At 34.0% G+C, this 922,746-nt stretch carries 811 protein-coding genes, 19 tRNA genes, 3 rRNA genes, 104 pseudogenes and 1 riboswitch (2 of these 938 cut by a window edge); of the genes and pseudogenes, 439 read left to right on the top strand and 498 right to left on the bottom strand.

The genetic code is table 11. The annotated features are described in order from the left end of the window. The 10 genes and pseudogenes from OPR44_RS03560 to OPR44_RS03605 form a co-directional block, all read left to right on the top strand. Positions 1-773: the 3' portion of a baseplate assembly protein gene (locus OPR44_RS03560; protein WP_265015352.1), read on the top strand. It extends 19 nt beyond the left edge of the window; only the last 773 of its 792 coding nucleotides appear in the window; its start codon lies beyond the left edge, outside the window; it ends in the stop codon at positions 771-773. After that, a pseudogene (locus tag OPR44_RS03565) lies at positions 773-1,605 on the top strand (phage tail protein); the annotation flags it as partial. The gene OPR44_RS03560 and the pseudogene OPR44_RS03565, both read left to right, overlap by 1 nt. 492 nt (positions 1,606-2,097) lie before the next feature. Beyond that, the gene (locus OPR44_RS03570) at positions 2,098-2,769 is read left to right on the top strand and encodes a reverse transcriptase domain-containing protein (RefSeq protein WP_265015353.1); all 672 of its coding nucleotides are present in this window, start codon (positions 2,098-2,100) and stop codon (positions 2,767-2,769) included. A gap of 262 nt (positions 2,770-3,031) precedes the next feature. Continuing rightward, the gene (locus tag OPR44_RS03575) at positions 3,032-4,729 is read left to right on the top strand and encodes a recombinase family protein (RefSeq protein WP_265015354.1); all 1,698 of its coding nucleotides are present in this window, start codon (positions 3,032-3,034) and stop codon (positions 4,727-4,729) included. Positions 4,730-4,739: 10 nt separating this feature from the next. Continuing rightward, complete coding sequence (locus tag OPR44_RS03580) at positions 4,740-5,396, top strand: group II intron maturase-specific domain-containing protein (protein ID WP_265015355.1); 657 nt, start codon at positions 4,740-4,742, stop codon at positions 5,394-5,396. A gap of 87 nt (positions 5,397-5,483) precedes the next feature. Beyond that, positions 5,484-5,870 carry a hypothetical protein gene (locus tag OPR44_RS03585; protein ID WP_320157107.1) on the top strand — a complete coding sequence of 129 codons (387 nt, stop codon included), beginning with the start codon at positions 5,484-5,486 and terminating at the stop codon, positions 5,868-5,870. A gap of 169 nt (positions 5,871-6,039) precedes the next feature. Further along, on the top strand, positions 6,040-6,750 hold the full coding sequence (locus tag OPR44_RS03590) for an ankyrin repeat domain-containing protein (RefSeq protein ID WP_264377870.1): 711 nt from the start codon (positions 6,040-6,042) through the stop codon (positions 6,748-6,750). A gap of 41 nt (positions 6,751-6,791) precedes the next feature. Beyond that, the gene (locus OPR44_RS03595; RefSeq protein ID WP_265015441.1) at positions 6,792-7,265 is read left to right on the top strand and encodes an ankyrin repeat domain-containing protein; all 474 of its coding nucleotides are present in this window, start codon (positions 6,792-6,794) and stop codon (positions 7,263-7,265) included. 4 nt (positions 7,266-7,269) lie between these two features. Further along, positions 7,270-7,700 (top strand): annotated as a pseudogene (locus tag OPR44_RS03600) (DUF2924 domain-containing protein). Between the two features lie 2 nt (positions 7,701-7,702). After that, complete coding sequence (locus OPR44_RS03605; RefSeq protein WP_265015356.1) at positions 7,703-9,184, top strand: recombinase family protein; 1,482 nt, start codon at positions 7,703-7,705, stop codon at positions 9,182-9,184. 471 nt (positions 9,185-9,655) lie between these two features. On the opposite strand, the gene OPR44_RS03610 is transcribed toward OPR44_RS03605, so the two are convergent. After that, positions 9,656-12,571, bottom strand: coding sequence for an ankyrin repeat domain-containing protein (locus OPR44_RS03610; RefSeq protein ID WP_265015357.1), 2,916 nt, complete (start codon positions 12,569-12,571; stop codon positions 9,656-9,658). A 958-nt stretch (positions 12,572-13,529) separates the two neighbouring features. Between OPR44_RS03610 and OPR44_RS03615 the strand changes: the two genes are divergently transcribed. The 3 genes and pseudogenes from OPR44_RS03615 to OPR44_RS08775 all read left to right on the top strand — a co-directional run. Next, positions 13,530-14,276 carry a hypothetical protein gene (locus tag OPR44_RS03615; RefSeq protein WP_265015358.1) on the top strand — a complete coding sequence of 249 codons (747 nt, stop codon included), beginning with the start codon at positions 13,530-13,532 and terminating at the stop codon, positions 14,274-14,276. A 15-nt stretch (positions 14,277-14,291) separates the two neighbouring features. Beyond that, positions 14,292-14,738, top strand: coding sequence for a hypothetical protein (locus OPR44_RS03620; protein ID WP_265015359.1), 447 nt, complete (start codon positions 14,292-14,294; stop codon positions 14,736-14,738). Positions 14,739-15,142: 404 nt separating this feature from the next. Continuing rightward, a pseudogene (locus OPR44_RS08775) lies at positions 15,143-15,397 on the top strand (hypothetical protein); the annotation flags it as partial. On the opposite strand, the gene OPR44_RS03625 reads toward OPR44_RS08775, so the two are convergent. Next, positions 15,302-17,116 (bottom strand): recombinase family protein, encoded by a 1,815-nt coding sequence (locus OPR44_RS03625; protein WP_265015360.1) that lies wholly within the window; start codon positions 17,114-17,116, stop codon positions 15,302-15,304. The pseudogene OPR44_RS08775 and the gene OPR44_RS03625 overlap by 96 nt on opposite strands. A gap of 293 nt (positions 17,117-17,409) precedes the next feature. On the opposite strand from OPR44_RS03625, the gene OPR44_RS03630 reads away from it, so the two are divergent. From OPR44_RS03630 to OPR44_RS03650, 5 genes are all read left to right on the top strand, one after another. Beyond that, the gene (locus tag OPR44_RS03630; protein ID WP_265015361.1) at positions 17,410-17,754 is read left to right on the top strand and encodes a hypothetical protein; all 345 of its coding nucleotides are present in this window, start codon (positions 17,410-17,412) and stop codon (positions 17,752-17,754) included. Positions 17,755-17,801: 47 nt separating this feature from the next. Beyond that, positions 17,802-18,896: a hypothetical protein gene (locus OPR44_RS03635; protein ID WP_265015362.1), complete on the top strand. Its 1,095-nt coding sequence runs from the start codon at positions 17,802-17,804 to the stop codon at positions 18,894-18,896. 65 nt (positions 18,897-18,961) lie between these two features. Next, the gene (locus OPR44_RS03640; protein ID WP_265015363.1) at positions 18,962-19,318 is read left to right on the top strand and encodes a hypothetical protein; all 357 of its coding nucleotides are present in this window, start codon (positions 18,962-18,964) and stop codon (positions 19,316-19,318) included. Between the two features lie 180 nt (positions 19,319-19,498). Next, a complete protein-coding gene (locus OPR44_RS03645) occupies positions 19,499-20,308 on the top strand; it encodes a hypothetical protein (protein ID WP_265015364.1) in 810 nt (269 codons plus the stop codon). 11 nt (positions 20,309-20,319) lie between these two features. After that, complete coding sequence (locus OPR44_RS03650) at positions 20,320-25,923, top strand: ankyrin repeat domain-containing protein (RefSeq protein WP_265015365.1); 5,604 nt, start codon at positions 20,320-20,322, stop codon at positions 25,921-25,923. A gap of 347 nt (positions 25,924-26,270) precedes the next feature. Here the strand turns inward: OPR44_RS03650 and OPR44_RS03655 are convergent, their stop codons facing one another. Continuing rightward, a complete protein-coding gene (locus tag OPR44_RS03655; protein WP_262986565.1) occupies positions 26,271-27,200 on the bottom strand; it encodes an Rpn family recombination-promoting nuclease/putative transposase in 930 nt (309 codons plus the stop codon). Positions 27,201-27,329: 129 nt separating this feature from the next. Between OPR44_RS03655 and wmk (OPR44_RS03660) the strand changes: the two are divergent. From wmk (OPR44_RS03660) to OPR44_RS03690, 7 genes and pseudogenes are all read left to right on the top strand, one after another. Then, a pseudogene (wmk, locus tag OPR44_RS03660) lies at positions 27,330-28,241 on the top strand (WO male-killing family protein Wmk). Between the two features lie 165 nt (positions 28,242-28,406). After that, entirely contained in the window at positions 28,407-29,069 is a 663-nt protein-coding gene (locus OPR44_RS03665; RefSeq protein WP_230609182.1) for a JAB domain-containing protein, read from the top strand. A 106-nt stretch (positions 29,070-29,175) separates the two neighbouring features. Beyond that, positions 29,176-30,306 carry a hypothetical protein gene (locus OPR44_RS03670; protein WP_265015366.1) on the top strand — a complete coding sequence of 377 codons (1,131 nt, stop codon included), beginning with the start codon at positions 29,176-29,178 and terminating at the stop codon, positions 30,304-30,306. 79 nt (positions 30,307-30,385) lie between these two features. After that, entirely contained in the window at positions 30,386-31,291 is a 906-nt protein-coding gene (wmk, locus tag OPR44_RS03675; RefSeq protein ID WP_019236554.1) for a WO male-killing family protein Wmk, read from the top strand. Positions 31,292-31,340: 49 nt separating this feature from the next. Further along, a complete protein-coding gene (gene wmk / locus OPR44_RS03680) occupies positions 31,341-32,234 on the top strand; it encodes a WO male-killing family protein Wmk (RefSeq protein ID WP_265015367.1) in 894 nt (297 codons plus the stop codon). 456 nt (positions 32,235-32,690) lie between these two features. Next, positions 32,691-33,590 carry a DMT family transporter gene (locus tag OPR44_RS03685; protein WP_019236555.1) on the top strand — a complete coding sequence of 300 codons (900 nt, stop codon included), beginning with the start codon at positions 32,691-32,693 and terminating at the stop codon, positions 33,588-33,590. Positions 33,591-33,637: 47 nt separating this feature from the next. Further along, on the top strand, positions 33,638-34,942 hold the full coding sequence (locus tag OPR44_RS03690) for a UDP-glucose dehydrogenase family protein (protein ID WP_265015368.1): 1,305 nt from the start codon (positions 33,638-33,640) through the stop codon (positions 34,940-34,942). A 16-nt stretch (positions 34,943-34,958) separates the two neighbouring features. Here the strand turns inward: OPR44_RS03690 and OPR44_RS03695 are convergent, their stop codons facing one another. The 18 genes and pseudogenes from OPR44_RS03695 to OPR44_RS08855 all read right to left on the bottom strand — a co-directional run bounded on the left by OPR44_RS03695 (position 34,959) and on the right by OPR44_RS08855 (position 52,762). Beyond that, positions 34,959-35,486, bottom strand: a complete 528-nt coding sequence (locus OPR44_RS03695) for an MFS transporter (protein ID WP_265015369.1) — start codon at positions 35,484-35,486, stop codon at positions 34,959-34,961. 117 nt (positions 35,487-35,603) lie between these two features. Then, the gene (locus tag OPR44_RS03700; protein ID WP_265015370.1) at positions 35,604-36,104 is read right to left on the bottom strand and encodes an MFS transporter; all 501 of its coding nucleotides are present in this window, start codon (positions 36,102-36,104) and stop codon (positions 35,604-35,606) included. Between the two features lie 140 nt (positions 36,105-36,244). Next, positions 36,245-37,288, bottom strand: coding sequence for a threonine aldolase family protein (locus OPR44_RS03705; RefSeq protein ID WP_211908064.1), 1,044 nt, complete (start codon positions 37,286-37,288; stop codon positions 36,245-36,247). Continuing rightward, positions 37,285-38,336, bottom strand: a pseudogene (locus tag OPR44_RS03710) (threonine aldolase family protein). The gene OPR44_RS03705 and the pseudogene OPR44_RS03710 overlap by 4 nt, the downstream one beginning before the upstream one ends. 1 nt (position 38,337) lies before the next feature. Then, positions 38,338-40,113, bottom strand: a pseudogene (locus OPR44_RS08665) (ABC transporter ATP-binding protein). After that, positions 40,114-41,103, bottom strand: a complete 990-nt coding sequence (locus OPR44_RS03725; protein WP_320157111.1) for a phytanoyl-CoA dioxygenase family protein — start codon at positions 41,101-41,103, stop codon at positions 40,114-40,116. A gap of 4 nt (positions 41,104-41,107) precedes the next feature. Further along, positions 41,108-42,784: a WG repeat-containing protein gene (locus OPR44_RS03730; RefSeq protein WP_265015375.1), complete on the bottom strand. Its 1,677-nt coding sequence runs from the start codon at positions 42,782-42,784 to the stop codon at positions 41,108-41,110. After that, positions 42,745-45,071: pseudogene (locus tag OPR44_RS03740) on the bottom strand (glycosyltransferase). Before OPR44_RS03740 ends, OPR44_RS03730 begins: the two are co-directional and overlap by 40 nt. Then, positions 45,028-45,402, bottom strand: a complete 375-nt coding sequence (locus OPR44_RS03745) for a Rossmann-fold NAD(P)-binding domain-containing protein (RefSeq protein ID WP_265015378.1) — start codon at positions 45,400-45,402, stop codon at positions 45,028-45,030. The pseudogene OPR44_RS03740 and the gene OPR44_RS03745 overlap by 44 nt, the downstream one beginning before the upstream one ends. An 18-nt stretch (positions 45,403-45,420) precedes the next feature. Next, positions 45,421-45,579 (bottom strand): annotated as a pseudogene (locus OPR44_RS03750) (NAD-dependent epimerase/dehydratase family protein); the annotation flags it as partial. Then, the gene (locus OPR44_RS03755) at positions 45,564-45,980 is read right to left on the bottom strand and encodes an SDR family oxidoreductase (RefSeq protein ID WP_265015379.1); all 417 of its coding nucleotides are present in this window, start codon (positions 45,978-45,980) and stop codon (positions 45,564-45,566) included. The gene OPR44_RS03755 and the pseudogene OPR44_RS03750, both read right to left, overlap by 16 nt. 125 nt (positions 45,981-46,105) lie before the next feature. After that, entirely contained in the window at positions 46,106-46,855 is a 750-nt protein-coding gene (locus tag OPR44_RS03760) for an NTP transferase domain-containing protein (RefSeq protein ID WP_262986641.1), read from the bottom strand. A 542-nt stretch (positions 46,856-47,397) separates the two neighbouring features. Beyond that, complete coding sequence (locus OPR44_RS03765) at positions 47,398-48,075, bottom strand: hypothetical protein (protein WP_265015380.1); 678 nt, start codon at positions 48,073-48,075, stop codon at positions 47,398-47,400. Beyond that, positions 48,006-49,511: an AAA family ATPase gene (locus OPR44_RS03770; protein ID WP_265015381.1), complete on the bottom strand. Its 1,506-nt coding sequence runs from the start codon at positions 49,509-49,511 to the stop codon at positions 48,006-48,008. The genes OPR44_RS03765 and OPR44_RS03770 overlap by 70 nt, the downstream gene beginning before the upstream one ends. A 2,257-nt stretch (positions 49,512-51,768) precedes the next feature. Then, positions 51,769-51,921 carry a hypothetical protein gene (locus OPR44_RS08840; RefSeq protein ID WP_264376392.1) on the bottom strand — a complete coding sequence of 51 codons (153 nt, stop codon included), beginning with the start codon at positions 51,919-51,921 and terminating at the stop codon, positions 51,769-51,771. Next, entirely contained in the window at positions 51,908-52,153 is a 246-nt protein-coding gene (locus tag OPR44_RS08845) for a virulence RhuM family protein (protein WP_264376393.1), read from the bottom strand. Before OPR44_RS08845 ends, OPR44_RS08840 begins: the two co-directional genes overlap by 14 nt. A gap of 16 nt (positions 52,154-52,169) precedes the next feature. Next, positions 52,170-52,539, bottom strand: a pseudogene (gene rhuM / locus OPR44_RS08850) (RhuM family protein). Continuing rightward, positions 52,481-52,762 (bottom strand): hypothetical protein, encoded by a 282-nt coding sequence (locus OPR44_RS08855; protein ID WP_264376396.1) that lies wholly within the window; start codon positions 52,760-52,762, stop codon positions 52,481-52,483. Before OPR44_RS08855 ends, rhuM begins: the two are co-directional and overlap by 59 nt. A gap of 241 nt (positions 52,763-53,003) precedes the next feature. Here OPR44_RS08855 and OPR44_RS03800 point away from each other — a divergent pair, with 241 nt between their 5' ends. From OPR44_RS03800 to topA, 24 genes and pseudogenes are all read left to right on the top strand, one after another. Beyond that, complete coding sequence (locus tag OPR44_RS03800; protein ID WP_264376397.1) at positions 53,004-53,441, top strand: RuvC family protein; 438 nt, start codon at positions 53,004-53,006, stop codon at positions 53,439-53,441. Between the two features lie 114 nt (positions 53,442-53,555). Further along, positions 53,556-54,787: pseudogene (locus OPR44_RS03805) on the top strand (DNA modification methylase). Then, positions 54,784-55,257, top strand: a pseudogene (locus tag OPR44_RS03810) (hypothetical protein). Before OPR44_RS03805 ends, OPR44_RS03810 begins: the two co-directional pseudogenes overlap by 4 nt. 7 nt (positions 55,258-55,264) lie before the next feature. After that, a complete protein-coding gene (locus tag OPR44_RS03815) occupies positions 55,265-56,761 on the top strand; it encodes an ankyrin repeat domain-containing protein (RefSeq protein ID WP_265015382.1) in 1,497 nt (498 codons plus the stop codon). After that, positions 56,758-58,594, top strand: a pseudogene (locus tag OPR44_RS03820) (phage terminase large subunit family protein). Before OPR44_RS03815 ends, OPR44_RS03820 begins: the two are co-directional and overlap by 4 nt. Continuing rightward, on the top strand, positions 58,584-58,808 hold the full coding sequence (locus tag OPR44_RS03825; protein ID WP_047759508.1) for a gpW family head-tail joining protein: 225 nt from the start codon (positions 58,584-58,586) through the stop codon (positions 58,806-58,808). Before OPR44_RS03820 ends, OPR44_RS03825 begins: the two are co-directional and overlap by 11 nt. Then, positions 58,809-60,212, top strand: a pseudogene (locus tag OPR44_RS03830) (phage portal protein). It abuts the gene before it with no gap. A gap of 14 nt (positions 60,213-60,226) precedes the next feature. After that, on the top strand, positions 60,227-61,288 hold the full coding sequence (locus OPR44_RS03835; protein ID WP_265014740.1) for a S49 family peptidase: 1,062 nt from the start codon (positions 60,227-60,229) through the stop codon (positions 61,286-61,288). A 76-nt stretch (positions 61,289-61,364) separates the two neighbouring features. After that, positions 61,365-61,739, top strand: coding sequence for a head decoration protein (locus OPR44_RS03840; protein WP_265015383.1), 375 nt, complete (start codon positions 61,365-61,367; stop codon positions 61,737-61,739). Positions 61,740-61,777: 38 nt separating this feature from the next. Next, complete coding sequence (locus OPR44_RS03845; RefSeq protein ID WP_265015384.1) at positions 61,778-62,782, top strand: major capsid protein; 1,005 nt, start codon at positions 61,778-61,780, stop codon at positions 62,780-62,782. Positions 62,783-62,865: 83 nt separating this feature from the next. Beyond that, entirely contained in the window at positions 62,866-63,171 is a 306-nt protein-coding gene (locus OPR44_RS03850) for a head-tail joining protein (RefSeq protein ID WP_019236397.1), read from the top strand. Next, positions 63,172-63,660 (top strand): phage tail protein, encoded by a 489-nt coding sequence (locus OPR44_RS03855; protein WP_019236396.1) that lies wholly within the window; start codon positions 63,172-63,174, stop codon positions 63,658-63,660. A 9-nt stretch (positions 63,661-63,669) separates the two neighbouring features. Further along, complete coding sequence (locus tag OPR44_RS03860) at positions 63,670-64,152, top strand: hypothetical protein (RefSeq protein WP_015588266.1); 483 nt, start codon at positions 63,670-63,672, stop codon at positions 64,150-64,152. After that, positions 64,139-64,603, top strand: a complete 465-nt coding sequence (locus OPR44_RS03865) for a phage baseplate assembly protein V (protein ID WP_019236395.1) — start codon at positions 64,139-64,141, stop codon at positions 64,601-64,603. Before OPR44_RS03860 ends, OPR44_RS03865 begins: the two co-directional genes overlap by 14 nt. Before the next feature lie 8 nt (positions 64,604-64,611). Next, on the top strand, positions 64,612-64,866 hold the full coding sequence (locus tag OPR44_RS03870) for a PAAR domain-containing protein (protein ID WP_019236394.1): 255 nt from the start codon (positions 64,612-64,614) through the stop codon (positions 64,864-64,866). A 2-nt stretch (positions 64,867-64,868) separates the two neighbouring features. Next, complete coding sequence (locus OPR44_RS03875; protein ID WP_019236393.1) at positions 64,869-65,204, top strand: GPW/gp25 family protein; 336 nt, start codon at positions 64,869-64,871, stop codon at positions 65,202-65,204. A 2-nt stretch (positions 65,205-65,206) separates the two neighbouring features. Then, entirely contained in the window at positions 65,207-65,998 is a 792-nt protein-coding gene (locus OPR44_RS03880; protein ID WP_019236392.1) for a baseplate assembly protein, read from the top strand. Further along, positions 65,998-67,152, top strand: coding sequence for a phage tail protein (locus OPR44_RS03885; protein WP_265015385.1), 1,155 nt, complete (start codon positions 65,998-66,000; stop codon positions 67,150-67,152). The genes OPR44_RS03880 and OPR44_RS03885 overlap by 1 nt, the downstream gene beginning before the upstream one ends. Positions 67,153-67,320: 168 nt before the next feature. Further along, positions 67,321-68,022 (top strand): ankyrin repeat domain-containing protein, encoded by a 702-nt coding sequence (locus OPR44_RS03890; protein ID WP_265015386.1) that lies wholly within the window; start codon positions 67,321-67,323, stop codon positions 68,020-68,022. 19 nt (positions 68,023-68,041) lie between these two features. Continuing rightward, complete coding sequence (locus tag OPR44_RS03895; RefSeq protein WP_262986671.1) at positions 68,042-68,503, top strand: ankyrin repeat domain-containing protein; 462 nt, start codon at positions 68,042-68,044, stop codon at positions 68,501-68,503. A 76-nt stretch (positions 68,504-68,579) separates the two neighbouring features. Continuing rightward, on the top strand, positions 68,580-68,885 hold the full coding sequence (locus OPR44_RS03900) for a hypothetical protein (protein ID WP_265015387.1): 306 nt from the start codon (positions 68,580-68,582) through the stop codon (positions 68,883-68,885). Then, on the top strand, positions 68,794-69,723 hold the full coding sequence (locus OPR44_RS03905; RefSeq protein WP_265015388.1) for a recombinase family protein: 930 nt from the start codon (positions 68,794-68,796) through the stop codon (positions 69,721-69,723). Before OPR44_RS03900 ends, OPR44_RS03905 begins: the two co-directional genes overlap by 92 nt. Before the next feature lie 2 nt (positions 69,724-69,725). Then, positions 69,726-70,478: a recombinase zinc ribbon domain-containing protein gene (locus OPR44_RS03910; RefSeq protein WP_265015389.1), complete on the top strand. Its 753-nt coding sequence runs from the start codon at positions 69,726-69,728 to the stop codon at positions 70,476-70,478. A gap of 72 nt (positions 70,479-70,550) precedes the next feature. Next, on the top strand, positions 70,551-73,001 hold the full coding sequence (gene topA / locus OPR44_RS03915; RefSeq protein ID WP_265015390.1) for a type I DNA topoisomerase: 2,451 nt from the start codon (positions 70,551-70,553) through the stop codon (positions 72,999-73,001). A gap of 184 nt (positions 73,002-73,185) precedes the next feature. Here the strand turns inward: topA and OPR44_RS03920 are convergent, their stop codons facing one another. From OPR44_RS03920 to OPR44_RS03955, 8 genes are all read right to left on the bottom strand, one after another. Next, the gene (locus OPR44_RS03920) at positions 73,186-73,998 is read right to left on the bottom strand and encodes a P44/Msp2 family outer membrane protein (RefSeq protein WP_265015391.1); all 813 of its coding nucleotides are present in this window, start codon (positions 73,996-73,998) and stop codon (positions 73,186-73,188) included. A 100-nt stretch (positions 73,999-74,098) separates the two neighbouring features. Continuing rightward, on the bottom strand, positions 74,099-76,117 hold the full coding sequence (locus OPR44_RS03925) for a type IV secretory system conjugative DNA transfer family protein (protein WP_265015392.1): 2,019 nt from the start codon (positions 76,115-76,117) through the stop codon (positions 74,099-74,101). A 30-nt stretch (positions 76,118-76,147) separates the two neighbouring features. Beyond that, the gene (virB11, locus tag OPR44_RS03930) at positions 76,148-77,140 is read right to left on the bottom strand and encodes a P-type DNA transfer ATPase VirB11 (protein WP_264377965.1); all 993 of its coding nucleotides are present in this window, start codon (positions 77,138-77,140) and stop codon (positions 76,148-76,150) included. Position 77,141: 1 nt separating this feature from the next. Further along, positions 77,142-78,650, bottom strand: coding sequence for a TrbI/VirB10 family protein (locus tag OPR44_RS03935; protein ID WP_265015393.1), 1,509 nt, complete (start codon positions 78,648-78,650; stop codon positions 77,142-77,144). Positions 78,651-78,666: 16 nt separating this feature from the next. Further along, the gene (virB9, locus tag OPR44_RS03940) at positions 78,667-79,458 is read right to left on the bottom strand and encodes a P-type conjugative transfer protein VirB9 (protein ID WP_265015442.1); all 792 of its coding nucleotides are present in this window, start codon (positions 79,456-79,458) and stop codon (positions 78,667-78,669) included. Further along, positions 79,445-80,125: a VirB8 family type IV secretion system protein gene (locus OPR44_RS03945; RefSeq protein WP_265015394.1), complete on the bottom strand. Its 681-nt coding sequence runs from the start codon at positions 80,123-80,125 to the stop codon at positions 79,445-79,447. The genes virB9 (OPR44_RS03940) and OPR44_RS03945 overlap by 14 nt, the downstream gene beginning before the upstream one ends. Before the next feature lie 72 nt (positions 80,126-80,197). Then, a complete protein-coding gene (locus OPR44_RS03950) occupies positions 80,198-81,283 on the bottom strand; it encodes a GTP cyclohydrolase II (RefSeq protein ID WP_264375374.1) in 1,086 nt (361 codons plus the stop codon). A gap of 20 nt (positions 81,284-81,303) precedes the next feature. Continuing rightward, positions 81,304-81,391: transfer RNA gene (locus OPR44_RS03955), tRNA-Leu, on the bottom strand. A gap of 190 nt (positions 81,392-81,581) precedes the next feature. Here OPR44_RS03955 and OPR44_RS03960 point away from each other — a divergent pair. The 3 genes and pseudogenes from OPR44_RS03960 (at position 81,582) to OPR44_RS03970 (ending at position 84,441) form a co-directional block, all read left to right on the top strand. Continuing rightward, positions 81,582-82,817: a metallophosphoesterase family protein gene (locus tag OPR44_RS03960; RefSeq protein WP_265015395.1), complete on the top strand. Its 1,236-nt coding sequence runs from the start codon at positions 81,582-81,584 to the stop codon at positions 82,815-82,817. A 15-nt stretch (positions 82,818-82,832) separates the two neighbouring features. Beyond that, a pseudogene (locus tag OPR44_RS03965) lies at positions 82,833-83,173 on the top strand (transposase); the annotation flags it as partial. Positions 83,174-83,427: 254 nt separating this feature from the next. Next, positions 83,428-84,441, top strand: a complete 1,014-nt coding sequence (locus OPR44_RS03970; protein ID WP_264375376.1) for a hypothetical protein — start codon at positions 83,428-83,430, stop codon at positions 84,439-84,441. Positions 84,442-84,446: 5 nt separating this feature from the next. Here OPR44_RS03970 and dcd read toward each other — a convergent pair whose 3' ends face one another. Both dcd and OPR44_RS03980 read right to left on the bottom strand, forming a co-directional pair. Beyond that, on the bottom strand, positions 84,447-85,004 hold the full coding sequence (dcd, locus tag OPR44_RS03975; RefSeq protein ID WP_264375377.1) for a dCTP deaminase: 558 nt from the start codon (positions 85,002-85,004) through the stop codon (positions 84,447-84,449). Positions 85,005-85,075: 71 nt separating this feature from the next. Beyond that, positions 85,076-86,533, bottom strand: a complete 1,458-nt coding sequence (locus OPR44_RS03980) for a TrkH family potassium uptake protein (protein ID WP_265015396.1) — start codon at positions 86,531-86,533, stop codon at positions 85,076-85,078. Positions 86,534-86,657: 124 nt separating this feature from the next. Between OPR44_RS03980 and OPR44_RS03985 the strand changes: the two genes are divergently transcribed. Then, entirely contained in the window at positions 86,658-87,449 is a 792-nt protein-coding gene (locus tag OPR44_RS03985) for a hypothetical protein (protein WP_265015397.1), read from the top strand. A gap of 300 nt (positions 87,450-87,749) precedes the next feature. On the opposite strand, the pseudogene OPR44_RS03990 reads toward OPR44_RS03985, so the two are convergent. From OPR44_RS03990 to OPR44_RS04005, 4 genes and pseudogenes are all read right to left on the bottom strand, one after another. Beyond that, positions 87,750-88,031 (bottom strand): annotated as a pseudogene (locus tag OPR44_RS03990) (transposase); the annotation flags it as partial. A 27-nt stretch (positions 88,032-88,058) separates the two neighbouring features. Next, positions 88,059-89,078 (bottom strand): IS110 family RNA-guided transposase, encoded by a 1,020-nt coding sequence (locus OPR44_RS03995; RefSeq protein WP_265015443.1) that lies wholly within the window; start codon positions 89,076-89,078, stop codon positions 88,059-88,061. Positions 89,079-89,345: 267 nt separating this feature from the next. Beyond that, positions 89,346-90,166: pseudogene (locus tag OPR44_RS04000) on the bottom strand (IS256 family transposase); the annotation flags it as partial. 60 nt (positions 90,167-90,226) lie between these two features. Then, positions 90,227-90,778 (bottom strand): annotated as a pseudogene (locus OPR44_RS04005) (Rpn family recombination-promoting nuclease/putative transposase); the annotation flags it as partial. 286 nt (positions 90,779-91,064) lie between these two features. Here OPR44_RS04005 and OPR44_RS04010 point away from each other — a divergent pair. Next, entirely contained in the window at positions 91,065-92,783 is a 1,719-nt protein-coding gene (locus OPR44_RS04010; protein ID WP_265015398.1) for a recombinase family protein, read from the top strand. Here the strand turns inward: OPR44_RS04010 and OPR44_RS04015 are convergent. The 7 genes and pseudogenes from OPR44_RS04015 to OPR44_RS04045 all read right to left on the bottom strand — a co-directional run bounded on the left by OPR44_RS04015 (position 92,664) and on the right by OPR44_RS04045 (position 98,920). Continuing rightward, the gene (locus OPR44_RS04015; protein ID WP_265015399.1) at positions 92,664-93,041 is read right to left on the bottom strand and encodes a reverse transcriptase domain-containing protein; all 378 of its coding nucleotides are present in this window, start codon (positions 93,039-93,041) and stop codon (positions 92,664-92,666) included. The genes OPR44_RS04010 and OPR44_RS04015 overlap by 120 nt on opposite strands. A gap of 251 nt (positions 93,042-93,292) precedes the next feature. Further along, on the bottom strand, positions 93,293-93,439 hold the full coding sequence (locus OPR44_RS04020; RefSeq protein WP_265015400.1) for a reverse transcriptase N-terminal domain-containing protein: 147 nt from the start codon (positions 93,437-93,439) through the stop codon (positions 93,293-93,295). Next, positions 93,436-93,714 (bottom strand): hypothetical protein, encoded by a 279-nt coding sequence (locus tag OPR44_RS04025; protein WP_264377970.1) that lies wholly within the window; start codon positions 93,712-93,714, stop codon positions 93,436-93,438. The genes OPR44_RS04020 and OPR44_RS04025 overlap by 4 nt, the downstream gene beginning before the upstream one ends. Before the next feature lie 194 nt (positions 93,715-93,908). After that, positions 93,909-95,576, bottom strand: a complete 1,668-nt coding sequence (locus tag OPR44_RS04030; RefSeq protein WP_265015401.1) for a recombinase family protein — start codon at positions 95,574-95,576, stop codon at positions 93,909-93,911. 454 nt (positions 95,577-96,030) lie between these two features. Then, a pseudogene (locus tag OPR44_RS08670) lies at positions 96,031-96,276 on the bottom strand (PD-(D/E)XK nuclease family transposase); the annotation flags it as partial. A 231-nt stretch (positions 96,277-96,507) separates the two neighbouring features. Continuing rightward, positions 96,508-97,677 (bottom strand): TomO hydrophobic C-terminal domain-containing protein, encoded by a 1,170-nt coding sequence (locus tag OPR44_RS04040; RefSeq protein WP_265015403.1) that lies wholly within the window; start codon positions 97,675-97,677, stop codon positions 96,508-96,510. After that, a complete protein-coding gene (locus OPR44_RS04045; protein WP_265015404.1) occupies positions 97,637-98,920 on the bottom strand; it encodes a leucine-rich repeat domain-containing protein in 1,284 nt (427 codons plus the stop codon). The genes OPR44_RS04040 and OPR44_RS04045 overlap by 41 nt, the downstream gene beginning before the upstream one ends. Positions 98,921-99,579: 659 nt before the next feature. Here OPR44_RS04045 and OPR44_RS04050 point away from each other — a divergent pair. The 4 genes from OPR44_RS04050 (at position 99,580) to OPR44_RS04065 (ending at position 102,505) form a co-directional block, all read left to right on the top strand. Beyond that, positions 99,580-100,278, top strand: coding sequence for a hypothetical protein (locus OPR44_RS04050; RefSeq protein ID WP_265015405.1), 699 nt, complete (start codon positions 99,580-99,582; stop codon positions 100,276-100,278). Next, positions 100,257-101,306: an ankyrin repeat domain-containing protein gene (locus OPR44_RS04055; protein WP_265015406.1), complete on the top strand. Its 1,050-nt coding sequence runs from the start codon at positions 100,257-100,259 to the stop codon at positions 101,304-101,306. The genes OPR44_RS04050 and OPR44_RS04055 overlap by 22 nt, the downstream gene beginning before the upstream one ends. A gap of 649 nt (positions 101,307-101,955) precedes the next feature. After that, a complete protein-coding gene (locus tag OPR44_RS04060) occupies positions 101,956-102,309 on the top strand; it encodes a reverse transcriptase N-terminal domain-containing protein (RefSeq protein WP_264374769.1) in 354 nt (117 codons plus the stop codon). A gap of 22 nt (positions 102,310-102,331) precedes the next feature. Next, positions 102,332-102,505, top strand: coding sequence for an RNA-dependent RNA polymerase family protein (locus OPR44_RS04065; protein ID WP_264374770.1), 174 nt, complete (start codon positions 102,332-102,334; stop codon positions 102,503-102,505). Positions 102,506-102,527: 22 nt separating this feature from the next. On the opposite strand, the gene OPR44_RS04070 is transcribed toward OPR44_RS04065, so the two are convergent. Then, positions 102,528-104,285: a recombinase family protein gene (locus OPR44_RS04070; RefSeq protein ID WP_265015407.1), complete on the bottom strand. Its 1,758-nt coding sequence runs from the start codon at positions 104,283-104,285 to the stop codon at positions 102,528-102,530. Positions 104,286-104,626: 341 nt separating this feature from the next. Between OPR44_RS04070 and OPR44_RS04075 the strand changes: the two genes are divergently transcribed. Next, positions 104,627-104,950, top strand: coding sequence for a reverse transcriptase domain-containing protein (locus OPR44_RS04075; RefSeq protein ID WP_265015444.1), 324 nt, complete (start codon positions 104,627-104,629; stop codon positions 104,948-104,950). A 28-nt stretch (positions 104,951-104,978) separates the two neighbouring features. Continuing rightward, on the top strand, positions 104,979-105,377 hold the full coding sequence (locus OPR44_RS04080) for a group II intron maturase-specific domain-containing protein (RefSeq protein ID WP_264377864.1): 399 nt from the start codon (positions 104,979-104,981) through the stop codon (positions 105,375-105,377). 649 nt (positions 105,378-106,026) lie between these two features. Here OPR44_RS04080 and OPR44_RS04085 read toward each other — a convergent pair. Further along, the gene (locus OPR44_RS04085) at positions 106,027-106,464 is read right to left on the bottom strand and encodes a transposase (RefSeq protein ID WP_265014909.1); all 438 of its coding nucleotides are present in this window, start codon (positions 106,462-106,464) and stop codon (positions 106,027-106,029) included. A gap of 24 nt (positions 106,465-106,488) precedes the next feature. After that, entirely contained in the window at positions 106,489-106,860 is a 372-nt protein-coding gene (locus tag OPR44_RS04090; protein WP_265015408.1) for a transposase, read from the bottom strand. 126 nt (positions 106,861-106,986) lie between these two features. Here OPR44_RS04090 and wmk (OPR44_RS04095) point away from each other — a divergent pair. The 3 pseudogenes from wmk (OPR44_RS04095) to OPR44_RS04115 all read left to right on the top strand — a co-directional run. Continuing rightward, positions 106,987-107,884 (top strand): annotated as a pseudogene (wmk, locus tag OPR44_RS04095) (WO male-killing family protein Wmk). Positions 107,885-108,047: 163 nt separating this feature from the next. Continuing rightward, positions 108,048-108,614: pseudogene (locus tag OPR44_RS08675) on the top strand (JAB domain-containing protein). Between the two features lie 102 nt (positions 108,615-108,716). After that, a pseudogene (locus OPR44_RS04115) lies at positions 108,717-109,130 on the top strand (hypothetical protein); the annotation flags it as partial. A gap of 466 nt (positions 109,131-109,596) precedes the next feature. Here the strand turns inward: OPR44_RS04115 and prfA are convergent. Then, positions 109,597-110,688 (bottom strand): peptide chain release factor 1, encoded by a 1,092-nt coding sequence (gene prfA / locus OPR44_RS04120; protein WP_265015412.1) that lies wholly within the window; start codon positions 110,686-110,688, stop codon positions 109,597-109,599. 113 nt (positions 110,689-110,801) lie between these two features. Between prfA and yihA the strand changes: the two genes are divergently transcribed. Together yihA and argB are read left to right on the top strand one after the other, a co-directional pair. Beyond that, a complete protein-coding gene (yihA, locus tag OPR44_RS04125; protein WP_264377861.1) occupies positions 110,802-111,395 on the top strand; it encodes a ribosome biogenesis GTP-binding protein YihA/YsxC in 594 nt (197 codons plus the stop codon). Then, positions 111,370-112,308: an acetylglutamate kinase gene (gene argB, locus OPR44_RS04130; protein ID WP_010401255.1), complete on the top strand. Its 939-nt coding sequence runs from the start codon at positions 111,370-111,372 to the stop codon at positions 112,306-112,308. Before yihA ends, argB begins: the two co-directional genes overlap by 26 nt. A gap of 370 nt (positions 112,309-112,678) precedes the next feature. Here argB and OPR44_RS04135 read toward each other — a convergent pair whose 3' ends face one another. After that, positions 112,679-114,211, bottom strand: coding sequence for a hypothetical protein (locus OPR44_RS04135; protein WP_265015413.1), 1,533 nt, complete (start codon positions 114,209-114,211; stop codon positions 112,679-112,681). A 180-nt stretch (positions 114,212-114,391) separates the two neighbouring features. Here OPR44_RS04135 and OPR44_RS04140 point away from each other — a divergent pair, with 180 nt between their 5' ends. The 4 genes from OPR44_RS04140 (at position 114,392) to OPR44_RS04155 (ending at position 118,707) form a co-directional block, all read left to right on the top strand. Further along, positions 114,392-115,669: an adenylosuccinate synthase gene (locus OPR44_RS04140; protein WP_265015414.1), complete on the top strand. Its 1,278-nt coding sequence runs from the start codon at positions 114,392-114,394 to the stop codon at positions 115,667-115,669. 158 nt (positions 115,670-115,827) lie between these two features. Beyond that, complete coding sequence (locus OPR44_RS04145) at positions 115,828-117,804, top strand: hypothetical protein (RefSeq protein WP_265015415.1); 1,977 nt, start codon at positions 115,828-115,830, stop codon at positions 117,802-117,804. Positions 117,805-117,875: 71 nt separating this feature from the next. Next, a complete protein-coding gene (gene infA / locus OPR44_RS04150; RefSeq protein ID WP_265015416.1) occupies positions 117,876-118,139 on the top strand; it encodes a translation initiation factor IF-1 in 264 nt (87 codons plus the stop codon). Further along, positions 118,117-118,707 (top strand): Maf family nucleotide pyrophosphatase, encoded by a 591-nt coding sequence (locus OPR44_RS04155; protein WP_052264696.1) that lies wholly within the window; start codon positions 118,117-118,119, stop codon positions 118,705-118,707. The genes infA and OPR44_RS04155 overlap by 23 nt, the downstream gene beginning before the upstream one ends. Here the strand turns inward: OPR44_RS04155 and OPR44_RS04160 are convergent. Beyond that, positions 118,694-120,922 (bottom strand): hypothetical protein, encoded by a 2,229-nt coding sequence (locus tag OPR44_RS04160; RefSeq protein ID WP_265015417.1) that lies wholly within the window; start codon positions 120,920-120,922, stop codon positions 118,694-118,696. The genes OPR44_RS04155 and OPR44_RS04160 overlap by 14 nt on opposite strands. 380 nt (positions 120,923-121,302) lie before the next feature. Next, entirely contained in the window at positions 121,303-122,640 is a 1,338-nt protein-coding gene (locus OPR44_RS04165) for an alanine:cation symporter family protein (protein ID WP_264687251.1), read from the bottom strand. 387 nt (positions 122,641-123,027) lie between these two features. Here OPR44_RS04165 and OPR44_RS04170 point away from each other — a divergent pair, with 387 nt between their 5' ends. From OPR44_RS04170 to OPR44_RS04180, 3 genes are all read left to right on the top strand, one after another. Continuing rightward, positions 123,028-123,255, top strand: a complete 228-nt coding sequence (locus OPR44_RS04170) for a hypothetical protein (RefSeq protein ID WP_265015418.1) — start codon at positions 123,028-123,030, stop codon at positions 123,253-123,255. Positions 123,256-123,330: 75 nt separating this feature from the next. Further along, positions 123,331-123,768 (top strand): hypothetical protein, encoded by a 438-nt coding sequence (locus tag OPR44_RS04175; RefSeq protein ID WP_265015419.1) that lies wholly within the window; start codon positions 123,331-123,333, stop codon positions 123,766-123,768. Between the two features lie 2 nt (positions 123,769-123,770). Then, the gene (locus OPR44_RS04180) at positions 123,771-124,220 is read left to right on the top strand and encodes a hypothetical protein (protein ID WP_265015420.1); all 450 of its coding nucleotides are present in this window, start codon (positions 123,771-123,773) and stop codon (positions 124,218-124,220) included. Between the two features lie 144 nt (positions 124,221-124,364). Here the strand turns inward: OPR44_RS04180 and OPR44_RS04185 are convergent, their stop codons facing one another. From OPR44_RS04185 to OPR44_RS04195, 3 genes are all read right to left on the bottom strand, one after another. After that, a complete protein-coding gene (locus OPR44_RS04185; RefSeq protein ID WP_265015421.1) occupies positions 124,365-124,868 on the bottom strand; it encodes a protein-disulfide reductase DsbD domain-containing protein in 504 nt (167 codons plus the stop codon). 287 nt (positions 124,869-125,155) lie between these two features. After that, entirely contained in the window at positions 125,156-126,814 is a 1,659-nt protein-coding gene (groL, locus tag OPR44_RS04190) for a chaperonin GroEL (RefSeq protein ID WP_265015422.1), read from the bottom strand. An 89-nt stretch (positions 126,815-126,903) separates the two neighbouring features. Continuing rightward, positions 126,904-127,194: a co-chaperone GroES gene (locus tag OPR44_RS04195; protein ID WP_265015423.1), complete on the bottom strand. Its 291-nt coding sequence runs from the start codon at positions 127,192-127,194 to the stop codon at positions 126,904-126,906. Between the two features lie 112 nt (positions 127,195-127,306). Between OPR44_RS04195 and ygfZ the strand changes: the two genes are divergently transcribed. Beyond that, positions 127,307-128,104, top strand: a complete 798-nt coding sequence (gene ygfZ / locus OPR44_RS04200) for a CAF17-like 4Fe-4S cluster assembly/insertion protein YgfZ (protein WP_265015424.1) — start codon at positions 127,307-127,309, stop codon at positions 128,102-128,104. A 929-nt stretch (positions 128,105-129,033) separates the two neighbouring features. Here the strand turns inward: ygfZ and OPR44_RS04205 are convergent. Further along, a complete protein-coding gene (locus tag OPR44_RS04205) occupies positions 129,034-129,246 on the bottom strand; it encodes an ankyrin repeat domain-containing protein (RefSeq protein WP_264377854.1) in 213 nt (70 codons plus the stop codon). Positions 129,247-129,377: 131 nt separating this feature from the next. After that, positions 129,378-130,367, bottom strand: coding sequence for a ribonucleotide-diphosphate reductase subunit beta (locus OPR44_RS04210; protein WP_264377853.1), 990 nt, complete (start codon positions 130,365-130,367; stop codon positions 129,378-129,380). Positions 130,368-130,496: 129 nt separating this feature from the next. On the opposite strand from OPR44_RS04210, the gene OPR44_RS04215 reads away from it, so the two are divergent. After that, complete coding sequence (locus tag OPR44_RS04215) at positions 130,497-130,835, top strand: outer membrane protein assembly factor BamE (protein WP_265015425.1); 339 nt, start codon at positions 130,497-130,499, stop codon at positions 130,833-130,835. Between the two features lie 52 nt (positions 130,836-130,887). Here the strand turns inward: OPR44_RS04215 and OPR44_RS04220 are convergent, their stop codons facing one another. Next, positions 130,888-131,415, bottom strand: a complete 528-nt coding sequence (locus OPR44_RS04220; RefSeq protein WP_264377852.1) for a hypothetical protein — start codon at positions 131,413-131,415, stop codon at positions 130,888-130,890. A gap of 196 nt (positions 131,416-131,611) precedes the next feature. Between OPR44_RS04220 and recO the strand changes: the two are divergent. Beyond that, positions 131,612-132,339, top strand: a pseudogene (recO, locus tag OPR44_RS04225) (DNA repair protein RecO). A gap of 22 nt (positions 132,340-132,361) precedes the next feature. Here the strand turns inward: recO and OPR44_RS04230 are convergent. Genes OPR44_RS04230 through clpB form a run of 4 tightly spaced genes read right to left on the bottom strand, consistent with a single transcriptional unit; the run spans position 132,362 to position 141,265 of the window. Continuing rightward, positions 132,362-133,738: a PleD family two-component system response regulator gene (locus OPR44_RS04230; RefSeq protein ID WP_265015426.1), complete on the bottom strand. Its 1,377-nt coding sequence runs from the start codon at positions 133,736-133,738 to the stop codon at positions 132,362-132,364. Further along, positions 133,710-134,000 carry a Sec-independent protein translocase subunit TatB gene (tatB, locus tag OPR44_RS04235; protein ID WP_010401887.1) on the bottom strand — a complete coding sequence of 97 codons (291 nt, stop codon included), beginning with the start codon at positions 133,998-134,000 and terminating at the stop codon, positions 133,710-133,712. Before tatB ends, OPR44_RS04230 begins: the two co-directional genes overlap by 29 nt. A 5-nt stretch (positions 134,001-134,005) precedes the next feature. Next, complete coding sequence (locus OPR44_RS04240; RefSeq protein WP_265015427.1) at positions 134,006-138,676, bottom strand: NAD-glutamate dehydrogenase; 4,671 nt, start codon at positions 138,674-138,676, stop codon at positions 134,006-134,008. Positions 138,677-138,703: 27 nt separating this feature from the next. Beyond that, positions 138,704-141,265, bottom strand: coding sequence for an ATP-dependent chaperone ClpB (clpB, locus tag OPR44_RS04245; RefSeq protein WP_265015428.1), 2,562 nt, complete (start codon positions 141,263-141,265; stop codon positions 138,704-138,706). A gap of 98 nt (positions 141,266-141,363) precedes the next feature. Between clpB and OPR44_RS04250 the strand changes: the two are divergent. Beyond that, positions 141,364-141,714, top strand: a pseudogene (locus OPR44_RS04250) (FAD-dependent monooxygenase); the annotation flags it as partial. A gap of 231 nt (positions 141,715-141,945) precedes the next feature. Here OPR44_RS04250 and OPR44_RS04255 read toward each other — a convergent pair. Together OPR44_RS04255 and OPR44_RS04260 are read right to left on the bottom strand one after the other, a co-directional pair. Further along, entirely contained in the window at positions 141,946-142,884 is a 939-nt protein-coding gene (locus OPR44_RS04255) for a type 1 glutamine amidotransferase family protein (protein ID WP_264376421.1), read from the bottom strand. Positions 142,885-142,944: 60 nt separating this feature from the next. After that, positions 142,945-143,017: transfer RNA gene (locus OPR44_RS04260), tRNA-Phe, on the bottom strand. 74 nt (positions 143,018-143,091) lie between these two features. Between OPR44_RS04260 and coaD the strand changes: the two genes are divergently transcribed. Both coaD and OPR44_RS04270 read left to right on the top strand, forming a co-directional pair. Further along, positions 143,092-143,598: a pantetheine-phosphate adenylyltransferase gene (gene coaD, locus OPR44_RS04265; protein ID WP_265014500.1), complete on the top strand. Its 507-nt coding sequence runs from the start codon at positions 143,092-143,094 to the stop codon at positions 143,596-143,598. 71 nt (positions 143,599-143,669) lie between these two features. Next, positions 143,670-143,879, top strand: coding sequence for a zinc-finger domain-containing protein (locus OPR44_RS04270; protein ID WP_007302836.1), 210 nt, complete (start codon positions 143,670-143,672; stop codon positions 143,877-143,879). Between the two features lie 15 nt (positions 143,880-143,894). Here OPR44_RS04270 and OPR44_RS04275 read toward each other — a convergent pair whose 3' ends face one another. From OPR44_RS04275 to OPR44_RS04285, 3 genes are all read right to left on the bottom strand, one after another. Continuing rightward, positions 143,895-144,521, bottom strand: a complete 627-nt coding sequence (locus OPR44_RS04275) for a phosphatidate cytidylyltransferase (protein ID WP_007302837.1) — start codon at positions 144,519-144,521, stop codon at positions 143,895-143,897. Continuing rightward, the gene (gene uppS, locus OPR44_RS04280) at positions 144,511-145,206 is read right to left on the bottom strand and encodes a polyprenyl diphosphate synthase (protein ID WP_264375309.1); all 696 of its coding nucleotides are present in this window, start codon (positions 145,204-145,206) and stop codon (positions 144,511-144,513) included. The genes OPR44_RS04275 and uppS overlap by 11 nt, the downstream gene beginning before the upstream one ends. 277 nt (positions 145,207-145,483) lie before the next feature. Then, on the bottom strand, positions 145,484-147,415 hold the full coding sequence (locus OPR44_RS04285; protein WP_265014501.1) for a hypothetical protein: 1,932 nt from the start codon (positions 147,413-147,415) through the stop codon (positions 145,484-145,486). 150 nt (positions 147,416-147,565) lie between these two features. Between OPR44_RS04285 and odhB the strand changes: the two genes are divergently transcribed. Beyond that, positions 147,566-148,738: a 2-oxoglutarate dehydrogenase complex dihydrolipoyllysine-residue succinyltransferase gene (gene odhB / locus OPR44_RS04290; protein ID WP_264375311.1), complete on the top strand. Its 1,173-nt coding sequence runs from the start codon at positions 147,566-147,568 to the stop codon at positions 148,736-148,738. A 93-nt stretch (positions 148,739-148,831) separates the two neighbouring features. Here the strand turns inward: odhB and OPR44_RS08860 are convergent. The 7 genes and pseudogenes from OPR44_RS08860 to OPR44_RS04335 form a co-directional block, all read right to left on the bottom strand. After that, positions 148,832-149,747: pseudogene (locus OPR44_RS08860) on the bottom strand (IS5 family transposase). A 74-nt stretch (positions 149,748-149,821) separates the two neighbouring features. After that, positions 149,822-150,514 (bottom strand): ankyrin repeat domain-containing protein, encoded by a 693-nt coding sequence (locus OPR44_RS04310; RefSeq protein ID WP_264377846.1) that lies wholly within the window; start codon positions 150,512-150,514, stop codon positions 149,822-149,824. 351 nt (positions 150,515-150,865) lie between these two features. After that, positions 150,866-152,110, bottom strand: coding sequence for a group II intron reverse transcriptase/maturase (ltrA, locus tag OPR44_RS04315; RefSeq protein WP_265014502.1), 1,245 nt, complete (start codon positions 152,108-152,110; stop codon positions 150,866-150,868). 546 nt (positions 152,111-152,656) lie between these two features. Continuing rightward, positions 152,657-152,980: pseudogene (locus OPR44_RS04320) on the bottom strand (phage baseplate assembly protein V); the annotation flags it as partial. Then, the gene (locus OPR44_RS04325) at positions 152,967-153,452 is read right to left on the bottom strand and encodes a hypothetical protein (RefSeq protein WP_264377845.1); all 486 of its coding nucleotides are present in this window, start codon (positions 153,450-153,452) and stop codon (positions 152,967-152,969) included. The pseudogene OPR44_RS04320 and the gene OPR44_RS04325, both read right to left, overlap by 14 nt. A gap of 188 nt (positions 153,453-153,640) precedes the next feature. Then, positions 153,641-154,486, bottom strand: a complete 846-nt coding sequence (locus OPR44_RS04330; RefSeq protein WP_265014503.1) for a lipase family protein — start codon at positions 154,484-154,486, stop codon at positions 153,641-153,643. Next, positions 154,389-154,739, bottom strand: coding sequence for a hypothetical protein (locus tag OPR44_RS04335; protein WP_265014504.1), 351 nt, complete (start codon positions 154,737-154,739; stop codon positions 154,389-154,391). The genes OPR44_RS04330 and OPR44_RS04335 overlap by 98 nt, the downstream gene beginning before the upstream one ends. Before the next feature lie 295 nt (positions 154,740-155,034). On the opposite strand from OPR44_RS04335, the gene OPR44_RS04340 reads away from it, so the two are divergent. Then, positions 155,035-155,730: an ankyrin repeat domain-containing protein gene (locus tag OPR44_RS04340; RefSeq protein ID WP_265014505.1), complete on the top strand. Its 696-nt coding sequence runs from the start codon at positions 155,035-155,037 to the stop codon at positions 155,728-155,730. 307 nt (positions 155,731-156,037) lie between these two features. Further along, a complete protein-coding gene (locus OPR44_RS04345; protein ID WP_406829278.1) occupies positions 156,038-156,649 on the top strand; it encodes an ankyrin repeat domain-containing protein in 612 nt (203 codons plus the stop codon). Between the two features lies 1 nt (position 156,650). On the opposite strand, the gene OPR44_RS04350 is transcribed toward OPR44_RS04345, so the two are convergent. Further along, positions 156,651-158,516 (bottom strand): ankyrin repeat domain-containing protein, encoded by a 1,866-nt coding sequence (locus OPR44_RS04350; protein ID WP_265014507.1) that lies wholly within the window; start codon positions 158,514-158,516, stop codon positions 156,651-156,653. Between the two features lie 821 nt (positions 158,517-159,337). On the opposite strand from OPR44_RS04350, the gene OPR44_RS04355 reads away from it, so the two are divergent. From OPR44_RS04355 to OPR44_RS04375, 5 genes are all read left to right on the top strand, one after another. Next, positions 159,338-160,702, top strand: coding sequence for a hypothetical protein (locus tag OPR44_RS04355; protein WP_265014508.1), 1,365 nt, complete (start codon positions 159,338-159,340; stop codon positions 160,700-160,702). Between the two features lie 8 nt (positions 160,703-160,710). Then, positions 160,711-161,412, top strand: a complete 702-nt coding sequence (locus tag OPR44_RS04360; RefSeq protein ID WP_265014509.1) for a hypothetical protein — start codon at positions 160,711-160,713, stop codon at positions 161,410-161,412. 11 nt (positions 161,413-161,423) lie between these two features. Next, positions 161,424-162,638 carry a hypothetical protein gene (locus OPR44_RS04365; protein ID WP_265014510.1) on the top strand — a complete coding sequence of 405 codons (1,215 nt, stop codon included), beginning with the start codon at positions 161,424-161,426 and terminating at the stop codon, positions 162,636-162,638. After that, entirely contained in the window at positions 162,580-162,921 is a 342-nt protein-coding gene (locus OPR44_RS04370; RefSeq protein ID WP_264376949.1) for a hypothetical protein, read from the top strand. The genes OPR44_RS04365 and OPR44_RS04370 overlap by 59 nt, the downstream gene beginning before the upstream one ends. 656 nt (positions 162,922-163,577) lie before the next feature. Then, positions 163,578-165,548: an ankyrin repeat domain-containing protein gene (locus OPR44_RS04375; protein WP_265014511.1), complete on the top strand. Its 1,971-nt coding sequence runs from the start codon at positions 163,578-163,580 to the stop codon at positions 165,546-165,548. Positions 165,549-165,566: 18 nt separating this feature from the next. On the opposite strand, the gene OPR44_RS04380 is transcribed toward OPR44_RS04375, so the two are convergent. The 28 genes and pseudogenes from OPR44_RS04380 to OPR44_RS04515 form a co-directional block, all read right to left on the bottom strand. Next, the gene (locus OPR44_RS04380; RefSeq protein ID WP_264686477.1) at positions 165,567-165,698 is read right to left on the bottom strand and encodes a hypothetical protein; all 132 of its coding nucleotides are present in this window, start codon (positions 165,696-165,698) and stop codon (positions 165,567-165,569) included. Between the two features lie 58 nt (positions 165,699-165,756). Next, on the bottom strand, positions 165,757-167,241 hold the full coding sequence (locus OPR44_RS04385) for a recombinase family protein (RefSeq protein WP_265014512.1): 1,485 nt from the start codon (positions 167,239-167,241) through the stop codon (positions 165,757-165,759). After that, positions 167,235-167,669 (bottom strand): DUF2924 domain-containing protein, encoded by a 435-nt coding sequence (locus OPR44_RS04390; protein ID WP_138265077.1) that lies wholly within the window; start codon positions 167,667-167,669, stop codon positions 167,235-167,237. The genes OPR44_RS04385 and OPR44_RS04390 overlap by 7 nt, the downstream gene beginning before the upstream one ends. Positions 167,670-167,673: 4 nt before the next feature. Next, a complete protein-coding gene (locus OPR44_RS04395; protein ID WP_138265078.1) occupies positions 167,674-168,147 on the bottom strand; it encodes an ankyrin repeat domain-containing protein in 474 nt (157 codons plus the stop codon). 38 nt (positions 168,148-168,185) lie between these two features. Next, entirely contained in the window at positions 168,186-168,893 is a 708-nt protein-coding gene (locus tag OPR44_RS04400) for an ankyrin repeat domain-containing protein (protein WP_265014513.1), read from the bottom strand. 168 nt (positions 168,894-169,061) lie between these two features. Beyond that, positions 169,062-170,221, bottom strand: a pseudogene (locus tag OPR44_RS04405) (phage tail protein). Continuing rightward, positions 170,221-171,011: pseudogene (locus OPR44_RS04410) on the bottom strand (baseplate assembly protein). The pseudogenes OPR44_RS04405 and OPR44_RS04410 overlap by 1 nt, the downstream one beginning before the upstream one ends. Positions 171,012-171,013: 2 nt before the next feature. Beyond that, positions 171,014-171,349 carry a GPW/gp25 family protein gene (locus OPR44_RS04415; protein ID WP_265014514.1) on the bottom strand — a complete coding sequence of 112 codons (336 nt, stop codon included), beginning with the start codon at positions 171,347-171,349 and terminating at the stop codon, positions 171,014-171,016. Next, on the bottom strand, positions 171,346-171,606 hold the full coding sequence (locus tag OPR44_RS04420) for a PAAR domain-containing protein (RefSeq protein ID WP_265014515.1): 261 nt from the start codon (positions 171,604-171,606) through the stop codon (positions 171,346-171,348). The genes OPR44_RS04415 and OPR44_RS04420 overlap by 4 nt, the downstream gene beginning before the upstream one ends. Beyond that, complete coding sequence (locus tag OPR44_RS04425; protein WP_265014516.1) at positions 171,603-172,067, bottom strand: phage baseplate assembly protein V; 465 nt, start codon at positions 172,065-172,067, stop codon at positions 171,603-171,605. Before OPR44_RS04425 ends, OPR44_RS04420 begins: the two co-directional genes overlap by 4 nt. Further along, positions 172,054-172,536, bottom strand: a complete 483-nt coding sequence (locus OPR44_RS04430) for a hypothetical protein (RefSeq protein ID WP_265014517.1) — start codon at positions 172,534-172,536, stop codon at positions 172,054-172,056. Before OPR44_RS04430 ends, OPR44_RS04425 begins: the two co-directional genes overlap by 14 nt. Beyond that, positions 172,533-173,038: pseudogene (locus OPR44_RS04435) on the bottom strand (phage tail protein). The gene OPR44_RS04430 and the pseudogene OPR44_RS04435 overlap by 4 nt, the downstream one beginning before the upstream one ends. A gap of 1 nt (position 173,039) precedes the next feature. Further along, a complete protein-coding gene (locus OPR44_RS04440; RefSeq protein WP_262986521.1) occupies positions 173,040-173,345 on the bottom strand; it encodes a head-tail joining protein in 306 nt (101 codons plus the stop codon). A 96-nt stretch (positions 173,346-173,441) separates the two neighbouring features. Further along, positions 173,442-174,446 (bottom strand): annotated as a pseudogene (locus OPR44_RS04445) (major capsid protein). Positions 174,447-174,470: 24 nt separating this feature from the next. Continuing rightward, positions 174,471-174,839, bottom strand: a complete 369-nt coding sequence (locus OPR44_RS04450; protein WP_265014518.1) for a head decoration protein — start codon at positions 174,837-174,839, stop codon at positions 174,471-174,473. Positions 174,840-174,916: 77 nt separating this feature from the next. Further along, positions 174,917-175,959, bottom strand: a pseudogene (locus tag OPR44_RS04455) (S49 family peptidase). Continuing rightward, on the bottom strand, positions 175,946-177,364 hold the full coding sequence (locus tag OPR44_RS04460; RefSeq protein WP_265014519.1) for a phage portal protein: 1,419 nt from the start codon (positions 177,362-177,364) through the stop codon (positions 175,946-175,948). The pseudogene OPR44_RS04455 and the gene OPR44_RS04460 overlap by 14 nt, the downstream one beginning before the upstream one ends. Before the next feature lie 128 nt (positions 177,365-177,492). Then, positions 177,493-177,690 carry a type II toxin-antitoxin system RelE family toxin gene (locus OPR44_RS04465; protein ID WP_265014520.1) on the bottom strand — a complete coding sequence of 66 codons (198 nt, stop codon included), beginning with the start codon at positions 177,688-177,690 and terminating at the stop codon, positions 177,493-177,495. A gap of 94 nt (positions 177,691-177,784) precedes the next feature. Further along, positions 177,785-178,060, bottom strand: coding sequence for a hypothetical protein (locus OPR44_RS04470; protein ID WP_265014521.1), 276 nt, complete (start codon positions 178,058-178,060; stop codon positions 177,785-177,787). A 39-nt stretch (positions 178,061-178,099) separates the two neighbouring features. Continuing rightward, positions 178,100-178,333, bottom strand: a complete 234-nt coding sequence (locus OPR44_RS04475; RefSeq protein WP_143688830.1) for a gpW family head-tail joining protein — start codon at positions 178,331-178,333, stop codon at positions 178,100-178,102. Further along, entirely contained in the window at positions 178,334-180,163 is a 1,830-nt protein-coding gene (locus tag OPR44_RS04480; RefSeq protein WP_265015445.1) for a phage terminase large subunit family protein, read from the bottom strand. Further along, complete coding sequence (locus OPR44_RS04485; RefSeq protein WP_264685627.1) at positions 180,160-181,638, bottom strand: ankyrin repeat domain-containing protein; 1,479 nt, start codon at positions 181,636-181,638, stop codon at positions 180,160-180,162. Before OPR44_RS04485 ends, OPR44_RS04480 begins: the two co-directional genes overlap by 4 nt. 3 nt (positions 181,639-181,641) lie before the next feature. Further along, on the bottom strand, positions 181,642-182,118 hold the full coding sequence (locus OPR44_RS04490) for a hypothetical protein (RefSeq protein WP_265014522.1): 477 nt from the start codon (positions 182,116-182,118) through the stop codon (positions 181,642-181,644). Between the two features lie 177 nt (positions 182,119-182,295). Further along, on the bottom strand, positions 182,296-184,161 hold the full coding sequence (locus OPR44_RS04495) for a hypothetical protein (protein ID WP_265014523.1): 1,866 nt from the start codon (positions 184,159-184,161) through the stop codon (positions 182,296-182,298). A gap of 124 nt (positions 184,162-184,285) precedes the next feature. Then, positions 184,286-185,505, bottom strand: a pseudogene (locus OPR44_RS04500) (DNA modification methylase). A 103-nt stretch (positions 185,506-185,608) separates the two neighbouring features. Then, on the bottom strand, positions 185,609-186,064 hold the full coding sequence (locus OPR44_RS04505; RefSeq protein WP_265014524.1) for a crossover junction endodeoxyribonuclease RuvC: 456 nt from the start codon (positions 186,062-186,064) through the stop codon (positions 185,609-185,611). Between the two features lie 689 nt (positions 186,065-186,753). After that, entirely contained in the window at positions 186,754-187,605 is an 852-nt protein-coding gene (locus OPR44_RS04510; protein ID WP_265014525.1) for a BRO-N domain-containing protein, read from the bottom strand. 69 nt (positions 187,606-187,674) lie between these two features. After that, positions 187,675-189,093, bottom strand: a complete 1,419-nt coding sequence (locus OPR44_RS04515; protein ID WP_265014526.1) for an AAA family ATPase — start codon at positions 189,091-189,093, stop codon at positions 187,675-187,677. A 1,665-nt stretch (positions 189,094-190,758) separates the two neighbouring features. Here OPR44_RS04515 and OPR44_RS04520 point away from each other — a divergent pair. The 22 genes and pseudogenes from OPR44_RS04520 to OPR44_RS04625 all read left to right on the top strand — a co-directional run bounded on the left by OPR44_RS04520 (position 190,759) and on the right by OPR44_RS04625 (position 209,643). After that, positions 190,759-192,823 (top strand): annotated as a pseudogene (locus OPR44_RS04520) (AAA family ATPase). Positions 192,824-192,865: 42 nt separating this feature from the next. Next, positions 192,866-193,366, top strand: a complete 501-nt coding sequence (locus OPR44_RS04525) for a sigma-70 RNA polymerase sigma factor region 4 domain-containing protein (protein ID WP_265014527.1) — start codon at positions 192,866-192,868, stop codon at positions 193,364-193,366. 15 nt (positions 193,367-193,381) lie between these two features. After that, positions 193,382-194,185 carry an ATP-binding protein gene (locus tag OPR44_RS04530; protein ID WP_265014528.1) on the top strand — a complete coding sequence of 268 codons (804 nt, stop codon included), beginning with the start codon at positions 193,382-193,384 and terminating at the stop codon, positions 194,183-194,185. Positions 194,186-194,202: 17 nt separating this feature from the next. After that, a pseudogene (locus tag OPR44_RS04535) lies at positions 194,203-195,010 on the top strand (AAA family ATPase). Positions 195,011-195,043: 33 nt separating this feature from the next. Beyond that, positions 195,044-195,523, top strand: a complete 480-nt coding sequence (locus OPR44_RS04540) for a hypothetical protein (RefSeq protein ID WP_265014530.1) — start codon at positions 195,044-195,046, stop codon at positions 195,521-195,523. A gap of 8 nt (positions 195,524-195,531) precedes the next feature. Continuing rightward, positions 195,532-195,672: a hypothetical protein gene (locus OPR44_RS04545; RefSeq protein ID WP_265014531.1), complete on the top strand. Its 141-nt coding sequence runs from the start codon at positions 195,532-195,534 to the stop codon at positions 195,670-195,672. 170 nt (positions 195,673-195,842) lie between these two features. Continuing rightward, positions 195,843-196,526 carry a hypothetical protein gene (locus OPR44_RS04550; RefSeq protein ID WP_265014532.1) on the top strand — a complete coding sequence of 228 codons (684 nt, stop codon included), beginning with the start codon at positions 195,843-195,845 and terminating at the stop codon, positions 196,524-196,526. Positions 196,527-196,541: 15 nt separating this feature from the next. Beyond that, positions 196,542-198,458 (top strand): annotated as a pseudogene (locus tag OPR44_RS04555) (DUF4815 domain-containing protein). A 20-nt stretch (positions 198,459-198,478) separates the two neighbouring features. Next, entirely contained in the window at positions 198,479-199,675 is a 1,197-nt protein-coding gene (locus OPR44_RS04560) for a hypothetical protein (RefSeq protein WP_265014533.1), read from the top strand. A gap of 5 nt (positions 199,676-199,680) precedes the next feature. After that, a complete protein-coding gene (locus OPR44_RS04565; protein WP_265014534.1) occupies positions 199,681-199,884 on the top strand; it encodes a hypothetical protein in 204 nt (67 codons plus the stop codon). Then, the gene (locus OPR44_RS04570) at positions 199,871-201,340 is read left to right on the top strand and encodes a hypothetical protein (RefSeq protein ID WP_265014535.1); all 1,470 of its coding nucleotides are present in this window, start codon (positions 199,871-199,873) and stop codon (positions 201,338-201,340) included. Before OPR44_RS04565 ends, OPR44_RS04570 begins: the two co-directional genes overlap by 14 nt. A 15-nt stretch (positions 201,341-201,355) precedes the next feature. Beyond that, positions 201,356-201,906 (top strand): annotated as a pseudogene (locus OPR44_RS04575) (hypothetical protein). Further along, positions 201,899-203,086: a phage tail sheath subtilisin-like domain-containing protein gene (locus OPR44_RS04580; protein WP_265015446.1), complete on the top strand. Its 1,188-nt coding sequence runs from the start codon at positions 201,899-201,901 to the stop codon at positions 203,084-203,086. Before OPR44_RS04575 ends, OPR44_RS04580 begins: the two are co-directional and overlap by 8 nt. An 11-nt stretch (positions 203,087-203,097) precedes the next feature. Beyond that, a pseudogene (locus tag OPR44_RS04585) lies at positions 203,098-203,604 on the top strand (phage major tail tube protein). An 88-nt stretch (positions 203,605-203,692) separates the two neighbouring features. Further along, entirely contained in the window at positions 203,693-203,947 is a 255-nt protein-coding gene (locus OPR44_RS04590; protein ID WP_019236447.1) for a phage tail assembly protein, read from the top strand. A 115-nt stretch (positions 203,948-204,062) separates the two neighbouring features. Beyond that, positions 204,063-206,351: a phage tail tape measure protein gene (locus OPR44_RS04595; RefSeq protein WP_265014536.1), complete on the top strand. Its 2,289-nt coding sequence runs from the start codon at positions 204,063-204,065 to the stop codon at positions 206,349-206,351. Next, complete coding sequence (locus OPR44_RS04600) at positions 206,351-206,707, top strand: phage tail protein (protein WP_265014537.1); 357 nt, start codon at positions 206,351-206,353, stop codon at positions 206,705-206,707. Before OPR44_RS04595 ends, OPR44_RS04600 begins: the two co-directional genes overlap by 1 nt. Continuing rightward, positions 206,704-206,913, top strand: a complete 210-nt coding sequence (locus OPR44_RS04605; protein ID WP_262986439.1) for a tail protein X — start codon at positions 206,704-206,706, stop codon at positions 206,911-206,913. The genes OPR44_RS04600 and OPR44_RS04605 overlap by 4 nt, the downstream gene beginning before the upstream one ends. Next, entirely contained in the window at positions 206,914-207,849 is a 936-nt protein-coding gene (locus OPR44_RS04610) for a phage late control D family protein (protein WP_265014538.1), read from the top strand. 52 nt (positions 207,850-207,901) lie between these two features. Beyond that, on the top strand, positions 207,902-208,414 hold the full coding sequence (locus OPR44_RS04615; protein ID WP_265015447.1) for an ankyrin repeat domain-containing protein: 513 nt from the start codon (positions 207,902-207,904) through the stop codon (positions 208,412-208,414). An 84-nt stretch (positions 208,415-208,498) separates the two neighbouring features. Continuing rightward, entirely contained in the window at positions 208,499-208,720 is a 222-nt protein-coding gene (locus tag OPR44_RS04620) for a hypothetical protein (protein ID WP_265014539.1), read from the top strand. 8 nt (positions 208,721-208,728) lie between these two features. After that, positions 208,729-209,643, top strand: coding sequence for a patatin-like phospholipase family protein (locus tag OPR44_RS04625; protein ID WP_264706846.1), 915 nt, complete (start codon positions 208,729-208,731; stop codon positions 209,641-209,643). 95 nt (positions 209,644-209,738) lie between these two features. Here OPR44_RS04625 and wmk (OPR44_RS08790) read toward each other — a convergent pair. The 5 genes and pseudogenes from wmk (OPR44_RS08790) to wmk (OPR44_RS04650) all read right to left on the bottom strand — a co-directional run bounded on the left by wmk (OPR44_RS08790) (position 209,739) and on the right by wmk (OPR44_RS04650) (position 214,862). Then, a pseudogene (gene wmk, locus OPR44_RS08790) lies at positions 209,739-210,718 on the bottom strand (WO male-killing family protein Wmk). 46 nt (positions 210,719-210,764) lie between these two features. Then, a pseudogene (gene wmk / locus OPR44_RS04635) lies at positions 210,765-211,674 on the bottom strand (WO male-killing family protein Wmk). Positions 211,675-211,760: 86 nt separating this feature from the next. Then, positions 211,761-212,949, bottom strand: a pseudogene (locus tag OPR44_RS04640) (hypothetical protein). 170 nt (positions 212,950-213,119) lie between these two features. After that, positions 213,120-213,785 (bottom strand): JAB domain-containing protein, encoded by a 666-nt coding sequence (locus OPR44_RS04645; protein ID WP_264376224.1) that lies wholly within the window; start codon positions 213,783-213,785, stop codon positions 213,120-213,122. Between the two features lie 172 nt (positions 213,786-213,957). Further along, positions 213,958-214,862, bottom strand: a pseudogene (gene wmk, locus OPR44_RS04650) (WO male-killing family protein Wmk). Positions 214,863-215,224: 362 nt separating this feature from the next. Between wmk (OPR44_RS04650) and OPR44_RS08680 the strand changes: the two are divergent. The 11 genes and pseudogenes from OPR44_RS08680 to OPR44_RS04705 form a co-directional block, all read left to right on the top strand. Beyond that, a pseudogene (locus OPR44_RS08680) lies at positions 215,225-215,470 on the top strand (PD-(D/E)XK nuclease family transposase); the annotation flags it as partial. A gap of 330 nt (positions 215,471-215,800) precedes the next feature. Then, on the top strand, positions 215,801-216,079 hold the full coding sequence (locus OPR44_RS04660) for a hypothetical protein (protein ID WP_265014542.1): 279 nt from the start codon (positions 215,801-215,803) through the stop codon (positions 216,077-216,079). A gap of 8 nt (positions 216,080-216,087) precedes the next feature. Beyond that, positions 216,088-216,828, top strand: a complete 741-nt coding sequence (locus tag OPR44_RS04665) for a reverse transcriptase N-terminal domain-containing protein (protein ID WP_265014543.1) — start codon at positions 216,088-216,090, stop codon at positions 216,826-216,828. Between the two features lie 262 nt (positions 216,829-217,090). Next, positions 217,091-218,233 (top strand): recombinase family protein, encoded by a 1,143-nt coding sequence (locus tag OPR44_RS04670; RefSeq protein ID WP_265014544.1) that lies wholly within the window; start codon positions 217,091-217,093, stop codon positions 218,231-218,233. Then, on the top strand, positions 218,161-218,484 hold the full coding sequence (locus tag OPR44_RS04675) for a hypothetical protein (protein ID WP_265015448.1): 324 nt from the start codon (positions 218,161-218,163) through the stop codon (positions 218,482-218,484). The genes OPR44_RS04670 and OPR44_RS04675 overlap by 73 nt, the downstream gene beginning before the upstream one ends. 52 nt (positions 218,485-218,536) lie before the next feature. Beyond that, positions 218,537-218,773, top strand: coding sequence for a hypothetical protein (locus OPR44_RS04680; RefSeq protein WP_265014545.1), 237 nt, complete (start codon positions 218,537-218,539; stop codon positions 218,771-218,773). Beyond that, positions 218,763-219,593 (top strand): group II intron maturase-specific domain-containing protein, encoded by an 831-nt coding sequence (locus OPR44_RS04685; RefSeq protein ID WP_265015449.1) that lies wholly within the window; start codon positions 218,763-218,765, stop codon positions 219,591-219,593. The genes OPR44_RS04680 and OPR44_RS04685 overlap by 11 nt, the downstream gene beginning before the upstream one ends. Then, complete coding sequence (locus OPR44_RS04690) at positions 219,590-220,384, top strand: Rpn family recombination-promoting nuclease/putative transposase (protein ID WP_265014546.1); 795 nt, start codon at positions 219,590-219,592, stop codon at positions 220,382-220,384. The genes OPR44_RS04685 and OPR44_RS04690 overlap by 4 nt, the downstream gene beginning before the upstream one ends. 165 nt (positions 220,385-220,549) lie before the next feature. Continuing rightward, positions 220,550-220,929: pseudogene (locus tag OPR44_RS04695) on the top strand (IS66 family transposase); the annotation flags it as partial. Positions 220,930-221,054: 125 nt separating this feature from the next. Then, positions 221,055-222,065: pseudogene (locus OPR44_RS04700) on the top strand (IS481 family transposase). A gap of 20 nt (positions 222,066-222,085) precedes the next feature. Further along, a pseudogene (locus OPR44_RS04705) lies at positions 222,086-223,316 on the top strand (IS256 family transposase). Positions 223,317-223,446: 130 nt separating this feature from the next. Here OPR44_RS04705 and OPR44_RS04710 read toward each other — a convergent pair. The 17 genes and pseudogenes from OPR44_RS04710 to OPR44_RS04790 all read right to left on the bottom strand — a co-directional run. Beyond that, positions 223,447-223,686: pseudogene (locus OPR44_RS04710) on the bottom strand (IS630-like element ISWpi11 family transposase); the annotation flags it as partial. 112 nt (positions 223,687-223,798) lie between these two features. Next, positions 223,799-224,914 (bottom strand): annotated as a pseudogene (locus OPR44_RS04715) (IS3 family transposase). A 71-nt stretch (positions 224,915-224,985) separates the two neighbouring features. Then, positions 224,986-225,287, bottom strand: a pseudogene (locus tag OPR44_RS04720) (hypothetical protein); the annotation flags it as partial. Positions 225,288-225,726: 439 nt separating this feature from the next. Continuing rightward, a complete protein-coding gene (locus OPR44_RS04725) occupies positions 225,727-227,691 on the bottom strand; it encodes a hypothetical protein (RefSeq protein WP_265014547.1) in 1,965 nt (654 codons plus the stop codon). A 155-nt stretch (positions 227,692-227,846) separates the two neighbouring features. Beyond that, positions 227,847-232,517: an ankyrin repeat domain-containing protein gene (locus OPR44_RS04730; protein WP_265014548.1), complete on the bottom strand. Its 4,671-nt coding sequence runs from the start codon at positions 232,515-232,517 to the stop codon at positions 227,847-227,849. A gap of 23 nt (positions 232,518-232,540) precedes the next feature. Beyond that, positions 232,541-234,883 carry a hypothetical protein gene (locus OPR44_RS04735; protein WP_265014549.1) on the bottom strand — a complete coding sequence of 781 codons (2,343 nt, stop codon included), beginning with the start codon at positions 234,881-234,883 and terminating at the stop codon, positions 232,541-232,543. An 889-nt stretch (positions 234,884-235,772) separates the two neighbouring features. Then, the gene (locus OPR44_RS04740; protein WP_265014550.1) at positions 235,773-236,132 is read right to left on the bottom strand and encodes a hypothetical protein; all 360 of its coding nucleotides are present in this window, start codon (positions 236,130-236,132) and stop codon (positions 235,773-235,775) included. Further along, positions 236,129-239,653, bottom strand: coding sequence for a hypothetical protein (locus tag OPR44_RS04745; protein ID WP_265014551.1), 3,525 nt, complete (start codon positions 239,651-239,653; stop codon positions 236,129-236,131). Before OPR44_RS04745 ends, OPR44_RS04740 begins: the two co-directional genes overlap by 4 nt. Before the next feature lie 777 nt (positions 239,654-240,430). Then, positions 240,431-240,901, bottom strand: a complete 471-nt coding sequence (locus tag OPR44_RS04750; protein ID WP_265014552.1) for a hypothetical protein — start codon at positions 240,899-240,901, stop codon at positions 240,431-240,433. Beyond that, entirely contained in the window at positions 240,898-244,824 is a 3,927-nt protein-coding gene (locus OPR44_RS04755) for a hypothetical protein (protein ID WP_265014553.1), read from the bottom strand. Before OPR44_RS04755 ends, OPR44_RS04750 begins: the two co-directional genes overlap by 4 nt. A 777-nt stretch (positions 244,825-245,601) precedes the next feature. Continuing rightward, a complete protein-coding gene (locus OPR44_RS04760; RefSeq protein WP_265014552.1) occupies positions 245,602-246,072 on the bottom strand; it encodes a hypothetical protein in 471 nt (156 codons plus the stop codon). Further along, positions 246,069-246,707, bottom strand: coding sequence for a hypothetical protein (locus OPR44_RS04765; protein ID WP_265014554.1), 639 nt, complete (start codon positions 246,705-246,707; stop codon positions 246,069-246,071). Before OPR44_RS04765 ends, OPR44_RS04760 begins: the two co-directional genes overlap by 4 nt. Before the next feature lie 59 nt (positions 246,708-246,766). Beyond that, positions 246,767-248,701 carry a hypothetical protein gene (locus tag OPR44_RS04770; RefSeq protein WP_265014555.1) on the bottom strand — a complete coding sequence of 645 codons (1,935 nt, stop codon included), beginning with the start codon at positions 248,699-248,701 and terminating at the stop codon, positions 246,767-246,769. Beyond that, a complete protein-coding gene (locus tag OPR44_RS04775; protein WP_265014556.1) occupies positions 248,698-249,426 on the bottom strand; it encodes a hypothetical protein in 729 nt (242 codons plus the stop codon). Before OPR44_RS04775 ends, OPR44_RS04770 begins: the two co-directional genes overlap by 4 nt. 79 nt (positions 249,427-249,505) lie before the next feature. Next, positions 249,506-251,239, bottom strand: coding sequence for a hypothetical protein (locus tag OPR44_RS04780; protein WP_265014557.1), 1,734 nt, complete (start codon positions 251,237-251,239; stop codon positions 249,506-249,508). Between the two features lie 4 nt (positions 251,240-251,243). Then, on the bottom strand, positions 251,244-251,669 hold the full coding sequence (locus OPR44_RS04785) for a hypothetical protein (RefSeq protein ID WP_265014558.1): 426 nt from the start codon (positions 251,667-251,669) through the stop codon (positions 251,244-251,246). Positions 251,670-251,775: 106 nt separating this feature from the next. After that, the gene (locus OPR44_RS04790; RefSeq protein WP_265014559.1) at positions 251,776-251,943 is read right to left on the bottom strand and encodes a hypothetical protein; all 168 of its coding nucleotides are present in this window, start codon (positions 251,941-251,943) and stop codon (positions 251,776-251,778) included. 254 nt (positions 251,944-252,197) lie between these two features. Here OPR44_RS04790 and OPR44_RS04795 point away from each other — a divergent pair. Next, positions 252,198-253,190 (top strand): annotated as a pseudogene (locus tag OPR44_RS04795) (IS481 family transposase); the annotation flags it as partial. A gap of 104 nt (positions 253,191-253,294) precedes the next feature. Here OPR44_RS04795 and OPR44_RS04800 read toward each other — a convergent pair. From OPR44_RS04800 to mutL (OPR44_RS04830), 7 genes and pseudogenes are all read right to left on the bottom strand, one after another. Beyond that, complete coding sequence (locus OPR44_RS04800; protein ID WP_264377777.1) at positions 253,295-253,549, bottom strand: PAAR domain-containing protein; 255 nt, start codon at positions 253,547-253,549, stop codon at positions 253,295-253,297. Further along, positions 253,550-254,014: a phage baseplate assembly protein V gene (locus OPR44_RS04805; RefSeq protein WP_264377778.1), complete on the bottom strand. Its 465-nt coding sequence runs from the start codon at positions 254,012-254,014 to the stop codon at positions 253,550-253,552. After that, positions 254,001-254,480: a hypothetical protein gene (locus OPR44_RS04810; protein WP_264377779.1), complete on the bottom strand. Its 480-nt coding sequence runs from the start codon at positions 254,478-254,480 to the stop codon at positions 254,001-254,003. The genes OPR44_RS04805 and OPR44_RS04810 overlap by 14 nt, the downstream gene beginning before the upstream one ends. A 296-nt stretch (positions 254,481-254,776) precedes the next feature. Further along, positions 254,777-255,472, bottom strand: a pseudogene (locus OPR44_RS04815) (ATP-binding protein); the annotation flags it as partial. 52 nt (positions 255,473-255,524) lie between these two features. Then, positions 255,525-255,785, bottom strand: coding sequence for a hypothetical protein (locus tag OPR44_RS04820; protein WP_265014561.1), 261 nt, complete (start codon positions 255,783-255,785; stop codon positions 255,525-255,527). Then, complete coding sequence (locus tag OPR44_RS04825) at positions 255,782-256,012, bottom strand: sigma factor (RefSeq protein ID WP_265014562.1); 231 nt, start codon at positions 256,010-256,012, stop codon at positions 255,782-255,784. Before OPR44_RS04825 ends, OPR44_RS04820 begins: the two co-directional genes overlap by 4 nt. Before the next feature lie 440 nt (positions 256,013-256,452). Further along, positions 256,453-257,489, bottom strand: a pseudogene (mutL, locus tag OPR44_RS04830) (DNA mismatch repair endonuclease MutL); the annotation flags it as partial. 170 nt (positions 257,490-257,659) lie between these two features. On the opposite strand from mutL (OPR44_RS04830), the gene OPR44_RS04835 reads away from it, so the two are divergent. Continuing rightward, positions 257,660-258,556, top strand: coding sequence for an Rpn family recombination-promoting nuclease/putative transposase (locus OPR44_RS04835; RefSeq protein WP_265014563.1), 897 nt, complete (start codon positions 257,660-257,662; stop codon positions 258,554-258,556). Between the two features lie 306 nt (positions 258,557-258,862). Here the strand turns inward: OPR44_RS04835 and OPR44_RS04840 are convergent, their stop codons facing one another. The 3 genes from OPR44_RS04840 to OPR44_RS04850 form a co-directional block, all read right to left on the bottom strand. Beyond that, a complete protein-coding gene (locus OPR44_RS04840; protein ID WP_265014564.1) occupies positions 258,863-259,891 on the bottom strand; it encodes a hypothetical protein in 1,029 nt (342 codons plus the stop codon). Positions 259,892-259,897: 6 nt separating this feature from the next. Next, positions 259,898-261,478: a hypothetical protein gene (locus OPR44_RS04845; protein WP_265014565.1), complete on the bottom strand. Its 1,581-nt coding sequence runs from the start codon at positions 261,476-261,478 to the stop codon at positions 259,898-259,900. Between the two features lie 91 nt (positions 261,479-261,569). Beyond that, positions 261,570-263,162 (bottom strand): DEAD/DEAH box helicase family protein, encoded by a 1,593-nt coding sequence (locus OPR44_RS04850; RefSeq protein ID WP_265014566.1) that lies wholly within the window; start codon positions 263,160-263,162, stop codon positions 261,570-261,572. Between the two features lie 347 nt (positions 263,163-263,509). Between OPR44_RS04850 and OPR44_RS04855 the strand changes: the two genes are divergently transcribed. The 3 genes and pseudogenes from OPR44_RS04855 (at position 263,510) to OPR44_RS04865 (ending at position 265,744) form a co-directional block, all read left to right on the top strand. Beyond that, positions 263,510-264,187 carry an adenylate kinase family protein gene (locus OPR44_RS04855; protein ID WP_264377784.1) on the top strand — a complete coding sequence of 226 codons (678 nt, stop codon included), beginning with the start codon at positions 263,510-263,512 and terminating at the stop codon, positions 264,185-264,187. After that, positions 264,172-264,612, top strand: a complete 441-nt coding sequence (locus OPR44_RS04860) for an NUDIX hydrolase (protein ID WP_265014567.1) — start codon at positions 264,172-264,174, stop codon at positions 264,610-264,612. The genes OPR44_RS04855 and OPR44_RS04860 overlap by 16 nt, the downstream gene beginning before the upstream one ends. A 58-nt stretch (positions 264,613-264,670) precedes the next feature. Beyond that, a pseudogene (locus OPR44_RS04865) lies at positions 264,671-265,744 on the top strand (DegT/DnrJ/EryC1/StrS family aminotransferase). Between the two features lie 20 nt (positions 265,745-265,764). Here the strand turns inward: OPR44_RS04865 and OPR44_RS04870 are convergent. Then, positions 265,765-266,855 (bottom strand): annotated as a pseudogene (locus OPR44_RS04870) (IS481 family transposase). Between the two features lie 153 nt (positions 266,856-267,008). Between OPR44_RS04870 and OPR44_RS04875 the strand changes: the two are divergent. Both OPR44_RS04875 and OPR44_RS04880 read left to right on the top strand, forming a co-directional pair. Then, the gene (locus tag OPR44_RS04875) at positions 267,009-267,170 is read left to right on the top strand and encodes a hypothetical protein (RefSeq protein ID WP_264374731.1); all 162 of its coding nucleotides are present in this window, start codon (positions 267,009-267,011) and stop codon (positions 267,168-267,170) included. Then, the gene (locus tag OPR44_RS04880; protein WP_264377776.1) at positions 267,163-267,339 is read left to right on the top strand and encodes a hypothetical protein; all 177 of its coding nucleotides are present in this window, start codon (positions 267,163-267,165) and stop codon (positions 267,337-267,339) included. The genes OPR44_RS04875 and OPR44_RS04880 overlap by 8 nt, the downstream gene beginning before the upstream one ends. A gap of 363 nt (positions 267,340-267,702) precedes the next feature. On the opposite strand, the gene OPR44_RS04885 is transcribed toward OPR44_RS04880, so the two are convergent. Beyond that, entirely contained in the window at positions 267,703-268,632 is a 930-nt protein-coding gene (locus OPR44_RS04885) for an AEC family transporter (protein WP_264374729.1), read from the bottom strand. A 253-nt stretch (positions 268,633-268,885) separates the two neighbouring features. Next, positions 268,886-269,443, bottom strand: a complete 558-nt coding sequence (locus OPR44_RS04890; protein ID WP_264377266.1) for an acetyltransferase — start codon at positions 269,441-269,443, stop codon at positions 268,886-268,888. A gap of 16 nt (positions 269,444-269,459) precedes the next feature. Between OPR44_RS04890 and OPR44_RS04895 the strand changes: the two genes are divergently transcribed. Beyond that, positions 269,460-270,629, top strand: a complete 1,170-nt coding sequence (locus tag OPR44_RS04895) for a multidrug effflux MFS transporter (RefSeq protein ID WP_265014568.1) — start codon at positions 269,460-269,462, stop codon at positions 270,627-270,629. A gap of 425 nt (positions 270,630-271,054) precedes the next feature. Here the strand turns inward: OPR44_RS04895 and OPR44_RS04900 are convergent. After that, positions 271,055-271,843, bottom strand: a pseudogene (locus OPR44_RS04900) (Mur ligase domain-containing protein); the annotation flags it as partial. Positions 271,844-271,895: 52 nt separating this feature from the next. Between OPR44_RS04900 and OPR44_RS04905 the strand changes: the two are divergent. After that, positions 271,896-272,517 (top strand): annotated as a pseudogene (locus tag OPR44_RS04905) (IS6 family transposase). A gap of 141 nt (positions 272,518-272,658) precedes the next feature. After that, on the top strand, positions 272,659-273,435 hold the full coding sequence (locus OPR44_RS04910; protein WP_264377774.1) for an enoyl-ACP reductase FabI: 777 nt from the start codon (positions 272,659-272,661) through the stop codon (positions 273,433-273,435). A gap of 395 nt (positions 273,436-273,830) precedes the next feature. Here OPR44_RS04910 and OPR44_RS04915 read toward each other — a convergent pair whose 3' ends face one another. Continuing rightward, positions 273,831-274,073 (bottom strand): hypothetical protein, encoded by a 243-nt coding sequence (locus OPR44_RS04915; protein WP_265014570.1) that lies wholly within the window; start codon positions 274,071-274,073, stop codon positions 273,831-273,833. A 26-nt stretch (positions 274,074-274,099) separates the two neighbouring features. Beyond that, a complete protein-coding gene (locus OPR44_RS04920; RefSeq protein ID WP_265014571.1) occupies positions 274,100-275,008 on the bottom strand; it encodes an OTU domain-containing protein in 909 nt (302 codons plus the stop codon). Between the two features lie 118 nt (positions 275,009-275,126). On the opposite strand from OPR44_RS04920, the gene ychF reads away from it, so the two are divergent. Next, positions 275,127-276,221, top strand: a complete 1,095-nt coding sequence (gene ychF / locus OPR44_RS04925) for a redox-regulated ATPase YchF (protein WP_265014572.1) — start codon at positions 275,127-275,129, stop codon at positions 276,219-276,221. 7 nt (positions 276,222-276,228) lie between these two features. On the opposite strand, the gene OPR44_RS04930 is transcribed toward ychF, so the two are convergent. Both OPR44_RS04930 and glpX read right to left on the bottom strand, forming a co-directional pair. Next, the gene (locus OPR44_RS04930; RefSeq protein ID WP_265014573.1) at positions 276,229-277,656 is read right to left on the bottom strand and encodes a hypothetical protein; all 1,428 of its coding nucleotides are present in this window, start codon (positions 277,654-277,656) and stop codon (positions 276,229-276,231) included. Between the two features lie 142 nt (positions 277,657-277,798). Beyond that, positions 277,799-278,722, bottom strand: a complete 924-nt coding sequence (gene glpX / locus OPR44_RS04935; protein WP_265015450.1) for a class II fructose-bisphosphatase — start codon at positions 278,720-278,722, stop codon at positions 277,799-277,801. A gap of 119 nt (positions 278,723-278,841) precedes the next feature. Here glpX and OPR44_RS04940 point away from each other — a divergent pair, with 119 nt between their 5' ends. Then, positions 278,842-279,006 carry a hypothetical protein gene (locus tag OPR44_RS04940; protein ID WP_265014574.1) on the top strand — a complete coding sequence of 55 codons (165 nt, stop codon included), beginning with the start codon at positions 278,842-278,844 and terminating at the stop codon, positions 279,004-279,006. Next, positions 278,970-280,661 carry an ankyrin repeat domain-containing protein gene (locus OPR44_RS04945; RefSeq protein WP_265014575.1) on the top strand — a complete coding sequence of 564 codons (1,692 nt, stop codon included), beginning with the start codon at positions 278,970-278,972 and terminating at the stop codon, positions 280,659-280,661. Before OPR44_RS04940 ends, OPR44_RS04945 begins: the two co-directional genes overlap by 37 nt. 66 nt (positions 280,662-280,727) lie before the next feature. Here OPR44_RS04945 and OPR44_RS04950 read toward each other — a convergent pair. Continuing rightward, a tRNA-Arg gene (locus tag OPR44_RS04950) sits at positions 280,728-280,801 on the bottom strand. A 151-nt stretch (positions 280,802-280,952) separates the two neighbouring features. On the opposite strand from OPR44_RS04950, the gene OPR44_RS04955 reads away from it, so the two are divergent. The 6 genes and pseudogenes from OPR44_RS04955 to OPR44_RS08690 all read left to right on the top strand — a co-directional run bounded on the left by OPR44_RS04955 (position 280,953) and on the right by OPR44_RS08690 (position 285,317). Further along, complete coding sequence (locus OPR44_RS04955) at positions 280,953-281,690, top strand: ABC transporter ATP-binding protein (RefSeq protein WP_265014576.1); 738 nt, start codon at positions 280,953-280,955, stop codon at positions 281,688-281,690. A gap of 140 nt (positions 281,691-281,830) precedes the next feature. Next, positions 281,831-281,998 (top strand): twin-arginine translocase TatA, encoded by a 168-nt coding sequence (gene tatA, locus OPR44_RS04960; protein ID WP_006013840.1) that lies wholly within the window; start codon positions 281,831-281,833, stop codon positions 281,996-281,998. A gap of 126 nt (positions 281,999-282,124) precedes the next feature. Then, positions 282,125-282,778 (top strand): exopolysaccharide biosynthesis protein, encoded by a 654-nt coding sequence (locus OPR44_RS04965; RefSeq protein WP_264374719.1) that lies wholly within the window; start codon positions 282,125-282,127, stop codon positions 282,776-282,778. Between the two features lie 114 nt (positions 282,779-282,892). After that, positions 282,893-283,549 carry an exopolysaccharide biosynthesis protein gene (locus tag OPR44_RS04970; protein WP_265014577.1) on the top strand — a complete coding sequence of 219 codons (657 nt, stop codon included), beginning with the start codon at positions 282,893-282,895 and terminating at the stop codon, positions 283,547-283,549. After that, a pseudogene (cysS, locus tag OPR44_RS04975) lies at positions 283,542-284,935 on the top strand (cysteine--tRNA ligase). Before OPR44_RS04970 ends, cysS begins: the two are co-directional and overlap by 8 nt. Next, positions 284,904-285,317 carry a YqaA family protein gene (locus OPR44_RS08690; RefSeq protein ID WP_320157098.1) on the top strand — a complete coding sequence of 138 codons (414 nt, stop codon included), beginning with the start codon at positions 284,904-284,906 and terminating at the stop codon, positions 285,315-285,317. The pseudogene cysS and the gene OPR44_RS08690 overlap by 32 nt, the downstream one beginning before the upstream one ends. Before the next feature lie 30 nt (positions 285,318-285,347). On the opposite strand, the gene OPR44_RS04980 is transcribed toward OPR44_RS08690, so the two are convergent. From OPR44_RS04980 to hemJ, 7 genes are all read right to left on the bottom strand, one after another. Continuing rightward, on the bottom strand, positions 285,348-288,284 hold the full coding sequence (locus OPR44_RS04980) for a DUF3971 domain-containing protein (RefSeq protein WP_265014578.1): 2,937 nt from the start codon (positions 288,282-288,284) through the stop codon (positions 285,348-285,350). Beyond that, on the bottom strand, positions 288,277-288,714 hold the full coding sequence (rnhA, locus tag OPR44_RS04985; RefSeq protein WP_265014579.1) for a ribonuclease HI: 438 nt from the start codon (positions 288,712-288,714) through the stop codon (positions 288,277-288,279). Before rnhA ends, OPR44_RS04980 begins: the two co-directional genes overlap by 8 nt. 175 nt (positions 288,715-288,889) lie before the next feature. After that, positions 288,890-289,777 carry a heme o synthase gene (locus OPR44_RS04990; RefSeq protein WP_010401351.1) on the bottom strand — a complete coding sequence of 296 codons (888 nt, stop codon included), beginning with the start codon at positions 289,775-289,777 and terminating at the stop codon, positions 288,890-288,892. Position 289,778: 1 nt separating this feature from the next. Further along, on the bottom strand, positions 289,779-291,329 hold the full coding sequence (gene ctaD, locus OPR44_RS04995) for a cytochrome c oxidase subunit I (RefSeq protein WP_265014580.1): 1,551 nt from the start codon (positions 291,327-291,329) through the stop codon (positions 289,779-289,781). A 15-nt stretch (positions 291,330-291,344) separates the two neighbouring features. Next, entirely contained in the window at positions 291,345-292,109 is a 765-nt protein-coding gene (gene coxB / locus OPR44_RS05000; protein WP_265014581.1) for a cytochrome c oxidase subunit II, read from the bottom strand. Between the two features lie 556 nt (positions 292,110-292,665). Continuing rightward, the gene (locus OPR44_RS05005) at positions 292,666-294,177 is read right to left on the bottom strand and encodes an HlyD family type I secretion periplasmic adaptor subunit (protein WP_265014582.1); all 1,512 of its coding nucleotides are present in this window, start codon (positions 294,175-294,177) and stop codon (positions 292,666-292,668) included. A 154-nt stretch (positions 294,178-294,331) separates the two neighbouring features. Further along, positions 294,332-294,760 carry a protoporphyrinogen oxidase HemJ gene (gene hemJ, locus OPR44_RS05010; protein ID WP_264374712.1) on the bottom strand — a complete coding sequence of 143 codons (429 nt, stop codon included), beginning with the start codon at positions 294,758-294,760 and terminating at the stop codon, positions 294,332-294,334. 65 nt (positions 294,761-294,825) lie between these two features. On the opposite strand from hemJ, the gene pdhA reads away from it, so the two are divergent. Then, positions 294,826-295,806, top strand: coding sequence for a pyruvate dehydrogenase (acetyl-transferring) E1 component subunit alpha (gene pdhA, locus OPR44_RS05015; protein WP_265014583.1), 981 nt, complete (start codon positions 294,826-294,828; stop codon positions 295,804-295,806). Between the two features lie 205 nt (positions 295,807-296,011). Then, positions 296,012-297,442, top strand: a complete 1,431-nt coding sequence (gene gatB / locus OPR44_RS05020; protein WP_265014584.1) for an Asp-tRNA(Asn)/Glu-tRNA(Gln) amidotransferase subunit GatB — start codon at positions 296,012-296,014, stop codon at positions 297,440-297,442. Positions 297,443-297,655: 213 nt separating this feature from the next. Here gatB and OPR44_RS05030 read toward each other — a convergent pair. The 4 genes and pseudogenes from OPR44_RS05030 to OPR44_RS05045 form a co-directional block, all read right to left on the bottom strand. Continuing rightward, a pseudogene (locus OPR44_RS05030) lies at positions 297,656-298,578 on the bottom strand (tyrosine-type recombinase/integrase). Positions 298,579-298,580: 2 nt separating this feature from the next. After that, positions 298,581-299,951: a dihydrolipoyl dehydrogenase gene (gene lpdA / locus OPR44_RS05035; RefSeq protein WP_264377766.1), complete on the bottom strand. Its 1,371-nt coding sequence runs from the start codon at positions 299,949-299,951 to the stop codon at positions 298,581-298,583. Beyond that, a complete protein-coding gene (locus tag OPR44_RS05040) occupies positions 299,944-301,053 on the bottom strand; it encodes an outer membrane protein assembly factor BamB family protein (protein WP_265014587.1) in 1,110 nt (369 codons plus the stop codon). The genes lpdA (OPR44_RS05035) and OPR44_RS05040 overlap by 8 nt, the downstream gene beginning before the upstream one ends. Positions 301,054-301,137: 84 nt before the next feature. Further along, entirely contained in the window at positions 301,138-301,314 is a 177-nt protein-coding gene (locus OPR44_RS05045; RefSeq protein WP_160141980.1) for a hypothetical protein, read from the bottom strand. A gap of 62 nt (positions 301,315-301,376) precedes the next feature. Between OPR44_RS05045 and OPR44_RS05055 the strand changes: the two genes are divergently transcribed. Further along, the gene (locus tag OPR44_RS05055) at positions 301,377-302,669 is read left to right on the top strand and encodes a cbb3-type cytochrome c oxidase subunit I (RefSeq protein WP_458694748.1); all 1,293 of its coding nucleotides are present in this window, start codon (positions 301,377-301,379) and stop codon (positions 302,667-302,669) included. A gap of 117 nt (positions 302,670-302,786) precedes the next feature. Here OPR44_RS05055 and OPR44_RS05060 read toward each other — a convergent pair whose 3' ends face one another. The 3 genes and pseudogenes from OPR44_RS05060 to tnpA form a co-directional block, all read right to left on the bottom strand. After that, complete coding sequence (locus OPR44_RS05060; RefSeq protein WP_252153947.1) at positions 302,787-302,948, bottom strand: hypothetical protein; 162 nt, start codon at positions 302,946-302,948, stop codon at positions 302,787-302,789. Positions 302,949-303,216: 268 nt separating this feature from the next. Then, the gene (locus OPR44_RS05065) at positions 303,217-303,444 is read right to left on the bottom strand and encodes a hypothetical protein (RefSeq protein WP_265014588.1); all 228 of its coding nucleotides are present in this window, start codon (positions 303,442-303,444) and stop codon (positions 303,217-303,219) included. Between the two features lie 109 nt (positions 303,445-303,553). Further along, positions 303,554-303,979: pseudogene (tnpA, locus tag OPR44_RS08865) on the bottom strand (IS200/IS605 family transposase). Between the two features lie 132 nt (positions 303,980-304,111). On the opposite strand from tnpA, the gene OPR44_RS05075 reads away from it, so the two are divergent. The 12 genes from OPR44_RS05075 (at position 304,112) to OPR44_RS05130 (ending at position 317,661) form a co-directional block, all read left to right on the top strand. Further along, a complete protein-coding gene (locus OPR44_RS05075; protein ID WP_265014589.1) occupies positions 304,112-306,676 on the top strand; it encodes a valine--tRNA ligase in 2,565 nt (854 codons plus the stop codon). Between the two features lie 41 nt (positions 306,677-306,717). Continuing rightward, on the top strand, positions 306,718-307,188 hold the full coding sequence (locus tag OPR44_RS05080; protein ID WP_265014590.1) for a hypothetical protein: 471 nt from the start codon (positions 306,718-306,720) through the stop codon (positions 307,186-307,188). Continuing rightward, entirely contained in the window at positions 307,158-308,807 is a 1,650-nt protein-coding gene (locus OPR44_RS05085; RefSeq protein ID WP_265014591.1) for a coiled-coil domain-containing protein, read from the top strand. The genes OPR44_RS05080 and OPR44_RS05085 overlap by 31 nt, the downstream gene beginning before the upstream one ends. Before the next feature lie 137 nt (positions 308,808-308,944). Next, positions 308,945-310,111, top strand: a complete 1,167-nt coding sequence (locus tag OPR44_RS05090) for a hypothetical protein (protein ID WP_406829264.1) — start codon at positions 308,945-308,947, stop codon at positions 310,109-310,111. A gap of 43 nt (positions 310,112-310,154) precedes the next feature. Then, positions 310,155-310,835, top strand: coding sequence for an orotidine-5'-phosphate decarboxylase (gene pyrF, locus OPR44_RS05095; RefSeq protein ID WP_265014593.1), 681 nt, complete (start codon positions 310,155-310,157; stop codon positions 310,833-310,835). Between the two features lie 819 nt (positions 310,836-311,654). Then, positions 311,655-312,818 carry a phage major capsid protein gene (locus OPR44_RS05100; protein ID WP_265014594.1) on the top strand — a complete coding sequence of 388 codons (1,164 nt, stop codon included), beginning with the start codon at positions 311,655-311,657 and terminating at the stop codon, positions 312,816-312,818. Positions 312,819-312,892: 74 nt separating this feature from the next. Then, the gene (locus OPR44_RS05105; protein ID WP_265014595.1) at positions 312,893-313,579 is read left to right on the top strand and encodes a hypothetical protein; all 687 of its coding nucleotides are present in this window, start codon (positions 312,893-312,895) and stop codon (positions 313,577-313,579) included. 132 nt (positions 313,580-313,711) lie between these two features. Further along, positions 313,712-314,539, top strand: a complete 828-nt coding sequence (locus OPR44_RS05110; RefSeq protein WP_265014596.1) for a hypothetical protein — start codon at positions 313,712-313,714, stop codon at positions 314,537-314,539. Between the two features lie 127 nt (positions 314,540-314,666). Next, positions 314,667-314,864: a hypothetical protein gene (locus OPR44_RS05115; protein WP_265014597.1), complete on the top strand. Its 198-nt coding sequence runs from the start codon at positions 314,667-314,669 to the stop codon at positions 314,862-314,864. Positions 314,865-315,269: 405 nt separating this feature from the next. Next, positions 315,270-316,064, top strand: coding sequence for a 4-hydroxy-tetrahydrodipicolinate reductase (gene dapB, locus OPR44_RS05120; protein WP_264374698.1), 795 nt, complete (start codon positions 315,270-315,272; stop codon positions 316,062-316,064). Further along, positions 316,061-316,819, top strand: coding sequence for a phosphate ABC transporter ATP-binding protein PstB (pstB, locus tag OPR44_RS05125; RefSeq protein WP_265014598.1), 759 nt, complete (start codon positions 316,061-316,063; stop codon positions 316,817-316,819). Before dapB ends, pstB begins: the two co-directional genes overlap by 4 nt. Before the next feature lie 68 nt (positions 316,820-316,887). Beyond that, positions 316,888-317,661, top strand: coding sequence for an ankyrin repeat domain-containing protein (locus OPR44_RS05130; RefSeq protein ID WP_264374697.1), 774 nt, complete (start codon positions 316,888-316,890; stop codon positions 317,659-317,661). Between the two features lie 267 nt (positions 317,662-317,928). Here OPR44_RS05130 and dxr read toward each other — a convergent pair whose 3' ends face one another. Then, a complete protein-coding gene (dxr, locus tag OPR44_RS05135; RefSeq protein ID WP_264374696.1) occupies positions 317,929-319,104 on the bottom strand; it encodes a 1-deoxy-D-xylulose-5-phosphate reductoisomerase in 1,176 nt (391 codons plus the stop codon). Between the two features lie 27 nt (positions 319,105-319,131). Next, positions 319,132-319,626 carry a hypothetical protein gene (locus OPR44_RS05140; RefSeq protein WP_010406678.1) on the bottom strand — a complete coding sequence of 165 codons (495 nt, stop codon included), beginning with the start codon at positions 319,624-319,626 and terminating at the stop codon, positions 319,132-319,134. 526 nt (positions 319,627-320,152) lie between these two features. On the opposite strand from OPR44_RS05140, the gene OPR44_RS05145 reads away from it, so the two are divergent. The 4 genes from OPR44_RS05145 (at position 320,153) to OPR44_RS05160 (ending at position 324,435) form a co-directional block, all read left to right on the top strand. Further along, positions 320,153-321,547: a WH2 domain-containing protein gene (locus OPR44_RS05145; RefSeq protein WP_265014599.1), complete on the top strand. Its 1,395-nt coding sequence runs from the start codon at positions 320,153-320,155 to the stop codon at positions 321,545-321,547. A 74-nt stretch (positions 321,548-321,621) separates the two neighbouring features. Beyond that, positions 321,622-322,881, top strand: a complete 1,260-nt coding sequence (gene proS, locus OPR44_RS05150) for a proline--tRNA ligase (RefSeq protein ID WP_265014600.1) — start codon at positions 321,622-321,624, stop codon at positions 322,879-322,881. Continuing rightward, a complete protein-coding gene (locus OPR44_RS05155) occupies positions 322,878-323,252 on the top strand; it encodes a holo-[acyl-carrier-protein] synthase (protein ID WP_007302804.1) in 375 nt (124 codons plus the stop codon). Before proS ends, OPR44_RS05155 begins: the two co-directional genes overlap by 4 nt. 91 nt (positions 323,253-323,343) lie before the next feature. Next, on the top strand, positions 323,344-324,435 hold the full coding sequence (locus OPR44_RS05160; protein ID WP_265014601.1) for a hypothetical protein: 1,092 nt from the start codon (positions 323,344-323,346) through the stop codon (positions 324,433-324,435). A 72-nt stretch (positions 324,436-324,507) separates the two neighbouring features. Here OPR44_RS05160 and OPR44_RS05165 read toward each other — a convergent pair whose 3' ends face one another. The 3 genes from OPR44_RS05165 to gp17 are packed head-to-tail and all read right to left on the bottom strand — an operon-like array spanning position 324,508 to position 326,066. Next, the gene (locus OPR44_RS05165; protein WP_265014602.1) at positions 324,508-325,242 is read right to left on the bottom strand and encodes a hypothetical protein; all 735 of its coding nucleotides are present in this window, start codon (positions 325,240-325,242) and stop codon (positions 324,508-324,510) included. A 58-nt stretch (positions 325,243-325,300) separates the two neighbouring features. Then, entirely contained in the window at positions 325,301-325,690 is a 390-nt protein-coding gene (locus OPR44_RS05170; RefSeq protein WP_007302803.1) for a phage tail tube protein, read from the bottom strand. Then, positions 325,665-326,066 carry a tail completion protein gp17 gene (gene gp17 / locus OPR44_RS05175; RefSeq protein WP_265015452.1) on the bottom strand — a complete coding sequence of 134 codons (402 nt, stop codon included), beginning with the start codon at positions 326,064-326,066 and terminating at the stop codon, positions 325,665-325,667. Before gp17 ends, OPR44_RS05170 begins: the two co-directional genes overlap by 26 nt. 171 nt (positions 326,067-326,237) lie before the next feature. Between gp17 and OPR44_RS08870 the strand changes: the two are divergent. Then, positions 326,238-326,306 (top strand): annotated as a pseudogene (locus OPR44_RS08870) (WPE palindromic element domain-containing protein); the annotation flags it as partial. Between the two features lie 74 nt (positions 326,307-326,380). Here the strand turns inward: OPR44_RS08870 and OPR44_RS05180 are convergent. Together OPR44_RS05180 and OPR44_RS05185 are read right to left on the bottom strand one after the other, a co-directional pair. Next, a complete protein-coding gene (locus OPR44_RS05180; protein ID WP_010401151.1) occupies positions 326,381-326,911 on the bottom strand; it encodes a head-tail connector protein in 531 nt (176 codons plus the stop codon). Positions 326,912-327,013: 102 nt separating this feature from the next. Beyond that, positions 327,014-327,307, bottom strand: a complete 294-nt coding sequence (locus OPR44_RS05185; RefSeq protein ID WP_063631247.1) for a hypothetical protein — start codon at positions 327,305-327,307, stop codon at positions 327,014-327,016. A gap of 694 nt (positions 327,308-328,001) precedes the next feature. On the opposite strand from OPR44_RS05185, the gene dut reads away from it, so the two are divergent. Together dut and OPR44_RS05195 are read left to right on the top strand one after the other, a co-directional pair. Beyond that, a complete protein-coding gene (dut, locus tag OPR44_RS05190; RefSeq protein ID WP_264376290.1) occupies positions 328,002-328,463 on the top strand; it encodes a dUTP diphosphatase in 462 nt (153 codons plus the stop codon). Between the two features lie 79 nt (positions 328,464-328,542). Further along, positions 328,543-329,199 (top strand): hypothetical protein, encoded by a 657-nt coding sequence (locus OPR44_RS05195; protein ID WP_265014603.1) that lies wholly within the window; start codon positions 328,543-328,545, stop codon positions 329,197-329,199. Between the two features lie 105 nt (positions 329,200-329,304). Here OPR44_RS05195 and nusB read toward each other — a convergent pair whose 3' ends face one another. The 3 genes from nusB to yidC are packed head-to-tail and all read right to left on the bottom strand — an operon-like array spanning position 329,305 to position 331,902. Beyond that, entirely contained in the window at positions 329,305-329,787 is a 483-nt protein-coding gene (gene nusB, locus OPR44_RS05200) for a transcription antitermination factor NusB (protein ID WP_264377748.1), read from the bottom strand. Then, entirely contained in the window at positions 329,787-330,215 is a 429-nt protein-coding gene (locus tag OPR44_RS05205) for a 6,7-dimethyl-8-ribityllumazine synthase (RefSeq protein WP_007302797.1), read from the bottom strand. Before OPR44_RS05205 ends, nusB begins: the two co-directional genes overlap by 1 nt. Further along, positions 330,193-331,902 carry a membrane protein insertase YidC gene (yidC, locus tag OPR44_RS05210; RefSeq protein WP_264377747.1) on the bottom strand — a complete coding sequence of 570 codons (1,710 nt, stop codon included), beginning with the start codon at positions 331,900-331,902 and terminating at the stop codon, positions 330,193-330,195. Before yidC ends, OPR44_RS05205 begins: the two co-directional genes overlap by 23 nt. 112 nt (positions 331,903-332,014) lie before the next feature. Here yidC and OPR44_RS05215 point away from each other — a divergent pair, with 112 nt between their 5' ends. After that, positions 332,015-332,539, top strand: coding sequence for a TIGR02281 family clan AA aspartic protease (locus tag OPR44_RS05215; RefSeq protein ID WP_010401102.1), 525 nt, complete (start codon positions 332,015-332,017; stop codon positions 332,537-332,539). 5 nt (positions 332,540-332,544) lie between these two features. Here the strand turns inward: OPR44_RS05215 and secF are convergent, their stop codons facing one another. Then, positions 332,545-333,420 (bottom strand): protein translocase subunit SecF, encoded by an 876-nt coding sequence (gene secF / locus OPR44_RS05220; RefSeq protein ID WP_010401100.1) that lies wholly within the window; start codon positions 333,418-333,420, stop codon positions 332,545-332,547. A gap of 157 nt (positions 333,421-333,577) precedes the next feature. After that, a complete protein-coding gene (gene dnaA / locus OPR44_RS05225) occupies positions 333,578-334,960 on the bottom strand; it encodes a chromosomal replication initiator protein DnaA (protein ID WP_012481713.1) in 1,383 nt (460 codons plus the stop codon). 326 nt (positions 334,961-335,286) lie between these two features. Between dnaA and OPR44_RS05230 the strand changes: the two genes are divergently transcribed. Next, positions 335,287-336,024 (top strand): type I glutamate--ammonia ligase, encoded by a 738-nt coding sequence (locus tag OPR44_RS05230; protein WP_264687127.1) that lies wholly within the window; start codon positions 335,287-335,289, stop codon positions 336,022-336,024. Between the two features lie 3 nt (positions 336,025-336,027). On the opposite strand, the gene OPR44_RS05235 is transcribed toward OPR44_RS05230, so the two are convergent. Beyond that, positions 336,028-336,678 carry a hypothetical protein gene (locus OPR44_RS05235; protein ID WP_063631240.1) on the bottom strand — a complete coding sequence of 217 codons (651 nt, stop codon included), beginning with the start codon at positions 336,676-336,678 and terminating at the stop codon, positions 336,028-336,030. 161 nt (positions 336,679-336,839) lie between these two features. On the opposite strand from OPR44_RS05235, the gene OPR44_RS05240 reads away from it, so the two are divergent. The 5 genes from OPR44_RS05240 to ubiA all read left to right on the top strand — a co-directional run bounded on the left by OPR44_RS05240 (position 336,840) and on the right by ubiA (position 345,135). Beyond that, positions 336,840-339,914: an efflux RND transporter permease subunit gene (locus OPR44_RS05240; RefSeq protein ID WP_320157112.1), complete on the top strand. Its 3,075-nt coding sequence runs from the start codon at positions 336,840-336,842 to the stop codon at positions 339,912-339,914. Positions 339,915-340,001: 87 nt separating this feature from the next. After that, complete coding sequence (gene nusA / locus OPR44_RS05245; protein ID WP_265014605.1) at positions 340,002-341,555, top strand: transcription termination factor NusA; 1,554 nt, start codon at positions 340,002-340,004, stop codon at positions 341,553-341,555. Between the two features lie 7 nt (positions 341,556-341,562). Beyond that, on the top strand, positions 341,563-343,884 hold the full coding sequence (infB, locus tag OPR44_RS05250; RefSeq protein WP_265014606.1) for a translation initiation factor IF-2: 2,322 nt from the start codon (positions 341,563-341,565) through the stop codon (positions 343,882-343,884). A 9-nt stretch (positions 343,885-343,893) separates the two neighbouring features. Next, the gene (locus OPR44_RS05255) at positions 343,894-344,244 is read left to right on the top strand and encodes a ribosome-binding factor A (RefSeq protein WP_264374680.1); all 351 of its coding nucleotides are present in this window, start codon (positions 343,894-343,896) and stop codon (positions 344,242-344,244) included. 3 nt (positions 344,245-344,247) lie between these two features. Then, on the top strand, positions 344,248-345,135 hold the full coding sequence (gene ubiA, locus OPR44_RS05260) for a 4-hydroxybenzoate octaprenyltransferase (RefSeq protein WP_265014607.1): 888 nt from the start codon (positions 344,248-344,250) through the stop codon (positions 345,133-345,135). Positions 345,136-345,633: 498 nt separating this feature from the next. Here the strand turns inward: ubiA and OPR44_RS05265 are convergent, their stop codons facing one another. From OPR44_RS05265 to mgtE, 7 genes are all read right to left on the bottom strand, one after another. After that, on the bottom strand, positions 345,634-346,203 hold the full coding sequence (locus tag OPR44_RS05265; protein ID WP_265014608.1) for a latrotoxin-related protein: 570 nt from the start codon (positions 346,201-346,203) through the stop codon (positions 345,634-345,636). A 33-nt stretch (positions 346,204-346,236) separates the two neighbouring features. Continuing rightward, complete coding sequence (locus OPR44_RS05270) at positions 346,237-347,127, bottom strand: ankyrin repeat domain-containing protein (RefSeq protein WP_265014609.1); 891 nt, start codon at positions 347,125-347,127, stop codon at positions 346,237-346,239. A gap of 476 nt (positions 347,128-347,603) precedes the next feature. Next, positions 347,604-348,836: an ankyrin repeat domain-containing protein gene (locus tag OPR44_RS05275; RefSeq protein ID WP_265014610.1), complete on the bottom strand. Its 1,233-nt coding sequence runs from the start codon at positions 348,834-348,836 to the stop codon at positions 347,604-347,606. A gap of 395 nt (positions 348,837-349,231) precedes the next feature. Then, complete coding sequence (locus OPR44_RS05280) at positions 349,232-351,484, bottom strand: ankyrin repeat domain-containing protein (RefSeq protein WP_265015453.1); 2,253 nt, start codon at positions 351,482-351,484, stop codon at positions 349,232-349,234. Beyond that, the gene (locus tag OPR44_RS05285; protein ID WP_265014611.1) at positions 351,481-352,401 is read right to left on the bottom strand and encodes a hypothetical protein; all 921 of its coding nucleotides are present in this window, start codon (positions 352,399-352,401) and stop codon (positions 351,481-351,483) included. Before OPR44_RS05285 ends, OPR44_RS05280 begins: the two co-directional genes overlap by 4 nt. A gap of 29 nt (positions 352,402-352,430) precedes the next feature. Further along, a complete protein-coding gene (locus OPR44_RS05290) occupies positions 352,431-352,784 on the bottom strand; it encodes a hypothetical protein (protein WP_265014612.1) in 354 nt (117 codons plus the stop codon). Between the two features lie 475 nt (positions 352,785-353,259). Beyond that, positions 353,260-354,630, bottom strand: coding sequence for a magnesium transporter (gene mgtE / locus OPR44_RS05295; RefSeq protein ID WP_265014613.1), 1,371 nt, complete (start codon positions 354,628-354,630; stop codon positions 353,260-353,262). 155 nt (positions 354,631-354,785) lie between these two features. Here mgtE and prfB point away from each other — a divergent pair. Further along, positions 354,786-355,887 (top strand): peptide chain release factor 2 gene (prfB, locus tag OPR44_RS05300; RefSeq protein WP_265014614.1). Its coding sequence is split into 2 segments (ribosomal slippage): positions 354,786-354,851 and positions 354,853-355,887, totalling 1,101 coding nucleotides; the frame shifts between segments, so codons are not numbered across the junction. A 174-nt stretch (positions 355,888-356,061) separates the two neighbouring features. Here the strand turns inward: prfB and OPR44_RS05305 are convergent. Beyond that, positions 356,062-357,348 (bottom strand): Na+/H+ antiporter NhaC family protein, encoded by a 1,287-nt coding sequence (locus tag OPR44_RS05305; protein ID WP_211908158.1) that lies wholly within the window; start codon positions 357,346-357,348, stop codon positions 356,062-356,064. Between the two features lie 173 nt (positions 357,349-357,521). Here OPR44_RS05305 and OPR44_RS05310 point away from each other — a divergent pair, with 173 nt between their 5' ends. Both OPR44_RS05310 and OPR44_RS05315 read left to right on the top strand, forming a co-directional pair. Beyond that, on the top strand, positions 357,522-359,900 hold the full coding sequence (locus tag OPR44_RS05310; RefSeq protein ID WP_265014615.1) for an ankyrin repeat domain-containing protein: 2,379 nt from the start codon (positions 357,522-357,524) through the stop codon (positions 359,898-359,900). A gap of 108 nt (positions 359,901-360,008) precedes the next feature. Next, on the top strand, positions 360,009-360,932 hold the full coding sequence (locus OPR44_RS05315; protein WP_265014616.1) for an RluA family pseudouridine synthase: 924 nt from the start codon (positions 360,009-360,011) through the stop codon (positions 360,930-360,932). 7 nt (positions 360,933-360,939) lie between these two features. Here the strand turns inward: OPR44_RS05315 and OPR44_RS05320 are convergent, their stop codons facing one another. Both OPR44_RS05320 and aspS read right to left on the bottom strand, forming a co-directional pair. After that, positions 360,940-362,202: an MFS transporter gene (locus tag OPR44_RS05320; protein WP_264377975.1), complete on the bottom strand. Its 1,263-nt coding sequence runs from the start codon at positions 362,200-362,202 to the stop codon at positions 360,940-360,942. Positions 362,203-362,237: 35 nt separating this feature from the next. Beyond that, on the bottom strand, positions 362,238-364,040 hold the full coding sequence (gene aspS, locus OPR44_RS05325; protein ID WP_265014617.1) for an aspartate--tRNA ligase: 1,803 nt from the start codon (positions 364,038-364,040) through the stop codon (positions 362,238-362,240). 133 nt (positions 364,041-364,173) lie between these two features. On the opposite strand from aspS, the gene OPR44_RS05330 reads away from it, so the two are divergent. Beyond that, entirely contained in the window at positions 364,174-365,538 is a 1,365-nt protein-coding gene (locus tag OPR44_RS05330) for an ankyrin repeat domain-containing protein (protein WP_265014618.1), read from the top strand. Between the two features lie 61 nt (positions 365,539-365,599). On the opposite strand, the gene mutS is transcribed toward OPR44_RS05330, so the two are convergent. Further along, positions 365,600-368,110, bottom strand: a complete 2,511-nt coding sequence (gene mutS, locus OPR44_RS05335) for a DNA mismatch repair protein MutS (RefSeq protein ID WP_265014619.1) — start codon at positions 368,108-368,110, stop codon at positions 365,600-365,602. Between the two features lie 113 nt (positions 368,111-368,223). On the opposite strand from mutS, the pseudogene OPR44_RS08875 reads away from it, so the two are divergent. After that, positions 368,224-370,755 (top strand): annotated as a pseudogene (locus OPR44_RS08875) (ankyrin repeat domain-containing protein). 50 nt (positions 370,756-370,805) lie between these two features. On the opposite strand, the gene OPR44_RS05355 reads toward OPR44_RS08875, so the two are convergent. Beyond that, positions 370,806-372,878, bottom strand: a complete 2,073-nt coding sequence (locus OPR44_RS05355) for a heme lyase CcmF/NrfE family subunit (protein WP_458694753.1) — start codon at positions 372,876-372,878, stop codon at positions 370,806-370,808. Positions 372,879-373,033: 155 nt separating this feature from the next. Here OPR44_RS05355 and OPR44_RS05360 point away from each other — a divergent pair, with 155 nt between their 5' ends. Beyond that, positions 373,034-374,293 carry a hypothetical protein gene (locus OPR44_RS05360; RefSeq protein ID WP_265014624.1) on the top strand — a complete coding sequence of 420 codons (1,260 nt, stop codon included), beginning with the start codon at positions 373,034-373,036 and terminating at the stop codon, positions 374,291-374,293. Between the two features lie 212 nt (positions 374,294-374,505). Here the strand turns inward: OPR44_RS05360 and radC are convergent, their stop codons facing one another. Then, on the bottom strand, positions 374,506-375,186 hold the full coding sequence (radC, locus tag OPR44_RS05365; protein ID WP_264377980.1) for a RadC family protein: 681 nt from the start codon (positions 375,184-375,186) through the stop codon (positions 374,506-374,508). A gap of 551 nt (positions 375,187-375,737) precedes the next feature. Here radC and OPR44_RS05370 point away from each other — a divergent pair. Beyond that, on the top strand, positions 375,738-376,844 hold the full coding sequence (locus OPR44_RS05370; RefSeq protein ID WP_264374668.1) for a D-alanyl-D-alanine carboxypeptidase family protein: 1,107 nt from the start codon (positions 375,738-375,740) through the stop codon (positions 376,842-376,844). A 32-nt stretch (positions 376,845-376,876) separates the two neighbouring features. Here the strand turns inward: OPR44_RS05370 and OPR44_RS05375 are convergent, their stop codons facing one another. The 5 genes from OPR44_RS05375 to OPR44_RS05395 all read right to left on the bottom strand — a co-directional run bounded on the left by OPR44_RS05375 (position 376,877) and on the right by OPR44_RS05395 (position 381,791). Next, complete coding sequence (locus OPR44_RS05375; protein WP_264374667.1) at positions 376,877-378,217, bottom strand: DNA recombination protein RmuC; 1,341 nt, start codon at positions 378,215-378,217, stop codon at positions 376,877-376,879. 273 nt (positions 378,218-378,490) lie between these two features. Beyond that, a complete protein-coding gene (locus OPR44_RS05380; RefSeq protein WP_265014625.1) occupies positions 378,491-379,651 on the bottom strand; it encodes a porin in 1,161 nt (386 codons plus the stop codon). 100 nt (positions 379,652-379,751) lie between these two features. Beyond that, on the bottom strand, positions 379,752-380,555 hold the full coding sequence (locus OPR44_RS05385) for a hypothetical protein (protein ID WP_265014626.1): 804 nt from the start codon (positions 380,553-380,555) through the stop codon (positions 379,752-379,754). A 172-nt stretch (positions 380,556-380,727) separates the two neighbouring features. Beyond that, positions 380,728-381,399 (bottom strand): hypothetical protein, encoded by a 672-nt coding sequence (locus OPR44_RS05390; RefSeq protein WP_264376493.1) that lies wholly within the window; start codon positions 381,397-381,399, stop codon positions 380,728-380,730. A 173-nt stretch (positions 381,400-381,572) separates the two neighbouring features. Then, positions 381,573-381,791 carry a hypothetical protein gene (locus OPR44_RS05395; protein ID WP_264377982.1) on the bottom strand — a complete coding sequence of 73 codons (219 nt, stop codon included), beginning with the start codon at positions 381,789-381,791 and terminating at the stop codon, positions 381,573-381,575. Positions 381,792-381,977: 186 nt separating this feature from the next. Between OPR44_RS05395 and secA the strand changes: the two genes are divergently transcribed. Further along, entirely contained in the window at positions 381,978-384,629 is a 2,652-nt protein-coding gene (gene secA / locus OPR44_RS05400; protein ID WP_265014627.1) for a preprotein translocase subunit SecA, read from the top strand. Positions 384,630-384,806: 177 nt separating this feature from the next. Here the strand turns inward: secA and OPR44_RS05405 are convergent, their stop codons facing one another. The 4 genes from OPR44_RS05405 to dprA form a co-directional block, all read right to left on the bottom strand. Further along, positions 384,807-385,052: a transposase gene (locus OPR44_RS05405; RefSeq protein WP_264376495.1), complete on the bottom strand. Its 246-nt coding sequence runs from the start codon at positions 385,050-385,052 to the stop codon at positions 384,807-384,809. 106 nt (positions 385,053-385,158) lie between these two features. Next, positions 385,159-385,317 carry a hypothetical protein gene (locus OPR44_RS05410; RefSeq protein ID WP_010405311.1) on the bottom strand — a complete coding sequence of 53 codons (159 nt, stop codon included), beginning with the start codon at positions 385,315-385,317 and terminating at the stop codon, positions 385,159-385,161. A 366-nt stretch (positions 385,318-385,683) separates the two neighbouring features. Beyond that, entirely contained in the window at positions 385,684-385,824 is a 141-nt protein-coding gene (locus tag OPR44_RS05415) for a hypothetical protein (RefSeq protein ID WP_264374660.1), read from the bottom strand. Positions 385,825-386,078: 254 nt separating this feature from the next. Further along, a complete protein-coding gene (gene dprA, locus OPR44_RS05420; RefSeq protein WP_264377984.1) occupies positions 386,079-387,155 on the bottom strand; it encodes a DNA-processing protein DprA in 1,077 nt (358 codons plus the stop codon). Positions 387,156-387,216: 61 nt separating this feature from the next. Here dprA and OPR44_RS05425 point away from each other — a divergent pair, with 61 nt between their 5' ends. Beyond that, positions 387,217-387,591 (top strand): ferredoxin family protein, encoded by a 375-nt coding sequence (locus OPR44_RS05425; RefSeq protein WP_010405211.1) that lies wholly within the window; start codon positions 387,217-387,219, stop codon positions 387,589-387,591. A gap of 32 nt (positions 387,592-387,623) precedes the next feature. Here OPR44_RS05425 and OPR44_RS05430 read toward each other — a convergent pair whose 3' ends face one another. Then, positions 387,624-387,890, bottom strand: a complete 267-nt coding sequence (locus OPR44_RS05430) for a hypothetical protein (protein ID WP_264374658.1) — start codon at positions 387,888-387,890, stop codon at positions 387,624-387,626. Positions 387,891-388,050: 160 nt separating this feature from the next. Beyond that, positions 388,051-388,374 carry a hypothetical protein gene (locus OPR44_RS05435; protein WP_265014628.1) on the bottom strand — a complete coding sequence of 108 codons (324 nt, stop codon included), beginning with the start codon at positions 388,372-388,374 and terminating at the stop codon, positions 388,051-388,053. A 449-nt stretch (positions 388,375-388,823) separates the two neighbouring features. Between OPR44_RS05435 and OPR44_RS05440 the strand changes: the two genes are divergently transcribed. The 3 genes and pseudogenes from OPR44_RS05440 (at position 388,824) to OPR44_RS05450 (ending at position 391,710) form a co-directional block, all read left to right on the top strand. Next, positions 388,824-389,777, top strand: coding sequence for a D-alanine--D-alanine ligase (locus OPR44_RS05440; protein ID WP_265014629.1), 954 nt, complete (start codon positions 388,824-388,826; stop codon positions 389,775-389,777). Beyond that, the gene (locus tag OPR44_RS05445; protein ID WP_264374656.1) at positions 389,758-390,516 is read left to right on the top strand and encodes a cell division protein FtsQ/DivIB; all 759 of its coding nucleotides are present in this window, start codon (positions 389,758-389,760) and stop codon (positions 390,514-390,516) included. Before OPR44_RS05440 ends, OPR44_RS05445 begins: the two co-directional genes overlap by 20 nt. A gap of 226 nt (positions 390,517-390,742) precedes the next feature. Beyond that, positions 390,743-391,710, top strand: a pseudogene (locus tag OPR44_RS05450) (IS256 family transposase). A gap of 77 nt (positions 391,711-391,787) precedes the next feature. On the opposite strand, the gene ligA reads toward OPR44_RS05450, so the two are convergent. Next, positions 391,788-393,743 carry an NAD-dependent DNA ligase LigA gene (gene ligA / locus OPR44_RS05455; RefSeq protein WP_265014630.1) on the bottom strand — a complete coding sequence of 652 codons (1,956 nt, stop codon included), beginning with the start codon at positions 393,741-393,743 and terminating at the stop codon, positions 391,788-391,790. Positions 393,744-393,897: 154 nt separating this feature from the next. On the opposite strand from ligA, the gene OPR44_RS05460 reads away from it, so the two are divergent. Both OPR44_RS05460 and OPR44_RS05465 read left to right on the top strand, forming a co-directional pair. Further along, the gene (locus OPR44_RS05460) at positions 393,898-394,197 is read left to right on the top strand and encodes a hypothetical protein (RefSeq protein ID WP_265014631.1); all 300 of its coding nucleotides are present in this window, start codon (positions 393,898-393,900) and stop codon (positions 394,195-394,197) included. Positions 394,198-394,250: 53 nt separating this feature from the next. Next, on the top strand, positions 394,251-394,625 hold the full coding sequence (locus tag OPR44_RS05465) for a hypothetical protein (protein WP_265014632.1): 375 nt from the start codon (positions 394,251-394,253) through the stop codon (positions 394,623-394,625). A 518-nt stretch (positions 394,626-395,143) separates the two neighbouring features. Here OPR44_RS05465 and pyrE read toward each other — a convergent pair. Together pyrE and OPR44_RS05475 are read right to left on the bottom strand one after the other, a co-directional pair. Next, positions 395,144-395,734, bottom strand: coding sequence for an orotate phosphoribosyltransferase (pyrE, locus tag OPR44_RS05470; RefSeq protein WP_265014633.1), 591 nt, complete (start codon positions 395,732-395,734; stop codon positions 395,144-395,146). Then, positions 395,731-396,915: a dicarboxylate/amino acid:cation symporter gene (locus OPR44_RS05475; protein WP_265014634.1), complete on the bottom strand. Its 1,185-nt coding sequence runs from the start codon at positions 396,913-396,915 to the stop codon at positions 395,731-395,733. The genes pyrE and OPR44_RS05475 overlap by 4 nt, the downstream gene beginning before the upstream one ends. 114 nt (positions 396,916-397,029) lie before the next feature. On the opposite strand from OPR44_RS05475, the gene OPR44_RS05480 reads away from it, so the two are divergent. Then, on the top strand, positions 397,030-397,560 hold the full coding sequence (locus OPR44_RS05480) for a hypothetical protein (protein ID WP_265014635.1): 531 nt from the start codon (positions 397,030-397,032) through the stop codon (positions 397,558-397,560). Here OPR44_RS05480 and murB read toward each other — a convergent pair. Both murB and hemC read right to left on the bottom strand, forming a co-directional pair. Further along, complete coding sequence (murB, locus tag OPR44_RS05485) at positions 397,549-398,433, bottom strand: UDP-N-acetylmuramate dehydrogenase (RefSeq protein WP_265014636.1); 885 nt, start codon at positions 398,431-398,433, stop codon at positions 397,549-397,551. The genes OPR44_RS05480 and murB overlap by 12 nt on opposite strands. After that, positions 398,424-399,302, bottom strand: coding sequence for a hydroxymethylbilane synthase (gene hemC / locus OPR44_RS05490; protein ID WP_064085264.1), 879 nt, complete (start codon positions 399,300-399,302; stop codon positions 398,424-398,426). Before hemC ends, murB begins: the two co-directional genes overlap by 10 nt. Positions 399,303-399,421: 119 nt before the next feature. On the opposite strand from hemC, the gene OPR44_RS05495 reads away from it, so the two are divergent. Then, positions 399,422-399,796 carry a hypothetical protein gene (locus OPR44_RS05495; protein WP_264374926.1) on the top strand — a complete coding sequence of 125 codons (375 nt, stop codon included), beginning with the start codon at positions 399,422-399,424 and terminating at the stop codon, positions 399,794-399,796. Between the two features lie 72 nt (positions 399,797-399,868). Then, the gene (gene secD / locus OPR44_RS05500; RefSeq protein WP_265014637.1) at positions 399,869-401,383 is read left to right on the top strand and encodes a protein translocase subunit SecD; all 1,515 of its coding nucleotides are present in this window, start codon (positions 399,869-399,871) and stop codon (positions 401,381-401,383) included. 279 nt (positions 401,384-401,662) lie between these two features. Here secD and OPR44_RS05505 read toward each other — a convergent pair whose 3' ends face one another. The 3 genes from OPR44_RS05505 to OPR44_RS05515 form a co-directional block, all read right to left on the bottom strand. Next, the gene (locus OPR44_RS05505; protein WP_264374928.1) at positions 401,663-402,577 is read right to left on the bottom strand and encodes an outer membrane protein; all 915 of its coding nucleotides are present in this window, start codon (positions 402,575-402,577) and stop codon (positions 401,663-401,665) included. Positions 402,578-402,636: 59 nt separating this feature from the next. Beyond that, complete coding sequence (gene mtaB / locus OPR44_RS05510) at positions 402,637-403,863, bottom strand: tRNA (N(6)-L-threonylcarbamoyladenosine(37)-C(2))-methylthiotransferase MtaB (protein WP_265014638.1); 1,227 nt, start codon at positions 403,861-403,863, stop codon at positions 402,637-402,639. Between the two features lie 217 nt (positions 403,864-404,080). After that, on the bottom strand, positions 404,081-404,635 hold the full coding sequence (locus OPR44_RS05515; RefSeq protein ID WP_264377991.1) for a hypothetical protein: 555 nt from the start codon (positions 404,633-404,635) through the stop codon (positions 404,081-404,083). 364 nt (positions 404,636-404,999) lie between these two features. Between OPR44_RS05515 and OPR44_RS05520 the strand changes: the two genes are divergently transcribed. Continuing rightward, a complete protein-coding gene (locus OPR44_RS05520) occupies positions 405,000-405,248 on the top strand; it encodes a hypothetical protein (protein WP_007301923.1) in 249 nt (82 codons plus the stop codon). Between the two features lie 373 nt (positions 405,249-405,621). Here OPR44_RS05520 and OPR44_RS05525 read toward each other — a convergent pair whose 3' ends face one another. Beyond that, positions 405,622-406,464 carry a hypothetical protein gene (locus OPR44_RS05525; RefSeq protein ID WP_265014639.1) on the bottom strand — a complete coding sequence of 281 codons (843 nt, stop codon included), beginning with the start codon at positions 406,462-406,464 and terminating at the stop codon, positions 405,622-405,624. A 271-nt stretch (positions 406,465-406,735) separates the two neighbouring features. Here OPR44_RS05525 and recG point away from each other — a divergent pair, with 271 nt between their 5' ends. Further along, positions 406,736-408,775, top strand: coding sequence for an ATP-dependent DNA helicase RecG (gene recG / locus OPR44_RS05530; protein ID WP_265014640.1), 2,040 nt, complete (start codon positions 406,736-406,738; stop codon positions 408,773-408,775). Between the two features lie 331 nt (positions 408,776-409,106). Continuing rightward, complete coding sequence (locus OPR44_RS05535) at positions 409,107-409,337, top strand: hypothetical protein (RefSeq protein ID WP_265014641.1); 231 nt, start codon at positions 409,107-409,109, stop codon at positions 409,335-409,337. Between the two features lie 170 nt (positions 409,338-409,507). Here OPR44_RS05535 and ykgO read toward each other — a convergent pair whose 3' ends face one another. Together ykgO and OPR44_RS05545 are read right to left on the bottom strand one after the other, a co-directional pair. Beyond that, on the bottom strand, positions 409,508-409,636 hold the full coding sequence (ykgO, locus tag OPR44_RS05540; protein WP_006015378.1) for a type B 50S ribosomal protein L36: 129 nt from the start codon (positions 409,634-409,636) through the stop codon (positions 409,508-409,510). 69 nt (positions 409,637-409,705) lie between these two features. Next, a complete protein-coding gene (locus OPR44_RS05545; protein ID WP_265015454.1) occupies positions 409,706-410,524 on the bottom strand; it encodes a pyruvate, water dikinase regulatory protein in 819 nt (272 codons plus the stop codon). A gap of 142 nt (positions 410,525-410,666) precedes the next feature. Here OPR44_RS05545 and ccmC point away from each other — a divergent pair, with 142 nt between their 5' ends. The 5 genes from ccmC to OPR44_RS05570 all read left to right on the top strand — a co-directional run bounded on the left by ccmC (position 410,667) and on the right by OPR44_RS05570 (position 417,321). Further along, positions 410,667-411,377: a heme ABC transporter permease CcmC gene (gene ccmC, locus OPR44_RS05550; RefSeq protein WP_264377995.1), complete on the top strand. Its 711-nt coding sequence runs from the start codon at positions 410,667-410,669 to the stop codon at positions 411,375-411,377. A 339-nt stretch (positions 411,378-411,716) separates the two neighbouring features. Beyond that, the gene (locus tag OPR44_RS05555) at positions 411,717-412,313 is read left to right on the top strand and encodes a hypothetical protein (RefSeq protein WP_265014642.1); all 597 of its coding nucleotides are present in this window, start codon (positions 411,717-411,719) and stop codon (positions 412,311-412,313) included. Between the two features lie 565 nt (positions 412,314-412,878). Beyond that, the gene (locus OPR44_RS05560; RefSeq protein ID WP_264377143.1) at positions 412,879-414,354 is read left to right on the top strand and encodes a type II secretion system protein GspD; all 1,476 of its coding nucleotides are present in this window, start codon (positions 412,879-412,881) and stop codon (positions 414,352-414,354) included. A 227-nt stretch (positions 414,355-414,581) separates the two neighbouring features. Further along, positions 414,582-416,144, top strand: a complete 1,563-nt coding sequence (guaA, locus tag OPR44_RS05565; protein WP_265014643.1) for a glutamine-hydrolyzing GMP synthase — start codon at positions 414,582-414,584, stop codon at positions 416,142-416,144. Between the two features lie 271 nt (positions 416,145-416,415). Next, on the top strand, positions 416,416-417,321 hold the full coding sequence (locus tag OPR44_RS05570; RefSeq protein ID WP_264377999.1) for an ankyrin repeat domain-containing protein: 906 nt from the start codon (positions 416,416-416,418) through the stop codon (positions 417,319-417,321). Positions 417,322-417,538: 217 nt separating this feature from the next. On the opposite strand, the gene OPR44_RS05575 is transcribed toward OPR44_RS05570, so the two are convergent. Further along, positions 417,539-418,231, bottom strand: coding sequence for a TerC family protein (locus tag OPR44_RS05575; protein WP_029237607.1), 693 nt, complete (start codon positions 418,229-418,231; stop codon positions 417,539-417,541). A gap of 281 nt (positions 418,232-418,512) precedes the next feature. On the opposite strand from OPR44_RS05575, the gene OPR44_RS05580 reads away from it, so the two are divergent. The 4 genes from OPR44_RS05580 (at position 418,513) to lepA (ending at position 422,907) form a co-directional block, all read left to right on the top strand. Further along, positions 418,513-419,889, top strand: coding sequence for a malonyl-CoA decarboxylase (locus tag OPR44_RS05580; RefSeq protein ID WP_265014644.1), 1,377 nt, complete (start codon positions 418,513-418,515; stop codon positions 419,887-419,889). 277 nt (positions 419,890-420,166) lie between these two features. Beyond that, a complete protein-coding gene (locus OPR44_RS05585; RefSeq protein WP_265014645.1) occupies positions 420,167-420,436 on the top strand; it encodes a hypothetical protein in 270 nt (89 codons plus the stop codon). A 125-nt stretch (positions 420,437-420,561) separates the two neighbouring features. Beyond that, positions 420,562-421,029 carry a hypothetical protein gene (locus OPR44_RS05590; protein ID WP_265014646.1) on the top strand — a complete coding sequence of 156 codons (468 nt, stop codon included), beginning with the start codon at positions 420,562-420,564 and terminating at the stop codon, positions 421,027-421,029. An 81-nt stretch (positions 421,030-421,110) separates the two neighbouring features. Continuing rightward, positions 421,111-422,907 carry a translation elongation factor 4 gene (gene lepA / locus OPR44_RS05595; protein ID WP_264374939.1) on the top strand — a complete coding sequence of 599 codons (1,797 nt, stop codon included), beginning with the start codon at positions 421,111-421,113 and terminating at the stop codon, positions 422,905-422,907. Positions 422,908-423,146: 239 nt separating this feature from the next. Here the strand turns inward: lepA and OPR44_RS05600 are convergent, their stop codons facing one another. Together OPR44_RS05600 and OPR44_RS05605 are read right to left on the bottom strand one after the other, a co-directional pair. Continuing rightward, the gene (locus OPR44_RS05600) at positions 423,147-424,019 is read right to left on the bottom strand and encodes a hypothetical protein (protein ID WP_007301937.1); all 873 of its coding nucleotides are present in this window, start codon (positions 424,017-424,019) and stop codon (positions 423,147-423,149) included. Positions 424,020-424,114: 95 nt separating this feature from the next. Next, positions 424,115-424,486: a glutaredoxin gene (locus tag OPR44_RS05605; RefSeq protein ID WP_006015443.1), complete on the bottom strand. Its 372-nt coding sequence runs from the start codon at positions 424,484-424,486 to the stop codon at positions 424,115-424,117. 68 nt (positions 424,487-424,554) lie between these two features. Here OPR44_RS05605 and ribF point away from each other — a divergent pair, with 68 nt between their 5' ends. From ribF to OPR44_RS05625, 4 genes and pseudogenes are all read left to right on the top strand, one after another. Continuing rightward, positions 424,555-425,487: a riboflavin biosynthesis protein RibF gene (gene ribF, locus OPR44_RS05610; RefSeq protein WP_265014647.1), complete on the top strand. Its 933-nt coding sequence runs from the start codon at positions 424,555-424,557 to the stop codon at positions 425,485-425,487. Continuing rightward, the gene (gene lspA, locus OPR44_RS05615) at positions 425,484-425,960 is read left to right on the top strand and encodes a signal peptidase II (RefSeq protein WP_007301940.1); all 477 of its coding nucleotides are present in this window, start codon (positions 425,484-425,486) and stop codon (positions 425,958-425,960) included. The genes ribF and lspA overlap by 4 nt, the downstream gene beginning before the upstream one ends. A gap of 4 nt (positions 425,961-425,964) precedes the next feature. Beyond that, complete coding sequence (locus tag OPR44_RS05620) at positions 425,965-427,293, top strand: M16 family metallopeptidase (RefSeq protein WP_265015455.1); 1,329 nt, start codon at positions 425,965-425,967, stop codon at positions 427,291-427,293. Next, positions 427,280-428,608, top strand: a pseudogene (locus OPR44_RS05625) (M16 family metallopeptidase). The gene OPR44_RS05620 and the pseudogene OPR44_RS05625 overlap by 14 nt, the downstream one beginning before the upstream one ends. Here OPR44_RS05625 and purN read toward each other — a convergent pair. After that, positions 428,602-429,168 carry a phosphoribosylglycinamide formyltransferase gene (gene purN, locus OPR44_RS05635; RefSeq protein WP_265014650.1) on the bottom strand — a complete coding sequence of 189 codons (567 nt, stop codon included), beginning with the start codon at positions 429,166-429,168 and terminating at the stop codon, positions 428,602-428,604. The pseudogene OPR44_RS05625 and the gene purN sit on opposite strands and share 7 nt — an antisense overlap. A 266-nt stretch (positions 429,169-429,434) precedes the next feature. Between purN and OPR44_RS05640 the strand changes: the two genes are divergently transcribed. Further along, on the top strand, positions 429,435-429,851 hold the full coding sequence (locus tag OPR44_RS05640) for a hypothetical protein (RefSeq protein ID WP_007301944.1): 417 nt from the start codon (positions 429,435-429,437) through the stop codon (positions 429,849-429,851). Here OPR44_RS05640 and OPR44_RS05645 read toward each other — a convergent pair. Next, the gene (locus OPR44_RS05645; protein ID WP_265014651.1) at positions 429,844-430,365 is read right to left on the bottom strand and encodes a Na+/H+ antiporter subunit E; all 522 of its coding nucleotides are present in this window, start codon (positions 430,363-430,365) and stop codon (positions 429,844-429,846) included. The two genes, OPR44_RS05640 and OPR44_RS05645, sit on opposite strands and share 8 nt — an antisense overlap. A gap of 103 nt (positions 430,366-430,468) precedes the next feature. Between OPR44_RS05645 and OPR44_RS05650 the strand changes: the two genes are divergently transcribed. The 3 genes from OPR44_RS05650 to lgt all read left to right on the top strand — a co-directional run bounded on the left by OPR44_RS05650 (position 430,469) and on the right by lgt (position 432,712). Continuing rightward, entirely contained in the window at positions 430,469-431,329 is an 861-nt protein-coding gene (locus OPR44_RS05650) for an ankyrin repeat domain-containing protein (protein ID WP_265014652.1), read from the top strand. Between the two features lie 135 nt (positions 431,330-431,464). Further along, a complete protein-coding gene (smpB, locus tag OPR44_RS05655; RefSeq protein WP_015587785.1) occupies positions 431,465-431,914 on the top strand; it encodes an SsrA-binding protein SmpB in 450 nt (149 codons plus the stop codon). 6 nt (positions 431,915-431,920) lie between these two features. Continuing rightward, the gene (gene lgt / locus OPR44_RS05660) at positions 431,921-432,712 is read left to right on the top strand and encodes a prolipoprotein diacylglyceryl transferase (RefSeq protein WP_265014653.1); all 792 of its coding nucleotides are present in this window, start codon (positions 431,921-431,923) and stop codon (positions 432,710-432,712) included. Positions 432,713-432,926: 214 nt separating this feature from the next. On the opposite strand, the gene OPR44_RS05665 is transcribed toward lgt, so the two are convergent. From OPR44_RS05665 to OPR44_RS05680, 4 genes are all read right to left on the bottom strand, one after another. Then, entirely contained in the window at positions 432,927-433,469 is a 543-nt protein-coding gene (locus OPR44_RS05665) for a hypothetical protein (RefSeq protein WP_264378007.1), read from the bottom strand. Positions 433,470-433,553: 84 nt separating this feature from the next. Then, positions 433,554-434,081: a phospholipase D family nuclease gene (locus tag OPR44_RS05670; protein ID WP_265014654.1), complete on the bottom strand. Its 528-nt coding sequence runs from the start codon at positions 434,079-434,081 to the stop codon at positions 433,554-433,556. A 40-nt stretch (positions 434,082-434,121) separates the two neighbouring features. Continuing rightward, on the bottom strand, positions 434,122-435,609 hold the full coding sequence (locus tag OPR44_RS05675) for a UbiD family decarboxylase (protein WP_265014655.1): 1,488 nt from the start codon (positions 435,607-435,609) through the stop codon (positions 434,122-434,124). Between the two features lie 47 nt (positions 435,610-435,656). Next, positions 435,657-437,540: a DUF3857 domain-containing protein gene (locus OPR44_RS05680; RefSeq protein ID WP_265014656.1), complete on the bottom strand. Its 1,884-nt coding sequence runs from the start codon at positions 437,538-437,540 to the stop codon at positions 435,657-435,659. Positions 437,541-437,879: 339 nt separating this feature from the next. On the opposite strand from OPR44_RS05680, the gene OPR44_RS05685 reads away from it, so the two are divergent. The 3 genes from OPR44_RS05685 to OPR44_RS05695 all read left to right on the top strand — a co-directional run bounded on the left by OPR44_RS05685 (position 437,880) and on the right by OPR44_RS05695 (position 441,039). Then, on the top strand, positions 437,880-438,620 hold the full coding sequence (locus tag OPR44_RS05685; RefSeq protein ID WP_265014657.1) for a DsbA family protein: 741 nt from the start codon (positions 437,880-437,882) through the stop codon (positions 438,618-438,620). Between the two features lie 353 nt (positions 438,621-438,973). Beyond that, a complete protein-coding gene (locus tag OPR44_RS05690) occupies positions 438,974-440,392 on the top strand; it encodes an OTU domain-containing protein (RefSeq protein ID WP_265014658.1) in 1,419 nt (472 codons plus the stop codon). 53 nt (positions 440,393-440,445) lie between these two features. Further along, positions 440,446-441,039 (top strand): TIGR02217 family protein, encoded by a 594-nt coding sequence (locus OPR44_RS05695; protein WP_213863777.1) that lies wholly within the window; start codon positions 440,446-440,448, stop codon positions 441,037-441,039. Between the two features lie 73 nt (positions 441,040-441,112). On the opposite strand, the gene OPR44_RS05700 is transcribed toward OPR44_RS05695, so the two are convergent. Then, positions 441,113-441,886, bottom strand: coding sequence for a hypothetical protein (locus OPR44_RS05700; protein WP_213863778.1), 774 nt, complete (start codon positions 441,884-441,886; stop codon positions 441,113-441,115). Positions 441,887-442,080: 194 nt separating this feature from the next. After that, positions 442,081-444,750 (bottom strand): 2-oxoglutarate dehydrogenase E1 component, encoded by a 2,670-nt coding sequence (locus tag OPR44_RS05705; RefSeq protein WP_265014659.1) that lies wholly within the window; start codon positions 444,748-444,750, stop codon positions 442,081-442,083. A gap of 393 nt (positions 444,751-445,143) precedes the next feature. Between OPR44_RS05705 and OPR44_RS05710 the strand changes: the two genes are divergently transcribed. Further along, positions 445,144-446,511, top strand: a complete 1,368-nt coding sequence (locus OPR44_RS05710; protein ID WP_264376293.1) for a hypothetical protein — start codon at positions 445,144-445,146, stop codon at positions 446,509-446,511. A 7-nt stretch (positions 446,512-446,518) separates the two neighbouring features. Here OPR44_RS05710 and trpS read toward each other — a convergent pair whose 3' ends face one another. The 5 genes from trpS to OPR44_RS05735 form a co-directional block, all read right to left on the bottom strand. Next, positions 446,519-447,517, bottom strand: a complete 999-nt coding sequence (gene trpS, locus OPR44_RS05715) for a tryptophan--tRNA ligase (RefSeq protein WP_064085384.1) — start codon at positions 447,515-447,517, stop codon at positions 446,519-446,521. A gap of 15 nt (positions 447,518-447,532) precedes the next feature. Then, a complete protein-coding gene (locus OPR44_RS05720; RefSeq protein WP_010402249.1) occupies positions 447,533-448,093 on the bottom strand; it encodes a nucleotide exchange factor GrpE in 561 nt (186 codons plus the stop codon). A gap of 62 nt (positions 448,094-448,155) precedes the next feature. Then, positions 448,156-449,142: a polyprenyl synthetase family protein gene (locus OPR44_RS05725; RefSeq protein WP_064085383.1), complete on the bottom strand. Its 987-nt coding sequence runs from the start codon at positions 449,140-449,142 to the stop codon at positions 448,156-448,158. A 10-nt stretch (positions 449,143-449,152) separates the two neighbouring features. Beyond that, the gene (gene rpsP, locus OPR44_RS05730; protein WP_265014660.1) at positions 449,153-449,467 is read right to left on the bottom strand and encodes a 30S ribosomal protein S16; all 315 of its coding nucleotides are present in this window, start codon (positions 449,465-449,467) and stop codon (positions 449,153-449,155) included. A gap of 134 nt (positions 449,468-449,601) precedes the next feature. After that, on the bottom strand, positions 449,602-451,401 hold the full coding sequence (locus OPR44_RS05735; protein ID WP_265014661.1) for a peptidylprolyl isomerase: 1,800 nt from the start codon (positions 451,399-451,401) through the stop codon (positions 449,602-449,604). A gap of 182 nt (positions 451,402-451,583) precedes the next feature. On the opposite strand from OPR44_RS05735, the pseudogene OPR44_RS05740 reads away from it, so the two are divergent. From OPR44_RS05740 to nth (OPR44_RS05750), 3 genes and pseudogenes are all read left to right on the top strand, one after another. Continuing rightward, positions 451,584-452,318, top strand: a pseudogene (locus tag OPR44_RS05740) (IS5 family transposase); the annotation flags it as partial. 42 nt (positions 452,319-452,360) lie between these two features. After that, positions 452,361-452,732 (top strand): annotated as a pseudogene (locus OPR44_RS05745) (molecular chaperone DnaJ); the annotation flags it as partial. A gap of 21 nt (positions 452,733-452,753) precedes the next feature. After that, positions 452,754-453,392, top strand: a complete 639-nt coding sequence (gene nth, locus OPR44_RS05750; RefSeq protein WP_265014662.1) for an endonuclease III — start codon at positions 452,754-452,756, stop codon at positions 453,390-453,392. 287 nt (positions 453,393-453,679) lie between these two features. On the opposite strand, the gene alaS is transcribed toward nth (OPR44_RS05750), so the two are convergent. Next, entirely contained in the window at positions 453,680-456,262 is a 2,583-nt protein-coding gene (alaS, locus tag OPR44_RS05755; RefSeq protein WP_265014663.1) for an alanine--tRNA ligase, read from the bottom strand. A 217-nt stretch (positions 456,263-456,479) separates the two neighbouring features. On the opposite strand from alaS, the gene OPR44_RS05760 reads away from it, so the two are divergent. The 6 genes from OPR44_RS05760 to fmt all read left to right on the top strand — a co-directional run bounded on the left by OPR44_RS05760 (position 456,480) and on the right by fmt (position 460,732). Then, entirely contained in the window at positions 456,480-457,319 is an 840-nt protein-coding gene (locus OPR44_RS05760; RefSeq protein ID WP_265014664.1) for a hypothetical protein, read from the top strand. A 405-nt stretch (positions 457,320-457,724) separates the two neighbouring features. Then, positions 457,725-458,486 (top strand): hypothetical protein, encoded by a 762-nt coding sequence (locus OPR44_RS05765; protein WP_264374978.1) that lies wholly within the window; start codon positions 457,725-457,727, stop codon positions 458,484-458,486. A 207-nt stretch (positions 458,487-458,693) separates the two neighbouring features. Further along, on the top strand, positions 458,694-459,137 hold the full coding sequence (locus OPR44_RS05770; protein WP_265014665.1) for a PAS domain-containing protein: 444 nt from the start codon (positions 458,694-458,696) through the stop codon (positions 459,135-459,137). Positions 459,138-459,235: 98 nt separating this feature from the next. After that, positions 459,236-459,442, top strand: a complete 207-nt coding sequence (rpmI, locus tag OPR44_RS05775; protein ID WP_010402777.1) for a 50S ribosomal protein L35 — start codon at positions 459,236-459,238, stop codon at positions 459,440-459,442. 21 nt (positions 459,443-459,463) lie between these two features. Beyond that, positions 459,464-459,820, top strand: coding sequence for a 50S ribosomal protein L20 (rplT, locus tag OPR44_RS05780; RefSeq protein WP_265014666.1), 357 nt, complete (start codon positions 459,464-459,466; stop codon positions 459,818-459,820). 12 nt (positions 459,821-459,832) lie between these two features. After that, on the top strand, positions 459,833-460,732 hold the full coding sequence (gene fmt / locus OPR44_RS05785; RefSeq protein ID WP_265014667.1) for a methionyl-tRNA formyltransferase: 900 nt from the start codon (positions 459,833-459,835) through the stop codon (positions 460,730-460,732). 87 nt (positions 460,733-460,819) lie between these two features. On the opposite strand, the pseudogene OPR44_RS08880 reads toward fmt, so the two are convergent. Beyond that, a pseudogene (locus OPR44_RS08880) lies at positions 460,820-460,960 on the bottom strand (WPE palindromic element domain-containing protein); the annotation flags it as partial. A gap of 152 nt (positions 460,961-461,112) precedes the next feature. On the opposite strand from OPR44_RS08880, the gene purH reads away from it, so the two are divergent. Both purH and OPR44_RS05800 read left to right on the top strand, forming a co-directional pair. Further along, a complete protein-coding gene (gene purH, locus OPR44_RS05795) occupies positions 461,113-462,633 on the top strand; it encodes a bifunctional phosphoribosylaminoimidazolecarboxamide formyltransferase/IMP cyclohydrolase (protein WP_265014668.1) in 1,521 nt (506 codons plus the stop codon). 476 nt (positions 462,634-463,109) lie between these two features. Continuing rightward, a tRNA-Asn gene (locus OPR44_RS05800) sits at positions 463,110-463,181 on the top strand. 87 nt (positions 463,182-463,268) lie between these two features. On the opposite strand, the gene OPR44_RS05805 is transcribed toward OPR44_RS05800, so the two are convergent. Together OPR44_RS05805 and OPR44_RS05810 are read right to left on the bottom strand one after the other, a co-directional pair. Continuing rightward, complete coding sequence (locus tag OPR44_RS05805) at positions 463,269-463,466, bottom strand: hypothetical protein (RefSeq protein ID WP_265014669.1); 198 nt, start codon at positions 463,464-463,466, stop codon at positions 463,269-463,271. Positions 463,467-463,621: 155 nt separating this feature from the next. Then, positions 463,622-464,005 (bottom strand): leucine-rich repeat domain-containing protein, encoded by a 384-nt coding sequence (locus tag OPR44_RS05810; RefSeq protein ID WP_265014670.1) that lies wholly within the window; start codon positions 464,003-464,005, stop codon positions 463,622-463,624. Between the two features lie 196 nt (positions 464,006-464,201). Here OPR44_RS05810 and gpmI point away from each other — a divergent pair, with 196 nt between their 5' ends. Next, positions 464,202-465,710: a 2,3-bisphosphoglycerate-independent phosphoglycerate mutase gene (gpmI, locus tag OPR44_RS05815; RefSeq protein WP_265014671.1), complete on the top strand. Its 1,509-nt coding sequence runs from the start codon at positions 464,202-464,204 to the stop codon at positions 465,708-465,710. A gap of 8 nt (positions 465,711-465,718) precedes the next feature. On the opposite strand, the gene OPR44_RS05820 is transcribed toward gpmI, so the two are convergent. Both OPR44_RS05820 and fabD read right to left on the bottom strand, forming a co-directional pair. Next, a complete protein-coding gene (locus OPR44_RS05820; RefSeq protein ID WP_265014672.1) occupies positions 465,719-466,450 on the bottom strand; it encodes a hypothetical protein in 732 nt (243 codons plus the stop codon). A 51-nt stretch (positions 466,451-466,501) separates the two neighbouring features. Then, positions 466,502-467,470, bottom strand: coding sequence for an ACP S-malonyltransferase (gene fabD / locus OPR44_RS05825; RefSeq protein ID WP_264375247.1), 969 nt, complete (start codon positions 467,468-467,470; stop codon positions 466,502-466,504). Between the two features lie 125 nt (positions 467,471-467,595). Between fabD and rpmE the strand changes: the two genes are divergently transcribed. From rpmE to OPR44_RS05870, 9 genes are all read left to right on the top strand, one after another. Beyond that, complete coding sequence (gene rpmE / locus OPR44_RS05830; RefSeq protein ID WP_052264949.1) at positions 467,596-467,808, top strand: 50S ribosomal protein L31; 213 nt, start codon at positions 467,596-467,598, stop codon at positions 467,806-467,808. 21 nt (positions 467,809-467,829) lie between these two features. Then, the gene (locus tag OPR44_RS05835) at positions 467,830-468,615 is read left to right on the top strand and encodes an NAD kinase (protein WP_265014673.1); all 786 of its coding nucleotides are present in this window, start codon (positions 467,830-467,832) and stop codon (positions 468,613-468,615) included. A gap of 91 nt (positions 468,616-468,706) precedes the next feature. Then, positions 468,707-469,879: a hypothetical protein gene (locus OPR44_RS05840; protein ID WP_265014674.1), complete on the top strand. Its 1,173-nt coding sequence runs from the start codon at positions 468,707-468,709 to the stop codon at positions 469,877-469,879. Between the two features lie 123 nt (positions 469,880-470,002). Continuing rightward, positions 470,003-471,019: an extracellular solute-binding protein gene (locus tag OPR44_RS05845; protein WP_265014675.1), complete on the top strand. Its 1,017-nt coding sequence runs from the start codon at positions 470,003-470,005 to the stop codon at positions 471,017-471,019. A gap of 80 nt (positions 471,020-471,099) precedes the next feature. Continuing rightward, entirely contained in the window at positions 471,100-471,987 is an 888-nt protein-coding gene (locus tag OPR44_RS05850; protein WP_265014676.1) for an aspartate carbamoyltransferase catalytic subunit, read from the top strand. Positions 471,988-472,647: 660 nt separating this feature from the next. Then, complete coding sequence (locus OPR44_RS05855) at positions 472,648-473,622, top strand: ankyrin repeat domain-containing protein (protein WP_265014677.1); 975 nt, start codon at positions 472,648-472,650, stop codon at positions 473,620-473,622. Next, positions 473,606-475,372 (top strand): pentapeptide repeat-containing protein, encoded by a 1,767-nt coding sequence (locus OPR44_RS05860; RefSeq protein ID WP_265014678.1) that lies wholly within the window; start codon positions 473,606-473,608, stop codon positions 475,370-475,372. Before OPR44_RS05855 ends, OPR44_RS05860 begins: the two co-directional genes overlap by 17 nt. 35 nt (positions 475,373-475,407) lie before the next feature. Further along, complete coding sequence (gmk, locus tag OPR44_RS05865) at positions 475,408-476,016, top strand: guanylate kinase (RefSeq protein WP_010406904.1); 609 nt, start codon at positions 475,408-475,410, stop codon at positions 476,014-476,016. A 243-nt stretch (positions 476,017-476,259) separates the two neighbouring features. Continuing rightward, positions 476,260-478,596: an ankyrin repeat domain-containing protein gene (locus OPR44_RS05870; protein WP_265014679.1), complete on the top strand. Its 2,337-nt coding sequence runs from the start codon at positions 476,260-476,262 to the stop codon at positions 478,594-478,596. On the opposite strand, the gene sdhA is transcribed toward OPR44_RS05870, so the two are convergent. Together sdhA and OPR44_RS05880 are read right to left on the bottom strand one after the other, a co-directional pair. After that, the gene (gene sdhA / locus OPR44_RS05875; protein WP_264374968.1) at positions 478,568-480,367 is read right to left on the bottom strand and encodes a succinate dehydrogenase flavoprotein subunit; all 1,800 of its coding nucleotides are present in this window, start codon (positions 480,365-480,367) and stop codon (positions 478,568-478,570) included. The two genes, OPR44_RS05870 and sdhA, sit on opposite strands and share 29 nt — an antisense overlap. Before the next feature lie 208 nt (positions 480,368-480,575). After that, entirely contained in the window at positions 480,576-480,986 is a 411-nt protein-coding gene (locus OPR44_RS05880) for a zinc-ribbon domain-containing protein (protein WP_264374967.1), read from the bottom strand. Between the two features lie 38 nt (positions 480,987-481,024). Between OPR44_RS05880 and dapD the strand changes: the two genes are divergently transcribed. Beyond that, positions 481,025-481,858 carry a 2,3,4,5-tetrahydropyridine-2,6-dicarboxylate N-succinyltransferase gene (gene dapD, locus OPR44_RS05885; RefSeq protein WP_265014680.1) on the top strand — a complete coding sequence of 278 codons (834 nt, stop codon included), beginning with the start codon at positions 481,025-481,027 and terminating at the stop codon, positions 481,856-481,858. On the opposite strand, the gene OPR44_RS05890 is transcribed toward dapD, so the two are convergent. Both OPR44_RS05890 and OPR44_RS05895 read right to left on the bottom strand, forming a co-directional pair. Continuing rightward, the gene (locus tag OPR44_RS05890) at positions 481,859-482,140 is read right to left on the bottom strand and encodes a DUF2610 domain-containing protein (RefSeq protein WP_007302102.1); all 282 of its coding nucleotides are present in this window, start codon (positions 482,138-482,140) and stop codon (positions 481,859-481,861) included. Next, positions 482,141-482,533 carry a hypothetical protein gene (locus OPR44_RS05895; protein WP_264374965.1) on the bottom strand — a complete coding sequence of 131 codons (393 nt, stop codon included), beginning with the start codon at positions 482,531-482,533 and terminating at the stop codon, positions 482,141-482,143. 82 nt (positions 482,534-482,615) lie between these two features. Between OPR44_RS05895 and OPR44_RS05900 the strand changes: the two genes are divergently transcribed. Then, the gene (locus tag OPR44_RS05900; protein ID WP_265014681.1) at positions 482,616-483,653 is read left to right on the top strand and encodes a class I SAM-dependent methyltransferase; all 1,038 of its coding nucleotides are present in this window, start codon (positions 482,616-482,618) and stop codon (positions 483,651-483,653) included. Between the two features lie 921 nt (positions 483,654-484,574). Here OPR44_RS05900 and OPR44_RS05905 read toward each other — a convergent pair. The 6 genes and pseudogenes from OPR44_RS05905 to OPR44_RS05935 form a co-directional block, all read right to left on the bottom strand. Next, positions 484,575-485,916, bottom strand: a pseudogene (locus tag OPR44_RS05905) (ankyrin repeat domain-containing protein). A gap of 109 nt (positions 485,917-486,025) precedes the next feature. Further along, entirely contained in the window at positions 486,026-486,505 is a 480-nt protein-coding gene (locus OPR44_RS05915) for a helix-turn-helix domain-containing protein (protein WP_265014684.1), read from the bottom strand. A gap of 302 nt (positions 486,506-486,807) precedes the next feature. Continuing rightward, a complete protein-coding gene (locus OPR44_RS05920) occupies positions 486,808-487,398 on the bottom strand; it encodes a COQ9 family protein (RefSeq protein WP_264374961.1) in 591 nt (196 codons plus the stop codon). A gap of 18 nt (positions 487,399-487,416) precedes the next feature. Next, complete coding sequence (gene murD, locus OPR44_RS05925; protein ID WP_265014685.1) at positions 487,417-488,772, bottom strand: UDP-N-acetylmuramoyl-L-alanine--D-glutamate ligase; 1,356 nt, start codon at positions 488,770-488,772, stop codon at positions 487,417-487,419. Between the two features lie 150 nt (positions 488,773-488,922). Then, a complete protein-coding gene (locus OPR44_RS05930) occupies positions 488,923-489,633 on the bottom strand; it encodes a triosephosphate isomerase (protein WP_010402280.1) in 711 nt (236 codons plus the stop codon). Positions 489,634-489,657: 24 nt separating this feature from the next. Next, positions 489,658-489,730, bottom strand: a tRNA-Thr gene (locus OPR44_RS05935). Positions 489,731-489,807: 77 nt separating this feature from the next. On the opposite strand from OPR44_RS05935, the gene rsmA reads away from it, so the two are divergent. Then, positions 489,808-490,602 (top strand): 16S rRNA (adenine(1518)-N(6)/adenine(1519)-N(6))-dimethyltransferase RsmA, encoded by a 795-nt coding sequence (gene rsmA, locus OPR44_RS05940; RefSeq protein WP_264374959.1) that lies wholly within the window; start codon positions 489,808-489,810, stop codon positions 490,600-490,602. 123 nt (positions 490,603-490,725) lie between these two features. Continuing rightward, on the top strand, positions 490,726-492,213 hold the full coding sequence (gene guaB, locus OPR44_RS05945; protein ID WP_265014686.1) for an IMP dehydrogenase: 1,488 nt from the start codon (positions 490,726-490,728) through the stop codon (positions 492,211-492,213). 88 nt (positions 492,214-492,301) lie between these two features. Here the strand turns inward: guaB and rho are convergent, their stop codons facing one another. The 5 genes from rho to icd all read right to left on the bottom strand — a co-directional run bounded on the left by rho (position 492,302) and on the right by icd (position 498,451). Continuing rightward, on the bottom strand, positions 492,302-493,708 hold the full coding sequence (gene rho / locus OPR44_RS05950; protein WP_264378026.1) for a transcription termination factor Rho: 1,407 nt from the start codon (positions 493,706-493,708) through the stop codon (positions 492,302-492,304). Between the two features lie 194 nt (positions 493,709-493,902). Then, positions 493,903-494,508, bottom strand: coding sequence for a cell cycle transcriptional regulator TrcR (locus OPR44_RS05955; protein WP_265014687.1), 606 nt, complete (start codon positions 494,506-494,508; stop codon positions 493,903-493,905). 507 nt (positions 494,509-495,015) lie between these two features. Further along, positions 495,016-495,663 (bottom strand): endonuclease III, encoded by a 648-nt coding sequence (nth, locus tag OPR44_RS05960; protein ID WP_264374981.1) that lies wholly within the window; start codon positions 495,661-495,663, stop codon positions 495,016-495,018. A 21-nt stretch (positions 495,664-495,684) separates the two neighbouring features. Next, entirely contained in the window at positions 495,685-496,941 is a 1,257-nt protein-coding gene (locus OPR44_RS05965; RefSeq protein ID WP_265014688.1) for a molecular chaperone DnaJ, read from the bottom strand. An 82-nt stretch (positions 496,942-497,023) separates the two neighbouring features. After that, entirely contained in the window at positions 497,024-498,451 is a 1,428-nt protein-coding gene (gene icd, locus OPR44_RS05970) for an isocitrate dehydrogenase (RefSeq protein WP_265014689.1), read from the bottom strand. 134 nt (positions 498,452-498,585) lie between these two features. Here icd and OPR44_RS05975 point away from each other — a divergent pair, with 134 nt between their 5' ends. Further along, positions 498,586-499,080, top strand: a complete 495-nt coding sequence (locus OPR44_RS05975; protein WP_264376299.1) for an RDD family protein — start codon at positions 498,586-498,588, stop codon at positions 499,078-499,080. Positions 499,081-499,154: 74 nt separating this feature from the next. Here the strand turns inward: OPR44_RS05975 and OPR44_RS08885 are convergent. The 3 genes and pseudogenes from OPR44_RS08885 to serS form a co-directional block, all read right to left on the bottom strand. Next, positions 499,155-499,220 (bottom strand): annotated as a pseudogene (locus OPR44_RS08885) (WPE palindromic element domain-containing protein); the annotation flags it as partial. Between the two features lie 183 nt (positions 499,221-499,403). Next, entirely contained in the window at positions 499,404-500,675 is a 1,272-nt protein-coding gene (gene purD, locus OPR44_RS05980) for a phosphoribosylamine--glycine ligase (RefSeq protein ID WP_265014690.1), read from the bottom strand. Positions 500,676-500,706: 31 nt separating this feature from the next. Beyond that, on the bottom strand, positions 500,707-501,987 hold the full coding sequence (serS, locus tag OPR44_RS05985) for a serine--tRNA ligase (RefSeq protein WP_264377549.1): 1,281 nt from the start codon (positions 501,985-501,987) through the stop codon (positions 500,707-500,709). A gap of 127 nt (positions 501,988-502,114) precedes the next feature. Here serS and OPR44_RS05990 point away from each other — a divergent pair, with 127 nt between their 5' ends. Both OPR44_RS05990 and OPR44_RS05995 read left to right on the top strand, forming a co-directional pair. After that, positions 502,115-503,413 carry an OTU domain-containing protein gene (locus OPR44_RS05990; RefSeq protein ID WP_265014691.1) on the top strand — a complete coding sequence of 433 codons (1,299 nt, stop codon included), beginning with the start codon at positions 502,115-502,117 and terminating at the stop codon, positions 503,411-503,413. Between the two features lie 7 nt (positions 503,414-503,420). Further along, positions 503,421-503,555: pseudogene (locus OPR44_RS05995) on the top strand (tRNA-dihydrouridine synthase); the annotation flags it as partial. Here the strand turns inward: OPR44_RS05995 and OPR44_RS06000 are convergent. From OPR44_RS06000 to OPR44_RS06015, 4 genes are all read right to left on the bottom strand, one after another. Continuing rightward, on the bottom strand, positions 503,500-504,249 hold the full coding sequence (locus tag OPR44_RS06000; RefSeq protein WP_265014692.1) for a recombinase zinc ribbon domain-containing protein: 750 nt from the start codon (positions 504,247-504,249) through the stop codon (positions 503,500-503,502). The pseudogene OPR44_RS05995 and the gene OPR44_RS06000 overlap by 56 nt on opposite strands. Before the next feature lie 89 nt (positions 504,250-504,338). After that, positions 504,339-504,827, bottom strand: coding sequence for a recombinase family protein (locus OPR44_RS06005; protein WP_265014693.1), 489 nt, complete (start codon positions 504,825-504,827; stop codon positions 504,339-504,341). A gap of 44 nt (positions 504,828-504,871) precedes the next feature. Beyond that, positions 504,872-505,192, bottom strand: a complete 321-nt coding sequence (locus tag OPR44_RS06010) for a recombinase family protein (RefSeq protein ID WP_253307188.1) — start codon at positions 505,190-505,192, stop codon at positions 504,872-504,874. Then, complete coding sequence (locus OPR44_RS06015) at positions 505,186-505,374, bottom strand: hypothetical protein (protein ID WP_038249248.1); 189 nt, start codon at positions 505,372-505,374, stop codon at positions 505,186-505,188. The genes OPR44_RS06010 and OPR44_RS06015 overlap by 7 nt, the downstream gene beginning before the upstream one ends. 137 nt (positions 505,375-505,511) lie before the next feature. Here OPR44_RS06015 and dusB point away from each other — a divergent pair. Next, a pseudogene (gene dusB / locus OPR44_RS06020) lies at positions 505,512-506,327 on the top strand (tRNA dihydrouridine synthase DusB); the annotation flags it as partial. 34 nt (positions 506,328-506,361) lie between these two features. Here the strand turns inward: dusB and OPR44_RS06025 are convergent. The 12 genes from OPR44_RS06025 to rpsL all read right to left on the bottom strand — a co-directional run bounded on the left by OPR44_RS06025 (position 506,362) and on the right by rpsL (position 522,269). Next, complete coding sequence (locus tag OPR44_RS06025; protein WP_265014694.1) at positions 506,362-514,881, bottom strand: DNA-directed RNA polymerase subunit beta/beta'; 8,520 nt, start codon at positions 514,879-514,881, stop codon at positions 506,362-506,364. A 58-nt stretch (positions 514,882-514,939) separates the two neighbouring features. After that, on the bottom strand, positions 514,940-515,341 hold the full coding sequence (rplL, locus tag OPR44_RS06030; protein WP_265014695.1) for a 50S ribosomal protein L7/L12: 402 nt from the start codon (positions 515,339-515,341) through the stop codon (positions 514,940-514,942). Positions 515,342-515,367: 26 nt separating this feature from the next. Beyond that, positions 515,368-515,886: a 50S ribosomal protein L10 gene (gene rplJ / locus OPR44_RS06035; protein ID WP_007301987.1), complete on the bottom strand. Its 519-nt coding sequence runs from the start codon at positions 515,884-515,886 to the stop codon at positions 515,368-515,370. A 12-nt stretch (positions 515,887-515,898) separates the two neighbouring features. Next, positions 515,899-516,552 (bottom strand): 50S ribosomal protein L1, encoded by a 654-nt coding sequence (rplA, locus tag OPR44_RS06040; protein WP_265014696.1) that lies wholly within the window; start codon positions 516,550-516,552, stop codon positions 515,899-515,901. A gap of 4 nt (positions 516,553-516,556) precedes the next feature. Beyond that, a complete protein-coding gene (locus tag OPR44_RS06045; protein ID WP_010406829.1) occupies positions 516,557-516,997 on the bottom strand; it encodes a 50S ribosomal protein L11 in 441 nt (146 codons plus the stop codon). A gap of 2 nt (positions 516,998-516,999) precedes the next feature. Next, positions 517,000-517,836 (bottom strand): transcription termination/antitermination protein NusG, encoded by an 837-nt coding sequence (gene nusG / locus OPR44_RS06050; RefSeq protein ID WP_265014697.1) that lies wholly within the window; start codon positions 517,834-517,836, stop codon positions 517,000-517,002. After that, positions 517,826-518,035: a preprotein translocase subunit SecE gene (gene secE / locus OPR44_RS06055; protein WP_012481857.1), complete on the bottom strand. Its 210-nt coding sequence runs from the start codon at positions 518,033-518,035 to the stop codon at positions 517,826-517,828. Before secE ends, nusG begins: the two co-directional genes overlap by 11 nt. A 10-nt stretch (positions 518,036-518,045) precedes the next feature. Further along, positions 518,046-518,118, bottom strand: a tRNA-Trp gene (locus OPR44_RS06060). A gap of 12 nt (positions 518,119-518,130) precedes the next feature. After that, a complete protein-coding gene (gene tuf / locus OPR44_RS06065) occupies positions 518,131-519,303 on the bottom strand; it encodes an elongation factor Tu (protein WP_265014698.1) in 1,173 nt (390 codons plus the stop codon). 12 nt (positions 519,304-519,315) lie between these two features. Next, the gene (gene fusA / locus OPR44_RS06070) at positions 519,316-521,391 is read right to left on the bottom strand and encodes an elongation factor G (protein ID WP_265014699.1); all 2,076 of its coding nucleotides are present in this window, start codon (positions 521,389-521,391) and stop codon (positions 519,316-519,318) included. A 21-nt stretch (positions 521,392-521,412) separates the two neighbouring features. Then, entirely contained in the window at positions 521,413-521,889 is a 477-nt protein-coding gene (rpsG, locus tag OPR44_RS06075; protein WP_265014700.1) for a 30S ribosomal protein S7, read from the bottom strand. Between the two features lie 5 nt (positions 521,890-521,894). Then, complete coding sequence (gene rpsL, locus OPR44_RS06080; RefSeq protein WP_264374994.1) at positions 521,895-522,269, bottom strand: 30S ribosomal protein S12; 375 nt, start codon at positions 522,267-522,269, stop codon at positions 521,895-521,897. 239 nt (positions 522,270-522,508) lie between these two features. Here rpsL and OPR44_RS06085 point away from each other — a divergent pair, with 239 nt between their 5' ends. The 3 genes from OPR44_RS06085 (at position 522,509) to OPR44_RS06095 (ending at position 524,207) form a co-directional block, all read left to right on the top strand. Continuing rightward, positions 522,509-522,631, top strand: a complete 123-nt coding sequence (locus tag OPR44_RS06085; protein ID WP_019078684.1) for a hypothetical protein — start codon at positions 522,509-522,511, stop codon at positions 522,629-522,631. An 80-nt stretch (positions 522,632-522,711) separates the two neighbouring features. Continuing rightward, positions 522,712-523,563 carry a peptide chain release factor N(5)-glutamine methyltransferase gene (gene prmC / locus OPR44_RS06090; RefSeq protein ID WP_265014701.1) on the top strand — a complete coding sequence of 284 codons (852 nt, stop codon included), beginning with the start codon at positions 522,712-522,714 and terminating at the stop codon, positions 523,561-523,563. A gap of 338 nt (positions 523,564-523,901) precedes the next feature. Then, a complete protein-coding gene (locus OPR44_RS06095) occupies positions 523,902-524,207 on the top strand; it encodes a hypothetical protein (RefSeq protein WP_264374996.1) in 306 nt (101 codons plus the stop codon). Positions 524,208-524,280: 73 nt separating this feature from the next. Here OPR44_RS06095 and OPR44_RS06100 read toward each other — a convergent pair whose 3' ends face one another. Further along, complete coding sequence (locus tag OPR44_RS06100) at positions 524,281-524,880, bottom strand: BON domain-containing protein (RefSeq protein WP_010406846.1); 600 nt, start codon at positions 524,878-524,880, stop codon at positions 524,281-524,283. A 256-nt stretch (positions 524,881-525,136) separates the two neighbouring features. Between OPR44_RS06100 and OPR44_RS06105 the strand changes: the two genes are divergently transcribed. The 5 genes from OPR44_RS06105 to lon all read left to right on the top strand — a co-directional run bounded on the left by OPR44_RS06105 (position 525,137) and on the right by lon (position 531,104). After that, positions 525,137-525,218: transfer RNA gene (locus OPR44_RS06105), tRNA-Leu, on the top strand. 155 nt (positions 525,219-525,373) lie between these two features. Next, on the top strand, positions 525,374-526,717 hold the full coding sequence (gene tig / locus OPR44_RS06110) for a trigger factor (RefSeq protein WP_265014702.1): 1,344 nt from the start codon (positions 525,374-525,376) through the stop codon (positions 526,715-526,717). Between the two features lie 11 nt (positions 526,718-526,728). Then, positions 526,729-527,355 (top strand): ATP-dependent Clp endopeptidase proteolytic subunit ClpP, encoded by a 627-nt coding sequence (clpP, locus tag OPR44_RS06115; RefSeq protein WP_264374998.1) that lies wholly within the window; start codon positions 526,729-526,731, stop codon positions 527,353-527,355. After that, positions 527,355-528,632 carry an ATP-dependent Clp protease ATP-binding subunit ClpX gene (clpX, locus tag OPR44_RS06120; protein WP_265014703.1) on the top strand — a complete coding sequence of 426 codons (1,278 nt, stop codon included), beginning with the start codon at positions 527,355-527,357 and terminating at the stop codon, positions 528,630-528,632. Before clpP ends, clpX begins: the two co-directional genes overlap by 1 nt. A gap of 15 nt (positions 528,633-528,647) precedes the next feature. Continuing rightward, positions 528,648-531,104, top strand: a complete 2,457-nt coding sequence (lon, locus tag OPR44_RS06125; protein ID WP_265014704.1) for an endopeptidase La — start codon at positions 528,648-528,650, stop codon at positions 531,102-531,104. A gap of 99 nt (positions 531,105-531,203) precedes the next feature. On the opposite strand, the gene OPR44_RS06130 is transcribed toward lon, so the two are convergent. Further along, the gene (locus OPR44_RS06130) at positions 531,204-532,760 is read right to left on the bottom strand and encodes a penicillin-binding transpeptidase domain-containing protein (protein ID WP_265014705.1); all 1,557 of its coding nucleotides are present in this window, start codon (positions 532,758-532,760) and stop codon (positions 531,204-531,206) included. 20 nt (positions 532,761-532,780) lie between these two features. Beyond that, positions 532,781-533,551, bottom strand: coding sequence for a polysaccharide deacetylase family protein (locus OPR44_RS06135; protein WP_264377400.1), 771 nt, complete (start codon positions 533,549-533,551; stop codon positions 532,781-532,783). A 327-nt stretch (positions 533,552-533,878) separates the two neighbouring features. Between OPR44_RS06135 and OPR44_RS06140 the strand changes: the two genes are divergently transcribed. The 4 genes from OPR44_RS06140 to OPR44_RS06155 all read left to right on the top strand — a co-directional run bounded on the left by OPR44_RS06140 (position 533,879) and on the right by OPR44_RS06155 (position 535,371). Then, complete coding sequence (locus OPR44_RS06140) at positions 533,879-534,538, top strand: JAB domain-containing protein (RefSeq protein ID WP_264719936.1); 660 nt, start codon at positions 533,879-533,881, stop codon at positions 534,536-534,538. Between the two features lie 103 nt (positions 534,539-534,641). Further along, positions 534,642-534,974, top strand: a complete 333-nt coding sequence (locus tag OPR44_RS06145) for a helix-turn-helix domain-containing protein (RefSeq protein ID WP_264719938.1) — start codon at positions 534,642-534,644, stop codon at positions 534,972-534,974. Positions 534,975-535,008: 34 nt separating this feature from the next. After that, positions 535,009-535,149 (top strand): helix-turn-helix domain-containing protein, encoded by a 141-nt coding sequence (locus tag OPR44_RS06150; RefSeq protein WP_265014706.1) that lies wholly within the window; start codon positions 535,009-535,011, stop codon positions 535,147-535,149. Between the two features lie 30 nt (positions 535,150-535,179). Further along, positions 535,180-535,371: a hypothetical protein gene (locus OPR44_RS06155; RefSeq protein ID WP_265014707.1), complete on the top strand. Its 192-nt coding sequence runs from the start codon at positions 535,180-535,182 to the stop codon at positions 535,369-535,371. A 135-nt stretch (positions 535,372-535,506) separates the two neighbouring features. Here the strand turns inward: OPR44_RS06155 and OPR44_RS06160 are convergent, their stop codons facing one another. Beyond that, the gene (locus tag OPR44_RS06160; RefSeq protein WP_265014708.1) at positions 535,507-536,232 is read right to left on the bottom strand and encodes a hypothetical protein; all 726 of its coding nucleotides are present in this window, start codon (positions 536,230-536,232) and stop codon (positions 535,507-535,509) included. Then, positions 536,190-536,588, bottom strand: a complete 399-nt coding sequence (locus OPR44_RS06165) for a hypothetical protein (protein ID WP_265014709.1) — start codon at positions 536,586-536,588, stop codon at positions 536,190-536,192. The genes OPR44_RS06160 and OPR44_RS06165 overlap by 43 nt, the downstream gene beginning before the upstream one ends. Before the next feature lie 198 nt (positions 536,589-536,786). On the opposite strand from OPR44_RS06165, the gene OPR44_RS06170 reads away from it, so the two are divergent. The 6 genes and pseudogenes from OPR44_RS06170 (at position 536,787) to OPR44_RS06195 (ending at position 542,891) form a co-directional block, all read left to right on the top strand. Continuing rightward, the gene (locus OPR44_RS06170; protein WP_265014710.1) at positions 536,787-537,710 is read left to right on the top strand and encodes a hypothetical protein; all 924 of its coding nucleotides are present in this window, start codon (positions 536,787-536,789) and stop codon (positions 537,708-537,710) included. Positions 537,711-537,754: 44 nt separating this feature from the next. Beyond that, complete coding sequence (locus OPR44_RS06175) at positions 537,755-538,093, top strand: helix-turn-helix domain-containing protein (protein ID WP_265014711.1); 339 nt, start codon at positions 537,755-537,757, stop codon at positions 538,091-538,093. 22 nt (positions 538,094-538,115) lie between these two features. Then, on the top strand, positions 538,116-538,517 hold the full coding sequence (locus OPR44_RS06180) for a helix-turn-helix domain-containing protein (RefSeq protein WP_213864023.1): 402 nt from the start codon (positions 538,116-538,118) through the stop codon (positions 538,515-538,517). A gap of 322 nt (positions 538,518-538,839) precedes the next feature. Further along, the gene (locus OPR44_RS06185; protein WP_265014712.1) at positions 538,840-541,428 is read left to right on the top strand and encodes an ankyrin repeat domain-containing protein; all 2,589 of its coding nucleotides are present in this window, start codon (positions 538,840-538,842) and stop codon (positions 541,426-541,428) included. Positions 541,429-541,589: 161 nt separating this feature from the next. Further along, positions 541,590-542,627, top strand: a pseudogene (locus OPR44_RS06190) (IS481 family transposase); the annotation flags it as partial. A gap of 102 nt (positions 542,628-542,729) precedes the next feature. Next, positions 542,730-542,891, top strand: coding sequence for an ankyrin repeat domain-containing protein (locus tag OPR44_RS06195; RefSeq protein ID WP_265014714.1), 162 nt, complete (start codon positions 542,730-542,732; stop codon positions 542,889-542,891). Here the strand turns inward: OPR44_RS06195 and OPR44_RS06200 are convergent. Continuing rightward, positions 542,886-543,065: pseudogene (locus OPR44_RS06200) on the bottom strand (transposase); the annotation flags it as partial. The gene OPR44_RS06195 and the pseudogene OPR44_RS06200 sit on opposite strands and share 6 nt — an antisense overlap. Before the next feature lie 60 nt (positions 543,066-543,125). Here OPR44_RS06200 and OPR44_RS06205 point away from each other — a divergent pair. After that, a pseudogene (locus tag OPR44_RS06205) lies at positions 543,126-543,962 on the top strand (IS630 family transposase). Between the two features lie 111 nt (positions 543,963-544,073). Here the strand turns inward: OPR44_RS06205 and OPR44_RS06210 are convergent. The 9 genes from OPR44_RS06210 to OPR44_RS06250 all read right to left on the bottom strand — a co-directional run bounded on the left by OPR44_RS06210 (position 544,074) and on the right by OPR44_RS06250 (position 551,149). Further along, complete coding sequence (locus tag OPR44_RS06210) at positions 544,074-544,574, bottom strand: IS630 family transposase (RefSeq protein ID WP_213864029.1); 501 nt, start codon at positions 544,572-544,574, stop codon at positions 544,074-544,076. A 10-nt stretch (positions 544,575-544,584) separates the two neighbouring features. Next, complete coding sequence (locus tag OPR44_RS06215) at positions 544,585-544,932, bottom strand: IS630 transposase-related protein (protein ID WP_213864026.1); 348 nt, start codon at positions 544,930-544,932, stop codon at positions 544,585-544,587. Positions 544,933-544,986: 54 nt separating this feature from the next. Continuing rightward, positions 544,987-546,162: an RHS repeat-associated core domain-containing protein gene (locus tag OPR44_RS06220; protein ID WP_265014715.1), complete on the bottom strand. Its 1,176-nt coding sequence runs from the start codon at positions 546,160-546,162 to the stop codon at positions 544,987-544,989. A gap of 598 nt (positions 546,163-546,760) precedes the next feature. Continuing rightward, positions 546,761-547,876, bottom strand: a complete 1,116-nt coding sequence (locus OPR44_RS06225; RefSeq protein WP_265014716.1) for a hypothetical protein — start codon at positions 547,874-547,876, stop codon at positions 546,761-546,763. Between the two features lie 59 nt (positions 547,877-547,935). Further along, the gene (locus OPR44_RS06230) at positions 547,936-548,235 is read right to left on the bottom strand and encodes a hypothetical protein (RefSeq protein ID WP_265014717.1); all 300 of its coding nucleotides are present in this window, start codon (positions 548,233-548,235) and stop codon (positions 547,936-547,938) included. A 374-nt stretch (positions 548,236-548,609) separates the two neighbouring features. After that, entirely contained in the window at positions 548,610-549,032 is a 423-nt protein-coding gene (locus tag OPR44_RS06235; protein ID WP_265014718.1) for a hypothetical protein, read from the bottom strand. Positions 549,033-549,224: 192 nt separating this feature from the next. Further along, on the bottom strand, positions 549,225-549,983 hold the full coding sequence (locus tag OPR44_RS06240) for a hypothetical protein (protein ID WP_265014719.1): 759 nt from the start codon (positions 549,981-549,983) through the stop codon (positions 549,225-549,227). Positions 549,984-549,992: 9 nt separating this feature from the next. Then, the gene (locus OPR44_RS06245) at positions 549,993-550,367 is read right to left on the bottom strand and encodes a hypothetical protein (RefSeq protein WP_265014720.1); all 375 of its coding nucleotides are present in this window, start codon (positions 550,365-550,367) and stop codon (positions 549,993-549,995) included. A gap of 65 nt (positions 550,368-550,432) precedes the next feature. Further along, positions 550,433-551,149, bottom strand: a complete 717-nt coding sequence (locus tag OPR44_RS06250; protein WP_265014721.1) for a hypothetical protein — start codon at positions 551,147-551,149, stop codon at positions 550,433-550,435. A gap of 833 nt (positions 551,150-551,982) precedes the next feature. Between OPR44_RS06250 and OPR44_RS06255 the strand changes: the two are divergent. Further along, positions 551,983-553,263: pseudogene (locus OPR44_RS06255) on the top strand (IS4 family transposase). Positions 553,264-553,529: 266 nt separating this feature from the next. Here OPR44_RS06255 and OPR44_RS06260 read toward each other — a convergent pair. The 4 genes and pseudogenes from OPR44_RS06260 to OPR44_RS06275 all read right to left on the bottom strand — a co-directional run bounded on the left by OPR44_RS06260 (position 553,530) and on the right by OPR44_RS06275 (position 556,555). Next, positions 553,530-554,117, bottom strand: a complete 588-nt coding sequence (locus OPR44_RS06260) for a hypothetical protein (RefSeq protein WP_265014722.1) — start codon at positions 554,115-554,117, stop codon at positions 553,530-553,532. A 140-nt stretch (positions 554,118-554,257) separates the two neighbouring features. After that, complete coding sequence (locus tag OPR44_RS06265; RefSeq protein ID WP_265014723.1) at positions 554,258-555,196, bottom strand: endonuclease/exonuclease/phosphatase family protein; 939 nt, start codon at positions 555,194-555,196, stop codon at positions 554,258-554,260. A gap of 220 nt (positions 555,197-555,416) precedes the next feature. Continuing rightward, positions 555,417-556,321, bottom strand: a pseudogene (locus OPR44_RS06270) (patatin-like phospholipase family protein). 9 nt (positions 556,322-556,330) lie between these two features. Then, positions 556,331-556,555 carry a hypothetical protein gene (locus tag OPR44_RS06275; protein ID WP_262986626.1) on the bottom strand — a complete coding sequence of 75 codons (225 nt, stop codon included), beginning with the start codon at positions 556,553-556,555 and terminating at the stop codon, positions 556,331-556,333. A 129-nt stretch (positions 556,556-556,684) separates the two neighbouring features. Between OPR44_RS06275 and OPR44_RS06280 the strand changes: the two genes are divergently transcribed. Further along, positions 556,685-557,176 (top strand): ankyrin repeat domain-containing protein, encoded by a 492-nt coding sequence (locus OPR44_RS06280; RefSeq protein WP_265014724.1) that lies wholly within the window; start codon positions 556,685-556,687, stop codon positions 557,174-557,176. Here OPR44_RS06280 and OPR44_RS06285 read toward each other — a convergent pair. The 7 genes and pseudogenes from OPR44_RS06285 to OPR44_RS06315 all read right to left on the bottom strand — a co-directional run. Continuing rightward, on the bottom strand, positions 557,171-557,905 hold the full coding sequence (locus OPR44_RS06285) for a phage late control D family protein (RefSeq protein WP_265014725.1): 735 nt from the start codon (positions 557,903-557,905) through the stop codon (positions 557,171-557,173). The genes OPR44_RS06280 and OPR44_RS06285 overlap by 6 nt on opposite strands. Continuing rightward, positions 557,899-558,165 carry a hypothetical protein gene (locus OPR44_RS06290; protein WP_265014726.1) on the bottom strand — a complete coding sequence of 89 codons (267 nt, stop codon included), beginning with the start codon at positions 558,163-558,165 and terminating at the stop codon, positions 557,899-557,901. Before OPR44_RS06290 ends, OPR44_RS06285 begins: the two co-directional genes overlap by 7 nt. Before the next feature lies 1 nt (position 558,166). Next, positions 558,167-558,373 (bottom strand): tail protein X, encoded by a 207-nt coding sequence (locus tag OPR44_RS06295; protein ID WP_405197547.1) that lies wholly within the window; start codon positions 558,371-558,373, stop codon positions 558,167-558,169. Continuing rightward, entirely contained in the window at positions 558,351-558,767 is a 417-nt protein-coding gene (locus tag OPR44_RS06300; protein ID WP_265014727.1) for a phage tail protein, read from the bottom strand. Before OPR44_RS06300 ends, OPR44_RS06295 begins: the two co-directional genes overlap by 23 nt. A gap of 3 nt (positions 558,768-558,770) precedes the next feature. Continuing rightward, positions 558,771-560,933, bottom strand: a complete 2,163-nt coding sequence (locus OPR44_RS06305; protein ID WP_265014728.1) for a phage tail tape measure protein — start codon at positions 560,931-560,933, stop codon at positions 558,771-558,773. A gap of 112 nt (positions 560,934-561,045) precedes the next feature. Then, positions 561,046-561,297: a phage tail assembly protein gene (locus tag OPR44_RS06310; RefSeq protein ID WP_265014729.1), complete on the bottom strand. Its 252-nt coding sequence runs from the start codon at positions 561,295-561,297 to the stop codon at positions 561,046-561,048. A 16-nt stretch (positions 561,298-561,313) separates the two neighbouring features. Beyond that, positions 561,314-561,733: pseudogene (locus tag OPR44_RS06315) on the bottom strand (phage major tail tube protein); the annotation flags it as partial. Positions 561,734-562,436: 703 nt separating this feature from the next. On the opposite strand from OPR44_RS06315, the pseudogene OPR44_RS06320 reads away from it, so the two are divergent. Continuing rightward, positions 562,437-562,724, top strand: a pseudogene (locus tag OPR44_RS06320) (reverse transcriptase domain-containing protein); the annotation flags it as partial. Between the two features lie 140 nt (positions 562,725-562,864). On the opposite strand, the gene OPR44_RS06325 reads toward OPR44_RS06320, so the two are convergent. From OPR44_RS06325 to OPR44_RS06340, 4 genes and pseudogenes are all read right to left on the bottom strand, one after another. After that, positions 562,865-564,532, bottom strand: a complete 1,668-nt coding sequence (locus OPR44_RS06325) for a recombinase family protein (RefSeq protein WP_265014731.1) — start codon at positions 564,530-564,532, stop codon at positions 562,865-562,867. 292 nt (positions 564,533-564,824) lie between these two features. Next, positions 564,825-565,025 (bottom strand): annotated as a pseudogene (locus OPR44_RS06330) (AAA family ATPase); the annotation flags it as partial. An 11-nt stretch (positions 565,026-565,036) separates the two neighbouring features. Continuing rightward, positions 565,037-565,858 (bottom strand): ATP-binding protein, encoded by an 822-nt coding sequence (locus tag OPR44_RS06335; protein WP_265014733.1) that lies wholly within the window; start codon positions 565,856-565,858, stop codon positions 565,037-565,039. 94 nt (positions 565,859-565,952) lie between these two features. Then, positions 565,953-566,447 carry a sigma-70 family RNA polymerase sigma factor gene (locus tag OPR44_RS06340; RefSeq protein ID WP_265014734.1) on the bottom strand — a complete coding sequence of 165 codons (495 nt, stop codon included), beginning with the start codon at positions 566,445-566,447 and terminating at the stop codon, positions 565,953-565,955. 592 nt (positions 566,448-567,039) lie between these two features. Here OPR44_RS06340 and OPR44_RS06345 point away from each other — a divergent pair. From OPR44_RS06345 to OPR44_RS06470, 26 genes and pseudogenes are all read left to right on the top strand, one after another. After that, a complete protein-coding gene (locus tag OPR44_RS06345) occupies positions 567,040-567,492 on the top strand; it encodes a crossover junction endodeoxyribonuclease RuvC (protein WP_226079873.1) in 453 nt (150 codons plus the stop codon). Positions 567,493-567,595: 103 nt separating this feature from the next. After that, the gene (locus OPR44_RS06350) at positions 567,596-568,816 is read left to right on the top strand and encodes a DNA modification methylase (protein WP_265014735.1); all 1,221 of its coding nucleotides are present in this window, start codon (positions 567,596-567,598) and stop codon (positions 568,814-568,816) included. Between the two features lie 133 nt (positions 568,817-568,949). After that, positions 568,950-570,221, top strand: coding sequence for a hypothetical protein (locus OPR44_RS06355; RefSeq protein WP_265014736.1), 1,272 nt, complete (start codon positions 568,950-568,952; stop codon positions 570,219-570,221). After that, a complete protein-coding gene (locus OPR44_RS06360; protein ID WP_265014737.1) occupies positions 570,212-570,832 on the top strand; it encodes a hypothetical protein in 621 nt (206 codons plus the stop codon). Before OPR44_RS06355 ends, OPR44_RS06360 begins: the two co-directional genes overlap by 10 nt. Before the next feature lie 177 nt (positions 570,833-571,009). Next, on the top strand, positions 571,010-571,492 hold the full coding sequence (locus tag OPR44_RS06365; protein WP_265014738.1) for a hypothetical protein: 483 nt from the start codon (positions 571,010-571,012) through the stop codon (positions 571,490-571,492). A gap of 19 nt (positions 571,493-571,511) precedes the next feature. After that, a pseudogene (locus OPR44_RS06370) lies at positions 571,512-572,995 on the top strand (ankyrin repeat domain-containing protein). Beyond that, positions 572,992-574,827 (top strand): phage terminase large subunit family protein, encoded by a 1,836-nt coding sequence (locus tag OPR44_RS06375; protein ID WP_265015458.1) that lies wholly within the window; start codon positions 572,992-572,994, stop codon positions 574,825-574,827. Before OPR44_RS06370 ends, OPR44_RS06375 begins: the two are co-directional and overlap by 4 nt. Positions 574,828-574,830: 3 nt before the next feature. Beyond that, a complete protein-coding gene (locus OPR44_RS06380; RefSeq protein WP_265015459.1) occupies positions 574,831-575,040 on the top strand; it encodes a gpW family head-tail joining protein in 210 nt (69 codons plus the stop codon). Beyond that, a complete protein-coding gene (locus tag OPR44_RS06385; RefSeq protein ID WP_265014739.1) occupies positions 575,041-576,444 on the top strand; it encodes a phage portal protein in 1,404 nt (467 codons plus the stop codon). A gap of 14 nt (positions 576,445-576,458) precedes the next feature. Beyond that, entirely contained in the window at positions 576,459-577,520 is a 1,062-nt protein-coding gene (locus OPR44_RS06390; RefSeq protein ID WP_265014740.1) for a S49 family peptidase, read from the top strand. Between the two features lie 76 nt (positions 577,521-577,596). Beyond that, a pseudogene (locus tag OPR44_RS06395) lies at positions 577,597-577,970 on the top strand (head decoration protein). Between the two features lie 37 nt (positions 577,971-578,007). Continuing rightward, positions 578,008-579,012 carry a major capsid protein gene (locus tag OPR44_RS06400; RefSeq protein ID WP_265014741.1) on the top strand — a complete coding sequence of 335 codons (1,005 nt, stop codon included), beginning with the start codon at positions 578,008-578,010 and terminating at the stop codon, positions 579,010-579,012. A 96-nt stretch (positions 579,013-579,108) separates the two neighbouring features. Next, positions 579,109-579,414, top strand: coding sequence for a head-tail joining protein (locus OPR44_RS06405; RefSeq protein ID WP_264685714.1), 306 nt, complete (start codon positions 579,109-579,111; stop codon positions 579,412-579,414). A 1-nt stretch (position 579,415) separates the two neighbouring features. Continuing rightward, positions 579,416-579,920: pseudogene (locus OPR44_RS06410) on the top strand (phage tail protein). Beyond that, positions 579,917-580,399, top strand: a complete 483-nt coding sequence (locus OPR44_RS06415; RefSeq protein WP_264376267.1) for a hypothetical protein — start codon at positions 579,917-579,919, stop codon at positions 580,397-580,399. Before OPR44_RS06410 ends, OPR44_RS06415 begins: the two are co-directional and overlap by 4 nt. Continuing rightward, a complete protein-coding gene (locus OPR44_RS06420) occupies positions 580,386-580,850 on the top strand; it encodes a phage baseplate assembly protein V (RefSeq protein ID WP_264375274.1) in 465 nt (154 codons plus the stop codon). The genes OPR44_RS06415 and OPR44_RS06420 overlap by 14 nt, the downstream gene beginning before the upstream one ends. Next, positions 580,851-581,105 (top strand): PAAR domain-containing protein, encoded by a 255-nt coding sequence (locus tag OPR44_RS06425; RefSeq protein WP_264375275.1) that lies wholly within the window; start codon positions 580,851-580,853, stop codon positions 581,103-581,105. Next, positions 581,089-582,180, top strand: coding sequence for a PDDEXK nuclease domain-containing protein (locus OPR44_RS06430; protein WP_264375276.1), 1,092 nt, complete (start codon positions 581,089-581,091; stop codon positions 582,178-582,180). Before OPR44_RS06425 ends, OPR44_RS06430 begins: the two co-directional genes overlap by 17 nt. Before the next feature lie 7 nt (positions 582,181-582,187). Beyond that, the gene (locus OPR44_RS06435) at positions 582,188-582,523 is read left to right on the top strand and encodes a GPW/gp25 family protein (protein ID WP_213864022.1); all 336 of its coding nucleotides are present in this window, start codon (positions 582,188-582,190) and stop codon (positions 582,521-582,523) included. Positions 582,524-582,525: 2 nt separating this feature from the next. After that, entirely contained in the window at positions 582,526-583,320 is a 795-nt protein-coding gene (locus OPR44_RS06440) for a baseplate assembly protein (protein ID WP_213864020.1), read from the top strand. After that, positions 583,320-584,474: a phage tail protein gene (locus OPR44_RS06445; RefSeq protein WP_264375277.1), complete on the top strand. Its 1,155-nt coding sequence runs from the start codon at positions 583,320-583,322 to the stop codon at positions 584,472-584,474. The genes OPR44_RS06440 and OPR44_RS06445 overlap by 1 nt, the downstream gene beginning before the upstream one ends. A gap of 169 nt (positions 584,475-584,643) precedes the next feature. Beyond that, positions 584,644-585,357, top strand: coding sequence for an ankyrin repeat domain-containing protein (locus tag OPR44_RS06450; RefSeq protein WP_265014742.1), 714 nt, complete (start codon positions 584,644-584,646; stop codon positions 585,355-585,357). Positions 585,358-585,395: 38 nt separating this feature from the next. Further along, the gene (locus OPR44_RS06455) at positions 585,396-585,869 is read left to right on the top strand and encodes an ankyrin repeat domain-containing protein (protein WP_265014743.1); all 474 of its coding nucleotides are present in this window, start codon (positions 585,396-585,398) and stop codon (positions 585,867-585,869) included. A 4-nt stretch (positions 585,870-585,873) separates the two neighbouring features. Further along, a pseudogene (locus tag OPR44_RS06460) lies at positions 585,874-586,308 on the top strand (DUF2924 domain-containing protein). Further along, positions 586,302-587,791 (top strand): annotated as a pseudogene (locus tag OPR44_RS06465) (recombinase family protein). Before OPR44_RS06460 ends, OPR44_RS06465 begins: the two co-directional pseudogenes overlap by 7 nt. 131 nt (positions 587,792-587,922) lie before the next feature. Then, on the top strand, positions 587,923-588,048 hold the full coding sequence (locus OPR44_RS06470) for a hypothetical protein (RefSeq protein ID WP_010405125.1): 126 nt from the start codon (positions 587,923-587,925) through the stop codon (positions 588,046-588,048). 147 nt (positions 588,049-588,195) lie between these two features. On the opposite strand, the gene OPR44_RS06475 is transcribed toward OPR44_RS06470, so the two are convergent. Together OPR44_RS06475 and OPR44_RS06480 are read right to left on the bottom strand one after the other, a co-directional pair. Further along, the gene (locus tag OPR44_RS06475; RefSeq protein ID WP_265014744.1) at positions 588,196-590,154 is read right to left on the bottom strand and encodes an ankyrin repeat domain-containing protein; all 1,959 of its coding nucleotides are present in this window, start codon (positions 590,152-590,154) and stop codon (positions 588,196-588,198) included. Positions 590,155-590,356: 202 nt separating this feature from the next. Beyond that, positions 590,357-591,742, bottom strand: coding sequence for a hypothetical protein (locus OPR44_RS06480; RefSeq protein WP_265014745.1), 1,386 nt, complete (start codon positions 591,740-591,742; stop codon positions 590,357-590,359). A 1,144-nt stretch (positions 591,743-592,886) separates the two neighbouring features. Here OPR44_RS06480 and OPR44_RS06485 point away from each other — a divergent pair. The 6 genes from OPR44_RS06485 (at position 592,887) to OPR44_RS06510 (ending at position 598,021) form a co-directional block, all read left to right on the top strand. Then, the gene (locus OPR44_RS06485; RefSeq protein WP_265014746.1) at positions 592,887-593,702 is read left to right on the top strand and encodes an OTU domain-containing protein; all 816 of its coding nucleotides are present in this window, start codon (positions 592,887-592,889) and stop codon (positions 593,700-593,702) included. Further along, positions 593,703-594,428 carry an ankyrin repeat domain-containing protein gene (locus tag OPR44_RS06490; protein ID WP_265014747.1) on the top strand — a complete coding sequence of 242 codons (726 nt, stop codon included), beginning with the start codon at positions 593,703-593,705 and terminating at the stop codon, positions 594,426-594,428. Positions 594,429-594,446: 18 nt separating this feature from the next. Next, positions 594,447-595,076 (top strand): hypothetical protein, encoded by a 630-nt coding sequence (locus OPR44_RS06495; protein WP_265014748.1) that lies wholly within the window; start codon positions 594,447-594,449, stop codon positions 595,074-595,076. A 3-nt stretch (positions 595,077-595,079) separates the two neighbouring features. After that, positions 595,080-595,619 carry a hypothetical protein gene (locus OPR44_RS06500; protein ID WP_265014749.1) on the top strand — a complete coding sequence of 180 codons (540 nt, stop codon included), beginning with the start codon at positions 595,080-595,082 and terminating at the stop codon, positions 595,617-595,619. 201 nt (positions 595,620-595,820) lie between these two features. Continuing rightward, positions 595,821-597,524, top strand: coding sequence for a P-loop NTPase family protein (locus OPR44_RS06505; protein WP_265014750.1), 1,704 nt, complete (start codon positions 595,821-595,823; stop codon positions 597,522-597,524). Positions 597,525-597,571: 47 nt separating this feature from the next. Then, positions 597,572-598,021 carry a tetratricopeptide repeat protein gene (locus tag OPR44_RS06510; RefSeq protein ID WP_265014751.1) on the top strand — a complete coding sequence of 150 codons (450 nt, stop codon included), beginning with the start codon at positions 597,572-597,574 and terminating at the stop codon, positions 598,019-598,021. 303 nt (positions 598,022-598,324) lie between these two features. Here OPR44_RS06510 and OPR44_RS06515 read toward each other — a convergent pair. The 7 genes and pseudogenes from OPR44_RS06515 to rpsB all read right to left on the bottom strand — a co-directional run. Beyond that, a pseudogene (locus tag OPR44_RS06515) lies at positions 598,325-598,661 on the bottom strand (integrase core domain-containing protein); the annotation flags it as partial. 175 nt (positions 598,662-598,836) lie between these two features. Beyond that, a pseudogene (locus OPR44_RS06520) lies at positions 598,837-599,802 on the bottom strand (IS256 family transposase). Positions 599,803-599,894: 92 nt separating this feature from the next. After that, a complete protein-coding gene (locus OPR44_RS06525) occupies positions 599,895-600,911 on the bottom strand; it encodes a substrate-binding domain-containing protein (protein WP_135352867.1) in 1,017 nt (338 codons plus the stop codon). Positions 600,912-601,104: 193 nt separating this feature from the next. Then, positions 601,105-601,662, bottom strand: a complete 558-nt coding sequence (gene frr / locus OPR44_RS06530) for a ribosome recycling factor (protein WP_265014752.1) — start codon at positions 601,660-601,662, stop codon at positions 601,105-601,107. A 7-nt stretch (positions 601,663-601,669) separates the two neighbouring features. After that, entirely contained in the window at positions 601,670-602,413 is a 744-nt protein-coding gene (pyrH, locus tag OPR44_RS06535) for a UMP kinase (RefSeq protein WP_265014753.1), read from the bottom strand. Next, positions 602,397-603,242: a translation elongation factor Ts gene (tsf, locus tag OPR44_RS06540; protein ID WP_265014754.1), complete on the bottom strand. Its 846-nt coding sequence runs from the start codon at positions 603,240-603,242 to the stop codon at positions 602,397-602,399. The genes pyrH and tsf overlap by 17 nt, the downstream gene beginning before the upstream one ends. Further along, the gene (gene rpsB / locus OPR44_RS06545; RefSeq protein WP_264375403.1) at positions 603,239-604,054 is read right to left on the bottom strand and encodes a 30S ribosomal protein S2; all 816 of its coding nucleotides are present in this window, start codon (positions 604,052-604,054) and stop codon (positions 603,239-603,241) included. Before rpsB ends, tsf begins: the two co-directional genes overlap by 4 nt. A 180-nt stretch (positions 604,055-604,234) precedes the next feature. On the opposite strand from rpsB, the gene OPR44_RS06550 reads away from it, so the two are divergent. From OPR44_RS06550 to glmS, 3 genes are all read left to right on the top strand, one after another. Next, positions 604,235-604,311, top strand: a tRNA-Asp gene (locus tag OPR44_RS06550). 130 nt (positions 604,312-604,441) lie between these two features. After that, positions 604,442-604,855, top strand: coding sequence for a preprotein translocase subunit YajC (gene yajC / locus OPR44_RS06555; RefSeq protein WP_264376442.1), 414 nt, complete (start codon positions 604,442-604,444; stop codon positions 604,853-604,855). 8 nt (positions 604,856-604,863) lie between these two features. Beyond that, positions 604,864-606,675 (top strand): glutamine--fructose-6-phosphate transaminase (isomerizing), encoded by a 1,812-nt coding sequence (gene glmS, locus OPR44_RS06560; protein WP_265014755.1) that lies wholly within the window; start codon positions 604,864-604,866, stop codon positions 606,673-606,675. 298 nt (positions 606,676-606,973) lie between these two features. Here the strand turns inward: glmS and OPR44_RS08800 are convergent. Beyond that, a pseudogene (locus tag OPR44_RS08800) lies at positions 606,974-607,087 on the bottom strand (IS481 family transposase); the annotation flags it as partial. Positions 607,088-607,300: 213 nt separating this feature from the next. Here OPR44_RS08800 and OPR44_RS06565 point away from each other — a divergent pair. The 3 genes from OPR44_RS06565 (at position 607,301) to OPR44_RS06575 (ending at position 609,302) form a co-directional block, all read left to right on the top strand. Beyond that, complete coding sequence (locus OPR44_RS06565) at positions 607,301-607,444, top strand: hypothetical protein (protein WP_265014756.1); 144 nt, start codon at positions 607,301-607,303, stop codon at positions 607,442-607,444. Between the two features lie 242 nt (positions 607,445-607,686). Continuing rightward, positions 607,687-608,049 carry a hypothetical protein gene (locus OPR44_RS06570; protein WP_265014757.1) on the top strand — a complete coding sequence of 121 codons (363 nt, stop codon included), beginning with the start codon at positions 607,687-607,689 and terminating at the stop codon, positions 608,047-608,049. A 227-nt stretch (positions 608,050-608,276) separates the two neighbouring features. Continuing rightward, complete coding sequence (locus OPR44_RS06575) at positions 608,277-609,302, top strand: hypothetical protein (RefSeq protein ID WP_265014758.1); 1,026 nt, start codon at positions 608,277-608,279, stop codon at positions 609,300-609,302. Here the strand turns inward: OPR44_RS06575 and OPR44_RS06580 are convergent. Continuing rightward, the gene (locus tag OPR44_RS06580; RefSeq protein WP_213863939.1) at positions 609,292-609,816 is read right to left on the bottom strand and encodes a gamma carbonic anhydrase family protein; all 525 of its coding nucleotides are present in this window, start codon (positions 609,814-609,816) and stop codon (positions 609,292-609,294) included. The two genes, OPR44_RS06575 and OPR44_RS06580, sit on opposite strands and share 11 nt — an antisense overlap. Before the next feature lie 116 nt (positions 609,817-609,932). On the opposite strand from OPR44_RS06580, the gene secG reads away from it, so the two are divergent. The 4 genes from secG to OPR44_RS06600 all read left to right on the top strand — a co-directional run bounded on the left by secG (position 609,933) and on the right by OPR44_RS06600 (position 612,617). Then, the gene (gene secG, locus OPR44_RS06585; RefSeq protein ID WP_007302593.1) at positions 609,933-610,253 is read left to right on the top strand and encodes a preprotein translocase subunit SecG; all 321 of its coding nucleotides are present in this window, start codon (positions 609,933-609,935) and stop codon (positions 610,251-610,253) included. Continuing rightward, positions 610,253-611,860 (top strand): CTP synthase, encoded by a 1,608-nt coding sequence (locus tag OPR44_RS06590; protein WP_264377730.1) that lies wholly within the window; start codon positions 610,253-610,255, stop codon positions 611,858-611,860. Before secG ends, OPR44_RS06590 begins: the two co-directional genes overlap by 1 nt. 95 nt (positions 611,861-611,955) lie before the next feature. Continuing rightward, positions 611,956-612,192 (top strand): hypothetical protein, encoded by a 237-nt coding sequence (locus OPR44_RS06595; RefSeq protein ID WP_245970079.1) that lies wholly within the window; start codon positions 611,956-611,958, stop codon positions 612,190-612,192. 17 nt (positions 612,193-612,209) lie between these two features. Then, on the top strand, positions 612,210-612,617 hold the full coding sequence (locus OPR44_RS06600; RefSeq protein ID WP_211907921.1) for a nucleoside deaminase: 408 nt from the start codon (positions 612,210-612,212) through the stop codon (positions 612,615-612,617). Between the two features lie 481 nt (positions 612,618-613,098). Here the strand turns inward: OPR44_RS06600 and OPR44_RS06605 are convergent, their stop codons facing one another. Together OPR44_RS06605 and OPR44_RS06610 are read right to left on the bottom strand one after the other, a co-directional pair. After that, positions 613,099-613,395, bottom strand: a complete 297-nt coding sequence (locus OPR44_RS06605; protein ID WP_265014759.1) for a hypothetical protein — start codon at positions 613,393-613,395, stop codon at positions 613,099-613,101. 5 nt (positions 613,396-613,400) lie between these two features. Then, complete coding sequence (locus tag OPR44_RS06610) at positions 613,401-615,158, bottom strand: hypothetical protein (RefSeq protein WP_265014760.1); 1,758 nt, start codon at positions 615,156-615,158, stop codon at positions 613,401-613,403. Between the two features lie 436 nt (positions 615,159-615,594). Here OPR44_RS06610 and OPR44_RS06615 point away from each other — a divergent pair, with 436 nt between their 5' ends. Beyond that, a complete protein-coding gene (locus OPR44_RS06615; RefSeq protein WP_265014761.1) occupies positions 615,595-616,026 on the top strand; it encodes a hypothetical protein in 432 nt (143 codons plus the stop codon). Between the two features lie 3 nt (positions 616,027-616,029). Beyond that, complete coding sequence (ccmA, locus tag OPR44_RS06620; protein WP_264377732.1) at positions 616,030-616,653, top strand: heme ABC exporter ATP-binding protein CcmA; 624 nt, start codon at positions 616,030-616,032, stop codon at positions 616,651-616,653. Positions 616,654-616,715: 62 nt separating this feature from the next. Here the strand turns inward: ccmA and argS are convergent, their stop codons facing one another. From argS to ubiE, 5 genes are all read right to left on the bottom strand, one after another. Then, positions 616,716-618,422, bottom strand: coding sequence for an arginine--tRNA ligase (gene argS, locus OPR44_RS06625; protein WP_254229831.1), 1,707 nt, complete (start codon positions 618,420-618,422; stop codon positions 616,716-616,718). A 181-nt stretch (positions 618,423-618,603) separates the two neighbouring features. Further along, a complete protein-coding gene (locus OPR44_RS06630) occupies positions 618,604-619,194 on the bottom strand; it encodes a hypothetical protein (protein ID WP_265014762.1) in 591 nt (196 codons plus the stop codon). Positions 619,195-619,453: 259 nt separating this feature from the next. Then, entirely contained in the window at positions 619,454-619,837 is a 384-nt protein-coding gene (locus OPR44_RS06635) for a hypothetical protein (protein WP_262986182.1), read from the bottom strand. Between the two features lie 732 nt (positions 619,838-620,569). Then, positions 620,570-622,270 (bottom strand): ABC transporter ATP-binding protein, encoded by a 1,701-nt coding sequence (locus OPR44_RS06640; protein ID WP_265014763.1) that lies wholly within the window; start codon positions 622,268-622,270, stop codon positions 620,570-620,572. A gap of 182 nt (positions 622,271-622,452) precedes the next feature. Continuing rightward, entirely contained in the window at positions 622,453-623,151 is a 699-nt protein-coding gene (gene ubiE / locus OPR44_RS06645; protein ID WP_265014764.1) for a bifunctional demethylmenaquinone methyltransferase/2-methoxy-6-polyprenyl-1,4-benzoquinol methylase UbiE, read from the bottom strand. 176 nt (positions 623,152-623,327) lie between these two features. Here ubiE and OPR44_RS06650 point away from each other — a divergent pair, with 176 nt between their 5' ends. From OPR44_RS06650 to OPR44_RS06665, 4 genes are all read left to right on the top strand, one after another. Beyond that, the gene (locus OPR44_RS06650; protein WP_458694749.1) at positions 623,328-624,449 is read left to right on the top strand and encodes a Bcr/CflA family efflux MFS transporter; all 1,122 of its coding nucleotides are present in this window, start codon (positions 623,328-623,330) and stop codon (positions 624,447-624,449) included. A 78-nt stretch (positions 624,450-624,527) separates the two neighbouring features. Continuing rightward, a complete protein-coding gene (locus OPR44_RS06655) occupies positions 624,528-625,634 on the top strand; it encodes an ankyrin repeat domain-containing protein (RefSeq protein ID WP_265014766.1) in 1,107 nt (368 codons plus the stop codon). A 134-nt stretch (positions 625,635-625,768) separates the two neighbouring features. Beyond that, complete coding sequence (locus tag OPR44_RS06660; protein WP_265014767.1) at positions 625,769-626,098, top strand: ankyrin repeat domain-containing protein; 330 nt, start codon at positions 625,769-625,771, stop codon at positions 626,096-626,098. A gap of 247 nt (positions 626,099-626,345) precedes the next feature. Then, positions 626,346-626,507: a hypothetical protein gene (locus OPR44_RS06665; RefSeq protein WP_265014768.1), complete on the top strand. Its 162-nt coding sequence runs from the start codon at positions 626,346-626,348 to the stop codon at positions 626,505-626,507. Between the two features lie 104 nt (positions 626,508-626,611). Here the strand turns inward: OPR44_RS06665 and OPR44_RS06670 are convergent, their stop codons facing one another. From OPR44_RS06670 to pgsA, 11 genes and pseudogenes are all read right to left on the bottom strand, one after another. Further along, entirely contained in the window at positions 626,612-627,193 is a 582-nt protein-coding gene (locus OPR44_RS06670; protein ID WP_406829265.1) for a hypothetical protein, read from the bottom strand. Between the two features lie 114 nt (positions 627,194-627,307). Next, entirely contained in the window at positions 627,308-628,282 is a 975-nt protein-coding gene (locus tag OPR44_RS06675; protein WP_265014769.1) for a recombinase family protein, read from the bottom strand. Next, complete coding sequence (locus OPR44_RS06680; RefSeq protein ID WP_038249248.1) at positions 628,276-628,464, bottom strand: hypothetical protein; 189 nt, start codon at positions 628,462-628,464, stop codon at positions 628,276-628,278. The genes OPR44_RS06675 and OPR44_RS06680 overlap by 7 nt, the downstream gene beginning before the upstream one ends. A gap of 546 nt (positions 628,465-629,010) precedes the next feature. After that, positions 629,011-629,691: a thiamine diphosphokinase gene (locus OPR44_RS06685; RefSeq protein ID WP_213863930.1), complete on the bottom strand. Its 681-nt coding sequence runs from the start codon at positions 629,689-629,691 to the stop codon at positions 629,011-629,013. Next, positions 629,663-629,947, bottom strand: coding sequence for a SemiSWEET family sugar transporter (locus OPR44_RS06690; RefSeq protein WP_264682396.1), 285 nt, complete (start codon positions 629,945-629,947; stop codon positions 629,663-629,665). Before OPR44_RS06690 ends, OPR44_RS06685 begins: the two co-directional genes overlap by 29 nt. Continuing rightward, positions 629,936-630,038: riboswitch (TPP riboswitch) on the bottom strand. (Overlaps the previous gene by 12 nt.) A gap of 76 nt (positions 630,039-630,114) precedes the next feature. After that, entirely contained in the window at positions 630,115-630,984 is an 870-nt protein-coding gene (locus OPR44_RS06695) for an SPFH domain-containing protein (protein WP_265014770.1), read from the bottom strand. Further along, positions 630,968-632,009: pseudogene (locus OPR44_RS06700) on the bottom strand (M23 family metallopeptidase). The gene OPR44_RS06695 and the pseudogene OPR44_RS06700 overlap by 17 nt, the downstream one beginning before the upstream one ends. Continuing rightward, entirely contained in the window at positions 632,006-632,746 is a 741-nt protein-coding gene (locus OPR44_RS06705; RefSeq protein WP_264687196.1) for a YebC/PmpR family DNA-binding transcriptional regulator, read from the bottom strand. Before OPR44_RS06705 ends, OPR44_RS06700 begins: the two are co-directional and overlap by 4 nt. Before the next feature lie 7 nt (positions 632,747-632,753). Continuing rightward, positions 632,754-633,440, bottom strand: a complete 687-nt coding sequence (gene bamD / locus OPR44_RS06710) for an outer membrane protein assembly factor BamD (protein ID WP_264375545.1) — start codon at positions 633,438-633,440, stop codon at positions 632,754-632,756. Between the two features lie 67 nt (positions 633,441-633,507). Then, positions 633,508-634,401, bottom strand: coding sequence for a hypothetical protein (locus OPR44_RS06715; RefSeq protein ID WP_264377692.1), 894 nt, complete (start codon positions 634,399-634,401; stop codon positions 633,508-633,510). Positions 634,402-634,563: 162 nt separating this feature from the next. Next, the gene (gene pgsA / locus OPR44_RS06720) at positions 634,564-635,106 is read right to left on the bottom strand and encodes a CDP-diacylglycerol--glycerol-3-phosphate 3-phosphatidyltransferase (protein ID WP_264374646.1); all 543 of its coding nucleotides are present in this window, start codon (positions 635,104-635,106) and stop codon (positions 634,564-634,566) included. Between the two features lie 126 nt (positions 635,107-635,232). Here pgsA and OPR44_RS06725 point away from each other — a divergent pair, with 126 nt between their 5' ends. The 3 genes and pseudogenes from OPR44_RS06725 (at position 635,233) to grxD (OPR44_RS06735) (ending at position 637,165) form a co-directional block, all read left to right on the top strand. After that, a complete protein-coding gene (locus OPR44_RS06725) occupies positions 635,233-636,552 on the top strand; it encodes a malic enzyme-like NAD(P)-binding protein (protein ID WP_265014771.1) in 1,320 nt (439 codons plus the stop codon). Between the two features lie 38 nt (positions 636,553-636,590). Continuing rightward, positions 636,591-636,810 (top strand): annotated as a pseudogene (locus OPR44_RS06730) (BolA/IbaG family iron-sulfur metabolism protein). Between the two features lie 16 nt (positions 636,811-636,826). Next, on the top strand, positions 636,827-637,165 hold the full coding sequence (gene grxD / locus OPR44_RS06735; RefSeq protein WP_010404780.1) for a Grx4 family monothiol glutaredoxin: 339 nt from the start codon (positions 636,827-636,829) through the stop codon (positions 637,163-637,165). Between the two features lie 57 nt (positions 637,166-637,222). On the opposite strand, the gene OPR44_RS06740 is transcribed toward grxD (OPR44_RS06735), so the two are convergent. Further along, positions 637,223-638,986 (bottom strand): ankyrin repeat domain-containing protein, encoded by a 1,764-nt coding sequence (locus OPR44_RS06740; RefSeq protein WP_265014772.1) that lies wholly within the window; start codon positions 638,984-638,986, stop codon positions 637,223-637,225. 532 nt (positions 638,987-639,518) lie between these two features. Between OPR44_RS06740 and OPR44_RS06745 the strand changes: the two are divergent. The 3 genes and pseudogenes from OPR44_RS06745 to grxD (OPR44_RS06755) form a co-directional block, all read left to right on the top strand. Continuing rightward, positions 639,519-639,965, top strand: a pseudogene (locus tag OPR44_RS06745) (malic enzyme-like NAD(P)-binding protein); the annotation flags it as partial. Positions 639,966-640,003: 38 nt separating this feature from the next. Then, a complete protein-coding gene (locus OPR44_RS06750; protein ID WP_264377690.1) occupies positions 640,004-640,222 on the top strand; it encodes a BolA/IbaG family iron-sulfur metabolism protein in 219 nt (72 codons plus the stop codon). A gap of 16 nt (positions 640,223-640,238) precedes the next feature. Then, positions 640,239-640,562, top strand: a complete 324-nt coding sequence (gene grxD, locus OPR44_RS06755) for a Grx4 family monothiol glutaredoxin (RefSeq protein ID WP_264377689.1) — start codon at positions 640,239-640,241, stop codon at positions 640,560-640,562. Positions 640,563-640,831: 269 nt separating this feature from the next. On the opposite strand, the gene OPR44_RS06760 is transcribed toward grxD (OPR44_RS06755), so the two are convergent. The 5 genes and pseudogenes from OPR44_RS06760 to OPR44_RS06785 all read right to left on the bottom strand — a co-directional run bounded on the left by OPR44_RS06760 (position 640,832) and on the right by OPR44_RS06785 (position 646,554). Beyond that, positions 640,832-641,866, bottom strand: a complete 1,035-nt coding sequence (locus OPR44_RS06760; protein WP_264377688.1) for an efflux RND transporter periplasmic adaptor subunit — start codon at positions 641,864-641,866, stop codon at positions 640,832-640,834. 257 nt (positions 641,867-642,123) lie between these two features. Continuing rightward, positions 642,124-642,537 (bottom strand): hypothetical protein, encoded by a 414-nt coding sequence (locus OPR44_RS06765; protein WP_265014773.1) that lies wholly within the window; start codon positions 642,535-642,537, stop codon positions 642,124-642,126. A 108-nt stretch (positions 642,538-642,645) separates the two neighbouring features. Continuing rightward, positions 642,646-643,519 (bottom strand): annotated as a pseudogene (locus OPR44_RS08805) (hypothetical protein); the annotation flags it as partial. A gap of 156 nt (positions 643,520-643,675) precedes the next feature. Beyond that, positions 643,676-646,345: a pyruvate, phosphate dikinase gene (gene ppdK, locus OPR44_RS06780; protein ID WP_265014776.1), complete on the bottom strand. Its 2,670-nt coding sequence runs from the start codon at positions 646,343-646,345 to the stop codon at positions 643,676-643,678. Positions 646,346-646,410: 65 nt separating this feature from the next. Then, positions 646,411-646,554, bottom strand: coding sequence for a hypothetical protein (locus OPR44_RS06785; RefSeq protein WP_265014777.1), 144 nt, complete (start codon positions 646,552-646,554; stop codon positions 646,411-646,413). Positions 646,555-647,016: 462 nt separating this feature from the next. Between OPR44_RS06785 and fabG the strand changes: the two genes are divergently transcribed. Beyond that, positions 647,017-647,751, top strand: a complete 735-nt coding sequence (fabG, locus tag OPR44_RS06790; RefSeq protein ID WP_265014778.1) for a 3-oxoacyl-[acyl-carrier-protein] reductase — start codon at positions 647,017-647,019, stop codon at positions 647,749-647,751. Between the two features lie 93 nt (positions 647,752-647,844). Next, positions 647,845-648,180, top strand: coding sequence for a TrbC/VirB2 family protein (locus tag OPR44_RS06795; protein WP_264374639.1), 336 nt, complete (start codon positions 647,845-647,847; stop codon positions 648,178-648,180). 2 nt (positions 648,181-648,182) lie between these two features. Here OPR44_RS06795 and OPR44_RS06800 read toward each other — a convergent pair whose 3' ends face one another. The 36 genes from OPR44_RS06800 to carA form a co-directional block, all read right to left on the bottom strand. Beyond that, positions 648,183-649,472: a M48 family metalloprotease gene (locus tag OPR44_RS06800; RefSeq protein ID WP_265014779.1), complete on the bottom strand. Its 1,290-nt coding sequence runs from the start codon at positions 649,470-649,472 to the stop codon at positions 648,183-648,185. A gap of 71 nt (positions 649,473-649,543) precedes the next feature. Further along, positions 649,544-650,188, bottom strand: a complete 645-nt coding sequence (gene ribB / locus OPR44_RS06805) for a 3,4-dihydroxy-2-butanone-4-phosphate synthase (protein WP_007302560.1) — start codon at positions 650,186-650,188, stop codon at positions 649,544-649,546. 3 nt (positions 650,189-650,191) lie between these two features. Beyond that, complete coding sequence (gene greA / locus OPR44_RS06810; RefSeq protein ID WP_007302559.1) at positions 650,192-650,686, bottom strand: transcription elongation factor GreA; 495 nt, start codon at positions 650,684-650,686, stop codon at positions 650,192-650,194. Between the two features lie 9 nt (positions 650,687-650,695). Then, on the bottom strand, positions 650,696-652,237 hold the full coding sequence (gene atpA, locus OPR44_RS06815; RefSeq protein WP_265014780.1) for a F0F1 ATP synthase subunit alpha: 1,542 nt from the start codon (positions 652,235-652,237) through the stop codon (positions 650,696-650,698). After that, on the bottom strand, positions 652,234-652,782 hold the full coding sequence (gene atpH, locus OPR44_RS06820) for an ATP synthase F1 subunit delta (RefSeq protein WP_265014781.1): 549 nt from the start codon (positions 652,780-652,782) through the stop codon (positions 652,234-652,236). Before atpH ends, atpA begins: the two co-directional genes overlap by 4 nt. A 38-nt stretch (positions 652,783-652,820) precedes the next feature. Beyond that, a complete protein-coding gene (locus tag OPR44_RS06825; protein WP_010404733.1) occupies positions 652,821-653,174 on the bottom strand; it encodes a YraN family protein in 354 nt (117 codons plus the stop codon). A gap of 11 nt (positions 653,175-653,185) precedes the next feature. Further along, positions 653,186-653,614: a 50S ribosomal protein L17 gene (gene rplQ / locus OPR44_RS06830; RefSeq protein ID WP_265014782.1), complete on the bottom strand. Its 429-nt coding sequence runs from the start codon at positions 653,612-653,614 to the stop codon at positions 653,186-653,188. A gap of 7 nt (positions 653,615-653,621) precedes the next feature. Beyond that, positions 653,622-654,689 carry a DNA-directed RNA polymerase subunit alpha gene (locus OPR44_RS06835; RefSeq protein WP_265014783.1) on the bottom strand — a complete coding sequence of 356 codons (1,068 nt, stop codon included), beginning with the start codon at positions 654,687-654,689 and terminating at the stop codon, positions 653,622-653,624. Between the two features lie 20 nt (positions 654,690-654,709). Continuing rightward, the gene (gene rpsK / locus OPR44_RS06840) at positions 654,710-655,096 is read right to left on the bottom strand and encodes a 30S ribosomal protein S11 (protein WP_264377683.1); all 387 of its coding nucleotides are present in this window, start codon (positions 655,094-655,096) and stop codon (positions 654,710-654,712) included. Positions 655,097-655,120: 24 nt separating this feature from the next. Then, positions 655,121-655,489, bottom strand: coding sequence for a 30S ribosomal protein S13 (gene rpsM, locus OPR44_RS06845; protein WP_265014784.1), 369 nt, complete (start codon positions 655,487-655,489; stop codon positions 655,121-655,123). A 59-nt stretch (positions 655,490-655,548) separates the two neighbouring features. After that, positions 655,549-656,190 (bottom strand): adenylate kinase family protein, encoded by a 642-nt coding sequence (locus OPR44_RS06850; protein ID WP_264377682.1) that lies wholly within the window; start codon positions 656,188-656,190, stop codon positions 655,549-655,551. Continuing rightward, complete coding sequence (gene secY, locus OPR44_RS06855; RefSeq protein WP_010404717.1) at positions 656,187-657,515, bottom strand: preprotein translocase subunit SecY; 1,329 nt, start codon at positions 657,513-657,515, stop codon at positions 656,187-656,189. The genes OPR44_RS06850 and secY overlap by 4 nt, the downstream gene beginning before the upstream one ends. Positions 657,516-657,518: 3 nt before the next feature. Next, a complete protein-coding gene (rplO, locus tag OPR44_RS06860; RefSeq protein WP_006012263.1) occupies positions 657,519-657,989 on the bottom strand; it encodes a 50S ribosomal protein L15 in 471 nt (156 codons plus the stop codon). A 3-nt stretch (positions 657,990-657,992) separates the two neighbouring features. Then, on the bottom strand, positions 657,993-658,505 hold the full coding sequence (rpsE, locus tag OPR44_RS06865; protein WP_264377681.1) for a 30S ribosomal protein S5: 513 nt from the start codon (positions 658,503-658,505) through the stop codon (positions 657,993-657,995). A 12-nt stretch (positions 658,506-658,517) separates the two neighbouring features. Further along, positions 658,518-658,889, bottom strand: coding sequence for a 50S ribosomal protein L18 (rplR, locus tag OPR44_RS06870; RefSeq protein ID WP_264377680.1), 372 nt, complete (start codon positions 658,887-658,889; stop codon positions 658,518-658,520). 5 nt (positions 658,890-658,894) lie between these two features. After that, on the bottom strand, positions 658,895-659,440 hold the full coding sequence (gene rplF / locus OPR44_RS06875) for a 50S ribosomal protein L6 (RefSeq protein ID WP_265014785.1): 546 nt from the start codon (positions 659,438-659,440) through the stop codon (positions 658,895-658,897). A 16-nt stretch (positions 659,441-659,456) separates the two neighbouring features. Then, positions 659,457-659,852, bottom strand: coding sequence for a 30S ribosomal protein S8 (gene rpsH, locus OPR44_RS06880; protein ID WP_265014786.1), 396 nt, complete (start codon positions 659,850-659,852; stop codon positions 659,457-659,459). Positions 659,853-659,874: 22 nt separating this feature from the next. Beyond that, on the bottom strand, positions 659,875-660,183 hold the full coding sequence (gene rpsN, locus OPR44_RS06885) for a 30S ribosomal protein S14 (RefSeq protein ID WP_264374630.1): 309 nt from the start codon (positions 660,181-660,183) through the stop codon (positions 659,875-659,877). Between the two features lie 12 nt (positions 660,184-660,195). After that, complete coding sequence (rplE, locus tag OPR44_RS06890) at positions 660,196-660,732, bottom strand: 50S ribosomal protein L5 (RefSeq protein WP_265014787.1); 537 nt, start codon at positions 660,730-660,732, stop codon at positions 660,196-660,198. A gap of 6 nt (positions 660,733-660,738) precedes the next feature. After that, complete coding sequence (rplX, locus tag OPR44_RS06895; protein ID WP_406829266.1) at positions 660,739-661,050, bottom strand: 50S ribosomal protein L24; 312 nt, start codon at positions 661,048-661,050, stop codon at positions 660,739-660,741. Continuing rightward, positions 661,050-661,409 (bottom strand): 50S ribosomal protein L14, encoded by a 360-nt coding sequence (rplN, locus tag OPR44_RS06900; protein ID WP_007302542.1) that lies wholly within the window; start codon positions 661,407-661,409, stop codon positions 661,050-661,052. The genes rplX and rplN overlap by 1 nt, the downstream gene beginning before the upstream one ends. A gap of 18 nt (positions 661,410-661,427) precedes the next feature. Continuing rightward, positions 661,428-661,658 carry a 30S ribosomal protein S17 gene (gene rpsQ / locus OPR44_RS06905; protein ID WP_264374628.1) on the bottom strand — a complete coding sequence of 77 codons (231 nt, stop codon included), beginning with the start codon at positions 661,656-661,658 and terminating at the stop codon, positions 661,428-661,430. After that, a complete protein-coding gene (gene rpmC / locus OPR44_RS06910) occupies positions 661,651-661,854 on the bottom strand; it encodes a 50S ribosomal protein L29 (RefSeq protein WP_265014788.1) in 204 nt (67 codons plus the stop codon). Before rpmC ends, rpsQ begins: the two co-directional genes overlap by 8 nt. Positions 661,855-661,865: 11 nt before the next feature. After that, the gene (gene rplP, locus OPR44_RS06915) at positions 661,866-662,279 is read right to left on the bottom strand and encodes a 50S ribosomal protein L16 (RefSeq protein ID WP_265014789.1); all 414 of its coding nucleotides are present in this window, start codon (positions 662,277-662,279) and stop codon (positions 661,866-661,868) included. A gap of 11 nt (positions 662,280-662,290) precedes the next feature. Next, positions 662,291-662,911, bottom strand: a complete 621-nt coding sequence (rpsC, locus tag OPR44_RS06920) for a 30S ribosomal protein S3 (RefSeq protein WP_264374626.1) — start codon at positions 662,909-662,911, stop codon at positions 662,291-662,293. A gap of 39 nt (positions 662,912-662,950) precedes the next feature. Next, positions 662,951-663,301, bottom strand: a complete 351-nt coding sequence (gene rplV, locus OPR44_RS06925; RefSeq protein ID WP_265014790.1) for a 50S ribosomal protein L22 — start codon at positions 663,299-663,301, stop codon at positions 662,951-662,953. Between the two features lie 9 nt (positions 663,302-663,310). After that, positions 663,311-663,595: a 30S ribosomal protein S19 gene (rpsS, locus tag OPR44_RS06930; protein WP_265014791.1), complete on the bottom strand. Its 285-nt coding sequence runs from the start codon at positions 663,593-663,595 to the stop codon at positions 663,311-663,313. 3 nt (positions 663,596-663,598) lie between these two features. Then, positions 663,599-664,423 (bottom strand): 50S ribosomal protein L2, encoded by an 825-nt coding sequence (gene rplB / locus OPR44_RS06935; RefSeq protein ID WP_265014792.1) that lies wholly within the window; start codon positions 664,421-664,423, stop codon positions 663,599-663,601. Position 664,424: 1 nt separating this feature from the next. Further along, entirely contained in the window at positions 664,425-664,712 is a 288-nt protein-coding gene (locus OPR44_RS06940; RefSeq protein ID WP_264377678.1) for a 50S ribosomal protein L23, read from the bottom strand. Next, positions 664,709-665,323, bottom strand: coding sequence for a 50S ribosomal protein L4 (gene rplD, locus OPR44_RS06945; RefSeq protein ID WP_264377677.1), 615 nt, complete (start codon positions 665,321-665,323; stop codon positions 664,709-664,711). The genes OPR44_RS06940 and rplD overlap by 4 nt, the downstream gene beginning before the upstream one ends. A gap of 2 nt (positions 665,324-665,325) precedes the next feature. Continuing rightward, the gene (gene rplC / locus OPR44_RS06950; RefSeq protein ID WP_264377676.1) at positions 665,326-666,048 is read right to left on the bottom strand and encodes a 50S ribosomal protein L3; all 723 of its coding nucleotides are present in this window, start codon (positions 666,046-666,048) and stop codon (positions 665,326-665,328) included. Positions 666,049-666,064: 16 nt separating this feature from the next. After that, positions 666,065-666,379 (bottom strand): 30S ribosomal protein S10, encoded by a 315-nt coding sequence (gene rpsJ / locus OPR44_RS06955; RefSeq protein ID WP_265015462.1) that lies wholly within the window; start codon positions 666,377-666,379, stop codon positions 666,065-666,067. 14 nt (positions 666,380-666,393) lie between these two features. After that, the gene (gene tuf / locus OPR44_RS06960; RefSeq protein WP_265014793.1) at positions 666,394-667,566 is read right to left on the bottom strand and encodes an elongation factor Tu; all 1,173 of its coding nucleotides are present in this window, start codon (positions 667,564-667,566) and stop codon (positions 666,394-666,396) included. Between the two features lie 77 nt (positions 667,567-667,643). Continuing rightward, positions 667,644-667,714: transfer RNA gene (locus OPR44_RS06965), tRNA-Gly, on the bottom strand. 4 nt (positions 667,715-667,718) lie between these two features. Next, positions 667,719-667,800 (bottom strand) — tRNA-Tyr (locus OPR44_RS06970). Between the two features lie 109 nt (positions 667,801-667,909). Beyond that, the gene (gene carA, locus OPR44_RS06975; protein ID WP_265014794.1) at positions 667,910-668,998 is read right to left on the bottom strand and encodes a glutamine-hydrolyzing carbamoyl-phosphate synthase small subunit; all 1,089 of its coding nucleotides are present in this window, start codon (positions 668,996-668,998) and stop codon (positions 667,910-667,912) included. Positions 668,999-669,200: 202 nt separating this feature from the next. Between carA and OPR44_RS06980 the strand changes: the two genes are divergently transcribed. Continuing rightward, complete coding sequence (locus OPR44_RS06980; protein WP_265014795.1) at positions 669,201-669,917, top strand: SDR family NAD(P)-dependent oxidoreductase; 717 nt, start codon at positions 669,201-669,203, stop codon at positions 669,915-669,917. Between the two features lie 132 nt (positions 669,918-670,049). Next, on the top strand, positions 670,050-670,517 hold the full coding sequence (locus OPR44_RS06985; protein ID WP_010407187.1) for a hypothetical protein: 468 nt from the start codon (positions 670,050-670,052) through the stop codon (positions 670,515-670,517). 553 nt (positions 670,518-671,070) lie between these two features. Here OPR44_RS06985 and fsa read toward each other — a convergent pair. Then, positions 671,071-671,715 (bottom strand): fructose-6-phosphate aldolase, encoded by a 645-nt coding sequence (gene fsa / locus OPR44_RS06990; RefSeq protein ID WP_007302527.1) that lies wholly within the window; start codon positions 671,713-671,715, stop codon positions 671,071-671,073. A 496-nt stretch (positions 671,716-672,211) separates the two neighbouring features. Between fsa and OPR44_RS06995 the strand changes: the two genes are divergently transcribed. The 5 genes from OPR44_RS06995 (at position 672,212) to OPR44_RS07015 (ending at position 675,213) form a co-directional block, all read left to right on the top strand. Beyond that, positions 672,212-672,559, top strand: coding sequence for a transposase (locus OPR44_RS06995; protein ID WP_264336399.1), 348 nt, complete (start codon positions 672,212-672,214; stop codon positions 672,557-672,559). A gap of 56 nt (positions 672,560-672,615) precedes the next feature. Further along, positions 672,616-673,053 carry a transposase gene (locus OPR44_RS07000; RefSeq protein WP_265014796.1) on the top strand — a complete coding sequence of 146 codons (438 nt, stop codon included), beginning with the start codon at positions 672,616-672,618 and terminating at the stop codon, positions 673,051-673,053. A gap of 89 nt (positions 673,054-673,142) precedes the next feature. After that, positions 673,143-674,309, top strand: coding sequence for a hypothetical protein (locus tag OPR44_RS07005; RefSeq protein ID WP_265014797.1), 1,167 nt, complete (start codon positions 673,143-673,145; stop codon positions 674,307-674,309). A gap of 29 nt (positions 674,310-674,338) precedes the next feature. Beyond that, positions 674,339-674,548: a hypothetical protein gene (locus OPR44_RS07010; protein ID WP_265014798.1), complete on the top strand. Its 210-nt coding sequence runs from the start codon at positions 674,339-674,341 to the stop codon at positions 674,546-674,548. A gap of 38 nt (positions 674,549-674,586) precedes the next feature. Next, the gene (locus OPR44_RS07015; protein ID WP_265014799.1) at positions 674,587-675,213 is read left to right on the top strand and encodes a hypothetical protein; all 627 of its coding nucleotides are present in this window, start codon (positions 674,587-674,589) and stop codon (positions 675,211-675,213) included. 41 nt (positions 675,214-675,254) lie between these two features. Here OPR44_RS07015 and OPR44_RS07020 read toward each other — a convergent pair whose 3' ends face one another. The 3 genes from OPR44_RS07020 to pstC all read right to left on the bottom strand — a co-directional run bounded on the left by OPR44_RS07020 (position 675,255) and on the right by pstC (position 678,222). Further along, positions 675,255-675,596 (bottom strand): F0F1 ATP synthase subunit epsilon, encoded by a 342-nt coding sequence (locus OPR44_RS07020; RefSeq protein ID WP_012482002.1) that lies wholly within the window; start codon positions 675,594-675,596, stop codon positions 675,255-675,257. 5 nt (positions 675,597-675,601) lie between these two features. After that, positions 675,602-677,038 carry a F0F1 ATP synthase subunit beta gene (gene atpD / locus OPR44_RS07025; protein WP_264374808.1) on the bottom strand — a complete coding sequence of 479 codons (1,437 nt, stop codon included), beginning with the start codon at positions 677,036-677,038 and terminating at the stop codon, positions 675,602-675,604. A gap of 95 nt (positions 677,039-677,133) precedes the next feature. Beyond that, complete coding sequence (gene pstC, locus OPR44_RS07030; protein ID WP_226079768.1) at positions 677,134-678,222, bottom strand: phosphate ABC transporter permease subunit PstC; 1,089 nt, start codon at positions 678,220-678,222, stop codon at positions 677,134-677,136. 107 nt (positions 678,223-678,329) lie between these two features. Between pstC and rpmH the strand changes: the two genes are divergently transcribed. From rpmH to OPR44_RS07045, 3 genes are read left to right on the top strand one after another with little or no spacing between them, the layout of a single operon-like run. Then, positions 678,330-678,464 carry a 50S ribosomal protein L34 gene (rpmH, locus tag OPR44_RS07035; RefSeq protein ID WP_080600798.1) on the top strand — a complete coding sequence of 45 codons (135 nt, stop codon included), beginning with the start codon at positions 678,330-678,332 and terminating at the stop codon, positions 678,462-678,464. After that, a complete protein-coding gene (gene rnpA / locus OPR44_RS07040; protein WP_265014800.1) occupies positions 678,455-678,826 on the top strand; it encodes a ribonuclease P protein component in 372 nt (123 codons plus the stop codon). The genes rpmH and rnpA overlap by 10 nt, the downstream gene beginning before the upstream one ends. 60 nt (positions 678,827-678,886) lie before the next feature. Next, positions 678,887-679,108, top strand: coding sequence for a hypothetical protein (locus tag OPR44_RS07045; RefSeq protein WP_265014801.1), 222 nt, complete (start codon positions 678,887-678,889; stop codon positions 679,106-679,108). 32 nt (positions 679,109-679,140) lie between these two features. Here OPR44_RS07045 and OPR44_RS07050 read toward each other — a convergent pair. The 3 genes and pseudogenes from OPR44_RS07050 to OPR44_RS07060 all read right to left on the bottom strand — a co-directional run. Then, positions 679,141-679,951 (bottom strand): annotated as a pseudogene (locus tag OPR44_RS07050) (IS66 family transposase); the annotation flags it as partial. A gap of 191 nt (positions 679,952-680,142) precedes the next feature. Further along, positions 680,143-680,249 (bottom strand): 5S ribosomal RNA (gene rrf, locus OPR44_RS07055). A gap of 67 nt (positions 680,250-680,316) precedes the next feature. Continuing rightward, positions 680,317-683,081: ribosomal RNA gene (locus tag OPR44_RS07060) — 23S ribosomal RNA — on the bottom strand. Positions 683,082-683,412: 331 nt separating this feature from the next. Here OPR44_RS07060 and OPR44_RS07065 point away from each other — a divergent pair. The 10 genes from OPR44_RS07065 (at position 683,413) to OPR44_RS07110 (ending at position 690,108) form a co-directional block, all read left to right on the top strand. After that, positions 683,413-684,483, top strand: coding sequence for a methyltransferase domain-containing protein (locus OPR44_RS07065; RefSeq protein WP_265014802.1), 1,071 nt, complete (start codon positions 683,413-683,415; stop codon positions 684,481-684,483). 48 nt (positions 684,484-684,531) lie between these two features. Next, entirely contained in the window at positions 684,532-686,316 is a 1,785-nt protein-coding gene (locus OPR44_RS07070; protein WP_264374613.1) for a ribonucleoside-diphosphate reductase subunit alpha, read from the top strand. Between the two features lie 57 nt (positions 686,317-686,373). Continuing rightward, positions 686,374-686,841, top strand: a complete 468-nt coding sequence (gene ruvX / locus OPR44_RS07075) for a Holliday junction resolvase RuvX (protein ID WP_012482000.1) — start codon at positions 686,374-686,376, stop codon at positions 686,839-686,841. Between the two features lie 178 nt (positions 686,842-687,019). Beyond that, positions 687,020-687,439, top strand: coding sequence for a hypothetical protein (locus OPR44_RS07080; RefSeq protein ID WP_265014803.1), 420 nt, complete (start codon positions 687,020-687,022; stop codon positions 687,437-687,439). 250 nt (positions 687,440-687,689) lie between these two features. Continuing rightward, positions 687,690-687,872: an ankyrin repeat domain-containing protein gene (locus OPR44_RS07085; RefSeq protein ID WP_265014804.1), complete on the top strand. Its 183-nt coding sequence runs from the start codon at positions 687,690-687,692 to the stop codon at positions 687,870-687,872. 97 nt (positions 687,873-687,969) lie between these two features. Then, positions 687,970-688,158 (top strand): hypothetical protein, encoded by a 189-nt coding sequence (locus OPR44_RS07090; protein WP_038249248.1) that lies wholly within the window; start codon positions 687,970-687,972, stop codon positions 688,156-688,158. Next, on the top strand, positions 688,152-688,682 hold the full coding sequence (locus tag OPR44_RS07095; protein ID WP_265014805.1) for a recombinase family protein: 531 nt from the start codon (positions 688,152-688,154) through the stop codon (positions 688,680-688,682). The genes OPR44_RS07090 and OPR44_RS07095 overlap by 7 nt, the downstream gene beginning before the upstream one ends. 66 nt (positions 688,683-688,748) lie before the next feature. Next, positions 688,749-689,006 (top strand): recombinase family protein, encoded by a 258-nt coding sequence (locus tag OPR44_RS07100; RefSeq protein ID WP_265015463.1) that lies wholly within the window; start codon positions 688,749-688,751, stop codon positions 689,004-689,006. 89 nt (positions 689,007-689,095) lie between these two features. Continuing rightward, positions 689,096-689,809: a recombinase zinc ribbon domain-containing protein gene (locus OPR44_RS07105; protein WP_265014806.1), complete on the top strand. Its 714-nt coding sequence runs from the start codon at positions 689,096-689,098 to the stop codon at positions 689,807-689,809. An 11-nt stretch (positions 689,810-689,820) separates the two neighbouring features. Further along, on the top strand, positions 689,821-690,108 hold the full coding sequence (locus tag OPR44_RS07110; protein WP_265014807.1) for a hypothetical protein: 288 nt from the start codon (positions 689,821-689,823) through the stop codon (positions 690,106-690,108). Positions 690,109-690,358: 250 nt separating this feature from the next. On the opposite strand, the gene ruvC is transcribed toward OPR44_RS07110, so the two are convergent. From ruvC to pheS, 12 genes and pseudogenes are all read right to left on the bottom strand, one after another. Further along, positions 690,359-690,856, bottom strand: coding sequence for a crossover junction endodeoxyribonuclease RuvC (gene ruvC, locus OPR44_RS07115; protein ID WP_012481999.1), 498 nt, complete (start codon positions 690,854-690,856; stop codon positions 690,359-690,361). Further along, a complete protein-coding gene (locus OPR44_RS07120; RefSeq protein ID WP_265014808.1) occupies positions 690,857-691,684 on the bottom strand; it encodes a cytochrome c oxidase subunit 3 in 828 nt (275 codons plus the stop codon). Between the two features lie 47 nt (positions 691,685-691,731). Further along, positions 691,732-692,391, bottom strand: coding sequence for a TenA family protein (locus OPR44_RS07125; protein ID WP_264374610.1), 660 nt, complete (start codon positions 692,389-692,391; stop codon positions 691,732-691,734). A gap of 39 nt (positions 692,392-692,430) precedes the next feature. Then, positions 692,431-693,096, bottom strand: coding sequence for a TenA family protein (locus OPR44_RS07130; RefSeq protein WP_264374609.1), 666 nt, complete (start codon positions 693,094-693,096; stop codon positions 692,431-692,433). 110 nt (positions 693,097-693,206) lie between these two features. After that, the gene (gene metK, locus OPR44_RS07135; protein ID WP_265014809.1) at positions 693,207-694,373 is read right to left on the bottom strand and encodes a methionine adenosyltransferase; all 1,167 of its coding nucleotides are present in this window, start codon (positions 694,371-694,373) and stop codon (positions 693,207-693,209) included. A 39-nt stretch (positions 694,374-694,412) separates the two neighbouring features. Beyond that, positions 694,413-694,489, bottom strand: a tRNA-Ile gene (locus tag OPR44_RS07140). Positions 694,490-694,497: 8 nt separating this feature from the next. After that, a complete protein-coding gene (gene rpmA / locus OPR44_RS07145) occupies positions 694,498-694,767 on the bottom strand; it encodes a 50S ribosomal protein L27 (RefSeq protein ID WP_265014810.1) in 270 nt (89 codons plus the stop codon). A gap of 10 nt (positions 694,768-694,777) precedes the next feature. Beyond that, positions 694,778-695,080, bottom strand: coding sequence for a 50S ribosomal protein L21 (gene rplU / locus OPR44_RS07150; protein ID WP_015588327.1), 303 nt, complete (start codon positions 695,078-695,080; stop codon positions 694,778-694,780). A 218-nt stretch (positions 695,081-695,298) separates the two neighbouring features. After that, positions 695,299-695,768: pseudogene (locus OPR44_RS07155) on the bottom strand (P44/Msp2 family outer membrane protein). Between the two features lie 235 nt (positions 695,769-696,003). Next, complete coding sequence (locus OPR44_RS07160) at positions 696,004-696,564, bottom strand: outer membrane protein (RefSeq protein ID WP_264376502.1); 561 nt, start codon at positions 696,562-696,564, stop codon at positions 696,004-696,006. 78 nt (positions 696,565-696,642) lie between these two features. Then, positions 696,643-697,878 (bottom strand): NTP transferase domain-containing protein, encoded by a 1,236-nt coding sequence (locus OPR44_RS07165; RefSeq protein WP_265014811.1) that lies wholly within the window; start codon positions 697,876-697,878, stop codon positions 696,643-696,645. Continuing rightward, the gene (gene pheS, locus OPR44_RS07170) at positions 697,879-698,922 is read right to left on the bottom strand and encodes a phenylalanine--tRNA ligase subunit alpha (RefSeq protein ID WP_265014812.1); all 1,044 of its coding nucleotides are present in this window, start codon (positions 698,920-698,922) and stop codon (positions 697,879-697,881) included. It lies immediately after the preceding gene. 670 nt (positions 698,923-699,592) lie between these two features. Here pheS and OPR44_RS07175 point away from each other — a divergent pair. From OPR44_RS07175 to OPR44_RS07185, 3 genes are read left to right on the top strand one after another with little or no spacing between them, the layout of a single operon-like run. Further along, the gene (locus OPR44_RS07175) at positions 699,593-700,960 is read left to right on the top strand and encodes a hypothetical protein (protein ID WP_265014813.1); all 1,368 of its coding nucleotides are present in this window, start codon (positions 699,593-699,595) and stop codon (positions 700,958-700,960) included. Between the two features lie 40 nt (positions 700,961-701,000). After that, positions 701,001-701,597, top strand: coding sequence for a riboflavin synthase (locus OPR44_RS07180; protein ID WP_254229936.1), 597 nt, complete (start codon positions 701,001-701,003; stop codon positions 701,595-701,597). Positions 701,598-701,654: 57 nt separating this feature from the next. Beyond that, positions 701,655-702,242 carry a CvpA family protein gene (locus OPR44_RS07185; protein WP_211907805.1) on the top strand — a complete coding sequence of 196 codons (588 nt, stop codon included), beginning with the start codon at positions 701,655-701,657 and terminating at the stop codon, positions 702,240-702,242. A gap of 130 nt (positions 702,243-702,372) precedes the next feature. On the opposite strand, the gene OPR44_RS07190 is transcribed toward OPR44_RS07185, so the two are convergent. Then, on the bottom strand, positions 702,373-703,698 hold the full coding sequence (locus OPR44_RS07190; RefSeq protein ID WP_264374601.1) for a phosphomannomutase/phosphoglucomutase: 1,326 nt from the start codon (positions 703,696-703,698) through the stop codon (positions 702,373-702,375). A 129-nt stretch (positions 703,699-703,827) separates the two neighbouring features. Here OPR44_RS07190 and OPR44_RS07195 point away from each other — a divergent pair, with 129 nt between their 5' ends. The 4 genes from OPR44_RS07195 to OPR44_RS07210 all read left to right on the top strand — a co-directional run bounded on the left by OPR44_RS07195 (position 703,828) and on the right by OPR44_RS07210 (position 709,474). After that, complete coding sequence (locus OPR44_RS07195; protein ID WP_265014814.1) at positions 703,828-706,023, top strand: coiled-coil domain-containing protein; 2,196 nt, start codon at positions 703,828-703,830, stop codon at positions 706,021-706,023. 198 nt (positions 706,024-706,221) lie between these two features. Next, the gene (locus tag OPR44_RS07200) at positions 706,222-707,757 is read left to right on the top strand and encodes an actin-bundling T4SS effector WalE1 family protein (protein WP_265014815.1); all 1,536 of its coding nucleotides are present in this window, start codon (positions 706,222-706,224) and stop codon (positions 707,755-707,757) included. A 227-nt stretch (positions 707,758-707,984) separates the two neighbouring features. Next, on the top strand, positions 707,985-708,692 hold the full coding sequence (locus tag OPR44_RS07205; RefSeq protein ID WP_064085243.1) for a uroporphyrinogen-III synthase: 708 nt from the start codon (positions 707,985-707,987) through the stop codon (positions 708,690-708,692). Further along, positions 708,692-709,474 carry an exodeoxyribonuclease III gene (locus OPR44_RS07210; protein ID WP_265014816.1) on the top strand — a complete coding sequence of 261 codons (783 nt, stop codon included), beginning with the start codon at positions 708,692-708,694 and terminating at the stop codon, positions 709,472-709,474. Before OPR44_RS07205 ends, OPR44_RS07210 begins: the two co-directional genes overlap by 1 nt. Before the next feature lie 37 nt (positions 709,475-709,511). Here the strand turns inward: OPR44_RS07210 and OPR44_RS07215 are convergent, their stop codons facing one another. The 7 genes from OPR44_RS07215 to OPR44_RS07245 all read right to left on the bottom strand — a co-directional run bounded on the left by OPR44_RS07215 (position 709,512) and on the right by OPR44_RS07245 (position 720,122). After that, the gene (locus OPR44_RS07215) at positions 709,512-710,426 is read right to left on the bottom strand and encodes a hypothetical protein (RefSeq protein WP_265014817.1); all 915 of its coding nucleotides are present in this window, start codon (positions 710,424-710,426) and stop codon (positions 709,512-709,514) included. A gap of 640 nt (positions 710,427-711,066) precedes the next feature. Continuing rightward, positions 711,067-713,595, bottom strand: a complete 2,529-nt coding sequence (polA, locus tag OPR44_RS07220; RefSeq protein ID WP_265014818.1) for a DNA polymerase I — start codon at positions 713,593-713,595, stop codon at positions 711,067-711,069. Between the two features lie 111 nt (positions 713,596-713,706). Beyond that, positions 713,707-715,173: an Asp-tRNA(Asn)/Glu-tRNA(Gln) amidotransferase subunit GatA gene (gene gatA, locus OPR44_RS07225; protein ID WP_265014819.1), complete on the bottom strand. Its 1,467-nt coding sequence runs from the start codon at positions 715,171-715,173 to the stop codon at positions 713,707-713,709. Between the two features lie 186 nt (positions 715,174-715,359). Then, positions 715,360-717,732, bottom strand: coding sequence for a DNA topoisomerase (ATP-hydrolyzing) subunit B (gyrB, locus tag OPR44_RS07230; RefSeq protein ID WP_265014820.1), 2,373 nt, complete (start codon positions 717,730-717,732; stop codon positions 715,360-715,362). A gap of 221 nt (positions 717,733-717,953) precedes the next feature. Beyond that, positions 717,954-718,466, bottom strand: coding sequence for a hypothetical protein (locus OPR44_RS07235; protein WP_265014821.1), 513 nt, complete (start codon positions 718,464-718,466; stop codon positions 717,954-717,956). Beyond that, positions 718,451-719,185 carry a hypothetical protein gene (locus tag OPR44_RS07240; RefSeq protein ID WP_265014822.1) on the bottom strand — a complete coding sequence of 245 codons (735 nt, stop codon included), beginning with the start codon at positions 719,183-719,185 and terminating at the stop codon, positions 718,451-718,453. Before OPR44_RS07240 ends, OPR44_RS07235 begins: the two co-directional genes overlap by 16 nt. 70 nt (positions 719,186-719,255) lie before the next feature. After that, on the bottom strand, positions 719,256-720,122 hold the full coding sequence (locus OPR44_RS07245; protein WP_265014823.1) for an ankyrin repeat domain-containing protein: 867 nt from the start codon (positions 720,120-720,122) through the stop codon (positions 719,256-719,258). Between the two features lie 234 nt (positions 720,123-720,356). On the opposite strand from OPR44_RS07245, the gene OPR44_RS07250 reads away from it, so the two are divergent. The 5 genes and pseudogenes from OPR44_RS07250 to plsY all read left to right on the top strand — a co-directional run bounded on the left by OPR44_RS07250 (position 720,357) and on the right by plsY (position 725,224). Continuing rightward, a complete protein-coding gene (locus OPR44_RS07250) occupies positions 720,357-721,040 on the top strand; it encodes a phosphatidylserine decarboxylase (protein WP_265014824.1) in 684 nt (227 codons plus the stop codon). Further along, positions 721,037-721,807 carry a CDP-alcohol phosphatidyltransferase family protein gene (locus OPR44_RS07255; protein WP_265014825.1) on the top strand — a complete coding sequence of 257 codons (771 nt, stop codon included), beginning with the start codon at positions 721,037-721,039 and terminating at the stop codon, positions 721,805-721,807. The genes OPR44_RS07250 and OPR44_RS07255 overlap by 4 nt, the downstream gene beginning before the upstream one ends. 22 nt (positions 721,808-721,829) lie before the next feature. Next, a pseudogene (locus tag OPR44_RS07260) lies at positions 721,830-723,167 on the top strand (alanine/glycine:cation symporter family protein). Between the two features lie 2 nt (positions 723,168-723,169). Beyond that, positions 723,170-724,636 (top strand): alanine/glycine:cation symporter family protein, encoded by a 1,467-nt coding sequence (locus OPR44_RS07265; protein WP_265014826.1) that lies wholly within the window; start codon positions 723,170-723,172, stop codon positions 724,634-724,636. 9 nt (positions 724,637-724,645) lie between these two features. Continuing rightward, positions 724,646-725,224 (top strand): glycerol-3-phosphate 1-O-acyltransferase PlsY, encoded by a 579-nt coding sequence (plsY, locus tag OPR44_RS07270; RefSeq protein WP_405197775.1) that lies wholly within the window; start codon positions 724,646-724,648, stop codon positions 725,222-725,224. Here the strand turns inward: plsY and OPR44_RS07275 are convergent. From OPR44_RS07275 to OPR44_RS07285, 3 genes are all read right to left on the bottom strand, one after another. After that, positions 725,219-727,102 carry a hypothetical protein gene (locus OPR44_RS07275; RefSeq protein WP_265014827.1) on the bottom strand — a complete coding sequence of 628 codons (1,884 nt, stop codon included), beginning with the start codon at positions 727,100-727,102 and terminating at the stop codon, positions 725,219-725,221. The genes plsY and OPR44_RS07275 overlap by 6 nt on opposite strands. A gap of 55 nt (positions 727,103-727,157) precedes the next feature. Beyond that, positions 727,158-728,054: a cation diffusion facilitator family transporter gene (locus tag OPR44_RS07280; RefSeq protein WP_250120286.1), complete on the bottom strand. Its 897-nt coding sequence runs from the start codon at positions 728,052-728,054 to the stop codon at positions 727,158-727,160. A gap of 28 nt (positions 728,055-728,082) precedes the next feature. Then, positions 728,083-728,155, bottom strand: a tRNA-Val gene (locus tag OPR44_RS07285). Positions 728,156-728,675: 520 nt separating this feature from the next. Here OPR44_RS07285 and OPR44_RS07290 point away from each other — a divergent pair. After that, positions 728,676-732,133, top strand: a pseudogene (locus tag OPR44_RS07290) (peptidase M2). Between the two features lie 299 nt (positions 732,134-732,432). Next, positions 732,433-733,488: a hypothetical protein gene (locus OPR44_RS07300; RefSeq protein ID WP_265014829.1), complete on the top strand. Its 1,056-nt coding sequence runs from the start codon at positions 732,433-732,435 to the stop codon at positions 733,486-733,488. Between the two features lie 90 nt (positions 733,489-733,578). On the opposite strand, the gene rlmB is transcribed toward OPR44_RS07300, so the two are convergent. After that, positions 733,579-734,346 (bottom strand): 23S rRNA (guanosine(2251)-2'-O)-methyltransferase RlmB, encoded by a 768-nt coding sequence (gene rlmB, locus OPR44_RS07305; protein ID WP_264377652.1) that lies wholly within the window; start codon positions 734,344-734,346, stop codon positions 733,579-733,581. Positions 734,347-734,438: 92 nt separating this feature from the next. Between rlmB and OPR44_RS07310 the strand changes: the two genes are divergently transcribed. Further along, positions 734,439-734,930, top strand: coding sequence for a Smr/MutS family protein (locus OPR44_RS07310; RefSeq protein WP_264374581.1), 492 nt, complete (start codon positions 734,439-734,441; stop codon positions 734,928-734,930). An 11-nt stretch (positions 734,931-734,941) separates the two neighbouring features. Here OPR44_RS07310 and uvrC read toward each other — a convergent pair whose 3' ends face one another. The 13 genes and pseudogenes from uvrC to secB form a co-directional block, all read right to left on the bottom strand. Next, positions 734,942-736,759 (bottom strand): excinuclease ABC subunit UvrC, encoded by a 1,818-nt coding sequence (gene uvrC / locus OPR44_RS07315; protein ID WP_264377651.1) that lies wholly within the window; start codon positions 736,757-736,759, stop codon positions 734,942-734,944. After that, positions 736,743-738,851, bottom strand: coding sequence for a glycine--tRNA ligase subunit beta (gene glyS / locus OPR44_RS07320; RefSeq protein WP_265014830.1), 2,109 nt, complete (start codon positions 738,849-738,851; stop codon positions 736,743-736,745). The genes uvrC and glyS overlap by 17 nt, the downstream gene beginning before the upstream one ends. Positions 738,852-738,854: 3 nt before the next feature. Further along, the gene (locus OPR44_RS07325; protein ID WP_264374578.1) at positions 738,855-739,694 is read right to left on the bottom strand and encodes a glycine--tRNA ligase subunit alpha; all 840 of its coding nucleotides are present in this window, start codon (positions 739,692-739,694) and stop codon (positions 738,855-738,857) included. A gap of 44 nt (positions 739,695-739,738) precedes the next feature. Beyond that, complete coding sequence (locus OPR44_RS07330; RefSeq protein ID WP_265014831.1) at positions 739,739-740,497, bottom strand: phosphatidylglycerophosphatase; 759 nt, start codon at positions 740,495-740,497, stop codon at positions 739,739-739,741. Positions 740,498-741,153: 656 nt separating this feature from the next. Continuing rightward, complete coding sequence (gene hemB, locus OPR44_RS07335) at positions 741,154-742,152, bottom strand: porphobilinogen synthase (RefSeq protein WP_265014832.1); 999 nt, start codon at positions 742,150-742,152, stop codon at positions 741,154-741,156. Beyond that, positions 742,145-743,170 carry an NADH-quinone oxidoreductase subunit NuoH gene (nuoH, locus tag OPR44_RS07340; protein ID WP_264374576.1) on the bottom strand — a complete coding sequence of 342 codons (1,026 nt, stop codon included), beginning with the start codon at positions 743,168-743,170 and terminating at the stop codon, positions 742,145-742,147. Before nuoH ends, hemB begins: the two co-directional genes overlap by 8 nt. Before the next feature lie 416 nt (positions 743,171-743,586). Beyond that, positions 743,587-745,635 carry an NADH-quinone oxidoreductase subunit NuoG gene (gene nuoG / locus OPR44_RS07345; RefSeq protein WP_265014833.1) on the bottom strand — a complete coding sequence of 683 codons (2,049 nt, stop codon included), beginning with the start codon at positions 745,633-745,635 and terminating at the stop codon, positions 743,587-743,589. 5 nt (positions 745,636-745,640) lie between these two features. Then, positions 745,641-745,853, bottom strand: a complete 213-nt coding sequence (locus tag OPR44_RS07350; RefSeq protein ID WP_264374574.1) for a hypothetical protein — start codon at positions 745,851-745,853, stop codon at positions 745,641-745,643. A gap of 256 nt (positions 745,854-746,109) precedes the next feature. Further along, a complete protein-coding gene (locus tag OPR44_RS07355) occupies positions 746,110-747,567 on the bottom strand; it encodes a leucyl aminopeptidase (protein ID WP_264685257.1) in 1,458 nt (485 codons plus the stop codon). 135 nt (positions 747,568-747,702) lie between these two features. Continuing rightward, positions 747,703-748,344 (bottom strand): protocatechuate 3,4-dioxygenase, encoded by a 642-nt coding sequence (locus OPR44_RS07360; RefSeq protein ID WP_064085711.1) that lies wholly within the window; start codon positions 748,342-748,344, stop codon positions 747,703-747,705. 166 nt (positions 748,345-748,510) lie between these two features. Next, a pseudogene (putA, locus tag OPR44_RS07365) lies at positions 748,511-751,646 on the bottom strand (bifunctional proline dehydrogenase/L-glutamate gamma-semialdehyde dehydrogenase PutA). Between the two features lie 127 nt (positions 751,647-751,773). Beyond that, the gene (acnA, locus tag OPR44_RS07370) at positions 751,774-754,398 is read right to left on the bottom strand and encodes an aconitate hydratase AcnA (RefSeq protein WP_265014834.1); all 2,625 of its coding nucleotides are present in this window, start codon (positions 754,396-754,398) and stop codon (positions 751,774-751,776) included. A 14-nt stretch (positions 754,399-754,412) separates the two neighbouring features. Continuing rightward, positions 754,413-754,916 (bottom strand): protein-export chaperone SecB, encoded by a 504-nt coding sequence (gene secB / locus OPR44_RS07375; RefSeq protein ID WP_265014835.1) that lies wholly within the window; start codon positions 754,914-754,916, stop codon positions 754,413-754,415. A gap of 164 nt (positions 754,917-755,080) precedes the next feature. On the opposite strand from secB, the gene OPR44_RS07380 reads away from it, so the two are divergent. The 3 genes from OPR44_RS07380 to OPR44_RS07390 are packed head-to-tail and all read left to right on the top strand — an operon-like array spanning position 755,081 to position 757,079. Continuing rightward, positions 755,081-755,740: a Tim44/TimA family putative adaptor protein gene (locus OPR44_RS07380; protein ID WP_264374569.1), complete on the top strand. Its 660-nt coding sequence runs from the start codon at positions 755,081-755,083 to the stop codon at positions 755,738-755,740. After that, positions 755,740-756,444 (top strand): DNA polymerase III subunit epsilon, encoded by a 705-nt coding sequence (gene dnaQ / locus OPR44_RS07385; protein WP_265014836.1) that lies wholly within the window; start codon positions 755,740-755,742, stop codon positions 756,442-756,444. The genes OPR44_RS07380 and dnaQ overlap by 1 nt, the downstream gene beginning before the upstream one ends. 35 nt (positions 756,445-756,479) lie before the next feature. After that, positions 756,480-757,079: an SCO family protein gene (locus OPR44_RS07390; RefSeq protein ID WP_265014837.1), complete on the top strand. Its 600-nt coding sequence runs from the start codon at positions 756,480-756,482 to the stop codon at positions 757,077-757,079. Positions 757,080-757,134: 55 nt separating this feature from the next. Here OPR44_RS07390 and rnc read toward each other — a convergent pair whose 3' ends face one another. The 20 genes and pseudogenes from rnc to OPR44_RS07495 form a co-directional block, all read right to left on the bottom strand. Then, complete coding sequence (rnc, locus tag OPR44_RS07395) at positions 757,135-757,833, bottom strand: ribonuclease III (RefSeq protein WP_265015464.1); 699 nt, start codon at positions 757,831-757,833, stop codon at positions 757,135-757,137. Between the two features lie 89 nt (positions 757,834-757,922). Next, complete coding sequence (locus OPR44_RS07400; protein WP_264377646.1) at positions 757,923-758,990, bottom strand: quinone-dependent dihydroorotate dehydrogenase; 1,068 nt, start codon at positions 758,988-758,990, stop codon at positions 757,923-757,925. Positions 758,991-759,062: 72 nt separating this feature from the next. Further along, positions 759,063-759,860, bottom strand: coding sequence for a hypothetical protein (locus OPR44_RS07405; protein WP_265014838.1), 798 nt, complete (start codon positions 759,858-759,860; stop codon positions 759,063-759,065). A 107-nt stretch (positions 759,861-759,967) separates the two neighbouring features. Further along, positions 759,968-760,039: transfer RNA gene (locus tag OPR44_RS07410), tRNA-Cys, on the bottom strand. A 5-nt stretch (positions 760,040-760,044) separates the two neighbouring features. Then, entirely contained in the window at positions 760,045-760,941 is an 897-nt protein-coding gene (locus OPR44_RS07415; RefSeq protein ID WP_010404347.1) for a class I fructose-bisphosphate aldolase, read from the bottom strand. A 58-nt stretch (positions 760,942-760,999) separates the two neighbouring features. Next, complete coding sequence (locus tag OPR44_RS07420; RefSeq protein WP_265014839.1) at positions 761,000-761,608, bottom strand: hypothetical protein; 609 nt, start codon at positions 761,606-761,608, stop codon at positions 761,000-761,002. 182 nt (positions 761,609-761,790) lie between these two features. Further along, positions 761,791-761,985: a hypothetical protein gene (locus tag OPR44_RS07425; protein ID WP_265014840.1), complete on the bottom strand. Its 195-nt coding sequence runs from the start codon at positions 761,983-761,985 to the stop codon at positions 761,791-761,793. A gap of 56 nt (positions 761,986-762,041) precedes the next feature. Next, positions 762,042-764,321: an AAA family ATPase gene (locus OPR44_RS07430; protein WP_265014841.1), complete on the bottom strand. Its 2,280-nt coding sequence runs from the start codon at positions 764,319-764,321 to the stop codon at positions 762,042-762,044. Between the two features lie 297 nt (positions 764,322-764,618). After that, positions 764,619-765,845: a DEAD/DEAH box helicase gene (locus OPR44_RS07435; RefSeq protein ID WP_264374562.1), complete on the bottom strand. Its 1,227-nt coding sequence runs from the start codon at positions 765,843-765,845 to the stop codon at positions 764,619-764,621. 34 nt (positions 765,846-765,879) lie between these two features. Then, entirely contained in the window at positions 765,880-766,131 is a 252-nt protein-coding gene (locus OPR44_RS07440) for a cold-shock protein (RefSeq protein ID WP_264336822.1), read from the bottom strand. A 175-nt stretch (positions 766,132-766,306) separates the two neighbouring features. Next, on the bottom strand, positions 766,307-767,641 hold the full coding sequence (locus tag OPR44_RS07445; RefSeq protein WP_265014842.1) for a TldD/PmbA family protein: 1,335 nt from the start codon (positions 767,639-767,641) through the stop codon (positions 766,307-766,309). An 18-nt stretch (positions 767,642-767,659) separates the two neighbouring features. After that, positions 767,660-768,532, bottom strand: coding sequence for an ATP synthase F1 subunit gamma (gene atpG / locus OPR44_RS07450; RefSeq protein ID WP_265014843.1), 873 nt, complete (start codon positions 768,530-768,532; stop codon positions 767,660-767,662). Between the two features lie 166 nt (positions 768,533-768,698). Further along, positions 768,699-769,919: a tetratricopeptide repeat protein gene (locus OPR44_RS07455; RefSeq protein ID WP_265014844.1), complete on the bottom strand. Its 1,221-nt coding sequence runs from the start codon at positions 769,917-769,919 to the stop codon at positions 768,699-768,701. Further along, positions 769,916-770,647: a hypothetical protein gene (locus OPR44_RS07460; protein ID WP_226079284.1), complete on the bottom strand. Its 732-nt coding sequence runs from the start codon at positions 770,645-770,647 to the stop codon at positions 769,916-769,918. The genes OPR44_RS07455 and OPR44_RS07460 overlap by 4 nt, the downstream gene beginning before the upstream one ends. Next, positions 770,640-771,869, bottom strand: coding sequence for a lipoprotein-releasing ABC transporter permease subunit (locus OPR44_RS07465; protein WP_265014845.1), 1,230 nt, complete (start codon positions 771,867-771,869; stop codon positions 770,640-770,642). The genes OPR44_RS07460 and OPR44_RS07465 overlap by 8 nt, the downstream gene beginning before the upstream one ends. Positions 771,870-771,985: 116 nt before the next feature. After that, positions 771,986-773,287: pseudogene (locus OPR44_RS08890) on the bottom strand (sugar phosphate nucleotidyltransferase). A 109-nt stretch (positions 773,288-773,396) separates the two neighbouring features. Further along, positions 773,397-774,644, bottom strand: coding sequence for a hypothetical protein (locus OPR44_RS07480; protein ID WP_265014848.1), 1,248 nt, complete (start codon positions 774,642-774,644; stop codon positions 773,397-773,399). A gap of 76 nt (positions 774,645-774,720) precedes the next feature. Continuing rightward, positions 774,721-775,086: a succinate dehydrogenase, hydrophobic membrane anchor protein gene (sdhD, locus tag OPR44_RS07485; protein ID WP_264377637.1), complete on the bottom strand. Its 366-nt coding sequence runs from the start codon at positions 775,084-775,086 to the stop codon at positions 774,721-774,723. Next, positions 775,083-775,460, bottom strand: a complete 378-nt coding sequence (sdhC, locus tag OPR44_RS07490; RefSeq protein WP_264377636.1) for a succinate dehydrogenase, cytochrome b556 subunit — start codon at positions 775,458-775,460, stop codon at positions 775,083-775,085. Before sdhC ends, sdhD begins: the two co-directional genes overlap by 4 nt. A 102-nt stretch (positions 775,461-775,562) precedes the next feature. Next, positions 775,563-777,065, bottom strand: a 16S ribosomal RNA gene (locus OPR44_RS07495). Positions 777,066-777,218: 153 nt separating this feature from the next. Here OPR44_RS07495 and OPR44_RS07500 point away from each other — a divergent pair. Then, the gene (locus tag OPR44_RS07500; RefSeq protein ID WP_264374555.1) at positions 777,219-777,836 is read left to right on the top strand and encodes a hypothetical protein; all 618 of its coding nucleotides are present in this window, start codon (positions 777,219-777,221) and stop codon (positions 777,834-777,836) included. 531 nt (positions 777,837-778,367) lie between these two features. Here OPR44_RS07500 and OPR44_RS07505 read toward each other — a convergent pair. The 10 genes from OPR44_RS07505 to OPR44_RS07550 form a co-directional block, all read right to left on the bottom strand. Continuing rightward, on the bottom strand, positions 778,368-778,520 hold the full coding sequence (locus OPR44_RS07505; RefSeq protein WP_029237694.1) for a hypothetical protein: 153 nt from the start codon (positions 778,518-778,520) through the stop codon (positions 778,368-778,370). Positions 778,521-778,528: 8 nt separating this feature from the next. Continuing rightward, a complete protein-coding gene (locus OPR44_RS07510; RefSeq protein WP_265014849.1) occupies positions 778,529-778,687 on the bottom strand; it encodes a GDSL family lipase in 159 nt (52 codons plus the stop codon). Positions 778,688-779,463: 776 nt separating this feature from the next. Continuing rightward, positions 779,464-781,362 (bottom strand): RNA polymerase sigma factor RpoD, encoded by a 1,899-nt coding sequence (gene rpoD, locus OPR44_RS07515; protein WP_264374803.1) that lies wholly within the window; start codon positions 781,360-781,362, stop codon positions 779,464-779,466. 139 nt (positions 781,363-781,501) lie between these two features. After that, positions 781,502-781,804 carry a cation:proton antiporter subunit C gene (locus OPR44_RS07520; protein ID WP_264374554.1) on the bottom strand — a complete coding sequence of 101 codons (303 nt, stop codon included), beginning with the start codon at positions 781,802-781,804 and terminating at the stop codon, positions 781,502-781,504. Then, complete coding sequence (locus OPR44_RS07525; protein ID WP_007302439.1) at positions 781,801-782,220, bottom strand: Na(+)/H(+) antiporter subunit B; 420 nt, start codon at positions 782,218-782,220, stop codon at positions 781,801-781,803. Before OPR44_RS07525 ends, OPR44_RS07520 begins: the two co-directional genes overlap by 4 nt. After that, on the bottom strand, positions 782,213-782,737 hold the full coding sequence (locus OPR44_RS07530) for a DUF4040 domain-containing protein (protein ID WP_213863894.1): 525 nt from the start codon (positions 782,735-782,737) through the stop codon (positions 782,213-782,215). The genes OPR44_RS07525 and OPR44_RS07530 overlap by 8 nt, the downstream gene beginning before the upstream one ends. Positions 782,738-782,748: 11 nt before the next feature. After that, a complete protein-coding gene (locus OPR44_RS07535; protein ID WP_264374553.1) occupies positions 782,749-783,021 on the bottom strand; it encodes a monovalent cation/H(+) antiporter subunit G in 273 nt (90 codons plus the stop codon). Between the two features lie 6 nt (positions 783,022-783,027). Further along, positions 783,028-783,273 (bottom strand): monovalent cation/H+ antiporter complex subunit F, encoded by a 246-nt coding sequence (locus OPR44_RS07540; RefSeq protein WP_319606842.1) that lies wholly within the window; start codon positions 783,271-783,273, stop codon positions 783,028-783,030. A 29-nt stretch (positions 783,274-783,302) separates the two neighbouring features. After that, on the bottom strand, positions 783,303-783,695 hold the full coding sequence (rpoZ, locus tag OPR44_RS07545) for a DNA-directed RNA polymerase subunit omega (protein WP_264374551.1): 393 nt from the start codon (positions 783,693-783,695) through the stop codon (positions 783,303-783,305). 60 nt (positions 783,696-783,755) lie between these two features. Next, positions 783,756-784,052: a helix-turn-helix domain-containing protein gene (locus OPR44_RS07550; RefSeq protein WP_064085421.1), complete on the bottom strand. Its 297-nt coding sequence runs from the start codon at positions 784,050-784,052 to the stop codon at positions 783,756-783,758. 862 nt (positions 784,053-784,914) lie between these two features. Here OPR44_RS07550 and purE point away from each other — a divergent pair. The 8 genes and pseudogenes from purE to OPR44_RS07590 all read left to right on the top strand — a co-directional run bounded on the left by purE (position 784,915) and on the right by OPR44_RS07590 (position 797,229). Next, positions 784,915-785,415 (top strand): 5-(carboxyamino)imidazole ribonucleotide mutase, encoded by a 501-nt coding sequence (gene purE / locus OPR44_RS07555; protein WP_007302433.1) that lies wholly within the window; start codon positions 784,915-784,917, stop codon positions 785,413-785,415. Next, a pseudogene (mutL, locus tag OPR44_RS07560) lies at positions 785,415-787,243 on the top strand (DNA mismatch repair endonuclease MutL). The gene purE and the pseudogene mutL (OPR44_RS07560) overlap by 1 nt, the downstream one beginning before the upstream one ends. A gap of 414 nt (positions 787,244-787,657) precedes the next feature. Next, positions 787,658-788,683 carry an FtsH protease activity modulator HflK gene (gene hflK / locus OPR44_RS07565; RefSeq protein WP_265014850.1) on the top strand — a complete coding sequence of 342 codons (1,026 nt, stop codon included), beginning with the start codon at positions 787,658-787,660 and terminating at the stop codon, positions 788,681-788,683. A gap of 2 nt (positions 788,684-788,685) precedes the next feature. Further along, complete coding sequence (hflC, locus tag OPR44_RS07570; protein WP_264374549.1) at positions 788,686-789,558, top strand: protease modulator HflC; 873 nt, start codon at positions 788,686-788,688, stop codon at positions 789,556-789,558. A 3-nt stretch (positions 789,559-789,561) separates the two neighbouring features. Further along, on the top strand, positions 789,562-791,025 hold the full coding sequence (locus OPR44_RS07575; RefSeq protein WP_265014851.1) for a DegQ family serine endoprotease: 1,464 nt from the start codon (positions 789,562-789,564) through the stop codon (positions 791,023-791,025). A 372-nt stretch (positions 791,026-791,397) separates the two neighbouring features. After that, positions 791,398-794,670 carry a collagen-like protein gene (locus OPR44_RS07580; protein WP_265014852.1) on the top strand — a complete coding sequence of 1,091 codons (3,273 nt, stop codon included), beginning with the start codon at positions 791,398-791,400 and terminating at the stop codon, positions 794,668-794,670. 4 nt (positions 794,671-794,674) lie between these two features. Beyond that, on the top strand, positions 794,675-795,997 hold the full coding sequence (locus OPR44_RS07585) for a hypothetical protein (protein ID WP_265014853.1): 1,323 nt from the start codon (positions 794,675-794,677) through the stop codon (positions 795,995-795,997). A 134-nt stretch (positions 795,998-796,131) separates the two neighbouring features. Beyond that, positions 796,132-797,229 carry an AAA family ATPase gene (locus OPR44_RS07590; RefSeq protein WP_007302426.1) on the top strand — a complete coding sequence of 366 codons (1,098 nt, stop codon included), beginning with the start codon at positions 796,132-796,134 and terminating at the stop codon, positions 797,227-797,229. 688 nt (positions 797,230-797,917) lie between these two features. On the opposite strand, the gene OPR44_RS07595 is transcribed toward OPR44_RS07590, so the two are convergent. Next, complete coding sequence (locus tag OPR44_RS07595; protein WP_265014854.1) at positions 797,918-799,015, bottom strand: alpha/beta hydrolase family protein; 1,098 nt, start codon at positions 799,013-799,015, stop codon at positions 797,918-797,920. Between the two features lie 68 nt (positions 799,016-799,083). Here OPR44_RS07595 and terL point away from each other — a divergent pair. Further along, positions 799,084-800,481, top strand: a pseudogene (gene terL / locus OPR44_RS07600) (phage terminase large subunit). 131 nt (positions 800,482-800,612) lie between these two features. Further along, positions 800,613-801,134, top strand: coding sequence for a pyrimidine dimer DNA glycosylase/endonuclease V (locus OPR44_RS07605; RefSeq protein WP_006013204.1), 522 nt, complete (start codon positions 800,613-800,615; stop codon positions 801,132-801,134). Between the two features lie 208 nt (positions 801,135-801,342). On the opposite strand, the gene trmB is transcribed toward OPR44_RS07605, so the two are convergent. Beyond that, a complete protein-coding gene (gene trmB, locus OPR44_RS07610; protein ID WP_264377628.1) occupies positions 801,343-801,987 on the bottom strand; it encodes a tRNA (guanosine(46)-N7)-methyltransferase TrmB in 645 nt (214 codons plus the stop codon). A 103-nt stretch (positions 801,988-802,090) separates the two neighbouring features. Between trmB and OPR44_RS07615 the strand changes: the two genes are divergently transcribed. The 3 genes from OPR44_RS07615 to OPR44_RS07625 are packed head-to-tail and all read left to right on the top strand — an operon-like array spanning position 802,091 to position 804,402. After that, on the top strand, positions 802,091-803,743 hold the full coding sequence (locus tag OPR44_RS07615; RefSeq protein ID WP_264377627.1) for a 30S ribosomal protein S1: 1,653 nt from the start codon (positions 802,091-802,093) through the stop codon (positions 803,741-803,743). A 19-nt stretch (positions 803,744-803,762) separates the two neighbouring features. Beyond that, positions 803,763-804,041, top strand: coding sequence for an HU family DNA-binding protein (locus OPR44_RS07620; protein ID WP_010404234.1), 279 nt, complete (start codon positions 803,763-803,765; stop codon positions 804,039-804,041). A 43-nt stretch (positions 804,042-804,084) separates the two neighbouring features. Continuing rightward, positions 804,085-804,402 (top strand): cell division protein ZapA, encoded by a 318-nt coding sequence (locus OPR44_RS07625; protein ID WP_010404232.1) that lies wholly within the window; start codon positions 804,085-804,087, stop codon positions 804,400-804,402. On the opposite strand, the gene OPR44_RS07630 is transcribed toward OPR44_RS07625, so the two are convergent. Continuing rightward, complete coding sequence (locus OPR44_RS07630) at positions 804,380-804,646, bottom strand: succinate dehydrogenase assembly factor 2 (protein ID WP_010404229.1); 267 nt, start codon at positions 804,644-804,646, stop codon at positions 804,380-804,382. The two genes, OPR44_RS07625 and OPR44_RS07630, sit on opposite strands and share 23 nt — an antisense overlap. A gap of 100 nt (positions 804,647-804,746) precedes the next feature. Between OPR44_RS07630 and rseP the strand changes: the two genes are divergently transcribed. The 8 genes from rseP to ffh all read left to right on the top strand — a co-directional run bounded on the left by rseP (position 804,747) and on the right by ffh (position 816,064). Beyond that, a complete protein-coding gene (rseP, locus tag OPR44_RS07635; protein WP_262986220.1) occupies positions 804,747-805,862 on the top strand; it encodes an RIP metalloprotease RseP in 1,116 nt (371 codons plus the stop codon). 7 nt (positions 805,863-805,869) lie between these two features. After that, positions 805,870-808,203 (top strand): outer membrane protein assembly factor BamA, encoded by a 2,334-nt coding sequence (gene bamA, locus OPR44_RS07640; RefSeq protein ID WP_265014855.1) that lies wholly within the window; start codon positions 805,870-805,872, stop codon positions 808,201-808,203. Beyond that, entirely contained in the window at positions 808,204-808,764 is a 561-nt protein-coding gene (locus OPR44_RS07645; RefSeq protein ID WP_264377625.1) for an OmpH family outer membrane protein, read from the top strand. It begins immediately after the preceding gene. A 4-nt stretch (positions 808,765-808,768) separates the two neighbouring features. Beyond that, complete coding sequence (gene fabZ / locus OPR44_RS07650; protein ID WP_264377624.1) at positions 808,769-809,200, top strand: 3-hydroxyacyl-ACP dehydratase FabZ; 432 nt, start codon at positions 808,769-808,771, stop codon at positions 809,198-809,200. Positions 809,201-809,245: 45 nt separating this feature from the next. Further along, positions 809,246-812,059, top strand: a complete 2,814-nt coding sequence (locus OPR44_RS07655; RefSeq protein WP_265014856.1) for an FAD-dependent oxidoreductase — start codon at positions 809,246-809,248, stop codon at positions 812,057-812,059. An 85-nt stretch (positions 812,060-812,144) separates the two neighbouring features. Next, positions 812,145-812,549 carry a hypothetical protein gene (locus OPR44_RS07660; RefSeq protein ID WP_265014857.1) on the top strand — a complete coding sequence of 135 codons (405 nt, stop codon included), beginning with the start codon at positions 812,145-812,147 and terminating at the stop codon, positions 812,547-812,549. Positions 812,550-813,176: 627 nt separating this feature from the next. Further along, positions 813,177-814,736 carry a proton-conducting transporter transmembrane domain-containing protein gene (locus tag OPR44_RS07665; protein ID WP_265014858.1) on the top strand — a complete coding sequence of 520 codons (1,560 nt, stop codon included), beginning with the start codon at positions 813,177-813,179 and terminating at the stop codon, positions 814,734-814,736. Beyond that, a complete protein-coding gene (gene ffh / locus OPR44_RS07670; RefSeq protein WP_264377620.1) occupies positions 814,721-816,064 on the top strand; it encodes a signal recognition particle protein in 1,344 nt (447 codons plus the stop codon). Before OPR44_RS07665 ends, ffh begins: the two co-directional genes overlap by 16 nt. Positions 816,065-816,323: 259 nt before the next feature. Here the strand turns inward: ffh and OPR44_RS07675 are convergent, their stop codons facing one another. Together OPR44_RS07675 and OPR44_RS07680 are read right to left on the bottom strand one after the other, a co-directional pair. Beyond that, positions 816,324-817,025, bottom strand: a complete 702-nt coding sequence (locus OPR44_RS07675; protein ID WP_265014859.1) for an ABC transporter ATP-binding protein — start codon at positions 817,023-817,025, stop codon at positions 816,324-816,326. Further along, complete coding sequence (locus tag OPR44_RS07680) at positions 817,018-817,800, bottom strand: MlaE family ABC transporter permease (RefSeq protein WP_029237671.1); 783 nt, start codon at positions 817,798-817,800, stop codon at positions 817,018-817,020. The genes OPR44_RS07675 and OPR44_RS07680 overlap by 8 nt, the downstream gene beginning before the upstream one ends. Positions 817,801-818,034: 234 nt before the next feature. Between OPR44_RS07680 and rpmF the strand changes: the two genes are divergently transcribed. From rpmF to OPR44_RS07700, 4 genes are all read left to right on the top strand, one after another. Next, the gene (rpmF, locus tag OPR44_RS07685; RefSeq protein ID WP_006014434.1) at positions 818,035-818,217 is read left to right on the top strand and encodes a 50S ribosomal protein L32; all 183 of its coding nucleotides are present in this window, start codon (positions 818,035-818,037) and stop codon (positions 818,215-818,217) included. Positions 818,218-818,225: 8 nt separating this feature from the next. Then, the gene (plsX, locus tag OPR44_RS07690; RefSeq protein ID WP_010405337.1) at positions 818,226-819,263 is read left to right on the top strand and encodes a phosphate acyltransferase PlsX; all 1,038 of its coding nucleotides are present in this window, start codon (positions 818,226-818,228) and stop codon (positions 819,261-819,263) included. Then, a complete protein-coding gene (locus tag OPR44_RS07695; RefSeq protein ID WP_264377619.1) occupies positions 819,256-820,212 on the top strand; it encodes a beta-ketoacyl-ACP synthase III in 957 nt (318 codons plus the stop codon). The genes plsX and OPR44_RS07695 overlap by 8 nt, the downstream gene beginning before the upstream one ends. Before the next feature lie 142 nt (positions 820,213-820,354). Next, positions 820,355-820,428: transfer RNA gene (locus OPR44_RS07700), tRNA-Arg, on the top strand. Positions 820,429-820,436: 8 nt separating this feature from the next. Here the strand turns inward: OPR44_RS07700 and OPR44_RS07705 are convergent. Both OPR44_RS07705 and OPR44_RS07710 read right to left on the bottom strand, forming a co-directional pair. Beyond that, positions 820,437-821,402 (bottom strand): complex I NDUFA9 subunit family protein, encoded by a 966-nt coding sequence (locus OPR44_RS07705; protein ID WP_064085471.1) that lies wholly within the window; start codon positions 821,400-821,402, stop codon positions 820,437-820,439. 33 nt (positions 821,403-821,435) lie between these two features. Further along, on the bottom strand, positions 821,436-822,812 hold the full coding sequence (locus tag OPR44_RS07710; protein WP_264377618.1) for a UDP-N-acetylmuramoyl-tripeptide--D-alanyl-D-alanine ligase: 1,377 nt from the start codon (positions 822,810-822,812) through the stop codon (positions 821,436-821,438). 184 nt (positions 822,813-822,996) lie between these two features. Here OPR44_RS07710 and OPR44_RS07715 point away from each other — a divergent pair, with 184 nt between their 5' ends. The 7 genes from OPR44_RS07715 to mdh are packed head-to-tail and all read left to right on the top strand — an operon-like array spanning position 822,997 to position 826,781. After that, the gene (locus tag OPR44_RS07715) at positions 822,997-823,731 is read left to right on the top strand and encodes a hypothetical protein (RefSeq protein WP_264377617.1); all 735 of its coding nucleotides are present in this window, start codon (positions 822,997-822,999) and stop codon (positions 823,729-823,731) included. Between the two features lie 3 nt (positions 823,732-823,734). Continuing rightward, entirely contained in the window at positions 823,735-824,016 is a 282-nt protein-coding gene (locus OPR44_RS07720) for a hypothetical protein (RefSeq protein WP_010403548.1), read from the top strand. A 6-nt stretch (positions 824,017-824,022) separates the two neighbouring features. Beyond that, complete coding sequence (locus OPR44_RS07725; RefSeq protein ID WP_006014413.1) at positions 824,023-824,391, top strand: HIT domain-containing protein; 369 nt, start codon at positions 824,023-824,025, stop codon at positions 824,389-824,391. Between the two features lie 17 nt (positions 824,392-824,408). Further along, positions 824,409-824,762, top strand: a complete 354-nt coding sequence (locus OPR44_RS07730) for an NADH-quinone oxidoreductase subunit A (protein ID WP_006014410.1) — start codon at positions 824,409-824,411, stop codon at positions 824,760-824,762. Beyond that, positions 824,753-825,256: a NuoB/complex I 20 kDa subunit family protein gene (locus OPR44_RS07735; protein WP_264330817.1), complete on the top strand. Its 504-nt coding sequence runs from the start codon at positions 824,753-824,755 to the stop codon at positions 825,254-825,256. The genes OPR44_RS07730 and OPR44_RS07735 overlap by 10 nt, the downstream gene beginning before the upstream one ends. Position 825,257: 1 nt before the next feature. Then, on the top strand, positions 825,258-825,833 hold the full coding sequence (locus OPR44_RS07740) for an NADH-quinone oxidoreductase subunit C (protein WP_265014860.1): 576 nt from the start codon (positions 825,258-825,260) through the stop codon (positions 825,831-825,833). Between the two features lie 3 nt (positions 825,834-825,836). Further along, positions 825,837-826,781 (top strand): malate dehydrogenase, encoded by a 945-nt coding sequence (gene mdh, locus OPR44_RS07745; RefSeq protein ID WP_265014861.1) that lies wholly within the window; start codon positions 825,837-825,839, stop codon positions 826,779-826,781. 5 nt (positions 826,782-826,786) lie between these two features. Here the strand turns inward: mdh and OPR44_RS07750 are convergent, their stop codons facing one another. From OPR44_RS07750 to OPR44_RS08695, 3 genes and pseudogenes are all read right to left on the bottom strand, one after another. Continuing rightward, entirely contained in the window at positions 826,787-827,575 is a 789-nt protein-coding gene (locus OPR44_RS07750) for a TatD family hydrolase (protein ID WP_265014862.1), read from the bottom strand. After that, a complete protein-coding gene (locus tag OPR44_RS07755) occupies positions 827,565-828,053 on the bottom strand; it encodes an RNA pyrophosphohydrolase (RefSeq protein ID WP_265014863.1) in 489 nt (162 codons plus the stop codon). The genes OPR44_RS07750 and OPR44_RS07755 overlap by 11 nt, the downstream gene beginning before the upstream one ends. Next, a pseudogene (locus OPR44_RS08695) lies at positions 828,046-828,647 on the bottom strand (AAA family ATPase). Before OPR44_RS08695 ends, OPR44_RS07755 begins: the two are co-directional and overlap by 8 nt. A gap of 128 nt (positions 828,648-828,775) precedes the next feature. Here OPR44_RS08695 and rsfS point away from each other — a divergent pair. Continuing rightward, positions 828,776-829,093 carry a ribosome silencing factor gene (rsfS, locus tag OPR44_RS07770; protein ID WP_007302263.1) on the top strand — a complete coding sequence of 106 codons (318 nt, stop codon included), beginning with the start codon at positions 828,776-828,778 and terminating at the stop codon, positions 829,091-829,093. 230 nt (positions 829,094-829,323) lie between these two features. Further along, positions 829,324-830,586, top strand: coding sequence for a tyrosine--tRNA ligase (gene tyrS / locus OPR44_RS07775; protein ID WP_265014866.1), 1,263 nt, complete (start codon positions 829,324-829,326; stop codon positions 830,584-830,586). 102 nt (positions 830,587-830,688) lie between these two features. Here the strand turns inward: tyrS and OPR44_RS07780 are convergent. Beyond that, positions 830,689-830,916, bottom strand: a pseudogene (locus OPR44_RS07780) (ankyrin repeat domain-containing protein); the annotation flags it as partial. Positions 830,917-831,304: 388 nt separating this feature from the next. Here OPR44_RS07780 and OPR44_RS07785 point away from each other — a divergent pair. After that, positions 831,305-831,686, top strand: a pseudogene (locus OPR44_RS07785) (IS4-like element ISWosp8 family transposase); the annotation flags it as partial. Positions 831,687-831,765: 79 nt separating this feature from the next. On the opposite strand, the gene OPR44_RS07790 reads toward OPR44_RS07785, so the two are convergent. Then, entirely contained in the window at positions 831,766-833,136 is a 1,371-nt protein-coding gene (locus OPR44_RS07790) for a WD_0033/WD_0034 family tandem repeat-containing protein (RefSeq protein ID WP_265014867.1), read from the bottom strand. Positions 833,137-833,215: 79 nt separating this feature from the next. Here OPR44_RS07790 and OPR44_RS07795 point away from each other — a divergent pair, with 79 nt between their 5' ends. Together OPR44_RS07795 and OPR44_RS08895 are read left to right on the top strand one after the other, a co-directional pair. Further along, a complete protein-coding gene (locus tag OPR44_RS07795) occupies positions 833,216-834,235 on the top strand; it encodes an Mrp/NBP35 family ATP-binding protein (RefSeq protein ID WP_264374522.1) in 1,020 nt (339 codons plus the stop codon). Between the two features lie 148 nt (positions 834,236-834,383). Beyond that, positions 834,384-834,611, top strand: a pseudogene (locus OPR44_RS08895) (helix-turn-helix domain-containing protein); the annotation flags it as partial. A gap of 119 nt (positions 834,612-834,730) precedes the next feature. On the opposite strand, the gene OPR44_RS07805 reads toward OPR44_RS08895, so the two are convergent. The 3 genes from OPR44_RS07805 to OPR44_RS07815 form a co-directional block, all read right to left on the bottom strand. Beyond that, positions 834,731-835,750 carry an IS110 family RNA-guided transposase gene (locus OPR44_RS07805; RefSeq protein ID WP_265015465.1) on the bottom strand — a complete coding sequence of 340 codons (1,020 nt, stop codon included), beginning with the start codon at positions 835,748-835,750 and terminating at the stop codon, positions 834,731-834,733. A 350-nt stretch (positions 835,751-836,100) separates the two neighbouring features. Continuing rightward, positions 836,101-836,664: a DNA-3-methyladenine glycosylase gene (locus tag OPR44_RS07810; protein WP_214303133.1), complete on the bottom strand. Its 564-nt coding sequence runs from the start codon at positions 836,662-836,664 to the stop codon at positions 836,101-836,103. Positions 836,665-836,732: 68 nt separating this feature from the next. Continuing rightward, the gene (locus tag OPR44_RS07815; protein ID WP_264377527.1) at positions 836,733-837,710 is read right to left on the bottom strand and encodes a hypothetical protein; all 978 of its coding nucleotides are present in this window, start codon (positions 837,708-837,710) and stop codon (positions 836,733-836,735) included. A gap of 157 nt (positions 837,711-837,867) precedes the next feature. On the opposite strand from OPR44_RS07815, the gene mraY reads away from it, so the two are divergent. Both mraY and OPR44_RS07825 read left to right on the top strand, forming a co-directional pair. Continuing rightward, positions 837,868-838,848, top strand: a complete 981-nt coding sequence (gene mraY / locus OPR44_RS07820) for a phospho-N-acetylmuramoyl-pentapeptide-transferase (RefSeq protein WP_265014868.1) — start codon at positions 837,868-837,870, stop codon at positions 838,846-838,848. 5 nt (positions 838,849-838,853) lie between these two features. Beyond that, positions 838,854-839,447 (top strand): ribonuclease HII, encoded by a 594-nt coding sequence (locus OPR44_RS07825; RefSeq protein WP_007302272.1) that lies wholly within the window; start codon positions 838,854-838,856, stop codon positions 839,445-839,447. Between the two features lie 7 nt (positions 839,448-839,454). Here OPR44_RS07825 and virB9 (OPR44_RS07830) read toward each other — a convergent pair whose 3' ends face one another. The 3 genes from virB9 (OPR44_RS07830) to OPR44_RS07840 form a co-directional block, all read right to left on the bottom strand. Then, positions 839,455-840,240 (bottom strand): P-type conjugative transfer protein VirB9, encoded by a 786-nt coding sequence (virB9, locus tag OPR44_RS07830; protein ID WP_265014869.1) that lies wholly within the window; start codon positions 840,238-840,240, stop codon positions 839,455-839,457. Positions 840,241-840,568: 328 nt separating this feature from the next. Then, positions 840,569-840,955, bottom strand: coding sequence for a histidine phosphotransferase family protein (locus OPR44_RS07835; RefSeq protein WP_320157113.1), 387 nt, complete (start codon positions 840,953-840,955; stop codon positions 840,569-840,571). Then, positions 840,919-841,194, bottom strand: coding sequence for a hypothetical protein (locus OPR44_RS07840; RefSeq protein ID WP_012481935.1), 276 nt, complete (start codon positions 841,192-841,194; stop codon positions 840,919-840,921). Before OPR44_RS07840 ends, OPR44_RS07835 begins: the two co-directional genes overlap by 37 nt. Before the next feature lie 137 nt (positions 841,195-841,331). Between OPR44_RS07840 and purM the strand changes: the two genes are divergently transcribed. Continuing rightward, positions 841,332-842,369, top strand: coding sequence for a phosphoribosylformylglycinamidine cyclo-ligase (gene purM / locus OPR44_RS07845; RefSeq protein ID WP_006014063.1), 1,038 nt, complete (start codon positions 841,332-841,334; stop codon positions 842,367-842,369). On the opposite strand, the gene purC is transcribed toward purM, so the two are convergent. Then, complete coding sequence (purC, locus tag OPR44_RS07850; RefSeq protein WP_265014870.1) at positions 842,366-843,088, bottom strand: phosphoribosylaminoimidazolesuccinocarboxamide synthase; 723 nt, start codon at positions 843,086-843,088, stop codon at positions 842,366-842,368. The two genes, purM and purC, sit on opposite strands and share 4 nt — an antisense overlap. A 74-nt stretch (positions 843,089-843,162) precedes the next feature. On the opposite strand from purC, the gene trmD reads away from it, so the two are divergent. From trmD to OPR44_RS07870, 4 genes are all read left to right on the top strand, one after another. Continuing rightward, positions 843,163-843,861, top strand: coding sequence for a tRNA (guanosine(37)-N1)-methyltransferase TrmD (trmD, locus tag OPR44_RS07855; protein WP_265014871.1), 699 nt, complete (start codon positions 843,163-843,165; stop codon positions 843,859-843,861). Continuing rightward, positions 843,858-844,235: a 50S ribosomal protein L19 gene (gene rplS / locus OPR44_RS07860; RefSeq protein ID WP_264375216.1), complete on the top strand. Its 378-nt coding sequence runs from the start codon at positions 843,858-843,860 to the stop codon at positions 844,233-844,235. The genes trmD and rplS overlap by 4 nt, the downstream gene beginning before the upstream one ends. Positions 844,236-844,398: 163 nt before the next feature. Continuing rightward, positions 844,399-845,652 carry a PstA family ABC transporter permease gene (locus OPR44_RS07865; RefSeq protein WP_264375215.1) on the top strand — a complete coding sequence of 418 codons (1,254 nt, stop codon included), beginning with the start codon at positions 844,399-844,401 and terminating at the stop codon, positions 845,650-845,652. Beyond that, positions 845,649-846,446, top strand: coding sequence for a phosphoribosylformylglycinamidine synthase subunit PurQ (locus OPR44_RS07870; protein ID WP_265014872.1), 798 nt, complete (start codon positions 845,649-845,651; stop codon positions 846,444-846,446). Before OPR44_RS07865 ends, OPR44_RS07870 begins: the two co-directional genes overlap by 4 nt. 106 nt (positions 846,447-846,552) lie before the next feature. On the opposite strand, the gene pdxH is transcribed toward OPR44_RS07870, so the two are convergent. From pdxH to OPR44_RS07885, 3 genes are read right to left on the bottom strand one after another with little or no spacing between them, the layout of a single operon-like run. Next, positions 846,553-847,146, bottom strand: a complete 594-nt coding sequence (gene pdxH / locus OPR44_RS07875; RefSeq protein ID WP_265014873.1) for a pyridoxamine 5'-phosphate oxidase — start codon at positions 847,144-847,146, stop codon at positions 846,553-846,555. 15 nt (positions 847,147-847,161) lie between these two features. Next, on the bottom strand, positions 847,162-847,977 hold the full coding sequence (gene mutM, locus OPR44_RS07880) for a bifunctional DNA-formamidopyrimidine glycosylase/DNA-(apurinic or apyrimidinic site) lyase (protein WP_265014874.1): 816 nt from the start codon (positions 847,975-847,977) through the stop codon (positions 847,162-847,164). 17 nt (positions 847,978-847,994) lie between these two features. After that, complete coding sequence (locus OPR44_RS07885) at positions 847,995-848,207, bottom strand: hypothetical protein (protein WP_265014875.1); 213 nt, start codon at positions 848,205-848,207, stop codon at positions 847,995-847,997. Positions 848,208-848,235: 28 nt separating this feature from the next. On the opposite strand from OPR44_RS07885, the gene OPR44_RS07890 reads away from it, so the two are divergent. Continuing rightward, positions 848,236-848,308, top strand: a tRNA-Thr gene (locus OPR44_RS07890). Between the two features lie 141 nt (positions 848,309-848,449). Here the strand turns inward: OPR44_RS07890 and OPR44_RS07895 are convergent. The 7 genes from OPR44_RS07895 to OPR44_RS07925 form a co-directional block, all read right to left on the bottom strand. Continuing rightward, entirely contained in the window at positions 848,450-848,800 is a 351-nt protein-coding gene (locus OPR44_RS07895) for a hypothetical protein (RefSeq protein ID WP_265014876.1), read from the bottom strand. A 47-nt stretch (positions 848,801-848,847) separates the two neighbouring features. Continuing rightward, positions 848,848-849,102, bottom strand: a complete 255-nt coding sequence (locus tag OPR44_RS07900) for a hypothetical protein (protein WP_265014877.1) — start codon at positions 849,100-849,102, stop codon at positions 848,848-848,850. Between the two features lie 65 nt (positions 849,103-849,167). After that, a complete protein-coding gene (locus tag OPR44_RS07905) occupies positions 849,168-849,959 on the bottom strand; it encodes a M61 family metallopeptidase (RefSeq protein ID WP_265014878.1) in 792 nt (263 codons plus the stop codon). Next, a complete protein-coding gene (locus OPR44_RS07910) occupies positions 849,956-850,315 on the bottom strand; it encodes a hypothetical protein (protein ID WP_265014879.1) in 360 nt (119 codons plus the stop codon). The genes OPR44_RS07905 and OPR44_RS07910 overlap by 4 nt, the downstream gene beginning before the upstream one ends. A 749-nt stretch (positions 850,316-851,064) precedes the next feature. Further along, positions 851,065-852,591, bottom strand: a complete 1,527-nt coding sequence (locus OPR44_RS07915) for an acyl-CoA carboxylase subunit beta (RefSeq protein WP_265014880.1) — start codon at positions 852,589-852,591, stop codon at positions 851,065-851,067. Between the two features lie 124 nt (positions 852,592-852,715). Continuing rightward, positions 852,716-853,018: a hypothetical protein gene (locus tag OPR44_RS07920; RefSeq protein WP_265014881.1), complete on the bottom strand. Its 303-nt coding sequence runs from the start codon at positions 853,016-853,018 to the stop codon at positions 852,716-852,718. Further along, complete coding sequence (locus OPR44_RS07925; RefSeq protein ID WP_265014882.1) at positions 852,988-853,533, bottom strand: hypothetical protein; 546 nt, start codon at positions 853,531-853,533, stop codon at positions 852,988-852,990. The genes OPR44_RS07920 and OPR44_RS07925 overlap by 31 nt, the downstream gene beginning before the upstream one ends. Positions 853,534-853,667: 134 nt before the next feature. Between OPR44_RS07925 and der the strand changes: the two genes are divergently transcribed. From der to lpdA (OPR44_RS07950), 5 genes are all read left to right on the top strand, one after another. After that, positions 853,668-854,993: a ribosome biogenesis GTPase Der gene (der, locus tag OPR44_RS07930; protein WP_265014883.1), complete on the top strand. Its 1,326-nt coding sequence runs from the start codon at positions 853,668-853,670 to the stop codon at positions 854,991-854,993. Between the two features lie 132 nt (positions 854,994-855,125). Continuing rightward, on the top strand, positions 855,126-856,181 hold the full coding sequence (locus tag OPR44_RS07935) for a hypothetical protein (RefSeq protein WP_265014884.1): 1,056 nt from the start codon (positions 855,126-855,128) through the stop codon (positions 856,179-856,181). A gap of 79 nt (positions 856,182-856,260) precedes the next feature. Further along, positions 856,261-856,752, top strand: coding sequence for a disulfide bond formation protein B (locus tag OPR44_RS07940; protein ID WP_265014885.1), 492 nt, complete (start codon positions 856,261-856,263; stop codon positions 856,750-856,752). Continuing rightward, positions 856,740-857,618: an aminoglycoside phosphotransferase family protein gene (locus OPR44_RS07945; protein WP_264376007.1), complete on the top strand. Its 879-nt coding sequence runs from the start codon at positions 856,740-856,742 to the stop codon at positions 857,616-857,618. Before OPR44_RS07940 ends, OPR44_RS07945 begins: the two co-directional genes overlap by 13 nt. Before the next feature lie 612 nt (positions 857,619-858,230). Further along, positions 858,231-859,616 (top strand): dihydrolipoyl dehydrogenase, encoded by a 1,386-nt coding sequence (gene lpdA, locus OPR44_RS07950; RefSeq protein WP_265014886.1) that lies wholly within the window; start codon positions 858,231-858,233, stop codon positions 859,614-859,616. A 1-nt stretch (position 859,617) separates the two neighbouring features. Here lpdA (OPR44_RS07950) and OPR44_RS07955 read toward each other — a convergent pair whose 3' ends face one another. Continuing rightward, entirely contained in the window at positions 859,618-859,977 is a 360-nt protein-coding gene (locus tag OPR44_RS07955) for a hypothetical protein (RefSeq protein WP_214303140.1), read from the bottom strand. A 73-nt stretch (positions 859,978-860,050) separates the two neighbouring features. On the opposite strand from OPR44_RS07955, the gene OPR44_RS07960 reads away from it, so the two are divergent. After that, positions 860,051-861,073, top strand: a complete 1,023-nt coding sequence (locus OPR44_RS07960; RefSeq protein WP_265014887.1) for a UDP-N-acetylglucosamine--N-acetylmuramyl-(pentapeptide) pyrophosphoryl-undecaprenol N-acetylglucosamine transferase — start codon at positions 860,051-860,053, stop codon at positions 861,071-861,073. On the opposite strand, the gene gshB is transcribed toward OPR44_RS07960, so the two are convergent. After that, on the bottom strand, positions 861,058-861,984 hold the full coding sequence (gene gshB, locus OPR44_RS07965; protein WP_264375202.1) for a glutathione synthase: 927 nt from the start codon (positions 861,982-861,984) through the stop codon (positions 861,058-861,060). The genes OPR44_RS07960 and gshB overlap by 16 nt on opposite strands. A gap of 63 nt (positions 861,985-862,047) precedes the next feature. Here gshB and bcp point away from each other — a divergent pair, with 63 nt between their 5' ends. Continuing rightward, entirely contained in the window at positions 862,048-862,515 is a 468-nt protein-coding gene (bcp, locus tag OPR44_RS07970) for a thioredoxin-dependent thiol peroxidase (protein WP_010403789.1), read from the top strand. Positions 862,516-862,523: 8 nt separating this feature from the next. Further along, on the top strand, positions 862,524-863,603 hold the full coding sequence (gene recF, locus OPR44_RS07975) for a DNA replication/repair protein RecF (protein WP_265014888.1): 1,080 nt from the start codon (positions 862,524-862,526) through the stop codon (positions 863,601-863,603). Positions 863,604-863,618: 15 nt separating this feature from the next. Here recF and OPR44_RS07980 read toward each other — a convergent pair whose 3' ends face one another. The 3 genes from OPR44_RS07980 to OPR44_RS07990 all read right to left on the bottom strand — a co-directional run bounded on the left by OPR44_RS07980 (position 863,619) and on the right by OPR44_RS07990 (position 867,165). Continuing rightward, positions 863,619-864,779 (bottom strand): aspartate kinase, encoded by a 1,161-nt coding sequence (locus OPR44_RS07980; RefSeq protein ID WP_265014889.1) that lies wholly within the window; start codon positions 864,777-864,779, stop codon positions 863,619-863,621. 89 nt (positions 864,780-864,868) lie between these two features. Beyond that, entirely contained in the window at positions 864,869-866,587 is a 1,719-nt protein-coding gene (locus tag OPR44_RS07985) for a monovalent cation:proton antiporter-2 (CPA2) family protein (RefSeq protein WP_264375200.1), read from the bottom strand. A gap of 5 nt (positions 866,588-866,592) precedes the next feature. Beyond that, complete coding sequence (locus OPR44_RS07990) at positions 866,593-867,165, bottom strand: thioredoxin family protein (protein ID WP_265014890.1); 573 nt, start codon at positions 867,163-867,165, stop codon at positions 866,593-866,595. Positions 867,166-867,271: 106 nt separating this feature from the next. Here OPR44_RS07990 and tmk point away from each other — a divergent pair, with 106 nt between their 5' ends. Further along, complete coding sequence (gene tmk / locus OPR44_RS07995) at positions 867,272-867,865, top strand: dTMP kinase (RefSeq protein WP_265014891.1); 594 nt, start codon at positions 867,272-867,274, stop codon at positions 867,863-867,865. Positions 867,866-868,291: 426 nt separating this feature from the next. Here tmk and OPR44_RS08000 read toward each other — a convergent pair whose 3' ends face one another. Both OPR44_RS08000 and OPR44_RS08005 read right to left on the bottom strand, forming a co-directional pair. Next, on the bottom strand, positions 868,292-868,555 hold the full coding sequence (locus OPR44_RS08000) for a hypothetical protein (RefSeq protein ID WP_264375198.1): 264 nt from the start codon (positions 868,553-868,555) through the stop codon (positions 868,292-868,294). Positions 868,556-868,939: 384 nt separating this feature from the next. Next, positions 868,940-869,016 (bottom strand) — tRNA-Met (locus OPR44_RS08005). 96 nt (positions 869,017-869,112) lie between these two features. Here OPR44_RS08005 and OPR44_RS08010 point away from each other — a divergent pair. The 5 genes from OPR44_RS08010 to OPR44_RS08030 all read left to right on the top strand — a co-directional run bounded on the left by OPR44_RS08010 (position 869,113) and on the right by OPR44_RS08030 (position 873,786). Next, on the top strand, positions 869,113-871,137 hold the full coding sequence (locus OPR44_RS08010) for a ComEC/Rec2 family competence protein (protein WP_265014892.1): 2,025 nt from the start codon (positions 869,113-869,115) through the stop codon (positions 871,135-871,137). A gap of 45 nt (positions 871,138-871,182) precedes the next feature. After that, entirely contained in the window at positions 871,183-871,344 is a 162-nt protein-coding gene (locus tag OPR44_RS08015) for a hypothetical protein (RefSeq protein WP_265014893.1), read from the top strand. Continuing rightward, the gene (locus OPR44_RS08020; RefSeq protein WP_265014894.1) at positions 871,332-871,670 is read left to right on the top strand and encodes a hypothetical protein; all 339 of its coding nucleotides are present in this window, start codon (positions 871,332-871,334) and stop codon (positions 871,668-871,670) included. The genes OPR44_RS08015 and OPR44_RS08020 overlap by 13 nt, the downstream gene beginning before the upstream one ends. A 134-nt stretch (positions 871,671-871,804) precedes the next feature. Beyond that, complete coding sequence (locus tag OPR44_RS08025) at positions 871,805-872,977, top strand: coiled-coil domain-containing protein (RefSeq protein WP_265014895.1); 1,173 nt, start codon at positions 871,805-871,807, stop codon at positions 872,975-872,977. Then, complete coding sequence (locus OPR44_RS08030) at positions 872,962-873,786, top strand: RluA family pseudouridine synthase (protein ID WP_265014896.1); 825 nt, start codon at positions 872,962-872,964, stop codon at positions 873,784-873,786. The genes OPR44_RS08025 and OPR44_RS08030 overlap by 16 nt, the downstream gene beginning before the upstream one ends. Positions 873,787-873,878: 92 nt before the next feature. On the opposite strand, the gene ltrA (OPR44_RS08035) is transcribed toward OPR44_RS08030, so the two are convergent. After that, entirely contained in the window at positions 873,879-875,219 is a 1,341-nt protein-coding gene (gene ltrA / locus OPR44_RS08035) for a group II intron reverse transcriptase/maturase (protein ID WP_265014897.1), read from the bottom strand. A gap of 505 nt (positions 875,220-875,724) precedes the next feature. Between ltrA (OPR44_RS08035) and OPR44_RS08040 the strand changes: the two are divergent. After that, positions 875,725-875,889, top strand: a pseudogene (locus tag OPR44_RS08040) (RluA family pseudouridine synthase); the annotation flags it as partial. 6 nt (positions 875,890-875,895) lie between these two features. Here OPR44_RS08040 and OPR44_RS08045 read toward each other — a convergent pair. From OPR44_RS08045 to OPR44_RS08060, 4 genes are all read right to left on the bottom strand, one after another. Continuing rightward, entirely contained in the window at positions 875,896-876,243 is a 348-nt protein-coding gene (locus tag OPR44_RS08045) for a diacylglycerol kinase (RefSeq protein WP_007302306.1), read from the bottom strand. Positions 876,244-876,514: 271 nt separating this feature from the next. Beyond that, on the bottom strand, positions 876,515-879,742 hold the full coding sequence (carB, locus tag OPR44_RS08050; protein ID WP_265014898.1) for a carbamoyl-phosphate synthase large subunit: 3,228 nt from the start codon (positions 879,740-879,742) through the stop codon (positions 876,515-876,517). A gap of 429 nt (positions 879,743-880,171) precedes the next feature. Further along, complete coding sequence (locus tag OPR44_RS08055) at positions 880,172-880,936, bottom strand: SDR family NAD(P)-dependent oxidoreductase (protein ID WP_265014899.1); 765 nt, start codon at positions 880,934-880,936, stop codon at positions 880,172-880,174. Further along, entirely contained in the window at positions 880,923-881,738 is an 816-nt protein-coding gene (locus OPR44_RS08060) for a YihY/virulence factor BrkB family protein (RefSeq protein ID WP_265014900.1), read from the bottom strand. Before OPR44_RS08060 ends, OPR44_RS08055 begins: the two co-directional genes overlap by 14 nt. A gap of 128 nt (positions 881,739-881,866) precedes the next feature. Between OPR44_RS08060 and OPR44_RS08065 the strand changes: the two genes are divergently transcribed. Then, on the top strand, positions 881,867-882,220 hold the full coding sequence (locus OPR44_RS08065; RefSeq protein ID WP_264374480.1) for a TrbC/VirB2 family protein: 354 nt from the start codon (positions 881,867-881,869) through the stop codon (positions 882,218-882,220). Positions 882,221-882,902: 682 nt separating this feature from the next. On the opposite strand, the gene OPR44_RS08070 is transcribed toward OPR44_RS08065, so the two are convergent. From OPR44_RS08070 to mnmE, 3 genes are all read right to left on the bottom strand, one after another. Continuing rightward, positions 882,903-883,907: an NAD(P)/FAD-dependent oxidoreductase gene (locus OPR44_RS08070; protein WP_265014901.1), complete on the bottom strand. Its 1,005-nt coding sequence runs from the start codon at positions 883,905-883,907 to the stop codon at positions 882,903-882,905. A gap of 170 nt (positions 883,908-884,077) precedes the next feature. After that, positions 884,078-884,162: transfer RNA gene (locus OPR44_RS08075), tRNA-Ser, on the bottom strand. Between the two features lie 47 nt (positions 884,163-884,209). Beyond that, complete coding sequence (mnmE, locus tag OPR44_RS08080; RefSeq protein ID WP_264374501.1) at positions 884,210-885,538, bottom strand: tRNA uridine-5-carboxymethylaminomethyl(34) synthesis GTPase MnmE; 1,329 nt, start codon at positions 885,536-885,538, stop codon at positions 884,210-884,212. A gap of 182 nt (positions 885,539-885,720) precedes the next feature. On the opposite strand from mnmE, the gene nuoI reads away from it, so the two are divergent. The 3 genes from nuoI to infC all read left to right on the top strand — a co-directional run bounded on the left by nuoI (position 885,721) and on the right by infC (position 888,904). Continuing rightward, positions 885,721-886,203 carry an NADH-quinone oxidoreductase subunit NuoI gene (gene nuoI / locus OPR44_RS08085; protein ID WP_264374802.1) on the top strand — a complete coding sequence of 161 codons (483 nt, stop codon included), beginning with the start codon at positions 885,721-885,723 and terminating at the stop codon, positions 886,201-886,203. A gap of 269 nt (positions 886,204-886,472) precedes the next feature. Further along, on the top strand, positions 886,473-888,374 hold the full coding sequence (thrS, locus tag OPR44_RS08090) for a threonine--tRNA ligase (RefSeq protein ID WP_265014902.1): 1,902 nt from the start codon (positions 886,473-886,475) through the stop codon (positions 888,372-888,374). Positions 888,375-888,385: 11 nt separating this feature from the next. After that, positions 888,386-888,904 carry a translation initiation factor IF-3 gene (infC, locus tag OPR44_RS08095; protein ID WP_010404127.1) on the top strand — a complete coding sequence of 173 codons (519 nt, stop codon included), beginning with the start codon at positions 888,386-888,388 and terminating at the stop codon, positions 888,902-888,904. Between the two features lie 22 nt (positions 888,905-888,926). Here infC and nuoF read toward each other — a convergent pair whose 3' ends face one another. Both nuoF and OPR44_RS08105 read right to left on the bottom strand, forming a co-directional pair. Continuing rightward, complete coding sequence (gene nuoF / locus OPR44_RS08100; protein WP_265014903.1) at positions 888,927-890,180, bottom strand: NADH-quinone oxidoreductase subunit NuoF; 1,254 nt, start codon at positions 890,178-890,180, stop codon at positions 888,927-888,929. Positions 890,181-890,197: 17 nt separating this feature from the next. Beyond that, a tRNA-Lys gene (locus OPR44_RS08105) sits at positions 890,198-890,270 on the bottom strand. A gap of 299 nt (positions 890,271-890,569) precedes the next feature. Between OPR44_RS08105 and OPR44_RS08110 the strand changes: the two genes are divergently transcribed. From OPR44_RS08110 to OPR44_RS08130, 5 genes are all read left to right on the top strand, one after another. Beyond that, positions 890,570-890,645: transfer RNA gene (locus OPR44_RS08110), tRNA-Ala, on the top strand. A gap of 457 nt (positions 890,646-891,102) precedes the next feature. Continuing rightward, on the top strand, positions 891,103-892,140 hold the full coding sequence (locus OPR44_RS08115; RefSeq protein ID WP_265014904.1) for an RDD family protein: 1,038 nt from the start codon (positions 891,103-891,105) through the stop codon (positions 892,138-892,140). 203 nt (positions 892,141-892,343) lie between these two features. Then, a complete protein-coding gene (locus OPR44_RS08120) occupies positions 892,344-893,075 on the top strand; it encodes an ankyrin repeat domain-containing protein (protein ID WP_265014905.1) in 732 nt (243 codons plus the stop codon). Positions 893,076-893,111: 36 nt separating this feature from the next. Continuing rightward, complete coding sequence (locus OPR44_RS08125; RefSeq protein WP_406829279.1) at positions 893,112-893,474, top strand: ankyrin repeat domain-containing protein; 363 nt, start codon at positions 893,112-893,114, stop codon at positions 893,472-893,474. Further along, the gene (locus tag OPR44_RS08130; protein WP_265014907.1) at positions 893,423-893,839 is read left to right on the top strand and encodes a hypothetical protein; all 417 of its coding nucleotides are present in this window, start codon (positions 893,423-893,425) and stop codon (positions 893,837-893,839) included. The genes OPR44_RS08125 and OPR44_RS08130 overlap by 52 nt, the downstream gene beginning before the upstream one ends. 163 nt (positions 893,840-894,002) lie before the next feature. Here OPR44_RS08130 and OPR44_RS08135 read toward each other — a convergent pair. The 4 genes and pseudogenes from OPR44_RS08135 to OPR44_RS08150 form a co-directional block, all read right to left on the bottom strand. Next, positions 894,003-895,022, bottom strand: a pseudogene (locus tag OPR44_RS08135) (recombinase family protein); the annotation flags it as partial. Positions 895,023-895,098: 76 nt separating this feature from the next. Further along, complete coding sequence (gene ltrA, locus OPR44_RS08140; protein WP_264377174.1) at positions 895,099-896,343, bottom strand: group II intron reverse transcriptase/maturase; 1,245 nt, start codon at positions 896,341-896,343, stop codon at positions 895,099-895,101. Between the two features lie 545 nt (positions 896,344-896,888). After that, positions 896,889-897,368 (bottom strand): annotated as a pseudogene (locus tag OPR44_RS08145) (recombinase family protein); the annotation flags it as partial. A 10-nt stretch (positions 897,369-897,378) separates the two neighbouring features. Beyond that, positions 897,379-897,681, bottom strand: a pseudogene (locus OPR44_RS08150) (DUF2924 domain-containing protein); the annotation flags it as partial. 50 nt (positions 897,682-897,731) lie between these two features. Here OPR44_RS08150 and OPR44_RS08155 point away from each other — a divergent pair. The 5 genes from OPR44_RS08155 (at position 897,732) to OPR44_RS08175 (ending at position 900,992) form a co-directional block, all read left to right on the top strand. After that, positions 897,732-898,103 carry a transposase gene (locus OPR44_RS08155; RefSeq protein WP_265014908.1) on the top strand — a complete coding sequence of 124 codons (372 nt, stop codon included), beginning with the start codon at positions 897,732-897,734 and terminating at the stop codon, positions 898,101-898,103. Positions 898,104-898,127: 24 nt separating this feature from the next. Next, the gene (locus OPR44_RS08160) at positions 898,128-898,565 is read left to right on the top strand and encodes a transposase (protein WP_265014909.1); all 438 of its coding nucleotides are present in this window, start codon (positions 898,128-898,130) and stop codon (positions 898,563-898,565) included. A 499-nt stretch (positions 898,566-899,064) separates the two neighbouring features. Then, the gene (locus tag OPR44_RS08165; protein ID WP_265014910.1) at positions 899,065-899,691 is read left to right on the top strand and encodes a hypothetical protein; all 627 of its coding nucleotides are present in this window, start codon (positions 899,065-899,067) and stop codon (positions 899,689-899,691) included. Beyond that, positions 899,618-900,514 (top strand): magnesium transporter, encoded by an 897-nt coding sequence (locus OPR44_RS08170; RefSeq protein WP_265014911.1) that lies wholly within the window; start codon positions 899,618-899,620, stop codon positions 900,512-900,514. The genes OPR44_RS08165 and OPR44_RS08170 overlap by 74 nt, the downstream gene beginning before the upstream one ends. A 115-nt stretch (positions 900,515-900,629) precedes the next feature. Then, on the top strand, positions 900,630-900,992 hold the full coding sequence (locus tag OPR44_RS08175; RefSeq protein ID WP_264377575.1) for a hypothetical protein: 363 nt from the start codon (positions 900,630-900,632) through the stop codon (positions 900,990-900,992). Between the two features lie 74 nt (positions 900,993-901,066). On the opposite strand, the gene ccmE is transcribed toward OPR44_RS08175, so the two are convergent. From ccmE to OPR44_RS08210, 8 genes are read right to left on the bottom strand one after another with little or no spacing between them, the layout of a single operon-like run. Further along, on the bottom strand, positions 901,067-901,459 hold the full coding sequence (gene ccmE, locus OPR44_RS08180) for a cytochrome c maturation protein CcmE (RefSeq protein WP_264374508.1): 393 nt from the start codon (positions 901,457-901,459) through the stop codon (positions 901,067-901,069). Continuing rightward, entirely contained in the window at positions 901,443-901,580 is a 138-nt protein-coding gene (locus OPR44_RS08900) for a CcmD-like small membrane protein (protein ID WP_458694750.1), read from the bottom strand. The genes ccmE and OPR44_RS08900 overlap by 17 nt, the downstream gene beginning before the upstream one ends. Beyond that, entirely contained in the window at positions 901,577-902,299 is a 723-nt protein-coding gene (locus OPR44_RS08185) for a biotin--[acetyl-CoA-carboxylase] ligase (RefSeq protein ID WP_265014912.1), read from the bottom strand. Before OPR44_RS08185 ends, OPR44_RS08900 begins: the two co-directional genes overlap by 4 nt. Positions 902,300-902,303: 4 nt before the next feature. After that, a complete protein-coding gene (locus tag OPR44_RS08190) occupies positions 902,304-903,689 on the bottom strand; it encodes an NADH-quinone oxidoreductase subunit N (RefSeq protein ID WP_265014913.1) in 1,386 nt (461 codons plus the stop codon). After that, positions 903,686-905,128 (bottom strand): complex I subunit 4 family protein, encoded by a 1,443-nt coding sequence (locus OPR44_RS08195; protein WP_264377577.1) that lies wholly within the window; start codon positions 905,126-905,128, stop codon positions 903,686-903,688. The genes OPR44_RS08190 and OPR44_RS08195 overlap by 4 nt, the downstream gene beginning before the upstream one ends. Positions 905,129-905,131: 3 nt before the next feature. After that, positions 905,132-906,979, bottom strand: a complete 1,848-nt coding sequence (gene nuoL / locus OPR44_RS08200; protein WP_264374511.1) for an NADH-quinone oxidoreductase subunit L — start codon at positions 906,977-906,979, stop codon at positions 905,132-905,134. A 4-nt stretch (positions 906,980-906,983) separates the two neighbouring features. Next, complete coding sequence (gene nuoK, locus OPR44_RS08205) at positions 906,984-907,292, bottom strand: NADH-quinone oxidoreductase subunit NuoK (protein WP_064085801.1); 309 nt, start codon at positions 907,290-907,292, stop codon at positions 906,984-906,986. Beyond that, positions 907,283-907,870 (bottom strand): NADH-quinone oxidoreductase subunit J, encoded by a 588-nt coding sequence (locus tag OPR44_RS08210; RefSeq protein ID WP_265014914.1) that lies wholly within the window; start codon positions 907,868-907,870, stop codon positions 907,283-907,285. The genes nuoK and OPR44_RS08210 overlap by 10 nt, the downstream gene beginning before the upstream one ends. 211 nt (positions 907,871-908,081) lie before the next feature. Between OPR44_RS08210 and OPR44_RS08215 the strand changes: the two genes are divergently transcribed. Both OPR44_RS08215 and OPR44_RS08220 read left to right on the top strand, forming a co-directional pair. Then, the gene (locus OPR44_RS08215; RefSeq protein ID WP_264374513.1) at positions 908,082-908,498 is read left to right on the top strand and encodes a WD_0964 family protein; all 417 of its coding nucleotides are present in this window, start codon (positions 908,082-908,084) and stop codon (positions 908,496-908,498) included. A 128-nt stretch (positions 908,499-908,626) separates the two neighbouring features. Further along, a complete protein-coding gene (locus tag OPR44_RS08220; protein WP_265014915.1) occupies positions 908,627-910,540 on the top strand; it encodes an ATP-dependent helicase in 1,914 nt (637 codons plus the stop codon). Positions 910,541-910,581: 41 nt separating this feature from the next. Here the strand turns inward: OPR44_RS08220 and OPR44_RS08225 are convergent, their stop codons facing one another. After that, complete coding sequence (locus tag OPR44_RS08225; RefSeq protein WP_264377578.1) at positions 910,582-911,337, bottom strand: alpha/beta hydrolase; 756 nt, start codon at positions 911,335-911,337, stop codon at positions 910,582-910,584. A 1-nt stretch (position 911,338) separates the two neighbouring features. Then, a complete protein-coding gene (locus tag OPR44_RS08230) occupies positions 911,339-911,863 on the bottom strand; it encodes a c-type cytochrome (RefSeq protein ID WP_264374516.1) in 525 nt (174 codons plus the stop codon). 292 nt (positions 911,864-912,155) lie between these two features. Between OPR44_RS08230 and ruvA the strand changes: the two genes are divergently transcribed. From ruvA to OPR44_RS08245, 3 genes are all read left to right on the top strand, one after another. Further along, positions 912,156-912,728 carry a Holliday junction branch migration protein RuvA gene (ruvA, locus tag OPR44_RS08235; RefSeq protein ID WP_265014916.1) on the top strand — a complete coding sequence of 191 codons (573 nt, stop codon included), beginning with the start codon at positions 912,156-912,158 and terminating at the stop codon, positions 912,726-912,728. Further along, positions 912,725-913,714 (top strand): Holliday junction branch migration DNA helicase RuvB, encoded by a 990-nt coding sequence (ruvB, locus tag OPR44_RS08240; protein WP_265014917.1) that lies wholly within the window; start codon positions 912,725-912,727, stop codon positions 913,712-913,714. Before ruvA ends, ruvB begins: the two co-directional genes overlap by 4 nt. A gap of 268 nt (positions 913,715-913,982) precedes the next feature. After that, the gene (locus tag OPR44_RS08245) at positions 913,983-915,212 is read left to right on the top strand and encodes a hypothetical protein (RefSeq protein ID WP_265014918.1); all 1,230 of its coding nucleotides are present in this window, start codon (positions 913,983-913,985) and stop codon (positions 915,210-915,212) included. Here OPR44_RS08245 and OPR44_RS08250 read toward each other — a convergent pair. Then, entirely contained in the window at positions 915,193-915,333 is a 141-nt protein-coding gene (locus OPR44_RS08250; protein WP_265014919.1) for a hypothetical protein, read from the bottom strand. The two genes, OPR44_RS08245 and OPR44_RS08250, sit on opposite strands and share 20 nt — an antisense overlap. Positions 915,334-915,681: 348 nt before the next feature. On the opposite strand from OPR44_RS08250, the gene OPR44_RS08255 reads away from it, so the two are divergent. The 4 genes from OPR44_RS08255 to OPR44_RS08270 all read left to right on the top strand — a co-directional run bounded on the left by OPR44_RS08255 (position 915,682) and on the right by OPR44_RS08270 (position 919,293). Next, a complete protein-coding gene (locus OPR44_RS08255; protein WP_264374520.1) occupies positions 915,682-915,990 on the top strand; it encodes a GIY-YIG nuclease family protein in 309 nt (102 codons plus the stop codon). 216 nt (positions 915,991-916,206) lie between these two features. Continuing rightward, positions 916,207-917,226, top strand: a complete 1,020-nt coding sequence (locus OPR44_RS08260; RefSeq protein ID WP_265015467.1) for an IS110 family RNA-guided transposase — start codon at positions 916,207-916,209, stop codon at positions 917,224-917,226. A gap of 364 nt (positions 917,227-917,590) precedes the next feature. Further along, positions 917,591-917,779, top strand: a complete 189-nt coding sequence (locus OPR44_RS08265; RefSeq protein ID WP_264375222.1) for a hypothetical protein — start codon at positions 917,591-917,593, stop codon at positions 917,777-917,779. Positions 917,780-917,808: 29 nt separating this feature from the next. Further along, positions 917,809-919,293 (top strand): hypothetical protein, encoded by a 1,485-nt coding sequence (locus OPR44_RS08270; RefSeq protein WP_265014920.1) that lies wholly within the window; start codon positions 917,809-917,811, stop codon positions 919,291-919,293. A 154-nt stretch (positions 919,294-919,447) separates the two neighbouring features. Here the strand turns inward: OPR44_RS08270 and OPR44_RS08275 are convergent, their stop codons facing one another. From OPR44_RS08275 to priA, 3 genes are all read right to left on the bottom strand, one after another. Next, positions 919,448-919,849 (bottom strand): hypothetical protein, encoded by a 402-nt coding sequence (locus OPR44_RS08275; protein WP_265014921.1) that lies wholly within the window; start codon positions 919,847-919,849, stop codon positions 919,448-919,450. A gap of 69 nt (positions 919,850-919,918) precedes the next feature. Further along, positions 919,919-920,233, bottom strand: coding sequence for a hypothetical protein (locus OPR44_RS08280; protein ID WP_265014922.1), 315 nt, complete (start codon positions 920,231-920,233; stop codon positions 919,919-919,921). Between the two features lie 114 nt (positions 920,234-920,347). Further along, the gene (gene priA / locus OPR44_RS08285; RefSeq protein WP_264377582.1) at positions 920,348-922,324 is read right to left on the bottom strand and encodes a replication restart helicase PriA; all 1,977 of its coding nucleotides are present in this window, start codon (positions 922,322-922,324) and stop codon (positions 920,348-920,350) included. A 73-nt stretch (positions 922,325-922,397) separates the two neighbouring features. Here priA and OPR44_RS08290 point away from each other — a divergent pair, with 73 nt between their 5' ends. Both OPR44_RS08290 and OPR44_RS08295 read left to right on the top strand, forming a co-directional pair. Beyond that, on the top strand, positions 922,398-922,709 hold the full coding sequence (locus OPR44_RS08290; RefSeq protein WP_265014923.1) for a hypothetical protein: 312 nt from the start codon (positions 922,398-922,400) through the stop codon (positions 922,707-922,709). After that, positions 922,706-922,746: the 5' portion of a hypothetical protein gene (locus OPR44_RS08295; protein ID WP_265014924.1), read on the top strand. 619 nt of this gene lie beyond the right edge of the window; the window shows 41 of its 660 coding nt (coding positions 1-41); its start codon is at positions 922,706-922,708; its stop codon lies beyond the right edge, outside the window. The genes OPR44_RS08290 and OPR44_RS08295 overlap by 4 nt, the downstream gene beginning before the upstream one ends.

The raw sequence follows: 922,746 nt of genomic DNA on the forward strand, positions 1-922,746 counted from the left end.
TTGAATCACTGAGCTTTGAGGAAATCTTTTCGAGAATGAAGGAAGAGTTAGTAAAGCGAGATGCAAGTTTTACAGGATTGGTGGAAAGTGATCCAGCAATGAAGGTATTAGAAGTAGCAGCATGGCGAGAACTTTTGCTTAGAGAAAGAATAAATGAAGCAGTAAAGAGTAACTTACTTAAATTTGCGACAGGAGAAGATCTTGATAATTTGGCTGAGTTTTGTGGAGTAGAGAGAGAAAAAGAAGAAGAGGATGAAAGATTTAGAAAGAGGGTAAAAGCAAAAATAGCAGGTTGGTTAACAGGAGGAAGTAAGGAATATTATAAATATCATGCACTGTCAGCAGATAGTAGAGTAAAAGATGCACTATTGGAATCAACTATACCAGGGAAAGTACAAATCTCAATCTTATCAACACAAACTGGCATAGTGTCAGAAGAGCTACTAGAAATTGTAAAAAAGCAGGTTACTAGAGATGATATAAGGGTTTTAACCGATACAGTAACAGTAATTGGCTGCAATATTATGGAAATAGATATCCACAGTAGAATGAGCATAAGTCCTTTAATATCAGAGGAAGAAATCAAGAAGCAGTTTATTAAGAAGTTTGAATTAGCAAAAAGATTGGGGTGGAGTGTAACAAGATCATGGATAATAGCGAATCTATTTGTAGATGGTGTAGAAAATGTGGAATTGATCGAGCCAAGAGAGGATGTTGTGGTTCTGGGAAATGAATCTGCAAATTTGAAAAATTTAAAGATTGAGTTGAATTAATGTTATTACCCCAAAACGCAACAAAGCAAGAGCAAGCACTGGTTGATGCAACAGATTATAAGGTTGATCCGAGCTGTATCAGAGGATTTAAGTTTAGTCTTAAAGATGAAATACTGCCGTGGATAATAGAAGAATATGGTTTAGAAGAAATACTGCGCTGGGTAAAAGATAGAAGAAAAGCCGTAATAGAAGGAGTAAAATTTCAAAGACTGAGAGGAACTCCAGCATCACTAAAAGTAGCACTAAAATGGGCAAATATAGAAGATATTACAATCATCGAAGAACCACCTGGTAAACACTTCTTTGAATTACAAATAGGAATAAAAGATGTTCCAAATGACTTTTTTGTAGATGCAGTAGTAGAACTTGCAAAACTATCGTTACCAGCAAGATCGCGGCTAATGAGGATTTTCAATGATCACTATAACGTTGATAGGTTTATTTTAGATGAAAGTTTGTTTGGAAGTTTGTTATCAGACTACTCTGGTATAAAAGTTTAAAAAAATGGGCCAGTGTTATCGTTTGGAAGAATAAATTTTTTCAGTTCTAGAGGTCCGTTAGTAGAGATTGTAGACAACTATTTAAGAGAGCATTATGAACAAACATTTAGTAATGACATATATCGATTAGATGTAGCAGTACTTGGAGAAACAGAGCCTCACACAAAGGATTACAAAGGCATTTATGAAAGAAGTCATCAGTGGTATAACGTAAAAGCACTATATCCATTACCACAAAGTTTATTACAGAAATTAAGTTTGCGAAAGCACAGATTGTACTGTCAGATAGCTGGAAATTAGGAGAAATAAATAGCTGTTTTCGTGCGTCCAGCAAAGGCTGGTATGTTCAGTAGGAGATAGACCTACCGGGATAAAAGTCGGAGTCCCGTAGCTTGGGTAGCAACATGTAGGGAAACCAAAGTGTTGAAGCCTACCGACAACGTTATCGTAGGATAATGGCGAATTACCAGGCCGTAGCGAAAGCGAACACATAGGTAGCCTCGAAGCTAAATACTGAAGGCTGAGCCCACGGAAACAGGGTGAAGGCAAAATAGATAGCTGAAATCCGAATGATACAGCATATCTACTTCAGCGGGGTGGTAGTGGCAGCATGGTAATGAGGACATACAAAGCAACTGGAGAAACCCTCCTCATCCCAAGGAGAAATACCTTGGAGCGGTAGGTTCTATAACTGAAAAACAGGAAATGAACTGAAGATGAAAGGGTGGCGGATGGGTGTGTAGTAGTGAAGAAATGAGGTAACGCTCATGGAGCAAAGGCACCCTACTAGTAGGAATCTTTAACAAAAGGGAGGTAAAGGTAAAATGATAAAAATGCCAATAAAACTACAAGACCTGAGAAGAAAGATATATACCAAAGCGAAAGCAGAACCGGAATGGCGATTCTGGGGAATCTATGTTCACGTCTGCAAGATGGAGACACTAGAAGAAGCATATAAGCTAACAAAGAAGAGTAATGGGGCACCAGGAATAGACGGGGTGACATTTGAATCGATAGAGGCAGAAGGCTTAGAAAAGTATCTTCAACAAATAAGACACGAACTAATAACCAAGACCTATAGCCCAAATAGGAACCGGAGGAAGGAAATACCAAAAGCTGGGGGAAAACACAGAGCATTGAACATACCCTGCATCCGGGACAGAATAGTGCAAACAGCACTAAAGCTAATAATTGAACCAATATTTGAATCTGACTTTCAGGACGGATCATATGGATATAGACCTAAGAGAAAGGCGCATGAAGCAATAAACAGGGTAGCGAAAGCAGCAATCAAAGGCAATACAAAAGTTATTGATGTAGATCTGAAATCCTACTTTGACAATGTGCGACATCACATTCTTATGGAAAAGATTTCTAAAAGAGTAAATGATAAAGAAATCATGCACCTGATCAAGCTAGTACTCAAAGTAGGAGGGAAACGAGGAATAGCGCAAGGATCACCACTTACCCCGCCAACAATGTTGCAAAAAACGTAAAATTAGAGAAAAGCATTTCTCGAAAACTTCTATGTCCAAAAACAAGAGTGCCATTTATTTATAGTGCCAACAATCAATTAACCATCAGTTTCAATGAATGATATGAACATATTATTTTAAGGAAAGTTCATGGGAAATAAGAGATTAGCTATACGGATTAGCTGTAGCTATGAAACTAACCGGTTGGCAGAAAAGTATTTGTTAGATGCTTATGAAAAAGCCGTGTCAAAGCAAGTAAGCCAAAAAAATTTAAAACATAAAAATGGGATTCAAGGAGGATCAAATGGTAACAGTGAGTTTATATGCAAGAGTTTCTTCGGGGAAACAAGCACAAGAAAATACAATAGCAAGTCAAGTTGCAGCTTTAGAGAAGCAAATTAGTACGGATGGATACAAATTATTAAGTGAGTATAAATTTATTGATAATGGCTACAGTGGATCTAATCTAGTCCGTCCTGATCTAGAAAAGTTACGTGATAAAGTAACAGAAGGTAAAATTGATAGAATTTACATTCATTCACCTGATCGCTTATCTAGAAAATATGCATATCAAATGGTATTACTTGAAGAATTTGAGAAAGCAGGAGCAGAAACGGTTTTCTTAAATTATGAGATTAACGATAATCCAGAATCTCAATTGCTGTTACAAATGCAAGGTATGATAGCAGAATATGAACGAGCGAAAATTATGAAACGAAGTCGTCGCGGAAAGATTTATGCAGCTAATAAAGGTTGTGTAAGCGTAATGGGAGGAGCTCCTTATGGTTATCGTTATATAGATAAATATATGGGAGGAGGACAAGCTTTATTTGAAATAAACGAAGAAGAAGCTAATGTTGTTAGGAAAGTATTTTTGTGGATAGGAAGAGAAAGGACAAGTATTGGGGAAGTGTGTCGTCGGCTAAACACTATGTCTATTATAACACGAACAGGAAAAAAGTGCTGGGATAGAAGTGTGATTTGGGGTATGTTAAAAAATCCTGCTTACAAAGGACAAGCGGCTTTTGGTAAAACAAAAGTAGGTATAAAGTTACAACATATCAGACCACAGAAACATTCTTGTGAACAACCGAAAGATAATTACTCTACCTATTCTGTTAAAAAAGCAAATTGGATTTATGTTAAAGTGCCAAATATAGTGGACGAAGATGTATTTGATATAGTTCAAGAACAATTAGCTGAGAATAGAAAAATAGCAAGGACAAGAGAAAGAGGAGCAAAACATTTACTACAAGGTTTAATCGTATGTAAGCGTTGTCGTTATGCATATTACGGAAGTCCTGTAAGAAATAAGCGAGGAGAAAAAATTGATCATTATGCTTATTATCGTTGTATTGGTAGAGATTCTTACCGTTTTAGTGGTAATAAAATTTGTGATAATAAACACATTCGTACAGATGCATTAGAAACAGCCGTGTGGGAAGAGGTTAAGCATTTATTGAAAAATCCAAATAGGGTTTTAGAAGAATACAGGCGTAGACTTTCAGAGCTTAAAAAATCATCATGGGATCAAAAAAGCGATTTACTAGAGAAACAAGAAAATAAATTAAAACGTGGTATTGCTAGACTTATTGATAGTTATGCTCAAGAATATATTAATCAAGAAGAATTTGAACCACGAATTAAAGCAATGAAACAAAGTTTAAAAACAATTGAAGAGGAGAAGAAAAGGATATTCGATCAAAAGAAATTAAAACAGGAATTAACTTTGGTTGTAACCAATTTAGAAGACTTTTCTTCCAATATTACATCAAACCTTGATAACGCAGACTGGCTAACTAAACGTGATATTATTAGAACGTTAGTCAAGAGAATTGAAATTAACCTTGAGGACGTAAATGTGGTATTTCGTGTAAAAGAGCTACCAAACTCTCCTGGAAATAATCGAGAAGAAAAGAAAAATTTGCAACATTGTTGGCGGGGTAAATTCACCACTATTAAGCAATATATACCTCAATGAGGTAGATAAAATGCTAGAGAAGGCAAAAGAGGTGAATAAAGAAGGAAAATATCGACATATAGAATACGCAAGATGGGCAGATGATCTAGTGATACTGATAGATGGACACCAGAAATGGGAATGGCTCGAGAAATCAGTATACAAAAGGTTACAAGAAGAATTAGCAAATCTAAAAGTAGAAGTAAATAAAGAAAAGACAAAAGTAATCAACCTAAAAGAAGGAGAGACTTTCAGCTTTCTAGGATTTGATTTTCGAGAGAAGATCACAAAACAAAGAAAGTGGAGGGTGCAAACAACACCGCAGATGAAAACACGAACAAACCTACTTCAGAAGTTGAAGGAAGTATTTCGGTGTTACAAATCGCAACCAATATGGAAAGTGATTCAAATCATCAATCCAATATTGAGAGGGTGGACAAACTACTTTAGGATAGGAAACTCAAGTCGAAGCTTCAACTACGTAAAACAATGGGTAGAGAAGAAAGTAAGACGCAACTTAATGAAAGCCAGAAAAGCAAAGGGATTTGGCTGGGAGAGGTGGAGTAGCGAATGGATATACGAAACACTAGGTCTATATAAAGACTATAGATTAAGATATTATGTTCCGAAAGCAGCCCCAGTACAATATGTTATAAACTTTGGTAAAGAATCTACTAGGAAAGCGTAGTGCGGGAAAACTGCATGCTGCGTTTGACGAGGCGGGAGCTGGAAACGTAAATATGGGAATTTTGGATTGAGGCCCAACATGAAAATAATGGATCAGCCACCAAACCCTAAAGAGGCGCGCCAGTTCTCGACCCTACCTCTTTGTTATCAAGAAGAGATAGGAGGCACACTTTTCCTTGGTAATGATAAACTTTCTGATCAGCTATGGAACTTGGAATACACACCAATTTTGGAAAGATTTAATATCAGCTATGAATATGAAGCAAAGAATCTTACTGATCAAAAGGTTGCGAAAGCTAATTTAACGGAATATCACGTTAGTTGCAAAAATGATAGAAGTTCAGGAAAAGAAGATTCAATACACGAATTAGAAAATTACATTTTAGTGTTTTACCCGGGAGTACTGAAGTGGCATGAACATCGACATTTGCACAGAAGTTGGAAAAATAGTCAAGTAGTATCTCTAATAAGTTAAGTACTTATATTTAGATCCTCATATATTATATTAATAATAGGTTAAAATGTATAAAATAAAAAGAAAAGGACTTGCTTTCTCATGCTAAAAAAGGACATGACTTGAATAGCAGCAGGTAAATATAAGAAATTTGTCTGGCGCTAGAAAAGCTAATTTTGTGAGGTATGAAATGAGTTTTAGAAAGAGTAAGTTTTTTAAAGAAGTATCAAGTAACGATATTAATAAAAGAAATGAAGAAGGAGAAACGATCTTGCATCAAGCAGTAGAAATCTCCGATTACAAAACAGTGAGATTATTAATAAAAAAAGGGGCAGAGGTTAATGCAAGAGATAAAAATGGTTATACGCCACTACACTGTGCAGTATTTGCGAAAAGCTTAGAAAATGTAAAAGTGCTGCTAAGGTCGGGAGCAGAAGTAAATGCCACTCAATATGTCACTGGATGTACGCCACTGCACTCTGCGTGCAAAATAGGAGGAGCAGGAGTTGAAATAATAAAAGAGCTAGTAAAAGCAGGAGCTGAGGTTAATCAACTGAATAAATATGGTGCAACACCAATGTATTACATTTGGGAAAGTGAAAAGTATCGTCTGTGTGATAGCAAAGAGAGTGAAAGGGCAAGTAAATTTCTGAGAGAAAAAGGAGGAATAACAAAAAGTAGAGAACTGACGTGCTATGGAATAGAGAGGATAGTGGGAGAAATAGCAGACATGTTGAATGGGAGCTATATGCCGGAGCTAAAAATAATAGAGATAGAAGAAATAAGGAAGAGAGACAAGTCGCTAATAAAGAAAGAATGTAAAAATTTAGCAAGCAAGATAATGGGCCAAGTGAACGAAATGATAGATGAGATAGAAAATGTAGTGAGAGGGAAGGCTTAAAAAAGGGATTTAAATTTTTTAAAGAAAAGATGGGGTGGATTATGTTAAAGCTTGGCAAGAAAGAGAAGTCAGCAAAAGAATTATTAGAGAACTCATATAAAAATATTTATGCAAGAGACGAAAAAGGAAGAACAGTTTTGCATTATGTGATAAACGCAAAAACAGTGAAGTTATTAGTCGAAAAAGGAGCGAATGTGAATGCAGCAGATGCAAGAGGATATACAGCACTGCATCTAGCGGTAACCGAGAAACGCCTAGAAATCGTGAGAGAATTAATAAAATCAGGAGGGAATGTAAATGCGGAAGAATATGGAAGTAAATGCACACCGCTGCACCTTGCATGTATGGTAGGTGAAAAAGAAATAGTGGAGGAGCTAGTAAAAGCAGGGGCTGAAATAGAGCAAGCAGATAAATTTGGAATGACAGGGATGGATTATGCGAAAAACAGCAAAGAGATAACTGAAATATTGAAGAAAGAAACAGAAAGAATTGAAAAGTTATTTATGAAAGGCTAAAAATATGGAAGAAGAAATAGAAAAGAAAGTAATGAATTTAGAGAGAAAACCTTTGGGTGAGCTGAGAAAAACGTGGAAGAAGGTATTTGGGGAAGAGGCGCCTAGATACTCAAAGAAATATCTGATACCAAGATTAGCTTATAGAATGCAGGAGGAAGCGTATGAGAAATGTCAAGAAAAGGATTAAAAAGACTAGAGTATCTGGCAGATCGGCTAGAGAAGGGAAAAAGAATAAGTAGTGACAAACTTCCAGTAGAAGGGACAGAATTAATACTAGAGAGAGGGGAAGAAACGCATGCGGTAATGGTAACAGACAAGGGTTTAATCTACAAAGAAGAGTTTTATACATCATTGTCAGCAGTGGCAGGAAAAATAATGGGAATGAGTTACAACGGCCCTTTATTATTTGGAATGCGTAAAAAAAATGGAAGTTGAAAATGCTAAAAGAAGTAAGATGTGCAATATATACGAGAAAGTCAAATGAGGATGGACTAGAACAAAAGTTTAACAGTCTTGATGCGCAACGAGTAGCATGTGAAAAGTATATAAAGAGCAAAGAAGGCTGGGTAGCATTGGCAAAAAAGTACGATGATGGAGGATATTCAGGAAAAAATTTAGAAAGACCAGCGATAAAGGAATTATTTGAAGATGTCAGAGGAGGAGAGATAGACTGTGTAGTAGTATATACACTAGATAGGTTATCAAGAGAAACAAAAGACAGCATAGAAGTAACGTCATTTTTTAGAAGGCACCGAGTAAATTTTGTAGCAGTAACACAGATATTTGACAATAATACGCCAATGGGAAAATTCGTACAGACAGTATTATCAGGAGCAGCACAACTAGAAAGAGAGATGATAGTAGAGAGAGTAAAAAATAAAATAGCAACATCAAAAGAACAAGGTTTATGGATGGGAGGAACTTTACCGCTTGGGTATGATGTAAAAGATAAGGAATTAATAATAAATGAAAAAGAAGCAAAAACAGTGCAGCATATATTTGAAAGATATTTGGAGCTGAAGTCAATGGCAGAGTTGGCAAGAGAGTTAAACAGGGAAGGATACCGAACAAAAGCAAAAACGGATATCTTTAAAAAAGCAACGGTGAGAAGAATAATAACAAATCCAATATATGTGGGAAAGATAAGACATTATGACAAACAGTATGAGGGAAAGCATGAAGCAATAATAGAAGAGGAAAAGTGGAAAAAAGCACAAGAATTGATAAGTAATCAACCGTATCGAGGAGTAAAATATGAGGAAGCGCTACTAAAGGGAATAATTAAATGTAAGAGCTGTGATGTAAATATGACGCTGACATACTCAAAAAAAGAGAATAAGAGATATCGATATTACGTATGCAACAATCATTTAAGGGGAAAGGGTTGTGAATCAGGAAGCCGAAATGTAATAGCAGGAGAAGTAGAAAAAGAAGTAATGAAGAGAGCAGAAGATTTATATGAAAAATGGGAAGAAAAAGCGGAAGAGTGGAGTTTTGGAAAGCAGAAAGAAGTAGTGAAAAAGTTAATAAAGGGAGTGATGGTAAAAGAAGATGGAATAGAAGTGCGTTTAGAGGGTAAGGTAGAATTTGTACCAATAAAGAAGAAAGGAAATAAATGCAGGATAGTAGAGCCAGAAGGTAAAACAAATAATGTGCTACTGAAAGCAGTGGTAAGAGCTCATTCGTGGAAACGTCAACTGGAGGCAGGAAAATATGGAAGTGTGAAAGAGCTGAGTGCCAAAATTAATATAGGTACAAGACGTATACAGCAAATTTTGAGGCTGAATTATTTAGCACCAAAGATTAAAGAAGACATAGTAAATGGGAGGCAGCCAAGAGATTTGAGGTTAGCTGAATTAAGGGAAATACCGATGCTTTGGGGTGAGCAATTGAAGAAATTTTACGGCTCAGCATCGTAACGTTTATAAAAACAACAATATGAAAAAACATCGAAAAAAGTATGTGCCAGAAAATTAAAAAAGGTTATTGCAAAAGGAGCTACTACAAAGGGCCACACAAAAAGATGTTGAAATTGATATAGAAGAGCAAATAAATGTTACAAAATCAATTATGTAGAAAATCAATATAAGTGATGAAGATTTTAGCATATTAGGTGCAACAATGGTAGAAGATGTATCCAATTTTAGCTGCATATTTTAATAGTAGATTTAGAGGAAAATTCTTTAAACATCAAAAAAGGCAATACTCTAAACTTCAGCACACAACTCCAGGAAATAGTACATGTCGAGCAATCTATAGCCCCTTTTGAATCTGAGAGTGTACTTGAAAATCCATAAACATTAAGTAAACTTTTTAAATAAAATAGTTTCTTTTTTAACTTACTAAATAAACTTCTCCCATCATTGCTGTGTAACAAATCATATACAAAACTATGGTCTACTTACAAGCAGTGCCTTCTGTTGATGAGATGCTTTTTCTATCTTTAACTCATCCATACTACAGCTTGGCAAGCTTGAATAGCATAAGGAATCTTTTTGTTCTTGCGTTTGTTTTGCCAAGGCCTTATTTCTATAAAGTAGGGGTTGAAAATGATCATGGCCTCCATTTACCATATGTAAGACACTATTGTGACTATAATCTATCTTACCTGCTTTTGATCCTGAGCTATCTATTAACTGATGCAAGAACGGATCTTGTTGCTTATCAATAGTGTGCAATGGGTTACTTTCTGCAACATGCAATTTCACACCATACTTATCACAAAGTATTCTGCCCTCGATATCGGAACGTCCCAAAAATTCATTCTTTCCAATGCTATTGATATATTGGTTACACGTAATTCCACGATTTACGAACTCACCTTCAACCTCATCAAAGTCATTGCCAATTTTACTTATAAACCACTCTGGAGGATTGTCTTGCGCAAATCTCTTACACTCATTCCTTAACTGCTCTACAGTAACTTTGATTCCCTTCTGTTGTTCCAGACTTTGCCTAAATGAATCAAAAAAACAGCTTCCATTATTGATTGCGTGCCCTAAATAGAAGTCATCAGGTATGTTTGATTTTTGCTCTTTATCACCTTGTTTTTCTGCCTTTTCAATAATTTCTTCCTCTAAACTAAAAATCTTACTCCAGTTGTATTTACCTTCTAACCCCAATTTTTTACTTTCCTTTTCTGCTGCTTTAGCTAAGTCTGTTTTAGAAATATCCCCTTTTTCTTCATAGAACCTAGATAAAATTTTAAAGATATCTATCAGGTAAGTTTTTACGTCAAAATTCTTCTCCTTTTTTACAATATTAGACTCAATATTGCGTGAATCTTGTAATAACTTATGCCTTCTAGCAATTTCCTCCATAGAATCCCTTCTTAACTCTTCACGTTCTGTCCATTTGTTGTTAGACTCGCTTATTACTTCAGGATGCATTAATTTTCCAGACCTTTCAAAATATCCCTGTTCAATAGCATAGTAGACATCATAATCACCAAGTGCACAATCCTCGCCTAATTCTTCTTCATGACCTTTGAATTTTTCCAATACTTCCTCTCTATTACTCACTTCTACTATAATTTTGCTTTTATCTTGTACGTCAGGATACAGTCTAACGTCTATATTTCCCAAACTGGTATAGAAAGTTAATACTATATCGCTGCCTTCTGTAAGATCTGTGTAATTCCTTATGCCATCTTGGGTTATAATTTCTACCTCACTTTTGCCAATTTTTATTACACTCCTTCCATATCCTTTTTCTCCTTGAGGTATTCCTAAATTCCTTGTTCTATCTGTGATTTTTGCAACATCTATTATACTATCCTCTGAGTATTCTAAGTAAGATACACTGTTATCGATTTTTCCATCACACAGTTGACCACTGGTAGCATCCCTTGCAACTCTAAAAAATTCTTCAGCATAATTAATGTACTCTACATGAGCCTTGATTACATTAGCTTTATGATCTTTAAACTCTCGTTCTATTGTATCAATGACTTTTAAACTATCTGAGTTTTTTAACTTTGCTCCTCTCGATATTAATGCACATACTATATCACTGGCAATTCCATAGCTTCCTTCTAACTTAGCAATTTTTTCTAGTACGTGATCTGCAAAGTAATAATCTTTGTCTTTAGCAAAATTTAATCTCATTCCAGAAGCTATAATCTCATTTACAACTTCCTGTAGTTCAATCATGCTTTTAGCTTTTACTACCTTACTCAAAAACTTATTTAGCTTAGCAAGTTGATTTGTTTGATACATCTCTGACAAGAGACTATCACATTTTTCACAATTATCTTGCTTATTACCTACAAAGTCAGTTGCTCCTGCTTTAAAGAGTAAAGCTTTTACATCAGGAAATTGACAAAACGGCCAAATTGAACTATCACCCTTAACATTTAAAACTATCTTTAAATCTTGGTTATTTTTATGTTTATCTAAAAATTTTTTCAGATCTTCAACACCTGGACCATAAGGATTATCCCAATCTTCATCAGAATCTGTAGCTTTAACCATTTTACGTAGTTGGTCTCTTAACTTTTTTTGGTTGTCAGTTAAAAAACACTCCATAATATTGGAGCTATCAATTGCAATTTGCAGTGGGGTTTTTCCATTGTTATTTTTTATGTTTAAATCAGCTCCTTTGCTTATGAGTAAATCCATAACCTTTCTGCTATAATCATTACAATTAGCAGCATAATAGTGTAAAGGTGTATTACCTTTTTTATCTTGTATATTTGGATCAGTTTTTGCATCTAAGAGATACTTTAGACCTTCATACTCACTGGAATAAATAGCAGTATCATGCAAAAGTGTTTTACCTTTATTATCCTGCATATTTAAATCAGCACCAGCTTTGAGAAGAGGATGAATGGCTTCATCGTGTGCGACAAACACATTCAATACTGTTGTTCCTAGATGTCCTCTTTTTAGATTAAGAACGTACTTCAGGTCTTTATTTTTCTCGTTACTTTCTAAAAACTGCTTAAGATTTAAAAATGAGTCATAATTCCCCATATTAAAATCTTTTATAATACTATTGAGTAATTTTTGATTTAACTTTTTTTGACTCTCTTCCAGTTTTAAGTTAGGTGCATGAATAAGCCACTCATCTATTAAATCCTCTAAGTATTTTTTATCATCTATCAAACTTCTATCAGCCCAAAATAAATCTCGCTTAATGAATTCATAATAACTATCTACTGGTAATTCAGTTGCTTCTGTTTTTGGGCTACCTATTTCTGAACACTCTTGTCCAGCACTTAGGTCACACTTCAGTTTTTGCTCATCAGTGTGTTTGCTTTGTTCACTGATAGGTTCTGCAATATATTTTACTGGCCCTGTACCCATATTACCTGCTAGCTCTAGATATAGGATATATTATATAGAATGTGTAGTATGTGTCAAGCTAATTTCAACACAATCTTTTTACTACTCATATTTTTGTTAAGTTTTTATGGTGAGTACTGCTAGGTTAAAAGTTGTTTATTACTGGAAGTTTTAGCCAATTTTACTATAGATCAACAAAATTGAGAACACCAGCTATATTGAATATATAGGAATATGATGCTTTAAAGGAGTACGGAAACTGCTGAAGTTTTTACAGTAAACCTGTATAGAGCAACTTCAGCAGAATAAACAAATACATGCCAATATTAGTAGAGAACTATTTACAGGTCAACTAACTTTTTTAAAACATATTTTAGTGAAAGTACCATGCTAGTTAGTGTTATAAAAAATTCAATTATTTACTCCTTCAAAAAAGGGCGTATCTTTGTGAGAACAAGCAGCTTAAAAATAAGGTTATAAAAATAGAAGTTTGAAATCTTTGCAATAAAGTTAGGCAAAATAGTTCGTATGTAGATGTGGGTGAAATGGGCTAATGTGGTTAGTTTTAGCGTATAATAAAATTACCGTATAAAAAAGTTCGTACGGTACACATGGTAGACCAACTGATTCCAAGAAAAATTGTTCTCACCGTCCCTGGTTTTGAGCACTGAAAATGGCTATATTATTTAAGCTATTAGTAAAATACGTTGTTAGATTAATACTAATTTTCTTAAGGAGGAATTTAAGGCAAACTCATAATGAAAACAGAATTTGAAGGTAAAGAAAAATCCCGTACCGACCTTCTTAAGAGACTTTTGCCTAAAACTACTTTGGGTTAGAAAATTTTCTACAATAATGATTGACAAGTTTTAAAGATAGAATACTACACTTAAAATGTAATTGATAATCTAATTAATTAAGGTAGTGGCTATGTTGCGTTCAGATATTCCAAAAGTTTTGTTTTCGTCTATTAAAGAGGATGATCCCCATAGAGCATCTAAGCTTTTTCAAATTGAACGCTGGTGCTATGCAAATTGGCGTCTGCACCCAAAAAAGTGGCAAGAAAGGACGTGATTTTCTTGCACAGGTATTGTCTAGCGAGGATTGTTGGAAAAAAGTAGACAATTTACACGGAGTTAAGCTTGATAGGCAAATGGTAGGTAAAAAATTGATTGTGCAAAATTCAAATAGTCCTTTTAGTACTGATAAAAGATATGAGATTGCCTGTCGTTATTGCCTGGAAGAAGATATTATTGCTCTATTTGAAGAGAGAAAAAATAAACTATCAGCTCAAGGTAAGAGCAGTCTGTTGGAGTATGGTCACTTAGTTAAGACTCTAGGAGGCAACCTTTTAATAGTTTTTTGGTCACATTTTGTTAGTGGTTACATCTCTAAACTAAATTTAGATGGCTGTCATCCATATGAGTACGGGCTTAAATGTGCTGTGAGTCTTAAGCAAGAGCAGGCAGTGGAATTCTTCTGGAATAAAATAAAATCATTACCTGAAAGTGAGATGAGCGAACAGAAAAAGGATGAAATCTTGATGAAGACAGCAGTATATGTAGCAGGGAACCGTTGTAATAGTTATCCTGAAATATTCGAGTTTTATTTTAGTCAAATAAGTCCTGATAAATATCCAGAACTTCTAAAAAGAGACTTAGCTGAAAATGGTTATTATGGTAGTCTAAACACGCTACAGGGTGCACTTCGCTTTGATCAATTTTAAGCATTGTTTGACTATTTGAAACCAAGTAATGTTTCAGAAGATAAATATCTTGTCTGGCTACACTATATAAAAACAGAAAACAGCTCATATTATGCTGGTGAAGGTGCAAAGCTTTTCATGCATATGTGGAGAAAGGAGGGATTTGATAGCCATCGTACTTATGTGCTGAAGGAAGAAGTTTGTAATAGATCTTGCTTTCTTGTTACAAGTTTATTAGTACCTTGGGTAAATCAAAATTACATGGAACCGGTATGGGCAATATTAGATAAGGCTAATTCTGATCAAATTAAAGAATTTATGGATTCTAGGCAAGCGGAGTATATACGATCTGTGTTAGAGCAAAGAGATATTGATTCATTAAATAAATTTTTATCATACGGTAAGTCTACAGCTGAAGGGTTTACTAGCTTGACTGAGGTTAAATTAAGCAAAGCATGTGAGCAATTAGGGTTGGGCAATTAAGGTATTATAAGGCAATTCTATAAAACAGGTGATGGTTTCTTGTTACTACTTTAGCTTCTGTCAAAAAGGCGTTGCATTATAATATAAATGTTATATATCTAAGTTAGTATGCAGGTAAAAATAGCTTATATTGTTGATATCTCTGATAATAAATAGTGGATTTGGTATAATGTAATGAAGGGGGCTTTATGTTTAAGACACAATATCTAACAGATCACCTAAAAAAAGAAGGCGTTAATTCAAAGATTACCGAATTATCGGATCAAATACAATATATAGAGCAAGCTAAAGAATTTTATCAACTTAAGCGTTATCGTAGATCTGATGTTGATTCCGAAAGTGGAAGTCAGGTTAAGAGAATCGATGTTCCAGGAGACGGTAGTTGCTTATTTTGGTCTGTTACTATGGCTTACTTAATACCCGTCAGAAACGACGATGCTTTATTTCGACAAAGGTATGAAGTACTATTTGGAAATGATGGAACTGTAACCCAAAATTTAGATCATATTAGAGGTTTGGTTCGGAATTTAGGTGCTGCGAATTATGATGATACATTTGCAAATTTAGTAAGAAACGTATTTCGTAATCGAGTAGTTGATCACATAAGTTCTTATAGAAATGAGTTCAGAGATTTTGTTGAAGGTGATTTTGAGCGTTACTTGGAAAACATGAGGAACCCTGATACTTGGGGAGGTGAACCTGAAATAAGAGCAATTACCCCGCCAACAATGTTGCAAATTTTTCTTTTCTTCTCGATTATTTCCAGGAGAGTTTGGTAGCTCTTTTACACGAAATACCACATTTACGTCCTCAAGGTTAATTTCAATTCTCTTGACTAACGTTCTAATAATATCACGTTTAGTTAGCCAGTCTGCGTTATCAAGGTTTGATGTAATATTGGAAGAAAAGTCTTCTAAATTGGTTACAACCAAAGTTAATTCCTGTTTTAATTTCTTTTGATCGAATATCCTTTTCTTCTCCTCTTCAATTGTTTTTAAACTTTGTTTCATTGCTTTAATTCGTGGTTCAAATTCTTCTTGATTAATATATTCTTGAGCATAACTATCAATAAGTCTAGCAATACCACGTTTTAATTTATTTTCTTGTTTCTCTAGTAAATCGCTTTTTTGATCCCATGATGATTTTTTAAGCTCTGAAAGTCTACGCCTGTATTCTTCTAAAACCCTATTTGGATTTTTCAATAAATGCTTAACCTCTTCCCACACGGCTGTTTCTAATGCATCTGTACGAATGTGTTTATTATCACAAATTTTATTACCACCAAAACGGTAAGAATCTCTACCAATACAACGATAATAAGCATAATGATCAATTTTTTCTCCTCGCTTATTTCTTACAGGACTTCCGTAATATGCATAACGACAACGCTTACATACGATTAAACCTTGTAGTAAATGTTTTGCTCCTCTTTCTCTTGTCCTTGCTATTTTTCTATTCTCAGCTAATTGTTCTTGAACTATATCAAATACATCTTCGTCCACTATATTTGGCACTTTAACATAAATCCAATTTGCTTTTTCAACAGAATAGGTAGAGTAATTATCTTTCGGTTGTTCACAAGAATGTTTCTGTGGTCTGATATGTTGTAACTTTATACCTACTTTTGTTTTACCAAAAGCCGCTTGTCCTTTGTAAGCAGGATTTTTTAACATACCCCAAATCACACTTCTATCCCAGCACTTTTTTCCTGTTCGTGTTATAATAGACATAGTGTTTAGCCGACGACACACTTCCCCAATACTTGTCCTTTCTCTTCCTATCCACAAAAATACTTTCCTAACAACATTAGCTTCTTCTTCGTTTATTTCAAATAAAGCTTGTCCTCCTCCCATATATTTATCTATATAACGATAACCATAAGGAGCTCCTCCCATTACGCTTACACAACCTTTATTAGCTGCATAAATCTTTCCGCGACGACTTCGTTCCATAATTTTCGCTCGTTCATATTCTGCTATCATACCTTGCATTTGTAACAGCAATTGAGATTCTGGATTATCGTTAATCTCATAATTTAAGAAAACCGTTTCTGCTCCTGCTTTCTCAAATTCTTCAAGTAATACTATTTGATATGCATATTTTCTAGATAAGCGATCAGGTGAATGAATGTAAATTCTATCAATTTTACCTTCTGTTACTTTATCACGTAACTTTTCTAGATCAGGACGGACTAGATTAGATCCACTGTAGCCATTATCAATAAATTTATACTCACTTAATAATTTGTATCCATCCGTACTAATTTGCTTCTCTAAAGCTGCAACTTGACTTGCTATTGTATTTTCTTGTGCTTGTTTCCCCGAAGAAACTCTTGCATATAAACTCACTGTTACCATTTGATCCTCCTTGAATCCCATTTTTATGTTTTAAATTTTTTTGGCTTACTTGCTTTGACACGGCTTTTTCATAAGCATCTAACAAATACTTTTCTGCCAACCGGTTAGTTTCATAGCTACAGCTAATCCGTATAGCTAATCTCTTATTTCCCATGAACTTTCCTTGAAATAATATGTTCATATCATTCATTGAAACTGATGGTTAATTGATTGTTGGCACTATAAATAAATGGCACTCTTGTTTTTGGACATAGAAGTTTTCGAGAAATGCTTTTCTCTAATTTTACGTTTTTTGCAACATTGTTGGCGGGGTAATGAGTGGAATGCTTAGCGCAACGATTAGTGTTTCTGGTGAGGTTGAAACTCAATATGGTAATGGAAATACTCAAATACAGTTATTTCATGTTGGTGCACCAGGTAAACGAAACCATTATAATTTTGGTCTTGAAAGGAATATTATTGATAATGATAAAGAGCTTGCAAAAGGCTTAAAAAGAGTCATGGGTAAAGTAAGACCACAAGACTTTGAGTTAATACAGTTATTGATAGAGGAAGCAAGTAAAGAAGTTGGTATAAGCCAGCAAGATGAGGATTTTAAATCTTTTAACCGAGATTTCAGTCATTTGTGGATCAGATTCCATCTTATTTACAGTCTGTAGAAAAAGCAGGATTTTTTACACACTTCTTCCTAGGGAGCTTTTCTACTTTGCCAGATATAAAAATTGCAGAAAAGTTAAATATTAAAAAGATTTATTTTAGTTTTGATACTTCAAAAACTTTAAAAGTAGCTATTGTTAAAAATGGTCAAATTGGAAATGCTGAAGATGCTATTAATAATATAGATTTATTTTCCATTTCAGAAGGTAAGCGTGGCCATCAGTTTACTGTTAATGAGTTGGAGAACATATTAAGAAAGAATATAGATAGGAGTAAGATTAGAGATCGGGATGTTGAGAATGAGATCCTAAATATTAAGAATGAAATTCAAGATAGAATAAAATCTAGATTAGTACAGATCTATAAAGGAAAGGGTGATATTTTTGTTAATATGGAAGCTAAAGAGATACTTGATTCTGCTACTAGCAAGGAATTTTATGAAATAGAAAAAGGAATATGGAATAATCCGGAAGGTGATATAGCGAAGCTATCTGATTCTGATGCGCAAACAGTTAGCAGGTCTTTAAAAAAAGTTCTTGAAAAAATTAATAACGTTCATTCTGAGTATGTAGGATCAGTAGTCTATGATAATAGTGCACGTGAAGCAGCACATCATGGATTTATGGTAGGCGTTTTCATGAATTTCCACTATAGGTATAATCTTAGAGTTTACCCAGAGCAATTTGCAGGAAGGGGTTATGCAGATATTATCTTGCTGGCTCGTGGTCCTGATCGTGCATTGGATTCTATTCCCATTATTATTGAATTAAAAGCGGGAGCAGGTTCTAATGCTACTCCAGATAAGGCTTTGCAGCAAGCAGAAAGGTATGCACAAGGTTTCCAAGCAAATGTTCAGCGAGTTTTAACTACTGCAGATAACATTTTATATGTTGGTGTCAACCTTGATAATCCGTCTCCTATCTCTGATATTAAAGTATCAAATCGTGGAGAAGAAATAATTCCTCTTTTTCAAGATATGTTAAAATCCTCTGATGATTGGGATACGCAAGAGATTGGTAAAAGAGAATTAAAAGAACAGATAAAAGATAATATGGAACGTATTTATCATACGTTTCCTGGTACATCAGAGAAGGGAGATAATCATTATTTTAGTAGGTTTTTACTGGGCAATCATTATTATTAAGTGAAGATTCAGGAACAAGTTTAAAAAAGTATATTTTTATCTATGGAGACAATATACCTACTGAAGTGCATCCTAATCTTCGTAGGCTTGGACGTCCGGCAGCTCAAAGAGCCAGAGAAAGACTGTCAGCTAACCTTGATGCAAGCCATGCAGTTGTAACAATGGTGCTCATCCCAGAAAATACAGAGAAGTTGGTTTATGTGATGAATATTGTTGAAGCTAACAGAAAAGATGTTTTGAACGGGCTGAATGAAGTTCTTCCTCTTGATAGATTAAATAGAGAAATAGGGAATAGGGAAATAATCGAATTAAGTCTTAATTTTGATACTAGATACAAGTCAGATTTTAAAAGATATCTTACTATTTGGGCTGAAAAATACAATTCTTTACAAGAGTACAACAACGGAGATAATAGATTTTAAGGTACTTTTAAAGAAGTTACTTATCCTAATGAGTTAAAAGAAACATTTGATAAAGCACTAGATATCCAATCCTTATCAATAAGAGGATATAGTAGATTATTAGAAAAAATTGGAGAAGGAATCTTTCCTTTTAAGAGTCTCGTTAATAAAGAAGCTCATTTCCAGGGAATATTGAATGGAGTGTTTAGTTATTATAGTGACTTAAAATTACAGGAATCACCAGAAACTAGAGCATTAGTTTTAACTGAGTTTCAAACTGGTAGAGGGGAACGTATTGACATGCTAGTTCATGGTATTAAGTTTGTGGCTCAAGGTGGAAATGCTGAGGAGTACACTCCAATAGGGTTAGAACTTAAGGCATCAAGGCAGGGTAAAGGGGCTCAAGCTTTATTGAGGGAAGCAAATGATCAAATAAATGAAGAGTACAAAGAAGGTGTTACCTATAAAACACTTACAGATGGTGATGAGGTAAAATTTATCGGTGTTGTTTTCGATAAAGGATCTAATAATCCGAATAAACTTATTTTAACAAGTAGGACAACCAAGGAAGGATTTATTCCTGTTGAAGTAGTTCATAGTTCAGTTCATATGCTGCCTACTGGTGAAGCAACACAATCTTTGAATAAGTTAAATCTTAATGGCTGTGCAAAGCAAAGCAATAGAAAGAAGAGAAGTATTAAATGTTTATTTTCAAAGGATGATGTGGAAAAGTTTAGTAAAGGAAGGGTAGATAAAAATAATGTAGGTAAGGTTATAATTGATAGTGAAAAGTTCCTAACTTATGTTAAAAGCAGTCAAGATGAAGGGAAAAATGCTCAGCTAATAGAGTTTATTGGAAACAAAAATATTGAGGGTGACTATAAATATTTAGTTGATAAGGTGATTGGAGACCAAGGGTATGAGCGCTATATTCAGAATGAGAGTATCAAGGATTTATATGGTGACGTTTTACAGCAAAACAGTGATTTAACAAAAAAAACCCGAAATTAAAAAGCAGATTAATGAATGCTGCAGGTGGAATACAATTAATAAGAGGAATTCATGGTGCTATTGTATCTTGCAAGGATGGAACAGCAACGGATTGTGGATTAAATCTAGGTGGAATAGGATGGTCTTTTGCGTCTCAACCAATTGAGAATGTAATGGTTAAAATTGCTCCAAAAGTTGTAACATCAGCTGAAAAAGTTGTAGGAAGGATTATACCGGGTACTTTAGGTAAGCAGACAAAATTTGTTGTTCAAGTTGCAGGAGTAAAATTTGGAAGTAAAATAGCGAAAGGCACGGCAGGAGCTATAGCTGGTATATTTGATATTATTGATATAGGCATATCAGCAAATAACCTTGTAGACTGTAAAAATAGAGAAGATAGTAATAATCCATGTGGAGAAAAGGAGATAAGAGATAATATAGCTTCTATAGCCTTTTCTGGTGTGTCATTTGTTTCTGGTGTTGCTCTTACAGCAGCTAGTCTGCCTGGAGTTGGTATTGGAGTTGGATTTGGACTCATGGTAACTCATGGAGTTTATAGTGGTATTAGCAATATTATAGAGTATGAAAAGAAGTATGATACAACTCATGGTGAGAATTTCGATATCTTTTTGCATACGCTTTTACTTTCATCTATGCCATATGATCTGGAACACCTTGCAGCCAGAAATAATATGGTTAATAGTCAAGCTAAAAGAGCCTGGAAAGCTTTAAGTGATAGCCCTAATGATGTAGTTGCCTATGGAGTTGGTTTTGGGGTGGATAGCGACACGCCATCTCTTCATGCAGGGTATGGAAAGATTCTAATGAATAGAACAGATGCTGATACAACAAACCTTTCACGTGTTATACCTGACCCAATTCAAAATGCTACGATAATTTGCTTACCACAAGTCACTAGCGAAATTTATGAAAAAGGTATTAAAAAATCAGTTCCAACAGCTGTGCATCACTGTGAAAATACAATGGTTATTGCTGATAGAAGAAGAATGCAAAATGGTACAATAATTCTTTATAATTTAGAAAGCATAGATGAAGGTACCATTGTTGGAAGTAATACATTAAATAACTACTTCTTGATTTTTAGAGGAAACACAGGAATAACTGGTGGTAATAATACTGTTAACAAATTTATTCTTGTGAAACCTGGAGGTTTTTCGGGTAAAATTATTGGTGGAAGTAATGCTACTAATATACTTGACCTAAGTCAATCAACAGAATACGACTTTGTACAAGCAAAAATTGACTATCGTTTTAGACCTAACGCTCCCGGTCTTTTAAGGTTAACAACAAATCTTCATCGATTGATCAATGATTATGTTGATAGCAATGTCGATGCTTTCAGGTATAGCTATATTGGAAGGCAAAATAAGACAGATAATGTTTTATGTACATATAATTCTAGGCGCCTTACTAGAAACGATAATCGTGACGTCTTTATAAATAGTGGTGGAGGTTTGAGCAAAAATGAGAAGGATACAGTTGATAATTGTAAAAAAGTAGCTATTGCGCCATACACTAAAGTTACAGGTGCAGAAAATGATTATACCTTTTATATAAAAACCACAGATTACGAGGCTAAAGATTTATATTCAGAAATTGATGTAAAAGGAACGGGAACTGTAATCTTTCCGGAAACTAATCTGCTAGATGATTGTGATGAAATATCTTATTTCTCGACTAATAATACTTTATCTTTAAAAATAGGGCTGGGTCAAGGTAATCAATATACCCTTGATATTAAAAATTATATTAAGCAAGGCAGTAATCAACCTAATTTTATGCTGATAGATAAAAATGGTAGTAATATTATTCCTAAAATTGAGAAACTAGAATCATCCATTACAAAAATTAACTCGTTCGAGTTACATACAGAACATTCTCTTGATAGCTTTGATGCTGCAGAAAATCATTACAAGGAAATACTCATTAATAATAAGGACTATAAAGTCTTTGGTGTTGTTAGAGCAAAACTACAAAGCAATAGCGCATTCCAACATATGGTATTTGGTTCTTCAGGAGAAGATATAATAAATTTTGACCAAAGGAGTATGTTTGCTAGAGGTGGAAATGGAAGTGATATGTATGTTATTGATAGCAACACAGAGAAAAGAGAGATTATTATTGATAATAACTCAGGTGATAAAAAATTAGATATGTTGGTTATGCCAGAAGTTCCTGAGGAGTTTTCAATTCAACAGTGTAACTTGCATTTTAACTATAGTAATACTCATGTTCAAGTAAGAAATTATCTTAAGGGTAACAGCTATAGGCACCTTATGGTTATGAACAGTAAAGGAGAAACCTTTATTCCTTATGTACAATCAATGTCATGTGCTGGCTCTTCCGTAGAAAGTGGCAAATTATCTCCCTTTTTCCATGCCACACAGACTCAGAATATGTTTTTGTTGCCTAAGGATTTTGAAGGTGATCATTTAGTGATTGATTCTAATCTTGAAGATATCGAGAAATATAAAGATGAAGATGATCTCTTATTAACAAGAGAAGGTGAGATTCCTTTTATTATTAGAGTAGAAGATTTTTATAATGACCAAAGTAAATGGAGAGATGTTAATTTTCTTCTGTGGAACAATGGTAATTTTTTTCCATATTTAGGTTTACAGCAAGAGGTTGATGGAATAATGGACTATCAAGATAAACTTAAGAATGATTATGAAAAAATTATAAAAGAATATGTTATAGATTTCACTAAGTCTATCAGTATCACACATAATCAAGATGGCACTTTAACTTCGGTGGGGCAAGATGAAGAACGCATAGGAGTAGTGATATTAAAAGATATTACTCCAGATCAGATTAGGGTTTCCAGTAGTAATACAGATTTGGTGTTTTCCGACGAAGTATCTAACCATGTAATCAATGTAAAAAATTGGAATAATTCTGAGTCTTATAGGATTTCTACATTGGAATTCGATTTAGGGTTAGAACCAATAATAATCCGGAGATTAGACAGGTTTAGTTTGTCTGATATAGCAGAAATACAAGGTCTGATTAATAAAGCTTCAGAGATTTGCCAAAAGAAGGCTGGGTGCGAAGCTAACATTGAAGCTAAAAATAACGATGGCCAAACACTTTTTCATGTTGCTGCTCAAGAAGGCAAATTGCGTTCTATTAGGTTTCTTATAGGTAAAATTGAAAGTATGAATTTTGAAGATAATTTGTATTCAGAACCTGATGAACTAGTAAAAGCAGTTCGCCAAAGAGAAAGATTAAAGTCTCTCATAAATGAAAAAGATAAGTTCGGTTATACACCGCTACAATATGCTGCTAAAAATGGCAAGTGGGATATAGTTAATCTTTTCCTTGATAAAACTGCTGAAAGAAATCAAGATGACGTTGCAGATAAAGATAAATTCTCAACAAGCTGGACTACCGTGCACTATGCCGTTTACAATGGTAATATGAGTCTATTTAATGATATATTTCAATTTCTTTCAGATAAAGAAACTATGATTAATACTAAAGACAGTAGTGATTGGACACCTCTACACTATGCTGTATATTACAATGCTTTAGATGTGGTAAAATTTCTTGTGAACAAAGGAGCTGATATCAGTGTTAAAGATAAGGATAGTAAAACACCTTTAGACTTAGCTGCTCAAGAGAATGACACAAATGTAGCAGAGTTTCTAAAGCAAACGGAATTAGATAAAAAATTGTTAGCTGCAGTGCAAGATGCAGGTCTTAATGAAGTTAAAGATCTTATTAATCAGAAGGCTAATATTAATGCTAAAGACATGTACGGTTGGACGCTTTTACACTTTGCTGCTTCTCGTGATAAACTTAGTGTAGTTGAGTTTCTCTTCAATAACAATGCTAATATTAATGCTAAAGATGTGTATGGTAATACACCATTACATGTAGCTGCCCAGTACAGTAGTAGTCTTGAAATAGTTAAGTTTCTTTTAGACAAGGATATTAGCGGTATTAATAATATAACCAATAATGGTTGGACACCATTGCATGTAGCTATACAAGGAAACAAATTAAATACAGTCGAACTCCTTCTTGGCAGAGGTGCTGATATTGAAGTTAGAGATATTTATAACCAAACATCTTTAGATTTGGCTACTCGAAAAGGTTACCTAGATATAGCAGGAATTTTGAAGCAAGTACAATTAGATAGAAAATTGTTGACTATTGTGGAAAGCGGTGGTTTTAATGAAGCTAAAGGTCTTATTGCTCAGGGTGCTAACATTGATACCAATGACAAGAACGGTAATACACTACTGTATTCAGCTGCTGAAATCGGTGATTTAAACCTAGTTAAACTCCTTCTTGATAACGGTGCTAATATTGAAGCTAAAAACGGAGAATATCAAGCAACTCCATTGCATGGAGCGGTTGAAAACTACAGGATAGATGTAGTCAAATTACTTCTTAATCGTGGTGCAAATGTTAACGCTGAAGACAAAGACAATTGGACACCTTTACATTATGGTGCTGATACCAACAGTCCTGATATAGTAAAAGTTCTTGTCGATGCTCATGCTAATCTTGGTGCTAAAGGTAATTACGGTAAAACACCGCTAGATATTGCGAAAGACAAGGGGCACAATAATATTGTGGAATACTTAGAAAAAAAGCTCAGGGGAGGAAGAGGAGAACGCAAACGCCGTCATCACCATGGAGATCACAATTCTCATAACTTATCACGCAAACCCCTTGCTATAGACCAACCTCAGATAGCAACAAGCAGTGGCGCAAAACCATCTTCATGGATAAATGATTTATTTAGTCGGGTGAAAAGCTCTGTAGGTAGATTATTGAGTTCTAAATCTGAGGGGACTGCAAGTTCATTATCACAAGTTGATGGGCAATTTGCCAAAGCGTCGATAAGTAATAGTAGTTTCACAGGTACCACACTACCATCTGATGGTACAGATAAAAGACAAGAAAATGGAGGTTTCTTTCGAGACAACGTCGATTATGTAAATGCAAATCTAAAACGAATGTGTGAAAGGCAAGCACCTGTTAAATTTAAGCCTAAGGATAGAAATACAATATTAGAAATGGGAGATCACTATCTATCACAGGTTGACTTTAATGGTACAATAACTTTATTTGACTTATTGATTAGAAGGGTTACAGGTCAAAAGTATATTTCTACAATAGATCAGTCTATATCTCCACTAGAGGCACAGGAATATACACTCAATATTACAAAGGGATTTGAGAAAGTAGTAGAGCAAGCTGGATTAAAAAGTGGTGTGTCAATGCATCGATTAAATATTGATTTTGTGGAAATACAGAAAGAAGTTACAGGAAAAATCATGAGTGGTAAATTTGATGAGATTTCGGGGATTTTCAACTCATATGTAAAGAAAGCATGTTCTGGTAAAGAAGCTGGTAAATTAAGTCCGAAGAAATTTGAAAAGTTTATAGCTCAATTTAATAAGGGTCTGCTAAATCAATCAATAGAGCAGATATTACACAACAGAGATGGTAGATTAGAAGTTGATGGTACAAAAAAACAGCAGATAAGTTTAGAGCCTCAAAGTTATTTAAGTAATGCTTCAGTTCACAGCCATTCAGAAGTATCAACTTGTCTTTCTGAGATAGGAGTAACCAAGCTTGGAGGTAATATCAATAGGTAGGTTATAATATAAGAGGTGCAGCTATAAAATGCCAAGTAGTGAAAATTTTAAAGTGAAGGTAGCAAAATTAGCCAAAATAATTAGGGAAACCAGTAGCAAGTTTGATGGTCCTAATACTAAAATGGATGAAGTAGACATTAAATACTAAGTGGTTAATGTGTTTTCCATATTGAACTTACAGCACGTAGCTTTGATATAGAAGTTTGAGTAACGTTATGATAGTAATTTATATAATTCTATGTGCAATCCTTATAGCTATTTTAGACAGTTCATTAGATTCTTAATTAGGGAATATATCTAACTTAAAGAAGATTTTCATAAATGTTGAAGTGAATAAGTTGTAGTATTTATGTTTTTTCCCTGAGTTGTAAAATTTCAGAATGAGAGAGACCGGTAATTTGAGCTATAACATCTATAGGGACATCGGCCTTGAGTGAATTTTTTGCAACTTCAATTTTACCTTCAATTTTACCTTTTTCATGGCCGATTTGGATGCCTTCTTTCCTGCCTTTCTCTTCTCCAATTTGGATTCCTTCATGTTTAGCATCATCGAGTTTTTGAGCAAGGATAGCGTTTTCTTTCTGCACGCTCAATATTCTTTCTTCATATGCGATCAAATCCTTTTCATTCCAGCGAAACCTGTCTAATTCATCATATGCTAGCTTTATTATCGGAGCTTCTGCTGCTATCTTTTTTAGATCTTCTTCAGTTGTATCTTCTGCGTATTTAAAAAAGAAACACCATCTCTCTGTAGTATTCTCTAATTGCTCTACCTTATTTTTTGTAAATTTAGGCAACTCAATAAAGACAAATTGTAAATCTTTCAAGTAATGCCCATTGGTTTTGATATCGCGTATATTATGAGTAGAAATATAGTCAACTTCTTCAGGCAGAAGGTTACAATTGGAAATAGCAATAAAGAAGACTTTCTGAAGATGAATGTAATTACCAGATTTATCTAATTGCCGAGAGTAAGCTTTAGCAGCATAAAGTTGAGCACGTTTCTCAAAGCCTTTATCACGAGCGAGTTGCATTTCGATAACAAATCTATTACCAATAGAGTCTTTGCAAAGAACATCAACAATGCTTTGTTTGTCAGAGGCAATTTCAGGATCCATAATGGTACTAAGGAATTCAATTTCCATTATTTGATCAGAAGTAGAAAAACCTAAGATATCGTTGAGGAAGTGAATTAAGATATTTTTATTCTTTTCAGAGCCAAAGATCTTTTTAAAGCTCAAGTCATTTTTGGGATCAAGAAATTTCGAAAGAGCCATGACGAATTAACCTAAAAAGCATTAGTAATTATACACAATTGTGAAGAAATATTCAACTAAAATTCAAACATAGAAAGAAGCATCCCTTTTGTATATCTTTATTTGGTAGTATTAAACTGTATAATATTTATGGCAAATATCTCTATAAGGTATCAGATAGCACAAAAAGTAAGGAGCTGGAGGTTAAAGCGAGGCTATACTCAAAAAGATTTAGCGGGAAAAATCGGCGTAACATATCAAATAGTACTACAATATGAAAAAGGAACACGAAAAATTTCGATTAAAAAGTTGTGCGCTATAGCAAAGGTGTTATCAATTAATATTACGGATCTTATTCCTGTATCAAATGAAAAAATCTGTTTTGAAGATAAGGGAGAGGAAATATTAAATCTAGTAAGAAAATATAAAACGATTAATGATCAAGAGTTGCGCAAGGTGTTTTACTTGCTAACAAAATTTACCCGAGTTGGTGAGAAAAGTAGTAAAAAAGCAGAGAAAGTAAAAATTGCAAAGGGCCTGGTTAAAGCAGGGATTTCTGTTGATATTGTTTCACAAGCAATTGGCCTCTCTGCTGATGAATGTGTTGAAGAAAAAATAGGTTCTATATACTGCAAAATAGGAAAGAAGATAAAAGAATAGAGACTAGTGCGGGAATATACTCAGAAGGATTTAGCAAAGAAAATGAGTACAACACGTGATGAAATAAGCAACTATGAACAATGAAGAACTGCTGTTCCACTGGGAAGATTATATGAGATAGCAAAGGCGTTATCGATTAATATCATGGACCTACTTGAACTAACAGAGGATGCAGATGATAAAGTGGTACCTAATTTAATTGAAGAATACAAAAAAATTGAAAGCCAAGAACTACGTCATGCACTAATGAAATCTCTGTTTGAAAGCATACAAATTTGCGAAGAGAAAGTGAAAAGAGCAGAAAAGATGAAAATTGCAAAGGATTTAGTTAAGGAAGGAATTTCTATCAATATTATTTTAAAAACAGTGAGCATCTCTTTAGACGAAATTCAACAAATTTAAAATAAAAAAATCAGTATCTATTAATATCTTTACTTTTTGATGAAAAAATAAGTAAAAAAGATTAAAAAATTAATTTGACTTCACTCGGAAGCTATGGCTCTATGCCAATGCTGATAAAGCAGTAAATATTTAAAAAAAGTTTGTTGTTAGTGAAGGGTAAATTATATGAATAATAATAAGAATAAAGAAGAAATAGAATTCAGAATATTAGAAAGCAAAGGCAAAGCACTACTTGATCGTGAAATAATGGAAACATTTTTAAGTGCAGTACATGAAAGGCCGCAAGCTCAAGAAATTGCTAAAAATCTGGTGAATACTTATGCAGGAGTAGGAAGGATTTTAGGTAGAGAAATGGATGACCTGAAAGTTATAGAAGGAGTAACTGATTCTGCAGTAGCAATGATTATGTGTGTTAAGGAAACACTAGAAAGGGTACTGAGAGAAAAGCTCAAAAGTGAGCCAATAATGGACTTACAAGGGCTAGTAGAGTACTTAAACGTAAGTATAGGCCACTCAGAAAGGGAATGTGTAAAAATACTGTACTTGAATAAAAGGCGTCAACTAATTGGAGAAGAATCCTATATTGGTGAAATGGAAAAAGCACCAGTATACATAAAGGAAATTACAAGAAAAGCATTAATAAAGAATGCAACATTAGTAATAATGTCACACAACCACCCTGGGGGAAGTTTAGAACCTTCAGAAGAAGATCAAGAAGTAACAAAGAGCTTAGCAGCAGCATGTAGTACTGTAAGCGTTAGATTATTTGATCATATTATCATTACAAGTGGGGGTTATTTTAGCTTTAGAGAAAACGGATTGTTATAGTAGAAAGTATTTACAAATCTACTCATATTAATTTATAATGAGTAATATAATGTATAATAACAAAGTTTATTGTACACTTAAAAAGTATTTTTAATATGAGGTTTATATGACTAGTAAAGATCAGAATAAAAAGACTAATGTTAATCACAAGAAAATATTTGGTGCTCTTGAAAGCGTTGATATAGAGCAGTCTAAATTTGTGAGTAAAATTAATAGCCAGAAGGAGATAAAACTGGAAGATACAATGCCTTTCCCTAGCAGAAACGTTCGCGAAAACAAAATCAACTATGGAAAAGGACTTGATTATATATATGGCACAAAACCTGTAAGTGATCAAGAAGATAAAAATCCATTTGCCTCAGCTTTGCAAAAAATAAAGCCAAATACAGAGAAGCTGAGCTGGTTTAAGAGTTCTATAGTAGAGGCAAAAAACGTAAATGAATTGCACAAAGTTATAGACAAAGTACTAGCTTCTGGAGCAAGGCTAAATGCATGTAATGATGGAGAATGGAGCTTCGCGGAATATGTGATACTGGGCACACATTTTCATAAATTTGATAAGGCTGATCGTAAAAAGCTAATACGTAAATTAATGCTAAGTGGTGCAGAGTTTCATGATACTCTACTGCAGAATAAACTGATAGGTGAAATCTATAATGAGCTACAGCCAGAAGTTCAGCCACAGATAGATAAGCAACTAGAAGAGCTAGAGGAAGCTGGCGAAAATGCTGTGCAAGAAGGAGAATTAATAGATGTTGAGATAGATAATACAACATCGTATATAGAATTTTCTGGGAATAGTAAGGTAGAGGTAGCCAAAATACTGGAAGCAAACAGAAAGTTAGGAAGTAATATCTTTAAAATTGGTAATGATGCAGTTGAAGTTAAAAGTGAGAAGGGAGGTATAAGAAACTATACCGATATTTCAGATGGCAGCTCTATCATGTTAGAATTTCCTACAAGCATTGGTAAGCTAAATATTATATTGTACCAAGAGGCAGATCAGGTGCAAGTGAGAGTAGAAAATAAGGAAATGTGGGCTGAGTTACAAAAAAGAGGCGAAGAAATAGGAAAAAACTGTCTCTTTGGAGGAGTGAAACTTAAAGAAGCGGTAGAAAGAGGTAGTTTCACTAGATGTGGCATATGGAGTGAAAAGCAGAAGGAAGTAAGTGAAAAATTGTTTTCATGGGCAGACAAAGTACGTGAAAATAGTAAAGAAACTTGTAGGGCACTTTAATTTAAAGGTTCCAGAGTCTGGCTATTATATCTGGAGCCTTTGAGCTATAATAGAAAATATTATATGCAAGGTTCTTTTTGTGGAAAAAAGTCTAGATTATAAAGTGGGAGAAAAATTAAAAAGCTGGAGGTTAGAGCGAGGGTACACTCAGAAAGATTTAGCAGAGAAAATTGGTGTAAAATACTGGGTGATATTGCAATATGAGAAAGGGAATCGTAGAGTTCCAATTGAAAGGTTGTATGCTATAACTGAGGCACTATCAATCAGTATTACGGATCTTATTCCTGTATCAAAAAGCTGTCTTGAAGATGAAGAAGAAATATTAAATCTAGTAAGAGAATATAAAAAGATTAACGATCAGGAGTTACGTAAGATGTTTTGTTTGCTAACCAAATTTGTCCAAGTTAGTGAGAAAAGTAGTAGAAAATCGGAAAAAATAAAAATTGCAAAGAGTCTGGTTAAAGCAGGAGTTTCTGTTGATATTGTTGCAAAAACAATTGGTCTGTCTGCTGATGAATGTGTTGAAGAAAAAGTTGGTTCTATCTACTACCAAATAGGCAAAAAGATAAAGGAATGGAGACTAGTGAGAGAGTATACTCAAAAGGATTTAGCGGAGAAAATGAGTACAACACGTGACGAAATAAGCAACTATGAACAAGGACGCGTAGCTACTCCACTGGGAAAATTATATGAGATAGCAGAAACATTATCGATTAGTATTACAGATCTACTAACAGAGGAAGATGAAGGTAGTAAAGTGGAAAATGAGCTACCGAATTTGATTAAAGAATACAAAGAAATTGAGAGCCAAGAACTACGTCATGCACTAATAAAATCTTTGTTTGAAGGGATACGTATTTGTGAGGAGAAAGTGAGAGAGATAGAAAGGATTAAAGTTGCAAAGGATCTAGTAAAAGGGGGAATTTCTATTGATACTATTTTGCAAGCGGTAGGTTTATCTATTGATATGGTTTTAGATGGATAGCTCGTAAAAAAATTATAGCAATAAAGTTTTTTTCTTAAATGGAGGATAAATGTTTGTTTCTGCAAGCAATGTTAGTTACGGAATAGGGCAAAGAATAGAAAATTGTAGGTTAATGCGAGGGCATACTCAAATAGGATTAGCGAGTCAAATAGGTTTAACATACCAAGAAGTAAACAGCTATGAAGATGGGTATATTCCTATTCCAATTGAAGTACTATATATAATAGCAAGAGTATTATCAGTTGACGTTGTAGATTTATTACCTGAACCAGTAATAGTAAGGGAAGACAGCTATGAAGACGAGGAAATACTCTATCTAACGAAAATATACGAGAATCAAAAGTTAGGCAAAATAGTATCTTCATTAGTCAGGTTTGTTCATATTAGCGAAAAAATTAATCAAGAAGAGGCAAGGTTGGAAATAGCAAAAAATCTAGTGAAAGAAGGGGTTTTAGTTGACATAATTTCCCAAGCAACCGGCTTATCTATTTACGAGTATGATAATACAGAGAAAGAAGTCTGCACTGATTCTATATACTACAGAATAGGGCAAAGAATAAGAGAATGGAGATTGATAAAAAGGTATACTCAGAAAGATTTAGCAAACAAAGTTGGTTTAACACTCAAGGAAATACACGAGTATGAAATAGGATACACTGCCATATCATTTGACAAATTATATCAAATAGCAGAAGGATTATCAGTGAATATTAAAGTTCTGCTGCCTAAAACAAATGAAGATAGTGAACTACTTAATTTACTAAGAAAAACTGAAGAGCAAGAATTAGTGAAGAAATTTTTATCTAGGGATATGAAGAATAGCAAAGAGAAAGTTAAAAAAACAGAAAAGATCAAGGTTGCGAAAAATCTAGTGAAGGCGGGTGTTTCTACTGATGTTATTTTGCGAGCAAGTGGCCTAACTGCCGATGAGTGTGAAAATTGAATTGTGTTTAAGATACAAGTAAAAATAGTCAATATATTAACTATTATAAATCCTTGTTTAGCTAACTCAACTGAAGCATTTTCATAAAGTTTTGCTGCTAATTCGTGTTGTTTGATAAACTTCAAATTTAATGCTTTTAAAATTGATGCTGAAAACACATATTGCTAATGCTAGCAGAGGAGCTAGTTGGTAAAATCGCCACAGCCGTCAGTACTCCCGATTACTTTTCCTGATAATGTGAGAGTATTCGCAAGTATTATCATATATTACAAAAAAATCAGTTAGCATTTCTGTTTATTAAAATTATGCAATAAAGCTGCATTTTATATAACACTTCTCAAATTATTTCTACTAAATATTTATGAATATGGTTAAACAGTAGATAGAAGAAACCTTTTCTATTATTGATCTTTTGTACAGTAAAGTTATCTCATAAAATATTAAATTTGGAGTTTTATGGATCACAGACTAAGAGCTTATTTGCTTGGAGTTACCTGGTTTATACTCAGTTTACTTAGTAGTGTAGTTAATGATACTATATCAAAGTGTCTCGGTTTACACCTTCAAAGTTTTAAGATAATCTTTTTCCGTTTTTTATTTAGCACTATTACTCTTATACCTTTTATATTTTACTATGGAATAGGAGTTTGTAAAACAAGTCGAATATCTATTCAAATAACTAGAGGTGCATTGTTGTTTTGTGGAATGACCTTATGGACCTATGGGTTGACTATTTGCCCAATAGTAACTGCAACAATTATAGGTTTCTCAATACCATTATTTGTTATGCTTCTTGCAATTCCTTTTCTGGAAGAAAATATAATTTGGCAAAGATGGGTAGTAGCTGTCATTGGTTTTATTGGTATTGCTATTACTACTAAAGCTTATAGTGAGGATTTTAATCCTAAAATTCTTATTTTTATTGTATCCGCATTAATCTTCGCTATACTAGATGTACTTAATAAGAAGCTTGTAATGAAGGAGACAATAATAAGTATATTATTTTACTCAGCTCTAACAACAACAATTTTTTCCACTCCATCTTTGTTATTTTATTGGCATATGCCTTCCTTGTTGGAGTTAGTATTACTGCTGATTTTAGGAATAAGTTCAAACCTAATTCTGTTCTTCATGTTAAAAGCTTTTGCTCTTACTGATGCTACTGCACTTGCACCTTATAGATACATAGAGCTAATAATTTCTGCAATAGTAGCATACGTTATATTTAATGAATTACCTGATAAAAGTGCTTTATATGGTACTTTGATATTAATACCATCAACCTTATTTATAGCTTATTCGGAAGGTAAGGCAATTAAGAAAAATAATGTAACAACAAAAGTTTATAATTGTTAATGGTATTTATTTTAGATGCTAAGCTATATTTTTAAGGTGATAATAAAATGCACATAACTATTATAGGAGTAGGGTATGTAGGCTTAGTATCTGGTACAATGTTATCGGAGCAGGGCCATAAAGTTGATTGCATTGACATAAATACTGAGAAGATTGAACTTTTGAAATCAGGGAAAATTCCCTTATATGAACCTGGATTAGCAGATTATTTAGAGAATAATATAAAGTCACAAAGGATAAGATTTTTTGATTCGTATTCTCAAATAAATCCCAATACAGAAGTAGTATTTGTAACTGTAGATACTCCATCAGACTCCCTAGGAAATGCAAATTTAAAGAATGTATATAATGCAGTAAGTGAAGTTTCTGAGAGAGTTAATCAAGATTGCTTAATAGTGATAAAGTCAACTGTTCCTCCTGGTACTGCAGAAAATATACATAATTATTTATCTAATAAGGGCTATAACTTTGATTTAGGAGTTAATCCAGAGTTTCTCAAGCAAGGCTCTGCAGTATCAGATTTTTTATACCCAGATAGGATAATAATAGGAGTAAAAACTAAGCTAGCTAGGGCAAAACTAGAAGTTATATATAGATCATTTATAGATAAGAATATTCCGTTAATAGTCACTGATACAGTTACTGCTGAAATGATTAAATATGCTTCTAATGCCTTTCTAGCAACAAAGGTTGCTTTTATCAATGAGATGGCAGGTTTATGTGAGCTATTAGGAGCAGACATTGACCTTTTAGCTAACAGTATGGGAATGGACCATAGAATAGGTAAGGAATTTCTCAAAGCTGGTCCAGGATTTGGAGGATCATGTTTTCCTAAGGATTTGTCAGCTTTATTAAGGCTTGCTGAAGACTACAATGTTAAGCTACAAATTTTAAATTCAGTTAAAGAATCTAACTATAATCATATAACAAACATTGCTAAAAAGGTAGAATATGTATTAAATGGAGTCAAAAATAAAAAAATAGCAATATGGGGGCTAACTTTTAAGTCTGGTACTGATGATGTAAGAAATAGCCCAGCTATAGATATTGCAAAATTGTTAGTGAATAACAAGGCTAAAATTACTGCATATGATCCAATGGGGATGGATAATGCTAGGCAAGTTCTAAAGGATATAGAGTACGCAGACAATGCTATAGGGGCTGCAAGAGACGCGGAAGCCTTATTATTAACGGAGTGGAAAGAATTTAAAAATCAAGATTTTGCAAGTTTAAAGAGTATTATGGCTGCACCTAATGTTTTTGATTTCCGTAATTTATTAGATAGCGAGCTATTACTAAGATATGGTTACCATGTTTATTCCTTGGGTAAAAAATCTATCTACAAAGTTTAACTGTTGAGAAATTTTTTTACACCGCTTTACTTAGTTTTTTTAGATCTTTGCTTGATAGTATGGAAAAGCAAACGAGTTCAACAACAGAGCAAATGGAAAAAAATGAAAACATAATACTGTTACCACAGTGCTTAACAAGTACTCCTAAGAGCACGCATGAAAATATTGAACTTGCAATATACCCAAATAATCCTGTTAAGCTTACAATTGCACACACATTATTTTGTGGAGCAATTTCTACAGCTATAACACCTGTCAGTACTTGCACTCCAAATATAAAGAATCCTGATAAGATTGCACCAAGGTTCATAAGAATTATGTTTTGACCAAAGTTCATTGCAATAAAAGTGAGTGCTATACCCAACATGTAAAGTAATGCCAGCAAGCTTCTATTTTGAAAGAAGTACATATCACTAATTCTTCCTGTGATTAAAGTTCCAAGGATTCCACCTAAATCATATACGCCTGTTATTAGTGAGGATTGTACAAGAGAAATTTGTAATTTATCCATTAAAATTATAGGAAACCAAAAAAAGATTCCCATTTTTATAATATAAGCACAAAAAGTAGCACAACATAGAAACCATATGGAACTTGTTACCTTGATACCTATTTGAGATTTCTGCACCTTATAATAGGTAGTAAAGTTGGCACTTTCTTTTTAATATGCTTTTAATATTGTATAAATTCCAAAAAGTAAGCATAAGAGACCAGAGTACAAAAATGCACTTTTTGCATCATATATTTTAATTATACTTGGTAATACAATTAAAGTAATACAAGAACCAAGTTGCTGAGATGAGCTCATAACTCCCCATGATGATGCAATTGAAGAGATGCTAGAGTTTGTAACCATAAACTTGGTAATAGCTGGCCAACCTAACCCTTGTGTCCAAGCTAATAATATTAATGTTAACAGTAATAAAGTTAGATTATTATATGATGAAGTTATACCAATGGTTAATAATCCAGTTGCAATATTGCATAGCCCAAACATAAATAATGGATTATTTTTGGAGTCCATGATTATTCCATTAACAAATTTTGATACTACATAAAAAAAAGAAAAGCAGGCAAAAAAATAGCTTAATTTTACATGGTCAGTATCTATTAACAGTGGTAGAGCAATTGGTATACTTTGTCTTGATAAATAAAGCAGCATATATCCACAGAAGAATAGTAAATATTGAAAGAAGACAAAGTTCACACCTATTCCCAAATAGCTCTATGCAGATGCTAGCATAATACTATATTGGTATAATATTGTTTGACAAGAAGTTTGCAAACAATTAGTGCAGAAAATTACTTACTTAGTATCTTTCTTATAGCAGATACAGTAGTATTAATATCTTCATAGCTTATATCTCTATGTGTTATAGCTCTGATTTTACCTTTGATGTTAGCCATTCTAATTCCATAATTTGTCATTAGTACGTTTATTAATTCTTGAGTAGATATACAATTAGTATGTAATGAAAAATACGCTATATTAGTTTTATACAGGTCGATATCAATTATAACTTGATCTATAGAGCCTAGGCCTTCTATAAGGTGCTGCATTTTTTTATGATCTTCTTCTAAAGAATTTACATTATTATGTAGAGCATATAAACATGCAGCTGAAATAATGCCAGCTTGGTGCATACCTCCGCCAATTTGAAACTTATAGTACCAAGCTTTTTCAATAAAATCTTCACTTCCAAGCAATATTGCGCCCATTGGAGCACCTAATCCTTTACTAAAATCAATAAATATCGAATCAAAATAACTTGCATACTCTTTTGGAGATATTTTAGTATGAGCACAAGCGTTGAACAGTCTTGCTCCATCTAAATGAGTGAATACGTCATTCTCTTTGCAGAGACTTGAGATCTCTTGAATATATTCTAAAGGCCACACAGCTCCACCACCAAAATTTGTCGTTTGTTCGATAGAAACAAGCCCAACTCTCGGAATATTTCTTAAACTAGGACGAGTAATAAACTCAACAATTTGTTCTCCAGTAAATATTCCTCTCGTACCTTTGATGGGCAAAGGAGTGGCATGTGCCTGGGCTGCGATCAAGCCAGATTGTACTATGAGTGGATGTGAAGTTTCATCAAGCAGCAAGTAATCACCAGGTCTTTGAATGTGTACTTTATAAGCAATTACATTGGACATCGTTCCTGAAATCAAAAAGATTCCTGCAGGTTTACCTAATATTTTACATGCGGTTGCCACTAATTCGTTTACAGTTGGATCTTCACATGCAGCTTCGTTTCCAACTTTTGCTTTAGCCATCGCTTCCCTCATTTTAGCTGAAGGGTCAGTGTTTGAATCGCTAAAGAAATCTATTTTTATTCTCATATTAAATTTAACACAACCTCCTTTATAATTTCAGCAGCTTTCATGATTTCTGTTTCCTTTGTGCCAAGATGGGTAACTGCTCTTATATGAGACTCGAGCCAAGGAAAAAGCAATAAACCATAAGCTTGGCACTTACTCAAGAAAACCTCATTAGAGTTACATTTAGTGCTTTTATACTGAAGCTTACTATATTAGTTTCTGGATAAGGTAGTACCAGTTTTATGTGTGGAATTTCTTTAATCTTATCTGCAAACAATTTAGCGAGCTTATTATCTTCTTTAAGCCTAGAGATATTATTCTGTAGTACGTATTTTGCTGCATTAGCACAATACCCTATCTGATGATAACCACTACCTAGCCAAACCTGTAGCTTTTTAGCCCTTTCAATTATCTCTCTTTTACCCATAAGCATTGAACCAAAAGGAGCGCCAAGTCCTTTAGTAAAAGAAAAGCTCATTGTATCCACATATTTAGCATAATCTGCTAAAGCAATATTTGTTTCGATATGAGCATTAAATATTCTTGCACCGTCTAAATGAAGATTTACATTGTGAGCTTTTAAAAAGTGATATAACTCGACTTGTTTTTCAAAAGGATAAATTTTACCATTAAACCCATTTATACTATTTTCTATAGAAACAAGACTCACCTGAGCAAAAATTTTATACCTCGGCTTAGAATTAATAGCATATTCTACTTCATCAACATCTAAGATTCCGCTATTATTTCTAATACAATTAAATACGATATTATTTACTTTTGCATTGCCTGCGCTATCGAAAAAATTAACGTGGTAATTATAATGAGTTATTAGTTCATCACCAGGACTTGTTTGACTGGCAATGGCTAATCTATTTGCAAGCATACCGCTGGTTACAAATAATGCTTCTTCTACTTTGAATAATTGTTTGCAATATTCTGATAAGTCATTACAGCTTTTGTCTTCACCATAAGCAAAATCTCCAACAGTTGCATTACTTATTGCATGTATAACGTTGGAGCCCTGCAGAGTTGTAGTGTCACTTCTCAGATCAATAATTTTTTCCATCTTATTTTTTGCCATTCAAACAACCAATTTGAGCATTCCAAAGTTCCTTGTAAAGACCTTGCTTATAAACTAATTCAGCATGTTTACCATCTTGGACAATTTTTCCTTTGTTAAATACTAGAATTCGGTCCATGTGTAAAAGTGTAGAAATACGGTGTGCTATAGTAATCGTAGTTTTATTTTTCATCAATTTGAATAAACTCATTTGAATTGTTTTTTCTGTTATAGAATCTAACTGACTAGTTGGTTCATCGAGAAATAATATTGGAGCGTTTTTTAAAAATGCCCTGGCTATTATTATTCTTTGTCTTTCTCCTCCAGATAGCTTGATGCCTTTTTCTCCGACTGTAGTTCCATATTGATCTGGTAGAGTCATAATGAAATCGTGAATACCAGCCAGCTTTGCAGCTCTCATTATTTCTTCGATAGTAGATTGAAGTCTACCATATATGATATTTGCTAAAATAGTATCATGAAATAACAATGGGTCTTGAGGTATTACAGATATTTGTTGCCTCAAAGAACTCTGTGTAACTTCTGATACTATTTGATTATCAATCTGTATATTACCTTTTTTAACATCAAATAGCCTTAGAATTAAGTTTATAAAAGTAGATTTACCACCTCCAGAATAACCAACTAGACCTACCTTTTCGCAAGGATTAATGGTAACTGAGAAATCTTGAAATAATGGCTCCTGACCTTCATAAGAAAAAGAAACATTGTTAAACGTTATTCTTCCACTTAATAAATTTAATTCTTTAGCATTTTCCTTATCTTGAATTTCTGGTACAGTAGTCAAGATTGGCAATGCATCTGAAACTTTGCCGAAATGAGTAGAAAATTGGGTAAGATTCCTAGTTAGATGGTTAAGAAACTCTATAATCGATATATTAATTCCAAGTACAAGAGCAATATCTCCTATTGCAATTTTGTTCAATTGATAGTCATAAATTAAAAAGTACAAGTTTACTGCTTGGAGTATATCAAATGAATAGCCATATATAAACCAAAGACAAAAGTATGCCCATTGTAATTTTCTCTCTGCAATAGTTCTTTTCTTGCATATTTAAAAAAATTTGTGTCTCTCATGTGCTTGCTGAGAAAATAGCCTTACTGATATAACATTTAAAATACTATCTGCTATACTAGCTATTACTTGTGAATTTTGTTTAGAGTAATTATCAGCTAGTTCAGTAAGTACACGAAAGCTGAAAATCGATACTAAAATAAAAATGCTTACCCAAGTGAATGTGGCGATTGCAAATTTTATGTTTACTAATGATAAGGTATAAATAGCTAAGACTAATGCTATGCTGTAACCGAAAAAACAATCTATAAGCAATCTTATTAACTCTATCACACTATCCATTAAGTTACTGGCCTTATGTACTAAACTTCCGGATAAATTGTTCTGATAATAGGAATGGTCTTGTTGGAGTAGCCTACAAAAAGACATATCAGCTATTTTTTGACGCATTAAGGTAAACATTCGAATGTCAACAAAATAGCCATAGAATCTAAAAGCAGTAGTGATAAGTAATGCCATACCAAGATAAGCGCTTACAGGTAATAAAAGATTTTCAATTACATTACCTTCCTGATATTTTACAGCTGTATCTAGAATATTTTTTACTAAATACTTTCTAAAAGACAAATCAACAGCTACCACCAGAGCAACTAAAGACATTATAAGTACATTAAGCTTGAATTTAGATACTATATTCAAGATGAACATCAATACACATTTGAAGCTATCAACTCTACTTCTGTTCATTTACAATGCTAGCTCCACTACGTTGACTTTTTTATTGAGAAATACAAGTAGTGAAAACCATAAATTTTTGTATATTTTTCCTGAGATGTCTCCAGCATCATGTAGTTCTGATGCTTGATTTAGAATAAGCAGCTTATATAAATCTCGCTTAGCCTCAGTAGTGTCGATCTCAGAAATATTTGTAGTTGTATCTGTAATAAAGGCTAACCAGCTCTTGATAAGTTCTTCCATGTTTTTTGCTTTTATACTTTCCTGGTAGCCAAACAATGACAAGCATTCTCTCAGTATAGATTCTGTTAACTCACCACAATTGAGTATACCAAAAACTGAAGGCTGAGGTTTTGGCACATAGGGAAGGTCTTGATCTTTTATAATCCACCTTGTTACATAAGCAAATCTATCTTTAGCATCTGTATTCTTATCACTACCATGCCATAACCGTGAATCAAAAACTATCGCATCTCCTGCTGAAATAGGTAGTGACTTAATTTTGTAATTTTCTCGGTTGTTTGAGTACTGATCAAAAAAATATGGGTACCAAAAATCAACTAAAGGCTGTATTTCCCATTTATGACTGTTTTCTATAATTTGTAGTGCACCTGAAGTTTCACTTACATTATTCAAAGCTAACCAAACGGAAAAGTGGTAAGGATCATTGAAACTATAGGAGATGTCTTGGTGAAAGGGAACTGCATCTATTAAATCAGCAGTTTTACATATAACATTTGATTTTTTCTGCAGTATCTGACACTGAAGTGACTTTTTAAGGTAATTTTTAATAATTTTATCTAATGCTTGAGATATAATTCTAGTTACTTGAGATAACATGCCCCATCTGCCGGTACAGTTTAAGTAGTCAGAAGTTGAAACACTTATTTCTTGGGATAGCTTTGATATCTTATTTGTTATATCACTTAAAGACTGAATTATTAGCTCTAAAGGAACCAGATTTTTGATAATAAAAAAAACATTTTTTTGTAATGTTTCCATGTGATTAACATCTGACATCAATAACTGATAAGTAATCTGTTAAAGGTAAAACAGCAAAAATTTTGAATCCTTTTACTTGTTTGAGTATTTTTTCCCAATCGTTTAATGTTCTTAGTTTACCTCCTGTTTCAACCATGACATTAATATCTACAGAGCCTCCAGTTGGAGAGCGGTAATCTAAAATAGTTTCTATCAATAAAATACGAGATATTCCTTTGACCAATTTTAAATAAGACAATACTTTATCATCATCATAGTGCTGTAGAAAGCGGCAAAAGACACCTAATTCATAATTTGTAACTGATAGTTCTTCCTGAGTTATAAGTTTGACTTTTAAATTTTCTACTAACTGTCTTGGTACTTTATGTTCGTTATATAGGCCTATAGAACCTTTATTGTGTATATCAGAATAAGCAAGAAATAAAGAGTGTACACCAAATAGCAATATATTCTTAGCATCATCTATATTAATTCTAGAATTAAACTCTTTAGTATCAAACCTAGAATATCCTAGTAATGCTTGGTAAAATGCTATTTTCTTATCTTCTGATGCTTCTCTTTCCTTAAAAGATTCAAATGAAGAGATAGACTTCTGTTTTAGTATATCGGCCATCTTTAACCAATTCTTTTCAGCGGCAACTCTTGCCCACATTGTTGCTGCTTTTGGCAAAAATGGTATTTCCTTAAAACACTTACCTTTTGATGATAGTTTCCATAAGTCCTCGTCCTTATCGTAATCAATAAACCCTATTTCCCACAACGCCCTTAACAGCCTTTCTAGATTTGGTACGATAATGTTTAACTTTTTAGATAAAAACGGCACAGTTGCAGGTAAAATATTTAACAAATCAAGTTCAATAGCAACGCTTGTTAGGTAAGTTTTCCAAAAGGCTGAAAGTTCTGCAGAAATCCTATGCACTTGAGATTCTTTACCTAAATCAAAAATACTAAACTTTACATTTCCGGTAATATCGATTTGTCCTAACACACCTTCAAAAGTTTCAACTTTTGCCATCCCATTATAAAATGCTTCTACCATTTTAAATCTCTGCTGGTAAACAGGATCACCATTAATATCTATATGAAACCAACCATGTTGATCTTCTGCAATAGAATACCCTTTATGAAAAACATTAAGTTTTTTATACCATTTATTATGTACTAACTTTCCATGATGATTAATATGTGTAGCTTTACCATCCTTATAGACTACAGCGATACCATCCTTAAAATCTCCAACATAATCATATTCCTCCTGATAAATCCTGTTGCCATTTAAATTAATATGAAAACATTTATCATGTCTTCTAACTACACAAATATCTTCCTGATAATTTCCAATCCATTGATACGACTGTTTGTATACTCTACATCCAGATGAATCAATATGGTAACACCCTGTATCATCTTCTACGGCCGCTCTATTAAAGTAGAATCCAAAAGTTTTTAGAAATCTATGATGATAAACTGCTTCTCCTCTTACATTGATATGATAAGCACCTGTCTGATCATAAACCGGTGCAAGACCGGGCTCATGAAATTTACCAACCTTTATAAACCTATCTTCATACAAAGGATTTCCTAGTAATTCGTAAAAACTCTCACACGGTGAAATTTTAATAGATTTAAGATTATCTTTGATTAATTGATCAAAGGTTTTCTCATGTTGCATGTTTTGCATAATTTGTAATTTAAATAATTCTTTTGTAAGCTTAGGTACTCACTACTCTGCCATATTTCCTCGAGTTTAACCTCATTAACATTACCAAAATTTCCTAATGTCTTACGGAGTTCATCTGGAGCACAGCAAGGACTAAACTTTCCTTCATTGTTTATCCATGCTTCTTTACCTAAAAATGGGCATTGACCACCTGGAGCCAAATCCTTAATACCTTTTTGAGAAAGAATTGTAAAATTTTCTAATTTTATCTTTTTACCATTTGGTAATAGCATATTATCTCTAAGCTCATATAACCTTCTCACCTCTGTATTCCATCTACTAATTGCTAACTCATCTCTTCTCATAGATAGATCCTTAATTTCCTAAAAATGGCCCAAAGATGATGTCCTTTAACTCTATCTATGCCGTTTTTTATGGCCATCTTAACTATGTCATAGAGTTCATGTAAATTACTTTCCAAAAATGTTAATTGTAAAGTAACGGTACACCTTTCACCTGTATCGCCAAAGTATTTATCTCTAACTTCAAGGAAAGTTTTTAAATTTTCTGTCACTACTTCCCATTTTGAACCTTTCATGATTCTTTCATGAGTTTCTTTAGTTGCCTCATTCCAGGAAATCTTAACATCAGATAAAATTGGTACCAATAGTTCAGCCCATTTTCTAGCTCCTTTAATGGGAAAAGAACCATTGGTTGTGAGGTTAAGCTTAAGGCCGAACTCATGGCACAAATTGATTATTTCATCAAAGCTTTTATACATTAAAGGCTCACCCATAGTAGAAGGAATGATTTCCCTTAAAGGTGTGCCAGCTGCTTCCTTAATTACTTTTCTGATAGTTTCTATCGACAGTATCTTAGGTTTTATTCCTTTAGCTTTCTTTTCTTCTTTAACTTTGCTGTATGGTGAAAAACATTCGCACATTATACAAGCAAAATTACAGTAATCTGGATTAGTATCAAAAGTAATTCTCCAAGGACCGGGTTTAACAGCTACTGATTTGCCTTTCTTTTCAATAGCATTACGGTAAATCTTGTTAAGTTTCTCAATATGCTCACTCATAGAAGGTATATTTCCATTTTTAGTATAAGGATAGCCTTTTTGGGTAAGTTTATTGTATAACTCCTGATTTGTAGATAGGACTTGCATTTTTTCTGACAAACTACTTGCATCTCTGTGCTTAAATAATAGTCCATCTCTTACATATTCTGCCATACCACCATAATCGGCTGTTATAACTGGTATTCTAAGTTGCTGTGCTTCATGTATTACTAACGGTGAATTTTCACCCCAAATTGAAGGAACGACTATTGCATCAACTTTATTAAATACGTCAGTAACTATATTCTTATTATCATAACTTCCCATCCACTCTATTCTTTCTTTAACAACAGGTGAAAACTGATCGGCAATCGCTTTTAAAGCTTTAGTTTCTTCTCTTGCTGCTCCCCAAATTCTAAGTTTTGCTTTAGATGATAAGTGAGAAAAAGCTTTCAATAATAGATCAACACCTTTTTCGGGAGTATGAGTACCAATATAACCGAAAATAAACTCTTTTTCTTGTACTCTATTTCTATTCTTAAGACGATTGAGATCAAAACCATAATCAAGATAAGAAATTTTGTTTATCGGAACATAAAAATCCTGAGTAAATTTATCCATCAAGAATTTCGATGGGGAAATAAAGTAATCTATATAGTCTATTATTTTCCTTGTGTGCTTCATTCTAGTTGCAACCCATTGTTCCCAATAATTTAGGTCTGAATTCAGGAATTCTTCATCTCCTGTAAAATATCCCTTGTAACATTGGGTTGCACATTTTTGATCCTTTTGTCCATCACAAAGCTGTAATAAATCTTCAGAATTGCGTTGAATAAACCTTCCTCTTGGACACATTAACCAAAAGTCATGTAGCGTAAAAATTGTAGGTATATTTTCTTTAAAAGCAATTTCTGGTAAAGTAATTGATAGATGATTAAGATGACCAAAATGTATAAGATCTGGCTGAAAGTTATCTATTACTCTTTTAAATTTTATATCTACTTCTTCATTAATAAATGAATAATGATATTTAGCTATGGGTATATTAATTAAATGCAGTAAGATTCGAGAATCACTACGATCTAGGACTGTAGTGTAATAAAAATCAGGTAAAAAGCTATTTTCATACCTAGTAAATACTTGTACCTCATTGTTATTTGCTAGTTCATGAGCAAGAGTTTGGCTGTAAACCTCTGAACCAGCGCTATAATAAGGAGGGTAACCATGAATAACTTTTAATATTTTCATATATTACCATATCTATATTGTTAGGATACTCTTGTATATTGTTTTGTAGACTTTTTATAAAATTGCTTAATCCTACTTCTAATGAATGCTTTGGAGACCAACTAAGTAGCTCTTTAGCTCTAGTAAAATCACCATGGAACTTAGTTACGTCAAAATTTCTTGGAGGATAAAAATCAATTCTAGAATCACTTTTCGTGACTTTTAATATTGTTTTTGCTAAGTTTTCTAAAGTACATGGGCTATTAGTAGTAAGATGAATAGCAGGAAGAGAAGATTTTTCACTTTGTAAATATTTAACAGTTAAGCATATACCCTCTATAACATCATCCAAGTAGGTAAAATCAAAAACACATTCTTTACCTTCTATTTTAATTGGATCACCTCTTAATGCATTAATACAGAGTGCGGGAATTACTCTACTGTTATGATCTAGTAAACCACCGTATACATTTGAAAAGCGTAATATTGCTACATTAAAATCTTTTAAACTTGTTATTTGCTTCTCAATAAATGCTTTACCTTTGCATAATTATTTATTGGATCGATACTAGCAGATTCTGTAACCGGCAGTTCCTTCTGCTCTCCATAGACTTCCCTACTACTTGCATATATAAACCATGGTTTATTTGGAAGTGACTTACATAACCCTAAAAACTGCATTGTACCATCAACATTAATTTTTTTACACAGTTCAGGATAAAGTTCACCATGTATAACTCGAGAAATTGCAGCCAGATGAATAATTCCTGTACACTTAGCAAGTAGTGGTACTATATCTTCTAAAAAAAAACTGAGTGGATTGTTGCGAAACCTAATATCACAGCTTATTACTTCATGGCCCTGGTTTTCTAACTTTTTCACCAAGGTTGACCCTATCAAACCTGCAGCACCTGTTATTAATATCCCCATGTATACCCTCTCACTACAAATAGGAAAATTTGTCGTACCAATTATCTTACAAGTAAGAATCAAAAGGTATTATAAAACCAGTATAAAACAAATGTCAACTTAAATTAATGAATAAAAAAATGTAGTTATGAAAGAAAAGTTGGCTGCCTTCTTTCTTGAAAATAGTGTTCGGCTTTAATCAAATCCTCTTTATTATTTACTCCCATTGCTTCTCTTTCATCAGAAACTACATAACCTACACTCAAGTTATTGTTTGCTGCAATGGGCACTATATCATTAAGACAATATTCATTGGTCGAATTATTGAATTTTATTTCTTTTACTAAGGTAAAGAGATCTTTAGCATATAAAGCCATTATTCCAGAGTTTGCAAGAAGCATTTTATCTCCATTTTTTAGGATTTTTTGAACATTTCCGTAATTATCAATTACTAATCTTCCATATTGTTCATCTTGACTATTGAATCCAAGAAGAACTAAATTATTATACTTTAAACAATCAGTCATTTTCATAACTGTATCGCTAGATATAAAAGGAGTGTCTCCATACTGTATTAAAACTATGTCTTGATCAGATAACTCCTCCAGATTTTCTAGAGCAATTTTAACTGCAGTGCCAGTGCCTGTAATATCTTCTTGAATTATTAGTTTTATATTGTATTGATCGATTATACTTTTTAGAGTATCAAAGTTTTCTAAATCTTTTAGAAGGGAGTTGTTAACAACAATTGATAAGCTTTTTAGACTCAGCGATTTTGCATTAGAAATTATATGTTCTAAAAGAGTAAGATTTCCCACTTGGTGCAACGCTTTTGGATATTCAGAATTCATTCTACTGCTCTTTCCTGCTGCTAATATTATCAAAATTTTACTCATACATAATTCAGGAATTGATTAGGTAGTAAGTTAATTTATAATTAGTAAGATGTAAAGTCCACTTTGATTTTCTAGAGGAAAATAACTACCATCGAACAGACAAAATTCGTTAAATTAGCATCTGTAGTAATTCTTAAGTAAAATTTTAGAAAGAGACGCCCCATAGTTATAATTGAGTGTGTGCTACTTTCAAGTATGGTTTTTATTGATGAAACCTCTTAGACCACTCTGTTTGAAATAAGGTAACTACTGCTTAATTCACCAAAAAGCCTGTAATTAAGTTCTAAAGCGAGTGTGTCCAACCCAATCGATTGTATCTCTTTAGCGTCTGTAATGCCCTTTAAAATTTGAATAAAATGTACTTATACTAATTCTATTAGTATAAAATAAACTTGCACATGATTTTATCGTCATTTTTATTCATTGTAAAGAAAATTTTGTATGAAGGTTTTTTAGAAAACTCACTTGCCCCTCTTAAATGCTCTCAACATCCTAAAATTTTGAATAAAAGTAATTGCTATTTTTAGAAACTTTTTGAAAAATCACCACAAAACATCTAAATCTTTAATAGGCAAGACCGCACCATTTGCTTGTAGATAGTAATGTGTTGGCTTTATTAACTTGTGCTCTACTTTATCTCCTACTGAAACTTTAAATTCCATATCCTGCACACAAAGAAATCCATATTTAGAATTGGTCCCATATCCTGCAGCATTACGAAAGAATTTAATCTGTCCAAGAGTTGCAAGATTATTTATTCTTTCTCTAATATTGCGCTCACTGCCAAGCCCCTCTTCTCCTTCAAAACGCTTTGCAAATTGTCCAGCAGTATAAATATTACCTTGATATGCGCTACTGCGAATTAAATTCAAGATAACCTCATGTTTTCTCATCCGTTCTAAATCCAACTTTTTACTATATTGATCTCTGATTATTGGTTCTGAATTTAAAACTGAATTGTCATGTACAAATGCCCCATTTTTCCAGTAAAGTGTCATTTGCCCGTTATTGCACTGCGAATAGTTAGATTTTTTGCGCGATAAAATTCTCTCATCAGGAGAAGCATTAGCTTTATCTGGTCTAGTCAAATACCAACGAGACCTTACTGTATTATTCCATGCTGTTGAACCGCCTGTGCCAGTTTTACGTATTATTCCCGCATCAGAAGGGTGGCAAGTAATAAAACAGCTCCTTTTATTGCTTGAGCTATTCGACCACAACAACCTTGAATAAATTGTCTCACATGAGAACGGTCGTTTTCATTTCCTCCAAATAGGTCTGCTGCTGTATCTAATATCACAAGCTTCGGCTGAAACGATTCAATATCCTCAAGTAACTCTTGAAAGTACGTAGTTAATTGACCAGTATCTTTGTTATTAAAAACCATAAGTTGATTATTGTGCCCTGCTCGTGACCATAAGCCAACATTATCCTGAAAATCAGAAGATTCCATACCTGATTGATAAAATTCATTTATTGCGCATTGCCGACGCCAAAGTTCTTCTTCATCATCTTCACAGAACACACCATATGTCTTTATTTTTTCCAGATCTATTCCAAGCCAAGGTTTACCAAAAGCAGCGGCTGTCATTAATTGTTGAGCAAGGAGAGATTTTCCAACACCACCATCACCATAAAGAGCTGTAACACTTCCTACAGGGAGCCAATCCTTAATAACCCACTTTCTTTCTGGAGGGATATTGGTCCAAACTGTAGTATCAATTCTTTTTGACTTTCTTGAAGAATAAGGGCTTTTGTTGTTAAGGATAAATTCTTCAACGTTCATTCCTTCTAGCACACTATCTGCAGCATCCCAAGATTTTGGCTTATCTTGAGGAATCTTGAGAATAGAAAGTGATGCAACTCCAAAACCAGAAAGCTTTTTTGCGGCTTCTTGAGCATAATCTTTTCCAGGATCATCGTTATCTGGCCATATAATAATGTGTTTACCTTTAAGTGGAGTCCAATCAGTTTTCTCAATAGGTGCTTTTGCTCCAAACATTGCTGTTGTTGCAGTGATCCCTTGTTCTATGAGTAGCTCAGCACATTTTTCCCCTTCTACCAATATCACTCTATCAGATTTAGTGATGCCTGGAATGTTATACAGAGGCCTGATCTCAGGTGCAGTAAAGGTAGATTTTTTAGCATCAAATGGTTGATAACTTTTTCCTGAAGCAGTATCATAACGATATTTGCTGGCAATCAACTGATTATCCTGATCGAGATAGTCCCATTGAGTTATTCTCTTTTGCTCTTTAGTAGGTCGCTTGTTACATCCTATCCATTCACTTATCGAAGAAATTACTTCAACAAATTCTATTTTAGCGTTTTTCCCATGTGCAGCTGCCCAAAGATCAATAATGTCACCACCGTCCCCAGTTGCAAAATCAATCCATAATCCGACCTTGCCATACGCTAATTCAACTTTGAGGCTTTTGCCTTTATTACCTTGTACATCACCTATCTGAAATTTGTCACCATGAAAAGTTCCTCTTGGAAATAAATAAGAAAGGCATGATCTGATGTTTAATAATAGTTGTCTTTTTATTTCTTCTACATCAAATTGTTCTAATGGTTCTAAATGTGAGACAGCGTCGTTAAAATCATAATTTAAAGTATTTTTTTCTTTGACATCAGTTAAAAAATCTTGTACCATAGGTTGAAGCTCCTTTTAAAGTTAAGTGTTTGAAAGGTTTTTGAGCAAGGCTGTATTGGTTGCGGTCTTGTTCTCTTATCATGAAGTAAAAAATGTAGTAGGTGGTTCTCTTGGCAAAGCTTGAAAAATATATTAATAAGTGAAGGAAGTCAGTTCAGGTTTACAGTAAAGGTAAGATTGAAGGCTCTTAGAGTTTTCTTTCTTTTAAGACAAAATACTCTAATATAATTCTACAATATTTTCCTCACTATGTCAACTTCCTATTAAATAATCATAATGCTTCTATTTTGTCACATTGATATATTACATATTTATAGTATGTAATATATATTATATATAAGGAAATTTGCCATTTAACATTTTGGTTAAACCTCCACATATACGCAGCTTTGGAGCCGATTGGCAATTTTGCCAAATGAAATTTTATTTGCCATTTAAAATTCTCTTAAGGTATTGATTTTCTTATATTTCTCTTTGTAAGTTCATCTGGTTATTTGGTAGGTTTGCCAAATGATTTGCATTTTGAAGCTTACTTTAATAAGTAAATATACCTATATGCTAGAAAATTTATAACAGTTGCTTACTGCATAAACTAAGTTCACTTATTAACATAACTCAAGAGATGCTTATATTTCTGTACCATTGACTATAGTATACCGGATCCCTTATCGATCTTTCGGAAGTGAGGGAAATTTTTCCAAAACACGTTTACTCCTTATTATAAAAACATCTGACTTTAAACTTACACTATTTCCTTACTATATATGTTCACAAAAATTCTAAAAACTGTTCACTTTTTTAAAAAATTTTGCACAACTCCGCTTTCATACTCCACTAAATGACCTACTTTTCTAACGACTAAAAATGCAGTCCGAAATATGATTTGCTCTAAAAATTTTTCATTAAAATTACAAAAATGAACAGGTAACGCAAATTCTGTAAAGGACAATGGTGGTATTGAAAATTTAGCTCTGCTCTCAACTTACACTCCTCAAAAAAATTACAAAATTTAATTTCATTTTAACTTTAAACAAAAAGGCCACCTATAAGTTGCATCTGCATTATGTTGCAAAATATACTATACTTTCCTTATGAGACACTTACATAATCAAATAAGCTATCTACTACTTTTCTTCTCCTCCATAACAGATATATACTGTAAATGTGGTTTAAAATATGAATTGCTCTAAAATTTTTTTTATTACGATTTTTCTATTAAACTTTAATAGAGCTTAACGTGTTTACAATATACCCAGGTGAGAGATTTTTCGTCTATAAGAGGTAGCCGTAAAAATGCTATATTAGTAAAACTATTAATAATAATTATTTATGAATTAAGCACTTTAGATTCGAGATTATATAGACTTTTGGCAGTTTAAGCCATTTTAGATTGGAAAATGAAATCTCATTAAGCTGAGAAGTGGGCTACTGTAGGGGAGTTTAACATAATTTAAGGTTACAAGTCAAGCAAACTACTATAATATCATAAAAGGCTGTTCCTTGGCTGATTTTGAGTGTTTCTTAGTTTAGAGAAAAACCCTATTATTATAAATAATAAAAATAAGGTATATAATAATACCCTATTTATATTTTATATTTTTCATTCTTATTTATTCTTTAATTTTTTAACTCTTATAGATAGCTCTCTAAAAAAAGGATTTGAGACAGGAAACGTTAAATTCTTTTTAAAAAATTTTCTTTACAAGGCATAAAAACCGTGTTAAACTTATATGTAAGTTTCTTTCGTGATAGTAAGATTAATTAAAATACCTTTTAGTTGAGTTTAGAGTTGTTTTATAAGCGATCTTTAATCAGGGGAGTATTTTTTTGCTTAAAAGTTGTGGCTAGCTTTAAAACATAGGTTTTCTCCTTTAGTTATTAAATTTCTGCTTTGCTTATAATATAAATGTCCTAACAATTAAATTACAATATGTATTCCGTTCAAGATTTTAGCCAATTTATTGAGTATTCCGGAAAAAGAGGATATGATTTGTTTGTTCTTTAGGCATAGGTGTCTAAAATTACAGAAATGAATCATTTTTTTCTATTGAGCTTTTTCTGCATCTAAAACTTATGTACCGCTTTAAATGGAGACAAAGATCAAAATTTATTTATTTACGTCTCTAATTTTATCTCGTATAATGGAGACAAAGATTTATGTTTTCACTATTTATTGGCAGATAGGGCTTTCTAAAGGGTGGTTCACCCCCCCCTTGAAATTAAAACAAAAGCAAGATGTCAAACACAGATAGCTCAACTACAAGCTGGTTTTTGTTGTAGTTATTTTCTCACTTTCTTTACTTGCTTTAATTAATTCATCAAAGTCAGATTCATGTAATTTATCTTGTATAACTCTATACTTTTCGTATTCTCCTTCAGCTAGAGCTTTTGCAACTTCAGCACTCAGCATCTTTAAGTACTTCATAATCATTGAACAATAGAAATGCATCCAACTTTTCAACCCAATTCTGCATTTTCATTAGCCGATGCTTTCTTGCTTGAAGTTCTGCATAATCTAGATACATTGAGACAATGTGATTTAGTTCACTTAATTCTTTTTCAGTCAAGTAGTTTTTTGCAACACTTACATCACTCTTATGAATTTTATTACCTAGACCATCTTTCCAAGTAGTTAGTCCCATATGTGGTTTTTTATGATCAACTCGATAGCTCTGCTGCAGTCAAGCCGTAAATCGCCCAATATAATTTATTCTGTACTTTTGCATAAAATTGTTTTGTTATTTCTGAATTTGGATCATAGTCTGCAGAGCATTCAGCATAAATGTCGGTAATCTTCTGGTAAAACCTACGTTCGGATGCTCCTGATTTTTTCAAGTAATTCATTGAAGTAGTCTTTGCCAAACTTTAGGCCGTTTTTTAGCCGTTCGCTATCTAATGCAAATCCTTTGATGATGAAATCTCTCAAAATTTTTGTAGCCCATACTCTGAAAGATGTAGCCTTTTTAGAATTAACTCGATAACCAATAGCTATCCAAATTATAAAATTGTGTAGGGTACTGTTTACCATCTTCAGCAGTATTCCGGGAAATCCGGATAACTGAATCTTTATCTAACTCTTGACTAGCAAATATGTTCTGTAAATGCTCACTAATTGTTCTAATATTAACATCAAACAACTCCGCCATTCTTTTTTGTGTAAGCCAAATGTTTTCATCTCGATACAAAACATCAATTCTCACGTCTCCATCTGGAGTTGTATATAATAAAATTTCGTTTTCATTTATTATCATATCTACTCTACCTTACTTCAAGTAGCATATAGGTTATTTGTAAAAAAGACAAGCAACTGTAAAACTCTAAAAATAGAGAACTATCTACTTTATTCTTTAGCTGGTGAGCAGTTTTGAAATTATTTTAACTTTTTTTTTAGAAAATCCCGGAAAAAGTAGTAAGAAATCCGGTATATATATAATAGAAGGGCATTGTTTCAACGAGGTTAGTTTACCTCTATACGCTTCAAACACAAAGAAAATGTCAATCCTAACACTCGACCTTGGCAAGCAAACGGGCTGGGCAATTCTAACAGATGGAATAATTGAAAGTGGAAGCAAAGGCTTTCATGGTAGTCGTTTCAGTGGAGGCGGTATGTGCTTCTTAAATTTTCGTAATTGGCTTAATTCTTTGAAAGACATTTCTGCAGTGTATTTTGAGGAAGTAAGAAGACATCTAGGAACTGATGCAGCTCATTGCTATGGTGGTTTTCTTGCAGTGCTGTCTGCTTGGTGTGAAGAACATCACGTACCATACAAAGGTGTTAATGTTAAAACTATAAAACGCTTTATAGCAGGCAAAGGTAATGCAAGTAAGAGTGAAGTTATTGAAGCGATACGTGAAAAAAGTTTTTCACCTAGAGATGATAATCAAGCAGATGCTTTAGCTTTGATGTTCTATGTTATGGAAAGATATTAATAAGCTCATAAAAAGTAGGTCCTTTCGGCCATAATGGCGGGTTTGGTGGTGCTGACCCCAGGCCTTTTCTAGTGTCAGAGATATTTTAAATATTAACTTTTTAATTATTAAGATATGAATTTAGCAATCCACTACTATCCTGTTGAAAACCTCGTCGAATATAAGCGTAATCCTCGTAAAAATGATGACGTAGTAAACAGAATGTGTGCTTCAATCAGGGAATTCGGCTTTCGTATACCAATAGTTGCAAAAAGCGATGGCACTGTGGTTGATGGTCATTTAAGACTTAAAGCAGCAAGAAAACTTGGTATGGAAAGTATTCCAGTAGTCCTCAGTGATAATTTAAATGAACCACAAACTAAAGCTTTTCGACTACTTGCTAATCAATCAGCTAACTGGGCAAAGTGGGATGATGAGCTTTTAAAAGTGGAAATTCAAGAGTTAGAAGATTTACAGTTTGATCTTAAAATGACTGGATTTGAATTAGAAAAAGTTCAAAACTTTCTTGATGATTTAGACAGTGAAAAAGAAGATCTTTCTGACTTAGTTGTTGATGACAAAAAAGTAGAAATAACAAAACCAGGGGATTTATGGATTTTAGGTGATCATCGAATCTATTGTGGTGATAGCTCTTTAGTTGAATCATATAAAGCGGTATTAGACAATAAAATGGCAGATATTACCGTATGTGATCCTCCATATAACGTTGATTACGGTAGCAGTCAGGAAAGAGAAGATAAAAAAATACTAAACGATAATCAAGGTGAAAAGTACGAACTTTTTCTCTACTACATCTGTTCCAATATTTTAGCATATACGAAAGGAGCAATTTACATCTGCATATCATCATCAGAGTTTTCGACGTTGCAAAAAGCATTTGAAGAAGCAGGTGGTCGTTGGTCAACATTTATCATTTGGGCAAAGAATCACTTTACGCTAGGAAGATCAGATTATCAAAGACAATACGAAGCAATGCTCTATGGATGGAAAAGCGGCAATAAACGTGAGTGGCATGGAGGAAGAAATCAAAGTGATCTGTGGTTTTATGATAAGCCAATACATAACTCACTACATCCAACGATGAAGCCAGTAGAGCTAATGGAGAGAGCAATAGTAAACAGCAGTAGATCTGGAGACATAGTACTTGATCCATTAGCGGTTCTGGCAGCACACTGATTGCATGTGAGAGAACAGGAAGAATTTGTAGAACAATAGAGCTAGATTCAAAGTTTGTAGATGTAACGATAAAACGTTAGCAAGTGTATACAGGCAGGGAGGCAATTCTTTCTGGTGCTGGTAAAACTTTTCAAGAGATTCAAGAAGAAAAAAAGGAGCAAAAAAAGTGAAATTAATAACACAAACAGAATGGGCAAGAGAACAAGGATTTTTAAAGCAATATGTCTGTTATTTAGTAAAAAAAGGAATAGTTGAGTTGGAGGATGGTTTGATAATAGAGAACAAGCAAATGAAGCAGTAGCAGCAATAAGAGATCCAAGTCAACCATTGAGAAGAAAAAACTATTCAGAAAACGGAGAAAAACTTTCCACGATGTTGCTTAAAACTCGAATCAAAAATGAAATGGAACGTGGTAAACTGCTTGAGGCAAGGCAAAAGCTGAGATTGGTGAACTTGTAGCAGTAGAAGAAGTAAAAAGTGAAGCATTTAACGTAGCAAGAGTTGTCCGTAATAATTTGCTTAATATTCCAAATAGAGTTTCAGCACTACTTGCATCACTGAGTGATACTGAAAAGATTCATATGGCCTAACTGAAGAGATTACAAACTCGCTTGAAGAATTATCTAACACTAAATTTTAAATATAAAATGTCTGCTCACTTAAGTTTAGAATTAATAAAGTGCCTCATTAATCAACCTGGATTAGATGTTAATGTTAGAAGATTAAATGGCAAGACACCACTACATTGCGCTATAGAATTTGACGAATTAAGCATGGTGGATTTGTTACTAACAAAGAAGAATATTAATCCTTTTGTTGAAGACAATGAAGGCAAAACCTCTTTAGATTATGCAAAAGAAGGTGAAAAGACAAGGATATTAGAGGCATTAGTCAATAATAAATATGGCTCTGAGGAAGATAGCTTACTTCATTTAGCTGCAATGATAGGTGAAGTTAATGCAGTTAGATATTTGATAGGAAAAGGTATTGACGTTAATATACGAAATGCTCTGCATCATACGCCATTACATTTGGCAGCTGGTATTGGACATGTAGAAGTTGTAAAGATTTTAGTAAGAGAAGGAAATGCTGAAATAGATGTCTTTGATGCACGAAATCAGACACCAATGCACTATGCAGTTAATAATAAAAAGTTGGAGATAGTAAAGTTACTGCTGAAGCTTGGAGCAGATGTAAATAGCACGCGCATGGGACAAAACTCAATGAAATTGTCGCCTGTGCATATAGCTGTAAGTAATACTAATTATGATGAAAGAGACTTATGTCTTGATATCCTCAAATCCTTAATAAAGGAGCCTAATGCTCAAGTCAATTTGCAAGACTATGAAAATAAAACACCACTACATTATGCTGAAAGACTTAAAACAATAGAAGTTTTACTAACGCGAGAAGATATAGATCCATTGGTAAAAGACGATAGCGGCAAGACACCATTTGATTACGCTAAACCTGAGATAAAGAAGGCTTTGATAAGTAATAAATACGGTTCTGAAAAGAATAGTCTACTCCATTTAGCTGCACAAAGAGGAGAAATTGAGATTGTAGAGTCTATTTTAAAAGAAGAAATTGATATTGACGTTTCAAATAATAAAGGTCTATCACCGATTTACCTTGCTGCAGAAAAAGGGCATTTACATGTAGTAAAGTTACTGCTGAAAAAAGGAGCAAATTACACACCTGTTTTGCATTTAGCAATCAAGTCAAATAATTTAGAGTTACTTAAAGCTTTGTTTAAAGAAAAGAACGTCAAATTACCAGACGAAAGGAGAGTATCTGTAATAAATTCACCAGTTTATTGTGCTCTGAATAGGTGTATAGAACATAGAGAAGTAAAAGTAAGAAAATACAATAATGTGATCTGCATTTTTACTTCAGTAAGTGCAGTAGCAATGGCAGCATATATAGGGTTAACAGCAACAACAATAAGCAGTGCAATCATTTTTGCAACAATAACAGGGGTATTTGCGCTTATTATAGCACTAATGATAAGTGAGATGAGCAAAAGATATATAGAAAAAGAGTTTCAGAAAAAGATGTTTATGGAATTGGAGGAGTGTGGAGGAATAAACTCTACTGTTAACAATATTGAGATAGAACCAATTATGAGTAAATGCAGACAATGATATACGCTAGAGCTTTTTCTGAAGGTTTAAAACCAGATCCAGAGCTTAAAGTATCAGAGTGGGCAAATGAGTATCGAGTTTTAGCGCCAACTGCAGCGTCAGAGCCAGGTAAATGGAGAACGGAAAGAACTCCTTATTTAAAAGAAATCATGGATTCACTATCTCCTTCTTCACCGGCTGAAAAAGTAGTATTCATGAAAGGAGCGCAGATTGGGGGAACAGAAGCTGGCAACAATTGGATTGGCTATATCATCGATCAAACACCAGGACCAATGCTAGTAGTACAGCCAACAGTCGAAATGGGAAAACGTTGGTCGAAGGGAAGATTTGCACCGTTGATAGAGAGTACACCATGTTTAAAGAGTAAAGTAAAAGACCCAAGATCAAGAGACTCAGGCAATACTGTACAAAGTAAGGAGTTTCCAGGTGGAATAGTAGTAATAACTGGAGCGAATAGCAGTGTAGGACTTAGATCCATGCCAGTAAAATATCTCTTTCTTGATGAAATAGATGCCTATCCAGGAGATTCAGGAGGAGAAGGAGATCCAGTGCTGCTCAGTATTGCCCGAACTAATACATTTGCAAGGCGAAAGATTTTTTTAGTGTCAACACCAACGATTCATGGAATAAGCAGAATTGAAAAGGAATTTGAAGCAACAGATAAGAGATATTTTTTTGTACCATGTCCATATTGTAATTACTATCAAGTTCTAAAATGGTCACAAATAAAATGGGAAAATAACGATTCGAAAACAGCACATTATGTCTGCACTGAATGTAGCGGCAAAATAGAAAATCATCAAAAGACAGAGATGCTTGAGCGTGGAGAATGGAGACCTACTAATAGAGTAAAAGGTGAGAAAAAAGGATTTCATCTTTCAAGTCTTTATAGTCCAGTTGGCTGGTATAGTTGGCAACAAGCAGTAGAAGATTTTCTCCATGCCAAAGAAAGTGAACAATTACTAAAAGTTTGGATAAATACAACGCTTGGAGAAACCTGGGTAGACAAAGGAGAAGTACCGGACTGGAAGTCAATTATTTAACAGGAGAGAATCTTATCAAATTGGCACAGTACCAAAGGGTGAAGTAGTTCTCACAGCAGGAGTAGATGTACAAAAAGATCGGTTAGAAGTAGAAGTTGTAGCATGGGGAAAAAGCCGCGAAAGTTGGTCAATAGACTACCGAGTATTTGAAGGAGATACTGGGAGTGGGGAAGTATGGGGAAAGCTTTCGGAGCTTCTGAGTCATCATTTTATCGGTGAAAATGGGCTTGAATATATGATAAGTATGATGGCAGTAGATGCAGGATATGCAACACAAGAAGTATACAATTGGGTAAGAGGTCATCAAGGATCTGGAAGAGTAATGGCAGTCAAAGGTGTAAATAAAGCACTAGTGCCGCTTAGCAGCCCAAGTAGAGTTGATATAACAGTTGGTGGTCAAAAGCTAAAGAGAGGAATAAAGCTATGGCCAGTAGGAGTATCGATATTAAAGTCAGAACTTTTTCAATTACTTAATGTTTTAAAGGACGGTGAAGAAGCTCCAGCAGGATACTGTCATTTTCCCGAGTATGCGCCTGAATATTTCAAGCAGTTAACGGCAGAGCAATTAGTCAGCAAGGTAGTGAAAGGATACACCAAACAAGAGTGGCAGAAGGTAAGAGAAAGAAATGAAGTACTGGATTGCCGAATTTATGCGAGAGCAGCATCTATTGCGCTTGGAATTGATCGTTGGCCAGAGAGTAAATGGAATAGTTTGAGTGGAAAAATGGAAAGCAAAAAGCCTAAAAAAGTAAGACAGAGTAAGTGGCTTGGTAATCAAAATGTACAGTGAAGGATATTTAACTCAAGTTGAGAAAGCAATTCAAAAACTGCAAAGCGGAGAAAGAGTTGTCTCAATTGCATATGGTGACCATGTTGTGCGGTACGGGGAAGTTCAAATAAAGGATTTATTGGAGCTCAGGCAACGAATAAAAGCGGGGTTAAAAGTTGCAGGCATGAGGCCAAAGAGGAAAATTGTTTTTTCAACGAGTAAAGGAATTTTATAAATGCTGCTAAAAACCTTCAAGCAATTATTTAACAAACAAAAGATAAAAAGCTCAGCCTGGGACGCTGCAGGGTCAGGAAGAAGGGTAATGTATTGGCAACCGGAGAAAAGTAGTATAAACAGCTTACTCTCTCAAAGCCTTGAGCACTTACGTAGTCGATCACGTGATATGGTGAGAAAAAATCCATATGCAGCAAATATAATTGATACAATAGTAAGTAACTCTATTGGAACAGGAATAAAACCACAATCAAAAGCAAGAGATGGAGAATTTCGAAAGAAGGTGCAAGAATTATGGCTAAGATGGACAGATGAAGCAGACAGTAGTGGAGTAAGTGATTTTTATGGATTACAAGCTCTAGTATGCAGAAGTATGATAGAGGGAGGAGAATGTTTTGTACGTTTAAGAACGAGAAAGCTGGAAGATAGATTTTCTGTGCCATTACAACTGCAAGTACTTGAGTCTGAACATTTAGACAATAAAACAAATCAAACTTTAGCAAATGGTAATGTAATAAGAAACGGGATTGAATTTAACAGGCTTGGTCAAAGAGAGGCATATTACTTATTTAGAGAACATCCAGGAGAAAGCTCGTTTGGTGAATCAGTGAGAGTGCCAGCAAATGATGTTTTACATATCTATAGACCATTAAGACCTGGGCAAATTAGAGGAGAGCCATGGCTTTCGAGTATACTGCTAAAGCTCTATGAACTTGATCAATATGATGATGCAGAATTAGTACGAAAAAAGACTGCAGCAATGTTTGCGGGATTTATTACGAGACTCGATCCTGAAGCAAATATTTTAGGAGAAGGTGAAAGTAATGAGCAAGGAGTAGCACTGTCTGGATTGGAACCTGGAACAATGCAGCTTTTAGACCCAGGAGAAGACATAAAATTTTCAGAGCCGTCAGATGTTGGAGGAAGTTATGAAGCATTCATGAGACAGCAACTGAGGGCAATAGCAATAGGTACAGGAATAACATATGAGCAGCTAACAGGAGATTTAACCGGTGTTAATTACTCATCAATCAGAGCTGGATTAATAGAGTTCCGTCGTCGATGCGCTATGCTGCAACACAACATTATAGTATTTCAATTTTGCAGACCAGTATGGAGTAGATGGCTAGAGTTAGCAGTACTTTCTGGAGAACTGAGTACAGATGAAAAAGTAGTGAAAGAAGAAGTAAAATGGATACCACAGGGATTTGATTAGGTGGATCCACTGAAAGACCAGCAATCGCAGCAAATGGCAGTAAGGAATGGATTTAAGAGTCGATCGGAAGTAGTATCAGAAATGGGTTACGATGTAGAAGAAATTGACCAAGAAATAGCAGAAGATCAAAAGCGTGCTGATTCTCTCAACCTTTTCTTTGATTCTGATGTCAGGACACAAACAAAATAAGTCTCGTTTACTTTATGGAAATTTTACAAACCAACTGGCTATGTAGGCCGATGATGATAGAGCAAAAAAGCTTTGACCTGTTGTCACTATATAACGGAAAACAACCTATCTTGAAAAATATAAAACATGCAGTAAATCAGAATATAGAAAAAACAGCAGTAATAGCAATACATGGAATTTTGACCAAAAAACCAGGGGCTTTTGACGATTTTCTGGGAATGACATCATATGAGAAAATTCAAGAAGAAATAGAAGAAGCATTATCAAACAAAGATATAGAAACTATTCTGCTTGATATAGATAGTCCAGGAGGAGAAGTAAACGGTATATTTGACCTAGCTGATTTTATTTATGAATCAAGAGCAAAAAAGAGGATAATAGCAATAGCAAATGATGATGCATATTCTGCTGCATACGCTATAGCCTCTAGCGCTGAAAAGGTATTTGTGAGTAGAACTTCAGGAGTAGGAAGTATTGGAGTAATAGCAAGTCACATAGATCAAAGTAGGTTTGATGAAAGGCAAGGTATTAAGTATACCACAATCTTTGCTGGTAGTCGAAAGAATGATTTAAACCCGCATGAGCCAATGACGTCTGAAAGTTTAGAAAGCTTACAAAAAGAAGTAGGCCGACTATATGAAATGTTTTTACAGCTAATAGCAAGGAACAGAGGTCTTTCAATTGAAAAGATTCGATCAACGGAAGCAGGGCTTTACTTTGGTGAAAATGCAGTAGAAATAGGTCTTGCAGATGGAGTTACAACATTTTTTGAATTTATCAATAATCATAAAAGTAGGAGTGTTAGTATGACAACTAATGAGTTAACTGATGAAGGCTACGAAAACTGTCGTAGAGAAATTTTAGAGATAATAAGATTATGTAATGTATCAAAGATGCCAGAAAAGATAGGAGAATTTATTGAGCAAAGCGTAAGTGTTGAGCAAGCAAGGGAAGTTTTAATGGAGTTACTTGCAGAGCGAACAGCAAAAGCTGAGATTTTCAGCGCTTTACCACAAAATTCATCAGAAGATTTGATGATACAAGTAGCTAAAGCTCGAGCGCAATCAAGTATTTAAGTTTTCTTATAACCGCCGCGTACAACAACTACAAACATGGCGGTAAACTAAAGGAAAAAAAAGGAGAAAAGAAAATATGACATGTATAACTGAACAAAATAATCTGGGTGACTTATTAAAGTATGAGGCATCAAGTCTATATTCAAGAGACCAAATAACTGTAGCGAAAGGTCAAAATATTAAACTTGGTACAGTAGTTGCCAAGAAGACAGATGATGGTTTTATTAGAGTGCTGAACCCCACTGGAACAGACGGCACACAAACAGCAGTAGGAGTAATTACAACCGATATACATAGCAAAGATTCTGATATGAAAGGAGTAATTATTACTCGCAGTGCAATGCTAGCAGATCATGCAATTGTGTGGCCAGCAAATATCACTGAAGAGCAAAAAGCTGCAGCAATAAAGCAACTTGAAGCACGAGGGATCATTATCCGCAAGGAAGCTTAAAAAAAACTATTAAAAATACAAAAGGGGGAAAAGAAAAAATGCAAAATCCATTTACAAATACAGCATTTAGCATGACGGCACTAACAAATGCGATGAATATATTGCCGATAAATTATGGACGTGTTGAAAATTTAAATTTATTTCCAAATAGGTCAGTAAGATTTAGACATATTACAATAGAAGAACATAACGGAGTTTTAAGTTTACTACCAACGCAAGTTCCAGGAGCACCAGCAACAGTAGGAAAAAGAGGAAAAAGAAAGGTAAGAACGTTTACGATTCCGCATATTCCACATGATGATGTAGTGTTACCAGAGGAAGTACAGGGAATAAGGGCATTTGGATCAGAAAGTGAACTGAAAGCGCTGGCGGATGTAATAACCGATCATTTACAGCTAATGAGAAACAAACATGCAATAACATTAGAGCATTTGCGAATGGGAGCGCTCAAAGGAATAATTTTAGATGCTGATGGGTCAGAATTATTAAATCTGTATAACGAATTTGAAATAACACCAAAAGTAGTAAATTTTGCCCTTGGAACAGCAACAACTGACGTAAAACGTAAGTGTCTGGAAGTACTCCGGCATATAGAAGATAATCTAAGTGGTGAATATATGACCGGAATTCATGCCTTGGTAAGCCCTGAGTTTTTTGATGCATTAACTTCGCATAGTAAAGTGAAAGAAGCATATGAAAGATGGCAAGAAGGAGCAGCGCTAAGGAATGATATGAGGTCAGGATTTACATTCTGTGGAATAACATTTGAGGAATATAGAGTGCAAGCAACTGATCCTGAAGGAACGGTGAGAAGATTTATAGAAAGAGATACAGGGCACTGTTTTCCAGTAGGAACAGCAAGTACATTTACAACATATTTTGCACCAGCAGATTTTAATGAAACGGTAAACACTCTCGGACAGCCACTATATGCAAAACAAGAGCCAAGGAGGTTTGATAGAGGGACCGATTTACATACGCAGTCAAATCCTCTACCAATGTGCCACCGCCCGGCCGTTTTGGTCAAGATCGTTGCAGCATAGGTAGAGCAAATATAAAGCGGTGTGAGGCAGAAGAATGCTTTACCTCTTCTTAGAATATAAATGTTAGTATATAGAGGAGAAACGTGCAAGAGAATATTAAGAGATTATTTAAAGATTGTTTTGCCCATTTAGGAGAAGTGGCTTTATATAAATCAAAGGATAAGTCATATATGGTACAGGTGTTAAAGCAAGAGCCAGATAAATTATACGAGATTGGTGAAGGGCAATTTGTAGGAGAAACTTTAGTGTTGGAAATAAGTGCGTTTGATGTACTGCAGCCAATTGTAGGAGATATTTTTGTTATAGGTGACCGTAAATATAAAGTATATTCTCCACCGCTGCAAGATAATTCAGGAATGGTATGGAAAATTCGAGCGTCAGGAGTATAAATGCGTATTAACACCGGTAGTATTATACAAAGTATAGATGCTGAAAGGAAAAAAGTGGAAAAAGTGACGGTGAGTGCATTAAACAAAACAGCAATATGGCTAAAATCAAAAGCAGCTAAGGAAATTAGTGAGGAAAAGAGAATAAAATTAAGTTTGATAAGAAAGAGATTAAGAATTTTTAAAGCAAAAACAAGCAGATTAGAAGTGTTAATTAGAGCAAATCTCTACGACATTAGAGCATCGACAATTGGCAAAATACAAAAAACAAGAAGAGGATCGAAAGTAGGAAAGCATGAGTTTATAGGAGGATTTGCAGCAGTTATGCCAAAAGGAAATAGCGGTATGTTTAAACGTGAAGGAAGGGCAGCATTGCCAATAAAGGAAGTTAAGTTGCCACTCGAACCTGAGGCTTCAAGGATAATAGGGAATCTTGTTAATTATGAAGTTGAAAAGGTATTTGAAAAATATTTTATACATTACATGAGTTAAATTATATGCATGACAAAGTTCTGGAAAGATTTACATAAAGCAATTTGCAGCACACTTAAGGAAGAAATACTGGCTATACAGACATGTGAAATTTATCCAGCAATAAGGAAAGAATTAGTAGCGCCAGCGGTGTTTGTAGAACTAACAAGTTTAGAACCAGGTAAAGATGCAGGTACTGATGAATTAGCATTGAAAGCCAGGTTTGAGGCGAGGATTGTAGTTGATGGAACAGTAGAGGATTCCTCGGTAGTTGTTAGAACATTAGCTGCTGAGGTTGCGAGAGTAGTAAATAAAAATACTTGGAATGTGGAAAATGTTTCACCAGGAGAATTTATCTCTGCGGAAATTGACGGATTTAGGCCAGAGCTCGATGCATATTTAGTGTGGATGGTTGATTGGAGTCATCAGCTTCATTTAGGTAAATCAGTATGGGAAGAGGGGAAAATTAAACCACATACAATAAACGTAGGAAATATAAATGTTGGATCATAGTTTTGCGATTTCAGAGCTGAATAGGAAGCTAGCAAACGTTATTCGTATAGGAATTGTAAAAGAAATAGATTATGAAAAAGCAAAAGTAAGAGTGAAAATAGGAGATATTGTAACAGATTATCTGCCATGGATAACAAGCAAAGCAGGAAAAGATAGAGATTGGTCTCCTCCAGATATCGATGAACAAGTAATGGTATTTTCTCCTCTTGGTGAACTATCATTAGGAGTGGTATTAGGAGGAATATATCAGGAAAAATACTCTGCACCAGAGAATAAAAAAGAAATAAATAGTGTGAAGTTTCAGGATGGAACAAGATTGTTATATGATAAAGAGAAGCATCATTTAGAGATTGAAGTAGTAGACAAAATAACATTGAAAGCTGGAGGATCGAGTATAGAGATGACAAAGAGTGAAATAAAACTGAAAGCAGATAAAATAGAACTTAATTAATTGGAAAAATGAATAAATCAGTTGTGCGAGTAGGAGATTATTGTGCAGAAGCAACACCACATTTTTGCATTAGCGGCAGTAATAATGTTTTTGTGAATGGTAAGCCAGTTTGCCGTAAAGGAGATAATTTTACAGAAGGAAGAGTATTAACTGAAGGATCAAAAACAGTGTTTGCAAATGGTCTTGGTATAGGAAGAGTAGAAGATATAGTTTCATGTGGATTTAAAGTAATAAAAGGCAGTGAAACCGTGTTTGCAGGCTAAAAATGAAAGGAATGGATGCTAAAAGAGGGAAAGAATTAAAAGGAATAGAGCACTTGAAGCAATCAATAGTTGATATTTTGACTACTCCGAAAGGTAGTAGAATTATGAGAAGAGATTATGGCTCAAGATTATTTGAATTGGTGGATAAGCCAATAAATAGAGATTTAACTTTGGAAATCTATGCAGCAACAGCAGAAGCACTGGGGAAATTTGAGAAGAGATTTAAGTTAGAAAAAGTAAAGATTGCTGAAGCTAAAGAAGGAAAAATGACTCTTGTACTTGAAGGTATGTATCTTTCAGAAGGCAAATTCATAGGTATTAGTGGAGTAGTTGTTTAGAAATGCAGACATCTAATATTATTGAAAAACTAAGCTATGAGGAAATCTTTTCGAGAATGAAGGAAGAATTGGTCCGTAGAGATGAAACCTTTTCAGCGTTAGTAGAATCCGATCCAGCAATAAAGATTCTGGAGGTAGCAGCATGGCGAGAACTTCTGCTCAGAGAAAGAATAAACGAAGCAATAAAAAGTAATTTATTTAAATTTGCGACAGGAGAAGATCTTGATAATTTGGCTGAATTTTATGGAGTAGAGAGAGAAAAAGAAGAAGATGATGAACGATTTAGAAAAAGAATCAAAGCAAAAATAAAGGGGTGGTCAACAGGAGGAAATTATCGTTATCATGCACTTTCGGCAGATAGAAGAGTAAAGGATGCGCTAGTAGAATCACCTATACCAGGGAAAGTACAAATTTCAATCTTATCAACAGAATTATCCACAACTGGCATAGTGTTAGAAGAGCTACTAGAAATTGTAAAAAAGCAGGTTACTAGGGATGATATAAGTGTTTTAACAGATACGATAACAGTAATTGGTTGCAATATTACGGAAATAGATATTCACAGCAGAATGAGCATAAATCCTGTAATATCAGAGGAAGAAATCAAGAAGCAGTTTATTAAGAAGTTTGAAGCAAATAGAAGACTGGGATGGAATGTTACAAGATCATGGATAATAGCAAATCTATTTGTAGAGGGTGTAGAAAATGTGGAATTAATCGAGCCAAGAGAGGATGTTATGGTGCTAGGTAACGAGTGTGCAAATTTGAGAAATTTAAAGATTGAGTTGAATTAATGTTACTGCCACCAAACGCAACAAAGCAAGAGCAAGCATTGGTTGATGCAACAGATTATAAGGTTGATCCAAGCTGTATAAGAGGGTTTAAATTTAGATTAGAAGAAAAAACATTGCCGTGGTTGATTGAGGAATATGGTTTAGAAGAGATACTGCGTTGGGTAAAAGATAGAAGAAAAGCCGTAATAGAAGGAGTAAAATTTCAAAGACTGAGAGGAACTCCAGCATCACTAAAAATAGCACTAAAATGGGCAAATATAGAAGATATTAAAATTATCGAAGAACCACCTGGTAAACATTTTTTTGAGTTGCAAGTAGGGATAAAAGATGTTCCAAATGACTTCTTCGTAGATGCAGTAGTAGAGCTGGCAAAACTATCACTGCCTGTAAGATCCAGATTGATGAGGATTTTTAACGATTATTATAATGCGCAGAGATTTATATTGGATGAGAGTTTATTTGGAGATCTTCTTTCTGATTATTCAGGGGTAAAAATAGAAAAAGATGGACCAGTGTTATCATTTGGAAGAGTAAATTTTTTCAGGTCTAGTGGTCCAGTTATTAGCATTATAGAAAACTATCTACGCGATCATTATGAACGAGCTTTAAGCAATGATATATATCGCCTAGATGTAGCAATCCTTGGAGAAACCGAGCCTCACACAAAGAATTATAACGGTATTTATGAAAGAAATCATTTGTGGTACAACTTAAAAGCACTATATCCATTACCACAGAGTTTATTACCATCGATTAAATTTGCAAAAGCGCAGATAGTATTATCAGACAGTTGGGATTTAGGAGACATAAATACGTGCTTTCCAGTTAGTAGCGTAGAAGAAAGAGGAAATAAATTTGTATTGGGAAGCGATAAACTTTCAGGGCAATATTGGAATTTAAAACACAAGCCAATTTTAGAAAGATTTAGCGTTACTCACAACTATAAAGTAGAAAATTATACAGATCAGAAGGTCAGAAAATATGTTTTAGCAGAACACAACATTTACTATAAAAACGATTTAGAGCAAAAAGATTCAATACACGAATTAGAAAATTACATTTTAGTATTTTATCCAGGAGTACTGAAGTGGCACGAACATCGACATTTGCACAGAAGTTGGAAAAGTAGTCAAGTAATATCTCTAATAAGCTAAGCATTTATATTTAGATCCTCATATATTATATTAATAATAGGTAAAAGTGTATGAAATAAAAAGAAAAAGACTTGCTTTCTTATGCTAAAATAGACATGACTTGAATAGCAGCAGGTAAATATAAGAAATTTATCTGACGCTAGAAAAGCTAATTTTGTGAGGTATGAAATGAGTTTTAGCAAGAGTAAGTTTTTTAAAGAAGTATCAAGTAACGATATTAATAAAAGAAATGAAGAAGGAGAGACGATATTGCACCAAGCAGTAGAAATCTCCGATTACACAACAGTGAGGTTATTAATAAAAAAAGGGGCAGAGGTTAATGCAAGAGATAAAAATGGTTATACACCTCTGCACTGTGCAGTATTCGCAAAAAGTTTAGAAAATGTAAAAGTGCTGCTAAGAGAAGGAGCAGAAGTAAATGCCACTCAATATGTCACTGGATGTACGCCACTCCACTCTGCGTGCAAAGGAGCAGGAGTTGAAATAATAAAAGAGCTAGTAAAAGCAGGAGCTGAAGTTAATCAACTGAATAAGTACGGCGCAACGCCAATGTATTACATCTGGGAAAGTGAAAAGTATCGTCTATGTGATAGCAAAGAGAGTGAAAAGGCGAGTAAATTTTTGAGAGAAAAAGGAGGAATAACAAAAAGTAGAGAACTGACGTGCTATGGAATAGAGGGGCTAGTGGGAGAAATAGCAGACATGTTGAATGGAAGCTACATGCCGGAGCTAAAAATAATAGAGATAGGAGAAATAAGGAAGAGAGACAAATCGCTAATAAAGAAAGAATGTCAAAATTTAGCAAGCAAGATAATCAGCCAAGTGAATGCAATGATAGATGAGGTGGTAAAAAGGAAGGCTTGGGTTTAAAGAAAAGGTGGGGTAAGTTATGGTAAAGCTGGGTAAAAAAGATGAGTCACTATTAGAGAACTCGTTTAAAAATATTTATGAAAGAGACGAAAAAGGAAGAACAGCTCTACATTATGCAGTAGAGGTAAAAATAGTGAGGTTATTAATCGAAAAAGGAGTAGATGTGAATGCAGCAGATGTAAGAGGACATACAGCACTGCATCTAGCGATAACGGAGAAGCGTCTAGAAACAGTTAGAGAATTGATAAAATCAGGAGGGAATGTAAATGCTGAAGAGTATGGCAATAAATGCACTCCGCTGCATCTTGCATGTATGGTAGGAGAAAAAGAAATAGTGGAGGAGCTAGTAAAAGCAGGGGCTGAAATAGAGCAAGCAGATAAATTTGGAATAACAGCGATGGATTATGCAAAAAATAGCAAAGAAATAGCCGAGGTATTAAAGAAGGAAACAGAGAAAATGGAAAGTTTGTTAAAAAAATAAGAGTCGTATCAGAAAGCGCAACAGCAGTTGGCAAAGGAAGGGCTAGACCAAATTTGAAGGCTGTAGCTGATAAAAGTTGGTCTTTTTCATAAGAATAAATGGATTGATGGAAAAAAGGAGTGGTAAGGCTCCTTGCACTACAAAAACATTTGCAGGAGAAACTATGAGAAAAAGAACATTAACTTGCCGATACGAGCCAGATGAATTAGCGGAACAATATCTAGCAGACGCCTATGAGCTGTTACTAAGGTATGCGGTAAAAAGAAACAATGAAAAGGAGATAAAGAAAAATGATAACAGTGGCCTTATATGCAAGAGTTTCATCGAAGAGTCAAGCGCAGAACAATACAATAGAGAGTCAAATTGCCGAGCTCAAGCATAGAATTGCTGCAGATAAGCATGAGTTATTGAATGAGTATGAATTTAAGGATGATGGGCTTAGTGGGTGGAGTTTAGAACGTGAAGGTTTAGATGCATTACGTGATAAAGTAGGAGAAGATCAAATTGATAAAATTTATATTCATTCACCTGACCGACTATCAAGAAAATCTGCACATCAAATGATACTACTTGATGAATTTGAAAAAGCAGGAGTAGAAGTAATATTCTTAAATCATAAGACTGAAAATAATCCAGAGTCTAAATTGTTATTGGGAATGCAAGGATTAGTGGCAGAATATGAGTGTACAAAGATTATGGAACGTAGTCGTAGGGGAAAACTCCATAGAGCAAAAAAAGGCTGTGTAAGTGTAATTGGCATTGCACCTTTTGGTTATAATCGTATAAAGCATGTAGATAGAGAAAAGACAAAGTTTGAAATAAATGAAGAGGAAGCAAAAATAGTAAAGCAGATATTCATGTGGGTAGGGCAAGAGAGAATAAGTATAAGGGAAGTGATACGTAGACTAAGAGATAAGTCAATTAGAACAAGAACTGGAAAGAAGGTGTGGTGTCCAATAATAATTTGGAAGGTATTAAGAAATCCAGCATATAAAGGACAAGCAGCGTTTGGTAAATTAAAGAGGGTTGAAAAAAGAGAAAGAAATAAACAAAAGGTTTCTATCTGTCGCACAGATGAGGACAGCTGGATTTATATACCAGTACCAAAAATAGTTGATGAAGGGTTATTTAATAAAGTACAAAAGCAACTGGATGAAAATAGAAAAAGAGCAAGGATGCAGAGAGAGGGAGAAAAAAGAAATATCTATTACAAGGTCTAGTTGTGTGTCAAAACTGTGGATATGCGTATAGTGGTGCACAATGTGGAGTTGAGGGAAAAAAGTTTAGCTATTATCGCTGTAGTAGTACTATACGTATTACTGATGGTAGGGAGAAGTGTACTAATAAATTGGTCCGTACAGATATGTTAGAAACAGCTATATGGGAAAAGGTGAAAAATTTACTAAAAAACCCAGAGATAATAAAAAATGAGTATCACCGTAGAATTGCAGAAAATAAAAATGATGAATCATCAGATAAGAAGTTTGCAAGAAGGGAAAATCAAATAAAACAAGGCATCGAAAAGTTAATGGAAGACTATTATAGTCAAGAAAATGTAGGAGATAAAGGATATATAAGTGAGGAAGAATTTAAACAGACGATAAAAAGAATGAGGGAACGCTTAAGAGGGATAGAAGAAGAGAAGAAAAAGGTAGTTGATCAAAAAGCAATAGAGAAGGGAATGAACCTTATCATCAACAGTATAAAGAGTCTTTATTCCAGTGTAAAATCTAATTTGGAACAGCTAGATTGGCAAACTAAGCGTGGCATCATTAAAGCATTAGTAGAACGAATTCAGATTGGTTATGATCAGGTAGAAGTGGCGTTTAGAATCGAAGAACCAGCACAGGATGGAGAGATTTTTAATTTGCAACATTGTACTGGACGTCATGGTAAGGGAGTTGGGAAAATTTGTAAAGTAGGCTCTTTCATTAGGTTTTTTGCTAACATTAAAACAATTCACTTAAAAAACTGAGAAGACCATTAAAATATTTTTTTACTTTTTATTCTATATATTTCAACATATTACCTTTAAGTACTAATAATTATGGCATTATTGATAGTTGAGTCGCCGGCAAAGGCAAAGACGATAGGTAAATATTTGAGTAAAGAATTCAAAGTGGCTGCATCCTTTGGCCACGTCAGAGATCTGCCAGCGAAAAATGGTTCTGTTGATCCTGATAATGACTTTACCATGAAGTATGAGATTATTGAAAAAGCAGAAAAGTATGTAAAAGAGTTAGTCAAGGAAGCTAGTAAAACATCAGATATATACCTTGCAACAGATCCAGACAGAGAAGGAGAAGCAATAGCTTGGAATGTGATAGAGGCACTAAAGGAAAGAAAAGCAATCAATGATGAAAGCAACATTCATAGAGTAGTCTTTAACGAAATAACAAAAAGAGCAGTGCAAGAAGCTATAAAAAATCCACGTGAAATTAATATGGACTTAGTGCGTGCACAGCAAGCACGCAGAGCTTTGGATTATCTAGTTGGATTTAGCTTGTCACCGCTGCTGTGGACAAAATTGTCGGGAAGCAAATCTGCAGGGCGAGTGCAGTCTGTTGCATTAAAGCTTATATGCGAACGAGAGGATAAAATCAGTAAGTTTATAACACAGGAGTATTGGAGCATAAAGGCAGAAATGCAAAATAGCAAAGATGAGGCTTTTTTTGCTATGCCAAGCCACTATGACAATAAAAAGCTAGAAAAATTTGATATTAAAAATGAAGAAGAGGCAAAGAACTTAGTCAGGGAGATCGAGTCAAGGCAGTATGCTGTAAGCACAGTAGAACGCAAGCAAGTTAAGAGAAACCCGCTTCCTCCATTTATCACCTCAAGTCTTCAGCAAGATGCAGTGAATAAACTGTATTTTAATGTGAAAAATGTTATGCGAGTAGCGCAAAATTTATATGAAGGTATCAATATTGGTGGTGAAACCGTAGGGTTGATAACTTACATGCGTACAGATGGGTTTCATATTGCAGATGAGGCTATAAACTCAATCAGGAGATCAATTAAGTCATTATATGGTGATAAATATTTACCGCAGTCTCCTCGTAAATATGTAAAAAAGGTCAAAAATGCTCAAGAAGCACATGAAGCAATCCGGCCAACTGATATTAATAGAACACCGGGTAGTATTAAGGATTACTTAACGCCAGAGCAATTTAAATTGTACGATTTAATCTGGAAAAGAACCATCGCAAGTCAAATGGAATCGGCGATTCTTGATCAAGTGGTAGTTGGAATTAGTTCTATTGACCAGAAAGTGATTCTGCGAGCAAGTGGATCAAGTATATTCTTTGATGGTTTTTATAAAGTCTATCAAGATAACATGGAAGCCGAAAATGAAGGCCTGCTACCTGCCATGAAGGAAGAGGAAGCGTGCAAGTTGATTTCTGTTGATCCGAAACAGCACTTTACTCAACCGCCACCTCGTTATAGTGAAGCGAGTATAGTAAAAAAAATGGAAGAAGTCGGTATAGGTCGCCCATCAACTTATGCAACAATTATTTCGGTATTACAAGATCGTGAATATGTTTCATTGGATAACAAAAGATTTATTCCAAGCAGCCGCGGTAAGATCGTGACTATATTTTTGGAAACTTTTTTTCAGCGTTGTGTAGAGTATGACTTTACAGCACAAATGGAAGAAAGGCTTGATTCAATCTCAAATGGACATGCAGATTGGAAAAAAGAACTAGGCTATTTTTGGGTGCCATTTTTTAATCATGTAAATGATGTTAAGCAAATGACACATGATGAGATTTTTAGTGGTATTCATGATTTGGTAGTCAATTGGTTTTGCTCAGAGGAAGGAAAGGAAGAAATAGGTAAAAAATGTCCTAATTGCTCTGGTGGTATATTGAAATTAAATTTTGGAAAAGCCGGTGTGTTTCTTGGATGTTCTAACTATCCTGCATGCAATCATACAAAAGAAATTACGGGCAGTAATGACAATTCAGAATATCCAAAAAGTTTGGGTATAGATGATGTGACAGGCCAAGAGGTAATGATCAAAAAAGGTCCTTTTGGACTTTATCTGGAGTTTAATAGTGAGTCGGAAAAGAAAAAAAAGATTTCTGTACCAAAAGATATAAATGTTAATGATATTGATCTAAATACCGCCACTCGATTACTTTCCCTGCCGAAAATAATCGGAGAACACCCAGAAACTGGAAAGGAAGTAAAAATAGGTCTTGGACGATTTGGGTACTATATTCTCTATGATGGTCGATACTTTTCTCTTAAAAAAAGCTCTAAGGAGGTATTAGACACACAATTAAACGAAGCTATACAAATTATTGAGAGCAGCCCACGCAAAGAGCTAAAATCTCTTGGTTTTAATGAAAAGGGAAAAGAAGTTTTTATCTGCAACGGTAGGTACGGATTCTATATAAAATGCGGTAAAACAAACGTTGCTTTGGGCAAGAATGCAGATATTGAAAGTATAGATCTGAAGAAGGCTTTAGAGTTAATTAAGAATAAAAAGTAGACTTCTTGCATAACCATTCTTTATATGTTCTTTATTGTTGTTCCAGCGCTACACGCTGGAACTGAGAAAAAAGAGCCTGAATTACAAGAAAGAAAATATTCAGATAACGAGAAAGTTGTCACCTGGTTAGCAGCTACAGTCGTGTGACGCAGACGTGCTACCAGGAAAATAGTCTCTATCAGAGTTAAGCTTTGCTTGCAAAATGAAAAGTAAGACCAGCTTCTATACCGTGTGTGTGAAAAAAGCCATTCTGTATGGTAGTAGTCATTTTATTATCACCTGTTTGTTGAGCCATTTTGTTTGTTTTAGCATCCAACTTTAAAGTTTCCGGTTTGTATTCACTGCTACCAATAACACCAAAACCTCTATATCCGATATGCATATTTACATCTTCATTTATATGATAATCAAAGCCAGCCTTTAATTGACCTGCAGGTCTTATTGACGATGTTTCAAACATTGTCATTCTTGTTGCACCAACTCCAATACCAACATAAGGAGAAAAAGAGAAACTCTCACTTTTCCAATGATGATAAACATTTGCCATTACAGATATGTTCTCAATTTTGTCATGGTTAATAATTGATCCATATTGATTGCCGCCTTCTGTGTACGATATTGTCATCTGGCCGCTTGTTAAACCAACATTATCCACTTTCACGGAAGAATACATTCCTTCTAATTCAGCTCTATAGCTATTATTACCTAATTCCCCTGTATAACCAAGTGCTACATTTGCAGCAAAAGGTGGATTATAATCTCCTTCATACTTGTTTAGTAGCTGACCTTCTGTACTCTGAGCACCCCTGTCATTTACAGATACCTTATTGGCATCTGTAGCATCTTTACTTCCAATTTTTGCTTTCAACTTACCAAAGTTCAAATATTGACCGTAATATCTAGTACCAAAGTAAAATCCTTCCGTTTCACTTGCAAAAGATTGTTGTGACAACAATAAAGCAAGTGCTGTAACTGCTAATGTTTTTTTACTCATCATGACTATTCCTCTAGTTAAAATAGCTAATCTAGTACTAATTAATTTAAAATGATTTAATATGAAAAAACTAATTATTTTCTAAGCTAAAAAATAGGTAAAATTAACCTCTATCCTCGATTTTATTGCCGTCTAGTTTGTCCTCATCTTCAAATTCATCATCATCGTCAAATTCATCCTTACTGTCTTCATCATCAAACCCATCATCGTCTTCCTCATCATCAAAACCATCACCACCTTCAAATTTATCATCAATATCCTCGTCTTCAAATCCATCTTCAATCTCTGGCTCATCGTATACTGAATCTTCAGTTTTAGCCTCAACAGGATAATCAGCAGCTTCAATAGCATTACTCTCTTCTTCATTACTAATCTTATCTTTGTTAGCAGCAGAAAAGACCTTGTTTGGATCATATGGCTCTTGTGTAGGCACACGTGTTGGTTTAATCAGCCTTCTTGTGAATGTGCTATCACTATAGTAAAAAATTTTCTTTGACTTAATTGGATAAGTCGATTCTATCAAAATTATTTGATCATCACGTGGCAGCATAATAATTTCTTGAGGTAAGAGCAATGCTCTCTGTGTTTCAGAGATATGCAATGATCTTGATGCAGGATTCAAGTCTAAAAATTTAGGTTTATTTAATGATTCTTGTTGTACAGTTTTGTTTCCTATAAGCTGAGATATCAAATTAGCCGTTTCAATATTATTGGCTGCAAAAGTTATTCTATAGGTTGAGTTTGATAAAAAGGAGTTCATTCCTGCTTCTTCATATATTCCTTTAAGCTGTTCAGTATCTTGAACAATTAAAAATAACCTTACTCGATAGCCACGAAAGTATGCGATGCCCGTTTGAAATTGCTCCATTTTTCCAAGTGTTGGAAACTCATCCATTAAAAATAATACGCCGTAAGGCTCGTCATCCGATGGCAATTTTCTACATAAAAACTCAGTTGCCTGTTGGTAAAAAACCTGCATTAAAGGCCTGAGCCTAGTTAAGTTATCAGGAGTTAAACCAACATAAACTGTAGTTTTCTTCCTTTTAAAATCCAAAATATTAAAATCACTTGATGCAGTTGCAGTATCGATCAATGGGTTTGCCCACAATTCAAGAGACGAGTTCATAGTTGACACAACACCTGATCTTTCTTTGTCAGCCTTTTGCAAAAAAGCTGCTATGTTCATATACGCTACCGGATGTATTATTTTACCCATTGTGTCCAAAACTACAGCAAGATTGTAAACTACGTCATCGCTACGCATCGTACGCACAACCTCACCAAAAGATTTAACTTTCTCTGGTGCAGCAAGTAAATATAGTACCACCCCAACAAATAAGCTTCTTGCTTCGTTTTGCCAAAAATCTTGTTCAGGCATGATTAGGTTAGCTATTTTTTGCACATCGTCAACCATCTGTCCAGGTTTTTCACTAATCCATTCCAGTGGATTATAACAATGGCTTACCCCATCTGGCTGCGCTGGGTTCCATACATATACTTTTTGTCCTTGTCGCTCTCGCCAACCACTTGTTATTTCATAGTTTTCTAATTTTATATCATGCACAATTACCGAATCATTCCAAAATAACAAATTAGGAATTACAAAACCAACACCTTTACCAGAGCCTGTAGGTGCAAAGAGCAACGCATGCTGAAACCCATCAGCAATAAAATATCCTCTCTTATCTTTACCAAGCAATAGACCTTTTTTGCTTCTTAATCCCGCTTTTCGTATGTCTTTCTCTGATGCCCACTGTGAATCTCCATGAAGTGATTCTTTCTTTTTAAATGGCCGCCACTCAATTAGTCTTTCTCTCACATTCCACAAAATAATCATCAAAACAATTTGAGGCAGTAGAGAAGATACAACTAATTTAATTTTGAGCTCAAAGCTATATAGCTCTAGATGATGCCAACAATATTGTATATGATCAAAAATTGTCGGCCAGAGAGCTTGAGGAAAAGGTGTCAAGCTAGGATTAATTGCTCTAAAATCTACACCATCTGGACCGTCAACAAACAGGTAGAATAATATACCAGACAAATAGAAGCAAAATTCAAGTATGCTAAAAGATACTACACCTCCTATGAGAATATTGCGTAGGTGATTTCCATTACTCATAAACTACTTTTTCTTAACTTACGTATAAATTTAAGTATTTTCATTTGAAGATCTAGTAAATAATATTTCAGAAATGCTTCTTTTGCCTCCACTGGTTCTTTTTAGCTGAATAACAATATCAATTACATTTCTAATGTATGGTATGATCTGATCTGGGGGAATTCCAAGATTTGCTTGCATAACCATAAGTTTTATTTGCTCAAGAGCCATTGCCGGACTATCCGCATGAAGAGTTGATATTGACCCTGGGTGGCCAGTGTTTATTGCTCTAAGAAAACTAAAAGCTTCTGCTCCACGCAGCTCACCAACTATTATTCTATCTGGTCTTAAACGTAAACATGCCTCTATCAAATCTTGAGTGGTCACTTTTGCCCTGCCTTGCCCTCCTTTAGAAGCAATTAAATGTACTTTATTGGGATGATCATTCAAAACTATCTCTCTTGCATCTTCAACAGTAATAATTCTTTCTTCAGATGGAATAGCACGCAAAGTAGCATTAGTAAAAGTGGTTTTACCAGTGGAAGTTCCACCACTAATTATGATATTTTTCTTATTTATTACAGCATATTCTAAAAACTCTTTTATTTTTTTTTGTTTTAGTAGCAAATCTAGGTGACGATCTACTGGATTATCGGTGACTCCTATAACAGTTTCAGAAAAAGCCCCCATTTTTTCATAATCATCCAATGCCAATTGCATAGAAGAAGGTTTACGAATTGAAATGACTACTTTATCAGGCTCACATGCTGGAGGAAACACTATCTGTATACGATAACCATTTGGTAATGTAGCTGAAAGCAGCGGTGTCTCTTCGCTCAGTTTTTGTTCTGTAGCTTGAGCAATCAACCTGCTAAGAGATTTTAAATGATTAAGATCAAATATTTCTAACTTTTCGCATCTTATTTCACCGCGATTTTCAATCCATACTTCCTTCGGTTTATTTATTGATATTTCATTTACACCTTCCTCTTGAAATATCCCTTGTAATGGCTCCAAGTATGTATCAAGTGCAGCATAGTTCATTTCAGTTATTTAATATTGACTGTGGAGGAAATACTATATCTTGGTTAACAAATACTTTCAATGCAGTTCCTTGATTAACATAAATAGTTGTTTTTTTATCTACACTCCTATCAACTATATCTCGCATGTCTTTGGAAAAATCATTAATTGATTTTTCAATTGCACTTTCATAAACTGACTTACTTTTTTTCTGAATTTGCTTTAATAATGCCTTCACATCTTCTAAAGTAATAGGGATATCCTCTTCAGTAACTTTTTGACCTGCAAGTGCTGTGCTTAGAACCTTCGCGATCTCTTCTTTCATGATCTCAAATAAATTTTGCTCGCTAGAAGCATCTTGAATTCTACTAATAGCTCTAGGACCTAATTTCCATTCTTCTTTTTTAACGGCTTTAATTGCTGTTTTAATATCACCTTCCCCCAATCCATTTACAATCACTTCTTTGAAAGAGAAAATGTCTATTTCAGTGCCAATGATAGATTTTACTGCGTCCATAACAGTTAACACATCGACAATATTAGAAGCCTTTTGTCCTATAATAGCTGAGCCAATTGAGATACTGGCAAGTGCTACTGAAGAAAACAACGCACTTGCTATTTTATTATCAACTATTCCAGCTATCCCTGCCCTTCCAATCTCATCGGTACCAGATGATGCAATAGCAACATCTATACCATGAGGAAGAATGATCCTATTCCAATTTATGTTCACGCGGGCTTTTGCAACATTTAAGTCGAATGAATAACCACCTATTAACCTTGAACCTTTTGGTATTAAAATTGTATCACCAGTTTCTGCATAAACGTCTCTACTAACAACAGCACGGAGCATTCCTTGTAAGTCAGAACTTATTGCAGTTTCAAGAATAGCGTCAATAACTTTACCTTGAATAATCATTAAACCAAGCTTTCCTACTTTGGTAGCTTTGCTCGATTGTGCTGAGGTATTGGATAAAACAGCATCTGTAGCTTTACCTTCCCCACTACTACCTAAAATTGCTAACATTTGTGCACTACGTCTGTCTCTAGGATAACCGCCACCCCCTATTGTAGGAAATGAAGTAGGCAAATTGCTAATAACATTACCAGAAGGAAAATTTTGCTTTGGTAAAACAGGTATATTTGACAAGGGAATTTCTTTTAGTTGCTCTTCTTTTTTTGTCACTTCCTCTTTTTTGATTTGTTTTACTTCTGGTATGACTTGTGGAATAGGAAGAGGAGGTAAGGGTGGCAAGAGATCAGTTACTACTCTTTCGGAAACTATTGCATTATCTGGAACTTGTTCTAACTTTCCTTTCAATTCTTGAATGTTTTGCTTTGTTTCCTCTTTTTTAACAATCTCTGGACCCTCTTTATTAGAAGAACTAAAATAAAGATAGTACACTCCACCAACTAAGAGCGCTACCATAACTATCATCAATGCCTTATAACCTTGATTAGAACCAACTGTTACTACCTTGCTTTCTATCTCTGATTCATCTTCTACACTATTATGCCTTTCTTTACTCATATTATATGTACCACAACTAAAGTGACCTATTTATAACTTCAACTTCACTACCTTCATAACGCATTAATAGCTTTTTATGTACTCCTTTTATTATAACATAATCATCAAATAACAGCCTTTTACAGGATTCGCCTTCTATAAAAATCTGAGGAATTTTATTACTATTTCTAAACTTTAAATAGGTTAAATAACCATCATCGAATAACTCAATTGGAACTATATCTACGTTACCACCTTCATCAATATATGTATAGTTGTACCTCGTATTATTTTCTTGTATTATTTTTCCTGGCTTTTCTGTAATGTATTGCATTTGAGTAGGTAAAGAAACCTCATCTAAATCAACATCAAATTCATCTTCTTCTTGAGGATAATAAAAACGTATTACGTAAGATATATCCTTTTCAACGGAATAATCATGATCCACTTTTTTAGCATCAGCATCTGGGTATTTATCGTAATTTGGTCTTGAAATTAGATCAAAAATGTAATTTCTCTTTTTAGTTGTCGTAATAATCATGTTAGTGCGACTACTGACTTCAAATGGCATGACAAGCAGTTTATTATCATAAGGATTAATTTTCCAACTTGATGCATCACCAACAGCAATATTTTTGACTTTTTCCCCTTCTGCAAACTCAATATAAGAATAGTAACCTTGACTAAAAATTACTGTAAACACCTCATTAGGGCTATATACAAAAGTCTTTATTCTACTATCTACAGAAATAGGTTTATTATTAATAGATGCATTTAAGTTGCCACTTATTAGTAAAGCTAAAACTAACAATATCCTACACATATTCATCATCTACTCTATATGAAATAACTTGAAACCCTAACGGGTTAATATATCTTTGCTGATCATTCATTTTAAGCGATGCATATTTATACGACATCACAACTATCTTATTTTTCCTTGAGGAATTTCCATCTTTTCGTGTAAATTCTATAGAAAATCTCACTTGAAGAGCATCATTACCTAATTTTTGAATTGAACGAATTTTCAACTCACCTTTAGCATCTGAATATAAATTAAAAAGGTCATTCATATTCTGCGATTTTATATAATTGCTAAATTCACTATATACACTAGGCGAAGAAAACAACCTTACTTTTGTATAATAATTATAATTATAATTATATGGGTCAAAAACCTCCCTTGCTTTTATATACTCTGAAATAAAATAATCGTTCAGCGTTTCATTTGCAGAATATTGTTTTACTGTAACAGGATCAACCAATTGCACTATTCCTGACTTTTTATCAATTTCTATAACGAATGGCTCAATAGTGCTACTTGTGCTAATTTTAAATATAGCTAATATGCTTATAGAAATTGCAACTAGTAATATTAATGTAAATAAAAGTAAAGTATTTCTCTGAGCAACAACTGTGCTATAGCGACTTGAATTCCAATTTATATCCTTATCCAATGACTCATTACTTTTTTCTTGTTTTAAAAATTTCAGCATCTCAATATTCTTAAAAATCTTAACTTATATTAATTAACATAGCAAGCTAACAAAGTAGTTATAACAAAAAAGCTAATAAACCCTTAATCCATGGCCTAACTTGCCAAATTTTGTTTCCATATATGAATCATTATATTCATTGCGTTCCATAATAAGTGGTATACACTTTGTAACTTCTATACCGTTATTTTTCAACTCTGATAACTTTCTACCATTGTTTGTAAGTAATTGTATTTTGTTAATGTTCAATTTCTTAAGTATTTTAGCTGCAACAGCAAAGCTCCTTTCATCATCTTCAAAACCCAATACTCTATTTGCATCAACAGTATCAAGATTATATTTTCTTTGCATACTGTATGCTCTTAACTTATTAGTTAAACCAATGCCTCTCCCATCTTGCATCAAGTATAATATAATGCCATTCCCAAAGTCGGTCATTATTTGAATCGCTTGATGCAACTGGCTTCTGCAATCACATGATAAGCTGTCTAATAAGTCTCCTGTATAGCATGAAGAATGAATTCTCACTAATGGCTCATTATCTTTATCTGGATTGCCAATGATAATTGCATAATGTTCTCTTCCGCCACTTTTGGTTCTATAAGATATGATATCTACTTCTTGAGTCTGTTTTAAAAATAATGATGTTTTGCACACTTCATACACACTATGATTTTGTTGAAAATCATTCACAAGTAACGTATTTAGTGCAATAATGTCATTTTCTTCACACCAATTTCGCATTTCATGTTTATTCTCAAAAGTCATATCAGCCACTAACGCGTATGGCAATAATTCTGAGAACTTAAGCAAGGCAACAGCATACGCATCTATTGTCTTTGAGCATTGCAACTCTTTTATCCAATCTTCCTTTGAACAGTTTATTAAATGGAGCAGTTCATCAAAATTGCTTATCAATAGACGTTTGCTACTATGTTCTTTACTCTGACATATGTATTTTACCTTACTTGCAGTCAAAGTAACATACACATTACCTGATATAAGCTTATATTGACTAAATAAATTTTTTTCTAAAGTTTCAGCAGCAGCAAACAATAGATAGTTATTTTCATCATCATATATTAAAATTGGAAGACCACGCCTGACTTCACTGATGGCCCTTTCTACTTTATTTCTACTTTGATTTCCTATAAACATTTCACCTACACCAAACAACTTGGTGCGGTCGAGAAGACTTGAACTTCCAAGGCTTTGTGAGCCACAGCGACCTCAACGCTGCGTGTCTACCAATTCCACCACGACCGCACTTTATTCTAGTTTCTATATAATTACTTTAAATTACTTAATCATTTTAGGATTTTTCATCTAAAGTGTCAATCTGATACTAGGATAATTTAGGAAATGCCTGTATAATTTAACTATGAATTTTATGGTTACAAACTTTAATCATTTAAGATAATCTTAATACTAATTCTTAATTTAGGTCTTTATACAAATGAAAATAGCTAATATCTTCATTTTTTTAATTCTATCTCTTACAATTAGCTTTTACCCCACTCATGCACAAATATTGTACACATGGTCTCAAATCATTCCAGAAAATAAATTAAGCATACGTGCGATTATAGACAATAACATGTGTCCCATTGCTTGCGTCGATAATAAGGCAGTAGAAATGCTAAGTCGCAGCTCAATTAACAATACCGAAACAGTTTGTGAACTGATAGTAGAAACAAATGCTCAAAACATTAGTATTGACAATATAAAAGTTCCCGTATTAGCGGAAAAGATCAGCAAAATTGCCTTCATTGGCGATACAGGATGTAGAATAAATATGTTATTTCAGCAAGAATGTAATTCTGTAGATAACTGGCCTTTGAAAAAAAATTTAGATTCAATCGCTTTTCATAAACCAGATTTAATTATCCATGTTGGTGATTATCATTATAGACAAACAAAATGTAGAAACACAAAAAAGTGCAGCGATATTTATGGATATAGCAAAGAAGCTTGGTACGCTGATTGGTTTGAGCCTGCAAAAGATATTTTAACACAATCTCCTTTTCTTTTTGTTCGTGGAAATCATGAGAGTTGTAATAGAGCTTATGAAGGATGGTTCAGATATTTAGATTCATACCCCTTTTTCCCTCAAAAATGTGAAGATCTTATTTCCAGTTGGTTCTTAGATGCTGGGCCGATGAAGTTTTTTATCTTCGACTCTTCATCCGGTGAGGAAATTTTTACAACCCAAAGCACAGTTGATGCTTTTGAGAGGCAGTTTGATAAAGTGATACAAGATAAGCCCACGTGGTTTTTGACTCATAAACCACTTTGGAGATCTCCAAAAAAAGAATTTTTGACATTTAAAAGCCATGGTAATCTTACACAAATTGAAGCTTTTGGAGATAAATTTCCAAGCAATGTTACTACCATAGTTTCTGGCCACATTCATATAGCCCAGATTTTATTAATGGATAATGTTCCAGATCAGATTATAGTTGGAAACGGCGGTGCATTATTACACGCTCAAGATCAAGAACCTGTTTATCAAAACGTAGAATTTAACTATCCAAATAGTAGAAATTACTTAGCACACGAAGTTAGAAACTTTTTCGGCTTTGGCTTTGCAATATTAGGTTTAGACGATCACAAATTTACTTTCTATAACCAAGATAATAAGGAAATGTATTCTGCAAACCTAACGAAAGACTTTAAACTTAAAACTAATTAAAATTAGGACTATTTAAGGACGCAGAAAAAACGTGCTGAGCTTAAAAAACTCATAGCAACAAAAAACACTGAAATTCTTGTATATATCGACTAATCTGGAATTGATAACACAAAAGTCAGCGTATTAGTATGATTGCAGCTTTGAATAAGGGAAAAATTATGGCGCCTATGATTTTTGAAGGCTACTGCGATACAGACGTTTTTAATAGCTAGTTCAAACTTTTTGCTGGGTGATTTTGGATAATGCAACTTTTCATAGAAAATAAGTGAATTTATTAAAAGTGTCAGTGCTGAAGTTATATATCTGCCTCCATATTCTCCTGATTTTAATCAAATCATTGGTTTGTTATAAAAAATTGAGCCAGAAAGAATATCCAGCTATTCGAACTATTAGAAAAAGAGCTATATATGAGCATGTTTTAGCACAGACATTATTTTTGTAACTAGGCAAATGCAATCAGTGTTAGCGGCTTGAAAGGATATCAATTAATAAAGAAATGCATCTATAGTAATTAGAAGAAAGAATGAAAAAGTACAGAAGTAGAAATGTGAGTTGACAAAATAAGAGAAATATACTATATTGATGATAGCAAGACTATTTAAAATTAATTATGCCAGTAGTAGTAAATACACCAGGTAACATACAAAGAACGTCAAAATTAAGAGATATTTTACTAGCCCCTGTGAGGTGGCTAGTCATTGGTTTAGCTGTAGTATTACTAATAGCATCTATTGTTCTTGTTCTAGCATTAACTCTAGTCGCTCAAGCATTGAGTAAGCTATATGTTCTTGCAGGAGGCAAATTACCAGAATGGTTAGAGCAAAGAACTGAAGCATTTATGGAGGCAGCGCGTATCCAACAAACAACGCATGATACTAATGTAAATGATGCAATTAATATTAACGTTCAAAAGCTAAAAGAAAACTATGGCGAGCCTGATGTTGATGATAAGTTTATAGAGGAAATAGAAGGATTTATTGATCAGTTAGAGTGCATAGCAAATGGCATACAAAAAGCTGTAGATAAAGATCAACTCACATCAGATGAGAAAAAACATGCACTTGAGTGCCTAAAGCGTATAAAAAATGACCCTAATTCACATAGTGGAAGTGGATTAAGATTGAAGCAAGTTTTAAGTTTGGTTTGGAAAGCTTGTAAGGATAAAAATAAAAAAAGTACTGATAATAATATAGATACTAATACCCGCATATCACAGAGAAAATATCAACTGGTTAAACATTTAGTAGAATCGCAAACAGAATACGGAGTACTTGTTGGCAGTGCATGTTTTACTGGTACCTTTAACAGTATTGTCTCTTCCTTGTACACTTTTGAAGAGTTTTCCTTCTTGCAAAGAGCGGATAAGGCTACTGTAAAACAAGAATTTCAAAATGAGCTACAAAAAAAAGGTGAAGAATTATTTAATCAGCTTGCCAATGATGAAGAAAAAAAAGAAGTTGCAAAAGCTTTAAGTAATCCTTCTACAAATTTCTTTATTAGCTTTATAGAATCATTTAAAAATCACTCTGCACGTGCAGTTTTAGGTGATAAAAAATGTGATGAACTAATAAAAGAAAATTTTGCTAATCTTCAATACAAAAAATCAATATCTAGCTTTATCTAAAGTAATCACTTAACTAACGGCAAAGTGATACCACACTGATTCATATATTTTCCTTTCATATCATCATATGATTTCTCACACTCACTTTCGCCGCTTAAAAACACAAATTGGCATGCGCCTTCATTAGCATAAATTTTTGCAGGAAGTGGAGTAGTGTTTGAGAATTCAAGTGTGACATGACCTTCCCATCCAGGTTCTAAAGGTGTGACGTTTACTATAATACCACATCTTGCATAAGTTGATTTGCCAACACAAATTACTAGTACATTCCTTGGTATACGAAAATACTCCACTGTGCTGGCAAGTACAAAACTATTTGGTGGGATTATACATACATCTGTTTCCTTATCTATGAAACTATTCTCAGAAAAATTCTTGGGGTCTACAATAGCTGAATTAATATTAGTAAAAATCTTAAACTTATTACTAACTCTTGCATCATAGCCATAAGATGATAATCCGAAAGATACGACACCCTTACTGCTTTTATGATTCACAAAAGGTTCTATCATTCCAGAGTTTTCAGCTTTGTCCCTTATCCATTTATCTGGCATAACTGCCATAATTGTCCTTTAAAGTTTTGTAATACTTATAATAATATGTAATAGAATTTAAATGTAAACCTGAATTAGCGTTACACTCTGGAATGGCAAAGTTTCCAGTATAAACTACCTATACAAAAATAAATTGGCAATATTTCAAGCCTGCCAAGCAGCATCAAAAACGATAGAAATAGCTTTACTCCACCACTAAAGGAGGAATAATTACCTGAAGGACCTATTAGGTTACTAAATCCTGGGCCAGAATTTGTAAGCATTGCAGAAACAGAGCTGATGCTAGTTATAAAGTCCGCATTGCTCAAGTAAGACATCACTATTGATGATATAGCGAACGTTAACATGTAAATCGCAAAAAACGTAAAGACAGATTGAACTTCATCATTCTCCAGTATTTTACCATTGAGTTTTACTCTATCGCTTTCACTTGGATTTAATAAAGAGCTAAAGTAATTCCTTATAGATTTTAGAAAAATGACTAAACGGAAGATTTTGATTCCACCACTAGCAGAACCACCACATCCACCAATAAAGGCTAAAAAGAAAGCTAAGACTGAAATAAACCTCCAATTCAAGTAGTTGCACATTACATAGCCAGTTGATGTGATAAAGGAGGTAATGGTGAATGTGCTGTACCTAAATGATAAAAATACTCCTAAGTCAAAATTTTTATATAACCAAAAACAAGCAAGCAAAGATGAGATAACAACTATCTTAATAAAGTAAGAGACCTGTTCATCATAACAAACGTCTAATCGTCTTATAATTTTTAAATAGCTCAGAAAAGGTAAAGAGCCTAAAATCATAAAGATAATTGTTATGACCTCCAATATAGGGTTATTGTAGTAGCCTATAGAATCGTTATAGTTGGCAAATCCACCAGTTGATACAGCGGACATTCCGTGACATACTGCGTCAAATAATGGCATGCCAGCTAGATAGTAGGAAAATATGCACAATAAAATTAGGCAGTAATATATTTCTGCAATATGTATTACTACGCTTCGCGTATGTGGTAACTTTCTTTTAAGAGCATCTGAGTACTCAGAATAGAGTAAATTATTTAAGCTCAAAACCTTAAATATGGGAAAAATTGCAATTCCTACTGTAATTACTCCAAAACCACCTATACCGTGCAGCATTGCTCTCCACAGTAGTATACCCGGAGATTGTTGCTCGATGTAACTTAGAACAGTTGCTCCTGTGGTTGTAATCCCAGATACTGCTTCAAACAGTGAATCAATGTAGCTTAAACTATCAAGATAAAATGGAATAGCTGCAAATAGAGATAATGCAATCCAGGTACAACTGGTAATCGCAAAAATTGCCGGCATTCCATGTACCCTATTTAGTTTACCCAGTAGAATAAAAATCGCACTAAATGTGCAGGTAACTATAAATCCAACCAGAAAATTTTTCCATTCGTAACCTAGATAATTATTAGTAATAGCAGGAATAAGCATTGCTACGCCAAACAACAATAGAAAAATTCCCACAATAAACGCAATTGAACGTAAAACTTGCAGACTTTCCATAGACAGTACTGTGAAAGCTATATGTTATTAAAACTTCAACCGCTTTGCTAATTTTTTCTCTTGACTTGATTATAAATACGTATAATTATAGCGCTAAATTTGCCATAAGAGATAGAGGTAAGGTATGTTATTAACCAACAGACAAAAAAACATTCGAGATTCATTAATTAGTGAAGCTATACAAGGCAACTTTGAGAATATAAAAAATAATTACGATAGCGGTATACAAGAAGTTTTGAAAAGCGAATTACCTAGTAATATACAAAAAGAGTTTAAAGACGATCTACCTAACCCTTGTACCACTTCACAGTTGATTATATTCAAAAAAAATCAAAAGGAAATTAATCAATGTATACAGAAAATGGAGCAAAAAATTGAGAGTATTTCGTGTGATATAGCTATGCAAGAAGCGAAAGGAAATGATGATTCGCATATGCAAAAAGTGAAAAACTTAAAGAGAACAAGTGATCTTCACCACAAATTACGTCAAGCAATAGATTATTTAGATGTTAAAAAAGTTAAAGCAGTATTAGAAGATTGTGATACAAATCTAGCAATGATTTTAAATAGACCTATACATTCACAGAGCAAAACTACCCTTTTACTTTATCCTCTGCAAGTTGGTCTTAATAAACGATATATAGGTGATGGTAAAAGATTAAAACAAGAAGATCTGAGAAATATAAAAGAAATTACTAAACTTCTTTGGGATAAAGCTTCTCCTGATATTCGCAATTTCTGGTTTAAATTCCATCAAGATCAACAAGAAGAAAGTACAAAAGACACAAAAGCAACCTTTGAAGCTCATTTGAAAAAAGCTCCTCCTGATATTCGTGACTTGTGGCTTAAATATCAAAGAGTGCCTAAAAATCAAGATGCAGCTGTAATAAAACTTCTTAAAGGTGAGCAACAATGACATGCCAAGATAGGTAGTGAGAAGTGGCTTGAAGATTTCATTCAAGAAGTTAAAGATTACAGAGAACAAAAAAGCATAGAAGAAAACCTTGAAATAGCTACAGAGAAACCTACAACAAAATCTGTTCTACAAGACGCACAACTTTCTCAAATAAATAGAACTTGTTGTATTTTGTAGTAAATAAGTTCTTAGGAAATCTAAGTATGATAACAATAAAAACAAGAAATTTAAACGTTCTATTTTTAACCTAGTATCCAGAATAAAAAGGGAGTGTTAAATAAACTGTGTCAAATCGCATTTTTAGTTCAACTCGATTTTTAACCTACCAGGAAAAAAGATATCAAGTTGAGAGATAGTTAAAGCCCAATCATGTATAGGCATAGTCCATTTTTCTCTTACCTTTTTTATAGCACAATATACCTGTTTATACAAGGCATTTGTGCTAGTAAATGAGCCCTTGGTTTTAGTAAATTTTCTGATCTGTCTATGTAGTCCCTCAATAGGATTTGTGGTATAAATTAATTTTCTTACAGGGCCAGAATATTTTAAATAACTAGACAGATTTTCCCAATTATTCTCCCAAAACTAAAGTATATTTTTCTCCTATGATTATTGTCCAGTAGAAATTTTAAATTTTGTAAAATCTTTAAAAACCCAGTTATTTTTAAGAGTGTAGAAAATAGTTATAAGAAATTTTCTAGCAGTAGCAGTTATAGCCTTAGCAGAACCACGCTTCTTTTTTATATGTTCATAAAAGCTTTTCAAGTAAGGACTGTAACGTACAGCAATCCAAGTACATTGAACTAAAGAAGTACGCGCTATTTTTGACCCTCGTTTGGTAATTCTTCCAATTGTACATTGCTGATTAGATTGAGAAACTCTTGGTACAACTCCAAAATATGCAGTAAGTTTCTCAGGTCTACGGAAATCATTAATGTCTCCGATTGTTACAATAAAAACAGCTGCAGAAATTGGACCTATTCCCTTTATGCTGATAAGATTGCTGAACCCAGGAAGTTGTTTAGCGAAAGCTATAATTTCCTTTTTAAGCTTTTTAAGGCTTTCTCGGATAGCTTCTAAATGATAGCTAATCACTTCAATTTCAACTTTTTCTAAAGGATCCCAATTATGCTTTTGAGTAGCACGTTCAAATCCTACTTTAGTTGTAAGTACTTCTTTTTTAATTTTTATTCCATGGTAATTAAAAAGACCATGAACTTTATTGATTAAAGATACCCGTGACTTTACTAACTGATCTCTCATTTGAAGAAGAGAAGCTAACTGCTGGCATTGTTTGTTTTTGCACCTTGCCTCAGGCAACATATCTTTGCTGAGAAAGAAAGCAATAGCTCGTGCATCATGCTTATCTGTTTTGTTCACAGAGCGACGAACAACTTCAAACTGCCCAGGAGCAATTATTACTATGCGTTTAACGTAAGGTGAAACTGCATCATAAAAGAAACAGCTGTTACCTGTTGCCTCTATGGCTACTTCATCTGTTTCTTGAAGATCTTTGGTGAAATTATCCAAGTCTTTTAAGCGAAACGTTTGAATATGCTCAGGTTTCCCTTCTTGTAAGTAAAAAACAGTAAAACTATTGGTATGTAAATCGACTCCAATGTGACGCATATTTTTTCCTCCAATTGCATATTTCAATATATCAGAGTAGAATATTGCCGGTTGTTCCAAACTCCTATACGAGGTCATCACATTTTGTGAGCCTCACGATGATTTTCGGTGGCAGGGGCAGTTAATCTCCCCCACGAAGTCTTCTCTTTCTACTTCCTGGGCAGAAAGTGCTTCAGAAAAACATCCAACCTGCCACCTATCCACTCTGAGAAGTCATTATCTTCTCTTGCTTCCAACCAAGCAATACTTATTCATACCATCTCCCTATTTTTCCTCCAGTTCAAGTAAATAATTCTCGGCTATTTCTCTACTTGATATGTTTTTTTCAAATCATTCATGAAAACTTTTGCTCGATACATATTTCAGTGAATTTCTTATCTGATGTACTATACATTTCTGCTTTAGGAAATACACTGTTTATTGCTTTAGGAAAGCTTTTTAACACATACAATCAGGATATCTTCTACTCCTTTCTCTTTTAAGTCATTTAACATCCCTAGCCAAAAGTTAGCTCCCTCACTTTCTGCTATATAAAAGCCTAAAACTTCTTTTCTGCCATTTTGCTAATATGTTATACATACATTTGCTTACACAATGCCCGTCCTCCTTGACCTTAAAAAACCATGAACACTATTGGATATACAGATTGCAGCGGACGACTGCGCCATTCGTTGATTACCAGTAACAATTTGTCAGTAATACTTGATATCTCTGCTGCAGATATTTTATATTTCTTCTACATGCGATGCTATATCCCATGCCACTGGCATATGTACTTAAAACCTTTGCTTCAAGTTCGGTTGTTTGCCTTTTTCTGACTACTTGTGGCTCGAAACTTCCTTCTCTATCTCTTGGTGTCAATAGTTCAAATACTTGTCCGCAAAGTCTTTGAATTTCTTCGGTTGTTTTCTTCGCTTTCAGCCGACAAATGGTTTTCTATCTCGCCTTCCCTCTAGCAGTTTTTTTATAAATGGTGTTAATGCTCCATCTCTTCCTGTCAATGGTTTTCCTTCTCGTATAGATGATAAGATATTTGTTTCTAATTCTTTATAGTCTACCAAACCGGTAGTTCTGTTTGCTTGACTCATTGTCAAACCTCCATTTTTTTATCAATTTATTACTTTACTTCTCGGTTTGACACAGTTTATTTAACACTTCCAAACTTCCTGCAATTCTTTAATCTCACTTATGGAAAGACCTGTACACTTTACAATAGTATCAATATCAACATTATTAGCCAGCATCGCTTTTGCTACTTCAATTTTCCCTTCCTCTCTAGCGTCATCAAGTTTTTGAGCGAGGATGGCTTCTCCTTTACGTAGATCCATTATTCTCTCTTCATAAGCTACTAAATCTTTTTCATTCCAGCGAAACCTATCTAATTCATCATATGCTAGCTTTATTATTGGTGATTTTTCTGCTATTTTTCTTAAATCTTCATCGGTCGTTTCTTCTGCATATTTGAAGAAAAATAGCCAACGATCTACTACATTTTCTATCTGCTCTTCTCTACTCTTAGGAAACTTTGGTAACTCAATGAAAATAAATTGAAAATCTTTTAAGTCATGCTTGTTAGTTTTTTCATCTCTTATGGTATGGCTAGATATATAATCAGGCTTATCAGGAAATAAATTACAATTGGAAATAGCAATAAAGAAAACCTTCTTTAAATCAATGTACTTACCACCTTTATTACCCCGCCAACAATGTTGCAAAAAACGTAAAATTAGAGAAAAGCATTTCTCGAAAACTTCTATGTCCAAAAACAAGAGTGCCATTTATTTATAGTGCCAACAATCAATTAACCATCAGTTTCAATGAATGATATGAACATATTATTTCAAGGAAAGTTCATGGGAAATAAGAGATTAGCTATACGGATTAGCTGTAGCTATGAAACTAACCGGTTGGCAGAAAAGTATTTGTTAGATGCTTATGAAAAAGCCGTGTCAAAGCAAGTAAGCCAAAAAAATTTAAAACATAAAAATGGGATTCAAGGAGGATCAAATGGTAACAGTGAGTTTATATGCAAGAGTTTCTTCGGGGAAACAAGCACAAGAAAATACAATAGCAAGTCAAGTTGCAGCTTTAGAGAAGCAAATTAGTACGGATGGATACAAATTATTAAGTGAGTATAAATTTATTGATAATGGCTACAGTGGATCTAATCTAGTCCGTCCTGATCTAGAAAAGTTACGTGATAAAGTAACAGAAGGTAAAATTGATAGAATTTACATTCATTCACCTGATCGCTTATCTAGAAAATATGCATATCAAATGGTATTACTTGAAGAATTTGAGAAAGCAGGAGCAGAAACGGTTTTCTTAAATTATGAGATTAACGATAATCCAGAATCTCAATTGCTGTTACAAATGCAAGGTATGATAGCAGAATATGAACGAGCGAAAATTATGAAACGAAGTCGTCGCGGAAAGATTTATGCAGCTAATAAAGGTTGTGTAAGCGTAATGGGAGGAGCTCCTTATGGTTATCGTTATATAGATAAATATATGGGAGGAGGACAAGCTTTATTTGAAATAAACGAAGAAGAAGCTAATGTTGTTAGGAAAGTATTTTTGTGGATAGGAAGAGAAAGGACAAGTATTGGGGAAGTGTGTCGTCGGCTAAACACTATGTCTATTATAACACGAACAGGAAAAAAGTGCTGGGATAGAAGTGTGATTTGGGGTATGTTAAAAAATCCTGCTTACAAAGGACAAGCGGCTTTTGGTAAAACAAAAGTAGGTATAAAGTTACAACATATCAGACCACAGAAACATTCTTGTGAACAACCGAAAGATAATTACTCTACCTATTCTGTTGAAAAAGCAAATTGGATTTATGTTAAAGTGCCAAATATAGTGGACGAAGATGTATTTGATATAGTTCAAGAACAATTAGCTGAGAATAGAAAAATAGCAAGGACAAGAGAAAGAGGAGCAAAACATTTACTACAAGGTTTAATCGTATGTAAGCGTTGTCGTTATGCATATTACGGAAGTCCTGTAAGAAATAAGCGAGGAGAAAAAATTGATCATTATGCTTATTATCGTTGTATTGGTAGAGATTCTTACCGTTTTGGTGGTAATAAAATTTGTGATAATAAACACATTCGTACAGATGCATTAGAAACAGCCGTGTGGGAAGAGGTTAAGCATTTATTGAAAAATCCAAATAGGGTTTTAGAAGAATACAGGCGTAGACTTTCAGAGCTTAAAAAATCATCATGGGATCAAAAAAGCGATTTACTAGAGAAAAAAGAAAATAAATTAAAACGTGGTATTGCTAGACTTATTGATAGTTATGCTCAAGAATATATTAATCAAGAAGAATTTGAACCACGAATTAAAGCAATGAAACAAAGTTTAAAAACAATTGAAGAGGAGAAGAAAAGGATATTCGATCAAAAGAAATTAAAACAGGAATTAACTTTTGTTGTAACCAATTTAGAAGACTTTTCTTCCAATATTACATCAAACCTTGATAACGCAGACTGGCTAACTAAACGTGATATTATTAGAACGTTAGTCAAGAGAATTGAAATTAACCTTGAGGACGTAAATGTGGTATTTCGTGTAAAAGAGCTACCAAACTCTCCTGGAAATAATCGAGAAGAAAAGAAAAATTTGCAACATTGTTGGCGGGGTAAGTATACTTCCTTGCGGAGTGCCAGCAGTTGTGGGATACAGAGTTTTCGATTCTAGGAAACCAGCTTTTAACCATCTATGAAGAATTTTCTTCTCCATAGGAATATGCTTCATAAGCCATTCATGGTTAATGTTGTCAAAACACCCTTTGATATCACCTTCTAGTATCCATTGTGGTCGATTGCGTCTTGCCAGTAATAAGTGACAAGCAGCAATAGCATCCGCGCAGGATCTTTTAGGTCTAAAGCCATAGGAGTGACGGTCGCTGATCGTTTCAGATACTGGCTCCAGGGCAAACAGATATAATGCTTGCATGGCTCTATCTTTTATCGTTGGTATTCCAAGAGGTCTTCTTTTGCCATTAGATTTACTGATATAAATCCGTTTTAGCGGAGAAGGTTTATATCCTCTTTGCTTTAACTGCTTTATTCCTTGAAATTTAGCATTGCAAGTTAACCACAGTTGACGATCTACACCTGCCGTGTTTTTTCCTTGGTTTTCAGTTACTCTTTTAACAGCTAAAGCTTTGCTGCTAAAGGAGCGTGTGAGAAGACGCTGTAAAGCTTTTACCTCTTACCCCATCTTCCCTGTTGGACAGCTTTAACAATACGTCTTTGTAGCCTTATAACAACTTTTTGGCACTTCCTCCATGGCAATTGTTTCCATGCTTCGGAGTTGTCGGTAGGTGCACTTACAGTTTTATCTGTAATCATCTGCTTTCCTCCCTTAAGTGGTTAACAAAGTTTCTTGTCACGAGGGACCAAATGGAAGTCTGCTCGTTTTCACGCGAATTAATGTTACAAATTCTATCCATTTCATTACAAAATGGCATTCGCTTTCTCCATTCTCCTTTACCTGCACTTTCATCAGCATTCCTTGCGGTTTGCTTGCCATGTAGGCAAAAATACAGGTTTACCCTGTTCCTTCTGTCATACAATAGTAGGTTAGGTGACTTCTCTATACCGGTGGAGTTATTATTTGCGTACATCTAGAAATGAAAAATGTAACTTATCCACATTACCTTTTGGTCAGAGCTTATCAGCATCTTTAGCTCCTTAATCATTACGATACTTATGAAGCTTCACTTACGTTCACCATACCACTAGCCTAGCCCTCCAACCACATGATGCTTGTAGTTTATGCTCCTCTCACGATTGAGCATCTTCTTTTTCAAGAGGAGGTTCATTTACCCCGCCAACAATGTTGCAAATTTTTCTTTTCTTCTCGATTATTTCCAGGAGAGTTTGGTAGCTCTTTTACACGAAATACCACATTTACGTCCTCAAGGTTAATTTCAATTCTCTTGACTAACGTTCTAATAATATCACGTTTAGTTAGCCAGTCTGCGTTATCAAGGTTTGATGTAATATTGGAAGAAAAGTCTTCTAAATTGGTTACAACCAAAGTTAATTCCTGTTTTAATTTCTTTTGATCGAATATCCTTTTCTTCTCCTCTTCAATTGTTTTTAAACTTTGTTTCATTGCTTTAATTCGTGGCTCAAATTCTTCTTGATTAATATATTCTTGAGCATAACTATCAATAAGTCTAGCAATACCACGTTTTAATTTATTTTCTTTTTTCTCTAGTAAATCGCTTTTTTGATCCCATGATGATTTTTTAAGCTCTGAAAGTCTACGCCTGTATTCTTCTAAAACCCTATTTGGATTTTTCAATAAATGCTTAACCTCTTCCCACACGGCTGTTTCTAATGCATCTGTACGAATGTGTTTATTATCACAAATTTTATTACCACCAAAACGGTAAGAATCTCTACCAATACAACGATAATAAGCATAATGATCAATTTTTTCTCCTCGCTTATTTCTTACAGGACTTCCGTAATATGCATAACGACAACGCTTACATACGATTAAACCTTGTAGTAAATGTTTTGCTCCTCTTTCTCTTGTCCTTGCTATTTTTCTATTCTCAGCTAATTGTTCTTGAACTATATCAAATACATCTTCGTCCACTATATTTGGCACTTTAACATAAATCCAATTTGCTTTTTCAACAGAATAGGTAGAGTAATTATCTTTCGGTTGTTCACAAGAATGTTTCTGTGGTCTGATATGTTGTAACTTTATACCTACTTTTGTTTTACCAAAAGCCGCTTGTCCTTTGTAAGCAGGATTTTTTAACATACCCCAAATCACACTTCTATCCCAGCACTTTTTTCCTGTTCGTGTTATAATAGACATAGTGTTTAGCCGACGACACACTTCCCCAATACTTGTCCTTTCTCTTCCTATCCACAAAAATACTTTCCTAACAACATTAGCTTCTTCTTCGTTTATTTCAAATAAAGCTTGTCCTCCTCCCATATATTTATCTATATAACGATAACCATAAGGAGCTCCTCCCATTACGCTTACACAACCTTTATTAGCTGCATAAATCTTTCCGCGACGACTTCGTTCCATAATTTTCGCTCGTTCATATTCTGCTATCATACCTTGCATTTGTAACAGCAATTGAGATTCTGGATTATCGTTAATCTCATAATTTAAGAAAACCGTTTCTGCTCCTGCTTTCTCAAATTCTTCAAGTAATACCATTTGATATGCATATTTTCTAGATAAGCGATCAGGTGAATGAATGTAAATTCTATCAATTTTACCTTCTGTTACTTTATCACGTAACTTTTCTAGATCAGGACGGACTAGATTAGATCCACTGTAGCCATTATCAATAAATTTATACTCACTTAATAATTTGTATCCATCCGTACTAATTTGCTTCTCTAAAGCTGCAACTTGACTTGCTATTGTATTTTCTTGTGCTTGTTTCCCCGAAGAAACTCTTGCATATAAACTCACTGTTACCATTTGATCCTCCTTGAATCCCATTTTTATGTTTTAAATTTTTTTGGCTTACTTGCTTTGACACGGCTTTTTCATAAGCATCTAACAAATACTTTTCTGCCAACCGGTTAGTTTCATAGCTACAGCTAATCCGTATAGCTAATCTCTTATTTCCCATGAACTTTCCTTGAAATAATATGTTCATATCATTCATTGAAACTGATGGTTAATTGATTGTTGGCACTATAAATAAATGGCACTCTTGTTTTTGGACATAGAAGTTTTCGAGAAATGCTTTTCTCTAATTTTACGTTTTTTGCAACATTGTTGGCGGGGTAAGGTCCGCATCTCTTGGCACCAACCGGTTGCCCGATTCGCACTGATGCGTAGACTCAGATGGCAAAACATCTGGTTTAATAAGTTTTAGAATCCTTTCAGTTTCTTTCTGAATGAATTCCTCTCCTTTTAAACAATATGACCGAAGACTTTCAGGTCGCACCATTTCGATGACAAATCTATTAACAATAGAATCTTTGCAAAGGACATCAACAATACTTTGTTTATCAGAGGCAATCTCAGGGTCCATGATAGTGCTTAAGAATTCAATTTCTTTTATTTCATTACTTCCAGAAAATCCTAAGATATCGTTCAAAAAGTGGATAAGAATATTTTTATTTTTTTCCGTTCCAAAGATACGACGAAAAGCTATATCATTGCGTGCATCAAGAAATTTAGAAATGGCCATAGTACTCAGAGAAAAATTAATAATTATACACTATTCTGCACAAATATTCAATATTTTTACGTCTAAAACCGTATTTGTTAAGCTTCAAATATAAAGAGTGACTTTTATGGAGTGGAATGTTAGGTAAGCAATTTCAAAAGAGTTTCTCTTTGCCACTCCAGTTCATTTAAGCGTAAGCCTCTAAACAATAGTATGTTCCTCATTAGTTACAAATTCTTCGACATTGCTATTTTAAAGTGAATTTGAAGGCCTATCATAATAGGATACGATTGCAGCAGCAATTAGACAACAAACTCCAACTGCTATTCCTACCGCTAACATTCCTGAGTAAACTGCAATAGCTATCCCTGAAACAATTCCAGCTATTGCTAATGTGAAAGCACATACAGTAGGCAGTTTATTTTTTTCTTTACTTCGTGGAGCATCATTATTTAAATTACTCGGCTGTTGATTATTATTTTGAATACCATTTGTTTGATCTGTTGCTACAACTGAAGTTTCTGAGTGTAATCTTCCTAAAACTAACGGTGTGTTATTTTCCTCTAGAAAAATTGACTCATTAACATCTTTAGATTTTTCATCTGTGTCGCTCTCTCTAATAGTTGCACGACTTTCATTATCATCTTCTGCATCAAAAAACTCATCATCACTGTTCTCATCAATTTGAGCTTCCGTTTCTCTTGTAATATTCTCTTGCTGATTAGATGGCTCTTGTGCAAAATCTTTCATTTCTTTTACCCCTGACAGTCCATTGATGATAAGTTTGTATTCATCCTTATTTGGTATAAGTCCATAGTAATTCGGTAAATCATCTTGAATATGTTCATAAAAATATTTATTTATCTCTGCTAAAATTTTTTGCCGTTCAAGGGTAATTTCTTCAGGATTATCAATATTTACATTGCATATAGCAAAATCTTCAAGAGCTTCTTTCAATTCTGGATGAGATTCCGCATGTTGAACTAGATTCTTAGCCAAATCTTCCAGAAATGGTTTAATGTTCTCTTCTGTAATAACATTTTTCTGTGCTTCTAGTTTTTGTTCTTCTTCTAAATAGCGATCATATTGATCCACGATCTCAGAGCTAATTTCGTTTATACTAATCATAATTTGACTCCATATACCTGGTGTACAAGCACTTTCATTTTCACCATATGTTGTTGACGCTACATATATTTGTTTTAGAAGAACGAACTCTTTTTGCTCTCTCCAGATCTTTTCTATATCTAAGTCACTGATTTCTTTAAACAACTCATCTACTTTTTTACCGTCATCTATAACATTTAATAATCCATGTAGTTCTTCTTTATTAAACTGTTCTTTATCGAGGATTACGCTATTTCCAAGTTTTTCTTTTACCTTAGATGATTTGTTCTTTACCAAATCTGGATTTTGTTCCATAAGAGTGACTAGCAACTCCTTTTTTTTCTTCCAGTGGAACGGAAAAATTATCAATAAGTAGTTTTATATAACCTATAGATTCAGGTATAGTAATCTTTGCATCATCTCTCGTATAATCATATTGTAATGGTTCTGTAGGGTGTCCTAGGTCATATTCACCAAATTGATTTTTCCTTAAGTATTTAGTGTTTAATGCATCTTTAGCTTTGTCGATTACAGTTTTTATAAACTCTTTGTCATTTAGTACAGGATTATCACCTAATGTTTTCTCCATCACACTTCTTTTTTCACTGTCAGTTGAACTGAGAAACTTTAGTCTTATTGGATCATTCTGATATTGTTCAAGTAGTTCTATACTTTCTACGTAAGAAGTCGCTGCTTGCTTTAACTGTTCTTCACTGGCTTCCGTGGATTCAACCAATTTTTTAGTAAAAAACTTTATCCGCTTACTTACTGAACCTCTATGAACAGATTGACGGTCTCGTGCAATGTGCCAGTCATCTCTTCTTTGTTCAGGTATCATACCACGTTTAAAGAAAAAGTTTTGCATTTTAAGGTCGTCGTTATAGAAATGAGATAGTGTGTGTCCTTGCTCATTTCTTGAATTAATTAGAAAAGGATATTTATCATAGTCATCGAGCAAAACCTCTATTCCCCCTTTATAACCATGTTGTGCAAGATCAAAAAACAAACTCCTTATAGTGCTTTCATCTAGCTTGGGAACATTACTCTTAGATTTTGCTCTTGCTTGAGACCATGATTTTTTCAGACGTTTACAAAAATCCATAGGTTCGTTATTAAATTCTGTACGAGTAATTTTATCTATGAATTCGCAGTATTTCTCAGATTCGGCTAAAGCTTTTGCTTCTTCGTTACCAATCTTATTGAGACTTAAATCAAGTTGAGCAAGGTTTGTAAGATTACTATCAGCTAAAGCTTTTGCTCCTTTCACACAAATAATATTGGCACTTAAATCAAGTTTAGTAAGGTTTGTAAGATTACTCTTAGCGAAAGCTTCTACTCCTTCGTTACCAATATTATTGCCACTTAAATTAAGTTGAGTAAGGTTTGTAAGATTAACATCAGCTAAAGCTTTCGCTCCTTTGTTACCAATCATACACCAAATGAGAGAAAGTTCTGTAATATTTTTGTTCTCTTGCAAAAAGCTTATCAAATTATTGATATCTACTTGTTCACTAAAAACATATAATATGTTGCCTTTAACATACTCACTAAAATCCATTTTTATCCTACTAATGTTATTTAATTAACAATTATAATAAATGTTCTTAACAATCGTCAACTTTATGAATATATTAACTGAACTATATTATAGTTTGCAGAAAATACTGGATTCTATAGCGTTACAACAAATTTAATCATTTACTCTTTTAAAAGATGCAAGAAAAATGCCTACCTTTGTGAGAACACATTGCGTAAAAATAGGGTTGTGTAAACAAAAATGCAAAACTGTTGCAACAAAGCTAGGCAAGCCATTTCGTATATAGATATGGATAAAATGGGCTAATATGGCTAGTTTTAGCGTGTAATAAAATCACCATATAAAAAGTTCGTATGGTACAAATGGTAGATCAACGCATCCCAAGAAAAACAGTTCTCACGCTTCTTGGTTTTGAGCGCTGGAAATGGTTATATTGTTTAAATTTTTAGCAATATGTAATACTAATTCATTAAAAAATGGAAAAGAAGAATTATGGTAAGAAAAGTTTATGCTTATCTTGTAATAAAAGTGCAATAGAAATTTTCCTAAAGAAAGCAAAAATCGCAGAAGTATACAAAAAAAATATAAGCATTTATAGTACTCAAAAATGTAAGTACAGTAATGTTAAAAACTATTAAGTATTTATGCTGCATAATGTATCTATAGGTTAGAGGTAATTTATGAACAGAAACACACAATCACAGAAAAATATTCAATATAAAATGTTAATAGAGGTTGCTAATTATAAAGCATTTAGGGAAGCTGCTACTGAAGGTAATATTGAAACGTTGAAATTTCTATTGGACAGAGCGAAATTACTAGATTTACAGTGTAAAATGTTGGCAGTTAATGATTATGAAGTATTTAGAGAAGCTGCCGGTAATGATAATGCTGAAGTATTAGAGCTTCTGCTGAATAGAGTAGAATTACCAGAAGAACTACATACAATGTTAGCAGTGAAGAATTATGAAGCATTTAGAGAAGCTGCTGTTGAAAGTAATATTAAAGTATTGGAGCTTCTATTGGACAAAGCAAAATTACTAGATGTACAGTATAAAATGTTGGCAGCTAATAATTATGAAGCATTTAGAGTAGCTGCTTATGCAGGGCACACTGAAGTACTGAAACTCTTATTGAATAGAACAGAATCATCAAATGTACAGCGTGAAATGTTGGCGGCTAATAATTATGAAGCGTTTAGAGTAGCTGCAGATGATGATGGTGATATTGAAACGTTGGAGTTTCTATTGGACAGAGCGAAACTACTAGATTTACAGTGTGAAATGTTGGCGGCTAATAATTACGAAGCGTTTTGGGAAGCTATCAGTGAAGGTAATATTAAAGTGTCGAAGTTCTCTTGGATAGAGCAGGATCACTAGAAGAACAACATGCAATGTTAGCAGTGGAGAATTATGAAGCATTTAGGGCAGCTGCTGACAGTGGTAATATTAAAACGTTGGAGTTTCTATTGGATAAAGCGAAATTACTAGATGTACAGAGTAAAATATTGGCAGCTAATAATTATGAAGTATTTAGAGTAGCTGCTACCGGTAATGGTAATATTGAAGTGTTGAAACTACTGCTGGATAGAGTAGAATTGCCAGAAGAACGACATACAATGTTGGTGGCTAATAATTATGAAGCATTTAGAGAAGCTGCTGCTGAAAGTAATATTAAAGCATTGGAGTTTTTATTGGATAGAGCAGGATTGCCAGAAGAACAATATGCAATGTTGGTGGCTAATGCTTGTCAAGCACTCAGAATAGCTGCCAGTGAAGGTAATATTGAAGTGTTGGAGCTACTATTGGATAAAGCAGGATCGCCAGAAAAACGACATGCAATGTTGGCGGCTAATAATTATGAAGCGTTTAGGGTAAATACTGTTCATGTTGACATTAAAGTATTAGAATTTCTATTAGATAAAGTAGGATCGCCAGAAAAACGACATGCAATATTGGCGGCCAATAATTATGAAGCATTTAGAGAAGCTGCTGCTGAAGTTGATATTGAAGTGTTAGAATTTCTATTAGATAAAGCAGGATCACCAAAAGAACAATATGCAATGTTAGCAGCTTATAATCATAAAATGCTTTCTTCCCAGATAATTGAGAGCCATGAATATTCTTCTGAGGAGTTCAAAAGGATGTGTCTTGAAGCTGTGATAAACTATAATAGTAAGGAAATGCTTGATACAGTGCAGTCAAACCTTTTCCCTTCCAGTACCCGTCAAGAAGTAGATGAATCTTATCAAGAGAGAAAGAGAAAATTTGAGGCAATAGAAGATTTATCAAAATCACAGCCAGGACCTTCTGGGTATAAACCACTATCAAGGCATCCTCAAAGAAAAATGTCATGTGTAAATATTGAGCCAGGAAATGGAGAAAGAGAGAAGGTAATGAAATGTTGAGAAAACATTCAAAAAAGTGTGTCAAATCAAAAAATAAATTAATATAAAGAAAAGTTTGTGTAGAACATTTAATATACCAACACATCCAAAACAAACACTTAACGTGCGACCCGAAAGTCATGAAATCGTGATGGTTAAATTCCATCCGCCTTAACATCGGGTTGAAAGCATAATCCACACTTTAGGAAAGTGGCGATTTTCTAAGGTGCAAGCATGGATTAAAAAGGGGTAATATTAAACTTTATAATAACCCCCCTAAGAAAGTTAGATATGGTTACGAAAGGAACTTATGTCTGAATTGTCGTTATTTGTGATATGCGAAATAAAGTTGAGACGCATAAACCAAAAGGTACGGAGAGATGAATAATTAGAATGAGAAGGTCTAATTAAGATGTTTTCAACCTCCCGGCAAATAGTAAGAACCTAAGTTAACGTGAAAAGATTTCATGGAACGGAGTAACCACATGGAAGCTCTTATTATCCTTTGTTTAAAAAGGATAACTAAGAAGGTGGCCCACTAAATGCTTCTATGTGGAGGGATTGTTTAAGAAGCTAATGCCTAAAGTAATATTTGGGATATGCAGACGTAAACACTGTAATTTGGAAGGTAAAGTTGTGAATAGTAGTGAATATGTTATGAGCCAACAAAATGTTAAGTATGAATGGAATTTGGCGCAAGCTTGAGAAATCTTCATTTAAGCTACAAAAACGAATTTACCGAGCTTCACAATGTAATGATATGAAGATGCATAATCTTCAGAGGTTATTACTAAAGTCAACAAGTGCAAGAATGCTCGCTGTTAGAAGGGTAACTCAGGATAACAAAGGGAAAAAGACTTCAGGCATTGATGGAAAGTCTAATCTTAATAAAAAGGAAAGATTGCTATTAGCAAATTCCTTAAATATAAGAGAGAAGGCAAAGCCATCAAGACGGGTATGGATCCCAAAATCTGATAGGTCATCGGAGTATCGCCCGCTCGGTATTCCTACCAATAGCAGATAGAGCAAAGCAAACACTTGTTAAAATGGCACTAGAACCGGAATGGGAAGCAAAGTTTGAGCCTAACACTTACGGTTTTAGATCTGGTAGATCCTGTCATGATGCAATAGCAGCTATATTTATCGCACTTGGTCAGAAAACAGCATTTATACTAGATGCTGATATTTCCGGATGCTTTGAAACATTCTGCACTGCTTGAAAAACTTAATACCACACCAACTTTAAAGAGAATTATAAAAGGATGGTTGAAAGCAGGCATTATGGAAGATAGAAAGTCCAGTCCTACCAAACGTGGCACAATTCAAGGTGGAGCACTTACCCCGCCAACAATGTTGCAAATTTTTCTTTTCTTCTCGATTATTTCCAGGAGAGTTTGGTAGCTCTTTTACACGAAATACCACATTTACGTCCTCAAGGTTAATTTCAATTCTCTTGACTAACGTTCTAATAATATCACGTTTAGTTAGCCAGTCTGCGTTATCAAGGTTTGATGTAATATTGGAAGAAAAGTCTTCTAAATTGGTTACAACAAAAGTTAATTCCTGTTTTAATTTCTTTTGATCGAATATCCTTTTCTTCTCCTCTTCAATTGTTTTTAAACTTTGTTTCATTGCTTTAATTCGTGGTTCAAATTCTTCTTGATTAATATATTCTTGAGCATAACTATCAATAAGTCTAGCAATACCACGTTTTAATTTATTTTCTTGTTTCTCTAGTAAATCGCTTTTTTGATCCCATGATGATTTTTTAAGCTCTGAAAGTCTACGCCTGTATTCTTCTAAAACCCTATTTGGATTTTTCAATAAATGCTTAACCTCTTCCCACACGGCTGTTTCTAATGCATCTGTACGAATGTGTTTATTATCACAAATTTTATTACCACCAAAACGGTAAGAATCTCTACCAATACAACGATAATAAGCATAATGATCAATTTTTTCTCCTCGCTTATTTCTTACAGGACTTCCGTAATATGCATAACGACAACGCTTACATACGATTAAACCTTGTAGTAAATGTTTTGCTCCTCTTTCTCTTGTCCTTGCTATTTTTCTATTCTCAGCTAATTGTTCTTGAACTATATCAAATACATCTTCGTCCACTATATTTGGCACTTTAACATAAATCCAATTTGCTTTTTCAACAGAATAGGTAGAGTAATTATCTTTCGGTTGTTCACAAGAATGTTTCTGTGGTCTGATATGTTGTAACTTTATACCTACTTTTGTTTTACCAAAAGCCGCTTGTCCTTTGTAAGCAGGATTTTTTAACATACCCCAAATCACACTTCTATCCCAGCACTTTTTTCCTGTTCGTGTTATAATAGACATAGTGTTTAGCCGACGACACACTTCCCCAATACTTGTCCTTTCTCTTCCTATCCACAAAAATACTTTCCTAACAACATTAGCTTCTTCTTCGTTTATTTCAAATAAAGCTTGTCCTCCTCCCATATATTTATCTATATAACGATAACCATAAGGAGCTCCTCCCATTACGCTTACACAACCTTTATTAGCTGCATAAATCTTTCCGCGACGACTTCGTTCCATAATTTTCGCTCGTTCATATTCTGCTATCATACCTTGCATTTGTAACAGCAATTGAGATTCTGGATTATCGTTAATCTCATAATTTAAGAAAACCGTTTCTGCTCCTGCTTTCTCAAATTCTTCAAGTAATACCATTTGATATGCATATTTTCTAGATAAGCGATCAGGTGAATGAATGTAAATTCTATCAATTTTACCTTCTGTTACTTTATCACGTAACTTTTCTAGATCAGGACGGACTAGATTAGATCCACTGTAGCCATTATCAATAAATTTATACTCACTTAATAATTTGTATCCATCCGTACTAATTTGCTTCTCTAAAGCTGCAACTTGACTTGCTATTGTATTTTCTTGTGCTTGTTTCCCCGAAGAAACTCTTGCATATAAACTCACTGTTACCATTTGATCCTCCTTGAATCCCATTTTTATGTTTTAAATTTTTTTGGCTTACTTGCTTTGACACGGCTTTTTCATAAGCATCTAACAAATACTTTTCTGCCAACCGGTTAGTTTCATAGCTACAGCTAATCCGTATAGCTAATCTCTTATTTCCCATGAACTTTCCTTGAAATAATATGTTCATATCATTCATTGAAACTGATGGTTAATTGATTGTTGGCACTATAAATAAATGGCACTCTTGTTTTTGGACATAGAAGTTTTCGAGAAATGCTTTTCTCTAATTTTACGTTTTTTGCAACATTGTTGGCGGGGTAATTTCTCCATTACTTGCATGTGTAGCACTATATGGACTAGAACAGAATATCAAAGAAGAACTTAAGGAAGAACTTTTCCAATATGCGAAAAAGAAATATAGCAGGGTGTCTCGCAAGCAGGCGCAAAATTCAGTTAATGTAATTACGTACGCTGATGATTTTGTGGTATTACACGAGAGCGAGGAACTTGTGATGAAGGCAAAGGTTCTAACTGAAAAATGGCTAAAACCCGTTGGACTAGAATTAAAGTCATCAAAGACAAGAATTGCACATACACTAAAATCCCTAAATGGGGAAAAGCCAGGATTTGATTTTCTTGGATTTTCAATAAGGCATTATCAAACACGTCAAAATAAGAGAGGTTACATGTAAACCAAGTCGTAAATCTATAAGTCAACACTTGTTATCTATAAAACATAAGCTTAAAGAGTTGCGAGCAGCGCCACAAGAAGCTGTAATAAAAGAACTTAATCCAATAATAAGGGGTTGGAGCCAATATTACATCTCGGTAGTCTCAAGCAAAGTCTTTAATTTATTAGACTACTCTATGCATAACAAACTTTGGAAATGGGCTGTCTATAGACACCATGACAAAAGAAGGTGTTGGGTTAAAAGAAAATACTTTAAAAAGTATGGTAACGACAATTGGAGATATATGGTAAGTAACAAGTTATATCTTATTAGACATAGGGATCATGCTATTAAACGACATATCAAAGTAAATGGAAATAGATCTCCGTATGATGGAGATTGGCCATATTGGGGAAATCGTTTAAGTAAATTACCAGATCACGAGTAATAAAATTACTGAAGTTACAGCAAGGTAAATGTAATTATTGTTATCTTTGGTTTAGGTTTAACACATGTACATCATCAAGATTGCAATAATAACATGAAAAATCTATCCTTGCTTCATAAGCACTGCCACGATCAATTACATGGAAGTATGCATACCAAATTAGAGAGAAGCCGGATGATGGGGTGTGCCGTAGAGACACAAAGAATGATCAGAAATGAGCAAACTAAGTGCTTAAGCTGCACAATAGATGAGGGAAGGTCCCTCAAAGTCGGCTTGCAAGAGCAGGCTTTAAACAACCATAAGCTGCTTTGATAAAGAGTCAAGGTAGTGAGCGTTATGGAAAAGGCGCAAATACGTGTCATGTACGAAATAGAGAGGCGAATGAAAATGAACCACTGATGAAGTGTCGAAAGGGCTGAGACGACGTCAAAACCAGGAGCTCCCATCTCTCCTGGGATAGATCTACAAGGAACTTGCTTACTGGGTAGGTGGCGTCCGGCATATAGGTGGCGTGAAAACTATTATAGGCTATTGTGTAGAACTGCGGGAACCTGTCGTTTCGATGACAAGGGAGAAATCCAAGAAGCTAAACTTCAAGGATGAGAGTACCGATGGAAGAACAGGGGCGGATCAGCTTGTATAGTATTTTCTAAAATGAATGATAAATTTCCATTATGGTATTACCAACCAAAAGTTGTAAGTCTGTACATTTATACATTAGAGGTCTGAGGCGGCTTTTGATGGTATGCCAACAGTGTTCTATGGGATTCAAATCTGGTGAATATGTTGGAAGATACAGCACATGACAGCCAAAAGACTCTATTAATGATTTTGTTTTAGTGGTCTTATGAAATGTAGCATTATCCATAACTATGGTTGTGCCAAGTGGCAATTTAGGTTTCTCCAACCATATATTGAATACCTCTTTGTCACACCCACCTTTGAAAGTCATTGGTGCAATAAATCTCATTCCAATCCACCCGGCTACTATACTGATTCTCTCTCGCTGGAATATCTGCATAAATTTTCTTTCCTCTTGGAGCACGTCCATATTCTCGGTATAATTTATTATCAACTCCTGCTTCATCTATATATAAGATGCTGGAATGGTCTATTTTTGAGATTTTATCAATAAACTGCTTCTTGATTGCGCTCTTGATATAGTGTGACTTTTTTTTAAAGTAATTTTTAGCTGTTTTAGTCTATACCAAATTGAATTTATTCCAAATCCAAGATTTTGTTTCATCTCTGCCAGAGTATGATCTGGATTCTTTGTAACATATTCTTCGAGTATTTTTTGGTCTATTTTTCGAATGAAGCTGCCGTTTTTAGATGGCTTGAGGCTTTCACCAGCAGCTTTCTTTTTTAACCAGCGGTACAAAGTTGCTATTCCTATCTCCAGAAGCTCTGCCACCTTAACCTTCGTCTTCCCTTTTCCTATCATCGATATTGCCTTTTCTCTTAAATCCACACTATACGCCATTATAACCCAAATAACTTATTATACCTTTATCATTTACTTTGGGAAATACTATAGTTCTCAACAAAGGTAACATATGCTAGCAAAATTTCTATCTGAAACTTTTAAAATGGCAGGTTATGAAAAAGAATGACCGTTAGCTATACTAGTTCTTTAGATCACGAAGTAGGAAAGAAGGTAAGAAGTTTTAGGTTAGCAAAGGGTTATACTCAAAAAGATTTAGCGGGAAAAATCGGCGTAACGTATCAAATAGTACTACAATATGAAAAAGGAACACGTAAAATTTCGATTGAAAAGTTGTATGCTATAGCAGAGATATTGTCGATTGGTATTGTAGACCTAATTCCTGTATTAAATGAAAAAATCTGTTTTGAAGATGAGGGAGAGGAAATTAGTAAGAAAATATAAAACGATTAATGATCAGGAATTACGTAGAATGTTTTGTTTACTAACCAAATTTGTTCAAGTTAGTGAGAAAAATAGTAAAAAAACGGAGAGAATAAAAATTGCAAAAGGTCTGGTTAAAGCAGGAGTTTCTGTTGATACTGTTTCAAAAACAATAGGTCTGTCTGCTGATGAATGTGTTGAAGAAAAAACAGGTTCTATATACTACAAGATAGGAAAAAAGATAAAAGAATGGACGGGAATATACTCAGAAGGATTTGGCTGAGAAAATGAATACAACACGTGATGAAATAAGTAACTATGAGCAAAGAAGGACTGCTGTTCCACTTGATAAATTATATAAAATGGCAGAAGCGTTATCGATTAATATTACAGATCTACTAATAGATGAAGGTAGTAAAGTAGAAAATGAGCTACAGGATTTGATAAAAGAATACAAAGAAATTGAGAGCCAAGTAATGCATTAAGAGAGTCTCTGTTTGAAAGCATGCAAATTTGCGAAGAGAAAGTGAAAAGAGCAGAAAAGATGAAAATTGCAAAGGATTTAGTGAAAGGAGGAATTTCTATTGATATTATTTTGCAAGCGGTAGGCATCTCTTTAGACGAAATTCAACAAGTTTAAAATAAAAAAATCATCATATATTAATATCTTCGCTTATTAATGAAAAAATAAGTAAAAAAGATTGAAAAATTGATTTGACTTCACTCGAAAGCTATGCCAATGCTGATAAAAAAACAGCAGTAAATATTTAAAAAAAGTTTGTTGTTAGTGAAAGGTAAATTATATGAATAAAAGTAAAGAAGAAATCGAATTCAGAATATTAGAAAGCAAAGGTAAAGCACTACTTGATCGTGAAATAATGGAAACATTTTTAAGTGCAGTACATGAAAGGCCGCAAGCTCAAGAAATTGCTAAAAATCTGGTAACACTTATACGGGAGTAGGAAGAATTTTAGGTAGAGAAATGGATGACCTGAAAGTTATAGAAGGAGTGACTGATTCTGCAGTAGCAATGATTATGTGTGTTAAGGAAACACTAGAAAGGGTGCTCAGAGAAAAGCTTAAGAGTGAGCCAATAATGGACTTACATCGGAGAAGAATCCTATATTGGTGAAATGGAAAAAGCACCGGTATACATAAAGGAGATTATAAAAAAAGCATTAATAAAAAATGCAACATTAATAATAATGTCACATAACCATCCTGGAGGAAGCTTAGAGCCGTCAGAAGAAGATCAAGCAGTAACGAAGAGCTTAGCAGCAGCATGTAGTACTGTACGCGTAAAATTGTTTGACCATATTATCATCACAAGTGGAGGCTATTTCAGCTTTCGAGAAAACGGATTGTTATAGTAGGAAGTATTTGCAAAACTACTCACCATAATTTATACTGAGTAATAGAGTGTATAAACTAAGATTTATATACTTAAAAAGTATTTTTAATATGGGGGTTATATTACTAGTAAAGACAAGTTATTGAAGAAAATATTTGGTGCTCTTGAAGGCGTTGATATAAAGCAGTCTAAGTTTGTGAGCAAAATTAATAATCAGAAGGAGATAAAACCGGAAGATACAATGCCTTTCCCTAGCAGAAACGTTCACGAAAACAAAATCAACTATGGAAAAGGACTTGACTACATATATGGCACAAAACCTTTGAATAATCAAGCAGATTATCCAGAAGGGTTGAATCCATTTGCTTCAGCTTTGCAAAAAATAAAGCCAAGTGCAGAAAAGTTGAGCTGGCTTAAAAGTGCTGTGGTAAGAGCAAAAAGTCCAAATGAACTGCACAAGGCTGTAGACGAAGCGCTAGCTGCTGGAGCAAGGCTAAATGCATGTAATGAGGGAGAGTGGAGATACTGTCTTTATTGTCAACAAGTTATTTAGCTATAAAACAACAAAAAATTTATCTGCATTTTCTATAAATTAGTGTAACTGTGGATAAATACTTTAAGTGTGTGTGGACGTAGTGTGCCGTAGAGACACAAAGAATGGTCAGAAATGAGCAAACTGAGTGTTTAAGCTACGAAATAGATGAGGGTAGGTCCCTCAAAGTCGGTTTGCAAGAGCAGGCTTTAAATAACCATAAGCTGCTTTGGTAAAGAGCTAAATATTTTGCTTTTTCTGTAAAAAGTTTACTAGCTTCTCCATATATACATATAGATTATTTAACTCTAAGGTGTTACTATTAACATATTGATTAAAGTCAACTTCCATAGTTTCTGTAAGTTATAGAGCTGCTAATTATAGCATAAATTTAAATAATTGTCAACCTTATGAACAACTAACTTTACTTCTTTTTAACCTGATACCTATGCTTTGTTTCAAATTTCCATCAAAAAGTAACATTACCCCCTCCAGTCAACCTTTCTGCTTCATTTCGTGAAATCAATGCCTCAATAAATTCATCTAGTTCACCTTCTTTTATAATCTGTTCTAGTCGATGTGAAGTGAGATTAATTCTATGATCTGTTATTCTTGATTGTGGAAAGTTATAAGTTCTTATACGTTCAGAGCGATCTCCAGAACCAATTTGGCTTTTCCTCATTGTTGACCTTTCCATTTCTTTTTTTTGTCTTTCAATTTCGTATAGCCTTGCTCTCAACACTTTGAGCGCTTTAGCCTTATTTTTGTGCTGCGATTTTTCATCTTGCTGTATTACAACTATCCCTGTTGGCAAGTGGGTGACCCTTACTGCGCTGTCAGTTGTATTCACTGATTGCCCTCCAGGACCACTGGATCTATAAACATCTATGCGTAAATCTTTTTCTTCTATTTCAAAGTCAACCTCTTCTACTTCAGGTAATATTGCAACAGTAGCTGCGGAAGTGTGCAATCTTCCTGAGGATTCAGTTTCTGGCACTCTTTGTACTCTGTGCACCCCTGACTCAAATTTCAGTCTTGCAAAAACTTCTGTTCCATTAATGAGTGCAGAAGCTTCCTTATAGCCACCTATACCTGTATTAGAAATACTTATTGGCTCAAACTTCCAATTTCTTCTTTCTGCATATTTTTGATACATACGAAATAACATCGCTGCAAATAATGCTGCTTCTTCTCCGCCTGTGCCTGCTCTAATTTCTAATATTGCATTTCTTGAGTCATCTTCATCTTTGGGTAATAATGCCAACTTTAGTTTTGCTTTTACTTTCGGTAATACTATCTTTTGCTTCTCAAGAAGTTCTTCTTTTGCTAACTCTTTTATATCACCATCGCTGTTCTCATCTTTCATGATTTCTTCTAAATCTGAAATTTCCTCTTTTAATATATTATATTCATCGATTATCTCGATAATTGGTCTGAGTTCAGAGTATTCCTTTGAAAAACTAACGAATTCTTTTTGACTCAAATTGGTAGGGTTTTCCAGATTTCTCTCTACATCAGAAAACTTTTTTTTAAAGTCTTGTAAATTATTCTCTATATCCATATAGTACAGGTCTAGTTTTCAGCTGTTTAAGTAAGTAATATATACTGAAATAAAAAATTTCTTATATCAAGCAATAACACTATAATTGTCTCGAATATTTCTACCTAAGTATAATGGCAAAACAGATAACATCAATCTGCAGCTTCATATTTGGAGCTTCAGACAAAAAATCATTACCAGATGAGTCGGCTCCAGAGATTGCATTTGCTGGTAGATCAAACGTAGGAAAATCAAGTTTAATCAACTTGCTGATAAACAGCAAAAAAGCTGCAAGAGTTTCTTCTAAACCTGGATGCACTAGACAAATAAATTTTTACTCTATGTACAATGATAAGTTTAGGATTGTCGACCTACCGGGTTATGGCTATTCTTGTGCAAGCAAGGAAGAAGCAGTACAATACTTAAACCTAATTGAGTACTATCTAATTCACAGGAGAAATCTAAAAAGATTGTTTGTGCTTATAGATAGCAAGGTAGGATTAAAAGAAATAGACAAAGACTTTGTTTATTGGTTAATATGTAATAATATTAACTTTAATATTGTGCTAACAAAAATAGATAAAGTGAATCAGGAAAGTCTAGATGCTATTCTAGAAAATACTCAAAAGTGGGTTAATAATGAACATGTATCAATTCATCAAATAAGCATTCGTGTTAAGCATAAAATCACCAAGGTAAGAGATGAGTTTTTCAAATTTACAAGATAAAAAAATGAAAAGTGATGAATCTTTAAATGGTAAGATGCCATTGAAGGAAAAAACAGAAATATTATTTGAAGTTCTGTCTAACATACCTAAATTTGTAGGCGAAACTTTTATCATCAAATGCAGCAGTGTAATAATCTCAGATGAAACGCTGCTTAGTGCTTTTGCGCATAATGTTGTTCTGTTGAAACAGCTTGGTATAAATCCGGTGGTAGTTCATGACGGAGAATATGAAATTAACTTAGTGTTAAAAATGCTAGGTATGAATGATAAGTTTATAAATGGTGTCAGACTTACAGACAAAAGCACTATGAAAATCATTGAAATGGCACTGTGTGGTTCAATTAATAAAAAAATTGTTCAGCATATAAATTCTGCTGGTGGTTCAGCTATTGGACTATGTGGAAAAGATGGCAACCTCATAAAAGCTGAAAAGATAAGCACTACGCTTAGGGAAAATAGATTAAATAATATTGAAAAAATACTAGACATGGGATTTATCGGTAGACCAACTGAAATCAATCCTGATATATTATTCTTTATTGAAGAATCAGATTCTATACCAGTTATTGCACCCATCGGTTATGGAAAAAATGGAGAAACATATCATATTGATACTGATAGCACTGCAAGTGCAATTGCACTTGCAGTTTACGCATCTAAAATGATAATCTTGAGTGATACAGATGAAGAAATAAACAAAGTTGGCAATAGAAGAGTCTTGATTAAAAATTTAAAAGAATCGATTGATTGTGGAAAAATTAAAGGAGAAAAATTTGTTGAAAGGCTTATGTCGTATACTAAAATGGTAGAAGAATGTGCAGGGGTTGTTCACATAGTTGATGGTAGAGTACCTAACATTATACTTGATTTATTTACTGAGAATAATTCAGGTATATCAATAATGGATGATTAATAGCTGTACTGCTTATAACCATATGAACATTGAAAATTTGGGAATAGCTTATGTCAAATTCCTATTCTCTTTTCCAGTTTTTTAGTTTTTTTTCTTGCAAGCATAATAGTTTCGTATACATAATGAAACCAAATGGTATTTTTAGCTTGATAACAGAGAAAAATAAAGAGGGCTTGGGTGTAACACTCAAATAATGATTTACCTTATGGATACCGCTAGAAAAGTTGACTAAGGTATACAATTCTCTCTGCGTCAAGTTACTCAAGATATCGAATCTACAAACGCTTTGGATTGAGTGTGTTTGGTCAATTTGAGTGCTTTAAATAGAAAGGCGAAAATTGAGAATACTACCCCTCTGTACACAGTATCTTTAATGCAAATGCCCATGTGATTCCATAGATAATCTCTGTTTTTTTATTTTATCTGTCCATTTATCATTTTCTATATCTTGTTTGTTGGTTGCTCTTTTTTCTTGCTCAACAATTGCCTTATCTATCTTCTGATGAATTGCATCCATTGCATTAATTGCATTTTTTTCTTTGTATACTTCGCTTTTTCCTTCAACAATTAAATTGGTAAAAATATTTACAACAAACTGCACTTGATTATGATTAACCTGACCTTTTATCGAAGAAGGTAAAGAGTTTAATTCCATCAATACTTCTGATGCTGTTTTATCTTGAGTGGAAAGCCCTAAATTATCTGCTACTTCACTTATTAATAACTCTCTGTTTTCTTTATTATCTTCCAATTTAGTATAATCACGCAGTAGATCCATAACTGCAGATACTCTGACTTCAATAATATCATCAACATCTTCACCTCCTAGAGCAACTCCTGATCCCAATAACCTCTCTCTGAGATTTTTCTTTAAAAGATTGGTAAATTTTTCATTTGCATCCGATCCTGTAGTAGATATTGTACCATCTAAATAGTTGTTTACTTTGATTTGAGTACCTAAGTTATGCTCTATTTGTATTTTTGCCTCAGGTTTAAATCCTAATTTTGCACAGAATTTCTTAAAATATTCTTTAATAGTGTCAAACAAGGTCTTGCCATTGTCTTTATAGTTTTTCAACTCTTCAGGAATAGTGAGTGATAATTTACCATCTCCATATTTTACAAGGTCTTCACCATATTGAGACTCAAGTGTAAATTCTAATGAGCTGGATAGGTCACATATTTTCTCTTCCGGATTGTCAATCGTGGTTATAGGTATTGCCATATCAGACGTCACTTTTATGCGGTTGTGGTCAGTGCAGTAAATGTTTAGCACTTTTTTAGGACTGTGTGGAGTTAAATTACAACTACTGAGTGCGGCATGAGATTCATTAAATATACCAGCCCCATACCCTGCTTGATTACAATTGGTGACTAACTCTTCTAAAATAGCATCACTTGGAACCCTTGCTCCACCGTATCTAAACATTTCCTTAAAAATTTCCTTTGCTAATGCACGGTAATCTTTTTTGGAGAATAGATGATAAGAGCTTCTCCCTGCGTTATAAAATCTCTCAAATTCCTTTCTATATTCATCAATTTTTTTCTCATCAGCAATTGTAGGGCTATTACAATGATTTTCCCAAACTTCAGATAGTCTATCTTGATCAAGCTCCTTAAGTACTGGTTCCATAAAAGCTTTACCTTCTTCAGAGAGGTTATCAAAATTATCACGGTTAAAAATCTCATTTTTATAATCTTTAGCTCCTTCCTTAAATGCAATAATAAAATTATTATCTATTTCTTTTTCATTAATAATAAAATTCATTCTTTGAAAATCTAAGAACATTGTTTCACCGGAATTCGCTAATTTATTATCTTGATCTGCTCTTAATTTACCAAAATTGAACTCTTTAGCTGTGGCCTTTAATCTAACTACTGGACTCTCCTTTGCCTTTTTCATAATTAACACCTTACTATAAATATATAGTAAGTTGTATCATATAATGATGAATAATTTGATAACATATAAAAAAAGTCGATAGTATATTTCTTTATTTAATAGGTGTAAGAAAGGCGTAGATTTCTCTTTTCATTTGTAGCATGCTGCATTAATATTTACGTATTAATCTAGAAAATAGTGATGAATAATATTGTAATTGTTGGTCTGCAATGGGGTGACGAAGGCAAGGGTAAAATAGTAGATTATCTTTCTGAGAATGCAGATGTAGTTGTGAGATTTCAGGGGGGAAATAATGCAGGGCACACTATAGTAATAGATGATGAGGTTTATAAATTAAATTTACTGCCCTCTGCTGTTTTGAGGCCAGGAAAAATATCTATCATAGGAAATGGCGTTGCTCTTGATTCACAAGCTCTAATATCAGAAATAGAATCATTGAAAGTTAAAGGAGTGGACGTAAACTATAACAACTTGATGGTATCCGAGAGCTGTCCATTAATACTTAGCGTACATAAGGACAAGGAAAAGCTATTTGAAGATTTAAACGGAAATTGCAAAATTGGCACAACAAACAAAGGAATAGGGCCATGTTATGAAGATAAAGTTGGAAGGAGAGCTATACGCATTTGTGACTTGGAAAACGCAGATGAGCTCAATCAAAGAGTGGATGCTCTCCTGAGTTACCATAATTCTATCAGAAAAGGCCTTAACTACCAGGTGGTTGAAAAAGAAGAAATATTAAAGGAAATTCGACAGATTTCAGAAAAAATTCTTTCATATAAAAAACCTGTGTGGAAGATACTAAATGATTTTATGAAAGAAGGTAAGAAAATAATATTTGAAGGAGCTCAAGGCGCATTTTTAGATATCGACCACGGAACTTACCCTTTTGTTACTTCAAGTAATACCGTAGCATCGCAAGCGATAACAGGCTCAGGATTATCCTACAATGCTCACATTATTGGTGTAGCAAAAGCGTATACAACAAGAGTGGGTAATGGTCCATTTCCTACTGAACAAAATAACGAGATTGGAGACAGCTTATTTTCTATAGGTAAGGAACTTGGAACAGTAAGCAATAGAAGAAGGCGCTGCGGATGGTTTGACGCAGTTTTAGTGCGCCAGGCCGTACAACTCTCTGGAGTTTCAAGCATTGTATTAACCAAATTAGATATTCTTGATTCTTTTGATACTATTAAAATAGGCACTGGTTATAAGTATGGCGGAAAAATGTATGATTATTTACCCGCATCACATTCAATACAAAAAGAATTAGAGCCAATATATGAAGAATTTCCTGGTTGGAAAGAGAAAACTCAAGGCAAAAGGTCAGTTAAGGAATTACCTGCAAATTTGATAAAATATGTGAGAAAAATAGAAGAATTAATAGGTGTACCAATTCATCTAATTTCAACCAGTCCAAAAAGAGAGGATGTTATTAAGCTTAAAAATCTATGAAAACGTCTTGTTAACTTTTATCTAATAAAAAACTATACTTGTGTGACTTCAAGCAATCTATTATGCAAAGTAGCAGCGTAAACGTACAGTGAGCAGTGTGATTTTTCTTAAATACATGTTGATTGTTATAATATAAACATAGTTAAAGGAGGCGTATTATGATTGCAGGTTTTACTAAGGGAGACAAAGCAGTAGATGCAGCAAAAATAGGTGATCAATTTAAAAAGCATTTTTGTATAGGACCAACTTCACTGAATAGGGAAGTTTATTACTCTACACTTATCTACCATACATTCAAAGAGTTATATTCACAATTAGATAATATCTCTCATGCTAATAAAACGAGATCAGAAAAAGAAATAATAAATTTTTATGTTCTACCTCAATTTGCACATTTTAAAGAAATTCTTGATGAAGGTATAAAAAAAGATCCTTCGTTTGCAAATTCCGCTATTGTGAAGTTTTGCTACTCAATTATAAAAGATAATAAATTATTTAAAGAATTAGAAGAAGTTAGTATTCCCGCAGAAAACTCTAGTGTAAAGGCAAGGATAAGCTTTCAACTGAAAAATCTTAAAGAAAAGGTGTGGTTCTTAAGAAAACTAAAGGAAAAAAAGAATTTCACTTATGTGCAGAGGGCTTTTGGGGATGAGTGGAGTTTTTATGACCTAATAAACGATAGAGATTTCAAACAAACGTATATAGATAAAGCAGTAACAGAGTCTGCTAATAAGAGCTTTGAGGAAGATATAAATAAATGCATAGAATTGGCAGAGCAGGGAAAAAAAGCTGCAAGTAAATATTTTGAGAGGAAAGACGTAGAGCTTCAAGCTTATTACACAGAAACTGGTAACGATCATAGAGTTTTGAATATTAACCTTATTAATTACGATAAGAGTGAGCCAACAAAGATTAGTGAAGTTTTACAGCAAGAGAAAGATATTAAAGAACTGAATATCTATTGCAATAAAAAACATGAAATACACGCTCATCAAAAAGATAAGAAAAGATATTATGAATTTAAAGAAGGTGCATATTATGAAATGACAAGCACTTGGCCTGCAAAAGATGGATCAGGAATGTGTACCATGATTATGGATGTGAGTAGCGATGGCATAACTAAAATACTAAAATTTAATGGTGAAGATTTTGTTTCATCGAAGGAGATTCTAGAATTAATAAAGCAAAACGATGAATTATATATTCAAGGTCTCTCCTTATATGATGCTGTAATGGAATCACTAGAAGAGGATAGGGCTACTCCTATTAATTTTTACAATGAATCTATGGTGGCTTATCAAGGTAAGGAACCAGAGGGGAAGTTAGATCATAAAGTTGATGCTGATAATAGCCTTCCTTCTTCTCCTTCTATTAATAGCAATACATTAGAAGTCAATTTACAGCACACTGAAACTCAACCAGAAATTGCTTCACAACAAATCAGAACTCAAGCGGAAACTAACTCACAAAAAATGGATGAATTGATTCCAGACAATCAAATGCTACCTAAAGAAAATGTTGAATTAAAGCAAGAAATAGAAGCAGAAACAATTGTAAAGTTAGAGAGGCAGTGTAGCAATTTGAACGATGAACTTGAAGAAGAGAGACTAAAGTTCGACATTGAGGAGCCAGAAAACGAGTACGAGGAATTTCTAGAAGATATACTTGAACTCACTGAAGATGAAGATAATATTGATGAATTGAAAGAGAACTATATCGACGTAATTGCAGATCAAATTCAAACAATTAAAGAAATGAAAGAGGAGATAGAAAACTTAAATCATCAAGTGAAATACTTAGAGGACCAACAAGATCAAGTTGCTGATAAACAAAGAATGAATGAAATCCCCAGTGGTTGTATAAAAAAATATTATACTCTAATGGGAGAAGTTTTTAATGAAACTGATAATGAGTCTAATGTTCCACTGAAAGAAAAAACAACATTATGCAGATCTTTAAGCTTTGATGGAGGATATGGTAGCGATGAGGAAAATTGTGATAATGATTTATCTTCTAACATAACTTCTATTGAGAAGGTAGTAGAGAGTAGAAGCGTAGGTAGCTCGCTTTCCTCTTGCATTGTTAAGGAGATGATTGGAGTTAAGTTGCAAGAGCAATACTCAAGTAGAGTATAAAAATCTCCTGTATTGATAATAATTTAAAATCTATAGTAGACTGAAAAAGATTATTAAATTATAATACGACAATGATAAAAGAAGACAAATCAAAAATAATTTTTGAAGTGGAAGGGGCAGTAACTGCTTTACTACCTGCAGCAGAATTTAGAGTGAAGCTGGACAATGAACATGAGATTATCTGTCATGTATCAGGGAAAGTGAGAAGAAGTAAAATACGCATAATTATAGGCGATAGGGTGTTGGTTGAGATGAGTGTTTATGATAGGAATGCAAAAAAGGGTAGGATAATTAGAAGGCTTAAAGGTACAAGTGACAGAACGATCTCTAAATAATCTTATTCTTGCTTCATCATCGAAAAGGCGTATAGCTTTACTAAAACAAATAAATATTGAGCCAGGTTTAATTTTGCCAGCAGACATAGATGAAGTTCCTTTAAAAAAGGAACTTCCAAGAGATTACTCAATCCGTATGGCAAAAAGTAAAGCTGAGAAAACACAAAGTTCAAATCCAGATTACTTTGTGCTTGGTGTTGATACAGTTGTTGCTTGTGGTAGAAGGATACTGCTCAAAGCTGAAAACGTTGAGCAAGCAGAAAAATGCGTTCGCTTGTTATCAGGAAGAAGGCATAGAGTATACACCAGTGTGTGTTTATTAACTCCTGATCAATCTAAACAGCATATTAGGACTGTAGTTACAATAGTGAAATTTAAGCGTCTCAGCGAACAAGAAATTAAATATTATTTAGCATCAGAAGAGTGGAAAAACAGGGCAGGGGGGTGCAACATACAAGGTCTTGCAGGAATGTTTGTATTATTTTTACGTGGCTCATACTCTTCTGTAATAGGGTTACCATTACATGAAACCCATTGCTTGCTAAGTAATTACTTTAACCTATACTAATACCACTGTCCTTTTTTTGTTTTTCTTCAGCAATAAGTTTAGCCCAGATTCTATTTCTATTTGCTAATACAATTCTATTGCGATCAGGACTATCATTGCGTTCTGTTAAAGTATCTTTTCTTTCCTCTTCTACTATTCCAGCTTTCAGTTGTGCTGCATCTTTTTCTAGCAATTTATATAGTTCGCTATTTTTGTCTATAGTCAGATTAGTATTATCATTTTCTTGTTCTGCCACTTTTCTTTCTAATAACTTACGTACAGGGTCATATTTTTTACCTTCTTTTATTTCTTTCAACATACTTTCTGAGAATAAATCTTTAGTAGCCTGGTGTGAAGGTTCTCTCAATCCTTTATTCAATTTTTCCAATGTATCTTTTGGTTCAATGGTTTCTAATTTCCTCTCTAATTGTTCAGGATTTACCTGAAAATTATCGTGGCTAGTGTAAGTTGGAGATGAGTAACCTGAGTCGTTTGTTTTTGTTTCTGCTGCATTGTCTTTTAGCAATCCAGCTGCTAATAAATGTTCTTTGATTTGTTCGCTCATTTCTTTCTGATCCACCGGTTTTAGTGGGAACTTCTGAGTTTCTTTATCCAACTTACTGGTAAATTCCGTAAGTAGGGTATCATCTCTTTGTTCAACATTCATTAGGCTCGCTTTTAACTGTCCAGAATTTACTCGAGATTTTTCATGATTAGAGTGAGTTGGAGATGAATAGCCCGAATCGTTTGTTTTTATGTCTGTTGAGCTGTATTCTAGAGATTCACTTTCTTGTAATTTATCTTCGGTTTCTTTTTGTTTATCGTTTCCTCTTTCTTCGTTTTCCTTAGTGCTAAGATAATCTTTTTCTTGTTTATAATCTGATTGAGGATTTGAAAGCGTTATATACTCATCTTCGTTATCGCTCCAACCATCTTCGAAGTCAGAAAATTCTTCATCATACTCACTTTCACTACGTAATAACTCATTTTTTGCTTTCCATGCAAGAATCGAAGCTACATCATTTAGTGGTTGCTTATTTCCAGTATTGCGTGATTCTTTAACTTTTTTGAATGCAACGTCTTGTGCTGGTGCAGCGCTTTCAGTAGCTGTAGGATCAAAAATTGCACCTTTTTGCCGATTATTAGATATTTGCTCACTTTCATCTGATTTTCGGCTTACAGGTACAGCATGTCCAAATGTAGCAAATGTAGGATTGTCATACCGTTCATCCTCTTGTGTATTATCTTGATTGTAGATTACAGACTTGGTGAAAATAGTACTGCTTGAAGAAGCATCAGAATATGGAGAATTGTAGTTATTTCTACTATTAATCCGTATTGGCTGATACTCATCTTTTTTCTGATTATTAGGTAATGAACTAGCTCTAGGTGGCAGTGACGGTGGAATCTTTTTAGCAGATGCGTTATTAGAATTTGTAGTGCTAGTCGTTACATGCTTAAACTCAACTTCTTGATCTTGAGTAGCTTGAACGCCAATACCTTTACTAATATCACTTTCTATGAAAGTTTCAGATGATTGTTGTTTCTCTTGTTCTTGTCCTTTCTCCTTGAATTGTATTTGATATAGGAATAAGCCACCTATTTTTACATCTGTGTTTGCTTTTAATTGTTCCTCAGTAACACCATTACGTTCAGTGAGATCTACACCATCTTTATCAATCTTGATTTTGATAGTACATTTTTTTCCATTTTTGTCATGCCAATTCAAAGTCATTTCATATGAACCATCGGTTACAACATAATGCCTTATTCTTTTCTTTCCTTCTTCGGCAACAAAACCGTGCATTCCGCTCTTTCCATCACTATGCAGCGTTGAAAATCCCAAAATTCCTTTCTTCTGACAAAAGTCACTATTTAAAAACTCGCTGATTTTAAACTCTTTTTTGTCATCTCCCAGTGTAATACTTGCGTGATCGCCATATATTGAAACTCCTGCGATATCATCAACATACTCTTTTAACCTTGCTTTAACTTCACTTTCAAGCTTTTGTTCGGCTTTCTTTATCTTGTTCTGCTCTGGAAGAATAACTTCATAAGCTTTATTTTTGTCTTCATCTGTCTCCAAATTCCAGATGGGGTGCTTTATTAGAAACTTTACTGCATTAAAACCAACTCTGGAATTATAAATTGGGTCGTCTTCCTTTTTTATTTCATCGAATAAAGTAAAAAATCCTCGAATGAATTCATGATATTGTTGTGTGCTTTGAGTATTCATATTTTTCCTCACTAATAACCCTCTGCCTTTTAGCCTTAGCTAGTACAATTATTACGGGAATTGATTTAGTTTTTATTAAAGAAGTTGTATTGCTAACGTGATGACATGAGCTATTTTATGTTCACATCAAGCAATTTAAGTTGTCATTCCAGTCTGGAATCTAGATTTTTCTAGACTTGATCCTATAGTCAAATTCATAACTACAAACGTTATAATATAAGAGTAATTTTCACCAAAAAGTATGTCATTCTAGTAGCTGACACTGGGATCCAGTCGCACTCAGTTAGTGAGCATAAAATTATTATGTTAAAACATAACATTTTTGATGAAGTTCATGAAAGGCTGGATTCCAGACTGGGATGACAACTTAAAATATTGCTTTAGCTCTGTTTTTGCAACTTCAAGTATTTGCTACTCATAGTAAATACTTCTGGATCTTGAGAAGTGAGCTTGAGTATAGCAAGTATGTTAATAAAAAGCAAAGCAGCAATCGAGATATCAGCTATATCCCAGAGTAACTTAACTCCACCAATTGCACCAAATGGAATGATTAAGGTAAAAACTACAGTCCAGATTTTGGTGTATTTATTATCCATAGATACATAGCGTATTGTTTGTTTTGAACAAAAAAACCAAGTAAAAATAGTAGTAAATGCAAAGCAAAACATTATGGTCATAATAAAATAGTCAATATAGGGCCAATTCATAGCTTTTCTAAAAGCAAATATGCACATGTTAGTGCTCTCTAAATCAGTAATCCAAGAATCTGTGACAAGCAGTACCATTGTTGTAATGAATACTATGAGTGCAACTATAAAAGGAGATATTATTGTGATTAGACTCTGTTCAATGATAAATTTATTGTTATTTTTTTTAGGAGTAATCGAGGAGTGTACAATTCCTTCGAGGCCAAGTCCTATATCTGTTGCAAAAATACCTCGCAAAGTTCCAACTTGAATAATAGTCAACATTTCTAAAATCAAACCTAAAGATAAACCAGAGTTAAAGCTACTAGTTGTAAAAAAACTGCTTGTTATTAATTTTAGAGAAGGAAGGATATTTTCACTAAACTTAAATAATATTATACCGCAAAGTGTAAGGTAACTCACCGTCATTATCGGTATCATAGCCGATATAAAAATTTTAATTTTTTTTAAGCTGAGAGCTGCAACAACAAAAAATATTATGGCCATTACAATGCCGCCAATAACTACAGGTACATCTACCATGCTGAGTGGTATTGATAGAGAATTTACCTGAACAAGATTACCAACTGTTATTGAAACTATTACCATAACAATTAGAAACACAATTGTAGCTTTGCTAGAGTTAAATGAGTCATTCATGTAGGCTACAGGTCCACCTATAAACCGTCCATTTTTTTCTTTTCTGGTTTTTATACTTAGGTAACAAGTAACATATTTTATCACAGAAGTAACAACAATAATGATTGCCATCCATAAAATGGATCCCGGTCCTCCGGTTTTTAGAGCAACAGCAGTTCCTGAAATATTTCCTACTCCTAAATTTCCCCCTAAGATTGTAAACAGAGCAGCTATAGAAGAAAATTTATTTTCTCCTCTTTTAGCTCCAATAAGTGAAAGGGCATACGGTAGTCTAAATATCTGTAACCATTTTAGTTTAACCGATAGGTAAACACCAGCAACTAGTATGAGTAGTATTGTTGGCAGTAATAAAATAAACTTTACTGTATCCATCTGTAAAAGAGAGATTTTTACTTAAGTATATAGCAAAAGTTGAAAAATACCCAACCTATTTTCTATGTATGACTTCGGTTCCATTATTCTAGCACCTCTTATCTTGTCATACCAATCACAACTGTATGAACATTGTAATATGGTACAATGTTAAAACAATGTCATTCCAGACTGGAATCCAGAAAATGAACAATGGATCATAGTTTTAGCTACTCGGATGATAAGAAAAGGATACTTGAATGACAAGAAAGGGGACACTAGAAAGAAATGGGTGTCATTCCAGTGCTTGACACTGGGATGGCTTTGTTGCATCACTCAAGAGAAAAGAACTGGCAGTTACTGACAAAATTCATTATAGAATAGCCATTTAACCATTGAAGAAAAAATATGCCACAGCAAATGAAAGTCAGTAACTGCAATGAATATAACAAATTTCTCCAAGAAAGAGGAAATATTTTTCATTTAGGCAAGGTGTTGATAAGAAGTTTAAGCTACAAGAGCATTAAATACACTGATGAAGTACGAGAATATCTAAATCACATATTGAAGCAACATTCAACAAGTGTAGATGGAGCACAAGCACAATCTTTAGCAGGTAAAAAGAAACAACTATAGTTTTTGTTATTGTTTAGTGTTGACTTAGAAGGTCAACACTAATATACCTCTATATAATTTAATGTGTGGAGGTATATGTTAGATAATCCTAAAGGTCTAATTAAAACTGACCTAAATCAAAATACAAATGAAAATTTTTATTTACGTGCAAAGGATAAGTTCTTTAAAAATGTAAGCCCAGGTAGCAAAATATCTATAGATTCTGAAGATAAGAACGAAGAAGTTAGTATTGATTATGATGAAGTGTGGTTTAAACACTTTTCTACTGTGGTTCCTAGTGAAGAAGGACAGGAAAAGTATAGATATGAAGTTAATGGCAGATATGAATACAAATATGCTAATAAGTACGATAGCAAAAATATTGTAGGCAAAATTGCTAACAACATTGCACAAGATGTAAAGGAAAGTATAAAAGACAATACTTTAGAATATATAGGAATTAAAGAAAGTAGAAAGAAAGGTAAGATTAAGCCTGCACTCAGAATTATGCTTGGCGATTCTAAAAATCAATAAATGTGGTTGATGTTTTAAATAGTGATCTATGCAGAAAATATGGTGTAGATGGAATTACATTATTACTGCCTAGTAAAAGCAAGTGTGAAACAAGGGGAATACGCTGCAGAGTTGATGAGAATGGAGTAAGAATTTATGAAGTAGCTAATGGCTCATATTATATGAATTTAAATTGGTATGTTGAGGGGAAAGAGTGTAAAATGAAAATTAGCATTAGAGATAATGGTTCTGTAGAGTTTATTGAAAGCAATGGTGTTACTTGGGATCAATTAGCTGCACATAAAGAAGTAAAAGTAGGAAGACAATATGAAGCGAAGCCTTTATATGAAGCATTGTCATATTTAAAGCGAGAAGGCTCTGAAGTAATAAAAGGATTTTATCCTTCAACAAGTGTGGAAAGCATACAAATTACTACAGGAGTTAATAAGCAAGCAGCTCTTTCAAAGTTATAATTTTCGTTATTGATTGAAATGAAGCCTTTTGGTCCCCAAAAGGCTTCATGATCGAAATTTTTGGAAAGATCTTTATTGGAAAATTCAGGGACAGGAATAACATTTTTAAGCTATCGTATAACTATCACTTGCTCGCTGGGAGCTCTATTTTTCATACCACTCATTTATGAGTTTATTGATATCAGAATCTATAAAATCCTTTAGTGGTTGACTGGTTTTTATCTCGGCATTTTTAGGGATACACCTATCTTTACATATTGCGTACTTTATATGAAAGTTAATATCAGCGCATTCCTGATTTGGAATGATATTGTTTTTAAAGGGAAATAACACCATATCTTCATATATGTTACTAACAAATGTAACTTCCCCAACTTTATCTTCATGTTCCTTGGGAGTAGGCCAATGAATATCTATATTTGATATGTTACCCTGACAGTCAAAGGAAGTAGGAAGGCCGAAATCTCCAGGGTCTTTGTAATATATATGCCAACCTGGTTTTATTGTAACCTTTATTGCGCCTTCAATGGTAAGGTTTGCTTTATTTACCTTACCAATGAGCAGATCAAATTTTGCAACTTCTTCTTCAGCGCACAATTGAGTGCAAGAAAAAAGTAAAAGTAGGATTGAGTATATACGTATTTTCATAAATACTCTATTTATGAAGAAAATAATTTAAGTTCTATCTATTATAATAAAAATATTATATAAATCATTTGTTAATATAATATTATGCTAATACAACTATAGTAGCAATTATAACTTTCATATATTATTTTTTTATTTTTAAGCAGTTATAATATTAAAGAGACGTAACAAATATAAATAGTAGTGGCTTTGCATAGAAAATCACAAATTTATTTCCTTTATAAAGGTAAGACTTTTTAGAACTAGAAAGATACCTTGGAGCAAGTTGCTCCAAGGCTCTTGTTTACTTAGAATCCACCCATTCCGCCCATTGCTCCTGCACCCATAGGTGATGAAGCATTTTCTTCTTTGTTTGGTAGATCAACTATCATAGATTCAGTAGTAATAAGTGCGCTTGCTACAGACACTGCCGTTTCAAAAGCAATACGAACTACTTTTGCCGGATCAATTACACCAGCTGTTGATGCATTAGCGTAGTTCATAGCCTCAACGTTGTATATAAGCTCTTTATCATTCTGCTTAATCAAATAGTCAATTATAACAGCAGATTCAAGACCAGCATTTTTAACCAATCTTTTGATTGGAGCACTGAGAACTTTTTTGACAATGTTGATACCTATTTGCTCTTCATCGCTTGAAGCTTTTAGCTTATCAAGAGCAGATGCAGCATAAAGAAGCGCAACTCCTCCACCTGGAACTATCCCTTCTTCAATTGCAGCTCTTGTTGCATGCAGAGCATCTTCGACTCTATCTCTACGCTCTTTAACTTCCACTTCAGTTGCTCCACCAACTTTGAGCACAGCAACGCCGCCTGATAATTTCGCTAAACGCTCTCTCAGCTTTTCTTTATCATAATCAGAGGTTGAAGTTTCAATCTGAGATTTAATCTGGTTAACTCTAGCATCTACTCTGTTTTTTTTATCAGAGTCGCTGTCTTCACTAACAATTGTAGTATTGTCTTTAGTGATTTTAACATTTTTGGCAGTACCAAGATCTTCAAGAGTCAAATCTTCCATCTTGATTCCAAGCTCATCTTTTATGACATACATAGCACCTGTTAAAGCTGCTATGTCTTCGAGCATCTCCTTTCTCCTATCACCAAAACCTGGAGCTTTTACTGCAGCAACTTTTAGACCACGTAATTTGTTGATCACTAAAGTGCTTAATGCTTCACCTTCAACATCTTCTGCAATGATAAACAAAGGTTTACCAGACTTAAAAATAGCCTCAAGAATAGGAAGTAAAGGTTGAATAATATTAAGTTTTTTTTCTGTAATCAGCAAATATGGATCATCAAGCTCCACGCTCATCTTTTCATTATTTGTAACAAAGTATGGAGAGAGATAACCACGGTCAAACTGCATACCAGTTGTAAGTTCAACTTCTAATTCTTTTGAACCCTTACTCTCTTCAACAGTGATGACGCCTTCTTTTCCAACCTTTTTAACAGCATCAGCAATGCTATTACCAATATCTTTATCACCATTTGCAGAAATTATTGCAACTTGTGCAACTTCATCCATTTCCTCTAAAGAAATTGTGCGAGACATTGATGTAATCTCCTTTAATATCACATCTTTTGCCTTCTGTATTCCATTTTTGATACAAATACGATCATTTCCAGCTGCAATTGACTTTGAAGCTTCCATTATCATATTGCTAGTCAGTATTGAGCATGTTGTGGTACCATCACCAACTTTGTCATTACACTGAGAAGCACTTTGAGCAATGGTGCTTACTATCGCAGAGTGTAATGGTTTTTTAGGCTTTATACCTTTCATTACCTTATAGCCATCCTTTGTGACCTCTGGTCCACCATATGGCTTGCTAATTCCTACTGTATTTCCCCTAGGCCCTGCAGTTGCTCCCACCGTTGAGTCAACCATTGCTGCAACTTCACGAAAGGCTTCTTGCAACTGTTCGCCTGATACTACTATGTTAGCCATTTTTATCACTCCTTAAATTAATAAAAAATTTAGAATATTAAAATACATAATGCACTATATAGCGCATTAGTTTAGTAAAATAGGAATACCTACTTGATAACAGCAAGTAGGTCTGACTCCTTCATCACGACATACTTTTCATTATCATGCTCTACTTCTGTCCCAGCCCACTGCCTGTAGAAAACCTTATCACCAGTTTTTACAGTTAAAGCTATACACTCTCCGCTTGAGTTGCGTGAACCACTACCAATTGCTATAACTTCACCTTTAGTAGGCTTCTTTTCAGCACTTGATGGTAGTACAATTCCACCTTGTTTTTCTTCAGTAATAGGCTTTATTAGCACGTTATCATCTAATACATTCAAATTTACACTTGACATTTATGTTTCCTCATTAATAGATTAACCTACAATTCTATGTAGTCATCTAAAGGTTACATTTCAAGGGTTGGAGTTAGTAAAAGTGTATAATTAAGGTTTGAACAGAAGTTTTATGGGTTACATACCGCTAGCAAACCGTAGTCTAATATCTTTATACGGACCAGATACGAGAGATTTTCTTCAGGGTGTTATAACAAATGATATTAATAAACTAAGTAGCCAGCAGGCAATTTACTCTTTATTACTCAACCCTCAGGGAAAATATCTGTACGATTTTTTCCTCATTGAGCATGATAAATATATTTATTTGGAGTGTGAAAATGCCCATCTACAGCAAATAATTGAAAAATTAGACTTGCTCAAAACTTACCTTAGAGTGAGGATTAAAGACATTAGTTCACTATATAAGGTTGGAGTTTTGTTTGATGCTAAGTTGGCAAAGTGTAGTAGTAAGTCACAAGTTATTTTTCAAGATCCAAGGCACAAGCTGCTAGGAATGAGGATCATACATAAAGATGAAATAAAAGAACCGGTTGGAGATTTTATTCAGTATGAAAAAGTTAGAATTAAAAACCTTGTCCCAGATGGAGCAAAAGATATGGTGCAAAATTCATCATTTCCGCTGCAATATTTAATCGATAAGATAAATGGTATAAGCTTTAATAAAGGGTGCTATATAGGTCAGGAAGTTGTAAATCGAATGAGCAGACAAGAAAGATTCAGAAGGAAACTTTACCTTGTTGAGGGAAAAAATGTACTTCCAAATATTGGCACTAAAGTAATCAGTGAACATAATGAAGAAGTAGGAGAACTACGCTCTAGTGTCGACAATATTGGACTTGCATTGCTTGATACTGGAAAAAGCCACGCAAATTTATATGTCGGTGGAGTTAGCATTAAGACGTTATAAAATATCTATTCGGGTAAAAGCCCCTTTTTCTTGTTTAAGTTATTCACAGAATTGTTAATAACTAAGTTGATAACCTAGTAGAGTATATAATTTTACATTTCTGAGTACTTTGGAGATCTATAATAAATATGATCTCCAAATACTAATATATATATAATTGAGAACAAAAAAACTGTGGATAACTCTGAAAAAGATCAAAAAAGACATCAAAAAGAGTATGATTAGATTGAAATATTTACAAAAAAAACTTACTCAATTGATAAATATCTTAACACTTTTTTTTTAAATAAAAGACAATATAGAGGGTCGTATTGGAGCTAAAAGATAAAATTTTTAAGTGCTTTTGAAGTGATACTTTAGGTATTTTTAAAGTAATACTTTTAAAGTATCAATTGAACATTTTTGAGCATTAATCTGGAGGTTCAACAGGCACTTTTTTATGCTGTTTGAGAAGAGCAAAAATTGCATTTTCTCTTGCTGAAAGCTTGTGTTTCTTATATTTTCCATAATATATATTATGTAATTTTCGATACTAATAAAAATATCCGCCAATCTTTTAAACAACAACCTATCGAACCTCCGGATTAGTACTTAAAAGGAACTATTAAAGTACCTCTTTAAGATTAAATTGCTACTTTAAAAACACTTAAAATTTCAACCTTTAGCTCCAATACGACCCTCTATTTGTCTTTTATCAAAAAAAAGTGTTAAGATATTTATCAATTGAGTAAGTTTTTCTGTAAATATTTCAATCTAATCATACTCTTTTTGATGTCTTTTTTGATCTTTTTCAGAGTTATCCACAGTTTTTTTATTCTCAATTATATATAAAAAATTTAGAGAAAAGAGGAAGAAGTCTCTTCTTCCTTTTTTTACTTAACTACACTACAATACTTGCCGCTGTACTAGCTTTTTGTTCTGCATCAACGCTATCTTGCAGTCATTCCATAATGATCCTTTATAAAAAGATCAGCACCTGCATCTAGTAAAATTTGTGTTACCTCTTTGTCATGACTATTGTGCAAAGGAGTTTTTCCAAAAGAATCTCGTGCATTAACATTAGCACCTTTGTCTAATAGATATCGTATTAACTTCTTCTCCTCCTCCTCTAAGCAATCAAAATCTCCAACTATTACATGCAATAATGTAACTTTATATCTATACTCTCTTTTCTCTAAGCTAAATAGATGATTTATATCAAATTCTTCCTCCTTCCACCTTTGATATGTATCGCAAACTTCCGTTGAAACGATAAAAAAGGGTGAAGTTACTGCTATTCACTTTTTGTATAGTTTTTAGCAAAAGCTTCCTCCCAAGTGCCTTGAGTTGCTGCACGGCTATACTCTGTTACTCTATTTTCAAAGAAATTTGTATGTTCCACGCCATTTAGTATTTCATCAAGCCACGGAATAGGGTTATCTTGAACATTATATATAGATTTAAGACCTAATTGCGTTAACCTTCTGTTTGCTATGTAACGTATATAATTGCGCACTTCCTCTGCAGATAGCCCTTCAACATCTCCTAAATCAAAAGCAAGACTTATAAATTCATCTTCAAGTTCAACAATAGTGCGACATGCAGAATATAATTCTTCTTTGAACTCGTCATTCCAAATTTCATTATTCTCCTTAATAAACGTATTGAACAAATTGATAATTGAATTGGTATGCAAGGTTTCGTCACGTGCTGACCAAGCAATTATTTGCCCCATACCTTTCATTTTTCCAAACCGTTGAAAATTGAGCAAAATTGCAAATGATGCAAATAACTGCAATCCTTCAGTGAAGGCACCAAATACTGCTAAAGTTTTAGCAACATGTTTTTTATCGTGCTTTTTACTTTCCTCAAATTCTAACATGTATTCATACTTCTTTCTCATAGCATCATATTTTAAGAATGCTTGATATTCACTTTCTGGCATGCCAATCGTATCTAGAAGGTATGAATAGGCTGCAATGTGTATAGTCTCCATATTGGAAAAGCTTGCAAGCATCATACATATTTCTGTTGGCTTAAATATATTTGAATAATGCCTCATATAGCAATTATTTACTTCAATATCTGCTTGAGTAAAAAACCTAAAAATCTGGGTCAATAAATTTTTCTCTACATTCGAAAGTTTAGTTTTCCAATCTTTCACATCATCAGCAAGCGGAACTTCTTCAGGTATCCAGTGTATCCTTTGTTGCTGCAACCATGCATCATATGCCCAAGGATAATTAAAAGGCTTGTATATTGGATCTGCTTCTAGCAATGACATAAGGTACCTAATTATTTTGAAGTAAATATTATATTAAATGATATTGAGAATCAGTCAATTTAACTTTTTTGAAATTTGACGACAGATAGTTTATCAGTGTATTATGATTTCAAATAACTAATTGACAAAATGCGAGTATTAATATTTTCTGTTTTGCTGTTTTCAGTAGGCTGCATGAACACTATCTATAATCACGGAGTTCCTGGCATTAATGTTGAACTGTGGAGCAAAATAAAAGTAGGTGATGATAGAGAAAAAGTGGTTCATACTTTAGGATTGCCAACATTAGTATCAAAGTTCGACGAAAATGTTTGGTACTATGTCTCATATAAAATTAAACAAGCTAACTTCTTGGGAAAAAGGAAGTACAGTAGTAAGTCTCTGCAAATTTCGTTTAATCAGAATGACGAAGTTACAGATATAAGAGAAATCAACGTTGCAGAAAGGTCTTTAGCTGTTGTTGATTGAAAATTTGCTGATCTATTTTTCATCACAAGTAACTAATTCAGGTAACGTAAATTCACCTATTTAGAATAAAATCTAACGTGACTTCGCGCCAAATGTGATGCTGCTCAGCAGGTAAGCCAATTAACGGGCTACATTTATACACTGCACGCATTGCATTATCTGCTGCTGATCTAAAAAGAGGATTATTTTGATAAGAACTACTATCTGCTACGTTGGCTACAACGATCTCGCCTTTACTGGATAATAATAAGTTAATTTTTATACTAAAATTTTCTTTATAAACTATGCCCTCAGGAATGCTCCAACACTCTGTCAGTTTATCCCTTATAGAATTAATAATTTCTGTTACAGCCAATTCATCATCTTTGTTCTCAATATTTTTCTTATCTCTTATTTCATTTTTCACCTCTTTGATGTATTCTCTTAGTTTTCTTTCTACACCCTTTTTTCTTTTGGGAATTGGAATACCCTCATCAATTTCCTGTATTTCAATAATTTGCCTCGGTTGTACTAACTCAACTAATTCTTTTTTTCTTTGTGGTATAGGAATAACTGATGAATCATTCGTTTGGGCTTTCATTGAAAAAAGCAAAAAACAACATAGAGACAAAAGAAGAATATAATTAAAATAGAGAGGGCGCATATGTTAAGCAGCTTGTTTTACTGGTTTAAAGCTAATATTGCACATAAAGTCAATATATTTCAGTTGACTTAAACTCAAATTTGCTACACTAATTTTATTATCTCTATAATATCATATGGTCAATATACTCTAAATGAGATGGAAAGATGAAGGTGTTATTATAGCTGTTAAAAAATACGGTGATAAAAATTTAATTCTTTCTCTATTTACAAAAAATCATGGAAAGTGCAGAGGATTAACTAGGTTAACAAACAATAGCAATTATAAGTTTCAAATAAGTAATCTATTACATGCAGAATGGAGTGCTAAGCTACCTAAAAATCTAGGTTTTTTAAAGTGCGAATTGATTGAATCTCCATTTCATCATTTCTTTCAAGATAGGTTAAAAAGCATTGCTATTGTTTCTTTCTCGTCTATATTAGAAAAAGTGCTTCCAGAAAGTGAATCCTGCATCAAGTTGTATGATAATTTTAGACACTTCATCGATGTAATAAAACATAATAGCCAGTTTTGGCAAAGTCATTACCTTAACTTAGAGCTTCTGCTTCTTACGCAACTTGATTTAAGTTAGACCTATCAAAATGTGCTGTAACAGGTGTGAAAGAAAATCTACAATTTATTTCTCCAAAAACTGGTAGAGCAGTGTCAAAAAAAGTAGGTGACTGTTATGCAGATAAATTACTACCTTTTCCACAGATGTTGCATGATGTATACAATAACAACCTACAAAATAGCTACTCATATCAAGAATTCAGACTAGGGTTAAAAATTACAGGGTATTTTTTAAATAAATATCTATTTCTGCAGTTAAATGCGAAATTTCCGGAGTTGAGAAATTTTATGCTATCATTTGAATCTTAGTTACTACTTATTTAAAAGAACTTCAACCAGTAACCACTCTATTTTTACCACTGTTTTTTGCTTTATATAAATATTTGTCAGCACGTACTATAAATTTTTTAACATCATCAAGGTCAGATCTTTGCATTGCTGAAATTCCAATGCTCACAGTTACATTATGGGTTGTATTTTTATCCACAAGTATAAAAGGTTCTTTGGCAATAATTTTCCTTATTCTCTCTGCAATAGTATACGCATCTGATACATTGGTATCTGGCATTACAACAACAAATTCCTCACCACCAAACCTAGCTAATAAATCTGTCACTCTGATATTTTCAGAAATTCTTTTCTGTATTTCCTTTAAAAGTTCATCTCCAGCATTATGCCCAAAGTTATCATTCACCATCTTAAAATAATCTATATCAAGTATCATAAGAGATAAACTTCTATCTTTTTCCACAGAATCCTTAACAATATTTCTTAAGTGTGCATCAAAATATCTTCTATTATAACAGTTAGTTAATGGATCCTTTATAGACATTTCCACATTATTAAATAAATTCATTCTCAAGGCATCTTGATACCTTTTGCGTTTCACTTGCAAATTAACCCTAGCTATTAATTCACTCTCATCTAAAGGTACTGTTAAATAATCATTAGCACCTACATCAAGTGCCTTTACTAAATTGCTTTTATCATAATCTTCAGAAAGGATCAGAATTGGTGTATAACGTGTTTCTACTTTACTACGAAACTTAGAACACAACCGTAGGCCGTCAGTTTTTGAAAACTGCATGTCAGAAATAATCAGGTCGTAATTATCCTTAATACCAACCTTTAATGCTTCTTTTGGATCGTGCAGTATTTTAATTGATCTGAAGCGTTGCTTTAGAACATTGTGTATCTGCTCTGCTTGAAAGGTGTCCTCATCTACAACAAGTATATTAGCATCAAAAATCTGATTAGAATAATCCATAATACTGCTTTCTGCTACTCCACCAATCTCAGCATTAGTTTCTCCTCTCAAGCACAACTCATCTATTATCATCTTTAAGCGCACAAGAGACTTAATTCTTGCAGATAAAGCAGTTTCATCTATCGGCTTAGTTAGAAAGTCATCCGCACCAGCATTAATTCCTTCCACTCTATCATGAGTGTCATGCAGCGCAGTTACCATAATTATTGGAATATAAGTCGTTAAGGGATCATTCTTTAGCTTCTTACAAACCTCAAAACCACTCATTTTTGGCATCATGACATCAAGTAAGATAATATCTGGCTGCTGTTCCGCTACTAAATCTATCGCCTCCTCGCCATCATAAGCTACAATAACTGTATAGTACTCTGCTTTTAGCTGAGCCTCCAAAAGCTTAACATTAGATGGTATATCATCTACTACTAGGATTTTTGCTGTCATTTTTTGTACTATCTACATTGTAAGTAGGATAAAGCTTGCCATCTTCACCAATTATGTAATTGACTTTTTCAACGTTATGCTCTTCATATAATTCTTTAATTCCGGTATCCTTCAACAATTTCCTAACTCTTGATTTTACAACCCAGAAATACCTATATATATTTTTAATAAGATTAAGAAATACAGGTACTTTACTTTTATCAAGAACAATTATACTCACTAAAGCTACAACTAAAACTTCTGACAGACCTATATTAAACATTTTTCCTATGAAGCAAGTATTTTAACTCTTCTGATTATGAGTATTAATTTACTTAAATCAAGTTTATAAGCGACCATCTCATCTAAAAAGCTATTGTAGCGCTCTATATAATCCTTATCATTAATAGCCCAAGTTTGAACCTTGTCTACATGATTATCAGTAGCTTTTATAACTTTAACAGCTAGCTTATGTTGATAATTGCTTAAATCATCTAATAAATCATTAATTAAGCTGCGATCCCAATAGGAAGAATGGCTTTTCATCTTGCCAGCAACTGTTCTAATCATATCAAATCTTAGCAGCGACTTTAATTCAAAGTATATTCTACCAGCCTCAAGGATGGACAAAGATGTCTGCTCAGCAACAGATATAACGTCCAGCGCATAAATAAGAATACGTAGATCAGCAACCCTTTTTGCTAGATCTTTATTTATGTTAAGCTCTAACAAAGAAGCTAATCCATGATTATAGACCTCTAATAGGTGCTCATCTAAAATATCATGGCCTAAAGTTTCAATTGCACCCCTAAATTTTGTAACACCATCTAGTTCTACAAGATTAAGCTTACCAAGATTTTTTACTAACCAAAATGATACCCTACCAATAAATTTTTGCACACTTCTCACTACTTGCAAATATGAATCAACATCAATTTTTCCATCCAATTCATCAATTTTCTGCCAAAGGCTACTTAAATTATATAGGTGATTAACAACGATATATATGTTAACTGCTTCATGTACTTTAATTCCAGTACTCTCAACCAAATTATTAATAAATATACAGCCCATCCTATTTACTACATCGTTTGTAATGCAAGTAGAAATAATTTCCCTACAAAGTTGGTGTTTCAATATGGAATCCTTGAACTCTGTTACCATCCTTTGTGGAAAGTAATTTAGTAAGTAATCACGGCACAAAAAATCTTTTTCAGGTAGCTCAGAGTGTATAACTTCATTTTTTATTGCTGTTCTTGCATAAGACATCAGAACAGAAAGCTGAGGAGAACAGAAACCTTCTCCATCAGTTAACATTCTTGCTACCTCTTCTTCAGCTGGAAGAAATTCTACATCTCGGTTTAGCAGCCCAAATTTCTCTAAACTGAGTAATAATTTATGGTGCTGCTCCAACTTTTCTTTAGCTTGCAAGCACTCAAGAAGCAATGCTTTTGTTTCAATCCTGTTATGGTTTTCAAGTACCTTAGATGCAACTTCATCTATCATGCTAGCCAGTATTTCATTCCTTTTTTCCAAGGAAATTCCCCCTTCTTTCATAATTGCAACAAAAGCAATCTTGATGTTAACTTCAAGATCGGAACATATTACTCCTGCTGAATTATCAACAAAATCTGCATTGATGTACCCACCTCTCTTAGCATACTCTACCCTTCCAAGCTGCGTGCAACCAAGATTGCCACCCTCTATAAACATAGAAGCTCTAATATCCTCACCATTCACTCTTAACTCATCGTTTGCTTTATCACCAACCATGCCATGGCTTTCACTCTTTGCCTTAACAAATGTGCCAATTCCTCCATTCCATATGAAGTCCACTTTTGCCTTGAGCAGATACCGAATCAAATCATTTGGAGATAAGATATCTTCCACTATATCAAAGCACTTTTTCATTTCTTGAGAAATGTCTACTTGCTTGCTGCTACGCTCAAATACCCCACCACCATAAGAAATCAAATCTTTATTGTAATCCATCCAAGTGGAAAACGGTAATTCAAAGAGGCGTTTACGCTCTGCGAAACTTTTTTCTGCGTCAGGGTTTGGATCAACAAAAATATGCATATGGTTAAATGCACCAATCAAGCGCATATCTTTTGAAAGCAGCATACCGTTTCCAAACAGATCGCCAGCCATATCTCCAATTCCAATAACAGTTGCATCTTGGTAAATATCCTTATTCATTCTCCAAAAATGCCGCTCTGCTGCAATCCATGCACCTCTTGCTGTAATACCCATTTTTTTGTGGTCATAACCTGCTGATCCACCAGATGCAAATGCATCTCCAAGCCAAAAATTACATTCATAAGCTATTTGGTTAGCATAATCAGAAAATGAAGCAGTGCCTTTATCTGCCGCAACTACCAAATATGGATCATCTTCGTCATACCTAATTACATTCTCTGGTGGAATTATTTTGCCATCAACTACATTATCAGTAATATCAAGCATTCCTCTAATGAAATTCTTGTAGCATTCAACACCTTTCTCTCTTAAAGTGTTTTTGTCTTTATAAACTTGCTTTATTACAAACCCACCTTTTGCACCAACAGGTACAATAACTGCATTTTTTGTCATCTGGGCTTTCATGAGGCCCAAAACTTCAGTGAGAAAATCTTCCGTCCTATCTGACCATCTCAAGCCGCCACGGGCCAATTTCCCTCCTCTTAGATGTATTCCTTCAAAAAGGTTTGAATAAACATACAATTCACGATATGGACGCGGATCAGGTAAATCATTTATCTTACTTGAATCAAATTTTATAGATAAGTAAGGTTTATCATCCTGATAATAACTGGTCCTCAAAATGGCCATCATCAAATTAAATATCGAACGTAAAACATAATCATGTGAAGCATTGCTGATTTCCTTTAGAAGCTCCTCGATTTTTTCTGTCAAAATGCTAGTAGTTTCTGCCCTATCAATATCTATTTTAGTATCAAATCTTGAATGAAATAATTCTACTAAATACCTTACTACTTTTGGATACTCTGATACTACTTTCTGGATATATTCTGGGTTATAGCTAAATGATGTCTGCTTTAGGTAGGCGCTTAGCGCTCTAATCAGAAGCACTTCCTTCCACTCGAGCCCAGCAATAATGATCAAGCTGTTAAAATAGTCATTTTTTATTTCCTTGCTGAACACTTTTACAAGTGTTACCTCAAACTGCTCTTTTAAAGTAATGTTGTCTATTAATTCATCAACTCTTGACAACACAAAATGATGTATCCATATTCCACCGTTGATTTCTATATAATAACCATTATGAGATAGAATCTTAGCCCCTAAATTCTTAGTAACCTTTAATATCTTTGACAATTCAAGGCCTCCGTTGCTTGGAGTGTAAACCTTCAATTGATAGTTGAGATTGTCACGAGTAAGCCTCAAATCAACTTCGCTGACTTTTTTCTTTCTCACTATCTCCAATTTTTTCATATCATAATACGCATCATGAGGTTCAAAATTCTCTTGATAACTTATCGGAAATGCCTTGCAATAGCGGATAAATATATCCTCAACAGTGCTAAAAGTATTATATAAATTGTCTATAAAACGATCTTCCCACTTTTCTGTAATGTTTCTTAACTTGTTTTCGATACGCAAAACTTCATCATCAAAAACGCTAGCACTTTTGGTTCTTAGCACCACGTGTAATTTCATCAAATCATATTCATTGATAATGTGATTGTTATAAATATCTGAACTTTCTGCATTCGTTTCATCTTTCAATATATCGCGTATCTTAAACATTAGTCTTGCACTAGCATAACGCATCGGTATCAATACTATGCAACTAATAAAGTTCCCTACCTTTCTCAAAAATAATTTGACTCTTGGTCTAATCGCAAGAGACATGATCGAGGTGCAAGTTTTAAATAACTCATCTTCATTTGATTGGAATAATTCGTCACAAGAAAATGCCTGTAAAATGGAAATTAAAGCTTTATTGTTATGGCCACCAGGAACAAATCCTGCCTTTTTTTCTATTGTTGTAACCTTATCCTTTATTACCGGAATAGTTCGAATATCTTGCACTTCTGCTATAGAAGTAAATAGCCCAAAAAAATGCTGTTCCTTTATTACATCACCCTGATCATTAAATTCTTTCACTCCTATACAATTCATATAGGTACGCCGATGAACTATTGAGATTAGGTCTGATCTTAGTATGTATAAAGAATTCAAGCTTTCAGAAGAAATTGATGAATTTTGGTACTCTTCACTTGCTCTCATTAACCCGAGGCTCTCCTTACCACTTAGAGCAAGCTTCCCTTCTTTATTAGTAATGTATTCTTGATAACCTAAAAATACAAAATTGTTATTTTTCAACCAAGCTAGAAAATCTCTGCCTCCAGCATCCAATGCCGGATGCTTAAGAAGCTTCTTGAGCATCAATTGCCAGTCCTTTACAACGCAGTTAACTGCTTTTAGCGTCTTTCGTAGAGATTCTTCTAGTGTATCAACAAAGCTACCACTTATGCCTTTAATAATTACATATATTACTGACTCTTTGATTCCATTACTTTCTTCCAAAAGATGAATTTTATCTATTAGGCTATTTTTTCTTTGAACATTAATTATGCTGTTACTATAATAGCATATAGTTAAACCGTGTGACTTAATAGTGGAAATGACAGAATCCACTAAAAAGGGCATGTCATAATTTGTGATTTTAATTATAGTGAAATTGCCTTCTATTCCTGAAATATCATTTACATTACTTACTGCCAATTTACTTTCTTCTTTTTCTTTTTTAAGAATGAAGTTGTATGCATCTTCTGCAATGTATAAAAGAAATTTATCGTTGACTTTTAGGTCACTATTATAAACAAAATTATAAAAGTACTGTATAAACTCTTTAATTTTTTCTTTCTCTTTTTTATTCCCTTGATCAACTAGCTTAAATAAAGACTCAACATTAACATTATGATTTATACACATTTTTCAAAACAAAAATACACAGCGAATCTAGATCTTTTTAACTAAGATTTCGTTACCAGAAGTATACACTATTAGCTCATCTCCTTCTACTATTTCCCCCGATAAAACTAACTTAGCTAGATTATTTTGAATGCATTCTTGTATTACCCTTTTCAGAGGCCGCGCTCCATATTCAGGGTCATATCCAGTTTGTGCTATTAGTTCTTTAGCTTCTTGCGATAAACTAATACTCAGTTTACGCTTAGCAAGCATCTTTTGTAAATAAGAGAATTGAACATCTATAATTTTATCAATGTCATCTTTGGTTAAGCTGTGGAATATAATAATTTCATCCAGTCTATTTAAAAATTCTGGACGAAACGCTGACTTAACTATTTTCATCACCTCATCTTTCACAGATTCGGTAGCTCCTCTTAGCATCACCTCAGCACCAAGGTTAGAAGTTAGAATCAGTATGGTATTGCGAAAATCAATCAATTTACCGTGGCTATCGGTGAGCCTGCCTTCATCCAAGATCTGCAGCAATATATTAAATATATCTGGATTTGCCTTTTCTATCTCATCAAACAAAATTACCTGATATGGTCTTCTCCTTACTGCCTCAGTTAACCTGCCACCTTGTTCATAGCCAACATATCCTGGAGGCGCACCAATTAACTTTGAAACGGAGTGTTTTTCCATATATTCTGACATATCAAAGCGTAGAAGTGCTGATTGATCATCAAACAAAAATTCGGCAAGGGATTTTGCCAACTCTGTTTTTCCAACTCCGGTTGGACCTAAGAATAAAAATGAACCAAAAGGTCGATTAGTATCCTGAACACCAGAGCGGGAGCGCCTTACTGCATTACTTATCGCTTCAATTGCATCTCTCTGCCCTATTACTCTTTTTCCTATTTCATTTTCCATGTTAAGGAGCTTTTCCTTTTCACTATGCATCATGTTATCAACTGGAATGCCTGTCCATTTTGAAACAATATTTGCAATATCACTCTCAGTCACTTCTTTCTTTAGGAAACTATCAGTAACTTTTTCCTGATTTTTTAACTCATTTTCAAGTTGAGGAATCACACCATACATCAACTCCCCTGCCCTTCCTAAATTTCCATTACGCTGAGCCAGTTCCAACTCTTTTCTCGAGTTATCCAATTTTTCAGCTGTTTCTTGTATTTTAGCTATCTTATTCTTTTCCATCTGCCATTTACTGCTTAAGTCAGCAAATTTACTGTTTAGACTCTCAATTTCCTCATTTATCTTTTTTAAACGTTGCTTAGAGTTTTCATCACTTTCTTTTTTCAAAGCCTCTGACTCAATTTTCAGCTGTATAATCTTTCTTTCAAGCTCATCAACAACCTCAGGCTTGCTGTCCATTTCAATTCTAACCCTACTTGCTGCTTCATCAATTAAATCGATCGCTTTATCAGGTAAAAACCTATCTGTTATATATCTATTAGAAAGCGTTGCAGCAGCGATTATTGCACCATCTGTGATTCTAATACCATGGTGCACCTCATACCTCTCCTTCAAACCCCTCAGTATTGAAATAGTATCAGTCTCAGTAGGTTGAGAAATAAACACAGGCTGAAAACGCCTTGCAAGCGCAGGGTCTTTCTCTATATGTTGACGATACTCATCCAAAGTTGTAGCCCCTATACAGCGAATTTCTCCACGCGCAAGAGCAGGCTTGAGCAAATTTGAAGCATCCATCGCACCACTTGTCGCTCCTGCTCCCACTAAAGTATGAAGCTCATCTATAAACAAAATAACTTTTCCCTCTGCTTTTGAAATCTCATTAATCACTGCTTTTAGTCTCTCTTCAAACTCCCCTCTAAATTTTGTTCCAGCAATTAATGCACCAAGATCCAAAGCTAAAACTTTTGCATCACGCAAACCAAGTGGTACATCATTTGCAACAATTCTGTTTGCTAAACCTTCAACTATTGCAGTTTTTCCAACACCAGGTTCACCTATCAGTACTGGATTATTTTTTGTTCGCCTCAACGATACCTGCATAGTTCTTCTGATTTCCTCATCACGACCAATTACAGGATCAAGCTTACCTTGCATAGCAAGCTCTGTAATATCTTTTGTATACCTCTTTGCCGCATTTAATTTTTCCTCGCTATTTGGAGAGTCTGCACTGCCACCTTTTCTCATTTCTGTAATAACTGAATTTAATTTTTGCGGTGTTACACCACCTTCTGCTAAAATTTTACCTACAATTTCATCTTTTTGTGCAGCAAGGCCCTGCAGTAACCGCTCAACAGTAACAAATGTGTCTTTATTTCTCCTCGCAATACCAATTGAATCATCAAAAACTTTTGCTACCTCTCTTGAAAGCTGAAGCCCACCACTACCTGGTCCTCCAACCACTGGAAACTTTTTAATTGCACTACTCACAGCATCAGAAATATTCTGAACATTTCCACCACAAGCGCCTATCAAATCCTGAACTAAACCTGACTCATCTTCAAGCATTACTTTAAGTAAATGTTCAGGCATAAAAATCTGATGCCCAGCTCCCAATGCTTTAATTTGAGCGCTCTGGATTAGGCTTTTTGCTTTTTCGGTAAATTTATTCAAGTCCATAATACAAATTTAACTCATACTTGCTGGTATATATAACAACTACTTTCTCAATTTTAAACTTAAAGTCATTTATAAATAAAAATTTTCTAAGTTCATACAAAACAAGAAAAAGCAGAATTTTGCTTATTGGCGATGCAGCACATTCAATCCATCCAGTTGCAGGTCAAGGACTTAACCTTGGAATGAGAGATGTAGAGAGTGTTATTAGACAAATAACTGCTGCAAAATCCTCTGGCATTGATGTTGGCAGTAATTATCTATTGAAGAAAATTTCACGTGATAGATACTTTGATAATTTTACTATGGCACTTGCAACTGATGGACTAAATAGAATATTTTCCAACAGAATACTTTGCGTTAAAGTTCTGAGCAATCTTGGTTTAATGGTAGTTGAAAATTCAGATTTTCTTAAAAAAAGCTTCGTTCGACATGCTATGGGGTTTATATAAATCATTAGATTGCTTTCATCATAATCAGGTGTCATTAGAGTAGTTGACACTGGAGCCCAAATTACATAATGTCATGCCAGTGCCCAGACACTGGCATCCAGAAAAATTTATAAGCAAACTTGAGCTTATGCTAAATTTGATGAAATAAAAAACTGAATTCCATCGTCACGCACTGGAATGACAAGAAAAAGGGTACTGCCATGACATTAAATGATTTTCCTTATTTTAGCATTAAACGCGATGAAGAAAATCATTTATAATCGCTATAGCAACTAGTGTTGAAACCTGACGTACCTTTTGGCTTGACAAACGAGAGTTTTTATCTGATTTGACAACAAGGGCTTCTAGATGACTTTGAAAGTAAATATTACCATGCTTATCTTCGATAGCTTCTATTACCCCGTCATTGGCAAATGCTGCAATTTTATATCCAAGTAGCTCTAGCCTTCTTCTATTCTCTGTAGTATTACTTACTGTACCTGAATGAGCATTCGGAAAATAAGTTGAAAACCAGCCATTTTGATTAGGTAGTAAAAATCTAGCTACCACTTTTTCCAAACGACTACCTGGAACAATTTTTATCTGCTGAAGAGATATATTCTCTTTTTGTGGATAGGATGCTGATTTTAAATGATTTTTCTCATCATTAACAACATTTGTTATTTCAATTTCTTTTGCATGCATAATGTCTTTTAAACCACCGCATATGGCAAGCAAATGAATTGTAGGATTGTCTTCTACTATTTTTACAATTGCTTCATTCACAAGCTGGCGGTAAGGGTTAAGAGCTGAATGAAAGTTATCTGAAATAAATATTCTGTTTATCTTTTGCTCTTTGATAAATTTTGCAACTTCAACTTTTATTCGATCTAGTATCAGCTTTTTTGCCAATATTTCATCTTGTTTTGCGAACTCTTCTTGGATTTCTTTTAGATTAATTATTTTGTCGTAGTCAATGAATATAGTTTTAACCCCAAAATTATTGAATATCTCATAGATATTTTGAGATTCATCTGTTTGCAATAAACCAACAATTATATTATAATTTACTGCATTTTCCACTGTCAAAGCAGATAATTCTTTGTTTACTTTTTCACTATAAGCGATATTACTTAATAGTAGAAATGTAATTAATAGTATATTAAATATTCTATTGTAACATTTATACATTATTTCCTAAATAATTATATTAATATTATAATATATTATAGAACATTAAGAAAAAGAATGTGGCCTGAGCAGGAATCGAACCAGCGACACAAGGATTTTCAGTCCTTTGCTCTACCAACTGAGCTATCAGGCCAACTACGTACTTTCATTTTTAGATAAAAAACGTTATCATGTCCATCAAAAGTTTTTGAAGTATAGAAACAAAGAATGAACATTAGTAACAAAATAGGAATTTATCCTGGTACATTTGACCCCATAACTTTTGGGCACCTTGACATAATAAAAAGAGCATGTAAGCTAGTCGATAAGTTGATAATTGGTGTTGCAGAGAATGTTAATAAACATACTAATTTTGACATAAGTCTGCGCACAAGCATGGCTAAAAATGAAGTGAAAGGAGCAGGAATTGATGCAGATATTATATCCTTTAATGGGTTGCTAGTGAAGTTTGCCAAAGAGCAAAATGCTTCTGTTATTATTAGAGGACTGAGAGCAGTATCGGATTTTGATTACGAGTTTCAAATGAGTTGGGTAAATTATAAGCTCTTTCCTGAAATCGAAACTATATTTCTTCCTGCATCTGAGGATACTCAATTTATCTCATCAAGTTTTGTAAAGGAAATAGCGAGATTAGGAGGAGATGTTAGAAACTTTGTGTCAAAAAGTGTCCAAAGTGAATTGATTAATCTAAATAGGGTAGAAAATGGAGAATAAGTATTTATTGTCTTTTTTATTTCCAAACGAGTATGTTAGATGTGTAAAATATTGTAAGCTAAAGGAGAGACATGTTAAAAGTGAGGGATAATAATGTAATAGTTTGCTGCCGTGGTGATGAGAATGATGATGGTTCTGGTCATCCAATAGTATACTTACACAAAGAAGGAGAAATGTATTGTCCTTATTGTAATAAGTCAATGGATGAAATAGTGAGTGCCGAAGAATTTCAATCTGTTGAGGTGAAAGTAATAAGCAAGAAGGAAAGAACCAAAGGTTAATAGTACTTCATTTTTTTAGCTTATGTAAATAGCAATGAGAGGGGCAGTAAAAATGAAACTATCCATACGGTCGAGTACTCCTCCATGGCCTGGTATAATACCTCCACTATCTTTAACATTGTAAACTCTTTTGATGAGTGACTCAGTGAAATCTCCAAGTTGGGCTAGAATAGCAACTATCAAACCAATTATTGGAGAATAAAAAATTGGAAATAAACTCAAAAATATTGAGCCAAAAATTGTACACACTATTCCAGCTAAGACTGCACCAAAAAGTCCTAACCAAGTTTTCCCAGGGCTAATGATTGGACAAATTCTAGTTTTACCAAAATTTTTGCCGAAAAAATAGGCAGCAATATCGATGCTCCAAATAGTTAAGATAAGCCATACTAATGCATATTTTCCCTGTGGTAGATTATATAGGCATATTAGCGAGGCATTTGGTAGTGCGATTAATAGTAATGCGAAAATGTATAAGATTCTATTGCCCTGAGTTAGATTATACCATTCAAAAGAAGATAAAACTGCAATTGAAAAAATTAGTAGATAAAATGATAAATCACTGAAATATGTAGCAAAAGAAAATATGAGTAATATTACTATTGAGGACAATATTCTAACCATAAAGTTATTATCTACCATATTTTTTTTCTCTTTTTGTATAATCTTCTAGTGCTTTGGTCAAATCTTGACAAGAAAAATCGGGCCACAAAGTATCACAAAAATACAATTCAGCATAAGCTGCTTGCCATAATAAAAAATTGCTTAACCTTTTCTCGCCACCAGTGCGAATTAATAAATCCAATTTTGGTAAATCTTTAGTATACAGAAATTTTTCAAATTCCTCTTCCAATACGCAATCAATATTTCCTTTTATGACGTTGTTGATAGCATGTATAATTTCCTGCTTTGCTCCATAACTAACTGCAACAGTGAGTAATAGACCATCGTTCTTATGTGTCACTTCTTCTGCTTTTTTGATTTGATCGAATATTTTACTGGGCAATAGACTTAAATTGCCAATAAAATTTAACTTAATGTTACAATTGCAAATGAATTTCATTTTATCTTCATTAGTTAAAGTGGAGTAAAATAAATTAAATAGGTAGTCTGTTTCGTTTTCAGGTCTGAGCCAATTTTCCATGGAAAATGCATACAAAGTTAAGTAAGATATGGCTAAGGTTGTGCAATGTTTAGCAATATCAAATGCAACTTCACTGCCTTTTCTATAACCATCAATTTTTACCATTCCTTGATTCTTTGCCCACCTACCATTACCATCCATAATAATTGCTAGATGTTTTGGTAGAGATTCTAGATTTAACATTTAAATTCAACCTGTTATTCGGTTTTACCAATATTACCAATATTACCTATATTAAATTAGCTTAATTTCTATATTTCTGTATGAAACGTTCACTATATTCACCTAAAACTATATTATTACTGAAAAATCATCGAAGGTCTATATTATAAAAATTTTCTCAATCAGCTGCTTAGTGATCTTACCAAGAAAAAGCGGAGAGAAAATATAGCAAAAACAGTCTAATATAGATGATTTTACGGTATAGTAAAATTATTATAAACAAATGAATTTAGTGGTGTTAGGAATACCTGGCTCTTTTATGTGGATTTATATTCTCAATAACCTGCGCTAGAGATAAATTATATAATGTTGACGTAGGTTCTTCGCATGCAATACCTTTCTTGAATATACTGGATTCTACAAATGACTTTATATCTATGTCCAGCTTTTGAGGAAGATCTTTAACGTCCATGGCAATTCCTGGTAAAGGATATTTAATGTCTATGCTCAGCTCTTGGGGAACATATTTAATTATATCTTCGTAAATACGTTCCTTGTTGTTCAAGTAATCGATATTAATATCTGTAATTTTACCAGCTTTACGCAGGATTATAGCAAGCCTCAAAGTCGACTTTACGCTAGGTTTAAAATTTTTAAATATATTGACAAATACCTTACCAGTAACATTATCTGTTATTGCTTTTAGCTCTTCATTATTGACAGAATTGATATGCTTAACAGCATTTTGATCTTTTAGTAGTATTATAATCCTTTTGCCATGCAATTTGATACTATTAAGTAGAAGTCGAAATTTTTCAGTATTAATAGAATCGATAAAATTCTGACTTTTTAGTAAATCCATAATCATGGGGCGATAAAACTTACTACTATTAGATATAAGTTCAAGTTTTTCAAGATCAATAGAATTGACTCGAGCGAGTAAACTCTGATCTTTTAGTATTTCTACAATCTCTTCATCTGTATAAAAATTATTACTTATCATGATACTAACTTTACTCCCATCAAGAGAATTGATTTGATCAAACAAACTCTGATATTTCAGTAAATTCATAATATATCCTTTATCAAGATATTTAAATATCAAGTTAAATATTTCACTATTCATCGAATTGATGCGTTTAACAACTTCCTGATTTTCTAGTAATTCTATAATAATGGTATGATCAAATTTCCTAAATACGGATTTAGATTTTTCAGAATCAATCAAATTAGTAAGCTTAATAAATTCTCGATCTTTTAGTACTTTACTAAACCTAACACTCTTAACTATGTATTTAAGCAGTCCTTCACTAATAAGATTGATGTTCTCAGCAACTTCCTTATTTTTTAGTAGTTCTACAATAATACTGGTATCATTAAACTTATCACTATTAAGTATGATTTTAGATTTTTTAGGACCAACCGAATTAATGCGTTCAACAACTTCCTGATTTTCTAGTAATTTTATGATATCTTTAAGACTAAATTTATCATTCTCAATTATATATTTCAACGTTTCTTTATCAATAAGATCGATGTTCCTAGCAGCATTTTGATTTTCTAGTAATTCTATAATACTGGTACCGTCAAACCTATCAATACTAAGTATGAGTTCAAATCTTTCATCAGTAACTGAATTAATGCGTTCAAGAATTTCCTTATTGTCGTATAACTTTGTAAAATCTTTATCAGCAAACTTCTTACTATTAGTCATGTATATAAATATTACGTGATTAATATTATGAGACTGACCATCATCAATACGTTTTTCATTAGTTCCTTTATTTCCTAGTGCTTCTTTAGCAAAGTTATTCAGATCATTTTTTTCATCTTCCTCGTAATCAGAATTATCATAATATCCATAATCTTCTTCATTTTCCTCACTATCACTACTCTCAAATTCATTATTGGTATTGCAAACCTCTCCACCTTTTAGTATTTCTAGAATATTGTGCTCCGAAGTTGCATGATTTATCATAGACCTAAACATTTCATCATCGTAATCGTTGATGTTATCAACAATTTCTTTATCTGATAGTAATTCTTCAATACCTTTGTAACTAAACTTATTATTATACTTGCATAAGATTTTAAGTTTACTGTAATTCATTGAATTGATGCCATCAACAACTCTTTGACTTGATAGTAATCTTCTGTTATAAGCCTTACATATCAGTTGAAGTTTTTCGTTATCTAAATCTTCTGCATTGCCTGCTTTATCAAAATCCATAATCTTATTTCAATTTACTTGGTATTTTAATTTTAAATATATAAAAAGAAATAATCAAGCATTATGATAAAAGGCCTAATGAATTTATTAGTTTATTTATGTTTCTTTTCATGTATAAATTTATAGAAAGTTTTATAAAGAAGTTGTTTTATGAGCAAAATTATAGAAGTCAGAGCACCAAAAACTCTTGGTGGTGAATCGGTTACGGAAGGTATAGTAAAAATAAAGAAAAATATCGGTGAAGCAATAAAAGTAGATGACTTGATCTTTGAAATTGAAACTGATAAAACGGCGCTAGAACTAACTGCAGAAGCTTCAGGACAAATAACCGAATTTTTTGTGAAAGAAGATGATGTAATCAGCCCTGATCAATTACTGGCAAAACTTGCTGTAGGAGAAGTAAAAGAAGAAGTGAAAAAAGAAGATAAAGGCGAAAGCGCTGATAAAAAAGATGCCCCTTCAGCTCGTAAAATTATGGAAGAAAATGCAATCAGTGCAGAAAGTATAAAAGGAACTGGCATGGGAGGCAGAGTAACCAAAGCAGATGTGATAGACCATATGAGTAAAGCTGAACAACCTGCGGTAAAACAATATGAATCGCCAAAAAGTGTAGCAAGTGGAGAGAGAAGAGAAGAACGAGTAAAAATGAGCAAAATAAGGCAAGTCATTGCTGCTCGTTTGAAAGCATCGCAAAATACTGCTGCAATACTGACCACGTTCAATGAAATTGACATGAAAAATGTCATGGATCTAAGAGCAAAATATAAGGAAATTTTTGAAAAGAAATACGGAATAAAACTAGGTTTCATGTCGTTTTTTATAAAGGCAGCAGTGCAAGCACTGAAAGAAATTCGTGAGATTAACGCTGAGATTTCAGGTGATGAAATTGTATATAAAAATTACTATGACATAGGTGTTGCTGTTGGCACTGATAAAGGTCTTGTTGTACCGATTATTCGCGATGCTGATCAAATGTCATGCGCTGAAATTGAACTAACTTTAGTTGCCCTTGGCAAAAAAGCACGAGAAGGTAAGCTGCAAGTATCGGAAATGGAAGGTGCAACATTTACTATCTCAAACGGTGGTGTATACGGTTCACTTCTTTCTACTCCAATAATCAACCCTCCGCAATCTGGAATACTTGGAATGCATACTATACAAAACAGGCCAGTTGCTGTGAGTAACTCAATTGAAATCAGACCTATGATGTACATTGCCCTCTCTTACGATCACAGAATAGTTGATGGCAAAGGAGCAGTTACTTTCCTTGTGAAAATCAAAAATTACATAGAAGATCCAAATAGATTGGTTTTGGAAATTTAAGCAGGTTAAAAGCGACAAGTAAGTTTTTCTGAAGTTTTCAAGGTGGGTGGCTTTGTTGAATGGCAAGGAATGAGGAGGAGTGATGGAAGAGATTTATGAGATAAGTTCGAAAATAGGCATACCGATATCAGAAAATTTGTTAATCAAGTAGCATTTTAAGAGCATCTCTTAAGAGCGGTTTATCTCAGATTTATTCTTAAAACTAAATCCAAATGTTTTTTTGAGTCTAAAGAAAAAACTCTCAATACGTGACCGTATTCCATACCCTGTCTGCCTTTTCCATTGAGTTAGATTGCATCTTTTTCTTATATTAATGTTGTTATTTCTTTCCGAGAAGTGGTCTATATTGTTACAGATTTTTGCATTCTTTCTTGGCTTTATAATTGGTTTCAAATTATATTTATTGCATAATTTATATAAACTTATTGTATTATAAGCTCCATCTGCACAAAGAGACTTAATCTTATAGATATCACCCATTTCCTTTAGGATTTTAGATGCTATCATGTGAAAGAAAATTAGTATATCGAATTGCTATTGCCTTTTTGCTGTTTTCGTCCAAAGCAACATGTAGCTTTCTTATTTGATCTGTACCATTATACTTCCTTATCTTGGCGTTATCTTTGTTATGTTGAGTACTGTTACTATAAATATGGATTACAGTACTATCTATAGCAATTTCAATATTCTCTATGTCATTTTTATCTGTTCTGTGGTCACATAATTTCAAATTAAGTTTGACGAGAAGCTTGTGAATACTTGGAGATTCTTCACTATACTTTGTAAATATCCTTTTATAAATCCAACTGCTTGCCTTAAGCCTATTCTAAATAGATTCACAACTATATGTACTGCAATAACAACCTTATCGCTATAAATCTCCAGGAATTTTTTCTGAACTTTCGTACCAGTTTTCTATAGCTTCATCGATAAAATGAAAGACATTTCCTCTTTTTTCTAAAAATTGATTATACTCTTTATGATTACTGACTTTCATCTTCTGTGGCATATACTCTACAAAATGTTCATTTCTTAATAGAGTAACCACTTTCTTTAGATTTTCTCCCTTTTTTTCTCCCATCTCTACTCGCTATTCAACAAAGCCAGCTCTGCTCTATTATAACTACTACCAATGCTGAATATTGCTTCTTGAAGAACTTTAATTCCAATAAGAGAAAAGGCCTTTATTTTTATGTCTTCTGTTCCACTTTTTCCTATATCCATTATTTTATTAGCAAACTCAGCCCATTTACCTGGCTTTCCTATTTGATTTTCTAGTCTCTCATAGTACTCTGATAAAGAGCGTTCATAAATAAAAACAAAATCTTCAACAAACTTTCTGAGCTTTTCATGCACTTCCTTTCCTTGCGCAGAAAGTCTTTCTGCTTGATTAGAAGATTCTGTTAAATGTTCTTCTAAAGTTTCAATAATCTTTTCCTTATTGGATTGCTTAGCAATATCGAGTGGAGTTTTACCTTGATTATTTTTAATGTTTTGGTCTATACCAGACACATTCAAAAGAAGTTCGACAATGTCTTGATGTTCTTTGCTTACAGCAACATGTAGTGGTGTATTACCACCATCATTGAGATCTATATCATTAATATTTTCTACTTGAGCAGGATTGCCCGTTTTGTGTTCACGTATCATAAGAAACAACTTGGCAATATTAGTATCATCAGGGTTATATTGACGTCTTATTCTCTTTTTAAACTGAAAAGATTTTTCTTCCCTATCTGAACTAGTTGCTTGTGGGTTAGTCTTTATATCTTGCATAAAATCCCTCTCTATTTCACATAAAAACCTAAATTTTGTTATATGCTAATCAATACAATTGGCAATGCAAGTAGTTTTTATGTGTCTTTTAATATTTTATCTTCAGGCTATTTTATTTAAGTTTTTGACTAAAGAGTTATATATCTCTTTAGCCTAGCAATACATTCTACTAAAAATTTAGATAAAATAACCATTTCCAGAACTCAAAACCAGCTATTGTGTTATCTAAGTGGAGAAAGTCACCTCTCCCCACTCGACTTCAAAACCGGACTTGGAGAGTAGACCGGCGGAACTTCCCCAGCCAGTCTCTCGCAAAACTGTACGTAAATCTCTCGATTTATACAGCTTCCATTATTCAGCCTTTTGACCTAACCCTACTGTCCAGTGGTAGAAAGTCTTTGGATTCTCTTCTTTTATTTTTCCTAGAAGTTGCCTTGCTAGTCTTTTTCCAAGTTTCGGATATTTCTTTCTTGTCCACTTTTCTAGATGTTGCTCTACATTGTTAAGAGGTTTATACACCTCCGATTGGTAAAACCTGCCATAGTACTGATACCAGCCTCTGACTATTGGATTTACTTTCTTTGATATCTCCTCTAATGTTATGTGTGTTTTTCGTAGTATTTTCCATGACCTTATGGTTGTAGTAATCTTTTTCTTAACCTTATTGCTAATTGCTGGAAGAAATGCAACGAAATATTTCCCTATCTTGCTCTTTGCTTTTCTAGGTCTAAAAGTATATCCTAGGTAATCAAAGCTTTGTGTAGGAAACATATTCTTCCTGTTGCCATCCTTACAATACACAATTTGTGTTTTATCAGGATGTAACTTTAGCTTATATTTGGCTAATCTTTCTTCGATCATTACTCTCATAAGTTCTGCCTGTTTTTGCGTCTTGCAGTGCACTATTGCATCATCTACATACCTCTCAAATGGTACTGTAGGGTAGTTCTGTTTCATCCATATATCAAATACGTGATGCATGAATATATTCGAAATGATTGGGCTAACTGAACCTCCTTGCGGAACTCCCTTTTCCCTAACTACCTTACTGCCATCTTCTAGCTGAATAGCGGCTTTCATCCACCTTTCAACATACAGTATGATCCATTTGCAGTTTGTATGCTTCTTGATAGCTTGCAATGCCAACTCGTGATCCAAATTGTCGAAAAACCCGGATATATCTAGATCTATCGTCCAATCATACCTCCAGCATCTTTTCCTTGCAGTATCTACCGTATCCAGTGCTGATTTATTTGGTCTATAACCATATGAATCTTCATGGAATTTTGGCTCTACTAGCAGCTCAAGATACATAGAAGCAGCCGTTTGCCCTATCCTGTCGAATACTGAAGGAACACCTAAAATTCTTTGTCCCCCTCCCGTATCTTTCGGTATTGCTACAGCTTTTACAGGCTCTGGAAAATAACTTCCTGATGACATCCGATTCCATAGTTTGTACAGATTATCCTTCAGGTTCTCTTCAAACTTTGTTATCGATACCTCATCCACACCAGCCGCACCTTTATTTTTCGATACTTGTTTATAAGCCCTCCAAATAAGTTGCTTTGGTATATCAAAAGACTTTGTTTTATTCATTAACTCCTCCCTTTCGGTTGATACATAATTAAAACTGAATAACTCAGCTCCTTCGCTCCCTTTCCATTACAGAAACTTCTTCACTACTACAAGCTGATCCGCCCCTGTTCTTCGCATCGGTACTCTCATCCTTGAAGTTTAGCTTCTTGGATTTCTCCCTTGTCATCGAAACGACAGGTTCCCGCAGTTCTACACAATAGCCTATAATAGTTTTCACGCCACCTATATGCCGGACGCTACCTACCCAGTAAGCAAGTTCCTTGTAGATCTATCCCAGGAGAGATGGGAGCTCCTGGTTTTGACGTCGTCTCAGCCCTTTCGACACTTCATCAGTGGTTCATTTTCATTCGCCTCTCTATTTCGTACATGACACGTATTTGCGCCTTTTCCATAACGCTCACTACCTTAACTCTTTATCAAAGCAGCTTATGGTTGTTTAAAGCCTGCTCTTGCAAGCCGACTTTGAGGGACCTTCCCTCATCTATTGTGCAGCTTAAGCACTTAGTTTGCTCATTTCTGATCATTCTTTGTGTCTCTACGGCACACCCCATCTTGAAATTTTATACTGTTTATTTCTTTTTTATTCTCTGATGCAGGGTACTTTTCCTGATATATTCCTGCTAACACCACTCCTAATGATAGTTCACCAAGAGGAGAAAATACCACAACTTGTTCATCTATATCTGGCGGTGACCAATCTCTATCTTTTCCTACTTTACTTGTTATCCATGGCAGATAATCTGTTACAATATCTCCTATTTTCACTCTTACTTTTGCTTTTTCATAATCTATTTCTTTTACAACTCCTATACGAACAATATTTGCCAGTTTCCTCTGTAATTCCGAAATTGCAAAATTATTTTCTAACATTTATTTCACCGATTTCTATTTTGTGTGGCATAAATTTTCCTTCTTTCCAAATAGATCGCCCTACGTGTATTGTATGCACCCATTCAACCATCCACACTAAATACGCATCAAGCTCTGGCCTAAATCCGTCAACTTCTGCAGAGATAAATTCTCCTGGTGAAACATTTTCCACATTCCAAGTATTTTTATTTACTACTTTTGCAACTTCGCTAGCTAATGATCTAACAATAATAGGTGCATTTTCTATTGTGCTATCAATCACTATTCGTGCCTCAAATCTTACCCTCAGAGCTAGTTCACCTGTACCTGGATCACTTCCTTTTTCAAGACTGCTAAGTTCTACAAATACCGCTGGCGCTAATAATTCTACTTTCTGTTGACCATCAAGATGGCTGAAATAATTATCTCTACCATTAATTATCCTCCATAAATAGCTTAACAACGTCCCAGTGGGCATTTTTATAATCTTCATTTAGCTATTCAGTCCTGTAGCGAATCTTACGCCCACCAGTTTTCAAATGTGTATCTTCATCATTAAGGTGAAAATCATTAGATTTGTTTGCCAACTTTAAAAAAATTGTTAAGCTCTCCTTTAAATTCAACATGCCATTTTATAAACGAACCTGCTGCGTATGTGCCCTCACCTATATCTGTTAATAATCATGCAATAGGTAATGGATTCGTTACTAACCTTACAGCCCACTTTGCAAGCAAAAAAGCTTTGTTCCGAGTTGTTGCCTCTTCATCACCTAAAATTAGCAATGGCCAATCCCGTACTTTTTTTATTCTCAATTGACCACTTTCATCTTTTAGAACTTCGCCAGTTTTTGGGTCAAACATTCCTTTGATTTTCTCTATGCTACGTGTAAAGCGAGTATAATTTATATTTATATCAAACCAATCTTTCACGTCACTCAACAAGTCTTGCTTTTCCCTCCCAGACAAATCCACAAACAGCTTGTATACTTCCCCTACCTGAGGATTACAAGCGTTTATTAAATTTGGTGCAGATAGGTAGGTAGTGATATCCAGGGAATTTATACGAGAAGGACTATAGCGATCCATAAGTCTGCTTTGAATACGCCTTAACATCTCTTCGCATCCTGGTGGATCAAAAATTACCGCGCTTGCATGATAAGCAGTTTTTTCAAAATCAGTACTTGCAACAAAATAATCACCCTCTTTTACAAGATACTTTGCAGAAAAAGCAGTAATTGGTGCAAGCCACGCACCTAACGAGTGCCCTGTGATAAACAGTTGTATATTTGATCCTTTTTTCTCGTTAATTTCTTTAAGAACACTGATGATCTTGTCAGTAAATGTAACTGCAGAGTCAATTTGATAAACATGTTGATTTAATAAAACACCGTTAAGATCTGCAGTATCACCACCAAAATTTTTAGTGCCACTATGGACAATGATAACTTGTTGAGTATCTGGGTTCCAATATGCTGCACCAAAATAACCACTCGTAGCACCTTGAGTTGTTGCATTGACGGGAGGCATTTAAAATGGTTTTAAAGAGTCCACCAGACCTTTCTGCAACAGTTAGCAGCTGCCAATTGCCTAATCCAGGTACTGCTTCTCCGTGTGAATATTGGCCTGTGCTATTTCTCTTCTCGCCTTTGTAAATTCTATTTGCAAGTGATGCTAAGACGTAGTTATTTGGATAAGAAATTGGCTCTTTTAACGCATCAAGTTTGTCTTTCAAGTTTTCAACATCAACTGGTTTTATTAAATCAGTTATTGCTTTTTTCAATTTATCTTTACTGTTTAATTTACTATATTTTTAAACCTTTTCAATACTTAACTCCAACTTCTTATCTACTCTTAATTCTCTTGATAAAATTGGTCGTTCTGTTTTTTGTTCTGCAGCTTGCATAGAACACCTCACTTTTGACAATCGACATTAATTATATTGATGTAATTATAGCACGCAAGCTTTTTTTTAACATAAATTGTTAAGAAGTTTTGCCTCAAATGCTTCTTAGTTGACTCTATTCTACAGGGTAGTCATAATATATTATTTAATCACAAGATTTAAGGGGAATACTATGGGTCTACTACACGAAATATTAGAAATACTAAATAATAACCAAAATTTAAACTCAAGTAATATAGTTGAAAAAATAAAACAAGAGTTTGAAGGGAAAATGAATGAATTGTACCCAAAGTGGGATACTCACAAGCATGAATATAAGCTATGTAAAAAAGAATACGAATCATGGCAAGAAAGTGGGTTCTCGTTAGACCATGGTTTTAAGGAAGGTGGTAAATTACTTCACTTAGCTGCTAAATGTAACTATTTCAATGTAATAAAGTGCCTAAAGGATAGGAAAGCAGACATTAATATACACAATTGGCGCAGATATACCCCTTTACATGAAGCCGTTGAAGATGGACGCCAAGAAATGGTACAATTTTTGTTCGAAAACGGAGCAGATATTAATGCAAAAACTGGACCGAGCGGAGAGACTCCTTTACATCTTGCTGTTGCAAAAGGAAATGCAGAAATAATAAGGCTACTTATAGAAAAAGGGGCGGGTATTAATGCAGGTGATAAAAATGAGAATACTCCTCTACATTATGCAGGAGATATAAGGATAGCTAGGTTATTAGTAGCAAACGGAGCAAATGTTAATGCAAAAAGTAAAAGTGACCCTCCTTATTCTACGGGCTCTACTCCTTTACACTATGCTGCGAATGCGGGTGGCTTTGTTGCATCGCTATCTACGATGGATAAAAGATAAAAAATGTAGAATATCAATAGCTTATTATTCTAGCATTTATAGTAAGGACAGTCAGTAAATATCTAAATTTAAGTAAAAGAAGTTTTACTATCATTCACTAATCTAGCTAGAATTCAAGAATTTCAATGCTTTAGCTATTTTAAGTAGAATTAAATTTACTAGTACAAACAATAAATTACTATTCTTAAATTTGATCAGATTGATTGCAAAAAATAAGATTTTCAATAAGCTGCTTGTATAGTTAGCCTTTCATAGATAGTGATGCAACAAAGCCAATGCGGGTAATAAAGAGGTAGCAGAGTTTCTTATAGACAATGGTGCAATTGTCAATGCTCAAAATGCACAAGGAAGTACTCCTTTACATAAAGTATCTGGTATAGATACACTAAAGCTTCTAATAGAAAGAGGAGCAAAAGTTAATATAAAAAATGGTGAGGGGTTTACTCCTTTACATTATATGGCATTCATGCTTGATGCGGCGTCAACACTCATTATGGTAGAACATGGTGCAGATCCTTGGGCAATAGGTGATAATGGTGAAACTCCGGTAGATCGCTACGTAAATAGGTTGGAGCATGCTAAGGAAGAGGGAGCAAGTGGAACCGATGAGCCTCCTGGGTACTCAATGAAGTTAAAACAAGCATACAATAAAGATCTCTTTGTTCGTTATTCAACACTGTTACTAGGGGCTGTAGCAGCAATAACACTTTTCACAACTGGTAATATTACACCTGATGCACCACGCATAATAGGCGCAGCGGCCATAGTTACAGTAGCAGCACTTGCAGCTGGTCGTATCACATATGAGATATTTAAACCCAGTACTAAAATGGAAGAAATAAAGGAAGAATGTGTGTACAAGAAGATAAGGCTAAGTGAAAATCCACTAAGACTGATTATCCAAACTTTTGCAGATTAGTCTAGAAGCTAATGTTTTTTTCTAATTGGTTACTTATCCTTATATCACTCAAATAAGATTCAGGTTTACCGTTTATTTCGCCAGTAGCTTCTGAAAATTGACTTTTCTGTTGATTATTGTTAGTGAAAACTAAAGAGAACTTGAAATTACGTGTCCACTCCGCTTCTTCAATTTCACGTTTTGAACCTATGAAAGGAATTACTTTTGTTGCTTGTACTACTTCTTCTACATTCTTGCTGTTTTTAAGGTTGCCAAGATATTCTCTAGCTGTCATGCTCACTTCTTTTTTATTCAGATGATCTTGGAATTTTTTGCTACTTGAATTCATATCGGCATTGATAAGTAAAGGTACGCCGCCTTCTACATGAATTTTAGTTCCAAAGTCATATAGCTGTACTCTAGATAATTCTCGATCATTAATCTTAATAAGACCAAACTCCTTATCCTGCTCTGCTAGAAGTTGATGCTCTGTTTTTATTTCTTTTGTCAGAACTTGTCTATCTCCATTCGATAATAGCTTATTAGCTCGCTCAATATCAAAGTGTTCAACAAGAAAGCCTTTTTCTCCCATTTCATAGTCAGTACCTTTTTTTACAACTTCTATCAGCTGATCGATGCTTTCTAACCCAGAAACAAACGCCGTATTACTATCAAAATAAGCATAGTTATCCCCTGTTCTATAAACGGCAACTACATGATTACTTGTTACTAAATGAATAGCAAAATCACCAGCTATATAATTTGATAAATCACTCAGTGTTTTGTAGCACTTAGTGTGAATCAAGCTTAAAGGTAGACTATTTCTAGCAGAATCTAGCTGTTGTTCAAAACTGTCAAGTAAATTACTAAAAGCAAAAACTTCTCTTTCTTCTCTTTTAGATATCTGCTTACCCTGTGCTACACGCTCATAAATTTTGGCTGAAGTTTTTAAATTACTCAAAAATGACTTGCTACTCTGTAAAAGTAAAGCTTGAGATAAGCCACGTGTAATTGCAGTACACTTACCATTAATTTTCACATTCCTTGCTTCAAAAGAAGGCAAATAAAGACCTTGTTTTACCAGCTCAATCGATGCATTTTGTAAATTATGTGATACAAATTGTGATAAATGTAAATAGGCTTTCTGTTGTTTCTGATAAGACTGTATTGAACATCCAGAATCGTCATCGTAACCGTACTCCCTTCTCACGTGTTCTGTTCTTTGGTAGTAGTGAAGGGATCCAGGTTGTGCTCCTCCCGCTGCTGTTTCTAATCTTCTCCGTCGCTCTACATCATATTCAGATGGTTCTGTTGTTGCAGCATCTGCCACAGCTTGCACTGCTCCTACTGCCACCTCTCCCACAGCTACTGCCGCGTCTATCGCAAGCCCTGCTACTCCTGCTGCCGTTACTAATGCCACCGTTCCCGCAACTTCTGCTGTTCCTACTGCCACCTCTCCCGCATATGTAGCAACTTCATTTAAAGAATAATCATTTTCATAAAGTAATTTCTCAACACTTGAATGATTTCTCTCTCTGGCAAGGTCAATTGTTTTTTTACCATCCTTATCTTCAGCATACACATCAGCTCCTTTATTAATTAGAAGTTCTGCAACTCCCAGGTTATTCTCTCTGGCAACCAAATGTAATGCTGTCATGCCATCATTATTTTTTACTTCAGTATTTGGACCATGATCTAATAATACCTCTGCTGCATTTACTCTTCCATATTCAGCAGCCCACATCAATGACGTATCACCTTCTGTATCCTTAGCATCAATATACTGGTTCTGCGTTTCTTCGATTTTATTTAAAACTAATTTTATTACTTCTTCATTATTACCACTAACTGCTGAATGTAATATTGTATGATGACTGTTCCTTGCCAATACATTAGCTCCTTAATTAAGACATCTTTGCACTCTATCAAGATTGCCTTGCTCTACAGCATCGAATAATTTTCTATCAATTCCTCCATAAACCCTCCAAAGTTGCTACTAAATTATGTAAAATACATTATCTATAGCATGGATATTTTTAGCATACAATAACTTTTTTCTCATAAAAAACTAACCGTTACAGATGTTACAGCTATATGCAATTATTTTAGAAAGAAGTTTCTTTTTGGTTTCAAAGATTTTGTCTGTTCAGAACTCTTAAGATAAATTGCTACTAATTTAGCAGCATATAATGTTAAAAACTTAAGTAATATGTCCATTTCTAGCCTTCAAAACCAAGAAGCGTGAGAACTGTTTTTCTTGGGATGCGTTGATCTACCACTCAATACATACGAACTTTTTAATATAGTGATTTCATTATACGCTAAAACTAGCCATATTAGCCCATTTGATCCATATCTACATACGAACTGTTTTACCTAAGCTTATTAAAATAATTTAAATCTTCTATTTTTATAACCTTATTTTTACGCGGCTTGTTCTCACAAATATACGACCCTTTTTGCAATCTTAGGAAGAGTCAATAATTCAAATTTTTGTGGCACTAAAATAGGAATTTCTTTAGTTACAGCAAGGTCTATTTTTCCGTAAGTAAAAGTGTTTTACAATTAATTATTAGAATGAAAATATCATACTTGGCTCTCAAGAAATTTCCTCTTGTGCAGTGGTAAGGTTTGGAGAAAAAGATTGGCTTGGCAACGATAATTTACTAGACTAAAGTTTATATTAAAATACAAAATGGAGTTGCGGGTATGGAATCTGGTTTGGATCACAATTACAATAAAATACTTGATATATTAAAAGGTGCTATTAAAGGCGACGATAATCAAGTTAAAGCGAGAAAACACCTTAGAGTAGAAAGATGGCTAAGGGTTTATATTCAATTAATTGAAGATTTCGATGAGGGAAAATTAAAATTTTTCTCTGATATATTCTCTGATAATTCTTGTTGGGATGGAATAAAATTAAAAAATAAAGCTGTTGGTGAAAGGCTAACTGAAGAAAAAAATAAAAATGGAAAAGAAAATCCGCTTGATCTTGCAGATAGATATTACTTGGCATGTAAATATTGTCTAGAAGATAAGATTCCTGGATTGTTTGAACAAGTATTTATGAGATTTAAGAGAAGTGCCTTTGAAGAGGATGGATCTGATGATGATCTGAGAAGAGAATTATTGGAAAATATCGAAGAAACTAGCCCTATAGAAGCTTTCTGGTCTTTTCTTATTGATAAGCAGATTGGAAAACTAAACGAATATAAATCAGTTGAAGGTTTGCAAAAATCCATACAGATAAATTCTAATAAAAACTGGGAAGAAGGTATAGAGTTCTTCTATAATAAATTGCACAATGATTCCAGTATTTCTAGTCAAGATAAAAATAATTTGTTAATTGAAGCAGCTTTATCTGCAGTAAAGGGTTACAAAGAAGTAGAAACCATAGAGTTTTGCCTGTCTAAAATGGATGATGAACAAAAGAAAAAATTACTAAATAGAGATTATAAGGAAAATACTTATTATGCAGTATTAAGTGAACTGATCGATGAATACTGCTTTGACTCTTTTAAGAATTTATTTAACTTACTTGAATCTAATGGTCTTTCGTTCGAGCAGTATGGGGTTATCCTATCATCATTATCAAAAAAGATGCTTCTAAATTCAGATTTAGCTGAGCAAACTAGAGAAACTATTATGTATGCTTGGAAACATAAAAATTTTGAAGAGTGTAGAAAGTCTGTATTTAAGGACTACTCTTTTATTGTAATGGTAACGAATTTAATAGCAGAATTAAGAAAGGAAAGTCCAAGTAATGAAAATAGAAAGAAGGAAATATCAGGAATATTGGAGTGTGTTGAACATACACAAGTTAAAGAAATGCAGGATTCTTTAATAAATAGAATGAGTGCAGTGCATGGAATTGGTGAAGAGCAATTTACTCAAGATCAACAGCTGATAGAACAGCTCTTTTCTGAACTAGATAAGTCCTTTAAGCACAAAAAAGAGGATCCAGTTGTTCAAGGTAATGATGGGGCTGGTGAACCATCTGGTTTACCACAATCAAGTTTTAGCCTGACTGATACCCCGTATAACGTAAAATCTTCAAGCCATAGCAAATAGGAGATTATATGCCAAATATTACAAAGCCACTTGAATTGGTGCAGCTTCTATTGATAGAAAATACATCAAGGGAAGAGTTTTTAGATTTTCAAAAAAGGTTTCAGTCATTTATTGATCAGTCTCCTTCTTTCTTACACTCAGTTGGAAAGGAAGGCTTTTTCCCTAGTTTCTTCTTTGGCGCTTTTGCCACTTTGTTGGATTCAGATCTTGCTGACTTTGAAGATGTTAAGGTTAAGGAAATTCACTTTCGTTTTGATGATCATGGTACTTTAAAGCTAGCTGTATTAACTGAAGATTCTAAGGCAATAAGTGAAAAATTAATCTATATTGCAGTATCCGATAAAAAGAATCATAAACCAAAATTTGATCCAGAAGAATTGGCAAATATACATTCAAGATATGAAAATCTCAGAGAAACTATATATAGTATAACAATTAAAAAGGAAAGAAAGGTTGCTTGTGACGTGACGGAAAATCCCAAAGTAGGTCCTTATGATTCAGAACAGGCAAAAAAATTTACTTTAATAAAAAGCAAAAAAGAAAACTTAAAAGATTTAATTGGAGGGTTAGCAAATAAAAGCCATGAGCAGGTCATGAATACAACTGAAAAAGTGCTGAAATATATTACTGATGTCTACAATGAATATAAAGGTGATAAAGGAGTTAAAAAACAATTTGAAGGAAAGAATCAAGTTACCATGGCTTTTTAGCGGGATTCTTAATGAATTTTAAATATCGTTTTCACCTAAAACTTTATCTCGAATTATTTGCTGGAAAAGGTTATGCAGACATTATTTTACTTGTACGTGGTTCTGATAAGTCGCTAAGCTCTATTCCCATGATTATTGAGCTTAAAGCAAAAACAGATGAAAAGAGTACAGCACAAAAAGCAATAGAGCAAGCGCAAGATTATGTTAAAGGCTACTTTTTCAACTCCATTAGAATGGTTACTACAGCTAATAAAGCAGTTTGTGTAGGGTTAAATTTTGAAATGAACCACCATCCTAAATATTTACTTTTTGCACAGCAATTCTTGAACAGAAAAGGTAATTCTGTAATAGAAAAGTTACTTGGCACTGAAGCAGCGAATGCTGAGGTGATAAGAACACAGCTAGAGTATCTTTACTATGGAATTGTTTGGAGCAATGGTGGAAGTGATAATATTAATTATGTCAGCAGAATGATCTTAGGTCAGCTAGTACTTATTTCTAATATTATTAAGCGTGAAAAGTTAGGTAAACATATTTTTATTTATGATCAAAATGATAAAATGGTTACTGGATCACAGAAACGCCCAGAAGCAGCAAAAGAAAGTATTGAGGATTGTGTTACAACTATAGTGCTAACTTTAGGTAAGAAGGTGCTTATACTCAACATAAATGAAAAAAATGAATTTGCATTGAGAGTGCCAGATAACAAAGGAATTCCTATTGAAAATATTAGGGGAATTCAAAACGTCAATGACATAAAGATACAAGAAATAACCTGTAACTTATACAGTACACCTAGTAATAAGAATCCATTTGATCAGTACTGTAATAAGAATAAGGGAATTACAGTAAATACGTATGACTCATTGGACAAATACAAAAGAGGTAAAGAAATTTTACAAGGTAATTTTACTCGAATTGTGGAAAATAAAAAATTTAAAGCAGCTTTGAGCAAAGCTATAGAATCTGGTAAATATGATGATTACAAAAAACTATTTGAAGAAATTTCTCATATACTACATCCTTTCAAATCATTAATAAGCAATGAGGCTACATTTCAAGCTGTATTGCATGGTTTATTTAGTAGCTACGGAGAAGATAATATAAAAGTTATTACTGAATTTCAAATAGGTGGTGGAGAGAAGTTGGATGTTATGTTGGTTATAAATGCTACTGATCAAAAAAAAAGAATACCCCCCAGTTGGAATAGAGCTAAAATTTGCTAAGAAAGGAGAATTGGATAAAAAAGAAAAAGATGCTAAGGACCAGTTAAAAAGATATAAAGAAGGTGAAGCGTATAAGGTAATTACTGATGCTGGCAAAGTGAAACTGATATATGCTGTTTTTAATAAAGGTGCAACAGATGAAGGTTCCCTTATAAAAATTGGTAATGAGTTTGTAGAGGTAGATGTAAGACATAGCTCTGTGGTTGCTTTTGGTCAACAGCCAGGTAGTCTCCAACAACCTTATGTTCAACAAGCAGGTCTATCTCGAGCAGTTAATCAGTGATCTAGTCTTAAGAAATAGTCATCTTAAGTAGGTTATGCTGTCGAGAAGTTTTGTGACAAAGTTATAGAAGGAAAACAAAATGATCCTGATACGAGTACATGGAGTGCTGTTAAAAGTTCGTTTTCCGATACATTTATTACTAAGCATAATATGAATTACATTTATAGTAATCAATCTCCAGTGAATTCCTTAGATAGCTAAGAGCTAAAAGTATGTATTGTGTAAATAGTTACCAAGGCTGGAAGGTTTTGAACTTTTTTTCACAACACTGATGTTCTTGCTAAAATATTTTTGAAAAAGTTAGTTGACTTATAAATAATTCTCTACTAATACTGGCATGTGTTTGTTTATTCTGCTGAAGTGGCTCCGCAGGTTACTGTATAAGCTTCAGCAGTTTTTGCACTCCTTTAAAGCATAATCCATCATGCTCTTATAGTAGTGATATCAAATATAGGTCTTAACCATGTTAATTTATAGTAAAATTAGCTCAAATTTGGAGTCATAAGCAACTTTTAACCTATCTACATACTCCATTGTTACTCACCATAAAAACTTAACAAAAGCTTAACGACATAAGTAGTAAAAAGATTATGGTTATTGACTTAATGTTACATATCGCATACAATATATTATATATATTAGCTTAAGGGGTAAGTATGGGTGAATCTAACGGGATAGTAAAATCTATCATCAATCTACTAAAACCAAAATCCAAACCAGAACCATCTGATTTTGAATATGAATCCATTATAGAACATTTATCATCTAAAGAGCATTTATTAAATGAACTGATGAATGATATGTGGTACTCAGGAGATTTACCATCAGTTAGAAACTATAATGAACCATCATCTTTAATAGATAGCAAACTTGCACTAAGAGAACAGGTTTGTATTTGGTCTGCTCTTGAGTATGATCTCACTCCAAATCAAAAGAAATTAAATGAAGAGTTATTCAAAACCCTAGAATGTTTAACTTCTTACTATAGCTCATTTGATAATACTGAATCTCTTAAGAAGTTTTTACATGATAATAAAAATAATAAAGATTTAAAAGTAATTCTTAATCTCAAAAGAGGAACATCTGAGTCAACAGTACTACATGCGATTGCAGGAGCAAAGATTGATGAGGTCTGTCCCCTAGGAAATCGTGCTATAGATCTACTTTTAGATGCAGGTTCAGATCCTAATATAAAGAATAATGCAGGAAAGACACCATTACACCTTGCTGTTGCTATAGGGTATGGATATAGCATAGACTCTCTTCTCTCTAAAGGTGCTAACCCTAGTATAGTAGATAGAAAAGGAAGAACTCCGCAACAAATAGCAGTTAATAATCATCGCTACGACATTGAAGTGTTCTTTTTAACTGATAAACAGAAAGAGTTGATGAGAGAATTGTATAACTTAGATAGATTTGATTTAGACTACACTAAAAATTTAAAGAAGTTTTTAAGTAAGCATGAAGGAGACTTAGATTTAAAAGTGGTACTGAACATTCGTAACGCAAGAGGTGAATCAGAATTGTTTTCACATCTTGATGATTGTTGGGACAATGAAGATGGTATGAAAGAAGCAAAAAAGATCTTGCTAAAGATGGGAGCATTAGATTATCGTGTAAATATTGATTATCCTAGCAAAAAGAAAGAACAGATCAGCACTCTACTTGTTAAATTAACTTTACAGCAGAAGGAAGAGCTGCGTAAGTCTTTTTTTGATAAGGTATTTTATGCTCAAAACATGGTTGAACTTGAAAAGATTGTAAACGATGCTATAAAGTCTGGTGTACGATTAAACTATTCTCTTTCACAAGATTTCTTTTCAGGTAATGAGTACACTTTTACCGATTATGTGATGAAAAAAATCAGTGAGTTGGAAAAAAATCCTAAAGTTGCTAGTAGTATAATATGTCAATTAGTATCAAAAGGGGCAGTGTTTGGTAATACAGTTGATGCTAACACACTGACATCAGAATTTAAAGAGCATAAAACTAACCTAAAAAAAGCTTATAGAGATTATATTAGCAATTCTCATAAATTTATTGAAATCGCAAAAAGTGCAACCAATAGCGAGCTAAAAGATGCAAGAGTAGACAACTCCGTTTTTTACTTAGAATATTCTAAAGATAGTAAAATAGACATTATAAAGATAACAGATGGGGTAAGGGATTTAGGTCTAACCGATGGAGATGTAAAGTGTGGAAGAAATATAGTAAAAATCGGTAAAAGTGAAGTAGAAATTAAAATTGAAGATGGCATAAGGAATTACACAGATCTTACAGAAGGTAGCAGTATAGTATTAACTTTCTATACTAGTTTAGGAGAATTAGAAGTTAGGTTATATCCTGATGAGAAAAATGAAAATTGGATAAAAGTAGAGGTGAGTGAAGAAGGCCTACTTCTACTCGATGAAATAGAAGATTGCAATGAAGGAATAGAAAATTATGAAAAAATAGGGCAAAATTGCTTATTGGGAGGTTTATCAGTTATTGAAGCCATAGACCGAGGTGTTTTTGCTAGATCTGGTGGATTAATTCGTCCTGAAGTAATAAGCGAGTCTAACAACAAATGGACAGAACGTGAAGAGTTAAGAAGGACTTCTGATCCTAGGAGAGAAGTTTCTAGGTAGATTAATTTGCTAAAAAAGTTAAAGATTATTATTTAAATATAAACTTCTATAATTTATAGATTTTGGATCATTTTCTACCACTGTTGCATCCAGTATGCTAGAATCTTCATTGTTTATATTGATATTTTCATATAATTGATTCTGTAACATTGATTTACTTTTCTATATCAATCTCAACATCTTTTGGCATGGCCCTTTTCTGTTGCTTTTATAAATCAAGACCGTAGAATTTCTCCAATTGCTCACTCCACAGCATCGGTATTTCCCTCAAGTTAGCTAACTTCAAACTCCTTGGCTGCCTCCCATTTACTATGTCTTCTTTAATCTTTGGTGCTAAATAGTTCAATCTCAAAATTTGCTGTATACGTCTTGTACCTATATTAATTTTGGCACTCAGCTCTTTCACACTTTCGTATTTTCTCTCTTCTAGTTGCCGTTTCCACAGATGGGCTCTTACCACTGCTTTCAGTAATGCATTGTTTGTTTTCCCCTCTGGCTCTACTACTGTGCATTTATTTCCTTTCTTCTTTATTGATATAAATTTTTCCTCCGATTCAGAATACACCTCTATTCCATCCTCTCTCACCAATACTGCTTTTATTAACTTTTTCACTGCTTCTTTCTGTTTTCCAAAGCTTAAATTTTTCCACTCTTCCACTTTTTCTTCCCAATTTTCATACAGGCGCTCAGCTCTCTTCATTACTTCTTTTTCTACTTCTCCTGCTATTACATTTCGGGTTTCTGATTCACAACTTTTTCCCCTTAAATGATTATTGCATACGTAATATCTATACCTTTTATTCTCTTTTTTTGCGTACGTCAGCGTCATATTTGCATTACAGCTCTTGCACTTAATTATTCCCTTTAGCAATGCTTCCTCGTATTTCGCCTTTCTATATGGTTGATTCTTTATCAATTCCTGCGCTTTTTGCCATTTTTCCTCTTTTATTATTGCTTCATGCTTTCCCTCATACTCTTTCTCATAATGTCTTATCTTTCCCATATATATCGGATTTGTTATTATTCTTCTCACCGTTGCTTTTTTAAAGATATCTGATTTTGTTCTATAACCTTCTCTATTTAACTCCCTTGCCAATTCTGCCATTGATTTTAGCTCCAAATATCTTTCAAATATATGCTTCACTGTCCTTGCTTCTTTTTCATTTATTATTAATTCTTTATCTTTTACATCATATCCAAGCGGCAAAGTTCCCCCCATCCACAATCCCTGCTCCTTTGATGTTGCTATTTTATTTTTTACCCTTTCTACGATCATTTCTCTTTCTAGCTGTGCTGCTCCTGACAATACCGTTTGTACAAACTTTCCCATTGGCGTATTATTATCAAATATCTGCGTTACTGCTATAAAATTTACTCTATGCCTTCTAAAAAATGATGTCACTTCTATACTATCTTTTGTTTCCCTTGATAACCTGTCTAGCGTATATACTACTACACAATCTACTTCTCCTTTTTTTACATCTTCAAACAACTCCTTTATCGCTGGTCTTTCTAAATTCTTTCCTGAGAAACCTCCATCATCGTACCTTTTTGCCAATGCTACCCAACTCTCTCTGCTCTTTATGTATTTTTCACATGCTACACGTTGCGCATCAAGACTATTAAATTTTTGTTCTAGACCATCTTCATTTGACTTCCTAGTATATATCGCACATCTTACCTCTTTCAGCATTCTTTCTCCTTATCTCTCATTCCAAATAGAAGCGGCCCATTGTAACTCATTCCCATTATTTTTCCGGCTACTGCTGACAATGACGTAAAAAATTCTTCTCTGTAGATTAAACCCTTATCTGTTACCATTACCGCATGCATCTCTTCTCCTCTCTCTAATATTAGCTCTGTTCCTGCTACTGGAAGTTTGTCACTACTTATTCTTTTTCCCTTCTCTAGTCGATCTGCTAGATACTCTAGTCTTTTTGCTCCTTTTCTTGACATTTTTCCATACGCTTCCTCCTGCATTCTATAAGCTAATCTCGGTATCAGATATTTCTTTGAGTATCTAGGCGCCTCTTCCCCATATACCTTCTTCCATATTTTTCTCAGTTCACCCAAAGGTTTTTTCTCTAAATTCATTACTTTCTTTTCTATTTCTTCCTCCATATTTTTAGCCTTTCATAAATAACTTTTCAATTCTGTCTGTTTCTTTCTTTAATACCTCGGTTATCTTTTTGCTATTTTTCGCATAATCCATCGCTGTCATTCCAAATTTATCCGCTTGCTCTATTTCTCCTCCAGCTTTCACTAGCTCCTCCACTATTTCTTTTTCACCTACCATGCACGCAAGGTGTAGAGGTATGCATTTATTTCCATATTCCTCAGCATTTACATCTGCTCCTGATTTTATCAATTCCCTCACGATTTCTAGACGTTTCTCCGTTACCGCTAGGTGCAGTGCTGTATATCCTCTTGCATCTGCTGCATTCACATTCGCTCCTTTTTCGACTAATAACTTCACTGTTTTTGCTTCTACTGCATAATGCAGAGCTGTTCTTTCCTTTTCGTCTCTTGCATAAATACTTTTAAATGAGTTCTCTAATAATTCTTTTGCTGACTTATTAAATTTGCCAAGCTTTAACATAATCCACCTCACCTTTTCTTAAAATTTAAATCCCTCTTTTAAGCATTCCTTTTCGCTACCTCATCTATCATTTCGTTCACTTGGTTCATTATTTTGCTTGCTAAATTTTGACATTCTTTCTTTATTAGCGATTTGTCTCTCTTCCTTATTTCTTCTATCTCTATTATTTTTAACTCTGGTAAATAACTCCCATTCAACATGTCTGCTATTTCTCCCACTAGCCTCTCTATTCCATAGCACGTCAGTTCTCTACTTTTTGTTACTCCACCTTTTTCTCTCAAAAATTTACTCGCCTTTTCACTCTCTTTGCTATCACACAGAGAATACTTTTCACTTTCCCAAATGTAATACATTGGTGTTGCACCATATTTATTAAGTTGATTAACCTCAGCTCCTGCTTTTACTAGCTCTTTTATTATTTCAACTTTCGCTGCTATCTTGCATGCAGAGTGCAGTGGCGTACATCCGCTAATGTATTGAGTGGCGTTTACTTCTGCTCCTTCTCTTAGCAGCACTTTTACATTTTCTAAACTTTTTGCGAATACTGCACAGTGCAGAGGTGTATAACCATTTTTGTCTCTTGCATTAACCTCTGCTCCTTTCTTTATTAAGAACCTCACTGTTTTGTAATCGGAGATTTCTACTGCTTGATGCAAGATCGTCTCTCCTTCTTCATTTCTTTTATTAATGTTTTTAAACCCGTTACTTGATACTTCTTTAAAAAACTTACTCTTGCTAAAACTCATTTCATACCTCACAAAATTAGCTTTTCTAGCGCCAGATAAATTTCTTATATTTACCTGCTGCTATTCAAGTCATGTCCTTTTTGGCATGAGAAAGCAAGTCCTTTTCTTTTTATTTCATATATTTTAACCTATTATTCATATAATATATGAGGATCTAAATATAAGTATTTAACTTATTACACATATTGCTTGACTATTTTTCCAACTTCTGTGCAAATGTCTATGTTCGTGCCACTTCAGTACTCCAAGGTAAAATACTAAAATGTGCTTTTCTAATTCGTGTATTGAGTCTTTTTGCTCTGAATCTAAGTTGTTTTTATAGTAAACGTTGTGTTCTGCTAAACCGTATCTTATGATCTTCTGATCGGTGTAATTTTCTACTTTGTAATCATGTATAATGCTGAATCTTTCTAAAATTGGCTTGTGTTTTAAATTCCAACGTTGCCCTGAAAGTTTATCGTTTCCCAATACAAATTTATTTCCTTCTTCTTCTATGCTACCAACCGGAAAGCACGCATTTGTTTCTCCTAAGTTCCAACTGTCCGATAATATAACTTGCGCTTTCGCAAACTTAATTGCCGGTAATAAGCTCTGTGGTAGCGGATATAGCGCTTTTAAGTTGTACCACAAATGATCTCTTTCATAGATGCCTTTATAATCCCTTGTGTGAGGCTCGGTTTCTCCAAGGATTGCTACATCTAGGCGATATATATCATTGCTTAAAGCTCGTTCATAATGATCGCGTAGATAGTTTTCTATAATCCTAATAACTGGACCACTAGACCTGAAAAATTTACTCTTCCAAATGATAACACTGGTCCATCTTTTTCTATTTTTACCCCTGAATAATCAGAAAGAAGATCTCCAAATAAACTCTCATCCAATATAAATCTCTGCACATTATAATTATCGTTAAAAATCCTCATCAATCTGGATCTTACAGGCAGTGATAGTTTTGCCAGCTCTACTACTGCATCTACGAAGAAGTCATTTGCTACCTCTTTTATCCCTACTTGCAACTCAAAAAAGTGTTTACCGGGTGGTTCTTCGATGATTGTAATGTCTTCTATATTTGCCCACTTGAGTGCTATTTTAAGTGATTTAGGTGTTCCTCGCAGTCTTTGAAATTTTACTCCTTCTACTACTGCTTTTCTTCTATCTTTTACCCAGCGTAGTATTTCTTCTAAACCATATTCTTCTATTATCCACGGCAATGTTTCTTCTTCCAATCTAAATCTAAATCCTCTAATATAGCTTGGATCTACTTTATAATCTATCGCATCTACTAGCGCTTTTTCCTGTTTTGTTGCATTTGGTGGCAGTAACATTAATTCAACTCAATCTTTAAATTTCGCAAATTTGCACATTCATTTCCTAGCACTACAACATCTTCTTTTGGCTCGATTAATTCCACATTTTCTACACCATCTACAAATAGATTCGCTATTATCCATGATCTTGTCACACTCCATCCCAGCCTTCTATTTGCTTCAAACTTCTCAATAAAATGCTTCTTGATTTCCTCCTTTGATATTATAGGACTTATACTCATTCTGCTGTGAATATCTATTTCCGTAATATTGCAACCTATCACTGTTACTGTATCTGTTAAAACCCTTATATCATCTCTAGTAACTTGCTTTCTTACAACTTCAAGTAGCTCTTCTGGCAGTGTGGATAATTGTGTTGATAAAATCGAGATCTGTACTTTCCCTGGTATAGGTGATTCTACTAGTGCATCTTTTACTCTACTATCTGCTGACAGTGCATGATATTTATAATATTCCTTACTTCCTCCTGTTGACCAACCTGCTATTTTTGCTTTTACCCTCTTTCTAAATCTTTCATCCTCTTCTTCTTTTCTCTCTCTACTCCATAAAATTCAGCCAAATTATCAAGATCTTCTCCCCTTGCAAATTTCAGTAAATTACTCTTTACTGCTTCGTTCATCCTTTGTCTGAGCAAAAGTTCTCGCCAGGCTGCTACCTCCAGAATCTTTATCGCTGGATCGGATTCTACTAACGCTGAAAAGGTTTCATCTCTACACACTAACTCCTCCTTCATTCTGGAAAAGATTTCCTCATAGCTTAGTTTTTTAATAATATTAGATGTCTGCATTTCTAAACAACTATTCCACTAATACCTATGAATTTGCCTTCTGAAAGATACATACCTTCAAGCACAAGAGTCATTTTTCCTTCTTTAGCTTCAGCAATCTTTACTTTTTCTAACTTAAATCTCTTTTCCCATTTTTCCAGTGCTTCTGCTGTTGCTGCATAGATTTCCAAAGTTAAATCTCTATTTATTGGCTTATCCACCAACTCAAATAATCTCGACCCATAATCCCTTCTCATGATCCTACTGTTAACAGGAGTGGTCAGTATATCAATTATTGATTGCTTTAAGTGTTCTAAACCCTCTAGTTCTTTACCTGTTTCTTTGCTCATTCCCTTCATACTGGCTCTGTAAAAACATCAGAACTCCCTCTAATTACTTTAAACCCACATGAAACTATATCTTCTACTCTTCCTATACCAAGACCATTTGCAAACACTGTTTTTGATCCTTGAATCATTACTTTTCCTTCACTAAAACTGTCTCCTTGTCTACATATTGACTTACCGTTTACAAAAACATTATTACTTCCGCTAATGCAGAAATGTGGTATAGCTTCTCCACAGTAGTCTCCTAACCTCACTATTCCTTTGTTCAATTTAAGTCGATCCTTTCTGCTTTCAGTTTTATTCCACTTTTTGTCATTTCTATACTTGATCCCCCAGCCTTCAGTGTTATTTTGTCCACTACTTCAATCTCTAAATGATGTTTTTCCTTATCATATGTAAACTTCGTCCCATCTTGAAATTTTACACTATTTATTTCTTTTTTATTCTCTGGTACATGGTATTTTTCCTGATATATTCCTGCTAACACCACCCCTAATGATAGTTCACCAAGAGGAGAAAATACCACAACTTGTTCATCGATATCTGGCGGAGACCAATCTCTATCTTTTCCTGCTTTGCTTGTTATCCATGGCAACCAATCTGTTAAAAATTCTCCTATTTTCACTCTTACTTTTGCTTTTTCATAATCTATTTCTTTTACAACTCCTATACGAATCATATTCGCTACTTTTCTCTGTAACTCTGCAATGGCAAAATTATTTTCCAACATGCATTTCTCCCACTTCTATTTTATGTGGCTTAATTTTCCCCTCTTCCCATACTGATTTACCTAAATGAAGCTGATGACTCCAATCAACCATCCACACTAAATATGCATCTAATTCTGGTCTAAATCCGTCAATTTCCGCAGATATAAATTCTCCTGGTGAAACATTTTTCACATTCCAAGTATTTTTATTTACTACTTTCGCAACTTCGCTAGCTAATGATCTAACAATAATAGCTGCATTTTCTATTGTGCTATCAATCACAATTCGTGCTTCAAATCTTGCTTTCATGGCTAATTCCTCAGTACCTGCATCTTTACCTGGTTCTAAACTTGCTAATTCTACAAACACCGCTGGCGCTAATAATTCTTTTCTTATCGATGGATAAATTTCACATGTCTGTATAGACGGTATTTCTTCCTTCAGTGTGCTGCAAATTGTTTGATGTAAATCTGTCCAGAACTTTGTCATATCTTTAAAATATAGTTTAGCTCATGCTTAAAGTATTTCTCAAACTCTCTCTCACTCTCATAATTAACAAGGTCTTTTATTATTCTTGAGCCTTCTGGTTCCAGCGGTAGTTTTACTTCCTTTATTGGCAATGCTGCTCTTCCTTCACGTTTAAAAATACCGCTATTTCCTTTTGGCATAACTGCTGCAAATCCTCCTATAAACTCATGCTTTCCTACTTTCGATCCTCTTCTTGTTTTTTGTATTTTGCCAATTGTCGATGCTCTAATGTCGTAGAGATTTGCTCTAATTAACACTTCTAATCTGCTAGTTTTTGCCTTAAAAATTCTTAATCTCTTTCTTATCAAACTTAATTTTATCTTCTTTTCCTCACTAATTTCTTTTGCTGTCTTCAATTTTAGCCATAGTGCTGTTCTGTTTAACGCTCTCACTATTGCTAATTCTATTTTTTTCTTTTAGCATTTACACTTTCTATTACCTCAACTTCTATATGAACAGACATTTTACACCCCAGACGCTTTTATTTTCCACGTTATTCCAGACTTGTCTCTAAGTGGCGGTGAGTGTACTTTATATCTTCGATCACCTATAACAAAAACATCTCCCACTATTGGCTTTAACACATCAAACGCACTTACTTCTAACGCTAAAGTTTCTTCCACAAATTGTCCTTCACCAATCTCGTATAATTTATCTGGCTGTTGCTTTAATACTTGTACCATGTATGACTTATCCTTTGATTTATACAAAGCTACTTCTCCTAAATGGGCAAAACAATCTTCTAATAATCGCTTAATATTCTCTTGCATATTTCTTTTTGATATACTAACCTTTACATGCTAAGAAAGCGCATATCGGTAGAGTCGTTCTGTGCCTCACCACCTTGTAGTTACTCTACCAGTATGTTATGCTATAGCGACTTTTACTAATACGCCAGGTCTATGGCACATTGGCAATGGATTTGACTGCGTATGTAAATCTGTTCCTCTATCAAATCTTCTTGGTTCTTGTTTTGCATATAATGGCTGTCCAAGAGTATTTACCGTCTCATTAAAGTCTGCTGGTGCAAAATATGTTGTAAATGTGCTTGCTGTACCAAGTGGAAAACAGTGTCCTGTATCTCTTTCTATAAATCTTCTTACGGTTCCTTCAGGATCAGTTGCTTGTCCTCTGTACTCCTCAAATGTTATGCCACAGAACGTAAACCCTGACCTCATATCATTCCTTAGCGCTGCTCCTTCTTACCATCTTTCATATGCTTCTTTTACTTTAGCATGAGAAGTGAGTGCATCAAAAAACTCAGGGCTTACCAGTGCATGAATCCCGGTCATATATTCACCACTTAAGTTGTCTTCAATATGCCGCAATACTTCCAGACACTTACGTTTTACATCAGTTGTTGCTGTTCCCAGGGCAAAATTTACTACTTTTGGTGTTATTTCAAATTCGTTGTACAGATTTAATAATTCTGACCCATCAGCATCTAAAATTATTCCTTTGAGCGCTCCCATTCGCAAATGCTCTAATGTTATTGCATGTTTGTTTCTCATTAGCTGCAAATGATCAGTTATTACATCTGCAAGCGCTTTAAGTTCACTCTCTGATCCAAATGCCCTTATTCCTTGTACTTCTTCTGGCAGCACTACATCATCATGCGGAATGTGCGGAATCGTAAATGTTCTTACCTTTCTTTTTCCTCTTTTTCCTACTGTTGCTGGTGCTCCGGGTACTTGCGTTGGTAGTAAACTTAACACTCCGTTGTGTTCTTCTATCGTAATATGTCTAAATCTTACTGACCTACTTGGAAACAAATTTAAATTTTCAACTCGTCCATAATTTATCGGCAATATATTTATCGCATTTGTTAGTGCCGTCATGCTAAATGCTGTATTCGTAAATGGATTTTGCATTCTTTTTCCCCTTATTAATTTAAGTTACACTCCCTTGCGGACAATGATCCCTCGTCCTTCAAGTTGCTTTATTGCTGCAGCTTTTTGCTCTTCAGTGATACCTGTTGGCCACACAATTGCATGATCTGCTAGCATTGCTATACGTGTAATGATTACTGCTTTGGCATTTTCTGTCGCATTTACATCACTTACTATCGCACCTATTGCTGTTTGTGTACCATCTGTTGCAGTTGGATTTATTATCTTAATCATGTTATCCTTATCACTACCAACAACTGTACCAAGTTTAAGATTTTGTCCCTTGGCTACCGTTATTTGGTCTCTTGAATATAGACTTGATGCCTCATACTTTAATAAGTCACCAAGATTATTTTGTTCGCTTATACAACTCATAAAATTTCCTCATTTATTTTCCCCTTTAGTTTTACCGCCATGTTTATAATTGTTGTACGCGGCGGTTATAAAAAAACTTAAATACTTGATTGTGCTCTAGCTTTAGCTACTTGTATCATCAAATCTTCTCCTGAATTCTGCGGTATTGCACTCAGTATCTCTGTCTTTTTCGTTCTCTCTGCAAGTAATTCCATTAAAACTTCCCTGGCTTGCTCAATACTCACGCCTTGCTCTATAAATTCTTCTATTTTCTCTGGCATTCGTGATAAGTTACATAAACGTATTAATTCAAGAACTTCAGTACGATACTTAGTTAAATTATCAGTTTCTAGGTCATTTGTAGTTTGTTCATTCATAGTAATACTCCTGTTTTATTAATAGATGAAAGAATTGTCATTCCGTCTGCAAGGCCTATTTCTACTGCTTTCTCCCCAAAATATAGACCTGCTTCTGTTGATTTGATTTTTTCCGTTGAAAGATTTCTGTTTCGTGCTATGAGCTGGACAAACACCTCATATAGGCGGTCTACTTCCTCTTGTAAGCTTTCCAGACTTTCAGACGTCATTGGCTCATGTGGATTTAAATCATTTTTTCTACTTCCTGCAAATACTGTGGTATATTTTATTCCACATTTTTCATTAAATCCACTTTGATCTATATGACTTGCTATTACCCCTATGCTTCCTACTCCTGAAGTTCTGCTCACAAATACCTTTTCAGCACTTGACGCTATAGCATATGCAGCAGAGTAAGCATCATCATTTGCTAATGCCACAATTCTCTTTTTTGCTCTTGATTCGTAAATAAAATCAGCCAGGTCAAACACTCCATTGACCTCTCCTCCTGGACTATCTATATCCAAAAGAATTATTTCCACTTTTTCATCCTCTAAAGCTTCTTCTATTTCCTCTTGTATCTTCTCGTACGATGTCATACCTAGAAAATCATCAAAAGCTTCTGTTTTTTTAGTTAAAATGCCATGTATTGGTATTATTGCTGTCTTTTCTATATTGTTCTTTACATAGTGTTTTACGTTTTTAAAGATAGGTTGTTTTTGACTATGAAGCGATAGTAGTTCAAAACTTTTTGCTTCAAGCATTAATGGTCTACTTAGAAACATTGTTTCCCCCAACATCAGAATCAAATATTAAATTGAGACTATTTGCTCGCTTTTGATCTTCTGCTATTTCTTGATCAATTTCTTCTACGTAGTAACCCATTTCTGATACTACTTCTGATCGACTTTTAAAGCCATTTCTTACTGCCATTTGTTGTGCTTGCTGGTCTTTTAAAGGATCAACCCAATCAAACCCTTGTGGTATCCATTTTACTTCTTTCAATGACTCACTTGTTAAATCTTTAGCTATAGAAAGTTTTCCAGATACTAACGCTAATTCTAGCCATCTATTCCATACTGGTCTGCAAAATTGAAATACCATAATGTTGTGTTGCAGCATAGCACATCTACGACGAAACTCTATTAATCCAGCTCTGATTGATGAATAATTAACGCCTGTTAAATCTCCTGTTAACTGCTCATATGTTATCCCTGTACCAATCGCTATTGCCCTCAGTTGCTGTCTCATGAATGCTTCATAACTTCCTCCAACATCAGACGGCTCTGAAATTTTTATATCTTCTCCTGGGTCTAAAAGCTGCATTGTTCCAGGTTCTAGGCCAGATAATGCTACTCCTTGCTCACTTGCTTCACCTTCTCCCATGATATTTGCTTCTGGATCGAGTCTTGTAATAAATCCAGCAAACATTGCTGCAGTTTTCTTTCTCACCAGCTCTGCATCATCATATTGATCAAGCTCATAAAGCTTCAGCAGTATATTAGAAAGCCATGGCTCTCCTCTAATTTGCCCAGGTCTTAGTGGTCTATATATATGTAAAACATCGTTTGCTGGTACTCTCACTGATTCTCCAAACGTACTTTCACCAGGGTGTTCTCTAAATAAGTAATATGCTTCTCTTTGCCCAAGTCTATTGAACTCAATCCCGTTTCTTATTACATTACCATTGGCTAGTGTTTGATTGCTCTTATTGTCCAAATGCTCTGATTCCAATACTTGAAGTTGCAATGGTACAGAAAATCCATCTTCGAGTTTACGATGTCGGAGGCGTACAAAACACTCTCCACCTTCTATCATGCTCCTACATACCAGAGCTTGTAATCCATAAAAATCACTTATTCCACAGCTATCTGCTTCATCTGTCCATTTTAGCCATAATTCTTGCACTTTCTTTCGAAATTCTGCATTCTTTGCTTTTGATTGTGGTTTTATTCCTGTTCCAATAGAGTTACTTACTATTGTATCAATAATATTTGCTGCATATGGATTTTTTCTCACCATATCACGTGATCTACTACGTAAAGTTTCAAGGCTTTGAGACAGCAAATTGTTTATACTTCCTAACTCTGGTTGAAAGTGAAAAAATCTTCTTCCTGAGCCTGCTGCATCCCACGCTGAGCTTTTGATTTTTGGCTTACTAAATAGTTGTTTGAACGATTTTAATAGCATTTTGCCTCTTTGATTATGCAGCAGTTTGTTGCGCAATTTGACATTAAAAAATTACAGCAAGCTGCTGGAGAGTCTGGCTGTTAACACTTTATAAATTATGCATGAGGCTCTTGCACAAATACCAACGCTTATTCTGGGCTGCGTTCATAAATGTCCTTCCGATGTCCCATTGCAGTAATAGTTACTGTGTGTTTTGAGTAATTTATCCTATAAATTACACGATAATCACTTACTCGTATCCTAAAATACCCTTTGAATTCATGCGGTAATGCTTTACCTATTGCTTTAGGGTTGGTTGCAAGACGACTATCTATAGCTCTTCTCACTCTAGATCTTATCGTTGGTGGTAATGCAAGAAAGTCTTCCTCAAGAACTTTTTTTTGAATAGATAATATCGTATCTCAGCTTGTATCTCCACCTTTAGACTGTTTTTGCAGATAATATTCTATTCCAATCTACATCCTCACTTCTAATTTCTTCATCACCTCTAGCATCACGCTCAAGAGAAAGCTTAGCCAACTTTATATCTACTTCATCTTCTTCAGATAATTTACTTGCTTCAATTTCTTCTTCCACTAGGTCCTTTACAACCTCTTCTATAGTTCTATTTTGAACTTTTGCCATTTCTATAAGGTAGTGAGCAAATTCCCCCTCAAAATTTACATTAACATTAAGCCTTTCTTGACTTTGATCCATATTTTAACTAGAAAATACCAATTTTAAACTATAACATTTTTACACAATTTTGTCAATTCCCTTACTTGTCGCAATCACAATTCTTCTCTTCGGTCTCACACCTGCAACTTTCAGTTCAGCCTTAATACGTTGCCGTAGATTCAGCAGGTCATTTATCTGAACTTCAGCATATCTCACCACATGGTCACCATATGCAATTGATACTACTCGCTCTCCGCTTTGCAGTTTTTTTATCGCTTCTTCGACTTGACTTAAATATTCCTGATTGTACATTTACTTCTCATTCAACCATTTACTTTGTCTCACTTTTTTAGGCTTTTTACTTTCCATTTTTCCACTCAAACTATTCCACTCACTCTCTGGCCATCTGTCTATTCCCAGTGCTATCGATGCTGCTCTTGCATAAATCCTACAGTCTAATACTTCATTTCTTTCTCTTACCTTTTGCCACTCCTGTTTGGTGTATCCTTTTACTACCTTGCTGACTAATTGCTCTGCCGTTAGCTGCTTAAAATATTCAGGTGCATACTCCGGAAAATGACAATATCCAGGTAGAGCTTTTCCCTCTTCTTCTTTCAAAATATTAAGTAATTGAAAAAGCTCTGACTTTAATATCGATACTCCCACTGGCCAGAGCTTTATTCCTCTCTTTAGCTTTTGACCACCAACTGTTATATCTACTCTACTTGGGCTGCTAAGTGGTACTAGTGCTTTATTTACACCTTTAACTGCCATTACTCTTCCAGATCCTTGATAACCTCTTACCCAGTTGTATACTTCTTGCGTTGCATATCCAGCATCTACCGCCATCATGCTTATCATATATTCAAGCCCATTTTTACCGATAAAATGATGACTCAGAAGCTCCGAAAGTTTTCCCCATACTTCTCCTCCTCCTGTATCTCCTTCAAATACTCGATAGTCTATTGACCAACTTTCGCGGCTTCTTCCCCATGCTACAACTTCTACCTCTAGACGATCTTTTTGGACATCTACTCCTGCTGTGAGAACTACTTCACCTTTTGGTACTGTGCCAATCTGAAAAAATTCTCTTCTGTTAAATAATTGCTTCCAGTCTGGTACTTCTCCTTTATCTACCCAAGTTTCTCCAAGCGTAGTATTTATCCAAACTTTCAGTAATTGTTCACTTTCCTTTGCATGCAGAAAATCCTCTACTGCTTGTTGCCAGCTATACCAGCCAACTGGGCTATAAAGACTTGAAAGATGAAATCCTTTTTTCTCACCTTTCATTGGATTTGTAGCTCTCCATTCTCCACGTTCAAGCATCTCTGTCTTTTGATGATTTTCTATCTTTTTACCACATTCTATACATATATAGTGTGCTGTACTTGGATTTTTATCTTCCCATTTTATTTGTGACCATTTTAGAACTTGATAGTAATTACAATACGGACAGGGAACAAAAAAATATCTCTTATCTGTTGCTTCAAATTCTTTCTCAATTCTGCTTATTCCATGAATCGTTGGTGTTGATACTAAAAAAATCTTTCGTCGTGCAAATGTATTAGTTCGGGCTATGCTGAGTAAAACTGGATCTCCTTCTCCTCCTGAATCTCCTGGGTAGGCATCTATTTCATCAAGAAAGAGATATTTTACTGGCATAGATCTCAGTGCTACACTGCTATTTGCTCCGGTTATTACTACTATTCCACCTGGAAATTCCTTACTTTGTACAGTATTCCCTGAATCTCTTGATCTTGGGTCTTTTACTTTACTTTTTAAACATGGCGTACTCTCTATCAATGGAGCAAATCTTCCTTTTGACCAACGTTTTCCCATTTCAACTGTTGGCTGCACTACTAACATTGGACCAGGAGTCTGATCTATGATGTAGCCAATCCAATTGTTACCAGCTTCTGTTCCTCCAATCTGCGCTCCTTTCATGAATACTACTTTTTCTGCTGGTGAGGACGGAGATAGTGAATCCATGATTTCTTTTAAATAAGGAGTTCTCTCTGTTCTCCATTTACCTGGCTCTGATGCTGCAGTTGGCGCTAAAACTCGATACTCATTCGCCCACTCTGATACTTTAAGCGACGAATCTGGTTTTAAACCTTCAGAAAAAGCTCTAGCGTATATCATTGTCTGCATCTACTCATAATTGGTTCTATCTCAATATTGTTAACAGTAGAGTTTATTCCTCCACACTCCTCCAATTCCATAAACATCTTTTTCTGAAATTCGTTTTCTATATATCTTTTGCTCATCTCGCTTACCATTATTGCTACAGCAAGAGCAAATATCCCTGTTATTGTTGCAAAAATGATCACACTGCTTATTGTTGTTGCTGTTAACCCTATACATACCGCTATTGCTACTGCACTTACTGAGGTAAAAACACAGATCACACTATTGTATTTTCTCACTTTTGCATCTCTATGCTCTATACACCTATAATAAATTGGTACAGATCTGCCTATCTCGTCTGGTAATTTGATGCTCTTTTCTTTAAATAAAGTTTTTAGCAATTCTAAATTATTTAACTTGATTGCTAAGTGCAGAACAGGTGTATAATTTGCTCCTTTTTTCAGCAATAACTTTACTACATGTAAATGCCCTTTTTCTGCAGCAAGGTAAATCGGTGATAGACTCTTATTATTTGAAATATCAATATCAATTTCTTCTTTTAAGATAGACTCTACAAGCTCAATTTCTCCTCTTTGTGCAGCTAAATGGAGTAGACTATTCTTTTCAGAACCGTATTTATTACTCATCAAAGCCTTCTTTATCTCAGGTTTAGCGTAATCAAATGGTGTTTTACCGCTATCGTCTTTTACCAGAGGGTCTATATCTTCTCGCGTTAGTAAAACTTCTATTGTTTTAAGTCTTTCAGCATAGTGTAGTGGTGTTTTATTTTCGTAGTCTTGCAAATTGACTTGAGCATTAGGCTCCCTTATTAAGCATTTGAGGATATCCAAACACAAATCTCTTTCATCGTAATTAGTATTACTTACAGCTATATGAATAGGTGACAATTTCATTGAGTTTTGTCCCATGCGCGCGCTATTTACATCTGCTCCAAGCTTCAGCAGTAACTTTACTATCTCCAACTTTTTATTATTAACTGCATAGTGCATTGGTGTCTGATTTCGCACATCAAAGACATCTATTTCAGCGTTTCCTTCTCTTATCAAAATCTTTACAACTTCTGCATGTCCTATGCCTGCCGCTAGATGTAATGGCGTATGATGCAAAGCATTTCGTGCATTAACGTCAATACCTTTTCTGATCAAATATCTCACTGCATTAATTTCACCTATCATTGCAGCTAAATGAAGTAAACTATCTTGTTCTGACCCGTATTTGTTATTAATTAGCGCTTGTAATATCTCTGCTTTTTTCCCTTCTTTGGCGTAATCAAGAGATGTTTTACCATCATTATCTTCTACAAAAGGATTGATATTCTTTTTTGTGAGTAGCAGATCCACCATACTTAATTCATCAAACTCTATAGCGCAATGTAGTGGGGTTTTTCCATTTAATCCTCTGACATTAACATCTAATCCAGGTTGATTAATGAGGCATTTTATTAACTCCAGACTTAAGTTATCAGCCATTATTTAAAATTTAATATTAGATAACTCTTCAAGTGAGTTTGTAATTTCCTCAGTCAATGTTCCATGAATCTTTTCAGTGTCACTCAGTGATGCAAGCAATGCTGAAACTCTATTCGGAATATTAAGCAAATTATTACGTATAACTCTTGCTACATTAAATGCTTCGCGCTTTACTTCCTCTACTGCTACAAGTTCTCCTATCTCAGCCCTAGCTTTTGCCTCAAGAAGTTTACCTCGTTCCATTTCATTTTTTATTCTAGTTTTTAGCAACATTGTAGAAAGGTTATTTGTATTTTCGTTTTCTGGATTTTTCCTCCTAAGTGGCTGACTTGGATCTCTTATTGCTGCTACTGCTTCATTTGCTTGTTCTCTATTGATCAAACCATCCTCCAACTTAACTATTCCTTTTTTTACTAAATAACAGACGTATTGCTTTGATACTCCTATCTCTCTTGCCCATTCTGTTTGCGTGATTTTCACTTTTTTTTTGCCTATTTTTTACGAGTTTTCTTCTTGAGTCTCTGAAAAGGTTTTGCCAGTATCAGCAATTCCCTACCTGTTTATACTTGCCAGCGTCTTAGAGATATTTTACTAATATAGAGCGAAGTACTCCGGTTTATAGCTGCTTTCTTTTTACATAGTGAAATTTGGCTATTTTCAACTAATACTATAAATTACATCTTTGTAGTTATGAGATTCAACCACTACTTGCTCTAGCGTTAAACTGCTGCATTTGGCATCTTTACTATGGTTTTCTTCAAGCACTTTTGTCCTTGCTTCCTTTATTTCCTCAATGAACTTTCCATTAACTTTTTCTGGTTCAATTCTTTCCTCACAATATACAAGATTTGTGCAATTTGTTTTTCTGTAGTAATGTACTCCAAGGAATATCACTGATAGTGCAAGTATACTCGAGCCTATAAGTAGTGATAACCCTGCGTTATTAATCAAAGCGTTCTGGTAAAACTTCTGTACACTATTAATACCACCTTCTACATACAGTAATAAAGGCCATACTATATTTGCAGCAACCAAACTGCTTAATAATGCTGTAAATAATGGCCTATCTTTGATTACTGATTCTACTTTATTTCTTCTACTAATGACTTTGTCGTCAATATTAATGAAATTGTTCTTACCCTTCCAAGCGTTAAGTGTAAAATGTGAATGAGTACCATTGCTGTATTCCAGTCTGACTGATTTTATTACTTTATCTTTTGGTTGATACTCTCGCACCTGATTCAAAGTTTCATTCGCATTCTTTCCCCCTATTTGACACTCTTCAGTATCTCTAAATTGCTTTATTCCACAAAATATCGGACTAATTGCAACCAATAGTGCAACAGCTAGAATTGGTATAGTCACATGGATGGTACTGTTTGCAAAAAATGCAACTAATTGTGCTTTATTCTGTAAATATACCAAAGCTGCAGAAACGCTAAGTGCAACAGCAGCTATACCGAAAATTATAAATTCCTTCTGCTGCACTGTATATTTTACTCTTGGCAAAATTCTATTTGTTTTCTTTTCTTTTTTAATTAATGGAGTTTCTGAATTCACTCCTCCACTATTTGTTTGATCACTTTCATGTAGCAAAATATTTGAAGATATATCACTAAGTGTGTCAATAGATGACCTTTCTGATGCTCCCTCTCTATCAGATATTGAGTTATCTTTCAGTTTCTGTAGATCTGATCTTTGTACTCCAAAGCTATTACCACTTATTCCACTATCACTCCCTTCTAAAACCTTTTTTGGAGATTTTGTATCTTGGTTTATTTTTGAATAAATAGGCTCGCCATTAGCTAGTTCTTCGTTTATTTCTGAATAAATAGGATCAGCATTAACTAGTTCCTCTATATTTTCCTCGTTATATGATTTTACTTCTAATGATGATTTTGATGGTGCAATAGACTGTATAACATTTGACACATGATTTTTTGCTGTTCTAGGTGAAGGTGGAGCCACACTCCTACTATTGTCCTGCTGTACGATTTTAGGTGATGACTTTGGCTTATCCCCTGATTTTCTATCCTCTTCATGCACATCTATTTTGTCATATGTTTGGCAGTTGGAAGATGTGCTGAATGCCACATTAAACTGATCAGGATAATATCCACCGTTATATCCTATTCCATTTGCCTCACAAACTGCATTAAATTCGTCCTCTATGTCTTCACCCTCATCTAATGATGAAAGTGCATCAAATTGATCAGCACCTGCCTCGTCCATTTCTAGTGTAATACTGCTATCACTACCATTTCTAATCACATTCGAAAAAGCTGCCTTGTATTCAGTGTTGCACTGCTTCAGATCGTGACTACCACAAGTTTGCTTCATATGTTTCTCCTTAATAATAGGTGTTTGCTTCGTACCTTTTTCAAACAATTCAATTCTCTTCTTAACAGATAGTGTAGAATCTGAAACATTATTTTCTACTTCTTCAGAAAACAACGATGTTTCATTACTTGTTTGCGACGTTACTACTCCAGCTGACGTCTTTGCTTGATTCATTGAGTGCATCACATTTAATCCAAAGTTATTTGTTACGCTAAACTCATTAAAATACGGTATATACCAGTAAATTAATATTACAACTACTCAGGCTTACTAAATTTCTGTTTGCATTATCCCTTCCACTTTTTTCTTACTGTTTTTCTTCTTGAATTTCTGCAAAAGTTTTACCAGTACCAGAAAGAATTGCCTCCCTACCTGTATATATTTGCCAACGTTTTATGGTTACATCTACAAACTTTGAATCTAACTCTATTGTCCTACAAATTCTCCCTGTTCTCTCACATGCAATCAGTGTACTTCCAGAGCCGCTAAATGGATCAAGAACTATGTCTCCTGATCTGCTGCTGTTTACTATTGCTCTCTCCATTAGCTCTACTGGCTTCATCGTTGGATGTAGTGTATTATGTGTTGGCTTATCATAAAACCACAGGTCACTTTGATTTCTACCCCCATGCCACTCACGTTTATTACCGCTTTTCCATCCATAGAGCATTGCTTCGTATTGTCTTTGATAATCTGATCTTCCTAGCGTAAAGTGATTCTTCGCCCAAATGATAAATGTTGACCATTTTCCTCCTGCCTCCTCAAATGCTTTTTGCAACGTTGAAAACTCTGATGATGATATGCAGATGTAAATTGCACCTTTCGTATATGCTAAAATATGGGAACAGATGTCGTAGAGAAAAAGTTCGTACTTTTCACCTTGATTATCGTTTAATATTTTTTTCTCTTCTCTCTCCTGACTGCTACCGTAATCAACGTTATATGGAGGATCACATACGGTAATATCTGCCATTTTATTATCTAATACCGCTTTATATGATTCAACTAAAGAGCTATCACCACAATAGATTCGATGATCACCTAAAATCCATAGATCAGCTGGTTTTGTTATTTCTACTTTTTTGTTATCAACAACTAAGTCAGAAGATCTTCTTCTTCACCATCTAAATCATCAAGAAACCGTTGAACTTTTTCTAATTCAAATCCAGTCATTTTAAGATCAAACTGCAAATCTTCTAGCTCTTGAATTTCTACCTTTAAAAGATCATCATCCCACTTTGCCCAATTAGCTGATTGATTGGCAAGTAACCGAAAAGCTTTGGTTTGTGGTTCATTTAAATTATCACTTAAAACCACTGGAATACTCTCCATACCAAGCTTTCTTGCTGCTTTAAGTCTTAAATGACCATCAACCACAGTTCCATCGCTTTTTGCAACTATTGGTATACGAAAGCCAAATTCCCTAATAGAAGCACACATTCTGTTGACCACATCGTCATTTTTACGTGGATTACGCTCATATTCAACTAGGTTTCGAGTAGGATAGTAGTGGATTGCTAAATTCATATCTTAATAATTAAAAAGTTAATATTCAAAATATATCTGACGCTAGAGAAGGCCTGGGGTTAAACCCACCAAATCCGCCAGTATGGCCGAAAGGACCCACTTTTTATGGATTTTTCGTCTTATTAGTATCTTTACTAATATAGAACATTAATGCCAAAGCATCCGCCTCATTATCATCTCTAGGTGAAAAACTTTTTTCACGTATCGCTTCAATAACTTCACTCTTACTTGCATTGCCTTTGCCTGCTATAAAGCGTTTTATAGTCTTTACAGGAACGCCTTTGTATGGCACATGATGTTCTTCACACCAAGCAGACAACACTGCAAGAAAACCGCCATAGCAATGGGCTGCATCAGTTCCTAGATGTCTTCTTACTTCCTCAAAATACACTGCAGAAATGTCCTTCAAAGAATTAAGCCAATTACGAAAGTTTAAGAAGCACATACCGCCTCCACTGAAACGACTACCATGAAAGTTTTTGCTTCCACTTTCAATTATTCCATCTGTTAGAATTGCCCAGCCGGTTTGTTTGCCGAGGTCGAGTGTTAGGATTGACATTTGCTATTATTAAAATTACAAGTAGCACTTACTCTAAAATATCGTCTGGTTTCTGCAAAATACACTGGAAATTCATAGGTTTTTGTAGGCCAATAACGGAAATTCGAGAATTATGTGCTACTGCAGAAAGTTGTTTTCTTGTTATATATATTCACCAAAATTACGAAAACTGTTCACTTTTTTTTTGCAAAGGATAAAAATCGTGTTAGACTTAAACGGAGATTTGTTCTGCAGTAGTAAGATTATCGGCAATGCCATTTAATTAAATTTTAGAGGGTACTACGTGCGTTCTTTGGTGAATTGCTATGTTAATATCTATAAAATCACATCTAGCTTTAAAACAAAGTTTTTATCTCATCTAAAAAAATATAAATTCTCAAGCTTACCAAATTTCCTTTCTACTAAATGTTTGTTAGTGGTAGGATTGACATTTTCTTGAAGCTCTCGTACTTAAAGCGCATCTACCTCGTTGAAACAATGCCCTTTTATTATATATATACCGGATTTCTTACTACTTTTTCCGGAATTTTCTCAAAAAAAGTTAAAATAATTTTAATGCAGCTCAGAAATTACATGAGTTTTTGGTAAAAGCATACAAAACAAAAACTATCTAAATCAGAGATAACGCTATAATAACCTTCTAAAACGTTTTAAATCATAAAATTCAGAGATTTCTCATAGTGAGAACTTTAATCTTTAATCCTCTTTAAAAAGTTATCTGAAGAAACGACTTTCACACCTCTAGCTTTTTCGAATGCCTCTCTTGCTGTGCCTGCGTTCTTACCTCCTTCCTTTGCCGCCTCTAAATTTTTATTATAGCCCTGTGCATCTTTATCTTTTATTTCATCAATGGTAGCCTGTTCTCCTAGCATGTTAAAAATTAATTCAATTGGTGTCATATGGTCTCTTAGTGGTTGTTTCCTCAAGCCTTTTATTTCCTTATGGTGCTTTGTTTTTACTCCAAACGTTCCCTCAGAAATTACGTCTGTCAATATTGCGTATTCTCTACCTTCAATATGCTTATTATTGTGGTCAGATATATTTCTGTTACCCCATTCTTTTGTTAGTTGATTTCTGACAGCTATCGACTCTATTCTCTTTTGTATCCATTCCTGAGGGTACCCTTTTGCAGCATAATCGGCATAGATTCGTTTGAGTGCAAGTTCAGGGTTTTCATATTCTTGTAGCCTTTCATATCCAACTTTTGCAAGCCAGCGTTTAAATTGTTCAACTCTTTTGGAAGGAATAGACTGCAAAATACGAAATAACCCCTCAACATTTGTACAATTAACATTCTGTTTACCACCTTTTGTTTTAATTTTAAGGGGGGTGACAAATTGTCCCCATCCTTCAGAGAGCCCTATATCTCTGCTTTTTATCTTTTTTAGATAGTCAGATGGGTTCTTACTACCTGTCAGAAAAGCTATTACTTCTGTTATTACGTACCACCATTCTCCATCGTGTAATACTCTAGTAAAATTGCTATTATCAAAAGCAGTAGTTTCAATATCTCCCTCTTTTAAAGTTAAAGTATCAGTCATAAGCAACCTCTATAAGTTAAGAATAAACATAAAAACTAAAAAGACACTATTTTTAAGTCAGAAAAACCATTACTTACAATTTAATAATTTTCCAAAATCAATTATGTGTGAAAAATAACCACTATCTATAACATCATCACTTACATCATTAACGTGGATAAGGACTGGACGACATGAAAAGCCTTTTGGACGATTTAGTGCATCTATTTTCTTTTGTACCTCTTGTATTATTGAATAACCAATTTTATCTTTTGAAAATTTGATTTCGCAAATGTAGAGAGTGTTAAACTTCGTTTGAATCATATAATCAATTTGACAACCTGCACTATTACGTGTTCTTTTCTGAAAAAATGGATTCTCGCTTATTATTCCATCAATTCCTAAGATATTATGTATACTCTTTCTATTGTTCAGCACCAAATTTTCAAATTGAAGCCCAATAATTGTATACCACTCTGGTAAGAACCCTATAGAGTAGGTGTCACGACTAATTTTTCCTAGATCTTTTTCGATATATTTTAGATAAAACCTTAAATAATTATCTTGAAGTCTGTACCTCCTGAGTCGTGAATCAGTACCAGTTTTTATACTCCAAGTATGATCCTTTGCAATAAAACCAGCAAGCTCAAGTTCATACAGATACTCAGAAATGCGTCCATGTCTTACGATATTTAAAGTAGCACAAATTTCTTCTTGTTCTTTAGCTCCAGTAGAAAGAGCTCTGACTATTTGCTTATAAAAAGCCGTTTTTCGCATGAATAAATCTGAGAATATTTGATTAAATTCTTCAACTAAAAACCCACCTTTTGTAAAACAAAGCCTTTTAATATTTTCTTCAGCGCTATGCTTAAAATTTACCTCTTCTAAATACTTTGGAATTCCGCCAGTTACTGCAAGCACCTTGAACTTTTCATATGCTGAAATATTTTTTGGCCAAAATTCATTGCAATCAGAAAGTGATAATTCTCCGAGTGTTAAAGTTAACGATATTCTCCCTACGAAACCAGTACTACTAAGTATATTTTTCTCGATCCATGATGAAGCTGATCCACAAACAACGAAAATTAGCTTGTTATTATTTTTTAGCTGCGTATCCCAAAAATTTTTTATTTTGCCTAAAAAGGTTGGATCTTTTGAGCCCATCCAAGAAATTTCATCAAACAGCAATAATGTTTTTCCTGATAGTAGACGTTCACCAACTGCCCATAGTAAATCGCTCCAGTCATCATACCTAGCAAAAGATGTATTAAATTGTCTAGCAACTTGTCTAGAAAATTCATTAAGTTGGTAGGACATTGTAGTATGCTTTTCTGGTGGCAAACCTATAAAGGAGTAATATTGTTCAAAATACTTACCAAACTCTTGAATTAAACGACTTTTTCCTATACGACGCCTTCCTTTGACTACTACAAAAGATGCAGTATTTTTTTCTGTAAGCTCCAGTAGTTGTTTTAACTCAGTTTTTCTACCAATAAATAATGGAGACATAAAACACAAAATATAAATCTTTGTCTCCGTTATACTAGATAAAATTGGAGACGTAAATAAATAAATTTAGATCTTTGTCTCCATTCCGAACTATTAAGCGGTACATAGGTTTTAGATGCAGAAAAAGCTCAATAGAAAAAAATGATCCATTTCTGTAATTTTAGGTACATTCTTTCACCTATATCCAAAGAACCCCTATCAAACAAATCATATCCTCTTTTTCTGGAATACTCCCAAATTGGCTAAAATCTTGAACGGAATACATATTGTAATTTAATTGTTAGGACATTTATATTATAAGCAAAACAGAAATTTAATAACTATAAGGAGAAAACCTACGTTTTAAAGCTAGCTACAATTTTTAAGTAAAGCAGTAGCACCTGATTAAAGATCGCTTATAAAACAACTCTAAACTCAACTAAAAGGTATTTTCAGTAGTCTTACTATCACGAAAGAAACTTACATGTAAGTTTAACACGATTTTCATGCCTTGTAAAGAAAATTTTTTAAAAAGAATTTAACGTTTCCTGTCTCAAATCTTTTTTTAGAGAGCTATCTACAAGGGTTAAAGAATAAATAAGAATGAAAAATATAAATAGGATATTATTATATACCTTATTTTTATTATTTATAATAATAGGTTTTTCCTCTAAACTAAGAAACACTCAAAATCAGCCAAGGAGCAGCCTTTTATGATATTATAGTAGTTTGCTTGACTTGTAACCTTAAATTATGTTAAACTCCTCTACAGTAGCCCACTTCTCAGCTTAATGAGATTTCATTTTCCAATCTAAAATGGCTTAAACTGCCAAAAATCTATGTAATCCCGAATCTAAAGCACTTAATTCACAAACAATTATTATTAATAGTTTTACTAATGCAGCATTTTGTGGCTACTTCTTATAGATGGAAAATCTCTCACCTGGGTATATTGTAAACACGTTAAGCTCTATTAAAGTTTAATAGAAAAATCGTAATGAAAAAAATTTTAGAGCAAATCATATTTCGGACTGCATTTCTAGTATATATCTGTTATGGAGGAGAAAAAAGGATGGCTTATTTGGTTATTCTCATAAGCAAAGTGTAGTATATTTTGCAACATAATGCAGATGCAACTTATAGGCGGCTTTTTTGTTTAAAGTTAAAATGAAATTAAATTTTGTAATTTTTTTGAGGAGTGTAAGTTGAGAGCAGAGTTAAATTTTCAATATCACCATTTACCTCTACAGAAGAGAACTTTTTTAGTGTTGCCTATATATTTTTGTAGTTTTTCGGACGAATTTGAAATTGAACGTATATATATACTACAGGGGCATATGAAAGATAAGAGAACGGAGTTGTGCAAAATTCTCTAAAAAGTGACCAGTTTTTGTAATTTTGTTGAACTTACTATAGTAAGACCTAGCAGCCTGGTCTTCTGAATTGTAAATATTTGGGGTAAATATGGACAGTGTCAACTTACGCTTGAAAAAAATTTCTCCTCTCTCCCGGAAAAACATGTGAGAAATCCGGTATTACTATAGTAAAAGGTACAGAGACATCTCTCTACCCACTTATGACTGTATTTTAAATTACCAAACCTTTAAGAACATCATCATGAGCTATGTAACAGAAAAAAAGACATTTTGTCAACAAACATAGCTTATTTTAACAGGAGAAAACAATATGCATGACAAGCAAGCTTTATTTGAAAGAGCAGCAGAAGTAAAAGCAGAACTACTCTCAAGAATAGAATCATCTTTATCCTACTTATTACCAAATGGTACTTTCCACGAAGGTAAGTTCTATGTTGGTAATATTAGGGGAGATAAAGGGAAAAGTTTAGTAGTAGAAACAAGAGGAGAAAGAGCCGGATTATGGGTTGATTTTGCTACGAGTGATGGTGGTGACATCTTTGATCTCTGGCGGGATGTTACTGGCAAGACGAAGTTTCTTGATACCATAGAAGATATAGAAAAATGGCTTGGCCGTTCAACATTTCAACCAAATCAGTTGGAATACTTAAATCAATCAGAAATACATTGGGATTACCACGATGAAAACAACCAAGTAATAGCTAAAATTTATCGTTATTATGATGCTGCAGGAAGAAAACGATATAGCTGTTTTGATGTAAAAAACTCAAGTAGTACTGCACCAAACCCAAGACCTTTATATAATATTCCAGGTATAATTAAATCTGACAAAATTGTTTTCGTTGAAGGTGAAAAATGTGCTGAAAGTTTAATAAATAAAGGCATAACGGCAACAACAACGATGTTTGGGGCAAATGCACCTATTGAGAAAACAGATTGGACTTTACTAAAAGGTAAACATATTATCATTTGGCCAGACAATGATGAAGCAGGCAATAAATATGCCAAAAACGCTAAAAAGAAACTTTTAGAACTTGGTGTTGCATCACTTGTCACGCTTAAGATTCCTCAAGATAAACCAAAAACTTGGGATGCTGCTGATTGTATTCAAGAAGGGATAGATGTTGAAAAGTTTTTAGCTACAACTGTTCGCATACCATGTAGAAAAAACGTTACCTTCTTTCTTGCAGATCAATACTTAAACGAGAAATCTTCTGGACCAGGTGATATTATTGAGCCAAGAGTTTTAACTCCAGGTGGTCTTTTAGTATTTGGTGGAGCTCCGAAGGTTGGTAAAAGCGATTTTCTCATCTCATGGCTTACATATATGGCTGCAGGAAAATCATTTCTTAGCATGTCACCTACTAAACCTTTACGAATTCTTTATCTTCAAACAGAGGTTGGTTATTTCTACATGTGTGAGCGCATGAAACAACTTAAACTTGATCCAGAGGTTCGTAAATTAGTTTCCTGTAATTTAGCTATTACACCACAAACAAGGCTGCTTTTAAATGAAGACGGCATTAAAGACATTGTCACTGAAGCAGAAAAGATCTTTGATCCAAGTACAGTTGACGTCATTGCCATTGATCCATTACGTAACATTTTTGATGCTGATGAACATGGTAGTGAAAATGATAATAATGCCATGATTTTCTTTCTCCAGGAGAGAGTTGAAAAACTGCGTTCTCTAATCAATCCAGATGCTGGAGTAATTTTAGTGCATCATACAAAAAAAAATGCCAAAGAAGTTATTGGAAGAAGATCCATTTCAAAGCTTTAGTGGCGCAAGTAGTCTGAGGGGATTTTATACTACTGGGATGGTCATGTTTAGGCCGGATGAGAAAAACAGCAATCGTCAATTGATATTTGAGTTACGTAACGGTCATTCCATTTCACCAAAATGCGTTGATAAAGTTAATGACCATTGGTATGAGATTGATCCAGAGTCACATAGGCTAGTGAATAAAGATTATGGTAAAAAACTAGATGCCGAACGTTCTCGTAGATATGACATCATCTTGGACTTAATATGTGCAGAAGGACGTAAGGGTCATGCTTATACAATTAATCAGTTTTGTCAGGCATTTGAAAATAAAGAAGGTCTTGGCAGTACACATTCTATACGTGATCGTCTCGATGTCCTTGCTACCAAAGGCTACGTTAAATTCAACAAGGAAGGCAAAAACGCTGCAAGAAACAAATACGGAGTACTTTGCGTTGAAGGTATGGAATTTGGGCAAAAAATATTTGATCCAGAGAAGAACAAAAAGGTTACAGTCTATCACAGATTGCTACCCACACACTACAAGTCACCACACTATGGCAGCGTAATTCCTGTAGAAAATCCAAATACTTGGGTTTATCACAATTAAATCATTAATATTTCAATCATTTCTTAACTAGAGGGACAAAATATGCATTCTAAAAATTCCTATGTTGGCATTAACCCAAAAGTTGTTAAACACATACGACACTATGCTAAACTTCTGAAGAGAGGAAAAGCTTTTGCTTGTAAAGACATTGAAGATGTTGAGCAAGATCTTTTACTTGACTGTTTACCTGGCCTTAATGAACTTGAAGGGCATTTTATAAAACAGTACGTTAAATGCCGTGCTCTTAATTTAAAAGAAAAAGAACTATGTAAAAAACGTACCATTAATTTTGTTGATGAAACTTTACACGAAGAGAGTGATGAAAGTCTTGAATATAGCTCCGCGGTACGGATTGATGTAAATGAGGCAATTGCAAAGTTACCTCGAGAGTTAAGAAAAATATGTAAACTATTGGCAGAAGATCACAGCATTTGTGAAATTTCCAGAAGGACTGGTATACCAAAATCAACTCTCTACGACACAATTAACAAATTACGCAAAGAGTTTTCCCACCTAAAAACATACCTAAAACGAGATTTCTAACTATAGGGGGAAAATATGAAAATAATAAACAGCAAAGAAAGGACAAAAATGGTCACAGGTGTAAAGATAGTAATCTTTGGTCCTTATGGTATAGGTAAAACTAGTCTCTTAAAGACCATAAATGAACCAACACTTTGTCTTGATTTTGAAGCAGGACTTCTTGCTGTTCAAGATTGGCAAGGAGATTCAATCAGTATTCGCACTTGGAATGAGGCCAGAGATATTGCTTGTCTTATCGGTGGGCCAAACCCTGCACTAAAATCTGATCAAGCATATAGTCAAAAGCACTATGAACATGTATCTGGTAAGTACAAAGATTTTTTCTCTGAGTTTTCTAAATACCGATGCATCTTTGTGGATAGTATAACCGTTGCTTCACGTTTATGTCTATTATGGGCGAGGATGCAACCTGAAGCTTTTTCAGATAGATCAGGAAGAGAAGATAAAAGAGCTGCTTATGGGTTGCTTGCTCAAGAGATGATGGCTTGGCTCAATCAGTTTCAACATATCAGAGATAAAGACATCATAATAGTTGGCACATTAGGTCAATATCTCGATGACTGCAATCGTCCAACTTGGCTACTTCAATGTGAAGGAGCTAAAACTGCTAGTGAGATTCCAGGGATAGTTGATGAGGTAATCAGCATGGTTGGAATCAAGAAAGATGATGGAACAGAGAAACGTTCATTCGTCTGTCAGACTATTAATACTTGGGGATACCCTGCTAAAGATCGAAGTGGCTGCCTTGATATGGTTGAAGAACCGCATTTAGGTAAATTACTTGCGAAAATTAAAGCCAAAACTTTGCTGTTTAATTAAAAATTGGAGAAATTATTATGGAACAAAGCTTTTTCAATATCGGTCAAAAAATTCCCTTTTTCAGTGTAAAAGAATACTTGGATGATCAATCGCCAATACCAGAAGATATAATCGCACCAAGGATTCTAACTAAAAGAGGTCTATTGGTACTGGGTGGCCCACCTAAGATTGGCAAGAGTGATTTTCTAATTTCATGGCTTGTCCACGTGGCTGCTGGAGTTTCATTTTTGGGTATGACTCCAAGCAAACCTATGAAAATTTTCTATCTGCAAACTGAAATCGAATATGACTACATGAAAGAACGGTTGCAACAACTTCAGCTTGATGAGGAACTTCTGAATATAGCTGCCAATAACTTAATTATCACGCCAAGAGTGCAATTATCTTTTACCAGTGAAGAAATAGATGAAATTAAAAATGTTGTCAAAGAGCGTTTCAAACCTGATATTATCGCCGTCGATCCTCTTCGCAACATCTTCAACTCAAGTGAATATGGTAATGAAAATGACAACAGCGCTATGCTATTCTTTTTGCAAAAAACGCTTGAAAGACTGAGAAATGTTATCAATACAGATTCGGGCATAATACTCACTCACCACACAAAAAAAACTGTCCAAAAAGATGCTGGAAGAAGATCCATTTCAAGGCCTAAGCGGTGCTGGATCTTTACGTGGATTTTATAGCACTGGCATGGTGATGTTTGCTCATGATGAAGAAAGCACTACCCGTCAAATAGTGTTTGAGCTGCGAAATGGTGAACGTGTGGCAAGCAAGCTTGTCGATAAGATAAATGGTCGTTGGAAACTTGTAGACCAATGGAGTTGATTCTTTTTTTTACTTAATTTATAGGAGGACAATATGTTATCAGATTTTTTAACTGATTTTAATACTGCAAAATTACAAGGTAATTTAATACCAAAAGGTACAATAGTCAAGGTAAAAATGGCAATAAAGCCTGGAGGTTATGAAAATTGGTTCACTAAAAGCTATGCTACCGGCAGCATCTATTTAAACGCTGAATTTATTGTTACTGAAGGTCCATACGCAAAACGCAAGATTTTTCAAGTAATTGGTATTAAAAGTGGCAAAGCAAGCGTTGAAGGAGAAGATACTTGGGGAGAATCTGGACGTTCTATGCTTAGAAGTATTTTAGAGTCAGCACGGAACATTCATTCAAATGACACTTCAGAAAAAGCAGTTATTGCTAGAAAAATCAACTCTATAGCTGATTTTAACGGATTAGAGTTTACTGCAAAAGTCGGTGTTGAAGCTGATCGATATGGAGAAAAAAACAAGATTGCTACGGTTATTACCCCGGAGAATGCTGAGATTGACTAGATCCCATTTTGAGGTACGACGAAGAAAAGCTATGGACTGCTGTCATTGAGAGGGCTATGAAAGATGCAGTAGGAAAAAACGTAAAGCTGAAAGAAGAAGCGATAAAATGGTTAAATTCTGAATCTTTTGAAACTGTTTGTGAGCTTTGATTTTCAATATGTCAAAAAGCATTGTCTCGGTATTCTCGAAAGAAAAAAGTAGTTCTAGTTTTTTAAGATAAAAGAATGTTTAAGCATAAAAATGTACTTCAAAAAAAATTTTCATTTTTCCCGAAAAAATCTGTGAGAAATCCGGTATATATATAATAAGGGAGGCAAACATGTCAATACTCACACAGTCAGGAAGAGCAGCAATAGCAGCAAGTATAAAAGAGCAGTCTCTACATCTTGCCTGGGGAAGTGGTGATGCAAATTGGGAAAGTAGCCACAAAGTAGAAAAAACTTTCGTTAAGGGTGAAATAAAATTTGATCATCAACCTATTAAAGATGTGAAGGTTTTTACAGGGCAAACAACTTATCAGCCAAGTGTTGACTATACAGTTGATAGTAGTACTGGTCTAATAAAACGTACGGAAAATAGCTCTATTCCAGTAAGTGATAAAGTTACTGTACAGTATACTGAAAGCACACCACCTGAACCTATAAATTCTATAAAGCTCTTGAATGAACTTGGCAGACGTACTGCAGATGAAGTGCTATTCTGCACAGGTGATGAAAATGGCGAACTTATAACTCCTTCTGGAAGGTTTAGGCCCTTAAATGTACCAACTAATAACTTGTACCTTAAATTTACTTTCGATTTCACGGACGCAGCAAATCAAGTAATAAGGGAACTAGGGGTTATGGTTGGTACTAAAATAAAAGAAGAATTACCTGAAGGACAGAGATATTTTGAACCAAAAGACGTGGAAAATCCTGGAATTTTATTAGTTTTAGAACACACCGTACCACTTATCAGAACTGCAGCAACTCGGGAAACTTTTTCGTTTGTAGTGACATTTTAGAAAAAGAGAAAAAAGATGACCTTAAATAGCTATTATAATCGCTTTAATCCTGACAAAGAATACGAAAAAAGCTTGTTTCTTGCTGGAAGAGGTTTGCAATCTGCAGAATTAAACGAGACTCAGGAGTATGCTCTCTCTAAGCTTAAAGGCATAGGCGATGCAATATTTCGTGATGGTGATGTTATAACAGGAAGCAATTGCATCATAGATGGGGAAAAAGTTACACTTGAAGGAGGAAAAATCTATCTGCGCGGTGCAGTTAGAAAAGTTAAAAAAGAAGAGTTTGTTATTCCACTGAGTACCACAGTTCGCATAGGTGTTTATTATGTAGAATCTACGATTACAGAACTTGAGGATGAAAATCTTCGTGATCCTGCTGTTGGTACACGTAATTATCAAGAAGTAGGGGCAGCAAGGCTTAAAGTTTCCACCATTTGGGGTTATCAAGCAGAAGGTCTTTCTCCACGTTTTTCTGAAGGGGAGTTTTATCCAATCTATAACATTGAAAATGGAGTATTGATAGAACATTCACCACCTCCACAAGCAAATATAGTAACTACAGCTCTTGCTCGTTATGACAAAGAAGCAAATGGTTCCTACGTAGTAAATGGCCTTGAAGTAATGTTTTTGCAAAGGGACGAAAAAGGTGGAGAAATATTCGTGATTAATGAGGGAAAAGCTCATGTTGATGGTTATGAAATTGAGTTACCTCATAGTATTCGTGTTTCCTTTGATGAAGATCCTGATATAAAATTAGTTGAATCAGAACCACATACTTTTCAGCCAAATAGCCAAAGAGTAATGGAACTTAAAGTTAATGATTTTCCAATAAGTGAAATTAAAAAAGTAGATATAACTGTTCAGAAAACCATTACCGTTACTCATGGTTCATACTCAGGAGCTGTTGATTCGATACCTGACTCTGCGGTACTTGAAATTATTCAAATTAAACAAGGTAATGTTATTTATGAAAATAGTGTAGATTATAAACTAACCGCAGGAAACGTTGATTGGTCATTACCAGGTAAAGAACCAGCTCCTGGAAGCAGTTATCAAATAACTTACCGCTGTCGTACTCATGTAAGCCCTGAAGATATAAGTGAACAGGGATGCAAAGTAAAAGGCGCAGTTGATAACAGCTTGGTTCTGATTGATTACACCTGGAAAATGCCACGCTTTGATTTAATTACTATAGATGCAAAAGGCGCAATAAGAAGGATAAAAGGCATAGCTCACCCTTGGCGACCATCGATGCCTAAAGCTCCCTCTGGACAACTTTTGCTCTGCTATATTCATCAGACATGGAAAGAAGGCGAAAAAGTGAAAGTGGTTAATAATGCTATTCATGCTGTACCGATGAATGAGCTTGAAGCAATGAAAAAAGGAATAAATGATCTTTATGCTCTTGTTGCACAGGAACGTCTACGCAGTGATGCAAATTCAAGAGAACCTACCACCAAAAAAGGAGTATTTGTTGATTCGTTTTTTGATGATGATATGCGTGATCAAGGAATTTTGCAATCTGCAGCAATAGTAAATAAGGAACTAATTTTACCAATAGACGTAGAAATTATTGATGTTGAAAAGAGCACAAAACCTTATCTTTTACCGTATGAACTTGAGCCAGTATTGGAGCAGCTTTTACAGACTAAAGGAGAAAAAATTAATCCGTATCAAGCTTTTGATCCAGTTCCGGCACAAATTACTCTAAATAAAAATATAGACCACTGGACGGAGGTTACCACGAATTGAAAAAGTCCAGTAACTAGAGTATTTAATGTTAAAGAAACAACAGAGCTGCTGTCAAGTACTTCATACGAAGCTGAATTTATGAGAGAAGCAATACAGAATTTTGAGATCGAAGGTTTTGAGCCAAGTGAGAAGCTTAAAGAGACAAAGTTTGATGGAATTTTTATTCAACCTAAAGCATAGAAAATATTTGAAAGAAAAACATGATCGCAACATTTATTGCTGATAACAGAGGAAAAATAAAAGGAAGATTTACTGTACCAAGAAACATTCCTTCTGGGACTAAGTTAGTGCAGTTCTTCGGTGATAAAGGCAGTTATGGAGAAGCAACTTATACTGGTAAAAAAACAATTACCATAGAAGAAAGAAGAAGAGTTATTGCAGCAAGAAGAATTGATCCTTTAGCCCAGACATTTACACTAAATGAAAGCAGACACATAGGAGGCCTAAACTTATGGTTCACAAATAGCGGCAAAAAACGTGTTGTTGTGCAGATTAGAGAAACAGCAGTGGGAATGTCCTCGCAGACTGTCATTGCTGAAAGTTATATTGAGCCGAAAGATATAAAAGTAGATGGCACAGCAACACGTATAGAGTGGTCGCCAGTGTTTTGCCATGCAGGAGAGGAGTATGCAATAGTACTGCTTACTGATGATTCGGGTACTGCAGTCAAAATAGCAGAACTTGGCAAATATGATGCAGTAAATAGCCGTTGGGTAACAAGTCAACCATATCAAGTAGGAGTATTACTATCATCAAGCAATGCAAGTACTTGGACACCACATCAAAATTTAGATTTAACGTTTCGATTACTAGCTGCAAAATTTAGCGAAGTTTCTCACATTATTGATCTGGGTAAAGTTACTGCAAATAATGTATCAGATTTAATTGTTTTGACGAACGTCGAAAAAGTAGCATTTGATACTAATGTAGAATTTATATTAACAGATGAAGAGGGAAGAGAAAACTTTTTGTCTGATAATTTGCCGCTTGCACTGCGTGAAAGAATAAATGGGGAATTAACGGTAAAAGCAAGCCTAAAAGGAGGGCGAGAAAAAAGTCCAGTGCTATATTCTGGGTTACAGCTAGTTATGGGTAATCTTTCAGAGTCCGGAGATTATGTTACAAGGAGCATTACAGCAGGAGCTAACACTAAGATAACAATTACCTATGATGCGCTAATACCTGGCACTGCAGATGTTAAAGCATATGTGGAACAAAGCGTCAAAGGATGGCAATTAGTAAATTTAACATCAGGAAAACCTATTGGGGAAAATTGGGTAGAGAGAACTCATGTACTAACAAACTTTAATAGCAATGAAACAAGGGTAAAATTGGTTTTAAGTGGAACGGTTATTTATCGGCCAAAGGTAAAAAACTTGCGGATTATTATAACATAAAAAAAATGCCAAATGATAAAACAAGCAGAGAGTATCCATTACCTCATCCAGAAAATATTGCAGTTCAAGATGTTGTTCGTATCCGTACTACAATTAAGAAAATAGATGAAGATATCGCTAAAAGAGAGAATGAGCACAATAAGCTTAAAAAAGCATTTGAACGACTGAATTTTGAGACTTTTTTGAATTTTTGGAATGACCATTGCTAACGAAGCCATAGATGCATTGCATCAAAGAATTAAAGATTTAGCAGCAAATAGCACACCTGATCAATTAGCGTACCTTGCTAAATCATTAGAATCGATGATAGGTAAAAAAGCTATTTCTGATATTGCGCAAATGACTAAAGTAAAAGAAATAATTGATACACTACAAAAGAGACTTAAGGATTTAGCAGCAAATAGTACGCTAGATCAGCTGGCATATCTTGCTAAAGCATTGGAATCAATAGTCGACAAAAGTGCAGTTTCTGAAATTGTACAGATGACTGATGGTAAGTTAAAAGAACTCTTGAGCGCTGCAAGGACGCACTTAAGTGACATAAATAGCAATAAGGAAAATTCAATATCTGCAATAACTGAAGCGAAAACAGATTCTGTCAATGAAATTAACAAGCTTAGGGATAATTCCTTAAACACTTTAAAAGCATCATCAGATTCACATATATCGCTACTTGATACGAGAAAGAATGCCAATATTGCAGCAATAAATAGCATTAGTAACAGTCATAAAGATGGTCTTAAAGGTTTAGTAGAAGATTTTCGTGCTGTTAATAATGTACCATCTGGCTCATCAATTATAGGAGAAATAGAAATTCGAATTGAAAACATCTCTAATGAGGTAAAAACTCGGGATGAACAGTTAAAAGTGTCTCTTATAAATGAAATAAGAAATCGCAACATGGTTGAACCAGGGTCATTACCTTTCTTATTTGGTGTACTTGGCAGAAAAAATAATTATTTTGGCCACGGAACTTTTACGACAGAGCTTGGAAAGTGGAGTAGTGATATAACAAAAACTGACTATATGTTACAACTACTAGCAGGTAGCCATACGTACAATACAGATTACGTTAGTTTTTATCGGCCAAGACAACTAAGTTTTATAGAGGGAAGCAAGGGAACATTTATTTACGGAGAGTTATACACAAACAGTTTTTCTGGTAGTTATGATCAAATATACTATTACCCGTATGCTGCACTTGGAGTAGTATTTGTAAAAAATACAACCAATGTAAACATAAATAAGACAATGGAATTTGTTGGATCATCGTATTCGAGTACGGAGTATGGGGGAGCAGGATTATTTGTGGGAACTCCTGATAACACTAATTCTAATAAATCAAGTATTTCAAAAATAGTATGGAAAAATGTTTACCAATACACGAGTTCTGATAGCAAGTTAGCCGGATCTGGTAATGTGGAGATTCCAGCAGGAAAAACAGTTGCAACATTACTTTATACATCATCTTATCTATATTCCAGAACAAAAGTTAGTGAAGGTGCGTTTTTAGGTGATGTGTACACCTATGGTCAATTTATTCAGTGGGGAATTTATAACATACGTAGCAATTTTCTCACCACAGGACTTGAGGTGGACGTAGAGAGAACGCTAAGAGCTTGGCAATGCCCAGGATTAGATGCCACTCATAAAATTTGGAATTAAAAACGGAGAAAACCAATGCCAATTTATATTAGATTTGAACATAACAAACAAGTAGAAACAACAACGCTTGAAAGTAAGCCAACTGGAAATGATTGGTATGAAGCGCCAGAAGATTTTGATTGGCAAAAAAGCTATTGTTTAACAGAAGGAGGCAAAATTGCTCAGCGGAATCAAGAAGATATACAAAAGGAGTTACTGGATAATGCGAAGCTTTGTGCATTTGATAGTATGCGTTTCTATTATGATAATCATACTCACCAATATGCAGGTCATTCTCACCAAAAATCTAAATCTTATGAGATTCAAGCGGAAGCCGCAAAAAGCATTCTAGCAGACCAGGATGAAAAGGATAAAGAAATTATAGAACCTTTAGCAAAAGTCCGTGGTATTACGGTTATTGAAATGGCAAGAATAATTGAGAAAAAAGTGAAAAAAGCAGTAAAAGCAATAATTAAATGTGAAGAGCTTGAAGATTTAGCCAAAAGAAAGATTGAAGAAGCCAAAAGTGAAAATGAGCTACAGACTTTGCTAGATGATTTTAGGAAAAAATACAAAGAAATGGCTGAAGAATTTTTACATGGCGTAAATGTTATTGAGGTAACCTCAGGAGCAAAGACAGTACGTACAGCTAAATCATCAGTGATAGGTGTAATTGGTACTGCACCTGAAGCAGATGAGCAAAAATTTCCGCTAAATAAACCAGTGTTAGTTGCAGGAAGCTTAAAGGAAGCAGCAAAGCTCGGAAAGAGTGGCAGTTTACCTTCTGCAATAAATGGAATATTTTCCCAGATTGGTGCAACAGTAGTAGTTATTCGAGTTAAAGAAAGTGAAAACAGCGATCCAAAGCTCAAAGAAAGTGAAACTATTCAAAGTATAATCGGTGGAGTTGATAAAGAGACTGGAGAATATCAAGGGATAGAGGCATTCCTCAGTAGTGAAAGTATAGTTCATGTTGCTCCAAGAATATTAATTGCACCTCAGTTTACTCATCAGTTACCTGAAATAGATGGAGTAAATTCAGTAGTGAGTGCTTTAATTTCCATAGCAGAAAAATTAAGAGCAATTATTGTTGCAGATGGACCAAATACTAATGATGAAGAAGCAATAAAATGGAGAAAAAGTGTAGGCAGCTCAAGAGTTTATGTTGTTGATCCGTGGGTTAAGGTGTTTACTGAAGGAAAAGAAGGAACCTTGCCAGCAAGCCCATTTGTAGCTGGTTTAATAGCAAAAGTAGATAGCGAACAAGGATTTTGGCACTCACCTTCAAATAAAGAGATAAATGGTATTGTTGGAACAAGCAGGCCTATTGATTTTAGCTTAGGTTATGCAAATTGCAGAGCAAACCACTTAAATGAAAATGAAGTAACAACGATAATTCATCAAAACAGCTATAGGCTTTGGGGAAATAGAACATGTTCAAATGACTCAAAATGGGCTTTTCTATCAGTAAGGCGCACTGCAGATTTAATTAACGATAGTTTACTTCGAGCTCATCTATGGGCAGTTGATCGCAATATTACCAAAACTTACATAGATGATGTAATTGAGGGGGTGAATTCTTATCTTGCAAATTTGAAAGCTCAGGGAGCGATTATCAGCGGAAAATGTTATGCAACTTCAGAATTAAACACACCAGCAAACATCGCAAGCGGAAAAGTATATTTTGACTTTGAGTTTACACCACCATATCCGGCTGAGCAAATAACATTCAAATCTCATCTCGTAAATAATAGTGTAATAAGTTAGGAGAAAGCAAAGTGTTACCGAAAATACTGAGAAATTTTAACGTATTTGTTGATGGTCGTGGTTATGCAGGAAAAATAGATGAAATTACGCTACCAAAACTTACCATAAAAACAGAGGAGTATCGTGCTGGTGGTATGGATATTCCAATAAATATTGATATGGGCATGGAGAAACTTGAAGCAGACTTTACTTTCGCTGAGTATGATTCAGAACTATTTAGACTTTTTGGCTTGATAGATGGAAACTAAGTATCTTTAACGCTCCGTGGAGGAATGCAAGGTAGTGGTAGCAATGAGGTTGAAGGAGTAATTATCAACCTTAGAGGCATATTCAAAGAATTTGATTTTGGTAGCTGGAAACCTGCTGAAAAAGCCACTCTAAAATGCACTGTAGCTGCTCATTATTATAAACTTACGATAGGTGGCAATGAGCTGATAGAGATCGATGCTAAAAATATGATAAGAAAGATAAATGGCGTTGATCAAATGGCCTTGCTGCAAACGGTTTTAGGAATATGAAAACTTATTTGAAATTTTATTTTTTAAGGAGAAGCATATTAAAATAACTTTAAAAGTGTAAAAATATTTTATTTTTTAGGAGAATTTTATGAAAACTATAACACTAAACAACCCAATTACAGTTGATGGAATTTCTGTCTCAGAGTTATCGATGCGCGAACCTAAAGTAAGAGATTTACTTGCTATAGAACGTATAGAAGGAGAAGCCTTGAAAGAAGTAGCTTTAATTGCTAATCTAACATCCGTGCCAAAAGAAGCAGTTGAGGATTTATGTATTAAAGATTATGTAGAAATACAAAAGGTGCTAAAAGATTTTTTGTCACCGCTGGAACAGAGAACTTAAAGTATAATGTATTACTACTCAGTTCTATTTCAGGAAGTGGAATTGAGCAGATTACTAATATGGATGTAAATGAATTTTTATCATGGGTAGAAATAAGTAAAGGAGTAGCAAAAAAATGTCAATGCTTTCAATAAAAATAGGTGCGACGTTAGATGGAAGTTTTAATAATGCAATAACAGGTAGTGCAGCAAAGCTTTCTAAGCTGGGTGATAGTATAAGGCAGCTTGATTCGTCAATGAAATCTGTTTCCAAATTTAAGCAACTAAATTATGATGCCCTTGAAGCAATGAAGAATTGGAAGGAAGCGGAGAAAAAAGCAAAAGAATCAGCTGCAGCAATTGCTAAAGAGAAGAAGGAAAAAAAAGAGCCAAGCAAAGCACTGAGAAATGAATTCGAAAAATTGAAAGCATCAGCATCAAAAGCAAAAGAGGCTTATATCAAAAAGAGAGATGCACTTCACACATTAAATGAAGAAATCAGGAAAAGTGGAAAGGATGTCAAATCTTTAGTGAGAGATCAAACTAAACTTGGTTCATCTATTGAAGTACTAAAAGGAAAATACAGTAAATTAGGATCTGTAATACAAAAACAGCGAAATGCTTTGGCAAAAAAAGCGCATTATAGATCACAAGTAATGGAAACTATAGGACTAGGTCTTTCACTTGCAGCACCAATTAAAGTTGCGATTGACTTTGAAAGTGCTATGGCTGATGTTAAAAAGGTAGTAAATTTCAAGGATGGAACAAATGAAGCCGAAGAATTTGCTCAAAAATTGAAGAAATTATCCCGTGAAATACCATTATCAGCTTCAGAGTTAGCACAAATAGCTGCAAGTGGTGGTCAGCTTGGCATCGACAAAGGTAAGCTGCTTGAATTTACCACAACAGTAGCTAAAATGGCCACAGCATTTGATATGTCTGCCGAACAAGCTGGTGATTCCATAGCTAAACTCGCTAATATTTATGGAATTGCAGTAGAGAAGATGGAAGGAGTTGGTGATGTTATAAATCACCTATCAGATAATACTGCAGCTAAGGCAAACGATATGATTGAAGCACTTGCTAGAGTGGGTGGTAATGCAAAACAATTTGGTTTAGATATTAATCAGACAAGTAGTTTAGTAAATGCCTTCATTAGTTTAGGTAAACAACCTGAAAAAGCAGCAACTGCTGTCAATGCTCTGCTTTCTAAACTTCAAACTGCTGAAGGGCAAGGAAAAGAGTTCAAAGCAGCATTGGAATCGATAGGTATCACTGCAGAGGAAATGTCACAAAAGGTTGCTGAAAACGGGCAAAACGCTCTACTTTGTTTTTTTGAAACTCTAGAAAAAGTAGATAGACAGGAACGTTCACAAATCCTTCTCAATCTCTTTGGTCAAGAATATCAAGATGATATTGCATTAATAGTTGGAAGTTTGGAAGAATATAAAAAAGCAATAGATTTTGTGACTGATAAAGAAAAGTATAACAAATCTATGCAAAAGGAATTTAATAACCGTGCAAGTACTACAGCAAATAATTTACAGCTGCTTAAAAATACAACAGCAGAGCTAGGAATGAACTTAGGGTCAGTTATGCTACCGCCTTTAAATTGGATAAGTAAGATTTTGAGGTCTATATCTACAGGTATAGCTTGGTTCGCAGAGAAGTGTCCAATTTTAACTACAGGAGTTATGAGCATAATTTCAGCTCTTATTATTGGCAAGATTGCAGTGGTAGGTTTTGGTTATGCATTTGCATTAGCTGGGGGTGGAATATTAACTTTTAACGCTATTTTGCAGGGAACACTTTTGCCAGTATTAACTTCGTTATCAGCTCGAGTAATTCCAGCAGTAATCATGGGACTGAAAGCTTTAACGCTAGCTGTGGCTACCAATCCTATAGGAGCTGCTATTGCTGGACTATCAGTTGGTGCAGCGCTTGTAATCGCTAATTGGCAAAAGGTGAAGGACTTTTTCTCAAGTATCTGGAAATCAATTGCAAAACCTATAGAAAATTGGATTGGTGTAGGAAAATTGTTTAATGATAATCCAATAAAAGCATTAGAGAACTCAGTAGAAGCAAAAATAGGCAGCACAACTAAGATAATCAGTGAAAACAATGTTTTTAGTAAAGAAAATCCTTTATTGAATAATAATGCTTTTAGTGGAATTTCGAATAGTAGAACGAATATTGAAAGTGCTAGCGTGATTACAGAAAAAGGTTCTGTAGCAGATAATTCAGAGAAAGTTTTAAAAGACTGTGAAAAGTGTGAACAAAAAATTTTCAATCAAACTTTTACATTTAATATAAGTATTAAAGCAGAACCTAACCAAGATGTACGTAGTCTTGCTGATGCAGTAATAAAAAGAATAAGAGAAAAATCGCGAGACGTTCTATTTGATTCAATAGAGCCAATTTACTAATGCTATCACTTGGTCAACATAAGCTTTCTCCAACAAGTGTAAGGTACAGTAAAGAAAATCGTTGGAGTACTATTGAGTGTATTGGTAAAATACCTTCATTACAAAATATTGGCCAAGGTACAGAAAATATAGACTTAGAAGGAATAATTTATTTTCATAATCTCAATGATTTAAATCAATTAAAAAGTATGAAAGAAGCTGAGAAAAATCAGGAACTAAGTATCTTAATAGACAATTTAGGAAATGTTTTGGGAAGATTTGTTATTGTGCGGTTAGAAGAAAAGCAAACGTCGTATTTTCCATGTGGATTAGCAAAAAAGGTTCAATTTAGCTTAAGTTTAAGGCGTTATGCATGACAGTACATTATATAACCCGAGAAAACGAAATGTTAGATTACGTATGTTTTAAACACTATGGATATAGCTCTGGAGCAGTAGAAATAGTATTGGAGGAAAACCCTGGACTTGCAGATTATGGAAGTTTTTTGCCTGCAGGATTAAAGATCAGGTTACCTACAATACAAGAGCAATTAAAAAAGTCGAAGTTAAAAGTGTGGGAATAAATGAAACCTGAATTTAGCATTGAAGGAATAAAAGATCATGTAATATCGGTGCATCTTACCGACGAATCTGGTACTATAGATGATGTTGCAGAGGTATGTATTGATCATGGCAATGAAAATGTAGAAATTCCAAATGAATTGAACATAGCACTAGGTTATAAGGAAACGGGAATCTTTCCAATGGGTGTATATACAGTCAACGAAGTTACGATACAAGGCCCACCTAAGACTCTACTAATCAAAGCTCATGCAACAAATTTAAGAATATCTTTGAAGGCAAAAGTATCAAAAGAATGGCGCCAAATTACCATAGAAAACTTAGTAAAAGAAATAGCCCAAAAACATGGATATGGATACAAAGTCGCTGAGGAATTTAAGAATGTATTAATACCCCATATTAATCAGGTAGATGAAAGTGATATAAGTCTGTTAACAAAGATCGCAACAGAGCGTGAAGCAATGGCAAAATTAGCTGGTGGGTACATATTATTTATTTCAAAAAACATGGCAAAATCAGCCACAGGAAAAGCTTTAGGAACAACGACTATTAGACCTCAAGACACAATTAATTGGAAAGTGCATTTTACTGTACGTGATAAGTATAATTCAGTAATAGCAAAATGGCATAGCTATGAAAAGGGTGAGACTATTAAAGAAACAGTTGGTAGTGGCGAGCCAAGTTATATTATGCTAGAAATCTATCCAAATGCAGAGTCAGCATTAAGTGCAGCAAATGCCAAGTTGAAACAATTGAAGCGTAACAATGAAACTTTAGATATAACTATGCCTGGTAATCCAGAGTTATTTGCAGAAGCTAAACTTAATCTTATAGGTTTTAATCAAGCGGTAGATGGTAAATGGATAGTTAATAGAGCGGAGCATACTTTAAATAGCTCAGGTTACCTTACTATGTTGTCAGCATCTTTGAGTAAGTAATGTTAATAAAAAATGAGTAAATGATCTATTTAATATTAAAAAGATGTTGAATATGGATAAATTGGGTCAAGATACAAAAAACAAGCTGCATTTTTGGTGGCTTATAACAGTAATAGTATGTATTATTCCTACCTATTCCTACATGAAGGCAAAAGCTGAAGGTAATTATAAAACGATACTACGCATTGCTTCTCAAAATTGTAACTTAGATGTAGTAAAGTTTTCAGTAGAAAATTTATTAAGTGTTAACACACGAGTTCCTAAATTAACAGCATTACATCATGCATCTGATTCAGGATGCTTGAAAGTTACTAAATTTTTAGTATACCAAGGAGCTGACATTAGTGCATTAGGTGAAAATGAAAGATGGACAGCATTACATTTTGCTGCATTAGAAGGGCACTTAGAAGTAGTGAGTTTTTTACTGGAAAGAGGTGCAAATCCTAATGTTAGAGATAGAAGTGGAAAAAAACCTCGAGATGTAGCTGTAATAGAATCAAGGCAAAACAAAGACAAGCCCTACGATCAAATAATAAAGCTACTTGCAGAAGCAGAGAACCGATAACATAAAGAAATCACTAAAGCTGTAAGTTTTTTATGATCTCTATATAAACTCCCAAAACCATCCATAATAGATTAATACTTTCACATGAAAAAGCAAAAAATCCCAATAGCGGTAATAATAACAATAGTTCTACAGACTGTAGGATTCATATGGTGGTTGGCAAAACTTGACTTACGTGTACACATCCATGATAAATTTATAGAAAAAAAACAAGAACTAATCGAAATAGTCTATCGACTTGAAGAGAGAGTGAAAAACCTCACTGAAGAAGTCAACGAACTTGAAGCTATTCACAAACACAAATAAATTTTACAGTGACAAAGTACATTTTATCTGTAGATGGAGGTGGCATTAGAGGGATAATACCTGCCATTATTCTAGCAGAAATTGAATCTAGGACAAAAAAGCCAATTTCCCAGATTTTTGATTTAATGGCAGGAACCTCAACCGGTGGGATTATTGTTGCTGGACTTTGTAAAAGCAATAAACTTCAATACTCTGCCAATGATTTGGTTGAACTTTACCAAGAGTATGGAGCATATATCTTTCAATCATCATTTTGGAGAAAATCAATTGCTTCTTGGCTGAGTGGTTCTCAGTACTCATATAGAAATATGGAATTTATTCTCAACAAATACTTTGGTGAAAGTACTATGGCCGATGTTGCGAGTAATCTACTACTCACCAGTTATGACATTCACAATAGTTGTGAATTTTTCTTCAAAAGTTGGAAAGAAAAAAACATTAAGTTGAAAGATGCACTCAGAGCTACAACAGCTGCTCCAACGTACTTCACACCAAAACGTCTAAAAATTAGCCAAACAGAGAGAGTATTGATAGATGGTGGAGTGTTTGCCAATAATCCAGCGGCTTGTGCATATGCAAGTGGTAAGAGGTTATTTCCAAATGATGAGATTATACTGCTATCAATAGGCACTGGTGGAACAGATAGAAGTATAAAGTATGCTAACTCAAGGAAATTTGGCAAAATAGGGTGGATCAAGCCACTACTGAATGTGATGTTTGCCTCTGGATTGGATTGCGTTGATTATCAACTAGAACAAGTAATAGATGATAAATACATAAGAATACAATCGCAATTGAAAGTAGCATCGACTGAGATGGACAATATTACACTCAAAAATATCAAATCTCTTCAGCAAGAGGCAAATGCAATGATAAAGGACAACCAGAAATTAATAGATAAACTTTGCGATTTCATATCTTAATTTATACCAAGCAAAATTCAACTGAGCCAAAAAAGTTGGTTGGCAAATTCTACTGGTTAAATCATTAACTAACTTTACTTATATCTTAAACACATTTAATTTTCACACTCACCCAACTCATCAGCAGTTAGGCCACTTGCTCGCACAATAATATCAATAGCAACACCTTCCTTAACTAGATCTTTTGCAATCTTGATTTTCTCTGCTTTTTTAACCTTTTCTTTACCAGTTTGCATTCCTTCAGATAAAGATCTGGCTACCGTATCCAGTAATTCTTGATCCTCAATTTTTTCGCATTTACCTATAAACCCAAAAACTGGCTCATTTTCATATTCTGTTAGTCCAAGAGCTTTAATGTTAACTGATAATGTCTTTGCTATCTTATATAATATTTCAATTGGAATGTCTGTATATCCTCGTTCATAGTCGTGTATTTCTTTAGGTGTTGAACCGATTTTATTTGCCAAGTCCTCCTGAGTGTATTCCCGTATTAATCTCTGCTCTTTTATCCTTTTCCCCACTTTGTAGAGTATAGAATCAGTACAAATTTCTTTCTCTATATCATCATATTCATAAGTAGATAAGCGAGTCACTTGGGAAATAATATCAACTAAAACTCCTTCTTTCACTAGATTCTTTGCTACTTCTATTTTCGCTTCTTCTTGGCTGATTTTCTCGCTAATATATACAAACCTTACTAATGGATACAGCTTCTTGCGTAATTCCTGATCCTTAATTTCTCTATGTATTTTTGTTAGATAGACTATTTCTTTATCCTCATCTTCATACCAACTGTTTTCTCTTAGTACTGTTGGTACTGGAAGTAGATCTATAACATTAACTGATAATGCTCCTGCTATTATATACGATTCTTTGATTGTAATAGCCTTGCACCCTAGTTCAAAGTTATGTATTTCCTTATATGTTAAACCAATTTTGCTTGCTAATTTTGCCTGAGTATACCCTTGTACTATCCTACAACCTTCTATTTTTTTTCCCCAGCTCGTAGCTCAATATGCTCTGAATTATCATAGATAAATCCTCTAAAAGCTGTTTTTCCTACAGAAGCAAACATATATTCTATCACAAAAAAATCCACTATTGGCTAAGTTTTTATGAAATCACAAAAATTCCTCAATCATATAATTTGATAAGCCTGTCGTTTGCAAGATAATATCAACAGAAATTCCTTCTTTCACTAAATTCCTTGCAACTTCAATCTTCTTTTCCTCTCTGACCTTTTCTCTACAAACATGTATACCTTCAAATAAAGACTTGATTAGCATATCGCGTAATTCCCGACTCTCAATCTTTTTGTATTCTTCTATCAACTTTGATAGCTTTTCTTCCGCTTCACTATCCTCATCTGATTCGGGAAGTAGATCTATGATACTGATTGATAATACCTTTGCTATTTCATCTAACATTTCAAGTGAGACAGCAGCTCTCCCTTGTTCATACTCGTATATTCCTTGATTTGTTATGCCAACTTTATTCGCTAAATCTTTTTGTGTATATCCTCGTATCAATCTCCACTCTTTTATCCTTTGCCCTACTTTGTATGGAATGGGAATTTTGTTCTCCTCACACTCACCAATAGATAAGTTAGTTGTTCGAGAGATAACATGAGCAGAAACTCCTACTTTCATCAAACCCCTTGCTACTTCTATTTTTACCGCTTTTCTGCTTCTTTCCTCACTCAAACGAATAAATTTGGTTAATAAATAAAATACCTCGCTTAATTCTTTATCTTTATAACCCTTTACTAAATTTAATATTTCTTCATCTTCAAAATATCTTTTTTCATTTGGTAGCGTCTCTCCACAAACTAGACCTTTAACATTTACTGATAATGCTTCTGCTATAGCATATAATTTCTTAATTGGAATTTTACGACTCCCTTTTTCATATTGCAGTATTGCCCAGTACTTTACACCAACCTTCTCCGCTAAATCCTTCTGAGTATACCCTCTCTCTAACCTCCAATTTTTTTACTTTTTGCCCTACCTCACAGTCTAGACTTTTTTCCATACAAAGAACCATACATATAATATTTTCTACTATAGCTCAAAGGCTCCAGATATAATGGTAGACTCTGGAACCTTAAAATAAATGAATTAAAGCCCCCTAAAAGTTTCTTTACTATTTTCACGTACTTTATCTACCCATGAAGACAATTTTTCACTTGGGCTATCAACCTCCTTCATAAGCTGCTTGCTATTCCATATGCCACATCTCATAAAACTTCCCTTTTCTACTGCTTCTTTAAGTTTTACTCCAGCAAAAAGACAATTTTTTTCCTATTTCTTCGCCTCTTTCTTGTAATTTAGACCACATTTCCTTATTTTCTACTCTGACTTGTACTTGATCATATTTTTTTACATCGTGGTACAATATAATATCTAGCTTACCAATGCTTGTAGGAAATTCTAATATAATAGAGCTTCCATCTGACATATCGATATAGTTTCTTATACCTCACTTCTCACTTTTAACCTCAACTGCATCATTGCCAATTTTTAAAATATTACTTCCTAACTCTCTCAGTATTTTGGCTACCTCTACCTTGCTATCCCCAGAAAATTCTATATACGATGTTGTATTATCTATTTCAACATCTATTAATTCTCCTTCTTGCACAGCACTTTCTCCAGCTTTCTCTAGTTCTTCTAGTCTCTCATCTATCTGTGGCTGAACTTCTGGTTGTAGCTCATTATAGATTTCACCTATCAATTTATTCTCCAATAAAGTATCATGAAACTCTGCACCGTTTAGCATTAGTTTACGTATTAGCTTTTTACGATCAGCCTTATCAAATTTATGAAAATGTGTACCCAATATTACATACTCAGCAAAGCTCCATTCCCCATCATTACATGCATTTAGCCTTTCTCCAGATGCTAATACTTGGTCTATGGCTTTATGCAATTCATTTACGCTTTTTGCCTCTACTACAGAACTCTTAAACCAGCTTAACTTTTCACTTTCGCTTGCACTTGGCTTTATTTTTTTCAAAGCTGAAGTAAATGGATTAAAATATTCTGCTTGATCGTTTAAAGGTTTTGTACCATATATATAATCAAGCCCTTTTCCATAGTTGATTTGAACGTCTCTATTAGAGGAGGGCACTTCTCCAGGTTTTTTAGCCTTATTAATTTTGCCTACAAAGGTAGATTGCTCCTTAGTACGACCAATTCCTATAATCGCATTTGATATTTCACCCTTTGATAATCTATCAAGATCAACATTTAATTCGTAAACACCTCCTTCTTGATCATCAAAAGGTACAATTATTTTATTAACCATATTAGCCTCCGCTATTAAATATACTTTACTAAGTCTACAACCGACTTTATTACTTTATTATTAACTTAATATATACTTTTTCATTAATTATAAGCAATAATTAATGCATTTACAAATACTTTCTTCATTCAAGTAGTTAAACAGCTCATGAAAATCTTCAAACATCTCCTTTATAACAGTCCTTGCTCTTTAAAGCTAAAATACCCAACACTTGTGATGATAATATGATCCAGTAACCTAATCCCTATAGTCTGACAAGCTTTAGCCAAGTCTTTAGTTACAGCTTCATCCTCATCAGATGGCTTTAACCTTCCTTCTGGGTGGTTATGCGATATTATTATTGACGTCGCTTTTCTTATTAATGCCTTTCTTGTTACTTCTCTTATGTAAAAAGGTACCTTATCTACTGTACCAGTAAACACTTCTTCCCCCTTTAAACGGCACTTTTGATCAAAATATATTATTTTCATCTTTTCCTCCTCTGAATAGCCAATACTCACCCTTAAATATTTTACTATGGTTTCCAAGTTATCCATTACAGGTCCTTTCTTTAACTCTTCTCTTGGTACTCTCTTTGAAGCTTCCTTTAGGCATAAAATTACTGCTACTGTAGAGTCAGTTATCCCTTCTATAGTTTTCAAGTCATCTATTTCCTGGCCTAAAACTCCTCCTATTCCAAAACTATCTATTAGCTTTCTAGCAATAATTCGAGCTTCTTCCCTGTCATGCACTGCACTTAGAAACGTTTCTATTACTTCACGATCAAGTAGTGCTTTACCGTTGCTTTCTAATGCTCTGAATTCTATTTCTTCTCTACGATCTTTCTTATTATTCATAAAAATCACCCTTCACTAATAACAAAATGTTTTTATATATTTACTGCTGTTTTTTTTGTCAGCATTGGCATAGAGCCATAGCTTTCGAGTGAAGTCAAATCAATTTTTCAATCTTTTTTACTTATTTTTTTATCAAAAAGTAAATATATTAATAGATACTGATTTTTTTATTTTAAATTTGTTGAATTTCGTCTAAAGAGATGCCCACTGTTTTTAAAATAATATTGATAGAAATTCCTCCTTTTACTAAATCCTTTGCAATTTTCATCTTTTCTGCTCTTTTCACTTTCTCTTCGCAAATTTGTATGCTTTTAAACAGAGATTTCATTAGTGCATTACGTAGTTCTTGGCTTTCAATCTTTTTGTATTCTTTTATTAAATCAGGTACCACTTTATCATCTGCATCTTCTGTTAGCTCAAGTAGGTCGATAATATTAATCGATAATGCCTTTGCTATCTCATATAATTTATCAAGTGGAACAGCAACCCTTCCTTGTTCATAATTGCTTATTTCGTCACGTGTTGTACTCATTTTCTCTGCTAAATCCTTTTTAGTATACTCCCGTACTGCCCTACACTCCTTTATCTTTTTTCCTATTTTGTAGTATATATAACCTGTTTTTTCTTCAACACATTCATCAGCAGAGAGGCCAATTGCCTGTGAAACAATATCAACAGAAATCCCTGCTTTAACCAGGCCCTTTGCAATTTTTACTTTCTCTGCTTTTTTACTACTTTTCTCACCAACTCGGGTAAATTTTGTTAGCAAGTAAAACACCTTGCGCAACTCTTGATCATTAATCGTTTTATATTTTCTTACTAGATTGAATATTTCCTCTTCTTCGTTTTTAAGGCAAATTGAATAAGATCTATGATGCCAACCGATAACACTTCTGCTATAGCATACAATTTCTCAATCGAAATTTTACGTATTCCTTTTTCATACTGTAGTACTATTTGATATGTTACACCGATTTTTCCCGCTAAATCTTTTTGAGTATATCCCTTTGCTAACCTAAAACTTCTTACCTTCTCTCCCACTTCGTGATCTAAAGAATTAGTATAGCTAACGGTCATTCTTTTTCATAACCTGCCATTTTAAAAGTTTTAGATAGAAATTTTGCTAGCATATGTTACCTTTGTTGAGAACTAGTATATTAAATGCCTATAATGTGACAAGCTAAGAAGTTCACACTTTAAATAGGTATCTTTGGAGGCTGCTAAATCATAAATCCATTTTTGGCATTTGAATATATCTTATAGAAGAGTTGATAAAAAGATCTACAAAAGGGCGTCTAAGGTGCATACTAGGGTTATCTATGAAGATAATTTTTCCCAACTCTTGAAATTTTGCTAACTTTAATAGGCTTTAGTATAAAAACGTTGTATATTTCTTCACAATTGTGTATAATTATCAATGCTTTTTACGTACTCTTGCTATGGCTCTTTCAAAGTTTCTCGACCCGAAGAATGATGTCGCATTTCGCCGTATCTTTGGTACTGAAAAGAATAAAGACATCCTCATTCACTTTCTCAACGATATTCTGGGCTTTACTGGCAAAAACGCAATACAGGATATAGAGTTCTTAAGTACTATTCAAGACCCTGATATTGCCTCTAAAAAACAAAGTATTGTTGATGTCCTCTGTAGAGATTCTTCAGGTGTTCAGTACGTTTGCGAGATGGTGCGACCTGAAAGTCTTCGGTCATATTGTTTAAAAGGAGAGGAATTCATTCAGAAAGAAACTGAAAGGATTCTAAAACTTATTAAACCAGATGTTTTGCCGTCTGAGTCTACGCATCAGTGCGAATCGGGCAACCGGTTGGTGCCAAGCGATGCGGACAATGAACCTCCTCTTAAAAAAGAAGATGCTCAATCGTGAGAGGGGCATAAACTGCAAGCATCATGTGGTTGGAGGGCTAGGCTAGTGGTATGGTGAACGTAAGTGAAGCTTTATAAGTACCGATACGATGAAAGAGCTAAAGATGCTGATAAGCTCTGACCAAAAGGTAATGTGACATTTTTCATTTCTGGATGTACGCAAATCACCGGTATAGAGAAGCCACCTAACCCACTGTTGTATGACTGGAGAAACAGGGTAAGCCTGTATTTTCGCCTACATGGCAAGCAAACCGCAAGGAATGCTGATGGAAGTGCAGGTAAAGGAGAATGGAGAAAGCGAATGCCATTTTGTAACGAAATGGATAGAATTTGTAACATTAATTCGCGTGAAAACGAGCAGACTTCCATTTGGTCCCTCGTGACAAGAAACTTTGTTAACCACTTAAGGTAGGAAAGCAGATGATTACAAGTAAACCTGTAAGTGCATCTACCGAAAGATTTGAAGCATGGAAGCAATTGCCATGGAAGAAATGCCAGAAAGTTATTGTGAGGCTACAAAGACGTATTGTTAAGGCTGTCCAAGAAGGAAGATGGGGTAAGGTAAAAGCTTTACAACATCTTCTCACACGCTCTTTTAGCGGAAAAGCTTTGGCTGTTAAGAGAGTAACTGAAAACCAAGGAAAAACCACAGCAGGTGTAGATCGTCAACTATGGTCAACTTGCAATGCTAAATTTCAAGGAATAAAGCTGTTAAAACAAAGAGGATATAAACCTTCTCCGCTCAAACGAATTTATATCAGTAAATCTAATGGCAAAAGAAGGCCTCTTGGTATACCCACGATAAAAGATAGAGCGATGCAAGCATTATATCTGTTTGCTCTGGAACCGATAGCTGAAACGATCAGTGATCGTCACTCCTATGGCTTTAGACCTAAAAGATCCTGCGCGGATGCTATTGCTGCTTGTCACTTATTACTGGCAAGACGCAATCGACCACAATGGATACTAGAAGGTGATATCAAAGGGTGCTTTGACAACATTAACCATGAATGGCTTATGAAGCATATTCCTATGGAAAAGAAAATTCTTCATAGATGGTTAAAAGCTGGTTTCCTAGAATCGAAAACTCTGTATCCCACAACTGCTGGCACTCCGCAAGGAAGTATAATCACCCCGCCAACAATGTTGCAAAAAACGTAAAATTAGAGAAAAGCATTTCTCGAAAACTTCTATGTCCAAAAACAAGAGTGCCATTTATTTATAGTGCCAACAATCAATTAACCATCAGTTTCAATGAATGATATGAACATATTATTTCAAGGAAAGTTCATGGGAAATAAGAGATTAGCTATACGGATTAGCTGTAGCTATGAAACTAACCGGTTGGCAGAAAAGTATTTGTTAGATGCTTATGAAAAAGCCGTGTCAAAGCAAGTAAGCCAAAAAAATTTAAAACATAAAAATGGGATTCAAGGAGGATCAAATGGTAACAGTGAGTTTATATGCAAGAGTTTCTTCGGGGAAACAAGCACAAGAAAATACAATAGCAAGTCAAGTTGCAGCTTTAGAGAAGCAAATTAGTACGGATGGATACAAATTATTAAGTGAGTATAAATTTATTGATAATGGCTACAGTGGATCTAATCTAGTCCGTCCTGATCTAGAAAAGTTACGTGATAAAGTAACAGAAGGTAAAATTGATAGAATTTACATTCATTCAGCTGATCGCTTATCTAGAAAATATGCATATCAAATGGTATTACTTGAAGAATTTGAGAAAGCAGGAGCAGAAACGGTTTTCTTAAATTATGAGATTAACGATAATCCAGAATCTCAATTGCTGTTACAAATGCAAGGTATGATAGCAGAATATGAACGAGCGAAAATTATGGAACGAAGTCGTCGCGGAAAGATTTATGCAGCTAATAAAGGTTGTGTAAGCGTAATGGGAGGAGCTCCTTATGGTTATCGTTATATAGATAAATATATGGGAGGAGGACAAGCTTTATTTGAAATAAACGAAGAAGAAGCTAATGTTGTTAGGAAAGTATTTTTGTGGATAGGAAGAGAAAGGACAAGTATTGGGGAAGTGTGTCGTCGGCTAAACACTATGTCTATTATAACACGAACAGGAAAAAAGTGCTGGGATAGAAGTGTGATTTGGGGTATGTTAAAAAATCCTGCTTACAAAGGACAAGCGGCTTTTGGTAAAACAAAAGTAGGTATAAAGTTACAACATATCAGACCACAGAAACATTCTTGTGAACAACCGAAAGATAATTACTCTACCTATTCTGTTAAAAAAGCAAATTGGATTTATGTTAAAGTGCCAAATATAGTGGACGAAGATGTATTTGATATAGTTCAAGAACAATTAGCTGAGAATAGAAAAATAGCAAGGACAAGAGAAAGAGGAGCAAAACATTTACTACAAGGTTTAATCGTATGTAAGCGTTGTCGTTATGCATATTACGGAAGTCCTGTAAGAAATAAGCGAGGAGAAAAATTGATCATTATGCTTATTATCGTTGTATTGGTAGAGATTCTTACCGTTTTGGTGGTAATAAAATTTGTGATAATAAACACATTCGTACAGATGCATTAGAAACAGCCGTGTGGGAAGAGGTTAAGCATTTATTGAAAAATCCAAACAGGGTTTTAGAAGAATACAGGCGTAGACTTTCAGAGCTTAAAAAATCATCATGGGATCAAAAAAGCGATTTACTAGAGAAACAAGAAAATAAATTAAAACGTGGTATTGCTAGACTTATTGATAGTCATGCTCAAGAATATATTAATCAAGAAGAATTTGAACCACGAATTAAAGCAATGAAACAAAGTTTCAAAAACAATTGAAGAGGAGAAGAAAAGGATATTCGATCAAAAGAAATTAAAACAGGAATTAACTTTGGTTGTAACCAATTTAGAAGACTTTTCTTCCAATATTACATCAAACCTTGATAACGCAGACTGGCTAACTAAACGTGATATTATTAGAACGTTAGTCAAGAGAATTAAAATTAACCTTGAGGACGTAAATGTGGTATTTCGTGTAAAAGAGCTACCAAACTCTCCTGGAAATAATCGAGAAGAAAAGAAAAATTTGCAACATTGTTGGCGGGGTAAGTTCTCCAATACTAGCTAACTTTACCTTAGATGGTCTTGAACAGTTATTAGAAAGTCGCTTTGGTAAATTAGGTAGCAAAAGAAGAGGAAAAATCAGAAGTGGAGTGAATGTAATCAGGTACGCAGACGACTTTATTATTTCAGGTTTCACACATGAAGTACTGGAAAAGGAAGTTAAGCCTTTAGTATCATCTTTTCTTCATGAGCGAGGTTTAATTCTGTCAGAAGAGAAGACAAAGATTACATCTATCACAACAGGGTTTGACTTTCTTGGTTGTAATGTACGTAGATATAATAAGAAGTTAATTATTAAACCTTCGAAAGAAAGTATTAAAAGACTTCTTAATAAAGCACGTACATTGATAAAAGCAAATATAGCGAACACTCAGGCTATAGTAATTAAGTCACTCAACTCTCTACTGAGAGGATGGGGAAATTACTATCACCATGTGTGTGCTAAAAAAGCGTTTAGAAAGATCGATAATGAAATTTGGCATAGTTTATGGAAATGGGCAAAGAAAAGACATCCTCGTAAAGGATTACGTTGGATAAAGAATCGTTACTTCAAAGTAATGGGTCAACGACAATGGGTCTTTGCTGCACCCCTATGCAAGAACAAACCAAAAGAGATACGGTATTTAAGACTGCTTAAGCTGATTGATATACCTATCAGACGACATGTTAAAATCAGAGCGGATGCAAATCCCCTTGACTTAAAATGGAAAAAGTATTTTGATGAGAGAGTGAAACGAACAAGAATGTTAGCAAGCTCTTTCTCAAGAGAAGGTTCTCTACTGTTGGTGTCACCATTAAGAATGATGTTTCCTGAGGAATCATGAAGGACAAGCCGGTTCTAGAAAAGAAGAACTTAGATAAGGGGCTCAAGCGTAGTGTGGGGAAACCTGCATGCTGCGTTTCTAAGGGAGGGGGTAGTAGTAATACTGCTTCCTTACCTGACCAGGTCGCTAAAACTAAGGGCTTTGAAAAACGTGCACAATACTATGCTGCTAAGACTTACTCAAGACAAGCTAGTAAGAGTGATCAATACCATGACCTTAAGGAAATTATCTTTATTGCTATAGCAGATTGTATACTGTTTCCTGATAAGTCTGAGTACAAATCAAAGCACACTATTCGTGATGAAAATACTAATGAACATGATTTAAAAGATTTTTACTTTATATTTATTGAGTTGCCTAAATTTCCAAAAACCAAAGAAGATCAGCTTTCAAGTATTGTTGAGAAATGGATCCACTTCTTTAGATATGCAGATAAAACTAGTGAAGAAGAGCTAGAGAGAATAATAGGAAGTGATCTAATAATTAAAAGAGCATATGAAGAGCTAAATAGGTTCAACTGGTCAGAAAAAGAATTTATTGCTTATGAACAGGAAATAAAACGTATTCATGATGAACAGGCTGTCCTTGCTCAAAAACTCGATGATGATAAACATGAAGGTAGACTAGAAGGTAGACTAGAAGGCATCCTAATCGGTCATGAAAAAGGCAGAAAAGAAAGGGAAATTGAAGTCGCAAAAAACTCACTCAAGGCTGGTGTCTCTATAGATGTTATAGCTCAAATTACTGGTCTCTCTCATTCTAAAATTTTGCAACTTAAGAAAAAAACATAATATCCCTACTTATTCACTTCAACATTTATGAAAATCTTTTCTAAGCTAGATATACCCCCCTAATTAAGAGTCTAATAAACTGTTTAAAATATCCTCTCAGGAGAGTGGCAGAATAAGGTAGATAAGGTAATCTAAAAAGATAACCATAGAGCAAAATGAGGTACTGTGGTAAACCTTTTAGAACTTTGCAAGAATTTAGAGCAAAAAATAGAAAGGCTGGAAAGAGAGAATGAAAATTTAAAGGCTTTAAAGATAAAGAACTCTGAATTAAAGGAAAGTAAACTCGAAAAATTCATCTCTACCGAGCTCTAGAGAGTTGACAAAATAAAAAAGGACAAGCCAAAGAGCGACAGAAACGTCGGTGGTCAGGTTGGTCATAAAGGAAGTTTTCGTGCCAAAATGAATGCAGATGAGGTGATAAAAGTAAAGTTGTCATCTACTTGCGAATGCGGAGGGGAGATCGCAATATACAAGAAACCGTACATTCACTAAAAGCTGATCTTCCGGAAATCAAGCCTTATGTAGTGAAATATCAACTGGAGCATGTTGTGTGATTCATAGAGGTTATTACAGCAAAAATGTAAGATAAAATAAAAACTTTGACTTGTGATAGTTTAAATACCTTATTACAATAATATGAATAAATTCATCAACAAGAGGCAATCAGTAAATGGATACCAAAGTTAAGTTGCGTTTGAATTGGATAGAATTATACAAAAAATTAGGTCATGCAGGCAAAGTGTGTCAACACTATAACATTTCACGCTTTACCTTACGAAAATGGTACAAACGTTATGAAAAGCTAGGTGCACAGGGATTGTCAAACCTTAGTAGCAGGCCTAAAACTTTACCCTTACAAAAAATCAACGAGTCAAATGAGCAGCTCATTCTTCATCTGAGAAAAGCTAGAAAATTAGGAGCAAGACGTATTCAAGCTGAATTGAAGCGTTTACATGATATCTCTTTTGCATTGGCTACTATACACAAAGTTTTGAAGAAACACGATGTAAGTCTTTTACGTATTAAACGCCACTATCGCAAGCAGATTAAGCGTTATAACTGCAAAGTGCCAGGGTAGCGTGTACAAATGGATGTTTGCAAAATATCCTCGGGGCTTTATCAATATACTGCTATAGATGATTGTACGTGTTATAAAGTTATCGCATTATACTCAAGGCGTACTTCAAAAAATACTCTGGATTTCTTAAAACAATTAAGGGAAAGGGCTCCATTTTATTGTCAAAGGATTCAAACCGATAGAGGACAAGAATTTTTTGCTTACGAAGTGCAAGAGTGTCTAAAAGAATGGAAAATAAAATTCCGTCCAATTAAGCCGTTTTCACCACATTTAAATGGTAAAGTAGAAAGAGCGCAGCGTACAGATTTAGATGAATTTTATAGTAGCGTTAACATTAAGGATCATGAACTGCAAGTCAAGCTTAGGGATTGGGAAGAATATTATAATAAACAACGTCCTCATAGCTCTCTTCAGGGAAAGACTCCTTGGGAAAAATATAAAGAACTGGAAAAAACAATTCCTTGTCTAAGTGAAATACAAAAAAATTATATTTCATCAAAAGAAACGTTTGTCATGCAAAATTACAAACATGACCAAGAGTTAAAGTCACTTCAAGGGGATGTTAAAAAAAGTGTGTCAAACCGAGAAGTAAAATATAATTGAGATAAAAATGGAGGTTTGACATGAGTCAAAGAATAGCAGATAGAACTACTGGTTTGGTAGATTATAAAGAATTAGAAACAAATATCTTGTCATCTATACGAGAAGGTAGACCATTAATGGGAAAAGATGGTGCATTAACGCCATTTGTAAAAAGGCTACTTGAAGCAAGCTTGGAGGGTGAAATAGAACATCATTTATCTACTGAAAGCGAAGAAAACAATCGTAGAAACGGAAGGAATGGAAAAACTTTAAAAACAAGTGCAGGTTCATTTGAACTATTGACACCAAGAGACAGAGAGGGAAGTTTTGAACCACAGATAGTGAAAAAAAGGCAAACAAGCCTACATCCAGAACTTAAAACAAAGGTCTTGAACATGTTTGCAAGTGGTGTGGGATACAGAGATATAGCATCATATGTGGAAGAAATTTATGACCATAAAATATCTGCAGCAGAGATATCTGGAATTACAGATAAATTACTACCTATAATCAATGAATGACGTAGCCGTCCACTGCAATCAGTGTATCCAATAGTATTTATGGTTTTTTAAGGTCAAAAAAGACGGTCGCTGTGTAAGTAAGTGCATGTATAACATATTAGGAATAGACCAAAATGGCAGAAAAGAAGTACTGGGTTTTTACTTAGCAGAAAGCGAGGGAGCTAGCTTCTGGTTAGGCGTATTAAATGACTTGAAAGAGAGAGGAATAGAAGACATTTTGATAGCTTGTGTCGATGGCCTAAAAAGCTTTCCTGCAGCTATAAATAGCGTATTTCCTAATGTGGAAGTACAGCTATGTGTAGTGCATCAAATACGGAACTCTCTGAAATACGTATCAAGCAAAGATGTAAAAGTTTTCATGAATGATTTGAAAAAAATATACCGCGCTACAAGTAAAGAAATTGCAGAAAATTATTTGCTTGAGCTGGAGGAAAAATGGGGCGAAAAGTATCCATTAGTTGTGAAATCTTGGCAGAACAATTGGGAAAGTTTATCTGGTTACTTCAAGTATTCAGGTCCTGTTAGAAGGCTAATTTATACCACTAATCCCATCGAGGGGCTACACAGGCAAATTAGGAAATTTACCAAGACCAAAGGCGCATTCAGCAGCATAAATGCCTTGTACAAGCTGGTATATTGTGCTATGAGAAAGGTGGAGGAGAAATGGACGATGCCTGTACATGATTGGGCATTATCTATATCTCAACTCGATATTTTTTTCCCTAGTAGGTTAAAGATTGAGTTGAATTAAAAATTCGGTTTGACACATTTTTTTGAACATCCCCCACTTCAAAAATACAAAACCTCTTAACAAGTATTTCAAGTTCAGACTTGATCTGACAAATTAGTTGCAATAACCTCTATGAATCACACACTTTTAATCCGTACGAATAGTTCTCTATTTTGTCTATACCAGATTCATCAATATATAACAGATCTTTAGGAGATTCTGCCGATATAATTTTCAAAAATTCAGCTCGTTTTTCTTCGCTCCTTTTTTCGTATCCATAAGTCTTCTTTTTTTGCGTGTCAATCCAATTTTTCAGAGCTCTATGAATCGTTTGACGACTTATATTGCCCCAGAATTTGGCTACCTCTGATTGTGTTTTACCACCGTACTTTTATAATGCACCCATTTGTCTAGACCATTTTTTTCAAAGTGATCCGATTTTTAAAATGAATATATTGATAAATACGTCGACACAAATTTAAAGTATTTATCAATATATTCATTTACTGTTTATGATAATAAAGATCAGCAGGAACTTTATAATGTAGAATCTGATGTCGCCTTCTATAGTTATACCAAGCAACAAAATCATTTATTATAAGATTTAAATCTCTGATACTATTTGGTCTATAATAATATATAGCTTCTTGCTTTAAAGTTCTCCATAAGCGCCCAACAAATATATTGTCGAAGCAACGTCCTTTATGGTCCATACTGATTTTAATATTAGCACGCTCTAATTCCATAATAAAGTTGTAGCTAGTAAACTGCACCCCCTGATCACTATTAAAAATCTCAGGTTTACCTTGTTTTAGAGATTCTTTGAGAGTATAAAGGCAAAATCCAGCATCGAGATATGGTGATAATGAATGAGCAATAATATAGCGACTATACAAGTCCATTATTGCCACAAAATAGATAAACTTACCTTTTACCATAATATATGTTATATCAGTAGCCCATACCTGATTAATTCTACAAATAATCAAATCTTTGAGTAAATAAGGATATATTTTATGCTTTTTTTCTTTAATACTTGTATTACATCTTTTTCTACAATACAGCCCACTAATCTTCATTTTTTTTCATAATTCTTAAGATTTTTTTGTGATTGACTACTACTCCACTCGCTATGATTTCAGCAGTAATTTTACGATATCCATAACGGCAATCAGAAGCCAAATATACTTCTTGAATCAAATTTGCTACTTCACTTTCGTTATTAATTATAGGCCTATAATATAGGCTAGATCTGCAAATCCCCAATAAATCAGCCTGTTTCCTAATTGACAGATCAGAATCTTTTTCTATAAACCTTACTCTATCTTTTTTGCTTATTTCAGTAATTTTTTTTTCAAATAGCTATTTTCCACTGTCAATTCTCCTATTACTTTATGTAAACTTTCTATTTCTTGCGCTAAGATTCTTTGTTTTCTCGCACTTTCACTTTCTTCAACAAATAGGTCTTTTAACCTTGCCAATACTCTATCACGCCAATCATATAGATTTGTTGATGGTATTTTATATTCACTACATATCTCAGCTGTGCTTTTTTGATTTTTTATTGCTTCCAAAGCTATCTTTGCTTTTAACTCTGGTTCATATTTTTTTGTTGCCATACTTTTACCCCTTTACCTTCCTACTCGGATCAACCATTTTTTTTGGTCTAGTTTATGGGGTGCATTATATTTTTCACAAATTCTGCAAACGCATCCCGGTCGTGAATTTTATGATTATAGCACCTATTCTCCAATTTCTTCGATTGAAAATCTCCTGTTTCTTTCCTCCTTTTCTCCCATTTGTACAATGTTATAGCCCTTCTTATAATACTCCAAATATAGACCAGTAGCGTATTATAGTCTGTTCGGACTATTGTAAAAAGGGCTATACTCTACCAATTTTGAACCTTTTTGCTACTGCTGTTTTACTCTCTCCTTCACTCAACGCTTGAATGGCTTTTTTCCTTAAGTCATAGCTGTGTGCTGCTGACACTTTTATCTTCTCGTTACCCTAAATCCCTGTTTATCATGTTTCTATTATTAATTAGAAGGGCTATGCTAATTTATAACTGGTACTAGAAGATCTTTTGCTTGGTTAGAAAAATGTAGAAGGCTATAGAAAATTGTGAACAAAAACTCAACGTTAGACGATAAATGGTCGTTCTAGCTTTCGCTTCTTTGCTTCTGAAAAGATTATGAACAGGTTCTAAGTTTTATTACATGGAGGATTACCCACAACTGTGATTACTTACCTAACGGTTATCCTATGATTATTTTTAGTTTATCTTGTCTACCTGTTTTACCACTCTGCTAAGCAGGTATAACTTGACTTGTGGATTAAAAACAGTTAAGCATTGAGAAATAACGTATAAAAAAGTGAACAAAGTTGGTACCTCTTAAAACTTATTTAGAGGTTTAGCAGTTCATAAAAATCACTTTTCCAAAATATTACTCTCTCTTCCTATTCTCCTCTGAGCTAATGGCTGATGTAAAAGGCTTGATGGATCAGAAGGTCTCATTACATGTAATAACTTTTTAAATTTTTGTTCATCTTTTTGTTCATCTTTTTGTTCATCAGGAAAATGTTTAGCCAGTAATCCTCTATCTACATCCTGCTCTTCTGGAGTATGTTCTGGACCCGGTCTTATATTCAGCTCTTCTGGAGTATGTTCTGGACCCGGTCTTATATTCAGCTCTTCTGGAGTATGTTCTGGACCCGGTCTTATATTCAGCTCTTCTGGAGTATGTTCTGGACCCGGTCTTATATTCAGCTCTTCTGGAGTATGTTCTGGACCCGGTCTTATATTCAGCTCTTCTGGAGTATGTTCTGGACCCGGTCTTATATTCGGATTATATAGGCATTGTAAAACGCTTTGATAAGAATCAGGGATAGATTGAAATATAACTTTCCTCAAATCACTAGTGGTCTTTTCAATTAAAAAATTAAAAGCCGATCTGCCATTCCATCTTCTTCCTTCGTAAGGTTTCTCATGCGAGTAAATAGTAGCTTTAATAGCTTGAATCAGAAAATGTTGATCATCTCGGTAGTAGTTATTTGCTTTCTCTAGTAGAAAGTCTAGAGTAGCAAAATTATTACTACTCTCATCTAAAACTAAGGAGTATAAGATACCACTTTCCATCATCTGTCGACGAGAAGGGCTATCCACTTTATCTAATATCAAACTTATGGCCTCATGATCAGCATAATCGATAGCCAACCGAATCGAATAGCACTCAAAACTAGAAAGGATTACTTGATCCAAACCTAATCCTGAGGCTTGAGACAACACTTCCTGCAATCCACTCGTATCCTTATTTTTCAATACAGACCATAAAAGAATCTGTAATACTATTTGTTTGTTTAGCAGATTTATTTTACGATAAGAACTTGTTTCTAACGTATGGCTTAAACTTATCTCACTTAACTGGGCTGTTCTTAGATAAGCAATAACTTGAGACTCTCTTTGACCTTTTTTATCTTTCCAGTACTTAATAGCTTCATCCTGGACTTTCTCCATATTCTTTAGTAGATCTACAACTTGCCCTTCTAAAATATGTTCTGTATCCAGTCTTATATCCTGCCTTTTTTGAGGTGTATCTTCTGGAGGTGTATCTTCTGGAGTATGTTCTGGACCCGGTCTTATATTCAGCTCTTCTGGAGTATGTTCTGGACCCGGTCTTATATTCAGCTCTTCTGGAGTATGTTCTGGACCCGGTCTTATATTCGGATTATATAGGCATTGTAAAACGCTTTGATAAGAATCAGGGATAGATTGAAATATAACTTTCCTCAAATCACTAGTGGTCTTTTCAATTAAAAAATTAAAAGCCGATCTGCCATTCCATCTTCTTCCTTCGTAAGGTTTCTCATGCGAGTAAATAGTAGCTTTAATAGCTTGAATCAGAAAATGTTGATCATCTCGGTAGTAGTTATTTGCTTTCTCTAGTAGAAAGTCTAGAGTAGCAAAATTATTACTACTCTCATCTAAAACTAAGGAGTATAAGATACCACTTTCCATCATCTGTCGACGAGAAGGGCTATCCACTTTATCTAATATCAAACTTATGGCCTCATGATCAGCATAATCGATAGCCAACCGAATCGAATAGCACTCAAAACTAGAAAGGATTACTTGATCCAAACCTAATCCTGAGGCTTGAGACAACACTTCCTGCAATCCACTCGTATCCTTATTTTTCAATACAGACCATAAAAGAATCTGTAATACTATTTGTTTGTTTAGCAGATTTATTTTACGATAAGAACTTGTTTTTAACGTATAGCTTAAACTTATCTCACTTAACTGGGTTGTTCTTAGATAAGCAATAACTTGAGACTCTCTTTGACCTTTTTTATCTTTCCAGTACTTAATAGCTTCATCCTGGACTTTCTCCATATTCTTTAGTAGATCTACAACTTGCCCTTCTAAAATATGTTCTGTATCCAGTCTTATATCCTGCCTTTCTTGAGGTGTATCTTCTTGAGGTGTATCTTCTTGAGGTGTATCTTCTGGAGGTGTATCTTCTGGAGGTGTATCTTCTGGATCCGTTCTTATATCCTGCTCTTCTGAGCTTGGATAAGATAGTATTCCTTGATACCTTGTCCTAATAATATCTCAATATTCTTCTTTATATATTTGTTAAGATTTGTAAGCTTTCTCAAGTTGTTCAATTTTTCATCTCTGTTATTAACTAACAACCTTTCAAGTACTTTCTTATAATTAATTTCTTTTCTTTCAAAACTCTCAAAATGTTCTTTTATAAATTTTATGGAAATATTCTTCAGCAATAGGTTTATTATTTTAATATATTCCTCTTCACCTAAGGTCAATACCATACTGAATACTCCTCTATCAATCATAAACTTCCTTGCAACTTTTCTCTGATATTCGGGATTGAGTTTTCGATACAATTCTTGATATAATGAATACTCACCTCTATTAATAAGGTAATCAAATAGATTATAACCAGAAGAGTTAGTAGTACACAGTACTCTAGATCTGAAAGATATGACCTTCTTCTTATTGCCATTTACTTGCTCTGCTCTTTCCAGATGATTAATCAGGAGGCTAAGGATTCTTTTTTTTGTTCCTGAATTAGTTTTATTACTTAAAACTGTAAAAAACAATGCATTATTCCCAGTATGCAATGACTGACGGGTAACATCATCTTTTTTTTCTAATAACAGTTTTATGGTATCTTCCTGCCCTAAATAACATGAGAACATTAAGGAAGTTATCTGTTGTTGCCTATCATATCTATCAAAGCACCATTTCTTATCCCTGAAAGTTACTGCATAGATTGGAACATATAATCCTTCTAACGATAGTACTGTACTGCCTGACACATATTCTTGTTGAAAATTATGTTTATCATATATTTGTTTAAATAATTTAGTTACCACAAAATGCTTTGAACCATGATATCCTAAATCTCTAGTAATCTCCTTGTCAAGATCAATAACACAACCATAATAAAAATCTTTTTCTCTATTATAACGTTGCGCAGGTGACTCGTGATTATCTGTATAATGCGGATAAATGGGAGTGTAACCTAATTTAAAAGAAAAATCTTGCACATGATCACAAAGCAGTTGATGACCAGGCAAAATTTCTCTATTTGTACTCAAGGTAAGATGGGCATGCCTAGCTATCCTCTTTGAAATACAACTAACATTGGAGTTGCCTATTGATACAAGATTCATGTAACTTGCCCAGTTACGTCCTTTTTCTGAAACAATTGATACTGTTGAATCGCGCTCCAGAACATGCTGGTTCATTTCCTTGTCATCTTCCATCCCTGTTCCTACGTAGGTCCCTAGGAAAGTTTTAGGCGCTATACTTTCATTAGTTGCTAAAAATACCCCGTAAACCGTTCTTTCTACTAAGTAGGCAATTTTTGCAATCATAATCTTAGAATGATTTTTCTCTATATTAAATTCATAATCGAAGTCAAGCGCACCGTGATCATACCGAACATAATTCTCTATACCCTCCTCGTACTTGACTTTTCCTTCTTTCTTAAGTTTTTCCTTAAATTGCGTTAAAGTATATTTCTCTGATCGATCTTCATCAATAAGTATATTATCGGTGATTAGATGATGGCCTTTCGAGACTTCCACAGGACCATCTTTTCCTATACTTTTTAAGAATTTCTCTTTTTTACTTAAGGGTATATTACTCAAAAGATGGTCTAAGAACCAGTTTAAATGTAATAAATTCTTTAATCGATCTGATAACTGACCAATGTTAGAGTATATTTCTAATGCTAAATCCTGATCTGAACATTGATGAATATACTGCAGCTTATCTAGTACCTTACCAATAGCCCTTACTAAGAAATTTGTTTCTACTTTCTCTCTCGTCGATCTTGATATTCTACTTAATACCAACAATATCTTACTAGAATCAGAAATATTGCTTTGAAGACTATCAATATTAGAAAGTAAGTTTACTATATTGTTAGTAAATCTCTTATCAACAAAAGTTTCTTTTTCTCGATCAACAAGATTGACAAGTATATCCAAACAAGTTACAATAGAGGAAATGTGCAACCAATTTTTATCAGAGTAAATATTATCTAACTCACAATTACTAAGGCATCCAACTAAAGAATCAATTAATATAGATAGCTGACTTTTTATTGTTACTAAATTGTTATGAACTAATGCAGACAATATATAGGTCATATTTATAATATGCTCTATATTATGTTCTTCAGGAGCGAGTTTAATAGCCTGATCTAGAAGATCAGAAACAAAAATCCTGTAAACATTAGCATAAAAAGTGACATGAGAAGAAGTAGCTAATTCCTGGTTAATTTTACATAACCTTATTAGCCCGCTAAGGATAGAAACAATCTCCCGAAACTCAAAATCCTTGGAGAATTTTTTTCCATTTTCTATAAGCTTACCAGCAAGGTATTGGACATTTCTACTGTTTAATACCTCTACCGGCCATCTTGATAAGACTTTATAGATGTAAGCAATATTTTTACCAAAATTAAATAATGAATTGTTTCCCATCATCTCAAGATTAAAGATAGAAGCTATATAATCATCGCTCACTTTTTCTCCCTGAGGACTAAACCAAAAACCACATAATTCCTTAAAACATTCTGCAGCTTCCACTCCCGTTTTAGATAAAACACTGCACACTTCAGCAAAACTTATTTTTTTATCTAATATATGCTGTAGCTCTGGCTTTGGTTTACCTCTATTATCGAACAAAACATCATGAAATTTCTTGAATGCTTCTCCAATCCTTACTCCTGACCCCGATAGCGCTCTGGATATGCTGCTAAAATCTATCTTACTATTTAATATATGCTGTAGCTCTGGTGTTGGGTTTCCTTCAGCATCAAATAAAACATCATGCAATTTCTTGAATGCTCTTGCATAATTTATTCCTGATTGATTTAGAACACAGAGTATGCTGGTCATTCTTATCCCGCTATCAAATGTATGCTGTAGTTCTGGTGTTGGGTTTCCTTCAGCATCAAATAAAACATCATGCAATTTCTTAAATGCCTCTGGAGCCTTTGTTCCTGCTTTACCAATAATAGCAGACAGAGAAGATAAATTTATCCTGCTACCTAATATATGCTGTAGTTCTGGTGTTGGGTTTCCTTCAGCATCAAATAAAACATCATGAAATGCCTTAAATGTCTCTAGAACCCTTGTTCCCGAAGAGATTAATACGGCGGATAGGAAGGAAAAAGTTATCTTCGTATCAAACGTATGCTGCAGCTCTGGTGTTGGGTTTCCTTCAGCATCAAATAAAACATCATGAAATGCCTTGAATGTCTCTGGAACCTTTGTTCCTGATTTTCTTATTATGGAAGACAGACTAGCCAGAGAAATTCCGCTATTTAATATATGCTGCAGCTCTGGTGTTGGGTTTCCTTCAACATCAAACAAAACATCATGCAATGCCTTGAATACTTTTGGGGCTTCTTCTCCTGTTCGAGCAGGTATCATACTGAATACTGTAGAAAAATTTACCTTGTTACCTAACATATGCTGTAGCTCTGGTGTTGGGTTTCCTTCAACATCAAACAAAACATCATGAAATGCCTTGAATACTTTTGGGGCGTTTACTTTTGACCCATTAATAATACCAGACAGAGAAGATAAATTTATCCTGCTATCCAATATATGCTGTAGCTCTGGTGTTGGGTTTCCTTCAGCATCAAATAAAACATCATGAAATGCCTTGAATACTTCTGGAGCCTTTCCTCCCGTCTGAGCAAGAACGCAGGATATGTTGCCAAAATCCATCTTACTATTTAATATATGCTGTAGCTCTGGTGTTGGGTTTCCTTCAGCATCAAATAAAACATCATGAAATGCCTTGAATATCTCTGAAGACCTTTCTTTCGATCCATTTGTGATGTTGGATATAGAAGATAAATCTATTTTGTAATCTAACATATGCTGTAGCTCTGGTGTTGGGTTGCCTCTAATATCAAACAAAGCATTATAAAATTTATTAAATTTCTTCACAGCCTCCGCTCCTGAGTGAGATAGCGCACTGGATATGTAGGAGAAACTCACCTTACCAGATAATACACTAAGTAGCTTTGGTGTTGGGTTTCCTTCAGCATCAAACAAAACATCATGAAACTTCTTGAATACTTCTGGAGCCCTTATTCCCGATCCAGCTAATATGCTGAGGAGATTACTAATAATCAACTTGCTACTTAGTATATTCTGTAGCTCTGGTGTTCGCTTTCCTTGATCATCAAACAAAACATCATGAAATTTCTTGAATGCTTCTGGAGCCCTTATTCCCGACCCATTAATAATACCAGACAGAGAAGATAAACTTATTCCGCTATCTAATATACGCTTTAGCTCTGGTGTTGGGTTTCCTTCAGCATCAAATAAAACATCATGAAATGCCTTAAATGCTTCTGGAGTCCTTGCCTCAGATATTCCACTGCAGAAAGAGGAAAAATCCATCTCATTATCTAATATATGCTGTAGCTCTGGTGTTGGGTTTCCTTCAGCATCAAACAAGGCCCCATGAAATTTCTTGAACCTTTCTGGACCATGTACTCCTGATCCCTTTAACACTACGGATATACTACTCATACTCAAGTTTTGCTTCAGTATATGCTGCAGCTTTGGTGTTGGGTTTCCTTCAGCATCAAACAAAACATCATGAAACTTCTTGAATACTTCTGGAGCCTTTCCTCCTGTTTTACTAATAATAGAAGACACAGAAGATAAACTTATCCCGCTATCTAATATATGCTGCAGCTCTGGTGTGGGTTTCCTTCAGCATCAAACAAAACATCATGAAACTTCTTGAATACTTCTGGAGCCTTTCCTTCTGCTTTACCAATAATAGAAGACACAGAAGATAAATTTATCCTGCTATCTAATATATGCTGTAGCTCTGGTGTTGGGTTTCCTTCAGCATCAAATAAAACATCATGAAATCTCTTGAATACTTCTGCAGCTTTTTTTCCTGATGAATTTAGCATGCCGGAAATATTACTTATAGTTAAACCTTGATCTATAAAATGCTGTAGCTCTGGTGTTGGATTTCCTTCAGCATCAAATAAAACATCATGCAGTTTCTTAAATGCTTCTGGAGCATTTGCTCTTGATTGGGAAAGTATACTAAATATGCTAGGTAGCCTTAACTTGTGATCTAATATGTGCTGTAGCTCTGGCTTTGGTTTACCTCTATTATCAAATAAAGCATCATGAAACTTCTTGAATACTTCTTGAACCTTTAGTCCCACTCCCCCAATCACGGAGGACACATTGGAAAAAGTTATCCCGCTATCTATAAAATGCTGTAGCTCTAGTGACTCTTCTCCCTTATCATTAAACAAAACACTATGCAAATTCCTAAATGCTTCTGCAGCGTTTACTCCCGCTCCAGTTAGCATGCCAGACAAGCAATTAAAACCCATACCTTGATCTATAAAATGCTGTTGCTCTGGTGTTGGGTTTCCTTCAGCATCAAACAAAGCATCATGCAATTTCTTGAATACCAATGCACTCTTTGCTTTTGACCCAGATATAATGCTGGATACACCAGACATATTTAACCCGTTATCTAACATGTGCCGCAGCTCTGGTTTTGGATTTCCTTCGGCATCAAAGAAAGTATTATGCAATTCCTTGAATGGGCATGCAATCTCCCTTGCTCCACCTAGCATGCTGGAAATATTACTTATAGTTAAACCTTGATCTATAAAATGCTGCAGCTCTGGTTTTGGATTTCCTTCAGCATAAAACAAAACATCATGCAATTTCTTGAATGCGTCTACAGGCTTACTTTCTGCTACTCCAATCATAGAGCACACAAAGGAAATAGCTAACCCTTCATCTATAAAATGCTGCAGCTCTGGTTTTGGATTTCCTTCACCATCAAATAAAGCATCATGAAATTCTCTAAATGTCAATAAAAAATTTTTTCTTGATGCTTTGAGAATATTGAATAAACTAACTAGATTGAAACCTGATTTTAAAAAATGATCTAGCTCTGCTTTTCCACTTCCTTGTGCAGGAAACAAAACATTATGGAGATTATCGAATATTTCTTCAATTCTTAATACTGATCCATTTATAATAGTTAATACATTACTTATAGTTAGCCCTCTATCTATAAAATGCTGCAGCTTTGGTGTTGGATTTCCTTCAGCATCAAACAACATATCATGTAATCTATCAAATAGCCTTACAATATTTGTTCCTGCTTTATTTAGTATTCGAGCTACATTAGAGACATTTAATTCGCCACCTAACATATGCTGCAGTTTTGGTGTTGGATTTCCTTCAGTATCAAACAAAACATCATGTAATTTATGGAATGTCCGTACAGCCTCTACTCCTGTTCCACCCATCACCTTAGTTATATTATTGATATTTAACCCGCTATTTAACATGTGCTGCAGCTTTGGTGTTGGATTTCCTTCAGCATCATATAGGACACCAATAAATCCTTGAAGTGATTGCACAGCCAACGGCCCTTTTTTATACACAATATGGGCAATATTCCCCACATTTATATTGCCATTTAGTATATTTTTTAGCAATGGTGTGTAATCTCCGTTATCATAAAACAAAACATCATAAAATGCGTTGAATACTTCTGCAGCACGCATTTTTGTCTGAGCAAGAATATCTTTTATATTATTGGAAGTTATCCCAGCATGTAACATGAGCTCTAGCTTTGGTGTATTTCTTCCTTGATTATCAAATAAAGTGTTGTAAAGTTCCTCGAATGCTCTTGGAGCGCTTGCTCCTGCTTGACTCAGAATGTGAGCTGGATTAGCTAGAGTGATCCCCAGATTTAATATATTCCATAGTTCTGGTGTTGGTTCTCCCTGAAGATTAAACAACCTATCATGGAACTCCTCAAGCACTTTCACAGCATTACCTCTCAATGGATTAAGAATACAAGACATACTACTTGTACAGTTATTCTTAACAAAGGAATTAAAGATAGCTTTTCCTTTTTCTGTATCGAAGAATTCTAAGAAAAGATGTCTATTGCATTTTGTACTAATGGTTTCCGCAAATTTAACTCTTTTACTTGAATTGACATCTTCTCTTGAAATACTAAACATAACTCTTAATAACACCTCTTACTATTTTTGATATAATAAAACAACTATATAAACCCTTGATGCACTCATTATTAACTAAACACTTATAGTCACATCTAAATGGAAGGCCTATTAGACAAATTTTCTTCTAACCCAAATTTAACTCCTCTCACGTAATAGAAATTAATAATTCTATTTGATAGTATTTCATTTTTAAAAACTATCAACTATCACTCTGGAAATTTTTTAGAGATTTGGAATAATTTTTTATAACAGGCTCAATACATGGACTTTTATTTTCTTTTAAATTCTATTTTTGTCACAAGCTTACCTTAATTCTTCTGCAAGTAAATCAATATTAATTTAGTAATATATCTTATTAAAAACCTAGACAACACAACCATTTCCAGCGCTTAAAACTCAGGGTGGTGAGAAGTGTTTTTCTTGGGATGGGTTGGTCTACCACGTAATCCATACGAACTTTTTTATATGGTGATTTTATTATACGCTGAAATCAGCTATATTGGCTCACTTTTACTAAATCTACGTACGAACTGTTTTGCCCAACTTTGTTGTAACAATTTCATGCTTTTATTTTTACAACGCCGCTTTTGTTTTAATTGTTCTCACAAAGGTAGGTACTTTTTTGCGGTTTTGGGAAAAGTAAATAATAAAAACTTTTGTAGTGCTAATGAACTTGTGTTTTTATAAAAATAATTCTTTGGTATCTTCTACGATAAAAAAACTATATAAAAGCTATCCACTTTCAAATCTTCCATTATAAAAACTTCAAAACCCTTATATCTGCCAAGAAGGTCCTGCAACTTGTTCATTAGTTACGCTGTTAATTGATTGCATGTATCCATTTTGATAATTACTTGCTGATGTTTGTGAAAGCATAACTTTAACCTCATGATAAATTTTCAGTATAACGATCAATACGTCTTGCAAAGTGCAAAAATGAATGCAAAACATATCCTGAGAGAAAGGATAGGCTAAGCAATCCTAATACTCTATATCTCTCATACAAAGAACAAGCAACTGCTCCTGTTAAAAGCAGCACTGCAACCACTTGCCCATGAGAGAACTTTTTGCCTCTTGCACTTTCAGCCACCGATGGCATCCAACACACTATCTTTAGCTTGCCAAACTCATCAAATAACTGATTTATTTCCCCATGGCTTTCTGGCTCTTGACATTTTAATCTTTCATACAGAACGCTTTTTAATCTTTCGCGCTCCAAGAATTTTATAAACTTCTTTGTTCTCATATTCGCCAAGAAGGCCCTGCAACTGATTCATGACTTACACTACTGAATGCAGAGCTTGGTGTTTGCACTGAATCTGACATTTGTAATTGCATCACTATTTCTTCAACTGCATTTTTTTCCTCTATCAATGCTTTTCTTTCTTGCTCTGTAGCTTTTCTTGCTTGCTTTGTTTCTGCAATTACATGGAATCTTAATTCATTAATAGCCTCATCATCGAATTTTCTTGCAGGTTCATTCTCTTTATGCTCACGCTGAACAAAGTTTTTGCTTAATCTATCAATTTCATCATTTGATTTTGCCAACTTACCCATAACATGCTTTTTTTCTTCCTTATCGAATACATATTTTTCTTGTTCATCATCAAGTCTAAGCTGTTTACTCTTTAACTCTTCTTTGAGGTTTCTATATTCATTGCAAATACCCTTAAATTTTTCTTTATAGTCTTTATTTAGAACTAGAAAAGTATATTGTTGTTCTAAGGATTCCTCCACAGCCTGATTACATCTGATCTTCTTTCTAGATATATTGAATAAATCTTCTGCTTCATCATACAATAAACCAACAGCTTTTTTTCCTGCATCAGCAAAAATACTGAAAAAATTATCCAGAGTTAGCTCACTATCTAGTATATGCTGTAGCTCTGGTGTTGGGTTTCCTTCAGCATCAAATAAAACATCATGCAATTTCTTAAATGCCTCTGGAGCCTTTGTTCCTGCTTTACCAATAATAGCAGACAGAGAAGATAAATTTATCCTGCTACCTAATATATGCTGTAGTTCTGGTGTTGGGTTTCCTTCAGCATCAAATAAAACATCATGAAATGCCTTGAATGTCTCTAGAACCCTTGTTCCCGAAGAGATTAATACGGCGGATAGGAAGGAAAAAGTTATCTTCGTATCAAACGTATGCTGCAGCTCTGGTGTTGGGTTTCCTTCAGCATCAAATAAAACATCATGAAATGCCTTGAATGTCTCTGGAACCTTTGTTCCTGATTTTCTTATTATGGAAGACAGACTAGCCAGAGAAATTCCGCTATTTAATATATGCTGCAGCTCTGGTGTTGGGTTTCCTTCAACATCAAACAAAACATCATGCAATGCCTTGAATACTTTTGGGGCTTCTTCTCCTGTTCGAGCAGGTATCATACTGAATACTGTAGAAAAATTTACCTTGTTACCTAACATATGCTGTAGCTCTGGTGTTGGGTTTCCTTCAACATCAAACAAAACATCATGAAATGCCTTGAATACTTTTGGGGCGTTTACTTTTGACCCATTAATAATACCAGACAGAGAAGATAAATTTATCCTGCTATCCAATATATGCTGTAGCTCTGGTGTTGGGTTTCCTTCAGCATCAAATAAAACATCATGAAATGCCTTGAATACTTCTGGAGCCTTTCCTCCCGTCTGAGCAAGAACGCAGGATATGTTGCCAAAATCCATCTTACTATTTAATATATGCTGTAGCTCTGGTGTTGGGTTTCCTTCAGCATCAAATAAAACATCATGAAATCTCTTGAATACTTCTGCAGCTTTTTTTCCTGATGAATTTAGCATGCCGGAAATATTACTTATAGTTAAACCTTGATCTATAAAATGCTGTAGCTCTGATGTTGGATTTCCTTCAGCATCAAATAAAACATCATGCAGTTTCTTAAATGCTTCTGGAGCATTTGCTCTTGATTGGGAAAGTATACTAAATATGCTAGGTAGCCTTAACTTGTGATCTAATATGTGCTGTAGCTCTGGCTTTGGTTTACCTCTATTATCAAATAAAGCATCATGAAACTTCTTGAATACTTCTTGAACCTTTACTCCCACTCCCCCAATCACGGAGGACACATTGGAAAAAGTTATCCCGCTATCTATAAAATGCTGTAGCTCTAGTGACTCTTCTCCCTTATCATTAAACAAAACACTATGCAAATTCCTAAATGCTTCTGCAGCGTTTACTCCCGCTCCAGTTAGCATGCTAGACAAGCAATTAAAACCCATACCTTGATCTATAAAATGCTGTTGCTCTGGTGTTGGGTTTCCTTCAGCATCAAACAAAGCATCATGCAATTTCTTGAATACCAATGCACTCTTTGCTTTTGACCCAGATATAATGCTGGATACACCAGACATATTTAACCCGTTATCTAACATGTGCCGCAGCTCTGGTTTTGGATTTCCTTCGGCATCAAAGAAAGTATTATGCAATTCCTTGAATGGGCATGCAATCTCCCTTGCTCCACCTAGCATGCTGGAAATATTACTTATAGTTAAACCTTGATCTATAAAATGCTGCAGCTCTGGTTTTGGATTTCCTTCACCATCAAATAAAGCATCATGAAATTCTCTAAATGTCAATAAAAAATTTTTTCTTGATGCTTTGAGAATATTGAATAAACTAACTAGATTGAAACCTGATTTTAAAAAACGATCTAGCTCTGCTTTTCCACTTCCTTGTGCAGTAAACAAAACATTATGGAGATTATCGAATATTTCTTCAATTCTTAATACTGATCCATTTATAATAGTTAATACATTACTTATAGTTAGCCCTCTATCTATAAAATGCTGCAGCTTTGGTGTTGGATTTCCTTCAGCATCAAACAACATATCATGTAATCTATCAAATAGCCTTACAATATTTGTTCCTGCTTTATTTAGTATTCGAGCTACATTAGAGACATTTAATTCGCCACCTAACATATGCTGCAGTTTTGGTGTTGGATTTCCTTCAGTATCAAACAAAACATCATGTAATTTATGGAATGTCCGTACAGCCTCTACTCCTGTTCCACCCATCACCTTAGTTATATTATTGATATTTAACCCGCTATTTAACATGTGCTGCAGCTTTGGTGTTGGATTTCCTTCAGCATCATATAGGACACCAATAAATCCTTGAAGTGATTGCACAGCCAACGGCCCTTTTTTATACACAATATGGGCAATATTCCCCACATTTATATTGCCATTTAGTATATTTTTTAGCAATGGTGTGTAATCTCCGTTATCATAAAACAAAACATCATAAAATGCGTTGAATACTTCTGCAGCACGCATTTTTGTCTGAACAAGAATATCTTTTATATTATTGGAAGTTATCCCAGCATGTAACATGAGCTCTAGCTTTGGTGTATTTCTTCCTTGATTATCAAATAAAGTGTTGTAAAGTTCCTCGAATGCTCTTGGAGCGCTTGCTCCTGCTTGACTCAGAATGTGAGCTAGATTAGCTAGAGTGATCCCCAGATTTAATATATTCCATAGTTCTGGTGTTGGTTCTCCCTGAAGATTAAACAACCTATCATGGAACTCCTCAAGCACTTTCACAGCATTACCTCTCAATGGATTAAGAATACAAGACATACTACTTGTACAGTTATTCTTAACAAAGGAATTAAAGATAGCTTTTCCTTTTTCTGTATCGAAGAATTCTAAGAAAAGATGTCTATTGCATTTTGTACTAATGGTTTCCGCAAATTTAACTCTTTTACTTGAATTGACATCTTCTCTTGAAATACTAAACATAACTCTTAATAACACCTCTTACTATTTTTGATATAATAAAACAACTATATAAACCCTTGATGCACTCATTATTAACTAAACACTTATAGTCACATCTAAATGGAAGGCCTATTAGACAAATTTTCTTCTAACCCAAATTTAACTCCTCTCACGTAATAGAAATTAATAATTCTATTCGATAGTATTTCATTTTTAAAAACTGTCAACTATCACTCTGGAAATTTTTTAGAGATTTGGAATAATTTTTTATAACAGGCTCAATACATGGACTTTTATTTTCTTTTAAATTCTATTTTTGTCACAAGCTTACCTTAATTCTTCTGCAAGTAAATCAATATTAATTTAGTAATATATCTTATTAAAAACCTAGACAACACAACCATTTCCAGCGCTTAAAACTCAGGGTGGTGAGAAGTGTTTTTCTTGGGATGGGTTGGTCTACCACGTAATCCATACGAACTTTTTTATATGGTGATTTTATTATACGCTGAAATCAGCTATATTGGCTCACTTTTACTAAATCTACGTACGAACTGTTTTGCCCAACTTTGTTGTAACAATTTCATGCTTTTATTTTTACAACGCCGCTTTTGTTTTAATTGTTCTCACAAAGGTAGGTACTTTTTTGCGGTTTTGGAAAAAGTAAATAATTAAAACTTTTGTAGTGCTAATGAACTTGTGTTTTTATAAAAATAATTCTTTGGTATCTTCTACGATAAAAAAACTATATAAAAGCTATCCACTTTCAAATCTTCCATTATAAAAACTTCAAAACCCTTATATCTGCCAAGAAGGTCCTGCAACTTGTTCATTAGTTACGCTGTTAATTGATTGCATGTATCCATTTTGATAATTACTTGCTGATGTTTGTGAAAGCATAACTTTAACCTCATGATAAATTTCAGTATAACGATCAATACGTCTTGCAAAGTGCAAAAATGAATGCAAAACATATCCTGAGAGAAAGGATAGGCTAAGCAATCCTAATACTCTATATCTCTCATACAAAGAACAAGCAACTGCTCCTGTTAAAAGCAGCACTGCAACCACTTGCCCATGAGAGAACTTTTTGCCTCTTGCACTTTCAGCCACCGATGGCATCCAACACACTATCTTTAGCTTGCCAAACTCATCAAATAACTGATTTATTTCCCCATGGCTTTCTGGCTCTTGACATTTTAATCTTTCATACAGAACGCTTTTTAATCTTTCGCGCTCCAAGAATTTTATAAACTTCTTTGTTCTCATATTCGCCAAGAAGGCCCTGCAACTGATTCATGACTTACACTACTGAATGCAGAGCTTGGTGTTTGCACTGAATCTGACATTTGTAATTGCATCACTATTTCTTCAACTGCATTTTTTTCCTCTATCAATGCTTTTCTTTCTTGCTCTGTAGCTTTTCTTGCTTGCTTTGTTTCTGCAATTACATGGAATCTTAATTCATTAATAGCCTCATCATCGAATTTTCTTGCAGGTTCATTCTCTTTATGCTCACGCTGAACAAAGTTTTTGCTTAATCTATCAATTTCATCATTTAATTTTGCCAACTTACCCATAACATGCTTTTTTTCTTCCTTATCGAATACATATTTTTCTTGTTCATCATCAAGTCTAAGCTGTTTACTCTTTAACTCTTCTTTGAGGTTTCTATATTCATTGCAAATACCCTTAAATTTTTCTTTATAGTCTTTATTTAGAACTAGAAAAGTATATTGTTGTTCTAAGGATTCCTCCACAGCCTGATTACATCTGATCTTCTTTCTAGATATATTGAATAAATCTTCTGCTTCATCATACAATAAACCAACAGCTTTTTTTCCTGCATCAGCTAAAATACTGAAAAAATTATCCAGAGTTAGCTCACTATCTAGTATATGCTGTAGCTCTGGTGTTGATATGCCTTCAGCATTAAATAAAACATCATGCAATTTCTTAAATACCTTTGGAGCATTTGCTCCCGCCTTGGCTAAAACATTTAACAGTGCGCTAGAACTTATCTTGCTATTCAATATATGCTGTAGCTCTGGTGTTGGGTTTCCTTCAGCATCAAATAAAACATCATGAAATGCCTTGAATATCTCTGAAGACCTTTCTTTCGATCCATTTGTGATGTTGGATATAGAAGATAAATCTATTTTGTAATCTAACATATGCTGTAGCTCTGGTGTTGGGTTGCCTCTAATATCAAACAAAGCATTATAAAATTTATTAAATTTCTTCACAGCCTCCGCTCCTGAGTGAGATAGCGCACTGGATATGTAGGAGAAACTCACCTTACCAGATAATACACTAAGTAGCTTTGGTGTTGGGTTTCCTTCAGCATCAAACAAAACATCATGAAACTTCTTGAATACTTCTGGAGCCCTTATTCCCGATCCAGCTAATATGCTGAGGAGATTACTAATAATCAACTTGCTACTTAGTATATTCTGTAGCTCTGGTGTTCGCTTTCCTTGATCATCAAACAAAACATCATGAAATTTCTTGAATGCTTCTGGAGCCCTTATTCCCGACCCATTAATAATACCAGACAGAGAAGATAAACTTATTCCGCTATCTAATATACGCTTTAGCTCTGGTGTTGGGTTTCCTTCAGCATCAAATAAAACATCATGAAATGCCTTAAATGCTTCTGGAGTCCTTGCCTCAGATATTCCACTGCAGAAAGAGGAAAAATCCATCTCATTATCTAATATATGCTGTAGCTCTGGTGTTGGGTTTCCTTCAGCATCAAACAAGGCCCCATGAAATTTCTTGAACCTTTCTGGACCATGTACTCCTGATCCCTTTAACACTACGGATATACTACTCATACTCAAGTTTTGCTTCAGTATATGCTGCAGCTTTGGTGTTGGGTTTCCTTCAGCATCAAACAAAACATCATGAAACTTCTTGAATACTTCTGGAGCCTTTCCTCCTGTTTTACTAATAATAGAAGACACAGAAGATAAACTTATCCCGCTATCTAATATATGCTGCAGCTCTGGTGTTGGGTTTCCTTCAGCATCAAACAAAACATCATGAAACTTCTTGAATACTTCTGGAGCCTTTCCTTCTGCTTTACCAATAATAGAAGACACAGAAGATAAATTTATCCTGCTATCTAATATATGCTGTAGCTCTGGTGTTGGTTTTCCTTCAGCATCAAATAAAACATCATGAAATCTCTTGAATACTTCTGCAGCTTTTTTTCCTGATGAATTTAGCATGCCGGAAATATTACTTATAGTTAAACCTTGATCTATAAAATGCTGTAGCTTTGGTGTTGGGTTTCCTTCAGCATCAAACAAAACATCATGAAACTTCTTGAATACTTCTGGAGCCCTTATTCCCGATCCAGCTAATATGCTGAGGAGATTACTAATAATCAACTTGCTACTTAGTATATTCTGTAGCTCTGGTGTTCGCTTTCCTTGATCATAAAACAAAACATCATGAAATTTCTTAAATGCTTCTGGAGCCCTTATTCCCGACCCATTAATAATACCAGACAGAGAAGATAAACTTATTCCGCTATCTAATATACGCTTTAGCTCTGGTGTTGGGTTTCCTTCAGCATCAAATAAAACATCATGAAATGCCTTAAATGCTTCTGGAGTCCTTGCCTCAGATATTCCACTGCAGAAAGAGGAAAAATCCATCTCATTATCTAATATATGCTGTAGCTCTGGTGTTGGGTTTCCTTCAGCATCAAACAAGGCCCCATGAAATTTCTTGAACCTTTCTGGACCATGTACTCCTGATCCCTTTAACACTACGGATATACTACTCATACTCAAGTTTTGCTTCAGTATATGCTGCAGCTTTGGTGTTGGGTTTCCTTCAGCATCAAACAAAACATCATGAAACTTCTTGAATACTTCTGGAGCCTTTCCTCCTGTTTTACTAATAATAGAAGACACAGAAGATAAACTTATCCCGCTATCTAATATATGCTGCAGCTCTGGTGTTGGGTTTCCTTCAGCATCAAACAAAACATCATGAAACTTCTTGAATACTTCTGGAGCCTTTCCTTCTGCTTTACCAATAATAGAAGACACAGAAGATAAATTTATCCTGCTATCTAATATATGCTGTAGCTCTGGTGTTGGTTTTCCTTCAGCATCAAATAAAACATCATGAAATCTCTTGAATACTTCTGCAGCTTTTTTTCCTGATGAATTTAGCATGCCGGAAATATTACTTATAGTTAAACCTTGATCTATAAAATGCTGCAGCTTTGGTGTTGGATTTCCTTCAGCATCAAACAACATATCATGTAATCTATCAAATAGCCTTACAATATTTGTTCCTGCTTTATTTAGTATTCGAGCTACATTAGAGACATTTAATTCGCCACCTAACATATGCTGCAGTTTTGGTGTTGGATTTCCTTCAGTATCAAACAAAACATCATGTAATTTATGGAATGTCCGTACAGCCTCTACTCCTGTTCCACCCATCACCTTAGTTATATTATTGATATTTAACCCGCTATTTAACATGTGCTGCAGCTTTGGTGTTGGATTTCCTTCAGCATCATATAGGACACCAATAAATCCTTGAAGTGATTGCACAGCCAACGGCCCTTTTTTATACACAATATGGGCAATATTCCCCACATTTATATTGCCATTTAGTATATTTTTTAGCAATGGTGTGTAATCTCCGTTATCATAAAACAAAACATCATAAAATGCGTTGAATACTTCTGCAGCACGCATTTTTGTCTGAGCAAGAATATCTTTTATATTATTGGAAGTTATCCCAGCATGTAACATGAGCTCTAGCTTTGGTGTATTTCTTCCTTGATTATCAAATAAAGTGTTGTAAAGTTCCTCGAATGCTCTTGGAGCGCTTGCTCCTGCTTGACTCAGAATGTGAGCTAGATTAGCTAGAGTGATCCCCAGATTTAATATATTCCATAGTTCTGGTGTTGGTTCTCCCTGAAGATTAAACAACCTATCATGGAACTCCTCAAGCACTTTCACAGCATTACCTCTCAATGGATTAAGAATACAAGACATACTACTTGTACAGTTATTCTTAACAAAGGAATTAAAGATAGCTTTTCCTTTTTCTGTATCGAAGAATTCTAAGAAAAGATGTCTATTGCATTTTGTACTAATGGTTTCCGCAAATTTAACTCTTTTACTTGAATTGACATCTTCTCTTGAAATACTAAACATAACTCTTAATAACACCTCTTACTATTTTTGATATAATAAAACAACTATATAAACCCTTGATACACTCATTATTAACTAAACACTTATAGTCACATCTAAATGGAAGGCCTATTAGACAAATTTTCTTCTAACCCAAATTTAACTCCTCTCACGTAATAGAAATTAATAATTCTATTCGATAGTATTTCATTTTTAAAAACTGTCAACTATCACTCTGGAAATTTTTTAGAGATTTGGAATAATTTTTTATAACAGGCTCAATACATGGACTTTTATTTTCTTTTAAATTCTATTTTTGTCACAAGCTTACCTTAATTCTTCTGCAAGTAAATTAATATTAATTTAGTAATATATCTTATTAAAAACCTAGACAACACAACCATTTCCAGCGCTTAAAACTCAGGGTGGTGAGAAGTGTTTTTCTTGGGATGGGTTGGTCTACCACGTAATCCATACGAACTTTTTTATATGGTGATTTTATTATACGCTGAAATCAGCTATATTGGCTCACTTTTACTAAATCTACGTACGAACTGTTTTGTCCAACTTTGTTGTAACAATTTCATGCTTTTATTTTTACAACGCCGCTTTCGTTTTAATTGTTCTCACAAAGGTAGGTACTTTTTTGCGGTTTTGGGAAAAGTAAATAATTAAAACTTTTGTAGTGCTAATGAACTTGTGTTTTTATAAAAATAATTCTTTGGTATCTTCTACGATAAAAAAACTATATAAAAGCTATCCACTTTCAAATCTTCCATTATAAAAACTTCGAAACCCTTATATCTGCCAAGAAGGTCCTGCAACTTGTTCATTAGTTACGCTGTTAATTGATTGCATGTATCCATTTTGATAATTACTTGCTGATGTTTGTGAAAGCATAACTTTAACCTCATGATAAATTTCAGTATAACGATCAATACGTCTTGCAAAGTGCAAAAATGAATGCAAAACATATCCTGAGAGAAAGGATAGGCTAAGCAATCCTAATACTCTATATCTCTCATACAAAGAACAAGCAACTGCTCCTGTTAAAAGCAGCACTGCAACCACTTGCCCATGAGAGAACTTTTTGCCTCTTGCACTTTCAGCCACCGATGGCATCCAACACACTATCTTTAGCTTGCCAAACTCATCAAATAACTGATTTATTTCCCCATGGCTTTCTGGCTCTTGACATTTTAATCTTTCATACAGAACGCTTTTTAATCTTTCGCGCTCCAAGAATTTTATAAACTTCTTTGTTCTCATATTCGCCAAGAAGGCCCTGCAACTGATTCATGACTTACACTACTGAATGCAGAGCTTGGTGTTTGCACTGAATCTGACATTTGTAATTGCATCACTATTTCTTCAACTGCATTTTTTTCCTCTATCAATGCTTTTCTTTCTTGCTCTGTAGCTTTTCTTGCTTGCTTTGTTTCTGCAATTACATGGAATCTTAATTCATTAATAGCCTCATCATCGAATTTTCTTGCAGGTTCATTCTCTTTATGCTCACGCTGAACAAAGTTTTTGCTTAATCTATCAATTTCATCATTTAATTTTGCCAACTTACCCATAACATGCTTTTTTTCTTCCTTATCGAATACATATTTTTCTTGTTCATCATCAAGTCTAAGCTGTTTACTCTTTAACTCTTCTTTTAGGTTTCTATATTCATTGCAAATACCCTTAAATTTTTCTTTATAGTCTTTATTTAGAACTAGAAAAGTATATTGTTGTTCTAAGGATTCCTCCACAGCCTGATTACATCTGATCTTCTTTCTAGATATATTGAATAAATCTTCTGCTTCATCATACAATAAACCAACAGCCTTTTTTCCTGCCTGTGCCATTTCATTTCTTACTTTTTCTTTATTCAGACTCTCTATTGCTTTTTCCAAACGTATTGCGACTTCTTTTGCTTCCTTCTCAAGAAACTTAGCCTTTTCTTTTTCGTCCTTCAGATACTCTTCAACATTAACTTTCGCTCATTTTGTGTTTTAAATTTCCCTTTTAAGCTTTCTGCTTTTTCTTTTAATTCTTTTTCATTTTCTTTATGTCTTATGCCTACACTAACTAGAAAATTACCAAGTATTGTCCCTTCCTTCATCAATTTATCATATCCATTACATAGATCCTGGTACGCTATCATATAGTCATGCTCTGTCTCCTTCGACTTTCTCTCTTTACGTTCTTCATTGGATTTTTTGTAATCATCATAAAAACCTTTTATAAATGGTAACACAAAAACCAATGGCAATGCTATAGCTGGTAACTTAACCGCTATCCCCACACTACCAGCAGCTATTGCAGCTAAAGCACAACCTCCTATTTCCAGTTTATGGTTTCTTACTTCTTTGAGCAATATTTTGCCCTCTGTTTCCTCAACCTTAAAAAGGAAGTTTTCCATATTCTCTTCTTCCCTTTCATACATTTCCAACTTTATTTTTAGGTTTTTTATACGTTTCGTATTCTTATATTTTATAAACTTATCCTCTGATGAATTTATTGTTTTCTTACATCTTTCTATCTCTTCACTAAAGTGTTTTTTAAGGTATTTATAAGACACTCTTAATTCTTTAAGTTGTGATTTTAATTTCTCCGATAAATCTTTTTGTTTATCTTCTATATCCTTCTTTTCTTTCTTTAGTTCCTCATTTTTATCATCATTTAATAATTCATTTTGTACTTCTATTAATCTTCTAAAATTTTCTAATATTTTATCTTTAATACCTCTAGTTGATTTTTTATGTGCATTATATGCTATAAGTGTTAATTCACAACCAGATGTTAACGGTTGTTCCATTGATAACACATGCTCAGCAACACTCTTTTCTGTTATATCTTCTAATTTCCAACCTAAAAACTCCTTTAAATCACAAAATACTGCTCCGAAGTAGTACTTTTCATATATTTCTATTATTGTACTCAGTGCTTTATATATACTGTTTTCTTTTTCAAAAATCTCCCTACTTTTTTTATGACTACTCTTGTCTGTGTGACTCTTTAAAAAAAACTTTTTTATTACCTTAGACAAATTCTCTATGTCACCTGTGTAGTGCAAAAGGCATGTCTTTCTTAAACATTCTTCCAAAGTATCACTGCCTTTTAAGGCTTTTAGTCTACTGTAAACAATATCTATCATCTTCTCTTTATTTCCTTCTTGAGGCACAACTTTCCACAATAGGCTTTTTGTAAAAGTAAAGAAATTGTTATACGCTTTCCATTCCCTTAGATCTTCCTTTAGCTCATGGGAGTAACGCAATTCTGCAATATTATCTTTGAAGTTCTTATTACTTCCATTCCTTATAGATTCTACATAACTTAAAAACTCTTTAGCTACTTTCTTCTCAAAAAAGGCGTCCTTATACTCTTTTTCCACATCTTTTTTATACTTTTCAAATTCACCTCTCTTCATACTTACCAAGTACTCAACGTGATACTCAAATTCAGCACAATTTACCATCCCTGCAATTGATTGCATGTATCCATTTTGATAATTACTTCCTGATGTTTGTGAAAGCATAACTTTAACCTCATGATAAATTTCAGTATAACGATCAATACGTTTTGCAAAGTGCAAAAATGAATGCAAAACATATCCTGAGAGAAAGGATAGGCTAAGCAATCCTAATACTCTATATCTCTCATACAAAGAACAAGCAACTGCTCCTGTTAAAAGCAGCACTACAATCACTTGCCCCTGAGAGAATTTTTTGCCTCTTGCACTTTCAGCCACCGATGGCATCCACCATACTATCTTTAGTTTGCCAAACTCATCAAATAACTGATTTATTTCCCCATGGCTTTTTGGCTCTTGACATTTTAATCTTTCATACAGAACGCTTTTTAACCTTTCGCGCTCCAAGAATTTTATAAACTTCTTTGTTCTCATATTCTCCAAGAAGGTCCTGCAACCGGTTCATGAGCTACACTACTAAATGCAGAGCTTGGTGTTTGCACTGAATCTGACCTTTGTAATTGCATCACTACTTCTTCAACTGCATTCTTTTCCTCTATCAATGCTTTTCTTTCTTGCTCTGCAGCTTTTCTTGCTTGCTTTGTTTCTGCAATTACATGGAATCTTAATTCATTAATAGCCTCATCATCGAATTTTCTTGCAGGTTCATTCTCTTTATGCTCACGCTGAACAAAGTCTTTGCTTAATCTATCAATTTCATCATTTAATTTTGCCAACTTACCCATAACATGCTTTTTTTCTTCCTTATCGAATACATATTTTTCTTGTTCATCATCAAGTCTAAGCTGTTTACTCTTTAACTCTTCTTTGAGGTTTCTATATTCATTGCAAATACCCTTAAATTTTTCTTTATAGTCTTTATTTAGAACTAGAAAAGTATATTGTTGTTCTAAGGATTCCTCCACAGCCTGATTACATCTGATCTTCTTTCTAGATATATTGAATAAATCTTCTGCTTCATCATACAATAAACCAACAGCTTTTTTTCCTGCCTGTGCCTCTTCTCTTCCTTGTCTTTCCTCCTCCTTATCCTGTGCCATTCTTTTTACTTCCGCATTTGATAAATCTATCAACATATCCGAAATTTCACGTGCTACTGCACTTAGCTTCTTTGTTGTGTCATTTTGTTCATCTACCATACTCTGCGTTTTTAAACACCTAATATAGGTTCTCTACTTCTGATTATATTCATTGCAAGATCTCCAAATGTTACTTCCTTTACTTTACTTGATTCAGCAACAGCTTTATTAAACTCACGCCAAAATCTTCAAGCAGTAACATAATGAGTTCTATATCTTTCCACTTTTTTTTTTCTTTTATCTCTGAAATAAGCTTACCAACTCCTGGTATTTTCTTGCATACCCTTTTCATAACATCTGAAATACGCGAGAGATTTATAAACTTCTCTTTACTTTTATTTATTTCTTCTTTCTCTTGTCTCAATTCTTCTAAGAAAGTATTACTTATTCCTGAAGGAACATTTTGTTTTAATAAGTCTATAAAAAGATCAATTGCTTTATTTAAGTCTTGAAGATTGTCACGACTTATTTCAAGATCACCTTGTTTGTTTATAAGTATATGTACACCAGAAGCAAGCAAACTAACCGTTATAGAGCCAACAGCAACACCGGCAAAAACAAGAGCAGCAATTGGAGGAGCAAGAAAGAAAAAAGCACAAGCTCCCCCAACTCCTCCAAGACCTGCCCCACCTAGAGACCAATTACGTAATAATTTATTACGTTCCTTTTTTTCTAGGTACTGCGCTACAAGTTCTAAATTCTCTGTTTTATTCTCTTGCTCTGAATCTTTTTTACCTTCAGTTCTTTTTAATTTTCCGCTTGATATTTTTTCATTGTAACTCATTGTGATATCACTCCCCACTTTTAATAGAGATCCTTCAGGGAATAACTCACTTAGTTCTTTTAAGTTGAAAATCTCACAAATTTCTAGTACTTCTTCGTCATCATTTTCCTGATTCCTATCAAGAGGGCTTTTTACAGTAAAATCTATTATTTCTAACTCCCTATTTATTCTTGATTCTCCTTCTTTTATTTTTTTGCACTTTACCCCAATTATAGGCATTTTACTGTATAAACGCGCAACTTGTTCCACTCCTTTTGTTCCTAATAACTCATCACCTAATTTTGCAATAACAGTAGGCGACACAATAATACTAGCTCCGTTACATATCAAAAGTAATGCCATATCTCTTCTATCTTTTTCTATAGCTTCAAGCAACATAGTATTTAAAATATCCTGTTCTGCTTTCACTATATCATGAGGTTTTGTCAGCTGGGTAATGAACATCAATGCTAAACTATGGTATTGTTTTCTCTTCAATATATTAACAAGAATTTTCTCTGTGAAACTATCATCATAAACATTATTTTTATTCTTACCTAATATATCAGATACTCTATCGTGCAAGCCCTTCAGTAGAACCTTGTGGTCGCGTTGCGGTTGCTGTAAACTTAACCTATTTCTTTTACTAAGTTCTAATTCTACAATCTCTTGACCCAATACCTTTAACAGCATTATTAGAAAATCCTTAATCTTTAACTCACTACTTTCGCTTTCTTTCCAGGCCTTGGTTGCTCTTGGCAATGCATCTTTTAAAGCTCTATTCTCTTCATTGGTAAGTCCTTCTATAGACCAAACCGTAACCTCACTTAGTTTCTCCTTTTCACTTTTAACCTTATAATCTGGAACACTTTGCATTGCATTAATAAGTTTCTTGGGATTAAGCACATTGACACTAGATTTTTCTAGTACTTCCCTCTTTAAATAATTCTTACCTACATCATATTCAATACTTACTTCCTCCAGCTGGTATTTCTCTTTTAATTCTTTCAGTTTATTATCTAAGACTTTATCAAAAACTTTGCTGATTAACCAATTACTTACATCCGTATCTAACTGAGACCTATTATAATTACGCAGTATGTGTACCATCCCCTCATCTGACTTGTCTGAATCTTTCTTTACTTGCTCTAGTAGTACACTGCACCAATCTGACAAAAGAGTGCGATTTTCTATTTTTTTTTATAAAATCATAGAACTTATTAATCTCTTCACTATATTGCTTATACTTTCTTTTGCACTCTGCTAATTCTTCATTTATTTTTCTTCTTCCTTCATCAAAGTGTTTATTATTCCTAACTATATCTATGATCTTTTGGTCAGTTTCCTCTATTGTTTTCTTTGCAGTATTGTCATAAGCTTCTAAAACTTGCTCACAACCTATAAGACATAACCATGCTGTGTCTATACTGTACACATGCTCTACATTTTCTCCATTACCTGGCTTCAGTATTACCTTCTTTAAACTTTCTCTAATACCACCTTTAATTAGATCACCTTTCCCGTTTAAAAACTTTCTCAATTCTACTTCACCTATCTTATTACTTACATTATAAAAATACTCAAAAATTTCCTTGTATTGTTCAAGACATAGCTTTTGCAGTCTACATTCACCATAACGCCTTACATTAAGTAATATTAATTTTAGCAGTTATAAAACTCGAGTAATATTTTATGAATGCATCAGGATTTCTCACACCAATTAATGCCTGTAGTAACCTTAAACTTTCTGCATTTTCAGTTTTTGTTATTTCTTCTACTTGTTCTTCAAACGGTTTATCAAAAAAACTTGGCACATTACCTCTCTAGCTATACAATAAGCATAGCTTAATTGTCATGAGGTTACAAGTCAATACCTTTTACATAATCTCTTGATATCTCAAGCTTCTTGTTATTAAATGGCATAATTAAAACCGTAAAACTTCTCCAATTGCTCACTCCATAACATCGGTATTTCCCTTAAGTGTATTAAACAAGATTTGATCCGACACTTTAAAAAAGTAAGTTATAAAATAATAAGAACAAGGAGTGTTAGAAATGAGAAACAAAAATATTAAAACCAAAACTAGGTTTATTAGAGCTAGCAAAACAGCTCGGCAATGTATCTCAAGCGTGCAAGGTAATGAAGAGATACGTTTTAAGATTTAAGGAGTTATATGAAAATGGAGGAGAAGAGGCATTACACGAAATCAGCAAGAAAAAACCACTGTTTGCAAACAGAGTTTCCGAAGATATAGAAAGAGCAGTAGTGAATATTGCTACCGAATTTCCAGCATACGGACAACAAAGATCTGCAAACGAACTTAGAAAAAGAGATCTCCGAAGGTGGTGTGAGGTCTGTATGGCTGAGAAATGACCTAGAGACCTTCAAAAAAAAGGCTTAAGGCTCTTGAAACAAAAGTTATGCAAGACGGAATAATTCTGACAGAAGAACAGCTTGCAGCGTTAGAAAAAGTGAAAGAACAAAGAGAAGCTCACGGTGAAATTGACACAGAACACCCAGGTTATTTGGGATCTCAAGATACTTACTATGTAGGCAATATCAAGGGTGTTGTGCTCATTTACCAGCAGACTTTTATTGATACATATTCGAGAGTAGCGTTTGCTAAGCTTTATGTAGATAAGACAGCTATTACTTCTGCTGACTTGCTAAATGATAGAGTGATACCGTTTTTTGATGGACAAAATATTCCTTTATTGCGAATTCTCACGGATCGAGGTACAGGATATTGTGGTAAACCAGAAAATCACGCTTATCAGCTTTATTTGGGAATTGAAAACATTGATCATTCAAGAACTAAGGCCAATTCTCCACAAACTAATGGCATATGCGAGAGGTTTCATAAAACTATGCAAGATGAGTGTTACAATATTATCTTTAGAAAGAAAATCTACAGCTCTTTGAAAGATTTGCAGATTGATGTTGATCATTGGCTGCGTTCTTACAATGAGACAAGGCCTCATTCAGGCAAATATTGCTTTGCCTATGCAAACTTTTCTTGATAGCAAACAAATTGCTTTTCAGAAAAATATTAGTAACATTAAACAAAAGACTGATATTAGTTTTCAATTCTTCTGTCAGTTAATTCTCACCTGTCAGATTAAGTTGTGTCTAGTACACTTTATCTCAATTTCTATCAATTTTAGTCATTCTGAGAAAACATTATTACTACCTCTCTTCATTGTATTAGAACAAGAAACAATGTCACCAACTCTTCCCACTCCATAGCTATTCGCAAACACTGTTTTTGATCCTTGAATCATTACTTTTCCTTCACTAAAACTGTCTCCTTGTCTGCATATTGACTTTCCATTTACAAAAACATTGTTACTCCCACTAATGCAGAAATGCGGTGTTACTTCTCCACAATAGTCTCCTAATCGTACAACCGATTTATTCATTTAATTAAGGTTTATTCTATCTGCTTTCAATTTTATTCCACTTTTTGTCATCTCTATTCTCGATCCCCCAGCTTTCAGTGTTATTTTGTCTACTACTTCAATCTCTAAATGATGTTTTTCCTTATCATATAACAATCTTGTTCTATCTTGAAACTTCACACTATTTATTTCTTTTTTATTTTCTAGTGCAGCGTACTTTTGTTGATATATTCCAGGAAGTACTACTCCTAAAGATAATTCTCCCAGCGGGGAAAGTATAACTACTTGCTCATCAATATCTGGTGAAGACCAATTTCTATCTTTTCCTGCTTTGCTCGTTATCCATGGTAAATAATCTGTTAAAAATTCTCCTATTTTAACTCTTACTTTTGCTTTTTCATAATCTATTTCTTTTACAACTCCTATACGAATAACGTTTGCTAGCTTCCTATTCAGCTCTGAAATCGCAAAACTATGATCCAACATTTATATTTCCTACGTTTATGGTATGTGGCTTAATTTTTCCTTCTTCCCAAATAGATCGCCCTACGTGTATTGTATGCACCCATTCAACCATCCACACTAAATATGCATCCAATTCTGGCCTAAATCCATCAGGTTCTGCAGAGAGAAATTCACCTGGTGAAATGTTCATACTAAAAGTGCTTTTATTCACAACTTTTGCAACCTCAGCAGCTAATGTTCTGACAATAATAGGGGCATTTTCTATTGTGCTATCAATCACAATTCGTGCTTCAAATCTTGCTTTCAGCGCTAATTCCTCTGTTCCAGGATCTTTTCCCGATTCTAAACTCACAAGCTCTACAAATAACGCTGGCGCTAATAATTCTTTTCTTATTGCTGGATAAATTTCATATGTCTGTATAGCCGGTATTTCTTCCTTCAGTGTGGTGCAAATTGCTTGATGTAAATCTTTCCAGAACTTTGTCATGCATATAATTTAACTCATGTAATGTATAAAATATTTTTCAAATACCTTTTCAACTTCATAATTAACAATATTATCCTTGAAGCCTCAGGTTCTAGTTGCAACTTAACTTCCTTTATTGGTAATGCTGCTCTTCCTTCACGTTTAAAAATACCGCTATTTCCTTTTGGCATAACTGCTGCAAATCCTCCTATAAACTCATGCTTTCCTACTTTCGATCCTCTTCTTGTTTTTTGTATCTTGCCAATTGTCGATGCTCTAATGTCGTAGAGATTTGCTCTAATTATAGCTCTTCTCATAATAGTCTGACAGACAAATAAACGTTTCTCTGTACCATCATCTTTCTTGATTCCAACCATACTAATTACTTCATCAACAATACCTGGAATTTCACTAGCAGTTTTTGCTCCTTCACATTGAGGAAGCCAGGTTGAGCGATTGCAATCATCAAGATATTGGCCTAATGTGCCAACTATGATGATGTCTTTATCTCTGATATGTTGAAATTGATTGAGCCATGCCATCATCTCTTGAGCAAGTAACCCATAAGCAGCTCTTTTATCTTCTTTTCCCGATCTATCAGAAAAACACTCAGGTTGCATCCTTGCCCATAAGAGACATAAACGTGAAGCAACGGTTATACTATCTACAAAGATGCATCGGTATTTAGAAACTTCAGAAAGAAGATCTTTATATTTGCCAGATACATGTTCATGGTGTTTTTGGCTGTATGCTTGGTCAGATTTCAGCGCAGGGTTTGGACCACCAATAAGACAAGCTACATCTCTTGCCTCATTCCAAGTGCGAATAATGATTGAATCTCCCTGCCAATCTTGAACAGCAAGCAGACCTGCTTCAAAGTCAAGACATAGTGTTGGTTCACTTATAGTCTTTAAGAGACTGGTTTTACCAATACCGTAAGGACCAAAAATTACTACTTTTATGCCTGTAGTTGTTTTCAATCTTTCATTATTGTTTAAAATTTTAAAAGTCATTTATTCACCTCAATGGTATATGTTATATATTCAGGAAAGGTAGAATTTATGTTCAATTTTTCTTTTTGCTCTTGTAGTAGATGGAAGAGAGTTTTATACGTATTTTTCTTACCATAGTATTTAAAGTAGTTCTTGATATGTTGTTCATCTTAGCAACTTCATATAAGTTAAAGTACTTGAGTTGTTCGCATATCTTTTGCATCTTTCTTGGTAGTATTGAAATCATGTAATCTACATCAGTACGTTTCGCTACTTCATCTTCAAAAGCTTCTGTTTTCTCAATATTGACATAGTTATTAATATTGCGCTTCATACATAGTTGTTTCTCAATAAGTTATTGGCACGACGTTCGGTTAATCTTGCTACAAAAGTGTTAAAGCTACCTTTACTTTCATCATATCTATCAAGATAAGTCCAAATTTCACAGAAAAGTTCTTGCTCAAGATCTTCATGGGTTTCATGAGTAAAGCATTCAAAAAGTTTTAATCTCTTAGCTTGATACCGTATATTTTGAACAACTATGGCAGTTTTTAGTTTCATAACTTTTCCCTAAAACAATTAATGCTTTAAGGATGAGAACTTATAGGTGCACTTTGTAGGACAGGAGCAAAAATAAATAATACAGATGCAATTTTTAACCCATTGATATTCTATTGTTTTTTTTTAAGAATAGTACAGTTCGATTTTTAAATAATACTGCAATAAAAAATTAGATTTTTTTTGGACAAAAATTTTCCAAATCCTGAATATATATTATATAAGCCTTTCAAACTCATCACAGGTGTCAATTCTTACACAATCAGGAAGAGCAGCAAGCATAAAAAAGCAATCTATCCATCTTGCTTGGGGCAGTGGTGATGCTAATTGGGAAAGCAATCATAAAGTAGAAAAAAAACTTTTGCAGCTGATAACGAAATCAAGCTTGATCACCATCCCATTAAAGACGTAAAAGTTTTTAAAAGACTTGGTCTCTTCTCATAAAACTCTTTTTGATTTTTTTTCTCTTTACTATTGACTTGCTCTTGACTTTTACTAGCATCAAACTCTTCAATACTTTGATCACTTGCTGCGAACGTGCCTATTCTCATCGATAATGCTTTCTCTTCTCACTATTTCATATATTAACCTTTTATTCTGAAATCTTACTTCTGATTTATTTGGATGCACATTTACGTCCACTTGATCATACGGTATCTCTAAGTGCAACGCTGCAAAAGGATATCTATTGCTTGGAATAAGGTCATGATACGCATAACGGATCACCAATAAGCAGATTATCCTTAATTGGCCTACCACTAACAAATGTATAGATCATATCAGACTTACCACGATTGACAGTTGACTTGCAGATGTGTCCTGTAAGTCTAATACCGTCTTCTTCTTCATTAATGCCCAGAGAATTATTCTGAAATTCCTTCTCTACTTCACATAGTCTACTAAATAACGAGGCCTGCTTAGCATATTTCAAAAGCTTTTTATTACCGGAAGTGAGAGTAAACCCAATACTATAGTTAATTATTGCTAAGTTATTTACAATATCAACAATGCTTTGTGTTTCCGCCCTTTCGGTTTTTAGAAATTTTAGTCTATTTGGTGTGGCAAAAAATAAGTCACGAACTTCAATATATGTACCCTTTAGCAAAGAACAAGGTGTAATCTCTCTTATTTTTTCTCCTCCCTCATACCTTATAGACCATGCTTCCTTTGCTCCACTTGCCTTAGATATTCTACTTACTGCTGCAATTGAATTCCCCCCCCCCTAAAGCCAAGATTTCTATTAACTCACTATCGCTTAATTTTGAAGTGGCATGCCTCATAAATGCTAGTTCTAGATCGCTCTTTTCTATTCCATTTCCATCATCTGTCACAATTATAAGGTTACGCCCACCACTTTCTATTTTGATCTCTATTTCTAGCATCTATTGCATTTTCTACTAATTCCTTTTGCTGGCCTCTCTATCACCTCTCCCGCTGCTATACGATTTATAGTTTTTGTGTCTAAAAGAATTATTGCCATGTTTACAACTCTCAGTCTGATCAGGATATAGCTTGAATATCAATGCGAATCAAGTTCTCTATTAAATAAGCCCTTTCATGAAGATCATTCTCTGATTAACATGTTGGAATTTAGTTGAATATTTCTTCAGAATTGTGTATAATTATTAGTGCTTTTTATCTTACTTTCTCATGGCTCTTTCGAAGTTCCTTGATGCTCGCAATGATATAGCTTTTCGTCGTATCTTTGGTACCGAAAAAAATAAAGATATTCTTATTCACTTTCTTAATGATATACTAGGTCTTACCGATGACAACAAGATTAAAGATGTCTCCTTTCTCAGTCCCATTCAAGACCCTGTCATCGCCTCTCAAAAGCAAAGTATTGTTGATGTTCTCTGTGTTGATTCTACAGGGGTCAAAACCATCATTGAGATGCAAGTCGCTAAAACTACTGGCTTTGAAAAACGTGCCCAATATTATGCCGCTAAGGCCTATTCAAGTCAAGCTGATGTAGGTGACCAGTATCATGATCTTAAAGGCGTTATCTTTATTGCCATTGCCGATTTTATCTTATTTCCTAATAAGCTGGCTTATAAGTCTGATCATGTTACTTTTGATAAGATAACTTTTGAACATGATCTCAAAGACTTTAGTTTTACTTTTATAGAGTTACCTAAATTAAAAAAAAGAGAAGATCAATTAGAAAATATAGTAGAGAAATGGTGTTATTTTTTTAAACACGCCGGTGAAACAAGTGAAGAGGATCTAAAAAAAATAATAGGAAGTGATTTAATTATTGGCAGGGCTTATGATGAGCTGAACCAATATAATTGGAGTAAAGAAGAACGTCTTGCTTACGATCAAGCTAAGAAACGTACCGATGATTATTTATCTAGTCTTGAAGAAAAACTTCATGAAGGCATCCAAATCGGCCATCAAAAAGGTAAAATTGAAGGTAAAATTGAAGGTAAAATTGAAGGTAAAATTGAAGTTGCCAAAAACTCACTCAAGGCCGGTGTCTCTATTGATGTTATCGCTGAAATAACTGGCCTTTCTTTGGATGAGATTCAAAAATTAAGAAGTTAATTTAACCTTAAACTTCTATCCTGAGTAAAATTACTTTGAGGTCTTGAATTTATTCGCCCATCATTAATCTGTTCCGTACGTATAGCTCTTTTTACAATAATCCGAACGTATCGTAATACGCTACTGGCCTACTATCGACATAAATACATATCTTATCACGTTCGAACTATTATAAGAAAGGCTATACTTCTTGGCACACCTTACATTTTTGTGATTACTAACTTTCATCATCTGTGCTCTCTAAAATATTCGTTGCATAATAGAGCAATCGCTCTTTATTTAGCTTTCCTCCCTTTTTCTTACCTCCTATAAACTTCTCGAAGTGTCTTTCAATTTTGCTATAGGATTAATAAACTCGGTGCTTGGCGAAACAATTTCTTCAGTAGTAAAAGGCTTGACGTTTTTCTCAAGATCATTTTTAACTTCATTTGCTTTATCAACAACACTATTGATAATTTTTTTATCTTCTTCTGAGCTTTGCTTATTTTTTGTTGCACAAGAAGAGTCACCAAGCAGTGGAGAGATAACATAATCTGCAGCTTCTTTTGCCAATTTTATATTTTCCCTTTGTGACAAAATCTCTAGCTCATTTAAGTCACTTTCACATGTAATTCCAGCTTTACCTTGTTGTGATTTTATGTAGTACTCTCTATCACCTTTTGATTCTTCACTCTCTCCAATATCAGACCTACTATTAATCCTATATTGCGATACCGCAGAAGGAATAGTAGAGTCATCATGCTCTTCTACTCTATAATAATGACTATTATAAATGTTAATCCTTTGAATTATATTCTGCAGATAAGATTGCACCTGTTCTATGTTTTGTAAGTCATCTTTTGTGAATTTAAAAGATTTATCTTTTAAATTTTTCCTGAATTTTCTCAAACTTTCCACTTTATCTTGATTTCTTCCTCCTGGATAAATTTGATCAAGTAACTTAAGCAAATAATCACCTTTTTTCAACGGTGATGTTATTTTATCAAATAATTTTAGATGTACTGGATGTTTCAAACATGCATTGATATGCTCTAAGTAATTATTGAAGCTTTTAGTGTCATTTTCGTCCTGTGTTTTTTTTCTCTGTTGATAAACTTCATTAAATTTCTCACTTAACAAATTAATCTCTGTGACACTTTTAACGCTATATTCTGCTATAATATGAGCATAAGTATCCACACTAGGATTATTCCTTAACTTATTAACTTTCTCTGAAAAGCTATTGTAAGTACTTTTTGTTTTTAAGTAATACTCGAAACGATTAAGAAGATACACAACTGTTATAAAAGCATTTCTTAGCATTGTAAACAAAGTACCACCATAATTATCTCTCAATTCTTTTTAATAATTATTAAGCTTTCTTCGTGCATGTTTTAATACACCAATAAATTCCTTCTTACTTTTATTGAAATCATGCTCATTGGTATTGTAAACTTCTATAAACAAATTTAAGGCAATTTCAATACTTTGATCAGCCAGATCGTCAATTCTTTTTAGGCTTTTTATTTCCTGGTTAATATAATCTATTATCTCTGTTGCAAGTTTATTTCCATAAGCTTGTTGATTTGATAATCTTACTACTGATTTATTATAAGCATCAATATACTCTCCTCCTTTCTTGAGTAGATTTATGTCAAAGCTCAATTCACCACTCGAATAGCAAAAGAATGCAGACTTTCTATTAGAGTTTAGGCATCTAAGTCTACCTGGAGCTTGAATAAGCTGTGCAGGCTTGTTGAGATCAGTAGATATTGGATCTATTAGCATTCCAACATGTTGTAAATTGATATCATTGTATCCCTGTACCTTGGTAGGATTTACATCATTACCAACTAATCCCATGCGGCACAAAGCATGATAATCCTTTTCTTCTTTCAATAGATCTTCATATAAATCTTTTAGCTTAGCTTCTGATAAATGGTCTATTGCTAACTTAGCTAACTGTTCCTGATTTAAGTCTTGTAAAATTCTTTTTTTATGATGGTTGATAGACAAATTATTCTTCTCATTTATTGCTTTCTTGAGTTCCTTAGCATGATATGTATCTAGGTTAATTAGATCTTCACATACGCTTTGATTATCACTCGGGGACAATTTCTTTTTTACAAGCTCTTTTACAAGCTCTAATTCTTCTAATGGTTGAGCACTTATATAGTCCGAAAGCTTACTTTTAAGATCTTCTGTAGATAAATTGGCTGAGCTATCTAACATTACTAATTTTACTTTGTACTTATTTTCGTAACAAAAATCTTGTAGTGCTCCTAATGGATATTCTTTTTTATTACAAGAATAACAAGGACTAGAATATCTTGAATAAGTTAGCTTACTACCATCTTGTAATGTCATTCCAAGTGCTTTCCCGAGATCTTCAAGTAGCTTTTTCTCATTTTCTCCTAGGCGTGTAGATCCTTTTTTCTCATCTTGTTCTTTATCTCTCAATCCTCTTAAAGAAGAGGCAAACTTTCTTCTTTCAGCAGCTACTCTTTTGAACAGGTCACAAAAGTCATCCATTTTACCTTCTTCTACTCCATAATATTCAAGGTAGTCTCTCACTACATCGTAATAGCCTCTACTTAGCAAATCTACTAGCTTTGTAGGAACTTGTTCTAATCCCTCAGATGACATCAAGAGATGAAGTTCTTTATCTTGGTTCCAATTCCTTATTAATCTTATAAATAAATCACGGTCTTTATTTTCCTTTAGAAGGTTAATTACAGATCGCATATGCTTAACAAGGTTTTTCTTTAATTTATCGCTTTTAATCCCTTGATCTTCAACGTATGTTTTTAAATCACAATTCTTGTCTAACGCTTTTTTAACTTCTGCTACTAAACCTTCCAAATCTGCACACCTCTTCTCATCAAGCTCGTGTCTATTTAGACCTGTTAAGTATGAAAGTGTATTCTCAATTATTCCATGCATTACACGGAATGCAGAATAATCAGCAATACCACTGAAGTCATAATATTCTTTTACGATTCCTGATGCTTTTTCTTTTGTAATATTGAACCGCTTAGCAACTTGCTCTGTTATGAGAACAATTTTTTTTTGATTGAGTTATTAACTTATATTCTGGTTGGGGTTCGAACGTTCGCTCCAAGAAATCAAGAATCTTTGATTCATTAAACTTTGGTAAGGTTTTGTTTCTACCATATTGCAATATTTTTTTCAGATTCTCTATCTGCTTATTTGACTCAGCTAAAATCAATGCTGGTTCACCAATTACGCTTTGAACATTTCTATATAAATAATTCTCTACTTCTTTTTTTAATTCATCGTCTGTTAAACTTGCATCGCTATATTTATTGTTTTCTTCCGGCTTAAAATCCACATACTCTTCAACGCCATTAGAATATTCTTTTGCTAGATTTTTACTTTTTACTTTGGTATGAACTTGTAGATTTAAATCCCCGTATACACCAGACTTCATTTTATCTGTCAAAGAAAGAGTTTTAAGTAAACCATCATTTTCTTTGATATATTTATGAGTGCTTATTGAAGGCGTTGCACTTAAAAACAGCGTAGGCATAAGTACAGATAAGAGTCCCATACGGTGTTTACACAACTCCTGCTCTGCTACTCGGTGCTCTTCATCAAAGGACAGAGATATAGATTTTTCAATATTTAGTTCAAATTCTTGATTATTAATTGTAACTTTACCATCTTGAATTTTATATTCCTTATCTCCAAATTGAATTTTATCTGCAAGAATTAAAAAATCTTTCTCATCTATATTTATTTTCCCATTCTTTATTTTAAATTCTTTATCTCCAATGTTGAGAGCTTTTATAATATCAGGAAGCTGTTCAAGACCTATTACCTCTAAAAATTGATCCCAATTTTTCATTAAGCTTTCGCTGCTCAATATATAGCACCCTTTATTATCGCTTATCTCTTTCAACTCAATATCTTCAATATCAGAGTCAGATAATACTTTTTTCCAGTCATCACGTTTCTGTGTTACAAGATCTTTACTAGGTGCTAGAGATATGTAAGGTACACCCATTAGCCTAGCTGGTAAATATTCAACAAGCAGTTCTATAAATGTTTTTCCAGTTCCTGTTGCAAGCGCAAACTCTTTAGTTGGACTCTTACCTTCTTTTAAGTGTTCTATTGTTTCTTTGATGTAAGATAAATGTTGTGGAAATATTACAATTTTACCAAGCCCACCTATTGTTGCACTTTTTTCTTTACCTTTGATTGTTACACTATAATGGTGATTACCTTTCTTATCTCTGCTGATTGTCAACTCATGCTGTGTGCACAAAGTAAGTAGATATTCGTCAGTGTAATCTGTCGTATCTTTAATATCTACCGAAGAAGAAGCACTTTCATCAAATTTAACATTGTATGTACCTTCTTCCTTCTTCGTTAAAGTTACACCAATTTGTCTTTCACCTATTGTTACTTTATCATTTATTTCATCTTTATTGCTACTTAACAAACTTTCTATTTTTTCTTTAATGCCCTTCGCAATTTGAGAAGTTTTGCTATTTAATTCAATTGACAGCAAGACTCCCAAGTAAGTCTTTTCTAGCCCTTCTATATTTCTCTTTTTTGAATCGTCATCAAACTTTGTGAATATTTGCGCAGATGAATGTACCATGTTTTTACCTTTAAAATACAGTGTTAATCTTTTAATAATATAGGAAATTAAATAATTAATCAATATATTTAATTAATGAATTACAAAGTAATCATAAATTTTTCTATTATTTCCAAATGAATTAGTATGAACTCTTTAATGTACATTAGTAAAAACCCAAATAATATAACCATTGATAGCAATAAAAACCAAAGATCGTGAAAACTGTTTTCCTTTGAATCTGCAGATCTAGTTTATTAATTAATTTAAAATATTGTACGTGTAAGTTTAGGAGAAGGAAATAGTGAACAAGATGTTGCTGCTTTGGCCAAGTCACTAAATAAAATTAAATCAAAAAGTGTTGCAATGTGTTAGGAAGTCAATCAATAAATAATTATATTCTGATAGGTTGCCCTGGAAGTGGAAAAGGTACTCTTGCAGATGAGATGTCAAAATATGGTTATTTAAAAATTAACACAGGGGATTGCTTGAGATCTGAAGTAAATAACAATACTTCTCTTGGAATTAAAATACAAAAAGATCTAAATGAGGGAATTTTTATCTCTGATCAGGATGTTTGGGAGAGTATCTTACCATCTTTAAATAATGCTATCAAAAGCAAGCAAAAATTTACTCTAGATGCCTTCCCTCAAAATCTTGGTAAATTGGAGTTACTTAAAACTTTTTTAAAAGATAATAAGTTAGTTAATACTGTACAATTTTTTATTTTTAGAGTTGATAAAAGTTTAGCTTTACAACGTATACAGGGAAGATTAACATGTCAAAATTGTACAAAAGTTTATAATGAAATAAGTAAAAAACCTAAAAAAGCTCTTAAATGTGATCACTGCTGTGGTACCTTAATAAAACGTCCAGAAGATAATTTGAATAAATCTACCGAAAGAATAGAAAATTTTTATAATATTACTGCTCCTATTGTTGGAGTAATAAAAAGACAATTTGCAAGTATAGACATAAATAGTAATATAAATGAAAATGCTATTGAAAAATTAAGCTCCAATGAATCTATATGTCAAATAAAATAAGGTTTAAAAGTATAGTTGCAGTTTATTTAATAGTAGAACAAGGCAACAAAACTCTCCTTCTTTTAAGAAAAAATACAGGTTATGCAGATGGACTGTTTGGGTTAGTATCTGGACATGTGGAAGAAAATGAAAGCATAAACGAAGCGTGTGTCAGAGAAGGGCATGAAGAAGCAGGCATTGTACTTAATAGTGAGAATTTGAATCTTGCTTATGTACTACAAAGAAAAGAGAAGGCGTTAACTATACTTGATTTTTTCTTTAGAATTAAGAAATATGAAGGAGCTATTACCAACACCGAGCCACACAAATGTGAAAAATTGGAGTTCTTTAATGTTAAGGAATTACCTAAAAATACTATTCCATACATTAAGTATTCTTTAGATAGAATTAGAATAGGAGAGCGGTATGGGGAATATGGCTTTTAACAGCAATATAACTATCTCCTCGCGCAACGCTGAAAATAGAACCCAAGAAGACTTGGATATGTTGCAAAGAATTTTATTTAAAGGGGAAGAGTTATCAGGAAATCACAGTGTTGTTAGGGAGTACGAAGGAAAGTTAGCAAATTTTTTTGGTGTGAAACATGCAGTTGCCACATCTTCAGGTACAGCAGCCTTACATATAGCTTTAGAAGCTGTAGATACAAAACCAGAAGATGAAATAATTGTACCTGTGACAGGTGCTGTGATGTCAGCTATGCCTATAATTATAAGTAAAGCTACTCCTATATTTGTTGATATTGAGCCAAATAGCTTCGAAATTAACATAAAGGAATTAGAGCAAAAGATAAATTGTAAAACTAAAGCCATTATCTCTGTGCCAATGTGAGGCTATTCTACTTATAGCAAACAGTTAGATAGGATATCTAAAAAATATAACATCCCTATCATTGAAGATGCAGCTCAAGCCATAGGAACTAAGAATGGTATAAAATACGAAGGTACTTTAGGTAAAGTAGGGTGTTTTAGTACGCATGAGTTAAAGTTAATCAGCACTAGCGAAGGTGGCTTTATCTTAACTTCAGATGAAAAGCTTGCTATGAAAATGAAGTCTTTCTCCAAAATTGGTTTTTGTACAATAGAAAAAAGTTTTGGGTGTCGGAAAGGATTAAACTATAAACTATCTCCCTTATCTGCTGGTTTAGGCATTCAACAATTAGCTAGACTATCAAATAAATTAGAACGTAGATTATACATAGCTTCTTTGTGGAAAAAATATTTATGTATCGGTGACATTGCGGAAATAAATTATAATGCAATGTCAATACCTAGTTATTATAGCTTAGTTTTAATAATATCAAAGTTTAAGGGAAAAGACGCAACAAAACTATCGAGCATTTTAGCTCAACATAATGTTATTACGGATATTTATAGATATAAATATAAAATATTACCAGAATATCCTGTTTTTTCACAAGGTATGCAAAATAAGTTATCGAATGACTTCGTTAATGCTAGGAAACTTATTTCACGTTTATTAATTCTTCCAACTCATGAAGGTATAAAAGAAGAAGATATACCATTGTTATCAAACCTAATACTACAGTGCATTCAGTAAATAAATTTAAGTTTTAATAATTATTTCTGAATACCCATTAACTGCACTAGACACAACTTAATCTGACAGGTGAGAATTAACTGACAGAAGAATTGAAAACTAATATCAGTCTTTTGTTTAATGTTACTAATATTTTTCTGAAAAGCAATTTGTTTGCTATCAAGAAAAGTTTGCATAGGCAAAGCAATATTTGCCTGAATGAGGCCTTGTCTCATTGTAAGAACGCAGCCAATGATCAACATCAATCTGCAAATCTTTCAAAGAGCTGTAGATTTTCTTTCTAAAGATAATATTGTAACACTCATCTTGCATAGTTTTATGAAACCTCTCGCATATGCCATTAGTTTGTGGAGAATTGGCCTTAGTTCTTGAATGATCAATGTTTTCAATTCCCAAATAAAGCTGATAAGCGTGATTTTCTGGTTTACCACAATATCCTGTACCTCGATCCGTGAGAATTCGCAATAAAGGAATATTTTGTCCATCAAAAAACGGTATCACTCTATCATTTAGCAAGTCAGCAGAAGTAATAGCTGTCTTATCTACATAAAGCTTAGCAAACGCTACTCTCGAATATGTATCAATAAAAGTCTGCTGGTAAATGAGCACAACACCCTTGATATTGCCTACATAGTAAGTATCTTGAGATCCCAAATAACCTGGGTGTTCTGTGTCAATTTCACCGTGAGCTTCTCTTTGTTCTTTCACTTTTTCTAACGCTGCAAGCTGTTCTTCTGTCAGAATTATTCCGTCTTGCATAACTTTTGTTTCAAGAGCCTTAAGCCTTTTTTTGAAGGTCTCCAGGTCATTTCTCAGCCATACAGAGCTCACACCACCTTCGGAGATCTCTTTTTCTAAGTTCGTTTGCAGATCTTTGTTGTCCGTATGCTGGAAATTCGGTAGCAATATTCACTACTGCTCTTTCTATATCTTCGGAAACTCTGTTTGCAAACAGTGGTTTTTTCTTGCTGATTTCGTGTAATGCCTCTTCTCCTCCATTTTCATATAACTCCTTAAATCTTAAAACGTATCTCTTCATTACCTTGCACGCTTGAGATACATTGCCGAGCTGTTTTGCTAGCTCTAATAAACCTAGTTTTGGTTTTAATATTTTTGTTTCTCATTTCTAACACTCCTTGTTCTTATTATTTTATAACTTACTTTTTTAAAGTGTCAGATCAAATCTTGTTTAATATAGTTCATCTCTCTATTTCATACATGACGCATAATTGCGCCTTTTCCATAAGGCTCACCACCTTAGAGCTTGACTTTATCTAATTGTTATATTGATGCTCAGTGCGGAGAAGTTTTAAATGAAGCATTAGACAATATTAATCTTCCAAATATTACTGAGTGTAAATTAACTTCTAGCATTATTGGCGCAGAAGGCTCAATAGCGATCACTAAATTGTTAAAGAATGGGTAACTTTCCAAATCTTGTTAAACTTGATTTAATTTCTAATGATATTGATGTTGAAAGTGGAATAATATTAATGAGTGCGCTAAGGGGTGGTAGTTTTTCAAATATTAAAGAATTTAATTTACTTTATGACAACGTTTGCAACGAAGGCATAGCAGCATTACGTGAATCATAGAACAACAATATGCTTCCAAATCTTATTAAGTTTAGTTTTCCCTTTAGTATTACTAATGATAACAAAGATATGGAAATGTCAAGCGAATACCTATTAGGTTAATAGCATCATATAGAAAAAGGCAAGTTACATTTATTTGTTGCTGCTCATAGAACATCCAAATTCAACTATAGACCTGCTAAAGGGTGTAGGAAATCTTACTGCTATTGACATTATTGCGAAAATTCCATCAATTGATAACTTCCTATTCTGTGTAAAAAAATAAGAAAGGAGAGGAAAAAAGGATTAGTTTCTTTTATGATTATCCAAGAAGTTTAGTCTAAATTCAAGTTTTGTGAATAGGCCTAGCGCTTAAATTTTTGATCAAAAAGGGACAAGTTTAGTAAAAAATAATGATATTATAAGTGGAACATAAAATAGTCCCACTGCAGTACTAATTAGGAGCAATAAAGTAGCTTTATCTGGTTGGTAATTTAAAATATTAGCAAGTATTATACTGGATCCAGAAATCGGAATAATAGCCAGTAACATCAGTGCTTTATAGATGCTTTCATCGTATATACCTGTAACATGCTTGTCTAGCAAGACAATTCCCAAAACAAATAACGGCCAGAATATGTACTTTGCTACAATAGTGGTCAAGGCAAGCTTCCAATCTACTTTAAAATTTGTAATTTGTGCAATACTTACTCCAAGCAGCACCATTCCTAATGTGATAAATGTACTTCTGATATTTATCATAACATCTGTCAACAAAGTGGGTATTTGTATATCATATATACTTAAAAAGAAACCTAGAATCATTGCATATAATGAGGGAAGTTTGAGTAACTTTAATACGCATTCTTTTGCAGTATAGATACCATTTGCAGCTATATAAAATCCCAAGCTATTTTCAAATAGTACCATTCCTATGTAACAGACAACATACACAGACACTGAATCTTCATCAAATAAAGCCATGGCAATCGGTAGACCAAAATAACCCATACTTGTGCTGCCCGAGCTAAACGCTAATATGTTTCTCGTGTTGTCCTTAAATAAAAAAGAAGAAAGATAATACACTGATAAGGACATAGTACTACCTATAAACCATATCAAAATCGGTAGAGAAATTACTTTTAAATTAACTTCTGTATGAGATACTCCGTATAAAATCACTATTGGATTAGCTATATAAAAGAGTATTTGAGATATAGTATTTCTATCAATTTTAAGATATCTTCCTGCTAAGTAACCAATAAGTATTGTAATGTAAATAGGTAATATTTTGAGGAAAAGAGTAAAGAACATACTAGCCTATTGTGATATCTTTGCTGATAAAGTGATATTAGATTTTAAGGTATTGTAAAAGTAAGTAAAATTTATTTTCCAATTAATCAAGTTCATAGTTAGTTAAAAAAGATTCACTGAGTGCCAAAATTTGTTCTTATATAGGACTTAATAGTGATATTTTTATGATTAAATTATGTTAAGTTTGTATAAAGCTCCTTGTATATTTTTATAAACCACTTGTGGTAATTTAGGTAGATTGTTGAAAAAACACTCATCTTGAATGGTTCTCAGGAATTCTTGCCTTAATCATTAAAATCGCATCATTACTTTCCATAATTTTTTTAAAGCCAACTTTTTCGTAAACACGGATTGCACAAGCATTTGCTATACCTGGGTCGACAAAGGCATTCTCATAAACTTTAAAGACAAATTTGTTTAAAAATATATTCAAAGCTTGTGAACCAACTCCTTTACCTACATAATTCAGCTCTCCGATATACCAGTCTATAGCAGCACAACTTTCTGGAAGCTCTGAAGTATCGTAGCCTTGTTCAGGTGGAAAATCTTGCCTATTATAGTATTGAATATAACCAATATCAACTGCGTCACAATTAATAATGAATGCATACATCGGTTTTTCAATAATTTGCGTCTCAAACTTCAAACGTTTGAACCCCTTAATGTAGGTACTATATTTTTTCTCAATTAACTCTGGTGTCCAATTTATATCTGCATCCCACCATAGCTTTACGTGAGGTGTTTCTAACCATTTTAATAACAGTAAAAAATGTTCTTCTTTCAACGCTTTAAATGTGATATTTTTATTCATTAATGAAAAATCTCAAATGTTACTACCATTTCTGTTAATCCTGTCTCTAATTGCCAAGTTCATTGAGATTGACATTTCCGTACCTAGTTTTCCTGATATGGTGCGCTATTTTAACGTATCAGAAGGAACAATTCAATTAACTATTGCTTATAATTTCCTAGGCTTTTGCATAGGAGGGTTATTTTTTGGTCCATTGTCTGAATGTTATGGCAGAAGAAGGATTATGATCATAGGTAACACTTTGTTATTAATTGGCGCTGTTGGTTGTGTTTTTGCACCGTCGGTTTTTTCTCTTTTAATTTCTCGTTTTATTCAAGGTATTGGTGCAAGCACATCTGTAGTTGTGTTTGCAATCGTTGCAGACAGTTATCAGGGTGACAAAGCAATAAAATTTATTGGAATCATGAATTCTGTTCTAACAGTTGTCATGGCAATTGCGCCAGTGTTAGGCAGTTTCATCAATGAAATTGTAGGGTGGCGTGGTAATTATGCAACTGTTGCAATACTTTGTTTAATCTCCTGGGTTTTACTGCTTTTTCTGTTACCAGAAACAAAAAAGGACCGCGATATTTTCAGTTTTAAAAAAATGATGAAAGATTACAGAAAACTACTATCTAGTCCGAGATTTGTTACGTTGTCTTTGGTACCGAGTCTCTTTTCTGCCGCTTATATGTCATTCATCACTTGTGGACCTTTTCTGTATATGAAGACTTTTGGTTTATCTAGCACTATTTATGCACTACATCAAGGTGCAATAGTTGGGTCCTTCTCACTTATTAGCCTGTTTTCCAGTAAGATCTTAAAGAAACTTGGAGCAATATGGTGTATAATTTCTGGTACAAGCGTGGGTGCTATTGGGTCTCTATTGCTTGTAATACTTAGTTTAATCATGCCCCATTCTTCCTACTTAGTAACACTATCTATGATTATTTTTTCTATCGGTTGTGCAATATGCCAGCCAGTGATTTTTAACGCATCAATAAACGTTTTTCCTGAAATTAAAGGTACGGCTTCTTCTGCACTCTCGTTCATTAGAGCTTTTGTTATGGCTATTTTTATCAGCTTAACAAGCTACGTTTACAACGGTCAGGCAATCAATATATCTCTTCTTGTTCTATCTGCAGTAGCGCTAGAACTTATTTTTACTGCCTATTTATTGTTTTCAAGATCTGGAGAAAATCTATAATCACCATATAGATCCTTCTCATTTCTAGTTATTGCGGTAATATGTATTGCAATTTTGCCGGCTGCTCTAAATGTATCTCTTCCACATCACCTAGTCTATATTAGTTAACAAGTATGAGCTTGCTCATGCGTCTAAAATTTGAGAGCCAACTTTCAACAATCCAATCAAATTCTAACTTTCTTTAAAATACTGTTTCTTGCTGTTTTTATACCCTAAAAAATTTAGCTTACTTTTGTGCTAGTTCGTTCAAATAGCATTAGTACGATTTACTTTTTTTTGGGATGTAGAGATTTTCTAGGGATTGTCTTCTTGAGTTCCATAGTATTTTGTTCAACATTGAAACGAGAGTCCCGTTTCAAGCATTGAAGTGACGAATCAAGAGCTGCTTTTATCCCATCCCTATCAACTATTTGAGTAGTTGACAATGGAATCCAGTTATTTTCGTTTATACTAATCAATACATCAAATTCTATGCTATTATTGTGTTGTTTGACGTTGCTGGCTCTAATCTTATCATTCCCAAACCCAAACGTTATAGAATTATTCTCATCATAATTGACGCTTGCAGAATCAGGTAAAACCGCAAAATCCGCGTTGTTTACAAATCGAGAAAATGCATTTTTGATTTCGTTAAATGTACCGTAATGGTCTATATGGTCGTCATTAATACTTGTTACAACAGCAATATTTGCAGGAATTTTTAACATAGTTCCATCAGACTCATCAGCCTCGATTAAAAAAATGTCACTCTTGCCAAGTTTTGAATTACTCTGATAGGAGTTTAATACTCCTCCCACAATTACAGTAGCATCAGTACCAGAATGATCAAAAATGGAAGCAATCATAGATGTTGTTGTTGTCTTGCCACTTGAACCAGAAACCGCTATCACATATTTACCTTTCATAATTTTAGCCAGCATGTCTGACCTATGCAAAACTGTTTTATTGTTATTTCTTGCTGCAACTAGCTCCACATTATCAGGTTTTATTGCGGAAGAATGTACAACTATTTGAGCTTGTCTAATACTACTTGCATCGTGACTAATATAGACCTCTATACCTAATTTTTGTAACCTATCTATATTGTCGTTTGATCGCGTATCACTGCCTTGAATTTTATAACTGGAATTATGAAGAATTTCAGCAATTGCGCTCATTCCAATTCCACCTATACCGATTATATGTATTACTTCTTTTTTAGGGTTCTGTCGCATTTGTAGGGAAGTAGAAAGAAGAATGATATAATTGTCTAAAAAAAAAGCAAAGATGTTTCGTATCAATCAAAAATTGTTGCCATATTTCAAAGGATTTAGCTTTTTAGAGGATGTTATCTGTATACATGAAATGTCGATTCTCTTTGAGCTATCGAGATTTGGAAGAAATGATGAGTATAAGGGGAGCAAAATGCTACGTTACAAAGGTGGGTTATCACCACTGATAGATGAGGCAGTAAGGAAAAGAAAGAAGCAGGTTGGTAGTAGTTGGAGAGACTTACATTAAATTAAACGGTAAATGGGTTTATTTATATACTGTACTCTTGTGTGTTAGTAGAGACAAGTCTGCAGCACTTGCATTCTTTCGTAAAGCCTTCAGGAGTAACTATCTTCCTGAGAAAATTGTAATTGATAAAAGCGGCAGTAATACTGCTGCTCTTGATGATTTGAATGCAGAAATTTCTGAAGATTACAGTTCTTCAAATAAAATATCTAAATAATATTGTTGATAGATTTATCAAAAAACTAATAAAGCCAATGCTTGGGTTTAAAAGCTTCCATTCCGCAAAGATTACCATCACAGGCATAGAAAATATTCGTATGATTCAAAAAAGACAAATTATTAAAATAATGTTTCTACTTTTGAGAATTTTGCTATATTAATGGCTTCATAACTCCTATAATCCCACCTTTAATGATCTTCTTTCCTATGGTTTATAGATGCGACAGAACCGTTTTTATACGTTAGCTACAGTTAAAACATAATTGACTTTGCCTAGTTAATATTTCAAATTATAAAAAAGGCAAATAATTCTATGATATTGCAGGGTAAAAAAGGGTTAGTAACCGGAATAATAAATAAGAGGTCAATAGCATATGGTATAGCAAAGACTCTATCAGAACATGGAGCTGAGCTTGCAATCACTTATCAAAATGAAACAATAAAAGAGAAATTATTACCAATAGCAAGTGAATTAAATGTAGAGTTAATATTGCACTGTAATGTTTCAAATGAGGAAACTATAGATAATGCTTTTAAGGAAATAAAGGAGAAGTGGGGTGCTATTGATTTTTTGGTACATGCAATAGCATTCTCCGATAAAAATGAGCTAAATGGTAAATATGTCAATACTTCACTAAACAACTTTATTAATGCAATGCATATATCGTGCTATTCTTTTACTGCTTTAGCGCAAAGGGCGGAAAAAATGATGTTAAATGGCGGTAGTTTACTTACTTTATCTTACTATGGTGCTGAAAAAGTTATGCCAAATTATAATGTGATGGGTTTATGTAAAGCAGCACTTGAAGCAAGTGTAAAATATATAGCATGTGATCTCGGACCACAGAACATCAGAGTAAATGCAATTTCTGCTGGTCCAATCAGAACTTTGGCATCTTCTGGAATAAGTGATTTTCACTCCATATCGGAATGGAATAGAAGTAATTCTCCACTTAGACGCAATGTTACAATAGAAGATGTTGGCAAGGCAGCACTATACTTATTAAGCGACCTGAGTAGTGGTACAACTGGAGAAATTTTACATGTTGATTCAGGGTATAATGTTGTGGGAATGAAGATAGTAGACTAATACAGTAATGCAGATGCATGTGAAGCCTGTGTTTTTTTTGTTATCCGAGTAATTGACATTGGAGTCCAGTATCAGCTACTAGAATGACAACATTTTTTAATTAAATCTTCGCATATTAACCATAGGGTTATTATTTTACAAGTATTTGTTGCCGCTGATCTTCTATTTTTACTTCTTCCATTTGGGTTAAGAGATTGTGCATGAGGGTTGCTCTTGAAGTTGCCTTGCAAGGAAAAGTCTTTTTCCTTCCGATCTTGGAGTTGCTTTGCAAGCAAGAAATCCTATTGTTCTTGTGTTTGTTTTGCTAAGACTTTATTCTTATTAAGCAGTGGTTAAAAATGAGCATGGCTTTTATTATAGAATGCCCCCTATAGAAGTATATAGACTATGAAGACTTATCTTACAGGTTGTGGTACTTGTTGTTGATAAAATGTTTTTTCTACACGTGCTTCTTCCACACTGCACCTTCTTGATAAGACTGGCTCCTCAAGGCATTTTATACGTTGCTGTACATCATTAATGCACTGCCCTATAACATCACCAATTTTTCCATCAGCATTTTTTGCCAATAACTCATCAAACTCCCTCTCAATCTCTACTCTCTCAGAGATATCCTTTGAAAGATCACAATATTCCAAAATTTCATCTATATGAAGTTGTTTTGCTAATAGAAAGTCTTGCTCCTGCTCTGTTTTATTAACTCTTGAGTTACAATTTTAGCCCTAGAGTAATGATTTCCTTCAAGATATATTGTTTCTCTCTCTTTACTACCCCATAACTCGTCATTTAATTTATAACTCTCACGATCAAACATCTGATTTAGTTGATCATCATTTATTATTTTAGGATTTGGTTCAAACTTTTGTTGTTTCTCTCTGCCGCTAACTTTACAATGGACATTAATTTCAATGTTAGCTAAAGAAGCTAATAATTGAATTTCTTCAATAAAAGGAAAATAACTTTTACTTTCTATTGCTTCTAGATAGGATTGATAGAGTTCAGGTTTGTCAAGAAATGAGCGTGTAATAAAATCACTGTTATATTCGGTATTATATTCACTCTCACCAATGCCATCAAGAGCCTCTGCATATTCACTGAGATTAAGCACAGCTTGATTATGCGATATATTAAATTTGCTAACAGCTCTACTTACTAACCTCTTCACATTACCTTCAGCATTTTTAATTTTCCTATTTGTTTGCTTAACCAGACCCTTTATTTTATCAGACTTGCCAGTTAAATCCCCTGGCTTATAAAAAAACATATTAAAAACCTTTTCTAGCTGATCCTTTAAAGGAGCTGGCATACTTGGATCATCTAAAGACGTAAATCGACTTAAAAATTTGTGCCATTCCATTCTCATATCTTGCGCTCTTTCAGCTTTATATGTACCAGAACTGTTATCACCAAACACTGCATGAAAAAAGCAATTGCCATCACCTGCAGTATCATATTTAACTACTTGGTTATTAGAAGGTTCTTTTTCTACATTACTCTCTGAAGTCTTGCGTACTTTAGCATTTTCAATACTGTCAAAACCATTTGATAATTTCCGTTTTCTAAGCCCAACCATAATTTCTACCTTAATTCAAGCTATATGTTATTATATTAACTAACTTATTAATAAGTAACTAATTAGGTATAGCAAAAATTTTTTAATTATGCAATAATTAAGGCTTTAAATAGCAAATATGAGCTTTAACTGTGGTATAGTTGGGTTACCAAATATAGGAAAATCAACTTTATTTAATGCACTTACAGAGTCAAGTGCAGCTGAAGCTGCAAATTATCCTTTTTGCACAATCAAGCCAAATGTTGGCAAAGTGCCAATACGAGATCAGCGTTTAAAACAAATTGCCGCGATTGCTCACTCAGGGAAAATAATCTACAATCAACTGGAAGTTGTCGATATTGCCGGCTTGGTTAAGGGTGCGAGCAAGGGTGAAGGACTAGGAAATAAATTTTTGAGTCATATCAGAGAAGTTGATGCCATTGTTCATCTGCTCAGGTGCTTTACGGATGACGATATCAGCCATGTAAACAGTAAAATAGATCCAATATCAGATGCTGAAATAGTGGAAATGGAATTAATTCTAGCTGATATTGATAGCATAGAAAAAAGGCTTCCTCAATTAGAAAAGAAAGCAAAGCAAGGTGGTAAAGAGCTAAAAAAGCAGCTTGAGTTGATGCAAGAGGTTTTAGCTACTTTAAAACTTGGCAAGCCTGCAAGAAGCTTAGAGCATATTGATGAAGATGAAATGAAGTTGCTTCAATTGCTAACAACAAAGCCTGTTATGTATGTATGCAATGTTGAAGATACGAATATCATAACTGGTAATGAACTATCTAAAAGGGTGGAAAAAATGGCGGAAGAAAATAAAAGCAAATTTTATTGTATTTCAGCGAAACTTGAAGCAGATATTGCAAATCTTGATAGTGAAGAGGAAAAACAGAATTTTTTATCAGAATTTGGCTTACAAGAATCAGGACTTGATGGAGTAGCACGTATTATGTATGAAGTGCTAAGTATGATAACTTTTTTTACTGTGGGCCCCAAAGAAGCACGTGCATGGCCAATAAAGATAGGATCAACAGCTGACAAAGCAGCAGGTGTAATTCACACTGATTTTGAAAAGGGCTTTATAAAAGCAGAAACCATAAGCTTTGAAGACTATATAAAATATGGAAGCGAATTAGCTTGCAAAGATGCAGGGAAAATTCGCTTCGAAGGCAGAGATTATATCGTGCAAGATGGCGATATAATGCACTTTAGGTTTAATGTGTAGTATACATCTAACTAGCAAAGTACCCGGGAGTCCAGCCTTTCTTTATGGCTTCCTCTTCGCTGATCTCATCTAGTTCCACGTCATGGAGAATGGAGCTAGGTGTTGTAACAACTTCTTTCCCCTGTGGTTGTATATTCTTCTCCTCCTCACATAATACGTTCTCCAGATATTCTTCTAAAAATTCATATAAAGCTTGATTTTCTATAAGCATATCCTTATTTTGCTTAGCTAATTCTAAAATTTCCCTTACTTGAACATCTTTACCATTAATAGTTACCTGACCAATCTCAATATTACTAGGATTTGCATTTAAACTAATAAAGCAGTCAACAGAATTACCTTTCTCATCTTCTGCACTCCACCTAATTTTCATATCGCATGTTGCATCTTTTGCAAAGCGGTAATTTCTTTGTTGCTTATCATTCTTTTCAATCGTTACAATTAGTTTACCATCGCTGTATATTTTTGCTCTTTTCACCTCATTTTTATTTCTTTCCATCCTTTCAATTTTGTCAGTGAAAAGACGGCTTGTTTCTAAACTCTTTTCAGGTTTAATAATATTTACACTAAGATTATCATAATGATTAACTTCTGCATTTTCGCCTGGCCAATAACGTCCATCAAAAAAGCCTACTAGACCATCTTCTTTTAGAAATTCTTTTGCATCATTCATCCCTTCTTCAATTCGAATAAGATATATACCTAACCTATTTTCAAAATTCTTTTTCTGATCTTCATTAGTAAACTTCTTATCTAATATATTCATTATTTCTTTTTGCTGACTCAATATCGCATAGTTAAAAAGAAAAATATCCCTTTTTCTTCGATAATAATTTGCTATTTTATCAAATGGATCTGCCGGCCGGCCGCTATTATAATTTACATAATCATTAGGGTCTTCACATTTATTATCCTTAAAATCGAATCTCAAATTTTTAAAATCTGATAATACTTCTTCTGCCCTACCTTTAAGAAACTGAAGTGTACTTTGGAGATTTTCTCCATAACTCATTCCATCTTTAATCCTAGAATAAATATACTCACCCAATCTTTTTCTAAACTCTTCTTGTCTTTTGAGATCAGGAAGCTTATTATCTAATATATTGATTATCTCCTTTTGCTTGCTTAACACTACATAGTCAAAAAGGTCTCTCTCTTTTTTATACTTCTCTGCTATTTTGTTAAAACACTTACTATCATTATAATCCAATTTTTCGAAGTCTTGGAGCACGTTTTTTACATCATCCTCACTAAATTGAAGATTTGTTTGAGGAGATGCGTCAGTTCTACTTTGATCATCAAGTTGAGGATTTTTTTTAGTAGATTGGACTAATAAACTTTCTGTGCTGTTAGAGAAAGAATGATTATTTTCTTCAGATTGAGAACTTTTCTTTTTAGACGTATTCGTAAAAAAATTAGTTAGTGAACTAAACATTAAGCACCTCTTAGTATTACTATTTAACTATAACTTAATGCCAAATGTTGTAAAGCTAAAATTAATATGTAAATTCATTTTTTTAAGACAATTATAAGTATCTTCCTTCTATAAAATTTTATAATTAGCATATAACAAATGTTTAAGATATTGATTTTGTTTGTATTTTTATTACTTTACCAGGCAATATTATTAATGAATTAGTCAGACAAATATCTTGGCCAAACTTTACTCCATCCACAAACTCTCCATTTGTTACTCCAGTTGCAATGAACACTGATTCACTTCTTGCCATGTCTTTCACGGTGTAGATTTTTTCTGGGTCAGTGATATTCAAATTTTTTGCTCTTTCTTTTAATTGATCCGTGTCAAATATTAATCTTCCTTCTATCTGCCCACCGATTGAGCTTAGCGCTGCTGCTGCAAGCACTCCTTCTGGAGCTCCTCCTGTGCCGATATACATATCGTGATTGCCATTTATTAGCGAAACTATGGCTGCAACATCACCATCATCTATTAATTTCACTTTTGCTCCTAGCTTCCTAATTTTTGCTATTAATTCATCATGTCTTTCACGTTTAAGTACAGTTACTATAAGATCACTTGCTTTACATCCTTTTGCCTTGGCTAAATTGTCCAGATTCTTCTCAATCCTATTTTTTAGTGAGACTACACCCTCTGGGAGATTTTTTCCCACTGCTATCTTTTCCATATAAACATCAGGTGCATGTAAAAAATCACCTTTTTTTGTTGCAGCAAGAACAGACATTGCCCCTTGTTTATAATGAGCGCAAATCGTAGTGCCTTCAAGTGGATCAACAGCAATGTCAATCTCAGGGCCACTTCCTGTGCCAACTTTTTCTCCGATATATAGCATCGGTGCTTCGTCCCTCTCCCCTTCCCCAATCACAATTGTACCATTTATTTCCATTGAGTTTAGCACCGTACGCATTGCATCAACTGCAACCTGATCGGCCTTTTTTTCATTACCAAGGCCTGCCAATTTATATGCAGCAAGTGCTGCAGCTTCGGTTACTTTCACTAACTTATAGGCTAAATCTTCTATCATTTGCTCGAGAATCATAAATCAATATATATCATGCCATTTGATACTGCAAGATTACTTGACTGAATAATGAAAAAGTTGATATAATAAGCGTATAGCAATAATAGTAAGATTTGAATATGATCGGTAATTTAACTTATGAAGATGTAAAGAAATTTGTAACTGATAATCCTAATATAGCTGCTCAGGAATTTGGTGAGAAGCTAAAACAAAGTGGGCCAACAGATGCAAAGTTTGTGATTTGTTTATGGATATTCTCCGCTCAGGGAAAAGCAGTATTTTAAATGATTATGATACATTTCTAAAAATTGTTGAATTGCTCGCAAAGTCAAATATTAAAATTGATATTGGAGATACTACTTCTAAAACTGTATTAGATTACGCTGTGTCAGGTGAAAAACCTAACGTTATAAAGATATTTTTGGATAGCGATAAATTTGATCAAGAAAGAAAATCGAATGCTTTGTTGACCGCCGTTAATGAAGGTAAAGTTCAAGAGTTTGAGATATTTTTAGATTACATAGATCATACGGAAATACTAGAGGTTCTTAACACAGCTCCTCACAATGAGAGCACTGAAGTTATGAAGATACTCTTGAATAACAAAAGATTTACTGGAGAAGAGAAAGTTCAGGCTTTGAGTCATGCCTCTATAGATGGTGAACTAACAAAAGTTAGGTTACTTTTAAAGTATATGAAAGGCGTACCAGAAGATGGCATAAGAAATCTTTTAGAAATAATTGAAGAGAAAAAATTATCACTTAGAAAAGAACTTAAAATAGATTCTGAATTTAAAGTCGATTTCAGCAATTCTGATCACAATAAATATCTCTCAAGCTGTGTAATAATTGCACTGCTTAGATCAGCAATAAACAAGAAGCAAAACACACCTGATGGAGCGGAGTCCAATGTCAGTAATACAAGCACTGGTCTCACGCTAAATAATGATGACATTAGGAATCTGTGTCTTGATATAGATAGGGTTACAAAACAGGATAGCACAGTTACTAGTTTTGAAGATTTGCAAAAAAGGTTAAAAAGGAAGGGAATTAATCTTCAGAGCAAATGTAAAAAAAATGCTGTACTAGAATATGCAATTAAAGATCAAAATTTGAACGTTATAAAATTTCTCTTACAAAATGGAATGACCATCATCAATGCAATCGGTCAAGAAGGAAGGTATTACGTTAGCAAAATTGAAGAAGACAAATCTATATTATGCTCTGTTGTTCATTATACTGATAACAGTAATGCTGAGATTCTAGGCACGCTACTGCGAAATATTAATGCAGAGCAATCAAAGTTAAATCCTGAAGATGAATTGTACAGATTATACCAACAATTAAAAGATGATGCATTCTGCACTGCTTTTGCAGAAAAGAATTCTGTAGCAGCGACAGCACTGATACAAAATGATCGAGAAATAATTGTGCCGCATGGATCAGCAACAAATAAGGAACAAGAAACATTCCACATAGAAACAAATAGTGTATCCAATAGTAATAGAAATGTTATTAGTAGACCTGTAGCAACAGCGCCTCCAGTTAGTACTAATGGTAATAATAACAAAAATGAAGCACCTGTATCAACAAGGACTGGCCCAACTGTCACACCAAATAATGATAAGAAAGCTAACGGCTTTGTAGAGGCTCAATTTTCTCCACCACATGAAAAAGAAACTAAATACAAAAAAAGTAAGGAGAGTTTTTACGCCTCATTAAGGAGTGATGTTGTTGGAGTTGTTATTGCAGGATTGTTTTTTGCTGCTGCTGTGACGGTTCCATCTTTAGCTGGTGCATTAGTTTGCAGTGTCCTAGCTATTTTAGTTGTAATGGTAACTGGATTACATGTAAAAAATTTTACACTTCCAAGTTACAGCGAAATGAGAGAAAATAAGGTTGAACCTGTAAATTCAAGTTTGAGAAACCATGCAATCTAGCTCCTAGAATCACTTTTTAAACCAATTATAATTTCTTGATTGTTAAACCACTTTATCAAAATTAAGTGGGACTAGTGCGATTCGAACGCACGGCCTTCGGATTAGGAATCCAACGCTCTATCCTACTGAGCTATAGTCCCATGTCTTATGCTATTTATGCAAAATTATAGCAAAAAGTCTCGCATTTTTCTAGGCACCCTGTACAATTAATTCACAATAATAAAAAATATTTCTGTATTTCTTGAATGTAATACTGTTATATTTAATAATACGATTCCAATTGAAAGATTAATGCTAGTTAACAATATTAGTTACTTTTATAGCAATCAAGATGGCTTTGCTTTAAGCAACATCAACATTCAAGTGAAGAAAGGGAGTGTTGCCTGTTTACTAGGTCATTCTGGCTGTGGCAAGTCAACAATTCTAAAATTAATCGCAGGAATAGAAAATCCAAAATCTGGAACCATTGTTATAAATGATAAATTAGTTGCAAGTAACAAAGTGTCAATTGCTATAGAGCGTAGAAATATCGGATTGATTTTTCAGCATTCTGCATTATTTCCTCATAAAACAGTAATAGAAAATATAACTTTTGCTATTTGCAGTACTTCTAAGAAAGAAAAATACCTTACTGCATTGGAAATCTTAAAGCTATTTAATATAGAAAAATATGAAAACATGTACCCTCATGCTTTATCAGGAGGACAGCAACAATTAGTTGCAATAGCAAGAGTAATGGCGCAAAATCCTGATGTTATTTTGCTCGATGAACCATTTTCTAATTTAGATATACTGCTCAAATATCGAATAAGGCACCATATATTGTCACTTTTTAGAAGCAAAAATATTCCTGTACTCATGGTAACTCATGATCCGCAAGAAGCGTTGAAAGTTGCAGATTTTATTTACGTGATAAAAAATGGTAAAATTATTCAATCAGGAGTTCCTAGCTACATATACCACAGACCTAAAGATGATACGTTAGCAAAATTTTTTAGTGAGCTTCCTTTTACTCTACAGCTAAACTAAACTTAATGTTAGGCTAAAACTATTATAAGATAATTAAAAACTCTTGATTTATAATTCAATAAAAGTGATATAATTTATGTATCACTTGGCTTCAGTCAAGTTCTAATACCTAAAAGTTAATATTTTCAACGGAGGTACAAATGAGTTTAGGTCCATGGCAGCTGTTTCTAGTCTTAATAATAATCTTAGTTCTGTTTGGTGCAGGTAGGTTACCACAAGTTATGGGTGATTTAGGCAAAGGCATTAAAAACCTTAAACAAGAACTTAAGGATTCAGAGAAACTATCATCTAATGAACCAGATCGTTAGCTTCCTTATGTTTCGTGACACGCACTAAAGTGCGTGTCATTTGTTTAAACAAGGCTAAAGAATTGAAGAGGTATGATTGAAGTACAGTAATAATTATGTTAGTTAGAATGTTATTAAAGGTTAATCGTGGAAGAAAGTGAGAAATTGACTAAAGATAAAAAATTGGCCTCTGATATTCTAAAAGAGGTTGCAGATACCAATAACAACGATAGTGATAAAGTAACATTGTTCGACATCAAAACAGCTTTACATGAGCGCGGTTTTGGTATTTTAATAATCATCTTCTCTTTACCGCTATCAGTACCTATACCTGTTCCACCTGGCTATACAACCATTCTTTCTATACCTTTAGTCTTATTTTCACTGCAGCTTCTATTTGGGTTTGATTCTCCTTGGATGCCTAATTGGCTAGAAAGGAAATCTTTTCAACGTTCAACACTAGCTCTCGTGGTAGAGAAAACTTCACCTATATTAAAAAAAATAGAAAAGTTCATGAAACCAAGAATGTCTTTTATTTTTCTTGGTCCGGGTGAAAAGATTCTAGCTTTTATGATGTTGCTTTGTGCAATAATAATAGCTCTTCCATTACCTTTTACTCACTTCCTTCCTGCAATTGGTATAACTCTTATTTCACTCGGCATTATGGGTAAAGATGGATTTTTATCTACGCTGGGAGTGTTATTTTCATTCTGTGCGTTATTGGTTACCCTTATTGTAATAGTTAAAGGACCAAAACTTATAGCCGGAACACTTTCTCTTCTTAAAAGCCTTATAACTTAAAAGCTTTAAAACACTTTAATAAAAGAATGAAGTACAGAATGAAATGAATAATCTATATTGAAATATAGCAATAACTATGTTAGTTAGAAGTTATATTGTTATTAAAGGGTAACTGTGGAAAAAAGTGTGAAATTGACTAAAGATAAAAAATTGGCCTCTGATATTCTAAAAGAGGTTGCAGATACTAATAATAACGATAATGATAAAGTAACATTATTTGATATTAAAACAGCTTTACATGAGCGTGGTTTTGGTATTTTAATAATCATCTTCTCTTTACCGCTATCAGTACCTATACCTGTTCCACCTGGCTATACAACCATTCTTTCTATACCTTTAATCTTATTTTCACTGCAGCTTCTATTTGGGTTTGATTCTCCTTGGATGCCTAATTGGCTAGAAAGGAAATCTTTTCAACGTTCAACACTAGCTCTCGTGGTAGAGAAAACTTCACCTACATTAAAAAAAATAGAAAAGTTCATGAAACCAAGAATGTCTTTCATTTTTCGTGGTCCTGGTGAAAATATTTTAGCATTTATAATGCTGCTTTGTGCATTATCGATAGCAATCCCACTTCCTTTAACTAACTTCATTCCTGCAATTGGTACAACTCTCATTTCACTGGGTATCATGAGCAAAGATGGATTTCTCTCTATAATGGGAGTATTAGTATCATTGTGTGGGTTATTACTTACTCTTGTCGTAATAGTTAAAGGACCACAGCTTATATTTGGAGCATTTTCTTTTCTAAAAAGCTTTTTATATGGTTAAGCTTTACAACACTTTAACAAAAAAAAAGAGCCCTTTACACCGATCGATAAAGATCATATAAAAATGTACGTTTGTGGGCCAACAGTATATGATACAGCACATATAGGTAATGCACGTTCTATTGTTGTTTACGATGTATTATTTCGACTGCTTAAATTTTGTTATGGAAAAGTTACTTATGTGCGTAATATAACCGACATCGATGACAAGATAATCAATGCAGCAAATGAGAAAAATAGTAATATAGAAAGCATTAGCAAATATTACACTAAAACTTTTCATGAAGACATGGAAAGCATAAATTGTGCAGAACCAACATATGAACCAAAAGCAACGGAAAACATAGATAACATTATCAAGTTAATTGAGTCTTTGCTGCAAGCTGGTCATGCTTATGAATCCAATAAACATGTATATTTTTGTGTAGAATCTTACCCTGAATACGGCGTTTTATCAGGAAAAAAAATTGATGAATTAAACTACGGTAGTAGAGTTGAAGTTGGTGAAAATAAAAAACACCCAGGAGACTTCGTACTTTGGAAACCTGCAAACGAAACTGACTATAAACTTTCAAGTCACTGGAATAGTCCATGGGGAGAGGGAAGACCAGGGTGGCATATAGAATGTTCAGCAATGTCATATGCTTACCTTGGCAAAGATTTTGACATTCACGGTGGGGGTATAGACTTGCAATTTCCTCATCATGAGAATGAAATTGCACAGAGTAAATCTGCATTTGCTGAGTCAACGTTTGCAAAATATTGGGTACACAACGGGTTTCTTACGGTAAATGAAGAGAAAATGAGCAAATCCTTATTTAATATAGTCAAAGTAAGGGATTTGTTAGATAGTGGAATAAAGGGTGAAGTAATACGTTATGCGCTGCTTAAAACTCACTACAGAAAACCACTTGATTGGACAGAAAATGTTATCTCTGAATCGCAAGAAACTTTAAACAAGTTTTATCGGTTATTACGTAGTACATGTATTGAGGAAAGTGATGCAGAAGTCTCTAAAGATTTTATAGAGGCTTTGAAAAACGATTTAAACATTCCTGAAGCTGTAGCCATATTGCATGAAATGGCTACAGAAATCAATAAGACAAGTAATGAATGTGAGAGGCTCAAATTAACTAAGAAGTTTGTTAAAAGCGCAAGGTTCATTGGTATTCTTGAGTCAAGTTATCAAGAGTGGTTTGCAAGTGGTGTGAGTCATCAAGAAATAGAAAGGTTGATAGACTTAAGAAAAGTAGCAAAACAAAATAAAGATTATGATACTGCAGACAAAATAAGAGAGCAATTGAAACAAATGGGGGTTACAATTTCTGACAACGAAGATGGTACAACAACTTGGTATGGAAAATTATCTCCTATTGTTTATAGATAGCCTAGTATCATCGCTTATCTTACCCATACATCAAGGTTTTGTACTTTACACTATGTTATGCTTTAGGTCAAACTACGATCAACTACTTATATTACTTTTTGGAGTATTAGGATCCAGTCTTGGTGGAATAGCTAACTGGTATTTAGGTAGAATAACAATTTTTATCAGAAGATCACATCACAAATTAGAGAATGAAGACAAAACACCAAAAATTGTAAGGCACCCACTGATTTGTGCAGTTGCATTGCTTTCGTGGGTACCAGCACTTGGAAGTGTGACTCAGATTTTATCCGGTTACTTCAAGTTAAACCTTTATATTCTTGTTCCCTTAATTATTTTATCTAACTTCCTCTGTTTGTTGTATCTAACGTTTACCATCTAACTAAACATCAATAAATAACTTTTCTTCTGGTCATATTGAGCTAAATTTCTTCTTCAAACTACCTTTTAAAATGCTTTTATTAGTTTTTGTCATAATACGATCAAATACTCCTAATAACCTCTTAAGTAAGCTTGGGGTTAGCGAAGAGATAGGATTAACAGATACGTTGTTGTTTTTATCATCACCATTTGCTTTGTAGTCTATTGAAATAATCCCCCTACTCTTCCCACCAGTCAGAAGTTTTCCGATTATAGGGATTTTCAACAAAGATTTGTTAATTGAATATGCTGGTATTACTTGTCCTTCAACCTGGAATTTATAACCCTTAATATCGAGTGTACCACTAGTGCTAATGCCTAGTTCCGCTCCTTCGAGCCAAGTTTCCTCAATTTCAATAGTGCCATCTTTATATGAAAAAGGTGCATTACACTTATAAAAATGCACACCTTCGTTCTTTATAGCATTTACAATACCAGGAAGTGAGGACATTGATAATAAAGTAGTAAGTAGTGGAGCATCTTTGATATAGAAATTGTTGATAGATAACATACCATAATGTTCTCCATTTTCTCTCTTAGAAGATAGATAAAGAGATAATTTGCCGTTTTTAATTGACTTACCAACACCGAAAGAACGTAAAAGCATACCTGAATTATCCGAATATACTTCTAGCCCTATTTCACTATATTCTACTAGTATATTACTGTTATCTTCTAAAAACTGTCCTGTGAATTGACTTCCACTACAATCACCTTTAGCACAAGTTACATTTAGCTTAGCATCTTTTATGATAATTCCTTCTTTCATAATTATATTGTCAACATTCATAGTAACTTCTATGTTGTTATTTAATCGATTACTATCTTTGCCAAGTAAACCTAAAACATCACTTAAGTTGATTTTCTCACCATGAATAGTTATGGCATTTTTCTCCTTACCTGACTCAATCTCTATACTAAAATTATTATCAGGTAATTTAAAGTTGCTAGAATTTAAATATAGATTTCCATTTTCTACTCTTCCGCTGAATTTTATGTCTAGATCATTTCCTACAACGTCTAGTTTGTCTATTAGCAACTCACCTACTCCTTTTAGCCTTGTAGAAAATAAAACTTTATTGTGATCTTCAAAATGGTTTTTCCACCCTAAGTAGGTTGAACGTGACTCAAGCTCTGATAAATCTATATTACCATTAATATATCCCGTCTTATCTTGATATACCACTGATTCTATATTTGCATTGATGTAACCATCACCGAAATTAAGTATTTGAGCAGGCAAATCTCCAGTCAAATTCCAGGCAAAATTTTCATTTTTATTGCTACTTTTGAGGTCAAATAGAAGCTGTGTATTATTCACCATACCACTACCATTTAAATCTATAAAGTCACTCCCAAAATCGAGCTTAATATCATACTTACCAAAACTTCCATTATACACCACCAAATTATCAATTTCAGAATGAAATTTGGCCGAAAAATCTACTTTTTTATCACTAGAGTTTAGATTAAAAATACGAAAATTGAATACAGACTTTGCTATTCCACCTACTTTATCTCTTTCAAGTTTTACCACATCATCCAGCTTAAATCTTATAGGCTCATATAACCCATAAGCATCACTTACAGCCTGACCGTTAATGGTAAGAACTGAATCTTCCTTATTTAGAGAGTTCATTTCAATATCACTACTATCGATAGTGAAATTCTGGAACTTGGCACTATTTACAATAATTTTGAGATTGTTATCCTTGAGAGTTAACTCACCGTTCAACTTCTCCACTCGTTCAAAATCTTCATCAAATTTAACGCTGCAATTTTCTATATCAGCCACAATTATAATGTCTGATAGATCGTCATTAACCAAATTGTTAATTTTGCCATTGAAACTTACAATGGTATTTAGAACATCCCCATCAATATTATTACAATACCAGCTTTTAAATTTACTATTTACTACACCATCTGGTACATAAGTACATAAATCTTTTGCAACAAGTTTACTAATATTAACTCTAAGCAAAGCATGATTTGTGCCAAAGTTCATTTTGCCAATCAAAGAAAGGTAAGTATCATTTAACTTAAAATGAAAGTTTTTTACGCTAATGATTTCATCACTATATGTCAAATTTACATTTACATTAGTCAAGGCTAAGTTTTTACCTGAGTGACTCTCTGTATTTAACACGTATATGTTTCCATCCATAACTTCATCCTTTCCATTAATCCTCATTGAGAAGTTCCCTTTGAACCCTATTTCTTTGTCCAAATTGTAACTTTTAACTAGTGTGGAAAACTCGTTAAATAGCCCCAACTTTAGGTTATAAAATGTTCCATACAAATTTAACAAATTATTGCGATTTTTTATCATAATAGATAAATCATCTAGAATCCCCTTTTTATCTTTTGTATGAACACGAATATCCAAAACATTGAAATCTTCCCCCTTCCCTGCATATACTTTATCGATGAAAAACTCACCTTCCGTGCTTTTATTGACAGCAATGTTAGTAATTTCAATCCTTGAGTCTGCATTTAAGTAGAAAAAAATTTTTCTTATTGTCTTCAGCAGATTTTTTGTACTACTCATCTTATCTGTCATTACAGATGTTGTTATTCCTCTGGTCTCTTCCTTCTTGATATATATGTGTACATTACCAGCTAAAACCTGAGAGAACTTTTTGGAACTTAACTTAAAGTGTACGAAAAGCTCAGGAACTTCTATGGTAAAGTCAGGATTTGTTATTTTTAAATCTGTAATGACTAGCTTGCCATCTTTCTGCCAAATAACCGAGGTACTCTCCATGCTGACATCCGAATTGGTAAATATCTTTAATATTTTTTTCTTTATATAAAAATCAATATAACTAATATTGATTTCTAAAGGACCTTCCCCTTTAAAAGGGATAAAGAAGCAGAATATAAATAATAAAATTATAGAAAATGATAGAGCTATTTTTTTAAGCATCGATTATTGCTTTTCTTGCTAAGCTGTCGGCTTCTTCATTGTATTTATCACCATTATGCGCTTTCACCCACTTCCAGTTAATCTCATGTTGCAAAGCAACATCGTCTAATTCTTTCCATAATTCTATATTTTTTACTGACTTCTTATTACTTGTCTTCCAGCCGTTCATTTTCCACTTATTTATCCATTCTGTTATACCGTATTTAATATAGAGGCTATCCGTATACAAACTGATATTACAAGGAAATTTTAATACCTTCAGTCCATTGATCACTGCTGTTAACTCCATTTTATTATTTGTAGTATTTTCTTCTCTACCACAGATGTTCTTTATATGATTTTGAAATAATATGATTGTTGCCCACCCTCCTGTCCCTGGGTTACCAGAGCATGCTCCATCTGTGTATATTGTCACTTCCTTTTTCTTCATCTTTAACTGTAGTGAATTAATAAAGTATATCGTTGCTTCTATAAAATCACAATTTTTATAGATATAGAGGCAATTTAAGCCGCACCTTTAAATTTTATTATGGAAATAAAAAAAAGTGCTACAACGAGCATTATTAGAAGAGAAAGTAAAAGATAGTTTTTATGTTCTTTCATGGTTAAAATAAATCAATAGAGCAGTAAATAACGCTGGCAAACAGAGAAAATAGATAAGAAATCGAATAAGAAAACATTTTTTTCTGCGAGCTATGACTTTTAAGCCTTATAACGGATGCAGCAAACCAAATAAAAACACACCCTTCAATAATTGCCATACTGAGGTAAAATAGAGCCTTTTTCAAAAATAGTGCTGGAAGTAAGCTAGTTAATACGAGTAACACGCTATAGATTAATATATATTTCCTCGTTTTTTCTGGACCATAAACGATATTGAACATTGGAATCGATGCTTTTGTATAATCTTCAGATCTATTTAAAGATAGAGCCCAAAAATGTGGTGGAGTCCACATAAAAATTATTAAAAATAGAATACAACTTTCCCAGCTTACAGAATCAGTTACAACCGCCCAGCCAATCATTGGAGGAAAAGCACCTGCTGCACCACCAATAACAATATTCTGCGGAGTACGCCTTTTGAGCCAAATTGTATACACAAAAACATAAAATAATATGCTAATTGCAAGCAAAGCAGCAGAAACATAGTTCACTGCTATTGCCATGATAAATACTGACAATATTCCAAGAGTTATGCCAAATTCAAGCGCGCTTTCTGCAGAAACTCTACCTGAAGGTATAGGGCGGTTTTTTGTTCTCTCCATAAGCAAGTCTATATCTCTGTCATACCACATATTTATTGCACCTGCAGATCCTGAACCAAGAGCAATGCACATAAGAGATATTAGTGCAAGGAAAGGATGAATGCTACCTGGTGCAGCAACCATTCCAGCAATTGCAGTAAACACTACAAGGTACATTATCCTTGGCTTCAGCAAATGCCAAAAATCCAGTATTGTTGATTCAACATTTAGCAAAACACTTGTGTACATTCTATTTTATCACTGGTGGTTTTTCAAAAGTATGAAAAGGCGGTGGTGAAGATACCGTCCATTCTAAAGTGTCACCTTCCCAAGGATTATCTCCAGTTTTTTTGCCCCACTTAAAGAGATGTATAACTATAAATACAAAAAACATAACTGAAAGAAAGGACATATATGAGCCAATTGAGGATATATAATTCCAAGGGATAAACGCGTCGGGATAATCAGGTATACGCCTTGGCATACCTGCTAATCCCAGGAAATGCTGGGGTAAGAAAGTGACATTGGTGCTAATAAAAGTGAGCCAAAAGTGTATCTTTCCTAAACACTCGTTATATTGCTTACCTGACATTTTGCCTATCCAATAATAAAAACCGGCGAAAGCTCCAAATAATGCAGCAAGCGACATGACATAGTGAAAGTGAGCAACGACATAATAGGTATCGTGCAAAAGCTTATCTATTCCACCGTGAGAAAGAATTATTCCGGTTATACCACCTCCAACAAACATGAAAATAAAACCTAATGCAAACAGCATTGGTGTCTTCAATTCAATCGCTCCACCCCACATAGTTGCAATCCAACTAAAGACTTTTACACCAGTTATAACACCAATGAAAATTGTGCTAGTGCTAAAAAATATAGCAGCATCCTCGCTAAGCCCAACAGTAAACATATGGTGAGCCCAAACCATGAAGCCAAACGTTACTATTCCTATCATGGCATAAACCATTCCCATATAACCAAATACTGGCCTATGGGAAAAAGTTGATACGACTTGACTTATGATGCCAAATGCAGGAAAAATAATTATGTAAACTTCTGGATGACCAAAAAACCAAAACAGGTGTTGAAATAACACAGGATCACCGCCACCAGCAGGATCAAAAAAGGAAGTGCCAATATTGCGATCAGTTAGCAGCATAGTTATAGCACCAGCAAGTACCGGTAAGGCAACAATTAACATAAATGACGTTAGTAAAACAGACCAAACAAATAGTGGCATTTTAGTGAGTGACATACCTTTTGCACGCATATTGAATATAGTGACTATAAAGTTGATCGCCCCAACAATTGATGACATACCAGCAACATGAAGTGCAAGTATAGCAAGATCAACTCCTGCACTTGGGTGAGACATGATTTGCGATAGAGGTGGGTATAAAGTCCATCCTGTTCCAGGACCTTCGCCAGCAAATACCGAGAGGATAAGCAAAATAAAAGATGAAACTAACAACCAAAAACTTAAATTATTCATACGAGGAAATGCCATATCTGGTGCACCAATCATGAGAGGTACGAACCAATTACCAAATCCTCCCATTAAGGCTGGCATTATCATAAAAAACACCATTATTACCGCATGCCCTGTAATCATTACGTTATATAGCTGGTAATTATTGTTAAGTATATTAATGTGCATTAGCTGAGTACGAATAATTACCGATAATAATCCACCAATAATTCCAGCTAATATGGAAAAAATAATGTATAGTGTCCCTATATCTTTGTGATTAGTAGAAAATAGCCAACGTCTTATACCTTTTGGTACATCACTCATATCTATACTCCAAACTTAACTTACTAATTTTTTATCTTCAATCCACTTATTAAAATCTTCTTTACTCACTGCTTCAACAACAATTGGCATAAATCCATGACCTTGACCACATAGTTCATAACATTGCCCATAATAAATACCGGGCTTTGTAACGTTAAACCATGCTTCATTCAGCCTACCTGGTATTGCATCAATTTTTATACCAAAAGCCGGTATTCCCCAGCTATGTATTACATCTCCTGCTGTCACTTGTAAACGAATATTAGTATTGATAGGTAAAATAACGTTATTATCAACAGAGAATAGTTTTAAATCTCTTTCGGTAAAGTCTTCTTTTCCTTTTATATAGCTGTCAAATGAAATACCTTTATATTCTGGGTACTGGTAACTCCAATACCATTGATGACCAATAACTTTTAGTGTTATGTCAGCTTTTAGCACTTTCTCCTGTAGTTTAATTAATTCAGCATTTTTAAAAGCCAATACCCCAACAATAATCGTTGGTATAACAAACCAGATAATTTCTACAAAGATATTATGAGTTATTTTACTGACATTTTTCACTTTGCCCTTACGAAAGCGAAATACTACATAAGCAAGCAGGGCCCATACAAAAAGCATAATTGCAATCATTACAATCATCACAAACGAATGTGACTTAACTACAACCTCCATTATCTCAGTTGCAGGCGCAGGAAATCCAAATTGCCAAGAAGTAGGAGCAGAAGCAATTGATATGTTTGAGTAAAACATTATCAATAATGCAAATAACTTCACCATATTTTTTGCTGTAAAACTAACTGTATAATAATATATATACACTTACTATGCAAACAGAGATTATAGAATGTACACAAGTGTTTTGCTAAATATTGAATCAAAAGTAAATGATGATTAATGTTTTTTTAGCATTTAATAAATATACTAATACGATACTAACTTGAGGAAAAAGCATTTACATGAATCTATTTTAAGTTAAAATATTATAATATTTTAAGTTAAGTATTTACTTTAAGGAAGTTCTATAATAAGTTTAATAGTGTCTGTTATTGCTAATAACCCTCTAGCCTCACATCTAAAAGCAGTAACAGACACTATTAAACTTTAGGTAAGTTTGCCTATTTATAATTCATTGAGGTAAAAATCTTACTAATTCCTTTAATTCTATTATACAGCTGAGTTTACTAATTAACCTTTAATGTTTACGTTAGCATTTGCATCTTAAATCAAAGATTTACATATTATAGAAAATAATTATAAAATAATACACTACTTGTGTGTAATTTTTTTTGCATATCAAACTCTGTAAACAAATTTTTTAGAAAAGCAAAATAAATTATCTCTCTATGAAAGATCTATCGAATGTTGCAATTATAGGTGTAAACAAGAACGATAAAAGAGTGCGGGATTGAGTAACTATATATACTTCTACTGGCATGCCAGGATATAGGTATACGTTTTTAAATTGAGCAAGTTCTGATTTTGGTATCACCACTCGCACTGAATAATAACGCCCCATCCTTGGATCATCAAGAGCATCAGGGGAAATATGGTTTACTATACCGTTAATTAAACTTAAGCGACGTGCACTATAAGCGCTCAGCCTTACTTTAACTTTCAGCCCTTCTAGTCCGTCGATAGAGACTATATTGCTATCTTTCTTTTTTGCTGACAGTATCTCTTCTATGTTTCTGGTTAGAACTTTAGCATCTATTATTAGATCATCATCTGATGGTACTATACTCATGATTGGAACTCCAGATTGTATAACACCACCTTCAGTGTGGTATCTTATATCTGTAACTATACCATCTTGAGGTGATTTAATTATTGTACGTGCTAACGAATCTTCAGCAACCATCAGCCTCTCTTTTAAGTCTGCAATAGATGTATTAACTTCCTTAAGCTCAGCATTTGCTCTTTCTTGAGCATCATTCTTCACATTTATAATCTCTAACTCATTTTCTCCAATCTTTTGCTGTACTTGAGATATTGCAGAACGGTAATGTCCAACTCTACCCTCAATTTCAGCAAACTGTTTTTCTAAAGCTAAAATGTGTGGTTTGCTTATATGGCCACTATCAAGTAATTGTCTTTTTGTTTCTAACTCCTCAGTTATCAAGTCATATTGCTTATGGGCTGCATTTAGTTGAAAATTTAGCCCTGCTAATTCATCATTTAACTGCTTTATACGTTGTTGCAGTATGTCAGTTTTTCCTAATATACTCTTTCTCTGAGAGTTGAACAACTTTACCTGATTCTTTATCGCTTTATTTACAAGTTCATCGTTAGATAATCTTTTAACCTCATCAGAAAATTCTAGCGTATCTAAGTCTCCCCTAATTGCAATAAGTCTTGCTTCAGTTGCCAAAAATGATAAGAGTTTTTCTTTAATTATACTCAAATTTGCCTTTTCGTTAACATCACTTAATAAAACTAAAGGCTCATCTTTTTTAACTGTTTGACCTTCTTTTACTAAAATTTTGCTTATTATTCCCCCACCCAAGTGTTGCACTATTTTTCTATTTGAAGAGACAATAACTTCTCCACTTGCATGCACTGCTCCGTCAATTGGAGCTATAGCTGACCAAATACCACCTATTCCAAAAAAGATGAATATCACCACTAAACCAAAAAATAGTGGTCCCCATGTGACTTTTAGGACTTCATTTACGTTATTACTCTCACGTTTAAAAATAAAATTTATCATCGCATCAATCCATGCGAACGTCTTATCCAAAAATTGATATTTCTTCTTTCTATTTCCTGCCCTTTGCATATCTATATCATCACTACCAATCAGGCCTGTCAAAGAAAGTCCAGCACTAAGCTTTTTTAACTTACTCATTATAATACTACTGCGAATTCTTGTTAACCAGGATAACACACAAAAACAAAGAATCTATACCTTAAGTACTTTACTTAGACTACGGAACATCAGAATAAACTATTTAGTAACAATTCTTATACTCCATTCAATGGTTCAGCATTAGGCTAGAAAATCAAAAAGGTTTTACAATAACCATAATAACTATAATTATTATTAACACTGTTACTGCTTCGTTTAAAACACGAAAATAAACGTGAGTTTTCTTATTCAAGCCCACTGCAAAATTTTTCCTATGCTTTGCAAGTAGGCCATGAATAGCAAACATTAAGAATAATGCTAGCGCTTTTATATGAAACCACCCTTCGCGATATGCTTCCCTAATAATCATTAGCATAATTCCAAAACTAAGGGAGAAAAGCATTGCAGGGTTTATGATATATCTAAGGAGTCTCTTCTCCATTATTTGAAGTAAGCTGTCATTTTCTGACCCTGGTTTTACAGATGCATGGTAAACATAAAGCCTTGGCAAATAGAGCATACCTGCCACCCACATAATTACAGAGATAACGTGAAAAGCTTCAAGCCAGTGATAGTAGTCCATATAGATAGTATTATAAAATGTTAAAAATTTCTGGTATGATCTCAATTTAATAAAAGAAAGTCAATATGAAAGCAGAAAATTTCACTAAAGAACAGGTGATTGGATTCTACAGAAAAATGCTTCTCATACGCAGATTTGAGGAAAAAGCAGGACAATTATACGGAATGGGATTAATAGGCGGATTCTGTCACTTATCAATAGGGCAAGAAGCAGTTGCAGTTGGGACTCAAGCTGCATCAAAATCTGGTGATGCTTTTATCACAAGCTATAGAGACCATGGCTTAATGCTTGCATGTAATTCTGATCCGAATGTTGTGATGGCAGAACTAACCGGCAAAGAAACAGGGTGTTCAAAAGGCAAAGGTGGCTCCATGCACATATTTGATGTTGAAAAAAATTTCTTTGGTGGACATGGAATAGTAGGTGCACAAGTCCCAATTGGTACAGGAATAGCATTTGCTAATAAATACAAGAAAAAAGATAACGTTGTATTCACATATTTTGGTGACGGTGCTGCAAATCAAGGACAAGTATATGAATCATTTAATATGGCATCTTTGTGGAAGTTACCTGTGGTTTATATCATAGAAAATAACGAATACGCAATGGGAACTTCTGTGCAAAGATCAACTTTAGTAACTGAACTATATAAAAGAGGAGAGAGTTTTGGTATTCCTGGGAAACAAGTTGATGGAATGGATTTTTTCTCTGTCTATGAGGTAACAAGTGAAATAGCTGAGCACGTACGTGGGGGAAAAGGACCTCTCTTGCTTGAAATGAAGACATATAGATATCGTGGCCATTCGATGTCAGATCCTGCTACTTATCGCTCGAAAGAAGAAGTTGAAGATATGAAGCAAAATCATGATCCTATAAGCACCTTAAAGCAGTATATAACAGACAATAAAATCGCTTCTGATGAAGAATGCAAAGCTATTGATAAGGAAATACGAGATTTAGTAAAAAAGTCAGAAGATTTTGCTAAAAATAGTAAAGAGCCAGTCATTGATGAACTATATACTGATGTTTATAAATTTGTTAGCTAATCAGTTGCCATCAAAATTATGTTTTGGCCTACTATAGATATTTTTTGGCAGCACTTAACTTTATTATATAACAGCCTAGTCAATAGAAACTGTAGTAACTCTTATATTATTGATATACACCGCTCTTGGATCATAGGTTAAATGAGTTTTATTTGACTTTTTGTGCTAGTTTGCAGAATATAAAGTTATTAATTGAATAAAATACATGACAAAAGAAAACTGGGAGACAGTAATTGGACTTGAGGTACACGCTCAGGTTTCTTCTAAGACAAAGCTATTTTCTAGTTCACTAACGGAATTTGGCACTGAGCACAATACTCAAGTTTCTCTAGTTGATGCAGCAATGCCAGGTACACTACCAGTATTAAATTATAGCTGCATAGAGCAAGCAATATGCACCGGACTTGCAATTTCTGCAGAAATTAATAAATGCTCTTACTTTGACCGGAAAAATTATTTTTATCCCGATTTACCACAAGGTTATCAAATAACCCAGTTCTTTGAGCCAATAGTTAAAAATGGCAAAGTTTTTATCAATAATAATGAAAAAGAAATAAGAATCGCAAGAATTCACTTAGAGCAAGATGCAGGAAAGAGTATTCATGAAGAAAGCAAAACTTACATAGATTTAAATCGTGCAGGTGTTGCTTTAATGGAAATTGTTTCAGAGCCAGATCTTCGTTCATCTGCAGAAGCTGCAGAATTCATGAAAAAATTGAGGCAGATTTTGCGTTACATCGGTTCATGTGATGGTGATATGGAAAAGGGGTCGCTTCGCTGTGATGCAAATGTTTCTGTTCGCCCAAAGGGTAGTAGCGCATTTGGCACTCGCTGTGAAATAAAAAACTTAAATTCAATACGTTATATTGTACAAGCTATAGATTATGAAACACAAAGGCAAATCAAAATTTTGGAAAACGGAGGAGAAATAAATCAAGATACCTTATTGTTTGATGTCACTTTAGGAAAAACAAAAGTGATGAGAAGCAAAGAAGATTCAAGTGACTACAGATATTTCCCTGAACCTGATTTGCTACCTGTTGAAATAAGCCAAGACAAAATTGATTCTATTAAATCATCTTTACCCGAGTTGCCAGATCAAAAAAAACTTCGATACATAGAGGAATTAGGTATCAATGAATATGATGCAGACGTTATCACTTCTGATAAAGAAATTGCCGATTATTTTGAAAAATTGGTAAAAAAGCATGATTCAAAGATTGCAGTTACCTGGTTAACCGTCGAGCTTTTCGGTCGTTTAAATAAAGCAAATATTGATATTGTAAGCTCTCCAGTTAAAGCAGATACTTTGTCCGAGCTCCTAGACTTTATCATTGATGGAACGATCTCTGCTAAACTTGGTAAACAAGTTTTTGATATTATGTTTGAAACTGGAAAACTTGCATCCCTTATTATAAAAGAGCAAGATCTCAAACAAATAACTGACAAATGTCAAATCTCAGAGATAATAGATAAAATCATCAATAACAACCAAGATAAAGTTCAAGAATACAAGAGTGGTAAAACAAGATTGTATGGGTTCTTTGTTGGTGAAGTCATGAAATCCACCAAAGGAAAAGCCAGCCCTGATGTCGTAAACTTGGTTTTGAGTGAAAAATTAAAATTGAGTGCCTAGGTGTACGGTCCCAGATCTTTTGCTATTTGCTTGACTTGTTTCTTTACATAGCTTCTAATTTAAATTCTGCTGTCTATTCTCTTTCATTCATAACCTTTTGCAAAACGTTTTTGCTTTCTTCTCTGCTGGTCACTATTGCTTATATAAAGCAGGTACAGTACTGAATGATGTTGCAAGCACTCAGTTCGGCAATATTATCGATTTAAGACGAAGTTAAGATTTCGATTTTTTATTCAAACTCTTCTGAAAGTTTTTATACATATTGAAGACATCTTGATAATTTAGGTGAGTGTAAACTTGAGTAGTTTCAAGGCTTGAGTGGCCAAGCAGCTGTTGTATTGATCTTATGTCAATATCTTCCTGAAGCAAATGAGTAGCAAAACTATGGCGAAATGCATGTGGAGATAAAATTTCTGGTAAGTTTAAAAATCTTCTTATTTTTTGCAAACGATTAGCAACATAAGTTCTTCCCAATTTTTTTTTTCCTCTTACCCCCACAAAAAGATGTCCCGCTTCGTAAAGTGGGGACAAGCTTTTATATATTTTTGTATACACTTTTTTACTACTGGAAGAATAAATACCTGCCTTTGTTTATCTCCCTTACCTGTTACTATTAAACTTTCATTGCTAATATCACTAACCTTAAGATTCAGTGCTTCAGTGATTCTTAAGCCCGTACCATATAGCAGAACGACAATTGCAATTTCTCTTTTTACCACCCAAGGCTCGCCTAGATCAGGCAATTTCATTTCTTTCAATAGAGTTTCTATGTTAGATATTGAAAGTGCTTTAGGTAGAGTTCTTCTCTGAATTGGCCTTGATAAAGAAAATACCGCTTCATTATTTATTTCATAATTGTTTTTTATATATTTGAAAAAATTTCTGATTACTGACAATGCGCGAGTGTTAGATCTCGCATTTACACCTCTTGCATAACGAGAGGTAAACCAACTTCTCAGTTCAGGTATGCTTAATTTTTCTAAAGAGCCAACATTTACTTCTTCACCAATGTGAGTATTTAGGAAATTTATAAGATCTTTTAGGTCCCTCATGTATGACTCCAAAGTGTTTGGTGAGTAAGACCTGTTGTACTTTAGCCAATCATACCATTTTTCAATGATTGAACCGAGGTCCACAGTTACTTTTTAAAGAAAGCATCGATGCACGCATCCCTAAAGGCTTCATTTATATCAGGATGAGAGTGACAAATTCTGTATATATCCTCTGCTGCTGCACCATATGCCATTGCAACCGCTGCTTCATTGATTAGCGTATCAGCGTATGCTCCTATGATATGTACACCGAGTATTGTATCTGCTTTGCTACAAGTCAGAACTTTCACGAATCCCTCAGCATCGTCAGTGACTTTTGCTCTACCATTTGCAGCAAATTGACATTTACCAACTTTATACTTTCGACCAACACTTTTCAGTTCATCTTCGGTTTTACCGATTGAAGAAACTGCAGGGTGGGTGTAAATGACTGACGGTATGATTTCATAATCAACGTGAGGTAATTGTCCTGCTATTATTTCCGCAACTGCAACTCCCTCTTCCTCTGCTTTATGAGCAAGCATTGCTCCACCAATCACATCACCAATAGCAAATATTCCTTTCACATTAGTTTCATATCTGTTGTTAACTTGAACGAAACCACGACTGTCTTTCTCTATTTTTTCAAGACCCTCAGTGCATGGTTTGCGTCCTACTGCAACCAGCACCTTATCTGCCTCTATAATGTTTGTTTGGTTGTCTTGAGCAGAGCAAACTTCCACACTCAAAGAATTACTACTTTGTTTTATCTCCTCAACTTTAGTGCTAAGTAAAAATTTTATTCCTTGTTTTTGTAGACTAGAAAGTAGAGACTTACTTAATTCTCCATCCATTGCTGCAGCGATTCTGTCAAAAAATTCTACTACAGTGACTTCAGACCCTAGCCTCCTCCATACAGAAGACATTTCAAGCCCTATTGCCCCGGCTCCGATTACGACAAGTTTTTTTGGTACTTCAGTTAAAGATAATGCACCAGTAGACGAAATAATGTCTTTCTCATCAATATTAATTCCTGGCAGAGAGCTAACATCAGAACCAGTTGCAATTACTATATTTTTTGCCTTCAGCACCTTACCTTCAACTGAAACTTCAAGATTACCTTGGTCAAAAGAAGCAAGCCCATTGATTTTAGTGATTTTGTGAAGGTTAAACAGATATTCTATGCCTTTTCCAAGTTCCTGAACCCTAGCGTCTTTATAGCCTATCATTTCTCTCAAATCGAGACTTACATCCTTAACTTTTATTCCAAGTTTTGATAGATTATTTTTCGCGCTAGCATAATGATAAGAGGAATGGAGTAATGCTTTTGATGGTATACACCCAACTCGCAAACACGTGCCACCAAAAATGCTATTTTTGTCTATACAAGCAACTTTGAGTTCGAGTTTTGCAGCAGCGATAGCGCATTTGTAACCACCTGGACCACCACCTATAATAATCAAATCATAATCAGTCATAAAAAACAAACCTATTTTCTAAAGAATAAACACCATTTCCTTCAGTCGTTATATACATCTTACCATGGGTAAATACTGGAGCATGAAACACATTACCGGGTATTTTAATTACCCTTCCTGTACTTTCAGATCCAGGAAAAGCAAATATTGAACCTTTATTACTTGTTACCCAAAGCGTATGGGCATACATAATTGGAACAAACAATTGCACATTCTCTATAAAATCAGATGTCCAAACTGTTTTTCCACTTTGTATGTCGATGCCAATTACCTTATTACCTTTAGTCACCATGAAAATTCTTCCGCCTTCTTTTTGTTTCTCTGCAGGAATAAGAGGGCTATAATATGACTCAATGTTTGATATACTTTTTACTTGTAGTGGCCTTGACCATAAAATATTTCCTGAGTTTACGTCAATGCTATAAATATAAGAGTTGCTCGTAGCTATTAAGATATTATCGTGTACTCTAGGTGTAGTAGTTACATCTGTAAGCTGTGTGTCTAAAAGATTTGTAGCTAATTTTTGGCTCCATAGTTTTTTACCTTCTTCATTAAAAGCTATTAACTCGCCATTTGAAAATGGTGCCATTATTTTATCATTAGAGACTGCTGGTGAGATAGAATATAAACCTCGAACCTCATTTATACCATTTTGATAAGCCCAAATGGGGCTGCCATCTTTTATATCAAATACATGTAGATAGTTATCAATAGTCAATACTACCAACTTATTGTTTATTACTATTGCTTTCCCTCTTGCCGGAGCTCTTAATTCTTTTTCCCATTGAATCTCCCCTGTTTTCGCATCTATTGTGTGTAGAATGTTATCCACTACAAAGAAAACATTTTCTTTGTAGCTCGATAAACTCATATTACCAATTTTTTTCCTACTTAAGAGGTATAATTTCCAATTTATAACTCTTGGGTTATCGATATCAAAGGAATATAAGGTACCGTGCTTGTCTGGTAAAATAACGCTATTTTCTGTAAGTATTGGAGCTACATATCCTTGAGATAATTTTTTATCTACTAAACTTATTCGTTCGCTTGCCATTGTATAGTTACTATACAATAACATTATCATGACAATTATTATTTTCATAATTTAGTAAAAACAAGATTCATTAATATACATACTAGAAACGTAAATCACAACGAAAATGTTCTTAATTGTGGATCAAAAGCATTAACGTAATGTCATGCCATTATGTAAAGATTCTCTTACTGTAATAATTTTTATCAAGTATTGATTAAAACACATTTCGATAGCCCAGACTAACGCTGTCAGTAATATCACCATAATATGAAATGGAAATGGACGCAGCATTTTCACGATGAAAGATATTGTTGTAATGTCATTCATTTAAACTATGCATATCAATTTGAAAAATGTACATTGTCTTATGCTATAGTACCTAAAAGTAAATGCTCAACATACAAAATAACGCTTCACTTTGCAGGCAATGGATATTCTTGGCAGTACTTGCTCTTGCTTGTTCTGGACTGCTGTCAATAATTGTTATTTTTCTACGATTGCCTTTTATTTCTTCTCTCATTCCTTCTGCACAATATATCTTTGATAATGCACTGGTGATACACGTAAATTTGTCAATTTTGGTATGGATGTGCTCTATAATATCTCTGCTCTTCATCATAAACTTAAAAAACACCAATCATTGGTTTAACTTCTCATGGACTCTCTCAATCCTTTCCATGCTGCTAATGTTTATATCTGCATTTGTTCCAAATACTGAAGTTATCAAAAGTAACTATATACCTGTATTACAAAACAAATTATTTTTACTTGGACTCAGTCTTTTCATTACCAGCATATTGATAAATACAGCTCTAGCCTACATATCAAATAAACAAGACTCATATCTTTCAATCGGACAAATTGGCCTGGTCATTATACTTGTGTCATCATTTCTTTGTGTTGTTTTAGCACATAAAAATATGCCTCCAGGTCTATATCACTCAGACAAGAATTTATTTTATGAATATCTCTTTTGGGGAGGCGGACATTTACTGCAGTTTGCCTTTGCTCAAGCAATGTTTTTAGTTTATTTGATCATACTGAATGCTCGCTATATTAGTCTAAATAAAATTACCATTTTACCACTATTTATAAACACAGTTTTGACCGTAGGTGCGCCGTTTATATACTTTATTTATTCGGCGGATAGTGCTGAATTGATACAGTTTTTTACCTGGTATATGAGAATTGCTGGAGCAGTTCTGCCGTGCTTTTTAACAATATTAGTGTATTGCAACATAAAAACTCTGCTCAATGATAAGGGCAATTATCTTCTTCACTCGTTTGTATTGTTCATTTATGGAGGTGTGCTTGGAGTGCTAACTATTGAAGGAAATGTCACTATTCCTGCGCATTATCATGGTTCTGTAGTTGGTATTACTATAGCTTTTATGAATTTTGTCTACTGGCTGTTACCAAAATTGGGCTGTAAAGAAATAAAAAGCTCCATAGTAAGATTACAGATTTATGCATATAGCTTGGGACATTTTCTCCACATTACTGGACTTGTTTGGCTTGGTGGATATGGTGCCTTAAGAAAAGTTGCAGATCTGCCAAGTATTTCATCAATGTTGGCACGTGCTTGTTTTATTACGGGTGGAGCTATATCAGTTATTGGTGGAATGTTATTCGTAATAATTGTGATTTTACATCTTCTTAAAGGCAAGGCTCGTACCAACTAACCCACAGAAACAAAACTAAAAATTTTAGTGTAAAATTACTATATTTACTTTGTACTATGGCTCAAACAACCTGCTTCAAATTTGGAAAGGCAGTGAAATGAAAAAAACTATATCAAGCTACACTGAATTCTTATTTGCCACTCCTTGTGGTTCTTGTGTTCCATTTACTTGAGAGCTAGGTTTCATTATTAAATCACCAGCTAAGAATGCAGATACTGTTGCTATAACAACGATTAACCACATGTCCAATTTAGTTGTATGTTCAAGTGTAATATACACTACTAACCCAACAGCAAGACCAGTACTAGCAGTAGCGATGTATGTTGCTTTTTCTTTTAGTTGTTTATTTGCTTCATTTTTGACTTCTAATATTTTCTTTTCTTGCTGTGAATGCTGGATTTGAGTATTTAGTTTATTTTTTTTAGCTTTTAATTCTATATTTTCGTTCTGAGCTGTCTTCCTTGCATATTCTAAGGATCTATTTAACCCTTTAGCTCTATCCTTTTTAGTTTGTAAGTCTTTATTTTCCGCCTCTAGCTGCTCAAGTTTATTTATTTATTTTTTGTTTCATTTCACTTTTTATTTCATTTTTTAATTCATTTCTTATTTTATCTTTCAATGTAGCTATTGCATCTTCTGAGCTTTTTTTAACTTCTAGTTCCAACACGTCCTCAAGCAATTCTGCTAGTTTTATTTTTTCGTTGGAGGGCAGATAGTATGGATCATATAGAGCATTAACAAGATCTTGTAAATCAGAAAATTTAAAATCAGGCATAATAAACCTCAATACTAAAAATTTATCGTGTAATACATAAAAAACTAAAATCAAGAAATTTTGTATTATAAACTCAACAACCATCACCTACAAGGTGAAGGGTTAAATTTTAATCAATTTGAAATTGATCATTGTCATGAAGTGGCTCGCCTTCCTGGATAGATATGTACTCTTGTATAACCTCGTCTGTCAGAACTTACGGCTCAATATCCACGTGCCCAAAGGTGCCTGCCCCAAAATTGCTTACTTAGACTTGCAAAATCTTGCATCAGCAACCTTGAACTTGTTCCTTTCAAAAGTTGTACAATTTTACTAACACTTTGCTGTGGTTTATATGATATAAACATATGAATATGATCTACTGCAACTTTGCCTGAGATAATTTGGATCTCATTTTCCATAGTAACCTGCCTTAGCAGCTCCCTAACTCTAACAGCAATTTGGCCTATTAGCACCCTTTTCGATATTTGGGAATCCATACCAAGTGTACTCTCATATCGTACTTAGAGTGTGCATTATACCCATAACGTCGCATACGCGACTATTGTAACTTGCCCTTCGCCTCAAGGCGGGACAATCCCCGAAGGGGGACACTAAAATGTCAGACATTAAAATTGCTGTATTTGCTCAATTGTGCTAACTTAAAGCTTAAAACTGAAAAATATTTATGTTAGAAGAAAAATACAGCTTTAGAGAAATTGAAAATAAATACAACATATTATGGGAAGGAAGTAAAGTTTATAAATGGAATGGTGAAGAGAATAACACTTTTACTATAGACACTCCTCCACCAACGATATCAGGAAAGCTGCATATCGGCCATATATTTAGCTATTGCCATACGGATTTTATTGCAAGGTTTCAACGCATGCTGGGAAAAGATGTGTTTTATCCAATTGGGTTTGATGATAATGGTCTTCCGACTGAAAGGTTAGTCGAGCAAACCTATAAAACCCGTGCAAAAGAAGTTGGCAGAGAAAAATTTATAGAGATGTGCCATGAAGTTATTGAGAAGTCAAAACAAGAATTCAAGGAATTGTTTAAATCAGTTGGCATTAGCTATGACTGGGATTTGGAATACCACACGATCAGCAAGGAAGCTGTGGCACTTTCTCAAATGTCATTCATTGATCTATATAATAAAGAGTATGCATACAGGAAAATGCAACCTATTCTTTGGGACCCAATCGATAAAACTGCAATTGCACAAGCAGAAATAGAGGATAAAGTCTTTGAGTCATTTTTGAACACGATAGTTTTTTCCACTAAAAAAAATGAGCAGATTCATATTGCAACTACGCGACCTGAGTTACTTCCTGCATGTGTTGCAGTTTTTTGTCATCCAGAAGATGCACGATATGCCCATCTGATTGGAAAAATAGCCGTAGTGCCAATTACAGAGGCAAAAGTTCCAATAATAGCTGATGATAAGGTCAAAATAGATAAAGGCACTGGGCTTGTTATGTGCTGTACATTCGGTGATGAGCTCGACATATATTGGCAGCAAAAGCATAATCTGCCGGTGACAATTATAATTGATCAGGATGGAAGGATAAACCTGCATGCAGTGTGTGATCAAAAATGGATCCCAGTGTCACGCACTGGGATGACAGGGGAGAAAGATGCCCAGTATCAAGCTACTCAGGTGACAGAGGAGACACATGCCAGCGTCATCCGAGTAGCTGACACTGGGATCCATGGACTAAAAGTTAAAGAAGCAAGAAAGAGGATCATTGAAATCCTCAGTGGAAAAGGACTTTTAATAGAAAGCAATAGCATTTCTCATTCTGTTAAATGTGCTGAAAGATCTGGTGCGCCGCTTGAAATATTACCTACTTATCAATGGTTTGTCAAGACTTTAGAGCAAAAAACTCAAGTATTAGATAAAGTGAGTAAATGTAATTGGCATCCAGAATCTATGCGTAAACGTATGGAGGTGTGGATAGAAGGGCTAAGTTGGGATTGGTGCATCTCAAGACAGCGTTATTTTGGTGTACCATTTCCAGTTTGGTATTCAAAACGTAAGGGAGAAGAAGGCAAAATCATTCTAGCTGAAGTAAAGGATTTACCTATCGATCCATTAAAAGGTTTGCCGAAAAGCTATAGCAGAGAAGAAGTTACTCCAGATCAAGATGTGATGGATACTTGGGCAACAAGTGCGATCACTCCTCAACTAAGTGCACTGGCAGTAAACAGTGAGCTCGGTTTACCAAGCCATCGGTATGATAAGATATTTCCTGCAGATCTGCGCAGCCAAAGCCATGAGATAATAAGAACTTGGGCTTTTTATACGATTTTGAAGGCACATTATCATGCAGATTCACTGCCGTGGGAAAATATCATGATTAGTGGTTGGTGTTTGGCTGACGATAAAAAAAAGATGAGTAAATCAAAAGGTAATATCATCACTCCTCATGTAATGCTTGAAACCTATGGAGCTGACGTAGTACGCTATTGGGCAGCAAACTCAAGACTTGGAGTTGACACAGTCTACTCTGAAAATATCTTCAAAATTGGCAAACGACTTGTTACGAAACTTTGGAATGCTAGCAAATTTGTTTCCATGTTTATGGAAAAACATCAAGCATTGAGCATAAATTCCATCAGTGAGACGATGGATAAGTGGATATTGTCCAAATTATATAAAGTGATAGAAAAAACGACGAACAACCTATTACAGTTTGAATACTGCGAAGCTTTGAGCGCAATAGAAGAATTTTTTTGGAAAGATTTTTGTGATAATTACTTAGAGTTAGTTAAAAAACGTGCATATGGAGATGCATTGGACAGCGAGGCAAACATGAGTGCGAAACAGAGTTTGGCATATGTACTAAATATTATTTTGCGGTTATTTGCACCATTTTTGCCATATATTACAGAGGAAATATATCATCAGTTGTATAGTTATAACTCTGTTCACAATAAAAGTAATTGGCCTAACAAGGAAGAACTTATCTATGATAAGTATTCTGAAGAAATGGGAGATAATTTCGTGCAGATATTAAACCTTGTGAGAAAAATAAAAGCAGATAATAACGTATCAGTTAAGCATCTTATACAAAAGTTGATGATAAAAGCGAGTGTAAAAGAGGATGAGTTAAATTATTCTGCTCAGCATGATTTGCAGTCAGTTTGCAATGCTGAAGTGATAGAATGGGTTGAGAGTACAGAAGCAGCGCTTATAACTGAGAATGGAAAATTTACTGTAAGTTTATTGATTGATGTAACTTAGCATTCGTATTACTATACTAATTATTTAGTTGTGAGGTAATAATGATTGGTAATTCATATAATAATAAAATTGAAGAACAAAAAGATGATTATCATGACTTCATTCAAAGGTTTTTGTTTTTGCTCGGTAAGATAAAAGAAAAGAATAAATCAATTCACACTGCTGTAGCTAGTTTTCACATATTATCTTTTTTAATAAAATACAATGCCAATTTAAATAAAGATGAAGTGTATAAAGCCGTTATCCAAGATTTCAATAATGTAAAGGAGGCGAGACTAGAGCTTCAAGATAAGGCTAAAAAAGTATTGAATGGGTATATTGAAAGTGGTGTTGAAACGGTGTCAATATATGGTAGTTGTGCAGAAGTTAAATTGGGAGCTAATAAAAACAAATTCAAAGTCAGTGAGTTTTTAATAGTAATTTCTGTCAAGATAATGGAATTTCATGATTTTCAACTCTGCATAGCAATGGAAAAAATGGAATGCACGGTTTTGTTTCTGAAGAAGGAATAAGGCACTATGTTGTAACTGATGGTGCATACGAAATGACTCTGAATTGGTGTGATGAGGACGGAAAAAAGTGCACTATTATAATTAATATTGATGCTAATGGTATAGAACTTATCGAGCGTAATCGTGTTACTGATGATCAATTGAAAGCAAATAAAGATGTAAAAATAGGTAACTTATTCTTGTATCAAATAAAATTTAGAAATAAGGAGAAAGGCAATCATAAATCATCTGAGATTGTGATAGAAAATAGTAATAGAAATATTAACATTCAAACAACTCAAGAAATTGAGCGTGGCATCAAAGAAGCTCAAATAGGTAGTACTAAAATGCAAGACAAAATTGCACAAGTTGTAGATGACAGCTTAAACGAAAGAATTAATAAATTGGAAAAAGAAAATACAAGATTGACTGAAGATAAAGAAACTATGTCAGAACAATTGCAGCAGAAAGTGAGAGAGATAGAGGAGTTAAATGGAAAGGTAAGGCAATTAAATGAGGTTTTGGCTGAAATAACACAAAAATTCGGGCAGCTAAGTGATTCGGTAGAGAGTGAATTTGAGGAGAAAAGAATAGAGAAGGAAAAGTTAAATAAGAAGTTAAGGGAAATGCAAGAAAAGATACAACAGTTAAGTAAAGAAAAGCAAAATTTGGAAGAATATGCTGAAGGTCGAGATGTCAGAGTAAAAAGACTAAAGGATCAAATAAGGAAATCAGAGTACGGACTGGCTGAATCAATGAATGAAAATAAAAGGTTAGAACAAGAACTGAATGATGCTCAAAAAAAGTTAAGTAATAAGGACAATGAAATCCAGAGATTAAAAAATCAATCACATGAATTAGAATCTAAAAAAGTAACAGAATTGATGACATGTTTAGAAAAGAAAGAGAAAAAAATAGCAGAGTTAGAAGCGCAGTTGCAAAAAGAAAGTTCTGAAACTTATGATTTAATACTTAAATCATCGGATTCAGAAGAAGAAAAAAGACGATTACAAGAAAAGTTAAATGAAAAAACTCAAGAAGTGATTAAACTAACTGTAGATTTAGAAGAACTAAGTAAGCAATCGGAAGAGAAAGAAACTAAATATTTCAGTAGGATTAAAGAGTTAGAAAAAATTCTTAATAAAGAAAGAAAAAACAGTGAAAAGTTGGAAAATTATAGCATCAATCTGGAGGAAGAAAGTCAAATTCAACATGAAAAGTACAAAGAGTTACTATTTGAGAAGCATTCTATAAAAGAAGAAATTTCAGATTTGAATGATCAATCTTCATTAGTTCATCAGAATCGTGTGAGCTTAGCACAAGATTTGGCAAAAAACATGATATATTTGTTCAAAGAGAATGTAAGAGAAGGAGATAAAGTGATTATATCGCAGGAAACTGTATTAGAGATTTTGAATAGATTGGAGGAATTAATCAAGAATGTTGGAGTCAGTGATCAAGAAATAAAAGGAGTAATTGAAGAAATATCTGTACAAACTAATGATAGCCTTCCTCCTTCAGATATAAGTAATGGAGATTTATCAGCACTACCAAATAAAGAGCTGGATGAAGCTTCATATTCAGAAGATTTTGGATATTCTAGTAGATGTTCTACTCCTAGATGTTCTACTCCTGTCTGATGCCACCTTGCATTTTGAGTTTAGTTAGAATATCAACTAAAGTTTATCACTGGTAAAATTGTGATAAGTGTTCTCCTCTACAGGTAAGACAATTTTAATCAATATATACAAGACTGCTGCAGTTTTGTGTATAGGTGATGAGCAATTTACTTAATAAATATAATACATTTTATTTTATAGCTAGTTCTCTGGCTACTCTCACGTTACTTACATATTTAGCGCTTATTAATGTACCTAGTTCTTTAATTCTCGCTTTAGCTGTATTATCTGTTTTGGCTTTTATGATTTTGTATAAAATAATTATTGACACTAGGAAAGTGGGAAAGGAATTTGCTCACAAAGAGCGTGAGTTGACTCAAGAAAAGCACAATTTATACGAGGAAGAAAGAAAATTTGGTCAAAAAATAGAAGCTGAGAGGAAATCTTTTCTTAAAGAAAAAAAATCTTTGGAGGAGAAATTAGAAGCAAAAATGATCCATATAATTGGAATAACAGACGAATTAGAAAAAGTAACGAAGGAGAAAGATGAGCTTGCTGCACAAGAAAAAGAACTACTCCATAAAATCTCATATTTGTGTAAACAGTTACAGGAAAAAGAAGCTAATCTAACTGAGAGGAAAAAACTTATAATCGAATTGAAAAGAAAAATAGACAATGATAAATATGAGGAATTATATAAGGAAGTAGAGAAATTATCTAAAGAAAAAGAGGAGTTATCTAAGGAAATAGACAAATTACGTAAAGAGAAACATATACTGTATATGAAAAAAGAAGAATTACATAAAAGAAAAGAAGAACTTTGTGTGAAATTAGATGAATTACAATGTGAATTTAAAGAAATTGATCAGAAAAATAAAAACTTATCTCAAGAGTTAAAAAGGAAATTTGAAGAGCTAGATAAAGCAGACGGTTTAATTAAAAATCAATCTTTTGAGTTAGACAGAATAAGACAAGATTGTAATAACGAAGTGAAAAATTTAAGAAATTCACTTTTAGAGCGAGACAGTCAAATAAAACAACTTCAATATGTGATAGATAAGATAGAAGAATCGATAAGAGAAAATGAAACAATTAAAGATTATAGCAAAAAAATAATATTAGGGGAGACTCAGAAAATAAAATTTATATTAGGGCAGCTTGTGCAATTCAAGCCAATGAAAGGTTCCAAAACATCGGAGGAAACGTCTGATTCTTTACAGGAAGATCTTGGATATGCCAGTCGTTCACCCACTCCGACCAGATTATCGTGTTCAGTGTCTGTACAAAGCATTGCAAGTGGACCAATCCCTGAATATGGATTGTAAAATGCAACAATTACTCTTATTATAAAAAAAATTATACAAGATAATGAACCCAATAATATGCGCACTGGATACACAAGATTTGAATGAAGCCATATCTTGGGCTAATGGTCTGCGTGATAAGGTTGGCATGGTAAAACTTGGGTTAGAATTTTTTGCTGCACATGGTCCTTCTGGAGTGAGAGAAGTTGCAAAATGCAATGTACCAATTTTTTTAGATCTAAAATTGTATGATATTCCAAACACTGTAGCTAGAACAGTTGAAGCAATAAAAGCTCTAGATGTTGAAATGCTAACATTGCATATCAGTGGTGGAACAAAAATGCTTAAAGAAGCACTAAGTATAGTGCAAGGAAAGAAAATAAAGCTAATTGGAGTAACAGTACTAACTAGTATGGGCAATGAAGATCTGAGTGAACTCGGAGTAGCAAGGGAAGGAAAATCACAGGTAATTTTGCTAGCAAAGCTTGCAAAAAAGATTGGACTACATGGAGTAGTTTGCTCTGCACTAGAAGCTCAAGAAGTGCGCCAAGAATGTGGTAAAGACTTTAAAATTATTACTCCAGGAATCCGTATGAATCGAGGTCATGATGATCAAAAAAGGACAGCAACACCAAAAGAAGCAATAAATTCAGGAGCTGATTATATCGTAATTGGCAGACCCATTACAGAGAGTAGCAATCCCGCAAGTAGTGCAGAGTTAATATTGAAATCCCTTACTGATTGAAGCAGGGCAGATAAGGTAGCATAGAGTAAAAGCAACAAACGGTATGTATCCGTTCAGCAGGGTGGCAAAACAAGGTAGACGAGAAAAGATAACTAAATGGGTGTCATCCCAGTGCTTGACCATTTTTCTTTTTTTTCTGGATTCCAGCGTCACGCGCTGGAATGACAGGGCTGTGAGTGTCATCGAAGTAGCCGATACAGGCCTTTTTCTTCTGTCATCCCAGTGCCCTGACACTGGGATCCAGTTAAATTTACAGGTATAAAAGTAATCAACGTTTCTGGTGATGATAGAAAAATGGATCCCAGCACAGGATACCATTTATTGTTTTGGCAAATTTGTACGGCTACGTACTTTATTTGCACATTCTCCTGAATAGATACTCAGTAAAAAAAAAGTGCTTGACACAAAAAAATGGATGCTGTATAGTACTGACAATTAAGTATAATACTTAGCGTGGTGTAATACTACACTGCTTTTTTTACTTCAACAAGTAATCATTATCATTTTTCTCTCGTTACCAAGCAGCTTACATTCATTTGTATCTACCATGAAGCCAATGCTAGAATCCAGAAAAAAGACCGGTGAATGGCAGGTACGAGCATTATACATATACAGTTGTATGAACGTTGTTTACCATGAGGGCGCCTCCCAGCACTGGGATCCATATTGTAAACAAGCGTTTGAGTTATACTAAGCTGCCATTCACCGGTCTTTTTTCTGAATGCAGTTTGCATGACAACAAAAAGGTACTGAGATTACTGATAAAGATTACCTTCAAACTACAATACTATTCTAATTTTATTTTTAAAGGAGGCTATTATGTCACTTACTGATATCGCTCACCGTGTTAATGAACTCGCTTCATCATGGGAGCAATTTAAATTAATAAATGATCGCAAACTAAAAGAAATCGAAAGCAAAGGACCTGAGCAGCTATGCAAGATAAATAGTAATATTGATAATTGCAAAGAGCGCTTAGATTTTATTGAAACTTCAGCTCAACGCCCAGAGATTAGCACAGATTTTAATACAGGTGATAAATATTTTTCTGATTATATTCGCAAAGGAATGGAAAGTAGGTTATCACACAAAACCCTAAGTGGAGATGACAATGATATTGGAGGGTATTTAGTTACTCCTCACATTGAAAAACGGATAAACAAGCGTATAGCTGATTCATCTCCAATGCGGCAAATATGTTCCAATCAAAGAATCTCTACTGAAACGCTGGATTATATTATAGAAGATTGTGACCGTGCTGGTGCAGGTTGGAGTGGTGAAACAGTAGAAGATGAAGATGGTGGCTATAAATCCAAGTATGATTTTGCAAAAGACACAAGTACACCTAAAATTCAAAAGATTTCCATCACAACTTACGAGCTCTATGCTCAGCCGCAAATATCACAAAAATTGCTCGATGATGCATTTGTCAATGTTGAAAATTGGCTTGTAGAAAAGGTTGCCGAAACTTTCAGTAAGAAGGAGAATGAAGCCTTTATTAAAGGTGATGGCACTTTTCAACCTAAAGGAATTTTAACTTACGAAAATGGAAATGGTCATAATAAGATAGAGCAAATTAAAGCTGATAAGCTAGACAGCGACGCCATAATGATATTGTACTACTCTCTAAATGAACATTACTCTAAAAATGCATCATTTTTGATGAACAGGAGTACGTTAAAGGACGTGAGGCTACTAAAATCTGAAACAGGTCAGTATCTTTGGCAGCCGAGTTTATCGCTTGAAACTCCAGATACTTTGATGGGAATACCGGTATATCAATCTGCTGATATGCCACCTACAATGATTGCAGTAGCGGATTTCAAACAAGCTTATAAGATCGTAGATAACAGAGGAATGAGAATATTGAGAGACCCTTATACAAACAAACCTTATGTTAGATTTTTTGTTACTAAGCGTGTCGGTGGGGAGGTTGTCAACACCAGTGCTATTAAATTATTGAAAATTGCAAGCAAGTACTAAAATTTTTATGAAATAGTTGACGTATTATACTTTTTATGTAATAATTAAATTATTATCAATTTAAGGAGTAAAATATGTTAGAAAAAATAAAAGAGTTTTTTAAGTCGATTGCAAAAAAAATTGCATCAGGCTGGAAGTGGTTGTTTGGTGGTAAATCAAGTAATGCTAAACAAAATTTATCATCAGATCAAGAAAAGTTTTCAAGCAATACATTAACAAAAACTTTGGATAATACAGTTAATCATGAAAAGCCAGTAGTTGCAGATTATCCAATCCATAGCAATGGTAATGACGGTCGAGCTGATATTACGCAATCTAAGGAACATGATAAACTACCTATTATTGCCAGTATTTCTGAAAACATATCTGGAACGCTGGAACTATTTGTAGATGTAGATAAAGAGCATACAAACAAAGCTTTTGATGATATAGATCTTAATTCCATTGAGACTTCTGATCATTTAAAAGTAAACAATTTATACGTCCAGTCCGAAGAAGGAAAAGTATTCCAAATTACTTGTGATAAACCTGAAGTTGTTAATAAAGATGGTGTGTTCTTGAATATAAAGTCAGTAGTTACGGATAATCAAACTGTGTCTAACGAATTGGTAGCAATGAAGAAGATCTTAGGTTTGAGTGAGAAAAAAGCAGTCATTAACGTAACTCAGATATCTAAAGATCCGATTATAGTTCCTCAATCAGAAATTGCTAGTTCTACAACAACACCAGCCGCTAGTAATGGTCTATGTGTTAGTGCATAATAATTGCTATAAACCCTTCAAAAGGAGCATCTTCTTTGGTGCTCTTTTTTCTTTATAAGTTTTCTCCACAGGGAAAATTGACAAATTAAACTTTATATATAATAATTAAATTATTAATTTAAGGAGTAAAGTATGTGGGAAAGTATAAAAAAATTTTTTAAGTGGATTGCTGATCGTACAGGAATTTCATGGATTGCAAGAAAAATTTCATCAGGTTGGAATTGGTTATTTAGCAGTAAAGCAAATACTGCTCAAGAAAATATATCACCAAAGAGACCTTCAGATGAGAATGTAAATAAAAGTCCAACTGTTAGCACCCCTATGCAAAATGAGACTGAAGAACCTGTATCTAAAACAGGTACAAACGTCGAGCCAGCAGAAAATTTTCCAGAAAAATCAAATGATGAGCCTAAAGGAGTAGGTTATATTGAACTTGATGAAGATAATCACTTATGGTTAGTTTTGGAAAAGGGTATAAAAGTTCAGGATTATCAAGGTAGTCAAAACGAGGTAGAACCCCTTTTTAATCTTCTTATATATCTAAGATGTGATAAAGAAGAATATTGCATTACTGGTGTTGGTAATTTTATCCATAATTGTTATGGTATATCTGTAAAATCAATAATAAAGAAGAATAGAGATGGTAATTATATCGATAACGATAAAATATTAGTTCAAGACAATATTGAGCATATGAAAAAAATGTTAGGATTGAAAGATGATGTAACAGAGATTAAAGTAGATAGTATATCTAATCAGCCGTTTGAAGGTACAGCGTTGGAGCAGCATAATCTTAATCCTACTACGTCACAACAAACGGTTAACAATAAGGAAGTGACTACTGAATCAGAGAAGCTTTATGATACAATAAATACACAACCAAGTCTAACAATTGGAGTACCATCAACAGAGAGACATTATGTCACTAATCCCAGTGTAAATGGAAACGGTTATTATTAAAACAAACCCTTCACAAAAGAGCACCTCCTTTGGTGCTCTTTTTTTTCTTTATATGTTCTCTATAAGAAAAGTTGACAGATTATGCTTTGTATATAATAATATAAATTATTAATTTAAGGAGTAAAATATGTTTAAAAAAATAAAAAACTTTTTTAAGTGGATTGCTGATCACATAGGAATTTTATGGATTGCAAGAAAAATTTCATCAGGCTGTAAGCGGCTGTTTGGTGGTAAAAAAAGTGAAACAAGTGTTGCGAAACAAAGCATATCACAGCAAGGACAATCTTCAGGTAAAACTACTATTGAAGAAAAAAACAAGAGTTAATAAATGCTTTTACTGCATCTCTTTCTAAGTTTAGAGAAGATTTATCTGATCTTACTCTGAGGAAGTGACTACTGAATCAGAGGAGTTTTATGATGCAGAAGTTACATAACCAAGTTCAACAACTCGAGCACTAGCAACAGAAAGACATTGTGTCTCTAATCCGAGTATAGTAGGAAACGGTTATTATTAAAACAAACCCTTCACAAAAGAGCACCTCCTTTGGTGCTCTTTTTTTCTTTATAAGTTTTCTCCATAGGAGAAAATTGACTAATTACAATTTTTCGTATCAATTTTCAATAGATTCATCGATGTATAGCTATAGTTTTATCAGTGTAAGGCTAAATATGCTAAGCTTATAAAGATGACAAAGCTTCAAAAAAAGCCTAACATAGTGGAAAAAGCTTTATGAAAATCAAAGTTGGAGTAATAGGCTGCTTAGGCAGAATGGGTAAGAAAATACTCAATGAATTAATTACGAATACCAAAGTGGAAATAGCAGGTGCTGTTGCTCGCTTGGGCAGTGAGTATATAGGCTTAGATATTGGGCCTATTGTAGGCAATAATTGCAATTTAGGAATCAAAGTTACAAGTTCCATTAATGAGGTATTTGAATCGTCCGATGTTGTAATAGATTTTACAACTAAAGAATGTATGCTAGAATGCCTTAAGGCGGCCGTAAAATTTAAAAAACCGCTAGTTAGTGGCACAACTGGAATAGAAGGTCTAAATTTAAAAGAATATGCTGCTAAAGTTCCAATATTATGGTCAGCAAATATGAGTGTTGGAGTTAATGTGTTGCTGAAATTGGTAAAAGAAGCTGCCAAGCTTTTAGGTAATGAGTATGACGTTGAAATTTGGGAAATGCATCACAATTTAAAAAAGGATTCACCATCTGGAACAGCTATAGAGTTTGGTAAAGCAGTTGCTAACGCTGCAAAAGTGGATTTTGAGCTCAATCAATATTCACATAATAATTCAAATATAAGAGGGAAAGGAGGAATAGGCTTTGCAGTATCTCGTGGAGGTGGAGTAATAGGAGATCACAGTGTCATGTTTGTCAATTCCGATGAACGAGTAGAATTAAATCACAAGGCAATTGATCGTACAACGTTTGCTAGAGGGGCGGTTCAAGCAGCAATATGGTTGTGCGAGAATAAACAGGAAATACCAGGACTTTATTCAATGCAGGATTTAGTATGAGCGATAAATACGCTTTCGTTAAAAATTTAAATCTTTGGTATGGCTCTAAACAAGTTTTATTCGATATAAATTTGAATATTTGCAAAAAGAAAGTCACAACTTTTATCGGACCTTCTGGGTGCGGTAAATCGACATTTTTGCGTTGTTTCAATCGTATGAATGATTACGTACCTGGATGTAGAGCGACTGGTGAACTGGTAATCGATGGGCTGGGTAATATATATTCACGTGATATGGATGTTGTATTGCTCAGAGCAAAAGTTGGTATGGTATTTCAAAAACCCAATCCTTTTCCAAAGTCAATATATGATAATGTTGCTTATGGGCCTAAATTGCATGGCATGGTAAAAAATAAGCAAAAATTGAATAAAATAGTAGAAAGTAGTTTAACTAAGGTTGGTTTATGGGAAGAGTTGAAAGATAGATTGCAAGATAGTGCACTAAATTTATCTGGTGGCCAGCAACAAAGATTATGCATTGCTCGTGCAATTGCAGTAAAGCCAACTATTTTATTAATGGATGAACCATGCTCTGCTCTTGATCCAATGGCAACCAATGCAATCGAAAATCTTATACAAGAATTGAAATTGAGGTTCACCATAATTATGGTAACTCATTCGATGAAGCAAGCTAAAAAATTATCTGACAGCATAGTTTTCTTTTGCAATGGCAAGATTGTTGAATTCGGAAGTACTCAAGAAATATTTAAAAATGCTCAATCTCCCTTAACGAAGGAGTATATTCTGGATCATTAGCTTAATAGTTGATATTTTAATTTTTTCTATGTATAATTTTATTAAGTTTGTTGTGATAGGGGGTTAAAATGTTTAGTACAAGTGAAGCAACAAAAAAGTTGTTTAAAGCTATTGAATTTCAAAATGCTAGTGGTGAAAGAATAACACCTGAGGAAGCTTGGAATCATTTTCAACAAGCATTGAAAGAAGGAGCGAATGTTAACGCTTTTGAGGATGGGATGACACCTTTGATGTGCATTGCTTCAGCTTTTGTTACTAGTAATAACGAGGAACATCAATATTTAGAGCTTATGGCTAAGTTGCTTGTAGAGCATAAAAAAATTGATGTAAATATTAAAAGCAAGCAAGCTGTTATTAAGAGAAAACCAAAGGAACATGATGGTTATCCAGTTTACGAATTTGAGGGGAGAGAAGTAGTAGATAAGGATATAAGGGGTTGTGTATACCTTGACAATTTACAACCTGTTAATGAAGGATTTATACCTCAAAATTATGCTCGTGCAGAGGAGGAAATTAAGACCGGCAAGAAGGAAAAAAATACAGCTCTACACATTGCTTGCAAGTTGGGAAATGTAAACATGATAGAAATATTACTTACACATCCAAATATCAAACCTAATATTAAAAACTATGAAAACAAAAGTCCAAGAAATTGTATTGCAGGACATGTCAAGAAAGCAATAGAACCAGAATTCCTAAAGATAGAAGCAGTCGCTCAAAAAAGGAAACAAACTAATTATGCTTGTGCTTTTTTGTTATCTGGAGTACTTGCTGTTGGTCTATGTTTCACAGTTTATAACCCAGTTCCGTTTGCTGCAACTTCGTTGCTTTTTTTGCAATAGGATGTGGTTGTCTGTATAGAGCAAATACAGTTCTTAACGATGTAAATTTCTCTCAGGTTGATTTCGAACATGCTAAGTGATTTATCTGTTCAGGTAAGGTGTAATTCCAGCACTTGATGCTGGTTTTCATTTAATCTCATTGAATTTAGCATAAGCTCAGTTTACTTGTAAATTTTTCTGGATCCCAGTGTCAGCTACTAGGATGACAGGAGTATAAAATGGGTCTACTTGACCATTTAGTTGTCTTTTCTCGTCTACCTTATTTTATCACTCTGCTGAACGGATACCTTTATTTTCAATAATTTTGTTAGCAATAATACGGCTTTCAAAATCGATACTTGTTATGTCAGATAGTGATTTAATATCAGAGTACTTGTCAAAATTTTCTATTGTTGATTTTACTACCTCTAATATTTCTAAGAAACCGATTCGTGATTTCAAAAATTCGTTAACAGCCATCTCATTTGCAGCATTGAAAACAATACTGTTTGTATGTGGAGAAGAAGAATTTAACACTTCCATACTGAGCTTTAGTGCAGGAAAACATTTGTGGTCTGGTTCTTGAAAGGTCAATTTTCCTTGCTTTGTTAAATCTAATTTATGATTTAAAGTTGATCTTTCTGGCCAAGATAAAGCATATGCAATGGGAATTTCCATATCAGTTTCTGCAAGCACAGCAAAGCTGAACCCATCTTGATAAACTACAACTCCGTGTACTATCGACTCAGGGTGCACTACTGCTTCAATTCTATTTGGACTAATATTAAACAAATGATGTGCTTCTATTATTTCTAGTGCTTTATTCATCATTGTTGCACTATCAACTGAGATTTTCTTTCCCATTTTCCAAGTAGGGTGACTTAGTGCCTGATTTACTGTGATATTTCTTAATTGTTCAAGGCTATAATTTAAAAATGGTCCACCAGAGGCAGTGAGTATAATCTTTTCTACACATTTATCATCGTTTTGCAAAACTTGAAAAATTGCGTTGTGTTCAGAGTCAATAGGGATTATTTGTACGCTCCTTTCTTTAGCTTTTTTAAGTAGTAACTTACCACCGCAAACAATACTCTCTTTGTTTGCTAGAGCAATAACTTTAGTACCGCTTTCTATAACCTTTATAACTGGATCAAGGCCTGCAATGCCAACTATTGCAATAACTGAGAGATCAACAGGTAGAGAAGCAACATTTGCTAGACCTGGAGCACCAACTTCTACTTTGACGTTTGTACCAAGTAGATCTTCTTTTAAATCTTTGTAGAACCTTTCATCAGAAATGGCAGCATATTTTGCATTAAGCAGTTTTGCTTGGTGTGCTAGTAGAGCAAAGTTAGAATTGGCACTTAGTGCTTCCACCTGATATTCTTCCTTTCTCTTTGAGAGCAAATCTACAGTCTTTTTTCCAATGCTTCCTGTTGATCCTAAAACTGAAACTTTTTTCACTAATTACAATAAAATCTTCTTAGTTATTTAGTAACCAAGCTCATGATCATCACCAACAGATGGTGAAGGACCAGGTGAAAAAGATTGGCCATGATGATCACCTGCATCATGCATATCATGCAAACCATCAGCACTTTGAGCTATTTCATTGTTAGAGTGGGGATAATCATCCGGATGATGCCCCTCATCACCGTAGTCCATACCCATTCCTTCTGATGGCATATCTTCTCCACCACCACCTGAAAAATATTCTGCAAGACTTTCAAGAAATTTTATGCCAAACATATTACCTGATTTCCCAAATAACGTTACTAGACTGCTACCACTCACCAAACCTTCGAATACATTATTATAAGCAGCAATTGCTCCTTCATGAAAGTTGAACATCCACTTCATTCCATCCACAATTGTTGCAACAGAGTCACTATGACCAAGACCGAAACCACTTTTCTCACTAGCGGCTTCCTGGTGTTGCTGCTGTGCCTGCCATTCTGCAATATTTGGACCTTGTGCTTCACTCATAAACTTTTATTCTAAGCCTTAAGCTATTATTTTACCAAAAACACTGTAAAATATCAATTGTTTAAGAGAGGTTATCATAAAAATAGCTAACACTAAGCTATTCTTATGATTCTGATTACTCTATACCAAAACATCGATGATGTGCTGTAGTAACAAAGTGATGACTTGAGGTTTAAGATAGCTTCTATTTCTTCTTAGAAGACTGCTCCTCTCTCTTTCCTTTTTATTTTATTATCTTAATACTAACTTACTCATAAATTATTGACAAGTACTAATAATTTAATCATTATTAATATAATATTAATAATAAGGAAGAAAAATGCTTACTAATAATAATAACACACCATCATGAGCTCCGCCACCACCCCCACCTCCACCATCTGCAGATTGGAGAAAAAATTGGAAGCCAGCGAAAAATAACGATAAAAATGAAAACACTCTTGGTAGTACTCCATCAAAAACCAGCAATAGCACTCAATTAAAAAGAGGTCTATCTGAGGTTTCTAATCAAAATTTTCTTGAAGAGTTGAAAAATAAGATAAAACACAGGAAAGAAGAAGAAAAAGAAAATAATGCGAGTGACAAAACTGCAGATAAAGGAAGCAATATTAGACAGAGTGAGAAAAATAGAAGCTCAACTCCCAAACCTGTATCACCTAGAGTTTTGAGTCCTCAACAAGATAATGGTAATAGTAACAAACCTTCAGGAACTAACAATAGTACTCAATCAGAAAAAGGGCTATCTGAGAATCCCGTTCAACTTGCAACAGAACAAAAAATCGATACTCCCATTTTGATTAATACTTTAGTTGGAATAAGTAAGACAGCTGCCTTAAAATATTCAATTGCTACTTTGTTGCTATGTATATCTAGTGTTACAGCTGGTATATATACATATCTTTCGATTTCAGTAACACTAAGTGATCCAGTACTTTTCACAGTTATTGCTTTTGTTTCTGCATCGGTTATGTTGAGCTTAGCTGCATATCTTATCAATTCACACCTTTCTGCAATAAACAGCGAGAAAGGAGTTGATCCTGGTAGAAAACAATCACAAGATAGTGCATTGCAGAAAGAAGCAGAAAGCTTGGAACATAGCAATACTCCTACACCATCATTTCCAGTAATGTCTGGAATACCCATTGTACCACTACTACCTCCACCACCTCCTCCATTGCCACAAAATGCTGCACCACTACCATCTCCGCCGCCTCCTCCTACAGCTTCCAAGTATACGGAGAAACCTAAGAATGGTGCACCGAAAAAGGCTAATGAATCTAAGCATGATCGTTCTGATCTGCTTGAACAGATAAGAAAAGGTACGAAGTTAAAACCTATTAATGATGGTGCACCGGAGAAGGCTATTGATTCTGAACAAAACAAGTCATTACCTGCGGGTGCCAAACAAGAAACAAAAGAAGAGTATTTTGCAAGAATTGAGAAGTTGCGAGAAGAGAATAAGCAACGTACAATGAGGAATGCTCAATGTCATGATTCTGGGATAGCTAATATCCTGAAGAGGAGACCAGCAATAGAATTTTCTAGTAGTGAAAGTGAAGTTTCTGACCACAGTGACAGTGATGATTGGAGCAATGATAAATCGAAAAAACCGAAAGAGAAAAAGCTGACAAAATCCAGGAAAAAACCTACGCCTTCAAACTCCCAACCAGAAGATGAAAGAGGAAGCAAGAGTCCTGACAGTGGTCATGAATCTGATGATAATGTAAAACCTAAATCCACAACTCCACCACGTTCTACACTAAAGGCAGAGAAGCCACCGATATCGCCTAAGCCTGTTAATTCAAAAACGAAATATGAAGCTTCTCCTGCAGCACAAGCAAATAATGTTGACTCAGTGAATAGTGAGGTGCAAAAACCATTTCAAGTTCAAAGTGTCGTAGATCGAGGTAAGAGAAAGTAGTACACTCTTCTTAAAATAAGTTTACCTACAGGCCTGATTGTATTAAGATTACTTAGTACAATCAGATTTATCAAATGCGTTTATCTCAATATTACCTGCCAACTTTAAAAGAAACCCCGGCTGGTGCTGAAATTATTTCTCATCAATATTTGTTACGTGCGGGCTTAATCAAGCAGACAGCATCTGGAATTTATTCTTGGCTGCCGCTTGGTCTTTTGGTACTTAAAAATATTGAAAATATTATCAGAGATGAAATTGGTGCAATTGAAGTGTTGATGCCTTGTGTGCAGCCAGCAAGTCTTTGGCGAGAGTCAGGACGTTACGATGATTACGGCAAAGAAATGCTACGTATTAAAGATAGGCATGAAAGCGATATGCTTTTTGGTCCAACACATGAGGAGGTGGTAACTGATTTGATTAGAAATACGGTAAAAAGTTACAAAGATTTACCACTTTGTTTATATCAAATTCAGTGGAAGTTTCGTGACGAAGTAAGACCTCGTTATGGCGTTATGAGAGGCAGGGAATTTCTGATGAAGGATGCATACAGTTTTGATGTAGATTACGAAGGTGCACTGAATTCATATAATTTGATGTATAAAACTTACATAAAAATCTTCAAACGCATGGGACTTACTCCAATTGGAGTGAGGGCAGATACAGGACCAATTGGAGGAAATTTAAGTCATGAATTTCATATATTGGCAAGCACCGGTGAGAGCACTTTATATTATGACAATAAATTTTCTGAACTGCTAGAGAGTGAAGATATTGAAAGTCTGAAGAGCATATATGCAGTTGCAGACGATATGCATGATCCTGAAAGTTGTCCTATACCGCAAGAACAGTTAAATGTTAGCAAGGGTATTGAAATAGGGCATGTTTTTTATTTTGGTGATAAATATTCGAAACCTATGAAGGCAAGTGTTACTTCTCAAGATGGAAAAAATGTTAACATGCATATGGGTTCGTATGGTATTGGAGTTTCAAGGCTTGTTGGCGCAATAATAGAAGCTTTCCATGATGATAAAGGAATTATCTGGCCAGAGGCAGTAGCTCCTTTTAAAGTTGGTTTGATCAATTTACAAACAAAAGTAACGGAGGCTGCAGATAAAATATACAAAGCTTTGAAAAGCGATGAAGTGCTTTATGATGATACGGACGAAAGTGTAGGAGTGAAATTTGCCAGAATGGATCTGATAGGCTTGCCGTGGCAAATAATTGTTGGAAAAAAAGTAGTAAGTGAAAATACAGTTGAAGTAAAAAATAGAGCAACTGGAGAGGTAGAGGAAATACAAGTTGAAGAAGCAATAAATCGTTTTAGCGCAAAATGATATACGGTATTGGCACTGACATAGTATATATACCCAGAATATTGAGGATATCACAAAAATACGGGGAAAAATTTCTCAATAAAGTCTATACTAAGAAGGAGATAGAGATAAGCAAAAAATATAATAGCCAAGAAGTAAGGGCAAAATATTTTGCTAAACGCTTTGCTGCAAAGGAAGCTTTTGTTAAAGCGCTAGGCACTGGATTCAGCCAAGGAATTATAATGAAAGATATAGAAATATACAGTAATATCAGGGGAAAACCACATCTTGCTATCACAAAGGATTTCATCTCGAAAGACTACAAGATACACCTTTCTCTAAGTGATGATCAAGATTATGCTACTGCGTTTGTTGTAATTTGCGTTGAGTAGATATTGTTTAATACACATACTACATAACATGCTATTTTAATAAAAAATTTACTAATAAGTATTGAAATATTAATTTACTAGGAGAAATTTTATGTTTGGAGAAACCAGCAAACTCAACGCAGTAGATACAAAAATTAAATTTAGAGACTTTATTGAAAACACTAACGTGGTAGATTTATGTAAAAAGGAATATTGCATAAGTACATTACATGCAGCACCAAAACGTATAATATCAAATAAGACCATTGAAGAAATATTAGAGAAATTTAACTCAGGCGAAGCATTAGGAAATGACCTTTCATCATGCCAAAGAGAATGCTCGGATTTGAGAAATGCAAAAGCTATCCCAGGTAAAAAAAAATCATCATGCGATAGCCGTTGTAATAAACATTATAACTTAAAAGATAAAGATGAAGGTAAAGATAAAGGTGAAGATTGGTATAAAGAACTCATTAAACCAAAAGTTGAACTTGATTTTTGTAAAAAAAAATGTATCAAAAATGAAGAAGCTATAAAAAGTGCAGCTAAAGAATACTATGAAAATAAAAAAGAAGAAATAGCACAAAAATTATCAGATGATGAGATTGAAAAACATAAAACCCATATAAAGTCATTAATATATAAGAAGTACAATAAATCAATTGAAGAAGCGAATGTAATCAAAGAAGAGCAAGAAAGAAAAATAGACTCATCAGCAAAAGAAACGTTAGTAGTAACTCAAAATGTTGATGCTGAGAAAATGAAACAAGAATTGCTTGATAAAATAAAAGAGCTTATGAGTCCAAAACAAGAATTTTTAAATTTACTTGTTAAAGAGAATTACGTGGTAGATAAAGTATGTAAAAATTATTATTGCAATAAACAAGAAGAAAAAGAACTTTCTAAATGCAATTCAGAATGCGAGGATAGCAAGGAATTTGAGATTCTCAACGACAGAGAGTATAAAGAATGTAAAACAAATTGTCAAAAAGAAAAAGAATCTAAAAAATACGAATGTGAAGGAAGATGTTATTTAAAACAAGAAGATATAAAGAGTGCAGCTAAGGAATACTATCAGGAAATAAAAAATAACACATCAAAAGAAAAATTTGATACCAGTAAAATGGAACAAGGGTTTCTTGATAAAGTACAAATAATTATGAAAAATACATTTCCTTCAGAGTTAGAGTATTCTGTATTATAGTACTGAACTTTGATTAGGTGGGGAATGTAAGAAGTATAGTTTCAAAATTTTTTTTTGAAACTATACTTTGACCTACACAGATCGACCTTTCTGTGAATCCTGGTTTCTGCTTTCTTCAACTTGTTTTGCAAAAGACGTCTCTTGTGTGTTCATATGTTGAAGTGGTTTAGCAATTTCGCGCACAACAGCAGCAACTGCAGTTAAAAACGCCTTAAATAATCCACCTAAAACTCCACCAACTGCTTCTCTACCGTACATACGAGCTTGCTTTTTATTGTCATCAGCAGTTTCCCCTGCCCTCCTTCTTGGATCCATTCTATGAGCAATAACTGAAAACAACACCCCCCTAATTGAAGACTTCACTCGTGCTTTTGCCTTCTGAACATCTTCATCACTTGCTACTTCATGTTTTTCCCTACTATTCATTAGCTCCTTTTGTTGTTGAAAACTTAAGATCTCTTCCATCAGTTGTTTCTTTCTCTTTTCCAAAACTCTTTTCTTGGACTCTGATTTATCGCGAGTGTGTTTTGTGGTTTCAAGTTCTACATCAATATCCTCAGATGCTGCTTGGCTATATAAGGTTTCTATGAGCCTATCTATACTTCGCTTTACTTGCATAGTCCTTTCGTAACTATCTAAATTATCAACTCCTTCATCAATTTGACTTAAAATATCCTCGAAAGGTTTTAAATACTCTTTGCACTGCTCTTCAAGCTGATTTTCATTCTTCAAATTCCTTTCTCTTCTGTCATCGCTATTCTCTTCAACATTATCATCACCTTCTTCGAAAAGATCCTCATCGTTCATAATTTTTTTTAATTTATTCCCACTTATTATTATTGTATATGAAAAAATTAAATTAACACTAATGAAAAGTGTTCACAACTTCAGCACTGGCTAAAACTACAGTGAAGCTGTCAAAAGTGGCAGGATCATAATATCTCTCATACAATTCAACCGAACACCTGAGTTTTATCTTCTCCTTAGCATTAAAACTAATCTCATAATCATTATTAGAGTTTAACATTGCAGAATTACGCAATAATTCATCAGCCAATACTGAATTTAAAATGCCATTAATTTTTATTGTAATCTTTCTACTTCCAGCACAATCAAGCACTTTTCTCCAGCCAAAAGAGGAAATATCTTTCATCTCCTCTTTGTTATTACGCAAAGTAAACCTTAAGTTTCGTATATTATTCAGCACAACAAAATTATTGTCATGACCTTTAATTTTCAGCTGTAATTTGCTCATCGCTACCTCCTTGTATTAAAATATCAAAATTAATTGTTGAATGTAAAACTTCATCATGCTGATTCATAGCACAATTACTTTCAAAAATGGTCTCACTACTAATGCTCTTTACCACCAAGCTAACATGCTTTATAGCAGCAAGCATGCTGCTTATATGATAAGTATATATGTCGCATGAAAATCTTACTTTTGTAGCAAAATTAGATAGCATATGCAGGTTAACATAATTTACTATGCGCAATCTCAGATAAGGAATAGTAACCTGCTTAGGCAGGTAATCATAGATGTTAGTAACATATTTCTTTAAATCAGAGTTTGCTTTTAATGCTGCATAAATACTATTATACAACTCATTTACAATTTGAATTTTTTCCATCTCACAGATACGGCTAAGAACATTGCAATTTGTAGATAATTTACGTAATAAATGGTCAGTGCTTACTGTACGAACATTATCTATCAAGAAGATGTCATCCCATGCCCAGACACTGGTTCACTTTATAATGATGTCATTCCAGTAGCCCTTTCTTGTCATCCAAGTGCTTGACACTGGGATCTAGAAAACTTCACTTTAAATGAGCGCACCAGGTGGCTGTACAATAGAAACTGGATTCCAGACTGGGGATGACACCGAAGGGGCTACTTGAATGACACCATCTGTTGTATCTGCTATTGAATGACAAACAGGAACTACAAAACAACCTTTGGTTCGCGAAATGGAGAATACACCTTCTTCACTTCAGATAAATGGCTACTTACTTCTGATTCACGATTTTTATAGAGAGCAGAAACATGCTGCATAATACCTAGCTTTATTTGCTCAGGAACGCTGTCATAGCCAGCTTCGTATACAACATCAGCCCTTATTATGTTCAAATAATTGAAAAATTCAATATAGCTTCCTATATCACTAAAATAATAACTAAGTTTTCTATTCTTATCAGTAGCCAATATTATTTTATTCACAGGACCATAGCTTAAATAGATTCTACGAGGTATATAACCTTCATATGAAACTTGCCACGTTTGCTTTACTAGAGACTTTTCCATATGCCACTGAGCATAATCAGTTGCCATAAAAATAAAACTTGAAATCAACTTATCATCTTGATCATTTTCAATTCGTAAAAAAGATTTAACCTCTCCTAAAGTTACTGGAAAAGATTTAGGCTTAGACTTACGTTGTATATTTATAATTGGATACTTTAGTCTTGTTGACATAACAACCCTCCTTTTCTATATATAGCTAAAATAAGTAAGACTTATCCATAAAAAATCTTACTTATTTTAGTTATCACTTAATATTAAATTGCAGCAGCAACTCTATCGTACAAGTATATTGAGAAGAGAACGTATTAACGCTGTTTCTCCTTTTTTATTGATCAAGTTTACTAAGCCGGATTTTAGTAGATTGACATTCTGAGAATGAATGTTATTGAAAGTGGAGTTTATTTCTTTAGCAAGTAGACTGCGAAATTTCTGCACACTTTCATATGCGATATTTTCAAGTTCATGTGCAAACTTATCTTGAGCTACAGCTGATATGTCTTCAACTTTCTCATTGAACTCTTCTAGCTTTCTTTCCTTACCTTTAAAATTTTTCGTAAAAGTTTTCATATTAATTGGCCTCAACTATTCTTATAATTATAATGACAATAAAAAGACTACCGAAGTAAAAAATTAGCACTACAATACTGCAAACAACAGCAGCACACCAAACCGGTTCACTTTATAGCGTAAATTCAAGTATGTCATTCAAGTAGCCCCTTTGATGTCATTCCAGCGCGTGACGCTGGAATCGAGTCTTTCAACCGTTGTGTTTTAGCATAAAGCAACTACTTTTGTGCTTACCAACCTAATAAAATTTCTGGATGCCAGTGTCTGGGCATTGACCATTTGCTGTATTCAAAAATGAATGTTCGTACAATTATGTGTCACGTGCTGGAACATAAGGTGTCATTCAAGTAGCCCCTTTTTTCTCATCCCAGTGCCCAGACACTGAGATCCAGGAACCAGCGTCACGCGCTGGAATGACACCCTCTATACAAACGTACTGTTTTAAACGTTTTATAAGCCCGTTTCAGCTTATATTAGGTAGAAATTATTGTGAAGACATAAAGTGCACATAGCGGAAAGATTTATAAGACGCCAACTGTATAATACTTTTGTCGTTTAATCTGAACAGATTGAAGGTAATAAAACACTTTGAATTTTATAGTAAGGAAGCTGAAAGATTTGTCAAGTAGTTTTCTTATCTTTTACAGGCATAATTTACATGCTACAATCAAATTTTCATAACTGGTGAACAAAAATGCAAAGAGATAAAATTAAAGTAGAAATAAAAAAGTTATCACATGGCGAAAGCCTGCCTCTTCCCTGTTATGCAACTATGCAGAGTGCTGGCATGGATCTTTATGCTGCATTGGACGACTCTGTTATTTTAAATCCACTTGAAAGGTTACTTATTCCAACTGGCATTGTAATTGCAATACCAAACGGTTTTGAAGGACAAGTTCGCCCACGTTCTGGGCTTGCTGCAAAACATGGAATCACTGTCTTAAATTCTCCGGGCACTATAGACTCCGATTATCGAGGTGAAGTTAAAGTTTGCCTAATCAATCTAAGTAATCAGCCATATGAAATAAAAAGAGGAGATAGAATCGCACAAATCCTCATCACTCCTGTATCTCAGGTAATTTGGGATGACAGAGAAGAATTCTGCACAGAAGAAACCGTCCGCAATGAAGGGGGCTTTGGATCAAGCGGTAGGTAGTTTTTTATATGTAAGTTGACTGTATTGATTTTTTTATATGTAATATTAATATATTATTAACTTATTTTAAGAGGAAATTATGTCAATTTTCAAAACCCACTGTCATAAAACAAACATTGCAATTGTAGCGCTTACTTCTCTGTATGTTATAGGCACAGCAGTAGCACTTTCAACACCGTATTGGGTGTCTTCAACTTCGATTTTAGCGCCAATTGCGGTTTTTGCAGCTACACCACTTGGAATAAGTGTTTTAGCATTTGCTGCTGTTGCACTGGCTAGTTTAGCAATATATTCCATCATCAAAAACAATGAAATATCTGAGCTTAAAGCTCCAAGAATTGTTATTGGTAGCTCTCAAAGATATCCGATGTTGCAAGTAACAGATAAAGATTATAGATTTATTGAAGAGAACTATAAGAACAAAAATGGTGAATATATAATAGATTTTACTAACTTAAAAGGTGAAGTATTTCAAGCGGAGAGTAATGGTCAAATTAAATACAATAATAATTCTGATCCGATCTTGCTTGGCAACACTAAACTCCTTGCTGTATGTAAGCTATACAAGAAGAATAGTCATGGTTCAATTCAAGATATAAATCGTGGAGAGAATTTAGAAATGTCAGTTTTAGGCGCTGAAGAAAATGATGCTAAAGAACTAATCATTAGATTTGCGCCAAGCTCAATTGTTAAAGCACCAGAAACTGAACAAGGGAACAACGGAATAAATAAATAATTAAGCGAAATAAAAATGGTAGACTAAGTCTACCGTTTTTTTAATGTCAGTTACTCAAATTCACTATGGGAATTCCCTTGACTTTTATATAGTTGTGAGAAGCTGCTAAGGATTTTTATTTAATTTAACTGCATCTTTTGCCTTATCCAATAACCCATTAATAAAACCAATTTCGCTTGGTTTATCAAGTAAATCAGATGCAATATTAGTATACTCATTGATAACAACTGGAACTGGTGTATCGCAATTAATCAACTCACATATTGCAACACGCAAAATAGATAAGCTTATAAGATTTAACCGTGAAAGGGACCAGCTTGGGTGTAAGTAAGACTCTATTATTTTATCATATTCTTCACTGCTTTTTATAACCTTATATAACAAGTTTTCTAAGAACTGATGTTCAAATTCTTCACATTCAAATATATCTTTCAACTTACTTATGTAGTCCTTAAGCTCACAATTTTCCAGTTTAAAGGTGCTTTTGTTGTAACCTACGAAAATATTTGAATAAGCAATTTGTACAGCAAGAAATCTTGCCGTACTTCTTTTTATACGCCACTTTTTATCTACTGGTTTTTCCTCCATTATTTTAATTTATTGTGTAGATCTATCATATGCAAAACAGTTGAGGCTGCATGGCCACCAACGTTCTTTTTATTTTTGTCAGCTCTAATTAGTGCTTTATCTTTACTATCTGCTGTGATTATTCCCATACCAAGAGGTATTGCATGATGCATAACAATTGCATTTAAGCCTTCGATTACTCCTTTACAAACGTATTTATAATGATCAGTTTCACCACGAATTACACATCCAAGAGCTAAATAACCATCATAATTAGTATTCTTGCCTTTGACCGCAAAAAGAATTGCAGCTGGTATCTCAAACGTACCAGGCGCTTTAATTATCTCGTAACCAATATTATTTCCTTTGAATTTATCAGTTGCACCCTCAAGCAAAAGGTTTGCTATTTCAGTATAATAAACTGAATTAACTATTAGTATTTTCGACATTCATTCCTACTTTTCTTGTTAAAAGCAACTTTATTAATGATTGTTGAACCAGAGTTATAATATTACTAAATATCCAATATATTACCAGGCCGGCAGGAAAAGAAGAAAAAATAAAGACAGAAATGTAAGGTAAAAACTTCATAACATTTACTTGAATATCATCTTTACTGGTTTGATCTTTCTCACTTAGCTTCTGCTGAATTATCATGGTAGCGCCGAAAATTATAGGTAAAATGCCTATAGAAATAGGAAAGTTATAATTAAACAACCCAAATAATGTAAAAATGTTTGTTGGATCAGAAGCTGAAAGATCCTTAATCCATAAATAAAAAGGGGCGTGTCTCATCTCTATAGTAACAAATAATACTTTATACAGAGCAAAAAATACTGGTATTTGTATGAGCATAGGGAAAATGCTCGACATTGGATTTACATTGTTTCTCTTGAACAACGCTATTGTCTCTTTATGCTGCTTTAAGCTGTCACTTTTATACAACTCTTTTATACGAGTTAATTCAGGCTGAAGGCTTTTTACCTTAAACATTGAAATATATGATCTATTAGACAAGGGAAGCATCAAAAGTTTGATTACTAAAGTTAGCAATAATATTGCTAAGCCAAAATTTTTCAAAACAAAGTTAAAATATTCAAGCAGTAAAAACACTGGCTTGGTTATAAAATAAAGTACACCAAAATCTACAGCCTTATCAAATAAAGGTATATTAAGAGTGTCTTTATAAGAATCAAGTAAATTCAATTTCTTTGCCCCAGCAAAAAAGTAGTTCAGAGTAGAAACACTTGCACCAGGGAGTATGTGTTTGTAAGGTTTAACAAAATCTACTTGAAACTTATCAACGTTATTAACATTCGTATGCTTAATACTTACATTTATTTGATCAGATTTCTCAGGTATGATGGCTGTAAGCCAGTATTTATCAGCAAAACCAAACCAATTTTTTTCACTCGTGCTTGCCTTTATTAAACGCTTCTTAGAAATATCCTTATATGTCCACTCCTCTAGCTTATTGTTAAATGCACCTAGTACTCCTTCATGTGATATCCAATAGGATTCGTTAATATTATCACGTTTACGATTGATTTTACCATAGGGAACCAAAACTACATTATCTTTTGTATTGTTTTCAATAATTTGCTCAACTTTAAACATGTAGTTATCGTCAAGGCTAATTTTCATTCTAAATAAAATGCCATTTTCATTATCCCAAAATAAATTGACCTCTTTTTGATTGAGTTTATCTGCTTGCCATACTGTTTTAGAATCTGGAACTTTAATCTTTTCATTCGGATCGAGCCACCCAAATTCTGCGAAATATACATCTTTTGATTCTGCAGGTGACAGTAACACCACTTGTGGAGAAGAAGAACTCGGTTCTAAGTGGTAGTTAGTTAAGATTAAGTCATCAAACCTTGCACCTTTTAGAGAAATTGATCCTTCAAGCATGTTATTGGTTAAATTAACTCTCTGTTCTCTAGTAGAATTAATAATTTCAGAACGATTTTGGTATATCATAGGAGCAAGGTCGTTAGAAGATTCGATATGTTCAATATTTTCAATCGATGGTTGGCTTTGACTCGTGTTAAGAAAATTATCATAAATAATATGCCATAATACTATAATCAATATAGAAAGAATTGTTGCTAAAATTAAATTTTTTGCTTCTGACATGAAATTAAATCGAACATACCTCCTTAAAGGATATATTAAATATTGTACTAAAACAATAAAGTTTACTTGTTTTTAATAATAGCTTTTAACGCTATCTTAAAAATCTACTCTTATGGCTTCAAATTTTAATAATATGAATGCAGCAAAAAATCTAGTTATTTGGCTACTGATAATAGTCATTACTGCAATGTTTATTGATTCACAAGGGGATAAACTAAGCAATAGGTTTCTGAGCACTTTTCTACCGTACAAAGGAAGGGTTCAAAATGGCGGAAGTATTGAATTTACAAAGTCATACGATGGACACTTTTATATTCAAGCTCAAGTCAATGATCGTAATATAACGTTTTTGCTTGATACCGGAGCAACTGATATTGTTCTATCGCAAAAAGATGCGTTACATGCTGGTATTAACTTACAAAACATTCAAGACTTTAAAATATATGAAACTGCAAAAGGTCAAATAAAAGCTGGAGTGGTTCAAATACCTCAAGTTAAAATAGGAAATTTTTTAATTAATGATGTGCACGCTAGTGTTAATACTCACTCTATGTCCCATTCATTACTTGGTATGAGCTTTTTGAGATATTTTCATTTCACTATTAGGGATAACAAGCTAATATTATATCGTAGTTAAACGTTCTATACTCTACTTATCAACGCTCTGCAGGTCAATATAGGAGCAGAGATAAATATTGCGGAACAGGTGCCGATTGCAATGCCAAAAGAAATGATTAAGCAGAAGTCTCTGACCACACCTGTACAAATCAGCACTAAAGGAAGAGCGGCAAGAAGAGTAGTACCTGAAGTTAACATAGTGCGAAATAGCGTCGAATTAATGCTGGCATCAACTACTTCACCTATTTTTGCATTTTTTCCACTTTTTTGATACTCTCGAATCCGATCATATATAACCACTGAGTTATTGATTGAGTAGCCAATTACGGTAAGGAGAGCTGCAACTGATGAAATATTAAACTCAATACTCGTTAAACTGATAAAGCCAAGAGTTAAAATCACATCATGGATCAGTGCCATTATTCCACCAAGTCCACACTGCCAGTTAAATCTAAGCCAAACATAAAAAAATATTCCAATAATTGCAATTAACATAGCTGATATCCCTTCAAATATCTGCGTTGAGCCTATTTGTGGACCAACATAATCTATTTTGCGATAAGTTACTAAATTACCTAATTTGCTCTCTAATATACTTTTAACCTTTTTAATTTTATCTTCATCTCCCTCATCTTTAAACCGCACAACTAAGTTATCACCAGCTTTTGAACTCTGTATCGTAAATCCACTCTCTTTTAATATACCGAGAATAGCATCATCCTTGCTTGAAGATTTTATCTCTATCAAAATTCCACCTGTAAAGTCTATACCCAAATTCATTCCTCGCAGCATAAAAGTAAGCATTGAAAAAATGATAAGAATAACGCTAACAAGTGCTGTCAAATTTCTATATTTACTAAATTTTATATCAAGATTATCTGGAATAAGTCTAATTGCCATATTTCCTACTTAAATTGTGATTTTATATACTTTTTAAGCAATCGACTAGCTATTTTCTCTTAGCTTATACTAATAATGATCTTTGATTTACTTAATCTACTTGAAAAAGATATTTGATCAAAAAAATGAAAACAGCCTGGTTGTCATTAATAAAGTGCTACTTAAACATCTTTTTTAATCGATTGATTTCATCAGCAAATTTTGGGTCAGTTCTTATGAAATTTTCCACTTGTTTGACTGCGTGTATAACAGTAGCATGATCTCTACCACCAAAATTTCTTCCAATATCTGGTAAACTTTTTTGCGTAAACTTCTTTGCGAAATACATAGCTATTTGTCTCGGCCTCGCAAGACTGCGGAGCCTTCTATTAGATTGCATATCTGCAATCTTTATATTGAAAAATTCAGCTATTTTTTTCTGTATTTCTTCTATTGTGATTGACCTGTGATTTGACCTAAGAAGATCAATTAGGGTCTCACTAGCTGATTCTACTGTCATGCTTCTTCCAATTAAAGAGGTATGAGCAACCTTATTTAATGCTCCTTCTAGTTCTCTTATATTGGATTTTATATTCCTTGCCAAAAATTCTAGGACATCCTTGGGAACATACATATTCATTCGTTCCACTTTCGCCTGCAATATACCAAGTCTTAATTCAAAAGTTGTTTCATTAATATCTGCAACTAATCCCCAACCAAGTCGTGATTTTATTCTTTCTTCTACTCCATCAAGATCACTAGGAGACCTATCAGCCGATATAACCAATTGTTTATTTTGGTCTATCAATGCATTGAAAGTGTGAAAAAATTCTTCTTGTGTACTATCTTTACCACTGATAAATTGCACATCATCTACCATCAATACATCTACTGATCTAAATTGCTCTTTAAATAACATAATATCTTTGCTCCGCAGCGCCGTAATATATTGATACATAAATTTCTCTGCTGATAAATATACCACTTTTCTTTTTGCTGACGGAGAATTGACTATGTCCCAAGCTATAGCATGCATTAAATGTGTTTTACCAAGTCCCACTCCACCATATAGAAATAAAGGGTTGCTTCCTGATATTGGATCTATAGATTCCGCTACACGCTTTGCCGCTGTAAATGCTAACTCATTTGACTTTCCTACCACAAAATTATCAAAAGTGAATCTGGTATCTAGTGGTGAACCAAGATTATGATTATTTTCCTCTCTATTTTTTAGTATCGTATTAGAATTTGAATTTCTTTCTTCAATTAATTGAATATCAATAGAACATACACTTTGATCTTCGCTTTGCCATAATGACAATATTTTTTCCATGTAGTGAACTGTAATCCACTCCTTTATAAATCTTGTTGGTACAGACAACAAAACTTCTCCATTTCTGTTGCTGATAAATCTTAGTGAACTCAGCCAGCTGTTATATGTTGCTTCTCCATAGAGATTATGGAGATAATTTTGGATTTTTTCCCAAGTAACATTGTGGTCCGTTACTGTAATAATCTGATCAAAAAACATAGTAGAAACCTTAGGGTTAGTTAAGTTCATATACCACACCAAGAAAGAACAATAATCAGAAAGATGCAAGATAATCAATAGCTTACTGTAAGATAAAAAGCTAACACTACTTAATACATATCTAAAATTATGAGGATTTTTTGACGAGTTGTAAAGAGTATAAAAGCACTAAAATTGATCATTTTTTTGAAATAAAAACAATCAATTTGTAAATGTCGCTTGTACCGAGGATTAGAAGTATGTTATTAAAAAATAGTAATATATTATGTATAAATAAGATATTAAATTTACTGATAAATAAGTAAAGTACTTGTATAAATATAGCTGATTTAGTATAAATTTATTGAAGTAAATTTGTGATTATATTAAGTAATTTGAGTCATAATACTGTATTCGGTATTGAACTGGAGTTTTACACTGAGGGAATAAAAAAAGAATATTTATTTCTGAATAGCATCAAAAATAAAATAGCTTCTCTTGGATTTTTTTGTGAGAAAGAGAGTTCTTTAAACCAATACGAGATAAAAAGTGATTGTTATACGAGTCCTGATAATTTAATTATGCATTTTGAGTTAGTAAAAAAATTACTGATTGGAACAGCACAAGAGTTCGATGGTAATGTTTCTTTTAAAGCAAAACCTTATTTGGATAGAGCAGGCAGCGCACTAAATGTACATGTTAGCCTCATGGATTCAAATAATAATAACTTATTTTATGGCAATAAGCAAAAATATAGTGAACACCTGATTCACAGCATAGGTGGATTATGTGCAATGATGAAAAAACATATGCTATTTTTTGCTCCAAATGATGATTCATATTTAAGATTTCAGTACCCAGATATTCATACTCCAACTACGATTAGTTGGGGAGTGAATAACAGAACTGCTGCGATAAGAATTCCCTATTTTGGCAACGATTCCAAAAGATGCCGCCTAGAGCACCGTGTTCCTGGAGCAGATTGTAACCTTGAAAAAGTACTCACAGCAATAATTGAAGGTATAGTTTTTGGTATAGAGAACAAAATTGCTCCGCCAAATAGAGTGTATGGCATTGCATCTGATCCTCAATATAAGATGGAGAGTTTGATATAGCAACTACCTGTTAAACCCTAACCCATTAAACTCCTTTGAGGTAATTGGCCATTCTAGCACTTTCCTCACATCATTATTTACATTCCCATACTGTAATAGCAAGTCTGCAGCAGATAGTTTCTGCGTACTTTTAGATGATCCAAGCCCTATATTGGTAAGGTTGCTCGGTGGCTGCTCAGGAAGTGGATTACCAAGTGCATCCATGTGTTTAGGTAAAGGTTCCATAACAATATTTGTAGCACTAGAAACGAAATGACTATCTGTAGTATCAGCACTTTTAGAAAGTGAATTACCTTTGAAATCCATATGTTTAGGTAGTCCATTTTTCATTTCTTCTTCTGCTCTTTTATTTTTTAATTCTTCTTCTAGCTCAGTTTCAGTTCTTTTTGGTTCTTTTACGGTATCTTTTTCTTCACCTTCATCAACACTGCTATACCCTTCATCTTCTGACATATCATCAGTTTTAACAGACTTAGCTCCTGCTTTATTAAGCAATGAAAGTAATGCGTAAGTAACTGCAGCAGCAGTAACTATAATGGCTATCTTTGCAGCAATGTGAATCACTGTTAAAAATACTAAAGTTGATGAAACACCAACCAACCCAGATACGATCACTTTATTCTTGCCTTCTGTCACACTTAAAACTGCTACCATAATAATCCCTCAAATACCATACTAAAGTCATATTATATAGAAATTTTCTTACGCTTGCAAAATTGTAAAAATTTTAATCATTTACATAAAGCTATATGAGGATTAATTAATATATAATTTATCTTAGCTATAATATGATATAAATACGTATAATGTTTGGCATGAAAAGCTTACTTGTAGAGAGGAATAGAACAGTAATATTATTGCTTATCGTGATTTTTACCTTCGGCTCATACACTTATATAAAGATGCCAAGAGAAAGCAATCCTGATATACAGATTCCTATAATTAGTGTATTTGTCGGGTTTCCTGGTATTTCTGTCGAGGATAGTGAAAAGCTATTAGTGCTTCCTATAGAAAATGAACTAAGATCCATCGAAGGTGTAAAAGAATTGAGAGCTTTTGCAACTAATGATGGTGCTCACATGATAATCGAATTTAGAACAGAGTATAATAATAAAGAAGTGCTCGATAATGTCCGTTCAAAGCTTTTAAACATAAAATCAAAATTACCTATTGAAGCAGAATCTCCGATAATCAATGAAATAGACTTGAGCTTATTTCCGATACTAAACGTTGGCTTGATTGGTAATTTGCCGGAAAGAACTTTAACTGAAATAGCACGCAAACTAAAGAAAGAAATAGAATCTCTGCCAAATGTTCTTAAAGTTGAAGTAGCAGGTATGCGTAAAGAAACAGTGGAAGTTATAATTGAGCCCACAGTTCTAACAAAATATAACATTCAATCAAATGAGATATTTCAAGCTATATCAAACAACAACAGATTGGTAGGAGCCGGATCACTAGAAAATGATACCGGTAAATATTCGATTAAAATATCAGGGTTATTAAAAGACATAGAAGATATTATGAATATTCCTATTAGATCTCAAAGTGATGCAGTTTTGAGAATCAAAGATATAGCAAAAGTATACCTTGGGTTTGAGGATCACCAAGGATTTGCTCGTATTAATGGACTACCTAGCATTGTACTAGAAATTTCAAAACGTAATGGAAAAAACATAATAGACACGGTAAATCAAGTAAAATACTTAATGGACAAAGCAAAAGATCAATTACCTAAAAATTTAAAAGTAGTTTATTTGAATGACCAGTCAAAAAATGTACGTGATGTGCTTGACGACTTGGAAAATGGTATAATATTTGCCGTATTACTAATATTAACCATAATAATGCTCTTTATGGGAACAAGGGCTGCTATTCTTGTTGCACTATCAATACCTGGCTCCTTTCTAATAGGAATAATGGCTCTTTACCTCATGGGTATTACTCTAAATATAGTTGTGCTCTTCAGTTTAATTATGGCAGTTGGCATGCTGGTTGATGATGCAATTGTAATCAGCGAATATGCTGATAGAAAGATGATTTGTGGCATGGATAAAGTAGAAGCCTTTTGCACCTCAGTTCATGATATGTTCTATCCAGTTTTATCATCAACATTGACTAAATTAGCAGTGTTTTTCCCTCTGTTACTCTGGCCCGATACAGTCGGTAAATTTATGCAGTACATACCAATTACAATAATTCTAACTTTAACTGGATCGCTAATTATGGCTTTGGTTTTTATACCAACACTTGGTGCAATATTTGGTAAACCTTCCATAACTTCAAAAAAAGAAATAATAAGAATGAGTGCTATAGAAAGTGGTGAGATAAAAAATACTGGGCTTATAATAAGAACTTATGTACGTATGTTAGAGAAAGTCTTAGATCACCCCAAAAAATTTGTATGTGTTGTTGTGTTTGTTTTATTTTTGTCTAGTATATTATATTTTACTTTTGGTCCTGGATTAAAGTTCTTTCCGAATGTAGATTCAGATAACATTTTAATCAGCGTTAAAGTAAAAGAAAGCTTATCAGCCAAAGAACGAGATTTGATACTTAAGAAAGTAGAAGAACGTATTTTGGGTGTTGAAAAGGAAATTTATGTTTTTTATGCTCGATCAGGAAAATTTTCAGACAACGTTATTGCCAAAATTCAATTGGAACTTGTAGATTGGCGCTGCAGGCGCAAAGCTACGCAAATACTAAATGATATAAGGAGTAGTGTACAAAACATAAAAGGAGTAATAATTGATGTACAGGAACAAAAGTCAGGACCATCAGCTGACAAGCCAATACAAATTAACTTAAGCGGAAGTGCATCCAACTTGAATTCAGTAGCAGAGAAAATCCTAAAAATTATGGACCAACCTTCATCTGGATTTATAAATATTCAAGATAGTAGATCAGCACCTGAAATAGAGTGGAATATGAGTATTGATAAGAGTAAGGCTACAAGCTCTGGAGTAAGTGTTGCAACCATCGGTGATTTTATAAAGATGGTTACAAATGGAGTATTAATTGGAAAATATAGACCAAATAACGCAGATGAAGAAATTGATATTGTACTACGCTTTCCCAGAAAGAATCGCAACATGAAAACTATAGATAACCTTTTTATTAATACAGCAAATGGACCGTATTCTATGAGTAGCATAGTGAAATACGTTCCCGAAAAAAAGGCAAATAAACTAAGTAGGATTGATGGATCACGCACAGTAACAATCTCTGCTGACGTTGATACTGGCTATCTTGTTGATGAAAGAGTTAAGTTCATTCAAAATTCGATTACTCAAGACTGTAGTAAAGGAGTAAAGATTGATTTCAAAGGTGATAAGGAAGATCAACAAAAATCAGGAGCATTTTTATTAAAGGCTTTTATATTAGCAATTACATTGATGATATTGGTGCTAGTGGCACAGTTTAACAACATATACTATACATTTATCGTAATGACAGCAGTGTTTTTATCAACGACATGTGTATTTTTCATTTTCTTTCTTATTCAGAAAGTTTTTGTAGTTGTCATGTGTGGAGTGGGGATAATTGCTTTAGCAGGAATTATAGTGAATAATAATATACTATTGCTTGATGCCTTTCATCAGCAAATTAAGGTGCGCAAAAATAACATTAAGCAATGTATAATAAACGCTTCAATTTCTCGCATCAGGCCAATACTACTTACCGTTGCAACTACAGTTCTTGGTTTAATACCGATGATTACTAGGTTAAATATCAGTTTTTTTACGCTACAAATCACATATGATGCTCCATCAAGCCAGTGGTGGGTTGATATTTCAGCAACCATAGCAAGTGGAATATTGGCTGCAACGGTCTTAACTTTACTCTTTACTCCGGCATTGCTTATCATACAAAGACATGAAAAAACTTGACTTAAATTAGCAATCATTTAACATTTAAGATAGCGTTCTTTACCTGTTGAAGCTATAATTATAACTAATTAAATTGGATTTATTTATATGATTGCTAATCGTAAAAGCAGTGTTAAGCAGAAAAGCAACAAGAATAACATAGTTGGAAGCCTTGATGTAATAAAAACAGCGGGAGAGCTCTCACTTCAAAAAGGTTTGGATTTTAATATTATAATAAATGCACTTAAAAGTGCTATCGAAGCAGTAGCTCAACAAAAGTATGGTAGCAAAAGTAAAATTGTAGTTAATATAGATAGAAACACAGGCAAAGTTACCTCATATAGACAACTAAAAGTCATTAATGATGAATCAAATGAAAATGAGTGTGACTTAATTAAGTTGACACAAGCTAAGTTAATAAAAGAAGATGCAAAAGTTGGAGATACTATTAGTGAGTTGATTTCTCTTAACACTGATCTTGTTTCAGCAAGAATTGCCCAGCAAAAGATTTCTGAAATAATCAAAAATGAAGAGTTAAAAAAGCAATATGAGGAATTTAAAGATAAGGTAGGAGAAATGAGGTATGGCATCGTTAAACAAGTAGAATATTCAGATCTTATTATAGACATAAACGGAATTGGAGCATACCTCCCTTTACGAAACTTAATTGGTGGTGAGTCATTTCGTGAAGGCGATAAGGTTAAAGCTTACATACAGGCTGTTAAGCGCTCTGACGATGGACGTCAAATCATTCTTTCTAGGGCTCATGAAGGCTTTTTAGAGGCATTGTTGAATCAAGAAGTACCAGAAGTTGCTGACGGATTGATAACAATTAAAGGTATAGCTAGAGACGCTGGTTCAAGATCTAAAGTTGCTGTTTTTTCATCTGATAAGAATATCGATCCAGTAGGTGCTTGCGTTGGAGTTAAAGGAGATAGAATAAAAACTATTATACACGAATTAAACGGTGAAAAAATCGACGTCATACATTACTCATCAGATTTGGGTCAATTTGTTATTAAAGCCATTACTCCTGCAGAAGTATCAAAGGTCATTATTGACGAAAATGAAAATTGTATAGAGTTAATAGTTGCTGAAGATCAATTGAGTTTAGCTATAGGAAAAAAGGGTCAGAATGTAAGATTAGCTTCAGAGCTTGTTGGATGGAAAATTGAGATATTAAGCACTCAGCAAGAATCAGAAAGAAGAAATAAAGAATTTAGTCAATGTTCAGTTTTATTTGCTGAAGCTTTAAACTTAGAAGAGATTATGGGCCAATTATTGGTAACAGAAGGTTTTTTAAGTGTAGAAGATATATCTAACACTTCAATTAAGGAACTTGCTTCAATAGAGGGCTTCAATGAAGATATTGCAAATGAACTTCATAATAGAGCAAATAATTACCTAAAAGCAGAGAATGATAGAAAAATAGAAGAGCTAAAAAATTTAGGTATGGAAGACGATGTAATCAACTTAGCCTTATCAATAGATAATAAAATTGCTCTTAGTAAACATAATATTAAAACTTTAGAGGACATAGCAGATTTATCAAATTATGAGTTTTGTAGCATACTCTCTTCCTCAACTAATAATAAAGACAATCTAAAAGATACAGCAGATTTAATAATCATAGAAGCACGTAAAAAGCTTGGATTAATATAAAAACAATATGAATAATGAAGATATCAGTAATAAAAAATTAACCCTACAAGGCTTAAGCAAGCTTAAATTAGACATTAATTTAAACTCTTTAGATAGTCAAAGTACTGGTACTACAATAGTAAAAAAAAGAAGAAAAATTCATTCTGCAGAAGAATATAGTTTATTTGACGAGAGTAAATTAGGCTCTTTAACTAAAAAAGAACAAATTTCCCGCATTAATGCTGTACAGAATGCTACTTTGCTGAAAGAAAGGAATCAGAGAGAACAAGAAGAGAAAATAAAAAAAGAAGAAAGCAATCAAGAAGCTGAAGATAAAAATGAATCACACTCTGTACCTAAAGAAATAAATAAGGAAGTTTTAAGTAATACTAACTCAGTTGAACAAAAAGAAGATAGTATTGAATATGAGAACAATGATAAAAAGTCTTTTAAAGCTAGCAAAGATATATACTCTAAGCATTCTAAGCTAGTAATTACACAGGCAATAGATGAAAGAAATGAACACCTCCCTGTATTTAAGCAAAAATTTGGTATAAGAAGTAAACAATCAAAGTTTACTAAGGGTAAAAATATAGCAAGAGAAGTTATTATACCAGACAAAATAACTATCAGGGAGTTATCTATTCGTATGGCAGAAGATAGCAAGAGTGTGCTAAAAATGCTCAAAGAAGAAGTTGGGGAGAGCTATAGAGTAGATGATCTAGTAGATCCAGATATAGCATGCGAAATAGCAAAAAAATTTAATCATACGGCTAAACGAGTAAGTGATGCTGATAAAGAAAAGAATTTACTCTTCATAAGCAACAGAGAAAACTTACCTAAAAGACCAAAACCACCTATCGTTACTTTTATGGGACATGTGGATCATGGTAAAACATCATTGCTTGATGCATTTCGTGAATCCAATGTTGCAGAAAAAGAGTCAGGTGGCATCACTCAACATATAGGTGCTTATCAATTAACGACAAAAAATAAGCAAAAAATTACTTTCATTGATACACCAGGGCATGAGGCGTTTACTGCAATGCGTGCACGTGGTGCCAATATTACTAATATAGTTGTAATAGTAGTTGCAGCTGATGATGGAATCATGAAACAAACAGTTGAAGCAATAAACCATGCAAAAGCAGCAAATGTCTCTATTATAGTTGCCATTAATAAAATTGATAAATCACAACCTGGCGATGTAGAAAGAATAATTAATAGTTTGCCTCAGTATGACCTCATCCCCGAAGAACTTGGTGGTGATGTTATAATTGTGCCAGTATCAGCAAAAAAGAAAATCAACTTAGATAAACTAGAAGAGGCAATTTTATTAATTGCTGAATTAATGACGCTAGAAGGCATAGAGGATTGTCGAGCACTTGGATGGGTAATAGAGTCCAAAATAGATAAAGCTAAAGGAATATCAGCTACATTAATAGTTGAAGAAGGAACATTAAAGATTGGTGACATATTGATAGTTGGTACAACATACAGCAAAGTACGCAGTATGATTAATCACCTTGGTCAAAGAGAAAAAGCGTCACTACCTTCTACTCCAGTTGAAGTTACTGGTTTAAATGGTGTACCAAATGCTGGAGATAAATTTGTTGTTGTAAACTCTGAAAGGCAGGCTCGTGAAATTGTTGAATACAGGTTAGAATTAATCAAGAAAAAGCAAGAAGATTTAGACGACAGTAATTTAGATATATTCAGTCGTAATGATAGTGAAACAGAAGAACTATCTGTAGTTTTAAAGTGCGATGTCACTGGTTCTATTGAAGCAATATCAAGCTCAATTGATAAGCTTGGTAAAGAGCAAGTGAAATTAAATATTCTACACAAAGCAGTAGGAGGAGTAACAGATTCAGATGTGCTGCTTGCAGAAGCATCAAGCGCAGTAATTTTAGCTTTTAATGTAAAAGTGGATTCAAAAATAAGAGAATTAGCAAAACAAAAAGGTATAGAAATACATACTTACAATATAATATATGAGCTTATTGAAGACATGAGGATGTATCTAACTAAAATGTTAAAGCCTGTTACACGAGAGGTTCGTGTTGGTTCTGCATCTGTAAGGCAAATATTTAATGCATCCAAAGCCGGTAATATAATCGGATGTTATGTCACTGATGGAGTTATAAAAAAAGATTCTTTAATTAAGGTAGTACGTGGCAGCAAATTGGTGCATGAAGGAAAGTTAAAAGCACTACGTAGATTTAAAGATGATGTTAAAGAAGTGGGTGTAAATTTTGAATGCGGAATATCGCTAGAGGGTAATATCGATATTAAAGTTGGAGACATTTTGGAAGCTTATCAATTAGTGCAAGAAGAAAGGACGTTATAGTAGTTGAATATGAAAAAGGAAATTAGAAACCTAAAAGTAGCATCGGTATTACATAGGGCAATATCAAAAGTCTTAATGGAAAGTAATGTGCTTAATGAAAAAGTAGTAGTATCTGATGTAAAGCTAAGCAAAGATTTGAAGAAAGCAGATGTATATATTGTGTTATCTTCATTGAACATCCAAAATGATAATGATGATATCAGCACTGTTGTTAATGAAATGAACCAATCTGCATGGTCAATACGTAAATCTATATTGTGTTATGTTGATTTGCGATTTATACCTGAGTTAGTTTTTAAGCCTGATTTAGCATTCGATAATTTTGTCAATGTAAGCAAAATATTACATAATCACACTTAATTAATGTATTTCAACCATTATTTCTCATTAATGAGAATACACAGTTTAACAGGTTTATGGCTTGTGCTATTTTCTAGCTTAAGCGGCATTCTTTTAGCCTCAACTTCTCTATCGTATCAGGCTCTTTTTCTCCTTGTTTTGTTTACTATAGGTGCATTTTTAATGAGACCCGCAGGGTGCATAATCAATGATATCTTCGATAGAGAAATAGATGCACATGTTGAACGAACAAAATATAGGCCACTTGCAAGTGGTGCATTAAACATAAAGCAGGCTTTGGCTTTACTTTCACTGTTACTGTCTATTGCCCTGGTAATCTTATTATTAACCAATAAAACTACTCTTATACTTGGAATAATTTCAATGTGCATGATAGTTATCTATCCCTTGCTAAAGCGTTACGTTTGGTGGCCACAATTGTTTTTAGGGTTTACTTTCAACATGGGATCACTCATGGGTTCAGCAGCAATAACAAACCAGATTAGCATAGAATCCTTGCTATTTTATATAGGATGCGTCTTTTGGACGCTTAGTTATGATACTATATACGCTCATCAAGATAAAAAAGATGATGAGAAATTAGGAATGAAATCTACTGCATTATATTTTGGCAATACAACAAAATCTTGGTTGAAAAGATTTTATTTAATAGCCTTAATGGCATGGTTGTACGCTGGTATACTATCATCATTAAATAACATCTTTTATATTGCTTTACTTGCCATAGGATTCATATTTCACCACCAACACAAAAATTTCAATCCAGACGATTCTAATCAATGCATGTCCATATTTAAAAATAATTCCCAGATAGGACTCCTGCTCTTTTTCGGTATCCTTTTAGATAGAATTCTAAATTCTACTTTTGTATCCGTTCAGATGCATGGCTAATGTGTAAATATCGAAGCAAAAATGTTGTCATTCCAGTGTCAAGTACTGGGATGACAGAGAAAGCATCATATTGAAATGACACCATTTATTTCTATGGCTGTCTTTTCTATCTTATTTTGTCACCCTGCTGAACGGATTCTACTTTTTAGAACATATCTTGAAAGGAAATCAGGAAGATAATATGATAGGATCAGTAAAAAATATATCCAGGTGATGTAAGTGACAAAGAATGGAAATTTCTTGAGCCAAGAGTTGCACAAGGTGTGGCCAAGAAAGCACAAAATAAGCAATTATTAATGTTATACAATACATAATGAAAGGTATTTGCCAGTAGAGCAAAAGATTTTCCTCTATGGAAGACAGTGTATGATTATTTTTTTAGGTGGCGTAATAGTCACACATTGCTTGAATGCATACAAAACAAAGGCTGGTGTGCCCATTGATGTTATAAGATCAAATTACCGACCTTTTACTAGATGAAATCAAAAAGCTAAGGAATTAAGCCTTACCATGATTTATTAAACCTCTATCCTGAATTAAATGACCTTGAACAGAAGTATTACTTAAATAACTTTGAGGCTCTAAGTTTATTTGCTGTTCTTCAACTTCTAATGTACTATCTCTATTGTGTAATATCTGCTCTATTGATTGATTTACTATTAAATCTAGTTCCTTATTAAATACAACCATAAATTTGTTAAACTTCTTTGGACTTAACTTACCTGTTTCTCTATCGTGGCATGCTTGCTCTACATATGAGTTTAAAACTCCTGAAATGTCATTAAACTTACCACCCGTGATTTTTGCAGTAACCTCTTTCTGCATTTCTACACAATCAATATTTAACCGATGCATTGATATCCCAATTTTTAATGCAGCTTGCTCTACTACTTTCTCAAATTCCTCTATAATATTTAATGCATAGCCCTGTGCTTCTAATGGTGATATAGACTGAACTACTGTGGAAATATAATTCTGACCTGTGATTTTCCTTATAAATACATCTAATAAAAGAAGTATACCGTTGTTATCAATACCTTGAACTGTAATAGCTTTAGAAGGTTCCATACTTATAGCTGCCTTAAAAGGAGAAGAAACAAACTAAAAAATACCTTTAATAGTATCTACCGTAGTGTAAGCAAAAATATTGATAAATGAAGATGGCTTACTTGTTCCGCTTGTAACTCCTATTTTATCAGGACCTATCTTATCATTTTGCAACGAATTTTCATCTTCTTGTGCAATACTGAGGCGATTATGGACACGTGTTGATAGGGAGCTGCTTTCTTCTTGCAAGTTAAGATGTTGGGTGATTTCTTCATTTCTTCTTATTCTTTCTTCTAGAAGGTTTCGTATTTCTAAGCTGTTTTCTTCATTAAGCGTATTTGCTACGGCTAAAGCTCCTCTAGCATCAACATAATCACTTTTATCAAGAATGAGCTTAACTACACCCAAATTGCCACGAGCAGCTGCAGTATGCAAAGGTGTCCAACCATTCTCATCTTTAGCGTTAACATTAGCACGCTTATTTATAAAAAGACCAGCTACTTGTAAATTATCATGAAGAGCAGCCCAGTGCAGAGGAGTAGAGCCATCATTGTTCTTAGCATTAACATTGGCTCCTTTCTCTATAAGCTTTTCTGCTGTACCTAAGCAACCATTAAAAAAAGCAGCATAGTGCAGAGGGACATTGTCATATTTATTCTTCTCATTAACATTAGCCCCTTTCTCTATAAGCTTTTCTACTATACTGACATTCTGATTAAGAGCAGCCCAGTGCAGAGGAGTAGCGCCATGATTATTCTTAGCATTAATATCAGCTCCTCTCTCTATAAGCTTTTCTACTACCTGTAATTTATCTGCAAGAACAGCTAAATGTAGAGGAGTATTGCCTCTATTGTCCCTGGCATTAACATCATCCCCTTTATTGATAAGATCCGCAACTTGATTAGCATCTCCACTACGTACAGCAGCAAATAATTCATTAATCATTTAACCCTCGATAAAAACCACTCAATTTCAAAGTAAGAAAAAAATCTTTTTCTGAATAAAACAGCTACCTCATAATATAAAGAAAAATATTTTCACTATCATATTTATTATACATAAAAAATTAATAGCTCAATATACTTTTCATAAAATACTCCATCTCTAAAACTTGTCAATCCCTGTTTAGAAGTTTTTTTGATAATCTTTAATGAAAGTTCTTAACGAATTAATACTGACTTAATAGTATATATTACTAAAAATTTAAATAAAACAACCATTCCCAACAACTAAAACTGGCTAGTGAGAGAAGAGTTCGTTTTGGGATGGATTGGTCTGTTGCTGGAACTCAAGAACTGCTGCAAAAGGAAAGCCCCAGTTTTCATAGTAATTATGATATTAAAAAATCACGTTTAAAAATACTTTATACAAGTGAGAAACACCTCTTTTTGTTTTTGCAGCAGGTCTCCATGTATCCCTCTTTAATTAAGAGACTGACTAGCTCCTTGAGTTTGTTCAGTGTGTGGGTGATGAAGATTGCTGTTTACACCTTTGTTTTTAATCATTTCTGCAAATACCCTTACTTTAAGCTTAGGCACATGCCTTTCTTTCACATCTTCAAAATCTAAACAATTAATCAAAGTTACTCCCGTTTCTTGTTGAATATAACTATAATCATTATTATGAGACATAAGAGAGTTTTTTATGCCAGCAAATGACATTTTTTGAAAATCTTCTTTATAATTTTCTGATAAAACATCAATCAATGGTCTATGGTTATGAAGGAAAATTTCTTTTTTCACTTTATTAACCTCATTAGCCTTATTAATTAAAATATGAGCATATTCTGGATATTGCTTCTTTAGGTTATCATGATTATCAATCTGATTCTTTATGTCTGCATTCCTTTCCCACATACTAATTAGTTCATTAATATCACTTTCTTTCAAAAAGGAATGTAGTTTCTGACTTTCTTTTCCAATTTTTTTGACTTCTTTTCTACAGTTTTGAAGCTGCTGAGAATAATCGTTATCTCTCTCACGCGAAGCGCTTATACGTTTATCTTTTTCTTCTAAATTTCTTGAATCCACATACAAGCCAGCAACTTCTAGTCTTGCTATGTGGCTTAGTATAGTCTTACAAGTCTCTGCACCTAAATATTCACTAATGTAAAAAGAAGGAGTCATGCGACTTCCATTCACTCGATTAATATCAACACCTTCTTCTATCATAGCTTTTACTAATTCTGCAGAACTATTTTTAACAGCATGGTGAAGAGGCATTCTATTAAGCTCATCTTCCACATAAATATTAGCCCCTCTTTTTATTAAAGCTCTTACTGTTTCTATACTGTTATTTTCAACAGCCACATGTAAAGGAGTCTGTTTGCAAAAATCTACCATATTAACATCAGCACCTTCTGCTATTAGAATTTTAGCTATATTTATGTGGTTATACTTAGCAGCCACATGTAAAGGAGTCTGTTCGAAAAAATCTACTATATTAACATCAGCACCTTCTGCTATTAGAATTTTAGCTGTCTTTGTCCAGTTATAATTCTTAGCAGCCACATGTAAAAGAGTTTCGCCACAGTCGTATTTTGCATTAACATCTACTTTGTTATCTTTTATTAACCTTATGAATTCCTCGGAATTTGGTTCTCTAGATGCATTAGAGAGATTTTTATATAATTCTCGTTGTTCTATTTGTTTCATAAATTACTCATTTATATATTAATATTTGATATTAATATATTTTATCATAAATGTCGATTTTTTACTATTCAGTCAAACTTGCTATAAGTTTACTCGATTCTTCTTTACTATTTCCAAATGAGCTATTATTAATTTAATATATCTTCTTATTAAGAATTTAATAAAACAACCATTTCCAGCGCTCAAAACCAAGGGCTGTGAGAAGTGTTTTCTTTGGAATCGTATGGTCTACCACTTGTTCTACGCGAATTTATATCAATTTATTACTTTATTTCTCTGTTTTTTTGAAATTCCCCTCATAAAATTAAATAGCTTACTGTAAAATTATAGTCTTAAGTCCTTGTTTGCAGGTTGTACAGAGACGCTGTTAAATGAAGATATAGGTGACCTATGAGTTAAGTTAACCGTGCTTTTATCTTCAAATTGCAATGCTTCACTATATTTTCTAATTTTCTTTTTTTAGGTAGTGTATGTTCATCAAATGTCTCTAGGTTTCTTTTATGTGATTGTGTTTTTAAGTATGGAGCTGAGTACACAATAGATTGAGGTTGATAGCAACAAATACTACTTGGGTAATAATTGGTAGTATAATGGTACAAATCATCGTTGAGTTCAAGTTTTACATTAGCTCCTTGTTCTAAAGAAAAAAGGCACCTAGCGCTGTCGTAGCAATGAAACTTAACATCGTAGTTCTGAGGAATATTATTACTAATATCCTCTAGATTCGTATTAACGTTATTCATTACAAGGTAGCGAACAGTGCTTGAGTGACCATATATATCAGCAAGGTGCAAAGGAGTCATATGATCTTCATTCTGTAAATTTATATCAGCTCCATGCTCTACAAGGTAGCGAACAATTCCTAGGTAACCATACATAGCAGCAAAATGCAAAGGAGTCATACCATTCTTATCCTTTAGATTTATACCAGCTCCATGACCTACAAGGTAGCGAACAATTCCTAGGTAACCATATATAGCAGCAAAATGCAAAGGAGTCATAGCATCTTTGTTCGGTACCTCTATTACAGCTTTTTTCTTTATAAGGGATTTAAGCATGCTTAATCTACCATTTTTAGCAGCAAAATGCAAAGGAGTCATACCCTTTTTATCCTGTAAATCTACTGTAGCCCCGTACGCTAAAAGGTACTCAAAAATCTCTAAGGAATTATGTTCAACAGCATAGTGCAAATAACCTTTACCTTCTCCGTCCTTTAAATTTATATAAATCTTTTTTTCCTCTATAAAGTATCTAACGACCTCTAAGCAATTATTTTCAATAGCATAGTATAAAACAGTACTATCAAACTGAAAATATTCGTTATCAATAAAATACCTAACTATTTCCAGTCGATTATGGAGAGCAGAACAGTCTAAAAGGGTAAGGCTCGGGTCATCATTTACCTTAAAATCAGCCCCTTTTCCTATAAAGTATTTAACTAACGCTAAGTGACCATATATAACAGCATATTCTAAAGGAGTAGATCCATCTTTATCACCGATATTAACAATTTTACTTAATTTACTTAGATCTACATTCTCGAATATAAGCTTAATAACTTCTTCATTATCATCTATGGCCAGAAAATGTAAGATATTAATTCCATAATAATCAGATTCAATAAATTCATTAACTAACTTTTTATATTCACTTGCATAATTCCAAATGGATATGATATGGCTTACATTTTTACAGTTATTATTCATCAATGATGTCATTATTTTTCTTAAAAATTCTTCTTCTCTTTTTTCTTTTCTTTGCTCTAACCTTATAATTTTTTGTACTTCTTGATGAATTTTTGCTATCCCTTTCTCTAATCCAATCAATGAGAACTGATTAAGTAGATCAAGTGCATCCAAAACCCTTTGTTGATTTTCTTTTGATTCCCCCTTGAAAAAAATTTCTTTTGTATTAATTTGATTAGGGTCCAGGTAAGCCATGAATACTAAAATAACATACGCTTGCTGCCCAACATTTTTTTCTTCTTTTATTTTATCAATGTTAATCTTCAAAGCTTTAAAAGATTTTTTATTAACAACTTGTGTCTCCAAAAAATCAGGTTTTGATTGCTGAGCTACTCTATATTCCTCCAGATATTCTCTAATACTAAGACCTTTTTGTTTAATGCATGATGTTGCTGCTTTCAAATCTAATGGAAAACAATTAAACTCTTCTATTAACTCTGATATAGATTTACCTTGTGATTCATCTTCCCCTAAGGCTTTTCGAGTAAATTCCTCGGCTTCTTCTTTTTTTAAATTACCCAACTTTATTTCTTCTATATCTTCTATTTCTTCTTTCCAATTCTTGTTAGGAGAAGTAATTAAAACGTAAGGTTTTTCTCTATTAGAAAAAACAGGGAAGCTGGATGGTAAAAAATTCTCAATCTCCTTATAACTACTAGCATCATCGAAAACAAACAAACTTTTTGTGTCTTGAAGATACTCATATACATCCTCGACAATAGATTTAATGTTTCTCTCTCTCCTTTGCTCACTTTTTCTAGAAACCCCTAACCTTTCAGCCAACCCATGAAATGAATTTGAAAGATTGGTACATGACGAGGCATCTATCCACATAATCCTTGCCCAAGTAGCCTTACGCCTTTCACTAAACCCATAGCCTCTAGCAAGTTCGCTTTTTCCTATTCCAGACTCCCACTAATTAAGACTACTCGTGACATTTTTACTTCTTGACTACTACTATGTAACCTTAGGTTCAAATTTTTTACCACCTCTTTTCTTTCAATGAAATTTTCTGGTGTCTTGCCAAAACTATAGGAAAATTGACGCCTATCTTCATCTTGCTTTCTAAGATGTTCTTTTACATCTTCTATATCTTTCCTTTTCACAGGATCTTGTTCATTAATCTCCTTTAATATAAAACGAGCTAATTCTTCTTTTTTTTCATCATTTAAAATATACACATATCTTTCTATGGGTACTTCACTAGATACATACTTTTGTTTTACCTCCTCCCACTTTCTTAACTCCCATTCAAAGGGAAGCCGATAGCCGTATTTTTCAGCACAGTTATATTCCTCTAGATTATGTTCCTCAGAATTATATTGATAATAATTAACAGTTTCATCTTCTTCTTTTTTCTTTATTCCTACCCATTCATACAATTCTGAGGTTACTAAACTTTCACCACTTTGCTCATCTTTTACTTCATATCCAGGACGCGTAAAATATCCTTTCTTTTTTGACTTACCTAGAACAACACCTTGTGTTATAAGATCAACAGAAAAGTCTTGTTCCTCAGAAGTTAAAAGGTAATTCATTGTTCTATGTACAGCATCTATTGCTAACTTCTTAACTTTCCTATGATAAAAAGAGGGATTGATATCTACAACTTTTATGAATGGTACCTCAAACCTGTGAAAAATTTCTAAGCCAGCTTTTACTAAAATATCTCTCATTTCAGCTTTGTAGCAAGGCGTAGTTATTGTAAAAATATTTTTCGCTCCTTTCTTATGCCGTTTTCCTGTAACACAATGATTGATACTCTCATTAACTTTAACACTAAATAATTTTAGTGGACTTGCTGGAATAGTATTATTCAAAAAAGAACTAAAGCTGGCTGAAGCTTTGCTTATTTTTTGTATATTTGAATCTGGTTCTGCCTCCTCAAAATATTTAGATAATTTTTCCTCGAATTCTTTAACAAAAGTCTTAACAAAAAAAAAGTTGCTTTTTTCACTATTTCATCACTTGTAATGCTTATACAGCTAAACATTTCTTCATCATCAGTCGATGTACTACTGCTGCCTATAGATGAAGATCTTGTTACTCTAGGGCTCTCTTGACTTCGTCCACGCTGAAGTTCTTCACTAGATGATCTATCTTCATGATTAAGACCTCCTTTTGCTCCTATTGTTGACTCATCATCTACATAATCCATTTGATTATCTATTACTTGTCCCTTTGTATTTTCTTTACCTAACATAAAGCCCCCTATATTTTAATATTCATATTTTGATTGTTTTGTCGTAAACCTCTTTTCTGAAGATTGGTTTCAACATTTGATTCTTATGCAGTTGTACCAAAGCAATTTACTGTAGAAAGTTTATAGTAACCCTAAGTAACTTTAATTGCTGAGTAACAGTGTGTTTTTCTTTTTATTTCTTACTAAACTAGATATATGCCTAAAAAAGCTAGTATTGCTTTCCGAATGACATACATAATACAGTGCATCTAACACCATACCCCACATATTGATTACATTAAATTGTACTATAGCTAAAAAGATTTAGCAGAGCAAGGACTTTTTTGCATATTCTAGCATTTTATTTTAAAACTAAAGCAGCTCAGTTTCATGTACTTTTATTTCTTTATCGACTCTTATTTTCTTCTTCAATGCACCTGTGAGTAATGATAACGTGGCAGTTAAAGCTTGTAAAGCAATTTTTATATAGCAAGATTCAGCTATTTAATAAAAAGATCGTGGCTAGACCAAAAAATATAAGAGCTGAGAGAATATCAGTTGTTGCTGATGTTAGAATTGAAGACGAAACAGCAGGATCGGATCTTAAACGATGAAGCATTATAGGAATAAAAGTGCCGATAAATGTTGCAATGATCGACATTGCAATCATGGAAACTACGAAAATGATCTCTACTTTTAAACTATGGAACCTTATTGCTAATACTACGAGTGAAATTGTAGATAAAATCACTCCATTTATAAGACCTATTAAAAATTCTTTCATCAGTATTCTTTTTGCATTTTGCTCAGTTAGATATTTTGTTGCGATTGCCCGGATAGTTAGTGTTACTGTTTGGGATCCTGCATTTCCGCTCGTTGATGCAATTATTGGCATAATTATTGGCAGTACTATAAAACTTTCTATTACGTTATCGAAAAAGCCAACTACTATAGAACATATTGTTGCAGCTAAGAGGTTAAATAATAACCAAGGTAGCCTTTTAATTATAGTTTTATGTATAGGAGCATTTATATCAGATTTAGATGATACACCGCTTATTTTAAGCACATCCTCTTCTGCTTCTTGTTGAACAATTTTGATTACATCTTCAATAAGGATTACACCTATAATTTTACCATTCTTATTTACTACTGGAGCTGATAATAGAGCGTAATCTTTAAATATTCTTGCTACTTCTTCTTGGTCCATTCCAGTTTTAATTATTTTTATATCTTGACTCATTATCTCTTTTATTATTGTTTCTCCTGAGTGAGATATTACCTTATTTAAGTTGAAAATGCCTATGGGTTCTAATTTTGAGTTAATGATGAAAATTTGATAAAATGTTTCTGGTATTTTTTTATAGTTGCGTAAGAATTCCATTAGCTGATTTATCGTCCAATAATATGGAGCTATAACCATATTTTTATGTATCAACCTTCCTGCACTTTCTTCTGGGTATGATAACAATTCCTCTACTAATTTTTGAGTTGCATTGGGTAAGTAGTTAAGTATATTTTCTATAGACTTTCTATCTAAATCTTTCACTATAGCTACTATGTCTTCTATATCAAGAAGCATTAGTAACTTTGCTGTATTTTCTATTCCCAATATTTCTATGATCTCTACTTGTAAATCTGGTACTACATGTACTAAGGCATCACTTAACAAATGTTGATCGAGGATATTAACTAATTTCTCCCTGTGATCACTGATCGAAGTAGATAAAAAATAAGCTAACTGAACGCTATCTATCGTTTTTACAATATTACGAACATTCTCTAATTCTTGATTATCAAGAGACTCTATTAAATCATCAATAGCCTTTTTGTCTAAACCATAATGAGAACTTGTTTTAATATTCATTACTTTACCTTATTTTTTTAATAAATACACACACTTGATTTTATTGAACATTCAAGTATAATAAAATTATTTTGAATTAACTATTATATGGTTAAATTTCTATTTTGTTTGCTGTTATTGTTAGTGATAATAAATATATTAAAGTCTAAAGTATAATGAAAACCCATCCAGAAATCCTTGAATACTTTCAAGGCTTAAATAAAAGTATTTCTCTTATCAGGAGGTGTCTTTGACATAGAAAAATTGAAGTTGCGTCTTGAAGAGCTGGATTCTCAAGCGTTGAATGATAATCTGTGGCAAGACAATCAAAAAGCACAAGAAATTTTAAAAGAACGCTCTAAAATTAAGCATGACATAGAATTGTTTTCAAAGCTAGAAAGCGATTACAACGATTCTATCAGCTTGATAAAATCTGCTATTGATGAGAATGATGAAGAATTTTTTTCTGAAGTTAAAGGTGAGTTAGTAAAGCTAGAGAAATTAATCAAACTTAAAGAGACAGAATCCTTATTTACTGGTGAAGCAGATAACAATAACTGCTTTTTAGAAATCCACTCAGGAGCTGGTGGAACAGAGAGCAATGATTGGACTGAGATGCTCATGCGCATGTATACAAGATGGGCAGAAATTTATCACAATTTTAAAGTTGAAGTTGTAGAAAAATTAGATGGTGATGCAGTTGGTATAAAATCTACAACAATAAAGATCATCGGAGAAAAAGCTTACGGGTGGGCAAAAAGCGAAAGTGGAGTTCATAGATTGGTTAGAATATCACCATTTGATGCAAATGGTAAACGTCATACCAGTTTTGCAAGTGTAGGAGTAACTCCAGTGATTGAAGATTCAATAGATATTGTTGTGGATGAAAAGGATTTAAAGATCGACACTTACCGTGCTTCTGGAGCAGGTGGTCAGCATGTAAATAAGACTGAAAGCGCGGTACGTATTACGCATATTCCAACAGGCGTTGTAGCTCAATGCCAAAATGGTCGTTCTCAACATAAAAATAAAGATGAAGCACTTAAACTACTTAAAGGACGTTTATATCAAATTGAATTGGAAAAAAAAGAACAGAAAATGGCCGAAGAATATGGCAAGAAATGCGATATAGGTTGGGGCAGTCAGATCAGATCGTATGTTATGCATCCGTATCAAATGGTAAAGGATTTAAGGACTGGACATGAAGTTGGCAATATAAATTCCGTTTTTGATGGCAATATAGATTGTTTCATAGTTAGTGTATTGGAGTTAAAATGAGATTTATTAAAAAGCTAAGTTTTATGCTCTGCTAATAAGGGGAAAAGAAAACCAAAACCTATTGAGAAAAATGGAACAATTTTGTGAATATATCTATTATCCAAGTAGCTGATGAAAATGGCAACTCGTTTCTTATGGGCACAAAAATGTAATATGAAGAGAAATCTTCGTACATTAAGTTGTAGCCGCGCAACGTCTGCCATTGATGATTATTTCACCTACTGTAACTGCTGCTAAAATAAAGCAGTAATACACTTGTGTTAACAAAGAAATAGGTGAGACAGAAGCAATGCTACCTGCTAGCAGCAGCTGGGAACCATAAGGCAAAATGCCTTTTGTAACGCAAGCAAAAATGTCTAACAAGTATGCACTACGGTATGACGGAATATTATGCTTTTGCGCGAGCCTTTTTGCAATATCGCCACTTAATAAAATAGCAATGGTATTATTAGCAACTAAAACAGTAAACATAGATGCTATGCCCGCTATTACAAATTCAGCTTTAGTTTTTGTGATATTGCTTTCATCGATAAGTTTGTGTAATGCCTTTTGACCCTGCTTGTACATTATATGACTCAATCCGCCAATAAATAGAGCAAATATCACTATCTCGTTTACTTTTTTGAAACCGTCATATATGTCATGAGAGAGTTGAATGATAGTATAGTCAAAAAAAGTCATCCCTAATACACTAGCAACAATTATATTTATAGTTATTGTTACTAAAGTAGTAACTTCAAATAACCCCATGATTATTAAAGAAATATAAGGAATAATCTTTATTACTGATAAATAATCTAAATTTGATGTAGGAATAATTTTTGTACTATCTGCCATAATTGCCAGATAGACAAGCGTTATAATGCTGGCAACAAATGCTACTTTAGAATTCACTTTAAGTTTATCCTTTATCGTGGCCCCCTGTGAAGAAACAGATGCAATAGTAGTGTCAGATATCATTGAAAGATTATCACCAAATACGGCACCTCCAACTACAGTTGCAGTTCCTATTTCAAGACCAAAAGCCCCACTTTTTGCTAAGTTAACAGCTATTGGTACCATTAATACAACAACTCCCATAGACGTACCAATTGCAGTTGATATAAAAGCGGAAGCCAAAAATACTCCAGGCAGTAGTAATCTTGCTGGAAGGAAATTGAGAATTAAATCAGCAACAGTATCTGCACTACCAATTGATTGAGTCACCACAGAAAATGCTCCAGAAAATAGAAAAGTTAAACACATAGTAAGGGTGTTTTTATCGCCCATACCCTCGATGACAGTATCGATGTTACGTTGAATTTTACCTGCACTGCATGCAACAGCAAAAAATAGCGCCGGTAGTAGGCAAATTACCGGTGAAACTTGGCGAAGCGGATTATCAATTCCAATAAAGGAAAAATAGACACCACTTCCAAGGTATAAGATTAAAAAAATAACCAAAGGAAAAAAAGCTGTCATTTTACTGCCTTAAAACTTATGATTATAATCAATTAAGTGGTTTCAGGCAAGCTTGGTTTTCTGTAAGTTAATAACAGTCCTTTTAGACTCTCAAGTTACGCTATGGAAAATGCGTTGACTATTCTACCATAATATATAGCATCAAAAAATACTCTGTAGTATGAGGTAAAGCTATGGTAATGACATATGAACAGTGGAACATAATATTAGGTGTAATTGATCAAGAGGTAAATTTAAGTAAAGACAATGTAATTGAAAGAATAAAAGAGCTATTAAAGGAAGTAAAGATACTAGGGCAAGCAGAAACATCAAGAATGTTAGAAGAGATATCGCATGGATTAGAAGTATCAAGCAAGATTCCAAGAGTAAAAGAGACACAAGAGCCATCAAAAAAGAGACTAAAGGTGGTAAATGTACCGCAGACAAAAGAAGAAGCAAAAAAGATACTAAAGGAGTCAAGGGTATCAAATGCGCAACAGATGGTAAAAAGAATGCTAAAAAAGTTAGGTGTACAAGAGACATCAGAAGAACCAAAAGCAGTGGCGCTAGAGGATGTGCTAAATGCACGAAAGATCTCAGAAAAGGTACCAGTGATGCTAGATACACAAAAGATACTAGAAACACTAAATAGACTAAAGAAAGAAAGTGGAAATGTGTATAAAGAGTGGGAAGAAAATGAGTTTAATATAAATTATTGGTTTGAAATAGATTGTTTGCATGAACGCTTTTCATACACGTTATTATATTTAGCTATTGATTTTAAGCTGAACAATTTAATCAATTCTATGCTTAAAGTAAAAGGAATCGATATTAATGCACCAAGTCCGTTTTCCGAATGGACTGCTTTACATTGGGCTGTTGAAAATAGGAACACAGAAGTAGCACGCAAGCTAATAGAAGAAGGGGCAAATGTTAATCAGTTGGATTCATCTCAACGGACTACTTTATATCAGCCAGCTGTAAATGGAGATATAGAAATAACAAAAATCTTAGTAAAAAATAATGCAGATGTTAATGCAGAGGATCTAGCGAGATTGACTGCTTTATATGAGGCTGCCAGGAATAGCCATAAAGAAGTAGTAAAGTTCTTAATGAATAGTGGAGCAGATGTTAAGAAGAATGGGGCGCTTAAACTTACTCCTTTACATATTGCTGTTGCAAATGTTGATGAAGCAATGGTGGATTGTATAATACAAAACGATAAGAATATTGACGAAAATATTGAGACAGTGGATGTATTTGGATGGACTCCTTTATATTGGGCTGCTGCAAGGAATAATACATCAATATTAGGGAGCCTATTACAGGCCATATTACGATATAGAGCAAGTGTTGATATAGAGGATATGTTAATTGGGCGATCTCCCTTACATATTGCTGCTACGAATGATAATGTGGAAGCAGTAGAGCTCTTAATAAACTATGGAGCAGAGGTTAACTATAAGGATGCATGGGGATGGACTCCTTTTAATTGTGCTGCTGCAAGAGGCAATATAGAAGTAATGAATTGTCTAATAGCCAATGGAGCAAATATTGAGACGAATGATCCACAGAAAATATTATTTTCTATTCATCCATATAATTTTCTAAAAGCAGTAAATACTATGATACAACTTGAAATATGTAAGGATGTGATAAAATTGGTGGAAACTGATCTTTTACGTTATGCTTCCAGAAATGGTAATATACTAATGGTATGTGCTTTATTAGAAGCTGGAGTAAATGTTAATGCAAGTGACGATTTAGGATCAACTGCTTTACATAAAGCTGCCAAGTATAACCATCCGAAAGTAGTAATGACCTTAATTTCATATGGAGCAAATGTTAATGCACAGAATAACTCAGGCGAATGTCCTTTAAGTTATGCTATCGAACGTAGACACTGGATAGTAGTAATGACCTTACTATTTTATTGCGCAAAAACTTCATTGCCTGATCACTGCGGTGAAACTGTAAAAGATTTAGCTGAACGTCAAGGTATAAGTAATCTTCTAATAGAAGCAGAAAAAAGAGCACTAGATATACTTACGCGGCTTAACTTAGAATTAAGTATACTCAGAAACAAAGCATTAATGACAGTGCAACACACAGATTCACATATGGTGCAACACATAGCATCACATATGTTGAGAGAAATAGAATTACATCTATCTATCAGCTTTGAATTTATGATAAGAGATCAAGCTAATCAAATTGAACAATTACAGTATAACGCTAAACTTAATGAAAAAGGAGTAGTACTTATAACTGACCCCATTAAATGTATGCAGTTAGGAACTAACACTAAAGCGTGTCCAGCTAAAATGGATGGAGTAAAAGAACAAATATTACATAGTCCTTGCAGGTGGTCATATCGCACTAAAAATGTTAATGTAGGAAGAGTAACATCTTTAGCTAACGGCATTGAGTGTATGAAGTTAGGACCTAACACTGAAGCGTGTCCAGGCCCTAGTACTAAAGAGCCTAATACTCACCTCTCTATGATCGAGAAACTATCATTGTTACCACTTTACTCAGCTGTAGGAAAATATGAAGCTGTTATAAATAGTTAAATAATCCTCTAAATTCCAGCACGTAGCACTCGATGCAAGTAGCTGAAACTGAGGAGTACATTAGCTATGTTAGATTTTAGTTTACACAATAAAATTTTTATAAGTAAGATGTCAGAAGGTATCAAAACTATATTAGTAGAAGACAATAACGTTAGGCTCGATAGGTACATCAGAAGAATTTTTCCCAATTTGAAACAATCTGCAATTGAGAAGTCTTTAAGGAAAGGATTAATCAAGGTTGATAATTGCACGGCAAAATCCAGCGATAGGGTAAGCTCTGGGCAAACTATAATGATAAGATACTTAGACTATATTGAGAACACTAATTCTGACTGCAAATATAATGAAAAGTTAGTGAATCTACTAAGAGAGAACATATTATATGAAGACGAATATATACTAGCTATAAACAAACCCGCAGGGGTCATTGTTCAAGGCGGCATAAAGGTAAAAATTAGCATTAGTGATTTGCTTGATCAAATAAGAGAAGGGAAAATATTCAAAATTGTCCATAGACTTGATAGAGATACAAGTGGAGTAATAATATTCGCACGCAATGCTAGTGTTGCAAGATATCTTATGGAAGAATTTAAAGGACGGAGAATAAAAAAAACTTACCTAGCATTGACTTCTGGTATACCAAGCAAAGATAATGGAACAATAGACTATCCGTTGGTGAAAAAATATATTTCAGGGCAAGAAAAAGTGGTCGTTGATGAAGATTCACCTCAAAATGCCACTACACATTTTTCAACTATAGCAAAGCTAAAACACAATACAGCTTATTTAAAATTACAACCAATTACGGGTAGAACTCATCAGTTACGTGCACATTTAGCTCATATAAATTGTCCTATTCTTGGTGATGGTAAATATGGTGGTAAAAAAGCTTTTATTGATGGGGTAGTAAATCAGATCCACCTTCATTCGCATTCTTTATCTTTAAAATTGCCAAATAATAAAGAAATCACTATTACTGCTCCTATCCCTAGGCATATCGAAAAATCTATTGAAGTGCTATCTTTCAACTAAAACGATTTCACCAATCAACTTTTCTATCTTTGGCTTTAATTTGAAGTACAGATATTAGGCTAATTAATGCACAGATAGTAAGATAAATGCCTGCTGCAAGTTTTGTTTCAGTTTTTTCTATAAGCCACATGCATATCGATGGAGAAAGACCACCAAAAATACCTGCAGATATGTTATGTGCTAGGCTAAAGCCAGTGCATCTAACTTTTGTTGGAAATAACTCGCAGGCGAGAGAATTATATATTCCAAAAGATGCGCCTATCGGCACACTTATTAATAGAAAAGTGAGCGTTACAATATAGTGGTTATCATATGATAATAGTGAAAGTGCCGGCAAACTGACACAAGCTAAAGCTAATAACGTAGGGATGATCACGTTTTTTCTTCCAACTTTATCAGACAGTATTGCAAACAGCACTGCAGACGTCCCAAATGTAATTTCAACCATAATCCTTACTACATTTTTAATATCAATATCTGAAAGAATAAGCTCTTTTACAGATATGTTGTAAAACATGATTACTGAATAAACAATTGCGTTTTGAGCAATGCCAAGTCCAATTGCTATCACAAATGCTCTTTTATAATTCTTGATTAATTCTAAAAAGGGAGAATTAGATAAGCTTTTATTTTGGTCATGAGTTTTATATGCTAGACTCTCTTCCATTATGTACCTTATTAAAAAGCCTATTACACCCATAACAGAGCAGAAATAGAAGAGCAACCTCCAGCCCCAAATTTCATAATTTTCACCTGTAAACTTTTTGCAAACAGCTATCATTACAAAGCATGTAATAGAACCAAGAGCACCACTAAAAGCTTTCATGCTACCTAAAAAGCCTAGATTTTTTTTGTCGCTTGAATGCTCTATTAAAAAAGCTGAATTGATACTTGTTTCTCCACCTGCTGCCATTCCTTGTGTTATTCTACAAAGCAGAAGCAGTATAGGAGAAAATATTCCTATTTCTTTAAAGCTTGGTATAATCGCAATTGCAGTAGATGATATCGAAGCTAATATTACGGAAGTCAGCAAAATTTTCCTTCTGCCGTATTTATCTCCAATGTAACCAAAAATAAATGCACCAAGTGGTCTAAATCCAAATCCAATTGCAAAACTGCCAAGAAATTTGATTGTGCTTAAATAATCACTTTCTGAAGGAAAAAAAACGTTGCTTATTATATGCGTTAAAACTCCAAACAGAGTTACTTCATACCATATAATCATATTGCAGATTATGCTTGATAGTATTGCTTTTTGAATATTGTTCATAACTTCCAGTTTACCACACTCCGCTATAAAAATTTTTATTCAACAACCTTTAAAGACAACTCACGTAAATGCTTATCCTCTACTTTAGAAGGAGCACCCATTAGAACATCTTCACCTTGCTGATTCATAGGAAAACAGATTACTTCACGAATGTTCGGCTCATCAGCAAGCAGCATAACCATTCTATCAACCCCTGGTGCTATTCCACCATGAGGTGGCAGTCCAAACCTAAATGCACGCACGAGCGCACCGAATTTTGTATCAACTTCCTCTTTACTGTAGCCTGCAATGGCAAAAGCTCTGTACATAATATCTAGTTTGTTATTACGAATTGCTCCACTTGACAGCTCTATTCCATTGCAAACAAGATCATATTGGTAAGCAAGGATATCCAGTGGATTCTTTTCTTCTAAATCTTTCAAGCCACCACGTGGCATAGAAAATGGATTATGAAAGAAATCAATTTTTTTACTTTTATCGTCATACGCAAAGTAAGGAAAATCAATCACCCAACAGAATTTGAAGATATTGTCATCTATAAGACCTAGTTCTGATCCCAAAAGAATACGCACTTTCCCTGCAATTGTTGCTGCCTCATTCTCTTTGTCAGAAGCAAAAAACACACTATCTCCAGGTTCTATATTTGTTATTTCTTTTATGGAATTTAACCTATTGTCATCAAGGAATTTAGCAATTGGTCCTTTTGCAATTCCATCTTTATCGAACGTTATATATCCAAGACCTTTAGCACCGAATTCTCTTTGCGCATGTTCTATTTTTTTATCAAAAAAGCTACGAGGTTCCTCTGCTGTTTTAGGAGCAGGAATGGCTCTCACTACCATACCGCGTTCAATATTGCTTTTGAAAATATTGAACTCTAAATCACGGAAAATTTCTGTTACATCGCTAATTAATAATGGATTACGCAAATCTGGCTTATCAGATCCATATTTGAGCATTGCTTCTTTGTATGTAATACGTGGAAAATCTTTATCGACAGACTTGCGAGAAAATTTCGCGAACACTTTATATAAAGTAGATTCAATAACCTGAAATATATCTTCTTGAGTCACAAAAGACATTTCAAGGTCGAGCTGATAAAACTCCCCAGGAGAACGGTCAGCCCTTGCGTCCTCATCACGAAAACAAGGTGCAATTTGAAAATATTTATCAAACCCTGAAACCATAAGCAACTGCTTAAAAATCTGTGGAGCTTGTGGTAATGCATAGAATTTACCAGGATTTAGTCTGCTTGGCACTAAGTAGTCACGTGCACCTTCAGGAGAAGAGGCAGTAAGTATTGGAGTTTGAATTTCCAAAAATCCTTGCTCTATCATGAGCCTCCTGAGCTCTAAAATGATCTGTGAACGCAGAATAATGTTGTTACGGGCTTTTTCACGTCTTAAGTCAAGAAAACGATATTTAAATCTCATGTTTTCTGGGTATTCTTGCTCACCGGCGATACTTGCTAATATACTCCTTTCTTCTTTTGCTATTTCTTCATCACAGTGGAACTCAACTTCCGATTCAACTTGTAAATTACTAACTATAACTTCAATTTCTCCTGTGGAAATAGAGCTGTTTACCGTATCTTCAGTTCTAGCTTTGACTATTCCTGTCACAGTAATCACACTTTCTGATTTTAAATTTGAAATTTCATCAAAAAAGTCTTTGTCATTATTGAATACCAGTTGAGTAATTCCATAAAAATCTCTTAAATCAACAAAGATTAGGTTACCATGGTCACGTTTACGGTACAGCCACCCAGAGAGAGTAACTTCCTTTTCTACATCATTCTTCCTTAATTCATTACACGCGTGAGTTTTATAGCAGTTCATTTAATTGAAATTTCTAGAATACAGAAAGATTATAAAATAAATTAACCTTTGGGCAAGCTAATATCTAAAAATCCTTTACAAACAATTCTGATTTGGATATAATTTTTTTGATTGTGTGTGTTGAGGTATACTTATGAATTCTGAAGAATTAGAGGAAATGTTGGCTAAAAAAAAGAGGGTGGATGCTGTAATAAAAGATCTTGTTGATACTGTTACCAAAAATGATTCAGAAAAAGTAAAGTCAATTTTTGAGAAAAATAGTTCCATTATTCGAGATGTTGTTACTGACGTTAATTCCCAAAGCGGTACAAATTTATTAGGTGATGCTGTTGATGAAGAAATAGCTAAGTATTTAATAGAGCAAGGTGTAAGTTTCAGCGCTGCAGTCAAAAAGGCGATTATGAAAAGAAATTTAGGATTAGTAAAATCAATCTGTGAGATAAACAAATCAATAGCTAAACATGAGTTACAGCAAAATCCTGAGCCACTACAATCTGCAACTTATGATCACAAATTTAATGATAAAATTGCAAGGTATTTGATTGAACAAGGTGCAAATCCTAATGCAACTGATCATCTTGGTCGTTACTTACTTCATCTGCAAATTGCAAAAAGCAATTTCAAAGGAGCTAAGGCTTTAATAGAAAACGGCGCGGATGTTAACTTAATAAATCAAGAGGTAAAAAGCTATCAGAACTTAATTATTGGTGGTAGTGCGTTAAAGGGTGAAACTGCGTTGAATTTTGCAATTAGAATATATTACAAATATAAAGACATAGACGATCAAAAATCTGATGAAACCTTAAAATTTATAAGTTATTTAATAGAACAAAAAGCAAACTTAAATATTAAAGATTGTAATGAGATGGTCCCTTTAGATATTGCTATATTTCATAATTCTCCAAAGATAGTAGAATTATTGATAAAAGCTGGTGCTGATCTTAATGTTGGAAGGGAAAAAGCAGAAGGTGTTTTAAAGTATGCAATTACTGAAGAGCATATAGATATAGGGAAAGCTACAATTCGATATATTTTGGAACATAACTCACGGTCAAATAAACTAGCTCTTCTTAATAATCAAGAAGAGTTATCAGTCTACTGGGACGAATATAAAGCTCAAGTTAAAGAACTTCATGATATAGTGGAAGATAGAATTGACTTGACTGGTGACGGCTCTACCCGTCCTATAATGAGAACAGTGAGTGGCTTTTTAGATCATGAAAGTAGAAAAAATCTAGTAAAATCATCATTCATATCTAGTGCTGAGGCACCAGAAAATTTTTGTCCGAGAAAGCTGGCTGTTATAAGTGTAGCTGCAATAACCTGTGCTTTAGCGATATACTTTCTTGCTCCATTAATAATGGGTTCCTCTATTGGGGTTGGCACTCAATTGGCATTAGGAGCTGTAGGTGCAGTTGTAGGTGGTGGAATTGGAATCTTGACCAATGTGGCAATAGATCAATGGTACGTTAATTTAGCTGCTCAGAAAGCTGACTAAAATTAAAGCGTCATAGATTGCTAAAACTCCATGATTGTGTAGTAATATAATATTACTTTCCTCAAGCCTTTAGCTCCTCAAACACTTCACTTGCTCTATTTAAAACAGAGTCAGGAAAACCAGCAAGTTTTGCTACATGTATTCCATATGACTCATCTGCAATGCCTTCAATTACTTCATGTAAAAAGATGACTTCTCCTTTCCATTCTTTTATTTTCATACAAAAACATTTCACATTTTCTAAGTATTCACCTACTTTAGTTAATTCATGATAATGAGTTGCAAAAATGGCGCGGCACTTATTTACATTGTGAATATGTTCAATCACCGCCTGTGCAATAGATAATCCATCATACACCCCTGTGCCCCTACCAATTTCATCAAGTATCACCAAGGAACGGTCCGTTGCCTGATTTACTATCGTTGCTGTTTCGATCATCTCTACCATGAAGGTAGAATAACCAGCTGTTATATTATCTGTTGCACCAACCCTGCTAAATATCTTGTCAATCACTCCTACATGCGCACTCTCTGCTGGCACAAATGACCCCATGTGAGCTAAAACTGCAATGAGAGCGTTTTGCCTCAAGAAAGTGCTTTTTCCAGCCATATTAGGACCAGTAATTAGATGTATACCAGCTAAATTGATGCTATTTGCAATGAATTTATCGTTAACTTCAACCACTGGATGTCTTCCGCTACAGATATTGAACTCTTTGCTGTCATCAATGATGGGTTTTACGTAATTATTTTGCACTGCAAGCTCTGCAAACGCGGTTCTAATATCAAGTTTTGCCAAAGCATTTGCAGCAAGAGCAATTTTTTCAGATTCTTTAGCGACTTCACTACACAGTTCACTAAAAATTTTCATTTCTAAGCCGATTGCAGCATCACGTGCCGTAAGAATTTTATTTTCTAGTTCTTTCAACTCATTAGTAGTGTAGCGCATGCTATTTGCTAAGCTTTGTCTATGAATAAATATATCCGAAGTTATTTTGTGATTTGCCGACACTTCAACGTAATAACCAAGTATGTTGTTATGTAATATTTTAAGTGCGGCAATACCAGTTAGGTCGCGATAAGATTCACGGAGTTTGGTTATTAGTTTATTACTATTATTTAATATGTAGGATAACTCAGATAATTCTGAGTTGTATTTTGAGTGAATAAATCCTCCTTCTTTCACGAAACTGAGGTTATTATCAAGTATAGCACTATTTAACAGTTCAAATAGGTCTTTATGATTGCCAAGGCTTTTATGTATTGTGCTTAGTTCACTTTCGTCACTACTTATCACCTGAGTAGTAGACACTGGTTCCTTTTCTCTGGTCAAGCACTGGAATGACATCTGAGAGTTAATTTCTGATTTTTCACTTAAACAATAATTATGCAAGGTAGACAGAAACTCAGACAACTCTAAAGTTTTTCCTAGGCCTATTTTTAATAGGTTCATATCCTTTGGTGAACCACGCCCTAGTATTAAGCGCGATAAAGACCTCTCAATATCTGGAATGTTAGATAATATCTCTCGTATTTTTCTGCGTGGCTCATGATTATTTACAAAAAATTGAGCGGTGCTGAGCCTCAAATTAATTGCCTTAGAGCAAGCAAGGGGTGAAGCGAGCATTTGTTTGAGCAGGCGTCCACCAGAGGCTGTTACTGTGTGATCAATAACTGAAATTAGTGAACCTTTCTTTTCACCAAATTGAGTTAAAAACAACTCAAGGTTTCTCCTTGCTGAAGCATCAATAAGCATGAAATTTTGTTGCTTATAGGTTTTTGGGAATTCAAGCCTTGGAATGGAGCCCCTTTGTGTTACTCTGACATATTCAAGCAGTGCACCACACGCCATGATTTCTACTTTGCTGAAATTTCCTATACTCCCAAGTTCCCTGATTTTATAAAACTCGCATAACGTTCTGTGAGATTTACTATACTCAAAAAAGCTCTGTGCGTGTTGCGTAATTGATATTTTATAATTTTTTAAAATCGATCTAATTTTTTCGTCCTCAGTGAATTTTTCAGAAATTAATAATTCTCTTGGTGATATACGCAATAAATCACTATCTAGAGCTTTCAAACTCGTTAAAATGTGAAAAAATTTTCCCGTCGATAATTCAAGCCAACTAATAGCATATTCGTCATTTTGTCCAACTATGGATGCGAGATAATTATTGCTTTTATCCTCCAGTAGTGAATCTTCTATAATTGTACCTGGAGTTACAACTCGCACTACATCACGTTTTACTATGGATTTATATCCCCTCTTTTTTGCTTCATCAGCAGTTTCTAATTGGTCACAGATTGCTACTTTGAATCCTAAATCTATTAGCTTGTGCAGGTAAGACTCACTACTGTGTGCTGGTACTCCACACATTGGTATTTCTTGCCCATTTGAATTGCCTTTCTTGGTTAGCACTATATTCAGCAATTTCGCAGCTTTAATAGCATCATCGAAAAACAATTCATAAAAATCGCCCAGTCTATAAAACAATAGATGATCCGTGTATTGAGCTTTCAAATTTAAATATTGCTCCATTACAGGGGTATTTTTTTCTCTTATTAAGTTCATAACATTTTTAAACATGTTAGCAGCAAACCACTTACTCTGGTGTTGGTTATTTTATTATGGATCAATAATTTTTTTTAGCTATAGTACAAAAACAAATAGTTTGAGGTAGAATTATGGAATATGAACGGTTGTTAAAAATATTAAGGACAATAAGTGACTTAAATGAGAACAATATAATCGAAAGGATAAAAGAGGAATTGGAAAAAGAAGATCCAGACACGTATAAAAAGTGGCAAGATAATGGATTTAACATAAATTATACATTCGATGATCAAAGTACATTGTTACATATAGCTGCTAGAAATGATCTTGTAAAGATAGCAGAGCTTTTAATAAAAAAAGGGGGTAATGTTAATACAGCAGATCAAGATGGATGGAATCCTTTACACTTTGCTGCCGCAAGTGGTAGTATAGGAGTGGTAGAGATTCTCATAGCAAACGGGGCTAATGTTAATGCAGCAGATCAAGATGGGTGTACTCCTTTGCATTGTGCTGCTCACAATGGACATAAAGAGATAGTAGAACTCCTATTAGACACGTGGGCTAATGTTGATGCAGTAGATAAAGTTAAGATAACTCCTTTACACGCTGCTGTTCGCTTTGGTTATACAGAGATAATAAAAGTTCTCATAGCAAACGGGGCTAATGTTAATACAGCAGATCAAAATGGGTGTACTCCTTTGCATTGTGCTGCTCACAATGCAAATAAAGAGATAGTAGAACTCCTATTAGACACGGGAGCTAATGTTGATGCAGTAAGTCAGGCTGAGAGTACTGCATTACATCATGCTGTTTCTGCTGAAAATTGCCAAGTGGAAATAGTAAAAGCTATCATAGAAAAGGAAGCTGCTGTTGACATAGCGGATAAATACGGGCGTACTCCGTTATGCTGGGCATTAGAAATGGCTATTCAGAAATAGCAAGAATTCTACTTAAAAACAAAGCAGATCCTTTATTGGGACATAAAAGTTTTAACACATTAAAGCTCTTGATTGAATTAATAAAAAATGATTTTAAGCACTCTAAGAAAGCAGAAGAAACACAGCAACAAGAGGATGATGAATATGAATTGATTAAATACTCACTGGTACTTCGCAATGACTGTTCTTTAACTGATATTGCTGAAAGAGGTGCATTTGGTAAGCTGATATCTACGTGGCTTGTTGACATGTCCAACTTAACAGAGAGTCAGAAGGAGTTGAATAAAAAATTCTTAAGTACTTTTAAAGACTTTCCACATGTTACTTATAAGGATTATAAGAACGATGTTGAAAAAATTAAAAAATTTTTACTGGATCATAAAAGTAATCAAGATCTAAAAACCATCCTCAACCTTAAAAGAGGAGAATCTAAACTGACAATACTGCATATTCTATCAAGTATGGAATGTAGCAATGCGGGAGAATTCATAGATTTACTGTTGAATTCAGGTGCTGATCCTAATGAAAAGGACGACACAGGAAGAACACCTTTACATTATGCTACTCGTTCTGGTCATTGTGATACAATTATCAAATTGCTTCTAAGGAAAGGAGCTAATCTTGATATAAAGGATAAAAAAGGTAAAACCCCAATAGAATTTGCAGTTAATAATCCCAACCTTAATATTAAAGAGTACTTTTTAACTGATGATGTTATTTATGGAACTTTTCGTAAAAAAACACAAGTTGACTATAATGGAAAAAAGTATTTGTGCAAAAGTGTAAATCTATGGGGAGAGGATTTTCTACTAGATGTAGCAAGATCCAGATAAATATTTTTGTAAATTAGATGAAGTTCAAGACATAAATCAGCTAGAACAGGTTGTAAATGAAGCTATAAAATCTAGGGTAAGGTTCAATCTTACTTGTGAGGGAAATATATATGAAAATACTTATGAGAATAAGTATAATTTTACAGATTATGTAATAAGAAGAATTAGTGAATTAAAGATTTTTCAAGTTGAAAGGGACATAGAAGTTGCTAGTCGCATAGTATGTAATTTGGTAAAAAGAGGTGCAGTATTTGAAACTTTAAGTAGTATAATTGTAATTGATAAACTAGAGAAGTTTAAAGACCACAAAGCTAATCTGAAAGAAGCACGTAAAAGCTATATACATTATTCTCTAAGGTTTTTGGAAGCTGCAAAAAACGCAACTACTGGTAAGGTAAAAGAGGCAAAAATGGACAACTTCACTTTCTACTTAAAATATTCAAAGAATAGTATAGTCGAGGTTGCAAAAATCATAAATGGAACAGATGAAAGCACAGAATTTCGAAGAGACGTGATAGCAATAGGTGAAAGCGAGATAGAAATTTTAACGGAAGGTGGGGTAAGAAATTATACTGACCTTATAGGTAATATAGTACTGACTTTTCATACTGATTTGGGAAAAGTAGATGCTAGATTGTATTCTGATGTGCAAGATGAAGGAAAAATTATAGTAGAAGTGAGTAACAAGGAGGAAATATTGGAAAAGTTTAAAAATTATAAAGAAGAGTTAGGTGAGAACTGCTTGCTTGGTGGTTCTTCTGTCTACGACGCTATTAAGCAGGGATATTTTAAAAGGCCTGAGGAAGTAGATTCCATATATCATGTAAGCTCTTCATTAGAAAATATATCTTTATTGCCTATTGTACAACAGAACACAGAGAAAATTCGCTAGCAAGGTTAGTGTTGCTTAGCTTAAGTTTAAATTGCCAAAAAATGCAAACTTTATGATACTGAAGGAACTACTTTTTTGCTAGAAGGCAAAGCAGCAAGGAGCGAACCAAAAGCAATAAGAAAGGATCCAAGCCAGATTATAGACATTCCAGGTTTATAGTGCACTTTAGCTGCGATTTTGCTCTTACTCTTATCAATCTCTCCAATTACAACATAAATATCAGAAAATAAATTGTGGTAGATACTGCTTTCAACATTTTTCTGACCTTCCGCAAGGTAAAATCTATATTCAGGAGTTACATCACCTATTACCTTACTATTAAGCAAATTCCTGATATCCATTGTACCCCTCACTGCATGGAAATTTTTTTCTTTTATTAGCTCAATATTTCGTAAAGTAACTTTAAATTTATTGACTGTTATGCTGTCTCCTATTCCCAAGTAGTTTTCTTTTTTCTCCTGCCAACCAACTGAATAAGATATACCAAGCACTAGAATTGCCACTCCAGCATGAGCAAGCATCATTGCATAGTAGGACTTAGAAACTCTTCTTGCTAATAAAATTGATTCACCAAATGCTACCTTAAACAAACAAATTCTTTTACTATATGCTTCTAAAACAAAGATTAATAATGCTATGGAGATGGTAATTGATAGCACAATCATTAGCTCCATGTAAAAGATAAACGGCAAAATAGCTGCAGCACTACAAAATGAAAATCTATATTCACGGAATATTGGCAATAGACTATTTCCCTGCCAACTGCAGTATTGCCCTATCATGGTGAGCACTAGAATAGCTAGTGCAATAGAGTTAAATAAAGAATTGTAATATGGTGCTCCAACTGAAATTAATTCACCGGTTAAATACTCAAGCACTGTAGGGTATAAAGTGCCAACGAACACGATGAAAAAGGCAGTGATGAATAATAAATTGTTCATCAGCATCATCGTAAGGCGTGAAAAGAATCTTCTACCTTCTGTCACTTGAGTAGCAGATTTCTTTTCAGATTCCAATATCGAATACTGGAAAGATGTGTTATTCTTTCTCGTAAACACTACAAATATTACTAAGCTACTGACTGTAATTACACCAAGTAGAGCTAATATATACAGTCCATATCTTGGGTCATCTGCAAACGTGTGCACTGAGGTAAGTATTCCTGAGCGGACTAGAAATGTTCCAGTCACACTCAATATAAAAGTTGTAAGCGTAAGTAAAATAGCGAAATTCCTTAAAGTATTGAAATTTTGTACAATGAGCAACAAATGTGTCAGCGCCACTGCAATTAGCCACGGCATCAAAGAAACGTTTTCCACTGGATCCCAGAACCAAAATCCACCCCAACCGAGTTCACGATATGCCCACCAGCTACCCAAGCTGATGCCCAAAGTGAGCAGCGACCAAGAAATAAGTACCCAAGGCCTGACAATTTTAGCCCAAACATTTCCTTCAGTATTTGCAATTAATCCAGCTATAGAGAGCGAAAAAGGAACGCTAAATCCAAGGTACCCCAAATATAATATCGGTGGATGAATAGCAAGGCCTATATCCTGCAATATCGGATTAAAACCCAGTCCATCTGTTTCAATGCCTGGCATTTTAGTGAAGGGGCTGGATTCAAGTAAAGTGAACAGTAAAAAACAAAAGCAAATCAAGCCTTGGGTGATAAGAGATATTTTTTTTAATTTACTACTATTAGTTCGTTCTGGTGTCATGCAAGTAGCTGACACTGGAATCCAGTTTTTATTACACTGCCATTTGATGTACTCATTTGCAATTAAATTCCAGTGTCTGGGCACTGGGATGACAGAAGGTATATAAATATCCATTAGTAATAAATACATGACAAGCACTAAGGTCCAAAGCAACATAGACCCTTCTTTATTTCCCCAAACACCACAAATCTTATAGATTAAAGGTTTTGTTGTGTGTGAGTGGTAATATACGTTTTTAAGTGAGAAATCATTTTTAATGTGGCAGTAGATCAAAATAGCCATTGATGCTGACACACAAAAAAATATGGCAGAGGAGACGAATCGGTAAGAACTAAACGGTAGAAACAAATACGTTAAAGATAACAAACAGGCTACCAATAACAATATATTCCCAAATTCAGGCATAAGATTCATATAATGATATTACTAATAATAAATTGGGAGTTAAAGTTTTAATATAGGAACAAAGTTAATCTTCAATTATATTAATAGTAAGTAAAAATTAAGCATTAAGCTTTTATACTTTATATTATATAACATTAATATTGTGAGGTAATATTATGGGCACAACTAAGATTAGTGAATTTCTATTCAATATAAAAGGTAAAGTGGCAAAACAACATGCTGAACCAATAATTGAAAAAAATCTCTATACTATTTTAGGATTCAAAGATGTAGAAGATTTAGAACATAAGACAAGTAAGTCCGTTAACAAAAAAATTTGGCAGCTATTTATTGATTGCTTTACAAAGGAAATAGATTATGTAGCAACTAAGCAAGTTGTAAAAAACGTTGTTTGTAATATTGCCAAAAGTGCCCAAGGCAATGCTTTTACTGAAGCTGAAAGCTTAATCTTAAACGAAAAACAAGATAATAAAAAGAGAGAAAGAGCATTAAAAAATGCTACTAGTATTTTAAAAAAAATCAATCCAGAAAAAGCCTTCAATGAACTTTCAGTAATAAAAAAACAAGCCGAAGATTTTTTACAAACCGATTTTTATAAGGCGCAGAGCAAACCACTGCCAGGATTTGCTACATCTGGTGCACAGCTTTTTGCGGAAACTTTGAAATATATAGAAACACTAGAAAAATTATCAGAAGTTAAAAAGGAAGATTTAACTAAGAGTTTCCTATTAAATTATATTAGTTCACTGAACAAAAAGTATCCTAAATCACAAGGTAAAAGGGAAGATGCTATACGAATACTATCAAGCGATGAGTTGAAGAATTTTTACAATAAATGTATAGAAGAAGGAATGTTACAACCAATGGTATCTTATAAAGAATGCAAAAACCTATTTGATAAAATGAACCAGGCGAAGAATGAATCCAAAAGTATAATTGGAAGAAAAGAACAGGAAGGAAACTTGGAGAAAATAGATAAGTCGATAGTCAGTGCAATTAATGACATAAAAAAACATAGAGAAGCAATCCTTAACTGTAAAGATTTTCAAAGTTCTTACATAAAAGAGAAAAAAGAACATCCATTTAGAGGTACCTCATGTCAAAAAATGATTGATATATATCAAGAGAGAATTGCTGGATATCAGGAAAAAATTCGTCAAAACCTAAACCAAATAAGAGCAATATTAAAAGATACGCCGCAAGATGTGGAAGAATTTAAGGAAATAATCAATTGTGTGCATGAAGCAGAGCAGTATGATGAAATTTTTGATTCGGCTTTAATTTGTTTACCGAACATACAGAATAAGCTAGATATTCAACCAGAAAATCCCCTAACAGAACTCAGAGCTTCACAAATTAACGTTGAAATTGAGCTAACTAGGCTCTGTGAACAAAATATTAGAGTAAGCATGTGAGTGCTTCAACAAAATTCAAAAACCAATAAAGACCTCATAAGTCTTATCAAAACAGGAGATTTCTAATAGTGGCAAATACCATGTATTTCTTTCAATTTGCCACTACCTAAATCACACATTGTCTTCCAGAAGGAAAATTTTTGTTCCACTGCAACCACCTCATGTATAGCTTTACTTCCATAATAAGAAAAATGGCAAAAGCAATTTTAGATCTACTCTAATAAAAGCCTATTTTCCTTGAAACTAAAATAGCTACTAAATGTGATAATAATATGATCTATTAATTCTATTCCTATGCTTTTGCAAGCTTCTGCAAGCTGTCTGGTGAGAAACATATCGCTACTTGAAGGCTGTATATCTCCACTTGGGTGATTGTGGGATATTACAATCGATGTTGAGCCAATCAAAAGAGCGCGTTTTATGATCTCTCTAACATAAAGAGGAGTTTGATCTATTGTACCAAAGTTTTGTAGATCTTCTGCTATTAGACGATATCTTTTATTCATATAGATAACGCGAAAATTTTCTTTATTAAGGCTTCCTATACTTGCTTTTAAATAATCAAGCAATTTTTCCCAATTATTGATTATAGGTAAGTCCTTTATTTCTTCTCGTGCAGAACGAACAAAAGCCTGTTTTACACAAAAGATAGCAGATATGGCTGCATTATTAACTCCTTTAATATTTTGCAGTGCTTCTAAATCGGCATTAAAAACCTTATTTAAACTACCAAAATTTTCTATCAAACTCTTTGCTACTGGCTTTACATCGATTCTACTATATGCTGAATATAAAATGTGTTCTAAAATCTCATAATCAAGTAATGATTGTCCGTTATCTAAAATAATTCTCTCTCTTAGGCGCTTTCTATGACCTTTTTTGTAATCTTTCATTATTCATGAATTGCTTATCTCTTATAATAAGAAATTGAATTTTTAAGTAAAATATTTAATAAAACACATGAAGCATAATTGTAAATTTTTGAAGACAGCAAATGAAAGTAGCCCCTCTATTGTCATCTCCTGCTCCCTCCTTCTTGTCATTCAAGTAGCCTCTATCCCAGTGGGCTTTGTTGCAAATATTAATAAATTTACCAAGCGAAAAAAAGGCAAAAAAATCCCCATGTAACGAGTTTTAATAATGTAAATTGGCGCTGTAATAATGTGCTAACGCTTAAAATAAGAGCGTTTTGGCTGAATGTAGAAAAAATAAAAAAGACATGCAGCCGCTATAATTTTTATGTAATTTGCCAATAAATATCTGAGTTTTTTACTGAATTTTTGTTGTTGAACCCGCGCGGATCGAAAACAAGGATAAATACTCTTATTGTCATAATAAGGGGGCTGGCGCAGTTTGTCAAGGAAGTTTTATGCGAGAGATCTATTGAAATGCTCGTGCAAAATCATACTATTAATTAGTACACTATAAATTTAAAATTATAAATATGTTAAGCAAATTAGTAACTTTGCTATTAATTTTTATACTCCCTTTTAATTCGTACTCATATCAGTTTAGAACTAAAGCAAAGCAAGCAGTTGTTTTAGATTTAGCTTCAGACTCTTTCATTTTTGACCATAATTCCAGTGAAAAAATGGCCCCATCTTCAATGAGTAAGTTAATGACTTTATATGTAGCTTTTGACTATCTAAAAGCTGGAATAATAAAAATGGAAGATAAATTTCGAGTAAGTAGAAAAGCATGGGAAAGGAAAGGCTCTTCTATGTTTTTGAAAGAAGGTCAATTTGTTACGGTAAAAGAATTACTTGAAGGAGTTACAATCGCCTCAGGTAATGATGCATGCATAGTGCTAGCCGAGGGTATTGCAGGATCAGAAGAGAATTTTGTTGCTGAAATGAATGAAGTTGCACAAGATTTAAATCTTAATGATAGTCATTTTGTTAACTCAAGCGGTTGGCCAGATGAAAACCATTTTATGAGCGCAAAAGACTTGGTAACATTGGCAAAAAGGATTTTTACTGATTTTCCTGAATACTATGATCTATTCTCTGAACAATATTTGACATATAACGATATTGTACAAAAAAATAAAAATCTTTTACTTTTCCATGATATTGGAGTTGATGGTCTAAAGACAGGTCATACAAGTGCTGGTGGTTATGGCATTATAGCATCTGCAAAACGGAACGATAGGAGAATTTTTGCTGTTGTGAATGGTTTGGACACCGAGAAAGAGCGAATAGAGGAAGCAAAAAGACTAATACAATATTCCTTAAATCATTTTAATACTAAGAAAATATTTGCTAAGGATAGCGTAGTTGAAGAAATAAATATTGTTTATGGAAAAGATAAAAAAGTGCCCGTTACAGTTGCAAACGATGTTACCATAACTTATAACCGCAGATTACATGATAAAATTAAAGTGCGTATTGAGTATAAAGATATGGTACCCGCACCAATTAAAAAAGGTCAAGAAGTGGGCAAAATTTTTGTAGAAATACCTGGTACTGAGCAACAAACTATACCTGTTTATGCAGCAAATGATGTGCAGGAATTGAGCTACATAAAAAAAATTTTTAGAAAGTTGTTTTAATCAGCAAATGTAAGTTAAGTAGACCTGAAATACTAATCTACTTTCAACCCCTCAGCATGTAAACTGCGTGGTAAAGATTCCAACTCTTTTGCAGCAGTGAGTTCTTTATTTTTTGCATGTATACCAAGCTTATTGAATTCTCGAGCAGCGGGAAATACTCTTGCCTCAAGCGAGCCAGCAGTTTTATTGTAATGGTCGACAGCGCTTTTTAAGCTCCTGCGTAAATTGTCAAAGTTTTCGCCCATTGTGCAGATTCGCTCATATAAAATATGGCCTAGTTTACTTATTTTCTTTGCATTTTCTGCTATCACCTCTTGCTTCCATCCATAGGCTACTGCCCTAAGCAGCGCAATTAAAGTTATCGGTGTTGCAATAATAACTTTTTTTTCTATTCCAATTTCTATCAAAGCTGGTTCACACTCCAGTGCTGCGCTGAAAACTCCTTCTCCTGTTAAGAAAAGTACTACAAGTTCTGGCGTATTTTCAAACTGATTCCAATATTCCTTTCTGCCTAGATCGTTTATATGTTTTTTTATTGCCAGAGAATGATTCTTCAATTTTTCCCTTTGTATCTGCAAATCATTTTGCGACATAGCATCCATATAAGAATCAAGTGGTACTTTAGCATCTATTATTATTTGCTTTCCTGATGGCATTTTTATTATCAAATCAGGACGCAACAAATTGTCCTCATTTTTATCAATTACTGAGGCTTGAGTCAAAAAATCGCAATATTCAATCATTCCCGCCATTTCTACTACTCTTTTTAGCTGCATTTCACCCCATTTGCCCCTAATGTGAGGCTTCCTCAGGGCGTTAGCAAGGCTAGAAGTTTGACTCATTAATGCTCCAATTTGCTCCCTTAAACCTTCATAGGCCCCTACCCTCTCCTTCTCTAGGTCACGTATTTCACTATCGAATTTTTCTAACTTTTCTTTTATTGGAGTGACAACTTCGTTGATCGTTGCTTGCCTTTTTTTGAAATCACTTTCTGTTTCTTTTAGTTTACTATCGATTACTTCCTTCGCTAAATTCAGAAAATTATTGTTGTTTACCTGCAAAGCATCAAGAGAAAGCGCTTTAAAAGTATTTGTAAGCCTCTCCTCTGCTTTTGTCAGTAATTCTATTTCCTTTTTCTTTTCCTCACGCTCTTTTTGTAGAATTACTTCAAGCTCTGCTTTTTTGACTTTTAACCCAACTATCTCTTCATCCTTATTCAGTAAAGTTCGCTTTGCCTCTTGAAGCTCACGCTCTAATTTAAGTTCAAGATTTGCTTTCTCCTCACTTAGCTTTCTATTCTTTTTTACGACGAAAAAGAGAAATAACAGTAAAAAAAGAAAATTTAACCCGAGAACTATAGAATTGAGAAGCATCAGAATACAGAAAAAACCGCACTCACAATACTATCTAATTTTTCTATATATAAAAAAGAAAAAAGAGCATCAAATGAGGTACTCTTTTGTGAAGGATTTGGTTTACTAATTAATAATCGCCTACACTTGGATTAGTGACATAATGTCTTTTTATTAAAAATCTTATATAATAGTTATTTTTATCATATCAAATAGCACATATATTAACAACTCGATTTTACTCTCATTGCTTACTATTTACCACATTACAACACTTACAAACCGGTTATTTCATTAAAAACTTAGCTTCAGCCCAGCCAAAAGCACATACCCGGAGTTATTACTTTCGATTTTAGGTTCTTTGGTACTAAATTTTACAATATCGAAGTAGTATGAAGTGCCAAGAGCTAATGGATATTCAAGACTGAAAGCCTGTGATGTTAATTCGTTTGTACCTTTGCCTACAATATCCCTGCTACTACTAAAATATGTTAAGCTCACTTTACGAGAATCAGAATGATAAGCAACACCTGCATTTATATAATTCATATTACTTGTTTCAGGACTACGTTTCTCACCAGATTTACCGCCATTACCGTACGAAAAAATGCAATCAAGTTCAAAAAGTTTTAGCTTCAAGCCAAAATTCCAGTGTAGCAATTGATTACGGCATTTATAATTTTCAGAAGTACCATCCGAGCAATCAGTTAAATTTTCTCTTGCAAACTCACCAGTAAAAGCAGTAGTAAAATTTATTTCATCTGATAAGCCATTTTTATAGGAAAGACCAGCGGCTATTAGATTGTTATATTGCAAATTATTTTTTCCTGGAACATAACTGAGTCCAAGTTGAAAGTTATAGATTTCAGGAGAAATATAGTTTATCGTTGGTTGTTTTAACTTCAGCTCTAGTCCATTATAGTCGCTGTAAATATTGGGTTTTACCCAAAATACCTCATCTTTATCATACCCAGGATCATTATCTTTTTTTTCATTACCGCGCAAATTTGAGTAATTTGTCCAATGACCATTTATTCCTCCGGCAGCTGTGTAAATTTTTGAAGTGTTAATTAACATACTCTGACTAACTAAACTTCCTTTACCATATTCAATTGATCCAAATTCCTTGTTCTTTATGATAAAATACCACTTCTCCATTTCTAACTTTTCTATGTCTAGTGCCTTTAAGTTTGCAATACCAGAAACTCCTACCTTAACATTAAACCCCATTTGTGTATTTGGATAAACTTGCTGCAAATAAAGAAAGCGCAGGTCTGAATAGCTTGAGGTCTTGTCTTTTGTAGAGCTAAAAGAATCTCTGTTGAAAGCGTAGCCAAATCTTAAATCTATTTTTCCATCTAGTTCTGCATAAAATATCTCCTTATCTAGAATTACCCTAGCGTTAGCACTCCCTACCACGAATAATAATGAAAATAGTGTGATCAGTAACCTCATAGGCAAGCTTAAATTTTTAATATAAGCTTAACAGAAATAAAAAACAATCCTTATATTGTGTAGAACTTAGATACTACAAAGCAATTAATGACAAAAGCGTTTAAGCATTCTTCACACTATGTTTTTGAATTATATTTCCATAAATAATTGATATACTTGATAGTTTTCGCTTTAATAACTGCTTGTTAATGGAAGAATGTATACGATTAACTATTTTAGATGTGTTATTTGCATCACAGTTCATCAAAATAAAAAGTACCTTATTCTCATCAATACATCCTAGAAAATCATCACTACGGCAATTTTTATAAAAATGCTCTATGATCAAACTCAATGCATTGTTTGTCTCATTCAATTTACTATTAAAACCTATTATCCCTATAACTGCATTAATTTGATATTCAAAGGCAAAATTCAATACAACATATAACTCCAAAATAGTGGACTCATTGTCTGGTATATCAAACAAGTTGTGTTTTTTATATTTCTTACCCATCAGATATTTATCCCTAAACATTGCTAGCTTATGAAACAGGCTAATGTCACGTATCAATAGCTCATAATTAATCTTGCTATTAGTAAATTGCGTGGTGCGAAAAACTTTTACCTTTGTTTTTATATCTTCTCCTTTAGCATCAATTAGAGAAAAGCCTATCACTTTTGGCAATATATCGGGCAAATCGCGCCCATCTTCAGTATACTCCAAATAGCTTTTCATATCTTCAGCTGCTCTTTTACTTAAAATATTGATTAACGGCTTATTAAGTAAATTCCCTTCCTCACATTTTAATAAATTCCTTGCAGCTTGATTGAGTCCCGAGATTAATACGTTCTTTTTCTCATTATCCTGACAAACAGATATCACAGCATCATCTTTCCTTCTTGCAGTCATAAAATCTTCCATATCTTCTCACATATAACGTATTTATAAGTATAATAAGATTGTATTAAAATTCATTTACCCATTAATATACTTGATAAAGCATAGACAAATCGTCATGTTGCTGCATGTTCTAAGTCATGATAAAGGAAGCAAAATTATAAATATAATTTTGCTTGTTCTCTTTATACCTTCACTACAACAACTTATTTTGCTGTATTGGATTAGATGGTTGAATATAACCTAAACTACTGTAACACGATTCTTCGTATGAAGGTAGTAGTTCCTCAAGCGGTGCTGAAGGTTGTACTTTTTCATAATTGTCAGAAGGAAAATTGTCTAATTCTTTATTATTAGTTGCCTTATCCATACATTTTATTGGTTGCTCTATATAGTCTTGTATTTCTTTTGTAAAACTATGATTTAGATAACAACTTGTTAAGTAAGCTACACCTGCTACTGTTAGTGCTAATGCTGCAAAAACTAAAGGTGAAGCTCCTATACACCTAAAAACCTTTACTTTATACATACTCATATGAGCAGGTGGATCAATGGTTGTTGCTAAAAAAATAAAAAAACCAAGTGAAAAAAATATTAATACGCAAATTCCACCCAATGAACAAGATCCTAACGCTACTTCTTTTAATGATTCTTCGTTTTTCTTTTTACTATTAAGGCTTCGATACATTTTATTAACGTTAGTATTGCTAATATAATCTTCTAGTTCTTTTAAAATTTTAGTCTTTAACTCTTCAATCTCATTATCTATTGACGAATAGTATTTTTTATACCGCTGCTTCAATTGAACGTCTAATACTGATTTACCACCATTTAGAAGATTTAAAATGTCTTTTTTTGCATAACTCAATCTCCTGAGAAATTTTAGAATCGTTTTGTTCTTTTATATCTTGATCCATTTTAGCCTGTAGTTTTTGACCAAAATCTTTAAATACAGTTCTGCAAGAAAGGTATTTTAATATAATAGGTAAAGCCAGCTCATTTCCCTTACTAAGCAAAGATAAAAGCTTCAAAGCGAAAGAATTAAGGTACTGCTTCTCTTGGTAGAATTAAGGTAAAATCTTCCCATCCTTGGCAAACTAATTTTATTGAAGAATCTTTAAACCCTTTTGTACCAAATTTTAATGAAGCAAAAAATTCTTCTAATTCTTCAAAAGGACAACTATTTTTCTCTAATTTTACTTTTATAATATTGCTTGATATTGTAACTCCACTAACCGTTTTATAAATGTAGCTTAACACTATTTTAATAATTTATCAAGAAAGTTTAATTATTAATTATAATATTTAATAAAATAAATAGACTCTTTTACATTTCATCTGCAAGAATCTTTTCCTTAGTTTGTAAATAAAGATTTTCTGAATCTAATTGCCGCAGGTTACGTTTAGTAATATAATCTCATATTAAATAAAACTTTACCTAAGTTTATGCCAGACTCTACGTTAGTTTTAACAACTATTCTTATATTCTCCATCTTTACGTTGTCACTTTTTTTTATAAAAAGGATATTTGGATCAACGAACAAGAAGATAATAAAATCCTTCAGAAAAATTGCTCAGCAGATTAATGCGCTAGAGCCAGAAATGCAGAGCTTATCTGATGAGGAGCTTGCTGGTAAAACCGCGAAATTTAAACGAGAACTGAAAAACGGAAAAACACTCAATGACCTTCTTGTACCTGCATTTGCGGTTGTACGCGAAGCATCGCGAAGATTCCTTAACATGAAGCATTTCGACGTTCAGCTAATTGGTGGAATGGTGCTCCATAACGGCATGATATCAGAAATGAAAACAGGAGAGGGGAAGACACTTGTTGCAACTTTAGCTGCATACTTAAATTCCTTAGAAGAAAAAGGTGTGCACGTCGTCACTGTTAACGACTATCTTGCAAAACGAGATACAGAGTGGATGAGTAAATTATATAATTCTCTTAGAGTTTCTGTTGCATTTATTACAAATAATTTTAAAGACGACGAGAGAAAAAAGGCTTATAGCGCAGATATAGTATACTCAACAAATAATGAACTTGCCTTTGATTATCTACGAGATAATATGAAATTTTCTCAAGAAGATATGGTTCAGAGAGGCTTCAATTATGCAATAGTAGACGAAGTAGACTCCATACTGATTGATGAAGCGCGTACTCCGCTCATTATTTCTGGCCCACTTGAGGAAAATAATCAGATATATAAGCATATCAATAAAATAGTAATCAAATTAGTTGATTCTGACTATGAAGTCGATGAAAAGAGTAGAGCAGTGTTCCTAACTGAAAATGGCATTTCACGAGTGGAGGAATTACTAAAATCGTATAACCTCATTCCTGAAAATTCCTCGCTCTATGATACTAGCAATATTATACTGACTCATTATATAGATCAAGCACTTCGTGCACATAAGCTGTTTACTGCTGATAAAGATTATATAGTGAAAAACGGTAAGGTGGTAATTATTGATGAGTTTACTGGGCGCATGATGGAAGGTAGGAGATATTCTGATGGTCTTCACCAGGCACTGGAGGCAAAGGAGAATCTTGAAATTCAGCATGAAAGTCAAACTTTAGCATCAGTCACATTTCAGAACTACTTTCGTATGTACAACAAACTTTCTGGTATGACAGGAACAGCAGCAACAGAGGCAGAGGAGTTTCGTGATATATATAGATTAAATGTAGTAAAAATTCCAACTAATGTGCCTGTTAAGAGAATAGATGTTGATGATGAAATTTATGGCACAGAAAAAGAAAAATTTAATGCTGTATTGAAGTTCATAGAAGAATGCCACAAACGCCTTCAACCAGTGCTTGTTGGCACTGTGAGTATTGAAAATTCTGAAAAACTTTCCGATCTTTTGAAAAGCCATTCTCTTAAGCATTCAGTATTGAATGCTCGTTATCATGAACAAGAAGCGTATATAATAGCGCAAGCTGGAATACCAGGCAGCATTACTATAGCAACAAACATGGCAGGACGTGGAACTGATATTCAGCTTGGTGGAAATGTTGAAATGATTGCAAAAATAGAGCTCGAGAAAATAAAAAATGCTGATGAAAGAGAAAAAAAATATCAAGAAATAGTCGAAAGAGTAAAAAAAGATAAGGAAATTGCTATAAAAGCTGGTGGCTTATGTGTTATTGGAACCGAAAGGCATGAAAGCAGGAGAATAGATGATCAACTGCGTGGCCGTTCTGGCCGTCAAGGTGACCCTGGACTTTCTAAGTTCTTTCTATCACTTGAAGATGATTTAATGAGGATATTTGGTTCTGATAGAATGAGGAATTTTTTGCAAAGAGTGGGACTAAAGAACAACGAGGCTATTCATCATCCATGGATTAATAAAGCACTTGAAAAAGCACAGAAGAAAGTTGAAGTTAGAAATTATGATGTGCGGAAGTCTTTGCTAAAGTTTGATGATGTAATCAACAATCAACGTAAAGTTATTTTTAAGCAGAGAAATCATATTTTAAACAATGAAATCAATGATTTAGTTGAAGTATATAGTGAAGTAAATGAGGATATAATAGAAGGTATAGTACAAAGTGGTTATTACGAAGATTATGTTGAAGATATTGCAAAAGAATTCCACATAAGATACGGGATAACGCTTAATCTAGAAGAGTTTTTGAATAAACAAGAAGCCTTGGATTATATAAATGACAAGATACAAGAATTTTTTACTGAGAAAGAAAAATATTTCAATAGTCAACAAACTACAGATTTGTGGAATACGATAGTGAAACAAGTGATGATCATGACACTTGATCATTTATGGAGGGAGCACCTTTCGGTCTTAGAGAGCCTAAGACAAAGCATAAATTTGCGTGCCATGGGGCAAAAAGACCCACTGAATGAATTTAAACGCGAAGCTTTCTTAATGTTTGAGTCGATGCTTGAAAAGTGGGGGGAGCTTACCATTCACCGCCTAGCGCACTTTAAGTTGCTAGACAATCAAGAAATAGGCAATAGGTCACGCTCTACTAAAAATAGCAGACTTCCAAAAGTTTCAAGAAATGACAAGTGCCCTTGTAACTCTGGAAAAAAATACAAACACTGTCACGGTGCAGTTGCCGTAGTGAATTAGTTGTTGCAAGAACATTATAGCTGCTATAGCTAACCGAAGTAAGATTTGCCCGAGCACTAAAAAACAAAATCAATAGCCGAATTAATATTGGGCCAAAAGGTTTGTAGAGCCTTTCTTATGTCGTGCTTGATCAGAATCGGATTTAAATCTGGCGAGTATGGAGGCAAGAACAAAATTTTACACCCAATATTTTCTATCAAATTTTTCGTCCTTGCAGATTATCGCATTGTCGAGAACAATAGTCTGTCCAGGTTTAAATACAGGGACAAGTACATTTTCTACATAAGCATCAAAAATCTCGCTGTTGCAGTAGCCATCAATTATCCATGGTGCTTTAACTTTTCCTTCATTCAGTGCTCCAATTATGCTTACCTTCTTTCTTTTGAACCCTGGGCAAATAACCTCTTGCCTCTTTGAGACCACCCATATTCATAAAATTCATTGTCCTCTATTCCAGACTCATCTATGTATATCAAGTTTCCTTTATTTATTTCTTCTACTTTTTTTTATGAACTCTTTGCGTTTCTCTTTATCTCTTTCTCGATAAAGAAAAGTTTTTTTTATATGTATAGTTTACTTTGCTAAGGTAGTTATATACTGTGCTTCTACACATATTACCAAATTCTTCAATTATCTTTTCAATTCTAATATCCTGATTTCCATTCAGAAATTTGATAAATCTATCCATATCTTTAATCTTATGGCCATATCCTTTGCGATAGCCTGAAGATGGTTTCTGTTTCTTTTTTCCTTTTCCTCCACAAATATATTGGTTTTATGCTCACTTTGAATATTTGACTGATTTTTTTATCGTCATTGTTTTTTTATCGACTCCTTTGAGAACACGTTCTTTCAGATCCTCACTATATGGACTTGGCATCTTCTTCTTTCTCATTACTTATTATACCATTCTAACCAATTTTGCCATATAGCTAAACCTTTCTTGGGTTAGCTATAGATGATAAAATATTTGATTCTAGTTCTTTATAGTCTACTAATCCGGTAGTTCTATTTGCTTGACTCATTTCAAACCTCCATTTTTTATATCAATTTATTACTTTTCTTTTCGGCTTGACACACTTTTTTGAACGTTCCCCACTTTTTCTATCACCTTTTCAAATTCTTCTACAGTTAAGCCTGTTATATTACGAAAATTTCTTGGGTGTTTCTTTATATTGTGGTAACTAAAGCTCATTTTTTTACCTTACTCTATCTGCTTATTCCTCTTCCATCATTTTATCATTACCTTTTGCAGCAGGTCTATTGATGCATGAGTCTGGAATCTAGGAATTCTGATTATATATTAAGTTAGTAAGTATAAAAGTTATGTAAAAATACAACGTTTTTAGTGAGATTACGGAAAGCCAGCGTCACACGCTGGAATGACATCTTTCTTGGTGGACTCAAATCATAATGTTTGTACGGTTGTGGATTTATAACTAAAGCAATCTAGAAAATTAATGATATTTTATTCCCCGGCGAACGCTCTATTTTATTTTCCGTCTCTAGTTCCAAAAGAGCCATTAGAGCTATGTTGGTAGAAAGTCCGCTTGCTAATATAAGTTCATCTATATCAACAGGTACAGAGTTAATATGATCAACTATAACAGATTTTGCCTGTTGTAATTTTTCTTGTTTTTGGTCAGCAACGGTATCAAATAGATTTTTTTGCTGAAGAGGTAAACTAAATCTCACGCTCTCTACTATATCATCAGCGGATTCAACAAGTTTAGCGCCGTTCTTAATTAAATAATTACTACCACTACAGCGTGAATCTAAAGGGAAACCAGAAACTGCAAACACCTCTCTTCCTTGATTCAAAGCAAAATCTGCTGTGATGAGAGAACCAGACTTTTTTGATGCTTCAATTACCACAACACCGAGTGAAAGGCCAGATATAATTCGGTTTCTTTGGGGAAAATACTGAGGCTTTGGTTTAGTAGCAAATGGAAGCTCAGTAATTACTAACCCGCCATTTTCAGTGATTCTTTTGTATAGATCAAAATTTTCTCTTGGGTATACTACGTCAATTCCGCTTGCTGTGACAGCAATGGTTGGGTGATTTTTGTATATTACACTGTTTGCTGCAGTATCGATCCCTCTTGCAAGTCCAGAAATTACGATGAAACCAACTTCGCTTAAATCAAGTGCCAACTTATTGGCAAAATTTCTTCCATTGATTGAAGAATTACGTCCACCGATTATTGCAATTATCTCACGGCTTAACAATGATATATCACCAAGTGTAGTTATTACAGGAGGACAACTCGGTATATTCCTTAAAATGTCAGGGTAATCTGGATCACATGCTGGTATTATTTTGGCTCCAATTTTTTCTGCATTCTTAATTTCTTCTTGTACATTTTTAATTCCATAATCCTTGTTAGCCAATTCATTAAGATACTTAAGCACTTCATCTAGTGAGCCACATGCTCTTAGTATACTAAAAAACTTTACTGGTCCCACAGTTCTAGCCAAGCTTAGCCATATTTCTAATTCTTCGTTATTTAATTTATTTATCTTCATAAAAGGCTTGAATTTCTTATCAGTTTAGTGTACCCAAGATAATGCAAATATACAGTATTTTATGACGCATTTTGTTACAGATAAATGCATAAAATGTAAATATACGGACTGTGTAGAAGTATGTCCCGTTGACTGCTTTTATGAAGGTAAAAATATGCTCGTGATTAACCCAGATGAGTGTATTGATTGTGGAGTGTGTATACCTGAATGTCCAGTAGATGCAATTGTAACTGATGATTCCATAAAAGATATTCTAGAGCTAGATGAAGGCTTACTGAACAATGAACAAAAAATCTTTAAATCATTTTACAACATAAATGTAGAATATTCGCAAAAGTGGCCAAATGTCACAGCTAAAAAGCAACCCCTAGATACAGCAGAAGAGTATAAAGAAAAAAAGGATAAAACAGCTTATTTTGACGAAAATTTAGGGTAATAGAGTACGAAAGTGGACTCACACTTTTTTGATTAAATAGACATTGAACTGTAAGCATCTATTTCATCTGCCATAGACGATAATTGTGCACTCTCAAAACGGAGATTGTTTGCAATGTCTATTAATTTCTCACTAATTTGTGAACGAGGTTCAGGCACTGGAAAGAAAGCATCACATCTAGCCTTGCACAGAGGTTTGTCTGTTTCATTGAACGCCTCTTCACAGTTTTTGTGGCAAATATGAGATAGGTTGCGTGCCTGAAACGTTAATGAATTCGAGTTTTGTGTAGACATAACCATAATATACTCCTAAATTAAAAAACTAACTCCACGGTAGCATTTATGTGTTAATAAAATTGTAATATTTATATTAGCATAATTACTTTTCAGATACGTTTATTACTTTATTGAAAAGTTCAGAATAAATAGAGAGTACAAAAGAAGCCTCACATCTTTTTGGTTAAATAGACATTGAATCGTAAATGTGCGTTTCATCAGAAAATATATCAGCAGATGATATATTACTATCAATATTGTCTGGTTTAAGTTCATCGTTCAGATTCTCGAAATCTTTTTGAATTGTTTCAATTGTCTTCTTTAAATTACCATACTCTCCCCATAACTTGGTATTGGTTAAATGAATATTATTGCTTAGATTCTTGAAATCTTCTTTAATTGTTTCAATTGTCTTCTTTGAGTTATAATGCGCTCCCCATAACGGTCCAGTGATTAATTTAATACAAACTTCACTTAATAAACATTGATTATTATCTTTTTCTGACATAATATTCTCCTTAATTAATATTATATTTAATATAGTATTAAAGTATTAATACTATATTAAATATGGAATCAAAAGTAAATAAAGCAATACAGGAACGTCTTACAGTTGATTCAGTGAATCTTGCACCATAGCTTTAAAGGGTTTAGAAGACTAAGAGTTGGCGATGTGTATTATACAGACACCAAAAACATGAAGTAACTATCGTTACAATAGGATATAGGGACACCATTTACGTTTGAAGGAAATATGTTTTGCAATAACCCTATTCTATAATGCAAAACCCAATGTATTACTTGCAATCTGGTGTCTGATCACAAAGGAACCAGTTTACATAAAACTACTTGCCACCTGCAAATTGCAATATCTGTACAGCTGTGGAATTTTTCAAAGCGTTTTTTCTATTGAAGATAAAAGTATCTTTTATATATGATATATAGCAAAATATTAGGGTGCTTATGGTTCCAACTATAGCAATTTTAAGTGGTGGATTTTCTTGCGAAAGAGAAATATCGCTTATGAGCGGAAAAGCAGTAAAGAAGGCGCTTGATAGCCTTTCATATAATGCAATAGAAATAGATGTTGATAGCAACATTGCTCAAAAGCTTAAAAAAACTAATCCCGCTCTTGCTTTTATTGCTCTACATGGACCTTATGGTGAAGATGGCTGTATTCAAGGTTTACTGGAGATTTTAGGTATAAAATATACACACTCAGAAGTTATGGCTTCGGCTGTTGCTATGAATAAAGTGATGTCAAAGCATATATTCCATTCTCTTAATATCGACACTCCAAGAGGTTATGTAATTAGTCGAGAAGATGTGCTAAAAAATAATATTAAAGTTGATTATCCGTACGTCTTAAAACCGATTAACGAAGGCTCAAGCATTGGAGTACACATGATTTTCTCACATGAGGATTACTTAGAGCTGAAAAATAACAGTTCTACTATAATGGAAAAGATGATCATAGAAGAATACATACCGGGTATAGAGTTACATACTGCTGTGTTGCTGAATGAAGCAATTGGCACTATGGAAATACGACCAAAAAATAAATTCTATAATTATGAAGCAAAGTATACAGATGGATTTGCAGAACATATATTTCCTGCTAAAATTCCTGACAACATATATAGAATGACCTTGGAACACGCACTAAAAGTTCATCAATTTTTAGGATGCAAAACTGTTTCCCGCTCAGACTTCCGTTATAATCCCCAAAATAACACTTTAAAAATGCTTGAGATTAATACACATCCTGGCTTTACTGAATTATCGTTAGTACCAGAAATTGCAAAATTGACAAAAGGAATTGATTTTAATGAATTAATTAAAGTTATTGTCAAAGACAGTTTACACCACAAGAATATTAAAGATCAAGCCGATGTTGAACAATGTTACTAGAAGCCAAAGGAGTTTTTTGCGCAAGTGTGCTTTCATGATTATAACTGCACTTTTCCTTACACTAGTACTTTATAGTTCACTTGATAAAATAACAAATCGATTCAATTACTACTTTACTTGGTGTAATGATCGCTTATCGAGCTTATTAATTAGCAATGGATTTTCAATCGACAAAGTAACCGTTACTGGAAACAAATTTACAAATGAACAGGACATTCTAAGTTTAGTAGATAGAACACAACCTATCATGTATGTATCACTCTCAAAACTAACAGATAATATACAATCTGTAAGCGAATGGATAAAACATGTAAGAATTTATAGGATTTTACCCAACACCTTACGCATTGATGTAAATGAACACAAACCTTTTGCTCTTTGGAAAGATGATAACAGAACTTCAGTAATTGACTCTGAAGGTAAAGTAATCGTAGATGATTACCAGATAGATAACCTCGTTATAATCAAAGGACAAAATTCGTTATCAAGCCTAAAATTCATTAAAGATATACTAGAGAGGAAAACTCAATTAAGTGATCATATTTCTTCTTGTGTTTATGTAGGCAATAGAAGATGGAATATCATACTCGATAACAGTGCCACAGTAAAATTGCCTGAAGATAATCCTTATAGCGCATGGGATTATTTAAGCCACTTGCAAAATACAACCGACTTTACTTTTAGCAATTGGAGCGTAATTGATATGCGTGTTGCTGATAAGATCTTTGTGAAGAAGTGATCTGCTCGGTGCTCCTTTTAATTTCATGCAAGTAGCCCTTTCTCTGTCATCCGAGTAGCTTAAAACTGGAATCCAGATTACAAGTAATTGATTGGGTTGGGTGAGTATGGGTTTTGCATTATAGAAGGAAGCATTAACCATTACTAAACAAAAAGGGGAGTGTTAAATAAACTGTGTCAAACCGAGAAGTAAAGTAATAAATTGATAAAAAAATGGAGGTTTGACAATGAGTCAAGCAAACAGAACTACCGGTTTGGTAGACTATAAAGAATTAGAAACAAATATCTTATCATCTATACGAGAAGGAAAACCATTGACAGGAAGAGATGGAGCATTAACACCATTTATAAAAAAACTGCTAGAGGGAAGGCGAGATAGAAAACCATTTGTCGGCTGAAAGCGAAGAAAACAACCGAAGAAATTCAAAGACTTTACGGACAAGTATTTGAACTATTGACACCAAGAGATAGAGAAGGAAGTTTCGAGCCACAAGTAGTCAGAAAAAGGCAAACAACCGAATTTGAAGCAAAGGTTTTAAGTACATATGCCAGTGGCATGGGATATAGCATCGCATGTAGAAGAAATATAAAATATCTGCAGCAGAGATATCAAGTATTACTGACAAATTGTTACTGGTAATCAACGAATGGCGCAGTCGTCCGCTGCAATCTGTATATCCAATAGTGTTCATGGTTTTTTAAGGTCAAGGAGGACGGGCATTGTGTAAGCAAATGTATGTATAACATATTAGCAAAATGGCAGAAAAGAAGTTTTAGGCTTTTATATAGCAGAAAGTGAGGGAGCTAACTTTTGGCTAGGGATGTTAAATGACTTAAAAGAGAAAGGAGTAGATGATATTCTGATAGCTTTGTGTTAAAAAGCTTTCCTACAGCTATAAATAGCGTATTTCCTAAAGCAGAAATGTATAGTACATCAGATAAGAAATTCACTGAAATATGTATCGAGCAAAAGTTTTCATAAATGATTTAAAAAAAACATATCAAGTAGAGAAATAGCCGAGAATTTACTAAAACCAAGGGCTCATTTACCAGCACAAATGCCTTGTATAAACAGGTATATTGTGCTATAAAGAAGGCAGGAGAGAAATGGACTATGCCTATACATGATTGGGCTTTAACTATCTCTCAACTTGATATCTTTTTTCCTGGTAGGTTAAAAATCGAGTTGAACTAAAAATGCGATTTGACACAGTTTATTTAACACTCCCATTCTTCTATCAGTTAATTCATTCCCGTCAGATTAAGTTGTGTTTAGCACAATTTGTTCCACTGTTCTTCATCTAAAATTTCCACACCCAATTCCATTGCTTTTTTATATTTTGAACCCGGATCTTCTCCTGCAATTAAATAGTCAGTTTTAGTAGAAAGGCTTGAACTGATCTTTGCCCCTAAAACTTTAGCTCTTACTTTTGCCTCCCCTCTGCTCATAGCACGTAGCTTACCAGTAAACACTATAATTTTGTTATTCAAAAAAGAATCGCTAGAGTTGGAGCTCACGGGAAGAATTTGCAGATATGCAGTAAGATCATTTAACATTTTAATGTTACGTTCCTGAGAAAAAAACGATTTTAAAGATTCAGCTACTTTTTCTCCTATACCATCTATACCTACCAACTCAACATCATTTGATGACATCGAATTATACCAGTTATCATAAGATACATAATAATTTGCGAGCAATTCTGCTGCAACTTGGCCGATAAATCTGATACCCAAAGAAAATATGAACCTATCTAGAGAGATTACTCTTCTGCTTTGTATAGCACTTAATAGATTAGCTATTGACTTCTCGCCCCAACCATGATGCTCTTTTAAGGAAAACTCTTTTAATCTTTCCTCTAAAATAAAAATGTCTGGAATTTGTCTTATTAGTTCCAGATCATAAAAAAACTTTATTTGTTTTTCACCAAGGCCAACAATGTCAAATGCATCTTTTGACACAAAATGTTTTAGTTTTTCTACTATTTGAGCCTTGCAATTAAATTCTTCAGGACATCTTACTGCAACTCCTTCAATCTGCACTTTACTACCACATTCAGGACATATGTCAGGAAACATAAATTCAGGCATATTTGCATGACGAGAACCTTCATCTACTTTGACAATTTGAGGAATTACATCTCCAGCTCTTTTAATTGTTACAACATCTCCTTCTCTTATGTCTTTACGTTTTATCTCATCTTGGTTATGTAGACTTGCTCTGCTAACTAGCACTCCGCCAATATTGACTGGTACCAAATCTGCAACTGGAGTTAAAACCCCCGTTCTACCCACCTGTATAAATATTTTATTTAACTTTGTCTTTGCATAAACCGCAGAAAATTTATATGCAAGCGCTGAGCGTGGCGCTTTGTGTGTACTTCCCAGACGACTTTGTAGCACCAAATCATTCACTTTATAGACTATCCCATCGATATCATAATCCAAGTTATAACGATAATCATAGATCTCGTTATAGAACTTTATCATTCCATTCAAACTACTTGTTAAGGAACGATGCTCATTTACGCAAAAACCAAGTTTCTCAAGTTTTTCTAGTACTTCACTTTGACTTTTCTCTATTCCACCAATTAAAGAATAAGCAAAATATCTAAGAGGCCTTTTTGCTGTAATGTTCGCATTCAATTGCTTTAAAGAACCAGCAGCTGCATTTCGAGGATTAGCGAATTCATTATTTTCATTTAACTTTAAAAAGTCGCTGTTACTGATATATATTTCACCCCTTACTTCTAGTCTTCCTTGCACATCTTGTAAAAACTTAGGAAAGCCTTTTATTGTTGCAACATTGTGAGTTACATCCTCTCCTACAAAACCGTCACCTCGAGTTGCAGCTTTAACAAAATTCCCATCTTCATAAATTGCAGAAAATGACAATCCATCAATTTTTGGCTCACATAATATCTCTATTTCATCTGCAATTAAAAATCTCTTTATTTTAGACAAAAATTTTTCTACACCTTGTTCATCATAAGCATTCTCAAGAGAAAGCATAGGTTCTTGATGTTCCACCTTAGAAAATCTCTCATCAGGCGGAGCACCAACACTATCTTGTGTTGCATAAGCTTCTGGCTCTATTGCAGCTAACTTTTTTTTCAGTTCATCATATTCAGCATCACTTATCTCTGGCTTACTTTTTTGATAATATAAGATATTATGATAATTAATTTGATTTTGCAGTTTTTCTCTCATCTTTTCCAAGTCAGTCATGATACCAATATAATGCTCTTTGTCGTCAAGTCATGAATTTTTTCAAAAGGTACTATAAATTTATACTACTGCCCTGAAAAGCAATACTAATATTAATATAATTTTTGTACTTGTATATTAATGTTAGTATAGTTTTTTAATTAAGGAGTACATTATGAAAGAATACAATTACAAAAATTTGGCTGACGAATCAAACTTCGGCTCTCAAGTGTATCGTGCAGGAATGTTTGATAAAATTCTTGGTATAAGCAAAACAGCAAAAGAAGCTGCGAATCAAGTAATATCTAAAATGGGTAACGATTTAAAACTAGAAGCTAGAAAAGCAGCTCAAGATGAAGTAAAAAAAATAGAAGAAAAAATGCTAACTTTAGCTGAAGAGAAAGCTAACAAAATAGCTACCGAAAAAGCTAATCAAATAGAAAAAAAATATCGACTTCAATTGATAAGACAGTAAAGTCAGTAGAAGCAAACGCTGAAAAAGCAGCAAAAAATGCAGCTAAAAAAGCAGTGAAAAAAGTAGGACCAGAAGTTGCAGATTTGCTAAAGCCAGAAATAAAAACTCAGGTAGAAGAAGAAGTAAAAAAATATACTGAAGAAAAAATTGAAAGCCTTATAAAACCTAAAATTACAAGCAAAATAAATGATCTTGTCACTACACAAAGTAAAGAAGTAAGTACACTTTTAGAAGATGAAATGAATAAATTAGTCGAAGATGCACATAAAAATTTGAATGGGAAAATAGATCAGATTAAATGTGAACTTACAGAAGTAAAATCTAATCTCTTAGAAGCTAGTGCAAAAAATTTCCTTGAGAGCGCAAAATTATTGTCTTTTGCTGCACAAGATGAAACATGTGAAAACCAAGATTTAGTGTATTTTTAATCACAACAGGGGTTTATATAAGGTTTTTATGGGTTAAAAAACCCATAAAAACCTTAGGATAAATGAAGAGAAAAGTATCTGTTAAGTTGCATGGCTACTGTGCAAAATATTGAAGCAAAAAGGTTTCATCCCAGTGCTCAGACACTGAGATCCATTGTTCCTTTCTGGATTCCAGCGTCACGCGCTGGAATGACACCTATTTGTTTTAGTAGTTCCTTTCCTGTCATTCAAGTAGCCTTTTCTTGTCATTCCAGTGCCCAGACACTGGTGCTCACAAGCAAACTAATCATAGGAGGTATTATAATAAAAACAACGTTTTCAATAAAACTACATAAAGCAAGTGTCACGAACCGGAATGACACCTATTATTGTTTTTACTTTATATCTTTATTTGTCTATCTTATTTTGCCATTCTGTTGAACGAATACAGGAAAATAAACTGTAATATCTAACTTTGATGCAAAAAGATCAACATATAACACATAAAAGTTACTGAATCACTTTAGCCATATATAGAATTATTTTGTTAAATATTCTCTACTCCCAGGTTTCATTATAGGTAATTGTTTTAATTCACTTGGCAGTTCTTCCTCGCTATAGTTTTTGATATTTAGTTCAATCAAAGATATTACAGGAAAGGGCAGTTTTGTTTCACTATTTCTCTTGATCAAAGAAGCTCCAGCAACAACTTTACCTCCCTTCTCTTCTCCACATTTTACTGCTTCAAGTGAAGATTTACCTGTGGTAATCACATCTTCAATTAGTAAGATTTTCTCACCTTGTTTAATCTCAAATCCACGGCGTAATTCAAATTTACCATTAACACGTTCGCAAAATATTGTTCGGATTCCAAGCTGTCTACCAATCTCATAACCCACGATTATTCCACCAATCGCAGGAGATAGTATTAAATCTATGGGTTCAATAAGCTCTTTTCTTATTTTATTCGCCAATAGCTCACAAACGTTCATTGCTCTGCTTGGATTTTCAAAAATTTTAGCGCATTGTATGTAAGTGTTGCTGTGCAGCCCTGACGAGAGTACAAAATGTCCGTGCAAAATCGCACCAGCCTCTTCAAATTCTTTTATTATTGTATTATCTAATATCATTCTTGAGTTTGAAATTCTTTATTAATTATCTGCGTTATACAGATATCAGACCACACATTTATTGCAGTTTCAAACATATCAATGATTGTATAAATAGGCAAAATCAATCCCATAATGTACAAAGGAACATTCATTGATACCAAATAACTAGTTGCCATAAAATAGCACCCCATCGGCACTCCAGCGTTACCAATTGCAGCTCCTGTAGCTAAAAAAATCCATATGAACATCTCACTTAAGGAAAATGTGTGCCCATTCATCTCTGCAACAAACATCACTGTGATTAAAATAAATGCAGCACACGCATTCATATTGACTGTTGTGCATATTGGTAGAATAAAAGATGACAATTTCTTTGGTACCTTTAGCTGATTTTGCACACATTCTATAGTTGTAGGCAGCGTTGCACTAGATGATTTAGAAAAAAACGCAAGTGTAAGTGCTGGCATCACACCTTTCATCGTTTGAATTGGTGATATACCTTTATACCACATGAGTAGTGGCAAAATCACAAATGCTTGCACGAAATTTGCAGACATTATGCAAGCAAAATACCAAAAAAGACTATGGAATTCGCTGCCACCTTTTAACTCGTATAAAAAACATGTGATAAAAGACCATACAGCAAGAGGAATAAACTTTAATAACCCTTGAGCAATTCTAAGAAGTGTATCAAATAGTGCAGAAAATATTTGGTGTAATATATCTTGTTTTTCTTTTGAGAGCGAAATAATAGCTCCACCCATCAAAAAAGCAATCAATATGCTGCCAATAACATTATTTTCAAGAAAAACTTGCACAAAATTCGAAGGAATGAGTGATTTTAAGTATGAAAAGTAATTGTGGTTGCTGTCACTCACACTTTCTATTGTGTTACTTATGAAATTTTTTCTTACTGGATCTATAAATAAATAGAAAGATAGCGCAACAAATGCAGCTATAATGGTTGTAAGCAGCGTATAAAACAGCGTCTTCTTAAGTAATACTTTAATTTCAATTGAGTCTTTAAGCCCTGAAATTATGGACACGATAGATAGAAAAACCAAAGGTAAACTGATTAATTTCAACAAACTGATGAATATATCACTAAATAGCTTTGCTACTTCAAATATTACTTCATTGTTTAAATAGTAAGCAATTACCGCAAACAGTATAGAAAAGAGTATTGTGAACTTATGCATTAAAAACAAAACTTCAAATTGATACTATACAACAATTTTTGGAATTAGGTTAAGATAACTTTACAGATGAAGGAAAAATGAGTAACATTTTATTATTGATTAAGTTTTAAAAATATGCCATATCCAATAGATGCTCCATTATCTATACTAGCTGGAATAGGGGGACTTACAGGTTATACAGTAGGTCTTGCATGTTATGCGCTGAGTGTACCTTTATCTCCTCTTATTATAGGCAGCATTACTACTGTTGTTTCTGCAGCATTTATTTCTATACCTCTTGTATTGTTCATGTCCATATTCGCTGATCGAGATTCAGACTTAGAGTTATTTAAGTTATTCAATATACTATTTATTCCTCAAGTAGTAATCGGAATTGGTTTAAGTGCAGCTATAAACGCCATTCCTGGTATAACACTAGATATAAACTCAGCAGCTAATTTTGGTGTAATAATAGGACTTGCTTTACCAATCCTAACAGTGCTTGCAATGATATATCTACCACCTATAGTTGAAAAAGTAAAAGGAACCTTTTTTTCGCAGGAAAAGAATAACAACCATACTGCATCAAATGATAACAATAAGGACACTTTACAAATAGATAGTGTTGAACAGCCAAGAGATACAACTATAAATTTAGCTACCTAAAACCCTTATCTCCCACTCAAGTTCAATGTTAAATTTATCTTTTACTGCATCTTTTACTCTGTTGCTAAGGTTTTCTAAGTCAAGTGCAGTTGCATTGTTGTAATTGAGCAGAAAATTACAATGTTTCTTAGAAATTTTAGCTCTACCGTTACTTAATCCTCGGCAGCCAGACTCATCAATCAGTTTCCATGCCTTGCAGCCTATTGGATTTTTGAATATACAACCAGCAGTTTTTCCTCTTACTGGTTGACTTTTATTTTTTTTATCAATAACTTCTTTCAATCTTTGCAATATAAGCTCATACTCTGAACTTACTCCTTTAAATTCAGCTTCAATAAAAATCCACCTGCCTTTTAGACTATGTCCACGATAAAAATATCCCATTTCTTCACTGGAAAATTCATATAAATTCCCATCTTCTAGATTCACTGCCCTTATAAACTTTACAACACTCGCAATATCACTACCATATGCACCTGCATTCATCTCTATCCCACCGCCAACTGTTCCTGGAATTCCAGCAAGAAACTCAAGCCCACTAATTTGCTGTTCTCCGGCAAAGTATGCAAGGTTACTAAGCAATGCAGCACCACCTGCAACAATGGAGTTATTATCTTTACATTTTATATATGCAAATTCCTTACCTAATTTCACCGTTATTCCTCGAATGCCACTATCTTGCACTATTATGTTGGATGTTGCACCGATAACGCTAATTGGTAACTCCGCATCTTTTATCAAGCACATTAGATCTTCAATGTCACGTGGCTTAAATAGTACATCAGCTTGGCCACCAACATTTAACCAAGTCATTTTAGACATTGAAACATTATAACGGTAGATTCCACATACTTTAGGTAAGCTTATAAGCATTTTGATTTTAACTCTAATCCTGCATCCATACCCATTTTTTCTGCATCTTCTACAAACGAAGTGCGTTCAGTAAAGTATATAACTCTCTCGCCCGCTAACATACAATAAAGATGTAGCATGTTTTCACTCACATATTCTGCTAAAGCTGCAAGCGGTGTAAAGCATGAACCATTTACTGTCTTCATGAAACTGCGCTCTGATTTTGCCCTTATAAAAGACATATTATTATTAATTTTCTCTAAAAGATCGATAACTTTTATATCATTCTTTCGGCATTGAATGCAAATTGCCCCCTGCCCTACTGCGCTTAACATGACTTTTGGTGGCAATACCTCTGTAATTAAGTGATATTTTTTTAATCTTATCAGCCCTGCTTCAGCTAAAATCATTCCATCAAAATTCTGATTTTGCAGTCTAGTTGTCACATTTCCACGCAGTGTCACTACATTTAAGTCTGGCCTGAGATTTAACAGCTGAACTTTTCTTCTTATTGAAGAAGTTGCAATTGTAGCCTGCTGTGGCAAAGTTTTTAGGCTCTTATATTTATGAGAAATAAATACATCACATGGACTTATCCTCTCTAAAACACAAGGAATTGTTAAGTCCTTCGAGAAAAACGCAGGTACATCTTTTAGCGAATGAACCGCCATATCTATATTATTTTTGAGTAATTCAGCCTCAATCTCCCTGAGGAACAGTCCTTTACCTCCTATTTCAGCAAGGGTTACATTAGCATATTTATCACCAGAAGTTTTGATTTTTATGATCTCAACGGATAGATTAGGAAAAGACTCTAATAATCTTTGTTTTGCTTCCAAAGCTTGGATGATCGCAAGGTCGCTTCCTCTCGTACCTATTTTAACTAGCATATATCCTTCATATTATATGTCTATATTCTATGTCCATTTTTTATTATCTCCAGTTTAGTTATTGAATACTTTATAATTAGTGCATAGTATCACGAACATTTAGTAATCGACGAGTATGTATGTTTGATATTTTAAAAGATTCTAATGGCAGATTTAATAAAAAGAATATTTTACCTCTTGTAGGTGCCACTGTCGCTATTATTCTAACAGCATTAAGTTCAGTAGTAGCAATTCCCAGATTTTCCTCTCATCCTTCTCTATCTAGTCCTCTCGGTTGGAAAGATCCAAGTTATAGTGAATTTCTTGCTATTCACATACCAGCTACCATAGTTACTTTCTCAATACTTGGTTTATGCATTTACCTTCCGATTGATAGCATTAGAAAAAATAAACAAATAGAGAATCTTAAAGCTACCTCTGAACCTCATTCATGGATTTATAATGATATTTTAGAAAAACAAACGCAGACCATCAATTATAGATCAGGGCTTTAGGCGGTCCTAATCTTTTAGGTGCTTGTGATTAGCAACTATTCGGTCTACAATGCACTAATATAGTTTAAATTTATGCCAAACAAGATAATAGTAAAATCTCTTTCAGTGTTACTAATTTTTTTGCTGTCCTTATATATAATACTGCCAAATTTTATTGATAATAAGTTCTTTACCTCAAAAAAGAGAATAAATTTAGGGCTTGACCTGAAAGGTGGATCATCTCTGCTTCTAAATGTAGACTTAGATTTTTACTTCAAAGAGAAACTAAGCATGCTAACCGATGAAATAAAAGAAGGTCTGTTAACACAAAAGATTGAATTTAGCGCAAAAAACGATAAACAAGTGGTTGTAACTTTAAATAATATTGATGATTACAAAAAAGTTTCAACGTTAATACATAAAATAAACCCAAATTTAGAATTGAGTAGAAAAAATACTGTAATTTTCATTTCATATAAACCGCATTATAAGAATTCATTAATCAATGAAGTAGTTTCAGAGTCAATAGTTAATGTTCAAAGACGCTTAGATAAGCTTGGTACTAAGGAAGTAAGTGTGCAAAAACAAGGACAAAATAAGATATTAGTCCAAGTTCCTGGAGTAGAAGACACTCAGCAGATAAAATCTCTGCTTGGCAAAACAGCCAAGCTGGACTTCCATTTAGCAAACACCAATGTAGCTAAAATGCAAGATATCGATCATGACACTACGATTATGCTCAAGGATTCTTTGGGTAATTCCTACCCGATATTCCGCAAAACTGAAATAGGCGGTGATTCATTAGTTAACGCATCAGTTAGATTTGGCAATTTAGGTAAACCAACAGTACATTTCAAATTCGACAGCATAGCAAGCAAAAAATTTGCAAAAATTACTAAAGAAAATGTAGGAAAGCCTTTTGCAATTGTTTTAGATAACACAGTCTTAACTGTACCAACAATACGTGAACCTATTCTAAATGGAGAGGGAGAAATTAGCGGTAATTTCACTGAAAAACAAGCGAGTGAACTTGCAATACTTTTAAAATCAGGTGCACTACCTGCACCACTTAAAATAATTGAAGAAAAAAACATTGGTCCAAGCCTTGGAGAAGAGTCAATAAAAGCAGGAGAAATTGCAGCAATAATCTCTATCATAGCCGTTGGTTTATCTATAATCATTACTTACGGCAAATTAGGCTTGTTAGCGTCTGTTGCACTCGTTTTTAATGTAATCTCTATACTACTCATTCTTACCTTACTTGAAGCAACTCTTACTCTCCCTGGAATTGCTGGCATTGCTCTAACTGTTGGCATGTCGGTAGATGCAAATGTTTTAATATTTGAACGCATTCGCGAAGAAATAAGAGCAGGAAAAAGAACAGCTCGTGCAATTGAAGAAGGATTTAAAAACGCAATAAAAACAATCCTTGATTCAAACCTCACTACACTAATTGCTTCAGGAATAATGTTCATTATTGGTAGCGGAGCAATTAGAGGATTTTCTATCACTTTATCGATAGGAGTTTTATGCTCGATGTTTTCTGCAATTATAGTCACAAAACTTCTGATAGAATTGTGCATCAACCCACAAAAGCTAGTACTTTAGTATCTGTTCAGAAAAGTGACAAAATAAGATAGACGAGAAAAGACAACTAAATGGTTGTCATGCAAGTAGCTATCCAGTCTTTTCGTCGTCAAAAACGTTGTAACATGCTCACCAATTTAGTGAGCATAAAACCAATATATTTGTGGAGGAAAAGGAAAAAAGAAACAGAAACCATCTTCAGGCTATCACAAAGGATATGGCCATAAGATTAAAGATATGGATAGATTTATCAAATTTCTGAATGGAAATCAGGATATTAGAATTGAAAAGATATTATTACTAAAAATTAAACATCAAACCAACTTCAATATTATGAGTGGATATATCGTCTGCAATAGGTGTTGGAATATTAAAGTAACGATAGCCGAGAAAGGTTTTAACTTCTGGAATTACTGAGTAATCAACACCAAGCTTTATTTGATAAACAAGCCAAGGAACATTCAGTGGCATTAAATTTTTAGATGATTTATCAATCCTTTTTAATCTAAAAACTGTTGATCCTATACCAAGACCAATATACGGAGCAAATTGAGTATTTTGAACATTAGGGTTATAGTAAAAATTTAATAAGAATGCAGATACACTTGCTGATTTATCAAATACCGGAGGAGAGTTACTATCTTCAATATTGACTTTAGAATACATGGTCTCAAAATCAACTCGGCCATTTTCTCCAGCATAGTAACCTACAGATATGCTGCTAAGCCACTGAAAATCAATTTTACCGTTAAATTTTTTTATGTTTTTAATTTCATCTCCTAAGAATAGGTCTAAAAGAAAACCACCATAACGGCCCTCAGCTAAAGCAAGAACTCTTTTTCCTATTGCACGTATACCCTTCACAAATACTTCTGAGCTATCAGAATATATCTTACCACCATTAGCACTAACATAGAAACCAAGTTTTTTTGATTTTTCCTTTGTAGGTTTAGCTTGATCTGCAATACTTGGCCACATATTTTTCTGATTAGCTACTTGGAAAACAGAAGGTGAACTACTTTCAAGTTCTTGACATTTTATTGGCACTTCTTTTTCAGTAACTTCTTCAGAATGTATCACACTTTCATTATTGTCCGTTTCTAATTTTAAGGGCTGCACTTGCTCAATGTGTGTATTGTTACTGATATAAGTAATAAAAAAATAGACACACGGAATGAAGATGAAAAATAAAGCAATAGATATTCTAATTATCATAAATGAATTATCACTTATAGTATAACTACTATATCATATATTCCTTTAATGTACAAAAATTAAGAAATAATATTTCCAATTAAACAATTATTTTCTATTCCTTTAACATGAGCTTTCACAATACTTTTAGCTTGAACTCTTGATGTAAGTTTTATTAATGCAAAATTTTCTGTTCTACCAATATTATTCTGCTCAACCAAAACGCTTTGCTCAGTGCCGAGCAAAGATTGATAAAAACTGCTCATCATTTCTTTATTTATTTCTCTTAGATGCTTTACTCGTTCTTTACGTACATTCTCTGGTATTTGTGGCATCCGTGCAGCAGGTGTGTTTTTCCGCTCTGAATATGGAAAAGCATGTAGATAAACTACATTTATTTTTTTCAGTAAATCAACTGTATCCTGAAACATTTTATCAGTTTCTGTTGGAAATCCAGCAATAATATCAGCGCCAAATGCTATATTAGGTCTTAAGCTCTTCATTTTATGATAAAATTCTATCACCTGTTCTCTATTGTGACGACGTTTCATTCTCTTTAGTATTAAATTATTACCAGACTGTAGACTCAAGTGTAAGTGAGGCATAAGTCTTGACTCATTAGCTATTAAATCCATTAGTTCATCATCAACTTCAGCAACATCAATAGAGGAAAGTCTTAGTCTCTTTAACTGTGGTATATCCTTTAAAACTCTTCTAATCATTGAACTGAGTGATTGCTTACCAAACAAATCTGTACAAAAGTCAGTAATATCAACACCTGTAAACACCACTTCTTGATACCCATTTTCTATAAAAATCTTAATTTGCTCTATAATATTGTTTACTGGCACAGATCGATTATTTCCTCTTGCCTCAGTAATTGAGCAAAATGTACAACTATGATTACAACCATTTTGAATTTCAATAAATGCCCTTGATTTATCTTCAAATCCATTAATGAGAATAGGTTCTACTTGGTTATCACTGACTAAGATTTCATCATTATTTAGTAGATAATTTTCAGCTCTGAGCTTGTCTTGATTACCTAGCACTTTACTTACACCAGGAATATCACTATATGATTTAGGATCTAATTGAACGGCACAGCCAACTACGATAATTTCTTTACTTGGGTCGTTTTTATAGATCTTACGTATTTTTTGCTTCACTTGGCGTTCTGCTTCGTTTGTCACTGCACAGCTATGCACTACAACAACATTTTCTCTCTTTGCTTTTTTTAATGCTTCTTTGATTAACTCACTCTCGTAGAAATTTAGACGACAACCAAATGTTATTACTTCATTCATGCTTTTGCTTTAATAGATCTAAATTATATCAAATATCCAAGCAAAATGACTATTTTTTTGTAGATATTATAATTTAAGCATAACTTCTGGAGTTGAAAATCACAGGAAGAATTTGTAGATATACAGTAAGATCATTTAGCATTAAAAAAAGCTTAGGCCAATGATGTTAACCTCAAGCGAATATAAACCAAAAAACATTTTGCTAAACCTTGAAGCTCTACCATGCAAATTCATCTATATCATTTGGTACATAAGTGTCAGAATAAGCTTCATCCAAACTTTCTGCTTTCCATGGAAGCCATGAAGAAGGTTTTATCTTCTCTAAAACTTTACCTGGTATTGATGTTATCTCTTGCTTTACGTCTTCTTTTAATTTTTCTATTTGTAACCGAGCAAAATCTTCCACGCGAACCATGAGTTTATCTGTTAGCTCTTTTATCATGTCTTGATTTTGTTCTGCAACTTTCTTTGTAATAGGTACGACAATTTTACTTATAATCTCCGTTCCTAATGGAACAACGATTTGCTTTGCAACCTGATCACTAACAGGTTTAATAAGGTAATCTGCTATACTCTTTGCTGTATCTCCAGTCAGATTTGTTATTTTTTTTAAACTATCACCAATAATACCATAGTTTTTTTGGTACATCATATCTTCATCAGCAACTTCATATCTCCCTAAATCATCATACATTCCCATTTGTTGGTGAGACAATCCATTTGCATCAGATACATATCCGTATTTATTAAGTGAATTGGAATTAGACCGCATAACATTCTCCTAATTATTTATATATGCCTATTTTAGGCATGAAACAACTAACAAAACATTAACTTTTAAGAACTCTTCTCAATTAATACATCAATAAAGGTAAGACCATATAATTTTCTCCTTTCTTGATACTATTCTCCTCCGAACTTAGTTCACACAGTTATTCAGACACTTCTGAATTTACCACCCCCAATTCCACTGCTTTTTTATATTTTGACTAGGTCTTCTCCTACAATTAGATAATCAGTACTCTTATCTGAAATGTACCATATAACTACACCAAGCTACAAATATGACACAAGAGTTTAGATTATTTTAGTTATTCTCTTGTATAAGATACTCTTTATATCAAAAAGAGGACCATATGAGTGAAGCAACTTTTTCTGAAAAAAATCAGCTTTCTAGAGAAGACATAGCAGAGTTAACAGAACTTATGTGTCTTGAACGAAGTGAAGTAAGTGAAAGTGGAACAGGGCTATTAGAACTTATAGCTGAACAGGAGCAAATACTTGAGGATTTAGGAATAGAATCAAAAGAGCTTTTATGTTCTCAGCATACAGGAATGTATGAGAACCTTAGTCAGCCCTATTCTACGGATCTCGAGGTTTTATAGCAGATATATAGATTATCATTATTATTGATACCTACTCAAGAGTTGCTATGGCAAACAGAGAAAACTGCAATTACTGCCGCTAATCTTTTTAATATATCTTTCTTTGATGGTGCTATTATCGCGCATTTTGACTGATATGGGCTATGATAAACCAGAAAATCACAGCTATATTTAGGAATTGAGACAAGGCCTCATTTAGGTAAATATTGCTATGCAGACTTTTCTTGATAGCAAGCATATTGCTTTTTAGAAAAATATTAGTAGCATCAAACATTAGAGATTGATATTAGTTTTTCTGTCAGATTAAGTTGCGTCTAGTACAACTGACTATGCAAATAAGCTAACAGAACTTGAGATATTTTAATTGTTAGTTTTAGGGTGTATTTTTGTGTTCATTGCTATGAATGGGCAGAGCTACCTCTTCGAGGTAGCTCATCGGATCACCTAAATCATGCTCTATTTCTACTTCAAACTTGAACCCTAACTTCTCGCAGAATTTGTAGAAATATTCTTTAATAATATCAAATAAACTTATGCCATCAGTTTTATAATCTCTCAATTTTCGAGGTACAGTAAGTGACAATTTGCCATCTTGATATACTACATCATCTTTCCCATCTTGATACTGAAGTGTGAATTTGATTGAACTTTGTATAGTAGCTATAGCTGCATCTTTTGAGTTTTCATATTCCTTTGTCTTGTTAGAGTCTAATACAGATATAGACATTTTAGATTCAATTTTTGTATAACTTGATTCAGTGCAATTAATATTTATTGTTTTCTTGAGAACCCCAGTTACGAGGTTGTGGCTTGCCAACTCAGGTGTATCAACATGAAAAGATAAATTACCATCATAACCAAGTTGGTTACAACTGGTGATTAACTCTTCCAAAATAGGATCACTTGGAACTTTTGCTGCAGCATATTTGAACATTTCCCTGAAAACTTCTTTTGCAATTAGGCGATAATTATTGTTTTTATCTCCTTTTTTTGGTAATAGATGAGTATACCCTTTACCTAGATTGTAAAACCTTTCAAACTCCTCTTTATATTGGTCGGTTTTTTTATTGCCAGGTATCTCTTGCTTTTTATAATGTCTATCCCAAACTTCATCAAAATTATGTTGATCTACTCCATCTATCAATGCACCAATTAAAATTTCGTCTAGACTTTTGCTGTTAATAACAAACCTCATTCTTCGAAAATCGTCATACATCTGTTTTCCAGTAGTTGCTAACTTGTTGTTTTTGTCAGCTCTTAACCTGCTAAAATCAAACTTTTCTGCCTGAGCTTTTAGTGTAACGACTGGATTTCCCTTTTTTTTCCTGTATAGAGTTGTTCATTATTAATACTTTGATATGAATTGCTGATAGTATAATAATACATAAAAATAGTTAATATGTCAATAATATACTTAACATAGACAGTCATAATAGGGTGACAGGATTTTAGTAAGGCTCTATTATGAATAAACGGTTTTACACAGTATGAATGTTGATGAGCAGTCAAGTGTGCTGACTTTTCTAAATAGTAAAATTGAGAATATACCAAGGTTTCATTCCGCAATATTGCCTAAACTTTGCGGTGGAGACAGAGTAATGGACTTGCTGTTTTATAGGCCGTTCAGTTATGTGGATAGAAGTAAATCACTACCTGATGCTCAAGTGGGAGAATTTACAACTTTTGTGGCAAAAGTGTATGAGCACCAGCGCCCCACTGTTAGAGGTAGGCCATATAAAATAATCGTTGAAAGTGAAAGTCAGTATTTATTTATAGTTTTTTTTAATTACTCAGTTAAATATTTGTATAAATTATTTCCAGTTGGAACAGATATAGTAATCAGTGGTAAACTTGAAAAGTTTGCCGAACATTGGCAAATTACTCACCCAGATTACATGTTGTCTGATATCAATCTATTTAAAGAAATAGCCTGCATAGAGCCAGTTTACCAATTATGTCGCGGTATTACTAACAAGAGCATTAGAAACATAATAAGTTCTAATCTAAAAGATTTGCCTGATTTGCCAGAGTGGATAGATGAAACATTAATCAAGCAAAAGAAATGGCTGAATTGGAAAGAAAGCATCATAAGATTGCACAGACCGAGCTCACTCGCAGAAGCAGAAGTTTGCAGAGAAAGACTTGCTTATGATGAGCTATTTGCGTACCAGTTGGCACTAAAGCTTGCAAGGGAAAATCATGTAAAAAAAGAGGGAAAAGAATTTATAATATTGAGTAAATACAAAGAGCAGGTCTTAAATGAATTACCGTTCCAATTAACAAATGATCAAATTCGAGCGATAGATGAAATCTCAGAAAGACAAAAATCCAGATACCGCATGGTAAGTCTGCTGCAAGGTGACGTTGGGAGTGGCAAAACTGTAGTTGCACTCTTTGCGATGCTGAATGTGGTAGAAAATAACATGCAAGTAGCTCTAATGGCACCAACTACTATCTTGGCTGAGCAACATTATAATTGGATCGAAGAAGCTCTATCTTGTACTGATATAAAAGTTGCTTTGCTTACCGGTAAAACTGCGCGCAAGGAAAGAAAGATTATTATGAACGAACTTGCAAGTGGTATTTTAAATATAGTAATTGGTACTCATGCATTATTTCAAGCCAACGTTACATTTAAAAATTTAGGACTCGCAGTCATAGACGAGCAACAGCGATTTGGAGTGATGCAGAGGAATCGGTTGGTAGGAAAAGGAGAAAATACCGATATACTTTTTGTTACTGCAACTCCCATTCCAAGAACCTTGCAGCAAGCTATGTATGGTGATGTTGAATGTTCTATTTTAAGGGAAAAACCAAAATCTAGATTGCCAATAAAAACCGTTATTATGAACGTTAAAAAAGTATCAGATATTATTCAAAGACTGAAAGATGCTATAAATAGAGGCGAAAAAGCATATTGGATTTGTCCATATATAGAAGAAAACGAAGAACTCAATATTGCCGCAGCAGAAATGCGCTTTCAGGAACTACAAAAGACATTTTTTGATAGAGTTGGAATAATACACGGAAAACTAACTCAAGAGCAGAAAGATCAAGTGATGTTTTCCTTCAAGAGGAATGAATTTTCTCTGCTTGTTGCAACTACTGTGATAGAAGTTGGCATAGATGTACCAGATACAACTATTATGATTATAGAGAATGCAGAGCAGTTCGGGTTATCGCAATTACATCAGTTAAGAGGTAGAGTAGGACGAGGAAATAAACCGTCTTTTTGTGTACTGTTATATGACAATCTCAGTAAAAGTTCGTATTCAAAGTTAAAGATTATGTGTGAGTCACAAGATGGATTTTATATTGCTGAAAAGGATATGATGCTGAGGGGTAGCGGAGATATTCTAGGCACAAAACAATCAGGGTGCATGGAGTTTAAATTTGCTGATTTATATGAGGACAGAGAATTGCTCAACCTTGCATATAATAGTGCAAAAGGTACAATAGCTAATTTTGAATTACTGCTTGATATATTTGAATATAGAAGTAGACTACATTTTTCAAAATTTCAGTAATCTTCCAAGCCATAACCTTCATGAGTAGAAATTCCTTGACAGACGGGAGTATTTAACAAACCATATGCGTCAAGTTAAGGAAAAATAAGAGTGAAGAAGAAGTTTTTACCATAAGAATAAATTGTGCAGAGTTAATAGCAGGCCCTGTAAACAAAATGTTAGCAGGTCAAATTAATCAAGGGCAGGAAGTATAAAAATGGAAAAAAAGCGGTAACTTAGCCTAATGACAATAAATATATATATATAGAAGGTACCGTTTTAAAGAGCACAAAAGGAATACACAGTAAAAGCGAGAAGAAGTTGAGAATATGTATGGAAGCAGTGTGGAGAAGTGGCTGCCAATGATCAAAAATTTACCACAATTACAGAAGTATACACAAGAGGTTTAAAAGGTGATGCAAAAAGGGAATTTTGGCAAAATGACTTAAGTATGCACAACAAGATTTGCATAATTGATGATCAGATGTCATTCATGCTCAGCCTATATATAGAAAAAATTCTCAAGCTCAAGAGGGCTTGGGGTGGAACTAAAATTCATGGACTTGTTGACGCACGTAATTAATTTCTTTTTTTTAAGTTAATTAATGTTAACAAGCCACGTCTGCCTGTAATCATGTTAATACCAAAATATAATGTAAGAGAAGAAATGGGCAGTGCTATGCAACAATTTTTGTTTCTTTCTAACCATGCTTCCATATGAAAAACATATGACATAAAAAGGAAAACAAAAAGCTAAGAACCTTGACGCGCTTTACATCTTGGCTTTACCTTATTTATAATATAAACCTTACCACCCCTTTTCACAACTTTACAATTTTTATCTCTGTTACGATGAGATTTTAGTGACCCTTTAACTTTCATATCTACAGTAAGAATAGAATTACCTTACATTATGATCACTGACAGAGAGTTAGTCAATTGATAAATTTTTCACATTTTATTAAAATACTGTATAATTGTTGCTGATACTTCTTCGATTGACCTTTGCGTGACATCAATAATTGGCCAGTTATTTTGCTTAAAGAACTCCTCTGCTTCTTTAATTTCCTTTTCTACTTTTCTAGGGTCAGCATATATATTATTACCTTCATTATTAATTGAAGTCAGTCTATTTTTGCGTATTTCTATTAGCCTTCTTACGTCTATTGTTACTCCTATAGTCAGTTTATTTTTTAATTTTGCTAAGTCGACGTAAAAGGGTATCTCGCTAACAAAAGGAACATTTGCAACTTTATAGCCTCGGTAAGCTAAATACATACTGGTGGGAGATTTTGATGTGCGTGAAACTCCAACCAAAATTATATCGGCTTTATCAATATCTTGAATATTTTGTCCATCATCATGATTAATGGTATAGTTTATTGCCTCAATGCGCTGAAAATATTCGTTATTTATCTCAGCATGTAAGTCAAGTTTTTCGTCTTTTTCAATTTTAAGATAGGATGAGATTTCCCTAATAATGTGTGATAATATCGCTCTGTAGGGAATTTTTAGCTTTATACAATTATTTTTTAGATATTTTCTTAGCTTATCATTAGTAATAGTGCATATAACAAAATTATGCTCATCACTTTTTCTATTAATTTCCTCTAAAATTTTGTCAATCTGCTCTTCTCCTTTTACGAAAGACCAAACATATTCGATCGTTTCTACAGAACGAAAGTGTTTCAGAGCTGATTTTGCAACTGATATAACAGTTTCACCACTTGAATCTGACACTAAGTGTAGGTTAAGCTTTTTAAGGGTCATCAACGTTATAATAAAAATAATAGCAAGCAATCTGCTACTGAAATTGTGCTAATTTATTATACTACGTAAATATAGAAAAACTATCTTGTTGATAAAACTCAAACTAATTGATAAATTCTTAACACAATTATTCTCAAAACGAATGTTTTTATTAAAGCCTACAAATTTCACTTCTTTTGCTAAAAAAGCTCTACCTTGGCTTGGGGTTATTTGTTTCGCATGTTTTTTAATTGGAATGTTCTTGGCATTATTCTTCTCCCCAGGAGATTATAAACAAGGAGAAATTGTACGAATTATGTATCTTCATGTGCCTTCTGCATGGCTTGCTCTTGGAATATACGGACTCATTGCATCACTCAGTTTCATTTCGTTGGTATGGAACAATAGTGTTGCTAGTGTCTTAGCACATGCCGCTGCTCCTGCAGGGACAGTCTTTTCGGCAATATGCTTAATCACAGGTAGCGTCTGGGGAAAAGGAACATGGGGTACTTGGTGGGTATGGGATGCAAGGCTTACTTCAATGCTGATTTTGTTTTTTCTGTATGTTGGTTATCTTTCATTGTGGAGCGCTTTTGATAATCAAGCAAGAGCAGAGAAATCATCAGCAGTATTTGCCATTTTTAGTGCTATAAATATTCCCATAGTAAAATTTTCTGTGAATTTATGGTCTACTCTTCATCAGCCAGCAAGTATTTTTAGAAAAGGTGGAGTAGCAATAGAAGGTTCTTTACTGCTGCCACTCATTGCAATGTTTATATTTTGTACCACACTTTTTTTAGTAGTGTGGATACTTAATGCCCTTCATTTAATTAATTTGCAGAAGATAAAGAGAGAAATCAGCATGCGATATTAGGTATATAGTTCCAGAGTGTAATGTTGTGAACAGCTACGGAAATTAAAATGTAGAGCAATCATCAGCAGAGACTGAGTGGTATAAAAAATAGCTGAAGAATGTGAAAAAGGAAGTGGTATAGATAAACCTGTTACCGATAGAGAAGGTGAAATTGATACGGGCGAACCTGTTACCGATGAAGGAGAGAATGAAAATGGAGAAATTACATCTTGAAAAGTAACCTCAGATTGTTCCAAGTATGAAAATTGTGGGCCGTATTCTCATTTTTATAAAGTTGATAATAAGATAGGTTGTCAAGGTTTTAGTGCATCTGATTTACTAAAGGAATTATATCCTGAGATGTACAGTAATCCTAAGATTGCAAAATATATAGAAGAGGGAGCAAATGGTAATTATGGTGCAGTAAATTTTAAATTTGCCTTTACAGAGGATCTTAATTCAATATCCTGGCTTGGTAATATAGAATGTGAAAAATGTGTCGATGATCAAATAGAGTTAGCGTGTCAAGAAGAAGAGATTAAGAGTTTCTGCTACCCGAACGTTTACCGTAGTAATCCAGAATTCAACAAGAGCTTTTTTTCCAGAGGAGCATGTCCTAATCTCTTTAGAGAGTCCAGTGAAACAAGTGTTGTAAAAGCAAAACAAGTTGCACCATTGATACTTGTTAATACCTTAGGACAAATGATAGATAAAGAGGGTAATAACACTAAAGTATACTATGATGCATTGAAGCGTTATCTAAATGATGATAGTAAAATCAAGGATTGTGGAGATAATCAAAAGTGTAAGGATTATATTCCAATTATGGAGAAAGTTGCATGGAATAGTGATAAGGAAGTACTATTAAAAACTGCTGTTAATAATACGCAAGAAGCAAATCTTTACTATTATGACAATGAGGATAATTTTGTTTCCGTTGATAATTATCCTATATAAGGTTGAATGTTATCTAGTCTTTTCTGCACTAGAAGCAGCTTAATCGTATCTGAACAGATACATAATCTATATAAAGAGGACATAGGTACCATCTGTCCTTTTAAGGCATTTATGTCAATGATATGCGTAATCCATGATTTTAAACATGATGATCCTCCTAAGTAATACAAAAAAACTCAGAAAAATGTATATAGCTATGATAGAAGTTATCTATACATAAGTACAATATACTTTAACTAGAGATTATAGATTAATGAAGTTGAAAAGTCTGCAGACGAAGATAGATTTCGAGCTCTAGAATATCTTCACTATCAAAATAACAAAGCTGTCAAAATTTGTCAAGTAATTTTTATCGCAACTGTACAAACATTGCACAGGACAAATTTAAAATGCTGTAAAATGGTGTCTGTTCAGACGCATGTGAAACCAGTGCTTCTTTTCATCCCACTTCCATACGGCTAAACCCTTTTCATAATCTCCTATCTATCATTTCTTAAACCACTCCCCTGAACGGATACAATTAAATACATTTTTAACATTTTTATAGAAAACTATTAGTATAGATTTGTATGCTGCCCTCATGGCTATTTTAAAATGTTTAATACTCCTTTTCATTATTTCTTGTACACATCTACCTAACAAGCAACATTCTGTTAATATAGACAATTATAAGCACGATTATTCGTTGCAACAATATAATACTCCTTTGAAGAATAACGAACCAGCAATACCAGAAATGATACCTTTACCGGTAGAGTTTCCCGATCTTACAACCAGTAATCAGTTTCTTTCGATTAATGTTGATGAAAAAGTACCAGTAAAGGATTTACTGATTGAGATAGGAAAACTTTCTGACGTTAACTTAGACATAGATCCCAAAATATCAGGTAATATTATTTTAAAGCTAAAAGATAAGAACATAAACGAAGTAATTCAGAATATAGCCAACAGCGCCAAATTGCGTTACTCAATGAATAATGGTGTAATTAGAATTGAACAAGATTTGCCATATGCACAAAATTATTACGTAGACTTCATCAATATTCAACACTCTGCGCAAAGGAGTTTTATCATTGGTAACAATATTACCGACAGTGATGGTGATAGAAACTATATGAAATCTCAATATAGTAGTGATTTATGGAATTCATTAGAAAAAGGCTTAAATGCAATAATGGATGTTAACGGAGTAGATGATGGTGAGTTTCTTTCATCCAACAGAGAAGCTGGTGTCATTATTCTAAATGCTAGAAAAGATATTCACAAAGCTGTTGAAGAATATATTAATAAAGTTAAGAAATTGGCGTCTTCTCAAGTAATGATCGAGGCCAAAATAGTTGAAGTTTTATTAGACGATAAATACCTTTCTGGTATCAACTTAAACGATTTGCATAATGAAACCAAATCTATAACAAATCAAGGTAACTCTATTATTGACCTAGCAATTAACTCTAGTGTGAGTGATTTAGGAGATTTAGTAAAAATTTTAAATAAATTTGGCACTTCAACCGTAATTTCAAGCCCTAGAGTACATGCTATAAATAATCAGCAAGCAATGATTTCATTTACTAAAAACCATATCTATTTTACTTCCGATATACAGAAAGATACCGGAAACTCCAATCATGCCTTAATTACCAAGATGAATAGCACTCCAATAGGTGTGGTGTTAATAATCCACCCAAGCATTAACATTGATACTAATGAAATATTCATGGATATACACCCAACCTTATCAAGAATTAACGATTACACTAAAGACCCAAATATAGAATATGTCGCACAACAGAATAAAATGAAATTAAATAGTGACATTCCAATTATTGAAACCAGAGAAATGCACTCTACGTTAAAAATTAAGAGCGGCGAAGTTATGGTAATTGGTGGGCTTATAGAGCATAGAAAAGATAACCAAAACTTATTGCATCAAAAGTCAAAAAAACTGGCTAAGACAGTAGAAACCGTCATCTTCCTGAAAGCAACAATCGTACCAACACTTGGTTTATTAGATATAAAAGATAGGAATTTATATATATATTAAACGTATCCGTTCAGGCAATGGCATCAACTTAAGGAAAGATGTTGGGGTTGCTATTATGATAAGAAGAGAGTATCAGAATGATAATTAAGACAGCTTAATCACAAATCTGTTGCGGTAAATTTAAGTTGCTTTAGTCATATATTAAAGTTTTTAAACAGGTCTTAGTTTACTTACTTTATTGTTTTCTTTATTATCAAATATTGCTTTAAATAATATGGAGGAGCACATTGTCAGCAATTGCCGTTATTGATTTTGGTTCACAGTTTACACAGCTTATTGCAAGACAAATCAGGGAAATGGGCGTTTACTGTGAAATATTTCCAAGCAATATCGATTTCGAAACAGTATCAAAATTCAATGGATTTATTTTTTCTGGAGGACCGCAATCTGTAAATGACAATTGCTCTGAAGTAAGTGAAGTAGCACATAAAATTATAAAACTTAACGAAACAATAAACACTCCTATACTTGGAATATGTTATGGACAGCAACTCATTTGTCATTATTTCGGGGCAAAGGTAAGAAAAGAATTCAATCAGGAATTTGGCAAAACTAAAATCAAGATACTAAAAGAATCCCCAATTATAAAGGATACTTGGAACGTTAATTCCGAAGTCGATGTGCTAATGAACCATGCAGACAGTGTCGAAACTATACCGCAAGGATTTACTGCTATTGCCTCAGGTATAATAAATCAAACAATCTCAATAATTGCCAACGAACAGCGGAAGATTTACTGTACTCAGTTCCATCCTGAAGTTAAACCTACGACAAATGGTAGTAAACTTCTCTCTAATTTCTTAGATATTGCAAATTGTGAGAGAGATTGGACAATGAAGTCATTCATTGAAAAACAGAAGGAAAAAATTCAAAACTTAGTAGGGGAGAAAAAAGTAATTGCTGCAGTAAGTGGGGGGGTTGATTCAAGTGTTGCAGCAGTTCTTACACACAAAGCTATAGGAAAACAATTAAACTGTATTTTTATCGATACTGGGTTATTGCGTAAGAGCCAGACCACTGCTATGTTAAAAGAAATTCCAATAAATTACGTTGATAAATCAAACTTGTTTTTAAGTAGGTTAAGGGGAATAACTGATCCGGAAGAAAAGCGAAAAATTATCGGCAATACTTTTATCGAAGTATTTGAAGAAGAGGCAAAAAAAATAGGTGATGTGGATTTTTTAATGCAAGGCACCATTTACTCTGATGTAGTTGAATCAGGGCACGCTTCAGGAAACACTAGTACAATTAAATCTCATCACAATGTTGGTGGGTTGCCAGAAAAAATGAATCTGAAACTAGTAGAACCTTTACGCTATCTCTTTAAAGATGAAGTAAGGCTGCTTGGCAAAGAAATTGGGCTTTCAGATGAGATAATATTTCAACATCCATTTCCTGGGCCTGGACTTGCAGTGAGGATCATAGGTGAGGTTGATGAAGAAAAGGTACGAATATTGCAAGAAGTAGATGAAATATATATCAACACAATGAAAAATTATGATCTGTATGATAAAATATGGCAGGCTTTTGCTGTACTGTTACCAGTAAAAACTGTGGGAGTTATGGGAGATAATCGTACATACGGATATGTTTGCGCTTTAAGGGCTGTGACTTCATCTGATGGCATGACAGCTGATGCATTTCCATTTAAAAATAAAGATCAACATTCGTTAGTATTTTGGAGGTTTTTGCAAGACGTCAGTAGTATAATTGTTAACAAAGTTTCCGGAGTAAATCGAGTTGTGTATGATTTAACTTCCAAGCCACCAGCAACTATTGAGTGGGAGTAGCAATAATTTCATTCCAGTTTCAGCTACTCGAATCATACCAAAGAGGCTGCTTGCATAACTCAAATTTTAAGGAAAACTATTTAATGTCATTCCAGCGCGTGACGCTGGTTCCTGGATCCCATTACTGGGATGACAACGAAGTTGAATGACACCACAGAGGCTACTTGAATCTAATTTACTATTCACAATCCCAGTTATTAGCTTGTTTTAATTGACTTTTTATCATAATCATGAATAATTAAACATATAGTTTGATATTGAAGGTAAAATCATGACAGGAGAATATGAATCACTGAAAACAGTACTGAGGACGATTGAGGCTAAGAAAGATTTAAATAAAGATAATATAATTAAGAAAATACAAGAAGAACTAAAGAAACAGAATCAAGATCTATATCAAGAGTGGGAGAAAGGTAATTTTGATGTAAATCATGTATTTGATATGTACCCATACGAAAAGTGGACGTTATTAATTATAGCTGCTGAGAATGGTTACAAAAAGACAGTAGGGTTTTTAATCGGAGCAAAAGCAGATGTTAATGCGAAAGATGGGTTTGATCGCACTGCTTTGCACTCTGCTGCTATTCGTGGTCGCAAAGAGATAGTAGAGGTTTTAATCGGAGCAAAAGCAGATGTTAATGCGAAAGATGGGTTTGATCGCACTGCTTTGTACTATCCTGCTTTGTATGGTTTCAAAGAGGTAGTAGAGGTTTTAATCGGAGCAGGAGCAGATGTTAATGTGAGAGATAAAAGTGGGTACACTGCTTTGCACTTTGCTGCTTACACAGAGATAGTAGAGGTTTTACTCAAAGAAGGAGCAAAAGTTAATGCAGTAGATAAAGATGGAAAGACTCCTTTAGATCATGCTAAGAGTCAAGACGTAGTAAAAGCTCTATTAGACGCAGGAGGAGGCTCTTTTGTAAAAGCACGTAATAAAGCAAAGATTGCCGGTGGAGTAACTGGATTATTAGGCACTGCTATAGCAGTGGCACTTTTTACAACTGGAACAATTACAGCTCAGTTGACACCTATCGTTATAGCAGTGGTTGCAGTTACAGCAGCAGCACTGGTAGTTGGTTGTGCTACATATGCATTACTAAAGCCTAGTACTAAAGTTGATGGAGCAGAGAAACCATCTGCCGTTTTAACAACAAATGAACAGCAAGGAGCTGCTTGACAGTAGAGCGTGTGACGCACAGCTGTATGAACATTATCTGTAGGATGCCAGTGTCTGGGCACTGGCATCCAGTTAAGTTGGTAAGCATAAAAGTAATGTAAAAATACAATGTTTTTGATGATGGAAAAATGGATCCCAGTGTCAAGCATTGGGATGACACCTTCCTGCTAGAAAATGTTTGTACAGTTATGCGCTTTTTGCTTCGTGTAAAATAGTTTCAAGGCTGTATTTTCTTTATTTTGCTTATAGCTTCCACAAGCAATGCAAACATAAATGAAGAATACAAACATGCTTTTGGTAGTTCTATGTGAAGCCCTTCAAGTGTTAGATATACACCGACGAGTAAAATAAATAGAATGGCAATTACTTTTAAGCTTGGGTTGGATTTTATTACCTGAGCGGTATAACTTGATGAAAATAGCATTGCTAATATGGAAAATGTAAATGCTATGGCAATGATTATCATATTGTGAGTTAATGCTATGGCAGTTAATATCGAATCAACCGAAAAAACTAAATCTATTAATATAATTTGTAGCACAACTAAAAAAAATTGTGATTTAACATTTGCCTTTGTTTTATTCTCCTTATGTACAAAAATGTCGCTCCATAACTCCATAGAGCTTTTAACAATAAGGAATAACCCTCCTGCAATCATAAGTAAATCCTTTACTGAGATATCCAGAGATACAGTGTGAAATATAGGCTTTTGCATTGATAATATATATGATGTAAAAAATAGTATTACAAAACGCATCAATAGCGCCAAGCCAAAACCTATAAGGCGGGCTCTTTCTCTCAGCAGATTTGGCACCTTATCTATTGCTAGAGAAATAAAGATTAAATTGTCTATACCAAGTATAGTTTCAAGTAGCGTAAGTATCAATAAAGTCCAAGCATCAGCTAGCATTTTCATTCCAAAGTCAGATTTTGTACTTTACAATAGATGTGTAAAAATTAAGTAACTTCGCCTAGGTAATTAAAAAATCAGCCTTACCCGAAAAAGGAAGAGAAAAAAGGTCATTTTTATAATAAAAGTACTTTTGTAAGAAGAATAATAAAATTAAAAATCTAACTCTCTTTACGAAAATTTTAAATAGGTTCTAAAACAATTATACTAGAAAATATATACCCCCTGTGTAGACTAAGATTTTTTTTTAATTTAAGATAGATACATAGTAAAAGAAATTTATGACAAAAGAATCATTAGCAAAAACTGATATAGTGAAAGTTGAAGATAAGAAAGCACCAAAGAGCTTTTTTAAGATACTAGGTGAAGTAGCAAACGCTGTAAGATCATGGGTTGGCAATATTGGCCCTGATTTAAGTAGTAGTCGCGATGTCGATAGTTTAGTCTTGAAGATGAACGAATGCTTAAACCCAAAGGGGGGGGAAGTCTCAGCACGTAAGAACACCGTATCTCTTGGTAATTTGTACTTGAGTTTATCAGAGGCAGGTCAAATAAAATTTTTACAAACCCTGGCAGAAAAGTTCAATCCGGATAAAACGAAAATAGATGAAGAAATAAAAGTATATAAGAAAAATCAAGATTCTGAGTCAAGCTATAAGTTTGAACAAGACTTAATAAAAGTCCTTGAATCACCACGCTCTAAAATATTGAAGCAGTTTATCTCCTTACCAGAAGGTCTTAAGTTTATTGTTGATATGCGTTCTGATGTGCTTAAGCTAAAGAACCAATATGAAAATCTAAACCCACTAGAAAATGAATTAAAAAATATACTCTGTACTTTGGTTGATGTTGATCTACTTGATCTTCATCAAATCACCTGGGATTCACCTGCATCATTGTTGGAAAAACTTATAAAATATGAAGCTGTACATAAAATTTCTTCTTGGGGTGACCTAAAAAATAGGCTAGATTCTGATCGTCTCTGTTTTGCTTTCTTTCATTACAAAATACCAAACGAACCTCTAATTTTTGTAGAGGTTGCATTGATGAATGAGATTTCAAATAGTATTCAACACCTTTTGGATGAGTCAGTGCCCTCAAGTGACCCAAGCAGTGCAAGTACTGCTATATTCTATTCAATATCAAACACTCAAACTGGTTTATCTGGAATTAGCCTCGGTAACTTTTTAATAAAGAGAGTCGTAGAAAAACTATCGCAAGAATTTAAAAGCGTAAAAGTGTATGCAACTCTTTCTCCAGTTCCTGGATTTACAAAATGGCTAAAAAATCAAGACGTGGCTTTATTAGGTAAGCTTAATATAAAACAATCAGGTACAGAAATTTTAGAAAGCATAAAAACTAACATTGAATGCGAAAAACAGTCCCTACTGAAACTTTGTGCACATTATTTGCTAAAGGTTAAAAGCAGTGGTGGGGGTGCTTATGATCCGGTCGCACACTTTCATTTAAGCAATGGTGCATCAATCAAACAAATCAACTGGATGGCTGATACTTCTGAAAAAGGCATTAGTCAGTCAGCCGGAATAATGGTGAATTATTTGTACGAATTGCCTAAAATAGATAACAATCATGAGAATTATATGATCAATAAAGTGGTTTCTCATTCAAAAAAAGTGTCAGCTATGTTAAAGGAATAATAGGAAGTGCGCAAGCATATAGAAAGTGCTAACATTCCCTAATGTTTATGTATATAATATTGAATAGTTTTATGAGGTAAAATGTATTAGTGGTGAGATATTAAAAAAAATAAAACAAAAAATACAAGATAGAGTAACACGTAAAGAACTGTACAGTGTCTTTACATATTCTGAAGAAATAAAGTCATTTAATGATTATGTTAGTAGTATTAAACGTGATGGAATAAACTCAGAGAAATCAAGTCTATTGAAAGATATTTATGAAGGCCTTAATTCTATGTTTACTAACATTGCTATCGACTGGGATAGCAATCGAGGTAGCCTAAGTAGTGAAAAAATTAATATACATTATCAAAACTTAGGGTCTATCTTAGAGATGGTAATCATAATTGAAGGATTGAAGACAGGATTGGGCCAAGAATACGTGATACTCGGCATTGATGAATCCACGTTAATTTGTGATATCGAATCACTTCAGAAAAAAATGAAAGAAGCGCTGGAAAAAATGCAACAACAACAAAGTGCAGCAATGCAAAAAAAAAGTTAGAAATGCAACAACAAAATGAAGCAAGGCAAGAAGAATTAGAAAAGAAAATTGAAGAAAAGTTTAGAAAGTATATATAAAACGGCACTATTGATGCAGTATCAATTGAAAAATATGATAATTGTAGTTTGTGTGATGCAGTAATCAATCTAAAAGACAACAGTAAAAGCATAAATATTGAGATAAGCGAGTTTTTAAATAATGATTTTCGTAAAAAAAACAATATTCATGAAATTCGTATTTTAAATGGCGATCAAGAAGAAGTTGTCTGTGGCTTTGTAGATAAAAATGGAGTGAGGTGTTATAATTTAGGTACTGCAGCTCAATATGGAATAAAGTTTAATTGGTATATAGATGAAAGGGAATTTATCATTATATTAAGTGCTAATAGCGATGGCACTATTAAAATAGCAAGTGATAAGCCAGATGATAAAGATTTAGAAGAAAATAAAGATGTAAGAATTAAAGTTGGTAATGATTACCTAAGCCTTGCTGATGCAGTAAAAACATGCAAGCAGGAAAAGAATGAGGCAAGTAGCAAACTGAGTCAACCATCAACTACTGAATACTTCCGACCAGTACAGACGCCAGCTTAATGTTTTCAGCAAAAAGGAAGATAAGTAATTGCTCTTGTAATACTTAAAATGTAAAATAGATCTACTTAAATAAGTAGATCTATGAACAATATAAGAAATTTTGCAATAATAGCACATATAGATCATGGGAAGTCAACTCTTGCTGATCGTTTGATAGAAGAATGTAACGGTCTTGAGACAAGGGAAATGACCAATCAGGTACTTGACTCAATGGATATAGAGCGTGAACGCGGAATCACAATCAAAGCACAAACGGTAAGACTCAATTACACTGCAAATAATGGTAATAAATATTGCCTCAACCTCATGGACACACCAGGTCATGTTGACTTTTCATATGAAGTCAGCCGAAGCTTAGCTGCATGTGAAGGCTCACTTTTGGTGGTGGACAGCAGCCAAGGAGTTGAAGCTCAGACTCTGGCAAATGTGTACAAGGCAATTGACAATAATCATGAGATAATAGTTGTGCTCAATAAAGTTGACCTTCCTGCTGCAGATCCAGAAAAGGTAAAGCTTCAGATTGAAGAAGTAATTGGTATTGATGCAAGTGAGTCAATTTTGATATCGGCAAAAACTGGTCTTGGGATAAAGGATGTACTTGAAGCTATAGTGACAAAACTTCCCGCTCCTCAAGGTGATACAAATGCTCCACTGCAAGCAATTTTAGTTGATAGTTGGTATGATCCTTACCTAGGAGTAGTAATTTTAGTGCGAGTTAAAAATGGAGTACTAAAAAAAGGCATGAGAATCGTTATGATGTCTAATAATGCTACATATCAGGTCGATAATATCGGTATTTTCACTCCTAAAAAAGTTATGACTGGTGAACTTTCAGCAGGTGAAGTTGGTTTTATAACTGCTTCAATGAAAGAAGTAGCAGACTGCAAAGTAGGAGACACTATTACTGAAGAGAAAAGGCCGTGCAGCAAGGCATTACCTGGCTTTAAAGAAGTACATCCTGTAGTATTTTGCAGTATTTTCCCCAATAACACAGATGATTTTAAATATTTAAGGGAAGCACTAGAAAAATTACATTTAAATGATGCTAGTTTTACATTTGATGCTGAAACGTCAAATGCCCTAGGTTATGGATTTCGTTGCGGTTTCTTAGGAATGCTACATCTTGAAGTCATTCAAGAAAGACTCGAAAGAGAATTTGATTTAGATCTAACAGCAACTGCACCGAGTGTTATATATAAAGTTGCAACACAAAATGGTAAAGTTTTAAATATCCATAACCCAAGCGATATGCCAGACCCTACAAAAATTGAAATAGTGGAAGAACCGTGGATCACTGCAACTATAATGGTACCTGATCAATATTTAGGAGAGATTCTATCTCTGTGTGAAGAGAGGAGAGGAGAACAGCAGGATTTATCTTATGTTGGTAATACGACAACAGCACTACTGAAGTATAAATTACCGCTGTCTGAGGTTGTTTTTGATTTTTACGATAGACTAAAATCAATTTCCAAGGGATATGCAAGTTTAGATTGGGAAATATCCGATTATCAGGAAAGTCAGATAGATAAATTAAGTTTTTTAGTTAATGGAGAACCTGTGGATGCGTTAGCCTGCATTGTTCATAAAAGCAGGGCAGAAAAAAGAGGCCGTGAAATATGTGCACGTTTGAAAGACTTGATACCACGCCAGCAATATAAAATCGCGATTCAAGCGGCAGTAGGCGGAAAAATTATTGCTAGAGAAACGATTAACCCGTATAGAAAAGATGTAACAGCCAAGCTCTATGGTGGAGACGTCACACGAAGGATGAAGCTGCTTGAAAAGCAGAAGAAAGGTAAGAAAAGATTGCATTCTGTAGGAAACATAAACATCCCACAAAATGCTTTTATTGAGGCTTTGAAAATAAATGATTAATATATATCCAAAAACATAAATTTAAAGAACTAAGTGATATTTTCTCAATAAATTTACTGACATTGATATGGGTAAATTTGAAATAGCTATGTGAATTTGTAAAACACTATATAAGATACCATACAACGAAATCATCCCAGTGTTAAACGCTGGGATGACAGAGAGCAGCTCAATTGCTCCACTAAATCAGTAAAAATCAGATATATGTAGACATTCGCTAAAACCATTCCAACAACATTTTAGTGAAACTTAACAAGCTTATCTATAGTTTTAGTGATGATTCTTGGAGTATTTGGAGAGACTTCTGAGCCCAGTCTATTTAACCGCTCTATAGCAAACCCGCTGTTCTCATTTATTATGAAATCACATAAAATATTTTCTATATCTTTAATAACACTTTCATGCTTTCTCAGAGGATGGTTATTCGGATATCTATGAATGGTTTTGATGCTAGAATACTCAACGAAAGCTTGATCTTTAAAAGCAAGTTGTCTCAATTTCTCTTTGAATTTTTCTTCTTCATCTCTTGCTAAAAGGCAAGACTTTATCAGTGATTTTATAATCGAGTTTATAGCCTGATGTATTTCAGAATGCACTATAACTTTGATGATATTTTCTTCCACTATGCAATCATAAGTGCTTTTTTCGCTCTTTAATGACTCTATAAGCATTTTGCTATTTTGCGAATTCAATTCCAGATTCTCTTCACTTATAGGAGTCATTATAAAGGTATTCTTATTTACCCTGATGTAAAATTGTGGCAACCCTTTAGAACAGGCAAATGCTACATCCTTAGACTCAAGTGCGTGATTGTATGAAGAAGAAAGGGTGCTTGCTATAACGCTACTTGGTACTTTCATTCCATGATTACTTAGGTGATTTAACACATTCTCAACATCATGATATGTAAAACCTGTATCTTTTATCAATTCAACAACTTCTATGCAATTGTGTTGTTTATACTCTATTGTCACTTCTTCTGTAAAAAGAGTTTTAGCTGCTATATGCTTATCAAGCACTGTAAAAATCTTGATGAAACTCTCTAAATCTTGTTTGTTAATTAATTCAATACTAATTAAGTTTTTGCTAACAATTATAATATTTTTTATCATTTTTTCCCACTAAAAAAACTCACTAGATGAATTGTATTTTTAATTCATTAAAAATTGTTTAAAGTGGGTATGCCAGCAACAGTAAGACAAAAAAATCACATAAAATCTTCATTATGTATTATATTACATCCCTCGTGTTCATCACTGCCGCTTGTGTAAGCTGTTGCATTAATGCTATCTTCATTGTTATTTAACATATTATCCAACTTTCCTTCTTTTTCAAGATCCATCAATTTGTCACATCCAGCAATATGATGTACATAATCACCATTTTCATCAGTAATAAAAATTTGTGGAACTGTCCTGACGTTATATTTTGATTTTATACCGTCAAACAAATCCGAGTTTCTAAGTACATCAATTTCTTCGTATTTCACACCTTTTTCATCCAATAACTCTTTTGCTTTCTTGCAGAATGGGCAGTACTTCTTCACATATATTACAACTTTTCCTTTAGTGTTTTTCACGATTTATCTCCATAGTTTATAAAATACAACTATTATATATAAAAAATATATATAAAATATCAAATTGTATGAAAATTATTTACAACTGTGAGCAAGGGATAAAAGATAATGTGGCACTAACTTTCGGAAATTTCGATGGCGTTCATTTAGGACATAAGTTTGCAATTTCCAATCTAAAGAATGTAGCAAAAGAAAGAGGATTACCCTCTGCAGTTTTAACTTTTGAGCCTCACCCATCAACTGTTTTATTTAGTAGGAACAATTTTAGGTTAATAGATCAAGAACAAAAAAAGGAACTAATCAGCAGCTATGGTATAGATTACTTGTATATTATTAATTTTAGTAGAGGTTTTTCTGAGGTTAGCTGCGATGACTTTATTGGTAAGATTTTGGTAAAGAAGTATGGTGCTAAACATATAACTGTTGGAGAAAGTTGTACTTTTGGTCACAAACGATTGGGTAACATATTAACTCTAGAAAAATATTCTCAGATGTATGAATATTCTTTAACTAAATTAGAGCCATTGATAATCGATAGAAAAATTTGCTCTTCTTCCTCAATCAGGGAGTGTTTACAAAAAGGAGAAATAGAAATTGCTAATAAATTGCTTGGTAGGTCTTATCAAGTTTCTGGTATTGTAACAAAAGGTGCATGTAGAGGTAGAGAAATAGGGTTTCCAACCATAAACATTCCGATAGAAGATTACATGATAAAACCTAAGTTTGGTACATATTACGCCAAAGTTGCATTTTCTGAAAATAGTTCAAGTTGGCTATATGGAGTAGTCAACATTGGTATGAGACCTACATTTAAGGACTTAAAAAAACCTATAGTAGAAATGCATATATTTGACTTCAACGAAAATGTATACAATTTTAAGGTTGATATACAACTTTTAAAATTTATTAGGGCAGAAAAAAAATTCCATAGTATTAACGAGTTAACAAAACAGATAGATCGTGATATAATGAAGGCTTACCAGTTAAAGATAAATTTATGAAAAGGATATGTTTAGTTATTATATTGATTATAGTATCATTCGATCAAACAAGTAAATTGTATATAAACTCTTTGATTGATGAGGGGGAGTCAATCGAGATTACTAGTTTTATGAAATTAGTTGAAGTTTGGAATTCAGGAATTAGCTTTGGAATGTGTAGTACTCTGCCGCATGGCAGCTTCTTTTTTTCAGCATGTTCAATATTAATAATTGGTATACTTGCATACTTGATATATAAATCTAATGATAAGTCAATTTACCTTAGTTTTTCTCTGATGATTGGTGGAGCGATCGGAAATGTAATTGATAGAATCTATTGGGGAGCTGTATATGACTTCATATATTTTCATATCAATGATTGGTATTGGCCAGCCTTTAATTTAGCAGATCTATCTATAGTTTGTGGAATGTGTACATTGTTATATAAGTGGTATATATATGATAGGTCTATCTCTAAGCAAAATGAGGAATGAAATAATGCTTCGCAAATTCTTTAGTTTTTTTATACTACCTGTGTTTTTTTTCATTTGTCCGATTTCTTTGGAAGCTGAAATCATAAAGCATGCTAAGCTCAGTAACGGATTGGATGTTTATGTAGTACCTAATCACCGAATTCCAGCTGTTTTTCATGCAATAATATATAAAGTTGGGGGAATGGATGACCCAATTGGCAAAGCAGGCTTGGCTCACTACTTTGAACACTTAATGTTTAAAACTACAGGAAAATTTAAAGACATAGAATCCACTTTGGGCAGCATTGGGGCCCAATTTAATGCTTTTACCACTAAAGAATACACCTGCTACTACGAATTAGTTCTCAAAAAAGATTTACCACTAGCAATGGAAATTGAAGCAGATAGAATGGGCAATTTTGATGTTACTCAAGACAAAATAGATAGAGAAAAAAAATATCGTATTAGAAGAAAGATGAGATTTGATAATAATCCTGAAGCTTTACTATGGGAGGAAATGAACAGTGCATTTTATCGTAATGGCTATGGTAGGTCTGTTATTGGTTGGGAGAGCGATATTAAAACTTACAATCAAGATGACATAACAAGGTTTCATGATAACTATTATCATCCAGGTAATGCTATACTGCTCGTTGTTGGTGATGTAGAATTTGAAGAAGTAGCGGGATTAGCAAAGGAAAAATATGGTGCAATTAAAGCTGAGCCTGTAGTTAAGCATTATCCGAACCAAGATTCAATACATAATGCAGATATATCGGTAATTTTAGAAAGCACTGAAGTAAAAGAGCCAGTTTTATACTTTCGCTATAGTGTTCCTTTATTTGAGCAAATAAGTGAAACTTTTCCTGTTGATTTGGCAGTTGATGTTTTGGGGAATGGCAAGTCTAGTAAGCTATATAAAGATTTAGTTCTAGATAAGAATGTAGCAGTAGAAGTGTTTGCTTATTATAATAGCTTAGCTTTTAGTAATGGTTACATTGAGATTCGGGTAACTCCAAAAAGCGGGGTGAATTTGGATGCTGTTGCAAGAGAGTTAGAAAATTCTATTAATCACTTTAACTCTGAAGGAATAACCAGTGAAGAGTTGCAAAGTACAAAGTCTAAATACAAAGCAGCACAGCTTGATAATCTATCTGATTTAACTAATATAGCAATGTTTTATATACCACGTCTAGCACTAGGTATTCCACTTGATGAAATAGACATTTCATATAGCAAAATTAATGATGTCAATCTAGAGGATGTAAATAATAAAGTTCACGCTATCTTTTCTACTAATAAATTAGTTGGTCGTCTACTACCAAAAGGAGGTAATAATGATGAGAATAAGTAAGCTTATATTTCTACTTTTTTTTCTGTCTGGTCTTTAATTTGCAGGCGAGCACCTACCTAAATATAGAGGAGGTTACTACTAATAAAGGGCTTAAGTTTTTATTTGTTGAAAATTTCGATTTACCAAAAGTTTCACTCAATATATCGTTCAAAGATGCAGGCTACGCACACGAAAACGCGGAAAAACATGGGCTTGCTTGGTTTACTTCTCTTGTAATTCAAGAAGGAGCAGGAAAAAATGATGCCAAAGATTTTGCGAAAAAGCTTGAGGATAAAGGAATTAGTTTAAATTTTATTGCTAATTTAGAAGCATTTAGGGTTTCATTAAATACTTTATCTGAGAATCTAGAGGATGCAATTTCACTACTGAGTGATGCTATAATGCGCCCTAAAGTTGATCCTGAGGGATTAAATAGAGTATTCGAAAAAGTCAAAGTAAACTTTAATAATTTTGAAAAAGACCCTTATTTTATTGCTGCAAAAGAGTTAGATACATTGTTGTTCAAAAAACATCCTTACTCAAGAGATCCATATGGAACTCTAGACACTATAATGAACATTACTAGAGATGATGTTTTAACATACATAAAGCGTAGTTTTACTAAGGATAATATCGTTATTAGTGTTGTTGGTTGTGCAACAAAAGAAGAAGTTAGTGGATTGCTAGATAAGTATTTATCTAAATTACCATCAAAAAGATCAAAAGTTAGAAAGATACCTGTAAAAAATGAATTTGGGCCTGCAGAAAGTAAGAGCGTTTTTATGGATATACCACAGAGTGTAATATTTTTTGCTCAAAAAGGCATAGCATATGAAGACCCTAATTACTATAATGCTAGTGTTTTGATTAATGCGCTTGGTGGTATGAGTCTAAACTCAATACTGATGAAAGAGTTGAGACAAAATCTAGGTATTACTTATGGTATTAGTGCACGTAATGTTACCAATAAACATGGAAATGTTATATTTGGGTTTATGAGCACCGATAGCTCTACTGTTAGCAAAGCTATATCAGCAGTAAAAGATACATTTAGCAGAATAAAAAAGGAAGGAATTGACGAACAATTATTCAAGGATGCAAAAACCAGTTTAGTAAATAACCTTATCTTATCTTCTCTTTTCTATCCAATAATGCGAATACAGCAACGTTGCTAGATAGTATGCAGATAGAGGATCGTGATGTTAACAGTATAAATAATTATAAGAATACCATTAATAATATTAAATTAGAGGAAGTAAACAAATTGGCACATTCTTTACTAAATCCTGAAAATTTATTCTTTGTTGAAGTTGGAAGAAACGCTCAAGGTCAATAATTAATACTTTCTGCTATTGATTTTACTGCTTCAACATAACACTTGTGCTCTTCAGCTAGAATGCGCTCTGAGAGACTGTGAACATCATCATTTGGTAACACTGGAACAGTAGCTTGAGCGATTATGGCTCCAGCATCAATTTCAGGAGTAACATAATGCACAGTACATCCTGTAATTTTTACACCCGCTTTCAGAGCTTGCTCCTGAGCATTTAGGCCCTTAAATGACGGAAGTAAAGAGGGATGAATATTTATAACTTTGTTATGCCATTTATTCAGGAAATTGGCCTTTATAATTCTCATAAACCCTGCAAGGCAAATTAAATCAACCTTATGTTGAACAAGTATTTCATGAATTTTATCAGTATCAAGTGGCTTATCTTCAACAACAAACGCTGAAACTCCTGCTTGCTTTGCTATTTTAAGGCCTCCAGCTTCACTATTATTTGTGATAACACACACAGTTTCAGCAGGGAAATTCTGATCTTGACATGCTTCTATTAAAGCCTGCATGTTTGACCCTCTACCTGAAATTAGTATTCCGAGTTTTATCTTTTTCATTTTAGTGCAGCCGTAAGAATGGATATTAATAAAATAGCTAAAAAGAAAAGTTTATTTTAGAATAAATACTATTGTGTAGCAATATTTTACACTGCTGGATAATATGGAATTAAAGAAATCATTCAGTTTGAAGTAACTTTAACATTTAATTTTAGGAATATTATACAATTTATGGTAAATAAATGCATATTTTTATGGCTGCGTTATTATTTATTTAACAAAGTATTAGTATAATTTACTACACTGAATTAAATGGAGAAAATTCAATGAATAAATTACCAAGCAATGCAAAAACAAGCAAGTCTCAGGTTACTCAGTGGGAGGTAATAAAAAATTGTGAATATTCTGATAATTGTTTATCAAAAGTAGTAACTTTATACGTCATTAAAATGGCAGAATTATCAGATATTTATACGAGTAATGAACCTGAAATTAATACTATACTTACAAGAATAAGCATAACAAGTGAAAATGCATTTTTAAATAAGGTTGTTGATATTGAAATTATGGAGGGCATTTTTCCGTACAAATTCAACAGCAAGAAAAAAAATAACATATCAAGGCTAGAAGATTTGTACAATTATTTATGTTCTACTGTTATTGATAGCCTTCCAAAAGAAATGCTTGAAAGCCTAAGAAGAGAATACAGAGACGCTGTTAACTTATTTAAAGCAATTACTTAACTAGGTGTAGCATTTTTAAGACTTTACCTTCTATTTTAGAAATGCCACTTTCAAGATCTTTATCTATCAAACATATGGTAGATAAATATGTTTTCTGCTTCTTTTTAACATTGATAGTTAAAGTTCCAGGAGTAATCGTAACCGAGTTAGCAAATAATGCAATGGTCTTATCATTATGTCCTATGCATTCTCTTACAATAACAATTGGCTCAACTGTAGATTTGAATCGTAGCACCTTTTTTGTTACATAAATACTTGAAAAAATAATTTGGTAAATTAGCCAAGGTATATAACTTATAAGCTGATAAAGTGACAGCCTACCACTATCATTTAGAATTTGACTAAGGGCACTTTCAGCATCAATTAACCTTTTAAAGATAATCAATGTGAACACAGAAGAAAATACTCCACAGAGAATAAAAAAAGGCTCAAAATAACCAGACAATGTAATCCATAGAGAAGATAAAATCACAAATGATAGAGAAAAAAACTTAATATTTTGCCTGACTTTCATGATTTGGAGTATAACTTAAATGATTTTTTAGGAAAATAAAAAGTTCTTGATTTTTGTGTCAAAGAACATAATAACCAAGTTATTTTAATAAGTAGTGGAGATTATGACGCTTGATGATTTTCTAAAAATGCTTGAAGAAATAAATGATACTTCAGGTTTAAGCAAGAACAACATAGTTGAACGAATAAAAATAAAATTAGAAAGAATTGATTTACGGAGTTGGAAAGATAGTGGATTTAATATCAATCATATATTCACTACACATAGTGATCTAGATCCTGTAGAAACTACATTGTTGCATTTTGCTGCTAAGAGTGGCTATGAGAATGTAGTAAGAGCTCTAATTGCATGTGAAGCAGATGTTAACGCACGGGATTGCGATCGGTGCACTCCTTTACATTTTGCTGCTGAATGGAACCACAAAAGCATATTAGAGATTTTAATTGAAAGTGGAGCAAATGTTAATGCGTGCGACAATGATGGATATACTCCCTTACACTTTGCTGCTGAAGGTGGCAATGAAAGTGCAGTAGGAGCTCTAATTGCATCTGGAGCAAATGTTAATGCGCAGAACAATGATGGGCATACTCCTTTACATTTCGCTACTGAAAGCGGCAATGAAAGTACAGTAGGGGCTCTAATTGCATGTGGAGCAGATGTGAATGTGCAGAGCAATAATGGATATACTCCTTTGCATTTTGCTGCTGAAGTTGGTAATGAAAATATAGTAAGAACTCTAATTGAACACGGAGCATATGTTGATGCGCAGAATAATAATGGACAAACTCCTTTGCATCTTGTTACTGAATGGGGTTGTAAAGGTGTAGCAGAAATTTTAGTTGCAAATGGTGCAGATGTTTATGCGCGGGACAATGATGGACAAACCCCTTTACACTTTGCTGTTGAATGGGGCTTCAAAAGCTTTTTATTAAGTAATGCTAGTCCTAGGCTGAAATGGCAGTAGGAAGAGTGGAACAAATTACACTTGCAGGAAGATTGGAGCTTTTTTAACCAAACTTGCATTTACTGAGATAATTGTTTTGTTATGAATTAAACCAAAAGTTCTGTAATATATTGAAGCTTAAAGATATCTTTAGATATGGAAGTTATTGCAGAAAATAGAAAAGCAAGGTTTGAATACTTTATCTTAGAAGAATTTGAAGCAGGTATGATCCTCTTAAGTAGTGAAGTGAAATCACTAAGGGAAAGAAAAGCAAACATTTCTGATGCTTACGTTACTGAAAAAAAAGGTGAAATATGGCTAAACAATATGCATATCGCAGAGTATAAAGCTGCAAACCAAAAGAATCACAAGCCAAAAAGAGAACGAAAATTGCTTTTGCATAAAAAAGAGATAAATAAGCTAATTGGTCAAATCAAAACCTCTGGAATAACTGTTGTGCCACTTTCTATCTATTTTAATGATAAAGGGTTGGCAAAAACTAAAATTGCTATTGTTAAAGGAAAAAAACTCTACGATAAGAGAGCAACTATAAAACAGAGAGAGTGGGACCGTGAGAAAAGTAGATTGTCTAAGAATAATTTGTAGTAAAATATGTCTTTAAGTCCAGTTATTTTTAGCATCGGTCCTGTTTCTATATATTGGTATTCTTTAGCATATGTTTTTGGTATAGTTTTTGCATATTGGTATTTACATAAGCTAGACAATCAAAAAATCTTTACTAAGAATTTTTACGATTCGTTATTAACAACTACTATTATAGGCGTTATTCTTGGGGGCAGGCTTGGCTACGTGTTGATATATGATCCAGTTTTTTATATAAGCAGCCCTATTGAGATATTAAAGACCTGGGAAGGAGGAATGTCATTTCATGGTGGTGCTATAGGAGTTTTGCTTGCAGTAATAATCTCCTGTAGAAGACATAACATTCCTATATTTTACACACTGGATCTAATTTCTTGTGGAGTTCCGATAGGTTTGTTCCTAGGTCGCATAGGTAATTTTATAAATGGAGAGTTATTTGGCAGAGTTACAACTATGCAATGGGGTATGGTATTTCCAGAAAGTGGTGATAATTTATTGCGCCATCCAAGCCAACTTTATGAGGCATTTTTTGAAGGAGCGCTACTTTTCGTAGTTGTAAATTCACTATTTTTCTTGAACAAAATGAGATTGTATTATGGTGCAACAACTGGAGTTGCAGTTATGTGGTATGGAATAGCACGTTTTGTGGTTGAATTTTTCCGCGAGCCAGACTATCAAATTGGCTATTTATGGTTCAATTTAACTATGGGACAATTTCTTTCTATACCTATGATTTTGCTGGGAATGCTTATATATTTAGGTGCGTTGAGCTTAAGATTTAATACGAAATCTGTTCAATAGAGAAAAGGTAAGTTTAATCGAAAAATATAGTGGAAGTTTATTTATTCCATACTATGTACAATTATGTGAATTTTTTGTCTTGCAGAGAATAAATGTAAGACCAGCAAACCTTCGTTGTATAGATATAAGAAAAACTTAGTAGCTACTTACCAAATTCATTACTAAGTAGATATTCATTTTCCACCAGAATATTCCTGATTGAGAAGCTACTTTATTAAAACATATTTTTAAATTTTTGCCAAAACCCTGGTTGATTATCATTAACCTTTGTGAAGGCTATGTTTAAACTGTATCTCGTATCATTTGGCATATCATATCTAATATTCAGTATTGAAAATTTGTTTTTATTATGAACAGAAACATCGTCATATGATAACTTTGTCGTGTAGTACTTTATATGTTTTTGCTTATCATATACTATATCACCTGATTCACCTTCTAGTTCTACAAATTTAGTTTTTTTCTGACATTCTTTTATTTTTATTAGATCCTCGTTTAGTGATATTGAAACCGGTAGTGTATTCCCAGCATACTCTTTAGCTAAAAGCTCACTTTGAGGATACATTTTTATTTCCCTTCCAAAATGTGAGTCTATAAAATTATTGCTCCAAAATTTGTCTCCAGAATGTACATATTCGTCAGTAGCATACGGTACACCACCATAATTGCATTGAACTTTGTAATCTCCAACACCATTATTTTGAAAAAAATCATGAATGGCAGCGTAACTATCAGCAGCATCATTTATGTAATCCATTACCTACCCCTTAAAACCTTTTAATTTATTATCTCACAAGAAATTACATCTATCAATAAAAAGACTTTTTTTGATATCAAGTATCTAGGGAGCATATTGATAGGATTGTGACATTCGTATTTCCCAGTTCTTCACATACTGCTGGACTAATTCAGGATAATTTTCAATAATTAATAAATTTTCAGCGTTTCCCTTTTTAGCTGTCTTACTGAGGTTAAACGATCCTGTGATGACTTTTTGATTATCAACAATTATTACCTTATTATGAGCAATTTTTGGCTTATTATCGATCCAAATCGGTATTCCATTTGAAAACAATTCGCTTATGACACTATATTTTGAATGGAGTTGTGATTTATCTAAAATGACTTTAACATCAACACCACGCTCTTTGGCGTTAATCAAAGATTTTGCAACTGTTCCAAGAGTAAATGTATATTCTTGAACTAAGATAGATTCTTTAGATTGGTCTATCTCGCTGATTATCGGTACAGCACAGTCTTGTTCAGGTGAGAAGCAAACTGTTGCTTTTGGGCAAGGCGAGAATGTAGGACCCACATAGTAATACAGAGAAAAACATGCCGACAAAAATAAAAGATATAAAAGCCTCACAAACCACACCTAAATACACGGCGGTAGTCTACATCATAGTTTAATCATCTGTCAACCCATATTCCTTCCACTTCTCTGTAACTTTCTTTATTATTTCCTCGCTCATTTCAATTTTTCTTCCCCATTCTCGTTTGGTTTCAGGTGGAAGTTTGTTTGTTGCATCAAACCCTATTTTACCTCCGAGACCACTTTCAGGAGAAGCGAAGTCTAAATAATCAATTGGAGCATTCTCTATCATGATTGTATCACGTACAGGGTCCATTCTTGTTGAAACTGCCCACATTACTTCCTTCCAATCACGTATATTTATATCATAATCAACAACTATAATAAATTTCGTGTATAAGAACTGTTTGAGAAAAGCGAGTATGCCCATAACAATTCTTTTTGAATGCCCTGGATAAGCCTTTTTTATCGACACTACCGCTATTCTATATGAACAACCTTCTGGGGGCAGATAAAAATCTACTATCTCCGGAAACTGATTGATGAGAATCGGCACAAAGATTTCGTTGAGTGCCTCACCAAGAATTGATGGTTCATCAGGTGGTTTGCCAGTAAAAGTGCTGAGATAAATTGGATCTTTGCGCATTGTAATTGCAGTGATGTTAAACTCAGGAAACTGTTCAACAGCATTATAGTAACCGGTATGGTCTCCATATGGCCCTTCATCTTGGTAATTATCCAAACTTACATATCCTTCCAAAACAATTTCTGCATGAGCTGGAACCTGAAGAGGAATAGTTTTACAATTTACAAGCTCAAGTGTTTTTTTTCGCAGCAGCCCGGCAAATTGGTATTCTGATAAAGTCTCCGGCACCGGAGTTACCGCAGCAATAATCGTTGCAGGATCGCTACCAATCACAGCAGCCGCAGGAAACTTCATATTTTGCCCCCTCTCCTTCCACCGTTTATGGTGACCTGCACCACCACGATGTGCAAGCCAGCGCATGAGAGTCGTTTTTTTATTCACAACCTGCATACGATATATTCCAAGATTGAAATTATCTTGCTTGTCTGCTGTTGGTCCTTTTGTTACCACAAGTGGCCAAGTGATAAGCGGTGCAGGCTCGTTTGGCCAGCATGTCTGAATAGGTAGCAAACTAAGATCCACCTTATCCCCAGTTAGCACCAGCTCTTGACATGGGGCTTTGCTCACAACTTTGCTCCGCATCGACAATACAACTTTTAGTAGAGGAAACATTTTCACAGCATCTTTGAAGGTTTTTGGCGGCTCAGGTGATCGCAAAAATGCTAGAAGTTTACCCAGATCCCTTAATTCATCAGAATTTATACCAAGTCCGAATGCAATTCTCTCAATAGTACCAAATAAATTCACTAAAACGGGAATTGAATTTTTGCCATTTTCTGTGACAACATTTTCAAAGATGATAGCTGGTCCCTTGTTTGACAAAACCCTACGATGAATTTCTGTCATTTCAAGAATAGTTGAAACTTCTTTTTTAATTCTAATTAGATCTTTTTTTTCTTCTAATGCTCTGATGAAGTCGCGTAAGTTATTGTACATATTTTAAAAATTTTAAGCCTTTTAAGAAGTGCTTTTCCCAGCACAACTCATTCACTTATTATTATAGAGGCTCTAGAAAAATTATTCTCCAATTCGCTTTTTAAGTTTTTATATTCAGCAGTCTTTAATTCTTCATTGGTAATAAAGCTTTTCTTTATGGTTATTAAATTGCTAAATTCGGTTCCATCATTTTTATATTTACAGAACCTATTTACATATAACCAAGGAGAATCTATTTCAAAATTCAAATTTTCACAGTTTTTAATTTTGATATCTTTTATTATCATATGGCTTTCCTTAGTTTTAGGAACACCAATAAAAAGGTCTGACACTTGGTCAGAAGCTGTATTGACAACATCATTAAGCCAATTATCTCCTAAATTCAAAGCCGGCCCTAGATTTGTCTTGAAAATCTTATTTTTTTGCTGGAACTCATATTTTATTGTAAGATCCTCTACATTACGCAAGGTAAGGTCAGGCAATTCTAAGAACTTCTTTTCTTCTTCATCAAGATATACTCCACTAATCATACGAAAAACAGAATCTCTTAATTGCTCATCTGAATAATATAATCCAACACCTGTTAAGCCTAAGGCTGCTTCCCCTTGCACGGTAAGCTGGCCATATTCATTTACAACGTTATCTTCTATAGTTAATTCACTATGGGATATCACTTTTGAATTTTCACCTTGTACAGCAGGAATCTTTATGTAATCTGCTTCCTCAGAATCCAGTACTAGAGCGTTCCTATCAGCAATGTCTGGAAAAACACCCTGTGCCATACTGACGGTATTAGTTGGATCGATCCAATATATCTTCCCACCTCTATTTGTTACTTTGAGCATCACATGATTAAAATTACCCATATTAGGTAATGCTTCAGGATTGGAAATACTACTAGTTCCTCTCATAACTAAAATAGGTTGAACTTTATAACCAAGTTTTTGCAGAATAGCAGCCGTGCTAGCAGAAAAGTCTTTGCAATCCCCAACTTGAGAATCAGCAATTTTCTCCAAATCTCTCGGAAAAAATTTTCCTGACACTGTACGCCAGTCTCCCATGTACTGAACTTTTTCATTCAATAAAGAAGTAACTGCATTAATTTTCTCCTCATCGGTACTCTCATTGGCAGCAAATTCTGCTATAGCTTCAAAAGTTGCAGGAAGCGGCTGATTGATGACGCTATGATATCCAGGAGCTAATTTTTTAGCTAAATCCTCCCATTCAGATAAGCTTGAAAGTGATACCCAAGTGTTGTGTTTTATGTTCAATATTCCATTATGTGGTTCATTTGTTGTGTTTTCATAAACTGCTTTCTTTAAAGCAATGCTTATAGAGTGTATATCATCATTTTTTTCCTCAGCGATTTCTAATACTTCTCTTGGATCATTAACTTTAATCTCCAGGGGTAATTCAGAATTGATTTTAGTATTTTCTGCTTGTAAATAATCCCCATGATAAGAAAAGCTCAAGCCATAAAAATTATCAACAGGAACCTTTTTGTTAACTTGTTTATACCTTAAATATACTTCTGTACCAATTTCTATTTTAGGAAACGATATAGTTACTTGCCTTAACTGATCGAAGCCTTTACTAGGACTAGCTAGCGGTTTATCCTCTATCATGTCTTCAGTGACTATATATTCCTCTCCGTTATAAGCTGTTTTAGCTTCTAAAACAGTCAAATCTGCACTATCATCATTGTAGATTAAACTATACAGAGAAAATCTATCACGCCCAGACTCCTTGAGTATTTTTGCTTGTAGTTCTACTTCCGTTTCGTAGGTACCATCTCTATTAACATTAATGTTAACATTAGAAAACTTAACCTCGACAGAAGCATCTTCGTACTTACTCCACCTTGCTTCAGCTGTCGAAGCTACAAAAAATGCTAACATTGCTAAGTTAAAGACAGCTTTTAAAAACCTCATTTTTTACTTACATTTATTGAAAAATCATTCTATTATATCCGAACAACACTATCGGAAATGTAAGACTTAGTGTGTTCATATTACTTAGCGACGCGCTTACCGATATTATATGCAGCGATTACAAGATAATCAACTTTTTTGCTTACAATTTGCTAGAAATAGTGGTAAAGACTATCTAAATCTTTATAAATGCCTTACTCTGCAAAATTTTTCATCACCAAATCTTATGATGAACTTTACAAAAATATCTTAAATTTCATTTTATAAAGTTTGCATTTCTTGATAAAAATGTTTTAACATTAAGCATTTCTTTAATATTTGTATTCTTTAACTAAGTATATGTCTAAGATACCATTTTTATTGATTTTTATACTTGCAGTAGCAAGTTTACCAGTAATAAACAATTGGCTTTCACACCGCAGTCAGAACTTAAATGATGATTATATAGGTGAGAGATTGGATAATTACATCAGTAAAAATTTTGATAGAGTTCTAAAAGCTCTCCAGGAAGAGTCAGCTAAAAATAGTTATGCTAATGCAACCAAAAATAAAATTTCTCAGCATAAAAATGAAATATTCGACTCCACTTATCCTTACTCGGGAAATGAAAATAGCAATATCATAGCTGTAGGTTTTTTTGACTATTCTTGTGGATATTGCAAAGCTATAAAGAACGATGTAAAACAATTGATCAATGATGGCAAAATTAAGTATATCTTTAGAGATGCTCCAATACTTGGTAACAATTCTTTAAAGGCAGCAAAAGGTGCTTTAGCAACTTATTTTATCGATAAAGAAAAGTACTTAGATTTTCACTATGCTGCACTAGATCACAGAGGAGAATTTTCAGATAAAACTATATTAGGTATAGTGAAAAATATAGGGATTAACGAGAACGATTTTAATAACTCTATTAAAAATAATGCAGACAAAATTGAGCAAATGATAAACAACAGCAAACTTTTAGTAAGGAATTTAGGAGTAGGCGGTACACCTTTTTTGATAATTGGAGATAGTCTTTTTGTAGGAGCAACTGATTTAAATGTGCTACGCAAAAAAGTGGATGAGTTAAAAGATTAATAAATTCCCTGCTTGACAGCATAAGAGAGTTTAAGTATAGTTAAGATATACTAAGTAACAATATGTATAGGCTACATATTAGTTCAAGAAAAGTAGGTGATGTTTGCTTGCAACACAGCACGACCTTAAGTAATTAGCCTTCCTAGGCTGATTAATCTATTAAAATACAATCATTATTTTGGAGTTATAACATGAAAAATTTCAACAGAAAACCAATTGCTCTTTTTCGGCAAGTCGAAAAAAGCACAAAATTAAGTCAATTTTTATTTAAGAATCTAGACTCTTTTTATTCTCAAAGGCTAGAAAGACTAGTTTATAAATTTCGGGCACAAAAAACAAAAAGAAGTAGTTTATTGAATGAGCTAAAGAGAGCTTATCCTGAAAAGCTAAAAATAGGAGCTTCTATATCAGAAGGAGATTGCTTTTTTGACTCCTTGGCTCAAGGATTGAATGAGCTAAATATAAAACCTGGTCATCGTTTTACCGCAAAATCATTAAGAGAAGATTGTGAAAATTATGCTAGAGCAAATGCAAATTCGTGGGTTTATAAAAAAATAACAGGAGATGCTGAAGAAGGAGGATACTTTGTAGGTGAAGGAAATTTGGATAGCAAAGTAATAGCGAAGGAAAGAAATAGCGAAGATGAAAAAGGCATATCTGCACAAACAGACTGGTGTAAAGGTGAAGAAATAATAACCAAATATACAGAAGAGGAGTTTTTTAGCTGGTTACTAGAGGAATATCGTGAAGATAGAGAAGAGAAGATTTCAGAGATTTTGAAAAGTAGGTATGGCACAGATAATGATTGGTTACTAGACGACTATGACGAATATGAAACAAGTAAAGATAAAGAAGAAGAAATAAGCAAAGATGGAAAAGAAAAAGGAGAAAAAGTTACTATTAAGCCAGATAATTCCAAGTCTTTTTCTAAATATCTAAACAACATTAAAAATATGTCTACAGAAACTAATTCTCTAGCTATATGGGGTCGTCCAAACATTGAAGGTAGAATGATATGCGACAAGTACAAAGTGGAACTTTATATTTATTCAATAGAGGAAGATAGTCAAAAAGTTACGGTAACTAAAATTACAGCACATGATGATGATCCAGAAGTTTTTATACAAGATATAAATCTCAATCAACTAGAGATAGATAGTAGCAAAAAAACTGTAGGAGTAGTGAATTACATGAGGCATTTTGTGCCACTCCTAAGTGAAATTTCTGAAGATATAACAGAAAGTCAACCAGTTTCTAATGAAGAAATCTTTGGTGAGGTGAAAGAAGTTCCTGCTTCTGATCAATCAGAGCAAGAAGAACAATATAATATCAGAACTAGCAAATCAGCAATTGTGCAAGATCATGAAACACAAAAAGAGAGAATTAATACCAGCGCTACTGAGCCAATTCATACAGATACAGTAATTACTATTTCTCATCAACAAGGGCAAGAAACACAACAAGAGGAAATAGAAAAGAAATTAATCAATAGTTACAGAAGCGAAGCTATTTATAGCATAGCTACTGTAATAACAGCTATAGCATTCACAGCATTTGCTACAGTTGCTATTTTTACCCAACCAATTCCTTTAGCATGTCTTGCTGGAGTTGCTTTAGCCATTGCATGTGTTTGTGTATATCAGTTAACGCAGAGTCATCAAGACATTAACGAACTGAAAGGTAAGGTAGGAGAAAACAACACCTTTACTTTTTTAGAAGAAACGGGATTTAAAATTTATAGCCTGATTGATAAAGCAGCTTCAAAAATTTAAGATCTTTCCTACTTCATCTATATCAACTCAACTTTATTTTTACAGGAGGACATATGTCATTTACAGAAATTAGATTTCCAGAAAATATATCTTATGGCTCTACTGGAGGACCTGAATTTTCCACTGACGTTGTAACAACTCATAATGGTTGTGAGCAGCGCAATATCAATTGGTCTCGTGCACGTGCCAGGTATAACATAGCTTATGGAGTTAGGTCAAACGAGCAGCTAACAGAACTCATAACATTTTTTCAGGCACGAAAAGGTAAAGCAATAGGATTTCGTTTTAAGGATTGGTCAGACTTTACCGTTATCAATCAAGAAATTGGCATAGGAGACGATAAAAAAACGATCTTTCAACTGATGAAAACTTACATAAGTGGAAAAGACAAGCATACACGAACTATTAAAAAGCCAGTGCATGATACAATAAAAATTTACCTAGATGGTGAAAAGACAGAAAAATATTCAGTGAATTATTCAACTGGAGAAATAGCATTTATGAAACCACCAGCAAAAGGCAGAATAATTACTGCAAGCTTCGAATTTGATGTACCAGTACGATTTGATACAGATTACCTAAACGCTTCTATTGATAACTATGGCAGCAATAGCTGGAACAATATTCCCTTGGTGGAAGTGAAATAAAGTTAAAGTATGCTCCATAAAAGTTAAGCGATACTGAGGCTCATATTTAAATGAGCCTTGCACATTTTAAAGTCTATCGCCCATTACAATGTTCCACACTCGAAATTTGAGGAAATTCTAATGTAGTGTTTTCTCTTTCTTGTAAAATAGAAAGTTTTAATAATTCTTTTAGAACTAACTTTACAAGTGTTGTACCATTTTCCTTAAAGAGGTAGTCCATCCTATTAGTTTTCTGTATGTGATTGACAAAATTTCTAGCTTCCTCATTAAAAGCCTCGATTGTGTTGATACAAGATAATACTAAATCCGAGCTATTTATTGCTAAAATTCCATTTACGAAAATATCTAATTTTGTTTTATCTTCAGTCAAATCTTCAGCTAACCTATTTCTAATATCATCATTCTCAAACAAAATGTACTCTAGGTACGAAGCAGACTCAATAAGTATAAAGTCTTCTAAAGGTACTGATTCTAAACATTCGTCAATATAAGTAAGTATTCCAAACTCAGTAATACACCCTTCTTTTCTCACAACATAGCACTTAGGAAGACCACGATACATTGATAGCAAAGAAAAAAGACGTATTATACTTGTACCTCTATCTTTCATTTCCTCGAGAAGCTTTCTATCATTTATTAGTTTGTGCAAAATGTAATCCGTAGCAGGACCTGGTTTACGAAAACGAAACATATTATTTTCTGCAAAAATAGCCTCAGCTAATTCGATAGACTTTTTATCCTCATCTATAAAAGCCTTTTTGTCTCTATTTAACCGTATGATTTTAGCCTTGCTATCGCTGCGTAGTCTAGTTTGCCCTATTAGCCTCTCAAATATTTCTGTCTTCATATATATCTTAATATAGTTAATATTAATATTAACTATATTAACTATATTAAGAAAAATAAATGAAAATGTTAATAAATATTATACTTTTATAAAAAAATAAAAGTCTTTTTATATTTGTATAAGTATATAAAAGGTTTGATTGTTGTAAGTTATCTAAGTGCTAGAGTCTAATTAATAAGTCTGCTTGAAGCCGCTCAGTGTTTGTACAGTTGTACCTGCGCAACTTGCTTCAAAATTTCTGCTTGTTGCTGAGCATGGATATTAGCATAACCACATGCAGGAGATGCAGCAGCAGGTCTTGCAATGCACTTAGGTCTTTTTGCTTGAGCATTGAGGCCAGACAATACCTCTTCTATCAATGGGTTGACAAAGAACCATCCTCCCATATTTTTTGGTTCCTCTTGACACCATATAATTTCAGCGTTCTTATATTTTTCGAGTTCATTGTTTAGTTTATCGGCCGGGAATGGATAAAATTGTTCTAAACGCACTACTGCTATATCGTTTATTTTTTGTGCTTCAAGCATTTCAATTATGTCGTAATAAACTTTACCACTACATATTACAACTTTACGTATTTTATCACTTGCAACTAAACCTGTTCTACACTCTGGAATTACCGTAAGAAATTTTCCTTCAAAGTCAGAAAGGTTAGAAACTGCGCTTTTATGACGCAATAGTGATTTAGGTGTAAACACCACTAAAGGCTTACGAAAATCTCGATTAATTTGTCGGCGTAAAGCATGAAAATAATTCGCAGGAGTAGAGCAATTAACCACCTGCATATTATCCTCTGCACAGAGCTGCAAAAACCTCTCTATACGAGCAGAACTATGCTCAGGCCCCTGCCCTTCATAACCATGAGGCAAAAGTAGAACTAGACCACTTGACCGCAACCACTTTGTTTCTGCAGATGAGATAAATTGGTCGATCATAATTTGCGCGCCGTTTGCAAAATCACCGAACTGCCCTTCCCAGAGCACAAGTGAATAAGGAGAATCAAGGCTATATCCATATTCAAAACCCATCACAGCATACTCAGATAGTGCGCTATCTATAACTTCAAAGCGAGCTTGCTTCTCACTTATGTTGTTCAGTGGAATAAACGTTTCTTCTGTTACTTGATCAACAAGTCTTGAATGACGGTGCGAGAAGGTACCGCGACCAGAATCTTGTCCTGACAAGCGCACTCCTATTCCTTCTTTAAGCAATGACGCGAATGCAAGACTTTCAGCAGTTGCCCAGTCTATGTTGCTACCGGAATTTATACTTTCTATTCTGCCATCAAGTATTCTTCTGACTTTATTATTGAGATTAAAACTACTTGGAATATTGCTATTTATGTGTACACCTAATTTTTTTAGCTCATCTGGTGAAACACCAGAGTCCGTATAATATTCACTCAAATCGTTCAACTTTGCTCTCCTGAGTTTTAACCACACTCCATCAAACCAATCAGCTTTTTTTGGAGTATAAGTCGTTGACTCAGTAAGGCTTTTATCCAATCTTGTTCTAAATTCGCTGCGTAATTTACTTACTTCATCGCTACCTAGCACTTTCTCTGCAGTCAGCTTCTCTTCGTACAGCGTGCCTGGAGTTTTATGCTTTGATATTGCTTTATACATAAGTGGCTGAGTAAAATTTGGCTCATCGCCTTCATTATGGCCATATTTGCGGTAGCATATTATGTCAATCACCACATCCTTTTTAAATTTCTGCACATACTCCATTGCCAAATTCGCAACAAAACTCACAGCTTCTGGATTATCTCCATTAACATGAAATATTGGAGCTTCTATTGATTTTGCTACATCAGTGCAATAAAAAGATGAGCGTGCGCAGGATGGGTTGGCGGTAAAACCAACTTGGTTATTAATAACAATATGCACGATACCACCTACTGTATAACCTTCAATGTTGCTCAAAGTAAGGGTTTCGGCAACCACTCCCTGCCCGATAAAAGCTGCATCACCATGAATTGATATGCCAAGCACAGATCTCGTATTTTGTTTTGCTCTTACTCTTCCAGCTAGAACCGGATTTACCGCCTCAAGGTGAGATGGGTTAGGACATAAACTTAAGTGTATTTTTTTACCACCAGCAAGTGCTCGATCAGAAGAGTAACCAAGGTGATATTTGACATCACCAGACACCTCAAGACCACTTGGATATGCAAGGTTGCCTTGAAATTCAGACAGCATTGCCGCATAATCTTTTCCCATCACTTTGGTTAGAACATTGAGCCGTCCTCGGTGGGCCATACCAAGAACTATTTCTTCAATACCAAAAGCTGCAGAATCACTAATAACTCTTTCAATTGCAACAATGGCTGACTCCCCACCTTCGATAGAAAAACGCTTATATCCAGGAAATTTCATATGGAGAAATTGCTCGAACATCTCAGATTCAATCAAGTGCCTTAGTATTTCTTTTTTATCCTGAGGGCTTAGCGTATAGACCTGATTTTCAATTTTCTCCTGCAGCCAAACTCTTTCCTCATAAGAGGAAATATGCATAAATTCAAAACCGATATTCTTGCAGTAAATATCTCTGTAGATTCTAGTGTCACTTGTAGGAGAAAGATTCAAGTATTTTTGATAATCTATTTCCTTATTTACATTCGGTGATAATGGATTTAAGTCTGCAAAAAAATGACCATAAAATCTGAAAAAATTTGCTAAATCATCAACATCTACCTTAGCTTCATTCTGTGCTCTGCAGGGTTCTGCTTTATTAACTTCTAAATTGCTCGAAAAAATTCTGTACCAATCTTCTCCAATTGATTTATCGCCTTGCAAGTAACGGCTATAAATTTCTTCCACAAATTCGACATTATCGCCATAAAGGCAGCTTAAATTCGACATAATCACTACAAAAGATATCAAATACTTATAAGTATAACTTAAGTTTTTTAAAAAAGAACTCCTTTAGTTTCTAATTATTAAGTTATACAAACACTGTAATCCGAGTTTTCCAGAAAGGGTGTCATTCTAGACTGACATCTAATCTTTCCATAAATGCTGTATTTCAACATAAAACAACTATACTCATCAACTTGTGCCCAATCATAATTCCTAGGTTCCAGTGTTAGCTACTTGTTTTTTGGATTTCTATACTATTGCTGATTGAAGATTATTGAAATTTTTGTGCACATTAAGGAACGCAAGCGTTTATGAGTCAGAGGACAAGTCATATAACATTTACTCGGTCTTAATACTTTGAATTTATATTTGAGTAAACGATAAACAGTAATTGGTATGAGTGATCTATTTAAAAGTGACAATTATGATAAAAATCTCAATTCTTTGATAAGAGTCATAAAGCTGAAGGATACAAAAAAAATTAATGAACAATATGATGAAACACTGAAAGATTTATCTCAAGCTCTGAAGAATTTTACAAACAACGCAAAAGATGTAGCCAAATTTGTTATATATAGCGACTTGAATAATTATGTAGAACCTTTGAGCACAAAGCCACTCGGTTTTATTGGAACATTAAAAGGGATATTAGATAGAGTCTTGGGAAAAGATATTCCAACTAATGATAATGACATAAAAAATTTTGTTGGTGATGAATTATCAGGTTTCACTATAGAAAAAGCAGCCGAATACACAAATATTTTAAGTACAATTAATCTATTCAAGAAAGGACTTAAAGAAATTTTAGATTCGAAACAGAGTGGAAAAGGCAATAAAGAACATAAATCATACGAAGTAAGCACGGAAAATAAAACGACATCAAAGCAGAAGGAAGATACTCCTAAGCTGCAAGAAGGAAAACAGCCGGTAGGAAAATTAGTTATGAAGAGAATAAAACGGCCAACAACAGCACCTCCGCCACCTCCTACTGCCTCAAAAAAGGTACACTTTAAACCAGAAATAGAGAATGTATCTCCTGAAGATTCAGGCTATGAAAGTTCATTAAGTGAAGAGTCTGGACATGAGGAAATATCAAATTATCAAGAGAAAAGTAGTAAATCTTCAACAAAAGATTCGGAAGACTCAAAGTTAGCTAAAAAGGAGCCAACTCACAAAACGAAACCTAAGAAAAATGCAGGAACAAGAAGAGGATATAAAAAGAGACAGGCTCCAGAGCCACCAGCGCTAAACGCTACCAATCAAGAAATTAGGCAAGAAACTAAAGAAGATAAATCTGAAATACTGTCAAATCCTAAAAGGCTAGATATTGTTGATCAACAAGTGAGCACGAAACCAATAATAGTAGAAGTGACTTCGCAAAAATCAGCTGAAAGTAAACCAATCCTGAAAAAATCTGCTGATAAAGCAGCATCAGAAGTAAAAGCGGTTATTATAAAAGAAAAAGTAAATAACAAGAAGGACGGTAGAGTAAAGTCAATAGTAGGAAAATTTGAGCAAAATCAAGTTGCTAAGAGCAAAGCCACCCCTGCAACACAAGCAGATATCGGTATGAAGAAAGATCCTGCACCATCGCAAGAAACTGCCTCCCAATCTCACTCATTTCCGGTAGGAAATAAAAGATCTAAAATGAACCCCATAACAGCAAAGTCCGATTCTAAACTTCCGGTTAGTAAAAAACCTCTTCTCACTCATGTTAGTGTAAAGAAAATAGCTGCACGATTTGAAAGCCATGGGAAGAAATAGTTGTAACCTATTGAACAAACCCTATAATATCCTTGATCTTTTTTATATTGTTATTTGCAATCTCTGCTGCTTTTTCTGTACCTTCTTTTAATATTTTATGTAAATGGAGCTGATCCTTCAAAAGACCGTTCAACTTCTCACGTATGGGTGATATAACACTGATGATTAAGTCAGCTAACTCTTTTTTAAAGTGTTTCATATCATGTTTATTCACTTCTTCACACACTTTTTCCACATTTAAATCACTAAGCACTGAATAAATGTTTACCAAATTGTTTACTTCTGGACGGCACTTTAAAGTAGCAAAATCAAAGCCTAGAATTGAATCTGTTTTTGCTTTTTCTATTTTCTTGACAATCAAGTCATCTGTATCGTCAAGGTTAATGCATGAGTATTCTGAAGAATCAGATTTGCTCATCTTGCTTGCTCCATCTCTTAAGCTCATTATCCTTGATGTACAATCCAAAGTTAAGATTTCAGGTATGATGAAATGACTACATTTATAATGATTGTTAAAAGCTGATGCAATATCACGTGCAAGTTCTAAATGCTGTTTTTGATCATCGCCAACAGGAACATATTTAGTTTGATACAGCAATATATCCGCAGCCATAAGTACTGGGTAGCTATATAACCCAAGAGAAGCTTTTTGTCTATCGCTTCCAGCCTTATCTTTAAATTGAGTCATACGATTAAGCCAACCAATTGGTGTATAGCACCCTAGCAGCCAGCCCAATTCTGCATGACCACTAACTGCGGATTGATTGAAAATAATCGACTTTTCCGGATCTATTCCACATGCAATATAAGTTGCTGCTGCTTTAAAAATATTATTTTTTAATTCATTTGCGGGAAGCTTATTTGCTGTGATTGCATGCAGATCAACAACACAAAAAAGAGATTTATATTTATCCTGCAAGCCTATCCACTGCTTAATTGCACCAAGATAATTGCCCAAGTGTAATACTCCACTTGGCTGAATACCTGAGAAGACAACTTCTTCCATACCTTGAGTGTTTTATTAGTTACTTTCGCAATCAGCAGATTTTTTAGAAAGAATAACCATTGCAGGACGAAGCAACCTATTTTTAATTGTATAACCAGTTTGTAATACTTCTACAATAGTACCAGGCTCTTTTTCATTATCTTCTCTTTCCACAACAGCTTGATGTAAATTGCTGTCAAAAGAGTTACCTATTGGATCTATTTCTTCTATTCCATGTTTTTTTAGATCACTCACAATCTTTTGGTGCGCCACTTTTATTCCTTCATGAATAGGATCATCATCTTTCAAGTTTTCCATTGCTTTTTTTAAATTGTCACAAGAGTCGATCATATCACGTGCAAATTTTGTGACTGCATAATCACTTGCATCGCTAATTTGCTTTTGCATTATACGTTTAACGTTTTCATTATCCGCAACAGCGCGACGTAAATGATCTTCAAGCTGAACTGCACGTTCTTTTAATATATTAAGCTCTTCACTTAAATCACCTGTTTGCTGATCTTCTTGATCATCCCCTTTTCGTTTACTGACCATATCTGCAAATTTCTTTTTTTTCTCTTTATTACTATCTGACATATCATTCACCCTTACAAACTTAATAAATATATAACAATCAATCTAAAAATATCAAGCGTTAGCTATCCTTGTCTTTCTATGCTTGCATTTAAAAAGTCAATCAAAGCAGTTTTATAAAGAGAATCAGAAAAAGTATCAATATTACTTTGCGCCATATTAATATAGTGTTTAGCTTCTTCCATAGAAACATGAATGGCATTATGATGATTAATATATTGTAATGCTTGGTCAAAATTGTGTCTAGCTGAAGAAAAAGATTTCTCCCAGAATTTTTGTTCTGATGGGCTGCCTTTTTCATATGCTATAATAGAAGGTAAAGTAACTTTACCTTCAAAGAAATCTTTTCCAAGTTGCTTTCCTAAAGTGCCTTGATTAGCAGTATAATCTAGCACGTCATCAATTATTTGGAATGCCATACCAAAATTAAACCCGAAATTCCTTAGCCTCTCTGTTTCGTCACTTGTGGCTCCAGATACTACTGATGCAGCCTCGCAGCATGCAGAAAATAAAGATGCTGTCTTTTCTCCAATGATATTAAAATAATTTTTCCTAATTGTGTTAGGGTCAAAACGCGTTGTCATCTGCTTTATCTCACCCTTGACAAGCAAATTAGATGCCTTAGATAAAATAGAGAGAACACTTAAATTCCCACATTCTATAAGCCATCTAAATGCTAAGGTCAATAATAGATCACCAACTAAAATGCTTGATTTATTCCCCCAAATTTTATTTGCTGTTGCAACTCCATGGCGTGCCTTACTTTCATCAAGCACATCATCATGAAGTAAAGTAGCGTTGTGTATAAATTCTACCGATGCAGCAATGTTGATCCTACTCTCTCCAGAGTAATTCAGCATTTTACAAATAATAAAAATGAGCTTAGGCCTTATCTTTTTTCCTCCTGAATTAATAAGATGAGATGTAATATCGGTAGCAAGCTTAGTACCTTCATCATTGACATTTTTGAAGATAAAGTCATTCATAGCCAATAAATCAGAAGATACAATATCATCTAATTTACTACTTTTTGTTAAATCAGTGTTTAGCATTTAATAGGACTTATGCTTCTTGCCCTTGTACTTTCTCAACTTTTTTCTTTTCTATTTTTTTCGATTCTGTTTCTAAATCTACTATGTCTTTTTTAATGAACCACATTACCCTTTCAGTTGCTTGCGCTCCTACACTTAGCCAATGTTTTAATCTATCAGCTTTTACCACAACACGATTTTTATTGTCTTTTGGCAACATTGGATCATATTGTCCTATTCTCTCAATAAAGCGCCCATCTCTTGGTGCTCGTGAATCGGCTACAACTATCCTATAAAAAGGACGTTTCTTTGCCCCAAACCTTGCTAACCTTATTTTAACTGCCATGTCAACCTTTATTCATATATTAATTACAATTTAAATACAATAAACAGCTCAAGTCAAACTAATTGTACCTCTTTTACCTAAAAATACAATATAGCCCCCTCCAATCACTCATAAAAGGAAGATAATAAACTTTTTTATATATCATCAATCATAGCATGATTAACTTCTACTCTATACTTTGATTTTAGATAGCTAATTAACTGTTCCTTTAGCGATATCATCACACGTTTTCCGGTATCAAGCATGTTTAATTTACCATTTGATGAATGCATTTCTTTTAGAACGCCTATTATAATTTCATTATTGTATTGAATAGGATCTGTTACCGAATTAGTTGTTTTCATATTGAAAATCTCTTCTATGAAAGAAAAAGGGTGGTTTTGTTCATTGCGTTGTATTTGCTGGCCTTTAACCAATTTTATACCTTGCATTTCTTCCAAATCTGTCTTTTCTCTTAGTTGAACTGCTACTTCTTGTCCCATTTTAAACATTCTTTCTTTTATAAATTCACTACGCCAAAGCTTTATGGCTGATTCCCTACTTTCTTCAAAATTTTGTAATTTAGGAGGAACGATATCACTGATTTTCACACCAACAACAGTATCTCCAACACCCTTAAAATAACTCTTCTGATCTTTCTCGCGTGAAAAAATGAAAGAAATGAAATCACTGGAATTTCCTACTTCATTACCACTTTGGTCTTTCCCACTAGCATCTACTGGACCAATGGTTTGTATAGGTAAATTGTAATTATTGGAGATTTCTTCAATCGTTGCACCATTGTATATCTTATAATTCACTTGATTTATGAAATCATTGACTTTTTCAAAAGACTTTTGATTGGTTAAAACTGACCTTATGTCTTTTTTTAAATCAACCAAGTCTTCATCAGAGATTTGATGTATGCTTTCTACCTTTATTACGTGCCATCCAAAATTGCTTGTTAAAACTTCACTTACTTCACCTGTTTTGAGAGCAAATACCTTTTCTCTCATATTTTTAGGTAAGAAATCCTTAGTTATATTATTTACTCTGGTTTCATCGAGTTTCACTTTATTAAACTCTTCTATTATTTGTTCAAAGCTTGCTTTACTTTCTTCAAGTGCTCTTCTTGCTATTTCAGCTTTTTCTTTGGTAGGAAATATCACATTGAATATGTCTCTTTGATTTTTAAGTTCCTGATGTTCTATTATACTATCAACCTCTTCATCTGAAATTCTGATTTGATCTTCAAAATATTTTTGATCCAGAGAAATGTATTGCGCAGTTCGATACTCAGGGTAATAAAAATTGGACTTATTTCTTTCATACAAATCAAGTAAGGCTTGATCATCTGGTTCAGGAACGTCTGTAATTGCATCCTCAGTTATTTTAACAATATCAACTACTCTAGTTTGGTAGCGATTTTTGTATATCTGCTCATCAACACTCTCACCAAAAGTTACCGGATAATTATCTTTAAATAACGAAGTCATGAACATCATTGCAGGCAGGATTTTCTCTAGTTTTTCTATATATTCCTTTTCTGTTATATGCAGGCTATTTAGAGTTTGATGGAATTTATTATGGTCAAATTCTCCTTTATCGTCCTGAAAGTACTTGGTATTTTTTATATGGCTTTTGATAGATTCTTCTCCAACTTTTAATCCAAGTTCGCTAATTAGGTTAAACAATAGTTTTTGCTCTATAAGTGCGTTAAGTAAATCATATTTCAGCTTTTTTACTTGTTCTTTACTTACATCAGATCCAGAAATTTGCTTTTCATAATTTTGATATAGTAATTTATATTCATCTGATGTTATAACTTCCTTTCCTACTTTAGCTAATTCTTTCCTTTCATCATCATTTGATAAAAGATTGCCAATCCCCATAAAGATTAATAAGCAAACTAAAAGGAGAACGATTGCCTTGGTAAAAAAATTTCTAATACTCATTGTAAACTCAGTTAACTAACACTTAAATTTAGAATAGCAATAATTTAATATTTGTAAATCTATTAACAAATTAGCTAATATATGTAATATTGTAGTGTATTAAATTGAATGGAAGCTTATATTAACCTAAGAGCCTGTAAGTGATCTCTGAATATGTTAAGATGAGGTATATGAGGTAAAGTATGAGGAATACATATCCAAGTGACATAAGTTGTGAAAAATTCGAAAAGATTAGACTAATTTTAGAAAGCGTGCGAAAGAAAACAAAGCCAAGAAGATTAGGTTTATATAAGTTATTTTGTGGTGTGCTTTATGTACTAAAAAGTGGCTGTCAATGGCGAATGCTTCCAAAAGAGTTTCCAAGATGGCAAAATTTTTACGATTACTTTAAGAAATGGAGTAAAAAAACGAATGAAGATAGAGAAAGTGTTCTAGAAATTGTCTTAAAAAAATTGGTTAGAGAGAACAGTGGTCGGAATACCAAAACAAGCTTCTGCATCATTGATGCCCAAAGTGTAAAAAATACCGATACTGCTGAAGAAAAAGGTTATGATGCTGGCAAGAAAATTTCAGTAATAAAGCGTCATATCGCAGTTGATACACAAGGTTTGACACACATATAACAACGGCAGAAATAACTGATCGTAGCAGTGCTTTGACAATGGTTAAAAATGCTAAAGAAAGTCTCTCTGAAGTTAAAAACATACTGGTTGATGCAGGCTACACTGGAGAAAATTTTGCAACACAGATGAAAGTAACTATTGGTGCAACTGTTGAGGTGAAGCACCTTTGCTGTATTGCCAAAAAGATGGGTTGTTGAGAGATCTTCTTTTGCCTGGTTGGAAAAATGTAGGCGACTTTGGAAAAATTGCGAGCGTAAACTTAATACTAGCCTACAAATTTGCTTTTACTTCTTTCCTCCTCAAAAGATTATGAACAGGTTCTTTGATGATAGAGGGTTTATTTCTAATAGTCTTTATGTTGATGTAACAATATTTGGTACTTTGTCATTGTTAGCACTGCTAGCTACTGAGATATTTAGTCCTATATTTTCAAAAGGTTGTGAAATATATGCTGAAAAGCACACAAAAGATTTACTAGAAGAGGATCCAAGAGATAGGGTACAAAAGGAAACTGACCTGTTAGGATGGTATGATCCACGAAAACTGTTAATGCCAATTGTTATGCCTCTTATTAAAAAGTGTTTTGCGGAAGTGGCAAGCGAGTTTGCTGAAAGGAATTTTGATGAGGTAAAAACTGATATGTCTGATGTTAATATTGAAGGACTATCTAATCCTCAAGCAATTGAATTTGCACAGCAAACAGTATAGTATAAGCTTTTAGCTCTATGCATGGACTCAAAAAAAGTAGAACTGATATTTGAAAAATTCAAGCAATCAAATCCTGCGCCAAAAATAGAGCTAAATTATACCAATCATTTTACGTTATTAGTTGCAATAGTTCTGTCAGCGCGGACGACCGATATAAGTGTTAATAAAATTACAAAGGAGCTATTTAGTATCGCTGATACGCCAGAAAAAATGTTGAATCTTGGGCAAAGTGAGCTGAGAAAATGCATAAGCAGTATTGGTTTATATAATTCTAAAGCAAAAAATATAATCGGGCTCAGTAAAATATTGATTGAGAGGTACAATAGCACAGTGCCTACTAATTTCGATGATTTGGTATCTTTACCAGGGGTTGGGAGAAAGAGCGCTAATGTGTTCTTAAATTCAGGGCTTGGTATTCCAACATTGGCAGTTGATACTTACGTTTTTAGAGTGAGCAATAGAGTTGGGCTTGTGAAAGAAAAAGATGTACTTAAAACAGAGCAGTCTCTTTTGAATGTAGTGCCAAAAAAATACCTACTTTATGCTCATCATTGGCTAGTTTTGCATGGTAGATATGTTTGCAAAGCGCAAAAACCTTCGTGTGAAACATGCATAATTCATGATTTATGTGAGTTTGAATGTAAGAGGTATAAAGTCTAGCACAACACTTCGATATTTCTTATTTATCATCAAAGTAGCTGATCTCTATGATGGTGTCATCCGAGTAGCTGACACTGGGATGACAATGAAGGGCTAATTGATGACGCCTCTGTGCACTGCCGTTATAAAGCTGCTACTTTGATGAATAAAATGATGTCATTCCAGAGCATGGAGCTGTAATCCAGTTCTTATTACCTGATATGCTCATTTGACAGTTAAGTCTTCTCTACCCCTATTTGCATAATACCTTCGTTCATGGTTAAAAGATACCGAGGTAGTAGGGTGTATTAGTTTTTGCAAGCTGTTATTTTGCTATGGATTGCTGTAATGGCATCATCTATTTTATTGTTATCACAGCCTGTTTGGGCAAGTTCGGCATTTCCACCGCAATCCCTTCTGGTTACAGTAGATACTAGCTCTTTTGCATTGATCTTATTAGTTAAATCTTTACTTACTTTGACAATCAAAACTGTTTTATCCTTTTCTGTTACCATGAAGGCTATTACAGTTTTCGGTTTTTGTTGCTGTAGAGCAAATTCCCTTATTATACTTCCTGGAACGTTATTGAAAGTGTGGCTTACGAAATTTATTCCATTTATTTCGGTACTTTTTACAGTTTCTACACTGATAAGCTTTTTATAAAGATTTTTTATTTTGACTTCAAATTCTTTGCGCTCCTGGCTTAAAATACTGAGTCGACTTATTATTTCATTTACTGGTGCTTTTACGCATTCTGCAACTTTTTTTAAGCTAATTTCGTTATTGCGTACATAATTAATTGCTTCTTGACCGGTTAAAGCTTCAATTCTTCTTACTCGAGATGCAACGGAACATTCTGCTGCTATCTTAAACAAACCAATTTCTCCGGTACGCTCCACGTGTGTACCACCACATAATTCTTTTGAATCTCCAATTTTTACAACCCTAACATTATCACCATATTTTTCACCAAATAAGGCCATCGCTCCTTCGTCTATTGCCTCATCCATACCTTGAACTTTTGTGGACGTAGAAAGATTTTCTCTGATTAGAGAGTTTACTATATCTTCTACTGAAGACAGCTGATCCTGAGTGACTGGCTTATTGTGACTAAAGTCAAATCTTAGTCTATTTGGTGCGACTAGAGAACCTTTTTGAGTAACGTGATCACCTAAGATTTTTCTGAGTGCAAAGTGTAGAAGATGTGTGGCTGAATGATTTCTTCTTAAGTCTTGTCTTCTTTTTTTGTTAATACTAGCTGTAACTGTATCACCTTTACGAACTGAACCAGATTCAACTATACATCTGTGTAAATATAGGTCGTTAATCTTGTTGGTATTTTCAACTGTTAACGTACTTCCATCAGACTTTATAAAATTTCCAGTATCTCCCACCTGTCCACCTGACTCGCCATAAAAAGGTGTTTTATCAAGTATAATAGTTATCTTTTCTCCTTCTTTTGCAGAATCAATCATTTCATTTTTAGGGGAAATTATTGCGAGTACTGTTGCATCCTTTACTTCATCACGTTCATAACCAACAAATTCCGTTTTGCCAAACTGATCGATTAAATTAAACCATACTTGTTCAACAGACTTTTCACCAGATCCAGTCCAATTAGCACGTGCTCTTTCTTTTTGCTCTTTCATTGCATTATCAAAACCTTTTTGGTCAAAATTTATTTTCCTTTCTTTCAAAATATCAAGTGTGATATCCAAAGGAAATCCATAAGTGTCATATAGTTTGAATGCTGATTCTCCAGATAGAGTGTCACCTGATTTTAAATCTGCAGTGAATTTGTCCAAGAGATTAATGCCTTTCATTAAAGTGTCTTTAAAGTTTTCTTCCTCTGATTTTAACGTTGTTTCTATTAAGCTTTTAGCTCTGATTAGCTCTGGATAAGCATCTCCCATATAAGCCAAACTTGTGCCATCTATGAGTGCAGGAAAAACAAGGTTCAATAGAGAATCATTATATCCAAGTGGGTGGATATAACGTACTGCTCTCCTGATCAATCTGCGTAGTACATAATTTCTTCCTTCATTTCCAGGAAGCACTCCTTCTGCGATGAGAAATGCAGCTGCACGAAGGTGATCTGCGATAATCTTATGAGCTACTTTATTTTCCGTATTTCCACAGTACTCTTGCGATTTACTTACCAGAGCAGAAAATAGGTCAATATCATAGTTATCATGAACGTTCTGCATAACAGCTGCTATTCTTTCAAGGCCCATTCCAGTATCGATGCATTTTTTTGGTAATTTTTGTAAATTACCTTCTTCATCTTTATTAAATTCCATGAACACCAGGTTCCAAATTTCAACAATTCTGTCGTCTTCATGCAAATCCTGATTTGCATGATCGTAAAAGATTTCAGAACATGGGCCACATGGACCAGTATTGCCCATGCTCCAAAAGTTATCATCTGTTGTAATTCTTATGATTTTATCATCTGAAAAGCCACTTATCTTACGCCAAATTTCATATGCTTCATCATCAGTGTGGTAAACAGTTATGGATAGTCTGTTTTTATCAAGAGACAATTCTTCAGTAATAAATTTCCACGCAAATTCTATCGCAGTTTCTTTAAAGTAATCACCAAAGCTAAAATTTCCGAGCATTTCAAAAAATGTGTGATGCCGAGATGTATAGCCAACATTTTCAAGATCATTGTGTTTACCACCTGCTCTGAGACACTTTTGACTTGAGACGGCACGTTTCATTTCAGTTTTTTGCGTGCCGGTAAAGATGTTTTTGAACTGTACCATACCAGCATTTGTAAACATGAGTGTTGGATCATGCTCTGGAATCAAAGGAGAAGAAGGAACTTGCTCGTGATTATTATTTACAAAAAATTTTATAAATCTTTCTCTAATTTCGTTTAGCTTCATCGTTTTTACTGAGGTTATCTATGCATAATAAGTTGTAACAGAAGTAAAATCAATTTATCAATCTAAATATTAATATATACATTACTTAGTATAATAAAAGTAACTTTTATATAAAATATTAATAAAAAGATATAGGTTTAAATATTTTATCCACTAACATAGAGAAGTATTTGTTAATTCAAATAATATTTTTGTTAATTAATTTAAGGAGTGTGAAATGCCAAAAAAATTCCAAAACACTAAGAATAGCATACGAAAGAGGGAAATAACAAATAAGCAGGAGATGAATGGTCCAACAATTAGAATTGTATCTGACTTGGAAAGTATAGAGCAAAACAGAAGGGTAGAATTTTTAATTAAAGGAGAGAATTTAACAGTAAAAGACCTCTCTATATCTTCTAGAGCAGCTGAGATAGGCTTGGTTACAGGAATAGTAAATTCAATAGACATTCCTCAAGCAATTCGTGAATCGACAATAGATGGAATTATTTTAGGTCTTAAGAGTGGAGAAATAGAAAAAGGTAAAGAATATAATTATAGAGAATTTAAGAAAATATATCTAAAAAACCTTGTAGATGAATTGGGTAAGGATAGTTCAAAAAAGCTAAAAGAAAGAACTGATGAAAATAGCCAATTGAGAGAATCTACTACTGAAGAAATTGATTATCAGATGCAGGAAGATGTAACTATCGAATCAGCTTCTTTAACAAAACAAGAATTCGATTTTGCATCAAGCAAAGTAACTACTAAAGAGATTAATGACGTAATAAATGAAATAGAAGAATCAAATTCTAGTTATGGAATTACTCCTGAAGATATAAGTAGTGTTTCCCGTTTTGATAGTAATTCACAAGAAGTGTTAGATCATTCTATATTTAATAGCACAGATGTGGAAGGGCCTAAATTACCCGAAATAAATGGAGGACAGTATATAGGAATAGCAGGGATTGCTGGTGGTATATTGGGTGGAGTGCTAGCAGTAGCTTTTGCAGGATTAGGATACTTTGTATGGCATAGAAAAATAGGGAAGGTAGCTACGATGTTGAAAAAGCGATGAAAAACCTTCCTGAACAAGCTCAACTTGAGCATTCCGGATCTACATCAGAAATAGAATCTTTGCTCAGCAATGCTACATCGGTAGCACATCTATCTTCTCAGATTAGTGTCGAGTAAAATTCCAGAGTTTGATGGCACAACAGTGCCATCAACTTAGCTCTTACAGCACTTATATGCTCTGGAACCAAAGGAGAAGAAATTTTCCTATCTTACAAAAAATTTTATAACTCTTTCTCTAATTTTATATCGTTTTTACTAAGGTATAATAAATTGCAATGAGAAATTCAGATATTAATATATGTATTATTTAGTATAATAAAAATATAAAAATCTTAGTGAAAAGATGTGGACTTAAATAATTTATCTTTTATACATAAGGAAATATTGGTCAGCTTGGGGGTCATATATGTCAAGAAGATTTAAAAATACTGTAGGAAAAAAAAGATCAATCAATAAAGAAAAAAGGAATAGATGGATTAGTATTGAATCAGAATTGCGAGATGTAGAACAAAACAGAACAATATATTTTCTATTGGGAGGAGGTGATTTAAAACTTAAGTATGTATGTATGCTTGACGATACATCTTATCGTATTCTTGTTGCTGAAGGAGAAATAGTGCATGCAGAAAATCCAAAAGTGATGATTGATGATATTGTTTCTGATCTCAAGAGTGGGAAAATACGAAGTTATAAAAGATATAATGCCAAAGAGTTTTATGAAAAGTATCTCAAAGAGTTTTTGAGTAATGAGAACTTGCAAAAGCTGGAAGCTGGTGATATTGAAAATACAACAGCAGAACTACCAAACTTAAAACAAGTAATGGAAGAAATGAAAAAATCAAACGCTAGCAATGGAATTACAATGCGAAATATAGAAAGTGTTCAAAATACGACGAATATTTTGGGTAATCCTATGATTCATGATACAAACTTGAGAGAGTTTAAATTATTGGAAACACCTTCAAACGAGAAAAATAATATAGTGTTCACAGTAGGTATGTTAGCAGTAACAGTAGCTTTGGTAGCAGCTATCGCAGCAGCTGTACCATTTAAATGTTGGTTTTATAATAGAAAAAATAAAAGCCATAGTAGTGCTAAGGAAGAAACTCCATCTAGTTATTTATTAAGTGCAATAACTTTAGAAAGTGGAACTAATTCTATTCGTTAGCCAAAATATTGCAAAAATAGAATTTTTTTTTATTTCACAGTTTCATCATTTAATAATTTTTATGCTCTAATTATTATACTTAATTTATCATTACCTGTTGTGTAAACAGGATGAGAATCTTCAATAATCTACATCCTTTAGTAAGAAAAAATCAATACATTCACGATAAATTTACCTCATATCTGTGTTTTATATGTGGAATTTCGAATGGAAAATTATGCAGGCAAAGAAAGAAGAATAGTGAATATAGTTACTCAACATTGGAGTGATATAAAAGGATCAGATAGAGAATGGCCAGAAAGACATGAAATAGACACTGCAGAAATCATGGAGTCATGGCAGCATTGTTTTATCATTGAAGTTAAAGATCGAGGTTATATTTGTGAAAATGCAGGAGAAAAAGCTATTGAATTTTATGGTTTTGAAAAAAAGATGTACATCGATAATAAACATGCAATTGATGCACCATTTTTGCGGCTATATAAAATAGATGCAGTTATTGATAAACTTGAGACTATAATAGAAAGTAAATGCCCAATTAACGAAGAGGAAGAAAGTGAAAGTGTTAAAATGAGGCAAGTATTGTTGCCAATTGGAGATAAAGAAGGTATAACACATATACTGGGTGTGATTACATTCAAGCTGCTTTAAAATACAATTTTAATTTGATTTTTTAATAAAGTTATCTATACTCATACTTAATTACTAATAAAGAACTAAATAGTGGTGTTTGTAAATTTGTTTAGAATATGACGAAAATAAAATTAAAAACCAAATCTTCTGTCAAAAAGCGCTTTCACCTTACAGCTAAGGGTAAAGTCATCTCTACTCAGTCAGGTAAAAGACATGGTATGGTAAAGAGAAGTAAATCTAATATTCGTAATCAGCGTGGTACGACGATTCTTAGTAAATCTGACTCGCGTATAGTTAAGCTTTATATGCCTTATGGTATTTAACAAAATGGAGGTAAAATAAAAATGGCTCGAGTAAAACGTGGAGTCACTACTCATGCTCGTCATAAAAAAATATTGAAACTAGCAAAGGGTTATAGAGGACGGGCAAAAAATTGTTATAGAATTGCATTACAAAGAGTTGAAAAAGCACTCCAATATGCTTACAGAGACAGAAGAACCTGTAAACGTGATTTTCGTGGTTTGTGGATAATACGTATTAATGCAGCAGTAAGAGAACATGGACTTACTTACGGTAGATTTATGCATGGTCTTAAACTTGCTAAAATTGATTTAAATAGGAAAATTCTTGCTGAGATGGTTGTTAATCATAAGGATGATTTTGCTAAATTAATAGAAATTGTAAATAGTAAGTTAGCTTAAAGCAAAAACACCATGAGAATTATTTTCATGGGGTCACCGGAGTTTGCTGTTGGTGCGTTAAACTTACTATTGAAATTACAGAGTGAAATAGTAGCAGTATATACCAAAGCTCCAAAACCTTCTGGACGTGGGCAGAGGTTAACAAAATCCCCAGTACACATCGTTGCTGAAAAAAGTGACATAGAGGTATGTACTCCTGCCTCTTTAAAATCTTCGATAGAGCAAGAAAAGTTTGGAAATTTTAAGCCAGACGTTGCAGTTGTTGCTGCGTATGGATTGATACTTCCAAAAGAAATTTTAAATATTCCCAAATATGGTTGTATTAATATTCATCCATCATTACTGCCTAGGTGGCGCGGTGCAGCTCCGATACAGCACACAATTTTAGCCGGAGATCAAGAAACCGGAGTTAGCATTATGCAGCTAGATGAAGGATTAGATTCTGGCCCTATTTTAAAACAGAAAAAATTTCTTATTGAAAAAAGCGATAATTATAAGACGTTGTATGATAAATTGTCTGAATTAGGTAGTGATTTACTGCTGAAAGTACTAAACGAAATTGAAAAGCAAGTTCCCTTAAAACAGAGCGATAACGATGCGTGTTATGCTGACAAAGTAAAAGACTATAAAATTTACGCAAGTGACGCCTGTGAAATTGCTTATAGAAAGGTTAAAGCATTTTATCCAAAAGCATTCATTAAGGTAGAGAACAAACGTATCAAGATACTTGATGCTGAATTTGAAGCCTTCACTTCAGGACAAGGTGAGATCATTAATGATAATATGCATATAAGTTTAAAAGGTGGTACTTTAATTCCTAAAGTTGTACAAATGGAAGGAAGAAATCCTTGCGATATTAAAGACTTTGTTCGTGGCTTAAAATCAAGTTTAACAAAAAAAATTATAGAATAGACTACTTTGAAGGGAGGGTGAGGAGAGCTAAAGCAACTTCTACAATTTGGTATTCCGCTGCTTGTTAGCGGAATCTACAACAAGATAACGCGTTTTGGTGTACGAACATTGCAATTTGCAGGTAATTTGAGTAATAGATGGTCAGTGCTTGACACTGGAATCCAGTTTCTATTACCTGGTGTGCTCATTTAAAGTGAAGTTTTCTGGATCCCAGTGTCTGGGGACTGGGATGACATCTTTCTTGCTCTCTTGTATCACAATGTTCGTACAGCTATGTGCTTGTTAGCGGAATCTACAACGAGATACCGCAGTAGTATGACGTAGTAGCTATATATAGACAAATTTTCTTTTCTTAGATATAATCTTAAGAAACCTTCCATATGAAAATTAAAAGAGCTTTAATATCAGTATACGATAAGACAAATATAATTGAACTTGCATCGTTTTTGATGCAGCAACAAATAGAAATTCTCTCAACAGGGAATACTTATAAAGTGCTATCAGGTGCGGGAATAAAAACGCAAGAAGTTTCAGATTATACACAATTTCCAGAAATACTAGATGGCAGAGTGAAAACTTTACATCCTAAAATTCATGGAGGAATACTCTGTGATCGAAAAAGGCACGAAAAGGAAATGCAGAATCTAGAAATTAAGCCGATAGATCTGCTTATAACTAACTTATATCCATTTTGGAAAACGGTTAATAGCAACTCAAGTGAGAAGCAAATCATAGAACAAATAGATATAGGTGGAGTAGCATTAATTAGAGCTACAGCAAAAAACTTTCATTTCACTTCAGTGATTTCTAGCATTCAAGATTACGAAACACTGAAAGCTGAGATGATCAAAAATAACAATCAGACAACATTAGAATATAGAAAACATCTAGCAACTAAAGCATTTGCTCTGACTGCACAGTATGATTCTAATATTTACAATTGGTTTTTATCACAGGGTAAAAGCAATGAGTTACCAGAGTTTTTTACTTTATATGGATGTAAAGCACAAGGACTCAGATATGGTGAAAATCCTCATCAAAAAGCTGCATTTTATAGCAATCAATTTAGCAAATATCCACTGGAGAAAATACATGGAAAAGAGTTGAGCTATAATAATATAGTCGACATAGAGTCTGCACTTAACATAATTTCTGAGTTTCAAGAACCTGCAGCAGTGATAATAAAGCACAATAATCCATGTGGCGCTGCTGTTAGTGATAGTGCTTTAAAAGCATATGAAAAAGCTCTATCATGTGATAAAATAAGCAGTTTTGGTGGAATAGTTGCTTTCAATCGGGAGATAGATTTCAAGCTATCAGAGAAATTAAACGAGATATTTTTGGAAGTGGTGATAGCACCATCGGTAAACAAAGAGGCACTAAAAATTTTACAAAAAAAGAAAAATTTAAGAGTGATTATTCATCAATCTCTTCAGCAAAATGCAAAATATCAAATCAAAAATGTTGTTGGCGGGTTCTTAGTGCAAGAAAATAATAACCATACAGTAAAAGTAGAAGAAATAAACCGAGTGACAGAATGCACTACAACAAAAAAAGAGAAGGAAGATCTTATTTTTGCTTGGAAAATATGTAAACATGTAAAATCCAATGCAATAGTGATAGCAAAAGACGGTTGTGCTATTGGCATCGGTGCAGGACAAACAAGCAGAATAGATAGTGTGAATATTGCAGTAAAAAAAGCAGGTGAAAAATGTAAAGGCGCAGCGCTTGCTTCAGATGCATTTTTTCCATTTCCAGATAGTATAGTAGAGAGTGCAAAGCATGGAATTACAGCTATAATTCAGCCAGGTGGCTCATTGAAAGATCAAAACGTGATAGCAGCTGCAAATGAGAATAAAATTGCCATGTTTTTCACTGATGTTCGTAACTTTCTCCATTAAGCTTTGTATCTTGTCAAAATTATACCCACACAGGGCTTTGTTGCATAGCAGCTTATAGGTATGAAAATTGTAGTAAATTTATGTAGTTACTTTAAACTCAACTATACCTATCTGTAATTGTAAGCTGTACTCTTGAGCTCCTGATGCGATTTATAGCAAATCCTAAAATGCCTTGCTGTTTTTCCTTATAGACATTCAGCTTACCTTGTACATTAGTCTATCTGGATGACATTTTACTTTTTCTAGAATATAATAATTCCCTAGAAATTACCCTACTCAATTCTATTGTACCTTGTTTAACATTGAAACATGAGTCTGAAATCTAGAAATTTTTTAAGAACAAAAGTTATTCTAAGTTTTTGTTGGTAAGAAAAACTGGATTACAGCTCCATGCACTGGAATGATATCTAGGTCTAAAGTCTACATAAAAATCGTTTACAATCGGCGTTCAATGTGATAAGTTGAAAGCAGTTTATTCCTCGGTAGCTCAGTGGTAGAGCAGTTGGCTGTTAACCAATTGGTCGCTGGTTCGAATCCGGCCCGGGGAGCACTATTTTATACAATCTGTACATTTCACTTTTAGCCCAAAATTCACTACTTTTTTTTTGTCTATTAAACAGACAAAACGTGTGAAGTTATATAGGTTTAAAGCCTTTACTGTCAAAATGCAAAGATGTCTGCGCTTCACTTAGCTTGCTATCTGGCTCCTCTCCTATTTTTCTTTTATTACATTTCCTTTTTAATTGAGGAAGGACATTTTTTGGCAATGTTTCATCAATACTGCAATAATTGTAAATGAGCGAAGTAAGACGCACCAAATTTCCACTCGCCAAAGTCTGTACATCTCTGTAATTAATGCTGTTATCATATACTTTAAGTGTAATAAGATTTTTAAGGTTTTCACTTGCTGCTAAAGCCTCTGCACCTTCATTACTGATTTCATTCCATCCTAAACTCAGTAAAGTAAGCTTTTGAAGGTTTCCACTTGCTAAAGCTTTTGCCCCCTATCGCCAATTTTATTATCATATAATTTAAGCTCAGTAAGACTTGTAAGATTTCCACTGGTTAAAGCCTCTACATCTTCATCACCAATTCCGTTTCCTCCTAAATCAAGCGAAGTAAGATTTATAAGATTCCCGCTTGCTAAAATCTTTACATATTCTGTAACAACATAACTGCAACTTAGATCAAGTGAAGTAAGATGAGAAAGCTGAGCTAATTCTTTTATAACCTCATAATTAATTTTTGAACATCGTAAAATAAGTCTTGTAATGTTTGTATTGCTTTTTAAAAAGTTTACTAATCTATCAACATTAATTATAGCAGCTGATGTTGCTAAAGTATTACCCTTTACATATTGACTATAACTCATTTGACCTCACTATTAAAGCTATGCAAGTGTTTTAGTAAACACTTCAGCAACTGTCAATCACTTTAATAAAATATTTTATGAAAAACTTCATATACCATTGCCTCCAAGCAGCTTTTTATATCTCTTATTTTAACACAAAAGTTGTGAGAAGAGTTTGTTTTTGTTATCATCGGAGGTTCTCGATGATAACTTTTATATGAACTTTAAATCAGTCGTTTTATGTATATTAGATGGCTGGGGTAATGGAATAGAAAATAGTAAATACAACGCTATTAGCAATTCAAATCCACCTTGTTGGCAACATATTAGCTCTAATTATCCAAAGTGCAGTTTATCTGCCTGTGGAACTGATGTTGGATTACCAGAAGGCCAAATAGGCAATTCAGAAGTTGGTCACATGAATATTGGTAGCGGTAGAGTGGTAATGCAAAGCCTTCAGCGTATTAATCAAGCAATCGAAACGATAGAAAATAATGCAAATCTACAGAATTTTATTAATGATCTAAAAAGTAAGAATGGCATATGCCATATAATGGGATTGATATCAGATGGCGGTGTTCATTCGCATCAAAAGCACATTTCAGCTTTAGCAAACAAGATATCACAGCGCGGAATTAAAGTTGTAATACACGCATTTTTAGATGGCAGAGACACACTGCTAAATTCAGGGAAAAGATGCATTCAAGAATTTACAGAAAGCATAAAGGAAAATGATATAAGAATCGCCACTGTCTCTGGGCGTTATTATGCTATGGACCGTGATAATAGGTGGGAAAGAACAATTGAAGCTTATGAAGCCATCGCATTTGCAAAGGCGCCTCGTTATGATGATGCAGTATCGCTTATTGATAAAAATTATCAAAATAATATAACCGATGAATTTATCAGGCCCGCAATAATAGGCGATTATCAAGGTATAAAACCAGAAGATGGATTGCTATTGGCTAACTTTCGTGCTGATCGAATGATACAATTGGCAAGTATTTGTCTTGGTAAAGCAGGCTATACTGAAGTGGCAAAATTCTCTTCAATTTTAAGTATGATGCAATATAAAGCGGACTTAAAAATCCCTTATCTCTTTCCTCCTGAATCTTTTGCCAACACTTTGGGACAGATAATAGAAGACAATAAACTACAGCAACTGCGCATTGCTGAAACTGAGAAATATGCTCATGTGACTTTCTTCTTCAATTGCGGAAGAGAAGAACCTTTTTCTGGTGAAGAAAGAATACTCATTCCTTCACCAAAAGTTAAAACTTATGACCTGCAGCCTGAAATGTCAGCCTTTGAGCTCACAGAAGAGCTTGTAAAAAAAATTTATTCTCAAGAATTTGCGCTGATAGTTGTAAACTACGCTAACCCTGATATGGTGGGACACACAGGTAATATAAAAGCGGCCGAGCAAGCTGTGCTCGCTGTAGATGATTGCCTTGCAAAAGTACTCAGCGTTGTCAAAGAAGTGGGTAATACTGCACTCATTGTTACAGCAGACCATGGTAATGTGGAATGTATGTTCGATGAAGAAAATAACACACCTCACACAGCGCACACTCTAAATAAAGTTCCATTTATTATATCTTGTGAAAATTTAAAACTGAGAGATGGAAAATCATCTGATATTGCTCCTACTATTTTACAGCTACTTGGACTTAAAAAGCCAAACGAGATGACAGGTAGTTCGTTAGTGCGTTCCATGTTGCTATAACTCTATTGTTAGGGTTGAGGAAATAAAACACTGTGTATAGAAGATAGCATATCTATTTGCTGCTCTAAATGATCATGCTCAGCTTCCACATTAGAGTACCGAATATTATTCTTCCCTACATATACAGATAAAGAACCATCATCTTCAACTGCTTTGTTATTTTGCAATACTATATTAAAAATTTCTTTCTGTTTTAAAGCATCGAACCAATCTTCAACTGTCGTATAGAAAAACTCACCCGTTCCACTTTCCGGACACACTTCTGGAGAAATCTTTAGCACATCATGAGAAAGTGGTGGAGAAAAATAGCTCTTGAATGAGTAGCTGGGAGAATTGTAGTTATTGTGCAGAGCGATAACGTGATCTTGACCAGGAAGTAAAAAATCTAAAATTCTTTCTGCAAAGTTTCTAACAGCTCTCAAAGCATCTTCTGAAACACTGCCAAACTCTCTTAAGCTAGCTTCTGCACCTACATCATCAAACATGCGATTGGGATCGAATTCATACCGCTCACCATTTAAGTAAAATTCTACATTACGCGGAGTACCATCACCATGAGTAATGTATAGCATTCTTCCACCAAACTGCTGGAGTATATGCTCACCAGCCCCTTTTGAAGTTACTTCATTTTGATGCACATTAATAAAATTGATCCCACTTGTATCGCTACTTTTAATAAAAAGCTTAACCGTGGTATCACCCAACGCTAGATCATATTCTTTAGTGTCGATGTTTGACATTCCGCTGCTATCAATAATCAAAGCAAAAAATAGTACAAATTTTACTTTATGTTAGTTATAAGCTTTTATTTTTAAATTTTTTGCTGTCAACATTAATGATTCATTAAAGAAGTTATCAGCATCACTAATGCTACCTATGCTTTTTGTATTGATAGATTGGTCAATTCTTTTAACTAGATTAGATAAAACTTTGTTAGGGCCAACTTCAACAAACTTATTAGTGCCATGGCTTATCATATATAAAACCATCTCTCTCCATCTTACTCTACTTACAACTTGCTTAGCGAGCAAAGCTCTTATGATCTCTGGATCACTTTCTTCCTTAGCTGTAACGTTTGATACAAAAGGAATCGAAGGGCGAGTTATGTTGATGCTTTTTAAAAATTCCAGAAGTTTTTCATCAGCAGGTTTCATAAAAGATGAATGAAAAGGCCCACTAACTTGTAATTTTATCATTTTCTTGACACTTGAGTTTTTGAATAAATCAGGTAAGACCTCAAGAGCCTCTGCAGTACCACTCACCACTACCTGCCCACCACCATTATCGTTTGCAATTTCACAATCAATTTGAGCTGATTTTAATATACCTTCTACTTCGCTTATTTCTGCTCCAAGTAGAGCAAACATTCCACCTTTGCATTTTAGTGAAGCTTCATGCATTGCTTCGCTACGAACTTTTAGCAATTTGACTGCAGACTCAAGCGTCAATGCCCCTGCAGCACACAGCGCTGTATACTCGCCAACTGAATGCCCACAAACATACTGAACGCTGTAAAGAGATTCACCAAATACGTGCTTCATAACACGTAGCGTTGCAATTGACACCGCCATTATAGCTGGCTGAGCGTTTTCCGTGATGGTTAATTTCTCAATAGGGCCATTGAAAATCAAATGAGACAGCTTTCTACCCAATATGTCATCTACTTCATCAAATACGTTCCTTGCAACTGAAAATTCATCATATAAACTCTTTCCCATTCCTACAAATTGGGAGCCCTGACCAGGAAAAGCAAAAATCATAAAAAATTTTTCATTCTTCATTGAGAATACTACTTTATTTATTTTTTGTCAATATTTCACAATAATGATTGACCAAATGAACCAGATTCACTAAAATCTTAGCTGGTAAGAAATTTGTAAGAACAATGGCAGAAATCGATTATCACAAAGTTACTATAGTTATGACAGATGGTCAAGAGTTTGAAACTTATTCCACTTATGGAAAAGAAGGTCAAAGAATAAAGCTTGATAGAGATCCTCTTACTCATCCTGCATGGACTGGAAGTTTGACAAGCGGTTCAGGGGAGAAGGATAGTAAAATAGCTAAGTTTAATGATAAATACGGGAGTTTTTTTTAGTTCCTCCCCTCTTTATTTAACATGTATAAATATAAAAATGTAGGCTATATTGCTTCTTCGCTACCCAAGTCTCAGGAAGTATCTAAACTAATACAGAAACTCAATTTTATCAATATAGCAGAAGCAGGTAAGCATGAAGTTGATCTGCTGATAGTTGTTGGTGGCGATGGTTTTATGCTACGCACCCTACACAACTACGTCATAGGAAATAAAGATATACATGTGTATGGAATAAATACCGGTAACGTCGGATTTTTGATGAATAAATGCTTTGAAGATCTAATTGATCATATAGAACATGCAGTTCCTACTCAGCTAACTTTACTAAAAATGGAAGCCACAGACATAAGTGGCAAAAAACACCGTTACATCGCAGTAAATGAAGTGTATGTCTTTAGAAATGCAAATCAAATAGTAGAGATGAATATTACCATTAATGATAAGCTAAAAGTAGAAAAATTCAGAGGGGATGGCATAATATTGTCTACTCCCACAGGCAGCACTGCATATAACTTCTCTGCCGGCGGGCCAATCTTACCACTCAATTCAAATTTATTTGCACTTACTTCCATAAATAGTTACTACCCAAGGCGTTGGAATGGAGCGCTAATCTCAAATGATACAATAGTGCAAATTGATATCAACGACGTGGAAAATCGTCCAGCACTTGTAGTATCAGATTACAAGGAATTTCCTGATATATCGCAGATAAAAATGCAGAAAGATCACGAAAACACAGTCACTCTGCTTTTTGATAAAGATTGCTCATTAGACGAGAGGATTTTTGATAAGCAATTTTTATACTAAATTCTTCATATTTATCTTTAAATTAGTATTTACCATATCTTAATAATTATAACGTAATCAACACAATATAGTAATTAATTTTGGAGCGAATATGCCTGAATCAGGAAATGGAGAGAACGTCGGAATAAATGGAAACGGTGTGATAAAACAAACAACTCCACCACAACCAAAACCTCGAAAAATAGGGAAACAAACAACCGATGAAAATGAAATTTTACAATCTACAAGTTCGGCTAGCGAATCAAGTTCTGATGAAGAAAGGCAAGAAGAATCGAATGGTGCAAATACAGAACCTATTTATGCATCCATAGAGCAAAATACAGAATCTCCAAAAAAGAGTTCAGATAGTGTATCAGTTAGCAGATCACCTTCTCCTCCACCATCATATCACACAAATGGCTCTGAAGAATCTTTCCTTGGAGATAATAAAAAGACAAACAGATTTTTACAGAAAGTAAAATATACGATGCAAAAGAAGAAAGTTACAATGCCTTTTGTAGGCCTTGTTACGGCGTGTTGTATTACAGCAATCGTTTTAGCTGTGAAGCAAAGAGAATTCATTGGATTCATCGGCAGCATAAATCCTGTTACTATATTTGTCGGAGTATTAGCGTCTTGTTTAGCCTTGGGAATTATGTGGGAATTTATGCAAGCAGTACGTACTAAGGAGCACAAGATCACAAAAAGAGATACTCAAGAAGTTTTAGATGAGATATCAAATACACTTTCAAAAGACGAGGAATGCATCAAATCTTTGGTATTAAAATATAGCAACGGTAATCGTGTTTACTTTACGTTTCACTCTCTTCCAGAAAAAGCAAAAAGTAATCCGAACATCGTAGAACTTACAGGCCAGCCAATCTATTACAAGAGTAAAGTAAATTCATTAATCAATGATAGAATATGGCTTCCTATCTTAGGAACAGTTCTTATTACTGGAAACATAACCTTCCCTTTAGCACTTTATTCAACAGGTGGTTTGAGCAACATAGTAAGTTCATACACAAATCCTACTATTTACTGGCCAATCGTTGCAATTTCAGGCACTCTACTGCTTTTCACTTTAGCTTGCACAATTCATCATTGGAGCAAAACTGATTTTAAAGATTACTTGTTATTAGATACAAAAGATGCTAATAGTGAAAATCCTAATGAAACAGCTATTAAAACTGTAAAAAGCAGTCAAGAAAAGATTAGTTCAAAATTGTTACAAGTAGTTGCTGAACGATGTGGCCATCCAGATATTACTTATATTATTAATTAAATCTGGCTCGTACTTCTTTTTATCGCTATTCCAGTACTGTAACTGCAACGTTTTGAAGATTTACACTTGCTAAGACCTTGCTATTTTGATAGCTTGAGATGATGACAAGGAAGGGGTTTGTTTATGAAAAAAGGTTTAATATTTATATCTTTAGTAACGGCTTTATTGATAGTCGTTAATTTTTTATATAAAAATAGCGGAATTGATGATTCACAAGTAGTAAACGTTTATTCATCACGTAAAGAAGAATTAGTACATAGTTTGTTTGATGATTTTACAAAAACCACTGGCATCAAGGTACGTTATATCATTGACGATTATTCCCAATTGCTTTCACGCATGGAAAATGGCGGTGAAGCTGATTTGTTTTTAACTGCAGATGCAGTGAATTTGATTTTAGCCAAAAAAAGAGGGCTCTTATCTCAAGTGGATTCAGAGACTCTAAAAAATGCCATACCTGCAAAATTTAGAGATAATGAAGATTATTGGTTTGGTCTCACAAAAAGAGCTAGAATATTGGTTTACAATAAAGAATCAGTAGATCCCAAGGAATTAAGTACCTATGAAGATTTAGCGAATGAAAAATGGAAAGGGAAAATATTAGTACGCTCTTCCACAAGTCCATATAACCGATCATTGATCGCTTTTATGATTGCAAAAAATGGTTTTGAAAAAACAAAAGAATGGGTGAGTGGAATTGTAAGCAACATGGCAAGAAAACCAAGCGGTGGTGACACAGATCAAATTTATGCTGTAGCCGCTGGTGAAGGCAATGTTGCAATAGTAAATAGCTACTACTTTGCAAGAATCCTTTCATCAGAAAATAAAAAGAATATCACAGAAAAGTTAGGAGCTTTCTTTCCGAGTGATGGTGTAATGGTGAATATTAGTGGTGCAGCAGTAACAAAAAACGCAAAACACAGAGAAAATGCCATAGCTTTATTGGAGTTTTTTGTAAGCAAACAGGCTCAAGAGCTATATGCTAAAAAAAATCAAGAATATCCTATTGTTGAAGGTATTGAAACTTCTGATGTGTTAAAATCTTGGGGAAATTACCTACAAAGTACTCTGCCTATAAGTGAGCTTGAGAAGCATCTCTTTGAGGCTGTTATGATAGCAGATGAATGTAAGTGGAAATAAAATTTTATAGCTTCCTTCTACTTTACTTTACAGTTGTGTAATTGAAATTAAGAAAGTAGAATAAGCTCAAAAAAGGAGCTATGGACAAGAGAAGGAATTTATTAAATATCTCAGACCTCACAATCGGTGATGTAGAAAATATAACTAAATTAGCCAACCAATACCTTGAAGAAAAAGTTGAAAATAGTCATGTTCTGAAAAATAAAATAGTCATAAACCTATTCTTTGAAGATTCAACACGTACGCTCGCATCTTTTGAAATAGCAGCAAAGAGCCTTGGAGCAAATGTTATAACTTTACCAATAAAATCTTCTTCTATTAACAAAGGGGAAGATCTAAAAGATATGATAAAAACACTAAATGCAATGAATCCTGACTATATGATAATCAGGCATAAAAGTAGTGGTATTATTAATACATTGGCAAAGCATGTCAATTGCTCGCTAATCAACGTAGGCGATGGAAGCAGTGAACACCCAACTCAAGCTCTTGCAGATTATCTCGTAATTATCAGTCATAAAAAGCAAATAAAAAACCTCAAAATTGTGATATGTGGAGATATTTTGCACAGTAGAGTTGCAAGATCAAATATAAGATTGCTAAAAATGTTTGGAGCAAAAATAAGCTTAGTTGCACCACCAGCTTTGATTTGTAAGCATCTTCCTGAAGTATATTCACTTCACTATTCATTAATCGAAGGTATAAAGGATGCTGACGTAATTATGCTTTTAAGGTTGCAAAAAGAGCGCATGAATAATAATTATTCAGAAAAAGAATATTTTCACTTGTATGGACTTGATGCACAAAAACTATCGCACGCAAAACCAGATGCAATTGTTATGCACCCAGGACCAATAAATAGAGGTATCGAAATTAGCAATGATATAGCAGATTGTGTTATTTTACAGCAAGTAAAGTTTGGATTAGCAACGCGTAAGGCAGTACTGCACTATTTAATAAATGTTTAAGTTAAAAATTAATGTTTAAGGAATTTTAGACATAATGACCCTCCTATAAAGAAAAGATTTAGAAAAATATAACACACCTTATGACAGAAATTAAGCGTACGTGTACGCACTGAAGTAGACTGTGCTATATTTTTTATTGAGAAATTAATTGAAAAGTCTGCAGACTTGAATAAGGTGGATTTCGAGCTCTAAAATACCCTCATTTTTACTGATAATAATCAACTTACCAAATGTGTCAAGTATTTTTTTGCATTTAATTTACAACTACGAACGTTTATTTGCAAAAAATACTATAAACATAAAATGATAGATGTCATAAAAGTAGCCAGTACTGGCATCCAGTTAAATTTGTGAGTTAAAAGTTATGCTAAAATATAACGTTTCTAATGATGATGGAAAATGGATCCCAGTGTCAGCTACTTAGATGACATTGTTTAGTACGCAAATTACCACAATGTTCATACAGCTGTATACTGATTTCTTTAATGTCCGTACAGTTGTATGTCAGCTACTCAAATGACAATTTCAAATAAAACCTAGATAAAAGAGAAAAATAAATTTTTACATAATCATACTTGTACAATAACTAAAGCACTTTTTACTGTAGATTAATCATTTGATTATAGTATCATTTTAATTAAGCCTATATTTGCAATGTTTATGAAATATAAAGCATTCTTCATACTATTAATTGTTATATCTAACCTGCTTGCTGCAGAACAGCCTGAAGAAAATAAAAATGAAAGCAGTATAAATCAAGAAGACGTATCGAAAAGCAACACTGATGCTGAAAAAACTTCTCCGCTTCTGAGCGAACTCAAAGAAATCACAGACCCAACAAATGTAATCAATGAAGAAGTACCTTCAAGTAATCAAACAAACCTACAGTCTGAAGAGGAGACTAATATAAAAGATACCAAAGCTCTAACAAGTCCTTTATCAGAAGAAAAAAAAGAAGAACCTGAAGAGAAGAAAATCAGTCACAATAATCAAACAAACCTACAGCCTGAAGAGGAGATTAGCAAAAAAGACACCGAACTTTCAACAAGCCAATTAACAGAGAAAAAGAAAGAAGAACAGCCTGACAATATAACACCTGTGAAAAAAGAAAATGAAGAAAGCGAAAAATGGACAAAGCTAAACAAAGAAATAAAAAAACATAAAAGCAAGTCTATATATAAAAGACAATATGATAGCCTAAATGAGCACCTTCCTAAAACTATATTTACTGATGATTACAGTAAGCAATTTTTTTACTGCATCAAGAAGGGCAACTTAATTTGTCTAAGAGGAGTAATAAATAAGCTAGAAAAAATTGGATTAACAATTCAAGAAATACTAAGATTTAGAAATAAATTGGGTGATACTCCTCTAGTTTATGCAGTGAAACAAGGTGAAATAGACACAGTTCGCTTTCTCTTATTACAAGGTGCTGATCCTAGAGTAGTTGATAATAATTTTAAGTCCCCTATTGAAATAGCAATCGAAAGGAATCAGATCAACATAATAAACGCAATTGCCGAAATGATGCCATACCTTTTAGAGGATAAAGAAATAAACAATCAAGAAAACTCAGAGATGTATAACTTTGCTATAAAAATAAAAGAAAACAAGTGTGATGCAAAAGATAATTAGACTTTTGATATTAATTTTAGTTGGTCATTTATGCTATGGAGATGATGCAATCAATGATTTTTTAAGCGCTCTGCATGATGTAAAATACGTATCTTACAATACAAAAGATTTTGCTAAATTTTTAGTACAGTGTAATAAAGCCAGCATACCACAAGATTTTAAGAAAGGTTTTGGTCCTAATTTAAATGGTGCTAATTTTAGTCAATTGTATTTAAGCAAATCTATTTTTGATGGAGTAAGTTTAATTGGTGCCGATTTTTCTAACACCGATTTATCAGATGTGTCTTTTATCGATGTTGATTTACGTGGTGCCAATTTTTCCAATGCTAATTTACATGGCGTTAAAATAAAAGGCACAAATTTAAGTTTTTCAAAATTTGCTTCTACAAATTTAACAGATATCATATTTGATCAGTCTAATATCAGTTATGCTGATTTTATCAATTCTAATCTCAACAAAGTAAGTATGCGTAATATAATTGGTTTGCATACCAAGTTTTTGAATGTAAAAATGAATTTCTCCAATTTATCAAACTCAAGTGCCAGCTACATCAATTTTAGTGATAGTGAAATAAACGACACTGTTATGCAGAAAAATAATTTCGACAACGCAAGTTTCTTTGGAGTGGATGCACATAAGCTCAAGGTACAATTTTCTTCATTAAAAAATGCTAACATATATGGTGCAGAAATAAAAAAATCGGATTTTACAGGTAGCAATCTTTCAAACGCCTATTTTAATTCTTCCATTATAGTCAACAGTAATTTCGAAAAAGCCAATTTAAGCAATTCACAAATTTCCTATGTGAAAGGGGATAATTCAAACTTCATTAAATCTATACTAAATGGTTCCAAGATAAAACATGCATATGTTTTCGAAGCAGACCTTCAGGATGCTGACTTATCTAATATTGATTTTAGTTTTAGTGAATTGTATAAAGTTAACGCCTATGATGCTAACATTTGTCACGGAAAGTTTCATAATACTAAAGTTGTGAATTCTGACATGAATGGTTCGTTCTTTGACCATTCATTGTTTACCTCTGCAAAAATAGAAGATTCAGATCTTTCCACAACTTCAATGTATAAGACAAAAATTAAAGACTCTCAAATTTATAATAGTATTCTTTTCCACCATAATATGGATTCGAGTGAGATAGAAAATTCAATATTCTTCAAATTATTAGCTGATAATTCGAGCTGGTCTAAGTCAAAAGTCACTAATTCAAACTTTATTGAAAGTGATTTCAAATCCTCCGTGTTTTATGATAATACCTTTAGAAAGACTAGTTTTTTTCTTAGCAATTTGAGTAATTCAACAGTTAGTGATGTCTCTTTCCTCTCTTCAAGCATATATAAAAGTTCAATTGCTGATATTCATTTAACAGATTGCAAATTTGATAATTCAATTTTGATTGACAATCAAGGACAGACAAAAATTACAAATCTAGAGAATGCCATAACTTCAATTAAAGATCTGCAAGAGAAAATATCGCAGGGCAAAAAATTTGATGTAAATTATTCTTACTTTGAGTTTAAGGATATGAATTTAGAAAATGCTAATTTTTCTAATTCAATATTAAGTAGAGCAAAGTTTGTAAACGTTAATTTGAATAAGGCAAATCTTGAAAAAGCCGATTTACGTTATACTGTCTTTGATAATTCCTCTCTTATTGATGCCAATTTATCAAATTCTAATTTAGAGGGCTCTAGTCTTTTAAACTTTGATTCAAAAAATACAAAGTCTTAAAAAAGCTCTATAATGTACTTGTTAAACAAAGAAAAATGACCGTAAAAAATGAGGGCATACTACTGATTCTATCCTCTCCTTCTGGAGCTGGAAAAACTACTATATCAGAAAAATTACTTGAGCAATCAACTGATTTAGTTATGTCTGTTTCTATGACTACACGCAAACCTCGTCCCGGTGAAGTAAACGGAAAAGACTATTTTTTCGTTACTGAAGAAAAGTTTCACGAACTATGTAAGGCTGGTCAAATGCTTGAATATGCCAAAGTTTTTGAGAATTTTTACGGTATACCAAAAGATTTTATAGAACAAAACCTGAGTAGTGGAATAAGTGTTTTACTGAATATAGATTGGCAAGGAGCATTTCATTTGTTTGAAATCTTAAGAGAAAAAGTTGTAAGTGTTTTTATACTACCTCCCTCAATGGAAGAGCTTAGACTGCGTCTACAAAGGCGTAATAGTGATGATGAAATTGAAATAGAGCGTAGATTAGCCGAAGCGCAAAAAGAGATAAGTAAAAGTAATAAATATGATTACGTAATAATTAATGATGATCTTGATAAAAGCGTAGAAGAGATAAAATCAATACTAAGTAAAGGAATGCTTAAAAAATTAGAAGAAAAATCAAGTTTGAAAGATCTATAAAAACATTGGTTTGTCTCTTTCAGAGCACTCATGCTTCACAGTTTAGCCACATTTATTATTTTTTAAGATAAAATAGTTAAAATAGTAGACAAGTGCTAAAGTGGGGATTTGACTATGACAATAGATTTTCTAATAGAAACTAGTTTTCTGCCTTTTCACCTATATTTCGATAACATCTAGCTCAATTTAAAAGTTTAATACAATTCGTTAACGCCAAATAGCTTTTAATATTGAGGTTTTAATATGAGTATAGATCTAAGTATATCAGTTACTAATGCAAACAAACTAGATAAACATATAAACAAAAATGAAAAACAAGATAAAAAAGACAAGCAATTGTATAATATTATAGAGAGAAAGGTAAAAAAAGAAAAACATCAGCATAAAAAACCAGGAAGTCGAGATGGAACACTCAAGGAATGTAAAAGGTTATTTAAGGAAGGCGCTAGTCCTGAAGTATTAACTAAATTAGAAGAATCGCTTAGAGAACAGGAAAAATATCACAGATATTATGTCCAATGTTTCCTTCCAGTGCTAGGTGAAGTAATAGAACGATCGAAAAGAATATCAAATGAAACAAAAAAACAAGTAATTTCTGAAGTCACTAAAAGTTGTTTTAGTAGGCACAGCGAACAAGACAGTGGCTACGGTAGCGATTTTGAAGATGAAATAAACGGAATATCAGATTCTGATAGCGATTTTGAAGATGGAATAAACGGAATATCGGATTCTGATAATGACGTTCAATTACTAAATGCAATCCAAAATGGAAACAACAGGAAATTTAGAAAATACCTAAAAGATTGCACAAATGTCAGTGGCATAACAGATGAAAAAGGAAATAATATTTTACACCTTATTGCATCGCTCAAAAAGAAACAAAAGCTTAAGTTTCTAGATACCTTGATAAAAATAGCTAACGAGAAAAATTTAGTACAACTTGTTGATAGTGAAAATCAAGAAGGAAAGACTCCTTTTCAGGTAGCACTAATTAACAAGATAATAAAAGGGAAACATGAGTCTAATACAGTTAGAAGTAGCGATAATACACTTAAGTTTCTTGCAAAATTGTTAAAGTATGGAGCCAAGCTAAGCTTACCTACAGAGGATTTAGAAAAATTATCTAAAAAGCAAAATGAATACTATCTTAAATTTTTAGAGAAATTGGCTGAGCGAAAACCAGAAATAAAAACAAAAGTTGAAGAAGTTATAGCCCATACCATAAATACTCCAGATAGTAATGATAATTATCAATTACATTTAGCAATTAAAAATAAAGATGAGAAATCCTTTAAGGAGTTATTGCAAAAAGGAGCAGATATTAGCCTGAAAGATACAGATGGTAATAATGCTTTACATCTAATAGTTTTAGAATTAAAGCAAAAACGAAAGTTTGAATTTTCAAATATAATATTAAATATAAGTAAGGAGGAAGAAAAAGAGTATCTTAAAGCACAGTTTAAAAAAGCTATAAATGCTGAAAATACAGCAAAACAAACACCTCTTTATTATTTATTCCAGCATATAAAAGAAAAAAATGAGGATCGATCATGTACAGATAAAAAATTTGAAAAAACAAATAGATATAAAGCCTTAGAGTTATTTCTCCAAAATAGTGCAGACATTACTGCTCAAGACAAAGAGGGTAATAATGCTTTGCACTATATTGCTTCGCTAAAAGGAGAACAAAAGGTTGCATGCTTGGAGTTGATTTCCAGTTTAGTAAAAGAAAAAGAAATATCTGAAGATCAGTTAGGTAAGGCCATAAAGGCCATTAACGAAGAAGGAAGAACACCGCTACAAGTATCATTAACAAAAAAAGCAGAAAAAGGCAACCACCTTTCGCAAATGAAAACAATTTTTGATCTAGGGAAAAAGTACGACAATACAACAAAGTTTTGTGCAAAGCTGCTAGAAATAGGTGCTGATTACCGTTCTCTAAAACTAAAAGATCGAGAATTTCATACTGAAAAATATTATTGCACTTTACGTAATTTAGAAAATTACTCAAAAACTCCACAAGAAGGAAAGGTGAAAGCTAAAGAACTAAGGAAAAAACTTAAAAAAAAATATAACGTTAGAACTTTTTCAAAAAAATGTCAGCATATTCTACACAAAACAGGAGATGGCCTAAAAGCTGCATGGAAATGCATTGATCCGGGCAGGAGAGCTAGTGTATTGTTAGCAATCACAGTAGCAACTACTATTATTACAATGGTAACACTTTCTTGCTTCCAAGGACAAATTGCAATTGGAGCAGCGTTACCCATCATAGCTATAACAGGAGTGGTGTGTCTGATATTCACTTTGGGACTTAGCGACATTAGGAAGTCTGTTAAGGAATTAACCAACGATAAGCAAAGCCGTAAAGATGATCACCTAGCTGCAAAACAACCTAAAAATATTACTGAACAACAAAATTTAGCTAACAACTCAGCAGAGCAAGAAGTACAAAGATCGTCAGATCAATCAGAGCATACAGAAAGTCCAGCTACTCAAATGAGCAATATATCAATATCACGTCAATTTACAAATATGCTAGATGGATTGACTAATAAATTCTCTTTTCCGGGGCGATGAAATTAATCTCATCGCTCAGAGTTTTTTTAGCAACTTTTTTATAGTCAATTTCTACACTGACTTGGCTTTTCTCTTCTTTAAGCCATGCCATAGTATGTTTCATCCAATTTTTATCATCACGCTCGGGAAAATCTTCACGAGCATGGGCACCTCTGCTTTCCTTACGATTAGCTGCGCATTCCATGGTAATAACCGCTTGTGGAATCATATTTGCAAGCTCCAGTGCTTCAACCAAATCACTATTCCATATCATACTGCGATCTTCAACTGCAATTTTAGGCATCATTTTTGCTACTTCTTTTATAGCTTTTTTACCTTCTTCTAAAACTTCAGCAACACGAAATACTGATGCATATTTCTGCATAGTGTGCTGCATTTCACTGCGTATTTTTGCTACTTTGAGCTCTCCAGAAGCAAATCGCATTTTATTAAATCTATCTACTATCCAGTCTGTGCAGTCTAAATGCAATTTTTTATGTGGTGCATCAGGTTTCAATTTTTCTTTTGCTCTGAGCGCTGCAGCTCTACCAAAAACCACAAGATCAAGAAGCGAGTTAGAGCCAAGTCGATTTGCACCATGTACAGAAACACATGCCGCTTCTCCAATTGCAAACAATCCATCCACTACTTCTTCCTTACCTTCCTTCAGTGTTATCACTTCTCCATGATAGTTGGTTGGAATACCGCCCATGTTGTAGTGAACAGTTGGAATAACAGGTATCGGATCTTTAGTAACATCAACTCCTGCAAAGGTTTTTGCTGTTTCACTAATACCTGGCAATCTGAGTTTGATCACTTCCGGATCAAGATGCGATATATTCAAGTACATGTGATCTTTCTTTGGCCCAACTCCCCTTCCCTCTCTAATTTCAATTGTCATTGCTCGACTTACTACATCACGAGAAGCCAAATCTTTTGCCTTTGGCGCATAACGTTCCATAAACTTCTCACCCTGAGAATTAACGAGGTACCCACCTTCACCGCGGCATCCTTCCGTCATCAAGCACCCTGAGCCATATATTCCTGTTGGATGAAATTGCACAAATTCCATATCTTCAAGTGGCAACCCAGCTCTCACCACCATGCCATTACCATCACCTGTGCAGGTGTGTGCACTTGTTGCAGAGAAATAAACACGTCCATAACCACCTGTTGCTATTACCACAGAATGTGCACGAAATCTATGCAACGTACCATCACACAGAGACCAAGCTATCACCCCACAGCATGTCCCTTTGTCCATAATCAAATCGATTACAAAATATTCGACAAAAAATTCAGCGTTAAATTTAAGACATTGCTGATATAGAGTATGAAGAATTGCATGCCCAGTTTTATCTGCTGCTGCACAAGTACGCTGAGCCGATTTTCCTTTACCAAAGTGAGTTGTCATTCCACCAAAGGCACGCTGATATATTTTTCCATCTTCCGTACGAGAAAAGGGTACACCAAAATTTTCAAGTTCAATCACAGCTTTTGCAGCATTTTTACACATATACTCTATTGCATCTTGATCGCCAAGCCAGTCTGAACCTTTTATTGTGTCATACGCATGCCAGCGCCAATCATCTTCAGCAATGTTGCTCAAGGCTGCACTAATTCCGCCTTGTGCTGCAACTGTATGACTTCGTGTAGGGAAAATTTTAGAAATGCAGGCAACTGAAAAATTAGTTGCAGCCATTCCAAGTGTTGCTCTAAGCCCTGCTCCACCTGCACCTACTATCACCACATCATACTCATGCTCTATGATTTCATACGCTGACTTATCCATATCCACTTATTTTATCATCACAGGCTTATAATATCACAGAAGTAGAAAAAATCTATACAAGTTTTCTGGATGTAAGCTTCTGAAACAAATCTATAGTAAACGATGTAATAACAACCATAGGGTGTTATGAAAGTAGCTGACATTGGAATGACACTATCATAAAGGAATAAGTGTAGTTATTTGCATAACATTGATGACTTATGCCTATTTAATTAGATCTAAAATTAGATAGAAAAAGGTAATCTTGATAAAACTCATTTACAACAAGTTCTCTCGCACTTGAATTTTCCGTTTGCACTTTTTTGTATCCTAATTTATGGCTTATTGAATCTTTATATGAACTAACTGCTTTATATATCTTACTTACCTCTCCTGGAAAGATACCACCAACAATTATAACGCATAACCCTGCAACTGTTGCAAAAGCTAGAGTTAAACTTTGCCTCCAGCTAGCTTTTTTTTCTTGTATACCAGCAGGGCACAATTCACTTGACATTTCTTTTAGATACTCATGCCACATGTGATTGCAGTTTGTACATTTCACTTTTCTTCCAGATTCACCTATTTGCCCACGAGATACTAAGTAAGTTTTAGTACAATTATGACATTGTATTTTCATAGTGCTTACGTATAAAATAATATAAATTTGATATCAATATGTATATAATAAATGAAAAATTTGCAACTAAAAAATTACAAGATGAGATCGAAAATATTTGGAAAGATAAAGAAAAACTTAACCTAAAACACGAAGCAAGATTAATAATCAAAGAGGTAATTGAGTTACTTGACAGTGGTAAAATTAGAGTAGCAGAAAAGCTATCAAGTGGAGAATGGATAGTACATAAGTGGATAAAGCAGTCAATATTATTACATTTCCTCACTGAGGAAAGCAAAATAATAGACAACACCAATTGCTGGTTTGACAAAATCGGTAGTAAGTTTAGTGAATGGAATGAAGAAAAATTTTACCATTCAAAAATTAGAGCAGTTCCTGGGTGTTTTGTCCGCCAATCTGCTTACATAGGTAAAAATGTTGTTCTAATGCCAAGCTTTATCAACGTTGGTGCATACATTGATTCTGGCACAATGATAGACACTTGGTCAACAGTTGGTAGTTGTGCACAAATAGGAAAAAACTGCCATATTTCCGGTGGAGTGGGAATAGGCGGAGTTCTCGAGCCTATTCAAGCTTCTCCAGTCATTATAGAGGATAATTGCTTCATTGGAGCGCGTAGTGAGGTAGCCGAAGGTGTTATAATAAGAGAAGGATCAGTCCTTGGCATGGGTGTGTTTATTGGAGCATCAACAAAAATTATTGACAGAGAAACAAGCAAGGTATTTTATGGTGAAGTACCACCTTACTCTGTAGTTGTATCAGGATCTACTCCACCTAAAAACAACATTTCAACCTATTGCGCAGTTATAGTAAAAAAAGTGGACGAGAAGACGAGATCAAAAACTTCTATAAATGAAATATTGAGAATCTAACTACTTACCGTCACTTTTTTTATCATTATTACTAACTATAGTAATGGCATATGCGCATAATTCTGGAAAAGAGATCCCGTTTTCTTGAGACAGCTTGTATAATTTTTGCAAACTTTCTTTAACTTTATTAGGAATGTTTCCTCCACGCTCCTTTGCAAGCCATGAATCTTGATGGTGAATTGGATGAGTATCACCCTTTGGATTTCCTATATATACTGCAAAAGGTGCATTCTGTCCTTTAAAATCACACTGTACAGTAAATTTTTTTATAGACTCAGCCATTTAAAGACCTCTACTTTTCTTTTTAACCGATTTTATAGAAGATACAAGAGGTGGTTTTTTGATAAAATCTTGCCTATTAAACACACTTTCTTTGCCTTCTAAAGCTCGACGAACATCGGCTCTGCTTAGCTGTGACTCTTTTGCTACCCTCATTCCATGCTTTACCATAATATTAGTATATGCTAACACTTTTTTTACTAACTCTAGATCACCATTCAACATTTGAACCAATGCTTGAAATACCTCCGCTAAAGTTAATCCATCAGCACTTACAACCTTATTTTCTACAAAATTGATAGCTTCTTTAAATTTATATTCAATACCATCATCTTGAGGTATAAGGGTAACATAATCCGTATCTTGATTGTCCATAACCAAAGCAATACTACTCATATGTTTTTAAACTTATATTATATATATAAATACTCCACTATTTTATAGTATGGCACGCTATAGTTAAATGTTTATTAATAATATGCTTACTTATATACACGAATTAATTGATAAAAGCCAAGGATCAATATCCATCAGTAATTTTATGAATGCTGCTCTATATCATAAAGAGTACGGCTATTACATGAATAAATTACCACTTGGCAAAGATGGTGACTTCATTACTGCACCTGAAATTAGTCAGCTATTTGGTGAAACAATTGCAGTGTGGATAATGAATACATGGGAAAAATTAGGAAAGCCATCAAAATTTTCTCTAGTTGAACTTGGACCAGGTAAAGGAACACTCGTTCACGATATAATAAGAGTTACTAAAAAATACAGCTGTTTTTTTAGCTCAATGAACATTCATCTAGTTGAGATAAGCCCTATTTTACAGAAAATACAAAAGGAAAAATTAAAGGGATTAGATATTAACTGGCACACAAATGTCAACAACTTACCAAATCAGCCAACTATTTTTTTTGCAAATGAGTTCTTTGATGCTCTTCCAATTGATCAGTTTGTTTATCGTGATGGGCAGTGGTATAAAAATAGAGTGATGAAACAGGATGGCGGTCAGTGTTTGACACTCAAATCCAGAAGAAAAGGATCATGTGTTCCAGCATCATCTATTCAGATAACAAATGGAAAACTTTTTAATGGTGCGGTAGTAGAAGTATGCTTAACTGGAATTGAAATATTAAGAAAGCTTGAGAAGAAGATAGTCAATAATGGAGGAGCTGCTTTGATCATAGATTATGGCTATATATATCCTTCATACAAGAGCACTTTGCAATCGATAAGGCAGCATCAGTATGCTAATTTTCTTAAAAATATTGGTAACAGTGATATTACTGCACTTGTAAACTTTCAAGCATTAAAAGATTCATTAAAATACTTAAATTGTGAGATTTTAACTCAAAGAGAATTTTTATATTTGTTTGGTATAAAGGAAAGAGCGCAAGCTTTAATGGAAAATGCAAGTAATGAACAGAAGAATAAGATCTTCAGTGAATTTTTAAGGTTAACTGAAAATATGGGTACTCTCTTTAAGGTAATGCTGATTCACCATTTGTAGTCTTGTGTAGTTCTTATGTAAAACATACAAATACTAAAAAATTTACAGAATAAAAAAGGTAAAAGAAACGTATCTGTTCAGCAGAGTAGCAAAATAAGATAGACAGATAAGACTATCATAGGAACAAATAGGTGTCATGAAAGTAGCTGACACTGGCATGACAACAAAAAAGTTACTCAAATGACACCCTTTTGATGCACAATTTTTGGTGCATCACGTACTGATTTTCATCCAAGACGATGTCATGCCAGTAGCTGACACTGGCATCCAGCCTTTTCGCGCAAAAAACGTTGTAAAGTGTTTACCAACTTAGTTGGATCCCAGCTGGAATGACACTTAGTTATGCAAGAAATCTATTGTCAAAAAAATTACTTCCGCATATTTTGAATCTGATTATAATGACAATTAGAGATATTTTAAGAGCTCAAAATCTATCTTTGTCTGCAGACTTTCAGTTAACTTTTCAATAAAAAACGTAGCGTATCTTTTTCAGCGGTCTGTCATATGTGCGCTGCATTTTTTTCTAATCTTTTTATACAGGAGGATTTTATGTCCAGAATTCCAGATACTTGACCTTTACTTTAGCTAATAACAGGCGCCTGTGATTTTTATAAAGAAAGTGTAGGAAAAACTGTTTCCAGGCATAAATTTGCCATGTATACCTAAAAAGTAATTATATTAGCATAATATTCATACTTATATGCCAACATTAATATTCTTTAAATGGAATACGAAATTAATGTTGAAAAAATATGTACCAAAAAATTTATGTGGGATCTATGCCGAAGCTCAAATTGCATGACACCATTTATTTTTATGGTTTTGTCTATTTTATTTTGCCACTCTGCTAAACGGATACATTTAATTCCATTTTTATCGAGCAGATAATTGTCATATATTAGCTTAGTTCTCCTGTTATACTTAAATATAAATCAGCATAGCCCTAATTTTTTTATATATTTTACTTCTTTCTCTATATTTAATAATAGGCTTGAAAATAAATGGTAAACCTATAATTGTTAAGCTTAGAGCTAGGATTGAAAGTACACAAAAGGCTTTGTGTTTACTATGTAGCTCTTTCAAGTAAAGCATCAAAAACCTACAAAATTTTTTGTAATTTTCTTCAATATTTTTTTTGCTATGAGCCTTGTCAATAAACATATCTATTGCAGTATAATCATTACTACAATTAATTGCCCCTTTTTCTATTAATAGCTGAGCTATATCAAAATAATCCTTTTGAATAGTAAGATGCAGAGGTGTAAAACCTTGTTGATCACAAATATTCATATTGGCTTTTACTGCTAACAACATTCTTACAATTTCTACATGGCCTTTTTTAGCTGCAAGTAGCAGAGGAGTTCTGTTGCATCTAGTGACGGCATTAACGTTTACCTTAAGCTCCAATAAGAACTTAACTGCTTTAGTATCACCATTATAGCTAGCTTTATGTAACCTGGTGTTACCGCTACAATCTTGGTCATCTGCTTCTATTCCCTTTGAAACAAGAAATGTTACCATTTGCCTATTATTATGCTTAATAGCGCAATCCAGTGCATCAAAACCATGTTTATTTTTTGTGCAAATAAACTCTTTTAACTTAGCTTTTGCTTGCTTTACAATAAGCTTTACCAGTTGCATTTTTTTGTTATATGCTGCTAGAAAAAGCGTAGTATTATTTTCTGCATCTTTTGCTTCTATGTTTGCACCTTTCTTTATCAGATATTCTATAATCTCTGCTCTACTTTCATAATGTGTAGTACATTGATAAATGGTCAAAAATAAAGGAGTACGAAAGTTATTATCTTCACATTCAAGATTTGCTCCGCTATCAATTAAAATCTGGACACTCTTTTTAGAACCGTATAATGAAGCTATGTGAAGAGGAGTATAGCCTTCCTCAGCATCTTTTTCATTAACTTTTGCGCCTTTTGTTATTAAAAAATCCATTAATTCTGTGTCATCTTGTAGTGTAGCAAGGTGAAGTGGAGTAAATCCATTTTTATCTCTAGAATTAATTGTCAATTGATTAACAAGAAGTTTAGCAATTTTTTTTGTGTCCATGCATAATAGCATAATGCAGTGGATTTCTATTTTCATTGTCCACAACATTAAAGTCAGCTTCGTGCTCTAATAATGATTTTACTCCAACTAAATCGCCTTCTTTTGTAAACTTATGCAAGAGAGTGACTCCGCTTACATCTTTTGAGTTAATATCAAATCCACTTTCTACCAATTGATGTATGTCTTCCTCACACGCCATACCATTTTAATTAAACCCTTTTCGCATTAACAATACTCCCACTTAATTAAGTTTGAATGAATCTGTAAGAGAGATATCACAATTTATTGAAGTTACTAAATCCGATATATTAAAGTCCACAATTTCCTGAATAAAGCCCTGACGATATTTTGCACACATCCATCTGCACACGCTCTCCAGGTACTTTACAGTTATAACGCTTGACCTGTTTGCGATAATGACGTTTAACATGCAGAAGACTTACATCATGTTTTTTGAAAATTTTGTGTATAGTAGCCAATGACAAGGATAAATCATATAGACGTCTTAACTCGGTTTGAATACGCCTTGCCCCTAGCTTTCTAGTTTGTCTTAGATGAAGAATAAGCTGCTCATCTGATTCATTGATCTTTTGCAAAGGTGAAGTTTTAGGCTTACTACTGAGATCTACTAATCCTTTTTCACCCAACTCTTCATAACGTTTGTACCATTTACGTAAGGTAAAACGTAAAATACCATAATGCTGACATACCTTTCCTGCATGACCCAACTCTTTGTATAGTTTTATCCAACTCAGACGTAGTTTAACCCTAGAATTTATCCTTTGCAATTGTAATAAGGTCTATAAACTACTGCAAATCCAAATTTCTATTTGATCTTACATTCTTATTGTAATAACCTCTATGGATCACACAGCATTAGTCGTGTATCTGAACAGATACTTTTGTACATGGATCAGCTTTATGTGTATCAATTCTGTCTACTTCAAGTTTCCAGCAAAACTACTTTCTAATGTATTGCTTTCAATCAAGTTCTTTGTTAAGCTCACTGTTAGTGGATGTTCAATTATCTTAACATAAAAATCAAGGCAGCTTTAGGTATAAATACGAGTAACTCGTATAAGTAAAGAGGCTATAAGAAGTTTCTTACCATTCTATTCAAACGGGTTTTAAACTTTTGAAATGTCATGACATTGTTGATACGTTTGTCAAGAAACGACAGGGTATCTGCAAAATCTTCTGAATAATCATTGATAAAAAAAAGTATCGTACTTAAGTACACTCCAGCTAATATTGCTCTTTTTGTATAGTAGTTAAAATCTGTTGATTGATCATGAATGCCATACCAAATCGCGCTAACAGTTCTGTACAAGAGTTTACTAGAAAAGTATGCATTTTTTGGTAATATAGAGAATGATAAAACGTTTTTTAAAAACTCTCTGTAATTTGGTAACTTAGCATAGTTTGAAAGGCGTATTTGGACAGCTAACTTTATCCGCTCTCTTACCTTCATATCTTCTAAATTGGAATTCCAAAGTTCAGTTTCCATTGAGCTATTTAAGTCCTCTGCTATGTACTCCAAAGCACTATATATTCCATTTTGAAATTTACAAAAACTATTGGCTAGGTTAAGGTTCGTGCACACTTTCAATAAGGTTGCATCACTTATTCCTTCAAATGGAATAACCTTAATCAGCTCATCTACTATTAACTTTTGTTCCATACAATATTATACTAAACATCACATATAATTGTACCTGAGATTTTCAAACATTCTGCAAAATGCTTCACCGCGCTCTTCAAAATTTTTCCACTGATCAAAAGAAGAACATGCAGGAGAAAGTAATATCGCTACTTCTTCTTTGCTATTTATGGCCTCTTCAAAAGCCAGTTTAAATGCGTTTTCTAGATTATAGCACTTCATATAATCTATTTTATTCTCCATAATGTTTGCAAAAACTTCAGTTGATTCTCCAATAAGAAAAGCTTTTCTAATCTTGGTGAAATGCTTGCTTAATGATTCTATTCCGCCTTTTTTGCTTTTTCCGCCAACAATCCAATATATGTTTTTATAAGATAAAATTGCCTTTTCGGTCGATTCTGCATTGGTTGCTTTGCTATCGTTGATAAAAAGTACATTATGTATTTTGCCAAGAAATTCATTTCTGTGTCTTAGCCCTGGAAAGGATTTGATTTCATTGACAATAGTGCTGCTATCTACTCCAAGTAACTTGCACACAGCGTGTGCAGCTACTATATTTTCTACATTGGATACTAGGTTTATTTTCACGTCGCTTACTGATAAGCTATGATTCTCTAGTTTCCCAGTGCCTAGGCACTGGGATGACAAAGAGGGTGACATCGAAGCTGAGATTGGAATTTTGTTCCCAGTGAATTTATTGAATACATCAGAGGTAATTTTGTTATCACATCCTATCACGGCAATCTTGCTACCGTTTATCAATTTTAGTTTAGTTGCTATATAGTTATTCATACTTCCATGTCTATCTATGTGGTCTGGTGTGATGTTGAGCAATACAGAAATGTCTACATTCATTTTATTTATTAGCTCCAATTGAAAAGAGGAGAATTCAATTACATAAATTTCTGCATCTCTTTCTAAATCCAAAATAGGCACACCTAAATTCCCGCCAATAGCTACTTTTTTCCCTGTGGATTTTAATATGTCCCCTATTAGTGACGTGGTGGTTGATTTGCCATTTGTTCCAGTGATGCCTACAACCTTCTGGCTTGTAGTTTTAGTTTCAAGAAATAGCTCAATGTCTGATTTTATTTTGCAGTCAAAGCTTCTTGCAAGTTTTACTACCCAATGCGTTGGTATTGGCACTCCAGGGCTCAAAATTAGTGTGCTTATCTCATGCCAATTATACTCATTGGGATGAGTAAAGTTACACTCTTTATATATCTTTTTTGCATTTGCTATTTGCTCTTTATTATCATCCCATGCATATATTTTTGCACTGCTTTTTGTTAGAGCATTAATAACGGACAAACCAGTTTTACCAAGGCCGAAAACCGCAACACTTTGATTTTTGTATTTGTTTAGTTGCACTTCTAGATAACTTATGCGAACCATTTTATAAAGATATAATACAAATTATAATGACTTCTTCCATAGTTTTTGGCAGTGCTTAACTTTATTGTCACAACCTTAGCCAATAGAAAACTCCTTGACACATTTTGCCAACTCCCTTGCCATGACAATAAGAGTATTTATCCTTTAGAATTAATTAAGAGAAAATTTTTTCTTGACTTGTTGTATAATTTGATAAAAGTGATCAAAATCTAAGCTTGCACTACCAATTAAAACTCCCAATAGATTTGGAATACTGAGCAAGTTTCCTATATTTTCTGAGCTGACTGAGCCACCATATATAATGTGTTTTTTACCAGTACACAATTTTATTATCTCTATCACCTCAGCAATTGCGTCATTATTTGGCACATTTCCTGTTCCTATTGCCCATATCGGTTCGTATGCTATGGTATATTCACCTTGTGTTGGCAAACGGTTTTTGCATTGATATTCTATTACTTCTTTTGTTTTTTTATTTTTATAATCTTCTGAGTTTTCACCTACACAGATGATTGGGTGTAATCCTGATTCTATTGCTGTTTTCGATTTAAGTTTTATTTCACTATCTTTTTCATGAGCCCTTTCAGAATGTCCAAGTATTACGTAACTACATCCTAGTTCCTTCAACATTCCTGCACTAATTTCACCTGTGTAAGAACCGAACTCTTTATGATGGCAATTCTGTCCTCCTATTTTAATATTATTGTTCAACTCTATACTGCTTGGAAATGATGTAAAAGGAGGGCAAATTACTAATTTAGAGGTAATTTCGTTGCTCTTGTTGTTAAGTTTGCCTATAAAGTCAACAAATGAAGAACGTGTTCCATTCATTTTCCAATTTGCTACTATTAAAAAGGACATCAACTTTACTTGTATGGATAAGAGTGCCGGCTGTCGGACTTGAACTGACAACCTACTGATTACAAGTCAGTTGCTCTACCAATTGAGCTAAGCCGGCATTAAATACACTGACAATATACAATTATTGATGAATTTTCGTCAACTAATTTTTAAAAAACTGCATAATAAGATTGTATGAGAAAATTTTTACTGAAGCCAAAAAAGAGTCTAGGGCAAAATTTTATTTTATCGAATGAGATAACAAAAAGAATAGTTGCCTTAGCTGGTAGCCTGAAAGATTTTAATGTTATTGAAGTTGGTCCTGGATATGGTGCGTTAACCAGGGAAATATTGGCGTATAATCCAAAGTTTCTACTTTCTATAGAAAAAGATAGTAGTTTAGTGAAACATCACGAACAATTGCTAAATGAGCATCAGGGAAAATATAGAATTATAGAAGCAGATGCACTTAATGTTGTAGAAAAAGAGCTGGTAGAATGTCCAGTCAAAGTCATTGCTAACTTGCCTTACAATATCTCAGTAGCGTTATTTTTAAAGTGGTTAAATAATATAAAATTTTTTACGAATTTGACGTTAATGTTCCAAAAGGAGGTAGCAGAGCGTATTACAGCAGAACCTAATTCTAAGGATTATGGTTCCCTATCAGTGCTAAGCCAGTTACTATGCGACATAAAAAAGGAATTTGATATTGAACCTAAGGAATTTTTTCCAAGACCAAAAGTATATTCTTCAGTAATTACAGTAAAACCTTTACCCACTCCAAGATTTGCAGTAAATTTAGAAACCTTAACAAAGCTAACACGTGCTGTGTTCGCTCAAAGAAGAAAGATGCTGAGAAATAGCTTGCAAAGTATAACTAGTGATGTCTCAACTATTCTTGAGAATGCTAAACTGAGTGGAGACGAACGTCCAGAAAGCTTAACTATTGAGCAGTTCTGTTTGCTAGCAAATAATGTAATTTTGCGATAAATATATTAGGAGCTACATCCCTCTTCTATCCTATTTTGATCTAAAAATAGCTAGAGCTAGGCTAATTTTGCAAAAGCTCTATTGCAATTTCATTAATTGGCGTATAAGCTTTAAATAAAGCATATGAAAAAAATAGAAGCTTATTATTCGTTTGACGATGTACTTCTCTTACCGGCCTATTCTGATGTATTGCCTCGTGATGCAGACACAAGAACTTATCTAACAAATAATATAGAACTAAATATCCCTCTCATATCCTCTGCAATGGACACTGTCACTGAATCAGGCTTTGCAATAGCTATTGCCCAACATGGTGGAATAGGTTGCATACATAAGAATTTATCAATAGATGAACAAGTGTTAGAAGTAAGAAGGGTGAAAAAATATGAAAGCTGGATCGTGTATAACCCAATTACAATTTCCCCAGATAAAACAGTTGCAGAAGCAGTTTCATTAATGAGAGAGTATAATTATTCCGGCATTCCTGTAGTTGATCAACGCAAGTTAGTGGGAATTTTAACTAATCGAGATGTGAGGTTTATTGAAGACCAGAACATGAATATAAAAGTTTCCGAGGTAATGACAAAAGATAAGTTAGTAACAGTTCAAGAGCAGGCAGTAAACAGCGCCTCAGCAATGAAATTGTTGCATGCAAATAGAATAGAGAAGCTTTTGGTTGTTGATGAAAATTCTTGTTGCATAGGTCTAATCACAGTTAAAGACATCGAAAAATACAATAGATATCCAAATTCATGTAAAGACAGTAAAGGTCGACTCAGAGTTGCCGCTGCAATTGGTACTGGTAAAAAAGATGGTATAGAAAGATGTGAAGCTTTGATCGGAGAGGAAGTCGATGTGGTTATTGTAGATACCGCTCACGGTCATTCCGAGAACGTTATCAGCACTATTAAGGAAATAAAAAAGATGTATCCGAATACGCAATTAATCGGCGGAAATATTACAACAAAGGAGGCTGCTGAAGCGTTGATTGATGCTGGTGTTGATGCAGTAAAGGTTGGAATAGGGCCCGGATCAATTTGTACTACCAGAATAGTTACAGGTGTTGGTATGCCGCAATTCTCTGCAATCAAGAATGTTGCAGAGGTGTGTAGAGCAAAAAACGTCAGACTAATTGCTGATGGTGGAATAAAATATTCGGGAGATGTTGCAAAAGCTATTGCAGCTGGTGCTGATACTGTGATGATAGGTTCAATCTTTGCTGGTACTGAGGAAAGCCCAGGTGAGATTATCATGTATAAGGGTAGAGCATATAAGGAATATCGAGGAATGGGATCTATTAGTGCAATGAAACGAGGGTCAGCTAGCCGTTATTTTCAAGATTCAAAACTTGATTTAGTCCCACAAGGAGTAGAAGCAAGAGTTCCTTTTAAAGGTCCAGCTTCAGGAGTGATCTGTCAGTTAATTGGTGGGTTGCAAGCTGCAATGGGTTACACTGGCAACCGTAATATAGAAGAGATGAAAAAAAACTGCAAATTTGTCACTATTACTTCATCAGGGTTAAGAGAAAGTCATGCTCATGATATAATCATTACACAGGAAGCTCCAAATTACGCTTACCAAGCATCTAATTTATCATCTGATTCAGAGTAAATACAATCCCCTTTTGAGGGTGTCATTTCAACACTGGTACACAATTGTATAAACATAGCTTTTTTGCTCCATCAGAATTGGCTTACTTTTAGTGATTCATGGAGTTAAAAAAGTCAGCATTGCTCTTTGTTAAAAGTAGTTTGTCACGTAAAAACTCCATTGCTTCAACAGACCCCATAGGATTAAGTATCCTACGCAATACCCATATTTTATTTAGTATGGCCTTATCAACTAATAGCTCTTCCTTCCTTGTTCCGGATTTTGTAATATCAATAGCAGGGAATATACGTTTATCAGCAAGTTTTCTATCTAGTATAATTTCAGCATTACCTGTGCCTTTAAACTCTTCAAAAATAACATCATCCATTTTTGAACCAGTTTCTATAAGGGCTGTAGCGATGATTGTCAAAGAACCACCATTTTCAATATTACGAGCTGCTCCAAAAAAGCGTTTTGGTCTTTGCAGCGCATTTGAATCTACACCGCCGGTTAGAACCTTTCCAGACGAAGGAATGACTGCATTATAAGCACGTGCAAGACGAGTTATAGAATCAAGCAAAATCACTACATCTTTTTTGTGTTCAACCATTCTTTTAGCTTTTTCTATTACTATTTCAGCAAGTTGGACATGACGGTAGGCAGGTTCATCAAATGTAGAGCTTACCACTTCACCCTTTACAGAGCGTATCATATCTGTCACCTCTTCGGGTCTTTCATCTATAAGTAATACTATTAGTTCTATTTCAGGATGATTTGTAGCTATAGAGTGAGCCATTTGCTGAAGCAATATCGTTTTTCCTGTACGAGGTGGAGCAACTATCAATGCTCTTTGTCCTTTTCCAAGAGGTGTAACTATATCTACAGCACGCATGTTTATATCTTTTTTATTATCTCCGCTACTATTGTTTTCAAGGATGAGGCTTTTTTCAGGATAAAGTGGAAGCAAATTATCAAAATGTACGTACTTTCTTAATTCACTGATTTCAGTAGAGTTTATACTGTGAACCTTAGTTAAAGTAAAATATCTTTCCTTATCACCAGGTGGCCTTATTTCTCCACATGCCATATCTCCTGTACGTAAATTAAACTTCTTTATTTGGCCATTGGAAATATAAACATCATCGGTACTTGGAGCATAATTTGCACTTGATGAACGTAAGAAACCAAAACCATCAGGCAATATTTCCACTACTCCACTTCCTGTGGTTATGCCTCCTTCTTCACTCATTTTCTTCATTAAACTGAATATCATTTCCTGTTTTAGCATCCTGCCATTGCCTTTACCACTAGTTGAAATTTTTCTTTCTTCAGCTAGCTCTAACAATTCTTCTGCTGTTTTCTCTTTCAATTCGCTCAGGTCCAACGTTTTCTTGTTTTTTTCAGCACCTTCACTGGTCATTTGTTTTACTGCGTCAGCATTATGAATTTGTTCGCTTTTTTCAGGTTGACCTACAACCTCTCCTTTTGCTAAGACATCTTCATTGATTGTTGTCATAATCCTCCAAAAATTTTAATTGATGCTTACTAACCTAAAATGTGAGTATAAAACAATAAATCAGGCTGAGCTAGTTTTTAGTGCGTATTTAGACTTAATTATTATTAAACTAGATACTTTACTTACATTATACTGATAAAAACTAACAAGTCAAGTCAATTTAATATTAACAAAGTACAAGAATTTGAGAATCATCAATAGCTATTATTTATATTTTTTAATCTTTGTTTCTTCTCTTCTTCTACTTTCGCTTTTTCTACTTCCGCTTCTAAATTTTCCTGGCTACATAAACCAAGTAGTACAGGATCTTGAGGTTTGATATTGAGTATGTTATGATGAGATCCATCTCTTACCTGCTCAACTGTGTAATTTGTTGTACTAACTAGCTTAGCTATCACATTATTGTTCAAGATAGGAAATTTTTTTACCAAATAATAAATCGCATTAGGTTTATCTCTACGCCTTGCTGTGGAAGCAAAGGCAAGAAAGCTAATCGTCTTTGCCCTTTTTTTTATATTTTTTATAATAAAATTTGGTACACGATTTGGATTTTTTTTGCAATTATCGATTTCTTTTTCAGTAATTATTTCAGAAATAATAGGGTCATACTTTTCAACTTCTATTTCCTCATCAGCTATGTCTTGTACTTTTTCAAGGGATAACTTGCAACATTGTGCTATTTGATCAAAAGTTAAGCTAGTGTTATCAACCAACCAAGCAGCTACTTGCATGAGAAATTGTTCATTTCTATCTTTATTGTCTTTAGAAGATTCCATTGACATCGAAAAAACATCTCCCATTTTAATATTCCTTTACTATTATAGAAATAAAATATAAACCATTAAAACTAAAAAAGCATTAACTTTGTCATCCAATGGCTTTTTGGTTTATATTTCTTATCTCTTAGAACCTGTTCATAATCTTTTGAGGAGGAAAGAAGTAAAAGCAAATTTGTAGGCTAGTATTAAGTTTACGCTCGCAATTTTTTCAAAGTCGCCTACATTTTTCCAACCAGGCAAAAGATCTCTCACGTTAGCTAGTTGTTACTCTCTAATCCTGAAAATTGGCGTTCTATACTGTCTTAAACGTTTTATAAGCTCGTTTCAGCTTATGTAGGTAAAACCTAGAAATATTGTGAAGACGTAAGGTGCACATAGTGCAAAAAATTAAAAATAAGACGCCAACTGTATAATACTTTTGTCGTTTAATCTGCACAGATTGAAGATAATAAAATACCTTCAGTCTTATGATAAGGAAAATGGAAAAATGTGTAAAGTAATCTTTTTCACCTCTGTGAGCTACTTGAATTACAAAAGAAGAGATACTAACCTCTTACATTCAAACTCACATAAATCATGAATTATGCATGTTTCACACGAAGGTTTTTGCGCTTTGCAAACATATCTACCATGCAAAACTAGCCAATGATGAGCATAAAGTAGGTATTTTTTTGGCACTACATTCAAAAGAGACTGCTCTGTTTTAAGTACATCTTTTTCTTTCACAAGCCCAACTCTATTGCTCACTCTAAAAACGTGAGTATCAACTGCCAATGTTGGAATACCAAGCCCTGAATTTAAGAACACATTAGCGCTCTTTCTCCCAACCCCTGGTAAAGATACCAAATCATCGAAATTAGTAGGCACTGTGCTATTGTACCTCTCAATCAATATTTTACTGAGCCCGATTATATTTTTTGCTTTAGAATTATATAAACCAATACTGCTTATGCATTTTCTCAGCTCACTTTGCCCAAGATTCAACATTTTTTCTGGCGTATCAGCGATACTAAATAGCTCCTTTGTAATTTTATTAACACTTATATCGGTCGTCCGCGCTGACAGAACTATTGCAACTAATAACGTAAAATGATTGGTATAATTTAGCTCTATTTTTGGCGCAGGATTTGATTGCTTGAATTTTTCAAATATCAGTTCTACTTTTTTTGAGTCCATGCATAGAGCTAAAAGCTTATACTATACTGTTTGCTGTGCAAATTCAATTGCTTGAGGATTAGATAGTCCTTCAATATTAACATCAGACATATCAGTTTTCACCTCATCAAAATTCCTTTCAGCAAACTCGCTTGCCACTTCCGCAAAACACTTTTTAATAAGAGGCATAACAATTGGCATTAACAGTTTTCGTGGATCATACCATCCTAACAGGTCAGTTTCCTTTTGTACCCTATCTCTTGGATCCTCTTCTAGTAAATCTTTTGTGTGCTTATCAGAATATATTTCACAGCCTTTTGAAAAAATAGGAGCTAATGCTTCAATTAATACTGCCAATAACAATAGTGGACCAAGTACAGCTTCACCAACAGTTAATCCATTAGCAATGAAATTTATTGTAACTAAATAAACAGAAAAAGCAGCTAAAGGATAGTTGATAAGAAGCTTACTGCCTAGCGCGATATAGTTCATTTTACTTATGAATTCATCAGTGGAAATTTCTGAATTTTTATACTTTTCCATATAATAATTCACTAATAAACCAGAGGCTCTACTAATAGCGATGTTAAATGCTATGATCCACCATGAAAAATAGCAACCTATAGTAACTGTAGTTAACAGGCCTAAGGGTAGAACACTAAGAGTCCGAATAAATAGTAAGGCATTTTTACGTTCTATAAATCTTAACGCTAATTCTTTTTTATCCTCATCTACTAGGTTCTTTTTTTCCTTTAGAGGAGAAATATAAAGAAATAGCTGCATATTAGGTTTTGATAAGCGTTTATTAAGCTCGCCAGGGTCTGACGACCTAAAAAAACTGCTATAAATATCTCCTGAAAAATAGTATTCCACATCCTCTTCAAACGCACTATCATTCTTTTTTAATATAGAAGTCAATTCATCAAAATCTTTACCTATAGCTTCTTCACTAATCCCTAGTGTATAGAACGGCTTCTTTCTATAATGAAATTCACGTGCTGTTAAACGCCCATCACTTTCAGCATCAACGCTGACCTTAACACAAGGATTTCCTGACTCTAAAGGTTCAATGTATTTTTTTAGCTCTTGATGAGCTTTACAAATTTGATTAAATCTATTTTTATCTCCACCCTTGTCAGGATGGTTTACAAGTATCAATTTATTATATTGTTTTTTCAGAAACTTGCTAAGAGCTTGATAATCCTTACCTACAATTTGTTCAGCTTTTATCTCTAGTACGTTTAACAGATCATTATTATCATAAAACTCCTGACCAGTTAACTTGAAATGTTGACTCATTACTACACCTCACATAAATACACGATGCTATTAGTATAATATATTTAATGTTTCACACAAGCATAAAAATATCAAGCAACCACTAAGAGAAGAAACCCTCTTTCCCATCATACAAATACAACTTATCCATTCTCACTACATTAAAGTTATTTTCTTCGAGTTTGATTAGTAAATTATTCACGTCACTATTTGTAATAGTTTTCTTTTCACTATTCGCAATAAACCTACAAGTTATTTGGTCACTTAAAGATTTTGAACTTCCCGGCCAAACTGCAAGACCCTTTGAGTATATTGCTATCATCTGCAGATTACTCGATTCTAATAATCCTACTATTTGATCAAAATTGTTGGATTTGTCCCAGGCAAGCGTTATATCACTACCCACTAGCTTTTTAACTTTGTAATCTTGTTCGTAATTGTCTTGTACTTTATTTATTTTACTATCCGAATCACTGCTAATTATAAGCTCAGATAACGTTGTGGGTTTTTTCCCTAGATTATCTATAACAGCTTTTGCAAATTCTTTTGTTCCAACCTTTTGTTTACTCTTTTTCTCCTTATATAAATCAGCGGTATGTACTCCATCTTCCAAAGTCTTGAGCCATGCATCATAGATTGGTTTTGCAGTACTCACTTGACCGATATAGACCAACATATGCACTGCAGCATTTAAAAGACCAGAAGGATTAGCTATGTTTTTTCCTGCAATATCAGGAGCAGAGCCGTGAACCGCTTCAAACATTGCATATTCATTACCTATATTGCTACTTCCTGCAAGCCCTACAGAACCCGAGGTTTGTGCCACTATATCTGATAATATGTCGCCATATAGATTTTCAGTTACTATAACATCGAAATTCTCGGGTTCTGTGGCAACACGTGCCATTCCAATATCAACTATATAATGTTCCGCCTTTATATCCGGATATTCTTTTGCAATACGATCAAACGCTGCATGAAAAGCGCCGTCAGTCATTTTCATTATGTTGTCTTTAGTCAGGCAAGTTACTTTCTTTCTGTTATGTTTTTTCGCATATTCAAAAGCGTACCTGCATATTTTTTCTGAGCCAGATCTAGTAATAATTTTAGTGCATTGGTACGAGTCACCAGTGAGCCTATGCTCTATTCCGGTGTAAACGTCCTCTTCATTTTCGCGTATTACAACAACATCAAATTTATCGAATTTATTTTCTATAACAGGGTGATACGAAATGCATGGTCTAATGTTTGCATACAGCCCTAAGTTCTTTCTGAGCGCAACGTTTAAGCTTTTGTGCCCTTTACCTTGAGGGGTTGTTGTTGGAGATTTGAGTAATATCTTTGTCCTTTCGATAGATTCCCAACCACTCGGAGAAATTCCATGAGACCATTCCTTACTATAAACACGCTCTCCTATTTCAATAATATCTATTGAGATCTCTGCTTTCGCTTCACGCAATATCGACAGCACCGCTTCCATAATTTCTGGTCCGATACCATCACCATACGCAACTGTGACTGATGTTGACATAACTTCCTTAACTGTAAATGATTTAATGTTAATTCAAATAATAAAGTGGGTCAATGTTGCTAAAATAGCATATTTACGGTTATTTAATAATGAACTTTTATGCTGGTTATAGCATTGCAAAATATGGAAAGTGTATGGATACTAAAATAAGTTATGCAGGGATTACAAGACGTATTTTTGCATTTGCAATCGATTATATTTTAGTACAGGGAATGGGGTTTGTTATCGGATTTATCATTGGATTTACTTTGGCATATTCTCTATCACTCAATGTAACTGAAATGTTTTTAGATAAAGCAGTAGCTATACAAGTAATAGGGTTGATATTGGAATTAATATTTTATGTATTTACGATAATAGAATTTGGTGGTACTCCAGGACAATTGTTACTTCGCATGCGTGTAAAAGACGAAAATACACTTGAAAAAATCACTCTAATACAAGCAATAAGCAGAACAGCAGTTTTTGGAGTATTATATTTTATAATCTGCTACACACTATTCAATATTTCTAGTCTATTCATAGTTGTATCAATCTTAATCATATTATTTGCAATCCTTGACCAGCGTAAACAATTTCTTCACGACAAAATTGCAAAAACAGTAGTAATAGACTATAAACCTAGTTGATATTTTTCTTTAGTTGTTACCACCAAGGGTGTTATTCCAGCGCGTGACCCACATCTGTACGAACATTGCAATTAGCAGGTAATTTGCATAATAGAGGGTGTCATTCCAGTGCTTGACACTGGAATCCAGTTTTCCATATAATCTCATCGAAAACGTTGTAACCACTTTCTATGCTAGTGTGCTTTCATCAACCTGGATCCCAGTGTCAGCTACTTTCATGACAAGAAAAGAAGCACTGGTTTCACATGAATCTGAACAGATATCATGTTTTTCTTTAGTTTACTGCTTACAAAGTGACTTTTTTTGTTTCTGCATGAGCTAAATTAACTACCAATATCATACCTGAAGAACCCACCTGACCATTCTAGAAAATTTAACGCTGAGTACACTTTACTTTTAGCTTCTTCCACAGTGTTTCCTTCTCCTACTATATTTAGCACTCTTCCGCCATCGGAAATCCAATTACCACTTTCATCCAACTTAGTACCAGCATGAAAAACTAGCACACCAGGAATGTTTTCAATTTTATCCAATCCTTTAATTACCTCTCCTTTTTGATAATCACCAGGATAGCCTTTACTTGCAACAACTACACAAACTGTAGTTTTGTGATTAAACTCCACCATTTTTGTATTTAACTTGCCTTCTGCAACTGACAACATCAACTTTAACAAATCACAATTTGGATCAAGTCTAGGTAAAATAGATTGTATTTCCGGATCCCCAAACCTAACATTATACTCAAGAAGCTTTGGACTATCTTTGCAAATCATTAAACCAGCAAAGAGTACGCCTTTATAGGATGTTCCCATGTTAGTCAGTGCTTGAATTGTAGGATATATTATTTTTTGGATAATTTTTTGCTCCATCTCCTTACTTATAATCGAAGGTGATGAGTATGACCCCATGCCTCCAGTATTTTGGCCCTCGTTATTTTCATCAACTTTCTTATAATCTCTTGCACAACCAAAGGTTACTACTTTCAACCCATCAATAAGAGCAAAAAAACTTACTTCCTCTCCAATTAAAAACTCTTCTATGATTATTTCTTCACCTGACTCACCAAGATTTTTCTCCACTAGCATTGAATCTATTGCTGAAAAAGCCTCATTTTCTGTGTGGCATATTATGACCCCTTTCCCTGCTGCAATTCCATTTGCTTTAATTACAAGCGGCAATTTTATTTTATTACTACGGACAAAATTTTTAGCTAACCTTTCATCAATAAAACGTTCATATTTGGCGGTCGGTATACCATATTGTTTACATAGTTCCTTCGTAAAAGACTTTGATGCCTCAAGTTTTGCAGCTGCTTGACTTGGAGCAAAAACGTTTATCCCCTCCGCAGTTAAATCATCAGCAAGCCCATTAATTATCGGCTGCTCTGGACCAATAATCACTAGCTCTATATTTTCTTTCTTGCAAAATTGTGTAACATCCACTGAATCTTGAATATTTATATTCACAAGAACTCCAAAATTTTCCATGGCCGGGCGACCAGGAGTAACATATAACTTAGTCAAGGTAGGAGACTTCTTTAAAGCCCAAAGTAAAGCATGCTCACGCCCACCAGAACCTATAACCAGAACCTTCATCTTTATTTCCTCGCTTTTCTATATGTCAAAATTATTGTTTGCTTATAACAGTATCATTACTCATGTATCTTTGCAACACGTTTGGTATTGTAACTGACCCATCGGAATTTTGATAATTCTCCATTATGGCAACAATTGTTCTTCCTATGGCTAAAGCTGAGCCGTTTAAAGTGTGAACGTATTTTTTTGTTTTTCTGTCAGTTTCTAAGAAGTATTTAGTGTTCATTCTTCTTGCCTGGAACGTACCGCAATTTGAGCAGCTTGATATTTCTCTGTACTTATTTTGCTCAGGTAACCATACCTCTATATCATAAGTCTTTTGTGCAGCAAAGCCCATATCACCACTACAAAGCAGCATTATTCTATACGGTAGTTCTAATTTTTTTAATATTTCCTCAGCAGCATTTGTCATGCGTTCAAGCTCATCATTTGACTGGTCTTCAGTTGTGATGCTTACCAACTCCACTTTACCAAATTGGTGTTGCCTTATCATACCTCTTGTATCTCGTCCTGCGCTACCAGCTTCTTTACGAAAACATTCTGAATATGCAGTAAAACGAATAGGCAGTTCTTTTTCTTCTATTATTTTGTCAGCAACTAAATTTGTTAAAACTACTTCACTTGTGGGAATTAATCTTAATTTATCGGTAGTTAAATATGAATCATCAAAAAATTTTGGTAGTTGACCAACATTATACATCGCCCTATCCTTTACTAAAACTGGATGATGCACTTCAGTATAACCAAATTCATTAACATGTGTTTCCAGCATAAAATTTATTAATGCTCGTCCAAGCTTAGCTAACTGTCCTTTTAGTATTGTAAACCTTGATCCAGAAATTTTTGCTGCTTGTTCAAAATCCATCAAGCCTAACCTTTCTCCGAGTTCATAATGAAATTTTGGCATAAAACTAAATTGCCTTTTTTCTCCATATTTTCTAATTTCTACGTTGGAGCTCTCATCTTCACCTATTGGTACATCTTGCGCAGGAATATTCGGCAAGTTAGATAAAACATTCACTAACTTATTTTTTTCTGTTTGCTCCTTGAGGCTGATTGTCTCTATCTCACTTGTGATGCTTTTTGATAACTTTACTTGTTCTTCACATGGGCTTTTGTTCATTTTAAGCCTCTTTATTTCTTCCGTGACCTCGTTTCGTTGCTTATTTAAAGCTTGCAATTTAGTAGTCAGTGATCTTTTTTTATGGTCAATCTCTAATATTTCTTTTGCAGTAAATTCTTTCACCCCTCTGCTTTTTATTGCTTTTTCAAATCCTTTAGGGTTTTTGCGTATATGTTCTATATCATGCATATGTTGTGCTATTACTAACATCATTACTCTACTTCAAAAGCTTTGAATGCTCAATATTTTTACATATAAATGCTAATATTGATTTTACCTTCATAATTTGCTAGAATTAATAAACGTAAAATATAATATGTTAGGCGTCATAGAAAAATACGATGAATTTAAAGAGAGTACTCACTTCACCAAACTTAAAGCTGGTGGAAGATTTGCCATTTATGCGCTTGGTATATACTTAGCAGCTACAGTTACTATCGGCTGTTTGGGACTGATAGTGGGGTCTTTCCTCTTAACCTTACCACTTGCTATGCTAATTTTTCATCCTGTAGCTTGGATCTTAATGGGAATAGTGCTTGCAGCGACGTATAAAATGATCGTCGAACCTTTATTTCACTTGGTAAAAGGTTATGTTGATGGAAAAGGAACTGTAAAGGAAGAAAAGAGTCCAAAAGAGCAAAAATTCACAAGAAGTAAATCACTGGATAGTGGACTAGATACTATATCAAGACAAACAAATGATTCGGATAAGAGGGTAAGTAGAAATTCCTATTCTCCATCTACAGATAGTGGTATTAGTATCAGCTCAACAAAAAGTGAGCAACCTAAACAAATAAAAGTTGTTCGATGTTATACTGTAGGGGACGGTAACTGCTTTTTCCATGCTGTGTTTGGAGCGAAGAAAGGTGATTCCAGTAAATATAGAGCTGAAAAAGCACAAGAAATGAGATTAGAGTGGCATAAATTTTTAAGTCAATTCAATTCTTTAGATGATGAAAGAATGCCACCTGCTTTAAGAGCTGAATTACGGACAGTTTTTAATATGTTTTTAGACAGGCCAAGAGATCTAACAGATAAGTATAAGGAAATAGAAAAGTTAGCTGAGCACACAAAAAAGAAAATAAAAAAGGTTGAAAAAAAGGTTGAAAAATTGATAAAAAAACTACTTAGTACAGGATTACCTGAAAATGAAGTGAGTAGTAACTTAAGAGAACTTGCTGTTAATAACCTTATCAGCACAAAAAGATATGACAAAAATTATAGTAGCGAAAGTGTGACAAATTCTTTTCTGAATGGCAAATCCATTTATAGATCTTATCTAGAGGCAATTAGTAGTCAAAATTACTTTATTTTCATAGAAGAAATTCCTATCTTAGCTTCGTTGGCAAATATCGAAATCCACCTTCATCCTCATATATCACATAATCAAGGTATATTTAAGCCAAATCCTAAAATGATAAATGAAGGTTATCAACGGAACAACGAACTATGGGGAAATAAAAAACAAGAAACAATATACTTAAAACCTGGTCATTACGAGAGAGCTAAGGTAGTAGAGGCGGAGCCTTCTCTTATAGAGAAAGCAAATTCATTTATGCAAGATGTTATAATGTCAGCTTATAACGGTGTCAAAAATGCATTTTCTAGCGACTAGAAAGCCTGTGTCCCTCCAAATAGGAAATTTGGCTATTGATTCTCCAGTAATTTTAGCTCCGATGTCTGGAGTGACTGATTATCCGTTTAGGAGTATTGTAAAAAAACTTGGTGCAGGTTTGTTAGTCTCAGAAATGATTGCTTACCCCTACAACAACATTGCAAGCATTGATTTTTTTCCATATGAAAAGAGTCTGGAAGCTCTTTTACTCTAAACACGATGTTTACATCCTCAAAATTAATCTCAATTCGCTTAACTAACGTTCTAATAATATCACGTTTAGTTAGCCAGTCTGCATTATTAAGACTTGAGTTAATACTAGAGGAAAACCCCTCTAAATTTGTTACTACTAGAGTTAACTCTTGTGTGAGTTTTTTCTGATCAAATATCTTTTTCTTTTGTTCTTCAACCATTTTTAAGTTTTGTTTCATTGCTTTAACTCTTGGCTCAAATTCTTCTTGATCAATATATTCTTGAGCATAACTATCAATTAACCTTGCAATACCTCGTTTTAACTTATCTTCTTGTGTTTCAAGCAAAGCGCTTTTTTGATCTAGTGGTGATTTTTTAAGTTCTGAAAGTCTACGTTTATACTCCTCTAATATTCTATTTGGATTTTTTAATAGGTGTTTTACCTCTTCCCACACAGCCATGTCCAATGTATCTGTACGAATTAATTTGTTGTTACACATTTTATTACCGCCAAAACGGTATGAATCCGTACCAATACAACGATAATATACCTGATTATTAGTTTTTTTCCCCTCCTTATTCCTTGCAGTGCTAGTACCATAATATGCATAATTGCAAAGCTTACATACTACTAAACCTTGCAATAAATGTTTTGCTCCTCTTTGTCTTGTTCTTGCTATTTTTCTATTCTCAGCTAATTGTTCTTGAACGATTTCAAATAAATCTTCGCTTACTATACTAGGTACTTTAATATAAATCCAATCCTCTTTTGGAACAGGATAAGTAGAATAATTATCTTTTGGATGCTCGCAGGAGTTTTTTTCGGTCTTATATGTTTTAGTTTTACGCCAAACCTTGTTTTACCAAAAGCTGCTTGTCCTTTATAAGCAGTGTTTTTTAACATACTCAAAACTACAGCCCTATCCCAATACTCTTTTCCAGTTCTCGTCATAATGGAAATAGCACTTAGCCTACGACATACTTCTCCTATACTGGCTCTTTCTCTTCCTACCCAAGAAAATACTTTACGAACAACTTCAGCTTCTTCTTCATAAATCTCAAATAAGGCCTGTCCTGTTTCTGTATTTTTGTTTATATAACGATAGCCATAAGGAGCAGCACTCATTACACTTATACAACCCTTATTTGCTGCATAAATCTTTCCTCGACGACTTCGTTCCATGATTTTTGCACGTTCGTATTCTGCTATCATACCTTGCATTTGTAATAGTAATTGAGATTCTGGATTATCGCTAATTTGATAATTTAAAAAATGACTTCCACTCCTAACTTCTTAAACTCTTCAAGTAATATCATCTGATATGCATACTTACGAGATAAACGATCAGGAGAATGAATATAAACCTTATCAATGTTACCTTCTGCTATTTTATCACGTAATTTTTCCAAACCAGGACGGATTATGTTAGAACCACTATAACCATTATCAATAAATTTATATTCATTTAATAATTTATGTCCATCCATACTAATTTGATTCTCTATAGCAGCAATTTGGCTTGCTATTGTATCTTCTTGTGCTTGCCTCCCTGAAGAAACTCTTGCATATAAACTAACTGTTACCATTTTACCGTCCTCAAATCTACTTTCTTATATTCAGAGTTTTCTTCCTTTTTGCTCGCTTTTATTGGTTTACTTAACACTAATTTTTCATATGCATCTAATAGATACAACTCTGCTAATCGATTTACTTCATAACTACAACTAATCCGCACTATTAATTTCTTGTTGCCCATGAGCTCTACCATATATTATCCATCGAGACATATGGTTATTTGATCATTAGCTCTATAAATAAATTCAACTCTCCGTTCTTTTTGTAGAAGCTTTCGAGAAATAGTCTTCTCAAGTTTCAGGTTTATTGCAATATTGTTGGCGGAGTCCTAGCAGGGCTATGATCATGCAAACTCGCCAGAGCATGCAAAAAGCAAAAGTTGATGAACTAACCGCTGTACAACTTGCTGGTTGTGAGCCTGATATTATGGCGGAAGCTGCAAAGTTAAATGAGGACATGGGTGCGAAAATCATAGATATAAATTTTGGTTGTCCAGTTAAAAAAGTTGTAAACGGTTACACAGGATCAGCACTTATGCGTGATGAAAAAAAGGCTGCTGAGATAATAGAAGCTGTAGTCAAGGCAGTAAGTGTGCCAGTTACAGTAAAAATGCGTACTGGATGGAATGACGAAAATCGTAATGCTCCGCGCTTGGCAAAAATTGCAGAAGATTTGGGAGCAAAGATGATTACTGTACATGGAAGGACAAGGGCACAGCTTTATAATGGTCAAGCAGATTGGAAATTCGTTAGAAATGTTAAAGAGCAGGTAAAAATTCCAGTTATAGTAAATGGAGATATTAAGAGTTTGAATGATGTTCAAAGTGCACTTAAAGAATCTGGGGCAGATGGAGTAATGATAGGTCGTGGTGCTTACGGCAAACCTTGGCTGATTAATCAAGCAATAAACTTTTTGAGTGGAAATAAAGTTTCTGAGCCAACAGCCTCAGAGAGATTAAGCATAATACTCAAGCATTATGACAGTATTCTTGAGTACTATGGAAGCGATACAGGAATAAAGATGGCCCGCAAACATATAGGATGGTACAGTAGCGGGCTTCAAAACTCATCTGAATTTCGTGTAAGAGTAAATAACATAATAGACAGCACAGAGGTGAAAGAAAATATAATTGATTTTTTTAGTTAAAAACAGATTAAACATACTACCTCATTAGCTACATTCAATTTGACTGATCATAGTGCGATGCCACCACACTCTCTTCTTCATCAGAATGTAATTGATAACTATTATCACTCAGCAATTTTTCGTCATAAGTCTCAATATCAAAATATTTTTCATATTTATCTATATTTTCACAAAGCGAAAGTGCTTTCACCTTATTCATAATCAGACCCGTACCAGCAGGAATTAACCTTCCTACTATAACATTTTCTTTTAACCCACTCAAAGGATCACTCTTTCCGCAAAATGCTGCTTCCGTAAGTACTTTTGTTGTTTCTTGGAAAGAGGCAGCAGAAATAAAGGAATTAGTTTCAAGGCTTGCTCTAGTAATTCCCTGCAGAATAGGAAGATAATGAGCAGGTCGTTTTCCAGAGTTATTCATAGCATCATTTTCTCTATCAATTTCCAGCCTGTCGATATTTTCTCCAATTAAGTACATAGTATCACCAGGATCGGTAATTTCTACTTTTTGTAGCATTTGCTTTAAGATCACTTCTAAATGCTTGTTATCTATGCGCACACCTTGCAATCTATAAACTTGCTGTATTTCAGAAATCATATAGTGTGCTAACGCTTCTAACCCAAGCACACGTAGAATATCATGAAGATCAGGATCGCCATCCATCAATAAATCACCTTTACGCACAAAATCACCTTCATTGACTATTACATGCTTACTTCTTGATACTAAATACTCAACTTGAGAAGCTTGCTCATCTACAGGTTTAATTACTACACTGCGTTTTCCTCTACGGTCTTTTTCAGAGAACGTTACATAGCCATCTATTTCACTAACGATAGCATGCTCTTTAGGACGACGTGCTTCAAATAATTCTATAACCTTAGGCAAGCCACCAGTAATATCACGAGTTCTAACTGACTCTCTCGGCGTTCTTGTGATAACATCACCTGCATGAACCTTTTGGCCATCCTGTACATTAAGCACTGCACCAACTGGTATAAAGTAACATGCTTCCACACCACTTGAAAGTGTTATTACTTTTTCATTATCATCAAGCAGTGCAATACGAGGACGTAAATTAGCTACACCAGAGTGCAATTTCCAATCTTTTACTACTCTATTTGATATTCCTGTAGATTCATCCATCACTTCAGTGATTGAAATTCCATCTTTTAAATCCTGGTAAGATATTGTACCACTCTTTTCCGTAATAATAGGTAGTGTATACGGATCCCATTCCGCAACTTTATCACCAATTTTTACTAACTCACCCTCATTTACATAAAGTTTAGCACCATAAGGCACACTGTGCTTCAATTTTTCACTACCAAGGCTATCAATTAAAACGACTTCACAGGAACGGCTTATCACAATTTTATTTCCGTTTTTATCTATAATTATATTACTATTGTTTAGTTTTATTCTAGCATTAATAGAAGCTATAATATTTGAGGATTCAACACCTCTAGTCATTACCCCACCTATATGGAAAGTACGCATCGTTAACTGAGTACCTGGCTCTCCAACAGATTGAGCAGCGATAACACCAACTGCTTCACCTATTGAAACAATTTTACCAGTTGCAAGGTCTCTTCCATAACACAAAGAACACACACCAGGACTTATTTCACAAGTTAAAGGCGATCTAATTTTTATAGCATCAAGACCTGCAATGTTGATTTGCTTTACTTTATCTTCATCAATTAATTCCCCTGCTTTTAATAATAACTCTTTGGTTACTGGGTTATATATATCATTTGCAGCTGTTCTACCCAGTACAACACTCTCTAGAGATGCAACTATAGTACTACCTTCAACTATAGCTCTTACAATAAGGCCATTTTTCGTTTTACAGTCATGTTTTGTAACTATGCAATTTTGAGATACATCAACCAAGCGACGAGTTAAGTATCCAGAGTTTGCAGTTTTAAGTGCAGTATCAGCTAAACCTTTACGCGCACCGTGAGTAGAATTAAAGTATTCAAATACATTTAATCCTTCGCGAAAATTAGAAATTATAGGTGTTTCTATAATTTCACCAGAAGGTTTGGTCATTAACCCTCGCATTCCTGCTAACTGCTTCATCTGGGAAGTAGAACCTCTTGCACCTGAGCTAACCATCATATATATTGAATTGTACTTACTATTTTCATCATACACAGATATCGCTTTTAACATATCATTCGCTATTATATCTGTGCACTTAGACCACTCATCTATAACTTTATTATACCTCTCACTTTTAGTGATTAGTCCGTCTTGATACTGTGCAGAAAATTTCTTAATTTCACCCCTTGTATAATCAACGTGTGTAGCTTTAGTTTCAGGTATGACCATATCGCAACGACTAAAAGAAGTACCAGAAAATGTAGCATACTCAAAGCCAAGTGTCATAAATTTATCAGAAAATACCACTGTAGCACTTTGACCGCAGCTACGATATACCAAATCAACAATACCAGTTATTTCCTTAACTGTTAATACCTGATTTATTAAATCGAAGCTTAGATTCTCATGTTTAGGAAAAATCTGCCATAATATTAAACGTCCAGGAGTTGTACAAATAGTTTTATACTGAATGTTTCCATCGCTATTGATGTGTTCCATTTTGTACTTTATATGAGAATGAATATGCAGAGTACCGTTGTTTAAGGAATGCTCAACTTCACAAAAAGCACAAAAAAGTGGTAAATCATCCTTCTTAAGTTGCTGTAAAGTTAGGTAGTATATACCAAGCACTATATCTTTACTAGGAACTATAATCGGTCTTCCATTAGAAGGACTTAAAACGTTATTAATTGACATCATCAACACTCTAGCTTCAAGTTGAGCTTCCAATGAAATTGGCACATGTACTGCCATTTGATCACCATCAAAGTCAGCGTTAAATGCTGTACAAACAAGTGGATGAAGCTGTATTGCTTTACCTTCAATAAGGACTGGCTCAAAAGCCTGAATACCAAGCCTGTGTAGCGTAGGCGCTCTATTTAGTAAAACAGGATGCTCTTTTATTACTTCTTCAAGCATATCCCAGACTTCTGGCTTTTCTGCTCTTATTAACTTACTAGCAAATTTAATAGTTGGAGCGATTCCATATATTTTAAGCCTTGAGTAAACAAAAGGCTTGAATAACTCAAGAGCCATTCTTTTCGGTAATCCACACTGATTTAGTTTTAAAGTTGGACCAACAACTATTACAGAACGTCCAGAATAATCTACCCTTTTTCCTAAAAGATTCTGACGGAAACGACCTTGCTTTCCTTTCAGCATATCGCTAATAGACTTTTTATACCCAGTAGCGCCAGCTTTATTTACCAGAGCATTACGACGACTATTATCAAAAAGAGAATCAACTGCCTCTTGTAACATTCTTTTCTCATTACGAATCATAATCTCAGGAGGATTCAAACTTAACAATTTTCTCAATCTATTATTTCTATTAATAATAGTTCTATAATGATGATTTAAATCAGAAACTGCAGGTCGACCACTTTCAAGCGATACCAAGGGACGCAAGTCAGGTGGTAAAATAGGTATAGCTGTAAGTATCATCCACTCAGGTCTGTTTCCAGACTTGATAAAATTTTCAACAATACGTAATCTCTTTATAATTTTCTTTCTTCTCATTTCAGAAGCAACAGACTCTAACTCCTGTCTTAAATTCTTCCTAATTTCATGTAAATCAAGGCGTATTAGCAATTCTCTTATAGCTTCAACACCTTGCATAGCTATAAAGCTATCGACCCCATAGCTATCTTTAGCTTCATTATAAGCTTTCTCACTAATAATTTCACCTTTTTCAAAAGAGGAAACAAGAGGATCTATTACAACATAATTATCACTATACAAAATACTTTCGATATCTCTAAGAGACATATCTAATAATGCTCCAATTCTTGAAGGAAGTGACTTCAAAAACCATATATGAGCAACAGGAGATGCAAGCTCTATATGACCCATTCTTTCTCTTCTTACTTTAGAAGATGTAACTTCTACTCCACATTTTTCGCATATACGGCCCCTATGTCTTCTTTTTTTGTACTTTCCACATAAACATTCATCATCATTGACAGGACCAAAAATTTTAGGACAAAATAATCCACCTTTCTCAACTTTGAATGTACGGTAGTTTGCAGTTGAAACATCTGTTATCTCTCCATAAGACATACGTTTAATACTTTCAGGGCTAGCAATGGAAATGCTAACCTCATTAAAAGATTGCGCGATGTTAGTATGAGATATATCTTCAATTACTATGTCATTTTGCTTCAAATCCACATTAAAACACAAGGAACGCAACTCTTTTATCATGACATTAAAGGATTCAGGAATTCCACATTCAAAGTTACTGTCACCTTTTATTACCGATTCATAAATCTTAACCCTGCCATTAATATCATCAGACTTCACAGTTAACATTTCCTGTAAAGTGTAAGCAGCACCATAGGCTTGCAATGCCCAACATTCCATTTCACCAAAACGCTGACCACCAAAATGAGACTTTCCTCCAAGAGGTTGTTGAGTAACCAAACTATAAGGTCCTACTGAACGCGCATGAATTTTACCATCTACTAAGTGATGCAACTTAAGCATGTACATGTAACCAACTGTAACTTTGCGATCAAACTTCTCACCCGAGCAACCATCATATAATACAACTTGCCCAGAGTTATCCAATCCAGCAAGTTCAAATAGCTTTACTATTTGTTCATCTTTTGGACCTTCAAATACAGGTGCAGTAACAGGAATGCCATCACGCAACTTATACGCAAATTCAATGAGGTGATTATCATTAATATCGCGAATGTTATTACAAATAGATAAATTACTGCCACAACTATAAACCTCAATTAGGAAGTGACGTAAACTACTGTGTGCATCTTTACAAGAGTTGAAATAATTCTCTACTAATGTAGTCAATTCATTATTTAATTCATCCTTATTAGGCGTATCTAAAATAGAAGCCGTTATTTCATCATCATTAATATCCTCAAATTTTTTATTATCAAGATATAATGCTGCAAATTTTTCAAAATCATCATCACTGAGAGATCTAATTGCCTCACAAAAAGCACGTTTGATTTTATTGATCTCATCAAGAATATTGCCTACTTTTTCTCCTGATTTTTTACAAGCCCAACCTACATGCGTTTCCAATATTTGACCTACATTCATTCGCGAAGGAACGCCAAGAGGGTTAAGAATAATATCAATAGGAGTACCATCTTCTAAATAAGGCATATCTTCTACTGGAACAACTCGAGAAATCACACCTTTATTTCCATGTCTACCAGCCATTTTATCCCCTGGCTGCAAACTATGTTTTACAGCAATAAAAACTTTTACTGACATCGACACACCTTGAGGCAGATCATAGCCTTCATGCAATTTTTCTACTTTTCGCTTAAAGTTTGCTATCGCATGTGATACTTTTTCATCAAAATCTTTTTTTAAGCTCTCAACTTGCTTAGAAATAGATTGGTTTTTCAATCCTATATCCCACCATCCCTCACGTTCAATAAAATTAATACTTTCTCGATCTTGAGAGCCAGAATTAATAAGAATTTTTCTTAATTCATCATAGAAATATTGATTAATAACATTGATTATATGGTCTCGTTCTTTCTCAAAGTCGTTTGCCTCTTTTTGTTTAATAAGAAACGCCCTTTCGTTTTCTTCTTCCCCTCTGCGTGTAAAGACCTGCACATCAATCACTATCCCTTCAATATCTGGAGATGTATATAAAGAGGAATCCACACAATCAAATGACTTTTCACCAAAAATTGTCATTAACAATTTTGTCTCAGGAGGCAATGAAAGAGAATGCTTAGGTGTCACTTTCCCCACCAAAATATAACCTGGACCAACTCTTGTACCAACCTTTACTATACCACTATCATCCAAGTGATAAAGATTTTCTTCATTAACACCGGGTATGGCACGAGTTATTTTTTCCGACCCTAAAGGAGTGTCATGTACAACACATTCAAATTCTTCTATATGAATAGAAGTAAATAGATCTTTTTTAACAACTTCACTAGAAATAATGATTGAGTCTTCAAAATTATAACCTTGCCAAGACATAAAAGCGACTAGCAAGTTTTGGCCAAGTGCCAATTCACCGTTATTAATAGCAGGACCATCAGCTATCACATCACCTTCCTTAACACAATCACCTACATGCACCAGTGGTTTCTGGTTAATACAAGTATTATGGTTAGAACGCTGAAATTTTCTTAGATGATAAATATCTACATCCAAGTAGTTAATTCCTCCTTTGTCAAAAGCACGTATAACTATAGAGTTACTATCTGAGCTGTCAACTATGCCACCACGTTTTGCTAAAACTACAGCACCAGAGCCAGAAGCTACGAAAGATTCCATGCCAGTAGCAACCAAAGGAGCAGTGGGCTTCAATAAAGGTACAGCTTGACGCTGCATATTTGAACCCATTAACGCTCTATTAGCATCATCATTTTCTAAAAATGGAATTAAAGAAGCAGCAACCGATATTACCTGCTTAGGAGATAAATCAATGTAACTTACTTGATTACTATTTACCATTACAAAGGTACCAGCATACCTACAGTATAACATATCATCAACAAAGCAGTTGTTCTCATCAAGCTTTGCGCTGGTATCGGCTATATAATATAAACCTTCATCTATAGCAGACAGATACTCAATTTGATCAGTAACAACCTTATTAACTACTTTCCTATAAGGACTTTCAATGAACCCATATTTATTAATACGAGCGTATATAGCTAAGCTGTTAATTAAGCCTATATTCTGCCCCTCAGGAGTTTCAATAGGACAAATTCTTCCGTAATGAGTTGGATGAACATCACGCACTTCAAATCCCGCCCTCTCTCTTGTTAAACCACCAGGACCTAACGCCGACAATCTTCTTTTATGTGTTATTTCAGATAATGGATTAGTCTGATCCATAAATTGAGATAATTGGGAAGAGTTGAAAAAATCTCTTAAGACATTGGTTAACACTTTTGGATTTATAAAATCAGATGGAGAGACTTTATCTAAACTAGAAGTAGACATAGAATCAACTACTGCCCGTCCCAATTTTAATAATCCAGTTCTAAATTGATTTTCTATAAACTCTCCAACTGAACGGACTCTTCTATTTGCTAAATGATCAATATCATCTACAGATCCTTGACCATCACGTAACAATACTATTTTTGTTATAATTTCAATAATGTCTTCATGTGTTAAAGTAGTTAAATTTTCCTCATAATTTAACCCAAGGCAAGAGTTAAGTTTTAATCTACCAATGTTAGACAAATCATAATATTCCGAACTGAAGAAAAGATTACGAAAAAACTCCTCTACTATCTTTAAAACAGGAACTTCACCAGGACGCAAAACCTTATATATTTCATATAGAGCGTTCTCATAAGACATGTTTTCATCTAAGAAAAGTGTGTTTAATATGTAAGGTCCAACAGAAACATTATCTATGTTCAACACTGATATTTTATCTATAGATAATAATTCAAGCTTTTTTATATCCTCTAATCTTATAGATTCACCAGCAGATAAGACTTTTGTAGAACTAGCACTATCTATTAAATCTTCTGCAAGAAATAAACCACATATAGAATCATAAGGAATTAGATACTCTTTCAATCCGTTATCATATAGATTTTTAGCTAATTTTGAAGTAATACGAACATTAGCTTTAAGTAACACATTGCCTTCAACATTCTTTAAATCAAAAGGAAGCCTCACTCCCTTGAATTTATCAGGGGAAAAAGGTACTCTCCAGCCACTTTTATGTTTTATATACTCTATTTTTTCATAAAATTTATTAAGTATGTCATTATTTGATAAGCCCAAAGCCTTTAATAAAACTGATATTGGCAACTTTCTCTTTCTATCAATACGAAAATACAAATGATCTTTAACATCAAACTCAATATCAAGCCAAGAACCTCTATAAGGAATAACTCTAGCAGAATAGATTAATTTGCAAGAATTGTAAGTTTTTCCCTTATCACTATCAAAAAACACTCCAGGAGATCTATGCATTTGTGAAACGATAACTTTCTCTACGCCATTGATGATGAAAGTACCTTTATCAGTCATCATAGGCAGTTCACAAAAGCGAACCTCCTGCTCTTCAGCAGATTTTATAACAGTTGCAAGCTTAGAATGATCATCATCTTCTTTAATCTCTTGATATTTTTCAAGAGAAACACCATCCTGCATAATAACAAGACGTATAGAAGCAATAACCTGAGCAGAAAAAGTTATACCACGTTTTATACATTCAGATTCACTATACTTAAGATCATCTACCCTACAATTCAAAAATTCGATAGTAGCCCTATGCAAAGGATCAGATATTGGAAAAATTGTATGAAAGATAGCTTCAAGTCTTTCATTACTCTCATTATTAGGAGTAAAGGAATTATATGACCCCTTTTGGACTTTAACCAAATCCAACAAAGAATCTTTTAAATCAATCGACCTGGAATAAGAAACTCTAGGAACAAAAGCACTAGAAGCACACATATAAGAAGAATCAACCATTAAAATACCTTCACTAATTAAAAGAGCTATATCAACATAAAATTAATATACTAACATTTTATTCAAGCTCAACTTTAGTTGCTCCTGCTTCAATAAGTTTTTGCTTTATTTTTTCTGCTTCGTCTTTAGAAACATTAGCAGTCAAATCTTTGGGTAAAGACTCAACTAATTCTTTCGCTTCTTTTAAATTCAATGTAGAATTAACTTCTCTAATAGCTTTAATCACTCCTATTTTTTTGCTTGCATCAATCTCTTTGATTACAACTTTATATTCAGCTTTTTCTTGAGCAACAGGAGCATTAGCATTATCACTAATAGGCACCCCAGCACCAACAGCTCCACCAAAAAAAGAACCACTAGGCAACCCTATTTTTTCTTCTAGAACTTTTACAAGTTCAGAAGCTTCTAATAGATTTAAAGATAATATTTTATCAACCAAATCACTTATTACATTATTCATACTGACCACCTTATTTAACAACAAATTTATTTTTTAGAACTATAGTAATCCAAAACTCTCATAAGCCTCATAGAAGATGAATTAATAGACAATGCTAACCGAGCAGGAATATCATAAGATATTAAACGCATAATTTTAACACGTAATTCATCCAGAGAGGGAAGCTTAGCCAATTTGTTAACATCTTCCACTGTTAATAATTCATTTATATGAGCCGCACAAATCACAGACATTTTTTCTTTGTTAGCATTAATAAAATCAACTATTAACTTTGCAGCTTCTACTATAGCGCTAGAGTATATAATAGCAACAGAACCAGAAAATTTACCTGATAAATAAGAAAATTTACCAGTCCTTTCCAAAGCCAAGCAAGCTAGAGTATTTTTAACTACTAACATCCCACCCATTACAGATTTTAGACTATTCCTAAGAATTAATGAATTGCTAACATTCATAGACTTAAAATTTACCAATATTAAGAAATCATTATTTACAAACACATTCATTATGTTTTGTATAAATTCATCCTTATCTTTACGCTTCACAATTTCGCTCCCTTAAATTATATCTTCTACTTTGTTTATTTTATGAGCTTTACCCATAGTTGAATTTAAAAAAACGCTTTTAAAGTAAACTCCTTTCACAGAAGCAGGTTTATTGTCTCTAATTACTTTAAGAAAGGCTTTTAAATTTTCCAACAAATCATCAATATCAAATTTAATACTTCCTAATTTACCATGAATAACCCCATTTTTATCCGTCCTGAATTTTATTTGACCAGACTTAATGGTTTTAGTAGCTTCCGCAATGTTAGAAGTCACAGTACCAAATTTAGGGTTAGGCATCAGCCCTTTAGCACCCAATACTTTTGCAATAGGAGTGATTTTTGCCATGAAATCAGGAGTAGTGATGCACCAATCAACATTCAACTTTCTACCTTTTTTTATCTCTTCAACTAAATCTTCTCCTCCTGTAATATCAGCACCAGCTTTTTCAGCTTCTAATAAATGTTTATCTTGAGCAAAAACAGCTACTTTAATATTCTTTCCGATACCTTTAGGCAAAACTACTGTACCACGCACCTGCTCTTCAGATTTACGTGAATCTACACCTAAATTGACTGCGATATCAACTGATTCATTAAATTTTGCTGAAGCAGACTCAACAATCTTCTCCAAACACTGCTTAAAATTATCATTATATGTACTCATTTACCTAACCTTCCACAACTTCTATACCCATAGATTTTGCAGTGCCTATAACCATCTTCACTGCTGAATCTTCATTATCCACTTTCATATCAACCATCTTACACTTTGCCACTTTAATGATAGCAGACATAGATAATTTAGCCACTAATTCTTTACCAGAATTACCAGAACCTTTACTTAATTTAGCTTCCTGCTTAAGCAAATAAGCCACAGGCGGACCGCTGACAGTAAAATCATGAGAGCGATCATCCTTTATGGAAATTCTCACTGTTACTAAATCACCTACTTTATAACTAGCGTTAGCAGCGCTAGTAGCTTTATTAAAAGCTTCACAAAATTTAGGAACAGGTATACCACGCGGGCCAAGTACTGAAGCAATTTTCGGTCCTGGAACTGCTTTTCCAGCTTCCATAAGCAAGTTAATCTTAGCAACTACATTACTCATAATTAATCCTCTATTTTCTCTACTTGAGCCAAATCAAGCTCTATTATTGTTGGCTTACCTAAGATTGATACTTCAACATTAATAATTTTTTTCTCATCATTTACCATATCTACCTTACCAGTAAAATTTTGAAAAAGACCATCATTAATTTTTACTTTTTCACCTTTCTCATAACCATAACTCAACTTTTTCGTTTCTTGAGCATTGTAAAGCGCACTACACATTGAGCGAATCTCATTATCCTCAATCACCTTTGGAACATTACCATTTTTCAAAAATCCATAAACCTTAAGAGATTTTGGTATATTATTAATAAAATTTAATACCTCATCGCATAAATCCATGTATAAAAAGACATAACCAGGAAAGGACTTCCTTCGTTTAGCATTTTTTTTAGATTTTAAATCCATCTCACTTAATTCTTCACAAGGAATAAAAACCCTATTAAAATAATTATTAATATTCAATCTCATAGAATTTTCTAATATATATTGGCGCACTTTCTCTTCATAATTAGAGGCAACTCTTAAAATGTACCACTTATATCTATTAAATTCCTTACGTTTTAAAATCACCTCATCATCTGAAATCATCTCAAAATGACCAGACTCATCACCACAAAACCCGGTCATTTGATTCAAAATATTTTTACTTTCATCACACAGATGCATACATATATATACTTCACATAACTCTTTTATATCAGATTTTACATCACATACTGTCTGATAAGGAATAAACACCTCCTTAAAGTAAACAGTATTGGTTGCCAACTCGCATATATCCTTCTCATACCCGTAATCGACTTTAATGATATACCATTTATACTTATATTCCATAAATAATTCCAAATAAAGTCTTAATTACGTAAAGAGACATAAAATCTACGAAGCAAAAGAAAATCGAAAAGCATAATATAACAGTTATTACAATAAACAAAGATGACAATACCTGCTGTTTTTTTATCCAAGCAATTCTCCTTATTTCTTGCTTTATGTCGCAAAAAAAAACATACAGGTTTTTTAACATTTCTACCATAATATTAATGCAGGAGCGATAGGAATTGAACCTACAACCTCTGGTTTTGGAGACCAGCGCTCTACCAATTGAGCTACACTCCTATAATTCAAAGTTTACTCTAAAATTTCCGAAACAACGCCAGAACCAACAGTTCTACCACCTTCTCTTATCGCAAAACGTAATCCTTTATCCATTGCTATTGGTACTTGCAACTCCACTTCTATACTTACATTGTCCCCTGGCATTACCATCTCCTTTCCATCTAGCAATTTTATGCTCCCAGTTACATCCGTTGTCCTTAAATAAAACTGTGGCTGATAATTTCCAAAAAATGGTGTATGCCTTCCTCCTTCTTCTTTCTTCAATATATACACCTCCGCATTAAATTTCTTATGCGGGGTTATTGTCCCTGGTTTTGCCAATACTTGCCCTCTCTCCACTTCTTCTTTCTTTGTTCCTCTTAGTAGTATTCCCACATTGAGTCCTGCACTTCCCTTATCTAGCAACTTCTTAAACATCTCAACACCAGTACATATCGTCTTTTGCGTCGCTTTCAGACCTATTATCTCTATCTCATCCCCTGTCTTTATCTCCCCCTTCTCTATTCTTCCTGTTACTACCGTTCCTCGGCCCGATATTGAAAATACATCTTCTATTGGCAATAAAAACGGCAAATCTATAGGCCTTTCAGGTGCTACCACATACTCATCTAACTTCTCCATCAATTTATCTATTGATTTCTTTCCATACTCACTACTATCATCCTCTAATGCTTTTAACGCAGACCCAACTATCACAGGCACTTCATCACCTGGAAATTTATACTTACTCAGCAACTCTCTCACTTCCATTTCCACCAAATCTATCATATCAGCATCAGCAACATCAGCTTTATTTATATATACCACGATATATCCAACACCTACCTGTTTTGCCAGCAATATATGCTCTCTCGTTTGTGGCATCGGCCCATCAACCCCTGAGACTACCAATATCGCTGCATCCATCTGTGCTGCACCTACTATCATATTCTTTACATAATCAGCATGTCCAGGGCAATCAACGTGTGCATAGTGTCTCTTTTCTGTTTGATATTCAACATGCGCTGTTGCTATTGTTATCCCTCTCTTTCTTTCTTCTGGCGCTTTATCTATTTGATCATATGCTACAAAATTACCATAATGCTTTGTTATCGCCGCTGTTAACGTTGTCTTCCCATGATCCACATGTCCTATCGTTCCCACGTTTACATGCGGCTTTCCAAATGCTTCTACTATCGCTGTCATAATTACTAACCTTTAATTATACTTTAACTTTAACTCATCAACCACATATTGTGGCACTTGTTCATAACAAGAAAAATGCATACTATACTGAGCTCTTCCCTGAGATATAGAACGCAAAACATTTATATAACCAAACATATTTGCAAGAGGAACCGAAGCAGTAATTATTTTGCTATTATTACCTAAATCCAGCATATCAACAACACTGCCTCTTCTACTATTTATATCACCCATAACATCACCCATATATTCTTCAGGAGTAATGATTTCCACTTTCATTATAGGTTCTAGCATTTTTGGACCAGCTTTATTTGCCATTTCCTTAAAAGCACCTTTAGCAGCAAGTTCAAAGGCCAAAGGACTAGAATCAACATCATGAAAAGCACCATCAAGAAGAGTAGCCTTAAAATCAATCAATGGAAAGCCGAAAATTATACCACCTTCTTTTATCAACTCTAAGCCATTTTGCACTCCAGGTATATACTCTTTTGGAATAGCACCGCCTACAATTTTACTTTCAAACTGAAAGCCAAAACCAGGCTCAAGAGGTTCGAATTTCATTTTAACTTTAGCAAACTGACCAGCACCACCTGATTGTTTTTTATGAGTGTAATCAATTTCAACAGATTTAGTGATAGTTTCACGATATGCAACTTGAGGCGCACCAACGTTAGCTTCAACATTAAACTCGCGCTTCATTCTATCAATAATAATCTCAAGATGCAGCTCACCCATACCTTTCAATATAGTCTGCCCACTCTCCACATTTACTGACATCCTTAAAGAAGGATCTTCTGCAACCAATCTATTCAAAGCAACACCTAATTTTTCCTGATCTGAGGTGGTTTTCGGTTCTATAGCAGTTTCAATAACAGGATCAGGAAATTCCATACGCTCTAATAGTATAGGAAAATCAGATGAACATAAAGTATCACCAGTAATTGTTTTCTTTAATCCAACCAAGGCAACTATATCACCAACTTTAGCTTCGTTTATATCTTCTCTGTTATTTGCATGCATAAGCAACATTCTACCAATTCCTTCAGTCTCATTTTTTCCAGCATTTAACACAGCAGATTTAGATTTTAACTTACCGGAATAAATACGAATAAACGTCAAGCTACCTACAAATTTATCCGTCATCACTTTAAACGCAAGAGCAACGAATTTCTCTTTTTCTGAAGGTTTGATCTCAATTTTCTTTTCTGAATCTTTAGGATCAGTTCCAATAATTACATCAACATCAATAGGAGAGGGTAAAAAATCAACCACACCATCTAAAAGTGATTGCACGCCTTTGTTTTTAAAAGCTGACCCACATAATACAGGGACAAATTTTCCTTTAATGGTCCCGCTTCTCACACACTTTTTCAATAAATCAATTGGCAGATTGTTAGATTTAAAGTAAGTATTTATCGCCTCATCATCCATTTCAGCTGCAGCATCTAATAAAAGATTTCGATACTCTTGAGCCTTATCAAGCAAATCAGAAGGAATATCTTCATAAGAAAATTTAGCGCCTAATGTTTCTTCTTGCCATATAATAGCTTTCATAGAAATAAGATCGATTATGCCTTTAAAATCTTTCTCACTTCCTATTGGCAACTGAATAACTAAAGGTGATGCGCCAAGCTTCGTTTTTATCATATCGACACATCGATAAAAATTTGCCCCGATTCTATCCATTTTATTAACAAAGCAGATACGAGGAACGGTATATTTATCAGCTTGACGCCAAACTGTCTCAGACTGAGGCTCAACTCCAGCAACTCCATCAAATACAGCAACCGCACCATCCAAAACCCTCAAAGATCTCTCAACTTCAATAGTGAAGTCAACATGACCAGGAGTATCTATTATATTAATCCTATGATCATTCCAAAAACATGTTGTTGCAGCAGAGGTAATTGTAATGCCACGCTCCTTCTCTTGCTCCATCCAATCCATAGAAGCTGCACCATCGTGCACTTCACCAATCCTATTTTGTTTACCAGTATAAAATAAAATACGCTCTGTTGTGGTGGTCTTGCCAGCATCTATATGAGCCATTATTCCTATATTTCTATACCTAGATATTAAAACTTCCATACCACAATCAATCAGCTAATATTAAAAACGAAGATGAGAAAATGCCTTATTAGCTTCAGCCATTTTATACTTTTCTTCACACATCTTAAATGCACCACCACATTTATTATAAGCATCTAATATTTCAGACTGCAAACAATAAGCAGTAGTTCTACCGCTCTTTTTTCGAGCAGAAGAAGTTGCTCTAGCAATCCACCTTAATGCCAAAGAAATTGCTCTATCTTGACGAATTTCAACAGGGACTTGATAAGTTGCACCACCAATACGCCGAGAGCGTACTTCTATAGAAGGGGTAACATTTTCTACTGCTGTTTCAAAAATTGATAAGGCATCTTTGCCTATTTTCTTTTCAGCTAAGGACAAAGCACTATAAGCAATCTTTTCTGCAATAGATTTTTTACCACATTTCATAATTATATTAATAAAACGCATAAGCAAGACACTACCATAACGAGAGTCAGGGCTTGTTCTTTTTTTTGCTTTATTACGACGTGCCATAAATTTTAACCAGATTTCTTTACACCATATTTTGAACGAGCTTTCTTTCGATTTTGCACGCCACGTAGATCAAGAGCACCTCTTATTATGTGATAACGTACACCCGGCAAATCCTTAACTCGCCCACCACGTATTAAAACAGCGGAATGCTCTTGTAAATTATGACCTTCGCCAGGTATATAAGCCGTCACTTCACCGTATCCACTAATCTTTACTCTAGCTACCTTACGTAGTGCTGAATTAGGCTTTCTAGGAGTTGTAGTATATACCTTAGTGCAAACACCCCTTCTTTGAGGATTGCATTTTCCCAAAGCTGGCACCTTCTTCTTGCGCGTTAACCCTGATCTACCTTTACATATTAATTGATTTATCGTAGGCATATACTGTAAACTTAAAACTCTAAAAATAACTAAGTCTTAGTTATAAAATAATAAACCTCAATAGTCAATATAAAAATAAACATTACTACTCTAATAATCTCAGCCTAATTGCTTTGAAAGCTACTGATAATTATATGCTAAAGCGCATATTGGTTTTAATATTAAGAAATTATCACTTGCTGTGGTCGAATTAATATAGATATGGAACAAGTAATATACTATGATAGCTATCAAAGAATATGCAGAAAATAATGCTTATAATAGAGCCAAGAGCTTCTAACATTAATGCAAAAATACCAACCGAACTAACCGAATTACCAGTAAAGCCGGATGATTTTTACAATCCTACTCTTGACACTTAGATTTAATGCAGCTACCCTAAGTTCAAAATTCTATACTCAATTTTGCTGTTCTTGCATACAAGGAACACGTTTTTAGAATAATGAAAACAATCAGCGCTTTAATTAAAGAAGGGTCAAAGCTACTATCATCACATAGAATTGAATCACCACATTTGGATTGTGAAATCATCATGCAGTACGTACTTGGAGTAGAAAGATCATTCACAATCATGAATCACATCAATCAGGTACCAAGAAACAAAGAACTTCTATTCTGGAAATTAACAAAAAAAAGAGCAGAAAGATATCCAATATCGCAAATAATAGGTAATCGTGAATTCTGGAGTAAAAATTTTATAGTTAACCAACATGTTCTAGATCCAAGACCAGATAGTGAGACAGTAATTTCAACAGTGTTAAAATATTACCAAAATAAGAAGCAAAAAATAAAAATTGCAGATTTTGGCACAGGCACAGGCTGTTTGTTGATCTCCGTACTTAGTGAGTATGAATATGCTATTGGAGTTGGTTTTGAAAAAAGCCTGGAAGCATACAAAATTACCTACCAGAACACAAAGAAACATAATCTTCTCAACAGAGCTAAAATATTTCCAAATTCGTGGACAGAATGCAGAGATTTATTTGATCTCATAATAAGCAATCCTCCATATATTAAAAGAAGTAAGTTAAAAGATCTGCAAGCTGAAGTGCAAAAAGAGCCAAGAATTGCTCTTGATGGTGGTATCGATGGATTGAGCTGTTACCTGAGTATTTTTCCAATATTGAAAAAGTGCCTTAAAAAAGATGGGTTTGCGATATTGGAAATAGGCGAAGATCAAAGCAATATTGACAAAATAATACCCTTATATGGACTGGTTTTTCAGGAATACGTATACGACTTGGCTGGAATGAAAAGATGCATTGTTGTAAAGCAAGATAAAGAACATGACTAGTAGAACGCTAGCTTTCTAAGAACCCGTTCATAATCCCAAGAAAGGCATAAAGTAAGAAATAGAGTGTATAAATTAGGATATATGAGGAGTGTATACCCAAGTGACATAAGTCGAGAGAAGTTTGAGATTATTTCACCAGATCTGGAGTCTTGTGGAAAAAACAAAACCAAGAAAACTTGATTTGTATGATATATTTGCGGAGTGTTGTAAGCCCTAAAAAGTGGTTATCAGTGGAGGATGCTACCAAAAGAGTTTCCAAAATGGCCAAATTGTTATGATTATTTCAAGAATGGAGTGAAAAAGTAAAAGGAAATAAAAAAAAAAGTATTTTGGAGTGCATGTTAAAAAAAATAGTTAGTGTGGTCCGACAAAACAATGTTTGGAAAGAAAAAATCAGCTTTTGCATGATTGACACTCAGAGTGTAAAGAACGCAGACACTGATGAAGAAAAAGGCTATGACGCTGGTAAAAAAATCTCAGGAATAAAACGCCATATCGCACAAGATATAGATGTTTGCTATTTATTCTTAAGCTTGGGAGTGTTAAATAGCATTTTACTTTTTTTAGTATGTAGAGATTTTCTAGGAATTATTCTATTGAATTCTATGATATTATTTTTTGTAACATTGTTATACATACCATAAGAATGAACTGACGAAATTTGTAAAGGAGTTTTATGGCTTAGCTACATGGTACTAACACTCAAGTAAATTTTCATCAATGACGCAATTTGCTATGTCTATATCTCACATAGCTTACAACTTGCTTTACTCCTTTTACTTTTCTTGCAATTGCTATTACAGCTTTTAATTCCGCCTTATTTTGAGCTATACCCATCAAATAAACGACTCTATCAACTGTATTAACGCTATAATTAATTGATTTAATATTTCTTTTTCCCAGAAGCCTCGTGCTTATCTCTGCTGTTATCATACCATCTACAGTAACATCTAGCATAGAAGCCATTTTAATTGGTGTGACTCTTATTTCATTTATCACTTCTTTAATCTCTTTTTGCTGCCAAGCTATTTTCTCTGCTGTGAGTTGCTTTTCATGATTATCAACATTTCCAATGAGTAATACTCTTCCTTCACTCACTTTAACTTTTATAGATGAGAACAGTCCGTGTTTTAAGAGTCCCTTATTGATTCTTATTACTATAGTTGTATCATCAATAATGTTTCCCAAGGATTTATCTTGCATTGTTATTGCTGTAGCCGCTGCAGTTGCTGTTACCACTATACCACTCACAAGAGTCGTACAGCCACTCTGTGTAATCAGAAAAATTGCGAGTAAGAAGCTTGCTATTAATCTCATTATTAATTTCCAGAGTTTAGAGCTTTAATTAAAGAATATTAATAAGCTTTTTTTATTGTGTAAATACTATAAATTGAATAGGCCTTGAATATTTCTAAGACAGTACTTATCTCAATAATGTTAGTTAAAGTAATTCAGGCTTAGATTCATAGTGGAGTTAACCAGTATTATAAGTTCAGTCTGTGGTACTAAAATCTAATCTTTAAATTGCATAAGATGACAGAAGTGGTTATCTATAAGTTAATGAAGGGTTCTTGCGGATATGGCGAAATTGGTAGACGTGCCAGGTTTAGGTCCTGGTGAGCTTGCTCGTGGGGGTTCAAGTCCCTCTATCCGCACTTAAAGTCATGTAACTCAGGTTTTAAGAGAAAATTTATAATCACTAAGTACACTTTTGTTTGTATAAGAACCTGTTCTTAAGGATTGTATTTAACTTAAATTCTGTTAAAATGGCTTTATTAAAACATAAATAAAATATTGATAACAGGTTGTAATGTCTAGTAATATAACTCAAAATGCAGTCGAAGCAGATACATTAAGTAATATATATACCTATAAGGAACTTAGTGTAGATAAACTAAAGTATGAGTATGAAATCATAGTTAGTAGTGATTATATAGAACAAAAGATAAACTCTAGATTACAAGAAATAGCGAAGGATGCAAAATTGCCTGGATTTAGATCCGGAAAGATGCCTTACGATCTTGTTGTTACAAATTATAAAAACGAAGCTTTGGAATATGTGATAAAAGATACGATTGACTATTGCTCAAGTGATTTAATGAAAAAAATCGAAGTTAAGTCTCACATCCATCCTAAGGTTGATATTATGTCATTACCAAACCTGGATAAAAAGGATAAAAAAGGCGACTTTCTGTACAAATTATCTTTTGAATCGATGCCAAAAGTGCCAGTAATAGATCTTGATAAAATAAATTTGAAGAAAGTTAAGGCAAAAATCAAAGAGGGAGACATAAAAGAATTTATTGATTCTATAAAAACAAAATTTCCTAACTTTGTCTCTGTTGATGATGCTTCTTATCAAGCAAAAAACGAGGATAAACTGATAATTGACTTTGAAGGGCGAATTAGAAATAAGCTCTTTCAAGGTGGAAGTGGCAAAAATTTTACTGTTAATTTAGGATCTGGAACATTTATAAATGGTTTTGAAGATCAATTAATTGGCATGAAAAAAGGGGAAACAAAAAGCTTTAAGTTGAGATTTCCTGAAGATTACCAGGTAATTTCCCTTGCGGGGCAGGAGGCTGCTTTTTCTGTTCGAGTTAATGATATTCAGATTGCCGAAGATTTGCAAAGTGATAATGAAATAGCTAGGAGAATTGGTTTTGAAGATCATTCTTCGCTAATAAATCATGTAAAAGAAGTAATTGATAATCAGTGTAAAGAAATGGGAGATCTCTTAATTAAGAAAGAGCTATTTGATTGTTTGGATGCTAGTTATAGTTTTGATTTGCCTATAGAAGTAGTAAAACAGGAACAGCAGAGAGTGGAAAGAGAGTTGAATGCTAAAGATGATTCTTGTAAAGAAGCTGAAAGACGTGTAAAGCTTGCAATGCTATTTATGGAGTTCAGTAAAGAACATGAAATATCATTAACTCAAAGTGATATTATGAATGTTATTGTAAATCAATATGTCAGTAAAGATGTATCATTTGACAGAGTATTTAAACATTTTAAATCAGACGGACAATTTCAGGAATTAGTTAGAGGGCAAGCGCTTGAGTATAAAGTGACAGATTATATGATAGAAAAAGCTAATAAAGAAGAACAGATTGTTTCTGTGAAAGAATTAAAGGAATTATTTGATAATATTTGATAGGAAAAGGTATGACTCTTATACCAATTGTAGTTGAACAAACTAGTCGCGGTGAGCGGGCTTATGACATATATTCAAGGCTAGTAAAAGAAAGAATAATTTTCGTAACTGGCCCTATTGAAGACAACATGGCCAGCGTAATAGTAGCACAGCTTTTATTTTTAGAATCGGAAAATCCTGATAAAGACATTCATATGTATATTAATTCGCCAGGCGGTGTTGTAACTGCTGGTTTATCAATCTACGATACAATGCAGTACATAAAGCCAGACGTTTCAACTTTATGTATAGGTCAAGCTGCATCTATGGGTTCTTTGTTGCTTGCAGCTGGTGCGAAAGGTAAGCGCCACTCTCTACCTCATTCAAGAATTATGATACATCAACCATCTGGTGGTTATCAAGGTCAAGCAACTGATATAGAAATACATGCTAAGGAAATTTTGCGAATTAAGAAAAAGCTAAATCAAATTTATGAAAAACATACTGGGCATTCACTCAAGAAGATTGAAGGAATGATGGAAAGAGATAAATTTTTGGATCCTATAGAAGCAATGGAACTTGGCTTGATTGATAAAGTAATAGCTGAGCGTAAAGATATTAAGATTGAAAACATTAAAGTTAAACAAAAGGTAGTTTAATGGATAACAATAATGATTTACACTACTGTTCTTTTTGTAACAAGGCACAAAACGAAGTAGATAAATTGATTACTAACTCTTCAGATGGTTTAAAGGTGTTCATTTGTAATGAATGCATAGAGTTATCCCATAAAGCAATAAGTCAAAAGAAAGAGAGAGCTTTTAATTCAGATCATATATCTGATATAAAGCTATTACTAAAGAAACCTGAAGATATAAAAATTTTTCTTAGTAAGCATGTTGTAGGTCAGGAACATGCGCAACACGTTTTATCTGTGGCTATGTATAACCATTGTCAATCCATGGTGCAACTTCATTCTATAAGTGATATTGAAATTGAGAAGTCAAATATAATGCTTATTGGCCCTACTGGTTCTGGTAAGACTTTGCTAGCAAAAACACTTGCTAAAGTTTCAGATGTGCCATTTGCTATGGCCGATGCGACAACTTTGACTGAGGCAGGTTATGTAGGTGATGATGTAGAAAGCGTGTTGTCACGTCTATTACAAGCTGCAAATTATGATGTTGCAAAGGCACAGCATGGTATAGTGTTTATCGATGAAATAGACAAGATCACAAGAAAGTCTGAAAGCGCTTCAATAACCCGTGATGTTTCAGGTGAAGGGGTCCAACAAGCTCTACTAAAAATCATGGAAGGTACGGTTGCTTATGTTCCTCCACAAGGAGGGCGAAAATACCCGCAACAAGAGTTTATACAAGTAGACACTAGTAACATACTATTTATTTGTGGAGGAGCTTTTGAAGGCCTAAATAAAATTATTGAGGCAAGAAAAAAGGGAACATCAGTTGGCTTTGGTGCGGACATAAGTCAGTATAAAGAACAAAAGAAAAAAAATGCTTTACATGATGTTCAACCTGAGGACTTAATCAAATTCGGTTTGATACCCGAATTTGTAGGACGGGTTCCAATAACTGCTGTTCTAGATGAGCTGGATCACGAGGATTTAATACATGTGTTGACAGAGCCAAGAAATGCGCTAGTAAAACAATATAAAGCATTGCTTGCATTTAGTAAAGTAAACCTTAAGTTTTCAGATGAAGCAATATCAGCTATTGCTAAAAAAGCTATAAGCTATAAAACAGGTGCAAGGATGTTACGTGCTATCTTAGAGTCACTTTTGCTTGATGTTATGTATACAGCTGGCAATGGAGGTTTTGAAGGTAGCGCTATAACGGTTACTAAGAAAATGGTAGAATTAGGCAAAGCGACGATTAATCATAATAATAAGGGTAGTGTTATAACGGTTAATGATTAATTTGAGGCATATATTATGAGTATTGGACGTGCTGTAAACTTTAATTCTACTGTATTACCAGTATTACCTCTAAGAGATGTAGTAATTTTTCCAAATATAATGTTGCCTTTATTCGTAGGTAGAGAAAAATCTGTTCATGCACTAGAGTATGCAATAAGTAGCAGTAATCACCAAAACGAGATTTTTCTCATAGCACAAAAAGATGGTTCTATTGATAATCCAGAGCCAGAGAATCTTTATGAAGTAGGCGTGTTAGCAAACATTATACAACCATTAATAAAACTGCCTGACAATGCAGTAAAAGTCATGATTCATGGGGTAAGAAGGGGAAGAGTTATAGAATATATTAGCTCTCACACTTTGTTACAGGCCAGAGTAGCGTTAGATGGTCATTATGAGTATGGAGAAAATGAAGATAATATTGATTTAGAAGCTTTAAGGCGTTCTGTTATAGATGCATTCGACAATTGGTGTAAACTAAGCAAGAAAAGTCGACCCGAGATTATTATTGACCCTATTGATCAAGTTAAAGAGGTTAATCAAATTGTAGATGTGATAGCTTCGCACTTAAATATAAAGGTATCAGATAAGCAAAACATACTTGAAGTTTATAACCCAAAAGAGCGTTTAAAAAAAGTTTTTGCTCTTATTGAGAGAGAAATAAGTATTTTGAGTGCACAAAACCGCTTGTATAAGACAATTAAATCACAGGTTGAAAGTACTCAAAAAGTTTACTACCTTAATGAGCAATTAAAAGCTATACAGAAAGAATTAGGTGAGTTTGAAAATGGAGATGAAGGGAATATACTCAATGAATTTGAAAAAAAGATAAATGAAACAAAGCTTTCTGAGGAAGCAAAAGAGAAAGCCATAACTGACTTAAAGAGATATAAGAAAATGAATCCCATTTCTCCTGAAGCAACAGTTATATCTAGTTACTTGCATTGGTTGCTTGATTTGCCATGGGGAAAGTACAAAGATGCAAAAATTAACTTAAATGCGGCTAAAAAAATCTTAGATGAAAATCATTATGGCATAGAGAAAGTAAAAGATAGAATAATAGAATTTTTAGCAGTATTAAAGAGAGTAAAAGAGATAAAGGGTCCTATACTTTGCTTAGTTGGACCACCTGGTGTTGGTAAAACTTCTTTAGCTAAGTCTATGGCAAAAGCAGTAGGAAGAGATTTTGTTCGCATATCTCTTGGTGGTATACGTGATGAGTCTGAAATACGAGGACACAGAAAAACTTATATTGGCTCAATGCCTGGTAAAGTCATTCAACACATGAAAAAAGCTAATTCATGCAACCCGCTTTTTCTGCTTGATGAAATAGATAAGATGGGTTCTGATTCGCGTGGTGATCCTGCATCTGCATTACTTGAGGTTTTGGATACTGAGCACAATAAACACTTTACGGATCATTACTTGGAAGTTGAATTTGATCTTTCAAGTGTAATGTTTGTAGCTACGGCAAACAGCTTAAATTTGCCACATCCTTTGCGTGATAGGATGGAAATTATACAATTATCTGGATATAGCGAAGATGAGAAGATCAGTATTGCTACGCATCACCTTATTCCAAAATTAAAAAAAGAGCATGGTTTGCATCAGAAGGAGTGGAAAATAACTAATGAAGCATTATACGAGTTGATACGTTTATATACACGTGAGAGCGGCGTGCGAAGCATGGAAAGGGAACTTGCAAAGCTCATGAGAAAAGCAGTTAAAGCAATATTAACTGATAAAAATAAGAAAATATCCGTAGAGGTTGGTAATTTACAAGATTACCTAGGGGTACGTAAGTATACCTTTGGCATTGCAGAAAATGAGAGTTTGGTAGGGGTAGTAACTGGTCTCGCCTATACTGAAACAGGTGGTGATATTTTAATGATAGAGTCAGTCCTAATTCCGGGCAAGGGGGAAATAAAATACACAGGAAAGCTTGGAGAGGTTATGCAAGAGTCTATAAAAGCTGCGTATAGTTATGTGCGATCAAATTGTTTATTTTTCGGTATAAAACCCGAAAAATTTCAAAATAATGATATACATTTGCATGTACCTGAGGGTGCTGTGCCAAAAGATGGTCCCTCTGCTGGCAGTGCAGTATGTACATCTATTGTTTCTCTTATGACAAATATACCAGTTAACAAAAGTGTTGCTATGACAGGTGAAGTAACATTGCGTGGTAGAGTGTTGGCTATTGGGGGTTTGAGAGAAAAATTGCTTGCTGCGCTAAGAGGATCAATCAAAACTGTGATTATACCAAGTAAAAATGAGAAAGATATGCAAGAGATTCCTGCAAATATAAAAGAAGAAATCAATGTAATTTTTGCTGAGAATATTGATGAAGTTATAAAAGTTGCTTTGATGCACCCTATTACTTCAATTGATGATAATAACGAAATTAGTGTGTCTACCTCCATAGAAAATAAGGATAATACCTTCCCTTCATCAGAAACATTAAAGCACTAAATTGAAAAGGTTTATGCAATTTTCGTTTCTTTTTTTTAACCTCAAAGCTCTGATTTGAATATATAAATTACAAGTAACATATATGGAAATTTCATAAGTTCATTTTTTAAGCATATATTGCAATATCTCACTAGCAATTGCAACATCTTGGCGTGGAGTTTTACCATGTTCTATAAACACTGAGATTGCATAGCGCGGATCATGGTAGGGGCCATAAGCGATAAACAATTTATGACTTTCACCTTTAGAGGTTATCTCTGGTGTTCCGGTTTTGCCAGCAATTTGTATACTGCCTAGTCCTTTTCTATAGTTAGAATTCACCACGTCAAACATAGCTTTTCGAACCACACTAAGATGCTCATGATTCACATCAATATCAAGAAAGTCTTGCCCTGATTTACTCATCTCAATGTGGGGAATTACCTCCTTTCCTGTTGCAACCCTCGCTGCAAGAACCGCAAGCTGTAATGGCGTTGTAAGTAAATACCCTTGTCCTATAACTAAGTTAATGGTATCACCTAAATACCACTCTGAATATAGCTTGCGTGCACGCCAATCCACATCAGGCAACAATCCCGGAGCTTCTTCCTTAAACATTCCAATTAATGGTCCACTTCCTATACCAAATTTGCTAGCCATTTCTAGTAGAGAATCTACATTTATTTTTTTTCCTATATTATAAAAGTAAGTGTTGCATGAGAAGGCCATTGCCTCGTTTAAAGATACATATCCATGGACTTTGCTTTTTAGGCAACGAAATTTTCGTTCACCTATTTTCATATAGCCCCTACACGAGAACTTTTCTTCTGGTGTTATTATTCCATCTTTTAAACCCTCAAGCGCATCTATTATTTTAAATATTGAACCAGGTGGAATTTGATATGATAATGCACGGTTTACAAGCGGTAATGAAAGATTGTTTAAATTTTTCCAAGTTTCATTTGATAATCTGCTAGTGAAAAGATTATTATCGTAAGAAGGTGAATTATATAATGCTAAAATTTCTCCGTTATTTACATCAATTACCACTGTGGAACCTTGGTGGTCTTTAAATATCTCTGCAATTTTCTTCTGTAAATCAACATCAATTGTCAGCTGTATATCTTGTCCGTCTTGCTTCGGTATGCTAGATAACTCTCTCATGATACGCTTCTTAGAATTTATTTCCTGCTCAGATTTTCCGGTCTTGCCTTTTAATACATGATCATATGTATATTCAATTCCACTAACCCCTGCTTCATTTATGTCTTGCTGTCTTTTTGTATATCCGATTATATGAGAACATATCGAACCAAACGGGTAATAACGTTTATAAAGAGCAGTTATTTTTGTATCTGATGATTTTGTTGCATCAGGTTTAATTTCTGATAACATCTGAAAATCAACTTCCCTAGTAAAGGTTTTTTGCCCATCAAATAAAACAATATACGAAATTTTGTTTACTGCGAGTTCAACGCTATTCCTATCCAAAATCCTGCCTCGTTTAGGCACAATAGTAACAACTTTTATCCTATTATTATTGGATAGCACTTCATATTTTTGTCTATCTCGTACTTGTAAAGTATACAACCTATAACTAAAAATAGCAGAAATAGTAAGCTGAATACCACCTAATATGAATGCCCTGCGGTTGAAGACCTTGTTTTTTGTCCACATAGAATTCCTTTAGAACGCACTCATCCTCCTTTTATTGGCACATTTCTAGCTTTCACTACATCACAAACCCTTTCTTCCCACTCACTTAAGGTAACAAGTTTGTAACCCGATTTTTTTAGTATTTCAATAATCTGAGGTAAAGCTTCAACTGTATTTGATTTGTTATCGTGATCATGGAACAATATAATCGCTCCATTATGTACATTGCTTAAAACTCTTTCAACCAAAATCTCTGATTTATCACCTTGCCAATCCAGAGAATCAACTGTCCATAGTATGGAACACATATTTAATCGATTAGTATTTTCGATCAAATTATCATTGTGACATCCATATGGTGGACGAAACCATTTTACATTCTGTTCTGTTACATTTTTAATTGCTATATTTGTCTTTTCCAGCTCTTGCAATTGTTCCTCACTTGAAAGTGATGTCAACTTCCTATGCGACCAAGAGTGATTGCCTAACTCATGACCTGCTTCATGGATTTTCTTTACTATCTCATATGTTTTTTTATTTATACGTCCACCAAGCACAAAAAATGTCGCTTTTGTTTTATTGCTCTCCAGAATATTAATAATATCTCCCGCTCTATTATAAGACGGTCCATCATCAAACGTAAGTGCAACAAACTTATCTTTGTTATTCAATAATTTCTTTATATTACTTAAATTTCTATATGATAGATCCAAATCACAACTGAGCCCACGATATGGTAAGTTAAAGTTACAATCACTACAGAAAACTGCGCTTGAATATAGCAAAAGAAAAGCGATTATTCTTATAAACATATATAATCAGCAAAGTGATAGAGTACTACACTTTTTTGCTAAATTAAACCACTTTTAACAGCTACCGTTTACTTCGTTACTTTATCAATATACTATATTAATAACTTTGTATAATATAGTATGATTGCAAATATAAATACCGTTGCACTTCAGGGAACCAGCACAGTAAATGTTAATGCACAAATTCACATAGCAAATGGTATTCCAGCTTTTAAAGCAACAAGGACAACATTGCAAATTTAGAGTTCAAGAGGGTTATTCCTCGAGAACTCCTGCGTCAGAAAGCTGGCGTTGAATTTGTATATAATGTTGATCTTGGAGGTTTTTATGAATAATAGTGAGAGAAAAGAAAAATTAGAAACTCGTATTCTATCAAGCAGAGGTAGGTCTTTGCTTGACCATGAGCTACTGGAACGTAATCTATCTGCATACACAGAAGGAAGAGAAGTTGCCAAAAAGCTAATGGAGCTCTTTAGTAGTTTAGGAAGGGTAATTAATGCTGATCTTCACGAGCTAAAAAATGTTACAGGAATGAACGATGGAGCAATAGCAAATATCTTTTGCCTGAAAGAGATTTTCGATAGGATATTGAAAGGTAAGTTAAAAAAGCTGTCGATTCTTGATAATAGAGAAGAGCTACTAAAATACTTTAAAGCAGCAATAGGACAGTCAAGAAAGGAAAGCTTACGAGTGGTATACTTAGATCGAAGTGGTCATTTAATATATGAGTATGTTCAAGACTGTGGAACTATAGATAGAGTCCCTCTATATGTGAGGGAAATAATCAAACAGGGATTACTGATTGACGCAGCATCTGTTGCAATTTCACATAATCATCCAAGTGGAGATATAGAGCCATCTAAAGAGGATGAAGATAACACACTTACATTAGCTGCAACCTGTGAAAATGTAGGAATGAAATTAATAGATCATATAATCGTAACACAGAAGAGCCATTTTAGTTTTTATAACAGTGGTTTATTGTAATCTTTAGACTGGAAGGAAAGTTCTCTAGCTTTCCTTCTTTTTTTCCACTTCATAAATTAAAAAATTTAATATAAGCTTGAACAGCTAAAATTAGTAATAAAAAGTGGAATTAGGCAAAAAAATAAAGGAACTTAGGTTATACTGTGGTTTAACACAAACTGAGTTAGGAAAAAGAATAGGTGTTTCATATAGGCAGATACAAAGGTACGAAAATGGTTCAAATTGTGTTTTGGCCAGTAGATTATATGATTTAGCAAAAGCACTATCGATAGATGTTGCTGATTTCTTTACTGTTATGCATACTGACTCACATGAAAGTTATGATGAAGAAATACTAAAATTAGTTAAAGAATATAATAAAATTAAGAGTAAAAGGCTGCGTAGTGTAGTTTATACGTTAGTAAAATCTTTTTCTCAAGGTTACAATGAAAGTTAGTATTGTTTGTATATATGAATTAAGACATTAACAAATGGATACACAACATCCTATTGATAAACAAATAGGTGAAAGAATAAGAAAGCGAAGGTTAATGTGTGGTTTTAGTCAAAGGGATTTGGGAAAAAAGCTTGGAATTTCATTTCAGCATATACAAGGATATGAAACTGGATAGGTAAGGCTTGTAATTGATAGATTGTACAATTTGGCAGAAGCTTTGTCCGTTGATATGTCATATTTTTTTACCAAAGCTTCTGAAGACTTACACGATAAGGCCTTTTGTAGCGATGTGGGTAGTGAAGAAATATCAAGGCTAGTGAGGGAATACAGGAAAATTAAGGATGAAACGTTGCGTAATATTGTGCATTCAGTGATAAAAGCGCTTGCCAATAAATAATATTGCCTGAATATATCTTCAATCCACTTCTACAAGCAATGCTAGTTAAGGTAAATTTTTTATGGTAATCTTGATTAAATTCCAAGAACTACTTTACTTTGCAATAATTATGGCTATGTAAAACATAGCCATCAATCAAAAACGTCCTACAGATGTCGTTTTATCATTTTTTAATTTATCTACCCAAGAAAAAGTCTCACTACTCTTAGAATTTGGATCGCCCCATCTTCCACACCTAGTAAAACTGCCTTTTTCTACTGCTTCTTTAACAGACATGCCACCAAATAAACAACCTTGTCCTACGATTTCTCCTATTTTTTGCAACTCATTCCACATTTCTTCATCTTCTACCTCAACTTGTACTTGATGATAGTCTTCTGTGTCATGATATACCATTAAATTTAGCTCTCCTAGGCTAGTGCAAAGTGTTACTGTAAAAGCACTGCTATCTGATATATCCACGTAGTTTCTTTTGCCGTCTTTCCCAGTTTTGACTTCAACTTCACCATCACCTATTTTTAGGATATTGCCACCAAGGTTTAAGTCTCCTTTACTTAAGCCTAAATTTTTTGCACCTTCTACAACTTTTGCAACATCAACTATGCAGCTATGTGAAAATTCTATATAGAAGGTCTTATTATCAATTTCTATATTTTCAACAGTTCCTTCTATAGTAGCGTTCTCTCCAACTTCCCTGAGCTTTTTGAGTAGATCATATATTTGTGGCTCAATTTCTTTTTGCACCTTTTGATAAATTTCAGTTATTTTATTATCAACTTGTACATTAAAATCTGCCCCATTTAAAGCTAACTTCCTGATTATATCCTCTTGTTTATTTCCTTTGAATCCATCACGATACATCTTAAACATTGTAACGTTAGCGAAGCTAAAGCCATTTTTATTGCAGCATTTATTCTTATTCCTAAATCCAAAGCTTCATCAACAACTTTACTTAACTTGTTTATATTTTTAGCTGCAATAGCTTTTTCCAAGAATTCATTTAGTTTCATATTTTCATATTCACTTAGCCTTATCTTGGATAAAGCTGATCGAAATGGATTGAGCTCCTCAGGATATGACAAGACAGGTAGTTTACTGATCTTTTTATTTGCTGTTGGAGCAGCTTTTATAAAATTAGGTAACAACCCTTCTTTTGCTATTCGCTCTACCGCTTTTAACATTTTACTAGACAATTTTTTACTTTTTATTTTTTTCATTGTAACCCTCACTTAATCTTATTACTATTCGATCATAACGTGATAAATGTTATTTAATTGTTAACGCTATACGACTTATTGATTTACTGTATATTGCAATAACAAACTTTACAGGCATTTACACTAGAAAAACACATCCTATAAAAATTATTTCAGTTTCAACAAAAATGGGGTATTGTGATTATAAAATTGAAAGAAATGGATCTCCTATCTTACTCTACTGAAAAGCTGAAAAAGCATTGTCAGCTACTTGATAATAAAGAAAAAATAGTTCTATATGAGCAGCTGCTAGACAAGGCTAAAGATATACTTGAAAATTCAAGAGATAATGTTTCTGAGCTGAAAAGGATCAGTAAAGCAGCTGTAGCGATAGAGGAAATTACCGATAAGCAGTTACTAGAAAAGTTTAATGATGACCACCCGCTAAGAGAAGTGGACATTTTAATCTACTCTCCTCAGGGAAATACTGAATATCTGTTCAGCACAGATAACTCATCAGAACTTTATGATTTAAAAGAAGATAAGGAAAAAGCTCTTTATAATGTAGTTAAGTCAAATGATGTTGAGCTTGTAAAAAAGCTGCTGATGATTCTTTCACCTACAGAAGTAAGTAATTTTGATACGAAATACTTGGAAGAATTGAAAATATCGCTGTCAGGAATCAGCAAAGAATTACCATTATCACAGGATATGAAAAATTATCTTGAGAAGATGATAAAGTTCTATAGTTTTTTATATAGTAATTTTAGCTTATTAGTTGCAAATCCTACTGATGTAAAAGCCCTAATTAATCTATTTGCCGATCAACCAAATATTGATTACCAAATAGATAAGCTTCTCCTTTCTTTTATTGTGAGAGATATTGAGGAAAAAAAGCTAAATTCTGAAATCAGTCACATGATAGAACTCCTTGAAAAACATGAAAAATTTGCTGAGCTCGAATATAAGGTTAGGAGATTAAGATCAGAGTTTACAGGTGGCAAAAGTAGATATTCAGCTGAAGTAATAAGAAATAGCATTGCAGAGCGAGAAAAAGAGATGAGGGAAATTGAGAAAAAACACGTAAGGCCAAGCGATTTAATTAGCGAGAGGCAGAAATTATTAAAGCAATTACTTTGCTAGCTTTTTCATAAAATTTGTTGTAAATTGAATAGCTAAAATTAAAGGTGGATCGCATACAATTAGGTAAAAAAATAAAACAACTTAGGTTAGATCGTGGTTTGACACAGACCGAATTAGGAAAGAGAATAGGTGTTTCATACAGACAGATACAAAAATACGAAAATGGTTCAAATTGTGTTTTAGCCAGTAGGATATATGACTTAGCAAAAGCTCTATCTATTGATGTTGCTAACTTTTTTACTGATATGCATGCTGACTCACATGAAGCTTATGATGAAGAGGTGTTAAAGTTAGTTAAAGGATATAACGAAATTAAGAGCAAAAGGTTACGTAGTGCAGTTTATATATTGGTAAAATCTTTTTCTCAAAGTGATAATACATAGTTAATATTACCTGATACGTAAAATGACTATACAACATCCTATCGATAAACAAATAGGGGAAAGAATAAGGAAAAGAAGGTTAATGTGTGGTTTTAGTCAAAGAGACTTAGGAAAGAAGCTTGGAATTTCATTTCAGCATATACAAGGATATGAAACTGGAGAGGTAAGGCTTGTAGTTGATAGATTGTATAATTTGGCAGAAGCTTTGTCAGTTGATATGTCATATTTTTTTACCAAAGCCTCTGAAGATTTGCATGATAAGGCCTTTCGTAGCGATGTGGGCAGCGAAGAAATATCCCGATTAGTAAGGGAATATAGAAAAATTAAGGATGAAGCATTGCGCGATATTGTTCATTTAGTGATTAAAGCTCTTGCTAACACAGGCTTCAAATGGGATGTTAAATGCACGTCAATCTCAGAGTAGAGAAGTTAAGGTATTGTTTTAGTATTCTTTCCTCAAGCCACCTAATCAGTTATTTGTACTTTATACTATAGAAAGACAGCAATTCCATTTTTTAATTCTTTAACATGGATAGCGCTGTTTCGCGCAGGAAATTACTTTATTCCAGAAGACTGTATTCTATTTTGTAATTATTGAGTTTACTCTACTTTCCGGTCTTTTCTGTTTTCCTTTAATCCAAAACTTGCATTTTTAAAATAAATATTGCACTGTAAAATGTTTATACATAACCTATTAATGCAAAGAGCTTTTTGGTGAGGATTTTGTCAATTTTAGAGAGGGTTAGATGCCATCAGAGCAGTTTGAAAATATAAAACAAGCTATAAGAAATAATAATAACAGAAAAGTTGTAGAACTTATAAACGATAATGTGACTATTGCTGGGCATTCTGACGTAGATGGGTGGAATTTGCTACACTATACTGCTCAGTATGGCAACTTAAACGCTACAGAATTTTTAGCAAACTTAACAGGTATAAACCTTATCGATGGTAAAACCAATGCTCAGCAGAAGCCTATACATATTGCTGCAGATAATGGACATACAAAAATCGTAGAGTTTTTTATTAATGAGAAAAAAATGGATGTTAATGATCCAGGAAAAGATTACGTGACGCCACTTCACTATGCCGCTAAAAAAGGTGAACTTGAGATGGCAAAGTTTTTAGTAGGAAAAAACGCAACGATTGATGCTCTAGCTAATGGTGCTTGGACACCATTGCATTACGCTTCTGAAGAAGGTAAGTACTCAGTTGTGGTATTCCTCGTAGAAAATGGAGCAGATATTAGCAAAAAAAATCCTGTTGGTAAAACACCATTACAGCTTGCTGAGGAAAATAGGTTTCAATCTATTACAGAATTTTTGAGGGGAAAAGAATCAGAAAGGGAAAAGTTACGACAAAATAAAGCATTGCTTGATGCTGCAAAGGAAGGAAGTAGTAAAAAAGTTCAGGAATGTCTTAAAAAAGGAGAAATTGATTATAAAGATCAGAATGGTTGGACAGCCTTACATTATGCTTCTAATAGAACAGTAGATGATTTGGAATTTGTAAGGTTTTTAGTAGATAAAAATGCAGACATTAATTCTAGAAATTCTGATAATAATAAGCCCTTGCACATTGCTGCAAGAAACGGACATGAAAATATTGTAAAGTTCTTTTTGGATGAAAAAAAACTAAGTGTTAATGATCAAGGAAAGGATAATTGGACACCCCTACATTATGCTGCTGAAAGTAATCGCGTTGATGTCGTTAGGTACTTAGTAGAGAAAAAGGGAGCAAATATCAATGCTAAAAATTATGGCAATAAAACTCCATTTGACCTCATTAAAGACAAGGACTATGAAAAAGTGAAAGAAATACTGCTAGGTAAGGCATTAATTGATGCTGTAAAGCAGAATGATATTACAGAAGTCTCAAATCTTATTGAGAGGAAAGCTAAAGTTAGTTATCTGTATGAAAGTAATAAGTGGACTCCATTACACTATGCTGCAAGTTTAGGTTATAAATCTTCAGCAGAAGTGCTCATAGCAGAGGATTTAAGTGTTATTAATGCTAAAGACTATGAGAGAAATACGCCTTTACATATTGCTGCTGATCAAGGTCATAAAAATATTGTAGAGCTTCTTCTTGAAAAGGAAGCAAATATTGAAGCTATAAATTCTGGTAACAAGACACCGTTACAATTAGCTAAAGAAAAAGACCATCAGGCAACAACACGGTTATTATTGAGTAGAGCATTGCTTAATTCAATAGAAGAAGGAAATATTAATAAGATCAAAAAATGCCTTGAGGAAGGAGCTGAAATTAACCGTGAAGATAACAACGGATGGACCCCGTTACATTATATTGCTAATAAAAAAACAGAAGCTCAAGAGCTGGTAAAGCTACTAGTGGAAAGAGGAGCAAACATTAATGCTACAACTAATGATGGAGATAAACCCTTACATATTGCGTCCAGCCATGCACATACAAAAATTGTAAAATTCTTCATTGATGAGAAGGGACTAGATATTAATGATCAAGGAAAGGATAATTGGACACCGCTACATCATGCTGTTAACAAAGGTAGCAGCGATTTAGTAAAGTTTTTGATAAAAAAAGAAGCAGATATTTATGCTGAAAATTCTAATAGTGTAACTCCACTTGACCTTGCTCAACAGCTTTCCCAAGGTGAAAGTAATCGGCAAGAAGTTAAAGCAATGTTGCAGGGCAAGGCGTTGATTGATGCTATAAGGAAAAATGATGTATCAAAGGTCAGAAAATATATTCAAAATCTTAATTATTCATACGAGAAAAATGGATGGCAGCCGTTACATTACGCTGCTAGCTTAGGGTATAAAACGCTAGCAACAGAACTTATCAATAAAGATCCAAATGTTGTTAACGCTAAAGATTCTGACGGAAATACACCTTTACATCTTGCTGCTACTTATGGCAAAGGTGACGTGGTAGAGCTTTTTCTGAGTAAGCAAGCAAATATTGATGAAGTAGGAAAAAATAACTGGACACCGCTTCACTATGCCGTTTATAAAAATCGATTACCGGTAGTAAAATTTCTTATAGAAAAAGGAGCAAATATTGGCGCTACGGGTTTAAGTGGAGAAACGCCGTTGCAACTTGCTGTTGAAAAAGGAGATAGTCACAGGGAGGTGGCAAAGTTATTGCGGAGTAGAGAGCTATTCAATGCTGTAAGAGGAGATAACTTTGGTGATGACATTAATAAGATTAAAGGTCTTTTTGCAAATGAGATTGATGTTAACTATTCAGATCTGAATAACTGGACACCACTCCATTATGCTGCTTGCAACGGTTATACAAAAGCAGCAGAATTTCTGGTAGAAAAAAAAAGCAAATGTAAACGCAAGAGCAGATAGTAGGGAAAAACCTTTGCACATTGCTGCAAAAAATGGGCATAAGGTGTAATAGTTTAGACTTGATCTGACAGACTAATAAAGTAAGATAAAAATATAAATAAATTTTAAAGGAGTGTCAGATATGAGTATAACACAAAAAAAAATACTAAAACCAAAGTTGGGTTGCAAAACAATTAGGGAATGTATCACAGGCATGTAAAGTGATGGGATATTCGAGAGATACATTTTACCGTTTTAAAGAACTGTATGAAGCAGGAGGAGAAAAAGCATTATATGAGATAAACAAAAGCAAACCATTACTTGCCAATAGAGTACCAAAGGATACAGAAGAAGCAGTAGTTAAAATAGCAGTAGAGTTTCCAGCATATGGACAAGAAAGAGCAGCTAATGAGTTAAAGAAAAAAGGAATTCTAATATCTGCTAGCGGGATAAGGTCAATATGGCAAAGAAACGACCTCGAAAATTTTAAAAAGAGATTGAAAGCACTGGAAGCGAAGGTGATCCAAGACGGTATAATTTTGACAGAGGAGCAAGTTGCTGCTTTAGAAAAAACCAAGGAACAAAAAGAGGCCAATGGCGAAATTGAGACACAACACCCTGGATACTTAGGTAGTCAAGATACCTATTATGTAGGTAATATCAAAGGTATTGGACGAATTTATCAACAAACTTTTATTGATACCTACTCTAGAGTGGCCTTTGCTAAACTTTATACGGAGAAAACTGCTATCACAGCTGCAGATCTTCTCAATGATAGAGTTATACCATTTTTTGACGAACAGAAAGTTCCATTGCTACGCATTTTAACTGATCGTGGTACAGAGTATTGTGGCAAGCCAGGAAATCATGCTTACCAGTTATATTTGGGAGTAGAAAATATTGATCATTCTAGAACCAAAGCTTACTCTCCACAGACTAATGGTATATGTGAAAGGTTTCATAGAACTATGCAAGATGAATGTTACAATATTATCTTCAGGAAAAAGATTTATAGTACTTTGGAGGAGCTTCAGTTAGATGTCGATCATTGGTTGCATTCTTACAACAGAACTAGACCTCATTCCGGTAAGTATTGCTATGGTAAGACTCCTATGCAGACCTTTTTTGATAGTATGCATATTGCTTACCAAAAAAATATTGATAACATTAAAACAGATTCTGATATCGGTTTTGACTTCGTCGATTCTTCTGTCAGATAATTCATGACTGTCAGATCAAGTCTAAACTATTACACACAAGGATATTGTAGAATTTTTTATCGATCAACAAGGATTAAGTGTTAATGAACAAGGGGAAAATAAGTGGATGCTGCTGCAAGCAATAGCCTTAATGTTGTACAATACTTGATTGAAGAAAAAGAAGCTACTATTGATAGCAAAGATAGAAATAATTGGACAGCTTTACATCATGCTTCTAAAGGAGGTCATATTGAGATTGTAAAGTTTCTTAGAGCCTGTTCATAATCTTTTCAGAAGCAAAGCAGCGAAAGCAAGAAAGAGCATTTGTAGGCTAGTGTTGAGTTTCCGCTCGCAATTTTTCCACAATCGCCTACATTTTTGCAACCAAGCAAAAGATCTCTCAACAACCCATCTTTTCGGCAATACGACAAAGGTGTGTAATTCGTTTCGCTTTATTATAGCGCTTCCCATAATAGTCCAAAAAGAGTAAGATGTAGATTTATAGTAGTGAAGGTAAGGATGCCAGTAGCATATAGTTATGACTTAAGGAAAAAGGTAATGGAAGCGTTGGATGAAGGGGAGAGTGGAGAAACTGTTGCCAAGAGATTTAAGATCGGAAAAACAACTTTATATGAGTGGAAGAAAAGACGTGAGAAAACGGGAGATTTTCAGTCAAAAAAGCCTGGAAGCGTGGCATAAAATTACCGACTGGAATGCATTTGCCGAATTTGCAAATGAGCAAGGTGGCAAAACTCAGTCAGAGATGCTGGGGCAATATTAGTAGACAAACAATTCATCGAGCACTTAAAAATATAGGATTCACAAGAAAAAAAAGACCTACGGATATAAAGAAAGAAATGAAGAAAAGCGAGCTCAATTTTCAAAGGTTATAGCAACAAAAGAACCTAAAGAATTAGTGTATATAGATGAGTCTGGCATTGATAACACTGAACCTATGGGTATTGCCAGAAAGGACAGCGGTTTTATGCCCTAAAATCTGGGAAGAAAACTCAACGAATTAGCATGGTTGCAGCCTTAAGTGGAAGAAAAATAATTGCTCCGTTAACCTTTGAAGGCCACTGCAATATGGATATCTTTAATAAATGGTTTGAGCAGTTTCTGACACCGATTTTGGAACCTGGACAAACTGTTATCCTTGATAATGCTACTTTTCATAAGTCTAATAAGATTACCGAACTTGCTAAAGGGGTTGGTGCAGAAATTTTATATCTGCCTCCGTATTCTCCAGATTTTAACAAAATTGAGCATAATTGGTTTGCTATAAAAAACAGAATCAGGAAAAACATTTCTCTATTCAAATCTTTTCGTCATGCTGTCGATTCTTCCTTCTTATGACCTTTTTGGACTATTATGGGAAGGGCTATACTTCAACGGTAGCGCCAATAGTTGCTTTTATTTGTGTTGCAAAATTTTCTCCTGTGTAGCCAGCATCAACTATAGTATTTTCTAAAATGGATGATAAAGTTCCATTATGGTATTACCAACCAAAAGCTGTAAGTCTGTATATTTATACATGAGAGGTCTGAGGCGGCTTTTGATGGTATGCCAACAGTATTCTATAGGATTCAAATCTGGTGAATATGTTGGAAGATACAGCAAATGACAGCCAAAAGACTCTATTAATGATTTTGTTTTAGTGGTCTTATGAAATGTAGCATTATCCATAACTATAGTTGTGCCAAGTGGCAATGTAGGTAATAACATCTTCTCCAACCATGTATTGAATACCTCTTTGTCACACCCACCTTTGAAAGTCATTGGTGCAATAAATCTCTTTCCAATCCACCCGGCTACTATACTGATTCTCTCTCGAGTTCTCCCTGGAATATCTGCATAAATTTTCTTTCCTCTTGGAGCGCGTCCATATTCTCGGTATAACTTATTATCAACTCCTGCTTCATCTATATATAAGATGCTGGAATGGTCTATTTTTGAGATTTTATCAATAAATTGCTCCCTATCTTCTTGATTGCGCTCTTGATATAGTGTGACTTTTTTTTAAAGTAATTTTTAGCTGTTTTAGTCTATACCAAATTGAGTTTATTCCAAATCCAAGATTTTGTTTCATCTCTGCCAGAGTATGATCTGGATTCTTTGTAACATATTCTTCGAGTATTTTGGGGTCTATTTTTCGAATAAAGCTACCGTTTTTAGATGGCTTGAGGCTTTCACCAGCAGCTTTCTTTTTTAACCAACGGTACAGAGTTGCTATTCCTATCTCCATAAGCTCTGCTACCTCAACCTTTGTCTTACCTTTTTCTATCATCAATACTGCCTTTTCCCTTAAATCCACACTATATGCCATTATAACTCAAATACTTTATTATACCTTTATCATTTACTTTAGGAAATACTATAGTTATAACTTGGGAGGGTTTACATATGAAATAACTGAATTTATACCCAGGAAATATCGAAGTGCTTTATCGTTCCGTCCAAAACAAAATCCAAGAATAACATGACTATCGCTGCAAATAATGTCTCTGAATTTATAAACGCTCATTTCAGAAATATCAACTATACTAATCCTACTCCGTAGTGATTGAAATTTTTTATCTCCTACAAATCTTTCAACATCTTCAACCCAAAAATCAGGATCATGCTGCCAGGGAGACCTAATAATATGTGGTAAAGGTCCAGGAGGACCGCTATCTCTTACTCTGGTCCAGTTAGCACCAAACTCATTACCATGACCGCCGCTTAAAATAATAATTGAACGTTGATCCTCTTGAATCTTGGATAAATGTTTGATTGGAATAGTAATATCACTACTTGTTATTTGAGTGTCTGCACCAAACTTCAGGGCATTATTGTGCTCAATTATATGCCATTTCGGTGATATTCTTTTGTTTTTTAATTCTCGGACCACAGCATCATGGACGTCTTCAAACCAGGCTTCTTCATAGATTGAATGTCCCTGATAACTGTCTCCTCTATATCTATACCCCGTTTTTCCACGATAAACTCGCAATCCCATACCAATACCAACAGCCATTCCAGTCAGTCCCATGGCTAGTGATATCCAGCTTAGTATCGAAGAAGCTTCAGGACTAGCTTCCTCTGTTGCACCGCTGGCTATCGCCGTGATGTCCGATGCAACACCAAAAACATCAATAGCAAATGATGGAGCCGAGGCTGAACTGATGGCCGCCATTACCCCGCCAGCCGCAGCTATTGATGATCCAGCTGTATACACTGCAAAAGCAAGCCCTATCGCTCCAGCCACTATTCCAACAATACCCTGCCAGCTAAGATGACCTGACGGGTCTGTGTGGTTTATTGGGTCGCCAGCACAGTAGGCATAAGGGTTAATACCGCCAGCACCAAATGGGCTCAAGCTATCTGGACAGTTAAAGCGCATCAAAACTGGACTGTAAGCGCGGTAACCATTACCCAGATGATAAGTACCGCTTACCGGGTCAACACGTTCACCGTTAAAGCCTAGTAGTCTGTTGTCGGGTGTACCACTGCCGTAAGGTGACCAGACGTGGAGCTGACCTTCTTTGTCTGAGGTGCTAGCATTTTCGGACCACAATAGACTGTCATTATTGTCTCCATTCGTTAGAGTCAGGCCCTTGTCGTCACTTATAGCCAGGCAGGTATGACCTGTTTTAATCAGTCTGGTTTCCTTGTTTGCTGATGCGGTAACTTCATTGACCAGTTCAGCCCCACGGTAATATAATTCCACAATATCATTGTTGCCGGTGTTGCGGGTAATCAAGCGGTTCAACGCATCATAACCATAGGTGCCTGAGCGGCCATTGTTTCCGCTAACGCTAGTCAGACGTCCCATTACGTCATAGGTCAGTATTTTGCCAGTTTCATCACGGTTCATCCTACCTTCAGCGTCATAGGTTAGAATGATATCTACTGGATACTCTAGGTGTGAATTGGTGATCTTTGTCAACTGCGTCGGGTCACTACTATTGTCATAACTATACTTTGCTTTGTTTGCGCGCCCGTCAGAAAGCCAAGTAAACACGGATGTAAGGTTATTCAGTGCATCGTAGGTGTAATTCTGCGCTGTCATTAAATGACCATAGGCATCAACAGGAAGGCTACTACCTGATGCGCTATAACTGATTAATCGATTACGGTCGTCATAGTCATATTGCTCTTTGCGTAGTTCAACATTATTTTTCTGCGTAGTGCGTTCGGCAAGGAGACCATTTTTTCCATTTCTGTGACAATACCAGTGTCATTTTAGAGTTGTTAGTCAACGTACGCGTAATTTCGCGACCAAAGCTATCATAGTTTAGGGCGGTGGTCAGCCATGAGGTGGAGGCAATGTCGCGAACAGTTTGCTTTTTTAACCGCCCCAAATCGTCATAAGATATGCTAACTATCAATGTATCATCGGTAATACTGGTTACTCGACCATGAGCATCCATACTGTACTGAGTCTTTTTGTCGGTAACATCGGTATAGGAGATAGGAGCCCCATTTAGTGTATAAGTATACTTTGCTTTACGGTTCTGCCCATCATGCGAAAATGCCTCCTCCTTTAGCTTACCGGCCTTTGACCAGGTATTCTCAAGCTTTGAGCTGGCTTCCTGAGCTTCCAGCAATTTCCCGGTTTTCTTATTATAGTTGAATGTTTGGGTGATACCATCAGTAACAATGCTGCTAACTAAATTGCCCAGTGCTGGAATGTAGTTGTATTTCACAGTTTTACCAGATGGTAGGGTAACAGTTGACGGCCCTGGCGATGCTCCCTGATAACTGTATAAAGTGGTGCGACCACCGCTAACACATTTTGTTATCCTTCCCAGACTGTCAAAAGTTTGAGTGCCAAGCTTCCAGGTCCGGAAAGTACCATTAGTATCACGCCCAGAGACGCTTATGGAAACGACCTGATTACCGGTTAGGTGAGGTGCATAGGTTCGGCTCACGATAGTACCATCAGGCAGAATTTGTGTTAACACTCGACCATATTCATCATAGGTTCTTTTCGTAATATGACCCAGTTCATCTTTTTCCTCACATAGCTGGCCGAGCCCGTTCCAGGTATAGTGGCTCGAGCTGTATATTTGTTTGCCGTTTGGGTCTTCTTTTAGTACTTTACTAATCGGCAGTTGACTTTTTTCATCCAGTACCGTGGTTATGCTGCCGCTTGTTATACCTGTGGCTTGGCTATAAACCGTCTGGGTGAGAGTAATGGGGTCAGTCTGTTGCAGTGTTTTTCTACCGTCAGAAAATGCAACTTCTTTCTTTTCTCCCCATCCACCATAGGTAACGTTTGATGTCAAAGGGAAAACATCGGTACCACCTGGCAGCCAGTCCCTTACCGTGCAGGAGATTACTTCACCTAGAGGATTATGGTGCAGAAAAAGCCTCCATACCACGCAGCAGTATCTACATCAAATCTTTGCTGATTGATAGCACGTCCAGCACCGTCAAAATGCGTTTTATTTTTATTCCCTGATGCATCAGTTTCTATTGAATAGGGACCTTCTTCTTTACTAATACCATATTCCCATGTGCTGGTATTTTCATACTCGGAATCTGGACATAAGGTACGGCGTGTTATTCGACCCAGAGTGTCATAGCAATAACGAATCTCCACATTTTGTGGAGTGATTTCAGACATCACTGTGCCGTGCCACATATGCCGAACTGTCGTTTTTTTTTTGCGGTTAAACCATCGTGTCCATTGAACTCACGGCATTCTAGGATTTGATCGGATGCCTTACTAATTACATACGTAAATATCTCTTTGCTTGTAAACGTTCTTGCTTGGTTGATATCGGGTGTCAAAGTAACATCTTGGCAATTAATTCGACCATATAGTGCTGATAATCTTTTTTCAGAGTAATAGGTATTATTAGTCAGGCTACTTCTATTACCTATAGTCTGCTCCATAGTCTTCTGCACTACTGCGTATCTGTTACTCGTTAATGACTCCAACTTCTGCCAACTGTAACGAGTCATGCTTGCTGGTTCATTACCACTTTTTTTTCGGTGGTGTAACAGTTTGTATTTTTAAATACCGGGTAAACCCATACGGGTCTGCCGGACAGTTACTTCCTTCTCCTGTTGCAGGATAATAGGTATATTCACTAATCGTCCCGTCCGACGTTTCCTGGTAAACAGGATTTCCAATTCATCAAATTGATAATGCGTCACCATGGTACGGGAGGAGGTTACACATTGCTCGCTGAGCTCAGACCAAGACTCTGTCCGCTTTTTTGGTAATGCATACTGGGTGTGTTGGTTATTAAAATTGACACCCGCTTTTGCGTAATACTCGGTTTCACTGACGTATTTTTTTCCTTTCCTAACAATTGTTTCAGATATCAGTAGGTGATAGGAGTTATAACGCCTGGTTACCTTACTTAACCCATCTGCATTTTGATGTTCCGCAGTTGAACCATATTGATAATTGGCAAGCAGTATATTCAACATCTGGTCCTGGTCCGGTTGCCACTGATTGAAAGGAGCATCTTTCCCCAGATAATTTTCTTGCGTGTAAGACCATATAGTAACACTTGGAGGATTCCCCCACCAGGAATAAGCGTGTGCTGATGTACACATGGTAGTGGAGTTAGATTGGCAGTATCAGGAAAAGCCATTCTGTCTTCAGCTTGAGTATAGTAGCTAACTTTTTCTATCAGCCCAGTGGGTGAACGAACATCTGTAATCGCCAAATAATTTTTTTTGTGGACCAATATACTCGTATCCAAAGGACCAGACCAGACCGGGGTTAACTGCCTCACTGGTAACTTTTTCTAGCATTCCATTATGGAACTTAAAGATAATTTTATAACTAAGATTTGCCTTCCCCGGTAAAAGTGTGAATATGGTATCAGCCGAAGTAATATCAGGATAGGTTACAGAGCACAAAAGTGTTCCTTCATCATCGGTTATCTGGGTTAGCCTAGCCGGAGAGAAGGAGGAATCCCAGGTTAAGTTCAGTGTTCGTCCATCAGCGGATGAAATCTGTGAGGGAACATAAATTTCACCGCTACGTAGGGATAGATGTTCTATGAGGCCAGATTTACAGATAATCTGACAGGTGTTGTTATCTAGTTTTTTAAAGATAAAGCTTTTGAGTTTTTGTTGTTGCACCTGATCATTGTTACCCATTCGGTATTCTTCACCATTGGAAAGCAACAACTGTCTGGTGTTTTTATCATACCGGGAGAAGTTCAAGCGAAATCCTTTCCCGAAACCATTATCGACTGTGGATAAAGGTGAATACAGTAGGGTAAGTGACAGCATTGGTCCCATTAGTGCATTGGCTTGAGCGTTTGCTAGCGGCAGGTGAACATTAAAAAGTCCGGTGCGTGGATCGACGCTACCTTGAACAGCGCTGATGAAATTACCAGCACTAGTATAATACGATGGTGTATACATAATACTTTATCATTCTCCATTTACATATAATATTGGCCATAAATGCTCATTATTAGGTGCTTCGATTGTAACAACTCCGCCATTTCCATAATTATCTATTACATTTAACTTAATCAATTTACCTTGATCTTCCCATTCATATTTGATTATATCAGGCCATGGGATGCGGTGATTACAGATATCTACGGTGATAGAACCATCATCTAAGTTTTTCTCCCAATAATGTCTTGTATCGTTTACGCCAATCTCGTAATGGTATAAATAACCTCTCGCACTACTATTATCATGAACATTGATTTTACTATTAGAACTTAATCCATAAGTTTTTTGATTAACAAATATAAACTGAGCATCGAAATTAGCACCCCCTGTTCCCCGAATCATGTCAGGTTTCATGTTATCCGGAAAGTTACATGAAGACAGGTTTGCATTATTCCTAATTGGACTAACTAATTTAAATGCATTCCATATTCTACAAGCGCAGGTTTAATAGTAAACCTTTTCTTTGAACTAACTCCTACATACCACACAGATTCTTCTGGGTCATTAAGACTTCGCCTTACTGCCATATTAGAAACAATTTTACTGAAATCATCTATACTTTTAGGCATGCCATCTAATTTTATATTTTGTCGTAGGCTATAATCAATTTTTGGTAACGCATTAACAGTAACAGACATGGTGTCAATGCTAGTCGAATTATCTGCTGTGGTAAAATGTTTACCGTTATTGGTATCCACACTGACTGCGATACGCTCAGTTTCTCCCTTTGTCAGGTTAGCATATACATACATACAGATAATAACAGTACCTTCATCATTTACACTAAAACATGAAGTCTTTGAAGCTGAATTTACCCCAACTTCTCCGCAATAATCATTTTTGTCACCAGTAAAACACCAGCCGCTGTTGCCTTTACGGTTAAGCTTTGAGTCAGATTGAGCATAGCGTAAGTTTAATATACTAATCCACGTATCTTTCGAAAAGTGAAGAGGTTTATCTTCATCACCAACTTTCTTCGTTGCCTTTGCGGTAATTTCTACTTCGAGCTGATTCCTGCCGTTAGCGTATATCTTAGGTGATAGATTTCCGGTTGACACTTTTATTTTCAGATTATCCATGTTTTCGATGTCATTCGGATTGTCAAACTGGGTTATTTTAGTCATTTTTATTCCTCGATTAATTTATTGGTTGATAGATAGTCTTGTACCATCTATCCTCTTTCTGGAGATATATTACATTATTTTAAAAAGTCCCTTGCCTCGACACAAGCTGTCAAATGCAGATCACATTTAAAAAACTTTTTCAAGTTTATGTTATATATATACAAGATTGGTAGAAAAAACGTCCAAATTATTTTTTAAAAGTTTATTTTTATCAAAAAAGCTTTGAATTTTATAACTCTCTCATCAGAAAAAAAGTTTTTTCATAAACTTATATCATGTTGATAGCACATCAATTACTCTTTGATAACTTTCTATCATTGCCTTTGCTTCTTGCTACAAACATTTAATATTTTGAGGTGTTATATCATCCATCTCAACTGATGCAACTTTCAATTGTATTGTATTCGCATATATTTATCATCTATTACTTGCTCTAGAAAGTTAATTAAATAAAAACTTCATAGCTTTTTGATAATCAACACAATCCAGAGGCAAACATCACATTCAGTAGTAGCTTGACCCATCATGCCTTTCCAGATCATCATCTTTAATTAATCTTAGTATTCCTTCTATTTGATCGATGACTACCCTCATTTTTCTGTAATAATAGCTCTTTATATCCTTTTACCACCACTTCCAACACTTATGATTGACTTTCCCACCAAATTAAATCTTAACTGGCTTTTTTGTTCTACATCTAATTTCTGCTAGAATAATGGCAGGAGTGATTCCCACTGCCATTAAGTTAAGGGAAAGTGATGGACTGTATTGTAAAATCAGGTAAGATCCACAAATTAAAAGAAGTAATGACATGAGTAAAAAAAAGAATAATCATGTTTATAAAAAATAAATTGATGAGTTTAAACTTTATAAACGCACACAGAGCATCCTCAAAAGACTTCTCACGAAAAAGAAAGCTGCCCTTCATTAATGTATTTCTCCTGATTTTTAGAAAGAGTGTAAAGTCATTACAAGTAATGCTTAATGAGTTTGTTCTGCATACAAGAAAAGATTACACAATTACGGCAAGTGCATTTACTCAAGCAAGAAAGAAGCTAAAGCATACTGCGTTTTCAGAGTTAAATGATGATATAGTTTCCCTATACTACCAAGATCAGGAATTTAAAACCCACCATGGCTTCAGAGTACTTGCATTTGATGCTTCAATACTGATTCTGCCAAAGAGCGACAAAATAATAGGCGAGTTTGGCTCAAGAGCAGTATGGAATGGAATCCAGAGATTTGAAGACTATACAAGTGCAACCTTTGAAGTTTGCTACGATGTGCTAAATAATATTGCAATAAAATCTGTGCTAAGTAGAGGTGACAGCTATGAGGTTGATTTAGCGATCGGTATGCTTGAATCCATAAAATCAGACGATTTGTTAATCTGTGATAGAGGATACGTATCTTATCGATTTCTTGCTGAGCTTACAGGAAGGAAAATCAATTATATAATTCGCTGTCCAAGTTCGTCTTTCAATGAAATAAACGCTATGTTTAAGCCGGAAAGCCCATCTAGTACGGTGGTAGTGTCATTAAAGTAGCAAGACAGCTACGAAAGCTAGGATTACCTGATGAGATGAAATTCAGGTTAGTCAAAATAATACTTTCTTCTGGAGAAGTTGAAGTGTTAGTAACATCTCTGTTAGATGAGCAAAGTTTTACAGTCGAAGAGTTTGAGAGATTATATTACTTGCACTGGGGAGTAGAAACATTTTTTTCTAGGCTGAAGGGAAGATTAAATTTAGAGAATAACATTTTTTTCTAGGCTGAAGGGAAGATTAAATTTAGAGAATTTCACAGGAAAAAGTATTGAAACTATCAAGCAGGATTTTTGGTCAACTATCTTCATCAGTAATCTAGAAAGTATCATGATAGAAGATGATGAAGAGACATTGAGCGCACAGAATAGTAAACTAAAAAAAAGCATCAATAAATCTGTCTCATTTAATGCGATTAAAAACTTAGCCTTTGATATTTTTTCTACAGAGTCAGACATAGACTGCATTATGGATCGACTATCACAGTTATTTTTGATGAACACTTTAGTGGTAAGAAAAGGGAGAAGAGTTGATCGTCATAAGATATCTGATATTCGTTCACTCAACTAACAGAAAAGAGCTAGAAAACATGTGTTTTAAATTCAAGATATCTTTTCAGTATCATTGCATTAGTACATTCTTTGCAAAATAACCTGCAATTATTACTTTTTTAAATAACTTGCACTTTTCAGACTCCCTTTTCTTAAAAATTCACCCTAGTATTTACCATAATTATCAATCACTTCAAATTTTTTGTCCAATCTTAACTTCTCTTTCCCTTAACTTAATGGCAGTGGAGTGATTCCTCTGATTCCGCCTCCATCAGAAGATTAAATTTAGTGACTTTTTGAATTTGAACACGAATTTACTAATTTAAGAATCCTAATGTCATTAGCATAGTCCGGATGTGGGTCTAAAGATGCTTGAATTTCAACTTTTAACCCTAGATAAAAGGCGTCCTCTGCCAATTCACATATACTTTTACTATTAGTTTCATGAAATTTATTATTATATTTCGTTTTTGATGGGCGAGGATCATTAATTGCAATATAGCAACGACTATTAACAGCATTATAATAGATATCTTCTATATTGCCTTTTAAAGAATATGATTCTTCAATACCATCTTTATTTGTAAACCAACTGGAATTTCTGTCTAAAAAACGCACACCTTTGAGTTTAGTTATGCTATCTATAGTGCTAGGATCACCGATCATTTCAACAGTAACTTTTTGGTCAAAATCCCTAGCTTTTCTTATAAAATCACAGAAAATTCTATTGTATATTTTTATACCAGGCTGTTGATAGTTATCTAAAATAAAACCACAATAATTAAAATTATCTGACATTAATGTGACTTTACCACTTAACAAATAATTTTCATCAGCAAAACAGTACGATGAAAGAAAAATCGAACCTGCCAAAATACCCTTTGCCAGTTGTAATGTTTTTATATACTTCAAATATTTTTTCATGATGGCTTAAATCCTATAAATTTTATATAAATAAATCGATGACTCACTAAGTTGATGAACAATCTCAACCATTGTATTATATTTAGAGATTAATTAAATCTAACAGGTTTATGATCTGAGGGGTTTGGCACCTGCATCTGTAGTAATTGTACTACTATTGCAATGATAGCAGTTCGATGGATTGCTGGACCACCCACAATGCTATAGTCTAACTCACCTGATGATCGTGTGTTCTGCCTTGAATTCATTATATCGATAAACCTACCATTATTAGCACTAGGGAGATCTGACCTAAGTTGTGCTGGAGTTCTGTTGAAGTCTCCCATCACCATCCAGGTTTGATCAGGATAATATGTCTCCATATAATTTTGTATAACGTTTATCAGTTCAGGAGCTTCATTACGCGTTCTATTTGGTTCTGGATGAATATTAAAGAAAACACTATTGGCAATACGTATTCCTAAAACTGGTCGATTTATAAAAGTGCGGGATTGATAGTTCTCTGACGCAGCATCTATTGGTGTATGTCTAACTTCAGATGGAATGAGTACAATTTCACCTGCCCTTTGCCTGGAAATTATTGCCATATTTTGCTTAGTAGTCCCTTGACTCGTTCCCGGAGCTGACGGGGTATCTAAACGATTGTTGTAATAATACATATAAAAAGTTCCTGATCCAGTATTCCAAATATATTCCTGAACGCCTACGTCTGAGTTAGGCTCAAGGTCAAACCCTCCAAAGCAAATCTGTAATCGATTGCCGGCCGGACTAGACAATTGACTAGAAATATCTCCAATATTTCCAGCTTCTTGAATGGCTAAAATGTCTAATCCATAATTCATCAACACTTGCACAACATTCCAGCGCGGGCCGTTGGTATTCCATGTGGCTGATGTGAACTCATGTACGTTATTTTTTTGAGGTGGCTGAGCGTTACATATTGGCATAATAAAGCATGCAAGTAACATTGTGAAAAAACATTTCGACATTTTACTTTTGTATAATAAAGATTTCATGCCTTTTAACATATTACATCCCTTTTTTGATTAGAAGATTTTTTTTACTATCTTTTTTCTCTTAAAGCTGAATTTTCTTTTGTAGTTCCTGCGCTTCAAGTTTATGTTATATATATACAAGATTGGTAAAAAAAACGTCCAAATTATTTTTTAAAAGTTTATTTTTATCAAAAAAGCTTTGAATTTTATAACTCTCTCATCAGAAAAAAAAAAGTTTTTTCATAAACTTATATCATTTTGATAGCACATCAATTACTCTTTGATGATTTTCTATCATTGCCTTTGCTTCTTGCTGCAAACATTTAATATTTTGAGGTGTTATATCATCCATCTCAGCTGATGCAACTTGCAATTGTGATTGTATTCGCATATATTTATCATCTATTACTTGCTCTAGTTGATAATCAACACAATCCAATCCAGAAGCAAACATCACATTCAGTAGTGGCTTGACCCAACCTATTTTTCCAAATCTTCTTGAATTAACATACTCTATGCTTCTATCTGTTCTGCCAGTACCTATCGATACCAGTACAATATCATCATTTAGAAATAACCTCTTAGCACTTGCATATGCACAAGCAGCTGGATTATTGGCAAACACTCCGTCATCTATCAACACTCTCTCTGTTTGGCTAATTTTTAGACGTTTTGGTGTGAAATACGTTGGGCAGCTGTTGTAGCTCTGAGTGCATCTTTCAACTTAATGTTTTCTTCTTTCCAACTTTTGAAGAAAAATTCACAATTGTTGTGAATGTCATAACTGGTGAGCAGTAGATTACTCGCGACATCGGCCATAGTGCTTTCGCCGAAGTATTTGTTGAGAATAAATTCCATATTTTTATATGAGTACTGAGAACCACTCAGCCAAGAAGCGATTGATTTTCTCCAAAGTGATGCTTGAAAGATATATGCTCCATACTCTTGGTAAAGTTCAACCAAATCATTGGCAGAGTATTGAAGTTTATTGCTTTTACAAAGTCCAGCAACAATAATTCCACCGGTTGAGGTTCCTGCCATTAAGTCAAAGATCTGGGAAATTGGCTTTTTTGTCCTAGATTCAATTTCTGCTAGAATAATGGCAGGAATTATTCCTCTAATTCCTCCTCCATCTACAGATAAAATGTACTTTGTCATTTGTTATAGTTATTTTTGTCTCTGCTCAAGCTCGTTAACTTCTTCAGCAAGGTTTTTGACCCTTTCTTCAAGACGATAGATGATTTCTGTAGTCCTTTGATTTTGCTCTATAAATTTATCATGCATATGAACTCTTAAGTCGAGCTTAGCTAGCCACCAGATCAATGCTATTGTTTGTATCACCATAGTAGCAATTACTGCTACAGGAATCTTTCCTGTACTTTGGTTTTTCATGTTTTTGTACAAAAAGCTGTATACTAATATATACAAGATTTGTCAAAAATACGTCCAAAAAAAATCTTAAGAATTTTTCTTAAAGCTAACTCATTGCATTAAGCAAGTAATGTAAATAATATCATAGATATGAAATTCAGCATTTTTCGAAAACTATTAGTAAATTCGATAATACCAATAATATGTGTTATCTTTTTGTTTCAGCATTGTAAACCATCAAAAATTATACCAATAGAAAGTAAAACAACTAGTGAAGATAGAATAGCATTACGTATTGCAGCTGAAAGCTGCAATTTGGATAACATAAAATCCTTAATAAAAAATGCAGTAAATATCAATGACACCTACTATTTTGGTGCAACATCATTACACTATGCTACAAGTGGAGGCTGTTTAGAAGTTATAAAATTTCTGGTTGAAGAAGGCATTGATATAAATACTACTGATGCTTTTGGCTGGACAGCTTTGCATTATGCTGCACGAAAAGGACATCTAGAAATCACTAAATTTCTACTGGAAAACGGAGCAAATCCTCTTGCTAAAAACAAAGATAAAAAAACTCCTTTAGATCTTGCTGTAGAGGAATTAAATAATAATAAAGAAAAAAAAAGATATCTATGAGGAAATTATCAATTTACTTTCCCGTGCCTCCGTAACAGCTGTTATCATACTACGATAGCCCAGGTTATCAATTACATGCTCAGCTTTATTTATTATCCAACCACCATAAACTCCTTTGCGAAATCCCAAAAGGTTGATCTTTGCTTCGGTAAATAATTCAGGATTTCCTGCCATTGTAATGTTGAGTGTTGCTGTACTGCTCATCAGCTGATTTAATTTTGCAGATGCTGCACTTTGCGCTAAATCACTGCTTGCATAAACATCTCGCAGAATATAGCTTGGTTCTTGATCACCTATTTTTTCTGTTATAGTCTCTGCTTTTTCATAATCATACCAATAGGCAATAACCGAGCCATATTGATTACGCTCATTAAATCTTACTTGCCAACTTGTAATATCTCTAGGTGTTAAAGTAATAGTGCTTAAAGTTTTTCCGGTAACTGATTTTGCTTTCCCTTTTGAAACAAAAAGTAAATATCCTCCTGCAGGTTTTGCTATTGCTCCATAAATTTGAGCAAGCCTGGTTAAAAAATGCATATCGCTCTCTGCAGTCTGATCAATATGCGATATCATGATATTTGCAAACTCTGCAGCAACTTTAGCTTGATAGCCATGTTTGTTTGCAATTTTTTCCACTAAATCATTTAAAGTAATTTGATGCCACTCATTAAACACTTGTTCCTTTAAAGACTGTTTTAAATCTGCTGCATAACTCTTAATCTTTAGCACCTGTGTGGACCTTGTAGCGTAATTTCATTCACTATGTAATCTCCCATTGGCACAATACCAGTTTCTTTATATCCAAGTAAAATATTCAGCTTTGCTCCAGTTCTAGGAATCTCAAATAACGAATCACGGTCATCAAGGTGAATTATAGCAGTATCGCTTATTACTCCAGCTTCATCAGTAATATGAATTGATACTAACCGACTCTTTATCAACTCAGTGATGGAAATTCCTTCTACTGAAATACTAAAATCTGGTGTCACTTCAATCCCATAGTTTTACTACTTGCTTTTGTATTGCTTTTTGAATTACAGGCAGTTTAACGGTTAACCCTGCAGGAAGAAGCTCGTACTCTGCAAGACCAGGATTAGCTTCCAATACAACCTCAACTGTGCCAGAGCTGAATCCATAGTGTCTCCAGCAAATAAAATCTAACATGTCATTTTCTTTAGTTTTGTAGTACATCATCATCAAATTGTATATCGTCAACGGGATTATTTAGTGATCCATCTAACAACACGTTATCGTAGTGTTTCAGGCTTAAATGAAACTCAATCTTCCTTGGTTCTCCATTTGGAAAAAAATATTTCTGTGTTTCTTCTATTTTTACGATAACAAAATGGCCTAAAATGTTACCCTGGCCATCAATAAGTAAAAGAGGTTTCGATGAATTTCGCATATTATTTATTTGCTTCAGCCCTCCTGAATAGATTACTCCTGCAAGCTCAACAATGTCATCTCCAGGACCAATACTTTGAAGCAATGGCTTTTCCCCAATAAGCTCAAGTGCAGGCCAGCGATATTCACTTCTACGTGTAAAACCTTGCTCAGTTAATGCAAATCTATATGGACCAAGAGATAACATAATTTAATTTATATCGTAAAGTGCGCCACTAAATTGTTCTCTAATTCGTTCCATTACTTCATCAGCAATGCTGCGTGCATTTTGCCCAGGGCTTGAATGAATATTGATACTAAATTGCATTTTGTTCTCTATAGTCTTATTTTGTGCTGTAATAGGGTGCTTAAGGGAATCACTGATAACGTTATTTACAGATCTAACTTCTAGTCTAGCCTCATTTTTTTTGCTCCACAGATTATTGATTGTTTTAAAAGGCTGAGTAATATTATTCCAAAATTTTCCTATCCAATCAGAAAAAGACTTCCATACAACTTTCACTGATTCCCAAATGGTAATAAAGAAGTCTTTTACTGCTTGCCACTTGATAATCATCAGAGTTGCAGCAACAGCAAAACCACCAATAACCAGTCCCATAGGGTTACTCATTAAGGCAATTGTCAATGCTTTAAATCCAGCAATTATTGCTGGAAAAACTGCAGAAAGACCTATTTTTACCAAAGTAATAACAGATCCAAACATTCTCCAAGTAGATAAAAGAGCGAATAAAGAACCTTTTACAAAAGTCCAAGCATAGCCAAGAGATATAGCTGCTATTTTAATGCTAATCAACGCTGTAGTAGTACTCATGATTACTGTAGTCAGTACTCTATACTCCTTGGCATAAAGTGCTACTTGTGTAGTTGCTGACCTCAGAAGATTAACAGTAAAATTTAAAGGTGGTAATAATACATAACCAAGATTCATTCCTACTTCTGCTATTGAATTCTTAAGTAGCTGAAGATTATTTGCTTTAGTATTTGCTCTATTTTCAAACTCTCTTTGCATTGAGCCATGATATTCTTCGTTTATTAATCGCAAAGATTTTCTATATTCATCTAGACTACCAGTAAGTAGCGCTATATCATCCTGATATTCAAGACCAAAGAGGTCAAAGAGAACGCTAGAACGTTCTTGCTTATCTAATTTTGCAACTGTTTCTAAAAACTTAAGTAATGTACCTTGTGCATTCTTACCGATTGCTTTCTCAAACTCCTGAGCATTTATTTTTAGCACTTGAAACGCTTTTTGAAAATTGCCACCTTGTTTACTCGCTGTTTGTAGTTTGCTAAGCATTGCATTAATCGCCGTACCTGCCTTTTCAGGAGCTTTACCAAGACTAATAAAGCTGCTTGCTAAAGCTCCTGCCTCCACTGCAGTTAAGCCAAATTGCCTTGCTGTACCACCAATTCTGTTTAGCGTTGGAACAATTTCTTTAGCTTTTGCTGCAGTATTATCAGAGATATGGTTTATCGCATCACCAATATTTGCCATTTCACCAATTTCAATTTGGTAAATATTAGAAAGCTTAGCAATAGCTTCTCCTGCTTCTTCTGCTGACATATCAAATGCAGTTGCCATTTTGGCCACAGTATCTGTAAAAATTGCAAGATCTTTAGCTGCAATACCAAGTTGACCACCACTTGCAGTAATTTGCGCAAGTTCTGCTGCAGATAGCGGAATTGTTCGTGACATTGCCTTTAATGTTTCCCCAAGCTTTGTTAAGCCATTTACATCTTTATCTTCAAATTTTACAACTTTTTTTACATCAGCCATAGCACTCTCAAAACTAATTGCAGCCTTAAGTGGTGCTGCAAGGGTGAGTCCAAGTGTTACAGCATCTATCATTTGAGCTTTGAAATTTACTCTTTGCGCCAGAACTCCTTTACGTTTTTGCATTACGGAATTTAAAGCCATATAGTTATTTTTAAGCTTTTCAATAGAAGAGCCAAGTTTAGCTTGATCTCCAATAAGAGATTTTATGTCTCTACCACTTTTACTGAACTCCGTGCGTAGTAGGCGAAGAGCACTTCTTTTTTGTAAATAAGCTGTTTTAGCTTTCAGTGCTGCAGTTTTAGACCTTGTAAACTCATTTTGCAGACTCTTACTCGGTTCTTCTGCGTTTTTTATCTGCTGAGCAAGAGATTTTGTTTTTATTTCGAGTTCATTCCAAGAACGCCGAGCAAGCAGAGCATCGTGGCTGAGCTCTTTAAACTTAGACACTGATTTACTTGATGATTCAAGTTGTTTTATCGTACTACCAATACGAGAAAGCTGCTTCGTACTACCTGCCATCGTACTATTAAAACTGCTTTGCAGTGTTGCTCCAATTACTATAGAAATTGCTTTCATTTGTATAACTTTTTGCTACTTTCAAACCACGTAATAAACTCTTCAATATCCATATCAAGCCACTGATTGATTCCACCACCAACCACTGAGCTAAGCGATAATACGCTCAGCCTCAAATCTTCTGCTGAGACAAAAAACCTTGTAATGCTCCTTGAATCTTACTGTAGTCTGCAAGATCAAGTTCTTCTACTGCTTCTCTTGAAATACTTGCAAGATTTGCAATTAGTGCTACTTCTTTCTCTGCATCGTTATTACTCATACGTTCAACAGCTAAACGATCTCGAACTTTTGGACGGCGTAGAGTTAGCTCTGAAACTAAAATTCCATCGATTTTTATTGGTTCAGTTAATTTAATTTTTTGCATTATTTTACCTCTTTATTTAAATTCCTAGAGCTATGCGCATAGAAGTCATTTGATCAACACCATCGATTTTGCGAATCATGTTTTCTGCATCAATTTCAATCAATTCTCTGCCATCAATGGTAAGCTTATAATAGTTGGCAGCAATTATACATTTTAGTGTTGCTTTTTCAGCAGCCTTCCAGTTACCAAAATCAAGTTCCTTAAAGAGCCCTCTTAAGTTAATTACTACTGATTCGGCATCACTACTTCCCTGCAAACCTCCTCTTAAAGTAAGAGAAACAGCATTATTGTTTATCAATCCGAAAAGTCTAAAGAGCTCAGAGTCATATTCAGAAAAAGTGAAATCTGCTTCAAGCTTTTCCATGCCCATATCAATATTTATTGGAATATCCATACCACCAGCTCTGTATTCTTCTGTTTTTATGGTAAGTTTTGGGTGTGGCGTAGGGACACAAAGAATGCTTAAAAAAATGAGCAAACTAAGTGCAAAGCTGCACAATAGATGAGGGTGGGCCCCTCGAAGTCGGTTTGCAAGAACAGGCTTCAAACAGCCATAAGCTGCTGTGGTAAAGAGCCGTGGTAGTGAGCGTTATGGAAAAGGTGCAATTATGCATCATGTGTAAAATAGAGAGGCGAATGAAAATGAACCACTGATGAAGTGTCGAAATTCCAAAGACGACGTCAAAACCATGGGCTCCTCAATCTCTTGGGATAAACCTATCAGGAACTTGTTTACTGGATAGGTGGCGTCCGGCATAGAGGTGGCGTGAATCTATTTTAGGCTATTGTGTGGAACTGCGGGAACCTGTCGTTTCGATGATAAGGGAGAAGTCCAAGGAGCTAAACTCTAAGGATGAGAGTACCGATGCGAAGAACAGGGGCGGATCAGCTCGTAGTAGTGAAGAAGTTTCTGTAATGGAAATGGAGCGAAGGGGCTGGGTTATTTAGTTTTAATTATTTATCAACCGAAAGGGGAGGAATTAATGAGTAAAACAAAGTCTTTTAACATACCGAAGCAGCTTATTTGGAGAGCTTATAAACAAGTATCGAAAAATAAAGGAGCTGCTGGTGTGGATGAGGTTTCGATAGCAAAGTTTGAGGAAAATCTAAAAGATAATCTCTACAAACTATGGAATCGGATGTCATCTAGAAGTTATTTTCCAGAGCCTGTAAAAGCTGTAGCAATACCGAAAGGTACTGGAGGAGGAAAAAGAATTTTAGGTGTTCCTTCAGTATTTGATAGGATAGGGCAAACGGCTGCTGCTATGTATCTGGAGCGGCTAGTAGAAACAAAATTCCATGAGGATTCATATGGTTATAGATTAAATAAATCTGCATTGGATGCGGTAGATACAGCGCGTAAAAGATGCTGGAGGTACAATTGGGCGATAGATCTTGATATATCAGGATTTTTCGACAATCTGGACCACGAGTTGGCATTGCAAGCTATCAAAAAGTACACAGACTGCAAATGGATCATACTGTATGCTGAAAGATGGATGAAAGCTCCAATTCAGCAAGCAGACGGTAGTAGGGTAGTGAGGGATAAAGGAGTTCGCAGGGAGGTTCACTTACCCCGCCAACAATGTTGCAAATTTTTCTTTTCTTCTCGATTATTTCCAGGAGAGTTTGGTAGCTCTTTTACACGAAATACCACATTTACGTCCTCAAGGTTAATTTCAATTCTCTTGACTAACGTTCTAATAATATCACGTTTAGTTAGCCAGTCTGCGTTATCAAGGTTTGATGTAATATTGGAAGAAAAGTCTTCTAAATTGGTTACAACCAAAGTTAATTCCTGTTTTAATTTCTTTTGATCGAATATCCTTTTCTTCTCCTCTTCAATTGTTTTTAAACTTTGTTTCATTGCTTTAATTCGTGGTTCAAATTCTTCTTGATTAATATATTCTTGAGCATAACTATCAATAAGTCTAGCAATACCACGTTTTAATTTATTTTCTTGTTTCTCTAGTAAATCGCTTTTTTGATCCCATGATGATTTTTTAAGCTCTGAAAGTCTACGCCTGTATTCTTCTAAAACCCTATTTGGATTTTTCAATAAATGCTTAACCTCTTCCCACACGGCTGTTTCTAATGCATCTGTACGAATGTGTTTATTATCACAAATTTTATTACCACCAAAACGGTAAGAATCTCTACCAATACAACGATAATAAGCATAATGATCAAATTTTTCTCCTCGCTTATTTCTTACAGGACTTCCGTAATATGCATAACGACAACGCTTACATACGATTAAACCTTGTAGTAAATGTTTTGCTCCTCTTTCTCTTGTCCTTGCTATTTTTCTATTCTCAGCTAATTGTTCTTGAACTATATCAAATACATCTTCGTCCACTATATTTGGCACTTTAACATAAATCCAATTTGCTTTTTCAACAGAATAGGTAGAGTAATTATCTTTCGGTTGTTCACAAGAATGTTTCTGTGGTCTGATATGTTGTAACTTTATACCTACTTTTGTTTTACCAAAAGCCGCTTGTCCTTTGTAAGCAGGATTTTTTAACATACCCCAAATCACACTTCTATCCCAGCACTTTTTTCCTGTTCGTGTTATAATAGACATAGTGTTTAGCCGACGACACACTTCCCCAATACTTGTCCTTTCTCTTCCTATCCACAAAAATACTTTCCTAACAACATTAGCTTCTTCTTCGTTTATTTCAAATAAAGCTTGTCCTCCTCCCATATATTTATCTATATAACGATAACCATAAGGAGCTCCTCCCATTACGCTTACACAACCTTTATTAGCTGCATAAATCTTTCCGCGACGACTTCGTTCCATAATTTTCGCTCGTTCATATTCTGCTATCATACCTTGCATTTGTAACAGCAATTGAGATTCTGGATTATCGTTAATCTCATAATTTAAGAAAACCGTTTCTGCTCCTGCTTTCTCAAATTCTTCAAGTAATACCATTTGATATGCATATTTTCTAGATAAGCGATCAGGTGAATGAATGTAAATTCTATCAATTTTACCTTCTGTTACTTTATCACGTAACTTTTCTAGATCAGGACGGACTAGATTAGATCCACTGTAGCCATTATCAATAAATTTATACTCACTTAATAATTTGTATCCATCCGTACTAATTTGCTTCTCTAAAGCTGCAACTTGACTTGCTATTGTATTTTCTTGTGCTTGTTTCCCCGAAGAAACTCTTGCATATAAACTCACTGTTACCATTTGATCCTCCTTGAATCCCATTTTTATGTTTTAAATTTTTTTGGCTTACTTGCTTTGACACGGCTTTTTCATAAGCATCTAACAAATACTTTTCTGCCAACCGGTTAGTTTCATAGCTACAGCTAATCCGTATAGCTAATCTCTTATTTCCCATGAACTTTCCTTGAAATAATATGTTCATATCATTCATTGAAACTGATGGTTAATTGATTGTTGGCACTATAAATAAATGGCACTCTTGTTTTTGGACATAGAAGTTTTCGAGAAATGCTTTTCTCTAATTTTACGTTTTTTGCAACATTGTTGGCGGGGTACCTGCAGCCATATGAACGAGCCATGAAATCAAAAAGTCACTTTTGCCGATTTTAGGTGGGCCACCCAGTACCAATAAGCCTCTTTTTGTTAAAATTCTTGGTGAGATTATATCCTCTGGTATTGGCGATCGATCGTCCAAGTATTCTTTCACACTGAAAAAAGGAATTTTTTGACCAATAGTTAAAAAGTTTTGTAGCATATAATAACCTCCTATATGTTGGGCGTGACAGGTTGAATTGCAAAAGCTTTAGTTTTAATTTTTGTAAGAAGTTTTCCTAGATGCGGTTCTTCAACCATATTAAGGCAACCACTTCGATCTTTAGCAGGATATCCCCAAGAATTAATCGTCTGACAGACAAATGAACGAACCTCTGTACCATCATCTTTCTTGATTCCAACCATACTGATTACCTCATCAACAATACCTGGAATTTCACTTGCAGTTTTAGCTCCTTCACATTGAGGTAGCCAAGTTGAGCGATTGAAATCATCGAGGTATTGTCCAAGAGTTCCAACTGTAATGATGTCTTTATTTGGAATATGTTGAAACTGATTGAGCCAAGCCATCATTTCTTGAGCAAGTAACCCGTAAGCAGCTCTAATATCTTGTTTTCCTGATCTTTCAGAAAAAGCTTCAGGTTGCATTTTTGACCATAAAAGACATAAACGCGAGGCTACTGTAATACTATCGATAAAAACACATCGATACTTGAGAAACTCCGAAGCAAGCTCTTTGTATTTACTGGATACATGCTCATAGTGTCTTTGGCTATATGCTGAGTCAGATTTTAACGCAGGATTAGGACCACCTATGAGACATGCAATATCTCTTGCCTCATTCCAAGTACGAATACTTACAGAATCCCCTTGCCAATCTTGAACAGCAAGTAAACCTGCCTCAAAATCAAGACAAAGTGTTGGTTCATTTATGGTCTTTAAGAGACTAGTTTTACCTATACCATAAGGACCAAAGATGACCATTTTTATACCTGTTTGAACTTTTAGCCGTTCATTGCTGTTCATTATTTTCATTTTTCTCCCAGTACCTAAATATATATGTACGATGACCTAGGCAATTCGTCCGCAATTTGCAAAAAAAAAATTTTGAGCAAATATAATCGAGAGCTTATAACTTCTCTAAAACTGAGAATTTATTGCGTATTCGTTCTAGTGTGCGATAGATAGTTGTCTTTGGTATTTTGGTTATTACAGAAACTTCAGTAATAGTAAATACCTTAAGTAATTGACATAAATTACTATCTTTTTCAGACAAAGTTGAAATTATATTATTTATATCAGTGCGAATTATCGCTTCGATTTCCGAGTTCCTATGATCTGGAATATCGTCGTTTATATCATCAAAAGTTATATTACGTTTTAGACATAACTGATTGCGTAACATATTGCGAGCACAATAATTAGCTAATCTAGCAACGAAAGTACTAAAACTACTTCTTTTCTCATCGTGCTGGTTAAGATATTGCCAAACCTGACAAAAAAGCTCTTGTTCTATATCTTCGAGACTTTCGTTAATAAAACAGCTTTTGGATTTAAGGCGCGAAGCTTGAAATCTCACATATTTAACAATTGTAGAATCGATTCCTTGATAAGAATTCTTCATAAAAACTCCAAAAGTTTCATGAATAGAGATTTTTACCAAGACTTTGTATGACTAATTTATTATAAAAAAGTAGTAATAATTTTTTTATCTAAAAGAATAAAATCTTTAAAAATTAAAATAAGATTTAAACGTTTTGATACACTACTGAAGCTACTTTTTCATAGGTAAAAAACTACCAATTTCGTACCTAATTTCTGAGTTACTAATTAGTATTTCAGAAAGCAGTAATCGTTAAGTTATTGATAATATTGTCTTTTTTATGTTCTATTCCTAAAAGCCGTTTCTAAAGTTAAGTGGCTAAAATCGGCCAGTAAAGAGGGTTTACGGATTACTGAAGTCTTATATATATTATATATATATTTAAATACAGGTAAAATATAATATATGATAATATAATAATATAAATATTGGCGTAATATAAGTTATGTAAAATAGTTATTAAGATAAGTAAAGATGAAAAAAACTCAAATGGCAGGATATGAAATTTTTTTTAATTTTTTTTTCAAAATTGCGGACGAATTTGCGAGTCATCGTACATATATATTATACAGGGCATTGAACTTTAATTACACAAAGGAGTTTTTGTACGTCAATCTTAACGCTAGATCTCGGCAAGCAAACCGGCTGGGCAATTCTTACAGATGGAGTAATTGAAAGTGGAAGCAAAAGCTTTCATGGTAGCCGTTTCAGTGGAGGTGGAATGTGTTTTTTAAGTTTTCACAATTGGCTTAATTCTTTGAAACATGAGTTCACTGCAGTGTATTTTGAGGAAGTAAGAAGACATCTAGGAACTGATGCAGCGCATTGCTATGGCGGTTTTCTCGCAGTTCTGTCTGCTTGGTGTGAAGAGAACAATATTCCCTACCAAGGTGTTAATGTTAAAACTATAAAACGCTTTATAACAGGCAAAGGCAATGCAAGTAAGAGTGAAGTTATTGAAGCGATACGTGAAAAAAGTTTTTCACCTAGAGATGATAATGAGGCCGATGCTTTGGCATTAATGTTCTATATTAGTAAAGATATTAATAAGACAAAAAACCCATAAAAAGTAGGTCCTTTCGGCCATAATGGCGGGTTTAGCGGGTTCGACCCCAGGCCTTCTCTAGCGTCAGAGATATTTTGAATATTAACTTTTTAATTATTAAGATATGAATTTAGCAATCCACTACTATCCTACTCGAAACCTAGTTGAATATGAGCGTAACCCACGTAAAAATGACGATGTGGTCAACAGAATGTGTGCTTCTATTCGAGAATTTGGCTTTCGTATACCAATAGTTGCAAAAAGTGATGGCACTGTGGTTGATGGTCATTTAAGACTTAAAGCAGCAAGAAAACTTGGTATGGAAAGTATACCAGTGGTCTTAAGTGATAATTTAAATGAACCACAAACTAAAGCTTTTCGATTACTGGCAAATCAATCAGCTAATTGGGCAAAGTGGGATGATGAGCTTTTGAAAGTAGAAATTCAAGAGTTAGAAGATTTACAGTTTGATCTTAAAATGACTGGATTTGAATTAGAAAAAGTTCAACATTTCCTTGATGATTTAGATAGTGAAAAAGAAGATTTTTCTGACTTGGTTGGTGATGACAAAAAGGTAGAAATAACAAAACTAGGTGATCTATGGATTTTAGGTGATCATCGAATCTATTGTGGTGATAGCTCTGTAGTTGAATCATATAAAGCGCTGTTAGATGATAAAATGGCAGACATTACTGTTTGTGATCCTCCATATAATGTTGATTATGGTAGCAGTCAAGAAAGAGAGGATAAAAAGATACTAAACGATAATCAAGGTGAAAAGTATGAGCTTTTTCTCTATGATATTTGTACTCATATTTTAGCATATACTAAAGGTGCAATTTACATCTGTGCATCATCATCAGAGTTTTCAACGTTGCAAAAAGCATTTGAGGAAGCGGGAGGAAAATGGTCAACTTTTATCATTTGGGCGAAGAATCACTTTACGCTAGGAAGATCAGATTATCAAAGACAATACGAAGCAATGCTTTATGGATGGAAAAGCGGCAATAAACGTGAGTGGCATGGCGGTAGAAATCAAAGTGATCTGTGGTTTTATGATAAGCCAATACATAACTCACTGCACCCAACAATGAAGCCAGTAGAGCTAATGGAGAGAGCAATAGTAAACAGCAGCAGATCAGGAGACATAGTACTTGATCCATTTAGCGGTTCTGGAAGTACACTGATTGCATGTGAGAGAACAGGAAGAATTTGTAGGACAATAGAGCTAGATTCAAAATTTGTAGATGTAACCATAAAACGTTGGCAAGTGTACACAGGTAGGGAAGCAATTCTTTCTGGTGCTGGTAAAACTTTTTCAGAGATTCAAGAAGAAAAACAGTAAGAAAAAAGTAAAAAAGATAACGCAAACAGAAATTTAGTAAGCCTTGGTAGTTGTAATATTAATTTACTGGTATATACCGTATTTTAATGAGTTTAGCGTAACAAATAACTTTGGATTAAATGTGGTGTACTCAATGAATCAAGAAAAGACGTCAGCTGGAGTAGTAACGTCGCAAACAAATAATGAAGCATCGTTTTCTGAAGAAGTAGAAAATAATGTTTCAAATTCTACACTATCTGTTAAGGAGAGAATTGAATTGTTTGAAAAAGGTACGAAGCAAGAACCTGACCTGAACACTGAATGCAAACTAGCTTCTTTAAATGTGATTAGCAATAGTAGCGATAGCAGTATTACAGCAAAAATAGACGAAGCAGGTGCTGATTTTTCAGTGAGTTGTTCTTCTTTAGTATTTGATGATGGTAAAGACATAGAGGACGAATTTAATGCAGTTTGTGAGGCAAATGGAATAGAATATAACCGTCCGTATTCTCTTGATCAGCTTGAGGCAGCATCCAACACATCTTCCAACCCCAAAATAGACAATACAAAAGAAATGCAAAAAGAGGAAGAGGATAAAGAATTAGGAGATAAACCAAAGCCGTTACCTAGGAATGGAATGTTGGAGAAGGACAATATTAGAAATGTAGCTCCACCTTCACCTAGAACAGCAGAAAATCATCGGTTGAGTATTATTCAGGATATTGCACCACCAAAGCTACCACATTCTTCTTTCCAATTAAATGGAGAAAAATGTGATGAGCAAGAAGCTATAGGAGAACCTATGTATGCAACTATAGACAAAAATAAAAAATTCTCGAAAAGAGGTTTAGATGGTGAAATAAACGATCAAAGTCCGGAGATGGAAAAGTCAAATTCTGAAGAAACATCAATTAAGAAAGGATCAATTGATGAACCTGTAGATCTGAATACAAAATTTTTAAAAAAGAGTTTGGAAGGAAGTGATAGTGAAATAGACAATAGAAGTGCAGAGATGACAAGATCAAATTCTCAAGTAACAGAAATGAGTGAGTCTTGTGGCAATCAAGGATGGGAGAATATGTCATTAAATCATGATAGTCCAGTTACACTTTCAACTAGCTCATCAGAAAAAAGTAATAATGAAGAAACCCCGTTAATTAAAAAAGAAAAGAAAACAAATAGAATTTTGCCAAGAGTAAAATATGCAGTGCAGCAGAAGGAATTTATAATTTTCGGTATAGCTGCTGTTGCACTTAGCGCTTCTGCAGCTTTGGTATATCTACAGGATAAAGGACAATTTATTGCATTTTTTGCAAACAGTACCATCTATGTGACTATACCAATTCTAGCTGTTGCATTATTGGTTGCAATTAGTCCGATATTTTGTGGAATAAAGCAATTTAGAGATACTGAAGAGTGTCAATAGGAGGAAAGAATGCGAATGAAACTTTGAATCAGGTGCTAAAGTATCAACCAAAAGATAAAGTAATAAAATCATTCAAACTTGAATACAGCAATGGTACTCATTCACATTTTACACTTAACGCTTGGAAGGGTAAGAACAACTTCATTAATATTGACGACAAAGTCATTAGTAGAAGAAATAAAGTAGAATCAGTAATCAAAGATAGGCCATTATTTACAGCATTATTAAGCAGTTTGGTTGCTGCAAATATAGTATGGCCTTTATTACTGTATGTAGAAGGTGGTATTAATAGTGTACAGAAGTTTTACCAGAACGCTTTGATTAATAACGTAGGGTTATCACTACTTATAGGCTCGAGTATACTTGCACTATCAGTGATATTCCTTGGAGTACATTACTACAGAAAAACAAATTGCACAAATCTTGTATATTGTGAGGAAAGAATTGAACCAGAAAAAGTTAATGGAAAGTTCATTGAGGAAATAAAGGAAGCAAGGACAAAAGTGCTTGAAGAAAACCATAGTAAAGATGCCAAATGCAGCAGTTTAACGCTAGAGCAAGTAGTGGTTGAATCTCATAACTACAAAGATGCAATTTATAGTATTAGTTGAAAATAGCCAAATTTCACTATGTAAAAAGAAAGCAGCTATAAACCGGAGTATTTTGCTTTGTGTTAGTAAAATATCTCTAAAATATTGGCAAGTATAAACAGGTAGGGAATTGCTGATACTGGCAAAACCTTTTCAGAGACTCAAAAAGAAAACTCGTAAAAAACAGGCAAAAAAAAAGTGAAAATCACGCAAACAGAATGGGCAAGAGAGATAGGAGTATCAAAGCAATACGTCTGTTATTTAGTAAAAAAAGGAATAGTTGAGTTGGAGGATGGTTTGATCGACCGAGAACAAGCAAATGAAGCAGTAGCGGCAATAAGAGATCCAAGTCAGCCACTTAGGAGGAAAAATCCAGAAAACGAAAATACAAGTAACCTTTCCACGATGTTGCTAAAAACTAGAATAAAAAATGAAATGGAACGAGGTAAACTGCTTGAGGCAAAGGCAAAAGCTGAGATTGGTGAACTTGTAGCAGTAGAAGAAGTAAAGCGCGATGCGTTTAATGTAGCAAGAGTTGTCCGTAATAATTTGCTTAATATTCCCAATAGAGTTTCAGCACTGCTTGCATCACTGAGTGACACTAAAAAGATTCATATGGCGCTAACCGAAGAGATTACAAACTCATTACAAGAATTATCTAATACTAAATTTCAAATATAAGAAAGATTTTGAATATAAAATGGCTAATAACTTAAGTTTGGAGTTAATAAAGTGTCTCATTAATCAACCTGGATTAGATGTTAATGTCAGAGGATTAAATGGAAAGACACCACTACATTGTGCTATAGAATTTGATGAATTAAGCATGGTGGATTTGTTACTCACGAAGAAGAATATTAATCCTTTTGTGGAGGATAATGAAGGTAAAACATCTCTTGATTACGCCAAAGAAGGGAAAAAAGCAGAAATATTACAAGCGCTAATTAATAACAAGTACGGGTCAGAACAAGATAGCTTACTTCATTTGGCTGCAATGATAGGTGAAGTTAATGCAGTTAGATATTTGATAGGAAAAGGTATTGACGTTAATGTACGAAATGCTTTGCACCATACGCCATTACATCTAGCAGCAGGCATGGGACATGCAGAAGTTGTAAAGATTTTGATAAGAGAAGGAAAAGCTGAAATCGAGGTTTTTGATGCACGAAATCAGACACCGATGCACTATGCAGTTAACAACAAAAAATTGGAGATAGTAAAGTTATTACTGGAGCTAGGAGCAGATGTAAATAGCGCACGTGTAGGACAAAACTCGATGAAATTATCACCTGTTCATATAGCTGTAAGTAATACTAATTACGATGAAAGAGACTTATGTCTTGATATCCTCAAATGCTTAATAAAGGAGCCTAATGCTCAAGTAAATTTGCAGGACTACGAAAATAAAACACCACTACATTATGCTGAAAGACTGAAAACAATAGAAGTTTTACTAACGCGAGAAGATATAGACCCTCTGGTAAAAGACGATAGCGGCAAGACACCATTTGATTACGCTAAACCTGAGATAAAGAAGGCTTTGATGAGTAATAAATACGGTTCTGAAAAGAATAGTCTACTCCATTTAGCTGCACAAAGAGGAGAAATTGAGATTGTAGAATCTATTTTAAAGGAAGAAATCGATATTGATATTGTAAATAATAAAGGTCTATCACCGATTTACCTTGCTGCAGAAAAAGGACATTTACATGTAGTAAAATTACTACTGAAAAAAGGAGCAAACTATACACCTGTTTTGCACTTAGCAATCAAATCAAATAATTTGGAGTTACTTAAAGTTTTATTTACTGAAAAAATGGGTCATTGCTCTGCAGAGATACCGTTGTTAATTTTCCAACCCTTCATAATAAATATATAGCACAGAGAGAAATAGCAGATAAAAGGATGAAAAAACATAATAATATTATCTGCATCTGTATTACAGTTAGCGCAGTAGTAATGGCAGCATATATAGGTTTAACAGCAGCAACAATAAGCAGTGCAATCATTTTTGCAACAATAACAGGGATATTTGCTCTTGTTATAGCAATAATGATAAGTGAGATGAGCAAAAGATATATAGAAAACGAATTTCAGAAAAAGATGCTTATGGAGATGGAGGAGTGTAGTTCTATTGTTAATGATGTCGAGATAGAACCAATTATGAGTAGATGCAGACAATGATATACGCTAGAGCTTTTTCTGAAGGTTTAAGACCAGATCCCCAGCTTAAAGTATCAGAGTGGGCAAATGAGTATCGAGTTCTAGCGCCAACTGCAGCATCAGAACCAGGTAAATGGAGAACGGAAAGAACTCCTTATTTAAAAGAAATCATGGATTCACTATCTCCATCTTCTCCAGCGGAGAAAATAGTATTCATGAAAGGAGCGCAGATTGGGGGAACAGAAGCTGGTAATAACTGGATTGGCTATATCATCGATCAGACACCAGGTCCAATGCTAGTAGTACAGCCAACAGTTAAAATGGGAAAGCGTTGGTCAAAAGGAAGATTTGCGCCACTGATTGAAAGTACACCATGTTCAAAAAGTAAAGTAAAAGACCCAAGATCAAGAGATTCAGGGAATACTGTACAAAGCAGGGAATTTCCAGGTGGAATAGTAGTAATAACCGGAGCAAATAGCAGTGTAGGTCTCAGGTCCATGCCAGTAAAATATCTCTTTCTTGATGAAATAGATGCCTATCCAGGAGATTCAGGTGGTGAAGGAGATCCAGTGCTGCTCAGTATTGCTCGAACTAATACATTTGCACGACGAAAGATTTTTTTAGTATCAACACCAACGATTCATGGAATAAGCAGAATTGAGAAAGAATTTGAAGCAACAGACAAGAGATGTTTTTTTGTACCATGTCCATATTGTAATTACTATCAAGTTCTAAAATGGTCACAAATAAAATGGGAAAATAACGACTCAAGAACAGCACATTATGTCTGCACTGAATGTAGCGGCAAAATAGAAAATCATCAAAAGACAGAGATGCTTGAAAGTGGAGAATGGAGACCTACTAATAGAGTAAAAGGTGAGAAAAAAGGATTTCATCTTTCAAGTCTTTATAGTCCAGTAGGCTGGTATAGCTGGACTCAAGCAGTAGAAGATTTTCTGCATGCAAAAGAAAGTGAGCAATTACTAAAAGTTTGGATAAATACCACTTTAGGAGAAACTTGGGTAGACAAAGGAGAAGTACCAGATTGGAAGCAATTATTTAATAGAAGAGAATCTTTTCCGATAGGTACAGTACCAAGGGGCGAAGTGGTACTTACTGCAGGAGTAGATGTCCAAAAAGATCGTCTAGAGGTGGAAGTTGTAGCATGGGGAAAAAGTCGTGAAAGTTGGTCAATAGACTACCGAGTATTTGAAGGTGATACTGGAGGAGGAGAAGTATGGGGAAAACTTTCAGAGTTACTCAACCATCATTTTATCGGTGAAAATGGGCTTGAATACATGATAAGCATGATGGCAGTTGATGCGGGATATGCAACACAAGAAGTATACAATTGGGTAAGAGGTCATCAAGGCTGTGGAAGAGTAATGGCAGTGAAAGGTGTAAATAAAGCGCTAGTGCCGCTGAGTAGCCCAAGTAGAGTTGATATAACAGTTGGTGGTCAAAAGCTAAAGAGAGGAATAAAGCTATGGCCAGTAGGAGTATCGATATTAAAGTCAGAACTTTTTCAATTACTTAATGTTTTAAAGGACGGTGAAGAAGCTCCAGCAGGATACTGTCATTTTCCCGAGTATGCGCCTGAATATTTTAAGCAGTTAACGGCAGAGCAATTAGTCAGCAAGGTAGTGAAAGGATACACCAAACAAGAGTGGCAGAAGGTAAGAGAAAGAAATGAAGTACTGGATTGCCGAATTTATGCGAGAGCAGCATCTATTGCGCTTGGAATTGATCGTTGGCCAGAGAGTAAATGGAATAGTTTGAGTGGAAAAATGGAAAGCAAAAAGCCTAAAAAAGTAAGACAGAGTAAGTGGCTTGGTAATCAAAATGTACAGTGAAGGATTTTAACTCAAGTTGAGAAAGCAATTCAAAAACTGCAAAGCGGAGAAAGAGTTGTCTCAATTGCATATGGTGACCATGTTGTGCGGTACGGGGAAGTTCAAATAAAGGATTTATTGGAGCTCAGGCAACGAATAAAAGCGGGGTTAAAAGTTGCAGGCATGAGGCAAAAGAGGAAAATTGTTTTTTCAACGAGTAAAGGAATTTTATAAATGCTGCTAAAAACCTTCAAGCAATTATTTAACAAACAAAAGATAAAAAGCTCAGCCTGGGACGCTGCAGGGTCAGGAAGAAGGGTAGTGTATTGGCAACCGGAGAAAAGTAGTATAAACAGCTTACTCTCTCAAAGCCTTGAGCACTTACGTAGTCGATCACGTGATATGGTGAGAAAAAATCCATATGCAGCAAATATAATTGATACAATAGTAAGTAACTCTATTGGAACAGGAATAAAACCACAATCAAAAGCAAGAGATGGAGAATTTCGAAAGAAGGTGCAAGAATTATGGCTAAGATGGACAGATGAAGCAGACAGTAGTGGAGTAAGTGATTTTTATGGATTACAAGCTCTAGTATGCAGAAGTATGATAGAGGGAGGAGAATGTTTTGTACGTTTAAGAACGAGAAAGCTGGAAGATAGATTTTCTGTGCCATTACAACTGCAAGTACTTGAGTCTGAACATTTAGACAATAAAACAAATCAAACTTTAGCAAATGGTAATGTAATAAGAAACGGGATTGAATTTAACAGGCTTGGTCAAAGAGAGGCATATTACTTATTTAGAGAACATCCAGGAGAAAGCTCGTTTGGTGAATCAGTGAGAGTGCCAGCAAATGATGTTTTACATATCTATAGACCATTAAGACCTGGGCAAATTAGAGGAGAGCCATGGCTTTCGAGTATACTGCTAAAGCTCTATGAACTTGATCAATATGATGATGCAGAATTAGTACGAAAAAAGACTGCAGCAATGTTTGCGGGATTTATTACGAGACTCGATCCTGAAGCAAATATTTTAGGAGAAGGTGAAAGTAATGAGCAAGGAGTAGCACTGTCTGGATTGGAACCTGGAACAATGCAGCTTTTAGACCCAGGAGAAGAGATAAAATTTTCAGAGCCGTCAGATGTTGGAGGAAGTTATGAAGCATTCATGAGACAGCAACTGAGGGCAATAGCAATAGGTACAGGAATAACATATGAGCAGCTAACAGGAGATTTAACCGGTGTTAATTACTCATCAATCAGAGCTGGATTAATAGAGTTTCGTCGTCGATGCGCTATGCTGCAACACAACATTATAGTATTTCAATTTTGCAGACCAGTATGGAGTAGATGGCTAGAGTTAGCAGTACTTTCTGGAGAACTGAGTACAGATGAAAAAGTAGTGAAAGAAGAAGTAGAATGGATACCACAGGGATTTGATTGGGTGGATCCACTGAAAGACCAGCAATCGCAGCAAATGGCAGTAAGGAATGGATTTAAGAGTCGATCGGAAGTAGTATCAGAAATGGGTTACGATGTAGAAGAAATTGACCAAGAAATAGCAGAAGATCAAAAGCGTGCTGATTCTCTCAACCTTTTCTTTGATTCTGATGTCAGGACACAAACAAAATAAGTCTCGTTTACTTTATGGAAATTTTACAAACCAACTGGCTATGTAGGCCGATGATGATAGAGCAAAAAAGCTTTGACCTGTTGTCACTATATAACGGAAAACAACCTATCTTGAAAAATATAAAACATGCAGTAAATCAGAATATAGAAAAAACAGCAGTAATAGCAATACATGGAATTTTGACCAAAAAACCAGGGGCTTTTGACGATTTTCTGGGAATGACATCATATGAGAAAATTCAAGAAGAAATAGAAGAAGCATTATCAAACAAAGATATAGAAACTATTCTGCTTGATATAGATAGTCCAGGAGGAGAAGTAAACGGTATATTTGACCTAGCTGATTTTATTTATGAATCAAGAGCAAAAAAGAGGATAATAGCAATAGCAAATGATGATGCATATTCTGCTGCATACGCTATAGCCTCTAGCGCTGAAAAGGTATTTGTGAGTAGAACTTCAGGAGTAGGAAGTATTGGAGTAATAGCAAGTCACATAGATCAAAGTAGGTTTGATGAAAGGCAAGGTATTAAGTATACCACAATCTTTGCTGGTAGTCGAAAGAATGATTTAAACCCGCATGAGCCAATGACGTCTGAAAGTTTAGAAAGCTTACAAAAAGAAGTAGGCCGACTATATGAAATGTTTTTACAGCTAATAGCAAGGAACAGAGGTCTTTCAATTGAAAAGATTCGATCAACGGAAGCAGGGCTTTACTTTGGTGAAAATGCAGTAGAAATAGGTCTTGCAGATGGAGTTACAACATTTTTTGAATTTATCAATAATCATAAAAGTAGGAGTGTTAGTATGACAACTAATGAGTTAACTGATGAAGGCTACGAAAACTGTCGTAGAGAAATTTTAGAGATAATAAGATTATGTAATGTATCAAAGATGCCAGAAAAGATAGGAGAATTTATTGAGCAAAGCGTAAGTGTTGAGCAAGCAAGGGAAGTTTTAATGGAGTTACTTGCAGAGCGAACAGCAAAAGCTGAGATTTTCAGCGCTTTACCACAAAATTCATCAGAAGATTTGATGATACAAGTAGCTAAAGCTCGAGCGCAATCAAGTATTTAAGTTTTCTTATAACCGCCGCGTACAACAACTACAAACATGGCGGTAAACTAAAGGAAAAAAAAGGAGAAAAGAAAATATGACATGTATAACTGAACAAAATAATCTGGGTGCTTATTAAAGTATGAGGCATCAAGTCTATATTCAAGAGACCAAATAACTGTAGCGAAAGGTCAAAATATTAAACTTGGTACAGTAGTTGCCAAGAAGACAGATGATGGTTTTATTAGAGTGCTGAACCCCACTGGAACAGACGGCACACAAACAGCAGTAGGAGTAATTACAACCGATATACATAGCAAAGATTCTGATATGAAAGGAGTAATTATTACTCGCAGTGCAATGCTAGCAGATCATGCAATTGTGTGGCCAGCAAATATCACTGAAGAGCAAAAAGCTGCAGCAATAAAGCAACTTGAAGCACGAGGGATCATTATCCGCAAGGAAGCTTAAAAAAACTATTAAAAATACAAAAGGGGGAAAAGAAAAAATGCAAAATCCATTTACAAATACAGCATTTAGCATGACGGCACTAACAAATGCGATGAATATATTGCCGATAAATTATGGACGTGTTGAAAATTTAAATTTATTTCCAAATAGGTCAGTAAGATTTAGACATATTACAATAGAAGAACATAACGGAGTTTTAAGTTTACTACCAACGCAAGTTCCAGGAGCACCAGCAACAGTAGGAAAAAGAGGAAAAAGAAAGGTAAGAACGTTTACGATTCCGCATATTCCACATGATGATGTAGTGTTACCAGAGGAAGTACAGGGAATAAGGGCATTTGGATCAGAAAGTGAACTGAAAGCGCTGGCGGATGTAATAACCGATCATTTACAGCTAATGAGAAACAAACATGCAATAACATTAGAGCATTTGCGAATGGGAGCGCTCAAAGGAATAATTTTAGATGCTGATGGGTCAGAATTATTAAATCTGTATAACGAATTTGAAATAACACCAAAAGTAGTAAATTTTGCCCTTGGAACAGCAACAACTGACGTAAAACGTAAGTGTCTGGAAGTACTCCGGCATATAGAAGATAATCTAAGTGGTGAATATATGACCGGAATTCATGCCTTGGTAAGCCCTGAGTTTTTTGATGCATTAACTTCGCATAGTAAAGTGAAAGAAGCATATGAAAGATGGCAAGAAGGAGCAGCGCTAAGGAATGATATGAGGTCAGGATTTACATTCTGTGGAATAACATTTGAGGAATATAGAGGGCAAGCAACTGATCCTGAAGGAACGGTGAGAAGATTTATAGAAAGAGATACAGGGCACTGTTTTCCAGTAGGAACAGCAAGTACATTTACAACATATTTTGCACCAGCAGATTTTAATGAAACGGTAAACACTCTCGGACAGCCACTATATGCAAAACAAGAGCCAAGGAGGTTTGATAGAGGAACTGATTTACATACACAGTCAAATCCATTGCCAATGTGCCATAGACCTGGCGTATTAGTAAAAGTCGCTATAGCATAACATACTGGTAGAGTAACTACAAGTTGGTGAGGCACAGAACGACTCTACCGGTATGCGCTTTCTTAGCATGTAAAGGTTAGTATATCAAAAAGAAATATGCAAGAGAATATTAAGCGATTATTAGAAGATTGTTTTGCCCATTTAGGAGAAGTGGCTTTGTATAAATCAAAGGATAAGTCATACATGGTACAAGTATTAAAGCAACAGCCAGATAAATTATACGAAATTGGTGAAGGACAATTTGTAGGAGAAACTTTAGCGTTAGAAGTAAGTGCGTTTGATGTGTTAAAGCCAATTGTAGGAGATGTTTTTGTTATAGGTGATCGAAGATATAAAGTACACTCACCGCCACTTAGAGACAAGTCTGGAATAACGTGGAAAATAAAAGCGTCTGGGGTGTAAAATGTCTATTCATATAGAAGTTGAGGTAATAGAAAGTGTAAATGCTAAAAGAAAAAAATAGAATTAGCAATAGTGAGAGCGTTAAACAGAACAGCACTATGGCTAAAATTGAAGACAGCAAAAGAAATTAGTGAGGAAAAGAAGATAAAATTAAGTTTTATAAGAAAGAGATTAAGAATTTTTAAAGCAAAAACAAGCAGATTAGAAGTGTTAATTAGAGCAAATCTCTACGACATTAGAGCATCGACAATTGGTAAAATACAAAAAACAAGAAGAGGATCGAAAGTAGGAAAGCATGAGTTTATAGGAGGATTTGCAGCAGTTATGCCAAAAGGAAATAGCGGTATGTTTAAACGTGAAGGAAGAGCAGCATTGCAATACAAGAAGTAAAGCTACCACTGGAACCTGAAGGCTCAAGAATAATAAAAGATCTTGTTGATTATGAGAGTGAGAGAGTGTTTGAGAAATACTTTAAGCATGAGCTAAACTATATGTTAAAGATATGACAAAGTTCTGGAAAGATTTACATCAAGCAATTTGTACTAAGTTAAAGGAAGAAATACCGGCTATACAGACATGTGAAATTTATCCATCGATAAGAAAAGAATTATTAGCGCCAGCGTTATTTGTAGAGCTTGTGAGTTTAGAATCGGGAAAAGATCCTGGAACAGAGGAATTAGCGCTGAAAGCAAGATTTGAAGCACGAATTGTGATTGATAGCACAATAGAAAATGCCCCTATTATTGTCAGAACATTAGCTGCTGAGGTTGCGAAAGTAGTAAATAAAAATACTTGGAACGTGAAAAATGTTTCACCAGGAGAATTTATATCAGGAGGAGGAGATGACTTTAGACCAGAGCTCGATGCATATTTAGTGTGGATGGTTGAATGGGTGCATACAATACACGTAGGGCGATCTATTTGGAAAGAAGGAAAATTTATGCCACACAAAATAGAAATCGGTGAAATAAATGTTAGAAAATAATTTTGCAATTTCGGAACTACAGAGGAAAATGGCCAACATTGTTCGTATAGGAGTTGTAAAAGAAATAGATTATGAAAAAGCAAAAGTAAGAGTTAAAATAGGAGAATTTTTAACAGATTATTTACCATGGATAACGAGCAAAGCAGGAAAAGATAGAGATTGGTCTCCACCAGATATCGGTGAACAGGTTATGATATTTTCTCCTTTTGGTGAACTATCATTAGGAGTGGTATTAGGAGGAATATATCAGGAAAAATACTCTGCACCAGAGAATAAAAAAGAAATAAATAGTATAAAATTTCAAGATGGGACGAAGTTTACATATGATAAAGGAAAGCATCATTTAGAGATTGAAGTAGTAGACAAAATAACACTGAAAGCTGGGGAATCGAGCATAGAGATGACGAAGAGCGAAATAAAACTGAAAGCAGATAGAATAAACCTTAATTAAATGAATAAATCGGTTGTACGAGTAGGAGATTATTGTGTAGAAGTAACACCGCATTTTTGCATTAGTGGGAGTAACAATGTTTTTGTAAATGGTAAGCCAGTTTGCCGAAAAGGAGATAATTTTACAGAAGGTAGAGCATTAACTAAAGGGTCAAAAACAGTGTTTACAAATGGCTATAGTATAGGAAGAGTTGGAGATTCAATATCTTGTGGTTCTAAAGTAATAAGTGGTAGTAGTAATGTTTTTTCAGGATAAAAATAAACCATCTGCTATACTTACCAAAAATAAAGTTATGAACATGGATATAACTATTAGCCTATTAGGAGACATTAGTAATTTAATAGATAGAGCAAAGAATCATCTTTCTGTTCAATTCAACTCTACTCTAGTATTGTTAAACTGGGAAATTGGCTCCAGAATTGATCAAGATATTCTAAAGCACAAACGCGCAGATTATGGGAAGCAAATCATCTCCCAACTTGCAAAAGAACTTCAGATTAAATATGGACGTGGGTTTGATAGAGCGTCATTATTTCGTATGGTGCAATTTTCTAAATTCTTTCCTGATCAAGAGATTGTTGCGACACTGTCACAACAATTGAGTTGGTCACATTTTGTAGAAATTATTGCAATTTCTGATGAGCTGAAGCGTAATTATTATATAGAAATGTGTCGTATTGAAAGGTGGAGTGTTAGGGCACTACGTAGTAAAATCGATACTATGTTGTATGAACGTACAGCACTAGCAAAAAAACCTGAAGATTTCATAAGAAGGAGTATAAAAAATTTACGTGAAGAAAATATGTTAGCACCAGAATTCATTTTTCATGACCCATACTTCCTTAGCTTCATGGAATTGCCATCAAGTTATAGTGAGACTGATCTAGAAAATATAATCTTGGATGAATTGACAAAGTTTTTACAAGAGTTTGGGAATGATTTTTGTTTTGTAACACGTCAAAAAAGGATGAGTACTAAAACAACTGACAGGTATTTGGACCTGCTATTTTTTCACAGAGGATTAAAACGCCTTATAGCAATAGAACTAAAAATAGGTCGCTTTGAACCAGCTTATAAAGGACAGATGGAATGGTATTTAAATTGGTTAGATAAAAATGAACGAAAAGCAGGTGAAGAAAAACCGTTAGGGATTATTTTATGTGCTGATAAGGATCAAGAGGATATAGAATATCTTGAACTCGAAGGCTCTAATATTCATGTTGCACAGTATTTAACACAGCTTCCTTCTAAAGAAATTCTTGAAAAGAAGTTAAGAAAGGCTATTTCTATAGCACGTGAAAAACATGCAAGTATTCAGTCAGAGCCATGAAAAATATATGCGAGGAATGGATGCTAAAACGGGAAAAGCTCTTGAAGGAATAGAGCACTTAAAGCAGTCGATAATTGATATACTGACCACTCCTATTAACAGTAGAATAATGAAGAGAGATTATGGGTCAAGACTATTTGAATTAGTAGATAAGCCAATAAATAGAGATTTAACTTTGGAAATCTATTCAGCAGTAGCAGAAGCTCTACAAAGGTGGGAGGAAAGATTTAAGCTAGAAAAAGTAAAAATGACAGAGGTGAAAGAAGGAAAAGTAACGCTTGATCTAGAAGGATTATACTTACCAAGCGGGAAAAACATTCATTTTGATGAAATTGTAGTTTAAAGATGCAGCAGCTAAATATTGTAGAAAAGCCAAATTTCGAGGAAATCTTTTCGAGAATGAAAGAAGAGTTAGTCCGTAGAGATGAAACCTTTTCAGGATTAGTAGAATCGGATCCAGCAATGAAGGTATTAGAAGTAGCAGCATGGAGAGAGTTGTTACTCAGACAAAGGATAAACGAAGCTGTAAAGGGTAATTTACTAAAATTTGCAACGGGAGAAGATCTTGATAATTTAGCTGAGTTTTATGGAGTGGAGAGGCAAAAAGAAGAAGATGATGAACGATTTAGAAAAAGAATTAAAGCAAAAATAGTGGGCTCAAGCACGTGTGGAAGCAAAGAACACTATCGATATCATGCACTGTCAGCAGATAGTAGAGTAAAAGATGCACTAGTGGAATCAACTATACCAGGGAAAGTACAAATTTCAATCTTATCAACACAATTATCCACAACTGGCATAGTGTCGGAAGAGCTACTTGAAATTGTAAGAAAGCAAGTTACTAGAGATGATATAAGAGTTTTAACAGATACAGTAACAGTGATAGGTTGCAATATTACGGAAATAGATATTCACAGCAGAATGAGTATAAGTCCTATAATATCAAAGGAGGAAATCAAGAAGCAGTTTATTGAGAAGTTTGAAGCAAGTAGAAGGTTGGGATGGAATGTTACAAAATCATGGATAATAGCAAACCTATTTGTAGATGGTGTAGAAAATGTGGAATTGATCGAGCCAAGAGAGGATGTTGTGGTGCTAGGTAACGAATGTGCAAATTTGCGAAATTTAAAGATTGAGTAATGCTATTACCCCCAAACGCAACAAAGCAAGAGCAAGCACTGGTTGATGCAACAGATTATAAGGTTGATCCGAGCTGTATCAGAGGATTTAAGTTTAGTCTTAAAGAAGAAACATTGCCTTGGATAATAGAAGAATATGGTTTAGAAGAAATACTGCGCTGGGTAAAAGATAGAAGAAAAGCCGTAATAGAAGGAGTAAAATTTCAAAGACTGAGAGGAACTCCAGCATCACTAAAAATAGCACTAAAATGGGCAAATATAGAAGATATTACAATCATAGAAGAACCACCTGGTAAACATTTTTTCGAGTTGCAAATAGGAATAAAGGATGTCCCAAATGACTTTTTTGTGGATGCAGTAGTAGAACTTGCAAAACTATCATTACCAGCAAGATCAAGGCTAATGAGGATTTTCAATGATCACCATAACGTTGATAGGTTTATTTTAGATGAAAGTTTATTCGGCAGCTTATTGTCAGACTATTCAGGTAGAAAAGTTGAAAAAGATGGACCAGTACTGTCATTTGGTAGAAAGAACACATTTGAGCTAAAAAGCTTAAATCCAAATTTTAAGTTTAGCACTTTTCGGATTCATTATGAGCAAGCATTTAGTAATGACATATATCGATTAGATGTAGCAGTACTTGGAGAAACAGAGCCTCACACAAAGGATTACAAAGGCATCTATGAAAGAAATCATCAGTGGTACAATTTAAAAGCACTATATCCATTACCACAGAGTTTATTACCAGAAATTAAGTTTGCCAAAGCACAGATTGTACTGTCAGATAGCTGGAAATTAGGAGAAATAAATGGGTGCTTTCCAGTAAGTAGCGTAGAAGAAAGAGGAAATAAATTTGTATTGGGAAGCGATAAACTTTCAGGGCAATATTGGAATTTAAAACACAAGCCAATTTTAGAAAGGTTTAGCGTTACTCACCACTACAAAATAGAAAACTATACAGATCAGAAGATTACAAAATATGGTTTAGCAGAACACAACGTTTACTATAAAAATGATTTAGAGCAAAAAGACTCAATACACGAGTTAGAAAAGCACATTTTAGTATTTTACCCAGGAGTACTGAAGTGGCATGAACATCGACATTTGCACAGAAGTTGGAAAGATAGTCGAATAATATCTCTAATAAGTTAAGTACTTATATTTAGATACTTATATATTATATTAATAATAGGTAAAAGTGTATGAAATAAAAAGAAAAAGGACTTGCTTTCTCATGCTAAAAAGGACATGACTTGAATAGCGGCAGGTAAATATAAGAAATTTGTCTGGCGCTAGAAAAGCTAATTTTATGAGGTATGAAATGAGTTTTAGCAAGAGTAAGTTTTTTAAAGAAGTATCAAGTAACGGATTTAAAAATATTAACAAAAAAAATGAAGAAGGAGAGACGATCTTGCATCAAGCAGTAGAAATCTCTGATTACAAAACAGTGAGATTATTAATAAAAAAAGGAGCAGAGGTAAATGCAAGAGATAAAAATGGTTATACACCTCTACACTGTGCAGTATTTGCGAAAAGCTTAGAAAATGTAAAAGTGTTGCTAAGGTCGGGAGCAGAAGTAAATGCAACTCAATATGTCACTGGATGTACGCCACTCCACTCTGCATGCAAAATAGGAGGAGTTGAAATAATAAAAGAGCTAGTAAAAGCAGGAGCTGAGGTTAATCAACTGAATAAATATGGTGCAACACCAATGTATTACATCTGGGAAAGTGAAAAGCATTGTCTATGTGATAGCAAAGAGAGTGAAAAGGCGAGCAAATTTCTGAGAGAAAAAGGTGGAGTAACAAAAAGTAGAGAACTGACGTGCTATGGAATAGAGAGGCTAGTGGGAGAAATAGCAGACATGTTGAATGGGAGTTATTTACCAGAGTTAAAAATAATAGAGATAGAAGAAATAAGGAAGAGAGACAAATCGCTAATAAAGAAAGAATGTCAAAATTTAGCAAGCAAGATAATCAGCCAAGTGAATGAAATGATAGATGAGGTAGAAAATGTAGTAGGAAGAAAGGCTTAAAAAGGGGACTTGATTTTAAAGAAAAGGTGAGGTGGATTATGTTAAAGCTTGGCAAATTTAATAAATCAGCAAAAGAATTATCAGAGAACTCATATAAAAATATTTATGCAAGAGACGAGAATGGAAGAACAGCTCTGCATTATGCAATAGACGCAAAAACAGTGAGTTTATTAGTTGAAAAAGGAGTGAATGTGAATGCAGCAGATGTGAAAGGATACACAGCACTGCACCTAGCGGTAATGGAGAAACGTCTAGAAATCGTGAGAGAATTGATAAAATCAGGAGCAGAAGTAAATGCTGAGGAATATGGAAATAAATGCATACCTCTACACCTTGCGTGCATGGTAGGAGAAAAAGAAATAGTGGAGGAGCTAGTAAAAGCAGGAGCAGAAATAGAGCAAGCAGATAAATTTGGAATGACAGGGATGGATTATGCGAAAACCAGTAAAGAAGTAACTGAAGTATTGAAGAAAAAAATAGACAGAATTGAAAAGCTATTTATGAAGGGCTAAAAATATGGAGAAAGAAGTAGAAAAGAAAGTAATGAATTTAGAGAGAAAACCTTTGGATGAACTGAGAAAAATATGAAAGAAGGTATATGGGGAAGAGGCGCCTAGATACTCAAAGAAATATCTGATACCGAGACTAGCATATAGAATACAGGAGGAAGCGTATGGAGAAATGTCAAGAAAAGGAACAAAAAGACTAGAGTATCTAGCAGATCGGCTAGAGAAGGGAAAAAGAATAAGTAGTGACAAACTGCCAGTAGCAGGAACAGAGCTAATATTAGAGAGAGGGGAAGAAACGCATGCGGTGATGGTAACAGATAAGGGTTTAATCTACAGAGAAGAGTTTTATACGTCATTATCAGCAGTAGCCGGAAAAATAATGGGAATGAGTTACAATGGGCCGCTTCTATTTGGAATGAGAGATAAGGAGAAAGAATGCTGAAAGAGATGAGATGCGCGATATATACAAGAAAATCAAATGAAGATGGTCTAGAACAAAAGTTTAATAGTCTTGATGCGCAGCGAGTAGCATGTGAAAAGTACATAAAGAGCAGAGAAGGCTGGGTAATATTGGCAAAAAGGTACGATGATGGAGGTTTCTCAGGAAAGAATTTAGAAAGACCAGCAATAAAGGAATTGTTTGAAGATGTAAAAAAAGGAGAGGTAGATTGTGTAGTAGTGTACACACTAGACAGACTATCAAGAGAAACAAAAGACAGCATCGAAGTAACATCATTTTTTAGAAGACATCGAGTAAATTTTATAGCAGTAACGCAGATATTTGACAATAATACGCCAATGGGAAAATTTGTACAAACAGTTTTATCAGGAGCAGCACAACTAGAAAGAGAAATGATCGTAGAAAGGGTAAAAAATAAAATAGCAACATCAAAGGAGCAGGGATTGTGGATGGGGGGGGAACTTTGCCGCTTGGATATGATGTAAAAGATAAAGAATTAATAATAAATGAGAAAGAAGCGAAAATAGTAGGGCACATATTTGAAAGATATTTGGAGCTGAAGTCAATGGCAGAACTAGCAAGGGAATTAAATAGTCAAGGTTACAGAACAAAATCGGATATCTTTAAAAAAGCAACGGTGAGAAGAATAATAACAAATCCAATATATATGGGAAAAATCAGGCATTATGAGAAAGAGTATGAAGGAAAGCATGAAGCAATAATAGAGGAAGAAAAATGGCAAAAAGCGCAGGAATTGATAAGTAATCAGCCATATAGAAAAGCAAAATATGAGGAAGCGCTGCTTAGGGGAATAATTAAGTGTAAGAGCTGTAGTGTAAATATGACACTGACATACTCAAAAAAAGAAAATAAAAGGTACCGATATTATGTATGCAACAATCACTTAAGGGGAAAGAATTGTGAATCAGTAAATCGAACAATAGTAGCAGGAGAAGTAGAAAAAGAAGTGATGAGAAAAGCGGAGCAGATATATGAAAATTGGAGAGAAAAGACCGAAGAAAAATGGGAAAATTTAAATTTTGGAAAGCAGAAAGAAGTAGTGAAAAAGTTAATAAAAGGAGTAATGATAAAAGAAGATGGAATAGAGGTGAGTTTAGAGGATAAGGTGGAATTTATACCAATAAAAAAGAAAGGAAAGAAATGCACAGTAACTGAGCCAGAAGGCAAAACAAACAATGCACTACTGAAAGCAGTGGTAAGAGCCCATCTGTGGAAACGGCAACTAGAAGAGGGAAAATACGAAAGTGTGAAGGAGCTGAGTGCCAAAATTAATATAGGTACAAGACGTATACAGCAAATTTTAAGGTTAAATTATTTAGCTCCGAAGATTAAGGAAGACATAGTAAATGGGAGACAGCCAAGGGGTTTGAAGTTAGTTGATTTGAGAGAAATACCGATGCTGTGGAGTGAACAATTAGAGAAGTTTTACGGCTCAGCGTCGTAACGTTTATAAAAACAACATGAAAAAACATCGAAAAAAGTATGTGCCAGAAAATTAAAAAAGGTTATTGCAAAAGGAGCTACTACAAAGGGCCACACAAAAAGATGTTGAAATCGATATAGAAGAGCAAATAAATGTTACAAAATCAATTATGTAAAAATATCAATACAAGTGATGAAGATTTTAGCATATTAGGTGCAACAATGGTAGAAAATGATCCAATTTTAGCTGCATATTTTAATAGTAGACCTGGAGTGTAAAAGGCAGCTCAGCCAATTGTATGTCCCATATCCTCATTTTGTAGCCAGCTTAAAAACAATATAAAAGAGTATTCTTAGAAGACATTGGTACAATTTCCTTAATCTATAAATTATAGTAGTTTGTATTTAAATAACAATCTTCAACTTTTATGGCAAACTAGCAATTTTTCCCCTAGAATCAGAAGCCCTTCTTAGCTCTTCACGTCCTACCCATGAATCTTTGTTCTTGTTAGACTCGCTTATTACTTCAGGACGCATTAATCCAGCAGATCTAGCAAAAACACCTCGATCTATAGCTTCAATAACCGGTAAACCTCCCAATAAGCAATTTTGCCCTATTTCTTCATGACTTGCTATTTCTTCAAATAGATCTTCATCGCTCACTTCTACTCTTATCAACTTTTTATTGTTCTCATCAGGATATAATCTAACTTCTAATTCTCCTAAACTAGTATAAAAAGTTAATGCTATACTGCTACCTTCTGTAAGATCTGTGTAATTCCTTATGCCATCTTCAATTTTAATTTCTACTTCACTATTACCGATCTTTACTATATTTCTTCCACACTTTACATCTCCATCTGTTAGACCTAAATCCCTTGCCCCATCTGTTATCTTTATAATGTCTATTTTACTATCTTTAGAATATTCTAAGTAAAAAACGGAGTTGTCTACTCTTGCATCTTTTAGCTCGCTATTGGTTGCACTTTTTGCGATTTCAATAAACTTATGAGAATTGCTAATATAATCTCTATAAGCTTTTTTTAGGTTAGTTTTATGCTCTTTAAATTCTGATGTCAGTGTGTTAGCATCAACTGTATTACCAAACACTGCCCCTTTTGATACTAATTGACATATTATATTACTAGCAACTTTAGGATTCTTTTCTAATTCACTGATTTTTTTCATCACATAATCGGTAAAAGTGTACTCATTACCTAAAAAGAAATCTTGCGAAAGAGAATAGTTTAATCGTACACCAGACTTTATAGCATCGTTTACAATCTTTTCAAGTTCAGCCATATTTTGAGCATGAAACACCTTATCAGAAAACTCATTTAACTTTTCCTTTTGATTTGAGGTTAAATTAACGAGTAATTTACTGACCTGTCGTTTCTTTTGGTGAGAATAATTGATATTTATACGATAATCTAATGCTCCTGCTTTTAGAAATATTTTTCTTAACTCTTGAGCAAGATCTTCATTATCCCAAGCAAAACGATCAACATACGAAAACACTTTTGATTCACCCATTCCTTGCCGAATATTTAGCACTACTTTTAGGTCTAAGTCTCTTTTATACTTACTTAAAAACTCCTTTAAATTTTTAGTGCAGTCTGAATCACACACAAGTAAGTCATACAATTCCTTATTCAACTTTTTCTGTTTATCAGTTAAAAATAATTCTTCTATATTATAGCAGAGTTTATTAGTTGCTATTTGTTGTGGAGTTTTGCCCTTTCTACTTGTTATATTAGGGTTAGCTCCTTTCAAGAGAAGAGAGTTTGCATTATCGTAATGACCTGTGGCAGCAGCAAGGTATAGTGGTGTTTTTCCTTTATTATCTTGTATGTTAGGATCTGCGCCTGCTTCTAAGAGTAAATCTATAGCCTGATTTCCTGTGCGACGAAATCCACCAATCTTTGCTCCTGCAATTGCATGCAATACTGTTGATTGAGATTCTCCTCTTCTTAGGTTAAGAATTACTTTTAAATCTTTATTGTTTCTATTATCATGTAAAAATTCTTCAAGGGGCTCAGTATTATCAAATGAACCACAGTTAGAAGTTAAACATTTTAGAGCACTAAGTAACTTTTTGTTTAAATTTTTTTGACTTGGTGTAAGGTCATGATCTAGAGCAAACCAAACACAAATCTGTTCACTTAATCCAAGTTTGCTATCTATCAAAGATAATGGTTCATTATAGTTTCTGACTGATGGTAAGTCTCCTGAGTACCACATATCATTCATCAGCTCATTTAATAAATGCTCTTTAGATGATAGATGTTCTATAATTGATTCATATTCAAAATCAGATGGCTCTGGTTTGGATTTTAGCTTTATTTGATTGATGATAGATTTTGTTATCCCAGTAAATTTACCCATACTTACTCCTCTGAGCTAAAACATATGATATATTACATGCAATATATAACATTAAATCAATAACCATAATCTTTTTACTACTCACGTCGTTTGTTAAGTTTTTATGGTGAGTAATATAAGATCTTTAGACAATCAAGCAGTTTAGCATTTCCCTACAGTACGGCTTGTTGTCTGTTTTGAATTTGTTACTATCTCACACCAACTATTTTTTTTTCTTTTCATTAGATAAGGTAATTTTTTCAGAAGATTGACGTAGTGTTTCATGTTTTTCAAAATATCCTCGTTTAATCGCATCATGTACTGAATATCCACCAAGTAAGCAATTTTCTCCTATTTCTTCCTTATCTTTTAATTGATCAAGTTTCTTCTTGTCATCGTCACTTATCTTTACTTCAATTTTATTGTTGTCTTTATCACTAGAACGTAGATGAATACTAATCTTTCCTACTTCAGTAGTAAAAGACATTTCAATGCCACCTTCTAAAACGTCTGTATAATTTCTTTTTCCTCCTACATTTTCAACTCTTACTATACTCTTTCCAACATGAAATATATGATGTCTAAAACTTAAATCTTTCACTTTTGGATTATTTATAACTTTTGCAACCTCAACAGTGCTATCTTGCGAATATTTTACATAAAAATATCCATTATCCATTTCTACGTGTAAAGCTTTGCCTTGGGCACTACTGTTTATAATACCTTCATCTGCTACACTTTTTAGCTTGTTATCGATTTCTTCACGTTCTGCAAAAATCTCATAACTGAACCCATAAGTTGCATACAATAACTTATCATCATAAAAGGAACTGCATTTTACTCTTCCACCTTTTAATAGTAAATTACTCATGATATTGCGTATAATACCTATATTTTTATCATCTGATACACCCTCGTAGGCAGGAATATCTCTTATTCCCTTAGAAACTAAACTTGTTATAGTCTCACTATCGTCTGATAAACTCTCATAAGGTGGTAATCCCTTATGCTGTCGTATTCTATCAGGGATATTTCTTATTTCCTTAAAAATTAAACTTGTTATAGTATACTTATCATCGTTATATTTTGAATTGAGTCTTATCCCTTTTTGCAAATATTTATTTGTTATGCACTCTATACGCTCTAAAGCAGTGTTTGTAAAATTTTCATGCTTATCCCTATAACCTTGATCATTTTTTGTTACTACATCTTTTAACTCTTTACGAAATTCATCAATTAGACTTCTCTCACTTTCAGTCAGTAGTAGATCTAACTTAATTAAAGCAGAGTCTCTTGGACTAATAGAGTAATTTTTCCAATATAAATCACTATCATCAGTTTCACTCTGATACGACAATGTATGTTTTACACATGTGTCAACAGCCTCCCTAGTTTCATGTCTCTGATCAAGGTCATAACATTCCGAACGATTACTTATTCCTTGAACAAACAAACTATAATCATCTAAATCTGTTATGTCATCTTCAGGCGTTGGTTCCTCATTGCTATTACGCTCAATTTTTGAATGCCATGGCTCAGTATTTAATTCCTCTCCTAGCTTTTGTTCACTGATAGATTCCACAACATATTTTACTGACTCTGTATCCATACTACCTCCTAGCCTAGATATAGAATCTATTATGTACAATATATAATATTGGTCAAGCTAATTTCAACACAATCTTTTTACTACTCACGTCGCTAAGCTTTTGTGAAGTTTTTATGGTGAGTAACAATGGAGTATGTAGATAGGTTAAAAGTTGCTTATGACTGCAAATTTGAGCTAATTTTACTATAGATTAAAATAGTTAAGACCTATATTTGATATCACTATTATTAAGAGCGTGATGGATTATGCTTTAAAGGAGTACGGAAACTGCTGAAGTTTTTACAGCAAACCTGTATGGAGCAACTTCAGCAGAATAAACAAACACATGCCAGTATTAGTAGAGAATTATTTATAAGTCAATTAACTTTTTCAAAAAATATTTTAGTGAAGATACCATGCTAGCTAGTGTTATAAACAATTCAATTGTTTACTCCTTCAAAAAAGATCGTATATTTTTGAGAACAAGTTGCGTAAAAATAAGGTTATAAAAATAGAAGATTTAAATTATTTCCATAAGCTTAGGCAAAACAGTTCGTATGTATATATGGATAAAATGGGCTAATATGGCTAGTTTTAGCGTATAGCAAAGTCAGAATACAAAAAAGTTCGTATGTATCGCGCGGTAGACCAATGGATCCCAAAACAAAAAGCTCTCACGCTTGCTGATTTTAGTTATCGGAAATGGCTGTATTGTTTCAGTTTTGAGTAATATGTAAAGTTGAATTAGTACTTAAAAATAGAAAGAGTACATTGCAGTAAAAAAACAGAAGTGTTTTTGCAAGTACTGGCTTTAGTTTTAAAAATACAAACTAAAATAAAATGCTAAAAATTTCTTGCTCTGCTAGATCTTTTTAGCTATAATGTGATTCAATGTAAAGAATACATGGGGTGTTAGATGAATTGTATTATGTACATCATTCAGAAAGCAATCCTGGCTTTTTTAAGAATATATCTAGTTTAGTAAGAAATCAAAAGAAAGGCACACTGTAATCAAAGTTACTTAGGATTACCGTAAAGTTTCTACAGCAAATTGGTTTGGTACAGCTGCATAAGAATCAAATGAATTAGATGTCAAAACCAATCTTCAGAAAAGAGGTTTACGACAAAACAATCAAAATATGAATATTAAAATATAGGGGGCTTTATGTTAGGTAAAGAAAATACAAAGGAACAAGTAACAGATAATCAATCTAGGTTAATAAGAACGCAAAAAGAAGACACATTGTCATCTAGTAGTCAGCAAATATTACAGCTGCCAGAAGGTTTTACAATAGGGAAAACAGTTGGAGGAGGGGATGGTTTCTTTCACGCGGTTGTACAAGGACTTAAGCAATTAAAGCCAGGAACAAGTGTTACTGTGAAATCTTTGAGAGAAATTTGTAGGAAGCAAGCTTTAATTAGTCAAGAAATGAAAGAAAAGATTATAGCCGATGCTAGAAACCGTGAAGATTCTACAGTAATACCTCCAGGGCCTGGTATTGATGATGATGAATTATGGAAGACTTATTTGGTTGGTATAGAATACAGTAATGAAGATATAGAAAGAATGCAGAAGGACAATAAAGAAGTGGCTTCATCATTAACTGATTTAAAGTATGGAAATACGTTGCAGGTTCCTATATGTGGCAGACCTAAAATTGAGGGAAGCATGATTTGTAATGAATATAATGTTAAGCTGCATGTTATTGAATATCTTCCCATATATGAATGGTCAGGGTCTCTTATTGATGGATTAGGATCCAAATTTGTAAGTACAGATTATAATGAAAAAGATACTATACATATAATAAATAAAGGAGATTTTCATTTTGAGCCAATCTTGAGCGAGACACTATTAATAAGTGAAATACAGAAAGAATTTACTAGTATTCTAGAGGGTTCTAATCTTATAGAAGATAGAAAGCTTAAAAAGCTAAAAAGTTTTTTTGAAGCATATCCGAGTCTAAACGTTAATTTTTAGGTGAATCAATATAATGATACACCGATACATATTGCTGTTCGTGCTGGAGAATCAAAAATTGTTAGGTTTTTGCTAAAGATAGGAACGCAAGTTGATGTTGTAAATGGAGAGGGAAAGACTCCTATAGATATTGCTAAAGATAATAACAGAAAAGATATCGCTAAGATACTGCAACCGCTTATTTCATATAAAGAAGTTGATATACCAGGAGATGGCAGTTGCTTATTTTGGTCTGTTGCTTTAGCTTACTTAACTCCCGTAAAATTTGATGATTATGCCTTCCATGAAAGGTTTAAAGAATTATTTGCGAGCGACCATGATGTACATTCAATTCAAAGGCTAATACAAAGTAATGCAAATATTTATGAGGATAGTGTAATGAGGCGGTTGGTAACGAAGAAATTTCGTTGTGAGGTTGCTGATGAAGTATGTTTCAGCCAAAGAAGATTTGAAAATAAGGTTGAAATTATGGATCTTTTTGAGAGTCACAGTGGAAGTTATTTTACAGGAGGTACCTTTAAAAAAGAGTTTGAACATGAATTCGGTGCTGAAAAAATTGAGCAGTATAATATTGACACTAGTAAACTCCAACCCAATTTTTTTGATGAAAGTGCAATAAAGGAAATTTGTACTGAACTTAATAAGATAAAAAAACGTGATCAAGTTCAGGAATTTATATTTGATACATACTTGAAATGCATGGAAATGACTCAAACTTGGGGTTGAAAGCATGAAATAAATGCAATGTCTGATCTACTAAATACAGCGATAATAGTGTCTGAGAAAGATTCAAAAGATCTTATATACAATGAAAAGAAAAAATACTGTAACAAAATACGCTTGTCTTATAAAGAAAATAATCATTATCAATTTTATCAAGTAGAGTATTCAAATTTGATGAAGTTTGTTCTGAGTTTCATTCAATCATTTGAAACGAGGCTTATTATATATGATATACTTGCAAGTACACTGAGAGAGGGAAACAGAATATTTTCGGATGGGGTGAGCATTAACAGGTTTGTGCAAAGTATTTTTGGATGTTCAACACATGATGATTGGGAGATGTTTGGTATGAAAGCATCTTTGAGAGAAGGTAATGTAACAAAAGCGACAAAAAGTTTTATTAATCTATCAGACTTAATAGGAACGTTTAATGAATATAAACTGGGCTTTAGAAAAATATTAATGGATGCTGGATGCAATATTTTTCAAAGTTTTGAAATGCAGTTTGAGAAAATAGGCTTTGATCATATTTCAAAGATAGCAGATGATATCGTAGATAAGATAATTGAATATTACATTCAGAAAGAATACAAGGGAGATTTGAGCAATATAAGAATAGCTGAAACCCTTGTTCTAAATACATACTTTTAAGGTATGTCTGCGCAGTATGGAGAAATAAGTTATAATCTTAGAGACCTATATGAAAATATCGGAATTGCAGAAGGCAGTGAAGGCTCTTTCGTCTATTATAGAAAGAAAAGTGAGGATAAATCTAGTCAGTATGGTTATCGCCGTTCCCTTATGGGTGAAAAGTCGAAAAGAACATATGATACAAGATATATTAGAGTAGAAGCTACAAACGTAGAACTTGAAAACTATGTGTATACTTTAGATGCCTTAAATATACAAGAATTTAAGGCTAAAGTGGAGAAGATATTTTATATTGTCAATAAAGAAATCCAAATTCCAAGCAAAAAGATAATTGAGGATCTTATAGTAAAAATTAAATCCCATATTGAACAAGAGGTAAGCTTTTTAAACGAGCATATCTTATTTTGTTGTCAAGAGCGCAAACAAAATTTAGATATGAATTTGAAATACTTAGTTAAAGAAGAAGGAAAAAAAGAACAACATATAATAGGAGGCAAAGAGTTAATAGGAAGAACTGAAAAAATAGTGATGTTGTATCTTTGATGGAAAAAAAATTTAAAAACAATTCCAAATTCGTTTTATTATCTAAAAGTAAAAGAAGCATTTGTAAATCATGCTGAAACAGTCTCTCAAAACTATAGCAACCTACTTGAATCAGAGCATGGTAATACAGCAAGATCTAGGAGTTTTTGGCCTAGTATAAAAGTATCAGATATAAAAAGATTATCATCTCTACTTGGGAAAATGAATTTTAAGGATGTATGTGCTCCAGTAGAAGAATTCACTGGAAGAAAGAAACAAACAGAGGAGATATATACAAAATTACATGGGGGAGAAGTAATAATAGTAGGTCCATCTGGAATTGGCAAAACTCAACTAGCTAGAAAATTTGTTGAAGAAAACAAAGGAGTTTATCTTCATATCTATGAGGTAAATACTCAAGATATATTGTCCATAGAAAGTTCTTTTGATTCCCTTGTCCGAGATAGGCTAAGCATGTGTATGGAAAGAGAAAGAAATAAAGGAGAGGAAAAATGCCTATTCCTTTTTCAGGGAGTTAAAAAAGAAGATCTAGAGAGAATTTTAAAGATCAGAGGTAAAAGAGGTGGTTTTGACTGCTTATTTACTTCTTCTGATCAAGGTTATCAAGATATAGCAGAAGTGTCTTTAGATAGTCTTGGAGAAAAAGAAGCTATACAACTTGTAAAAAGAATTTTAGAGATAGCAGATAAGTCGCAAGATGAAAAAATAAAAGCACTAATAAGAAAACTCGAAGGTTTTCCATTAGCTATAAATCTAGCAGTAGCATGTATTAAAAACAAAGGATCAAGCTCTTTGAGCGAAGCATTTGGAATTTTTGAATATTTAATACAATACGAAAGTTTTAATCAGAAATTTCCACGAAACACTAGACAAAATGAATACGATAGAATACTGCAAATAACATTACTAATCTCGATGGAAACAATAGAAAAGATGAGTTCTGGAGAGAAAGTTCTAAAAATTTTAAATGCTATGGCTTATTTTGGTCATGGTACAATTGATCCCAATTTATTTCTTCCCTGGATTAGATATGAGGATAGGCTATACTCCATTTTTAAATTGCTAGAACAATATTCGATAATTTATCCAAAAAAGGAAGGTAAATACAAGGTCTATACTATGCATGAATTAATAAAAAAAGTAATACGTTCACAGTTTACCATAGATGAGGAAAAATACATATTAAGTTGTATAATAGAATTGGTATCTGAAACTGAAGGAGGGTTTTTAGATGTAGTTCACCTCTTATCTTTGTTTGATCATGGTCAAAAATATGACTATCTAATAGAAGAAAATAAGAATCTTCCTTGTTTAATTTTAAGTGGCTTAAATGAGTTATATGAGTATCAAAAAGTTATCAATCTTACGTCGCAATTATATCAATTACTTGCTGTAGATGATGGATATTCAAGGTTGATCAAATATGAGTTTGCCTGTGCGCGAGCTGGTTTGGGATGGTATGATAAAGCATTAAAAGTCTTTCTAGATTTGAAAAAATTAGAGAAGGTAAATGATGTATTTCCTTCTCTTGCTTTGGATAAAAAAATACTTTCTATTTATCTCAAACAAAAAAATTATAAAAAAGCATTGTCGTACAGTAAATACAATAACTTTATATTTACTAGTTCATTTAACGAAGAAATCATGGAACTTATAGAAGAACATCTAGATATGGCAGTTATTATAGCTGAAGTATTTGTAATGCAAAAAAGATATACTGATGCATTTACAACTTTGTACTATGTAAGACAACTGAGAAATGAAATTTTCCTTAAAATAAGTGATTTTAACTCCGATGATGATCCTTATCTTGATCCTTCCGAGGTGTATGAATTTTATAATTTAGATACAAAATATATCTATGCCTTAGCATATTTCTTTATAGTCAAGAAAGAAAAAAAGTAACTATAAATGAAGAAGCGTTACCACATAAAGAAGATTTACCTCGTGAATTGAGTATAAAAGCTTTATTTAGGCAGCTACAAGATATTCTGATAAATCAAGAGAGTAGTCAGTACTTACAACCGGCTCCTTATTTTGTTGCAATAGAGGTAGGAAAAGTAATTCAAAGAGAATTAAGAGAGAAAGCATTGCAATATTTTGAGAAAGTGCTGAAGCTACAAAAAAATTATGGATTTTTAGATAATCATCCTAACGTACTATCTGTGAAGTTTTATATAGCTGTTTTACATAGTTGCTTAGAGGATAAAGAAAAAGCATTACAAGAACTTCAACGATTGCAAGAATTACAAGAGAAGGTTATAGGGATAAATCATCTTGATACTTTAGATACTGTATATGCTATACAAAAGTTGTTTACTAGAGATGAAGATAAATCAACATATTTAAAAAATGAGGTAGAAAAAAGAGAATCGCTCTTACAATTTGAAAATCTGATTTGAATGCTAAGGGTGTTTCAATCTTAAAAGAGCTTTATGTAGAAAAAATAGGGAAAGTTCTTCTTCAGTATCAAGTGAAGAGTTACTGCTAGGAAACAAAAGGTTTCTAGACACAGAGAGTACAAAAACTAAAAGGAGAAAAATAGATAACCAGCCAGCCAGTAAGATTTATCTTAACGATGTCAACGTAAATCTTAGTCGTCAGCAAGATGCTATAGTCAATTTATAATATTGACTGGCAAAACATTATCTTCTTACAACAGATGGGTCTAGATGCTTAAATTTTTAATATTATTTAATGATAATCTAAGGACAATTACAGTAAGGTTTCAGCAGAAGTTTAGATACATGGTTCCAGAGTGTGATGGTAGTGTAAATAAATGAGGAGCACTGTAAACATATAAATTCGAAAGGTGTAAGACCATTAAGAGTTTTAATTCTTCTAGCATAATTGTAAGCCATCATAAAATTGTAAAGATGCTTTTTGAGCTGCTGATGTGAGCGGTGGTAATATTTTTTAACTGTAGCATTTTTAAAAGTTTTATTCATACGTTCAACTTGCCCATTTGTCCAAGACTTTTGTCAAACGATGTTCAGTGTCATTTTCTTCACAAACTCTATTAAATATGTGTTGAAAAGCGTATTTATGGTGCTTCTGGGAGGCTTTGTTGAATGGCAAGGAATGAGGAGGAGTAATGAAAGGAATTTACGAGGCAAATTTGAAAATAGGCCTATATCAGTAAAGTTATTAATCAAATAGCATTTTAAAAGCACCTCTTTGAGAGGGAGTGTTAAATAAACTGTGTCAAATCGCATTTTTAGTTCAACTCGATTTTTAACCTACCAGGAAAAAAGATATCAAGTTGAGAGATAGTTAAAGCCCAATCATGTATAGGCATAGTCCATTTCTCTCCTGCCTTCTTTATAGCACAATATGCCTGTTTATACAAGGCATTTGTGCTAGTAAATGAGCCCTTGGTTTTAGTAAATTCTCGGCTATTTCTCTACTTGATATGTTTTTTTTAAATCATTCATAAAACTTTTGCTCGATACATATTTCAGTGAATTTCTTATCTGATGTACTATACATTTCTGCTTTAGGAAATACACTGTTTATTGCTTTAGGAAAGCTTTTTAACACATACAATCAGGATATCTTCTACTCCTTTCTCTTTTAAGTCATTTAACATCCCTAGCCAAAAGTTAGCTCCCTCACTTTCTGCTATATAAAAGCCTAAAACTTCTTTTCTGCCATTTTGCTAATATGTTATACATACATTTGCTTACACAATGCCCGTCCTCCTTGACCTTAAAAAAACATGAACACTATTGGATATACAGATTGTAGCGGACGACTGCGCCATTCGTTGATTACCAGTAACAATTTGTCAGTAATACTTGATATCTCTGCTGCAGATATTTTATATTTCTTCTACATGCGATGCTATATCCCATGCCACTGGCATATGTACTTAAAACCTTTGCTTCAAGTTCGGTTGTTTGCCTTTTTCTGACTACTTGTGGCTCGAAACTTCCTTCTCTATCTCTTGGTGTCAATAGTTCAAATACTTGTCCGTAAAGTCTTTGAATTTCTTCGGTTGTTTTCTTCGCTTTCAGCCGACAAATGGTTTTCTATCTCGCCTTCCCTCTAGCAGTTTTTTTATAAATGGTGTTAATGCTCCATCTCTTCCTGTCAATGGTTTTCCTTCTCGTATAGATGATAAGATATTTGTTTCTAATTCTTTATAGTCTACCAAACCGGTAGTTCTGTTTGCTTGACTCATTGTCAAACCTCCATTTTTTTATCAATTTATTACTTTACTTCTCGGTTTGACACAGTTTATTTAACACTTCCAATAAAAAAATATCAAAGTCATCATATTATATCACGAACCTTTTCCAAGACTTTTTTCATATTTTCGCTTGAAAGTGGAATTAAGCCAAGCCTAGATAAATATCCACCTTCAGTACTAATAGAGTCTACAACTTCTCTAATGAATTCCCTTAATCCATCAACAGTATCTAAGTGTTCTTTCTTTATATAAAGATATAAAGGCCTTGCTAACATATACTCCCCCGATGATATATTTTTATAAGTTGGCTCAATTCCTGCGATTGTGCTTCCTTGAATCTCATCTTGGTTTTTCGCTAAAAAGCTGAAGCTAAATATTCCTAAAGCATTTTTATTGCTCTTCAATTTTTGTATTATTATGTTTTCATTAATTCCAACTTCTATATATCTTCCATCATCTCTGATATTACTACATGCTTTCTTTCTTTTTTCTTGGTCTTGATAATTCTCTTTGAAAATCCTTGAGTTCATACATGAATATTGATCAAGCATAATAAAATTAATCAAAGTTTCATGTGTACCTGTATTTTGATGTGGGCCATAGATTTTAATTTCTGTTTTTGGTAGAGCTTGATTTACATCAGACCAAAATTTCTTGTTATTCTTTACTAATCTATCATTGTCTTCAGAATATGAAGATAAAGTTTCAAACAGGTCATTTTTTGTAAAATCAAATCTATGGCTTTGATTTGAATTTGCAATAACAATTCCATCATAGCCAATTATGATCTCTATTACTTCATTCACTTTATTTCTTTTACATAATTCTCTCTCTACTTCCTTCATAGGGCGAGATGAAGTAGTGATATCTGGTGTGCCTTCCCCTATTCCTGAACAAAACATTTTGAACCCTGATCCACTTCCTATCGATTCTACAACTGGAGTTTTAAAGGAAAATATACGGCTGAATTCTTCAGATATAAATGAGATAAAAGGAAAAACAGTTGAAGATCCAACAATTCTGATATATCTTCTGGCATCAACATTTGACAGTGGGATGAGTAATACAAATGCAAAAATAAGGAAAAGGCGTTTCAGCATCGTTTTCGCTCAAGAGTGTAAACTTAATTATCGTAATAAAAAATCAAACTGAAAAGCTTTTTTTCTAGATTTCAAAAGGTATAACGATCAAATGTGTGCGTAATGATGAGATCTGAATCACAGCATTCATACAACTGTATCTATATCGAATCCTCTTATGTTTTTCAATACTGAAAAATTCTTTCATATTAACTTAATGATGCAATATATCCTTTTCTTTAATAGATAAGTCATCATCGACTTTTTTTACATTATCATCAGTAATGTTTTGTATTTCCTTTTTGGCAACATGAAAATCATCTTCTGAGATTTCCTTATTTTTCTTCATTGCCTCTATTTCTTCCATAACATCTCTGCGTATATTTCTAATTGCAACTCGTGCATTTTCAGAAAATTGATGCAATAATTTCACTAATTTTTCACGAGTTTCTTGTGTTAAGTCTGGAAGAACTATACGTATAGTATTTCCTTCAACAACAGGATTTAAATTCAGGTTAGCATTGATTATCGCATTTTTTACTTCACCGATAACAGTAGCATCCCAAACTTTAACTGATAGAGTTTTGTTATCTATAGCTGAAACTCCTGCAACTTGGTTCAGTTTTTGATGTCCACCATAGATATTTACAACTATACCATCAAGTAATGATGCGTTAGCTCTACCAGTACGTACACCTTTCATATCATCGTGAAAAGACTGAATAGTTTTTAGCATTCTTTCTTTTGTTTTAGCTTTTATTTCGTTTAACATAAATTACCTAATGTTTACAATCTGAAACTATAGTATAAGTGCCTTGACCCTTAATAATATCAACCATTTTTTCTCTTTTTAAAGAAAAAACTACAATTGGGATAGAATTCTCACGAGCAAGTGAAATTGCTGATGCATCCATAACTTTTAAATCACGAGTTAGCAGATCTGTATAAGAAAGCCTATCATACATCACAGCATTCTCATTTTTTTTTGGATCGGCAGAATATACACCACTTACTTGAGTACCTTTTAAAATAACATCACAATTCATTTCAACAGCACGTAAAGCTGCAGCTGTATCTGTAGTAAAAAACGGGTTACCTGTGCCTGCTGCAAAAATGACTACTCTACCTTTCTCTAAATGATGAATAGCCTTCCTTCTTATATAAGGTTCACATATAGTAGTCATGGGTATAGCAGACAACACCCTAGAGACTATAGAGCTTTTTTCTAAAAAATTTTGCAAAATTAAAGCATTAATGACAGTACCAAGCATTCCAATATAATCACTGCTTGCTCTTTCACAGCCACTTAAAGATGCTGATGCACCACGAAAAATATTCCCACCACCAACAACAATACAAACTTGAACTCCGAGATTACAAACTTCAACTATGTCTTTGGATAGTTTATCTATAACTTCCATATCATGGCCAAATAGCTTTGATCCCATCAAAGCCTCCCCAGAGATTTTGAATAACACTCTGGGGTACTTTACTTCTGAAGTTTTGTTACTTACTTGCACCATCCAAAGTAAGTAACTTATAATTAGCTAATTTAACAGCACTTGATTCTATAAAATCAGCAATCTTCATTTTATCATCTTTTATAAACTTCTGCTCTAGCAGAACAACTTCTTCATAGTATTTAGCCATTCGTCCATCTACTATTTTTTTCGCTACCTCTTCAGGTTTATTTAAGCTCTTTACTTGCTCCTCAATTATAGAACGCTCATTGTTTAATTTTTCTTGATCTAAATCATCTATAGATAAAGCTTCAGGTTTCATAGCAACTACATGCATAGCTATTTGCTTTCCAATCTCTTGTTTATCACCAGATGATTGCAATGCTACTAAAGCACCAATCTTACCTAAGCCATGCATATCACCATGTACGTATCCAGAAATAATCCCATCTTTAGTCTCTAGGTAGCAAAGATTGCTTAACTCTAACTTCTCACCAAGAACCGATGTACCACTCATAATAGCTTCCTGCACTGTACCAACATCTTCATATTTGGCATTTTTTAACTCATCAAGACTAGTACAACGTTCTTGACAAGCAATTGATGCTAAATTTGAAACTAATGCTATGAACTTCTCATTTCTAGCAACAAAATCAGTTTCACAATTGACTTTAACCAATACACCATAATTTTTAGCCAAGCACATAGCAATAAGCCCATCCGAAGCTACTCTATCAGACTTTTTGTCAGCTTTAGCAAATCCTATTGTACGTAACCTATCAACGGCTTTCTTAATATCACCATCACACTCTTCTAACGCTTTCTTACAATCGCTTAAGCCAAGCCCTGTTCTATCGCGTAATTCCCTTATACTACTTGAATCCATCTTCATTTACTTACTACTACCTCCTTTGCTGTTTCAACCTTAATACGCTTCTTTTTAGTTTGCACAATATCCTCTTCTTTTCCTTGAATAAGCTCATCATCCTTAACTCTAGACCTTGTCAAACTAGACTCTATTCCAGCTAATATAGAATCAGCAACTAATTTACAATAGAGCTCTATTGATTTTCTTGAATCATCATTTCCTGGTATAGGATAGGCAATACCATCTGGATCAGAATTGGTATCAAGTACTCCAACTACAGGAATACCCAGTTTTTTAGCCTCTTTAACCGCTATATGCTCTTTGTTAGTATCAATAATAAATAAAATATCAGGAACTGCTCCCATTTCTCTAATTCCACCCAATTCTTTATCAAGCTTTTTTCTTTTCTTTTCAATGTTTCCTAATTCTTTTTTTGTTAAGATGCTATCTTCATCATTGGATATTTTCTCATATTGTATCAAAGTTTTTATCGAAAAAGAAACAGTGTTCCAATTAGTAAGCATACCACCAAGCCATCGATCATTTACATAATACTGACCACAACGAACTGCTTCACTTGCAACAATATCTAAAGCTTGAAATTTCGTACCAACAAATAAAATGCGACCATCTTGAGATGCAACATCGTATAAAGCTTTCATCGCCGCCTCTAACAATGGTAATGTTTTTCGTAAGTCTATTATGTGTATACGATTCTCTTGATGTATACCATATATATATGGGGCCATTTTCGCATTCCAGCGACTAACTTTATGGCCAAAATGCACACCAGATTCAGCTAAATCACGTATAGTAACTTTAGGCAAATTTGTCATATTTACTCCTCCAAATAGTTTATCCTCCATGGCATAACCCTAACGGGACTACTTGCATAAGCCATGTGTGAAATTAAGTTATTTACATGGTAATAAAAAAGACAAAAAAGCGCAAACAAAAAATATTGACAAGTGGCAACACGTTGATTAGCTTTAAGGTTGCAAACGTTAAAAAGCAATGGGGGTGTAGCTCAGTTGGTTAGAGCGCATGCCTGTCACGCATGAGGTCGTGAGTTCAAGTCTCATCACTCCCGCCATTACAGCAGAAACACCTTAAAATTCTTTAAGTTTCTTATTAATTTGAATTAATTTCTTTCAGAGACTTGACATGATATTGTAATTGCTGCTTAATCTATTTAATTTTATTATTAATAATTGGGATTAAATATGTTCATTTCTGAGGTTTTTGCGGCAGATGCGACTAACAATGTATCAGCATCTGTTGCTAACTTTATTCCACTCATTTTAATATTTGTAGTATTTTATTTTCTCATTATTCGCCCCAATCACAAAAAACTAAAAGAACATAGAAGGATGATAGATCAAATAAAACGTGGTGATACGGTTATTACTTCTAGTGGAATAATAGGTGAAGTAAACAAAGTTGACGAAGTAAATGCACAACTAATACTAGAAATAGCACCAAAAATTGAAATAAAAATCCTAAAGTCTGCTATATCTGAAATCTTAAATAAAGAAATTCAAAAGCCAGTAGCTAAATCTATTGAAAAAAGCAAAGTTGAAAAGAATGGCAAGAAAAATAAACTAGAGGAAAGTAAAAAAGACAAAAATGCTTCATAATTTACGAAGTGTGTGGAATATTAGGTATAGTAAGTAGCGGTGATTCAGTAATACCAACTTTACTAACCGCGTTGCAAAAATTGGAATACAGAGGGTATGACTCTTCAGGTATAGCAATTATAAATAATAGAGGTAAAATAGAAGTCAAAAAATCAGAAGGTAAAGTTGAAAGATTATGTGAAGTTGTTCATGAGAGCAAGATATCTAGTAGCAAAGTTGGTATAGCACATACTCGTTGGGCTACACATGGAGTTCCAAATCTTAAAAATGCTCATCCCATTTATATAAATAATGTTGTTGTTGCTCATAATGGCATAATTGAAAATTACAATATATTAAAAAAGGATCTGGAGGAAAAGGGAGTATCTTTTCATACCGACACTGATACAGAAGTAATACCAAACATATTAACTGCATATCTTAATGAAGGATTGTCACCAGTTGATTCTATATTACAGTGTCTAAACAATTTACAAGGTTCACTTGCTTTGGCTTTATTATTTGCAGAATATCCAGATACTTTATTTGTTGCAAAAAGAAATTTGCCTTTAGCAATAGGATATAACTGTAATAAAGTGTTTGCTGCTTCTGATACTAATACTTTGAATTCATTTGTAGAAAAAATATTGCATTTAGAAGATAATGATATTGCAGTAATAAAATCTAACGAATTCAGTATATATAATAATGGTATACAAGTTAAACGCAGAACAGAAAATAGCAGTCCAAGAAATTTTCTAATTAGTAAAAATGGTTACCCTAGCTTTATGCTAAAAGAAATTTTTGAGCAACCGTATGCATTAAACAAAACAATAAATCAATTTTATAAACAATATAAAGAAATCAACAAAGAATTATTTTCTGAACTAGGTTACATTACTATAGTTGGATGCGGTTCATCCTATTTTGCTGGACTAATAGCAAAGTGTTGGCTGGAAAGTATTGCTCAAATTCGGGTATATCTAGAAATCTCGTCAGAATTTAGGTATAGCAGCGTCAAGCTCGAAGAAGGTAGTATTGGCTTATTCATTTCTCAATCTGGTGAAACTGCAGATACTATGGAAGCACTACGTTATGCGAGATTGCAGAAACAAATGATCATTAGCATAATTAATACATTTAATAGCAGCATAGAAAAAGCCTCAGATATTGTATTGCATACTCTTGCTGGACCTGAGATTGGTGTTGCTTCGACAAAAACCTTTTCTACGCAGCTTGCAATTTTAGCATGCTTTGCTGTAGAGCTTGGAAAAATAAAAGGTATACTGGGTAGAGAGAGGATAAAGGAACTAAGCGGTGCTATTAATTCCATTCCCGAACATGTAGAGCATGTTTTGAATGTGATGGAAATACAACATATATCAGGCAGTATATTAGAGCACAATAATATAATTATAATTGGGAGAGGAAGCTCATATGGAGTTGCAATGGAAGGTGCATTGAAGATAAAAGAGCTTTCATATATCAACACAATTGGTATTGCAGCGGGAGAAATGAAGCACGGTTCTATCGCCTTGATAGACTCTACTGTACTTGTTATCGCAATTATTCCTTACGATAATTTATTCTTTAAAACGCTATCCAATATACAAGAGATTATTGCAAGAAAAGGTAAAGTAATTGCCTTTAGTGATAAGCAAGGAGCACCGCTCTTAAAGGGAATTTGCATAGATGTGGTGCAACTTCCAGAAGTTGACAATTTTGTTTCTCCAATTATCTACAGTGTTGCTATGCAATTTCTTGCTTATTCTATTGCAGAAAAAAAAGGGTTAGATGTAGATTGTCCGAGAAATTTAGCTAAATCTGTCACAGTTGAGTAACTTATTTAAAGTGAGTTGCTAATTAACAGCTCTAATTGTCAGTTATAAATTACTGAATTTTACTAATAAATTCATTGCTATCATTAGCCCTCTGCGAAAGAATATGTAACTAATGTAAGGATGAGAGAGGCTAAAATCCACGCCTCAAATTAACAAGATTTGCCATTATGGTTACCAGACACAACTTAACCTAGCAAGCAAGAATTAACTAACAGAAAAATTGAAAACTAATATCAGTCTCTTATGTAATGCTACTAATATTTTTCTAATATGTTTTCTATTCAGGAAAGTCTACATCGCCATAACAATATTTACTAGAATGAGGTCTTGTCTCATTGTAAAAACACAACCAATGATCAACGTCTATCTGAAGATCTTCTAATGAATTGTAGATTGTTTTACAAAAAAAGAGGAGTAAATGAGAGTTCAGTAACTTGATTATAGAGTTGTACTGCCTTTCCATATTTGAAGCAAGTTGTTATTCTATCTCAAACCGTAGCACAAAGTAAATATGGCAATTTACACTAAAATTTTCTGTTTATGATTTATATTATGTAAAGATACTATTTGACCTTGAGCTTTAAAGATATTATGTAATAGCATTATTTAATATGCGAGGTTTATTATGGCTAAAGTAAGTGCTGGTGAAAACTCAAAAAAGCTTAAAGATGGTAAAAATCAGCCCATATCACCAAAAAAGTTCAAAGGCAGTCAGTCTATGTCACCAAAACGGAGTCAGAATTCTGTGAAAAGCTATGGAATGCATTAGAATCATTAGAAGAAGCAAAATCAGAGTTAAAAAAAAGAAAATTTGAAATAGAACTAAAAAAAGACACTAAAATATCAGACGAAGGAATAGAAAAAGTAGTGGAATTGGAAAGGAAAACAGAAAAAGAGATAGAAGAAATAGCAATGCCAATATCAACGTTACTACTTAAGGAAACAATAATAAAATTATAAGGAACAAAAATAATAATTTTTTTTAAAAAATTAGAAAAACAAGTAAAAGAAATGCAAGAATTATGTAAGAAACTAGAATTAAATGCTAAAATAGAAGAAGAAGATCTAAATAAGCTCGAGGATATAAAGAAAGAATCAGAAAAGTGTTGCAGAGAGTTAGTGAGCTATATGCCTAATTCAAATAATCCTAGAATGTTGTACACTGCTGTTATTGGTGTTGGTCTTGCTGTTGGGCTGGTAGCAAGTACTATACTTGAACATACAACTAGACTAAGTATATTAGCAATAATTGGCATAGCTACAGCATCTGCACTCGTAGCTGGTGGTGCTACATATGAAGCACTAAGACCTAATACTAAAATAGATGAATCAAAAGAAGTCCAAATAAAGAGTTCTCATCACTCACTTTCCTAATCACACTTTAATTCAAACTTTATCAGTTTTATTCAAGTTGCTTCTAAAAGGAGAATATCAATGGTGTTCTCCTTACTGATTTGGTTAAAATGCAGAAAACGCCTATGTCAAAATTTACACAGATGTTAAGTGCTGCCACTAATTCCCAGTTAGTACAATTTGTGTATCTTATTGACATATTTAATTTATTCTGTTACAATTTTTAGTAATTAGGTTGGGGTAAAACAATGAAGAGTTTTAAATGGCTACTTAATCAAGTCAGACTTTCATGGATTAGCTTAATATCAAAAGTAAAGAGCTTTTTTCAAACTAACGATACACATCATCAAACAACTGCTAGCAATGGAAATGATCATACAAGAAAAATAAGTGTAGAAAATACAATAGAGGAGAAAGTTAATGAAGAGGATGTATGGTATGATTCTCTGAAAGAACAAGAGCCAGGTAAAAAAGAAAGAGATCTGGATGAAGAAGAATTTTTTGATGCTATTGAAAATTTGGATGAAGAGGAAGTGAGTGCTAACATAGAAGGAAAAGAGTATGAAAAAAATAAGTACTATAGTCTACAAGATGGTCTACAAGAAAAAAATGAATTTGATCACACAACGCACACTCTTACACTTGCTTTTGAAATTGAAAAGCCATTTCCAGACTCTGACCTTAGTAAATTTAAGTTATGCGAACTTAAGCAAAATGGTGATAAATATACGTTTATCTTAGAAAATGATCAGAAAAGTCGAATAGAATTACACTCTAAATATCTCAATATTTATTTTCCTAAGTATTTTGAGAAACACAGTAAAAAAGGAGCTTACACCGAACTTTTTTCTCAAGAAGAAAATAGAATTAGCAATGATATTATAATACCGCTACAAGTTCCAAAAGAAGCAAGCATATTTACCAAAGAGTGCAATTGGTTAATAAGAAAGGTTGTAGGTGAAATACCAGATTATCCAGTGGGCAAATCGCTTAAATACTGCAGGAGTCGTGTAAATTTCTTTCTTAACTCAAACAATACTATATCTCTTTTTCTAACGTCAGCATGGACAAAATGTGCAGCTAAATCATCAGGTACTCAGATAGAAACAAACTGGCCAGTAAAGGATATTCTAGTCAGAGGTAGTTTTATTAATCAGCATATTCCTAGAGTTGAAGAAGCTTATATTGATAAGCATTATATAGTTGAAGAAACTTTTGAAGTAGTTAACGTAGAATGTGCATCAGAGCTGAAGATTTCTCAACCTAGCATATAGCCTTATATTCTTTCATCAGCATGATATAATTTTGTGCAGATTGTGTAATATGTTTTATTTCCTCATCTGACATTTTTTTGAAGAATTGTGCTGGCCTGCCAGCCCATACTTCACCACTTTTTATCACTTTTCCATGTGTCACCAGTGAGCCAGCAGCTACCATAGCTCCAGACTCGACAATCGCATGATCCATTATAACAGAGCCCATACCAATAAATGCTTTATCATGTATCGTGCATGCATGTAACACACAAAAATGTCCAACCGTCACTATACTACCAATAATCGTGTCACCGCCTGGATTTCTATCTACATGAATTACAGTGCCATCTTGAATATTCGTTTCATCACCTATTTTGATTGATCCAACATCTCCTCTGATCACACAATTAAACCAGATACTCGCATTCCTTCCTATTTCAACGTTACCTATGATACGCACACCATCTGCGATAAAAGAACTTTCATCCATTTTTGGTTCATAATCTTTGTATTTTAAAATTTGATAGCTCATAATTTAAATAAGGTTTAATACATACTTGGGTTCCAGTAGTCAAGTTACTCGGGTAAAGATATTCTTGACTTATGATCCTTATGCTCCTAAAATCTTTATTTTCAGCTCTATTCATAATGTCAGTAACAGTACTTAGTGTACTTCAAATAATATTAGTTGTTGTATTGGTAATTTTAGTGCTCCTGCAGCCACCTGGAAGTAGTTCATTAAGTGGCTTTAGTAATTCACAACAGGGAATGAATTCAATAATTCCGGTAAAGTCTTCTGAAAATCCACTCAGTAGAATAACTTCTATAGTTGCTGGGCTGTTCATTATAAATACACTGTTACTATCAGGATTATGTTCAAAAGATGTACATAAAAAATCAATTGCAGAGAAGATTATATCAGAAAAGAAGCAAGAAGGCCAATCAACTTCTGTTCCATTTGAAAATTAATGAAAGAAACCAAGTTTATCTTTGTTACAGGTGGAGTTGTTTCATCACTTGGTAAGGGTTTAGTTGCTTCAAGTGTGGGAGCACTTCTTCAAGCTCATGGATTCAATGTTCGCATCAGAAAGCTTGACCCATATCTCAACATTGATCCTGGAACAATGAGCCCAGCTCAGCACGGGGAAGTATTTGTTACTGAGGATGGTGCTGAAACTGATTTAGACCTTGGACATTACGAGCGTTTTACTAAAATTAAAGCAACCAAGGACGACAATATAACAACTGGTAAAGTATATAATAAATTATTAAAGAAGGAAAGGTGTGGTGATTATCTAGGCAAAACTGTGCAAATCATTCCTCATGTGACAGATTTAATCAAATCTTTCATTTTTAATGGTACAGAAGATTTAGATTTTGTAATATGCGAAATAGGCGGAACCGTAGGTGATATTGAAAGCCAACCGTTTTTGGAAGCTATACGCCAAGTTAATTATAAACTAGGAAAGCAAAAAGTTATCCTTATTCACTTAACTTTAATACCATATCTCACTGCAGCACAAGAATTAAAGACAAAACCGACACAGCATTCAGTTCGAGAGTTAAACTCTGCGGGGTTACAACCAGATATTATATTATGTCGCAGTGAAAAAGAAATTTCCGATAATCAAAAAGAAAAGATAGCCAATCTTTGCAATGTTTCTTTATCTAACGTAATACCTGCTCCTGATGTAAACCATATATACGAGTTACCGTCCTTGTATAATCAATGTGGGCTCGGGACACAAATTTTGGATCACTTTCACTTAAGTAAGCCAAAACCAAGCTTACCTGAATGGGACCAAATAGTACACTCTATGAGACATCCAACACAAGAAGTTATCGTTTCCATAGTAGGAAAATATACTGAATTTCCTGACGCATATAAATCACTGATTGAAGCATTAAACCATGGTGCAATTAGTAATAAAGCTAGAGTGAAGATAAATTGGGTCAACTCAAGAGAAGAGAATGGAAAATCTATAGATGCAAAGTTTATCAGAGAAAAATTACAAAGCTCTAATTCAGTCCTTGTTCCAGGAGGATTTGGTGATAATGGAATAGAAGGTAAAATATTAGCAATAAACTATGCCCGTGTAAATAACATTCCTTTTTTAGGAATATGTCTTGGTATGCAGCTTGCAGTGATTGAATTTGCTCGTAACGTTATTAAGCTTGAAGATGTACACTCTGAAGAATTTTATACTTGCAAACACCCAATCATCAAGCTCGCTGATGGTAAGAACGTTGATCTTGGTGGAACCATGAGACTTGGAACATACACGTGTAATGTAAGTCCAAATTCAAAAATGGCAAATGTGTATAGTAGTGTCACTATTTCAGAAAGACACAGACACAGATATATAGTTAATTTAGATTATAAAAATAACTTAGAAGAGAATGGAATGATATGCAGTGGTATATCAGAAGATAAAACATGCATAGAGGCAGTGGAGCTAAAAAATCACTCATGGTTTATTGGTGTGCAATTTCATCCAGAATTTCAATCAAGACCATTTTCTCCTCATCCTCTCTTTACATCATTTATTAAGGCAGCTATTGACAATAGAGTTTAATAGAACTTAATAAACTATATTCTAATAGAGAGGTAAAAAATGTTACTAAGAAATAGTAAAGATAGCATTACATATGGATCTGCACCTTCGAGGAATTGAATAGGCATGTAGAACAAATAATATATAAATTAGAGGAGGATCAAATTATAGAGGATATAATGGAAGAAGTAGTTGTAGCTATAAACGAACTAAAATCGGTAGAAGAAATAAAAAAATATTTAAAGCGAGAAATAGATAGCCTTGTAAAAAGGACAATAGTCCTTAGTGAATTCTATAACCTAGAAAAAATAGAAAAGCCAAGAAAAGAAAATTATATTTACCCAAGCACCTAATGTTTAAGTACCAATACATGGAACTTGCCATAGAGCAAGCAAAACTTGCTCAGAAAGATGGCGAAGTGCCAATAGGTGCTGTAATAGTTAATGGAAACAATATCATCTCCTCTGCACACAATATATCTAATGATCCAACTGCACATGCAGAAATGTTAACAATTAGAAAAGCATTTTCAACTTCCACGCTTTATGAAGCTGAAATGTACGTAACGTTAGAGCCGTGCCCGATGTGCGCTCAAGCTATCTCTTTTGCAAAAATTAAACGTCTGTACTTCGGGGCTTACAATCCCAAAGGTGGAGGAGTTGAAAACGGCACTAGAATATTTCAATTCTGTAACCACATACCTGAAGTTTATGGTGGAATATTAGAAACAAAATGTTCTCTTTTGTTAAAAGATTTCTTTGAGAAATTGAGAACTTAGTTTAAGATGTGTGAGATTGTTTCAATATTTTTTGAGTAAAATCTGTATTATAACTCTTTCGTATATTTGACCAATTTGCTCATGCAACGTACATAAGGGGTGTTATTACGATAACTCCGTTGCAGAAAAGTTTACTCAAAAGGGAGCTTCTTATTGATACTTATCAACGTTCTGTTCAACAAACTAGAACTTCCATATTTAAACACGTAGAAATTAGATTTCTTGCACTACTGGAATTTAAAGAGTTCCAGCGCGTAACGCTGGAATCTAGATTTTCTTGCTAAATCCCAGCTGGGATGACGCTTAGTTATGCAAGAAATCTATTTTTTATCATAAATAACTTAAATATTATATTATAAACTCTGCTAAATTTATTCTCACAACAAAAACTTCTTCTCTACTTTTTTTTTGAGTAAGGTCACCAATTCTATTTTTCTAAAAAAGTGTTTTCTGAGCTGAAAAGCCCAGAAAACATTTAGTCTTATATAAAATTAGTATCATCAGAAACAGGATTATCTTCATAGTAAGGACTCGCTCTTTGCATATCATCAAAAACAGTTTTTAACAGTACTTCCTTATCAGTATCCCATGCAACTTTCTTCATGATTGGAATATAATCCTTACACTTTTGGTCAGCTCCACAGTCCTTGATTTTACCATTAGCCTTTAGATAAGGCTTTAATGAACTATAGTTTATTTGAGTGTTATTGCCCTCTTTATCTATCATTTGTCCTGAGTTATTAACAAGTATCAATGGTGCAACTTGTTTTGCTTTCATAACACTTATTTCACCGAACTCTTTAACGAGATCAGGACATGATTCTCTAGAAAAAAAATTCTTGTTGCATTCTTTAGTATAATAGTAGTCGTTAGAGTACAGAAACTCTTAATCCCTTCTTCTTGACACGCTAACTCTTGTGGACTATTAATGCATTTATCACATTTTATATCACTAAAGTGGCCTATTGAACTAAGAGTATCAGTAAAGGCAAATTTAAAATTTACTGCACCATAACTACCCTCTGCTCCCTTTTCTATATATGGTGCAATTTTAGGATTACCGTACATCTCAGAATACAAATTCTTTAATAAATCAGATGTATTAAAACCTTGATAACCTATCTTTCCATTTTCTCCATAAAAACGAGCATAAGATCCACAAATTTCTTCCTTGCTACAATCTGGGGTTATTTTTTGAGACGTAATTTCTCTATTTTCATCCCTTCCTCCATTAGTAACAGGTTTGACTACATTAGTTTCATCTCCTCCTCCATTAGTAACAGGTTTGACTACATTAGTTCCACCTCCTCCATTGGGACAAGGTTTATCTGTACCACTTCCTTTCTCTTTTTTACATTCTTCAGCTGCTTTTTTATACCACTCAGTCTCTGCTTTTACCGTGTCAATTTTACACTGTATAAGTTCTTCTTTATCACTTCCTTTCTCTTTTTTACATTCTTCAGCTGCTTTTTTATAACACTTATTCTCTGCTTTTGCCATGTCAATTTTATACTGCATAAGTTCTTCTTTTACCTTGTCAATTTTACACCGCATAACTTCTTCTCTCTCTTGTCCAATTTCGCACCTCAAAGCTTCTATTCTTGCTTGCTCAGCTTCCAATTTTGCTTGCTCAGCTTCCAATTTTGCTTGCTTAGCTTCCAATTTTGCTTGCTTAGCTTCTAATTTTGCTTGTTTAGCTTCTGCTTGAGCATCATCATACTTTGCCTGATTAATTGCCTGTTCAGAGCCTTCTTTCATCTTCTCAGCATCTTTTTTACACTGTATTAACTCATCTTTTGCTGCCTCAGCTTCATTCTTAGTTTGTTCTACCTTCCCTTTCTCTTCTTGAATCTGTAATTTTAACTCATCAACTTCTGCTTTTGCTGCCTCAGCTTCATTCTTAGTTTGTTCTACCTTCTCCCTTTCTTTTTGAACCTGTAATTTTAACTCATCAACTTCTGCTTTTGCTGCCTCAGCTTCATTCTTAGTTTGTTCTACCTTCCCTTTCTCTTCTTGAATCTGTAATTTTAACTCATCAACTTCTGCTTTTGCTGCCTCAGTTTCATTCTTAGTTTGTTCTACCTTCTCCCTTTCTTTTTGAACCTGTAATTTTAACTCATCAACTTCTGCCTTTGCTGCTTTAGCTTCATTCTTAGTTTGTTCTACCTTCCCTTTCTCTTCTTGAACCTGTAATTTTAACTCATCAACTTCTGCCTTTGCTGCTTTAGCTTCATTCTTAGTTTGTTCTACCTTCCCTTTCTCTTCTTGAACCTGTGACTTTAATTCACTAGCTTCTGCTTCTAATTGTGTAATTTCTCTTTGTGATTCCACAGCATCTTTTTTACACTGTATTAACTTATCTTTTTCCTTCTTAGTTTCATCTCTACAGTCACGAAGTAAATCTTCTTCTGATTTATCATCCTCTTTTTCCGCAACCTGATCTCCTAGATTTTCGACTTGCTCACCCTCTTCATCATAAAAAAGTTTGTTGGCATATAAATTACTATTATCAACTTGATCGCTATAGATATTGTTTGACATTGTGACCTCCTATATAGTCAAAACTGGAATTCAATTAGAGTATAAAAGCTAGGAATTCAACATGGGTAAAAGAAACCACAGCTCAGGAAATCTAAGGTTAACTCAGAAATTATTATAAGCCAAAATGATTAAAAATTTTATAACTTATATTGTGGATCTGGCATGATAACCAACAATTAGATTTTCTTCAATTTCCACCTTACTCACCAGCTTGACACAGTCCACCTTTATTCATTAGAGAGCCGTGATTCCTCTACTCTCCAATGATTAATCACTTGTCAGTTTTGAGTGTAGTAGTTGATAGCCTGTACGTAAATACGTTGCTTGTGTTCTTTAGAAATTTTTAGTCTACTATCTTTATCCAGAAAAAAATTGTAAAATTTCTATAGTTATGGTATAATTGTAAATACCGCTTGCCAATAAGCTGAGTATAAAAATGCCATTCGGACAAATCATTACATATAGCACGATATTACTTACTATAATTGCAGTATTTCTCTTTTTGAGAAAAATATACAAAAATCATATTAGAAAAATTATATTTCCTCTAAAAGTTCTCAAAGAAGAGTGGGAAGAAAATAGAAGATTTAATGAATTATATCAAAAAAATAAGCAAAAAGAGTTGATGAAACAACAGGAAATGCTAAGGGAGGAACAAAAGAATATGCAAGTTTACAAAGAAGATCTAGAAATAGTTGATATAGCAAAACCGTTAGGTAAATGGACAAAGATGGTTATGATGGGTAATAGTTTAATGAAACATTTTGCACAATTGATACACAGAGAAGGTGATAAGAAAGGATTTTGGGAGCTATTTATAAAAGCTCAGTCTTCAACTAAGGGTAAATATAAAGGAAAAGGCAGATAATCCATGCTTGAATGTAAAAATCTATCCTGTGCTCGTAATAACAAAGTATTATTTAAAAACCTCAATTTAAAAGCTGAGCCAAAATCAAAAATCTTAATCACTGGTCCAAATGGTAGCGGCAAAACCAGCTTAATCAGAAGTTTATCTGGACTCTTACCGCCAGTATCAGGCAATATAAGATACTGCGGAAAAGACATATATGATGATCCAAAATCCTTTATATCTTCCATGGTTTACGTAGGACATAAAAACGCCTGTAAAGATAGCTTAACAATTGGTGAAAACATAGAATTCTGGGCAAGAATACGGAACACTAGAGAATCAGTTATGGCAGCTGCTTATTGTTTAGAGTTGCAACCTGTATTTAACATTAGATATGGTGAACTTTCTGCAGGCTGGAAAAGAAGAGTTGCGCTTGCCCGCCTTTTAATTTCTAATGCAAATATCTGGCTGATAGATGAACCTTTCTGTAATCTTGATAGCACAACATGTGAATTAGTATTGAACCTAATCTCAATACGCTCTGAGCAGAACGGTACAGTAATTATTACAGGACATAGCTCTACAGAACAATTGTGTGACTTCAAGACAATCGACATACGTGATTTTAACAGACCTCTTGTATAATTTTTGGCCTTATTGTACTTACATCAATAATTTATTATCACATTTAATATTACGCATTAAAATTAACTCATCTCTTTCAAAGGCTCTATATTAAAAATCGAAAGTCCAGAAGCAATGACGTGTGCTAAGGCTTGGACGAGAAACATTCTTGCAGCGGTGAGATTTAAGTTATTCTCCAGTATAAACCTCATATTTAAATCACTTTTGCCATATCCCCATAAAACGTGAAACGCTTCTGCAACTTCAAGTAAGTAGAAAGTAATTCTATGTGGCTCACAAAGCCTTGCAGATATTTCTACCACATCTGGCCACTTTGCTAAGGTTTTTATGAGGAATAGCTCCCCATCTGTCTTTAAAAGTGAAGGGTCTGCTGTTGGGAGCTCTTTTGGAGCATTACGCATTAACGAATGAGCACGGGCGTGCGCATATTGCACATAAAAAATAGGGTTGTCTTTTGACTGTTCTTTAACTTTAGCAAAATCAAAGTCCAAGACCATATCATTCTTGCGTGTTAACATTATAAAACGAGTTATATCCCTGCCAACCTCTTCCACTACATCCCTAGCTGTAAGAAAATTTCCTGATCTTTTCGACATCTTAACAGGTTTGCCATTTTCGAAGAAATTCACAATATTATGCAGTTTTACCTCTATCTTTGCTTGATCATCACTGAGCGCAGAGACAACTGCTCTAAGCCTTTTAATATAACCGCCATGGTCACTGCCGAGCTCTACGATCATATTGTTAAAACCACGTGATATCTTATCAAAATGGTAAGCAATATCCGATGCAAAATAAGTCCAGCTACCATCCTCTTTTTTTAGTGCGCGGTCAACATCATCACCAAATTTTGTAGAGCAAAATAACATTTCTTTTCTGGAAATCCAACTTTCACTTTCTTTGCCTTTTGGTTTCTCCAGGTACCCTTCATACACTAGACCCTTATCAGATAATATCTTTATACTCTCTTCGATTTTGCCATTTTTTTGTAGCTCATACTCTGAAGTAAAAATATCATGATTGACTCCAAGCAAGCTCATGTCCTCCTTTATAAGTTCTAAGATAGAACTTAAAGTATATTCTCTAATTACTCGATTATCTTCCTCTTCTCTAAGCTCCTTGCCATATTTTTTAGCTAGCCCCTTCCCTATTGGCTTTAAATATTCACCTGGGTATAAACCTTTTTCGATGCTAATTTTCTCTCCCAGAGCTTCCTTATACCGCAAATATACTGACCGAATTAGCGTATCTATCTGCGCTCCAGCATCATTGATATAGTACTCCTTAGTAACTTTATAACCAACTTTCTTTAGCAAATTTGCTAAAACATCACCAAACACTGCCCCTCTTGCATGACCAATATGCAGAGGACCTGTTGGATTTGCGGATACAAACTCAACATTGATGGCCTGATTGTTTCCAATGTTGAGAGTGCCAAACTCCGTTTTTAGCTCATTTATTTGTTTTAAAATCCCATGCCATACTTCCATTTTTAAGTGCATATTGATGAACCCAGGACCTGCTATTTCCACTTTTGCAACTTCATCAAAAGATTTAAATTCTTCTGCTAAGATCCCTGCAATCTCAACTGGATTCTTTTTTTCATGCTTTGCAAGCACCATAGCAACATTTGTGTAAATATCTCCATGCGCTCTATTGCTCGGAGGCTCTACAATAAAGTTTGTTGCATTCGTACTTATAACACCCCTTTGCTTCAACTCATTTAATTTACTAAAGATTAGAGAGGCAACCTGCTTGAAAATGTTCATTAACTAAAAAGCTATAAAATCTGTAGCAGTATAGTTGATAAATGGAAGGAGTTGAAGGGTTATCTTAACTATTTTACCTTCATTTTCTCTTTTGCTTTAACAGGCTGATGTAACACTTGATAGATTAAACTTAGACAGCAACTTTTCGTATATCATAGCATTATACTCTGAAACCATAAACTTAGATCAACATTAATTCAGAATAACCAAAGTCAAAAAACTCCGGATACCATATAATTCCAGGTAGTTCTATTTCCCAATCCCAAGTTGTATTCAGCATTACTGTGTTGCCATCGTCGCAAGTATTAAACCATGCTACGTCATGATTACTACAACATGAATCATAACAATCGTTAAAACACAAATTATAATAATACTTGCAGCATGGGTGTAGTTTACACTCATCTACGGTAGGTTTTACCTTATTTCCTTCATCTACGGTAGGTTTTACCTCATCTTTTTTATCTACTTCATCTGCGGTAGGTTTTACCTCATCTTTTTTATCTACTTCATCTGCGGTAGGTTTTACCTCATCTTTTTTATCTACTTCATCTGCGGTAGGTTTTACCTCATCTTTTTTATCTACTTCATCTGCGGTAGGTTTTACCTTATTTCCTTCATCTACGGTAGGTTTTACCTCATCTTTTTTATCTACTTCATCTGCGGTAAGTTTTTCCCTATCTTCTTCATATTGAACAGCATTCGTTAGATTATCAGTAACACTAGTATATGTTTTATTATCATACTGGTTATTAAGATTATACTTTAACATAGAAATCTCCGATACAATTAGAGTTATATATAAAATTATTAATAGAACAAGGTAAAAAATTACACGCCGAATTAGTTATTAATAAAGCTCTAAATCTATAGATATAAGGGCATAATACATACCCCATATCTATAGTATAAATTGTTATGTTATTACCATATCACATCAGTGCTATACCTATCGTCGCATTATGCTTTCAGCACATAGTATCACTACACGTCCTTCACACCTTTTACACCCTCACTAAGTTTTATCGCCTTCAAAATAAATCGTTGTGCTCTGGAGCTAATTTTGCAACTGTATCAGTTCCTATCCCAGTTCTTGTTCCCCAACCACAACATGGTACATTTAACACTACTGTGTTACCAGAATCGTGAGCATGATACCATGATGCTGTTGTACCATGACCATAACCGTGATTATTACCGTAGCATGGGTCATAACCATGTTTACAATGTGAGTTATAATCATAGTGGTATGGAGTACAATGATGCTTGAAAAACGGGTCTTGACTGTGACATAAACGAGTAGTATGACAATGCTCATCTTTATCAGGAATGCATATTGATTTACAGCCTGGAAAAGAAGTTTTGGTATTATGAGAACAAACGTTTTTTGGAGATGAAGTGTGATAGTGAGTCATAAATATCCTTTAAAAAATAACTATTAGACTATTATAGGATAAAATAGTTAATAAATTTACAATCTTAATACTAAGATTGATATATTTAAAATTTCCTTTCCAGCCGTTATACAAGTAATAGATATTAGAGCTTAGAAATTTTACTATGAGCAGAATAATGATAAGATTCCAAGAAGGAGCTGTCAGTAGTCAAACTAGTTGTGTTAATTTTGGTAGAACTGCTATAGCCACTGCAAATGACAAGCAAGCACCTGCTTATTATATTTTTAAGCAAAATGTGAAGCACATGGGAGACCATGTGCTCTTAGATGGCAGCACGTGCGTTTATGAATTGTTTAAAAACAATCTTCTAATAAAAAAAAACAAATCCATCACAAGGATTATGACATGTGTCATAATAGTTATGATGCGAGTTAAAATAATTATGGCAGGAATTAGTAGCACAAGGTACAAATGGAGGTGTACAAGCTTGTGCACAGTTCGATACTGGTACTGGTAAAGCTGCTGGTAAATTATAAGCCATTGGAGGTGTGCAAGCTTGTGCATAGTTCGATACTGGTAAAGCTGCTGGTAAATTATAAGCCGTAAATGGCAATTTTGGTAAATTACTGTAATTATAAACCATAATAATCCTTTGAAAAATACTATGATATTATTGTACTTTAAAATAATTAAAGATTTCATAACTTGATTGCTAAATCTAGCATGTTAACAACATTATGATTTAAATTTCTACCCTATCTTCACCAATTTTGCATACAGCCCATCTTTACTCATTAGAGAATCATGAGTTCCTACTTCTTCTACTTTCCCGCAATTAATCACTATAATCTTGCCAGCTTTGAGTGCGGTTGATAGCCTGTGCGTAATTATAATTGTTGTTCTGTTTTGCATTAATTTGCTCAGTGCTTTTTGCACGAGGTTCTCACTTTTATAATCAAGGGCAGAGGTTGCTTCATCCAGTATTAAAACCTGAGGATTTTTCAGTATTGCTCTTGCTATTATAATACGTTGCTTTTGTCCTTCGGAAAGCTTTAGTCCTCTTTTTCCTACAAATGTATCAAATTTATCCGGCAGCTTATCAATAAATTCCATCGCATAAGCGCTGATAGCTGCTTGCTTCACCTCTTCATATTCAGCATCTGGTTTACCATATAGTATATTTTCCATTATTGAGCAAGAAAATATCATATGATCTTGTGGTACTAAGCCAAACAGCGATCTTAGGTCATTTAGCGCAATTGTCTTAATATTCTGTCCATCAATAGTAATACTGCCTTCACTTGGATCGTGAAAACGGAGCAGAAGCTTTAAAATGGTGCTCTTGCCACTGCCAGATGGTCCAACAATTGATACTGATTGGCCTGCCTCTATAGAAAATGATACGTTATTTAATGCTGGCTTATCAGCATAAAAAAATGTTACATCGTTAAACGAAATTTCTTTTTGAATACTATTAATTCTTATAGGATTTTCGCCATTTACTATAGAGCTTTTCATGTTCGTAAACTCAAACAAACGCTCTACTATTCCAAGACCTCGTTGTAAATCACTGATATTATCGCTCAAATTATTTATAGCTCCTGCCGCAAGCGCTGAATAAAACACAAATGAGGAGAGTTCTCCAATGGTCATATTATTACTTAAGACTTCTTTTATTCCAAAAAAAAGCAAAATAACTAGCGAACCTATCACACACGTGATAACTAGAGTTACTAAAATAGCACGCAAGAGTACTAATTTTACGTATGATTTTGATACTGAGTTTAGATGTTTCTGAAAACGAATTTTTTCATTTTCTTCTAGTACAAATGATTTAATGGTTACTATAGATCTAAAATTTTCCTCACTAAATGATGCAAGCTCACTTAATTTATCCTGAGCAAAGCGTGCATAATTGCGAACTTTTTTTCCAAGTGAAGTCATGATAATGAGCAGTATGGGTATTATTGCAGCTGCATATGCGGTTAAATGTAGATTTGTGTATAACAGCATTGCAACACTACCAGTTAGTACCACTGCATTCCTCAATATTGTCAGTAAGCTGCTGTTTATTATCGATTGCAATGCAGAGGTATCAGTAATGAGTGCTGAGATAACATCTTGCACACCTGTATTCTCAAAGAAACTTGGTTGTAAATCAGTAATACTGCTATATAAGTCATATCTGATTCTTGCGACAACTTTTTCGCTGCCAATGCCAATGAAATATAACCGAATAAATGCAGTGAAAGAAATGCCTAAAACTATCAGTATTGAAACTACGAGCTTGGTAGTAAAGTTATGCTCTGCGCCAGAATCAATTATGTTGCTTAAGCCCCTACCAAAAAGAAGAATCGTTAAAGCTGAAAATAGAACTGCAATAAAAGCTACGGTAAAATAATGTAGATTAGGTTTTATATAATAAAATAACTGCTTAATGTTAGATCGCATTTTATTTTTAAGTTAATTATATAGATTTTAGCTTCAGGAAAAAGTTACAATATTAGTTTACAGTGTACTTCGTTAGAGCAATACGTTCAAGAAACTTTAGCTTGATTTCTACTGAAGGAAAAACGCTGCGAAATTACAGAAAGTTAGCAAAAAAAACTACTGAATAGACCAGAGTTTAATATTCATTTTGTTCCAATATGTAATGCTACTATTCCATAGCTCATATTATAGAACTCAACATTCTTAAAGCCTATCTCTTCAATTTCCATTTTAAAATTAGTTTGAGTTGGAAATTCTCTGATGCTTTTCACTAAATATTCATAAGAACCCTTATCTTTAGCAACTATGCTACCAATTTTAGGAATTACTTTAAATGAGTATAAGTCATAAAATTTGGTGAATATCTCATTTTGATAATGCATAGGGGCAAATTCCAAGCAGACAAATTGTCCATTTTGCTTCAATACCCTATATGCTTCACTTAAAGCCTTTTTACGGTCAGAAAAGTTTCGAATACCAAAAGCTACTGTATAATAATCAAATTCAGAATCTTCAAATGGTAAGCTCTCTGCATTTACACATACCCAATTGAAATTTAGCTGATTTGAATTTATTGCTTTATCACGCCCTTTGTCCAGCATGTTTTGATTTATATCACATACTGTAACTTGAGCACTTGGTTCACCTCTTGCTATTCTTATAGCTATATCTCCGGTTCCTCCAGCAATATCCAAAACCTTGGAGTTCTTTTTAAAATGCACACTACTTACCATCTTCTCTTTCCATAGCCTGTGCATTCCAAGACTCATTATATCATTCATGATGTCGTAGCAATTTGCTACAGAATCGAAAACCTCTTTAACTAGTTGTGATTTATCCATATTTTATATAGAGATTGCTTACATAATTATTTTAAACTTTAGCAGTTAAATTAATATACTAATGAGAAAAATATACTACAATTAAACATATTTAATCCAGTAAATCATTAGTGTCGACAGCTTTTTCACAAAATATCATCTCTCTTATTATGATATTATCTGTAGCAGTTGTTGATATGGCAACAGACTTATACTCAGTTGCATTGCCAAGTATTGCCAACTATTTTAAGGTGAAAGGTAATATAGCGCAGCTTACGATCAGTTTAAATTTATTAGGAATTGCAATATCTGGATTAATTTATGGCCCATTGTCAGACTATTATGGTAGGCGCCTAATAATGCTTATTGGTATGACAATTTTTACTTTGGCAAGTATTGTATGTTGCATAGCTGATAATATTATACTTTTAATATTAATCCGTTTTATACAAGGAGCTGGAGCTGGTGTTGCAGGCGTTGTCGGATATGCAGCAATCAGGGATATGTACTCAGGTAGTGAATACTCAAGAGTAATCTCAAAGTTAAATATGGTAGTAGCGCTTTCACCTGGAATAGCTCCAGTGGTAGGCAGTTATATAATTTTACATGGTTATAGTTGGAAATTTTTGTTTTTTATCATATCACTTGCTGCAATTATTATGCTCATTTTTATTTACTCGAAACTACAAGAAACGGTGACCGTAAATAAAAGTAAAGCCAGCATTAATATCTTCAAGCAGTATATATTAATATTTAAGAATTATCGTTTTCTTGGGTTTTCAGCCATTCATGGATTAACTTTCATGTGGCTTTGGGCATACATTGCTAACTATCCGTTCATATTTGAATCAATGGGTATTGAAGTACAATATTTTGGCTATCTCATATCAATCATAGTCATATTTTACGTAATCGGCACTTTAATTAACAGAAGGTACGTACCAAAAATAGGAGTGAGCAAGATGCTAATCATAGGTTTGGTATTACCAATAATATCTGATGGTTTATTGGTATATTTTTATTTCATGAACAAATTGAACGTACTTATTCTTCAAGTTCTTTGGATTCCAAGCAATATAGGACTTGCACTCGTAATCAGCAATAACGTAACTTCTGCTTTAGAAACGGTCAAAAGTATAGGGCTTGGTAGTGCAGTTCTCTCATTTTGCAATATGATGTTTGGGGCTGTTGGAATATACATAGTAGGAAAATTCTTTTCTTATGGCATTTTACCAAATTTACTATTAACAGTTGTATGTTCTATAATTGCAATTCTTATATATAGTTTACTTAAATATACTGAAAAACACGAAGGATAATCATTATTTCTACAACCCAGATTTCATGAATTATTAATTACCTTACTATAGTAATGCAATTTTATAGAGAAGTGTTAAATGAATTATTCAATCAGAAATATAGATGCTGCTTTACTTGATGCTGCTAAAAGAGGTTATCTTAATGAAGCAAAGCGCCTAATAATTGAAGAAGCTGATGTTAATGCATATGATGGATCTCAAGGTAATTCTCTATATTGGGCTGTTAAAAATAATCATTCTTATATAGCAAAAGTTCTATTAGATAATGGAGCAGATTTTATTGCTTATGACTCTTCTCGAGAACGCCACGTGTTAAATAAATACGAAGAAGTAAAAGCTGAGCATTGTAAGGTTTCTCTACATCTGGCTGCTAGACTTGGCGACTTGAAAGCAGTAGAAGACCTATTAAAGAAAGAAGCAAATGTTAATACAAAAAATGATAAAGGACAGACTCCTTTAGATTTAGCTAAGACAGAAGAAATAAAAAATCTATTACAAAGCATAAAAGATGCCAATGACAAATTGCTTGAAGCTGCTAAAAGCGGTAATATTGATGATGTAGAAAATCTGTTAAATAGAGAAGAAAAAGTACAGGTTAACGCAGAAAATGAATTTGAAGAGACCCCTCTACACTTATCTGCTCAAAATGGACATAAAGACGTAGTGGAATTTCTACTCAGCAAAGGAGCAAAAATTGATGCAAAAAATGAATTTGAAGAGACTCCTCTACATTTGGCTGCTCAAAATGGACATAAAGGTGTAGTAGAATTTCTATTCAGTAAAGGAGCAAAGGTTGATGCACAAAGTGATGATCTAAGCACCCCTTTACATTTTGCTGCTAAATATGGACATAAAGACGTAGTAGAATTTCTACTCAGCAAAGGAGCAAAGGTTGATGCACAAAGTGATGATCTAAGTACCCCTTTACATTTTGCTGCTAAAAGTAGATATAAAGATACAGAAAAGATAGTAAAATTTCTACTTGATAAAGGAGCAGACGTTAATGCACAAAATAATGCAGGAGAAACCCCTTTACATTTAATTCTTCAAAAAATAGACCTAGATATAGATACAGATAAATTCTATACTCTACTGAACAAAAAAGGCATCAATGTTAATCTAACAGATAAAAATAAAGAGACTCCTTTGCATTTTTTTTTAAAAGAAAGCGATGGAGATACCTGAATTGGACGATCTACTGAAAGTAGAAAGTATCAATGTTAATTTACAAAATATAGATGGAAAGACTCCTTTACACCTGGTAATTAAAAAAAAACAACTGGAATACATTGCCTAATGTATCGTGGAGCCGTGAAAAGATGGTCGATATTCTAATAGGAATGAAGGCAAATGTTAATGCAGTAGATAAGGATGAGAGGACTCCTTTACATTGGGCTGCAGGATATGGTAGAAAAGAGATAGTAAAAGCTCTAATAAACGCAGAAGTAAATGTTAACGCAGTAGATAAGGATGAGAGGACTCCTTTACATTGGGCTGCAAACTATGATAGAAAAGAGATAGTAGAAGCTCTAATAAACGCAGAAGCAAATGTTAATGCACAAGATAAATATGGAAAGACTCCTTTAGATTTAGCTAGCACAGAAGAAATAAAAACTCTATTACTAAAACCCCCCCCCAAAAAAAATTGATGACAGTATAGCATCAAAAGATAATGAAGTAGGTCAAGAGGAAGATGCTGAGCAAGAAGGTAATGCCCAACTAAGTTTACAAGAACAAGAGGAAGAATCACAGGAGATCAGTGCAGAAGAAGAAAGTGATGTAAAAATTGAAGCTGCTGATAATGGACATATTCCTTATGCAGAACCTACACAAAATAGAGTATCGACAAATGAAGAGCAACCGAGCTCTTTTTTCGATAATTTGCTTAATATAATTATGAAGCCCTTTTCTTTAATTGCATCATTTTTTGGTGGCTTTTTTTCATGGTTGTTTGGATCTGATGAACCATCAACTGAATATGATCAAATAATTGCACCAAGTAACTCAGGAGGAGAGGAGCTAACAAACTATCAAGAGGGTGACAATAATATTATATAATAGATTTCTTGCATAACTGGCATTCAAAGGAAAATCAGTTGATGTCATGAAAGTAGCTGACACTGGCACCCAGTTAAATTTACGGAGTATAATGGATTCCAGTGTCAAGCACTGGAATGACAAGAAAGGGAGCACTTACCCCTACAACAACATTGCAAGCATTGATTTTTTTCCATATGAAAAGAGTCTGGAAGCTCTTTTACTCTAAACACGATGTTTACATCCTCAAAATTAATCTCAATTCGCTTAACTAACGTTCTAATAATATCACGTTTAGTTAGCCAGTCTGCATTATTAAGACTTGAGTTAATACTAGAGGAAAACCCCTCTAAATTTGTTACTACTAGAGTTAACTCTTGTGTGAGTTTTTTCTGATCAAATATCTTTTTCTTTTGTTCTTCAACCATTTTTAAGTTTTGTTTCATTGCTTTAACTCTTGGCTCAAATTCTTCTTGATCAATATATTCTTGAGCATAACTATCAATTAACCTTGCAATACCTCGTTTTAACTTATCTTCTTGTGTTTCAAGCAAAGCGCTTTTTTGATCTAGTGGTGATTTTTTAAGTTCTGAAAGTCTACGTTTATACTCCTCTAATATTCTATTTGGATTTTTTAATAGGTGTTTTACCTCTTCCCACACAGCCATGTCCAATGTATCTGTACGAATTAATTTGTTGTTACACATTTTATTACCGCCAAAACGGTATGAATCCGTACCAATACAACGATAATATACCTGATTATTAGTTTTTTTCCCCTCCTTATTCCTTGCAGTGCTAGTACCATAATATGCATAATTTCAAAGCTTACATACTACTAAACCTTGCAATAAATGTTTTGCTCCTCTTTGTCTTGTTCTTGCTATTTTTCTATTCTCAGCTAATTGTTCTTGAACGATTTTAAATAAATCTTCGCTTACTATACTAGGTACTTTAATATAAATCCAATCCTCTTTTGGAACAGGATAAGTAGAATAATTATCTTTTGGATGCTCGCAGGAGTTTTTTTTCGGTCTTATATGTTTTAGTTTTACGCCAAACCTTGTTTTACCAAAAGCTGCTTGTCCTTTATAAGCAGTGTTTTTTAACATACTCAAAACTACAGCCCTATCCCAATACTCTTTTCCAGTTCTCGTCATAATGGAAATAGCACTTAGCCTACGACATACTTCTCCTATACTGGCTCTTTCTCTTCCTACCCAAGAAAATACTTTACGAACAACTTCAGCTTCTTCTTCATAAATCTCAAATAAGGCCTGTCCTGTTTCTGTATTTTTGTTTATATAACGATAGCCATAAGGAGCAGCACTCATTACACTTATACAACCCTTATTTGCTGCATAAATCTTTCCTCGACGACTTCGTTCCATGATTTTTGCACGTTCGTATTCTGCTATCATACCTTGCATTTGTAATAGTAATTGAGATTCTGGATTATCGCTAATTTGATAATTTAAAAAAATGACTTCCACTCCTAACTTCTTAAACTCTTCAAGTAATATCATCTGATATGCATACTTACGAGATAAACGATCAGGAGAATGAATATAAACCTTATCAATGTTACCTTCTGCTATTTTATCACGTAATTTTTCCAAACCAGGACGGATTATGTTAGAACCACTATAACCATTATCAATAAATTTATATTCATTTAATAATTTATGTCCATCCATACTAATTTGATTCTCTATAGCAGCAATTTGGCTTGCTATTGTATCTTCTTGTGCTTGCCTCCCTGAAGAAACTCTTGCATATAAACTAACTGTTACCATTTTACCGTCCTCAAATCTACTTTCTTATATTCAGAGTTTTCTTCCTTTTTGCTCGCTTTTATTGGTTTACTTAACACTAATTTTTCATATGCATCTAATAGATACAACTCTGCTAATCGATTTACTTCATAACTACAACTAATCCGCACTATTAATTTCTTGTTGCCCATGAGCTCTACCATATATTATCCATCGAGACATATGGTTATTTGATCATTAGCTCTATAAATAAATTCAACTCTCCGTTCTTTTTGTAGAAGCTTTCGAGAAATAGTCTTCTCAAGTTTCAGGTTTATTGCAATATTGTTGGCGGAGTCCTGACTTGAACATTCCCCTGAACAGATACCTTGATACATTAAAGTTTCTAGGTTTGAGCAGTGAAATCCGATTCAGTGTGAAAATTAGCAAACTCCTTTTTAAGCTGTAGAATAAAATTTTTTATTTTAATGAAAAAATTGCTTCCGCATACTCAAGATGCCATTATAATGATGGTAGAGATATTTAGAGAGCTCAAAATTTATCTTGGTCTGCAGACTTTTAACCAATTTTTCAATAAAAATTCAGCTACATCTGTTGTGTGTACATTCTGAATCTTTTTTATACAGGAGGATTTTATGTCCAGAATTCCAGATATTTGACCTTTACTTTAGCTAACAACAGGCACCTGTAGTTTTTAGAATTAGTGTTAACACGGTTTTTCTACTTTTTTTTTTTCTTAATGTTTTAACTCAATACACACCATCATCATTTACTGCTTCTAAATATATCATTGCTAAACACACGCCGCTGTGTATTTCTATAGATAACTCATTGCCTAGACTTCGATTAAAGCAAGAATTCTTTCCTGGAAAAGCAAGGTTACTATGGCATAGTTCCCATTGTAATCCTTTAGTTGATATTTGAGCTTTCGGTATACCAAGTAAGGATATTTTAGTATTTTTTAGCAAAGAGGAAAAATAGCTAATACCTTTTTGTAAGGCGTACCCCACCATGGAAGGCGAAGGCATATAAAAGATACTATCTGTACTTGAAAAAATGTTGATATTTTGTAGTATATGATCAATTGCTCCTCCAGTAATACCCGTTACTATTGATGGCAATAACTTTACTGTTTTTAAGTGAGCCATTGCTTTAGAAAAGTCGCAATAATCTTGATCAGGTAGATATACTGTATTTAAATTAGCACGTAAATTCGGATTTATACTATCCAAATCTCCTATTACAAGATCAGGTTTTACGCCAATTGATAGAAGCTTATTTGCTCCTCCATCTACAGCAATAACAGGTATATCTTGTTTAAAAAACGATGAATCAGGTATTTCTCCATTTAGTACTACAATAGAACGATATTCTTGCTCCACGCTACAATGTAGCATATGGTTATAAAACGCTTCGTGCAGTTTTTGCATCGTAGTAACATTTTTGAACAATTGATATTATACTGATCACTAATCCAGCAATATTACTGAGTATCACAAAAGTTAAACCCTGACAAATACCGTAAATAAGCCAAGATGATGAAAAAATAAGATAATTCACCAACATTAGCATCGATACGTCACGAGTAAGTTTTGTGATATATGCTCTATATACTTGAGGCAATAACCCAATGAGAGATGTAATGAACGCGATGAAGCCAAAGCATTCTTCAATATTTATATACATACATTTTCCTACGTTTGTTTTAACAAGATCAGGTTCAAAGGGTTGTACTTTATGTACTCTCAGCTTTTTTAGAGCACCCCTAATGCATGTAATTTATAACATCATTTAGTCTATTAATCAAGAAATTAACAGTGACTTGCATTCATGAAACCCAATCGGCTTCTATGCTAATTATTATCCAAACTAATAGTCGGCTGTGCATCCTGCTCAGAGATCAGAGCAACTAGCAAATTGTTTATCAATTGAACCTTTTGTTTTCCATCCAATTGTAAGCTTTTATTTTTTTCAAAATGGGCTATTACTTCTTCGATAATTCCTATTGCATTTTGCACTATATGCCTTCTTGCAGAGGTGATGGCATGTGCTTGTTGACGTCTCAGCATTGCTTGTGCAATCTCAGATGAATACGCCAAATGCGATATTCTCGCTTCTGCAATTTCAATTCCAGCAATATTCAATCTTTGTTGTAGCATTGACCGCAATTCATTTAAAATTTTGTCAGAGTTTTTACGCAAAGATTCTTCATCGTTTTCGCTATCATACGGATAATTACTTGCCAGTTCTCTAATTACCGAGTCACTTTGCACAAAAACAAAATCATGATAATTATTAACATTATAATATGCCTTCGCAGGACTGCTCACTCTCCAAACAATTACTACTGAAATCTCTATCGGACTTCCATTAGCATCATTAACTTTAATTTTTTCTGTATTGATATTCTGAAATTTCAAAGAAACTCTATATTTACTCGAAAATGGAAGCGTTACGCATATTCCAGACTTAAAATAAGTTCCAATATAATGACCAAAAAACTCTATCACTCTTGCTTCATTAGGATCATTAACGAAAAATCCTTGAGAAAAAGTCAATATTGAAACAGCAGCAACTCCAAGTGCAATTGTGCTGTCATACACAAAAAGTACCAATAAAATTAACCCTAGCGCTATTAGTACAGGAAAAGCCCGAATTTTACTTAGATTTCTATCATTTATTGTATTTTTATCTGTACTGTCTTCATCAGATTGCTTTTTCACTTGCACCCTCTCTGCTGATTATTTCATCTACCTTACTTACAAATAATTTAAACTCTCTTAATTCACGATCAGGCAACTTTATCTCATTGCCATGAGCTATCGTAAGCGGATCAATATGTTTACCATTATATATAACTTCATAATGTAAATGAGGTCCTGTTGCAACACCAGTGCTGCCAACATAAGCAATGATTTGTCCCTGCTTTACTTTAGAGCCTAACTTTACATCGCTACTAAATTTGCTTATATGTGCGTAACAAGTTGAATATTTATTGTTGTGCTTTATTTTGATGTAATTCCCATAGCCACCATTCTTTCCTATATATTCTATTACACCTTCTGCAGTGGCGTGTATAGGAGTGCCAAGTTTAGCTGCATAATCTACTCCTCTATGAAAAGCAATTTTACCATGAATGGGATGCTTTCTATTACCAAAATTCGAGGATATACGAAAATCTCCGTTTAAAGGATTTACAAAAATTTCGCTACTCTTCAAGCTTACCCCCTCTTTATTAAAATACACTTCTTTTGCTTCTTGTGACTCATAATGATACAAGCTAATGACCTTTTTATCTGTTGTCAGTGAAGTATATAAAATTTTTTCTTCAGCCTTCTGATTACTGAGTGATTTTTCACACAGCACCTCCAATTTGCTTTTGGGCACAATGTCTTTTTTAAAATCTACACCATAACCTTTATATATGTCGATTAATCTCATTACTGTATTTGGCGCCAAACCTTCTGCGTCAAAAAAAGAGGATTTTATGTCACTGGATATGAATAACAACTTTCTATCACTTTCTGTAGCTTTTTTTTTTCCTGATCCCGTCTTGGAATAACACTGGAGAGTGGGTTAGTGTCATTCCAGTGCTTGACCAGTTTTTTAATCGAAAATGTTGTATAGCGTGCTGTTTACAATCAATTTCCAGTGTCTGGGCACTGGAATGACAATAGTCTTTCTGCGCAAATGTTTCAGTTGCATATGCTGGTAAAATACAAAGCAGTGGAAGTATTACCAGCCTCATAGTTTATCAGCAAAAATAAAATTACCTTCAACATACTGCACATCATCATTATCTTCTAGCTCTTCAACTAATGTAGATAATTTATCAATTAATTCTTTGTCGCTCACTTCAATCAGGTCCTTTGGTTGCCATGAAAGACGAGCAAGTTCTGGTTCTCCAAATTTTGTATAGAAAGCATCACGCACTCTACCAAAATCTTTCACTTCACAAGTTATAACATATAATTCTTCCTTGTTATTTTCCTCAACATTCAATACTTCTAATTCAATTCCATAGTTAAATAAATCTTCAAAATTTATACCCTCTGCTTTATAGACAATTAAGCCTACATGATCGAAAAGGTAACTCACACATCCTGTTTCTCCCAAATTACCGCCTTTGCGAGAAAAGATATAACGTATCTCAGAAGCAGTTCGGTTGCGATTATTTGTCAGAGCATGGACAATAAGTGCAGCACCAGAAGGTCCGCAGCCTTCATATTGTATTTCTTCATAACTTTCTCCAGCAACGTTACCAGCTGCATTTTTTATTGCTGTTTCTATTTTATCTTTTGGTAGATTTTCCTTTCGCGCAGAAAAGATAGCAGAGCGAAGACGTGGATTAAGCTCGGGATCAGGTAGCCCTTGTTTTGCAGCAACTGTTATTTCCCTAATGAGCTTCGTAAATTTTTGCGAGCGCTTTGCATCCTGAGCACCTTTTCGATGTTTTATATTTGAAAACTGTGAATGACCAGCCATAAGAAAACTAATTCACCCCTTCTACTAACATATTTTCATACTGCTCAGCTTCTAAGTCAAGGCCAAGAGCTAAGTGAGCTGTTATTAAATAACTAATAACTCTAGAAGAATATTTAGAATCTTTATTGCTTATCATATCTTGAAAACGCTTAATTGCTGCTAAATATTCACCACGCTTTAGGTAAAATTCACCAATAGAATACTCTTTTTTTGATATATGTTCTGTGATTAATTTTTCTTTTTCTTTGATCTCTTCTATATATTCGCTATTCGGAAAAAGATTAATATATTCAGTAGCTAGCTCTAAAGTTTTATATGCAATTTGTTGCCCAAGCTGCACTTTGTTAATTTGCATGTAATAAGATAATACTCTTAAGTAATATACATATGGCAAATCTTCACCATTTGGATAAACGTATATATAATCATCCATATCACTTGCAGCACCGCTGTATTTACCCATATTATAGTGAGAAACCCCAGACAATAATTTGGCTTTCATTGCCCAATAAGATAAAGGATACAAATCCTCTATCTTTTGAAATGCTCTAATAGCTTGCTTATATTTTTTCTGATCATAAAGCTTAACTGCCTCCTCATATAGTTCAGTTTCAGTGTGTTCAAGATCATTCGCATACGACTGTGTGAAGGGGCAAGTCAGAAGAAAAAAGCATATGATTAAAGTCTTATACATAAGATTTTTTTTGATCAAAATAAAGTATAGACTAAATATTACCTAAATAAACAAATTTTTGGCATTATCATCGAACGAAAAGCGGCTCTTGGCCACCATTACCTATATTGCTCGCACCACCACCTATTGCAACACCCTTTCCACTCACTTCTACGTTCTCTAGCTTTCTACTATAAGAATGTGTGATCAATCCACTTCCTACCATCAAAAGAGCAATACCTACCAGACCTAAAGCAGGCCCAACAGCAGATGATGCTAATGCTACTCCAGAAATCAATATTATTCTCCTGATTAGTAATAAAGAAGAACCAGCGAGCATTAACTTAGCTGCAGACATATTGCTTGTCTTTTTTTCAGATTTCTCATCAAAATCTTGCTCTTTTTCTACTTCATATTTTTTACTTTTCTTGTACTCGCGATAGCAGAAAGTAGCACTCGCTACAAAGTAAAATAGACTAGAAATTGAAAAAGCTACGTCTCCTATTATTCCTTGCTCCAATGCTTCACCTACTATGCTAGCCACAATAACTAATGTAACTAAAGCAGCATCAGCATAGTTAAAGTAATCATCAACGGTACAAGGAAGGTCTCTCTTTTCTTTTTCTACTGTTTTCCCACTTTCAATATTCTCCAATTCTCGTTCTTTTTCTGCTATTTTTCTATTATTATAAATTAAATATAGCGTGCAAATAAGAGATAAGACTGTGAAAGGTAATATAATATGGCCTAATGCACCGCTTATAAGGCCAAGTAATACCTGATCGCTACATGTTTTTTCGAGCTCAATTGCCATCAGCAATGCAAATGGAACCATTGTTACCAATGATACACATTTCCTATGTAGCTCTCTTTTTTTTAGTGTTAATAGTTCTTGTTCGAGCTTTTTGCTTTTTTCTTCCTCTCTTTCTTTTCTGACTTCTTCATCAACTGTTGGCCAAAAATCCCAGAAAAAATCTTCCATTTTAGCACCTTTTTTACCTTTGGATCTTTAAAAAAAAAACTTAGTGCCTGTAATACTAGTCATATGAACAGACCAACTTATGAACTAATACATTATATAGGATTTTAATTACTAAGTCAATGTTATTAAATTATTAACTTTCCTTGTATACTCTTAAGCAATTTAGTCAATCTGTTTGATGCCAGCTAGAACGTAATTATAGCCTGACCACATAGTCATAACAGCCGCAGCCCATAAGCAAACCACACCTATATATTTAGTTGCTTCATAATCACTCATTATTAACGCTACTATAGCAACCATCTGCAAAAATGTTTTAATTTTCCCAGCCTTACTCACAGGTAAACTAACGTTTGTAGCTATCAAGAACTCCCGCAAGCCTGAAACTAATATCTCCCTACAAACAATTATAACTGACGGTATAATTGTAATATCATCTATCTTATGCTTATAAACTAGCATGATTATTGTTGAAGCTACTACTAACTTGTCGGCAATTGGATCAAATAACTTGCCAAAATTCGATTGGACTTTCCATGCACGCGCTAAATAACCATCAAAAAAATCTGTAATGCACGCAAACATAAAGATCAATATTGTTATTAGACTTGCATACTTACTTTCTATATAAAAGCTTGATATTATTGCCGGTATTGCGAGCGCACGAGAAATTGTTAGCAAGTTAGGCACGTTTTTCTTAAACATGTACATCACCCTACGTAGTAGATAAATTTATACAGAAGTACAATAGAGTTCACAAGCTAATAGTTGAACATTCATAAAAACCCCATATACTTAAAAAATTACTAATAATAAGCTCAAAGCATAAGAATGAATAATGATTTAGATAACACCACAAAACAAGAAGCACTGAAGTATCATAATAGGGGTGGTAAACCTGGTAAGGTATCGGTTATACCAACAAAACCCTTATCCACACAGCATGACCTATCACTTGCTTATTCCCCTGGCGTTGCAGCTCCATGCCTTGAAATAGCTAAAAATCCTGAGGCTATTTATGATTACACGGCAAAAAGCAATTATGTGGCTGTCATTTCAAATGGCACCGCAGTGCTGGGACTTGGCAATATCGGTCCTCTTGCTTCCAAACCCGTCATGGAAGGCAAAGCTGTTTTATTTAAGCGTTTTGCTGACATTGATGCAGTCGATATAGAAGTTGACACAGAAGATATAGAAAATTTCATCAATGCAGTAAGGTATCTTGGGCCAAGTTGGGGGGGAATAAATTTAGAAGATATAAAATCTCCTGATTGTTTCATAATAGAAAAACGTCTAAATGAATTGATGGATATTCCGGTTTTTCACGATGATCAACATGGAACTGCAGTAGTTGTTGCAGCTGGTATAGAAAATGCCCTCGATATTGCTGAAAAGAAATTAGAGAATGTCAAGATCATCATGAATGGAGCTGGAGCAGCTGGTATTGCGTGTTTGGAAATACTAAAGTCCATGGGCGCTAAAAACATAGTACTATGTGACAAACAAGGAGTAATACACAAAGACAGAAAAGAGGACATGAATGAGTGGAAGGGAAAATATGCAATTGACACTAAAGAACGTTCTCTACTTGATGCCATAAAAGGCGCTGATGTATTCATCGGACTCTCTGCAAAGGATCTGCTCAGCGAAGAGATGTTAAAAAGCATGGATAAAGACCCAATCATTTTTGCTCTTGCTAATCCTGATCCAGAAGTAAGGCCTGAATTTGCAAAGTCTGTCAGGCCAGATGCAATAATTGCAACTGGTAGATCAGACTATAACAACCAAGTCAATAACGTAATGGGATTTCCTTATATATTCAGAGGAGCACTTGATGTACATGCAACGACAATAAATGAAGAAATGAAAATTGCAGCTGCAGATGCAATAGCAAAGCTTGCCCGCGAATCAGTGCCAAATGAGATATCTGCAGCCTATGGCGGTCGTAAAATGAGCTATGGACGTGAATATATAATACCCACTCCATTTGATCCAAGATTAATTTCTATGGTATCTCCTGCTGTTGCAAAAGCTGCCGTTACCTCAGGTGTGGCAAGAAAGGAAATAGAGGACTGGAATGAGTATGCAAGTCAACTAAAATCTCGTCTTGCTAGTGCTCTCAATACGCTCAATTTATTGTCTTCACAATAATCAATTGCATATTTTAGGCTTATAATTAAAATAAACCAATGACTATTACAATTCACGAGTTAGAGAAAATTATCAAACAATCATTTCCTGATGCTGATATAAAGATTAAGGACCTTGCTGGAGATGATGATCATTATCATTTAAAAATAACTTCCAAGTGTTTTTCTGGAAAGACAAAAATAGAACAACACAGAATGTGTATATAAGGCTCTTGAAGGTCAGTCTATACATGCATTGCAACTAGAAACTGGAGCTTAAAATTAAGGTGATATTTATGAACAACTTTGAACAAATAAAAAAAGACATAGCAGAAAACGATGTAGTGCTGTATATGAAAGGCACCTCTGACTTTCCTCAATGTGGATTCTCTGGACTCGTCGTGTCAATTCTCAAAAAATTGAATGTAAAGTTTAAATGCATCAACGTACTTGAGAATGATGAAATACGTCAGTCCATAAAAAGTTTCTCTGATTGGCCAACAATTCCACAATTATATATAAAGGGAGAGTTTGTTGGTGGCTGTGACATAACCCGCGAGATGTATGAAAAAGGTGAGTTACAAAATTTGCTAAAAGAGAAAAAGATTACACAAATACATCAAGAGATGGGCTAATGTACCCCCGTCTCGGTTGTACATGCCCACTTATCTCCTTTACATCACATTTTCAACTTATTGTCTTTGTGCTTTTCTTGATTTAGCATAAGATTCTACTTTTGCCTCTTTTACAGTCGTACCTGGAGCAGTATCTCCGTCACTTTCTAAGCTATCATTAGAAGAAGCACTTCTGTCACTTTTTAAATTGTCATTGGAAATATCCATATCTTTAACTTCTACGTTAGCACTTTGCTTAGCAAGATTTTCAACTGTTTGGAGATTTTCTTTCGGAACTGCTGTCAGTTTTTGGTCTAATTTTGCTTGCATTAAATTTACTATCTCTGTGTGATTTCTTTCGCGAGCTAAGTCTAAAGGTGTTTTATTATCCTTACTTTTAGTTTCTATGCTAGCCCCTTGATCAACAAGAAATTCAACAATCTCTTTATGGCCTCTCTCAGCAGCACGGTGCAATGGCGTCCGTCCTTTCTCGTCTTTAGTTTCTATGTTAGCTCCTTGCTCAACAAGAAATTTAACAACCATTATATGGTTTCTCACAGCAGCATAGTGTAAAAGTTTCCATTCTTCCTTGTCTTTAGTTTCTATGTTAGCACCTTGCTCAATAAGATTTTTAACTGTTTGGAGATTTCCTCTTATAACTGCAACTCTCAAGTCTTTATCTAATTTTGCTTGCGCTAGAAAATTCACCATTTCCATGTTATTTCTTTCGCGAGCTAGATCTAAAGGTGTTTTATTATCCTTATTTTTAGCTTCTATGTTAGCACCTTGCTCAACAAGATTTTTAACTGTTTGGAGACTTCCTCTTACAGCTGCAGCTATCAAGTCTTTATCTAATTTTGCTTGCGCTAGAAGATGTACCATTCCCGTGTTATTTCTTTCGCGAGCTAAGTCTAAAGATGTTTTATCATCCTTATTTTTAGCTTCTATGCTAGCTCCTTGAGCAAGGAGAAATCTAGAAAGCTCGAAATGGCTATAAGCAACAGCATAGTGTAACGGTGTCCATTTATCATTATCAGCATCATCACCCCCTATTCCTTTACTAAGAAAAAATTCCACTATATCTTTATAACCTGCTTGAGCAGCTATATGTATAGACTTTTTACCTTCATAAATAACTTTAGCATTAATATCAGCTTTTTTTTCATTCACAAGAAATTCAACAATCTCTTTATGGCCTTTCCATGGAGCATAGTGTAAAGGCGTCCATTTATTACCATCAGTATCATTAATCCCCATCCCCTTAGTAAGAAAAAATTCCACTATTTCTTTATAACCTTCTTTAGCAGCAACATGTATAGGTTTTTTACTATCACAATTATCTTTAGCATTAATATTAGCTTTTTTTTCATTCACAAGAAATTCAACAATCTCTTTATGGCCTCCCCATGCAGCATGGTACAATGGTGTCCGTCCTTTCTCGTCTTTAGCTTCTATGTTAGCTACTTGATCAGCAAGAAATTTAACAACCATTATATGGTCTCTCCCAGCAGCATAGTGTAAAGGTGTCCATTTATCATTATCAGCATCATCAACCCCTATCCCCTTACTAAGAAAAAATTCTACTATTTCTTTATGACCTGCTTTAGCAGCAGCATATATAGGCTTTTTACTATCACCATTAGCTTTAGCATTAATATTAGCTTCTTCTTCATCCACAAGAAATTCAACAATCTCTTTACGGCCTTTCCATGCAGCATAGTGTAAAAGTGTCCACCCATCATTGTCTTTAGCTTCTATGTTACCACCTTGCTCAATAAAATTTTTAACTGCCTGGATATTTCCTTGATCTACCTCTTCAATTAATTCAGAACTTAAACTCATTTTGCACTCCTAATATGTTTAAATTGGTATTTAGTAATATAAAAGTACTTAAGTCAATATGTTTTTTGACATATGATAAAAAATTTTTTACAAAAATGTAAATTTGCTATGACAAGTACGTTTCTCATCTTAATTTCTGTATAGTCTCTTAAACTTCAATTCACATAATTGACTTTCTTCTTTCATTAGCCAAGTTAGTGAATGTGGGACGGCTTTGTTGCATCGCTATCTACGGCGGATTAAAGATAAAAAAGATGAAGAATATCAGTAGCTTATTATTCTAGCATTTATAGTAAGGACGGTCAGTGAATATCTAAATTTGAGTAAAAGAAATTTTACTACCATTCACTAATCTAGCTAAAATTCAAGAATTTCAATGCTTTAGCTATTTTAAGTAGAATTAAATTTACTAATACAAACAATAAATTACTATTCTTAAATTTGATCAAATTGACTGCAAAAAAATAAGATTTTCAATAAGTTGCTTGTATAGTTAGCCTTTCATAGGTAGCGATGCAACAAAGCCTACTGGGATCCAGAAATAAGGCCTGAATTTGCAAAGTCTGTCAGGCCAGATGCAATAATTGCAACTGGTAGATCAGACTATAACAACCAAGTCAATAACGTAATGGGATTTCCTTATATATTCAGAGGAGCACTTGATGTACATGCAACGACAATAAATGAAGAAATGAAAATTGCCGCTGCAGATGCAATAGCAAAGCTTGCCCGCGAATCAGTGCCAAATGAGATATCTGCAGCCTATGGCGGTCGTAAAATGAGCTATGGACGTGAATATATAATACCCACTCCATTTGATCCAAGATTAATTTCTATAGTATCTCCTGCTGTTGCAAAAGCTGCAGTTACCTCAGGCGTTGCAAGAAAGGAAATAGAGGACTGGAATGAGTATGCAAGTCAACTAAAATCTCGTCTTGCTAGTGCTCTCAATACGCTCAATTTATTGTCTTCACAATAATCAATTGCATATTTTAGGCTTATAATTAAAATAAACTGATGACTATTACAATTCATGAATTAGAGAAAATTATCAAACAATCATTTCCTGATGCTGATATAAAGATTAAGGACCTTGCTGGAGATGATGATCATTACCATTTAAAAATAACTTCCAAGTGTTTTTCCGGAAAGACAAAAATAGAACAACATAGAATGATATATAAAGCTCTTGAAGGTCAGTCTATACATGCATTGCAACTAGAAACTGGAGCTTAAAATTAAGGTGATATTTATGAATAACTTTGAAGAAATAAAAAAAGACATAGCAGAAAATGACGTAGTGCTGTATATGAAAGGCACCTTTGATTTTCCTCAATGCGGATTCTCTGGACTTGTCGTGTCAATTCTCAAAAACTTAAATGTAAAGTTTAAATGCATCAACGTACTTGAGAATGATGAAATACGTCAGTCCATAAAAAGTTTCTCTGATTGGCCAACAATTCCACAATTATATATAAAGGGAGAGTTTGTTGGTGGCTGTGACATAACCCGCGAGATGTATGAAAAAGGTGAGTTACAAAATTTGCTAAAAGAAAAAAAGGTTATTGCAGAGTAAGTTTACACAGCAGAGTGGCAAAATAAGATAGATAAAAACATAGTGTTAGTGTCCAGACACTGCCTTCTTTTCTCGATTTCAGTGTCAGCTACTTGAATGACATCCTTTTAGTAGCACACACACAACTGTACAAATATTGTGATTTATACCTCAAAAATGCGAGTAGCTCATTTGGTGTCATCCCAGGTGGGGTCCAGGAATTTTGAGTTTTTGATGAGATTATGACCACGCACTGGGATGACAGGATTCGTTGTCATGTTACATTCGAGTTATACCTTATCACCAGGCTTAACAGATAGATGACCCAATGTTATTAAATTTATAGGCTTATTTTCGTTATTTGCTACTATCCAAACCCCATCTTCTTCATGGTCAACAATTTCTATTGGTGTAAATACTACATAATTATTGTCATCAACAATCTTTATTCCAAGAACACCATCGTCACTTAAGCTCAAGGCTGAAGAAGGAATTTTATATGCAAATTTTTCACCTGAAGGTAGGCTTACACTAGCAGTCAGTCCTTGCAAGGATATAATTTCATTATCAGTTACCTTGACCTCCACTCTATAAGATCCAGTTTTAGGCTCAGCAATTTTACTAATAAAACTCACTTCACCTACTAATTCCCTTCCATCTAGCAAATTAATTTGCGCTGCACTACCCAGTTTTATTTTATTTACTTCATTTTCTGAAACATACAACACTACAAGAACCTGATCAAAATTAACTATGTCAGTTATCTTATGTCCAAGATTAACAAAATCCCCTTCATTTACGTTGATCTTATCTACATAACCATCAATAGGGGATTTAATCGCAGTATTTTCTAAATCCAACTCTAGCCTTTTTAGGTCAGCTTTTGCACTCTGCAATGCAGTAAAAGCTGCTTCCACTCTTATCTGTGCTCCATAGCCTTTTTTATTCAATTTTTTAGAGGAATCATACTCAATTTCACGCTGATTTAACAAAGCTTTGGCTTTCTCAACTTGTGCAACTCTGTCATAATCTTCTATCTTTAAAATTACATCGCCTCTTTTTACTTTTTCACCATCAGACAAATAAATAGCAATAACTTGACCACTTGTTCTTGAGACAAGGCTTGCCCTATGCAAGGGATTTACTGTACCAGAAAAATTTAAATATACAGTGCGATTTTGTGGAGTATAATCCTGAGTTTTTACTGAAAAACTACTAATTGGATTATCACTATGAACCGCCTGATCTTTTTTTAAAAATGTACTATTGATAAAGAACAGTAGAATAAGAGCAATACTAGAAACGATGATTACTTTGTTTCTCATCCTTAAACAGTAAAATTTATTGACCAATCTTGTTAGAAATAACTGCATAAATTTTCGAATCAGAAGTGTAAGTATAACACAGCTATTGTCACTCTATAAATAGTTTTATATGAGCAAGTTTTCTTACAATAAATAAGTTTTTATTGCAAAAATGCAATTTTTAATCAAATAAAAAAGTTGTGCATAAAATTTCCATCATATTATATGATGAAAATAAGAATATTGTAACAAAACTAAATATATATTTAAACAGAGCTTTAGCCCATCACCAAACTGGTACTCAATTGTTCAACACTATCAATTTTAATTTGTAAAGTGCCCTTTATAAATTTATTAGCCTGGTCTGTACTCATAAAAACTGTATGTTTATTGGGCATTAATTTTTCCATATCAGCTCTATTTTTTTTATCTTGCAAATGAGGTTCGCAAATATAGCTATACTTTTTAAAATCTAGAAGTTTAGCAAAGCCATCACGATCATTCTCATGGTGAAAAGCAACATTTATACCTACTATTTCGTCCGTTTCTTGCAGCTTTCCATCTTTATCTATTACCTGTGCCTTAGCAAGCGCAACTGTAGGTTTATGGCCATAATTTGCTCCAACAACCCTTCTTATTGAATGTTCTATTGCTATTTTTTGCACTTCAGGATTTTCATCAAACTCTTTCAAAAAATTAAGGTGTAAGTTAATATATTCAGAGTATTTCAATCTGTGTTTTTTATGTATAGTTGGTTTGTAGGACAGTTCATTTGTAGGTGACTTATAGTTTGCAAGAAGCAATTTTTGTTCATACTGCTCATTAAATTCCTTTATCTTTTCAAAATGTCTTCATATTGAGTCAATCCATCTTTCCCTTTTTTCTTCATCCTTTCCAAGAATTTCTCTACAGGTTCTCGTTTGGCTAGACTAATTTTGCGTATAAGCGGAATTTGTTTTTTCAAGCTAATCCAATATGGTAGGCAAACAACTTTTGCATCTTCCGAAAATAGACCTTCTAACTTTTTCACTGCATTGTATAAGTTTGCTGATTCTGGTTTATAATGCCCGCTATTATTGTCTATATAAGTTATTTTACCATTTACCACTTTCATTAAACCAGAACATAAAACTGGACTACCACCTGCAAGAGTTGAATGACGATAAGCCCATTCGCTTTTGTTAACATTAATATGTTCATGAGTTACTAATTTTCCATCAAGCGTGATCACATAAGCTACACAACCTTTTTTACCCTTACTAATTTTATCAGTTGTATCATATAGTTTGTCTTCAAAGCCTTTTACTTGTTACCTTCCACTTCTGGCATTAAGTCCACGTATAATTTTCCTTCATGAGGAATTTTAGTATATTCTGCTTGGTCATCTGGAGTAAAATACTTAACCCTTGTATTAGTTCCAGGAATTTTTCTTCCTTCAACTCCAACTTCTGGAAACAAATTATATCGTGGAAAAAAATAAGTAAAATTATTCTCTATCCAATACAGAATCTTATTTATGATACCAAAAACTTTTCTATTACCTAAATCAATAGAGAGTTGCTGTTCCTTTGGTACTGCTAGATGATTGGACTTTGTACCAGATTTACCAAATTCTTTGGCAGCATATTTAAACTTTTCTAGTAAATATTTCTTACTTTCTTTTGATACTGACATTTTTACCTCACTCACTATTATTTTATCCTATATTATTTTAGACAAAAAGTCAATCTTTCTTAAGATATTAAGAAAAAAGTAGCAGCAAAATAGCTAAACTGACTTAGATTTATCGACAATTTGAAAAATCATCATTCCGCTACTTGTTAGCGAAATCTATGTTCGTACAGTTGTGCTGCCCAACAAACTTATGCTAAGCTGTGCTGCCACTAATTTTGCAACCGGTACTCTATAGGGCGAGCATGACACATAATCAACCCCTGATTTGATGAAAAACTCTATGGACTGTGGATTCGCTCCATGCTCTCCACATATACCAAGTTTAATTTCTTTTCTGTTTTTTTTGCCCCTTTCGATAGCTATTCTGATTAATTCCCCTACCCCTTCAACATCTAGCACCTCAAATGGATCGTTTTCAAATATGTTGCTTTCCTTATAAGAATCGAGGAAATTAACTGAATCATCTCGTGAAAGTCCCATAGTTGTTTGTGTTAAATCATTAGTGCCAAAGCTAAAAAATTCTGCGTGTTTTGCGAGTTTGTCAGCAATCAGTGCTGCTCGTGGCAGTTCTATCATCGTTCCGATTGAATAGTTCACATCGAAATTTTCGGCTTCTTTCTTTATTAACTCGCATATCAGAATAAACTCTTTCTCACTCATGATAAAAGGAATCATGATTTCAGGTTTCACTTCTATCTTCTTTTCTTTCCTTAATTCACTTGCAGCACTGAGTATTGCCCTAATTTGCATGCCATATATTTCAGGATGAGAAATGGCAAGTCTACAACCTCGATGGCCAAGCATTGGATTTTTTTCTGATAACTGTGCTATTTTATTTTTTACTGATTCAACTGACTTATTCAGTGATTTGGCAATTTTCTCTATAATAGATTGATTGTGGGGCAAAAACTCATGTAGAGGTGGATCAAGTAAACGTATAGTAACCTCCCTGCCCTCCATAATAGAAAATATTTCTTTGAAATCAGACTTTTGCATTTCTTCGAGTTTATTTAATGCATTTGCCCTTTCATTTTCATCATCAGCTATTATCAATTTTTGAATGAATTCGATTCTATCACTAGCAAAAAACATATGTTCTGTGCGACATAATCCTATACCTTCTGAACCGAATTCTTTTGCAATTTTTGCATCTTTTGGAGTATCAGCATTCGCTCTCACCTTCACTGTTTTGATTTCATCTACCCAGTTAATTATCGTTTTGAATTCTTGAGATAATTCAGGCAAAATTGTAGGAAGAATACCAAGCATAACCTCTCCTGTTCCTCCATTGATGGTGATTGATTCACCTTTGTTTACTTTTATATCCCCCATAGAAAGAAATTTTTCATCTTTATCAATATAAAGTCCATTTAGACTACAAATGCATGGTTTACCCATTCCACGAGTTACAACAGCGGCATGCGAGGTCATACCTCCTCGCGCTGTTACTATTCCACTTGCGGCATTCATTCCATTAATATCTTCAGGGCTCGTCTCTGATCTTACCAAAATTACTTTTTTACCCTGCTCTGCAGCTTTTTCAGCATCACTTGCACTGAATACTACATATCCAGAAGCAACACCTGGAGAAGCTGGCAGTCCTTTGCCTATTACTTCTTGATCGATTTTAACATCAAGAACTGGATGCAATAAATTGTCAAAAGTTTTTGGATCAATTCTCAATATTCCTTCCTCTTTTGTAATCACTCCTTCGTTTACCATATCAACTATTATGCGAATAGCAGCTTCGGCTGTGCGCTTGCCAGACCTAGTCTGCAAAATCCATAACTTACCGTCCTGTACAGTGAATTCGATATCCTGCATGTCCTTATTATGCCTTTCAAGTTTTTCACATACCGCGCATAATTCTCGGTAGATGCTTGGTAGCAACTTCTCTATGGTGTTTTCTTGCTCGCCGTTAACTGGCATAGGAGTATAAACACCAGAAACCACATCCTCACCCTGAGCATTAACTAAAAACTCACCAAAAAGCTTTTTTTCTCCAGTTGAAGGATTACGTGTAAATATCACGCCGGTTGCAGAATTATCGTTCAGATTGCCAAAAACCATTGCTTGTACATTAACTGCAGTTCCAAGGTTTTCAGAAATACTATGTATTCTTCTATAGGAAACAGCCCTATCGTTTTTCCAAGAGGCAAATACTGCATTAACCGAGTTTAACAATTGCTCTTCAACGTTCTGCGGGAAATGCTTTCCAGTTTTTTCATATACTATCTCTTTGAAATCATTAACAATTTTCTTTAAAACATCAACATTAAGATCAGCTAAGCTTTTTGCTCCACTTTTTTGCTGTTCACTATCAACAATGTCTTGAAATAAGTGATGGTCAAGCTGTAGTACAACACTCGAGTACATCATGATGAAACGACAGTAGCTATCATAGGCAAAACGTTCTCCACTTTTTTTTGCAAGACCAACAACGGTTGCATCATTTAGGCCAACATTTAGGACTGTATCGAGCATGCCCGGCATTGAATTCACACTACCAGAGCGTATGGAAACTAATAAAGGATTATTTGAATCCCCGAATTTACAACCGATGTCACTTTCGAGCATCGCCATGTAGTTTTTTATCTCGTTACGTAGATCACAAGACAATTCATTATCTTGACAATAGGCCTGACAAACAGCAGTGGAAATTGTAAAACCAGGTGGAACAGGAATGCCAATGTTACACATCTCTGCCAGATTTGCTCCCTTCCCTCCTAGTAGATTTCTCATTGCTGCATTACCTTCACAGTTGCTTTGGCTAAAGTAATATATTAACTTTTCTTGCATTTTTTTCGGATTTTCACTAATAAACATACTATACATACTATTCTAATGAATTTGTCAGGCAGGAGTAATAAATTTTGTAAAATTCAGCACAATTAAATAGCCTCTCTCCCTTTCATTCTAGTGTCCCTATTGTCATTCAAGTCTGTCATCTCAATGAACTCTATGATATCATTCCAGCGCATGACGCTGGAATCCAGTTCGTCCATAATCTCAACAAAAACGTTGTGTTTTAGCATAATTTTGTGCTCAATATGCTTATTTATAGTAAAGACTTCTGGATTCCAGCATCAAGTGCTGGAATGACACCGTCATACCTGTTGGAGTATGAATGTAGCCTTATCTCACACTCCTGTCATTCCAGTACTGGGATCCAGAAGACTGATCAAGTAATAAGAACTAGTCACGAGCTGGCTCTCTTAAATTACTTTAGCTATAAGTGTTAAGAAATTTACCAATCAAAAAAAGGCAAAAGAATCCACATGGTGCTGATTTTATTACTGTAATTGATAATGTGCTAACGCTTAAACGAAGCGTGTTTAGGCTGAATAGAAAAAAATAAAAAAAGGCATGCAGCCGCCATAATTTCGCCAATAAACACAAGATTTGTCAAGAAGCTTCTATTAAATGAAAGTTATGAAAAAAATCTATTGCAAGTCTTTTAATATTCTGTTAAGAGCTGGGATAATATAAAAATTATCATGTTCAGATTAGAAGACAGGAAATTTCTGATTACTGGTGCATCAGGCGGGATAGGGCAAGCAATTGTAGAAATTATGCATAATGCCAGAGCAACTTTATGTATTTCTAGTACAAAAAAAGAAGTACTCGAAGAAGTTGCTAAAAAATATAAAAAAAACATTCACGTACTTCCTTGCGACTTATCAAATCCTGAAGAGGTAAATCAACTAATAAATAAAGCAAGTGAGTTGATGAAAGGCTTTGATGGACTCATATGCAATGCAGGAATTACACAAGACAGCTTATTGTTGAGAATGACAGATGAAGCATGGCAAAAGGTCATTGATATTAATTTGAACTCTACATTTAAACTAAATAGAGAAGCATGCAGAAAATTAATTAAAAACAACTGGGGAAGAATCATAAATATTTCCTCAATAGTAGGATTGACAGGAAATGCCGGGCAAGTAAATTATGCAGCATCAAAAGCTGGAATAATAGCTATGAGCAAATCTATAGCAAAAGAAGTTGCAAGTCGCGGTGTAACAGTAAATTGCATTGCTCCTGGGTTTATAGATACTAAGATGACTGAAGTTTTAAATGAAAAACAAAAAGAAAAAATATTAGATAATATTCCAATGAAAAGAATGGGAACAGGAGAAGAAATAGCAGCAGGGGTATTGTTTTTAGCAAGCGACGAAGCAAGATATATAACGGGGCATGTGCTTAACATCAATGGTGGGCTATTTATGTAGCAACACTTATTTATGGACAAACTATGAGTTTTACCTTAAAATAAATATATATAAATTTAGATTCACACTAGTTTATTACTTGGAGGCAAAAGAATGAGCTATATAATAAAAAAATTTTTTAATGCTTTATGTATAGTGCTGTTTCTCTCTTTTTCAGATTACGCAAGTGCTGCTAGCGACATAGAAGATACAACTGCCCAAGTAATATGCAACATTATTGGTTACGTTTGGGGAATAGGCGGACCACTTATGACTGTAGTCATAATAGGTGCAGCTTTGCTTGCAATATTTGGTAGAATGCCATGGCCAGCTCTCTTTGCCTTAGGTATGTTTTGTGGTGTATTTTTTGGCGCCAAAACGATTATAATGAAAATTATACCCAATATAAGTACTGAAGTAAAAGATATGTTGGATAAGTGTGGAAAATAATCCTAAAAGTAAGCGTGTTTTTGTGTGTATTGTTGTTTCATATCTTCAATTTGTAGCAAGTAAGAGCTATCTTTTGGTAAGCTTTTAACAGCTAAATCGGCGTATTTCATAAATTTCTCTAAATTACCTTCAATACAAGCCTTTTTCGTCAAAGCAAAATAATACATTGCCATATCAGCGCTACGTTTATATGCAATACTTAAATACTTCCAGACAAAGGCGTTATTTGTTTCTACGTTTGCAACCTGCTCTAGGTAAAAAATTGCCTTCTCTATTTCACCGTGTAATAATAAAGTATGAGATAACGCAAGTTTCACTAAATAGTTATTCTTCTCAGATAAATATCTAAGTGATTCTTCATACATTTTTATTGCTTCACTTAAATTTCCAGCTTTGTATAACATCTCCGCTTTTAATTCATATAAATAAGGATCATTGCGTGACTCTTGAATCAATGAATTAACTTTAGTAATAGCCTCTTCTATCTTTCCTTGCCTATAGTGAATTACAGCATTTACATACTTAGAACTACCTTCATATTTATTAGATAACACATGAATAGGAGCAAAGAAAGAGTCTAGCTTTGCAACCATACGCTCAAACTTCAGCAATTTATCTGCAAGGATTGGTTTTATATTGTTTTTAACCTTATAATTCTGTACAGCAAATATACGCTTATCACTAAGTGGGTGAGTGCGGAAATACTCTTCAGTGTTTTCATGCTCAATACTCTTAAAATAGTCAAAAATCTCTTTCATACCCAAATTGTCATAGCCAGATTCATCTAGGTATCTTAAAGCATAGCTATCTGCTACACTCTCTTGCTCTTGAGAATAGTTAAAAAACAACCTTGAACTAAGCGTTACACCACTAAGCAAGATTGCACTCGCAACCTGAGGGTTAATGACAATACTAGAAACTAATCCTACCATATAACTAATCATTGCTATTGATTGAAAATAACCTACAGCACTACTCATTTGTAATACATGACCAGCAGATATATGAGCAATTTCATGTGCTAATATACCAAGTAAGACATAAGGTTCAGTCGAATATTGTAAAAGCCCTAAATGAATGAAAATGCTATTATTGTTAATTACAAAAGCATTAATCGATCTATCATCAACTATAAAAGCTTTTATTTTATCATTATCAATACCCGCAGCAGAAAATAAAGGTTGCGCTAGATCCTTAACTACCGCTTCCACTTCACTATCTCTAATAATACTAACAGAGTAAGCGCTATTACAGTATACGAAAAAAAATAGTAAAACAAAAAGCTTAGACATGGAAATTCCTTGTTTGTATAACTTTGAGGAATTTTGTATTTTAACACTTAAACTATACGAATCTATAAACGCTAGTTTAAATTTTGAACGTAACTGATAAGTTTATCAATGGTAGTTAACTTAATATTATGTTGTTCAGCAAATTCAAGCAACTGGGGTAAGCGCATCATAGAGCCATCATCATTCACTAATTCACAAATAACTGCAGAATGATTACATCCCACTAACTTAGCTATCTCAACACTTGCTTCAGTATGACCAGCACGTTGCTCTACTCCACCCTCATGTGCAATCACAGGAAAAATATGACCGGGAGTTATAATGTCATCCTGAGTTCTATTTTTATCAATAGCAACATGTATAGTTTTTGTTCTATCCTCAGCTGAAACACCCGTAGTAATACCATAACGTGCATCAATTGATGTAGTAAAAGCAGTATGATTTTCACCAACATTTTTTTTTTCCATGAAACTAAGGCCTAACCTTTTCATGTGAACTTTAGTCATTGCTAAACAAACAATCCCTGTACCGTATCTAACCATAAAAGCCACATGTTCTGGCTCTAATTTCTCAGCTAATACAATCAGATCACCTTCATTCTCTCTGTTTTCATCGTCAACTAAAATGAATAATTTACCAGAACTAGCATCCCTCAATACATCTTCCACAGAAGAAATACCGGGTAGACTAATTGAAGGATAAGTTACTTGTACCATGATTTACTTAAACTCAATCTTAACTATTTTATACAATTTCTCTCCATTTGGCACTATCACTTCCACATACTCACCAACTTTTTTGCCAATTAAAGCACTACCGAGTGGTGAATCCGTAGAGATCAACTGCTTTGAAGCATCAGCTTCATACCCACCTACAATCTTATAAACATATTCTATTTCACTGTTATCATCACCGAGCATGCTTACCGTAACAGTTGCACCAAACATTACTGTATCACCAGACAAATTTTTTACTTCTATCACTTCTGCATGTGAAAGTTTACTCTCTACCTCAATTATGCGGCCTTCAATAAAACTTAATCTTTCCCGTGCTGCATGATATTCTGCATTTTCAGATAAATCGCCTTGATCACGAGCATCAGAAATAGCCTGTATGATAGAAGGTTTTTCTTCCTTTAATTTCTCAAGTTCGACTTGCATACTCTCAAAACCTTCCCTTGTAATAGGAAACTTGTTAACAATGGATGAAGTCATAATCACCGCCTAAACGCAATTAAATTGAGTGACAAAATCACTCACAATACCAAGAATATCATCTTTTATATCATCATTCATGTCACCTGACAACTTTTTTAAAACTCCAGGGTGAACAGTTTGAAAATAATTGATAAGATCACACTCGAACCTATTGATGTTGCTCACCTGTACCTTATTTAATTGACCATACAGATTAGAAAAGATATACATAAGCAATACTTGCTCTTCTATTTGCATAGGTGAATACTGTTTTTGCTTTAATAATTCAATAAGGTATTTACCTTTGTTTAAGGACAATTGAACAGTAGCATCAAGATCAGAACCAAATTTAGCAAAGTCTTCCAGTTCTCTATATTGGGCCAAACTCAGCTTTATAGAACCAGCAACTTTTTTCACAGATTTCAATTGTGCAGCAGAGCCAACCCGAGAAACCGATAAACCTATATTCACTGCAGGGCGAAATCCTTTGTGAAACAATTCAGACTCAAGAAAAATTTGTCCATCGGTAATTGAAATCACATTAGTTGGAACATATGCAGATACATCGCCAGCCTGAGTCTCAATAATCGGCAAAGCAGTCAAAGATCCCTGTCCTTTTTCATCAGACATTTTGGCAGCTCTTTCAAGCAAGCGAGAGTGTACATAGAATATATCTCCAGGATAAGCTTCACGACCAGGAGGACGTCTGAGCAATAAGGACATCTGCCTATATGCCACAGCATGCTTAGATAAATCATCATATACCACCAAGCAATGCATTCCATTATCACGGAAAAATTCTCCAATAGTGCAACCGGTATAAGGTGCTAAAAATTGCATAGGCGCGCAGTCAGATGCGCTAGCCACAACTACGGTTGTATACTCTAATGCTCCACTTTCTTTTAGCTTATTCACCACTTTTGCTACTGTCGAAATTTTTTGTCCAATAGCAACATAAACACAGTAAATTTTTTGATTTTCGTTTACCTCATCATTAATCTTCTTCTGATTGATAATAGTATCAATCGCAATAGTGGTTTTACCAATTTGTCTATCGCCAATAATTAATTCACGTTGCCCTCTACCTATAGGAATCAACAAATCTATAATTTTAATTCCTGTCTGCAGAGGTTCATGCACAGATTTACGGTCAATAATACCTGGCGCTTTAGATTCTATATACATTTTGTTCTTGGCTCTAATTTCTCCGCCATCGTCTATAGGATCGCCTAATGCATTTACAACTCTCCCTAATAATTCATGACCTACAGGCACCTGTACAACATCACCACTACATTTTACAACGTCCCCTTCTTTTACATCACGGTCATTGCCAAGCACAACTATTCCAGCTGTATCATGATCTAAATCAAGAACTATTCCTTCTACACCGCTTGCAAAAGATACCTTTTCACCAAACTTTGCTTTTTCCAGCCCATAGACCAATGTGATACCATCCGTTACTGAAATTACTTCACCTATATTTTCTCGTTTTATAGGATTATCCAATGTCTCAACCTTCTCTTTTATTATGTTTACTACTTCAGAGGCATTTATGCTATTCTTCATATACAATTCCTTATTTTCAACATTTCCACTTTACTCAAATCAACCAATCTATCCAAATAACTCTTAAGCGAAGCATCAATCAAGTTAAAACCATACCTAACTACAAAGCCACCTAGTATAGAAGGATCAACCACATGACTGACTTTTATTATTTTACCAAGAAAGTTCAAAGATTCAGTAATTATTTTTATATCAGGTTTCTTTAAAATCTCTGCTGATTTTATAGTAATTTCCAATTCATTTTCACTTTCCCTTACAAGATTTAAGAATTTTTCTAATATAAGGATTAATAAACGGGAGCGCTTGTTTGCAAGTGTAACCATAATAAATTTGACTAAGTTTTCACTCACGTTCTCCTTTATAGAAAGTATCGCTTCTTTTTTGTGCAAAAGAGAAACCATAGGATGAGATAGATACACAAAAACATCTTGATCTTTAAAAAAAGCTAACAAAAATTCTACTTCTTTTCTTATAATACCTAATCTGCTTCCTGAAACATGAAACAGTGCTCTAGCATAAGATGAAACTAAATTATTGTTTTTCATATTCAATTACCTGTTCTAGTAAATCTAAATTATTTTAGCTACCATTGTTCAATCCAAGCATTTTTTATATAAATAGGTCTTCTCCTTAAGGAAAGAAAACATAAATCATATCTGACTGAATAATCTAAAAAATCAAGATTTTTACTTAAGAAATATTTAGAAGAATTTATAATAGACTGACACTGAAAATGAGATATCGGTACTTCTTTTCCAAATAAACTTGTTTTAACTTCTATAAAAATCAGCTCCCTTTTTTTAGATACAATTAAGTCAATTTCACCCAACTTACAACGGAAGCGACGTTTTATAACATTATAGAATTTCAGCTTTAAATATATCGAAACTAACAATTCTCCAAAGTAACCTACAAAATAGCGTAACCTACTTACCATAAAAAGAATAATTAGCTTTGTGTAACTACTTTGCTTCCTTTTTTATTTTTACTACAAATCTCACCTTTTGCTGAAATATCTCTATCAACTAGCTCTATCACTGCCATTGGAGCGCAATCACCCTTTCGAGTACCAAATTTTATTATTCTAGAATATCCACCTTTACGGTCTTGATAACGATTAGCTAGAACGCTTAATAATTTATCAACTACTAACTTACTATTATGAAGACGTAAAAGCAAAAGCCTTCTACCATGTAAAGAATCGTTATTCTTAGCAATTGTAATAAACTTTTCCACATATGGACGAAGTGCTTTAGCCTTTGGTAAAGTAGTTACAATCTGCTCATGATTAATTAATGAGATAGATAGATTCTTTAACATTGATAACCTATGCTCGGTACAACGAGACAGTTTATTTTTCTTTATTCCATGTTTCATATACTACCTAATCCTCATCAGTATGTTGTTTAGCCAGTTCATCTATATCCTTAGGAGGCCAATTTGGTATATTCATACCCAAAGACAAACCTGAATTATTTAAAATTGCCTTGATTTCATTCAAAGACTTTCGGCCAAAATTAGCAGTTCTTAACATTTCAACTTCCGTCTTTTGCACAAGATCACCTATATAAGTGATATTTTCATTTTTCAGACAGTTATGAGATCTAACAGATAATTCCATTTCATCTACTTTACGCAATAGAACAGGATCATAGCCCAAATCTTTAGCACCACTAGACAAAGAAACCTGCGATTTTTTATAACTCATATCAGAACTAATAAAAGGCTGAAATTGCTCCTGTAATATTCTTGCAGCATAGTCAACAGCTTGACTTGGAGAGATTGTACCATCAGTTTCAATTGACAATATTAGCTTATCTTTATCAGTAACTTGACCAACACGACTATTCTCTACTCTATACGAAACCCTCTCGACAGGACTATATAAAGCATTAACTGGAATGAAACCAATTAAATCTTGTTCATTCATAAGCTTTAAAAATTCATTTTCTTTATATTTATTTACAGGAAGATAACCTTTTCCGCTAGCAACATATATAGTAATGTTAAGCTCCACATCTTGACCTAGTGTACATATCACCAAATCTTTATTAACAATAGAGCATTGGTCATCAGTTTCTATCATTCCAGCTAATACTTGACAAGGCCCTTTAGCGCTCAAATTTAAGCACTTATTAGACGTGTTATTTAGCTTACATCTCAACATGCCCATATTTAATGCTATATCAGTTATGTCTTCCCTAACTCCTTGGATCGAAGTAAATTCATGATTCACGCCTTCAATTTTTATTCCATAAACAGCACTACCGCGAAGAGAAGACAACATTACACGCCTTAATGCATGACCCAACGTTAAAGCAAAACCACTTTCCAAAGGTTCTAGAAATATATCACCTTTTTTACTTGAATCACCTGATATTACCTTAATCGCATTAGGCTTAGTTAATCTATCTAAATTTCCACAGAAAGAGACATTATCACTATAATACATACAAAAACCTTCCAAATATCCTATACTCTTCTTTTTTTCCTTAGTCTACACCCATTATGAGGTATCGCCGTTTTATCTGCAATTGAAGTGACAGTCAATCCACAATTCCTAAGTGCTTTAACTGCAGCTTCTGCACCAAAACCAGGACCACGAATTATTACAGAAACAACCTTCATACCAAATCTCTCTATTACTTTCTTCGCAGCAGAATCGGCAACCTTACCTGCAGCATAAGGTGTGGATTTTCTCGAACCAGAAAAACCACATGCACCAACAGAAGTCTGGTAAAGCGTATTACCACAAACATCAGTCACATTTACAAAAGTATTATTAAAAGTTGCACGAATATGGACAATACCAGTAATAGAACTTTTTCTATTCTTACCAACCGTTTTAACTTTTTTCATAAAAACTCACGATAATAACAAATTTTATTTTTTTCCAGCAACAGGCAATTTAGATCTGCCTTTACGAGTTTTAGCATTAGTATGGGTTCTTTGTCCCCTCACAGGCAAACCTTTTCTATGCCTTAATCCTCTATAGCAACCGATTTCTATTAAAGATTTTATACCCATAGCCACTTTTTTTCTGAGCTCACCCTCTATGACATATTTTTGCCTAATAAAACTACTAATTTTCTCTATATCTTCATCTTGTAATTCTGAAACACGCTTACGCTCATCAATTTTACAGCTACGACAAATTATATTCGCAGTAGTAATACCTATACCATGTATATAAGTTAATGCAAAAGGAATACACTTCTTCACCGGAACATTTATGCCTGCAATACGTGCCACTGATACCTCGATACTTTATTAATAATAACTCTTAATTTATACCATAAAACAACTTATAGTCAAATCAAATTACAAGAAATTTTACTTTCAATCTCTTGCATTACTCTATCAACACTCAAATTAGCGTTAATTGTTAACAACTTGTCCTTATAATACTCGCGCAAACCCTTTATCTGAGAATGATATTCTCTTATCCTCTTATTAATTGCAAGCATATTAGCATCATCAATTCTCTTCTCCAATCTCGTACTTTTACATTTAGCACAAGTAGTATTCTTAAAAGAAGATATACTATATATACTTTTACAATCCAAACAAGTAAGACGATCTTTTAATCTATCAATTGCAATATTATCGTCAAGCTGCAACTCAATTACAAGATCAACATCCCTATTGCATCTTTTTTGCAAAACTTGAGTTAAAAAATGAGCTTGATTTAAATTTCTTGGAAAACCATCTAACAAAAAATCACCATCTATTAATGCAAGCTGGTCACACAATAATTTACATATAACTTCATCTTGAATTAAATTACCAGATTCAACAGTATCCTTTATTCCTTTACCTAATTTACTCCCACTAGATATAATATTCCTTAATAAATCTCCTACTGAAACTAATTTAAAATTATACTTTGCTATTAACAAACTGGACTGAGTACCCTTACCAGAGCCAGGAGGACCAAAAATTGTAATAATCACTTTAGTCTCCTTGTTTTAGACTCATATTTCTTTATCCAACTATCGTACCTATTTGAAAAAACATAAGATTGTACTTGCATAATAGTATCAGTAATAACGTTAACTATAATCAGCAAGCTCGTCCCACCAAAAATAAATGGTATATCATAATGATACCTCATAATTTCAGGTATAGTACATATTACCACCAAATACGCAGACCCAATAAATGTTAATTTAAAAACTATATCTTGAAGATAATCAGAAGTATGTTTTCCAGGCCCTCTACCAGGAATAAAACCACCATTTTTCCTAAGAAAATCAGCATTTTCCTCTGGATTAAATATAAAATTGGTATAGAAAAAATTAAAAAGTACTATGAGTATTAAGTAAGTTATAATGTACATCACTTTATTTGCCATAAAGTAGTTTAAAATAAAATCAGCAATGGCATGACCTTTATAGAAATTTGCAATTGAAATAGGCGTTAATAGAATTGCGTTAGCAAAAATAGTTGGTATTACACCAGATAAATTGATCTTCAATGGAATGTAAGTAAAATCATCATTATGTAATTTTTTAAACTGTTTTTTGGGATATTGAACAATTACCTTTCTATAAGAAGATTCTGTAAAAATGACTAAAAGGAGCAGTAAAAAAAACAATGCTATAACAAAAAGGGTAATGAAAAACGACATACTACCATTTTTATTTAATGTTAGCAGAGATGATAAAGCATTATGTAATTCAGATGTTATGCCAGTAAAAATGATTAATGAGATACCATTGCCTATACCGCTCACACTGATCCGCTCACCAAGCCATATTAAAAATATAGTTCCACCTAAAAGGCTAAAGACACCTATAGTACGAAACATAATACCAGGTTCAACTACAACTAATACCCCTTCCCTATTCATTCTTTCTAACCCTATTAAGATCGTAATTGATTGAAAGATACAAAACACTATAGTCATATAGCGTATATAAGAGTTCATCTTTCGACGTCCTAACTCTCCTTCATTTTTAATTTCATTGATTCCTTTAACGGCAGAAGATAATAATTGCATAACTATGGATGCAACTATGTATGGCATAACGTTTAACGCCAAGATCGTCATTCTAGCTAAAGCGCCACCAGAAAATAAATTAAATACTCCAAAAACACCAGAACTCTCTTTTGGAAATATATCATTGATTATATCAAGATTAACTCCAGGAATAGGAACATAAGTACCCAAACGATAACAAACTAAAGCCATTAGCGTAAAAAATATACGCTTTAGTAAATCACTTTTATATAACAACGTAGAATCCAAACTATTAAATGCAAATTTACTGCTCATGATTTACGATAGTATTTCTACACTACCACCAACTGAAGCTACAGATCTTTTTGCAGCTTCTGATGCAAAATCAACATGAAACACAAATTTTTCGCTTAATTTACCCTTATTAAGAAGTTTGATTTTACTTTTAACAGATCTGATAAAACCTAATTTATGCAGTAGCTCCTTATCTATGATAGAATCCTTGACTATTTTTTTAGCTTCCATTAAGCACTGTACATCACCAACATTAAATATAGAGTATAAGTTTTTGCGTATAGGCTTAAAACCTCTTTTAGGTAAACGAGTATATATAGACTGCTGTCCACCTTCAAAACCATTTATAGAAACGCCACTTCTCGCTTTTTGCCCTTTATGACCCCTACCGGATGTTTTACCTTTACCACAACCAATACCTCTACCTAATAATTTAGGCTTCTTTTTCTTAGATAATTTGGTAAACACAGAATTTAATTTTACAGCATCATTCATACTTTACCTATTTCCAACTATCTCACTAATCTTTTTACCCCTCTTACTTGCCACTTGGCGAGGAGATAACATAACATCAAAAGCCTTAAATACTGCACATATAATATTATGGGGATCATTTGATCTAGTAGACTTAGCTACCACATCCTTTATACCTAATACCTCAAAAACCGACCTCATTGCTCCACCAGCAATAATACCTGTTCCAGTTCTTGCAGCTCTTAAAACTATCTCACCAGAACAAAATTTAGCTTTAATATCATGATGTAAAGTTCTACCTTCACGTAAGTGCACCCTAATCATCGACTTCTTTGCAGCATTTACAGCTTTCACTCTTGCTTCAGCAACCTCTGCGTGTTTACCTATTCCACATCCTACCCTACCCTTACCATCACCAACAACAACCAAAGTTGAAAATGAAAATCTTCTACCACCTTTAGTAACCGTTGTTACCCTTCGCACTGAAACCAAAAGTTCTGATAAATCATTATTATTTTGTAAATTCTTTACAGCCATATTTAAAACCTTCTAAAATTTAAATCCAGAGCTTCTTAAAGCCTCAGCAAATTGAGAAATCAATCCTGTATACTTATATGCTCCCCGATCAAAGACGAACCGCTGCTGCAATTTTGTACTAGGCAGACGCTCAATCACTAAAGAAGAAACCTGTTTTATAGTTTCAGCATTGACCCTACCTTTACATACATTCCTAATTTTATCATCCAAAGTAGAAGCAGAAGCTAGGGTTATTCCTTTTGCATCGTTAATCAACTGAACGTAAAAATGTTTATTAGACTTAAATACGGATATACGTAAACGTCCAGCGCTCTTATCGAGCTTCGCTCTATTACGAAGTTTCCTTTTTTCATAGCTACTTAAAAAATTATACAATCTTTTCATTTTAATTACTTCTTTTTATTTACAATCTTACGCAGCATAAATTTGCCTTTTATTACAATACCCTTACCTTTATAAGGATCATATTTTCTAATTTTGCATATATCAGAAGCCACCATATAGACTTTTTGCTTATCCATACCGCGAATCACTAAATGAGTTGGCTTTATACACTTAATCTCAACGTCTTTAGGCACTTTATACTTAATATTATGACTATAACCAAGATATAAAGTCAAATACTTATCATCACATTCTGCTTTATACCCCACACCATTAATCTCAAGATCAACAGAAAAATCATTAACCATACCGTTAATCATGTTATTAATATTACTTCTATAAGTGCCCCATATAGATTTTATTTTATCATAATCATCCCTGCCTTGATCAACAGAAAGTAACAATTGATTATCAACTATCTGACACAGAATGCCACCACACAAGTTCAGCTCTTTTTCTGCCCTAACACTTCTTATTAATACCCTACCATCATTATATTCAACTGAAAGATCAGCAGGAATATTGATAGGTGCGGCACCTATACGAGACATACATTTCTCCTATCATTTAAAATACACGACACAAAACTTCTCCACCAACTTTTAATCTACGTGCATTATAATCGGTCATCACTCCTTTCGGTGTAGATATAATAAAAATTCCAAGACCATTATATGCTTTAGAAATGTCCCTACACTTAGAATAATAACGACAACCGGGCTTTGATACCCTAGCTATATCATTAATCACAGGTGATTTATCATAATACTTCAACTGCACAACAAGCGAAGGGATACTACCTCTCTCTTGCTTTTCATAATTAAGAATATACCCTTCCTCTTTTAAGATCTTCAATATAGAAGAATTCACTTTAGAGAATAGGACTCTTGTTTCCCTATGCATTGCCAATTGAGCATTACGTATTCTTGTTAAAAAATCACCAATACCATCAGATAACGACACTATTACACTCCTTATATCACATTTACCAACTAGATTTTGTAACCCCTGGAACTTGTCCAAAAGAACACAAATCACGTAAAACAATCCTACATAAACCAAATTTTCTATATACTCCTCTCGGCCTACCAGTTAAAGCGCATCTATTCCTAATTCTGATTTTAGAAGAATCTCTAGGCAATTTTTTAATCAGCTTACTTTGAGCTGCAAACCTTTTTGCAATAGATAAATCCTTATTATTCATTATAGATTTTAATTCTTCCCTTCTCTTACTATACTGATCGCATAACTTTATTCTACGAAGATTCTTCTGTATCATGGATTTTTTTGCCATATATATTTTCTCTCAATTATCAAAAAAAGGGAATTCAAGAGCCAGTAATAATTCCTTTGCTTCCTTATCACTAACTGCACTTGTTATAATATTAATATCCATACCTCTAATTTTACTTGTTTTATCATAGTCTATTTCTAAAAATGATATATGCTCCTTGATACCAAGGGAAAAATTACCATGACCATCAAATTGCTTCACACTAAACCCTCTAAAATCTTTTTCCCTTGGCAAAGCAATATATATTAATCTTTCTAAGAATTCATACATTTTATTTCTACGCAAAGTCACTTTACAACCTACAGTTGCACCTTTTCTAATTTTGAAACCAGAAATAGATTTTTTTGCAAAGGTTAACACAGGCTTTTGCCCAGCAATCAAATGTAGATTATCAAATGGCTCATTTATCGCTTTATTGTCCGTAGCAGCATCTCCAACGCCCATATTGATACACACCTTGATAAGTTTAGGCACTTGCATTACATTGCCGTAATTAAACTTATCCTTTAAGGATTTTACTATATTATCTTTATACAATTGTTTAAACATATCAACCTAATCTATCACTTCTCCAGAAACTTTTGCAAAACGCACTTTTCTACCATCTATAATCTTAAATCCTACTTTAGTTGGAGTTTTACACTTAGGATCCAATATTGCAACATTGGATACATCAATAGCTAACTCTTTATTCAATATACCACCACCAGCTCTTGGTTTAGTATGTCTCTTACACACATTTACGCCAGAAACAACTACTTTCTTTTTAGCATCACGTATTATAACTTTGATTACCTTACCAATTTTTCTCTTATCTTTACCAGTTAAAACTATAATATCATCACCACTTTTTATTTTAGCACTCATTATAAAACCTCATCAGCTAATGACATTATTTTCATAAAAGAACCAGATAATAACTTTTTTACTGGACCAAACACCCGAGTGCCAAGTGGTTCACCTTGATCATTAATTAAAACCACAGCATTGCTAGAAAAACGAATTACAGAACCATCAGATTTCTTAACACTATTTTTTACTCTAACAACAACTGCTTTATACACTTTTCCTTTTTCAACTTTACCTTTTGGGTTAATGGACTTAGTAGATATAATAATCGTATCACCTACAGATGCAGATTTCCTACCACCTAACAAGCCAATACAAAGCACTGCACGCGCACCAGAATTATCAGCTACTTCTAACAATGTATTTTTTTGAATCATATAAATACCTATTCCTTTTTAGCTGTTGATAACAACCCATTTTTTAGTAACAGAAATAGGCTTATGTTCCTTTATTAAAACCCTATCTCCCTTTTTGCAACTATTATTCTCATCATGTGCTGTATACTTCTTGTATTTTTTAATAACTTTTTTATACAGCCTATCCTTATACACTTGTAACACCGAAACCTTTACAGTCTTATCAGACTCAGCATTAGTTACGACACCACAAAAAACCTTCTTAGGCATTTTTCCCCTCTCTCTTTCTTCTATTTAATACAGTTAGACTACGAGCTATGCTCTTTCTTATTAAGCTAAAACGCGAAAAATTGTTGCACTGGCCTAGCTTTTTTTGAAAAGCCAAATTAACAAATTCTTTCCTAAAACTCACAAGAACTTCATGCAATTCTTTTGAAGATTTTGATTCAATTTTAACTATATCCATTGCAACTCCATTCAATTATGATTAGATATAAATTTACACTTCATAGGAAGCTTGGCAGTCGCCTTTTCAAGTGCCAACCTTGCTAAATGCATGGGAACATCACTGCTAATTTCAAACAAAACCCTGCCAGGCTTAGCTTTAAACACCCAAAATTCAACACTACCTTTCCCTTTACCCATACGTACATCTACCGGCTTTTTACTAACCGGGGTATCAGGAAAAATTCTTATCCACACTTTACCAGAGCGTTTTAACGTTCTAGATATTACGCGCCTTGCAGTTTCAATATGCTTAGACTGAACCTTACCTACTTCCATAGCTTTTAATCCATAATCTCCAAAAGACAGCGTGCTACCACCCTTAGCATTACCCTTGATTCTCCCCTTAAATACCTTTTTATATTTACTCTTTTTGGGAACAAACATTTCAATATACCTTAACTACCAACATAAACCCAAACTTTAACTCCTATAATACCACATATAGTCTTCGCTTCACAAAAAGCATAATCTATATTAGCACGCAAAGTGTGTAAAGGCAAACGACCTTCTTTGTACCATTCAGTACGAGCTATTTCAGCTCCGCCAAGACGCCCAGAGCAACTTACTTTAATACCCTCAGCACCCATCTTTAAACAATTTTGAATAGCTTTTTTCATCGCTCTTCTACATGAAATCCTTTTTTCTAGCTGATGTGTAATACTCCTTGATATTAAAACTGCATCTATTTCAGACTTTTTAACTCCTACTACATTCACTTCGACACTACTTTCTACTTTTTTAGCTATTTTTTGCTTTATCTTCTCAACATCTAAACCTTTCTTACCTATTATAACTCCAGGCTTAGAAGAATGTATTATTACAGACACTAAATTAACTTTACGCTCTACAATTACTTTAGAAATACCAGCATGCTTAAAGGATTCATTTATATAACTGCGAATAAATAGATCGTGATGCAATTTCTGTTTATAATCGTCTGTAGCAAACCAAACAGAATCCCAGGTATTACTATTTACTCGTAATCTAAATACTTTAGGATTAACCTTCTGTCCCATGTTTTTACACTTTCCCTATTAACTTTCCATTTCTATAAATCATACAATTTCTTTCAATTTTATAGTAATATTACTATAAAATTTACTCATTCTATTAGCCCTACCCATAGCTTTTGGATATACTCTACGCAAAGTAAGGGACTTACCTATTAAAATTTCCTTTATATATAAATTATCAATGTTCAATCCATAATTATTTTGAGCATTAGCAATTGCAGAATTCAACACCTTCATTATAAAACTAGCAGCTTTTTTTTTACAAAATCTTAATTGTACATTAGCAAAAGAAACTTTTTTATTACGTACTAAATCAGCAACCAAATTCAATTTGCGAGGAGTCGATCTTAAAACCCTAGAACCAGCCTCAACTATTATATCCCTATTTTTCATATCAATTACCTATCTTCTTGTTGCCTTTTTATCACCACCGTGCCCAGTAAATTTACGAGTAGGTGAAAATTCACCAAATTTATGACCTATCATATTCTGATTATCAACACTAACAGGAATGTAATCTTTACCATTATAAACAGCAAACTTTAAACCCAAAAAATTAGGAAGAATTACAGAAGCCCTGGAATGAATTTTTATCACCTTATTAATAGAACCCTCTTTTGAAGCCCTCTGAACTAATCTTAGTACAGATGGATGTAAAAAAGGTGGTTTCCATACAGATCTACTCATAAATTAACCTTTCAATTTTTTTATATACTTATCACTAGATTTATTTTTTTTCCTAGTTTTCTTTCCTTTTGTTGCAACACCCCAAGGAGTAACAGGATGACGACCGCCAGAAGTTTTTCCCTCTCCACCTCCATGAGGGTGATCAATCGGATTCATTGCAACTCCACGCACAGCAGGTCTAATTCCAAGCCACCTACTTCTCCCAGCCTTACCCAACTTTCTATTCTTATGATCAAGATTAGACACTACACCAATAGTAGCTTTACAAGAAGATAAAATCAACCTAACTTGACCAGATCTAAGCCGCAATAAAACATACTGACCATCACGACCAACAATTTGCGCACAACAACCCGCAGCTCTAGCAATTACAGCACCACCACCTGGCTTCAATTCAACGTTATGAACAAAAGAACCAACAGGTATATATTTCAACAACAAACAATTACCTGGCAGAATATCAGCATCACCTCCAGCTGTCACAACATAACCAGGCTTCATACCTTGAGGAGCTAATATATAAGATTTAATATCATCTTCCTTATATGATATTAATGCTAAAAACCCACTTCTATTTGGATCATACTCTATTTTCTCAACTATACCTTGATCACTTCTATTACGTTTAAAATCTATAACTCTATACTTCTTCTTGTGACCACCACCCCTGTGACGAGTTGTAATTCTACCATGATTATTTCTTCCACCACTGGATTTCTTACCAAATACAAGAGACTTCTCTGGCTTATCTTTTGATAAACCAATTTTACTTATTAATATAGTCCCACGAGAAGACGGAGTAACAGGATTAAAAAATTTCATACCCATATTAAACGCTCATTATATCTAATTTTTGACCATCTATCAAAGAAAAATAAACCTTTTTTCTCTGTTTTTTACAACCAATCACACCCCTGAAACGTCTATATTTAGGTTTAACTCTAATAACATTTATAGAAGAAGTTCTGACATTAAATAAAGACTCTATTGCCGATTTTATTTGACGCTTATTTACATTTACAGAAACATACAAAGAGTATTTATTAAACTTCTCTCTTAAAAGAGAAGCCTTTTCTGTGATTACAGGAGATTTTATTATATTATTATATTTAATCATAACAATCTACCTTCAAGATGCTTTAAAGTGTCTTTTGTTAACATCACGCATTCATGATTCAATATATCAAAAACATTTAACCCAATAGGTTTGATTAAATCTACATAATGCAAATTTTTAGCAGCACGTAACAAATCATCTCCATAATCACCAACTATTAAAAAAGAAGAAAATTTAAAATTTTTAATATATTCACACATTTTAGATGTTTTCTTCACATCAACATCTAAACTATCAAGAACAATAACTTGATTATTTAAATATTTTAGAGATAAAGCAATTTTTAAACCAAATTTACGTACTTTTTTATTAAGAGAATAAGCATGACTCCTCACAACAGGACCAAAAATAATTCCACCACCTCTAAACTGAGGAGATCGCAAGCTCCCCTGTCTCGCCCTACCGGTACGTTTTTGACCATACGGCTTAGCTGTTGTACCAGAAACATTACTGATACCCTTTGTTTTATGAGCACCAACTCTTCTCTTTGCTAATTGCCATCTCACTATATCATGCAAAATACTCAATTTTTGCTTGGCAGAAAATATCAAGGGATTAAGCTCAACACTACCTACATTATTATTAGATAGATCAACTAATTCACATTCCATAACTAACTCACCAAATTATTAGCATCATCACTCATATTCAACAGCAGACCTGCTGGAAAAGGAACATCTTTATGTAAAGGCTTTTTAACTGCATCTCTCACAAAAACATAAGAGTTTTTAAACCCAGGAACATTATTACCCTTTACAGCAATTATGCTATTTTCATAATCAATGGATAATATTTTCATATTCTGTACAGTTACTCTGCTATTACCTAAATGACCAGCCATTTTCTTCCCCTTGAATACTCTACCAGGATCTTGACATTGACCAGTAGAACCTTGTGATCTATGAGCAATAGAAACACCATGAGATGCCCTAAGCCCACTGAAGTTATGCCGCTTCATCACACCAGCAAACCCTTTACCCAAAGAATAACCCGTAATGTCAAGATATTGACCAACTACAAAATGATTAACCCCCACCTTTTTACCACATTCTATTCCGAATAGATCAGTTAATCTACTTTCGTATAATTTACATTTACTATTTATACCCTTTTTCTTTAAATATTCCAACTGAGGTTTTGCTATTTTTTTTAAATCCCCCGTGCCTAAAATGACTGAATTGTAGCCACATTCATCTTGTCCTTTTATATCGATAATATAAGTTTCGCTGAGATGCAATAGGGTTACAGCCATGCGACTATTATCAAAATACATAGCAGTATGGCCAACATTCATCATTAACAAACCAATTCTCCTAAGCGAATTTATTCTCTTCATTTTCTTTTCCTAAATGTTAACCTTCCTTAACCTTTAAATCCACTTCTACACCAGCAGAAAAAGATAAATCTGCAAGCATCTGCATCATAGTAGGAGTAGGATTATGTACAACAATTAACCGCTTGGAAATTCTCATTTCAAATTGCTCACGAGATTTTTTATCAACATGAGGAGACCTATTAACAGTAAATTTAGAATCTTTTCTTGGCAACGCAATCGGACCAGATAAATCTGCATTAAACTGCTTTAATTGATCAATAAACTCGCGAATACACTTTTCCAACAAAGAACAATCGAAAGCTTTGATTCTAATATATATATCTTGCTTCATCTTAGTTATTACACTCATTCTAAAATTTCCGAAACAACGCCAGAACCAACAGTTCTACCACCTTCTCTTATCGCAAAACGTAATCCTTTATCCATTGCTATTGGTACTTGCAACTCCACTTCTATACTTACATTGTCCCCTGGCATTACCATCTCCTTTCCATCTAGCAATTTTATGCTCCCAGTTACATCCGTTGTCCTTAAATAAAACTGTGGCTGATAATTTTCAAAAAATGGTGTATGCCTTCCTCCTTCTTCTTTCTTCAATATATACACCTCCGCATTAAATTTCTTATGCGGGGTTATTGTCCCTGGTTTTGCCAATACTTGCCCTCTCTCCACTTCTTCTTTCTTTGTTCCTCTTAGTAGTATTCCCACATTAAGTCCTGCACTTCCCTTATCTAGCAACTTCTTAAACATCTCAACACCAGTACATATCGTCTTTTGCGTCGCTTTCAGACCTATTATCTCTATCTCATCCCCTGTCTTTATCTCCCCCTTCTCTATTCTTCCTGTTACTACCGTTCCTCGGCCCGATATTGAAAATACATCTTCTATTGGCAATAAAAACGGCAAATCTATAGGCCTTTCAGGTGCTACCACATACTCATCTAACTTCTCCATCAATTTATCTATTGATTTCTTTCCATACTCACTACTATCATCCTCTAATGCTTTTAACGCAGACCCAACTATCACAGGCACTTCATCACCTGGAAATTTATACTTACTCAGCAACTCTCTCACTTCCATTTCCACCAAATCTATCATATCAGCATCAGCAACATCAGCTTTATTTATATATACCACGATATATCCAACACCTACCTGTTTTGCCAGCAATATATGCTCTCTCGTTTGTGGCATCGGCCCATCAACCCCTGAGACTACCAATATCGCTGCATCCATCTGTGCTGCACCTACTATCATATTCTTTACATAATCAGCATGTCCAGGGCAATCAACGTGTGCATAGTGTCTCTTTTCTGTTTGATATTCAACATGCGCTGTTGCTATTGTTATCCCTCTCTTTCTTTCTTCTGGCGCTTTATCTATTTGATCATATGCTACAAAATTACCATAATGCTTTGTTATCGCCGCTGTTAACGTTGTCTTCCCATGATCCACATGTCCTATCGTTCCCACGTTTACATGCGGCTTTCCAAATGCTTCTACTATCGCTGTCATAATTTTAACTCTTCTACCTAAAATACAAATACATCAACAAATAATATGTTGATTTTATATAAATACAACAAAAAAAGAGCGGATAGTGGGAATCGAACCCACGTCACTAGCTTGGAAGGCTAGAGCTCTACCATTGAGCTATACCCGCACAATGGAGGAGGTAGGATTCGAACCTACGTACGCAATGCGGACAGATTTACAGTCTGTTACCTTTAACCACTCGGTCACTCCTCCACAAAAATCTGTTAAGAGAACACTACCTTAACTTAAGTTTTATTATTCCTAATATTAAACATCCAAATCCAAAAGATCAAGTAATAAAAGCTAATCTAACTGATTTTAGTTAGATTTTACTTTTATATAACAAAATATTGTCAATAAAACGCCCAAACAAGTAATGTGAATCATGTGTACCTGGCGCTTCTTCTGGATGGTATTGAGTAGAAAAGACTGGGTAATCCTTCATCATTATCCCCTCTACACTATTATCAAATAGAGAAATATGAGTAACTTCAACGTTACTTGGAAGAGAAGCTGAATCAACAACAAAACCATGATTTTGGCTAGTTATCTCAACTTTTTTACTCTCCAGATCATAAACCGGATGATTACTCCCTCGATGACCAATATCCATCTTGACAGTCTTTGCTCCCAAAGTAACTGCAAGTAATTGATGGCCCAGGCATATGCCAAAAACTGGTATTTTAGATTTCACAATAATTTCTATTTCTGAAATTACACTCTCTCCTATCTCTTGTGGATCACCAGGGCCATTTGAAAGCACTATACCATCTGGATTCATGCTTAATATTTTGTGAGCAAAACCTGTATCTGGTTTGACTAATTTAACCGTACAATCAAGTTCTACTAAGCGTGAGATTATACTATTTTTTATACCGAAATCAACAATTACAATCCTATATTTTGCATTAAGAGCGCTTTGAAAGTTATTACTTAAACTGACTTTCTTAGTTATTTCTATTCCATTTACAGATTTGTATTTCTTCAATTCATCTAATATATGTGCCTCACTTGACGGACATATCATTCCATTTTGAGATCCATGTTTTCTCAAATATCTCGTCAAAGCTCTAGTATCAATTCCCGATATCCCAACTACATTATTTTTCTCCAACCAATCATTTAAACTAATATATGAAGAAGAGTGAGACATAGGAGAAAGTTCACGCATAACCACACCACTTGCAAAAACTTTTTCTCCTTCATTATCTTTGTGATTTATTCCAACATTACCAATATGAGGAAAAGTGAACGCTATTATTTGATCAGCAAAAGAAGGATCTGTTATAGTATGCTGATAACCTGTCATACCAGTGGTAAAACAAACTTCACCTATACATTTGCCTCTTTTACCTACCGATTTTCCCAAAAAGCACTTGCCATCTTGTAAAACTAAAGCTGCATCCTGCATTTAATTCTCTCAACTCATTTAAAATATTATATAAGAATTTTAAATTACAAGTAAGCAAATACTAAACTTCCCTTTAAGTTTATATAAAATTCAAAATTATAAGTAGCTTTCTTTTTTTATTATTTAGCAAAATTATAGCAAACTTAACTTGTGTGAATAGGCAATAGTCATTACATTCATACTTCACGTTATGTAAATTCACATGGATAGAAAAACTTGTCTCATTACAGGAGCATCATCTAGCATTGGAGAAAGTCTAGCACGGTTGCTCATTAAAGATGGATGGTTTGTGGTTGGCATTGCAAGGCGCACTGAAAAACTGGAAAAATTAAAAGAAGAATTAGGTAGTAATTTTTTACCTATAACATGTGATGTAAGCAAAAGTGAAAATATTAAAAACTCGTCTGATTTTTTAAAAAAGCAAAATATTATACCAAATCTCTTTTTTCTTAATGCAGGATGTGGCGAAATAGAAGATAAGTTTCATACCAACATTCATAGAAAAACATTTGAAACCAATTATTTTGGCGTTATCAACTGGATTGAAGAATGGATTCATCATAATTCCTTGGCAACTTTTGCGGTTATATCTTCTCTTGTTGCTATGCATGCAACACCACATGCTTCTGCATACTGTGCCAGCAAAGCAGCACTAAAAAGTTGTTTTCAATCACTAAAAATCCAATATGCTAACAGTAGCACAAAGTTTATCACCATAATGCCAGGGCCAGTAAAAACAGATATGTTTAAGTCTAATAAACCACTTCCCTTCATATGGGAGGCAGAAAAAGCTGCAGCATATATTTTAAAAAGTATATTTAAAGGAAAGAAAGTTATAGCGTTTCCAATTTTCTGGCGGTTATTTTTTAATATTTTACAAATTCTTCCCACTAAAATGACTGCAAGAATCTTACGATAATCACCAAATCTACCATCTTGTAAAGCTAAAGCTCTTCAAAACTCAATCGCAAGCTTCTCCACACAAAAACATCTTGACTATCGCATGTTTCATATTATATGAATAAACTGTTAATGAAAGTGGAGGGTTGCAATGCCTAATAATACAGATCAGTCTAAAAAAATAAATGAGAAATGGTTATTTATAGGAGGTGCTTCACTGTTTCTTGTAATAATGCTACCATCAATTTTTCTCTTAGCAAAAATAGCTATGATGTTTGTTATAATCTCAACTACAGCAATAGCAATAAAAATTGCCTCAAAAGCAATATCAAACGTTTTAGAGGATAAAGAGAATCAATCAACACAAAATAAAATTATAAACCTAGCTATTGGAGCAGTGTCCATACTTGCAGGTGGGATATCATTACTTATTACAGCAAAAGTTGGTTTCATCGCAATATGTTCAACTATAGCTATTTTAGCTCTGTATGAATATATTAAAGATGAAAAAATAGGTAAGGATATAAATGATAAATTCGATGAAATAGCTAATAATACAACTGAGTTTTGCGTCAACAGCATTGAAAAACTTATTCCATCACAAAGTTGTGAAGTGTAATCTTTTGTTTATAAATTTTTAGATGCATGGCTAACCAGTGCTTCTTTTCTTGTCATCCCAGTGCTTGACACTGGGATCCATCATCACTAGAAGCATTGCATTTTAACATTACTTTTATAGTCATAAATTTAACTAGATTCCAGTGTCAAGCACTGGAATGACATTGTTTATTATATGCCGTATTGCAATATTCGTACAGCTGTGTACGTAAAACTGGAATGACACGTTCGTAAAATTACGATAAAAAATTACTTGACAAACTCTAATAGTTTTGTTATCATGCACAGTGAAGGTGTTCTAGAGCTCGGAATCTATCTTCGTCTGCAGACTTTTCAATTCAATTAATCTATAATCTTCAGTTAAAATATATTTTAGCTATACTTCGGTCGTAGCTGTATACATTTTTCTCAATCTTTTTTATTAGTGGAGGACTATCATGTTTAAAACACTGAATTACGCATATCATTGACCTACATGTCTTTAAAGGACAGATGGTACCTATGTCCTTTTTATATAAATTATTGTGTTTTTATGTCTTTTTTAGCAATGTCATTTATTGTTTTACGCCCCAGTCTTTTTCAAATATTGCGAGCCCTTGATCAGTAAGTGGATGATTAATTAACTGTCTAAGTATTTTTGCTGGCACAGTAATTGAATGAGCACCAAGCCGTGCAGCTTCTATTACATGTGCTGGACTTCTTACTGATGCAACAAGAACTTTTGTCTTAAAATTATAATTAGAATATATAGTGCATATATCTTCTATTAGCGATAAGCCATCATAGCTTATATCATCAAGGCGACCAACAAAGGGAGAAATAAAACAAGCACCGGCCTTAGCGGCAAACAGTGCTTGTCCAGGAGAAAAACATAATGTGATATTAGCAGGTATTTTATGTTCTGTCCACAACTTTTTACAAGAAATTAATCCTTCATGTGTAAGGGGTAACTTTACTACGATATTACTAGCGATTTTCGCTAACTTAAGGCCTTCCTTAACCATATCTTCATGGCTATCTGCAACAACTTCAACACTAACAGGTCCTTTTATAATAGAACATATTTCGCTTACTAAATCTTCGTACTTATCTTTATGTCCAGATTTTGCTATTAAAGAAGGATTTGTTGTTATACCATCAATGAACTCTTTTAGCTCCTTAATTTCATTCAAATCAACACTATCAAGAAAAATTTCCATATTATTGTCCTATTAAAAACCTATTTTTACAAAATATTGTCATCTTTGAAAAGTATTAAATAAAATCGGATTTTTAACTCAACTCAATTTTCAGTCCGTTAGGAAAGAAAATATTGCACTGAGAAACAGTATAGCGCTTTCCTTAATTGGTTGCATTTTATTAACAAAATTAGCATAACCAATTTCTGAAGTTTACTAGCTTTACGTTCAATAGAAATTCTTGCATAGCCTAAAACTTAGTGCTACTATTAGTATAGTAACACAAATAGGTAGTGAGGAACAATAAACAAAATGACTAAGTTCGAGTTTAACGCTCGCAATTAAATTCAACTAAAAAGGTTAATATAAAAGGAGTTAATCACTCCTAAAGTAAATATATTATCAGAACAATAGTAATAAGGGGTATATTATGTCAACAAATTTCCCGACATTGAAAAACATATTATAGTATTTCCTAAAGTAAATGATAAAGGTATAATAAAGTATTTGAGTTATAATGGCATATAGTGTGGATTTAAGGGAAAAGGCAGTATTGATGATAGAAAAAGGGAAGACAAAGGTTGAGATAGCAGAGCTCATGGAGATAGGAATAGCAACTCTGTACCGCTGGTTAAAAAAGAAAGCTGCTGGTGAAAGCTTAAAGCCATCTAAAAACGGTAGCTTTATTCGAAAAATAGACCCAAAAATACTCGAAGAATATGTTACAAAGAATCCAGATCATACTCTGGCAGAGATGAAACAAAATCTTGGATTTGGAATAAATTCAATTTGGTATAGACTAAAACAGCTAAAAATTACTTTAAAAAAAAGTCACACTATATCAAGAGCGCAATCAAGAAGATAGGCAGCAATTCATTGATAAAATCTCAAAAATAGACCATTCCAGCATCTTATATATAGATGAAGCAGGAGTTGATAATAAGTTATACCGAGAATATGGACGTGCTCCAAGAGGAAAGAAAATTTATGCAGATATTCCAGCGAGAGAGAATCAGTATAGTAGCCGGGTGGATTGGAATGAGATTTATTGCACCAATGACTTTCAAAGGTGGGTGTGACAAAGAGGTATTCAATATATGGTTGGAGAAACCTAAATTGCCACTTGGCACAACCATAGTTATGGATAATGCTACATTTCATAAGACCACTAAAACAAAATCATTAATAGAGTCTTTTGGCTGTCATGTGCTGTATCTTCCAACATATTCACCAGATTTGAATCCCATAGAACACTGTTGGCATACCATCAAAAGCCGCCTCAGACCTCTAATGTATAAATGTACAGACTTACAACTTTTGGTTGGTAATACCATAATGGAAATTTATCATTCATTTTAGAAAATACTATAGCAGAGCTGAAAAGAAAAAATAGCATTACTGTTTTAGAAGAACATTGTCAGGAAAAATGGGAGGTTTATGACTTGCTCATGGATTTAACAAATGATGAAAATTTTAAGCAAGCATATATAGATCTATCTTTCAACAAGAGCTTTAAAAAAAACTTTATAGAATTAGCAAATCAGGCAAAAAAAGCTGTAAGTAAGTATTTTAGAGACAAAGACATAGACCTTCGAGCTTTTTATGTAGAAACTAACAATTCTGATAAAGTGTTAAACATTAATCTTATTAATTACAATAGAAGTGAGCCAATAAGAATTAGTGATATCTTACAGCAAGAAAGGGATATTAGCACATTGAATATCTATTGCGATAAAAAGCATGACATATACGCTTACCGAAAAGGTAAGGAAAGACATTATGAATTTAAAGAGGGTGCATATTATGAAATGACAAGCACTTGGCCTGTGCAGGACAAGGATGGGAAAACTTTTACCTGTACTATAGTTATGAATGTAAGTAATTCTGGTATAACTGAAGTACTGCAATTTAATGGTCAAGATTTTGAATCGCCACCTGAGGAGTTTTGGGAATTAATAAGACAAAATGAGGAATTATATATTCAAGGCCTCTCTCTACATGATGCTGTAAAAGCATTATTGAAAAAGAACAAAAATGCTAACATTGCACCGGCTGTTAGTAATCTGCAAAATAACGAACATATCGTAATCAATCAAGACGAAAAGCTGAAAGATCTTGAAAATGATGCTAAAAACAATCCTATTCTTTCTTTCACTAGCAACAATGTATCAGAGGTTAATCCACAGCAGATTGCAACTCAAGCAATTGCAACTCAAACAGAAGTTAATTCACAACAACTAGATCAAAAGCTTACAAAAGCTGAGCAAGAAATTAGAGAATTAAATGAGCAGAGGAACGAATTACGATATAGGTTCGACAAGGCTGAACAAGAACTTGAAGAGTTAGAAAAGCACAATAGTGACTTACAGAATGAACTTGGAGAAGAAAAGCAAGAAAATGCAAAATTACAAACTGAACTGACACAAAAAAATGAAAAACTAGCAAATATGTCAACAGAGCTGCAAGAAAGAGCGCAAAAACTTGAGAGTGTGTATGAAGAAGAAAAAGAAGATCTAAAGAAGAGGCTGGAAGTTGCTAATGTAGAAAAAGAAGAGTTGACAAGTGAGGTAAGAAAATTGCAAGAGGAATTAGACCAGCTGTTAAGTAATTCATAATAAAGCAAAAAAAATCAGAACAGGAACTCATGGAGGCTAAGCAAGAAATTGAAGAATTAGAAAAGTGCAATAGTGATTTACAGAATAAACTTGAAGAAGAAAAGCAAAAAAACGTAAAATTGCAAATTGGACTAACACAAAAAGATGAGAAGCTAGAAAATATATCAACAGAGCTGCAAGAGAAAATACAAGAACTTGAAAGTGCACATGAAGGAAAGAAAGATCTAGAGAAAAAGTAACAATTGCTAATGCAAAAAATGAAAAACTGGAAGATAAATTGAAACAGTTTAAAAAAGCGGAAGAGGAAGCAGAAGATATATTAAATGAAAATTGGAAAGATATACAGAATTTAAAATTTACAATTCTACGCTTAGATGATAAGTACAACACAAATCTGGAATCTTATAAACAAGAGGTAGATCAGCTAAAGCAGGAATATGAAGGGTTAAAGAACGAGGTAGAGCTTAAAGATGAGCAAATTAAGAAGTATAAGCAACAGTTGTCGCAGAAGAGAGAAGAAACAAAAGAGAATCAATTACTGACAAAGATTAAAGAATTGGAAGAATGTAATGAGCACTTGACAGAAATAATTGGAAATAAAGCTCTGGAAATTAAAAGAATAACTGGAGAAAGAAAAGAGCTAAACGGTACAGTGCAATACTTAAATAGCCAAGTAGAACTGTTAAGTCCAGTAATTGATCAAGTACTTGTTAATAAAAAGGAAGTTTTTGATAATAATTCAAAAATGTTTTACCAGCTTACAGAGGAAATTGATGATTCAGAAAAAAAATCTAGGTCTTTAAGCCTTGATAGCGCATTTCATAGCGATCACTGTAATTCACTTCTAGACTTAATCAGCAGTCCCTCAAAGGTGTGTAGCCAAAGTCAGCGTGGAAATGTTTAAAGATGCACATGAGACCAGCGGCTTCTTTATTCAAGTAGCCCCTAAAGAGATTTGACATCAAGATAACTTAAATATATACCAACTCTCTTATCTTTTAATGATTCCTCATCATGAGTCAAATGATCAAAAACCTGAATTTGATTCGTTATAATGCTACAATTATTATTTGCAACCTCTAATATACCATTATCAATTACAACTTTTTCCTTTGTCTGGTTACTCATTTGAGCAGTAATTATACCAGGCAATAAATAAATTAAGTAAGGAGAATGGTAAGCTAAAATCACTAGCTCTCCTTCAAGCCCATTCACTGAAAGCGAAACCACTTCATCGAATGAAATTCGATTATCAGGAGAAAAAAATTGCACCTTAAAAGTGTTCATAATCTTTAATGTCCGGCTCCAACTTCAGCTTTTATTGATTCAGCCTTTTCTATTGCTTCACTTATACTTCCCACCATATAAAAAGCAGCTTCTGGCAGGTGATCATATTTACCTTCAATAATTCCTTTAAAACTAGAAATAGTATCAGAAAGTGAAACAAATTTGCCAGACATGCCAGTAAATACCTCCGCAACATGAAAAGGTTGAGAAAGAAACTTCTGAATTTTACGAGCTCTATCAACAATAATTTTATCTTCATCAGATAGTTCATCCATACCAAGTATTGCGATAATATCTTGCAGCGACTTATAAGTTTGCAATATACGTTTCACTTCAGAAGCCACATTATAATGCTCTTCACCAATGATTTCAGCAGATAAAGACTGAGAAGTTGAGTCAAGTGGATCAACAGCAGGATATATACCCATTTCAGCTATCTGCCTTGACAACACTGTGGTTGCATCAAGATGAGAGAATGTAGTTGCTGGAGCTGGATCGGTCAAATCGTCTGCAGGAACATATATAGCCTGTACAGAAGTAATAGAACCAGCAGTAGTTGAGGCTATTCTCTCTTGCATAGCGCCCATATCAGTCGCAAGAGTTGGCTGATAACCAACAGCCGACGGTATTCTTCCAAGCAAAGCAGAAATTTCAGAGCCAGCTTGAGTAAAACGGAAGATATTATCTACAAAAAATAGAACATCTTGATTTTCATGATCACGAAAATACTCCGCCATAGTTAGTGCTGTTAAAGCAACCCTAGCCCTTGCTCCAGGAGGTTCATTCATTTGACCATAAACCAAAACGGCTTGAGATTTTTCGTGCTCATTTATATCTATTACATTCGAAGTAATCATCTCGTTATAAAGATCATTACCTTCACGCGTTCTCTCTCCTACTCCAGCAAACACAGAAAATCCTTTATGAGCTTTTGCTATGTTGTTAATCAGCTCCATTATCAGAACTGTTTTACCAACTCCAGCTCCACCAAATAAGCCAATTTTTCCTCCTTTAAGATAAGGAGCAAGAAGATCTATAACCTTTATTCCTGTAACTAAAACTTCTTCCTGTATCTTCTGCTCAGTAAAACTTGGAGGTGATCTATGTATAGGTTCTAAATTATACTTTCCTTTTAAAGGACCACACTCATCTATAAGCTCTCCTACAACATTAAAAATCCTTCCTAAAGTTGAGCGTCCAACCGGAACTGATATTGGTGCACCTGTATCAACAAACTCATCACCTCTTGACATACCATCTGTGCTATCCATAGCAATACAACGAACTACATTGTCACCTATATGTTGTGAAACCTCTAAAACTAGCTCCTTGCCCTTACATTTTAGTTTGCTTTTTAAAGCATTAAATATCTTAGGCAACCCGTCTTCAAATTTTAAATCAACAACTGCTTGAGTTATTTTAACTACTTTACCTGTACTCATCTCTTTCATCACCTAACACTAAATTCTATAAAAGAACTTCTAAAGAAAATAAATCCTATATTATTAACAGAAATTTTGCAATATAAAAACACTTACTAGTTACGTTTCATTATAAATAGTGCAAATGCATTTAATAGCCAAGTAATAACAAACAGCACCAAACTAAGCGCATAAGCAGCAAGAGTTTGCACACTATTGAAATCCTGATCTCCGGTAAGTAATGTAGCAATTTGTACAGTGATAGTAGTAACTGAATTGAGAGGATTAAAGGTCAAATTTGCATTGATTCCCACAGCCATTAGTACAATCATTGTTTCACCTATCACTCTTGAAATTGATAATAAAATTGCACTTAAAATTGTAGGCATTGCATAAGGTATTGTTATATGCCATATAGTTTCCGCTGGAGTTGCACCAAGCGCCATAAAACCATAACGCAAACTTTTTGGAACAGATCTTATAGCATCTTCAAGCAAAGAAATAATAAAAGGAAGAATCATTACCCCGATCGATAAACCAGCAATCAAAGCACTTTCTGAGTGTATACTTAAATTAAAAAAATTTGCTACCTGCTTTATAAAAAAAGACAAAAATACAACTGAGAAGTATCCATATACAACAGTAGGAATAGCAGACAAAACCTGTAAGGCTGTATTAATAACATAACGCACTTTTTCACTCGCATACTCACTAATATATATTGCAGAAAATAAACCAAGCGGCACCGCAACTAACATTGCTACAATAGTTATAAGTAATGTCCCCACTAAAAGTGGCGCTATACCAAAACATCCCACCTCTCCTTCGCCAATAATAGCTACATTATGCTTCCATTTTAAGCAAAATAAGAATTCTGAAATAGCTACTTTATTAAAAAAAGAAATGGACTGAACAAAAATAGATAGCATTATAAATAAAGTGATAAAAAGTGATATTGCTAAAGCCATAAATAACAAAAATTTTACCATCTTATTTCTTTTACCTTTAAAGATAAAAATCAGCATAAAAAAAAGTAACGCTATAGAAATAGAAGTTATAAAATAACCATCATAGAATGCTAACAAACAAGGTAGCATCCACATACAACTCAAATATATATAAGACTTAACTTTACTTACTGCTTGAAACTTACTCAAACAAAATAAAAGGATTAGTAAAACAGGTACGCCTATAATTAAATTCATTTTTCCATATATCAAATTTTATTCAATAAGAATGCCATAGAAGTTGACCATTATTTGACAATAGAGAAAAATAATTTAAAATAAATAGTTATATTAATATAAAAACAATGAAAAGAACATTTCAACCAAAAAATTTTAAAAAAAAGCACAAACATGGATTTCGTTCACGTATGTCAACAAAAGCTGGAAGAAAAATTCTTAATAAGCGTCGCTCATTAGGGTGTAATAAATTATGCGCATAGTAAGCATAAAAAAAAAAGAGTTTTCCTTTGCTTTTAAAAACAGATTAGCACCTGACAGTCTTTTTTATCGAGGGGTATATATATCACTATATGCTATAAAAGAAAGAGAACCTGAAAAGTATATTCATGTTATTAGAGTAGGTCTGGCTATCAGTAAAAAAGTCGGAAAAGCAGCAAAAAGAAATAAAATAAAAAGGCAATTACGAATGCTAGCTAAAGTTAGCATTTCTAATATAAGTAATGTAGGATACTATTACATAATACTAACCCATAAAAACATTATGCAAGCAGGCTATAAAAATTTACAAAAAGACCTCAATATTTGCTTAAAGAAAGATAAAATAAGAAGAAATTTTCACTAAAGTATTTACAGATATATTTTTTATGATAAGATGAGTAAACTTTTTAAAATAAATTAATAGATGTGGGTGCTTGATGGTAGAAGTATAAGAAAAGAAGATAAAAAGCTCGATACAAATAATGCTGAAGAGAGTTTTTATGAATATAGAAAGTCTAGCTATCGTACACAATGGGGAATGGCATTTGAACAAAGCCAATACTTAGAACAAAATAAGGATAATCCTAGAGGGAAGTTGCTAAATTTAAATATAGAAGCAACTTATTACAATAAGAGAATAGTTTGATAAAAGTAAAAGTACCCGTTCAAGGGAGTGGTTCAAGAAACGATAGGCAGGGGATTGTATAATTCTCTTTGTTTCCATGTTAAGTATAATGAAATTATCCTTTCAAATTCCTAGCTCTGATTACGTAAAATATGAGCTTTTACAGTAAATGATATAATGCCTAATTTGCTGTTCAGCGCGATAGTGGAATACTTTCTGGTTTACTTAAAAAAGTTCACACCATTCTTTCAGATTTTAAAATATTTTTCGCAACTTGAAAAGCTCCAGTTGCTTCAGATAGGTAGCTTCAAGTAATACCTTATACGTTTTGCAACTTTCTTACACTTCTGTTTCATTTTTTAATAAAGCTTTTTTTAGCATAAATAATTCAGTGGATGCGTTTTTTAAGTAACAGCCCAGAATTTTAACTTCAATAGTCCAGCTATGTTTCAAAGTACCTGTCAGCGACTATTACGATTGCAACATACACTGTCTTTTAAATCTTCTTTCCCTTTAAAACTTGCAGTATTGCTTCAGCACTAACCAAGTTTACCTTTATTATAACACGTTGATGCGCAAAACCTCACTTTTCTTATTCGATTTGCTCATACACCTTTTTGCATTTTGAGGGAATTCTATATTCACTATTTGATACGCTTTCAATTCACATTAAAAACATCACTTATAATTTTTACGTTTTGAATTTTTATAAAATCCACTGAGTGCTACAATTATCACCTAACTATTGGACCAAATGTATCTGCTTTTTGGTAGTTTGCTACTTCTTCTTTCTCCTCATCTCCAACAACTTAATTAATATTCAATTATATAAAGTTTGATTTTCGGAAGATCAATTGTTTGATGATTTGTTAAATGTTACTATCTCTCCTCCTCATTTGCAAATAGGTGACAAATTCTACTTTTAAATTTTCTACTTTTATTTTAAAGTTTTCGCAAAGTTCTAAAAGATTAGTTATATTACCTCACAGCTACTCTATGTTTACCTTGTTTCATCGCTCTACTGAACAGATATAGATAAAAAGAAATTTTTATAAGCTTGGCAACGACCTACTTTCCCTTTTTAAGTATCATCGGCGCTAAAAAGTTTCACTTCCGAGTTCGAAATGAGATCGGGTGGTTCATTTTTGCTATAGTCACCAAGTCAATAAAAATTTCTGACTTAACAAATTTCAATTTAATATTTAACACTGCATATGCACATATAGAAAGGAAATAAATCAATCAGGCTATTAGTACTAGTTAGCTTCACATGTTACCATGCTTCCACACCTAGCCTATCAACGTGGTAGTCTTCCACGGCCTTAATTGGGAAATCTTTTTGAAGAGGGTTTCTTGCTTATATGCTTTCAGCAATTATCCCATCTATACATAGCTACCCAGCGATGCTATTGGCATAACAGCTGGTACACCAGAGGTATATCCATCTCGGTCCTCTCGTACTAGAGTCAGATCTTCTCAAATTTCCTTCACCCACGGCAGATAGAAACCGAACTGTCTCACGACGTTCTAAACCCAACTCACGTAACACTTTAATCGGCGAACAGCCGAACCCTTGGGACCTTCTCCAGCCCCAGGATGTGATGAGTCGACATCGAGGTGCCAAACGGTGTCGTCGATATGAACTCTCGAACACCATCAGCCTGTTATCCCCGGCGTACCTTTTATCCGTTGAGCGATGACCCTTCCATACAGAATCACCGGATCACTATGACCGACTTTCGTCTCTGCTTGGCTTGTCAGCCTCGCAGTCAGGCAAGCTTATGCCATTGTACTATCAAGCTGATTTCCGACCAGCTCTAGCTTACCTTCGCACGCCTCCGTTACTTTTTAGGAGGCGACCGCCCCAGTCAAACTACCCACCATACAATGTCCTAGTTCCAGATAATGAAACGTAGTTAGATATCAAAAGTGTAAAGGGTGGTATCTCAAGGTTGACTCCATTATAGCTAGCGCCATAACTTCAAAGTCTCCCACCTATCCTGCACATCACACTTTTAATAGCAATGTAAAGCTATAGTAAAGGTGCACGGGGTCTCTTCGTCTAACCGCGGGTACCCCGCATCTGCACGGGGAATTCAATTTCGCTGAAGTGATGTTGGAGACAGTGGAGAAATCGTTACGCCATTCGTGCGGGTCGGAACTTACCCGACAAGGAATTTCGCTACCTTAGGACCGTCAGTGTTACGGCCGCCGTTTACTGGGGCTTCAATTCAGAGCTTGCACCCCTCCTATTAACCTTCCAGCACTGGGCAGGCGTCAGACCCTATACTTCCACTTACGTGTTTGCAGAGTCCTGTGTTTTTAGTAAACAGTCGCTACTCCCTATTTTGTGCCACCTACTCATAGTTGCCTAAAAGCAGGTTACCCTTCTTCCGAAGTTACAGGTATAATTTGCCGAGTTCCTTCAACATCATTCTTTCAACACCTTAGTATACTCTACTCATCCACCAGTGTCGGTTTACGGTACGGCCTCATAAATATAAGTGCTATTTCCTGGAGCTTCTTTTAAGCATAGATCAATCCAATAAGACCTATACAAATACAAAACCCGTCACACTTAAGAGGTTTAGGAATATTAACCTAATTGCCATCGACTACTCCTTTACGGACTCGCCTTAGGAACCGACTAACCCTACGCAGATTAACTTAACGTAGGAACCCTTAGATTTTTGGTGAGAGTGTTTTTCACACTCTTTTACGCTACTTATGTCAGCATTCTCACTTCCGATATCTCCAGCGGTTTTCACAAACCGCCTTCACAGACTTACGGAACGCTCCGCTACCGCGCCTATTAATCGAAATTAATAAGCACCCACATCTTCGGTATACAGCTTTAGCCCCGGTACATTTTCGGTGCAGAAAAACTTATTTAGACAAGTGAGCTGTTACGCTTTCTTTAAAGGATGGCTGCTTCCAAGCCAACCTCCTAGCTGTAATGGTTTTTCCACTTCCTTCCCCACTTAGCTGTAATTTTGGGACCTTAGATAGTGATCTGGGCTGTTTCCCTTTCCACCACGGACTTAGCACCCGTAGTGTGTCTGCTGTATAATTAATTGTTGGTATTCGGAGTTTGGTTAGATTTGGTAAGATGATAAATCCCCCTAGTCTATCCAGTGCTCTACCCCCAACAACATACATACAACGCTCTACCTAAATAGATTTCGCGGAGAACCAGCTATTTCCAAGTTTGATTGGCCTTTCACCCCTAATCACAACTCATCCAATAATGTTGCAACATTAACTGGTTCGATCCTTCAGTATGTTTTACCATACCTTCAATCTGGTCATGACTAGATCACTTGGTTTCGGGTCTAATCCATAAAACTAAACGCCCTATTCAGACTTGCTTTCGCTACGCCTACACCTACCGGCTTAAGCTTGCTTCATAGATTAACTCGCTGACCCATTATGCAAAAGGTACGCTGTCACTCTAAATATCAATAAATTGATATAGAGCTCCAACTGTTTGTAAGCACTTGATTTCAGATTCTATTTCACTCCCCTCCCGGGGTTCTTTTCACCTTTCCCTCACGGTACTTGTTCACTATCGGTCGTTAAGGAGTATTTAGGCTTGGAGGATGGTCCCCCCATATTCAAACAGGATTTCACGTGCCCCGCTCTACTCAAGGATTTAAAAACTTTCTATTTATACAGGACTATCACCTTCTATGGTTACCATTTCCAGAGTATTCTAATCCTTATTTTTAAATCACTAGCCTTTTCCGCTTTCGCTCGTCACTACTAACAGAATCTCGGTTGATTTCTTTTCCTTTGGCTACTTAGATATTTCAGTTCACCAAGTTTGCTTTATATACTTAGTATATAATAACTAGCTAAGCTAGTTGGGTTTCCCCATTCGGAAATCTGCGGATCAAAATTTGTTGACAATTTCCCACAGCTTATCGCAGCCTGCCACGTCCTTCATCGCCTCTTAACGCCAAGGCATCCATCAAGTGCTCTTAATAATTTATTTATCTGACTATATGTAGAATATGCAGAGTTAAATATTAACTTACAATTGAATTGAGATTAAATAATCTCTACCATAAAACTTTTCAAACATCTAAAAACTAATCTTTTATATGTTACAATCTGATAAATCATATGTCAACGCCTTTTTACACAAAACATTTACCTATTATTATCAACAACAATATACCAGCAATCTTAAACAGTACAATCTGAGAAATATTCGACAAATTGATATGTACAGAAAAATTAATGAAAAAGATATTTTGTAAGATAAAATGTGTTAAAATTAGTTACCTAAAAATGAAAATGAACATTTGGAGTATTTCTAATGTATGAAAAGTAATCTATCTTTTATAAAAAACTTTGCTTTAAATTGTATATCTAAGCTCACTGGCTTATTAAATATTAAAAAAGTAAAAAATTTCATTGTGGATAGATACAATACTCTCCATAAAGAAATTGTAGTGTTTCTTGAAAAATCTAAAAACCTGTTAAATACCAACATTGAAATCGGGTTATATCACTTCTATAAAGGTAATATATCAGATGCAAAGTTAAGATTTTGGTTAATTAGCATATTCTACCCCAATTTACCTATAATCTGGTATAATATTGGAAGATGTCATTTTGCAGTAGGAAATACTAATAGAGCTTATAATTATTTAACAAAGACGCTAAAATTAGATAGTAGTCACAAAGAAGCTTCTTACTACTTTAAAAAAATAACAAACACATCAGATATCGTAGAATTGCCTAAAAATCTCATAAAACAATATTTTGATTACACAGGTGAATATTTTGTTGAGCATTGGCTAATTGCCAAACAATACAGAGGGCATAAACTCGTACACATGATAATTACAAAAGTCTTTAACAACTCCACTTCTAAACTGAATATACTCGACCTTGGTTGCGGTACTGGAATATGTGGTCACTTCCTAAAAATAAGTAATATTAGAAGTCGCATAACAGGAGTTGACATCTCAAATAGAATGCTCAATATTGCAAGAGGATGCCTTATAAAAGGTAAACCTGTTTACGATGAGTTAATACATACAGAAATGAAAGAGTTTCTTAAACAAGAGAAGAACCAGCAGTATGATGTAATTATCTTTGCTGAAGTGCTACACTATCTACATGATTTTCTAGCAGAATTGGAACTAGCAAAAGGATTGACAGACAAAAAAGGGGTTATTGTATGTTTAGTAAGAAGAAAGGAAGGTAAAGGTATTGACTTTGTAAACAAAGGAGATTATTTTCGTCATTCAGAAGATTATATTCAGCATGTTGCAAAAGAAACAAATATGCAAATAAGTCAAATGAGTTACTGTAAAATATATGGCAGTCAGGTTGATGGTATCTTATTTGCATTACAACATCCACAAACAAATTCAACAACTTAATCGAGAAATCGCTCAAATAAATTTCTATATTATCATAAAAGGAGCCTTATGAATTACATTACTATTAATTACGCAAAAGATAGTAAATTAACCGATTTTGGAAAAGCAGTTCTATTGGATAGGTATTTAATAGAAAATGAAAGTTATCAAGATCTCTTTATACGTATTGCTAATTACTATTCTGATGATAGAAAACATGCACAACGTCTTTATGATTACATGAGCAACTTGTGGTTCATGCCTTCAACACCAATACTTAGTAACGGCGGTACCAAAAGAGGATTGCCTATTTCCTGCTTTCTTAATGAAACTGAAGATAGCTTGAAGGGAATAGTTGATCTATGGAATGAAAATGTTTGGCTCGCTGCACGTGGTGGTGGAATAGGTAGTTATTGGGGAAATTTACGTTCAATTGGTGAAAGTGTCAAAGGTAGCGGTAAAACATCAGGAATTGTGCCATTTATCGTAGTACAAAACGCTCTGACGCTTGCAATCAGCCAAGGATCCTTAAGAAGAGGAAGCTCAGCAGTTTATCTTCCTGTATGGCATCCAGAAATAGAAGAGTTTCTAGATTTACGTAAGCCAACTGGTGGTGACCCAAATCGCAAAGCATTAAATATACATCATGCTGTAATAGTAACAGATAAGTTTATGCAAGCTGTTGAAGATGATCAAGAATGGGATTTAATAAGCCCTCATAACAACAAAGTTATTTCAACAGTAAAAGCACGGGATATATGGATTAAAATATTAACAGCAAGAGTTGAAACTGGAGAACCTTACATTATTTTCCTTGATGCAACAAATAACAATAAGCCAGAATCTTACAAAAAGCTCAACTTAGACATCAAAATGTCAAACCTATGCAGTGAAATAACTTTAACTACAGGTTACGATCACCTGAAAAAGTCACGCACTGCTGTATGTTGTTTATCATCCGTAAATCTTGAATACTACGAAGAATGGAAAGATAATGAGCTTTTCATAGAAGATATAATGCGTTTTCTTGATAATGTATTAGAGGATTTCATAAACCACGCACCAAATGAAATACAGCGAGCAAAATATTCCGCAATAAGAGAGCGTAGTATCGGTCTTGGTGTGATGGGCTTTCATTCATTTTTACAAAGTAAAATGGTTCCTTTTGAATCAGTAACAGCCCAACAATGGAATAAAAAAGTATTTAAGCATTTGCGCGAGCAAGCGGATGTAGTTTCTAAAAAATTAGCAGAAGAAAAAGGGCCATGTCTTGACGCTAAAGAAATCGATCTAATGGAAAGGTTTACACATAAGCTCGCTATTGCTCCAACTGCCTCAATTTCGATTATCGCAGGCAACACTTCTCCTGGAATAGAGCCGTATGCAGCAAACGTATTTATACAGAAGACACTTACAGGTTCATTTGTAGTACGAAATAAATTCTTGCAAAAACTACTAGCAGAAAAAAATCAAGACAATGATGAAACATGGTCCTCAATTTCAACAAATGAGGGTTCTGTTCAGCATTTAGATTTTCTTAGCAAGCATGAAAAACTGACATTTAAAACAGCATACGAACTTGATCAACAATGGATCATAGAACATGCAAGTGATAGAACTCCTTATATTTGTCAATCTCAATCAGTAAATCTGTTCTTACCTGCCAATGTGCATAAACGTTACTTACACAAAATACATATGCTTGCTTGGAAAAAAGGATTAAAAAGCTTGTATTATTGCAGATCACAATCAATGCAGAGAGCTGACAAGGTCTCACATGACATATTCAAAAAAAGTGAAATATTGCAACAAAAAACAGATATTAATTATGATGAATGTCTATCATGCCAGTAGACTGTACATAACTTACTGTCACAAAAATACAATTGTACAAAAGTTATGTTTTCATAGATGCTACATAGAAATCCAGATGAATTTCTAAAGTCTATTCCAAGAGATAAACGTATAATGTGCCTTGATATGGGAGAAAAACAAATAGGCATAGCATTTAGTGATAAAACACAGCTTATAGCTACAGCTCATAGTATATATTATAGAAGAAATATGAGCAAAGATTTAGGTTATCTAAATAGAGTGCTTAAAGAAAATGAAGCTGGATCAATGGTAATAGGACTACCATTCACAATAGATGAACAAGAGACCGAATGGTGCAAAGTAATAATCCAGTTTGCAAATAAAATAATAAAAAAATGCAAAGTACACATATACCTACAAGACGAAAGTCTATCAACATCTCTTGCAACTCACGCACTAAAAATTACTGGAATATCAATCACAAAATCAAAAAAAATAGATGATAAAATTGCTGCATGTATTATTCTGCAACGAACATTGGATAAGATAAATGCAATTAAATAGCTATTGGTTCCGTTTCTGTCATTTTTTTAGCTTAATTCACAACACTAACTATTAAACAAGAGAGAGATATGCTAAGTTATTATAATTATAAATGAGATAATTAATCTAATTATTGACAATATTAAAAATATTGGTATAATTTAAGCATGTAAATGAGAAGATAACTATGAATGAAACCGTGAAACAGCTCATAAAAAATACTCAACCTTCATTAAAATACTTTACAGAACCGTCATCAAAGCTAGATGAAAAGAAGTTTAAAGAAATATTGTATAAACATCTTTCGTTGCAAAATCATGAATTTGGTGCACATAAAGAAAAAATCGATCAGATTGTTAGAGAAAGTTACCAAGATTACTATGATACGTGTGAATTAGTAAGCAAGGGAATGTACTATGTGTACAGAATATACTATTGTGAAGAGAATGGGAAACTTGTGGCCCGTACCCTCAAATATCTTGCACAGAATAAACTAAAACTTAGCAAGTACACAGAGATTTGCTATTTACAGGAGGAAGGGCAACTTAAGCTTGTTAGAGAGTTTGAATCTCCTCAAAGTTATCAAAAATTTCAGAGAACTGGCGGGATCTTGGATTAGTAATATGTCGCTTTCAGTTCGATAATAACCATATTAAATTGTTATCTCCAGAAAAATATGATATGCCTCGCTTTACTGGTGGTAGTATTACAGCTGCTATAAGTGACAATACTCAGCTTATGATGGATATATCAAATTCAAACAGCAAAAGAATTGGATATCTCATTAATCAAACCAAAAACATTAATAATGTATAACCTACGATATGGAAATAATCCTATTCTTCTTTCTATAGCCAAAGGCTACAATCATGCCAACACTGAACATAAAGGCCCTCAACCCTCATTACAACAAAAAAAACATTATAAATAAATTACTAGAAAGAGAAGATCTTGATATAAATTGTATTCATCTCGGTAACGGTATGACACCTTTACATATAGCATGCCTGAGGGGACTCCGCCAACAATATTGCAATAAACCTGAAACTTGAGAAGACTATTTCTCGAAAGCTTCTACAAAAAGAACGGAGAGTTGAATTTATTTATAGAGCTAATGATCAAATAACCATATGTCTCGATGGATAATATATGGTAGAGCTCATGGGCAACAAGAAATTAATAGTGCGGATTAGTTGTAGTTATGAAGTAAATCGATTAGCAGAGTTGTATCTATTAGATGCATATGAAAAATTAGTGTTAAGTAAACCAATAAAAGCGAGCAAAAAGGAAGAAAACTCTGAATATAAGAAAGTAGATTTGAGGACGGTAAAATGGTAACAGTTAGTTTATATGCAAGAGTTTCTTCAGGGAGGCAAGCACAAGAAGATACAATAGCAAGCCAAATTGCTGCTATAGAGAATCAAATTAGTATGGATGGACATAAATTATTAAATGAATATAAATTTATTGATAATGGTTATAGTGGTTCTAACATAATCCGTCCTGGTTTGGAAAAATTACGTGATAAAATAGCAGAAGGTAACATTGATAAGGTTTATATTCATTCTCCTGATCGTTTATCTCGTAAGTATGCATATCAGATGATATTACTTGAAGAGTTTAAGAAGTTAGGAGTGGAAGTCATTTTTTTAAATTATCAAATTAGCGATAATCCAGAATCTCAATTACTATTACAAATGCAAGGTATGATAGCAGAATACGAACGTGCAAAAATCATGGAACGAAGTCGTCGAGGAAAGATTTATGCAGCAAATAAGGGTTGTATAAGTGTAATGAGTGCTGCTCCTTATGGCTATCGTTATATAAACAAAAATACAGAAACAGGACAGGCCTTATTTTAGATTTATGAAGAAGAAGCTGAAGTTGTTCGTAAAGTATTTTCTTGGGTAGGAAGAGAAAGAGCCAGTATAGGAGAAGTATGTCGTAGGCTAAGTGCTATTTCCATTATGACGAGAACTGGAAAAGAGTATTGGGATAGGGCTGTAGTTTTGAGTATGTTAAAAAACACTGCTTATAAAGGACAAGCAGCTTTTGGTAAAACAAGGTTTGGCGTAAAACTAAAACATATAAGACCGAAAAAAACTCCTGCGAGCATCCAAAAGATAATTATTCTACTTATCCTGTTCCAAAAGAGGATTGGATTTATATTAAAGTACCTAGTATAGTAAGCGAAGATTTATTTGAAATCGTTCAAGAACAATTAGCTGAGAATAGAAAAATAGCAAGAACAAGACAAAGAGGAGCAAAACATTTATTGCAAGGTTTAGTAGTATGTAAGCTTTGCAATTATGCATATTATGGTACTAGCACTGCAAGGAATAAGGAGGGGAAAAAAACTAATAATCAGGTATATTATCGTTGTATTGGTACGGATTCATACCGTTTTGGCGGTAATAAAATGTGTAACAACAAATTAATTCGTACAGATACATTGGACATGGCTGTGTGGGAAGAGGTAAAACACCTATTAAAAAATCCAAATAGAATATTAGAGGAGTATAAACGTAGACTTTCAGAACTTAAAAAATCACCACTAGATCAAAAAAGCGCTTTGCTTGAAACACAAGAAGATAAGTTAAAACGAGGTATTGCAAGGTTAATTGATAGTTATGCTCAAGAATATATTGATCAAGAAGAATTTGAGCCAAGAGTTAAAGCAATGAAACAAAACTTAAAAATGGTTGAAGAACAAAAGAAAAAGATATTTGATCAGAAAAAACTCACACAAGAGTTAACTCTAGTAGTAACAAATTTAGAGGGGTTTTCCTCTAGTATTAACTCAAGTCTTAATAATGCAGACTGGCTAACTAAACGTGATATTATTAGAACGTTAGTTAAGCGAATTGAGATTAATTTTGAGGATGTAAACATCGTGTTTAGAGTAAAAGAGCTTCCAGACTCTTTTCATATGGAAAAAAATCAATGCTTGCAATGTTGTTGTAGGGGTAGGGCGACTCTTCCGAGCTAATACAAAAATTATTGGACAAAGGAGCTGATTTAAACGCTGTTGATTATTACGGAAACAAGCCTGATGATCTGCTTAGTTATAGTTATGAAAAGGTCCAGATAACTATACAAAATATGACTGGAAATTATAAATTTGGTGGTAAAGAGCATTCTTATATAAAGCTGCGTGAAGATCAGTCTTATACTGCAACATTACCGACTCGAGAAGAAAGAGAGAGCAATATTCAAGAAATAAGAAAGATACTGTCAAAAATAGGTCACGAGAGAAAGAACAGTCATCCACAAATTCCAGCACAATAGGTAAACCTTTAGCAACAAAAATAAATAGTTTACAAATTGAAGCTAAAAACTCCGTAGAAAGATAGTAAAGCTTAAACAGATAAAAAGTGAATCGCAAATAGTGATTCACTACTTGTCTTCATTATAGATAGAAGATAGTTATATTATTGCTGCAGCAATTTCTGCTATATTCTAAATCTGATAACTGATATGTATTTATAATTAGATGCAAGATTTCAAAAATCCACGCCTTACAAGTTTAAAATTTGAATTAACTACCAATTCCCATAAAACAAAAATTTTTCGTATAAGCATGACAAATTGCTGTAGCAAGAGCATCAGCAGTATGGTGACATTTTATATTTGAGCTTTTAACTATTTGCTTGACCATAAATATAATCTGACCCTTATCAGCATGACCATTTCCAGTAATGCTCTTTTTTATATAGTTTGCATCATATTCATTCATGGGTAAATCCGTCATTCGTAATATTAAAATTGCAATTGCTCTTGCATATCCTAAAGTTAGCGAAGATTTTGGATTCTTATTAATAAAAATTTTTTCCACAGCAGCTTCATTTGGAGAGTATAGGAAAATTACTTTCTTTAATTGTTCAAAAATTATATGTAGACGTTCACCTACACCCAATTTACCATCAGTTGATATGGTACCGCCACCCAAAAATTTAATATTATTCTTTTCTTCCAGTCTAATAATGGCCCAACCAGTCTTACTCATCCCTGGATCTAGGCCTATTATTTTAATCACTTAATAAAGGCTTAACCAATAAATAAACAGAAATAAAAATATCCATACTAGATCGACAAAGTGCCAATACCAAGAAGCAAACTCAAAGCATAAGTGATCTTGAGGTGTAAATTGACCTTTTCGAGCTCTAAATAAGCATACTGACAAAAATATTATTCCTATTATAACATGCACACAATGAAACCCAGTAATCATGTAAAAGTTAGATGTATAAATAAGTTTTTCTCCTGTTTCTCGCAAAGAAAAACTTGCTTCATGATATTCGATTGCTTGCACTATTATAAAGAACATCCCAAGCAATATAGTTATAGACAGCATTTTAATCATGCTTTTTTTATCATTTTTAAGTAAAAAATGATGTGCTGAAGTAATTGTTGTACCAGAAAGCAATAATATTAGTGTATTCATAAATGGTAACGACCACGGATCCGGTGGTAAAATCCCTTCAGGGGGCCATTCAACTTTTTTTGTAGGAGAAAACGCTTCAAATAAAAAAACCGGATCAAGCCAGGCTTTAAAGAATGAACAAAAGAACGTTATAAAAAACACAACTTCCGAGAGGATAAATAAGTACATTGCAAGCTTGAGTCCATGTTTTACAATGGCAGTATGGCATTTATCATAAATTGCTTCTCTTATTACATCTCTCCACCAATAAAACAGCACTCCTGATACCGCAGAGATTCCCAAAACTAAACCAAATATTCCAGAAATTTGTTTATGGAGTGTACCAACTAATCCAAGTGCAAGAACAAGAATTGCTGCTGATATAGCAATTGGCCAGGGACTTGGGTCCACTAAATGAAAATCATGTTCTTTACTTTTCATATCATCTTCAAAAATACGTATTAAGCATACAAATTAGCTTAAAATTGTCAATATTTCTTAGGAAATTGATTAAATCTTGAAAAATTATATGCGCTGTTCCAAAAGTCTAACTCAAATTGTGCAGTTATTTTAAATAATTCAAGCATTCTGGTCCTTTCACTTTCCCTTACTTTGTTACAATACTCGTCAACAATACCTTCCAAAGCAACACATCCAGATTCCATCAAGCTACTGCCAAAAAAATCAAGCCAATCCTTATACCTATTATTTTTTTTAATTTTATTTCTCATACTATTAACAACAACTTTATATATAAAATGGCAAGAGTAGAGAACTGTTACAGCTTCATAAACGTTACTATATGAAGTAGACAAAAGAAAGTTAGTAAAATTGAAACACTCAAGCGACTTTTCTCCACGATTTATGGAATACACAGCAAAGTAGTGGTTGTATAACACTTTCATAATCTCTACTACCCCTTTAGCCACCTCAATAAATGGAACAATGTTGTTACAACTCTCCATTTTTGATGCAATCATTAAAACAGTACGAACATAATCAGCTAAAAAGAATGCATCTTGTTGTATATAAAATTTGAAGTTTTCTATATTTAAAGTATTATTTGCTAATTCAACATTGAAAGGATGCTCAATAATATCCTTTAAAAGATTTGACCCATAATAGCTCTTAATTATACCACTGAACATCACATAAACTAGAATATAATTTAGTGTTAATACTACAGACTATGCTAGAGAATACATCTCATCCCAAAACATTATTTCTAGCTCTAGACCTCTCTTAAAAAACTCATGCATCCTTCTTTTTTCACAATCTCCAGCTTTCTTATAAAATTTATTCGTAACATTAGTAAACTCATCAATTGCAGCATTCATTGCTTTGCTATTGTAAATATTGACCCATCCTTCGTACTTGCTATTTTTAACCTCATCGAGTGTTAGCTCACTCATCATATTATGTAGAATGATTTGGTATATGTTAAAGCAAGGGTAAGATGCTGATAAAGCTTCAGCAACAGAACTGTGATATGCAGCGCGCATGAAAAAGTCAGTAAAGGCAGAACAGGATCTTGATTTTTTGTGATTATCAGATAAATCACAATCTCCAAAATGTTCTTTATATTGCCTCCGAACATCAAATGTTCCTCTTGCCACATTTATTAAGCTGCTCATTATTTCAATGTCATGAACTTTAGCTGCAATAATCAATAAAGCACGAGTACAGTCCACTAAATATAAAAAATCCTGCTGAAGATAAAATTTGAACTTTTCATAATCTAGCGTATTATTCATCAACTCAACATTGAAAGGATGTCCTTTTATTTTTTCAATAAGACCAGATGATTCTTTTATAGCAATATCATAAAATTCTTCTTTTGGTTTGTCGGACATCTTGTAAGTCTCGTAAATATTAAAACTGGTATAATTGCTAAAAAGTTACTTACAATTTAATAATAAGTTATTATATCAGTATCAAGCTAGAAATAAAAGAGTTTAATAGTTTAAAGAAATTCTCTCTTTTTTTCTTCTATATTAAATTCTTTACAAAAATCAGTAGATAAGTCCACACCTTCCCAAGAAAATCCACCATCACTTTCCGATTCTTTACCAAAATGCCCATAGCAGGCTGTACGTTTATATATAGGATGGTTAAGTGATAAATGTCTTATTATGCCTTTAGTTGATAAATCTATGTTACCTTCAATAAACCCTTTAATCCTCTCTTCATCTATTGTATTCGTGCCAAATGTATCAATGTAAAATGAAGTAGGTTTTGAGACACCAATTGCATAAGAAAGCTGCACAAGACAACGTTCAGCTAAACCTGCAAAGACAATATTTTTAGCAAGGTATCTCGCCATATAAGCTGCGGATCTATCAACTTTTGTTGCATCTTTTCCAGAAAACGCTCCTCCACCGTGTGGAATATAGCCTCCATAAGTATCAACCATAACTTTTCGTCCGGTTAATCCACAATCACCAACTGGTCCACCAATAACAAATCTACCTGTTGGATTGACTAAGAGATTTTCTTTAGGGCACATCCACCCTTTAGGTAAAGATGAAGCTATGTAAGGATAAATTATTTCCTTCACTTTCGATTGACTCAGATCCTCAAGATGCTGTATTGAAACAACAATACTTTCAGCACGCACTGGAAGGTTATTCTCATACGCCAAAGTGATTTGCGATTTTGCATCCGGACCAAGCTTTACCTCTTTGACCATACTCATGATATTTCTCAGAATCGAGTGTGCATAAAAAATGGGTGCTGGCATGAGGCTTTCTGTCTCTATTGTTGCATAGCCATACATTATGCCCTGATCCCCAGCACCTTGATCCACACCTATTGCAATGTCATTTGATTGTTCATGTAGCAGTATATTTACTTTCACTGTTTCCCAGTGGAAACCATCATGCTCATAACCAATATCTTTTATTGTATTCCGTACAATACTTTCAATCTTGCTATTTTCAATGTTCGGCCCAAATACTTCCCCAGCTATAATAACATTATCTTTAGTAACTAAAGTCTCTATTGCAGTACGAGAGGAAGAGTCATTAAAAAGGTATTCGTCAAGTATTGCATCTGAAATCTGGTCTGCTACTTTGTCTGGATGACCGGCTGCTACTGATTCACTGGTTACTGAATTCTTATGTAAAACCATCGCTTAGTTACACGATATCAAAACTATTGCAAATTTAAATGGTGGGTCTGGGAAGAGTTGAACCTCCGACCTCACGCTTATCAGGCGTGCGCTCTAACCACCTGAGCTACAGACCCGTATCTATTCAAGCCAAGGCTTGCATATCATCTGTAGGCACAACATCAATAAACGTCTTTTTATTTGCTGATTTTCTAAAACTCACCCAGCCTTTCGTTTTAGCAAAAATCGTATGATCTTTACCCATACCAACATTCTTTCCAGGATGAAATTTTGTACCTCTTTGACGTGCAATTATGTTACCTGGAATAACCTCACCATTCTTCTTTATCCCGAGCCGACGCCCTGCCGAATCTCTACCATTACAGGAACTACCACCTGATTTTTTAGTTGCCATATCTTACCTCTTACTTTTGAAGACTAATTTCATTGATACGAAGAACAGTAATATACTGCCTATGACCATTTTTCCTACGGTAATTTTTTCTTCTCTTTTTCTTAAAGATTATAATTTTTTTATCTCTACACTGCTCCAGTACTTCAGCTTTAACAACAGCATTAGATGAACAAGATAAGCCATTACTTGAAACACAAATCACTTTATTGATTTCCACTTCCTCTTTTTCTTCAGCTTGTAATCTTTCTACTTTAATTATGCTGCCTTTTTTTACTAAATACTGCTTTCCACCAGTTTCGATTACTGCAAACATGACAAATATCAATTATTGTTATTAACACTAATCGTAAATGATGTTACACATACTGTCAATATAAATAAAAACATGAAATACTTCTACCTTTATCTGCTTTTCCTCGTGGAGAGTAGTCAAGTTTTAAAACTTGACTACTCTCAAATTCTCTTAGTCTCATGAAAACTTTACGACGTTAACAAAAACTCAAGCTTTCACTAAAAACATTCAATCGGAGCTTACAAATTAAAACTCATTCCAAATTCAACCCCATGCGAAAGTTCATGAAACTTCTGCAGCTTGTAGCCAGCAAAAACACTTGTTCTCTCAGAAAGTGGAAGATTAATACCAGAACCTATTTGATAAGAAAAAAATTCTTCTACGTCTGGCCCTTGATTTTCTGAAAGAGGAATTTTAGCAACTCCTCCTACACCAAAAGTAACATAAGGAGTAATATCTGTATTTTTAAATTTATGATGATAATGAAGCTTTGCCATAAGTCCCGCGTCTAAAATCCCTTCACTCATAACAAGTTTAACTGCAGGACCAAATGAAATTTTAATGCTATCTGTACAGTGATAGCCAAGATCATAATTAATACCAAGCATGCATACGACGAAGAGGTGTAGGTTCTATCTTTAACCCAATCAACTCCAAAAGACGGTGCTGACAAAGAACAGCAAGCCAACAAAGTAAGTAACTTTTTCATTTTTATCCTCCAAAGATTAATGTATGCATATACAAGCATATAAATATATAAAATAGTATAAATTGCAAGTAAAAAATTGGAATTATTTTATTTTTTTTGTTATTTGTCTTTCTCTTGCAATTGCAAATTGGCATATCTTTCACTATCTGCTGCAATCATCATTTGAGTCTACATCACTTACTTTCGCTTCAATATAATTTCCCACTAGCCTTTACTAAAAATATTCAATCAGAGTTTACAAATTAAAGCTCATTCCTAGCTCAATTCCATGGAAAATTTTATGAAACCTTTGCAATTTGTAGCCAGCAAAAACACTTGTTCTTTCAGAAAGTGGAAGATTAATACCAGCACCTATTTGATAAGAAAAAAATTTATCATTGACTATAGTTTTGAAAACCTCTGCCAATAGGGTACTTATGTTTCCACCTACATTATCAGCTCTACTTATTTTAGGTTTAGCCTTCATTGTACGAACTATAACAGTACCAACACCAGCAGTAATATAAGGAGTAATATCCGTACCTTCAAATTTATGATGATAATGAAGCTTTGCCATAAGCCCCATAACTCCTCCAAATTCTTCATCAAGAGTAGGTTTGATTACAGAATTAATAATAGGTTTGATTACATAGCCAACTGAAATTTTAGTGCTATTTGTATAGTGAAAACCAACATCATAATTAACACCAAGCCGGCTATATGACAAAGAAGTATAGATTCTATCTTTAATCCAATCAACTCCAGAAGACGGTACTGACAGGAAACAACAGACCACCAAAATAAGCAACTTTTTCATTTTTAACATGTATATTGATATACATGTATACTAATGCATATGTTAAAAATAACATAATTCGCGTAATAAAAATTAGAGTTATTTTATTTTCTTAGTTATTTGCCTTTCTCTTGCAATTGCAAGACTTTTCTCTGGCACATCCTCTACTATAACGCTACCTGCTGCAACTAGAGAGTCATCATGAACATTAAGCGGTGCAATTAATGAACTATTGGCACCAATAAAACAATTGCTTCCAATATTTGTTTTATGTTTCTTTTTCCCATCATAATTACAAATAACGGTACCTGCACCTATGTTACTCCCCTGCCCTACCTGAGTATTTCCTATATAACTTAAATGCTTTATCTTAGTATTTATACCTATATCACTTGCTTTTGTTTCAACAAAATTACCTATGATTGCACCATCACCTATTGTTGTATTTTCACATTTGGCAAATGGACCAACCCTAACACCAGATCCTATTTTTACTCCAGGACCAAAAAAAACGTATGGGTAAACAATCGAATCCATACCAATTTGCGTATCAAGAGAGAAGAAAACAGTTTCTGGAGCAACAAGCGTTACTCCAGAGTTAGTGAAAAACTTTCTTTTTTCTTCTTGAAAGTAAAACTCGGCCGTTGCAAGGTCATTCCTATTATTTATGCCATTTGCCTCCTCCTCATCAGCAATAACATAGCCGACATTTAAATTACTCTTTACTGCAATGGCAACGATATCGGTCAAGTAATATTCATGAGCTTGGTTATTACACTCTATTTTCTCCACCAATTCACGTAGATTCTTTTCACGTGCAACCATTATTCCGGCATTAGCAAGAAATTCCTCATCATTATTTCTACCATTTTGTGCTTCTACGATTTCTCTTAGGGAACCATTCTCAATAATTAGTCTACCGTATCCTTTATTATTAGTTTTAAACCCAAGACAAACTAAAGCATTGCTCTCTCCTAAGCAGCTTATCATTTTAGTTATTGTGCTGCTTTTTATTAGTGGAGTATCCCCATACTGCACAACAACTATATCTGACAATTCTTTCAGGTTTCTCATTGCAATTTTGACTGCATCCCCTGTACCGAGCGTTGACTCTTGTGTAATTAGTTTTATACCCTCAAAGCATTTCAGCCTTTGAGTTAAAGGCAAATCGACTACAATAACTATTTTTTCAGGATTTAGCTGCTTTGCATTGTAAATGACATGCTCAAGCATGGAGAAATTACCTATTTTGTGCAGAACCTTAGGCAAGCTTGAATTCATTCGTTTACCATGCCCAGCAGCAAGTACAACAAATGTATAAGATTTATTTGTCACTTATCTTAAAGACGAAAAATGAAAACCATAATGGTTGAGCCAATTGATTTTGTTGTCGTAAAAACTCCTTAGATCACCAATTTGATATTTCAGCATCGCAAGCCTTTCTATGCCAATTCCAAATGCAAAGCCACTGTATTTAGTATGGTCTATTCCAACATTTTTAAGGACATTTGGATGCACCATACCACATCCAAGTACTTCAATCCATTTACTATCTTTATAGCTTATGTCCACTTCCGCAGAAGGTTCAGTAAAAGGGAAAAAACTATTACGAAAGCGTATTCTTAGACCCTTATCTCCGAAAAATTTACTAAGGAAGCAATGAATAGTAAATTTTAATTGGCCCATATTGACATCTTCATTAACATAAAGTCCTTCTATCTGATGAAACATAGGAGTGTGAGTTGCATCAAAGTCATTTCTGTATACCCTGCCTGCAGCCACTATTTTAATTGGAAAAGTTTTTGTCTTTTCCATGGTTCTAATCTGCACAGATGAGGTATGAGTGCGCAGCACCATTCTTTTATCATTTATTTTATTCCTTAAATAGAAGGTATCTTGCTCCTCTCGTGCAGGGTGGTGACTTGGAGTATTTAATGCATCAAATACGTGAAATTCATCTTCAATATCAGGACCATCAACTGCTTTAAAGCCCATATGCGCAAAAATGAGCTTCACTTCACTTATAACTTTACTGAGTGGATGAATCTTGCCAATTCTTTCTGGTCTGACAGGCAGTGTGATATCAACTGCTTCATTTTGCAGTTTTAACTTAACTTCTTTATCTTTTAGTTCATTTTCTTTGCTTGTTATAAGCTGGTCTATCTTATTGCGTAAAACATTAATCACTGCACCTAGGTCGCGTTTTTCTCCTGCATCATCTATATTCTTTAAGTCATCGAAATAAGCTTTTACTATACCCTTTCTCCCCAAGTATGACAACCTAACTTTTTCTAAATCCTGCAAAGAAGCAGCATTTTCAATCTCAGAAACTGCCTTATCTTCAAGTAAAGGTATTTCACTTATTAGCTCTTTGTTCACCTTAAAAACGCTAGCTTAAACTTTCATTATAGTGAAATCTTTAATATCATCAATAAAACTATTCGCATAAAAAGTTGTCATCCAAGCACTCTCCTTCTTGTCATTCCAGTGCTCTCTGTGGTGTCATCCCAGTGCCCAGACACTGGGATCCAAGTTACTCACAAGCAAACTAGCATAGAAAGTGGTACAACGTTTTCGATGAGATTGCAGAAAGTATGGATTCCAGCATCAAGTGCTGGAATGACATCTCTATAGGACTCCTAACTAATCCAAAATATTAAAAAATTTACCAGGCAAAAAAAAAGGCAAAAGAATCCCCCAGTAGTGAGTTTTATAATGTAAATTGGCATTGTAATAATGTGCTAACGCTTATTTAAAGCGCGTTTTGGCTGAATGTAGAAAAAATAAAAAAGACATGCAGCCGCTATAATTTTATGTAATCTGCCAATATATACCTGAGTTTTTTACTGAATTTTGTTGTTAAATCTGCAGAGATTAAAAACAAGGATAAACACTCTTATTGTCATGATAAGAAGATTGATGAGATTTGTAAAGTAACTTTTTCTGCTCTTATTGAATCCAACACGCTACTATTATGTAAGAGTGCTATAATTATTAATTTATTGACTAATTATGTTTTTTATTTCACTCTATATTAAAAAATTTACTCATGCATAGTAGTAACATAGAAACTAAGAAAAAATATGAAATGGAGGATTTACCTAAGTTTTTTAAGGATAGATCTAAAGAAATAAGTAAAGCATTTTCTAATGAAGTGCTGGAGATTAGCACCATTCGCTCAAAAAATATTACAAGTTATACGCAAGAGTTTTCATTTAAGCTCAAGCTACTGACAGAGGTAAACCCTAATACAATATTACCTCAAATAAAACATTTAATTGACTTTTTTAAAATCTGCCTTTCTCAGGAGAAAAACTTCACAGCCAATATAAAAATGCCAAAAGAAAGTGAAGAATTATACAATAGCTACTGTAAAACTGTAGAAGAATTCATAAATAATGCTCCAATTCAAATCCTCCTGCAGGGCATAACAATAACGCTACAAACAGAAGTTAAAAACATCAACCTCAATAGCTTGCAACAAATCGAGGCATTTTTGAATGAACAGCTAAAGCATGCAGAAAAAGCTAAAAATGAGGATGCCACAAGAAATTTAGTCCCTCAAGAAATAGAGCGGGATATAGGTCAAACTACTTCGCACACAGATTATTTTAAGGCTAACAGAAAAAAGAAGTCAAAAAAGCAAGCTCAAGAACTATCAGAAGAGGAAAAACAATCAATCATAAAACAAGTTCAACTTGATGCTAGAGTAGCTATGATAGATAATTTGGCTGAGCACAAGGGAAAAAAACTTGATGAAATATTCGTAGAAGTAATAAGTGAATATAAAAATCAAGATTCAGATGCATTTTACAATATTTTCAACTCAGTGTTTAATATTATTTATTTCCAAGATAAACAACTACATGAAATATTAGAGCCGAATGAGATATCAGAAGTGCTAGAGGTACTCAAAAGGCCACACCCCCCTAATAATTCACTTTTAGGTAAAGAATATTTACAAAAGCAAGTATATAGAAAAAAAGAGCAGTTGATTAAATTAGTTTCAGGCCAACCTTCTCCACAGCCTAAAAATGTTTCTCATGAAATTTTACCAAGCAAAGCTGTAGATCATTTACCAAAAACAAATGAAGCTAAAACTCGATTGCCTACTAATATTAGGCTCAAATCACCATTAAAAGCTATGTTTTCTTCGAAAGAGACTTATTTTTGTCTATTTTTAGTAGCAGCTTCTATATCAGCACTCTGCCTATGGCATTTGCCGCTGGGAAAAGTGTCAATTTTAAAGGAATTGGTGCCAGCAGAAAAAAGGGAAAGTATCGGTCTAACATTAAACATAGGGTTACCAATATTAATTACGCTGTGCGTTTTGAACCTGGCTTACTTTCTATATTCTGAATATTCTGTAGAATCTATTGAGCAGATAAGTAAAAAAGATCTTCCTTTGCGCACCTAACAAATAAGATCTTTTGTGATATAATTATTTATTTTATTGCATGTTTAAAGGAATTATCAAAGATATTGGCACTATAACTGATATCACTATCCACCCTAACTCTGATCAAATCTTCCATATTGAGACACAAAATTTATCCTCTATAAACAAAGGAGATTCAATATCCTGCTCCGGAGTGTGTTTAACTGTTGTCAACATAATGAGCAATGTATTCACAGTTCAAGTATCTCAAGAAACCATGAAGGTTTCTAACTTAAATACGTGGAAAACAGGAAAAAAAATAAACCTAGAACAAGCAATGAAACTGAGTGACAGAATTGACGGCCACTTGGTTCAGGGTCATGTGGATGACACGGCAGAAATTTTAACAATCAATCAAAATTTAGAATCTCATGAAATCAGACTATCATGCCCACAAGAATTAATTAAATTTATTGCAAAAAAAGGTTCTGTAACGCTAGATGGGGTTTCCCTTACGGTCAATTTAGTTATCAACCAAGAATTCACTGTGAACATTATTCCCTACACATGGAAAAATACAACTTTTCAATATAACAAAACAGGTAATTACCTAAATTTAGAAGTTGATATGATTGCTCGGTACTTAGACCAGCTGATAAAATATCAACACAATTAATTTTACAACTTTGTTATTTACAACTATTATATCTTGAAAATCATATAGATACAAAATATGTTTTTCGATAGCCTAATTATCTTTATTATTGTCTTGTGTGTAATAATATCGATAACTAGAGGTTTTATAAAAGAGCTATGTGCATTAATGTTCTTGCTCTTATCAGTCTTTTTGACAGCTAGTTACTATGATTTTTTTATTATAAATTATAGTAAGTATTTTGACTCTAAAGTTACACAAAACATACTTTCTACAATCTCTGTATTTATCATACTTAATCTTACATTCATGACAATGAATAACTGGCTAATGTACATATTATCACCTATAAGGTTGGGATTAATGGATAGAGTTACTGGAATCTTTGTCGGAGCACTCAGAGGAATATTGCTTTCTTATGTACTATTTTTTGCTGTGCACTTATATTGCCACACAGTATATGATAAAAAAGAGGGAGAGTCTAAAATAGACGCAGAAGACATATTGCCCAATTGGATAATAAATTCACACTCTTATCAGGCTTTATTTGTTACAACAGAAGAAGTAATTAACATGTATGTACCAGAGTCATTGATACTAAAAATAAAAGAGATCGGTGAGGAAATGGTTGATCAAGAAAAACCTCAAAACAATAAAGAAAAGTGAGTGTTCATTTTCTATAGCTAAATTAGCTTAGACAGCTGTTATCCACAGCAGTGCGACATAGGTTACCAATTCCTATTACTAATCAAACAAAACTGCAAACATTGACGAATAAGTAAATCATCAAAAAAATTTAAATGTATAATTTTAGTGCATCAATGTAATAAAACAAAACTTTTTTAGTGAGTTCAAAATTTTCTAAGGTATTTCCTTCACATCTTGCTGTTATGCAGTTTTGCGTATTTGATACTCTAAGAAGCCACCAACCTTTATCATCAGTTACCTTAATTCCATCAAGCTCTGAAAATACAATGTTTTGCTGCTTTAGTGTCTCCTTGATTGATTCAATTATTTGAAATTTTTTCTCATCCTTCACCACAATTTTCACTTCATGAGTGATATATAACTTTGGTAAATCTTCAATCGCCTCAGATAGGCTTTGGTTTTTCTTAAGTAAAATGTCAATGGCTTTAATAGCAGAATATAGTCCATCATCAAAACCTAACTCAGAAAAGAAAAAATGCCCACTGAGTTCACCGGCAAACTTGGCCCCTTCTTCTACCATCTTTTTCTTAACTAGTGAGTGTCCAGTGGCACAGGTAATTATTTGTCCTCCTAATTTGCTAACGAAATCATGCACTTTCATACTCATTTTTACGTTGGCAATAACTTTGCTTTTTGGGTATTCCGCCAATACTTCACGTGAAAAAATCATAAACAAGTGATCATTGGAAACAACATTACCTTTATTATCAATCAAGCGTACCCTATCACCATCACCATCAAGTGCAATACCAAGATCACATTTATCTTTCTTGACAATACTGATTAACTGAGCAAGATTTTTTTCTTCTATGGGATCTGGGTCATGCAGTGGAAACGTCCCATCTATAGAGTTATTGGTTATGATGTGTATATGACTTGGTAAAACTTTTTCAATATACCTTACAATTGTTGGACTATTGCCAAAATCCCAGGCTATCTTTAGCTTGCGTGTAGTATTATTTTTTAGTGCATTTTTTAATATGTGAATGTATTCACTATATGTATTCGTGTTAATTAAGCTTCCAATTTTCGTGCTGTTTTTAATTGTACTGCCTATAATTTCCTTCATTTCTTGATCTGAGTAAACTTTTTTACTACTGAAAAATTTAAAGCCGTTATATTCTCTGGGGTTATGAGAAGCAGTGATCATAATCCCAAGATCTGCCTGCATTGTTGCAGCGTAGAGCATAGGTGAAGAACAGAGCCCAACGCGTATAACATTCGCACCGGATAAAATCAAGCCTCTGATTAATTCTTTTTCTATGCTTGGTGAATCTATCCTGCTGTCATAGCCTACACAAACGTTAGCTGCAGTTTGACCAAATTTTCTACCTATTTCATACCCATCACTGATCTGCAGGTCTCTGCCTACCACACCTCTAATATCGTATTTTCTTATAATAGTATTGTCCATACTGCACTTCTTGGAGTGGTTAATATATAACATTCCCGCCAAATACTCAAGTTTATTTAACTATAATATTAGTTGATTTTTTAAGAAAATATACTAATATTATAATATAGTTCTCTAAAAATAGAAATTATGCTAAAAGAAAACTTATTTATAGCTGAAAATCAAGGTTTAGATGTAGATGAGCAAAAGAAAAATGATATTTTAAGTTTCATTGAACCTTGCAACAATTTTCAGGATTTTATAAAAAAATTAGAGGAAGAAAACTTAATTTGGTATTTTATTGGCCCTTTACGCAAAGATAAGGACATTAAAGAACAGATAAATTTAAAGTGGGAAAATGAGTTTCAAAAGTTTGAGCAATCAATAACTGCAACACATAAAAAATTTGAAGAATCTCTACCAGGTGAAAATTTCTTAGTATATACAACACAAGATAATGAATTTAAAATTAGATTTGAAAATAAAGAAAAACCAATAGAGATTAGCACCCTTTTAAGAGCCAGCGACGAAGGCAAGGTTTATAACCTATCTTTAGGGAAAGATAGTCAAATAACTGCAACCAAAAAAGGCAGCGAAAGGCACTATGATTTTACTGGTTCAAGCTCATGTGAGATGACCATTAACTGGCAAGCTAAGGATTCTAAAGGCAATAGCATAGATTGTAGCATGACTGTAGAAGTAAATTCTAAGGGCATAAAAAGAGTGATTGATGAACCAAAATTTGGAGAAATAACTGACCCAGAAGAGGTATTAAAATTAGTTGAGCAGAATAAAGAAGTTTTTATCAACGAAAAAACTCTGCATCAAGCTTTTACTGACATGGGCAAAAGTGTGAACGAGCAGCAAACGCTGGCAGAGGAAATATTTACAAAAGATCCACCACAGTCACCTATACCAAGTAGTAGTGGATATTCTTCTCCTGATTCGCGTAGAAGTTCTTTTTTCACTGAGAGCGAAATTGGTGATGAAGAGTCTGAAATCACTGATGAATACATTGACGACAGTTACGATCAACAAAAAATGCACAAAGATTATGACAGAAAGTATGAGCAAGAGGGATTAAAAGGTGTAGATGAGACTATAAATGAAATTAACAAACTTGCAAAGCAGCGTGATGATCTAATCTCGGAACGTGATTACCTGAAAAATGAAATTAACGAACAACAGGAAGCAATGCTTGAAAGAGATCAAAAAATCAAGGAACAAGATGCTTCTATTAAGAAGCTTACAGAGAAACTCAAAAAATCAGAAGAACTTAATCAAAATATAGAAAAGGAAGGTGATACAGGAATAAGAACACTAAGTGAAGAAAAGCAAATTTTGGAAGGAAAAGTTAAAAGACTTGAAGCTGAATTAAAAAAAATAATGCAAGAAAAAGATCAAGACATTAAGCAATTAGAACGAAAGGTAAGCACACTAGAACAAAGTCAAAAAGATAAAAATGCTAGAATAACAGATTTAATTAATCAATTGAAAGATAAAGAAAGCGAGATTCAGTCAACAAATAGAATAAATGAGGAACTACAGGAAAAATTTAAGCAAAGTGAAGCTAAGTTAAGTGCACTAGAAAAAAAGAATGCAAATTTGAAAAATAATCTAAAGAAAATATTGGTAGAAGGTTCACAAGATAATCATGAAAAGCAGTTAGCAGAAGAATTGACGGAAGCAAGAAATGAAAACGAAAAATTGACTGATAAAGTAAATCAATTAGCTAGAGAATTAAATCAACTGCAAAAAGAAAAGGGAAATTTAGAAAGGGAAATTTGGCAACTTAAATCTGGAAGATCACTTGCGGATGAGTTCAGTGAAGTAAATGCGAAAGTAGCTACTTCAACTCAAACTGAAGTTGAATATGAAAGTAGAGGAATCGAGGCAAGTGATCACGAAACTACAGTTCCTAAAACACAAGACCAAGGTACACAAGCTGCGGATAAATCTTCAAGCAAAAGAATTAGTAAATTAGGAAAGGAAAATAAAAGTTTGGCTAGGGACAAACTAATGATATCTGAACAATTAAAACAAAAAACAAAAGAGATTGATGAGTTAAAGAAAAATTTAAAACAATTACAAGAAGAAAATACACAACTAAGACAAAAAGCTACTAAAGATAAAGGAGTTAATGCATCATCTTTAACAGGTCAAAAAGAGGCTAAGGAAGAGGAAGATCAAATAAAAAGACCAAAAAACATTATGGATTGGCCTACTCCAATTCCAGACGATAAACCGGAAAAACTGCAAACTCCATTAGAGCCAACTAAGGTAAACACAGAATTATCAGATCCAAGCGCAGTCTCTGCTCAGGCTTCAGAAAAATCTATTTCTTGAAAAGGATAAGTTTTGCTTCAACTATAGCTGATCTAAACGAGACGTCATACCGCAACAATCACTAATTTTCTGTCCTTTCAACAAAACACATCAAGTAAAATCATTTGAGTGCAAATGAACATTGTTAGATGAATTAACCCTAACTTAAGAATCAGATATATACAATATTAGTATGTTTAATTAATAGTGAGGTTAAAAATGTCACCTAGTGAAAAAAACTCTTCAAATTTTGTTGAAACTAAGCAAGATGATCTTAAAATGATTCAAGATTCTTCATTAAATTCAGATATCATTCACGATCCCAAGAAGCTAAAAGACAGAATTATGGATCTAGTAAAAGGAGATACAGAATTCTCTAAAATGAAGCAAGGAGATAAGGCCCTTGTAGTAGGTACAGCAAGTGGATTATTTACAGCAGTGCTACCACTTTTGGCAGTTGGTGCAACACTTGCTATACCAGGTGCTATAGTTGGTCTTACTCTATTTTTCGCTGTGAAAGTTGCTGTAAAAGCAGTTCAATCTGGATATAAAGGGCTCAAATGGTCAGCAGAAAAAACAGTTGAAGGAGCGAAGCATATTGGCGGAAAAATCAAAGATGGTGCTGTATATGCCAAGAATTCGGTAAAAGAAACTGCAAGTTCTGTAAAACAGGCAACACAAGAGAGAGCTAGCTCTACATTAAGAAAAATGGGGGATAACATTCAAAACCTTGGAAGGAAGATGAGTGATAGTGGTGCAAGCATGTCTAGTTTAGATGGCATCGCATATTCAATAGGTAATGAAGATCAAACTGTTATTTTGAAAACAAAAGAAAAAACGAGAAGTTTTAATAGTGTAAAGGAAATGTTTGTCAAGGAAGTTTTTGAAGACAAAGGTGTGAATAGCTCTGCTTTAACTAGGAAAATATTTTCTAAGCTGGGGGAAAAAATATTAGAGAAAGCTTATTCTGTTGATGGTCAACACAGTGCCAAAAAGGACCAGTTGATCAACCGATTGAAGCAGCAAATAGATTTTATCAATAAATTAGATGCTAAGAAGTTGCAACATTTGTTAGCTAAAGATAATAGCAGCCTATATGAAATTTTTTCTGAACATCATAATGAGATTAAGGAAGTTATTAAAAGATGCAAGGAAGAGCATACTCTTTTTAATACTTTAGAAAGGCTTAATAAGTCAGCAAAAAGGCATAAAGCAAGTTCTATGAATTCACTGGAAAATAGCTTATCAGGTAGTAGTTCAACGAGTTCTATAAGTACTGTTAGCAGCAAAGCAGAATTATTAAATCCTAATGAGCATAAGGAAGTAAAAGAACCTACTTCATTTTGGAGCAAGTGGTCATCATCACTAAAAGGTGGCAAAAAGCCAGAGAAAGTTACTTGCACAGGATATAAAAGGATTTCTGAGGATGAGATGCCATCTGCAGAGATAAGAAATAGCCACTTTTATGTTGCTCCGGAGAAACCGCTAAGAAGCAATTCAATGGGTTCTTTAAGCACTGACAGTACTGCTACAACTTCTAGCTTTGCCAGTTACCGTCGTAATCCTGATAGTGGGTTCAATTCACCAAGTTCTTCTCCGCAACATGGGATACTCACTAAGGAAAATGGTGAGTTAAAAACCCAAGCTGACTTAAGAAAGACAGGTTCTTTGGACAAATTGGTGGGACCTTCTTCAGCAGTAACTATTGACACTGATGTAGAGCAGCAAGCTCCAAAAACGAATGAAAGACAGTAAACAAAATTACCTACTTTCTTCAAAAGGATGTTACTCAATGAGTAACATCCTTTTTTCCATTTGATCAAAAACATTCGCTTGTTTATGATCAATTTTTCATTACTAGGCCAACTATTGAGTTTCTCTTGCCTTTTTTCTAGGTTATGCAAGAAACTTGAAAAATAAAATTTTTATTCAATAATTTGTGTATAAGGGATATTATTTTACTGCTAGCGAAATAAACCAGAATGAAGTCTATTTTATTGACAAGGCCTTTATTAGATTCGTTGAGCACAAGAAGCACACTAAAAAAATATGGATACAAAGTTTTTATAGAGCCAGTATTCACAATAAAGTACTTAAATCCTGATATATCCGCGCACGAATTTGATGTTGTGATATCTACAAGTAAAAACAGTGTAAAGGCTTTCAGTCAAATATGCAAAGAGGATAACTTTTCGATTATTACAGTTGGTAATTCAACTATGCAGGCTGCAAAAAATTTGGGATTTTCCGATATAATCTCAGCAGACAGCAACGTTGATGGTCTGATATCATTCATAAAATCTCATTATTCAAATGCAATAAAGTTCTTATATATAAGGGGACAAGAAGTATCATGTGACCTAAAAAAAAGATTATCTGAAGAAGGTTTTAACGTAAGAGAAGTTGTACTCTATAAAACAATTACTAAAAGGAGTCTAACTAATAGGTGTAAAAATTTACTATTGGACGGTAAAATTGATAGCGTTGCTTTTTTTTCCTCACAAACTGCAAGGGTATTTTGTTCATTAGTTCTAAAAAGTGGGCTATCTCCTGTGATGAATAATACAGTTGCATATACCATGAGTAAAAACATTGCTGATAGTTTAAAGTTAATCAAGTGGAAAAAAATTATAACATCGAGGTTGCCCACAGGGGAGAGTTTAATTGATATAATTAATAAGGATTGTTGATGCTAAAGATTGCAACTTGGAATGTAAACTCCATACGTAAAAGAATTAACCAACTTTGTAGTTTTATAGTTGATAGTCAGATAGATATAGTTTTGCTGCAAGAGATAAAATGTACAGAAGAGCAATTTCCTTATGCAGAGATAGAAAAGTTAGGATATGAATATGCTGTCTATGGACAGGTTGCAAGAAATGGTGTTTGTGTTTTATCTAAATATCCAATACTGGAAAAATTAAAAATTGATGTTGTAGAGAGTCATCAAGAAGCACGTTATATAGAGTGTGTGATAAAACACACCAATAATAAGATAAGGGTAGGAAGTTTATACGTGCCCAATGGTCAAAGCTTGGACTCCCAAGCATTTGAATATAAACTCAAGTTTTTTGATAACCTATATGAAAGGATGGGCACTTTGTTGAAAAATGAAGAGTTAACTATTATAGCTGGCGATTATAATGTTGCACTGGATGAAATTGATGTTTTTGATTCAAATTTATTAAATGGCCAAGTGTGCTTTCATATAAAAGAGCGTGAGAAATTAAGAGCGATCTTGAATCTTGGTTTTAAAGATGCATTTAGAATATCTCACCTCAACTTACAACAATTCACTTGGTGGAATTATCAAGGTAATTCACTCAAAAACAATCAAGGAATGCGAATAGATCATATGCTGCTATCGCCACAAGCTGCAGATAAATTGGAAACATGTTACATAGATGATAGGTTGCGTAAACTAGAAAACCCATCTGATCATACTCCCGTTGTATGTGTTATAAAACAATAAAAGAACTATTACACAATTCACCTTTGGCAAATAGGTCTTAATTGACTGCTGTCTTTTCTGTGCTTTTGGCTGGCTGATCTATAGTAATTTTTCCATCAAGCATAGTAAGCTGCTCACCCCCTTTATTTCCCACCTGAGAAGCTTGTTTCGGAGTAGGTTGTTTTTTACTCCCGTCAGCAATTGTTTCAAGAGGTCTTTCAATTGGGGTTTTTAAAATATCATCAATACCCTTGTAAATTTTTTCATTCAATTTTTCTCTCTTTTCTATATCATCTTTATCTGGTGAGCTAGGGTCATATAAAGTACCTGGCCTATTATTTGAAAAAAGAACTTCAATTCCTCCCTTTACAGCAAATATTGTACCAATAACAGCAGCAATTATCGCAAGTGTAGTAGGACCAAAAATTAATATTGAAGCAATGGAAAAAAGAATAGGAAGAAAAACTTTACGTAAGAACTTTGTTACCATCTCTTCATCACTAAGTAGTGGTTTATCCTCTTCTTCCTTAACATCTAAAACTTTTCCAAGACCTGGTATTTTTTTTAATAATCCTCTTCCAGGTATTTTACGCTTAACAAAATCAACAACCCAATCCCTAGCTTCTGTACCACGTACATCATCTAAGCATCCTTCTACTATTTGCTTTACTTTACTATCTTCCTCTCCAGCTAATTTTTTCTCTCTAATTTCTTTAAGCACAGAAAGTAAAAACTGACAAAAATTCTCTTCACTGAGTGGTCTTATCTTTTCTGGATTGACATTATTAAGTAGTATGTACTCATAATCTGATATGAAAACATTAGTTATTCGTGGGCTCTCCTGTGATTTGGCTTTATCTTGTAATGCTTCCATGAAGGCATCATAAATTGCCTTATGTTCTTCTTTGAAAATTATCTCACTTTCCTTTATAGGTGATTTTGAAGACTCTGCTTTTACTGGTGGAACTGTCATGGTTGACCTATTTCATTTACCCATGCCATAATTATAGCATATTTTTCGTATTAGTTCAAATTTCTTAGAACCTGTCTTGAAAGAGAAAAAAAGAAAAGAATAAAGCAAAAAATAGAAAAGTAACAAATGATATAAGTGATAAGGGAATGTAAAAAATTGCTTCCATATATTTTAAATCTGATTATAATTACAGTAAGAGATATTTTAAGAGCTCAAAAACTTATCTTTGTCTGCAGACTTTTTCTACTAAACAATCAAATTAATTAAAAAATGTAGTGTATCTTCTTCAGTGTATACACGTATACTTAATCTCTGTCGTATGTGCGCCGCACTTTTTTCTAATCTTTTTTTTACACAGGGGGATTTTATGTCCAGAATTCCAGATATTTGACCTTTACTTTAGCTAAAAACCAATAGGCGCCTATAGTTTAACGCTAATTAAAATAAAAATTTTTCTAATATATAGAAGAATCACTGTTTACTGAAAACGGGGCAAGAAAGCTGCTAATGTCACAGAATTTTAGGTAAATGTTGGTTGCTTGACGTATGAGTGTACTCTCCTTACTTCAAGAAATATTTAATATGACTATGCTTGTTAATTAAGTCCTTTCAAGACAGGTTCTTAGGGTCTACGGTATAATTAAGAAAAGCCCCAGTTGTCGCTAATTTTTATTTCTACTTCAAGTGGTATAGAAATTTCTACTGCATTTTCCATTATATCTTTCATAAGTTTTGCTGTTTCTTGTACCTTGTCGTCCTCTACTTCAACTAGTAGCTCATCGTGGACTTGGAGGATTATTTTACCTGACTTTAACTGATCAAAAAGCCGAATCATCGCGCGTTTTATTATATCAGCGGCAGTTCCCTGCAGTGGTGCATTTATTGCTGCCCTTTCTGCAAATTGTCTTAGATAAGGAATTTTATTGTTGATGTCTCTTACAAAACATCTTCTACCAAACAAAGTCTCTACATAACCATGATTTCTCGCGATAGATACTGCTTTTTCCATATAGACCTTTATTTCTGGGTAACAAGAAAAATAGTAATTAATGTATTCAGCAGCCTCTTGAAAGGTAATGCCAAGTCGCTTTGCAAGGCCAAATGGACTAATGCCATATATAATGCCAAAATTAATGGTTTTTGCTTTGCGTCTTAATTGCTCATCTATTTCTTGCACTCCAAAAACTTGTCTTGCAGTGATATCATGAATATCTTGCCTGTTTGCAAAAGCTTCTTTAAATGCGGTAACATTTGCAACGTGTGCCAGGATTTTTAATTCTATTTGTGAATAGTCAGCAGAAATTATCTTGCAACCTTTTGGCACAATAAAGGCTTGCCTGATAAGACTACCTTCTTCGCTTCTGATAGGAATATTTTGTAAATTAGGATTGCTAGAGCTCAGCCTTCCAGTTGCAGTTGTGGTTATTGAAAAGCTTGTATGTATCCTACCATCAAGCGGATCAACCTGTTTTATTAACGCGTCAGTATAGGTACCCTTTAATTTACTTGAATGTCGCCAACTTAAAATTTTACCTGCGATTTCTGTCCCCTCCTCTTCAAGTGCCTCTAGAACTTCAGAGTTTGTGCTATAAGACCCAGATTTTGACTTTTTCTTTTTACTTAGCTCCATTTTATTAAACAAAACATCACTTAATTGTTTTGGCGATGCAATGTTGAATTTTTCTCCTGCTAAATTATGTATATCGTTTTCAAGTACAGCAATTAGCTGCTCAAACTTATCAGACAATTCCTGTAGTTTTTGAATATTGAGCAGTATTCCATTTTGCTCCATATCAAATATTACTTTCATGAGAGGTCTATCAAAGCGCTCGTAAATCGTAAAAAGTTTTTCCTGAAATAATCTTTGTGTCAGTTTCTCATGGATCGCTATTAAAATTTTTGCCGAGAAAGTTTCTACATTTTTACTTAAATTGTGTGCAATTATGTTTGGAATGCTGTGATCATGCTTACCTGTGTCAAGGCTGTATGACATGATCATCAGGTCATCAATTGAGTCTAGCACTCTCTCTATTGTAGGAAATATTTCTCTGATCTTTCTAATATCATGTACTATTTTAAGCACCCCATTTGAAAATAAAGTTGAATTTATTATAGTAAGTGCATCTTGTAGGCAGCTTTGATCTATGTAGAAAATATTATCCTCACTACAAGATAAGGAGATTTTGTTCAATCTATTGTTTTCAAAGTGGCAATGAATTGCAATTTTACCTTCATATCTGCAATGCTCCAAAAATTTTTCTAATTCTTCACTACTATATTCTATTTTCTCTTTTGTGCTAGATCCACTATAAGAAAAGAGCTTTTCTACTTTTCCTATCAATGAATTAAATTCATATTTCTTCAAAAAGGATAACAATTTTTCCATATTTGGAGGATGGACTTCATATTTTACAATATCATGTTGAAGATCTACTTTTTTGCATAGTGACAAAAGTTCTCTTGAAATTAGTGCTTTTTCCTTATGCTCAGTAAGAATATTACGAACTCTTGTTTGCTCAATGTTATTGATGTTTTCTATAATGTTATCCAACGAATCAAATTTATCCAGCAATTTAGCTGCAGTTTTTGGGCCTATTCCTGGAACGCCTGGAATGTTATCAGATGCATCTCCAGTTAGAGAAAATAAATCAAGAAGCTTATTTGAATTTACACCAAATTTTTCTATCACTTGTTTTTCATCTATGTATATATTTTTAATAGGATCAAATATTAGAATGTTGTAATTCAAAAGTTGAAATAAGTCTTTATCTGATGAGACTACTACTACTTTAAAGTCTTCGTGGTTGGCATATTTTGCAGCTAGTGTTGCAATTATGTCATCTGCTTCATAGCCTTCAATCTCTTCATAGCTGAAGTTAAAAGCTTCTACCGCTTCTCTCAGTATTGTAAATTGTGGAATTAGATCCTCAGGAGGTGTTACTCTGTTTGCTTTGTACTCAGAATATAAACTGTGCCTGAAATTTTTTTTGCCAGAATCAAGTGCTATAGTTAAGTAGTCCGAATGGGAAATATACTTCAGAACCATATTAAGAAAACCGTACACAGCACCTACTGGAATACCAGCTGTGGTAGTCAAATGATGCAAAACGTAATAAGCTCTGAAAAGAAAACCATAACCATCAATGATTGTGAAAGTTTTTTCTTTCATTGTAGATATTTATGTGTGCCTTTGATGGTCTGTTATTTAGCTATAAAAATCAAGCTCTTGTTTCCTATAGCCAAAATAATCATAATGCTATAGTTACTATAAGAAAACATATTACGTAAGGGAATTAACTATTCTGCCACAATTTTGCTCTATCACACTTGCCATATTTAATATTCCAGCTTCATCGTAATAATTTCCAATTACTTGCAAAGCAAGTGGTAAGCCTTCATTGGAAAGTCCAACAGGAACAGAAATAGCAGGTAACCCCGCTAAGCTTGCCGGCACGGTAAACACATCATTGATGCACATAATTAGCGGGTCTGGCTTTTCATTTAAGCCAAAAGCTTCTGTTGGAGCAGATGGCACAAGTATGTAATCTATTTTTTCAAACGCTTTTATAAAATCATTTCTAATTAATGCCCTAATGCACTGTGCTTTTTCATAATACTCATTGTAATGACCTGAAGAAAGCGCATAAGCACCAATTAAAATTCTCCTTTTCACTTCTTTACCAAAACCTTCTGCTCTTGTTAGCGAATACATTTCTTCAAGGGTATCAGCATCAACCCTGAATCCGTAACGTACACCATCATAGCGAGCAAGGTTAGATGAAGTTTCAGCAGAACAAATTAGATAGTAAACCGGTATCGCATATTTAGTATGAGGCAGAGTAATGTCAACAACTTCAGCACCGTTTTCTTTTAAATAGGAAGCAATTTTTTCCCAATGATGAACGATTTCATCTAAAATTCCATCCATCTTATACTCTTTTGGTATACCAATGCGCTTACCCTTAATATCACCATTTATAAAACTGGAAAATTTAGGCACTGGCCTTTTGCTCGATGTTGAATCTTTTTCATCATAGCCACAAATTATTTCAAGCATTAATGCTGAATCAGAAACGGAACGAGTAATTACTCCTGCTTGATCGAGAGAACTTGCAAACGCAATCATACCAAAACGCGAACACCTTCCATAAGTTGGCTTTATTCCAACAACTCCACAATAAGCTGCTGGTTGGCGTACAGAACCACCAGTATCGCTTCCTAATGCTCCAGCGCATAAAAACCCAGCAACTGATGCTGCAGATCCACCAGATGATCCACCAGGAACAACTTTTTCTCCGTCACTTTTTCTAATCCATACATTTTTAACAGGACCAAAATAGCTGTTTGTGTTCGCAGAACCCATAGCAAACTCATCCATGTTAAGTTTACCAAGCATGGCTGCTCCATTTTTTAAAAGCAAGTTAGATACCGTAGATTCATAAGTCGGGATGAAATTTTCCAGCATTTTTGAGCATGCTGTTGTTTTTATTCCTTTTGTACAGAATAAATCTTTAACACCAACTGGTATGCCCATAAGTGGTAAAATATTATCTTTTTGTTTCAAGAAGTATTCATCTGCTATTTTAGCAGCTTTTATCGCGATTTCTGGGGTTTTTGTTACAAATGCATTTAGTTGCTCATTTTCAACTGCATTAACATGCGTCTCTACAAGCTCAACAGCAGAAAAATCCCCCCGCCTAAGTCCATCATGCATCTCTGTAATAGTGAGCCTTCTCAATTCATTCATTAATATTCAATTTTAGCGAGGCATTAATTATAACAACAATAGGACAGAAAATCTATATATTTATGATCGAAAACGGGAATACAACCGAGATCAATTCAGATTTCTGAAATGGATTGGTTAGTAGTACGTTTTAAATAGCCGGTTTGGCACACAATGCTAAGCCATAAGGGTTTAGCGTTTCTAAAATCAAATATCAACATCATGCACATTAAGTGCATTGTTATTTATAAAGTCACGACGTGGTTCAACTATATCACCCATTAGCACCGAGAATATGCTATCTGCTTCTTCACAATCTTTTATTTCAACTTTTAGCAGAGTTCTAGTTTCTGGATTGAGTGTAGTTTCCCAAAGCTGATCAGCATTCATTTCACCAAGGCCTTTAAATCTCTGCAGAGTTAAACCTTTTTTACCATAATCCATCACTATTTTTGCGAGTGCACTTGGAGACTTTATTTTTATTTCAGTTTCTTGTGACTGTAAAAATGAATCACCATTAAATAAGTCAATTATGTTATCAAGAGAACTCAATATATTCCGTATTTCTTTGCTTTCAAGCATACTAAGCGAGAATACATATTTGTCTGCTAACCCTTGAAACAATTTAGCAATGTGAATTTCCTCATCTTTTACTTCTACTTCCCAATTATATTCACTATACATCAATTTTAAATATTTTAATATCTCATCAGCAGACAATAGAGCATTCTTTTTGCTTAAAATTAGCAATGATTCTAAGAGATCTTTTGGTATTTCCCTATCATAATTTTTGCTAATGTTTGAAATACTGAGGCAGTTATTCAAAACGAAACGCAAATCTTTGCCTACACCATTTAATGTTAATCTTTTAATCGCTGAATTTACTATATACTCTTCAAAATTTTCATCATCTTTGATATAAGTATCTTTAGCATTTTTTGTAACTTTATAGAGCGGTGGCTGCGCTATGTATAAATATCCTTTTTCAATTACTTCACGCATATGTCTAAAAAAGAAAGTTAGAATCAAAGTTCTTATATGCGAGCCATCAACATCTGCGTCTGTCATAATGATAATTTTATGATACCTAGTTTTTTCAATATCGAAGTGCTCACTCCCTATTCCAGCCCCAATTGCCGTGATCAGAGAGCCAATTTCTGCAGATGAAAAAATACGATCCAGCCCTGCACGTTCTACGTTTAGAATTTTCCCTCTTAAAGCAAGTACCGCCTGTGTTTTACGATTACGTCCCTGCTTTGCAGTACCACCTGCGGAATTACCCTCTACTATAAACAATTCCGATAACTCAGGAACTTTTTCCTGACAATCGGCAAGCTTTCCAGGTAGAGTTGCAATATTAATATTGTTTTTATTTTTAACTAACTCTCGTGCTTTTCTTGCGGCTTCTCTTCCTTTTGCTGACCTAATCGCTCTTTCTACTATACTTGCTGCTAACTTGGGGTCAGTTTCAAGTATTGTACTCAACTTGTCAAAAACTATGCTCTCTACAACTGCCCGCGCTTCAGAACTGACCAATTTATCTTTTGTCTGTGAAGAAAATTTAGGATCAGGCATCTTGAGAGATAAAACACAAGTTAAGCCTTCTCTAACATCTTCTCCAGTCAAATTCACTTTTGCCTTCTTCAAAAAACCTTCATTGTTTGCATAGTTATTGATACATCTGGTTAGTGCAGATCTAAACCCCGCCAAATGCGTACCACCATCCCGTTGTCTTATATTATTTGTGAAGCATAGCATATTCTCATAGTAGGAATCATTCCACTCCATTGATATTTCTACACTGGTACCTATATCTTTTACATTATCTCTAATGCTGGCAATTTTAGTAACATGTGTCTTATTCTTGTCTAAGTACCGTACAAAATTAGCTGTACCAAAATTATCTTCAGACTCTTTACTATCGTTAAAATGAGACTTTACATGTGGTTTATTACGGAGATCACACAAAATGATCTCAATATTTGAGTTTAAAAATGCCAATTCTCTGATGCGACTCTCAAGAGTGGAGTAACTAAAATCAATACTACTAAAAGTCCCCGTTGATGGCATAAACGTTACTCTAGTTCCTCTTTTATTTTTGTTTTCATTAATTACCTTTAAAGATTCAACAGACTCACCATCTTCAAAGCGTATGAAATATTCCTTCTTATTGCGCCAGATGGTTAATTCCAGCCAACTCGATAACGCATTAACAACTGAAATTCCAACACCATGTAATCCTCCAGAAACCTTATAGGTATTGCTGTCAAATTTACCTCCTGCATGCAATTGGGTCATTATTACTTCTGCTGCTGATATTCCTTCCTCTGTGTGAATGTCTGTTGGAATGCCACGACCATTGTCGGTTACAGAAACTGAACCATCTTCATTTATGCTAACTTCAATCTTACTGCAATACCCAGCCAAAGACTCATCTATCGCATTGTCAACAACCTCGTACACCATATGGTGCAGACCAGATCCATCATCAGTATCACCAATGTACATACCTGGACGCTTTCTTACAGCATCAAGACCTCTTAGGATTTTTATTGCGTCAGCGTTGTAGTTACTTTCCATGGAATTGCTTTATTTATAAATATTAATTAATATTACATTTGTATGTGCTGATTAGCAACATCTTTAAGTTGAGAGAAGGATTCTTGACATATAGATAAAATATAATACATCACCTACACGAAGTGGTTTTACATGTTATTTCAATACATAAACTTAAGTTCAAATAATCATACAAAACTCTGCTTCATATTTCAAGATAAATGGCTACAATCAAATACAATTTACCTTCTTCTTTCAATTGGACTTTCTAGATCAACACCGGATAAGTTGCTCATACACTCTTTTAATATTTCATTCTTTTTATCATTGTTTAATCTATTGCTGAACTCTTGACACCTTCTCTCAAGAGCTGAATGCGTAGTCATAATATACCTTACTGTTTTAGATGATAACTTTGGTAACTCGCTACGGATCCTTTCTTGTGATTTTCCAGAGAAATTGGTGAAATTGGCTTTGGCCATTTCAGGGAATTTTTGTGTGATCGTTTCTTTTATCATTTCTCTAGCCTCTTCTCCATCGAGTGTAATAACCACTGATGGATGTAAGCCAGATAAAGACTCAAATAATTTATTGTATGTTCCACCTGCACAACTTTGACCTTGATTACCGTAAGTTGTTGCAGCGTCTACAAGACCTTTTAAAAACATATCTTTTCTGTTTTTTATGTCTTCATCATTCAAAGGAGTTCTTTGATTTTCTGTCCCTGTATTTCTATCATTCAGGCTTTCCAACATAAAATAGCTGCTTGCTTTAGTGTTAACTTACTATGATTGTCTTTAAAATTATCTCCTGTTCTATTGATAAATCTTAAGCATTCAAGTGCATGAGATTTATCGCCTTCTGTAAATTCATTTGACTGTGTGATGTACTCTTCAATGTCGGTTGTGTTGCCTCTATTTAGCTGTATATAGAATTCATCTTTGCTTAAATTCTCTTTATACTTTTCTATGAGTCTATCAACACTCAAGTTTATACTAGCAACTGCACTTGGGTCATGAGTAGTTTGTGCCATAAAAGGAATGGCTGCTAAATCTTGAAAGAAAATAGGCCTTTCTTCCTCTGGAATTTGTTGTATTAAATCGTTAAACTGCTGTATTTCTTCAATGAGTGATTTGTTTAGCAACCATAACCACAATATAGGCAGTACCAAAAGCACACAGGAATTAATAATGTGTATAATTAAAAAAATGCTTAATGTTATTCTAATAACATTTTTTAGCCACGCTGATAATCTTTTTTCATTTTCCCTTGGTTTGAAAAAATAATTTACTAATGATAAATACAAAGAGAGCTGTACAAGAAGAAAAAATGAAGGAATTATACTTACTAATAGAACTATATTAATGAATCTTTTAATTTTATTAGTGTTGTTGTAAGCATTTTGCACTCTTTCTATTAAAGCCTGTACTCTATTTCTATTTTGCTGTTGATTATTATTTTGACCTGCAAACACACCCTATTCTAACATTAATATGTCATGCTATAGAAAGAATGTAAATAAAGCAAGGAATTTAGAGCTGCTTTTATTTTTGTTTGATTGGGGATACCACTTCTATACTTTCCGCTCCATCTAAGGTACTATTTGTTTTTTCTACAGTAATCTTGGGAGTTACTTTATTCTCGATATCTGCTCCATATGAGCTAAGTACTTCAATGGCCTTTTCATTCCCACTATTGAGTGCAATATCCAAGGCATCCATTCCAGCTTTATTTTTGTGATTGATAAAATCCTTCAACTGATCTCTACCAAAGCTTTCTATATATTGTTTAATGATGAGTTCCACTACTTTTCCAGGACAATTATTAGCAGCAGGAAAAAGTATTGTGTTGTTATTATTATCTTTTTTCGTTATGTCTGCTTTGAGTTTATTTATCAAATACTCGATAACTTCTACTCTGCTATCATTCTTTGCTTCAGTGCATTGCCTAATAGCTAAAAATAAAGCTGTACGCCCATTATTATCAATATCTTCAATATTCTGTCCCTTGTCAACTAAGGCTTGTATTACACTTTTATTTCCATATAAAGTAGCAAGGTGAAAAGGTGTATGTCCTTCAGTGCTTTCTCTTTCATCAATTGACGCACCATTGCTCGCTAGCAATTCTATAAACTCTGGCGTGTTTGCAAAAATTGCAAGGTGCATTGGTGTTAAGTCATCTTTGCCATGATTTCCAGTTTTTGCGTTAACGTTTGCTCCGTTATTTATCAGCAATTTCGCTATTTCAAACTGCTTATACCCGATAGCAACATGCAGTGGCGTACGATTACGTTCATAATTATCATTGACGTTTGCACCAGACTTTATTAGTAGCTCTGTAGCTTCAATATCACCCATCCGAATTGCAGAGTATAAGGAAGGAGATTCATCTTTTTCTATTTCCCCTGTCATACGAAATTGCGAACATATTAATTCATAGATTATTAAGGATTATTATTAAGTTTTTATTAAAATAATATTAATAATAGTTAAAAAACTTCAATTTTTATTAAAAAATTTACATCTATCAGCGATTTTATAAGCAAATGTTTATATAATAATTCGAAAAGTGAAACAGTAAAAAAAAGCTTTTCATGAGAAATTATAAATGATAAATTGTTAATAATGAATTATTGAGAATAAGTTATGTGCTTTGGTTTGCCTAACATAAACAGAGAAGGTTATTTATTTATAATTGTTTCCTTTATAGTAACGTGTATAGCATTTTCTATATCTTGGGGTACTGGCATTACTTGCTTATTACCAACACTACTATGTACTTATTTCTTTCGTGATCCAGCAAGAGCTGTACCAAACAATAAGGATTTTATATTAAGTCCAGCTGATGGTGTGGTTTCAAAAATTGAAGAAGTTAGTTACCCTTTATCAGAAGAGAATAGAGAAGAGAAAAAGTTTACGCTTGTCAGCATATTTCTAAGTGTTTTAAATGTTCATGTGAATCGTATACCAATATCTGGTACGATAAAGGAAATGAGCTACAAGAAAGGCAAGTTTATTTCTGCAATGAGTAATAGGTCCAGTAATGAAAATGAAAAGCAGGTTATTGTGATTGAGTATGAAAAGGAAAAAGAAATCATTGTGGAACAAATAGCTGGATTTATCGCACGCCGCATTGTTTGTAATTTAAGAGCGTCTCAGAATGTAAAAGCAGGTGAAAGGTTTGGAATTATAAGATTTGGCAGTAGAGTAAATATTTATATCCCTGCTGGAATAGAGGTAAGAGTCTCAGAAGGCCAAACTGTTATTGGTGGTGAGACAGTTATAGCAGATTTAAATAAACAAGAGAAGCTTACCTTTGACATTGTATGAATAACGATGAAAGTAACGGTAAATCCTTACCTATTACCAAGTTATTTCCAAATTTTATAACTTTACTAGGTTTATGTGCTGGCCTTACTTCACTTAAATTCACATTTAATGAACAATGGGAATTTTCAGCAATTTTTATTATCATTGCAGCAATAATAGATGGAATGGATGGCAGAATAGCAAGAATTCTAAAATCAACTAGCGATTTTGGAGCACAGCTTGATTCTTTTGCAGATTTTCTAAATTTTGGTTCAGCACCTGCTTTTCTTTTATATTTTTGGAAATTAAAGGAAATTAAAGTTGTAGGTTGGATCTTAGTAATGATATATGTAATCTGCATATCAATAAGACTTGCAAGATTCAATGTTTTACTACATTCAGAACAATTATACTGGAAAAAATTTTTCTTTTCCGGCGTTCCAGCTCCTGTATGCGCTTTACTTGCTCTGTTACCAATAATTATTACCTTTCAATCTCATGAGAGTGAATACTTACTTCTTATAGAGCAATTTTTTAACGTAAAGAATACAGCTTGTTACTTTTTGGCCATTTCATTTTTTTCGATAAGTCATATTCCAACTTTCTCTGCAAAGCACATTTATGTTCCTAGAAGCCTATCCTATATATTTGTGTCGTTTTTTGGAATATTGATCATACTGTTTATAAGCAAGCCCTGGATAACACTACCAATTTTAGGTGCATTGTATATACTTACTATTCCAATAAGCACTGGACTTTATATATACTACACATATAAAATTCATTAGCTATATAAAAGTAGTGAGCAGCATGATTGTAAAAGCAACTGATCTATTAAACTCTCTTCTGTATATAAAGATATTCAACATTCCATTTATAATTCTTTGGGTAATTGCAACTGGAGTTTTTTGTACGGTTCGGTTCAAATTCATTAACTTTAGATTATTCAAGTATGGAATACAGACGCTATTCAACCTAAAATGTAATGGTAATAACAATGGTATAATCACTCATATTCAAGCGTTTACAACAGTCATTTCAGGAACAGTTGGCCTTGGAACAATATCAGGAGTTGCAATAGCTATTACAATAGGGGGCCCAAGTGCAATTTTTTGGATGATAATTACTGGAATACTCGGTATGTCGATAAAGTTTGCTGAAGTAGTACTTGCATTTACCTATCGTTCTGAAAGCACAACAGGTGGAGCTTTTTATTATATGGAGCGTGGATTTGCAAAGATTGGATTTATGAAGACTGGCAAATTCCTTGCATTTATCTACGCAGTTATGCTGCTTGTTGCAATGATTCTAGGCGGTATACCATTTTAGGCAAATCAAATTGCAGCGTTGTCAAGTAACTTATTTGAATACAACACATCTGTTATTATCTCGCTATTTGTATTAATTGTAATACTGGGAGGAATAAAGCGAATTGCTTTAGTTGCAACAGGTTTAGGGCCGATCATGATAATGTTATATATAGGCATGTGTATATATTTAATCTGTGTAAACGGAAATAATCTACTGAATGCTCTATCTATAATATTTTAAGATATCTTTAACAAATCAGCTATAGGAGGTGGAGTATTGAGTGGATTAATAGCAGGGGTAAGAAGGTCAGTGTTTGCTAATGAAGCAGGTACTGGAACAGCAGCTATAGCACATTCGATTGTAAAAGAGAAAGACCCAGTTAAAGTTGGAAGTGTTGCAATGATTGCACCATTTGTAGACACAATATTAGTCTCATTTTTGACTGGTATTGTGATAATTATCACCGATATGCATATCACTAATACCGTAGGTGATATTACGTTAGTTAGCTCAGCATTTTCAACAGCCTTGCCTTTATTGAGCAAGCTAGCTCTTCCGCTGATAATGTTTTCCTTTGCATTTTCCACAATAATAGCTTACTATTACTACTGTGAAGTTGCCCTAGTGTACTTATTTTGTAACAAAAAAGTACTGATATTGTTTTAGTTTTTTATAGTAGTTTCAGTGTATATCAGCTGTATATCAAAAAATATAGAATTTATATCTTATTTAGGTGATAGCCTGTTTATGTGCCTTATGATTCCAAATGCTGTTGCGATATATCTACTGAGAAGGGAAGTCTTAAATACAATAGATTCTTATTACAAAAGGTATTAAACATGATTTATAGAATGCTTTATATAGTGTTATTTTGCCTACCATTTAATGATGTATACGCTGCTTCAGTTTTTCATAAAAGTTATGACACTGCATTAAATGGAGTAAGCAACTTCATGAATGAAGTGTTGTTTTTCAAGATCTTTCACGTACCATTTATAATTCTTTTATTGGCCTTTGGTTATATATTTCTAACACTACGTTTTAGATTTCTCAACATAAGGATGTTTAAGCATGCGTTCGCTATTTTATGTGGAAAATATGACACAGATCATCATGATGGTCACATTACGCATTTTCAGGCATTTGTAACCGCGCTATCAAGCACAGTAGGCCTTGGAACTGTTGCTGGTGTTGCAATTGCAATTTCAATGGGAGGGCCAGGAGCGGTACCTTGGATGATGATCACAGGCTTTTTTGGTATGTCTGCAAAGTTTGCTGAAGTAACTTTAGCATTCAGACACAGAACAGAAGGCCAGGAGCAGTTATTCAGTGGTCCCTTTCAATATATAAGAAATGGGCTAGAAGAGTTTGGATTTAAAAAATTTGGTATCGTACTGGCTGCAATATATGCAGCGGTTTTTGTATTATCAGGCCTTGGTGGAAGTGTAGCATTTCAAACTAACCAAATGGTTTCAATATTATCTGGCTATTCAAATTGGATAGATGGTCATCCTTGGTTTCTCTCTTCCATAATTTCTACGCTACTTGCTCTGGTGATTATCGGTGGAATTAGGAGAATAGCTAGAGTATCTTCTGCACTAGTGCCTATCATGTCACTAATATATATTTTGAGTTGTGTCACAATCATTGCATTCAATATTCACAATTTTGGCAATACATTAAAAATATTGTTTTCCAGTATGATAGACTTCAATGCCGTTGGTGGAGGAGTGGTGGGAGCATTTGTTGCTGGAATTCAAAGGTCAATTTTTGCCAGTGAAGCAGGTGTTGGTTCTGCATCAATTACTCATGCAGCAACTAAGGATGAAGAACCAGTAAGAACTGGACTAGTTGCGATGATAGAACCATGCTTTGATACAATGTTAATTTGTTGCTTAACAGGAATAACAATAGTAATAACAGGTGCATACCAGACTGGCATTGGCGAGGGAATATTGATCACCCAAAAAGCATTTGAAACAGTTTCTTCTTGGTTTCCTATACTTTTAACCATCGCTGCGCCTTTGTTTGCGTTTTCCTCAGTAATTTCATTTGTATATTGTTGTGAAATGGGATGGTTATATTTATTTGGTCCAAAGAGTATAGTGATATACCGAATATCGGTAATAATTGTGGCATTTCTCTCTGGTCTTTCCAAAGATATAATGGCTATTGCTAATATTGGTGGGGCTTTATTCTCTTGCTTAGCACTCATCAATATGACAGCACTTATACTGTTTAGCAATCAGATTAACAATGAAGTCCAATGTTATCTAAAAAGGCTAAGGAATAACAAAATTAGCTAGATTTCTGCTATGATAGAGATATTTGTAGTCTTTGTATTATCTTACATATTAGGTTCAATACCGTTTAGCTTAATTATTGCAAAAATAAATGGTATAAATTTAAGAGAAGTAGGTTCAGGAAACATTGGTGCTACAAATGTTGCAAGAACAGGAAATAAGAGACTTGCTGTCCTCGCATTATTTTTAGACTCTTTGAAAGGATTTGTCGGGGTTTATACAGCACAACAATTTTGTGATAATAACGATTTTTATATATATGTATCTGCAATTTTAGCAGTTCTAGGGCATATGTTTCCTATTTGGCTAAGGTTCAATGGAGGAAAGGGGGTTGCAACAACTTTGGGAGCTTTGATAGCACTTAACATTTCTATAGCATTAGCATTTGTACTTGTCTGGCTAATAGTATTTTTTATCTTTCGGTACTCCTCTCTTGCTTCCTTGGCTGCTAATGCAGCAGCTGTTATAGCATCTTTCTTTTTTCAAAAGGAGTTATTCCTTATACTACTCACTGTAGCGATATTAATTTTCTTGAAGCATTATAAAAATATTGCAAATCTTCTGCAAGGCAGAGAGCATAAGTTTTTATAAGCGGTGAGATGTTAAATCACTGACACTTAAACTACGAGATAAACTGCTTGATGGTATTATTTTATCTTCTTTATTTAAGATTGTAATTTTTACTCTTGTTATACTCTCTACTTCTTGAGGTATTAAAAATTCATCTTCAATGAATCTTTGCTTCACTTCTTGTATTTTTTCATAAAGTGTGGTTACATTGCGCTTATTTTGATTATAAATATCTTCAATCTCTATCTCTAGCCTGTGTGAAGCTTCTTTTTTTAACATGTTATTTATCACTGCTTCTGTTATTGCTAGCTTTTCTTGCAGAATTTTCTTTATTTCTTCTTTATCGTCTCTGCTATTTTTACTCAGTTCCGTGTATACCCTATAACACCTTTTCTCTAGTGGTAACGTTCTTAAACTATCTAACATTCTGGCCACTTGACCCTTAATAGTCTTCTTGGCTTTCAATTTTAATTCTTTTACTTCTTCTTTTATTATTTTGCTAGCTATTCTCTTAGCTTCAGTTAAAGATGAGTCCTTGAGAAAAAAATCTGTTCTAAGTAAATTTTGGTTTAAAAGCTCCAAAAAGACTTTTCCTTTGATGTTTTCGAGTTGATCGTCTAAACCATCCCCCTGTAGTTTATTTGTTATGTGCTGAGACAGCGCAAAGTGCTCTAATTTATTTAACTTTACAGAGTTAATATTTTTCATTAATGTCAGCACAATTTGTTCACTATATTGAGAAGTAAAACTCAGTAAATTTCTCATTAAGGAAATACTTACTTCTGCAATAAAATCATCAACTATTTTTTGACTTTTATCATCTTCATAATTATTTTGGGCGTTATGCCAAGCCCTAAGAATTTCTTTACTGTTCTTCTTATTTTTTAGCCTGTCTAACATAAACTTACGTGCTTCATTTTCTGCTTCTGTAAGGAGCATTTGTCTAGGTGGTGTAAATTTAATCTCTGGATCGGAATGAATACCCTCTAATGTACTTAACATTCTGTAGATAACACCAGTAAAACATGTGTTAGGAATTCGTTCTTTTCTAGAGAAAGTTTGGCTATCTAGTAAATTTGCAATCAACGCGTCTTTTTTATTTTTTACAGCTTCTCTATCTCCATCATTGCAGGCTCTAAGAACTAACAGAAGAATTTGTCCACCAGTGAAACCAGAGCTATGTTTCTCATTACCTTTGCAAAAATCTTGCAAAAACATTACTAATTTTCCCTTATTCTCATTACTAAATGGTTGGCCATCAAGCATATGTAAGTGATTTATATATTCAATAAACTCTTTAAATCCCTCATTATTAATAGTGTCTTCAGATACTTGTTCAGTATATTTATCTTTTAATTTGTCAATATTTTTAATGATATCATTATTTAATTGATGGGGTAGTAAATGTTCAAGCTTAATATCAAAGCTATTGACTAGCCCACGTGAGTTTTCTTTTATGCCTTCTAAAAAGAAACTAATAGCAGCTTTGAGTAACGTAAATGGATTAAAATGCTTTGGCCTTAATTCACTTTGTAATAGAATTAAAATCATTGCAAGTGGTATTGTTGCAAGTAACGAAACAAGCAGGAAAGTAGTTGTAAAAGTTATATATGTTATAGAGGCAAAAAATAAAAGGAAAGATGCTATCTTAATTTTATTATCCTTAAAAAATATTTCCCAATATTCCTTTTTACTTATTTTTTCCTGCTTTGCAGCTTTTATGTCTTTATAAACGTAAAAAGTTTTTATTTCAGATCTCAAAAACAATGTGGCAAAAGATAAAAAGACATTGGCAGGATTAACTAAAATGCTTAAAGAAACAAAAGCTGCGAAGTAACTTGCTGTCTTTAATCTGTAAGAATCCTTTCCAGGAAATTGTATTTGGGAAATACCTATCATAGCCTACTCTCTATAATATTATGATATTGTAGTAATAACAAATAGCCTATAGATGTCAATGCTTAAGTATTTTACTGTCTACGCACTCATCGTATTCAATTTCAACTGTAGAGTGCGCAATTTCGAACCTATTTAATAGTATTTTTTTTATCTCATACAAAATATTAGTGTGTTGTCCATTTTGCTTTATCTTGGCATGCATAGTAAGTATAAAATAATTATCAGATAGTGACCATGCATGTATATGATGCACATCTATCACTTCAGGTAACTTAGATACAATCTCACTTTTTATCTCCTCAGCAGATACACTCTCAGGTGTACCTTCAAGGAGTATATGGCAAGAATTCTTGAGAATTTTATATCCACTGTTTAAGATTATTACACTGACAAATACTGACAAAATAGGGTCCACTATTTGCCATCCGGTAAACATGATAATTATGGATGCAAGTATAGCAGCTACAGAACCTAAAATATCTCCGATAACATGCAATACAGCACTTTTTATGTTTATATTACTTTCGCATTTACTATGTAATATAAAAAAGACTATAATGTTAGAGATTAGGCCAAGTGTGGCAATTATTAGCATTACTTTCCATTCCACATTGACCGGACAAATGAATCTCTTTATTGATTCAATTATAATGACCGCTGCAATGAAAAATAGAGTTAAACCATTAACAAATGCTGCAATTATCTGCAATCTGTGATACCCATATGACCTCTGTAAATCAGATTTCTTAGCTGAAAATTTGTGCGCTACCCAGCTTAAAATCAAGGCAAAAAGATCAGTGAGCATATGCCCTGCATCTGATAGTAGAGCAAGCGAATGTGAAATTACTCCACCTACTATCTCCATAAGCATTGTTATTGCAACTATTATTATGGAATAAATTAAGCGCTTGGACTCTGCTATTGAGTGTTTGCCATTGTGCACTGCTGTCATACAAAATCTTTTTATGAGCAAAAAAACGTGGGTAACACTGGGCTCGAACCAGCGACCCCTTGCACGTCAAGCAAGTGCTCTACCAACTGAGCTAATTACCCATCTTAACCTTAGTATAGTGCTTCAGTGAAATGAAAGTCAATTTGCTTTTAGACTTCTTGCTGGATGAAATTCCTTGACAAACCTTCTTACCTTCCTTACTATATTAGCAAGGGTATTCATACTTGTTTTTATCTTCGCGGGTTTAACAACAAAATTCAGTAAAAAACTCAGGTATTTATTGGCAAATTACATAAAAATTATAGCGGCTTTTTTTATTTTTTCTACATTCAGCCAAATCGCGCTTGTTAGCACATTATTACAACGCCAATTTACATTATAAAACTCGCTACTAAAGGATTTTTTTACCTTTTTTTCTACTCAGTAAATTTCTTAATTATAATTCCGCTACTTATTAACAGCTATGGAATTTTAGCTATATTCTCGATTTTTCATATTGAGTTAACTATCTATACTTTTTTATTAAGATATAAATTATATCAATATGAGAATTTACACTTTCTTAGCGGAAGTAGCTTTATGCTTGATATTGTGGAGACTAATAAATTAGAGGTTAAAGTTATGACAATCAGTCAACAAGTAAATAAAAATATAACTAAAGAAGAATATTTTAACAATAAGCATATCATAGAAGTTAAAGATTTAAATATCAAAGTAGAGGTTCATTATCATGATTTAAGAACAAGTAAAGTTGCTCACATTGAAAGTGAGATAAGAGAAACAGCTACTAATTTTAAAGATGCATTTAAGCTGGAGCCTGGTAGCTCAGAACAAACATTCAAAATTTATGTGTTTGATGATAAGGCTGATTACACTCACCTTGGTGGAAGCGAACGTTTTGGTTCTTACCTTGGAGATGAAGGTGGTAAATGTTACTACAAAGGAGAAGCTGATATTTTTGCTGAGATGTATGTCTATCAGCAAGGTGGCGTTCATAACCTTCAGCATGAATTTGCACATGGTTTAACTTACTTGGCTACAGGAGGAAAATCTCTACCTACAGTATTAATGGAGGGAATTGCAGATTACTTTGAACATCATTCAGATCACAAGTTCAATGCTCAAGGGTCAAGCATTGATAAAACTGAAGCCGCAAATTTGGATCTAGGTGTAATTTTAAATTTACAATACTCAGCCAATGGTGAAGAAAACAGTTTAGTGTATAAAACTGGTCATGCGTTGATAATGTACTTACAGGAAAAAGATCCTAGTTTATTAAGAGACTACCTAGATGCTTTACGTCAAGGTAACTCAGATGAATCAAAAAGTTTCTTGAAAGACATAAAAGGACATGATGCTGACTTCAAAAGTTGGCTTGCTGAGAATGATACAGAAACTGCAATGAAACATCTCAACGCTTTGCAAGTTACAAAAGGAGATTTTATAGCAACTGGTCAAGAAATAGTGGGTGGAGAAATTAAAGATGTATCGTATTATAAAGCAAATATAGAAAAAATAGATGGAGAAAACGTTGGAAGTTTCTCTGCTATAGAGCATGTGTCATTTTACGATTATGCTCGTGCTGTTAATAGGGCAACAAATGATACCCTCGATATATCAAAGGAATATCATTTCTTAAAGGCAGTAAAAACTACTGATGGGCAGGTTAAGCCGACTTACTCTGATCAACAAGGTAATGAATATCAAAACAGTCAAGAGTATAAAATGCAAGCTTTGAGGATATTATCAAAATATGGTGAAGATCTTAGAAAATCTTACTATGATGGGAAAGAAGACTTAGATAAGCAGAAGGATATAAAATATAATGATGTGTTGAAAAGCCTTCGTGAACAGGAAGAAACACAGCGTCATGATGCATACGAGCAATACAAAAGAGGAGAGATCTCTTATGAGAAATTTGTAGAAAAATGCAATTCAGCCAGCACTAATTATCATAATGAAGATAAGAGATTATATAATGCTACACAGGACAAATATACACAACTGAAAGATGATTTGCTTGATAAAACCATAAACGCTGGCTTGAAACAAGTAAAAGAAACTCAGAACATTGACGTAGAAAAGATGTTAGAAGAGATGGTTAATATCGATCCAAACCTAATCAGAGGTGCTCATATTAATCTACAAGAAGGTAAAGTTTTCTCTATCAAAGCTCTTGGTCACGGAGATATGGGTGCACTATCTATATATGATGGGAATACAAAGCTTGGAGAGTTGTCGAGCGAATCGGGCTTTTTTAAGCAAGTTGAAGGTCAAACTAAAGAAACTTTTGTTTTTGAGGACATATTGCACAACTTGAATACTCAATATGACGGTGGTGCTTATATGGCTATTACAAAAGAAAATGGTCATTATAAAGCTTCTCTGATAGATGGCAGAACAGTTGAACGTGATGAATACTTTGATGAAGCACATTTACATGAAAATGAATTGTTGCATCCTAGCACTGGACACATTCAAAAAGATTTAGATTCTCTGCTTCTTAGAGGGACCAAAATTCTAAATCATCAGGATTTAAAGCATGCTCAATATTCTGATGAGCAAAAGGCAAAAGGAGTAATCGTGGAAAAAGGAACATTACTGGATAATAAGGGAACAGATAGGACAGACGACGATGTATACGAAGCGATTGTAAAGCAAGAAGGCGAAAATCTACATGCATTCAAAAATATGGGCTTCTATATCACTGAAGAGATGAAAAATGAAAGAGGTGAAGTTATAAATGAAAGTAACTTGTTCATTCATGATCATGGAAAAAACGTAAGGTTTCAATTGCCAGGCAATATTACTCACCTAAAATTGGTGAAAAAAGATGGAGAATATAAATTAGCACCATCTGATTCTGAAGGAAGAGAATACAGCAGCATACCAGACGAATACAAATATATTGACCCAGTATTTGCACATGAATATGAAAAGAGAGATTATTCTCATAAACATATAAATGTGGGCCTTATAAACTTAGAAAAATATGCCCCTGGTAAACTTTTTACCATTAAACATGATCCAAATGATTATCAGATACAAAGAAACTCGAGTGGTGAAATAGTTAGAATAAAAGATCAAACATATTTCACTAAAGTAAAACTATTTGATGGTGATACTGATGAAGAAATTGGAATGTTATCTAATAATTTCCATAACTTCAAAGGAAAAATATTCTTTTCTGCTGATTATAACTACAGCTATAATGATTTCCTCGCATCTGTTTCTCCTCAAGTTGAAATTGAGAATATGGGAAATGGAAGCAAAAAATAACTTTCGATCAAGGCAGTGGCGATATCGGTGACACTAATAGAGGCTACACTGACTATCAAAGGATATACACAAGGGAAACCGAAAGTCCAAAAGGGCAAGTAAGTGAAACTAAGACAGAAGTTCATAGTACTACTAATGTTGTTGCTGAAGAGAGAACTGTATCAAACGACAATAGTGAAATACAGTCTGATCAACCACAAATTCCAACAAGGGCAAAAAGGTCAGCTTCAGTGGAGGAGAAAGAGCAGGTAGTGTTGAAAGACACAATCTTGAAAATAGAAAAGAGCTATGATAGAGATGTAGAAGGAAAGCATAAGGCAAATGTAATCATAGATTATAATGATGTGAAAGCCTTGTATAATAGAGCAGAAGGAGCAGATAAGCAATCTGTGTTAGATTTTTGGAACAAACTGCATACATCGGATTATAAGATTGGTGCTTTGCCGGAAGACAAGTATTACTTTAAAGATGGCAAATTTCTAATTCACGATAGTGACACGAAAAAGCTTATAGTGTTACCTGAAGATAAGGTATCCATCAAAATAATGAAGGATGGTGATAGTTATAGTTTGGCTATATCAAATGGTAATGGCAAAGTAATAAGCAGCATTAGTAAAATAGATAATCCAAATTACGAATTGCTATCAGATTCAAGTCACTTCAGCTTAGAAACACAAGATAACTTTGAGTTATTAGATCAACATCATGAATATAATCTCTATCTAGAGAATGGTTTTGTGAAAATGTTCGACTGCGCAAGCGATCACGTTTATCACGATCATAACTCAGCCTATATCTAATATACAAGGAGGGCCCTGCCCTCTTTTTGTTATTCCAATGCCCAGACACTGGCATCCAGTTAAATTTGCTAGTATAAAAGTAATCAACGTTTCTTATGATGGAAAAATGGATTCCAGTGTCAAGCACTGGAATAACACCAAAGGGGCTACTAGGATGACATCGTCTGCTACATACTTAGATCACAAGAGAAGAATTCTGAAGCGAAAAGCTTCAAGGAAATCTTATGCAAAATCTAGTATTTACGGAATTTATATTATTTTCATGCACATTATGGTTTTTATAATTAACGGAAAGTGATATGGCTAGTTTAACTTTTAAAGACAACTCTGGAGCAAATGTACCATCCCCTAACATTAAAAGCATAATTTATGAAGATGCTGCACAGAATAAGTATACCTTTGGTGTAGACAATGCTACTAATGTTTTCAACACTTTTAAGTATGAACCTAATGGTGCTGCTGAAATAGATTACAGTGCTACAGCAACAAACTTCATGACTGGAGGTGCAATTGCTACATTATTAGGTATTGGAACTAATGTAGATGCAATAAAAACTAAGACTGATTCTATTCCAGCTGACTTAAGCGCTGACTTAGTTACCATAAAAACTCAAGTCGGAACAGATCTGATATCAGGAATAAAGGCTAAGACTGATAAGATTACAGATACCTTGGGAGCTGATGTCATTGCTATAAAGGCTAAAACTGATACTATTCCAGCTGACTTAACAGCTAAAGTAACTGCTACAAATGCTGCTAATTTAGGAGACAAGGTTACTGCAATACAAACTAAGACTGATAAGATTACAGATACCTTAGGAGCTGATGTCATTGCTATAAAGGCTAAAACTGATACTATTCCAACTGACTTAACAGCTAAAGTAACTGCTATAGAAACTGCTACAAATGCTGCTAATTTAGGAAATAAGGTTACTGCAATACAAACTAAGACTGATAAGATTACAGATACCTTAGGAGCTGATGTCATTGCTATAAAGGCTAAAACTGATACTATTCCAGCTGACTTAACAGCTAAAGTAACTGCTATAGAAACTGCTACAAATGCTGCTAATTTAGGAAATAAGGTTACTGCAATACAAACTAAGACTGATAAGATGCCTGCTGACTTAAACGCTGAGTTAATTAAGTTAACTACAATAGGAAATGCTATAAATGGTAATGGTCACGTCACTGAAGCTGCTAAAGCTGTACTAGAGAGCAGTTTCAAGCAAGCTATCACGGATGCTGGGCAAGAAGGTAGTGAATGGCTTAGAAATGAGATAAAAGAGATAGTGTCACAGCCATCCTTCGAGATTCCAACAGATTCAAGTTCACCTCTTTCTTGGGATTGGTAATGTAAGTGCTAGTGAATGACATCGCAAGATGTCATTCACTGTTGTCATTCCAGTATCACATACTGGAATGACATCCTTGTTTTATTGCAACTAATTTGCAGTTATTTTTGTTTTAATGTAGATGGAATATAGTCCTATTGCTGCTGCGTTTGAAACATTTAGACTGTTAATTACGTTTGACATTGGGATTTTTAAAAGATAATCACAATTTTCTTTAACTAGTCTCCGCATTCCTTTCTCTTCAGAACCAAAAACAATTACTCTTTTTTGCCCAAAATTCTTTATTTCATCTATATTTTCCTTTGCATTGCAATCAAACCCATAACACCAGTAGCCTATCTTTTTTAAAGACTCCATCGTCTTTACTATGTTTGTAACGTATATTAGAGGGACAATATCCAGTGCTCCACTTGCTGCTTTTGCGATAGATGCATTTTCGCCCGGCGAATGGTGATGTGGTAAAACCAATGCATCAATGTTGAAACAAGCTGAGGTTCTCAAAATCGAACCTATATTGTGTGTATCAGTAATTTGATCTAAAATGACTATAGTAGAGTTTTCACCTGAACCTTCAGCTATTTCTTCAATATTTAAGCTGTGAAAAATAGGAGTAACTTTTAAAGCAATTCCTTGGTGATTTACACCTTTGGGTAAAACATCATTGAACATTTTGTTCTCTACCAGTCGAGCTTTAATGCCCTTACTATCTGCACATTGTTTAATTTCTTTCTCAAATTCTCTGTAGAAATTTTCTGTTACTAACAGTTCTATACACCGCCTATTTTTGTTTCTTAATGCTGAAATACAAGTGTGCTTTCCATATATCCAACAGTTTTCATTAGCTTTTGATGATTTCATCTCATTATTAAAAATCAGATTTTTATAGAGTAAGCAATATTTTACTGTGTTTATATATTATTGTAAAATTATGCAGTTCAATTAATGAATTTATGTCAGACGATGAGTTAGATTGGCAAAAAAATGTTAAGCCAATAGAATGTGGCAAAGTTACTTTGAAAGTTGATCACAAAGTAAATATAAAATCTATGATTGATAAAGGTATCTCTGGCTTACAAGAAAATTTTCTTAATACTGATAATGGTGATTCATCATTTTGTCTTGACTACAATACAAAATTAAAGATCGATAGAGGCAAATATTTTATAAGCGATAAACTCGATTTGCATGGCTATAGTATAGATAATGCTTATTGTAAATTGATAGATTTTATTATCAAAAATTATCAAGCAAGGAATAGGTGCTTATTGGTAATTACGGGGCATGGTAATAGTACAGATAAAATAGACACTATAAAGAATAGCTTAAATAAGTGGTTGAATGACACAAAAGTTCGAAATATGATCTTATACTATCAGCAAGCCATAAAAAAACATGGTGGCAAAGGAGCTTTTTATGTCTTATTAAGAAGAAATAAAGGTTGATTTTAGAGTACCTATTTAGGAGTACCTTTCTTAGAATTCACGTGTTGAAGAATGATTTCTGCTAAACCTTTACTAATTCCAGGTACGTTTTGAATTTCAGCTAGAGAAGCTTTGCTTATGTTTTCTACCGAACCAAAATGAGACATGAGTGCCTTCTTTCTTTTACTGCCAACACCAGATATTTTACTTAATTGTGAAGCAAAAAACTGTTTATCGCGTTTTTTTCTATGCGAAGTTATCGCAAAACGGTGAGCTTCATTACGCAGCAATTGTAAATAAAGCATGACCTTACTGTCACTTGCTAGAGTAAATTCTTCTCTGTCCGGCACATAAAATCTTTCATTTCCTGCATTACGATCATGACCTTTCGCCATACAAGCAAAAGGAACTTTTATATTCAATATTTCCAACACATTCTGCACTATGGAAACATGTCCTGGACCGCCATCAATCAGTAAAAAATCAGGAATGATGTCTTTTATATTGCCAGAGAAACGTCTAGTCAGCACTTCTCTCATCATTTTATAGTCATCACCTGAAATTTCTTCTTTTATAGTAAATTTTTTGTATTCACTTTTTAAAAAACCTTCCTGCCCTGCAACAATCATCACACCAACTTGTTGATTTCCAGATATATGGCTATTATCATAAACCTCGATACGCTTTGGAATATTTGGTAACAAAAAGATTTTGCTAAGCTCTTCGAGCTTTTCTAGGTTATTTCTATAATCAGTAAGCTTCTGCTCTAGGCTATGCTTAGAATTATTGTAAATAAAATTCAACAAATCACGCTCTTTACTATTTTTTGCATACAAAACTTTTATTGATTTTTGAGTAAGAGCATAAAGTGCTTGTTCTATAATTTCCTTATCCTTAATAAAATCGGGAACGTAAATTTGTGCTGGTGGTGTGCTAACTGGATTATACAAATTGACCAAAAAGGTGGATAAAATTTCATCATTTGGATGATCACTACAATTCTCAATGAAGTAAGGAATGCTTCCATAGTTACCTTTATCTCTGAAAGATAGTACACCAATGCATGCTAAGTCTGCCTCACGTACAATGCTGAAGAAATCTGCATCTTCTTCAAAAGAAAAATCCATTGGCTGCATTTGAATTTGCTGAAGAAATTTCAATCGATCTCTATAGACAGCAGCAAGCTCGTAGTTCATCTCCCTACTGCACTTTTCCATTGTAGAAAATAGCTGTCTTTGCACTTCTTTATTCCTTCCTAGCAGAGTATCTTGTGCTTGTTTTACTGATTTGCAGTAATCATCTTTTGTAATTTTATCTACGCATGGTGCTGAACAGCGCTTAACTTGATACTCAAGACATGGTCTTTTTGTTGAAGAGAAATATTGATCTGAACATACTCTTAAGAGAAAAGCTTTTTGCAATGATAATATAGTGTTCTTAACAGCAGCGGCAGATGGAAAAGGGCCGTAGTAATGAAACTCATTCTTCTTAAACTTACCTCTATATTTCGCTATTCTTGGATAATCATGCTTAGAAATTGTTATATAAGGATAAGATTTTCCATCCCTAAGCAAAATATTATAAGATGGTTTTAACGATTTTATTAACTGTGCTTCAAGAAGCAATGCTTCGATTTCATTCTCAGTGATGAATATTTCAACCTTAATAACCTGTGAGATCATTACTCTGATTCGTTCAGAAAGGTTTTCGAATTGAAGGTAGTCGGATAATCTCGACTTCAAGTTTTTTGCTTTACCAATGTATAAAACCTTATTCTTATCTCCAACCATCTTATAAACGCCACAGGATTGTGGAGATGATTTGATTTGTTCCTTATATTGCCTGAGCATTTATCAATTGTTTAACCTGTATAAGGTTAAACTCTGCTACTAAATGAAAGGTAGAAACAACATTTGCAAGCAAAGATAACCTGTTTATTCTAAGCTCATTAGAATCACAGTTAATCTTTACACTGTCCATAAATTGATTGATAAACGGAGCAAAACGAGCAAGTTCATCAAGCGCTGTATTAAAGTCGTTATTTTCTATCGCTTGTTTGATGTTTTTAAAAGCAGTTATAGCACAATTTGATAGCGCAATCTCCTCATCTTCAATCAAAAACTTCTTACTGTAAGATGCATTATAAGTAGTGCCATCACTTTTTTTTACTTTGCTTATTATGTTACTGACTCTTTTGTAAGTGCCTAGAACTTGTTCACCTTCTTTTGTACTAAGATAATGATCCAATATAACAGTTTGCTTTTCCGCTTTCAGCAGATCATTAATATCGACTTTATATAGTATTGAATCTACAACATCTTGCCTTATATTTCTATTTTTTAAAATAACCTTGAACCTTTCTAAGCAGAATTTAAATACTAGTTCTGAAATTTGTTTTTCACTTGGCTTATCAACTGGAGTTATATTTTTATTCAATAGAAGCCTTGAACATAAAGATACTGACTTATCTATCAGCAATCTAATTGGAATATGCAAATTATTTTCAAGTATTGTTCTAATTATACCAATTGTCATTCTCCGCAAACCAAACTGATCATACGAACCAGAGATTTTCTCACCTGCTGCAATTAAGCCAACCAAACTATCCATTTTGTCTGCAATAGCTACAGCAATCGCAGTAGGAGATTTAGGGCATTCTTGGTCCGATCCAATTGGCTTATAGTGCTCAGTTATAGCTTCCACTACTTCTTTATCCTCTTGAAAATAAGAAGCGTAGTATCCACTCATTACTCCTTGCAATCCCGGAAATTCTTTCACTATCAACGTTGCAAGATCTGCCTTTGCTAAATATGCAGCACGTTCAACTTTAATTAATGAAGCATGTGGAATAAATATCGCTATATACTTTGAAAGAGCGATAATACGCTTCACTTTTTCTTCTACGCTACCGAGCGAAGCATGAAATGAAATAGAGCTCAATTTTTTGACATAGTAATCTAGGTTTTCCTTCTTGTCTTGAGATATCAAAAACTGGGCATCAGCAAGACGTGCTTCTAATATTCTTTCATGGCCTTTGACAACTTCATTGTTGTTAACATTTACAATAGTAACAAAATGTGATATTTTCTGTCCATCACTTAAAGCAAGATACTTTTGCTGCGTATTAATTATACTAAGTATTACTTCCTTCGGTAATTCTGATGATTTTACTTTACCAAATAATACTATTGGCCACTCTATAAGCCCTGCCAATTCATTAAGTAAATAATCATTTTTTTCAAGTTGTAAGTTCTCCTCTTTTGTAAACTTATTAATCTGATCTAGTATAAATTGCTTTCTTTTGTCCAACTGGAGAATGACATTATTTTTTTCTAACAATTCAAAATAGTCTTTGGGTGTTTTAACAGTAAGTACTGCATCACCTGAGAGAAACCTATGACCATACGTCACGTTGCATGCTGTAACCCCTGCAAAAGATATAGGTATTATTTCGTCATTTAAAATACATAGAATATTTTTAATTGGCCTAACCCATCTCTCTTTTCTTTCACTCCATCTCATACTCTTTGGCCAAGAAAAGTTTTTTAGCATTTCCTCCAGTTGATTTTTGAGAAACCCGTTGATGTTAAATAAGCAGCTTTCTCTCTTAATGAAGTAAAAATCTTCATCGTTTACTTTGCGAATGAGTAAATCTTCTTCACCTTTCCGATTTTTTCTCAAAAAACCTTCGATAGCACTTTTCGGTGCATTAACTCTTGGTCCTTTAATCTCATTGTTAGAATCTTTTAGCTCCAAAGCACTTATGCCATCAATAAAAAGAGCAATGCGACGTGCAGTCACATAAACTTCTATAGATGCAAATTTCACATTATTTTTACTAAAAGCATTAGTGATATAGCTCTTAACCTGAGCTGCAGATGAATTCTGCATTCTTGATGGAATTTCTTCTGAAAGACATTCAAACAATAATTGTGACAACATATTCTACTTTGCTCTATATAATTCACAGCATTTTTTTGTTAACTCTCTCACTCTACCAATATAGGCTGTACGTTCATTCACACCAAGCACACCTCTTGCATCAAGTAGATTAAGTAGATGGCTCGTTTTAATACATTGGTCATAAGCTGCTATCGGCAATTCTTTTTCAACAAGGAATTTACACAGTTTTTCTGTATCCTCAAACTGCTGTTGTACTACTTTAGTATCATAATAATCAAGTGCCAGGTAAGAAAACTCTCGCTCTCTTTGTTTAAAAATATCTCCATAAGTTGCACCGCTACCGTTCCACATTATGTCGTAAACATTATCTACACCCTGTATGCACATTGCTAAACGCTCTAACCCATATGCTACTTCACCAGGAATTATTCTGCAGTCAATACCTCCCACTTGCTGTATATAAGTAAGTTGTGTTACTTCCATTCCGTTGCATGTAACCTCCCAACCAAGACCGGATGCACCAACACTTGGGTTTTCCCAATCATCTTCAATAAACTTAATATCATATTCTTTTGTCGATACACCAAGAGCTTTTAAGCTATTTAAGTAAATATCTTGCAAATTGCTGCCAGATGGTTTTATTATAACTTGGTATTGATGATGCTGATATAAACGATTAGGGTTGTCGCCATAGCGTCCGTCTGCAGGTCTGATTACTGGTTGTAGATACGCAATTTTTGTTGATTTTTCGTCAATCGCTGACATGATTGTTGCGGGATGTAGTGTTCCAGCTCCAACTTCAGACGTATATGGATGAAGTATAGTACACCCTTCATCTGCCCAAAAATCTTGTAATCCCTTTATTATATCCTGTAGATTCACGCAAACTGTATATCTTTTAAACTGAATACATAAGCAAATAAGTACTATTCTATACTTATTTTTTTAATAGTGCCATGAAAATAGTCACTCAAGGCTATTGAACTTTCTTTTACATACTCAAATATGCTTTTATTTAAAACAATCGCATCATGCATAGTCAGATCGCAGAATATAAATGCAGTCAAGTACAATAAAATCACTGCATAAAACACATGAAAAATCCCTTCAAATGTGATTGATATTGCATTGTTATAACTAAGCTGTATCGTACTTATCGGCCATGGTTTTATTACTTCTACAATATTAAAAAATAAATAAGGTGTTATAAAGAAAAAGAACAAATGCATAAGATCATTAAACCAAAATGGACATTGAAGTATTGCTTTACATATACTTAGATAGAATTTACTTACAATATAATAAATTGACATTATTGCCGGCATCGAAAGCGCAACAGTCAGCACCTGTCCTGATGCTATTTGTATTACTATATTCTCATCACTGCTAGCTGAAGGATCTTGAGTATGAAAAATAGATATGCCAACTAATTGCAGCACTAACATAACTATTGCTAGCTTGGTAAAAATAGCAGCTACAACTATGCCTGAATTCGGCATTTTATATAGTATAAAATCACCTCCGTATGTAAGCATTAATATAATGTCGGTAATAAATAATATTAGAAAAGAAGACCAATAATGCTGCCAACCCGGTAAATATCCTACTCCTAAAAAAGAGCTTACTATTTTGGCAGGAAAAACCTTGCCTAGCACCTTACCCAAAAATTGAAAAAAAATCCCCATGTCCTAACTAACACTTGACTTATATTTTTCACAATACTGAATTGTAATGGACTTATCAATACACTTCTTGCATAGAAAAAAGGCAAATAGTTAAAAACGATCTAAATTTACCAATAACCGTTATCCCTTCTTTCTTCATATTATTGTCTCTATCCCAGTGCTCCTTTTCCTGTCATTCAAGTAGCCCCTTTGCGTCATTAGATCTCTTGCATAACTGGAATTCAAAAGTTGATGTCATTCCAGCTCATGACGCTGGAATCTAGTCTTTATTATGATTCAATTTGCGGTTAGTTTTTCTGGATCACAGTGTCACGCACTGTGATATGATGTCAGTATGTATAGCTAATTCAAAATATTAAAAAATTTACTAAATAAAAAAAAAAGGCAAAAGAACCCCCTTATAGCGAATTTTATAATTTAAATTGATAATGTGCTAACAAGCGCGATTTGGCTGAATGTAGAAAAAATAAAAAAGACATGCAGCCGCTATAATTTTATGTAATCTGCCAATATATACCTGAGTTTTTTACTGAATTTTTGTTGTTAAATCTGTAGAGATTAAAAACAAGGATAAATACTCTTATTGATATGATAAGGAAAGTGGGAAGGTTTGTCAAGTCACTTCGGCCAGCTACCTACTTAGATGTTCCACACTGCTAAGTAGATACCAAATTTTTTGCAACATCAAGTGCAGCATAGGTAAATATTGCACTTGCACCTGCACGTTTAAAACCAATTAAGGACTCATAAATCACTCTGTTATAATCCAGCCAGCCATTATTTGCTGCAGCTTTTATCATTGCGTATTCACCGCTTACTTGGTAAGCAAAAATCGAAAAATTAAACTTTTCACTTGCTGTTTTTATTACATCTAAGTATGGCATACCCGGCTTTATCATAATAAAATCTGCACCTTCATCTATATCCATTTCGATTTCGCAGATTGCTTCACGTGCATTTCTATAATCCATTTGATAACCACTTTTGTCGATGAAATTTGATGATGCGCACGAACCGACAACTTGCCTGAACGGCGCATAGAAGCTAGAACAGTACTTTACTGCATAGGACAATATTGACACATTCTGAAAGTTATTATCATCCAATGTTTTTCTTATTTTTCCTATCCTGCCATCCATCATATCAGAAGGAGCAACTATATCGCATCCTGCTTTTGCTAAAACAAGTGCTTGCTTACATAATGCTGACACAGTCTCGTCATTTTCTACATCTATCCTACTGCTTTTTAAAATGCCATCATGACCGTGAGTAGTGTATGGGTCTAGTGCAATGTCTGCAATAATGCCAATATCCGGTACATTTGATTTTACAGCACAAATTGCTTTACAGATTAAATTGTCAGGATTGTACGCTTCCTCGGCGTTTTCAGATTTTAGTTTACTATCAACTACAGGAAAAATTGCAACAGCATTAATCCCCGAGTCCTTAGCTTTCTGAATTATAGAAATTAATCCATCTATTGAATAACATTTGATATCAGGTAAGCCAGAAATTGGCTCAATTGTTTCTTCTCCGTCATGAACAAATAAGGGAAAAATCAAATCATTTACTGATAAAGTGCTTTCACTTGTTAAATTGCGAATCCACTTGCCTGAGCGCCTACGCCTTAACCTTGTATTTGGGAAATTAAACATTGGATCCAGGCAAATTCCCAGTAAAAAGCAACACTCCTGAAATGAGTATTACCCAAAGTACCGATATTGGCAAAAATACTTTCCAACCAAGACGCATTAATTGATCATAACGATAACGAGGTATTGTAGCTCTAATCCAAACAAATATAAACAAAAGTACAACTATCTTCAAAACAAACCAGATTAAACTAGGAATTTTATACAGCAAACTAAGCTCTAATGGAGGATACCACCCTCCTAGAAAGAATATTGTCATCATAGCGCTTGCTAAAATCATATTTGCATATTCTCCCAAGAAAAAGAGAGCAAAAGGCATTGATGAATACTCGACGTTATACCCAGAGACGAGCTCTGCTTCAGCTTCTGGTAAGTCAAATGGGTGACGATTAGTTTCGGCAAGCAAAGAAATAAAAAATATTATTCCTATAGGCATTAGTAATAAATCAATCCAAAATGGCATATTATGTTTCGCTACCACCATCTCTCCAAGATTTAATGTGCCAGTTGTAATAACAACTGTAGCAACTATTAGACCTATTGAAACTTCATATGAAATCATTTGAGCAGCTGACCTTATAGCGCCAAGAAATGCATAATTAGAATTACTAGACCAGCCTGCAATAATAATGCCATATATTCCCAAAGAGGATATAGCTAGCACATAAAGCACTCCAACATTAATATTTGCTATTACCTTAGGGATTATTACCTGCTGTCCATTTTCTGTAATTATTTCAGCTCCAAATGGTATAACTGCCCAGGAAATTAATGCTAAAATAAAGGTGAGCATTGGAGCCATAATAAACAGTATGGTGTTTGCTCTAAATGGTATTATCGGCTCTTTAATTATCAATTTGATAGCATCTGCAAATGGCTGTAGTAGCCCAAATGGCCCTACTACACTTGGACCATGCCTTAGTTGAATTGCACCAATAACTTTACGCTCAAAGTACACTAAATATGCTACTGAAAGCAAAAGTGGAATAAGAAGAAAAAGAATATCAAATATCAAGTACATGCAACCCTAAATCAAAAAAATAGTTCATAATTGTGGCAATAAAAAATACAGCAAATGCTCTAGACACAAAAGACAATGTCCCTATTGAAATCAATAGGACAACACTTTTCTGTACAGCATTTAGCTTAATAGAATAGTAAAATGATATGCATATGAATGACACTAGTGACATCATAATTAAGATCATTGTGAGAGGCAAATAATTCCCTCTTCCCTCGGTAACTATAATAAATGTTATTGCCATCCATACATATCCTTCCGTAAATAGTGCAATAATATCATTGATAAAATCAACTAGCTTATAAACGAACTGTTTTTCTAATGTATTTTGTTCTTTACACAAAAATATAGAGTTTAATTTTCGTTGAAAATATACCAGAATTATTAGTAATAATGGTGTTAGAATAAATAAAATATTAAGTAGAGTGTTCATAAAAATTCTTAGTACAATCTGCCATTATTTTTGAAGCGCGACTTATTGAGTCTGTCATATAAAAATTACACTTTTTTAGAGTGAAAGAGATATTACTTAATTTTATTTCATCACAGGTAATTGGTACCCATTTGTTTTTCACCACTTGGTCAAGATCTCTAAACTGTGGACCAATAGTGTATAATTTCTTCCTCACATCAAATAAATTATCGTATAGTAAGGAAAGGCCCAAATATTGGGATAAATTTTTTATAATCAACCAATCTTCCTTTGCTTCACCAGGAGGAAAAACAGCTAAATTTGTTCTCTGTACTCGCCCTTCAGTATTTACATAAGTTGCATATTTCTCTGTGTAAGCAGCTCCAGGTAGAATAACATCTGCTATGTGTGCTCCACTATCACCATGATGGCCTTGATAAATTACAAATGTACTTTCTAACTTTGATATATCAATTTCATCTGCGCCAAGAAGATAAACTACTTCTATCTCACCACTTTCTGCCTGTTTTAGCATCTGATTAATGTCTTTTCCACCTTTGCTAGGAACAAATCCAATATCGAGTCCACCAACCCTTGCTGCAGCCTTATGCAGTACGTTAAAGCCATTCCAGTCATCTCTGATCATGTTAAATTTTTCTGCAATTTTGCCAGCTAGAGCTAAAACTGATTCAGAATCATCTCTTATTAATGCATCTTGACCGATAATTAGCATAGGGTTCTGAGCCGCACTCAGTAACTCGCAGAATTTGTGATTTCCCTCTTCTATTTCTTTTAGAACGTTTGGACCATCACCTAATCTTTCAACATTATATAGATATTCAAGATTAGGACCAATATTTGCAATAGTGAAATTACCTTGTAAATATCTCTTTCTCAATCTTGCGTTAATTATTGGTGCTTCTATTCTTGGATTTGTATTTATAAGCAGACATAAATCTGCATTTTCTATACCCTCAATAGTGGTGTTGAATACATATGACCCACGATTATTTGATATAAGCTTTGCTCCATCTTGCCTACAATCTATATTCCCCGAGCCGAGCTTCTGCATCACTTCTTTGAGTAGAAGCATAGACTCACAATCTGCTAAATCACCTGCAATTGCAGCTATTTTATTTGATTTTGTATTCTTTAATTTCTTTGCAGCAACAGTTAGTGCTTCATTCCAATCAACTGGGGCTAATTTACCATCTTTTTTTACATAAGGTTGATCAAGACGCTGAACTTTTAGTCCATCATAGGCAAAACGGGTTTTATCTGATATCCATTCTTCATTTACCTCTTCGCTCAGCCTTGGTAATATTCGCATAACTTCCAGGCCACGATAATCAACTCTCATGCTACTTCCCACAGCATCTAGCACATCTATAGTCTCACAATGTGATAGCTCCCATGGACGCGCTGTAAAGGAGTAAGGCTTTGAAGTTAAAGCCCCTACCGGGCAGAGATCTATGATATTTCCAGATAATTCAGAACTAATATGCCTTTTTATGTAAGTGCTAATCTCTACATTTTCTCCCCTTCCGATTCCTCCAAGTTCATTTGTACCTGCAACATCAGACAAAAATCTAACACATCGAGTACAATGAATGCATCGATTCATCGCAGTCTCAATCAGTGGACCAAAATGTTTTTTTGGCACAGCTCTTTTATGCTCATCAAGTCTGCTTATTCCTTTCCCATAAGCCATTGTTATATCTTGCAAATCGCACTCACCACCTTGATCACAAATTGGACAATCAAGTGGATGATTAATTAGTAAAAATTCGAGCACTCCTTCACGCGCCTTTTTTACCTTGGGAGTATCCGTGTGAATAACCATACCCTCTGCAACTGGCATTGCACAAGAAGCTACTGGTTTTGGAGGGCCACCCTCAACTTCAACCAAACACATTCTGCAGTTACCAGCAATTGCTAAACGCTCATGATAACAAAATCGCGGAACTTCAACGCCCACAACTTCACAAGCTTGAATTATAGTGAGCCCATGCTCTACTTCACATTCCTTAGAATTAATAGTAACTTTAACCACAACTACTATACAGCTTCCCACTTTATAGGATTGCCGCTTACCTCATCTTCAACTAGATTGCCATTTTCATATTGAGCAGACATATAATTCATGCGCGAGTCACGATCTATATATCTAACAGGTTTTACCGGTTTATCTTTATACATTTTTTGCTCGGCTTTCTTACGCTGAGTAGGGTTATTTTTACTAGCTGTCTTTGCTTTTCCACCTACTGCCATATAAACTCCTAAAAACTTCTCATTTTATTTTAACACTTAAGTATATAGCGTCAATACTAAATGGCTTTAAAGTTTTAATAGATCATCATTACAATCATCATTTGAACAAAAATACTTTCTTAATGCTGCTCAAGTTCGTAACTTTAGAATCCTCCAAAAAGAAAGTGCAAGTTACTTTTATGATATCATTTTCTACGCCTTGTAAATAGACAATCATGTAGCCATGAATTAAGCCATAAACCCAATACAAATATCCCTAATCATTAACCTCATAGTATTTTTCAACTAATTTATTGAGCAACCTTACACCGAAACCTACTGCCCCTCTTGGAGAAATATCAGTGCCTTTTTCATGCCAAGCAGCGCCCGCAATGTCTAAATGCGCCCAATAAGTGTCGTTCACAAAACGCTGTAGAAACTGTGCAGCCATTATGCTATCCCCACCAGAACCTGCAGGAGCTATATTTTGCACATCAGCAATCGGTGAATCAATAATTTTGTTATAAGTCTCATTCATAGGAAAGCGCCATAATTTCTCATTTACTTCATTTCCTGCATCAATCAGATGATTTGCTAATTCATCGTTATTTGAAAAAAGACCAGCATATTCATTATTTCCAAGCGCAACCACTATAGCACCAGTTAAAGTTGCAAGATCAACCATAAATTTAGGTGAGAATCTGTCTTGCGTATACCACAAAGCATCTGCAAGTATGAGCCTTCCTTCTGCATCAGTGTTCAACACTTCTATCGTCTGTCCAGACATCGAAGTTACTACATCACTTGGTCTTTGAGCATTACCGTCCACTGCATTTTCTGCAAGTGCAACTACACCAACTGCATTTACCTTTGCTTTTCGTCCAGCTAGAGTACGCATCACCCCAACCACAGTAGCAGAACCCGCCATGTCATATTTCATTGACTCCATACCGCGTGAGGGTTTAAGTGACACTCCACCAGTGTCAAACGTTATACCCTTGCCTATAAAAGCTATTGGTTTTTGTTCTTGAGAAGCCCCATTCCATTTTACCACCACTAACTTTGGCTCTTTACTACTTCCTTGTGCTACTCCAAGCAGGGCTCCCATTTTTTTCTCTTCCATTTGCTTTTTATCAAGCACTTCAACCTCAAGACCAAGTTGAGTAAGTTCAGCTTTTATACGATTAGCGTAAGACTCTGGATATAAAATATTAGGTGGCTCAGTAGTAAAAGCACGTGCAAGAAAGATACCTTCACCTTCGTGTTTTAAACGCTCAAATGATTTTTCAGCACTACTGAATTGCTCATCTTTCGTTAGCACTGTGATCTCCTCTACTTCTGTAATTTTTTCATCTTTTTTAGTTTTATACTTATCAAACTTGAAACTGCGCAGAAATGCTCCATATGCAACATTTGCTGTACTGCCCTCGATTGAAATAGCTGCTCGCTTGATTCTTAATCTGCTTAGCTCACAATATATTTTACCACCAATATTTAATCCTTTGCTTTCATCCCATTCATCTCTCATTCCAAGACCAGCAACTATAATATTTTTTCCCTCTGATGAAGTAACGGAGAAAAATTCACCAAAACCTCCATTAAAACCACTAAATTTCTTGATGTTATCTATAGCTTGCTTATCTTGTAGAACATTAGTTATGAGCTTATCACCCTCAAACAAACCTACCACTAGCGTCTCAAAATCGGGTAAAGCTTTAGAAATTGTTATCTTCATCGTTGACATCTCCGTTGCAAATAATTGTAAGCTGCACATAAAACATAGTAAAAACATTAGTAAGATATTTTTCATATACATTTTAAGTACAATAGCGCTTAAGACTACTATGAACTCCCCTGATATGCAAGGGCTTTATCTTTTATCAGAAAATTTGTTATGCCCACCTAGGGTTATATTAAATGTGTAGGTCTTCATGGCCTGATTGTTATAAGTAAATGGTGCTATCAGAAGGCTTGCAAGTCCACTCTCAATAAGATTACCAAGAAGAAGATCATCACAGTTATCGCAATTATGATCAGCAAAAAACATTTGTGTTGTGAATTCTGGAAAATCTGGATGTTGGACCAAAAAGTTTATGTGTGGAGCCCTATCACCAATTTTACCTGGTACTATTGTAATAAAATTATAATAGCCAAGGTTATTTACTACAAATCTTCCTGATCCAGCAAAATTTGGATCAAGCTCCACATTTTCATCATAATAGCTCATGCCAAGTGAGTCTGCGTGCCATATAGAAACCACAGCATTTTGTATCGGCAAGCAATTTACATCAGTAACTCTACCCACTACATTTATTAATTCTCCTGCTGCATTATTTGGAGAGCCAGGTTTTCTTCTTAAATTATTTGAAGAGTTAAAGCTTTTTGGCCTTGTTTCAAGATCATAAATTCCTGGAGTTTCAATACAATTAAGCAAAATAGGATCAGCCGCAAATAATGACAAATCGAATATAAATTGTACTAAAAACGCTAATAAGATATTTTTTACATTCATTTTGTTTATAGTGCTTTTATCAGAATTATAGCAACCTTTTTCTTTTATTAAAGACAAGACTTTCTTTGAAGCCTCCTTAGAATCACAACTATCCTTTCAGTGTATGAGTTTTAGGTTTTAGTACTGCATACACAACTGCACGGACTTCCAATTTAGAAATTGCAAATCAATCCAAACACGCAAGTGTAATGTTACCGCCACATGCTGTAGTGTTGACACTTACAACCTTTTCTATAGAAAAACGTTGCAGATAATTAGGACCACCAGCTTTTGGTCCGGTACCTGACAGTCCTCTACCGCCAAATGGTTGCATTCCAACTGCTGCACCTATTTGATTGCGATTGATGTATACATTTCCAACTGATATTTTCTTGCTTATTAAATCGATCTGACTTTGTACACGGCTTTGCAAAGAAAACGTAAGTCCATATCCTGTATTGTTTATATCACTTATAACTTCATTTAACTGCGACTTATTAAAACGTATGATATGTAAAATAGGCCCAAACACTTCTTGCTTTAATTGCGAAATTTTTTGTATCTCATAAATGTACGGAGGAAAGAAATAACCATTATAAGAATTTGTATCCATGGGTACCTTGGACAAAAGGTTTGAATCTTCATCCCTTGATATTTTTTCCGTATGTTTAGTGAGCATATCAATAGATGCTTTGTCAATTATTGGACCAATATCTGTGCTCAGTTGTATTGGGTCACCTATCTTTAGTTCTTGAGCTGCATTGCATATCATTTTTATCTGTTTTTCTGCTATATCTTCTTGAATAAATAGCACTCTGAGAGCAGAACAACGTTGACCGCCACTGCGAAATGCAGAAATTAAAACATCCTTAGTTACCTGCTCTAAAAGAGCAGAACTATCAACAATCATAGCATTTAATCCACCAGTCTCAGCGATAAGTGGCACAATAGGACCATCTCTACTAGCAAGCATTCGATTAATTATTTGAGCAGTTTGTGTTGAACCAGTAAAAGCTACACCGGAAATTCTATTATCTGGTACTAATGTTTTACCTAAATACCAACCATCCCCTGGAATAAGGTGTAGCACATTTTGTGGTATTCCAGCTTCATGTAGTATCTTAACAGCTTCATAGGCAATAATCGGCGTTTGCTCTGCCGGTTTTGCCAGCACTGCATTACCTGCTGCAAGTGCAGCTAAAACCTGTCCAATGAAGATAGCGAGTGGAAAATTCCACGGTGATATGCATAAGAAAACTCCTCTGCCTTCAAAAAAGATGAAGTTATCTTCACCTGTTGGACCTGGCAATTTTTTCCAGTCATTCAGTTCATTTTTTGCTATCATTGCATAATAGCGCAAAAAGTCGATTGCCTCTCTTACTTCTGCTATTGCATCGGATAAAATTTTTCCTGCTTCTACAATCAGAATATAAATTAACTCTTTCATCCTTTCCTCAAGCAAATCTGCAGCTTTTTCAAGGCATTTAGCGCGCTCTTCTGCTGAAACATTCTGCCACTTAGTAAAAGCACTATGTGCTATTTCAAGAGCATTTAAAGCCTGAGCACTTGTTGCACTTGACACTTCTCCAATTACATTTTCCAAATGTGCAGGATTCACTACTTCGGTAAATTCCGCACTGTCAAGAAACGACTCTCCATCAATTATTGGGCCAACTTGCCATTTCTTTTCACTAAATTCCCTTATATCATTTGCAAATTGTGAAACTGCAATTGAATCGCTAATATCCATCCCCAAGGAGTTTTTTCTTTCCTCTCCAAAAATATCTCGTGGCAACGGGATGCTTGGATGAGGCTCATATTCTAAGCTTTTAGCTTTTTCTAATGGATCTGAGACTAATTCTTCAATTTTAACGTCAGAATCATTTACTTGATTGACAAACGAGCTATTAGCTCCATTTTCAAGAAGGCGCCTAATAAGATATGGTAATAAATCACTATGTTTACCAACCGGTGCATATATACGACAATTGATGCTTGTTGCAAGTTCTGAAATTGCATAATCATACAAACTTTTACCCATTCCATGTAAGCGCTGAAACTCAAACCCAGGATGATTTTTATCGGCAAGCTCTATTATAGTAGCAAAAGTATAAGCATTATGAGTTCCAAAACATGGATAAAAGTGATTCTCTTTGCTTAAAAGTTTCTGCGCACAGGCAAGATAGCATACATCTGTGTGGCTTTTTCTAGTAAACACCGGATAACCAATTAACCCTAATTCTTGTGTGCGCTTGATTTCTGAGTCCCAATATGCTCCTTTTACAAGCCTCACCATAATTTTATGCTTTGATCGAATGGCAACATCTTCAACAAAATCAAGAACAGATAAAGCACGTTTTTGATACGCTTGCACAGCCAAGCCCCTCCCACTTAGAAAGTGAATCATCAAGACGCAATTGCTCAAATAAAACTAATGACATCTCAAGTCTTTCTGATTCTTCTGCATCTATACAAAGTGAAATGTTATATTTCTTCGCTTCATGACACAGTTCCAGCAACTTAGCTCTCAGCTCTTCAGCTATATTACCAAATTGGCTAAATTCATAACGTGAGTGCAGTGAAGACAATTTGATTGAAACCCCTTGAGATTTAAAGCAATCATTTATGTCAGCAGATTCACCTATGGCTTTTATTGCATGCATGTATAAATTAAAATACTCTTCCGCATCCTCAACTGTGCAAGCAGATTCACCAAGCATATCAAAAGAGCATAAATACTTACTGTAGTCATCTGATTTCACACTTTCCAATGCTTTTTCTATAGTTTCTCCAACAATAAAATGCTTGCCAAGAATGGATATTGCTTGTTTCACCGCTTTGCGGATTATTGGCTCTCCTAAATTTTTCAATAACCTGGAAATTATGTGATAGAATTTTGAATCCTCTTCATTGTTTCTTAATATACTGCTTCCTATAATTAAACTCCATGTAGAAGCATTAACAAACAATGAAGAGGAACGCCCCAGGTGTTTATTCCATTCTTGGTTGGCAATTTTATCTTTGATCAATTCATCTATTGTGTAATCGTCTGGTATTCTAAGTAATGATTCAGCAAGACACATTAGCGCTACTCCTTCGTCGTTAGAAAGTGAGTACTGTTGTATAAAAGAATCTATAATGCCTAATCTACTACCTCTAATCTTTTCGACAATTTGTTTTGCAATATTGTAAACTATGTTTTTTGAATCAGCCGAAAGTTCTGATTTTTCTACAAGATAACGTACGTGACTTTTTTCATCAGCACGATAAAATGCCTGCAATCGTTTTCGTAATGCGTTAGGTTCTTGTATAGAACTGATCATAATTATCTACAAAACACCCTTTACCATATGTAAGGTAAGATTATATCATAACTTTGCATCGAATAAATTATTATTTAAATAAAGAGCCAGAATCGATTCAAAAAACCTAGTTAATGACTGTGATAGCTCAAAAGGACTGCGCAAGTATATAGCTCAACACTCCACCACTCATCAAGTACTTAACCTCAGTTGCAGTTTGTACACAGCACTTGAGTTGAATGGATTGCTCTGAATCATCCTTTCTTTTAATGATACATTCTAGATTTCCATTTGGTACTACTTCACCTTTTATGCTCACTATCTCACTACCATCAAATACCTTTCTCGTTACTCCATCCTGAAATGCAAGTGGAAGAACACCCATACCGACCAAATTGGACCTATGTATGCGTTCAAAACTTTCTGCAATCACAGCTTTAATTCCCAGTAATGCAGTACCCTTTGCTGCCCAATCCCTACTTGAACCTGTACCATATTCTTGTCCTGCAATAACAACTAATGGAACAGCTTCTCTTTTATATTGCATTGCTGCATCAAAAATTGACATAGTTTCTTGAGAAGGAATATGTTTTGTATAGCCACCCTCAGCGCTCACCATTTTATTTCTTATTCTGATATTAGCAAAGGTTCCACGCATCATTACGTTGTGGTTACCGCGGCGAGATCCATATGAATTGAAATCTTGCGGTTCAACTCCAAGACCTTTTAAATATATGCCTGAAGGACTATTTGAGGCAATATTTCCAGCAGGGGAAATGTGGTCGGTAGTGACGCTATCGCCAAACATCGCGAGTATTTGCGCATTCTTTATATCAACTATGTTGCTTCCATTGTTCTTAGTCGATAAATTATCAAAATAGGGAGGGTTTTGTATATAAGTGCTTTTCGCGTCCCAATCATAGATTTCACCTTTCTCACACTTTATCTTTTGCCAATGCTCATCACCAGAAAAAACATCCTTATACTTTTGTATGAACATTTCACGCGTCACAACACTTTTAACACAGCTCTCAACTTCATTATTTGTTGGCCATATATCTTTGAGATAGACATCATTTCCATTCTTATCTTTGCATATTGAATCTTTTGTCAAATCAATTTGCACAGTGCCTGCAAGTGCATATGCAACAATAAGTGGCGGAGATGCCAAGTAATTAGCTTTGACTAACGGATGAATTCTTCCTTCAAAGTTACGATTGCCAGACAAAACTGCAGCAACAGTTAAGTTTTTGTTTTTTATATCATCCTCTATATCCTTATTAAGTGGACCAGAATTTCCAATGCAAGTTGTGCAGCCATATCCAACTAGATTAAAACCTAAAGCATTTAGATCTACCTGCAATCCAGACTTTTCTAAATATTCTGTCACAACTTGTGACCCTGGAGCAAGAGAAGTTTTAACCCAAGGCTTTGATTTTAATCCAAGTTTAATTGCATTACGAGCTACAAGACCTGCAGCAATCATCACACTTGGATTTGAGGTGTTAGTGCAGCTTGTTATTGCTGCAATCACTACGCTGCCACTCTGGAGCTGATCGCCATAGATAGGTTCCAACGGAGGTCTGTTTGTCTCATTAATAGGAAAAGATGTAGAAAAAGATTCCGCTACTTCTGAAAGGAAAATCTTATCCTGTGGTCTTTTAGGACCAGCCATCACTGGCTTTACACTTGATAAATCAAGCTCTAGTGTGTCAAAAAATGCTAACTCATTACTGCTACGCCACAATCCCTGCTCTTTTGAATAGACTTCAACTAATTTGATCAGCTCTTCTGGTCGCCCTGTTAAATGTAAATAATCGAGTGTTTTCTGATCAATTGGAAAAAACCCACAAGTTGCACCATACTCTGGGGCCATATTAGCTATAGTGGCCCTGTCTGCTAGAGATAAATAATCTAAACCATCACCATAAAATTCTACAAATTTACCAACAACACCTTTTGTTCTTAGGATACTGGTAACCGTCAGCACTAAATCAGTCGCAGTTACTCCTTCCGGTAGTCTGCCAATTAATTTAAATCCAACTACTTCTGGAATCACCATACTAATTGGTTGACCAAGCATCACAGACTCAGCTTCTATGCCTCCAACACCCCAACCAAGGACTGATAACCCGTTAATCATTGTAGTGTGACTGTCAGTACCAACTAAAGTGTCAGGATATATGACCCCATCATTATTACACACAACTTGCGCTAAATACTCAAGGTTTACTTGATGGCAAATTCCAGTACCTGGTGGTACTACTCTAAAATTTGTGAAGGACGACTCTCCCCACTTTAAAAATTGATATCTCTCCAAATTTCTTTTTACTTCTAGCTCAACATTTTTACTGAATGCGGAAGTGCTTCCATAACTATCTACTTGAACAGAATGGTCAATCACAAGATCAACCGGTACAGATGGGTTTATGTTACTCGGGCTTCCTCCATTTTGCTTTACATAGCTCCGCATCGAAGCTAGATCAACAACAGCAGGAACCCCTGTAAAATCTTGCATCAACACCCTTGCTGGTTTATAGCTAATTTCGTGATTAGTGTGTTTATTGACGCAGTCTGCTAGTACTCTTATGTCATCCAGCTTTACGTTTACTCCATCTTCATTGCGCAATAAATTTTCAAGCAGAACCTTAAGCGAGCAGGGCAACTTAGTCACATCTATTCCTAAAAATTCACTAGCACTACTTAGGCTGAAATAGTTGTATGACTTCCCGTCAATGTTTAAAGTCGTTTTTGCGTTTAAAGAATTATTCATCAGGTTACATCATATTAGTTAAAATTGGAATTACTACCGTTACTTTTTTGTTGTTGACCTTGCTGCTCATATATAGTTTCAAAATCTATAGGATCTAGCATCAGTGGGGGAAATCCACCACCACTTGTAACTCTTGCAATTATTTCTCTTGCAAAAGGGAAAAGAAAAGTAGGTCCACCAATAAATAAAGCTTGTCTCACCTCTTCTTCACTTAGCTCTGTAAAGTTTTCTATTGAAAAAATACCGCAATACTTTACCTCGCAAATGAAAGCTATATTATCTTTTACATCTTCATCTTTTACCGTTGCTTTGGCTTCTATATGCAAAGTAATTTCATGAAAAGGCTTTTCTTCACTTATTCCTTTTTTATTTTCTGTTCCTTCTAATTTTGCTGAATTAATATTAACCATTACATTAATATCAGGAGCTTTACTAGAAGGAAGGAATGGCGAATTTGGATTCTCAAACGAAAAATCTTTGACATACTGACCATGAATTTTCATTTTGTGTTGTAACATTTCTTACTTCTCCTTTAATTAAGTTGAGATATTTAATACTTTCTTATATAATATATTCATTTATAAACGAATAGCAAACCTAACTATAGGCTAATATGCAAAACATATTTTTATCAAAAATTAATAATATTTAGATACTTTATATACCAAGGGGTTAAGTTACCATGATAGAGCTTGTAATATATGCTTTACTAGCGGCGTTTATTTTTTCACGCTTATATAATTCTTTAGGAAAATCAGCCAGTCTCAACCTAAAAAAGCTAACAGGTGTATTGGATGTAAGTCAAAGTAAAGAGGATGTAGTAGAAAATATCGAAGATTATATTTATAGCAATGACAAAAGTTCAATAGAAGCTACTTATGAACAAATATTACAAAAAAACAGAGATTTCTCTATTTCCAATTTTATCGAAGGTTCAAGCATAGCTTTTGAATTAATAATTAAATATTTTAACCAAGGAAATTTACCTCAATTAAAATCCCTTCTGGACAAAGATTTGTATAACAGCTTTGTGGACAAAATTAAACATCGTAAAGAGGTACACGAGTCTATAATTGTTTCTATCGTTTCACAAAAGATCTTAGAAATAAAACTAGTAAAAAACGTAATATTTGTTGCAGTATATTTCCTTTCAGAGCAAATTAACTTTGTTAAGAATAATGAAGGAGACATCATATCAGGTAGTATGTCTACCATTAACAAAGTTGAGGATGTATGGCAATTCAAAAAAAATATTAATTCATCAGACCCAACTTGGTTACTTGTTTCTATTAACTATAAGAAGGCAAGTAATGATAAAAATTTAACAACAAATGACAACTGATGGAAAGTAGGCTACGAGAAATAGTACTTGATACTGAAACTACAGGTCTTGACACTGAGTCTGGTCATCGAATTATTGAGATAGGATGTGTGGAATTAATTAATCGTATTCCAACAGGCAAAACATTTCATCGATATCTTAATCCAGAAAGAGATATACCTTACCACTCATTTAAGATTCATGGTATTAGTGAGGAGTTTTTGGAAGATAAACCACTATTTTCAGATGTTACACTTGAATTTCTTGACTTCATATCTAATGACATTTTGGTAATTCATAATGCTGAGTTCGATGTTAAGTTCCTTAATATGGAATTAGGCAAGTTAAATGCTAGGTTAATTTCCTCAGATAGAGTGCTAGATACATTGCCACTTGCAAGAAAAAAATTCATAGGGTCACCTGCTTCTTTAAATGCATTATGTAAATGTTTTGATATATCTCTGGAAGGTAGAGAGTTACACGGAGCATTAGTTGATGCTCAATTGCTTGCAAAGGTCTATGTTGAGCTTACAGGAGGATTGCAAACCTTTCTGTTTAATAATGAATGTGATCAGGACAATAACTCCACGTTTATCCAGCACAAAGTGCGAAATTTAGCTCGCAGAGAACACTCACCAAGTAGTGAAGAATTTGATGAGCATAAGAAACTGTTAGACAAAATTAACAATCCACTTTGGAAGGAATATGTTGAATCAGTCAACTAGTTAATATATGATTTAATTTTATTAGGAACGCTTTAATGGTAAAGTCTATAAGGTTATTGTCTAGTCTACTAATAGCATTAGCAGCTGTCTTCTTAGGTTATTGTTATTTTACTAAGAAAGGCATCTTTGTCCCATACAATACAGAAATTAAAATAGGTGGGGATTTTTCTTTGATTAACCAAAACGGGCAAATAGTACGCAGTAGTGATTTCAAAGATAAGTATATGATGATTTTTTTTGGATTTTCCTCATGTAAAAGAATTTGCCCTATGAACCTTGGAATAATTTCAGAAACACTTGCAAAGTTAGACGAGAAAACTGACAACAAGCTACAAACATTTTTTATCACAGTTGATCCTGAGCGCGATAATACAGAAAGGCTTAAAGAATTTCAGCAGCAATTTGACCATAGAATACAAATGCTAACTGGTGAAAGAGAAAAAATAGACGAAGTAGTTGCAAAGTATAAAGTATATGCAAGTAAAACAGATGGGGAAGAGGAAATTAACCATTCTTCAATAATATACCTTATTGGCCCTGAAGGGAAATATGTCACACACTTTGTCGCTGATTTAAATTCAGATGAAAGTCAATCTGATAAGATTTTGGCTGAGATAAAAAAATATGTAAACTGAACTAAAGAGTATTCGCTATTCACTTACTTAAAATTTATGTTAGTGTCTATTTTGCTTAAAATGAGTCGTTTTTTCTAATTTTTTCTAGCATCAACTCAGCAGCTTTTTGTTCAGCAATTTTTTTACTAGAAGCGCATGCAGAAACTTTGCCATAATTCTCTATGAAAATTGATATAGTAAACTCAGGATTGTGTGCTGGTCCAGTTTGTTTTACAAGTTCATACTCTGGTAAAGGTAATTTGTTTTTCTGAGTCCACTCTTGCAGTGAAGTTTTAGGATCTTGAGGAGGATCGAGGATGTCTTTAGCTAGCTTTTCCCAATGTCGGATAATAAATTTTTCAACACTCTCAAGTCCACCGTCAATATAAATTGCACCTATTAGTGCCTCAAGCGAATTTTCTAAATTTTTTAAGTTACATTTCCCTCCGTTGCAACGTTCACTATTATTCATGATGATAAAGTTACCTAACTCTATTTCTTTAGCAACATTAGCAATGGTACTACCACAAACTAAATCCGTTTTTCTTTTTGCCAATGCTCCTTCTTTTTCTTCAGGAAACATTTTAAACAGCATAGCAGATACAACCATGTTCAAAATACTATCGCCAAAAAACTCTAGCCTTTCGTAGCTTACGATCTGGTCTTCGCTATTCCTTTTATTTACGCTTGGATGGGTTAATGCCTCTTCTAATATTGCATGATCTGTAAATTGATAATTAATAACTTTAGATATTATATCGTTCAAAACTTTCATGTTCATCATTCAAAAGAAAAACGCTTTCTACCACCTTTATACCAGAGAATTAGTTTTATTTTATTAAAATAATACCACCACTTCCAAAATTAATGTATACAACCCACCGCTTCAGTAACGTTACTAAATCCATCCCTTCTTACTAGTTCCGCAAGCTCCAGGTTAATTTTGTTCACAACTTGATGCCCCTGGTATACAAGAGCAGTGTATAGCTGAACTAAAGAAGCTCCTGCCTTTATTTTTTCATATGCGTCAACACCACTTGAAACTCCCCCACATCCTATCAATAAAATTCTGCTCTTAGTAAGCTTGTACATATCACTCAATAACTCAGTTGAAAGTTGAAACAATGGTCTGCCACTCAACCCACCGCTCTCATTATAGTAAGAATCTCGACTTATCGTAGTGTTGCTTACTATTAAGCCGTCAATTTTATATTCTAGTGTAAGCTCAGCGATATTTTCTTTTGTTTGCTGATCTATATCTGGAGAAATTTTTAATATTATCGGTATGGATTCAGAGCTATCGATTGATTTTCGGGTTAGAGTGATAGATTTCAACAATTTGGATAATTCTTGTTTATTGTGCAAATTGCGCAAGTTAGGTGTGTTTGGAGATGAGATGTTCAGTACTATATAATTGCTCTTTCCATATACTATCTTTAGCAACTCAACATAATCGCTTATTTGATCCTTTGATGTACTGTTTTTTCCTATATTGATGCCAAAAATGCAATCATCAAGCTTAGCTTCGCTGATCTGTTTAAGAAGATAGTCTATTCCTTTATTATTAAATCCCAATCTATTAATTATTCCTTCATCTTTAATTAATCGAAAAATTCTCGGTTTCTTGTTTCCATATTGGGGATGTTTAGTTACAGTACCAGCCTCAATAAATCCAAAACCAAATGAGAGCATCGGCTTTACAACTTCCGCATTTTTATCAAAACCTGCAGCAAGACCTACAGGACTCCTAATTTTATTACCAAAAAAGTTTACATTTAAAGACTTAGGTAGTTCTATAGGTTTCCTACAGGGCATCTTTTTTAACGCCGTTATTACCAAGGAGTGAGCAATTTCAGGCGGCAGTAAAAACAATAAATTACGTAATATCATTTTGTAAAACACTTTGCTTATTTTTAGTTTATTTTTTACCATGCAACAAGAATAACTTAGAAAGCTTGAGGTTTATCAAAATAGTAAGTATATAGTTTCTATGAGTAGTAAAAACTAATTTTTCTGAAGGGAAACCAGAACTTGATCAGTATTTTTATCTACTAATTCGAGGTGGCCAAATTTGTTAATTTGAGATTTTATTAGTATAGGAATCTTATTTCGATTTAAATAAAATCCCTGTTTTGATTGTTTATTAATCCGCAACCTTACATCCCCATTTTTCCAAGCAAGCATCTTATTTATTCCAGATTTTTCTTTACAATTATCTTCATTTACAAATCCTAAGTATTCATCTTCTGAAGAAGATATTGCAATCTTGCATATTCTATACCCCACCCAATTCCCTAGATATGGATCAGTATCGTCTTTTTCGTGAAGCTTGAACTCTCCTTTGACATATTCCCATGGAGCTTTTGCATCACCTACCTTTTTTAGAAAGAGTACGTCCTGATCAAAGTTTATAATGGTCCTTGTATGAAATGTTGTTAAGCTTGTGTCCCATAATAGTTTTTCTGTGATGCTAAAATGCTCTTTATCCTTTTGCATATTTTGAAATGATACGATTATCACATCTGCTCCAACTTCTCTTCCATAGTTAACATATTGACTAGCACGCCCATGTTTGGCTGTGAATGATGACTTACCTATTAACAGAAAGTCATTAAATAACGCATTATATATAGTCTGTGCACTGTAAGCTGTACCGACGTAAACCGGCTGTTTGTTGGATGAAGGGTACTTTTCTGGTGCAAGATGAGTATACGAGCTCTTTAATAAATAGTGAAAAGTGCAACTGGTAAGCAAGAAGGGCAAACCAATCAATAATAAAACTTCTGTTAATCTCTTTGGCATTTTACTGCTTATATTTTGAATATAGTATCTTATTTTTTTAAATATTTCATTAAAAGCCACACTTCTTGTTAAAATTTCAGAAGAAAAAACGATCTAATTGGAGTAAGAGGCCGGGACCGGAATTGAACCGGTATAAAAGGATTTGCAGTCCTCCGCATAAGCCATTCTGCCACCCAGCCGTTTTTTATGCATAGATATCCATTATATCTTTTAGCATAGATAAAGCATCCTCTCTTTTTCTTTGAAAAGTGTTACGCCCGATAATTGAACCATTACCACCGCCTTGCTTAATTTCTTTCGCTTCATTGCATATGTCATTCACTGATTTCGACTCGCCACCAGAAAAAACTACTATTCTTTTCCCTGCAAAACAAGATCTTTTAACATATTCAATTCTTTTAGATAATGACTCAATATTTTCTGTTTCTATTTTCTCCCTTTCCAAATAGTTAATTGGAAGTTTTACTTTGATTATATTAGCGCCAAGTAAAGCCGCTATATGCGCAGCATAAGCAATGACATCAACTGCTGTTTCGCCTTCTTTGGAAATTCCTTCACCGCGTGGATAAGACCATAGCACTACGGCAAGGCCGCAAGACTTAGCCTCAGCTATAATTTCGCGAGCTTCTTCCATCATATCGAAGCACTTAGCAGAACCAGGATATATAGTAAACCCAACAGCTACGCAACCCAAACGCAGCGCATCTTTTACAGAAGCAGTTATTGCTTGATCAGAAGTTAAGTTTTTCGAGTGCAAGGAGTTAGCACTATTAAGCTTCAAAATAAGTGGTAGCATTCCAGCATAAGTTGAAGCACCAGCTTCGATCATACCAAGCGGAGCAGCATATGCGCTTACTCCCGAATCAACTGCAAGCTGAAAATGATAATGCGGATCGTAAGCATCAGGATTAACTTCAAAACTTTTTATTGGCCCATGCTCAAATCCTTGATCTACAGGAAGAATTACTAACTTGCCAATTCCACTAAGTTTTCCATGCATAAGAATACGAGCAAGATTTGCTTTTACTCCAGGATTTTCACTTTCGTAATAACTTAGGATTTGTTTTACTTCTTCACTCATTAACATCTTCAAATTTACTTAAAGTGTAGCAAAAACTATAGTTGAAGCAAAGACCTTTTTATACTCTTGCTCCTACACCTATATTTAAAGGTGTAACTTTAGGATCGGTGGTGTGCTGTTGTGGTTTTTCTTGAATTAAATCTTCAAAATACATTTTAACAATAGGAATAATGAGCGGCATAAGCACTGATTTATAGTCATACCATGCAAACTTTTCCTTGTAGCTAAATTCTGCATCTTCTTCGTATAAACGCTGGATGCAGTGCTCACTATATAATTCAGAAGCTTTCGTAAAAGTTCTAAGTAAAGCAATCAGTAATAAATCCAATGCCAAATTAACTATCAGCATTGTTCCATATTGAACAGGCCAGCCATTTTGTGCAATTTCCGATGCTAAACTGCACACAGCAAACGCTACTGCAATACATATCACATAATTATCAGCAGCAATAAGTAAATTAAACCTTCGGTTGAATCTATCCATATTTCCTTCTTGTGAACCACTTTGTTTACTTGCTGCATAAATAATGCCAAAGGATATCATGAACAACAATGGCCAAATCCCTATGCTGAATGCATAAAATTGAGAAGCGATGTTTTGCACTTTGCCACTGTTAGCAAGTTGCGATAAGTAATATTTGACTTTAGGCGACGGACCAAGTATCACATTTGCTAATATAAAAAATAAAAATGCTCTATTTATAGCTTTACTTCTACGTGATAAAATCTCATAGGTTTTTCTTTGCTCTTCTTGCTGTAATGGTATAGATATGCCAGCTGCTTTTAAAGCATTAAGATATTGCTCTAGCTTATCTTTATCTGCACTAAGTTTTTTAAACTTTTCTTCAGCTACTTTTTTTCTTTCTCTCCTATTACTTTATCAGGGTGACATTTTAATGAAGCTTTTCTAAAGCGCCGCTCAACTAACTTAAGTACATCATCAAACTCCTGGCTTATTACTTCTTCCACTTTTATTCCCAGTCTTGAAAATAAATTCCGTAAATCTTGATTACTGTAATATTGATTTCTAGTTAAACTTGCCACTTTAGCCTCATTAAAAAATGAGGCTTATACTACAAATTTAATACTCAAGCAAGAATTTAAACTATATTAAAAGCAATTTCTTGTTTATCCATATAAATCCTTAATTTCTTTCCTTTGATTAATTGACGATTCAGCATTTCTTCAGCCAAATGACTTTTGATCTCTTTTTCAATCAACCTCTCTATCGGACGTGCTCCCATTTCTTTGCTGTAGCCAGTTTGTGCAAGATAAAACTTTACTTCCTCTTCGACTAAGCAACTTATGCCCTTTTGCATAAGTTGCTTTTTCAATTCTTGAACAAATTTATCCACAATATACAAAATGACATCTAAATTGAGGTCAGAAAAAGAAATGACTGCATCCAAGCGATTACGAAATTCAGGGCTAAAAATCCGTTCTACTGCTTTTTCGCTATCACCAATATTAAAGTCCTTATACCCAAAGCCAATAGAACTTTTGCTACGCTCAAATGCACCTGCATTGGTTGTCATAATTAAAATTGTATTGGAAAAATTAACTTTACGCCCGTAAGTATCTGTAACATAACCATAATCCATGACTTGTAGTAATATATTGTAAATATCACTATGAGCTTTCTCAATTTCATCAAGAAGTACCACACTATATTGATTGTTAGATACAGATTCTGTAAGCAATCCACCTTGGTCGTAACCCACATATCCAGGAGGGGAACCAATCATTCTAGATATTGTGTAAGGTTCCATATACTCGGACATATCAAATCGTATAAGGTTCATACCCATATTCTGTGCTAATTTCTTTGCAAGCTCAGTCTTACCTACGCCAGTTGGTCCTGCAAAAAGATAATTTGCCAAGGGTTTACTGTAACTTCTCAGACCAGATTTAGCAATTTTAATAGAATTAACAAGAGACTCTATCGCTTGCTCTTGACCAAAAATGGCTTTCTTGAGATTTTCTTTCAAAGATTTTACTCTTTGCACATCATCAAGCTCGCAAGGTACGTTTGTAATCCTAGTGATAGTATTCTTAATATCTCTACTGTTTATAATTTTTCGCCTGTTTTTTTGTAACTTACAATATGCCCCTGCTTCATCTATAACATCAACTGCTTTATCAGGTAATATTCGCCCAGTAATATACTTGTGTGAAAGTTCAGCTGCAGATTTAATGGCATGTTTCGTGTAATATACTCCATGATACCTTTCATAGTAATGCTTTATACCATCTAGTATCTTTACTGTATCATTAATAGAAGACTCTTTTACATTAATTTTTTGAAACCTCCTTGCTAATGCTTTATCCTTTTCAAAGCTATTGCTATATTCTCTATATGTAGTTGCACCTATACAACGCAACGCACCTCTTGCAAGTGCAGGTTTGAGCAGATTGCCAGCATCAAGAAAGCTGCCACTTGTTGAACCCGCTCCAATAATAGTGTGTATTTCATCAATGAAAAGAATAGCGCCAGGTTTTGCCTCAATTACTTTTATTATAGATTTTATTCTCTCTTCGAAGTCACCTCTATAGCGTGTTCCTGCAAGAAGTGATCCTAAATCCAAAGCATAAATTATGCTGGATCTCAGTGCACTCGGAACACTACCTTCAATAATTTTCAATACCAAGCCTTCAACTATTGTTGTTTTACCAACACCTGGTTCTCCGACATATAAAGGGTTATTTTTTCTGCGTCTTAGCAAGATTTCTATAGTGCGATTTAATTCATAATCACGACCAATGACATAATCTATTTTTTTGCTTCTTGCATAATCATTTAAATTTCTACAATAATTTTGTAGAACTTCTTCATCTTTTAATAATTCACCTTTATTTGCTACAGTAGAGATATCGTTATTCTTATCAAGTTTTATCTTGCGATTAGTTACATATTCTTCTATATCACCTGAATATTTTATATTGGATATGTTATAAATCAAATTAGAATCCTTTGCATTCTGTTTGCGTAATAGCTCTTCAATGTATAAATCTTGCTCAGACAGAATCTCTAATAGAATACTTGCTCCATTTATTTCTTTTCTTCCCAGACGATGAGCTCGTATCATGGCTTTATGTATTATGCGTTGAAATAGCACATCAGGCTCAACTTTATTGACAGTTAATTCGGAGTTGTCTTGTAAAAAACCTTTTGCATTATTACCACGATCATTCCTTAATATAATATTATCTATATTTATGATTTCACCAGCTCTGATGTTACATCTTGATAAAACATAATTTACATCCACATCTTTGATTAATGCTAGCAACAAATGTTCCACTTTTGCATATTTAAGCTTACAATCAGAAGCAATCTGTAACGCTCTATTTAAACTTGCCTCTAAATTTTTAGAAATCATCTATTCTCTTTAAAAGAGTAAATTTATATATAATTAGTAGCACACAATTATTAAAAAAACTGAAATCTAGCAGCTCGTTGTAGCCAAATTGAATTAAGCTACAGATTATAGTCCACACAGCCTAACATTATACCGTTGTGATAATCTCAAAACGTTATAAGCAGCAGAATTAAGATTATCAAATTGTAGGTAAATCTAATTTGGGCTAGCTATATATTCTTTCTACCATCCTCCAATCACTTCACTTTGCAGCAAGTTTACTGGAGCTTTTAAAGAATAGAAGAATAGTTAAGTACATTAATACGCTTTTTCTAGTACTCTGCTTTTCTTCTTAAATACATTGATCTTTTTTCTACCATATTTAGCCTTTAACGTACTTGGCCTTTTAAAGATCTTTTTGCTGTTACGTTTTTGAGATTGCATACTACAATCAAAATTTGGCTCTCCTTCTTTATCTGCTAGTGCAGGCAGTCTTCTCTTATCTTGAGGTGTAACAAAAGATAATGCAAATCCTTCAGCTCCCGCACGTGCAGTTCTACCTATACGATGAACATAATCAGCTTGCGATTGTGGTACATCATAATTGATAACATGTTGAATGTGCGGAATATCAAGGCCGCGAGAAGCAACATCTGTTGCAACCATGATTTGATTGCGGCCACGACGAAAAGAATCAATGACTCTTTCACGCTTGTGCTGCCTTAAATCACCATGAATTGCCAAAGCGCTATAGTCATCTTTGTGCAATTTGTCAGCTAGCTGATCCGCTCCTCGCTTTGTTTTGACAAAAATAATGATCGATCCTTTGCGCTGACATAATTGTGTAACAAGCTTGCCATATTTTTCTGATTCTGATGCATAAACAACTTCTTGTTTAATTTTTACAGAAGTTGTAGCCTGGCAATCAACAGAAACACGCTCTGGTTGATTAAGATATTTTTCAGTAAGTTTTACTATTTCTCCAGGAAGAGTTGCAGAAAACATAAGAGTTTGCCTTATTTTAGGCAAATGCTTCATAATTTCTTCAATCTGAATTCCAAAGCCCATATCAAACATACGATCCGTCTCATCAAGCACAAGAATACCAACATTCCGAGTAACTAAAGTTTTACGCTCAATATGGTCTATAATACGACCAGGAGTACCTATTATAATTTGTGGTTTTCTCTGAAGCTGATTTAGCTGCCTAAAAATAGGCTCGCCTCCGATCAACAAAGCAACTCTTAGTAAAGAACTTTGAGATAAGAGTTTTCTTATCTCACTTGTTACCTGATGAGCAAGCTCTCTGGTTGGCACGATGACTAAAGCTGAACCAATGCTTGGCTCATTCATCAATTTAGCAACCAGTGGAATAGCAAACGCTAAGGTTTTTCCAGTTCCCGTTTGAGCAGACCCAAGAATATCTTTGCCTTGAAGAGCTAGAGGAATCGCTTGCACCTGAATCGGGGTTGGAACACAAAGATTATTTTTACTTAGAGCTTGCCTAAGCAAAGTTGGAAGCCCCATTTCATGAAAATTACTCACAATACATTACCCTATTAAAAAGCTTCACGATAGACTAATCTTCCAATCTTAAATTTATTGCAGACTTTTTATCTTCTCCGTTCCTACCACGCTCTTCTTTAAGCTCATAACTTACTCTTTCCCCTTTCATTCCTCTCTTTTTATCCTCTCCTCGAAGTGCATCAGGTCTTATTCCTGAACGTTCTAATGTACTAACATGTAAAAAAACGTCCTCACCTTTACCTTCTGGCTTGATGAAACCATAGCCTTTTTCAACATTAAACCATTTTATATTACCAAATTCCATATGGATAACTCCTAAACTACTAACTAATATTATTAATGTGATGAAAAACTTTGAAATTACGATTTAGAATGCTTTAAGCTTAGTTACTGCAACTAAACTTCTATACTCCATAGTCTATTCTTAACATTACATAGTAATATGTACACAATTATTGTACTTAATGCAACTAAAATTTTTAATCACTAAGTGAACCTGCTACTGTCATTTCGCTAACTTTAATCGTTGGTGAATTAAACTGCCCACAGAAAGTTAGGTCATTTGCAACAACTAAATTGCTAAACATATTTTTCAAATTGTCGGCAACAGTAATCTCGTGTATTGGATACGTTATTTTACCATTTTCTATAAAAAATCCGCATGCACCTTGACTATAATCGCCATTGATTAAATTAACACCAAAACCAAATAAATCAGTTACATATATTCCTTCTTTTACTTCCTCAATTAATTCCTCAAATGATCTATTACCATTTTTGAAATAGAAATTACTAGCTGAAGGAATAATTGCAGCATTACTTGCACGAGTTGCATTTGCGGTCGTTTCCAAGTTTAATTTCCTAGCCGAATATAGATCTAAAATCCAGTTTTGCAGTACTCCATTTTTTACAAATTCATTTCTTCTGCTCATTATTCCTTCCCCGTCAAACGGTCTTGATGTTATACCCCTTGGTAACAATGGGTCATCAACAATGCTAATCTCGGTATTAAAAATTTGATTATTTAAACTATTTCTCAAAAAAGAGCTGTTATTTACAATATTGCTACCATTTATGGCAGAAGCAAAGCTCTTTACTAGCTCTTTTGCTGCTCTTTTTTCAAAAACAACCGGAAATTTGCCTGTCCTGATTGTACATGAACCCAATTGATCTATTGCTCTTTTTGCTGCTTCTTTCCCTATTGACTCCGGTGTTTTTAAATCACTGAAGTTGCATGCTACATCGTAATCGTAGCCTATTTTCATTTCACTCTTTTCTCCAGCAACAACAGAAACCTGATTAACAAAAATTGACTTACTAAATGAACCAACAAAACCAGAAACGGTTGATAATACTGTATTTACTGAAGTATGTGAAGATGAAGCTCCTTCGGAATTAATAATATTTTTATGTGCAAGAGCTGAATTTTCTGTAGCTTCAGTAATTTCTTTTAATTTATCAATTGTTACAACATTATTATCTGAGATATTTAAATCTGCAGAAGAGATATAATTACTGCCATCTACAGCAAAACTAATATAATGATCTTCCTGGGCATTCTTTGCCATTTCCACCACTTGGCTCACTGCACTACTAAGATTATTCAAATCGTTTGTGGAAATATACGCAGCTTTGTTCTTACCTGCTATAGCTCTAATTCCGACAGTACAGTTTCTAGATTGTGATATTTGTTCAATTTTTGATAGACGCTGAGAAACCGAGGTCTTATTAGTTTCATATATTGTAACTTCTGCGTCTTGATTCTGCTTTTTTATTAGTTTAGTGATATCTGCTGCAATATTTAATATATTCATTTTTCATTCCTTGAGTTTCTATAAAGATTCTGCACCACCTATAACTTCAATCAAATCAGTTGTAATTGCTGCTTGACGAGAACGATTATAAAGTAATGCTAGTTTATTTAGCATTTCTTTTGTATTTCTGTTTGCTGATTCCATAGCAACCATCCTAGCACTATTTTCACTTGCTGCACTTTCAAGTAAAGCAGAATAAAGAGCAGCTGTAACATAATCTTGAGTCAAAGATTTTAAAATAAACTCAATATTTTGTGGTTCATACTCATAGCCGTAATCTGTTAGAGGACTAACTACAGAATTATCAATTAATAATGAGTCTTTACTCCATGGTTTTATTGTTTCTAATATTGGCTTTTGCATGAAGGTATTATAGAATTTACTGTAAAAAACCTTAACTTTATTGTATTTACTTAGATCTATATCACTAACCAAGGCTTCCACACGCTTTAGTTTGATTCCCTTACTATTTTCAACCTTCAAGATATTTTTAGAATTAAATCTATTTTTGCCTGTCTCAAAAGCTTTCTTACCAAAAAAAACAATGTCTACTTTCTTATCATTTGCAATTAATTTGTTTGTATGCTCCTGACTGAATTTAACAACAGAGGAGTTAAAGCTGCCACATAAACCACGATCAGATGCAATAATAAATACTAGGAAAGAATCTTCATTATTGATATTTAGAATTCTTGCTAGTAACTCTTGATCCGCTGATAGCGCTAGTGAAGAAATAATGCTATGCAGCTTAGATATATGCAATTTTGAATTTGATAATTTCTTTTGGCTTTGTAATAATTTTGCTGCAGAAACCATTTGCATTATTTTCGTGGTTTTCTGCACAGACTTAATATTTTTAATTCTTAAGGATAATTCCTTTAAGCTCTTCATTTTGTATATAATTCTAATTTATTAAAATATATAACTGGTAATGTCTAAAAACAAGTTTTTTTGACATTGGAGTCAAACCTAATTAAGAAACTCACAGATTTACTGTTTTGAGATAAAGATTATATTAAAGCAATCTCGATGTAAAAGTATCACACCTTATGGAGTCTTATAATATAAGGTGAATACAATTAAGACTATTGCAACTTGAGCACTTATAATCCCATTGCTTTAGCTCTTTATTACAATCAGCACATTTCCAACCTGGATCAGGCACAGCTTCTGAGTCCATCCTGTTTAACCAATAAATTGCTTGATCATACTCTTGCAACATAATCTTGAGCTGTACCATAACAAGGTAGATTGATATGTAATTAGCTTTTTTCATAGCAATATCTAAATGCTGACTTGCAAGATCATATTTCCCTAAGCTAATTGAAGACAAAGCAAGCAAGCAATAACTAAAATAATAATCAGGGCGTAAGTTATATAGTCTTTCAGCGCCTTTATTATTTAACTTGATATACATTCTAGCTGATTGAGGAGTAGGATTTACTCTATACTCTTCCTCTAATACTGTGGAAGCTTTTCTGATTTTTTCAAGCTTGATATATAATTCTGCCTTTAAATAATTGATGGGCTGAAAAGTTGCATAATAACTTTGTGCTTTAGCTAAATAATCTATAGCTTTGTAAAAACTTCCTTTACTTTCGTATTGCTTTGCTAAAGCGCAATAAAAAACCGCTAACATCTTTTTACGATCAAAGGGAAGAAAAATATTGAATTTGATAGCTTCCTTTAACTTTGAAATTGCATTTATCCAATCTTCTTGCAATATACAATGCTCTATTTGAAAGGGAATAGACAAAATTTTATCATTAATTGAACTAGAGCAATATTCTATAAATTTTTGAAAGACTAACCTTTCTTGCTTTAGGTGAATAATCAGTTTATTGATCAGAAGTAGAGCTAAGTTGCGATTTTTACTTGCAATACTCGTTAAATTATGGCTGAAAAAGCTGTAATTTCCCGTTTTACCTGAATTAAAGAGCTTTACTAAAGATAATTTATCACTTTCTTCATTTAGATTTTTAATTAGCTTATTGGTGTTCTCTATATTACCTAAGTCTAAGCTAAAGAAAGCTTCAAAGAGAAGCAATTCTTCCCTACTACTTCTTCTATTTTTTATGTTAGCAAATGTTGAGGAAATAGAAGAACAAAAACGTGCAACTGCAATCAATAAAAATAATAAGACTACGCAAGCAAGAATAACGAAATATAGATCAATACTTATAGTGTAATTGCCTAATTCCAATTTTATTACTTCACCACTTACCTTGATCCATATGCCAAATAAAAACGAAAAAGCAAAAATTATAAAATAAATCATGAGATGTATTGTAATAAGTGACGATATATTATTGAAGTATTCTTGAAAGCTACAATAAAATCATTCAATTTATTAAGCCATGGTTTGAATTCTGGGTATGTTAAGTCACTTATTGCGGTGGCTATGCTCTGCCAATCATTATCGCTTATTAATTCTTCAATTTCCGCAAGCTTTAACCTGAGTGGATCACTACGATCATCTATCTTTATCCAATTTGAAATGATTTTTTTAAACAAGTTACTTTTATTGTAGTTAATAACAGTCATGTTCTTCTCAAAAGACAATTTCAACCCGCGTAAAGTATCTACCTCTTTCAAATTTTCCAATTCATTTACTGCATTTTCTATCTCTGGATCGTCAAGCTCTGATATCAAAGGCTTTATTGAATTTATATGATTATCAAACTTGGCTTCTCGCAATAACGAATTCTTCATCTTAATCACAAGTAGCAGCAACTTTGCGAGGTTCTTATGCCTTAAACTACCATCACCTTGCTCACATTGAGTGTGCAGATTTCTCTTTAAGTCAAATATCCTTTTCTCTACCCTAGATTGATTCACTTCAAGCAATACTCTAAGTTCATCCATCTTTTCCGTTAAACCATTTATACTATTTTCACTTTCTTGCTGATTTATTTTGAAAAATATTATGTTATTTATTGCAATATGGCTAACAAATAACAATATAATTAAGAACCAACCTATGCATTTTTTTCGAGTATCATTCATAACGTAATATCTCCGCTGGTTCTTGTGCAGCTGCCTGCAATGCAGGAGGAATTGTTGCTAAAAATGACAAGAACAATGCAAGTGCAGAAATGTTCACTACATCTTGAGAAACTAATATCACTGGCAAACTTAAAAAAAAGTATATCATAGGATCAAATAGCTTGATGTTGGTAATGTTTTCTAAAAACACTCTAATATTTTCAATGTTGAGAGAAAAAATAACTCCTATAACAGAGCCAAGACAAGTTCCTGTAAAACCAATTAACAGCCCACAAGCACAAAATATGCGCATAATGCTTCCACTTGTTGCACCAAACGTACGCATAATTGCAATTGCGGATTTCTTTTCTTGCACTATCATCATCAAACTTGAAACAATATTGAATGCTGCCACAACTATAATCAAAGTAAGAATTAAAAACATCACATTTCTTTCAGTTTTTAAAGCATTAACATAATGGCTTTGCTGAGATTGCCAACTTTTAGCTTTCATTCCTGTTTCTTTTGCTATAGCGTTTGCTAGCTTATTAGCCATAGCAATATCATCTACAAACACTTCTATATTTCTCACACTATCTTTATAATTAAAAAAAGCCTGAGCTGATTTCATGGGCATATACATCAAGGTATTATCGTACTCAAACATACCCATATCAAATATTGCTACAACTTTATATTCTTTCATTCTTGGCATTTCATCAAGCAATACATCAAATCCTTCAGGAGATACAAGTATAATATTATCACCATAATCAATATTCAAGGCTTCTGCCAATCGTGCCCCTATTATTACTCCTTCATCGAATTTTTCCACATTACCCACAATCACATTATTTGTAACGGTAGTGTTATTAAATAAGTCTTTAGCTGATACACCACGAACTACACTACCTGCAATTCCACCATTTGCTGCAACGATTACTTGATCATTGGTCATAGAAGTAGCTTTTAATACACCTGGGATTTTCTCAATAGATTTTAACACTGCGTGGTAATCTGAATTTATGCTTCTATCAAAGTAAACATTAATATGGCCATTAATGCCAAGTACAGAGTCGAGCAGCTTTGCTCTGAACCCATTCATTACAGACATTACTACTATTAGCGTTGCAACTCCAAGAGCAATACCAATAATAGAAAACAAGGCCATTATAGAGCAAAATCTAGAATTCTTTGCTCGCAAATAGCGAATAGCCATAGTAAATTCAAAGGCAATAGACATTATACTAAGATTTAAATATCATACTTTTTATGCTTCATATAACTGTAATTTTTCCTTTACCTCAAATTAGGTTGTCTAAATTTAGCAAGCTTATAGAATATATTCAATATTCTATATTAAGACCTTCCATATATATCGTCCAATCTTACTATATCATTATCAGATAAAAACTTTCCTACCTGAAACTCAACTATCTCAAGAGGAAATCTTGTACTTTTATTCTCAATTTTATGAAACACCTTCCTTGGAATCTCTACTACATGATTTTTTGTTATAGCATATGTTTTGTCATCTAAACTCACGCATCCAACCCCTGATAGTATTATATGGTACTCATCTCTATAGTGGTGAAATTGCTTAGAAGTGCAGCTCAGTGGATTTATAAAAAGGTATTTTATAAGAAAATCCTTACCCATTAAAATCACACTATAAAATCCCCATGGCTTAATCTCTTTCCTTGTTGGCTTTGCTTCTTTAACTTTATTAATGAACAACATTAGGCTCTTATTTTGCCGTTTATAAACTCTACCTAATAAAATCTTTTCACCATTTTCTGTCATCAAAACTGGCTCTCTTCCTTTTGTCACATGCTAAAATAAAACTAAATTCTCACTAAATCTCTTACTCAGTTCTAAAACTGAACTCCAAGTACCAATATCCATCTAATCAAAATTAGCTTCTACCATTGCAATATTTTCTGCTTTTTCTATCACTAGGTGATCAATAGATGTATCACCCATTCCTGCACAATTTTGCTGTTCTAAATACAGAAATCTCTCTCGTGGTACAAAATGCTTCATACTTTCACAACATAAATTATAGAGAGTCGGAGCAATTTTTTTTATCTCATCTATATAGCGTTTTGCTTTAAACACAAATATTCCAGAGTTCCAATAATGATTATTGTCCAGCTCATATTCAGGCTTTTCTATAAAGCTCTTTACTATGTGATATTTCCCTTTCTGACCATATACTGCATTTATATAGCCGTATTCCGAATTGAATTCATGAGGCTTTATCCCAAAAGTGACTATAGAGTTAGTTTTAGAGGCTAGCTCAGACGCTTTCTCAATAGAAACATAAAAACTATTCAAATCACCTATAAAATGGTCTGAAGGCAGAACTAAGATTGTCTCGTTCCTATCGCAGAGAAGCACAGCAATTAGTATTGCTGCCGCTGTCCCAATTTTAACTGGTTCAAAAACTACTTTACATTCCTGTAATGCATGTAATTCCTGCATCAATAATGACTCATATTGTATATTTGTGGTAATGATGGGTGGCATATAATCGCCTTTTAGCCTCAACAAAGTGTTGTGAAACATAGTATTCTGACTAAATATTTTCTGAAATTGCTTTGGCTTAGATAGAGGCCAAAGTCTGCTGCCACTACCACCACACAGTATTACAGGGCGCATTTAATCAAGATATTAATTGTTTGATTAATATCTTATACTAACGGCAAAATGCATGCAAGTTTTTATTGTGAGATGATTAAAGTAAAAAGTAATTTAAAGTGATGGTTGACTACGAGCGTGATGGAGTCCCTAAATTTTTTGATGAATCTTGTCTTCTTTCTCTCTCTCTATCAATATAAGGAGTGTTGCTTTTTTGATTAACGGCTGCAGCTACTTTTTCATCAGTTTTGTTTTGCAACTTTTCCTTCAAGCTTTCTCCAACACCTAGTTCTCTAGATTTATCTATACTTTCACTATTTTTGCTCAACCCCTTCTCTAAGTTTTTTTCAATATCTGATTTTCTAGCGTTAAGCTCTTTCCATGTACCCGCTATGCTAAGTGGCTTATGATCCTTCTGCTTCGGCTTTGGCCTTTCCCCATTTGTAACAACATTAAAGTCGCTTTTTACTTCTTTCCAACATTCTTTCAATTGGTGTTTCCACATAGTAAGATAAGCATCACCATACTTTTTCTCATTTGCTACAAACAATAAAATTGGAGCCTTAAGTATGGTAGCTCCCATATTCACTAAATTTTTTACTGCCATTGCAGGGGTGAACAAAAGATAGCCAAAAGACTTTGCAATTGGGTTTTGTTCGCTTATTAAATACTCCCCTAACTTTATAGGAAGAGAGGTCAACAATTTAGTACAAACTTTAGCCAAGCTTGTAGCAAAAACGATAGAAACAGATATAAGACTTTTATCTAGCTCTAGATTACCATCCTGATCTCTAATTTCTGAAAAATGGGTGCTTAGCTTCTTGTAATCACTAGCGTATAGTAATTTTCCATTTCTTCCTTTTTCATTTCTATCTTTCTCATCAACTTCTCCCGTTTCATCATTGATGAAGCAACCTTTTTTAGCAAGAAAAGAAGAATTAGTTAATCTAAGTAACTTAGTATCAACCTCAAAGACCGGCAAGTGTTTTTCAAGATCTATTTTTGAAAACTTAAATGGATTATAAAATTTACTATAATCATTAACCTCACGCCTACCTTTACTAACTAAAAAGTCAATAGTAAAGTAAGATTTTTTATCAATTTCCTTAACCAAGGCTAGATCAAATTTGTATTCATTATATATAAGCTGGTACTCTGGATTTCCGTCTTTATCTTTTACAAGCTTGTCATTTTTTTTTACAACTCTCCCAGAATCTACAATCTGATCATAATTTTTTGGATATTGACACTTTCTTCCATCCTCATATATCATTACCTTCCTAAGGTCTTTGACATAAACTTGAGACTCAGATGAACTAAATAGATCCTTCACCTTTAGCGTAAGGTCTATTCCCCACTTTTTCAATGTCTCTAACATATTGCTAAACCAAAATCGCTATAGTTCAATAATAAAACTAGTACACTAATAATATATTAACATAGAACTGGCAACTTTACAAGAAAATATGCCTATAAAAGAAAAAAGTCGTAAAAGCAAGGACTATATAAGTAATGCTTGATAAGTATTTCATGCATGTAATTGTAAAAATCCTTAGAGGTACGCTGTCTATATAATCTTCACACACTACCTGCATTCCAAGAACTGCATGCCAAAAAATGCAAAACACCAATATAACAAAAAACAAAAGCTCTAGTGGATGATTAATAGCCTGAAATAATTTTTCATTAAAAGATAAAGGGCTATCAACATAAAATGTGCAAGAAAATGAGTAAATAAACCAAGGAAATAAAAATAACAAAATCACCGCAGAAACACGCTGGATCCACCAATGATGTACTGAATTTATAGATTGACTCATATAAATATAAATAAAAAAGCAATAGTAGAAAGAAATAGCATTATTGTTAGTAACATAGCACTTTTTAAAACACTAGCAATTTCTAAATTAAGCCCAGCATCCCACAATAAATGACGAATACCATTAAGAAAATGATACATAAAGCTTACAAAGCATAAGATATAAGCTAATTTAGCAACAGGAGTGAACAATAATGCATTTAAGCACCTTACTATAATTAACTTAGGGGAGTAAACATATAATATAAAATACCAAGAAAGTATGATTAATAAAAGAAATAGCAAGATACCAGTCAATCTATGCATAATAGAAAAAAAACTAGTAACTTGTACTTTATATATTTGTAAATATGGGGAAAGAGGCCTATTACTCATAAAATTTCGTTATCGAGAAATTAAAAAATAAAGTAGAAGTAAAGACAGCAGTATAGTACATAATGACACTATTATTTAAAATGGTGAATTACGTACAAAGCCTAAGGAGGTAATCCAGCTGCAGATTCCCCTACTGCTACCTTGTTACGACTTCACCCCAGTCACTGATCCCACTTTAAATAACTCCTTCCTTGCGGTTAGGCCATTAGCTTCGAGTAAAACCAATTCCCATGGCGTGACGGGCAGTGTGTACAAGACCCGAGAACGTATTCACCGTGACATGCTGATCCACGATTACTAGCGATTCCAACTTCATGTACTCAAGTTGCAGAGTACAATCCGAACTGAGATGGCTTTTAAGGGATTGGCTTAGTCTCGAGACTTTGCAGCCCATTGTAGCCACCATTGTAGCACGTGTGTAGCCCACTCCATAAGGGCCATGATGACTTGACATCATCCCCACCTTCCTCCAGTTTATCACTAGCAGTTTCCTTAAAGTCCCCAGCATTATCTGATGGTAACTAAGGATGAGGGTTGCGCTCGTTGCGGGACTTAACCCAACATCTCACGACACGAGCTGACGACAGCCATGCAACACCTGTGTGAAATCCGGCCGAACCGACCCTATCCCTTCGAATAGGTATGATTTCCATGTCAAGGAGTGGTAAGGTTCTTCGCGTTGCATCGAATTAAACCACATGCTCCACCGCTTGTGCGGGTCCCCGTCAATTCCTTTGAGTTTTAATCTTGCGACCGTAGTCCCCAGGCGGAATGTTTAACGCGTTAGCTGTAATACAGAAAGTAAGCTTCCCATATTTAACATTCATCGTTTACAGCGTGGACTACCAGGGTATCTAATCCTGTTTGCTCCCCACGCCTTCGCGCTTCAGCGTCAGATTTGAACCAGATAGACGCCTTCGCCACTGGTGTTCCTCCTAATATTTACGAATTTTACCTCTACATCAGGAATTCCTCTATCCTCTTTCAATCTCTAGATTAATAGTTTTAAAAGCAATTCCAAGGTTAAGCCTCGGGATTTCACTTTTAACTTATTAACCAGCCTACGCGCCCTTTACGCCCAATAATTCCGAATAACGCTAGCCCTCTCCGTATTACCGCGGCTGCTGGCACGGAGTTAGCCAGGACTTCTTCTGTGAGTACCGTCATTATCTTCCTCACTAAAAGAGCTTTACAACCCAAAGGCCTTCTTCACTCATGCGGCATGGCTGGATCAGGCTTTCGCCCATTGTCCAATATTCCCCACTGCTGCCTCCCGTAGGAGTCTGGACCGTATCTCAGTTCCAGTGTGGCTGATCATCCTCTCAGATCAGCTATAGATCATTGCCTTGGTAGGCTATTACTCCACCAACTAGCTAATCTAATATAGGCTCATCTAATAGCAATAAATTTTCCCCCTTAGGGCGTATACGGTATTAGTTGCCGTTTCCAACAATTATTCCGTACTACTAGGTAGATTCCTATACATTACTCACCCGTCTGCCACTAAGTTATACCATAGCAAGCTACAATATAACTCCGTTCGACTTGCATGTGTTAGGCCTGCCGCCAGCGTTCATTCTGAGCCAGGATCAAACTCTCAAATTTAGACTTTAACCTATAAAAGGTTGAGGGTACATCGGATAAATCCGACAAAAAATAATTTAGCTTGATACTGCTGTCTTTATTTCTACTTTAGAAATATTTTAATCTCCAACTATTCAAACAACTCTAAGAATATTATTATGTGATATAATCACTATGTCAATATGTTTTTGCAAATCAAAAGCATTAATGTATAAATATATAACTATTTGGAATATTACCATGAAAAAATACATCTTTCTGCTTGCACTCGCGCCAATGTTAGTTGGCATCACATTATACTTATTGCGCAACATTGATAACACAAAACAATCTATAACTGCAGGTGACAAATTTTACGAAGTATTATTCTTAAAAAAAGATAATAAGTCACTGCTAGAAGAAATAGATTCAAATTGGGAGTATTTAGCAAATTTTGAACGCGCATTCAATCATATCTCAGATTCAATGCCAACAGACACAGCATCTATTATTTATAATGATTTGGCAGACGATAAAGATGCTCCTGATGTTTTGCGTGAGTTAGCACAATACTTAGAAGTAATGAGCTTACTTCACTACAGCGGTGAAAAAACAAATAGAGATAAAATTAGTAATTTAGAATCAAATGCAGTGTACCCTTATTCAAGCCAAGAAGCTATCGCTATAGTAAAGATACACAGTAACGACATTAAAGGTGCAATTGAAATATTGCATTCATTATTAAATGATAGAGAATGTCCGACTCTAATCAAGGCCAATGCACAAGAATTACTTCGGATATACGAAAACTAAAAAACTTGCTTGCATAACAATTTGGCAGCGCATCTGATGAAATAAAGAACTTTACTTGACAAACCTCCCTATTTTATTATGGCACTAAAAGTATTTATGACTCAAAATTTGTTTTTGACTGTAGGATCAATCACAAAATCCAGTAAAAACTTAGGTGTTTATTGGTAGATTACGTAAAATTATAGCGGTTTTTTAAATTTTTTCTATACTCAGCCAAGTCGCGCTTGTTAGAACATTATTACAGCACCACTTACAGTAATATAGAGTCAAAATTTCACTACTCAGAGGTTCCTTTTACCCTTTTATTTAGTAAGACTTCTCTATATTTATAGTTAATATATCAAAGAATAAACTTCACTAGCAGAATGTCATTCTAGCACTAAAATGACAAAAAGAGGATAAAATCGCAATAGCTATGTATCAAGCACCGTTGTATTTTCTCTATATTTTAGATTACTTTGTTTACCCCCTCCCTTTACCATTCAGCTACGCAGATAGTTACTACAAACCATAAAGATGTTTAAAAGAAATCTAATTTTTTATCAACTCATACATTTCATTACCAACTTCACAATAAGGTTCTGCAGTTGGATAAAAATAATCAAAAAAGAAATAATCCTTTAGTATTTCTGTGCTGCATCCAGAATTATAGTAAGTATCAAGCCTTCCTTTAAATATCAACAAGAGTATCTTTATACTTTTTCCAAATCACCCTCCCCAAACTGGTCTACGATGTTTGATAGGTATGCATCTCGATCATTTAACCCTTTGCTCTTATATTTACCAAGCATACTTTTCATTTTAGAATTAAGATCGAATGCTTTTATTTCAAGATCTGCACCTTTCTTCATACAATCTAAATCATTAGCTAATTTTGTATTGAAACTCTGTGTAAGCTTTGCAGCCAGCTCTCTTGCTTTTCGTCTTTATTAAAGCTAGTATCAAACCAACCTCAGTCACATTTGCAACAATCACATGCTTTACACCATATTCATTTAGAACCAAATGCATTACATATTTCACTAACCGCTTTATTTCAATACTTTTTCTGCTTTAACATTGTTATAAGCAGTGGCACCCATAATATTATTTCCTCGATTATAATGAAAAATAAAATCTCCTTTACCTACGTCTGGATGATGTTTAATTACTGCGTTTAGCTGATTAACTAAACGAAATTTATTGAGGAAATAAGAAAAAATAGGGTTAAGAATTTCAGATGCTGTTGCATATAAAATCGCATAGTTATGACCTTACTGTTCATAGTATCGATCAAAAAATGAGCATCTCCATGATGACTTAAATTCTTCTAAACCTAAATACTTTGCTACATATTCAACAACAGTAAGGCCATTGCTAAAAATCCTCCTTAATAAAAAGGGGCATTAAGTTTCACGTTTCTTACAAAGGATAAGTTATTAAAATTTCAATAATTACACCATTATCAGATAAACTATCACCCAGAACACAAAAATTTTTACACTTTTAATTAGAGTTATTCTTTTTATTTGCCACAACATTCAATATCTAATCATACTGCTCTATGAAGCCTATAAAAAAAGAAAAATAGGGTAAAATTATAAAACTTTGGCTGAATTTTACCTATTTTTTGAGCAGCCCTTCTGCCTTAAAAGAAACCTCTAAGTTTTTTAGCACGGCTTGGATGTTTCAACTTACGTAGTGCTTTTGCCTCTATTTGCCTAATTCTTTCACGTGTAACATTAAAAATTTTTCCTACTTCTTCTAAGGTATGCTCTTTTCCATCTTTACCAAGGCCAAAGCGCATCCTTAGAATTCTTTCTTCTTTTGGTGTTAAAGTTGCAAGAACATTGGTCGTAATGCCACGCAAGTCGGCAAGTATTGCAGCATCCTCTGGTTTAGAAACTCGCTTATCTTCTATACAATCACCGAAGGTACTACTATCATCCTTTCCTGTTGGAGCTTCAAGACTTACTGGATCTCTTGCTATTTTCATAACTTTACGTATTCTTTCTATCGGCATTGCCAATTCTATACTTAATTCCTCTAATGTTGGCTCTCTACCCATTCCATGAGTCATCTTTCTTAATGCTTTATTGATTTTACTGATAATTTCCACCATATGAACTGGTATTCTAACTACTTTAGACTGTTCAGGTATTGCCCTAGTTATTGATTGTTTTACCCACCAAGTACCATAAGTCGAAAATTTATATCCACGTTTGTAATCAAACTTATCTACAGCCTTCATAAGACCAATATTGCCTTCTTGTATCAAGTCAAGTAGATCAAGTCCTCTTTTTGAATACTTTTTAGCAATTGAAACCACTAGCCTTAAATTAGCCTTTATCATCTCTTGCTTTGCTTCAGAGACTTCTCGTTCGTGTTTTTGTATTCTCTTGATTAGCTCCTTAAACTCTTGTACTTTATCTCCTTGTACATAACTCTTAATATTTCTTAAGGCACTAGCTATATATTCATAGTTATCGTTTATAAACCTTAAGAATTTATTTTTTAATTCACCTGTAAAAAGGGACTGATTTTCATTCTTCTTTAAAAGACTGATTTCGCTCAATTCGTGCTCTAAAAGCACAGCACAATAAATATTATAGAAACTTTCTCTATCAATATCGTACTTTCTAGCCTCAGTAATAAGATTAGCTTCTTCAAACGTGATTAGTCTATTTATTTCGTAAAGTTTTTGTGTAATTCTGGCAATAGCAGCATCACTAAACTGAATTTGTAATGCTACAGACCATATTTGATTATATAAATTTTCTAGCTCATTAGAGAAATCTTTAGAATTTTTTTTCAATACCAATGCTTCATTTGTGAAAGTAATGATCTCATCCAATGCTGTGATAACCTTTGGCAATAAATCACTTTCCATTTCAAGAACAGAAATGTTTAAATTCGCTGAACTTATATCTTCACTCTCATTTCCCTTTTCATCGTTGCCTTTTTCCTCATCATCAACATAATCTTTAACATCTTCAGCTTCACTTTCTTCTTTGGCTACCATATTGAAATCAGAGTTATAAATTGCATCTAGATTTATCATTTCTCTCAGCAAAAAAGTTCCCCCACTTAAATCATCACGCCATGTTTTGATCATGTTGAATGCCACTGATGTTTCAATTATTGCACGTAACATGTTATGCTTTTCAGATTCAATTTTTTTTGCTATCTTAATTTCATCTGCTCGTGACAAAAGCTTTACAGAGCTCATATCTTGTAAATAAATCCTTACTGGATCATCATTTTGCACTAAAGTTGTAGTAGTATTCAACGATGTCTCATCATCATCAAGCTTATTACCATCATCATTAGAAGGAGCTTCTTCCTCATCTTCACTACTTTCGAGTATGTTAATTCCAGAGTCTTGCAATAAAGCTATAGTATCATCTATAAAATCAGGTGGAAAACTTTCATCTGACAACTTATCATTTATATCATCAAAAGTGATAAAACCGCCCTTTCTTATACTTTTGGTTACAAGATCTTTGATGATCTTTTTCCTATCTTCCGTACCATTAATAGTTGACATCATTACCTTTACAGTTTATAATTTTATTTCTTATTTATCAAATAAACTTACAATTAGCAAGCTTATAGTTTTATTCTTAATTTATAGTTACTTGCTACTTCATATAGTTTAAGATACTGTCAATTTATTCACACTCTTCTCAATCAACTAATCTCTCCATTCTTACTACTATGGACAATCCAACTGAAAATGTTGCAATTCCAACCACTATAGCAGTAAGCATTAAGACGTGAGGTATAGGATTGGTATATAAGTGAAAATTTGAAGTCAATATAGGAGGTAAAGAACTTTTTACATACCCTAAAGATATGTAAAACAACAAAACAGATGCTTGTAAGACACTTAATCCCATCATTTTTTTTATTAAGTTTTTATCATTTACAATGATATAGAAACCTAGCGCCATTAATATAGTAATGCCTACATAATTATATAGAGTCATTGTTTTTTCTTGCGAGCAAAATTTATATATATGATTAACATGGAAGAAGAGACGGTAAGCAATACACCCAGCTCCACTAAGAAAATACCCAATTTTTGACCTGTTCTACTATCAGCTGACAATATACTATAGGATAAAAAATTTTGGCCAAATAAAACTGTTATAATACCAGCTCCTCCATAGGTTAAAATACCTAGTACGTTAGTAAATTTGATAATAGAGTAAGGTATTGCTTTTAAAGTTGTAGGTATATCAAATAACATAGAATATAATATTATCCCAGAAGCAATAATTATTCCCGCCTGAAAACCTCCACCTGGAGTATAGTCACCATGAAACTGTATGTATAAACCAAAAAAAATGATAAAAGGTATCATCAAAAATGTTACTGCACTTAATACCGGATCTTTAATCACTTTCTTTCTCTTCTAATATTAACATTATACAAAGTGCAGCAGTAAAAACTACTATAGTTTCTCCAAATGTGTCATAGCCACGAAAGCTTGCTAAAACAGCTGTCACTATATTAGGAATACCAATAGCTTTTTCAGTATTTTCTACATAATAAGGAGCAACGTGCAAGTGAACTGGAGCATTATGACTGCCAAAATCTGGTAATTGAATCATAAAGTATGATAAACATGCAGTCAAAAATAACATAAAAAAAAGTGTTGTGGGGCTATGAGATAAATTTGCTTTGTAATTCTTTACCAAAGAGAGTGCTGCAAACGTAAAGACTGTGCTCAATCCTGCACCAACAGAAGCTTCAGTAATTGCAACATCTGGCGCATTCATAATCAAGTACATAAGTGCAATAAGTGCACTAAATACACACATTAGAACAGCACTTACAACCAAATGTTTCGAAAGAACTATAAAAACTGTAACCGTGAGTAACAGCAAAAGTAATATTAGATTCAGTATTTCTAGCATCTCAACCTTCTTTAATAGTCTTTACTTTTATAATAAGTACGCGCTAAAATATAACTGTTAGTTGAATTGGCTATCCATATTATAAAAATCAATAATATAACTTTAATAGTATTGATTGAAAATTCATTTTGCCAAGCAAAACCAATCAACAACAACATTGCGCCACTAGAATCTGTAATACCTACAGCATGTAGTCTAGTATAGAAATCAGGAAATACTACTACTCCTAAGCTTGAAATGACTATTAAACAAACACCTAAAAATATGAGAATGGATGCTACCATAAATTATCAAAACAACATTAATCTCATTAGCGCTATAGTTGATATAAAGCTGATGCTAGCATACAGTAATGCTATATCAATTAAAAAAAAATCATTCAGAATAATCGATATTGCTGTTATGAGTAAAACTACTTGTGTTGATAAACTATTGAATGCTAAAATCTTATTGTACACATCACTTGACCTAAATACTATACAACATAACATTACACTCATACAGAACAAAAGCGCATAGATAGCAATACTAATCATTTATAAGCTATTATAACCTCTGCAGATTTCTAAATCGGTACTTCTTCACCACTATCTTGATCATCTATTTCATCATCGTGGCTTTCTTGACTTACATCCAGACTTGTGTTAAGTTGATGATCAGAAAAATTTAACAAATTTGCTAGCTTACTTGGACTATTAATATAAGTATTATCTGTGTTTCCTTTCATGTGCTCCTTGCACCTTTTCACCAAAAGGTTAAACAACTCATGAGTATTCACCTTCTTTTCTGCTATTTCATATAAAGAAACTATCGTATCCTTATGATCTTTAAACTTAACCATTTCAACGGGATCGCTTGCCCCTGTACTCAAATCATGCGTTCTTTGACTTGCTAGCAGAACCAATTTAAAACGGTTCTGTACCTGTTCTACACACTTTTCTACAATAGACTCAATCATAAAATACTACCTTTATAAACTTTATACTATATCACAAAAAATAAGATGTCAACTTCGGATCTATTGAGATCCAATTCTACATTCTACTTTTTCTTCTTTAGCTTTTACTGATTGATTTTCTGTTATTGTAATTGTTATTTCATGATCAAGCTTTTTCAAAAAACCTAACAGTCTCTCTAAAGAAAAACCACTTGTCTTACCACTTTTAATTTGTGACACCTTTGGTTGATCAATACCAAGTTTCTCAGCCGCACAAGCTTGAGTCCAAGTATTTTTTCCTATAATTTTACTTATTATGCTCAGCAATTTTTTTTTTATTGCTTCACTATCCAGATTGTTTAATGATATTGTTTCCATAATTTTTACTCTCACATACCAACTAGCTTTATTAAATATTATATCATAATATTTAATATACCAATATATTAATACTATATAATTTGTCAATAACTATAATGATATACTGATACTCAAAATTTTAAATTGACTATAATTTTTATCAAAATACTAGTAATTTTAAACTATTATTTTGTAAAAAACTTACTATTAAAGAGAATAAGTTGAAATTGCAAAGTTTAAAATACAGAAATAATCATTTTACAAACTCGTTTTAGAGACTGTACATGATCTCAAGAAAGGAATAAAGCAGGAGATAGAGTATGTAAATTATGAAAACAGAGCAAGATGAGTAGGAGAAAAACTGAGTAGAGTTCTGTAGAAAGAAACAAAATCAAGAAGATTTAGGATATATTTTACATAGTGTTACAGGTCCTAAAAAGTGGCTTCAGTGAATCAACAATGTTTTCAAAATGACAAGATTATTTTAATAAATGAAGTAAAAAACATAGCGGAAGTAAAGAAAGTATTTTGAAACATATATAAAAAAGTAATTGCAAAGAAACAAATAAAAGGATGTAACTGTAGAAATCTTTGCCGTATTGTCAAAAGGTAAGTCTCTAATACTCTTATAGAAAAGTGTAGACAATTGTGATAAGCAAAATTCAATACTAGCTTACAAATCGTCTTCTTGCTTCCACCACTTTGCTTCTAAAAAGATTATGAATAGAGCCTTATATCCGAAATTTATACCTCTATATTTTAATATAGGGATTCATTTCAATTTTTAAAGTTTCTATTTAATAAGAATGCTATATCATATTCGTAATTTAATTTAAATATCTGTTGCTTCTTAAATACTATTTGGTTAGTAAATAAAATCATGTCTAATACAGAAAAAATGAAAAAGGATGTTGCTGTAATTATGGGAAGCGAGTCGGATTATGGCACTATGGTGCATGCTATTAACCTATTAAAAGAATTGGAAATTTCACATGATGTATTTATAATATCCGCACACAGAACACCAGAGAGACTCTTTAATTTTACTAAGTCTGCTCAAGAAAAAGGCTTTAAGGTTATTATAGCTGGTGCAGGAGGAGCGGCTCATTTACCTGGTATGACTGCATCGCTTACTTATTTACCTGTTATCGGTATTCCTGTGCATAGCAAGCAATTAAATGGGCTCGATAGTCTATTATCTATAGTGCAGATGCCAAAAGGTGTTCCAGTTGCAACAATGTCTATAGGAGAGAGTGGAGCATGCAATGCCGCTATTACTGCTGCATCTATATTGTCGATTTCTAATAGTGAAATTGCAGATAGATTAAAAAAATGGAGAGAGGGGCAAACTAAAGCAGTAAAAGAAAAACCAACATTATAATGGCAATAGTTCTTTTAGATACAAAAACCATAAATCGTATAGCAGCAGGAGAGGTAATAGAAAGGCCTGCAAGTGTGGTAAAGGAATTAGTGGAAAATGCAATAGATGCCAGAAGCTCAGAGATAGAAATTAAGATAGAAAGTGGTGGGCGTAACCTCATTACTGTAATCGATGATGGTAGCGGAGTAAAAAAGAATGATTTAGAACTTGCGTTTATGCGCCATGCTACTTCAAAATTGAGTGACAGTGAATTGATAGAGATCAAGCATCTTGGCTTTAGAGGAGAAGCTTTGCCTTCAATTGCAGCAGTAAGCAGAATAAAATTATCATCTAAGGCAAGCAAAGCAGATCAAGCATGGTCTATAAGGTATGAGGGGGAGAAAAAATAGGAGAGCTTGTTCCTTATCCTTTATCGATAGGAACATATATTGAAGTACGAGATTTATTTTTTGCCACACCAAATAGACTAAAATTTCTCAAAACCGAAAGGGCAGAAACACAAAGCATTGTTGATATTGTAAACAACTTAGCAATGATCAATTATGGAATTGAGTTTACTCTTATCTCCGATAATAAGAAGCTTCTTAAGTATGCTAAGCAGACCTCATTATTTAGCAGGCTATGCGAAGTAGAAGAAGAATTTCATGAAAACTCTTTGCAAATTAGTGAAGAAGAAGATGGCATTAGACTTACAGGATACATCTGTAAACCTACTGTCAATCGTAGCAATTCAACTCAGATCTATACATTTGTTAATGGTAGACCAATTAAAGATAATCTACTTATTGGTGCAATTCGTTATGCGTATCACGACCTTATTCCAAGCAATAGATATCCTTTTGCAGCGCTGCACTTAGAGATACCGTATGATCAAGTTGATGTAAATGTGCATCCAAATAAATCAGAGGTAAGGTTTCAGAACAAGAGGCTAATATATGAAATAGTGAGAAGAGGGCTAATAAAAGTGCTATCAAAGAGAATAGATCTTGCAGAAACTGTATTGGCCCAGAATGGAACAACAACGAATCATCTATCATCAGATCCTTTTAGTAGGTCTAGTCTTAAAAATGAATTTTATGGAAGAAGGTCGGATCCTTTTGAAAACCAGTTAATGAGAGAATTTACTTCTCCAAATATAGAGACAAAAAGCTTATCAGAACATTCAAAATCGTTTGATTATACTGGTATGCAAAAATCTCCTCCACGAGCAGAAACTACAATTTTGGAAAGGAAACAAACCGATCTAATAAGGGACTATCCACTTGGGTTTGCACACTTTCAAATCTACAATACTTATATTATTGCTGAGGTAAGAGACAAACTAATTATAGTAGATCAGCATGCAGCCCATGAAAGGCTAGTATACGAGTGCTTAAAGGAGAAATCAAGTATAAAAAGACAAAAACTTCTTTTGCCCGAAATGGTTGAAATCAAAAATCAAGCTGGAATGGAGATGATTAAAACTTATAAAGATAAACTTTTTGAGATGGGTTTTGAGATTGAAATTAAATCAGAAAATAAGATCATAGTAAAAGAAGTTCCTGCAATCTTAGGAGCAGTAGACACAAAGAGAATGCTCATTGATATAGTTGATAGACTAACAGAAATAGAAGATACATTACCTATAGAGGATAAGGTGAATAAAATACTAGCCACAATTGCTTGTTATGGATCAATAAGAGCAGGCAGAAAGATGAAATTGGAGGAGATGAATGAATTATTGAGGCAAATGGAAAAGACACCTTATTCTGGACAATGTAATCACGGAAGGCTAACCTATATAGAAATGAAATTAAGCGATATTGAAAAGTTATTTGAGCGAAGGTGAGAAGTTATCACAAATATGTATAGATTACACAACCCTAGTTTCGTCATCTCAAAACTCAGATACACAATTGTTTGAACATTTCAATTTGCAGGTAATTTGCATATTAGATAATGTCATTCCATCACTTGACAATGATTTATTATGCAGCTACTTGATTAAAATTAAGTTTCCTAAATCCCAGGCATTGTCTTTTATGTTAATAATTAATATACAACTAAAGATACTTATCAAAAACGACAATAAAGAATTCAAAAAAAGCTAGAAATTCTGTAGAATTGACCATATCATATAGAGAAAAAGGAAGTGTATGATCACATCCTTTACTCCGATCATTAATCTGCAAACAAAATAGTTTTGCATTTTTTGATAAGATTAAGTAATATCAGCGTATTAGTTATACAATTAATAATTTTTATGGATGAGCGTAATCCTTGGAATCTTGGAAAGAAACCGTCAGGTTCAAGTAATGAAGATATTTTAAGTAAAGCTGTGTCTGATATAAGATGCTTTTTTAATGGCTTAACCAGAAATAGAGGGAAAAAACCTTATTTCATCATTTTTATTGTTTTGTTGTTTTATCTTTGTACTGGTTTCTATATTGTCCATCCGAGTGAGGAAGGTATAGAACTTACTTTTGGCAAATATTCCAATACAGAAACATCTGGTTTGCGTTATCACTTTCCCTACCCTATTGGTAAGGTTTTTAAAGTAAATGTTAAAGAAGTAAATCGTGAAGAAATTGGGATAAGTAGCTCTTATGGGCGAGATACAGATCGTGGTGAAGGAGTGATGCTTACCGGAGATGAGAACATAGTCAACGTTAACTTTGAGGTCCAATGGAGAGTCAGGGATGCTAAAGATTATTTATTCAAAGTGCGGGATTATAAACCTGGTTTTAGCGTTAAAAATGCTGCTGAAAGTGCTATGAGAGAAATAATAGGTAAGAATACGATCTCTTTTGCACTCGAAGGTCAAGGCAGGGCTGAAATTTCCAGAGATACTATAATTTTATTGCAACAGATTCTTGATGGATATCAAATGGGTATAGAGATTTTATCCGTTCAAATGAAAAAAATTGATCCACCAGAAAAGGTGATTAGCTCATTTAGGGATGTACAAAGTGCTCGCGCAGATAAGGAGCGTACCATAAACGAAGCATACGCTTACAGTAATGATATTATACCTCGTGCAAAAGGTGAAGCAATAAAGATAAAATTAGATGCAGAAGCATACGAGAATGAAATAATAAATGAAGCAAAAGGTAATGCAAATCGCTTTTTATCTCTTTACGAAGAATATAGACAAAATCCTTCTCTTGTTAAGAAGAGTATTTATCTTGAAACTATGGAAAATATTTTCAGCAAGGTAGATAAGTTTGTTATAACAGACGATCTGAAAGGTATGTTCTCTTATTTACCTCTTACAAATTTAGGAAAATAGCCATGAGTAGTAATATAAAAATTGTTTTTGCTTTTATATTTGTTGTATTATTGATTGCCTTATCTAATTCAATCTTCGTTGTTCAAGAAACAAAACAAGCAATAGTTATACAACTCGGTAAAGTCGTAAAAGATGTTAGGGACAGTGGTTTATATTTTAAATTGCCATTTATAAATAACGTAGAATTTCTTGATAAGAGAATTTTAGATTTAAGTCCTGATAAAACTCCAAGGGAAGTGATAACTGCAGATCAAAAGCGTATTATAGTAGATGCTTATGCAAAATATAAAATAATAGATCCTATCACTTTTTATCAAACTGTGAAAAATGAATCAGGGCTAGTTAGAAGATTATATCCTGTCATAGAAGCTCACATAAGGGAGAATATAGGAAGATTTTCATTAATTAGTTTGTTGAATGAAAAGAGATCAGAAGTTATGCAATTAATTCAACGTGGAGTTTATTCTGAAGCTGGAAAATTTGGCATAGAAATAATAGATGTAAGAATTAAGAGAGCAGATCTACCAGAAGAAAATAGTTCTGCAATATTCCGCCGCATGCAAACTGAAAGGGAAAAGGAAGCAAAAGAAATTAGAGCAGAAGGAGAACAAGCTGGACAAGAAATTAGATCAAAAGCTGATAAATTAAAAAGGGGAATTGTCTCTAGTGCAGTAAAAGAATCACATGAAATAAGAGGCCGTGGTTATGCTGAAGCAACTAGAATCTATAATGAGGCATTCAAGGTTGATGAAGAGTTTTTTAACTTTTATCGCTCTATGAAAGCTTATAGTAAATCATTTGCTAAGGATAATACTAAATTTGTGCTTTCACCAAATAATAATTTCTTAGATATTTTGAACAAGGGATGGAAATAGTTTATGAAAAGTAAAGCATTTATTTTATCTATATTTGCATATTTTTTAATTTCATTTTCTTCATATGCTAATCTGTTTGCAAAAACAGTTGCAGATCCTGTATGTAGTTGTAATAAAGGGCTTGCTGATATAGTGGAAGAACTTATTCCTGCAGTTGTAAATATTTCAAGTGAACAAATAATTAAACAAGAAAATAACAATAGAACTAAAATCCCTTTTACGCCAAGAAATAATTTCTTTGATGACTTTAGAGAATTTTTCGAGCATTTTGATCGATTTTTCGATAGAGCTCCTAGCATTAATAGAGAAGTGACGTTACTTGGGTCTGGATTTATTATAGATAAAAGTGGAACCATAGTAACCAACTATCACGTTATTAAAAATGCCCAAGATATTACAGTTACTATGAACGATAATACTTATTTCAAAGCAGAAGTTTTAGGCTATGATGCAAAAACTGATCTTGCTGTGCTTAAGATTAATTCTGATAAAGATCTTCCTTTTGTTGAATTTGGTAATTCTGATAAAGCAAGAGTTGGTGATACAGTTATTGCAATAGGCAACCCTTTTGGTTTGGGTGGCTCTGTAAGTACAGGAATTGTGTCTGCAAGATCTAGAGACATTAGTATTGGTACTATGAATGAATTTATTCAAACTGATGCTGCAATTAATAGAGGTAACTCAGGGGGACCACTATTTCATCTAAATGGAAAAGTTATAGGTATTAATACTGCTATTTATTCCCCATCTGAGTCTGGCGGTAACGTGGGTATAGGCTTTGCTATACCATCTAATCTAGCTATTTCAATTATTGACACATTAAAAAGTGGTAAAAAAATAAAACATGGTTGGCTTGGCGTGCAAGTTCAGCCTATAACAAAAGAATTTGCTGAATCCTTAAGTTTAAAAGATATCAAAGGTGCATTAGTTGCAAGCGTAGTAAAGGGCAGTCCTGCAGAGAAAGGAGGAATCAAAGTAGGTGATATACTATTAGAATTTGACGGCAAAAAAATTGATAGAATGACGCAATTACCTCATATGGTTTCACGAACTGAGCCCGGAAAGAAAGTACAGGTTAAGTTACTTAGAAAAGGTAAAGAAGTCAATATCAAGGTTGCAATCGAGGAATCTACAAATGATGATTCAGGTAATAATCAAGAAGAAAATAAATCAACATCTAGTTATATAAGTGGTTTAACCGTTTCAAATTTGCCAAAAGAACTAAAAAACAATGCACCCACAAAGGGTGTAGTAGTTACTAGTGTAGATAGTAGTAGTAATTCTACACTACGTTCTATTAAGAAAGGTGATATAATTATCCAACTAGATGGAATCGATATTAAAAATACTAATGATTTTCAAAAACAAATTGATTCAGCAGTAAAAAAAGACGGCAAAGATTCAGTAATGCTGCTTATTTACCGCAACGGCAATCAATTTTTCACCTCAATCAAATTGAAGAAGTAGCTATTTATCTAGTTGGTCATGAAAAAATTGCTTGACAAATTTAACTAGCTTCTTTATCCTAAGGGTAAGGGTTTTTCTGTAGATTAATAAAATTTATCCCTATACTGAAAACCTTTCCAACGAGGTTATGAAAGAACTAGACTTCAGTATCAAGCACTGGAACGATATCATCCATAAGATGAAAGAGCTATAGTGGTAAGAAACTGGATGATATAAAGCCTTTTGATAATCAGTTTAAAAAGGATAACTTTCTTTCACAAATTAATTTATAATCAAATTAGTATAAAGCATAATCATATTTACTTATCATCATTATTAATCAATAATTAATACCCATAAATTAATTATATCTAATCGCAAAGGGAGGTGGAGATGCGTTTTAAACTAGAAAAGGAAGGTATCCTACAAAACGATTGTAATAATAGAACTGGTCGTAGGATACCTGCACAAATAAGATTAAATAACAAAACAACATTTAGCCTGCCTAGTGTATCTTACATTATCATCGACAACAATATTGGCCTGAGTTTTCAAATTTGGGATTTGAAGCATGACGTGGCAAGTATACTAAACAACTTATCTGAATGGCCACAATTAAAGCTAGAAAGGGTAGAAAATGATTACAAATTCGCTTTAGTTACTACCTCTGATCAACCTTATTATTATTACTATGATGGCAAAAATACTATCATAGCTACTATTGATCGTATACCTCATGGTTACACAAATGGTTTACATGTTAAGGCATATAATCGTGAAAGCTGTAGTATTTATTATGAACTGCTAGAAAACAGGAAAGTTTTAATAGATCCAAAAGACATAATTAGTAGCGAAAATGTCAGTCTTATTTTGGAAGATCTTAAAAGTTCACCTGATAAAAGACTCAAAATAAAAATAGGAGACTATTTGTTTAAAGAATCAAGAAATATATACAAATTATATAGGAGCGCTCAGGTATATAATTTAACTGGTGGAAAAGTTGGCATATTGAATGATATCCTTTCAGCATTTACTCGTATAGACAATATATTCCAGTTATTCCCTTTTCATGAAATGGAGAGGTTGAAAGCACAAGATACCTATTTCGCAGTAAAAAAGTTAGGCAATAGTTATGTTGGTTGCATATCGTATGAAAATAGCACATGCAAAAATTTTTATAATTTTAACCCTAATTCTTTTGGGTATGAGCACGACAATAGACCAGGTCCATATCCTTATTATTATAACTTAGAAAATTTTGATAACTTTTTGGAGGTTGATGTGAATATTCAAGAACATATAAATTTAGAAACAGAAATTGAACTTTTAAAACGCAGAATAGACAGATTAGAACGTACTGGTGTACAAGGTCCTAAAGGTGAGCCAGGTGAAAGGGGACAAAAAGGTGATAGAGGCTTCGATGGAGCGCCTGGTCCTCAAGGTCCTCCAGGACAAAAGGGCGAACTAGGTTATACCGGTGCACCCGGTGAACCGGGGTTCAACGGCAACCAAGGTTCCAGAGGTGATAAGGGTGACCGAGGTTTTCCTGGTCCAGAAGGTTCTGTAGGTAGCACTGGAGCACGTGGTCCTAAAGGTGAACCAGGCCATTTGGGTCCAAAAGGCAACAAGGGAGAATCTGGTTCTCAGGGTAAGCCAGGTATAGATGGAACAAAAGGTATAAAGGGTGATAGAGGTGTGCGAGGTGAAAGTGGAACAAGTGGGCCAAGGGGTTGGAAAGGTGAGCCTGGTTCTCAAGGTCTAAAAGGTGAGAGAGGAGATACTGGGTCTAAAGGTGATAAAGGAGATACCGGAACAGATGGATTGCCAGGTGCACAAGGTCCTAAGGGAGAGCCAGGCATAAAAGGTGAGCCAGGTATAAATGGAACAAAGGGAGATATTGGTCCTAAAGGATTAGACGGAGCCATGGGAATAAAAGGTGATATGGGTGAGAAAGGAAAGATAGGTTCTAAAGGTCCCAAAGGAGATACTGGTTCTAAAGGTGATAAAGGTAGAGATGCAAGTCCTGAAGAAGTTGCACAAAAATTAATTAATAATGGCACTATTGCTAATCAGGTGCTTGAATATCGTGACCAAGGCGGAGATTTAGTATTAGAGAAGCAAGTTGCAGGAAGAATTATTAGTAATCAAGATATTCAAACAGGAATAGCCATTGCATTAGCTGATAACAGAATGGAAGAGCTAGCAGATGTGTTACTAAGTGATTCTAATCATACATTAGTAGAAAACCTTGCAAATAATACCGAGCTAACACAAAGCATTGCAGAAGAACTAAGGAAAAATCCAGGAGAAGTCCAAGGTCCAAAGGGAGAAAAAGGAGATATTGGTCCTAAAGGATTAGACGGAGCCATGGGAATAAAAGGTGATATGGGTGAGAAAGGAGAACCAGGTGCAAATGGATTGCAAGGTCCAGAAGGTCCTGAGGGAGAGCTAGGTCTGAGGGGCTTCAATGGTACGCAAGGTCTTACAGGTAACAAGGGTGAGCCGGGTATAGAAGGATTAAAAGGAGATATAGGACCTCAAGGTATAAAAGGTGAGCCAGGTATAAATGGAACAAAGGGAGATATAGGTCCTAAAGGATTAGACGGAGCTATGGGAATAAAAGGTGATATGGGTGAGAAAGGAGAACCAGGTGCAAATGGATTGCAAGGTCCAGAAGGTCCTAAAGGATCAGATGGGTTGCCAGGTTCAAAAGGAGAGCCAGGTATGAGGGGCTTCAATGGTACACAAGGTCTTACAGGCAACAAGGGTGAGCCCGGTATAGACGGATTAAAAGGAGATATTGGTCCTCAAGGCATAAAAGGTGAGCCAGGTATAGATGGAATAGGTGCTACATTAGCTGATCAGTTTTTACGTGAGATAAGAAAAGCAAAAAATGAAACTCTGGATGCTAAAAAAGCAGCAGAGGCAGCTAAAAATGCTTCAGAAGGTTTTGCAAACAAAGTCGAAAAACTGCACAATAAAACAGCTATTTTTACAAAAAATGCTAAAAGTTTTAACACTCAAGCTTTGCGATCGCAAAGAGACACAGAGGCGCTCTATAGTAAAACAAAAGATATATTTTGTAGAACAAGTCCAGCAGATCAAATTTGTGGTGCACGTAGAAGAAGGAGGGAAACTAAAAAATCATCAGTGACAAGCGGAGCAAGCAGACCAACTTCATTTATATCTCAAGTAATAAATTTCTTTTACCCTGCGGTAGGACAGGATGAATATAAAGTAAAAAATGAAATACAGGAAGTAGCAAAAATAATAAATGCAGCAGATATTGTAATACAATTTGAAGAAGTATTAGGAGCAACAGCTGTGAAATGTGGCATTTCAAAAAGAAGTCTAAATTTTGATCCAATGGAACTGCAGTCAACCATTATCAATAAGTCATTACTTAATGATGAAAATCATAACGAGTTGTTGAAGTTCTTGTGTGTAACTGCGAAAAAATCATTCCCTAATTACAAACAAACCGGTAAATGTTTGGCTATTTTTAAAGATCATATGGAAAAAAGATTAAATGAGCAGCAAAGAGCTTTCGTTAATACTGAAAAAATAGTGGCAGATAATGAGCAGCCAAGGAGTTTTATGAGTTATGTTGCTCCTCCTAGTAGCCTCAGTGCCATTAATCAGCAAGTTGTTGGTTATTTAAGGTAATATCATGGAAAAACATATATTTAAAATAGACGATAAAAATCCGCTTTATAAAAAATTGATAAAACTTCCCACTGCATATTACATAGTAAAGGAAAATGGTAATGTTAATACTGTTTCTTCACATATTGGTACAGTTGAAGTAGGGAATATTAATGATTTAAAGTTAAAGGAGCAGGGTGATGAGATAGTTTTATTTACAAACAACTCACCTCTAAAATTAAATGGCACGGACTTTATTATAGAACAAAAAGCTATCATAGGCGAGAATCAAGAGAATATTATAAAACAGCTTAAATTAGGAGAAGAAGCGTTAATTTCACGTAAGTACATAAAAGACAGTAATAATTTTGTTATTGAACTCATAATGAGTAATGATGATGGAAATAATTTTATTGGAATGCTCAATTTTATCAATTTTAACGATGAAAATGACCCAGTACTACAAAAAATTCAAGAAGAAAAAGGTGGACTTTATTTTACAATAGAAGGTGATTATATCTATATATCAGATGAAGAAGGAAAATGTCTTCCAGTATGTAAAGATGGTAGTTGCTATAAGTATCAATACACAAAAAATGAACATGATATATTAGAAATTAGTGAGATATCAACAATAATAAAAAACTTAACTAAAACTGAGCAATGCAGTGCACCAGCTAAAGCAGGGCAGGATTTTACTTTGCAAAAGGGAAAAGAATTATCGGATAATATCTATCAAGCAGATATCATGTTAAACGGTAAGCTTGTAGCTACTTTACCAAAAATAGGTTACTGCATGCTTAATGACCAATTGGTCATACATAATCACGTTACAGAAGAAGAGATAAAAATTCCTAGAAACTTTCATTATCTTAAAGTCGTTAAGTCTAGTAATAATGATGATTATAAATTAACATTTTGTAATTTCTTAGGCAATGAGTTTTTTGAACATAAAAAGTATGATTCTCAATACTCAAATGTTCCAGATGAATACCAGTATACAAGTTTAAACTATATGAAAAAGGGATATAAGCCAAATTTCTGCAAGTTGCTTAACGACAAACCATCTTTTTTTATTGCAAAAGGAACTACTAATCAAGATTCTTCAGGCCACTGCCCAGCTGATGTATTTGAATTAACAAAAAGTGGAAAAGGTAAGAAAATGGCTACATTAATTGATCAATTTGGCTCTTTCAATAAAGAGGGTAAGTTTCAATATTGTGATTACCATACAAAAGCAGATTACGATGTTTATGATTCTTATAAAATTAATAAAGAGTACAAAACAACAGATGAATTTCTCTTCAATGATGACATAGTTCTTTATACTATTCCAGAGCTATCTTAACCACGCACAAAGTATATTATAATTGCTTTTTAAAAGTGAATTTAGTAGAATTCAAAGAAGTGTAAGGGTATATTTTTTTAGTATTCAATCTAAATAAAATTGTTCTCAGTTTAAAATCGATATAAGACAGTAAGATGAAAAAAATTGAAATCTCAGAATTACTCAAAAGAATTGCTATCTGTTTACTATGCATAGCAATTATGGTCTCTATTGCTCTTTTGTTTGCCTATATGCATACAATGTTTCTCAGTAAAGGATATGAGCTGGCTGCACATTATATTAGCGAAGCTATGCCTTCTGTGTTACTCACTGTTTTCTTTTTTATCGCTTGGTTTATATATGATCAAATATTTAGTAAAATGAAGGAAGTAGAGCTGCCTATAGAAATAGAATTAGCTAATTCAGATAATAAAACAACATTTGCTAATGTTATAATTGACGATTCCTTAAAACAACGATTGCAGATTATTTGCTGTAACCAAATGACAGAAGAAATGCGTGAGATGTTTGGAAGTGAAAGTATTAACTCACTAAAAGGTTATATACTGCACGGCCCTCCTGGAAATGGTAAAACACTTATCGCCCGCGCAATTGCAGGTGAATCAAATATGAATTTTATAAGTATCTCAGGTCCAGAACTTATTGGAGTATATATTGGTCATGGTGCACATGCTGTACGCGAGCTTTTTAAAGTAGCGAGAAAATATTCTCCTTGTATAGTATTCATAGATGAAATAGATGCAGTTGCCCAAAAAAGAAGTACCGCTAATAACTCAGCTTACCACTGTCGAGAGAGCTTAACACAGTTACTAACTGAAATAGATGGATTTAAGAGCAGAAAAGATATAATAGTAATTGGTGCAACTAACCTGGTCAATGAGATAGATCCAGCACTTATTAGGCCTGGACGCTTAGGTCAAAGGGTTCATATACCTAATCCAAATGTGGAAACGAGACAAAAGATATTGGAGCTTTATACCAAAAATACAAAAACTGATGGAAGGCTAAATATTCAAGATATTGCAGAAAAAACAGAAGGCTATTCTGGAGCTGAGTTAGAACAACTAGTTAATGAAGCAAAAATATACGCTGCTCTTGAAAGAAAGTCCAAGGTAGTGAGTAAGGAAGATTTCAACCACGCGTTTCAAAAGCTAAATCCAGTACAAGAAAGAGGGAGAATAACATTAGCTTCATGTCAGACACAGACGACAGAAGCCCATTTTGTACAATAAAAACTGGAAGTGTAGCAAGATGTGCCAAATTTCGTTATTGAAAATAAAATTTAAAACTTGCTATCATTTTGCCACTCGTTAGTACCACGGTGGTTTTGTAATAGAACGCAAGCTGCAAAAACTTAAGGAAAAAATGGTCAGTGCTTGACACTGGCATCTAGTTCTTTCTATCAAAAATGCTGTAAAGTGTTCACCAATTTAGTTGGATCCCAGTACTGGAATGATATTATGAAGACCTAGCAGTTTATGACGGTGTCATTCCAGCGCGTGGCGCTGGAATCTAGTTCTTATTACCTGAGTCTTCTGGGTCCCAGTACTCGTATGACAAGAAAAGGGAGTATTGGTTTCAGCATTAGCCATGCATCTGGATCCCAGTATCAAGTACTGGGATGATAAGAGAAAGAGGACACTGGGATGAAATTATGAAGGTCGGGATAAACACTATGAGGACTGGAATGACATTATGAAGGCCTAGCAGTTTATGACGGTGTCATTCCAGTGTGGAATCCAGCTTTTTTGTAACTTCATTGAAAATATCGTATAGCTATTTGTTCACAATTAATTCTTCTGGATCCCAGTACTCGGATGACAAGAAAAGAAACACTGGTTTCAATATTTGCATGCATCTGAACAGATACAGATGGCTAAAATGTTAAAAAAAGCATATGCGTCAAAAGTTTAAAGCTCGCTACCCTAGACTTCTTTGACTTGTTAAGAAAGGTCTTTTTTCCCCAGATTCTATTGTCACATGCTGAAATGACATCTCTTGCTTCTTCATGTAATTATGCAAAAAGTCCTTTAAATTTTTACAGCTTGAAAAATCTTTATAAAATTTACTTTCTTTAAATGCTTTAACTTTCTCTTCATTATTTAGTGAGCCATGTTTAGAAAAATATTCATCTGTCGCTTGAATATATAAATTAATCAGCTCAGGAAAAGTGTAATCAGTTTTGTTGGAAGATTTTAAGCACGTAATTGGCAATTTATGTATATCTTTCTCAGCTTTTTTAGGATCAATATATTCATCATTTTTTCTTAATATTGTATACTGCTTGAAAAATTCTTCATATTCCTCAAAATCTTCAAATACTTCTTTTTTTTGGTAATCTTTTCTTCTACCGCTTTGATCTATTTTTTCTATTTCTGTTGCAAGTTGCGCTGGCTGTTTTATCGTTTTATCTCCCTCTCGATTAAAGTACATTGTATAAGGAGTAATTGAATTTACGATTTTATATGTCTTCCAGTGGCAGCCAAAAATCTTTAGTACCAATTTGATTATCGGAGCAAGAAAAATTTTTAATTTTGCTATGAATCCAAAATAATAAAGAGAAGCTTGTTTAAGTGAACTTGCAGCATTGCTAACGATGCATCTTAAATGTATATCCTTATACTTAAAATTTTTATGAACCTCTGCAGCCACATGTCCACCTAGGCAGTCTCCAAACAATATGATATCATCTGGCTTTATACCTTTTTCCAATAAGTTAGTTACAACTGCTATACCAGATTTAACTCTATTGCTACGTATCAATGAACTGTTTTTACTTAAACCAAGTCCAGGATAATTAAAAAGATGTACAGTTATCCCTTGCTCTGTGGCCCAATTCCAATTTTGGGAATAATCTTTACCAGGGCTTAACGCTCTATTTCCACCAATAAAGTATATCAGATGTTTTTCACCTCGATTATTGTTTTGATTTTTACCAAGAAGCGTAATTGTCTCTATTTTTATCCCGTTTTGAGTTTTTATAAATTCCCTCTCAGTTTGCTCTCTTATTTCTTTCATATTTTAACTCTCACTATGCTGGTTTAATTACACAACAAAATCTTTAAAAAATCAACAAACCTTAATTTATGAACAATATAAACCTTCTCAAATTCATTGAATTATGCTTTCAAACGGTAGTGCCGGGGTGTGAGTATAATGATTATCAATATATAAAAGTCATAGCAGACAGGCTTGAAGCGGCAAGTTCAGGTGAAGTGAAAAGAATAATATTCAATATGCCGCCACGTTCAATGAAGTCCATTTGTGTAAGTGTTGCATGGCCCGCATGGATACTTGGAAATCAGCCAACTGCAAGAATAATAGTTGCAAGTTATTCTCGGTTGCTTAGCGAAAAGCACTCACTCGATACAAGGTGCATAATGCAATCTGATTGGTATAGAGAGCTATTTCCGAAAGTAGAATTATGCAAAGATCAAAACACTAAATATAAATTTCAAACAGTGCAAAGAGGATGTCGAATTGCAACATCAGTTGGAGGAACATTAACCGGTGAAGGTGGAGATTTCATTATCGTGGATGATCCACTAAGTCCCGCACAAGCACTGAGTGAAACATTTAGAAAGCGTGCTGCAAACTGGTTTGATCAGGCTTTAGTAACCAGGCTCAACGACAGAAAAAAAGGAGTTATCGTTCTTGTGATGCACAGACTCCATTTAGAAGATTTAACTGGTCACCTCCTCTGTAAACCAAGAAACATATGGCATCATGTCTGTTTACCAATAATAGCTGAAGATAAGGAGATTATTTATTCAGTTAATAATCATATTCCAGAGCATGAACAGGAAATATACTCAAGAAAAGAAGGTCAATTGTTGTATTCCCTAACTGAAGAAAAAGAAGAAATTGAGATGATAAAAGCTGAACTTGGGAGTTATGGTTTTGCTGCTCAATACCAACAAAACCCTCTACCACTTTCAAGTGCTATAATTAAACGAGAGTAGTTGAAGCGCTATAAAAATTTTCCTGATAGCCTCTTGCATGTAACACAAAGTTGGGATACTGCAATTTCAACAAACAATACAAGTGACTTTAGTGTCTGCACTACCTGGACAAAAGTAGATAATACATTCTATTTACTCGATGTATATCGCGCAAAACTTGAATATCCAAAACTTAAAGAGAAAGTTCTATCGCTGGCTGCAAGGTGGAAGCCACACGCAATTTTAATCGAAGCAAAAGCAAGCGGTCAGCAATTGGTTCAGGAGCTCAGGAAAAACAGTGATTTACCTATTATTCAAATAGTACCACATGATGACAAATTAACTCGATTTCACCGAATTGTCCCAATTATAGAATCTGAGCGGGTTTTTCTCACTAACCAAGCAGTATGGCTTAGCGACTTTGAGTATGAGATTTTAATGTTTCCAGAAATCCGTCACGACGATCAAGTAGACAGTACCGTGCAATATCTTCAGTGGGTGAGAAATAATATTGCTAGAGTGGTAGCGATACGTTCATTGTAGCTTGAAAAGGTTCCTCGGAATTGTGTATAATTTTTTTTAACTGAGCTTATTTAACTTATCCATTTTCTGAATGATATTTTAGGGTTTATTGAAATAAATACTACGCAAAAATTCTATCTCTGGGTGCTTAGATGAATATCTTTATATTAGACGAAAATCCTGTAACTGCAGCACAAATGTTATGCGATAAGCACATAGTAAAAATGCCGCTAGAAACTGCTCAATTGCTTAGCAGTGTTTTTTCAATAGCATTGAAAGAGCCAAATCCTTTAGTCAGCATTACAAACCAGAATATAGAAGTTCCATATAAACTTACTCACAAAAACCATCCTTGTTCTTTATGGGCTAGACAATCAAAAGGAAACTTTGATTGGTTAATAAAACATGGAAAAGAATTGTGTATAGAATATAGCTTGCGATACAAAAGAACGCATAAATCCGAAGAAGTTATAGATTGGTGCGATAATAACAAGGATTTGCTAATATTTCGATCAGCTGATATACAAGCTTTTACACAAGCGTTACCTGATCGATATAAATGTAGTAACCCAATAGAAGCATATAGAGAATATTACCTAAAAGAAAAGATGAGATTTGCTAAGTGGGAAAAAGGTAGAGAAGCACCAGATTGGTTGCTAGACAAAATGCTATAGGTTATAAAATAATCCAAACCGATCATAAAAAAGGTAGAATTGAAGTTGCAAAAGCAATGCTGGCTGATAATGTTGATGTTTATCAAGTTTATTGATCTTTCTATTTGTGAGATTAAAGAATTCAGTAAACTGTTATTCCCAGTATATGGTAGGCTACTTGCACTATAGAGTGTCATGTACACATCTGTACTAACAAGCAGAGGTAAATCTAAGTCAGTTTAGATATAACATTTACTTTAAAAAACTTTATTTTACGCTGATATTCTAGCGCTTTTCTGTGGTATTTTGTTGGGGTATAATTTGCAAAACTATCTTCCTTATAGGTTAAAAAATTACACTGCTTTATATGTAACTCTATCCACTCTGCATAATCCTGATGATCAGTTGCAATAAATATTTCACCTGTGACAAGTATTTTTTTTGCTAATAAATTTAAAAATTCCGTATTAATTAACCGTCTTTTGTTGTGACTTCTTTTTGGCCATGGATCTGGAAAGAGAATAAAGAATTTTTCAACACTATGGTCAGGAAAATTGACAATTAATTCTCTTGCATCTTCTGTCCATATTACAATATTTTTTATGCTGTGTGCTTCTATGCTTTTTAGCAAGGAAGAGACCCCCTTTAAATAAGGCTCACATCCTATAAATAATAGATCAGATTCATTGAATGCCTGATGGAGCATATTTTCACCATTACCGAAACCTATTTCTACTCGTATTCTTTTTTGTAAGTCTACGATCTTTTTTATAGATTCCTTGCTGTTTTTAATAGAATACTTCTCCAAAACATTCAACTTCAACCTAGATCTTCTGGAAAATGACCTAATCCAATTATTATTCCTAGATAACATAACTTACATAACTTAATCTTTTATAGCTTAAACAATTCTCGAAATGAATTAATGAGAATTTACTTGTCACTAATTATTAATATTATATAATATATGAGTTCTAATGAAGTTAAAATTAAAAGGTATGGAAAGTACAGTTGCTATCAAGAGGCTATCATCAAATAGGTTCATAGAAGAGATATTTCAAGATCAATTTGATAATCAAGATAATAACTTTTGTGAAGATTCTTTTGCTAACAAAATCAAAGAAGGAGATGTGGTAGAAGGTATAATCACAAGAAGAAATTCTAATGATATTGTGGTTGATGTTGGTTTAAAGTCAGACGGAAGAATTCTGATTAAGGAGCTCAGTTGTAATGATGATATCACTGTTGGCTCGAAAATTAGAGTTTATGTTGAAAGAATTGAAGATTACCATGGTAATGTTGTTCTTAGTCGTGAGAAAGCAATCAGAGACGAAAAATGGAATAAATTGGAAGAAAGCGCAGTTACAAAAGATGAAGTAACAGGAATCATTAAACGCTCAATTAAATGCGGTTTTATTGTTGATCTTGGTGATGGAATAAGTGCGTTTTTACCGCTGAGTCATGTGGATTTGAAGCAAATAAAAGATGCTAATCACCTTATTGAAACTGAACAAAAATTCATCGTGCTTAAAATGGATAAGAAGCAGGGGAATATTGTAGTATCAAGAAAGCTGGTATTAGAGAAATTGCATGCTGGTGAAAAAATTAAGTTTTTAGAATCTTTAAATGAAGGTGATGTAGTAGAAGGCAAAATAAAAAGCATCACTCACTACGGTGCATTTGTTGGCATTCATGAATCAGATACAGTGGGAGTTATAGATGGGCTGCTACATATTACAGATATCTCTTGGAGTAATGTAAGTCATCCATCTGCAATTTTTTCTTATGGTCAGCATATAAAAACTAAAATTATAAAAATAGATAGAGAAAATGGAAAAATCTCCCTGGGTGTAAAACAATTAGGAGACAATCCTTGGCAAGATCTAGAGTCAAAATGTCCAATTAACAGCGTACACAAAGGATGTGTAACGGGTATAAAAGATTGTGGATTCATTGTTGAGATTAAACCTGGGATTGCGGGTTTGGTACACTCATCAGAAATAACTTGGAGCAAGAGTAATTTACCAATCAGTAGTTTTGTAACAATAGGACAAGAAGTGGATGTAAAAATTCTCGGTATTGACATTATTAAAAATAAGATGAGTTTAAGCACAAAAAGGTGCGTAGAGAATCCTTGGCAAGTATTTATTGATAAATATCCTCTTGGTTCTATTGTTTCTGGTAAAGTTAAAAGCAACAATGGTTCACAAATATCTGTGACTTTTGATAATTCTGAGATATCTGAGGACGTAGAAGGAACAATTTATATGCAAAATCTAAGTTGGTCGAAAAACAATTCAGATGAGATAAAAAAGTATAATGTAGGTGATGAAATAGAAGCAAAAGTGATAAGGGCTAACGTAGATCGGACAAGAATTTATCTTGGAGTAAAGCAAATAGAGTATGATCCTCTTGAAGAACTGATAGAGAAAGTTAAAGTAGGGGATAAAATTCAGGTTACTGTAAGTAAGAGAGAGGAAAATGGTCTGATCGTTGAGGTTGAGAACAATGTAACCCTTTTAGTAGATCAAGAGCATTTACCAGAAAATAAAAAGTTTTCTATATCAGAAAAAATACAAGTTGAAGTAGTAGGTGTTGAAAAATATAATATAATATTATCTGCCAAATAACTTCTTGTGCTTCATATAAATGGCAACGAAATCTGATATAATAGCAAAAGTGGCAAAAAAACACCTTTTGTTAGATAAGGTCATTATAGCAGACATAGTTGATAGTTTCTTTCGAGTGTTTTCAAACACGTTGAAATATCATAATAGAGTTGAAATCAGGGGGTTTGGTTCTTTTTCAATTAGAAGCTATAACTTGAAAGAAGCAAGTAATTTGACGTCACAGAAGGTTGCAAAACATCAATACTTTAAAACTTATTTTCGTAGCAGTAAAAAGTTATCCCTCTTGATAAATGAATAAAAATCTATATTGTAAATCTGAAAGTTGTACAATATAGCATCATATGCAAGTAGTAGAAATAGTTATACATAATAACACATATAAAATATCTTGCGAAAGTAAAAAGAAGGACCATTTATTACAACTTGCTAATAGCTTCAACAAGCTAGTTAGCTCCATATCTCAAAGAACTGGAGGTAAGGGCTCAGATGCATTAAATTTCTTACTTGCAGCATTGACTCTCGAAGACAAAATTTTAGAATTAACAAAGCGATTAGACGAAATAAATCAAGAATGCAAAAAGTATAGGGAGGAAAAAAGAGTAGAATATGCTGAAGTATTAGATAGGGTAAACAAGATTATTGGGTGCATAAGTGATTAAAGCAAGCAATCAAATCGACTACCTCACTACTCAAATCAGGGGGGAGAAGTTTCTTACGAGTGATGTAACAATATAATTCGCAATCATCAAGATCAACTATTTTTTCGTATTCAATTAGTTCACTTAAGGAAAATTTATCAAGATATTTCAATGCAAAATGCCCTAGAAGTATATCAGTTTCTTTACAACCCCTATGCCAACTCCTATACATCAGTTTTCTTCTTAATAAGGAGATATCTATCATTGTCATTAAACTTTTTTTTTAATTTAAAGACTAAACTAAATACTTGTCAAGCAAGGCGCATTTTAATATACTCAACGTTTGATTAAGATTTAAAACATAGGTGGAATTAATTTCTCATCAACTTAGCGCTGGAATATATTATTTTTTATCGTTTTCTTTAATAATTTCTATCATAGTATTCGTGCATGAATGTGGGCATTATATTGTCGCTAAAGCATGCAAGGTTAAAGTTGAATCTTTTTCTATAGGCTTTGGTCCTGAAATTTTTGGTTTTAACGACAAGTCTGGAACTAGATGGAAATTAAGTGCCTTTCCATTGGGTGGCTACGTTAAAATGTTAGGGGATACTAATGCAGCAAGCGTTCCTGTTGATCAACAAAAATTAACTGAAGAAGAAAAATTATACTCATTCCATACAAAACCTCGATATCAAAAAGCAGCAATAGTTTTTGCAGGGCCTTTTGCAAACATGATATTTACCGTTATAGCTTTCACAATATTTTTCAGCGTGGCAGGTTATTATCGTACTCCACCAGTAATTGGTAATGTAATTGAAGAAAGTGCAGCAAAGCAAGCTGGCCTATTACCAGGTGACACTATTACACAGATCAATGAGTACAAAATAAAATACTTTGAAGATATTTCACGCGTGATAATGTCCAACCCTGAAACAAGAATAGAAATTAAGTATAGCAGAAATAACGAAGAGTACAGAACTATTCTAACTCCGTTTACAGTTGAGGATAGAGATGTCTTTGGTAACATAATAGAAAGAAAAACTATAGGAATTACCTCAATTAATATGATAGGGTTGAAACAGTCATCTTTTCTTGGAGCTGCTAGCCTATCAGTGAATGAAACCTACCACACTATGTGTTTAACAATCAAAGCACTCTTTCAAATTGTTGTTGGTAAAAGGAGTATAAACGAAATAGGTGGGCCAATAAAAATCGCAAAATATTCAGGGCAATCAGCCAAAAAGGGATTTATTATGGTTCTATATTTTATGGCAATCATTTCAGCTAACTTAGCTGCAATTAACTTGCTGCCAATACCACTACTAGATGGTGGGCATTTATTTCATTATATTATAGAAGCAGTTATACGTAGAGATTTGAGTTTGAAATATCAAAAATATGCAGTCACTTTTGGTGCTACCATACTGTTTTTGTTGATGGCAGTTGCAATCACAAATGATATTAGGCATCTTTTTTAAGATACATATGAAAAAGTTATTTCACATACTAATAATAATAGTTATTTCTTTTCCCACTCTACTTGTTGCTCTAGAAAATAAAGAAAAAGTACAGATAAAAAATATTAAGTATATTGGCAATGAGCGAGTAAGTGATCAAACAATAAGGTTTTATACAAAATTAGAACCAGGTAGTCATATAAATGATGATGATGTAGATTCAATTATAAAAGATTTATATAAAACAAAGTTATTTGCTAGTATTAACGCCTATATCGATGATGAAAAAAACTTAGTAGTAAAAATTCATGAGAATCCATTGATTAACAAAGTAATATTGAAAGGCAATAAGTTATTTAACAGTAAAGAGTTGCTAAATAACGTTATCCAGTCAAAATCACTAACTATTTTCACTGAAACAAAATTACAAAACGATTTAATAAATCTAGCTACTCTTTATAGGAACAGTGGTAAAATTGGTGTTAAAATTGCATATGAGCTAGATAAGCTCGGTAGCAATAGGATAAACCTAATTTTTAAGATAAAAGAAGGAAGAACGTCTAAAATTAAGGGTTTACGATTCATAGGTAATAAAAGCTTTTCAGCAAATGAGCTAGAGCAAGTTATCAAAAGGCATAGCAATGATATATTTAGTAAGTTATTTAGAGCCATTTTTAAAAGCGGAACTCATTATTCACCTCAATATCTACTGATTAACACAGAACTGCTTGATCGCTTCTATTCATCTAAGGGATATATTCAAAATAATATCCAACCAATTGTTGAGGTTGATAATAACAACCAAATAGAGTTAACTTTTTTGATTGATGAAAAGCAGCAATACTTATTTGGAAATAATGAAGTTGATATTGAAACTGAGATTCAGGATTTAAGTTTAAGGGAAGAAATATTAGAATTTATCAAAGAGGAAAATAATCAAATATTTAATAGAGTTAAAATTAACAATACAGCAGAAAAAATAAGTAAACATTTAAACGAAAAAGGATATATATTTGCAAAAGTTAATCCAGAATATACACAACATAACAATATTGTGGATGTAACTTACAAAGTGCTACCAGGTAAAAAGATTTATATAAACCAAATTACTATTGATGGCAATGACCGCACTTTAGATAAAGTAATTAGAAGAAAACTTAGCATGGCAGAAGGCGACGCATATAACACATCTGAGATTCAAAAATCACGTAGAAAACTTATATATAGCGATTTTTTTGAAACAGTAAAAATAAATAGTTATATAGTGGATGAAAATGCAGTAAATCTTGATTTAAATGTCAAAGAAAAAAGAACTGCCTCGTTATCTTTAACAGGTGGCATGTCTCTTCCTGGTGGAGTATTTGTTAAAACCGATTTCACAGATCGTAATTTATTTGGTAGTGGTAAAGAGGTATCTTTTGCTCTTGAAAAAAGTCAATATGTTCTTTCTACTAGTATAGACGCTGTTGAAAATAATTTTAACGATTCTGATACGTCATTAGGCGTAGGTATATTTTATGAAAAACAAGATAAGCCAAACACCACTTTTGATACTTGTGACTGGGGAGGAACAGTAAAATTATCTTATAAAATTTTAGAAAATCTAACCAACTCTATTCGCTATTCTTATAAATATAACCATATACATATGGACAATAAGAGTGGAAAAGATGAGGATATCTCTGAGATAATAAGAGATCAAAAAGGTGAGTATCAGATCTCATCAGTTGGATACACGTTAGCGTACAATAAATTGGATAATCTATATACTCCAAAGGAGGGGTACTTGTTGCGCTTAAATCAGGATATTTCAGGATTGGGAGGAAATGTAAATTTCCTAAAATCTGAGTTTTTGTCTTTTTATACACGCCCTATACTAAGAAAAATTGATGATGATATAACATTGCGCTTTAAAATAGCAGCAGGTCATATTTTCTCTTATACCGATAAAGAGCTAAATATTGGCCAGCACTTTTTTAAAGGGGGTAATGAAATTAGAGGATTTGACCTTTCCGGCATTGGACCAAGAGCAGAAGACAAAAATAAAAGCTCATTGGGAGGCAAAACTTATTTTAATTTAACACAGCAAGTAGATTTTTCACTATCTAAATTATATGACTATGCTGGTATCAAAGGCTCACTATTTGTTGACTACGCAACACTTTTTGGTTTAGATGAAAAGGAGATATATAGTGGAAAATATTACGATAGTAAGCTTATAAGAGTATCAGCAGGTTTTGGCTTTTCAATGCCCTCTCCTTTTGGTAGACTTAGATTAGATTTTGGGTTTCCTTTAGTAAAGGAAACTTATGATATAATACCATCACCAAACGTTAAAATTTCTATTGAAGCGGGGATTTGAATGAAATATATACAGTTATTTACATCAGTCATTGCCTTAATTGTTTCCTTATTTGTAGGGTATAAGTTTGTAGGGTATCAACCTCAGAGCGCGATTAATACAAAGGCTGCCATTATTGATAGTGACAAAGTTATCAACGAATCTCTGGCTCTGCAAAATATACAACAACAAATAAAGGAGCAGAATTCTAGATTACAGCAAGAATTTGAAAATGAGTTAGAAAAATTTAAGCCATCGAAAGAAGAATTTGACCTTTTGTCAGAAGAAGCAAAAAAAGAAAAGACGGAACAATTTAGTAAGTACACTGTAAGCGTTAGGGATAATTACGCTAAGAAAATGTCACATTTAGAAGAAAACTATAGAGAAGCAGTAGAAAGTGTCTTTAACAAAATAAAAGAAGTGGCTAAAAGAACGGCAGAAAAAAACAATGTAGATTTAGTACTATTTATTTCAAAAAAGAACCAAGTTCTATACTCTATGGATGAGGTTGATTTATCAGATGTGGTATTAAAAAATGTAAATAAGGAAATACCTGAATTTGCTTTGCAAAGCATTGAGTAGGCTTATGCAATTTAATATCAGTGATATTATAAAAATACTACCACATTCTTATCCTTTTCTCTTAGTAGATAGGGTTATAGAATGCGAACCTGGTAAAAGTATAAAAGCAATCAAAAATGTGACTTTCAACGAGCCATTTTTTATTGGTCATTTTCCTGGCCATCCGATAATGCCAGGAGTTTTGATAGTTGAGTCTTTAGCTCAGGCATCTGCTATATGTGTCCTCGGTAAAGAAACAATAGAAAATAAAGTTGTTTACTTTATGTCTATTGAAAACGCAAAATTCAGAAGACCAGTTATTCCAGGGGACACGTTGGTTCTTCAATCCAATATAAAAAGTGCGTGTTTGGGTGCATGCAAATTTGAGTGTGTTGCATATGTTGGGAAAGAAAAAGCTGCAGAAGCAACAATCTTAGCAAGACTGCAAGACAAATAAAATCTTCATCTGTAAGAAACAGTATGTACACTGTATAGTATAACAATGCAACTGAATTTCAAAATCTCATTTTCAAACTTATACACTTGTAGTGGATTAATAAAATTAGATGAGACGTTTTTAGATTATATAAAATCGTGCGATGAAAGCTTGTTTTGTTCATTAATTGAAGCAAGAGAAAAAGCAGCTTCTTCTTTGATGTCATCCCAGTGCTTAACACTGGGATCCATAGAACAACCAATGTTGGCCACTCAAATGACAGATAGTCAGTTAATAATAGACCTCTCATATTTACTTGATGAATTTATTGCAAAACTTTTTAATATTGGAAAAGAAGCAGAGGAGCTAAAGAAAAAGCACAACGACTTTGCTGCAATATATAAGTGTAAAAGGTTATTTGTTCAACGCTATGCATTAAAGAAGTACACTGATATAGCAGATATAGATATTGATTATGTTACCAGCAAATTAAATCGCTTTCTTGCCCTATCAACAACAGAAAAAAATTTTGCTGAGCAGGTGATGCGTTGGTTGGAAAATAAAGAGGATCACAAAGAAGAAATAGAACTTGCAGCGCAATATGCAGCGTGGAGAGTGAAAAATAAACAGAGTATACTTTTTAGTATTCACAGAAAAATTGATCACGAAAATCTCGTATCGTTCTTCAAAAAAGAAGTAGACGAAGTTGAGGTATTGTATTCAAGCAAAACAAAAAGACGACATGGTTTTGATCTGACAAGTGAAAAGGTGAGTTTGAATAAAGCATTGGATAATGCTCATTACTGCATATTTTGTCATAAGCAAAATAAGGACAGTTGTTCAAAGGGGCTAAGTAATAACGACAATACCTTTAAACAGTCCCCACTCAAAGTTGAATTGCACGGCTGTCCACTAGAACAGAAAATATCAGAAATGAATCTGGTGAAAAGCGAAGGGTACAGCATAGCAAGCCTTGCAATTGTGGTAATAGATAACCCATTATGTGCAGCTACTGGGAACAGAATATGCAATGATTGCATGAACTCATGCATATATCAGAAACAAGAGCCTGTAAATGTGCCAATGATTGAAACAAGGATTCTAGATGATGTGCTCAGTTTACCGTATGGATTTGAAATATATTCTCTGCTTAGCCGTTGGAATCCTTTAAATTTTCAGCGTCCATTGCCAAAAGGAAACACAGGAAAAAACGTCCTAGTTGTAGGGCTTGGTCCTGCGGGTTTTAATTTAGCTCATCATTTATTAAACGATGGGCATAACGTTATCGCCATTGATGGACTAAAGATTGAACCTTTGATCGATAATTTTCAGCTAATTAAAGATTTCGAGCATAAAAAACTAAGTGAACGCACAGCTGGTGGATTTGGTGGAGTAGCAGAGTATGGCATAACCTCTAGATGGAACAAAAATTATCTAAAAATCATTAGACTTTTGCTGGAAAGACGTGAGAATTTCGCACTTTATGGAGGCATTCGTTTTGGAGGTACGATAACCGTTGATGACACATTCAACTTGGGTTTTGATCACACTGCCCTGGCACTTGGCTCTGGTAAGCCACGAATGATCAAAATAAAAAACATGCTAGCTCGTGGAGTGCGCATGGCATCTGACTTTCTTATGTCGTTACAACTGACTGGCGCTCTTAAATTTGATTCTATAGCAAATCTGCAAGTTCGTATGCCGATAGTTGTTATAGGTGCGGGGCTTACTGCGATTGACACTGCCACTGAAGCTTTAGCGTATTATCCAATTCAAGTAGACAAATTTCTACTTCGTTATGAGATATTAGTTGATAAGTATGGAAAGGACTGTGTTGAAAAAGATTGGACAGAAGAAGAGCACGAAATTGCGAATGAGCTCATATCGCACGCAAAGTTGATCCAAGCAGAGCAAGAATTAGCAAAAAAAGAAAGTAGAGAAATAAAAATATTAGAGTTAATGCAGAGTCTTGGGGGAGTGAAAGTTGTATATAGAAAAGAGCTGAAAGACTCGCCAAGTTATCGATTAAATAGCGAAGAGGTGCAAAACGCATTATCAGAAGGGATTTACTTTATTGAAAACTTAGAGCCAGTTGAAGTTGTGACAGATAAATATAACCATGCTGAGTCAATAAAACTGATAGACACAAAATCCGGCGAAATCAAATGTATAAAAGCACGTTCTATTTTTATAGCAGCAGGTACTGAGCCAAATACAGTTATTGCAACAGAAGATAAAAAGCATTTTAAATTAAGTAATGGGTATTTTACTCATTTGAATTCATCAGGAAAAGAAATAGACCCAATATTTTCTCCTAAAATGCAAAATAAAGATAGAATATTAGTGTATAAGCAAGGCAATAAAACAATCAGCTTTTTTGGTGATCTTCACCCTTCGTATAGCGGCAGCGTCGTGAAAGCTATGGCAAGTGCTAAGAACGGCTACCCTATTATTTCTCAGCTTTTGAGTGGAGTGATCCAAACAGCTAATCAGCCAGCGTCACGCGCTGGAGTGACGCTGTTCCGTCAAGCTAACAAAGAATTCTTTAATAGAATCAAAGAGCAATTCACTGCAAAGGTTATAAAAGTTCAATATTTAACAGACAAAGTTGTGGAAATAGTGATCAAAGCACCACTTGCGGCAAAGAATTTTAAACCTGGACAATTCTTTAGGTTGCAAAATTTTGAAACCAATAGCAGAAAAACTCACCTCACTATGAAAGGTATAGCAGTAACCGGCACTGAAGTAGACAAAAAAAAAGGATTTATTTCTACTATTGTGCTTGAAACTGGCGGTTCCACTAATTTATGTAAATGTTTTAAAAAAGGTGAACAAATAATTCTTATGGGTCCAACTGGCAGTCCTACTGAGATTGGTTAAACCTATTTTGTACTAATTATACTATAATGTATATTATTTATTAATAAATCTATACTATAATAATGATTTTTATTAAGGTAGTATTATGACACATAAGTTAAGATTCACACTTCCAAAAGAAAGCTACTCTATAGATATAGGACCATGTTCTGCAAAAAGTAGAAAGTGTAAGGAGTTTATAGCAAAAAACGAAGACGTAGGTATGAAATTTCTTATTTCTACTAAAGATGATACTGGCAAAACAGGAAAAATGTCCCTTTGTAAAGATAATAACGGTCAAGATGAGTGTACAAAATCCTACACAGTTCAATCTCCAGTAATTTATAATGATCTTTTTAATGATAGCTTTAAATACGTAAGTGTTCTTTTGGATCATGATAAAGGACATTTCACTAGGATGCACAATGAATTCGATAAATATGATATTGATTACACAGTTATGGATGACGGTAAAACACAGAATATGCTGTCAGAGGATTTTATGATCTAATTTTCATTATACAGCTACTAAAGAGCTTTCTTGATTCCAGTGTCCGCTACTCGAATGCCGTCATTACAGTACTTGATACAGGGATCTATAGATAAAACAATTTAAGATTCCGCTACGTGTTAGTGGAATCTATGCTGAGACACCGCGGCGGTATCTAAAAAAAGCGTTAAAGACTAGATTAGCAAAGAATTCTTTAATAGAATCAAATATTGCGAAGAGCATAAAAGTCGAATGAGTGCATTGAAAACTGGCAGCTCCATTAGATTTATGCAGATACTTAAAACAAAGAAAGTAAATCACTCTCAACTATCAGACTTACTGAAGTTCTGGATATTGAATTGATGCCAAATTTTATTTCAAAAAGTAAATAATTTACTAACGCTCGTGCACAAATTAAAAATAAATTATGCACGAGTGTAGCACTGTGAATTAGGAGTGCTATATTAAAGCTTACCTCACTATTAAAGCTATCGGTCAGATTAGATTAAAAACCTAATCTGACCGGTTTCTCTATAACCTTCTAAACCCTGATATAATTATATGGTAATTAGCTTAACTAGTGGTTAATATGCAAATTGATTTTATTTGTATGTTGAGGTAGCATAAACCATACTGTTTTACATCATTGTGCAACTTTATAAATTTTTATTGCTATTTCTGTTGACTACATTAATAGTGATAGTCCTAATATTACCTAAAAATTTAGGTACTACACTGAATTGCTCTCATCCAGTTCTAAATTTTGATTTATCTTTTCGTATCGTACTAATATCTTTTTTATCAGTTGCATTTTTAGCTGTTCTACCAACACAAAATTTGACTTTTTCAGAGATGCTATCTTTTTTTGCTTATACTACCTGCTCACTCTGTGCAATTTTATCCAAGCAGATAATGTTGGTTATAATATTCTTTGAATTAATGACCATCAGTGCATTTTTTATTATCGCAGCTAGCTGTAGAGATAGTGGATCTGCAATAAGGTACGCTTGTGTACACTTTTTGGTTGGAGTTATATTGACAGCAGGATTGGCACTTCAAAGCACTAACCTGATAATTTTGGGTTTATTGATAAACTGCGCTTGTTTTCCTTTTTCGTTTTGGGTTGTTGATGCATATCCTGCTGCATCACTACATGGCACTACATATCTCTCTTTATTTACCACTAAAGTCTCTTTTTTAGTGATGCTTTTACACACTTACACCCTATGGCAAGATTGTACTGAAATATTAGCACTTGTAGGCGCCATCACTGTAATTTACAGCATTATATTTGCTTCTCTTGAGCAAAATATTCGTAGATTTCTATGCTATAATGTTGTAGGACAAATGGGCTTGCTGATTATTGCAGGAGGTTTACTCAGCCCTTCGGAAAAGGCAATACCAATTTTGATGCTACACATAATTTTCTCTCTTGTTTATCAATCATTATTGTTTGTGGTTAGCAATGCGATTATTTCGCGGACAAAAACAATTAGTTTTAATGGAGTGGGTAAATTGATGTCAGTCGAAGGCATGTGTGCTATAATTGCGATATTCACAGTGGCTGCATTTCCTGGAACCGTTGGATTTATTAGCAAATCATACATTACAGCCGAGATTGAAGCAAGTGGTGCTAATTTAGAAGTGTATAAAAATTTATACAAGATTCTAAATTTACTGCTTTATTTAAGCGTGGGGCTCAAGTTTTTCTATTACATATTTATCGCTAAAAGCAAGTCCAAACCTTCAGAAGGGAAAGAAGGTAGAATAACAATGATTATTTTAGCATTCATATGTATAATTGCTGGCAACCCTTACTTGCCTATTTACAATAACCTTTCGATTTTCGATTTTGTGTACAACACAAAAAATATTTTGTCGCAATTTAATTTGTTATTATGTACCACTTTATTGTTTATTCCTTTACGCAAGTTATTTTACCCAAGAATAAATTTTAAAATGGATATTGATTGGATTTTTAGAGCTTTCGTACCCTATATTGTCTTGCTGTTCAATCAATTGGTCTTTAAAGTGAGAGAAATGTCTGCCAACGTACTGCAAAACTTGACTAATTCACTTACTAATTTATACTTTAATAATATTACTAAACTTAAAGAAGTGATAAGTTATAACTCAGTAAGTTTTGTTTCAGCTTCTTCTCTCTTTTTAATGAGTATTCTACTAATGCTATTATGTTTAAATCGTTAACTGAAAGTTTAAATTCTGTATTTAGTAAACTGAGAGGAAAGTCGATCATTTCTGAAAATGATTTTAATCTTGCCATGCGTGAAATACGTATAGCTTTAATTGAAGCTGACGTTTCACTTGAAGTTGCAAAAAAATTCATCAACGACATTAAAGATAAAGTGATTGGGGAAAAAGTCATAAAAAGTGTTTCTCCAGCACAAATGATAATTAAAATTGTGCAGGATAATTTAGTTGCAGTTCTCGGATCAGAGAAAAGTGACTTAAATCTAGCAGTTAAACCCCCTGCTGTGATTATGATGGTGGGCTTACAAGGTGCAGGTAAAACAACTACCTCAGGAAAGCTTGCTTTAAAGCTAAAAAAGCAAAAGAAAAAAGTGATGCTTGCCTCTTTAGACATTTATAGGCCGGCTGCCCAGAAACAACTTGAGGTGCTGGGTAAACAGATAGACGTACAAACTTTATCTATAGTAATAAATGAGGAGCCTATTGCAATTACAAAAAGGGCACTGGCAGCAGCAAAGAACGATAATTATGATGTATTAATACTAGACACCGCAGGCAGGCTTCATATTGACAATAATATGATGAATGAGTTGAAAGCCGTAAAGGAAATAGCTTCACCTGCAGAAGTTATTTTAGTAGCCGACGCAATGATAGGCCAGGATGCGGTCAACATTGCCAAATCATTCAATGAGGTAATAGGTGTAACCGGCATTATTCTCACCCGTGTTGATGGTGATGCACGTGGTGGTGCTGCTCTTTCTATGAAAATGATCACCGATTGTCCAATTAAATTTATTGCTTGTGGTGAAAAATTAAGTGACCTCGATGATTTTTATCCCGATAGAATTGCAAAAAGGATACTTAGCATGGGTGATGTTGTATCATTGGTTGAAAAAGCTGCTGAGATTGTTGGTCAGGAAGAAATTGATAAGTTACAAAAGAAAGTAAAAAAGGGTAAATTCGACCTAAACGACCTAGTGGGAATGTTAAAAACTCTGAGTAAAATGGATGGCATTAGCAACATAATGAAATTCATCCCTAGTTCATTCACAAAAAAGCTAAGTAGCAGTGTGCCAGACGACAATAAAGTGAAAAAATATATAGCCATCATAAACTCAATGACCGAAAAAGAAAGGCAAAATCCAGATATTTTAAATGGCAAAAGAAGACTTAGAATTTCTAAGGGGTCCGGAACAAGTGTAACTGACGTTAATCTTCTAATTAAGCAGTACAATCAAATGAGCTCTATGGTGAATAAATTCAGTAAAGTTGATCATAATAAACTCAAAGAATCTGATTTAATGGATATGCTGAGCAGAAAATAAATCAGCAGGTAGTAGAATGAAATAAAATCATCAGTTGTAATTGCTGTTGAGTAGTGAAGTAACAAATTCAATAAATTTCCGCAGTTGGAATTGGCATAATAATAAAAGTTGATATAAGTTACTTTAGCTATATTTAATGCGTTGTTTTATAGCTAACACACCATACCACCGTGGCACTACACTAGTAACAGAACGACAATTGTCAGTAGCTCAAGTTAGGGTAGATATGGCATTCACAATATCGTTTGTAAACCTATAGCTATATATAATGAATGAATTTTTTTATATATTCGTTATTAGTATTTTGTATTTCTTGGACAGTTCCGTGGTAGATAATATTCCCTTCGTATAATACTGCTATTTTATCAGCTATTTTAAATACACTATGAATATCATGTGTAATCGTGATAATTGTAGGGTTAAAGTCTTTAGATAATTTTATTATTATCTCGTTTACCATATCTGACATAATTGGGTCCAATCCTGAAGTTGGCTCATCCAATACAATAATTTCTGGATTGTGCGCAATCGCCCTTGCAAGTGCTACTCTTTTTTTCATTCCGCCTGATAGCTCGATTGGAAACATATCTGCTATGCTTTCCTCCAGTCCAACATCATTTAACTTCTCGATTGCTAGCTGTTTTGCCTCCTTTTCGCTGATATTAAAGCGCTTTTTATAATTAAAAGATATATTTTCCCACACTGTAACGTAGTCAAATAAAGCAGAATTTTGAAATAAGACTCCAAATTTATTTTTGCTTTCACTATTTATTTTAATAGACCCTGAGTCTGGTTTTAGCAATCCAATGATTATTTTTGTTAATACAGATTTACCACTTCCTGAGCCGCCAAGTATGACTAATGATTCCCCCTTCGATATATTAAAACTTATGTTGTTTAATATCGTTCTATCATCAAAAGACAAGCTTAGGTTCAATATTGATATTATGGGGCTATACATGTATCAAAGTAATCAAGTAGTTTGCTAAAATGATCAATATGGACGAAAAAACAACAGTTGATGTTGTAGCAACACCTACTCCTCGTGCACCTTCTCTACAATGGTAACCGTAATAACAACTTGAAACAGAAATTATAGCGCCAAAAGCAGTCGCTTTCATTAGCCCAACAACAAAATCGTTTATATTAAAGAATTGAGCTGTATATTTTATGTATATATTTAAATTGTGGTTAAATTCAAAGACTGCGGTGACATACCCTCCAAATATTCCTATTAGATCTGCACATACTGTAAGTATTGGAAATACTATAACTGACGCTAGAATTCTTGGTGCAATTAAATATTTGAAAGGATTGATGTCCAAAGTTGTAAGTGCATCTATTTGTTCAGTGATGCGCATCGTGCCAATTTCTGCTGCAATTGAGGACCCAACCTTTCCTACCATTATTAAGCTAATCAAAACTGGCCCTAACTCTTTAATGATAGTGATCGTAACAAGCTTAGGTACTACTTGTTCTTGATTAATCAATAGACCACTTAAGCTACTTTGTAAAACTATCACCGCTCCTATAAAAACTCCAGTGAGCCCAACAATTGGTAAAGAGAAAAAGCCTATCTCTATAATTTGTTTTGCTACATTGCTAAAATAATATGGTGGCACAAAGCAGTGGTATAGAGATTGAATAAAAAACACAAATGCGTTACCAAGCCTCAACAGAAAGTTGATAAAGCACCTACCGATTATTCTAACACTGTTTACATCAAAGGAACTCACTTTGCATTTATCTTAGCTAAAAATTAGTTTTACTGATTTTATTAAAATTTTTATTAACTCTATCGCAGAGTATAGTCAAGATATATCTTAAGTTCAATATACTTTGATCAAAATGCTTGAGTTTAAGTTTATAAGACTGAATTGTATAAGAAAACCTTACTTATTTCGCTATTTACTTCTTGTAAAAAACATGCTACTAATAAATTGTGTTATATAATTGAATTGGAGTAAGTTTTGGCAGTTCCGAAGAGAAAAAAGTCAAAGTCAAGGCGTAATATGCATCGTTCTCATCATGCTATTAAACCTAAGAATATTGTGGTATGTGCAACAACTGGAGAATTCATGTTGCCTCATAACATAGCAGTTGACAATAGTTACAAAGGAAAACGTGTTTTCATTAAACAAAAGGCGGAGTAACTCATGATATGTTACCCACGGTCAACAACAACATAGTTATCGCACTTGATGCTATGGGAGGGGATTTTGCACCTCTTTCCGTAATTCAGGGTGCTAGTTTTTTCTTGGATAATCTTGTTGATCCAGGTGTTGAAGTTTTTTTTCATATTTATGGAGATCAGAAAGAAATATCTCCTTTGCTTTCAAAATACAAAAAAGTAATCGATAACTCCGAATTTACCCATTGCTCTGATAATGTTCTTCCAAATGATAAACCCTCTTTTGCACTGAAACATCGCAAAGATTCAAGTATGAAGGCAGCTGTTGAAGCAGTGAAAAAAGGTAAAGCTTTTGGAATGGTGTCTTCAGGCAACACTGGAGCATTGATGGCTATCTCCAGATTTATTTTAGGAACATTACCCAATATCTATCGTCCTGCTATTGCATCTGTCTGTCCAACTAAGACAAAAAGCTTTGCATTGCTTGATCTTGGTGCAAATGTTGACTGTAATACTGACTCATTATTTCAATTTGCATTAATGGGGAGTATATTTGCAAAAATAGCATTAAAAGTTGAAAATCCTGAAGTCGCTTTGCTAAACATTGGTACAGAAGAAGTGAAAGGTACTGACTCAGTAAGAGGAGCTTTTGAGTTACTCAAAAATGCTCCAAGTATTAACTTCAAAGGATATATAGAGGCAAGTGAATTTTTAGATGGTAATATAGACGTAATTGTTGCTGATGGTTTTGTTGGTAATGTAATGCTCAAGACAGCTGAGGCAACTGCTGGTACTTTTATCAGTCTAATAAAACAGGAAGTATTTAATTCATGGATGACAAAAATGCTTGTCGGCATATTGTTGAAACCCAAGCTAAATAAAGCATTAGAGCGTTTTAATCCTAAAATTAGAAGTGGAGCTATGTTTTTAGGGCTAAATGGTATCATTATAAAGAGCCACGGAAATTCTGATGCTATTTCTTTTGCTCACGCTATAAAATTTGCAGTAAATGCAATCAGTGAAAATTTAAACCAGAAGATAATTAACGGGGTAAGTCATATTGAATAAAAGTTTCATATTGAGCACTGGTTCTTACCTACCAAAAAAAATTTTGAGTAATAACGAAATTGCATCGATAGTTGAAACAAACGATGAATGGATAAGGCAAAGAACAGGAATAGTTCAAAGACATATAGCAGATGAAGGAGAACTAACGTCAGATTTAGCTGTTAATGCAGCGAAAAATGCTATAGAAAAAGCGAAAATTTCAATAGATGAAATTGGTTTGATCATAGTTGCAACAACAACACCTGACAAAACTTTTCCTAGCTGTGCAACGATTATACAAAGTAAATTAAAGTGTAAAAACGCATTTGCTTTTGATGTACAGGCAGCATGCTCTGGTTTTATATATGCAGTTACAGTTGCTGATTCACTTATAAAGTCTAACGATAGAATTAAATACGCGCTTGTTATTGGTGCTGAAATAATGTCTAGGATTGTTGATTGGGAAGATAGGTCAACTTGTGTACTCTTTGGTGATGGTGCTGGTGCAGTGATAATGAAATCAGAAATGAGTAGCAGTAGCATTATATCAACAAACTTACACTCTGATGGCAATGTGGACTTATTATGTACAAACGGAGGAATATCCTCTACTCGTGATTCTGGAAAGATACTTATGAATGGAAGAGAAGTGTTTAAACATGCAGTAGAGAAATTAACAGCCTCAGTAGAGGAAACTCTAAAATGCAATAGTTTAAAGATTACTGATATTGACTGGTTAATTCCCCATCAAGCAAACATTCGCATTATTGAAGCAGTAGTAAAGAAATTAGATTTTCCTATAGAAAAAGTAATTAATACAGTTGATAAGCATGCAAACACCTCAGCAGCGTCAATTCCACTAGCCTTAGACTATGCAGTACAAGAATCAAAAATAAAGTCAGGAAATCTGATATTGCTGATTTCAATAGGTGCAGGTTTAGCCTGGGGTTCTGTGTTACTGCGCTATTAGACTTCCTATTACCCACGCTTCTTTTTTCTCAGTTTTATCGTTACATGCTGTACTGACAAAGTTTTGAGATATTATCACAAACATTATATTCACAAGAAATACTTGACTTCACGTGTACTAAGAAGCATTTTATATATGATGTGTGCCCGTAGCTCAGTTGGATAGAGCAACAGCCTTCTAAGCTGTGGGTCGTAGGTTCGAATCCTACCGGGCACATTCTTCTATCAATGCTTTCTATAAATTTTCAAGTATTCTGGTACCACATTTTCAATTGCTAGTGGTCTAATTTTCATTGTTTCGAGATCATCTGACTTTTCGATTGAACTACTCATCATAACTTTCACCTGATCTCGAGTAAGTATAGGGCTTGCATCTCCAGTTATAGGTTTTAACAGCACAGAAACAACTTTACTTTCTAAGAAAAAGGCTATCAATCTTGCCATTGGAAAAGGTACATTGATCAGTAGACACTTTCTGTTAGTCACATTCAGAATAAACTTTAATAAGCTTTTAAAAGAGTAAACTTTTGATCCACCTATATTATAAATTTTTTTATCTTGCTTATTAAAGCTGATAATACGGTATACCACTTCAGCTAAGTTTGTTACACATATCGGCTGAAACTTCGTTATTCCACTACCGATCAACGGCAAAAAAGGAAGAATTGTTGCTAATCTTGCAAATTTATTAAAGAAATTATCTTCTTTACCAAATACAAGACTGGGCTTAATTATCATTGCTCCTTGAAACGCCGAAGCTACAGCTTTCTCACCTTTCAATTTACTTTGGGCATATTTTGATAACTTATCATTTTCTATTCCCATGGCAGAAAAATGTATCATCATGGATACATTTTTTATTTGCGCAGCTTTTGCTATTCTTTCAGCTATTCCAACATGAACTGTATAGAAATCGTATTTTCTTTTTTCATATAATATTCCTACTAAGTTTATAACAACATCACACCCCTCCATACTTTCTAAAATTGATTTTTCATTAAAAAAATCTCCTTCAAGGATTGATATTTGCCCTAAGTTGCCACATAACTTTAGACAAGCAGCTTTTTCCTGATCACGAGTAAATATTCTTATTAAATACCCCGCCGCTGCCAAGCGTCTTACGATGTGTTTTCCTATAAATCCCGTTCCACCAAAAATAACTATACGTTTTATCACAGTTAAAACTTCCAATAACTTAACTTTAAATTAATACAATAGTTTTATTTAATATTCTATTGTGAATTCCTGCACTATAAGGTCCATTCTCATTCCATGAGAACCTTTAACTAAAATTACATCATTACCTTGAACAATATTAGCTAAATTACTTTTCAATTGGTTAGAATCATCGAAATGCATGCCTTTTATATTCTCCGGTAAAAGTTTATTCAATTCTAACATAAATTTACCAACTGTATGAACTTTATTCACATTTTGTTCTACTATAGAGTCAAGCAATTCTGTATGAAATACTATGCTTTCATTACCAAGTTCTAACATATCGCCGAGTAGTGCCACTTTTCTTAAATTAGAATATGTACCTAAAGTTCTTATTGCAGCCTTCATTGAAGTAGGGTTAGCATTATAGGAGTCGTTAATCAAATGTACTAATTTTCCATTGTATTTAGCTTGATGAACATTACCTCTACCTTCTGTTACAGTAAAATTCTCAAGTGCTAGTGGTAATTTCGATAAATCAAGTCCTAGACTTTGCACAACTGCTGTCACAACTAATGCAGAGTATGTAAAATGCTCACCCCGCAAACGTAAATTACAGTTTATAATTTGACCGTTGTGCGGTTTAATTTTTAAATTTATACCGCTATCGTTTCTTATTAGGTCTAACAAACAAACAGTAGCACTTTCATTCTTACCAAAGCTCACTACATTTCTGTCAGCATTTGATAAAAGATAATCATAATGTTTATTATCCTTGTTCAAAACCAAAGTACCATTATTTTTCATACCACATAGGACTTCTAACTTCGCTTGCGCAATATCAAGTAGAGATGAAAAATTTTCAACATGCGCAGGTTCGATGTTGGTAATAACTGCAATATCCGGATTGCTAATCTTCGATAGCTCTTTTATCTCACCAGCTCTATTCATTCCCATTTCAAGGATTAAGTACTGGCAGTTTTTGGGGACTTTTAGAATAGTAAAAGGTAATCCTATATTATTATTCAAGTTATCTTTGTTTGCATAAGACGCTCCATATTGCGATAGAACAGTGTGCAGCATGTCCTTTGTAGTCGTTTTCCCGACACTACCTGTAATTGTAATAACTTTAGCATTAACAAGAACATTTCTAATGTAATATGATGCCATGTTATGCAAAGCTTTTAGAGTGTCTTGCACAATAATTAGAGGAAAATTTCTATATTTATCTTCGCTTACTACCGCAGCAACAGCTCCTTTTAAAAATGCTTCATGTAGAAAATCATGCCCATCAAATTTCTTTCCCTTGAGAGCAATAAATAAATCACCTTTTTTTATGCTTCTTGTATCCGTTGAAATATTTGAGCTATATAACGAATTACAAACACCCTCCCCTCTTCCGCCAGTAGCATCGATAATATTATTTGCGTTCCATTTTAACATAATTTATCTTTAAAGGTAATTTGAACAAGAAAAGCAGCAAAAATACTACATACTTTGGTAATGTACAAATAATGATTGCTATCTCTATAATTTCATCTTATAATAGATATACAAGCTTAAATATTTTCGTCTATAATTGGGTGTATCTTACTATCTGATTGTAGAAAGTGACTTGGAGGTATGTATGGCAAAAGATGAGTCAAATAAAAAGTCTATTTTGGCTAAGATAAAAGGCGTGTTTTTTCTTGTGCCTAAAGCACTTATTTATCCTATAAAGAAACCGTTTGCTTCAATTGATGAAATGAAGCATGATGCTAAAGTTTCATTAAAAAAGGCTGTGAGTGATGTAACTAAAGAAGAAGAGAAATATGACCCACCTATAAAAACCACAGAAGCTAGTAAGTACCTTGGCATACAAATAACAAAACAAGAAAAAGGTAAGGTAAGTTTTTTAGCGTCAAGAACTTTAACGGGGGATATACCTTACTTGAGTCCAGAGAAATTAGATAAAATAAGGAAAGATCTGCCAAATATAACTATTTTTAGAGAAGAAAACAAAATTGTAATTGAAGTTGATGTTGAGAAGATTATCCAAGAAATAAAAGATAAAAATCCAGGTATAGACGAAAAAGTAATGAAAAAGTACGCTCTTGAAGGAATTTATAATAAAATTGATTATGATCTCAAAAATTTGGCAAAAATTACTGGTGGAGAGTTTAAAGTTCACACAGACCGAAAGTTGCTGTATGATATTGCAGAAAAGTTGTATAGTGGATACGATAGTAAAAAGCAACAGTCACAAGAAGTTATAAGGTCTATAGGTAAAGAAAAGTCATCAGAGAAAACTTTAAATAATTGGCAAAAAGCTATTAAACAAGATTTTGAAAGTTGCGAAAGCATAAGAGGTAGGGGGAAATAAATTATGGAGAGTGTTATGAAAGAAGTTAAAATAGAGGAAAGGTATCATAGCCTAACTGTTCCTGGAGATATGTATCATTTACAACCAGAAGTTATTGCTGCAAGAAGGGCAAAAAGAATAGAAACGTTTTCAAAAAGACACCAAATGGACTATGGGTCAGTTTTGCGTGGACAAGATATACAGCTAAAAGACGTTTCAAGTCTTGAAGATGCTTCTAGCGAAGCAGCAATAAGCCCACCTTCTACACCAAATCATAAGCAAAATAGAAGAGGACCAGGAATTTAATAAAGTATGGGTAGTACAGCTTATGATGACACTAATATTTTTGCTAAGATATTAAGAGGTGAGTTGTCTTATGAGGAAATACATAAAAATGAAAATGTGCTAGCTTTTCGTGATAAGTATCCTGATGCACCAGTTCATATTCTAGTTATACCAAAAGCTCAATACGTTTCATACGATGATTTTGTTCTGAAAGCTTCCGAAGAGGAAATAGTAAGTTTTTTTAAAACTGTTAGAGAAATAGCACATAAATATAACTTAGAAAAAACAGGATATAGATTAGTTACTAATCACGGTAAAGATGGAGAGCAAGTTATACCGCACTTTCACATACATATTTTAGGTGGTAAAAGATTAGGAAAGCATGTAAATTCATAGTGTTATATGTTTTTTAAATGAGTGAATATTTAACCATATTAATTTTTATCTGTGTATCAATTGTAGTATCCTTTACTTTAGGTGTATTACCTATGTTTCTTGCAGTCAGTAACCCAGATGGTGAAAAGCTTTCTACATATGAGTGTGGCTTTAATCCTTTATCAAGAGCCAGAAAAAGTTTCGACATAAAATTTTACTTAGTTGCAATATTGTTCATAATATTCGATTTAGAAATTGCTTTTCTTTTCCCTTGGGCCGTTTCTTTATCTAAAATAAGCTATTGCGGATTTTGGTCTATGATGATATTCCTTGCAATACTTACTATAGGCTTTATTTATGAGTGGTGTAAAGGTGCGTTGGAATGGAAGTAAATTTATCTAATGGCGACTGGAATCGTTACAAAAAAGAAGGTTTTCTTATCACTAAATTTGGCGATTTAATAGATTATATAATGAACTGGGCAAGGTCTGGTTCATTATGGCCAATGACATTTGGTCTTGCATGTTGCGCAGTAGAGATGATGCACACTGCATCCAGTCGTTATGATCTTGATAGATATGGCATAATCTTTCGTGCAAGCCCAAGGCAAGCAGATGTTATGATTGTTGCTGGCACGTTAACTAATAAAATGGCAGCAGCATTGCGTAAAGTTTATGATCAAATGGCAGATCCCAAATACGTCGTTTCTATGGGAAGTTGTGCAAATGGCGGTGGCTATTATCATTATTCTTACTCAGTAGTCCGTGGTTGCGATAGAATTGTGCCAGTTGATGTGTATGTTCCTGGATGCCCTCCAACTGCTGAGGCGTTGCTATATGGAATGCTATGTCTACAAAATAAAATAAAACGAACTAAAAATATATAGCATGGATAAAACTGAAAAATACATACAAAAAAAGACTAAATGTGAATGTATTCAGAAAAATGATGGCACTATTGTAATATATTCAGCTTTGAATGACATTGAAAATCACTTACTCTTTCTACGTGATGATGAAAAGTGTAGGCTTGAATTATTAGTTGACGTTTTTGGAGTTGATTACCCAGATAGAGAAAAACGTTTCGAGCTAATATACAATTTGCTCAGCGTTGTACACAATATCAGAGTGCACATAAAGCTTCAGTTATGTGAAGGTGATATACCTCTAAGTGTAGCAAAGATATTTAACGCAGCTTCGTGGTTTGAGCGTGAAGTATTTGATATGTATGGAATAGAGTTTTCTGATCACCCAGATTTACGTAGGATTTTAACGGATTATGGATTCAAAGGTCATCCAATGTTAAAAGATTTTCCTCTCACTGGCTACGAGGAAGTAAGATACGATATAGAGGCAAAAAAGGTTGTATATAATACTATAGACTTACCACAAGATTTTCGTATGTTTGACAGCTTATCCCCTTGGGAAGGTAGTAAAGCCACAAAAGTAAATATAAAGGAGTAGAAAATGACAGCACAAAGAAAAAAAATATCTTTGATTGGTGCAGGAAATATCGGTGGGACTCTTGCCCATATGATTGCACTAAGAGAGCTAGGAGATGTTATTTTGCTTGATGTCAGCGATGGAATACCACAAGGTAAAGCGCTTGACATTACAGAATCATCTCCTATTGATCGATCTAATGTCAATATTACTGGTACAAATAGGTATGAAGATATAAAAAACTCTGACGCAATTATAATAACTGCTGGCATTGCCAGAAAACCTGGAATGAGCAGAGATGACCTTCTGCAAACTAATGCTGCAGTAATGAAAGAGGTTGGGGAAAATATTAAAAAACATTCTCCAAACGCATTTGTAATAGTGGTTACCAATCCTTTAGATGCTATGGTTTCAGTAGTATACAAATCTTCAAGCCTGCCAACTAATATGATTATTGGTATGGCAGGAGTGCTTGACTCTGCTCGTTTTCGTTATTTTCTTGCAAGTGAGTTAAATATTTCTGTCGAAGATGTATCTGCTTTTGTGCTTGGAGGACATGGTGACACTATGGTACCACTAATCAATTATGCTTCAATTGCTGGCATTCCACTTACCCAAATCATTGAGATGGGTTTGATTACGCGAGGAAAAGTTGATGAAATAGTTGAGCGCACTCGTAATGGTGGAAAAGAAATAGTTGATCTACTTAAATCTGGATCTGCATACTATGCTCCTGCATCTTCAGCCATAAGCATGCTAGAATCATACTTAAAAGATAAAAGGCGTATATTACCATGCGCTGCTTATCTTAATGGTGAATATAATGTGAAAGACTTATTCATTGGTGTTCCTACTATTATTGGCAAAAATGGAGTTGAGAAAATTCTAGAAGTTAAAATGAACGATAGTGAACAAGAGATGTTTTATAAATCTGTAAGTGCAGTAAAAGAGCTCTGTCAGCTAAATTAATTGTCCTATATAATTTCTTTGAGCTCAAGTTTTGTAAACAGCCTAAAAAAATTATTTGTAGTTATTTTTGCTACTTGTTCCGGCGATTCATTCCATAATTCTGCTAAACAATTCACAACATATTTCACCATTGCCGGTTCATTTTTTCTTCCTCTGTAAGGCTCAGGAGATAGATAAGGTGCATCAGTTTCAACTAAAACACGCTCACGTGGCACATTTTGTGCAATTTCTCTTAGTAAGTTCGCATTTTTAAAAGTAATAATTCCAGAAAATGAAATGTATAATCCCAAGTCCATAGCCTTATAAGCAAGCTCTTTAGAAGAAGCAAAGCAATGCATTACTCCACTAAAAGCGTCCTTCTTCATTTCTGAATTTAACATATCAATCATCTCACTATCAGCATTTCTAGTGTGAATAACTAAAGGTAATCCTGTTACTTTTGCCGCTTCTATATGTGATGCAAAACCTTTTTCTTGATTGCTTTTGTTATCAGATTTATAAAAATCTAATCCGGTTTCACCGATACTAATTACCTTTTTGCCCTTAGTAAATTCAATCAATTCATCAGCATTTATACACTCACCTTTTTCCACATTAGTATCAAGCGGATGTATACCAACGGAGCAGTAGACTTGATCATAGGATGAAGAGATTTTTAATAATTTAGGGATATCATTAATGCTTATACATATGTTATGCAAAATTCTCACACCATTTTGCTCTGCTCTTGAAATTACCTTTGGTATTTCATCATCAGAAAAATAAATTAGATGACAATGAGAATCAACTATCATAAATAGATCCTTTTATGATAGAAGAAAACTCTTCTATCACTTTTTTATAAACTTCTTTTTTGAACGGTATGGCACTGGCTACCAAATCATCCACATTTTGCCAACGCCACTCTTTGAACTCTGGATGATCAGTATAGTTAATATTAATATCCTTATCCTTCCCACAAAATTTCATTAAGAACCACCTTTGCTTTTGGCCAGAATATCTCCCATTCCAGCATATCGGTATAACTTCCTCGGGTAAGTTGTAATATATCCACTCTTTATTTTGAGCCACAACTTCTGCTTCATCAGTACCAACTTCCTCCAATAGCTCACGTAGCGCTGCCTGCTCTAGTTCTTCACCTTCATCAACTCCTCCTTGTGGCATCTGCCAATAAGAGTCACTATCAAAGCGTTTTCCAATAAAAACATTTCCCTGTTTGTTAAATAGCATTATGCCAACACAAGGGCGATACTCTTTCTCCTGGCTAACCACAAATATTCTCTGTTGCTAAATTATCTATCATAGAAGTTCCAACTACTTTTTTACTATTCATTTTTTCAACATTTTTTTTTTTTGCAACTTCTTTTGCGCTTAAGTTTGAGTTATCAATTTCAAGTGAACCTTGAGGCACAAATAGTTTCTTTCCTTTAATTCTTCTCATAGCAAAATCTGAATCAGTAATTTTTCTCTCCTGCTCTCTTTCCTTTAATTGAACGCGCTTTACTAGTTCTCACTATTACAATATAACACCACAGGGAGAATCTCCACGTTCATTTTTTTACTTAAATTCACCACTGAGTTATATACTTTTTGATCATAGGAATCACCTTTTATCAATTCGTTTGTAAATATATAATGCTTTGATTCTATATGGTATTTTTCCAATATTGCTAACATATTCTCTCTAATCACAAAAATTTCTTCCCATATTTCACTTGTAACCTCAGCGTTTCTGAAATCAATCATATCAAATATAATATTATTAAACAGGTTATTGTCTACTATCACCCCATCAATAATATTACACAGCTCTTTTGCAATCGTAAGTTTGCCACTACCCGGAAATCCGATTAAGTAAATGATCATACCATCAGAAAACTATCATATATTACAAATATATGTATTATAAACGTTACACTAGAAACATATCAAAAATAGTTCATATTCAGAAATTTTGAGTGTATCATTACAGATAAATTATATAATTTAGAATAATGAATGGTGATACAGAATCAATAAAAAATACAATTGTAGATGTAATAGATCAAAACAAAGGTCAAGATATAGTTACTTTTGATGTACAGAATAAAACTGTCATTGCAAAATATATGATCATTGCATCCGGTGATTCGAGCCGCCATGTAAAAGCATTAGCTGAGCACGTGATGAAAAATCTCAAGCAATATGATAAAATAGATGTAGAAGGTATGGATGAAGGTAACTGGGTGATTGTGAATTTTCAAGGTATAATGGTTCACCTATTCAGGCCAGAAGTAAGAGAATATTATAAGATAGAAGAGTTATGGAATTGATTATCCAGGTAGCTGGTATACACTTGCTCAAATGTTGTAATTTTGAAGGCAACCCTTATGAAGTTGGTGGTGTCATTCCAGTGCTTGACACTGGAATCTAGAAAACTTAATCATAAACGAGCACACTATACAACATTTTTGATAAAATTTCATAATAAACTGGATTCCAGCGTCAAGCACTGGAATGACGCCATCGTTAACAACACCGTTTACACACAAAATAACATATTATGAAACATAAATCCGAGTTTTTAAACTTCATTCAAGAAAGAGGATACCTATATCAATGTACAAACATTGATAGGTTAGACCAGCTATTATCACAAGATAATTATATAATTGCATACATTGGGTTTGATTGTACGGCACCAAGTTTGCATATTGGCAGTCTCATTCAAATCATGATGCTCCGTCACCTACAAAAATTCGGTTATAAGCCAATAATTCTACTTGGAGGTGGCACAACAAAAATTGGTGACCCATCTGGTAAAGACAAAGCAAGAAGCGTCTTGCCGATAGAAGATATCAATCAAAATATACTTGGTATAAAGAAAACCCTCGAGAAGATGATATCTTTCGATTATGGAAAAACTGGTGCAATCATAGTAAACAACGCAGATTGGTTAGATAACATAAAATATATAGACTTTTTGCGTGATATAGGGACACATTTTTCTGTAAATCGCATGTTAGGCTTTGATAGTGTGAAAATTAGGCTAGATAGGGAGCAAAATCTAAGCTTTCTCGAGTTTAATTACATGTTGTTACAAGCCTATGATTTTGTCGAGTTGAATAAAAAGTATGGCTGTCGTCTCCAGATTGGAGGGTCAGACCAATGGGGAAATATAGTAAACGGAATTGAACTTGGCAAAAAGTTAAATTTACCTGAGCTGTTTGGTCTTACCACACCTCTTTTATTAAACGCACAAGGAAAAAAGATGGGCAAAACTGAAAGTGGAGCAGTATGGCTTGATGGTAGCATGCTAAAGCCCTATGACTACTGGCAATATTTTCGCAATGTTGATGATCAAGATGTTGGTCGTTTTTTGAGACTTTTCACTGATTTATCAATTGATGAAATTAAAAAACTAGAGTCCTTGAAGGATCAAGAAACAAACGAAGCAAAAAAGGTCTTGGCAACAGAAGTGACAAAAATATGTCACGGTTGTAAAGAAGCGAAACTTGCACGATCTGCTGCAATCTCTGCTTTTAAAAATGAAGACAGTTCATTGCTTTCTGGTTACACTATCACAAGAGAACAAGTTGCAAATGGCATACTCCTGATAGACTTGCTTCATGACACCGGTTTTGAACCTTCAAAAGGCGCGGCAAAGCGTTTAATACAGGGCAATGGATGCAAAGTTAATGATAATACTATAAATGATGTTAACTATATAATAAATTCTGAGAGCTTCAAAGATCAGTCATTCATAAAATTGTCTGCAGGAAAGAAACGCCATATTAAAATTTTAGTGAGTGAAGTAAGAAAGTAAATTTGTCTCTGTTCAGCAGAATAGCAAAATAAGGTAGCCAAGAAAAGATAATTATAGGAACAAATGGATATCATTGAAGCAGCTGACACTGTGGCAGAATCGCTAGGCAACCCTACTATCGCTAGCAGTTTCTTGCTGTCGATTTGCTAAGATTGGTTTATCAACTTGAGTATCAGGCTTTGACAATTTATATATAGCATTGCCAACTATTAGTGCTGTTGCTGTAATTGCAACTACTGCTATAACTATAGGTATTAACTCAGCTGTAATTGCTCCGGCTGTAAAAAGTGCTATAGATATAGCAGTACCTAATAATGCAGTTACTCCACCGGGGCTTTGTTGCATCACTATCTATGAAAGGCTAACTATACAAGCAGCTTATTGAAAATCTTATTTTTTGCAATCAATCTGATCAAATTTAAGAATAGTAATTTATTGTTTGTACTAGTAAATTTAATTCTACTTAAAATAGCCAAAGCATTGAAATTCTTGAATTCTAGCTAGATTAGTGAATGATAGTAAAACTTCTTTTACTTAAATTTAGATATTTACTGACTGTCCTTACTATAAATGCTAGAATAATAAGCTATTGATATTCTACATTTTATCTTTTATTCATCGTAGATAGCGATGCAACAAAACCCAATAGCGTTAACTTAAGGAAAGATGTTAAGGAGTAAAATACTGTGAAAAATAGGACCTTTGGTTTCTATTTTATTTCAATAAAGAAGATATCAGTAAAGCTTATTTATTAAGGTGTCACATAGAGGAGTGCTATAAACGACTCAAAGTAGAAGTAGAATTAGAGAATTTTTCTGAGATAAATTTAGAGATAAGAATTTTGTGCAAACTTGGTCATGTGCAATACTTCATATGTGTGATGCACAAGAGCCTTGGAACCCAGATCAAATTGCTGAGTATCGTTTAAATTTTTCAGTTTTATTTGGTGTAATGAGACAGAAACTTTATCAGGTGCTTATTAGCACCAAAAAACTTTCAAGCCCTTTTTAAAATACGCACTAAAGTTAACGTGAAGATTGTATAGCCGCAATAAAGTAGATAAGCCTAAACGTCATAATGTCTTTAGGAGAGCTTGCTAATTTATTCTCTTAAGTTAACGCCATTGCCTGAACAGATACATAAAAAAGTAGTACTTGCAAGAAAGAGTTACTTAAGAAATTAATTGACTTTGCTATTTTCTCTAACATACCTAGAAGAAATAGATACATTATCTAATGCACTACTAATCCTAGTATTCCTTTCATTAATCGCTGCAGTTGGTTGAAAGGCAGCATAGATGATGTATTGCGGCATATCATTAATTTGTGCTAGAATAAAATTAATACATTCAATATTACCTTTATATATAGCAATGCCAAGTGGTATTAAGCTGTACGTCCGACCGTCTTTATAGTTTATAGTATTTTCAGTAGTCAGAATCTCTTGCAATATACCGCTATTTTGAGCCTGAGTTAAAATCGAATTAATATGTGCATGATTACCTTCATGTATAGCAAAGCCAAGTGATGTTAAGTTGTACGTCCAACCATCTGGAGAATATACAGTATTTTTAGCAGCAAGAACATTTTGCAATATACCACTATTTTGGGCCTGAGTTAAAATCGAATTAATATGTGCATGATTACCTTCATGTATAGCAAAGCCAAGTGATGTTAAGTTGTACGTCCAACCATCTGGAGAACACATAGTATTTTTATTAGCAGTAAGAACTTCTTGCAGCGTACCATTATTTTGAGCTTGTCTTAAAATAGTATTAATATACTCATTGTTATTTCTATATATAGCAAGGCCAAGCAATGTTAAAATGTATGTCCAATTATTCAGAATATCTTGCGATACAACATTATTTTGAATCATTGTTGAAATGTAGTTACAACATTCCTTATTATTTTCATATATGGCAAAGCTAATTGGTGTTAAAATATGCGTCAGACCATCTGAAAACTGTAAAATATTTTCAGCAATAAAAACGCCTTGCAGCATATCATTATTTTGAGCTTTTTCTAAAATAGAACTGATACATTCTTTATTACCTTTATATATAGAGAAACTGAGTGGTGTTAAAGCATACTCCTTAGTATTGAAATACTGTACAATATTTCTAGCAGCAAGAATATCTTGTAGTATTCCACTGTCCTGGGCTTTTGTTAAAATATCATTAATATATCTTGGCTTATTGTAATGTATAGCAAAGCCAAGCGATGTTAAGGTGTATATCAGACTATCTTGATAGTTTATAATATTTTCAGTATTAATAATCTCTTGCAGTGTACCGTTATTTTGAGAATGTATTAAAATAGAATTAACGCATTCGTCATTACATTTGAATATGGCGAGGCTAAGTAGTGTTAAAGTGCGTTCCCCACCTCTTGGAAATTGTGTAGTATATCCTATTGTAAGAACTTTTAGTAAATCATTCTCTGAGGCTACTTTCAAGATATTACTAATTCCCTCACCATTTGATATTACCTTTTTCAACTTAAAATGCAAATTTCGTTGTGCTTGTGTTAAGTTGTTATCATTTAGCATATTCTTGTAACCTCGCTTTAAAGTCAGTGCAGTTTAATTATTCTATGTTAGTATACACCAATAGAAAAAATTTCATCATATGTTCTGGAAAAAATTTACACAGGTTAATGAGGAAATCGTAAGAGAGAGCCTAAAAAAGGTTATAGAGAAGAAAAGTGGTAAGAATGTTGGTGTAGTATCCTCAATTGTTATTAAGGGTAAAGATGTTGCTTTTGCTCTTGAAGTTACTGAGCCAAATGAAGAATTAAGAAAAAATTGTGAGCAAGCTGTTAAGGCGATACCGGGAGTAGGAAAGGTTACTGTAGTTGCTACTGGTCAAAAACAAGCTAGGCAACAAAAAGCTAAACTTCATATCGAAGGAGTGAAAAATATAATTGTCGTTGCTTCTGGTAAAGGAGGTGTGGGTAAGTCAACAGTTGCACTAAATCTAGCTCTTTCGTTAGTAGAATTAAAACATAAAGTTGCGCTAGTTGATGCAGATATATATGGTCCTTCGATTCCTAAAATGTTGGGCACTGAGAAATTAAAACCAGAAATACAGAGTGGTAAAGCAATGCCTATAGAGAAACATGGTCTCTATACTATTTCAATTGGCTATTTTATTGATAAGGACCGCGCAGTAATATGGCGTGGACCTATGATCACAAAAGCACTTTACAATTTGCTAATGGGAACAAGGTGGTCTGATATAGAATATTTAATCATTGATACACCGCCTGGCACTGGCGATGTACATTTAAGTCTGATGGAGAATTTTAGTTTAACTGGAGCAATAATAGTTTCAACTCCACAGGAGCTTGCTTTAGTCGATGCACAGAAAATTTATGATATGTTCACAAAGCTCAGCGTGCCAATTATCGGCATTGTGGAAAATATGAGCTATTTTGTTCAAGATAATTCAAAAATACACATATTTGGAAAAGGTGGTGCAAAAAAAATGTCTGAAGAGCTGGGAGTCAAACTCTTGGGCAGAGTTCCTCTAGATCCGCAAATATGTAGTGCTTCTGATTGTGGAAATCCTTCAATACTAAGTGAGGATTTAGTAAGGATTTATGAAGGCATTGCTAAAGATGTTAGGTCTTTTGTATGTAGTCTATAAAGTTTTTTAAACTACTTTTAAAATAGGTAGAATGTAATTTTAGGTGAATAAAATATTTCAAATGGCAGCAGCGACCTCGTATCTGAACAGACAATAGACTTCTTGGATAACTTAAGAAACAAGTAGTAGAAGCAATATTAGGGAAGGTATAAATTTTGAGCAGGTAAGTAAACTTGATGAAGAGAAGCTTCGAAGACTAAGAGGAGTAAAAAGAAAAACATTGGAAAAATAATAGAAATTTTAATAGAGGAAGAGGCCAAGAAAAAGGCAAGAGGAGGAAAACCAAATATATTTATTAATAGCACTCGAATATTTGTGTAAATACCGTACATATTTCCATATAGCGCAAATCTATCGAATAAGTGAAAGTTCTTGCTAACGGCTGAATAGAAGATGCATTGATAAAACATCCAGATTTCAGGAAGATAAAGAGCTATTAAAGTTAAATAGGAGTATGCAAAAGTTTTATAAAAAGGGAATGTTCAACTCCTATGATTATTGTCCAGTAGAAATTTCAAATTTTGTAAAATCTTTAAAAACCCAGTTATTTTTAAGAGTGTAGAAAATAGTTATAAGAAATTTTCTAGCAGTAGCAGTTATAGCCTTAGCAGAACCACGCTTCTTTTTTATATGTTCATAAAAGCTTTTCAAGTAAGGACTGTAACGTACAGCAATCCAAGTACATTGAACTAAAGAAGTACGCGCTATTTTTGACCCTCGTTTGGTAATTCTTCCAATTGTACATTGCTGATTAGATTGAGAAACTCTTGGTACAACTCCAAAATATGCAGTAAGTTTCTCAGGTCTACGGAAATCATTAATGTCTCCGATTGTTACAATAAAAACAGCTGCAGAAATTGGACCTATTCCCTTTATGCTGATAAGATTGCTGAACCCAGGAAGTTGTTTAGCGAAAGCTATAATTTCCTTTTTAAGCTTTTTAAGGCTTTCTCGGATAGCTTCTAAATGATAGCTAATCACTTCAATTTCAACTTTTTCTAAAGGATCCCAATTATGCTTTTGAGTAGCACGTTCAAATCCTACTTTAGTTGTAAGTACTTCTTTTTTAATTTTTATTCCATGGTAATTAAAAAGACCATGAACTTTATTGATTAAAGATACCCGTGACTTTACTAACTGATCTCTCATTTGAAGAAGAGAAGCTAACTGCTGGCATTGTTTGTTTTTGCACCTTGCCTCAGGCAACATATCTTTGCTGAGAAAGAAAGCAATAGCTCGTGCATCATGCTTATCTGTTTTGTTCACAGAGCGACGAACAACTTCAAACTGCCCAGGAGCAATTATTACTATGCGTTTAACGTAAGGTGAAACTGCATCATAAAAGAAACAGCTGTTACCTGTTGCCTCTATGGCTACTTCATCTGTTTCTTGAAGATCTTTGGTGAAATTATCCAAGTCTTTTAAGCGAAACGTTTGAATATGCTCAGGTTTCCCTTCTTGTAAGTAACAAACAGTAAAACTATTGGTATGTAAATCGACTCCAATGTGACGCATATTTTTTCCTCCAATTGCATATTTCAATATATCAGAGTAGAATATTGCCGGTTGTTCCAAACTCCTATACGAGGTCATCACATTTTGTGAGCCTCACGATGATTTTCGGTGGCAGGGGCAGTTAATCTCCCCCACGAAGTCTTCTCTTTCTACTCCCTGGGCAGAAAGTGCTTCAGAAAAACATCCAACCTGCCACCTATCCACTCTGAGAAGTCATTATCTTCTCTTGCTTCCAACCAAGCAATACTTATTCATACCATCTCCCCCATAGAAGATCAAAAAATATCCTTAGGTTATCCAAGAAGTCTATTGTTGGTAAACATAAAAGGCTATTTGCCTTTTTATCTAGTTTATGCAGGAGGTCTATATTTATTGTTGAGTGTGATTTTAGGCATTTCTGCTAAAACGCAACTTTTAAATCGCCAAAATTTCTCCTTGCCTTTACTAATTCCGATTCTTGGAGTGCACACATAATCTGGTTTGAGGTGATATTCATAGAGACAAAATTCATGACTTATAGTAAGGTCTTGTTTATTATGTTCTTTTGTAATGTTTAATTTTTTGCACAGTATGCCTGGCCCGCCTAAATTTGCTTCAAGCGGTTCAGTGAGCTTTAATCCTCGTATTAACACTGCTGCTGGGAATCCTTCTGCTTCTGTTACAATATTTAGACAATAGTACATTCCATATATAAAATATACGTACGAAAACCCTGGCGTACCAAACATTACTGAGGTTCGATTAGTATAGCCTCTTGCTGCATGACAAGCTGGGTCATCCATTCCTATATACGCTTCAACTTCAGTTATTATTCCACTAAAATTAGAAAATTTCAGCATCTTCCCTAGCAGCTCCCCAGCTACGGTTAAAGTTGGCCGTTCATAGAAATTTCTTGGTAATATTGTGTTATTCATCATAGAAGTACAAGTTACTTACATTTGTAAGCAACTTGTACTATTTTTGCTTTTTCTTATTTATTTAGTCAAGAGCATCTCTGAGAAGTAGAAGTTGGTGTTGTTGTCACATTTGTTACATCTGTTGAAGGCTGCTGTAAAACCTTGACTGATTCAGAGCTCTTTTGTTGCAATTGCGGTACTAACGCTTCATATAAAGATTTTGGCTCACGTCTCTTACCTATTTTGACTTCTTTATTTGCACGCAACTGCTCTGCAGTAACACCGTTCCCTTCAAGGAGAGTTACACCGTTCTTACCGTCAATGTTAACTTTAATTTTGCATTCTTTTCCATCAACATACCACTTTAAAGTCATTTCATATAACCCACTAATTATTTCATAAACTCTTTCCTCATTATCACTATCATTATTAATATAGCAACATGCCCCTCTCTTTTTTTCTTGATTAGGATGACAAAATGTAATTGTTCTTACACCATACTCTTTACATATACTACCGCCTAGAAGTTTAGCTATATCTGCTCCTTCTTTATTGGCATGTAGCACAACTCTTACGGTAGGATAAACAATATTACCTTCCCTTTTGCCTTCTTTTATCATTATGGACTCTATGGTATATACCTTCGATATCTCTGCCTTAATTTGGTCAGCAATCTTGCCTACAATCTCTTTACCATGATAGTGAGATTCTCCTTTCTTCGGAGAAAAAGGTTCTTTGTTCGTAATATTAGTGTCAGAATCATTCTGTAACTCAAAGAATTTATCCCATTCTTCATCACTGTCTAATTTGATATATCCACGCTTGTCCTTGCCTGATACTGCATTCTGAATACTAGACGATCCTTCTGTTACAGTTGTACCAGAGCTATTGCCTTTACCTTTTAGAAGAACAAGATGCTCTTCTGACCTTTCTTCCTTACTCAACTTTGAAGCTGCATCACCAAAAGAAGGTTTCTCTACTATATGCGTGTAAGAACTTTTAACTCGACTCTCATTATCAGGTACTGTATTAGCCCACAAAAGCTTTTTAATATAATCTAACATATGCCACCTCTTACCATTAACTAAATATCAGTATGCAAACTTTGCTATAACCAATCAATAACTAAATTTACTCCAAATAAAATAAGCTGATAAAAAGGTATAAATTGAGATTAGGTAAAGCTTTTGGTATAATATCTAGTTAATTTTGAATAGGCAGGTGATCTCAGCTACAAAGACGTTTTTTATCTCATTTATTTTTGGGTTTATTCTCTTTCCCTATTTTATAAAACTTCTAAAAAAGATAAGTAAAGATGGACAACCAATCAGATCATATGGACCAGAAAGTCATTTAATAACAAAAAAGAATATACCACCTATGGGTGGAATAATAATACTAACTTCTGCTTTATTACCAATCCTGCTTTGGACTCAATTAACACCAGAAATTTCATTACTGGTATTTATAACTCTATTTTTTGCTCTACTTGGATTTATTGATGACTATTTAAAATTGAAGACAAATCACCACCGAGGTTTAAGTGCAAAAACCAAAATACTTATTCAGTTTGTCGTTACTCTGGTCTGTATGTTTATACTTAAGCTACAATCTGCTGAAGGTTTTACAAAAATTTCTCTATTTAGAGAAGTAGCAATCGACCTTGGCTATCTATATCTTCCGTTTGCTGCATTTGTTATTGTTGGCTCTTCTAATGCTGTGAATCTTACAGATGGCCTAGATGGCCTTGCTGCAACTCAAGCCATTACTTCCTTTGCTTTTTTGGGGCTAATTGCATACATCACTCAGACAGATGTAAACATTACTTTATTCTGCATTGCATTTATAGGAGCTATTTTAAGTTTCTTGTGGTTTAACACACATCCAGCAAAAATATTTATGGGTGATGTTGGAAGCCTATCAATCGGTGCAGCTTTAGGACTCATTAGTGTTCTAATTAAAAAAGAAATGCTTTTTGCCGTTATTGGAATAATCTTTGTAATAGAGACTTTATCTGTGATTATTCAGGTATCATATTTTAAATATACAAAATTTAGATATGGAGCAGGAAGAAGAATTTTCCTTATGACACCAATACATCATCACTTTGAAAAGAAAGGGTGGTCAGAAAATACAATAGTTATAAAATTTTGGATAATTTCTATTGCTTGTTCGATTTTTGCTTTAACTTTCTTATTATAGGAATTATGAAATATCCAGACTTTTCATTAGAAAATACATTATCAGGAATTATAGCAGGAGTAGATGAAGTTGGAAGAGGTCCGCTTGCCGGTCCAGTGATATCTGCAGCTGTAATATTTACTGATAGAGATACGGTTATTGATGGAATAAACGACTCAAAAAAGCTAACCCCTAAGTGTAGGCAAGTTCTATACGAAAAAATAACGTCTGTTGCAAAATTTGGTATAGGAATGGCAAGCGTAGAAGAAATAAACTCATACAATATTTTGCAAGCAACAAAGCTTTCAATGAAACGTGCGTTGGCAAACTTGAATCTAGAACTAGATTATGTGCTAGTTGATGGTAATCAACCACCTGAAGTAAAATGGCAAGTAAAATCTATAGTGAATGGTGATAGCTTAAGTATATCAATCGCAGCTGCTTCAATCGTTGCAAAAGTTACAAGAGATCGGCTTATGGAAGAATTGCATAATAAACATCCTCAATATAATTGGTATAAAAATAAGGGATATGGAACAAAAGAACACCTCAGCGCTATTGGCCTTCATGGAATTACGAAGCACCATAGAAAGAATTTTGCACCTATAAGAATACTATAGCCTTTAATCACTTACCTTTTTTGAAAGGTATGTTTTCATTAAACAGGCAGACTGTACTTGATCCGTTTCTTAAGGTAAATACCGAGCTTACTCTTTCAATTATCAGGTAGTCATCAACTGTACGAAAATTTATCAAGGATTCATATCCTGCAGAATCAACCATAAAAACTGCCGGGAAATCAGAGTTTATTTTATTAAATTGTAGATATGTAAATTTTCCGTCATCAAAAACCTTAATTGGTATTATTGATTGACTGCCTTTAACGTGCGAGATGGAATAGTTAAAATTCAAGCCTTTCTTTATAACCTCAATATCACTTATATCAGGGATAGTGGTATGACTAGCTTGCTCTAGAATATCACCGTTACTCGTTGAATAAATTTCATCACTGTTGAACAGTGGATAAAGAAACCTTACTTCATATGCTAACCTTGGATCATCTAGCCCGTTTGCTTCTTCAGCATGAAACTCGAAATAATAAACTCTTTTATTGGTAATTATAGTTGCATTAGTATCGGCAATATCATCTATAGGCTTAATAAATAATCTATTACCTTGAGGAAGGAGTTGCCAACCGGTTGCATCACCCATTGAAAGACTCTCTATTACCTCCCCTGGCTCAAACAATATGCTGGATTGATAACCATAAAAGCCCGTGTACTTATGTATAGCCTGTGGATTATAATTCATTACCTTTATGTGGTTATCACCAGCTATTGGTCGTGGTTCCTGTTTTGCAAGTGCATCACCACCACAAAAAAATAATAGTGCAACAAAGAGTACCCTAATCATAGTATCAAAATAAACTGATCTTCATTTTATCATTGATAGACATGCACTGCAACTGTTAAGCTATCCCAGTAGTAAGCGACAGAAAATGCAAGCTTCATAATAATTCATTACTGCAGGAAAAAGGGGAGTGTTAAATAAACTGTGTCAAACCTCCATTTTTTGTTTCTATTTTATTTTTACTTCTCGGTTTGACACAGTTTATTTAACACTCCCTGCAAAGAAATTAACTACAGATTTTATGTCTAAGTTACTCCACAAAATTTTTCCTTTCCTTATCCAAGATTCAAATTTATAGTATCGATTCCTTTTTATGAAATATGAAGCCACCTCAAGTTATAGTTAAGCCTATATTCAGTGAATTACTTTCACAAGTGCAATTGATTTTAGTGTTATACTGTTCTAACAGTAAAGAAGTCATATAGATAATAATGTCTTTTGTATCTAAACGAATATCATTTTTTTTTGTTAATTTGCTCACTAATAATGTACTTATTGATTTATGTTCATTTACTACTTTTATAGTGAGTAGTGTTTTATCTTCTGTTTTAGTCAGCAAAATAGACACTAATTCAATTTGTGCCACTGCACTGATTATAGTTATCACCATATTGGAAATTATCTTATTTATTTTTTTAATTAAGTTTTCTGTAGGACATTCACTTACTCTCCACTGAAGCTTTACTTTTTTTTTAATAAATAATTTTCTATATTGGATTTAGTCTTAACAAAGCTGCAATTATCTGATGAATGAGAATACGCTTGCTTCATAACTTTATATTTATATATTAAATCATCGGAGCTTTCTTTAAGCAATGACAATGCTTCGTTTTGCATATTAGGGTTGTTTTCTTCAAGCTCTTCCAATCCACCCACTATTCCTTGCATAGAACTAGCAAAATCATGAAGAATTCGTCCTGATAGGCATTCTGTTATTAACATTATGTTTTTATTCATTGGATAAAAGTATAAATGATTTAAGTTAACCCTATATTGGTAGGCATGTAGTAGTCAATTTAAGAGAAAGTTTCGTTGCGCTTTTTGTGTCAAAGCATTAATGTAGTATTAATAATTATAAGATTTATGAAGGCGTTATGAATACTTATGCTAAATCCGGAATAGACCTTAAACTATATAATGAACTAATAAAAAAAGTTAAACCTATTATTGAAAAGACTAAAGGAGAAGAAGTAATTAGTGAAGTAGGATCATTTTCTGCATTGTTTGACTTTTCTTCGCTGAGTAAGAAATACGACCATCCAGTACTTGTTTCCTCAACTGATGGAGTGGGCACAAAACTATTAATAGCTCAAGAGGTGAATAAGCATGATACTATAGGTATAGACTTAGTTGCAATGTGTGTAAATGATTTACTTGCACAAGGAGCAACACCTTTATTTTTCCTTGATTACTTTGCAACAGGCGTTTTAAACAAAAACGTTTTATTGTCTGTAATCCAGGGCATTGCAGAAGGGTGCAAGGAATCTAAAATAGCATTAGTTGGTGGAGAAACTGCAGAAATGCCTGGAATGTATGGTAATAATCACTATGACCTTGCAGGGTTTGTGGTTGGTGTTGTTGATCGAAAGCAAATTCTTCCAAATTGTAGTATAATGAAAGCAGGTGACTGTGTAGTTGGTTTAGAATCAAATGGAATTCACTCAAATGGATTTTCTTTGGTGCGCCATATTTTTAAAAGCTTAGGTATAAATTATAATGATATATCTCCATGGAATAATAAATCTTGGGGTGAAATATTACTTAAGCCAACAAAGATATATGTTGATTCTTTGTTGCCTATTATGCCAAAGGTAAAAGGCATTGCGCATATAACAGGTGGCGGGTTAATAGACAATATTCCAAGAATTCTCTCAGAAAATTTATTTGTAGACATAAATATTAATTCTTGGAAATGGCCAGATATATTTTTATGGCTGAAAGAAGAAGGCAAAATAGAAAAGAGAGAAATGTTAAAAACATTTAATTGCGGCATAGGTATAGTACTGATTGTAGATCCCGATAATATGAAGGATGTGGAAAGCCATTTCCAAAAGCGTGGAGAAAAAATTGAGATTATTGGAAAACTTGATGAGGCATGTAACCCTCCACTTGATAGAGTAGTATTTAGTTAGTCTAACTTTACTGACAGTCTTTTTGCAACTTCTGAGTATGCTTCCTTTAAGTTTCCTAGATTTAAACGGAAAACATCTTTGTCTAGCTTTTTATGCGTATTTTTATCCCATAGCCTACAATTATCAGGGCTGATTTCATCGGCTAAAATGATTTTAGTGCTGTTGTTTATCAATTTGCCAAATTCTAACTTGAGATCAACTAAATATATATTTGCATTTAAAAATAGGTCGACTAAGATTTTGTTGATCTTTAAAGTTGTAGTTTTAACTTCTTCCATTTCTTTATGGGATAACCAACCAAAATATAATATGTGATTTTCATTCACCATTGGGTCGGCTAGGTCATCATTTTTGTAAAAAAACTCGATTATAGGAGATGTAAGTGTCTCACCTTCTTTGATATTAAAACGTTTGCAAAAGCTGCCAGCTGCAATGTTTCTAACCACTATCTCAAGAGGTATTATCTTGAGTTTTTTGACTAGCTGTTCTCTTTCGTTTAGAGTGTTTATAAAGTGCGTGCTAATTCCTGCTTCTTCAAGCTTTTCCATGATAAAAGCACTAACATGATTATTAATTATTCCTTTGCCCTCAATAATTTCATATTTTTCCTTGTTGAACGCTGTAACATCATCTTTAAAGTACTGTATAACAGTTGATGAGTCTTCAGTTTCAATAATGACTTTGGCTTTACCTTCGTATATCGTTTTATTCAGTGACATATTTAATTTAACTATGTATCATATCAATTTACTGTTCTTAGAGTATAGCCCCAAATAACTTAAAATAAACCTTAATGGCGTTCAATGTTACAATATTAACCATATTTCCAGAAATGTTCCCCGGATTTTTGAACTATTCTCTTGCTGGAAGAGCGTTGAAAAAAAAAATATGGAATCTTGAAATAGTAAATATTCGTTCTTTTGCTAAAGATAAACATTCAACTATAGATGATGTTCCATATGGAGGTGGAGCAGGGATGGTTATGCGCCCAGATGTGATTGGTAATGCAGTTGATAATGTGCTTTCTGCTCATAAAAATACTAGATTTATTTATATGACTCCATCTGGTACAAAATTTAATCAGAGCATTGCAAAGGAGCTAACAGAAATTCCTCATGTAACAATATTGTGTGGTCGATTTGAAGGTGTTGACCAAAGAGTAATTGATGTGTATACTCCTTATGAGTTAAGTATTGGAGATTATATACTTTCGGGAGGTGAGCCAGCTGCAATGGTGGTTCTTGATGCATGTATTAGGCTTCTTCCAGGTGTAGTAAATAATTTCGATAGCGTTGCTGAAGAAAGTTTTAGTTATAGTGGTGGTATGCTTGAATATCCTCAATATACTAGGCCTGAGCAGTGGAGTAGGTACAAAGTTCCTAAGGTTCTGTTGTCTGGCAATCACAGAAAAATAAGTGATTGGAGAAGGGAACAGTCATATGTTAGAACAAAGGAACGTCGACCTGAATTGTTGAATGGAGATGATAAATGACAAACTTACTTGAAAAATTTAACGAACAACAAATACAAAGGTTAGCCAAAGAGATGCCAGCTTTTTGTCCTGGCGATGATTTGAAGGTCACTTTTAAGGTAGTTGATAGTATGGGTGAGCGTATACAGATATTTGAGGGCGTATGTATATCAAAAAGAAATCGTGGATTACACTCTTCTTTTTCAGTTAGAAAGGTAAGTCATGGAGAAAGTATAGTATCACAATTTTTTGTTTACTCTCCTGCATTAATTTCAGTACAAGTGATAAGAAAGGGAAAGGTCCGTAGAGCAAAATTATATTATCTGTGCAAGCTATTTGGGAAAGCTGCAAGGATCAAAGAACGTACTACTTATGTTAAAAAAAAATCTAAGTAGATACAATAGGGAGTGATGTCAATTGTATCATCTCAAAACTCTCTCTTATTATCCCAGTGTGTGGCGCACAACTGTACGTTTGCCTCCCGCTGTGATGTCATCCCAGTGTCAATCACTGGAAAAAGGGGAAAGTTTTTTCAAATCCTCATGTAAAGAAAAGTAAATGGGTATAATAAAGAAAAACTTCCTTAAGTTACTTCAATCTAAGCGCGTACATGCTCGTGTAAAAAGAAAAAATAAAAAGAACAACATTTTATGCTTTTGCTCTTTTACAGCACTGATTGTCTCAATTGGGTGTCCTATATGTATATTACTAAGTATATTAGTTAACTCTTACAGTGCTTTAACAGTAACGAAAATTTTATTGCCAGTTGAAATAAATGCTGATCTTATTTTAACTAATAATCCTGGTGATTTACGATATAAGTCCATTAGACTACTCAATAACTCTTTACATAAAGTGTTTGAAGGAATTGACTTTAAAGACAGTGACGAAATTTTAAGTCGTAACTCTTACAAGGAGCTAGAGAGGTTTTTTCTTAAGAGAGTAAAAAATAGTGGTGAATATGAGATTTGGTTTACCGCATCGAGTGTGATCAATTCACTATATAAAAATAAATGTTTGAATGATCATTATGCTAAATTACTTGATTGGTTAAAAGAGAAGGGAAGAGTAAGAAAATTTTTTAATAAGTCTCTGTTTCTTAAGTCTGATTCTTGTGAGCCTGAGAATGCAGGGATTTTAGGGGCATTTATCGGTTCATTAATGACAATTATAGTATGCTTAGCGTTGGCATTGCCAATAGGAATTATGTCAGGTATCTGTCTTTATGAATTTATGCCTAGAAATAGGCTAATAACCAGTATTGTAGAAATTAGCATGAATAACCTTGCTGCAGTGCCTTCGATAATATTTGGTGTGGTAGGACTGACTCTCTACTTGGGCATATTTGGTTTACCCCGTTCTTCACCGCTTGTTGGCGGGATGACTCTTTCATTTATGATGCTGCCTAACATTATTATTGCAACAAAAAATGCCTTTACAAACGTTCCTATTGCAATAAAAGATGCAGCGTTTGCGCTAGGTGCACCTCACATCAAGGTGATATTGGATCACTCTTTACCGATTGCGTTGCCACGGATAATACATGGTGCAGTGCTTGCAATTGCAAGGATTTTAGGCGAATCTTCCCCTTTACTTATGATAGGCATGGTAGCATTTATTGCTGATACACCTACATCCTTCTTCGATCCGGCAACTGTTTTACCTGTACAAATATACATATGGTCAAGTAGTCCTGAAATTGCATTTATTGAGCTTGCTGCCATTGCAATTATAGCTTTATTGTTAATGCTATTTGCTTTGAATTTAATAGCAAATTTTGTAAAAAGAAAGTTCGAGTTTTTTGATTCATGAAAATTACAATCCTATCTGGTTATGGCTTAAATTGCGAAAAAGAAACTGCATTTGCATTTATGGAATGCAGCAGAAAGCTTGGTATTAATAATATTGAAGTAAAAATCGTTCACATTAATGATATTATAGATAATCCAAGTGAACTAAAATTAAGCAATATACTTGCAATTCCAGGAGGTTTTTCCTATGGTGATGATACTGGTGCTGGTAATGCATTTGCTTTGCGTATAAAAAACAACTTGTTAGACGAATTTCAAAATTTCTTATCTCAGGATAAGCTTATTATAGGGATATGTAATGGTTGCCAGATATTAGTAAAATTAGTTCCAGAATTCTCTAATCTAGCTTTAACCTCTAATGATATAGGTAATTACCAATGTCGTTGGATTAGAGTGAGAGTTAATCCGCAGAGTAGTTCTGTTTGGCTACGGGGCCTGAGTGAGCTATATCTTCCTGTTGCTCATGGAGAAGGCAGGTTTTTTATGGATCAAGATATTTTAAATCAATTGATTAAAAATAATTCCGTTGCACTGCGTTACGTTGATGAAAATGGTGACTATGCAAATTTACAATTTCCTTACAATCCAAACGGATCTATATACGACCTGGCAGCTTTGTCAGACAAAAGTGGTAGAGTTTTAGCTTTAATGCCTCACCCAGAGAGAGGAATATTTTTTACTCAGCAGGACAACTGGCCTCTTGAAAAAGAAAAATGTAAACGTTCAGGAGTGGCTATGCCAAAATATGGTGATGGAATGCTCATATTTGAGAATGCACTAAAATATTTTGCGTAAGTATTACAATACGTTACATACAACAAGTTTTAAGCCATAAAAAGTTACTTTCCTTGTTATGACAATAAATCCTTATCTTTGATCTGCAGAGTAGCTTTCTCTAACGTTAGGGATATAATTGTTTCACTTTCCAATTGCTTTTCTCAACAAGAGTATATCTAAATCTAGTGTGTCTCCTATATTCACCTTCTTGCCAAAATTCAATTACCTTTGGGATTACGCAAAATCCCACCCAAAAGTCAGGACGAGAAACTTGTGTATTGTGAAATTCTTTCTCTTTCAATTCTATAGCCTGCTCAAAATCTTGCCAATTTTTCAGAACTCTTGATTGTTTTGAGCACCACGCGCTAATTTGACTATCACGTGCTCGAGAAGAGAAATATTCGTCAGCCTTTTTGCCGCTTAGAAGCCTAACTTCTCCTTCAATTCGTACTTGTCTAGAAAATTCTGTCCAATGAAATACGAGTGCAGCTTTGGGGTTCTCAGTCAATTCTTTTCCTTTTCTACTGTTTACGTTAGTAAAGAACACAAAACCTTCTTTACTATACTCCTTTAGTAATACCACTCTTGCAGATGGAATGCAGTCTTTGCTACACGTTGCTAGCGTCATTGCAGTTGACTCTTTACACGGAAAATTAAGTACTTCTTGATACCACTTTGAGAACAAATCAAAAGGATCTTTTTCAGGTGAGAGTGTCATATGCAAAAATAAAATTTAATTCTGACATGCATTGCAAAAATAAGTGCTACGACCATTTTGTCGTATAAGTGTTATGATATTGTTGCAGATTCTGCAAGGTTTTTGCACTTTACCATATACGTAAAAGTTATTTTGAAAGTATCCAGCAGATCCAGATGGTTGTGCATAATCTTTCAGTGTTGAACCACCAGCAGCAATTGCATCACTCAGAGTATTTTTTATTTCGATAGCAAGTTTTTCGCACTCTATATATGTTAAATCTTGTGCTAGCCTAAGTGGTGATATTCGAGCTCTAAATAAGCTCTCAGAAGCATATATGTTACCTACGCCAACTATTAGCTTATTATTCATTAATACTGATTTGATATTTGCTTTTCTGTTCTTTAGCAACTTCTGTAAATAATTTCCGTCAAATTCATCTGTGAGGGGTTCTATTCCTAGGTTATTAAAAAAATTTAGTTCTTGCTCTCTGTTTAAAACAATCACTAATCCAAACCTTCTTGGGTCATTAAAGATTAGTGAAGTGTTGTCAGAAAATAAGAATATCACATGATCATGTTTGTTCTGTGCTTGATTGTCTTCAGCATATATAAGCTTTCCGCTCATGCCAAGATGTATGATTACAGCCATACTAGCATCTATATTCGAGATTATATATTTACCTCTACGCTTGATATCATTTATAACTTTGCCCTTTAGCAAATCATCAATATTTTTTGTTATTGGTACACGCAAATTCCAATTATTGACTGTAACATTGCTTATTTTCTTATTTTTGATTTTATCAAATAAGAAGTTAGAGATGACTTCCACTTCTGGGAGTTCTGGCATGATACCTCCTTCAAAACTTAAGTTTCTGATGGTAATTTTGTTGTTAAAGCTTCCTCAAATACGTTTGGGTATTCTGCGGCGCTTTCTCCTAAAAATTCCTCACCACAAACAAATTTTGGAAGGGATCTGCTTTGTCTACTCTGTTGCTGTTTTTTTCTTTTTAGAATATTTTGCTTTAAAGCTTTTGCCAATCTTTTTCTCTCTTCTTCTTTTTCCTTATTTTTTTTCATGTTATTCATTATCATAATACGTGAACTTGCCGTTGTAGCTCAGGTGGTAGAGTACGTCATTGGTAATGACGAGGTCCCAAGTTCGAATCTTGGTAACGGCAGTTTAGAGGACGATATTCATAAAGTCAATCCTCTAGATGCTAATTAGATTATAGAAAAACGTCTAGTAAATACCTTTTATACACTACCATTAAGCTGCTTTTTCAGTATTACTATTCAATAATACCTGCCGTAATTTTTCTTTAGAAAATCCATGCATTAAAAGAAATTGTATAATCCTTTGCCAAAAATCCCTCACAATATACTGAAGGATTATTAAAACTTACGTTGGCAGGGTTAAACCTGTTACCATAACTTCCCCCACCACAAATATTTTCATAACAACACTGCTTACAATCGTCAGGCCTGTTTTCCATATCACTCAAAAAGTTATTAAAAAATTTATCTGATAAGAACTTAGCCCAACTAGTATTGCTTATGTTATATTCAACAAACTTATGAGGGACACATGTTCTCAAATCATCTAGTGGGCCGAGATTACCATTATTGGAAACACATATTAACGTGTAATACAAAAGGACTTCTTTTGCCAAATCCTTCAACTCTTGAATAATTACCGTAAAATAGCTCTAATGAAAAGTTATATAGAAATTTCTCTATCCTTTTTATGATAGTTCTCAGTCAGGTCTTCTTTTATCTTATCTGCCCAGCATATATTACCATGCCCTCCACCATCTCTATCAAACTGACAATGGCTACTGTGATTATTTCTACCATGAAAATTACCTGAAAGTTTCTCTATTCTTTTAAGTATAATACTACTACTAACTTGACCAATATTAACGCTAAGACGCTCTAATAATAAATCCACTTGTTTTTCTTCGTCATTTACCATAATTACTTTGCTTTAAAATAGCAAAGTTTAGGTTTACTATAGCTTTTGTCAAGCATTTATCTGAGCTATTTATATATTGGAATGCTACTCGTCATTTTATTTGCTTTCAAATGTATAACTTTCGGTATCTTGTTTTTAAGGACTTTTAACTTAATATTACCACTATTAAAGTCAATACTATAACACTTTAGTTCTTGACCATTCTTGAGTCCCATATTATTGCAATCACTACCTAATTTAACCCCACGTATCTTTTGTAGCTCTAGACTTCTGGTTAAGTTAAAGCATATATCACTATACTTATCAGTATCTTGGAAAGTTAAATTTTTATTCAGTAATCTACTGGGTAATAAACTGAGAAGTATGCTAGAATCTCCTATAGAGGCTATGATATCTTTTATAAAGGACTCTGATAAGTAATGTTTTAAATGACTTGCAAATAAGTCAACATTAAAATTAACTTGCTTTGAAGTCGCTTCATTTATTATTCTATTTATAACATTTAATAAGTTATATTCTCCATTACTAATCTCATTTAATTTCTCATCAATTATCATTGCAAGAATAAAACCTCTGTTATAGCTCAACATGCTTATGTTTTGATCGAGTAAATGCTTTTGATTTATTTTTTCGAAATCAATATTAGGTATTAAAGAATTAAAATACTCTTTTAAAGTAATATTAATTATTTTTAAGTACTCATCTTTATCAATAAGTTTCGTGTCAAGTAAGGTTTTCACTCCATAAAATTCCGTAAATCCTTCAAAAAACCACTTATATTTTATTTCATTTTTCTTATCGTTGTCTTGCTCTATTATATGTCCTATATATCTGTGAATTAATTCATGTGATATCACTCTAGTATAATCTTTGATATTTTTTTTAAGCTTCCCTCAATAATTACATAGTCCTTTCCTGCAGCACCTGTAGTTCTACTAAGATTGGGATTATCAACAAGTACTATATTATACGGCTTACTTTCTAGTATGAATAAGTTATCTTGAGCTAAGATAATTTTATTAATAATATTTACAAGACTGATACTATTATGAGCATTGGTATAAAGCTTATTTCTTTTATCAAGATCAAAACTTCTAAAATTGTCAGTTCTAATAATTTTTTCTATATTATCAAAAGGTTTTCTAAAAGGTAAAAAATCAGGTAAGTTTTTTAAATGTGATGAAGAGTTATCTAAAGTAATAGCAGAATGCATATACTGAATGTATATAAGGAAAAAACAAATAATATAATTTAATAGACTGTGTACATTTTTAAGCTTAATGTTTGCCATAAATAAAACAGGACATTGAAGAATGTGTAAGTAATTACGATTAAGCAAATATAATTTATTGCTAAGTAGGTGATAAGGATAATTTTAATTATCTCTTTAAAACTTTACTCTTCCCATATTATTGAACACCTTATAATAAAGACTGAGAAAAAAGTTATAAAGGATTCCATATTCTTATCATCATAGCGCTGTTACTACAGTAATAACACTAAGAATAACTATAAGTTTCTTTGAATGATAGTTGAAGTTTGATTGAAATTTTGAGGCTATAAAAACCGCAGGTACCAGTTGGTTTTTATTAGCTAAAGTAAAGGTCAAGTATCTGGAATTCTGAACATAAAATCCCCCTATGAAAAAAAGATTAGAAAAAAATGCAGTGCACATACGACAGAAATTAAGTATGTGTGTATGCACCCACATACGCTGAAGAGGATACGCTACATTTTTTTATGAGTTTGATTGTTTAATAAAAAAAAGTCTGCAGACAAAGATAAATTTTTGAGCTCTAAAAGTATCTCTAATTGTCATTATAATCAGATTTAGAATATGCGGAAGTAATTTTTTAGCTATAAGAATATATTATAGAAAAAAGAACCCAAAAGTTAGCGTTATTGGTAATCCAACTTGGTGTAACGGCACTGTAGACCTTACAATAAAGACTGAGAGGAAAGTTACAAAGGAAGATTATCATGCTTCTTCCATATTCTTTCTACTTTCTTGTTTTTAAGTAGCTCTAATGCTTTGTGAAAGTGATGCCTTGTTTTACTTGGCACTATAATGTCATCAATGTATCCATGTGATGCAGCAAAAAATGGATTAGCAAATTTCTCTTTATATTCTTTGATTAACGTTTGCTGGTCTTTTTCATGCCTAAATATAATTTCAACTGCACTTTCAGGGCCCATTACAGCTATTTCAGCGGTTGGCCAAGCATAATTTATATCACCTTTTAAATGCTTTGAGTTCATAACAATATATGCACCACCATACGCTTTTCTAGTGATAAGGCTAATTTTCGGCACGGTCGCTTCAGCATAAGCGTAAAGCAGTTTCGCTCCGTGTTGTATTATATTATTGTATTCTTGATTTGTACCTGGCAGGAAACCTGGAACATCAATAAGTGTGATGATGGGAATGTTAAATGCGTCACAAAATCTTACAAACCTCGCAGCTTTTCTTGAAGAGTCAATATCCAAGCATCCTGCAAGGTGCATAGGTTGATTTGCAACAACACCAATAGTATTTCCTCCAATTCTGCCAAAGCCAATTATGATGTTACGGGCAAAATCGGGTTTTAGTTCAAAAAATTTCCTTTCATCACACACCTTTTCAATGAGTTCATACATATCATAAGGAGTATTAGGATTACTAGGAACTAGAGTGTTCAAAGATTCATCAACATCATCAATTAAGTCACAGATTGTTACAGGTTTTGGCAACTCTTGATTGTTTGCTGGCAAAAAGGTAAAGAATTCACGCATTTCTAGTAGCATTTCAACTTCATTATTGAATGCAAAATCTGCTACTCCTGTTTTGCTTGTATGAATTTTTGCTCCACCGAGGTCTTCTAAGCTTACATCTTCATAGGTAACCTTTTTCACTACATCTGGTCCGGTTATAAACATGTATGAGCTATTTTTTACCATGAAAGTAAAGTCAGTTAGTGCTGGAGAGTAAACTGCACCGCCAGCACATGGGCCCATGATTAGAGAGATTTGTGGTATAACGCCTGATGCATTTACATTCCTTTGAAAAATTTCTCCGTAACCAGCAAGGGAATTTACTCCTTCTTGGATTCTGGCTCCACCAGAATCGTTTAGTCCGATAATTGGAATCCTGGCATTAATTGCCATATCCATAATTTTGCATATTTTTTTTGCATGTGATGCACCAAGTGATCCACCAAAGACAGTGAAATCCTGAGAATAAACAAAAACTTTTCTGCCATAAATAGTACCATGGCCAATTACAACTCCATCACCTAAAAAATCAGCATTTTGCATGCCAAAATCAGTTGCGTGATGCTTCACAAACTTATCATACTCTTGAAATGAATTTTCATCGAGCAATATACTCAGCCTTTCTCTAGCGGTTAGCTTTCCTTTTTCATGTTGCTTGTTAACTCTATCAGGACCTCCTCCTTTTTCGGCTTCTAATGTTTTGATCTTTAGAGTTTCTAGTATTTCAGAGTCTTGCATGTAGTAAAATAACTTTCAAATTGGTTGTAAACTTTATTGAGCTTACAAATCCTATTGATTATACACATACACCGTTGCTGCATGCAACGGTGTATGTGTACGATAATTAATGCGCTAGCAATTTCTATTTAATATTTTGAGAATGCTGAGACTCACTAACATTCTGTGCACTTGTTACACCTGTTGATGGATTAATTGTTATAACTTCTCTTTCAATTCCTTGTAAGTTTGAAGCCCATGAGACCAATTTTGCTAAAGTCATGTCATTATATTTATCCATCTTCTTATTCTCATAATAGCCAATTTTTATTTTTACAGCTTTGTTTTCCTCGAAGTCCTCAGGACTTATATTATCACTTAAATCAGTACAAAATACGTTACCATTTTTACTAATATTTAAAGCAATACTGCAATCTCTATCACCCACTTTCCAGTTAAATTTATTATACAAGACTCATTTAGTATTTGATAAAGCCTTACACCATCATCACTTTGTGAAACACGCACCAACCTTTTATCTTCTGGAGATACCAATGTAAAAGCTCCAATTTTTGGATTACTATCCTTTAAGACTTTACCAGGAAATGAGTTATCAAATTTTAACTCACCTCTGCCTTCTTTTAACGATACCCATGCAGTAAATGATTTATCTTCTTTTCCTCTCAACCTCACATCTACAGAATCATTACCTGTATATTCAGCAATTCCTTTTCGAATTACACTCAGAAATTTCTTAGTTTCTTCATCATTGTCACTCAAAAAAAGCTCCTTATTTTCATGTGACCGGGATGGATCATTGAGATTCTCCAATGCTTTAGCTAAAGTTATATAGTTATATATACGTGTCCTGTTGTTATAAGGTGTCCCTAATTTATAAATTTGAGGAGTTAATTGAGCAACTTGATCGAAATTCATTATTAAAGTTTCATTTGCATTATGCATAGCCCTCCAATTTTACATAATAAACTTAAGATAAAATATCCTAATTTTAGGATAGGTATATAATCTATCAAGTCAATAGTTAAAATGAAAAATTTTGATTATAATCTATTATGTACAAAACATGCTCTTAAACTATGCTGAAAATAGTCATAATAGGCCTTCCAAATGCAGGCAAGTCAACTCTATTTAATAGGCTAGTAAGAAGAAAAGCAGCGGTAGTTAGTGACATTCCAGGAGTAACGAGAGATAGGCGTGAAGGAATTGGAAGAATTAGTGATTTAGAGTTTAAAGTTATAGATACAGGAGGATGGAATGACCAAACCAGTTTTTCACTACAAGTTATTGAACAAATAGAGTTTTCTTTATTAAGCGCAGATGTAATTTTTTTTCTTGTTGATGCAAAAGTGCAAAACGAGCAGAACAAAGAGTTTGCAAAGTGGCTGAAGAGAAAAACGAACAAACCTGTAATACTAATAGCAAACAAATGCGAAAGTCATAAATCGGAAAATGTTGATTATTTGCAGTTCTTCAACTTCATAGGTCCGGTGTATATCTCAGCCGAACATAATCTTGGTATGATTGATCTTTATGATGTATTAGCTGGTGTTATTGAAGATTTTAACAAAAAAACTGAGCTGCCTGAAAGTGAGTCCATTAGACTGAGGATTGCAATCATCGGTCGCCCAAACGTTGGAAAATCAACTTTTTTAAACAGTTTACTTGCAGAAAATAGACTAATAGTAAGCTCAAAACCTGGTACCACGCGTGACTCTGTGGATATTTCATACGACCATAATGGGAAATTAATCACTCTCATCGATACTGCGGGAATCCGCAGAAAGGCAAATGTTGTTGATAACTTAGAATCAAGATTTGTTGAAAAAAGTATAGAGTCAATAAAGCGCTCTCATGTAGTGATTTTAATGCTAGATTCCTTGCTTGGCGTTGAGCAGCAGGATTTATCAATTGCTGAAGCTGCAATTAAAGGGGGGAAGGGAATTATCATTGTTTTAAATAAGTGGGATTTAATAGGTAAGGATGACAGAAGTAAGTTAATAAAATTTGTCAAACAACAGGAAGTGACTCGGTTATTTTTGGAAGTGCCAACTGTAACAATTTCTGCATTGAAAGGTATGCGCTGTGGTGATGTGATAGATAAGTGTCTTGAAGTGAGTGAATCCTTAAACAAGAAGATCAGCACTGCAAAACTGAATAATTGGCTAATAGATGCTGTGGAAAAACATTCTCACCCACTTATAAAAGGTAGAGAGATTAAAATGAAGTATATTGCTCAAATTGGCACCAAACCTCCAGCTTTTTCTTTGGTATGCAACGTCCCGGAAAGTGTTGATGAGAGTTATAAACGTTATTTGACTAATGTTCTTAGAAAAAACTTCTTTGTTGAAGGCGTACCAGTCAGATTGCTTTTGAAAAAGAATAAGAATCCCTATGTAAAGTAGGTAATCTTGTTTTATTAATAATATAGTTTTTTATCTTATTAACATTCTTAATAAGTAAATAATATTACTTAAATAAGTAGTTGATAAATTAATATTGTATAGTAAAGTATTAACTTGTTTAGTACTTTTGCTATGAATTATAAAGGACAAGATTTAAGGCCTGGATCTCCACATACTTTCACGGTTGATACACCTTTAGTATTTCAGTGGCTTCCAAGGCAATATGGATACCTGATTCCAGAAAAATATTTGGAGAGATTGAGCGAATGGGCAAAAAGAGAAGATACGCGTGTAGTGAAGTTAGTAATAAATGGATCTGGTTTTACTCCTACGCAACGTAAAGAGTTGGAGAATAAAATATCAAACAGAAAATTTAACCCAAACAAAAATATAGAACTTATAGATTTTAATGAGCTGGATTTAGGAGAGTATGAATTCAGCTTTCACTTACAACCAAATAAGAAAACAGAACTATCTAAATGTCCTTTATACAATGTATCTCAATATTTCAAAGATCTATACTCTATTCCAGAAAGTAAAAGATTATCTTTTGGTGTTGAGATAGACAGTATGCGTATATTTATGTTGTTAGCACTGAAGTCTCCTATGATCTATTTTGATTTTGATATCTTACCTAAAGAAGATAAGAAAGTTGGTGAGATTCAGGCTGTGCATGGCTTTTTGGTTGCTGAAAATGACAGAAAAGGTTATGAGTATGATGGTATAGCAAGTATTGAAAATGCTATCATTGCTCTAAGCGATGCTGGTAGAGTAAAAATTATGGAAATTTACAATGAAGTAAAGAATAAGTTTCAAAAAGATTATCCTTTGTTTAAGTTATCAGAACATGAGATTTACAAAATTATGGAAGAGATAGTATATTTCACTCTTTCTAATGACGTTCTTCTTCTTATATCTAGCTATCAAGATTCTAACAAACGTTACAATAGACGTTTGGAAGAAGCAAGATTGCTTATGCAAGAAACATTTGGGTTTAAAACCAATGGAGGAGAAGTTGATATTCAATATGACAATAGCTGGACGAAAAACAAGGATGAATTGTATACCAAAGAAGAAATTGCAAAAATAGATAGTGATACTAGAGTTGCAACTGATATGAAAGGGCTGATTACTGAACCAATATACAACGGCGAGCATATGTATAGAGGTGTAAAAGTAGTAACATAGTACTTAGTGTTCTATCGTTACATGAAACGTTGTCAAACAAGAGTTGACTCTTCACAGATATTGTAGTAATTCATTAACTATGTCAGATGTAAATAACAGTTCTATAATTTTTCTCTTATCAAGCGCTGTCGCTTTAATTTTTGCATATGTGCTAGAGTATTTTTTCAATATGATACCGTGTAAGTTATGTATATACGAGCGAGTAGTTTACTATGTTACAGGGCTACTTGCAGTTGCGTATATGTTCAAAGACAACAAAATCCTAGTCTATGCGATGTTTTGCAGCTATCTCATTGGTGCAATAATATCTTTTTATCATGTAGGTCTTGAACTCCACTTATTTCATGATGTTTTAGGCTGTACAGAGCAAGCAAGTGGTAACGTTAGCATAGAAGAGCTAAGAAATAATCTATTAAACCCTAACTACTCTCCGTCTTGTGACAGACCTCATTATATTTTTGGTGTTTCGTTAGCAACATGGAATCTTATTTATCTTATAGTAGCCCTGTTTGTATCAGGTAGGATATATTGTAAAGAAAGAAATTTAAGGCACAATTGGTGCAAAAAGTAGCAAGAGTAGATGCTGCATTTGTACACCGCTTAGTTGTCACCCAGTTTCCGCAATTTAAAGATCTATCTATCTGCCAAATCGTGCCCGGTGGATGGGACAATAGAACATTTCGTCTGGGTGATCACATGCTTGTGCGTATGCCAAGCGCTGCAAAGTATGCAATGCAGGTGGAAAAGGAACAAAAGTGGTTACCCAGGTTGGCACCTTTACTGCCACTTTCAATTCCAAAGCCTTTGGCAATGGGAGAGTCGTGTGAGGGTTACCCGTGGCAATGGTCTATTTACCAATGGATTGATGGCAACACCGCTGCATCTGTGCACATAGCAGATCTGAATGACTTTGCAACCAGCCTTGCTCAATTTCTCGCTGCTTTACAACGCATAGATACTACAGATGGGCCTCTTCCCGGACCACATAATTTCTATCGTGGAGGGGTACTAACAACCTATAATGCTGAGACAAAGCAAGCAATTGCCGTTCTAAAAGATAGAATAGATGCCAATGCTGCAATCGAGCTCTGGGAAGCAGCGCTAGCAAGCGCTTGGAAAGGTTTGCCAGTGTGGGTCCATGGTGACGTTAGTGCTGGCAACCTATTGGTGCAAGAAGGAAAATTGAGTGCCGTCATTGATTTTGGAGGATTGGGGATCGGCGATCCCGCTTGCGATCTAATGATTGCTTGGACGCTGCTTAGAGGAGAAAGCCGAAAAATCTTCCGTGCAATGCTTCCGTTGGATGCTAGCACTTGGACTCGTGGCCGTGCCTGGGCTTTATGGAAGGCTCTTGCTGATATTACCACAAACACGAACGCTGTCGAAGCTTGGCACACTATTAATGAAGTGTTTAGAGATTATAAACGCAATTCATAAAGTATATTTGTATGAACATTGTGATTTGAGAGCAATCTCCACTAGAAAGGATGTAATCTCAGTATTGAAATCCAGTTTTTTTATCAAAAAATTTTTTGTATAAGGAAGGTATCATACTAGTCACAGCTGTACGAACATTGTGATTTGGGCTAAAAAGATGCGAGTAGCCCCTTCGGTGTCATCTTATGTTTTTGTCATCCCAGTGCCCAGATACTGGGATCCAGAACAGGTAATAAGAAGTGCTGGAATGACATCCTGAAATTTTAGCTACAAATATTAAGAAATTTACTAAATAGAAAAAAGGCAAAAGAATCCCCCAGTAGTGAGTTTTAATAATGTAAATTGATAATGTGCTAACAAGCGTGTTTTGGCTGAAGTAGAAAAATTTTAAAAAACATGCAGCCGCTATAATTTTATGTAATTTGCCAATAAATATCTGAGTTTTTTACTGAATTTTGTTGTTAAATCTGCAGAGATTAAAAACAAGGATAAATACTCTTATTGATATAAGAAGAAAAGTGGGAAGGTTTGTCAAGCCGCTTCTATGCACCTGAGCATTGATCATACGGGTTCCATCTGTTATATATAGTCTTTTGCATACGAAGAAAACTGATGAATGAGTATGATATTACAGTTATAGGCAGCGGTCCTGGTGGTTATATAGCAGCAATTAGAGCGGCGCAGCTTGGACTTAAAACTGCAATTGTTGAAAAGGAGGAAAATTTGGGTGGTATATGCTTAAATTGGGGATGTATACCAACAAAATCGCTACTTAGAGCATCTGAAATTTATAGATTAATAAGAAGATCAGAAGAATTTGGCATAAAAGTAAAGGATGCAAGTTTTGATATACAATCAATGGTGAAATATTCAAGGAACGTTGTTGGCAAGCTATCAAGTGGTGTTGAGTATTTGATAAAAAAAAATAACATCAAAGTCCATCAAGGCTTCGGTAAACTTGCAGGTAATCGTACTATAAAAATTCTTAATGACAAAAAGGAGGAGGAAATTTCTTCCAAGCATATCATTTTAGCAACAGGTGTAAGGGCAAGAAATCTTCCTGGAATCGAAGTAGATGGAGATTTAATATGGAATGCGCAGCACGCTATGACTCCAAAGAAGTTACCAAAATCTCTACTAATCATAGGTTCTGGTGCGATAGGAATAGAGTTTGCAAGTTTTTATAGTACTTTGGGAGTTGATGTAACAATTATAGAAGTAAAAGACACTATTTTGCCGCTGGAAGATAAAGATATTTCAAATTTAGCACAAGAAATATTCACAAAACAAAGGATAAAAATATATACAAACAGTAGCGTAAAAGCTTTGACTAAAAATAAAGACTTTGCTCAAGTGTTACTAAGTAGTGGTGAGAGCAAAGAATTTGATAGGGTGATTGTTGCAGTTGGCGTGCAAGCAAACACTGAAAATATAGGTTTAGAAAATACAAAAATTAAGTTGAGTCCTTCTGGTTTCATTGAAACGAATGAGTGGTATGAAACAAGTGAATCAAGTGTGTATGCAATAGGTGATGTAGCTGGTCCCCCATGTTTAGCGCATAAAGCAAGTCATGAAGCTGTAATCTGTGTTGAGAAAATTGCCGGTAAAAATGCTCATAAGTTAAAAAAAGAGTGCATACCAAATTGCACTTACTCTCATCCGCAAGTAGCAAGCGTTGGCCTTACTGAGGAACAGGCAATAAAAAGTGGATACGATATAAAAGTAGGAAAATTTCACTCCAACTTTAATGGTAAATCTATTGCACTAAGTGAAACTGAAGGTTTAGTGAAAACAATTATAGACAAAAAAACAGGCGAACTTCTGGGTAGCCACATGATAGGAGCGGAAGTAACAGAGTTAATTAGCAATTTCGCTCTTGCAAAGCAACTAGAGGGAACAGACTGCGACATAAAATCTACGATTTTTCCTCATCCAACTATTTCGGAAATTATACACGAATCAGTACTTGCTGCAGATGATGAATCGTTAAATAGTTAAGCTAACGATCCATTGTTTTAGAGCTACAATTATCCTGATTAGGCGATTCAATTCTAATAGATTGATTACCAATATCAGATTTTTCTAACTTTTCTTTTAACCCTTCAGCTGCTTCTTTCACTTCAAGCTTTTTTTCCTGATTAAGATCCTCTGGGCTTTTTCTTTTACTGTCTAAACCTTGTTGTCTATCAATATTTTTATTGAGTTGTTCTTGCTGAGGTAGATCAACAACTGAGTTAAAAAGAGCTTTTATTATGTTTTTTAGTAAACCTCCGCTTCTGCTTTGCTCTTGAGGCTTATTTTTTACGTTAGATTCTTTTTTACTGTCACTACTTTTAGGCATTTTTAACTCAACTATCATAAAGCTTGATAAAATTTTACATGCAAAGTATTAAAAAATAATTAACAATATATTATCAAATTACTACTTACAGATGACTATTATTCTAGCAACAGGCGGTACAGGTGGGCATGTTTTTCCAGCTATAACCTTAGCAAAAGCACTAAAGGTACAAGGGCACAATTGTATATTATTCAATGATCAAAAAACCATCAATATAGAAAGTTATATTTTACCATTGTGCAAGCCAAGTGGCAACAAATTGAAGTTTCTCTTTTTGTTAATGTATAGTTGTGTATTAGCACTGTATCAAACGAGAAAATTAAAACCAAAGCTAATCATTGGTTTTGGTAGCTACTCTTCTTTTCCAACTCTTCTTGCAGCAAAGATTCTTTCTATACCTATAGTTTTACATGAACAAAACACAGTTTTAGGGAGAGTAAATAGATTCTTTTTCAAGAGTGCAAAATTAATTGCAACTAGCTTTTCAGAGACTAAGTATGCAGAAGGTAGTAAATGCGTTTTTACAGGAAATTTTGTCGATATAGAAGCACAAGGCTATTCTAGAGCTGAAACAGTTTTAAACGTGTTAATAATAGCAGGCAGTCAGGGTGCAAATTTTTTTGATGATGTAGTGAGCAGCGTAATTTGTGATCTACCTGTTGAAGTAAAAGAGAGGATTAGAGTAACGCAGCAATGTACAAAGAAAAATATAAACAAGGTCAAGAGTCTATACAAAAGTGAAGGAATTGATTGTGAGTTAAGTGAGTTTCTCGATGATATGGAAAATAAACTGGCCAATGCTCATTTGGTAATTAGCAGAGCGGGGGCAACTTCAATAGCAGAGATTACTCTTGCTGAGCGTCCTGCTGTATATATTCCTTATCCTCACTCAAAAGATAACCATCAATTTTATAATGCAAAACATATTGAAGATTCGGGAGCAGCTGTAATGGTTGAGCAAAATAGTAACGCGAAAAAGAATCTAGGAGAGTTGCTAGTTGATTTATTGCAAAATTGTCAAAAATTGCGTGATATGGCTAATAATACTAAGAAAACAAGAATAAGGAATGGAGTTACTGAATTTATTAAGGCAATAGCTCAAGAACTTAGTTGACGAATTGCTTTTTCTTTAAATGCATCCCATAGTTCTTTTTCTAGTGATTTACTATACAACTTATTGATATAAACTACTCCCGTAGGCGAAGTTGTGTTAATTTCAAGAAGGAAGTCATCTATAATATCAATGCCAACAAATATTAGCCCTCTTTTCTTTAGCTCAGGACCAATTTTATTACATATTTCAGTGTCTCTATCATTCATTTCAATAGATTCAAAACTTGCTCCAAGCCGCATATTTGTTCTGATTTCTCCGCTAGACTTTGGAACTCGCTTCATTACTCCTATTGGCTTTCCATCCAGTAGCAGTATTCTTTTATCTGTATTTATCTTTTTACAAAATGCTTGTGCAATTACAGGACATTCATATTTTGCAATCATGAGATCGACTACCACTTGAATGCTATTTTGGTCTTGTATTCTTATTACGTCATTTCCTCCATAGCTATATAGTGGTTTCAAGATGATATCCTGATAGTCGTGACAAAAATTTCTAATCATCGATATATTTTCAGTGATCAAAGTTGGAGGAATTAGCTCTGGAAATAGTGAAGTAATTAATTTTTCAGGACAGTTTCTTATTTCTGTTGGATTATTTATTACTAACGCAGTAGTCTTTTCTAAGATATAGGTTGTTGTAATGTACCGCATATCAAATGGTGGATTCTGTCTGATAAATATGATATCCATTTCATTTAGGTTGATTACTACATCCTCTTTTGAAATGAAGCTACAATCATCAACGCTGACTTTCTGAGCAAGGGCAATTGGCTGATTTAACTTGAGTGCTAAATTATTAGGTACATAAACAAAAATTTCGTACTTTTTCCTCTGCGCTTCTTTTATTAATGCAAATGTAGTATCAGTTTCAAAATTTATATTTTCATCCATTTGAAAAGCTACTTTCATTTATCCTCCCTTCCTATTACAATATACTATAGTACCATAAAAGTGTTAATAATGGAGCAAAGTATGGAATTAACAGTAGGAAATAATGCACCTGATTTTAGTTTGCCAACAGATTCTGGCGAAATTTTATCGCTGAGTGAATTTTTTGATAAAAAAAATGTAGTCCTTTATTTTTATCCTAAAGACGATACTCCGGGCTGTACAATGGAGGCAAAAGGCTTTAGAGACAAAATAGAAAATTTCTCTTCTCTTGACACAGTGATAATTGGTGTATCAAAAGATAGCGTTAAGTGCCACGCTAACTTCAAAGCAAAATATTCTTTGCCATTTTCTTTGGTTTCTGATGAAAATGCTGAAATGTTGGAAAAATATGGTGTTTGGGTAGAAAAAAGCATGTTTGGCAAAAAGTATATGGGAATAGAGCGCACTACTTTTTTAATAGATAAAAAAGGTAAAGTAGTGAAGATCTGGAAAAACGTAAAAGTTAGTGGACATGTTGATGAGGTTCTAGAAGAAGTAAGGAGAATATAAATTAAAGAATGACTACCCATTGCTATATAAAAAAACTGAAATTATATAACTTTCGTAGTCATTCAAACTTTGAACTGGATTTAGATGATAGACCAGTTGTAGTAACTGGCAAAAATGGTATTGGAAAAACTAATATACTTGAAGCAATCTCATTGCTTGCTAAAAGCAACGGAATGAAAAAAGCAAAAATCAATGAGATGCAAAATAGGCGCAGTAATGAAAGTTGGGTAGTGTATTATGATTTTTTCAATGGAGCAGAGCTTAACTCAATTGGTATAGGAAAGAATCTTAATAAGAAATTAATACAAATTGATGGGAAAACGCAGTCAAGCTACTCATCTTTGTATAGAATATCTAATGTAATATGGCTAATTCCACAAATGGACTATATTCTTCTTAATTCTCCAAGCGACAGGTTAAAATTTTTAGACCGTATAGTTTCACTATTTGAAGAAAATTACACCTATTGCTACATGAAATATAGAAAAGCTAAGCATGAGCGAAGTAAATTGCTTAGAGAGGATATTTTGGACGAAAGTTGGCTCTCTAGTCTTGAAAACGTCATGGCTACCAATGCAATTGATATTTTACGTATGCGATCATCTGTTTTAAAGATATTACAAGACACAATTGATAACCATTCCTGTAAGCTTTTTCCGAAGGCAAGTTTGAAATTCAGCAGCCAGCTAACTTTGGACGATACTGCAGAATATTTTCAGAATCGTCTAAAGGAAAACAGAGAAAAAGACTCATTAACTGGTAGAGTAACCTTTTCTGTACATAATGATAATTTTTGGGTTTTTTGCCAAAAAGGGGACATGCCAATAAATCTTTGTTCTACTGGAGAGCAAAAGCTATTACTGCTTTCTATCATCTTATCTAGTGTAAAAGCAAGGTGTATTCATTACAATAAAGCACCTCTTCTTCTGCTTGACGATATAATGTCGCATCTGGATAAAGATTACAGAAAGGTGTTAATGGAGGAGGTGTTAAGTATTCAATGTCAAACTTGGATAACCGATGTAAATCAAGATAATTTCAATAACTATCTTTGCTCTTTCAAGTTTTTTGAATTATCAAGTAAATAAATTTCAAGCGTGCTGTCATACATCAAGCTCATATTCGGTATGTAAATCTCTAATTAAAGCCTCAGCGTGTTTTTTTTGAACAACTATACTGATCTTGATTTCGGACATTGTGACAGCAAGTATTTCTATCTTTTTTTCGCTTAAAACCTTGAGTGTGCGGTACATCACTTCAGTGTTAGACATAACACCAATACCAATTATTGAAATTTTAGCTATATTATTGTTTACGACATAATTTTCATTTTTGTTCAATAACTTTGTCATTAAATCAACATCAAATTTAGAAATCAAAAAGCTTGACCCATGTATCATGTCAATTTTAACGTTTGCTCCTGCTATATTTCTTAAAGTATCCAGAGTATTTGCAAAGTTAGTAAAAGTTACAAGAGCTTCGTGAGTGCTATAAGTTATTCCAGTAATTAAGTATCTTTCCAGTACATCTTTTTCGTGTAGTACTGTAGTGCCTTCTACTTCCTCAAAAGTGGATAACACCTGCACCTTAATATTATGCTTCATTGCAAGTTGTACTGAACGATTATGCAATATTTTAGCACCAGATGACGACATCTCCAATATTTCATTGTAAGAGATAGATTTAAGCTTGCGTGCCCTTGGAACAATTTTTGGGTCTGCTGTATATATTCCATCAATATCAGTAAAATTTTCACAAGTCCTAATACCAAAGACTACAGCAAAGGCAATTGCTGAGATATCAGATCCTCCTCTACCAAAAGTAGTGATTCTATCATCGTGTATACCCTGAAAACCAGCAATGATTGCAGCAGTATAACCCTCAGCAAAAGATCTTTTTACATGGTCAATTTTTATCTTTTTTATTTTAGACTCAGAATAAAAATTATCCGTTACAATTGGTAACTGCCAGGCGAGCCATGATTTAGCATTAACTCCAACAGACAGAAGAGTGATAGCTAATAACCCGCAAGAGATTTGTTCTCCTGCTGAAAGCAGGACATCATACTCTGATAACTCTTGTCTACAATTTAAATTTGAAATTTGCCTGGCTTGAAAAGCCATTTGGTCAGTGAATCCTGCAGCAGCAGATACAACAGCAATTACATTATAACCTTTTTCAATATCGTTTTTTATTAGATTTGCAACTCGATTTAAGTCAGTTAGCGAAGTACCACCAAATTTTTTTATTATTATTTTGTTCATAGTTACAATAAGGTCAATTTCACCTTTCTAGAGAGTATAGTTGCTTAATTAAATGTGTTTTTCTGGTCACTAATTAAAGTGATAGAGGATTATTCATCTTTATCACTACCAAGGTCTTTTAACATACTGTAGTTGCCTTTTCTAAATTTACCTTTTAAAGATGTAACTCCGCTTTCGCTAATTCCACTTAAGCTTAATGCTGCTCCACCTAGCTGCAATCCAATCTCAGACGTCTCGGGAATAATTTTACTAGCCCCTAGATCTTTATAAACCTCCACATTATTCAAATCTGGTAAACGTATTATAATATTTACATGCGGGAAGTTTGTTGCAACTAGAGAAACTATTTTCTTTATAGTGACTTCGTTCTTTATTGAAACCACAAGAGCTTGAGCTCTTTCTATTCCTACTGATTTTAAAATTTCATATCTTGTAGCATCTCCAAGATATATAGGGAAACTGTCATTTTTTCCTTCTTTTACTATTTTTGATTGAATATCTACAACAACATAACTTAAATGCTCTGCAGTAAGCATTTTCGTTACCATATATCCCACTCTACCAAACCCGGCAACTATTACGTGGTTATAAAGATCTTGTGTATCTGTTTCGATTGCTTCATCGTCTAGTATTATTTTTTCAGTGCTAAATGAATTTGCTATCCAGTCTCCAATTCCCGATAAAAGAGGAGTAAAAGCCATAGTTACTGTAGTTACCATCATAAGCACTTGAGCGATTTCACTTGATAGTACATCTAATTCATCTGCTAAACGGAATAAAATAAATGCAAATTCACCACCTTGTGCAAGCAGTAATCCAGCTTGTATTGCAGGTGCACTTCTAAATCCAAAAAATCTACACAATGTATATATAATGGACGTCTTTAAAACGATAAGGATAATTGATAATAAAGTAACGAGTGGTAACTTATTGAGTAAAAGGTCAATATCAATAGACATGCCAACAGTCATAAAGAATAAACCAAGAAATAAGTCTTTAAATGGCAATACTGCATGTTCTACCGAATTCCTGTGTTCTGTTTCTGCAACTAGTAACCCAGCAACAAATGCACCTAATGCCATTGATAAATGAAATTGTTCAGTAATAAATGCTGATCCTAATATTATCAGAAGTGTTGTTGATATAAAGATTTCATTACTCTCCATTTTGGCAATAACCGAAAACAATGGCCTCAGTAATAACCTACCAGTTACAAATATCAACACCAATGCAATAGCTGCTTGTACTAATGAGCCTGCCAACGAGCTTATTAAGCTGTGTTCAGAATTGCCAGTAAGCAGAGGCACTAGTACTATCAGAGGTACCACTGCAAAGTCTTGCATTAGTAGCACTGCTATCGACAATCTACCAACTTGGCTTGCTTGAGAACCCTTTTCTTGCAGAACCTGCAACACTATTGCTGTTGAAGATAGTGCAAGCCCACCACCAATAACTGCTGCCATGTTTATGCTCACTCCAAAGGCGAGAGCAATGCACCATATTGCTATCATAGTAACTATAACTTGGAGAGAACCAAACCCAAACACATGCCTACGCATGGCGATGAGGCGTTCAAATGTCAATTCAAGACCTATAATAAACAACAGGAAAACTACTCCAAATTCTGCGAAGTTATCCATTACTTCAGCTGAATGTATCAGATTAAATCCATGAGAACCAATCAATGCACCTGCAACAAAGTAACCAAGCACTGGACTAATATTCATTTTCCAAAACGCTATTACTATAAACACAGCAGCGGAAAGTAAGATTATAATATCAAACAAATGCTGAGAGCCACTGTGCATGATATTTACCCTGTAGAATTAGACCACTTGATTGAGCAACCAACACTTGATTTTTGGTCAATTGGAGGATTGCTAGTTTTTGCAATAAATTTCATCGCTTGAAATAAATCACTACTTCCTATTTCATAATTTTGAACTTTCTCTTTTTTTGCATTGTTAAAACGTCCACGATAACGAAGTTTTAAATCAGCGTTAAACCCAAAGAGATCAGGGGTACAAACAGCACCATACTCTTTAGCTACTTCTTGGTTACTGTCAATTAAATATGGAAATGTAAACTTATTTTTCTCGGCAAAATTAATCATGTTTTCAAAGGAGTCTTCTGGGTACTTATTCACATCATTTGGCATGATTGCAACGGTGTTTACCTGATAATCTTTTTTCAACAAATTAACATCGCTTACTAGATTGCTAATAATTGATTGAACGTAAGGACAGTGATTGCATATAAACATTACAATAAGACCATTTTCCCCATAGCAGTCACTTAATGTATAATATTTGTTATCCACTCCCAAGAGATTGAAATTCTTTGCAGTAAAGTCTAAATCTATCTTAGGAGTGTCTAGCGCAACCATAGCTCATAGAGAATTATATACCGTGTATAATTTATGATCTTATTGCTTAAATGTCAAATGGTTTCTATGTACACTGTTTGCATTTAGCATTGTAATTATAAAATTTATGTTCATAACCTTCGAAGGAATAGATGGTTCTGGTAAAACAACACAGTCTGAGTTACTTACAAATTATTTCAAGCAAATTCACGGTGAAAATAATGTCGTATTGACTAGAGAACCAGGTGGTACTGATTTTGCAGAAAAAATAAGAGGATTACTACTTAAGGATAATATTGATCCTATTTCTGAACTCTTGCTGCTTATCTCGATGAGGCACGAACATATGAAAAAATTAATATTGCCAGCTATTAAAGAGGGAAAGACAGTTATTTGTGATCGATTTATCGATTCAACTATTGCGTATCAAGGGTATGGACTAGGTGTTGACTTGAGTCTAATAAGAGACTTACACAAATTAGTGGAAATTAAATATCCAGATATCACATTTATTTTAGATATTGATGTTCAAGTTGGACTCAGCAGAGCAAAGGATAAAAATAAGTATGAAGAAATGAGCATTGATTTCTATCATAAAATTCGAAAAGGATTTCAAGAAATAGCTATAAAAGAATCTAATAGATGTAATGTTATTACTGGAATTGAAAAAAAAAGTGATAATCATGTACACAATGAAATTATTGATATTGCAAAGACTTAGCTATACGTATTGAACTTTTGCTAACCTAAACAGTTACTGCATTAACCTGTGGTAAAAAATTATCAATTTTAGGTGACGTTATTTCATACGAAAGACTCTCTTTTTGATTAGCTAAAAAACTTTGTATTTCATTTTTAGGTTTTTCACTTATTGTTCTATATATTCTTGCGCGATTAATTAGCTCATTTCTACTATTCTTATTGCTTACTTCAGTTATGGTAAAAAATTGATCAAAGTGACTTAAAAGATCCTCATTCTTTATTAAAGATGCAATATCATCAATGTCTTTTACGTATAAAGCAAGTTTGTGCGCTTTGCTACGATCCTCAAAACAAAAGTATGTTACAAAACTTATTTTTTGTGGTATCTCTTGTTTTTGCTAGCAAAGATTCGATCTCGTCTTGGCAACGCATTCTCTTAACTGACTCAGCAGATACCTAGAACATTTTCTACTACAGATTTTTTCTCACAACCAAAAAGAAACGTATAATATCCCATAGACAGAGTCAAGAGAAGGAATATAGCTGGAAGCAAGAATGGAGCAAGTACATTTTGCGATCCAGGAAAGATAAACCAGATAGCAGTTGCTGCTGATACAGCTAAAAATAACCCTGACATAACGAGTTTTATTTTTCTTCTGTATCCGTTATCAATAACCGTATTTACGCCAATAAAAGCCACATCAACCATTGCTCATACCTCACTAAAAGTAATATTAGCTTAATAATAGCATTGTTGTGATAAGAAATCAATATTATGAATATTTTAACTAATTTATAAAATCATCCAACCAAATAGAAAAAAGGCAAAAGAAGTCCCGAATAGCAAGTTTTAATAATTTAAATTGATAATGTGCTAACAAGCGCGATTTGGCTGAATGTAGAAAAAGTTTAAAAGACATGCAGCCGCTATAATTTTTGTGTAATTTGCCAATAAATATCTGAGTTTTTTTACTGAATTTTGTTGTTGAGCCCAAAAACAAGGATAAATACTCTTATTGATATGATAAGAGACTGGTAAAGTTTGTCAAGTGATTCTTCTATCCGAAATCACAATGTTTGTACAATTGAAAGATGGTTGCGGGAGTAGGATTTGAACCTACGACCTTCAGGTTATGAGCCTGACGAGCTACCGAGCCGCTCCATCCCGCGTCGTTGCTTATTTATTATTATATGCGTAATAATAATAAATAAAAGAATAAAATCACACTATTACATATATTTATATATCTATTAACCTTTCTTAACATGATAGTAAATTATATACATAACAATCTGTGCAATGAAAAATATAACTTGATATTGTGGTTCCCTGTTTTTCAGTGTGCAGGAATTTTAACATATTTCTCATTAAATTTTGAACCAAGCTGTGCTTTCACTATATCTATTTTTCTCTTGCTTTCACCTATACTAATTCTGATTGCAATATTATACAGGAAATACGCAATATTATGCATTTCTTTAATTGCAGTGCTCATAGGATTTACAGCCAGCAAATTCAGAACAGATTCAGTTAATACTCACATTCTTGATAAGGAAAGGTATGTGAAAGATATTGTTGCTACAGTGAAGGATATTAACGATAGGAGCTCATATAAACAATTTTTGCTTTATGAAATAAAAAACACGAAGTTTAAGTTAGATAGCATCAGAATATCAGTTAGAACCAAAGCGGAAGAAGGCATTAAAATAGGGGATCAAGTAAAATTATCAGCAAAACTCTTTCCTCCAAAAATTGCGCCTTCGGAATATACATATGATTTTGCAAGAATAGCATATTATCAGAAAATAAATGCTACAGGCTTTGCAACAAGCAAAATAGTCCTGTACAAAAAGGCTGAAGCAAGAAAATTTCAAGAGTATATAGAATCTTTTCGTCAATATATCTATGAAAACCTACAGCAAAATACCAAAAAGCCACACGCGGACATAATCTCTGCATTATTAATTGACAAAAAAGACGGGGTAGATCAAAAAACTATGAATGCGATACGAGATTCAGGTATAGCACATTTATTCGCTATATCTGGTTTACATTTATCGTTTGTTGCTGGTCTATTTTTTATAGTATTCCGTAATTTATTTGCAATATCTGAAACTTTGACTCTTAAATATAACACTAAAAAAATATCTGCATTCTTTACTATCTTGCCAACTACCTTTTATTTGTTGATTACCGGTATGCAAATTTCTGCTCAGCGTGCCTACATCATGGTGATCTTGGTACTTGTTGCAATAATCATAGAAAGGAAATATCGAGGATTAATAGCAATTGCGTTTGCTGCTTCGGTGATACTCATAGTGGAGCCAGAAGCAATCTTAAAGCCAGGTTTTCAAATGTCATTTTCTGCTGTTTTGGCACTAGTTGCAAGCTATCAGATCAATGCTAATAAGTTATTCAAAATAAAAATAATAAAATATTTTGTGTCGATAATGATCAGCTCAATAATAGCAAGTTTAGCAACAGTTCCATATACAATATATAATTTTAACTATTTTTTAATCAGCAGCATTATCACAAATTTGATTGCTATACCAATAGTTACACTCATTATTATTCCACTTGGAATAATTTATGTTTTATTGATTCCTTTGGGTACTCAGTGGATTATAACGCCTCTCATGGAACGCCCAATTGACAGCGTTTTATATATAACAAACGCAATTGCCAGTCTTCAGTATTTGGTTGTTCCTATTCGCACTTTTCCTGCCTCATTAATTATTATAATAACGCTTGGGTTATTGTGGCTATGCTTGTGGGAAAGGAATTGGCGTTTCTTTGGAATTTTCTTTATTGTGCTAGGTATTTTCTCTAGCGCTATGTATACAACTCCTGACATTCTAGTCAGTGCTGATAATCTTGCTGTAAAAGAAGATGACAATTTACTATATTCCCTTACTAGAAAAAACAGAAATTTTGTTGTCAAAACGTGGGCAAAGCAAAACGGGCAGAATCAAATTGTGAATCATACTAAATTCAGTAATTCAAACAAAAGGCTAAAATGTAATGATTATGGCTGTATATATAATAAAGGAAATAATAAGTCAGTGTTGCTAGCTCACAAAAGAGAAGATATTTTAGAAAATTGTAACAATGTCGATCTAGTAATTCAGTTAAGCAAGTTTAACTATCCAGCTTGCAATACTAAAATCATCAAATACGCTGACTTAGAGGCATATGGCACACACTCTGTTTGGCTAACAGATAGTGGTATAAAGGTTAGTAAAGTGCGTTCTAATCGTCCTTGGCATAAGCCAAAAACTTGTTTTTAAAGTATCATTTATATATAATTACTTAATTAGGATGTGAGGAAATTTATGCCTTTAGATACAACAAATCCTTTCAATGTTAAAGTAGATCATAATTTTGCCAAAATAGATGATGCTATTGTTTTTTTTCCTAGGTTATGGCGTGCAACAAAGAAATATTCTGTAAGTAACACTCTACCCATAGCGACTGTAAATATTTGGCTTATGTAGCTGCAATAATAATAACCCATAATGATCTAAGGTTTATTACAGATATTTTTAACCCAACATTCATGCCAATTTACACTTTGGTTTCTATTATTCTTTTAACAACTTTTGTAGCCTCTTCTGCTATGAGATATATGCATAAGCAGGAGATAAAAGAAGGAGAAAAGTTGATAGAGGAATTAATAAATAATAAAATTAGAGGTGGCAAAGACAACGAGATGAGTGAAATCGCTGAAAATGCTCTAAAAATAGAGATAAAACCAAATTTAAGTTTTACAAGTCACAAAAAAGCAAGCTTTTCAATGATTTTGCCAATCTCTGAAAATTAAAAAAAATATTAGATGATCAAAGACAAGAGAATAAGAATAAGGCAATTTTTCTTACCATACCATATGTAATTAGTGCTGTAATTATAGTTGGTGCGTTAATACAAAATAGACTGAGCTTTGCCAATATTCAGGATTTGGAATGGGCCATAGTTGCACTGGCTAGTATCATTGCTATTGTTGGGATATGTATAACATTCAGCAAGCAAAAAAACAACGAGATAAACAATAATCATAATATTGTTAAAAAGTTTAACAATTTGGATATTCTCTTTCCATTCAGAAGAGGTGGGGTTGTATCAGTAATGGAAAAAAAGACAAAAGATGAAGAAGAAAATGATTCTACATCTCGATTGATAAAATTACTTGATAAGCACTTGACTGATTTTACAGATAAAATTGTTGACTCACTTGATAAGCAGTTAGATGAAGTTAAAGGTCTACTCGATAATAAGCTTCTAAAGCCTGCAAATGATGAAATTAAAGAAACACTTGTTCATCTACGAAGAGTCAGAGAAGACATCAAAGAAGATTTGGATGAGTTGCACAAGGAAATCTCGCCCATTTTAAGTGAAGCTAAAGGGCTGGTAAAAAGAGCAAGTTCACTAAACATTGAAAGTATTTTTTCTAGTTTAGATAATGCTATTAAAATCGCTGAAGATAAGGTTGAGCGATTTGAACCAAGCAGATTTGTTGGCTTTTTTAAATCTGGGGAAAGCACAGTTAGTGATGATCCTTTGTTTATAGATATGTTGGAAAAGCAAAAAAAAGAGGCGGAAAAGATAAGGAAGAAATTAGAGGAAGAGCTAAAAAAAGTAAAAGATGAACTAGAAGAATTAAAGAATAAACAAACTCAATCAACCGAACCTAATAGCAGTGAAGGCAGTATTACTGCTACTTCTCTTGAAAAACAGCGAGATGAAGAGAAAAAAGCAATAGAAAAAAATAGATTATTAAAATCAAAAAAAAGGATGAAAGAGCTGGAGCAAGAAAATGCAAAATTGGAAAAAGAATTATCTGAACAAGAAAAAATGGATGAATGGAGAAAAAAAGTTAACGGTAAAGCAAGTGGCTTTCTATATTATTTATTAGAGTCTATTAAGCTAGAAGAAAAAGATAAAAAAGAAGAAAAGAGGGAGTTAACGCTACGGAATTTTGATAATAAAATAATAATTTACTGGAAAGATGGCTCTCAAACAATTTGCCACATTAAAAAACAAGACGGCCTTCAAATTCAACCTAGTACAAAAGTTGATTTTGTGAATCCAGATGTTCATGCAGCATTTGAAGTAGCATGTTCAGGACTTTAAATATTAGTAGTGAAGAGAAAAAATTAAGATTAGATACTTATGTAGCTAAAAAATGCAACATATCTCGCAGTAAAGCGCAAAGATTGATACAGAATGAGCAGGTGAAATTACTTGGTATACCGATAATTAATAATGATCACATAGTAAAACCAGGTGAAGAGTATGTGGTGCATCTCATTCAACCTGACATATCCACATCAATTGAGCCTAATTATGACATAAAACTTGATATCGTCTATGAAGATGATGACATTATAGTTCTGAGTAAACAAAGTAGATTAACAGTACACCCAGGTGCTGGAACAAACAATGATACACTCCTGAATGCAGTGATCGCTCACCTTGGCAAAATTCCATATACAAATACAAGACCAGGAATTGTTCACAGGCTTGATAAAGATACTAGTGGACTCATGGTAATTGCAAAAAATGAACAATCCCACAGCTTCTTGTCTGAACTGCTATCAAATCGTAAAATAAAACGGGAATACTTAGCAGTAATTTGGGGAGCATTACCTAATCTGCAAGGAACAGTAAAAACCCATATTGCTCCAAAACGCAGTAATAAAGAAATGATGTGTGTCACAAAAACAGCAGGTAAATTAGCAATCACTCATTATTCAGTGAAGAAAATTATAGGGCAAGCAAGCCTGGTTAAATGTACTTTGGAGACAGGCAGAACACACCAAATTCGAGTACACATGAGCCACATAGGACATTCTGTAGTTGGTGATCAAGTTTACGGAAAAAATAGTAGTAAAAGTGGTAGGGTCGAGAACTGGCGCGCCTCTTTAGGGTTTGGTGGCTGATCCATTATTTTCATGTTGGGCCTCAATCCAAAATTCCCATATTTACGTTTCCAGCTCCCGCCTCGTCAAACGCAGCATGCAGTTTTCCCGCACTACGCTTTCCTAGTAGATTCTTTACCAAAGTTTATAACATATTGTACTGGGGCTGCTTTCGGAACATAATATCTTAATCTATAGTCTTTATATAGACCTAGTGTTTCGTATATCCATTCGCTACTCCACCTCTCCCAGCCAAATCCCTTTGCTTTTCTGGCTTTCATTAAGTTGCGTCTTACTTTCTTCTCTACCCATTGTTTTACGTAGTTGAAGCTTCGACTTGAGTTTCCTATCCTAAAGTAGTTTGTCCACCCTCTCAATATTGGATTGATGATTTGAATCACTTTCCATATTGGTTGCGATTTGTAACACCGAAATACTTCCTTCAACTTCTGAAGTAGGTTTGTTCGTGTTTTCATCTGCGGTGTTGTTTGCACCCTCCACTTTCTTTGTTTTGTGATCTTCTCTCGAAAATCAAATCCTAGAAAGCTGAAAGTCTCTCCTTCTTTTAGGTTGATTACTTTTGTCTTTTCTTTATTTACTTCTACTTTTAGATTTGCTAATTCTTCTTGTAACCTTTTGTATACTGATTTCTCGAGCCATTCCCATTTCTGGTGTCCATCTATCAGTATCACTAGATCATCTGCCCATCTTGCGTATTCTATATGTCGATATTTTCCTTCTTTATTCACCTCTTTTGCCTTCTCTAGCATTTTATCTACCTCATTGAGGTATATATTGCTTAATAGTGGTGAAAGTGTTGATCCTTGCGCTATTCCTCGTTTCCCTCCTACTTTGAGTACTAGCTTGATCAGGTGCATGATTTCTTTATCATTTACTCTTTTAGAAATCTTTTCCATAAGAATGTGATGTCGCACATTGTCAAAGTAGGATTTCAGATCTACATCAATAACTTTTGTATTGCCTTTGATTGCTGCTTTCGCTACCCTGTTTATTGCTTCATGCGCCTTTCTCTTAGGTCTATATCCATATGATCCGTCCTGAAAGTCAGATTCAAATATTGGTTCAATTATTAGCTTTAGTGCTGTTTGCACTATTCTGTCCCGGATGCAGGGTATGTTCAATGCTCTGTGTTTTCCCCCAGCTTTTGGTATTTCCTTCCTCCGGTTCCTATTTGGGCTATAGGTCTTGGTTATTAGTTCGTGTCTTATTTGTTGAAGATACTTTTCTAAGCCTTCTGCCTCTATCGATTCAAATGTCACCCCGTCTATTCCTGGTGCCCCATTACTCTTCTTTGTTAGCTTATATGCTTCTTCTAGTGTCTCCATCTTGCAGACGTGAACATAGATTCCCCAGAATCGCCATTCCGGTTCTGCTTTCGCTTTGGTATATATCTTTCTTCTCAGGTCTTGTAGTTTTATTGGCATTTTTATCATTTTACCTTTACCTCCCTTTTGTTAAAGATTCCTACTAGTAGGGTGCCTTTGCTCCATGAGCGTTACCTCATTTCTTCACTACTACACACCCATCCGCCACCCTTTCATCTTCAGTTCATTTCCTGTTTTCCAGTTATAGAACCTACCGCTCCAAGGTATTTCTCCTTGGGATGAGGAGGGTTTCTCCAGTTGCTTTGTATGTCCTCATTACCATGCTGCCACTACCACCCCGCTGAAGTAGATATGCTGTATCATTCGGATTTCAGCTATCTATTTTGCCTTCACCCTGTTTCCGTGGGCTCAGCCTTCAGTATTTAGCTTCGAGGCCACCTATGTGTTCGCTTTCGCTACGGCCTGGTAATTCGCCATTATCCTACGATAACGTTGTCGGTAGGCTTCAACACTTTGGTTTCCCTACATGTTGCTACCCAAGCTACGGGACTCCGACTTTTATCCCGGTAGGTCTATCTCCTACTGAACATACCAGCCTTTGCTGGACGCACAAAAACATGCTAAAAACTCTGACTTTATCCGTAATTTCAATAGACAGGCACTACATGCTCACACGCTAGGCTTATATCATCCAAAAAGTAAAGAATATATAGAATTTGTTTCTGATTTACCACAAGACATGCAAGTCTTAATCGGTGAATTTGAAAATATATCTTAACAACATTCATATCAATATTATCATCCATGTTATCAAGAAATTAATTAATGAGAGAAAAACTGCTGCACTACCTAGATCTTTCACTTTTTTTGAAAGTATATGTTGTTCACTGGAAATACGCTCAATTGTTGTTTCAAAAGCAGTGTTAATAATTTCTACAATTAACACCAAAAATAGGCTACTTACCATTACTGCACGTTCTAAATTACTTACATCTAAAACAAACAAAGTTGAAACACATATTATAAAAAGCAGTAACTCCTGTCTAAACGCAACTTCTGATACAAAAGCTGATTTTATTCCTTCACAGGAGTATTGAATTGCTTTTATTAGACGAGTAATGCTTTTCTTCATTATCAATTTTGGAAACTCAATGAACCACACTTATTGCACTCAGGTAAAAAATGCATGAAAATACCTTTCAGTCGTGATCACTTACAAAGATTTTTAAGTTAAAGTCTAGCATATTGTTTGAATCAAGAAAATTAGTACAAAGCCTTTCAACAAACGCTCAAGGCAGTTATATATTGATACTGACACAAAAATCCTTTAATTAAATTTCTCTCGCCTTAGCTTACACGATCCTCATTTTGAAATAAGTAATAATTTATTATAGTCTTGATATTTAAACATTTTGTATCTGCTGTAATGATTTCACTTCCAATTTGCTATTCTTTACATATTGAATTGCAAGCGCTAACGCTTTACTCCCAGAAGCTGTGGTGCTATAAGCTATATTTTGCAAAATAGCAGTTCTCCTGATACCCTTGCTATCTGAGACTGATTTCACACCTTTTGAAGTATTGATTACTAGATTTATTTTTCCATCTTTGAGCATATCAACTATGTGGGGTCTGCCTTCTCTCACTTTATTTACAGCTTTTGCAGCAATGCCGTTATTGTTCAGATGCAAAGCTGTGCCTTTGGTGGCATATATTTCAAAACTCAGTTCTTTCAACATTCGTACAACAGGCAATATATACTCTTTATCATCATCTTTTACTGAAACCAGAGCCGTTCCTTCTGTTGGTAACTTGTATCCTGCAGCCATGTGCACTTTTGCAAGTGCAGCTCCGAAAGATAAGTCAATTCCCATCACTTCTCCTGTTGATTTCATTTCAGGACCAAGTAAAGTGTCAATTCCCGAAAAACGCGTAAATGGAAAAACAGCAGCTTTAACTGCAAAATGATTGAAAGGCTTGTTTTCCTGATTCAATTTTTTACCCAAAATAACCTGAGTGGCAAGCTTTGCAATAGGAATATTGATTACCTTGGAAATAAAAGGAACTGTACGGCTAGCCCTTAAATTCACTTCAAGTATGTATACATCACTCTCTTGAACAGCAAACTGAATGTTTATCAGACCTTTCACTTCTAGTGCAAGAGCTATTCTTTCAGTTTGGAGCTCGATCTCTTTTATTACTTCGTCACTCAATGTATTTGTCGGTATTGAGCATGTTGAATCGCCAGAGTGGATACCAGCTTCTTCAATGTGCTCCATGACCGCTGCAATGAAAACTTTTTTTCCATCACATACAGCATCAACGTCAACCTCAACTGCATTGACTAAAAATTTATCAAGAAGCAGTGACCCGTGTTCAAAAATTTTGGTTTGATTCAAGACATACTCTTTAAAGCTCTGAGTATCGTGTCTAATCGACATAGACTGACCGCCGAGGACATATGATGGCCTAACTACTAGTGGAAACCCCACCTTTTCTGCGTTGGTTAACGCTTCTTTTACTGAATGGCAGATAGAACTTTCAGGTTGTTTTAAATTAAGTTGCAAAGCAAGGTTTTTAAATCTCATGCGATCTTCTGCAAGGTCAATAGAATCAAACGAAGTTCCCAGAATTTTGAAACCTCTCTCGTTAAGCACTTTGGCTAACTTTAAAGGTGTTTGACCACCTATTTGAACTATTACACCAACCAGTGTGCCATTTTCTTGCTCTTTGCCTAGTATTTTAAGCACATCCTCTGCAATCAGTGGGGCAAAATATAAACGATCAGCGGTATCATAATCAGTTGAAACGGTTTCCGGATTACAGTTAATCATTATTGTTTCATACCCCATTTCTTTGGCGGCAGAAGCTGCATGTACGCATGCATAATCAAACTCAATACCTTGACCAATTCGATTTGGACCACTTCCTAAAATGACAACTTTTTTTCGATCCGAAATATTCGCCTCACATTCCGTTTTATTTTCAACATCACCCTCATAGCAGCCATACATATAAGCAGTGCTCGATTCAAATTCAGCTGCACAAGTATCTACACGTTTATAAACTGGATTAACACCAAATTTTTTTCTCATTGCTTCAATCTGCTCTACTTTCTTATTGCTTAATTTTGCCAATCTTGCATCTGAAAACCCCATTTTTTTCAGCTCTAACATTTCATATGCAGTCTCAGGAAGGCCGTTTTCCTTGATTTTTTGTTCAGCTAATATAATTTGCTGTATATTCTGCAAAGACCATAAGTCATATCCTGTAATCGAATTTATTTCTTCTATGCTAATTCCGTGACGCATTGCGTCAGCAGCAATCAGTAATCTGTTTGGTAGCAATTTTGCTAATTGAGATTTTACGTGATCAATATCAATGTTCTCAGGAAATACTTCATCAAGTCCTGTAAGACCAGTTTCAAGTGAACGAAAAGCTTTCTGCAGTGACTCATTAAAAGTGCGGCCTATAGACATCACTTCCCCCACCGATTTCATGGAAGTTGATAGTTCACAATTCGTCCCCTTAAACTTCTCAAATTCAAAACGAGGAATTTTAGTGACGATATAATCAATCACTGGTTCAAATGCAGCAGGTATAACTGGAGCGCAATCATTACGTATCTCATCGAGTGAATAGCCGATAGCAAGTTTAGTTACAACTTTTGCAATAGGATAACCTGTTGCTTTTGAAGCAAGTGCAGAAGAGCGAGAAACCCTTGGATTCATTTCAATCACAACGAGGCTTCCATCTTCTTTAGGATTCACTGCAAACTGAACATTTGCACCACCGGCACTAACATCAATTTCTCTTAGCACTGCTATAGATGCATTTCTCATCTGTTGGTATTCTACGTCACGCAGAGTCAAAGCAGGAGCAACCGTGATACTATCTCCGGTGTGCACTCCCATTGGATCAATATTTTCTATCGAACAGACTATTATGCAGTTATCTTTACAATCACGGATAACTTCCATTTCATATTCTTTCCAGCCGATAATTGATTCATCTATCTGAACTTCATTTATTGGCGAAATTTTGAGAGCACTTTCTGCAATATTGAAAAACTCCTCTTTATTGTATGCTATGCCGCCACCTGCACCACCAAGGGTGAATGATGAGCGGATGATTGCTGGTAATCCAATGTAGTCCAAAGCCTCTTTTATTTGTTCTTGATTTTTTATAATGATACTTTTGGGGTATTTTAGTCCTATTCTATCCATGGACTTACGGAATAACTCTCTATCCTCTGCTTTTTTTATTGCTTCTCTATTTACTCCTATTAATTCTACGTTGTATTTGTCTAACACTCCATCATCTGCAAGTTTTATTGCGCAATTGAGTGCTGTTTGCCCGCCCATTGTTGGCAATATTGCATCTGGCATCTCCTTGATTATAATTTTCTCTATGATTTCAGGCAGTACCGGCTCAATATAAGTTGCATCAGAGAATTCAGGATCTGTCATTATAGTTGCAGGATTGGAGTTAACCAAAATGACTTTATAACCTTCACTTTTTAATACTTTACAGCTTTGCGTTCCGGAATAATCAAACTCGCATGCCTGACCTATAACTATTGGGCCTGCTCCTATTACTAATATAGATTCTATATCTGTGCGTTTTGGCATAATTACAATAACGGTCTCTATTCAAGTAATGTTACCAATCTTTCCTGTGTATGTGAATTTTTATTAAACCTATTAGCTAACTGTTTTTAGGCTTGACGCATAACTCTACGAACATTGCAATTTGCGTGGCAGATTCCAGTGCTTGACACACAGCTGTACAAACATTCATTTTTGAAGGTAAATTGCACAGCAAATGATGTCATTCAAGTAGCTGACACTGGTTCCTTTATGAAGGCAGTGCCCAGAGGTGTCATCCCAGTCTGGGATCCAGAAAACTTAACTTCAAATAAGTGGCCGCACAATAAAGACTAGATTCCAGACTGGAATGACACCATAGAGGCACTGGGATGACATCCTTCCTAGTGGACTCAAATCACAATGTTCATACAGTTGTGGGCTTAACGGTATCTTTGCAGATACTATGGTAATTTACTCAGAAGATTTGCTAAGTGGCAAGATTTGTCCTGATATGCTACAATCTTCAGAAGCAAGTTCCACAAATTTGTCTGTCAGTTTATCAGGTGGCACCAATTCAGATATATCTTTTCCCGAAAATGCTTGCTTATACATTTCACTATCGATAGGCCCTTCCGAATACACGGCATTTATGCATAAGTTCGTATGTTTTGTCTCAGATGCATATATCTTCACCATTGCTTCTAGTGCAGCCTTACTTGCAGCATATGGTACCCAATATGGATGAGAGGAAGGAGAAAGTGTTATCTCTGAGGTCATGAATATCGCTCTTCCAGCATTAGACTTTTTTAGTATTGGACCAAAATTTTTTAGCAAGTACCAACTGGCAGTAAAATTTGTATTCATTACGTTCTGTAGATCTTCAAGCTCACAATCATAAACAGAGCTCAACTTACCTAAAATTTCAGTGCATGTAATCAGTATATCAAGTGTTCCAGATTCTGATAATTTTGGGCTTTCTATCATATTTGCCAGTTTTTCTACGTTTTCAAAGTCTAAAAGATCAAGCTGAATTAGTTTCACAGAGCCTTCTTTAAGCTCTTCAATTTCGTTATACAATGGCTTGAGATTATCAAGAGATCTGGAAATTAGAATCACACATGCACCTTCTTTTACAAATCTTTTTGCAACAGAAGAGCCTATTCCACCTGAAGCCCCGGTAATTAAAGCTATTTTACCTTCTAACTTACCCATTTCTTTCTCTTTAGCAAGATTCATTGAAATATTTTAGCTGAAAATTAAATTTTGCTCCATATATAAAAATCAAACTTAGCACATAAAAAAATAGCAACGACATCACCACACCGCCTAAACTTCCATATATCAAATTCAGTTGGTCAAAGGAAGCTTTTAAATATTGCTTGAAAGCTGAAGCAGAGATCGTCCAAAGAATAACAGCCACACAAGATCCGGGAAATACGTCTGATAAGTTTTGTTTTATGTTTGGCAATGTGAAATATAGCCAAGATACTATAGTAAAAAGCACAAACTCAATAAGTAAATATCTAGTATAACTTAGCCCTTGGTAAGAAAAATCAATTAACATTGGCACTAATGTAAAAAATACTATAGTCAGAGTTGTAACAAGCGTAATTACTAAAAATTGTAATATACTGAGCACCCTTCTCCATATATAAGGCGATGAAACCGGAACTTTATAGGCCTTATTCAATATCGTTCTAAATCCTTCAATTGTCGATGAGGCAGTCCAAACAGCGCTTACAATTGCCAAGGTTAATAAGCTTTGCGGAGGGCCTGATATTATCTCCCTAATACGTGGCATCAAAGATGATAAAATATCCTGTGGTATGTTATCAATAATAAATGCCCAGCCGACATTGTATTGATCTAAGAAATTTGCGAACGTTGATGCCATGGCTATTAAAACAATAAGAAAAGGAAATATTGATAACAGGATTAAAAATGATAGATACCCTGCATGCTCCACTCCATCATTATAAATTGTGTCAATTAAAGCACGATAAAGGCAATAAACGATACTATAAAATTTCTGTAGCACTTGTAATATAAATAAACTAAGAAAAGTATTCTAAATGAAATAAAGCATACTTTTAAGCAAAAAATCCTCACCGTTTACTTAAATTTAATCAAAATGATAGATAATCCAGCGTTAAATACGGAGGCATAATGAAAAATTTTCTTCTACTTGTAGCTTTAATTCTTTCCTTTGCATTTGATAATGCTTTTGCTGCTGCTGTTACTGATGATGCAACAACCAATACAATATGCAAAATAGTAGGCTATACTCACGGTATAGGCGGACCTATGATTACAATAGTGATAATTGGTGCAGCTTTGCTGGCAATATTTGGCAGAATGCCATGGCCAGCGCTTTTTGCACTCGGTGCATTTACTGCTGTGTTTTTTGGTGCACCTGTAGTTGTTTCAAAAATAGTACCAGGTGGTGTGATTTGTAAAGATGGTGTAACTGCTTGCCCTGATGGTAAAACATGGGATACAACAAAAAATATATGCAAATAATAAGCATAAAGCTTCAAAACATTAGCAAATGGTGCTTCTTTAAGGAGCACCATCATTGCACGAACTTGTGACTTAAGCCACCATAAAGGTGTTATTCGAGTAGTCCCTCCCCTGTCATCCCAGTACTTGATACTGGGATCCAGGAAATTTGATTAGATATTAAGTTTATGAGCATAGAAGCAGTTAATTTTATGTTAAAACACAACATTTTTGATGAGGCTGTATTAAGAGATGGATCCCAGTGTCAGCTACTCGGATGACACCATTTGCTACGCAATTTACTTTCAAAAATGAATGCTCGTACAGCTGTGTGTCAGCTACTTACATAACACCTCTCGAAAATTACTTTAGCTACAAATATTAAAAAATTTACCAAGCAAAAAAAAAAGCAAAAAAGTCCCCGTGTAACGAGTTTTAATAATTTAAATTGATAATGTGCTAACAAGCGTGATTTGGCTGAATGTAGAAAAAATTTAAAAAGCCGCTATAATTTTTGTGTAATTTACCAATAAATATTTGAGTTTTTTACTGATTTTGTGATTGAGCCTGCAGGTCAAAAATAAGGATAAATACTCTTAGTATCATGGCAAGGGAGTTGGGGGAATTTGTAAAGTAATCTTTTTCGTTTGTATTCCCTTATGCTTGAGATAACTGCATGCAGGTTCATGGATCTCTTTACTCTTTAATTTCGATGAATTCCCTTTGAAGTTGAATATTGAAAATTAACTGGAGAATTGTGAATTACTTTGTATATGTGATAACAAGCCATGGCGCTCTCAGCAAAGCCATTTAGTATCAATTTTAGTTTGCCTGGATAAGTAGCTATATCTCCGATTGCATATATTCTATCTCTACTGGTTCTAAGTGTAGCTGGGTCGACAGTTATGCGGCCATGTTCTAACTCTATACCCCAACTGTTTATTGGCCCAAGATTCATTGACAATCCAAAAAATGGCAGCAAAAAATCAGCGGATATTTCTTTTTCTTCCTTAGAGGCAATGTTTTTTACTATCACTGCGCTCAACTGCCCATTACCTACTGCTAGTTCGTGTAATTGATATGGCACTACCAGTTCTATCTTTCCATTATTTTCAAGTGATTCTAATTTATTTCTAGTTTCAGGAGTGCAGCGAAATTCCTTTCTCCTATGTATCACATAAATTTTCTTTGCAACTTTAGAAAGTTCTACAGTCCAATCAGCCGCAGAATCCCCCCCCCCTGCAATGACTATAGTTTTGTCCTGAAAATCAGAAATTTTATTTACATTATAAAATACAGATTTATTTTCATATTCTAATATACCACTTAAGGGTGGACGGTTAGGTTCAAACATTCCGTTACCTGCAGCAATGATAACGGCTTTGCATTTTACCTCTGTACCTATGTTCGTTATGATAGTAAAGTTTTCACCTTCGTTATTTAAAATCTTTTCCACTTTTTGACTTAAATGGTAAACAGGCTCAAACGGTGAAGCTTGCTCCATTAGTCGCTCAATTAATTTTTGGGCAGTAATTACAGGATAACCAGGTATATCATATATTGGCTTTTCTGAGTAAAGAGATGTGCATTGTCCTCCTGCTTGATCCAAAACATCTATTACATGACATCTCATATCAAGCATTCCCGCTTGAAAAGCAGTGAATATTCCAACAGGCCCTGCACCTATTATTACGATATCGGTTTCCATATTCAGATGGTGATCTATTTATAGATATTAGCTTTCTTTGCTAACAAGGTCAATTTACAAAGGGATGTATTTTTAAAAGATGTAGCTAGATTAGATAAGATTTACAGCGTTACGAACCATCTAAATAAGCTCTAAAAATTAACTAACATTTTAAATCTGAGAAGTAAGTGCGGACGGAATGGGATTCGAACCCATGGTACGTTTCCGTACGTCAGTTTTCAAGACTGGTGCCTTAAACCGCTCGGCCATCCGTCCACCTCTTTTTTACCACAATATTTAATTTCAAGCAATCTATAAAAATCTTACTTGCCTACACAAAAGCTACTAAACACACTATCCAATATTTCCTCAACATTAATAATTCCAATTACTGCACCAAGTTCAAATGCAGCAAGCCTCAAATCTTCAGATATTAACTCAATTGGATTATCAATATTAAAACGTTGTAAATGCTCCAGTGTTTTCTGCATGTGAATCCTATGTCTTTGCCGAGTAATTACAGGAGTGTCTCTATCATGCCCAAATTTTTCCTCTACTTTCTCTTTAATTACAGAGATTAGTCTTTCTGTACCTATTCCTTTTAAAATAGAAACAGGTAAAAAATCTATACTGTTAATTTTTATGCTGTGGTCATTGATAATATCATCGGCTTTGCTCAGCACGTAAATGGTGTTACTATTTTCAACACTGCAATCGATTGCATGACGCTGTTTGAAGGGAAATAGCTCTATTCTCAAATTAGCTTCAAGGGATCTTTTTCTTGCCCGACTTATACCTTCTGATTCTACCGGATCTGAACTTTCATGAATGCCAGCAGTATCAGAAAGGATAACTGGATATCCGGCAACGTCAATATGGGCCTCGAGTATATCCCTTGTTGTACCTGCATATTCAGAAATAATAGCAATATCACGCTTGGCCAAAAAATTAAACAGCGTTGATTTACCAACATTTGGTTTACCAGTTATTACAACGTGTAAACCCTCACGCAACCTTTCGCCTCGTCTATTATCATTTAGGTGCTCTTGTATTGATTGCACAAGAGTTTTCACTTCATTATTAATTTTTTCCAACTCATTTTTTTCTGCCAAAATATCTTCTGGAAAGTCTATATATGCTTCGATTTTGGATTGTATCGTTATTAATTTCTGCTTCCAACTGCTATATAGCCTCTCCAATTCTCCTGATATCTGCTTAATCGCTTGTTTAGCTTGCATTTTTGTCTCAGCATCAATTAAGTCTGCAATCCCTTCTATTTGCGTTAAGTCAAATTTACCATTTAGAAAAGCCCTAAGTGAGAATTCCCCAGGCCTGGCCATAACGAAAATTTTTGATAATTCCTCCAAGATTATTTTTATAATTGCCTTGCTTCCATGCATTTGTAACTCTATAACATCCTCGCCAGTGAAGCTGTTTGGGGCAGGAAAATAAATAATTATTCCATTGTCTATCAATTGATTGGAACCATCATATAAGTCAACTAAAGTAGCAAGCCTTGGTTTAACTTCTTTCTTAATGTTAAAATGATTTAAAGCTTTAAGTGCATCGTTACCTGAAATTCTAATTACTGCAACTCCTGACTTACCAAATACAGTTGATAAGGCAAAGATAGTTTCATTTTTGTTTGTCATTAATTTATATACACTACTTAGCAATTTAAAATACTTAATCTAAAAAATTTTTACTTATTTTGCTAATTTATGTTAATGAAGTATTAGTAAATATATTGTATAGAAAAACCGTCAGGTAAAAATATTTATTTTGAAAACTGATAATATGATTTATAATCATGAATACGGGTTTTAAACATTTTATGCTCAAGAAATTAGCTTGGTATTGGTCATTTATAGAGTTGATTAAAGGGTTTGTTATTACATTAAAATATATGTTTAAGCCAAAGGTTACTTTGAGATATCCTATGGAGAAGGGCCCGTTAAGTCCAAGGTTTCGTGGTGAGCATGCGTTGCGTAGGTATCCAAACGGTGAAGAGCGCTGCATAGCTTGTAAATTATGTGAAGTTATCTGCCCTGCCCAAGCAATAGTTATCGAAGCAGAGGAAAAAGAAGACGGAAGTCGTCGCACTACACGTTATGATATTGATATGACAAAATGTATATATTGTGGGCTTTGCCAGGAAGCATGTCCTGTTGATGCAATTGTGGAGGGTCCTAACTTTGAATTTGCTACTGAAACAAGAGAAGAGCTAATGTACAATAAGGAAAAATTATTGCGTAATGGTGAAGTTTGGGAAGACGCAATTGCACTCAGGTTAAAAAAAAATAGACCTTATTATTAATGTTCAGAGCTTATAACCCTGTTATCCATTATGATTTAGGGGCAGTGCCCACCAGGGGTGGTGTCATCCCAGTGCTTGACACTGGGATCTATCTTATTTTCATCATGGACATTATTTTAACATATGTTCCTAGAATCTGTTGTCCATTGCATAACTTGCGAATATTTTTATACTTAGATCCCAGTGTCAGCTACTCGGATGACATCATAGGGGGCACTGGAATGAACACCAGATATTGGCTTTTACTGATTATACAGGAGGTATGACAAATGATAAAAGTCACTTTTTCAACTGAACAAAAAGTAGAGAAATATAGCTGTAAGGTTACCGATTTTAATATACTACAACCAGAGGTTTTAAAGGAAGCAGTTGCTTTAAAGATCAATGGTGAGCTATATGACCTCTCACATGAAATTGAATCTGATACAGAGATAGAGGTAATACAACTGAGTGACGAAGCGGGTTTAGATATAATAAGGCATGATGCTGCTCATATAATGGCGCAGGCAGTAAAAGAGCTCTTTCCTAATACTCAGATTACTATCGGGCCAACAATTCAAGATGGTTTCTACTATGATTTTGCTACAGATCGTGCCTTTACCACGGACGATCTTACTGCAATAGAAAAAAAAATGAAGGAAATTATAAAAAGTAACCACAGATTCGTCCGAGAAGTTTGGACTCGTAAGCAGGCAATTGATTTCTTTAGTGATATAGGTGAAAGATACAAGGTTGATATTGTCTCATCAATACCAGAAAACGAAAACCTAACTGTTTATAAACAAGGCAACTTTGTAGACCTATGTCGTGGTCCGCACTCACCATCAACTGGCAGAGTTAAAGCGTTTAAACTTATGAAAGTAGCAGGTGCATACTGGCGTGGCGATTCTAAGGGCCCAATGTTGCAAAGAATATATGGCACCGCGTGGAGAAATAAGGATGAATTAAATACTTATCTTAAACGTCTGGAGGAAGCAGAAAAACGCGACCACCGCAAAATTGCTAAGGATATGGACTTATTTCACATTCAAGAGGAAGCTGTTGGGCAGATTTTTTGGCATGAACAGGGATATACTTTATATAATGTTCTTGAGTCTTACATCAGAAAAAAGTTAATGAACAATGGCTACTTTGAGGTAAAAACACCTATTTTAGTAAGCAAAGAGCTGTGGGAAAAATCGGGACATTGGGATAAGTTTCGTAAAAATATGTTCATTATTGATGAATCTGAAAGTAAAAAACTAGCAATAAAACCCATGAATTGCCCTTGTCATGTGCAGATTTTTAATTCTCACACCAGAAGCTATCGTGATTTACCGATACGTATGGCAGAGTTTGGCACATGCCATAGAAATGAAAGCTCAGGCTCATTGCATGGAATGATGCGAGTGCGTGGTTTTACGCAAGACGATGCACATATTTTTTGTATGGAAAAACAAGTGAATTCTGAAACTGTAAAGTTTTGTGACCTTTTAAAAGAAGTATATTCAGAACTTGGGTTCAATGAAATTTCTGTGAAATTTTCAGACCGTCCAGATACTAGATCAGGTAATGATGAAGTGTGGGATAGAGCTGAAAGAGCACTGCTTGAAGCAGTTAAAGAAGCAGGGCTTAGTTATGAACTTAATCCTGGTGAAGGTGCATTTTATGGTCCAAAGTTAGAGTTTGTTTTGAAAGATGCAATAGGTAGAAATTGGCAATGTGGAACGTTGCAAGTTGATTTTATTTTACCGGAGCGGCTTGGAGCTTTTTATATAGGAGCAGACGGACAAAAGCACCATCCTGTTATGCTACATAGAGCAATTCTTGGAACTTTTGAACGTTTTATTGGGATTTTGATAGAAAATTATGCAGGAAAATTTCCAATTTGGCTTGCTCCAACGCAACTTGCTATTCTGACCATTATAAATGAAGCTGATGGTTATGCTACTGAAATCAGCAATATTTTAAAAGAACAAGGTGTTAGAATTAAGACCGATTTGACCAATGAAAAAATTAGTTATAAGATACGCTTGCATAGTTCAAATAAGGTACCTATATTATGGGTTATAGGTAAAAATGAGATCATCAATAGAACTGTGTCAGTGAGAAATTTAGGGTCAGAAGAACAAGAGTCTTTTCCTTTGGAAAAGGCTACTGAGTTGCTTTTAAAAAGTATTAATTTGAGTTAAGGGAGAAAAACTTGCAAGTTCAAAAGAATAATAAAAACAAAATTAATGAATTCATCACAGCTAAGGAAGTACGCTTAGTTGATCATAATGGTGAAATGGTTGGAATTGTGCCATTAAGACAAGCTTTGGAAGTTGCACAAGGTGTCAATTTAGACTTGGTAGAAATTGCACCTGATTCAACTCCTCCAGTATGTAAAATACTCGACTACAGTAAACAAAAATATGATGCAAAAAAGAAGGCAAGCGAGGCAAAAAAGAAACAAAGAGCATTAACTATAAAGGAAATTAAGCTGGGCCCCAATATTGATAATCATGACTATGAAACAAAATTGCGTCAAACAAGAGATTTTCTTATATCTGGGCATAAAATCAAGTGCACAATGAAATTTAGAGGTAGAGAGCTTATAAATACTGAGGTTGGAGTGGAAAAATTAGAACGGCTAATTCGAGACACTGAAGATATTGCAAAGGTAGAGCTAGCGCCTAAAAGGGAAGGAAATCAATATTTTCTAACTCTGGTTGCTAAGTAGTAAAACGACTTAAAAGTGTAAGTTAAGTTACTGCCCTATCTTCAATTACATGACGAAAATGTCTGATTAGCCCTTGCACTGGCCAAGCTGCAGCATCGCCAAGCGCACAAATTGTATGTCCTTCTATTTGAGTTGTAAGGTCAAGTAGCTTATCTACTTCACCAGGTTTAATATTTCCTGCTACCATTCTTCTCATAATTCTCCACATCCATCCAGTACCTTCACGACATGGTGTACATTGCCCACAGGACTCATGCATATAGAAATGTGATAATCTTTCTATTGCAGCTATTATGTCAGTTGATTTATCCATCACTATCACAGCAGCAGTACCAAGCCCTGATTGTACAGCTCTCAATGAATCAAAATCCATTTCAATAGTATCGCATATAGATTTTGGAATTAATGGTACTGAAGACCCACCAGGTATTACAGCAAGTAAGTTATCCCAACCTCCTCGCACTCCACCTGCATATTTTTCAATTAATTTACGTAGTGAAATTCCTAGCTCTTCTTCAACATTACATGGATTATTTACATGCCCTGAAATACAAAAGACCTTAGTGCCAGTATTATTTGGTTTACCAAGAGATGCAAACCACTCTCCTCCGCGATTTAGGATATCTGGAACCATAGATATAGTTTCAACGTTGTTTATTGTAGTGGGGCAGCCAAAAAGTCCAACACCTGCGGGAAATGGAGGTTTTATGCGAGGAAAGCCCTTTTTTCCTTCAATGGATTCGAGTTGAGCTGTTTCTTCCCCACATATGTAAGCTCCTGCACCCCTATGGATAAACACATCAAGATCATAACCTGACTTGCAGGCATTTTTTCCAATTAAGTTTTCTTTATAGGCTTCCTCAAGTGCTTTTTTTAGAACTAAATGTTCATTATAAAATTCACCCCTGATATAAATATACGCAGCTGATGCGCTGATCGCTCTGCCAGCCAGAAGAATTCCCTCAAGTAGCTTGTGTGGCTCATATCGTAATATGTTTCTGTCTTTACATGTACCAGGTTCTGACTCATCTGCATTGACTACTAAATATGCTTTTGGAGGATTTTTAGGCATAAAGCTCCACTTAAGGCCAGTAGAAAATCCTGCACCCCCTCGACCTCTCAAGCCAGATTTCTTTACTTCATCAATGATTTTTTCTGATCCTAAATCCAGTAATTCCTTTGTTTTTTGCCAACTACCACGTTTTTTTGCACCCTCAAGTAGTGGTGTTTCTTTACCATTTAAGTTTGTGAATATTTTGTCCTGTTCTTTTAGCATGCTTTTAAGATTCTAAGTGATCCCGACGCGATTCGAACGCGTGACCCACTGATTAAAAGTCAGTTGCTCTACCGGCTGAGCTACGGGATCATTTTATTTTTCAGCTATACTAAACAGTAATATAGTTTTTATCCATTTTAATCAAACTAAAATTTCCATGTGTGGTTAAATAAATTATATAATGTACTGTATTAGTGATAATTTAATTAAAAATTTTTGAAGGAAAACTTCTTGTTAATTCAAAGATTCATTTGGTAAAGCTGACGTACAACTCTAAAAAGATAGAGAATTATACATAAATGCAGAATTTGTGCACTATTTAGCAATAGCCTCACAAATAAATATTTCTTGCATTTCAGCCTGAGTGATTTATGCTTTAAGCAAAAGTTGGGGGCATAGCTCAGCTGGTAGAGCATCTGTTTTGCACGCAGAAGGTCAGCGGTTCGATCCCGCTTGCCTCCACCAAACCAAACAGAGAAAAAGGGAGGTGAGCTCAGTTGGTAGAGCATCTCGTTTACACCGAGGAGGTTGTCACTGTCATCACCCACTCAATGGAGAGTTTTTAGCCAAAATTTAAAATACAAAAATACGCTAAACACCGTTCAAATAAACACGGTATTTCACTTCAAATGTTTACCCATTAAAAACCCCGTATTTTTACATAATCTATTAACAATACTCTCTATTTCTCTACAATATAGGGTGTTTTTCAACAATTTAGAGAAAATCATAGAGTAAACAAGTTAATAAAAGAATTTAATTTGACAGTAGAGAGAGGTTTGTTTTGAAAAATATTTAAATTATGTCTTTTTATAGTTCACTTTGCTGATAATGAGCAATTTTCTTGGAAATAGGTTAAGCCATCTTTTACTATTGTTTAATTGCTAATATTATAATATTAAATGATCATGTGAGGCGTAAAATGGATGTTAAAGCAAACTATGCAGAAATTACTAAACGTATTGCAGCGTATTTAGTTGATCAAACAATATTCCTAGTCTGTTGTTCATTCTTTTTTTTATTAATTTCATTTATATTACCAGAAGAATCTCTTACTGGCTTTTTTAATTATGTCTTTTCTGATACCGACACTGATACTGGCCTTATATCAGAACGACATGAAATACTAGGAGACCTAGGTACATTATTAGATAGTTTAGTATATATATCATTAGAAGTATTAATGATAATAAGACTTGGTTGGACTCCAGGAAAATTGCTATTTGGTATATACATAAAGGATATAAACACACTTAAAAACTCTACTTTGATGCAGGTGGTGATAAGAAGCACTCTTAAGACGCTTTTGTTTTTACCTGTCTATTACATTTCTGAGTGGTTTTTAATTTTACCAATATTGATCCTAATACCTGCAATATTTGATAAACACAAGCAGTTCTTTCATGATAAAATTGCAAACACAGTAGTGATAGATCATAATCCTGAAGAATGTCACTTAAATTTAAACTATGTGGGAATAACTAGACGTGTCGTAGCACATATTATTGACGGTCTTACTATTATGGGAACTTCTTTAATCTGTTTGATTTTTGTAGGAGTGATTTTTCACATTGCTGGATTTAAATTATTCATTACACGTAGTTGCTTATCTTTTTTGCTATCAATAGTATTCGGAGTATTCATGATAAGAAGATTTGGTGGTACTACAGGACAATTGTTATGCGGCATTCATATAAAAGATGCAAACACACTTGAAAATGTCACTTTAGTGCAAGCGATAATCAGGCATACCCCGTTTGCAGTTATTCGCTTTCCTATACTGATCACAAGGAGGGAAATTTTTAATAAGTATACTTCTGAATGGTGGCTTGATCCCTTATCAGGCTTAATCTTGATAACCATAATATTAATTTTTATATGTGGAATATTTGACCGACGTAAGCAATTCCTTCACGATAAAATTGCAAAAACAGTGGCTGTAAAAAAAAAGCAGAAGTAATAGTGATAAATAAACCTACAGGCTAATTCAGGATTTTATTTTTGCTATTCAATTTCTGATCTGTATAAAATTTACTTAAAAAAATTGTTAGCACTAGAAATACCTATGTCATAAGTAAGGCTAAATTGGATATTACATAAGTTATTTACAACTATTTAGCTTAATGGTGAAGACAATTTTTAGTTGTACTTTGGGAGGATGAAATGGGTATAGGTCAGGAACGATTAGCTGGTACTACATCTATAAAAGACAATACTGTTCAGTTGTTACGGTCTAGCAGAGGTCTTAGTGATAAAATTAATTGTGCAGAAGTAAGTAGCTCCATATATGATATTATCGCCGGAAATCAGAAGGATGATGCACGTAAACTTCTTAGTTTATCGCTAAAAGCAGGGAAATTCTTATTAAATAATAATTTGGGTGGGTTTGTAAATGCTCTTCGCAAGTATATTACTGAGGAGCTTATAGATAATTTCATAGAGCAGCTTATCGAAAAATATACAACTGAAGAACAACGTAAGGCTTTTATACGAGAGGTTTGTGAAATTGTTTTAAATCCTTTTCCTGAGCTCAGGGTTGCACAGAAGTTTTCTCAGGTATTAAATAAAGAACATGTTACAGAGAAATTGGAGGAACAGCATGTTACAGAACTACCACAAACTACTGAGGGTCAGCAAGTTACAGAAGTATCACAGGTTACAGAAAAGCAACATAATACGAAAAAACAACAAGTGATGAATGAAGATGGTGATACAGCTTTACACTTAGCTGCTATGAAAGATGATTTAAATACAGTGAAGTATCTTGTAGAGAAAGGAGTTGATGTTGATGTTAAAAATAAATATGGTGCTACTCCCTTACATGCTGCTTCTATACGTGGCAATTTAGAGATAGCACAATTTTTACTTGACCATGGTGCTGATGTTAATGCTTAAGCTATAAATGGTCTTACGCCTTTAAACTGGGCTACCATACACGATCACCTAGCAATGGTAAAATTACTTCTTGATCACTGCGCAGATGTTAACATTCAAGAGAGTGAAAGTTATGCAGAACATAGTTTTGGTTATGGACGCACACCCTTAATGTCAGCTGTTGTAGCTTGTAATACAGAGATAGCAAGGCTTTTACTTGATAATGGTGCTGATGTTAGTATTAAAGGTCGCGGTTTAACAGCATTGGATTTTGCTAATACTAACAAAGATAAATGCCCAGAAATGTTAGTTTTATTGAAAGAGGTTAATATTAAAATAGTGATAGCAGAAGTCATTGCACATTTACTATGGCAACAAGCAGTGCAACAAAACCTTCTTTTTTTGTTAGTAGTATGTTGAATTCGATAGGAGCTTCAACTACTGCTGCACTCAGTGGCATATTCCAAGGCACTCCTGCTTTACCTTTTGCACAACAGTCCATTACCTATTCAGGTAAAAACTCAATCAATTCTTCACAGGTTGGTTTTGGTGGAATGGCTTTTTTAGCTGATGTGGCAATTAGAAAGTTCACTGGGCAAAAGTATTCAAGGCCACTCGATGATTCGCTTTTGACACTGGAGCAAATTAAAGAAAGAAGGCTTAGCGCTATAGAAAAAGATGTCAAAATGGCAATTAGTAAATTTGAAAAGCTTGATCAGTGTCCTAGGAGCTCGCTAAGCAACACAACGATATCTAAAGGCATGGATTATCAAAAATCCTTTTAATTCTATCTGAGAAGGCTTTGTTAAATAGCTACTTGTGAAAATGTAGGTGTAGAAAACTCAAAATGTACTGTAAGCTATATGCTCAATGCAGAGAAATGGCAGGAGAGTTTAGAAATATCTGGTTAATAATTTATAGATTCTTCTAAAGAAATTATCTTGTTTTTTATTGGCGGACGGCTTGTTTAAACCCGTAAAATTTCTCCCTTTGCTCACTCCACAGCATCGGTATTTCTCTTAAATCAACTAACTTCAAATCTCTTGGCTGCCTCCCATTTACTATATCTTCTTTAATTTTTGGTGCTAAATAATTCAACCTTAAAATTTGCTGTATACGTCTTGTACCTATATTAATTTTGGCACTCAGCTCTTTCACACTTTCGTATTTTCCTTCTTCCAGTTGCCGTTTCCACGAATGTGCTCTTACCACTGCTTTCAGTAGCACATTGTTTGTTTTTCCTTCTGGTTCTACTACTGTGCATTTATTTCCTTTCTTCTTTATTGGTATAAATTCTACCTTATTCTCTGAACTCACCTCTATCCCCTCTCCTTTTACCATTACTCCTTTTATTAGCTTTTTCACTACTTCTTTCTGCTTTCCAAAACTTAAATTTTTCCACTCTTCTGCTTTTTCTTTCCATTTTTCATATAAATCTTCCGCTTTCTTCATCACTTCTTTTTCCACTTCTCCAGCTACTATAGTCTTGTTTATTGATTCACAATTCTTTCCCCTTAAGTGGTTATTACATACGTAGTATCGATACCTTTTATTCTCTTTTTTTGAGTATGTCAGCGTCATGTTTACTTTGCAGCATCTGCATCTTATCATACCCTTTAGCAGCGCTTCCTCATATTTTGCTTTTCTATATGGCTGATTCTTTATCAATTCCTGTGCTTTTTGCCATTTTTCTTCCTCTATTATTGCTTCATGCTTTCCTTCATACTCTTTCTCATAATGCCTGATTTTTCCCATATATATTGGGTTTGTTACTATCCTTCTCACTGTTGCTTTTTTAAAGATATCTGATTTTGTTCTGTAACCCTGACTATTTAGCTCCCTTGCCAATTCTGCCATTGACTTCAGCTCTACATACCTTTCAAATATATGCTTTACTGTCTTTGCTTCTTTCTCATTTATCATTAATTCTTTATCTTTTACATTATACCCAAGCGGCAAAGTTCCCGGAGAGTAGACCGGCGGAACTTCCCCAGCCAGTCTCTCGCAAAACTGTACGTAAATCTCTCGATTTATACAGCTTCCATTATTCAGCCTTTTGACCTAACCCTACTGTCCAGTGGTAGAAAGTCTTTGGATTCTCTTCTTTTATTTTTCCTAGAAGTTGCCTTGCTAGTCTTTTTCCAAGTTTCGGATATTTCTTTCTTGTCCACTTTTCTAGATGTTGCTCTACATTGTTAAGAGGTTTATACACCTCCGATTGGTAAAACCTGCCATAGTACTGATACCAGCCTCTGACTATTGGATTTACTTTCTTTGATATCTCCTCTAATGTTATGTGTGTTTTTCGTAGTATTTTCCATGACCTTATGGTTGTAGTAATCTTTTTCTTAACCTTATTGCTAATTGCTGGAAGAAATGCAACGAAATATTTCCCTATCTTGCTCTTTGCTTTTCTAGGTCTAAAAGTATATCCCAGGTAATCAAAGCTTTGTGTAGGAAACATATTCTTCCTGTTGCCATCCTTACAATACACAATTTGTGTTTTATCAGGATGTAACTTTAGCTTATATTTGGCTAATCTTTCTTCGATCATTACTCTCATAAATTCTGCCTGTTTTTGCGTCTTGCAGTGCACTATTGCATCATCTACATACCTCTCAAATGGTACTGTAGGGTAGTTCTGTTTCATCCATATATCAAATACGTGATGCATGAATATATTCGAAATGATTGGGCTAACTGAACCTCCTTGCGGAACTCCCTTTTCCCTAACTACCTTACTGCCATCTTCTAGCTGAATAGCGGCTTTCATCCACCTTTCAACATACAGTATGATCCATTTGCAGTTTGTATGCTTCTTGATAGCTTGCAATGCCAACTCGTGATCCAAATTGTCGAAAAACCCGGATATATCTAGATCTATCGTCCAATCATACCTCCAGCATCTTTTCCTTGCAGTATCTACCGCATCCAGTGCTGATTTATTTGGTCTATAACCATATGAATCTTCATGGAATTTTGGCTCTACTAGCAGCTCAAGATACATAGAAGCAGCCGTTTGCCCTATCCTGTCGAATACTGAAGGAACACCTAAAATTCTTTGTCCCCCTCCCGTATCTTTCGGTATTGCTACAGCTTTTACAGGCTCTGGAAAATAACTTCCTGATGACATCCGATTCCATAGTTTGTACAGATTATCCTTCAGGTTCTCTTCAAACTTTGTTATCGATACCTCATCCACACCAGCCGCACCTTTATTTTTCGATACTTGTTTATAAGCCCTCCAAATAAGTTGCTTTGGTATATCAAAAGACTTTGTTTTATTCATTAACTCCTCCCTTTCGGTTGATACATAATTAAAACTGAATAACTCAGCTCCTTCGCTCCCTTTCCATTACAGAAACTTCTTCACTACTACAAGCTGATCCGCCCCTGTTCTTCGCATCGGTACTCTCATCCTTGAAGTTTAGCTTCTTGGATTTCTCCCTTGTCATCGAAACGACAGGTTCCCGCAGTTCTACACAATAGCCTATAATAGTTTTCACGCCACCTATATTCCGGACGCCACCTACCCAGTAAGCAAGTTCCTTGTAGATCTATCCCAGGAGAGATGGGAGCTCCTGGTTTTGACGTCGTCTCAGCCCTTTCGACACTTCATCAGTGGTTCATTTTCATTCGCCTCTCTATTTCGTACATGACACGTATTTGTGCCTTTTCCATAACGCTCACTACCTTGACTCTTTATCAAAGCAGCTTATGGTTGTTTAAAGCCTGCTCTTGCAAGCCGACTTTGAGGGACCTTCCCTCATCTATTGTGCAGCTTAAGCACTTAGTTTGCTCATTTCTGATCATTCTTTGTGTCTCTACGGCACACCCCATCCATAACCCTTGCTCTTTTGATGTTGCTATTTTGTTTTTTACTCTCTCTACTATCATCTCTCTTTCTAGTTGTGCTGCTCCTGATAACACTGTTTGCACAAATTTTCCCATTGGCGTATTATTGTCAAATATTTGCGTTACTGCTACAAAATTTACTCTATGTCTTCTAAAAAATGATGTAACTTCTATGCTGTCTTTTGTTTCTCTTGATAATCTATCTAGTGTGTACACTACTACACAATCTACTTCTCCTTTTTTTGCATCTTCAAATAATTCCTTTATCGCTGGTCTTTCTAAATTTTTCCCTAAAAATCCTCCATCATCGTACTTTTTAGCCAATGCTACCCAGCCTTCTCTGCTCTTTATGTATTTTTCACATGCTACTCGCTGCGCATCAAGACTGTTAAACTTTTGTTCTAGCCCATCCTCATTTGATTTTCTTGTATATATCGCACACCTTACTTCTTTTAGCATTTTATTCTCTTCAATTTTCATTTTTATCACGCATACCGAATAATAAAGGTCCGTTGTAGCTCATTCCCATTATTTTCCCGGCTACTGCTGATAATGATGTGAAAAATTCTTCTCTGTAGATTAAACCCTTGTCTGTTACCATCACCGCATGCATCTCTTCTCCTCTCTCTAATATTAGCTCTGTTCCTGCTACCGGAAGTTTGTCACTACTTATTCTTTTTCCCTTCTCTAGCCGATCTGCCAGATACTCTAGTCTTTTTGCTCCTTTTCTTGACATTTCTCCATATGCTTTTTCCTGCATTCTATAAGCTATAGTATTTCCCAAAGTAAATGATAAAGGTATAATAAGGTATTTGGGTTATAATGGCGTATAGTGTGGATTTAAGAGAAAAGGCAATATCGATGATAGGAAAAGGGAAGACGAAGGTTGAGGTGGCAGAGCTTCTGGAGATAGGAATAGCAACTTTGTACCGCTGGTTAAAAAAGAAAGCTGCTGGTGAAAGCCTCAAGCCATCTAAAAACGGCAGCTTCATTCGAAAAATAGACCCAAAAATACTCGAAGAATATGTTACAAAGAATCCAGATCATACTCTGGCAGAGATGAAACAAAATCTTGGATTTGGAATAAATTCAATTTGGTATAGACTAAAACAGCTAAAAATTACTTTTAAAAAAAGTCACACTATATCAAGAGCGCAATCAAGAAGCAGTTTATTGATAAAATCTCAAAAATAGACCATTCCAGCATCTTATATATAGATGAAGCAGGAGTTGATAATAAATTATACCGAGAATATGGACGTGCTCCAAGAGGAAAGAAAATTTATGCAGATATTCCAGCGAGAGAGAATCAGTATAGTAGCCGGGTGGATTGGAATGAGATTTATTGCACCAATGACTTTCAAAGGTGGGTGTGACAAAGAGGTATTCAATATATGGTTGGAGAAACCTAAATTGCCACTTGGCACAACCATAGTTATGGATAATGCTACATTTCATAAGACCACTAAAACAAAATCATTAATAGAGTCTTTTGGCTGTCATGTGCTGTATCTTCCAACATATTCACCAGATTTGAATCCCATAGAACACTGTTGGCATACCATCAAAAGCCGCCTCAGACCTCTAATGTATAAATGTACAGACTTACAACTTTTGGTTGGTAATACCATAATGGAAATTTATCATTCATTTTAGAAAATACTATAGTATTATTGACATAAGGTTCCGTATTATTAATTTGTGTTAAACCTACCATTATAGGGTTAGCATATCGTAATCAGGGAAATTAGGAATGCAAGATATTTTTATACGTTTTCTAGAATTTTTATCTACTGCAGTATTAGTGGAGAATTTTTTGTTTACTTTACTCACTACCAGCTCTTTTTTATCTTGAATTTCTCTCAAATTCTCAAACTTATAGGGCTTTTTATGTTAAGTAAAGTTACCAAAAATGTGTCTATTTTAAGTATTTTTAACCATCTTACATAAAGCAACAGAGAACAAGTTCAAAAGTATTGTAGGGTCCACCAATATAGGTTTCAACATACCATAAAGCCAGCCTATTTATTCTATCGGGGTTTTATACTAATTCTCTAGTGATATTTGTTATTATGACTCCAATACATGCTAATTTAATTATAAATTAATCAGTAAATGCTAGAATAGCTATAATTAAATTTATTAGATAATACTTATGAGTGGAAAAAAACATGTCTTTAAGATGGTACCTGGACAGCAATTTTCATGCGGATCTAGTAGATATAAAACGTATTCTAACATTGAAGATCCTCAATCTATGAAAAAAGTCAAGCTTATATCGCTAAGCGAAGAAGACGATACGCTAGAATTATCTATAAAATTCTGTAGCGATTTTCTTGATAGATTTGGAATGTATTGCGTAGAAGAAAAACAAAACAGATATATTCGAGATGATCAACCTGGTTATTATAAGAACAGTAATTCATTTGCAGATGACAATGATAGATTAGTTAAACTATCATTAAATTGGGGCACAGGAGATAAAACTGGTTATCATAATTTTGTAGGTGAAGAATTGAAGTACAAATATTTAACATGGGAGGAATCAGGTCTTGGTGACGATAAATATTATTTTTCAGATAAGGAAGGAAACATAATCGATTCACCTGACAACAAGATATTACAATACAGTATGCCACACCATGATACAGCAAAGGTGATAGAAGATATAACATCGTCTAAGATACCAAAGAGTGTACTAATATCAAGTGAGTTCGCCAAAACTTTTTTTTTTAAAGAACTTAACAGGAAATCAGTTAGAGACTCTTGCCGATATTCTTAATAATGAGAAATTACAGATTTTAGCAAAGAGCTTAACAAATAAACAACTACAGGTTTTAGCAGAGAACTTAACAGATGGACAATTTCTAGCTTTAGTGAATCATTTAACCAATCATCAATTACAAGCCCTTACTCACACATTGGATTCAAAAAAGTTAGGAATAATAGTCCCCTTATTAAATAAGGATCAGGTTACGAACTTAGTAAAAGACTTTAACCCAGATCAAGTAAAACAAATTTTCCCTCACCTTAAAATGGATCAGTTCCAGATGGCGATCGAGACAATGAGTGATGACCAGTTTGTAGAACTAATAAAAAATGCAAATGAGAGAATGATAAACACTATTTTGGACGAAGCGTTGAGAAATAAACTTCCAATCTTAGTAAAAACTTTAGAAGAAGATACATTACATAATTTAATTAATAAGCTAGACCACAAGAAACTTGCAATAGTAGCTCGAGATTTAACTGATCCTAATAAAATTCAGATGGTTATTAAGTCTTTAGCTAATAACCCAGAAAAACTTCAAGCTTTTGCTCATAATATGTCTAGTGAGCAGTTTAAAGAACTTTTGGATAACGTAGATGCAGAAGAGCTTAAAGACATCATTCACAAATTGCCTCACGAGAAAGTTATATCTGTGATTGGTGATCTTGATAGTAAAGGTCATTCTAAAGCTATTATTGATGCATTGAAGGAGGAGTTTTATAAACAAAAAGAATCGATAAATGAGTTACACAAAAAGCTCGACGAATTTACCACACCGCCACCAATGGATTCTCCATATGATGTTATGGAAGAAGGATATTATGAGTTAATATAGATAAATAGCTCTAGATTTGGAGCTATAACAAAATATTCCAACAATAAGCAGCTTATATGTTGTTTATTATAGTTAAGAATTAGTTAAATTTTTTACATAATTACGGAGGTAATATATGACAACGGACAACAGTGTACAAAATAGTGCACAGAATCTCGCAAGAGCTGGTAATGGAGAAGACAAGCCAATTATAAGTAAAATTGAGCCCATTATATTTATGGCCACAGGAGATCCTTACACAGATGATCAATTAAAGAAGTTTGCACCATTCTCCCATGTTCAAAATATTATTGGGAAAGTAACTAACAATATGAATAATATAATTGATATATTAAATACAACATTAAAAGCTGAGCAAACTAAAGTTATAACATTGATAGGTACAGTTGGTGATGAAAATAGTGGACTAATAAAGACAATTAACGATTTAAAGTCCGAATTAGAACCACCGCCAATGGATACCCCTGAGTTCATTTAAGAAAAAAAGTAACAGCTTGCTAGCAGGCTGTTACTCTTTTCACATGCTGTTTAGATACAGCTAAATTAGGGAATCTATTTTAAAACTTTCGACTTGTAATTCTCATCATGTTTTGCAAACACCGTATCTGCAAGAAAAGTACTATTATCAAACATTTTACCTTGCACAACAACACCACTTTTTTCTGAAAACATTGGTGGAAGTATTCCCTGATATTTTACCACAACGCTTTTGTTAAAATCTGTCATTTGAAAAATTACTTCACTTTCGCTCCGTATCACGCTATTTTCAACAACCATTCCACCAACACGGATTGGCTTTTGATTATTTGGCAAGACTATGGCTTCACTTACTGTATAGAAAAATGAGATATTTTCTTTGAGCGTTGTTAAAATAAAAAAAACTGCACAACTTAAAAAGCAGAAAATTCCTGAAGTTATAAGTAATCGCTTATGTTTCTTCTTCATTGTTGCTTTTAATACTTTCTAAGTTTTTTTTACTTTTTATATAGCAAGAAACGGTAAAAATAAAATTTCCACCAATCAGTATGAAACTAATAAGGTAAGCAAAAATTACATATGTATTCATAATGCACTGCCAATAAATAACTCACCTGCATCAAAATAAATTAAGCTTCCATCATTTTGCTGAAACACCAATTTACCACTTTTATCTATATCAGCAAAAATTCCTTCATACAATTTGTCAGCTAACTTTACACTGATTTGCTCATTCATTTTGAATGCTTTTTTTAACCACATTTCTCTTATAGCATAAAACCCATCAAATAGCCATTGCTTTCTTAGCTTATTAAAGTTTATTATTAATTCTTTTAACAGATCTATGTGAGACACAGATTCACCGTAATTGCTAATGCACGTTGTTCCTAGAAGTGGTGCATGATTGACATTAATTCCAATTCCTATAATGAGCCAATTTGAATTGGATTTTTTTTTAAGCAATATTCCGCTTATTTTCTTGCCATCGATTAGAACATCATTTGGCCACTTATACTGGAGATTTAGACCATTTATAAATGACAGTATAGTATTTCCAACAGCAAGAGCAGTAACAAAAGTCAATTCTGTTAATTTGCTGACATCCTTTTCTTGGTTAATTATCAAACTCGCATAGAGATTACCCTCTGGAGAAATCCAGCTTTTTCCAGTGCGTCCCCTGCCTTCTGCTTGTTTATCGGCAATAATAATAGTTTCATTAGATATCCCTTTCTCAATTAAACCCAATGATTCTTTATTAGTACTTGGAACTTCTTTGTAATGATAAATACGAAAACCTTCAAGGATCACCTTGTCAGCCCTTTAGTTTAATGAGTGAGTCAAGATCTTCTACATACAAGAAAAGAACGAGATTGATCAGTGAAACTACTGAAGTGATAATGAATAGACCCCTAGAATAAGCAACCTTATTACCACTAGCTTTATCAAAATACATAACTTTCATGATATTTAAATAATAGTAGCATGATATCACACTCGCTATTACAAGGATCAAAGACAGGCTGATAAAGCCAGAATTTATTAAACTTTTGAATATAAAAAATTTAGCGATAAAACCTGCAAGTGGAGGTATTCCCGACATCGAGAGTAATAGTATAGAAAGATGGAATGCTAAAATTGGTTGCTTTTTTCCTATACCAGATAAATTTGCAATATCACAATCATCATCGTCAATTTGTACGAGATATGAGAATAGCCCTATGCTTGTGATGATATATATCACCAAATACATTAAGGCACTATCTGTTCCTGCTTGTGTAAAAATAGAAAGTGAAGCAAATATAAAACCAATATGACCAATTGAACTGTAAGCAAGCAGCCTTTTTAAGTTTTGCTGACGCAAGGCCCAAAAAGCTGAGATAAGCACAGACAATGCTGAAACGTATAAGAAAATAGGCTGAACATAACTTTTTACATTTACTAACTCTTCATTCATCAATCGAATTAAAAATGTTACAAGTGTAGCTTTTGGGGCCGTAGAAAAAAACGCAGTTACTATGGTAGGTGCACCTTGATAGACATCTGGAGCCCACATATGAAAAGGAGCAATAGCAAGCTTGAAACACAAACCAATAAGGATAAAAACTAACCCAAAAACTATTCCATAAGTTATCTGATGGTTTTGCAAGAATGAACCGAGCTCAGAGAAATTGACTTGTCCTGTATATCCATAAAGCAGCGACATTCCATACAGCATAATGCAGGAAGATAGTGCACTAAGTGTAAAATATTTCACTCCTGCTTCACATGAATAAATCGAATCTTTATTAAAGCTCGCAAGAACATACAAAGATATACTCATCAACTCAAAAACTAAGTAAAAAGAAATCAGACTATTTGCTGAAACTAAAGTTATCATGCCAAACAGTGCAAAAAGAATCAGTATTGAAAATTCATATTTATAGTCATATTTTGATAAATTCAGCATCAAAAGTATTAAAATTCCTGTGCTGAGAATTAACCCTTGGGCTGACCTGATGTATAAATTGAGTTTTAACAACGAATTAAAGAGAAAAATTTCATTGTTTTCTGCCGAAAGAATTAAAATAATCAAAGTTACCACTGTGCAGCCAAGTGCTAATAAGTTGATAGTTCTGCGGTTAAATATAATCCCAAGCAGTAGCAACACTAACGAGGAGATAATAGAGAACATTTCCGGCAATATCTGTATATAATTCATAGCGCATTATATTTGACTAACAAATTTGCCATACATGGCTTCAAATAATTCAGTGCAAGGGTTGGGTAAAATCCAAGCAAAATAACAAACACTGCAAGCAGAATTAAGACAGAAAATTCTATGCTATCCAAACGGTTATTTAATAATTTAGAATAGCTAACCCCCCATATTATTTGCTTACATAAATTCAGCATATAAACTGCGCTTAAAATAGTGCCAAGTGCGATAAATCCTGTAAAAAACCCTATGCTCTTAAACATCCCAACCATAGCCAAAAACTCACCTGCGAACCCAGATGTTCCAGGTAGCCCTATTGAAGCCATTGAAAATAAAATGAACATAAAACCAAATTTTGGCATTGTGTTTACTATGCCAAAATATTTTGCAATCTCCAAAGTTCCAGTTCGAGTATATAGCATTCCAACACATAAAAATAAAGCAGCAGAAATAAGGCCATGACTAATCATTTGAAATATAGCGCCGAGTACTCCTTCCTCACAAAATGAAAAGAGGCCAGCAGTAACGATCCCCATATGTGCTATTGAAGAATAAGCTATTAACTTCTTTATATCATCTTGAGCAAACGCAACTAGAGAAGCATATATCACCGCAATAATGCTCAGCACAACAACGAAATTTGAAAAATACAAACTTGCCTGAGGAAGCATTGGAATAGAAAACCTTAAAAATCCATATCCCCCCATTTTAATAAGCAAGCCAGCTAAAATCACAGATCCAGAAGTTGGTGATTGCACATGCGCATCAGGAAGCCAAGTGTGAAATGGAAACATTGGTACTTTTATTGCAAAAGAAATAAAAAATGCAATCCACAGCAATGACTGCACTTCAAGATCAAGGCTTGGCACTAATGTAGCTAATTTTTGTATATTAAACGTTCCAAAAATGCTATAGATGTACACCAATCCAAGTAGGAATAATAATGAGCCAGTTAATGTATAAAGAAACAACTTAAACGTTGCATATACCCTGTGTTTTCCTCCCCAGATGCCAATAATAAAGAACATTGGTATTAAGACAGCTTCAAAAAATACATAAAAGCCTATAGCATTCAGTGAAACGAAAAAACCGACTACAAAACTCTCAAGCAGCAGAAATAATGCCATATAGGCTTTTAGGGTCGTATAACTCATTTTGCAATTATAGAGCATACAAATAACAAACAAGAAGGTCGTAAGTAGAAGGAAAAGCAACGATATTCCATCCACCCCTATTCCAATATCTCTTACTGGATAGCTGACAAACTGAAAGTCCGCATTGTTATAATCAAATTCTATACAAGCTACAATGCTAAGCAAAAATGGAAGTATAGCAAAAAATAGAGCAAGGAATCTTAGGTGTATAGATTGATGATTAATCCTGACCGAGGATAAAGTTAATGCCCCTAGCAGTGGAAGCAAGAATATACTAAGTAACAACACCTTCTATTTCATTCCAATAATATATAAAGCACCGATTATTAAAGTAACAAACATAATAAATGCATAATCAAATATATAACCAGTTTGTAACTTTATAGAACTTTTTGAACATTCATTAACCAACCTTACAACACCATTTGGTCCAAATGAATCAATAGCCTTAACATCAAACTTCCATAGAAGCCTAGATATAAACCTTATCGGTGCAATTATAACAAACTCATACACCTCATCAAAGTACCATTTATTCTGCAAAAACTTAAGTAAAAATTTACTCTTAATTTGCCTAATTACTTGATATTGGTAAATTAGGTATGCAAGTGCTATTCCACTTAGGCTTGCTAAGGTTGGCAGTAGTTTTATAAAGAAATTATGAACTCCATGCTCATCAATCATCACTAAACTTGATTTCCAAAACGCATTACTAGTTATGTTTAAAATATTTGCTCCCCATATTCCAGAAAATACTGATCCAAAAGCGAGTATCAGTAATGGTATAAGCATAATCTTTGGTGCCTCATGTATATTAATTTTACTTTGTTTTTGGCTGTGGAACACAAGAAGCAATAACCTCCAAGAGTAAAACGCTGTGAAGAATGCAACAACTAAGCTTATTACAAAAGCAAAGCTATCCGTGCTATAAGCATGTTCAATTATCAAATCCTTTGAATAAAAACCTGCAAATGGGAATATCCCAGAAAGCGCAAGAGATCCAACCCACATGAGAGCGTAAGTGCAAGGGATTTTCTTCCAGCAATTTCCCATTTTCTGAATGTTTTGCTCATGATGCATTGCATGAATCACATTGCCAGCACCAAGAAATAGTAGAGCTTTAAAAAAAGCGTGTGTCATTAAATGAAAAATAGCAACATTGTAAGCAGAAAGCCCACATGCCATAAACATATAACCAAGTTGACTGCAGGTTGAATAAGCAATTATTTTCTTTATATCGTTCTGAGTAATTGCAACGGTGGCTGCAAAAAAAGCAGTGAGTGCTCCAACGATAACTATTAATTCTCGTGCCACATTTGATAACTCAAACAATGGAGAACACTTTGCTACTAAAAATATACCTGCTGTTACCATCGTTGCTGCGTGAATAAGTGCAGAAACAGGAGTTGGCCCTTCCATTGCATCTGGCAACCAAACATGTAAACCAAGCTGTGCAGATTTACCCATACAGCCAATAAAAAGTAATATGCATATTATATGAGTTACTTTGAATTCACAGCAGAATGCCCTAATGTTCTGCGTGCCAAGAAGATCAGTTGTGTCAAAAACTTCAGTAAAATTCAAAGAGTGAAATGTATAATAAATAAGAAAGATTCCAATCAATAGTGCAAAGTCTCCTACCCTATTCACAACAAATGCTTTAATTGCTGCATTATTTGCAGAATATTTTTGGAACCAAAATCCTATGAGTAAATAAGAACATAGGCCAACCCCTTCCCAGCCAAAAAAAAGCTGCACGAAATTATCGCTTACAACCAGCACAATCATGCAAAACGTAAATAGCGATAGGTAAGAAAAAAACCTCGACTTCCCCTTATCATGCTCCATATAACCGATAGAGTAGAGATGTACTACCAGTGAAACGGTGGTAATAACAATAAGCATTAAGGATGAGAGAGCATCCACACTAATTGCCCAATTTACTTTTAATACACTTAATGAAAATAGAGGAAATAAACTCAAGTGATAATTTTCAGAGAAGGTGAGAAAAACATACCAAGATAAAACTGCAGATATTCCAATCCCTGCCGTTGTAACTAACTGACTTTTTCTAAAAAATGCTCCAAACAATGAACCAAAAAGTGGCAGAAATACTATTAATTTCAGTATATCCATCATACTTTCATTCTTTCATTAAATTTGCTTGTTCAACGTCTATATTGCCACGGCTTCTATAATATACAACCAATATTGCAAGCGCAACTCCTGACTCTGCTGCCGCAACAGTCAACACAAACATCACAAAAATTTGCCCAACTATATCATTCATAAAGGCAGAAAAAGCAACTAAATTGATGTTAATCGCCAGCAATAATATTTCTATTGATAACAGTATATTGATTATGCTCTTACGGTTAATGAAAATACCACACACGCCAATAGTGAACAAAATAGCAGCAACTATCAAAAAATGATTTAATCCTATTTCCATTCCACTCCTTTTCCAAATTTAGCCTTAATCAATTTTACAGATGAAGATTGTGTCAATTGCTTTAATACATTCTGTTTTTTAACTCCTTTTTTCTTGTCCTGCAAAGTAAGAGCAATTGCACCGACAATTGCAACAAGTAGCAAAATTCCAGAAAGATGAAAAGCGTACATGTAGTCAGTGTAGAGCAAATTACCGATAGCTTTCACGTTATTGGTATTATAGTTTATAACATTGCTTAGATTTGGTGCTGAGCTGCGGATTACAAAGCTGATGATTAGAAAAAACACAACACATAATATAGCACCAAGAGTGAAATGCTTTGCAAAACCCTGATGCAATCTTATGTAGTCGATATCGAGCATCATGACTACAAAGAGGAATAACACTGCAACTGCACCGATGTATACTATCAGCACCATCATAGCAATGAATTCAGCTCCAAGGAGAATAAAAAGCACTGCAGAGTTAACGAAGGTGAAAATTAAAAATAATACTGCATGCACAGGATTCCTTACGCTAATTACACAAACAGCAGATAAAATGCTAAGAATTGCGAAAAAACAAAAGAAAAAAGGCATCGATACTTTAACTGCAACAATAGTTACTAACTTAAAGTAATTATTGCCGTAAAGTCAATATTATATTAAACGTTTAAAAACATTGTACTACAAGCTTCAGCTCCATTTTAAATTATTATATAGAGCATTTCCTCAGTCACACAAACACTCTTGACAATTTTAATTTATTAATGTACAATATATGCATGTTAATAGTCAGTAATAGCTCAAAATGTATAACATATTTGGTTACTTCGAAACTTGTGATAAGCAAAGTGGCAAGTTAGATGGCAAAAGTTATCAATACACCACAAGAGATCATGTGACAATTTACTTCAATAACACACTAGCCAGTTTAGGTAGATCATGGAGAGAATTTAAAGAAGAAGCATATGGGTTTATATATGATATCGGAGCTTGGTTGAAAGAAACATATGAAAATCTCACTGAACGACCTGAAATGCATAACTTCTATGTTCCAGAAAAACTTCCTGTTAAAGCTGAGGAAATAGAGATGAAGGAACTGAATCGTAAGCCTAAGCCATTCAAAACTCCACCTATCCACCCAACAAGCAGAAGCTCTAGTGCCAATACCTCAAATCAAGTTGTTGTTACTCGACATACACCTGAAGCTACTAAAACAAGATAGATAAAAAACCTACGTTTAAATATGTAGTACTTGAGTGAAGCATTCTTTAAACTGTTCTATTCAATAAAATCTTTACAATATTTGGATCATAGGTTTAACTTTACGAAGTTATAGTCTATAGGGCTTCAATGAACGATTATCTCTCACTGTTAAATCCAGAGCAACAATTAGCTTTAACTAACTTAAATGGGCCAATTTTGATACTGGCAGGGGCGGGAACGGGAAAAACAAGAACGATCACTTCAAGAATAGCGCACATAATTCGAAATGGCTACGCTTACTCCGATGAGATCTTAGCAGTTACATTCACGAACAAAGCAGCAAATGAAATGATATCAAGAGTGCTTGAACTTACGGGCACAAATATACCATGGCTTGGCACCTTCCACGCAATTGCAGCAAAAATTTTACGTTATCATGCTGAAATTGTGGGCTTAAATTCCAATTTCACAATCATTGGTGTGGATGATCAATTACAGGTAATAAAAAATATTATTAATGAAATCAGCCCTGATTACCTATCAGAAAAATGTAAGACCATTATGAATATTATTCAGCAATGGAAAGAGAAGTGTTTATTGCCGTCTGAAGTGGAAGATGTTCAATCATTTAGGCCAGTTTACGTAACTGCACTCAAAGTCTATTACCAGTATCAGGAAAGGTTAAAATTCCTTAACTCTGTCGATTTTGGTGACTTATTGCTATATAACATACAACTCTTTAATCAAAAGACCGAGGTTCTATCCTACTACCAAAACAAGTTTAAATATATTATGGTAGATGAATATCAAGATACAAATGCAATACAATATCTTTGGCTAAAATACCTTGCAAAAGAGCACTCAAATATTTGTTGTGTAGGAGATGACGATCAATCGATATACAGTTGGCGTGGTGCAGAAGTTGAAAATATTTTGAAATTTTCCGATGATTTTAAAAATGCAAAAACCGTTAAACTGGAGTGTAACTACAGGTCAACATCCCACATACTTGCAACTGCATCATATGTTATCAATCACAATAAGACTCGCTTAGAAAAAAAGTTATGGACAACAAACATTGAAGGGGAAAAGGTAAATCTAATAAAATTATGGGACGGGAAAGCTGAAGCAAGGTTCATAAGCGAACAGATATTAAAGCTCAATAAATACAGATTTAGTGACATTGCAGTGCTCGTAAGAGCGACTTTTCAAACTAGAGTGCTCGAAGAGTATTTTATAAAACATTCAATTCCCTATAAGATTATAAGTGGCGTAAAATTCTACGAACGTCAAGAAGTAAGGGATATAATTGCATATTTGAGGCTTGTTACAAATAATAATGATGATCTCGCTTTTGAAAGGATCGTAAATCGTCCAAAAAGAAGCATAGGAGCTACAACTCTAAAGAAAATATACACGACTGCTCAGGATAACAAAATTTCTTTTTTTGAGGCAGCAAAAATATTGGTTAATAGTGATCAAGTAACCGAAAGAATTAAACTCTCACTAAATGATTTTTTAAATAAAATTAAAGCTTGGGAAGAAATAGTAAGCGTAAAACCACTGCATGAATTCGTTAAAATCGTAGCAAATCAATCAGGATATATGGAAATGCTTGAGAATGAAGGAGTGACGGGTTTAGCGCGAATAGAAAATGTTAAAGAGCTCATTTCATCTTTGAAGAATTTTGACAACGCTATAACCTTCTTGGAGCACATTAGCCTGGTGATGGAAGTGGATAATATGAATAGCGATGACACTGTATATGTTATGACTCTTCATGCAGCTAAAGGACTTGAATTTCCGTGTGTGTTTTTACCTGGTTGGGAAGAAGGATTATTTCCTCATCAAAGATCTTTTGAAGATAAAAGTGGTAAAGCTTTAGAAGAAGAGAGAAGACTTGCATATGTTGGCATAACTAGAGCAAAAGAAAGGTTGATCATTTCATGTGCAGACAGAAGGGAAATGAATAACCAATGGAAATCAATGTACACTTCTCGATTTATTAAAGAACTGCCAAGAGAAAATGTTGAGGTGATCAAGAATAGTGCCTACTGTTGAAGCTATAACTGCAGCTCTTACGCAAACACATCTGAATTACTTCAATTATATATTTCTCCTGGCAAAAATTCTCTGATGGTCTTAAATAAAATTTTCAGTGAATGATTATCAGACATGTTGTGTTCTGCTGATTTTATTAAGTGTACTTCAACGTCTGTTGACTTAATTTTTTCAGCTAAATTCAATGAAGTTTGATAAGGAACATCTTTATCATTAATGCTATGCAATAAGCGCACAGGACAGTTTATATCTATTGCTTCTCTGTTTAAAAGAAGGTTCTTTCTGCCATCTTCGATCAAATTTTTAGTTATTTTGTATGTACAATGCTCTGAAGTAAAATCTATTATACCTTTCGAACCTAGTTCTTCTTTTTGCTTGCCTGACAATTGCTTGAATATCAAATCTTCAGTAAAATCAGGAGCAGACGATATGCCGATTAATGCTGCAATTTTTTCTGGAAATTGAAGAGCAGTGAGCAGCATCAGCCATCCTCCCATACTTGAACCTATAATTATTTGTTTATTGCTAGTTAATTCACTTATCACTTTAGCACAATTTTTTTGCCAATCACTTATTGTATAATCAGCAAAATCACCGCTTGAATTACCATGGCCAAAATAATCAAAGAGCACAAGTGCTATATCATTTTCTTGGCAAAATTTGTAAACGGCAGTTGCTTTAGTTCCATCCATATTGGATGCAAAACCACTAAAAAAAACTATAGAAGCCTTCTTTCCTTGTAGCTTTCGATATGCTATATGGTCATTACTTTCATCGAGTAATTTACAATAATTCATACTACTTTGGCAAGGCAACCGGACTATCGCTCATCGAACGCAAATAGCTGACTAGATCTGCAATCTCTTGTGGATTGGAAATGCCTGCAAATGCCATACGTGTACCTTTTATGTAGGCTTTTGGATTTTTTAAAAAAGCAAATAATTCCTCATACTCCCATTTCCCACCTTTTTCAAGTAGTGCTTTTGAGTAATTGAATGAGCTGCTAAGATGGGCCTTTTTATTTCCAACCACGTTCCATAAGTTTGGCCCTACTTTATTCATTCCACCTTTCTCAAAACTATGACAAGCTATACATTTTTTTGCTGCTGACTTCCCCTTTTCAAAGCTAGCATTTTGCATGAGCTCCCCAATATCAAGTGCCACTTGTTCAATCTTTTGCTGAGGCTCATTGCTGGCTGCTACTATTGTTTGGTGTTCAATTTTATAATCCTCTGGGTTATAGAACATATCAACTACATTACTAACTATCATAATTATTAATCCAGAAAGTAAAATCGATGCTGCAATCTTATTAAGCTCCATAGTTAATTCTTATCAAGTAATGTTACTTAAATTATGCAAATATTTTCGCAAACAGCAAACAATTACCTTTATTCTACCAAAGATAGAAATTTCTATTACTTAGTTAATAGACCGCAATTCTGCTGCTGAAGTAACTCCGTGGTCCAGTCACATACTGGTCCGGAATAATATATTCAAATAGATTTCCTGCAAACCTGTCTAAAATGATTAAAACTGGAACCACTTCTATAATGTTCGTTTGCTTGACCTAAGATTCAGTAGCATTTAAACTGAATTTTATAAAGTACTAGAAATGATAGGAAATCTAAGAGGAATAGTTGATGAGGTGTGTAGCGATCACATAATCCTGAATGTGAATGATGTTGGCTACATAGTATATCTTTCAGCCAAAACTTTAAGTGCTTGTTCGATTGGAAGTAGAGTAAAATTACTTATCGACACTTATGCAAATAGCAGAGAAAACGTTACTCAGCTATATGGCTTTATAAGTAAAGAAGAACAGCAGTGTCTGCGTTTATTAGTTAAAGTGAGCGGTGTCAGCTATAAAACCGCAATGTCAATTTTGAGCAAATTAACTCCAGAGCAACTGTTTTTGGCAATTATAAATGAGAATAAACTAGCACTTAAGGTGAGTGGACTTGGCCTGAAACTCATAAATCGAATTATTACTGAGCTGAATGGCAAAGTAAGTAAATTAGAGACAAATAACAATCATTTTCACTCAATTAGTGAAGATGCTCTTTCAGCTTTGATCAATCTTGGATATGAAAGAACAAAAGCTTATGATACAATAAAAAAAATAGAAGATGAATCACCAAACTTGGACACTAAAGATATTATTCGTATGGCGCTTAAAACAATATGAAGTCAATATCATGTAGTAAGGAATACTCTGAAGATGTACGTAATTTAAATATCAGGCCTGAGCAACTTGATGATTTTGTCGGGCAAAAAGACTTAATACAAAATTTAAAAGTGTTTATAAATGCTGCACAGACGAGAGCTGAAGCTTTGGATCACGTATTGCTCTATGGTCCTCCAGGGCTTGGTAAAACAACTTTAGCACAAATTGTCTCTAAGGAATTAAGGGTTAGCTTTCGTGCAACTTCTGGTCCATTGCTTAGTAAAACTGGGGACTTAGCTGCAGTGCTCACTACTTTAAATGCAAAAGATGTTCTATTTATCGATGAGATCCATAGATTAAATCGTAGCATTGAGGAAGTTTTATATACTGCTATGGAAGATTTTTGCCTAGATATACTAGTAGGTGAGGGCCCATCTACCAGAACTTTAAGAATAGATTTACCACCATTTACACTGATCGGGGCAACAACACGGCTTGGACTGCTTTCTGCACCGCTGAGGGATCGTTTTGGTATTCCCCTGCATCTTGAGTTTTATTCTTTTGAGGAACTGGTTGATATTATAAAAAGAGGTGCAAGAGTTCTTTGTGCTGAAATCGAAAAGGATGCTGTGCAAGAAATTGCCTGCCGCGCCCGTGGTACTCCAAGAATTGCTTTGAGGTTACTCAGAAGAATAAGAGATTTTGTTGAAGTAAAAGATGATAAAAAAATTACCTGTGAAATTGCCGGTTCTGCACTATCAAAATTGGGTATAGATAAAATGGGACTAAATAAATTAGATATGGATTATCTGAGATTTTTGTTTAACACCTCAGGACCTGTTGGAATTGACACCATATCTATTGCACTATCTGAAGATGTTGGCAATATTGAAGAAACAGTAGAACCTTATTTAATCAAGGTCAGTTTCGTAAAGCGCACACCAAGAGGACGTGTTTTAACTGATCAAGCAAGGGAATATCTCAGCATTAATTCAGTGGTATGCTAGTATTATACTATATTTTATAACATTGTATAGTATTACACTAAACATTATAATATTCTCTTATTATATGATTTGCAGGTGTTTTAGAGGCAAATAAGAAAGTCTTCTGTTATAGTGAATATGTTCTTGAAAAATTACGTAATATATGCTAGCCTATATATAGTATAAATGTAAAAATATCAATAAGTTACTGATATTTTTTAAGATTAATACTTATTAAATACTTCATATTGTAAGATTGAGTTATTGTGTTTTATAGACTTAAGATAAAATGGTAAAAAGTTTTCTAAACAATTATAGAAATAGTAATTCAATTAATGGAGAAAAAGCAATGGGAAATTTTTTAATCAATAACAACGAAGAGGACGGTAGCTCAATCTTCATTAGTCGAATCAGGGAGCAAGATCTCTCTGCAGAGCAGAAGCTCAATGAATTAAAAGGATTCATGGAGGAGCTTGCTAGGAAAGCTGAGCTCAAGAGAATAGAGCTTGAGCGTCAGGCTGCGAGTTGCATTGATGAAACATTATCTCAAGTAGAGCTACAGATACAAGATAATGAGGATTACTTTACTGATAATAATCAAGGGGTATTCGCAAATTTCTTTGAATCCCTCTTTAATCTTTTTGAAGTAAATGTAGATCCGAAAGTCTACAAAATGCTCAAGGAGAAGAAAGAGAAAAATCTGCTTCTTTCAATAATTAATTTTTTGTGTGATAAGCTTAAGGAATTAGTTAAAAAGATCTTCAAAAAAGATTTAGACTTAAGTTGGGATAAAAGGCTAGACAAAGAGATAAAAGAATTGCAGGAGAAATTACTCAGTGGTGGGTTATCTCCGGAAGAGGAAATAGCAATACTCGAACGTTTGCAAGCGTTGCAAAATTTAAAATTAAAGCTTCAAACTTTTCTCGTGGGCTCAGTCATTGCAATGTTTGCAGAAATTTTTGCAGTTGATTTAGCAGCAGTAGTAGAGCAAGATGTAACTGAGGAAAAAAGAGACAAAAAAGCAGAAAAAACAGAATCAAAAGAAGTTCGTCAAGAAATAGAAACAAAAGTGAGTGAAATCACACCAATTTCCCTATTTAATTTTTCATCTCAAGTTCCAATGCCAATCACTCTGAATAAGCAAGAACATGCTATTTTACCAAAGCCTATAGAAAAATTAGTAGACACTCTACCTAAACCTGTTATAAGTCACAAAAATAGTGAAGTACAAAAACTGGAAAAAATGAATAAAGAAAAGAAAAAAGCAAAAGAAGAGAAAACTGAAAAACCAAAATTAGCTGTCTGTCCACCTGCTCCAGAGCAAAAGGAACACAGGAGAGTTAAAAGACAAAAGTGTGGTGATAATACAAGGAACGCAAAGCTAAAAAAAACTTCTAAACTTAATCATTCAATGAGTAATCAACAAAAGTCTGATGCTGCTGTGGAATTGCCAGGAGGATTAACTGAGGATGTGAGAGTTGAAAACCATGCTTCTTCAGTCAAAGAGAGAGGTGTGTAAAGGTTCTCTCTCTTTTTTTCATTCCAGACTGTTTTTTTATCTGGATTCCAGCATCAAGTGCTGGAATGACATGGCGGACAAGTAGCTCTCTCTTGTCTTCAAGTGGCCCCTTTGTTGTCATCTCAGTGCCTCCTCTCTTGTCATCCCAGTGCTTGACACTGAGATCCAGGAACTTAGTTTAAAAAAGTTGTCATTTCAGTCTAGGATCCATTTTCTCTTCTAGATTCCAGCGTCACGCGCTGGAATGACATCGTCTTGAATAAAATTTGAATGAAAACCGGTCTGTCATTCAGGTAGCCCTTCATTTTCATTCCAGTGCCTCCTTTGATGTCATCCCATTACCTCCTCTCTTGTCATCCCAGTGCCAACGTTTATTATGTACCATATTGCAATGTCGTACAGTTGTGACTTAAGTCCATAAGGAAAGGTGTCATTCCAGTCTGGAATCTAGTAGATTTATTTACTATATATGAAAAGTTATTATGTTTATATACTTGCAAGTGAACGAAATGGAACCCTATATACAGGTATGACGTCGAATTTGACTAAACGAATTTGGGAACACAAAAGCAAAGCCATCTCTGGTTTCACGTCAAAGTACAATGTTTGTAAATTAGTCTACTTTGAGGAATTTCAAGACATAAATTTAGCAATTAGTAGAGAAAAACTCCTAAAAAGCTGGCAGAGAAAATGGAAAATAAACTTAATTGAAAAAACAAATCAAGAATGGAGAGATGGTATGAATAAGTATTGCTTGGTTGGAAGCAAGAGAAGATAATGACTTCTCAGAGTGGATAGGTGGCAGGTTGGATGTTTTTCTGAAGCACTTTCTGCCCAGGGAGTAGAAAGAGAAGACTTCGTGGGGGAGATTAACTGCCCCTGCCACCGAAAATCATCGTGAGGCTCACAAAATGTGATGACCTCGTATAGGAGTTTGGAACAACCGGCAATATTCTACTCTGATATATTGAAATATGCAATTGGAGGAAAAAATATGCGTCACATTGGAGTCGATTTACATACCAATAGTTTTACTGTTTGTTACTTACAAGAAGGGAAACCTGAGCATATTCAAACGTTTCGCTTAAAAGACTTGGATAATTTCACCAAAGATCTTCAAGAAACAGATGAAGTAGCCATAGAGGCAACAGGTAACAGCTGTTTCTTTTATGATGCAGTTTCACCTTACGTTAAACGCATAGTAATAATTGCTCCTGGGCAGTTTGAAGTTGTTCGTCGCTCTGTGAACAAAACAGATAAGCATGATGCACGAGCTATTGCTTTCTTTCTCAGCAAAGATATGTTGCCTGAGGCAAGGTGCAAAAACAAACAATGCCAGCAGTTAGCTTCTCTTCTTCAAATGAGAGATCAGTTAGTAAAGTCACGGGTATCTTTAATCAATAAAGTTCATGGTCTTTTTAATTACCATGGAATAAAAATTAAAAAAGAAGTACTTACAACTAAAGTAGGATTTGAACGTGCTACTCAAAAGCATAATTGGGATCCTTTAGAAAAAGTTGAAATTGAAGTGATTAGCTATCATTTAGAAGCTATCCGAGAAAGCCTTAAAAAGCTTGAAAAGGAAATTATAGCTTTCGCTAAACAACTTCCTGGGTTCAGCAATCTTATCAGCATAAAGGGAATAGGTCCAATTTCTGCAGCTGTTTTTATTGTAACAATCGGAGACATTAATGATTTCCGTAGACCTGAGAAACTTACTGCATATTTTGGAGTTGTACCAAGAGTTTCTCAATCTAATCAGCAATGTACAATTGGAAGAATTACCAAACGAGGGTCAAAAATAGCGCGTACTTCTTTAGTTCAATGTACTTGGATTGCTGTACGTTACAGTCCTTACTTGAAAAGCTTTTATGAACATATAAAAAAGAAGCGTGGTTCTGCTAAGGCTATAACTGCTACTGCTAGAAAATTTCTTATAACTATTTTCTACACTCTTAAAAATAACTGGGTTTTTAAAGATTTTACAAAATTTGAAATTTCTACTGGACAATAATCATAGGAGATTTATATGATAAAATTGTATCTGGATGACAGTGTCTGGGTACACAACTGTACGAACATTGTGGTAATTTGCGTAGTAAATGGTGTCATCCCAATTTTAAAAGGCCGCCATGCAAGTAGCCCCTTCAATGTCGTGCAAGTAGCTCCTTCGATGTCATTCCAGTACTAGTTTTTCATCTGGATTCCAGCATCAAGTGCTGGAATGACATGGCGGACAAGTAGCTCTCTCTCTCGTCATCCCAGTCTGGAATCCAGGAGTATAAAAATGGTGAATAAAATTTATGTAAAAAAACTGCTTGTGCTAGTAGTTGATTCTTAATATACTCGTTACATAATAATTTAATTTAGAGGTTGATATGCATGGCAATAATGATCCAAATAAAAAAGTACCTGATTCAGGGAGAACAAGGATTGATAAAAAATACCTAGATCCAAAGAGAATAGATAACTTCAGCGATATGATTAAGCGTGAACAAGAACGAATGAAGCAAAATCAATCCAGTAGTAGTAAGAGTGGTCAGGGCACCAGTAGGAGTGGTAAGTAATTATGTTAATTAATTAGAGAGGTGGTATTATGCCTAATAAAAGTGAAATAAATCGAGAATTAGTAAAAGCATTTAATAGTATTCTTCGTTTCAGTAATGCTGTTGTTACTAATTTTACTGTAAAGGACGATCATATTGTTATCTCGCTTGATAATAATATGACTCGTGATCGGCGCATAAAGTACCTGAGCAGTATGAAAGAAAAAATAATACAAAGATTTTGTCCGGATGAAAGTATTCTTGATGATAATTTTTATACAAAGTTTTTTCCTTTTAACTTTGATCAAGGGAAATCGGCTGAAGATAATAAATTTTTGGTGCCAATGAGGAAAGAGGTGGTTTCTAATCTAAAGTTTTTGCTAGCCCATGAACTCGCGCGATTTGCAACAGATCTTATTAAAGAGCAAGAAAAAGAAGACAAAAAATCGGAACTAGGTTGTGAGAATCTATCAGATGATATAGAGGAGGAGATAGAAAATCATGTAGATTATAATATAATTGATGAAGTCTTTAATAAGGGATCTTATCTATATGGTGCGGAGTGTGTTGATAGAAATTTGCAACGTTCTTTTGTAAATTTGCTTTCATCGGGAATAAAAGGTTATGAAAATGGTCCTAAAAAAACTAAGGATTTTTTAGAAGAGAAAGGAAATTATGTATATCTAAAGAAAAGCATTTTTGATAATCCTAAGCTCATTAAAGACATAGCAAAGGATAAAGTATCCTTGAAGTGTCGTGATTTGGAAGTTTCAAGTACCGAAGATGAAATGAATGACACTCTGAAGCGCGCAATTGTTGATTTAATTTGTAAGGCACTACCGCACCTACCAATTGATTCTATGTGGCATACTTCCCATAAAGAAAGTAAAGATGAGTATTCAATTTTGGCTCCTATTTTTGATTGTGGTAATTACATAGAGTTTTTAAATGAAAAAGAAGTTGATCATATTAATAATAAGGTGTTTGGTGGTACAAAAGTATTGCGTGATGTAAAAGATGATATTGCAGAAAGAGGTCTGCCAACATATGGTGCCGAACAAATATATGCAATAGATTTTGCTAACCCAGACATTGCTTACTGTGTGATGGATAAGATCATGGAGAGCTCTGTAATCAATGAGGATTATAAACTGTCCATTGATCCTGCACGTGTGCCAGCTATGAAACCACAAACTCTTGCCCCTTCTGAAGAAAAAGTAGGGACAGATGGACCAAGTGCAGATAGTGGTTTTGCTGGTTCACCTAAGAATTCAGTTATAGGTAAATCACATAATGGAAACTCAAGCAAATTCCTTTGCCTCAATTACTATGATGAAGATGCACAAAGAATTAAAGATGATAATTCGGCTAAGGATAGTGGCATTTGCGTTTCTTCAGCACGATCTTCTTTTAATAAGCCCAAAACAACAATTAAACAGTGTTCTTTAGAACAACAGTGTGAATCAATGCCTGACCGGCATCCTGTAAAGCGTACATCTACTAGTAAAAAATCATCTGCTGTATTTTATAGCTAAAGGAAATTAGGCTATTCAAAGATGAATTGTGAATGAAAGGTTATGTATCCGTTTAGATGCATGTGAGACCAGTGCTTTCTTTCTTGTTATACAAGTAGCTGACACTGGGATCACACTTGATTATGCAAGAAATCTAATGTTAAAAAACTCACAGTTATCCTAGTACTGCTTTATTATCTGCAGTCTTTTCAGGTTTGACGGAATTCAATTGAGAATCAATAGCAACAACTCCTTCTATCAATTTAGCCTGTTTATAGTCTTGACTTAGGAAATATATAGACAGTCCAACTGCTATTCCAGCAACAAGAGCAGATACTGCGAGTGCGCATAATATAATAGTCATTGAAGGGACTAAAGCACCACCAACACCGAGTCCAATGCCAAGAAAAACGCCAGGTATAATGCCAATCAAACTATTACATCTAGCACTTTCTTTTTTCGATTGAGCTTGGTCTTTCATACATTCGATGAGTAATTTTTTTATATCTCCTTGAGCTAAATCTAATGGGATTTTCTCTTCTTTATTCTTTATCAAAGGGCTTGCACCATATGTCAAAAGGGCTTCTATTGCTTTAGTGTTATTACTTATAACAGCTTGGTGTAATAATGTATTTCTACTTTGATCTCAAAAATTGATCAATCTGTCGAAATACTGAGGATTAGAAAGTATACTCACAGCTTCATCTAAAATCTTCATCACGTTTTGAAACGGTAATATATCTCCTTTTTCAGACCTTGCACTATTGTGTTTAATACAGTGTTTCAAGATAGGGTATACTATCTTTCCTCCTTCTTTATTGATAGGACTTCCATTTCTAGGAGCTCTATTTGAAATAGCTTCTGTGAATAAATTCTTGTTAATCACAATTTCGCTATTATCATTAAGATACTCTTGCAACTCTTTAATTTTTCTGTTAGTAACAAATGTAAGTAAATTCATGTTATCTATCTATTTTATACTAAAAAATATAATAAATTCTAATAAAAGTCAAATTTTTAATTAAAAAATTAATACAATTAATTCTGTGAATGTCAAATAAATTCCGTAATTTTGTTAAAAAAAACTCACAGGATCAACATCTATTGTTACTGTAATGTTTGAACTCGAATTATAGTTTTTAATCCAATGTTTTAGCTTTTTCTTTATGAATAGACTATGGTTATTGTATATTTTTAGTAACACTCTATAACGATATTTATTGTTTAAAAAATTTATTGCTGCTGGTGATGGGCCAAAAATTTCAAATTCTTTCAGTGTCAAGTGCTGAGAGGTAGTTGAAAATTGATTATGCAAAAAGTTTGTTATCTCATTTGCTGCTTTTTGTGTTGCAAATTGATCCTTACCGCAAACTATAAGCGCTATTAATCTACTAAATGGTGGCATTTTAGCTTTGCGTCTTGACTCAAGTTCAGTTTCATAAAATAAATCCCTTTTTTGCTGCTGCAATGCTTTTATTATCAAACTTTCAGGATTATTAGTTTGCACTATTACCGTTCCTTTTTCGTTGAATCTTCCCGATCTTCCTGCAACTTGATGCAATAATTGATACGTCTTTTCTGCTGCCCTGAGGTCAGAGTTTTCAAGGCCTAAATCTGCATTTATCACTCCAACTAAAGTTAATTTAGGGAAATTATGCCCTTTAGCAATCACTTGTGTACCGATTATAATATTCACTTCTTCTTTGAGCACTGAGTCAATTACGTTACCAAGCGACTTCTGATCGCTGCTGATAATTGCAGTTTTTGCATTTGGTATTAATTTCACTATTTCTTCAACTAACCTTTCAATTCCCACACCATAAAGGAGCAATGACTGCTCACTTTGACAATTGGAGCATTTTTCTGGAAGTTTTAATTGATAAGAACAGTGATGGCATAAAAGGACATTCTTTTTCTTGTGGTACGTAAGCCATACAGTGCAATTTGAGCAGGAAATTTTATATCCACATTTTTTACAAACTGCAAGTTGCGCATACCCCCTGCGGTTTAGAAAGAGCATAACTTGCTGTTTTTTCTCTATGGTTTGTTTTATCCCTTCGAAAAGCTCATTTGAAATCCATTGTTTATTATTCACTACTTTTATGTGCGGCAACTCTGCACCACCGAATCGTTCGGTTAGCTTTACATGGTTGTAATTCCCTTTTTTAACATGATAAATTGTTTCAAGCAGCGGAGTAGCGGATGATAAAATAATCGGAATATTTTCGAGCTTGGCTAAGATAATGGCCATATCTCGAGCATTATATATAATTCCTTGTTCCTGTTTAAAGGATGAGTCATGCTCTTCATCGACGATGATTAATTTTAGGTTTTTATAAGGTAAAAAAAGTGCTGACCTTGCCCCAATAATTATCTGCGCACTTCCATTTGCTATATTAAGCCAATTATTTCGGCGAGCTTTGGGAGTAAGTCCTGAATGCCACTCAGCTATATTTCCAGATATCTGACTGTGAACACGATTTACTAATTGTGAAGTTAGGACAATTTCTGGCAGAAGGATCAGGACTTGTGCATCGTTTACGATTTCAATTAACCTTGCAATCACAGAGAGATAAACTTCCGTTTTTCCAGACCCGGTTTCACCGTCAAGCAAAGTCACTGAATACTCATTCAAATTACTTATTATCTTATCGCGAGCTGCTTGCTGCTCAGGGCTTAATTGGCAATCTATTTCACTTATTTCCTGCTTTTGCTTAGTGAAAACTAACTTATCTATCTGATTTACCTTTAATACTCCTCCCATTATCACTTTTGCAAGCATACCAATAGGTATTACATTATACTGCACAACCCACTCTGCAAATTCGATCAGTTTTGGTCTGATGCTCGGTAACTCGATCTTTTGTTCAATGCATTTTAATTCTCGATCACTCTTGCCGCTATATTTCCAAACTATTCCAATCAAACGCTTTCTGCCAAATGGTACCACTACGTAATCTCCAATTGAAACTTCAGTATCTTCCTCAACTGCATATGAAAATAGCTGATCAATTGGAAGTGGCAGTAATACGTCAACTGTTTTTAGATACATAGAGAAGCCTTAATGCTTTTTTCATAGTACACAATTTATAATCATAAATACTGGAAATGTGAGGAAATTCTGTATGTTTAGCGATAAAATAGTCCTAGACTTTGAAATAGAAAAAAGTGACCGAATAGATCGGTGTTACTTCTCTACACGCATCAAACTTACAGATAAGAGCAAGAGTTTTCTACGTGAAAAGCTCGGTAAACCTAACAATTTAGATGATTACTTTAATCTTAATCCTGAGAATTTTTATATTTATTACAACAAATATAGTGGTCACTATGGTATAAATGAGCTATATATCAGAGATGATAATGGTAGATATTTAGCTACTAAACTTCCACTTGATCAGAGCGGATTTTCGGTAGAGTTATCATTCGACAGGTGAATTATGGTTTTTATCCTCTGTATGCAATCTATAATCC

The organism is Wolbachia endosymbiont (group B) of Camptogramma bilineatum (assembly GCF_947251825.1).
Lineage (GTDB): Bacteria > Pseudomonadota > Alphaproteobacteria > Rickettsiales > Anaplasmataceae > Wolbachia.

Bases quoted from the DNA above. Each gene is read 5' to 3' on its own strand.
- OPR44_RS03570 (WP_265015353.1), top strand. From the start codon at position 2,098: ATGATAAAAATGCCAATAAAACTACAAGACCTGAGAAGAAAGATATAT.
- OPR44_RS03575 (WP_265015354.1), top strand. From the start codon at position 3,032: ATGGGATTCAAGGAGGATCAAATGGTAACAGTGAGTTTATATGCAAGA.
- OPR44_RS03580 (WP_265015355.1), top strand. From the start codon at position 4,740: ATGCTAGAGAAGGCAAAAGAGGTGAATAAAGAAGGAAAATATCGACAT.
- OPR44_RS03585 (WP_320157107.1), top strand. From the start codon at position 5,484: ATGGATCAGCCACCAAACCCTAAAGAGGCGCGCCAGTTCTCGACCCTA.
- OPR44_RS03590 (WP_264377870.1), top strand. From the start codon at position 6,040: ATGAGTTTTAGAAAGAGTAAGTTTTTTAAAGAAGTATCAAGTAACGAT.
- OPR44_RS03595 (WP_265015441.1), top strand. From the start codon at position 6,792: ATGTTAAAGCTTGGCAAGAAAGAGAAGTCAGCAAAAGAATTATTAGAG.
- OPR44_RS03605 (WP_265015356.1), top strand. From the start codon at position 7,703: ATGCTAAAAGAAGTAAGATGTGCAATATATACGAGAAAGTCAAATGAG.
- OPR44_RS03610 (WP_265015357.1), bottom strand. From the start codon at position 12,571: ATGGGTACAGGGCCAGTAAAATATATTGCAGAACCTATCAGTGAACAA.
- OPR44_RS03615 (WP_265015358.1), top strand. From the start codon at position 13,530: ATGATCCCCATAGAGCATCTAAGCTTTTTCAAATTGAACGCTGGTGCT.
- OPR44_RS03625 (WP_265015360.1), bottom strand. From the start codon at position 17,116: ATGGGATTCAAGGAGGATCAAATGGTAACAGTGAGTTTATATGCAAGA.
- OPR44_RS03630 (WP_265015361.1), top strand. From the start codon at position 17,410: ATGAGTGGAATGCTTAGCGCAACGATTAGTGTTTCTGGTGAGGTTGAA.
- OPR44_RS03650 (WP_265015365.1), top strand. From the start codon at position 20,320: ATGAATGCTGCAGGTGGAATACAATTAATAAGAGGAATTCATGGTGCT.
- OPR44_RS03655 (WP_262986565.1), bottom strand. From the start codon at position 27,200: ATGGCTCTTTCGAAATTTCTTGATCCCAAAAATGACTTGAGCTTTAAA.
- OPR44_RS03665 (WP_230609182.1), top strand. From the start codon at position 28,407: ATGAATAATAATAAGAATAAAGAAGAAATAGAATTCAGAATATTAGAA.
- OPR44_RS03670 (WP_265015366.1), top strand. From the start codon at position 29,176: ATGACTAGTAAAGATCAGAATAAAAAGACTAATGTTAATCACAAGAAA.
- wmk (WP_265015367.1), top strand. From the start codon at position 31,341: ATGTTTGTTTCTGCAAGCAATGTTAGTTACGGAATAGGGCAAAGAATA.
- OPR44_RS03685 (WP_019236555.1), top strand. From the start codon at position 32,691: ATGGATCACAGACTAAGAGCTTATTTGCTTGGAGTTACCTGGTTTATA.
- OPR44_RS03690 (WP_265015368.1), top strand. From the start codon at position 33,638: ATGCACATAACTATTATAGGAGTAGGGTATGTAGGCTTAGTATCTGGT.
- OPR44_RS03695 (WP_265015369.1), bottom strand. From the start codon at position 35,486: ATGGGAATCTTTTTTTGGTTTCCTATAATTTTAATGGATAAATTACAA.
- OPR44_RS03700 (WP_265015370.1), bottom strand. From the start codon at position 36,104: ATGCTGCTTTATTTATCAAGACAAAGTATACCAATTGCTCTACCACTG.
- OPR44_RS03705 (WP_211908064.1), bottom strand. From the start codon at position 37,288: ATGAGAATAAAAATAGATTTCTTTAGCGATTCAAACACTGACCCTTCA.
- OPR44_RS03725 (WP_320157111.1), bottom strand. From the start codon at position 41,103: ATGGAAACATTACAAAAAAATGTTTTTTTTATTATCAAAAATCTGGTT.
- OPR44_RS03730 (WP_265015375.1), bottom strand. From the start codon at position 42,784: ATGCAAAACATGCAACATGAGAAAACCTTTGATCAATTAATCAAAGAT.
- OPR44_RS03755 (WP_265015379.1), bottom strand. From the start codon at position 45,980: ATGGGGATATTAATAACAGGTGCTGCAGGTTTGATAGGGTCAACCTTG.
- OPR44_RS03760 (WP_262986641.1), bottom strand. From the start codon at position 46,855: ATGAGTAAAATTTTGATAATATTAGCAGCAGGAAAGAGCAGTAGAATG.
- OPR44_RS03770 (WP_265015381.1), bottom strand. From the start codon at position 49,511: ATGGTACAAGATTTTTTAACTGATGTCAAAGAAAAAAATACTTTAAAT.
- OPR44_RS08840 (WP_264376392.1), bottom strand. From the start codon at position 51,921: ATGCTGAGTGCTGAAGTTGCAAAAGCTCTAGCTGAAGGAGAATACGAA.
- OPR44_RS08845 (WP_264376393.1), bottom strand. From the start codon at position 52,153: ATGGGACTAACTACTTGGAAAGATGGTCTAGGTAATAAAATTCATAAG.
- OPR44_RS08855 (WP_264376396.1), bottom strand. From the start codon at position 52,762: ATGATAATAAATGAAAACGAAATTTTATTATATACAACTCCAGATGGA.
- OPR44_RS03800 (WP_264376397.1), top strand. From the start codon at position 53,004: ATGTCAATCCTAACACTCGACCTTGGCAAGCAAACGGGCTGGGCAATT.
- OPR44_RS03815 (WP_265015382.1), top strand. From the start codon at position 55,265: ATGTCTGCTCACTTAAGTTTAGAATTAATAAAGTGCCTCATTAATCAA.
- OPR44_RS03825 (WP_047759508.1), top strand. From the start codon at position 58,584: ATGTACAGTGAAGGATATTTAACTCAAGTTGAGAAAGCAATTCAAAAA.
- OPR44_RS03835 (WP_265014740.1), top strand. From the start codon at position 60,227: ATGGAAATTTTACAAACCAACTGGCTATGTAGGCCGATGATGATAGAG.
- OPR44_RS03840 (WP_265015383.1), top strand. From the start codon at position 61,365: ATGACATGTATAACTGAACAAAATAATCTGGGTGACTTATTAAAGTAT.
- OPR44_RS03845 (WP_265015384.1), top strand. From the start codon at position 61,778: ATGCAAAATCCATTTACAAATACAGCATTTAGCATGACGGCACTAACA.
- OPR44_RS03855 (WP_019236396.1), top strand. From the start codon at position 63,172: ATGCGTATTAACACCGGTAGTATTATACAAAGTATAGATGCTGAAAGG.
- OPR44_RS03860 (WP_015588266.1), top strand. From the start codon at position 63,670: ATGACAAAGTTCTGGAAAGATTTACATAAAGCAATTTGCAGCACACTT.
- OPR44_RS03865 (WP_019236395.1), top strand. From the start codon at position 64,139: ATGTTGGATCATAGTTTTGCGATTTCAGAGCTGAATAGGAAGCTAGCA.
- OPR44_RS03870 (WP_019236394.1), top strand. From the start codon at position 64,612: ATGAATAAATCAGTTGTGCGAGTAGGAGATTATTGTGCAGAAGCAACA.
- OPR44_RS03875 (WP_019236393.1), top strand. From the start codon at position 64,869: ATGAAAGGAATGGATGCTAAAAGAGGGAAAGAATTAAAAGGAATAGAG.
- OPR44_RS03880 (WP_019236392.1), top strand. From the start codon at position 65,207: ATGCAGACATCTAATATTATTGAAAAACTAAGCTATGAGGAAATCTTT.
- OPR44_RS03885 (WP_265015385.1), top strand. From the start codon at position 65,998: ATGTTACTGCCACCAAACGCAACAAAGCAAGAGCAAGCATTGGTTGAT.
- OPR44_RS03890 (WP_265015386.1), top strand. From the start codon at position 67,321: ATGAGTTTTAGCAAGAGTAAGTTTTTTAAAGAAGTATCAAGTAACGAT.
- OPR44_RS03895 (WP_262986671.1), top strand. From the start codon at position 68,042: ATGGTAAAGCTGGGTAAAAAAGATGAGTCACTATTAGAGAACTCGTTT.
- OPR44_RS03905 (WP_265015388.1), top strand. From the start codon at position 68,794: ATGATAACAGTGGCCTTATATGCAAGAGTTTCATCGAAGAGTCAAGCG.
- topA (WP_265015390.1), top strand. From the start codon at position 70,551: ATGGCATTATTGATAGTTGAGTCGCCGGCAAAGGCAAAGACGATAGGT.
- OPR44_RS03920 (WP_265015391.1), bottom strand. From the start codon at position 73,998: ATGATGAGTAAAAAAACATTAGCAGTTACAGCACTTGCTTTATTGTTG.
- OPR44_RS03925 (WP_265015392.1), bottom strand. From the start codon at position 76,117: ATGAGTAATGGAAATCACCTACGCAATATTCTCATAGGAGGTGTAGTA.
- virB11 (WP_264377965.1), bottom strand. From the start codon at position 77,140: ATGAACTATGCTGCACTTGATACATACTTGGAGCCATTACAAGGGATA.
- OPR44_RS03935 (WP_265015393.1), bottom strand. From the start codon at position 78,650: ATGAGTAAAGAAAGGCATAATAGTGTAGAAGATGAATCAGAGATAGAA.
- virB9 (WP_265015442.1), bottom strand. From the start codon at position 79,458: ATGAATATGTGTAGGATATTGTTAGTTTTAGCTTTACTAATAAGTGGC.
- OPR44_RS03945 (WP_265015394.1), bottom strand. From the start codon at position 80,125: ATGCTGAAATTTTTAAAACAAGAAAAAAGTAATGAGTCATTGGATAAG.
- OPR44_RS03950 (WP_264375374.1), bottom strand. From the start codon at position 81,283: ATGTTTATAGGAAATCAAAGTAGAAATAAAGTAGAAAGGGCCATCAGT.
- OPR44_RS03960 (WP_265015395.1), top strand. From the start codon at position 81,582: ATGAAAATAGCTAATATCTTCATTTTTTTAATTCTATCTCTTACAATT.
- OPR44_RS03970 (WP_264375376.1), top strand. From the start codon at position 83,428: ATGCCAGTAGTAGTAAATACACCAGGTAACATACAAAGAACGTCAAAA.
- dcd (WP_264375377.1), bottom strand. From the start codon at position 85,004: ATGGCAGTTATGCCAGATAAATGGATAAGGGACAAAGCTGAAAACTCT.
- OPR44_RS03980 (WP_265015396.1), bottom strand. From the start codon at position 86,533: ATGGAAAGTCTGCAAGTTTTACGTTCAATTGCGTTTATTGTGGGAATT.
- OPR44_RS03985 (WP_265015397.1), top strand. From the start codon at position 86,658: ATGTTATTAACCAACAGACAAAAAAACATTCGAGATTCATTAATTAGT.
- OPR44_RS03995 (WP_265015443.1), bottom strand. From the start codon at position 89,078: ATGCGTCACATTGGAGTCGATTTACATACCAATAGTTTTACTGTTTTT.
- OPR44_RS04010 (WP_265015398.1), top strand. From the start codon at position 91,065: ATGGGATTCAAGGAGGATCAAATGGTAACAGTGAGTTTATATGCAAGA.
- OPR44_RS04015 (WP_265015399.1), bottom strand. From the start codon at position 93,041: ATGCAAGCATTATATCTGTTTGCCCTGGAGCCAGTATCTGAAACGATC.
- OPR44_RS04020 (WP_265015400.1), bottom strand. From the start codon at position 93,439: ATGATTACAGATAAAACTGTAAGTGCACCTACCGACAACTCCGAAGCA.
- OPR44_RS04025 (WP_264377970.1), bottom strand. From the start codon at position 93,714: ATGTACGCAAATAATAACTCCACCGGTATAGAGAAGTCACCTAACCTA.
- OPR44_RS04030 (WP_265015401.1), bottom strand. From the start codon at position 95,576: ATGGGATTCAAGGAGGATCAAATGGTAACAGTGAGTTTATATGCAAGA.
- OPR44_RS04040 (WP_265015403.1), bottom strand. From the start codon at position 97,677: ATGGAACAAAATCCAGATTTGGTAAAGAACAAATCATCTAAGGTAAAA.
- OPR44_RS04045 (WP_265015404.1), bottom strand. From the start codon at position 98,920: ATGGATTTTAGTGAGTATGTTAAAGGCAACATATTATATGTTTTTAGT.
- OPR44_RS04050 (WP_265015405.1), top strand. From the start codon at position 99,580: ATGAACAGAAACACACAATCACAGAAAAATATTCAATATAAAATGTTA.
- OPR44_RS04060 (WP_264374769.1), top strand. From the start codon at position 101,956: ATGTTAAGTATGAATGGAATTTGGCGCAAGCTTGAGAAATCTTCATTT.
- OPR44_RS04065 (WP_264374770.1), top strand. From the start codon at position 102,332: ATGGCACTAGAACCGGAATGGGAAGCAAAGTTTGAGCCTAACACTTAC.
- OPR44_RS04070 (WP_265015407.1), bottom strand. From the start codon at position 104,285: ATGGGATTCAAGGAGGATCAAATGGTAACAGTGAGTTTATATGCAAGA.
- OPR44_RS04085 (WP_265014909.1), bottom strand. From the start codon at position 106,464: ATGAAGCAGGAGTTGATAATAAATTATACCGAGAATATGGACGTGCTC.
- OPR44_RS04090 (WP_265015408.1), bottom strand. From the start codon at position 106,860: ATGGCGTATAGTGTGGATTTAAGAGAAAAGGCAATATCGATGATAGGA.
- prfA (WP_265015412.1), bottom strand. From the start codon at position 110,688: ATGGATATAGAGAATAATTTACAAGACTTTAAAAAAAAGTTTTCTGAT.
- yihA (WP_264377861.1), top strand. From the start codon at position 110,802: ATGGCAAAACAGATAACATCAATCTGCAGCTTCATATTTGGAGCTTCA.
- argB (WP_010401255.1), top strand. From the start codon at position 111,370: ATGAGTTTTTCAAATTTACAAGATAAAAAAATGAAAAGTGATGAATCT.
- OPR44_RS04135 (WP_265015413.1), bottom strand. From the start codon at position 114,211: ATGAAAAAGGCAAAGGAGAGTCCAGTAGTTAGATTAAAGGCCACAGCT.
- OPR44_RS04140 (WP_265015414.1), top strand. From the start codon at position 114,392: ATGAATAATATTGTAATTGTTGGTCTGCAATGGGGTGACGAAGGCAAG.
- OPR44_RS04145 (WP_265015415.1), top strand. From the start codon at position 115,828: ATGATTGCAGGTTTTACTAAGGGAGACAAAGCAGTAGATGCAGCAAAA.
- infA (WP_265015416.1), top strand. From the start codon at position 117,876: ATGATAAAAGAAGACAAATCAAAAATAATTTTTGAAGTGGAAGGGGCA.
- OPR44_RS04160 (WP_265015417.1), bottom strand. From the start codon at position 120,922: ATGAATACTCAAAGCACACAACAATATCATGAATTCATTCGAGGATTT.
- OPR44_RS04165 (WP_264687251.1), bottom strand. From the start codon at position 122,640: ATGGATACAGTAAAGTTTATTTTATTACTGCCAACAATACTACTCATA.
- OPR44_RS04170 (WP_265015418.1), top strand. From the start codon at position 123,028: ATGCCACAGCAAATGAAAGTCAGTAACTGCAATGAATATAACAAATTT.
- OPR44_RS04175 (WP_265015419.1), top strand. From the start codon at position 123,331: ATGTTAGATAATCCTAAAGGTCTAATTAAAACTGACCTAAATCAAAAT.
- OPR44_RS04185 (WP_265015421.1), bottom strand. From the start codon at position 124,868: ATGAAAATACGTATATACTCAATCCTACTTTTACTTTTTTCTTGCACT.
- groL (WP_265015422.1), bottom strand. From the start codon at position 126,814: ATGGCTAACATAGTAGTATCAGGCGAACAGTTGCAAGAAGCCTTTCGT.
- OPR44_RS04195 (WP_265015423.1), bottom strand. From the start codon at position 127,194: ATGTCAAGTGTAAATTTGAATGTATTAGATGATAACGTGCTAATAAAG.
- ygfZ (WP_265015424.1), top strand. From the start codon at position 127,307: ATGGGTTACATACCGCTAGCAAACCGTAGTCTAATATCTTTATACGGA.
- OPR44_RS04210 (WP_264377853.1), bottom strand. From the start codon at position 130,367: ATGTCATTGCTAGAAGCAGATCCAATATACAAGCCTTTTAATTATCCT.
- OPR44_RS04215 (WP_265015425.1), top strand. From the start codon at position 130,497: ATGCGAGTATTAATATTTTCTGTTTTGCTGTTTTCAGTAGGCTGCATG.
- OPR44_RS04220 (WP_264377852.1), bottom strand. From the start codon at position 131,415: ATGAAAGCCCAAACGAATGATTCATCAGTTATTCCTATACCACAAAGA.
- OPR44_RS04230 (WP_265015426.1), bottom strand. From the start codon at position 133,738: ATGACAGCAAAAATCCTAGTAGTAGATGATATACCATCTAATGTTAAG.
- tatB (WP_010401887.1), bottom strand. From the start codon at position 134,000: ATGTTTAATATAGGTCTGTCAGAAGTTTTAGTTGTAGCTTTAGTGAGT.
- OPR44_RS04240 (WP_265015427.1), bottom strand. From the start codon at position 138,676: ATGTGTATAAATCATAATGTTAATGTTGAGTCTTTATTTAAGCTAGTT.
- clpB (WP_265015428.1), bottom strand. From the start codon at position 141,265: ATGGACTTGAATAAATTTACCGAAAAAGCAAAAAGCCTAATCCAGAGC.
- OPR44_RS04255 (WP_264376421.1), bottom strand. From the start codon at position 142,884: ATGTATAAATGTTACAATAGAATATTTAATATACTATTAATTACATTT.
- coaD (WP_265014500.1), top strand. From the start codon at position 143,092: ATGAACATTAGTAACAAAATAGGAATTTATCCTGGTACATTTGACCCC.
- OPR44_RS04270 (WP_007302836.1), top strand. From the start codon at position 143,670: ATGTTAAAAGTGAGGGATAATAATGTAATAGTTTGCTGCCGTGGTGAT.
- OPR44_RS04275 (WP_007302837.1), bottom strand. From the start codon at position 144,521: ATGGTAGATAATAACTTTATGGTTAGAATATTGTCCTCAATAGTAATA.
- uppS (WP_264375309.1), bottom strand. From the start codon at position 145,206: ATGTTAAATCTAGAATCTCTACCAAAACATCTAGCAATTATTATGGAT.
- OPR44_RS04285 (WP_265014501.1), bottom strand. From the start codon at position 147,415: ATGGATTTTGATAAAGCAGGCAATGCAGAAGATTTAGATAACGAAAAA.
- odhB (WP_264375311.1), top strand. From the start codon at position 147,566: ATGAGCAAAATTATAGAAGTCAGAGCACCAAAAACTCTTGGTGGTGAA.
- OPR44_RS04310 (WP_264377846.1), bottom strand. From the start codon at position 150,514: ATGCAAGATATAAAGACTAACCCACAAGCAACTAGTTCAGATAGGGAA.
- ltrA (WP_265014502.1), bottom strand. From the start codon at position 152,110: ATGAATAAAACAAAGTCTTTTGATATACCAAAGCAACTTATTTGGAGG.
- OPR44_RS04325 (WP_264377845.1), bottom strand. From the start codon at position 153,452: ATGAAGATTATAAAAATGCCCACTGGGACGTTGTTAAGCTATTTATGG.
- OPR44_RS04330 (WP_265014503.1), bottom strand. From the start codon at position 154,486: ATGCCTCCCGTCAATGCAACAACTCAAGGTGCTACGAGTGGTTATTTT.
- OPR44_RS04340 (WP_265014505.1), top strand. From the start codon at position 155,035: ATGGGTCTACTACACGAAATATTAGAAATACTAAATAATAACCAAAAT.
- OPR44_RS04355 (WP_265014508.1), top strand. From the start codon at position 159,338: ATGGAATCTGGTTTGGATCACAATTACAATAAAATACTTGATATATTA.
- OPR44_RS04360 (WP_265014509.1), top strand. From the start codon at position 160,711: ATGCCAAATATTACAAAGCCACTTGAATTGGTGCAGCTTCTATTGATA.
- OPR44_RS04365 (WP_265014510.1), top strand. From the start codon at position 161,424: ATGAATTTTAAATATCGTTTTCACCTAAAACTTTATCTCGAATTATTT.
- OPR44_RS04370 (WP_264376949.1), top strand. From the start codon at position 162,580: ATGCTACTGATCAAAAAAAAAGAATACCCCCCAGTTGGAATAGAGCTA.
- OPR44_RS04375 (WP_265014511.1), top strand. From the start codon at position 163,578: ATGGGTGAATCTAACGGGATAGTAAAATCTATCATCAATCTACTAAAA.
- OPR44_RS04380 (WP_264686477.1), bottom strand. From the start codon at position 165,698: ATGTTACAGAATCAATTATATGAAAATATCAATATAAACAATGAAGAT.
- OPR44_RS04385 (WP_265014512.1), bottom strand. From the start codon at position 167,241: ATGCTGAAAGAGGTAAGATGTGCGATATATACTAGGAAGTCAAATGAA.
- OPR44_RS04390 (WP_138265077.1), bottom strand. From the start codon at position 167,669: ATGGAGGAAGAAATAGAAAAGAAAGTAATGAATTTAGAGAAAAAACCT.
- OPR44_RS04395 (WP_138265078.1), bottom strand. From the start codon at position 168,147: ATGTTAAAGCTTGGCAAATTTAATAAGTCAGCAAAAGAATTATTAGAG.
- OPR44_RS04400 (WP_265014513.1), bottom strand. From the start codon at position 168,893: ATGAGTTTTAGCAAGAGTAAGTTTTTTAAAGAAGTATCAAGTAACGGG.
- OPR44_RS04415 (WP_265014514.1), bottom strand. From the start codon at position 171,349: ATGAAGGGAATGAGCAAAGAAACAGGTAAAGAACTAGAGGGTTTAGAA.
- OPR44_RS04425 (WP_265014516.1), bottom strand. From the start codon at position 172,067: ATGTTGGAAAATAATTTTGCCATTGCAGAGTTACAGAGAAAAGTAGCG.
- OPR44_RS04430 (WP_265014517.1), bottom strand. From the start codon at position 172,536: ATGACAAAGTTCTGGACAGATTTACATCAAACAATTTGCAGCACACTG.
- OPR44_RS04440 (WP_262986521.1), bottom strand. From the start codon at position 173,345: ATGCAAGAGAATATTAAGCGATTATTAGAAGATTGTTTTGCCCATTTA.
- OPR44_RS04450 (WP_265014518.1), bottom strand. From the start codon at position 174,839: ATGAGTTGTATAAGCGAACAAAATAATCTTGGTGACTTATTAAAGTAT.
- OPR44_RS04460 (WP_265014519.1), bottom strand. From the start codon at position 177,364: ATGCTATTAAAATCGTTCAAACAACTATTTAGTAAGCCAAAAATCAAA.
- OPR44_RS04470 (WP_265014521.1), bottom strand. From the start codon at position 178,060: ATGGATCAAAGTCAAGAAAGGCTTAATGTTAATGTAAATTTTGAGGGG.
- OPR44_RS04475 (WP_143688830.1), bottom strand. From the start codon at position 178,333: ATGTACAATCAGGAATATTTAAGTCAAGTCGAAGAAGCGATAAAAAAA.
- OPR44_RS04480 (WP_265015445.1), bottom strand. From the start codon at position 180,163: ATGATATACGCTAGAGCTTTTTCTGAAGGTTTAAAACCAGATTCGTCG.
- OPR44_RS04485 (WP_264685627.1), bottom strand. From the start codon at position 181,638: ATGGCTGATAACTTAAGTCTGGAGTTAATAAAATGCCTCATTAATCAA.
- OPR44_RS04495 (WP_265014523.1), bottom strand. From the start codon at position 184,161: ATGCACTCAATGAATCAAGCAAAGACGTCAGCTGGAGTAGTAACGTCG.
- OPR44_RS04505 (WP_265014524.1), bottom strand. From the start codon at position 186,064: ATGTCAATCCTAACACTCGACCTCGGCAAACAAACCGGCTGGGCAATT.
- OPR44_RS04510 (WP_265014525.1), bottom strand. From the start codon at position 187,605: ATGACTGATACTTTAACTTTAAAAGAGGGAGATATTGAAACTACTGCT.
- OPR44_RS04515 (WP_265014526.1), bottom strand. From the start codon at position 189,093: ATGTCTCCATTATTTATTGGTAGAAAAACTGAGTTAAAACAACTACTG.
- OPR44_RS04525 (WP_265014527.1), top strand. From the start codon at position 192,866: ATGCATTCTAAAAATTCCTATGTTGGCATTAACCCAAAAGTTGTTAAA.
- OPR44_RS04530 (WP_265014528.1), top strand. From the start codon at position 193,382: ATGAAAATAATAAACAGCAAAGAAAGGACAAAAATGGTCACAGGTGTA.
- OPR44_RS04540 (WP_265014530.1), top strand. From the start codon at position 195,044: ATGTTATCAGATTTTTTAACTGATTTTAATACTGCAAAATTACAAGGT.
- OPR44_RS04550 (WP_265014532.1), top strand. From the start codon at position 195,843: ATGTCAATACTCACACAGTCAGGAAGAGCAGCAATAGCAGCAAGTATA.
- OPR44_RS04560 (WP_265014533.1), top strand. From the start codon at position 198,479: ATGATCGCAACATTTATTGCTGATAACAGAGGAAAAATAAAAGGAAGA.
- OPR44_RS04565 (WP_265014534.1), top strand. From the start codon at position 199,681: ATGCCAAATGATAAAACAAGCAGAGAGTATCCATTACCTCATCCAGAA.
- OPR44_RS04570 (WP_265014535.1), top strand. From the start codon at position 199,871: ATGACCATTGCTAACGAAGCCATAGATGCATTGCATCAAAGAATTAAA.
- OPR44_RS04580 (WP_265015446.1), top strand. From the start codon at position 201,899: ATGGCTGAAGAATTTTTACATGGCGTAAATGTTATTGAGGTAACCTCA.
- OPR44_RS04590 (WP_019236447.1), top strand. From the start codon at position 203,693: ATGAAAACTATAACACTAAACAACCCAATTACAGTTGATGGAATTTCT.
- OPR44_RS04595 (WP_265014536.1), top strand. From the start codon at position 204,063: ATGTCAATGCTTTCAATAAAAATAGGTGCGACGTTAGATGGAAGTTTT.
- OPR44_RS04600 (WP_265014537.1), top strand. From the start codon at position 206,351: ATGCTATCACTTGGTCAACATAAGCTTTCTCCAACAAGTGTAAGGTAC.
- OPR44_RS04605 (WP_262986439.1), top strand. From the start codon at position 206,704: ATGACAGTACATTATATAACCCGAGAAAACGAAATGTTAGATTACGTA.
- OPR44_RS04610 (WP_265014538.1), top strand. From the start codon at position 206,914: ATGAAACCTGAATTTAGCATTGAAGGAATAAAAGATCATGTAATATCG.
- OPR44_RS04615 (WP_265015447.1), top strand. From the start codon at position 207,902: ATGGATAAATTGGGTCAAGATACAAAAAACAAGCTGCATTTTTGGTGG.
- OPR44_RS04620 (WP_265014539.1), top strand. From the start codon at position 208,499: ATGAAAAAGCAAAAAATCCCAATAGCGGTAATAATAACAATAGTTCTA.
- OPR44_RS04645 (WP_264376224.1), bottom strand. From the start codon at position 213,785: ATGAATAATAAGAAAGATCGTAGAGAAGAAATAGAATTCAGAGCATTA.
- OPR44_RS04665 (WP_265014543.1), top strand. From the start codon at position 216,088: ATGATTACAAGTAAACCTGTAAGTGCATCTACCGAAAGATTTGAAGCA.
- OPR44_RS04670 (WP_265014544.1), top strand. From the start codon at position 217,091: ATGGGATTCAAGGAGGATCAAATGGTAACAGTGAGTTTATATGCAAGA.
- OPR44_RS04690 (WP_265014546.1), top strand. From the start codon at position 219,590: ATGAAGGACAAGCCGGTTCTAGAAAAGAAGAACTTAGATAAGGGGCTC.
- OPR44_RS04725 (WP_265014547.1), bottom strand. From the start codon at position 227,691: ATGGAGAAAGTCCAGGATGAAGCTATTAAGTACTGGAAAGATAAAAAA.
- OPR44_RS04735 (WP_265014549.1), bottom strand. From the start codon at position 234,883: ATGTTTAGTATTTCAAGAGAAGATGTCAATTCAAGTAAAAGAGTTAAA.
- OPR44_RS04740 (WP_265014550.1), bottom strand. From the start codon at position 236,132: ATGAGAACAAAGAAGTTTATAAAATTCTTGGAGCGCGAAAGATTAAAA.
- OPR44_RS04745 (WP_265014551.1), bottom strand. From the start codon at position 239,653: ATGTTTAGTATTTCAAGAGAAGATGTCAATTCAAGTAAAAGAGTTAAA.
- OPR44_RS04750 (WP_265014552.1), bottom strand. From the start codon at position 240,901: ATGAGAACAAAGAAGTTTATAAAATTCTTGGAGCGCGAAAGATTAAAA.
- OPR44_RS04755 (WP_265014553.1), bottom strand. From the start codon at position 244,824: ATGTTTAGTATTTCAAGAGAAGATGTCAATTCAAGTAAAAGAGTTAAA.
- OPR44_RS04760 (WP_265014552.1), bottom strand. From the start codon at position 246,072: ATGAGAACAAAGAAGTTTATAAAATTCTTGGAGCGCGAAAGATTAAAA.
- OPR44_RS04770 (WP_265014555.1), bottom strand. From the start codon at position 248,701: ATGAGAACAAAGAAGTTTATAAAATTCTTGGAGCGCGAAAGGTTAAAA.
- OPR44_RS04775 (WP_265014556.1), bottom strand. From the start codon at position 249,426: ATGGTAGATGAACAAAATGACACAACAAAGAAGCTAAGTGCAGTAGCA.
- OPR44_RS04780 (WP_265014557.1), bottom strand. From the start codon at position 251,239: ATGGTACACATACTGCGTAATTATAATAGGTCTCAGTTAGATACGGAT.
- OPR44_RS04800 (WP_264377777.1), bottom strand. From the start codon at position 253,549: ATGAATAAATCGGTTGTACGATTAGGAGACTATTGTGGAGAAGTAACA.
- OPR44_RS04805 (WP_264377778.1), bottom strand. From the start codon at position 254,014: ATGTTGGATCATAGTTTTGCGATTTCAGAGCTGAATAGGAAGCTAGCA.
- OPR44_RS04810 (WP_264377779.1), bottom strand. From the start codon at position 254,480: ATGACAAAGTTCTGGAAAGATTTACATCAAGCAATTTGCACCACACTG.
- OPR44_RS04820 (WP_265014561.1), bottom strand. From the start codon at position 255,785: ATGAAGCGCAATATTAATAACTATGTCAATATTGAGAAAACAGAAGCT.
- OPR44_RS04825 (WP_265014562.1), bottom strand. From the start codon at position 256,012: ATGAAACTAAAAACTGCCATAGTTGTTCAAAATATACGGTATCAAGCT.
- OPR44_RS04835 (WP_265014563.1), top strand. From the start codon at position 257,660: ATGGCTCTTTCGAAGTTCCTTGATGCTCGCAATGATATAGCTTTTCGT.
- OPR44_RS04845 (WP_265014565.1), bottom strand. From the start codon at position 261,478: ATGCATGGAATAATTGAGAATACACTTTCATACTTAACAGGTCTAAAT.
- OPR44_RS04850 (WP_265014566.1), bottom strand. From the start codon at position 263,162: ATGGTACATTCATCTGCGCAAATATTCACAAAGTTTGATGACGATTCA.
- OPR44_RS04860 (WP_265014567.1), top strand. From the start codon at position 264,172: ATGTCAAATAAAATAAGGTTTAAAAGTATAGTTGCAGTTTATTTAATA.
- OPR44_RS04880 (WP_264377776.1), top strand. From the start codon at position 267,163: ATGGGTAACTTTCCAAATCTTGTTAAACTTGATTTAATTTCTAATGAT.
- OPR44_RS04885 (WP_264374729.1), bottom strand. From the start codon at position 268,632: ATGTTCTTTACTCTTTTCCTCAAAATATTACCTATTTACATTACAATA.
- OPR44_RS04890 (WP_264377266.1), bottom strand. From the start codon at position 269,443: ATGAATAAAAATATCACATTTAAAGCGTTGAAAGAAGAACATTTTTTA.
- OPR44_RS04895 (WP_265014568.1), top strand. From the start codon at position 269,460: ATGTTACTACCATTTCTGTTAATCCTGTCTCTAATTGCCAAGTTCATT.
- OPR44_RS04910 (WP_264377774.1), top strand. From the start codon at position 272,659: ATGATATTGCAGGGTAAAAAAGGGTTAGTAACCGGAATAATAAATAAG.
- OPR44_RS04920 (WP_265014571.1), bottom strand. From the start codon at position 275,008: ATGGTTGGGCTTAGAAAACGGAAATTATCAAATGGTTTTGACAGTATT.
- ychF (WP_265014572.1), top strand. From the start codon at position 275,127: ATGAGCTTTAACTGTGGTATAGTTGGGTTACCAAATATAGGAAAATCA.
- OPR44_RS04930 (WP_265014573.1), bottom strand. From the start codon at position 277,656: ATGTTTAGTTCACTAACTAATTTTTTTACGAATACGTCTAAAAAGAAA.
- OPR44_RS04940 (WP_265014574.1), top strand. From the start codon at position 278,842: ATGATCGGTAATTTAACTTATGAAGATGTAAAGAAATTTGTAACTGAT.
- OPR44_RS04945 (WP_265014575.1), top strand. From the start codon at position 278,970: ATGGATATTCTCCGCTCAGGGAAAAGCAGTATTTTAAATGATTATGAT.
- OPR44_RS04955 (WP_265014576.1), top strand. From the start codon at position 280,953: ATGCTAGTTAACAATATTAGTTACTTTTATAGCAATCAAGATGGCTTT.
- tatA (WP_006013840.1), top strand. From the start codon at position 281,831: ATGAGTTTAGGTCCATGGCAGCTGTTTCTAGTCTTAATAATAATCTTA.
- OPR44_RS08690 (WP_320157098.1), top strand. From the start codon at position 284,904: ATGGAAAATTATCTCCTATTGTTTATAGATAGCCTAGTATCATCGCTT.
- OPR44_RS04980 (WP_265014578.1), bottom strand. From the start codon at position 288,284: ATGCTTAAAAAAATAGCTCTATCATTTTCTATAATTTTATTATTTATA.
- rnhA (WP_265014579.1), bottom strand. From the start codon at position 288,714: ATGAAGAAAAAGGAAGTGACAATATACACAGATGGAGCATGCTCTGGT.
- OPR44_RS04990 (WP_010401351.1), bottom strand. From the start codon at position 289,777: ATGTACACAAGTGTTTTGCTAAATGTTGAATCAACAATACTGGATTTT.
- ctaD (WP_265014580.1), bottom strand. From the start codon at position 291,329: ATGAGTGATGTACCAAAAGGTATAAGACGTTGGCTATTTTCTACTAAT.
- coxB (WP_265014581.1), bottom strand. From the start codon at position 292,109: ATGGTGAAGTTATTTGCATTATTGATAATGTTTTACTCAAACATATCA.
- OPR44_RS05005 (WP_265014582.1), bottom strand. From the start codon at position 294,177: ATGAGTAAGTTAAAAAAGCTTAGTGCTGGACTTTCTTTGACAGGCCTG.
- hemJ (WP_264374712.1), bottom strand. From the start codon at position 294,760: ATGGACTACTATCACTGGCTTGAAGCTTTTCACGTTATCTCTGTAATT.
- pdhA (WP_265014583.1), top strand. From the start codon at position 294,826: ATGAAAGCAGAAAATTTCACTAAAGAACAGGTGATTGGATTCTACAGA.
- gatB (WP_265014584.1), top strand. From the start codon at position 296,012: ATGACAAAAGAAAACTGGGAGACAGTAATTGGACTTGAGGTACACGCT.
- lpdA (WP_264377766.1), bottom strand. From the start codon at position 299,951: ATGACTGATTATGATTTGATTATTATAGGTGGTGGTCCAGGTGGTTAC.
- OPR44_RS05040 (WP_265014587.1), bottom strand. From the start codon at position 301,053: ATGAAAATAATAATTGTCATGATAATGTTATTGTATAGTAACTATACA.
- OPR44_RS05045 (WP_160141980.1), bottom strand. From the start codon at position 301,314: ATGAATGACATTACAACAATATCTTTCATCGTGAAAATGCTGCGTCCA.
- OPR44_RS05055 (WP_458694748.1), top strand. From the start codon at position 301,377: ATGCTCAACATACAAAATAACGCTTCACTTTGCAGGCAATGGATATTC.
- OPR44_RS05065 (WP_265014588.1), bottom strand. From the start codon at position 303,444: ATGCCTGATTTTAAATTTTCTGATTTACAAGATCTTGTTAATGCTCTA.
- OPR44_RS05075 (WP_265014589.1), top strand. From the start codon at position 304,112: ATGTTAGAAGAAAAATACAGCTTTAGAGAAATTGAAAATAAATACAAC.
- OPR44_RS05080 (WP_265014590.1), top strand. From the start codon at position 306,718: ATGATTGGTAATTCATATAATAATAAAATTGAAGAACAAAAAGATGAT.
- OPR44_RS05085 (WP_265014591.1), top strand. From the start codon at position 307,158: ATGCACGGTTTTGTTTCTGAAGAAGGAATAAGGCACTATGTTGTAACT.
- OPR44_RS05090 (WP_406829264.1), top strand. From the start codon at position 308,945: ATGAGCAATTTACTTAATAAATATAATACATTTTATTTTATAGCTAGT.
- pyrF (WP_265014593.1), top strand. From the start codon at position 310,155: ATGAACCCAATAATATGCGCACTGGATACACAAGATTTGAATGAAGCC.
- OPR44_RS05100 (WP_265014594.1), top strand. From the start codon at position 311,655: ATGTCACTTACTGATATCGCTCACCGTGTTAATGAACTCGCTTCATCA.
- OPR44_RS05105 (WP_265014595.1), top strand. From the start codon at position 312,893: ATGTTAGAAAAAATAAAAGAGTTTTTTAAGTCGATTGCAAAAAAAATT.
- OPR44_RS05110 (WP_265014596.1), top strand. From the start codon at position 313,712: ATGTGGGAAAGTATAAAAAAATTTTTTAAGTGGATTGCTGATCGTACA.
- OPR44_RS05115 (WP_265014597.1), top strand. From the start codon at position 314,667: ATGTTTAAAAAAATAAAAAACTTTTTTAAGTGGATTGCTGATCACATA.
- dapB (WP_264374698.1), top strand. From the start codon at position 315,270: ATGAAAATCAAAGTTGGAGTAATAGGCTGCTTAGGCAGAATGGGTAAG.
- pstB (WP_265014598.1), top strand. From the start codon at position 316,061: ATGAGCGATAAATACGCTTTCGTTAAAAATTTAAATCTTTGGTATGGC.
- OPR44_RS05130 (WP_264374697.1), top strand. From the start codon at position 316,888: ATGTTTAGTACAAGTGAAGCAACAAAAAAGTTGTTTAAAGCTATTGAA.
- OPR44_RS05140 (WP_010406678.1), bottom strand. From the start codon at position 319,626: ATGAGTGAAGCACAAGGTCCAAATATTGCAGAATGGCAGGCACAGCAG.
- proS (WP_265014600.1), top strand. From the start codon at position 321,622: ATGCGTTTATCTCAATATTACCTGCCAACTTTAAAAGAAACCCCGGCT.
- OPR44_RS05155 (WP_007302804.1), top strand. From the start codon at position 322,878: ATGATATACGGTATTGGCACTGACATAGTATATATACCCAGAATATTG.
- OPR44_RS05160 (WP_265014601.1), top strand. From the start codon at position 323,344: ATGTTTGGAGAAACCAGCAAACTCAACGCAGTAGATACAAAAATTAAA.
- OPR44_RS05165 (WP_265014602.1), bottom strand. From the start codon at position 325,242: ATGAACGATGAGGATCTTTTCGAAGAAGGTGATGATAATGTTGAAGAG.
- OPR44_RS05170 (WP_007302803.1), bottom strand. From the start codon at position 325,690: ATGAGCAAATTACAGCTGAAAATTAAAGGTCATGACAATAATTTTGTT.
- gp17 (WP_265015452.1), bottom strand. From the start codon at position 326,066: ATGGAAAAAATTCAAATTGTAAATGAGTTGTATAATAGTATTTATGCA.
- OPR44_RS05180 (WP_010401151.1), bottom strand. From the start codon at position 326,911: ATGTCAACAAGACTAAAGTATCCAATTATAAATATACAACGTAAGTCT.
- OPR44_RS05185 (WP_063631247.1), bottom strand. From the start codon at position 327,307: ATGAAAACTTTTACGAAAAATTTTAAAGGTAAGGAAAGAAAGCTAGAA.
- dut (WP_264376290.1), top strand. From the start codon at position 328,002: ATGCAAAGAGATAAAATTAAAGTAGAAATAAAAAAGTTATCACATGGC.
- OPR44_RS05195 (WP_265014603.1), top strand. From the start codon at position 328,543: ATGTCAATTTTCAAAACCCACTGTCATAAAACAAACATTGCAATTGTA.
- nusB (WP_264377748.1), bottom strand. From the start codon at position 329,787: ATGGAGGAAAAACCAGTAGATAAAAAGTGGCGTATAAAAAGAAGTACG.
- OPR44_RS05205 (WP_007302797.1), bottom strand. From the start codon at position 330,215: ATGTCGAAAATACTAATAGTTAATTCAGTTTATTATACTGAAATAGCA.
- yidC (WP_264377747.1), bottom strand. From the start codon at position 331,902: ATGTCAGAAGCAAAAAATTTAATTTTAGCAACAATTCTTTCTATATTG.
- OPR44_RS05215 (WP_010401102.1), top strand. From the start codon at position 332,015: ATGGCTTCAAATTTTAATAATATGAATGCAGCAAAAAATCTAGTTATT.
- secF (WP_010401100.1), bottom strand. From the start codon at position 333,420: ATGGCAATTAGACTTATTCCAGATAATCTTGATATAAAATTTAGTAAA.
- dnaA (WP_012481713.1), bottom strand. From the start codon at position 334,960: ATGAACTTAACTAACCCTAAGGTTTCTACTATGTTTTTTGATCAGATT.
- OPR44_RS05235 (WP_063631240.1), bottom strand. From the start codon at position 336,678: ATGGTAGCAGTTTTAAGTGTGACAGAAGGCAAGAATAAAGTGATCGTA.
- OPR44_RS05240 (WP_320157112.1), top strand. From the start codon at position 336,840: ATGAAAAGCTTACTTGTAGAGAGGAATAGAACAGTAATATTATTGCTT.
- nusA (WP_265014605.1), top strand. From the start codon at position 340,002: ATGATTGCTAATCGTAAAAGCAGTGTTAAGCAGAAAAGCAACAAGAAT.
- infB (WP_265014606.1), top strand. From the start codon at position 341,563: ATGAATAATGAAGATATCAGTAATAAAAAATTAACCCTACAAGGCTTA.
- OPR44_RS05255 (WP_264374680.1), top strand. From the start codon at position 343,894: ATGAAAAAGGAAATTAGAAACCTAAAAGTAGCATCGGTATTACATAGG.
- ubiA (WP_265014607.1), top strand. From the start codon at position 344,248: ATGTATTTCAACCATTATTTCTCATTAATGAGAATACACAGTTTAACA.
- OPR44_RS05265 (WP_265014608.1), bottom strand. From the start codon at position 346,203: ATGGAACCTTCTAAAGCTATTACAGTTCAAGGTATTGATAACAACGGT.
- OPR44_RS05270 (WP_265014609.1), bottom strand. From the start codon at position 347,127: ATGATTAATGAATTATTTGCTGCTGTACGTAGTGGAGATGCTAATCAA.
- OPR44_RS05275 (WP_265014610.1), bottom strand. From the start codon at position 348,836: ATGAAACAAATAGAACAACGAGAATTATATAAAAATCTCTCTAATGCA.
- OPR44_RS05290 (WP_265014612.1), bottom strand. From the start codon at position 352,784: ATGTTAGGTAAAGAAAATACAAAGGGACAAGTAATAGATAATCAAATG.
- mgtE (WP_265014613.1), bottom strand. From the start codon at position 354,630: ATGAATATTAAAACAAGTTCTCATTATGGTTTAGACAAAAAGGCTATT.
- OPR44_RS05305 (WP_211908158.1), bottom strand. From the start codon at position 357,348: ATGACAGCTTTTTTTCCTTTGGTTATTTTTTTAATCTTATACCTTGGA.
- OPR44_RS05310 (WP_265014615.1), top strand. From the start codon at position 357,522: ATGGTAATGACATATGAACAGTGGAACATAATATTAGGTGTAATTGAT.
- OPR44_RS05315 (WP_265014616.1), top strand. From the start codon at position 360,009: ATGTCAGAAGGTATCAAAACTATATTAGTAGAAGACAATAACGTTAGG.
- OPR44_RS05320 (WP_264377975.1), bottom strand. From the start codon at position 362,202: ATGAACAATATTCAAAAAGCAATACTATCAAGCATAATCTGCAATATG.
- aspS (WP_265014617.1), bottom strand. From the start codon at position 364,040: ATGAACTGCTATAAAACTCACGCGTGTAATGAATTAAGGAAGAATGAT.
- OPR44_RS05330 (WP_265014618.1), top strand. From the start codon at position 364,174: ATGAATTCTGAAGAATTAGAGGAAATGTTGGCTAAAAAAAAGAGGGTG.
- mutS (WP_265014619.1), bottom strand. From the start codon at position 368,110: ATGAACTTAATAAGAGAAAAAAATACCCCTGTAATGGAGCAATATTTA.
- OPR44_RS05355 (WP_458694753.1), bottom strand. From the start codon at position 372,878: ATGCCTGAATTTGGGAATATATTGTTATTGGTAGCCTGTTTGTTATCT.
- OPR44_RS05360 (WP_265014624.1), top strand. From the start codon at position 373,034: ATGGGCACAACTAAGATTAGTGAATTTCTATTCAATATAAAAGGTAAA.
- radC (WP_264377980.1), bottom strand. From the start codon at position 375,186: ATGAAAGATTACAAAAAAGGTCATAGAAAGCGCCTAAGAGAGAGAATT.
- OPR44_RS05370 (WP_264374668.1), top strand. From the start codon at position 375,738: ATGTTAAGCAAATTAGTAACTTTGCTATTAATTTTTATACTCCCTTTT.
- OPR44_RS05375 (WP_264374667.1), bottom strand. From the start codon at position 378,217: ATGCTTCTCAATTCTATAGTTCTCGGGTTAAATTTTCTTTTTTTACTG.
- OPR44_RS05380 (WP_265014625.1), bottom strand. From the start codon at position 379,651: ATGAGGTTACTGATCACACTATTTTCATTATTATTCGTGGTAGGGAGT.
- OPR44_RS05385 (WP_265014626.1), bottom strand. From the start codon at position 380,555: ATGGAAGATTTTATGACTGCAAGAAGGAAAGATGATGCTGTGATATCT.
- secA (WP_265014627.1), top strand. From the start codon at position 381,978: ATGCCAGACTCTACGTTAGTTTTAACAACTATTCTTATATTCTCCATC.
- OPR44_RS05410 (WP_010405311.1), bottom strand. From the start codon at position 385,317: ATGGATAGATTTATCAAATTTCTGAATGGAAATCAGGATATTAGAATT.
- OPR44_RS05415 (WP_264374660.1), bottom strand. From the start codon at position 385,824: ATGAGCTTTAGTTACCACAATATAAAGAAACACCCAAGAAATTTTCGT.
- dprA (WP_264377984.1), bottom strand. From the start codon at position 387,155: ATGAAGATAAATAAATTAAATAACGAAGAATTAGAAATATGGCTAAGC.
- OPR44_RS05425 (WP_010405211.1), top strand. From the start codon at position 387,217: ATGACGCATTTTGTTACAGATAAATGCATAAAATGTAAATATACGGAC.
- OPR44_RS05430 (WP_264374658.1), bottom strand. From the start codon at position 387,890: ATGGTTATGTCTACACAAAACTCGAATTCATTAACGTTTCAGGCACGC.
- OPR44_RS05435 (WP_265014628.1), bottom strand. From the start codon at position 388,374: ATGTCAGAAAAAGATAATAATCAATGTTTATTAAGTGAAGTTTGTATT.
- OPR44_RS05445 (WP_264374656.1), top strand. From the start codon at position 389,758: ATGTTGAACAATGTTACTAGAAGCCAAAGGAGTTTTTTGCGCAAGTGT.
- ligA (WP_265014630.1), bottom strand. From the start codon at position 393,743: ATGACTGACTTGGAAAAGATGAGAGAAAAACTGCAAAATCAAATTAAT.
- OPR44_RS05460 (WP_265014631.1), top strand. From the start codon at position 393,898: ATGAAAGAATACAATTACAAAAATTTGGCTGACGAATCAAACTTCGGC.
- pyrE (WP_265014633.1), bottom strand. From the start codon at position 395,734: ATGATATTAGATAATACAATAATAAAAGAATTTGAAGAGGCTGGTGCG.
- OPR44_RS05475 (WP_265014634.1), bottom strand. From the start codon at position 396,915: ATGCATAAGTTCACAATACTCTTTTCTATACTGTTTGCGGTAATTGCT.
- OPR44_RS05480 (WP_265014635.1), top strand. From the start codon at position 397,030: ATGCCATATCCAATAGATGCTCCATTATCTATACTAGCTGGAATAGGG.
- murB (WP_265014636.1), bottom strand. From the start codon at position 398,433: ATGCTTATAAGCTTACCTAAAGTATGTGGAATCTACCGTTATAATGTT.
- hemC (WP_064085264.1), bottom strand. From the start codon at position 399,302: ATGCTAGTTAAAATAGGTACGAGAGGAAGCGACCTTGCGATCATCCAA.
- OPR44_RS05495 (WP_264374926.1), top strand. From the start codon at position 399,422: ATGTTTGATATTTTAAAAGATTCTAATGGCAGATTTAATAAAAAGAAT.
- secD (WP_265014637.1), top strand. From the start codon at position 399,869: ATGCCAAACAAGATAATAGTAAAATCTCTTTCAGTGTTACTAATTTTT.
- OPR44_RS05505 (WP_264374928.1), bottom strand. From the start codon at position 402,577: ATGATAATTAGAATATCTATTGCTTTATTTTTCATCTTCATTCCGTGT.
- mtaB (WP_265014638.1), bottom strand. From the start codon at position 403,863: ATGAATGAAGTAATAACATTTGGTTGTCGTCTAAATTTCTACGAGAGT.
- OPR44_RS05515 (WP_264377991.1), bottom strand. From the start codon at position 404,635: ATGCGGTCTAATTCCAATTCACTTAATAAATACGGATATGTATCTGAT.
- OPR44_RS05520 (WP_007301923.1), top strand. From the start codon at position 405,000: ATGAGTGAAGCAACTTTTTCTGAAAAAAATCAGCTTTCTAGAGAAGAC.
- OPR44_RS05525 (WP_265014639.1), bottom strand. From the start codon at position 406,464: ATGTATGACGATTTTCGAAGAATGAGGTTTGTTATTAACAGCAAAAGT.
- recG (WP_265014640.1), top strand. From the start codon at position 406,736: ATGAATGTTGATGAGCAGTCAAGTGTGCTGACTTTTCTAAATAGTAAA.
- ykgO (WP_006015378.1), bottom strand. From the start codon at position 409,636: ATGAAAGTTAAAGGGTCACTAAAATCTCATCGTAACAGAGATAAAAAT.
- OPR44_RS05545 (WP_265015454.1), bottom strand. From the start codon at position 410,524: ATGACCCTTAAAAAGCTTAACCTACACTTAGTGTCAGATTCAAGTGGT.
- ccmC (WP_264377995.1), top strand. From the start codon at position 410,667: ATGTTTTTATTAAAGCCTACAAATTTCACTTCTTTTGCTAAAAAAGCT.
- OPR44_RS05555 (WP_265014642.1), top strand. From the start codon at position 411,717: ATGTACAGTAATCCTAAGATTGCAAAATATATAGAAGAGGGAGCAAAT.
- OPR44_RS05570 (WP_264377999.1), top strand. From the start codon at position 416,416: ATGACAGGAGAATATGAATCACTGAAAACAGTACTGAGGACGATTGAG.
- OPR44_RS05575 (WP_029237607.1), bottom strand. From the start codon at position 418,231: ATGCTAGCTGATGCTTGGACTTTATTGATACTTACGCTACTTGAAACT.
- OPR44_RS05580 (WP_265014644.1), top strand. From the start codon at position 418,513: ATGACAAAAGAATCATTAGCAAAAACTGATATAGTGAAAGTTGAAGAT.
- OPR44_RS05585 (WP_265014645.1), top strand. From the start codon at position 420,167: ATGTTTACTAACATTGCTATCGACTGGGATAGCAATCGAGGTAGCCTA.
- lepA (WP_264374939.1), top strand. From the start codon at position 421,111: ATGAACAATATAAGAAATTTTGCAATAATAGCACATATAGATCATGGG.
- OPR44_RS05600 (WP_007301937.1), bottom strand. From the start codon at position 424,019: ATGATAAAAAATATTATAATTGTTAGCAAAAACTTAATTAGTATTGAA.
- ribF (WP_265014647.1), top strand. From the start codon at position 424,555: ATGAAAATTATTTACAACTGTGAGCAAGGGATAAAAGATAATGTGGCA.
- lspA (WP_007301940.1), top strand. From the start codon at position 425,484: ATGAAAAGGATATGTTTAGTTATTATATTGATTATAGTATCATTCGAT.
- OPR44_RS05620 (WP_265015455.1), top strand. From the start codon at position 425,965: ATGCTTCGCAAATTCTTTAGTTTTTTTATACTACCTGTGTTTTTTTTC.
- purN (WP_265014650.1), bottom strand. From the start codon at position 429,168: ATGAAAAAGATAAAACTCGGAATACTAATTTCAGGTAGAGGGTCAAAC.
- OPR44_RS05640 (WP_007301944.1), top strand. From the start codon at position 429,435: ATGAATAAATTACCAAGCAATGCAAAAACAAGCAAGTCTCAGGTTACT.
- OPR44_RS05645 (WP_265014651.1), bottom strand. From the start codon at position 430,365: ATGAAAGTCAGGCAAAATATTAAGTTTTTTTCTCTATCATTTGTGATT.
- OPR44_RS05650 (WP_265014652.1), top strand. From the start codon at position 430,469: ATGACGCTTGATGATTTTCTAAAAATGCTTGAAGAAATAAATGATACT.
- smpB (WP_015587785.1), top strand. From the start codon at position 431,465: ATGGAAGTTATTGCAGAAAATAGAAAAGCAAGGTTTGAATACTTTATC.
- lgt (WP_265014653.1), top strand. From the start codon at position 431,921: ATGTCTTTAAGTCCAGTTATTTTTAGCATCGGTCCTGTTTCTATATAT.
- OPR44_RS05665 (WP_264378007.1), bottom strand. From the start codon at position 433,469: ATGGATTACATAAATGATGCTGCTGATAGTTACGCTGCCATTCATGAT.
- OPR44_RS05675 (WP_265014655.1), bottom strand. From the start codon at position 435,609: ATGTACAATAACTTACGCGACTTCATCAGAGCATTAGAAGAAAAAAAA.
- OPR44_RS05680 (WP_265014656.1), bottom strand. From the start codon at position 437,540: ATGAGGTTTTTAAAAGCTGTCTTTAACTTAGCAATGTTAGCATTTTTT.
- OPR44_RS05685 (WP_265014657.1), top strand. From the start codon at position 437,880: ATGTCTAAGATACCATTTTTATTGATTTTTATACTTGCAGTAGCAAGT.
- OPR44_RS05695 (WP_213863777.1), top strand. From the start codon at position 440,446: ATGTCATTTACAGAAATTAGATTTCCAGAAAATATATCTTATGGCTCT.
- OPR44_RS05700 (WP_213863778.1), bottom strand. From the start codon at position 441,886: ATGAAGACAGAAATATTTGAGAGGCTAATAGGGCAAACTAGACTACGC.
- OPR44_RS05705 (WP_265014659.1), bottom strand. From the start codon at position 444,750: ATGTCGAATTTAAGCTGCCTTTATGGCGATAATGTCGAATTTGTGGAA.
- OPR44_RS05710 (WP_264376293.1), top strand. From the start codon at position 445,144: ATGAGTGATCTATTTAAAAGTGACAATTATGATAAAAATCTCAATTCT.
- trpS (WP_064085384.1), bottom strand. From the start codon at position 447,517: ATGGAAGAAGTTGTCTTCTCAGGTATTCAGCCAAGTGGAGTATTACAC.
- OPR44_RS05720 (WP_010402249.1), bottom strand. From the start codon at position 448,093: ATGTCAGATAGTAATAAAGAGAAAAAAAAGAAATTTGCAGATATGGTC.
- OPR44_RS05725 (WP_064085383.1), bottom strand. From the start codon at position 449,142: ATGCTAAACACTGATTTAACAAAAAGTAGTAAATTAGATGATATTGTA.
- rpsP (WP_265014660.1), bottom strand. From the start codon at position 449,467: ATGGCAGTTAAAATAAGGTTAGCAAGGTTTGGGGCAAAGAAACGTCCT.
- OPR44_RS05735 (WP_265014661.1), bottom strand. From the start codon at position 451,401: ATGAGTATTAGAAATTTTTTTACCAAGGCAATCGTTCTCCTTTTAGTT.
- nth (WP_265014662.1), top strand. From the start codon at position 452,754: ATGGACTCAAAAAAAGTAGAACTGATATTTGAAAAATTCAAGCAATCA.
- alaS (WP_265014663.1), bottom strand. From the start codon at position 456,262: ATGAAGCTAAACGAAATTAGAGAAAGATTTATAAAATTTTTTGTAAAT.
- OPR44_RS05760 (WP_265014664.1), top strand. From the start codon at position 456,480: ATGCCAAAAAAATTCCAAAACACTAAGAATAGCATACGAAAGAGGGAA.
- OPR44_RS05765 (WP_264374978.1), top strand. From the start codon at position 457,725: ATGTCAAGAAGATTTAAAAATACTGTAGGAAAAAAAAGATCAATCAAT.
- OPR44_RS05770 (WP_265014665.1), top strand. From the start codon at position 458,694: ATGGAAAATTATGCAGGCAAAGAAAGAAGAATAGTGAATATAGTTACT.
- rpmI (WP_010402777.1), top strand. From the start codon at position 459,236: ATGACGAAAATAAAATTAAAAACCAAATCTTCTGTCAAAAAGCGCTTT.
- rplT (WP_265014666.1), top strand. From the start codon at position 459,464: ATGGCTCGAGTAAAACGTGGAGTCACTACTCATGCTCGTCATAAAAAA.
- fmt (WP_265014667.1), top strand. From the start codon at position 459,833: ATGAGAATTATTTTCATGGGGTCACCGGAGTTTGCTGTTGGTGCGTTA.
- purH (WP_265014668.1), top strand. From the start codon at position 461,113: ATGAAAATTAAAAGAGCTTTAATATCAGTATACGATAAGACAAATATA.
- OPR44_RS05810 (WP_265014670.1), bottom strand. From the start codon at position 464,005: ATGAGTTATAGTCAATATGTAAAGGGTAATACTTTAGCAACATCAGCT.
- gpmI (WP_265014671.1), top strand. From the start codon at position 464,202: ATGAACTTTAAATCAGTCGTTTTATGTATATTAGATGGCTGGGGTAAT.
- OPR44_RS05820 (WP_265014672.1), bottom strand. From the start codon at position 466,450: ATGTCAAACATCGACACTAAAGAATATGATCTAGCGTTGGGTGATACC.
- fabD (WP_264375247.1), bottom strand. From the start codon at position 467,470: ATGATTTTTGCTTTTCCTGGTCAGGGCTCCCAATTTGTAGGAATGGGA.
- rpmE (WP_052264949.1), top strand. From the start codon at position 467,596: ATGGCAGAAATCGATTATCACAAAGTTACTATAGTTATGACAGATGGT.
- OPR44_RS05835 (WP_265014673.1), top strand. From the start codon at position 467,830: ATGTATAAATATAAAAATGTAGGCTATATTGCTTCTTCGCTACCCAAG.
- OPR44_RS05840 (WP_265014674.1), top strand. From the start codon at position 468,707: ATGCCTGAATCAGGAAATGGAGAGAACGTCGGAATAAATGGAAACGGT.
- OPR44_RS05845 (WP_265014675.1), top strand. From the start codon at position 470,003: ATGAAAAAAGGTTTAATATTTATATCTTTAGTAACGGCTTTATTGATA.
- OPR44_RS05850 (WP_265014676.1), top strand. From the start codon at position 471,100: ATGGACAAGAGAAGGAATTTATTAAATATCTCAGACCTCACAATCGGT.
- OPR44_RS05855 (WP_265014677.1), top strand. From the start codon at position 472,648: ATGAAATATAAAGCATTCTTCATACTATTAATTGTTATATCTAACCTG.
- OPR44_RS05860 (WP_265014678.1), top strand. From the start codon at position 473,606: ATGCAAAAGATAATTAGACTTTTGATATTAATTTTAGTTGGTCATTTA.
- gmk (WP_010406904.1), top strand. From the start codon at position 475,408: ATGACCGTAAAAAATGAGGGCATACTACTGATTCTATCCTCTCCTTCT.
- OPR44_RS05870 (WP_265014679.1), top strand. From the start codon at position 476,260: ATGAGTATAGATCTAAGTATATCAGTTACTAATGCAAACAAACTAGAT.
- sdhA (WP_264374968.1), bottom strand. From the start codon at position 480,367: ATGGATAAGTCAGCGTATGAAATCATAGAGCATGAGTATGATGTGGTG.
- OPR44_RS05880 (WP_264374967.1), bottom strand. From the start codon at position 480,986: ATGAAAATACAATGTCATAATTGTACTAAAACTTACTTAGTATCTCGT.
- dapD (WP_265014680.1), top strand. From the start codon at position 481,025: ATGTATATAATAAATGAAAAATTTGCAACTAAAAAATTACAAGATGAG.
- OPR44_RS05890 (WP_007302102.1), bottom strand. From the start codon at position 482,140: ATGGCTGAGTCTATAAAAAAATTTACTGTACAGTGTGATTTTAAAGGA.
- OPR44_RS05895 (WP_264374965.1), bottom strand. From the start codon at position 482,533: ATGAGTAGTATTGCTTTGGTTATGGACAATCAAGATACGGATTATGTT.
- OPR44_RS05900 (WP_265014681.1), top strand. From the start codon at position 482,616: ATGCTTACTTATATACACGAATTAATTGATAAAAGCCAAGGATCAATA.
- OPR44_RS05920 (WP_264374961.1), bottom strand. From the start codon at position 487,398: ATGGAACAAAAGTTAATAGTAGATGAGCTGATTAAGGTTATTCCATTT.
- murD (WP_265014685.1), bottom strand. From the start codon at position 488,772: ATGGTTCGCATAAGTTATCTAGAAGTGCAACTAAACAAATACAAAAAT.
- OPR44_RS05930 (WP_010402280.1), bottom strand. From the start codon at position 489,633: ATGTCCTTTTTAATAGTAGCAAATTGGAAAATGAATGGAACACGTTCT.
- rsmA (WP_264374959.1), top strand. From the start codon at position 489,808: ATGAGAAAATTTTTACTGAAGCCAAAAAAGAGTCTAGGGCAAAATTTT.
- guaB (WP_265014686.1), top strand. From the start codon at position 490,726: ATGAAAAAAATAGAAGCTTATTATTCGTTTGACGATGTACTTCTCTTA.
- rho (WP_264378026.1), bottom strand. From the start codon at position 493,708: ATGACAACAATCAATGAAGATGTCTTAGCAAAAGGAGAGGTTGTAGGT.
- OPR44_RS05955 (WP_265014687.1), bottom strand. From the start codon at position 494,508: ATGGGAGATGTTTTTTCGATGTCAATGGAATCTTCTAAAGACAATAAA.
- nth (WP_264374981.1), bottom strand. From the start codon at position 495,663: ATGGACTCAAAAAAAGTAGAACTGATATTTGAAAAATTCAAGCAATCA.
- OPR44_RS05965 (WP_265014688.1), bottom strand. From the start codon at position 496,941: ATGAGTCAACATTTCAAGTTAACTGGTCAGGAGTTTTATGATAATAAT.
- icd (WP_265014689.1), bottom strand. From the start codon at position 498,451: ATGTCAACATCAGTCACAGTTGCGTATGGTGATGGTATCGGACCAGAA.
- OPR44_RS05975 (WP_264376299.1), top strand. From the start codon at position 498,586: ATGGATACTAAAATAAGTTATGCAGGGATTACAAGACGTATTTTTGCA.
- purD (WP_265014690.1), bottom strand. From the start codon at position 500,675: ATGAAGGTTCTGGTTATAGGTTCTGGTGGGCGTGAGCATGCTTTACTT.
- serS (WP_264377549.1), bottom strand. From the start codon at position 501,987: ATGCATGATATAGAACATATACGCAAAAACCCTAAAGGATTTGAAAAA.
- OPR44_RS05990 (WP_265014691.1), top strand. From the start codon at position 502,115: ATGTTAGGCGTCATAGAAAAATACGATGAATTTAAAGAGAGTACTCAC.
- OPR44_RS06005 (WP_265014693.1), bottom strand. From the start codon at position 504,827: ATGCAAGGTATGATAGCAGAATACGAACGTGCAAAAATCATGGAACGA.
- OPR44_RS06010 (WP_253307188.1), bottom strand. From the start codon at position 505,192: ATGGTAACAGTTAGTTTATATGCAAGAGTTTCTTCAGGGAGGCAAGCA.
- OPR44_RS06015 (WP_038249248.1), bottom strand. From the start codon at position 505,374: ATGGTAGAGCTCATGGGCAACAAGAAATTAATAGTGCGGATTAGTTGT.
- OPR44_RS06025 (WP_265014694.1), bottom strand. From the start codon at position 514,881: ATGGTTGATTCTTCTTATATGTGTGCTTCTAGTGCTTTTGTTCCTAGA.
- rplL (WP_265014695.1), bottom strand. From the start codon at position 515,341: ATGAATAATGTAATAAGTGATTTGGTTGATAAAATATTATCTTTAAAT.
- rplA (WP_265014696.1), bottom strand. From the start codon at position 516,552: ATGAGTACATATAATGATAATTTTAAGCAGTGTTTGGAGAAGATTGTT.
- OPR44_RS06045 (WP_010406829.1), bottom strand. From the start codon at position 516,997: ATGAGTAATGTAGTTGCTAAGATTAACTTGCTTATGGAAGCTGGAAAA.
- nusG (WP_265014697.1), bottom strand. From the start codon at position 517,836: ATGGAATATAAGTATAAATGGTATATCATTAAAGTCGATTACGGGTAT.
- secE (WP_012481857.1), bottom strand. From the start codon at position 518,035: ATGGTAGAAATGTTAAAAAACCTGTATGTTTTTTTTTGCGACATAAAG.
- tuf (WP_265014698.1), bottom strand. From the start codon at position 519,303: ATGACAGCGATAGTAGAAGCATTTGGAAAGCCGCATGTAAACGTGGGA.
- fusA (WP_265014699.1), bottom strand. From the start codon at position 521,391: ATGGAAGTTTTAATATCTAGGTATAGAAATATAGGAATAATGGCTCAT.
- rpsG (WP_265014700.1), bottom strand. From the start codon at position 521,889: ATGGCACGTCGTAATAAAGCAAAAAAAAGAACAAGCCCTGACTCTCGT.
- rpsL (WP_264374994.1), bottom strand. From the start codon at position 522,269: ATGCCTACGATAAATCAATTAATATGTAAAGGTAGATCAGGGTTAACG.
- OPR44_RS06085 (WP_019078684.1), top strand. From the start codon at position 522,509: ATGCAGAAAATAATGCTTATAATAGAGCCAAGAGCTTCTAACATTAAT.
- prmC (WP_265014701.1), top strand. From the start codon at position 522,712: ATGAAAACAATCAGCGCTTTAATTAAAGAAGGGTCAAAGCTACTATCA.
- OPR44_RS06095 (WP_264374996.1), top strand. From the start codon at position 523,902: ATGTTAAAAAAAATAGTTAGTGTGGTCCGACAAAACAATGTTTGGAAA.
- OPR44_RS06100 (WP_010406846.1), bottom strand. From the start codon at position 524,880: ATGAGATTAATAGCAAGCTTCTTACTCGCAATTTTTCTGATTACACAG.
- tig (WP_265014702.1), top strand. From the start codon at position 525,374: ATGTCTAGTAATATAACTCAAAATGCAGTCGAAGCAGATACATTAAGT.
- clpP (WP_264374998.1), top strand. From the start codon at position 526,729: ATGACTCTTATACCAATTGTAGTTGAACAAACTAGTCGCGGTGAGCGG.
- clpX (WP_265014703.1), top strand. From the start codon at position 527,355: ATGGATAACAATAATGATTTACACTACTGTTCTTTTTGTAACAAGGCA.
- lon (WP_265014704.1), top strand. From the start codon at position 528,648: ATGAGTATTGGACGTGCTGTAAACTTTAATTCTACTGTATTACCAGTA.
- OPR44_RS06130 (WP_265014705.1), bottom strand. From the start codon at position 532,760: ATGTGGACAAAAAACAAGGTCTTCAACCGCAGGGCATTCATATTAGGT.
- OPR44_RS06135 (WP_264377400.1), bottom strand. From the start codon at position 533,551: ATGTTTATAAGAATAATCGCTTTTCTTTTGCTATATTCAAGCGCAGTT.
- OPR44_RS06140 (WP_264719936.1), top strand. From the start codon at position 533,879: ATGAATAATAGTGAGAGAAAAGAAAAATTAGAAACTCGTATTCTATCA.
- OPR44_RS06150 (WP_265014706.1), top strand. From the start codon at position 535,009: ATGGATACACAACATCCTATTGATAAACAAATAGGTGAAAGAATAAGA.
- OPR44_RS06160 (WP_265014708.1), bottom strand. From the start codon at position 536,232: ATGTATCGTGATGGATTCAAAGGAAATAAACAAGAGGATATAATCAGG.
- OPR44_RS06165 (WP_265014709.1), bottom strand. From the start codon at position 536,588: ATGAAAAAAATAAAAAGTAAAAAATTGTCTAGTAAAATGTTAAAAGCG.
- OPR44_RS06170 (WP_265014710.1), top strand. From the start codon at position 536,787: ATGGATCTCCTATCTTACTCTACTGAAAAGCTGAAAAAGCATTGTCAG.
- OPR44_RS06180 (WP_213864023.1), top strand. From the start codon at position 538,116: ATGACTATACAACATCCTATCGATAAACAAATAGGGGAAAGAATAAGG.
- OPR44_RS06185 (WP_265014712.1), top strand. From the start codon at position 538,840: ATGCCATCAGAGCAGTTTGAAAATATAAAACAAGCTATAAGAAATAAT.
- OPR44_RS06215 (WP_213864026.1), bottom strand. From the start codon at position 544,932: ATGGCATATAGTGTGGATTTAAGGGAAAAGGCAGTATTGATGATAGAA.
- OPR44_RS06230 (WP_265014717.1), bottom strand. From the start codon at position 548,235: ATGTGGCACGGCACAGTGATGTCTGAAATCACTCCACAAAATGTGGAG.
- OPR44_RS06235 (WP_265014718.1), bottom strand. From the start codon at position 549,032: ATGTTGAATATACTGCTTGCCAATTATCAATATGGTTCAACTGCGGAA.
- OPR44_RS06240 (WP_265014719.1), bottom strand. From the start codon at position 549,983: ATGTATACACCATCGTATTATACTAGTGCTGGTAATTTCATCAGCGCT.
- OPR44_RS06245 (WP_265014720.1), bottom strand. From the start codon at position 550,367: ATGATTCGGGGAACAGGGGGTGCTAATTTCGATGCTCAGTTTATATTT.
- OPR44_RS06250 (WP_265014721.1), bottom strand. From the start codon at position 551,149: ATGACTAAAATAACCCAGTTTGACAATCCGAATGACATCGAAAACATG.
- OPR44_RS06265 (WP_265014723.1), bottom strand. From the start codon at position 555,196: ATGTTAAAAGGCATGAAATCTTTATTATACAAAAGTAAAATGTCGAAA.
- OPR44_RS06275 (WP_262986626.1), bottom strand. From the start codon at position 556,555: ATGAAAAACCAAAGTACAGGAAAGATTCCTGTAGCAGTAATTGCTACT.
- OPR44_RS06280 (WP_265014724.1), top strand. From the start codon at position 556,685: ATGAAATTCAGCATTTTTCGAAAACTATTAGTAAATTCGATAATACCA.
- OPR44_RS06295 (WP_405197547.1), bottom strand. From the start codon at position 558,373: ATGATGATGTACTACAAAACTAAAGAAAATGACATGTTAGATTTTATT.
- OPR44_RS06300 (WP_265014727.1), bottom strand. From the start codon at position 558,767: ATGTTATCTCTTGGTCCATATAGATTTGCATTAACTGAGCAAGGTTTT.
- OPR44_RS06305 (WP_265014728.1), bottom strand. From the start codon at position 560,933: ATGAAAGCAATTTCTATAGTAATTGGAGCAACACTGCAAAGCAGTTTT.
- OPR44_RS06310 (WP_265014729.1), bottom strand. From the start codon at position 561,297: ATGCAAAAAATTAAATTAACTGAACCAATAAAAATCGATGGAATTTTA.
- OPR44_RS06325 (WP_265014731.1), bottom strand. From the start codon at position 564,532: ATGGGATTCAAGGAGGATCAAATGGTAACAGTGAGTTTATATGCAAGA.
- OPR44_RS06335 (WP_265014733.1), bottom strand. From the start codon at position 565,858: ATGAAAATAATGAACAGCAATGAACGGCTAAAAGTTCAAACAGGTATA.
- OPR44_RS06340 (WP_265014734.1), bottom strand. From the start codon at position 566,447: ATGAAGAATTCTTATCAAGGAATCGATTCTACAATTGTTAAATATGTG.
- OPR44_RS06350 (WP_265014735.1), top strand. From the start codon at position 567,596: ATGAATTTAGCAATCCACTACTATCCTACTCGAAACCTAGTTGAATAT.
- OPR44_RS06355 (WP_265014736.1), top strand. From the start codon at position 568,950: ATGAATCAAGAAAAGACGTCAGCTGGAGTAGTAACGTCGCAAACAAAT.
- OPR44_RS06375 (WP_265015458.1), top strand. From the start codon at position 572,992: ATGATATACGCTAGAGCTTTTTCTGAAGGTTTAAGACCAGATCCCCAG.
- OPR44_RS06385 (WP_265014739.1), top strand. From the start codon at position 575,041: ATGCTGCTAAAAACCTTCAAGCAATTATTTAACAAACAAAAGATAAAA.
- OPR44_RS06390 (WP_265014740.1), top strand. From the start codon at position 576,459: ATGGAAATTTTACAAACCAACTGGCTATGTAGGCCGATGATGATAGAG.
- OPR44_RS06400 (WP_265014741.1), top strand. From the start codon at position 578,008: ATGCAAAATCCATTTACAAATACAGCATTTAGCATGACGGCACTAACA.
- OPR44_RS06405 (WP_264685714.1), top strand. From the start codon at position 579,109: ATGCAAGAGAATATTAAGCGATTATTAGAAGATTGTTTTGCCCATTTA.
- OPR44_RS06415 (WP_264376267.1), top strand. From the start codon at position 579,917: ATGACAAAGTTCTGGAAAGATTTACATCAAGCAATTTGTACTAAGTTA.
- OPR44_RS06420 (WP_264375274.1), top strand. From the start codon at position 580,386: ATGTTAGAAAATAATTTTGCAATTTCGGAACTACAGAGGAAAATGGCC.
- OPR44_RS06425 (WP_264375275.1), top strand. From the start codon at position 580,851: ATGAATAAATCGGTTGTACGAGTAGGAGATTATTGTGTAGAAGTAACA.
- OPR44_RS06430 (WP_264375276.1), top strand. From the start codon at position 581,089: ATGTTTTTTCAGGATAAAAATAAACCATCTGCTATACTTACCAAAAAT.
- OPR44_RS06435 (WP_213864022.1), top strand. From the start codon at position 582,188: ATGCGAGGAATGGATGCTAAAACGGGAAAAGCTCTTGAAGGAATAGAG.
- OPR44_RS06440 (WP_213864020.1), top strand. From the start codon at position 582,526: ATGCAGCAGCTAAATATTGTAGAAAAGCCAAATTTCGAGGAAATCTTT.
- OPR44_RS06445 (WP_264375277.1), top strand. From the start codon at position 583,320: ATGCTATTACCCCCAAACGCAACAAAGCAAGAGCAAGCACTGGTTGAT.
- OPR44_RS06450 (WP_265014742.1), top strand. From the start codon at position 584,644: ATGAGTTTTAGCAAGAGTAAGTTTTTTAAAGAAGTATCAAGTAACGGA.
- OPR44_RS06455 (WP_265014743.1), top strand. From the start codon at position 585,396: ATGTTAAAGCTTGGCAAATTTAATAAATCAGCAAAAGAATTATCAGAG.
- OPR44_RS06470 (WP_010405125.1), top strand. From the start codon at position 587,923: ATGTTACAAAATCAATTATGTAAAAATATCAATACAAGTGATGAAGAT.
- OPR44_RS06475 (WP_265014744.1), bottom strand. From the start codon at position 590,154: ATGGGTAAATTTACTGGGATAACAAAATCTATCATCAATCAAATAAAG.
- OPR44_RS06480 (WP_265014745.1), bottom strand. From the start codon at position 591,742: ATGGATACAGAGTCAGTAAAATATGTTGTGGAATCTATCAGTGAACAA.
- OPR44_RS06485 (WP_265014746.1), top strand. From the start codon at position 592,887: ATGTTAGGTAAAGAAAATACAAAGGAACAAGTAACAGATAATCAATCT.
- OPR44_RS06495 (WP_265014748.1), top strand. From the start codon at position 594,447: ATGTCTGATCTACTAAATACAGCGATAATAGTGTCTGAGAAAGATTCA.
- OPR44_RS06500 (WP_265014749.1), top strand. From the start codon at position 595,080: ATGTCTGCGCAGTATGGAGAAATAAGTTATAATCTTAGAGACCTATAT.
- OPR44_RS06505 (WP_265014750.1), top strand. From the start codon at position 595,821: ATGAATTTTAAGGATGTATGTGCTCCAGTAGAAGAATTCACTGGAAGA.
- OPR44_RS06525 (WP_135352867.1), bottom strand. From the start codon at position 600,911: ATGCTGAAACGCCTTTTCCTTATTTTTGCATTTGTATTACTCATCCCA.
- frr (WP_265014752.1), bottom strand. From the start codon at position 601,662: ATGTTAAACGAAATAAAAGCTAAAACAAAAGAAAGAATGCTAAAAACT.
- pyrH (WP_265014753.1), bottom strand. From the start codon at position 602,413: ATGGTGCAAGTAAGTAACAAAACTTCAGAAGTAAAGTACCCCAGAGTG.
- tsf (WP_265014754.1), bottom strand. From the start codon at position 603,242: ATGAAGATGGATTCAAGTAGTATAAGGGAATTACGCGATAGAACAGGG.
- rpsB (WP_264375403.1), bottom strand. From the start codon at position 604,054: ATGACAAATTTGCCTAAAGTTACTATACGTGATTTAGCTGAATCTGGT.
- yajC (WP_264376442.1), top strand. From the start codon at position 604,442: ATGTTCATTTCTGAGGTTTTTGCGGCAGATGCGACTAACAATGTATCA.
- OPR44_RS06565 (WP_265014756.1), top strand. From the start codon at position 607,301: ATGGCTAAAGTAAGTGCTGGTGAAAACTCAAAAAAGCTTAAAGATGGT.
- OPR44_RS06570 (WP_265014757.1), top strand. From the start codon at position 607,687: ATGCAAGAATTATGTAAGAAACTAGAATTAAATGCTAAAATAGAAGAA.
- OPR44_RS06575 (WP_265014758.1), top strand. From the start codon at position 608,277: ATGAAGAGTTTTAAATGGCTACTTAATCAAGTCAGACTTTCATGGATT.
- OPR44_RS06580 (WP_213863939.1), bottom strand. From the start codon at position 609,816: ATGAGCTATCAAATTTTAAAATACAAAGATTATGAACCAAAAATGGAT.
- secG (WP_007302593.1), top strand. From the start codon at position 609,933: ATGTCAGTAACAGTACTTAGTGTACTTCAAATAATATTAGTTGTTGTA.
- OPR44_RS06590 (WP_264377730.1), top strand. From the start codon at position 610,253: ATGAAAGAAACCAAGTTTATCTTTGTTACAGGTGGAGTTGTTTCATCA.
- OPR44_RS06600 (WP_211907921.1), top strand. From the start codon at position 612,210: ATGGAACTTGCCATAGAGCAAGCAAAACTTGCTCAGAAAGATGGCGAA.
- OPR44_RS06605 (WP_265014759.1), bottom strand. From the start codon at position 613,395: ATGAAAGCAAAACAAGTTGCACCATTGATACTTGTTAATAACTCAGGA.
- OPR44_RS06610 (WP_265014760.1), bottom strand. From the start codon at position 615,158: ATGTCAAACAATATCTATAGCGATCAAGTTGATAATAGTAATTTATAT.
- OPR44_RS06615 (WP_265014761.1), top strand. From the start codon at position 615,595: ATGCCATTCGGACAAATCATTACATATAGCACGATATTACTTACTATA.
- ccmA (WP_264377732.1), top strand. From the start codon at position 616,030: ATGCTTGAATGTAAAAATCTATCCTGTGCTCGTAATAACAAAGTATTA.
- argS (WP_254229831.1), bottom strand. From the start codon at position 618,422: ATGAACATTTTCAAGCAGGTTGCCTCTCTAATCTTTAGTAAATTAAAT.
- OPR44_RS06630 (WP_265014762.1), bottom strand. From the start codon at position 619,194: ATGTTAAAGTATAATCTTAATAACCAGTATGATAATAAAACATATACT.
- OPR44_RS06635 (WP_262986182.1), bottom strand. From the start codon at position 619,837: ATGACTCACTATCACACTTCATCTCCAAAAAACGTTTGTTCTCATAAT.
- OPR44_RS06640 (WP_265014763.1), bottom strand. From the start codon at position 622,270: ATGCGATCTAACATTAAGCAGTTATTTTATTATATAAAACCTAATCTA.
- ubiE (WP_265014764.1), bottom strand. From the start codon at position 623,151: ATGGATAAATCACAACTAGTTAAAGAGGTTTTCGATTCTGTAGCAAAT.
- OPR44_RS06650 (WP_458694749.1), top strand. From the start codon at position 623,328: ATGGCAACAGACTTATACTCAGTTGCATTGCCAAGTATTGCCAACTAT.
- OPR44_RS06655 (WP_265014766.1), top strand. From the start codon at position 624,528: ATGAATTATTCAATCAGAAATATAGATGCTGCTTTACTTGATGCTGCT.
- OPR44_RS06660 (WP_265014767.1), top strand. From the start codon at position 625,769: ATGGTCGATATTCTAATAGGAATGAAGGCAAATGTTAATGCAGTAGAT.
- OPR44_RS06665 (WP_265014768.1), top strand. From the start codon at position 626,346: ATGAAGCCCTTTTCTTTAATTGCATCATTTTTTGGTGGCTTTTTTTCA.
- OPR44_RS06670 (WP_406829265.1), bottom strand. From the start codon at position 627,193: ATGTGTAACAACAAATTAATTCGTACAGATACATTGGACATGGCTGTG.
- OPR44_RS06675 (WP_265014769.1), bottom strand. From the start codon at position 628,282: ATGGTAACAGTTAGTTTATATGCAAGAGTTTCTTCAGGGAGGCAAGCA.
- OPR44_RS06680 (WP_038249248.1), bottom strand. From the start codon at position 628,464: ATGGTAGAGCTCATGGGCAACAAGAAATTAATAGTGCGGATTAGTTGT.
- OPR44_RS06685 (WP_213863930.1), bottom strand. From the start codon at position 629,691: ATGCAAAAACTGCACGAAGCGTTTTATAACCATATGCTACATTGTAGC.
- OPR44_RS06690 (WP_264682396.1), bottom strand. From the start codon at position 629,947: ATGTATATAAATATTGAAGAATGCTTTGGCTTCATCGCGTTCATTACA.
- OPR44_RS06705 (WP_264687196.1), bottom strand. From the start codon at position 632,746: ATGGCTGGTCATTCACAGTTTTCAAATATAAAACATCGAAAAGGTGCT.
- bamD (WP_264375545.1), bottom strand. From the start codon at position 633,440: ATGTATAAGACTTTAATCATATGCTTTTTTCTTCTGACTTGCCCCTTC.
- OPR44_RS06715 (WP_264377692.1), bottom strand. From the start codon at position 634,401: ATGGAAGATTTTTTCTGGGATTTTTGGCCAACAGTTGATGAAGAAGTC.
- pgsA (WP_264374646.1), bottom strand. From the start codon at position 635,106: ATGTTTAAGAAAAACGTGCCTAACTTGCTAACAATTTCTCGTGCGCTC.
- OPR44_RS06725 (WP_265014771.1), top strand. From the start codon at position 635,233: ATGAATAATGATTTAGATAACACCACAAAACAAGAAGCACTGAAGTAT.
- grxD (WP_010404780.1), top strand. From the start codon at position 636,827: ATGAACAACTTTGAACAAATAAAAAAAGACATAGCAGAAAACGATGTA.
- OPR44_RS06740 (WP_265014772.1), bottom strand. From the start codon at position 638,986: ATGAGTTTAAGTTCTGAATTAATTGAAGAGGTAGATCAAGGAAATATC.
- OPR44_RS06750 (WP_264377690.1), top strand. From the start codon at position 640,004: ATGACTATTACAATTCATGAATTAGAGAAAATTATCAAACAATCATTT.
- grxD (WP_264377689.1), top strand. From the start codon at position 640,239: ATGAATAACTTTGAAGAAATAAAAAAAGACATAGCAGAAAATGACGTA.
- OPR44_RS06760 (WP_264377688.1), bottom strand. From the start codon at position 641,866: ATGAGAAACAAAGTAATCATCGTTTCTAGTATTGCTCTTATTCTACTG.
- ppdK (WP_265014776.1), bottom strand. From the start codon at position 646,345: ATGTTTATTAGTGAAAATCCGAAAAAAATGCAAGAAAAGTTAATATAT.
- OPR44_RS06785 (WP_265014777.1), bottom strand. From the start codon at position 646,554: ATGCTAAAACACAACGTTTTTGTTGAGATTATGGACGAACTGGATTCC.
- fabG (WP_265014778.1), top strand. From the start codon at position 647,017: ATGTTCAGATTAGAAGACAGGAAATTTCTGATTACTGGTGCATCAGGC.
- OPR44_RS06795 (WP_264374639.1), top strand. From the start codon at position 647,845: ATGAGCTATATAATAAAAAAATTTTTTAATGCTTTATGTATAGTGCTG.
- OPR44_RS06800 (WP_265014779.1), bottom strand. From the start codon at position 649,472: ATGTCTAAGCTTTTTGTTTTACTATTTTTTTTCGTATACTGTAATAGC.
- ribB (WP_007302560.1), bottom strand. From the start codon at position 650,188: ATGGTACAAGTAACTTATCCTTCAATTAGTCTACCCGGTATTTCTTCT.
- greA (WP_007302559.1), bottom strand. From the start codon at position 650,686: ATGACTTCATCCATTGTTAACAAGTTTCCTATTACAAGGGAAGGTTTT.
- atpA (WP_265014780.1), bottom strand. From the start codon at position 652,237: ATGAAGAATAGCATAAATGCCTCTGAAGTAGTAAACATAATAAAAGAG.
- atpH (WP_265014781.1), bottom strand. From the start codon at position 652,782: ATGAAAAACAATAATTTAGTTTCATCTTATGCTAGAGCACTGTTTCAT.
- OPR44_RS06825 (WP_010404733.1), bottom strand. From the start codon at position 653,174: ATGGTAAGTAGGTTACGCTATTTTGTAGGTTACTTTGGAGAATTGTTA.
- rplQ (WP_265014782.1), bottom strand. From the start codon at position 653,614: ATGAAACATGGAATAAAGAAAAATAAACTGTCTCGTTGTACCGAGCAT.
- OPR44_RS06835 (WP_265014783.1), bottom strand. From the start codon at position 654,689: ATGTATTATAGTGATAATGTCTCTTTCTGTGGAAATTTAGATAGATTA.
- rpsK (WP_264377683.1), bottom strand. From the start codon at position 655,096: ATGAAAAAAGTTAAAACGGTTGGTAAGAATAGAAAAAGTTCTATTACT.
- secY (WP_010404717.1), bottom strand. From the start codon at position 657,515: ATGAGCAGTAAATTTGCATTTAATAGTTTGGATTCTACGTTGTTATAT.
- rplO (WP_006012263.1), bottom strand. From the start codon at position 657,989: ATGAATGATGCTGTAAAATTAAATTCTGTGTTTACCAAATTATCTAAG.
- rpsE (WP_264377681.1), bottom strand. From the start codon at position 658,505: ATGGCTGTAAAGAATTTACAAAATAATAATGATTTATCAGAACTTTTG.
- rplR (WP_264377680.1), bottom strand. From the start codon at position 658,889: ATGAAAAGATTGTATAATTTTTTAAGTAGCTATGAAAAAAGGAAACTT.
- rplF (WP_265014785.1), bottom strand. From the start codon at position 659,440: ATGTCTCGTATAGGTGCCGCACCTATCAATATTCCTGCTGATCTTTCA.
- rpsN (WP_264374630.1), bottom strand. From the start codon at position 660,183: ATGGCAAAAAAATCCATGATACAGAAGAATCTTCGTAGAATAAAGTTA.
- rplE (WP_265014787.1), bottom strand. From the start codon at position 660,732: ATGTTTAAACAATTGTATAAAGATAATATAGTAAAATCCTTAAAGGAT.
- rplX (WP_406829266.1), bottom strand. From the start codon at position 661,050: ATGAGTGCTAAAATAAAAAGTGGTGATGATATTATAGTTTTAACTGGT.
- rplN (WP_007302542.1), bottom strand. From the start codon at position 661,409: ATGATTCAAAAAAATACATTGTTAGAAGTAGCTGATAATTCTGGTGCG.
- rpsQ (WP_264374628.1), bottom strand. From the start codon at position 661,658: ATGCCTAAGAAGGTTTTTTGTGGTGTCGTAACTAATGCTGAGTCTGAT.
- rpmC (WP_265014788.1), bottom strand. From the start codon at position 661,854: ATGGATATAGTTAAAATTGAATCAAAATCTTCAAAAGAATTGCATGAA.
- rplP (WP_265014789.1), bottom strand. From the start codon at position 662,279: ATGTTTGTTCCCAAAAAGAGTAAATATAAAAAGGTATTTAAGGGGAGA.
- rpsC (WP_264374626.1), bottom strand. From the start codon at position 662,911: ATGGGACAGAAGGTTAATCCTAAAGTATTTAGATTACGAGTAAATAGT.
- rplV (WP_265014790.1), bottom strand. From the start codon at position 663,301: ATGAAAAATAGGGATATAATAGTTGAGGCTGGTTCTAGGGTTTTAAGA.
- rpsS (WP_265014791.1), bottom strand. From the start codon at position 663,595: ATGAGTAGATCTGTATGGAAACCACCTTTTTTACATCCATCTGTACTA.
- rplB (WP_265014792.1), bottom strand. From the start codon at position 664,423: ATGGGTATGAAATTTTTTAATCCTGTTACTCCGTCTTCTCGTGGGACT.
- OPR44_RS06940 (WP_264377678.1), bottom strand. From the start codon at position 664,712: ATGATTAAATATAATAATATAATAAAATCTCCTGTAATCACAGAAAAG.
- rplD (WP_264377677.1), bottom strand. From the start codon at position 665,323: ATGGAATGTGAATTAGTTGATCTATCTAATAATAATGTAGGTAGTGTT.
- rplC (WP_264377676.1), bottom strand. From the start codon at position 666,048: ATGAAGAGAATAAATTCGCTTAGGAGAATTGGTTTGTTAATGATGAAT.
- rpsJ (WP_265015462.1), bottom strand. From the start codon at position 666,379: ATGAAGCAAGATATATATATTAGAATCAAAGCTTTCGATTGTTCTTTG.
- tuf (WP_265014793.1), bottom strand. From the start codon at position 667,566: ATGACAGCGATAGTAGAAGCATTTGGAAAGCCGCATGTAAACGTGGGA.
- carA (WP_265014794.1), bottom strand. From the start codon at position 668,998: ATGCAGGATGCAGCTTTAGTTTTACAAGATGGCAAGTGCTTTTTGGGA.
- OPR44_RS06980 (WP_265014795.1), top strand. From the start codon at position 669,201: ATGGATAGAAAAACTTGTCTCATTACAGGAGCATCATCTAGCATTGGA.
- OPR44_RS06985 (WP_010407187.1), top strand. From the start codon at position 670,050: ATGCCTAATAATACAGATCAGTCTAAAAAAATAAATGAGAAATGGTTA.
- fsa (WP_007302527.1), bottom strand. From the start codon at position 671,715: ATGGAAATTTTTCTTGATAGTGTTGATTTGAATGAAATTAAGGAGCTA.
- OPR44_RS06995 (WP_264336399.1), top strand. From the start codon at position 672,212: ATGGCATATAGTGTGGATTTAAGGGAAAAGGCAGTATTGATGATAGAA.
- OPR44_RS07000 (WP_265014796.1), top strand. From the start codon at position 672,616: ATGAAGCAGGAGTTGATAATAAGTTATACCGAGAATATGGACGTGCTC.
- OPR44_RS07005 (WP_265014797.1), top strand. From the start codon at position 673,143: ATGGATTTAACAAATGATGAAAATTTTAAGCAAGCATATATAGATCTA.
- OPR44_RS07010 (WP_265014798.1), top strand. From the start codon at position 674,339: ATGGAGGCTAAGCAAGAAATTGAAGAATTAGAAAAGTGCAATAGTGAT.
- OPR44_RS07020 (WP_012482002.1), bottom strand. From the start codon at position 675,596: ATGAACACTTTTAAGGTGCAATTTTTTTCTCCTGATAATCGAATTTCA.
- atpD (WP_264374808.1), bottom strand. From the start codon at position 677,038: ATGAGTACAGGTAAAGTAGTTAAAATAACTCAAGCAGTTGTTGATTTA.
- pstC (WP_226079768.1), bottom strand. From the start codon at position 678,222: ATGAATTTAATTATAGGCGTACCTGTTTTACTAATCCTTTTATTTTGT.
- rpmH (WP_080600798.1), top strand. From the start codon at position 678,330: ATGAAAAGAACATTTCAACCAAAAAATTTTAAAAAAAAGCACAAACAT.
- rnpA (WP_265014800.1), top strand. From the start codon at position 678,455: ATGCGCATAGTAAGCATAAAAAAAAAAGAGTTTTCCTTTGCTTTTAAA.
- OPR44_RS07045 (WP_265014801.1), top strand. From the start codon at position 678,887: ATGTGGGTGCTTGATGGTAGAAGTATAAGAAAAGAAGATAAAAAGCTC.
- OPR44_RS07065 (WP_265014802.1), top strand. From the start codon at position 683,413: ATGAAAAGTAATCTATCTTTTATAAAAAACTTTGCTTTAAATTGTATA.
- OPR44_RS07070 (WP_264374613.1), top strand. From the start codon at position 684,532: ATGAATTACATTACTATTAATTACGCAAAAGATAGTAAATTAACCGAT.
- ruvX (WP_012482000.1), top strand. From the start codon at position 686,374: ATGCTACATAGAAATCCAGATGAATTTCTAAAGTCTATTCCAAGAGAT.
- OPR44_RS07085 (WP_265014804.1), top strand. From the start codon at position 687,690: ATGCCAACACTGAACATAAAGGCCCTCAACCCTCATTACAACAAAAAA.
- OPR44_RS07090 (WP_038249248.1), top strand. From the start codon at position 687,970: ATGGTAGAGCTCATGGGCAACAAGAAATTAATAGTGCGGATTAGTTGT.
- OPR44_RS07095 (WP_265014805.1), top strand. From the start codon at position 688,152: ATGGTAACAGTTAGTTTATATGCAAGAGTTTCTTCAGGGAGGCAAGCA.
- OPR44_RS07120 (WP_265014808.1), bottom strand. From the start codon at position 691,684: ATGAAAAGTAAAGAACATGATTTTCATTTAGTGGACCCAAGTCCCTGG.
- OPR44_RS07125 (WP_264374610.1), bottom strand. From the start codon at position 692,391: ATGTTCAGTGGTATAATTAAGAGCTATTATGGGTCAAATCTTTTAAAG.
- OPR44_RS07130 (WP_264374609.1), bottom strand. From the start codon at position 693,096: ATGTCCGACAAACCAAAAGAAGAATTTTATGATATTGCTATAAAAGAA.
- metK (WP_265014809.1), bottom strand. From the start codon at position 694,373: ATGGTTTTACATAAGAATTCAGTAACCAGTGAATCAGTAGCAGCCGGT.
- rpmA (WP_265014810.1), bottom strand. From the start codon at position 694,767: ATGGCAACTAAAAAATCAGGTGGTAGTTCCTGTAATGGTAGAGATTCG.
- rplU (WP_015588327.1), bottom strand. From the start codon at position 695,080: ATGTTTGCAGTAATCGAAACTGGTGGAAAGCAGTATTTAGTAAAAAAA.
- OPR44_RS07160 (WP_264376502.1), bottom strand. From the start codon at position 696,564: ATGAAAAAGTTGCTTATTTTGGTGGTCTGTTGTTTCCTGTCAGTACCG.
- OPR44_RS07175 (WP_265014813.1), top strand. From the start codon at position 699,593: ATGCATAGTAGTAACATAGAAACTAAGAAAAAATATGAAATGGAGGAT.
- OPR44_RS07180 (WP_254229936.1), top strand. From the start codon at position 701,001: ATGTTTAAAGGAATTATCAAAGATATTGGCACTATAACTGATATCACT.
- OPR44_RS07185 (WP_211907805.1), top strand. From the start codon at position 701,655: ATGTTTTTCGATAGCCTAATTATCTTTATTATTGTCTTGTGTGTAATA.
- OPR44_RS07190 (WP_264374601.1), bottom strand. From the start codon at position 703,698: ATGGACAATACTATTATAAGAAAATACGATATTAGAGGTGTGGTAGGC.
- OPR44_RS07195 (WP_265014814.1), top strand. From the start codon at position 703,828: ATGCTAAAAGAAAACTTATTTATAGCTGAAAATCAAGGTTTAGATGTA.
- OPR44_RS07200 (WP_265014815.1), top strand. From the start codon at position 706,222: ATGTCACCTAGTGAAAAAAACTCTTCAAATTTTGTTGAAACTAAGCAA.
- OPR44_RS07205 (WP_064085243.1), top strand. From the start codon at position 707,985: ATGAAGTCTATTTTATTGACAAGGCCTTTATTAGATTCGTTGAGCACA.
- OPR44_RS07210 (WP_265014816.1), top strand. From the start codon at position 708,692: ATGCTAAAGATTGCAACTTGGAATGTAAACTCCATACGTAAAAGAATT.
- OPR44_RS07215 (WP_265014817.1), bottom strand. From the start codon at position 710,426: ATGACAGTTCCACCAGTAAAAGCAGAGTCTTCAAAATCACCTATAAAG.
- polA (WP_265014818.1), bottom strand. From the start codon at position 713,595: ATGAAAGAAAAAACTTTCACAATCATTGATGGTTATGGTTTTCTTTTC.
- gatA (WP_265014819.1), bottom strand. From the start codon at position 715,173: ATGAATGAATTGAGAAGGCTCACTATTACAGAGATGCATGATGGACTT.
- gyrB (WP_265014820.1), bottom strand. From the start codon at position 717,732: ATGGAAAGTAACTACAACGCTGACGCAATAAAAATCCTAAGAGGTCTT.
- OPR44_RS07235 (WP_265014821.1), bottom strand. From the start codon at position 718,466: ATGTTGGAAAGCCTGAATGATAGAAATACAGGGACAGAAAATCAAAGA.
- OPR44_RS07245 (WP_265014823.1), bottom strand. From the start codon at position 720,122: ATGACAGGGGAAATAGAAAAAGATGAATCTCCTTCCTTATACTCTGCA.
- OPR44_RS07250 (WP_265014824.1), top strand. From the start codon at position 720,357: ATGTGCTTTGGTTTGCCTAACATAAACAGAGAAGGTTATTTATTTATA.
- OPR44_RS07255 (WP_265014825.1), top strand. From the start codon at position 721,037: ATGAATAACGATGAAAGTAACGGTAAATCCTTACCTATTACCAAGTTA.
- OPR44_RS07265 (WP_265014826.1), top strand. From the start codon at position 723,170: ATGATTTATAGAATGCTTTATATAGTGTTATTTTGCCTACCATTTAAT.
- plsY (WP_405197775.1), top strand. From the start codon at position 724,646: ATGATAGAGATATTTGTAGTCTTTGTATTATCTTACATATTAGGTTCA.
- OPR44_RS07275 (WP_265014827.1), bottom strand. From the start codon at position 727,102: ATGATAGGTATTTCCCAAATACAATTTCCTGGAAAGGATTCTTACAGA.
- OPR44_RS07280 (WP_250120286.1), bottom strand. From the start codon at position 728,054: ATGACAGCAGTGCACAATGGCAAACACTCAATAGCAGAGTCCAAGCGC.
- OPR44_RS07300 (WP_265014829.1), top strand. From the start codon at position 732,433: ATGGCTAGTTTAACTTTTAAAGACAACTCTGGAGCAAATGTACCATCC.
- rlmB (WP_264377652.1), bottom strand. From the start codon at position 734,346: ATGAAATCATCAAAAGCTAATGAAAACTGTTGGATATATGGAAAGCAC.
- OPR44_RS07310 (WP_264374581.1), top strand. From the start codon at position 734,439: ATGTCAGACGATGAGTTAGATTGGCAAAAAAATGTTAAGCCAATAGAA.
- uvrC (WP_264377651.1), bottom strand. From the start codon at position 736,759: ATGCTCAGGCAATATAAGGAACAAATCAAATCATCTCCACAATCCTGT.
- glyS (WP_265014830.1), bottom strand. From the start codon at position 738,851: ATGTTGTCACAATTATTGTTTGAATGTCTTTCAGAAGAAATTCCATCA.
- OPR44_RS07330 (WP_265014831.1), bottom strand. From the start codon at position 740,497: ATGGGGATTTTTTTTCAATTTTTGGGTAAGGTGCTAGGCAAGGTTTTT.
- hemB (WP_265014832.1), bottom strand. From the start codon at position 742,152: ATGTTTAATTTCCCAAATACAAGGTTAAGGCGTAGGCGCTCAGGCAAG.
- nuoH (WP_264374576.1), bottom strand. From the start codon at position 743,170: ATGTACTTGATATTTGATATTCTTTTTCTTCTTATTCCACTTTTGCTT.
- OPR44_RS07350 (WP_264374574.1), bottom strand. From the start codon at position 745,853: ATGGCAGTAGGTGGAAAAGCAAAGACAGCTAGTAAAAATAACCCTACT.
- OPR44_RS07355 (WP_264685257.1), bottom strand. From the start codon at position 747,567: ATGAAGATAACAATTTCTAAAGCTTTACCCGATTTTGAGACGCTAGTG.
- OPR44_RS07360 (WP_064085711.1), bottom strand. From the start codon at position 748,344: ATGAATGTAAAAAATATCTTATTAGCGTTTTTAGTACAATTTATATTC.
- acnA (WP_265014834.1), bottom strand. From the start codon at position 754,398: ATGAATAATTCTTTAAACGCAAAAACGACTTTAAACATTGACGGGAAG.
- secB (WP_265014835.1), bottom strand. From the start codon at position 754,916: ATGTTACAACACAAAATGAAAATTCATGGTCAGTATGTCAAAGATTTT.
- OPR44_RS07380 (WP_264374569.1), top strand. From the start codon at position 755,081: ATGATAGAGCTTGTAATATATGCTTTACTAGCGGCGTTTATTTTTTCA.
- dnaQ (WP_265014836.1), top strand. From the start codon at position 755,740: ATGGAAAGTAGGCTACGAGAAATAGTACTTGATACTGAAACTACAGGT.
- OPR44_RS07390 (WP_265014837.1), top strand. From the start codon at position 756,480: ATGGTAAAGTCTATAAGGTTATTGTCTAGTCTACTAATAGCATTAGCA.
- rnc (WP_265015464.1), bottom strand. From the start codon at position 757,833: ATGAAAGTTTTGAACGATATAATATCTAAAGTTATTAATTATCAATTT.
- OPR44_RS07400 (WP_264377646.1), bottom strand. From the start codon at position 758,990: ATGGTAAAAAATAAACTAAAAATAAGCAAAGTGTTTTACAAAATGATA.
- OPR44_RS07405 (WP_265014838.1), bottom strand. From the start codon at position 759,860: ATGCCAAAGAGATTAACAGAAGTTTTATTATTGATTGGTTTGCCCTTC.
- OPR44_RS07415 (WP_010404347.1), bottom strand. From the start codon at position 760,941: ATGAGTGAAGAAGTAAAACAAATCCTAAGTTATTACGAAAGTGAAAAT.
- OPR44_RS07430 (WP_265014841.1), bottom strand. From the start codon at position 764,321: ATGATTTCTAAAAATTTAGAGGCAAGTTTAAATAGAGCGTTACAGATT.
- OPR44_RS07440 (WP_264336822.1), bottom strand. From the start codon at position 766,131: ATGGAATTTGGTAATATAAAATGGTTTAATGTTGAAAAAGGCTATGGT.
- OPR44_RS07445 (WP_265014842.1), bottom strand. From the start codon at position 767,641: ATGAATATATTAAATATTGCAGCAGATATCACTAAACTAATAAAAAAG.
- atpG (WP_265014843.1), bottom strand. From the start codon at position 768,532: ATGAAGAGCTTAAAGGAATTATCCTTAAGAATTAAAAATATTAAGTCT.
- OPR44_RS07455 (WP_265014844.1), bottom strand. From the start codon at position 769,919: ATGATTTATTTTATAATTTTTGCTTTTTCGTTTTTATTTGGCATATGG.
- OPR44_RS07460 (WP_226079284.1), bottom strand. From the start codon at position 770,647: ATGAATGATACTCGAAAAAAATGCATAGGTTGGTTCTTAATTATATTG.
- OPR44_RS07465 (WP_265014845.1), bottom strand. From the start codon at position 771,869: ATGTCTATTGCCTTTGAATTTACTATGGCTATTCGCTATTTGCGAGCA.
- OPR44_RS07480 (WP_265014848.1), bottom strand. From the start codon at position 774,644: ATGTTAGAGACATTGAAAAAGTGGGGAATAGACCTTACGCTAAAGGTG.
- sdhD (WP_264377637.1), bottom strand. From the start codon at position 775,086: ATGAGTCAATCTATAAATTCAGTACATCATTGGTGGATCCAGCGTGTT.
- sdhC (WP_264377636.1), bottom strand. From the start codon at position 775,460: ATGAGTAATAGGCCTCTTTCCCCATATTTACAAATATATAAAGTACAA.
- OPR44_RS07500 (WP_264374555.1), top strand. From the start codon at position 777,219: ATGTCAATATGTTTTTGCAAATCAAAAGCATTAATGTATAAATATATA.
- OPR44_RS07510 (WP_265014849.1), bottom strand. From the start codon at position 778,687: ATGAAGAAAGGTGCAGATCTTGAAATAAAAGCATTCGATCTTAATTCT.
- rpoD (WP_264374803.1), bottom strand. From the start codon at position 781,362: ATGTCAACTATTAATGGTACGGAAGATAGGAAAAAGATCATCAAAGAT.
- OPR44_RS07520 (WP_264374554.1), bottom strand. From the start codon at position 781,804: ATGACTCTATATAATTATGTAGGCATTACTATATTAATGGCGCTAGGT.
- OPR44_RS07530 (WP_213863894.1), bottom strand. From the start codon at position 782,737: ATGCTAGAAATACTGAATCTAATATTACTTTTGCTGTTACTCACGGTT.
- OPR44_RS07535 (WP_264374553.1), bottom strand. From the start codon at position 783,021: ATGGTAGCATCCATTCTCATATTTTTAGGTGTTTGTTTAATAGTCATT.
- OPR44_RS07540 (WP_319606842.1), bottom strand. From the start codon at position 783,273: ATGATTAGTATTGCTATCTATGCGCTTTTGTTCTGTATGAGTGTAATG.
- rpoZ (WP_264374551.1), bottom strand. From the start codon at position 783,695: ATGATTGAGTCTATTGTAGAAAAGTGTGTAGAACAGGTACAGAACCGT.
- OPR44_RS07550 (WP_064085421.1), bottom strand. From the start codon at position 784,052: ATGGAAACAATATCATTAAACAATCTGGATAGTGAAGCAATAAAAAAA.
- purE (WP_007302433.1), top strand. From the start codon at position 784,915: ATGTCTAATACAGAAAAAATGAAAAAGGATGTTGCTGTAATTATGGGA.
- hflK (WP_265014850.1), top strand. From the start codon at position 787,658: ATGGATGAGCGTAATCCTTGGAATCTTGGAAAGAAACCGTCAGGTTCA.
- hflC (WP_264374549.1), top strand. From the start codon at position 788,686: ATGAGTAGTAATATAAAAATTGTTTTTGCTTTTATATTTGTTGTATTA.
- OPR44_RS07575 (WP_265014851.1), top strand. From the start codon at position 789,562: ATGAAAAGTAAAGCATTTATTTTATCTATATTTGCATATTTTTTAATT.
- OPR44_RS07580 (WP_265014852.1), top strand. From the start codon at position 791,398: ATGCGTTTTAAACTAGAAAAGGAAGGTATCCTACAAAACGATTGTAAT.
- OPR44_RS07585 (WP_265014853.1), top strand. From the start codon at position 794,675: ATGGAAAAACATATATTTAAAATAGACGATAAAAATCCGCTTTATAAA.
- OPR44_RS07590 (WP_007302426.1), top strand. From the start codon at position 796,132: ATGAAAAAAATTGAAATCTCAGAATTACTCAAAAGAATTGCTATCTGT.
- OPR44_RS07595 (WP_265014854.1), bottom strand. From the start codon at position 799,015: ATGAAAGAAATAAGAGAGCAAACTGAGAGGGAATTTATAAAAACTCAA.
- OPR44_RS07605 (WP_006013204.1), top strand. From the start codon at position 800,613: ATGAATATCTTTATATTAGACGAAAATCCTGTAACTGCAGCACAAATG.
- trmB (WP_264377628.1), bottom strand. From the start codon at position 801,987: ATGTTATCTAGGAATAATAATTGGATTAGGTCATTTTCCAGAAGATCT.
- OPR44_RS07615 (WP_264377627.1), top strand. From the start codon at position 802,091: ATGAAGTTAAAATTAAAAGGTATGGAAAGTACAGTTGCTATCAAGAGG.
- OPR44_RS07620 (WP_010404234.1), top strand. From the start codon at position 803,763: ATGGCAACGAAATCTGATATAATAGCAAAAGTGGCAAAAAAACACCTT.
- OPR44_RS07625 (WP_010404232.1), top strand. From the start codon at position 804,085: ATGCAAGTAGTAGAAATAGTTATACATAATAACACATATAAAATATCT.
- OPR44_RS07630 (WP_010404229.1), bottom strand. From the start codon at position 804,646: ATGATAGATATCTCCTTATTAAGAAGAAAACTGATGTATAGGAGTTGG.
- bamA (WP_265014855.1), top strand. From the start codon at position 805,870: ATGAAAAAGTTATTTCACATACTAATAATAATAGTTATTTCTTTTCCC.
- OPR44_RS07645 (WP_264377625.1), top strand. From the start codon at position 808,204: ATGAAATATATACAGTTATTTACATCAGTCATTGCCTTAATTGTTTCC.
- fabZ (WP_264377624.1), top strand. From the start codon at position 808,769: ATGCAATTTAATATCAGTGATATTATAAAAATACTACCACATTCTTAT.
- OPR44_RS07655 (WP_265014856.1), top strand. From the start codon at position 809,246: ATGCAACTGAATTTCAAAATCTCATTTTCAAACTTATACACTTGTAGT.
- OPR44_RS07660 (WP_265014857.1), top strand. From the start codon at position 812,145: ATGACACATAAGTTAAGATTCACACTTCCAAAAGAAAGCTACTCTATA.
- ffh (WP_264377620.1), top strand. From the start codon at position 814,721: ATGTTTAAATCGTTAACTGAAAGTTTAAATTCTGTATTTAGTAAACTG.
- OPR44_RS07675 (WP_265014859.1), bottom strand. From the start codon at position 817,025: ATGTATAGCCCCATAATATCAATATTGAACCTAAGCTTGTCTTTTGAT.
- plsX (WP_010405337.1), top strand. From the start codon at position 818,226: ATGTTACCCACGGTCAACAACAACATAGTTATCGCACTTGATGCTATG.
- OPR44_RS07710 (WP_264377618.1), bottom strand. From the start codon at position 822,812: ATGTTAAAATGGAACGCAAATAATATTATCGATGCTACTGGCGGAAGA.
- OPR44_RS07715 (WP_264377617.1), top strand. From the start codon at position 822,997: ATGGCAAAAGATGAGTCAAATAAAAAGTCTATTTTGGCTAAGATAAAA.
- OPR44_RS07720 (WP_010403548.1), top strand. From the start codon at position 823,735: ATGGAGAGTGTTATGAAAGAAGTTAAAATAGAGGAAAGGTATCATAGC.
- OPR44_RS07725 (WP_006014413.1), top strand. From the start codon at position 824,023: ATGGGTAGTACAGCTTATGATGACACTAATATTTTTGCTAAGATATTA.
- OPR44_RS07730 (WP_006014410.1), top strand. From the start codon at position 824,409: ATGAGTGAATATTTAACCATATTAATTTTTATCTGTGTATCAATTGTA.
- OPR44_RS07735 (WP_264330817.1), top strand. From the start codon at position 824,753: ATGGAAGTAAATTTATCTAATGGCGACTGGAATCGTTACAAAAAAGAA.
- OPR44_RS07740 (WP_265014860.1), top strand. From the start codon at position 825,258: ATGGATAAAACTGAAAAATACATACAAAAAAAGACTAAATGTGAATGT.
- mdh (WP_265014861.1), top strand. From the start codon at position 825,837: ATGACAGCACAAAGAAAAAAAATATCTTTGATTGGTGCAGGAAATATC.
- OPR44_RS07750 (WP_265014862.1), bottom strand. From the start codon at position 827,575: ATGATAGTTGATTCTCATTGTCATCTAATTTATTTTTCTGATGATGAA.
- rsfS (WP_007302263.1), top strand. From the start codon at position 828,776: ATGAATGGTGATACAGAATCAATAAAAAATACAATTGTAGATGTAATA.
- tyrS (WP_265014866.1), top strand. From the start codon at position 829,324: ATGAAACATAAATCCGAGTTTTTAAACTTCATTCAAGAAAGAGGATAC.
- OPR44_RS07790 (WP_265014867.1), bottom strand. From the start codon at position 833,136: ATGCTAAATGATAACAACTTAACACAAGCACAACGAAATTTGCATTTT.
- OPR44_RS07795 (WP_264374522.1), top strand. From the start codon at position 833,216: ATGTTCTGGAAAAAATTTACACAGGTTAATGAGGAAATCGTAAGAGAG.
- OPR44_RS07805 (WP_265015465.1), bottom strand. From the start codon at position 835,750: ATGCGTCACATTGGAGTCGATTTACATACCAATAGTTTTACTGTTTGT.
- OPR44_RS07810 (WP_214303133.1), bottom strand. From the start codon at position 836,664: ATGAATAACACAATATTACCAAGAAATTTCTATGAACGGCCAACTTTA.
- OPR44_RS07815 (WP_264377527.1), bottom strand. From the start codon at position 837,710: ATGTTAGATTATATTAAAAAGCTTTTGTGGGCTAATACAGTACCTGAT.
- OPR44_RS07825 (WP_007302272.1), top strand. From the start codon at position 838,854: ATGAAATATCCAGACTTTTCATTAGAAAATACATTATCAGGAATTATA.
- virB9 (WP_265014869.1), bottom strand. From the start codon at position 840,240: ATGATTAGGGTACTCTTTGTTGCACTATTATTTTTTTGTGGTGGTGAT.
- OPR44_RS07840 (WP_012481935.1), bottom strand. From the start codon at position 841,194: ATGAATAAAAACATAATGTTAATAACAGAATGCCTATCAGGACGAATT.
- purM (WP_006014063.1), top strand. From the start codon at position 841,332: ATGAATACTTATGCTAAATCCGGAATAGACCTTAAACTATATAATGAA.
- purC (WP_265014870.1), bottom strand. From the start codon at position 843,088: ATGTCACTGAATAAAACGATATACGAAGGTAAAGCCAAAGTCATTATT.
- trmD (WP_265014871.1), top strand. From the start codon at position 843,163: ATGGCGTTCAATGTTACAATATTAACCATATTTCCAGAAATGTTCCCC.
- rplS (WP_264375216.1), top strand. From the start codon at position 843,858: ATGACAAACTTACTTGAAAAATTTAACGAACAACAAATACAAAGGTTA.
- OPR44_RS07865 (WP_264375215.1), top strand. From the start codon at position 844,399: ATGGGTATAATAAAGAAAAACTTCCTTAAGTTACTTCAATCTAAGCGC.
- OPR44_RS07870 (WP_265014872.1), top strand. From the start codon at position 845,649: ATGAAAATTACAATCCTATCTGGTTATGGCTTAAATTGCGAAAAAGAA.
- pdxH (WP_265014873.1), bottom strand. From the start codon at position 847,146: ATGACACTCTCACCTGAAAAAGATCCTTTTGATTTGTTCTCAAAGTGG.
- mutM (WP_265014874.1), bottom strand. From the start codon at position 847,977: ATGCCAGAACTCCCAGAAGTGGAAGTCATCTCTAACTTCTTATTTGAT.
- OPR44_RS07885 (WP_265014875.1), bottom strand. From the start codon at position 848,207: ATGAAAAAAAATAAGGAAAAAGAAGAAGAGAGAAAAAGATTGGCAAAA.
- OPR44_RS07900 (WP_265014877.1), bottom strand. From the start codon at position 849,102: ATGGTAAATGACGAAGAAAAACAAGTGGATTTATTATTAGAGCGTCTT.
- OPR44_RS07910 (WP_265014879.1), bottom strand. From the start codon at position 850,315: ATGCATTCTGCTATTACTTTAGATAACTCTTCATCACATTTAAAAAAC.
- OPR44_RS07915 (WP_265014880.1), bottom strand. From the start codon at position 852,591: ATGCAAGACTCTGAAATACTAGAAACTCTAAAGATCAAAACATTAGAA.
- OPR44_RS07925 (WP_265014882.1), bottom strand. From the start codon at position 853,533: ATGCATAATGCAAATGAAACTTTAATAATGAATTTCGATCAAGTTGCT.
- der (WP_265014883.1), top strand. From the start codon at position 853,668: ATGCTGAAAATAGTCATAATAGGCCTTCCAAATGCAGGCAAGTCAACT.
- OPR44_RS07935 (WP_265014884.1), top strand. From the start codon at position 855,126: ATGAATTATAAAGGACAAGATTTAAGGCCTGGATCTCCACATACTTTC.
- OPR44_RS07940 (WP_265014885.1), top strand. From the start codon at position 856,261: ATGTCAGATGTAAATAACAGTTCTATAATTTTTCTCTTATCAAGCGCT.
- lpdA (WP_265014886.1), top strand. From the start codon at position 858,231: ATGAATGAGTATGATATTACAGTTATAGGCAGCGGTCCTGGTGGTTAT.
- OPR44_RS07955 (WP_214303140.1), bottom strand. From the start codon at position 859,977: ATGATAGTTGAGTTAAAAATGCCTAAAAGTAGTGACAGTAAAAAAGAA.
- OPR44_RS07960 (WP_265014887.1), top strand. From the start codon at position 860,051: ATGACTATTATTCTAGCAACAGGCGGTACAGGTGGGCATGTTTTTCCA.
- gshB (WP_264375202.1), bottom strand. From the start codon at position 861,984: ATGAAAGTAGCTTTTCAAATGGATGAAAATATAAATTTTGAAACTGAT.
- bcp (WP_010403789.1), top strand. From the start codon at position 862,048: ATGGAATTAACAGTAGGAAATAATGCACCTGATTTTAGTTTGCCAACA.
- recF (WP_265014888.1), top strand. From the start codon at position 862,524: ATGACTACCCATTGCTATATAAAAAAACTGAAATTATATAACTTTCGT.
- OPR44_RS07980 (WP_265014889.1), bottom strand. From the start codon at position 864,779: ATGAACAAAATAATAATAAAAAAATTTGGTGGTACTTCGCTAACTGAC.
- OPR44_RS07985 (WP_264375200.1), bottom strand. From the start codon at position 866,587: ATGCACAGTGGCTCTCAGCATTTGTTTGATATTATAATCTTACTTTCC.
- OPR44_RS07990 (WP_265014890.1), bottom strand. From the start codon at position 867,165: ATGGTTGCGCTAGACACTCCTAAGATAGATTTAGACTTTACTGCAAAG.
- tmk (WP_265014891.1), top strand. From the start codon at position 867,272: ATGTTCATAACCTTCGAAGGAATAGATGGTTCTGGTAAAACAACACAG.
- OPR44_RS08000 (WP_264375198.1), bottom strand. From the start codon at position 868,555: ATGGTTGATGTGGCTTTTATTGGCGTAAATACGGTTATTGATAACGGA.
- OPR44_RS08010 (WP_265014892.1), top strand. From the start codon at position 869,113: ATGATAGTAAATTATATACATAACAATCTGTGCAATGAAAAATATAAC.
- OPR44_RS08015 (WP_265014893.1), top strand. From the start codon at position 871,183: ATGCCTTTAGATACAACAAATCCTTTCAATGTTAAAGTAGATCATAAT.
- OPR44_RS08030 (WP_265014896.1), top strand. From the start codon at position 872,962: ATGTTCAGGACTTTAAATATTAGTAGTGAAGAGAAAAAATTAAGATTA.
- ltrA (WP_265014897.1), bottom strand. From the start codon at position 875,219: ATGATAAAAATGCCAATAAAACTACAAGACCTGAGAAGAAAGATATAT.
- OPR44_RS08045 (WP_007302306.1), bottom strand. From the start codon at position 876,243: ATGAAGAAAAGCATTACTCGTCTAATAAAAGCAATTCAATACTCCTGT.
- carB (WP_265014898.1), bottom strand. From the start codon at position 879,742: ATGCCAAAACGCACAGATATAGAATCTATATTAGTAATAGGAGCAGGC.
- OPR44_RS08055 (WP_265014899.1), bottom strand. From the start codon at position 880,936: ATGAATCTTGCTAAAGAGAAAGAAATGGGTAAGTTAGAAGGTAAAATA.
- OPR44_RS08065 (WP_264374480.1), top strand. From the start codon at position 881,867: ATGAAAAATTTTCTTCTACTTGTAGCTTTAATTCTTTCCTTTGCATTT.
- OPR44_RS08070 (WP_265014901.1), bottom strand. From the start codon at position 883,907: ATGGAAACCGATATCGTAATAATAGGTGCAGGGCCTGTTGGAATATTC.
- mnmE (WP_264374501.1), bottom strand. From the start codon at position 885,538: ATGACAAACAAAAATGAAACTATCTTTGCCTTATCAACTGTATTTGGT.
- nuoI (WP_264374802.1), top strand. From the start codon at position 885,721: ATGCTCAAGAAATTAGCTTGGTATTGGTCATTTATAGAGTTGATTAAA.
- thrS (WP_265014902.1), top strand. From the start codon at position 886,473: ATGATAAAAGTCACTTTTTCAACTGAACAAAAAGTAGAGAAATATAGC.
- nuoF (WP_265014903.1), bottom strand. From the start codon at position 890,180: ATGCTAAAAGAACAGGACAAAATATTCACAAACTTAAATGGTAAAGAA.
- OPR44_RS08115 (WP_265014904.1), top strand. From the start codon at position 891,103: ATGGATGTTAAAGCAAACTATGCAGAAATTACTAAACGTATTGCAGCG.
- OPR44_RS08120 (WP_265014905.1), top strand. From the start codon at position 892,344: ATGGGTATAGGTCAGGAACGATTAGCTGGTACTACATCTATAAAAGAC.
- OPR44_RS08130 (WP_265014907.1), top strand. From the start codon at position 893,423: ATGGCAACAAGCAGTGCAACAAAACCTTCTTTTTTTGTTAGTAGTATG.
- ltrA (WP_264377174.1), bottom strand. From the start codon at position 896,343: ATGAATAAAACAAAGTCTTTTGATATACCAAAGCAACTTATTTGGAGG.
- OPR44_RS08155 (WP_265014908.1), top strand. From the start codon at position 897,732: ATGGCGTATAGTGTGGATTTAAGAGAAAAGGCAATATCGATGATAGGA.
- OPR44_RS08160 (WP_265014909.1), top strand. From the start codon at position 898,128: ATGAAGCAGGAGTTGATAATAAATTATACCGAGAATATGGACGTGCTC.
- OPR44_RS08165 (WP_265014910.1), top strand. From the start codon at position 899,065: ATGAGTGGAAAAAAACATGTCTTTAAGATGGTACCTGGACAGCAATTT.
- OPR44_RS08175 (WP_264377575.1), top strand. From the start codon at position 900,630: ATGACAACGGACAACAGTGTACAAAATAGTGCACAGAATCTCGCAAGA.
- ccmE (WP_264374508.1), bottom strand. From the start codon at position 901,459: ATGAAGAAGAAACATAAGCGATTACTTATAACTTCAGGAATTTTCTGC.
- OPR44_RS08900 (WP_458694750.1), bottom strand. From the start codon at position 901,580: ATGAATACATATGTAATTTTTGCTTACCTTATTAGTTTCATACTGATT.
- OPR44_RS08190 (WP_265014913.1), bottom strand. From the start codon at position 903,689: ATGAATTATATACAGATATTGCCGGAAATGTTCTCTATTATCTCCTCG.
- nuoL (WP_264374511.1), bottom strand. From the start codon at position 906,979: ATGATGGATATACTGAAATTAATAGTATTTCTGCCACTTTTTGGTTCA.
- nuoK (WP_064085801.1), bottom strand. From the start codon at position 907,292: ATGGAAATAGGATTAAATCATTTTTTGATAGTTGCTGCTATTTTGTTC.
- OPR44_RS08210 (WP_265014914.1), bottom strand. From the start codon at position 907,870: ATGCCTTTTTTCTTTTGTTTTTTCGCAATTCTTAGCATTTTATCTGCT.
- OPR44_RS08215 (WP_264374513.1), top strand. From the start codon at position 908,082: ATGTATAACATATTTGGTTACTTCGAAACTTGTGATAAGCAAAGTGGC.
- OPR44_RS08220 (WP_265014915.1), top strand. From the start codon at position 908,627: ATGAACGATTATCTCTCACTGTTAAATCCAGAGCAACAATTAGCTTTA.
- OPR44_RS08225 (WP_264377578.1), bottom strand. From the start codon at position 911,337: ATGAATTATTGTAAATTACTCGATGAAAGTAATGACCATATAGCATAT.
- OPR44_RS08230 (WP_264374516.1), bottom strand. From the start codon at position 911,863: ATGGAGCTTAATAAGATTGCAGCATCGATTTTACTTTCTGGATTAATA.
- ruvA (WP_265014916.1), top strand. From the start codon at position 912,156: ATGATAGGAAATCTAAGAGGAATAGTTGATGAGGTGTGTAGCGATCAC.
- ruvB (WP_265014917.1), top strand. From the start codon at position 912,725: ATGAAGTCAATATCATGTAGTAAGGAATACTCTGAAGATGTACGTAAT.
- OPR44_RS08245 (WP_265014918.1), top strand. From the start codon at position 913,983: ATGGTAAAAAGTTTTCTAAACAATTATAGAAATAGTAATTCAATTAAT.
- OPR44_RS08250 (WP_265014919.1), bottom strand. From the start codon at position 915,333: ATGACAACAAAGGGGCCACTTGAAGACAAGAGAGAGCTACTTGTCCGC.
- OPR44_RS08255 (WP_264374520.1), top strand. From the start codon at position 915,682: ATGAAAAGTTATTATGTTTATATACTTGCAAGTGAACGAAATGGAACC.
- OPR44_RS08260 (WP_265015467.1), top strand. From the start codon at position 916,207: ATGCGTCACATTGGAGTCGATTTACATACCAATAGTTTTACTGTTTGT.
- OPR44_RS08265 (WP_264375222.1), top strand. From the start codon at position 917,591: ATGCATGGCAATAATGATCCAAATAAAAAAGTACCTGATTCAGGGAGA.
- OPR44_RS08270 (WP_265014920.1), top strand. From the start codon at position 917,809: ATGCCTAATAAAAGTGAAATAAATCGAGAATTAGTAAAAGCATTTAAT.
- OPR44_RS08280 (WP_265014922.1), bottom strand. From the start codon at position 920,233: ATGAATTTACTTACATTTGTTACTAACAGAAAAATTAAAGAGTTGCAA.
- priA (WP_264377582.1), bottom strand. From the start codon at position 922,324: ATGTATCTAAAAACAGTTGACGTATTACTGCCACTTCCAATTGATCAG.
- OPR44_RS08290 (WP_265014923.1), top strand. From the start codon at position 922,398: ATGTTTAGCGATAAAATAGTCCTAGACTTTGAAATAGAAAAAAGTGAC.